Here is a 782,408-nt window from a genome sequence, read left to right as displayed (position 1 = left end):
GCGGCGATACCGGCCGCGCCCAGGGCGGTCAGGCCGCCGACGGCCAGCCGGCGGGTGGGGCGGACGGCACTCGGAGCGGTGAGGGTGGAGCGCATCAGGAAGCGGGAACCTTTCGCGGGGGGGGCGTGGCGCCGCACCCGGCACGGGGCTGCCGGTGGTCTGTCTGCGGCGTGGGGCCCACCGTGCGGGAGGCACCCCCCACCCCGGCAACCATGTGACCTACGACCCGGACTCGTCCCTCCCGCCGGACCGGTCCTGCCGCCCCCACCCCCACCCCGAAACCGGCATACCGGACATACGAGGGTGGTTCGTACGTGACGCGGACCCTATGGGCGGCCTCACACCACCCACCCCCGCCAGACCCCCGCCCCCGCACCCCCAGTGAGCACCCCCACGCACACCGCCACCGGCCGGGAAGCCGGGAACGCACGTCAAGCTGTCCGGGAGTCCGCCGTGTCCGCTCGTCCGGCCAGCTCCAGAAGTTCGTCGACCGGGTCGCCCCGGAAGGCGGCACGGGCCGCCGCGGCCAGCCGAGCGCGGGCAGGGCCCGGAAACGCCAGCTCGTGCGCGCTGTGCGCCGGTTCGGCCGCACCGGCGGCGTACCGGGAGAGTCCGGCCTGCGCCATGGCCCGCACACCCGCCTCGGCATGCCCCGGCAGCGGACGGTGACCGACGACCGGCAGGCCCACCGCGAGCGCCTGGGCGGCGGTCTGGCCCGCGGCGTTGTCGAGCAGCACATGGGTCGCCGCCATCAGGCCCGGCAGGTCGGTCACCCAACCGAGCGGCAGCAGGCCGGGATGGCGGGTCGCGCGGTGCCGCAGCCGCGTGTCGTTCCCGCACAGCAGCACCGGGACACAGCCGTGGTCCGCGAGTTGCCGCGCCGTCTCCATCAGCCGGGTGCCGACGCCCCAGGCGCCCGTGGACATCAGTACGGCGGGCCGCTCCGCGGAGAGCGGGCGGGTGTGCTGCGCCGCCGCTGCCACATGCCGGTCCAGCAGGGCCCGCCAGCGGCCGCCGACGTCCTGGGGCCGGAGGAACCGGGCGGGCACCACCGGTCCCGTGCTCCGCGCGGGGCCTCCCAGCGCGGAACGCACCTGGGCGGCGGCGGCCTCGGTGACGCACAGGTGGAGATCGTTCCCCGGGTGCAGCCAGCCGCGGTGGACGGCGAAGTCGACCACGACGACCGCGGCGGGCACCTCCAGCGCGCCCCTGGCCCGCAACCGCCCGGTCACCTGAGCGCTCAGATGGAAGGTGGGCACGACGACATCGGGGCGCAGCTCCGCGACGGTTCTCAGGAGCGGGCGCTCGGCGAGTGCCGCCAGCGGTGCGCTGCTGGGGCGGGGCCCGGGCGCGGCGGCCGTGGCGAGGAAGCTCGCGTACACCGCGCCGTAGAGCTTCGGTGCGTGCCGCACGGTGCCCCGGTAGCCGGTCCGCAGCGCCCGGCCGCTGCCTGCCGGGAGCATGCCGAGGATGTCGCGTACGACCGCCGGGTGCCCGCGGGCCCGCAGCCGGTGCGCCAGTTCGTGCGCGACCGCGTCGTGGCCCGCGCCCATGCTGGCACTCAGCAGCAGGAAGCGGTGCGGCATGGGGCTCCAGGGTCGTCGGCGGGCGCGGACCGGCGCGGCCCCGGACCCGCTCGGCCCGGGACAGCGCGCCGGGGCTCTGCGGGCGGCTGGACACGTCCGCAGCCCCTCGGCACGTCCGTAGACCCAGTGTGCTGTCCGCTCGTCGGCGGCGGCGTAGCGACACTCAGCCGTTCCGGACCGGCGCCGCCGTCCCCGGCCTCCGCGGGCGGCGCGGGCCCGCCGGGGCGCGGGGAGCCGAACAGGTGGTTCGGCGGACCCGGGCAGGGCCCCGGGCGGCTGCGGAGCGCGGTTGCCAGCATGCTGGAGCCGGGGCCGGTTGCGCCCCGGTACATGTTCCCGGCCCCGTCTGGGCCCGTACTGCTCACCGGAGGCGTCCGTGTTCGACAGGCTCGGCAGATCCGACGGCCGTCCGACGGATCCGCCGCTCCGGGCCCCTTCGCTGCGGCACCGCTACCGGCGGCATCCGACCGGCAGGCTGTCGGTGCCCACCCGCGCCCGGCCGCTCAAGCGCGCGCCCTCGGGCACGGAAGCGGGTAGCCGGGCGCACCGTCCGGTGGCCCTGGTGACCGGAGCGTCCTCGGGTATCGGCGCGGCCGTGGCCGAGGAGCTCGCCGCGGACGGCTCCTGGCGGCTGCTGCTCAACGGCCGGGACGGGGGACGGCTGGGGCAGGTGGCGACCCGGACCGGCGGAGTGCCGCTGGCGGCGGATCTGGCGGACGCGCGGTCCCGCGCGCAGCTGGCCGAGGAGGCGCTGGTGCACAGTGGCAGGGTGGACGCGCTGGTGGCGGGCGCAGGCATCGGCTGGGCGGGGTCGTTCGCCGCGATGCCCCCGGAGGACATCGACGAGGTGCTGGCCCTGAACCTGAACGCGACACTGCACCTGGTGCGGCTCCTGCTGCCCGGCATGGTGGACCGGCGCTGCGGACAGGTGGTGCTGATCGGTTCCATGGCGGGCAGCGTCGGGGTGCGGGGCGAGGCGGTGTACTCGGCGGCGAAGGCCGGGCTCGCCGCGTTCGCCGACAGCCTGCGCTACGAGTTGGCACCGAGCGGGGTGGGGGTCTCGATGGTGCTGCCCGGAGTGGTCGACACACCGTTCTTCCAGCGCCGCGGGGCCCCCTACCGGCGCGACCGGCCGCGGCCCGTGCCCGCGACGCGGGTGGCCGAGGCGGTGTGCCGGGCACTGCGCACGGGCCGCCCCAACGCGTATGTGCCGTCCTGGATGGCCATGCCCGCGTGGCTGCACGGGACGGCCCCGGGGGTGTTCCGCAGCCTGGCCCAGCGCTTCGGCTAGGCGCCCGCGTGCTGTGGACAGCTCTCTCGGTCCTGCTGGCGGTGCTCGCCGCCATGGGGAACGCGGCCGCTTCGGTGCTCCAGCGGCGGGCGGCGGCGGTGGAGCGGCCGGGCCCGTCCGGGCGGCGGTTGTCGTGGCTGCCGGGACTGCTGCGCCGTCCGGTGTGGCTGTGGGGGGCGGGCACGCTGGTGCTGTCGGCGGTGTGCCAGGCGGGTGCGCTGGCGACGGGGCCGCTGGCAGTGGTGCAGCCGGTGATGACGACGGAGCTGCTGTTCACCCTGGTGCTGGGTGGCCTGGTGTTCCGGCAGCGGCCCGGCGGGCGGGCATGGGTGGCCTTCGCGGCGATGGTGGTGGGGCTGGCGGCGTTCCTGTGGCTGGTGTGGCCTTCTGGCGGGGCGGCCTCTGTGCCCTCCGGCCGCTGGATGGTGATGGCGCCGCTGGTCGTCGCGCTGGTGGCGGTGCTGGTCGTGGTGGCCTTCCGGCTGCCCTCCGCGCCGCGGGCGACCGTACTGGGCTCGGCCACGGCCGTGCTGTTCGGGGTGACGGCCGCGCTGATGAAGGACGCCATCTCCTATCTGGCGGACGACGGACTGGTCGCGCTGCTGACCGCGTGGCAGACCTATGGGGTGGCTGTCGCGGGCGGAGCGGGGTTCCTGCTGCTGCAGATGACACTGCACGCGGGGACGCTGGTCGCCTCGCAGCCCGCGCTCACGCTGGGGGACGCGTTCTTCAGTGTGGTGCTGGGCGCCGCCCTGTTCGACGAGCGGCTGTCGCTCGGATGGCGGGTACTGCCGGAGCTGGCCGCGCTCGCGCTGATCAGTGCGGGAAGTGTGCAACTGGCCCGGTCGCCGGCGGTGGCGGGCACCTCCGGGAAGGAGATCTGGTGAACCGGCCACGCCTGCTGACCGCACTGGCGGCCGCGCCGGCAGCCGTCGCGGCCGCGAACATCGTGCCGGCCGCCACCTGGCTGCCGCCGGTGCGGGCCGCGTTCCGCCCGGAGCTGGACGGGCGCGGCCGGGCCGATCACATCGCGCTGACCTTCGACGACGGGCCGGACCCCCGGTCCACCCCGGCCTTCCTGCGGGAGCTGGACCGGCTGGAGCTGCGGGCGACGTTCTTCCTCCAGGGCGCCGCCGTGCTGCGCCACCCCGCTCTCGTGCGGTGCATGGCCGCCGAGGGCCACGAGCTGGCGGTGCACTGCTGGGAGCACCAGCCGCCCTGGCTCCCGCGCCCGGCCGCCGACCGCCGTGACCTGGAGCGGGCGCTGGCGGCCGTGCGGGAGACCGCCGGGACGGAGCCGCTGTGGTACCGGCCCCCGTACGGGGTGCTCACCGCGACCCGCTGGTGGGCCGCCCGGCGGCTGGGGCTGCGGCCGGTGCTGTGGACCGCCTGGGGCCGCGACTGGCAGCCGGGTGCCGGACCGGACAGTGTGCTCACCGCGCTGGGCGCGCGCCTGAGCGGTGGGGCGACCGTCCTCCTGCACGACAGCGACCGCAACAGTGCTCCCGGCTCCTGGCGGGTCACGCTGGCGGCCCTGCCCCGTCTGGTCGCCCTTTGCCGGGCCGCCTCCTGGCGTATCGGTCCGCTGGCGGAGCACGGGCCGGTGGCGGTGACCGTGGGGACGGCCGGGGCGGAGCGGTCGCCGCTCACGGGCTGACGGGCCCGTGCTGCCGATCGGGGACACCGGGGCTCCGGCCGGGAGCCTCGGAGCACGGCGGACGGTGCCGCGGGTCAGCGCTCCTGCGCCGCCGCGAGGGCATGGACCACGTCGGCCGACGCCGGGTAGAGCGCGCGGTAGAGGGCGTAGAGCTCCTCGTACCTGCCGTTGGTCCCGGGGTGCGGTGCGACGGTCCCGCGGACGGGGTTCCAGGTGTCGGCGGAGGCGTCGGTCACCAGTTGCGCGGCGAGCAGCGCGCCACCGTAGCAGGCGCCGATGGAGGTGGTCCGCAACTCCTGGGATCTGCCGGTGACATCGGAGACGATCCGGGTCCACAGCCCACCCTGGGTGCCGCCGCCGACGGCGACGATCCGGCGGATGTCCCCGCCCGCCCGCTCGATGGCCTCGATGTTGTGCCGGACGGCGTAGGCGGTCGCCTCGAGCGCGGCACGGTAGAGGTCGCCGCGAGTGTGGCTCAGCGTCAGGCCGGCGAGGACGCCGCGGGCGTGCGGATCCATGACGGGGGTGCGCTCGCCCGCGAAGTAGGGCAGCATCAGCAGCCCGTTCGCGCCGGGAGGCGAGGCTTCGGCGAGCCGCAGCAGCTCCGCGTAGTCCGGGGTGCCGAACAGCTCCCGGAGCCAGCCGGTGACGGCACCGGAGGTGGCCGTGCCGCCGGCGAGACTGCGGGTGCCGGGCAGGGCTCCGACGGTGCTCCACAGCGCGGGGTCGGTGAGCAGGCCGGGCACGGTGTGGATGAGGAACATGGTGGTGCCGTACATCAGCATCAGGTCACCGGGTCGGTGCGCGCCCACGCTCAGCGCCTCGGCCCAGGCGTCCACGGTGCCGGTGACGACGGGGATGCCCGGGGGCAGTCCGGTGCGTCGGGCGGCCTCGGCCGTGACGGTGCCCGCGGCCTCACCGGACCAGCGCAGCGGAGGCAGTTCGAGGCCGGGAGCGACGCGGTCGGTCCAGGGCGTGTACCACTGGTGCGCGACGGTGTCGTAGAGCGGGGTCGTCTGGCTCGCCGTGTGGTGGTCGAGCACGTAGCTGCCGGTCAGCTTCCGCACCAGCCAGGAACTGGAGGTGTAGAACCTCCGGGCGTGCGCGTACAGCTCCGGTTCCTCGTCCGCGATCCAGGCGATCTTGGCGCCGGCGGCCTGGCTGCTCAGGTCGGAGCCGCAGCGGCGCCGGATCTCCTCGGTGCCCAACTCCGCTCCGAGGCGGGCGATCTGGTCGACGGAGCGGGTGTCGACGCCGTAGAGGATCGCGGGGCGGAGGGGCACGTCGTCGGCGTCGGTGAGCAGGACGCAGGGGCCCATGCCGCTGAGTCCGACGGCGACGGTCCGGGCGTCGGCCGCCTCGGTCAGCTCCCGGGAGAGGGAGGCCAGTTCGTCCCACCAGACACCGGCGTCCATCTCCACGCGCCCCGGAGCGGGCCGCTCGACGGTGTGCTCGCGTACGGCGGAGGCCAGCAGCGTGCCGTCCAGCCCCACCAGTACGCCCTTGCTGCTGGAGGTGCCGATGTCCACACCCAGGACTGCGTTGAGCGCCATGGCGGCAGGCTTCCAGGGATCACCGGCAGGGTCAACGTTTTCCCTGCTCAGCGAAGGTGACCGGTCGGGCGCGGTGGTCGGCGGGTTGGCGCGGTGGGCGGCCCGCCGCGCGGACGGCGGCACGGGGACGACCGGGCCGGGTCGGGCCGGGGCAGGTCCGGCCGATGCCGGGGCCGGAACCATGTCCTGGATGACGGCATCCTGCGGTTAGTTGACCAAGTGTCAAGGTATGCGCAGTTTTCCGGCCGTGCGGCGGGGGAGGCAGCAGGCGAACCACTCGAAGGGCACCGCCCTCGACCAAGGAGCACCGCATGACACCGGTCACCGTGCGGCCCCGCAGGGCCGCGGCCAGGTTCGCCGCCCTCATGCTCGCCGCGCTGACGCTGCTGTCGCTGCCCTCGGCCGCCACCGTGGCGGCCGTCGGCGCCGCCACCCCGCCGGGCCTGAGCTGCCACACCGGCAGGCACCACAACGACGAGTACACCGGCTACGCCCTGTGCAGGAACAACGGCAGGGCGACGCAGACCTTCTGGGTCCATCTGGTCTGCGGCTGGAGCCCCGACATCGATGGCGAACATGTCACGCTGCGGCCGGGGCAGTCGGGCCAGTCCACCGCGCACTGCAGCAAACTGGGCAGCGGCATCGGGCGGATCGAGGTGCGTCCCTGACCCCGGCGATCAGTCGCGCCCCGGCTCTCGGTCCGCTCCCAGGACCGACGCCGCGAACCGGTGGGCCAGCTTGCGCCACACCGGAGTCGAGGTGACGGCGTCCTCGGTCGCCCGGCGGTGGAGCGCCGCACGATCGAGGCCGCGTTCGGCACGGCCCGCCAGGTCCCAGGTCAGGACCTGGTCGGGCGAGGCCTCCGGGTGGAATTGGACGCCCCAGGCCCGCTCCCCCACACGGAACGCCTGGTAGGGGCAGCGCTCGCTCCGCGCGAGCCATGCGGCGCCGGGCGGCAGGGCCGTGACGGCGTCCACGTGCCGCTCGACGGCCGTCACCGGCGAGGGCAGGTCGTGGAAGAGCGGATCGCACTGCGCCTCGGCCCGCAGGGTGAGCGGCGTGCTGCCGATCTCGGGCTCGCCGTGCTCCGCTGCGACCTCTCCCCCGGCGACGTGGGCCAGCATCTGGCCTCCGAGGCAGATGCCGAACAGCGGCGCGCCTGTGTCGAGCGCCTCGGCCACCAGGGCGCGGGTGGGCGCCAGCCACGGCGCACGTGCGTCGTCGTCGGGCAGGAATCCGCCGCCGAGCACCACCAGGGCCCCGCCCGCGAGCCGCGAGGGGAGCAGCGCCCCCTCGTGGGCCTGGACGGTCCGGACAGCGACGCCCGCTTCGGTGAGCCAGTCGCCGAACCGTCCCGGCCCGCCCTTCGGGGTGTTCTGCACCACCCATGCCGTCGCCACCACCGCGCCCGCCTTCCGCTCGAGTCCGCACCGGCCGCCGCGTTCGGGTCGTGACCCGGGTACCGACAGGCCCGGCTTCCGCGCCATGGTGACACGGCCCGGCGGCCCGGCGGCCCGGCGGCCCGGCGGCCCGGTCACCGGCACCCCGTACGCCGACCGCTGCCGGACGACCACCGGCATCCACGTCGCGGGGCGGCGGACTCCGCCGCGCCGCACGTGCGGTGACAGCACAGAGCGAGGGCCGGACAGGGTGCTTGCCCTTGTCCGGCCCTCGCTCTGTGCACGGCGCCTTGCGCGTTGCTCCGGTCGGCCCCCGGCCGTTCAGATACGGCCGCGGGTCCATCGCGTCACGGGGCCCGCGCTGCTGCGGGCGGTCCTCCGCCCCAGCGCGAACGCCCCCGCCAGCAGAGCGAGGAGACCGCCGGCCGTGCCGGCGGTGAGGTTCCTGCGCTCCTTGACGGCGGTCGCACCGGCGGCAGCAGCCGCGCCCGCCTTGGCCCCCGCGGACACCAGCGTGTCCTTGGCGGCCTCGCCCTTCGTCCTGGGGTTCTCTCCCGCGGAGCGCGCGTCCTCGTCCGTGGCGGCGCCATGGGCACCGGGTCGGGCTCCGTTCGCCGTCACGGTCTCGACCGCGCTCTCCGCGCTGCGTCCCTTGGAGTTCTTCACCGGGTCAGCCATGCCGCTGCGGGTGACCGCACAACGCGGCCCCAAACCGTGCGATGTGCTTCCGCGTCCGTCGGTCAGCCGCCGTACATCCCACGGAACACCACGAAACCGAGCACCATGCCGATGACGAGCCCGGCGACGGACACCCCGATCGCGACCGGTGCGAGCCGCTCCTGTTTGGACTTGGCGACGAAGCCGCAGACCATGCCCGCTATGCCGAAGCCGGGCGGGCAGAATATGAAGGCCACGGCACCGAGCACGATCCCGACGATGCTCAGCGTGTTGGAATCGTTGGCCGGTGGCGGGCCTGGCTGGTACGGCTGATTGGGCGGACCTGAGTACGACACTAATTCCCCCTCCAGGGTCGGTGCTGCCACCCTATGGAGTGAGAGCTGGGCTGGGTAGCCCGTGTGACAGCTCTGCAACCCGGGCTTGATCAAGGTGTGGCTGGTGTAACCGGGGGCGAACAGTCGGGGGAGCTGTTCGCCGCGGCGTCGGCGAACCCTCGCAGGCCCGTGAGAAGCGCCTCGCGATCCGTGGGCGGCATGGCCGCCAGGATGCCGAGCAGGGCCTCCTCGCGCCGCTCGCGCAGATCGTGCAGATGTGCCCTGCCCTGCGGAGTAAGCCGCAGCTCCAGCTCGCGTCCACTGGTGGGACTGGGTGAGCGCGCGACGAAGCCGATGGCCTCCAGCCGGTCGCAGAGCCTGCTGACCGACGACGGCGCGGAGCCCAGCGCCTCCCCCAGCGCCCGCAGGTTCATCCCCTCGTCGCGGTCGACGCAGTACATGACACGCAACTGCGACGGGGACACCGGCGCGCGGGCGGTCGCGTTCCGGCCCTGCTCCCAGAGCACTTCCAGCAGTTCGATGATCTCGCCCGCGCACTGTCCGGCCTGCTGGGCGCAGCCGCCGGGCAGTGAGGGATCCCTGCCCATATCAGTACCACTCCCTAACGGCGGCACGGCCAGACCGGGATCGGCCCGCCGGCCCCGCGTCGGTGCCCGCTGCACGGCGGGACAGCTTCCACCGGCCCACTGCGGCGTCCGTCGTCGGGAAGCCTCTCCCTGAGCACCCCGTATGCCCGGTCAGCGGCCAGGTCATGCCCGGCACCGGCCGCGCCACAGCACACGGCGGGCGGTGCCGGTGCTGCGGTGCGGCGGTGCTGCGGTGCTGCGGTGCTGCGGTGCTGCGGTGCTGCGGTGCTGCGCCACAATGGCCCCACGGGGCCCGGAAGGCCCACGCCCGGGCTCGTCCGACCGTCCGTTCCAGCGAGTGCCGCACACCCGCATCGGCCCACCGGAGAAGACCGGAGAGAAGAGACACCATGCGCATAGCCGCCTATCTGGCGCATCCGCGTCCCGGCAGCTTCAACCACGCCGTGTTCGACGGCGTCGTGGACGAACTGCGACAGCACGGCTGCCGGGTACGTGCCCACGATCTGCATGCCGAGGGCTTCGCCCCCTCCTGACCGCGCCGGAGACCGAGACCGTGCACGCGCTCGGAGCGGCGGCGGACGCGGACGGCGACGCGGATCCGGTGCTCGAACGGCATCGCGCGCGGGTCGCCGAGGCCGACGCGCTGGTCTGCGTCCACCCCAACTGGTGGGGCATGCCTCCCGCGGTGCTGACCGGCTGGGTGCAGCGGGTTCCGGTGCCGGGTGTCGCGTACAAGTTGACCGCGGCGGACAGCGAGCCGGCGGGGCTGTCCGCGGACCGCGCCCTGGTCCTCAACACCTCGGACACCCCGGCGGAGCGGGAGGAGCGCGAGTTCGACGATCCGCTGGGCAACACCTGGGGGGCCTGCGTCCTGCCGTACACAGGCATCACGGACGTGCGGCGCGCCGTCTTCCGCACGGTCACCGACGCCGACCCGGCACGCCGCGCCGACTGACTGCGCCAGGCCCGGGCCCTGGCGGCCGCGCTGCTGGACTGACCTGCGCAGAAGCTCCCGACGCGGCGGCGTCAGTGCACATCCGGTCCCGTGCCGGGCGGCTGCTGCCGGTGAGCGGCGGCGAGCCCGCGGGACACGCCGGGCCGGGAGGGGCGGCCCGGCTCGGCTCCGGCGCCGCTGGCGCGGGCGTTGAGGAGCGAGTCGAAGAGGGCACGCCCCTCCGACAGCGCGGCGCGCAGGTCCTCGGTCTCCGCCGCGTCCGGGCCCGACGCGCCCCCGGCCCGCCGGGCGTCGCGGAGTTGCCGGTATCCCTGGACCCGCCGGGCGTGGTGCACCGAGAGCGCGGCGAGGCGCTCCTCGAACGACGGTCCGGCGGGGTAGCCCCGCTCTTCGGCGAGGCGCTCCAGCAGCGTCTCGGCCGCACCGAGCGCCCGGGCCGGGGAGTCGACGAAGTCCTCCTGGACGGCTCTCCACTGCGCGAGGTAGCGCTCCCGCGCACCGGAGGCGAGCGGCAGCACCACGAGGGAGCCGTACCGGTCGAGCCTTCCGGCCAGCTCGCGCCGCGTGGTCCGGGTGTCGCCGTGTCGCCGGGCGAGGACACGCGTGTACTCGGGGCCGAAGCGGCGCTCCAGCAGCTGCGCCGCCACGGCGGCCGCCCGGCGCCGGAGGCGGACCGCGATGACGAAGGCGACGGCCAGGATCACGGTTGTACCGGCGATGAGCAGGAGGATGAACATGTGCGCCTTCTCCCCGGCCCCCGACGGGCAGCGCCCGGGAGCCGTTACCGAGGGGCGGGCCTCGGAGGAGGGACCCGGCATCTGCCCGGCTTCCCGGACGCCGCACCGGTAAACCACGAACCGCGGCCGCACGGGCCGAATGCGCGCCCCGGCGGTCGAGTTGACGGGCCGTCATCCCATGGATGGTGCGGGCGTGTCGCACGTGCACCCTGTTGCCCGTCGCAGCCGGTCGTCCGTGTCACGCTCGGGCTCCCCGCTCGCTAGGATCCGGGGCAGATGTCCGGGCACGGGGCCCGGGGAGTGCGGTTGGGGTGAATGGTGAATACAGTTGTCGGTCGAGTCGTCCGTTTCGACGGTGCGCGGGGGTACGGGTTCATCGCCCCCGACCACGGAGGCGAGGACGTCTTCCTGCACGCGAACGACCTGATGATTCCGGAATCGTTCGTGCACACCGGAGTCGCGGTGGAGTTCGAGATCGAGGACGGGGACCGGGGCCTGAAGGCCTCCTCCGTGCGGCTTCTGGACCGCTCGGACGCGCCCGGGCCGGAGACCGCTTCGGCTGCCGGGGGCCGGGAACCGCACGGCCCTGCGGCCTCCCGCGGTCCGGACGGGGAGGACCCCATGTGCGATGTGCTCGGTGTCGCCGAGTACACCAGGGCGGTGACGGAGCTGCTGCTGGAGACGGCGCCGGACCTGACCGGCGCGCAGATCCTCGACATCCGTCGGCGTCTGGTGCAGTTCGGGAAGAGCCACGGCTGGGCCGAGGACTGACCGGACGTGCGGGCCGCGACGGCCCGCCGCGGGCTCCGGCGGGTTGCTCCCGGCGGACCCGGCGGCGGGATCGCAGCGGGCGTGGCGGCACGCAGGGCGTGCCGCCACGGGTGCCGACGGGGTCAGATACCGAACGCGGCGGGGTAGCGGATGGCCCCGGAAGGCACCGGCTCCGCCTCCGCGTCCAGGAGGAGGGCCACCGAGGCCTCGTCCGGTACGTCGACGGCGGCACGGATCCCGAGGCGGGAGGTCGGAAGGAATCCGAACCGCGGGTAGTACTCCGGATGCCCGAGGACGAGCACCGGATTCCCGCCGCGCTGCCGTACCGGCCCCGATGCGCTGGTACGGGGGCAGCACCGCGCCCGGGGCCAGCGCGAGCGCGGGATGTCCGGCCACGTGGCAGCGGGTGAGCAGGGCCTGCCCGACCGGAGTGCCGTCGGGCGTCTCGGCGAGCAGGAGGAGTCCGTCGAGCCACGCGACGGGATCGGCGCGCAGCGCCTCGACGAGTCCGGCCTCCTCGGGTGTCGGGAAGGCCGCGAGGAGGATCCGGCGGACCGCGGCGGCGGCTGCGGAGCCGGGCCGCTCGGGTCGGGTGGTGAAGGAGCCTGCGGAAGGCTGGGACAACGGGAACACCTTCGGTACGAGAGGTCCCGGTACTGCCGGCGCACTCGGGGCGCGCCCGGCATACGTCCGGAAGGCGCGCCCGGCTCAGGCCGGAACCGGAACCGTGGGGAGGGGCACTGTCCGGGCACCGCGCGAAGCGGTGGGCTGCACGGCAGTCATCAGCTCGTCTCCCCCGGTCTCGTCCGGATCGGCGACCCGACGGTCGCCGGACGGGGACGCTGGCACAGCTCCGGTACGGGGCTCCCGCCGGGCGGAGAGCCCGGGGAGCCCGCCCCCGGTCCGCCGTGACGGCGTGCGGACCGGGGACGGCGGACCGGATCGGCGGCGTCCCGGGCGGGTCAGTACCAGCCGTGCGCGTCGTGGAAGGCGAGTGCCGCCTGCCAGGAGCCGTACCGCTCCTTGACGTAGCGCTCGGCGCCGGCGTGCTGTTCGGCGACCGTGCCCTTGCCCCAGGGCTGATCGGTCTGGAACAGGCCGTGGTACTTGCCGTTCTGCGCGTTCGGGTTGCCGCTGGACTCCCGGCGGATGATCTCCGCCTTGGCCGCGCTCTCCGCCGTCGAGGAGTTCGGCGCGGTGGGAGCGCTGCTGCGCGGTGCCTGCTGCTGCTCAGGGACTGATCCCTGCTGCTCGGGGGCGGGTTGCTGGTCCTGCGGCGCCGACTGCTGCCCGGCGCTGGACCCGGTCGTGCTGCCCGGAGCCGCCGGGGCGGGCCCGGGCACGGCCTCCCCGATGGTCAGCCGCTGCCCGGGATAGATCCGATCGGGATCGGGAAGCGCGTTCCGCTCCGCGAGTTCCTGCCATCTGGTGCCGTGGCTCCGGGCCACCTCGGACAGTGTGTCGCCGGGCCGCACCTGGTAGGTGGTGGTCGTGGGCTCCTGACGCTGCGCGGCCTCCGTGTGCGTGTGCGTGTCGGATGACTGCCCCTCCTGCGCGAAGGCAGGCGCGGCCGGAACGGCGACTGCGGCAGCCGTGAGGACGCCGAAGGTGGCGATCTTGGTCTTACGCATCTGAATCAAGTCCTTACCGTCGAGCCCGGAAGCTCTCTGTTGGGGTCAGAGGAAAGCCCGTCAGGGCCGTAGCAAACTCCGTCAGATGCCGTCCGGGCCGACGATCCGTTCTGCTTTGCCGATCTTTCACCCGTCCAGAGGTACCCGGCGTCCCCGATGGGCGGTACCTGGGTCGTGTCTTCAAAGCCCCGTCCGCCCGGCGGCGGCCTCCGGGCGGACGACGCTCCTTTGAAGAGACTCCCTAGGCGGGGTTGGCCCGCAGCCAGTCCAGAACCTGCGCGGCGTGCCGGTCCGGCGGGAAGACGGGGTGGAAGACGTGCTCGATCGCGCCGGCGCGGACGATCAGGGTGAGGCGCCGGTAGAACAGCCGCCCGCCCACGTCGAGAACGGGCATCCGCAGAGCTCCCGCCAGGGTCAGCACCGGGTCGGAGAGCAGTCCGAACGGCAACCGCAGCCGCTGGGCGAGCTCGCGCTGACAGGGACTGCCCTGACCGGAGAGGCCGAACACGCGCGACGCCCCGGCGGTCAGCAGCTCGGCGTGCCGGTCCCGGAATCCGCACGCTTCCTGGAGGCAACCCGCCGCACCGGGGACGGAGTCCCAGCCGACGGGCAGCTCGCGGGGGCGTGCGGCGCGTGGAAAGGCATAGAGGACGGTGCGTCCGGTGCCCAGCCGGTCCATGGCGACCAGCCGGCCTTCGATGTGCGGAAGTGCGAGAGGGGGCAACCGCGTTCCGGGCAGGTGGTCGGCGGCCCCGTCGTCCCCGGGTTCGGGAAGTTCCGCTGGCGATCGCCTCAGGTCGTCCACGTGGTGTCCTTCCCCGTGCCGGGATACGTGCGGCGGAGTCCCCCCGGAACGCTAGCCGCGCCCGCGCCGCGCAGGCCGCACGACGCCGGGCCCGTACGGCCCGTGGAGCAGAACGGGCACCGAACGGGCGAGTGTTCACCCGCAACGGTCGAATCACTCTCGACCGCGGATGCATCGTTCCTGCTCAGGAGCGTTTCCGCGGACGGTGGCGACGGGCAGAAACGGTCACGATCTTCTCCGCCGGGAGGCTGGTCGTACCGGACGGGGCCCGGTACAACTCTCCACACGGGCAAGAACGGGCATGTCCGTGACCGAACGGAGAGGGGCGACGGGGCCATGAGCGCGGCGGAGCGGCAGCGGCAGATCGTCGGCACGGCGCGGCGGCTGGGCTCCGTCGAGGTGGCCTCGCTGGCGGAGGAACTGGGCGTCGCCAAGGAGACGGTCCGCCGCGACCTGCGGGTGCTGGAGGAGCACGGGCTGCTGCGCCGGACCCACGGCGGGGCCTACCCGGTGGAGAGCGCCGGGTTCGAGACGACCCTGGCGTACCGCACCACCATGCACGTGCCCGAGAAGCGGCGGATCGCCTCGGCCGCCGTCGAACTGCTCGGGGACGCGGAGACGGTCTTCGTCGACGAGGGGTTCACCCCGCAGCTGATCGCCGAGGCGCTGCCCCGGGACCGGCGGCTGACCGTGGTGACGGCCTCGCTGCCGGTGGCCCGGGTGCTGGCCGCGGAGGAGGAGTTCACCGTGCTGCTGCTCGGCGGACGGGTACGGGGCGGCACCCTGGCCACCGTCGAGCACTGGACGACGAAGATGCTCGCCGGCTTCGTCATCGATCTGGCCTTCGTGGGAGCCAACGGGATCTCCCGGGAGCACGGCCTGACCACTCCGGACCCGGCGGTCTCCGAGGTCAAGGCGCAGGCCATGCGGGCCGCGCGGCGGCGGATCTTTGCCGGGCTGCACACCAAGTTCGGCGCGGTGAGCTTCTGCCGCTTCGCCGAGGTCGCCGACTTCGAGGCGCTGGTCACCTCGGTGAACCTGCCCGCCCCGGAGGCACACCGCTACGCGCTGCGCGGGCCGCAGGTCATCAGGGTCTGATCCGGCCCGCTTCCCAGCTTCTGTACGGGCGGCGGTACCGCACGCCCGCGTTCAACCGGAATATCACGATTCGCCAGGAGTTCATATGCGCTGTCAGAGCAGGCCGCAGGGCCGGATACGCAGCCGACCACATCGGGCCAGGGCGGTCAGGGCAGCCACCGCCGCCGCCACGGCGAGTGCGCTGCTCGCGCTGTCCGGCTGCGCCGGCGCGGGCAGCCTCGGCTCCGGCGGCGACACGATCAGCGTGCTGATGGTGAACAACCCGCAGATGCTGGAGCTGCAGAAGCTCACCGCGGAGCACTTCACCGCGGAGACGGGCATCAAGGTCCAGTTCACGGTGCTCCCGGAGAACGACGTACGGGACAAGATCAGCCAGGACTTCGCCAACCAGGCCGGGCAGTACGACGTGGCGACGCTCAGCAACTACGAGACGCCGATCTTCGCCAAGAACGACTGGCTGCGCTCGCTGACCCCCTACACCCGCAAGGACAAGCGCTTCGACCAGCAGGACATCCTGCCTCCGGTGCGCGAGTCGCTCAGCGGCGAGGACGGCCAGGTCTACGCCGAGCCGTTCTACGGCGAGTCGTCCTTCCTGATGTACCGCAAGGACGTCTTCGCCCAGGAGGGCCTGAAGATGCCCGAGCACCCCACCTGGCCGCAGGTGGCGAAGCTCGCCGCGCAGGTCGACGGCGCCCAGCACGGCATGAAGGGCATCTGCCTGCGCGGGCTGCCGGGCTGGGGCGAACTGATCGCACCGCTGACGACGGTGGTGAACACCTTCGGCGGGACCTGGTTCGACAAGGACTGGAACGCGCGGCTGAAGGACCCCGCCTTCCGGAAGGCGACCAAGTTCTACGTGGACCTGGTGCGCGAGCACGGCGAGTCCGGGGCCTCCCAGTCCGGGTACGCGGAGTGCCTGAACAACATGACCCAGGGCAAGACCGCCATGTGGTACGACGCCACGGCCGGGGCCGGGTCCCTGGAGGGCGCCAAGTCCAAGGTGAAGGGCAAGATCGGCTACGTCCCCGCGCCGGTGGTGAAGACCCGCAGCTCGGGCTGGCTCTACAGCTGGGCCTGGGGGATCCAGAAGGCGAGCCGGAACCCGGACAAGGCGTGGAAGTTCATCTCCTGGGCCTCCGGCAAGGAGTACGAGAAGCTGGTCGGTGAGAAGTTCGGCTGGGCCAACGTCCCGGCGGGCAAGCGTGCCTCCACCTACGAGCTGCCGGAGTACAAGAAGGCGGCCGGGGCCTTCCACGAGGTCACCCGCGAGGCCATCACCAAGGCCAGGCCCCGCGACCCGGGCGTGCAGAAACGGCCCACGATCGGCATCCAGTTCGTCGACATCCCCGAGTTCGCCGATCTGGGGACGAAGGTCTCGCACGAGATCAGCGCCGCCATCGCGGGCCGCCAGTCGGTGGACGAGGCGCTGCGCAAGGCCCAGAAGCTGGCACAGGAGGTCTCCGACGACTACGAGGGGCGAGGGCAATGAGCACTCCGACCACCACTGCCCCGGACGCGCACGACGAGAAGCGTCCGCCGGCCGCCCGGCCCGCCGCGCCGAAGGGGCCGCCCAACCGGCTGCGCGGCTGGGTCACCCGCGCGCCGCTGCTGCCCGCCCTGGTCTTCCTGATCATCGTCACCCAGTTGCCGTTCGCGGCCACCCTGGTGGTCTCGTTCTTCGACTGGAACGCGCTCTACCCCGAGGCCCGGTCCTTCGGCGGCTTCGCGAACTACCAGGAGGTGCTCAGCGATCCCGAGCTGCGCGACTCCGTGGTGACGACGGCGGTGCTGACCGCGGTCGTCGTCCTGGTCAGCCTGGTGCTCGGGCTGCTGCTGGCGCTGCTGCTCGACCGCAGCTTCCGCGGCCGCGGCGTGGTGCGCACGCTGCTGATCGCGCCGTTCCTGCTGGTGCCGGTGGCCGCGGCGCTGCTGTGGAAGCACGTGCTGTACAACCCCGAGTACGGGCTCTTCAACGGTGTGCTGAGCTGGCTGTTCGGGGACGACGCACCGCAACCTGAGTGGGTGGCCGAGATGCCGCTCGGCGCCGTGGAGATGGCGCTGATCTGGCAGTGGACGCCGTTCATGATGCTGATCCTGCTCGCCGGGCTGCAGAGCCGGCCCGCCGACTCGATCGAGGCCGCCCGGATCGACGGGGCCGGGGCCTGGCAGATCTTCCGCTATCTGACGCTGCCGCACCTGCGCCGGTATCTGGAGCTGGGGGCGCTGCTGGGATCGATCTACATCGTGCAGAACTTCGACGCCGTCTTCACCATCACCTCCGGCGGTCTGGGCACCGCCAACCTGCCGTACACCATCTACCAGACCTTCTACCAGGGCCATGAGTACGGCCTCGCCTCGGCCGCCGGCGTGCTCGTCGTCATCGGCTCCCTGATCATCGCCACCCTCGCGCTGCGGGTGGTCTCGTCCCTCTTCCGCGAGGAGGTCCGCGCATGAGCGCCCTGACCGCAGACGCACCCGAGGCGGCGTCGTCCACCGCCGGGCCGAAGGCCACCTCCGCGCCGCCCAGAAGCATCCGCCGCAAGAACACCGCGCTGGGCCTGCTGGCCTGGGTGTGCGGGCTGCTCTTCGTGCTGCCGATCGCCTGGATGGTGCTGACCTCGCTGCACTCGGAGTCGGACGCCGCCACCAACCCGCCGTCGCTGGCCGCCCCGCTGACCCTCGACGGCTACCGCGCCTTCTTCGACGCGGGCGGCGGGGCCGGACCCTGGCCCGCGCTCGCCAACTCGCTGATGGCCTCGGTCTTCTCCACTCTGCTGGTGCTGGTGCTGGCGCTGCCCGCGGCGTACGCGCTGTCCATCCGGCCGGTGCGCAAGTGGCGTGACGTGCTGTTCTTCTTCCTGTCGACGAAGATGCTGCCGATCGTCGCCGGACTGCTGCCGATCTACCTGTTCGCGAAGAACACGTCGTTCCTCGACAACATCTGGCTGCTGGTCATCCTCTACACCTCGATGAACCTGCCGATCGCGGTGTGGATGATGCAGTCCTTCCTCGCCGAGGTGCCGCCCGCGCTGATCGAGGCGGCGCAGATCGACGGGGCGCGGCTGCCGACCGTCCTGTCCCGGGTGGTCGCGCCCGTCGCCGCACCCGGAATCGCCGCCACCGCGCTCATCTGCTTCATCTTCTCCTGGAACGAGATGCTGTTCGCGCGGGTCCTGACGGGGGTCGTGGCGCAGACCGCGCCCGTCTTCCTGACCGGTTTCATCACCAGCCAGGGCCTGTTCCTGGCCAAGGTGTGCGCCGCGTCTCTCGTGATCTCCCTGCCGGTGCTCGCCGCGGGGTTCGCCGCCCAGGACAAGCTGGTCCAGGGCCTGTCGCTAGGAGCTGTCAAATGAAGGCCGCACTCGTCGAGTCGGTGGGCAAGGTGTCCCTGACGGAGGTTCCCGACCCGACCCCCGGTCCCCGCGAGGTGGTGGTGAAGGTCGCGGCGTGCGGGCTGTGCGGAACGGATCTGCACATCAAGCAGGGCGAGTTCGCCCCCTCGCTGCCTCTGGTGCCCGGTCATGAGTTCGCCGGGGAGGTGGTGGCGCTGGGCAGCGAGGTCGACGAGCTGGCCGAGGGGGACCAGGTGGCGGTCGACCCCTCCCTGTACTGCCACGAGTGCCGCTACTGCCGCCGCGGCCACAACAACCTGTGCGACCGGTGGGCCGCGATCGGCGTGTCCACGGCCGGCGGCGCCGCCGAGTACGCGGTGGCGCCCGTGGCCAACTGCGTGCGGCTGCCCGAGCATGTGCGGACCCAGGACGCGGCGCTCATCGAGCCGCTCTCCTGCGCGGTGCGCGGCTACGACGTGCTCAAGAGCCAGCTCGGGTCCCATGTGCTGATCTACGGTTCGGGGACGATGGGCCTGATGATGCTGGAGCTGGCCAAACGGACCGGCGCGGCGAGCGTGGAGGTCCTCGACCTGAATCCCGAACGGCTGGCGACGGCCCGCGGTCTGGGGTGCAGCGGCGCGGCGGCGACCGCCGAGGAACTGGACCGGCCCGGCGGCTGGGACCTGGTGGTGGACGCGACGGGCAACGCGGCCGCCATCCAGGACGGCCTCGGCCGGGTGGCGAAGGCGGGCACCTTCCTCCAGTTCGGTGTCTCCGACTACGCGACACGGGCCACCATCGAGCCGTACCGCATCTACAATCAGGAGATCACCATCACCGGCTCGATGGCCGTCCTGCACAGCTACGAGCGGGCCGCCGATCTGTTCGCCGGCGGGATCCTGGACCCGGAGGTGTTCATCTCCGACCGGATGCCGCTGGACTCCTATCCGGAGGCGCTGGACCGGTTCGCCGAGGGCAAGGGCCGCAAGATCGTGGTGGTGCCCTGAGGCGGTGCCGCTCCCGCCCGCCGGGGGCGCGTGCCTGTCATACGGCCGGGAGCGGCCGTACGACCGCCGGGCCGGTGCCGGGCGGTGATCGCACAGGCGGGGCCGGTCCCGCCGGTGCGATCACCGCCTTGACGTACCGAAAGGTCGTCGTGGCGGAACGCTCCGCCGAACGCGGGGCCGGCGCCGCGGCTCGTTGCCGATCACGGATGCGCTCGTTGAGGCAGGGCATCCGGAGCACCGGGCTCCGGGGCGAGAGAGGAGGACTCGTGCCACGGAAGGGTATCGCCCTGGCGGCGGCCGCCGCGGTGAGCAGCGTGCTGTTCGCGGCGGTTCCGGCCACTGCCGTGTCCCCCGCGCAGACGCGCGCCGGTGGACCTCCCTACCCGTACGCCGACTGCGTGAAGGAGGCGAAGCGGCAGACCAAGGGCACCGACCACGCGGCCAGGTCCCTGTGCGACAAGCTGGTGAAGAAGGGGTGGATCAAGCCGCCCCGCGCCTGAACCGGCCCGGGGCCCCGCCGGACGGTTCACACACCGTCCGGCGGGGCTCTCTGCTGTTGTCGGCCGCTGCTCCGGCCGTGCACGGTGCGCGACCGGGTCGGCCGGCGGTCGCCTAACCTGGGTGCCAGGAGGAGAGTTCCGTGACCGTCTCAGGACCCCGCCCCGTCCCCGATCCGCGCAGCCGCCCGGGCCTGCCGGACCATGTGCGCGAGTGCGTCCTGCTCAAGCACGGCGAGGTCTTTCTGCGCGGCCGCAACCGCGCCCGGTTCGAGGAACAGCTGTACGGCAATCTGCGTGACGCGCTCCGTACGCTGCCCGGACCCGTCTGGCTGGAGAAGGGCCGCAGCGTGACCGCCGTGGGCGGCCAGGTGCCGCTGGACCGGCTCGTGGACCGCGTGCGCCGCGTGATCGGATTCAGCGTCGTACAGCCCGCCGTGCGCGTCCCCGGCACGGTCGAGGCACTCGGCGCGCACGCGGTCGACGCGCTGCGCCGGGCGCGGGAGGAGCGCGCCGGAAGCGGCGGTGAACCCAGCTTCGCCGTGCGGGTCAAACGCCGGGACAAGTCCTTCCCGCTCACCTCCTCGGAGTTGGCCGCCGCGCTCGGGGAGCGGGTGCGGCGGGCGACGGGAGCGCAGGTGGACCTCTCCGCACCGGACATCGAACTGCTGGTGGAGGTGGACCGGGGCGCGGGCTTCGTGTCCCGGGACCGGATACCCGGCCAGGGCGGGCTGCCGGTCGGCACCAGCGGCCCGGCGCTGGCCCTGCTCTCCGGAGGGTACGACTCCCCCGTCGCCGCCTACCGCGCCATGCGCCGCGGACTGGCCTGCGACTTCGTCCATTTCACCGGCGCCCCCTACGCCGACGCCTCCTCCGTCTACAAGGCCTACGCGCTGGCCCGCGGACTCAACCGCTTCCAGCCCGGCCGCGCGCTGTGGGTCGTCCCGCTCGGCAGGGCGCAGAAGCAACTCGCGCTCGCGGGCGCGGGAAGGCTGCACGTGGTGGCCCAACGACGACTGATGGTGCGGACGGCGAGCGCGCTCGCCCGGCGGCTGGGAGCCGAGGCCCTGGTGGCGGGGGACAGCCTGGGCCAGGTCGCCAGTCAGACGGTGGCCAACATGGCAGCGGTCGACGAGGCGGCCGAGATACCGCTGCTGCGCCCCCTGCTGGGCTGGGAGAAGCAGGAGATCATCGACGAGGCGCGGGCCCTGGGCACCGCCGAGGTCTCGGTGCTGCCCGACGAGGACTGCTGCTCGCTGCTGGCCCCTCGCCAGGTCAGCACCCGCGCCCGGGTCACCGATCTGCGGCGGGTGGAACGGCGCCTGCAGCCGGACGATCTCGTCGGGGAACTGCTGGCGGGCGCCTGGTCCCTGGCCCCCGGCGCGGACGAGGATCCGGGCGCGGAAGCCGACGGGGCGGATCCGGCTCGCCGGGGGTGAGAGACCGCTGCCGGGCCGCGGCGCCGCAAGCGGCTCTTACCGCCGCGGCCCCGCCCACCGTGCGCGCCCCCGGCCCGGCCGACCGGCGGCGGATCAGCCCGAACGCCTCAGCCGGCGGTTCCGTTCTGCCGGGCGGCGCGGGCGGCGCGAGCGCAGGAGGCCGACACGGCGCTGCGCAGCCATTCCGGCAGCGGCTCCTGGTGGGTCGCCCGGGTCAGCAGGCGGGCGACCTCCCGGAGCTTGGTGTTGGTCCGCTGCGAGGTGTCGACCAGCACCTGCCATGCCGTATCGGGGCCGCAGCGCCCCGAAGCCATGATCACCCCACGCGCCTGGTCGATCACGGGACGGCTGTCCAGCGCCTGCCGGAGTTGCGCCACCTCCTCCCGCAGCCGGTGGAGCTCGGCGGGCGGACATGCCTCGTACGCCGGGCCGGCGGCCAACGGTTCACGGCCGGCGGCCCGGGGCCCTTCACGGGAGTCGCCGGACCTCTCGTCAGAAGGAGGAGAATCGGAGGTGTAGAAGGTCCCCTCGCTGGTCACCCGTAGCTCCATCCGAGCTGGTTCGGCCCAGGAGCCGGCACGGTAGCGCCCCGGACCCGGCCTAGGCGGAGCCGGGCGCGCGCCCTGCCGCCCCAGGGCGAGTGGACAAGCGGTCCCACTGCCCGGGGCGGCGCCACGGCGAGATTCATCGTGCCTCCGGAGACAACTGTTGTCGCATGACACATGTCTGCCCGTCCGGGCGGGCGGTACGCCCACCTGTGAGATAGCGAACACCGGCGCACCCGTACCGTGGCGGGAGGCCCTCCCGCCCGGGAGGGCCTCCCCATGACAGAGGAGCGCCGCCGTGACCCCGCCCCAACCGCCCGTGCTGGTCGAAAGGGACGGCCGCGCCGGCCGTCTCGTACTCAACCGCCCGCGCGCGCTCAACGCGCTCGACCGGGAGATGGTCGACCGGCTCGCCGGAGCACTGGAGGCCTGGGAGCAGGACGACGCGGTCGCGGCCGTCGTCCTCAGCGGCGCGGGCGAGCGGGGGCTGTGCGCGGGCGGAGACATCCGCGGGATCCACGAGGACGTACGACAGGGCGGCGGCGCGGACTCCGCACGGTTCTGGGCGGCGGAGTACCGCCTCAACGCCCGGATCGCCCGCTACCCCAAGCCCTACGTGGCGCTCATGGACGGGGTCGTGATGGGTGGCGGTGTCGGAGTCTCGGCACACGGCAGCGTGCGCGTCGTCACCGAGCGGTCGCGGGTCGCCATGCCGGAGACGGGCATCGGCTTCGTCCCCGACGTGGGCGGCACCTGGCTGCTGTCGCGGGCGCCGGGCGAGCTGGGCACGCACCTGGCACTGACCGCCGGAGCGGTGGGTGCGGCGGACGCCCTGCTGTGCGGACTGGCGGACCACTTCGTCCCCGCGGACCGGCTCGCGGACTTCGCCGCCGCGCTGGCCCACACCCCACCCGCGGAAGCGGTGGCGCGGTACGCGACCGTCCCGCCGGAGTCCGAACTGGCCGGGCAGCGGGCCTGGATCGACACCTGCTACGACTCCGACAGCGTTCCGGAGATCCTGGCCCGGCTGCGCGACCACGGCGGGACTGCGGCCAAGGAGGCGGCCGCGGCCGTCGAGTCGAAGTCCCCCACCTCCCTCAAGGTCACCCTCGCCGCGCTGCGCCGGGCACGGGGCCTCACCTCGCTGGAAGCGGCCCTGGAACAGGAGTACCGCACCTCCGTCGCCGCCCTCTCCTCCCCCGACTTCGCCGAGGGCGTGCGGGCGCAGATCATCGACAAGGACCGCAGCCCGCGCTGGTCGCCCGGCGCACTCGGCGAGGTCTCCGAGGAGGAGGTGGCGCGGCACTTCGCGCCGCCGGAGAGCGGCGACCTGGGACTCGACGTGTGAATCTGACGCTTTCTGCGGGCATATTCTGATGGCCCATGAGCTACCCGTGCGTTCCTCACATCACGTTCGTGACAGAACTGACTACACATTCCCCTCACACATGCTGCACGCTTGATCCGTGCTTCCGAGGGGAGGGGAACGATGGACAAGCGGTACGAGATATTCTGTCTCGCGGACCCGTATTTCTACGAAACACCAGACCGCTTGTCGGACTCCGCGTCACGCACCGCGACGGACGATGCGGGAAGGCGGTCCGACGAGTCGGCCGCCGACCGTTCCGCTGATCCGGGCGCATTCCCGGTAGCGAGCCGACCCGTCCCCGCCGGCTGGCGGCAGACCCGGTCGGGCGACTGGTTGGAGCTGCGTCCGGTGGCGGGAGAATTCCCGCTGCAAGGCTGGAAGATTCACGCCTCGGCGACTCTCGACAACGCGGACGAGATCGGCACGGCGATCTGGGACCACTGCGTACCCCGCGGAATTCCCTTCAAATTCGTGCCGCACCGCACCCTCCTGTACCTGCGCAACGCCAAATACGCCGGGCGCGGCACGAGCGGTAAATTCGCCACGATATACCCGGCCGACGAGACACAGCTCGAGAGCATTCTGCGCGAGCTGGACGAGAGCCTGGCGGGCCGGCCGGGGCCGTACATCCTGACGGATCTGCGCTGGCGCACCGGACCGCTGTACGTCCGCTACGGCGGCTTCGCGCCGCGCTTCTGCGTCGACGGCCAGGGCAGGCTCGTACCGGCGGTGGAGGACGCCGACGGTCGGCTCGTCCCGGACCGCAAGGACCCCGCGTTCCGGGTGCCCGACGGGGTGACGCTGCCCGCCTTCCTCCGGCCGGAACTGGCGGCGCGCGACGCGGCCACCGTCCAGGAGCTGCCCTACCGGATCGAGCGGGCGCTGCACTTCTCCAACGGCGGTGGCGTGTACGGCGGCGTCGACACCCGGGACGGGAGCCGGGTCGTGCTCAAGGAGGCACGGCCGCACGCCGGACTCGCCGCCGACGGCGCCGACGCGGTGGCGCGGCTGGAGCGCGAGAAGGCCGCACTCGACCGGCTCGCCGGACTGCCGGTGGTACCGGCAGTCCGGGACTGGTTCGAGCTGGACGGGCACCGGTTCCTGGTGATGGAGGAGCTGGCGGGGCAGACCCTCAACTCCTTCTTCGCCAGACGCCATCCGCTGCTGAGCTCCGACCCCGGCCCGGAAGCTCTCGCCCGGCACACCGAGTGGGCGCTGCGCATGCACCGGCTGGTGGAGGACGCCGTCGCGGCGGTGCACGAGCGGGGCATCGTCTTCAACGACCTGCACATGTTCAACATCATGGTGGCGCCCGACGAGCAGTCCGTCGCGCTGCTGGACTTCGAGGCGGCCGCACCCGCCGAGGACGACCCGCGCCAGATCGTCGCGCACCCCGGATTCATCGCCCCGGCCGACCGCACCCGCTACGAGATCGACCGCTACGCACTGGCGTGCCTGCGGCTCGCGCTGTTCGTCCCGATGACGACGCTGCTGGCGGTCGACCGGGCCAAGGCGGCGCACCTGGCCGAGATCGCCGCCGAGCAGTTCCCCGGCATCCCGCCGGGGTTCCTGGCCGAGGCCGTCGCCACCATCGAGGGCACGGCCGCCGGCACCGGCACCGCCATGCCCCGCAGCACCCGGGCTCCCGCGGCACCCGCACCCGGCGACTGGCCGTCGGCCCGGGACGCGATGGTGCGGGCGATCCTCGCCTCGGCCACTCCCGAGCGCGACGACCGGCTCTTCCCGGGCGACGTGGCGCAGTTCAACGACGGCGGAGGGCTCGGTCTGGCGCACGGCGCCGCCGGAGTGCTGCACGCGCTCGCGGAGACGGGCGCCGCCCGCTTCCCGGAGGGCGAGGAGTGGCTGCTGCGGCACACCGACCCCCCGCCGCGCGGCACCCCGCTGGGGCTCTACGACGGACTGCCCGGAGTCGCCTGCGTACTGGCCCGCTTCGGCCACACCAAACGGGCGCTGGAGCTGACCGAGCGGGTGCTGGACGAGAAGTGGCAGCGGCTGGGCAGCTCCCTGCACGGCGGCCTCGCCGGTCTCGGTCTCGCACTGGAGCAGCTCTCGGACGACACCGGTGAGCAGCGGCTGCACTCGGCCGCCCTCGAAGCCGCCCGGCTGCTGGCGCGGCGGCTGGACGAACCCGACGACGGCACCCGGGGCGTCAACCGGGCCGGGCTGCTGCACGGTGCCACCGGGTCCGCGCTGCTGTTCCTGCGGCTGTACGAGAGGCACGGCGGCGACCCCGCGCTGCTCGACCTGGCCGACCGCGCGCTCGCCCGCGACCTGGCGCACTGCGTCCGGGACAGCGCGGGGACCTGGCAGGTCGACGAGGGCAGCCGGGTGATGCCCTACCTGGGTGCGGGCAGCGTGGGCATCGGCATGGTGCTCGACGACTTCCTGGGCCACCGGCCGGACCACGAGGGCTTCGCGACCGCGCGGGAGGGCATCCTGCCCGCGGCACGGATGCGCTACTACGCGCAGCCCGGGCTCTTCCAGGGCCGGGCCGGGATGCTGCTGCACCTCAGCCGGACCACCGCGCCCGGTGTCACCGAGGCCGACCGGCGGGCGCAGCTCACCGAGCTCGGCTGGTACGGGATGACGTACCAGGGAGGCCTCGCCTTCCCGGGCGACCAGATGATGCGGCTGTCGATGGACCTGGCGACCGGCACCGCGGGCTGCCTGCTCGCCACGGGTGCCGCCGTCGGCAACGCAGCCGGGGGGACGCCGCCGAGCCTGCCGTTCCTGGCACCACCGGCGCACCGCAGCGCCACACCGCCGCCCGGGCCGGCCGCGCGCCACAGCGCGTCGGCGCCCGGCGGCCCACAGACCGGCCTCCGGGGCGGGGGCCGTACCGAAGCACAACCGTCCCTGTAACACACAACCCAACACCCCGATAGGGAAGGAAACATCATGGCCCTTCTGGACCTGCAGACCATGGAGCCCGAGGAGCGCACCGGCGGCGGCGACGACAGCAGCGCCAGCCTGCTCCTGTGCGACAAGCTCAGCTCCCACAGCGCGCTCCTGTGCCTGTGACCGGGTGACTCACGCACCCAGTGCTCCCGGGCGGGGTTCTGCCCCCGCCCGGGGGCACTCCCCTGTCTCCGGGCAGCCGGCCGGCCCGGCCTGCCACGCCCCCGCCGACCGGCTGCTGCTCGCCGCGGGACGGCCGCACCTGTGGCGCACCCTCGCGCTGTTCGCCACGGCGACCGGGGCTGCGCTCGCCGCGCTGGCGCTGCCCGCGGCCCTCGGCCGCACCCTCGATCTGCTGCTGGCCGGCGAGGCGGCCGACGGCGCCGCGGCGGGCCGCTGGCTCGCCTGCTGCGCAGCGCTGACCGCCGTCTCGGTGGCGTTGGACGCGGCCGACGCGGTGCTGACCGGCACGCTCAACTCCCGCACCACAGCCGGGCTGCGCACGCGGCTGGCCGGCCATCTGCTGGCGGTGGGACCGCACCGTGCGGGCCGCTTCAGCCACGGGGACCTGGTCACCCGCTGCACCGGAAACGCCGCGCACGCGGGCACGGCACCCGGCAGCGTCGCCTCCGCGCTGGCCGCGCTGGTCACCCCGGTGGGTGCACTCGCGGCACTCGCGCTGCTCGACCTGCGGCTCGCGGCGGTCTTCCTCGCCGGCACCCCGCTGCTGGTGCTGCTGCTGCGCGCGTTCTCCCGCACCTCGACCGACTGCGTGACCCGCTACCAGGAGACCCAGGCGCAGCTCGCCGGGCGGCTCGTGGAGGCACTGACCGGAGCCCGCACCATCGCGGCCGGCGGCCTGCGCGAACGTGAACGGGACCGGGTACTGGAACCACTGGCCCGACTGTCCGCACACGGCCACCGGATGTGGCACGTGCAGGGCCGGGCGACCGCACAGGCCGCCGTGCTGGTGCCGCTGCTCCAGGTCGCGGTGGTCGCGGTCGGCGGACTGCTGCTGGGCCAGGGGGCGCTGAGCGTGGGCGGTCTGGTGGCGGCCGCCCGGTACGCGGTGCTGGCGGCGGGCGTCGGCACTCTCGTCGGCCAGCTCAACGCGCTGGTGCGCGGCCGTACCGCGGCACGGCGGCTGGCGGAGGTCCTGGAGGTGCCCGCCATGGCGACAGGGCACCGGGCGGCCCCGGAGCACACCGCGGGCCGTCGGCCGGGACGGCTGGAACTGCGCGGTGTGCGCGCTTCGTACGCGGGTGAGCCGGTGCTGCACGACGTGGACCTGGTGGTGCCCGGCGGCGCCACGGTCGCCGTGGTCGGCCGGTCGGGAGCGGGCAAGTCGCTGCTGGCGGCCGTCGCCGGGCGGCTCGCCGAACCGGAGGCCGGGCAGGTGCTGCTGGACGGTACCGACCTGGCCGAACTGGATCCGGCGGCCCTGCGGCAGGCCGTCGGATTCGCCTTCGAACGCCCGGTGCTGTTCGGCTCCACGGTCGGCGAAGCGCTCTCCGCCGGGATCCCCGCCGGACACGAGGGACGCGAGGCCCGGGTCCGTGCGGCGGCCCGCGCGGCCTGCGCCGACGGGTTCGTCCGTACCCTGCCGCACGGCTACGGCACGCCCTGCGCACAGGCCCCGCTCTCCGGCGGCGAGATCCAGCGGCTGGGCCTGGCCCGCGCGCTCGCCCAGGACGGCCGGGTGCTCGTGCTGGACGACGCCACCTCCAGCCTGGACACGGTGACCGAGTGGAAGGTCACCCGGGCGCTGGCGGACGCGGGCGGGAGGGGCGGGGGGCGCACCCGGCTGGTCGTCGCGCACCGCGCCTCGACCGCCGCCCGCGCGGACCTGACCGCCTGGCTGGACGGTGGCCGGATCCGTGCGCTTGCTCCGCACCGGCAGCTGTGGGAACTGCCCGGCTACCGTTCCCTCTTCGGCAGCGGGAGCGACGATGACTGAGCCCGCGGCGGCACGCCCCGGGGCTCCGGTGGAGGCGGTCGGCACCGGAGCCGCGGACCGGCAGGCGCCGCACCGGCGGGCGGGCGGCCGACACCGGGCGCCGCGCGGGCTCGGGCGGGCCGGGGCACACTTCCTGCTGCGGCGGCCACGGGTGCTGCTGGCGCTGGCGGGCTGGTCGGTGCTGGAGGCGGCACACACCTTCGCGCTGGGATTCGCGCTCGCACGGGCCCTGGACGACGGTTTCCTGGCGGGCCGGGCGGCCGTGGGTCTGGGGTGGCTGGGCGTCGCCGCCGCCGGGCTGCTCGCCGGGGCCTGGGGCACGGCACGGGTCTACCGGCAGGTCGCGGCGCTCGCCGAACCGCTGCGGGACGAACTGGTGCGCCGCGTGGTGGGCCGCGGGCTGTACGAGGCCGTGGCCGCGGCCGGGGCCCCGGGGCGGGCCGCGGACGACGCCGCGGGCACCGGTGTCGTCTCCCGGCTGACGCACCAAGTGGAGATCGCCCGGGACAGCTTCGCGGGGCTGGTGATGGTCTCGCGCTCGTTCCTCTTCACCCTGATCGGCGCGGTCTCCGGGCTCCTGGCGCTGGCGCCGGTGCTGCTGCTGGTCGTCGTACCGCCGCTGGTGGCCGGGCTCGCGGTGTTCGCCGGGACCCTGCGGCCGCTCGCCCGCCGGCAGCGGGACTTCCTGGTGGCGGACGAGGAACTGGCGCGGGAGGCGGGCACGACGGTGCGCGCGCTGCGGGACGTGACCGCGTGCGGGGCCCAGGAGCGGGTGCGGCGGTCCGTGGTGGAGAAAGTGGCGGTGGAGCGGCGGGCGGCCGACGCGCTCGCGTACTGGGGGGTGGCCCGGGCGCTGGCACTGGGACTGGGCGGGCGGCTGCCCGTGGTGCTGCTGCTGGTGCTCACCCCGTGGCTGCTGCGGCAGGGCGTGAGCGCCGGGGCGCTGGCCGGGGCGCTCACCTACCTCACCCAGGCGCTGCTGCCCGCGCTGCAGAGCCTGGTGCACGGCCTGGGCGGCGCCGGTGCGCGCTTCGCGGTGGTGATCGGCCGGCTGCGGGACGGAGCCCCGGAGCCCGATCCCGACACGCCGCGCACCCCGGTGCCCGGCCCGCGGGCGCCGGGCGTGCCCGGTGCCCGCGCGGCGGCCGCGTCCGGCGGCGCGGAAGGCGACGCGGCTCCCGCGCTGGAGCTGCGGAGAGTCACCTTCGCCTACGGCCCGGCGGCCGAGCCGGTACTCGCCGGCCTCGATCTGACGGTCCCCGCGAATGGCCGGCTGGCGGTCGTCGGCCCCAGCGGGGCGGGCAAGTCCACACTGGCACTGCTGGTGGCCGGAGTGCTGCGGCCGTCGAGCGGCGAGATCAGGCTGCACGGCAGGCCGGCCCTGTCGCCGCTGCCGGAGGAGGCTCCGCAACCGGCCCGCCGGTTGCCTCCGGCGGTGGAGCAACGGGTGCTGATCCCGCAGGAGTCGTACGTCTTCACCGGCAGCGTGCGGGAGAACCTGTGCTGTCTGCTGCCGGACGGCGCCGCCGTGCCGGGACCGGCGCTGCTCGGCGCCGCCGAGGCGGTGGGGGCGGACGCGCTCGTGCGGCGGCTGGGCGGGCTCGACGGGCCGGTGGATCCGGCGGCGCTCTCGGCGGGTGAGCGGCAGCAGATCGCGCTGGCCCGCTCCTATCTGTCGCCGGCCCCGCTGGTCGTCCTGGACGAGGCGGGCAGTCAGCTGGACCCCGCCGCCGAGGAGGTGGCCGAGCGCGCCTTCATCCGGCGCGGCGGGGCGCTGGTGGTGATCGCGCACCGGATCAGTTCGGCTCTCCGCGCCGACCGGGTGCTGGTGCTGGACGGCGAACACACGTGCTGCGGGACCCATGCCGAGCTGCTGGAGCTCTCAAGGCTCTACCGCGACCTGGCGGCGGGCTGGGCTCCGCCCTCGCGGGTGTGACGGCACGGTCCCCTCGGGTGCGGCGGCACCGGCGTGCCGCCGCGGGGAGCGGACGGCGCTCCCCGCGCGCCGGCACCCTCTCAGAGCCAGCCGGCTCCCTGGGAGATGCGGATGGCGTCCACCCGGTTGCGTGCGCCCGTCTTCCGCGTGATGGCGGACATGTAGTTGCGCACGGTGCCGGTGGAGAGCCCCAGATGCCGGGCGATCTCGCCGACGGACGCGCCTTCGGCCGCCGCCGAGAGCACGGTCAGCTCCCGTTCGCTCAGTGGGGCCTCCGAGGCGCGTAAGAAGGTGCCGGCGAGCGCGTTGTCGACGAAGCGCTCGCCGGCGGCGACTCTTCGTATGCCGGTCACCAGTTGCTCGGGGAGCGCGTCCTTGCACACGAATCCGCGGGCTCCCACGTCCAGCGCCCGGCGCAGGGCGCCCGGGCAGTGCTGGCTCACCAGGACCAGCAGCCGCTGGGCCGCGTCGGCGGTCCGAGCGGCTCCCGTCCGGGAGAACCCCGCCAGTTCGTCCAGCGGCGACCGTTTGGTCACATCGGCGTCCACGATGCAGACGTCGGCGGTCAGCGTCCGTGCCAGCCGCATCGCGTCCTTGGCGGGTGCGGCCTCGATGGCCATGTCGGGCTCCCGGCCGACCAGAGCGGCCAACGCGCAGCGGAGTATGCGGACATCGTGCACCAGCAGTACCCGGATCACTCTTGGTCCCCCCTAGATGCCTGATCGCCTCACGGATGACAGGCGCAACTCCATACATACAAGCTCATAGGAGCGAAGAGGCGCACAGTTTTGGCCACACATTGAGACCAAACGTGTGCGATGTGTTATGGGGGGCGCGTTAGGGGGCGCATTTAGCGTGCGGACGCAGACCGTACGCCCCATGCCCCGCTCCGTCTCCTGCCGCGTACCGCCCCGGGTGCCGCCTCCGCCCGATCCCGCCGTGGTGCCGTCCGGCCCCGGCTCACATCTCGTCCTCGTCCACCGTCCGCAGTGCGCGCTCCTCGGGGGACAGCCCCTCGTTCTCCCCCGCCTCCCGGCCGTAGACGTCCTGCCGACGGGGCGGCGCCGCCTCGAGGTCGGCGCGGAGCGCCCCCGCGAGAGCGTCGGGCAGGCCGGAGACCACCTTCCGCTCGGACTCCTCGGGCTCCTCCTCCGCGAGCCGCTCGTCCAGCGACTCGCCCGCGCGCATCTCCGACGGGGTGGGAGCGGCACGCGTCACGGCGGTCGGGGTGTCACCGGGCACCGACTCCTGCTGCGGGTCGCTGGACCGCTGCTGCATCGGCGCACCGTCCTGCAAGTCGGGGATGCCCTCGTCCTCGGGTTCGGCGCCCGGGTCGGCGGGTCGCGCGTGCTCCTGCTCGGCCTCGGCCTGCGGGGTCAGGAACGAGGTGTCGAATCCGCCGCTGTCCTCCCCGGCGACGCGCGGTGGAGGATCGGATTCCACGGGCGGTTGCCAGTGGCCGCGCTCCAGACGCTCGCCCGGCTCCCGGCCCGGCACGGGCCCGGGCCGCAACTCGGCGGCGTCCTCGATGGTGACGCCCTCCTCCGCGGGGATGTCCCTGCCGTCTCCCGTCATGGCGGCCTCCTCTCGTGGGGACCCACGGCGGGTACCCCCGGGACACCGCGGCTACGCAGCGGCCGCATCCCCGGACGCGCCGGAGTCCGGCCGGTCAGCGGCCGGGCCGCTCCCGGACGACGTCCCCGGGATCCTTGTCGTCGCGCAGGCCCAGGAAACGGGGATGCCGCAGCATTCCGTCGCGTGTCCACTCGGTGAAGCCGATCTGCGCCACCAGGCGCGGCTGCACCCAGTGCACGCCGCGCTCGCGGACCGGGTCGGCGAACGGGGAGCGCTCCGCCGCCAGCCGGTCGAGCGCGCGGCGCAAGGACAGCAGGGTGCCCCGGTCGTAACCGGTGCCGGCCTTGCCCGCGTAGCGCAGCGCGCCGTTCTCGTAGTGGCCCAGCAGCAGCGCGCCGAAGCCCTCCCGGGTACCGGCGGGCTCGGTGAAGCCGCCGACGACGAACTCCTGGCCGCCGGTGCACTTGAGCTTGAGCCAGTCGGGTGAGCGGCGCGGCAGGTACCGCCCGTCGGCCCGCTTGGCGATCAGGCCCTCCCAGCCGCGGGCGCACGCCTCCTCCAGCAGCCGTCCGCCGCCCTCGTTGCGGTGGGTGGTGAAGCGCAGCGGGCCGCCGAACTCCAGGGTCCGGCGCAGCAGCGATTTGCGGGTGCGCAGCGGGAGCCTGGTCAGATCCGTGCCGTCGAGCCGCAGCAGGTCGAACACGTAGTAGGTGACGGCCACGCCGCTGGCCCTGGCCCGCCGGGCGGTGCTCAGTTGCATGCGCTGCTGGAGCCGGGCGAAGTCGGTGCGGCCGCGCACGAGAGCGACGATCTCGCCGTCGACGGTGAAGTCCGAGCAGCTCTGGGCGGCGAGCGCGTCGGCGATCTCCGGCCAGGTCTCCGCCATGCGCCGCCCCGTCCGGGAGAGCAGCCGCTCCCGGCCGTGCTCCCGGACCGCCAGCATCCGCACTCCGTCGAGCTTGCGTTCGAAGATCCAGCGGCCGGCGGGGAAGTCCCGGCGGTCGCTCGGCTCCGCGAGCATGGGCCGCCCGGCCAGCTCAGCGCCCGGGGGCGCCGGGCGCAGCAGCGCGCGCTGCCCCTCGGGGAGCGAGTCCGGCAGACCGTTCATGACCGGCCGCCCTCCCGGGTCCACTCCTCGGGCGCCTCCCGGGCGACCTGCTTGAGAGTGCGGTCGCTGCGCGCCGAGCGGACGCGCCACGGATCGGGTGTCCCGCGCGCGGAGGCGTGCCGGTCGTTCTTCTTGACCAGGAGCCACGCCTCGCGCTCACCGTCCTCCCCGCCGCGGAAGCGGGAGAGGGCCCAGTCGCCGCGCAGCTTGCCGCCGTGGGTGCGGAAGGAGATGTGCCCCTTCTCGAGGGCCCTGCCGAAGTCGCGGGAGAGCGGCTCGTAGGTGCCCTCGTCCCAGACGATGACCGGCCCGGCGCCGTACTCTCCCGCCGGGATGACGCCCTCGAAGGTGCGGTACTCCAGCGGATGGTCCTCGGTGGGCATGGCCAGCCGCTTGTCGTGCGGGTCCGTGGAGGGACCCTTGGGCACCGACCAGGACTTGAGCACGCCGTCCCACTCCAGCCGGAAGTCGAAGTGCAGCCGTCTCGCGTCGTGGATCTGCACCACGTAACGCGGTTCGCCGCCGCCCTCCGGCGGCCCGCCCGCGGGCTCCGCCGTCCGGCCGAAGCGCCGCTTGCCGCGGTAGGTCCGCAGCACGTCGTCGTCGCCGCTCATGCCTGGTCCTCGAATCCGTGCCGGTGCTGCTCGGCTTCCGCCGCGGGGCACACCGCGCGGCGCCCCGGGTTCCACTGTGGCGCGGGGTGTGCGGGACCGCAGCCGGGAGCCGGTCAGCGGGGCGCGGGGCCGAGCTGGGTCGCCCACGGGATGAGGGGCAGGGTGATCGGCGGCGGATGGACGCCGCCGGGGCCGATGACGTGGTTGCCCACCCGGCCTCCGAGGTGGACGAGGCGGCCGTCGTCCTCCCGGAAGTGCACGGCGCCGTCCCCGCGCTGCACGGCCGCCACGGCCTCGGCCAGGAAGCCCAGCTCGCCCATGTCCAGGTCGGACCACTCGTACTCGCTCCACATGTACTGGTCCACCCAGAGCGTGGCCACGTCGTCGAAATAGACGGCGATCATGGTGGAGGCGTTGCCCGGGCCGATCAGTACGCAGAACTCGTCGGTCACCAGGGGGGTGAGCGGATAGCCGGGCACGGCCCGCGCGGCGTCCTCGAAGATCCGCACGACGGGGTGCGCGGACCGCGGCGCGGCCTCGCGCACGCTGCCCGGGCCCTGTCGTACCCGGACGTGCGCGCGGGTGGCCGTGCCGGGGGCCGCGGCCCCGCTCCCGCCCAGCTCGCCGCTCAGTTGTTCGCTCACCGTCGCGCTTCCCCTCGTCGTCCGGTACCGGTGCGGTGCGGCTCGCAACGCCTCGCCGACCGCCTCCGCCGAATGGCCACCATATGCACCTTTTATCCGTTGAGCAGCCCGGAGACCCGATTGGCGGCGCCGCCGGCTGAGCCGAACGAGCGGCGTACCCAATTCGGCGGCGGGTCAGTTGACTTCGCTGGAGGCACGGGCACCGTTCCGGCCCGCCTCCGCCACCGGACACGAGGAGGGCCGCATGACGTCGACACCCCGTACGCCTGCCACCACCACCGCACCCGCGTCCACCCCGGCCCTCGGGGCACCCGCCACCGCGACAGCGCCGCTCCCCCAGGACGAGCTGGCCGCCTACCTCGCCGCGCACCCGGCGCCGGCCGCCGCCGTGGACGCGGTGATCCGCGACGAACGCGGCGACCTCCTGGTGGTCGACCCGGTCTACAAGGCGGACTGGGATCTGCCCGGCGGCATGGTCGACGACGAGGGACTGGTCGACGGCCTGGTGCGGGAGCTCCGGGAGGAACTGCAGCCCCCCGCGCTGCGCGTCGGGCGGCTGCTCGCCGTCGACAACGTCCCCGCCGCGGTCTACGGCCGGGCGCTCACCGCCTGCGTGTACGCCGTCCACTTCCCGCACCCGGTGAGCGCGCACGACCTGCGGTTGCAGCAGGACGAGCTGCGCGCTGCCGTCTTCCTTCCCCCGAACGAGGCGCTGGCCAGGCTGCCCGAGCGGTTGCGGCGCCGCACCGCCGCCGCCCTCGCCGCCGAGCACGGCGCCCACACGGCACACCTGCTGGACGGCCACCCGGCCCCCCTCGACGAAGGCGACCGCCGCGCCCTGCTGCCCGGGCCGGCGGTGGCCGCCGCGGCGCTGGTCACGGACGCGGCGGGCCGGATTCTCGTGCTCGACGCCGACGAGACCGGGGACGCCTGGGGCGGGGGTGCGCCCTGTCGACTGCCCGGAGCCCTGGTGACGGCGACGGAGACCCCCGCGGCAAGCGCGGCGCGGGCCCTGAACACCCATCTGGGCGATGCGGCGGGACTCACCGTGGGGCGGCTGCTGGCCGTCGACAGCACGCTGTGCCCCTCGGGGGGCCGCACCCTGCTGGCCCACCTGTTCGAAGCCCATACGCTCGTCCCGTTGCACCGCACCGTCGGCCACTGGCTCGCCCCCGACGACGCCGCCCGGTTCCTCCCTCCGCACGAGACCCGCCTGCTGAGCAGCGCGCCCGGCCGGACCCGCGGAGCGCCGGACCGCGCCCTGGGGCTGCCGCCGCAGCGGTGAGCGCGGCAGCGACCCGCAGCGCACACCGCCGAACCGCCCGGCTCCCGGAGCGGCGCGCGGGCCCGGGCCGGTGCGGAGCTCCGTCGCACCACAACCGCACACAGCGGTGCGACGGCCCTGCACGACCGGTCCGGAACCCGGTAATAGGCGGGCCGGTGGCGGGCAGGATGGGCCGGTGACCCCAATATCCCGAGCGATGTCGTTCAACACGGCGCCCGACCGCTACGCCGCATTCCGGCCGTTCTACCCACCCGCGCTGTTCGAACTGGTCGAGGAGCTCTCGGTGACGCCCCTGGCGGGAGCCCGGATCGCCGATGTGGGGGCGGGCACCGGCATCTCCACCGCGCAGCTCGTGCAACGCGGCGCCGACGTCGTCGCGGTGGAGCCCGGCGAGGGTATGGCCGCGTGGTTCCGCAAGAGCCTGCCGGAGGTGCCCCTGGTGCGCGGGGACGCCAACGCGCTGCCCCTCGCGGACGGGACCCGCGACCTGGTCACCTACGCGCAGGCATGGCACTGGGCGGAGCCGTACCGGGCGGTCCCCGAGGCCATGCGCGTGCTGCGTCCGGGCGGATCGCTCGTCGTCTGGTGGAACCTCACCGCCCACGACGTGCCCTGGATCGGCGCCCAGGCGGAGCGCATCACCCGCCACACAGGCGTCTCCTCCCCGCCCCTGAACCAGGTCGGCGACCACGGCGCGCTCCGCAGGGCCGGCCTCGACGGGCTCCGGCTGTCCCACCGGCACACCCGGTGGAGCCGCACCGTCCCGCTCGACATCCATCTGGGCAATCTGGCCAGCCACTCAGGGTTCCTGGTCATGCCCGAGCAGGCGACCCGGGACTTCCTGGACGCCGAACGGACCCGGCTGCGCGCGCTCTTCCCGGACGAGCGGGTGGAGGAGGTGTACGTGGTGGACCTGCTGGTGGCGCACCGCGACTGACCCGGACGGCACGGCGCCCCGCGCCGCGGCGCTCCGTCCGGAGGTCCCGCCTCCCGGAGCGACGTCCGGTCCCCGGCGGACGCGCCCGGCACTCGGCGCGGTGTGCCCGGGGGCTTCCGCACCGCCTCATCCGTCGCGGGAATACCGCGTCTTCGCAGGGAATTCTCCGTCGCCTCCCTGGAGCAGCGCACTGATGTGCCAGTAGGGTGCGCGCCCATCGCCGCCGAGAGCGCGGCGTGTTGAGCCGCGACGTTGTGGAGGTAGCGGATGAGCGCGGGCTCGATCTTCTTGTGGGAACTGCTGGGGACCGCGGTACTGGTCATGCTGGGCACCGGGGTTGTCGCCAACCACGCGCTGCGGAGAACGAACGGGAACGGCGGGGGCATACTCTTCATCAACATCGGCTGGGGGTTCGCGGTCTTCACCGGCGCCAGCGTCGCGGCGCCCAGTGGCGCGCATCTCAACCCCGCGGTCACACTCGCCCTCGCCGTCGCCGACAAGACCGACTGGTCGGACGTCCCCGTGTACATGCTGGCGCAGCTGCTCGGCGGTGTCATCGGCGCGGTGCTGTGCTGGGCCACCTACAAGCTGCAGTTCGACCACCACGACGATCCGGCGGGCACACTCGGCGTGTTCTCCACGGCGCCGACCATCCGCAACAGCTTCTGGAACACCGTCACCGAGGTGCTGGGCACCTTCGTCCTGATCGCCTTCATCCTCTTCTCCCCGACTTTCAAGCCCGGTCCCGGTGAGGGAGGCATACCCGACTTCGGCAACTCCGCCCTGGGATACGCCGGCGTCGCCTTCGTCGTGCTGGTGATCGGCACCTCGCTCGGCGGGCCGACCGGCTACGCCATCAACCCGGCCCGCGACCTCGGTCCGCGGCTCGCCTACGCGTTCGTGCTGCCCATAAAGGGCAAAGGCAAGGCCGACTGGGCCTACTCCTGGGTCCCTGTCGTCGGTCCGCTGCTCGGTGCCGTCCTGGCAGCCCTTCTCTACCTGGCCTATCCGGCGTAGGACCCGAGCCGGCGCCGCGACAAAGGTGGTTGGCGCGGGAATCCCGGCCCGGACCGTACCGGCGACGGCCCCGCTGAGGCGCACACCACGCCCGGGTGCCACTCCTCCGGGTGGCACCCGGGCGATGCGGCCCGGCAGGGAACGGTGCGCGGGCGCTTTGATCGGTCCGGGTGGCGGGGCGGAAGCCCGCCACCCGGACCTGGCCGCGTTCACGGACTGCCTCAAGAAGCACTCGACACCAGAGGAACCGATCCGGCCGCCCGAGGCGGACCGCATCACCTGGCGCTGAGCACACCGCCCGGCGAAACCCGGTGCGGGCAGCGGCGCGAAGCCGCCGCGCCCGGGGCGGGGGACGGAGGATGCGCCCTTTCGCTCCCGCCCGTTCGCGGGTTGTCCTGGTGGGGACGTGCCGGCAACCGCGGCACGCCCGGGCGCGGCGCACCCGGCGTGCGCGCCGCCAGGAGGGAATTCCCATGGAGAGCACCGCCGAGGCCGGGTCCGCCGGCTGGTACGTCGACCAGCGCTGCACCGACTGCGACGTGGCCCGCCAGCTCGCCCCCGGGCTCGTCCGCGCCGCACCGGGCCGCTCCGAGATCGTCCGGCAGCCGCAGAACCCGGCCGAGACCGCCCAGTTGCGGGCCGCCGCGCTGGCCTGCCACACCCGGTCGATCCGCCCGCCGGGCGGCCGGTTCGACCCGGCGGAACCCGACCCGTTCCCGCTGCCGCTCGACGAGAATGTGCTGCTGTGCGGACACAACTCGCCCCGCACCGCCGGTGCCAACTCCTACCTGCTGCGGCGTCCCTCGGGGCACTGGATGATGGTCGACACCCCGCGCTTCGGCGAGCCGCTCGCCCGCCGCTGGACGGCGGACCGCCGCATCACCGACGTGCTGCTCACCCACCGGGACCACGCGGCGCACGGCCGGCGCTGGGCCGACCGGCTGGATGCCCGGCTGTGGATCCACGAGGGAGACCTGGACGCGGCCCCGGACGCCGACCGGGTGCTGCGCGGCCGGGCACCCACCGGGATCGGCGAGGGTGTCGTCGCCGTCCCGCTGCCGGGCCACACCCGCGGCAGCGTCCTGTACCTGGCCGACGAGCGCTACTGCTTCAGCGGGGACAGCTTCTACTGGGCACGGACCCTGGAGGACCTGGAGGTCGCGCAGAGCGTCACCTGGTACTCCATCGAGGAACTCGCCGCCTCGCTGGCCTCGGTGGCGGATGAGCTGCGCTTCACATGGCTGCTGCCCGGACACGGCGGGCGCAAGCGGCTGCCCCCGGAGGAGATGGGGCGGCGCCTGCGGCGGCTGGCGGAGCGCACCGCCACCCTGCGGCCGCGGCCCGTCGACTTCACCGCCGTACGGTGGTAGCGCCCGGCCCGCAATCCGGGCGCCCCGCTACGGTAGTGGCGCCCGCCGCGCCTCCTGCGGCACCCCTGCCCCGCGAGGAGCCGCACCGTGAGAGCCGCACGCCTGGTCACCGATGTCCTGCAGCCCCGCAACGCGCTGCTGGTGGGACTGACCGGGCTGGGGGTGGCCGCCGCGGGGGACTGGACGGGCGCGCCCTGGGGGCTGTTCGCGGCGCTGTGCGCTGGCCTGGTCCCGGCCTCCTACATCGAGTGGGAGCGCAGGCGGGGCACCTGGGGCGACCGGCACGTGGTGGACCGCACCCAGCGGCTGCCGATCTTCGTGGTGATCCTCGGCTCGGTGGGGGTGGGCGCGCTGGTGATGGTGCTGGGGCGGGCCCCCCGCGACATCCTGGTCGCGATGGTGGCGCTGTGGGCGATGACGGTGTGCCTGCTGGCGGTGAACACCGTCTGGAAGATCAGCGTGGACTCGGCGGTGGCCGCGTCGGTGGTGGCGATGGCGGCCGTGGTGCACTCCCCCTGGTGGCTGCTGGCCTGCCCGCTGGTGGTGGCGGTGTGCTGGTCCCGGATCGTGCTGGAGTACCACACGGTGGCGCAGACGGCCGCGGGCGCCGCGTGCGGTGCGGTCACCGCGGGCGCCTGGCTGGTGTGAGGCGGGCGGACGCCGCGGGGACCACGGGCAGGCGCCGGTGCCGGCGGGCGCGGACGTGGGCCGAAGGGGTCACCTGTCACGGCCGTACGCCGGGGTACCCGGCGCCCGGGACGGCGGGATGGTTCCGTTTCCTGCGTCCCGGACCGATGCCGACCGATCCGCTTCGAGGTGCGTCATGGCTCCCGCCCCCGTCCCGCCGTCCCTCTCCCGAGCGGAGCTGCGGGCGGTCTTCGCGCGGCAGACCGGCGCGGGCGCGGCCGGTCGCGGCCTGGTCGGGATCGAGGTGGAGGCGGCGGCACTGGACCCGGCCACCGGCCGCGCGGCGCCGTACGCCGGACCGGGCGGGGTCCGCGCCCTGCTGGAGCGGCTCGCCGCCGACCGGCCCGGAGCGGTGCCCCAGTACGACCGCGGGGCGCTGGTGGGTGTGCGGCTGGCGGGGGGCGGCTCGGTCTCGTTGGAGCACGGCGGTGCGGTCGAGTACTCCTCCCCGCCGTGCGCGAGCGTCGCCGAACTCGCCGAGGTGACCGACCGGGCGCTGCGCGGACTGGCCGCGACGGCCGGACGGTTCGGCTTCGCGCTGGTGCCCGGTGCACAGTACCCGTTCACGGCGCCCGCCGAGGTGCCCTGGGTGCCGCACTCGCGGACCCCGGTGATGCAGCGCCACTTCGAGGGGCTGGGCCCGCCCGGCTCCGCCGGGGTGCAGGTGATGTCGCTGGCCCTCTCGACGCAGGTGTCGCTCGACTACGGCGGGCCCGCGGATCTGGCGGAGAAACTGCGGATGCTGTCGGCCGCCTCCACCCCGGCGGCGGCCCTGTTCGTCAACGCGCCGCTGGAGGGGGGCCGTCCGTGCGGGTGGCTGTCGCGGCGCATGGACTACCTCAGCCGGACCGATCCGGCGCGCACCGGGGTCGTCCCGACGCTGTTGCGCGAGGACGTGGACGTGGAGGCGTTCATCGACTGGGCACTGGGTCTTCCGATGATCCACCGCGAGTCGCCGGACGGCGGCCGGTGCGCCGCGCCACCGGAGCCGTTCGGCACGCTGCTGCGGGAGGGCTTCGGGGACGGGAGTCGGCCGGGGCCCGAGGACTGGCGGGCCCATCTGTCGCAGATCTTCTCGGACGTACGGCTGCGCGAGACGCTGGAGCTGCGCGCGGTGGACGGCCCGCCTTACGGTGCCCTCTGCGCGGCGCCCGCGTTCTGGACCGGGCTGTGCTATCACCCACCGTCCCGCGCCGCGGCCTGGGAACTGCTGCGCGGGATCGGCGCGGCCGAGCATCGCGCGGCGGTCCGCGACATCGCCCGCCGCGGAACGGCCGCCCGGCTGGCGGGCCGTCCGGTACGGGAGGTGGCGGCCGAGCTGCTGCGGCTGAGCGAGACCGGCCTGCGGGCGCGGATCGCCGAGGGCGCCGAGCGCCCGGAGGCCCTGGAATTCCTGGCTCCGCTACAGGAAGTCGCCGCCTGCGGCGTCACCTTCGCGCAGCGCACTCTCGACCGGCTGCGCGAGGATCCGGCCACGTTCCCGGCGCGCCACATCGCGCGGCACCGCATCCCCGGGTGATTCCGGCTCCCACAGCGAGCGGGCGACGCTCCGGAACACGGAGCCGGCGGGTGTTTCGGCGCGCCCCGCGCTGCGGCGCCGCGTACGCCGGGCCGGTCCGGACCGCGGGCGGGAGCCCGCGGACGGTACCGGCCCGGGACTGCTCCGCGGGGCGCTACACCACGCCCTGGTCGCGCATCGCCTCGGCGACCCGGAGGAACCCCGCGGCGTTGGCGCCCAGCACGTAGTCGTCGGGGGTGCCGAACTCGTCCGCAGCGGTGACGCAGTCGGCGTGGATTCCCCGCATCACCACGGCGAGCCGCGACTCGGCCTCCGAGAACGTCCAGGATTCGCGGGCGGCGTTCTGCCGCATCTCCAGCGCGGAGGTGGCGACGCCGCCCGCGTTGGCGGCCTTGCCCGGGCCGTAGCGGACGCCAGCCTCGCGCAGCACGGCCACCGCGTCGGGGGTGCAGGGCATGTTGGCGCCCTCGGCGACGACCTTGACCCCGTTCTTGACGAGGCCGACCGCGTGCTCCTCACGGAGTTCGTTCTGCGTGGCGCACGGCAGGGCGACGTCGCAGGGCACGTCGTAGACCGAGCCGCGGCTGCTGAACCGGGCCCCGGCGCGTGCCTCGGCGTAGGTGTCCAGCCGGCCGCGGCGCTCCAGCTTGATCTCCTTGAGCAGGTCGAGGTCGAGTCCCGCCTCGTCCACCACATAGCCGGAGGAGTCGGAGCAGGCCACGACCTGAGCGCCGAGGGCCTGGGCCTTCTCGACTGCGAAGAGGGAGACGTTGCCGGAGCCGGAGAGGACGACCCGGAGCCCGTCCAGCTCCTCACCGCGGGTGCCGAGCATCTCCTGGACGAAGTGGACGGTGCCGTATCCGGTGGCCTCGGTGCGGGCGTAGGAGCCGCCCCAGCCGATGCCCTTGCCGGTGAGCACGCCCGCCTCGTAGCGGTTGGCCAGCCGCTTGTACTGGCCGAACAGGTAGCCGATTTCGCGGGCGCCGACGTTGATGTCGCCCGCGGGTACGTCGGTGTGCTCACCGAGGTGCCGGTGCAGCTCCGTCATGAAGGACTGACAGAAGCGCATGACCTCCGCGTCGCTGCGCCCCTTGGGGTCGAAGTCGGCGCCGCCCTTGCCCGCGCCGATGCCCAGCCCGGTCAGCGCGTTCTTGAAGATCTGCTCGAAGGCGAGGAACTTCACAGTGCCCAGCGACAGCTGCGGCACGAAGCGCAGTCCGCCCTTGTACGGACCCAGCGCGCTGCTGAACTGGACCCGGTAGCCGCGGTTGACGTGCACCTCGCCCGCGTCGTCCGTCCACGGCACCCGGAAGATGACCTGCCGCTCGGGCTCCACCAGCCGCTCCACCAGGTTCGCGTCCGCGTACTGGGGGCACTTGCGCAGCACCGGCTCCAGGCTGTGCAGCACCTCCCGCACGGCCTGGTGGAACTCGGGCTCTCCGGGGTTCCGGCGCAGAACCTCGGCGTACACCGCTTCGACACGGCTGCTGGCATCCACGGACATCATCCTCGTCGCTCGCACGGCCGCCCGGCCCTCCGGGGCAGGCTGGTGACGAGGGTACGTTCGGCTGCCACGAGTCAGGCTCGCGAGTGGCGAGAAACACTCTCGCGGGCGGCCGGGCGCTCCCGGCCGACCCGGGTGCGCCCGGGGCGGACCGACGGGCGGCCGGCGCACCTTCGGCCGAACTCGCGTGCGCGCGGCGGCGATCGCGCGCGGGCTGCCCGGCCACCGGTTGCACCGGCGGCGGGTGCCCGATCCCCGTCCGGGTCGCGGGCGAGTGGGAGACCCGGCGGCGCGCGCTCCCGGACCGCCCCCCGTGCGGCGGGGAGACGGCCGTACCGGAGGCGGCGGCGGACGTGTCCGGTGCACGGCCCGTCCCGGCGGTACGGCGGCGGCGGCAGGGAGCCTACCCGGACCGTCGAGATCCGCCGGACGCGGCCGGGCCGTCGTGGAGGACCGGTGTCCGCCCCGGGCCGCGCGGCGGCCCGTAGCCGCACTCCCCCGACACGCGGACGCGCACCCAGGAGCAGCCACCTGCCGAAGGGGGAGAGTGGGGCGCACCCCGACCGGCGCGCGGGCCGGCCCACAGCGCAGCGGTGTCCGCGTGCGCCCCGTCCGGGGCCACCACCGGCCACCCGCCATCACCCGGCCATCACCGGCCACCGACCGTGCCCGGCTCGGCACCGGGAGCGCGCCGGCGGCTCCGCTTGGTGCGACCCGCCGGAAGGGTGTCCCCTGGAGTGGGGGTGCCAGGAACACACCTGCTCAAGGTGAGGAGCGGCAGATGTCCAAACGCCGACCGGACCAGGAAGGCAACGAGCCCGACCAGGTCCGCGGGCCCGAGGAGCGCCGGACGCACGGCGGAATGCCGGAGAAGCCGGACGACGAGGCGCTGGCCCGGCGTACGGAACAGGAACGGGTCGAGACCGGGGTCGACGACTACGACCCCGAGGACGTGCCTCCGGCGACGGAGCCCTGACGATCCCGCCGCCCGGTCCCGCCGGGCCCACGGCTGAGAGGTGGCCATGCCCATCGCCACGGTGAACCCCGCCGACGGCTCGACCGTCAAGACATTCGATCCGCTCTCCGCCGACGAGGTGGAGCAGCGCCTCGCGGATGCGGACGCCGCCTTCCGCGGCTACCGCACCACCACGTTCGAGGAGCGGGCCCGGCTGCTGAACGCGGCCGCGGACCTGCTGGAGCGGGAGGCGGACGGTGTCGCCCGCGTCATGACGACGGAGATGGGCAAGCCGCTGGCCGCCGCCCGCGCCGAGGCGGCCAAGTGTGTCAGGGCCATGCGCTGGTACGCCCGGAACGCCGAGGAACTGCTGGCCCCCGAGTACCCGGCCCCGGAGGACGTGGCGGACTCCGGAGCGGTGCGGGCCGAGGTGCGCTACCGGCCGCTGGGGCCGGTGCTGGCAGTCATGCCGTGGAACTTCCCCCTCTGGCAGGTCGTCAGGTTCGCGGCGCCCGCGCTGATGGCAGGCAACGTCGGGCTGCTCAAGCACGCCTCGAACGTGCCGCAGACCGCGCTCTACCTGGGTGATCTCTTCCACCGGGCGGGCTTCGCGCGGGGCTGCTTCCAGACGCTGCTGATCTCCTCCGGCGCCGTCGAGGCGGTGCTGCGCGACCCGCGCGTGGTCGCGGCGACGCTGACGGGCAGCGAGGGCGCGGGGCGTGCGATTGCCTCGGTGGCGGGCGACGAGATCAAGAAATCCGTCCTCGAACTCGGGGGCAGCGACCCCTTCGTCGTGATGCCGTCGGCCGACGTCGAGGCCGCCGCGCGCACCGCGGTGACCGCGCGGGTGCAGAACAACGGGCAGTCGTGCATCGCCGCCAAGCGCTTCCTCGTCCACACCGACGTGTTCGACGTGTTCGCCCAGCGGTTCACGGCAGGCATGCTGGGGCTGACCGTGGGCGATCCCATGGATCAGGGCACCGACGTCGGCCCGCTCTCCGGCGCCCGGGGCCGCGAGGACCTGGAGGAACTGGTCACCGACGCGCTGGCCCAGGGGGCGCAGGCGCTGTGCGGGGGCCGTCGGCCGCAGGGACTGGAGCAGGGCTTCTACTACGAGCCGACCGTGCTCACGGGTGTCACCGCGCAGATGCGCATCCACCGCGAGGAGACGTTCGGCCCGGTGGCGACCCTCTACCGGGTGGCGAACCTGGAGGAGGCGGTGAAACTCGCCAACGACACGCCGTTCGGGCTCAGTTCGAATGTGTGGACGCGGGACGAGTGCGAGGCGGACCGTTTCGTCCAGGACCTGGAGGCGGGTGGGGTCTTCTTCAACGGGATGACCGCCTCGCATCCGGCACTGCCCTTCGGCGGGGTGAAGCGCTCCGGCTACGGCCGGGAGCTGGCCGGGCACGGCATCCGCGAGTTCTGCAACGCGACGACCGTCTGGCGCGGTCCCTGACCCGGAGCGCACCTCCCGGGACAGGGGCCGCGGACGCCGCGCTCAGTTCCGCGTCACCGCGCGGTTGACGCCCGTCACGAACGTCGTGGCCAGCACCCAGCCCGCCACGACGAGCAGGTAGGCGAGCCACTGATAGCCGCCCTCCGGCGCATAGGACTTCTCCTGCCCGAAGTCGACGACGGGCAACAGCAGGTCGAGTGCGTAGGCGAGGGGGTTGAACTCCGGCGCCTCGTCCGCCTTGAGCGGGCGCGGCGGATGCAGCCCGTAGGCGAGCGCGCCCACCAGCAGCAGGCCGACCAGCCACCCGGCCGCCCGCATGGGGCGGAAACCGTAGCCGACGGTCGCGTCCTGCAGATGGCCCCACAGTCGTCCGTAGAGCGGCCGGGTGGCCCGGTGGCGGCGCTCCTTGGCGAGTTGCACGGTGCGCGCCGCCGCGTCGTCCCCGATGTGCCGGTAGGCGGTGGCCAACTGCTCGTAGGCAAAAGGCACATAGCCGTCCGCCTCGCGGGCGAGCACCCGGAGCCGGTCGGCGGCCGGGAGGACGGGGGTGAGCGCGGTGTAGGTCAGCCCGTCCAGCTGCACCTGCGCGGGCCACACCTCGGGACGTATGTGCAGCAGTTCGAACCGGGCCCGGCGCAGATTGACGGTGCCCTGGACGGGCGGCGCGTCGCGGAGCCAGAACTCGGCCGCCGTGCAGCTGCTGGCCCGCAGCGCGACCCCGCCCGGGTTGGAGAGCCGGGCGTAGGCGAGGTTGAGCTGCCCCGGCACGGTGGCCCCGCGCAGATTGACCCGGCCCTCGGCGTGCAGCCGCATGGCGTGCAGATCGGTACCGACCGTGAGGGTCTCGGCGTGGAGCGCGGTGTTGCCGCCGCCGGGGTACAGCAGCCGGGCGCCGTCGAGCCGGACGAGTCCGGCCACCGTCAGCCCGTCCAGGCGGGTCCGCCCGTGCACCGTCAGCCGCGTGGCCTGCAGGTCCTCGCCGACGGTGGCGTGGTCCAGCTTGAGGCTGCCGCCTTCGCGCTCGGCCGCCGCAGCTTCCGGTTCCCCGGCGGTGGCCCGGGTGCCCAGCTCCGCGCGGTCCAGGAAGAGGGCACCCCCGATCCGCGCTCCGGACAGGCCCACCGACCCCGGTACCCGGCAGTCGTTGAGCCGCAGCGCACCGGCCACCCGCAGCGTCGCCGCCCACAGCCCCGGCATCCGGCAGCCGCTCAGGGAGAGTTGCCGGAACTCGGCGCCGTAGAGCACCGGAGTCTCCTCGAACACGCACTCCCGCAGCGACACCGGGGCCCTGACCGCCCCGGAGTGCAGATTGAACTCGCCGGTGATCCGGGTGCCGCGCAGCCGCAGGGCGGGGATTTCCCCGTCCTCGGCGGGGGACGTCAGCAGCAGGGCCCGCAGCACCCGGGCCCGTACCGACCGCTCGGCGGCCGCGGAGAGATCCACGGTCCGCCCCCGGGGAAACGCCTCCCACACCCGCCGCTCCGGTCCCGTCAGTTCGTCGATCTCCACGCGGGGGACTCTTCCCGCACGCCGGGCGTCCGTCAACCGCGTTCCGGCGCCGCCGAGTCCGGCGGTCACCGCGTCCGGCGGGCGCCGGACGTGCTGCCCGGCCCGGCGGCGTCCGTCCCGGGCCGGTCACCCGGCCCGTCCGCGGCCGGACCCACCGGTGCCCACCGCGGCACCCCGCATTACCCCGCGCGTCATCGACCGGGTACCCGGCGCCGGGGCACAGTCATGACATCGCTCCGCCGGAGCACACCGGCGGGCGGCACACGACGAGGGGACGATGCACCATGAACACCTACGAAGCCGCTGTGGACCGCTACTTCGCCGCCTGGAACGCACCGGACGCGGCGAGCCTGGCCGCGGCCGTGGCCGCGGCGTGGACCGAGGAGGGCAGCTACACCGACCCTCTGGCGCAGGCCATCGGCCACCCGGAGCTGACCGCGACCATCCGGGCCGCCCAGGAGCAGTTCCCCGGCTGCACGTTCCGGCTGACGGGGGCGGTCGACGGGCACCACGACATCGCCCGGTTCTCCTGGGAGCTGGTCGTCACGGCCGACGGCTCGGCTCCCGCGGCGGGGTCCGACGTGCTCACGCTGGCCGACGACGGCCGCATCGCATCGGTCAAGGGCTTCCTGGACCGGGTGCCCGGCGCCTGAAACCCCGGGCGGCGGGCTACGGTGCCCGGATGGACACGGGGACGCGGGATTCCGGCGGGGACTGGCCCGTCGCGTCCGGTACGACGGCGCTGAGCGTGCTGCTGCCGGAGGTGGACCCGCTGGTCCGCGGCTGGCGCGCCCGCTACGACACGGCCGCGCGGAACGGGGGAACAGCACATCTGACGGTGCTGTTCCCCTTTCTGCACCGCGATCGGATACGCGGTCCCCAGCGAGCGGCGCTGGCAGCGCTGTACGCCCGGCACCGGCCCTTCACGGTCACGTTCGGCCACTGCGGCTCCTTCCCCGGCGTGCTGCACCTGGTGCCCGAACCTGCTGCCCCGCTGCGCGCGCTGACCGCGACGGCGGCCGCCCGCTGGCCCTCGCATCCGCCCTACGGCGGTGTCCTCGGCGCGGTGGAGCCGCACCTCACGGTCGCCAACAGCGGCGGCCCCGGGGTGCACCGGCGGATCGCCGCACAGCTGACGGCACAGCTGCCGGTGACCGCGCGGGTGAGCCGCGTCGAGCTGGTCGTCCACGAGGAGGGCCGCTGGCTGCCCTGGCTCGGCTTCCCGCTGGGCGGCTGAGCCGGGCGGCGGCCCTCCGGCGCGGGCGGGCCTCAGGGCCGGTGGTCCGCCGGGATCTCCTCCCCCGCCGGTACGGGGCCTGGCGGGGTGCCGTCACCGAAGGGGCGGCCGCCGAGCTGCTCGCGGTGGTGCGGGGTCAGCCAGCCGGACAGGTCCGGCCCCGCGGGCACGATCGAGGTGGGGTTGATGCCGGTGTGGACGACGTAGTAATGCCGCTTGATGTGGTCGAAGTCGACCGTGTCGCCGAAGCCGGGCGTCTGGTAGAGGTCCCGCACATACGCCCACAGCACCGGATCCTGCTCCAGCTTGTTGCGGTTGCACTTGAAATGGCCGTGGTAGACGGCGTCGAACCGCACGAGCGTGGTGAACAGCCTGATGTCCGCCTCGGTGAGGGTGTCGCCGACCAGGTAGCGCTGGTCCCGCAGCCGCTCCGAGACCAGGTCCAGGCGGCGGAAGACGTCCGCGTAGGCGGCGTCGTACTCCTGCTGCGTGGTGGCGAACCCGGCGCGGTACACACCGTTGTTGACGTCCCGGTAGATCCCCTGGGCCACCTCGTCGATCTCCTCGCGCCGGGCCCGCGGGTAGAGGTCGGGCGCGCCCGGCCGGTGCAGCGCGCGCCACTCGGTGGCCAGGTCGAGCGTGAGCTGCTGGAAGTCGTTGGTGACCAGCTTGCCGCTGGGCACGTCCACCACGGCAGGCACGCTGACACCGCCCGGGTAGCCCGTCTCGCGCTTGTCGTACGCCTCGTGCAGGAAGCGGATGCCGAGCACCGGGTCGCGGCCGCCGGGGTCGAGCGTGAAGCGCCAGCTCCGGTCGTCCTGGATCGGGTCGGCGACGGCCAGCGGGAGCGCGTTCTCCAGGCCCAGCAGCCGGCGCGAGACCAGTGCCCGGCTCGCCCAGGGACACGCACGGCTGACCACGAGCCGGTAGCGGCCCGCCTCGACGGGCCAGCCGTCCCTCCCGTCGGCTGTGATCCGGTCGGCGAAGTGGCTCCTGGACCTCTTGAACGCCTTCCGGCCGTACTCGGTGTTCCCGGCGTCGCCGCCGGCCGCAGCGGTACTCATCCCGGTCTCCTTCCCGCAATCCGGGGCAGCGGAGTCCCCGGCCGTCCGAGCGCATCCCATCACTCCGGCGGTCCCGTTGCCGAGTACCGACGCGTGAGGAATGCGGTGCGCAGCGGGCGACGGGCCCGCCCGCCGGGGAGTCCGCGCGCCCCCGAGCGGCTCGCGGCACCCCCGCCCGCCGCGGCACATGCCCACCTCTTCAGCGGCCGAGCTGCCAGGGAAAGGGGAGGAGCTGGTCGGCGCGGCAGTACACCTCGCACGCGAAGGGAAGCACGGCCGCGGACGGATGCAACCGGGCGCCTTCGAGACTGGCCAGCAGCCGGGCCGTGTGGTGGATGCAGCCGGTGTGCTGCGCTCCGTTCCGGTCGATGACGGTCACGACCGTGGGCCTGCCCTCGCACGGTGTCGGATCCGCCCGGTCCGCCGCCGCGCACCGCGGGCCGCCGTTCGCCGTCGTGCTGTCCATCCCGCACCCCCGAGTTGCTCGCCCCCGCTCACCGGACAGCCTGTGGCTTCCCCCGACGGGGCGCGGCCATGGCGGAGTTGGGAAAGCCATGGGCAACTCTTAACGCGCCGGACGCGGCACACACCGGCTCAGGCGGCGAGGAAGTCCCGCACCACCGGCGCCAGCGCCTCGGCGGGTGCCTGGTGGAACGCCCCGGGCACCGTCCGGTGCTCGCCGCACGGCAGGGCCTCCGCCACCGCACGCGCGGCGTCCTGGAGCAGCCGCGTACTGGCGTCGCTGGAGAGGACCAGCACGGGGATCCGCACAGCGGTCAGGATGCCGGCCGGGAGGGTGGCGTCGCCGAGCAGCGTGGTGTCGTAGCGGAGTGTGTGGGCGATTCTCGTCAGACCGCCCCAGGCCGGGGAGCGGCGGGCGCCCTCCACGGACTCCGGCGGCAGCCCGATGATCTCCCCCAGGAAGTACGCCACGGCGTCCGCGCGCCACTCCCGGTCGAGGAGCTCGGCGAGCCGGGCCGCGCGCGCCGGGTCCTGGCGGTGTCCCACGGCGCCGGTGAAGGGCGGTTCGAAGAGCACGAGCCTGCCGAGGGCCGCGCCGGTGCGCGCTGCCGCGCCGAGCGCGATCAGAGCACCGGACGACACGCCGAAGGCGCACGCCGCTCCCCTGCCGAGTGCTCCGAGGACGGCGGCCAGGTCCTCGTCCTCCCGGGCGGGGGCGTAGGGCGGGGTGTCGCCGCTCCCGCCTCTGCCCCGGCGGTCGTAGACCACCCCGGAGAGTCCGAGGCCGGCCAGTTCACGGGCGAGCGGCAGGCCCTCGTGCCGGGTGCTGAGCGCGCCACCGGTCAGGACGACGGGCGGGCCGTCCCCGAGTTGCTCGAAGGCGATGCCGGTGCCGTCGGCCGAGGTGGTGAAGCGCACGGTCATGGCGGGCCCTTCCTGGCTGCGGTGCTGTGCTGCGACTTCTACCAGCAGCCGGTGTCCGGCAGCGGCGGACGCGGCCGGAGTCCCGGCTCAGTCCGGCGGCGGCGGCGGGACGGGGGCGCCGGCCGGCGGGGGCAGCTTGGGGAAGCGGCGCGGTGCCGTGTCCCCGGCCGGGCCGGGCGGCGGGATCCGCGCGGCACCGGGCGGGACGGCCTCCGGGCCGGACGCCGCCGCGTTGGCGGGCCCCGCGGCGGCCGGGGGCGGCAACAGCGCGTCGCGGCGGGCGCCGGGGTCCCAGCCGGGCTCGACGACGCGCTTCTGCACCAGGACGGCTCCGGCCAGCAGCAGGGCTCCGACGGCGAGCATCACGGCGATGCCGGCCGCCCCGCCCGCCCTGCCCGCGTAGCCGATGAGGGTGCCGAACCAGCCGAAGTCGGCGTCGCCGAAGGTGGTGTTCTCCGCCCCGAAGGTACCCAGCACTTTCAGCAGCACGGCGGGCAGTAGTGTGATGAGGACGCCGTTGCAGAACGCGCCCAGCACGGCACCGCGCCTGCCGCCGGTCGCGTTCCCGTAGACACCGGCCGCGCCGCCGGTGAAGAAGTGCGGCACCAGCCCCGGCAGCACCAGCGCCAGGCCGAAGGCGGGGCCGAGCAGCCAGGCGAGCAGCCCGAGCGCGCACAGGCCGCCGGTGAAACTGGCGAGGAACCCGATGAGCACCGCGTTCTGCGCGTACGGGAAGACGATGGGCGCGTCCAGCGCCGGCACGGCACCGGGGACGACCTTGTGCGCGATCCCCTGGAAGGCGGGAACGAGTTCGCCGAGGATCGTCCGGACGCCGAAGAGGATGACGGCCACCGCGATGCCGAACCGCAGCCCCTGCATCACGGCCCGCATGAAGTAGTCCCCCAGGCCGGTGGCGGCCGTCCCGCCGTCCGCGGCGAACGCCCGGAAGGCCGTCGCCTCACCCGCGTCGGCCAGGTACAGGAGCGCCATGACGAGGTGGATCAGCAGCATGGACAGTGCGGTGGCCACCATCGAGTCGCGCAGGAACCGCAGTCCCTCCGGCAGCTTCAGGTCCTCGGTGCTGCGACTGCGTCCGCCGACGAGCCGGCCGACGGCACCGGCGGTCACGTAGCCGGCCGTGCCGAAGTGCCCGACGGCGATGCTGTTGCCGCCGGTGATCCGCTTCGTCCACGGGTGCGCGAAGGCGGGCATCGAGACGAGGAGGATGCCCAGCAGCACTCCGCCGACGGTCACCACGAGCCACCCGGGCAGCCCCGCGGCCGCCAGCACCATCGTCAGCAGGGTCGCCATGAAGAGCATGTGGTGGCCGGTCAGGAAGACGTAGCGCAGCGGCGTGAACCGGGCCAGCAGCAGGGAGAGGGCGAATCCCGCGGTCATCAGCCAGGCGACGCGGGCACCGAACCGGTCCTGCGCGATACCGACGATCGCCTCGTTGGTGGGAATCACCCCGTGCGCCCCGGTGGCACCCTGGATCATCTCCCCCAGCGGTGCCAGCGCGCCGACGACGAGTCCGGCGCCGGCGCTGATCAGCAGAAAGCCCAGCGTCGCCTTGACGGCCCCGCCGGCGATCTGCCCTCCGGGTTTCCGCAGGGCCGTCAGGCCGGCCGCCGTGATGAGACCGATGAGGTAGGCGGGAACGCTCAGGACCTCGGTGCCGAGGAATGCCGCGATGGTGACCAGCCAGTCCATGGAGCCTTCCGCTGCGTGCCGTGCTCGGGCGGGTGGAGAGGGCGCCTCGCGGGTGTGCGGGTGCTGCCGGGAGTCCGCGGGGTGCGTGGCGGGGGAAGCCGGGCGCGGGGGCGCGGTCAGACGTCGTAGGTGTCGCGCAGCACGGCGTCCACCTCCTTCTCGCTGGTGAAGTCCGCGACGACCCGCACCGGGATGCCCAGGTCGCCGAGGAGCCCGGCGATCTCGCGCGAGGTGAGGACGGCCGCGGCCCCGGACGCGTTGCCCCGCGCGGAGACGGTGTCCGTGGCCTCGACGGTGACGTGCTGCTCCCAGCCCCAGCGCTCCAGCACCCGCTCCAGGGTGTTCTTGAGGAAGAGGCTGGTGCCGACCCCGTTGCCGCAGACCGTGAGGATCCGCTGCACGGCCGGCCCCCCGCGCCGGAGCTGTCCACCGCCGCTCTCCCGCGCATCGAGCAGCCGGTGCACCGCCTGCGGGGTCGGTGCGGCGCGCAGCGCGGCCGCGGTGTCCGGATCGGCCAGCAGTCCGGCGAGGGCTGCCATGGCCGCCGTGTGGGCGCCGGAGTCCGCCGCGGCGAGCGCCACGACGAGGGTGACCGGGTCATTCGACGCATGGCCGAACACGACGGGTTCGGCCGGCCGCACCCAGGCCAGCCCGGTCCGGCGCACCGCGGGCGAGGGCCGGGCGTGTACGAGAGCGAGGCCGGGCGCGACGACGACGTAGGGCCCGTTCTCCTCGAGGTTCCCGATCATCTGGTCCGTATACGCGTCGGTACTGACACCTTGCGTGACCAGGAGATCTCCCGCGGCGCGGACTGTGGAGCGCCAGTCAGCCGCGGCGATGTCCAGACGGATCGCCGCACCGGGCAGCAGTTCGCTCAGTGACGCCATGCCCCGGATGGTGGCACGCCGCTCCGGCCGGCCGGTGGGCGCCTCCCGGCAGCGGTCCGGAAGGCGGGCACCGGGAGCCGGGCCCGGCGCGGAGCGCGGCAGGCCCGGCACCGCGGGGCCGTGTCACTGCCGGGGGCAGGGGTACCCGGCCGTCCGGCGGACGGCTCCGGCCGCCTCCGGGCGCCGGGGTCCGCGAAGCAACGATCGCAGCGCCCGGGAGCAGCAGGGAGGAACCATGCGCCTCGATTCCCTCGCACCTCTTCTCGACCGGAACGGACCGTGGGCCACCGTCTGCACGAGCACGGCGCAGGCCACCGAGAACGCCGGGGACGAGCGGCGGCTGGCGGCCCGCGCCGCGGGGGACGAGCTGCTGCGGCAGGGTGCCGACTCCGCGACCGCCGACGCCGTCACCGGGCACTTGGCCGCGCTCTCCCCACGCACCCGGCCACAGGGCAGCGCGGTCTTCGCGGCGGACGGGGACCTGGTGCTGGACCTGCCGCTGACCATGGCGCCCGAACGGCAGCACGTCACCTGGTCGACGCTGCCGCATCTCGCACCGCTGCCGGAACTGCTCGGCGAGAACCCGCGCTGCCTGACGGCACGCATCGATCGCACGGGGGCGGACTTCGAGCTGGTGGACGCGCACGGGACGCGCAGCGCGGGGCAGGCCACCGGCGAGGAGTGGCCCATCCACCGCAACTCGACCGGCGAGCTGTCGGAGAAGCACTTCCAGCTGCGGGTGGAGAACACCTGGGAGAGCAACGCCGGGCTGATCGCCGAGGCGATCGAACGCCGCTTCCGGGAGACGGCGGCCGATGTGCTGGTGCTCAGCGGCGAACCCCGGGAGCGGCGTGCCGTGCACGACAAGCTGCCCGAGCGGTTGCGGGCCTCGGCCGTGCAGACCTCGCACGGCGGCCGTGCGGCGGGTGCCTCCTCGGAGCTGCTGGACAGGGAGACGGAACGGGCCCGTGCGGAGTACGCCGAACGGCACACCGCCGAGGCGCTGGCCGCGCTGCGGGCCGCGCACGCGCCCGGTCCCTCCCCCGCGGGCTCGGGCACGGCCGAGACCGTGCCCTCGCTGGTGGAGGCGGCACGGGAGCACCGGGTGGCGACGCTGCTCGTGCGGCCCGGGGGCCCGGACAGGGACACCGAGGTGTGGGTCGGCGAGAGGGCGGACCAGGTGGGGGTGCGGCGCTCCGAGCTGCAGTATCTCGGAGCGCCCGAGCCCGCCTCCGCGCGGGCCGACGACGCGCTGCTGCGCAGTGCGCTGGCGACCGATGCGGAGGTGCTGCTCGCCGCGCCCGGGGAGGAGCTTCCGGTCGGCGGGCTGGGCGCGCTGCTGCGGTGGGCCCGCGGACCCCGGGCATCCCGCGGAAGCGCCGAGGAGACCGCCGCGGAGTGACCGGTGCCCGGCCGGGCATCAGCGCGCGCCGCCGGCCGGCGCGACGCCCGGAGGCGGCGCGGCGGTGCGGCCCGCGAGCGGGTACGGAGGCGCTGCGGGCGCCCCGGCTCCATAACGCCTCCGATTTCACGCTCTTCCAGGAAGGGGCCGAGGAGGCGACCGCCCAGGGCCGGGAGCTGCGGTCCAGCCACCCGGACAGCAGGCCGAAACAGGCGCCCGCCAGGGCGAGGAGTGCGCCCAGCCAGCTCGGCGAGGTGAGGCCGAAGCCGGCCGCGATGACCACACCGCCGAGCGAGGCGCCCAGCGAGTTGGCGATGTTGAAGGCGGACTGCACGCTGGCGGAGCCGAGTTCGGGCGCGTCCCTGCCGTGGTCGAGGATGCGCGCCTGGACGCTGGGGATGGCGGCCATGCCCGCGATCCCGGTGAGGAACACGTTGACGGCGACCAGGACGGTGTTCTGCGCCGTCACCAGGAACATGCTCAGCGAGAGCGCCAGCGCGAACAGCGCCCCGCACATCGTGCGCACCGGGCGGTCGGCGAGCCGTCCGCCGAGCATGGTGCCCACGGTCATCCCCGCTCCGGCCAGCGCCAGCAGCGCGGTGGCCGCGTTGGGCGTGTAGCCGCTGACCTCGGTCACCAGCGGCTGGATGTAGGTGTAGAACGAGGAGGTGCCGGCGAAGCCGAACACCACCACGGCGAAGGCGAGCCACACCTGCGGTCTTTTGAATATGCCGAGTTCGCCGCGCACGGTCCCTCTTCCGGTCTCGCGCTGCACGGGGAGCAGTGCCGCGAGGGAGACGAACGCGAGGACACCGATACCGGCGACCACGATGAACGTCCAGCGCCAGCCGACGGTCTGCCCGAGCAGGGTGCCCAGGGGCGAGCCGACGATATTGGCCATCGGTACGCCGACCAGTACCACGGAGAGTGCTCTGCCGCGCTTTTCGGGGGCGACGAGTCCGGCCGCGACGACGGCTCCGATTCCGAAGAACACACCGTGCGGGAGTCCCGCGGTGAAACGCGCCGCCAGCAGCAGTTCATGGCTCGGGACAAGGGCTGACGCTGTGTTCCCGAAGATGAACATGCATGTCATTGCGAGCAGTATTGTCTTACGCTGGACCCGCATACCCACGACGGTGAGAAGTGGTGCTCCGATCACGACGCCGAGCGAGTAGAAGGAGACGTAGCCACCGGCTTCGGAGATGCTCACTCCCATGTCGGAGGCAGTCTCGGGAAGTAGACCTATCATCACGAACTCGGCCGTGCCCGCACCGAACGTTGCAATGGCCAGGGCCAGGAGGGCAAGGGGCAACGGGAACCTCCTTGCAGGAGTGGGGTGTTGTGCTGCCCGGCTCGCCTCGGCGGGCCGTTCCTCGAAAAGAAGCGTGCCGCATCACCGGATTCGCGCACACGGTTTCCGCATAAGGCTTCCCATAGTAGGATTCCCGGAATTCGATGAACTCGCCCTGGAATCACGGCAGTCGAGAGCCACGTCACCCAAGAAGCCATCCGCACCGCACGCGTGTTCCGGCGTGTCGCCGCGGCTTTCAACGACTCCCGTGAGAGCAGCGAGAGTTGCCGGTGACCGGAGCGGCGGTTGTGGCTCGGGAATTCCGGTACGCGCGGGAGATTCACGCGCGGTATCCGGTGACGACATTCGACCGGCAAGGATCGCGGTGGACCGCATTGCCGGGATGAATCGCCCGAAAACCCGGCACTCGTGAGAGGCCGGGCCGCGGCCGCGCCGAGCGGGTGACCGCGCGGTGCGCGGAAGCGGCGGTCGCCATCCGGCGGACCGAAGCTGCTCAGCGCAGTACGGCCGCCAGCAGGTCGGCCCCCAGGCCCGTCAGATCGGACAGGTCGAGGGTGTAGCGGACGTGCCGACCGTGCCGCCGGGCCGTGAGCAGGCCGGCGCGACGCAGGACCGCGAGATGGCGGGAGACCTCCGGGAGGGAGAGCCCCCAGGCATGGGCCAGCTCACCGGTGGTGTGCGGGCCGCGGGCGAGGGTGCGCAGCAGCCGCAGCCGTACCGGATGCGCGAGCGCCTCCAGCCGCAGCGTGACCGTCTCCAGCGACACCGGCTCCGGCGGACCCGCCCCGGCCACGGGGTACTGCACCACCGGCTGCCACCCGCGTGCGTGGATCACCACCAGGTGCGGTCGGCCGAAGACGCTGGGGAGGAAGGTGATCCCGGTGCCGCGGGCGGTCGTCGCATTGTCCTGCAGCTTGTCCACGGTGATGAAGTCGCCGTCGGGCGCCAGGGTCACGGCGCCGGAGACGGATGCGAGTGCCGCCCCGATGCCCCGGCGCTGCAGGAGGTCCTTCTTCAGCCGCAGGTCGGTGGCGAGCTGCCCGGCGACGCCCTCCCAGGCGGCGTCGAAGAACGCCTCGGCGCACTGTTCGAGGGTCTGGCGCACCCGCGCCCGCACGGCGGCCGGGTCCGCGAGCAGCCGTTCGGCGAAGGCTTCCTGGAGCGCGCCGCGGGCCTGGGCAAGTGCCAGGGCCCGCTCCCGCGCCGTCGCGTCGGCGAGCGGCGACGGCGCCGCGAAGTGGACCCGGTTGCTGCCGCACGTGGTGATGAGCGCGGCGGCCGCATAGGTCTCGTCGTCGATCCGGTCCACGTCGTCCAACTCCTCGGCGAGGGTGGACCGGGGACGAGCGGGAACCAGGAAGTCGGCTCGTGAGGAACGCCAGAGGAACCCCGCTTCCCTGAGCCGCTCGGCCAGCTCCGGCGGGAGCCCGGCCCACACGTCCGCGGCCCAGCCGGCGAGCTGCGGATGGTGCGCGGGTTCGGCCAGCACGTGCAGCATCGCGGTCAGCTCGGCCAGCGGGGAGGCGGCGAACCGCAGTCCTCCGGACGGCAGGCCGCCGATGTCGATTCTCAACGTCACCCCCTCATCATCGCCGGTCGGATGGTCGACGACCGCGCCGCTTGACGGTGTCCGTCAAGTGGCACGGCGGGCTCGGCGGCCGAGCGCACCGTTGACGCCATGACAACCACCGTCAAGATCCGACCGCGCGCCCTCGTCCGTGCCTCCGGAGGCCCCGGTTATGCCGTCGCCCTGGTGGTGGACGCGCTCGGCACCGGCCTGCTCCGGCCCCTTCTGCTGCTCTACGGGGTGTCCGTGCTGAGGCTCTCCGCGCCGGCCACCGGCATCGCCATGACGCTCGGCGGCGTCGTGGGTCTGGTGTGCATGCCCGCGGTCGGCCGATGGCTGGACCGGGGCGCACGCAGCACGGTCGTGGCGGCGTCGATGCTGGTGCGGGTGCTGGGCGTGACGCTGCTGCTGGCCACCCCGGCGGGGCACGTCTGGCCGTTCGCGGCGGCGGCGCTCTTCCTCGGCATCGGCAACCAGGCATGGCCGGCGGCCCACGCGGCCCTCGTGGCCACGGTCGCCGGCGGCCGGGAGCGCGACGCCGCCCTCGCCGGGGGCCGCGCCCTGCGCAACGCCGGCCTGGGCGCCGGTGCCCTCCTCGCCACCGCATGCCTGGCGGGCGGCACCAGCGCGTTGCAGGCGCTGGCAGCCGTCACCGGGCTCGCCTACCTCGCGGCGGCGGCCCTGGCGTGGTCGGTCCATGTGCGGGCTCATCCGGCGGCCGCCGCGGCCGAGGACGGGGACGACGAGCCCGCACCCCGGAGGCGCGCGCTGCTGGCCGCCAACGTGATCTATGTCTTCTGCCTCAACGTCCCCGAGGTCGCGCTCCCGCTTGTCCTGGTGACGCAGATGCACGCCTCCCCGGTGTGGTCGGGCGCCATCTTCGTGGCCAACACGGTGCTGGTGGTCGTCCTGCAGGTTCCGGTCACGGTCCTGATGTCCCGCTTCTCCCGCCGGTCCGTGCTGGCTCTCGCCGGCGTGGTGCTCACCGTGTCCTACCTCGGCTTCCTCACGGCCGCCTCGTTGGGACACGGCTGGGGCGCCCCGGCCGTCGCCGCGGTGTCCGTGGTCTGCACCCTCGGCGAGATCCTCTACGCGGGCAGTGCCACGGCGCTCGTCACCGCGCTCGCCCCGGCGCATGTCCTGGGGCGCGCCCTCGCCCGCTTCCAGCTCTCCACGGGTTTCGGCCTCGCCGTCTCCCCCGCGGCCCTGACCGCTCTCGCGCCGCACGGTCCGGGCGCCCTCTGGGGCACCCTTGCCGCCGCGACGCTCCTCTCCACGGGAGCCGTCGCCGCCGAGCGGGATCGGGCAAGAGGTCTCACCGGTTGCTGCCGCACGGCCGAGGCAGGCCCGTGAGCAGGCGGAGGCGGGCACCTCCCGGCCGGAGGTGGTGGGAAGCCGCCCGGCCGGGAGGGCGAAGAGGCGTCAGCCGCCGATGTTGACGTCGACGCAGGCGTAGAAGGCGTTCGCCGTGTCCGCGACGTTCCAGACCGCGAGCACCTTCTGCTTGCCGGTGAAGCCCTGGAATCCGACGTGGTGGGAGACGTACTGCGGAGGCTGCGCTCCCCCGTCGTCGAACTCGGCGATCTTGGTGTTGCCGATGAAGTACTGCCAGGTGGTCGTGCGGTGCCGGGCGGTCAGCTTCCAGTTGAAGGTGGCCGAGCTGCCGACGTCGGTGACCTTCCAGCCCTTGCTGTCGTCGCGCAGGTCGGCGAAGCGCTCGTTGCCGCCCGCACAGTCCTTGAGCCCCTTGGGGCCCTCGACACTCTGCGGCTCCCACTTGATCGAGCCGCAGGAGACGGTGCCGTTGGCACACTGGGCCTGCCTGCTGGCCGGGTTGGTGATCCAGCCGTGCGCGGAGGCCGGGGTCGCGGTGAGACCGAGAACCAGGACCGGGGCGAGACCGGCACCCGCCAGGGCCGCTAACTTCCTTCTGGTACGCGATGTTCGGTGCATCTCAGCTCCTTCGGTGGGGGGAGAGCACACAGTGGGGATTGGTCTAGACTTTAGCCGCTGACAGAGGACGGTCAAGCCTTCGGGAAGCTGAAGCCGTAGCCCTGGCTCTTGAGCCAGGGCAGCAGCCGGCGCAGCGCCTGGTAGGTCTCGGACCGGTCGCCGCCCCCGTCGTGGAAGAGGAGCACCGCGCCGTCCTCCACCTGCTCCTTGGCGTGCCGCACTATCGCGTCGGTCCCCGGGAGCTGCCAGTCCCCCGGATCGACGATCCAGCCCAGCGGCCGCATCCCGTGCTCGGCCGCCACCCGCCGGCTGGTGGGGGTGAAGGCACCGCCCGGCGCACGGTAGTAGTGGACAGGCGCGCCCCCCGACGCCTTGTCGATCATGCGTTTCGCGTCGAGTATCTGCCGCTTCTGGTAGTCGGCGGACTTGTGGTCCATCCCCGTGTCGTGGTCGACGGAGTGGTCGCACAGCCGGTGGCCCTCCGCGACGATCCGCTTGACGAGACCGGGGTGGCGCTCCGCGTTCGGGCCTATCAGGCAGAAGGTCGCCTTGACGTGGTACTGCCGCAGCAGTTCCAGCGTCTTGGGCGTCCACTCCGGGTGCGGACCGTCGTCCAAGGTGAGCGAGACCGCGCGCCCGCCGTCCGCCGCGTGATGGCTGATCGTCCGGCTGACCTTCCGCGGGGATGCCTTGGGCTTCGCCCGTCCGGCACCGGACCGCTTCTCCGCCGGTGCGGCGGCGTCCTGGCCCGCCCGCGCGGCGCGCACGCTCTGCTCCCAGCCCGGATGCCGGCTCGCGGCGGACGCCCCCGCGTCCGTCCCGACGAACGCCGTCAACAGCCCGACGGCCACGGTTCCCACCGCGGCGGCTGTCGCCACGGTCGCCTGCCTCCCGCCCCGCTTGCTGTGCACTTCTGCTCCCAACTGCCCGTTTTAGCCACGCTTGTCATACAGCCAGACCGCTCCGGAGGGCCGGCGGTTGCAGCCGCGGGGTGAGAGATACGCCGCATTCGGCGCGGGGCTGCGCGACAGCCCCGCCGGGCACCCTGACAGCCTGGAGGGGAGGACCGACGAGAGCAGGGAGCACAGGCGATGGCGACCAGCGTGGCATTCACCGAGGACCTGGCGCGGGAGGTGCTGGCCGCCGCGGCGAACGGCACCGGCGGCACGGCGGAACTGCTGTCCCTCGGCGAGAACGCCGTCTTCGCACTGGACGGGACCGTCGTGCGGGTCGGCCGGGACGCACAGCTGCTCGCCCGCGCCGAGCACGAGCTGCGGGTCGCCACCTGGCTGGAGAGCGAGGGGGTGCCCGCCGTCCGCGCGGCGGAACCGGAGGCCCGCCTGGTCGGCGGGCATCCGGTCACCTTCTGGCAGCGGCTGCCCGCCGCGGTGCGCCCGGCCGGGCCCGCGGACCTGGCCGGGCTGCTGCGGCTCGTGCACGCGCTGCCCGAGCCCCCGTTCGCGCTGCCGCCCCGGGAACTGCTCGGCGGCATCGAGCGCTGGCTACGGCTGGCCGGGGACGCGGTGCCGCGCGAGGACGCGGCGTTCCTGCGGGCGCGCCGGGACGACATCCTCGCCGCACTGCCCGGACTCGTCCCCCACCTGCCGCCCGGCCCGCTGCACGGGGACGCCTTGCCGCGCAACGTCCACATCACCCCGCAGGGGCCGCTGCTGGTGGACCTGGAGACGTTCTCCTCCGATCTGCGCGAGCACGATCTGGTCGTGATGGCGCTCAGCCGCGACCGGTACGGGCTGCCGGCCGCTGAGTACGAGTCGTTCTGCGCCGGCTACGGCTGGGACGTGCGCGAATGGGAGGGGTGTGCGGTGCTCCGCGGGGCGCGGGAGACCGCGAGCTGCGCATGGGTCTCCCAGCACGCCCCCGGCAACCCCGCGGCCCTGAGCGAGTTCCGGCGCAGGGTGGCCTCCCTGCGCGCGTCCGACCCCGCGATCCGCTGGCATCCGTTCTGACTCCGGGCGCGGACCCGACCGGTCCGCACGGTCTTCGCGCTCCCACCCCGGCGGCCGGATCTACCGCCAGCCCCGGGCCGCCAGCTCCTCGGTGAAGCGCGCGTAGGAGTCGTCCAGGGCGGCCTTCTCCTCCGGGACCGGCTCGATCAGGCGCCCCTCTCCCGTCATCGCCGCGGCCGCCTTCTCCAGCGAGGCGTGCAGGGTGCCGGCGGCGGCCAGCAGCGCGGCCCCGAAGGCGGTCTCCGCGCGGTCGGCCACTTGGAGCGGCAGGTCCAGCACGGTGGCGCGGATCCGGTTCCACAGCGGGCTGCGGCTGCCCCCGCCCGCCGCGTACAGCGGAGCCGTGACGGGCACCCCCAGGGCCCTGACCCGCTCCAGGGCGAGCCGTTCGAGGAAGGCCACCCCCTCCAGGTCCGCACGGTGCCGGTCGGCGTCGTCGGCGGGGATGCCCAGCAGGAAGCCCCGTGCGGCACCCGCCACGAACGGGAAGCGCTCTCCCTCGCGGCGCAGCGGATAGCTGACGCAGGAGGCGGGGCCGCGTGCGGCGGCCGCTTCGTCGAGCCCCGGAAGGTGTGCGGCTTCGCGGTGGGCCAGCGCCTCGCCCCCGGTGTTGGCGGCGCCGCCGGGCAGCCACCAGCCGTCCGGGTGCCGATGGCTGTAGAGGGCTCCGGCCGGATCGGTGACCAGCTCGCGGGTGACCCCCTTGAGGACGTAGGTGGTGCCCAGGACGCCGACGAACTGACCGGGGGCCACCGCGCCGGTGGCGAGCTGCCCCGCGCAGCCGTCGGTCATCCCGAGCCGTACCTCGCAGCCCGCGGGCAGCCCGGTCTCCGCGGCCGCCTCGGCGCAGACGGTGCCGGCCCGGGTGCCCGGCGGCCGGACCGGGGGCAGCCAGTCCGCCGGAATGCCGAGCGCGTCCAGGACCTCCGCAGGCCATTCGGCCGTGCGCGGGTCGTAGCCGGTCTTGAGTGCGTGGCTCCAGTCGGCGGCGACCGGCTGCCCGGTGAGGCGATGGCCGAGCAGCTCGGGGGTGTGGACCACTCGCGCGGCGCCCGGGAAGCCGGCCGCGTGCCGCGCGTACCAGGCGACACGGCCCAGCGCCGCGGTGGGTCCCACCGTGAGCCCGAGGGCCCGCCAGCGCGCGGCGCCGCCGCGCTGCGCGGCGCTGTTGAGTTCCGCGGCCCGGCGGTCGTCGTACATCAGGGCCGGGCCCAGCGGCCGGCCCGCCGCGTCCGCCAGCACGAGGGTTCCGGAGGTGGCGGAGACGGCGACGGCGCGCACCTCGGCGCCGCGTGCGGGCAGTGCGGCGGTGGCCCGGCGCAGCGCCGCGGCCGCGGCGGGCCACCAGCGGGCGGCGTCCTGCTCGCTGCGTCCGCTCCCGTCCCGGACCGGTCGGGGCAGCGCCGCGCCGCCTTCGGCGAGCACCGCGCCGCGGGCGTTCACGCAGACGACCCGGACGGCTGCGGTGGCGACGTCGATCCCGGCGACAACCGGGTCGGCCGGGGGGACGGGGGCGGTGACTCCGGACGCGGCTGGGCTGTGCATGGCATCCCTTTCAGTCATGGTGTTAATTTCACACTCGGCGTGTGATGTCGCGGCTCAGCCACTCACCTCGGCGACCCGTACCTCGGTGTGCTCCCGCAGCTCGGCCAGCAGGTCGTCGGCCACCCCGTCGTCCACCACGACGTGGTCGAAGTCGGCGACCGGACACAGCCGGTGCAGCGCCGTGCGGGCGACCTTGGAGCGGTCCATCAGCAGCGCCGTGCGCGCCCCGGAGGCGAGCATGGCGCGCTTGACCAGCACCACGTCCTGCTCCTGGTGGAAGGTCATGCGCGCGTTCATCGCCGATGTGCTGACGAGCACCAGGTCGACCGACATCGCCTCGATGGCCTCCACGCAGGGGACCCCCAGGAACGAGTCGTGCGTGCGCGAGTACTCGCCGCCCAGCGCGACGAGCCGCACCTCCTCGCACCCGGCGAACGCCTCCAGCACGCGGCGGGCGTTGGTCAGCACGGTCAGCGGGGTCCTCTCGCGCAGCAGCGCGGCCAGCGCCAGCACCGAGGTGGAGTCGTCCAGCATCACCGACATACCCGGCTCGACCAACTCGGCCGCGGCCCGCGCCACGGTCTCCTTCTCGGCCACGTGGACACCGAGCCGGTAGTCGAGGTTGCTCTCGAAGACGCTGGTGGGCAGCGCGGAGACGCCACCGCGGAAGCGCCGCAGCACGCCGCGCGCGGCAAGCGCCTCCAGGTCCCGGTGCACCGTCATCACGCTGACACCCATCGCCTCGGCCAGCTCGCCGACGGGCACCGTGCCGCGCCGGACGACGTGCTCGGCGATGCGCTGCCTGCGGCGCTGCTGCGAGCGCGCGGAGCCGCCGGAAGGACCGGGTCGGCTCACGGCCGCTCCCCCGCCGGACCGGCGGCCGAGGGTCCGGACGCCGCCGGCCCGGCCGCCGCACCCGCGCCGGTGGGGACGTTCAGCGCGCGCAGCGCCGTCCGCCCGCCGTCCACGTCGATCTCGGTGACGGCCGCGTTCTCCAGCCTCGGCAGCACCTGCCGGTAGCGCCCGACCGGGATGCCCAGCAGCGCGCACAGGGCGATCCGGAAGGCGGTGCTGTGCGCGACCACCAGCACCGTGCGCCCGTCGTACGCGGCCGCCACCTCGCGCAGCGCCGCGGTCACTCGGGACGCGACAGCCGCGGGCGGCTCGGAACCGGGGAAGGCCCCGCTCTCCGCGTCCCGTTCGAAGGCGCGCACCCGCTCGGGGTCGTCGGACGCCAGCTCCGCGAGGGTGCGGCCCTCGCCCCAGCCGAAGTCGCTCTCGCGCAGCCCCTCGTGCACGGCGGGCCGCAGTCCGAGGGCCCGTGCGGCGGGCTGCGCTGTCCGCCGGGCCCGCTCCAGCGGCGAGCTGACCACGGCGCCGATCGGCTCCTGCCGGGACCTGACGAGGACCCATCCGGCCAACTCCTCGGCCTGCCGCCGTCCGGTGTCGGTCAGGGCGATGTCGGAGATCCCGGCGTACCGGTTCTCGGCGTGCCAGACGGTCCGGCCGTGCCGGACGAGCAGGAGCCGGGCGGTCATATGTCCTCCAGGGACTTCGGGTGACGGACGGGTGCGGTGCGGCGCACGCCCTCGGCCTGTTGGGCTTCTTCACGTAGAGCGCTATAAATATAACAACTTTGATGTGAGAGTAGTGCGAGCTGCCGCAACCGGAAGGGCGAACGGCCATGACCGAATCCGCTGAGGCGATCATCGGTGTCGACATCGGCACCTCCGTCACCAAAGCCGTCGCCTTCGGCCGCGACGGCACCCGCCTGCACGCCGCCGCCCGCCCCTCCGCTCTGCTGCGGAGCCCCGGCGGCCGCGTCGAGCAGGATCTGGAAGAGGTGCTGAGCGGCGTCGCCGAGGTCGTCGTGGAGGTGGCCGGCGCGCTGCCGGGACCGCCCGCGGCCCTCGCCCTGACCGGGCAGGGCGACGGGCTGTGGCTGCGCGACGCACGGGGGCGGGCCGTACGGCGGATGATCTCCTGGATGGACGGCCGGGCGGCGCCGCTGGTCGACCGCTGGCAGCGGGACGGCACCGTGGCCGAGGTCTTCCGGCACACCGGGTCCGGCCTGTTCCCCGGCTGCCACGCCCCCCTGCTGGCCTGGCTGCGCGCACACGAGCCCGAGGCGCTGGAGCGCGCGGCGGTCGCCGGCTACTGCGTCGACGCGGTGGTCCAGCGGCTGACCGGTACCGTCGGGGTGGACGCCTCCGACGCCACGCTGCCCTTCCTCGACCCGGCCACCCGTGCCTACGTGCCCCCGGCGCTGGCCGCCTGCGGCGTCGAGGAGGCGGCCGCGCTGCTGCCCCCGCCCGCCGCACCGCACACCGTACTGGCCCTCGACGGCGAGGGAGCCGGGCTGCTGGGCCTGCCCGCCGGGCTGCCGGTCACCTCCGGCCCCTACGACCTGGCCGCCTGCGCCCTCGGCAGCGGCGTGCGGGAGGTGGGCGACGGCCTGCTGACGGTGGGCACGACACTGGCCTGCCAGGTGCTCACCGACCGCGTGGAGCGGGACCCGGACGGCGAACCGGCCGGGATGTGGCTGTGCACCCCGCAGCCGGACCGCTGGCTACGGGCGCTGCCCGCGATGGTCGGCACGGCAGGGATCGACTGGGCTCTGGGCATGGTCGGCGCGTCCACCGGCGACCTGGAGACCCTGCTGGACAGCAGCCCCGCCGGGGCCCGCGGGGTGGTGGCGCTGCCGTTCCTGTCCGAGGCGGGCGAGCGGGCACCGTTCGTCGCGCCCGCCGCGCGTGCCTCGTTCGAGGGCATGTCCCTGGCGCACGGCCGGGCCGATCTGGTGCGGGCCATGTGCGAGGCGGTCGGCTACGCGGCACGGCACTGCCTGGAGACCGCCGGTCTGTCCCGGACCCCGGCCGCGTGCGGTGGCGGCACCCGCTCCCCCGGCTGGATGCGGATCTTCGCCGGGATCCTCGGCCGCCCGGTGCGGGTGCCGGCCGAGCCGGAGGTCGGGGCCAAGGGGGCCGCTCTGGTGGCCCGCGCCGCGCTCGGCGACCCGGTCGACGAGGAGCAGTGGCACGCCGGGTACCGGCTGGTGGAGCCGGAGGAGGCCGACCGGGCCCGGTACGAGCAGGGCTACGCGGAGTACCGTGAGCGTGTGGCGGCGGCGCGGGCCCGCTGGGCGGACTGACCCCGCGGCGTCCAGAGTGATGTCGCTTTTCCGCCGGTCTCCCGGGGTGCCTGCCGCGAGACTGGAGGGGAACGCAGAAGGGACGCGCCATGCACCGCACGCACACCGTCATCGACAGCCCCGTCGGCCCGCTGACCCTGGTCGCCACCGACGGCACCCTGTCCGCCGTCTACATGGACAAGCAGCGGCACCGTCCCGCCCAGGAGACGTTCGGCACGAGCGACCCGAGCGCCTTCGGCGGGGCGGTGGAGCAGCTGGAGGAGTACTTCGCGGGGGAACGCACGGAATTCACCCTGCACCACGCCGCCGAGGGGACCGGGTTCCAGCACGCCGTCTGGGACGCGCTCTGCGACATCCCTTACGGCCGGACGCTCTCCTACGGGCAGCTCGCCGAGCGGATCGGCAGGCCGGGTGCCGCCCGCGCCGTCGGGCTGGCCAACGGACGCAACCCGCTCAGCATCGTCGTCCCCTGCCACCGGGTGGTCGGCTCCACCGGGAGCCTGACCGGGTACGGCGGCGGTATCGAACGCAAGCGGCACCTGCTCGACTTCGAGCGGGGCGCCCTCCCGGTGCCGGGAGGAAGCCGTCCGGCGCCGCTGCGATGAGAGGGGTTTGTTCTTCGGCCCGGCGGCCACCCGTGCCGCGACCGAGACAGCACCGCTCCTGTGGAGGCAATCATGTTCCGCGCCCTGGCCGATGTACTGCGGGCGATCGGCGGTGCCATCGCCACTGTCGTCACGCTCCCCTTCCGGGCACTGGCCCGGCTGTTCGCTGGAGCCTCCCGCTCAGCGCGCTGACCCGCCCCGCGGCTGCGGGCCGCCGAAGGCCAACAGGACCTTCGGCGGTCCGCTTCTGCCCCGTTCCAGAAGGGCGAAGGCCGCGCTCACCGACTCCCCGGACACCGCGGGCAGGACCTCGGCGACCAGCGGCTCCGCGTCCAGCACGCCCCGTTCGAAGAGTTCCACCGTGCGGTCGTAGTGCGCGATGCCGTGCTGGATGCCGAGCACGTCCACGCCCTTGAGGGACAGTTCGCCGGGGACGAAGGAGACCGGTTCCCTGGCCACCCCCACCAGCGCGATCCGCCCGCCCCGCTCCGCCATCCGCAGCGCGCCCGTGAAGGCGGCCGCGGCCCCCGACGCCTCCACGACCAGGGAGTATTCCCCCTGCGGCGCCTCGTCGGCGTGGTGGGCCGCATCGGCTCCGCAGCGCCGGGCCAGGTCCAGGCCCGCCCGGTCGATGCCGACCGCGTCCACCCGGGCGGCCTGGCGGTGCGCGAACTGCACCGCCAGCAGCCCCATGGTGCCGGTGCCCAGCACGGCCACCCGGTCGTCGAAGCGCAGCCGCGCCCGCTCGAACGCCTCCACCACCGAGACCGCCGGCTCGATCAGCGCGCCCGCCGCGTCCGGCAGCCCGGACGGCAGCGGGGTGAGCGCGTGCACGGGCACCCGTACGTACTCCGCGGCGCCGCCCTGCAGCCCGTAGAGCCCCGTCTCCCGCAGCGCGGTGCACATCTGGGCGCGTCCGGCGTGGCAGCGGGCGCAGCGGCCGCAAGGCACCATCGTGCGCCCCACCACCGACGACCCGACCGCGGGCGCGTCCGCGGGCGGTTCCCCGGCGTAGGCGGCCACCTCGCCGTGCCACTCGTGGCCGAAGACGTGCGGGAAGGTGAGCCGGCCGTCCTGGAGGAACGCCGAGGTGCCGTGCAGGATCTCCAGATCCGTGCCGCAGATCCCCGCGTGCCGCGTCCGCACCAGTACGGTGCCCGGTTCGGGCGCGGGTACCGGAACGGTGGCCAGATCGGTCCGTCCGATACCGGTGATGCGGGCGGCACGCATCGTGCCACCGGGCCAGTTCCCCTTCAACGGGCGTCCTTTCGCGAGGGGCTCGGTGCGGACGGCACCGCTGGTCCGCCGCTTCCGGTCACCCCTGGATCATGGCACGGCGCGGGACGGGCACCTCATCAGGGTGCAGGGTCGTGGTGATGCCGGCGCGGGAGCGGATCATTGCGCGGTCGGGCCGCAAGAGGCGGGAAGACCCGAAGGTGGTCGAGTCCGAGCCCGGCCTCCGGGTCGAGGTCGGCGCGGACCTCGTCGAGGCCGAAGCCCAGCCGGTGGTGGAACCATCCGCGGCTGGGCGTGTAGGTGACTCCGAAGCGCCCGAAGCGCATGCTCTTTGAGCCTCCTGGTGCGGTGGGGTGACGGTCCCCCGGTGTGCTACCCGGATGCCGGGGCCGCCCGCTGTCCGGACGCCGGGCGCTGCACGCGGTCGCGGCGCAGCGCGGTGAACTCGCGGGTGTCCTTGGACCAGGTGTCCTCCGGCGTCCACCCGGCGGCGCGGGCCGTCCGGTGCAGGGCAGCGGTGCCCAGGCGGGCCCAGGGGAAGGGGGTTCCGGCACCGCCGCGGGCGTTCTCCATCCGCACCTGGCGCCGCTCGTCCACGTCCTCCCCGGCCACCTCCACCAGCAGCAGCCCGCCGGGGCGCACCAACTCGGCGATGCGGCGCAGGAGCAGCAGGGGGTCGCCGCCGATGCCGACGTTGCCGTCGATCAACACCGCGGTGTCCCAGTCGCCGGACGCGGGCAGCGGGTCGAAGACCGAACGCCGCAGCGCCCGTCCGCCGCGCCGCCGGGTGTGCTCGACCGCCGTGGCGTTCAGGTCGATGCCGAGCGGCGCGTGCCCGTACTCGCGCAGGGCGGCCACCATGCGGCCCGGCCCGCAGCCGATGTCGAGCACCGTGCCCCGGCAGCGGTCCAGGACGGTCAGGTCGGCCGCGTCGGCGACCGCGCACCAGCGCTCCACCTCCAGCGTGAGCGACCAGCCGTCCGGGCCGCGCAGATACAGCGGACCGCGGCCCAGCAGCAGCGCCTCGGTGTAGGGGTCCTCGGTCCAGGAGCCGGTGTGGGCCGGCGGGCGTCCGCTCACCTGCGCGCCGCCCCCGGGCCGCGGCCACCGGCCGCGGGTCTGGCCTGCGGTGGCCCCGGCATCCGCAGCAGCCGGGCGTGTTCGGCCGCGAACAGGCCGGCCGGGGCCTGCGCGGCCACTGCGGCCGCGTCGCCCGGCTCGTCCACGTCCCGCAGCTGCGGCAGGTCGTGGACGCGCAGACCGGCGGCGAGCAGCCGGGCACGCTGCGCCGCGCCGGTGGCGGCGGTGGACATGGGCACGCCGCGCAGCAGCGCGGGGTCGGGCTCGGCCAGGCCGAGCGCCCAGAAGCCACCGTCGGCGGCGGGGCCGAACCAGGCGTCGCACTGCTGCCAGGCGTCCGCGCGGGTGGCGGGTGCCAGCAGCCGGGGGGTGAGTTGCGGGGTGTCCATGCCGACGAGCAGCGCCGGACCGTCGCATCGGGCGAAGGCGGCGGCCAGCCGCTCGTCCAGCCCGCCGCTGCCCTGCGGTACGACCTCGATGCGGTCGCCGCCCTCCTCGGGCCCCGGCAGCCAGGGGCCCGGGCTGCCGTCCAGGACCAGGAGGCGGCGGCGCGCCGGGGCGGCGAGTACGGCCCGCAGGGTGTCGGTGAGCGCGGCGGCGGCGAGAGCTGCCGCGCCGTGCGGGGTGAAGGCCGGCGCGAGACGGGTCTTGACCCGGCCCGGCAGCGGCTCCTTGGCGATGACGAGCAGCGTGGTGGGCTCCGGCATCACGCGTCCTCGGTCCTGGGGCGGGGTGCTGTCATCTCAGAAGCTCTCGGGCAGCCAGGGCGTGGGCCCGGAGACCAGCGCGTCCAGCAGGTCCAGGTCGCGCACGTCGCCCGCGGCCGTACCCAGCCGGGCCGCGTGCCGCAGCGGCAGTCCGCCCGCGTACCAGGCCGCCAGCGTGGACGAGGGCAGCCGCACGGTACGGGCCGTGGGGCCGCTGCCGCGCCGCACCCGCATCCGCCCCTCCTCGAAGGTCAGCGCGTAGGGCTGCGTCCCGCCCCCGGGCTCGGCGACCTCCAGGCCGACGGCGCCGCGTGCCCAGGGCTCCCAGCCGCGGGCTTGCAGGGCGGCGGGCACGTCGAGCAGTCGCAGCATCCACGGGTACCAGCCGTCCTCGCGTACCGCGTACCGGTCGAGCAGCCACGGCAGCGGGCTGGGGCGGGGCAGTACGGAGCGGCGGAGGCGGATCTCGCGGACCTGCGGCGAACGGGCGCCGACGGCCGCCAGCAGTGCGGCCAGCGCGTCGAGTTCGGCGTGCCACAGGTCGTGGACGACCGCGGCGACGCCCCAGGGCCGGTGCGGTTCGACGGTGACGGTCGCGTATCCGGCCAGCTCCCCGCCGGCCCCGCCGGCCTCGCGCCGGACCACGCCGAGGGTCAGCGCACCGGGGACGGTCCGCTGCTTCCAGCCGTGCCACCAGGCGGGCCGGCGCAGTGTCCCGTTCCAGCCGGGCGCCCGTGCGTTCCGCAGCCGGGCGCAGGCTGCCTCGTCGGGCTGGACGGTCTCGAAGCGGGACCGCGGGGCGGGCAGTTCGGCGGGGTGGAGCACGTGGCTGGAGGCGACCGCGGCAGCCTCCCAGCCCCAGCGGCGGTAGAGACCGGGTGCCGGGGTCCAGGCGCAGGCCAGCACGGCACCGTGCGCCCCGCGCAGGCGGTCGGTGCCCTCCTCGGTGAGCCGGCGGGCGAGCCCGGCACCGCGCTCCCAGGGGGCGACGGCCAGCCACGCCACTCCCCCGGAGGGCACCGGACGGCCGCCGAAGTGCTGCTCGAAGGGGAGGAAGAGGCCGCCGCCCAGCACCTGGGTCCCGCGGACGGCCACGGCACTGACGCCGTGCGCGCGCAGCGTGGCGTGGTCGTAGGGGACCTTGCCGAAGGCGTGCCGCGTGTGGGCCAGGTAGCCCTCGAACTCGTGGTCGTCGGCGGCCGTGCGGACGCGGGTCTCCATCAGTTCGACACCTCCCTCATCGGGGCGTCCCGGTCACCCGGCGGATCCGCCGCTCGCGCGGGCCGTGAAGTATCCGGTGACCGCGTCGCACACCTGGCCGATCTCCCGGGCGTCCAGGTCTGGCCGGACGGGCAGGCAGAGGGTCTGCCGGGCGAGTTCCTCCGCGACCGGGCAGGGGTGGCGCCGCGCCGCGGGCCCGGCGAGGGCCGGCTGGTACGGAAGGGGTGCGGGGTAGCGGACGACGGCGTCCACGCCCGCAGCCGTCAGGTGCGCGAGCAGGCCGTCGCGTTCGTGCTCGGTCCGGGTGCGGGCCTGGAAGAGGTGGTAGACGTGCTCGCCGTCCTCGCCGGGTTCCTGGAAGCGCAGCGGGAGGCCGGCCAGCCGGCGTCGGTAGGTGGCGGCGATCTCGGCGCGGCGGGCGTTCCAGGCGTCGAGCCGGTCGAGCTTGTGCAGCAGGACGAGCGCCTGCAAGGTGTCGAGGCGGGAGTTGTAGCCGAGGATCTCGTGCCGGTTCTGCCGCGGCTGCCCGAAGTGCCGCAGCAGCCGGAGGCGTTCGGCCAGCTCGTCGTCCTGGACACTGATGGCCCCGGCGTCGCCGGCCGCGGCCAGGTTCTTGGAGGGCGCGAAGCTCCAGCAGCCGGCCGCCGAGGCGGTGCCGACCCGTACTCCGTGCCTTCGGGCGCCGATGGCCTGGGCGCAGTCCTCCAGCAGGAGGACCCCGGCGTCGCCGGCGAGCCGCCGGGCGCGCGGCACATCCGCCGCTTTGCCGAACATGTGGACGAGGATGACGGCACGGGTGCGCGCGGTGAACGCCTCGGGGAGCCGGTCGAGGTCCATCAGGAAGTCGTCGTCGCGGCAGTCCACGTACACGGGGGTGGCACCGCGCCGGGCGATGGCCTGCGCTGTGGCGTGGAAGGAGTTGGCGACGGTGACCACCTCGTCCCCGGGGCCGACGCCGAGCGCGTCGAGGGTGAGGATCAGCGCGTCGGTGCCGGAGTTGACCCCCACGGTGTGCGCGCTGCCCAGGTATCCGGCCAGCCGCTCCTCGAACTCGGCCACCTCCTCGCCCAGGACGTAGCCGCCGCGCAGCAGCAGGTCTCCGATCCGGGCCAGCAGCTCCTCCTCCCCTCCCTCGAACTGCGCCGGGTAGCGGTACTTGGGGACGGTCGCGGCAGCGGGGTCGGTGGGGCCGCCCATCAGCGCCCGCCCTGCGCGTCGTGCCCGCCGTGCGCGTCGTGCTCGGCGGCGAGGCGGCCGTCGCCGCGTCCGTAGTCGTCCTCCAGGCGGACGTTGTCCGAACCGTCGTCGTAGGTGGAGACCTCCACCAGCACGATGTCGGTGACGCCCTCGACCCGGTGCACCGCGCCGGGGTCGACGTGTGCCAGGGTCCCGGCGGGCATGGGCAGCCGCAGGTTCTCGCCGTCCCGCGTCGCGCGGTAGTGCATCACGGCCTCGCCCTCCAGGATGAAGTAGCTCTCGCGTTTGTGCTCGTGGTACTGGAGGGAGGTGCGGTGGCCCGCCTTGATGCGGATGAACTTGAACCCGTACGGACCGTCCGGCTCCTCCTCGTGCAGCCAGCGCTCCTGGCCCCACAGCTTGACGACCTTCTTGGTGTCGGCGAACTCGATGACCCGTACGCCGGGGGCGATCTCGCGGGACGGGCGGGCCTCGTGCGCCCGGCTGTCGTCCTCGGGCTCGCTGATGGAGGTGAAGGGGGCTCCGGTGGCGGGGCTGGCCATGTGCGGTCCTTCCGGGAGAGGGGCGCGGCGGTCGGTGGGCCGGCCGACGCGGGTACGGCCGGGACAGAGGGGTCAGCGGGCGGATACGTGCAGCGGCGCCTGCCGGCCGCGGTCCCGCACGACGGGGAAGAACACCTCGGGAGGCCAGGTCAGCAGGCGCCAGACGATGCCGGCCACCGAGCGGTTGTAGGGCCAGTGCGCGGCATCGGTCAGGCCCCAGCGCGAGAACGCCGTCAGCAGCACGGGGTCGGCCGGGACCCAGGTGCCGTCCAGCGCGAACTCCACCCAGTGGTGCAGCGTGCTGAAGGGCGGCGCCACCAGCAGCCCGGCACCGTGCCGGGCCCGGATGCCGCGCCGCTCGGCCTCCCGCAGCAGCAGCCGGGTGGGGATCAGGCAGTTGGCAAGCCGCGTCTCCCGGGCGAAGCCCTCGTCCTCGATGACCCCCTCCGGCAGGACGTACAGCTCCCAGTCGGCGACCAGGGAGAGCAGGTCGGAGCGGTCCTCGTCGAACACCCGGGTGTCGGAGGGCAGCCGGGCCCGCAGGGCGAAGGCACCGGCCGCGCTCTCGCGCAGAGTGCCCGGCTCGCTGCGGCCGGCCACCCCGGGGACGGGGACGAACGCGCACTCCCCCGGGTGACCCGGCTCGGCGCAGTCGGCCCGCAGCTCCAGCTCGTGGCGGTGCGGCTCCCCGGCACGGGCCGCCTCCTCCAGCGCCCGCGCCTTGCGGGCCAGGGCACGGAAGTAGGGCGAGGGCAGGTTCAGCCAGGTGCTGATGTTGTGCAGGTCGGTGCGCTCGAAGCGGCGCCGCTCCGCCGGGCCGCGGTGCGGCAGGCCGTGGTCGAGCAGTGCTTCGAGCAGTGCGGGACCGATGGCCCAGGTCTCCTGCGCGAAGGCGGCGTCCTTGGTGAAGGTGCGGTGCCGGTCCGGGACCCGCAGGACCCGGTCGACGGCCTCCTGGAGTGTGCCGGGCGCGTACACGTCGGTCACGGCGGCGCTCACAGCCCGGCCCCGCCGGTCCACGCGGCAGACGGCCCGCCCGCCCGCTCCACCGCGCGCAGCGCGGATTCGATCCGTTCGGCCACCGCCTCCCGGAGTACCGTCTCCAGCGGCGCTCTGCCGCGCGAGTCGAGGGCGTGCGCCGCCTCGGCACGGATCCGCCGGCCCTCGTCGCTGCCGAAGACGTAGTGGCCGGCCACGACAGCACGTTCGATGTCGGTGGCGGTGCTGGAATCCAGCATCCACTTGCGCCACTTGCCGCTGTCGTGGGCGAGCCGCAGGAAGTCCTCCCTGGCCCGGGGCAGCGCCATCTCGTCCAGCACGCGCAGCAGGGCACGGGTCTCGGCGACACCGTACTCCGGTGCGACGTTGAACGCGTCCACCCCGGCGCGCAGCAGCAGCGCCGTCTCCTCCGTGGTGAGGTAGTCGCAGTTGTGCGCCTTGAGGAGGACGCCTTCCTGGTGGCAGGTGGCGGCCAGGGTGGAGACCTGGCGCAGCGTCTCCTCGCGGGCCGCCGGATCGTGGAAGCGGCCCACGTTGCGCAGTTCGGCGACCTTGGTGCCGGTCTGTGCGACGACATAGCGGGGGCGCGGCGCACCGGCCGCCTCGATGCCCTCCAGGACGAGCCGGAGGGCCGCTTTGAACTCGTCCGGATCGTTGGTGGACACGTCCTGCGGCTCGAATCCGATCTCGTAGGCGATGTCGGCCTCGCGCGCCGCGGCCTCGGCGTGGCAGCGCGCGTACAGCTCGACGAGCCGCGCGGCAGCGGTCGCCGCCGGGACGGGTCCGGTGCCGGGGCGGCCCTCGGAGGTGTCGATGTGCAGCAGTCCGAACCCGGCGTCCAGGTCGGCGGTGAAGGAGCGCGTACACGAGTCCAGTGCCTCGGCGGGTTCGGCGATGCCGGCCTCGGCGGTGTGCATCCATGGGCCGCCGTGGTCCCGGCACAGGAGCAGCAGCCCGTCCGGGTCGCGCTCCTGGACATGGGCGGCGAACTCCGCGGTGGTCCAGCCCAGATAGCCGCCGCCGAACTCGGCCGCGTCCACCTGGCGGCGGCTCGGGATGAGCATGAGCGGGGTGCGGGTGCGCCGGGCGACGGTGAGGGCCGCGTCGACGGTGCAGCGTGAGACCGGGCCGATGCCGACCACTGGTTCCATGGATGTTTCCCCTGCCTGTCGAGGTGGCTGCGCTCAGCGCGGCCGGTGGGTGGAGAACTTCGCCAGGTCGCCGATGTCGGAGTCCGGCGGCCAGGTGCACCAGGGGAAGGTCTCGTAGGCGCCGGGCCCCTCGTTCTCCGCGTCGAACCAGTCGGCGGCGCGTCCGTGGTGCAGGTGCACCAGGTGGTCGTCGCGGTACCGGTCGAGGCCGCCGTGCAGGTCGGCCCGCCAGGTGAAGTCGTTGTCGGCGCCGCCCCATCCGGCGGTGAACCGCTCGTCGTAGCCGCCGATCCGGGAGAAGAGGCTCTCCCGGAGCCAGACGCAGGCGCCCGGGGTGCGGCGCAGGAAGACGCCGCGCAGCGCGTCCCGGCGCACGGCTGCGGCGCCCTCCAGACAGCGTTCGCCGACGGCCTGGTGGCTGGAGGCGGCGTCCAGGTAGAGCATGTCCTCGAACGGCCAGTGCGCCTGGGTGCCCGGGGTGCGGAACCGTTCGACGGCCCGCGCCACGAAGCCGCGGTCGACCAGGATGTCGGCCTCGAGCACACAGATCAGCTCCGCGGGCCGGGCGCCGTGCACCACACCCGCGTTGATCGTCCAGGAGTAGTTGAAGGGGCCGGCGTTCTCCGCGAACAGGTAGGTGTCGCAGTGGGGGCCGTACAGGTGCTCCCAGCGCGGCCGGGAGTCCGCCTCGACCACGACCACGCGGTAGCGGTCGCGCGGATGGCTCTGATCGTTGAGCGCGTGCAGTACGGCCGCCAGGTTGCGGGTGCGCTCCCCTTCCTCGCCGCGCTCCCGGAAGGGGATGACCAGGGCCGCGTCCATCTCGCCGGGGGGCCCGGCGGCGGGCCGCGCGCTGCGCAGGATCTCCGCGGCACCGGGAGCGGCGAGCCCGGCGGGCCGCTCGGTGCCGGTCTGCATCCGCAGCCGGGAGCGGGTCTCGGCGTCCCAGACAGCGGCGGCCAGGTGTGCGGTGTCCGGCTGCTGGGGGTCGCCGGCGAGCCTGTCCGTCAGCAGCGCTGTCAGTCCGCGGCAGGCGGCGCTGTCCGCGGGTTCGGCGACGACGGCTTCGGCGAGGGCGCGGACTCGTTCGTCCGGGAGGGCGAGCACGGCGTCGGCGACCGCGCGGTGCGCGTCCCTGGACCAGACCCAGAAGCCGGGGGCGGCCGACTGCGCGGACGGGTCGGCGGTGAGGGCGACACTGCTGACGGCGGCATCCGCGAGGACGGCGGGGTCCTGATGCCTCCAGCTCATCTGGCGGTCCTCTCGGCGAGCGGGGATGGGCGGCCGCGACCGGGGGTCCGTCGAGCCGCTTCGCTCATCCTGCGGTCCGCCGCGCGCCCGCCGACAGCCCCGTACGGGCACCCGGACCGGGCCGGGCGAACGGGGGTAGCCGATCGGGTAGCCCCGGTGGTCAGGGCACCGCGGAACGGCCGCCCGGGCAGGGCCGGAAGGCGTCCTGCTCCGGTCGGGCGGGGGTGGCGCGGCTCGCCGCACGCACGGGGAGTCCGACGCTCAGTCGATCAGACCGAGTTTGATCGCCGTGACGACGGCGGCCGTCCGGTTGGCGGCACCCAGCTTCAGCAGCACGCTGCTCACCAGCCGCTTGACGCCGTGTTCGGAGATCCGCAGACGGCGGGCGATCTGCTTGTTGCTGAGGCCGGCCACCAGGTGTGCGAGCACGTCGTACTCGCGCGCGGTCAGCCGCACCCGGCGCGCGGGCAGCAGGTGGGCCGACTCGCCTGCCTGGCTGAGCAGCCGGCGCCCCAGCCGGAGCGGCATCGGCATCTCGTCGGCCGCCAGCTGCCGCAGCGCCCGCTCCAGGGCGGCCGCGGTCAGCTCCTCACGCAGCAGATAGCCGTCGGCGGGCAGCCGGGCGAGCGCCGAGTCGGATGCGGCGTCCGCGGGGTCGAGCAGGAGCAGGGTGCGCAGTCCGGGGTGGGTGCGGCGCAGGCGCCCGAGGGCGGCGGAGGCGTTGGTGGAGCTGGAGAGGACGAGCACGTGGAATCTGTTGCCGGCCAGGGCCCGCTCCAGCGCGGCGGGGTGTGTGAACTCCTCGGCGTGCTCCACGGATGCCAGGCCGGGCAGCATGGCCCGCAGGCCGAGTCGGAGGATTTCGGCCTCGACGTGGACGGCGACCGCGAGCCGGGCCGCGGTGCGATCGCCGCTGTCCGGCTTGTCCTGGATCTCGGTCATGCGTTCACCCAATCCCCGTGCAGGGGCCACTTCCGGGTGGCGGAGGTGGTCCGGTCCTGACTGCCGCGAGCGATGATCCCGCAGAGTCCCGGTGCAGGGAAGCGAGTTGACGGAGCGTCTGCTGGTGTCCGGCCACGCTGTTGTGACGTATGTGGTCCGCCGCGCCGCACTGCCGGCCCCGCACCGCGGGCGGCTGCTCACGATCCTCGACCTCGTCCAGGTGAACGACAGTCGACTCCTGCCGCCGGCGGTCCGCGCCCTGAACACCGGAAGACCCGGGAACAGCACGTAAGCGCCCAGCGCACGCGGGCTGCACCGCCACACCCCGAGTGCCGGGCGCACCGGTGGGGCCGGAGAGCGGGCACCGAGGCGACAGCAGCCGTACGACGTGGACCGTACACCGGCCGGCGGCCGCTCCGCGGAGGGGCATCACCGGTCCCGGCGACGGCGGCGCGGGGCACGGGGCACGGGGCACGGGGCACGGGGCGCCCGGAGGGTGCGGCACGATCCGCGACCGGGGCGGTCGACAGGGCCGAGGAGCCCCTGCCCGACCGCGGCATCCACACGCTCCGGATCCGGACCGCTGCGCTGCGTGGCCCCCGCGCGGTTGCCGGACGGACTCCGCGGGTACCACGGCTGTGCAGGCCACATATTCCTCGGCGAGTCGTCGACCCGGCTCAGTGGACCGGCTGCCGTACCGGACGGCACCGACAGGCAGGCAAGGGGCGTGACATGACCGCACCGGACCCCGTATCCGACCCCGCCACCGCCGCTTCCGGCCCCGCGCCCGAGCGCGCGGAGCCCGGGGCGCCCTACACCGACCCGACCCTGGGCATCCCCGTCGCCACTTCTTGGCGCGGCGAGCCCCGCAACCGGCTGGTGACCGTCGGTGACTCACTCACCCAGGGCTTCCAGAGCTGCGCCGTCTTCCGGACCGATCTCTCGTACCCGGCGATCATCGCGCACGAGCTCGGCTGGGCCGAGCAGTTCCGCCACCCCTCCTTCGAGGGCCGCGGAGGGCTCCCGCTCAACCTCGAGATGCTGCTGCGCGACCTGGAGGACCACTGCGGTCCGGCCGTCGACTGGTGGGACACGCCCGCGGTGCTCTTCCGGGCCCGCCGCTTCATGGACGAGGTGGAGGACTACTGGGAACGCGGCGGAGGGTGCGCTCCCGCGGCGGGCACCGCCATCAACCACAACCTGGCCGTCTTCGGCTGGGATCTGCGCGACGCGCTGGACAAGTCGGCCGACGTGTGCCGCAGGATGATCGACACCCCGAGTGACGACCTGGTGCGCCAGGTGGTCGGCAATCCGGGCGAGCGCGCGGCACTGCGCACCCTCCCCACCCGGCCTCCGGCCGCCGGGGCCCACACCCAGGTGAGTGCGGCGGCGGCGCTGGGCGAGCAGACCGGCACCGCCGGGCCGGACGCCGCGGAGGCCGAGGATCGGGAGCTGGATCCGGAGCACGGCATCGAGACGCTGATCGTCTTCCTCGGTGCCAACAACGCGCTCTCCTCCGTCATCGAGCTCAAGGTGGCCTGGAGCGAGGAGGGCTACGACGACTTGGACGAGAAGCAGCGGTTCACGGTCTGGCGACCGGAGCACTTCGCCGCCGAACTGCGCCACCTGGCGCACGCGGTGGGCCGGATCCGGGCCCGGCACGTGATCTGGTGCACCGTCCCGCACGTCACCATCGCCCCGGTCGCCCGCGGCGTGCACGGCAAGCTGGAGCCCGGGTCGCGCTACTTCCCGTACTACACCCGCGCCTGGATCGACGACGGCGCCTTCGACGCCGAGCGCGACCCGCATCTGACCGGGGAGCAGGCCGCCGCCGTGGACGCGGCGATCGACCAGTACAACGACGCCATGGCGGAGACCGTGCGCGCGGCACGGCGGGCCGGACGGGACTGGTTCCTGCTGGACGCGGCCGGCCTGCTGGACCGGCTGGCCTGCCGCCGCTTCTTCGAGGACGAAGCGGCCCGGCCGGACTGGTGGACGCCGTATCCGCTGCCGCGCGAGCTGCGCGCACTCGATCCGGTGCCCAACTCGCGGTTCCTGCTGAGCGACGGGGACCGGCGCAGCGACGGGGGGCTGTTCTCGCTGGACGGCGTGCATCCGACGACGGTCGCCTACGGAATCCTGGCCCAGGAGCTGATCGACGTGATGCGGCAGGCGGGCGTGGAGTTCCGCACCCCGTACGGCGGACGGCGGCGCACGGACCCGGTGCGGGTCGACTTCACGCGGCTGGTGCGCCACGACACTCTCATCAACCGGCCGCCCGCCAATGTCACCTCGGGCCTGCACGCCATCGGCTGGGCCGACGAGGCACTGGACGTGCTGGCCCGGGCACTGCGGTTCGGCCGCGAAGGAACGTAGGACGGTAGGGACATCGGACGGGCGGCTGCGGTTCGGTAATTGCGTATATCGGGTGAAGGGTACGTAAGATCATCACTTCGCTGAGCGGATCATCATCTCGGTGAGCCTCCGTTTCCGTAGCGCACCGACGCCCAGGCCAGGCACCCGAAGGCAGCGGTGTTGCAGACGGTTCGGACGACGTTCCACCGGTGCCAGTCGCTCTCGAAGCGCTCACGCAGGGCGGCCAGCCGCTCCGCGCCGTCCGGGAGGCCGCCCGCGTCGAGCGCGTCATTGAGCGGCACGTTGAACGCCATGGTGACCACCAGGACCGCCAGGTACAGCACACCTGCCGCCGCGATCCAGGGGACCGCGGCCCTGCTGCCGCCGCCCCACAGGTGCAGCGCCCCGGCCGCGGCGATCAGCAGCAGCGAACCGGCGAACAGCAGCAGGAACCAGCCGTTGAGGATGGCGGTGTTGATGCGCTGCATGCCCTCCACGAAGGTCCGGTCCCCGGCCCGCCGCAGGCCGGGGGAGACCGCCACCGCGAACCCGTAGTAGAGGCCCGCGCTCAGGCCGGTGAGCAGCACGGCCCCCAGCAGTGAAACTCCTTGCAGTACGCGCATGTCCGTCCCCTCCCGGCCGCTCCGGGCGGCTCTCCGTGGCGCCCGCGCCGTTCGAGCGGGCCGTGCGGCCAGTCAACCGGGTCGGCGGCGGGTCTCCCATGGCCGGAGCGCTCAGGGGGATGTGCGGACGTCGCACCCGCCACGCGTGGGACCAGTCGGTGAAAACCGGAAGATATCCGGCGCGCCGCTCAGGTTCGACAGTCGGATTTTGTCAAGGTCACTCTGCTTCATCTCAGGAGGCGGAGTCATCCATGCCGGAATTGCCGACACAGCGCACTGCACATCGCGGCGGCGAGCCGCACGGGGGGCTGACCGTCCTGCATCTCGCCCAGCCCGTCGACGGCGGTGTCGCACGCGTCGTCGCCGACCTCGCACGGGCGCAGGTCGGAGCGGGACTGCACGTCGTCGTGGGCTGCCCCGCGGGCGGCGAACTGGCGGACGAAGCGGCGGCGGCGGGGGCCCGGGCCCTGCACTGGCCGGCCGTACGGGAGCCGGGAGCCCGGATCGCAGCGGAGGTCTACGGCGTACAGCGGCTGTTGCACACCGTACGTCCTGACCTCGTGCACGCCCACAGCGCCAAGGCGGGCCTCGCGGCGCGGCTGGCGGTGCGCGGCCGGATGCCCACCGTCTACCAGCCGCATGCCTGGTCCTTCGAGGCCGCGACAGGACGCACCGCGCGCCTGGCCCGCGCCTGGGAGCGGTACGCCGCCCGGTGGGCCGACCGCGTGCTGTGCGTGAGCGAGGCGGAACGGGAGACCGGCGCGGCCGTCGGCATCGAGGCCCGGTGGGCCGTGGTGCACAACGGCATCGACACCGCACGCTTCACGGCGTCCGCGCCCGCGCGGGCCGGACACGGAACCGCACCGCGCCCGGAGCCGCGAGCACCGGCGCTCGCGGCGGTGGCGGAGCTGCCACCCTCGGCGGTGCTGGTGGTGTGCGTCGGGCGGCTGTGCGAACAAAAGGGCCAGCGCACCCTGTTGCACGCCTGGCCGCAGGTGGCGGCCCGGGTCCCGGACGCCCGGCTGGTGCTCGTCGGTGACGGGCCCGACCGGGAGGAACTGCGCCGGGCAGCACCCGACGGGGTGGTATTCGCCGGTGCCAGCCGCGCGGTGGCCGACTGGTACGCCGCAGCCGACCTCGTCGTGCTGCCCTCGCTGTGGGAGGGCATGGCGCTGACCCCGCTGGAGGCGATGGCCTGCCGCCGGCCCGTGCTGGTCAGCGACGTGGCCGGGTCCCGCGAACTGCTGCCCCCCGGACAGCAGGCCGACTGCCTGGTGCCGCCCGCCGATCCGGACGCGCTCGCGCAGGCCGTGGCCCGCCTCGCCCTCGCCCCCCGGCTGCGTGCCGAGCTGGCCGACGCCGCGCACGCGCACGTACGCAGCCGGTTCGACATCACGACGACCACCACGGCCGTACTGGAGCTGTACCGGGACGTGCTGCGGCACCGGACGGCGACGGCGGCGGTTCCCACCGCGGAAGGAGCGGGCAGCAGATGAGCACCGACAGAACCGACGACTCCCGGGAGCCGCTGAACTCGACGGACCCGGCCACGGCGACCGCCGAGGGCACCGTGCGCACCGCCCCCGTCCTCCCCCGGCCGGTGTCCGGCGCCGGAGGCGAACCGGCCCCGCAGGAGGAGCGGTCGGCGCCCCTGCCGCTGCCGTCGGCCCGCGAACCGGTCGCCCTGCCGCCCACCGGTCCCGCCCGGCGGCGACGCGGCGACGCACCGGCGCTGGTCGCCGCGGACCTGGCGGGGACCGCCGCCGCCGTCCTCGCCTGTGCGGGCCCGCAGGCGGCACCTGTGCTGCTGGCCCCGGTCTGCGCGAGCCTGCCGGTGCTGTGCGCCCGAAGGGGCCTCTACCGGCCCGGACTCGGCCAGCAGGCACTCGACGAACTCCCCGCCGTCGGCAAGCGCACGGCCCTGGCCTGGTGCGTCGGCGCCACGGTACTCGCGGCGTGCGACCGCACCGGGGCGCTGGGGGCGGCCGGTCTGCTCGCGGGCGTCGCCGCCAACACGGCGCTGGTGTGCGCCCTCCGCGCCCTGGTGCACGGGGTGCGCCGCCGCCGCGGCCGGCGCCGTCCGCGGAGCGCCCTGGTCGTGGGGCGGGGCGAGACCGCCCGGGCGGTGACCGCGGCACTCGCCGAGCGGCCCCGATACGGGCTGCGGCCGACGGCACTGGTGGAGCCGGGACCGGACGGCACCACGGCTCCGGGCTGCTCCGACGACGGCGGGCCCGACGGCACGGGCGGCCCCGACAACGGGGAGCCCGGTACCGCCCGCTCGCAACCGGCGGACGGCGCAGTCGCACACCCGCCGCTGCCCGTCGTCTCCACACCGGAGGAGGTGGCCCGCGAGGTGGTGCGGCACAGCGTGCGCGACGTGGTCTTCCTGCGGTCCCCCTGGGAGGACCCGCACTCCGCGGCACTCGCCGGAATGCTGAGCGCCCGCGGGGTCGACGGCTGGCTGGTCCGGCCCGGTTGCGCACTGGGCGCACACGGCGGGCACGCGCCCTCCGGCCACCGGCGGCCCGACGAGGCGCACCTGTGGGGTTTCTCCTGCCGGCGCCTGGCGCTCGACTGCCCCCGGCCGCGCACCGGCCTCCGCAAGCGGCTGCTGGACATCGCGCTGGTCGCCCCCGCACTGCTGCTGGCGGCACCGGTGATGGCCGGCTGCGCACTGGCGGTCCGAGTGCTGGACGGGCCCGGCGTGCTCTTCCGGCAGGAGCGCATCGGACAGGACGGACGCCCCTTCACCCTGCTGAAGTTCCGCAGCGTGCGGCCCTCCGACGACCACGAGGCGGCGACACGGTGGTCGGTCGCCGGGGACGCGCGCACCAGTCCCGTCGGCCGGCTGCTGCGCCGCACGTCGCTGGACGAGCTGCCGCAGCTGTGGAACGTGCTGCGGGGCGACATGAGCCTGGTGGGGCCGCGGCCCGAGCGGCCCTACTTCGTGGGGCACTTCAGCCGCCTGCACCCCGGCTACGCGCAGCGGCACCGCACCCCGGTCGGCATCACCGGGCTGGCCCAGGTGCACGGGCTGCGCGGCGACACCTCCATCGCGGACCGGGCGCGCTTCGACAACCACTACATCGAGACCTGGTCGCTGTGGCAGGACGTGCGGATCATCTGCCGCACCGCGACCTCCCTCTTCCGTCTGGAGGGCCGGTGAGCGCGGTGGCGGACGGCGCGCCGCCCGCCACCCGGGACGGCCGGACCGCGCTGGGCAGCGCCGTCCGGCGCTGCGGCCTGGACCGGCCGGTGGTACCGGTGCTGGTGACGGTGGGGCTGCTGTGTGCACCGCCGGACACCACGGGCCCGGGCGGCCACAGCGGAGTGACCCCCGCCGACCTGGGCTCGGGGGTGGTGGTGGTGTGGTGCGCCATCGAGCTGCTGCGAGGCCGGGCCCGGCAGCGGGCCGGGAGGCGGCTCCCGCGCCGGGCCCTGACCCCGAGGGCCGCGCTGGTGCTGGGTGCGCCGACCGCGGCGTTCGCCGTGACCACGGTCGCCTCGGCCGATCCCGCGGCGAGCCTGCCCGGCTTCGTGCGGTACCTGCAGCTCTTCGTCCTGGTGCCGGGTGCGGTACTGCTGGCGCTGCGCGACGCGCGGGACGCCCGGCTGCTGTGCGGCGCGGTGGTGCTGCTGGCACTGGTCGAGGGCGGCATCGGCGTCGTCCAGGCCGCCACCGGCACCGGCGCCTCGTACCAGGGCGAAGAGGTCCGTGCGGTGGGCACCTTCGGCGCGCTGGACGTGATGGGCATGGCCACCGCCGTGGCCTACGGACTGGTGATCGCGCTGGCGTGCGGGCTCGTGCCGCCGGCCGGCGCACCGCGCTGGCTGCGCCCCTGCGCGCTGGGCTCGGCCGCCGCGCTGGTGCTGCCGCTGGCCCTCTCCTACAGCAGAGGGGCGTGGCTCGCGACGGTGCCGGCCTGTCTGCTGCTTCTCGCGCTGCGCGGCATCCGCACGACCGTGTGCGCCCTCGCCGCCGTGACCGCGGCCGGCGTGCTGCTGGTCGGCGGGTTCGGGGTGGCCACGCAGGAGCTGGCACAGCGGGTCGGCAGCATCACCGAGGTCTCGGCCTCGCCGGACCGGTCGGTGACGGACCGCTACACCCTCTGGAGTGCGGCGACGGACATCTGGCAGCAGGCGCCCGCGACCGGTGTGGGCCCCAAGGGCTTCCCCGAGCACCGCGACACACATGCCGCGCTGGAGCTGTCCTCGGGCAGCGACGCGGCGGGGGCCGGGGTCCCCTTCCAACGGGAGCCGCTGCTCTCGCCGCACAACATGTATCTGCTGGTGCTGAGCGAACAGGGCCTGGTGGGCACGGTGGCGCTGCTCGGCGCCTGGGGGGCGCTGCTGGTGTGCGCGCTGCGCCGGCTGGGTGCCGCGCGGAACCTCGGTGCCGCCTCGGGGGTACGCGACTGCGGCGCCGCGGCCACCGCGCTGCTGGTGTGGCAGAGCGTGGACTTCCTCTACGGCGACATCGGCGGCCCGTCGACGGTACTGACCGCTCTGGTGCTGGGACTGGGCACCTGGTGGGCTCTGTCGCCCGCGGCCGAGGAGCACGCGGCGGGCCGGCCGGCCGGCGGGGGCCGCGCCGTATGACCGTGCCGCAGCGGGAAACGCCCCAGCAAGAGGCTCCGCAGCCGGACCCGCGGCCCACGGCGGCGCCCGCGGGCGAGGAGGCGCCCCGGCTCGGGCCGTTCCTGGCCCGGGCGGCCGCGGTCACCGCGGGGCTCACGGCCGCGGGCTCGCTGTTCGGGCTGCTGCGGGACCAGGCCATCGCCCAGCTCTTCGGCGCGGACTCCGACACCGACGCGTTCCTCGTCGCCTGGACAGTGCCCGAACTGGCCGCCACCCTGCTCATCGAGGACGCCATGGCGCTCGTCCTGGTGCCCGCCTTCAGCCTGGCCCTCTCCCGCCGGGCGGCCCGCGTGGAGGGGGCCGCGGCGCAGGCCGACCCGGTGCGGGCGCTGGTGGCGGCCACCCTCACCCGGCTCGCGCTGCTGCTGGCCTGCACCGCCGGACTGCTGATGCTGGCCGCGCCGTACGTGGTGCGGGTGCTCGCACCGGGCCTGCCCGACACCGGCACCGCGGTGGACTGCCTGCGGCTGACCGCGCTGACCGTGGTCACCTTCGGCCTCGCCGGGTACTTCAGCGCCGCGCTGCGCGCGCACCGGCACTTCGCGGCACCCGCGGCGATCTACCTCGCCTACAACGCCGCCACCATCGCGGTGATGTTCGCCGCGCACCGCGCCTGGGGAGTGCGGGCCGCCGCGCTGGGCGTCGCGGTGGGCGGCGCGCTGATGGTGCTCATCCAACTGCCCCCGCTGCTGCGGCGTCTGCCGCTGCGGCAGCGGCATCCGGCGCGGGGCGGTGCCCGGGGCGCGGCGCGCGGCGGGCGGCGCAGCGCGCACCCCGGGACGCTCGTCGGCCTCGGCGTGCTCGCGCCGGTCGTCACGTTCGCGGTGAGCCGCCAGGCGCAGGTCTTCTTCGAACGTTTCATGGCCTCCTCACTGCCCGCCGGCGCCATCTCGCACCTCAACTACGCGCAGAAGGTGGCCCAGTTGCCGATGGTGCTCTCGCTGATGGTGTGCACGGTCACCTTCCCGGTCGTGGCCCGCGCCATGGCCGACGGCGACGCGGTGGCGGCCCGGCGGCGGGTGGAGCGCGACCTGGCGACGGCCGGGGCGGTGGTGCTGGTGGGCGCCGCGTACGTCGTCGCCTGCGCACCGCAGATCATCGGACTGCTCTTCGAACGCGGCGCCTTCGACGCGCACGACACCGCCGCGACAGCCGCGGTGATGCGCGTCTACTGCTGCGGACTGCTGGGGCACAGCATGGTCGGCGCCCTGGTGCGGCCGTTCTTCTCCGGCGGCCGTCCGCCCTGGTATCCGGCCGCGGCGATGGCGGCCGGGCTGGCCGTGACGGTGGGCACCGGCGCCCCACTGGCGGGCGGTTGGGGCGTCCTGGGCATCGCGGCGGCGAACGCGCTGGGCATCACCACCACCGCCGCCCTGCTGCTGCACGGGCTGGGCGCCCGGGTGGTGGCCATCGACGTGTCCGGTGTGGCGGCCGGGCTGCTGCGGCTGCTGGTGGCCGCCGCCGCCGCGGCCGGTGCGGGCTGGACGGTGGCCGGGCTCTTCGCCGTACCCCTGGCCGGGGCGCTCGCCGGCGGGTGCGCCGTGCTGCTCGCCTTCCTCTGCGTCGGACTGCTGGTGGGGGCCCCGGAGCTGTCGCATCTGTCCACCGCCGTCAAACGGAGGTTCCCGCATGCCCGCTGACACCCGCAACCGGGCCCCCTGGCTGTTGATGTACCACTCGGTCTCCGACTGCCCCGACGATCCGTACGGCATCACCGTCTCACCTGCCCGGCTGGAACGGCAGTTGCGCTGGCTGCGCGACCGGGGGCTGACCGGCGTGAGTGCCGGCCGGCTGCTGCGGGCCCGGGCGGCGGGGCGGGACGCCGGACTGGTGGGACTCACCTTCGACGACGGCTACGCCGACTTCCTGACCGCCGCCGTGCCGCTGCTGCGCCGGTACGGGTGCACGGCCACCGCGTTCGTGCTGCCGGGACGGCTCGGTGGCGACAACGCCTGGGACGAACTCGGGCCACGCAAAGCGCTGCTGGACGCCGAGGGCATCCGGGAGGCGGCCGCGGCCGGGATGGAGATCGGCTCGCACGGGCTGGTCCACACCGACCTGACCGGCGCCGACGACGCGACCCTGGCGCGCGAGACAGCGCACAGCCGGGCGCTGCTGGGCGAGCTCACCGGAGCGGCACCCGCTGGATTCTGCTACCCCTACGGAACGCTCGACCACCGGGCGGTGCAGGCCGTGCGCGCGGCCGGCTACAGCTACGCGTGCGGCATCGATCCGGGGCCGCTGACCGGAGTGCACGCCCTGCCGCGCGCCCACGTCGGCGCCCGGGACACCTCCGTGCGGCTGTATCTGAAGAAGGTGCTGCACCCGCTGCGGCGCAGGCCGCTGCCCGCGGCGTCCGCCCCCGCGGAAACCGCCCGCCGGGAGGGGGTGCGCCGATGAGGGTGCTGCACGTCATCACCGGCCTGGACGTCGGCGGCGCCGAGGAGCAACTGCGGCTGCTGCTGCGCCGGCTGCCGGCCCATTCCGTGCGGGGTGAGGTGGTCGCCCTCACCGCGCCGGGCTCCGTCGCCGAGGGCATCCGCGCCGACGGCACCCCCGTGACCCATCTGGGAATGGCGGGGAACCGCGATCTGGCCGCACTGCCCCGGCTGGTGCGGCTGATGCGCTCCGGGGGCTACGACCTGGTGCACACCCATCTGTACCGGGCCTGCGTGTACGGCAGGATCGCCGCCCGGCTGGCCGGGGTGCGCACGGTGGTCGCGACCGAGCACTCGCTGGGTGACCGCGCGTTGGAGGGCCGCCCCCTCACCGCCGGTGTGCGCGCCCTCTATCTGGCCACCGAACGGCTCGGCACCACCACCGTCGCCGTCTCCGCGACGGTCGAGCAGCGGCTGCGCCGCTGGGGCGTTCCCGCCTCTCGGCTGTGCACGGTGCCCAACGGCATCGACGCCGCCCGCTTCCGCTTCGATCCCGCCGCCCGCGCCGCCGTGCGGAGCGGACTGAGGCTGGCACCGGACGCCTTCGTGGTGGCCGGGGTGGGCCGTCTGGTGGCGGGCAAGCGCTTCGACACCCTGGTGGACGCGGTCGCCGCGCTGCCCGGTGTACATCTGCTGCTGGCCGGGGACGGCCCAGAACTCCCCGCGCTGCGTGCCCGCGCCGCGGCGCTGGGGGCCGGCGACCGGGTGCGCCTGCTGGGCGAGTGCGCAGGCGGGCCAGGTGCCGGGCAGCCGCCCCGCGGTACGGCTCCGGACGTGCCGGGGGTGCTGGCAGCCGCCGACGTGTTCGCCTCGCCGTCCCCCGAGGAGTCCTTCGGTCTGGCGGCCGTGGAGGCGCTCGCGGCCGGACTGCCCGTGCTCTACGCCGCCTGCCCGGCGATCGAGGACCTGCCGCCCGGGCAGGCGCCGGGAGCACACCGGTTCGCCGCCTCCCCCGGCAGCCCGGCCGACGCGCTGCGCGGGGCGCTGGCGCGGCACGCGGCGGACACCGGGCGGGCCGTGGGCCCGGCCCGGCTGCCGGTGCCGCCGGTGGTGCTCCGCTACGACATCGCGCGCTGCGCCGAGCGCCTGGCGCAGGTCTACCGCGCCGCGCTGGGCACGCCCCCGGACGGCGGGACCGCACGCGTCCGCGCCCCGGGGACGGTTTCCCCGGTGCTGCCGTCCCCCTCCCCCGACCGTTCCCCGACAACGAGGTGAGTTCCATGTCCAAGGCAGCTCCGGCAACGGCGGAGTCGTCCGCCGAGAGCACCGAGGAGACCGAAGGGACGGCCGTCCCGGACGCGGGGCGCGGCCGGGACGACGACCGGCCCGCCGCGCGCCGGGATCGCCGCAGGCGCCGTTCACGGGTGCCGGGATGGTGGCCGCTGCCGGTGTGCGTGGCGCTGGGGGCGCTCGGCGGGGGCGGGTACGCGACGCTCGCGGAGCCGCGGTACGAGGCCACCAGTTATGTGCTGGTCTCCCCCGGCCCGCACGCCGAGGCCGCTTCGGCGCTGGGCTACGCGCAGGCGTACGGGAAGGTGGCCACGGACGCCTTCGTGCTCGGCGCCGCGGAGGCAGACGCGGGGCTGCCGCGCGGGGCGCTCCGCTCCCGGGTGCGGGCGGCCGCCTCACCCGACGCGCCGATGGTGCGGATCACCGGCAGCGCGCCGCGGCCGGGCCGGGCCGCCGACTACGCGGACGCGGTGGCCCGCTCGTTGACCGGCACGGCGAAGAAGTCGGCCGAGCGGACGGGGGTACGGCTGACGGTCGTCGCACACGCGGCGCCGTCGGCCGGACCGGTCTCTCCCTCGATGCCGGTCGCGGTGGCGGTGGGCACGAGTGCGGGCGGTCTGCTGGGCGCGCTGGCGCTGCTGGCCCGGCCGCAGCGGCGCCGGACGGCGGACGGCGCGGCCGTGCCGGCGCCCGCGCCCGGCGCGGACGACACGGGCACCGCCAAACGCCCGGTCGCGGAGCTGGAGGGGGCCCGATGACCTCACCGCTGCCGCCGCCCACCCGCCGCAGGCTGGCCGGGCCCGTCCTCTCCCCGTGGCGCAGCGCGCGGGGCGACGCCTCCGGGCAGCCACCGGTACGGCTGACGGCCACGCTGTGCCGCGCTGAGGAGCAGTTCGCCGCGCTGGCCGAGGAGTGGGAGGCGCTGCGCGCCCGGAACCGGTCGGCGACGCCGTTCCAGAGCCACGCCTGGCTGTGGTCGTGGTGGCGGTCCTACGGGCGCCGCGGCCGGCTGCGGGTGGTCCTGGTGCGGGAGAACGGCCGCCTGGTCGCCGCCGCCCCGCTGATGCTCGTGCACCGTCCGCTGCCGGCGCTGGTCACGCTCGGCGGCAGCATCTCCGACTACCAGGACGTGCTGCTCGACGACAGCTGCCCGCGGGCCGCCGGGGCGCTGGCCCGGGCCTTGCACTCCGCTTCGCGCAGTGCCGTGCTGGATCTGCGCGAAGTGCGGCCGGGCGGGGCAGCGGAGCGGCTGTACGCGGCCTGGCCGGGGGTCAGCCGGTGCCTGGCCGACTCCTCCTGTCTGGAGCTGCCCGGCATCCCGATGGAGGAGATGCTGCGGCGGCTGGCACCCGCCAGCGCCAAGCGCACCCGGCGCAAGGTCCGCCGGATCGCCGAACTCGGCATCGAGGCGCACGACGTGACCGGGGAGCGGGTGGCCGACGCGGTGCGCACGATGCTGCGGCTGCACGAGCGGCAGTGGCGCGGCAGGGGTGTCACGCCCGAGCATCTGCGCTCCCGGTTCGGCGCGCATCTGGTGCGTGCCACGACCGCGTTGGTGGCCTGCGGGGACGCGGCGGTGACCGAGTACCGGATCGGCGGCCGGGTGGCCGCCTGCGATGTCGCCTTCACCTCACGCGATCTGGTGTGCGGCTACCTGTACGGTGCCGATCCGGCGCTGCGGGAGCAGCGGGTGGACATCGCGACGATGCTGCTGCAGCACGACGCCCACTACGCGGCCGCCAGCGGCCGGGGCACGCTGAGCATGCTGCGCGGCACCGAGCCCTACAAGTTGCGCTGGCGCCCGGTGACCGCTGTCAACCGCCGCTATCTGCTGGCCCGTCGGGAGCTGGCTCCCGCGCTGGGGCTGCTGGCCGGCCAGGCGGCGGCCCGGGAGCTGGCGGCCGGGCTGCTGCGCAGGCGGCCGCTGAGCGCCGTGGTCCGCGCCCTGCCCGGCCGTGCCTTCCGCGGCCTGCGGACCCGGCAGTGACGGCGTGAGCGCGGCACCGCGGCCGGCCGGGTCCGGGCGCCGGCTATCCGCCCAGGGCACGGAGCCAGTCGAGCCGCACGCAGTAGTCGCCCAGTCCCCAGCACCGGCTCCACCAGGGACGGGGAGTGGCGGCGGGCGGCGCGGGGCGCGAGGACCCCGGGGACTGCGTCTGCCCGGACTGCCGGGGCGGCTGCGTCCCGGTGCCCAGCGCCGCCCGGTAGACGGCGGCGGAGGCGGGATTGCGCGCACAGCGCCACACACCGTGCGGGCAGTAGTCGCTGATGGTCTGGTAGAGCGGCTTGTACCGGTCCATCCACTCCAGCATGCGGCGGGTGTACTCGGTGTTGTCGCCGTTGCGGAACAGCCCCCACTCGGGGTACGAGAGGGGCTTGCGGTGCCGCGCCGCGAAGTCGACGTGCGCCTGGAGTCCGTAGGGTTCGCGCACCTGCTCCTCGAACCGCATGCCGCGCGGCTGGTCGTAGGCGTCCATGCCGAGCACGTCCACCACGTCGTCGCCCGGGTAGCAGCGGGGCCAGGGAATCGCGTCCCGGCCCCGGCTGGGCGCGAAGTCGAAGCGGAACCGCTGGCCGTCCACCGCGCGCATGGCGGTCACGATGCGCCGCCAGTACGCCTTCCACGCCTTGGGGTCGGGGCCGCAGCGGTGTGTGTAGGTGGTGCCGTTCATCTCCCAGCCCAGTACCAGGACGGTGTCTGCGAGGCGCTGGCGCACCAGTCGCTCGGCGAGCTTCCGGAAATGGCCGTCGAAGCGTCCGGCCGCGCCTTCGCGCAGCAGGGCGCGCACCCGCGCGTCGGAGAGCCCGGCCTCGTTGCGGGCGGTCATCGGCACGTTGAGCACCAGAAGCCGCTTCGGGTCGGCGTGCCGCCAGCGGGCCCACGGCTCCAGGAACCGGGGCGGGCCCTCGATGTCGGACCACCGCCGGCCGGCCAGGTAGGTGTGCCCGGCGCGCAGCCGGGTGCCGCCCAGCCAGCGCTCCATCCCGCGGATGCGGCGCACCCCCTCGGGTCCGGAGCCCAGGAACGCGCCCACCGCCGGGTCGGCGGCGGCGACCGGTGCGGAGGGGGAGGCCGACGCGGAGGGAGCGGGGGAGGCGGGCCGGCTCGGGCCGGGGGAGGCGGAGGGCTGCGGGCTGTGCAGCGGTCGCTCGCCCGGCTCGGTTCCCGGTCCGCCGTTCGGCAGCACGGTGCAGGAGGCCAGCAGCCCCGCGGCGAGCACCCCTCCGCACAGCACCGCCCTGATCCGCTGACGTCTGTGGCTCCGCATGGCTCCTCCTGGTCGCCTCCGGGCCGCTGTGCGGCCTCGGCCCGCGGTCCGGTCATCCGCCGGTCCGGAATCCTGATGATCCGTCAGCAGGATTCTCGCCCCGCCCGCCCACCCCACGCCTGAAGGACATGCCCCATGCCGTCGTTCGCCACGGACGTCCCCGCGCTGCTGCTGCGACTGGATCCGAACCCGTACCACCACGGCACCCTGGGAGCCGCCCGGTCGCTGGGACGTGCCGGGGTGGAGGTGCACGCGCTCGTCGGCTCGCGGATCGGCGCGGTGGGCCGCAGCCGCTTCCTGCACCGGGTGCACACAGCGGGACCCGCCGCAGCGGCAGGGCCGGGCGGCGCGCCGACCGACGCCGCGCTGGAAGGCGCGCTGCTGGCGGCGTCCGAGGCGATCGGCAGGCCCGCCGTGCTCGTTCCGCTGGACGACCGGGGGGCGATCGGTGCCGCCCGGCTCGCGCCCCGGCTCGCCGGACGGTACCTGCTGCCCGCGGTGGCACCACTGCTGCCGGCCCGGCTGGCGGACAAGGCGGAGCTGTCCGCCGTCTGCGCCCGCGCCGAGGTCGCGCACCCCCCGACGGTGCTGCCCGGCAGTGCGCGCGAGGCAGCACACGCCGCCGCGGAGCTCGGGCTGCCGACGGTGGCCAAATGGAGCCGCCCCTGGCTGCTGCCACCGGGCCTGCGCAGCACCGCGCTGGTCCGCAGCCCGCAGGAGGCGGCGCGGCTGTACGAGCGGACCGCGGAGGCGGGCAGCGCCCTGCTGCTGCAGCGCAGACTGCCGGACGCGCCGGGAGCCGACTGGTTCTTCCACGGATACGCAGCCGAGGGCGGGCGGTTCCTGGTCGGCGGCGCCGGGCGCAAGGAGCGCTCCTGGCCGCCCCGCACCGGGCTGACCGCGGTGGGGACCTGGCTGCCGTGCCCCGCCGTGCAGGAAGCCGCGGCCCGCCTCGCGGCGGCCCTGGACTACCGCGGCATCCTCGACCTCGACTTCAGGCTCGACCCGGTCACCGGCGTCCACCACCTGGTGGACTTCAATCCGCGCCCCGGGGCGCAGTTCCGGCTCTTCACCGACCGCGCAGGACTGGACGTGGTCAGGGCTCAGCACCTGCATCTGACCGGGCGTGCCGTGCCCGAACCGCGCGGGGGGCCGGGCCGGGTCTTCGTCGTGGAGAACTACGCACTGCTGTCCGCGCTGCTGGGCCCGCGGGCCCGCGGGCCCGTGCCGGCGGCCGCATCGCGCGGCCCGGTCGAGCGCGCCTGGTTCGCCACCGACGACCCGCTGCCCTTCGCCGCGATGGCCGCGGGCTGGCTGGGCCGCTGTCTGGCGAGGGGAGCACGCCCGGCCGCCCTGCTCGCGCGGCTGCGCACCGGCAGCGCGGGAACCACCCCGGGGCCCGCCGCGAGTACGGCGCGCCCCGCCACCGCGGGCCCGGCGCACCCCGCGCCCGGACCGGAGGGCTCGCAGCACACAGAGCCGACACCGCACACAGAGAGAAGGAATCCATGTACGACCTCGTAGTGGTGGGCGCCGGCCCCTACGGACTGTCCATCGCCTCGCACGCGGCGGCGGCGGGACTGCGCCTGCGGGTCCTCGGCAGGCCGATGGCCTCCTGGCGGGACCACATGCCGCGCGGCATGTTCCTCAAGTCCGAGCCCGGCGCCTCCGCGCTCTCCGACCCGGAGAGCGCCCACACGCTCACCGCCTACTGCGCGGACCGGGGCATCGAGGTGGGCCACCGCCGCCCGCTGCCGCTGGACACCTTCACCGAGTACGGCACCTGGTTCGGCAGCCGGGCCGCTCCCCCGGCCGAGGACCTGACCGTCACCCGGGTCGCTCCGCACCAGTCCGGCTTCCGGATCCGTACCGCGGAGGGCGAGCAGCTCACCACCCGCGCGGTGGCCCTCGCCGTCGGAGTGCTGCCGTTCGCGCACCGGCCGGCGGCGCTGCGCGGCCTCCCCGCCGATCTGGCCTCCCACAGCACCCACCACCGCGACCTGAGCCGGTTCCGAGGCCAGGACGTGACGGTGGTCGGCGCCGGGCAGGCGGCGCTGGAGACCGCGGCGCTGCTCGCCGAGGCGGGCGCCGAACCGCGGGTGGTGGCCCGGGCTCCCCGCCTGAACTGGAACACCCCTCCCAAGCCGCTCGACCGCGGCCGCCTCGGCGGCCTGCTCGACCCGCACAGCGCGCTGGGCACCGGCTGGCCGACCTGGGTGTGGTCCCGGCACCCGGGCGCGGTGCGGCGGCTGCCCACCGCGCTGCGGCTGCACATCGCCCGGAACGCCCTGGGCCCGGCGGGGGCCTGGTGGCTGCGGGAACGGTTCGAGCCCGCCGTGCCGACCCTGCTGGGGCACACCATCACAGCGGCCGACCGCACCGCGGGCGGGATCCGACGAGTGGGGAACGGCCCCGGCTCCCGGGTGCGGCTGTGGCTGAGAGCGGCGGACGGCACGGCACGGACGCTGGAGACCGACCACGTGGTGTCCGCCACCGGATTCGCTCCGGAGCTGTTCCGGCTCGGGCTGCTGGACTCCACCCTGCGGGAGACCCTGCGCCGGGTCGGGGACAGCGACGGCCCCTGGCTGGGCCACGACTTCGAGTCCTCGCACCCGGGCCTGTTCTTCGCTGGACTGCTGACGGCGCCTTCGTTCGGTCCCGCGATGCGCTTCGTGCACGGCGCGGGTTTCACGGCTCCGCGGCTGGTCGCGGGCGTGTGCCGGCATGTGGCCGCGTCCCGGGCGGCGGAGGCGACCCGCGCCACCGGGGGCACCGGGCACTCCGCGCGGGTTGCGGTGCCCCGCTCGGCCACCCGGGAGCCGGCCGCCGGGGAGGCACAGACACCGGCCCGGGAGGTGAAGGCGTCGCGGTGACGGCGGTGCCGACGTCGGCGTCCGGACCGGGCGGCCCGGGGCCGGACGCCGACGGGGCACACCGAACCGAGCGGGAGGGGCGGGCCGGGCGGCGGGGGGCGCCTGCCGCCGGCGGGCGCGGGCCGTCAGTGGGCGTGGGCCGAACCGGTGCTCCCGGCGAAGAGGACGGAGGCGAGCTCGTCGTCCATCGACTGCCGGATGCGCTCGGTCAATGCGCCCTGGGTCGCCTCACCCAGCAACTCGACCACCGTCCGGGCCTCGTGCACGGCCTTCGGCGGCTGCGCCCCGGCCCGCCGCGCGACGCGGTCGAAGAACTCCTGCCGGCTCATCCGCACCCCGGTCTGCGGGATGTCCGGCGCGTACTCGATGCGGCGCAGATGCTCTCCCAGCTCCGTCGGAAGCTGCGCGGCCAGATGGTCGGCCAGCGGGGCCGGAATGCGCTCGGCCAGCGTCTCCAGGGTGGCGCGGGTGCACGCCTCGGCCGCACCCCGGCTGTCAAGGTGGGCCCGCGCCTGTACCTGACCGATGAACTCGTCGTGCTGCATGGGGCTTCTCCTCACTCGAGCGGTGACTCCCCGGGCCCCTTCCAGCATGCGCGCCCCGCGAGCCGGTCGCACGTCCGCGCGAACACCTGCCGCGCCCGGGCGGCCGCACAGCGCGACGAACGAGAGTCCGGGAGGCCGTCGAGCCTGTACCGGTAGGCCCTTCCGGGCCCGGCTGCCGACGCGCCCCCTGGTGAGCTGTGGGCCGGGGAGACACCCCGGCTCCGCCCGGGGTGTCCCGCACGGAGACGCTCGACCGGCGGCCGTCCGCCGTGGGCGGTCAGCCGGGCATCGCGGTGGGAGACGAAGACCCCCTGCGGCGCAGCCCTTGGGCGGCTCCAACCACAGCGGAGGTCTTCGTCATGGCCGAGCCCGGCAAGCGTCGACAGCACTCGTGCTCAATGCACCCGGGCCGCGCGCAGGCAGAAGGGATGTCCGGCCGGGCTGGCGTAGACGCAGCTGCCGGCGCGGGTTTCCGAAGTGATCTCCTCGGTGGGCCGCAGCCGGGTGGCGCCGGCGTCGGTGGCCGCGCGGTCGGCGGTCGCGAGACTCCCGACGCCGAAGTCGAGGTGCATCTGCTGGGAGGTACCGTCCGGCCAGCTCGGGGCGAGATGTTCGGGGGCGTACTGGACGACGACGACCGGGAGGCCGGGGGCCTGGATGAAGTGATGGGTGGATGTGCGATGGATCGAGCCACCGAGCAGCCGGTGCCAGAAGGCGCTCTCGGCCTCGATGCCGGCAGCGTCGAGAACCACGGAACTCAGGGTTATGGACATGATGCTGGTCCTGTTCGTCGGGCTGAGTGGTGACGGTGCTCAGACGGTCGGGATGATGCCGCCGTCGACCCGGAACTGCGCCCCGGTGAGCCATTTCGCGCGGCCGGAGGCGAGGAAGGCGATCATCTCGGCGACGTCCTCGGGGTCCCCCGGGCGGCCCATGGGAACGTTCAGGTGATCCACGATCTGCTGCGTGACCTCGTCGATGGTCACGCCCTGCTCCCCGGCCATGTGCCGGAGGTGGGCGGTGGCGCCGTCGGTGACGACGAAGCCGGGCAGGACGCAGACCACACGCACCCCGTGCGCGCCGACCTCGGTGGCCAGTTCACGGCTGTAGGTGTTGAGCGCGGCCTTGGCCGCGGCGTACGACGCCTCGGTGCGCTGAGGCAGTTGGCTGGCGATCGAGGAGACGTGCACGACGACGCCGGAGCCCCGCTCGACCATTCCCGGCACCAGGGCGCGGTCCAGACGCACGGCGCTGAGGAGGTTCATCCCCAGGTCCGCCCGCCAGGATGCGTCGGACCGGCTCAGGGTCGGCGCCGGGGCACTGGCCGCGCCGGCGTTGTTCACGAGCACGTCCACGCCGCCCACCCGGTCGAGCACCCGCCGGCCGAGCCGGGCCACGCCTTCCTGCGTCGAGAGGTCCGCCGGCACGAAGGTGGCGCCACCGTCCTCCTCGGGCCGGCTGCGGGAGGCCGTCAGCACGGTCGCGCCCGCGGCCACGAAGCGGCGCACCGTCGCCGCGCCCAGGCCTCGGCTGCCGCCGGTGACCAGCACTCGCAGACCGTCCAGACCCTCGTCGGTGTCCGGCATGGGAAACCCCCTCCGTAAGATGAACCTGACTCCGGAAACAGTACACGTAACCGGAACCGGACTCACCTTATGGAGGTTCCTTGCCCTCGTCACGCCCGCTGCGCGCCGACGCGCGACGCAACCGCGAGGCCCTGCTGTCCGCGGCCCGCCAAGCGTTCCTCGGCGGCGACACCGACGCCCACGTGGAGGACATCGCCCGCAGCGCCGGCGTCGCCGTGGGCACGCTCTACCGCCACTTCGAGACGCGCGAGGCGCTGATCGAGGAGGTCTACCGCAAGGAGGTCGACGAACTGTGCGCCGCACCCGGCGACCTGCTGGACCAGCACCCCCCGCAGGAGGCCCTGCGGCGGTTCCTGCTGCTGCTCGTGGACCACGCCGCTGTGGGCAAGGGGATGTCCGTGGCGCTGGAGAACATCATGGCGACGAACTCACCGGTCTTCGACGACGCCCGCACCCGCATGGGCGACGCCCTCACCCGGCTGCTGGACGCCGGCAGCGCGGCCGGCGCTGTCCGCGGCGACGTGACCGGGCCCACCCTGCTGCGGGCCCTGGGCGGCATCTGCGCCATGCACGTGACCGAGGGATGGGTCGACGAAGCCCGGCAGATCACCGCCCTCCTCCTCGACGGCCTGCGCCACGGAGCCCCGCGCGGGAGCTGACCCGAAGGACGCGCGCGCCCGCGGTACTCCCGCTCGCTCCCGTCGCCGGCCTCGTCCGGTTCGGGTGCGTCCGGATCACGCAGCGGGCGCAGCGCCCCGGCGGCCGAGGGGAGGCGGTGAAGCGGCAGCGGCCAAGCAGGTTCGGACTGCGGTGGTGGAGCAGGGACAGGCGGGCGACACCCTCATTGCGGATCTCGTGGCCCGCGGCGCGGAGCTGTTCGGCGGCGTGCGCGCATTCCGTCGTCCACAGCACGAGTGCGTCGAGGACCAGGCCGAGCGCGCAAGCAGCCCTGCAAGCAGCGCAACATGGCGGAAGGGCGCTTCAAGCCGACTCATACCGTGGCGCGGTATCGCCCCCGTCAGGAAAGACCGGCGCGGCTTGCAGAACAGGGATCACCCTCGGTCGCCCTTGACATGGGCCTGGCCCTTGACGGCAGCTCCTAGAGCTCGCGTACCACCCGCGCCGGGTTGCCCACGGCCAGCACACCGCCCGGAAGGTCCGCGGTGACGACCGCGCCTGCCCCGACGACAGTGTCCGCGCCGATCGTGACACCGGGGCAGACGATCACACCGCCACCGAGCCACACGTTGTCACCGATGGTGATGGGCAGCGCCTTCTCCCAGCCCGCGCGGCGCCGTTCGGCGTCCATCTCGTGCGTCGGGGTCAGCAGCTGCACATAGGGGCCGATCTGCACGTCGCGTCCGACGGTGATGGACGCCGCGTCCAGGAAGACGGCACCGAAGTTCACGAACGTGCCAGCGCCGATCGACAGCCGGCCGCCGAAGTCACAGTGGAAGGGCGGACGGATGCGGACACCCTCGCCCAGGTCCCCGACCAGCCGCTCCAGTATCCGGCGCCGCTCCTGGGGCGGGGCGGTGCCGGACGCGTTGTAAGCCTCGCACAGCTCGGCCCGCCGCACCGTGTCCGCCAGCAGTTCCTCGTCGCCCGGGAGATACCAGTCTCCCGCCAGCATCCGCTGCTTGTTCTCACCCATGGGCACACTCTGGCAGAGCGCCCGCGAAGCACCGTCCCGGCAGTGACCGCCGGGGAAATCTTCCCGTAACTCTTGACGGAAACTGGTCTTGCGTTCTTAACTTCCTTCCGTACGACCGGTCCTTGACGGACTCTCTACGGTCCGACCGTAGTTCTGAGGCAGGCACAGACACAGACCACCTGTCGGTGGCTCCGCTGTGTCTGCATTTTCTCGCGTTGTGCCATCGGACAGGTCCTCCTGAAAAGGCGGAATGATGGCACAACCACCGAGTGTCACCGGCAGCGCCGGAAGCCGCGGCGCACCCGGCGTCAGCGGCGTCGCCGACATCGTCGCGCTCATCGACGGGCTGAAAGTGGTCAGCGGCCGCGCGCGGCTCTCCTGGTATCTCGCCTTCGGCGGGCTGTTCCTCGACGCGTACGCCAACGCAGCGCTGAGCGCGGGACTCGGCCCGATGACCGACCAGATGCACCTCAGCAGCACCCAGATCTCCGTACTGACCGCGACAGCGCCCTTCCTGGCGATCCTCTTCAACCCCGTGGGCGGCTGGGTGGCCACCCGGATCGGCCGGGTGCCCCCGCTGCTCGCCGCGAAGGTCTTCGCCGTCGCCGGCGCCCTGCTCGCCGCGTTCTCCGGCGACTTCACGACCGTGTGGCTGGGCCGCGTCCTGGTCGGCGTCGCCTACGGGGTGGACTTCGCCGTCGCGATGGCGCTGCTCGCCGAGTACACCCCCAAGGCCAGCAGCGGGCGGCTGAACCTGTGGCAGGCCGTCTGGTACGTGGCCACCACCGGCAATCTCGCGCTGGCGCTCGGCTTCTACCACTTGGACGTGGGCCAGGACATCTGGCGCTGGTCGCTGGGGTCGGCCGGAGTGATCGCGGCGGTGCTGCTCCTCCTCCAGTGGGCCTTCCTGGTGGAGAGTCCGGCGTGGCTGGCCGGCAAGGGCCGGCTGGAGGAGGCGGTGCGCAACCTGCGCCGCATGTACGGGCTCACCGCCACCGTCGCGGCGCCCGAACCCGCCACCGCCGCGGCACCGGGCGCCGGTCCGGGCACCGGGCAGCGCACCGTGGGGTTCCGGGACGCCGGGGTGCTGTTCCGCGGCGCTTATCTGCCGCGCACCGTGCTGTCGTCGGTGATCTCCCTGGCACAGGCCCTGCAGTACTTCGCGGTGGGCTGGTATCTGCCGGTCATCAGCCTGACGATCTTCGGGGAGAGCTTCGAGAAGGCGACGATCGGCTCGATGGTCTTCAACGCGGTCGGTATCGCGGGCGGACTCGCCTCCGCGTTCTTCGGACGCAGACTTGGCCTGCGGATGAGTTCCGCCTGGGGCTTCGGCGGGGTGTGCGCAGCGCTGCTGCTGATGGGGCTGACCTTCGGCAAGGCACCGCTGGTGGTGGCGTTCTGCCTGCCGGTGTGCTTCATCCTCTGTCACTCGGCCGGTCCCGGCGCCAACGGCAAGTCCATCGCCGCGCTCTCCTACACCAGCGACGTGCGCGCCCTGGGCACCGGTGTGACGGGGATGATCGGCAGCTTCGGCTCGGTCATCGGGCTGTACCTCTTCCCGCAGATCAAAGAGGCGATGGGGCTGGGCGACACCTTCCTGATGCTCTCCGCCGTCCCGCTGCTGGGCATGCTGACGTGCCTGCTGGTCAAGTGGGACCCGACCCGGGCCGCGGCCTCCCCGGACGAGCTCACCCCGGCCGCCGGCCCCGCCGGGGTCCCCCTCCCGCCGAGCCCGGTCCGGGCGGGAGAGGGGCAGCCGTGAGCACGCCGACCGCCTCCCGGACCCGGTCCACGGCCCGCGCCGCCGTCCTCACCGTCGACGAGGGCACCACGGGCACCCGGGCCGGCCTCGTCCTCGACGACGGCTCGGTCGAGCACGTCAGCTACCGGCCGATCGCAGTCAGCCACCCCGACCCGCTGCGCGTCGAACAGGACCCGGCGGAGATCTGGAGTGCCACCCTGGAGGTGTGCCGGGAGGCACTCGCCGCGGCCCCCGCCGCCGGTGTCACCGTCACGGCTGCCGCACTGACCACGCAGCGGGCGACCGCGATCCTGTGGGACCGGGTCACGGGCCGGCCGCTGCTGCCCGCAGTGGTCTGGCAGGACCGCCGCTACGCCCAGGACCTGCTCGCCTACGAGTCCGAGTGGGACCCGGTGCTGCTGGCCCGCACCGGACGGCCGGTCGGCTCGCGGGCGCCCTTCCTGTGGGCCGCCCGCCAACTCGCCGAGCGGCCCGAGATCGCCGCCGCGCACCGGGCCGGGAGGCTGGTGTTCGGGACCGTCGACACCTGGCTGATCTGGCAACTCACCGGCGGCGCCACCCACGCCACCACCGCCTCCAACGCCGGGTCGACCGGCGGCTACCTGCTGCGCGAACACGCCTGGGACACCGAGTGGATCGCCCACCAGGGCTTCCCGCTGGACCTGCTGCCCGAGCTGCGCGCCGACGACGCCGACCTGGGCCGCACCGACGCCGGGACGCTCGGGATCGGTGTGCCGCTCGCCGCCTCCATGGGCGACCAGCACGCCGCGCTGCTGGCGCTGGGCGGGCTGGAGGCCGGATCGGGCATGTGCGTGCTGGGCACCGGAGCCTTCGTCGACGTGACGACCGGCGCCGAACCCGCACTGCCCCGGCCCGGGATCGCCGGAGTACTGGCCCAGCCGGGCTGGCGGCAGGGCGACCGCACCCTCTTCAGTCTGGAGGCCTACACCTCCGCGACCGGCTCGGCGCTCCGCTGGCTCTGCGACGACCTGGGACTGTTCGAGACCCCGCGGCAGATCGGCGAGCTGGCGGCCACGGCCTCGCCGACACCGGAGGGCCCGCGCTTCTTCCCGGCCCTGGCCGGAGTGCGCGTCCCGGTGTGGCGGCCCGCGGCCACCGGGGCACTCACCGGGCTCAGCCTGGCCACCACCCGGGCGGACATCGCCCGGGCGGTGCTGGAGGGCATCGCGCACTCGGTGTGCGATCTGGTCGAGGGAGTGGCCGCCACCATGGGCGCGCCGCTGCGGCGGCTGCGCTGCGGCGGCGGGGTAGCGGGCAGCGACCACCTGCTGCAGACCCTGGCCGATCTCGTCGGCATGGAACTGGAGCGGGTGGCGGAGTCGGCGACGGCCAGTCTGCGCGGCAGCGCGTACCTGGCGGGGGTCGGCGCCGGGCTCTGGTCCTCGCTGGAGGAGGTCGTGGAGGCACAGCCGAGCGGCCGCGTCTTCAGCCCGCGGGCCACTCCCGCTGCGCGCGAGGAGCAGCGCGCCGCATGGCGGGAGCTGACGGCGGCCCAGCTGGGCTGACGCCCGCCACGGCACGAAGGGCGCTGGCACCACGCCGTACCGCACGGCCACCCGCCGGACCCGTCCCGGGAAGGCGCGCACCAGCGGAGCCGGGCCGGCCACCCGCGCCGGAACCCGTCGCGGACACCCCGCCCCGCCCGCGCCCGCCCTCCGCCTACGCACATCCCTGACCGCACCACGGCACGCACGACCGCGGCGGCCGACCTGCCGCCGTACCGCACTACCTGGAGTTGATTGTGATCACCATGCCTGCCCGCAAGCCGGGCCGCTCGGCACGGGCGACACGCCGCTCGACGCTGCTGCTCGACCGGGAGCGGACCACCCGGCGGCTGGCGGACGAGCAGTTCGACGTGCTCGTCGTCGGCGGCGGCATCACCGGGGCCTACACCGCGCTGGACGCGGCCTCGCGCGGGCTGCGCACCGCGCTGGTGGAACGGGACGACTTCGCCTCCGGCACCTCCTCGAAGTCCTCGAAGATGGTGCACGGCGGCCTGCGCTACATCGAGCAGGGCAACATCGCCCTCGTCCGCCACTCGCTGCTGGAGCGGCACCGCTTCCGCCGCAACGCGCCGCACCTGGTGCACCGGCTGCCGTTCCTCTTCCCCGTCCTGGAGCGGGAGGGGGTCTTCGATCCGCGGCTGGCCAAGGGCTTCGAAGGACTGCTGTGGACCTACGACCTGGCCGGCGGCTGGCGCATCGGCAAGCTGCACCAGCGACTGACCGCCGACGAGGTGCTGGCGCACGCGCCGACGCTGCGCGCCGACAGCCTCACGGGCGGCCTGATGTACTTCGACAGCCGCGCCGACGACGCCCGCCTCACCCTGACCGTGGCCCGCACGGCCGCCTCGCTGGGGGCCGCCGTCCTCAACGGCGCCCGGGTGGACGCGCTGCTGAACAGCGGGGGCAGGACCTGCGGCGCCAAGGCCACGGTCGACGGCGCGGAGGTGGACATCCGTGCCCATGCCGTCGTCAACGCCACCGGGGTGTGGAGCGACCGGCTCGACGCCATGGCCGAGGCGGACCACACGGCACGGGTCCGCCCCGCCAAGGGCGTCCACATCGTGGTGCCGTGGCACAAGCTGCGCATCGACTGCACCGTCACCGTGCCGATCCCCGGCCGGGCCCGCCGCGCCACCTGCACCCGCTGGGGCGACACGGTGGTGCTGGGCACGACCGACACCGACTACCGGGGCTCGCCGGAGGAGGTGCACTGCACCCGCGAGGAGATGGAATTCCTGCTGGAGGGGGCGCGGACCGCGTTCGACGCCGAACTGGCCCCCGACGACGTGATCGGCTCCATCGGCGGGCTGCGCCCCCTGGTCGGCGGCAAGCAGGGCGCCACCCTCGACATGAGCCGCGACCACCACATCACCGTCGGGCCCAGCGGCATGGTGACCGTCACCGGCGGCAAACTGACCACCAGCCGCCACATGGGCGAGCTGGTCGTGAACAGAGTACTCGGCGTGCTCGGCGACCGCGGCGCCCTGAGCCGCCCCGGCCGGGGCAGGGGACCCAGGAGCCGCACGGTGCGGCTGCCGCTGCTCGGCGGCGCGGGCTACGACGCGGAAGCCGTGGCCGCCTCCGGCGGGCTGGCCGCGCATCTGGGCGAGCGCTACGGCACCGAGGCGCGTTTCGTGCACGACCTGATCGCCGAGGATCCGTCGCTGGCCGAACCCGTCGTCGCCGGGCTGCCCCACACCCGCGCCGAGGTCGTCTACGCCGCCCGCGCCGAACTCGCGCGCTCGGTGGACGACGTGCTCTCCCGCAGGCTGCGGGCCAGGCTCTTCGCCCGCGATGCCTCGGCCGCGGCGGCACCGGCCGTCGGTGCGCTGCTCGGCCGCGAACTGGGCCTCAGCGCACAGCAGGTGCAGCGCCAGGTCACCGACTACCTCGACGCCGTCCGCCACGAGAAAGCCGTCCTGTTCGGGGACTCCGGAACCACCGGAACGCCCGGCACCCACGAAGGAGCAACCGCATGATCAGCCGTCAGACCGTCACCCACCCCTTCAATCGGGGCCGCTACACCGTGGGCGCCCCCAGCCCCGCGAATTGGGCGCAGCGCACGCCGGTCGGCGAGGGCCCCGCCGCGCTCCAGCACGCTCCGGTCGAGGTGCCCGCGGAGGTCGTGGAAGAGCTGCGCAGCGCCGCGCGCGCCGTGCACACGGGCCGCGCCGAGGTGGTCGTCCGTACCCGTGACTGGTGGGCCGGTTCGATGATCGGGGAGACGGAGGGCCGCCCGGCCACGCCCGACGCGGTGGTCGTGGAGGCCGCCGACGCCGACCAGGTGGCCGCCGTGCTGCGGATCTGCCATCGGGCGGGCGTCCCGGTGACGGCCTCGGCGGGGCGCAGCAACGTCACCGGTGCGGCGCTCCCGGTCTTCGGTGGGGTGGTGCTCGACCTGTGCGGCCTGGACCGCATCCGCTCCGTCGACCGGGAGTCGATGGTCGTGGACGTCGAGGCGGGGATGTTCGGTGACCTGTTCGAGAAGGAGCTGCAGGAGTCGTACGGGGTGACGACAGGGCACTGGCCGTCCGCGTTCGCCCTCTCCACGGTGGGCGGCTGGGTCGCCTGCCGGGGCGCTGGGCAGCTCTCCACCCGCTACGGGAAGATCGAGGACATGGTCACCGGGGTGGACGTGGTCCACGCGGACGGCTCCCGCGCCACCTACGGCGACTACCCGCGCGCCGCCACCGGCCCCGATCTGCGCCAGCTGTTCGTCGGCTCCGAGGGCACGCTGGGCGTCATCGTCGCCGTACGGCTGCGGGTGCATCCGCTGCCGGAGTACGCCAGGGCGCTCGCGTTCGGCTTCGAGACGTTCGCCCAGGGGCTGGAGGCCTGCCGCCGCGTCCTGCAGCGCGGCGCCAACCCGGCCGTGCTGCGCCTCTACGACCGGCTGGAGAGCGGCGTCCACTTCGGCCACCCGGACACCAATCTGCTGCTGATCGCCGACGAGGGCGATCCGACACTGGTGGACGCGACGCTGGCCGTCAGCCGGGCGGTGTGCGAGAAGTACGGGCCCGAACTGGACAGCGAGACGGTCTTCGCCCGGTGGCTGGACGAGCGGATGCTGGTGGGCAAGTCCTCCGACGGTTTCACCGCCTCCCCCGGCTTCGTCGCCGACACCCTGGAGATGGCCGCGAGCTGGAGGGATCTGCCGGTCGTCTACGACGAGGTGGTGGCCGCGATCGAGTCGGTGCCCGGCACGCTGGCCGCCTCGGCGCACCAGTCGCACGCCTACGGCGACGGCGCCTGCGTCTACTTCTCGCTGCGCGGGGACGTCGATCCGGCCGAGCGGCGCACCTGGTACCGGTCGGTGTGGGACGCGGCCAACGCGGTGCTGCTGCGGCACGGCGCCGCACTCAGCCACCACCACGGCTGCGGGCTGTTGCGAGGCCCCTATCTGCCCGAGGCGCTCGGTGCCGGGTTCGCGGCGTTCACGGCGGTGAAGGAGGCGCTGGATCCGACCGGCATACTCAATCCTGGAAAGCTGGGCCTCCCCAGCCGCTTCGGTACCTCCCCGCTGAGCTGAAGAGAGCCTAGGCAGACCATGACTGTGCACCCCCGGTCCGGCGCCCCGAGGCCCGACCGCCGGCTGTCCGCCGCGTTCGCGAAAGTACCCGTTGTCGCCTCGGTGGTCGGCGTCCAGCATCTGAAGGACTTCCTGACCGCTCCCGCCACCGTGTGCATCCTCGCCTCGGTGCCGGTGGGCAGGCTTCCGCAGGTCGTTCCGGCGCTGGGCCGGGCGGGCAAGACGGTCCTCGTCAACGTCGACTCCTCCCCCGGCCTCGCCCAGGACCGGGGAGCGCTGGAATTCCTCAAGCACATGGGCGCCGCCGGAGTGGTCAGCACCCGCCTCTCGCTGGTGGAGAAGGGCCGCCCGCTGGGGCTGCTGACGATGCAGAAGGTGTTCGTCACCGACCGCTCCAACCTCAACCGCAGCCTGGACGCCGTGGCCCGCGGCCTGCCCGACCTTGTGGAAGTCATGCCCGCGCCGATCGTGGCACGGATGGAGCCCGCGGCGCTGCGCGCGATGTCGCCGCACGTGGCCGCCGGATTCGTGCAGTCGCCGCAGGACGTCGCGGCGGCGCTGGAGCTGGGCGCCGTCGCCGCTGCCACCTCCGACCCCCGGCTGTGGCACCTGACCCGGGACGGGCTGCCGTCCCCCACAGAGAGCTGATGAACGATGAGTGAGAGCAGTTGTGTCGTGGTGGCCCGCTACCGCACCCGTCCGGGCAGGGAGGAGGAGGTCCTCGCGCTGCTCGCGGAGCTGGCCGCAGCCTCCCGCGGCGAGCCCGGAAACCTGCGGTACCGGGTGCACCAGGGCACCGAGGACCCGCGCACCGTGGTCCTGTACGAGGAGTACGCCACCGAGGCCGACTTCACCGCGCACTGCGCCACCGCGCACTTCCGGGACCTGGTGCCGGGGCGGATCGTGCCGCTGCTGGAGTCCAGGGATGTGGTGCGGCTGACCCCGCTCGGGGAGATGGCGCCGTGAGGACCCGGGCGGTCGTGCTGCGCGAGGTGAGTACGGCTCGCCCCTACGGTGCGACCCGCCCCGTCGAAGTGGAAGAGCTGGAGCTGGGCGCTCCGCGGGAAGGCGAGGTACTGGTCCGGACGGCCGCCGCGGGGCTGTGCCACTCGGATCTGTCGGTCGTCAACGGCGACCGGGTGCGGCCGCTGCCGATGACGCTGGGCCACGAGGCCGTCGGGGTCGTCGAGGAGACCGGCCCCGGCGTGGACCGGGTGGCGACGGGCGAGCACGTGGCCCTGGTGTTCGTGCCGAGCTGCGGGTGGTGCGCCCGGTGCTCCGAAGGCCGGCCGGGGCTGTGCGCGGCGGCAGCGACGGCGAACGGCTCGGGCGGGCTGCTGCACGGACCGCCGCTGCTGCGGGACGCCGCCGGGCGTACCGTCCACCACCACCTCGGTGTCTCCGCCTTCGCGCAGTACGCGGTGGTGGCGCAGGAGTCGCTGGTGCCGATCCCGGCGGACATACCGTTCTCGATCGCCGCGCTGTTCGGCTGCGCGGTGCTGACGGGGGCGGGTGCGGTGCTGAACACGGCCGGCCTGCGGACCGGGCAGTCCGCGGTGGTGCACGGGCTGGGCGGAGTCGGCCTCTCGGCAGTGCTGGGGGCCCGCGCGGCAGGAGCCGCGCCGCTGATCGCCGTCGACCCGGTGCCGGCCAAGCGGGAGCTGGCGCTGCGCCTCGGCGCCACCCACGCGTGCGCTCCCGAGGAGGCCGCCGAGGCGGTACCGGAGTGGACCGGTGGCGGCGCCGAGGTCGCCGTCGAGGCGGTGGGCAGCCCCGCGGTGACGGCGGCGTGCCTGGCCACGGTGCGCCGCGGCGGGAAGGTCGCCTCGGTGGGGCTGCCCGGGCCCGGCAGGATGCTGGACACCGTCCCGGCGGCGGCCTTCGCGGGCGAGGGGAAGTCGCTGCTGGGCTCGTACATGGGCGACGCGGTGCCCAGTCGCGACATCCCGCGCTTCCTGGGGCTGTGGCGTGCCGGGCTGCTGCCGGTGGAGGAGCTGCACACCGGGACGGTGGAGCTGGCGACGGAGCATGTCAACCGGTCGCTGGAAGCGCTGGCGGACGGCACCGCGATCCGGCAGGTGCTGGACACCTCCGGGCTGCTGACCGCATGACAACGGGGCCGGCCGCGCCGCGGCCGGCCCCTCGCCCTCGTCCGTACCGCGCGCGGGGCCGGTTCACGTCCGGACGCGGCCGGGAGTTCGACCCGGCCGAAGCGCCTGCGGTATGCCGACGGGCTCAGTTCGGTCTCCCGGCGGAGCCGGGAGCGCAGGTTCGCGGCGGTGCCGAGCTCGCTCGCGCGGGCGACGACGTCCAGCCGCTCCTCTCCGCGCTCGATCAGCCGGCAGGCCAGTGCGACCCGCTCGCCGACCAGCCAGGCGAGCGGGGTGGTGCCGAGCTGGGCGCGGAAGCGGCGGTGCAGAGTGGCGGCGCTGACCGCTTCCCGGGCCGCCAGATCGGCCACGGTGAGGGGCTGGTCCAGCCGCTCCCGGGCCCACGCCAGCAGAGCTGCCAGCGACTCCTCCGGGACGGCGGGCAGCGGCCGCTCGACGAACTGCCGCTGCCCGCCGTCCCGGTGCGCGGCGAAGACCAGGCGGCGGCTCACCGCGTTGGCGACTTCGGCGCCGTGGTCGCGGCGCACCACGTGCAGTCCCAGGTCCAGCGCGGCCGCGCTGCCCGCGGCGGTGAGGATGTCACCGTCGTCGACGAAGAGCACGTCCGGCTCCAGGCGCACGTCCGGGAAGGCGGCCTTGCGCGCCGCGCAGGGGCCCCGGGCGGATCCCGCGCCCGCGGCGTGACCCCGGCCGCGCCGCCACGCCCCGCTCAGGCCGCGCGGACCCCCGCGATATGGGCCCGGGCCGCCCGCACCGCGTCGTGGATGTCGCGGGTCCCCGTGGAGACGCAGAGCGTGTACGAGACATCGTCCAGCTCCTGCCGGTCCCCGGACCGGTCGCGGAGGGCCTCGTAGCGGCTGAGCAGCTCTCGCAGGGTGTCGGGGTGGGCGATCATGGCAACTCCTCGGAGGCGCACGGCGGTGCTCGGCGGCACGGAACACGGCACCCCACGGCCCGCGGGCCGAGAAAGCGGTGCACAGGGCCAGTACCCGACACAGGCCGGACAAAACACGTAAAAGCCGACATGATGCTGTCGCTCCCGCCCGCTGCCCGTTTGCCCCCGGGCCTGGTGGGCACTCCGGCGTCCGGGGACGGAATACGCCCGCCGACGTGCGAAGGGAAGCGGCAGGAGGCTTGAGGTGACGTGATGGATTCCGTACCCGGAGTGCCCTGCTGGGTCAGTCTGACCGTCCGGGACCGGCAGACCACCGAGGACTTCTACGGCTCCGTACTGGGCTGGTCCTTCACCGACAGCTCCCTGGGCCCCGGATTCCGCACGGCCACCAGGGAGGGCGACCCGGTGGCGGGCTTCAACGAGGCAGCCGTCTCCTGGCAGCTCCCGGTCCGCTGGACGGTGTTCTTCTCCGTGGACGACGCCGACCTCGTCTGCGAACGGGTCCGCGAGCGGGGCGCCACCGTCGCCGTGGGACCGCTCCGGGTCGGCGAGGGCCGGGCGGCCATGGCCGCCGACCCCTACGGTGCGGCGTTCGGCGTCTGGCAGGGAGAGCTGCCGCGCGGCTGGGCGGTCGGCGCGGGGCACGCACCGGCCTGGCTGGAGCTGCGCACCGGCGACGCCTTCGCCGCAGCGCTCTTCTACGGTGCCGTGCTCGACTGGACGAAGAACCCCAGCCACGGGGTGAGTTACGAGGAGCAGAGCGACGAGGTGCACATCCTGGTGGACGGCGAGACCGTCGCCGGGCTCCGCGGAGGCGGCGTCGAGGCTGCTTCCGACCCCCAGGTACGCACCCGCTGGGACGTGTACTTCCGCGCCTACGACATCGACGCGGCACTGGGTGCCGCGGAGCGGACGGGCGGCACCGTGGTCTCACCCGTCCAGCACGCTCCGCACGGTCGGGTCGCCACCCTCCGCGACCCGGACGGCGGCCTCTTCCGCCTGCTGGGCTCCTGACGCCCGGGCCCGGAGACCCGGGGTCTCAGCCCTTCTGGTTCTGCTGCAGCACGTCGTGGCAGACGAGGCAGATCATCCGGCGCGAGTCGCGCGAGGACCAGACCTGGCCGACGCTCATCGACCGGCGCACCGGCTCGGGGTCGCTGTGCATATGGCGGTCGCACACACCTGCCCCGCAGTCGACACAGACCGCGATGGCCGAGGTCTCGGTGCCCTCCTTGAAGCAGTCGTAGCAGTGCATGACGCCCCCTCTCTCGGAGCCGTAAGGGCGGACTGTGCGCGAGTTCCCCTCAGCGCGGCGCCGTACGCATCGGTACGGCCGTTCGGCGCAGCGCATGCCGCCTGCGGTGCGCACCCGTGCGATCGGCGCCGGCGCCCGCCGGGGGCGCCGGGGCCGGTGTCCCCGGCCCGGGGTCAGTAGCCCCGTGCGAGGCGGACGGCCAGGCCGGGAAGCCGGCCCGCACTCAGCGCGTGCCACGCCGCGCGGAAATCGGTGAGGACGTCGGCGGCGGTGGTGGGCCCGGCGGAGTGGGAGGTGAGTGTGGTGCGGGGCAGTTCCCAGGCCGCTGATCCGGGCCCGGCGGGCTCCTCCGGCAGGACGTCCAGCACCGCGTGCGCCACCCGGCCCTCCTCCAGCGCCCGGCCGAGCGCCTCGGTGCGTACCGTCGCGCCCCGGCCCACGTTGAGGAAGGTCGCGCCGTCCATCGCGCCGAAGAATCCGGAGCCCAGGAGTCCGGCCGTGGCGGGGGTGAGCGGCAGCGCGTCGACCACCCAGCGGGCCGCGCCCAGGACCGCGGCCAGCTCCGCCGACGGCGCTCCGGAGCCGTCCGGGGCGTCGGAGCCGTCCGGCGCCCCGAGCGCGACGACCTCGTCGAAGCCGGGCAGCGGGCGCGCGGTGCGGGCCACCCCGACGGTGCGCACCCCGCAGGGGCGGAGCGCGGCGGCGATCCCCGCACCGATCCCGCCGGTCCCGAGGACTACGGCGAGGGTGCCGTCGGCCAGTTCCGTGGGCAGCCGGTTCCAGGTGCGGGAGGAGTGCTGGTCCAGGAAGGCGGGGATGTTCTGCAGCTCGGCCAGCACCCAGGCCAGCACGTACTGGCCGATCCGCTCCCCCATCCGCCCGACCGTGCGGGTCAGCAGCGTCCCAGGCGGCCAGGCGGCGGACGCCGCCAGCAGCGCGTCGACCCCGGCGTTGCTGCTGTGCATCCACAGCAGCCGCTCGCCGGGGCCGAGTTCGGGCAGGGTGGGGCCCACATGGATCCGCGGTCCGGTTCCGGGGCCCAGCGGGCGCCGGACGAGTTCCCCGACGCCCGCGCGCACCGGCGCGGGCAGGCCGGGGTCGACGGTGACGGCGGCACCCGCCAGTTCCCGTCCGATGCGCCAGGGATCCACGCCCTCGATCGCCATCGGTTTCCCTCTCCTCGGTCCGGCCCGGTCGTGTTCCGGCCGCGATGCTACTGCCGTCCGGTCACGAGCCCGCGGCGATGTGCCAGCTTCCGACCCGGCGGTACTGCGAGTCGTGGATCTCCGACCCGTCGCCCGGCTCCAGCGCGTAGTGGCGCAGGTTGCCGCCCCAGTACCGCAGTGCCCGGCCCAGTTCGGCCACCGCCTCCCCCTCGCCCCGCATGCCGCTGATGTCCACCTCGAGCACGAACTTCATGTCGGACCTCCTCCGCTCTCTGCCACGGGGCACGCGCCCCCGGGAGCCGCGCTCCCTGGCACCTTCCATCGTTTCACTCAACTTCCTCTGGGGACTTTGGAGGAAGTAAGTGCTCCTGTTGAGGCGGCGGCGGATCGGAAACCCTCAAATCAAGGTTCTCCCTCGGATTGGCCGGGCGGCGGCGCGAGCGCGTCGCCGCAGTCCGCAAGACGGCCGGCTTCCGTGCAGGTCGGCGGAACCGCCGGCCGGGCATGTCTGGATGGAGCGGCGGATTCCGGGGGAACATGGCGCCATGCAGAGTGATCTCTTCGCGACGAAGAACATGGCGCAGCCCAGCCCGACGGCGGGGATGGAGCTGCAGAACGACAAATGCGTGAAGTACACCGTGAACGGGGAGTGCTACGCGCGGCAGGGCGCGATGGTGGCCTTCCGGGGGAACCTGAAGTTCGAGAAGAAGGGCCAGGGGGTCGGCAACTTCCTCAAGCGCCAGGTCACCGGCGAGGGGCTGGCCGTGATGTCGGTCAGCGGACAGGGCGAGGCATGGTTCGCGCACGAGGCGGAGAACTGCTTCATCATCGACATAGCGCCCGGCGACTCGCTCACCGTCAACGGCCGCAACGTGCTGGTCTTCGACGCCGGACTGCACTACGAGATCGGCGTGGTCAAAGGCGCGGGAATGGCCGGCGGCGGGCTGTTCAACAGCGTCTTCTCGGGCCAGGGCAGGCTCGGCGTCATCTGCGAGGGCACACCGATCGTCATCCCCGTCTCGCAGCAGGCACCGGTGTTCGTGGACACCGACGCGGTGGTGGGCTGGAGCGCCCAGCTGCAGACCTCGCTGCACCGCTCGCAGAGCTTCGGCTCGATGATCCGGGGCGGTTCGGGCGAGGCGGTGCAGCTGCGCCTGGACGGTGAGGGCTTCGTCATCGTGCGGCCCAGCGAGAAGCAGCCGGCCACCGCCGGCAACTGACGCGCCCGGCGGGCAGCGGGCGGGGCCGGTGCGCACCCCGCCCGCCCGGAGGGCGGCTCCTGGTCAGACGGCGGCCAGCCCTCCCTCGCGGCTGAGCTCGCGGCGGGCCCGGGTGAAGGGACGGGGGCGGTTGGCCGCGAGAACCGCGGTGGTGGTCCCGTCGCGTTCGTAGCGCGCGAGGAAGCTGCGGTCCTCCGGGGAGCCCTCCACCACCCGCACGGTGTCGGCCGCGCTTCTGGTGCCCGCGAGCTGGAGGCGGACGCCGTACTGGTCCGACCAGAAGTACGGCACGGCCGAGTAGGTCTCCACCGTTGCTCCGGCCAGCAGGTTGCGCACCGCGACGGCGGGGGCCTCCATGGCACTGGTCCAGTGCTCGGCCCGGTGCCCGGCACGACGGGCCACGTCGCCCACGGCCACCACGCCCGGCACCGGAGTGGCACCGCCCGCGTCGCACACCACTCCGTCGTCCAGCACCAGGCCGGACCCCTCCAGCCAGCCGGTGGCGGGCTGCACGCCGATGCCGACGACCACCACGTCGGCCGGCAGGAACCTGCCGTCGGCCAGCTCCACCCAGCCGATGCGCCCGCGCCCGCCGTGGGCCGCTGCCGACCGCCCCGGCTCCGGGTGCAGCGCGCGCACACCGGTTCCGGTGAGCAGGGTGACCCCGTGGTCGGTGTGCAGGTCGGCGCAGAACGCGGCCATCTCCGCGCCGAGTTGGGGCAGCAGCGGCTGCGCGGCGGCCTCGACCACGGTGACGCTGTGCCCGAGGGTGGCGCAGGAGGAGGCGACCTCGGCCCCGATGAAGCCGGCTCCGATGACGACGACCCGCACCTGTCCCCGGCTCAGCTCCTCGCGGAGTGCGGCGGCGTCGTCCAGGGTGCGCAGGGCGTGCACCCCCGCCAGCGGCTCGCCCGGCAAGGTGCGGGGGGCCGCGCCGGTGGCCAGGACGACCCCGTCGGTGGACAGCCTGCGGCCGTCCGCGAGGGCGACGGTGCGGGAGGGCGGGTCCAGGCCTTCGGCGCGGGTGCCCAGCAGCCAGTCGGCGTCCAGTTCGGCGATCTCCTCGGCGTCGGCGAGCGAGAGGCGGTCGGCGGTCAGCGCCCCGGTCAGGAACTCCTTGGAGAGCGGCGGGCGGTCGTAGGGGCGGTGGTGCTCCTCGCCCACGATCACCAGTCGGCCGTCGTAGCCCTGCGTACGCAGGGCCAGCGCGGCGTGGAGTCCTGCCAGGGACGCGCCGATCACGGTGATGGTCCTCATGCGGCACTCCCTTGTCCGGCTGCGGCGGTGTGCGGTGCGGTTGCGGGTACGGGCTGGGCGGACTCGACATGTACCCACACGGTGCCGTCCAGCACGCTCACCGGATGGGTGCGCACGGCCTTGCGGGCCGGGAGGCAGGTGGGACGGCCGGTGCGCAGGTCGAATGAAGCTGCGTGCAGCGGGCATTCGACCAGACAGCCCTCGAGCCAGCCTTCGGCCAGGGACGCGTCCTGGTGGGTGCAGGTGTCGTCGATGGCGTAGAGCTCGCCGTCGGCGTTGAAGACGGCGATGGGAGGTTCGAGGTCGAGACGGACGGACTCACCTGCGGGCAGGTCCTCAAGGCGACAGACGGGTATCACTGTGATTCACCTCGCGAGCACGTTCGAGTAGACAGATTCGACCGATCCCGGTACGGCAGGTCCGGGGAGGTGCGGGGCAGACGCTTCGCTACTATCCGAGTTCCGTATCGCGCACGATGGAGCGTGATGCGCAACAGAATCCAAGCGGGGAGGCTTCACGTCAAGCACTCGCCGACGCCCTCCGGGAAGAACGGTGCGCGTCCGCGCACCGGCACCCGGGAACCACAACCAGGCCAGCAGGCGGTGACGTTGAGCAGATGAGTGGAAAAGCGGAGGACACCGGGACCGGTAAACAGTCCAGAGGCGCGGCCGCCTCGGTCCAGTCGGTCGACCGCGCGGTGAGCGTGCTGGAGATCCTGGCCCGGCACAGCGACGCGGGAGTGACGGAGATCGCGGAGGAGCTGGGGGTCCACAAGTCGACGGCGTTCCGGCTGCTCGGCGTCCTGGAGGCCAGGGGCCTGGTCTCCCAGGAACAGGAGCGGGGCAAGTACTACCTGGGCCCGGGTGTGCTGCGGCTGGCCGGGGCCGCGGCCTCCCGGCTGGACATCTCGCAGGAGGGTGCGCCGGTCTGCCGCGAGCTGGCCGAGGAGGCCGGGGAGACGGCGAACATCGCGGTGCTGGACGACGACGCGGCGGTCAACATCATGCAGGCCCGTGGCTCGTCGTCGGTCACCGCGCAGAACTGGCTGGGCAGACGCACCCCCCTGCACGCCACCTCCAGCGGCAAGGCGCTGCTGGCGCACCAGCCCAAGTCGGTGCAGGAGAGCGTGCTCTCGCGCAAGCTGCCGCGGCTGACGGAGTCGACCGTGGTCTCCGCCGCGGAGCTGCGCGCGGAGCTGAAGGCGGTGGTCACGTCCGGTTTCGCGATGGCACGGGACGAGCTGGAACTCGGCCTGCACGCGGTGGCGGCGCCGGTACGCGCCCACGACGGCAAGGTGATCGGCGCGATCAGCGTCTCGGGGCCGTCCTACCGGCTGGAGGAGGAGCAGCTCCAGGAGGTGGCCAAGCGCACCATGGCGGCGGCGCAGGACCTCTCCCGGCGGATGGGCTACGCCTACTGACCGACGGCGGGAGCGGCGGCGCGGGCGGCGCCGCACCGCGCGCGAGAAGGGGCATTTTCTGACGCGACGTCAACTACAGCAGCGCCCCGACCTCCCATAACTGCGGGTCCGGCACCGGCCGGACCCGCAGCGCGTTTTTCTGACGCCTCGTCATCAACAGCTGATCCACATCTCTTGACGGGCGAGGTTCGGCGTTCTCACTATGTCTCCCATAGCGCAACCAGTCGTGCACTACGCAACAACTGCGAGGTCTGGGAATGCCACACGAGGTCCGCGCTGTCATCGCGATGAAGAAGGACGCCCCGGTCGAGGTGCAGCCGGTCCTGGTACCGGATCCCGGCCCGGGCGAAGTCCTCGTCTCGATCCAGGCATGCGGTGTCTGCCACACCGATCTGCACTACCGGGAGGGCGCCGTCGACAACGACGGCTTCCCCTTCCTGCTGGGCCACGAGGCCGCGGGCGTCGTCGAAGCGACGGGCCCCGGCGTCACCGACCTGCGCCCCGGCGACTTCGTCGTCCTCGCCTGGCGCGCACCGTGCGGAAGCTGCCGCTCCTGCCGCAAGGGGCGGCCCTGGTACTGCTTCGACTCGCGCAACGCCCGGCAGCCGATGACGCTGCTGGACGGCACTCCGCTGACCCCCGCGCTCGGCATCGGCGCGTTCGCCGACAAGACACTGGTCGACGCGGGCCAGGCCGTGAAGGTCGACCCGGCCGCCCGTCCCGAGGCAGCCGGTCTCATCGGCTGCGGAGTGATGGCCGGCTGGGGAGCCGCCGTGCACACCGGAGGCGTGGCACACGGCGACACCGTGGCCGTCATCGGCTGCGGCGGAGTGGGCAACGCGGCCGTGGCGGCCGCCTCGCTGGCCGGGGCGCGCCGCGTCATCGCCGTCGACATCGACGACGGCAAACTGGACACCGCCACCCGGTTCGGTGCCACCCACAGCGTCAACTCGCGCGGCACCGACCCCGTCGCCGCCGTCCGTGAACTGACCGGGGGCCACGGTGCGGACCTCGTCGTCGAGGCCGTCGGTCGACCGGAGACCTATCTGCAGGGGTTCGCCATGCGGGACCTGGCGGGTGTGCTCGTCCTGGCCGGAGCCCCCGCTCCGGACGTGACGATCGAACTCCCGTTCCAGGAGCTCTTCTCGCGGGGCGGCGCCCTCACCTCGTCCTGGTACGGGGACTGCCTGCCCAGCCGGGACTTCCCCGTCCTGATCGACCTCTATCTCAGCGGCAAGCTCGACCTGGGCGCCTTCGTCACCGAGACGATCGCGCTGGACGAGGTCGAGGTCGCCTTCGAACGGATGCAGCGCGGCAAGGTGCTGCGATCGGTGGTGGTCCTGTGAACAATCCTGCTCCGGAGCCCGCCCGCGGGTCTCCCTCCGCCCCTTCCGCCCCGGCGTCCGGTCCGCAGACCGGCTCCCGGAGCGCCCGCGTCGTCATCGTCGGTGCCGGAATCGTCGGCTGCTCACTGGCCGACGAGTTGACGGCCCGCGGCTGGCGCGACGTCACCGTGCTCGAACAGGGCCCGCTGGCCTCCCCCGGCGGCTCCACCTCGCACGCACCCGGCCTGGTGTTCCGCACCAGCCCCTCGCGGACCCTCACCCACTACGCGCGCTACACCGTGGAGAAGTTCACCGGGCTGCGCCGGGCCGGGCGTCCCTGCTTCCTGCCGGTGGGCGGACTGGAGGTGGCCACCACCGAGGCCCGCAGGTTGGACCTGTACCGCAAGGCCGGACTCGCGGCCGCCTGGGGCGTGGAGGGCGAACTGGTCGGCCCCGCGCGGTGCGCGGAGCTGTTCCCCATGCTCGACCCCGACTCCGTGCTCGGCGGCTTCCACACCCCCGGTGACGGTCTGGCCCGCGCCGTGGACGCCTGCCAGGCGCAGATCGAGCGCGCCTCCCGGCGGGGGGCCCGCTTCCTGGAGCGGCACACGGTCACCGGGGTGGAGAAGGAAGCGGGCAGGATCACCGCCGTCGTCACCGACCGCGGCACCTTCCCGGCCGACCACGTGGTCTCGGCCGCCGGATTCTGGGGCCCGGTGATCGGCGCCATGGCCGGAGTGGAGGTACCGCTGCTGCCGCTCGCGCACCAGTACGCGACCACGGCGCCGCTGCCGGAGCTGACCGGCGCCGGGACCGGCGGCGACGAGGCCGTGCGGCCGATCCTGCGCCACCAGGACCACGACCTGTACTACCGCGAGCACCTCGACCCGGCGGGCGGTGACGGCCGGATCGGCATCGGCACCTACGCGCACCGTCCGCTGCCCGTCGACCCGTACGCGGTGCTGCCCTACGACCAGGCCCCCGAGATGCCGTCCTCGCTGCCCTTCACCGCGGAGGACTTCGCGCCGAGCTGGACGGAGACCGGCCGGCTGCTGCCCGGTCTGGCCGCCTCCCGGGTCGACAAGGGCTTCAACGGTGTCTTCTCCTTCACGCCGGACGGGATGCCGCTGCTGGGCGAGTCCGACGCGGTGCGCGGCTTCTGGTTCGCCGAGGCCGTCTGGGTCACGCACTCAGCGGGCGCCGCGCGCGCCGTGGCCGAACTGATGACCGACGGCCGCACGACGGTCGACGCCCACGAGTGCGACCCGCACCGCTTCGAGCGGGCCCAGCGCTCCCCCGCCCATGTGCGCGAGCGCGGGGAGCGCAGCTTCGTCGAGGTGTACGACGTGGTCCACCCGCTCCAGCCGCCCGCCACGGGCCGCCCCCTGCGCACCAGCCCCTTCCATCCGCGGCAGCAGGAACTGGGCGCCCACTTCCTGGAGTCGGACGGCTGGGAGCGCCCGCACTGGTACGAGGCCAACGCGCCGCTGGTGGAACAGCTCGGCCTGCGTCCGCCCGAGCGCGACCCGTGGTCGGCGCGGCACTGGTCGCCGATCGCCGCGGCCGAGGCGAAGCTGACGCGCGAGCGGGTCGCGCTCTACGACATGACGCCGCTGCGGCGGCTGGAGGTCACCGGGCCCGGTTCGCTCCCCTTCCTGCAGTGGATGACCAGCAACAACCTCAAGAAGCGCCCGGGGTCGGTCACCTACACACTGCTGCTGGACGGCAGCGGCGGCATCCGCAGCGACCTGACCGCGGCGCGGCTGGGGCCCGAGCGCTGGCAGCTCGGCGCCAACACCCCGGCCGACCTGGACTGGCTCATCCGGCACGCGCCGGACGACGTCCACATCCGGGACATCACCTCGGGCACCTGCTGCATCGGGGTGTGGGGCCCGCTCGCCCGGGAGCTGGTGCAGCCGCTGACCCCCGCCGACTTCTCCCACGAGACGTTCGGCTACTTCAAGGCGCGCGAGACCTACGTGGGCCATGTCCCGGTGACGGCGCTGCGGGTGAGCTACGTGGGCGAGCTGGGCTGGGAGCTGTACGCGGACGCCGATGTCGGACTGCGGCTGTGGGACACCCTCTGGGAGGCCGGGCAGCGGCTCGGCGTCGTCGCGGCGGGCCGCAGCGCCTTCAACAGCCTGCGACTGGAGAAGGGGTACCGGGCCTGGGGTGCCGACATGACCGCCGAACACACCCCCGAGGAGGCCGGTGTCGGCTTCGCCGTACGCCCCGCCAAGGGCGACTTCCTCGGGCGGGACGCGCTGGCCGCGCGGAGCGCACCGGAGCGGAAGCTGGTGTGCCTCACCTTGGACGATCCGGCCGCGGTCGTCATGGGCAGCGAGCCGGTCCATGTCGACGGGGTCGTCGACGGATATGTGACCAGCGCGTCGTACGGCTACAGCGTGGGGCGCTGCGTCGCCTACGCCTGGCTGCCGGCCCGCACTGCCGTGCCGGGCACCTCCGTCGCCGTCGAGTACTTCGGCGACAAGGTCGCGGCGACGGTCGCCGCCGAGCCCCTGTTCGACCCCGGGATGGCCCGGATCCGCCGCTAGCCCTCCCGGTCCCGCCCGCCCCCGCGCCGAGGGCTCCGCCCCTCCGGCCCCGGCCCGCCGCTGCCGCTCCGCTCCCCGTTCGTCCGCGCCGCGGGCGAGGCATGCCTCGTGCCGGGTGCGGTGGCGGCACCGGGAGGCCGGAACCGGCCCGGTGCGGGGAACGGGCGGAACCCGGCACCCGAAGGAGACCCGCAATGCCGCATCCCCGCGATGTCATCGTCCTCGGTCTCGGCGGCATGGGCAGTGCCGCCGCCTACCACCTGGCCGCCCGCGGCCACCGCGTCCTGGGGCTGGAGCGCTTCGGTCCCGCGCACCACCGCGGCTCCAGCCACGGCGGTTCCCGCATCGTGCGGCAGTCCTACTTCGAGGACCCCGCCTACGTCCCGCTGCTGCTGCGCTCCTACGAGCTCTTCGCGAAGCTGGAGCACGACACCGGCCGCAGCATCGCCACGCTGTGCGGCGGCGTGATGGTCGGCCGTCCCGAGAGCCGCACGGTCTCCGGCAGCCTGCGCTCGGCCAGGCAGTGGGACCTCCCGCACGAGATGCTGGACGCCGCCGAGGTGCGGCGCCGCTTCCCGACCCTGACACCGGCGGACGACGAGGTCGCGCTGTACGAGGCGCGCGCCGGATTCGTCCGCCCCGAGTCGACCGTCGCGGCGCACCTCCAGCTCGCCCAGCAGGCCGGAGCCGACCTGCGGTTCGAGGAGCCGGTCACCCGCTGGGAGGTGCTGCCGGGCGGCAGGGGCGTACGCGTCCACACGACGGACGACGTCTACAGCGCCGGGCACCTGGTGGTGTGCCCCGGCGCGTGGGCGCCCGGCCTGCTGGCCGGTCTCGGTGCGCACTTCACCGTCGAGCGGCAGGTCATGTACTGGTTCCGGCCGCGCGGCGGCAGTGCGCCGTTCGCGCCGGAGCGGCACCCCGTCTATGTGTGGGAGGACGCCGAAGGGGTGCAGATCTACGGGTTCCCCGCGATCGAGGGCCCGGACGGCGGGGCGAAGGCAGCCTTCTTCCGCAAGGGCTCGCCGTGCGACCCGGAGACCGTCGAGCGCACCGTGACCGAGGCGGAGAGCGCGGCCATGGCTGCACAGTTGCGGCCCCGCCTCCCCCAGCTGCCCGGCTCCCTGCGCAAGGCCGTCACCTGCATGTACACCACCACTCCCGACGAGCACTTCGTGCTGGCCCGGCACCCGCTGCACCCGGAGGCGGTGACGGTCGCCTGCGGATTCTCCGGACACGGCTTCAAGTTCGTCCCCGTGGTCGGCGAGATCGTCGCCGACCTGGCACTCAACGGCACCACCGAGCACCCGATCACGCTGTTCGACGCGCGCAGGGAAGCCCTGCGGGCCCCGCATCGCCGCCTCGCCACTCCCGAGGGAGAGACCACGCCATGACGACCGCTGTCAGCAGCCTGCTGGCCACCCTGCCAGGGGACCGCTACACCGATCCGGAGAATTTCCGGCGCGAGCAGGAGCGCATCTTCGAGACCGCGTGGTTCTGCGCGGTCCGCTCGGCCGACCTCGACAAGCCCGGCGCCTACCGCACCGTCCAGGTGGGCCGGGAGAGCGTGCTGATCACCCGGAACCGCCGGGGCGGGCTGCGGGCCTTCCTCAACGTGTGCCGGCACCGCGGGGCACGGCTGTGCACGGAGCAGGAGGGCCAGGTGCGGCGCAGCCTGCAGTGCCCGTACCACGCCTGGACCTACGACCTGGACGGTGCGCTGACGGCGGCGCCCAATCTGACCCGGATGCCGGACGTGGACCGCGCCTCCTACGGACTGCACACGGTGGAGCTGCGCGAATGGCTGGGGTACGCGTGGGTGTGCCTGGCCGCCGAGCCGCCGTCGTTCGAGGAGACGGTCATGGACGGGGTCGCCGAGCGGCTGGGCGGCGACGAGGTGATCGGGCACTACGGGATCGACTCGCTGGCACTGGGCCGCCGCCGCAGGTACGACGTCGCGGCCAACTGGAAGCTGATCGTCGAGAACTTCATGGAGTGCTACCACTGCGCCACCATTCATCCCGAACTGACAGAGGTGCTGCCCGAGTTCGCCGACGGATTCGCCGCCCAGTACTACACCGGGCACGGGCCCGCGTTCGCGGACGGGGCCGCGGGGTTCACCGTGGACGGCGGTGCCGGCTTCGCGCGGCTGCCGGGCGTACCGGACACGCACGACCGCCGCTACTACGCGCTCACCATCCGGCCGCAGGTGTTCGTCAACCTGGTGCCCGACCATGTGATCGTGCACCGGATGTTCCCGCTGGCGCAGGACCGCACGGTCGTCGAGTGCGACTGGCTGTACGCGCCGGAGGTGGTCGCGAGCGGCGCGGACGTCTCGCACTCCGTGGAACTCTTCCACCGGGTCAACCTCCAGGACTTCGACGCCTGCGAACGCACCCAGCCCGCCATGGCCTCCCGCGCCTACCGGAAGGGCGGGGTGCTGGTCCCCAGCGAGCACCACATCGGGGACTTCCACACCTGGGTGACCGGGCAGCTCGCCGACCCGGGCTGAGCCGCGGCCCGGGAGCGTGATGGGGTGGGGCGCATGGACAGCGCGCCCCACCCCTCCCCCGCCCGTGCCCTGGCCTGCGCACGGCTCGTCGTCTTCGACTGCGACGGGGTGCTGGTGGACACCGAGCGGATCGGGCCGGAGGTCGTGGCGGCGATGGCGACCGAGGCGGGGTGGCCGCTGACGCCCGCCGACGTGCTGGAGAAGTTCCTGGGCACCCCCGAGCCGTATCTGCTGGCGCAGGTGCGCGCACACGCCGCCCGACCCGTGGACGACGGCTGGCTCGTGGAGTACCGGGCCCGGGTGGCCGCCGCGTTCGAGGCGGCGCCCCACACGATGCCGGGCGTCGGTGAGTTGCTCGACGCGCTGGACACGCGGGGCCTGCCGTACTGCGTGGCCAGCAGCGGCAGCCATCCCCGGATCCGCCACTCGCTGACCGCGACCGGGCTGTGGGGCCGCTTCGCGGGCCGGGTCTTCAGCGCGGACGACGTGCGCGAGGGCAAGCCCGCTCCCGACCTGTTCCGGCACGCGGCCGCCGTCTGCGGCGTCCCGGCCGCGGAGTGCCTGGTGATCGAGGACAGTCCGGCCGGGGTCCGCGCGGCGCGCGCGGCCGGCATGCCGGTGCTGGGCTACACCGGCGGGCCCACCCCGGCCGGCTGGCTGGCGGACGCGGATGCCGGCACCGTCGCGGACCTGCGGGAACTCCTGCGCACCGACCCGGTGTAGGCGTCATGTAGGCGTCGTACAGGTGTGGTGCAGGCGTTCCGCGCCCGCTGTCGGCCCGGCGTAGGCGGTCTGTCGGCCGCGGCGCGGAGGCTGGGGGTTGCCCCGGAGCGCTGGGAGGAGGAACTCCCGGGCCCGGTACGGAAGGAGAACCCCATGGCATCCGACACCACGGCAGGCAAGCGCGTTCTGATCTCCGGTGCGAGCGTGGCAGGGCCCGCGCTGGCCCACTGGCTGGACCGCTACGGCTTCCACGTGACGGTGGTCGAACGTGCTCCCGGGCTCCGCCCCGGCGGCCAGGCGATCGACGTCCGCGGGACCGCGATCGAGGTGGCCGCACGGATGGGCGTCCTGGAGGAGTTGCGGGAGCACGCGACCGACCTGCGCGGCATGTCCGTGCTGGACGTGGACGGCAACGAGACGTACAGCACCACCGAGGCCACCGCCAGCGGCGGCCGGCTGGACCGCGACGACATCGAGATCCTCCGCGACGACCTCGCCCGCATCCTGGTGGGGGCCGGCGGCCCCGGCGTCGAGTACCTCTTCGACGACTCGATAGCCGCGCTCGACGAGCGCCCGGAGGAGATCCGGGTGCGCTTCGCCGGTGGCCGCGAGCGCGCTTTCGACATCGTCGTCGGCGCGGACGGCATCCACTCGCACACCCGCTCCCTGGTCTTCGGCCCGGAGGAGCGCCACCTGCGCCCCATGGCGGGGCATCTGGGCGTATGGACGGCCCCGAACGTGCTGGACCTGGACCGCTGGCAGCTCGCCTATCTGACCGGGGACCCGGAGGCCTGGGGCTGTCTGGCGATGAGCGTGCGCAAGAACGCGGAACTGCGCGTCTACGTCGGGCTGGGCGGGGTGGACCGCACGGACCGGGAGCTGCGCGATCCGCAGGCCCAGAAGCGGCTGATCGCCGAACGCTACGCGCAGGTGGGCTGGGAGGTGCCCCGCCTGCTGGAGTACATGTGGGAGGCGCCCGACTTCCACTTCGACGGCGGCGCCCAGGTTCATCTGGACTCCTGGTCCAGCGGCCGGGTGGTGCTGCTGGGCGACGCAGGCTACTGCGGCTCGCCCGCCTCCGGGCAGGGCACCAGCATGGCGATGGTCGGCGCGTATGTACTGGCCGGGCAGCTGAAGGCCGCGGACGGCGACCACCGCGCGGCCTTCGCCGCGTACGAGCGCGAGTTGCGCGACTGGGTCGGCGCCAACCAGGCACTGGCGCACCGGTCGGCCGGGAGCGGGGAGGACGGCACCGTACAGGAGGCGGCCGAGGCCCCCAAGGACGCCTCCGAGGTGCTCGACCTGAGTGACGAATTCTACGCCGTCACGGACGGCTTCGCCCTGCGCGACTACTGACGGCCGGCACCGCCGCCCCGCCGGCCGCCTCCGTCGGCGGGGCGGCCGGCGGCCCGCTCCCGGCCCGGGGCCGGCGCCCGAGGCCGACGCTCAGTCCAGCGCCGCGCGCAGCCGGGTGCGGTCCTGCGGCGACATGTGCGGACCGTAGCTGTCGAAGAGCGCCTGGCGACCCAGGCGCGCGGCGCGGGCACCGTCCCGGCTGCCGAGGGCCTCGACGACGAGGCGGTGGTGGCGGGTCGAGCGGTGCATCCGGCCGGCCGCACCCCCCGCGTCCCGGGCGTGCCGCAGCGTGTGCTCGATGGCGTCCACGACGGCGTCGTGAACGGCGCGGGCGCACAGTGCGAGCAACGCGTTGCCGCCGGCCTCGGCGACGACCCGGTGGAATCCGGCGTCCGCCTGGCTGAAGGCGTGCGTGTCGGGCGGCGTGCTGCCGCTGTCGGCAGCCTGCGCACAGTCGGCCATCCGGTCCACCAGTTCGGTCAGCCGCCGCAGGTCGTCGTCGGTGTGCAGCCGCGCCGCGAGGCGGTAGCTCTCCGCGTCCAGCACCATCCGGAACTGGATCAGTTCGGCGGGCCCGGACAGATGGGACCGGGCGAGCCGTCCGAGGGCGTGGCTGAGAGTGTCGGGTGAGACGCCCAGCACCTCGGCGCCCAGCGGATCGCCGGGCCGGGAGCGGATCAGGCCCGCGGACTGGAGGACGCGCAGCGCTTCGCGGATGGTGGAGCGGCCCACCTCGAACTGGCGCACCAGTTCGCGTTCCGCGGGCAGCCGGGAGCCGGGCGGCAGCTGCCCGGCGAGGATGCGTTCCTCGATCTGCTCGGCGACGCGCTGGTAGGCGCGCACCGGGCGCACCGGCTGGAATCCGGTCCGACCAGGGGGATCGACCGACATCGGCACCCTCTCTCACGCTCCTGCGAGCTCTCGACGGGCTCGTGGCGGGCTGCTTGCACTGCCACGTGTGCTGATCCTGTGCCGCCCCGGCCTACCCCTTGACCGCAGCCGGGGCACCCGAGCAGAGTACGGACGATCAACTGGTCTGACCAGTCGCCTGGTTCCAGTGGACGGAGTCGGGCGGCGGGGACAGGGACTTGGAGGTTCCATGCATTCCGGTCCCGGCGAACAGCCGTGGGATTGCCTGCTCGACACCGAGGCGGCCATCGCCTTCACCCAGGAACTGGTGCGGCTGCGCACCGTCAACTCCGAGGGCGCCGAGGCCGTCGAGAGGCCGGCCGCCGACCTGGTCGCCGAACTGTTCACGCGGTTCGGCTGGGAGCACACCGTCACGGAGGTGGCCCCGGGCCGCCCGAACGTGATCGCGACCGTCGAGGGCGGCGGGGGCCCGGGGCCCACGCTGATGTTCGAGGGGCATACCGACGTCGTGACCGAGGGCGACCCCGCCGACTGGAGCGTGGACCCCTACGGCGCCGAGATCCGCGACGGCCGGATGTGGGGCCGCGGTACGGCCGACATGAAGTCCGGAGTGGCGGCGATGATCTACGGGGTGCGGGCACTCCAGCAGGCGGGCCCCTTCCCGGGGCGGATCGTGCTGGGCGTCATGGCCGACGAGGAGGGCATGATGCTCGGCGCCAAGGCGTTCGCGGCCTCCCCGGCGGCCGGCGAGGTGGACGGGGTCGTCGTCTGCGAGCCGGAGGGGTACGAGGTGTGCACCTCGGCCCGCGGCGGGATCCGGCTGCGGCTCGATCTGACGGGCGTGATGGCGCACGGTGCGATGCCGCAGGAGGGCCGCAGCCCGATCGAGGCCGGAGCCCGGATCGTGGAGGCGCTCGGCACCGTGCGGGAGTGGGCCGCCGTACGCTTCGGCAGCCATCCGCACGCCGGTTCCGTGACGGTCACCCCCACCGTGCTGCTGGGCGGCGACCCGGACCAGCTCAACGTCATCCCGGCGCACGGTGTGGTCGGGGTGGATGTACGGACGATCCCCGGCACCGACCACGGGGAGCTGATCGAGCGGGTGCGCACGACGGCGGAGCAGACGGCCGCGCCTTTCGGGGTTGCCGTGCGGCAGACCGTCGTGGACGACCGGCCCGCGGTCGAGATACCCGAGGACCATCCCGTGGTGCAGGGGTTGGTGGCCGCCCACACCCGGGTGCACGGCAGCGCACCGGCGTTCGGCGCGGTGCCCGGCACCACCGACGGCACCATCCTCACCCGGGACGCCGGACTGCCCACCGTGGTCTACGGACCGGGCGGCAAGTGGATCGCGCACCGGAAGGACGAGTTCGTGGAGGTGAGCGAGATCGGCGAGTACGCCCGTGTCTACGCCGCAGCCGCCCACCACTTCCTCACCCGGCCCACCGCGCCCGCACCGGAGGGGGGTGCGGCGGCGTGACGCTGTGGCAGACCAAGGAGTTCCCCGACGGGCTGCCGATCGGCGAGAGCTGGGTGGCCGCCGCGGACCAGCAGATCGTGACGTTCCCGTACGACGGGAGTCCGGTGGCACCGGCTCCGGTCGGATCCGTGGCCCAGGCCGGGCAGGCCGTCCGGCACGCCGCCGCGCTGCGCCGCGAGGTCGCCAAGCTCCCCACCCGCACCCGCCGGGCGGTGCTCGGCCGGGTGGCCGACGCACTCGAGGGGGTCGCGCAGGGCATGGAGGACCTGCTGGTCCTGGAGACCGGCAAGCCGCGCCCCGACTGCCGTACGGAGGTGACCCGGGCGGTGGCCACCTGGCGGGCGGCGGCCGACGAGGTGGCGCACGTCCACGGCGAGACGGTGCCGCTGGACGGGCTGCCGTCCGGGGACGGGATGACGGGTTTCTGGACGCGGCGGCCGATCGGGGTGGTCGTCGGGATCGCCGGGTTCAACTACCCGATGATGCTGGCCACCCACAAGATCGCACCCGCGCTGGCGGCCGGCTGCCCGGTGATCGTCAAACCGGCACCGGCGACCCCGCTGGCCACGCTGTGGCTGGTGAACCTGGTGCGCGAGCGGCTGCTGGCCGAGGGCGCCCCGGCGGGCGCGGTGCAACTGGTCACCGGGGACGCGGCCGTGGGACGTACCCTGACCACGCACGAGGCCGTCGCCGCGGTCTCCTTCACCGGCTCGGCGGCGGTCGGCCACCGCATCGCGAAGGACGCGGCGCCCCGCAAGGTAGTGCTGGAACTCGGCTCCAACGCCGCGCTGGTCGTGGCAGCGGACGCCGATCTGGACGCGGCGGCCGAGGCGGTGGTGCGCGGCGGCTACTACGCCTCCGGGCAGGCGTGCATCGCCGTCCAGCGGGTGATCGTCGAGGCTCCGGTGGCGGCCGCACTGGAGCGGCGGATCGCGGCGCGGCTGGCGACCGTACCGGTCGGCGATCCGCGCGCGGAGGACACCCGGGTGGCCACGCTGATCGACGAGGCCGCGACGGAACGGGTACTGACGTGGCTGGAGGACGCCTGCGAGGCGGGTGCGCGGCTGGTAGCGGGCGGCGAGCGGGTGGGCCGCTGTCTGACTCCGGCGCTGCTGGCCGAGGTGCCGGACGGTCAGTCCGCCTGGGACGAGGAGATCTTCGGTCCGGTCGTCTGCCTGCGGTCGGTTCCGGACCTGGACGCGGCCTTCACCGCGGTCGACGCGAGCCGCTACGGGCTGCACGCCGCCGTCTTCACCCAGCGTCTCGATGTCGCCTTCCGCGCGTTGGACGAACTGGACGTCGGCGGCGTGGTGATCAACGAGGTGCCCGGATACCGCTGCGACGTGGCGCCCTACGGCGGCGTCAAGGACTCCGGCATCGGGCGTGAGGGCCCCCGGTTCGCGATCGAGGAGCTGACAGTGACGAAGATGGCGGTGATCAGGCCGTGAGCGCCGATCCGGAGAGCGGCCGGGGTGCCGAGGTGGACTACGGACGGCTGTTCCGGCTCGACGGGCGGCGGACCGCCGTGGTCGGCGGCGCGAGCGGTATCGGCCGGGAGGCGGTACGCGCCCTGGTGGCGCACGGCGCCGAGGTCGTGGTGGCCGACCGGGACGAGGCCGGGGCCGAGGAGACCGCGCGGCTGGCCGGTTCCGGCGCCCGCCCGTATCCGCTCGACGTACTGGACGAGGAGGCGCTGACCCGGGCCGCGGCCGCATGGGGCCCGCTGGACGGGCTCGTGGTGACGGTCGGCGTCAACGTCCGCAAGCGGATCGCCGACTACACGGTGTCCGAGTTCGAGCGGGTGGTCGCGCTCAATCTGCGGGCGCACTTCTCGCTGATTCGGGCCTGTGCCCCGGCGATGGCCGGGCGCGGCGCCGGCTCGGTCGTCTCCCTCGCCTCCATGCGGGCCTTCCAGGTGGAGCCCGGCCAGGGGGTGTACGCGGCGGCCAAGGCCGGCCTGGTCCAACTGCTGCGGACGGCTGCCGCGGAGTGGGGCCCGCAGGGTGTGCGGTTCAACGCGGTCGCACCCGGCGTGGTGCGCACCCCGCTCACCGACCAGATCGCCGCCGACGCCGAGTGGTTCGACGCCTACGCGCGGGCCTCCGCGCTGCAGCGCTGGGCACGGGCCGACGAGATCGCGGGCGCCGTGGTCTACCTGCTCTCGGACGCCGCCACGTTCGTGACCGGCAGCGTGCTGACCGTCGACGGCGGGTGGACCGCCGTCGACGGCCGGTACGACCCGGCAGTGTGACCCCCGTGCCGTTACCAGCCGTCCTCCGAGGAGCACTCCGCAATGTCCGAGCACCACCCCGTCCCCGATCAGGAGGACCCCCTCGCGGGCCTCCCCCGAACCGGAGCCAGGCGCCCTGCGCTGTGGCTGCTGCTGATCCCCGCCGTCCTCTACTGCGCCGCCCCGCTGGTGGCGAACCGCATCGAACCCCGCGTGGCGGGGCTGCCGTTCCTGCTGTTCTGGATCGTCGCGGCCACGGTGGTCAGCCCCCTGGTGATCTGGGCGGTCTCGCGGCTCGACCCGGCCTTCGCCAAGGGTGCGGTCGAGCCCCTTCCGGTCGACGACGAGGGAGGGCACCCGCGATGAGCGGATCAGCCGCGATCGCCACGACGCTCTTCGGCCTCGCCATGGCCGCGACCCTCGCCATCGGGGTGCTCAGCGCCCGGGGGCGGGACAAGGGGATGGCCGAGTGGTCGGTCTCCAGCCGGGGCCTGGGCGTGCTGTTCATCTGGCTGCTGATGGCCGGCGAGACCTACACCAGCTTCTCCTTTCTCGGCACGGCCGGCTGGTCCTACTCGTTCGGTGTGCCGATCCTCTATCTGGTCGCCTATCTGACCACCGGCTTCGCCGTGGCGTACGTCGTGGGCCCGGCACTGTGGACGTACGCGAGCCGGCATGGGCTGCTGTCCATAGCCGACATGGCCGAACACCGCTTCCGCTCCCGGCCCGTGGGCATACTGGTGGCGGTCACCGCGACCGTCTTCATCGTCCCCTACGTGCAGGTGCAGATCCAGGGCATGGGCGTGGTGGTGAACGCCATGACCTACGGCAGCGTCGATCTGCACGTCGCCGCCGTGGTCTCCTTCGTCGTCGCGGAGGCGTTCATCCTGGTCTCGGGGCTGCGCGGTTCCGCGTGGGTGAGCGTGCTCAAGGACGTGCTCGTCATCGTGGCGGTGGTCTTCCTCGCGGTGTGGGTACCGCTGCACTACCTGGACGGATACGGCGACCTCATGACGCGGATGGTGCAGGAGAAGCCGGAGTGGCTGACGTTCCCGGGACATGAGTCGGGCGGGCTGAACGGCACCTGGTTCGTCTCCACGCTGCTGCTCAACGCGGTGACGATCTCCATCTTCCCCACCACCGTCGCCGGCTACCTCAGCGCCAGGAGCCCGAACGCGCTGCGCCGCAACGCCCTGCTGCTGCCCTGGTACCAGCTGCTGCTGTTCATCCCGATGATGGTCGGCGCCGTCGCACTGTTCGCGCTTCCCACGCTCGACAACCCGGACCTGGCGCTGTTCCGGCTGGTGACCGACTCGCTTCCGGCGCCGGTCGTCGCGGTGATCGGCGTGGCCGGGGCACTGTCGGCCATCGTGCCGATGAGCGTGTTCATGCTGGCGATCGGCACCCTGTGCGGGCGCACCCTGCTCGGCGGCGGCAACGGCTCGGACCCGCGAAGCCGCGCCCACCGGAACCGGACTGCGGGCAAGACAGGCGAGGAGCCGGGCAGTGCGCAGGACGTGCGGACCAAGCGGCTGTCCCAACTGGTGTGCTTCCTGGCCGGACTCGTGGCCCTGCTGGGCGCGCTCTTCTTCCCGAACACCCTGGTGCAGCTGTCGGTCCTCTCCTACGAGGGGCTGGCCCAGCTGGTGCCGCTGGCCCTGCTCTCGCTGTTCTGGCGGCGCCTGACCGCGGCGGCGGGAGTCGCGGGCACCCTGGTGGGGCTCGGGATGGTGCTGCTGCTGTGGTGGACTGACAACGACCCCTGGCACGGAATCAACGGCGGGCTCGTGGGCCTGGCGGCCAACCTGCTGGTGGCCGCCGCCCTCACCCACGCCCGGCCGTCGGCTTCCACGACCGCGCGGCCGCCCGGCCCGGCACAGCAGCCCGGACAGGACCCGTCGGCCCGGGGAGAGACGGTGTGAACGCGCGGCGCGGAGGCGGGACGCGCGCTGCCCGTTCCCGGCGGTGGCCGACCGGGGCTACTCCTTCGCCGAGCCGGTGAGCATCCCTTGGATGAAGCGGCGCTGCAGCAGCAGATAGACCGCGACGACGGGCAGCGCGATCAGGGTCGCCGCGGCGGCCAGCAGCGCGGTGTCCGAGGAGTGCTGCCCCTGGAAGAAGGCGAGCCCCAGCGGCACCGTGCGGTGCGCCTCGTCGCTCACCATCACCAGGGCCATGAGGAACTCGTTCCAGGTCCACATGAACACGATGACGGTCAGCGTGGAGAAGGCGGGCCGCCCCATGGGGACCAGGATGCGCGTCAGGGTCGACCAGTGGGTGGCGCCGTCGATCCGCGCGGCCTCCAGCAGCGAGCGCGGCGTGTTGCGGAAGTAGGTCCGCATCCAGAAGACGCCGAAGGCCAGGGACTGCGCGGTCTGCGGCAGGATCAGCCCCCAGTAGGTGTCGGTCAGGCCCCAGTGCCGCAGATCGAAGTAGAGCGGCACGATCACCGCCTCCTGCGGCAGGGTGAGCCCCACGACGAAGAGGTAGAACAGCCCGTTGGAACCGGGGAAGCGCATGGTGCCGAAGGCGTAGGCGGCGAGGGTGGCCAGCACGGTGGTGGCGGCCACCACGGCGACGGCCACCAGTACGGAGTTGAACAGGTAGCTGCCGAAGTGGCCACGGGTCCAGGCGTCGGCGAAGTTGTGCCAGTTGAGGCCGTCCGGCAGGGCGAAGCCGGTCTTCAGCGAGTCCTGGCGGGCCAGCGCCGTGGAGAGGATTCCGGCGACGGGGGTCAGCGCGATCAGCGCGAACAGGGCCAGGATGCCGTAGGTGACGCCGCGTTCGGTGCGGGAAGTGTTCATCGGCTGCGGCCCTCCACGAACCTGGTGACCACCATGGTCAGCGCGAAGATCACGGCGGTGAGAGTGATGCCCATGGCCGAGGCCGAGCCGACCTCGCCGCTCTCGAAGGCGCGGCGGTAGACCTCGTAGGAGGGCACGGAGGTGGCGTTGCCCGGGCCGCCACTGGTGGTGATGTAGATCAGGTCGAAGTTGCGCAGCGCCGCCACCAGGGTGAGCGTGAGCGCGACGGCCACCTCGGCGCGCAGCCCGGGCAGGGTGACGGTGACGAATTCCCGTACCGGTCCGGCGCCGTCGATCCGGGCCGCCTCGTACAGTTCCCGCGGTATGCGCTGGGCCCCGGCGAGGAAGAGCACCAGACACAGCCCGGTCTCCACCCAGGTGCCGATGGTGCCGACGGCGGGCAGCGCCCAGGTGCCGTCGCCGAGCCAGGACCGGGCCAGCCCGTCCAGGCCCAGGGCGCCGAGCGTGTCGTTCAGCAGCCCGTCGGGTGCCAGCACCGCACGCCAGGCGACGCCGACGACGACCATCGCCAGCACCTGCGGCAGGAACAGCACAGTGCGGAAGAAGGTCATGCCGCGGATCCGGAAGCGGGTGAGTGCGGCCGTCAGCAGCAGTCCGATGGCCACCGGGAGTGCCGCGTAGAAGAGCAGCAGCACCGCGGCGTGTGCGAAGGGTGCGCGCAGTTCGGGGTCGGTGAGCAGATCCCGGTAGTTGTCCAGCCCCGCCCAGCTCGCACGGGTCAGCCCATCCCAGTGCAGCAACGACAGCCAGCCGGTCTGGGCGAGCGGCCAGAGCAGGAACACGCCGAAGACCGCGAGTGCGGGCAGGACGTAGAGGTAGCCCACGGCCCGCGGCTCGCCGGGTGCCCGGCGGCGGTAGCGGGCCGTGCGCGGGCCCGGCACCGCGGCGGCCCGCCGGGCGCCGGCCTCCCGGCCGGTGAGAGGACTCATTCTGAGTCACCGCCGTCCCCGCCGTCGCTGTGCTGCTGGGCGCGGAATTCCGCGTACTCCTTCTGCGTCCGCTCGGCGAACTCGTCCGGGCCGAGGTCGCCGCTGAGGACGCCCTGGAGGTCGGCGGAGAGCGTGTCGTAGAAGGTGGGGGTGGTGTAGTCGAGGTAGGGCACCAGCCCGTCGGCGGCGTTCAGCTGCTCCCAGCCGGCCACCATCTGGCCGTTCGGGGAGTCCGGGTCGAGCTTCCCGGCCGACTTTCCGGGCACCACCGGCAGCACGCCCTCCTCGGTCATCACCTTCGCGGCGTGTGCGTCGGTGAGGAAGTCGAGGTAGGCGGCGGCGACCTGGGGATGGTCGGACTTGGAGGTGATGGACCACGGCAGCCCCTCGCCTCCGGTGGTGACCGGCTGCTTCCCGGCTGCCGGCGGCGGTGGCATGAAGCCGAGGTCGTCGCCCATGGGCTCGCGCAGGTCGGCCAGTTGCCAGGTGCCGGTGATCAGGAAGGCGCCCTTGCCGTCGGCGAACTGCTTGGCCGCGTCGTCGTATCCCTTGCCGTTGGCCCCCTTGGGGAAGTAGCCCTTCTTCGCCCAGTCGGCGAGGGTACGGGCGGCGGTGCGGGTGGCGTCGGTGTCGAAGCCGCCGCCTCGGCCGAAGACCGTCTCGCGCACCGGCTCGGCGTTCCCGGCCGCCTGCCCCTGGAGGACGCCGAAGGTGTGGATTGCGGGGTACTTGTCGAGGTTGCCGAACTGCACCGGCAATTCGCCGGCCTGCTTGAGCTTCGGCAGTGCGGCGGTGAGGTCCTGCCAGGTCCTCGGCGGCTCGATGTCCGCCTTCCGGAGCACCTTCTTGTTGTAGTAGACCCCGATGTATTCGCCTTCCTGCGAGATCCCGTACAGCTGACCGGTGCCGAACCGCTTGCCGTCGGGCGCCACCCGGTTGAGGTTGAGCAGCGTCTGCGGGAAGCGGGTGTTCCAGCTGTAGAGACCCGCGTAGCTGTCCAGCGGGGTGAGCATCCCGGCGCGGGCGAAGGCGACCATGTCCGCGTAGCCCTGGTTGGCCTGGACGACGTCGGGCGGGTTGTCGCCGCTCAGAGCGAGCTTGAGGGTCTTCTTCAGATCGTTGAAGCTGCGGGCCACCCGCTTGATGGTGACGTTGGGGTACTTCGTCTCGAACTCCTTGTTGAGGCGCTCGATCTCGGCGTTGGTGCCGCCCCGGGTCTGCTGGTCCCACACCGTGAGGGTGACCTTCCCGGCCTTGCCCGGGTCGGGTGTGGCGGTCACCGCGGCGCCCCCGGTACCCGCCGCTCCCGACCCGTCGGTGCCGGGTACGCAGGCGGCGGCCAGCAGCAGGCCGGCCAGCGCGCCGAGGGCGGTGCAGGGCCGGCGCAGCCGTCCTCGTCCGTGGTGCCGGTGCGCGTTCATCGTCGTACGCCCTCCTTGGTGCTGCGCGCGGTTGCGGCCGCGCGGGCCCGTGCCTTTCCGGTTCACGACCGGAATCCGATGGTGGGGGTGGCGCGCAGCAGGGGCCATTCGCCGTTGCCGCCGGGGAGCAGGTCGTCCAGGAAGCCGTAGCGCCGCATCACCTCCTGGCTCTGGCCGCCGATCCGGCGCGCGTACTGCCACCAGGCCGCGACCTCGCTCCACCCCGGCGCCGAGAGAGAGCCGCCGAAGTGCTGGACGGAGAGTGCGGCGGTCAGGTTGGCGAACGCCAGCCGGTCGGCGAGCGGCCAGCCGGCCAGGGTCCCGGTGGTGAAGCCGGCCATGAACACGTCCCCGGCGCCGGTGGGGTCGAGCGCCTCGACGCTCAGTGCGGGCACGTCGGCGAATTCGCCGGTGGTCCCGTCGACGGCCACCGCGCCGCCGGCTCCCTTGGTGACCACCGCGACGGGCACCAGCTCGGCCAGCGTGCGCACGGCCGCCTCCGGGGTGTCGGTGCGGGTGTAGTGCAGGGCCTCGGTGGCGTTGGGCAGGAACGCGTGGCACAGCGACAGGTCGGCCAGGGTGTCCGGGTCCCAGGCGCCGGTCTCGTCCCAGCCGGTGTCGGCGAAGATGAGGCTGCCCTCGGTGTGGGCCTGCCGCACCCAGTCCCCCACCCGGCCCGGCGACAGCGAGGTGACGCAGGCCCGGGACGCCGGGCGCGCGGCGACGCTGACGCACGGTTTGGGCGCCTCGTGACCGTGGCTGACCATGGTGCGTTCGCCCTCGTAGGCCATGGAGACGGTGACCGGGGAGTGCCAGCCCTTGGCGCGGTGCGAGGGGGCCAGGTCGATGCCCTCGCTGCCGGAGAGCGCCTCCCAGCAGTAGTCGCCGTACATGTCGTCGCCGAAGGCCGCGGCCAGCGCGGTGCGCAGCCCGAGCCTGCGCAGCGCGGTCGCCATGTTGGCGACTCCGCCCGGGCTGGAGCCCATGCCGCCGGCCCAGGTCTCGGTGCCGCGCACGGGGGCGTGGTCGAGGCCGGTGAGGACGATGTCGAGGAAGACCGTGCCGGTGAGGAACACATCGGTCTGCGGGCCCTCCTCCGTGCGGAGGCCGGCCAGCGGGTCCAACCAGCTCCCGGTCGGTGCTGGTTGGGCACTCCCAGTGGTACTCAAGGCCGCTCGCCCCTCTCATCTATGGCCAAAACTCAGCGTTTACGTGACTGATTTGAGCGACACCATGCACTCCCCCTCGGCAGAATGCAATAGGTCAGTCACAGTCGCGCAAAGACGCTCAGTCGCGCTAAGGTGCTGCGCATGTTGCGCGAAACCCGGCACGAGAAGCTGCTGCGGATCCTCCGCGAGGAGGGGGTGCTGCCCGTCGTCGAGATCGCCCGGCGGCTCCAGGTCAGCGAGGCCACGGCACGCCGGGACGTGTCCGACCTCTCCGACTCCGGACGGCTGCGGCGGGTGTACGGCGGCGCCATCGCCCGGGAACCGGTCGAACGCCCCTTCGCGGAGGAGGAGGTGGACGACCTCCCCGCCAAGGAAGCCGTCGCCGCGGGCGCCGCGGAGCTGATCAGCAACGGGGAGACGGTGCTGCTCGACATCGGCACCACCACCCTGCAGCTCGCACGGCTGCTGCACGGCCGGAAGATCACCGTCGTCACCTCCAACCTCGCCGTCTACGAGGAGCTGCGCTCCGACCCGGAGGTGACACTCGTGCTGCTCGGCGGCGAGGTGCGGCGCAACTACCGCTCGCTGGTCGGCCAGATCACCCGGGCCGCGCTCCGCGAGATCTACGCGGACCGGGTCTTCCTCGGCACCAGCGGGGTACTGGCCGACGGCCGGGTACTGGACACCACCGAGGTCGAGGTCCCGGTGAAACGGGCCATGCTGGGCTCGGCCCGCCAGGCCGTGCTGCTGGCCACCCCGCGCAAGTTCCCCGGCACCGGCAGCGCCCGCGTCTGCCAGGCAGGCGACATCGACATGCTGATCACCGGCCAGGAGTCCGATCCGGCCGCCCTCGCCGCGTTCCGCGAGGCCGAAGTGGAGGTAGTAGAGGTATGACGGGAATGACAGCAGCACCGGACCTCACTGGCGCGGCCGGCCTGCGGCTCACCGTGCTCGGCGGGGGCGGATTCCGGGTCCCGCTGGTCCACCGCGCGCTGCTGGACGACGCGCAGGACCCCGACACGGCGGGGCGCTGCACCGAACTCGTCCTCCACGACACCGACCCCGGCCGGCTGCGCGCCATCGGCGCCGTGCTGGCCGAGCAGGCGGCCGGGCATCCGGGGCCGGCACCCGCGGTGCGCACCACGACCGACCTCGACGAGGCCCTGCGCGGCGCCGACTTCGTCTTCAGCGCCATCCGCGTCGGCGGCCTCGCCGGACGGGTACGGGACGAGCAGTATCCGCTGGCCGAGGGGCTGCTGGGCCAGGAGACCGTCGGCGCGGGCGGAGTGCTCTACGGACTGCGCACGGTCCCGGTGGCCATCCACATCGCCGAACGGGTGGCCGCGCTCGCCCCGCAGGCGTGGGTCATCAACTTCACCAACCCGGCGGGCATGGTCACCGAGGCGATGAGCCGGGTGCTGGGCGACCGCGTCATCGGCATCTGCGACTCCCCCGTCGGGCTCTGCCGCCGCGCCGCGCGGGCCGCCGGCGCCGACCCCGACCGCGCCGACTTCGACTACGTGGGCCTCAACCACCTCGGCTGGCTGCGCCGCATCGTGGTCGACGGCACCGACCGGATGCCCGCACTGCTGGAGAACGCCCCGGCCCTGGAGTCGTTCGAGGAGGGCAAGCTCTTCGGCACCGAGTGGCTGCAGGCCCTGGGCGCGCTGCCCAACGAATACCTGCACTACTACTACCACCACCGGGAGGCCCTCACCGCGATCCGCGCTGCGGACGCCACCCGGGGGGAGTTCCTCGCCCGGCAGCAGCAGGGCTTCTACGCCGAGCTCTCCGGCGGCGGCGACGGAGCCTTCCGGTCGTGGGAGGAGACACGCCGCGAACGCGAGGAGACCTACATGGCCGAGAGCCGTGAGGCGTCCGGCGGTTGGCAGCGCGAGAGCTGCGACCTGGAGGGCGGCGGCTACGACCGGGTCGCGCTGGCCCTGATGCGGGCCATCGCGCGGAACAGGCGCACCACGCTGATCCTCAACGTCCGCAACCGCGGCGCCGTGCCCGGCCTCGACTCCGACGCGGTGGTCGAGGTGCCGTGCCTGGTCGACTCCGGCGGTGCCCGCCCGCTGGCCACCGGCCCGGTCGCCGCCGACCAGTTGGGGCTGATGCTCCAGCTCAAGGCCGTCGAACGCGCCACCGTCGAGGCCGCGACCCGCGGCTCGCACCGGGCCGCGCTCCGCGCCCTGGCCCTGCACCCGCTGGTCGACTCGGTCCACGCGGCCGAGCGCGTCCTGGAGACGGCGCGCCCGCTGGAGGCGCCGGAAGGCTCAGCGGGGTGAGCAGAGGCGGTCCCCCTGGGTGAGCTGAGCTCCTCCGCGCTCCGGTGAGCCGGCGGCCCGGGCGGCATCACCGGTGCGGCTCGTCCCCGAGTCCTCCGCAGTCTCTCCTCTTCTGTTCCACCCACCGAACAGCTCCCTCCCCACTAGGCTCACGACTCGGGACGTGGGGGAACACTCGACCGTCGACACAGAGGAGCAGAAGGTGCGCGGGACAGTCGCGGGAGCGACCTTAGTCATGGTGTGCGCGTTGGTGACGGGCTGCGGCGGGGGCTCGGACGACGGGGCGGCGGACAGCGGCGGCGCCTCCGCCGCGGCGGAACCGAAGCAGACGTGGGGCCCGCCGGAGACCCACCGGGTCACCCTCCGGGTGGAGGGCTCGGGCTCCTCGCAGATCGGCTGGGCGGCAGGCGACAGCCACTTCGAGACGGCGACGCTGCCCTGGAAGCACGAGGACCAGGTCATTCTCGAGGGGGCCGAGTTGAAGAACGGCGTACAGCTGTATGTCACGCCGCAGGCCGTCAAGGGCGCGGACGGCAGTTTCGTCTTCCCGGCCTGCGTTCTGGAGGTCGACGGCAAGACCGTCGACAAGAACGCCGGCGGCGAGAGTTCACAGGGCTGCAAGTACACGCTCAAGGGCTCCTGAGGGATCCGCCGGCCGGCGGCCGATGACCGGGCCGCCGGCCGGTGGGCCGCTACCCGGAGCGGGCCGCCCGGCCGCGGCCCGCGGGGCAACGCGCCGCGCGTGCGGTGCCCGAGGCCCGCCTGGCCGTGGCGTGCCGGGGATGCGCGGGGCAGTGCTGGGCCCGGTGCTTCTTGGCGCGGGCCCGCAGCGCCCGGACGCGCGCGTGGTGGTCGGCGTCGCTGACGACGGCCAGCAGGCCGCCCACGATGGCGGTGTTCTTGCCGAAGTGGATCCGGTGGGCGGCGCGCTGCCCGGGATCGTCCTGCTCCCAGAACGGGTGCCCGGCCAGGGTCGTGGGCAGCAGCGAGCCGGCCAGCGCCAGCGCCGCGGTCCGCGGCACACGTCCGGTGGCCAGCAACGCGCCCGCCACCACCTGGACCGCGGCGTTCACCCGGACCAGCGTCACGTCGTCGCCGGGCAGCGGAACCTTCTCGCGCAGCCGCTCCAGGAAGGGCGCCGCCAGTTCGGCCGGCGGCTCCGGCCGGCTCAGCGTCCCCACTCCCGCGTTGACGAAGAACACGCCCAGAAGCGGGCGGGAGACCAGTTGCAGTGGCGTCATACAGGATCCTCGGGTGCGCGGGCGGCCGGAGCGACGGCGGCGGTGCCGTCACCGCCATGGCACGCGCCTCCCGGCCGCCCCGCAACCCGGAGCCCGCCGTCCGGTGCACGGCACGTACCGGCGCCCCGCGGTGCCGGGCGCTCAACCGCTCACCCGGACGGCGGCGGAGGCGGTGCGGCCCGGCGCGCCGGGGCGGAGGGTGGCGGCATCGGGCACCGAGCGGGAGGTCGTGCGGATGAGCGGCGAGTTCGACGGCAAGGCCGCGCTGGTCACCGGCGCCGCCTCCGGGATCGGGTTGGCCGTGGCACGCCGGCTCGCGCGGGAAGGCGCCCGGGTCGTGGTCGCGGACCACGACGAGGACGGCGCCCAGCTCGCGGCGGGCGAGCTGGAGACGACGGGTGCGACCGCGGAGGCGCTGGTCGTCGATGTCACCGACCCGGATTCGGCGCGGGAGGCCGTGCGCTTCACGACCGGGACCTTCGGCGCGCTCGACCTGGTGGTGAACAACGCGGGCGTGGGCGGCCCCTCGATGCCCACCGGCGAGTACGAGATCACCGCCTGGGACCGGGTCATCGCCACCGACCTCAGCGGAGTCTTCTACGGGCTGCGGTACCAGCTTCCGGTCATGGCCGCCGCGGGCGGCGGGGCCGTCGTCAACATGGCCTCCATCCTGGGCACCAACGGTTTCGCGGGCAGCCCCGCCTATGTGGCCGCCAAGCACGGCGTGGTGGGACTGACCAAGACGGCAGCCCTCGAATACGCCGACAAGGGCGTGCGGATCAACGCCGTCGGGCCCGGATTCATCGACACGCCCCTGCTACGCGAGACGGACAACCCGATGCGCGAGCGCCTCGTCTCGCTGCATCCGCAGGGCCGGCTGGGCACCGCGGAGGAGGTCGCGGAGCTGACGGCGTTCCTGCTCTCCGACCGCGCCTCCTTCGTCCAGGGCAGCTACCACCTGGTGGACGGCGGGTACGCGGCGCAGTGACACCGCCGACGGCGCCGTCTGCGGCTCCGGGGCCGCCTCTCGCGCGAGGCGACGGACAGAGGGCCCCCGGATTCAGTCGACCGGGGCGGGCTCGGCGGCTGCGGACTTCCGGGTCCGCCACAGCCAGGCGCCGACCCCGGAGGCGAGCACCACGACGCAGGCGGAGAAGACCAGCCCCGCGTTGCGCAGCCCCAGCCCCGTGCTGAGCGCGCCGACCCCGACGACCGGCAGTGAGATACCCAGATAGGCGACGACGAACAGCGCCGAGATGGTGCCCCCGCGGTGCTCCTCGGGAGCCCGGCCGCTGACCGTCGCCATGGCCGACCGGAACGCCAGTCCCTGTCCGATCCCCCCGGTCACCGCACCGGTCACCAGCAGCACCAGCGAACCGAGCAGCAGTGAGAGACCCACCTGCACCATGCCGACGACCAGCCCCAGACAGCCCAGCGGCAGCGCCACCGGGGCGCCGGTCCGAGCGGAGGCCGACTGCCCCAGGAGCGAGGCGCAGAAGACCGAGAAGACGACCGCGCCGGATACCGCCAGGTTGCCGATGTGCAGGGTTGCGCTCATGAAGCCCGGCGAGACGGCGGTGAACAGCCCGAAGACGGCGAACCCGGTGAAGCAGGCCAGCGCTGCCGGGACGAACACCGGCCGCACCTGCCGCGGCACCTCCATCCCGCGCGGCCGCAGCCGGGGCCGTGGGCGGGGCGGGCGCGCGGTCTCCGGCAGCGCCAGCGTCAGGGCGCCGGCGGCGGCGAGCAGCACCAGGTGGGTGGCGAACGGCAGGGTCAGCGGGCGCGGCGCGTACTGCGCGAGAACTCCCGCCAGCAGCGGTCCGCAGCCGAGCCCGCCCATGTTCGCGGCGGTCGCGGCGAAGCCCCGGCTGCCACCGGGCGCCAGTTCGAGGACCGCCGCGGTCGCGGCGCCGGAGAGGAGTCCGGCGGCGAACCCGGACAACAGCCGCCCGCAGAACAGCAGTGGCAGCCCGCCCTCCAGCAGGAAGCATCCGGCGCTGGCCGCCGAGAGGAGCAGCGCGGCCAGCAGCACCGGCCGCCGGCCCAGCTTGTCCGAGTAGTCGCCGGCCACCAGCAGCGCGGCGATCACACCCACCGCGTAGACGGCGAAGACGACCGTCACCATCAGTTCGCCGAAGCCCAGCTCCTGCCGGTAGAGGCCGTAGAGCGGTGTCGGCAGCGTGGTGCCGGCCATGCCGACGGCGAAGACGAAGGCCGCCGCCCCGTACCGCAGCGGGCTGCGCCCGACGATCCCGTCCTCGGCGTCCTCGGCGGGCTCCCCGGCCGCGGCGGGGTGCGCGGAACCGGCCGGCCCCCGGGAGCGGGCTCCCCGGCGCTCCGAGGGGCCGCTACCCGGCCCAGGTGTAGCGGACGGCACCCGCGATCCTGCCCTGCCCGGCCAGCATGTCCTCGGCCACGAAGACCACATCGGCCTCGGTGTCCAGTGCGGCCTCCACCGTCTCGTCCACGATGTCGTCGCGTACCTCCCCGGACGCGTCGCTGACCGCGTCGTCGGCGACCGGGGCCAGATGACCACCGGTCAGCCGGACCTTCTCCCGGTAGGACTCCTCGACCGCCAGCAGCGCGAGCCGGCCCTCCCGCGCGGCCCGCCACACCTCGTCGATCCCCGACACGAACTCCTTGCGGCCCTTGGCGTCGTCGAGTCGGCGCAGCGCGGTCTCGGCCCGGGTGCGCAGCAGTTCGGCGCGGGCGGGCGCGATGGCCTCCTGGACGACCGAGGCGCGCGCGTTGGCGAGTCCCCCCTTGGGCACGGTGGCCAGCGCGCCGCGTGCCGTATGCGTGCCGACGTCGGCCAGCGCGGTCAGCCCGTGCTGCAATCCGGCCACCAGCAGTGGCCTGGGCTCGACCTCCAGCACCTTGGCGAGATCGGCGTCCACGTCCCGCAGGTGCTGGAGGGCTGCCTCGTCCCGGTAGCCGGAGGTGACGTCGCCGGTGCGGGAGGCCCGCTCGCGCTCGGAGAGGTCGGTCTCGTGCGCGACCGGGAAGCCGAACCGGTGCTCCTCGGTGAGCTGCTCGCCCGCGCCGCTCCACAGCCTGGCCCGCTCCTCGTCGAAGGTGAGCACCCAGTAGGGCCGGTTCTGCGCCCGGGCGGCGACGAGGTTGCGGGTGAGGAACGTGTGGTTGACGACGATGCGTTCGATCCCGGCACGCCGGGTCAGATGCCAGAACTGGTGCTCGCCCTGGGCCGCGAGGACGACCAGGGTGTCGAGCGTGTACACCAGATCCAGCTCGTTCTCGGCCTGTTCGAGCTGTTTGAGCACGTCGGCCCGCACCGACGCCGGCACCTGCGGGTCCGCGGAGAGCCGTCGCCCGGCCTCCGCGATGAGGTTGCGCAGCCGCACCGGGTCCTGCAGCTTGTCCGGCTTGGTGCGGTGGGTGGGCAGCACCAGGGTGACCGCCGGGTAGGGGCGCGGCTTCCGCAGTTCGGCGAGGACCTCATCGGTCAGGTCGTTGGTGCGCATCCGTACCTCGTTCCGGAAGGGGTGGACGACCGCTCTCCAGCATCACGCGCGGCCCCCGGCTCCGCATGTCGGAGCCGGGGGCCGCGGGAGCGCGAGTGCGCGCGAGCGGCCGGAGCGAAGCGGACCGGGGACACGGGGCCGGAGCGGGGGCGGCACGGGCGGGATGCCGGGGCCGGGGCGCGGACGTAGCCTGGAGAGGGCGCCCTGTACACGGGGGAAGGAGCGGCTTGTGAAGTCAGACACCCACCCCGACTACCGCGAGGTGGTCTTCCGCGACCGGTCGGCCGGATACGCGTTCCTGACGCGTTCCACGGCCACCAGCGACACCGTGATCGAGTGGGACGACGGACACACCTACCCGGTCGTCGATGTGGAGATCTCCTCCGAGAGCCATCCGTTCTACACCGGAAAGGCACGTGTCGTGGACTCCGAGGGACAGATCGCCAAATTCCGTCAGCGCTATGAGGGGACGACGCCGGACGAGATCCTGCACGCCGCCCCCGAGAGCGACCCCACGCCCGAGGATCTGGTCCTCGCCTCCGGCCGCGACCTGTCGGAGGAGAACCTCCAGTGGGCCCGCGAGCGCATCGCGGCCGAGGGCCGGGCCGCCATGGAGCGCCGCCTGCCCTGACGACGCGGGCCTCACGTCGCTCCGGCAGTGCTGCCGGAACGGCGTGAGGCATTGGTTCGGGGGAGGCATTGGTTCGAGGGCTTCGAGCGGACGTATCCGCGTGGCACCCGGCGGGGCCGTTGACCGGCCCGGGGCAGTGCCCGGGTGGCGCGGTGGCCGGGGCATCGCGCCGGCCCGGCGGAGGCGCTCAGTCGGCGACGGTGAACCGCTCCCGCACGTGCCGCGGGTTCTCGATCTCGTCGAGCACGGCGACCGCGTAGTCCTCCATCGAGATGCGGCTGACCCCGTTGTCGTCCACGACCAGGTCGTCCCCGCCGGTACGGTACGTTCCCGAACGCTCCCCCGGCTCGATCGTCGCGGCGGGACTGATGTTGGTCCAGCGCACGTCCTGGACCCCGCGCAGGTAGTCGAGCGCGTCCCCGTGCGCGTGCATGATCTGCAGGATCGCCTCCGGGAGCCCCTCCGCGTCCCAGACCCGGGAGCCGTCCGGCGTGCGCAGCGAGCCGGCACCGCCGACGAAGACCAGCGGCGGCGCTCCGGCACCGAGCGCGCGCACTCCGGCGACCAGCGACTCGGCGGCCGGTTCGATGGTGGCCAGATGGCCCGGGCCGTCCTTGCCGCCGACCGCGCTCACGACGACGTCCGCGTTCCCGGCGACCGCCGCGACGGACTCGGCGGAGAGGACGTCGCCGGTGACGGCCGTGACGGCCTCACCGGAGGCGACGAAGGCGCCGGGGTCCCGCACGACAGCGAGGACCTGGTGGCCGCGGTCGAGTGCCTCGCGCACGATCCTGCTGCCGATGTTGCCGTTGGCCCCGAAGACGGCGATTGTCGCCATGGTGGTACTCCTGTAGCGCCGAGCGGATGAGGGATGGAGACGCCGAACGCGTGGCGCCTGCCGCCACCGTTCCCGCCGGGTCCCCCGGCAGGGGCGACGACACCTCGAAGCTAACCGGGTACCGGCCACCCCGCGAGGTAAGGTCACGACCAGCCATGGTGAGAACCGGACACGCGGCCGCATCCGCGTCCGCCGCGATCCCCGAGCTGCCGTACGCCCCGCCGCCGGGCGTCACGGCCCCGGGCCTCGAAGTGCTGACACTGTCCGAGCTGCGCGCCCGCGGGGGCCTGCGGCTGTCCGATCCGCAGCGGCCCGACTTCCACCAGCTCTTCGCCGTGGAGTCGGGGACGCTGCGGCAGTCCGTCGACTTCACCGAGCACGCCACCGGGCCCGGCGGCTGGCTGTGGGTGCGGCCCGGGCAGGTGCAGCAGTACACCGACCCGCACGGCGCCGAGGGCTCGCTGGTCCTCTTCCGGCCCGCCTTCCCCGATCCGGCGACGGCGGCGGCCGTGGGTCTGGACGAGGCGTCGGACGCGGTCGCACGGCAGCCCGGCGACCGGCACGCCCGCGCGGTCGGGTTCGCTCTCGACCACCTGCGCTTCGAGTTCGCTGCCGAGTGGCAGCCACCCGCGCGGGGGACACACGAGGACGTGCTGCGCCACCTGCTGGCGGTGCTGCTGCGGCGGCTCGTCAGCACACCCGGCGCGCACGGCACGGAGGCGGCCCAGCCGCCGGACGCCTTCCGCCGCTTCCGGGCCGCCGTCGAGGCCGACTTCGCCCGCACGCGCCGGGTCGCCGACTACGCCCGCGCCCTGGGCTACTCCCCCCGCACCCTCTCCCGCGCCACCCGTGCGGCGGTCGGACTGGGGGCCAAGGAGTTCGTGGACCGCCGCGTCGTACTGGAGGCCAAGCGCCTCCTGGCGCACACCGACCGCTCCGCCGCCCGGATCGGGACCGCCCTCGGCTTCGCCGACGCCACCAACTTCGCCAAGTTCTTCCACCAGCGCACCGGCGGCACCCCGGGCGCCTTCCGTGCCTCGGTACGCAGCTGACCGCTACGGCAGCTCCAGATCGGCCACCAGGCGGATGTCGGCCGCGCTGCGCCCCGCCGCGAAGCGGTGCGGGCCCGGGCGCGGCCGCCAGCCCGGAAGCGCGTCGTCCCAGGTCCGCACGGCGCGCCGCGGCACCTCCAGCTGCGCCTGCGCCGAGTCGCCTGCCGCGGCCTCCACGACGGCGAAGGCCGCCAGCGAGCGGTCCGCGCCCTCGGGGCCGAGATAGAGCTGGACGACCTCGCGGCCCGTCCGGTGACCGCTGTTGCGCACCCGCACGGTGACCCGGGCGACCGGCGAGTAGGGGTCGTCGGCGCCGGGTTCCTGGACGGTGATGTTCATCGACTCGTACTCCCACCGCGTGTATCCGAGCCCGTGCCCGAACCAGTAGGCGGGCTCCGCGCCGGCCGCACGCCAGGTCCGGTAGCCGATGCGCGGCCCTTCGGCGTACGGCAGCCGGCCGTCGCCGTCGGGTGCCACCTGGCGTACCGGCAGGTCGTCGGCGGCGTCCGGCCAGGTGGTCGGCAGCCGCCCGCCCGGCTCGGCGGCGCCCAGCAGCACCTCGGCGAGCGCCTCGCCGCCCGCCTCGCCGGGGAACCAGCACAGCAGCACGGCGGCGACCTCCTCCCGCCAGGGCATCAGCACCGGGGCACCGGCGTTGACCACCGCGACGGTGCGCGGATTGGCCGCCGCGACGCTCCTGACCAGGTCGTCCTGGCGGCCCGGCAGGGCGAGGGTGTCCCGGTCGACGCCTTCGGTCTCGGACTCGTCCGTGGTACCGACGCAGACCACCGCGCAGTCCGCCCCGGCCGCCGCCCGGGCCGCCCGCTCGATCAGCACCTGCTCGGAGACGGCGGGCGCACCGTAACCGAGTTCGAAGGAGATCAGGCCGAAGAGCCCGCCGACCCCGTAGGCGGGCACCGTGTGCAGGAGGCGGACCGGCAGCGGCGTACCCGCCTCGGCGTCCAGCAGGAAGGTGCGCTGCGGCGGGTTCAGGAACGCGGCGGCCGGATCCTCGCTCTCGGCCTGCAGCTCGGCGTCATAGAGCACCCGCTCCCCGGCCTCCAGGCGGAAGTGCCCGACGCCGCGCACCGCGAGCCGGTGGGTGCCGCTGCCGATCGGGGTGAAGGTGCCGACCAGCTCGACCCGGCCCAGATCGGCGAACGGGACCCCACCGGGCAGGCTTCCCATCCACCGCACGCTGCCGTCCCGCTGCTCCACCCGGGCCAGTTCGGCGTCGTCCAGCCCGTGCAGGACGGCGGTCAGCCGGAAGCCGTCGCCGCCGGTCGCGGGGGCCAGCCGGGAGCGCGGGTCGGGTCCCGGCTCGTAGGACACCTCGGTCCCGGAGGGGACCAGGGCGCGCAGCGCCTCCAGCGGGCTGCTGACGCGCTCGGGGAAGACCTGGGAACTGCCGCCGCCACCGAACCGGGGCGCCCGGGCGTGCAGCCCGCTGACGGCGATCCGGCGCACGCTGCCGCCGGCGTGCCCCGCGGCGTCCAGCGGCAGCGCGGCAGCGCCGGCCCCGGCTTCCCCGCCAGGTCCTGCGGGCTCGTTGCGCAGCAGGACGCAGGACCGCACGGCGAGGTCCCGCGCGACGGCCGGGCCGTCGAGCGCGGGCGGCAGCGCGTCGGGCGGCACGGTCGGCGGGGCGCCGTCCAGGATTCCGACCCGGGCGGCGAGCAGCAGGACCCGGCGGGCGAGCGCGTCCACCGCTTCTTCCGGTACCCGGCCCCGGCGGACGGCGGCGACCAGATGCTCGCCGTAGACGGTGTCGGGGCCCGGCATGGCCAGATCGAGGCCGCCGCGGACACAGCCGAGGGTGGAGCGGGCGCCGGTCCAGTCCGAGACCAGAGCCCCGTCGAAGCCCCACTCGCCGCGCAGCACGTGATTGTTGAGCTCGTCGTGCTCGCTCATCGTCACCCCGTTGACGCTGTTGTACGCCGCCATCAGCAGCCAGGGGCCGGCGGTGCGCACGATGTGCTCGAAGGGTTCGAGGTACAGCTCGCGCAGGGTGCGGGCGTCGGCGCGCACGTCGACGGTGTAGCGGTCGGTCTCCGCGTCGTTGGCCACGTAGTGCTTGGGCGTGGCGGCGACGCCGCCCTCCTGCAGCCCCGCGACGAGCGCAGCGCCCAGGGCGCCCGTCAGCCTGGGGTCCTCCGCGTACGCCTCGAAGTGCCGCCCGCTGTAGGGGGTGCGGTGCAGGTTGACGGTCGGCGCCAGCACGGCGTGCGCGCCCTTGCGGCGAGCCTCCTGGGCCAGCAGCAGTCCGGCGGTGCGGGCCGCCGCGGTGTCCCAGGTGGCACCGATCGCGGTGGGGCACGGCAGGGCGACGCTGGGGTCCTCGGGCGTCCAGCTCTCCCCGCGCACCCCCGCGGGGCCGTCCGAGAGGACGAGCCGGCCGAACCCGGCCGCCGAGGGGCCGCTGTAGGGGCCGACCGACCACATGTCCGTCCCCGCGAGGAGGGCCACCTTGCCCGGCAGGTCCAGTCCGGCCAGCACGGCCTCGACCCGGGCTGCCCGCTCCCGCTCCCCCGCCGCCGGCCGTTCCCCCTCCCCGGGGTGCGCGGCTGGTCCGCGGTCAGCGCCGTCCCGGGAGCTGTCGTCCATCTACGACTCACACCGCCCATATCGCTCTTTGTCGATCGCCGGTTGCGGCCAGCTTCTCAGATCCGGCGGCACACGGACGCGGGAATCCGGGTGAAGTCATCACGATGCAGGACCGGCCGACGAGCGCCCGCGGTCCGTGGCGTGCGCTCGGCGCCCGGTCGGAGCGACAACGGAATTCATGAAGAAATCCCAGGTCACAGCGGTGTTATCGGTATTGACAACGGTCACCGGTGCAGTCTTTGCAGCCACGCGACGCGGTGGGTTTCACTGCCTGTGGACCCGGGGGCGCAGCAGCGCCGGCCGACGGTGCGAGCAGCACGTCGGCGGGTCTCCGAGGGGCAGCGACGGGGAGGACCGACGTGGGCGCGAGAGACGAGCACGGACACCGGAAGCCCGGCCAGGGGCACGAGCGGGAACCGGGTCAGGGACCCGGGCGGGGGCGCGGGCCGGAGCACGGCCACGCGGGGCACACACACGGTGTCTCGGCCGGGGCCGACCGGCGCTGGCTGTCGGCGGCACTGGCACTGATCACCGTCTTCATCGTCGTCGAGACGGCCATCGCGGTGCTGGCGGGCTCGCTGGCCCTGCTGTCGGACGCGGCGCACATGCTGACCGACGCGTTCTCGATCGTGCTGGCGCTGGTGGCGATGCGGCTGTCGGCACGGCCCGCCCGCGGTGGCTTCACCTTCGGACTCAAGCGCGCGGAGATCCTCTCGGCTCACGCGAACGGGCTGACGCTGATACTGGCCGCCCTCTGGCTCGGCTACGAAGCCGTACGCAGGCTGATCGATCCGCCCGAGGTGACGGGCTGGATGGTGCTGAGCACGGCACTGGTGGGCATCGCGGTCAATCTGCTGGCCACCTGGTGCCTGTCCCGGGCCAACCGCTCCTCGCTCAACATCGAGGGCGCCTACCAGCACATCCTCAACGACCTGTTCGCCTTCATCGGTACGGCCGTGGCCGGCCTGGTCGTCCTGACCACCGGGTTCGCACGAGCCGACGCGCTGGCCACGCTGCTGGTCACCGGACTCATGCTGAAGGCGGGCTGGGGACTGCTGCGCGACTCCGGCCGCATCTTCCTCGAAGCCGCGCCGGTCGGGCTCGACCCGGACGAGGTCGGTGCCGAACTGGCCGCGACCGACGCGGTCACCGAGGTGCACGACCTGCACATCTGGACGATCACCTCGGGCGAGCCCGCGCTGTCGGCCCACGTCCTGGTGGAGCCGGGCGGCGACTGCCACCGCGTCCGCCGTGCCCTGGACCGGATGCTGGCCGACCGGCACGGACTGACCCACACCACGCTGCAGATCGACCACGCGGACCGGTCGGCCGAGGGCGACGGCCGCACCCCGGCGGGGTCGGCGGCGGGCCACTGCGAGACCCCGCACGGCCCGGTGCACCTCGGCTGAGCGCACCCGCCGGGACCGGGAAGGGCCGTTCGGCCCTTCCCGGGCAGCGCAGGAGCAGGGCACGCTGGAGGAAGTCCCGGGCATCGCCCGTCCGACGCCCGGGCCACACCCCGCCGGGCAGCCGCCCGCGGCCGGTGGGGGCCCGCGGGCGGCATCAGCGTCCGGAGCCCTGTGCGTGCGGGCTCTGTGGAAGTGTTCCGGTCAGCAGGTTCCGCTCTCCCGGGGAACTCCCCGGGTCAGCCACCTTCTCCGCTCCCGCAGGGAGCGCCGGTGCCGGTGGGAGTCGGTGTGGGCGACGGTGACGGGGACTTCGTCGGGCCGGGCGTCGGCGATCCGGAATCCTGCGGGCAGCCCGGCGACTCGCCGGAACCACCCCCCGGAGTCCCGGAGTCGTCCGGGTCGGGGGAGCCAGAAGCGGAACCGGTGGGGCGGGGGCTCGGCCCGCCGCCGGGTTCCGCACCGCCACCGCCACCGGTGCTCCCGGATCCGGGGGTACCGCCGCCCGGCGTGGCGCCCCCGCCCTTGCCGTTCTCCTTGTTCTTGTCGCTCCCGTCCTTCTTGCCGCTCCTGTTCCTCGCCTTGTCCGCGCCGCCCGCGCCCGGACTGGTCGGCAGCACGCCCTCGCCGTCCGGCACGGCGTGGATGCCCTTGCGGTAGAAGTCGAACCAGGCGAGCACGGTGCGCAGATAGGCGTCCGAGTGGTTGTAGCTCAGGACCGCCGCGCGCAGTTGGGCGGAGCTGGTCAGGTCCCGGTCCCCGGCGCACAGGTAGCGGCCCGCGGCCAGCGCAGCGTCGTGGATGTTGTGCGGGTCCTTCCTGCCGTCGCCGTTGCCGTCCGCTCCCCAGCTGCGCCAGGTCCCGGGGATGAACTGCATCGGGCCGACCGCCCGGTCGAACCGCGTGTCACCGTCCCAGGCCCCGCCGTCGGTGTCCGTGATGCGCGCGAATCCGCCGCCGTCCAGCACCGGGCCCAGGATCGGCCTGCGGGTGGTGCCGTCGGACCGCAGATCGCCGCCCCGCGCCTGCCCGGACTCCACCTTCCCCAGCGCCGCCAGCAGCTCCCAGCGCAGACCGCATCCGGGGTCCTGGGCGCGCAGCCGCCGCTCGGCGTTCCGGTAGGCGCGCAGCACCGACGCCGGGATGCCGGACTCGGCCTCGGCCCTGGCCCGCATCCCTGGGGTGCGGTCGGACCGGATGCCGTCGGGCCCCGCCAGGGGCGGGAGTTCGACGTGGTAGGAGCCGTCGTCGGCGGCGCCGTCCGGATACGGGGTGCCCGTGCGCACCGGCTTCCACGGTTCCCGGGCCTGAGGGGGACCTACCGCGCCAGGTGCCTGGGAGGCCGTCAGCGCGGCGACCGCCAGCGCGGCGAGCGCGGTGCCCGCCACGCGGCGGCGCAGCCGGACGCGCCTGCCGCCGCCGGGGCGGACCGGAGCTCTCCGGGCGCCGGCGGCGGTGTGACTGCCGCCCCGGCGGGCGGGGGTTCCCTCCTGCTGCGTCATCTGCTCGCTCTCCTCCCGGTGCGGGCCGGCCGATGCCGGGCGGGTCCGGTGCGGGCCCGGGGCCCGGGCCGGTCAGTCGAGGGTGTCGATCGCGGTGATCCGCCACGCGCCGTCCTTGCGCACGGCGTTGACGGCGAGCATGGCGCCCGCGTAGGTGGCGTTTCCGTCGTCCGCCTTGGACTTGTCCTTGTTCTTCGCCTTGTCCTTCGGTTCGCCTTCGGACTTGCCTCCCGAACCGTCCGCGGAGCCGGCCTTCCCCGCGGTGCGGGCGCTGTGCTGGTCGGCGAAGAGGAGCACCCGGGCACGGTCGCCCTCCAGTTCGGTGACCGCGCTGTCGGTGACCGTCGTCGTCAGGACCAGCTTCTGCGCCCGGACCTGCGCCCGGACGCGGGCCAGGAGCGCACGGTGCTGTTCGACGGCGCGTCCGGTCAGCAGCCGGTCGGCCGCGCGCTCGTTCTTCTCCGGATGCGCGTGGTCGTAGGAGAAGAGCGCGTTGACCGCGCTGCTGACCTCGCCCTTGACCTCGCTGGTGCGGGCCGCGTCGGCGAGTGCCGAGTTGTGGGCCGAGGCGGTGTTCCGCAATTCGCGGGCCTCGCTCGCCGCCCAGCCGGCGAAGCCGCCGAAGACGAGGGTCAGCACCGCGCAGACCACCGGAAGCGTACGGGGAGCCCGCCCGAGCCGCGAGAGGACCGCAGTGGGGAACCGGCCGCGCGGGGTGCGCTTCCCCTCCGCGCTCTCGGCGGCGGCCGCGGCACCGGACGGCTCGGTCCGCGGCCTGCGCCCCGGCCGGACGGAGGCGCGGGCGGCGGAGCTGCTTCCGGCCCCGGGACCGGACGGCTTCCGGACGGACTTCGCACCGGTCCGGGCACCGGGCTCGACGCCCGCCCCGGAGGCGGTCCGCGCGCCGTTCCCGGCGTCGGTCTGCGCGGTCCCGGAGCCGGACTTGTGGACCGGCTGCTGTTCTTCTGCCGCGGGGACGGAGCGCTCCGCCCCGGTGCGCGGCCGGGCCTCGAGGCGGCGTCGGCGGTTGACGAGGTGGCGGGTGGTCGACATGGGTTTCCTCCGGCTCTCCGGTCAGTCGCTCTCGTCCGGCTCGGCGGCGGTGTAGCCGACCGGCACCTGTTCGAGGGCGCTGAGCTTCCACCCCTCGCCGGTGCGGGTGAGCTCGCCCCGCATCCGGGTCTGCTTGGTGGCGGGTTTCTCGTCGGGTGCCTTGACCGTGGTGCGGACGGCGATGAGCATTCCGGCCCGTCCCGCGCGCTCGTCCAGCTCCGCCACGGCGCTGGAGAGGATGCGGGCCGAGGTGACGGTCTTGGCCTCGCGGATCTGCTTCTCGAACTCCTCGCGGCCCTTCTTGAGCTGGCCGCGCAGCTCGCCGGTGGTCGACTGCTCCCAGGAGTCCAGCCCGCTCTCCAGCTTGCGGTGGTCGAGCGTGTTGAGGTTCTGCACCGCCTGCTCGCCCGCCGCGCGCACCTCGTCGCGCGTGGCGGCGTAATCGAGCGTGTCGTCGTGCGCGGCGCCGTACCAGGAGAAGCCCGTCCAGGCCGCACAGGACAGTGCCACCACCATCAGGGCCACGGCAGCCACCCGCAGCGGCCCGCCCGCCGGGGACCACCGGGTGCGCTGTCCCTCCCCCTCCGCCTGTGTCGCCTCTGCCACGTCTCGCCTCTCTTTCCTCTTCCCGTTTCCCTGCTGCCGGGGTGCTCCGCGATTCCGCGGTCCGCCCTCAGCGCGCCGTGATGCCGACGATCCGCCAGTCGCCGTGCTGCCGCCGGGCCGAGACGGAGAGCTGGGCGCCGGCGTGCGCAGGGTCGCGGCCCGCGCGGTGTGTGGTCTGGTCGAGGAAGACGAGGAGGTGGGCGCGGTCACCGTGCAACCGGGTCACCCCCACGCTCACCACGCGGGTGGCGAGGGTCAGCTTCTGCTTTCCCGCGCGCTTTCGGACCTGGCCGAACAGCGACTCGTACTGCTGCGCCGCCTTCCCCGCCAGCACCTCGTCGGCCGCCTTCTCCGTTCCCGACAGGCCCTCGGGGGTGTAGGAGAAGACGCGTGCGAGCGCGTCCTGGACCTCACCGGAGACCCTGCTGGTCGCCGCCTGGTCGGTGAGGGCCGCGTTCCGTGCGGCCGGACCGCCCGTCAGCTCGGCCGCCCGCACCAGGAATCCGGTCCCGGCGGCGAGTGCCGCCACGAGCACCAGCACCGCGCACCAGCGGGCCCGGCGCCGGGCCAGCAGGTCCGGCAGCCAGGCGGCGGCCCGGAGCGCGGATGCCCGGCGTCCTGCCCCGGCGCTCTCCCCTGTTCCACGTCTCCAGCGCATCTCAGCTCCCCTCCCCCACGGCGACCGGCGTCACCGAGGTGAGCTTCCAGCCCTGTTCCGTCCGTTCGAGCCCCGCCTGCATCCGTTTGCGGTCCGTCGCGGGGGTGCCGGAGCGGGTGGTGGTGCGGATCCGCAGGGTCGCGATGAGCGTCGCGGTACCCGCCGTGTCGTCCAGACCGGTCAGGGCCGCGTCGGTGACTTCGGCCCGGGCCGTGCTGCCGCGCTCCCGCAGGGCCTTCGTGCTCTTCTTCTCCGAACGGCGGAGCTCGTCGCGCAGGGGGCCGGTGGCGGCCCGGCGCCACTCGCGCAGATCGGCCTCGATGTGCGCGGTATCGACCGAGTTGAGGGTGGCCAGATGGGCGCGGCCTGCCGCCAGGGCCCGATCGCGGGCACGGGAGTAGGCGAGGTCGTCGTCGGTGTGCGCCCGCCAGTAGATCCACCCGGAGAACGCGCAGAAGAGCAGCGCCGCGACCAGCAGCGCGGCCAGCCAGACCGGTCCCTGCCCGGCGGGGCCGACCGGGCGGGCCGCTTCCCCGGCCGCGTCCTCGCCCTCCTCCGGGGGCGTGTCCGCAGCCTCGTCCGGGGCCGCGTCCGCGCCGCGGGTGGGCTCCTCTCCGGCTGCGTCCTCCTCCCCGGGGCCGCACGCCCCTTCGGCGACGGCCCTCTTCCCGAGCGCGGTCCGGACCTCTGCGGTGGGCTCGCCGCCGGGCTCCTCGCCGGGGCCCGGTTCCGTACGGGCGGCGGGCTCCCCTCCGTTCACCTCGGTCGTCATCGCTCCTCCTTCAGCCCGAGCAATCCGGCCATGTCGCGAGGTCCCGCGTCGCCCTCTCCGACGGGAGCGGTGGCCGCGCCGGCGGCGTAGGCGCCCGGACGGGCCGGTTCGGGCAGCGGCCCCCCGGTGGGTGCGTTGGCCGAACCGCGGACGTTCTTGCCGCTGGAGGGCGGGGAGGCGCAGTGGGCACGGTCGTTGAGGGGCGGCGCCTTCCCCGTCTCCAACCCGCTCCGGTAGGGAGTGTCGCCGTAGCCCGCCGTGCACGGCAGCGGATCGAAGAAGGCCAGGGCCATGCTGAAGGACGCGCCGTCGCGGGTGACGGCCGTGGATCCGGCGGCCGCCACCCGGGGCAGCTTGACGAGCAGTTCCTCCAGACCGCGCGCCCGGGTGACGGTCAGTTCGGCGGTGGTGGTGAGGTTGGCGAGCAGCACGCTGAGGCTGGGGTCGAGGTCCCGCAGCAGGCCGGTCACCTGGGTGGCGGCGCCCGGCGTCGCGGTGATGAGGCGGCGCAGGTCGGGGTCGGACTTCTTGAGCTGTCCGAGCAGTTCCTCGGCGCCGTCGGCGAAGTCGCGCAGGGCGCGGCCCTCCTCGCGTTGGGTGCGCAGCACGGTCGCCGAGTCGACGACGAGTCCGGTGGTCTCGGGCGCCGCGGCGTCGGCGGCGTCCAGGAACTCGCTGCCGGTGTCGAGCAGGACCTCCAGATCGTCGCCCCGGCCCTCGAAGGTCTCGCCGAGTTCGTCGACGACGGTGCGCAGAGAGCTGCGCGGCAGGCCGGCGACCAGGTTGTCCACGCTGGCCAGCACCTTGGTGGGCGGTGCCGGCACGGTCGTGTCGGGCTGCGGGATGACGGATCCCTCGTGCAGGAACGGGCCCTCGCCCGTGTCGGGCCGCAGGTCGAGGTACTGCTCCCCGACCGCGGAGAGGTTGGCGACGTGCGCGGTGAGACCGGCGGGGATCCGGGGAGCCGACTTCCTGATCCTCAGTTCGGCGGAGACCCCGCTGTCGGTCAGGTCGAGGTCCCCCACCCGGCCGACGGAGACCCCGCGGTAGGTGACGTCGGCGTGCTCGTAGAGGCCACCGGTGCGGGCCAGTTCGACGCGGACGCTGAAGTAGTCGCGGAGGCCCACATACCGGCCCACGTCCGCGTAGCGCACTCCGATGACGCCGAGGACGAGCGCGGCGAGCGCCAGGAAGGCGATGTTCTTCAGGACGGTGGCGCGGGTCAGCATCAGCCCTCACTCCCGGTGGCGGTGACGGCGGGGAGCGGGAGCGGCGCCGCGCCGTCGCCCACGGCGGCGCCCGGGTCCTGCGGGATGGGCTCCTCCTCCAACGGCGGGGTCAGCGTGGTGCCGGGCGGCGCCGCCACGTCGAGGTACACGTTGAGGTAGTCGCCCTTGACGCCGCGCAGCACCTCGTCGGTGAACGGGTAGGTGAACAGCACCTGGAGGGAGTCGGGCAGGTCCTGGCCGGAATCGGCGAGGCGCCGCAGCGTGGGCGCGAGCGCCTTGAGATCGGCGACGATGTCGTCCTTGCTGCGGTCGACGGTGTCCACGGCGACCTCGGAAAGGGTGTCGAGGGAGCGCAGCATCGTCATCAGCTGGCCCCGCTGGTCCTCCAGCGTGGTCAGTCCGGGGCTGACGTCGGTCAGTACGGTGCCGATGCTCTTCCTCCGGGCGGCGAGGGTCGCCGAGAGCCGGTTGACTCCGTCCAGGGCCCGGGTGATGTCGCCCTTGTGCCGGTCGAGGTTCCCCACCAGCTTGTCGACGCGGCCGAGCACGGATCTGACCTCCTCCTCGTTGCCGTCCAGAGCCTTGTTCAGTTCGGTGGTGATGGTCTTGAGCTGGCTGACGCCGCCGCCGTTGAGCAGCATCGACAGCGCGCCGAGCACCTCCTCGACCTCGGGATTGCGGTTGGTCCGGGAGAGCGGGATGCGGGTGTCCCGGCCGGAGCCGTGCGCCGTGGCCGGGTGGGCCGCCGAGGGGGACGCGGTGTCCTTCTCCTGCTCCTCCGGCGGGGCGAGGAGCTGTACGTACTTCTCGCCGAGCAGGCTGGACTGCTCGATGCGCGCGTAGGGCTTGCGGGGGAGCCGGACATCGCCGTTGACCCGCATGGTGACCTCGGCCGTCCAGCCCTTTCCGGAGAGGGAGATGTCGGTGACCTTCCCGACGGTGACGTCGTTGACCTTCACCGCGGACTGCGGGACCAGGCTGAGCACGTCGCCGAACTCGGCGGTCACCTCGTAGGGGTGGTCGCCCAGGTCGGCGCCGCCGGGCAGCGGCGGGTCCTCGATCCCGGTGAAGCGCGGCAGATCGACCCCGCCGCCCAGCAGGGTGAGGCCGAGGGCTGCGGCGACGGCGGCCGCGGTGACGCCGGTGCCGACGCGTGCGGCCCGGGAGCCGGGCCTGCCGCGGAGCGGGCTCATTCGTCGGCCTCCTCACCGGCGGCGTCCCGCCGTTCGCCGTCGGGGGTGCCGTAGACGGTGCCGGTCGGTGGCAGGGGCACGGCGGGCAGTGCCTCGCGCTCCTCGGGTGTGACGGGCACCAGCCCGGCGGTTCCGCCGGAGGCCGCCCCGGCGGCCGGGGTGAGGGGCCCGCCGGTGCTGATCTCGTTGATGTCGGCGCGGTTGTCGAGGGTGCCCCGGCTCGGGTTGTAGGCCCGCAGGAAGTTGTCCGCGGCCAGCGGCGCGGTGTCGAGTGCCTCGGCGAGGGAGGCGCGCTGCTCGACGAGGGTGCGGGTGATCGGCGCGAGTTTCTTGACGTTCTTCTGCAGATCGCCGCGGTTGTCCTTGATGAACTTCTTCACCTTGCCCAGTGCCGTGCCGAGTTGGGACAGCGCCTGGGCGAGGTTCTCCTTGTCCTCGGCGAGGAAGGTGGTGACGTCGCCCAACTGGCGTTCCGCCTCGCGCACCCGCTTGTCGTTGCGCTTGAGCATGGAGGTGAAGGACTTCAGGTAGCTGACGGTGCTGAAGAGGTCGCCGCTGTTCCCGTTGAGCGTCTTGGCGGCCTTGCCGAACTCCTCGACGGATTTGCCGAGCGCCTTCCCGTTGCCGTCCAGGTTCTCCGCTCCCACCGTGAGGAGGTCGGAGAGGGCGCCGTCGGAGTTGGCGCCGTCGGGCCCGAGCGCGTCGCTGAGTTCGGTGATGCTCGCGTACAGCTCGTCGACCTCCAGCGGTACGGAGTTGCGGCCCGAGGGCAGGACCGCGGCGTCCGCGAGCCGGGGCCCCTTCGTGTAGGCGGGGGTGAGCTGCACGTAGCGGTCGGAGACCAGGCTGGGTGCGATGACGACGGCGCGCGCGTCGGCCGGCAGCCGCACGCCCTCGTCCACCAGGAGGGTGACCTCGACCCGCTTTCCGTGCGGTTCGACCGCCTCCACCTGCCCGACGCGCACGCCCAGCACCCGCAGGTCGGACCCTTCGTAGACGCCCACGGCCCGGTCGAACCAGGCGGTGACGCGCATGCCGTGGGAACCGCCGAGCACGGTCGCTCCGCCGGCCGCGGCGCCGATCAGCAGCGTGAGGACGGTGCCCAGCACGAGTGTGCGGGCCCGCAGCGGGCTGCGGCCGCCGGTGGTGGTGGACGCGCGCATCAGCTCTTGCCTCCCGGTTTCGGCGGTCGGCAGTCGTTCTCGGGCGGGGTGCCGGGAGGCAGGTACCGAGCGGGGACGAGACCGCACAGATAGCTGTCGAACCAGTGGCCGTTGCCGAGAGTGTTGCCGATGAGGCGGTAGTAGGGGCCCGCGACCTTCAGCGCCGCGTCCAGCCGGTTGCGGTTCTTGTGCAGGACATCGGTGACCCGGTCCAGGGCGCGCAGGGTGGGGCCCAGTTGCTTGTTGTTGTCGTCGACCAGTCCGGTCAGTTCGGTTCCCAGGTCGCGGGTTCCGGTGAAGAGCCGGTGGATGGCGGCGCGGCGGGCGCGGACCTCGGCCAGCAGCTGGTTGCCGTCCCGCAGCAGCGTGCTGAAGTCCGCGCGCCGCTCCTTGAGGGTGCGGGTCAGCTTCTTGCTGCCGCGCAGCAGTTGGGCCAGTTCCGTGTCCCGCGAGGAGATGGTGCGGGAGAGCGCGGAGAGTCCCTTGGCGGCTCCGCGTACGTCCTCGGGGGTGTTCTCGAAGGTGTCGGAGACGGCCCGGAAGCTCTTGGCCAGCTTCTCGGAGTCGATCTCCTCGAAGGTGCGTCCGAGTCCGGTGAACGCCTGAGTGACGTCGTAGGGAGAGGTGGTGCGGCTGGTGGGGATGTGCCTGTCGGGGTCCTGGCGGCCGCTGCCGAGCGGATCGAGGGCCAGGAACTTCTCCCCGAGCAGGGTGCGGATGCTGATGGCGGCGCGGCTGGCGTTGCCCACCCAGGTGTCCTCGACCTCGAAGTCGACGGCGACCTTGGCGCCGTCGAGCGCGACGGTGGAGACCTCGCCGACCTTCACGCCCGCGACCCGTACCTCGTTGCCGGCCCGCAGCCCGGCCGCCTCGGTGAACTCCGCGGTATAGGTGGTGCCGCCGCCGATGAGCGGCAGGTCGTCGGCACGGTAGACGGCGGTGCCCAGCAGGGCGAGGCAGAGGAACCCGACCAGGCAGACGGCGATCGGGTTGCGCTGCGACATCGGCTTGAGGCGGGGCACCCTGCGTCCCGTGCGGCCGCTCATGACCGGCACCTCGACTGGGTGACGGCGATGCCGGTGGGTGGTTCGCTGCCGTCGGCCATGGTCAGTCCGCTCGTCCTCGCTTCGCACAGGTAGGTGTTGAACCAGGAGCCGTAGGACGCGAGCCGCGCGAGCGTCCTCATCTTCTCCGGCGACGTGCGCAGGAATTTCTCGAACTGGGGTGTGCCCTTGTCGAGTTGTCCGGCGAGTCGGCCCAGCTGGCGGATGTCCTTCTTCAGCGGGGCCCGGCCCTCCTCCAGCAGTCCGGCCGTGGTGGTGGCCAGCCCGCCCATGGCGGTGACCGCGTCGCCCAGCGGCTCGCGGTCCTCGGCGAAGCCCGACACCAGGTCGCGCAGGCTGGTGATGAGCTCGTTGAAGCCCTTCTCCCTGGTGTTCACCGTCTTGAGCACCGAGTTCAGGTTCTTGATCAGCGAGCCGATGACCTTGTCGCGCCGGGCGAGTGTGGTGGTCAGCGAGCTGATGTGGCCGACCAGCGAGGTGACGGTGCCGCCCTCGCCCTGGAGAACGCTGATGATCTCTCCGGCGAGCTGGTTGGTGTCCTCGGGCGAGAGCCCCTGGAAGAGCGGCTTGAACCCGTTGAAGAGCTGGGTGAGGTCGAGCGCCGGTGTGGTGCGGCTGAGCGGAATGGTGCCGCCCGCGGCGAGGGTGCGCCCGACGGGTCCGCTGCCGCGCTTCAGGTCCACGTACCGCTGCCCGACCATGTTGAGGTACTTCACGGAGGCGTGTGCCGAGGCGGGCACGGCGCGGCCCTTCTCCACGGAGAACCGCACTTCGGCGATCCGGTGGTCGACGACGCCGATCTCCTCGACCTTGCCGACCCGCACCCCGGCGATCCGTACGCTGTCGCCCTCCACCAGACCGGTCACATCGGTGAACCGGGCACGGTAGGAGTCGGTCCCGCCCACCCCCGTGTCGGAGATGCTGAGTGCGAGCACGGCGGTGGCGAGGGAGGTCACCAGGATGAAGACGAGCGATTTGACGAGCGGCCCGGCGAGGGAGGCGCGTTTCACTTGAGTCTCACCTCCGTGCCGCGCAGGGTAGGCCCGACCAGGACGCTGCTCCAGTCCGGCAGGTTCTTCGACGGCGCCAGCACCTCGTTGATGAGCTGGTTCTCCTGTGGCGAGTTGGGCATCCCGGTACCGCCCCGCGCGTCGGCGATGGTGGCGCCTTCACCGGCCGGTTCGGTGCGCTTCTTCCCGGCGGCGGTGCCGTCCGCCGGACCGAGGTAGGGGGCCGAGTAGCAGCGGGGGCCCTGGCCGGCCTCCCCGCCGTAGGCGGGGGCGTCCTCGCCGGGCCGGTAGGCGCCGCGGGAGCGGGTGACCTCCAGGTCGACGTGCAGCCCCGGGCGGTCGCTGCCCTTGCCGAGCGCCTGGTCCATCACGGGCACGAAGTTGGCGAGGGTGCGCAGCGTGCAGGGGAAGGACGGGGACCGGGCGGCCAGGATCCGCAGCGTGGGGCGGCTCGCTCCGGCCAGCCGGATGATGTTATCCCGGTTCGCCCGCAGGAACCCGGTCAGTTCGCGGGCGGTGCCGGTGGTGGTGCCGTAGGCGGTGGCCAGGTCGTCGGCCTTCTCCACCAGGGTGCTGCTGGTGGTGGCGAAGTCGGAGAGCGCGTCGAGCACCCCGGGCGCGGTGTCGGCGTACAGGTGGCTGACCTTGACCAGCTCCTTGATGTCCTGGTTGAGGGCCGGGAGATGGGGGTTGAGCTTCTTCAGATAGCGGTCCAGCGCGACGAGGTTGTCCCCGAGCCTGCTGCCGCGGCCCTCCAGCGCCTGGGAGACGGCGGTGAGGGTGGCCGCGAGCTTCTGCGGCTGCACGGCGGTGAGGGTGGGCAGCAGGTGGTCCAGGACCTGCTCCAGTTCGATGGCGTTGCGGCTGCGGTCCTGCGGGACGGTGGCCCCGGCCTCGATCGGCCGGGGCGCCGGGTTCCGGGGCGGGACGAGTGCGACGTAGCGCTGCCCGAAGACGGTGGTGGGCAGCATCTGGGCGCGTACGTCGGCGGGGATGTGCGCGAGCTTGTCGGGCTGCAGCGCAACCCGCAGCCGGGCGCCCTTGCCGTCCGAGGTGATCTCCCGGACCTGCCCGACCACCACCCCGCGCAGCTTCACATCGGTGTTGACGTGCATCTCGTGCCCCGCGTGCGAGGTTTCCACGGTGATCTCGGCCGCGTCCGTGAACTGCTTGTCGTAGACGGCCACCGAGAGCCAGATCAGCAGCGCGGGGACGAGCAGCAGGGCCACCCCTGCCAGTCTGCGGCGCGGCGCTGCGGCGCTCATCCGGCCACCTTCACGGTGGTGGTGGCGCCCCACAGGGCGAGGCTGAGGAAGAAGTCGGTGAGGCTGATCAGCACGATCGCGTTGCGTACCGAGCGGCCCACCGCGATGCCGACACCCGCGGGACCGCCGGAGGCGCGGTAGCCGTAGTAGCAGTGGGTGAGGATCACCATGACGCTGAAGACGAAGACCTTCAGGAACGAGAGCAGCACGTCGGTCGGGGAGAGGAACAGCCCGAAGTAGTGGTCGTAGGTGCCCGCCGACTGGCCGTTGTAGAAGACGGTGATGAACCGGGAGGAGAGGTAGGAGCTGAGCAGGCCGATGCCGTAGAGCGGAATGATGCCGACGACTCCGGCGATGATGCGGGTGGTGACGAGGTAGGGCATGGAGCGGATGCCCATGCTGTCGAGTGCGTCGATCTCCTCGTTGATCCGCATGGCGCCCAGTTGCGCGGTGAACCCGGCTCCCAGGGTGGCCGACAGCGCCAGGCCCGCGACCAGGGGCGCTATCTCCCGGGTGTTGAAGTAAGCGGAGATGAAGCCGGTGAAGGCTTCGGTGCCGATCTGGTTGAGTGCCGCGTAGCCCTGCAGGCCGACCACGGTGCCGGTGAAGAGGGTCATCGCGATCATCACACCGACGGTGCCGCCGATGACGCCCAGCCCCCCGCTGCCGAAGGCCACTTGGGCGAGCAGGCGCTGGACCTCCCGCAGGTACCGCGCGAGGGTCCTGGGGACCCACAGCAGCGCGCGGAGGTAGAAGAGCAGTTGGTCGCCGGGTTCGTCGAGCCAGCCGAAGAGGCGTCCGGTGAGGGGACGGGCCATGGCTCACACCCCCTTCGGCGGGACGAGCTGGAGGTAGATGCCGGTGAGGACCATGTTGACGAAGAAGAGAAGGAGGAAGGTGATGACGACGGACTGGTTGACGGCGTCCCCGACGCCCTTGGGGCCGCCGCGCGGGTTGAGTCCCCGGTAGGAGGCGACGATCCCGGCGATGAAGCCGAAGACCAGAGCCTTGATCTCGCTGATGTAGAGGTCCGGCAGCTGCGCGAGCGCGGAGAAGCTGGCGAGGTAGGCGCCCGGGGTGCCGTCCTGGAGGACGACGTTGAAGAAGTAGCCGCCGAGGGTGCCGACCACCGAGACCATGCCGTTGAGCAGGACCGCCACGCAGACGGTGGCCAGGACGCGGGGCACCACCAGCCGCTGGACGGGCGAGACGCCCATCACTTCCATCGCGTCCAGCTCCTCGCGGATGGTGCGGGAGCCGAGGTCGGCGCAGATCGCCGAGCCGGCCGCTCCGGAGATCAGCAGGGCGACGATCAGCGGGCTGGCCTGCTGGATGTTGACGAGCACGCTGGCCGCGCCGGTGAAGGACTGGGCGCTGATCTGGCTGGTCAGCGAGCCGACCTGGAGGGCGATGACGGCGCCGAACGGGATCGAGACCAGTGCGGCGGGCAGAATGGTGACGCTCGCGATGAACCAGAACTGCTCGATGAACTCGCGGAACTGGAAGGGCCGTCGGAAGACCGCGCGGAGCACCGTGAGGGACAGCGCGAACAGTTTGCCCGGCTCCCGCAGGAAACCGAGGCCCGGGGCGGGTGTCCTGGGGGCGGGCGGAGCCGCGGGCGGCGGCTCCCCGGGTCTTTCACCGGCGGGCTCCGGAGTGTGCTCGGTCGCCGTCATGACCGCTCCTTCGGATCCGGCTCGGCCCCCGCCGGGTGCGCGAGGCCGGCGGGGAGGGTCGGCGGGTGCGGATCGGCGGCGTCCCGGCGTACGGTGCTGGTACGCCGCGGCAGCGGCGTCAGGTCCTGCGCCAGGTCGGCCTCGATCGCGTGGCGCGCGGCCGGCGGCAGTTCGCCGAGCAGGCCCCGCACCCGCTCCCGGCGGCGCCGCACGGCCTGCCGCTCGGGCAGCCCGGGGGTGGGTTCGAGCTGCGGGACGAGCTTCCGCGGCGTGGCGTTCAGCGGGCCGGGGGCCGGCGCGTCGGCCTCCCGGGCGAGGGCGGCCGCGTCCTTCTCCTCGGACATCCCGATGGGGCCGCTCCGGCTGCCGCTGAGGAACTGCGCGACGACCGGTTCCTCGCTGGTCAGCAACACCTCCCGGGGCCCGAAGGTGACCAGGCGGCGGCGGAAGAGCATCCCCATGTTGTCGGGGACCGTCGCCGCGATGTCGAGGTTGTGGGTGACGATCAGCATCGTCGCGTCGATCTGCGCGTTGAGGTCGATCAGCAGCTGCGAGGTGAAGGCGGTGCGCACGGGGTCGAGCCCGGAGTCGGGCTCGTCGCAGAGGATGATCTGCGGGTCGAGCACCAGGGCCCGGGCGAGGCCGGCGCGTTTGCGCATTCCGCCGGATATCTCGCCGGGCAGCTTGCTCTCGTCGCCGATCAGCCCCACCATCTCCAGCCGCTCCATGACGATGCGGCGAATCTCGGACTCCTTCTTCCTGGTGTGCTCGCGCAGCGGGAAGGCGATGTTGTCGAACAGGTTCATCGAGCCGAACAGCGCCCCGTCCTGGAACATCAGCCCGAACGTCTTGCGCGCCTCGTACACCTCGCGCTCCCGGCTGCGCACCATGTCGACGCCGTCGACCAGTACGCTGCCCCGCTCGGGTTCCACCAGTCCGATCAGCGACTTGAGGAAGACGGTCTTGCCCGTGCCGGAGGGCCCCAGCATGACGCTGACCTCCCCGGCGGGCAGGGTCAGTGTGATGTCCTGCCAGATGTTCTTGGTGCCGTAGGACTTGGTCAGCCCCCGGACGGCTACTTCGATGCCCATCCCCGTACCCCCTCCCGGTGCGGTGTTCTGCGCGGCGTCACTTCGGCAGCTCCGGGACCTTGGGCGGGGCGACACAGCCCAGGCCGCCGGGCCGCATCAGGCAGGGGGGTCCCTGGACCAGCTTGAGGTAGTTGCCACCACCGGAGAGGGAGGCGGTGAAGAGCGGATCGAGGTCCTCGCCGCCGGTACCGCAGCCGGTGAAGGGCGGGATCTCGAACTTCGCCCGCAGGATGCCGCCCTTGAGCACCTCGTACTCGGGCTGCTTGCCCTTGAGTTCCAGCTCGATGGGCCGGGCGGTGCGGCAGCGCGGCCCCACGTCCAGCGGCACTCCGTTGACCTTCACGTCGTGCATCCGCAGGGTCTGGCTCAGGTAGATGGTGGCGTAGTTCGGCGAGGAGGAGCCGCGCTGCACCGTGACGATGGTCATCGGCGAGCTGGTGAACTCGATCCCGGCGGAGACCGGCATGAAGTCGAAGTCCAGGAAGGTCGCCCTGGCGTCCGGCAGGTCGAGCTCGCCCAGGTGGCGCAGCTGGTTGTAGCCCGGACCGACCGCCCACTCCTTCTGGATGAGAAGGTTCGCCGTGGTGGCACCGTCCCGCGGGTCGTTGATCACCATGGCGCCCCGCAGTTTGTAGACGTTGGACACGGCCACCGGGACGGCACACCAATGGATTCCTCCGATCGGACTCTCCCGTACGGGGATGCCGGGGGGAGGCTCCGGCAGCTTGGAGCGGTCCAGCTCGCCGGTGGGCCGCTCCTGTTCGCAGGGCTTGGCCGGCGGGAGCTGCGCCGTGCCGACATCGAGGCCGTTTCCGCGGCGCGCGGCGTCCTGCTCGTCCTCCGGCCGCTCGTGCGAGGCCGACGGGTCGGGCGACCCGGACGGGGAGGGGGGCGCCGAGGTGTCGGCTCCGTCGGCCGGACCGCCGATCCGCACCGTGGCCAGCAGCAGTTCCTGCCCTTCGGCGGGCCGGCAGCCGATCCGCACCGGCGCGGTGGCCGGCGGCGTCGTGGCGGGCTTCTCCCCGGGATCGTCCCCGGGCTTCTCCCCGGTGGGCTTCTCGCCGGCGGGCTTCTGCGCGGCGGGCGTGACGTCGAGCGCGAGCGCTCCGGCGGTGAAGCCGAGTTCTCCCCCGCGGGCCGCCGTCACCGGCGGCACGGTGCCGCGGTGGGCGAGGGTGAGGTCCTGCCCGGCGGGGACGGGGGTGGCGTCGGCCTGCAACGCGTCCCACCGCGCGTCGGCCGACCGGCCGTCCTGCGCCACCTGCACGGTCAGCTCCGCCTCCGAGGTCACCGACTCGGTCCCGGCGGGCAGCAGCTTCTCCAGCGCCTGCCGGGGAAGGACGACATCGGCGTGGAACTCGCCGATCCGGACGGGCTGCCCGGCGGTGGCCACCTCGGGGAACCGTCCGGAGAGCTCGACCTCGATCTGCCGGGTGCCGGAGGGAAAGGCGCACTCGTAGTCGGCCGTGAGCCGTGTCCGCTGTTCCTGCGCCTGCGACCCGGCGCCGGGCAGCACCCCGGCGACCAGCGCGAGGGCCCCCACGGCTGAGGCCCGCACGGTGTGGCGGCGGGGTGTCGCGCTGGACTTCACGGGACTCCTCGGAGAGGGCAGCACCCGCCCCTTGCCGGGGCGGGTGCGGCGGGCGGCGAACGGTCAGTCGGCGGTGATCGTCTGCGCCGGGTCGGTGTCGTAGGCGGCGTTGAAGGTGGCGGAGTCGCCGGTGTTGATCAGCCCGAGGCAGTTGGCGCTGGTGGCCTCGAGGTTGCCGCCGTTGATCACGAGTTGGTGTGTGGAGTTGTCGAAGTAGCCGGTCACGGTCGCGTCGGCGCCGCCCGGGCCCGCGAAGGAGGCGGTGCACAGCCCGTCCGGGTCCGAGATGGAGGCGGTGATGCCCGAGATCGAGCCGACCACCCGGTCCGGGTCGGCGGAGTCGACGGATTCCGCGTTGATGCTCAGCGGGCTGGAGACGGTGACGTCGAAGCTGATCCCGGCCAGGGAGCAGCCGGAGAAGGTCAGCGAGCTGATGCTGCCGAGGCCGGCGCCCGCGTTCCCGGAGCCGGTCTTCAGGCTGCCCGACGCGTCGGACGAGTCGCAGAAGAGGTCGGCGTTGGGTACGGACAGAGTGGGGTTGGCGGCGTTCGCCGAGAACGACCCGCCCGGTGTCACCGTCCAGGTCGCCGCGGATGTGGCGGCGGCGGAGGCGGCGGAGAATCCGAGGGCGGCGGTTGCGGCGACGGCCGCGACCGCTACTCGTCTGGTGAATTTGCGCACGTGACATTCCCTCCGTTGGATATGGGATCCTGAAGAGCTGTACTCCGCACCGGGGCGACATTCTCAGCACAGCAATTACTCATCGCACGTAGCGCTGCGCCCGCCATTTCCGTATGCCCTGCTGGGCGGCGGCAGAACAGGACGTTACGCACTGGTAACGCGGCGGTGCAATAGTTCGGTCCAAGATGCGGCAGGGCGATTTCCGGCCGCTGGTTTTCTTGTCAACAACAGAGCATCCGGGCCGTTGCGAACGCCCGGGATTCATCAACAGGTGCGCGTCGTCGGCCCCGACCGGTGACGCGCACCCCGCACGGTGGCAGCGTGGTGACGCCCGCGTGCACCCCGCGATCTTCCGCGTTGCGAGGGGGCTGCGCCCACGCGTCGGCTGGTCTATGGTCTGCGGTGCGCGAGCGCCGATGCCGTACCCCCCACCGGCTCGGGTCACGGCCCGCGCGGCTCCGGAAGGCGGTACGCATCCCGTCGGAGCGCCCGCCGGCCGCACCGGCCGTGTGCACACCCGGACTCGCCCCACCTTGGCCGGTTGGCTTTCGTCCCGCTCCGAGGCCGACAGTGGAAGGTACGTCCATGGTGCAGTCAGCAGCAGCCTCTCGGGCCCGCACGCAGGCGCCGGGAGCGCTCCCCCAGGAACTGGCCTCCGTGATGTGGCCCGAACTCCCCGTCGTGGCCGAGGAGATGATGCAGGAGATCGGCCGCGCCGTGCCCGAATACCGGCCCCTGCTGGAGGGGTCGTACCGCACGGTGCTGCTGCACTGCGTGCGCCAGAACCTCACCAGCTTCGTCGAACTTGTCGCCGACCCGACGGCCTCCACCGCCGAGCGGGATCAACTCTGCCGGAGATTAGGCGCGTTCGAGGCACACGAGGGCAGAGGGCTGCACTGCCTCCAGTCGGCGCTGCGGATCGGTGCCCGGGTGGGGCTGCGCCGCGCGACGACCGTGGGGACCCGCTACAACCTGCCCGCGTCCCTGATCGTCGCCTTCGCCGACGCGGTGTTCGCCTACACGGACGTGATCGAGTCGCTGTGCCGCGAGGGCTATGTGGCCGCGAAGGGCGGCGATGAGGATGCGTGGGAGTCGCAGCGGGGGCGGCTGCTGCGGCTCATCCTGGCCGGGGTCGCCGATGCCGTCGCCACCCGCCGCGGCCCGGAGCCCGCCGACGGGCAGCACACCCCGGCCGATTCGGGCCCCGCGCTGCCCTCCCCGCTGGCCGAACTGGCCCGCCGGGTCGGCTGGCGCATCCCGGAGCGGGTGACCCTGGTGGCGCTGAGCCCGGATGCAGGACGCAACGGGTTACGGCTGCCGGGGCGGCTGGACGAGGACGTACTGGCCGAACTGGGCGAGCAGCGGCCGCACCTGCTGGTGCCCGGCGAGATCGACGGGCCGCGCGCGGCCATGCTGGAGGCGGCGTTGGCGGGCCGCCACGCGGTGCTCGGGGTGACGGTGGAGCTGGGCAGCGCGGCCGACTCGCTGCGCTGGGCGCGGCAGGCGCTCTCCCTCGTGGAGTCGGGCGCACTTCCCCAGGCGGCGCTCACCCGCTGCGAGGACCATCTGGTGACGCTGTGGCTGATGGGCGACCCGGCGCTGGCCGAGCGGCTGGCCGTACGGCAGTTGGCTCCGCTCTCCGGGCTGACTCCGGGGCAGCGGGAGCGGCTGGTCGACACGTTGCGCACCTGGCTGACGACGCGGGGGACGGCGGCCCAGATGGCGGAGATCCTGCATCTGCACCCGCAGACGGTGCGCTACCGGATGCGGGCGCTCAAGCGAGTCCTGGGCGCCCAGCTCGGCGACCCCGACCAGCGGTTCGCAACCGAACTGGCGCTGCGTGCCCAGCATCTGCGGCGCCCGGCGGGCGCGCGGCACCCGAGGGCCGTGCACGCGCAGGGCCGGGAGCCGGAGCTGCCCCGGGGGCACGAGGGCGGCTGACGCCCCGGGGCAGCGGCGGACGCGGATCCCACGCGATGCGTGGGGTCAGGAGGTGGCGGGGTCGGTGGGGGCGGACGCCTGGTCCAGGTCGAGCGTGAGGGTGTTGCCGTCGCCCGGCACCATGCTGTTGATGACCGGGGTGGCGAGCAGGCAGTGCTCGAACTTGGGGATGGTGTAGGTCCCGCTCAGCTTGCCGCCCTTGAAGACGTTGAATCCGGGCTCGGAGTCCAGGTCGATGACCGCCGGGGTCTTCGTCTTGCAGTACGGTCCGACCGGGGTGGGGATGCCGCCGATCTTGAGGTGCTTCAGCCGCAGGGTGAGGTGCGAGGTGGTGCTGACCTCGCCGGTCCGCACGTCCAGCGTTCCGGTGGTGGGCTCCTCCTCGATGAACTCCGTGGTGACGGTGACCGGGATGCCCAGCGCCTTGAAGGAGCCGGGTGCGTCCGGGAGCCGGGTCTGCGCGGTGAGCGCGCCGGTGGTCATGTTCGTCGAGGTCTTCAGGGTGCCGGGGCCCAGGGCCAGGTCGCTGTCGGTGCCGGCGAGATGGGTGGTGCCGGTGATCGGGTAGTCGAGGCGGACGGGTGCCGCGGCGGCTCCGGACTCCGCGTGCGCGGCACCGGCGGCCAGGGCCGGGGCGACACAGCCGAGGGCGGCCGCGGCGGCCACGGTCGCGCGACGCGCGGCCGGGCGGCGGGGAGATCCGGACAGCGTGCGTCTCATATCAGCTCCTGAAGGTCGAGGAACGCACTTACGCGCATGGGTGGACCCCGTGGCCGACTCGGGACGGACCACGGGGTCCGGGCCGCGAAATGCGGCCGAATATGACTCGCGAGCCATGGCGCCGACGGAATGGCGGCGCCCCGGTGGAATTGAACGTTACGAGCGGGTAACTGAGCATGCAACAGCCATTCCTTGATTTCTTTCGAAGCCTGGCGGCACGGGACGTTTCTTGTCTGTGCCGACGCAATGCTGTGACGATCTTCATCCGTGACTGAGCAGCGGGACGGCCCGGCGCCCGGACCGCGGCGCACCGGCGGCCGGACACCCGCGGTCCGGGCGGGGGCTCGGTGTGTCCGGGGCATTGCATTCTCCTTACGCATGAGTAAGTTGACAGTCCTGTCACCAAGCGCGCACCGGCCCAGGCACCACCCACGCACCCGCGAACAGGAGCCGACGAGATGGGCGTCCGGAAGAACCTCAAGGCCGCGAAACGCCGCAGCGACCTGGCAACCCGCGGCCCGGTGGAGGTGTTCGAGGAGAACGGCCGGATCCGGTCGGCCCGGGCCGAGGCACTGGCCCCGCCACCGGCCACCGGAAGCCTCGCCGACCTGCCCTTCACCAATGCCGCCGAGGCGCCCGACGCGATCGTCATGCGCCGCAGGACCACGAACGGGTGGCTGCCCGTCTCCGCGGCCGCCTTCGCGCGCGAGGTCACCGACACGGCCAGAGGGCTGGTCGCAGCGGGGCTGGAGCCCGGGGCCCGGGTGGGCGTGATGTGCCGCACCCGCTACGAGTGGTGCGTCCTGGACTTCGCCGTCTGGGCCGCCGGCGGCCAGACCGTCCCCGTCTACCCCACCTCCTCCGCCGAGCAGGTGGAGTGGATCCTGCGCGACTCGGGCGCGTCCCACCTGTTCGTCGAGACGGCCGAACACACGGCCACCGTCGGACCCGCACTCGCGGCACAGCAGCCCCGGCCCCGGCTGTGGCGGATCGACCCGGCGGGAGACGGCCGCCCGGCGCTGGAGCAGCTGGCCGAGCTGGGCCGGGAGATCCCCGACGAGGAACTCACGCGCCGCCGCGCCACGCTCGGCCCCGGCACCGTCGCGACCCTCTGCTACACCTCGGGCACCACCGGCAGGCCCAAGGGCTGCATGCTCAGCCACGGCAACCTGCACGCCGAGGCGGCCAACACCGTCGAACTGCTGCACCCGATCTTCAAGGAGGTCACCGGGCAGACCGCGGCCACCCTGCTCTTCCTGCCGCTCGCGCACATCCTCGGCCGGACCCTGCAGATCGCGTGCCTGGCCGCCCGGATCGAGTTCGGACACTGGCCCAGCATCAGGCCCGCGGAGCTGCGCCCCGAGATGCGCTCGTTCCGCCCGACGTTCATCGTCGGCGTGCCCTACCTCTTCGAGAAGATCCACGACACCGGGCGGGAGACGGCAGAGCGGCTGGGCCGCGGTTCCTCCTTCGAGCGCGCGGACCGGATCGCGGTGCGGTTCGGCGAGGCGGACCTGGCCCGCTTCCTGGGCACCGGCAGGGGGCCGGGGCCGGGCCTGCGGCTGGCCCGGGGCGTGTACGACCTGCTGGTCTACCGGCGGATCCGCAAGGAGCTGGGCGGCAGGCTCCGGCACGCCATCAGCGGCGGCTCGCCCCTGGACCGCCGGCTGAACCTGTTCTTCCGGGCCGCCGGCATCACCGTCTACGAGGGATACGGGCTCACGGAGACCTCGGCAGCCGCCACCATCACCCCGCCGCTCGCCCCGCGTCCCGGGACCGTCGGCCGCCCGGTGCCCGGCACCGCCGTGCGCATCGCGGACGACGGAGAGATCCTCGTCAAGGGCGGCATCGTCTTCGGCGGGTACCGCAACCGCCCCCGGGAGACCGCCGAGGTGCTCGACGACGGCTGGTTCGCCACCGGCGACCTGGGAACCCTGGACGCGGACGGCTATCTGACCGTCGTCGGCCGCAAGAAGGACATCCTCATCACCAGCGGCGGCAAGAACGTCTCCCCCGCTCCGTTGGAGGACCGGCTGCGCAGCCGTCCGCCGGTCGCGCAGTGCATGGTCGTCGGCGACGGCCGCCGCTACGTGGGGGCACTGGTCACCCTGGACCCGGAAGCGGTCGCGCACTGGCTCCGGGTGCGCAGGCGGCCGTCCGGCACTCCGCTCGCCGTACTGCGCGAGGACCCCGAACTGGTCGCCGCCGTGCAGCGGGCCGTCGACCATGCGAACGAAGCCGTCTCGACGGCCGAGTCAGTCCGCCGGTTCCGGATCGTCGAGGGCGAGTTCACCGAGGAGAACGGCCTGCTGACCCCGTCGCTGAAGGTCAAGCGCGCGGCCGTGGCCGAAGCGTACGCAGCCGACATCGACGCACTCTATGCCCAGGACGGTCCGGGCCGCTGACGGCGGGCCGCTGACGCCAACGGCGCCCGGACCAGCCGCCCGGGGGTCCGGACACCGGCGGCCCGGCCCCGGTCTTCGGCCCCGGCCGCCGCGGGCCCACGAACTGTCCGCCACGGGTCACACCATGGCGTCGATCCCGGTCAACGCGCGGCCGATGAGCAGCTTCTGCACCTGGCTGGTGCCCTCGTACAGCGTCAGCACCCGGGCGTCCCGCAGATATCTGCCGGCCGGGTACTCGTCGACGAAGCCGTAACCGCCGAAGGTCTGCAAGCAGTCGCCGCTGACCCGCACGGCCGTCTCGGAGGCGTGATACTTGGCCACCGACGCCTCCGTCGCGTACTGCTTGGGCGTGGCGCCCGCGTCCGCCATCTGCGCCACCTGCCGGGTGAGCAACCGGGCGGCACGGATCGCCACCTCCGACTCGGCCAGCAATTCCTGCACCAGTTGGAAGGCGGCGACCGGCCTGCCGAACTGCTCCCGCCCGGTGGCGTAGCCGACGGCCGCGTCCAGCGCGCCCTGCGCCAGGCCGACCGCGCCGGCCGCCACCGAGATCCGCCCCCGGGAGAGCGCGCCGAGCGCGATGCCGAGCCCCCTGCCGACCCCGCCCAGACGCGCGGAGTCCGGCACCCGCACCCCCTCGTAGGAGAGTTCGGCCGTGGCCTGGCCCCGCAGGCCGAGCTTGCCGTGGATGGCGGTCGCGGAGAAGCCCGGCGCGTCGGTGGGGACGAGGAACGCGGTGATGCCGTCCTCGGCGGTCCGCGCGAAAGTGAGGGCCACATCGGCGACGGTGCCGTTGGTGATGAACATCTTGGCGCCGTCGATGATCCAGTCGCCGCCCGGCCCGGTACCGGCCGGGCCGCCGGGGGCCCGCCGGGCGCGGGTGCGCAGCGACCCGGCGTCCGAGCCGGTCTCCGGCTCGGTGAGTCCGAAGCAGCCGAGCGCCGTCCCGGCGGCCAGCCGCGGCAGCCACTCCTGCTTCTGCTCCTCGCTGCCATGAGCCGCGATCGTCTTGGCGACGAGACCGAGCGAGACGGAGACGATGCCGCGGACCGAGGAGTCACCGCGGCCCAGCTCCTCGGTCACCGCCGTGTAGGACAGCATGTCGGCCGGCACCCCGCCGTACGCCTCTGGCAGGGTGAGACCGAGGAACCCGAGTTCGCCCAGCCGCCCCGGTATCCCGGGATCCACCGCTTCCGCCCGGTCCCACTCCCGCGCGTGCGGTACGACCTCCCGGTCGACGAAGTCCCGTGCCAGCGCGCGGAAGTCCCGCTGCTCCTCGCTCAGCCCGAAGTCCCGCTGATCCATGCTTTGCCTCTCTGCTGCGAAAACTGCGAACCCTGTTGCGAACCGATTCCGCGAAGCGCCCGGCCCGCCCGCGGCCGCCGGGGAAAGGTCATTCCGGCAGACCCGGCATCGGGGTGCGCAGTGGCAGCCCCAGGTTCGCCCGGTGGGTGAGCCAGGGGGTGGGCCGGTAGCGGGGGTCGCCGGTCTCCTGCGCGAGCGCCCGGAGCAGGGACAGGATCCGTGCCGAGCCCACGGTGTCGGCCCAGGCCAACGGCCCGTGCGGATAGCCGAGTCCGAGGGTGACGGCGGTGTCGATGTCGTCCGGGTCGGCGATGCCGCGCTCGGCGATCCCGGTGGCGACGTTCACGATCGAGGCGAGCAGCCGCTGCGCGACCGACCCGGCGGTGTCCCGTACGACGCTCACCGCGTGCCCGTCCCGGGCCAGCACGGCCACCGCGTCCCGTACCGCCTCGCCGTCGGTCGCGGGCGTCACGGCCAGCACCCGTCGCGGAGTGCCCAGCGAGAGCGGGTCGACGCCCAGGGTCCGCTCCGCGGGCAGCCCGTCGGCGGCGACCGCGGCCGACACCGAGGTACCCCAGGTCGGCACCAGCACCAGAGCGTCGGCCGCGGGTTCCCGCGGCGTGCCCAGCCCGGCGAGTCCGTCCCCGACCAGCCGTACGGCCCGCCCGGGGTCGCCGCCCTCGATCCGGGGCTCGGGCAGCCCGGGCCCGGGGTCGCCCTCGCCGTAGGAGTAGAAGCCCCGCGCCGACTTGCGCCCGTGGAGCCCCGCCGCGACCCGGTTGGCCGGGAGGTAGGAGGGCCGCAGCCGGTCGGCGTGCCGGAAGCCGTCCCAGACGGTGTCCATCACCGAGGCGGTGACGTCCAGCCCTGTCAGGTCCATGAGTTCGAACGGGCCCATCCGCAGCCCGAGCACGTCGCGGGCGATGCGGTCGATCGCCGGATGGCCCGCGACGGATTCCTCCAGCAGCGCGAACGCCTCGGTCACCAGCCCGCGCCCGGCGTGGTTGACCAGGAAGCCCGGGGTGTCGGCCACGGTCACCGGGTGGTGCCCGGACTCGGCGACCAGTGCCGCGAGGAACTCCGGCACCTCCTCGCGGGTGGCGGCCCCGGGCACCACCTCGACGAGCCGCATCAGCGGGACGGGGTTGAAGAAATGCAGCCCGGCGAGCCGGCCCGGGTCGCCGAGCCGCGCACCGATCCGGGTGACGGAGAGCGAGGAGGTGTTGGTCGCGAAGACCGTCGCGGCGGGCAGCGCCCGCTCCAGGCCGGTGAACAGCTCGGCCTTGGTGTCGAGGTCCTCCAGCACCGCCTCGATCACCAGCCCCGGAGCCTCGGCGCCGCCCGCCGCGTACGGCGACTCCAGTGCGACCAGCGCGGCCGCGGCGCGGTCGGCGTCCGCGCGGCCCATCCGCCCCTTCGCGGCGGCGCGCTCCAGCATGGCGCGGACGAAGGACACCGCCTCGGGCACCGCCTCGGGCCGCGCGTCGGCCAGTTCGACGGTGTGGCCGACCGTGACGGCCCACTGGGCGATGCCGCGCCCCATGGTGCCGGCTCCCACAATCCTGATCCGCATGAACGCTCCCTCTGCGCACCCCGCGGGGCTACGCTGTCAGCGACCATTGATCTGAGTCCAATACCAAATTAGAGTCTTTTTAAGACGAGCGACAGATCAGTGGTCCCTCCCCGGGGCCGATCCGACCCCGCCCGGCGGGCTCTCCGACGCCGCACCTCGGAACTCCCGCAGGCCCTCCCGGAAGTGAGCCCGCCGTGGAACTGCGGTACCTCGCCGCGTTCATGGCCGTGGCCGAGGAACTGCACTTCGGCCGGGCGGCCAAGCGGCTGCACATGGCCCAGCCGCCGCTGAGCCAGCAGATCCGCCAGTTGGAGCGGGAGCTCGGAGTCCGGCTGTTCGAGCGCAGCACCCGTTCGGTGCGGCTGACCGGCGCGGGCGAGTCCTTCCTGGAACCGGTCCGCGGAGTACTGGCCGATCTGGAGGCCGCCACCCGCGTCGCCCGGGCCGCCGGGCGCGGTGAACACGGCCGGGTGAGCGTGGGGTTCGCAGGCGCATCCAGCCACACGGCACTGCCCCTGCTCACCCGCGGCGTCCGCACCGCGTACCCCGGTATCGAGCTGGTGATGCAGGGGCAGAACTACGCGAACCGGGCCCTCGCCCGGGTCGCCGAGGGCTCCCTCGACCTCGGCTTCGTACGGCTGCCCGTGGACCGGCCCGGCGTGGAGGCCCGGGTGGTCGCCGAGGAGGAGCTGGTGTGCGCCCTCGCCTCGGACCATCCGCTGGCACGCCGGGAGCGGGTCGACGTCGCGGAGCTGGCCGGGCAACCGTTCGTCAGCTTCCCCGCCGACACCGGCTCCAGCCTCCGCGACGCCACGTTCCGGACCTGCGAGCGAGCGGGCCACATCCCCCGCGTCGTCCAGGAGGCCCCGGACTCGTACACGATCCTCGCGCTGGTGGCGATGGGTGTCGGGGTCACCCTCACGCTCACCTCCTGCACCCACATCCAGCAGACAGGACTGGTCTACCGCCCGCTCGACGGACCGCCGGTGGTGCTCCGCTCGGCGCTCGCCTGGCGTGCGGACAACCCCTCCCCGGCCCTGCGCAGCGTGCTGGAGGTGGCCCGCGAGGTGCTGCCCGCCCCGCCGTCGGACCACGAACCGGGGGCTGTGGGACCGATGTGACCGAGCCCGGCGCCCGAGCCGACGCCCACCAGAACGCCCTTCGACCGGACCGCTCCTGGAAAGGCCACCGCATGTCCGAGCGCACCGACATCGTCATCTGCGAACCCCTGCGCACCCCGATCGGCCGGTTCGGCGGGGCGCTGGCCGGGCAGCGGCCCCAGTCACTGGCCGCGTTGCTGATCTCGGAGATCGTCTCGCGTACCGGTATCGCCCCGGAGCGGATCGACGAGGTGATCCTCGGGCAGGCCTACCCCAGTGCGGAGGCGCCGGCGCTGGGACGGGTCGCCGCGCTCGACGCGGGGCTGCCCGCCTCGGTGACCGGCACCCAGATCGACCGGCGCTGCGGCTCGGGCCTGCAGGCGGTGTTGGACGCCGCGATGCAGGTCCGTGCCGGGTTCAGCCAGGTCGTGATCGCGGGCGGAGCCGAGGTGATGAGCGCCGCGCCCCACTACACCCACGAGGGCCGCTGGGGCATCAAGGGGCCCGGCCTGACCCTGCACGACTCCCTGGCCCGCGGCCGGATCACGGCGGGCGGCGCGCACCACCCGGTGCCCGGCGGCATGATCGAGACGGCCGAGAACCTGCGCCGCGAGTACGCCATCAGCCGGGCGGACCAGGACGCGCTGGCGCTGCGCTCCCAGCAGCGCGCCGGAGCGGCCCTGGCCGAGGGCCGGTTCACGGCGGAGACGGTGCCGGTGACCGTGCGCACCCGCAAGGGCGAGACCGAGATCGGCACCGACGAGCACCCCCGCCCCGGCACCACCGCCGACCAGCTCGCCGCGCTGCGGCCGGTGCGGCTCGCGGAGGATCCGGCGGCAACGGTGACGGCGGGCAACGCCAGCGGCCAGAACGACGCGGCGGCGGCCTGCCTGGTCACCGCCGTGGAGACCGCGGAACAGCTGGGGCTGCGGCCCCTGGTCCGGCTGGTCTCCTTCGCCCGGGCCGGAGTGCCTGCCGAGACGATGGGCCTGGGCCCCGTCGGGGCCACCCGGGACGCGCTCGCCAAGGCCCGGCTCGACCTCGCCGACATCGATCTGATCGAGCTGAACGAGGCGTTCGCGGCGCAGGTCCTGGCCTGCACCCGCGCACTCGGCCTGACCGAGCGCGACCACGAACGGCGGATCAACGTGAACGGCTCGGGCATCTCGCTGGGCCACCCGGTGGGTGCCACGGGCGCTCGCGTCCTGGCGACCCTGGCGCACGAGATGCGGCGCGGCGGCGCCCGCTACGGCCTGGAGACGATGTGCATCGGCGGCGGCCAGGGGCTCGCCGCGGTCCTCGAACGCATGCCGGACGCGGGCTGAGCGGCCTCGTGGAGGCGGCCCGTTCCGGGACGGCGACGCCGAGCGCGCGTGCCGGGTGCCGGGGCCGACGGGCGGACCGGACCGTGCAGGGACGGCCTAGCCGCGGGAGAAGGGCCTCGTGAGCGGCTCGGCGGGCTCCTCGTCCGGCAGTTCGTCGGCGATCCGCCGGAGCATGTCGCGGGTCTCGGACGGCGGCATCGAGCAGGTCACCAGGCGGTCGGTGACGCGGCGGTACGCCTCGATGTCGACGTCGTCCTCGAGGTAGCGGGCGCTGTGCAGCTGTTCCAGGTACACGATGTCGGGCAGCTCGCTCTCGGGCAGCCGCAGCAACGTGACGGGGCCGCCGGCCGCCGCGTGCCCGCCCGCGCTGAAGGGCATGATCTGCACCGTGACGTGCGGCAGTTCGCTCATCGCGCACAGGTGCCGCAGCTGGGCGCGCATGGTGGCCGCGCCGCCGACCGGACGGCGCAGCGCCGCCTCGTCGATGACGGCCCACACGTGCGGGGCCCGCGGGCCGTAGAGGATCTGCTGGCGGCGCATTCGCAGGTCCACCCGCCGCTGGATGCCCGCCTCGGGCTCCTCGTCGTGGATGAGTTCGACGACGGCGCGCGCGTATCGGCTGGTCTGGAGGAGACCGGGCACGAACTGCACCTCGTAGGTGCGGATCACGCTGGCCGCCTGTTCCAGCCCCAGATAGGTGTGCAGCCAGTGCGGGACGACGCCCTGGAAGGACTGCCACCAGCCGGGAGTGTTGGCCTGTTCGGCGAGCGCGGTCAGTACCGCCCGCTCGCTCTCGTCGCAGACGCCGTAGATCGTCAGCAGGTCCGCGATGTCGCGCAGCGCGCAGCCGGTGCGGCCCTGCTCCAGGTCGCGGATCCGCTGATGGGTGACCCGGATCGCCTCCGCGGCCTCCCGCCGGGATATGTACTGCGCCTCCCGCAGCCTCCGCAGCCTGGTGCCCAGCACCAGTCGGGGTACTGCCGGGGACGCTCCGCCTCCTTCCGTCGAACTGTCCGACACGGCGTCTCTGGCGGCCGCTTCACCGCCAGTGACGTCAGTGATGCGCATACCGCTGCTCCCGTACCGTAGCCGCATGGGTCTCGCCACCTTCCAAGTTTCCCTCCCCGCTCCGATGTGGCCTCATGGGGGTACCTGCCCAACTAGCCGTGCAGTCAGGCACACCGTGTCAAGGCTTCTTGCCCTTGGCACATCCCACTGCGCCGCCCGCACGGTTTCGAAACGGAACCGAAGCGGAAGCGGTCCGGGCCCGGTGCGGCCCCGAACGAGCGGCGCCCGATCCGGTGGCCCGGCGCACGGCGCCTTGCTCTGATCGCCGAGGGAGAGTAAACGCTGCGGGCATGGGAACGACACGGCGGACGCCGGAATCCGAGGCGGCAGCGGGGACGACGACAGGCGCGGCACAGCCCGGTGGCGGTTGTCACGAACCCGGCCACGGGCGGGAGCGGGCCCGCGCCGCGGCCGCGCGGCTCGCCCACGCCGGAGTGCACGGCACCGCGCTCACCTGGGTCGACAACGCGGGCCTCACCCGGGTCAAGGCCGTGCCCGCCGACAAGCTGGCGCAGGCGGCCGCTACCGGCGTCGGCATGTCCCCGTGCTTCGACGTCTACCTCGTCGACGACTCGATGACCGCGAGCGAGTACATCGGCGGCCCCGACGGGGATCTGCGCCTGGTGCCGGACCTGGACCGGCTGACGGTGCTCTTCGCCCAACCCGGCTGGTCGTGGGCGCCGGTGGACCGCCACGAGCAGGACGGGAAGCCCTACGCGGCCTGCCAGCGCGGCTTCGCCCGCCGGATGGCCGCGCGTGCGTCGGCCGAGCACGGCATCGAGCTGCGGATGGGGTTCGAGACCGAGTGGGTGGCGGTGCGCGGCCCGCTGCCCGGAGCGGAGAGCGAGCCCGCGTACCCGACGACCGGTCCCGCCTACGGCATGGCACGGCTGGTGGAGAACACGGACTATCTGCGCGACGTGCTGGCGGCGCTGTCCGCGCAGGGGGTGGAGGTGCTGCAGATCCATCCCGAGTACGCGGCGGGCCAGTTCGAGGTCTCGGTCGCGCCGTCGGACCCGGTGGGCGCGGCCGATCTGGCGGTGCTGGTCCGGGAGACGGTGCGGGCGGTCTCGCTGCGGCACGGGCTGACGGCCTCGTTCGCCCCCGTCGTGGACCCGGCCGGGGTGGGCAACGGCGGGCATCTGCATCTGAGCCTGTGGCGGGACGGGCGCAACCTGTGTGCGGGCGGCGAGGGGCCGTTCGGTATGACGCGGGAGTGCGAGGCGTTCCTGGCCGGGGTGCTGCGCGCGCTGCCCGCGCTGCTTGCGCTGGGCGCCCCCTCCCCCGCCAGCTATCTGCGGCTGCGCCCGTCCCGCTGGGCGGGTGCCTTCCGGTGCTGGGGGCTGGAGAACCGAGAGGCGGCGCTCCGGTTCGTCGCCGGCCGGACCGCCGCACCGGACGGCGCCAACGCGGAGCTCAAGTGCGTAGACGCGGCGGCCAACCCGTATCTGCTGGTGGGCGGCGTCCTGGCGGCGGGGCTCGCGGGACTGGCCGACCTGGCCGCCGGTGGCCGGAGCACCCGGCTGCCCGCACCCGTCTCCGGAGACCCCGCGCTGCGCGGCGACCAGCCCGGGCTGCCCGGCTCGCTGACCGCCGCGCTGGAGCGGTTCGAGCGGTCCGAGGTGCTGCGCGAAGCTCTGGGTGGGCCGCTCTTCGACGCCGTCCGCGCGGTGCGGGCGGGTGAGATCGCACTGTTCGAGGGGGCGAGCGAGCGGGAGATCGCCGCCGCGACCCGGGGGAGGTACTGAATGGCTGCTCTTCCGGCGCCCCCGGACCCCGGGCCCGGGGCGTTCCCGGCACTGGTCGACCAGCACTGCCACGGAGTGCTGCGGAGCGGACCCGAACCGGACGCGTTCGAGGACTGGCTGACGGAAGCCCACCCCGCACCCCGCGGCACGCCGCGGTCCGGCTCTTCGCCGCAGGAGGCCGGCGTCCCGTGCGGCTACTTCGACACCCAGCTCGGCTTCGCGGTACGGCGCTGGTGCGCTCCCGTGCTCGGCCTCGAGCCGCACTGCCCTCCCGAGCGCTATCTCGCGCGGCGTGCCGAGCTGGGCACCGCGGAGGTGACCGGCCGCATGCTGCGGGCCAGCGGGATCACCACCTTCCTCGTCGACACCGGGCTCCCCGGTCACCTGCTGACGCCGGGCGAGCTGGCCGAGTCCGCAGCTGCCGAGGCCCATGAGATCGTCCGGCTCGAGCGGCTGGCCGAGCGGGCCGCCGACGCCGCGCGCGACACTCACAGCTTCCTGGCGGAGGTCTCCGACGCGGTCCGCGAATCGTCCCGCACCGCCCGGGGCTTCAAGTCCGTGGTCGCCTACCGCTGCGGGCTGGAGCTGGCGCCCGCTCCGCCCGCCACCTCGGAGATCTACGCGGCGGCCGACCGCTGGCTGGCCTCCCGGGTGCCCGGCGGCCGGCTCTCCGACCCGGTCCTGGAGCGGCACCTGCTGTGGTCCGCCGTACGGACGGGGCTGCCGCTGCAACTGCACACCGGCTTCGGCGATCCGGACCTGCGCCTGGACCGCTGCGACCCGCTGCTGCTGACCGACTTCATCCGCGCGGTGGCCCCCTACGGCGCCCCGCTGGTCCTGTTGCACTGCTACCCCTACCAGCGCGGCGCGGGCTATCTGGCGGCCGTCTTCCCGCATGTGTACGCCGACTTCGGGCTCGCGTTGAGCCACACCGGGGCCCGTGCCGGCGAGGTGCTGGCCCAGCTGCTGGAGCTCACCCCGTTCGGCAAGCTCCTCTTCTCCACCGACGCCTACGGCATCCCGGAGCTCTTCCTGGTCGGTGCCCGGCTCTTCCGCGAGGCGATGACGGAGCTGACCCGGGAGTGGGTGCGCCGGGGCGCGTGGGCGCCGTCCGATGCGGAGCGGGTGACCCTGATGGTCGCCGGTGGTACGGCCCGGCGGCTCTACGGCCTGTGAGCGCCCGGCGAAGCGGGGCCTTTCGTGCCCCGCCGGGAAAGTCGGCCGGCGCACCGGCCGGTGCGGGACCGGGGAGGAGGCGGGGAGTCTCCCACGGCCGCGGTGCGGCGGCGGAAGACTCCCCGTGGGCATCTGCTCAGCCGATGTTCACGTCGACGCAGGCGTAGAACGCGTTGGCGGTGTCGGCGACGTTCCAGACCGCCAGCACGGTCTGCCTGCCGGTGAACCCGCCGAAGTCGACGTCGTGCGAGAGCTGGGAGGGTGGCTGCTGCCCGCCCTGGTCGAACTCGGCGATCTGCCGGCCGTCGATGAAGTACTGCCAGGTGGTCGTGCGGTGCGCGGCGGTCAGCGTCCAGTTGAAGGTCGCGGAGCTGCCGACGTCGGCCACGTTCCAGCCGTGGTCGTCGTCGCGCAGCTCGGCCCACTCGTCGTGGCCGCCGGCGCAGTCCTGGAGCCCCTTGGGGCCTTCGACGCTCTGCGGCTCGTACTTGATGGAGCCGCACTCCACGACTCCGGCGGCACACTGCGCCTGCCGGCTGGCGGGGTCGCTGATGTAGCCGTGGGCGCTGGCGGGGGTCACGGACAGACCGAGGACGAGCAGGGGCGAGAGCCCGGCACCGACGAGCGCGGCCAGCTTCCTTTTCTTGTGCATGTCAACTCCTTCGGCAGCGGTACCGGCGAGCCGCCGCCCGCACCCGGCGGTACTGCCGAGCGCGGCACGGAGTGCGGCACCCCGGATCCCGGTGGGGGGTCATCCGATTGGTCTAGACTTAAGCAAGTGACCGCACACGGTCAAGACATCGGACACCACGCGGTCACAGCAGTCACAGCGCCGCGCACGCCCGGCGGCCTCACGCGCCGCGGGTGAGCACCAGCAGCGCCATGTCGTCCTGCCGCCGGCCGTCCGTCCACTCCGTGACCGCCTTGACCAGCGCATCGGCCAGTTCGTCGGCGCGGCTCAACCCCGCAGAGCACAGCCCCCACCGGACGTCGAAGAAGTCGCCCTGCGCGTTGCGCGCCTCGGTGACCCCGTCGGTGACCAGCACCAGGGAGTCGTTCGGCGCCAGCGGGAAGGTCTCCTCCACCGGCGCACCGGTCGCGGAGCCGAGCCCGGTGGAGAGCGGCAGTTCCGGGTGGGTGGGCTCCAGGCAGACGGCGTTGCCGTCGTGCAGCAGATAGGGCGGCGGATGCCCCCGGTTGAGCACGGTTACCGTGTCGCCGCTGGGCGGGATCTGGACGAGGAGCGCCGTGACGAACCCCTCGACGTCGTCCTCCGAACCCCGGCGGCGCTCCCCCTCCCGGTCCAGAGCGCGATCGAGGCGGTCGGCCAGTTCGTGCAGGGTCGGCGCGTGCTCGGCGGCCTCCCGGAAGGCCCCGACGGCCACCGAGACCGCGGAGACGGCGGGCAGGCCCTTGCCCCGCACGTCGCCGATCACGGCCCGGATGCCGAACGGCGTCTCCTGCAGGGCGTAGAGGTCGCCGCCGATCGCCGCCCCCTGCTGGGCCGCCACATAGCGGTCGGCGACCGCGAGCGGCCCCACGTCGGCGGGCGGCGCCGGCAGCACGGCCCGCTGCGCGGCCTCGGCGACCGTCAGCGCGACGGCCAGATTGCGGCCCTGCCGGTCGACGAGCCACTTGATCCAGAGCCCCACCAGGCTGACGAACAGCACCGCCGCCACATCGATGAGCAGCGCCGAACCCGCACGGCCCGCGGACCCCGCCGACCCTGCCGCCGCCACGCCCGCCGCGAGCGCGAACAGCGCGCTGACCCGGAAGGAGTAGCTCAGACCGGCCACCATCGAGGTGCAGGCCAGCAGCGGCAGCCCGTAGTACGGCTCGGGTGAGAACACGTCGGCCGCCACGCCTCCGAGCAGCAGCAGCGGCGGTGCCACGTACGGCACTCTGCCCAGTCCATCCGCGGGCCCGCCCACCCGGCCCTCCTGTTCCTGTCGGTCCGACGCGCGGACAGAGCCGATTCCTTGTCCCGGCGATTCTCCCATTTGCGTATATTTCTGCATGGTCTTCGCGGCCGGGAACCGCCGAAGAGAGCCGCGGAACCGCCGACGGCCCGGCCCGCGCGGGCCGCCCGGCGGCCGGATTCACCCGTTCGGCCCGCGAGCCGCGCCCGGGCACGGACGGCTCGCCCCCCGCGGGACCTCCCGCCGGCCGCCGGGGCGGGGGCGGTTCGTCGCCGGCCGGCCGGAAGGGGTGCCGCACCCGGCACCCCGCGCCGAGTGGCTCCGGCCACGGGCGCCCGCGGGGCCGGCGGCCACTACCCCCGACAAGGGGTAGCGGACCGCCCCGTGGGGCAGGTAAGTGTGACCCACGACACCCGAAGTGCTTCCGTGGAGGCTGCCGTGCCCGCGCCCGTACCCCACCCCACGCACCCGGCCGCGCGCAGCTACGCCTCCGGGCCTTCGACGACTCCGCTGCTGGGCGACACCATCGGGGAGAACCTGGACCGGACCGTCGCCGCCCACGGGGAGCGGGACGCACTGGTGGACATCGGCAGCGGACGACGCTGGAACTACCGCGAGTTCGGTGCCGAGGTCGAGGCCCTCGCGCTGGGGCTGCACGAGCTGGGCGTCCGCAAGGGCGACCGGGTGGGCATCTGGGCACCCAACTGCCCGGAGTGGACACTGACGCAGTACGCGACGGCCAAGCTGGGCGCCGTCCTCGTCAACATCAACCCCGCCTACCGCGTGCACGAACTGGCGTACGTGCTCGCCCGGGCGGGGATCCGCACCCTGCTGGCCGCCCGAAGCCACCGGGAGTCCGACTACGCGGCGATGATCGGGCAGGTGCGCGGCGAGTGCCCCGCGCTGGAGGACGTCGTACTACTCGGCGAGGCGGAGTGGGCCGGGCTGCTGGAGGGCGGCCGTGCGCGGCGGCCCGAGCAGGCCCGGGAGCTGCTGGACGGCATCGCCGCCACGCTCTCGGCCGACGACCCGGTCAACATCCAGTACACCTCCGGCACCACCGGCTTCCCCAAGGGCGCCACTCTCTCCCACCACAACATCCTCAACAACGGCTACTTCGTCGGCGAGCTGTGCCGCTACACCGAAGCCGACCGGATCTGCCTGCCCGTGCCCTTCTACCACTGCTTCGGCATGGTGATGGGCAACCTGGCAGCCACCAGCCACGGCGCGTGCATGGTGATCCCGTCCGCCGCCTTCGAGCCGGCGGCGGCGCTGCGGGCGGTCCAGCAGGAGCGCTGCACCGCGCTGTACGGGGTGCCGACGATGTTCATCGCCGAGCTGGCCGAACCGGGCTTCGACTCCTTCGACCTGACCAGCCTGCGCACCGGCATCATGGCCGGCTCGCCCTGCCCGGTGGAGGTGATGAAGCAGGTCATCGAGCGCATGGGGATGGCCGAGGTGTCGATCTGCTACGGCATGACGGAGACGTCGCCGGTCTCCACCCAGACCCGGGCCGACGACTCGGTCGAGCGCCGGGTGTCGACGGTCGGCCGGGTCGGCCCGCACCTGGAGGTCAAGGTCGTCGACCCGGACACCGGCCGGTGCCTGCCCCGCGGCGAGCCGGGCGAACTGTGCACCCGCGGCTACTCGGTGATGCTCGGCTACTGGGAGCAGCCGGAGGCGACCGCGGCCGCCGTCGACGCCGCCCGCTGGATGCACACCGGGGACCTGGCGGTGATGGACGCGGAGGGGTACATCAGCGTCACGGGCCGGATCAAGGACATGGTCATCCGCGGCGGCGAGAACATCTATCCGCGGGAGGTCGAGGAGTTCCTGCACACCCATCCGGATGTTCTCGACGCACAGCTCGTCGGGGTGCCCGACGAGCGCTACGGTGAGGAACTGATGGCGTGGATAAGGATGCGGGACGGCGCGGCGCCGCTCACGGCGGACGACGTCCGCGCGTTCTGCTCCGGCAGGCTCGCGCACTACAAGATCCCGCGCTACGTCCATGTGGTCGACGCCTTCCCGATGACCGTGACGGGCAAGATCCGCAAGGTCGAGATGCGCGAGCGGTCGATCGAGCTGCTGGAGGCGGAACGGCAGTCCGGCCCCGGCGACGGGCACCGAGCCGCCCCGCAGTCGAACACCCCGTCGAACTGATCAGCGCAGCGGAGGAGTCGAGGTTGCCTTCACCCGACCGTTCCCGTTCCCACCCCCGCGTTCCCGGCGGCGCGGTGCCCTTCTCCCGCGCCCCGCTGCGGCAGGGGGACACCGACGCCTACCGGCACGCCCTGCGGCTGGCGCGGCAGCGCACCGGTGTGCGCACGGTCTTCGGCGGGGAGGTCGCCGACGGGGCGCTGCGGCTGACGGAGTTCAACGGCACCCTGACCGACTCCATGCGCGGTCTGCGGGTGGTACCGGGCCGGGGGCTGGGCGGTTACGTCCTGACACACCAGCGCCCCTACGCGGTCAACGACTACGTACCGGCGACCACCATCACCCACGACTACGACAGCCCCGTGCGCCGCGAGGGCATCCGCGCGATAGTGGCGGCCCCGGTCACCGTGCAGGGCGGGGTGCGCGGCGTGCTCTACGCCGCGGCCCGCGACACGGCGCCGCTGGGGGACCGCGCGACCGCGGCACTCATGGACGCGGCGCGGCGCCTGGCGAGCGAGCTGGCCGTGCGCGACGAGGTGGACCGGCGCGTCCGGCTGCTGGAGGGCGCCGCCGAGGCCCCCGCTCCGGCCCCGGAGCCGGCCGCGCCCGGGCTGGACGCGCTGCGCGACCTGCACGCGGAACTGCGCGGCATCGCCCAGGAGATCGAGGACACGGCGCTGCGGGACAGACTGCGCCAGGCCTGCGACCGCTTCCTGCGGGCCGGGGTCGAGTCCGACTCCGGCGACAGCGGACCGGACGCCGACTCCGGTGGCCGGCCGGACACCCCGGCCGCGGACCGGCCGCGGCTCTCCCCGCGCGAACTCGATGTGCTCTCCTACGTGGCGCTGGGCTGCACCAACGCCGAAGCGGCCCAGTACCTGGGGCTGGAGGCGGAGACGGTCAAGGCCTATCTGCGCAGCGCGACCCGTAAGCTGGGCGTCCACAGCCGCCACCACGCGGTGGCGGCCGCCCGCCGGCACGGCCTGCTGCCCTGACCGCCCGCCGTTCCGAGGGGCGCCCCTCGCGGCCCGGGGCAGAAGGTACCGGGCCGGGGTGCGGAACGTCCGCCGGGGCGGGCCGGGCGGCCGCCCCGGGAGCACCGCGCGGCCCGGGTGCCCCGATCGGCCGATCCACGCGGAGCGCAGTCGGTCGTTAACCCCCACATGATCACTGCACTACGACACCCCCTTCCGGCCCTGGAGACACCGCCGCAGCACGGAGGAGAGGCGGGCGCACGATGAGCAAGCGGCAGAAGGGACGCAGGCACCGCACGGTCGACCGCACCCCGCGCCCGGTGGGCTCCGCCGTCCGGGCGCGGTCCGTCCGGGCGACAGCGGCGGACCGGACGGCCCCGGACGCAGCGGCTCCGGACCGGACAGCGGCGCACGGGACGGCACCCCACCGCACCGAAGCTCCCGCGACCCGGCCCGTGCCCGCACCCGGCGGCACCCCGCTCGGCACTTCCGAGGCCGCGCCGCGGTCCGGGCCCGGCCAGCGGCCGCAGCGCGCTCCGCGACCGCCGTCCGGATCCGAGGCGGCGGACGAGCTCTTCCGCACCCCCGCCCGCGACGGAGGGCTCGGTCAGAGCGCGGGCCGTACGTGGGACCGGGTGCGGGCCGCGGGCGCGTCGGGCACGACAGTCGAGGAGCTGTCCGCCAGCGTGGGATACCAGGAACGCACCGTGCTCAAGCACCTGCTGGGCCTGGCCGAGCACGGGCTCGCCGAGCAGCACGGCCCCGGCCGTTGGCGCCCCGTCTGCGAGGACGGCGCTGAGCCGGGCGACGAGCGGCACGTCGTACCGGACCGGTCCCGGGTGCCGACGGGCGCCTGAGGTTCCCGGCCGGGTCCCCCGCCACGCGGTCCGGTACGGCGCAGAGGCGTACCGGACCGCTCCCCCACCTGCGGAGTCCGCATGACCGAACCGACCGGCCGCACCCTCGTCGCGGGGATCGGCAACATCTTCCTGGGCGACGACGGCTTCGGTGTCGAGGTCGTGCAGCGGCTGGCCCGGCGCCCGCTGCCCGGCCAAGTGCAGGTCCTCGACATCGGCGTACGCGGCGTGCACCTGGCCTACCAGGTGCTGGACAGCTGCGACACGCTGGTCCTGGTGGATGCCGTGCACCGCGGGGGCGCCCCGGGGACGGTGCGGCTGATCGAGGTGGCCGAGGAGGACCGCGCCTGCACGGCCGGGGTGCCGGCCGTCGACGGGCACCACATGTCACCGGACGCGGTGCTCGCCCTGCTGGAGACACTGCGGGAGGGTACCGGAGGCAGCGCGCCCCGGCGGGTGTTCGTCGTCGGCTGCGAGCCCGCCGACCTGGCGGAGGGCATCGGTCTGAGCGCCCCGGTGGCCGCCGCCGTGGACGAGGCGGTGGCGGTGGTGGAGCGGCTGCTGGCGGACGAACCCGGGTGCGCTCCCCCGGCGGCCCCGGCACCGGCCGGCGATCCCGCCGCGACCGGGCAGCCGGGCTCGGCCGGGCGGGCACAAGCCGCCGAACGGCGGACGGCCGCGCGGGAAAGCGGCGTGGCGGCCTCGGGGTGACCGGCGGTGCCCCCTGTAATGGTGCGGGCCGCAGCCTGGTCCGTACCGCGCAGGGGAAGTGACCGATGCACGAGATGTCCATCGCCATGGCAGTGGTCTGCCAGGTCGAGGAGGCGGCGCGCACCCACGGCGCCGCGGGCGTCGAGACGGTGACCCTGCAGGTGGGCGAACTCGCCGGGGTCGTCCCCGACGCACTGCGCTTCTCCTTCGCGCTCGCCTGCGAGGGCACCGTCCTGGCCGGCGCCGAGCTGGTGACCGACCAGGTGGCGGGACGCGCCCGGTGCACGTCCTGCGCTCGCGAGTGGGAGACGGGGCAGCCCCCGCGGTTGGGCTGCCCGCGGTGTGCGGACTCGCGCACCGAACTGCTGTCCGGCCGTGAGCTACAGATCGCCACCGTGCGGTGGGCCGAGGACCCGCGGCGCACCCGAGCCCTTGAGGAGCTGTGAAGCCATGTGCCGTGTCTCCGATCTGCGACAGGCCGTGCTGGAGCGCAACGACACCCGGGCCGAACGGCTGCGCGCCGAACTGGCCGCGCGCGGCACGGTCGTCGTCAATCTGCTCTCCAGCCCGGGCAGCGGCAAGACGGCGCTGCTGGAGACCGAGCTGCGGCTGGCACGGGAGCGGGGCGTCGCGGCGGCGGCCCTGACCGCGGATCTGGCCACCGAGAACGACGCCCGACGGCTGGCCCGGTCCGGAGTGCCGGTCAAGCAGGTGCTGACCGACGGACTGTGCCATCTGGAGGCCGACATGCTCGCCGGGCATCTGACCGGGTGGCTGCCCGAGGCCACCCGGCTGCTGTTCGTCGAGAACGTGGGCAACCTGGTCTGCCCCGCCTCCTACGACCTGGGCGAGTCGCTGCGTGTGGTGCTCGCCTCGGTCACCGAGGGCGAGGACAAGCCGCTGAAGTACCCCACCGCCTTCGGGCTCGCGCAGCTCGTGGTCGTCACCAAGCAGGACCTGGCGCAGGCGGCCGGGTTCGACCGGGAGGCGTTCCTGGCCAACGTCCGGCAGGTCAATCCCGGCGTGGAGGTCGTCGCCACCTCGGTGCGCGACGGGCTGAACCCCGGTGTGCTGCTGGAGCGCGCACTGGCGGTGGGCGCCGGAGCCCCCGCGCACCGGCCGGTGATGGCCCGCCCCGCCGGACACTCGCACGGCGGACCGCACACGCACGACGGGACGCGGGGACACGGCGGACCGCACACGCACGACGGACCGCGCTCCCATGTCGGAGGCTGACCTCTGCGGGGCCGAGCGCAGCCGTGTGCTGGTCCGCGGCGTGGTCCAGGGCGTGGGGTTCCGCCCGCACGTGTACGCGCTCGCCGGCCGGCTGGGGCTCTCCGGCCACGTCACCAACACGGGCGAGGGAGTGGTGGCCGAGGTCGAGGGCGCCGGAGAGGCGGTCGCCGCCTTCCGCGAGCGGATCGGGGCCGAGGCTCCGCCGCTTGCCGTGATCGAATCGGTCAGCCACGAGCCGCTGCCCCCCGCGGGCGGTTCCGGCTTCCGCATCCTCGCCTCCCGTCCGGCCACAGGGCGCCGCACCCTGGTGGCGCCGGACACGGCGACCTGCGACGCCTGTCTGCGCGAGATGACCGACCCGGCGGACCGCCGCTACCGGCACCCGTTCATCACCTGCACGGACTGCGGACCCCGCTTCACCATCGTCACCGGACTGCCCTACGACCGGGCCAACACCACGATGGCGCGGTTCCCGATGTGCGAGCGGTGCGCGCGCGAGTACCGGGACCCAGGCGACCGGCGCTTCCACGCGCAGCCCGTCGCCTGCCATGACTGCGGACCCCGCGTCCGGCTGCTGGGGCCCGCCACATCGGCGTCGGGGCCGGCCGAACTCCCCGGCGAGCCGGTGGCCGCGGCCCGGCGGCTGCTGGCCCGGGGCGCGGTCGTCGCGGTGAAGGGCCTGGGCGGCTACCACCTGGCCTGCGACGCGGCCGACGAGCGGGCGGTGGCGCTGCTGCGCCGCCGCAAGGCGCGCGGGGACAAGCCGTTCGCGGTGCTGGCGCGCGAGGTGGCCGACGTCGAACACCTCGCCCACGTCGGCCCGGTCGAACGGGCACTGCTGACCGGCGGCCGCCGCCCCATCGTGCTGCTGCGCCGCCGCGCCGCCGCCGCGGCGGCCGGTCCGGCCCCCGCCCCCTCGGTCGCACCCGGCAGTCCCGACCTGGGGGTGCTGCTGGCCTACACCCCGCTGCACCACCTGCTCCTGGGCCTGCCCGGCGACCCGCCCGGGCCGCGGCTGCTGGTCCTGACCAGCGGCAACCTCGGCGGGGAGCCGATCGCCACCGGCGAGGAGGAGGCCCTGGAGCGGCTGGCGCACCTCGCCGACGCCTTTCTGACCCATGACCGGCCCATCCATGTGCCATGCGAGGACTCGGTGGTGCGGGTGTGCGGCGGCGAGGAGCTGCCGGTGCGCCGCTCCCGCGGGTACGCGCCGCTGCCGCTGCGCCTGCCGGTGCCGGTCCGGCCCGCGCTGGCGGTCGGCGGCGATCTGAAGAACACCTGCTGCCTCGGCACGGGAATGCAGGCCTGGCTCTCCGCCCACGTCGGGGACATGGACGACCTCGCGACGCTGCGCGCGTTCGCCCGCGCCGAGCAGCAGCTCGAGGAGATCACGGGCGTCGCCCCCGAGGTGCTGGCCGCCGACCGCCACCCCGGGTACCGGTCGACGGGGTGGGCCGGGCGGAACGCCGCGGGCCGGCCGCTGCGCCACGTCCAGCACCACCACGCCCATGTGGCCTCAGCGCTGGCCGAGCACGGGCTGGACGGCTCCTCGCCGGTCCTGGGCGTCGCCTTCGACGGAACCGGGTACGGCGATGACGGCGCCGTGTGGGGCGGCGAGTTCCTCCTGGCCGACTACGACGGGTTCATCCGGTACGCGCATCTGCGCTACGCCCCGCTGCCCGGCGGCGACGCGGCGATCCGGCACCCCTACCGGACGGCTCTCGCCCAGCTGTGGGCCGCCGGACTGCCCTGGGACGCCGGGCTGCCGCCCGCCGCGGCCTGCACGGACACCGAGCGGCGGGTGCTGGAGCGGCAGTTGGGGCAGAACCTGGGCTGTGTGCCGACCTCCAGCATGGGGCGGCTCTTCGACGCGGTGTCCTCGCTGGCCGGGGTGTGCCAACGGGCCGGATACGAGGCACAGGCGGCCATCGAGCTGGAGGCGGCCGCGGCAGCCTGTCCGGAGCCGGATCCGGGCGGCTACGACTTCCCGTTGCGCCCGGCCGCGGAGGACGGCGGCAGCGGCGCCGCCGACCCGCCCCGGCTCGCCGACCCGGGGCCGCTGCTGGCGGCCGTGGTCCAGGACCTGCGGGTCGGGGTGCCGCGCGAGGTGATCGCGGCACGGTTCCACACGGCCGTCGCCGCACTGGTCCGGTGCACCTGCACGGCGGCACGCGAGCGGTACGGGGTGGCGACCGTGGTCCTGACCGGCGGGGTGTTCGCCAACGCGGTGCTCTCCCGCGCCTGCGCCGGCGCGCTGCGCGCCGACGGATTCACGGTGCTGCGGCACCGGCTCGTCCCGCCCGGGGACGGCGGGCTGGCGCTGGGCCAGCTCGTGGTCGCGGCCCGCGCAGGGGCGGGCGAGCCTCCTATCCCGCCGCTGACCGGTTACGCGGCGCACTGACCACCGTCGAACGAGGAGAGGCCATGTGTCTGGCGGTACCCGGAAAGGTCCTGCGGATCGAGGAGCGTGACGGCACCCGGATGGCGTCCGTCGACTTCGGCGGGGTGGTCAAGGAGGTGTGTCTGGAGTACGTGCCCGATCTGCGGGTCGGTGAGTACACGATCGTCCACGTCGGCTTCGCACTGCAGCGGCTGGACGAGGACTCGGCGCGCAGGACCCTCGAGCTGTTCGAGAATCTCGGGCTGCTGGAGGAGGAGTTCGGCGATCCGTGGCAGGCCGCGGAGGCGGAGCAGCGCGCCGACGCCGTCCCGCAGCCCGGCGACGCGCAGCGGGAGGTGCGGCTGTGAAGTACATCGAGGAGTTCCAGGACCCGGAGCTGGCCGGGAAGCTGCTGGAGGACATCCACGCGACCGTCACCCGGCCCTGGGCGCTGATGGAGGTGTGCGGCGGGCAGACGCACTCCATCATCCGGCACGGCATCGACCAGTTGCTGCCCGAGGAGGTCGAGCTGATCCACGGGCCCGGCTGCCCGGTGTGCGTGACCCCGCTCGAACTGATCGACAAGGCGCTGGAGATCGCCTCCCGGCCCGGGGTGATCTTCTGCTCGTTCGGCGACATGCTGCGGGTGCCGGGTACCGGCCGGGACCTGTTCCAGGTCCGCGCGGAGGGCGGCGACGTCCGGGTCGTCTACTCGCCGCTGGACGCGCTCGCGCTGGCCCGCGAGAACCCGGACCGCGAGGTGGTCTTCTTCGGCATCGGCTTCGAGACGACGGCCCCGCCCAACGCCATGGCCGTGCACCTGGCGGCGCGGGAGGGACTGCGCAACTTCAGCCTGCTCGTCTCCCACGTGCGGGTACCGCCCGCGATCGAGGCCATCATGGACGCGCCGCACTGCCGGGTACGCGCGTTCCTGGCGGCCGGGCACGTGTGCAGCGTCATGGGCACCGAGGAGTACCCGGAGCTGGCCGAGCGCCATCGGGTGCCGATCGTCGTCACCGGTTTCGAACCGCTGGACATCCTGGAGGGCATCCGCCGGGCGGTGCGGCAGCTCGAGGCGGGCCGGGCAACGGTGGAGAACGCCTACCAGCGGGCCGTCGTGCCGCAGGGCAACCCGGCGGCGCGGGCGATGCTGGACGAGGTGTTCACGACAACCGACCGCGGCTGGCGCGGCATCGGCGTCATCCCGGACAGCGGCTGGCGGCTGGCGCCGCGCTTCGAGGAGTTCGACGCGGAGCACCGGTTCAGCGTGGCGGGCATCACCACCCGGGAGCCCGCGGCCTGCCGCAGCGGCGAGGTGCTGCAGGGGCTGCTGAAGCCGCACGAGTGCGAGGCGTTCGGCACCACCTGCACCCCCCGCACCCCGCTGGGCGCCACGATGGTCTCCAGCGAGGGTGCCTGCGCCGCCTACTACCTCTACCGCCGGCTCGGCGGGACCACGACCGCACCCCTGGAGGCGAGCACCGTTGACTAGCATCGAGGCCGTCGGACCGACGGCCGACGCGGGCCCCGGGGCCCCCGCCGGCGACCGCGCCGTGCCGGACCCGTCCGGCTGGACGTGCCCGGCACCGCTGCGCGGCCACGAGCGGATCGTGATGGGCCACGGCGGGGGCGGTGCGCTCTCGGCGGAGTTGGTGGAGCAGATCTTCGCGCCCGCATTCGGCGGCCCCGCACTCTCGTCGCTCGCCGACTCCGCGGCGCTGGAGATGGGGGGAGTCCGGCTGGCGTTCTCCACCGACTCCTTCGTGGTGCGGCCGCTGTTCTTCCCCGGCGGCAGCATCGGCGACCTGGCCGTCAACGGCACGGTCAACGATCTGGCGATGAGCGGTGCCCGGCCCGCCTACCTCTCCTGCGGGTTCATCCTGGAGGAGGGGGTGGAGCTCGGGCTGGTGGGGCGGATCGCGGAGGCGCTGGGCGCGGCGGCCCGGACGGCCGGTGTCGAGGTGGCCACCGGGGACACCAAGGTCGTGGAGACGGGGCGCGGCGACGGCGTCTACCTCAACACCGCCGGGATCGGGCTGATCCCGGACGGGGTGGACATCCGCCCGCAGCGGGCGGCACCCGGCGACGTGGTCATCGTCAGCGGCGCGGTCGGCGCGCACGGGGTCGCGGTGCTCAGCCGACGTGCGGGGCTGGAGTTCGAGGTCGGCATCGAGAGCGACTGCGCGGCCCTGAACTCCCTGGTGGCGGACATGCTGGCGGTCACGTCAGAACTGCACGTCCTCCGCGACCCGACCCGTGGCGGCGTCGCCGCCGCGCTCAACGAGATCGCGGCGGCCGCCTCGGTCGGCGTCGTCCTGAGGGAGCGGGCGGTCCCGGTGCCCGAACAGGTCGCCGCCGCCTGCTCCATGCTGGGCCTGGACCCGCTGTACGTGGCGAACGAGGGCAAGCTGCTGGCATTCGTGCCCCGTGCGGAGGCGGACGCGGTGCTCGCCGCGATGCGCGCGCATCCGCTGGGGGCGCAGGCCGCCGTGATCGGCGAGTGCGTCGAGGACCACGCCGGGATGGTCGTCGCCCGCACCGGGCTGGGCGGCACCCGGGTCGTCGACCCGCCGCTGGGCGAACAACTCCCGCGTATCTGCTGAGCCGTGTCCGCTCAGCCCCGCTGTGCTCGGCGGATCCGCCCGGACGGATCCGCCGGGCCGGACCCCGAAGCACCCCAACGAGCCATCACCAGGAGGTCGTGGTGCGGATCCTGCTCATCGCGAGCGCCTTCAACAGTCTGACCCAGCGTGTTCAGGCCGAACTGCGGGACGCCCGCCACACCGTCGCGACCGAGGTGATCGGCGACGGCGACGACGTGCGGCGCGCGGTGGACCGGCACGGCCCCGAGCTGGTGGTCGCGCCGATGCTGCGCACCGCGGTGCCCGCGGACGTGTGGTCCCGGCTCACCTGCCTGATCGTGCATCCCGGTCCGCCCGGCGACCGCGGGCCCTCCTCGCTGGACCGGGCCGTCCAGGCGGGCCGCACCCGCTGGGGGGTGACGGTGCTGCAGGCCGAGGCGGAACTGGACGCGGGCCCCGTCTGGGCCTCGGCGGAGTGCACCCTGCCGGAGGGCACCGGCAAGAGCGACCTGTACCGGGGGGAGGTGGCCGACGCGGCACTCGAAGCGCTCCGCAGCGCGGTGGCCCGGTTCGCCTCCGGCAGCCACCGTCCGCATCCCCAGGACGGGGTGGAGCCGTCGGCGAGTCCGCGGATGCGGCAGGACGAGCGGCGGATCGACTGGCGGACCTTCCGGACGCTCGACGTGCTGCGCACCCTGCGGGCCGCCGACTCGCAGCCCGGGGTGCTGGACGAACTGCTGGGAGCGGAGTGGTTCCTGCACGGCGGACACGCCGAGGACCAGCTGTACGGGACCCCGGGCGAGATCCTCGCCACCCGGGCCGGCGCGATCTGCCGCGCGACGGTCGACGGCGCGGTGTGGATCCCGCAGCTGAGGCCGCGCCGTTCCGCGGGCGGGCCGCGGACCTTCCGGCTGCCCGCGACTCTCGCGCTGGGCGAGCGGCTGCCGGACGTACCGGAGCGTCCGGCGCCCCTGGAGCTCGCGCCCGAACGGCACACCCACACCGAGATCCGCTACCGGGAGCGGAGCGGCGTCGGGTTCGTCCGCTTCTCCTTCCCCGGCGGGGCGATGAGCACGGTGCAGTGCCGGCGGCTGCTGGCCGCCTACCGGTACGCGTGCACCCGGCCGACCCGGGTCGTGGTGCTGGGCGGCACCCGGGACTTCTTCTCCAACGGCATCCATCTGGGGGTCATCGAGGCCGCCTCCGATCCGGCCGCGGAGGGCTGGGCCAACATCCAGGCCCTCGACGACGTGGTCGAGGCGGTGCTGACCACCACCGACCGGCTGGTCGTCGCCGCGCTGGGCGGCAACGCGGCGGCCGGGGGCGCGATGCTGGCCGCCGCCGCCGATGAGGTGTGGTGCAGGGCGGGAGCGGTGCTCAACCCGCACTACCGGCTGATGGGCCTGCCCGGGTCGGAGTTCTGGACGTACACCTTGCCGCGGCGCGTCGGGCCGGAGATCACCGAGGCGCTGATGCGGGACGCCGAACCGATGAGCGCCGCCACGGCGCGCCGGATCGGGCTGGTGGACCGGGTGCTGCCGACCTCGCCGAGCGGCTTCGCACCGCGGGTGGCGGAGCTCGCGGCGGCGCTGGCCGAGGACCCGGCCACCCACCAGCGGCTGGCGGTGAAGAAGACCAACCGCGCGCGGGACGAGGCCACCGAGCCGCTGGCCGCCTACCGCGACCGGGAGCTGGCGGCGATGCACCGGGTGCTGTTCGATCCAGCCGCCCCGCACCACGCGCTGCGCCGGGCCTTCCTGCGCAAGGAGCCCCCGCCCGGCACCGCACCGGAGCTGCGGGGTTAGCGCTCCCGCACCGTCCGCGCCCCAGCGCCACCGCGCCCCCGAACGCCCCGCCTTCGGCGGGGCGTTCGGGGGCGCCGCCCGTGAACCCGCGCGGGCACGGGAAGGACCCGGGGCCGCGCGCCGGCCGGTGCCGCGTCAGTCGCTGACGCAGGCGTTCCCGAAGGAGGGGTTGAGCAGCGCGAGGATGTCGACGGTGTTGCCGCACAGTTGGACCGGAATGTGCACCGGGATCTGCACGACGTTGCCGGACAGCACTCCCGGCGAGTTCGCCGCGCCGCCCTGGGCGCCCGCGTCGGCGGACGCGGCCGTGGCCCCGCCGAGCACGGCGGTGGCGGCGAGACCGAAGGCGACAGCCGCGGTACGGATGCGCATGGTGATCCTCCCTGTGTTCGATGTGCCGGACGCGGACAAGAGTGCACCCGGGTATGAACCGGGCATTCCGTCGCCACGCCCACGCGACAGGCGCCCACTCGATCGGACGAGCTCGCGGGCCAACGGCGCACCACCGCACCAGTCGTGGACCCGGCAGCGGACACCCCGCCCTTCAGGGACGGCCTGCCACACACCCAGCCCGCCGTCGTCCGGCCGCCCGGCCGCAATCCCCCGGAAGAGCGATCCGGCCTCGTTCGAATGACATCCGCACCCGGCGGCGGCCGCAGCAGGCGCCATCGCCGCGCATCAGAACATCTGTGCACCAACTACCCGTTACAGCGGCCTGTTCGGGACCGTTTCTGGAGCACGTGTACCCCTCGCCCATCCGTCCGGAGGATGCCGTGTCATCTGCACCTGTTCAGCCTTCCGAGCGACCCGTGGTCGAACAGCCCGCCCGTGTCGATCCACCGACACAGCGCGACGTTGACAGCGCCCCCGCACCCTTCGCGCGCCACGGGGAGTGGTCGGCATGACCGGAAGCACTCAGCGCCCCGGCACCGGCGACAGCCCGGGCACCGGCCGCGGCCCGGCCCGCGGCGCATCCGGGCCGGACGGCACACCCGCCGAACAGACCGCGGCGCGGACCGCGGCCCCGCGAGCGTCGCCGGAGCCGCCACACGTGCCGCGGCAGACACCGGGTGCACAGCATTCCGCGGATCCGGAGATGCGGTACGTCGACCTGACCGGGAGCCGGGAGGCGGCCGGTCGGTCGATCCGGCTGCTGGACATGGCCCGGCGGCTGCCCCGGCTGGTGCGCCGGTCGTTGGCCCTGGCCTGGCAGGTGGACCGGCCCGCCACCGCAGGGCTGCTGGCCTGTCAGACCGTCTCGGGCGTGCTGCAGGCACTGGGGCTCCTCGCGATCAGCGGGACGCTGACGGCGCTGCTGGCCGACGGCGACGTCTACCAACGACTGCTGCACGCCTGGCCGTCCGTGGCGCTGCTGGCGGGCGCCGCAGGCGCACGGGCCGTGCTGGGGATCACCGTCAACTGGCTCTCCTCCCGGCTGGGTCCGCTGATGACCCGCGAGGCGGAGCGGATGCTGCTCGACGGCTGCACGGAAGTCGAACTCGCCGCCTATGACGAGCCGGACTTCAACCGCGACCGGGAAGCGGCCGAGCGGGGCGCACAGGTCACCGGCGACCTGATCGACGAGGGGCAGGACCTGATCGCCTCGGCGGCCTCCTTCGCGGCCGGAGCGGTGGTGCTGGCCGGGGTGCACCCGGTGCTGCTGCCGCTGCTGATGGCCGCGAGCCTGCCCCAGGCCGTCTCGCAGGTCAGCGCAGCGCGGGTGCGCTACCTCGCCAACCTGCGCTCCAACGGCGACAACCGGATGCTCGCCGTGCTGCGCTGGCACATCTACACGCGGGATGCCGCCGACCAGATCCGGGCGGGCACCATGGCCCCGTTCCTCTCCGACCGGTACCGGCGCACGGTCGCGCGGATCAACCGGGAGGACCGCTCAGCAGCCGACCGCGGAGCGCGGTTCTCCCTCGTGGGCGCGGTGTGCGGAGGTGCGGGGTCGGCGCTGGTGTGGGCGGCGGTGGTGTGGCTGCTGGCGACCGGCCGCATCAGCGTGGGCAGCGCGGGAGCCGCGGTGTTCGCGCTGCAGACGGCGGGCCGGTCCGTCCGCGGACTGGTGGCCGTCGGTTCCCGGGCCGTGCGCACCGGGCTGTACATGGACGACTGGACGCGGTTCCTCGACCGCGCCGGTGGGCACCGGCCACGCCGCGGCAGCCATCGCCCCGGACCGCCGGGAACCATCGAGATCAGCTCGGTGACCCACCGCTACGCGGGTCAGGAGCGCGACGCGCTCACCGGCGTCTCCCTCACACTGCACCGCGGCGAGGTGACCGCGCTGGTGGGCTTCAACGGCTCCGGCAAGACGACGCTCTCGAAGCTGGTCGCCGGCCTGTACCTGCCCACCGAGGGGCAGGTGCGGTGGGACGGAACCGCCACCGCGGACGCCGACGCGCAGGCGCTGTGGTCGCAGGTGGCCCTCGTGCCGCAGGACTACGCGCACTGGCCGTTGACGGTGCGGGAGAACATCACACTCGGGCAGCCCTCGGTGCACGGAGACGCGGCGGTCCTGGAGGCGTGCGAGGCCGCCGGTGCCGATGACGTCGTCACCGGGTTGGGCTCCGGCCTGGACACCCTTCTGGCCCGGGAGTGGCTGGGCGGGGAGGAGTTGAGCGGCGGCCAGTGGCAGCGCATCGCCCTCGGCAGGGCGTTCTTCCGCCGGGCGGGGCTGCTGGTGCTGGACGAGCCGACCGCCAACCTGGATCCGCGGGCCGAGTACCGCATCTTCCAGCGGCTGCGGGGCCTCGCCCGCGAACGGGTCGTGCTGCTGGTGACCCACCGCCTCGCCAACCTGGCCGTCGCCGACCGCATCGTCGTCCTGGACGGCGGTCGGGTCGTCCAGGACGGCACCTACCAGGACCTCGCCGCACAGCCCGGGCTCTTCCGGGAACTGCTGTCCTACCAGGTCGCCTCGGACGCTTCCGGCCCGGGTCCCGGGCCGGAAGCGCACCCATGACCCCGCCCGGTGTCCCCACCCGGCGCTGCGGGGCCGCGGCTCCCGCTGCGTGCAGCGGTGCCCCGGCTACCCCCTCCGGACGGCGACGAACTGGGCGAGCGAGGCGGCCCCGGCCAGGAGCACGGCAGCGAGCGCGAGCATGCCGCCCGCCGGGGCCAGCAGCTTCGCCGGGTCGGGGGTCGTCGACATCAGGGTGAACAGCCGGTTGACCGGCGGCATCCCCTTGGGGAGGAGGGCGAGCATCACCAGCGCGACGGCGCTCACCAGCGCGTACCCCTGGCGTGCGAAGACCGCCCGGGAGCACAGCACCCCGATCGCGGTGCCGACGAGTGCGCACGTGAGCTGGGCCTCCACTCCCAGCAGGAGACCGTACAGGGTCACGTGGTAGCGCCCCAGCCACAGCGGGAGGACCAGTCCGAAGACCATCAGCACCCCGCAGCTCAGCAGAGCGGTGCCGATCGCCGCGAGGAGGACCTTGAGCGAGCGGCCGCCGGAGGCGACGACGACGATCGCCCGCTGGGCCGGCTCGTCCAGGCTCATCAGCGCGACGGTCAGCCATGTCGAGCAGACGAACAGCGCACCGGCGGAGGACGCGTAGGCGGGAGGCAGCGCCCCACTGCCGTTGACGGTCAGCACGCCCAGCAGGCCCGCGAACAGGAGCAGTGGGGCGGCATAGCGCTGGGTGTGCAGCACGGTGGCGAACGTGTAGCGGATCAGGGCGATCACCGGGCGCCTCCCCGCACGGCCGCGTCCTGCTCCGGGAAGCCGGAAGCGCCGCCTGTCACCCGCGCCACCGACCAGCCGTGCCGCAGTGCGGTGAGCAGCAGCGCGTCGGTGGCCTCGCCTGCCACTCGCAGCGTGACCCCCGAGGCTCCGCAGCGCACGGACAGCACGCCGGCCAGCTCCTCCCAGACCAGCTCCCGGGGCATGCGCCGGCCCGGGTACCCGGTCAGGACGACTTCGCAGGAGGTCCCCTGACCGGTCGGGGCGGACTCCGGTCCGCGCAGCGAGACGCGTCCGTCGCCGACGGTGTAGGTCCGCGTGGCCCGGGTCCGCGTCACCGACTCCCGGTGATCGGTGAAGAGCACCGTGCCGCCGGCGTCGGCGATCTCGGTCATGATGTCGGCCACGACCGCGTGGGCGGGCGCATCCAGCCCCGACCACGGCTCGTCGAGGACGAGCAGTCCGGGCTCCACCAACAGCGCTTGGGCGAGCGCGACCTTCCGTGCGTTGCCCTTCGACAGCTCGCGCAGCGGGGTGTGTTCCCCGCCCACCAGGGCCATTCTCTCCAGGAGTTCGTCCGCGCGCGCGGCGGCGGCCCGGGTGGACAGCCCGCGCACCCGGCCCAGATGGGTCAGGTAGGCGGCCGCCGACATGCGTTCGCCGGGCGAGAACCGGTCGGGCACGTATCCCACGACCGCAGGCCGCGCCCCCACCCGGCCGCGCGTCGGCCGGGACAGGCCCACCGCGATGCGCAGCAGGGTGGACTTGCCCGAGCCGTTCCCGCCGGTGAATGCCACGATCTCTCCGGCGGGGACGGCCACCTCGACGTCGCGCAGAAGCCAACCGCCCCGGCCGTAGCGCTTGCTCACCGCGTGCAGATGCACCAACTGAACTCCTCCGTCCGGTCCGGCGGCACCGGATGTGTGCGCGGCGGTACCGGCCGGTCGCGGCGGCGCCCCCTCCGCGGCGCCTCGGCGACACCTCCGCGCGGCCGGGACGCCTCGCCGCCGTCCCGAACCGCCTTGTCCGTACGACTGATCGGATTCTCCGCTGTCGCGATCCGTCCGCGCCACCGGGAAGCGCTCTTCTACCGGCGCGCGGCACCCGCGGGGAGCACCGGTGCGAAATGAGCGGACACCGCGTGAACTTCCGCGCCGCGGCCCGCATCGGACTCCGCGGACGACGCACCGCGCCGCGGCTCCGGGCCGCGGCGGCTCTACGGGAGAGCCGTGCGTGAGAGGAGCACAAGCTGCCTGTTGGAGGAGTTCATGTAGTCCTGGCGCTCTCGTGTCGCTCTCGGTCTCGCCGCCGGTGCGGCAGCGGTCACCGTGCCGCTGACCGCCACTGCCGCCTTCGCCGCCGGACCTCCGTCCGGCGACGGGCGGCAGCCGGTCGGCGGCGAGTCCTTCGACTCCTGGCAGGCCTGCTAAGACCAGATGCAGGCGGACCTGCCGCTGAACCCGCAGTACCACGAGGCCACCTGCGTCCACGACCCGCAGCCCGGTCTCCCCGACTTCTACTCGGAGTGGATGCGCTGAGGCGCCGCCGGGCAGCGTCCGCTCGGCGCTCCCCGGCGCTCCGGGCCCTTCCGCCGCCTCCATGACCCGGCCGTCCCCGCCACCTGCGTCCCGGTGGCGGGGACGGCTGCCGTGCGCGGTCTCCGCGACCCGGCCACGGGGGTTGTGCCGCTTCGCGGAACCCGTCGGCCGTGGCCCGCACGGGGGAACGCCCGCGGCGACGCCCTGCGCCATTCGGGTCGGTTGTGCCGTGTCTTTCATATATTGCTCTGTAATGCCCGGGTGTCTGGCGACCATGGACCGGTACTTGTTCTTCCGGACCTTCTCGGAGGTTTTCATGCGCACGCGCACCCTCACGCGCTCCCTCGCCGTCGGCCTGGCCACCCTCGGCCTGGCCGCTGCCGGCACCGCCTCGGCGGTGGCCGGGGGCCACGGGCACAACTGGGTTCACAAGGAGATCCACTGCAAGAAGGTCCACGTCAACATCTCGGACGACGACCACATCGTCAGCAACTCCGTGGGCTTCGTCTTCGGCCCGATGCAGAACGACTGACGGCTGAGGGCCGGTCCGCAGCAGACCGGCCGCACCCGTGACGGGCGTGGAGAGGCCCACCCGCGAACCTCCAAGGACCGGGCCCCTCCACGCCTTTCGTCGTGCCCGGCCCGCTCAGCCGGCCGGCCGCACGCGCGCGTCCGGATCCGGGCCCGGCACGGCGAGGCTGAGCGCGAACCGGCCTCCGGGATCGGTCCACCACCGGCACAGCCGCATCCCGGCCGCGGCCAGCTCGGCGTGGACGGAGGCTCTGCGGAACTTCGCCGAGATCTCGGTACGCAGTTCCTCCCCCGGCCGGAAGTCGACACTCAGGTCGACGGCGGGGAGCTTGGCGCTGAGCGCTCTGCGGGCCCGCAGCCGCATCTCGATCCACTCGTGCTCGGCGTCCCAGGCGGCCACGTGGGTGAAGTCGGCGGGATCGAAGTCCGCGCCCAGTTCGCGATTGAGGACGTGCAGGACGTTCTTGTTGAACTCGGCGGTGATCCCCTCCGCGTCGTCGTAGGCGGCGACGAGTACGGCGGGATCCTTGACCAGGTCGGTCCCCAGCAGCAGGGCGTCCCGCGGTCCGAGCCTGGACCGCAGGGAGGCCAGGAAGCGAGCCCGGTCGGCGGGCAGCAGGTTGCCGACCGTGCCGCCGAGGAAGGCCACGACCTTCGGCTCCGGGCACTCGGGCAACGGCAGCTCCTGCTGGAAGTCCGCGACCAGCGCGTGCACGGTCACCCCGGGGTGGTCGGCGAGCAGCGCGTGTCCGGCCTCGGCCAGCGCGGACTCGCTGACATCGACGGGCACATAGGTCAGCGGGGCACCGAGCGCGGTCAGCAGCAGCCGGGTCTTGTACGAGGAGCCGGAGCCGAGTTCGACCAGGGTGCGGGCCCCGGTGAGTTCGGCGATCCGCGGTGCCGCGTCCCGCAGGATCCCGGCCTCGGCCCGGGTGGGGTAGTAGGCGGACAGCTCGGTGATCTGCTCGAAGAGCTCGCTGCCCCGGGCGTCGTAGAACCACTTGGGCGGCAGGCTCTTCGGGGTGCGGGCCAGCCCCCGGGTGACGTCCGCCGCCAGCGCGGCCGCCGTCGCGTTCGCGGGCAGGGCACGGGTGAGGGTGAACCGGGACGGGGTCACGCGCGGAACTCCTTCAGGGCGGTCAGCTCGATGCCGCCCGGGTCGCCGGTGAGCAGATGGGTGTCGGGAACTGGCCGCCACCCCGGATCCGCGTCGTGCGGTTCGGAGGCGACGGTGAGGGACGTGCCGGGCTCCAGCAGGTACCAGAGGGTGTCGCCGGAGGCGGTGGCGGCCAAAGTACGGCCGTCGGTCAGCAGGAAGTTGAGCCGCGAGCCGGGCGCCGCGCCGGCGAGCTCGACCGCGGTCGCGGCCAGCGCGGCGCCGGGGGCCGTGCCGACCCGCAGCCGGTGCCCCACCAGCGCCCAGGCCAGCGCCGAGTCGCAGCGGGCCTCCAGGCCCAGCAGTTCCTCCGGCGGCAGGGAGGCCGCCAGCGGCGCCAGGGAGGCGGGCCAGCCGGGCAGCGCGCCGTTGTGGCTGAAGAGCCACGGCCCGGCGGCGTAGGGTGCTGCGGCCGCCTCGCCCGGGGCGCAGCCGCTGGTCGCGTCGCGTACCGCGGCAAGCAGCGCGCGGGTGCGTACCACCCGGCACAGGTCGGGGAAGAAGCCGTCCGCCCAGATCGGTCCGGCTCTGCGGTAGCGGGCCGGCACCGGGTCGCCGTCGGCGTACCAGCCCACGCCGAAGCCGTCGGCGTTGACCGTGCCGTGCGCCTGGCGGCGCGGTGCCCACGACTGGCGGTGCAGCGAGTAGGGCGGCGCCAGCAGCAGCTCGCCCACCGTGCGGGCGGGGCCCAGGTGGGCCAGGTGCCGGCACATCAGCGGTGCTCCGGGGTGCGGCCCGGCCGGCCGACGGCGCTCACGCGGTCTCCTCCGGTGCCGGAGTGCGGGCGGTGCGGAACCCGGCGAAGATCTGCCGGCGCACCGGATGGTCCCAGTTGCGGAACGTCGCGCGCGCCACCACCGGGTCGGTGCCGAAGCACCCGCCGCGCAGCACCTTGTAGGCGGGGCCGAAGAAGACCTCCGAGTACTCCCGGTACGGGAACGCGGTGAAGCCCGGATACGGGGCGAAGTCGCTGGAGGTCCACTCCCAGACGTCGCCCATGAGCTGCCGCACACCCAGCGGGGAGGCTCCCTGGGGGTAGGCACCGGCCGGCGCCGGGCCCAGATGCCGCTGGCCCAGGTTCGCGCGGTCGGCTCCGGGCTCGGCCTCGCCCCAGGGGAAGCGCAGGTCGCCGCCGGTACGGGGGTCGTGGCGGGCCGCCTTCTCCCATTCGGCCTCGGTGGGCAGCCGCCGCCCCGCCCAGCGGGCGTAGGCGTCGGCCTCGTACCAGCTGACGTGCATCACCGGCTCCGCTTCCGGCACGGGTTCGCGCACCCCGAAGCGGCGCCGCCACCAGCCACCGTGCTCCTGCTTCCAGAACAGCGGCGCCCGCAGCCCGTTGCGCCGTACGTGATCCCAGCCGGCCGCCGACCACCAGCGCCGGTCGGCGTAGCCGCCGTCCTCGACGAACCGGAGGTAGGCGGCGTTGCTGACCGGAACGGTGTCGATGCAGAAGACCGGTACCTCCCGGCGGTGCGCGGGCCGTTCGTTGTCCAGCGCCCAGGGGTCGTCGTCGGTGCCCATGGTGAACGCTCCCCCGGGCACCAGCACTTCGCTGGGGAGCGGGCCGGCGCCGTCGGGAGGGGCGGGCGGCGGCGGAGCGCTCAGCGCGGCAGGCCCGCGCCGGAGCTGGTGGGTGATGAGCATGGTCTCGGCGTGCTGCTGCTCGTGCTGGGCGATCATGCCGAACGCGAAACCGTCCGCCTCCAGCGGGCGCCCGGCCAGTTCCGCGCGTTCCAGCACCCGGAACGCGTGCCCGCGGACCTTCGCCAGATAGGAGCGGGCCTCGTCCGGCGGCAGCAACGGCAGCGCAGGGCGCTCGGCGCGCGGGTGCTCGAACGCGTCGTAGAGCGAGTCGATCTCGGGCCGCAGCGGCGCCTCCCCGCCCACGGCACGCAGCAGCCACTGCTCCTCCTGGTTGCCGATGTGCGCCATGTCCCACACCAGCGGGGACATCAGCGGCGAGTGCTGAGCCGTCAGTTCGGCGTCCTCGACGCAGTCGGAGAGCGCCAGGGTGCGGGTCCGGGCCCGGGTGAGGGCCTCGTGGGCGTGGGCGCGCAGCTCGGCGCGCCCCTGGTCGGCGGTCACCATGGTTCTCCCTGCTGGCCGGGGGCGGTCTCGGAGGTGCCGGGCCGGTGGCCGGTGCCCGCGCGGCCGGCAGCGCCCGTAGGGCCGTGGGTGTCCGTACGGTCACCCTTGTGCCCGCCGCCGGCCGGGTCCGTACGGTCGTCGGCGGGGCAGCGGCCGGGGCGGATGTAGCGGGCTTCGAAGTCCGCCACCGCGGCCCGCACCCGCCGGCCGGCACCGAGTCGGGGCAGCGCCAGGCGGGCGAGGCCGAAGCAGTCGCGGGCCGCGGCGTGCAGTTCGGGGTCGGCCAGTCCGTCCCTGGCCGCGCGCTCCCACAGCGCGTTGCGGGGCGCCGGCCCTTCGGCGGTGAGTTCGGCCAGCGGCTTGACCACCCGGTAGGCGCTCTCGCTCGCCTCCGCGTCGTCGAACAGGGCCGTGGTCACCGCGAGCGGGACGATCCAGCCGTCCGGGCCCGGCTGCGCGTCGATCATCCGCAGCTCCAGATGGCCCCGGGGGCGCACGGGCGGGAAGAGGGTGGTCAGGTGGTAGACGAGATCGTCGAGCAGGGGCGGACGGAGGGCGCCGGGTCCGGTTCCGGGGCGGCTGCTGCGCCGGATCCACTGACGGAACGTCATCCCGTCCGCCGGGACCGTCCACGGGCCCCGCGCGGAGCGGACGCAGAGCAGGGGCGCGTCCAGCACATACCGCGCCCAGGCCTCCCGGGGACTGTGTCCGCCCCCGGGAGGGGCGAGGTTGCGGTATCCGTCGAGCGCGGCCCAGACACCCTGCCGTGCGGAACGCCACCCGGCCCAGGGCCCCTCGCCGGCCGGGGAGTTGGCGAACGCCGCAGTGAGCACGGCCCCCAGCAGGTGTGCGAGCAGCCAGCGGCGGCCCATCCCGAACGGCCCCGGCTCGGCCGTACCGGCGTCCAGGCAGACCTGCACGGACGCGGTGGAGCACATCATCGCCCGACCGGCGGGGCCGGTGCGGTCGAAGTACGCCTCCATGGCGCGGTACCGCCGGTCCTCAAGCAGCCGGAGCGGTGGGCGGGGGTCGAGCCCGTGGCCCACCAGTGCGATGCCGTGCCGGTGCAGCCGGGCGCGGGCGGCGGTGAGATCCGCCGAGACCGTGCGGACGCAGGAGGACAGTGAGGGCGCGGGCTGGGAGCTGAACTCCAGCTGTCCGCCCGGCTCGACGGAGATCGCGGAGGAGAGCGGCACCTCGCGCAGCGCGGTGGCGGCGGCGCGGAGGGCGGTTGCCCCGACCCGGGCGACGGGTCGGTGGGGGGACCCGGTCTGCGGGGGCCGGTGGGGGTACGGGGGCTGCGGCGCCCCGGACCGGTGGGGCGGTGCGGGGCCTGCGGCCCCGGCGGGTGGGGAGTGCGGTGCGCGGGGCCCGGTGTCGCCGCCGGAGGCGGGCGGCAGCGGGCGGACGAGCCATTCGAGTTCGACCCCGACGCGGCGCGGCGGTCCGGTCTTGAAGCAGATGCCGTGCACGTAGGCGAGCGCCGCCGCCTCACTGAGCGGTTCGGCCCGGTACGCGTGCCCCTCGCCGGTCATCCGCCACCTCTCGTCGAGCCGATGGTCTGCCGGGCGGAACGCGAGCTGCCCGCCTCCATCAGAGCCGGTCCCCATTCCCGTGGGGGGAAACACCTGCGCGGCCGCCGCACCGCACGAATCCGGCCGGGCCGCAACCGGTCGCGCCCGCACCGCCGGCGGTGCGGCCCGCCGACGGAGTGCGAGGATGCGGGGCCCGGCGGGGCCCGCGGCGGCGAGCTCCGTGCGGGTGCGCAGAGTTGGCGGAAAGCCCGCTCCCCCGGCCCCGCTCCTCCGGCGCCGCTGCGGCGGACGTACGCGGGCTCGCCCGTGCGGGCATCGGTCGCGATGCCGGAGGCCCTTCGGAGAGGGGCGGGATGTCCCCTGCGGAACGGGATTACCCGGTGCGCGCGGGCCGGACCGCGAGCCGGACCGGCCGACCGGGCCCGGTCTGTCCGCGGCCGCCGGGAGGGTGCCGGGCCGCTTCGCCCTGCATATGCCGTACCACTCTCCGCACCGGTGCGGGGACCCGGGCCGCTCGGGGACGCCCGCCGGTCCGCGCGCCCCCGGGGGGGGAATCTCCGCCGGTCACACACCCGGCCGCGCCGCCACGCGCCCGGGTGTGGTGCGATGTCCTGTACCGGAAGCGGTCTCGGGGAATGTGGACCCCGGCACAGACCGTTGTCCGGTGCCAGGGCGCGGCCCGCCCTGATGCCCCCACCGCAGGAGACAGCATGAGCACCATCGAGCTGACCAAGGAAAACTTCGAGGAGACGGTCTCCGGGAACGACTTCGTCCTGATCGACTTCTGGGCGTCCTGGTGCGGCCCGTGCCGCAGCTTCGCGCCGGTCTACGAGGCCGCCGCGGAGCGGCACTCGGACCTGACGTTCGCCAAGGTGGACACGGAGGCCCAGCAGGAGATCGCCGCCGCCTTCGAGGTGCAGTCGATCCCGACCCTCGCGATCATCCGGGACCGCACCCTGGTGTTCTCGCAGCCCGGCGCGCTGCCCGAGGCCGCGCTGGAGGACCTGATCGGCCAGGCCCGCGAGCTGGACATGGAAGAGGTGCGGCGTGCCGCCGAGGCCGAGGCCCAGGCCGCGGAGGGCGGGGAGAACCCCGGCGCCTGAGCCGCCGCAGCAGCACTTGAGGACGGCCGTCCGGCGATCGCCGGGCGGCCGTCCTCCTGCGGTTCCGCCCCCGTCACTCGCCGCCCGCCCGTCGGTGGCACCCGGTGGCCGGACGGGAACCGGCGGGGGCGTCAGGCGGGCACGTGCCGGGAGGCCAGCCGGACGTCGTGGCGGACCGGGTGGCCGTCGCGGACGTGTATCCGGGCGACGGCGGCGAGCCGGTCGGGGCTGCTGGCGATGACGTTCACATACTGGTCGGCGAGGCCGGCCACCGCGTACTCGCCGCGCCCGTCGGTGATCGCGCGTATCAGCTCCCTGCCGTGGGCTCCGGTGACCGTGATGGCGACCCCGGCCAGCGGCCGCCCGTCCTCGTCGGTGACCTGCCCCGTCAGCCCGGGGTCCGGCAGGCCCAGCCGGTGGTGGTGCGGGGCGACGGCGCTGGGCTGCGGCAGTTCGAAGGCCGGGTCCTCGACCGGCGGCTCGGCGGGCTCGGTCTCCTCGGTCTCCTCCTGCGCCTCCTTGCGGGCCGCGCGGCGCTCCTTCCACGCGCCGAGGGCGATGAGGGCGGCCCCGGCGGCGACCCATGCGCAGATGACCAGGGCGTGTCGCCCGATGTCCTTCCCGTCGAAGTAGAACAGCCCGCGGAGCGCCTCGATCAGGTTGCCCATCGGCATGACCGGATGCAGGGCCCGGAAGAAGCCGGGCACCATCTGGACGGGGATCGCGCCGCCGCTGGAGGGCATGCTGAGCAGGACGAACAGGCCCATCGCCACGCCGGGGAAGAACTGCTTGCAGAACGGGACGAGCCCGTAGGAGGTGAGGGCGACGGCCTGGGTCATCAGGAAGACCAGCGGAACGGCGAGCAGGTCGTTCGGTATCACGTCCATGGAGCGCGCCACGAGGAAGGCGACGACGCTCTCCACCACCCCGACGGAGATCAGGGTGAGGATCTTCTTGCCGCGCCCCAGGGTGGTGGCGCGCAGCAGCATCATGACGCTGATGTAGGACGGGATGGTGCAGGCGAGGACGAGGTAGAAGAGTCCGGTGCCCATCCCGTCGCCAGGTGCGGTGGGGGCCGCCTCGTGGACTTGGAGCGTGCCGCCGCTGTGCTGCGTCACGCCGGTGAAGGTCTTCTGGAGGACCCCTTCGAGCGAGTAGCCGTCCGCCTTGGCGACGTAGAGCCGGGGGTGCTCGGCGTCGGGCACGAAGCCCGCCGTGGCCGCCCGGTCGGTGACCGCGTCGTGTGCCGCCTGCGCGTCGGCGACCTGGTGGACGTCGAACGCTCCGGGGCTCTGCTGTTCGAGGGCCTGTCCGAGCTGGTGGGCCGTCGGCCCGGCGACGGCCACGTCCACGTGGTGCGGCACCGGGTTGTGGAAGGGCAGCAGGTAGCAGACGAGGAAGCCGGTGAAGAAGAACGCCGGGAACCAGAGCGTCTCCGCCAGGGTGCGTACGGTCGCGCCGAGCGCCGCGGGGCTGCCGCCCGTGCGCTCCGGATCCGCCTTGTGTTCCGCCATGGACAGGGTCCGCCTCCTCGTGCGTACGGCGCGGCAAAATAAGTGGCCTAGCCAACGATTAGAGAGGCTAACAGAAACCTGCAGTGCTGCAAAAATGCACTACTGTAGAAACCACCGCAGCACGGGCAGTGACCGGAACCAGCACGGGGAGCACAGATGGCCGCCCAGCCCACCGGAACCGACGCCCGAGGGCTCCGGGAGCGCAAGAAACTGGAGACCCGTTCGGCGCTGCGCGCCGCGGCGGTGCGGATGTACCTGGAGCGCGGCCCGGCAGCCGTCACCGTGCAGGACATCTGCGAGGCCGCGGGAGTCTCCCAGCGCACCTTCTTCAACTACTTCGAGACCAAGGACGACGCGGTCTTCGACTGGGACCGCCGACTGGCCGGGCAGCTCGTGGAACTGCTCACCGCCCGCCCCGCGAGCGAGCCCCCGCTGGAGGCCGTGCACCGGACACTCCGCACCGCCATCCCGGCCCTGGTCGCCGACGCCGGCTGGCGGGATCGCCGACGGCTGCTGGGCACCTATCCGGAGCTGGTCCCCAAGCTGCTGCACAGCAACAGCCATCTGGCGGAGGCCCTGGCCGCAGCGGTCGCCCAGCGCACCGGACTGCCTCCGGACGCCCTCTACCCCCGGCTGCTGGCCGGCGCCGGACTGACCGTGCTGCGCTCCTCGATCCGGGCCTGGGACCCGGAATCCCCCGCCGAGGACCTGCTGGCGGTGCTCGACTCCTGCTTCGCCTCGCTGGCCGCCGGACTGCCGCGCCCCGAAGCCGACGACCCGGTGCACTCGGCGCGCTGACGCCCCGGTGCACCCGCAGGCTCGACGCCCCGGCGTACCACCCCTGCCCGCACCGGCCGATGGCGCGACACGGCCTGCGGAGCCGCCCGGGGAGCGGCCCGGGGCCTCAGCAGCCGCCCAGCGCCGCCTCCAGGTCGTAGTGCACCGGCTGCTCGAGCTGCTCGTACGTGCACGAGCGCGGCTCGCGGTCCGGGCGCCAGCGGCGGAAGAGCACCGTGTGCCGGAAGCGTTCGCCCTCCATGTGGTCATAGGCCACCTCGCACACCCGCTCGGGCCGCAGCGGCACCCAGGAGGCGTCCTTGCCACCGCTCCACCTGCTGGGCGCGCCCGGCATCCTGCCCTCCTGCTGCGCTTCCTCCTCCGCCCAGCGAGCCCACGGGTGCTCCTCCGGGCGGTCCGTCCGCAGCGGTGCCAGCTCCCGCATCAGCTCGCGCCTGCGCGCCGCCGGGAACGCGGAGGAGGCACCGACGTACCGGAGCACGCCCGAGGCGTCGTGCAGCCCGAGCAGCAGGGACCCGAGCGCCTCGGGGCCGCTCTTGTGCGGACGCAGGCCGGCCAGCACACAGTCGGCCGTGCGCTCGTGCTTGATCTTGAGCATCACCCGCTCCCCCGGCCGGTAGGGCAGCTCCGTCCGCTTGGCCACCACGCCGTCGAGTCCGGCGCCCTCGTACTGCGCGAACCACTCCCGCGCCACCGCGCTGTCGTGGGTCACCGGCGCCAGGTGCAGCGGCGGGCCGCACCCCTCCAGCACGGACTCCAGCATCCGGCGGCGCTCGGAGAGGGGCTCCCCCATGGCGTCGGTGTCGCCCAGGGCCAGCAGGTCGAAGGCGACGTAGGAGACGGGCGTCCGCTCGGCGAGCAGCCGCACCCGGGAGGCGGCCGGGTGGATGCGCTGCTGGAGCGCCTCGAAGTCCAGCCGCCCGCCAGCCGGCAGCACGATCTCGCCGTCCAGCACGCAGCGCTCCGGCAGCCGTTCCCGCAGCGCCGCGACGAGTTCGGGGAAGTAGCGGACCAGGGACTTGCCGGTCCGGCTGAGCAGCTCGACCTCGTCGCCGTCCCGGAAGACCAGGCAGCGGAAGCCGTCCCACTTGGCCTCGTACTGCATGCCCTCCGGGACGGCGGACACGGCCTTGGCGAGCATCGGGCGTACCGGGGGCATGACAGGCAGTCGCATACTCCGACTGTGCGGACCGGCGGCGGTTCCCGCGCGCCGGATGCTCCCTTCCGGTGAGCGCCGGCACCACTCCGGCCGTCGGGCGGCACCGCGTGCCCGAGGGGGCCCGTCGGATGAGCCGCACCGCGTCAGCCGGTCACCGCCCCGCGGCGCGGGAGCGGCAGCCGGGCGGCCGGGGCCTCGCCGTGCCGCCCGGCTGCGGCGCCCGCACGGGTCCCGCAGCTAGCCTGGAGGCCCGCGGACCCGGCGTACTCGCGGACCTGCCGACGGTCCGCGAGACGGGTGGAGGTGTGCCATGTTGCTCGCAGACATCGCGCGGACCTCCGCGCTGATCACCCGGGCCGCGGGCCGCAACGAGAAGGTGACGCTGCTCGCGGAACTGTTCGGGCGGACCGAGCCGTCCGAGGCGCCACTCGTCGTCACCTACCTCGCGGGGCGCCTTCCGCAGCGCCGTACCGGCATCGGGTGGCGCACCCTGCGCGAACTGCCGCCGCCCGCGGCCGAACCGTCGCTGACCGTCACGGCCGCGGACACCGCCTTCGACCGGATCGCACAGGTGAGCGGGAAGGGCGCACAGGCCGAGCGCAAACGGCTGCTGGACAGGCTGCTGGCGGCGGCCACGGAGGAGGAGCAGCAGTTCCTCGTCCGGCTGGTCGGCGGCGAACTGCGGCAGGGCGCGCTGGACGCGTTCGCGGTGGAGGGACTGGCCGCGGCCGCGGGCGCCGACCCGGGAGCGGTGCGGCGCGCGGTGATGCTCGGCGGGTCGCTCGGGGCGGTCTCCCGGGCGCTGCTGGCCGAGGGCCCCAAGGCGCTGGCCGGGTTCATGCTGGAGGTGGGCAGGCCGGTGCTGCCGATGCTGGCGCAGTCCGCGAAGGACGTCGAGGAGGCGCTCGACAGGCTCGGTCCGTGCGCGGTCGAGGAGAAGCTGGACGGCATCCGGGTCCAGATGCACAAGGACGGCGGCGACGTACGGGTCTACACCCGGACTCTGGAGGAGATCACCGACCGGCTGCCGGAGGCGGCGGAGGCCGCACGCAGGATCGGCGCGGCGCAGGCGGTCCTCGACGGCGAGGTGATCGCCCTGCGCCCGGACGGCCGGCCCCACCCCTTCCAGGACGTGTCCGGACGGGTCGCCTCCCGGCTGGACGTCCCCGGGGCCGGCAGCGAACTGCCGCTGCACCCGGTCTTCTTCGACGTGCTGCTGCTGGACGGACGGGACCTGCTCGACCAGCCGGCCGTGCGGCGGCACGCGGCACTGGCCCGGGTGCTGCCGGGGGAGCTGCGGGTGCGGCGGCTGCCGGTGCCCGATCCGGCCTCGGCGCGGGCGCGTGCCGCCGCGCGTGGTTTCGCCGAGGAGGTGCTGGCACGCGGGCACGAGGGCGTGGTCGTCAAGGCGCTCGACTCGGGGTACAGCGCCGGGCGGCGCGGGGCCTCCTGGCTGAAGGTCAAACCGGTGCACACCCTCGATCTGGTGGTGCTCGGGGCCGAGTGGGGGCACGGGCGGCGCACCGGCAGGCTGTCGAACCTGCACCTGGGGGCGCGCCGCCCGGACGGCAGCTTCGCGATGCTCGGCAAGACCTTCAAGGGGCTGACCGACACGCTGCTGGCCTGGCAGACCGGGCGGCTGCGGGAGCTTGCCGTCCGGGAGGAGCCCTGGGGAGTGCTGGTGGCGCCCGAGCTGGTGGTCGAGATCGCTTTCGACGGTGTGCAGCGCTCGACCCGCTACCCCGAGGGCGTCACCCTGCGTTTCGCCCGGGTGGTGCGCTATCGGGAGGACAAACGCCCGGAGGAGGCCGACACGGTCGGGGCGGTCACGGCGCTGCTGCGCTGAGGGGGCCCGCCGCACCCAGCCGGCACCGGCACCGGGTCACAGCTCCGCGCGGACGCGTGCGGCCACGCGCCGCGCCTCGGACTCGTCGGGGTAGCTGCCGCGCGGCCAGAAAAACCCGCGCAGCCCGTCCTTGCGCCTGCGCGGCACGACGTGCATGTGCAGGTGCGGCACCGACTGGCTGACCCGGTTGTTCCCCGCCACGAACGAGCCCTCGGCCTCCATCGCCCGCTCCACCGCGCCGGTGACGCGGCGCACGGCGCCGAAGTAGGGGCCGACCGACTCCTCCGGCAGGTCGGTCAGGGTCTCCACGTGGCTGCGCGGCACCACCAGGGTGTGGCCGGGGAAGAGCGGACGCCGGTCGAGGAAGGCGACGACGGCGCCGTCCTCATGGACCCGGAAGGCGGGCAGTTCGCCGTCGACGATCCGGCAGAAGACGCACCCGCTGCCGTCGGTGGGGGCGGCGGACACGCGTCAGTCCAGGGTGCGGGGGTCGGGGCCGACGCGGGTGCCGGTCTCCAGCCGCTGGATCTCGCGCAGGTCCTCGCCGTCCAGTTCGAAGTCGAAGACCTCGATGTTCTCCTTGATCCGCGAGGGGGTGACGGACTTCGGGATGACGACGTTGCCGAGCTGGATGTGCCAGCGCAGGACCACCTGGGCCGGCGTCTTGCCGTGCTTGGCGGCGGCCCGGCGGACCGCGGGGTCGTCCAGGACGCCGTTGCCGCGGCCCAGCGGGGACCATGCCTCGGTGGCGATGCGGTGCTCCGCGTCGAAGCCGCGCAGCTCCGGCTGCTGGAGCCGGGGGTGCAGTTCGATCTGGTTGACCGCGGGGACGACTCCCGTCTCGTCCAGGAGCCGCCGGAGGTGGTCGGTCTCGAAGTTGGAGACGCCGATGGCCCGTGCCCGGCCGCTGTCGTGGATCTCGGCCAGCGCCCGCCAGGTCTGCACGTAGCGGTCCCGGCCGGGCACGGGCCAGTGGATGAGGTAGAGGTCGACGTAGTCGAGCCCCAGCCGCTCCAGCGAGTCGTCGAAGGCGCGCAGCGCGGTGTCGTGGCCCTGGTCGGTGTTCCAGAGCTTGGTCGTGACGAACAGCTCCTCGCGGGGGATGCCGGACTCGCGGAGCGCCTTGCCGGTGCCGCCTTCGTTGCCGTAGAGCGCGGCGGTGTCCACGCTGCGGTATCCGGACTCCAGCGCGGTGGAGACGGTGGCCGTCGCCTCGTCGTCCGGCACCTGGTAGACGCCGAACCCGAGCTGCGGCATCTCCGTTCCGCTGTTCAGCAGGAGGGTGGGGACCTGGGTGCTGCTCACTGTGGACCTCGGCTTCCTCGGAGAGAGCGTCGCGGGCGGCGGTCGGGTGCCGCCCCTGGACCGGGGTTTCCGCTCCGGCCCGCTCCATTCACGCACACCGCACCGGGCTCGCGGGTTTCCTGCGCCCCGCGAGCCCGGTGCCGCGCCCTCCGGGTCCCGGTCCGCTCGGTCCGGGAGTGCCTCGCCTCAGTCCCGGCGCGCCCCGGCGGACGCCTCCTCCGTGCGGGGTGCGGGGACGCCCCGGGGTGCCGCACCCTCGCGGGGCACGGGCAGCGCCGCGTAGAGCAGCGCGGCCAGCAGCGCGGTGGCGGCCCAGCCGAGCCCGTTCTCGCCGATCCATGTGGAGACGAGCGGCCCGGTGAACCAGTCGCATTTGGTGAAGCCCAGGCCCAGCAGCAGCGCGACACCCCAGGCCGTCATGGCCTGCCAGCAGTAGCCGCCGACGTACCAGTAGCGGCTGCTGCGCGAGGTGTCGAGCAGCCCGGCGGGGTCGTAGCGGACGGTCCGGTTGCGGCGCCGCAGCATGTCGATCCCGTAGACGCCGACCCAGGCGGAGAAGGAGACGGCGAGCAGCGACAGGAAGGAGATGAACGAGCCGTAGAAGCTCTTGGCGACCAGCATCAGCAGCAGCCCGCCGACCAGGCTGATGCCCGCGTTGATGCTCACGGCCCAGGCGCGTGGCAGCTTCACACCCATCGTCTGCGCCGTGAAGCCGGCCGAGTACATCGAGAGGCTGTTGATCAGCACCATCCCGATGAGCGCGATGATCAGGTATGGCACGGCCAGCCACATCGGCAGCGCCTCGCCGAGGAAGGAGACGGGGTCGTCGGTCTTGGCCAGTGCCGGGTCCTTGACCGACATCACGCCACCCATCAGCACCATCGGAACCAGCACCAGCAGGGCGCCGGAGAGGGTTGTGCCGAAGATCTTCCGCCCCTCGGCGCTGTGCGGCAGGTACCGGGCGAAGTCGGGTCCCGTGGGGATCCAGCTGATCCCCCCGGCCGCGATGGTGCCGATCCCCGCGATGAACATGGCGGTGCCCCCGGCGGGCCGGGAGAAGACCGCGCCCCAGTCCATGGTGGTGGCCAGGTAGCCCAGGACCAGCACCGTGAAGAGCCCGAAGAGGTAGGTCGACCAGGTGTTGCAGAGGTTGAGGACCTTGCGGCCCATACCGCTGACCACGAATGTCACCCCGACGAACAGCAGCAGTGTGACGGTGATCAGCGGGGTGCTGCTGCGGACGCCGAAGAGCAGCCGGAGCACCGTCAGGACGGCGTAGGCGCCGGTGACGGCGTTGATGGTCTCCCAGCCGAAGCGGGCCACCCACAGGATCATGCCGGGGAAGTAATTGCCCCGGACACCGAAGGTGGCCCGGGAGAGCATGGCCCCCGGTGCGCCGCCCCACTTGCCGGAGACCGACAGCAGCCCTACCAGTCCGAAGGAGATACCGCCCGCGATGGCGGCCGCGAGCAGGACCTGCCAGAAGTTGAGACCGTTGAAGACCACGAGGCCGGCACCCATGGTCAGCAGCAGGACGCTGATGTTGGCGGCCACCCAGGTGGGGAAGAGTTCGCGGACCCGGCCGCGCCGCTCATGGTCGGGGACGGGCTCGATGCCGCGGGTCTCGACGGTCTCGTCGAGCGCGCCGGCCGTCTCGGCGGCGGCCGGGGACGCGGGTGCTGAGGAGGGCGCCGAGGCGGCGCCGTCGGCGTCGGTGACGCCGGGGGAGACTGCCATGGGTGGGGCTCCGTGCGTGGTTCTCTGGTGCGACGTGCGTCATTGCAGAGTCCTGACCAGGACTGGGAAGGGACTCTACGCGCGTTGCACAGGGCCCTCCATCGTACAGAGTGCCACGATCAGCCCCCTTGACCTCGGGTGATCCTCCAACGGGCCCGGAGCCGCGCCCCCGGCCCACCCTTTCGAGCGGCCCCGGCAGCGGAGCAGGCGCACGGGCGGTGCCCCCCGCCTTCCACGGCGGGCGGGGCGCCGCGTTCCGCATGGCCGGCCGCCCGGGGCACGGACCACCGCACAGCGGCGCGACCCCCGCACAAGCACTCCCGGACCCCGGTCCCGGGAGTGCGGGACGTCACGCACCCCGGGGCGGGGCAGCCGCGCGGCGCCCCCGGGGACGAAGCCCCGGAGGCATCGGCAGCGGTCAGGGCGTCACGGCACGGGGATCAGCACCACCGAGCACTTCGCGTGGTGCAGCACCGCGTGCACCACCGGGCCCACCTGGAGGCTGAGGCGCCGGGCCTGGCGCCGCACCCCCAGCACGACGGTGTCAGCGCCCTCGCTCAGCTTGATCAGGTGCTCGGCCGGCTGCCCCTGGTGCTGCTCGGCGCTCAGCGGCACCTGCGGGTACCGCTTGCGGAACGGCCGGAGGGTGTCCTCCACGAACTGCTCGGCACGCCTGGTCTCCGTGGAGGGCTCCTGCGGCGACAGCCGCAGGGCCACCCCGGGCAGCATCGGATAGATCCAGCAGTGCGCCACCCGTACCGCGGCACCGGACCGCTGCGCCGCCTGGAATCCGTACTCCACCGGCTGCGTCGCGTTCTCCGACTTCACACCGACGACCACGTCGCCGGGGGCGGCGCCGGGCTCGGGGAGGGCACCGCGCACGACCATCAGCGGCCCCGCGGCGTGCGCGGCCAGGCGCAGGCTGACGGAACCGAGCAGCAGCCCGCGGAAGCCGCCGTGCCCGCGGGTCCCCACGACGGTCAGCTCCGCGGTACGACTGCGGCCCACCAGGGCGTCCGCCGCGGGTTCGCTGACGCCGGTCGCCACGACCGTGAGCCCCGGCACGCGCTCGCGGGCCCGCTCCGCGGCACTGTCGGCGACCTCGCGGGTCGCCTGCCGCATCCGCTCCCGGTCGGCCTCCGTCTCGGGGTAGGCGCCGCGTCGCGCGGGCACCCCTCCGCAGAGCACCTCCAGTTCGGCGCCCCGCCGTTCTGCCTCGTCGGCAGCCCGGTCCAGCGCGCGGAGCGAGTGCGGGGAACCGTCGACCCCGACCACGACACGGCCGACTCCGTCGGCAGGCGCGGATATTCCTGCGGGGCGCTCGTTGCTCTCCGACATGTCCGTCCTCTCCTCGCGTCCTCGCCTCGATGCGTGGGTACCCCGCCAGTGTGGTGCACACGGGACGGATGCGGTAGAAGCTTCGGCAACCGGTCGTACCCGTCCTCCGGCACCCGCCTGGGCTTCTGTCCGGACCGGCCCCCGAATCGGCTTTCACGAGGCGGCAGTTGGGTCCGCGGCCCGCACTTCGGCGGCCCGGAAACGATTTCCGGAGTACCCCCCTCCGCTGCTCCTCTTCACCGCCCCCAACCGGCGTTCCGCTTCACCCTCTTCCACCGTTCCATTCCGCCGCCCCTCTTCGCCGTTCCGGCTCGCCGCCGGCGCAGTTGCGCCGGCGCAGTTGCGCCGGCGCGGGGCCGCCCGCGGCGCCTCCCCTGCGCGGCAGACCGCGAGCCCTCGCAGGCAAACACAACCAGGATAAACATTTAACCGAGTCGCATTTTGCTGCTACGGTCGCCCCATGAGCGAAAACGGCTCCGGACTGCGCGCACGGAAACGACAACGCACCTACCGGGCGATCTCTGACGCGGCCGTCTCCCTCTTCCTGGAGAAGGGGTTCGGCACCGTCTCCGTGTCCGAGATCGCCGAGGCCGCCGAGGTCTCCAAACCGACCCTCTTCCGCTACTTCCCCACCAAGGAGGACATGGCGCTCCACCGCTTCGCCGACCACGAGGACGAGGCCGCACGCGTGGTGGCGGGGCGCCCCGCCCGGGAGTCGCCGCTCACCGCGCTGGAGAACCACTTCCTGGCCGGGCTCGAGGCCCGCGACCCGGTCACCGGACTGTGCGACGAGCCGGAGGTGCTCTCCTTCCACCGGCTGCTCTACGGCACCCCCGAACTGGTCGCACGGCTGCACTCCTACACCGCACGGTCGGAAGAAGCGCTGGCGGAAGCGCTGGCGGCCGGGGCGGCCGACGGCCCCGCAGACGCGGGCACCGCTCCGGACCTGACGGCTCGGCTGGCGGCCGGGCAGCTCGTGACGTGCCAGCGGGTGCTCGCGACCGCCAACTGGCGGCGCATCGCGGACGGCGCGAGCGCGGACAGTGTGTCCGCCGCGGCCGGGGAGGACGCCCGCCGCGCCTTCGCGCTGCTGCGCACCGGACTGACGCCGTTCACCTGACCGGCCTGCCCCGGGGCGGGCGGAGCGGCGTACCGGCAGGCCCCGCGCCCGGACCGGAACGCGCGCCCGCACCGGCACCCAGCACCGCCGCCGCCCACCCGCACCGGAACTCCGGGCCGTACCGCAGGGCCCGCCGGGCACCGCCCGAGGGCCGGACGCCGGGCACCACGTACGACACCTGTACCGAGCCCGATCCGGCAGTGGACCGGGCAGTGAGGAGCACCGCCCCATGCCGGGGGAAGACACCGCAGAGGAGAACCCGCTCCAGGCCGAACTGGCCGCCGAGCGCGCCTATACCGACCTGTGCCGCGCCGCGCTCGGCACGGCGGAGAGCGCGGCCCGGGACCGCGTCCGGGAGGGCGCCGGAGTACTGACCGGGCAGCACTCGGGCGAGGCGGCCGCGGAGGGCGTGGCCGGCGACGGGGCGAGCGCGGAGGCCCTGGGCCGCCATCTGCGCAGCCGGGCCGCGGAACTGCACAGGGAGCCGGAGGGCCCGCCGTTCTTCGGACGGCTCGACTTCCTCGGCGCGGGGCGCGGCGGCGAGGAGGCCGGCGAACACCGGGGGCAGCGCTACTACATCGGCCGGCGGCGTGTCAGCGAACACCCCTCGGCACCGCCGCTGGTGCTGGACTGGCGCGCCCCGGTCTCCCGAGCCTTCTACCAGGCGACCGCCGTGCACCCGCAGGGCGTGGAATCCCGGCGCCGGTTCGGCTGGGCGCCGGAGGGCACCGGCACCCCGGCGGATCTGACCGGGCTGGAGGACGAGCGGCTGACGGACCCGCTGCCGGAGGGTGCCGGCGGGGGACCCCGGCCCCCGGAAGCGGTGGCCGGGCCCGCCCTCGCCTCCCGGATCGTCGCCGGAGAGATCGAACGTCCGCGGGTCGGGCCGATGCGCGACATCGTCGCCACCATCCAGCCCGAGCAGGACGACCTGGTGCGCTCGGGCCCCGACAGCTCGATATGCGTCCAGGGTGCGCCGGGCACGGGGAAGACCGCGGTCGGGCTGCACCGTGCCGCGTATCTGCTCTACACCCATCCCCGGCGGATCGAGCGGGGCGGCATGCTCGTCGTCGGCCCCAACCCGGCTTTCCTGGCCTACATCTCGGCCGTGCTGCCCGCGCTCGGCGAGAGCGGGGTACGCCAGTGCACCGTGCGGGACCTGCTGCCGGGGCTCCCGGTGCGGGCCGAGGACGCTACGCGGGTGGTCGAACTGAAGCACAGCGCCCGGATGGCCGAGGTGCTGCGACGGGCCCTCCTCGGGCGGGTCAGGCTGCCGGACGGCCCGCTGGCGGTGCCGGACGGCTCCTACCGCTGGCGGCTGGACGAGTCGGAACTGCGTGCGCTCGTCGAGGAGACGCTGGCGGAGCAGCCGCCCTACGAGGTGGGGAGGGAGCGGGTGCGGGCCCGTACGGCGGCGCTGCTGGGGGAGCAGGCCGAGCGCCGCGCCGGGCCGCCCGGCGATGCCTGGCTGCGGCGGATGGGCCGGACCAGGGCGCTGACCGGGTTCCTCGACTCGGTGTGGCCGCGGACGAAGCCGGAGGAGGTCGTCGCCGGGTTGCTGGGCGACGCGGAAGCGCTGGCCCGGGCCGCCGGCGGGCTGTTGGGCGAGGAGGAGCAGCGGGCGCTGCTGTGGCAGGGACGCCGCCCGCGGTCGCCGCGCACGGCCCGCTGGTCGGAGGCGGATCTGCTGCTGCTGGACGAAGCTGCGGGGCTGATCGCCCGTCCCGGGGAGAGCTTCCGGCATGTGGTGGTGGACGAGGCGCAGGACCTCTCCCCCATGCAGTGCCGTGTGCTGGCCCGCCGGAGCCGTTTCGGCTCACTGACCGTACTGGGCGACCTGGCACAGGGTACGACGCCCTGGGCGGCGCGCGACTGGGCGGAGCAGTTGGCGCATCTGGGCGCGCCCGGGGCGGCTGTCACTGCCCTGACCACCGGCTTCCGGGTACCGTCCGAACTGCTCGCGCCGGCCAACCGGTTGCTGGAGGTACTGGAGGTGTCGGTGCCGCCCGCGCGTTCGCTGCGCACCGGAGGCGAGCTGCGTACGGTCCGGGTGGCGACGGCTGCCGAGCTGTCCCGGGCCGTGCCGGTGCGGGTCGCCGCGGCCCTGGAGCGTGCGGGCTCGGTCGGGGTGATCGCGGCCGGGTCACGGGCCGCAGGTGTGCGGGCCGCCCTGGAGGGAGCCGGGATCACGACCGGGGCACCGGGAGGCGCGCCGGAGCGGGTCGCGGTGGTGCAGGCGGAACTCGCCAAGGGCCTGGAGTACGACCATGTGGTGCTGGTGGAACCGGCCGAGCTGGCGGGCAGCGGCTCGCTGGGGCTACGGCACCTCTATGTCGCGCTGACCCGCGCGGTGTCCCGGCTGGAGATCGTGCACGCCGCCGGGCTACCGGAGGCTCTGCGGGGCTGATCCTGCGGGGGCGGCCAGGTCGCGGAGCCAGTCGGGCTGATCGGCGATCTCCAGCAGCAGGAGCAGCCGGGTGAGCGGGTGGTCGCAGCCTGGACCGTCGCCCGCCGGGCCGTCAGGGGTGGTGAATTGAGCGCCTGGTGTGGTCACGGAGGCTCCTGTGGACGGACGGAAAATCATGAACTCCATTGTCCGATGGCGGAGTTGAGCCCACTGGGGACTCGGGCTCGGGTATGACGGGCATTGTCGTGGGTCCGCACTTACTTCTGCAAGTACATCTGCAAGTACATCTGCAAGCACGCCCAGCTGTGAGACGCTTCCGGACGTCGCAACCGCCACGGGGGACGCAAGTGACGTAGGGAGAGTCGTACATGCAGATCGAGAACGGCATCGAGGCCACGAAGATCGAGGGTGCCGCCTGGCGCAAGAGCCGCCGCAGCAACCCGAACGGCAACTGCGTGGAGGTTGCATCGCTTCCGGGGCAGGGAGTCGCCGTCCGCAACTCCCGGTTCCCCTCGGGACCCGCCCTCGTCTACACGCCCGCCGAGATCGCGGCGTTCGTCCAGGGCGCCAAGGACGGCGACTTCGACGACCTGCTGGACGCCTAGGCCTCCCCCCGGAGCGGACCGGGGCGGGCACATGCGTGCCGGACCCGACGGGGTCGGCACATTCCACCCCGCTCCGGACCGCGCCCGCGACGGCCGACTGCCGAGTCGTCTACCGGCCAGCCTCATGGACACCGCCGCCACACGACACGGACGTGTGGCGGCGGTTCGCCTCCGGCGCACCACCGGACCGGGGCGCACGGCAGCCGGCCCCGGCACGTACGGCAGCAGGAGGGCCTCCGCGCACCGGCAGACAGGTCCCCGCCACCCGGCCGTCAAATCCGGCCGTACAACCTGTATGGCTGTACGCTCAGTCGGCGGAATGGGACACTGAGCATCCGTGCAGTCACTCAGGGAAGCTAGGCGGGCGCGATGGAGGCACAGCCGCGACGCGAGGCGTCGCCCGGACGCATCCTGGACCACCCCAGGGGCGGACCGACGATCCTGCGTATCGTCCTGGGCACCCAACTGCGGCGGCTGCGCGAGGAGCAGGGCATCTCCCGGGAAGCCGCGGGCGAGGCGATCCGCGGTTCGCACGCCAAGATCAGCCGCCTGGAGCTGGGGCGGGTCGGCTGCAAGGAGCGGGACATCGCCGATCTGCTGACGCTGTACGAGGTGTGGGACCAGCGGCAGCGCGAGGAGTATCTGGAACTGGCCCGGCAGGCGGGCTCACCGGGCTGGTGGCAGAAGTACAGCGACGTGATGTCGCCGTGGTTCGACCGGCTGCTCGGCCTCGAGGAGGCCGCTTCCGTCATCCGCTCCTACGAGGTGCAGTTCGTGCCCGGGCTCCTGCAGACCCGCGACTACGCCCGCGAGGTCATCCGGCTCGGCCACCCCCGCGACGACAGCCGGCGCAGCGAACGCCGCATCGAGCTGCGCATGGAACGCCAGTCGATCCTCGACCAGCCGCACTCCCCGCGGCTGTGGGCCGTGATGGACGAGGCCGCGCTGCGCCGCCCGCTGGGGTCCCGCGAGGTGATGCGCGCCCAGCTCGAGCACCTCATCGACGTCGCCCAGCAGCCCAACGTCACGCTGCAGATCGCCCCGTTCAGCATGGGCGGGCTCGCCGCCGCGGGCGGGCCGGTCACCATCCTGCGCTTCCTGGAGCCCGACCTCCCGGACATCGTCTACCTCGAACAGCTCACCTCGTCGCTCTATCTGGAGAAGCGGGACGAGGTGGAGGGCTACCTGGTGGTCATGGACCGGCTGTGCGCGATGGCCGAACCCCCGAACAGAACCGTAGCGTTCCTGGAGAAGCTGCTGAGCGAGTACTGACCCGGCAGCGCCACCCCGCCGGGGGGGCGGACCGTCGCACCCCGCGGTCGTGCGCCGGTGTCCTTCGGCTTCCGCCGCGGGGATCGAGACGCTGCTCAGGGCGCCTGGCCCGACCTCCGCTTCGCACCGCGACGCCCCTCGCCGTGCGACAGGATGCCACCGCGTGCCCCGCGAGGCCGCCGGGCACGCCCGGCCCGCCCTCCGCCGCGACCAGATTCGGCGACCCGGCACCACATGGTGCGGCGCCGCGGTGGCACGGGCGCACGCCGCTGGCGGATTCGGCACCGGGTGGACCCACACCGAGCTGCGGCTGACCGCCGGGGGCCCGAAAGTGGTCGAGATCAACGCCCGGATCGGCGGTGACCGCATCCCGGATCTCGGGCGGCCGGCGCTGGGCGCCGACGCGGCGCTGGCGGCGGCTCGGGTGGCCTGCGGAGCGGAGCCGCCGAACCTCCGTCCCGGCCTCCGGCGAGTGGCGGGAGTCCGGTTCCGCTATCCGGAGACCGACTGCCTGGCCCGCGCGGTGCGGGTGGACACGGCGGCGCTGCCCACCGGAGGTGACCGAGGCACTCGCGATCGCCCTGCCCGGGCAGGAGCTGCGGCTGCCGCCGCACGGCGCGGTCGCGGGCCGGTACGGGCTGGTCACAGCCGTCGCGGAACCGGCTCAGGAGTGCCGTGCCGCCCTGGAGAAGGGTGCGGAGGCGGTACGGCTGGAGGTGCTCCGGCCGCTGGGGCCTCCGCGCGGGGGACACGGATAGCGGACCACAACTGCTGCCGGCCGGGGTCCGGAGGTGCCTGTGGCCCCGGACCGGCAGCGCGGGCGCCGGTCCGTCGTGGGCGGAGCCGGTCGGGGCCGCCGCTCGTCCGGCGTTCCGCGGGTCGGCGGCGGGAGCCGGCGCGATGCTACGGCTTCCGCGCCACGCCGCCGAACTCGAACCAGGTCTCGTCCTCCAGCTGGCGTGCGCACAGGTCGGAGTCGGGCCGCCAGTCGTTGACCTCGACCAGACCGGGTTCCAGCACGTCGAGACCGGTGAAGTACGCCTCGACGTCGTGCGGTTCGCGGACCCGGCCCCACTGGCCGTTGGTGCTGCGGTCCATGAACCCGGTGACGAAGTCGCGGGTCTCCCGGTCGTGACTGACGAGCTGGTTGAGGACGACGAAGCTGCCGGAGGGCACGCGCTCCAAGGCGCGGCGCACCACGGCGGCGGGGTCGGAGTGGTCGGGGATGCAGTGCATCACCGAGACGAAGAGCAGCGCCACCGGCCGGGAGAGGTCGAGCAGGCGCTTCGCCTCGGGACTGTCGAAGATCGCGTCGGTGTCGCGCATGTCGGCCTGGATCACCGCGGTGTCGGCGTTCTCCTCCAGCAGTGCCCGGCCGTGGGCGAGCACGATGGGGTCGTTGTCCACGTAGACGGCGCGGGATCCGGGGGCCGCGCGCTGGGCGACCTGGTGGACGTTGTCCTGGGTGGGCAGCCCGGAACCGTGGTCGAGGAACTGGCGGATGCCGTAGTCGCGCACCAGGATGCGCACGACCCGCTGCAGGAAGCGGCGGTTGTTGCGGGCGAGATGGCGGGTGCGCGGCACCTTCTCGTCCAGCGCCGCGACGGCTTCCCGGTCCACGGCGTAGTTGTCCTTGCCGCCGAGGTAGTGGTCGTACATCCGGGCCACGCTCGGGACGTTGATGTCCACCGTGTGCTGCCCGGTTCCGGTCGTCTCGTCCCGCATACGCGCCCCAGTGTGTTCACCGGCGCACCGCGCGCCGACCGCGCGGGCACCACCTGCCCTGGCGGGCAGCATGTCACGCCGGTCCGGTCCGGACCAACGTCAAGTGACCTTCACGCAGGGGAATTTGACCAGGTGACCGGGACAGAACGGGAGGAGCCGGGAGGGTCGCGGCACCCCGGGAGGGTCGTGACGCGGGGGCTGTTTCCGCACCGGGCGGCGCGCCATCGGGAAAGCCGCCGGGGGGCCGGCCCCTACACTGCGCCGTCGGCCGTACCCAGTTCGGCCCACACCACGCGGCCGCACCGGCCGCCGTGCGCGGAGACGCCCCAGCGCTGCGCGAGGGCGCCGACGAGTTGCAGCCCCCGGCCGTTCACCTCTTCGGGGGCCGCGCTGCGCGGCTGCGGCGCACAGCTCTGGGTGCCCTCGTCGGTGACCTCTATCCGCAGGCGCTCGGCGTCCAGGTGGATGCGGCACGCTATCCGGACGGTGTCCGTGTGCAGGACTGCGTTGGTGACGAACTCGGAGATCACCAGTTGCGCCGTGTGGGCGAGCTCCTCGGGAGAGCCCCAGTGCTGCAGCTTCCCGCGGAGCCGGGCGCGGGCCCGGGCGACCGACGAGGTGTGAGCGGGGAGCTCGAATCCCTCCTGACGCGCTTCCTCGGCCGGCGCGGCCGACGGTGCGGGCAGGGAGAGCTGCGTGAGGGGATACGAGGAGGCCACGGGGGAACGCCTTCCGTCTACCTGTGAGGGGAGGGGACGGCTGCCGGGGAGCAGTCCGCACCGGGCGCGAGCGGGCCCGCGCAGACATCGGCCGACCGGGCCGCTGCGGGCCCTTCCGGCGGCAGCGATGCTGTGCGGCTCCGGTGCCGCAGTCTCATGAGCTGGGTCACGCTCTTCACTATGCCCAGCTTCTTTCACAGATGGCAAGAGGAGTTCTGCAATTCGCAGAATCGCATGGGCAGTATGGCTGCTGCACACCAGCCATGGCACACTGCTTGACGCCAGGGTCCGCCAGGGGAGGCAGTCAGGGAGGCAGTAGTGGCCGAGGCTCGTTCCGCGCCGACTGTGGGGCAGATAGTGCTCGGCCTACGCCTTCGCGACCTCCGCGAGCGCGCCGGACACTCCTTCACCGACGCCGCGTACGCGCTCAGTGTCAACACCACGACGGTGCGTCGCATGGAGAAGGCCGAGGTGGGCCTCAAGCCGCCCTACGTGGAGAAGCTGCTGCGGATGTACGGCCTCTCCGACGAGGAGACGGCCTCGTTCCTGGCCCTGGTGGACGAGGCGAACCGGCCCGGCTGGTGGCACAGCTTCCGCGACGTGCTGCCGCCCTGGTTCAGCCTCTACGTGAGCCTGGAGGGCGAGGCCAGCCTCATCAGGGCGTACGAGCCGCACTGCGTACCGGGACTGCTCCAGACGGAGGAGTACGCGCGAGCCCTGCTGCGCACCGGCTTCCCCTCCGCCGAGGAGGAGGAACTGGACCGCCGGGTGCAGCTGCGCATGGGGCGCCAGCGACTCCTCCAGGACCCCGAGGCGCCGGTGCTGTGGGCCGTACTGGACGAGCAGGTGCTGCGCCGCCACGTGGGCTCACCCTCCGTGATGCGCGGCCAGATCGACCGGCTGATCGAGCTGTCCCGGCAGCAGAACATCACTCTGCAGATCATTCCGTTCACCGCGGGTGCCCACCCCGGCATGTTCGGGCCCTTCCAGCTCTTCCGGTTCGAGATTCCGGAGCTCCCGGACATCGTCTACACCGAGAGCCTGACGGGCGCCACGTACCTGGACGAGCGTCCGGACACCGCCGCCTATCTGGAGGTGCTGGACCGCATGGGCGCGCAGGCCGCGCCAGTACCACACACCGAGACCGTACTCGGTGAGATCCGCAAGGAGTTCTGAACCATGGGTCATTCCGGCCACCCCCCACACATATACAACGGCATGCCCGCGAAACACCTCGGCACCGAGGGCTGGCAGAAGCCGTGGAGCGGCACCAACGGCGGCAGCTGCGTCGAGGCGATGAAGCTCGGCGACGGCCGGGTGGCGCTGCGGCAGTCGACCGACCCGGAAGGTCCGGCGCTGATCTACACCACCCACGAGTTCGAGACCTTCCTCAGAGGCGCCAAGCAGGGCGTGGCCGACTTCCTGCTGGCCTCCGACTGACCGCACCGCCACCATCCCGGAACCCGGAGAACGGAGAGGCCGCATGACCGCAGAGGGCAACCCTCCCGGCATAGACACCACCAAGCCCCACTCGGCCCGGATGTACGACTACTACCTCGGTGGCAAGACCCACTACGAGGTGGACGTCCAGGCGGCCGAGGCGGTCATCGCGACCGTTCCGTTCGCCGGCGCGATGGCCCGCGCCAACCGCGACTTCATGACCAGGGCGACCCGCTGGCTGGCCGCCGAGGCGGGGGTGCGGCAGTTCCTGGACATCGGCAGCGGTATCCCCACCGAACCCAACCTCCACCAGGTGGCCCAGTCGGTCGCCCCCGACGCCCGGGTCGTCTACACCGACAGCGACCCGATCGTGCTGCAGTACGCGCAGGCGCTGCTGCACAGCACACCCGAAGGCCGCACCGCCTATCTGCAGGCCGACGCCGCCAAGCCGGAGTCCATCGCCGACTCCGACGAACTGCACGCCACTCTCGACCTGAGCCGCCCGGTGGCCCTCTCGGTCAACGCGCTCTTCCACTTCGTCCCCGACGAGTGGGGGCCCTACGAGATCCTCACCGGACTGCTGGACCGGCTGCCCTCCGGCAGCTATCTGTGCCTCTCGCACGCCACCGCGGACATCGACGACCCGGCCCTGGCCGCACTGGGCCGCGAGGTCGAGGAGATCTACGCCAAGGGCGGCACCGCACTCCGGCTGCGGGACCGCAGCGAGGTCGGCAGGTTCTTCGAGGGGCTCGAACTGGTCGAGCCGGGCATCGTGATGGCACACGACTGGCGCCCGGAACCCGGCCGGGCGGACGAGCTCCAGGAGGGGCAGCCCAGCATGCTCGCGGGCCTGGCCCGCAAACCCTGAATCACGGGGACCACGACAGGCACTACTGAGGGGGAGACCGCATGTCCGAACAGGACGGACCACCGCCGGTCGACACGGCCACACCGCACTCCGCGCGGATGTACGACTACTACCTCGGGGGGAAGACCCACTACGAGGCGGATGTGCGGGCGGCCGAGGCGGTGGTCGCCAGGCTGCCGGAGATCGTCACGGCGGCGCGCACCAACCGGGACTTCATGATCCGCGCCACCCGCGCCCTGGCGGCGGAGTACGGCGTGCGCCAGTTCCTGGACATCGGCAGCGGCATCCCCACCGAACCCAACCTCCACCAGGTGGCCCAGTCGGTCGCCCCCGACGCCCGGGTCGTCTACACCGACAACGACCCGATCGTGCTGCAGTACGCGCAGGCGCTGCTGCACAGCACACCCGAGGGCCGCACCACCTATCTGCACGCCGACGCGACCCGGCCCGGGACGGTGCTGGACTCGCCCGAGCTGGGCAGGACACTCGATCTGGACCGCCCGGTGGCCGTCTCGGTGAACGCGCTCGTCCACTTCATCCCGGACGAACGGGCGCCGGAGGGGATCCTGCGCACGCTGCTCGACCGGCTCGCCCCGGGCAGCTTCCTGTCGCTGAGCCACGGGATCGCCGATGTGCCCGACCGGGAGGGCTCCGAGCGGATCGACCATGTGGTCGACATCTACCGGCGCAGCGGCACCGTGCTCGTACCCCGGAGCCGGGAGCAGGTCGCCCGGTTCTTCGACGGGTGGGAGCTGCTGGACCCGGGGCTGACCATGACGCATCTGTGGCGCCCCGACAACGGCCCCGACGGCGGGCTGCCCAAGGGCACCCTGACCATGTACGCGGGGGTGGGGCGCAAGCGGTGACCGCGCGGGCCGCGAACCGGAGGCGTTGACAGGGCCGGCCATCGGCGTGACCATAAGCAAGCGCTTAGAAACCGAGCGCCGCACGTCGCTGCCGCCTGCTCGCCGCCTCCGGGATCGGACCGCCCTCATGCCCTCACCCTCGCTGCTGCTCTCCCGCCGCGACCTGGACTTCCAGCTCCACGACTGGCTGGACGTCGAGGCGCTGACCCGGCGCCCCCACTACGCGGAGCACTCCCGGGAGACCTTCGACGACGCCCTGGATCTGAGCGAGCGGATCGCCACCCGGCACTTCGCCCCGCACAACAAGAAGAACGACCAGGAGGAGCCCTGGTTCGACGGCGAGCAGGTGCACACCGTCAAGGAGGTCTCCGAGGCGCTCGGGGTGTTCGCCGAGTCCGGGCTGCTGGCGGCGGCCATGGACGAGGAGTTCGGCGGCATGGGCATGCCGCACACGGTCGCCACCGCCTGCTTCTCCTACTTCCAGGCGGCCAACGTCGGCACATCCGCCTACCCGTTCCTCACCCTGGGCAACGCGCGCCTGCTGTGCGCCCACGGCAGTCGCGAACAGGTCGACACCTATGTGCGGCCGATGCTCGAAGGGCGCTTCTTCGGCACCATGTGCCTGTCCGAACCGCAGGCCGGCTCCTCCCTCGCGGACGTCACCACCCGCGCCGAGCCGCAACCGGACGGCACCCACCGGCTCTTCGGCACCAAGATGTGGATCTCCGGCGGCGACCACGAACTGTCCGAGAACATCGTCCACCTGGTGCTCGCCCGGGTGCCCGGTGGACCGGCGGGCGTCAAGGGGCTGTCCCTGTTCATCGTCCCCAAGTACCTGGTCGGGCCGGACGGCGGCCCGGGTGAGCGCAACGACGTCGTCCCGGCCGGGCTCAACCACAAGATGGGCTACCGGGGCACCACCAACACGCTGCTCAACTTCGGTGAGGGCGCACGCCACCGGCCCGGCGGAGCCCCGGGAGCCGTCGGGCACCTGGTGGGCGAGGAGCACCGCGGGCTGGCATACATGTTCCACATGATGAACGGCGCCCGCATCGGCGTCGGCGCGGGCGCGATGGCACTGGGATACACCGGCTATCTCAAGTCCCTCGCCTACGCGCGCGAGCGGCCGCAGGGGCGCGCACTCTCAGCGGGCGGCAAGGACGCGGAGGCTCCGCAGGTGCCGATCGCGCAGCACCCGGACGTGCGGCGGATGCTGCTGGCGCAGAAGTCCTACGTGGAGGGCGCGCTGGGACTGCTGCTGTACTGCTCCATGCTGGTGGACGAGCAGCGTTCGGCGGCGGCGGAGGAGGACCGGGCCCGCGCCGGGCTGCTGCTGGACGTGCTGACGCCGATCGCCAAGAGCTGGCCCTCGCAGTGGTGCCTGGAGGCCAACAGCCTGGCCATCCAGGTACACGGCGGCTACGGCTACACCCGCGAGTACGACGTGGAGCAGCACTACCGCGACAACCGCCTCAACCCCATCCACGAGGGCACGCACGGCATCCAGGGGCTCGACCTGCTGGGCCGCAAGGTGGTGCAGCACGGCGGCGCCGGGTTGCACGCGCTGGACGGCGCGGTGCGGGAGACGCTGCGGCGCGCCGAGACGGCCGGCGGCGAGGCCGCGGCGCTGGCCGGGACGCTGGGCGGCTACTGGGAGCGGGCCACCGCCGTGACGGCCCGGCTGTGGGAGAGTGGGGACCCGAAGACGGCGCTGGCGAACTCCTCGGTCTACCTGGAGGCGGTCGGGCACGTGGTGGTGGCGTGGATCTGGCTGGGCCAGTTCCTGGCCACACTGTCCGCCGACCGCGCGGACGCGGGAGCCGAGGCGTTCCTGCGCGGCAAGCAACAGGCCGCCCGGTACTTCTTCCGCGTCGAACTGCCCCGCACCGGTCCGCAGTTCGACCTGCTGGCCGCGTTGGACACCGTCGCGGCCGAGACCGATCCCGACTGGCTCTGAGCCCGGCCGGACCCGCTCAGTCCTCGCCCAGGTCGCGCCGCTCCAGGGGCCGGGTGGCCGGGCCCTGGAGCACGGAGCCGTCCGTGCCGAACCGCGAACCGTGGCAGGGACACTCCCAGGCGGTCTCCGCGTCGTTGAACCGGACCAGGCAGCCCAGGTGCGGGCAGCGCGGCGAGAGGGCGCGCAGTTCACCCTCGGTCGTCCGGTGCACCGCGCAGCGCCGACCGCGCACCCGCACGATGGCGCCGTCGCCCGGCAGGATCTCGTCCACGGAGTCCACATGGCTGGGGCGCAGCCGGTCGGCGACGAACCGCCGGGCCACCGCCGACTGCAGACGCAGCAGCGCGGGCGCCTCGCCGGCCCGCAGCCGCACCGGGTCGTAGAGCTGCGCCCACGGCGGCAGCGGCCCGCCGGTGAGACGGGCGGCGAGCAGCTGCCCGGCCAGCACTCCCGAACTCATCCCCCAGCCGCCGAAGCCAGCGGCGACGTAGGTGTGCCGGGTCCCGGCGTGGAAGCGCCCGATGTAGGGCACCCGGTCGGTGGTCTCGTTGTCCTGGGTGGCCCAGCGGTGGGCGAGCCGGGCGCTGGGGAAGCGCTCGTAGGTCCAGGCGGCCAGCCGTTCGTAGCGGGCGCCGACGGAGCCGGTGCCGGGTGTTCCGGGGGCGAACTTCTCCCCCGTGACGATCAGCAGCCGCCGCCCGTCGCCGAACGGATAGGGCGCGGTGCGCACCGACCGGCTGCCCCGCTCCGGGGAGACATAGGTGCCGCCGGGATCCTCGTCCTCGGGGAGCAGCGCGGAGATGACCAGTTCCCGGCGCGGTTGCAGCCGGGAGAACATCAGCGCCCGGTCGAAGACCGGGTAGTGGGTGGCCACCACCACGTCCCGCGCGAGCACCTCTCCCCCGTTCTCGGCACGGAGCAGGCAGGGCTCCCCCCCGTCGAGCGCCACGACGCGGGTGCGCTCGAAGAGCAGGCCGCCGTGCAGCCGGATGTCGTCGGCCAGCGCCAGCAGGTACTTGCGTGGGTGGAACTGCGCCTGGTTCTCGACCCGGACGGCGGCGCGCACCCGGAAGGGCAGTCCGGTGTCGGTGACGAACGAGGCGGCCAGTCCGGCCTCGGCGGCCGCCTCCGCCTCGGCGCGCACCTCGTCCACATGCTCGGCCGACTCCACGTAGAGATACGCCGGGACGCGCTCCAGTTCGCAGTCGACGCCCAACCGCGCGGCGACGGCCGCCAGCCGGTCGACGGCGCCCTGCTGCGAGAGCGCGTAGTGCCGCGCGTCCTCGGCGCCGCGCTCGGCGCGGAGCCGGCTGTAGGTCAGCCCGTGCAGCGCGGAGAGCTTGGCCGTGGTGTGCCCGGTGACCCCGGCCGCCAGCCGGTCGGACTCCAGCACGGCGACGCTGCGGCCCGCGCGGGCCAGCTCCCAGGCCGCCGAGAGGCCGGCGATGCCGCTGCCCACCACGGCCGCGTCCACCTCGATCCGGCTGTCGGAGGGCAGTTGTGGGCAGACCTCCCCGGCCGCCGAGAGCATCCAGTAGGACTCGTATCCGACGGGCAGTGTGGTCACCGCCGCCTCCCTTCGGCCCCCGGGTCGTCCTCCATCCCTGTGGTTCCCGCTGGTACGGCGCTCACCCCCCACCGGCCACCGGCATATCACCGGGATTCGGCTGAAAAAACGCTTCTCCGCGGGGTTTCCCGCAGCGGAATTCCCCCAACTCCTCCCGCACGGTGCGGTGGGAGCGCTACGGTGTGTGCGCGCGGGGACGGTCGGTTGTTTGCTGCACGCCGGGAGGGTTCCGCGATGAGCGACAGAGGGCACCTGACGCCTGCTCACCATCTCGAAGAGCTGCTGGCCCGCGCCCAGAACCCGTTCGACGTCCGCGACCCGGTCCTGGACCGACTACGCAGCGCTGTGATGTGCCAGGTGGAGCTGTACGGCTGGCGGCACCGCAACGTCCCGGCACCGGCTCTGCGGTGCAGCAGTTTCCGCCATGTCTTCCTGCTCGCCGACGGCAGCAGCGTGCTGCTGTGGGAACTGCGCTACGACAGCCCGGACGGTGCGGGCGAACTGCACGAGGTGTACGACGACACGGAGGCACTGCGCCGCGCCGAACGCCGGACGCACCGCCTGATGGGCGAGCGGGGCGAACCGGACCGCCCGGGCCGCACGGCCGCCGTGTTCGACTTCCTGACCGGCTCTCCCGGGACGGCCTGCCCGCGGCGCGAGTACCCCGAAGGCGACTCGGCCGACCATGCCCGCAGACTGCTGCGCCGGGCCGAGAACCAGGACCGTCCCGGCGAGGAGACGCTGCGGCTGCTCTCCTCCGCGCTGGGCCATCACATCCTGCACGTCCCAGGACCCCGGGTACGGGCCGGGGACTGCCAGGTGTGGTGCTCGGTCTACGAACACGCCTTCCTGCTCGCCGACGGCAGCGAGATCAGCCTCTACGAGCTGGAGCACAACATGACGGGCAGCGGCCGGCTGGCGTGCGAGGTGTACTCGGACGAGTCCGTGGCCGGCCAGGCAGCACACCGCCTCGCCCGGGAGCGGGGCCTGGACCTGTAGATCCCGGCCACGGTCGCCCGTGGACCGCCGAGCATCGGAGGAATGGCCATGTCCGCTCACGGACGCCACCGCCGCCACCAGCCACACGCCGTCTCCCGCGTCTCGTTACGCGTGACGGCCGGCGGGGCGGGGATCGCACTGCCCCTGGTCGGGGCGCAGGCCGCGGACGCCGCGGCCGGGGACGTGTGGGAGAAGGTGGCCGCGTGCGAGAGCAGCGGCAACTGGAACACCGCCACCGGCAACGGCTACTTCGGGGGCCTCCAGTTCTCCAACAGCACCTGGGAGGCGTACGGCGGTACCGCCTACGCCGCCCGGGCCGACCAGGCCACCAAGGACCAGCAGATCGCCGTCGCCGAGAAGGTGCTCGAGGGCCAGGGCCCCGGCGCCTGGCCCACCTGCGGGCCGCGCGCGAGCCTCGCACGCGGCGACGCGGCTCCGGCCGCCGCCCGGCACGGCTCCGGACGACAGGCTGACCCGGCCGGTCCGGCGCCCGCCGCGCAGAGCAAGGCGGACCGGGCCAGAGCCGAGCGCGGCAAGAAACTGACGACCTACCAGGTGGTCGGCGGCGACACGCTCTCCGGGATCGCCCGGGAGAACGAGGTGGCGGGTGGGTGGCACACCCTCTACGAGAGCAACCGCTCCACCATCGGCGAGGACCCCGACCTGATCCTGCCCGGCCAGCGGCTGAGCCTGACCGGCAGCCCGCGGCGCACCGAGCGCCCGCCCTCCCGGGCCCACGGCTCCGCGGACGCCGCCGCGCCGCAGGCACCGCGCCAGCGAGCCGAGAAGCAGCCCGCTCCGCGAGAGAAGCCGCAGCCCTCCTCGAAACCGCAACCCCGCAAGGACACCCGGAAGCAGGCTCCCGCGCACCGGGACTCCCCCTCCGCCACCGCACCCGTCTCCGGTGTGGCGCCCAGCACCGCCTACCGTGCGGCGGGCGGCAGCTGGTCCTCGGGGCACCATACGGGGGTCGACTTCCCCGTCGGCACCGGCACCAGCGTCGAGGCGGTCACCAGCGGCACGGTCGTCTCGGCGGGCTGGGGTGGCGCCTACGGGTACCAGGTGGTGCTGCGGCACCGGGACGGCAAGTACAGCCAGTACGGCCATCTGTCCGCCATCTCGGTGCGCTCCGGACAGGCCGTGCGCACGGGGCAGCGGCTCGGCCGCTCCGGTGCGACGGGCAACGCGACCGGCCCGCACCTGCACTTCGAGGTCCGCACCGGGCCCGGCTACGGCAGCGACATCAATCCGCTGACGTATCTGCGGGGGCGCGGGGTGCGGATCTGACCTCCGCACCCTCCCGGGCTCCGGAGGCCGCGGCCAGCCCGACGGTGCGGTCGCACCAGCGCTCCAGCAGCGGACGGTCGTGGCCGACGGCCAACAGCGCCGCACCGGTGCGGCGCCGGTAGTCCTCCACCACGGCGACCAGCGCCGCCGTGGTGGAGGCGTCCAGCATGGCGGTCATCTCGTCGCAGACCAGCACGCGCGGGCGCAGCACCAGCGCACGTGCCACACAGGCGCGCTGGAGCTGCCCGTCGCTGACCGCGTGCGGGCGGCGGGCGAGCAGGTCGCCGCCGAGGCCGACGGCGCCCGCCAGTTCCGCGACCCGCGCGGCCGACCCGGCGCGGCACCCGGTGGCCCGAAGCGGCTCGGCGATCAGCTCGGCGAGGGTGAGCCGGGGATCGGCGGCGAGCCGGGGCTGCTGGAAGACGACGCCCACCGCGGTGCGCTGGGCCCGCGGAGCCCGGTGCCGCCAGCCCCGGGCGGGCTCGCCGCCGAGGCGTACGGTGCCCGCCACAGGCCGGTGCAGCAGGGCCGCGACCCGGGCCAGGGTGGACTTGCCGCAGCCGCTCGGCCCCAGCAGTCCCACCGCCTCCCTGTCGGCGATCCGCAACGAGACGTCACGCACCACCGGGGCGTGCTCGCGCCGGTCGTAGCCCGCGGTGATGCCACACAGCTCCAGCGCGGGCGGCGGTTCCCGGGTCACGCGTCCCTCCCCGCGTGCGGCGGTGCCGGAGCCGCGGCCGGACGGGCGTCCCGGGCGGGATGGTGGCAGGCGACGCCGCCGTCCAGGACCGGCTGCCGGATGCAGGCGGCGTCGGCCCGGGCGCAGCGCGGGGCGAACGCACAGCCCGCGGGCAGGTCGTCCGGTTCGGGCGGCATGCCGGGGACGGGGAGGAAGGCGCGCTCGGGCAGGGCCGCGAGCAGTCCGCCGGCGTAGGGGTGGCGGGGCCCCGGGGCGCCGAAGAAGTCCGCCGCGGAGGCCAGTTCGACGACTCGGCCCGCGTACATCACCGCCACCCGGTCGGCCACCCGCTCGGCAGCGGCCAGATCGTGCGTGATGAGCAGCAGGCCCCGGCCCCGGTCGGTGTGCGCGCGCAGCTCGTCCGCGGTGCGCTCGACCAGGTCGCGGTCGAGCCCGGTGGTCGGCTCGTCGGCCAGCAGTAGCGGGGCGTCTCCGACCAGCGCCATCGCGGTGGCGGCCCGCTGGGCGAGCCCGCCGGAGAGCTGGTGCGGATAGCGGTCCAGGTGCCCGGCGGGGAAGGCGGCGCGCTCGGCTGCGGCGAGGGTGGCCGCGGCCAGGGCCGGGCCGCGTGCTCCGGTCAGTTCCCGGACGGTTTCGGCGAGTTGGGAGCGTACGGTGCGGACCGGGGTCAGATGGGCGGCCGGGCTCTGCGGGACGAGGCCGATGCGGCGGCCGCGGACCGTGCGGGCGAGGGTCGCCTCGTCGGCGGCGAGCAGATCCGGCCCGGCGTCCGGCCCCGGCCCCGGCAGCAGGGCGCTGCCGCTGACGCGCGCGTTGGCCGGGAGGAGCCCCAGCAGCGCCGAGGCGAGGACCGACTTGCCGCAGCCGCTCTCCCCCACCAGCGCCAGGCACTCGCCTGCCGCAAGGTCGAAGGAGACCCCCCGGACGGCGGCGATCGCCTCGCCGCGGCGCCTTCGGAAGCGCACGCACAGGTCCCGTACCCGCAGCAGGGTGCGGGTACCGGCGGTCTCCTCGCTCACAGCATCAGCTCCGATCGGCGCCGCGGGTTGATCCGGTCCCGCCACACGCCCGCCAGCGAGGCGAGGGCGAGGGTGGGCACGATGAGGAAGAGGCCGGGGAAGAGGGTGGGCCACCAGTCGCCGGTCGGCAGGGTGCCGCGGGCGCCCTGGATCATGTTGCCGAGGCTGGCGCGGTGGGTGGGCAGCCCGAGCCCGAGGAAGGAGAGTGCCGATTCGTGCCAGATGGCGTGCGGCACCATCAGCACCGCGGCCAGGCCCGCCTTGGGAAGTACACCGGGCAGCAGATGGCGTACGGCCACCCGCAGGCGCGAGGCGCCGCCGGAGACGGCGGCGTCGACGAAGTCGCGGGAGCGCAGCGAGAGCATCTCGGCCCGGACGATCCGTGCGGTGGACAGCCAGTGGGTGAGCCCGACGGAGGCGACGACGGGCCAGACGCCGGGGCGGAACAGCGCGACGACGAAGATGCCCAGCAGCAGGTGCGGTACGGAGGAGAAGACGTCGACGGCGCGCATCACCAGCCGGTCGGTCCTGCCCCCCGCGGCTCCGGCGGCCGCGCCGACGGCCGTGCCGAACACGGTCGCGGTCAGCGCGGCGACGACACCGACCAGGAGCGAGACCCGCAGCCCGTACACGCAGCGCAGCAGCACGTCGCGGCCGACGTCGTCGGTGCCGAACGGATGCGCCGGGGAGGGGGCGCGGAGCTTGGCGGCCAGATCGACGGCCTGCTCGTCGAGCGGGACGAGCAGCGGCACCAGCAGCACGGCGCCGAGCACGGCGGCGACGACGGCGGCCGAGAAGCCCACCCGCAGGGTGCGGCCCGGCTGCGCGGTCCACGGCCCGCGCAGCGCACCGGTGGCGGGGGCGGGGGCGGTCTGCCGGCTCACATCTCCTCCAGCGCTACACGCGGATCGGCCAGTCCGTACAGCAGGTCGGAGAGCAGGTTCCCGGCGAGCACCGCGACCGTGGCCAGGGTGGTCAGGGCCGCCAGGAGCGGGAAGTCGGTCGCGGTGGCGGCCTCGACGGTCGCCGAGGCGATGCCGGGCCAGCTGAAGACGGTCTCCACCAGCAGCGCCCCGGTGATCAGTTCCGGGACCCGCGATCCCAGCAGGGTCAGCAGCGGCAGCAGCCCGCTGCGCAGCGCGTGCCGCAGCAGCACGGTGCGCTCGGCCAGGCCCCGGGCACGTGCGCCGCGCACGGCGTCCTCTTCCAGCGCGTCGCCGACGCCCTGCCGGACGTAGAGCAGGAACCAGGGAACCTGCGAGAGCCCGAGGACGAGCGCGGGCAGCACGAGGTGGTGCAGCAGCGCCCCCGCGGTGACGACGTCGCTGCCTGCGTCGGTCAGTCCACCCGCCGGCAGGACGCCGAGCCGGATGGCGAACAGCCAGATGCCCAGCAGTCCGATCCAGAAGGGCGGTGCGGCCTCCAGTGTGTAGGCCAGCGGGGTGACGATCCGGTCCAGGAGTCCGCCGCGGCGGCGGGCGGCGGCGACGCCGAGAGCCGTGCCGGCCGTCACGGCGAAGCAGAAGCCCGCAGCGCACAGCAGGACCGACCAGCCGAGCCGTTCGCCGATGGCCTGTGCGACGGGCTGCCGCAGCGAGGTCGAGTCGCCCAGGTCGCCGCGCGCCGCGCTGGTCAGCCACTCCCACCAGCGCTGTGGGAAGGGCGCGTCGAGGTCGAGGTTGGCGCGCAGTTGGTCGAGCGTCTCCTGCGAGGCGCTGAGTCCGGCCGCGCCCGCGTACTGCTGCACGGGGTCGAACGGGGAGGCGGCGGCCAGCGCGAAGACCCCGAACGTCACCGCCGCCAGCACCGGCACGGCGGCCAGCAGCCGCCGTGCCACCAGGCGCGCGGCCGGGCCTATGGCTGCGCCGCTCACTTCTCCGGCTGCCAGTCCTGCAGGTTCCACCAGGGGCCGGCGCCGATGCCGTGGTCGTGCGGCTCGACCTGGGTGGTCAGCCCGCGCCACTTGTCGTCGATGACGTAGACGTGGTCGATGTGGGTGAGGAAGGTGTAGCCGGGGTTCTTCTCCAGCGCCCGCTGGACCTTGTCGTAGGCGGTCTTGCGCACCTCGGGGTCGCGGCTGCGGCGGGCGGTGTCGAGCTGCTCGTCGACGGTCTTGTCGTGGTAGTGGGCGAGGTTGTTCCAGCCGTCGCCGATCTGCGAGGAGTGCAGTGTGGGGTAGAGGTCGAAGTCGGGATCCGCGGGGAAGCCGTTGCCCATCAGCATGGCGTCGTGGTCGAGCCGGGGGCGGACGACCTCGCGGCTGCCGGCCCGGACGGTGACGTCGACTCCGGCCTTCTTGGCGTCGGCGGCGTAGGCGAGGGCGTGGTCCTGGCGCAGCTTGTCCCCGGAGAAGTACCAGAGGGTGAAAGCGGCGCGCCTGCCGTGTTTCGTGCGGATGCCGTCCTTGCCCGGCTCCCAGCCCGCCTCGTCCAGCAGTTTCCGGGCCCGGGGCAGGTCGCGCGCCCGCCGGGTCCCCTCGGCGAACCAGGGGCTGTCGGTGGGCAGCGGACCGTAGGCGGGCTTGCCCGCGCCGTTGAGGACGGAGGCGACGAGGGCCTTGCGGTCGACGGCGAGGTCGAGGGCGCGGCGGACGGCTCTGTCCCCGGTGACGGGGTTGCCGCTGGGCAGGGTGACGGCGCGGTAGTCGGCGGTCTTGGCGCTGAAGGTGCGCTTGTCCTCGTCCTTCTCGAAGGTCCCGGCCAGGTCGGGCGGCAGGATGGCGCCGTCCAGGTCACCGGAGCGCAGCCGGGTGGCCCGGACGTCGTCGTCCTCGATGACGGCCACGGTGAACCGTTCGACCTTCGGCTTGCCGCCCCAGTAGTGCGGGTTCGCCTTGAAGCTGAGCTTCTCGCCCTTGCGCCAGCGGGTGAGGATGTACGGGCCGGTGCCGACCGGCTCGGTGTTGTACGAACCGGTGTTGACATCGGTGCGCGAGGCCACGGCCCGGGAGGCGATGGGCAGCACGGTGCGCTCGGCGAACGCCGCGTACGGGTAGGACAGCCGGAAGACGACCCGGTGCTTCCCCTCGGCGGTGACGCTCTCGACCGCGTCCAGTTCGCCCTTGGAGGGGTTGTTGGTCTTCTCGTCGAGGATCGTGTCGTAGGTGTAGACGACGTCCTCGGCGGTGAAGGGCTTGCCGTCGCTGAAGGTGACGCCCTTGCGCAGGTCGTAGGTGTAGGTGCGGCCGTCCTCGCTCACCTGCGGCAGCCGGGTGGCGAGTGCCGGCCGCAGGTTCATCTTGGCGTCGTGGGCGAGCAGTCCGTCGAATATCTTCGAGTTGCCCTCCTTGCCGTAGCCGAGCAGGGGGCTGAGGGTCTCCGGCTCCTGGGCGACGCCGACCGTGACCGTGTCCGTGCCGCCGCCGGAGCCGTCACCGCCGCCGGGCGCGGAGCAGGCCGCGGCCCCCGCGAGGACCACAGCGGCGGTTGCCGCAGCGGTGGCTGTCCGTACCGTCCGGGCAGTCATCTGTGGCACACTCCTTGTTCGACGTCTCCGGTTCTTGCAAATCTTTCGCAATTGGCTGCGATTAAATCACGAGCGACGCGGTGCGCTATGCCCCGATACCTCCCGGCGGAGCCGACGACGCCCGGGCAAGATCCAGCCCCAGTAACGCTGTTTCCTTCCACGCGCCGCTCCTCGGTCAGTAGCCTCGTGGGCCCGACCGGAACTCCCCGGTGAACAAAGCGAGCTGGAGACCCATCGATGGAACGTCCCGCCTGGGCCCCGCAGGGCATCGATCTCACCGTGCCGAGCGTGTCGCGGATGTACGACTACTACCTGGGCGGTTCGCACAACTTCGAGGTCGACCGGGAGACGGCGCGGCGGGCGATCACGGCATGGCCGGGGCTGCCCAAGATCATGCAGGCGAACCGGGCCTTCATGCGCCGCGCGATCCGCTTCGCCATCCGGGAGGGGATCACCCAGTTCCTCGACATCGGTTCGGGCATCCCGACCTTCGGCAATGTCCACGAGGTGGCCCACGCGCTGGACCGCGGCGCACGCACCGTCTACGTCGACAACGACCCGGTCGCCGTCGCGCACAGCCGCGCGGTGCTGGGGGACGACGGCAGAGTGGGCATCGTCTCGGCCGACTTCCGCTCGCCCCAGGACATCATCGGCAGCCCCGAGGTGGAGGAACTGCTGGAGCTGGACAAGCCGGTGGTGGTGATGCTCGTCGCACTGCTGCACTTCGTCGAGGACCGCGACGAGCCGCGCAAGTGCGTGGCGGAACTGGCCCGCCGCCTGGCGCCCGGCAGTCTGCTGGTGATCTCCCACGGATCCGGTGAGGGCGGCCCCGTGCGGGACGGCGGCGCCGCCCTCCGCGAGGTGTACAGCACCGCGAGCGCCCCGCTCGTGACCCGCTCCAAGGGCGAGATCGCGCAGTTCTTCGAGGAGTTCGAGCTCGTGGAGCCGGGCCTGGTCGCGCTGCCGCACTGGCGCCCCGACAGCCCGCTGGAGCTGGAGGACCCGGTCGTCCTGGGCGGGTTCGCCGGGGTGGGCCGCAAGGTGGGACTCGGCGAGTGACTTCCCAGGACGGGCCCGAGAAACACCAGGGGCACATCCGCCCGGCGTCCGGCCCGGCGGAGGACGGCACCGGGCAGGGGGGCGAGGACGGGCTGCGCCGCTTCGCGCGGATCTGGAGCCGGACGGTCTACCCGGCCACCCAGACCTCCCTCACCCGGGCCGAACTGGAGGACTTCCTGCACCCGTTGGCCATCCGCCTGGGCGAGGCGCTGCACACCTACCCGTTCAGCCCGGCGCCTGGCCGGGAGGTCGGCGAAGTGCTGGTGAACCAGGCGCACTGCACCAGCCCCGACGCGCTGCCGCACATCCTCGGGGTGATCGAGTCCTACCTCGTCCTCTACGCGGGCGCCCCGCGCGGTTTGGGCGTGGACGAGGCGCGGTCGCGCTGCGCCCGGCTCCAGCACGCCCTCGCGGCCGGGTTCACCCTCGCCGTGCGGGAGCGGACCCTGGCCGAGCAAGAGGCCCTCTCCCGCGCCGCGCTGGCCGCGCAGACCGCGGTCGAGGAGGCCCTGCACGCGTCCGAGACCCGGTTCCGGGCCGTCTTCAAGGACGCCACCCTCGGCATCGGGATCGCCGACATGAACGGCCGGCTGCGCGACGCCAACGGCGCCCTGGCCCGGATGTTCGGGCACTCCGAGGAGGAGATGCGGCGCCGCAACATCAACGACTGGGTGCACCCCGACGACGCCCCCGACGTGTGGCGGCTGCACCGCGAGCTGGCCGCCGGGCGGCGCGACCACTTCCGGGTGGAGAAGCCCTATCAGCGCCCCGACGGCACCGTGCTGTGGACCAATCTGACGGTCTCCCTGCTGCGGGACGCCGACGGCGAACCGCGCTACCAGCTCGCCCTCATGGAGGACATCACCGAGCGTCGGCTGCTCCATCTGCGGCTCCGCTACGAGGCGACCCACGACGAGCTGACCGGGCTGCCGAACCGCACCCTGTTCGCCGAGCGACTGGACCGCATCCTGACCCCGGGCAACGGAGTGGCCCGGTTCGGGCTGTGCTATCTGGACATCGACGGCTTCAAGACGGTCAACGACAGCCTGGGGCACGCCGTGGGCGACCAGCTCCTCGTGGCGGTCGGGGAGCGCCTCCAGTCCTGCACGACCGCGCCCGCTCACCTCGTGGCCCGGATCGGGGGCGACGAGTTCGCCGTGCTGATGTCCGACCCGCAGGGCGCGGAGGAGATCACCGGCATGGCGCGGGCCCTGCTCGCCGCGCTGGCCACTCCCGTCTCGCTGGACGGGCGGGAGCTGTCGGTCCGGGCCAGCATCGGCATCGTCGAGGGTGCCGCCGGAGTGCTCGAACCCGCCGAGGTGCTGCGCAGCGCCGACATCACCATGTACCGGGCCAAGGACGCGGGCGGCAACCGCTACGAGCTCGCCGACCCGGACTCCGAGGCCCGGGCGATAGACCGGCACAGCCTCACCAACCGGCTGCCCGCGGCGCTGGAGCGGGACGAGTTCTTCCTGGAGTACCAGCCGCTGATCCGGATGAGCGACGGCCGGGTGGACGGCGCCGAGGCGCTGGTGCGCTGGAAGCACCCGGTGCACGGGAGGCTCGGCCCGGACCGGTTCATCCCGCTGGCCGAACACACGGGACTGATCGTGCCGTTGGGCCGCTGGGTGCTGGAGCAGGCCGTCGCGCAGAGCTGCGCCTGGGCGGGCGGGCAGCCACTGCGGGTCAACGTCAACCTCTCCCCGCGCCAGCTCCACCACCCGGACCTGGTGCCGGACACCGTCGCGGTGCTGGAGGCCGCGGGTGTGGCGCCCTCGTCGCTGTGTCTGGAGGTCACCGAGAGCGCCCTGATCGGTGCGGACGAGGACGAGCTCAAACCGCTGTGGCAGCTGGCCGAGCTGGGTGTCGACATCGCGCTGGACGACTTCGGCACCGGCTACTCCAACCTCGCCAACCTGCGCAGGCTCCCGGCCACCACGCTCAAGCTGGACCGCTCCTTCACCCAGGGCCTCCAGCGGCACCCGGCCGACCCGGTGGACCTCACCTTCGTGGAGGGCATCGTCTCGCTGGCGCACGCGCTCGGGCTGGCCGTGACCGTCGAGGGAGTGGAGACCGAGAGCCAGGCCGACCAGCTGCGCGACCTGGGCTGCGACACGGCACAGGGCTGGTACTACGCGCGTCCGTCCTCGCCGGGCGAGTTCGCCAAGGACTGGGTGCCGGCCGGGTGAGGCCCGCTCAGGCCTCGGGCCGCGGCCGCTGCCGCGCCGCCCAGGAGGGGAGCCAGGCCGCCTCGGGGAGCCCCGGCAGGCCCTCCAGGTGGGTGAGGATGCCGCGCAGGCCCGGGTGCGGGCCCGTCGCGGGCAGCAGGAGCGAGATCGGATAGGCGAGGGTGGGATCCGCCACGGGGATGCGGCGCAGGTCGTGGCCCGCGGGCCACAGGTACCGGTCCCGTGCCCCGACGAGGGTGGCCACCTCGGCGGACTCCGCGAGGATGTCCAGGAGCACCTCGTCCCCGAAGTGCGGGCCTGCCGCGTCGATGCGCAGGTCGAATGCGGCCGCGAGCTGATCGTAGAACTCCCCCCACTCGCTGCGGGGTACGATGCCGGGCACCCATATCCGGTGTCCGCGCAGCTGCTGCGGCGACAGCTGCCGCGCGGAGGCGAGCGGGTGCGCCGGGCCGACCAGGAGTTCCAGCGGGGAGTGGAAGGCTGGGATCATCCGCACCCCGGGCGGCAGCGCGGCCGGGTCGGTCACGGTGCGGAACGAGGCGTCGATCTCCCCGGCTGCGACGGCGGCGACCGCGGTGCGCGGATCGGCGGTCCTGAGCGTCACCACGTCGAGCTCGGTCCCGGGGTGCGCGCGCCAGTAGTCGTGCAGCACGACCGCCTGCGCGCTGCGCAGGCCGAGCACGTCGATCCGCAGGGCGCGGGAGCCCGGCCTGACCGCGCCGACGGCCCGCTCGGCGCCCGCGACGATGCCCCGCGCGTGCGGGAGGAGAGCCTGCCCGTCGAGCGAGAGCTCGACTCCCCGCGGAGTACGCGAGAACAGCCGTACCCCCAGCTCACGTTCCAGCGCCGCGATCCGTCTGGAGACCGCCTGCTGGGTGACGCCCAGCTCGTCCGCCGTGTGCTGGAACTGTCCGAGCTCGGCCGCCCGGACGAATGATCGCAGTGCCTCGGTGTCCACCGCTGCACTCTAGAGGCACACAACCGCACGTTGTGGCGCGCCGCGGAGCGGTTGTTTGCTCCCGGCCGTGCGGCGCTGGTGTGCTGCGCGGCATCCACACCAGCGGTTGTCACGGGGGCCACGTTGCACAGGAGACAGGGAACCGATTTCGGACGGCTGTGGACGGCCTACGCCGTCAGCACCTACGGCACCTGGGTCGCTTTCGGGGCCTTCCACCTGATCGCGGTCCGGGTGCTGCGGGTGTCGGCGTTCGCGGTCTCGCTGCTGGACGCCGCCGGTCTCGCCCTGGCCGCGTGCGTCGCGGTCCCGCTGGGGCCGTGGATCGAGTACCGGGCCAAGCGTCCGGTCATGATCGCCACGGGTCTCGTGCGCTTCACCGCCCTGGCGAGTGTTCCGCTCGCATACCTGGCCGGCGTGCTGTCCTACGGCCAGCTGCTGGTCGTCTCGGTCGTCTGCGGGACGGCGGGCATCGCCTTCACCGCCGCGTCCGGCGCATATCTCAAGCACCTCGTCGACGCGGACCGGCTGCTCGCCGCGAACGGGAGGTTCGAGGGCACGCACTGGCTGGCGACCGCGACCGGTCCGCCGCTGGGCGGCATCCTCGTCGCGCTGCTCGGCCCGGTCGTCACCGTCGCCGCGGACGCCCTCGGCCATCTGCTCTCCGCGCTCGGCCTGCTGCGGATCCGCGGCAGCGACACCGCCGCACCGCGCGCGGCGGCCGGCCGGCTGCGTGCCGCCGACCTGGCGAGCGGCTGGCGGTTCATCCTGCACGACCGCGTCCTGCGCCGCCTGTTCGTCAACTCCATGACGGTCAACGGGCTGATCATGGCCACCGGTCCGCTGCTGGCGGTCCTGCTGCTGGGCCGGTACCACTTCCCCGCCTGGCAGTACGGTCTGGCCTTCGGCTTCCCGGCGCTCGGCGGCTTCGTCGGCGCCCGCCTCTCCGCGCCCCTCGCCGCCCGCCACGGGCGGCACCGGGTGCTGCTCGTCTCCGGGTGGCTGCGCTCGCTCTTCCCGGTCGGGCTCGCACTGACCCGCCCCGGCGTGCCCGGCCTCCTGACGGTGCTCACCGTCGAGGCGCTGCTGATCTTCAGTGCGGGCGTCTTCAATCCGCTCAACACGACCGAGCGGCTGCGGCGCGCTCCCACCGGCCGCGTCGCCCAGGTCGTCAGCGCCTGGAGCATCAGCAGCAGACTCGCCCAGGCCGCCTTCATCCTGGCCTGGGGAGCCCTGGGGACGCTGACCGGCCCACTGACCGCGATCACCGTCGCCGGGGTGCTCCTGCTCGGAACCCCGCTGCTCCTCCCCCGGCGGATGTCCGGGCCCGAGTTCCCGTCCGGGGCAGCAGGAGAGACCGGGGAGCTCCGTCCGGTATGACGCGTGCTCCGAGCCGCGGCGCGCCGGAGCGCTGCTATCCGCGGGCGGAAGCGTCCAGGTGGCGCTCGAACCACGCCAGCAGATCGGCCTCGACCTCGTCCCGGTTGGTCTCGTTGAGGATCTCGTGCCGGGCTCCCGGGTAGGCGCGCCAGCTCAGATCCCGGGTACCGCGGTAGCGGAAGTCCTCCAGCAGCTCGTGGACGAGTGTCAGCCCCTGATGGCAGGGGTCCTGGTCGCCGACGGCGATATGGACCGGCAGCTCGCGCGGGATCCGGGCGAACTGCCCCGGATCGTTGATCTTGCGGGAGCCGCGCACCCAGTCCAGGGACAGCCCCGCACCGAAAGGGAAGCCGCAGCGCTCGTCCCCGGCGTAGATCTCGACCTCGGCCGGGTCGCGGGAGAGCCACTCGAAGCCCGTGCGGTGCGTGAAGGGGTCGTTGAAGGAGCCGAAGAGCAGCGTGGTGAAGTCCGACGGGGCGTCCCTGCCCTCCTCGGCGACCTGCCGCTCCAGCCGCTGCACGGCGGCTTCGGGCTCGCAGCCGGGCAGCGAGCGGAACGTGCCGGACAGCACCAGCCCGGAGAGGCCGCCGCCGTACTCCTGGGCGTAGTCGCGGGCGAGCTGCGAGCCCATGCTGTGGCCCAGCAGGAACAGCGGGGCACCGGAGGGCAGCCGGGACCGGGCCCGGTCGCCGACCTCCTTGAGATCGGCGACCGTGGCCCGCCAGCCCTCGGCGCCGGCAGCTCCGTAGCCGCCGGTGGCGGCGGCCGTGCGGCCGTGGCCCCGGTGGTCCGAGGCCACCACCGCATAGCCGCCCGAGGTCAGCCGGCGCGCGAACCGTTCGTAGCGCAGCGCGTGTTCGGCGGCGCCGTGCGCGATCTGGACCAGCGCGCGCACCTCGCCCTCCGGCCACCAGGTGTAGCTCGCCACCGGCGTCCCGTCCGCCGCGGCCGTGACCTCGTCCCGCCGTTCCGCCACGCTCGGCCCCTTTCCACCCGGCCGTCCGCCGGGCCCTCGACGCGCACCGGCGCGCGGCTCACCGCACCGCGCGCAGGCGGTAACCGTAGCGGTAGGTGCGATCCGCGTGAAGAACGTACTTCTCCAGCGGCGGAGCTCCCCACGAGTCGTTGCCGCCGACTCCCGTCTGCCGGTGGTTGACGCCGAGCACGGTCGCCTTGCCGGGGCCGAGTTCGTAGGGGTGGCCGGGGCCGTCCAGGTCGGCCGGGGTGTACCGGAGGGCGTTGAGTTCCAGATGGTCACCGTCCTCGGTGGTGACCCGCAACCCGGCGCCGTGCCTGCCGGTCAGCTCGCCCCAGCGCACGCCGGTGACGTTGCCGCACTCCTGCGGGCGTACGTACGGCGTGAGCCGGTCCGCCACGTCGGAGCGATAGCGGCCCACGTGGGCGGCGGTCGCGCGGTCCTGGTAGTTCTCGTGCGGCCCGCGGCCGTACCAGCCGAACGAGGAGAGCTCCCCGGGGAGGGTGAACAGCGCACCCACCAGCGGCAGATCGGGCAGTCCTGAGCCGGGTTCCAGGGTGTGCGCCACCCGCACCTCCCCGTCGCCACGCACCGTGAGGACGGTGGTGAAGGCGCTGCTCGCGGGCGAGGTCGGCAGGGTGCTGCGGACTTCCACGGCGATCTGCGAGCGGCTCTTCCGGGTGACCCGCACGCTGTCGGTGGTGCGCCGGGCGCCCGCCTCCTTCCAGGTCCCGGCGGTGTTCTGGAATCCGCGGCCGCGGTCGTTGTCGGTGGGCGCACGCCAGAAGTTGGGCACCGGACCTTCCGTGAGCAGCACCACACCCCGATGCCGGAAGCCGGTCAGGGTGCCGCGCTCCTTGTCGAGGGTGAGGGAGAAGTCCCGGCCGGTGACGGTGACCTGCTCGCCGGTCTCCTCGTACTCGACGGGCGGCAGCCCGGTCTCCCGCGGCCCCTCGGCGGCCGCCTGCCACTCCGTGAGCGGGAACTGCGCGCCCGCGACCTCGTGCCCGGCCTCGGCCCAGGAGCTGCGCCGCCGCAGGACGAGCGAGAGGTTCAGCCAGTACTCGGCGCCCGGTACCGGCCGGGAGGGGCGTTCGAGGGGCAGCCGCAGGGTGCTCGTCCCGCCGGGGTCGGTACGCGGTGGCCGCACGGTGCCGTGCCCGGTGCGCTCCCCGTCCCGGGTGACCTCCCAGCGCAGTTCGTAGCCGTCCAGACCGGTGAACGCGTACTTGTTGGCGATCCCGACCTCGCCCCGCGCAGCCTTCCCGCCGGAGAAGGCGACCCGCTGGTAGACCCGTTTGACCTCGGCCATCGCGGGGTTGGCCCGGCGGTCGGAGCGGACGACGCCGTTGCAGCAGAAGTTGCCGTCGCTCGGATAGCCGGGGACCCAGTCGCCGCCGTAGGACTGGTAGCTGCGCGAGGAGTCGCCGGGCACCGGCTTCCGAATGGTCTGGTCCACCCAGTCCCAGATGAAACCGCCGTGCAGGTTGGAGTACTTCTCGAAGAGGTCCCAGTACTCCCGGAGGTTGCCGGTGCTGTTGCCCATGGAGTGCGCGTACTCGCACAGCATGAACGGCTTCGTGTTGCCCGACCTGCCGTACCGCTCGACCTCGTCGGGTTTGGCGTACATCCGGCTCTCCACGTCGGCGACCGAACTCATGCCCTCGTAGTGCACGGGCCGGGTGGGGTCGCGCCGGTGGAACCAGTCGGCCATGGTGCGGAAGTTCTCGCCGCTGCCCGCCTCGTTGCCGAGCGACCACAGCACCACGCACGGGTGGTTCTTGTCCCGTTCGACCATGCTGCGGGCCCGGTCCAGGCACGCCTCGGTCCACTCCGGGAGGGAGCCGGGGACGGTGTCGCGGACCCCGTGGGTCTCCAGGTTGGTCTCGCCGATGACGTACAGGCCGTACTCGTCGCACAGCTCCAGCCAGCGGGGCGAGTCGGGGTAGTGCGAGGTGCGGACGGCGTTGATGTTGTGCTGCTTCATCAGTTCGATGTCACGCAGCATCGTCTCCTCCGGCACGGCCTGGCCGTGCACGGGATCCGTCTCGTGCCGGTTGGTGCCCGCGAAGAGCAGCGGCCGGCCGTTGAGGTGCAGTCTCCCGGGCCCGAACGTCACCTCGCGGAATCCGAAGCGCACCCGTTGGACCTCGCTGCGGTCGCCACCCGGGTCCCGCACGGTCAGCACCAGCGTGTAGAGGCTGGGGCTCTCCGCCGACCACAGCCGGGGCGCCCGCACCGTGCCGGTCAGCTCCAGGTCGGCGATGCCGCCCGCCGGGGGCTGTGCGCTGCCGGTGAGGGGGCCGGTGCGCACCCGGTGGCCGTCCGCGTCGTAGAGGACCCCGGAGACGGTGTGTTTCCCGGCCGTGCCGCCGGTGGTGTCGCGTATCCGGGCGCGGACGGTGAGCTCGGCGCTGGTGTGCGCGTCGTCGAGCGCGGTGCGGACCTCGGCGTCGTGGAGATGGACGCGGGGCACCGAGTACAGGTACACGTCGCGGAAGATCCCGGACAGGTCGATCATGTCCTGGTCCTCCAGCCAACTGCCGTCGGACCAGCGGTAGACCTGCACGGCCAGGGTGTTCTCGCCGTCCTGGAGCTGCTCGCCGATGTCGAACTCGGCCGGGGTGTAGCTGTCCTCGCTGTAGCCGACCTGCTCGCCGTTCACCCAGACGAAGAAGGCCGACTTCACTCCCTGGAAGGAGAGGAGGGTGCGCCTGCCGCGCCAGCCCCGGGGCACGCGGAAGGTCCGCCGGTAGGAGCCGACAGGGTTGAACTTCGCAGGGACGTCGGGGGGTTCCGGCTGCTCGTAGCCCGTCCAGGGGTACTTGATGTTGAGGTAGACGGGCTCCCGGTAGCCGTGCATCTCCCAGTTGGACGGGACGGGGAGCCGGTCCCAGTCCCCGTCGTCGAAGTCGGTGCGGTGAAACCCCTCCGGGCGCTTCTCCGGGTTCTCGCACCAGTGGAAGCGCCAGTCGCCGTTCAGCGAGCGGTGGTACGGGGAGTCCCCGGGCCTGCCCTTGAGTGCGGATGCGCGGTCGCGGTAGGGGATGAGGGCCGCGCGCGCCGGTTCGCGGTTCACCTGAAAGACGGTGGGATCGGCGTCCCACTCCCGCCCGCCGTCCCGCCCGTGCGATGTGGCCGGGCTCCGCCGCACGGCGGCGAAGGCCGCCTTCTGTTCGCGGAAGGCAGCCCAGCCCGCCAGAGTGCCACCGGTCGTTGCCAGAAAACTCCGTCGTGCCCATGGCTTCGGATTCATGACTCCACAAGACACCACAGAGCCACATCACTATCAACGCTTTCGCACAACTTCTTTCATCCGGAGGGCGCCGACACGTGCGCGGGCCGACGAGCATCCGTGCCGCGCTCCCGTCCGGGAATCGCGCACCATGCCGCGTGCCGCAGCACCGCCTCGGGCGTGGGGCCGGAGACTCACGCGTCCCGGCCGTGCCCGGCTCCCCGGTGGCGCCCGTGCCGAGCGGCGGGACTCCGCGACCCACCGGTCTGCTCCGCGGCTCCCGCGCCCGGGTCCGGGTCCGGGTCCGGCAGTCGGCCGGGGCCGGCCGGGTCGCCCTGCTGGGGAGTGGTCGCCCCTCCCGGTCCGCTCTCCCCCTCGGCGGGACCGGCCTCGTCCCGGGGCCCGCCCGCGGGATCGTGCTCGGCGGCGGTGCACTGCTGACCGTCGCGCCGGGGCAGCGGAGGACGTCCCGGCGTGGCCTGGGCGCCATCGAGATCCTCGGCCGGCGCGGACGGGGCGAAGGGCAGCGGCGTGGCGGGTCCACGCACCTTGCCGCGCGCCCGGGCCCGCGGCCGCGGATCCGCGGTGTCGCGGCCACCGGTCGGGGCGGTGGCCCCGGCCCGCTCCGGGTCCGCGGCGATCCGCACCCCGGGGGCACGGGCGGCGATGTCGGCCGGGGCGGGAACAGCCGCGGGGGCCGGGGCCGGATCCGCAGCGGGCCGCGGACGGCGGATGTCGGCGCCGGGTCGCGCTCCCGGGACCGGGGTCCCGGGACCGGCGGCGGGGGTCTGCCCGGCCCGGGTCCCACCGCCCGAGCCACCCGCCGGCCCGGGGGCCGGCCGCCGCGTGCCCGCTCCCGGCCCGGCCGCGGTCCCCGGAGCGGCAGCCGCGACCGGCCCGCGCCGCCGACCGGGCGCTGGGGGCGCTGCGGGCGCCGCGGCGCGGTCGGATGCGCTCTCCGGCCGGGCACCGGGGGCGGGTTCGCCGGTGCGGCCGAGCAGACGCTGCGGCAGGACGGCGACGGCCTGCACCCCGCCGTAGATGTTGTTCTGCAACTGGACGACGATGCCGTGCCGCCGGGCCAGGGCGGCGACGACGTAGAGGCCGATGCGGCCGTCCCGCACCAACTCGGCCACGTCGGTCCGGGCGGGCTCGGCGAGCACCGTGTTGAGACGCTGCTGTGCGGCCGGGTCCATGCCCGGCCCCCGGTCCTCGACCTCGACCGCGAGCCCGGCGGCGACGCGCTGGGTGCGCACCAGCACCTGGGCCTCCGGCGGGGAGAAGACCGTGGCGTTCTCGATGAGTTCGGCCAGCAGGTGGACGACGTCCGCGACGGCCTGCCCGTGCACCGTGCCCTCGATCGGGGGCACCAACTGCACTCGCGTGTAGTGCTCGACTTCGGCGACGGCGGAGCGGAGCGCCTCGGAGAGGGAGACGGGGCGGGTCCACCGGCGGTGCGCCGTCGCGCCACCGAGGACTGCCAGGTTCTCCGCGTGCCGCCGGGTGCGGGTGGCGACGTGGTCGACCTGGAAGACACCCTTGAGCAGGTCGGGGTCCTCGATCTCGTTCTCCAGCCGGTCGATGAGTTCGATCTCCCGGTGGACCAGGGACTGGAGCCGGCGGGCGAGGCCGACGAAGACCTCGGCCCGCTCCTCACCGCCCGTGCGCGCCTCGGCCGTCAGTACGACCGCCTCGACAAGGGCGGACTCCGCGGCGCACTGGGCGAGTGCCGCCTGGTGGCCGAGCAGGTCCAGCGCGTCCCCGACGGGTTCGGTCTCCGGGGCCCTGGTGCGGGTCACGGGGCGTTCGCCGTGCCGCAGCGCCCAGAGCATCGACCTGAGTTCGGCCTGCCCCCGCACCAGGTTCCGCCGCAGCGCCGCGCAGCGTGCGGTGCTGCCGCGCGCCTCGGCCTCGGCCAGCAGCCAGGCCCCGCCCAGCGCGGCGGCGACGAGCAGCGCGCCGAGCACCAGCAGGGTCCACAGTCCGGCGCCGATCGGCCGGGCCCCTTCACGGGCTCCCAGCACACAGCCGACGACGAGGGTTCCGGTGGCCGCGACCGCCCCCGAGGGCAGCAGTGCGAGCCGCACCAGGCGGCGCCGTACGGCGGCGTCCCCCACGTTCTCCCGGGCCCGGGTCTGTGTCCGCGGCCTGCCGTGCCGCCGGCGTGCGGGGACGTTTTTGCCGCGCGACGCGGTCGGTGGGACCGCGGGCGAAGCGGAAGCAGATACTCCTCTTCCATTCAGGGTCGCGTAGCTCAGGGATTCGGCCATGGGTTCCTCGGCAGAGTTGAGGCAGGTGAGAAGTCGAACAGACAGCGCGGGACAGTCGGGAGAAAGGTGTCGGCGCCGTGGTCACGCTAGCCCCGGGGATCGGCTCCCCCTGGCCTGTACAAGGGATTCGCCAGGGTTCGCCAGCTCCCAACGAGTGAACCCACCTGGCTTTCGCTTGACAGGGGGTCCACGCCGACCGGTCAGTACGCCCTGACGGTGACGTTCACCCGCCCCCGCAGCCCCAGCCCGGGCGGTGCGGACCCGGGCTCGGTGCGGGGGACGCCGTGGTACGCGCGGCGCGCCGGGCCGCCGAAGACGAACGCGTCCCCGCTGCGGAGCGGCACGTCCCGCCAGGGCCGCCCGCGCCCCTCGGTGCTCCCGAAGCGGAAGACACAGGAGTCCCCCAGGCTGAAGGAGACGACGGGCGCCTCCGAGGGCTCGTCGCTGTCCCGGTGCATGCCCATCCGCGCACCGGAGCCGTAGAAGTTCACCAGCGCCACGTCGTACCGGACGGTGCACGGCCCCGGGCCGTACCGCGGTTCCCCGGCCGCCTCGGCAGCCGCGTCCACCGCGGCCCTGGCCCACTCCCCCAGCCAGCCGGGGAACGGCTTGACGGGCTCCCCGCCGCCGTCCACCACCGTCGGCGCGTATCCGTACGGGTACCAGTGCCGCCCCAGACTCAGCTGGCGCACCGACATCTCTCCGCCGCCCGGCATCCGCACAATCCGCAGCCCCGCGGGCGGCATCGCCCAGCTCCGGCACGCGGCCAGCAGTTCCCGCTGGGCGCCCTCCGCCAGCCACCCGGGCAGCAGGACGGCGCCCGCGGCGACCTCCTCCGCGGGCCGGGGGAACAGCTCCGCACTCACCCGGACCACCCTACGGCGCCGGTCCCGGTCCCCTCGCCGGCGCTGCGAGGGGACCGGGACCGGGCGGGCGGCAGCCGTCGCACGGATCACTGCACAGGGACTGATCGCCTCAGGCATCCATGCCGTATGGTCGGACGACAGGACTCGGAGGCGAGGAGCGCGCGTGAGTGTGGATTCCACCGGGACGGTGCTGACCGGGGTGCGGAACTTCCGGGACGTCGGCGGCCTGCCGACGGCGGACGGGCGGCGGGTGCGTTCCGGCGTGCTCTTCCGCAGCGGGCACCTGGCGCACGCGACACCCGAGGACGCCACCGCGCTCGGCGCACTCGCACTGCACACCGTCTTCGACTTCCGCAACTCCGCCGACCGGGCACTCGACGGCCCCGACATCGAACTGCCGGGCGTGCGCAACGTCAACCTCCCGCTCTCCGACCCGGCCGACGGAGCCGAGTTCTGGCGGCTGGTGCGGGACGGCGAGCTCGACCAGCTCCAGGCGATCCTCGGGGACGGCCTCGCCGCCCGGCGGATGACCGACTCCTACCGCACCATGATCCGCGAGCGGACGGACGAGCACAGCCGGATCCTGCACGCGCTCGCCGAGGACAGCCTGCCCGCACTGCTGCACTGCGCGGCGGGAAAGGACCGGGCGGGCCTCTCGATCGCCATCACGCTGCTGGCGCTCGGCGTCGAGCGGGACGCCGTGGAGGAGGACTACCTCCAGTCCAACCACCCGCACCGGCGCTACCGGATCCACCGCAGCGGCAAGTCCCGGGCGGGGATGTCACCGGAGGTCATGGAACTGCTCGCGCCGCTCTTCGAGGCCCGGGCCGGCTACCTCCACGCGGCGTTCGCCGCCATCGACGAGACCTGGGGCGGCGTGGACGCCTACCTGGTCGAGGGCCTGCGGCTCTCCGAAGCGACCCGCACCCGGCTCAGGTCCCGCCTGCTGGAGTCCTGAGGCCCGGCCCGTGCCCCGCGGGACCGGCGCCGCACCGCTGAGCGAGCAGGGCCCGGCACCCGTCAGCGGTTGGCCACCGCCTGCCTGACCAGGGTGCGCCCGAAGTCCCACACCAGCCCGGCGCCGCTGTGCGCGTCGTCCATGACCTGGGTGAAGGCGGCCACGAACCGGTCCACCTCGGCCTCGCCGACCACCAGCGGCGGGATCAGCTTGATGACTTCCAGATGGTCGCCGGAGACCTGGGTGAGGATCCGGTGCTTCCGCAGCAGCGGAACGACGACCATCTGGGCGAACAGCCCCTTGCGCGCCGCCTGGAGCATCGTCCAGCGGCTCCGCAGCTTCAGCGACCTGGGCCTGCCGAACTCGATGCCGATCATCAGCCCCCGGCCGCGCACCTCGTGCAGCAGCTCGTAGTCGTCCACCAGCGCCGCGAGCCGAGAGCGGAGCAGATCCCCGGTGCGGCGGGCGTTCTCGGTGAGGCGTTCGTCGTCCATGACAGCAAGGGTGGCCAGCCCGGCCGCCATGGCCTGGGCGTTGGAGCCGAAGCTGGCGGAGTGCACCAGCACCCGGTCCATGGACGAGTAGACCTTCTTGAAGATCCACTCCTTGCCGAGGGTCGCTCCGACCGGGACGTAGCCGCCCGAGAGCGACTTGGCCACGCACACCAGATCAGGGTCGACGTCCGGCTCGTGCTGGTAGGCGAAGAAGTCGCCGGTGCGGCCCAGCCCCGTCTGCACCTCGTCCGCGATGAGCAGCGCGCCATGGCGGTGCAGCAGTTCCCGCGCGGCACGCAGATAGCCCGGCGGCGCCGCGTGCACCCCCTTGCCCTGAATGGGCTCGACGACCAGCGCCGCCACGTCCTTCTTCCGCAGCTCGCGCTCCAGCGCCGCCGTGTCGCCCAGCGGCACGGGGGTGTCGGGCAGCAACGGTGCGAACCCGTCGCGGAAGCCGTCCTCCCCGTTGACGGACAGCGAACCGGTGGTCAGGCCGTGGAAGGCGTGGTCGCAGTACAGCACCCTGGGTCTGCCGGTGGCGTACCGGGCGAACTTGAGCGCCGTCTCCACCGCCTCGGTGCCGCTGTTGCCGAAGAAGACCCTGTCGAGCCCGGGAGCGCGGGCCAGCAACTGCTCGGCCAGCAGCCCCGGCAGCGGCTGGCAGTCGAAGCGGGTGAGGTCGGCGAGCTGCGCGTCCAGTACGTCGTGCAGCGCCCGCCGTACCACGGGATGGTGCCGGCCCACGCCCATGACGCCGAAGCCGGCCAGCATGTCGAGGTACGCGTCGCCCTCGGCGTCGTAGAAGTAGGCGCCCTCGGCGCGGTCGTAGACCTTGTCGAAGCCGATGGTGCGCAGCATGCGCGGAAGCTGGTGGTTGAGATGGCGCATGTGCAGCTCGTAGCGCTCGCCGCTCCGTTCGGCCAGCAGCTTCGTCAGGTCGAAGCCGGTCACGCCGTACTCCCCTCACCCGTACGGGCCGCGCCCGCGTGCGCGGCGCTCCGCCGGTGGCTCTCCCGTCCCCGCACCGCGCCCCCGCGCCGGGTCTGCTCCCCGTGCGGCAGGCCGGCGGACTCCGGCAACGACATGCTCGGCCCCCTGCTCTGGCGTATCGGTCCCCTGGCCGGCCCCTCGGCCCGGTGATCCGGACCGGGGGCGGCACCCGGCGAAAGCCGGGTCGTGTCTGCGCAGTCCCGTCTGCCCGTCACCCGGGCGGACGGGACTGCGCAGACACGACCTACCCCGCCTTGCTGCCCGCCGCCTCGCGGGCGGCACGCAGCGACTCCTTGAGGGAGCCCATGGTGGCCAGCACGGCGGTCGGCTCGTATCCGCAGTGCGCCATGCAGTTCGCACACCGAGGGTCCTTGCCGCGCCCGTACTTGTCCCAGTCGGTCTCCTCGACCAGCTCCCGGTAGGTGGGCACATAGCCGTCGCTCATCAGATAGCAGGGCCGCTGCCAGCCGAAGAGGGAATAGTTGGGGATGGCCCAGGCCGTGCAGTCGAAGTCGGCCTTGCCCTCCAGGAAGTCGAGGAAGAGGGGGCTGTGGTTGAGCCGCCACCGGTCCCTGTTGCCCTGCGCGAACGCCTTCTTGAACAGCTCCCTGGTCTGCTCGACGCCCAGAAAGTGCTCCTGATCGGGCGCCTTCTCATAGGCGTAGGCGGGCGAGACCATCATCTCGTCCACCTGCAGCTCGTCGTTGAGGTAGTTCAGCACCTCCACGACGGTCTGCGGAGTGTCGGTGTTGAAGAACGTGGAGTTGGTGGTGACCCGGAATCCCCGGCGCTTGGCCTCCTTCATCGCGGCCACCGCCTCGTCGAACACGCCCTCCTTGGCGACGGATTCGTCGTGCCGCTCCCGCAGTCCGTCGATGTGCACGGCGAACGCGAAATAGGGCGAAGGGGTGAATTCGTCCATCTTCTTGCGCAGCAGCATGGCGTTGGTGCAGAGGAAGACATACTTGCGCCGGGCCACCAGCTGCCGCACGATCTCGCCGATCTGCGGGTGCATCAGCGGCTCGCCGCCCGCGATGGAGACCATCGGCGCCCCGGACTCCAGCACCGCCCCCACCGCCTGGGCCACCGGCATCCGCTGCTTGAGCACTCCGGCGGGATGCTGGATCTTCCCGCACCCCTCGCACTTGAGGTTGCACGCGAAGAGCGGTTCCAGCTCCACGATGAGCGGGAATCTCTCCCGCCTGCGGAGCTTCTGCTGGAAGAGATACGTCCCGATACGGAGCGTCTGGCGGAGCGGCATGGCCATTTCTGGCTCACCTCCAGGGGAGCAGCAGGGATCGGTGCCATTCGAGAAAGGCGGGCAGGACTCCGCGAAGCACGCGGAATGCCGATATTCCACCCCGCAGTGTCCCGATGCGGATCAGTTCATGGCCGGGAGCGTCCACCACCACCCGTACGGCCGCAACCGGGCGCCGGGCCGTGCCCGCCGCAGCGGTGTCCAGAGCGGCGGCGGACTCCATGTCCGCGGCGATGGCTCCGGTCTCGTGCAGGACCGCCCTGGCCCGGCCCCGCACCACATGGTCGGTGCCCACCAGCGGGCCCACATGGACGGTTCCGTACCGGGCCGCGGCGGCGGCAAGCAGTTCGGTCCCGGTGCACGGCGTGTGGCCCCGGGCGTCGCGGGTCTGCGCGGCCACCACCAGGTCACCCGGCCGCATCCCGGGCGCCAGCCCGGCGCAGAAACCCGTGGCCAGCACCGCGGTGGCGCCCGGCACCGTCTCCCCGGCGAGCGCCCCGGCCAGGGCGCGCCGGGCGGCCTGCGCACCCATGCCGCTGCGCACGAGGCGCACGTCCCCGGCGCCGGCTCCCTCGTCCGGGTCCCGGCCGCCCGGATGCTCCAGGCCCCGGCGCAGCGCGAGGTGCTCGATGCCGAGCGCACACGTCAGCAGCAGCGGGCCCGGGGCCGCCGGGCTCTCCATCAGGCTCCCCGCCGCACGGCCCGCGCCAGGCCGTCACCGTGCAGATAGCGGCCCAGTGCCGTGAGCGGAAAGACCATCCGGTAGAGGTGGTAGTTGATCGAGAAGTCCCAGGGGAATCCGGTCCCGGTGAAGTACGGCTCGTCCCAGTAGCCGTCCTCGCGCTGGGTGCCGGCCAGCCAGGCGATGCCGCGCTCGACAGCCTCGCTCTCCCGCTCCCCCGCGGCCAGCAGCGACATCAGCGCCCATCCGGTCTGCGAGGCCGTGGAGGTGCCGGTGCCGCTCCACCCCGGGTCGATGTACGAGCGCAGATCCTCGCCCCAGCCCCCGTCGGTGTTCTGCACGCGCTCCAGCCAGTCGACGGCGCGTCGCACGGCGGGGTGTGAGGCGGGGAGCCCGGCGGCGACCAGCGCCGGGACGACGGAGCCGGTGCCGTAGAGGTAGTTGACGCCCCAGCGGCCGAACCAGGAGCCGTCGGCCTCCTGCTCCGCCAGCAGCCAGGAGACGGCCCTGCGGGTGCGCGGGTCGTCCTGTCTGCCCTCGGCGGCCAGCATCTCCACCACGTGGGCTGTCACATCGGCCGACGGCGGGTCGATGACCTCGCCGAAGTCGCAGAACGGCAGCCGGTTGGGGAACCTGCTGGTGTTGTCGGCGTCGAAGGCACCCCACGCGCCGTCGCCGGACTGCATGCCCAGGGTCCAGCGCACTGCGCGCCCGACGGCGCGTTCGACCCGCTCGGGGTCGGGGTGCCGGATGCGGCGCAGCGCGAGCGCGACCTCGGCGGTGTCGTCGGTGTCGGGGTAGTTGTCGTTGTGGAACTCGAACGCCCAGCCGCCAGGTGTCAGCCGGGGGCGGCGCACCGACCAGTCCCCGGGGCGGACCACCTGCTCACCCAGCATCCAGTCGGCGGCCTTGACCAGCGCCGGATGGTCGCGGGGCAGTCCGGCGTCCGCCAGCGCGATGGCGGCCAGGCAGGTGTCCCAGACCGGGGACTGGCAGGCCTCGACCATCCGGGTCCGCTCATCGGGCCAGACGGCGAAGCGGTCAAGCGACTCCAGTCCGGCCCGCATCACGGGGTGGTCGAGGTCGTAGCCGAGCAGCCGCAGCGCGATCAGCGAGTAGACGGCGGGCGGCTGGATACCGCCCCAGCAGCCGTCGTTCTCCTGGCGCTCGATGATCCAGCGTGAAGCGTCCTTGAGCGCCGCCCGGCGCAGGCGGCGGGGCGCCACCCTGCGGTAGGCGTGCAGCGCCCGGTCGATGCGCTGGAAGGCGCCGTCCCAGCTGTTCGGCGGCGCCATCGGGGTGTGCGGCTGCGGGCGGGCCGGATCCCGGTGCAGCTCGTCCAGGTCGAAGGGGGCGGGGCGGACGGGCCGGAAGGCGGAGACGACGGTGAGGGGCACGATGGTCTGCCGGGCCCAGCAGCCGAAGTCGTAGATGTTGAGCGGGACCCACTTGGGGAGATAGATGATCTCCGGTGGCAGCTCCGGCAGGTCCTCCCAGCGCCACCACCCGAACAGCGCCAGCCAGATCCGGGTGAAGACCCTGGCCTTGGCCACCCCGCCGTGTGCGCGCACCCACTCCGCCGCGCGGACCATGTGGGGGGCCTCGGGGTGGTCGCCGGCCAGCTTGAGCGCGACGTACCCCTCGACGGTGGTGGACAGGTCACCCGGCCCGCCGTGGAAGGTGGACCAGGCCCCGTCCGCGTGCTGCCGGGAGCGGATGAACCGGGCGGCGGCCGTGTAGGTCTTCTCGTCGCCGATACCGAGGAACTCGCGCAGCAGCAGATCCTCGGCATCCATGGTGACGTTGGTCTCCAGGTCCCCCTTCCACCATCCGGCCTCGTCCTGGCGGGCGAGCAGATGGTCCACGGCACGGGCCGCGGCGCGTTCGGCGGCCGCGGTGGCGCCGCCGCTCCGGGCCGGGTCCAGGACAGTGGAGTCGCGCCTGTGCTGCTTCGTTCCGGAGACGCCGGGTCCAGCGGGTCCGTCCGTCGTGGCTGTCATCCCTTCTCCTTCCGAAGTGTCCGAGTGCTCGGAGCTGCGGGGGCGGGCGGCTCACCCCCGCCGTACGACGACGAAGTCGGCGAGCGCGGCGAACTGGTCGCGCACCCTGCCGGGCATCTCCACCGAGTCCAACGCCGCCAGCGCCGTGGCGTGCTGGCGCTGGGCCTCCTGGACGGTCCACTCGCGCCCGCCGGCCTCCTCGATCAGCGCGGCGCGTTCGGCGAACTCCGCCTCCTGGAAGTCCTCGAACTCCGCCTGGCTCTTCTTCGCGTCCTCCGTCATCAGTTTCGCGAGCCGCGCCGCAGCGGGCCCGTCGGAGCCGAGCGCGGCGGCCACCGGCAGCGACTTCTTGCGCTGCCGCAGGTCGCTCCAGGTCTGCTTGCCGGTGGCCTGCGAGTCGCCCCAGATGCCGAGCAGGTCGTCGACGGCCTGGAAGGCGAGGCCGAGGTGGTGGCCGTACGCCTCCATCGCGTCGGCCGTACGGTCGTCGGCGCCGCCGAGGACCGCGCCGATGGAGGCGGCGCAGGCCAGCAGCGCACCGGTCTTGTTGCCCTCCATCTCCAGGCACTCCTCCACCGTCACCCGGTCGCGGTGCTCGTAGGAGATGTCCTGCGCCTGCCCGTCGATGAGCTTCCGGGTCGCCATCGTCAGCCGCCGGGTGGCGCGCCCGGCCTCCGGGGTTCCCAGCTCCAGCAGTATCTCCCCGGCCAGCGCGAAGAGTGCGTCGCCGACCAGGATGGCCTGCGCGGGCCCGTGCACCTTCCAGACGGTGTCGCGGTGGCGGCGCTGCTCGTCGCCGTCCATCAGGTCGTCGTGCAGCAAGGAGAAGTTGTGCACCAGCTCGACGGCGACCGCGCCGGGCAGGCCGGTCTCCGGTGCGCCTCCGGTGACCTCGGCCGAGAGCAGGGCCAGGGCCGGGCGTACCGCCTTGCCTCCCCCGGACTCGGAGGGGCGGCCCTCGGCGTCGGTCCAGCCGAAGTGGTAGGCGGCGACGGTGTCCATCGGCGGGGCGAGCCGCTCGACCGCCGCGCGCAGCTCGGGGGTGGCGAGGGTCCGCCCCCGCTCCAGCATCGCGCTCACGTCCCCGGGCCCGGCCTCTTCTGCCTGCACGCGCTCGTTCACGAGTTGTCGGTTCGGCGGGGTCACAGGGTCTCCTCTGTGCGGTGCTGTCGTGCCGGCTGTACGGATCCGGCCGGCCGGGCCGGCCGGATCTGCTGCGTCAGTGGTGCTCATGGGCCCTTCCTTCGGTGCCGGGGACCGGTTCCGCGCTGTGCGGACGGCCCAGTGAGGCGAGGGCCTCGCGCGCGGCGTTCGCTCCACTGCGTACCGCGCTCTCCATGGTCGCGGGCCAGCCCGTGGCGGTCCACGCACCGGCGAGCTGGATGCCCGGCGCCAGGGTGCGCGCCAGCGGGCGCAGCCGCCCCACTCCGGGCGCGGGGTCGAAGGTGGCGGTGCGCTCCCGGGTGACGAAGAAGTCCCGCACTCCGGCTCCCGCGGCCGCGGGCAGCAGCCGCTCCAGTTCGGGGAGGTACCGCTCCCGGAGCGCGGCCACCGGCAGGTCGATCTCCTGGTGCGCGACCGACTGGGAGAGCGCGAGGTACTGGCCGCCGCCGGTGAGCCCGGAGGCGGCGGTACGGTCGAAGACCCACTGGACCGGGGTGCCGAGCGCGGCGAAGAACGACCTGCGCAACACCGTGCGGTCGTAGACCACGTGGACGTTGAGGATCGGCGCGGTGCCGATGTCCAGCAGCCGCCCGGGGTCGGCGAGCGCTCCGGCGGGCAGCAGCCGGTACGCCTCGCGCTGGGGCACGGCGAACACCACCGTTCCCGCGGTCAGCTCCGCGGCTCCGCTGCCGCCCCGGTCGACGGTGACCCGCCAGCCGCCGTCCTCGGTGGGGGCGGGGTCGACGGCCCGCGCCCGGGTGCGCAGCAGGGTGCGCACGCCTGCCGCGTCCAGGGCGGCGCGCGCCCGGTCGTCGTGGATGTCGGCGAGCGGCACGTGCGCCCAGCCGATGTCGGCGGCGCCGGGTTCGGAGAGCAGGCCGGTGCGGAAGACCTTCGCCGCGAGGCCCAGCGACGCCTGCGGCGCGCGGGCGTTGAGGGTGGCGGTCCCCACCAGGTCCCAGAGCGCTTCGACGGCACGCGCGGACTGGCCGTGCCGGTGCAGCCAGGTGCCGAAGTCGACGGCGTCCAGGGCGGGATCGTCCGGGTCGAGTCCCTTGAGGGCGAGCGCCGCACGGGCGACGGCGGCGCGTTCGGCGGCCGAGAGGTGCCGGTACCCGGCCAGGCTCGCGGCCAGGTGCAGCGGTACGGGGAGCGCGGCGCGGCGCAGCCGTGCGAGCCGCGGCCGGGGCGCGCCGACGTCGAGGACCGGCACGTCCAGCCGGTCCTGCAGCGGGGCCAGCCCGCCGGCACCGACCCGGTCCAGGTACCAGCGGTAGGCGGTGCAGCAGCGCAGGTAGACGTGCTGGCCGTTGTCGACCGTCAGCGGCCCGGCGGCGGAGTCGCGCCGGAAGGAGAAGGCGAGACCGCCCAGCCGGGGCCGGGTCTCCACCAGGGTGGTCTGCACACCGGCCTCGGCGAGCCGCAGCGCGGCCGTCGTCCCGGCGAGGCCGCCGCCGAGGACCACCGCACGCCGCGCGGCGCCGGACCGCTCCTCGTCCGCGGTCATGGACGCTCCTCCCCCGGGCGCGGCGCTCTGGGCACGGCCCGCATCCGCTGGGACGCCGCTCCGGGGCCGGGGGTTGTCCGGCGCCCCGCGCCCAGCGGCATCAGGCGATCCCCCGGGACGTCCGGCGGGAGACCAGCCGGGCGTCGAAGCCGGACAGGCCGCGTACCGCCACGTACGCCTTCTCGTGCCCCGGCAGCGAGACGCGCCCGCGGAGCACGGCGGCGGGGTCCGCCGCGATGCGGTCCAGCAGGCGGTGGTAGATCCCGGCCATGGCCGCGACGCAGGCGCCCGAGCGCCGGTCGAGCATCGGCAGCAGCCGGTAGCCCTCGGCGAACAGCGCACGTGCGCGCCGTACCTCGAAGTGGACCAGCCCGGTGAAGTCGGCGCCGGGCGGCACCGTGTCGGTGGTAAGTCCCGTGGTACAGCCAAATTTCTCGAGATCCTCCGCCGGCAGGTACGTTCTTCCGCCCTCGGCGTCTTCCCGTACGTCGCGGAGAATATTGGTCAGTTGGAGGGCGAGCCCCAGGGTGTCGGCGTACTCGGAGGCGCGGGCGGATTCGTGTGCGCCGGGGACGGTTCCGAAGACGCCGAGCGAGAGCCGCCCGATGGCACCCGCCACACAGCGGCAGTACGCCTTCAGGTCGTCCCACGTCTCGTAGGAGACGCCGCGGACGTCCATGAGGACGCCGTCGATCAGCTCGTCGAGCGCGTCGAGGGGGATGGGGAACCGCCCGGCGGCGTGGCTGACCGCGACCGCGACCGGGTCGGTGTCGTCCCGGGCGATCCCGCGGTCCCTGATCCGCGCGAGCAGTTCCCGGGTCTCCTCCAGGCGCCGGCGTTTGGCCTCCGGGGGGAGGTCGCCGTCGCCGATGTCGTCGACCCGCCGGGAGAAGGCGTACAGCGCGGACATCGCGTGCCGTTTGGCCGCCGGCAGCAACCGGATGCCGTAGGCGAAGTTGCGGGCCTGCTGCCCGGTGACGGCCTCGCAGTAGCGGTAGGCGGCGATCACCTGCGGGTGGAGGTGCTGCACCGGGCCGGCCGGGGCCGGGTCCGCTCCGGTGGTCCTCGCGTTCGTTCCCACCGTTCCGGTCACCCCTCTCCTCGCAGGCTCGCCCAGGACTCGCGCAGGACGCCGGCGGTGCCGGCCCGGGGAGCCCCTGACAGTACGTCGTAGCGCGCGGAGCGCAGCGCGGCGGCCGCCGCGCGCCCGCCGCCGGTGAAGCCCGCGAGCAGCAGCCGGAGCCTGCCACGCACGCTGCGCACCAGCGGCGTGCCCTCGTCCAGCAGGTCCAGGGCCCGCTCGGTCTCGTAGGCGATCAGGGCGCGCACGGAGGCGTTCGCGGTCGGGCCCGCGAGGTCGGCCTCGGTGACCCGGAAGCGGGCCAGGTCCTCGGCCGGCAGGTAGATCCGGTCGCGGGCCAGGTCCTCGGCGACGTCCTGGAGGTGCTCGATGAGCTGGAGCCCGGTGCAGACCGCGTCCGAGTGGCGCACCCGTTCGGGTGTCGTGGTGCCGGTGAGGGCGAGGACGAGGCGGCCCACCGGGTTGGCGGACAGCTCGCAGTAGCCGAGCAGCTCGGCGTAGGTGCTGTAGCGGCGGACCTTCTGGTCCTGCCTGTTGGCCTCGATCAGGGCGAGGAACGGCTCGGGGGTCAGGCCGTGGCGCCGGACGGTGGGCACCAGGGCCCGCAGCAGGGGGTGGCCCGGTCCCGCGGCACGGGAGCGGCTGCTGGCCGCGGGCTGCGCGGGCGCCGTCGAACCGCCCCAGGGCAGGCCGTCGAACACCCGGTGCACGTCGGCCTCGAACGCGTCGAGCATGGCGAGCGCGTCGTCGGCGCGTTCGGGTGCCAGGCCGAGCGAGGAGGCGTGTGCGGGCGCGGCGGCGCCCAGGTCGCCGTCGCCGATGTCGTCGACGAGGCGCGCGTACCCGTAGACGGCCATCAGGTCGTTCCGCCAGGCGCGGGGCAGGAAGCGGGGCGCCACCGGAAAGTTCTCCGCTTCGGCCTTGGAGAGCACCGCGCTCGCGTGCGCGTCCTCCTCCGGGGTCACCACGTGCTGCCCATGGCCATTGCCGTCACATCTCCGTTTCTACACCGCTGCACCAGAAGATCCTATTTCGGACACGCCGCACGCGCTGGCCTGCGGAAGCGGCCGTCGGTACAGGTGGGCCGATGCTCCGTTCGCCGGACTTACCGCGCATCAGCACCGAAACAGCTTACGCCGTACATCGACCGTGCGTGCGAGGGGTGACGGCGTGCGGACGGGACTCGGCACGGCCGCGGGAGCGCACCCGGCCGGGGCGGCGGGGGCGGGGCGGCGGGCGCGAGTGGCTGCGGGCCGGCCCGGATCCGGTACCGCGCCGCCCGACGTGCGGCTGCGCACGGCCACCCGTCAGGAGGCGGCCAGTCCGGCGAGGACGTCGTGCAGCACCCGGTCGACGACGTAGCCGGACTCCTCCTCGGTGAGTGCGTCCAGGGGGCCGTCGAGAAAGAGCATGGCCGTGCCGTGGACCATGGCCCAGGCGCTCAGTTCGGCACCGGGCCGGCGGTCGGGGGCGATCAGGCCGACCGCGACCGCCTCGTCCAGGGTCTCGGTGAGCATGTCGAACGAGCGGGTGTCCCACCCCGACGCACCGTCGGTCTCGATGACGGAGCCGTCCTCGGTGATGCCGACGCCGCCCAGCACCTTGCGGCAGAAGGCCGTGCGGAAGAGGCCGGGCTCCTGCCGGGCGAAGCGGATGTAGCCGCGGCCCAGCGCCATCATCCGCTGCCTGGCACCCTCCGGCCCCTCGCCGTGCACCTCGCGTCCGCCCGCCTCCATGCAGGCGACCAGGCGCTGCTGGCCGTAGTCCTTGACCGCGCCCAGCAGGTCCCCGTGACTGTCGAAGTGCCGGTAGGCGGCGGTGGCCGAGACGCCGACCTTGCGGGCGGCCGCGCGCAGCACCACGGCGTCCGGACCACCCTCGGCCGCCAGTTCGATGGCGGCCTGGATCAGCGCGTTGCGCAGGTCTCCGTGGTGGTACCGGTCCTTGCCGCGGCCACCCGCCGCCCTGCCGGATCCCGCGGAGACACCCCCCGCTCCTCCGCCCGTCGCTTCGGTGTTCGCTCGCATACTTCCATCCTGCCCGATGTTGACAGGAATAACATTCCTGGCATCCTCTATGTTGACGCCGTGAACATCCGTGCGGCGCCGAATACCCACTCCACTGCGCTCCCCGGGGGACGACGTGCTCGACCGCATAGCCGACCTGACGTACCGCAGAGCACGAACCGTGCTCCTGCTCTCCCTGCTGGCCGTTGTGGCGCTGGCCGCCGTCGGCTTCGGCGCCTTCGGCAAACTCCAGGGCGGCGGATTCGACGACCCCGACTCGCCCTCCTCGCGCGCCGCCACACTGATCGACGAGAAATTCCACGGCGAGGACAACCTGGTCCTCCTCGTCCGCGCCAAGGGCGGCGACCTCGACGCGCCCGCCGCCGAGCAGGCCGGGCGGAAACTGACCCGCGGACTGCGCGACGAGCCCGGCGTCTCGCAGGTCACCTCCTACTGGGCGCCCGGCGGGGCGGCACTCACCTCCCGCGACGGCGCACAGGCCCTGGTCCTCGCACACATGGACCAGAACGACACCGAGCGGGTCACCGAGGTGACCGAGGCGTGGAGCGGCGACCGCGGCGCGGTCACGGTCCGCGCGGGCGGCGGGGCCGCGCTGAACGAGCAGGTCAACGCGCAGGTCTCGGAAGACCTCGCGGTGGCCGAGGGGATCGCCGTACCCGTGACCCTGATCCTGCTCATCCTCGCCTTCGGCAGCGTCGTCGCCGCGCTGCTGCCGCTGGCCATCGGGCTGGTGGCGATCCTGGGCACCTTCGCCGAGCTGTACCTCCTCGGCAGCGTCACGGACGTCTCGGTCTTCGCGGTCAACCTCACCACCGCACTGGGGCTCGGCCTGGGCATCGACTACGGACTGCTGCTCGTCAGCCGCTTCCGGGAGCGGCTCGGCGCGGGTGACGACACGGCGCAGGCACTCCGCACCACCGTCCGCACGGCGGGGCGTACCGTGCTCTTCTCCGCCTCGACCGTCGTGGCGGCCCTCGCCGCCCTGCTGCTCTTCCCGCCGTTCTTCCTGCGCTCCTTCGCCTACGCGGGCATCGGAGTGGTGGCCATCGCCGCACTCGCGGCACTCTTCCTGGTCCCGGCGCTGCTGGCGGTGCTCGGGCACCGCGTGAACAACGGCCGGCTGCCGTGGGCGGACGCGGTGCGCAAACCGGAGGCTCCGCTGTGGGGCCGGATGGCCCGCACCGTGATGCGGCGGCCGGCGCTGACCGCACTCCCGGTACTGGCCGTACTGCTGCTGGCCGCGAGCCCGCTGCTGGGCGCCACCTTCGGCACGCCGGACACCCGGGTGCTGCCCGAGAGCGCCGAGAGCCGCCAGGTCTCCACAGCGCTGCAGCAGGACTTCGCGGGCAACGACGCGGCGGGCATCTCCGTGGTCACCCGGGGCCGCGCCGACGCGCAGGCCGTGGACGCGTACGCCGCACGGCTCTCCCGGCTGGAGGGCGTCACCCGCGTCCAGGCGGCGACGGGCACCTACGCGCAGGGCCGCGCCGTGCGCGGCCCCGGGAAGGCGGGCCCCGCGTTCGAGCAGGACGGCATCCACCGGCTGTCCGTCACCTCGCGCCTGACCCCGGCCTCCGGACCGGCACAGGACCTGGTGCGGGAGATCCGCGGAACGGCCGGGCCGGGGGGCACCGGGACGTTGGTGGGCGGCCAGGACGCACAGCTGATCGACTCCAAGGCCGCCATCGCCGACAAGCTGCCCGCCGCCGTGGCCTGGGTGATCGGCTCCACCTTCGTCCTGCTGTTCCTGTTCACCGGCAGCGTCCTGCAACCGCTGCGCGCCCTGGTGCTCAACGCGGTCAGCCTGACCGCCTCGATCGGCGCGATGGTGTGGATCTTCCAGGACGGCCACCTCTCCTCGCTGCTGGGCTTCACCGCGATGCCCATGGACACCTCCATGACGGTGCTGATGTTCTGCATCGTCTTCGGTCTCTCCATGGACTACGAGGTCTTCGTCACCAGCCGCATCAAGGAGCTGCACGACGCCGGCGCCGACCACCGCGAGGCGGTGACCGGCGGCCTCTCGCGCACCGGACGGATCGTGACCATGGCAGCGGGGCTGCTGGCCGTCAGCTTCTTCGCCTTCGCCACCAGCAAGGTCTCCTTCATCCAGATGTTCGGCCTCGGCAGCGGCCTGGCCATCCTGATCGACGCGGTCGCGGTGCGCGGTGTGCTGGTGCCCGCCGCGATGCGGCTGCTGGGGCGCTCGGCCTGGTACGCGCCGGGCCCGCTGCGGCGGCTGCACGCCAAGGTGGGGCTGAGCGAGGCCCCGGACGAGCCCGAAGCGGCCGGGCCGCACCGCGAGGAGCCGGGCGAGCGGGAGCCGGAGCCGAGCCGCACCGGAGGGTGACCTGCGGCTGAGCACAGCGCGGCGGCCCCCGTACCCGGTGCCTACCGGGTACGGGGGCCGCCGCCGCGGGAACCGGAACCGACGGGGCCGGAGCCCCGCCGGGCCGGTGCTCCGACTACTTGCTGGTGAACTTCTCGTACTCCTTGAGGACCTCTTCGGTGGGTCCGTCGAGCAGCAGCTCGCCCTTCTCCAGCCACAGCACCCGCTCACACGTGTCGCGGATGGACTTGTTGTTGTGGCTGACGAGGAAGACCGTCCCGGCGTCCTTGCGCAGCTCGCGGATGCGCGCCTCGGAGCGCTTCTGGAACCTCTTGTCGCCGGTGGCCAGCGCCTCGTCGATCATGAGGACGTCGTGGTTCTTGGCCGCGGCGATGGAGAAACGCAGCCGCGCGGCCATCCCGGAGGAGTAGGTCCGCATCGGGAGGGTGATGAAGTCGCCCTTCTCGTTGATGCCGGAGAAGTCGACGATTCCCTGGTAGCGGTGCTGGATCTCCTCCCGCGACATCCCCATCGCCAGGCCGCCGAGGACGACGTTCCGCTCCCCGGTCAGGTCGTTCATCATGGCCGCGTTGACGCCCAGCAGCGAGGGCTGGCCGTCGGTGTAGACCTTGCCGCTCTCCGCGGGCAGCAGCCCCGCGATGGCTTTGAGCAGCGTGGACTTGCCCGAGCCGTTGGAGCCGATGAGGCCGATGGCCTGGCCCCGGTAGGCGGTGAAGTTGACGCCCCGCACCGCATGCACCTCGCGCATCCCGCCGCCCGGCTTGCGGCGCACGATGCGGTTGAGGGCCGCGGTGGCACTGCCCTTCCCCTTGGAGCCGCCGTAGACGCGGTAGACGATGTGCAGGTCCTCGGCGATGACGGTGGGCACCCAGGGGCCTGGGGTCTGCTCCGCCTCGGCCTCGGTCTTGGTGCCGGCGGGTGCTCCGCTCTGCTCGGTCTGCTCAGCCACGGCCATAACGCTCCTCCGCCTTCCAGAAGAAAACAAATCCGCCGACGCCGACGAGCACCGCCCAGCCGAGGGCGAGGGCCCAGACGTGCGGGGGGAGCTGGTCGCTGGGGTAGGCGTCGATGAGCGAGAACCGCATCAGGTCCATGTAGACCGCGGCGGGATTGGCCTGCAGGAGATCGCTGACCCAGCCCGGCGCGTGCGCCCGGTTCTCCAGCATGTACTTCAGGGGGAACATCACGCCCGACCCGTACATCCACGTACGGGTGATGAAGGGCATGAGCTGCGCCAGGTCCGGCGTCCTGCTGCCGAGGCGGGCCAGGATCAGCGCGAGTCCGGTGTTGAAGACGAACTGGAAGGCCAGCGCGGGTACCACCAGCAGCCAGGAGAACTGCGGCAGCTTGCCGAACCCGAGCAGGATCACGACCAGCACGATCATCGAGTAGAGGAGCTGCTGGAGCTGCTGGAGCGCCACCGAGATCGGCAGCGCGGCGCGCGGGAAGTGCAGCGCGCGCACCAGTCCGAGGTTGGAGGAGATCGCCCGGACGCCGGTGAGCACCGAGGTCTGGGTGAAAGTGAAGACGAACACCCCGGTGATCAGGAACGGGATGTAGTTCTCCTGACCGCCCGGGGTGCCCTTCCGGCCGCCCAGCAGCAGACCGAAGATGAAGTAGTAGACGGCCGCGTTCAGCAGCGGCGTGGCGACCTGCCACAACTGGCCCAGCTTCGCCTGGCTGTACTGTGCCGTCAGCTTCGCCCGGGAGAAGGCGAGAATGAAGTGCCGCCGTGCCCAGAGCTGCCGTACGTAGTCGGGCAGCGAAGGGCGCGCCCCGCTGACCGACAGCCCGTACTTGGCCGCGAGTTCGGCCGGAGTCAGCCGGTCGTCCAGTGACGGCGGAGGCAGTACGCCGACCGACTTGTCGGCACTGTCGTGGGTTTTCTCGCTCACGTTGGAAACTTTCGTCCTCACACTGCGCAAGTGGATCCGGGGCTGATGCTCGCAGGGACGAGCTTGTCAGATCACGGGCGGGCGTCCCAGCCGCGTCAGACGCCATACCGTACGCCACCGCATCGGCCTTCGGCTGCCCGCGGGTGTGGTCCAGCCTTCCTTGAAACCGCCCAGCCAGGCGCGCAGCGCGGGCATGGAGGGGCGGCGGGCGAGCGTCAGCAGCAGCCATACGGTCAGGTACACGGGGACCAGCGGCGCGGGCAGGTTGCGGCGCGCGAGCCAGACCCGGTTGCGGGCCACCATCCGGTGGTAGACCGCGTGCCTGCTGGGGGCCGTGGTCGGGTGGTGCAGCACCATGTCGGCGCGGTACTCGATGCCCCAGCCGGCGTCCAGGGCGCGCCATGCCAGGTCGGTCTCCTCGTGCGCGTAGAAGAATTCGTCCGGCAGTCCGCCGACTTCCGCCAGCACCCGGGTCCGTACGGCGTTGGCGCCGCCCAGGAAGGTGGTGACCCTGGAGGAGCGCAGCGGGTCGGAGGCGCGCAGCCGGGGCACGTGCCGGCGCTGGGTGACGCCGGTGTCCGGGTCGGCGATGCGGAAGGTGACGATGCCCAGGCCCGGGTCGGCCTCGAACGCCTCGCGCACCAGTTCGGCCGTGTCGGTCGAGGGCAGCAGCCCGTCGTCGTCCAGGAAGAGCAGCGCGTCCACCTCGCCGCCCGACGGCCCGAACGCCTCGATGCCGACATTCCGCCCACCGGGGATGCCGAGATTTTCCGGAAGCTCGACCGTCCGTACACCGTCCGGCAGCGCGGGCAACGGCGCGCCGTTACCCACCACGACCACCTCGATCGGTTCGCCCTCCTGATCGGCGACCGACCGCAGCAGCGCGCGCAGCTCCTCGGGACGGTTGCCCATCGTGAGCACGACGGCACCCAGCCGCATCGCCTTCCCGCCCCCCGTCACTTCAGCCTGCTCGAGGCCAGGATGGACACCAGGTGCAGCAGCGTCTGGAGCACCGCGATGGCGGCGAGGACCGCGACGCCGAGCCGGGTGAAGAACAGGTCGCCCCGGATCTGGTCCACGATCGCGACCACCAGGATCAGCAGCGAGGCCTCGATCCCCAGCACCAGCCGGTGGAACTTGAGCGCGGCCGCCGCCCGGCGCGCCAGCGCGAGACCCGAGGAGCGCGGCTCGGCGGCCGACTCCTGGACCGGCGGCAGCCCGCCCTGGTGCCGGGCGACCCCGACCAGGTCGGACTCCGCCTTGATCAGGATGGCGCCGAGTGCGGCCAGCGTGCCGAGGAAGGCCCACAGCCAGTCGATCCGGCCGCCACCCCACAGGTCGGCGGCGCGCAGCCCGAAGCCGACCAGCACCGCGGCGTCGCACAGGTAGGCTCCGACCCGGTCCAGGTACACCCCGCCCAGCGAGAACTGCTGCTTCCAGCGGGCCACCTCTCCGTCGACGCAGTCCAGCAGCAGGTAGAGCTGGACCATGGCCACGCCCAGGACCGCGCCGGCGACCCCCGGGAGCAGCAGCGCGGGCAGCGCCAGCACCCCGGCGAGGGTCATCACGTAGGTCAGCTGGTTGGGGGTGACCCGGGTGTTCACCAGATGCCGGTCGATGCGCAGCGAGAGCTCGCGCATGTAGAGCCGGCCGGCCCAGTGCTCGCCGCTCCGCCGGTCCTTCACCCCGGCGGGGTGAACGACCGGCCGGAGCTCAGCTACCGATGGTTTGTGCATAGTCCGCGTACGCGTCCCTGATCTGGTCGGTGGACAGGTCGAGGTGTTCCAGGATCGTGTACCGCCCGGGGCGGGTCTGCGGCGCGTACGCGACGGCCTCGACGAACTCGTCGGGGTCGAAGCCGATGTCGGCGGGCAGCACCGGCAGCTCGTGCCGCCGCAGCACCTCGACCATCAGCTTGGCCGTGTCCTTGTCCCCGCGCAGATAGGTCGCGAAAGCCGCGCCCAGACCGCACTGCTCGCCGTGCGGGGCGGCCCGCCGCGGGTACAGCAGGTCGAAGGCGTGGTTGATCTCGTGGCAGGCGCCGGACGCGGGGCGGCTGTCCCCGGCGACCGACATCGAGATGCCGGTGAGCACCAGTCCCTCGGCCAGCACCTGGAGGAAACCGTCGTCGCTGACGTCCCCCGGGTGGTGCAGGATCGCCTCGCCGGCCTGCCGGGCCATGGCCGCGGCCAGTCCGTCGATGTCCTCGCCGCGGACTTCGTGCCCCAGCTCCCAGTCCTTGACGGCCGAGATGTTGGAGATGACGTCACCGATGCCGGAGCGGATGTAGCGCTCCGGTGCCTCGCGGATCACGTCGAGATCGATGACGACGGCGATCGGGTTGGGCACCCCGTAGGAGCCGCGGCCCGCGTCGTTGTCGAGAGTGGCGACCGGGGAGCACAGACCGTCGTGCGACAGGTTCGTCGCGACCGCCACCAGCGGCAGCCCGATGCGGGCCGCAGCGTACTTCGCACAGTCGATGATCTTGCCGCCGCCGAGCCCGACCACCGCGTCGTAGCGGCCGGAGGACTTCATGGCGTCGGCGAGCTCGACCGCGTCGTCGATGGTGCCGCCGCCCACCTCGTACCAGGAGGCGTTCGGCAGCAGCGGGGCGAACCTCTCGCGCAGCGCGGCCCCGGAGCCGCCGCTGATGGCGAAGGCGAGCTTGCCGTTGGTGGAGATCCGCTGATCGGCCAACAGGCCCGCCAGGTCGTCCAGTGCGCCGCGGCTGATGTCCACGACGACCGGCGACGGAATGAGGCGGGTCAGTACTGGCATGCGATCTCCCGGCCCTTGGCGAGGTCGTCGTGGTTGTCGATCTCGACCCACTTGACATCGCCGATCGGGGCGATGTCGACCTTGAAGCCGCGGTTGACCAGCTCCTGGTAGCCGTCCTCGTAGTAGAGCTGCGGGTCGCGCTCGAAGGTGGCCTTCAGCGCGTCGGCCAGCTCGGCGCCCGCCTCCGGCTCGATCAGGGTGAGCCCGATGTACTCGCCGGTGGCCTCGGCGGGGTCCATCAGCTTGGTGATGCGCTGGACGCCCTTGGCCGGATCGACGACGACCTTCATCTCCTCGTCGGCGAGGTCCTTGACCGTGTCCAGGGCGAGGATGATCCGCTTGCCGTCGCCGCGCGCCTCCAGCAGCGTCTTCTCCACGGAGACGGGGTGCACGGTGTCGCCGTTGGCCAGCAGCACGCCCTCCTTGAAGACCTCGCGGGCGCAGTAGAGGGAGTAGGCGTTGTTCCACTCCTCGGCCTTGTCGTTGTCGATCAGGCGGAGCGTGACGCCGTGCTTGGCCTCCAGCTCGGCCTGCCGTTCGTAGACGGCCTCCTTGCGGTAGCCCACCACGACCGCGACGTCGGTGAGACCGACCTGGGCGAAGTTGGCCAGGGCGATGTCGAGCACGGTGGTGTCGCCGTCCACGGGCACCAGGGCCTTGGGCAGGGTGTCGGTGTAGGGGCGCAGACGCCGTCCGGCGCCGGCAGCCAGCACGAGGCCGATCATGCGGGTTCTCCTGTTTCGTCGTGTACTGCGGGTGCTTGCGACGACACCCAGAATCGGATGCTCTCGACGAGCACCACGGCCGCGATGACCACGGCGAGCGTGGTCAGCGCGAAGGTGAAGCCTTGGGTGCGACCGCCGTCGCCGAGCTGGAGGGCCGCGGCGACGGTGACCAGCAGGGTCCGTCCTTCGTGTCCCCCGACCGCCCGCACCAGCCAGTGCGGGGGCGCTCCGGTGCCACCGCGGATGCGGTACACCGTGTCGTAGTGATGGTAGGCCAGAGCCGCCACCAGCCCGAACGCCGCGGGGAGCGTGCCGTCGGTGTCGGCGCGGGCGGCGAGGACCAGGATCGTGCCGTATTCCGCGATACGGAAAATCGGGGGGAGCAGCCAGTCCAGCGGGCCCTTGAGCGGCCGGGCGAGGGCGACCCCCGCGCACAGCGCGTAGCAGGCCGCGGCGGCCACCGGCCAGGCGCTGCCGAGCGGCGCGGCCCACGCGGTGGCGAGGATCACCGCACTGCCCAGGAGAGCGACGGCCGGCACCCCGAGCCGGGGCAGCGGCAGCGGCCGCAGCAGCCGGCCGGCGAGCTCGGCGAGCGGGCCGCTGTCGGTGAGCGCGCGCACGCCCTCGGCGGCACGGTCGGTGCGCGCCCTGCGGTGCAGGGAGCGCAGCAGTCGGCCCGCGGTGGTGTAGCAGGCGGCGAGCGAGCCCGCGACCAGCAGCACGACGAAGGTGATGCGGGGCGTGGTGGCCGCGGTCAGCACGGCGATGAGGGCCCAGCGCTCCCCGATGGGCAGCACGATCATCCGCCGGGCCCACACGGTCCAGCCCGCGCTGTCCAGTTTGCTGGAGAGCGCCGCGGTGCGGCTGGTGTTCCCGGTGACGTCGTGGCTGGCCTCGTTGAAGGAGAAGTCGACCGTGTGCCGCGCGGTCATCAGCAGCATGGCCCCGAGTGCCAGGGCCCACACGTCGTCGCCGCCCCGCGCGGCGCCCAGGGCCAGGCCCGCGTAGTAGGAGTACTCCTTGGCCCGGTCGAAGGTGGCGTCCAGCCAGGCGCCGAGCGTGGAGTACTGCAGGTCGTAGCGAGCGAGCTGGCCGTCCGTCGCGTCCAGGACGAACGAGGCGATCAGCAGCACACCGGCCGCCACGAAGCCCCAGCGCTCCCCACTGGCTGCGCAGCCGGCGGCGATCAGCGCGGTGATCAGCGAGGCCGTGGTGACCTGGTTGGGGGTCAGCCCCCGGCGGGCGCACCAGCGTGCCAGGTAGCGCGAGTACGGGCTGATGCAGAAGGTGGTGAAGAAGCCGTCGCGGGACTTGACCGCGGAACGCAGCCGGACCGCCTCGCCGTCGACCGCGGCGACGGCCTGTTCGGCCTCGGCACGGGCCGCGTCGTCGGCGGGCACGGTGGCCACGAGCGTGCCCAGCTCGGGCCGGTGCACCTGGACTCCGGCCGCCTCCAGCGCCTCGGTCACCGCCTGCGGTCCGCCGCCCGGATCCCGGGGCAGCGCGTGCCGGGCCTCGGGGCCCACGGCGAGCACTCCGGGCAGGGCCCCGGCCGCGAAGCGCGGGTCCCGCAGGGCCAGCCGCAGCGCGTGGGTGTGGCCGACGAAGCGGGGGTCGATCAGGGCGACCCGCTCGTCAGCAGTGGTGGCGGCCAGTTCCGTGCCGATTGCGGTCGGACCGGAGGCCGCGCGCACCTCGAAGCCGAGCGAGCGCAGGTCGGCCTCGAGCGACGATCCGGCGACCGGCGGACCGGTGAGGATGGCGGTCGACAGAACGAACTCACTCCTTGGAAGCTGGCAGGCCCGCGCGGGAATGGGGGACAACCGGGGCAGCGGGCAGCGTGCGCCGTCACCCGGAAGGGGTCGGCGGCACGTCGGCAGAGAGTATCGGATCGCCGGAAGGAGCCTTCACCGAGCGTTCACCGCCCCGGTGTTGTCCGGCGGGCGCCCGTGCGCCCCCAGCATGGTGGATCATGGGTTCCGGCCACAACCGGGGCCGATAGGGTTCGGGCATGACGTGGTTGATCACAGGCGGTGCGGGCTACATCGGCGCGCACGTCGCACGGGCCCTGACGGCGGCCGGTGAGCGAGTCGTCGCACTGGACGACCTGTCCACCGGACTGGCCGGGCGGTTGCCCGCCGAGGTGCCACTGGTGCGCGGCTCGGTACTGGACCGCCGGCTGCTGGACCGGACCCTGGCCGAGCACGGGGTGCGCGGTGTGATCCATCTCGCTGCCAAGAAGCAGGTGGGCGAGTCGGTCGAGCAGCCGCTGACCTACTACGAGGAGAATCTGCACGGCCTCGTCACACTGCTGGGCGCCGTGGTGGACGCGGGGGTGCGCGGCTTCGTCTTCTCCTCCTCCGCCGCCGTGTACGGGATGCCGGACGTGGACCTGGTCACCGAGCAGACTCCCACGGTGCCGATGAACCCCTACGGCGAGACCAAACTGGCCGGCGAGTGGCTGGTGCGGGCGACGGGGCGGACCCACGGGCTGTCCACCGCCTGCCTGCGCTACTTCAACGTCGCCGGGGCCGCGCGGCCCGAACTCTCCGACACCGGCGTCTTCAACATCGTCCCCATGTTCTTCGACGCGCTGACCCGCGGCGAACCGCCCAGGATCTTCGGCGACGACTATCCCACCCCGGACGGCACCTGCGTGCGGGACTACATCCATGTGCAGGATCTGGCCCAGGCCCATGTCGCGGCGGCGCGTGCGACGGTGGGCGACGGCCCGCGGCCGGGTGGGGGCGGCGATCTGACGCTGAACGTCGGCACCGGCTCGGGGGTCTCGGTGCGGGAGATGGCCGATCTCGTCGCCGAGGTCACCGGCGGGCGGGGGCCGGTGCCCCGGGTGGTGCCGCGCCGCCCCGGTGATCCGGCGCGGGTGGTGGCCTCGGCGGAGCGGATCCGCGAGGAACTGGGCTGGGAGCCCCGCCACGGGGTGCGCGAGATGGTCGTCTCGGCATGGGAGGGCTGGCTGCTGCACCATCCGGAGGCGCATCCGACGACGACCTGACGGTCGGATCGTCACCGATCAGCACTGGTGGGCATAAACGCGCACATTGCAGGCAGTATCGCGCAGAATGCGGAATTACCGCGTCGACTGCGGCACACTGGACCCGCTGCCCACCCGGCCCACCCCGAAGGATCACCATGGCGAACAGCTCAGCCGCCCCGATCATGCTCGAACTGGTAGACGAGGACGGGACGACGATCGGCACCGCGGAGAAGCTCTCCGCCCATGTGGCCCCCGGGCGGCTGCACCGCGCCTTCTCCGTCTTCCTCTTCGACGAGGAGGGGCGGCTGCTGCTGCAACGGCGGGCACTGGGCAAGTACCACTCCCCGGGCGTGTGGTCCAACACCTGCTGCGGGCACCCGTATCCGGGCGAACCGCCGTTCGCCGCCGCGGCCCGGCGGGTCGGCGAGGAACTCGGGGTGGCACCCGCGCTGCTGCGGGAGGCGGGCACCGTCCGCTACAACCATCCGGATCCCGCGTCGGGGCTGGTGGAGCAGGAGTTCAACCACCTGTTCGTCGGACTGCTGCGGGAGGAGCCCCGGCCGGATCCGGCGGAGATCTCCGAAACCGCCTTTGTGACGTGGGACGAACTGGAGAAGCGACACGCCGTCGACACCTTCTCCACCTGGTTCATGACCGTGCTGGACGCGGCGCGTCCGGCGATCCGCGCGGTGACGGGCGGCGCCGGGAGCTGGTGACCCGGCGGGCCGGGTCGGGCGGCACGGCCCCGAGAGACCCGGCATTCGGACCGCCGGGGGCCGCGACCCGCCGACCGGCCGTGGCGGGCTCCCCGGCGGAAGGCCCGACCCGCGGCCACCGCACGGCGGACTCCTCAGCGGGAGCGGGGCTCCCCGGCATCCGCCGCCGCGGGGCACAGCGGCAGCGCGGCCCAGACGACCTTGCCGCCGGCGTCCGTCTGCTCCACGTCACAGCGGCCGCCCGCCTCCGCGGTGAGCGCCTTGACCAGCAGCAGGCCGCGACCGCCCGTGTGCTCCCGGAACGGCTCGGCCTCCAGCGCCTTGGGCCGGTAGGGATGGCCGTCCTCCACCGCCACCCGGAGCCAGCCGCCGCCCAGTGCGACCTCGACGGTGATGTCGGGCGAGAGGAGCGCCGCGTGCTGCACGGCGTTGGTGACCAGCTCCGAGAGGATCAGCAACACCCCCTGGAGCACATCCTCCGGCACCCGGGCCGGCCGACGCTCGAGCAGTTCGCGCACGGCATGCCGCAGCCCGGGCACCGAGGGCGCGGCCGTCGGCGCCGTGAACCGCCAGCTCCCCTCCCCCGACGGCCCGGAGGGGCCGAGGCGCCCGGACACCGACGGGGCCCCGTGGACGCATCCGAGTGTCCCGGGCTCGGCCCGGTACTGCCGCTCCGGGCGCAGCCGCGGGGGCAGCACGGCGGCAGCCGCGGGCACCGCCGCAGCCGCAGCACCGCACGCCGCGCCCAGGGGGCCGAGCGCCTCCCCGGCCTGTGGAGCCTCGTCGACAACTCCGGACAGCTGCCCGCCGCGGCTCTCCATCTCCGCACCCACTCTCCTGCTCGGTACCTGGTGTACTTGCAGATGTACTTGCATTGCATGGTGGTACCGCGCGGTGCAGACCAGAGCGGGTGACCGTAACTTGGCACATATCGATGGCATTTGACAGAAGAATTACGCCAGCAGGCAGCTCGGTGACAGAACCTGACGCTTCCTGGATACGATCACGCTCATGGAGCCGACCCTGCGCACCGCCCGCGACCAGGGCGTCGCGACCGTCACCATCGACCGCCCGGCCAAGCGCAACGCCATGACCCCCGCCATGTGGCGCGGGCTGGCCGGGCTGCTCGCGGAGCTCGCCGCCGACCCGGACGTACGGGTCCTGGTGCTGACCGGGGCGCAGCGCACCTTCTGCGCGGGGGCGGACATCGGCACCCTGCGGGACGCGGCCCGTGCCGGGGAGCCCGGGCCGGGACAGCCGGAGAGCGAGGGAGCCGGCGGCGCGGCCCGCGCACAGCAGACCCTCGCCGTCGCCGCGGAGGAGGCCCTCGCCGCCTTCCCCAAGCCCACACTGGCGGCCGTGCACGGACACTGCGTCGGCGGCGGCTGCCAGCTCGCCGCCGCCTGCGACCTGCGGTTCGCCGCGCACGACGCGCTCTTCGGGATCACCCCGGCCAAGCTGGGCATCGTCTATCCGGCCTCCTCGACCGAGCGCCTGGTGCGCCTGGTGGGACCGGCCACCGCCAAGTTCCTGCTCTACTCGGGAGAGCTGATCGACGCGGAGCGGGCACTGCGCACCGGACTGGTCGACGAGGTGCACCGCGGGGAGGAACTCGACAAAAGAGTCGCCGAGTTCGCGCGGACCCTCACCGCACGCTCCGCGCTGACCCAGGCGGCCGCCAAGGACTTCGCGGACGGGCGCACCGGCCCCGACCGGGTCGGGCACTGGCAGCGCGAGGCGGCGGCGAGCGGCGACGCGGCCGAGGGCGTGGCCGCCTTCCTGGAGCGGCGCGCCCCGCACTTCGGCATCCCGCGGCACTGAAGCGGGACCGGCACCGCACCGGACCGCCGGGTACGCGCCACCGCGGGCGGCGGCGCCGCGTCCGGGCGGCCGGGACCGCGCGGGGACACCGCCCGGAGGTGGGCCCGGCACCCGCCGTGCCCACCCGGCGGGCGCGGCGTCCGAAGGCCGGGCGGCGGGTCCGGAGCCGCCGGTTCCCCGCCCTTCAAGTCGTCCGTACCGACCGGTAGCGTACGGGCATGACGCCACTTCCCGAACGCGCCGGGCGGCGCTGCCACAACGCCCTGAACGCCCTGCACTCCGCGCTCTACTTCTCACCCGCGCTGGGGAAGGAACTCTCGCCCTACGGCATCGACGACCCGCGCGCGATCAACCTGTCCTCGCGGTCCGCGCCGCTGGGCGCGGTGGGCGCGGGCGCGGTGACGGCCACCTTCTACAACTACAGCCACGCGCTGGTCGCACGGTTCGTACCCGCGGTGTGGGACGCCGCCTCGCCGGAGACCGTCCTGGCCGCGCGGCTGCGCGCGGCCGACACGATGCTGCGGCACCTGCTGGGCGAGGAGGCCGTCCGCTCGGCGGAGATGACCGAGGCCGCCCGGCTGGCGCTGCGCGCCGCCGAGGGGTGCACCCGCTCCGGACGGCCGCTGCACGCCGCCAACGCGGACCTTCCGGTCCCCCCGCTCGACGACTCGCCGCACCTGGCGCTGTGGCACGCGGCGACGCTGCTGCGCGAGCACCGCGGGGACGGCCACATCGCCGTACTGCAGAACGCCGAACTCGACGCGCTGGAAGCGCTGGTCAGCCACACCGCCAGCGGACACGGGATGAACCCCACATGGGTGATGAGCACCCGCGGCTACAACGAGCAGGACTGGACCGCGGCGCAGCAGCGGCTGACCGGACGCGGGCTGCTGGACGGCGAGGGCGAGCTGACCGAGCGGGGCGCCGAGCTGCGCAAGCACCTCGAGGAGGAGACCGACCGGCTGGATCGCCGCCCCTACGAACTGCTGGGCGCCGAGGGCGTGGCCCGGCTGACCGAGCTGGCGGGCGGATTCACGCAGACCGCGATCGGGGCGGGTGCGTTCCCCGCTGACCTGCTCGGCAAGGGCTGAGCCGCGGCGGCCCGGCGCGGGCGGCGGCCGCCCCGCGGGGCCCGCCGTCCCGCCCGCCTGCACGGGCCTGTCGGACACGCCTGCCACAATGCATGCCTACCGGGGGACAACAGCACCGAGAAGGCGGAACGAACCATCGTGACGACGACGATCGAAGGCAGGATCGCCGAGGAACTCGGCGTACGCGAGCGGCAGGTCCGCGCCGCAGTCGAGCTGCTCGACGGCGGGTCGACCGTGCCGTTCATCGCGCGCTACCGCAAGGAAGCGACCGAGACGCTCGACGACGCGCAGTTGCGCTCCCTGGAGGAGCGGCTGCGCTATCTGCGGGAGCTGGAGGAGCGGCGCGCGTCGATCCTGGAGTCCGTGCGCGGCCAGGGGAAGCTCACCGACGAACTCGCGGAGCAGATCCGGGCCGCCGATTCCAAAGCGCGCCTGGAGGACATCTACCTGCCCTACAAGCCCAAGCGGCGCACGAAGGCGCAGATCGCCCGCGAGGCGGGCCTCGAACCGCTCGCCGAGGGGCTGCTCGCGGATCCGTCGGTGGAGCCGCCGGCCGCTGCCGCCGCCTTCGTCGACGCCGACAAGGGCGTCGCGGACGCCGCCGCGGCCCTGGAGGGCGCGCGCGCCATCCTCGCCGAGCGCTTCAGCGAGGACGCCGACCTGATCGGCGAGCTGCGCGAGCGCATGTGGGGGCAGGGCCGGCTGGCCGCCCGGGTGCGGGAGGGCAAGGAGGAGCAGGGCGCCAAGTTCGCCGACTACTTCGACTTCTCCGAGAGCTTCACCGAGTTGCCCTCGCACCGGATCCTGGCAATGCTGCGGGCCGAGAAGGAGGAAGTGCTCGACCTCACGATGGAGCCCGAGCCGGCCGGAGCGGAGCAGGAGGGCCAAAGCTCCTACGAGCGTTCGGTCGCGCACCGCTTCGGCGTGCGCGACGAGGGCCGCCCGGCGGACCCGTGGCTGGCGGAGACGGTGCGCTGGGCGTGGCGTACCCGGATCCTGGTGCACCTGGGCATCGATCTGCGCACCCGGCTGCGCGCCGCGGCCGAGGACGAGGCGGTGCGGGTCTTCGCGACCAACCTGCGCGATCTGCTGCTGGCCGCTCCCGCCGGGACCCGTGCCACCCTCGGCCTGGACCCGGGGCTGCGGACGGGCGTGAAGGTGGCCGTGATCGACGCTACGGGCAAGGTCGCCGCCACGGACACGGTCTATCCGCACGCGCCGCAGAAGCAGTGGGACGAGGCGCTGGCGAAGCTGGCCGCGCTCGCCGAGGCGCACCAGGTGGAGCTGGTCGCGATCGGGAACGGCACCGCCTCCCGCGAGACGGACAAGCTGGCCGGTGAGCTGGTCGCCGCGAAGCCCGAGCTGAAGCTGACCAAGGTGATGGTCTCGGAGGCGGGTGCCTCGGTCTACTCCGCCTCGGCCTACGCCTCGCAGGAGCTGCCCGAGCTGGACGTGTCGCTGCGCGGGGCGGTCTCCATCGCCCGCCGGCTGCAGGATCCGCTGGCCGAACTGGTGAAGATCGACCCGAAGTCCATCGGCGTGGGCCAGTACCAGCACGATCTGTCCGAGGTGAAGCTGTCGCGCTCGCTGGACGCCGTGGTGGAGGACTGCGTGAACGGCGTCGGGGTGGACGTCAACACGGCTTCCGCTCCGCTGCTCTCCCGGGTGTCGGGGATCGGCTCGGTGCTGGCCGAGAACATCGTGGCGCACCGGGACGCGCACGGCCCGTTCAAGGGCCGCCAGGAGCTCAAGGACGTCTCCCGGCTCGGCCCCAAGGCGTTCGAGCAGTGCGCGGGCTTCCTGCGCATCCGCGGCGGCGACCCGCTGGACGCCTCGGCGGTGCACCCGGAGGCGTATCCGGTGGTCCGCGGGATGGTCGCCAGGGCGGGCACCGACGTGCCGTCGCTGATCGGCAACGCGAAGGCGCTGCGGGCGCTGGACCCGCAGGAGTTCGTGGACGGCTCGTTCGGGCTGCCCACCGTCACCGACATCCTGCGCGAGCTGGAGAAGCCGGGCCGCGACCCGCGGCCCGCGTTCCGCACGGCGAGCTTCAAGGAGGGGGTCGAGAAGCTCGGTGACCTCTCCGCCGGCATGGTGCTGGAGGGCGTGGTCACCAACGTCGCGGCGTTCGGCGCCTTCGTGGACGTCGGTGTGCACCAGGATGGTCTGGTGCACGTCTCGGCGATGTCGAAGACGTTCGTGAAGGACCCGCGCGACGTGGTCAAGCCCGGCGACATCGTCCGGGTGCGGGTACTGGAGGTCGACGCGGCGCGGAAGCGGATCTCGCTCACCCTGCGGCTGGACGACGAGCCCGGGACCGGCGGGGGCGGCGGTGCCCGGCGCGGCGGCCGGGACCGGCGCCGCGACGGCTCCGGCAAGGCCCCCGCGGGTGCCCCGCGGCAGCGGCAGGGTTCGCCCAAGGGCGGCTCGGGCGGCAAGCGCCGGGGCCAGGGCGCGCCGGCTCCGGCGCCGAACAACAGCGAGATGGCCGAAGCGCTCCGCCGCGCGGGCCTGGCCTGACCGGCCCGGTGCCCCGTGCTCCCGCAGGTGCGGCGGGAGCACGGGGCGCTCCGGCGGGCCACGGGCGCACCACGGCAGCGGGCGCGGCTCAGGTGCCGGTGCCGGGCATGCGGCCGTTCCGGTCGGAGCCCGCGGCGGCGCCCGTCATGTCGTATTCGGTGCCGAGGAGCTTGGGATCGCCCTTGGGTGGCAGGTAGGCACTGGACAGGTGCAGCCAGTCCACGAAGAAGGAGGGCGCCGAGGAGTCGCCCACGTAGACCTTCATCGAGTCGGACGGGTGGATGGTGGCGGTCACCTGTGTGCCCCGGTCGTGTTCGCGGATTCCGGTGCTGAAGACGGCGAACACACCGCCGTCCGCGGTGCGGAGCGCGTGGATCTTCTCGTGCGTGGGCTCGCCCCGGCTGAACACCGCCTCGCCGTGCGGGTTCAGCAGCTCGTTCTGCCGGCCGGGAATCTTGCGGAGCGACTCGGTGGTCTTCGAGGTGCGGAATCCGCCCCGGGCGGAGCCCTGCTCGGTGTAGAGCTCGAGCAGTTTGCCGGACAGTGAGTCGGGGGAAAGCGCCCCGGCCTTCTTGGACGTGTCGGAGACGGCCTCGGCGAACCCCTTCTCGTCCTCGGCGAGCCGCGGCAGCCACGTGGACTGGCTGTAGCTGCCGGCGACCATCTTCCAGTCGCCGCCCTGCTTCTCCATGATCAGGATGCCCGGGTACTTGCCCTTCTTCTTCTCGCCCGTGTTCTTGGAGTACGCCACCATGGCGAACCAGTCGGCGGTGCCCTTGCGGGGAAGGTAGAACTTCCGGTCGACGTAGTGGAACGGCTTGCGGTAGTCGGCCCGCTCCGCTGCCGTCCAGTTCTTCTGCATCTTGTAGGTGGCCTTGCTCTGCTCGAAGACCGCCCCGCCCTCCACCGTGGAGAGCAGCCGGGGATCGGATTTCTTGTTGGCCTCGTTGTTCACCTTCTCGTAGTGGTCGACCAGCTTCCCGGCCTGTGCCCGGTTGACGACGCCGACCGCGGGCGTGTGTTCCTTCTTGTCCGCCGGCCCGGCCGAGGATGCCGCCGCACCCGTCCCCGAGCCGCTGCACCCCGCCACCATGAGGAGCAGACCGCTCGCGCAGGCCATGCCCGAGATCCCCCGTACCGCGTTGTTCATCGCACGCTCCCGTTGTCACTGTTGTGCGCTGGGAGTATGTCGGGTCAACCGCCCGGCGGGGGCGGCGGGGTGCTCACAATCGCACCAGCACCTCGTCCAACTGCTTGCGCTCCAGGTCGGGTACCCGGGCGCCGGGGGCCGGGTAGCCGACCGGGATGACGTAGGCGCCGCGCTCCTCGGCCGGGCGGTCGCAGATCTCGTTGAGGAAGCGCATCGGGCTGGGCGTGTGGGTGAGCGTGGCCAGCCCCGCCTGGTGGAGTGAGGCGAGCAGGAAGCCGACGGCGATGCCGACGGACTCCTTGGTGTAGTAGGGGCGCGGGGTGTGCGGCCCCTTGTGCACCTCGAAGACGACGAGGACGGCGGGCGCGGTCTCCAGGAACGGCTTGTGCTCGTCGGTGCCGAGCGGGGCGAGCGCCTCCAGCCACTCGCCCGAGGCGCGGCGCCCGTAGAAGGCGCGCTCCTCCTCCTCGGCGGCGGCGCGCAGCCGCCGCTTGCGCTCGAGGTCGGTGAGGACGACGAACCGCCAGGGCTGGACGTGCGCCCCGCTGGGGGCGGTCGCGGCGGTGCGGACCGCCAACTCCAGGACTCCGTCGGGCACCGGCCGGTCGTCGAAGTCGCGGACGGTGCGGCGGCGCGCCATGATCTCGTGGAACGACCTGGCACGCTCCTGCGCCTGCGGGGCGGGGACGTCCAGCGGCCGGAGCGGAACCGTGGGGAGCCGGCTCGGACCGGAAGCGGGACTGGGCTCACTGGTACGGACCATGCCCGCAGCACAGCACATCGCGGCGCGCGGAAAAAGGCTTGCGGCACCGGAAGCGGGAACGTAACGTCTTGGGCGGTTCTGTTGTCGTCGTGAGGAGAGGCCGTTGCGTATCTGAGGTCTGAGACACCGTGTGCCCTGTCTGTGTGCCACGAGTGCGACCTCGGAAGCGAGTCGGCCGACTGCTGCCCCTCACCTCTTCTGATCCCCGTCCCGGTGTATCCGTCCGGGCCCGGTGTCTCCATGTTGCTCATCCCCACCGTGATGCGACCAGGAGGCCCCTGTGACCACTTCCGCACCTTCCCTCATCTGCTCCCGGCTGACCTTCTCCTGGCCGGACGGCACTCCGCTGCTGACCGATTTCGACCTGTCCGTCGGGCCCGGGCGCACCGGCCTGATCGGGCTCAACGGCACCGGGAAGTCCACCCTGCTGCGGCTGCTGGCGGGTGAACTGCGGCCGGACGCGGGAAACGTCACGGTCCGGGGCGAGGTGGGCTACCTGCCGCAGAACCTCACCCTGGACACCTCCCTGCGGGCGGACGAGGCGCTGGGGGTCGCCCGCGCCCGCGCCGCGCTGCACGCCATCGAGTCGGGAGACGTGGGCGAGGAGCAGTTCGCCGCCGTCGGCGACGACTGGGACGTCGAGGAGCGTGCCCGGGCGACGCTGGACCAGCTCGGTCTGAGCCACATCGGGCTCGACCACACCATCGGTGAGATGTCCGGCGGCGAGTCGGTACTGCTGCGGCTGGCCGCTCTGCTGCTGGCCGGGCCGGACGTCCTGCTGCTGGACGAGCCGACCAACAACCTCGACCGGACGGCCCGCCGCCGGCTGCACGAGGCGGTCTCCTCGTTCCGGGGCGTGCTCGTCGTGGTCAGCCACGACCGCGAACTGCTGTCGCTGGTCGACCGGATCGCCGACCTGCGCGGCGGTGAGGTGACCTGGTACGGCGGCGATCTGGAGGCGTACGAGGCCGCTGTCGCCGCCGAACAGCAGGCGGCCGAGCGGATGGTGCGCGCGGCCGAGACCGATGTGCGGCGCCAGCGGCGGGAGCTGGCCGAGGCACGGATGAAGCTGGCCCGGCGGGCGCAGTACGGCAGCAAGCAGGCCGCGGCCGGGAGCGAGCCGAAGATCCTGCTGGGCGCCCGCAAGCGGCAGGCGCAGGAGACGGCGGGCAAGCACCGCCTGCTGCACGAGCAGCGGCTGGACGAGGCGCGGCAGCAGTTGGAGGAGGCGTCCGAGCGGGTTCGGGACGACTCGGCGATCCGCGTCGACCTGCCCTCGACCGCGGTGCCGCGCGGACGGCGGGTCCTCGAGCTGCGGGAGGTGGAACTGCGGCACGGCCCCCGGGCCGACCTCGACGTGCACGGGCCGGACCGGATCGCGCTCGTCGGGCCGAACGGTGCGGGCAAGACGACGCTGCTGCGGACCCTGGCCGGGCAGCTCCCGCCCGTCGCGGGCGAGGTGCACACGCATGTGCCGCTGCGCTACCTGCCGCAGCGGCTGACCGTGCTCGACGACCGGCTGTCCGTCGTGGAGAACGTCGCGCGTTCGGCGCCGCAGGCCACCAACCAGCAGATCCGCGCCCGGCTCGCGCGGTTCCTGCTGCGCGGCAAGCGGGCCGACCGCGCGGTGGGCACGCTCTCGGGCGGCGAGCGCTTCCGGGCCGCGCTCGCCGCCGTCCTGCTGGCGGATCCGGCGCCCCAGTTGCTGATGCTGGACGAGCCGACCAACAATCTGGACGAGTCCAGCGTGCGGCAGTTGCGGGACGCGCTGACGGCGTACGAGGGTGCTCTGCTGATCGCCAGCCACGACCTCCCGTTCCTGGAGGAACTGGGCATCACCCGCTGGCTGGGGCTGCGGGACGGCGCGCTGCTGGAGGCCGCTCCGCAGGAACTCGGCCTCCTGCCCGCGGAGGGCGACTGACCGGCGGGCTCATCCGGCCAGGGCGGCCAGGCGGGCGTCGGCGCGGGCGGGGGCGTAGCGGTCCTCGACGACCAGGGCCGCGGCACCGGCCAGGCCCGCGCGCTCGCCGAGCCGGGAGGTGACCACGTTCAGGTGCGCGGTCGTACGGGGCATGGCGCGCTGGTACAGCAGTTCCCGTACGCCGGTCACGAACGGGGTGCCCGCCAGGTCGCCGGCAATCATCAGCACCCCGGGGTTGAGCAGGGTGACCACCGTGACCAGCACCTCCCCCACCAGCCGACCGGCGTCCCGGGCCAACCGCACCGCCTCCGGCCGGCCGGCGGCGAGCTGGTCGCGGACGCCGGAGCCGGAGGTGGTGGGTACTCCGGCGGCGGTGAGCTGTTCGGCCAGCGCCCGGCCGCTGGCGACGGCGGCGAGGCAGCCGTGATTGCCGCACATGCACAGCGCGTCGGGGAAGTCGTGCAGCCGGATGTGCCCGATGTCGCCCGCGCCGCCGTCCGTGCCCCGGTAGGGCCGACCGTCGACGACGACACCGGCGCCGATCCCGGTGGCGACCTTGACCAGCAGGAACGCCGCGCAGTCGGGGTAGCCGGCGCGCTGTTCGGCGTAGGCCATGAGATTGGCGTCGTTGTCGACGAGGACGGCCGGAGGCGCCGCGGACCGCACATGGGCCGTGTAGGCGGCCCGCATCCGGTCGGGCAGCGGGCAGCCGTCCCAGCCGGGCATGATCGGCGGCTGGACGACCACTCCGGAGTCGACGTCGACCGGGCCGGGTACCGACAGGCCGATGCCGCAGACGCGGGCCGGGTCCGTGCCGTGCTCGGCGAGCAGCGCGGCGAACCACCGCGCCAGCCGGTCGAGGACCGTCTCGGGGCCGTCGCCGACGAGCATCGGGCCGGAGGTGTGGGCCAGCACGTTCCCGGCGAGGTCGAGCAGGCCGGCGGTGGCGTGCCGGGTTCCGAGGTCGGCTGCGAGGACCACGGCGTGCCCGGCGTCGAACACCAGCCGTGTCGAGGGCCGCCCACCGGTGGAGCCGGGCTCGGGCGCCGGCTCGCCCTCGCGCAGCCAGCCCGCGGCGAAGAGCTGGTCGAGCCGGTGGCCGACGGTGGACCTGGACAGCCCGGTGACCTGCTGCAGGGCGCCGCGGGTGGTGGCCCGGCCGTCCCGGATGAGCCGCAGCAGGTGGCCCGCGCTCGACTGGTTGCCGGTGGTGCCGGTCATGCTCTCCTCAGCTCTCCTCAGCTCTCGTCAGCGGTCGCCGGTCCGCGGTCAGCGGCGCCCCGGCGGCGGGAACGGCAGGACGACGGGGACGGTCGGGTACTACCGCATCCTGCCATCAGCGCCGTTCAGCGACCCCGGCGCCGTCGGTGCGCGGCCGGCTGCGGGCGCGGCCCGTCGGTGCCCGGCCGGCCCACCGTGTCGGGACCGCTGCCTCGGCTCCGACCCCGCGCCTCGGGCCCGGCGCCCTCGCCGTCGCGGGGCGCGGCACCGGTCGCCCGGGTTCGGCAGCCTGGCCCGGATCCTGGTTCCGACGGCGAGTGACACATCTCATCGTCAGTTATGTCTGTTCACGAGACGTAACTGCGAGGTATCTTCGACGAAACTCATGGAGTCCCGGCAGCCGCACCGTGGCCGCGGCGGAACCGGGAGAGCGCGCAGGGATCCGGCCACCGGACATATGCCGTGCGGGCAGCGGACGAGGGAACGCGAAGGGCGGAGCATGGTCAGGACGGCCTGCCGGGAGCGACCGCTTCCGAACGGCGACGAGAAGGCGCTTCCCGACGGGCGGAGGACGCCGGGCGGACGCACCCCGGCGGCCGGTACCGCCCGTCCCGGCGGGGTGGCGCGGTGACCCCTCCGCTGCCCTCGACCGGCGTCGGCCCCACCGCGGCACGTGCCCGCGCCACCGCCCCGCCGCCGCAGCACCCGGAACACCGCGGACTGCGCCGCTCCGCCCGCCGGGTACTGCTCGCCAACCGGAACGGCACCTCCACCGTGCCCTCCCGCGCGCTGTATCCGCACCAGTGGAGCTGGGACTCGGCGTTCATCGCCATCGGGCTGCGCCATCTCTCCCCCGTACGGGCGCAGCAGGAGTTGGAGACGCTGCTGTCCGCACAGTGGGGTGACGGCCGCGTCCCGCACATCGTCTTCAACCCGGCGGTGCCGCTCGACGCCTACTTCCCCAGCCCCGACTTCTGGCGCTCCGCCTCGGCAGGCGCCACCGCCGGGGCGCCGCGCGCGGTCGAGACCTCCGGTGTGGTGCAGCCGCCCGTGCACGCGCTGGCCGCCTGGCTGGTGCACCGCGCCGACCCGCACGCCTCGGCCCGGCGCGCCTTCCTGGCCGGGGTGTACCCGCGGCTCGCGGCCTGGCACCGCTACCTCGCCGAGCACCGGGATCTGGGCGGAGGCGGACTGGCCGCCGCGGTGCACCCCTGGGAACCGGGCATGGACAACAGTCCGTGCTGGGACGGGCCGCTGGCCCGGATCGAACCGGCGGATCCGGCGTCGTTCCGCCGTGCCGACCTGGCGCACGGCGCGGCGGGAGACCGGCCCACCGACCTGGACTACGGACGCTATGTCCGGCTGGCCGCCGAGTACCGCGAACACGGCTACCGCGACGCGGCAGCCCCGCACCCCTTCGCCGTGGAGGACCCGGGGTTCAACGCCCTGCTCATCGCCTCCGAGTACGCGCTGGCCCGGATCGCGGCGGAGCTGCACGGCGACGCCGCGCTCCACCGCAGTCGCGCCGCGGCCCGCACGGAGGCACTGGTGGAGCGGCTCTGGTCGCCCCGGACCGGCCAGTTCCACTGCCGCGATCTGCGGGCCGGAGCGGCTTCGGCTGGCGACGGGCACGGCGGCGCGCTGGTGCCCGAACGCAGCGCCGCGGGGCTGCTGCCGCTGGTGGCCCCCGGACTCCCCCGACCCCTGGTCGAGACGCTGCTGCGTACCGCCGAGGGCGACCACTTCGGACTGGGCACCCGGGTGCGGCTGCTGCCCAGCTACGACCTGCGCGGCGCGTCCTTCGACCGGAGCCGCTACTGGCGGGGCCCGGCCTGGTTCAACGTCAACTGGCTGCTGGAGCGCGGGCTCCGGGAACACGGCGAGCACGCGCGGGCCGACGTGCTGCGTGCGGAGGTGCTGCACGCCGCGGCGGCCAGCGGCTTCGCGGAGTACCTCGACCCGTACACCGGCCAGGGGCGCGGCGCCCGCGACTTCAGCTGGACGGCCGCACTCGCCCTGGACCTGCTCGGGCGGGACGCGGACGCCGCAGAGGCCGCAGCCGCCGCAAGTGCCCGGGACGCCGCCCCGGGACCGGGCGCCGGGGTCTCCGCTCCCGTACCCGCGCCCTCGCCCGTACCACCGTCCGAGAAGGGACCGTGACCTCATGACGGCGATCGAGCACCGGCTGCTCGTGCACGACGGGACCTTCGCGGTGCTGGCCGCCTCCGGGGACATCGCCGGGCGCACGGGTGCGCTGCCCGCTGACGGGCTCTTCCGCCGGGACACCCGCCATCTGAGCCGCTGGCAGCTGACGCTGGACGGCGCCGCCCCCACCGTGCTCGTGCCGGCACGGGACGACGGCCACCGCCTCCCGTCCGCCGCGGCGGACGAGCTCGCGGAACCGGAAGGGAGCACCGGCGGCGGTGCGGTCGTCCTCACCGCGCACGGGACCCGCGAGGCTCCGCCGGCCTGCACGGTCTTCCGTGAGCAGGCCGTGGTGGACGGCGCGCTGACCGAGCGGATACGCGTCGTCAGCAATCAGGGTACGGCTGCCCCGATACGGTTGAGCCTGACCGTGGACGCCGACTTCGCCGACCAGACGGAACTGCGCTCGCCTCGCGAGGAGTTCACCGAGCCGCACCGTGCGCGGAGCACCGTCGCCCGCCCGGACGGCGTCGAGTTCCACTACCGGCGGGGCACGAGCTGGCACGCCCGTACGGTCGTCACCGCTGATCCCGCGCCCGCCGAGACCGCGGACGCGGAAGGCCCCGCGGGCACGGCAGGCGCCGGGCCCGACGGAACGGCCCGCAGGCTGAGCTGGCTCCTGGAACCGGCCCCGCACACGGCGGTCGAGCTGCGGCTGTGCGTACGGACGCTGCCGCACGGCACTCCGGACACGGCAGCCCCCGGCCCCGCCGAGGCGCCGGACCCGGCCGCTGTGCGGTCCGAACTGGCCGCCGCACGGCACGCGTTCGCCACCGCCGAGCCCCGCCCCGGCCTGCGCACCGGCCGGCCGGAACTGGCCTGTGCCTGCGAACAGGGACTCGCGGACCTAGCCGGACTCTGCGTCACCGTCCCCGGGCCGGACGGTGCCCCACTGCGTGTGCCGGGCGCCGGAGCGCCCTGGTATCCGATCCTGTTCGGCCGGGACGCGCTCCTGACGTCCTTCTTCGCACTGCCCTACCGTCCGCTGCTCGCCGAGGCCACACTGCTCGCGCTGGCGGCCACCCAGGACGGCGAGGCGGAGCCGGGCCGGATCGCCGAGCCGGGGAAGATCCTCCACGAGCTGCGGCACGGTGAGCTGAGCGCCTTCGGGCAGCTGCCGCACGAACGCTCCTACGGCTCCGTCGACTCCACCCCGCTTTTCCTGGTCCTCCTCGGCGCCTACACGGAGCAGCGGGGGGCCGCGGGCGCGGAGCTCGCCCGCCGTCTGGAGCCGCAGGCGCGGGCCGCGGTGCGGTGGATGTTCGACCGGGGCGGGCTGGCGGACCTGGGCTATCTGGCCTGCCGACCCGGCGAGGGCGGCGGCGACCGCAGCTGGAAGGACTCGCCCGGTGCGATCTGCGCGGCCGACGGCACCCTGCCGACCGGTGCCGTGCTGGTGGCCGAGGTTCAGGGATACGCGTACGACGCGCTGCGCCGCACCGCCGAGCTGGCCCGTGCGGTCTGGGGCGACCCGGGCTACGCGGGCTCGCTGGAGCGGGCCGCAGCGGAGCTGCGGGAGCGCTTCGGCGCAGACTTCTGGCTGCCAGAGCGCGGCTTCCCGCCGCTCGCGCTGGAGGAGTCGGGCCGGAAGGTGGATGCGCTCGCCTCCGACGCGGGACATCTGCTCTGGTCGGGCATCCTGGGGCAGCGCCGGGGCGAGACGGTGGGGCGGCGGCTGCTGGAACCGGACTTCTTCTCCGGGTGGGGGGTGCGCACCCTCGCCGCCGGGCAGGCCGCCTACCATCCGCTCTCCTGCCACCGCGGCGGCATCCAGCCGCAGGACAACGCGCTGATCGCGCTCGGCCTGGCCCGCTACAGCCTGCGGGCCGAGGCGGCGCGCCTCGCGGAGGGGCTATTGGCCGCCGCCGAGCGGAGCGGCCACCGACTGCCGCAGGTGCTGGCCGGCTACGCCCGCGAGGACGTTCCGGAGCCGGTGCCCTCGGCGCACGGAGGCGCGCCGCGCTCCTGGTCGGCGGCCGCTCCGCTGGCCCTGCTGACGGCGCTGGGCCGGTGACCTGCCGGTGCCCGGCACCGTAGGGTCTCGGCATGAGCGAGGTGAGGGGCAGGGCGGCGGCCGGCACACGGCGGACCGGGGGCGTGGTCGTACTCGGCGGCGGAGTCATCGGGCTGACCACGGCGGTGGTCCTGGCGGAGCGCGGATCGGACGTGCGCGTGTGGAGTCCGAGTCCGCCGGAGGGGACGACCTCGGCGGTGGCCGGCGGCCTGATCTGGCCGTACCGGATCGCACCGGAGCGGCAGGCCCTGGACTGGGCGCTCCGCTCCTTCCGGCACTTCTCCTGGCTCGCCGAGCAGCCGCCGGCCACCGGGGTACGGCTGGTACGCGGGCGGCTGGCGGGCAGCACGCCGCCCGCGGAGTGGAGCGCGCTGACCGGTACGCCGCCCCGCGCTCCGCTGGTCGACATGGGCAGCTATCTCGGCTTTCTGAGGCGCCGTCTGGAGGCCGCGGGCGGGCGCTGGGAGCAGCGTGCGGCCGGTTCGCTCGCCGAGGCGGCGGCCGAGGTCCCCACGGTGGTGAACTGCTGCGGGCTCGGCGCCCGTGAGCTGGTGCCCGACCCGGAGGTGCGGCCGGTCCGCGGCCAGATCCTGGTGGTGGAGAACCCGGGCGTCGAGGAGTGGTATGTCGCCGCCGGCGCCGGTGCCCGGGAGACGACGTACCTGCTGCCGCAGCCCTACGGCCTGGTGCTCGGCGGCACGGCCGAGGACGGCGCCGAGGAGCGGGAGCCGGATCCGGCGACGGCGGCGGCGATCGTACGCCGGTGCGCCGCCGTCCACCCGGAGGTGGCGGAGGCCAGGGTGCTCGAACACCGGGTGGGGCTGCGGCCGTTCCGGCCCCGGGTCCGGCTGGAGGCGGAGCGGATTCCCGACGGGCGGGGCGGCACGGTGCTCTGCGTGCACAACTACGGGCACGGCGGCGCGGGCGTCACCGTCTCCTGGGGGTGCGCGGTGGATGCGGCCCGGCTGGTGGGGCCGCCCGAAGCGCACGGATGACCTCCCCGCACCGGAACGGCGGCTGCCGGGACCGGTGTTCCCGGGTGCGGCCGGATGACGCTGGTTGCTGTGGACATGCAATGTGACACGGGAGTACACACGTTCGCGAAGAAGTGATCCCTGTCGCAGATGAGTTGGAGGACTCGTGCGCCACAGACTGATCGTCCCGGGTGCGGCAGCGGCGGCCCTGCTGCTGCTCGCGGCCCCCGCCTCGGCGGCCGAACCGACTCCGGGAGCACCGGGCGCGGGCGACCCCTACTACCCGGACTACGGGAACGGCGGCTACGACGTCTCCCACTACGACCTTCGGCTCACCTACCGGCCGAAGACGGACGAACTGGCCGGCACCGCCACCCTGCTGGCCACCGCCGAACAGGATCTGTCCCGGTTCAACCTGGACTTCGCGCTGGATGTCACCGACGTGCGGGTGAACGGGAAGGAGGCCCGCTTCCGCACCTCCGGGGCGCACGAGTTGCGCATCACCCCGGCCGAGCCGCTCGCCGAGGGTGAGAAGACGACCGTCGTGGTGCGCTACCACGGGACGCCCTCGAAGGTGGAGGTGGACGGCTACACCTCCTGGCACCGCACCCCGGACGGCGGGGTCGCGGCCAACGAGCCCGAGTCCGCCTGGTGGTGGTTCCCCAGCAACGACCACCCCACCGACAAGGCGAGCTACGACGTCAGCGTCGCCGTCCCCGAGGGCACCCAGGCCCTCAGCAACGGCACCCTCCAGTCGCAGCGCACCCGGGCCGGCTGGACGCGCTTCAACTGGCGCTCCCGCGCACCGCAGGCCACCTACCTGGCCACTCTGGCGGTCGGCAGGTTCGACATCACGACGTCCGAGACCGACTCCGGGCTGCCCGTCGTCAACGCCTACAGCAAGGACCTGGGCGAGCACGAGGGCGCGGCCCGGGCCAGCGTCGAGCGGACCGCCGAACTGACCGAGTGGCTGGAGGGCTACTTCGGCAGCTACCCGTTCGACGCGCTGGGCGGCTATGTGCCCAACACCGACACGACCTTCGCGCTGGAGACCCAGACCCGCCCCTTCTACAGCCCCGACGACTTCGCGGACGGCTCCAACACCTCCGTGGTCGTGCACGAGATGGCCCACCAGTGGTACGGGGACAGCGTCTCGGTGAAGGGCTGGAAGGACATCTGGCTCAACGAGGGATTCGCGAGGTATGCGCAGTGGCTCTGGTCCGAGGACCAGGGTGAGGGCACCGCACAGGAGTTGGCCGACTACGCCTACGCCTCGCACCCCGCCGACGACCCCTTCTGGAAGGTCGCGCCGGGCGACCCCGGCCCCGACAACCAGTTCCACCGGGCCGTCTACGACCGGGGCGCCATGGCCCTGCAGGCGCTGCGCAACAGGATCGGCGACAGGGACTTCCTCGCCCTGCTGAAGGGCTGGCCCAAGGCGCACCGGGGCGGCAACGCCGAGGTGGGCGACTTCGTCGCCTACGCGGAGAAGGTGTCCGGCAAGCCGCTGGCCGGGCTCTTCGACACCTGGCTGTACCAGCCCTCGAAGCCTGCCGCGCACGCGTCGGCCTTCACCGCCGACCGCGCTCCGGAGCGCCCCCGCTCCTGGAAGCAGATCCACACGGCGGACCACCCGCGCCGCTGACCCGGCGCGCTCCTGCGGTGCTCCGCCCGGCGGGGCGCGGTCCCCGTCGGGAGCGTCCGGCCCCTCGTCCGCTCCCGTGCGGGCGGGAGGGCCGGGCGCTGACCTGCCCTGGCCCCTCGGCCGGGCCGTCCTCCGGCCGGGCCGCCTCGCAGCCGGGCCCCCGGTACGCGGTCAGCCGCGGCGCTCGGCGCGGGCGCGGCGGGCGTAGGGCAGATAGCGGAGGCGCTCCGGGAGGAGTGGGAGGGTGTCCGCGAGCACCCGGCCCAGGCAGCGCAGCCGCCGCTCCTGCCGCGAGGTCCAGGGCAGCCCCAGGGCCTGACGCGCCTCGGGCGGCATCAGCCCCACGGTCAGGAAGCGGCGGAGCCGGGCGAACCCGGGAACGACCAGCGGCCACACCGCACGAACGGTCCACCGCACGGGCCGCGGCCCCCAGGGCGGCGGCGGGATGTCGGTGTTCAGCGAGGTGAGCTCGCGGACCACCCGGGTGGGTTCGATCTCCTCGGCCAGCATCCGGTGCCAGTAGGGCCAGAACTCCTCCCGCGTCCGCGGCATGTCCCGCTCGTGGATGCCCAGCACCCGGCCGACCTGGAGCCACTCGGCGTACAGCTGCCGCTCCTCGGTGTCGGTGTAGGGACGGCGGCCGAGGTAGCGCTGCGCGTGCCGGTAGGTGGGGAAGCCGGTGGCGTGCACCCACGCGTAGTAGGCGGGGTTCAGCGCATGGTAGCGGCGGCCGTGCGCGTCGACGCCCTGGATGTGTTTGTGCAGCTCACGCAGTCTGCGCCCTTCCGCGACCCCGTCCTCGCCGCCGTAGACCCACAGCAGGAAGCTGCCCAGCGAGCGCTCCCCGCGGCCCCAGGGGTCGGTGCGGAAGACGGAGTGCTCGTCCACTCCGGCGCCGACGGCGGGGTGGGCGACCTGCAGGGTGAGCGCGGCGGGCAGCATCAGGAGCTGGCGGACCTCGCCGACCACGTCCCACAGGATGCCGTCCGGGGGCGGAGGCTCCGGCCCGGTGCGCACTGGCTGTCGTCCCTCGCTCGTCTGCACGCTTCTCATGATGCCTCCGGGTCCCGCACGACGCTCTGCGGCCACCGCTTCCGGCGCGGCGTCGGGTGCGGAACGGGGATGCGGCGGACGGGACGGCGGAGCGGAACCGGTCGCGGATGCTCTGCGGCAGCAACACCCCAGTGTTACCTCCTGATCACTAACTGACTTATATTGGTGCGACGTTGATCGGAGGGCTGCGGCTCAGCTCTCGCCTCTGCCCGGTTCCGTTTCCTAGGACCTGATTGATGACCTCCCCCGAGACACCACCGCCTCCGGCCCCCGCCGCGGACGGAGCGGCTGCCGGCCGGTCCGGGGCGACCGCTGGCAGCCCCCCGAAGGTCCCGGCCGGTCGCGGTGCCGCCAAGGGCACGGCACTGGCCCTGCTGGTCTCCGTCGCGGTCGTCGGCGCCGCCTGCCTGATCACCATCCAGACCTGCGCCGACTCCGCGCGTACGGCGGTCGCCTGGGGCACCGGCGCGGCGGGGACGGTGCTGTGCGCGGCGGTCGCGACCGCGGTGCACGCCCGGCTCACCAGCCGCGCGCTGCGTGCTCAGGTGGCCGCCGCTCAGACCGGGGCCGCCGAACGGGACGCGGCCGACGCCCGCTTCGCGGACACGGCGGTACCCGGCGTCGTGCAGCGGCTGCGGCGCGGCGGCTCGGCCGAGACCGCGCTGGCCGAGGCGCCGCCGGTGGCCTCCGAGGCGCAGCGCCGCGTGCTGGCGGCCCTGGCGCACGAGGTGCACCGGGGCGAGACCCTGCGGGCGGCGGCGATGTCGGCGTGTGCCAACGCCGCGGGCAGGGTGCAGGCACTGGCCACCAGCATGGCCGCCGACCTGCGGGAGATGGAGCACCGGCACGCGGACGAGGACGTGCTGGGCGACCTGCTGCACCTCGATCACCGGAACGCGCAGACGGGCCGGATCGCCGACTCGCTCGCCGTGCTGACCGGCGCGCGGTCCGGCCGCCGCTGGGCCAAGCCGATCGTGATGGAGTCCGTGCTGCGCGGCGCGATGGGCCGGATCAGCGGCTACCAGCGGGTGCGGCTGCACTCCACGAGCGAGGCCGCAGTCGCGGGCCACGCTGCCGAGGGTGTCATGCATGCGCTGGCCGAACTGATGGACAACGCGGCGAACTTCTCGCCGCCCACCTCCGAAGTGCACGTCTACGTCGAGGAGGTGGCCGCGGGGATCGTCATCACCGTGGAGGACGGCGGCCTGGTGATGGGCGAGGTGGCGCTGCGCCGCGCCGAGCAGGCGGTCTCGGGTGAGCATGGCGACCTGACCTCGCTCTCCGGCACCCGGCTCGGTCTGGCCGTGGTCGGGCGGCTGGCGCGCAAGCACGGCCTGCATGTCTCCTTCCGGCCCTCCGCGCACGGCGGCACGGGCGTACTCCTGCGCGTCCCACACGAGTTGGTGACCGAACCGCGCCACGAGGAGCCCGCCGCGGTCCCGCCCGCGCCCCGCGCGGAGCCGAGCCCCGCCCGCCGCACGGCCCCGCGTCAGGACGACACGGCGGCAGTCCACTCCCGGCAACCGGAGCGGGTCGGCCCGGACGTGCAGCGCTCCCCGGGCCACGACCGGCGGGAGGACACCGCCCGGACGACTCCGGCACCGCCGCCCCAGGAGTTCGGCGAGAGCGGACTGCCCAAGCGGCGGCGCGGGCAGACCCTGGCGGCCGTCGCCCGTGCCTCGGCCACCTCCTCGCGGCTCTCGGAACCCGCGCCCGGCGCGGACCAGCGGGACCCGACCGCCACCGGGGAGACCGCGGACGGCCCCACTGCGGGCCGTGGCACCAGACGCCCCTCCGGCGCCCGGTTCGGCGACTTCCGCCGGGCCGTCCATGGCACCGGAACCGAAGAAACCGGCCGGCGCTCCCGGCCGTCCGACTCCTCCCCCACCCGCTCCTCTTCCCTCTCGGAGGACGACACCGAATGATCACTGACAGCAAGCTCGACTGGCTGCTGGAAAGCCTCCTGGAGCGCACACCGGGCGCCCGGCACGCCCTCGTGCTCTCCCGCGACGGACTCAAGCTGTGCCGCACACCCGAGCTCTCCGTCGACCAGGCCGATCAGCTCGCGGCCATCTCGGCCGGCATCCAGAGCCTGTCGCACGGTGCTTCCGTGGAGTTCGGCGACGGCCGCGGCGGAGTGCGGCAGGCGATGGCCGAGTTCTACGGCGGCATCCTGTTCGTCGTGGAGGCGGGCGACGGCGCCCATCTGGCGGTCGTCGCCGAAGAGGACTCCGACGTCGGTCTCATCGGCCACAACATGAACGAACTCATCGAACAGCTCAGCGAACACCTCAGCGCTCCGCCGCGCCGGACGAGCGGGGAGGACGACGGCCGCGGAGGCGGAGACGTATGACCCGGCCGGGCCGGGACGAGGACCCGGACCGGCTGTACACGGTGACCGGCGGGCGCAGCCGCTCGGCGGCCGGAGCCGAGACCTTCGACCTGGTGACGCTCGTGGTCAGCGAGACCGCTCCGGTGCGCGGCATGCAGTCGGAGCACGCCGCGATCCTGCGCATCTGCCGCTTCCCCACGGCGGTCGTGGAACTGGCCGCCGATCTGGGCCTGCCGGTGAGTGTGGTCCGCATCCTGCTGGGCGACCTCCTCGCCCAGGGGAGGATCACCGCACGCCATCCGCGGCGCGCCCGCACCGCTGACGCACTGCCCGACCCCGACATTCTGAAGCAGGTGCTCGTTGGACTCCGCAACATCTGAAGCGAACCCGGCGCCGGCAGCGGGCGCCGAGGCCCGCCCGCCGCTGCTCAGCACCACGGCCCAGGGCCTGAAGATCGTGGTCGTCGGCGGCTTCGGCGTGGGCAAGACCACCATGGTGCGGGCCGTCAGCGACATCCGGCCGCTGAACACCGAGGAGACGATGACCCGCGCCGGGGAGGGCGTCGACGACCTCTCCGCCGTCCGGGGCAAGACGACCACCACGATCGCCTTCGACTTCGGCCGCATCAGCCTGGACGACGAGACGGTGCTCTACCTGTTCGGTGCTCCGGGACAAAAGCGGTTCTGGTTCCTGTGGGACCGCCTCTTCGCCGGCACCCTGGGCGCCGTCGTCCTGGTGGACACCCGGCGGCTGGAGGACTCCTGGTACGCCATCGACCGGCTGGAGGCGCACGGCACCCCGTTCATCGTCGCGCGGAACGACTTCGGCGGTCCCCCGCACACGACCGCGCAGGTACGCGAGGCCCTCGACCTGCCCGCAGGGATCCCGCTCCTCGACTGCGACGCGCGGTCCCGCGAGTCCAGCAAGAACGTGCTGCTCGCTCTCGTGCACCACCTGTACGACCTGTCCACCGCGCGTTCCGCCCCGGAGAAGACCCCGTGACACCGCCCCAGCACCCCGGCGCCGCCTCCGCACCCCCGCCCGGCTGCCCGGCCCACCCGGACCCCGGCGCCGTCCCGCTGCTGGGGCCGCGCTTCCAGAACGATGACCGGGCGCGGCTCTACCGCGAGATGTACGAGCAGCACGGGCCCCTCGCCCCGGTCCTGCTGCCGGGCGACGTCCCCTGCTGGCTGGTGCTCGGCTACCGGGAACTGCACCGGGTCACCTCCGAACCGGCCCTCTTCAGCCGGGACTCGGGGCTGTGGAACCAGTGGCCGAACATTCCCCCGGACTGGCCGCTGCTGCCGATGGTCGGCAAACAGCCATCGATCCTCTACACCGTCGGTGAACGGCACCGGCGCCGCGCGGCCCTGGTCGGTGACGCGCTGGCCGCGGTCGACCCGTTCGAACTGCGCAACCACGCCGAACGGTTCGCCGACCGGCTGATCGACGGCATCTGCACACGCGGCTCGGCCGACCTGATCGCCGAGTACGCCAAGGTGCTGCCCGCGCTGGTGCTCGCCCGGCTCTACGGCTTCTCCGACGAGGCCGGAGCCGAACTGGTGCCCAGCATCAACGCGCTCGTCGACGGCGGGCCGGATGCGCTGCGCGGCCGGGACCGGGTCCAGGCGGCCATGCACTCCCTGCTGGCCGCCCGGCGCACCGCACCGGGCGCCGGGGTCGCCTCCCGGATGCTGCGCCACGACCACGCGCCCGAGTTCACCTTCGAGGAGATCCTCGAGGACATGGTGGTGAACATCGTCGCGGGCCACCAGCCGACCGCGGACTGGATCGGCAACTCCCTGCGGCTCATGCTCACCGACGAGCGGTTCGCCGCCTCGCTCTCCGGCGGTCGGCACAGCGTCGCCGAGGCCATGAACGAGGTGCTGTGGGAGGACACCCCCACCCAGAACATCGCGGGCCGCTGGACGACCCGCGACACCCGGTTGGCCGGCCGGCACATCCCGGCGGGCGACCTGCTGATGCTCAGTTTCGCCGCCGCCAACGGCGACCCGCAGATCCGCCCGGACCGCACCGTCTTCACCGGCGGCAACAGCGCGTTCCTCTCCTTCGGGCACGGCGAGCACCGCTGCCCCTATCCGGCCCAGGACCTCGCCGAGGGCATCGCGCGCACGGGGATCGAGGTGCTGCTGGACCGGCTGCCGGACCTGGACCTGGCGGTCAGCCCGCAAGCCCTCGTCTGGCGTGCTTCGCCGTTCCTGCGCGGGCTGGCGGCGCTGCCGGCCCGCTTCACCCCGACTCCCACCAGCGCCGCAGGAGGCCAAGGATGACATCGTGCCCCGTCACCGGAACCGGTCCGGACGAAGGCTCCGACCGCGCGGATGCCGCCGATCCGGTGATCGTGCTCGATCCGCTGGTCGGCGACCTGGCCGGCGAGGGCGCCCGGCTGCGTACCGCGGGGCCGCTGGCTCCCGTCGAGCTGCCCGGCGGGGTGCGGGTGTGGGCGGTGACCCGGCACGCGGAGGCCCGCAAGCTGCTGACGGACAGCAGGCTGGTGAAGAACATCGAGCACTGGGCCGCCTACCGGCGCGGGGAGATCCCGCCGACCTGGCCGCTGATCGGGCTGGCCGACCCCGGCCCCAGCATGCTCACCTTCGACGGTCCGGAGCACCGCAGGCTGCGCGCGCTGACCGCGCAGGCACTCACTCCGCGCCGGGTGGCGGCGCTGCGCCCCCGCATCGAGGAGATCACCCGCACGCTGCTGGACGGTCTGGAGGCGGCGGCCGACGCGGAGGGCCGGGTCGATCTCAAGTCCGCCTTCGCCTACCCGTTGCCGATGGCGGTGATCGGCGATCTGCTGGGCATCGACACCACGCGGATCCCGCGGCTGCGCACGCTGTTCGACGGCTTCTTCAGCAGCGTCACCCCGGCCGAGGAGGTCCCGGCCATCATCGCCGAGCTGGGTTCGCTCTTCGGGGCCGAGGTCGCCCGGAAGCGGGAGTCGCCCGGCGACGATCTGACGAGCGCGCTGCTGGCCGCCGCGGAGGAAGGCGACTCGCTCAGCGACGCGGAGGTGGTCGCCACCGTGCAGGTGCTGATCACCGCCGGCCACGAGACCACGATCAGCCTGCTGGTGAGCGCGGTACGGGCGCTGCTCACCCGTCCGGAACAGCTCGCCCTGCTCCGGTCGGGCGAGGTGGGCTGGGAGGCCGCCGTCGAGGAGACGCTGCGCTGGGACGCGCCGACCACACATGTGCTGATCCGCTTCGCCACCGAGGACCTGGAGGTCAGCGGCACCACCGTGGCGCGGGGCGATGCCGTGATCGTCTCCTACGGCGCCATCGGACGGGACGAGGAGCAGCACGGGCCGGACGCGGAACGGTTCGACATCACCCGCACGCCCACCCGCCACCTCTCCTTCGGGCACGGGCCCCATGTGTGCCCCGGGGCGCCGCTGTCCCGGCTGGAGGCGCTCGTCGCCCTCCCCGCCCTCTTCGACCGCTTCCCCGGACTGCGGCTGGCGGTCGACCCGGCGGAGCTGCGCAACAAGCCCGCGATCACCCAGAACGAGCTCCACGAACTGCCGGTGCGGCTGCGCTGAATCCCGCTACGCGGTGAGGCACGCCGCACGTGGCGGCTTCTCACACATGATCTTCGTAGAGCCCGTCGATGACCTGCCGGAAACGGTCGCGTACGACCTGCCGCCGCAGCTTGAGCGAAGGGGTCAGCTCCCCGGTCTGCGGGGTCCACTCCCGCTCCAGCAGGTGGTGGCGCTTGACCTGTTCAGTGCGGTTGAGCCGGGCGTTGGCGGCGGCCACGGCACGGTCGATCTCGGCGCGCACGGCGGGGAGTGCGGCCGCCCGGCCCGGTGGCACCTCGACACCGGTGCGGGCCGCCCAGGCGGGGAGCGCCTCGGCGTCCAGGACCAGGAGGGCGACCAGATAGGAGCGGCCGTCTCCGTGCACCATCGCCTGGCCCACCAGCGGATGCTCCTTGAGCGCGTTCTCCACCAGGGTCGGGGAGACGTTCTTGCCCGTCGAGGTGACGATCATCTCCTTCTTGCGGTCGGTGAGCCACAGGAAGCCGTCCTCGTCGACGCGCCCGATGTCCCCGGTGGCGAACCAGCCGTCCGCGTCGGTATCGGGCCGGACCGAACCGTCGGCGCGCAGATAGCCCGCGAAGAGAGTGCTGCCGCGCACCAGGATCTCACCGTCCTCGGCGGTGCGGACTTCCGTGCCGCCGAGCGGGCGGCCCACCGAGCCGAGGCGGAAGGCCGCGGGCCCGTTGAGGGTGAGCGCTCCGGTGGTCTCCGTCAGCCCCCAGGCGTCCATGATCACCACTCCCAGGCCCGCCCAGAAGTCCTGCAGGTCGGGCGGCAGCGGGGCGGAGGCGCTGGCGGTCCAGACCAGCCGGTCGAAACCCACCGGCGCCAGCAGCGGCCGCAGGACCTCGTGCCGGGCCTTCTCGTAGGCCGCCGCCAGCTGCGGGTCGGGGACGTGGCCCCGCTCGCGGCAGCGCACCTGGGCGCGGGCCACCCGTGCGGCGTCCCGCACCGCGGCCCGCCGCTCCGCGGGCAGCGCCTCAAGCGCCGCGCGGACGGCCGCGGCCATCTTCTCCCACACGCGCGGCACCCCGAAGAACTGCGCCGGGCGCAGTTCCCGTACCAGGGCGGCGACCCGGTCGGGGTCGGGGCACAGGTGGACGTGCCCGGCGCGCAGCACCGGCAGGTAGATGCCGAGCATCCGCTCGGCGATGTGCGCGAAGGGCAGGTAGCAGATGTGGTCGACGTGGTCGGGCAGTTCGGCGATCCCGTCGAGTGCGATGCCGTTGAGGATCACGTTCCGGTGGTTGATCACCACGCCCTTGGGGTCGCCGGTGGTGCCGGAGGTGTAGACGACGGTCACCGGGTCCTCGGGGCGCACCCCTCGCCATGCCCGTTCGAAGGCGGCGGAGTCGTACCGCTGCGGCAGGGCGCTCCAGGCGGTGTGCGGGCCCGCGGCATCCGTGTCGGCCACCACGAGCCGGAGCCGTCCGGAACCCTGCTGTCCGCAGGCCGGCAGCTGTTCCCAGCGGGTACGTTCCTCCGCTCCCCCGATGACGGCCAGCCGGGCCCGGGAGTGCCGGACGATATGAGCGATCTGCTCGGGCGAGGCGGTGCCGTAGACGGAGACGGGCACCGCGCCCAGGTGCACCAGGGCCAGATCGGTGAGCCAGTGCTCGGGACGGTTGCCCATCATCAGCAGGACGTGCTCGCCGGGGGCGACGCCCAGCGCGTCGAGTCCGGCGGCCGTCTCGGCGACGCGGTGGCGGATCTGGGACCAGGTGAGCGTGGTGCGGCCGCTCTCGCCGGTGTCCCAGGACAGCGCCGGGAGGTCCCCGTGGTCGCGCTCGTTGCGCAATAACAGCTCGGGGACGGTCAGTTCGGACGCGTCGCCGGGGAGTCGCAGGATCGTCGTCATGGCGCCTCCGGAGGTGAGGTGGCCGATGAGTGGTACCGACCGCGGCCGCCGGGGGCCCGCGCGCCACCGGCAGGCGGTACGCCCCCGCCGTCCTGCCGCGAGCCTAGCGCGGCGCCCGGGCCGCGTCGACGGTGCCGCGAGAGCGGAGCCGTCTGACCCGGCGATGTTTCACATAAATGGTGAGACAGCAATACTGTTGAACACGATCGGTACGCACGGCACCCGCGGCGGTGCCGCGGTGAGAGGGGCGCGGCAGATGGAGCGGCAGAACGGGACGGCAGACGAGCCCCTCGACCAGCTCACCGTCGACCAACTCGCGGCGCGGGCGGGTGTGACGGTGCGCACGCTCCGCTTCTACAGCACCCGCGGCCTGCTGCCGCCGCCCACCATCGGCCCCCGCCGGGTGGGCCGCTACGGCCCCGAGCACCTCTCCCGGCTGGCGCTCATCGAGGAGCTGCAGCACCAGGGCATGACCCTGGCGGCCATCGAACGCTATCTGCAGCGGCTCCCCGACGACATCAGTGCCCACGATCTGGCCATCCACCGCGCGGTCGTGGCCTCCTGGCTGCCGGACACCGTGGACGAGACGACGCGTTCCCAGCTGGAGGGCCGGGTCGGCCGGGAGCTGACCGACGACGACCTCGAACGCCTCGCGGCGATGAGCGTGCTGGCCCGTACGGACGACCCGGACGTCTTCCGCGTCGATCCCGCGCTCGTGCAGCTCGGGGTGCGGCTGCTGGACGTCCCGATCTCGCAGGAGGCGATCCTGGCGGCGCGTTCGGTGATGCTGGAGCACGCCCGCTCGGCCGCGCGGGAGCTGAGCCGGCTCTTCAAACAGGAGGTGTGGGACCCCTATCGGGAGCTGGAGCCGGACCCCGAACGGCTGGAGCGGATGAAGTCGCTCTCCGCGCACATGCAGCCGATGGTGATGCAGGCCCTGGTGACGGCCTTCCAGCGGTCCATGAAGGAGGAGCTGCGGGAGGTCTTCCCGCTGGAGAGCGCACCGCGCACGGCCTCCGGTCCGGCACCCGAGTGATCCGGCAGGCGGCCGGAGCCGCCCGGCTGCCCGGGCGGCCGGACAGCCGGGTCGGTCCTGCGCCGGTCAGTCGGTGAAGGTCTCGCCCCGTGCGGCCTTCTCCGCCAGCAGCGCGGGGACCGCGAACCGCTCGCCGTAGCGCTCGCCCAGTTCCCGGGCGCGGGCCACGAAACCGGCCGGTCCGCCCTCGTATCCGTTGATGTACTGGATCACGCCGCCCGTCCAGGCGGGGAAGCCGATACCCATGATGGATCCGATGTTGGCGTCGGCGACCGTGGTGAGCACGCCCTCCTCGAACAGCCGCACGGTGTCCAGCGCCTCGGAGAAGAGCATGCGCTCCTTCATGTCCTCGAACGGGATCCCGGGCTCCCCCATGGCGGTGAAGTGCTCCCGCAGGCCCGGCCACAGCCCGGCCCGCTTGCCGTTCTCGTCGTAGTCGTAGAAGCCCGCACCGCCGCTGCGGCCGGTGCGGCCGAACTCCTCGACCATCCGGTCGAGTACGGCGTCGGCCGGGTGGACGGGCAGTTCCGCGCCCTCGGCCCGCAGCGCCTGCCGGGTCTCGTCCCGGATCCGGCGGGGCAGGGTGAGGGTGAGTTCGTCCATCAGGGAGAGCACCTTGGCCGGGTAGCCGGCCTGCGCCGCGGCCTGCTCCACGGTGGCCGGCTCGACGCCTTCGGCCAGCAGGGCGACACCCTCGTTGATGAAGTGGCCGATGACGCGCGAGGTGAAGAAGCCGCGCGAGTCGTTGACCACGATCGGGGTCTTGCGGATCCGCCGTACGAGGTCGAACGCGCGGGCCAGCGCCTCGTCCCCGGTCTCGCGCCCCTTGATGATCTCGACCAGCGGCATCTTGTCCACCGGCGAGAAGAAGTGCAGCCCGATGAAGTCCGCGCGGCGCTCGACGCCTTCGGCGAGCGAGGTGATCGGCAGCGTGGAGGTGTTGGAGCACAGCAGCGCGTCCGGGGCGACGAGGTGCTCGATCTCCTGGAACACCTTGTGCTTGAGCGCGGGGTCCTCGAAGACTGCCTCGATCACGACGTCGCAGCCCGCCACCGCCTGCGGATCGGCGGTGGGGGTGATCCGCGCGAGCAGCGCGTCGCGGTCGGCCTCGGTGGTCTTCCCGCGGGAGAGCGCCTTCTCCAGCAGCCCCGCCGAGTACGCCTTGCCCTGCTCGGCCGCCTCCGGGGAGACGTCCTTGAGCACGACCTCGATGCCCGCCCTGGCACAGGAGTACGCGATTCCGGCGCCCATCATCCCCGCGCCCAGCACCGCCACCCTGGCGACCTCGCGCTCGGCGATCCCCTGGGGCCTGCTGCGACCCGCGTTGACAGCCTGGAGGTCGAAGAAGAACGCCTGGATCATGTTGGTGGAGATCTGCCCGCAGGCCAGCTCCACGAAGTAGCGGGCCTCGATGACCTGCGCGGTCTCGAAGTCCACCTGGGCGCCCTCGACGGCGGCCGCGAGGATGTTGCGCTGCGCCGGATAGGGCGCGCCGCCGGTCTGCTTCTTGAGGTTGGCGGGGAAGGCCGGCAGGTTCTCCGCGAACTTCGGATGCGCGGGCGTCCCGCCGGGGATCCGGTACCCCTTGACGTCCCAGGGCTGCTGCGCGGCGGGGTTGGCCTCGATGAAGGCGCGGGCGGCGGTCAGCATCTCCTCCGGCGTCCCGACGACCTCGTGGACCAGGCCGACCTCCTTGGCCTTGGCCGGACGGTACTGCTGGCCCTGCAGGAGCACGTTCAGCAGTGCGTCGGTGATGCCCAGCAGCCGCACCGAACGGGTGACGCCGCCGCCCGCCGGGAGCAGTCCCAGCGTGGCCTCCGGGCAGCCGATCTTCGAGCCGCGGGCGTCGAGGGCGACGCGGTGGTGGCAGGCGAGCGCGATCTCCAGACCGCCGCCGAGCGCCGCGCCGTTGAGCGCGGCCACGACCGGGATGCCCAGGGTCTCGATACGGCGCAGGTCGCGCTTGATGCGCATGCCGTTGTCGAAGACCTCCTGGGCGTTCTCGGGCCGCGCCCGGATGAGCAGCCGCAGGTCGCCGCCGGCGAAGAAGGTCTTCTTGGCGGAGGTCATGATGACGCCGCGCACGCTGTCCCGTTCGGCCTCGAGCCGGTCGGCGACCGCGGTGAGGGACGACTGGAAGGCCGCGTTCATGGTGTTCGCGGACTGATCGGGATCGTCGAAGGTCAGTGTGACGATCCCGGTGCTGTCCTGGTCCCAGCGGATGGTGGTGGAGGTGGGTTCGGGCATGGTTCGGACTCCCTGAGCGAGCGGTGCGGCCCCCGGCGTCGGCGAGGGGGGACGGATCGGGCGGACGGGCGGCGGTCGCGGCTACAGCCGCTCGACCACGGTGGCGACCCCCATTCCGCCTCCCACGCACAGCGTCACCAGCCCGTAGCGCTGGTCCGTGCGCTCCAGTTCGTCGATGCACGTCCCGAGCAGCATCGCGCCGGTGGCCCCCAGCGGGTGCCCCATGGCGATGGCGCCACCGTTGACGTTCACCTTCTCCAGCGGGAACCCCATGTCCTTGGCGAACCGCAGCACCACTGCGGCGAACGCCTCGTTCATCTCGGCGACGGCGATGTCCTCCACCGTCAGTCCGGCTTTGGCCAGGGCCTTGCGGCACGCCGGGGCGGGTCCCGTCAGCATGATGGTGGGGTCGGCTCCGGAGACGGCGGCCGAGACGATCCGGGCCCGGGGGCGCAGCCCGTAGCGCTCTCCCACCTCCTGGTTGCCGACCGCGACCAGGGCCGAACCGTCCACCATGCCGGAGGAGTTGCCCGCGTGGTGCACGTGGTCGATCCGTTCCACCGCGCGGTACTTCTGCAGCGCGACGGCGTCGAACCCGCCCATCTCCCCGATGGCCGCGAACGACGGCTTGAGGCCCGCGAGGGTGTCGGCGGTGGTGCCGGGACGGATGTGCTCGTCATGGTCGAGGACGGTGATCCCGTTGCGGTCCCGCACCGGTACCACCGAGCGCGCGAACCGGCCGTCCTTCCAGGCGTGCGCGGCCAGTTCCTGGGAGCGGGCAGCGTACTCGTCCACGTCCCGGCGACTGAAGCCCTCCAGGGTGGCGATCAGGTCAGCGCCGATGCCCTGGGGCACGAAACCGGTCTCGAAACTGGTCAGCGGGTCGTTGAACCAGGCGCCGCCGTCCGATCCCATCTTCACCCGGGACATGGACTCCACCCCGCCCGCCAGGACGAGGTCCTCCCAGCCGGAGCGGACCTTGGCGGCAGCCATGTTGACCGCTTCCAGACCGGAGGCGCAGAAGCGGTTCTCCTGGACGCCGGCGACGGTGTCGGGCAGGCCTGCCGCGATGGCGGCGATCTTGGCGATGTCCGAACCCTGGTCGCCGACCGGGCTGACCACGCCGAGCACGATGTCGTCGACCGCCTGCGGGTCCAGGTCGGGCATGCGGCGGCGCAGTTCGTCGATCAGGCCGACCACCAGGTCGACCGGCTTGGTGCCGTGCAGGGCACCGTCGGCCTTGCCGCGGCCGCGCGGGGTGCGGATTGCCTCGTACACGAACGCTTCTGAACTCACGAGGGGTGCCTTTCGTACGGGGGCGGAGAGGAGCCGCGCGGAGGTGGCCGGGCGGGTCCGGCGCGGATGTCAGTTCAGCAGCGACCGTCCGATGATCTCCTTCATGATCTCGGTGGTCCCGCCGTAGATGGTCTGGATGCGGCCGTCGGTGAAGGCCTTGGCCACCGGGTACTCGGTCATGTACCCGTAACCGCCGTGCAGTTGCAGACAGCGGTCGGCGGCGCGCTTCTGCAGCTCGGTGGCCCACCACTTCGCCATGGAGGCGTGCACCGCGTCCAGCCGGCCCGCGGCGTGGTCCTCGATGCAGCGGTCCAGGAAGGCCCGGGTGACGGCGCACTCGGTGGCCAGCTCGGCGATCTCGAAGCGGATGTGCTGCAGCTTGGCAAGCGGCCGGCCGAACGCGGTGCGCTCCTTGACGTACGCGGTGGTGAGCTCCAGCAGATGCTCCGCGGCGGCGATGCCCGCGACGGCGATGGCCATCCGCTCCTGCGCCAGATTGGTCATCAGGTGCAGGAAGGCGCCGTTGAGCTCCCCGAGCAGGTTCTCCTTGGGGACGCGCACATCGGTGAAGAACAGCTCGGCGGTGTCCTGCGCCTTCTGGCCGATCTTGTCCAGGTTGCGGCCCCGCTCGAAGCCCTCCGCGCCGCGCTCGACGACGAGCAGGCTCAGGCCGTGCGCGCCGCCCTCGGGCGTGGTCCGGGCCACGACGACGACCAGGTCGGCGAGGATGCCGTTGGAGATGAACGTCTTCGAGCCGTTCAGCAGCCAGTGGTCGCCCCGGTCCTGGGCCGTGGTGCGGATGCCCTGCAGATCGGAGCCCGCGCCGGGCTCGGTCATGGCGATGGCGGTGATGGTCTCGCCGGTGCAGAAGCCGGGCAGCCAGCGGCGCTTCTGCTCCGGGGTCGCCAGCCCGGTGAGGTAGGGGCCGACGATGTCGTTGTGCAGCCCGACCGCCAGGCCGGGCGCGCCCGCACGGGTGAACTCCTCGGCGAGCACCGCGGCGTAGCGGAAATCCGGCTCTCCCCCGCCGCCGTACTCCTCGGGCACCGCGAGTCCGAGCAGCCCCTGCCGGCCGGCGGCCCGCCACACCTCCCGGGAGACGACCCCGTCCCGCTCCCACTGCGCGTAGTGCGGCGTCACCTCCTTGGTCAGGAAGGTGCGTACGGTCCGCCGGAACGCTTCGTGGTCCGCGGTGAAGATCTGCCGCTGCATCTGCTGCTGCTTCATGCGTCTCCTCCACCCGCCGCGGCGGGTGCGGTCAGGGCCGGGACGCCCCAGTCGCGGGCCACTTGCGCGGTGTGCGCACCGGGCCGGGCGGGCGCGGAGGTGACGCGGGTGGGTGTCGCGGAGAACCGGGGGGCGGGCGCGGGCTGGGCGATGCCGGAGTGCTCCAGATAGGTGCCCCGGGCGGCCAGGTGCGGATGGGACGGTGCCTCGGTCAGCGAGAGCACCGGCGCCACACAGGCGTCGCTGTCCTCGAAGACCTCCGTCCACTCCGCTCGGGTGCGGGAGGCGAACCGGGCGGCGATCAGCTCCCGCAGTTCGTCCCACGCGGCGGGGTCGGCACGGGGCGGTGCCTCCTCGGCGATTCCGAGGAGGCGGGTGAACTCCGCGTAGAACGCGGGCTCCAGCGCTCCGACGGCCATGAAGCCGCCGTCGGCGGTGGCATAGGTGCCGTAGAAGGGGCAGCCGCCGTCCAGCAGGTTCGCGGCGCGGCGGTCCTGCCAGCCGCCTGCGGCGAGCAGGCCCTGGATCATGGCCGTGAGGTGGCTGGTTCCGTCCACGATCGCCGCGTCCACCACCTGCCCGGCGCCCTGCGGTCCGCGCGCGTGGTGCAGCGCGGCCAGGACGCCGACGACGAGGTAGAGGGAGCCTCCCGCGTAGTCGCCCAGCAGGTTGGCGGGCGCGACCGGCGGCCCCTCGGCCGGCCCGGTCATCCCGAGGGCTCCGGTGACGGCGATGTAGCCGAGGTCGTGCCCGGCCCGCGCGGCCAGCGGCCCGTCCTGTCCCCAGCCGGTCATCCGGCCGTAGACCAGGCGCGGGTTGCGGGCGAGACAGACGTCCGGGCCGACACCGAGGCGTTCGGCGACTCCGGGCCGGAACCCCTCCACGAGCACGTCGGCGCGCTCGATCAGGGAGAGCGCGGCGGCGACTCCGGCCTGCTGTTTGAGGTCCAGCAGCACGGAGCGCTTGTTGCGGTTGGTGACGTCGTACTCGGGCGCGACCCCGAGGGCACCGCCCCCAGGCCGGTCCACGCGGACGACATCGGCCCCGAGGTCGGCCAGCGTCATGGCGGCGAAGGGCCCCGGCCCGATCCCGGCGAGCTCGACCACCCGCACTCCGGCCAGCGGGCCCCGGCCGGCGGCTCGCTCGCGTTCCTCCGCTGCTGCCATCGAGCCCCCAGCACTGTGACACAACTGATGTAACACCGATGATGCTATGGACCGCACCGGCAATCCACAAGCCCCGCCGGGCCACTCGGCCACCCGGAACCGTGGCGCCGGACCGCCGCTCGGCGCTCCGGTGTTCGGCAGCCCGGCGGCAGCCGGCCCCTCGGTCACCGGGCCCACGTTCCGGCGGACCCCTCGCGCGACGCGCGGGCACCGGCCGAGCACCACGGCCGAAACCCGCCAGCGGCCGCGCACACGCGCCCGCAGCCTGGACACATGGACACCACAACAGGCCACGCACGAACGGACCGCACGGAGTACGAGGTCCGGGCGATCCCGCCCGGCACGCTGCAGGAACTGCGCACACGCGACGACGCGGGCGCTCCGCCGCGCACGGTGGTGGACGAGGAGGGCGGCAGCCCGCTCCGCTGCTGCCTGGAGCGGAGCAGGCCGGGCGAGACCCTCGCGCTCGTCTCCTACGCACCGCTGCGCCGCTGGGCACGCGAGACGAACGCCGACCCGGGCGCGTACGACGAGGTCGGGCCGGTCTTCATCCATCCGCACGACTGCGGCGGCTGGGCGGGCGCCCCGGACGGCGGCTTCCCGGAAGCCATGCACGGCGAACGGCGCACGCTGCGGGCCTACTCGGCGCAGGGGCGCATCCTCGGCGGCCTCCTGCTCGACCGCACCCGCGAGGGAACGCCGACCGTGGAGAAAGGACTGGAACAACTGTACGCCGACCCGCGGGTGGCGGCGGTACACGTGCGCGCGGTCGAGTTCGGCTGCTTCCAGGTGGAGACGCGGAGGTGCGGCACGGAGTGAGCGGCGGGGAGCCGGACCGGCGCCGCCGGCGGACGCTCCGGCATTCCACGCTCGCGGGCCCCATGCAGCCTCGCCCGGCCTCGGCGGGAGCACCCGGATCCCGGCTTCCGCCCTCGCGGAGGGCTCGGCCGGTCACCCGGGAGTGGGATGGACAGCCAGGCGGACACTGCGTAAAGTTGCAGAAAAGTAAGAGGTTTCACGCAGCTTCACGCATCGGCCGGGAGGGATCCGGGCCAGGAGGGGGTCCCGCTCATGGGCGAGTCGGCATACATGGAGCAGGAACTGCGCAGCCAGCCGGAAACCTGGCGGGCAGCGGCGAAGATCGGCGCCGGCAGCACCCCCCTTCCGGCCGCGGGCGCCCGGGTCGCGGTGATCGGCTGCGGAACCTCGTGGTTCATGGCGCAGTCCTACGCTTCGCTGCGTGAGGCGGCCGGCCTAGGGGTGACGGACGCCTTCGCCGCCTCCGAGGCTTTCCTCGGTGCGGCCCGGGGGTACGACGCGGTGGTCGCGCTCACCCGCTCCGGCACCACGACGGAAGTGCTGCGCGTGCTGGAAGCGGTGCGCGGCCGGATCCCCACCGTGACGGTGCTGGGCGACCCGGACACCCCGGCGACGGCGCTGTCGGACGAGACGGTCGCACTGCCGTTCGCGGACGAGAGGTCCGTGGTGCAGACCCGCTTCGCCACCTCGGCGCTTACGCTGCTGCGGGCCCATCTGGGCGAGGACCTGGCGGGGCCCGTCGCCGACGCCGAGGAGGCACTCGACTGCCCGGTGGAGCAGGAGTGGCTGGATGCCGAGCAGTTCACCTTCCTCGGCCGGGGCTGGACCTTCGGGCTGGCCAACGAGGCGGCCCTCAAGATGCGGGAGGCGTCCCAGAGCTGGACGGAGTCCTACCCCGCCATGGAATACCGGCACGGGCCGATAGCCATCGCCGCGCCCGGACGGATCACCTGGCTCTTCGGCCAGGCGCCGGAAGGGCTGGAGAGCGAAGTACGCGCGACGGGTGCCCGGTTCGTGTGCCACGGCCGGGATCCGCTCGCGGACCTGGTCCTCGTCCACCGCGTCGCGCTGGAACGGGCCCGGGTACGAGGCCTCGACCCGGACAACCCGCGCAGCCTCTCCCGCTCGGTGATGCTGGAGAGCTGATCGGCGGCCCCCGGTGACCGGACGGCAGACGGCCCCGGCACCCGTCGCCGAGTCTCCGGCGCCCGTACCGCCCCGGCTTCCGTGCCGACCCGCTCGCGGCCGGGGCGGACGAGTCCCGCTTCGGCCGCACGGCGGTACCGCACACCCGGTCGCACCTCGGCCCGCGCGGGCCGCCGACGAGTCCCCCCAGCCCGCTCCACCCGCACCAGGAGTCCCCGATGCCTCTCGTTCCCACCGCCTCGATCCTCGCCGCCGCCCGGGCGGCGGGTACCGGTGCGGCCGCGTTCAACGTCATCCACCTGGAGACCGCCGAAGCGCTGGTGGCCGCTGCCGACGAGACCGGCTTGCCGCTCATCCTGCAGATCAGTGAGAACTGTGTGCGCTACCACGGCAGCCTGCTGCCGATCACCCGTGCCGCTCTCGCGCTCGCCGAGGCCGCACGGACCGATGTCTCGGTCCATCTGGATCACATCACCGACCCGGATCTGATCCGCCAGGGCGTCGAAGCCGGAGTCGGCTCGGTGATGATCGACGCCTCCACCCTGCCGTACGCCCAGAACGTGGCGACGACCGCGCGGCTGACCTCCTGGTGCCACGAGCGGGACGTGTTCGTCGAGGCAGAGCTGGGCGAGGTGGGCGGCAAGGACGGAGTGCACGCGCCGGGGGTGCGGACCGACCCCGAGGAGGCGCTGGCGTTCGTCGCGGCCACCGGAGTGGATGCACTGGCGGTCGCGGTGGGCTCCTCCCACGCCATGAGGCAACGCACCGCGAAGCTGGATCTGGAATTGATCGCCCGCCTCAGGGAGAAGCTGGCGGTGCCGCTGGTGCTGCACGGTTCCTCGGGCGTTCCCGACGAAGAGCTGCGGGCGGCCATCGGCGCGGGGATGACCAAGATCAATATATCGACGCATCTCGTCTCGGTCTTCACCCGGCGCGTGCGTAAGGTACTGGAGGCCGACCCCGCGCTCATCGACTCACGCAAGTACGTAGCCCCGGCGCGGGAGGCGGTCCGGAGCGAGGCGGCACGGCTTCTGCACGTACTGGGCGACATGGGGCGGATGAAGGAGAAGACGTCAGGTGAAGCGCCATGAGCGGATGAACGCGCTGCTCGAACTGCTGGGTGAGCGCGGCAGCATGGAGGTCGAGGAGGCCGCCAGCACGCTGGAGGTCTCCGCGGCGACAATGCGGCGCGACATGGACGCACTGGCCGAGCAGCAGTTGCTCACCCGCACCAGGGGCGGCGCGGTGCTCAGCGCGGTCACCTACGACCTGCCGATCCGCTACAAGCGCGGACACCATGTGGGGACGAAGCAGTCGCTGGCCCGGGCCGCCGCCACGATGGTGGAGCGCGGCGACGTCGTCGGGCTGAGCGGCGGTACGACGACCACGGAGATCGCCCGCGCCCTGGCCACCCGCCCCGACCTGGCCGAGTCGGGCCCGCAGCAGCACCTGACGATCGTCACGAACGCCCTGAACATCGCCTATGAGCTGGCAGTGCGGCCGCAGATCAAGACCGTCCTGACGGGGGGTGTGGCGCACTCCCGCACTTTCGAGCTGACCGGCCCCTACAGCGAACTGGTACTGGACGAACTCCGGGTCGACATCGCCTTCATCGGCGCCAACGGCATGGATCCCACGGAGGGGGCCACCGTGCACGACGAGTCGGAGGGGCGCATCAACGGCCTGATGGCCCGCCGCGCGGAGCGGGCCGTGGTGGTCACGGACTCTTCGAAGGTCGGCGTGCGCTGCTTCGCCAGGATCGGCGGCCCCGGCCTCTTCCACACGTTCCTCACCGACAGGGGGATCCCGGACTCCGCGCGCCGCGAGTTCGAGGAGCGGGGGCTGCGCACGGTGGTGGCGGAGCCGGATCCGGAGGACTGACGAGGGAGGGGTGATCCGGTCGGATCGGTCCAGGCGATGGCCAAAGGGGCCAGATGCCCCAGGACCCGAGGACCCGGGGGCGGTCTGCACCGCCGTTTCACCTACCGCTCCGTGGAGAGGCCAACGGAAGTACAGCTCCTACGGGCAGGGGTGAAATACGCGCTCGCCGCCGGGAGGAACATCAGGATCACCGCGGTGAGAACCGCCAGTACATGAAGGGTGCGGCTCACGGCGAAGGCGAGGTCCAGCGCGCCGACGTCGGAGAGCAGCGCTCCGACCGACGCTCCGTCGGCGAGGCGCCGGAGGGGCTCGGTCACCATCGACGTCCGATGCCCAGACCGAGAGCGAGGGCGAGGCGGGCCCAGCCGAATCCGCGGCGCATGCGTAGGGCGCACCACCATGCGGAGGTGAAGACGGTCAGCCGGATGGTGAGACCCACTCCGATCTCGCCTGCCGAACCCGAACCGTCGGCGGCCATCCCGCCGACGGCGAGCACCGTCTCGAATGCCCCGGCCGCCACCGCGATCATTCACAGTGCGAAGGCACGCCGGACGGGTGCGGGCGCCGGAGCCGGTGACGCCGGGTCGGGCGGGAGGAGAGTGCTGGGCACGGCGGTGGAGATGCTCGGCGAGTTCATCGGGGCTGCCTCTCTGAGTGCGTCCGGGTCGGCCGCGAGCGGTGGGGCGGCGGCCCTGGGCGGTGCTCCGCTTCTGGAGCACAAGCGATACGCCAACTCCCGGAGCACAAAGGCACGCCGACTACCCCGTGCGGCACCGTGCACCCGGCACCACCCTGCCGAGGGTGGTGGGTCGCCCCGGGCGGCGGCGGTCCCGCTGACCAGCTGAGCTCCGCCCCGCATCCGCCCCGCGTCCGCGGGGCGATCCTGTCATCCGGCTGGCCGCCACCGGGCCGCCGCTCACAGTCGCCACAGGACGGCCCCCACCAGCAGCACAGCCCCGTACCCGCCTCATCGTCCCCACCCATCTCTGCTCCGGTGCTGTTCGACTGACGCCGGAGGACCGCCCTTCCGCGCGGCCCCTCCGGTCGAGCCGTCCGAGGGCCCGGGAACGGAGGCGTATGCCTGCGCCGGACTCCCGGTTCGACCAGTCCCACCCCTCCGGTCGGTCCGACCATCCGAATATCAACCGCCGTAACGCGAACCCGCCTCCGCCCTGCCGTCACCCGCTCTCGCCACCCTGAGTGCCAAAATGTTTGTTATGGATCAGTTTTCTGCGGCTGGTAGGCCACCAGAGGCTCGGGATGTGGCCGCCCGTGACTCCGTCGGTACGGCGAAGTTCGACACCGAGTTCGTTCCCGGCGAGTTCGAGCGCGACGGCACGTCCGGCGGCGCTGCCCGTTCCACCGGGCCGGCGGCGGCCACCGCCGAGGACGACCTCCGGGGGCCCGAGGGCTCGGCCGCCGCCGGACGCGCCGTCCCCCAGTCGGGTACGGCACAGGCCTGGGCTGCGCTCGGCGGGGATCCGGCGCTGCTGGCCCGCGCCACCCGCGAACGCCGCCCGGGCCTGCTGCCGTCCGCGCTGCCCGTCCAGGAACTCGCCTCCGCCGCGGTGACGGCCTGCTCGCTGGCGGCGGCCGAGTTCTCGTGCGTACGCGCCCGCAGCGCGCTGCTGCCCCCCGTCCGGGTGGACGACGGCGCCGTGGCCACCGCCTTCCGGAGCGACCGGCTGGTGCGGATCGACGGGCGGGCGCCGGTCACTTTCGCGCCGCTGTCCCGCTTCTGGCGCACCGCGGACGGCTGGGTGCGCACCCACGCCAACTACCCCCACCACCGCGCCCGGCTGCTGTCGGCGCTGGGCATGCCGGACCACGGCCCGGCGGAGGACGAGGCGGCGGCGGGCCGGATCGCCACCGAGCTGGCGGGACGTCAGGCCCGGGATGTGGAGGAGGCGGTGTACGGCGAGGGAGGCGTGGCCGTCGCCGCCCGCACCCCCGAGGAGTGGGCGGCCCATCCACAGCGCGCGGCGGTCGCCCCCGCCCCGCTGGTCGCCCTCAGCAGGCTGGACGGGGCACCGACGCTGCCGCTGGAGGGGCCGCCGGGCCCGGGAGGACTGCGCGGCCTGCGCGTGCTGGATCTCACCCGCGTGCTGGCGGGGCCGGTCGCCACCCGCACACTCGCGCTGCTCGGCGCGGACGTGCTGCGGATCGACGCGCCGGAACGGCCGGAGTTCCTGGACACCCATGCGGACACCGACCTGGGCAAGCGCTCGACGCTGCTGGACCTCTCCAGCCGGGCCGGGCAGGGCGTCTTCGAGGAGTTGCTGGCGTCGGCGCATGTGGTGGTGACCGGGTACCGGCCGGGTGCGCTGGACCGGTTCGGGCTGGCCCCCGAGTCCCTGATGGACCGTCGGCCGGGCCTCGTGGTGGGCCAGCTCAGCGCGTGGGGCACGGCCGGACCGTGGCAGCGCAGGCGCGGCTTCGACAGCCTGGTGCAGGCCGCGACCGGCATCGGCTTCCTGGAGGCGGCGGGTGCCGCAGGCCGGACGGACGCGGGGACCGGTTCGGCGGATCTGGCACCCGGCGCGCTGCCCACCCAGGCGCTCGACCACGGCACCGGCTACCTGCTGGCCGCGGGGCTGCTCCGGGCCCTCACCGAGCAGCGCACCGGCGCCGCCGGGTCCCGGCTGGTACGGCTCTCCCTTGCCCGTACCGCGCACTGGCTGATGCACGACCTGCCCGCGGACCCGGGCGGCGCGGCGCGCGAGGCATCGGGGGCGGTAGGGGCGGCGCCCGACGATTCGCCCTGGCTGACGACGGCGGACAGTCCGCTGGGGCGGTTGCGCTACGCGCTCTCTCCGGTCGGCTTCGGCCCGGCGGACTCCACCGGGCCCGCGGCGCCAGGCTCCGGGGACGGGGCGGACGCGCTCGACGCCGCGCACAGCCCCCGTGACTGGGCCCGGGTGACCGGCCAGGTGGGCGGTGATCCAGCAGCATGGCTGTCCTGAAGACGACCGCAGGGCTGCGCTGAGATCGGCGGTACGGCTGTTCCGGTATCCGCCGCACCACCGCGGCTGCGCCGCCCCGCCATACCGTCCGTCACCGTGCGAGCCGCTCGGGCCGCGCGCGGCAGCGGGCCGGAGGGCGGGTCAGGCAGTGCCGGAGGCGCCGAGCAGCCACTCGCCGAACACGACCAGGGCGAAGCCGAGTCCGAGAACCGCCGTGGCCACCCGGGTACGGCCACGGCGGCTGAGCACGATGGCGGTGCCGGAGAGGATCAGCGCCAGGCCGTAGAAGCCGACGGTGAGCACCGAGGGCGCCGAACGCAGCCGGACCACGAGTGCGACGGCCACCGCGAGCATGACGACAGCCGAGAGGGCTATACGTATGCGTCGCGCCTGGCGCGGCGTCAGCGCCGGCCGTTCCACCGTGGCTCCCTCCGGCTCTCCGGACTCGCGGGCCTCCGGTTGCCCCTCCCGCCGCGCCGCGCCTTCCGGACCGCCGGGTGCGGACCCGGGATCGGCATCCGCGGGGTCGCGCCCGTCGGCGCGATCGGGGTCGTCGGCGGGGGCTCGGTCTTCGGTGCGGACGTGGGCTGCGGAGGAGGGGGAATTGGCTTCCGACATGCACGGGAGCGTATCCCTCCCGGCCACCGGGTGGGACCCTCGGCCCGGGGCCGTGCCCGCCGCGCGGGTACCTCACTGCTCGTCCGGTGTGCCCTTCGTGCCGCCCGCCCAGGCGCGCAGCGCGTCGCGGCAGTCGAACTCGCCGAGGTTGGTGTCGATCGGGTCGCTGGTGTACTGGTGGAAGCGCCAGCGGTGTTTGACGCCGGGTGCGCCCGGCTTGCCGTTGTAGTGCGCGATCCACAGTCCGTCGCCCGCGAACGAGGTCTTGTCGCGGTTCAGCCAGAAGTCGACGTTGCAGTACAGCAAGACCTTGTGGCCGGACGCCTTGTCCTGCACGTACTTGATCCACTCGTCCTTCTCGTCGTTGCCGACAGCGGAGTCCTCCCAGTCGAGCGCCAGCATGTCGCCGGCGTCGAGGTCGATCTTCGAGAGGAAGTAGTCGGCCTGGGCCTTCATGCTGCCCGGCCTGACGAAGTGGTAGAAGCCGGTGACCAGTCCGGCGTCCCGACCGGTGCGGCGTTGCCCGACCCACTTGGGGTTGGTGTAGGACGTCCCCTCGGTGAGCTTGACGAAGACGAACTCGATTCCCCGGGTGCTGTAGTCCTCGGGCTGGTACGAGGCGACATCGATCCCTTTGATCATAACTGTGCGCCACCCACTCTCTTTTCACTCTGCGCACGAGGTTGATTACTCTTCGATACCCGCTGAGCGTCACACCGTACCCCGCGCAGGCCGGCCTCCTGCCGGCAGTCGCCGCACGCGCCCCGGCAATCCCCGCGCCCGGCGCGTCCTGGAGTGCGGCGCGCGTGACAAGGGCGCACGATCGGGTACTGCGACACTTGCCCGCGGGTACGCCGCACGGGCCGCTCCGCGGTCGCGGCATCCCGCCCTGCGCACGGCGAAACGTTACGGAGAGAGAGCACCATGGCCACCACACGTACCGCTCACACCGTCTGGACCGGGAACCTCACCGAGGGATCGGGCACCGTCAGCCTCGACTCCTCCGGTGTCGGCCAGTACCCGGTCTCCTGGGCGTCGCGCGCGGAAGAGCCCGGCGGCAGGACCAGCCCCGAGGAGCTCATCGCCGCCGCGCACTCCAGCTGCTTCTCGATGGCGCTCTCCAACGGCCTCAACAGCGCGGGCACCCCGCCCACCACGCTGACCACGAAGGCCGCCGTCGACTTCCAGCCGGGCACCGGCATCACGGGCATCCATCTGACCGTGCGGGGCGAGGTGCCCGGCATCGATCAGGCCACGTTCGCCGCCGCGGCGGCGGATGCCGCCCGGAACTGTCCCGTCAGCCAGGCGCTGCAGGCCACTCCGATCACCCATGAGGCCGAACTGGTCTGAGTCGCCGGCGGTCCCCGCCCGGCCCGTCACGCCGCCCCCGGAGAGGAGGAACCATGCCGGAGCTGCCCGAAGTCGAGGCGCTGCGGGACTTCCTGGCCGAGCGGCTGACCGGGCGCACCGTCCGGCGCGTGCTGCCGGTCGCGATCAGTGTGCTCAAGACCTACGATCCGCCGCTCGACACGCTGGAGGGCCGGGCCTTCACCGGCGTCGTCCGGCACGGCAAGTTCCTCGACCTGGCGCTGGGCGGGACGCACGGGGAGGGGGGCCGCCCGCCGGACGGGGAGGAACTGCACTTGGTCGTCCATCTCGCCAGGGCCGGATGGCTGCGGTGGCAGGACGCGCTGCCCGCCGCTCCGCCCCGCCCGGGCAAGGGTCCGCTCGCGCTGCGGGTGGTGCTGGCGGGCGAGCCGGCCGAGGGCTTCGACCTGACCGAGGCGGGGACCCACAAGCGGCTCGCCGTGTACCTGGTGCGGGACCCGGACCAGGTGCCGGGAGTCGCACGGCTCGGGCCAGATCCGCTCTGCCCCTCCTTCGACCGCGCGGCGCTCGCCGCTCTGCTCGCCGGGCAGCGGCACCGCGTCAAGGGCCTGCTGCGGGACCAGTCGGTGGTCTCCGGCATCGGGAACGCCTACTCGGACGAGATCCTGCACGCGGCGAAGATGTCGCCGTTCCGGCTCGCCGCCGATCTCTCCGAGGAGGAGGTCGGCTCGCTGCACACGGCGCTGCGGGAGGTCCTCAGCACTGCCGTCGAGCGGGCCCGGGGACTGTCGGCCGCCGAACTGAAGGCGGGCAAGCGGCTCGGGTTGCGGGTGCACGGCCGCGCGGGCGAGCCGTGCCCGGTGTGCGGGGACACGGTGCGCTCGGTCTCCTTCAGCGACTCCGCGCTGGAGTACTGCCCCACCTGCCAGACGGGCGGCAAGCCCCTCGCGGACCGGCGGCTGTCGCGTCTGCTGAAATGAGGGCGGCATCAGCACTACCCGTCGGTAAGGGCTCGCGGGCCCGGAGAGGTTGCTGTGGACGCTGAAGAGACCGGAGCCGCGGCGGAGCAGACCGCCGCACCGGAGCGCCAGGCACGTGAGTTCGACATCGTCCTGTTCGGCGCGACCGGCTTCGTCGGCGAGCTGACCGCGCGGTACCTGGCGGCCAACGCGCCCGGAAACTGCCGCTGGGCCCTGGCCGGGCGCAGCGAGCGGAAGCTGAAGGAACTGCGCGAGCGGCTGGCCGCCGCGTACCCGGGCGCGGCCGAGGTGCCGCTGATCACCGCGGACGCCGACGAGCCGCACGCGGCGGCCGACCTCGCGGCGCGCTCCCGGGTGGTGGCGAGCACGGTCGGGCCCTATCTGCGGTACGGCATCCGCCTGGTGGCCGCGTGTGCCGACGCCGGGACGGACTACCTCGACCTCTCGGGCGAGCCGGAGTTCGTGGACCTGGTGTACCTGCGGCACCACTCCCGGGCGCGCCGGACCGGCGCCCGCCTCGTGCACGCCTGCGGGTTCGACTCGGTACCGCACGACCTGGGGGCCCGCTTCACCGTGCAGCAGCTGCCGGAGGGGGTACCGCTGAGCATCGACGGCTTCGTCCGCTCCAACGCGACTATCTCCGGCGGCACGTTCGCCAGCGCACTGCTGTCCTTCTCCCGCGCCGACCGGATGGCCCGGACCGCCAAGGCCCGCAGGGCCGCCGATCCGCGCCCGGCGGACCGTTCGGTCCGCACGCCCACGGGCCGGGTACGGCACGAGGACGAGCTGGGGCTGTGGGCCGTGCCGCTGCCGACCGTCGACGGGCAGATCGTGGGGCGCTCGGCGGCCGCGCTGGAACGGTACGGCCCGGCGTTCACCTACCGCCACTACGCGGGTGTCCGGCGGCTGCCGGTCGCGCTGGGCGGGATCGCGGGCGCGGGCGGCCTGTTCGCCGCGGCGCAGCTGCCTCCGCTGCGGCGGTTCCTGACCTCCAGGCTGGCCTCGGGAGAGGGGCCGGACGAGCGCCGCCGGGCACGGAGCTGGTTCTCGGTGCGCTTCCTGGGCCGGGGCGGCGGACGCCGGGTGGTCACCGAGGTGGCGGGCGGCGACCCCGGCTACGACGAGACGGCCAAGATGTTCGCGGAGGCGGCGCTCTGCCTCGCCCACGACGATCTGCCGCCCACCTCGGGCCAGGTGACGACCGCCGTCGCGATGGGCGAGGCGCTGACCGCGCGGCTGATCCGCGCCGGAGTGGAGTTCCGGGTCCTGGAGGACTCCGAGGACTCCGCGAACTCATCGCACTGAGCTGCCCGGAGGCTTTCCATGCGAGTCAAGGATTTCGACCATCTCGTGCTCAAGGTGGCGGATGTCGAGCGGGCGCTGGCGTTCTACTGCGGACCGCTGGGCCTGGAACCGGTCCGGGTCGAGGAGTGGCGGGCGGGCGCGGTCCCGTTCCCGTCGGTCCGGGTCAGCCCCGTCACGATCATCGATCTGCTCGACCGGTCCGGCGAGGCCGCCGAGGGCGGTGGGGACGGGACGAACGTCGACCACATCTGTCTGGTCGTCGAGCCGCTGGACTGGCGGACGGTGCTCGACTCGGGCGACTTCCAGGTACTGGAGGGCCCGGTCAGCCGCTTCGGGGCCCGGGGCACGGCGCAGTCGGTCTACGTGCGGGATCCGGACGGCAACACGGTCGAGCTGCGCTGGTATCCGCAGGACGAGGAGGGAGCCGAGGCGAAGGGCTGAACCCGGGGCCCACGGCGGGCCGGGGAACGCGGGCCGGGTCCGTCCTCGGCACCCGGCCCGCGGGCGGGTGCCCGGTCCCACGGCATGGTGCGGATTTCAGTCCACGGCACCGTCCAGATAGCGCCAGGCGCCGTCCAGCCGCACGAACCGGCTGCGCTCCTGCTGCGTTCCGGGGGCGCCGTCGGCCCCCCGGTGGTGGGCGCGGAAGGTGACCGTCCCCTCGCGGTGGAAGGCGCTGCCACCGGAGGTGGCGAGGATCTCCAGACCTGTCCAGCGCGGCGCGCCGGACAGGTCCAGGTGCGCGGGACGGGTGTCCGGGTGCCAGGTGCGCAGCAGGTAGCCGGTGTCCGCCAGCGCGAAGGCGGCGTAGCGGGAGCGCATCAGCTCCTCCGCGGTGGCGGGCACCGCCTCGTCGCGGTGGAAGCGGCCGCAGCACTCCGCGTAGCGGGCCGCTCCGCAGGGGCAGGCGGCGGGTGCGGGACGGCCGGGACCCGAGCGGCCGGTGGCGGCCGGACGGTGTGCTGGACGGGCGGGTTTGCGTCGGGGCATGTGTTCATCATGCCGGACCTCTGGACAGTGGGCTGTTCCGGAACCAACCTTGCGGAACGATCAGTTCGACACGGTTGGTCCGCGGTTCCGGAACGCATGCGTGCGAGCGCGAAGGTGAGAGATGTACCGGCTCGATCTCTCCCCCGTGGCCGACAACCTCGCGCTGTCCGCACTGGTGGGAGCGTTGCCCCTGCTCATCCTGTTCGCCCTGCTGGGCGGTCTGCGGCTGAAGGCCCACTGGTCGGGGCCGGCCGCGCTGGGCGTGTCGCTGGTGGTGGCCGTGTGGGCCTACGGCATGCCGGTGCAGCTGGCGCTGCTCGCGGGCACCCAGGGTGCCGCCTTCGGGCTGTTCCCGATCATGTGGATCGTGCTGGCCGCCCTGTGGGTGCACCAGCTCACCGTCACCAGCGGCCGGTTCGCGGATCTGCGCCGCGCGTTCAACCTGGTCAGTGACGATCCGCGGATCCAGGCGCTCATCATCGCGTTCTGCTTCGGCGCGCTGCTGGAGGCACTGGCCGGGTTCGGCGCGCCGGTGGCGATCACCGGGGTGATGCTGATGGCGCTGGGCTTCTCGCCGGTGCGGGCCGCCGTCACGGTGCTGGTGGCCAACACCGCGCCGGTGGCGTTCGGCGCGATCGGGACGCCGATCATCACGGCGGGTTCCCTCACCGGCATCGACCCCGCCGAGATCGGGGCCTACGTGGGCCGCCAGACACCGCTGCTGGCGCTGTTCGTGCCGCTGCTGCTGGTGGCGCTGGTGGACGGGGTGCGGGGCGTGCGGCAGACCTGGCCGGCCGCCCTGGTGTGCGGAGGCGCGTTCGCGGTGGCGCAGTTCGTCAGTTCCAACTACCTCTCGGTGGAGCTGACGGACATCGTCGCCGCGCTGGTGGCGCTGGGGGCCGTGGTCGGCTTCCTCCGCTTCTGGCGTCCGGCCGAGGGCGCGCGGGTCCGGGAGGACCTGCGGTCGGCAGCCGCCCGCGAGTACCGCGAGGCGGGCGGCGAGCAGCCATCCGGCACGGCGGGAGAACGGCCCGACGGGGAGCTGTCCCGGGCCCGGATCGGGCTAGCCTTCCTGCCCTACCTCGTCGTCATCGCGGTCTTCTCCGTCGCCAAGCTGTGGGACCCCGCCGAGACGTTCCTCGCGGACAGCGATGTGCGGGTGCCGTGGCCCGGGCTGGACGGGGCGGTGCTGACGGCCTCCGGGGAGCGGTCCTCGGCCACCGTCTACGTCTTCCCCTGGCTCTCCTCGCCCGGCTCGCTGCTCGTGCTGTGCGGGGTGCTGGTGGCCGCCGTGCACCGGGTGCCGGTGCGGGACGCGGTACGCGAGTTCGTGCGGACGGTGGTGACGCTGCGCTGGGCGCTGCTCACGGTGGGGTCGGTGCTGGCTCTGGCGTACGTGATGAACCTATCCGGCCAGACGATCACCATCGGCACCTGGATCGCGGGGGCCGGCGCCGCCTTCGCGTTCCTCTCCCCGCTCCTGGGCTGGCTGGGTACGGCCGTCACGGGCTCGGACACCTCGGCCAACGCCCTGTTCGCCACGCTTCAGCAGACAGCCGCCGACCGGGCGGGCCTGGATCCGACGCTGCTGGTCGCCGCGAACACCTCCGGCGGCGTGGTCGGCAAGATGATCAGCCCGCAGAACCTGACGATCGCGGCGACCGCCGTGGGGCTGCTCGGCAAGGAGGCCGTTCTCTTCCGCAAGGTCGTGGCCTGGAGCCTGCTGCTCCTGCTGGCGGTCTGCCTGCTGGTGCTGCTCCAGTCCGGCGTCGCCGCCTGGCTGCTGCCCTGACGCCGCGCGGACGCCGGCCGCGCGGGGTCAGGCGGTGCGTTCGCGCCGGGGCCGGGAGCACCGCGGACGCGCCTCGGGGCCGGAAGCGGCGCAGGGCCCGCACCTCGTCGGTGCGGGCCCTGCGAGCGTCCTGCGCGGCAGGTGTCAGGCGGGAGTGATGTTCTCCGCCTGGGGGCCCTTCTGGCCCTGGGTGACGTCGAAGTTCACCTTCTGGCCCTCCTGCAGCTCACGGAAGCCCTGGGCGTTGATGTTCGAGTAGTGCGCGAAGACGTCGGCGCCGCCGCCGTCCTGCTCGATGAACCCGAAGCCCTTTTCCGAGTTGAACCACTTCACGGTGCCGGATGCCATGTTCTTCTCCTTCAGGGTGGCTGGGATCGCACACCTCGTGCGCTCCGCGTCGCCGCAATGACCCCCATCCAGAGAAGCTCCGGAAAACAGAACGCGCCCGAGCCACAAAGCTCAGGCGCGCACACGTATGGGTACCAAAACTGCAACGTCTTTACGATACCACGGCCGGGGTGGTCACCGCTGCCGTCAGCCGTGACCGTCGTGACCGGGCACCGTGCCGTCGGGTTTGGCGACGAGCAGCAGTCCCGCCATTCCCATGTCGGAGTGGCTCTGGACATGGCAGTGGTACATCCACGCGCCCGCTCCGGACCCCTCGCCGGCCAGGATCTGGAAGCCGAAGGAGTCCCCGGGTCCGGTGATCTTGTTGTCGATGACCGGGCTGGTGTCGTCCGGGCCCGCCAGCATGCCGGTGCGGTTGTCGGCCCAGCGGTGGGCGTGCATATGGAACGTGTGGTAGTACTCACCGTGCGTGATCATGATGATCTCGACGCGGTCGCCCACGGTGGCCTCGAAGTCGGGCCCCTTGTCCAGGTTGTTGATGGTCATGTCGTTGAAGACGATGGTGAACTGGCGGTCGGGATCGGGCAGGATGTCGCCCTCGCGGCGCACGACGACCGGGCCGTAGAGGCCGTTGCGGATCCCTCCGGTGCCGTGGTCGGTGCCGACGACGTGGTCGTGGTAGTGCCAGTATCCGGCGCTGCCGGGACGCCAGGTGCCGTCCTTGCGGCGGCCGGGCTCGTGGGTGCGCCAGGTGTAGGTGCGCTTGCCCCCCGGCTCGACGTGGCTCTTGTTCATCCTGGTGCCGTCGCTGGCGATGTCGTAGTCCACGCCGTGCGGGTGGAGACTGGCCGCGACGTCCATGGTGTTCTCGAACTCGACGTGCAGGGTGTCGCCTTCGACGAGTTCGATCAGCGGTCCGGGGACGGTGGCCTTCCCCTTCTCCAGACCGTAGCCCATCCTGCCGTCGGGGAGCTTCTCCACGTACATCTTCATCCGCCGGGTCTCACCGCCCTTGCCCGCGCGGCGGATCGCCGCGGAGCGGGCCGGTGCCGCCTGCGCCGCGGGCGCGGCCGCCGTCAGTGCGCTTCCGCCGACCGCGGCGACGGCGCCCGAGGCGAGCAGACCCCTGCTGAAGGAGCGGCGGGTGTGGGTGCTGGAGTTTCGGGTCTCTCGGGTCATCGTTCTCGATCTCCCCCGGGGGCGTGTGGCCAATGGAGTGCTGAACGGTGCGCCGCGCGATGCGAGTTGCAGGGGACGGTAGCGCCGGAGGCAGCGTTTATCCACACTCAGGACAAAGTTCGTCGGATTACGGTCATAGGTCTTGGCGAGCCGCCGAAAGAGGTCTAGCTTCTGCCACGTTTCGGTGACAGAAGAGGGGTGGATCACGCATGCGGCTCCAACCGCACCCACAACGGGCGAGACCCCGACGCAGGAGAATCGCCGCGCTGCTGGCCGGCGCGCTCGCCGGCGGACTGCTCGGCGCACCCGCGCTGGCGGCACCACCGCCGGGGGCGCCGGCGCCCAAGCTGGCGCTGCCGAGCCCGCCGGGCGGTGAGGACGTCCGGGTCCTGGTCTTCCACGGCGCGACGGGCGAGGAGTCCCCGACCGTCGATGCCGCGATCGAGGCCATCGAGAGGATCGGACAGCAGGGCCCGGCCCAGGAGCACTTCACCATCCGCGCGACCGACGATCCGGCGATCTTCACCAAGCCGCGGCTCGGCCGCTTCAACGCCGTGGTCTTCCTGACCGGCGACGGCGACGTGCTCGACCCGGCGCAGGAGGCCGGTCTGGAGAGCTTCATGGAGGCGGGCGGCGGCTTCCTCGGTGTCCATGACGCCGCCCGCGCCGAGCCGTACTCGGAGTGGTTCACCGGGCTGATCGGCGCCCGCCCGGCCGAGCACAGTCCCTCGAAGGTGCAGCGGGCCACCGTCGAGGTCGGCGACCGGCAGCACCCGGCGACCAAGGATCTGCCCGTCGAGTGGAAGCGTCCCGACAGGTGGCTCAACTGGCGGGAGAACCCCTCCGGGAAGGTACACACCGTCGCACGGCTGCGCACCACCACCTACGACGGCGGCGCGGACGCCGGCGGCTGGGACCACCCGGTCTCCTGGTGCCGCGACTACGACGGCGGACGCTCGTTCTACACGTCCATGGGCGGGACCGCGGCCAGCTTCGCGGAGACCGACTTCCGCGCCCATCTGCGGGGCGCCCTGATGTGGACGACGCGGCTGGCGCGCGCCGACTGCCAGGCGGCCATCTCCGCCAACTACGAGGCGAAGCGGCTCACCGAGCCCAACCAGCCCGGGCAGTCCGACCAGATCGGCGAGCCGCACGGCGTGGTCACGGCCGAGGACGGCCGGGTCTTCTACATCGGACGTGGCGGAGGCGACGCCTCCCAGCCGGTGGTCACCGACTGGGACGACCCCGACATCGGCAAGGGCAAGGGTCAGGTGCACATCTGGGACCCGGAGACGGAGAAGGTGACCCTGGCGGGGGAACTGACGGTCTTCGGCAACAAGGGCGGCGGCGGCGAGCTGGTCAAGAACGAGGAGGGGCTGCTCGGTATCGAGCTGGACCCGGACTTCGCCCGCAACGGCCGGGTCTACCTGCACTACACGCCGCACAGCGAGATCAACCGCGACACGCACATGGCGAAGCGGCGCGTCTCCCGGTTCACGCTGGACCAGCAGACCGACAAGCTGGACCTGGACTCGGAGAAGGTGCTGCTCGAGTGGCCGGTGCAGATCCACAGCTGCTGCCACGCGGGCGGCGGCATGGCCTGGGACTCCGAGGACAACCTCTACATCGCCACGGGTGACAACAACTCCTCGCAGTACAGCGACGGCTACTCGGGGAACAATCCGGAGCCGAACTTCAAGGGTGTCTCGTTCGCCGACGCGCGCCGTACCGCGGGCAACACCAACAACCTCAACGGCAAGATCCTGCGCATCCACCCCGAGGACGACGGCACCTACACCCTCCCCGAGGACAACCTGTTCACCGGCGAGGAGTCCGACGAGGGCGGCGGCAAGACCCGCGGCGAGATCTATGTGATGGGGGTGCGCAACCCGGCGCGGATCGCCGTCGACAAGGAGACCGACACGCTCTACGCGGGCTGGGTCGGCCCGGACGCGCAGTCCCCGAGCCCGACCTGGGGCCCGGCCAAGTACGACACCTTCGCCAGGATCACCAGCGCGGGCAACCAGGGCTGGCCGTACTGCATGGGCAACAAGCAGCCCTACCGGGACCGCAACCTCCCCGACCCGAGCAAGCCGCTGGGCTGGTACGACTGTGACCATCTGAAGAACGAGTCGCCCAACAACGACGGCCTGGTCAACATCCCACCGGCCCGCGGGAACAACATCTGGTACTCGCCGCAGGGCGGCGGACCGGACTTCCCCCGCGGCGAGAACGGCGTCCCCAGCTACCAGGAGGACGAGCAGCAGCTCACCCTTCCCTGGCTGAAGGGCGGCGGCCAGGCGGCGATGAACGGGCCGCTCTACCGGTTCGACGCGGACAACCCGGCGGCGGGCAAGTGGCCCTCGTACTGGGACGGCAAGTGGTTCGTGGGCGACTTCTACGACGGCGACCAGCCGCGGCACGCGCTGGTGATGCCGAAGGGCGACACCGTGGGCGCTCAGCCCGACCACGCCGAGAGCCTGGACGGGATCGTCCCGGTCGGCGAGGGCGGCATCCGCAACCTCATGGACTGGAAGTTCGGACCCGACGGCGCGCTGTACGTCCTGGACTACGGGCGCGGGTTCTTCACCTCCGACGACAAGTCCGCGCTGTGGCGGGTGACGTACAAGGGCGGCGAGCCGACACCGAGCCCGGAGGACATGGCCGAACCGGCACTGCGGAAGGAGACGGTCCGATGAGGGCGAGTGTGCGGGCGGGGCGCCGCGGGAGACGCGAGCGGCACCGGTTGGTGACGGCCCTGCTGGGGGCCCTGGTGATGGTGCTCGGCCTGACCTCCGGTACGGCGTGGGGGCAGGGCACGGCCCTGTCCGGCGCCCGGAGCACGGGGCAGAGCGGCCCGGCCGCCGACGCGCAGGTGCTGACCTGGACGGCGAACGACGACATGACGAAGTACGCCTCGGCCCCCTCGACCGCGGTGGCGGGCAAGGCGACGATCGTCTTCGAGAACAGCGAGGCGACCGGCAACACCACCGGAATGTCGCACACCCTCACCTTCGTCACCTCCGACCCGGACCACAACCAGGACGTGGACCTCAATATCCTGGCCTCGCCCAACGACTCCGAGGGCGGGAAGCACACGGTGGAGGTCACCCTGACCCCGGGGACCTACAAGTACCACTGCACCATCCCCGGTCATCAGCAGATGACCGGCACCCTGGTGGTGACCGGGGACGATCCGGGTGAGGACAGCACGCCGCCCGAGACCTCCGCCGCGGTCGACGGCGACCAGGACGAGAACGGCGACTACCTGGGCAGCGCGACGGTCACGGTCACGGCCTCGGACGCGGACTCGGGCGTCGAGAGCATCGAGTACGCCCTCGACGGCGGCGACTTCCAGCCCTACACCGCGCCGGTGACGGTGGCCGATGCGGGCGAGCACACCGTCCGCTACCGGGCCGCGGACAAGGCCGGGAACGCGGCGGAGGAGAAGTCGGTCGACTTCACCGTCGTCGAACCGCCGGACGAGGACACCACGCCGCCGACCGTCCAGGGCAGTGCCGAGGGCAGCAAGAACTCGGACGGCCACTTCATCGGCCGGGCGACGGTCACCGTGACGGCCGCGGACGACAAGTCCGGGGTCGGGAGGATCGAGTACTCGCTGGACGGCGCCCCCTATGTCGACTACGCCGAGCCGCTGGTCGTCGACCGGGCCGGATACCACGCGGTCACCTACCGCGCGACCGACAAGGCGGGCAACGTCTCGGAGCCGCAGCGGCTGTCGTTCCGGATCGTGGCGGGCGGCGGAGTCCCCGCGCCGGCCTGCCCGGAGTACGACGAGCGCGAGACGGTCATCGTCGGCACCGTGGACACCGGGGTGCCCAACCGCATGACGAAGCGCCGTTGCACCGTCAACGAGCTGATCGAGGACGAGAAGGAGTGGACGTCCCAGGCGCTGTTCCTCAAGCATGTGCGCGGGGTCACCGAAGGGCTGGTCAAGGAGGGTGTGCTCGTACCCCGCGAGCAGAAGCTGATCAACCGCGCCGCCAAGCGCTCCGGGATCGGGACACCGGGTCAGGAGACCGGCTATCGCGACCTGTTCGACGGCAGCGAGGAGTCCTTCGCCGACTGGGAGCAGGTCGGCGGCGGAAAGTTCGGGCTCAACGACGACGGCAGCATGACCAGCGACAGCTCGGTCGAGGGCATGGGAATGCTGTGGTATCCGAAGCGCAAGTACGGGGACTTCTCGCTGAAGCTCCAGTTCCGTGACGACGCGCCGGGGGACGGCCGGGCCAACGCCGGGGTCTTCGCCCGCTTCCCCGACGTGCACGACCATCCGGAGGAGTCGCGGCCGGAGTGGGTGGCCATCAAGTACGGCCATGAGCTGCAGATCCTGGACCGCCCCGACGGGGACATGTACAAGACCGGCTCCGTCTACGGGTTCGACCGCGTCGGTCTGGCGGGCGCGGGCGTCACCCCGAAGGGCACCTGGAACGACTACGAGATCCGGGTGATCGGCCAGCACTACGAGATCTACCGCAACGGCACCCTGCTCAACGAGTTCGACAACAACCGCGGACAGGTCTTCGAACCGCCGCGCTCCGACGACCCGGGTACCGACGGGCGCCGCTACGCCTCGGGCTATGTGGGCCTCCAGGTCCACAGCACCACGGACGTGGTCTCGTACCGGAACGTACGGATCAAGGAGCTGTAGCAGCAGCGCGACGGCCGGAGCACGAGCGGCCGGGCGGGCGGTGCCGGGACTTCCGGTGCCGCCCGCCTCCGCTGTCAGGAGCCGCGCTGCTCCGGGATGCCCATCCGGGAGGCGAACTCCTCGGGGGCGCCCTGGTAGCCGCGCAGCACCGGCGTGTGGTGCCACTCCCCCGCCCCGCCTCGGGCGAACTCGGCGACGGTGGCCGCGGTCGCGTCCGGGACGCCGGAGAAGTCGTCCTCCGACAGCTCCTCGTAGCCCTCCTTGACCTGCACGGCCGTGTTGGGGACCTGCGCGAACGTCTTGTGCCCCTCGCCCTGCTGGATGGCGACACCCACCACGACCCGCACGTACTCCTCGGAGAGCCGGTCCAGTTCGAGGGTGAGCACCTCGTCGGAGCCGAAGCCCTGGCCGGTCTTGCTGTCCCGGTTCAGGATGATGGTGCCGTCCGGGGCGCGGCTGTCGAAGTGCACCAGGTAGGCGGGCTCACCGTAGGGGGCGTCGGCGGTGTAGGTGGCGGCCACTATGTCGAGGTCGTGTTCGGGCTCGCCCAGCGGACTGGGGTCCCACTTGAGGGTGACCTCCACCTTGTCGAGTCCTTTGTTGAGACTGCTCATCCTGCCCCCTCCTCGTGTGCGGCGCGTATGCCGCAACCGACCGGAACTGCACGGCGGTTCCATCCTGCCACGCCGGAGGGTGGACGCTCAGGCGCGCATCCGGGTGAGACGGGAGCGCTCCGGGGCGGTCCACACGGCGTCCACGGCCGCCGAGACAACCCGCGCACGGGGGACTTCGGGGCGGTCGAGCCACCACAGGGCCGGCCCTTGGAGCACGCTGCGGCACGCCTCCCAGGCCAGTTCGGCCTCGATGCGGGCGTCCTCGCCTGGGGCCGCAGGGAGGGGGACGCCGACCAGCCGGGCGAAGAAGGGGAGCAGAGCCTCGCGGCTGCCGTCGACGACGGCGCGGTGGTCGGCGCGCACCTCCTCGTCGCCGGTGGTGTCGCGGAAGAGCATCCGCCAGGCGTAGGGGTGGGTCTCGATGTAGCCGAACCAGGCGTCGAAGGCGCGTGTCACCTCCTCGGTGCCCAGTTCACCGGCGCCGCCGGGTGCGGGCAGCCGCTCGCGCCACAGCTCGCGGAGTTCGGCGAAGTGCCGCTCCAGCAGGCGGCGGTGGAGCTCCCGCTCGGAGGGGAAGTGGTCGTGGACCACGGGGACCGAGACGCCGGAGCGCCGGGCGATCTCGTCCATGGAGGCGCGCTGGTAGCCGTGGGCGGCGAAGACCATGGTGGCGGCCTCCTCGACGACGGTGCGGCGCTGCCAGCGATGAGCGGCGGTGACGAGCGATACGACGTGATCGTGGCCGGCGCGCGGTGCGCAGGGGCGCCGTTGGCGGCACTACTGGCCCGGCGGGGATTCGAGCTGTGCCTGGTGGAGAAGGGGGAACCGGGGGGCGACATCCCCTCGACCCACATCTTCGAGGCGGACGCGCTGGCCTTCCCGGCGGATCTCGGCGTGTTGGAAGAGCTGCGCGCCACCGGCGCCCCGCTGATCGCACGGGCCGATGCCCGGGTGGGCGACCTGCGCTGGCCCGCTACCTGGCCGGTGCGCCCGGACGACCCGGGCGGAGTGATGTCGGTGCGCCGCTTCCGGCTCGACCCCGTACTCGTCGACGCGGCCCGCGCCGCGGGGGGCCGAAGTGGCCACCGGGACAGCGGTAACCGGCCTGATCAGGGACGAGGACGGCAGAGTGGCGGGCGTACGGGTCTCCCCGGCCACGGGAGACGGGGAGACCCACGGCGGCACGGCACACGAACGGGTGCTGCGGGCCCGGCTGGTGGTGGGCGCCGACGGCCGGTCCTCCACCGTCGCGCGACTGGCCGGCGCGCCCGCTCCTACCATGTGACGCCCGACCAGTTCGCGCTCTTCTGGGGGTACTTCGCCGGAGCGACGACCGGCGCGGAGCCGGCCTTCGTCTTCCACCGCTGGGCCGGCCGCGTCGTGCTCGGCTGCCCCACCGACGACGGGCTCTACCAGGTGCAGGTGGGCGTCGGCCCGGCACGGCTGCGCACGTTCCGCGCCGGACTGCCCGGCAGCCTGCTGGAGTACGCGCGGGCCGCCGAACCCGTCGCCGCGGCGCTGGCCGGCGCCCGGCCGGTGGGCCGACCGCGCGGGACGACGGGGACGGCCGACAGCCTTTTCGAACTGGTCAACCACCGGGCGAAGCCGAGCGACCTGCTCACCGGGCCGCGGCTGCTCGGGGCGGTGGGCCGGCTACTGGCCCGGGGCCGGGTGGGCGTCCTGCGGGAAGTGGCCCGGCTGGCCGCCGATGACCGGCGGCGGCGCGCGCTGACCCGCCGTCCCCGGTACGGGGCCGGCTGAGCACGGCGTGGCGCGCCGCTGCCCGCCCGGCCGCCGCGCGTTCACGCGGACACCGGTTCCTCCCCGCGGGCCCGGCCCGCCCCACGGGAGCGGTAGCGTGACCGTTCGATCATGACCAGCGGTCCCGGCGCGTCAGTCGGCGGGCCGGGAACGGGGCACGAGGGTGTACGCGGTAGGCGAGCAGGACGATCACGACGACGTCTTCCCGGTCGTCGAGCACGACGGTGCGGAGCACTGGGAGGCCCCGGGCGATCTGGAGCGGCGGCTGTACAAGTTGCACGAGGTCGACGAGAGCTACACCTACCTGCGCACCCTCGCCGAGAACGGCGTCTACCACCCGATGCCGATCGAGCAGACCGTCCGCGACCCCGCCGGACGGCGGCCGGTCACCAGTGAGATCACCGGCTCGGACGGCGTCACCCGCACCGTCGCCCAGGTCTACACCGACGGTCTGCTGCCGCGGCCGCACCCGTATGTGGTCTTCGAGTTCATCACGCTGGGCACCCTCGCCGACCTTCTGCCGCCCGAGGTCGAGGTGCTCGTCGTCAACGGCGCGACGCCCTGCCAGGAGCTGTTCCGGGTGGACGAGGAGGAGCGGGAGGTCTGGTCGGAGCTGCACGAGGAGCTGTTCGATCCGCACGCGCTCATCGGCCGCCTCGTCTCCCGGCGGACCGGAGCCCCGGAGGCCGGCCCCCTGCTGCACGGTCTGGCGTGCGGCGCCCATCTGTGCTTCGGCAACGGCGACCCCTGGAACACCCTGGACTGGCACGGCGCCGGCTACAGCAACGAGGTCGAGCGGCTGGCGGAGTACTGGGGGGTCGAGAGCCGGGAGGGCTGGCTGGAGACCGAGCAGCGGCTGTTGGAATGCGAGGTCAGCCCCTGGTACTGGGATTTCGTGCTCGGGGCCCGCCTCGCGCTGGAGAAGGAGCACCGCGGCCGGGGCCCGGTGGACGCCGGACAGTGGCGGGACTCCGTGGAGGCGACACTGCGCCGGGTCGTCGAGGCCCCCGAGGGTCCGGATTTCGACGCCTTCCTGGCGGACCTGCGTGGATTGGTGGGCAAGGTCCTGCGGTACGAGGCACGCTTCCGCGCCGACGGGCTGCTCGGCCCGGACGAGGTGATCCGCACCGTCGCCGCCTGGGACCTGGGCCGGGCCTCCAAGATGGCCCGCTGGGGGCGGGGGGCCCGCTACGCGACCCGCGCCGAGATGTACGACGCGATCGAGCGGGTCAGCACCGGCGTGCGCAGCACCTACCGCTCCTGGGCGGAGTTCTCGGCGGCCTATGTGATGGGCCGCTGCCTGCACTTCGACGAGGAGCGGTTCGGCACCTGGTACACCGACGTGCTGGAGGCGCACCGGGTGCTGCTGCGGGCGCCGCGCAGCCCCTGGCGGACGGTGCCGTTCCGGCTTCCGGACTGACCCTGCCGGGCCGTCCGGTCAGTCCCGGACCGCCGCCACCGCCTCGATCTCGACCAGCTGGTCGGAGTACCCCAGCACGGTGACGCCCAGCAGCGTGCTGGGCACGTCGTGGTCGCCCACGGCATCGCGGTACACCTCCCAGGCCGCCACCAGGTCGGCCCGGCTGCTGGAGGCCACCAGGACCCGGGTGCTGATCAGATCCCGCAGGTCGGCACCCGCCTCGTGCAGCGCGGTACGCAGGTTCTCGACCGCGCGGGCCGCCTGGCCCGCGTAGTCCCCGACGGGGGTGACGGTGCCGTCGTCCGCCAGCGGGCAGGCCCCCGCGAGGAAGATCAGGCGCGCGTCGGGCGGCGCCGCTGCCGCGTACGCGTACTCGGCCACGTCGGAGAGGCTCCGGGAGCGGATCAGGGTCACGGCTCGGGCCACGGGTGTTCCCTTCGGCAGGTGCGGCAGGTCTCCCCGTACCCCAGCGCAGCGCGCAGGAGCACGCAACCGGTTTCCGCACCGCGCGGAATGCGACGCTCAGCCGGCCGCGAGCTGCTTGAGCCGGCCGATCAACTCCGCGTCGCAGAAGTCGAGGAATCCCCTGGGGTCCGGTCCGGCGTTCATCAGGACCAGCCGGTCGAAACCGGCCTCCAGGAAGGGTTCGGCCACCTCCAGGCAGCGCTGCGGATCGTTGCCGCAGGCGAACCGCTGCCGGATGTCCTCCTCGCGGATCTGCGCGGTGGCGGCCTCGAAGTTGACCGGATTGGGGAGTTCGCTCATCACCTTCCAGCCGGTCAGGGCCCAGCGGAAGGAGGCGAGCGCGGCCCTGGCTCCCTCGCTCTCGCTCTTCGCCCAGGCCAGCGGGACCTCGGCATAGCCGGGGCCGGTGCCGCCCGCCTCCCGGTAGTGGCGCACGATCTCGGGCTTCTCCTCCGTGGCGAACAGCGCGTCTCCGAGCTCGGCCGCGATCCGGCAGGAGGCGGGTCCGCTGGCGGCCACGGCGAGCAGCGGTGGCTCCGTGGGCAGATCGAAGATCCGCGCGTCCTCCAGGCGGAGGTATCTGCCCTCGTAGGAGCGGTAGCCGCCCTGCCACAGCAGCCGGATGATCTCCAGTGCCTCGCGGAATCTGGCGTGCCGCTCGGCCACGGAGGGCCAGCCGGTACCGGTCACATGCTCGTTCAGGCGCTCTCCGGAACCGACGCCGAGCACGAAGCGGCCCTCGGAGACGAGTGCCATCGTCGCGGCGGCCTGGGCGACGACGGCGGGGTGGTAGCGCATGCTGGGGCAGGTGACGCCGGTCACCAGCTTGATCCGCTCCGTCCTGGCGGCGACGGCGCCGAGCACGCTCCAGGTGAAGGCGGAATGTCCCTGGTCGTCCAACCAGGGGTGGTAGTGGTCGCTCATCTCCACGAAGTCGAACCCGGCGGCCTCGGCGGCGATCGCCTGGTCGATCAGTTCCCGGGGGCCGTACTGCTCGGTGGCGAGCTTGTAGCCGATCTGCATCTGCCCTGCTCCTCGGTCGCTCCCCCTCGAGTGTGTCCGCTGCCTCTTGCACGTTCCCACCGTTCCGCGCCGGGCTCGGGGTGTGACACGGCGAAGACGGGGAACCGCCGGGTACCGGCATGCCCCGTCCGGAGGAGACCGGCCCCGAGCCCACTCCCGACCTGTCGGTCCTGGTGGCAGGGGTTCGGCGGGGCCCGGCAGTACCGGCCCGGTGGTGGATGCGGTGCTGGTGCCGGTCGGTACCGGAGACGTCCTGGAGGAATCGATGAGGGCTCTGACCTACCACGGCAGGCGCGAGGTGAGTGTGGACACCGTGCCCGATCCGGAGATCACCGAGTCGGACGACATCGTCGTGCAGATCACCACGAGCGGGATCTGCGGGTCCGATCTGCACCTGTACGAGGTACTCGGGCCGTTCATGGGCGAGGGCGACATCCTCGGGCATGAGCCGATGGGAGTGGTCGTGGAGGTCGGCCCGGAGGTGGCCGCGGTCGCTCCCGGCGACCGGGTGGTGGTGCCGTTCAACGTCAGTTGCGGCACCTGCTGGATGTGCCGGCAGGGCCTCCACTCACAGTGCGAGACCACTCAGGTGCATGACTACCACAGCGGGGCCGCCCTGTTCGGCTTCAGCAAGCTCTACGGCCAGGTGCCCGGAGGCCAGGCCGAGCTCCTGCGCGTCCCGTTCGGCAACCATCTGCCGGTGAAGGTGCCGGACGGGCCCCCGGACGAACGCTTCGTGTACCTGTCGGACGTGCTGCCGACAGCCTGGCAGGCGGTGTCCTACGCGGACATCCCCCGCGGTGGCAGCGTCACCGTGCTGGGGCTGGGGCCGATCGGGGACATGGCGACACGTATCGCACAGCACCAGGGCGCCGAACTGGTGGTCGGCGTCGATCTGGTGCCCGAGCGGCTGGAGCGCGCCCGCGCACACGGTGTCCACACCCTGGATCTGCGGGAGCACCACGACCTCGGCGCGGCCGTGCGGGAGCTGACGCAGGGCCGGGGTACGGACGCGGCCATCGACGCCGTCGGCATGGAGGCACACGGCGCACCCGTCGCCAGAGCCGCGCACCAGGCCGTCGGGCTGCTGCCGGAGTCCCTGGGGGCCAGGATGATGCAGCGCGCCGGGGTCGACCGGCTGACGGCGCTGAACGCCGCGTTCGACGTCGTGCGGCGCGGCGGCACCGTCTCCGTCGTGGGCGTCTATGGCGGCGCCGCCGACCCGCTGCCGATGCTGAAGCTGTTCGACAAGCAGATCCAGCTGCGGATGGGCCAGGCGAACGTGCGCCACTGGGTGGACGAGATTCTCCCGCTGCTGACGGACGAGGACCCGTTGGGGGTGGACCACTTCGCCACGCACTCCCTCCCGCTGGAGAAGGCACCGGAGGCGTACGGCGCCTTCCAGCGCAAAGAGGACGGCATGGTCAAGGCGCTGCTGAAGCCCTCGGCGGCCTGAGGCGGGGGCCGGGACCCTCGCCCCCGCGTACCCGAACCGCTGCTCCGGGCCCGGCCGGTGACGCCGAAGGCCGCGCGGCCGCGGCACCGGTCCGCGGGAGCGCTCGCGGACCGCTACGCCGGAGCCGTACTGCCCGCTTCGGTGCGCAGGTCCCGGATCCGGCGGAACTTCCCGACGGAGCGCTCGATGGTCTCCGGATCGACCACGTGGGCCTCCACCGCCACCCCGATGCCGTCCTTGACGCGGCGCACGAGCGCGGCCTCGGCCGCGGCGCGGTCGGCCGGGGTGGCCGCAGGCCGGGCCTCCACGAGCACGCTGAGGTGGTCCAGCCGCCCCTGCCGGGTGAGCTGGAGCTGGAAGTGCGGGGCCACGGCGGGGAGGTCGAGCACGATCTCCTCGATCTGGCTGGGGAAGACGTTGACCCCACGCAGGATGATCATGTCGTCGCTGCGGCCGGTGATCTTCTGGATGCGGCGGAACGCGGGGCGCGCGGTGCCGGGCAGCAACCGGGTCAGATCGCGGGTGCGGTAGCGGATGACCGGCAGCGCCTCCTTCGTCAGCGTCGTCAGCACGAGTTCGCCCGGCTCCCCGGAGGGCTGCGGCTCCTCCCCCAGCGGGTCGACGATCTCCGGATAGATGTGGTCCTCCCACAGCTGGAGGCCGTCCTTGGTCTCCACGCACTCCTGGGCGACGCCTGGCCCCATCACCTCCGAGAGCCCGTAGATGTCGACCGCGTGCAGGTCGAACCGCTCCTCGATCTCCCGCCGCATCGCCTCCGTCCACGGCTCGGCGCCGAAGATGCCCACGCGCAGCGAGGTGCCGCGCGGGTCGATGCCCTGGCGCTCGAACTCGTCCAGCAGCGTGAGCATGTAGGTGGGCGTGACCATGATGATCTCGGGCCGGAAGTCCTGGATGAGCTGCACCTGCCGTGCCGTCATCCCTCCCGAGGCCGGGATGACGGTGCACCCGGCGCGCTCGGCACCGTAATGCGCGCCCAGGCCGCCCGTGAACAGCCCGTATCCGTAGGAGACATGCACCTTGTGCCCGGGTCGGCCACCCGCCGCCCGGATGCAGCGGGCCACAAGATCGGCCCAGGTGTCGAGATCCCGCTGGGTGTACCCGACCACGGTCGGGCGGCCCGTCGAACCGCTGGAGGCGTGGATACGCCGCACGTCCTCCATCGGCACACCGAACATACCGAACGGATACGTGTCACGCAGATCGGACTTGGTGGTGAAGGGAAACTTCGCCAGGTCCTCCAGAGTGCGGCAGTCCGCGGGCCGCACACCGGCCTCGTCGAACTTCTTCCGGTACAGCTCCACGTCCTGGTAGGCGTGCCGGAGGGTGGCCTGGAGGCGCTCCAGCTGCACCTGCCGCAGTTCCTCCGCGCTCAGCCGCTCCCCGGCGTCCAGCAGTTCGTCCGTCATCGCTGCTCCCCGTCTCACTTCACAGGCGTGGTGGTGCGGCTGCGCCCCCTGAACTCCGCGACCACCTGTTCACCGCGCAGCACGGTCACGTCGTAGAGGCCGCTGCGGCCGTAGCGGGTGCGCTCCCGGGCGACGGCCAGCAGCTCGTCGCCCTCCCATGCGGGCGCCACGAAGGTGATGTCCGCGCCGGCAGCCACGGTCACCGGGCCGTGGCCGTTGCACGCGCAGGCGAACGCGGTGTCGGCGAGCAGGAAGAGGTGGCCGCCGTGCGCGGTGCCGTGCCCGTTGACCATGTCGCCGGTCACCCGCATTCGCACGGTGGCGAATCCCGCGCCGCCCTCCACCAGTTCGATCCCGAGGGCACCGGAGGCCCGATCGGCGCCGAGCATCGCCTCCACGGGCCCGCTCCCGGCCCCCGCATCATTCCCCACCTGCGACCTCCCGCTTCTGACCGAACACCGACCGAACATTCGGTGTGCCCAGTAATCCAGTGCGGAGACCGGGCTGTCAAGAGATTCGGCACGGGCCCCTGCGGACGGCATCCCGCTTCCCTCCGTCGACTCCTGCGGGCGGGGATCCACCCGGTCGCGGGGGTCGTGGACCACCTGGACCCGCTCGCCACGGTCGGCGTACTTCTTGTCGAGCGTCGTCGAGTCCGGTCGGCCCGCCGCGCGGTCCGGCGCGTGCCGGTAGTCGACGGTGATGTCGGCGTGCGTTCCGCCGTAGCTGAGGAGTGGTCCGGGGCGTGGAGGAATCCCGTGCCGGTGGGGTCGGCGGCCCCCGCGGTCCGGCCCTCCGGACGCCAGGCGGACCGTACCCGGGCCGGGCGGGCATACCGGAGGCGCGTCAGCCCGCGCGCCCGGGAGCTCCCACGTCCCCGAAACCGGCCGCTTCGGTATGGTCCGGCCTGCTCCCGGACCGGTCCCCGGCCCCGGGCCCGGCCGTGGCGGCCGGGCCGCCGGAGGCGTGGTCGCGCAGATACGCGTGCAGCAGTCCGGCTCCTTCCAGCATGGCCGCGGTGCGGGCCGTCAGCTCCGCGTCGCGGCGGGCGAGCGCCGCCCGCAGCTCTCCCGTGCCGCCGGTCTCGCGCAGGCCCTCCAGGACGGTGCGGATCTGCGGCAGCGGGTAGCGGCTCTGCCGGAGCAGGGCGATCAGACGGGCGTCGCGGATCTCCACGGGGCCGAATCCCCGGTAGCCGGTGCCCGGTTCGCGGTGCGGGGTCAGCAGCCCGGCCGCTTCCCACACCCGCAGCGCGGAGGGCCGCAACCCGAGTTGGTGGGCCAGTTCGCCGATGCGCAGCACTCCGCGGCTCGGTGTCGCCTCCTCGGGCGCCCGCTCCGCCGTGGCCGTCAGCGCCTCGCTCGCCGTCCGGAGCGATCGGCGCTGCTCGTGGAGCGTGGCATGGCACTCGTTCACCAGCTCCAGCGCCGCCGGTACGTCGTCCTCGTGCACGGCGTGCAGCATGTTCCGGGCGGGACCGGGGCCGTAGCCCTTCGCCAGTCCTCGGAAGGTGAGGAGTGCGGCGCGGTGGCGCGGGGTGAAGACCCGGTACCCGGACTCGGTGCGCGAGGCGGGTGGCAGTACGCCCGCCGCTTCGTAGTTGCGCACCTGCTGCGTGGAGATCCCGGCGACGCGCGCGAGATCCACCGAGCGCAGGGCACGGTCCGCTCGCGCTTCGGCTCCCATGGGGTGCTCCCTCCCGGCCCGGATCGGTGGGAGAGGCAGGCTACGCGCTGCCGTGCCGTCGCGCTCACCGTCTTGCGCGCGGCGGATCCCGGCCGGGCTCCCCCAGCGCACCGGTGCGTGCCGAGAGCGGGGCCCACCGTCACCCGGAAGGAGGGTTTGCGGGGGCGGGTTGCGGCGTCCCCGCTCCGTCGGCATCCCGGACGGCGGACCATGCGGTCACCGAGCCCCCGTATTCGGGGCAGCGCCCGACAAGAAGAGGTGTCCATGTTCCGCTTCGCCGCCACCACCCGCACCGCCGTCCGCAGGAGCAGTGCCCGGTGCCGTGGCGCCGGAGTCCTCGCGCTGTGCGCCTCCGGTGCCGCACTCCTGGCGCTGGTGTCGCCGAGCGCCTGGGCCGCGCCGTCCGGGCAGGGAGCCCCGAGTGCGCATGCGGCCCCGGCGCGTCCCACCCCGCAGATCTACGAGCCCCCGGCCGGGAGCGGGCACACCGCGGCACGGCGCCACACCGGTCCGGAGATCCACCGCTTTCTGACCTGGTTCTACGGGACGCACGGCCCGGACCGTGTGCAGCGGGAGCACTTCGTCTCCGACCTCCTGAAGCTGAAGCAGGCGCAGCACCCCGACCGCGACGTCATCCTGTGCGCGCAGATCACGCCGCGGGACATCGAGGTCGGCCCGGTGACCACCGCGCAGTCGGCGGGGTTCGGCTGGGCCACGGTGACCGCACACTGGGCGGACGGGACGGCGAGCACCTCGACCGCCTACGTCGCGCTGGACTCGCATCCGATCGAACTGCACGATGTCGTCTGCGCGCAGTGACGCGCGGCAGGCCGTGCCACCGCGCGCACCTGGGAAGAGCGGGACGAACGGGAGCGTGACGTGGGGACGGTCGGGGTGGAAGCACACCACGGGGTGACGGCGGTGCCGGAGGGGTGGCCCACCACGGAGGCCGAGGCGGTGGCGGCGCAGGAACGGCTGCGCGAGGCGGCCGATCCGGTCGGCCCCGGTCCCGGTCCCGACGAGGTGCGGACGGTCGCCGGGGTCGACGTCGCCTACGCCGACGACGGCGGACTGGTCGCGGCGGCCGTCGTACTGGACGCGGCGACGCTGGCCGTGCTGGACGAGTCGGTGCACGTGGGGCGCGCCTCCTTCCCGTACGTCCCGGGGCTGCTGGCGTTCCGCGAACTGCCGTCGGTCGCCGCCGCGCTGCGCGGGCTGTCCCGGTACCCGGAGCCGGATGTGGTGGTGTGCGACGGCTACGGCGTCGCCCACCCCCGGCGTGCGGGACTCGCCGTGCACCTGGGAGTGCTGACGGGCCTCCCCTGCTTCGGAGTGGCCAAGACCCCGTTCGTCTTCGACCACGAGACCCCGGCCCGGGAACGGGGAGCGTGGTCGCCGCTGACCATGGACGGCGAGCCGGTCGGCCGGGCACTGCGCACCCAGGACGGAGTCAAGCCGGTGTTCGTCTCCGTGGGCAGCGGCATCAGCCTGGACAATGCCTGCGCCCTCGTACTGCGGCTGGCCCCCGGCTACCGCCAGCCGGAGACGACACGCCGGGCCGACCGACTCGCCCGGCGGGAGCTCGCCGCGCGGAGCGGATGAGTCGGCGGGAGCCGTGGCACGCCCGGCAAACCGTGCGAAGGCAGACCGCCCGCGGCGGGAGAGTGCAAGGTCACACCCTCGGGTTGCTGCTACTCGCCGGTCACCTCACCTAATCTGCGGCCATGACGGTCCCGCCTGAAGAAGGGCTCTCCCTCGCGCAGGACTTCCCGGACGCCACCTACGAACAGTGGCAGCAGCTCGTCTCCGGGGTTCTGCGCAAGACGGGAGCGACGGTCCCGGACGCCTCCGAGCCCGAGTCCGCCCTCACCACGACGCTCACCGACGGCATCGACGTACGTCCCCTGTACACGAGGGAAGTCACGGGGGAAGTCACGAAGGAAGGGACGGGCGGCCCGCGGGGGTTCCCCGGGTTCGCGCCGTTCACCAGGGGAGCCCGTGCCGAGGGCAATGCCGCGCACGGCTGGGACGTACGGCAGCGGCACACGCGTACCGACGCCGCCGGGACCCGGGAGGCGGTGCTCGGCGACCTGGAGAACGGTGTCACTTCCGTCTGGCTGGCGGTGGGCGAGGGCGGGCTGCCGATCGAGGACCTGGAGAGCGCCCTGGAGGGCGTCTACCTCGATCTGGCGCCGGTGGTACTGGAGGCGGGCGCCGACTTCGGCCGGGCGGCCGCCGAACTGCTGCGGCTGCGCGGGCGTCTGACGGACGGTGCCGAGCCCGCCCCCGGCAGCCTGCTGGGGGCCGATCCGCTGGGGTACGCGGCACGCACCGGAGCGCACGGGGCGGTACCGGAGCTGCGCCCCGAGGCGGCGGCGCTGGCGGAGGAGTGCGGGCGGCGGGAGCCGGGGCTGCGCACCTACGTGGTGGACACGCTGCCGTACCACGAGGCGGGAGGCACACCCGCACGGGAGCTGGGCTGCGCCCTGGCGACCGGAGTGGCCTATCTGCGGGACATGACGGCTGCCGGGATGCCGGTGGAGGCGGCCTGCGGGCAGCTGGAGTTCCGGTACGCCGCGACGGCGGACCAGTTCACCAGCATGGCGGCGCTGCGTGCGGCGCGCCGGCTGTGGTCGCGCGTCGTACAGGCGTGCGGCGCCCCCTCCCGGGCGGGCGCCCAGCGGCAGCACGCGGTGACCTCGGCGGTGATGATGACCCGCCGCGACCCGTGGGTGAACATGCTCCGTACGACGGTGGCGACACTGGCGGCCGGGGCGGGCGGCGCGGACGCCGTCACGGTGCTGCCGTTCGACGACGCGCTCGGCCTGCCGGACGGGTTCGCCCGCCGGATCGCCCGCAACACCTCCACCATCCTGCTGGAGGAGTCCCATCTGGCCGGGGTGATCGACCCGGCGGGCGGCTCCTGGTATGTGGAGACGCTCACCGACGAGTTGGCCCGCGCGGCCTGGGCCTGGTTCCAGGAGATCGAGGGCGCGGGCGGCATGGCGGCCGCGCTGCGCGACGGGCTGGTCGAGGCGCGGCTGCGCGAGGGCTGGGCGGAGCGCGGCCGGGCGCTGGCGCACCGGAGCGAACCGATCACCGGTGTCAGCGAGTTCCCGCTGCTGGACGAGCGGCCCGTGGAGCGGGAACGGGCGCCCGAGCGGCCCGGCGGCGGGCTGCCGCGGGTGCGCCGGGACGACCAGTTCGAGGCGCTGCGGGCCCGCTCAGACGCGCACCTGGCGGCGACCGGTGCCCGCCCGAAGCTGTTCCTGGCGGCGCTGGGCCCGGCCGCCGTGCACACCGCACGGGTCTCGTTCGTCGCCAACCTCGCCCGCGCCGGGGGCATCGAGCCGGTGCACGATCCGGTGACGGTGGACGCGGGGAACGCGGCCGGGGCGTTCGAGGGCAGCGGCGCCTCGGTGGCCTGCCTGTGCTCGAGCGACACGCTCTACGCCGAACAGGCGGCGGACGTGGGCGCCGCGCTCCGGGCGGCGGGCGCCACCCGGGTGCTGCTGGCGGGCCGCCCCGGGGAAGCCGAGTCCACCGAGTACGGCGTCGACGGGTTCGTCCACGCGGGCGGCGATGCCGTCGCCCTTCTCACCTCCCTTCTCGACTGCATGGGGGTCGACGCATGAGCCGCCGGACGACAGGACCGGACGCGGAACCGGGGAGCCCGGTGCCCGACTTCACGACCGTCGGACTGGACGGCCCGGAGCCCGCCGAGGGCACCGCCGGGCAGTGGCGCGAGGCGGTCGCCGAGCGGACCGGGCGCGAGGCCCCGGAACTGGACTGGAACACGCCCGAGGGCATCGCGGTCAAGCCGCTCTACACGGACGAGGACCTGCGCGGGCTGGACTTCCTGGAGACCTATCCGGGGATCGCGCCGTATCTGCGGGGCCCGTATCCGACGATGTACGTCAACCAGCCCTGGACGATCCGCCAGTACGCGGGCTTCTCCACCGCGGAGGAGTCCAACGCCTTCTACCGGCGCAACCTGGCGGCCGGGCAGAAGGGCCTGTCCGTCGCCTTCGACCTGCCCACCCACCGCGGCTACGACAGCGACCACCCGCGGGTGACGGGCGATGTCGGAATGGCGGGCGTGGCGATCGACTCGCTCTACGACATGCGGCAGCTCTTCGACGGGATCCCGCTGGACCGGATGACGGTCTCGATGACGATGAACGGCGCGGTGCTGCCGGTGCTGGCGCTCTACATCGTCGCGGCCGAGGAGCAGGGTGTGCCGCCGGAGAAGCTGGCAGGGACCATCCAGAACGACATCCTCAAGGAGTTCATGGTCCGCAACACCTACATCTACCCGCCGCAGCCCTCCATGCGGATCATCTCCGACATCTTCGCGTACACCTCGCAGAAGATGCCGCGGTACAACTCCATCTCCATCTCCGGCTACCACATCCAGGAGGCCGGGGCGACGGCGGATCTGGAGCTGGCCTACACCCTGGCGGACGGGGTGGAGTACCTGCGCGCCGGGATGGCGGCGGGGATGGACGTGGACGCGTTCGCGCCGCGGCTGTCGTTCTTCTGGGCGATCGGCATGAACTTCTTCATGGAGGTCGCCAAGCTGCGCGCGGCGCGGCTGCTGTGGGCGAAGCTGGTCTCGCGGTTCGGCCCGCAGAACCCCAAGTCGCTCTCGCTGCGCACCCACTCGCAGACCTCCGGCTGGTCGCTGACGGCGCAGGACGTGTTCAACAACGTCACCCGCACCTGTGTCGAGGCGATGGCGGCGACCCAGGGGCACACCCAGTCGCTGCACACCAACGCGCTGGACGAGGCGCTGGCGCTGCCGACGGACTTCTCCGCGCGGATCGCCCGCAACACGCAGCTCCTGCTGCAGCAGGAGTCGGGCACCTGCCGGGTGATCGACCCGTGGGGCGGCAGCGCCTATGTGGAACGGCTCACCCACGACCTGGCGCGCCGGGCCTGGCAGCACATCGAGGAGGTCGAGGCCGCGGGCGGGATGGCCAAGGCCATCGACGCGGGCATTCCCAAGCTGCGCGTGGAGGAGGCGGCGGCGCGCACCCAGGCCCGGATCGACTCCGGTCGGCAGCCGGTGATCGGGGTCAACAAGTACCGGGCGGTCGACGACGAGCAGATCGACGTGCTGAAGGTCGACAACTCGGCGGTGCGGGCCCAGCAGGTCGAGAAGCTGCGACGGCTGCGCGCCGAACGGGACGAGGCGGCCTGCGGCGCGGCCCTGGAGGCGCTCACCCGGGCCGCCGGGGCCGCTTCGGGGCCGGGTCTGGAGAACAATCTGCTGGCACTCGCGGTGGACGCGGCGCGCGCCATGGCCACCGTCGGGGAGATCTCGGACGCATTGGAGAAGGTGTACGGGCGGCACGCGGGTCAGATCCGTACGATCTCCGGTGTGTACCGCGAGGAGGCCGGAGTGTCGTCGTCCCTGACCCGCACCCGCGCGCTGGTGGACGCCTTCGAGGAGGCGGAGGGCCGCAGGCCGCGGCTGCTGGTGGCCAAGATGGGGCAGGACGGCCACGACCGCGGGCAGAAGGTGATCGCCACCGCCTTCGCCGACCTGGGCTTCGATGTCGACGTCGGCCCGCTGTTCCAGACCCCGGCGGAGGTGGCGCGGCAGGCGGTCGAGGCGGACGCGCACATCGTGGGCGTCTCCTCGCTGGCGGCCGGTCACCTCACGCTGGTCCCGGCGCTGCGCGAGGAGCTCGCGGCGGCGGGCCGGGACGACATCATGATCGTCGTCGGTGGGGTGATCCCGCCCGCCGACGTGGCGGCGCTGCACGAGGCGGGCGCGACGGCCGTCTTCCCGCCCGGCACGGTCATCCCCGACGCGGCCTACGACCTGGTGCGCAAGCTGGCCGCCGAGCTGGGCCACCCCGCGGAGCCGGACGCGGGCGAACCGGGCGGGAGCGAACCGGGCCGGGACGCCGCCGAGGGCCGTGAGGGCTGAGCGGATGCCGCGGGCGATCGACATCGACAGCTATGCCGAGGGCGTGCTGGCGGGCTCCCGCGCGTACATCGCCCGGGCGATCACGCTGGTGGAGTCGCGCCGGGCCGACCATCGGGAGCTGGCCCAGCAGTTGCTGACGGTGCTGCTGCCGCACGCGGGCGGCGCCCGGCGGGTCGGGATCAGCGGGGTGCCGGGGGTCGGCAAGTCGACCTTCATCGACGCGCTGGGCACTTTGCTGACGGAGCGCGGCCACCGGGTGGCGGTGCTGGCGGTCGACCCCTCCTCCACCCGCACCGGCGGCTCCATCCTGGGCGACAAGACCCGAATGGAACGTCTCGCGGTCAACCCCGACGCCTTCGTGCGCCCCTCCCCCACCGCGGGGACGCTGGGCGGGGTCGCCAAGGCCACCCGCGAGACGATGCTGGTGATGGAGGCCGCCGGCTACGACGTCGTACTGGTGGAGACGGTCGGCGTCGGCCAGTCGGAGGCGACCGTCGCGCAGATGGTCGACTCCTTCCTGCTGCTGTCCCTGGCCCGCACCGGCGACCAGCTCCAGGGCATCAAGAAGGGCGTGCTGGAGATCGCCGACGTACTGGCCGTCAACAAGGCGGACGGGCCGCACGAGCGGGACGCCCGCTCGGCGGCCCGCGAGCTGGCGGGTGCGCTGCGGCTGATGCGGGCTTCCGACGCGGCCTGGACCGCGCCGGTCCTCACCTGCAGCGGCCGCGAGGGCACCGGTCTGGCCGAGGTGTGGGAGCGGCTGGAGCGGCACCGCGCGGTGCTGGAGTCGACCGGGGAGCTGGCCGCCAAGCGCCGCGACCAGCAGGTCGAGTGGGTGTGGTCGATGGTCCGCGACGATCTGCTCAGCCGTCTCGAACAGCACCCGGAGGTGCGGCGGCTGGCACCGCTGCTGGAGGAGCAGGTCCGCGAGGGCGGGCTGACCGCGACGCTGGCGGCGCAGCGGATCGTGGCGGCGTTCGGCCTGCCGCGCGCGGACTGACCACTTCCCGTCTGCCGCCTCCCGTCTCCCGCAGAGCTGCTCCTCCGGCCTCGCGCGGGCTGCGTCTCGCCGCGGCCCCTGGCCACCGCGCGCCCTCCCCTTCCCCGGTCCTCCCACGTGTACCGGTCCTCCGGCGTGTTCCGAGCCGTCCCGTGGGCCGCGACTGTGCGGCGCCGTCTCGCGGGCCTGCGCCGGGTCGGGAAGCGGGGTGCGCCGAGCCGGCCGGCCGCATCCTGAGACGGCGCAGGCTGCGCGGGGGTGCGGGGCGAGAAATTTCGAGAATCGTCGCTGCGGTTTCCTCGTGAGCCGAAATCGGCCGTGCAGGACGTGTCCCGCAACCGGAAGAGACTTCAAGGGGACACTGAGCAACGGATTCCGTCGAATGGAGGTCTTGACTCCGGTTTGCCGCAGCGGCTTGTATGCGGCGACCGGACCGCGTTCCGGCACCCGCACATTCCGCACCGCCGCTCGGTGCGCCACCGGAGGCGATACCGCACCCCGCCCAGTACGCACGGTACGAACGGAACAGCATGACCGACACGCGCGAAGCGAACAGCAGGCCACGGCTCACCCGCTCCATCGGCGTCGTGGGCGGCACACTGCTCACCCTGTCCTGCCTGACCCCGGCCTCGTCCCTGTTCGTGATCGTGCCGGACTCGCTCGGCACGCTGGGCACCGGGACCGCGCTCGCCCTCACCGTCGCGGCCCTGCTGTGCGTCGGCGTCGCCTTCACCTACTCCGAACTGGGCACCCTGATCCCCAGCTCGGGCGGCGAGTACGCGATGATCGGCACCCTGCTGGGCAGGCTGGCCGGCTGGCTGGTGTTCGTCCTGTCGCTGATCGTCGTCATGATCGTGCCGCCGATCATCGCGCTGGGCACCGCCGACTACCTCGCGCCTCTCGTGCACCTCGATCCGCGGTTCGCCGCGGCCGCCGTGATGCTGCTGTCCACCGCCATGGGGCTGCTGGACCTGCGGGCCAACGCCTGGATCACCGGCGTCTTCCTCGCCCTGGAGGTGGTGGGCGCCGCCGTGGTCGCCGTGCTGGGCTTCACCCACACCCGCCGCTCCGCCTCGGTACTGGTGCACCCGGTCACGGACGGCGGACACGGCCACACCGCGCCGGTCACGGCCGGGCTGATCGTCGCCGGGCTCGCCACCGCACTCTTCATCCTGCAGGGCTTCTCGACGGCCGTGTACCTGGCCGAGGAGATGGAGAACCCGCGGCGCACCGTGGCCCGTACCGTGCTGTGGACCCTCGCGCTCGGATTCGCGGTGGTCATCGTCCCGGTCGTCGCCATCACGCTGGGCGCACCGGATCTGCGGACCCTCGCCGGTGGGGACATCGCGGGCATGGTCCAGGGCTGGAGCAACTCGGCCGTCGGGACGTTCATCAGCCTGTGCATCGCGCTGGCGATCATCAACGCCGCCATCGTCATGGTCGTCCAGAACTCGCGGGTGGTCTTCGCCTCCGCCCGGGACTCCGCCTGGCCCGCGCCGGTCAACCGCGCCTTCTCCCGGCTCGGCAGGCGCTTCGGCTCCCCCTGGGTGGCGACGCTCGTGGTGGGCCTGCCCGGCGCGCTGCTGTGCTTCGTCGACCTGGACATGCTGAGCGAGGTCACCGGCGTCGCGGTGGCAGGCATGTATGTCTTCGTCGCGCTCGGCGCCCTCGCGGCCCGGCGCACGGAGTTCAAGCACCGCGCCGCCTGGCGCATGCCGCTGTGGCCGGTGCTCCCCGCGCTGCTGATGGCGGTGCTGCTGTGGGTCCTGTTCCGGCAGAGCCCGGAGAGTCTCGCCGTCACCGGCGGCATCGTCCTCGTCGCCGTCGTCTACTGGGCGTGCTATCTGCGCCCGCGCCGGCGGACCCGCTGGGTCATCGCCGTCCCCGAGGACGAGCAGGCTCCGGCAGCCGACCGCGAGGACAGCGCCGCCGAGACGCTCCAGCCGGTCTGAGCGCACGGTGGCGAACCGCCGCGGCGGACGCGGTGCGGTCCTCGTCCCACGTCCATGGGCTGGTATGTCCTGAACTGTTCTGACCTGCAGTTCTGTGACACAGACGAGACCGGAGACAGAGCTTCCGGCCCAGGAACGGCCGATAGGGTCTGCTACGCAAACGCGGGGGCACGCGCGTTAAATCAGCGAGCGCAGGCGTCTCCCCCCGCTGCTCTGCACCCGCGCTCAGGGGTGCCGATCGCCGAGGAGGGGAGCCATGTCCTACCCGAGCCCACCCGAGCCCCCAGGCAGCGCCGGGGGCTACGGGCGGCAGCCGGGCCCACCGCCCGCGATGCCGCCCGGCCCGCCGCCCGGCCCGCCCGGCCCGCCCGGACCACCCGGCATGCCCGGGCCGATCGGCATGCCTCCGGGCCAGGGTGGCTCCTCCCCGCAGGGCGGCCCTGCCCCGCACGGTGTTCCGGGACCGCACGGCGCGCCCGGACCGCAACCGGGCATGCCGCAACCGGGGATACCCGGAAGCGGATCGCCAGGAGCCGGGATGCAGCCGGGCATGCCGCTCCCGCCGCCCAAGAAGAACACCGGTCGCACCTGCCTGACCGCGTTCCTCGGCGTCGTGGGCGCCCTGGCACTCCTCGCGGGCGGCGCGCTGGCGGCGCACACCGTCTCCAACGCGCAGCAGGACGTCTCCAACCGCACCGGCTACGGACCGGCCATGTGGCGCAACGAGCCGGTGGACAAGCTCTTCCCCAAGACGCTGGGGCCGAAGGCGGACGCCCAGTCGGAAGCGGACGACCCCAAGAGCGCCGAATGGCACCGGCTGGGCATATCCGAGCAGACCGGCTGTGCCGAAGCCCTGACCGGGACGCTGGCGGCCGAGGCCGAGAAGCGCGGCTGCAAGGCGGTGCTGCGCGCCACATACGCCGATCCCACGGGCAACTTCGTCGCCACCGTGGCACTGATCGTACTGCCCGAGGTCGAGAACCCCGAGGAGGGGATGGGCACCTTCTTCGACGCGGAGCGGGACAAGCGCACCGAGAGCCACGGGGTCAAGGCACTCGCGGTCCCCGACACGGTGGCCGCCGACTGGAAGGACTCCAGGCGCAACGGCACGGACGGGATGCAGGCCACCGGTCTGCATCTGCCGTACGCCATCGCGGCCTCGGCCGGATCGGCGGACGGCCGCAAGGCGGGCCGGCTGCCCGGGCAGTGGGGCCGTACCGAACTCGACGCCAAGTCGGACCTGATGCCCTGGCGGGAAGGGGCCGAGACCCTCGCCCACGACCTGGACGTGCACATCGGTGACCTGCTGCTGGAGGAGACGTCATGACGCGTCGGCGCATCGGCACCGCGGTCGCCGCTGCCGGACTGAGCGCGCTGCTGTGCGCGGTCACCGCGGCCCCCGCCCGGGCCGACACCCCTGCCAGTTGGGAAGCGGGAGCGCTCGGGCTGTCCTCGGCCCAGCGCGCCTCGCAGGGCGACGGCGTGAAGGTCGCCGTGCTGGACAGCGGCGTCGAGAAGGACCACCCGGCCCTGGCCGGCAAGGTCACCACCGGGCCCGACTTCCTCAAGGACGGACTCCACTCCGGCGATCCGCGCTGGGGAGGCCACGGCACGGCCATGGCCTCCGACGTGCTCAAGGTCGCCCCAGAGGCGGACATCCTGTCGGTGCGGGTGATCGACGACAAGAAGGAGCACGATGTCGGCGACTGGAAGACCGGCCCCAGCCCGGTCGCCCAGGGCATCACCTACGCGGTCGACCACGGTGCCGACGTCATCTCCATGTCGCTGGGCGGCGACACCTTCGGGTCCTCGTTCGACGAGGAGGAGACCAAGGCGCTGGCGCACGCCGCCTACAAGGGGGTGACTGTGGTGGCCTCGGCGGGCAACGACGGCGACGTCTTCAACGAGTCGTCCTACCCTGCCGGCTACCCGGGTGTGATCGCGGTGGCCGCCGTCGCGCAGGGCGGCAGCCGGGCCGGTTTCTCCACGGTCCGGACGTACAACAGCGTCGCGGCTCCCGGCGTGGGGATCGTCAGCGCGAAGAACACCGGCGGCTACGCGCCCGTCAACGGCACCTCACCCGCGGCGGCCCTCACCTCCGGTGTGGTGGCACTGATGCTCGGCAAGGACGGCGAACTCAAGCCCTCCCAGGTCCGCGCCATCCTCACCGACACGGCCCACCACCCGCCGGGCGGCTACGACCCCAGGGTGGGCCACGGGATGATCGACGCGGCCGCGGCCGTACGCGCCGCGTCCGATCCGCCCGCCGACGGCGCGGCCGCCAGCGCGTACAAGGGCAAGAAGTTCCTGACCCCGCCGAACGGCGTGAAGCCCACCCAGCACCCGCCGATGGAGACGGCGCCGCTGGCCATCGGCTCCTCGGTGGCGGGCGTCGGACTGCTGATGGTGATCGGTGCCGTGGTGATCAGCCGGACGGGCCGGCGCCGTACCGCCGCGGTGAGCCCGGCAGGACCGGTAGGACCGGCAGGGCCCGGGGGCTTCCCCGGCCGGTAGCCTCCCGAACCACAGGTGGGGCGCGGGGCCTCGTCCGGCGCCCGCGCCCCGCCCACGGTCCGCCCCTCCCCCACACGGCCGCTACGGAGCCGTTGCGCCGTCAGGGGGCCATGCTCAGCCCGTCCTCCGCGGCTCCACGGCTGAAGACCGCCTCGCGGATGGCCGCGTACGCCTCGTCCTGGGCCGGGTCGCCCGCGCTCCGGCTGGCCTTCGAGGCGAGGTTGACGAGGGTGTGGCGGGGCGAGGTCTTCATCATGAACGGGGTGAACTCGGCCTTCTGCACGGTCCAGGCGGCCGCGCCCCGGTCGTCCTCGGGTGGCACGAAGCGGAAGCGCGCTGCGGTGCCCATGCTGCCGCGCGGGTCGTTCATCTTGCCGGCGATCTGATCGCCCATGCCGTAGACGACCCACGTGCCGTTGACCTTCTCGTACGCCTGGGGGACGTGGGCATGGGTGCCCAGGATCAGGTCGATGTCGCGCCGTCCGCCGGAGCGCGCGGCCGTCAGCTTCCTGGCCAGGGAGCGCTGGAGGTCGTCGGGTTCCTGCTGCCACTCGGTGCCCCAGTGCATGCTGGCCACCACCACGTCGGCGCCCGCGCGGCGTGCTGCCCGGGCGTCCCGGATGATGCGCTCGGGGTCGATGAGGTTGACGAGCCACGGCTTGTTCTCCGGCAGGGAGATGCCGTTGGTGCCGTACGTGTAGGAGAGCTGCGCCACCTTCGCGCCGCCCGCCCGCAGCACGGTGGGACGGTGGCGCTCCCCGGCCGACCGCGCCGACCCCGCGTGCCGGAGACCGACGCTGTCCATGGCGTCGAGGGTGCGGTTCACCCCGTCCGCGCTGTCGTCCAAGGTGTGATTGGAGCCGGTCGAACAGGAGTCGTAGCCCGCTTCCTTGACGGAGCGGGCGAGCTGCGGCGGCGTCTGGAAGAGCGGGTAGCCGGTGAAGGGGCCGCCGTCCGGGCCGTAGACGGTCTCCATGTGGCAGATCGCCAGATCGGCTCCGCGGGCCGCCGGTCTCGCGGCCGCGAGCATGCGGCCGAAGTCGTACCCCGAGCCGCCCGCGTCCGCACGCGCCTGCCGGATGAGCGAGTCGTGGACGAGCAGGTCCCCGGTGGCGAACAGTGAGAAGCCGTGTGGAGCCCGTCCGCGGCGCGCCTGCTCCGCCTGCTCTCCGCTGCCGTGACCGGCCGGTCCTCCGTCCCGTCCGGAGCCCCCTCCGGTCTGGCCGCACGCTGCCGCGCCGCCGAGCAGGGCCGCGAGGGCGAGCACCGCCGTGGTCCGGTGGAGGACGCCACACCTCCGGGGGCGACGGGGAGCGGCGCGGGGCCGCGGACGACGGGTCGCGGCGGGCGTCCGGGGATGGTGGGGAGCGCGGTCAGGAGCAGGGCGGGCAGCGGACATGGGCTCTCCTCCAAGACGAGAAAGTCATATAAGTCCTATTAACTGACTTACTGACTCGTCCCCTCTCCCGCGCAGCGACACCGCCCCTGCCGCCGAACGGCCCACAAGATCCACCCGGCCGCTCGTTCGATGCAGTCGCCGATCCTCATCGCCGAGGAGGCGCACCGCCCTGGCCGCGATCGACACTGCACAGGTCAGACGTCCTCCGTCGCCCCACAGGAGCCTTCCGTGACCGACCTTCGCGCCGCGCGGCAGGACACCCGCGGCACCGGCCGCGCAGCGCGCGCGATGCCGGGCGTTGCCTCGGACTCTGTCCGGGGGCGCGGTCGTGGCGCCGGCACCGGGCCTTCGCTCGCCCGCGCCCTCGGCCTGGACCCAGCCGGCCGTCCTCACCGTCGACCGCATCGCGCTGCAGGGCGACCGGCGCGACGCCGGCCGATCCACCGTGGACCAGCCGGCGGCCGTTCCGCTGCTCGCCCCCCTACCTGTCGGCCGCGGCGGCCTTCCCCGTACTGGGCCGGGCGGCGGCCCGGCTCAGGCGCGGGTGACGGTGTGCCGGAAGAGCGCACGGAGTGCCGCGTGCGAGGCGGCAGGCAGCGACGCCTTGTCCAACTGCGTGTACGCCTCGGCAAGCTGCCAGGCCGAGATCTCGTGCGCGGCGGCGCGTCCGCCCGCGGTCTCTATGAGGTCGGCGAGCTCGTCCGGGGGCGGCGGACAGGCGGGGCCGCCGCCCAACGACCGGGCGAGGGTGCGGGCGGCCGGGTTGACCGCGCGCAACGCGGTGATCAGCGGAAGGCTCGGACCGCCCTCGCGTAACCCGCTCATGACCGGCCGGCCGCTCAGCGCGGTCCCCGACCAGAGGTCCTCGATGTCGCGCTCCGCCTGTGCGGCCACCCCCAAATGGTGCCCCGCCCGTGTCAGCGCCTCGACGACCCGCTCCTCCGCACCGCCCAACAGCGCCCCCGCCGCCAGTGCGCACTCCAGCAGTGAGCTGGTGCGGGCCGCCGCGACCGCCGCGTACTCCGCCACGCTGATCCCCTCCGGGGCCCGGCGGCGCAGCGCCAGTTCGGCCGAGCGGCCGCTGATCAGCCGCGACGTCGTCCGGGACAGCAAGCGCAGTACGGCGGCCCGCTCCTCCCCGACCGCCTCGTCGTCCTCCAGTATCTCCGCCTCGGCGGCCGCGTCCCGGGCGGCGGACAGCTGCGCCCCTTCGGCCGCCCGGGCGCCGTCCGGCTCCCCGGACGCCAGCAGGCAGCGGGTGGCGGCGCCCAGCAGCGCGTCCCCGGCCAGCACGGCCCAACCGGTGCCGTAGACGGCCCACACGGCTGAGCGGCCCCGCCGCAGCGCTTCCCCGTCCATGACGTCGTCGTGCAGCACGGCCCAGTTCTGGACGAGTTCCACGGCCGCGGCCCCCGGCAGTGCCGCGGCCGTGGAGGCCTCCGGCGCCCCGCCGTTCCGTTCCGGCTCGCCCGCGCCCGCCGCGTGCAGGGCGAGCGCCGCGTGCGGATACGGGCCCGGGGTGACGCCGTAGGTGGGGCTGCCGTCCGGCCTGGTCCAGCCGAAGTGGTAGCCGCAGACCCGCCGCAGCTCGGGTTGGAGGGCTGCGACGGCCTCCCTGAGTACGGGTTCGGTCCGCTCGTGCGCGTACGCCAGCAGGGAGGGTGCGGCGGCGGGGACGTCAGAGAGGTCGTGAGTCGTCATACCGGAGCGGCTTCTCCTTTCTCCGGCCCAGGCGCGCCATGCAGCGCGAAGCGTTTAGGAATGGTGCGCTCTCAGTAATCGGCTTTCCCACCCTCCGCTGCGGTGACTCCCGCTCGGCGGCCCCGACGGGAAGCACGCGGGGGCGCAAGGGGCGGCAGGGCGCGACAGGGGGAGGCACGACACGACACAGGGCGGCAGGGCGGAGCGGGGCCGGTGCGCGCACCCGGCGCGCACGGCACGTGTGCGCTCCGCCGGGGCGAAGGGGGGCGGGTGGAATCCGACGGAGGCCGCGACGCGCCCTTCGGCGGAGCAGGCACTCGGCGCACGGGGAGTGCGGGCCCCGGGCGGTGCGAGCCCGGCGGGCTCCAGGACGCGGTCCCGGCGGCGGCACCGGGCATCCCGGTCCCGGGGCGCGCGAGCCGTCCCGTCTCGGCGAACCGCGTCGCCGCCCGGGGTGCGGCACCGGAGACCGGAGACCGCGGGAGTGCGGAGGGGGCGCGACGACAGCGGGTGCGCGGGGAGGCCGCCGATGCGCGGAGTGTTCCGTCCGGTGTCACCCCGGCCGGGGTGCGGCCCCGCATTCGCGGCTCAATACGGCTTCCGGGCCACTCGATTTCCCGGACCCCGACCCGGCCCCGCGGGCCGCCCATTCCTTCTCGGCGTCGAGGCGGAACACGCTTTTCCGATAAGGGAGTTCACCGTCTTCCGCAGCGTTCGACGCACCGCTACAGCGGGATATTCGCACAGATGATCTTTCCGGTGTCGGGGTGCAGCCGAATGGTGAGGTCGCGGGCCAGACGGCAGACGATGGGCCAGCCGAAACCGCCGCCTTCCGCCTCGGCGAAATCCTGCGGGCTGCGGTCCCGGGGAAGCACCGCACTGGAATCGGCGACCTCCACCGTGACGGAGTCGTGCCCGGCGCTCAGCCGGAAGTCCCGGACCCCCCGACCGTGCCGAAGCGCGTTGGTCACCAGCTCGGACACGACCAGCAGGACGGTTTCCGCGGCGTCGGACGAGGGCGGGGGCGAGACCGTGGCCAGGAAATTCCGCGTGATCCCGCGCGCCTGGAAACTGCTGCGCAAATACCGCGTCCGAGCTGTGTCCGCTGTCACACCCTCTTCGTCCCGGAGGGCCGCTACCTGTTCCATGCTTGTCTCCCGTCTCCGCGGGGTGTTGCCGCCGAAAGCAGCCCGACCCGCGAATGTGGGGGTCTTTCCTCTGCCAACGGGGTACCGCGCTCTGCGTGAATACCCGCCACCGCCGAACGGTCCCCCATGTGAACGCTCGAACGGCTGGAGGGTCAGTTACCCGGGGCCTTCGTCTTCATGCATCATCCGGCGCGAAGAGCGCGGACGAGGAAAGGTCGGATCTTCACGGGAGACCGTCGGGGATCTTTTTCCGCGGCGGGAGCCCCGCCGGAGCCGACCGCTCCCGCCGCGGGTTACCAGGGGAAACGGCCGCCGCTCCCGCGCGAAGCGGCTCTCGCACCCGGTGGCAGCACGTACGATCACTGGTGCAGAAGAGGCACGGGCGGGTGAGAGGCGCGGGCGGCCTCGCAGGGCACCGGCTTTGGAATACTCGGAATCCGCGGATCCGCGCCTGGGCGGACGCGCAGAGCACCGGCTCCGTGCCGGGGGACGGAGGCCGATTGAGGTCGCGGGAGAACGACCGTCTGGCCATCACGCCGCTGACCGTCAAGGACGAGTGCGCTGTGCTCCGCTTCAGCGGCGAACTGGACCGGGGTTCCGAACAGTTCTACCTGGACCGCATCGGTGCCGTGGTCACCAGCGGCTACCGCCATCTGGTGCTGGACGTCACCGCCCTGGTCTTCTGCGACTCGCGGGGGCTCAACTGCCTGCTCGCGCTGCGTTGGCTGCTGCAGCGCCGGGAGGGCAGTCTGCTGCTGGCCTGCGTGGGGCGGCGGCTCGCCGCGGTGCTCGCGCTCACCGGCAGCACAGAGATGCTGCCGGTGTTCTCCAGCGTCAGCGAGGCCCTCCGCTCCCTCCCCGCCGACCAGCGCCCGGACTGGCCTCCCACCGGCGGCGTCGGCCCGGAGATCCCGCTGCACAGTCCGGAGCCGCTGGAGACCTCGTGGCAGAAGGACCACAACCCGCACTTCCCGCGGGACCCCGAGGGCAGGGACTCCTGACCCCGAGGGCCTCGCACGCGGTGTCGCACCGGGCGGCGGGCCGTACGCGGGTGAGGATGGAGGGTCGCACAGCAGACCCTCGCCGCATCGCACCCTAGGAACGGGCCATGGAACAGCAGCAGGCCGGACCGCGGCCGCAGCAGCCCCCCGATCAGGCGCAGCGCGCCCGGGAGCACCCGCAGCCCAAAGCGCTCTCCACCCCGGCCTTCCTGGCCTGGGTCCTCGGTCTCACCCTGCTGGTCTTCGGGCTCAGCTTCCTGGCCGGATCCGAGACGCGCCTGGTCGGTCTGCTGATCTTCCTTCCCGCCATCGCGGCGAGCGTGGGCACCGTACGGCAGACCCAGGCCGCCTCCGTCTGGGCCACGGCGGGGGGAGCCATCTCGGTGGCCCGCAACCCCGGCTACCACCTGGACGACGCCATCACGCTCGTGCTCACCGTGCTGTTCGCCGTGCTGGCGGTCTTCGGGGCGCGCTGGCGGATCGCCCGGGACACCGAACTGCTGCGGCTGCGCTCGACCGCCGCCGTCATCCAGCAGCACATCCTGCACCCGCTGCCCGAGTTCACGTCCCAGGTGCGGGTGGACGGGATCTTCGAGCCGCTGCAGGAGGACAAGCTGTTCGGCGGCGACATCTACGACGTGGCCGACACCCCCTACGGCACCCGGGTGCTGATCGGCGACGTGCAGGGCAAGGGGCTCTCCGCGGTGGGTGTGGCGTTCGCCGTGCTGGGCGGGTTCCGGGAGGCCGCGCACCGCGAGCCGGCGCTGACCGGACTGGTCGGCGCGCTGGAGACGTCCGTGGTCCGGCACAACGCCTACGCACGCCACTCGGGTGAGGCCGAACGGTTCGTCACGGCCCTGGTCGTCTCGATCGACCCGCTGGACCGGGGTACGGCGCAGGTGGTCAACTGCGGCCACCTGACACCGTTCCTGGTCCGGGACGCACTGCCGCCCGACGCTGTGCGGCTCGGTGCGACGGGCGTACCGCTGGGGCTGGCGTCGCTGGTGCGCGAGGAGCGCTCCGCGGCGGGCGTCTGCTTCCCCCCGGACTCGACCATGCTGCTGTACACCGACGGACTGTCCGAGGCCCGGGACGGGCACGGTGCCTTCTATCCGCTGGCCGAGCGGCTCGCCGCCCTGGTGGGGCCCGCGGGGGCCGCCGCGGACGCGACCGGCGGGGAACTGGCCCGCGCGCTGCGCGACGACGTGCGCGCCTTCTCCCATCCCTACCAGCAGGACGACCTCGCCGTCCTCACCCTGCGGCGGATCTCCCCGGCGGACCGTGCCCGGGGGGTCCGGCCCGGTGTCGCCGCCGCCAGGCCGAACCCGCGCGAGAATCCCCCGGAGGAATGAGGCCGCACAGCCCCCGCCGACGTGCCGTCGTCCGCCGCCCGTTGCCGTCCCGTCCGCACCGCTCGTCGGCGGCGGACGTTAGGGTCGGTGCGGACGGAGCGGCGGCAGCGCCGCGGCGCTGCGCCCAGGGGTCCGCGGAGGGACGCGGACGGACGCAGCGGGGGACGCAGCAGGACACGCAGGGGGGAGCCGCATGACATCCGGCCGGGGTCGGCTGCTGGCAGTCAGCGATCTGCACGTGGGGATGACGGCCAACAAGCCCGTCACCGAGTCGCTGCGCCCGCACACCGACGAGGACTGGCTGATCGTCGCCGGGGACGTGGCCGAGCGGTTCGACGAGGTGGAGTGGGCCCTGCGGCTGCTCGCCGGCCGGTTCGCGCGCGTGGTGTGGACGCCCGGCAACCACGAACTGTGGACTCCGCACAGCGATCCCGTGCAGTCCAGGGGCGCCGAACGGTACGCGCAACTGGTCGAGATGTGCCGTGCGGTGGGCGTGCTGACGCCCGAGGACCCCTACCCGCGCTGGGCCGGGTCGGAGGGCGAGGTGGTGATCGCGCCGGTCTTCCAGCTGTACGACTACACGTTCCGGGCCCCGGGGACGCACACCAAGGAGGAGTCGCTGGCGGCCGCCCACGCCTCCGGCGTCGTCTGCACGGACGAGTACCTGCTGCACCCGGACCCGTATCCGGCCGTCGACGACTGGTGCCGGGACCGGGTGGCCGCGACGGAGAAGCGGCTGGACGCCCTCGACCCCGGCACCCCGCTGGTCCTGGTCAGCCACTGGCCGCTGGTGCGGGAGCCGACGGACGTGATGTGGTATCCGGAGTTCGCGCAGTGGTGCGGCACGGAGCTGACGGCCGACTGGCACACCCGCTACAACGTGGCCGCCGCCGTCTACGGCCACCTCCACATCCCCCGGACCACCCGGCACGACGGGGTCCGCTTCGAGGAGGTCTCCATCGGCTATCCCCGGGAGTGGCGCAGCCGCGGGCATCCGCGCGGGCTGCTGCGGCAGATCCTGCCCGCACCCGAGGAGGGGTGAGCGACCCACTCAGGGCGCCGGGCGGCGCAGCTTCGCGGCGCTCCGCGCGGTGGCGAACAGCAGGGCGCAGCTGAGCCCGACCGCGGTCGCCACCGGGCGCACCGCATCCAGCACCTGCGCCCCCGGGTCGAGGACGCCGCCCGATGCGAGCCCGACGGTGAGCGGAGCGACCGCCGCGAGGAACGGTGCCGCGTACCAGAAGAGGAACACGAAGACGCTGGCGTCCCCCGCAGGCGTCACCAGCCCCAGGGAGAGCAACTCCGTCCGCACCGGACCGCGCACCGCGGCCAGCACCGCGGCGGCGGCGAACGGCGGGGCGCACAGCGGCATCAGCAGCAACGCCCACCCGCCGCAGCGCGAAGGGGACCGCCGCCGCGGGGGTGCGCGGCCGCCTCGTCCAGCACGTCGAGGCCGCCCTCGGCGACGACCCTGCCGTCCTCGAGGACGACCACGTGGTCGGCGACGGCGTGCACGAGTTCGGCCTGGTGGGTGGCGAGCAGCACCGCGACGCCGTCGTCGGTCTCGCCGCGCAGCAGTGCGCCCAGGCGGGTGCGGGATGCCGGGTCCAGGCGCTGCTCGGGCTCGTCCAGGACGAGCAGGTCCCGCGGGCGGACGAGCGCGGCGGCCAGGTGCAGTGCCTGGGTCCGGCCGGAGGAGAGCGCGGAGGGAAGCTGGTCGGCGTGGTCGGTGAGCCGCCGGTCGGCCAGCACCTGGTCGATCCACGGGTGCGGATCGGCCACTCCGTGTGCCACGGCGACCAGTTCCAGTGGTCGCGGACGGTCAGGTCCGGATAGCAGGCGACGGTGTCCCCCGTGACAGTCACCCGGGCGCGTACCTGCGGATCGTCCTCGTCCACCGGTGCGCCGCCGAACAGGGCGGTGCCGGTGGTCGGCCGGTCCCGCCCGCAGGCGAGGCGCAGCAGGGTGGACTTGCCCGATCCGTTGTGGCCGAACAGGGCGGTGCAGGTGCCCGCCCGCACCTCCAGATCGAGCGGGTGCAGGGCCTGCCGCTCGCCGTAGCGGCGGCTCACCCCCGCCAGCCGCAGCAGCGGCGGGTCCGCCGCGGGCGCCGCTGTCATCCGGCCGGGGGGCCGGGCAGGCTGCCGGACCGGTGCCGCAGATGGACGGTGACGCGATGGCCCAGGAAGGTGTCCTCGCGTCCGGGCGTGAAGCCCAGCCGCCGGGCGACCTGCCGGGAAGCGGTGTTGCCGTGCGCGATCATGGCGGTGAGGTAGGGGACGTCCAGCGTCTCCAGTCCCCACTCCACCACGGCCCGGGCGGCCTCGGTCGCGAATCCGCGGCCCCAGCAGGACCGCCGGAACGTCCATCCGGCCTCCACCTCGTCGAAGACCTCCCAGTGGTTGAGGCCGCAGCGGCCGAGGAGCGCACCGGTCTCCTTGGACTCCACCGCGCACAGCCCGTGGCCGCGCTCGGACCACTGGCGCTGGATGCCGGCGAGCCGTTCGCGAGCCTGTTCGCGGGTGAACGCGGGGACGAACCGGGTGACTTCGGGGTCGCTGTGCAGCTCCACGAAGAAGTCCAGATGGTCCGTCGTCAGCGGGCGCAGCAGCAGCCGCTCGGTCTCCAGGACGGGTCCTGTGGCACCTTCGTGCACGGTGAAAGCCTGTTCGGTCAGCCCCATGGCGGTCATGCTCTCAAACCGCCTCGTCCACCGGTTCGTTCGGCCGACCGTCCGGGGTACCCGGCACCAGGGGAGGCGCGCGGGGTCGCCCTGCTGCGCGGTCACCACTACGAGCGCGGCGGGGAGCAGGTGGCTCTCCTGGTAGCCGGTGGGGAGGCGCGCGGTCCACAGTTCACGGTCTGCGGCGAGATCGTAGGCGACGACGGTTCGATGGTGCGAGGCGGAGGAGCCGCGGTTCCCGACCACGAGCCAGACAACCGTTCCGTCGGCGGCGAGGACCGCCACACAGGGGCGGCGGCCGCTCGTTCGGTAGCGCTCCGAGTGCCATCGGATCTCGCCGTCGCGGGGGTCGAGCGCCAGCAGGTCCTCGGAGCCGGCGAGGAGCACCAGTCCGTTGCGGAGGGGCCAGGCCCGGCCCGAGGGGGAGGTGTCCGCACGGCGCCACAGCTCCTTCCCGGTACGCATGTCGATGCCGGTGGCGTCCGCTCCGTCGGCCAGGAGGGCGACCTCGTCCTGCCACAGCAGAGGCGTGAACTTCTCGGCAGGCTCGGTGAAGTCGTAACGCCACCGCGGAGTGGGCGGCGCGCCCTTGAGTCGTTTGCGGGACGGGTGTTCGCGTTCCAGCCGTTCCGCCGGGGAAAGGACGGGTGGTTCGTCGGCGGTCACCGCCCAGGTGAACGAGCCGCCGACGGCGACGCCGGCGACGCCGGCTCCCGCGGCGGTGATCAGGGAGCGGCGTGACGGTGCACGGGTGCTTTTTGCGGCAGAGCCGGCAGCCGGGCCGCCGGGGGTGCCGGGCGTGGGCGAGCAGTCGGCCGGTGCGGGGCCGTCCGCCTGGGTCGGGACAGGGGCGGAAGCGGGTGCGGGGGCGAACTCCTCGTCGGTCTCGGCCGCGAGGACCGCTGCCGTCTGGACGGCGAGGGCCGCGCTCGCCCTCTTCGGCAGCCACCCGGGTGTCAGGAGCCCGGCCACGCAGCTGGTGCCGTGGTCCAGTACTGTGCCGTGGTCCGGTGCCGGGCCGCCGTCCAGCATCGTGCTGCCGGGGCCGCCGCGCGGCTGCGAGCCTCCGGGCCGCGCCGGTTCGGCCATCCGCGAAGAGTGGTCCGCCGGCTGGACGCTCCCGCCCGTGCTGCCGTGCGGCAGCCGCCGTAGGAACTCCGCCGCCGACGGACGGTCGGACGGATCCGCCGCCATGCAGGTGTGAAGGAGGGCGGTGAGCTCGGCAGGGCCGGGGACACCCGGTTCCGCCGCCGTTCCGATTGCGCTCAGTCGTCCCGTCGCCGCGTAGCGGAGGACGGCCGCCAGCGCGTACACGTCCCCCAGCGGGCGGGGGCGCCCGCCCGCGACCTGTTCCGGTGCGAGAAAGGGGTGTGCGGTGCGGGGTTCACCGTCCGGGGCGGAGATCCGGGCCGCGCCGTAGCCGCCGAGACGCGGCCCCTCACCGGTCAACAGCACCGCATCGGCTGTGACGCCCGCATGGGCCGCCCCGGCGGCGTGCAAGTGGGCGAGCGCTTCCCCGAGCGCGGTGCCGACGGCGAGCACAGTGCGAAGCGGCAGCGGTCCGCAGGTCTCGACGACGGTCGGCAGCGGCAGTGCGGGGCGATAGGGGGACGCGTTCCAGGTCGGCGCCGGGGGGTCGGCCAGTTCGCTCACTTCGCTGACCGGCAGCAGCCAGGGGGTGCCGACGGTGAGCTGCTGGGCGGCCAGGGCCTCGGCGCGGAACCGGTACAGGGCGGCGGCGGACCGGTCCCGCACGGTGGAGAGGAGAACCGTCCGGTCGCCGTCGGCGGTGCGGCCGAGGAAGCGGTGGAGGGTGGGGCGGACTTCGCTCCCCGCACGGTCCAACCGGCCGACGAGTGCGTACGGCCCCAGCCGCCGTGGATCGTCGTGGCGCAGCCGTTCCATGCCCTCCCCTATGCATGACGGAGAGGAGCAGCCTACGTCACCGTGATCCCCCGGCCACACAGCGCACTCAGGGGTGACTGGAGAGCCCGAATATGATATAAATCACACTGGATGGGGTGATTTACCCCGTTTGCTGGTCACTCAAGAGGAGTGGTGGACGGTTTGCCGTTCACCGAAGGCACTCCAAGGAAGGAGGAGGACCATGGCAGTGCCTACTACCGGCAGCACCATCGAGCACCACCCTGACCTCGTGGAGATGCGGGCCCGGTACGAGAAGGCCGGATCCACTCCGACCGCGCAGATCGTCGAAGGGCTGGCCTTTCTCTCCGGCCTCTACATCGCGATCTCACCGTGGGTGGTCGGTTTCAACGGGACGACGACCCTCGCGGCGAGCAACCTCATCGTGGGGCTGGCGTTCGCGGTGCTGGCCTTCGGATTCGGTTCCGCCTACGAGCGGACGCATCTGCTGGGCTGGACCGCGCCACTGCTCGGAGCCTGGGTGATCATCTCGCAGTGGGTGATCAACGGCGCTCCGGACACAGCGCAGATCGTGGTCAACAATGTGGTCGCGGGAGGTGTGGCAGCACTCTGCGGATTCGCGGTCATGGGGTTGGCCCTCATGGGCAGGCGAAGGACGTGAAGCCTGTCGGCTGACCCGCGGACAGCAGAAACAGACACGACGCGCAGCATCTGATGCGCGTCCGGAACGGGCGGAGCGGCCCCAGCGAGGCTGCGCCGCCCGTCTCGTGGTTCCGGGCCCGCACGACGCGATGATCCCGGCCGCCCGCCGCGCACCGGCGCCCGATCCTCCGAATCCACCGTCGGCCCCTGGCCCTGAACGCACCGTCGGCCGCCGCCCCCCGCCCACCGGTCCCCCGCCGGACGATCCCGCACCCGCCGGATGGCTCTCCGGGAGGTGCGCCCGGGTACGGGCTGGGGTTGGCTGGGACGGCGAGAGCGGTCCGGTACCGGCGCCGGGCGGGGTCCCCGCCCGGCAGCACGAACCCCCGCACCTGGTTCCCCGTGCGGGCGACGATCGCGAGGCTTCGGCCGGGCGCACGGGCAGACGGGCAGGTCGAGGAGGCGTCCGACGGGCCATGGGCATGGGCACGGCGCAGCGGATCGACGCCTTCCAGCAGCGGCACCGCTGGGCCGGTCTGCCGCTGGCCGTCGTCTACAAGGTCTTCGACGACCAGGCCCTCTATCTCGTCGCGCTCCTCACGTACTACACCTTCCTGTCGATCTTTCCTGTGCTGCTGCTGTTCGTCTCGGGTCTCGGCTTCTTCCTGGAGGACAACCCGGATCTCCAGCGGCAGCTGCTGAACTCGGTGCTCGGGGAGTTCCCGGTGCTCGGGGAGCAGCTCAGAGGGCGGATCCACGCCTTCCGCAGCAACGGCATCGCTCTCGCCATCGGCATCCTCGGCAGCCTGTACGGGAGCCTGGGTGCGGCTCAGGCCGCGCAGTACAGCCTCAACAAGATCTGGGCGGTCCCGCGCTACCAGCGGCACGACCCCTTCAGGTCGCGGCTGAAGGGGATGCTCTTCCTGACGACGGTGGTCTGCGGGCTGTCCGTGACGCTGCTGCTGTCGCTGGCGACCTCGGAGTCCAAGGCATTCGGGACCGACCTGGGCGCCGGGCTCCGCGCGACGATCACGCTGGTGGCGGTGGCCGTGAACGCCGGGCTGCTGCTGGCCACCTACAGCTTTCTCACCCACCATCGGGTGGCGCTGCGCAGGCTGTGGGCGGAGTCGCTCGGAGCCGCCTGCGCCTGGCAGGTGCTGCAGTGGGCCGGCGGGTACTACGCGACCAATGTGCTGCGCGGCGCGAGCGCGACCTACGGAATGTTCGGCATCGTGCTCGGTCTGCTCGGCTGGATCTACCTGGGTGCGTTGATCTTCATGGTGGCGGCCGAGGTGAGTGTGGTGCGGGCCCACCGGCTGTGGCCCCGGAGTCTGCTGACCCCGTTCACCGACCGGGTGTGGCTGAACTGGGCCGACCGCCGCGCGTACACCTCCTACGCGACGACGGAGACCTTCAAGGGCTTCGAGACCGTCACCGTCGAGTTCCACCAGCGCCCGCCGCCGGGCGCCCGCCCGGCAGCGGGCTCTCCGGACGACCCGTGGGACGAGGGCCCGGCCGGGGCGCCCCCTCCGGAAGCGGACCCGGCACAGCGGCACCGGCCCCCGGCGGGCCCGGCGGGGAACGAGCCCCCGGACGCGTCTCCGGGGCCGCCGGGCCGGAACCACGAGTGAGGTCCACCGCCGTGGCCCGGGGCGCGGAGGGCCGTGTGACGTTGCGCGTGTGGTCCGGTTGCGCGGCCCTCACCTCCCGGTCTCCGCTGCTCGCCGTGATCGCGGCCGGGCACCCTCGTGGGACTCAACCCTCCGGTGGGACTCAACCCTCCAGTCGGTACTGCAGTGCCCCCGAGGGACAGCGCCGGACCACTTCGGCCAGGCGTTCGGCCTCGGCAGCGTCCGGCCGGATCCAGGGGCGCTCGCCCGGGTCGAAGACCTCCGGCAGGCCGCGGACGCATTCGGCGGCGTGCTGGCAGCGCCCGGCCTCGAAGGTCACGGTGATGGACTTTCCCTCGTACGTCTTCTTCTCGGCTCGGCCGCTCATACCGCCTACTGACACGTGTCCTCCATGCGCCGTTCCCCTGGGGGTTCTGCCACGTCGATCGATCCGGTTGGTGCATCGATGCCGGATTCCGGTGCGCGCCCACCTCGGGATGAGCGCTCGCCGGAATCCGGCGTACCTGCGGGAGCCGGTACACCGGTCAGCTCAGGCGGCGGTTCCCGCGCGCCCGGCAAGGAGTTGCATCTCCCAGGCGAAGGCCACACCGGCGGCACCGCCATGCTGCTGCCGGACCGACGAGTCCCCCTCGTGCCGAGGCTGGCCACGTGTGGACCGGGCCCAGGGCTCGCCGGCCCCCGGCCCGGAGAAGTGGACCCTCAGCGTGCCTCGCGGAGTTGCAGAAGGTATCCCGCGGTCAGCGCCACCGCCCGGTCCTGGTCGTGGGACAGCTCTTCGAGGGCGCGGGACGCCGTGGCCCCCGGAATGCCCGCCAGCGCTTGGGTCAGGCGGCCCCGTGCGTCCGCTTCGGCCGTCTCGTGCGCGAGGCGGTCGACGAGCCCGGCCGCGATCCGTTCGGCCGTGGCGGTGTCGCTCGCCAGCTCGCCCAGTGCGTCGGCCGCATCGGTGTCGTTCGTTCCCGCCACGATCATCTCGACGAGTACGGGCAGCGCTTCGGCCGCCCCGCGTGGCCCGAGCGCCAGGGCCGCGTGACCGCGGACCTCGGGGGCGGGGTCCTCGAGAGCGTCCCGCAGGTGCGCGGTCGCCGCACCACCGGGCAGCTCGGCGAGGGCCTGGACGGCACGTCGGCGCACTCCGGGTGCCGGTGCGGCGAGACCATCGGCAAGCAGCTCCGGGCCTCCACCGCCCGAGTGCGCCAGCGCCCAGCGCAGGGCGCCCGCGACGTTCGGGTCCGTCTCGTGCAACACGGCCTCGACCAGGGCTCCCACCGGCACCGGAAGCCCGTCGGCCGAGGAGAGTGCGGCGCGCTGGCGGTCGTCGGCGTGCTGGGATCCCAGCGCTCGGAGGAGGACGACGACCCGGAGGACGTCCTCCCAGCCGGTGGGATCCGCAGCGTCGATCCGGCGCAGCCGCGTGAGCAGTTCGGTCTCGGCCGCGATCCGGTCCTGTGTCCGGCGGATGAGGTCGGTGACGAGGGCCGAGGGCGTGAACCCCGGATCGTCGAGCGCGCGCCCGATCTCCCGCAGCGACAGGCCCAGCGACCGCAGGCTCTCGATGTGGAAGATCCGCCGGACGTCCTGCGCCGAGTACTCCCGGTAGCCGGAGCCCGTACGACCCGACGGCCGCACGAGGCCGAACGATTCGTAGTGCCGGAGCATGCGGGCGCTCACCCCGGACCGGCGGGCCACCTCACCGATCAGCATGGTTCTCCTCGCCCGCTCCGGAGGCCCCGGCGAGGGCCACGATGCGCTTGGCCTCCTCGATGGCGGGCCCGAATCCGGCGTCGGGATCGTGCAGCAGCCGCCGGGTGACGAGCGCGTGCGCGCGCACGCCCGGGTCGTTGGCCTTCGCCGCCGCCGCCAGGGCCGGTGCGCCCACTTCGCCGAGCGCGACCAGCGCCTGGCTGAGACTCAGCTGCGTCTCCCGGTCACCGCGTCCGAGCTGCGTCGCCAGCGCCGCGGCCAGGGCCGGCTCCTCGCCTTGCGGCACGAGCACGACCGCGGCCCGCCAGGCGGTTCGCGCCACCTCGTCGTCGGCGTCGGACAGCAGTGCCGGTGTGATGGCGGGCCACGCCTGCCGGTCTCCGATCTTGGACAGGGTGTGCAGTGCCTGACTGCGTGCCTGGGCACGTTCCGCGCGGACTTCCCGGAGCAGTCCGGGGAGGGTCAGGGACACCGGGTGGCGGGTGAGCGCCCAGGTCAGCATGTCGCGGACGAAGAACTCGGACTCGATCGCGCAGTGTTCGAGGAGCTTGTCGACGAAGCCCGGGTCGGGTGCCGCCCCGGCTGCCAGCGCCGTGCGCAGTCGCACCGACGGACGGCCGTCCTCCAGTCCTCGGAGCACCGATACCGCGTCCCTGTCCTGTCCCACCGTGGTCATCGGACCACCTCCTCGGGAAGCAGTGAAGACCTTGACACCGTGTCAAGGGCAACCGGGATCGCCGGCTCGGCCGTGGCGGGCCAGCATGTGGGCGTCGAGAAAGCCCCGTTCGGAGGCGGGGTCGTGGAGCAGCCGGGCGAACGGGACGAATCCGGCCCGGGTCAGCAAGGCGGCGAACCGGTCCGCCGGCCAGCTGTAGGCGGGCGCGACCTTGTGGTCGAAGCGGACCGGTTCGGGCCCCTCGGTGGCGAAGAACGAGGCCAGCAGCAGGCCCCCGGGTTCCAGGACGCGCGCCTGCTCGACGAGCAGCGCGGGCAGTTCCCCGGGCGGGGTGTGGATCATCGAGTAGTGGGCCAGTACGCCGCCGAGCGCGTCGTCCTCGACCGGCAGGGCCTCGATCCGTGCTTCGTCGAACCGCAGCGCCGGATGGGCCCGCCGGGCGTGGTCGACCATGGCCGGGGACAGGTCGAACCCGAGGGCGTCCAGCCCCAGGTCGTGCAGCATGGCCGTGAGATGTCCGGGCCCGCATCCGACGTCGGCGGTCCGCGGGTTGCCCGTTTCGCGCACCAGTTCGGCGAAGGTGCCGATCATGTTCCGTGCGAAGGGCTGCGTCTCCAACCGGCCGGCGAACAGCGACGCGTACAACTCGACGACCCCGTCATAGGCCGCCTTGGTCTCGTCCTGGTGTGCTGTCACGGGGAGGAAGTCAATCATCCGCCGCCCGCGCCCCCTCCCCCGCCACCCGCGTTCCGGGTGGTGCGCGCGTCGACGGGCAGTGCCACCGTGCACGGCTTCGGGGCCGGTCGGCAGGTCCGCAGCCAGTACGAGCAGGCCGCGACAGTCAACGCAGCCCCGTACCCGGCGAACGCGACCATGCCGATCCAGGTCACCACGAGTGCGTCGTGCGGGGAATGGAAATCGCCGCTCCGCATCGTCACGACGTCCGACGTGGCCAGAGCCGCGTAGCCGAGGACGAGCACGCCGTACGGAACCAGGGTGGCGGCCCCGATCAGGGCCGGAGCCAGCGGGAGCCCGCGCGGGACGCGACGCCCCCGCAGGAACAGCGTCCAGCGCGGGAAGACCTGGCCCCAGGGACGGACCAGACCCCAGAGCAGGAAGACACCGAGTGCGGCCAGCAGCATGGTGCCGTCCGGGCCCCAGGACTCCAGTCCGAGCCAGATCCCCGAGGCACCATTGCGCTCGGAGAGCCGGCGCATCTCCGCGCCGGACATGCCGGCGAAGGTGTCGCCGAGGGCCCAGATCTGCTTCATCGCCGCATACGGAAGGAAGGCCGCTGTGCCGGCCCAAGCGGTGAGCCGAACCGACCGGGGTGCAGCGCCGGGCCCGGTGGCCGGCGGCCAGCGCACATGGACGCTCCGGGGCACACCGGCGCCGCGCGGGCACCGCATTGCCGAGCAGTTCGGAACCGGTACCTGGAGCGGGCCACCGCGGCGGCCCGCTCACCGCTCGGGCCCGGGCGCCCGGCGGCCCGCTCACTGCGGCGGCCGGGCTCCCGACGTGAAGCCGATCATGCGCCAGATCCGGACCTCGCGCACCAGGCCCGGGAACTCGCGGACCAGCATCGCCAGGACGACGGCTCCGAGGACCGCGGCCTGGCCGAGCAGTACCCGTTTGGCCGCACACGGGCCGGAGCGGGACCGCCGGCCGCGCGCGGAGGCGCACCGTGATGTCTGGGACGGGGGACGTCGCTGCATGTGCCGCTCCTCAGCCGGGTGAGATGTTGGGCATGATCTTCATGATGGCGTTGTGCTTCTTCCCCTGGATGCCGGTGGACCGCCTCGCGTCCGCGGTGCCGTCCTCGTGGTGACCCGGCTGCCGGTCCCCGGGGCCTTCGTTGCCCTGGCGGATGCCCCGGACGTGGGTGGGGGTGTCGGGTGCGACGTGCGGTTGTCCGACGCGGATACGGCCCATGGCGTCCTCCTTGCCTTCCGTTGTGTCCGGTCCCGGCCGGTCCGGTCCCGGGTCGTCCGGCCCGGCTGTCCGGTCCCGTCGCCGCCGGGCGCGGGCCGGCGCCCGGTGTGTCGCGCGGTCACCCCGGCTGTTCGGTCAGCTCGGCGAAGAACCGGTCGATCTCGGGCCACACCCGGCTGCCGCCGCTCAGGCCCCGCCACTCCCGCCGGACGACCGCCACCATCCGGAAGCAGTCGTCGATCGGGACGATCCAGTGCTGCTCCCGGCCCTGGACGGTGTTGACGAGCAGCGCCTCCACATCGACGGCCAGACCCTCCAGCGCGGGGCAGCTTGCGACGGCCCCACGCCACGCCTCGGGATCGAGTTCCCACTGGGTCGCCCCCGCGGGACTGGGATAGTGCGCGCGTACGCTCCCGTCCGCGCGGGGGACGAAGAAGGCCAGTCCGACCGGGACGCCGAGCTGCGCGGTCGGTACCGGCTCCAGCCGGGTGCGCCGGTGCGGGATCAGCCGGTAGTGCCCCTCGCTGGCGGCTTCCCGGACGAAGAGCACCGAGCACGGCCGGCAGGCGCACAGCACCTGCTCCGCGGCGGTGTCCAGCAGGTGCCGGTGGTCGCCGGGGGCGGGGGCGCCGCACAGGTCGCAGCGCTCCGCGTCCGGCCGGACGGCGGACCCGGTGGCCGGGTCCACCGCGTCGCGGATGACGCGGGCGAGCGCTCCGGAGGTCATGCCGTCCCCGCGGCGGGTGCGGCGGTGGGCAGCAGGGTCTCCAGCGGTACGAACGCGGCTGCCGGTTCGTCCGGCACCCGACGGACGTCCAGGAGTTCGGGCGCGGCGGCCAGCAGCACGTCGCGCACCGCTTCCTCGACTCCGGACGCGGAGCCGCCGCATCCCTTGGTGGTGAGCCGGACGGCGGCGACACCCTCCTCGATGCCCACCAGTTCGAGGGTGGTGCCGCGGCGGCGCAGTGTTTCCGCGGCGTGTTCGACGGCGGCGGCGACGCGCTGTTCGACGGGGTCGGGGTGGATCCGGTGCAGCACCAGAAGGTGGTCGAGGAGCTGGTCGCCGGTCAGCCGCTCGGCCAGTTCGGGATCGGCGAGGTCGCGGACCCGGGCCAGTGCCTCGCCGTAGATCTCGGTGAGTCCGCGCACGGCGGCGAGGGCGGCGTCGGCGGCCGGCCCGGCGACCGTCTCCACGCGTTCGAGGAGTTCGTCCAGCTGCGCCAGCCGCTGCTCGACGTCGTCGTCGGTCAGCCTGGAGGGGTCAGCCATGGCCGGCTCCGGTCCCGTTGCCCGCGCCGAACATCGGCGAGTGCGTCTGCTGGAGCTCCTTGCCCTTGCCCAGGTACATGTGCACGCCGCAGGGCAGGCAGGGGTCGAAGCTGCGGACGGTGCGCATGATGTCGATGCCCTTGAAGTCGTCCGGGCCGTTCTCCTCGAAGACCGGCTGGCCCTGCACCGCGTCCTCGTAGGGGCCGGGGTTGCCGTAGATGTCCCGGGGGCTGGCGTTCCAGGGGGTGGGCGGATAGGGGTGGTAGTTGGCGATCTTCTTGTCCTTGATCACCAGGTGGTGGGAGAGGACGCCGCGCACCGCCTCGTGGAATCCGCAGCCGATCCCCTCCTCCGGCAGCTCGTAGTCGTTGAAGATCTTGGTGTCGCCGGCCCGCACCAGATCCAGTGCCTGCTCCGCGAACTGCAGCGCCATGGCCGCCGAGTAGGCGACGAAGTAGGGGCGGGCCCGGTCGCGCTCAAGGGTGTTGGACCACTTCGGGATCTCCCACTCGAACGTCATCTCGGGCAGCTTCTCGCTCTTGGGCAGCGAGATGCGCACACTGCGCCCGGTCGCCTTGATGTAGGGCGTCTCGACCAGCCCGTTGAGCGCCGTGGACCAGAGCCTGGCCAGCGGGCCGCCGCCGGTGTCCAGCGGCAGGTGCTGCCCGCTGGCGCTGTCGTACCAGCGGGGGCTCATCACCCAGCTGTAGTTGCCCTCGAAGTCGCGCTTCTGCGGTGCGGGGACGGTCGTCTGGTTCCACGGGTGGCGCATGTCGACGGGGTTGCCGAGCGGGTCGCGGGTGACGAACGGCTCCTCGTTGACCCAGTCCTCGTAGTACGAGCTGCCGAGCAGGATCCGCATGCCCAGGTTGATGTCGACGAGGTTGTTGGTGACCAGTTCCCCGTCCACGATGATGCCGGGGGTCACGAACATCTTCTTGCCCCAGGCGTTCATGTTCTCGTAGCGGTAGTCGCATGCCTGGTGGTCCTGCCAGGCGCCCCAGCAGCCGAGCATGATCCGGCGCCGGCCCACCTCCTCGTAGCCGGGGAGCGCCTCGTAGAAGAAGTCGAAGACGTCGTCGTTCATGCAGACGGACTTCTTGACGAAGTCGAGGGTGCGCATCAGGCGGGAGAGGTAGTCGGTGAAGGTGGTGGGCGAAGGCATCGTCCCCACCCCGCCCGGATACAGCGTGGAGGGGTGCACATGGCGCCCCTCCATCAGGCAGAACATCTCCCGGGTGATCCGGCTGACCTGCAGCGCCTCCTTGTACACGGCGCCTTCGAAGGGGTTGAAGGCGCGCATGAGGTCGGCGATGGTGCGGTAGCCGTGCACGTGGGCGTGGGGGGCCTCGGTCCGCTCGGCCTTGGCCAGCACGCCGGGGTTGGTGGCCTTGACCATGGCCTCGCAGAAGTCCACGAAGACCAGGTTGTCCTGGAAGATGGTGTGGTCGAAGAGGTACTCCGCGGCCTCGCCGAGGTTGGTGATGTGCTCGGCCAGCGGCGGAGGCTTGACCCCGTAGGCCATCTGCTGCGCGTAGTTGGAGCAGGTGGTGTGGTTGTCGCCGCAGATGCCGCAGATGCGGCTGGTGATGAATCCGGCGTCCCGCGGGTCCTTGCCCCGCATGAACACCGAGTAGCCCCGGAACAGCGACGAGGTGCTGCGGCACTCGGTCACCTCGCGGTTGGCGAAGTCGATCTTCGTGTAGATGCCGAGGTTGCCGATGATCCGGGTGATCGGGTCCCAGGACATGTCCACGACCTGCGGGGTCTTGCGCCCCGCGGTGGCCCGGTCAGCGGTTGCCGTCATATCAGTCCTTGCCTAGGTCACCGGGCCGGGGCCCGTCGCGGTCTGTCTGCTGCCGTGCAGGGGGTCAGGAGCGCCAGTGCGGGTCGTACCCGCTGGTCAGCGCCGGCTCGTTGTGGCGCCACTTGGGCTCCTGGTTCACGGCGAAGTTGGTGATGCCGCGCATCCGCCGGATGAACGCGCCGTAGGGCCGGATCAGGGTCGCGGAGAGGCTGCCGCCGGTGGGCTCGTCCATGAACGGCATGAAGGCGTCCGGGAAGCCGGGCATGGTGCAGCCGATGCAGATGCCGCCCACGTTCGGGCAGCCGCCGATCCCCGCCATCCAGCCGCGCTTGGGGACGTTGCAGTTCACCACCGGGCCCCAGCAGCCGATCTTCACCTGGCACTTGGGCGAGTTGTAGTCCTTGGCGAAGTCGCCCTGCTCGTAGTACGCGGCCCGGTCGCAGCCCTCGTGCACGGTCCTGCCGAACAGCCACTGGGGCCGCAGCTTGTCGTCCAGCGGAGGCGGCGGCGCGGCGCCGGCCGCGTGGTAGAGCACCCAGGTGAGGGTCTCCATGAAGTTCTCCGGCTGGACGGGGCAGCCGGGTACGTTCACGATCGGCAGCCCGGCCTGCGAGGTGTAGTCCCAGCCGAGGTAGTCGGCCAGGCCCATGGAGCCGGTGGGGTTGCCCGCCATCGCGTGGATGCCGCCGTAGGTGGCGCAGGTGCCGATCGCCACCACGGCCCAGGCGTGCGGGGTGAGGTGGTCGAGCCACCAGTTGAGGGTGAGCGGTTCGCCGGTGTCCTCGTCGTTGCCGAAGGAGGTCCAGTAGCCGTCGCCCTCGATGATGTTCTGGTTGGGGATCGATCCCTCGATGACGAGGAGGAACGGGTTCTGCGACGCGCCGCGTGCCGCAGCCCGGAAGGGGGCGAGGAACTCCTCGCCGCCGAGGGTGGGCGAGAGCACCTTGTTGTAGAGGTTGATCTTGGGGAGCCCGGGAATGAGGCCCTGGACGACGTCCTCGATGGCGGGCTGGTCCGCCGCCGTCATCGACACCGTGTCGCCGTCGCAGCTCATGCCCTCCGAGATCCACAGGATGTCGATCTCGTCGATGCCGCCGCGCCCTTCCTCGGCGGGGTGCTCGCTCGTGTGTCTGGTGCCGCTCGCTGTGGTCATCTCCTCGGCCTCCCTTGCAACCGGTCCCGCATGCGGTCGTGGACGGTGGCCGCCCGCGGCGGCCCGGGGCGTGCGGACCCGCCGGCGCGGTGGCCGCCGGAGCGCCGGTCAGCGCCCGCGTGGTGGTGCCCGGGCACGTGGACGGGGTTCATCCGGCCTCTCCTCCCGTCGACCCGGTCGGCGACCGCGCCTCCGGCTGGTCCTCGCTCAGCGGCCGCACCTCCTCCGGACGGAAGTAGTGGTAGCGGCCGTACCAGTCGTGCAGTTCCGCGGCCGGATCGTCGTCGAGCGTGACGGCGAGGTGCACGCTTCCGTCCACGTCGTGGAAGACGCCCGCGACGTGTGCGGTGCGGTCCACCAGGAACATGTCGTGCGCGTCGGCGCCCCTGCGGCGCGGGCGCAGCCGGACCCGGTGCCCGCTCCGCACCGGTACGCCGTCGACCAGCACGCTGTCCGTGGTCGGTGACACGCCCTCGTCCCCGCCCTCCTGCCACCAGGGCGCCGGCCCGGGAGGCACCGCGACTGGGGCGGGTGCGGCGGGCTCCAGGGAGCGGATGGTGCCGTGCAGCCCGGCGAGGACCTCTTGGGGCATGTTCTCGACCTGGTCGAGGATGGCGGCGGCGCGCGGGTCGGTGGCCCGCGCCTCGCGCTTCTCCTCGTCGGTCAGCAGGAAGGTGCGCAGCGAGAGGATCTCGTCGATCTCCGCTGCGTCGTGCAGGTCGCCGGGGCTCTCCGGGGCGATCCGGGGATGGTCGTCGAGCAGGATCGGCGAGGAGAACATCGTCGACCGCGCGCGCTCGTCCCCGGCGAGCACCGGGAAGGTGAACTCGTTCCGGCAGTCGGCGACGTGGGGCCGGGCCCGGGCGGGCGGGTCGATCAGGGAGTGGAACTCCAGGCCGTCGCCGCCGAGCAGCGTGTGGGTGGCGAGCAGCGCGCTGCGCAGCGCCTCCTCGCGCGGTGCCGAGGCGGGGACGGTGCCGTCGGTGTTCTCGGTGCGGACGGTCAGCCGCAACGGTCCGGCCGGGCCGCCGGGCCGTTCGGCCCGCAGGGTGGTGCGGGCCCGGACCGGAAGACGGCGGCGTTCGGTGCGGGCCGCCGGGCCGCTGCGGGTGGTGAGCGGGGCCGTGTCCGTGCCACCGGGGGCGCCGACGGGAAAGGAGCGCTGACCGGCCAGCAGGTCGGCGACGGGCACTTCGATGTCGGCCTCGCGCGGTACGGCCTCCTCGAAGGAGAGGTGCAACTCGCCGTCCGCGTCCAGCGCTTCGACCGGCTGCCAGGCGCCGTCCGCGCCGGTGCGCCGCTGCACGCTCTTGTACTGGGCCTGGAGGTAGCGCACCCGGACGCGGAGGACCGCGTCGGGCGCCGCGTCGCAGAGGCAGTGGGTCTGCTGGTACCAGGACTCGGCGGCTCCGGAGACGCCGGGCTGCCCACTGCCGTGCACCTCGGCCCAGGCGCGCGGGGCGAGGACGCCGAACTGCCAGCGCACCCGGTTCTTGGGGGAGCTGCGGCGGTACGGATAGAGCAGGTATCCCTCGTAGCAGATGGCGTCCGCGACGGCGCCCACCTGCGCGAAGCCGTCACGGGATCCGTCGCCCGGGCCTCCGGCGCAGCCCGCGCCGGTGTCCGGGGCCGTCGTGTCAGCGTCTGCGGGCGGCGTAGCGGTACCGCACGCCGTCTGCGCCGGATCGTCCACCCTCGCGCCTCCCGGTCCACCGGCGCCCCGCGGCGCCTTTGCCCACACCGACGTCCATATTTGCACCATTTATTCTGTTCGGCGCATTTTGCTGCTCCCGGTGTGGCGTACGAGGCGCCCGGACGGCCTGCGAGGTACGGCCGCGGCGGCACGCACGGGGCGGCACCGCCCGGTATCCGATGTCACCCGCACGGGGGTGGACCTTCCGAGGCAGGGCGGGGAGTCACGGCTGCCGGAGGCGTACTTCCAGCATCCCGTCGTCCCCCACCCGCGTCTCGAAACCGGGCTGGGGCGCGGTGGCCGGGCCGCCGACGTTCCAGCCGTCGGAGAGCCGGAAGGTGCTGCCGTGCCAGGGGCAGGTCACGCACCCGTCGGCCACCGTTCCCTCCGACAGCGGTCCGGACTCGTGGCTGCACCGGTTCGCCAGCACCCGCACCGCCCCGGAGTGCTCGCGGTGCACCAGCAGCTCGACCTCGCCCAGCGAGGCACTCGCCGACTGTCCGACAGGGAAGGCGTCCACCTTCCCCACCCGGTGCCAGCCCGGCCCCACCAGATAGGGCACCGGTTCGGCCTTGTTGGCGCCCGCCGCCTGCCGGTAGGCCAGGTGGCCGCCGATCATGGCGCCGGCGCCGGCGGCGGTCAGCCCGCCGAAGCCCAGCAGCCGCCCCTTGCATTCCCGGCCGCGCAGCCGGGCCGCGAGCGAGGCCGTGTACAGGCCCAGGGCCGCGCTGGTGGCCAGCCCGTGCACCAGACCGGTACGGAGCTGCGGCTGGTGCAGCCGGGCCCAGTCGGTGGCGCCCGTGGCCGCGGCCGGGAGCGCCGTGAGCACCCCGACGCCGACCAGGACCCGGGCGGCGCGGCGGGTGCCGGGCAGCACGTCCAGCAGTCCGGCCGACATCCACGCACCCATCGGGAGCTGCACCAGTGCCGGGTGCAGCGGGTGCCCCAGCCACCGGCCGTGCAGCACGTCCCGCGCCGGGCTGCTCAGCGGCAGCTTCCGGACGGCGGCGCGGAGCGGGCCGACCACCGGATCGAGGATGCGCAGCCTGCCCAGCGCGTCGAGCGGCGCGACGAGGGGCAGCCGCCCCGGACCGTTCTCGACCGCGCGGAGCAGGCGGGGGCGCTGCCGGGTTCCCTTGCTGAACAGGTCGGACAACATATCGCTCCGGTTGCCGCCGGGGGCGGCGGACAAACGGTCAGCGCCGTGCACCACCCGGTCGGCCGCCGGTCCGGCACCGTCCGGTCGCCCCCGCGCCGCTGGACGGCCGACCGGATGGTGGCCGGCCGACGCCGGAGCCCGGCGGCACGGGCGGCTTGCGGTACAGCACTCGACGGCACCCATGCCGGCGCGCGCTGGCGGCCGCGGATGCGGGCATTCGCGATCCCGAATCCCGCCGCATGTCCCGCCCCGGCGCCCGGCGGCGGCTCCCGCGGGCTCCGCGAGGGAACCGTGCGGCCGCCGGCCCGTACCGGCTCCCCGAGGGCGGCTCAACTGACGTGTGGAGCCGACCGGTTCAGCCCGGCGGCCATCCGCGTACCGCCGGGTGCCCGGCGCGAGCGGAAGCACCGCGCACCAATTCGGCCGTCTCGCTGACGGCTCCATCCCCCCTCGCTACTGTGAACGGCATGGACCACAGGGACGCCGACCCCGCTGATGCCTGGCCGCTCCCTCCCGTGTGGATGTGGGGGTGCGAGAAGTGCACCGAGCTGTACAAGGCGATGAAGCACGCCCTCGACGTGACGAACGCGGCGCGCGAGGAGTACGGGCCGACATTCGACTGCGACCCGTTCGATACCGTCCTCACCAGCCAGATCCGCCTGGCGGAGCACCTGGCGACCGAGCACACGGACGACATCCCCGCCTCGTACCCGGAGTGCGCCAAGTGCACCTCCCCGGAGATGATCCACCTGCCGCACCGCTTCGTACTGGAGCACCGCGCCCGGCATCTGTTCGCGCCGCCGAGCGTCGTCGACCTGCTGTGAGGCCCGGTCCGGGAGCCGATGCCCGCTCCCGGACCGGCGGGCACGGCTGCGGCGGCGTCACCGGGCCGCGCCCGCGCGGCACCGCTCCTACTCCGTCGGCTTGAGCCCCACTCCCGCCCAGCAGCCGACCTCCTCGGGGCTGATCGACCCCACCGGGCGGCGGATGCCGTCCAGCCTGTCGACCAGCTCCGGGTGCCAGTCGCAGGTGGCGACGATGCCCGGCTCGACGAGCGAGAAGTCGTTCGCGGAGAAGAACTCGCGTACCGCTTCCTTGTCCCGGAACCGCAGGGTGATGCCCTGCGTCCGGTAGATCTCCAACACCTTGCGGAGGGTGATGTCGAGTTCGTCGGTGCCGTGCGAGAGGATCAGGGCGCTGCCGGGAGCGAGCCTGTCCACGAGGGTGCGGACGATCCCGTGCGGATCGTCCTCGTCGGCGATGAAGTGGAGCAGCGCGACGAGCGAGAGGGCGACCGGCTGGTCGAAGTCCAGCGTGGCGTTCGCGTGGTCGAGGATGCGCTTGGGGTCACGCGCGTCGGCTTCGATGTAGTCCGTGGCGCCCTCGGGCGTGCCGTTCATCAGGGCACGGGCGTAGGTGAGGACGATGGGGTCGTTGTCGGCGTAGACGACGCGGCACCCCGGGGCCTCCTGCTGGGCGACCTGGTGCAGGTTGGGGGCGCTGGGGATGCCGGTGCCGATGTCCAGGAACTGCCGGATGCCCTGTTCACGCGCCAGATAGCGGACAGCACGGTGCATGAACTCGCGGTTCTCGCGGGCCGCCGTCAGAGCGTTCGGGAACGCGGCCACCGACTGGGCCGCGGCCTCCCGGTCCGGACCGTAGTTGGTCTTGCCCCCGAGGAAATAGTCGTACATCCGTGCCGAATGGGCCTTGGCTCCGGTCGTCTCGGGCATCTGGTGGCTCATGAGCGGCGGCTCCAGGACAGGGTGAGGTGGCGGACGTCGGCCTGCTGACGTGCGGCTCGACCGGACAACTACTGTCGTACAGAAGGGGGTTGAAATCCAGGGAGCCGCCATGACGAGGTGATCACGGAAGGCCGTCGCAGGCCGTCTGCCGCCCCCGGGCCCGGCCGGCTCCGCCGAGCCGCACCCGGGACGGGGACGAGACCGGGGGCCGGGGGCGCGCGGCCGGGACAGTGAGCCCGGTCACCGGAGGCTTCGCTCGCTGGACCCCGGGGTAAGGTCCGGCTAAGTTAGGCCCGCCTCACCTTGGAGGCCCGCTCGCACCACTCGTCCCCAGCTGGAGTCCGTATGCGCCCCGTCCGCCTCTGTGCCGTCAGTGCCGCCCTGGCCGCGATATCCGTCGCCGCCGTCAGCGGGTGCGCCGAGAAGGCGGACGCCGGTGGCGACGGTGCCATCGAGGTGACCGCCACCGACGACTCCTGTGAGGTGTCCCGCAAGACCTTCCCCGCGGGACACGTCCAGCTCGCGGTGGAGAACAAGGGCTCCAAGGTCACCGAGGTCTACGTCCTGTACCCGGACGGCCGGATCGTCACCGAGCGGGAGAACATCGGCGCGGGCACGAAGGCCAAGATCACCGCCGAGGTCAAGGCGGGCGACTACGAGATCGCGTGCAAGCCCGGCATGAAGGGCGACGGCATCCGGCAGAAGGTCGAGGCGACCGGCGGCGGCAAGTCCGCCGAGCGCGACCCGAAGCTCGACGCGGCCGTCTCCGCCTACCGGGACTATGTGCTGGAGCAGGCGGAGCTGACCCTGCCCAAGGCCGAGAAGTTCGCGGAAGCCGTCAAGGCCGGTGACCTGGAGAAGGCGAAGAAGCTCTACGCGCCCTCCCGCATCGGCTGGGAGCGCACCGAGCCGGTCGCGGAGTCCTTCGGCACCCTCGACCCGAAGGTCGACCTGCGCGAGGACGGCCTGGAGGACGGGCAGGACCCGGAGAAGGACTGGACGGGCTGGCACCGCCTGGAGAAGTCGCTGTGGAAGAACGAGAAGATCACCGCGACCGACAAGAAGCTGGCCGACCAGCTGATCAAGGACCTCACCACCTGGCAGAAGAAGGTCGGCAAGGCGGAGATCACCCCCACCTCCATGGCCAACGGCGCCAAGGAGCTCCTCGACGAGGTCGCCACCGGCAAGGTCACCGGTGAGGAGGAGCGCTACAGCCACACCGACCTGGTCGACTTCAAGGCCAACGTGGAGGGCGCCCACAAGTCCTACGAGCTGCTCGAGCCGGTCGCGAAGAAGAACGACGCCGCCCTGGTCAAGGAGCTGGACACGCAGTTCGCCGCACTCGACGAGCTGCTGGACACCTACCGCGAGGACGACGGCAAGGACGCGGACGCGTACGCGTTCACCTCGTACGACAAGGTCGGCAAGGCCGAGCGCAAGAAGCTCTCGGACGGCGTGAACGCTCTGGCGGAACCGCTCTCGAAGCTGGCCGCGGCCGTCGTCAAGTGATCACGAGCAACCGGCCACCGGCCCGCCGGGGCAACCGGACGGTGGAAGCACGAGGAGCGCGACCGTGACAGCGGAAGAAGACAGCACCGACACCGAGCGGAACCCGGATCCGGGCAGCCAAGCCGACCAGGCGGCGGCCGTCGAGCCGGACCCGGAGGCGCGTTCCAAGGACACGCGTGCCGAAACCGGCGGCGCCCGGTCCTCCGTCGGGCGGCGCGCGCTGCTGGGCTGGGGCGGTGCCGGGCTGGCCCTGGGCGCTGTGGCGGCCGGCGGAACGGCCACCGCGCTGCACAACGACGAGGCGGACGCCACTCCCGCCTCCGCCGGGCAGGCGGTGCCCTTCCACGGCGCCCACCAGGCGGGGATCTCCACCGCGGTACCCGACCGGCTGCACTTCGCCGCCTTCGACGTGACGACCGAGGACCGGGACGAGCTGATCCAGCTCCTCAAGGACTGGACGACGGCAGCCGCCCGGATGACGGCGGGCCACGCGGTCGGCGAGGGCGCGTTCGGCCCGGTCCCCGAGTCGCCGCCGGACGACACGGGCGAAGCGGCGGGCCTCAAGCCCTCCCGGCTGACCCTGACCGTCGGCTTCGGCCCCTCGCTCTTCGACAAGGACCGGTTCGGGCTGGCGGAGCGGCGCCCCGAGGCACTCGTCGACCTGCCCGCCTTCCCCGGCGACAAGCTGGAGAAAGCGCGCAGCGGCGGCGACCTGTGCGTGCAGGCCTGCGCGGACGACCCGCAGGTGGCGGTGCACGCGATCCGCAACCTGGCCCGCATCGCCTTCGGCAAGGCCGCCATCCGCTGGTCGCAGCTCGGGTTCGGCAAGACCTCCTCCACCACGCCGGACGCGCAGACCCCGCGCAACATGTTCGGCTTCAAGGACGGCACCCGGAACGTCTCCGGCAGCGACGAGAAGGCGCTGGAGGAGCACGTCTGGGTGGCGGAGAAGGACGGTCCCGCGTGGCTGGCCGGCGGCTCCTACCTGGTGGCCCGGCGGATCCGGATGCACATCGAGACCTGGGACCGCACCTCGCTCAAGGAGCAGGAGGACATCTTCGGCCGGGACAAGCGCGAGGGCGCGCCAGTCGGCAAGGCAAAGGAGCACGACGAGCCGTTCCTCAAGGCGATGCTGCCCACGTCGCACGTCCGCCTCGCCCACCCGGACGCGCACCACGGTGCCCGCATCCTGCGCCGCGGCTATTCCTTCACCGACGGCACCGACGGGCTCGGGCGGCTGGACGCGGGGCTGTTCTTCCTGGCCTACCAGCGGGACGTGCGCCGCGGCTTCATCCCGATCCAGCGCAGCCTGGCGCGGCACGACGCGCTCAACGAGTACATCCAGCACGTCGGCTCGGCCCTCTTCGCCATCCCGCCGGGCGTCCGAGGCAAGGACGACTGGTGGGGACGCGAGCTGTTCTCGTGAGCTGTTCGTGCGGGCAGGGATCCGGTCGGCGGCGGTGTCAGCGAAGGTGGAGGAAGGTCCGGCATGCTCGGTAACTATCTGATCGGCCTGCGGGAGGGTCTGGAGGCCAGCCTGGTCGTCTGCATCCTCGTGGCCTACCTGGTCAAGACCGGGCGGCGGGACGCCCTGCGGCCGGTCTGGCTGGGTATCGCGGCGGCCTGCGCGATCTCCCTCGGCTTCGGCGCCGCCCTGGAGTTCGGCTCCCAGGAGCTGACGTTCGAGGCCCAGGAAGCCCTCGGCGGCTCGCTGTCCATCCTGGCCGTCGGGCTGGTCACCTGGATGGTCTTCTGGATGCGCCGCACCGCCCGGCACCTCAAGAGCGAGCTGCACGGCAAGCTGGACGCCGCCCTCCAGATGGGCACCGGGGCACTGGTGGCCACCGCGCTGCTGGCAGTGGGCCGCGAGGGGCTGGAGACGGCCCTGTTCGTCTGGGCCTCGGTCCGGGCCAGCGGCGAGGGCAGCACGACGCCCCTGGCCGGCGTCCTGCTCGGCCTCGCCACCGCCGTCGTCCTCGGCTGGCTCTTCTACCGCGGCGCCCTGCGGATCAACCTCGCCCGCTTCTTCACCTGGACCGGCGCCATGCTGGTCGTCGTCGCCGCCGGGGTACTGGCCTACGGCGTCCACGACCTCCAGGAGGCCCGCTTCCTCGGCGGCCTGAGCACCAAGGCGTTCGACATCAGCTCCGCCGTCCCGCCGGACAGCTGGTACGGCACGCTCCTGAAGGGCGTCTTCAACTTCCAGCCTGACCCCACCGTCCTCCAGCTGGTCGTCTGGGTGCTGTACCTGGGCGTGACGATGACGTTCTTCCTCGCCCCGCGGCGGGACGCCTCCGCACGGAAGCCGTCACCGACGGCCGCCTAGGGCCTGTTGCGAAAGTGAAGTTATCGGACTGGACGTGCCCTGCGGCAGATACCGTTTCATGTCAGGTTCTGGGGGGCCGCTGCCTCTGGGGTCCGTCAGCTGCAATCGGGAGGCTGCGCAGTGTCAGCGCACTCGGCGGGGGCAACGGTTTGTTGGCCGTGTCGGTGCGGAACGACTGGAGCAGATAGGCCACCAGGCGCCGGGACGCTGCACCATCATCTGGTAGGGCCGTCACCAGACCGCAGTGTGCCAACAGGACCACGGCGAGGTCGGTAGGGTGAAAATCGGCCCGCAGCGCGCCCGATGCCTGGGCTCTGCGTACCAGGGTCGTGAAGTCCCGCTCGGCTCGTTGCCGGGACTGCACGTGTTCCGACGCGCTTTCCGGGAAGGCCGCGACGAACGCGGCCGGGAACCCGCGTTCCTCCCGTTGCAGAGCGCAGACCGTCTCGACCAGCTGCTGGAAGCCCTGCCACGGGTCAGGGGCGGCCAGAGCCTCGGTGAGCGCCCGCGCGCAGGTCTCCATCTGCTGCGCGAACGCGCCCCCCACCAGAGCGTCCCGGGTCGGGAAATGCCGGTACAGCGTCGCCACGCCGACCCCGGCCCGTCGGGCCACGGTCGCCATCGGGGCGTCGATCCCGTGCTCCGCAAAGACCGCACGGGCGGCGACGAGGACCCGCTCCCGGTTGCGCCGGGCGTCCGCCCGCACCCCGTCCCGGGCTGTGATCCGAGAGGATTCCGCCATCACTGTCTCTCGCTTCCGGTCCAAGTGGACGATTGCGTCCACTTAAGAGCTTACGGTCGATGCCAGATCCCTGTACGGCACCCGGCGGCAAAGGCAGAACGATGAACGACCGCATGATGAAGGCGGTGCTCTACGACCGCTACGGCGACCCCGATGTGCTCTACACCGGCCGCGTGCCATGCCCCGAGCCGGCCCCCGGCGAGGTCCTTGTGAAGGTGCGCGCGTTCAGCGTCAACGGAGGCGAACTGGCAGCCCGTGCCGGCCGCCTCCGCCTCCTGAGCGGCCGGAAATTCCCCAAACGCGTCGGCTTGGACTTCACCGGCAAGGTCGCCGCACTGGGGGCCGGAGTCACACGGTTCGCGGCCGGCGATCGCGTATGGGGGGTCTTGGGCCGCACCTCCGGCTTCGGCAGCGCCGCCGAGTACATGACCGTGCCCACCGAGCGGGTCGGCCGGCTCCCCGACGGCCTTGACCTGGTGGACGCGGCCGCACTGCCGGTGGCCACCACGGCCATCACCGCGCTGCGGGACAAAGCCGGGCTGCACTCCGGCGAACGACTCCTCGTCCGGGGCGCGGCGGGCGGTGTCGGCAATGCCGCCGTCCAGCTCGGACGGGCGTACGGCGCAGAGGTCACGGCCCTGGCCCGCGCAGCAAACCTCGACTTCGTCCGCGGGCTCGGCGCGCACGAGGCTGTCGACCACCGGACCGTGCGGCCGACGGAGTTGGGCCGCTTCGACGTGGTCCTGGACACCGCGGGGACCGACCTGGGGGCCTTCCGGCGCCTGCTGAATCCCGGCGGACGCATGGTCACCATCGCCTTCGACCTGAAACGGCCCGCTACATCGCTCGGCTACCTCGCGGCCAGCACGCTCCACGGACACGGCCGGGTGCGCTTCTTCAGCGGCAACCCCACGCGGGCGGACTTCGACGACCTCGCCCGCCATGTGGCCGAGGGGAAGCTGAGCCCTGCGGTGGACACGGTCTTCCCCCTGGAGGAGACAGCAGCGGCACACCGGGCGCTGGAGGCGGGCGGCGTCCAGGGCAAGTACGTGGTCAGGGTCGCGTAGGACGTCTGTGGAGGTACTGATCACAGCCACTCGTTGATGGCAGCGATGAGGACGGTCGCCTCGTAGCGGACCGCCAGTTTGTCGTATCGCGTAGCCACGGCGCGGCGCCTCTTGAGGCGGTTGATCCCGCACTCGACCGCGTGCCGCTGTTTGTAGTCGTCCTTGTCGAACTTCGGCGGCCGTCCGCCACGCGATCCACGCTTGAGACGATTGCGCGCCCGGCCGGCTTTGTCGGGGATGGTGCAGCGGATTCCGCGGCGACGCAGGTAGGCGCGGCTTCTGCGGGAGGCGTATGCCTTGTCAGCGCGGACCCGATGGGGACGGACACGTGGCCGCCCCGGCCCGATGCGGGGCACCCGGATCTTCTCCAAGACGGGTTCGAACTGCTGTGAGTCCCCGCGCTGCCCAGCGATCACCACGATCGACATGGGCTTTGGGTCCTGCTCGACGGCCAGGTGCAGTTTGGTGGTGAACCCGCCGCGCGAGCGTCGCAGCCCGTGATCACCAGGCTCGGTGAAGATGCCGCCTGGTGGTTCCTTCTGTGAATCACCCTGCTTGCGGGCCCCGGCCCCGTGCTGATGGCGCCAGATCCGTTCGACCACGCCAACCACGTCCGCCATTCGGATGAGCCTACAGGAGCCCATCCGGTCGTACGCGCTGTCGATATATCCCCTGGTGCCGCGTCAAGAGCGACGTTCGTCCGACGCCCTGCGCTCCCGCCCAGGCACCGGAGGCAGAAGTGCGAATTCCGTGTTCAGCGTCTTTTGTGCACCCGCGTAGCTCGTGGTATGAGCCTGGATCGGTACCACGCCACAGCTTCCCAGCCCTCCAGACCTGCGGCGTCGAGCTGCCGGTGTCATCCGGCCCCCTGAATCACCCGGTACTCCCACGTGGTCGGCAATGTCGCTCCTCTCTCCTCGAAGAAGCATTCGTGCGTCGACGATGCCAGGGTCGACATGTCCTGGGCAGTTGGAGGCCGGAGGGTGCGCCACCCCCGATCTGCCACCGCCGGCCGACCGGTTCACACGGCGCCGAGAAGCCCCGGATCGAGGCCATCGAACTGTCGGCACGAGTCCCGGGCGACGCCCAACAGCAGCCAGCCGCCCGGCGCCAATGACCTCCCTGAGTTCAGGCCAAGCTGGTTCCTCGGCGTCGGTCGACTCATAGAGCTCGCGCATGGTCGGGGCCTGCCTGGCGGGTCAGGTCACGTCCTCACAAGGGTTGTAGTCCTTCTTCTTGGAACAGGACTCGAACCGCTTGGCGTACTTCTTGACGGCCGACTCGAACACGTCCTCGGAGGAGACGATGGTCCACCGCGTCTTCTCCACACCGAAGGTGCGGTCGAACTTCAACCGGGTTCGGTCCTCGGAGAGAGTCCCTTTGACGTTCCCATAGTCGGTCAGGCCGTCGAACTCGAACATGGTGCGAGTGCCGCGGCCGTTGAAGTCGGTCTTCGTCCGGATTTCACGGCCCGAGCCGTCGAAGTGGATCAGAGTGTACTTCCCGACCACCTGGCCCCCGCCGGGTAGAGCTTGAACGCCAGCATGGCGTGCAGTTCGCCGTCCACGATCATGGCGACGTACTTGCGGTTCCGGGACTCGGGCGCGGCGCTCGGGGACTCCGCCCCTTCGTTGCCGCCTGCCGAACTCGCGGTCGCGTCGCCGGGGGTCAAGCCCGTCGGATTGCCTGACTCGCCGTCCCCGCAGCCCACGAGCACGGCCGACAGCAGCAGCGCGACCGTGCCGCACCGTAATGCCGTTCCCAGCGGGCGTCCGCATCCCCACACGTCAAATCCCCGTTCCTGTAGGCCGGTCCGCTTCCCGCCCCTCATCGGCACGGCGCCCCGGAAGGAGTCAGAATCCCCCTCCGAGGGCGCGGTGCAAGCCCATCCGCAGCTGCGGCGCTACAGCCCCCACCGGTGGTTGGCCGTCGCCAGTTTCACCGACATCACCTCGGCGCGGCTCGCCGACCGCAGGTCGTCGGGATCGGCGTGCCACGCGGGACCGCCGGGCCGCACGAGACGCACCGAGCCGTCCTCGCGGACCGAGTGGACGATGCCCGCCGTGCGCCGGGCCAGGTCGCTGACGACCTCCCCCGGCCGCCACTCACCACGGCTCAACGCGGCTTTCCGGCCAGTGCCTCGGCCAGCTTCTCGGCCGTGGCCAGGTTGCAGCCGCCCAGTTCGAGCAGCGGGCCGCGCAGCGACCTGTCCGCGCAGGAAGCCAGGTCCACGCGAAGGGACGGCAGCATGATGCCCGCCTCCGCGAGCGCGGCCCGCAGCCGTTCGTGGGTGCCCTCCGCCTCGCGGAGCTTGGCGAGCGTCGGGGTACGTCGGCGATCTGCCATGGAACTGCGCCTTTCTCAGGGGACTTTCACTTTCCGTGCCCCTACCGTGGCGCTCCGGACATAGCCTTGTGGAGAGCAATCGCTGTGCACCTGTGCTTGTCAAGAGGCGGAGAACGGAATGACGGCAGAGCGCCGGAACGACACGGACCCCAAAGCCGACCCGAAGGTGTCGACCCTCGCCTACTTCGGCACCGAGTTGCGGATCAGGAGAGAAGAGGCCGAACTGAGCCAGGCCGAACTGGGCCGCCGCACCTTCTGCACCCACTCGTACGTCTCCCGGATCGAGTCCGCCAGCCGCGTCCCGAGCGAGGAATTCGCCCAGCGCTGTGACGAGGTCCTGTGCACGAGTGGATTGTTCGCCCGGCTGTGGCCTGTCGTGATCGAGCACGCCTACCCGGACTGGTTCCGCCCGTTCGTGGACCTGGAGAAAGATGCTGTCAGTATCTGGGATTTCGAGAACCAGGTGATCCCAGGGTTGTTGCAGACCGAGGAGTACGCCCAGGCACTCTTCGCTGCTGCTCACTTGTCGAACGCTGACGAGTTGGTTGCCGCCAGGATGACTCGCCAGCACATCCTGGAGAGCAACGAACGTCCGAGGCTGTGGGTCGTTCTCGACGAAAACGTCCTACGTAGGACAGTGGGTGGCCCTCACGCCATGGCCTCGCAGTTGTGGGCCGTCGTCCAGGCAGCGGACGATCCCCGCACCATCGTGCAGATCGTCCCCTTCGACGTCGGAGCACATGCCAGCATGGACGGGCCATTCGCTGGGCTCAGCATGAATGAGGGGGCTGACGTCGTGTACATCGACGGTCGCGCTCGCGGATGCATCAGCGCTGCGCCAGGTGAGGTGGCCGACTATCACCATGCCTATGATCTGCTGCGGGCCGATGCACTTCCTCCTCGTGCATCGGTCGATCTGATCGCCGCCAGAGCGAAGGAACTTTCATGACCAGCTCGACCGATCTTCCCGTGACAATCTGGCGCAGGAGTAGCTACAGCGGCCAGAACGGCGGCAACTGCCTGGAGATGGCCGTCGACCACCCCGGCCCCGCCCTCCCCGTCCGGGACTCCAAGAACCCCACGGGCCCCGTCCTCCTCATCCCCGCCCCCGCCTGGCACGCGTTCGTGGCCCAGGTGCGAGGCGGCCGTTTCGGTGCGGGGCGGCCGTCCGGCGGCTGAGCGTTCAGCCCAGCAGGGGGCCGGTGGTGAGCGGCAGGACCGCGCCGCCGGCCAGGCCGAGGAGCAGCGAGCCGGCGCCCGCCACATAGGCGGTGCCGACTGTCACCCGGCCGGTGACCGCGTGCCGTTGGGTACCGCCCGGCCGGAACACCGGGGCGAGCCAGCGCAGGTAGTAGAAGAGCGAGGCGACGGTGTTGGCGACGGCGACCGCCGCGAGCCACGGCCGGCCGCCGTCCACGGCCGCGGTGAAGATCTCCAGTTTGCCGAGGAAGACTCCGGTCGGCGGGGTGCCCACCAGGCCCAGCAGGCAGACGAGCAGGACGGCGGCAAGTCCTGGCCGCCGTCCGGCCAGCCCGCGGTAGTCGTCCAGGGAGCGTGCCTGCGGCAGGGCGCTGACGACGGCGAACGCGCCGAGGTTGGTGAGCGCGTAGGCGCCCAGATAGAGCAGCAGGGCGCGTTGTGCGAGGTCGGTGCGGGTGGCGACGGAGAGCGCCATCAGCAGGTAGCCGATCTGGCTGATGGTGGAGTAGGCGAGCAGCCGTTTGGCGTCGGTCTGGAAGAACGCGGCGAGGTTGCCCCAGGTCATGGAGGCTGCGGCGAGGACGGCGAGCAGCAGCGGCCAGTCGACTCCGCTGCCGGGCAGGGCCTGGTGGAGCAGGCGGTATCCGGCGATCAGCGCACCGATCTTGGGCAGGGTGGTGACGTAGGCGGCGACCGGTGGGGCGGCTCCCTCGGTGACGTCGGGCACCCAGAAGTGGGCCGGTACCGCACCGGCTTTGAACAGCAGGCCGGCCAGTACGGCGACCAGGCCGGCGGCGACCAGCGCGGGGTCGGCGCCGGGGAGCCCGTCGCGCAGGGTGCGGTAGCCGGTGGCGCCCGCGGCGGCGTACAGCAGCGCGACTCCGGCGAGCATGACGGTGCCCAGCAGCGCTCCGAACAGGTAGTACTTCAGGGCGGCTTCGGTGCCGTGGGCGTCCTTGGCGAACGCGGCGAGCGCGTAGGCGGGGACGCTGGCGAGCAGATACCCGGCGAACAGGGTCAGCAGGTCGTCGGCGCCGATCAGGACGAGGGTGCCGGTGCCGGTCAGCAGCAGCAGGACGTAGTACTCGCTCTCCCGCTTGTGGCCGCGCAGCGACTCCGCGGACATCGCGACGACGAGCAGCAGCGCCATCAGGACGGTCAGCCGTCCGGCGTTCGTCGGCGCGTCGACGGCGAAGGTGGTGTCGAAGGCGGTCTGTTCGCGGCCGGTGGCCATGGTGTGGCCGGTGGCGGCGAGGCCGGCCAGGCACGCGGTGGCGGCCAGTGCCGCCACGGCCCACTGCCGGTTGCGGGGCAGCCAGCTTCCGGCGAGCAGGCCGCAGACTGCTGCCGCGGCGAGGAAGGTCTCGGGCAGGAGTGCGGCGACGTTCTCGTTCACCGTGCCACCAGTTCCGTCACGGAGCGTCCGGCCGGCTCGACCACGTCCAGCAGGAACCGCGGGAGCACGCCGATGACCAGCGCGAGGGCCAGCAGCGGGTAGGTGGCGGCAGCCTCCCGGGTGCGGAGGTCGGCGAGGCCCGACAGGGGGATTCCGGCGGGCAGCCGGGGCGGGCCGAGGAACAGGGAGCGCAGGGCGCGCAGGAACAGCGCCGCGCTCAGCAGGATGCCCAGCAGCGCGATGCCGGTCGCGGCGGCCTGGGAGGCCAGGCTGCCGGTGAAGATTTGGAACTCGGCGATGAATCCGGAGAAGCCGGGGATGCCGAGGCTGGCGAACGCGGCGACCCCGGTGGCGGCGGCGAAGCGGGGGGTGTGCGCGGCCAGCCCCGAGTAGGCGTCGAGCGCGTAGGTGCCGCCCCGGTCGTACAGCACTCCGGTGAGCAGGAACAGGGCGCCGGTCAGCAGGCCGTGGCTGACCATCTGGACGACGGCTCCGGTGACGGCCAGGGAGCGGGCCTGGGCGTCGCTTCCGGCGAGTGATCCGGCGGCGCCGATCGCCAGCACGACGTAGCCCATGTGGTTGACGGAGGTGTAGGCGATCATGCGTTTGAGGTCGGTCTGGGCCAGGGCCACCAGTGCGCCGTAGACGACGGAGACCACGCCGACGACGACGAACACCGGTGCGTACTGCCGCCAACTGCCGGGCAGCAGCGGCATGGCGATGCGCACGAACCCGTAGGTGCCCATCTTCAGCAGCACTCCGGCGAGGATCGCGGAGCCCGCGGCGGGCGCTTCGGTGTGGGCGGGCGGCAGCCAGGTGTGCAGCGGCACGGTGGGCGTCTTGACGGCGAGCCCGGCACCGACGGCCAGCAGCACCAGGCCCGCGTACAGGCCCTGGCCCGCCAGCGGGTTGCTGCGGGTCAGTTCCACGAGGTCGAAGGTGTGCGGATCGGCGGCCAGGTACAGCCCGATGAAGCCGAGCAGCAGGGCGAGGGAGCCGACAAAGGTGTAGAGGAAGAACTTCAGTGCCGCCGCGCGGGCCCGCTCGCCGTGGCCCCAGCCGGCGATGACGACGTACATGCCGACAATGGACAGGTCGAAGAAGACGAAGAACAGGATCAGGTCGAGCGCCACGAACAGGCCGACGCTGACGGTCTGCAGGAACAGGAACAGGCAGGCGAGCGCGCGCACCCGGCGGGTCTCGCGGAGCATGTGCACGGCGGCGGCCAGGAAGAGGACGCAGACCATCGCGATCAGCGGCAGGGACAGCCCGTCCACGCCGACGTGGTAGCTCACCCCGGCGCCGGGCATCCAGCGCGCCCGCTGCTCGTACTGCAGTCCGCCGTGCGGATCGAACCGGACCCAGACGGCCACGACCAGGGCCAGGTCCGCGGCGGCGGTGGCGATCCACACCCAGGAGCAGACCCGGTCCGGCAGCCGGACGGCGCGCGGCAGCAGGGCCAGTACGGCGCAGGCCAGCAAGGGGAGGAAGGTGACGACGGTCAGCACGAGTGGATTACCTCACCAACAGCACGAGCAGGGTCAGCGCCGCGAAGCCGACGACGGCTTGGGCGTAGTACTGGTGCAGCAGCCCGGTCTGCGGGCGCCGGGCCCAGCGGCCGAGGCGGCGGGCCCCGGCGGCGACCGCGCTCACGGCGGCGTCCAGTCCGCCGTCGTCGGTCCGGCGGGCCAGCCGTGCGAGGGCCAGGCCGCCGCGCCCGAGCTGCCGCACGGCGCCGTCCACCACCCGGTCGTCGAAGGTGGCCAGCGCCCGGGCCAGCGCCATGACGGGCCGTACGAGCAGCACATGGGCGGCGCGTTCCAGGCCCAGCCAGCGCTCGGCCCAGCGCACGGTGGGGCGCGGAAGGGAGGCCGCATGCCCGGAGCGGGCGACGCGCGGCAGCCAGGTCCAGGCGGCGCCCGCCGCGCCGAGGGCGACCGCTGCGGAGACGACGGCTTCCCAGGGGTGGAGCGGGGGCCGGTCCCCGGCGCCGAGCAGGGCGCTGAGCCAGTCGGCGGGACCGGGCAACACCAGCACGCCCAACACGGCTCCGGCGGCGGCGAGCGCCCACAGCGGCAGCAGCGCGGAGCGGGCGGGGCGCTGCCGGTGGCCGGGCCGTTCGACGGCGTCCCCCTGGCCCCCGGCATTCGGTTCGCCGGGCAGCGGGCGGGTGACGTACCAGAGCGCCTTGACGCTGTAGACCGCCGCGAGGGCGCTCGCGGCCAGGGCGATCGCATAGAGGGCGGGGTCGTCGGCACGGGCGGCGCCGAGCACCTCGTCCTTGGCCGCCCACAGGGACAGCGGCGGCAGCCCGGCCAGCGCCAGCGCGCCCACCGCGAAGGCGGCACCCACCGACGGCCACCGCCGGGCGGCGCCACGGAGCGCGGGCAGCTGCCGGGTGCCGAGCGCGGTCAGCCAGGTTCCGGCGGCCAGGAACAGCCCGGACTTCACGGCGGCGTGTGCGACCAGTTGCACGGTGCCCGCGGCCACTCCCCCGCTGCCCGCCGCGAGCACCATGAAGCCCACCTGCGCCGAGGTGGAGGCGGCCAGCAGTTGTTTGACGTCGCGCTGGGCGACGGCGACCGTGCCCAGCAGCAGTGCCGTGAGCGCACCGCTCCAGGCGACCAGTGGCCCCGCCCAGTGCGTCGCGGTCAGCAGCGGGGACAGCCGCAGCAGCAGATAGGCACCGGCTGCGACCATGGTGGCCGAGTGCAGCAGCGCGGAGACCGGGCTGGGGCCCTCCATCGCCCGCGACAGCCAGAAGGAGAAGGGCAGTTGCGCGGACTTGCCCAGCGCCGCGAGGACGAGGCCGGCGCCGGTCACGTGCAGCCAGACTCCGTCGGCCTGCGGCAGCGCGTCCAGCCGCAGGGAGCCGACGCCTCCGGCCAGGGCGGCCCCCGCGGCGAGATACAGACCCAGGTCGGCGGCGCGGGTGGTCAGGAACGCGGTGTCCGCGGCCCGTGCCCGGCCCGGCTGCCGCCATCGGTAGCCGATCAGGGCCCAACTCGCGGCGCCCATCACCTCCCAGGCCATCAGCAGCAGTGCCAGCGTGGTCGCCGTGACGGTGACGAGCATCGCGGCGGCGAACAGCAGCAGCAGTCCGAAGTAGCGCCCCCGGTTCTCGTCCGGGCCCGCCTCCCGGGCGGAGAAGACCAGCACGGCGGTGGTGACCGCGGCGACGGTGACCACCATGACCGCCGAGAGTCCGTCCACCCGCAGTCCGGCCCGGATCCCGGCGAACAGCGGGGCGCTCGCCTGGGGCCGGGCGACCGCGGCGGCGACGGCCAGTGCCAAGGTGGCGGCCCCCGCGGCCGGGGCGGCGACCGGGGCGCAGGTGTTCCAGCGGCGTCCACCGAGGCAGAGCAGGGTCCCGGCGCCGAGGGGAAGGGCGAGCAGCGCCCACAGCAGTGCGCTCATCCCTTCAGGTCCTCGGCCATGTCGGTCATGTCGACCTGGCGTGCGCGGTAGATCGCCGTGGTCACGGCGAACCCCATGGCCATCTCGACCGCCATCGCCACCACGGCGGCGACGATGACGACCTGCCCGTCGGCACCGGAGGGGGCGAGGAAGTGCCAGAACGCGGCGGCGGCGACGATGACGCCGCCGATCATCAACTCGATGCCCATCATGATCATGACGATGGACTGCTGGGACAGCGCCCCGAACAGCCCGACGCTGAACAGGCCCGCAGCGAGCACCCAGACGAGTTCGAAGGTCACCGTCCCACCCCTCCACCGACCGGGTCCCGGGGGGTGCGCCGGTCGAGTGCGTCGCCGAAGCGGTCGTAGCGGCCCCGCCGGGTGGCCAGCACGGTGGCGCCGACCATCGTGGCCAGCAGCACGAAGCCGAGCACGATCATGGTCAGCATCTGTCCGCCCATCAGCGCCCTGCCGACCTGCACGGTGGTGTCCGGCGGCGGCCCGCCCCGCCGCGCCGGCCAGGGCACCAGGAAGACCGCGGCGACGAGCACGGCGAACACCGCGGCGCTGAGGGCCAGCGAGCCGCGCTTGTTGTGCAGCATCGACATCGGCATCAGGCCCGCCGGGTTCATCATGTAGGCGACCATGAAGACGGCCATCACCACCATCTCCATGATCATCATCAGTACGGTCACCACGCCCAGGTAGGGCAGTCCGAGCAGCGCCACCACGCCGCCGACGCAGCACAGCGAGAGCAGCAGCGCGAAGGTGGCCCGCGCCATCGAGTCGCAGCGGAAGACCAGCACACCGCCGACCAGGGCGAGCACGCCCAGCACCGCCAGCAGCACGGATTCCATGTCGTCTCTCCTCCTTCCGTCGGCCGTCGGCGGGATGCCGACGGGACGACAGCCGGCGGCAGTTCAGCGTGCGAGCACCAGCAGCGCGGGCACGAGGACCTGCACGAGGGTCAGCGGGACCAGGACGACCCAGGCGAACTCCACGTACCGGTCGGCCCGCACCACCGGCATCCGGCGCAGCAACCACACCAGTCCGGCGAGCACCGCGAGGGTCTTGAGCGTCGACCAGGCCCAGCCGGGCAGTCCTGGCCCCGCCCCGCCGCCGAGGAACAGCGGCACGGCCATCGCCGCGCCGGACGTCAGCCACAGCCACCGGCCCGCCTCCAGCAGCAGCCGGTCGACTCCCGAGGTCTCCCCCAGCACCCCCGCGGCGATGTCCTCGCCCGCCGGGTAGCGGAACGGCCCCAGAAAGCTGAACGCCAGCACACCTGCCAGGTAGACGGCGAGCGCGACCGGCATCCACACCGCGAACCACAGGCCGTGCTGGGCCTGCGCGATGTCGCCCACCCGCAGCGACTCGGCCGCCGTGGCGGCGGAGATGAGGGCGAACATCAGCGGCAGTTCGTAGGCCAGCCCCAGGGCGACGAAACGGTAACCGCCGATCAGCGAGAACGCCGCGTTCGGGCCCCAGCCGGCCAGCCACAGGCCGGCCCAGGTGACCACCTCCATCACGTTGAACCACACGACGCCGACCGACAGATCGGCGACCGCCGTCCCGCCGAACGGAATCACCAGAGCGGACAGCACCGCCGCCACGGGTACGGTCACCACCCCCAGCCGCCACAGCAGCCGGTCCGCGGCCGGCAGCCGCCGGGGCTGCGCGCCCAGCAGCCGGGGCACCTCCAGCAGGGGGCGCAGCGCGGTCCGGACGGTCGCCGGGCGCCCGGCGTCCCGTGCGGCCAGCAGCGCGTCCCCGGCGACCGCCAGCACCGCCCCGGCAAGCAGCAGCGCGGGCGCGGCCAGCAGCGACCACCAGGCTGCGGTCTCCCTCACGCGCCCACCTCCCGCGGCGCCGCGGCCAGTTCGTCCGGGTCCGGGTCCAGGCTGGCCACGACCAGTCGCGCCGCCGCCAGTTCGGCCCCCTCCAGCAGCCCCGGCAGCACCCGCACCAGCGCCGCCGACGGCCACGGACCGTCCGTCGCACCGCCCCGCGGGCCCTCCTCGGCCGGGTCCAGCGGGCTTCGGTCCGCCAGCCGGTCCACGTCCCGCGCCAGGGCCGCCAGCCAGGTCCGGTAGCGGGCGGGGACGTCCCCGTCGGCCCGCGCGGCGGGCCCGGTCACACCGGCGTCCCGCGCCGCCTCGGCGGTCAGCACCCCCGTTCCGCGGGTCAGCCAGTACAGCGTCCGGGAGCGGCCGACCCGGCGCGCGAACCGCCGCACGCCCGGCCGCAGCTCCGCGCTGGACGCGCCGTCGAGCAGGTCGTCCCGCAGCCGCCGGGCCGTGGTCGCCGCCCTCGTCCATCCGGCGACCGCCAGCAGCCGCCCCAGGCTGTCCGCGTGGGCGGCGGCCCGCCGCCGCGCCCCCTCGCCCACATCGACACGTTCCCCGGCGGCGGCCCGGGCCCAGGGCTCTCCCCAGAACGGCGGGCGGGCGGCTGTGGGACGACCTCCGACGGGCGGCCACGCGAACCGCAGACGCTGGACCACATCGCCCTGCAGGGTGAGGCGGGCCGTCAGCCCGTCCGGCCAGTCGGCGAGGAACGGCCCCAGCGGCACGTGGAGTTGGTCGAGCATCAGCCCGTCCCGGTCCGCGCCCTGCCCGGCCATCGGCAGTCCCCAGGGCGGCTCGGAACCACCGTGGGAGCCGTGATCAGCGCCGGAGCAGTGGCCACCATGGCCGCCGCCGCTGTCCTCGTCATGGCCGTCACGCTCGTCCCGCCCGTCGCCGGACCCCACCGACTCCGCGTCGTCGAACCCCGCGTCGGGTCCGCCGCCCGCGCGGTCCTCGTGCCGCCGGCCCGCGTGCCGTCGTCCGGGCGGCGCGGCGAGTTCGGCGCGGCAGCGGGCCAGCGCGTCGGGAAGGGCAGCGGGGGTGGCGGCACGGGCCCGGGCACGGGGGGCGGGGAGGCTCTGCCACAGCCGGTCGATCGCCGGCCGCAGCCCGCGGCACTCGGGGCCCGCCACCAACAGGACATCGGCCTCCGCGGGCGTGCGGGCCCGCGGCAGGTCCTGGAGCCGGAGTCGGCGCTCGGCGGCCAGCCGGGTCGCCGTACCGCCCGGTGTCGTCACCAGCAGGACGTGCGGCCGGGCGGCGGCAGCCCGCAGCGGAAGGGCCGTCAGGTCCATCGCAGCGCGCCTTCCCGCCAGGCGTACACGACACCCGCGACCAGCACCGCGAGGAAGACGAACATCTCCGTCACCGCGCTCGCCCCCACCGCGGAGACGACCCGCGTCCACGGATACATGAACACCATCTCCATGTCGAAGGCGAGAAAGAGCATCGTGACCGTGTACCAGCGGACGTGGAAGCGGCTGACCGCGTGCTCGCTCGGCGCCAGCCCCGAGTGGAACGGCCCGGCGGGCAGCGGGCCGGCGGGGCCGCGCAGCGCACGGGCGGCCGCGTAGAGGGCACCGACTCCCAGCAGGGCGACTCCCAGCAGCGCCACCGCGGCGGTGAGACCGCTCATCGGACCCGCGCCCCTGATGCGCGCCGAATCTGCCGAACTGCCATGGCCGTCGCTCCCTTCCGCGCAGCGCCGTTCTGTCCGTTCCGCCGGGACCGCGTACCCCCGGGGGGCATCTTCATGCGTCGTGATCCGCTGTCGGCTTCGAGAGTGCCCGCTGCGGGTCCGGCTTCCCGGCATGCCACGCCAGCGCGGCCCGGCTCCGATCCGGAGTGCGCGAAGTGTTGTCGGGGCACCCGGCGGCTGTTTCACTGCGTGATGCCTGCGCCACGCCGGTCCGGCTCCCCCAGGGAGGCCCCATGGAGATCCCCCGTCGACATGTGCTCTCGCTGCTGTCCGCCGCAGGGCTGGCAGCGGTGCTCCCGGCGCCCGGAGCTCTCGCAGCCGGCGCCGCCCCGCCCGGTGCGGACGGCACTCCGGGCGGCGCCGACGACGCGGGAACCGGACGGCTGCTGGGCAACGCGCGCGCGATCCTGGCCGGTACGGCGGAGTCCAACGCGCGGCCGGAGACAGCCGCGAAGCTGGCGGCGGTCACCGAGGCGGCGCGCGGCCATCTGGCCGACATGGCGGCCGCGGGCGACGGCGAGCTCTTCCGCGGCCTGCCGCTCGGCAGCAGCGACAGCCATCTCAACACGTCCTTCAGGAAGCTGTACGAGATCGCCCTGGCCTCCCGCAGCCCGGGCGTCCCGTCGGGCGGCCCGCCGAACGACGCGGCCACCCGGAGCCGGGTGCTGGAGGGCCTCGTCCTGCTCCACGAGCGCTACTACGGCGACCAGTCGCAGGGCTATTACGGCAACTGGTTCACCTGGGAGATCGGTATCTCCACCAGCGTCACCGCCACCCTGGTCCTGCTCGCCGAGGACGCCGCGGCGCAGCAACCCGGGCTGCTCGGCCGCTACATCGACTCCATGGACGCCTATCTGCGCCACGGCAAGGACGGCGACGTCGATCTCGACTCACGGTTCCACACCGGCGCCAACCTCGCCGACATCACCACCAACCGCATCCTGCAGGGGGCCCTGCTGGACGACGGGGCCCGGATCGGCAAGGCGCTGGAGGACCAGCTCACCGTCTACGCGACGGTGGACCCCTACCGGCTGCGGCACGGCGTGACCGACGGGCACTACGCGGACGGGTCGTTCATCCAGCACGCGTCCGTCGCCTACACCGGGTCGTACGGGAAGGGGCTGCTGGCCCGGGCCGTGCAGACCCTCGGGTTCCTGGACGGCACGGGGTACGCGCGCACCGAAGCACTGGTGCCGGTGGTGCACCGATGGGTGACCGACGGCTTCGCCCCGGTCGTGTTCGAGGGCTGGATGATGGAGATCGTCAAGGGCCGGGCCGTCTCCCGCACCGGCGGCGGCTACGCCGACTGCGCCGCCGTCGCGGAAGCCGTCACCGATCTGACGGCGTACGCGGACGGCGCACGGGCCACCGCGCTCAAGAGCTATGTGAAGTATCTGCAGACGGTGTCGGCGGCGCCGCCGGATCCGGCCCGCTTCGCCTCCCCGCTCACCGTGGTCCGCCACGCCGCCATCCTGGCGGACGGTTCGGTACCGGCCGAGGACCTGAACCCCGCGGCGCGCTGCACCGCCTTCGACGCGATGGACCGCACGGTGCACCGCCGCCCCGGCCACGCGTTCGCGCTCGCCCGCAGTTCGGAGCGGATCAGCAAGTACGAGTACATGAGCGGCGAGAACCTGATGCCGTGGTTCCAGGGGGACGGCGCCTACTACCTCTACCTGGCCGGGGAGGACCAGCGGCAGGCGTTCGGAGTCGACTACTACACCGCCGTCCCGCCCACCGAGCTGGCGGGCGTCACCGCTCCGGTGGAAGAGCGCAGGACCGTACCGGGGCTGTACGGGAAGCCGTACTACGACAACCCGGACCACCCGCTGCACTTCACACCCTCGTCCGAGTCGCAGAACACCTATGTGTACTTCCCGCGGGGCACCGCCCGCCACTCGGGCGGCGCCGTGCTGGACGCCTGCGGAGCGGCCGGGATGATCCAGTCCGACGACGTCGCCTACGCCGAACGCGACCGGCTGCCGGACGACTTCACGGTGTACCGGAACGCGACCGCCACCAAGTCGTGGTTCATGCTGGACGACGAGATCGTGGTGCTGGCCGCGGGGGTCGGCGACCGGGCCGGGCGCGCGGTCACCACGACCGTGGACGCCCGCATCGCGCCTCCCGGCAACGCGCTGCGGATCAGCGCGGAGGGCCGGGACGGCGGCCGGCGGGCGACCGCCACGGGCACCGCACCCCTGCACTGGCTGCGGTACGCGGACGAGACGCGCCGGACGGCCGTCGGATACGCGTTCCTCGACTCGCCCGGCGCGGAACGCCACCCGGTCACCGTCGGGCTGGAGACCGTCACCCGAAACCGCCGCCGGGTCCGCACCGCGAACCCGGACACCCCCGTCACCCGGCAGCTGTTCCGCGCCGGATTCCATCAGGAGGCAGGTGCCGCGCCGCGTGCGCTGGCCTACGCGCTCGTGCCGCACGCCTCCGAGCACACGCTGCGCCGGTACGGGACCTACGACAGCCCGCTGTCCGTGCTCGCCAACACCACCCGCCTCCAGGCGGTGCGGCACTCCGGACTCGGCCTGCTCGCCGTGAACTGCTTCGGCCGCGGATCGCGGACGGTCGCCGGGGTACGCCTCGACGGCCCGGCCTCCGTCCTCGTCCGCCGGGAGCCGCGCCGCGGGCAGCGGCGCCACCGGGAGGTGACCGTCGCCGCCTCCGACCCCACGATGCACCGCGACCGGCTGACCCTGCTGCTGCACGACCGGCGGCTGCGCCCGGTCTCCCCCGGGCCGGACGTCGATGTCCGCCACGTCCGCGGCGGCACCCTCCTGGTCGTCCGCACACGGCACGCCTACGGGCGCACCTTCACCGTCACCCTGCGCTGAGCGGTCCCGGCCGAGCCGTCCCGGCCGGGACCGCTCAGCCGCCCCCCGGCGCCGGGTGCGCTCCGGCGCCGGGTGGGTACCCGGCGGCGGAGGGGCGTGCGCGGTGGGCGCGGCCCGGGTGCCGAGTGAGAGGAGCGAGACGATGAGTGACCAGACCCCGATGCCCTCCCAGGCGGAGGGCGAGCGCGACAACGGCTTCGCGGAGATGCGTTCCCTCTCGCCTGCCGAGCGGCGCAAGGCGGAGCACCCCGACTGCCCGCGCACCACTCCCTCGCAGGCCGAGGGCGAGCGGGAGGAGGAGCCGGGCCGGTGACGGCCGGTTGGCAGCCGCAGCCGCACCTCCCGCGTCCGGTCGGCGGCGCCGCCCGCCCCGGCGGGCACTGCACCGCTGCACCCGTGCCGTCGTTCGTCTTCGTTCGGACGGAATGACGGAATAGGGAGACGTTTCTTCAGGCAGGCACCGGCCACTCCCGGTGTATTCCGCCACGCCCGGCGGTCGATTATCCGCTGGTCGCATTCCCTCCTTGTCCGGATTCCGCCACCGTTCGGATTCCGCGAGACGAGCGGCGGGCATTCTGCCCCTCAGGACGACAGCGAGAGGGTGCGCCCCCTGCCCAGGTCATGCGCCCCCGGCGCATCCGCTCCGCCCCCTCGGGGGGTTATTCGCCGCCCCCCTTGCGGGCGCCGCCTCCGTGCGCACTGAATAGAAATCCGCTGAAGCACGCGGAAGGGCGGATGCTTCAGCGGAGCGCTCTCCGAAAAGCACGACGGAATGACGACACACCACCCCACAGAAAGGCGGATCCCTCGGAGCGCGCACACCCGGCTGTTGGCCCGGCCGGGAGCCTTCCGGGCACCAGGTGCCCCCGGCCCGCTTGCACCGGACGGCCGGGGGCACTGCCGCGAGGACACCCGCCCGGCCTCCCGCGCCCCGACCCCGCCCCCCCTTCCCGGGATGCGACCGAGATACGCGCCAAGAGGACGCAACGGGATGACCTTGAAGTCCTGAGCACCGGCGCGCACGGACTCGGCGTCCGGCCCGACGCGTACGCCCCGAAGTTCGACGTCGACTTCACCCCATTGCGCGAGCAGTGCCGGGCAGGGGTGCGGGGAGTCAGGCATCGGCCGGAGACAAGCATTCCGGAGACAAGCGTTCCCGCGAACTCGGGCGAACGCGCACCGGTCTCCCGCTACCGGGGACACGGATTCGAGGCTGTCAGCCGACGGCCGGCCGGGATGCGTCGAGAGGGGAGCCGTGCCGATCCACGATCCCCTCGACGATTCTCATCAGGCGGTCCCCCGCCCGATCGATGCTTCCGTTCTGCGTGCTGACCTGCGCGCCTTCGAGCACGAAGGTGATCTCGGCTGCGGCCTGCTCGGGGTCGGGCAGCCCGGCCTCGGCGCACAGGCCCACCAGCCTGCGGGTCTGGTGGGCCTTGTGCTCCTCGATCACTTGCCGCGCGGGATGAGAGCGGTCGGGCAGTTCGGCCAGGGAGTTGATGAATGGGCAGCCCCGGTGCGAGATGGCCGACAATCCTTCGGCGATGAAGCGGGCCAAGCCCATGATCTGCTCCCTGGGCCGGCCGGGGTATTCCATCCGGACCCGGTCGAAGGCCGCCTGGTAGTCGGCGGCGACGATCCGCATCCACTCCGCGACCAGTGCGTCCTTGGTCTCGAAGTGCCGGTAGACCGCCATTTTGGTGGTCGCGGCCTGCTCGGCGATCGCCTGGACGCTCACCCGCCGAATTCCCTCGCCCTGGAAGAGCTCTTCCGCTGCGTCGAGGATGCGCTCGCGGGGCGGCAGTTTCGCCACCCTGCTCGGCCTGCTGACGGTCGATGCCATGGCTGCTCCGTGACGTCCACTCGGGTGCGGGGCCTCTTGACTCATCGCCCCCACGGTACCACTTCGTTCCATGCGATACCGTTGGGTATCGTCAGGGACTCAGCAGTATTGTTCTTTCCGCTAGGAGTAAAAGTGAGAGCTGCCGAGTACGTGAACCATGACGCGGTCGGACTCGCGGAGCTGGTGGCCGCAGGGGAGGTGGCCGCCGCCGAACTGCAAGCAGCCGCGCTCGAGGCCACGCAGGCCGTCGATCCGCAGGTCAACGCGATCGTGGAGACCTGGCCGGCCGACGACGAGCCCAAGCCCGGCAGCACACCGCTGGCCGGGGTTCCTTTCCTGATCAAGGACATCGGAGCCGCCATGGCCGGGCGGCGCATGGAGCTGGGCAGCCGCCTTGCGGCCGGCCACGTCGCACGCGCCGACTCCTTCCTCGTGCTGCGCTTGCGTCGCGCCGGACTGGTGACGTTCGGACGTACCGCGACATCGGAGATGGCCTACAGCATCACGACAGAACCAGTGCTGTACGGCGCGACCCGTAACCCGTGGAACCTGGACCGGAGCGCGGGCGGATCCAGCGGGGGCGCGGGCGCGGCCGTAGCCGCCGGGGTCGTACCGCTTGCCCACGGCACCGACGCCGCCGGCTCGCTCCGTGTCCCCGCCGCCTACAACGGCCTCTTCGGACTGAAGCCCACCCGCGGCCGAGTCTCCATGGGCCCCGACTTCGACGAGCTCTTCAGCGGCCTGGCCGTGCCCGGCAGCGTCAGCCGCACGGTCCGCGACAGTGCGGCCCTGCTCGACCAGATCAGCGGCCCGGAACCGGGTGACCCCTACTTCGCCCAGCAGCCGTCCCGGCCGTACACGGAAGAAGTCACCCGCCACCCGGGCCGGCTGCGGATCGGTGTCCTCGGCCAGGCATGGGGCGGACGCCGCACCACCGCACCGGTGGCCGACGCCCTCTCGCGTACCGCGAGTCTGCTCGAATCCCTCGGCCACCAGGTGGAGGAGGCCGAGGTCGGCCTGGGGGCCGACTGGGAGGAGTACGTCCTGGCCAACGCCCATCTGTTCACGGCGAACCTCGCGGCCACGGTCGACGAGCTGGCTGCCGCCTTCGGCCGGCCCATCGACTCCTCCACCCTCGAACCGGCGACCCTCGCCGGCTACCACTACGGGCAGCGGGTCAGCGGTGTCCAGTTCGTCGCCGCTCTCACGATCCGAAACCGTGTCTCCCGCAGCCTGGCCCGGTACTTCGACACCTACGACATCTTGCTCACCCCGACCGCGCCGGAGCTTCCCACGCCCCTGGGCACCTATGCCGAGAGCGCGCGGACGCTGGACGGCCTCGGCTGGATCGACACCGTCTTCGACCGCTCTCCGTTCACCACGCCTTTCAACATGGCGGGCACGCCCGCCATGTCCGTGCCGCTGACGGCCGACGCGGAAACCGGGCTTCCGATCGGTATGCAGTTCGCCGCCGGATACGGCCTCGAAAGCCGCCTTTTCCGCCTCGCCGGCCAGTTGGAACAGGCAAGCCCGTGGTCGGCCCGAATCCCCACGGTGTGGGCAGGGAATCGCACGGGCCACTGAGAAGCGCCCCTGCAACCGGGAGCCGACGAGCCATGCGCGGAGCGAATGGGAGAAGTACCCCGCGCATGCCGTCCTGGTACGGCAGGACCCCGCACACGGTCACGCTGCGGGGTCCCGCACCTCCCTCGCTTGTCGGCCCCGCCTGCCGACGCTTGACGAAGGAGTCCCGCTCATGTCCGCAGATTCCCAATCCAGCACACGCCACGACGTCGAATTCGACGCGGACGGCACCACATTGCGCGGCTGGTTCTATCCGGCTCCTGACAGTGCCCCGACATCCGCCGTCGTCATGGTGCACGGGTTCTCCCTGGTCAAGGAGGCGTACCTGACCGCTACGCCGAGCGGTTCGTCGCCGCCGGGCTTGCGGCTTGCGGCTCGCGGCTTGCGGCTTGCGGCTTGCGGCTTGCGGCTTGCGGCTTGCGGCGACCTCACCGCTGACGTGACCGGCGTCACATGACACGTCGAACCATCCGGTGAACTTTTCGCGGAGTGAGCGCATCACATCTTCCGTAAACCGCACATGCACCCCGATTGAGAGAGGAATACCCGACATGACTGAGCAGCACCGCAGCAGCACGGCACGCGGACGGGCGGCGAAGCGTTTCGGTGCCGCGAGCCTGGCCGTCGCAGCCGCCGCGGGACTCGGCCTCGCCGGTGCGGGAGCGGCCCAGGCGCTCGGCAATCAGGCGCTCGGCGGCCAGGCGGCGAGCAGCGTACCCACCTGCAACACCTCGGGGCTGACCGCTTCCTTCGGGCAGAAGCTCGGCGGCGGGATGAACCACGAAGGGGTCGTCCTCAAGCTGAAGAACACCAGCGGACACACCTGCAACCTGCGTGGATACCCTGGCCTCGGCCTGGAGGACTCCGGCCACCGGACGCTGAGTTCGTCCGTGCACTGGGGCGACTCCTGGTACGCGAAGGACCCCGGCAAGAAGACCATCGCACTGAAGGACGGCGCGAGCGTGGCGGCCGTGATCTCCTGGACGCACGCCAACACCGGGACACCCGACGCACGGGACGCGGCGTACCTCCAGGTGACGCCGCCGGCCAACACCACGCACAAGACGCTGAAGTTCCCCGCCTGGGTGGACAACGGCCGACTGGAGGTCACCGCGTTGGCCACCGACGTACACGTCGGCTGAGCGCGTTCCCGAACTGCCCGCACGAGGCGCTGTCCCACGCCGGACAGCGCCTCGGCGTGCATCCGCGCCCGCCCCGCGGCGCCTCTCTCCGGGGGCCGTCCGGCCGTGCGGCGCCGGCTCCGCGTCCGGCGCCGCACGGCATATCGGGGACGGATCCCCCCCTTGCACCCCGGCCACCGGCTACTTCGCCGAGGCCGTGGGCTTCCCGGCCACCGGCCCCGGAACATCCAGGGCCAGCCGCAGCTTCCGCACCGCGTGGTGGAGACGGGACTTCACCGTGCCCGGAGGTATGCCGAGCACATGGGAGACCTCTCGGGTCGACCTGCCGGTGTAGTACGTCTCCCACAGCACCTCGCGATGTGCCTGCGACAGCGTCCGGAACGCCTCCACCAGGACCAGCGAGGAGAGCACCTGGTCGACATCGTCGGCCTCGGAGAGCACGTCCTCCAACCAGGCGGCGCCGTCGACCTCCTTGGGGCGGGCCCGGCGCAGGCGGTAGTCGTCGATGACGAGATTGCGCGCCACCTTGAACAGCCAGGGACGCAGATCCTGCCCCGAGCCGACGAGCCGTTGATTGCGCCAGCAGCGCAGCAGCGTCTCCTGGACGACGTCCTCGGCCCGCTGCACGTCCCCCCCGAGGAACTGGAGCACATAACCCTGTAACGGCCGAGCGTGCTGCTCGTAGAGCGAGCGCATCGCCCGCTCACCGGCGCTGGCGGCGCCCTCGGATCCCAAGACGATCCAACTCACGGTTCCAACCCCTCGCATCATGCCGCCGACAACGGCGGACCGGCATCGGGACACGCACAGCGGCCCCCTCACGAGGCAGAGAGTCGCGAGGGTGAATCCACATGCCGTTGACGGCCGTCCACTCTTCCGCGAAGAGCACACAGAGAACTACAAAATGGACAGGGCCTGTCTTTTCCCGATAAACAAGTGTCTTCCGCGCTTTACATGGCATTAGATGCGCAGCCTGCGGCGAAAGTTCACGACGGATCGAAGGGATTTCGTGAGTCGGTCACACACATCGGCGGCCGGCTCGCCCCCGAGGGACGGCCCTCGCCGTCAATCGGATATTGATGTCGCTGGTCAGCGGCCTCCCCCGGAGCTGTTGCGAGCCGCGTCGCCGCTCCGGAGCACCGCCGCTTCGTCCCCGCCGGGGACGTGTCGGAGTCCGGTCCCCCGTCGACGGGGGACCGTCAGAGCGGCCCGCCCGCAGGCTCCGCCAGCGCGTCCATCCGCAGCCGCACATGGCGCGGCAGCGTCGTGTCGTGCGCCGCCGGCCCGTCCTGTGCCGCCAGCAGTGACCATACGGAGAGCAGCGCCTGACCGCGCGTCAGCACCTTCTCGGGGTCGGCGAGCAGATACCAGTTGCCGACCGCGCGCCGCAGATACCCGTACGCACGGTGGTCACCCTGCTGATGGCAGATCCGGGCGAGCTCCAGATAGACCTCCGTCGCCCTCCCGTAGTTGCCGCCCTGACGGGCGACGAACGCCTCCAGATCACGGGCCTCCAGGGCGTAGGGGTGCTCCTCGCCGTAGCTGCGCACCGCGTGCTCCCGCAGCCGGAACGCGAGCACCATCGCGCGCTGCGCCTCGCCCTGCGCCGCGGCCCGGTTGATGTGGGACACCGCCTCGGCCAGCTCGCCGGGAACCGCCGGTCCGGTGGACCCCGCCAGGTCGGACCCGCCTGTCGGCTCGGACCCGGGGACGTCCGTCCGGGCGGCAGGCGGTGCGGGCGCCCCGGACCCGGACGTCCGGGACACGGCAGTTCCGGACGCGGGAGTTCCGGACGCGGCCACCTCCTCGGACTCGGAATCGGACTCGACGCCCGCGGACACGGGTGTCCCGCCGCCGGACTCCTCGGCGTCCGGCGACCCGGACGCCGGTGGGCCGGGCTCGGGCAAAGGCGCCGCTTCGAACCCGCCCTGCTCCGCCTCGGGTCCGGACCGCTCCGGACCCGACGGCGGCTCCTCGGCAGTGACCTCCGCCTGCGGCTCCACCAGTTGGCTCGAACCGTCCGGGGCGACCCGGATGTGGGTCGCGTATCCGCCCTCCCGCAGATCGAGAATGGTCGCCTCGACCGGCTCGCGGCGCTCCTGGGCCGCACGGTGCATCGCGTCGAGGACCGCGACATGGACTTCTTCCCCGCCTGCCACCGGCAGGCGCTCCCCGTTCAGCGCCACGCTCCCGTTGCGGGCGATGAGCGCCTCGAAACGGCCCTCCATAAGCGGCGGAACGGTGTCGCCGCCCGGTTCCGAGCGGGGACCGCGCGCCGGGCCGTCGGGGATGTCGAGCATGCGGCTCACTCTCCGCTCTGATCGGGGTCGGGGGACGGGGAATCGGAGGACGACGCGTCGGGGACGTCGTAGTCGGGGAATTCGGAGGGCGCGACGGAGCCGCCGATTCCCTCGAACCGCGGGAAGAGGGACCGGACGGTGATGACATAGCTCTGGGCCGGGCCGGACTCGGGAAGACCCTCGGCATCCTGCACCGCCTTCAGTCCGACGTCGTAGGCGGCGAGGGCGAGGTCGAGAACGCTCTGCCCCTCGGGAGCCCGGCCGCTGTCGACAAGGGGTTTGACCTTCTCGGCCAGCGAACACATGTAGCGCCCCTGCGCCATGATCGAGTCCTCGGGGTCGGTCGCCGACGTCTCGTCGTTGTCGTCCTCGTCCTCGCCGAACTCCTCGAACTTGTCCGGCGGAAGCTGCGAGATGCCCTTCTCGCCGTCGGGACCGAGCATGTCCTTGTTGAACGACGACTCGTGCTCGATCTGCGCCGCGATGACGACCGGACCGATGGCGTCGCAGATGTCGCCGGCGTCCTGGATGGTCTCGAGCAGGCCCTCGGGAACGGTCTTCTCGTCCAACTCGCCCTTGCCGTCGCCCTGGACCGACTCGGACACCTTGTCGGTGTCGATGTCCGAGGGCGAGACGTCATCGCCCCCTCCGCCACCGCCGAAGAACAGGATGAGGGCGATGATGGGCGCGAAGAGGACGCCGAGCCCGCCGAAGATGATCAGCACGACGATCAGGCCGGCCGCCGCGGCCGGCAGCGTCATGCATCCGCAGCCCGTTCCGACCAGGCCGATCATCGTCGCCTTGCCGGCCTTTCCCTCGTTCTCGCTCACGGACCGACCACCCGCCCCCCTCTCCTCTCTCCTCACCGAACGTCGCCGCGTTGCCCGAGAACGTGAACCGCTTCCGCCGAAGTCCCGTTGTGGCTCTCCGACAAGGGCAACGCGCTTGCAGATCGGAACGGGCAGGGCGACGAATCGGTTCAATTCGCCTTCCCGCCGCCTACGGGCCGGTCGCAGGAGAGCGGCAGCACAGGAATCCACGAGTCGTAGGAGAGGAGGCTGGACACGCGATGAGCGTCCCCCCACCGGCGTCGGCCGGCCGGGCGTCCGCCGGCCCGCACATGTGGGTACGCGGGCCGACGGAGCCTCAGGCGGCCTCGGAGGATCGGGAGCCGGCCGTTCAGGAAGAGCCGTCGGCGAGCCCGGCGGCTCCGGCCGCCGCGGAAGCCGCGGGGTCCGGGTCCGTACCGGTCGCCGGGGTGCACCCGGCCGATCCGGCCGCGGCCCTCCGGGGCCGTGCCGTACCGGACGGGCAGCAGTCGGCCCGGGCCGCCGCCGCTGCCCCGCCGGCCGCGGCTCCGGCCGCACCGGCGGCACCGCTGCCGGGTCCGGGCACCGCGGCCGCACCGGCTGCGCCCCCCTCGGTCCCACGCGGCCGGGGCGCCGTTGCCGTCGACCCGGCGGACCGGGCCGCCTGGCCGCCCGCGGCGGCCGGCCCGGCCGCCGCCGCACCCGCGAGCCGGTCACCGCACCCTGCGGCGTCCGGAGAGCCGGCCGCGTCCGGCGGCGGTCCGGTGAGCTGGGTCGGCGCCCACGGCGGCGCCGGAACCACCACGCTCGCCGACCTGGTGGGCGGGCTCGACCTGGGACGCCGATGGCCCGATCCGTCCCAGGGCGAGTCCGGCCGGGTGCTCCTGGTGGCGCGGACCCACGCCTCGGGGCTGCGGTCGGCTTCGCGGGCGCTGGAAGCGCTGCACTCGGGAGAGTGCCCGGCGGGGCTGGATCTGCTCGCCGTGGTCCTCGTCGCCGACGCACCCGGGCGGCTGCCCTTCCACCTCGCGCAGCGCGTCCGGGTCCTGCGCTCCGTCGCCGACGTCCACCGGGTGCCCTGGGTCCCGGCGTGGCGGGGGGAGATGCGGACCGGAGCCGCACCGAAGACCGTCCGCAGCCTCGCCGAACTGGCAGGAACTCAGCTCGCCCATCCCAAGAAGCGGGAGAAGACACGGTGACCGCCATGAGCCAGATGCCTCAACTGCTGGCCGACGAACTCGCCCCCTACAGGCCGGGCGGCGACGCCAATCAGATCCTCAGTTGGCTGGCCTGGTTCGCGTCGGGGGCAGGCGTGCTCGGAATCATCATCGTGGGCACCCAGATGTCCCTCCAGCTGCGGCGCGGCGAGATGGGCGAAGGTGCCACGTATTTCCGCGGGTTCTTCATCGTGCTGATCGCCTCGGTCATCGCCACGACAGCCGCGCCGCTCGTGCAGTGGTTCGGCCCGCTGACTCCCTGAATGACGGCCGGATCCTCCGGCTACGGCGCTTCGCCGCACACACGTCCCAGTCGACACACCTCGCAGGAGAACCGATGAAGACCACTCTGCTCAGCCTCTACATGGCCGTTCCGCAGCCCAAGCGGCAGGCCCCCGACGGCCTCGGGCCGAAGATCGACAAGATGCTCGGCCTGGCCGCCTGGGCCGGTACCGCGGCAGGCGTACTGGGAATCGTGATCACCGGCGCCATGATGGGCATTTCCCTGAAGCGCGGCGAGAGCTCCGAACACATGAGCCGGCTCGGCATGGTGCTGGGCGGCTGCTGCCTCGTGGCCTCCGCGGGACCTTTCGCGAACTGGATCTTCTGAAGAGACGGCAACTCCGGGGCACCGAGGCGGGAATGAGTGGCAATGTTCGCACGCAAGCAGGACGACGAGGCGGTTGACGCGCCTTTCTGGAAACAGCGCGGATGGGTGTTCTCGGCCGTCTTCCTGGCAACCGCGCTGGTCATCGCGGCCGTTTCGTACTTCACCGGCCCCGGCGGGACCGACGACGGCGCCGGGGCGCCCCGGAAGGCCGAGAAGGGGCCGCTCACCTCGCACCGTCCGCAGGAGCCCGACCGGGCCGGTCGGGCGGCGGGCGAGCGGCCCAAGGGCTGCCACACCGAGGACGAGGACAGCGGAACCCCCGAGGAGAAGAGCACCGCACGCACGGACGAGCAGAACGCCGGAAGCACCGAAGAAGGCGGGAGCCAACCGGGGGCTGACGGGACGAATCCTTCCCGCCCGGCCTCGCCACCCGAGGACGTCGCCTGGAAGACCCTCGACCGCATCAGCGTGCCCACCTCGCCGTCGGCCGGACCGACACGGTTCGACGGACCGGTGTGGTGGTGCTACGCCCACACCCCGATGGGCGCCGTCATGGCGGCACACGGCATTCTCACGCACATGAGCAGCGCCGACTGGCGCACTGTCGCCGAGCAGCAGCTCGTCCCCGGGGAGGGCAGGAAGCAGTTCATCTCGCAGCGCTCCACGGTGTCCCAGAAGGATGTGGAGAACCAGCAGCCCGGGGTGTACTCGGGATTCTCGGTGCCGTCGTACTCGAAGAAGGCCGCCGAAGTGCGGCTCCTCATCAAGAGCGCGAGCGGGAGTCTGAGCGGGACGACGGTCTCGATGCGCTGGGACGGCGGCGACTGGAAGGTCGACCCGCGGTCGAACGGCTCCCTCTTCTCCTCCGCCACGTCCGCGATGAGCAACGGCGGATACGTCAAGTGGGGGGCTGCCTGATGGCCGCGTGCGGCAGCACGGGTAATCCGATCCTGGATTTCGCGAAGGGATTCTTCGACTTCCTGGGCGATCCCATCGGCACGATCATCAAGGGCATCGCGAACGCCATCATGACCGGCGCGCTGTCCGCTTTCACCGCGGTCACCGAGGCGATTCCCACCTTCTCCACCACGGCGTCCAGTCCGGTGCACAACCAGGTCAAGTACGTCGTCGTCTATCTCGCCATCGGCTCCCTGCTCTTCGCCTGCGTCCGCATGGCTTCGGAACGCCGGGTCGACGCCGGGCAGACCGCCCTGCGGGGCATGGTACGGCTGATCGTCGTGGCGGGCGGCGGGACGACCATCATGGCCGCCGCCGCAGGGGTCGGTGACGGCTACGCCGACTACCTCTTCAAGGGCGCCGTGAACGCGCAGATCCAGAACATGGGGTGCGGTTCCTCGGAAGACGTGCCGTCGTTCCTCTACCTGATCCTCGCGTTCCTGCTGCTGATCGCCGCCGTGGTGCACGGGATCCTGCTCTATGTCCGGCTCGGCGTCATGATCGTGCTGTTCGGCACTCTTCCGCTGGCCGCCGCGGCGTCCATGCTCGACTGGGGCGGCAGCTGGTGGCGCAAGCACATCGGCTGGATGCTCGCCTGGCTGCTCTACAAACCCACCGCGGGTCTCGTCATCTACGCGGGCACAGCCCTGACCACGGGCCAGTACGAGGGAGCGGAGAACGAGAACATCCACACCAAGATCGCGGGCATCTGCGTGATGCTGCTGTCCGCGATCTCGCTGCCCGCGCTGCTGAAACTGGTGGTGCCCGCCACCGCGGCTCTCGGCGGCAGTGGTGCCTACTCCGGCGCTGTTTCCGGTGCGGCCGGCGGGATCGCCTCGGGAGCCAAGTCGGTCGGATCCGCCGCGGCCGCGGGCGGCGGCGGCAAGTCCGGTTCGGGCGGCAAGTCCGGGGGGACCGGAGCCACCGGACCCTCGGGCGGCGGCGGCAAGTCCGGGGGCGGCGGTCTCGCCACTGCGGCGACGGGCAGCCGGTCGAGTGGCGGCGGCGGTGGTGGTCCGGGCAGCACCGGTGGCGGCTCGGGCGGTGCCGGTGGCGGCGGCCGGGGCGGAGGGGCCCCCAGCGGTGCCGCACGCGGTGCCGCCGCCGGCCCGGCCGGTGTCGCCCTGGTGGCGGCGTCCACCGCCAAGAATGCCGCCAAGGGCGTCGGGAATCTCGTCAGCGGCGCCGTGGAGGACGCGGACGGGGGCCGCGCCCAGCCGAGCGGAAACCACGACGACAGCCGATGAGCGGCTGTCCGGGGCCGGGCGGGTACCGCCCGGCCCCGGACACGGCACCGTGTCGCCCCGTCCGGATCCGCGGGTCCGGGCCCGGCACCGCACGCGGGCCTCCCCGCTCCGCCGAGAGCCCTCACCAGTACAGGACTTCACCCTCTCTCCCGCGCGGGACACGGAAGGAAGCCATACCCATGTCAAGCCATGCCGCATCGTCGAGTCCCACATACGGGAACTGGCGCCGGCCGAGGCGGCCAGGTCTCGGGCCCTTCGGCATGATCGGAACGGCGGGCGTCTTCGGCGGACTCATCGTCACGCTGCTGGCCTCGCTGTTCTCACTGGCCGCCGCCATGGTCATCCTCGTTCCGACGGCGGTTCTCATCTCACCGCTGATGATGCGCACCCAGGACGGGCGCAACATGTATCAGCTGATCGCCGTGCGCATCGCCTGGATGCGCCGCAAGTCCAAGGGGTCGACCACCTATGTGTCCGGCCCGCTGTCGCGGCGGGCCGCCGGACGGTTCCAGCCGCCGGGGCTGCTGGGGCGGATGCAGATGCGCGAGGGCAGGGACGCCTACGACCGGAACTTCGGCGTCCTGTTCCACCGCAGCCGCAACCTCTACACCATCGTGCTGTGCTGCGAACCCGACGGCGGTTCCCTGGTCGACCCGGACCAGGTCGACAACTGGGTCGCCTCGTGGGGCGGATGGCTGGCGCGGCTGGCCCACGAGCAGGGGCTGCGCGGTGCCTCGGTGATCGTCGAGACGGCTCCCGACTCCGGGACCCGGCTCGCGCACGAAGTGCTGCCGCGCCTCTCCCCCGACGCTCCCGCCGCCGCACGGGCCGTGATGGAGGAGGTGGTCGAGCGGTATCCGCAGGCGTCCTCGGAGATGCACACCTACATCACCCTCACCTACGGCCTCCCGCCCGGACAGAAGCTCAAGCACGACGAGCTGATCACCGACCTCGCCACCCGCATCCCGGGCATGCTCTCCGGGCTCGTGGGAGCGGGCGGCGGCGTCGCCTACCCGCTGTCCGCCGAACGCATCGCCGAGGTCGTACGGGTGGCCTACGACCCGGCGGTCGCCGGTGAAGTCCTCGACATCCGTACCCAGTACGGCGGTACCGGCCTGGAATGGGACGATGCCGGCCCCTCCGCCTGCGTCGAGGATGTCGCCTCCTACCAGCACGACTCCGGTGTCTCCCGCACCTGGATGCTCACCCTCGCACCTCGCGGCACCGTGCGGGCCAACGTGCTGCGCGGCCTGCTGGAGGCCTCGCCCGGCACCCGGCGCAAGCGGGTGGCGCTGCTCTACCGGCCCATCGACCCCGCGACCTCGGCCCGCATCGTGGAGGCCGACCGGCGCGCCGCACAGTTCATGGCCACCTCCGGACGCGGCATGGTCCAGGCCAGGGCCGCGACGGAGGTACGCGCCGCCGAGCAGACAGCGCAGGAGGAGGCCACCGGCGCCGGACTCGTGGAGTTCTCCCTGATGCTGACGGTCACCGTGGACTCCGCAGAGGAACTCGCCGACGCCAGCGCCACCATGCGCAACCTCCAGGGAGCGGCACGGCTGTCCATGCGCCCGGCCGACCGGATGCAGGCGGCGGCCTTCAGCTGCACGCTCCCGGTCGGGATCCTCCCGTGGGAGCTGACGCTGATCCCGCGCGACCTGCGGGAGGCGCTGTGAGCCCGCGCGACAGCAGGAGCAGCGCAAAGCAGCAGAAGAAGAAGGCACCGCCACGCAGGGAGCCGATGGCGCCCTCGCGCGGCTGGCCGGGACCCGGCGGCGGCCAGGTGGGCGGCATGGACCCGCCCACCATGTGGCGGGCCACGACGGTGCAGGCCTGCGGGCTGTGGCCGTTCGCGGCCGGCTCGGGGGCGCCGATGTCCGGCGTCCCGCTGGGCCAGCATCTGCACACCGGCGCGACCGTGTGCGGGGATCCGCTCTCCTGGTTCACCCGGGCCCGCTACATCTCCAACCCGTCGCTGTTCATGCTCGGCATGCCGGGTCTCGGCAAGTCCACCCTGGTCAACCGCATGCTGATCGGACTGTCCGCGACCGGTGTGGTGCCGCTCGTCCTGGGCGACCTCAAGCCCGACTACGCGGACACGGTGCGCGCCCTGGGGGGACAGGTGATCTCCATCGGGCGCGGCATGGGCGGCATCAACCTGCTCGACCCCGGCGCCATGGGAGCCGCGGCGGCCAGGATCGGCGGCTCGGCGGGGCAGGCGCTGGAGGCCGAGGCGCACGGACGTGTGCTGAACATGGTCGCGGCCCTGGTCACCATCGTCCGCAACCGCCCCATGGACGACCACGAGCAGGCTGTCCTCTCGGCCGTACTGCACCATCTGCGGGAGCGGACGCCGGCCGGGCGTGCACCGGTGCTGCCCGATGTGCTGAGAGTGCTCAGCGAGGGGCCGGACCGGGTCCGCGCCGTCACGCTGGACCGCGGGGACGAGTCCCGGTACCGGGATGCCGTCGATCCCCTGCACCGCTCGCTGCTGGGCATCCTGGACGGCCCGCTGGGCGACACCTTCGCCTCGGAGACCTCGACCCGTATCGACCTCAACACACCCGCCGTGTGCATCGACATCTCCCGGATCGGCGAGTCGGACACCCAGCTCACGGCGGCGGCGATGCTGGCGGCATGGTCCGACGGGCTCGGCTCGGTGGCCGCGTCCCACGCGCTGGCCGACGCGGGCCTGACCCCCCGGCGCTGGTTCTTCACGGTGCTCGACGAGCTGTGGCGGCCGTTGCGCGCCGCGTCCGGCATCGTCGACCGCATCGACGCGCTCACCCGTCTCAACCGCACACTCGGGCTGGGCGACGCCAAGATCACGCACACGCTCAAGGACGCGGAGTCGCTCGGTACCGAAGCCGACAAGGCGAAGGCGCGCGGCTTCGTGGAACGCGCCGGCATGGTCGTGTGCGCGGGGCTGCCGCGCGCGGAGATGGAGGAACTGGGCAAGATCGTCGGACTGTCCCAGCGGGAGATCGAGCTGGTCTCCTCCTGGTCGTCACCCCCGGGCTGGGCCATGACCGGCGAACGTGAGGAACCCCCCGGCCGGGGCCGCTTCCTGGTCAAGGTGGGCGGCCGGCCCGGCCTGCCGATCAGGGTCAGCATCACCGACACCGAGCGCCACCTGCACGACACCAACACCCGCTGGGCGCAGAACACGCAGCCGGCGGCGGAGGAGACCTGCGCGGCCGTCGAGACCGGCACCGGACCGGAACAGGGCAGGAGAATCGCATGAGTCCGAGCGGGGCGGGGGGCGTGCACGGCCGGGATCTGTGGCCCTGGGCCATCGTGGGCGTGGTGGTGTGCGCCCTGACGACATCCGCCGGGATGTGGCTCGGCGGGACGCTGGGAGCCGCGCTGAACGGCACCGGCTGGCATCCTCCGGCGTTCTCCGTCACGCTGCCGGCCACGCTGCTCACCGAGGGCTCGGAAGCGCTGTGGCCGCAGGCGTCGCCCGTCGCGGTGTACTGCGGGATCGTGCTGGTCTTCGGGGCCGCCACGGCGGCGGTCGTCGTCCCCGTGTGGAAGCTGGTGTCCCGATCCCGGTCCCGTACCAAGGGCCTGGCCGGACGGCGGGAGCTGGCCGCCATGCTTCCGGCCGGCATCGCGAAGCGCGCCCGGGAACTGCGGCCCTCGCTCAAGGACGAGAGCGAACTGCACCCGGACCAGACCGGGAACCTGCTCGGCGATCTGGAACCGGACGGGCCCGAGCTGCGCTCCTCCTTCGAGGACGTGGAGCTGGACCTGATGGCGCCGCGGGCCGGCAAGTCCACCGGCATCGCGGTGCCCCGGGTGCTGCGGGCCACCGGCGCGGTACTGCTGACCTCCAACAAGTCCGACGTCTACGCGGTCACCCGAGCGGAACGGCAGAAGACCGGTCTGGTGTGGACGTTCGACCCGCAGGGCATCGCGCACACTCCGCGCGGCATGTGGTGGAACATGCTGGCGGACTGCCACACCATCGAAGGCGCCCGCCGGTTGTCCGGGCACTTCGTCTCCTCCGTCAACGACGACGCCTCCAAGAAGGACTTCTGGATCTCGGCCGCCCAGAACACGCTCACCGCGCTGTTCCTCGCCGCGGCGCGCGGCGGGGCCGCGGTCACCGACCTGCTCGGCTGGCTCGCCGACCCGGCCGACCGCACCCCGATCGACCTGCTGCGCGACGCCGGCATGGTCGCCATGGCCGAACAGCTCCAGGGCACCGTGCGCGGCGCGGTCGAGACCCGGGACAGCATCTACGAGACCGCACGGCAGTGCGTGGCCTGCCTGCTCGACCCGGAGATCGCAGCCTGGGTCCAACCCGATCCCTATCTGCCGGAGTTCCGCCCGCACGAGCACGTCCTGGGCCGCGACACCCTCTATCTGCTCTCCAAGGACGGCGGCGGCTCGGCAGCCGGTGTGATCGCCGGACTCGCGGACGCCACCCTGCGCGCAGGGGTGATGGCCGCCGAGCGGATGGGGGGCCGGCTCGACCCGCCGATGACGGCCGTGCTGGACGAGGCCGCCAACGTCTGCCGCATCTCCGACTTGCCCGACCTCTACAGCCACCTCGGATCCCGCGGAATCAATGTCGTCACCCTGTTGCAGAGCTACCGGCAGGGCTCCCGGGTGTGGGGCGAGGCGGGCATGGACGCGCTGTGGAGCGCCGCCACCGTCAAGCTCCTGGGCGCGGGGCTGGACGACGCCGACTTCGTGGACAAGGTCTCCAAACTCGTCGGCCAGCAGGACGTGAAGACCGCCTCCTACTCGCGCGGCAAGGACGGCGGCTCGCACTCGGTCTCCTACCGGCTGGACCCGATCCTGCCCCCGGACCGGATCCGGGCCCTGCCCAAGGGCACGGCCCTGCTCCTGGCCACCGGGATCCGTCCGGCGCTCATCCGGCTGCGCCCCTGGTTCAAGGAACCAGGGGCCGGTGCCGTCTCCGCAGCGGCCAAGGCCGAGTCCGAGGCGATCACCCAGCGGGCCGCACAGGCGTGGACGGGACACCCGGCGGGCGCGGCGCCGACGGGCATGGGCGTCGGCGTGGAGCACGTGGCGTACGCGGAGTCCGCCGGGTACCCGGCGGACGGTCCCTACCCGGGCGACGTCGGGTATCCGACCGACGCCGCATACCCGGGCGACGCCCCGAACCCGACCGATGCCGGGTACCCGGCGGACTCCCCGTACCCCGGAGCGCCCACGTACGAGGCGAGTCCGGGCGCCGCGGGTGCCGACGCCGCGCGGAGCGGCAACGGCGTGCCGGACGGCGCGCCTCGCGGGCACTCCGACCAGTTGCTCAAGTGGACCCGCGAGGCGACGTCCTGACCGCCGTGGCCGGAGGCGACTCCGGCCGGTGCCCGCGGCCCCGGGTCACGTTGTGCAGCAGCCACTCCACCGGCCCGTGCCGGAAGCGGCGCACCAGCCCGGCGCTGAGGGCCAGTTGCACCACGTAGCAGCCGCAGCACCCGGCCAGTACGGGCACCAGGCCGACGCGGCCGCGGAGGGCGAGCCCGTATCCGGTGAAGACCAGCGCCATCACCAGTGACTGGGCCAGATAGTTGGTGAGCGCCACCCGCCCGGCGGGGGCGAGCATCCCGCCGAGCCGCCGGCCGCCCCGGGTACGCAGCACCAGCAGCAGTCCGCTGCCGTACGCGGCGGTCAGGGCCGGGGCGGTGAGCACACCGACGGCCGTACCGATGTCGTACCAGCGCTCGTCCAGCGGCCCGTTGCGGCATACGGCTGTCACGACACCGCCCGCCAGGCCGACGGGGAGCCCGTAGCCGACCAGCCGCCGTGCCCGGTCGCGGTACCGGTCGAACTCCGCGAGCAGCTGCCGCTTCCCCGCTGCCAGGCCCACCAGGAAGGCCGCCAGGATGTGCGGCGCGTAGAGCAGATCCCCGGCGAGCAGGTCGTGCCATTGCGCCAGATTGGCCTGCACGACGGACCCCGGACCCCCTCGGTAGGCCGCCGCTGCGGTATCGGTCCCGGGGGGCGCGGCGCCGCCCGGCGCGGTGGCTGCGAGGGCGAGCAGCCCCCTGCCGAGCAGCAGGGCGCCGAGGGAGACGACGAGCACGGCGGCCGCTCGAACAGCCTTGTGGGGGGCCAGGCCGCGGGCGGCGAACAGCACCAGCCCCAGCACCGCGTACGTCATCAGGATGTCGCCCGGGAACAGCAGCACGGCGTGCGCGAGCCCCAGGCACCACAGGCAGAGCAGCCGGCGAAGCTGCCGCCCCGCGAAGCCGGCGCCCGCGCGCTCGGCCGAGCGCGCCTGGAGGGTGAAGCTGTACCCGAAGAGGAAGGCGAACAGCAGATAGAACTTGCTGCTGACCAGCGCGGTGACGAGCCAGCAGACGATCCTCTCCCCCACGGACCCGTACGGCCCCTGCCCCGCGTACGGATCGGCCATCACCTGCACGTTGACCAGCAGGATGCCGAGCAGCGCGAAGCCGCGCAGCGCATCCACGTCCCGGATGCGCCGCGTCGGCTCCCGTGGCGTTCCCGGGCCGGTGGGGGGCACCGTCCGCCCTCCACGCTCCTCTTGCGGTACCAGCATCGAACACCACGACGGGGCGCACGGCGGAACGGTTCACCGCCTGCTGCGAGTCCGCCCTGTCCGATGGTGAACCGGCCGCACCCGCATTCCGTGATGGAGGGACGACGCTCAACGCGGGGCCCTTTCGGTCACGACGGGGCTCCCTGTCAGCCTGGAGGAGATCCGGAATGGCACCAAAGGAATCGAAGGACAAGAAGAAAAAGAAGAAGGAGCGGGAGGAACAGCCGTCGATGCCCGGCGGCTACCCGGCCTCGGTGGCGAGTTCGAGCAGGTCGTCCCGCCGCGACTCGGAGGCGACGACCTCCTCGCGGAGCAGCCGCAGCAACCGCTCGGACGGTACCCGCCGCAGCCACCGTTCGGAAGGCGAGCGCTCCCGGCGCGACCGCGGGTCGCCCAGCTCGGAGGGCAGCGGCAGCAGCGGCAGCAGCGGGACTGACATCGCCGCTCTGGACGAGGCCGTCGACCGGCTCTCGGACCTGCCCAGCAGCCCGGGCACCACGTCCAGCGCAGGTTCCGCAGACGACCTGCCGGGGATGTTGCAGGACGCACCGCAGGAGATGCCGTGGTACCACACGGCCACTCAGGCATGGCACTACCTGCGGGGCTCCAACACCTACACCCAGCACCGTGACCGGCGTACCGGGGAGGCCACCTGGCGACAGGTGGACCCGAACCGGCTCGCGGACCGGATCACCAACTGGGCCAGGGACAACGCGAACACGATCGGGACGGACATCGGCGGGGCGGCCTTCGCGGGCCAGGGGATCGGCATCCTCGGCAACCCCCCGAGCGCACCCCCGAACACCTGGGGTTCGCGGATGTACGGCCTCGGCGGGGTCACTGTCAACGCCCTCGTCCCCGCGACGCAGTTGGCCTCGACGCCGAACAGGACGTACGCGCACTACGGCATGACCGCGCTGAACATGGCGGGGCAGGCGGCATACGGCGTCGGCGCCTCCGGCCTGGTCCGGAGCGACAGGTGGGCCTGGGCCGCCCAGGGCTTCGGCGCACTGACGTCGGCCGGTGCCACCTGGGCGTACAACCACCTTCCCCAAGGACAGCAGTCGCGGCAGCAGGAACAGGGCAGCGTCCTGCCCATGTACAACCTGCCGACGGCCCAGCGGGGCCAGACGAACCTGCCGCTCCCCGCGCAACAGGCCCCGCAGACCAGCACACTGGCGTACCGCCCGGCCCCGCCGCGGTCCACGGCTGTCGCCGCGAACTCGTACCAGCCGCAGCAGCAGGTCAGGTACCAGCCGAGCGGGCGCGGGCAGTCCGGTACGGGCAGCGGCAACGGATACCAGACCTCGGCGCAAGCAGGTCAGCGGCAGGGCGGGCTTCAGCGCCGGAACTCCCAGAACCCCGGGGGTGTCAGCTACAGCCAGCAGAACTTCAACGTCAGCTACAGCAACTGGCAGAACCCCTACGGGAACCAGCGGCGCTCACCCTCACCCGGAAGGGGAGGGGGCGGCGGCGGCAGGTGACTCCCCGGCACCCCGCAGGGGGCTGACAGCCCTCGGACGGTGGCCATGACAGATGACTGTCCGGCGGTGCACCCGCATCGCCGGGCAGTCCTCGTGTACGCCCACGGCCTCGTGCACGCCCCGCGGCAGGGCCGTCCGCCGGCCGTCACCTGCTCCGGGACGGCGCCCGCCGCACCATACCGGCCTGCTGCGCCGCAGGAGCCCGATCCGGCGTTTGCGGGGACCGGGTGACGTCCCTGCCGCGGGCTTCGCTGCCGGAGCGATGGTGCTCCAGGGACTGATGGGCCACGGCGGGGCTGAATCCGGGCGAGGCCGGCGGCGCCACGGGGCTCACAGGCATACCCGCCGGGCTCACCGGCCGGCTCACGGGGCTCACCGGTGGCATCGCCGGACTCGCGGGGGAGCTCACGGGGCTCGACGGCGGAGAGGGCTGCCGCGCGGTGTCCGCAGCACGCGGGGGTCGGCCGGGCTCGGTACCGGGGGCTTTCAGCGGAATCTTCGGCGGGACGATCGGCACCTTCGGCGGTACGGGCGGCCCCTGGGTGTGCCCTGCCGAACTCCCCCGGACGGGGGCCACGGTGCGGGAGGGCGCCCGGGTGACCGGGTCCCCGGGGCGGGGACCGGGAGTCCGCTGCGGAGCGGTGCCGGCCTCCACCGGCGTCTGGCCCGCGTAGTGCGGCAGTTGGGGCAGCCGGGGCGGTGCGGCCATGCGGGCGACGGGCGGTGCGGCCATGCGGGCGACGGGCGGTGCGGCCATGCGGGCGACGGGCGCCGCCGCGGCGGCCGTCGCCGGGCGGAGAGTGCTGTCGCGCCGCTTCGCCCGCCGCCGGGGGGTGAGCCCGGAGAGCCAGGAGCGTCCGGACCGCGGTGTCCCGGTGCTCGTCGCCGTCGGCCGGGCCGCCTGCGCGAGTGCGACGTTGAAGGGCAGCAGATGCCGGCTCGCGGCCACCTGGTAGCGGGTCCTGCCGTCGATGAGCTTCGAGACCTCCTTCCGGACAGCCGCCTGCTGCTCCGGGAGGAGGTTCCCGTACTGCTCGAAGGACGACCTGGCGCTCCGGGGCTGTTCTTTCATCAGGCGCCGTCGGCCGTCCGGCTGCTGCGGCGGCGGGGCGGATCCCCAGTCCGGGGACGACGCCGCAAAGCCGGGTCCCGGCCGTGCGAAGCCCGGTCGCCGGGCGACATGAGGCGCCTGTGCGAAGCCCGGTGCCGGGAAGTGCTGTCGCGGGTCGGGGTGCCCTGGAGCCTGCGGCCGGCCCTGCTGGTACGGCGGCTGCCAGGGCTCCGTGGGTCCTGCCCGGTAGGGATCCTGACTCGGCGCGGGAGAGGACTGCTCCGGGTGGCCGTCCTCCCCGCCCGCGCCCGCGGCTTGCCCTCGACGGTAGCGCAGCAGCCGGAGCCAGATCTCGCGCAGCAGGCGGAGCAACTCGTCGGCGGCGGCGTCGGCCGCTTGACTCGTCGGCTCCCGTTCCGCGGGCCGGGGAGCGGGATCGCGGACGGGTCGCGCGGCCGGCTCGCGCTGCCGCGTGCGCGCGGTGGTGGCCCGCAACTCCTCGTCGAGCAACTGCCGCGCCAGCCGCTTCGGTCTGATGCGGCGTGAACCGGTCGGCTCAGGCATAGGACGTCCTCCGTGTCGTCGACGACCGACTCCCGGAGTGGACACGGACAGCTCCGGGAATCGGTTCACCGGCCGGGTGAACCGAGCGCGGCACCCGCACGTGATGGTTCCGAAGACGCTGCCGGATACCGACCGCGACCGCAGGAGCACACCCGCCATGTCCATGGCCGACCAGTCCCAGCGGAACCAGGACCGGACACCCGACCGGCCGGAGGACGGTGATGCCGGCCCCGCCGCACCCCGGTTCATCCTCTACAAGGACGGATACGACTACCAGTCGGAGATGTACCGGCTGTCGCAGTGGACGCACCACGTGCTGCTGCCCGTCTACGGCAGGGAGGTCACCTCCGGAGCCCCGTGGTGCTCACGCTGGTGGGAGCACCAGGAGGCGGTGGCCCAACTCCACGGCCTGTGGCTGGCGTGGGCGGCGCTGACCGGCCCCGACGCCGATATGACCGGCCCGGCGTCGTGGCATCGCGACTTCCTGGGCCCGGTCATGGGTGTACTTCGCGATCCCGCGGGCCCGTTCGCCGGCTGCAAGCCCGGCAGCCACCGGCCGAAGGAGGTTCCGCCCGTCGAGCCGCTGGCCCCGCCGGAGCCGCCCCTCGCGTGACGCCCCGAACTTCCCGCCGCACGTGACCCCATGGGCGCGCCGCCGCTCGGTCGTCGACCGCCCCCTGGCACGCGCCGGGCGCCGGGCCGGCACTTCCGAGGACCGGCCGGCCGGTCCCTCCGCGTGAGATCTCGAACACGTTACGTTCCGCAGTCCGGCCGGGAACCTCCCGGTGAGAAATACAACGGCATACTTCCGGATCGTTTACGCCTCGGTAGAGTCGAACTCGTGAAGGTGAGCCATACGACCCCTCTGCGTGTCGCTGTCTTAGGACCGGTCCGAGCCTGGCGCGGGGAGCAGGAGGTCGCCCTCGGGTCGCCGCAGCAGCGTGCCGCGTTCGCCGCGCTGCTGCTGCGCCGCGGACGGCCCGCGACGGTGGGCGAACTCGTGGACGCCATCTGGGGTGAGGAACCGCCGGCCGGCGCGGTCACCGTGCTGCGTACCTATGTGTCGCGGCTGCGCAAGGTGCTGGAGCCGGACCGGAAGTCCGGGCAGGCGCCGCGAGTGATCGTCTCCGCCGCGGACGGCTATCTCGTCCGGGTGGCCCAGGAGGGCTTCGATCTCGACGTGTTCGAGCGACGCGTGGCCGAGGCGAAGAAGCTGCGCACCGGGGGTTCCCTGCGCGCTGCCGACGAGTTGCTGCAGGCGGCACTGGATCTGTGGGACGGCCGGCCACTGGCCGGGGTGCCCGGCCCGCTGGCCGTGACGGAGCGCTACCGGCTCGACGAGCAGTGGCTGAGCACCTGCGAGACCCATCTGGACATCGGTCTGGAGCTGGGGCGCCATGAGGAAGTGGCTGCCAGGCTGACGGCGCTGACGGCCGGGAACCCACTGCGCGAACGGCTCTACGAATTGCTCATGCTGGCGCTGTACCGGTCCGGGCGGCAGGCCGAGGCCCTGGCGGCGTACGGCGAGATCCGCGGGACGCTGATCTCGGAGCTGGGAGTCGAGCCGGGCGCCGCACTGGTGGAGCTGCACACCCGGATGCTCTCCGCCGATCCGTCGTTGCGCGCGCCGGCGCCGGCGCAGTCCTCCGGCGGCACCGTGGCGACGGACTCCCCGCGGCCGGCGTCCGCGGCACGCCCGGCCCAACTCCCCGCCGATCTGCCGGTCTTCACCGGCCGGGAGAGCGAACTGGCGCAGACCCACAGCCTGCTGCCCGCCGACGGCGGGCATCCGAACGCGGTGGTGATCAGCGCGATCGGCGGCATGGCGGGGGTCGGCAAGACCACCCTGGCGGTGCACTGGGCGCACGAGATCGCCCACCGGTTCCCCGACGGCCAGCTCTACGTCAACCTGCGGGGCTTCGACGCGACCGGGTCGGCGATGCTTCCGGAGGAGGTCACCCATGGGTTCCTCGACGCGCTGGGCGTGCCTCCGGGGCAGATACCCGACCGCCCCGAGGGACGCACGGCGCTGTTCCGCAGTCTGCTCGCCGACCGGCGGGTCCTGCTGCTGCTGGACAACGCCCGGGACACCGAACAGGTGCGGCCCCTGCTGCCCACCGGTCCCGGGTGCCTGGCCATCATCACCAGCCGCAACCAGCTCACCGGTCTGGTCGCCAACGACGGCGCCCATCCGCTGACCCTGAATCCCCTCCCGCCTGCCGACGCCCGCGAGTTCCTGGCCCGGCGGATCGGCAGAGCCCGGATGGCGGCCGAGCCGGAGGCCGCCGACGAGATCATCGACTGCTGCGCACGGCTCCCCCTGGCGCTGGCCATCGTCGCCGCGCGCGCCGCCACCCACCCAAGCTTTCCGCTCTACGCGGTCGCCGAGGAGCTGCGGGACAACCACGGCAGCCTCGACGCGTTCGCCGGCGGCGATCTCAGCACCGACGTGCGCGCGGTGTTCTCGTGGTCGTACCGCGCGCTGTCGGCACCGGCCGCCCGGCTGTTCCAGTTGCTGGCCGCCGCGCCCGGACCGGACATCTCAGCGCCCGCCACGGCGGCCCTGGCGGGACTCGACCTGCGCGAGACCCGCGGGCTGCTCACCGAACTCACGCACGCCCATCTGCTGACCGAGCACTTCCCGGGCCGCTACGTCTTCCACGACCTGCTGCGGATCTACGCGCACGAGCAGGCCGACTGCGAGGAGGGGGCGCCGGAGCGCGAGCGTGCGGTCGAGCGGATCCTCGTCTGGTATCTGCACGCCGCCGCCGCGACCTCCCGTTTCATCACTCCGAACCGGCCGCGGGTTCCGCTGGTTCCGCTGCCCGGGAGCTGTGTCGCGCCCCGGTTCACCACCTACGACCAGGCCCTGAAGTGGTGCTCGGCCGAACGCGCCAATCTGATCGCGGCGATCAACCAGGCCGCCGCCGGGGAGCACTCCGCCATCGCCTGGCGGCTGACGGCCGTCCTGTGGGGCTTCTTCTACCTGCGCAGCCACACCAAGGACTGGGTCTCCTGCAACCGGGTCAGCCTGGCGGCGGCGCGCCGGGACGGTGACCCGAAGGGCACGGTCGAAGCGCTCACCGGACTGGCCAATGCGCTGACCAACGCGGGCAGGCTGGACGAGGCCATCGACCACTACCATCAGGGACTGGCCGCCAGGCAGGCCCTCGGCGACGAGAGCGGTGATTCGCAGATCGTCGGCAACCTCGGCGACGTCTGCCTGCGGGCCGGACGGGTCGAGGAGGCTCTGATCCACCTGGACAAGGCGCTGGAGGCCGACCGGGCTCTCGGGAACGGCTGGGGCGAGGGCATCTGCCTGAACAACCTGGGCGAGGCCCATCTGCGACTGGGCCGGCTCGACGAGGCGCGCGGCTACCTGGAGCGGGCGCTGGAGGTGCAACGCGCCACCGCCAACACCTGGGTGGAGGGCATCTCGCTGGACTTTCTGGGTACGGTGCACCACCGCCTCCAGCACCACGACGCGGCCGTCGAGCACTACCGGCACGCGCTCACCAAGCACCGGGCGGTCGGCAACCGGTGGGGCGAGGCACAGACCATCGAGCACCTGGGCGACGTCCACCTGGCCGCCGGCGCGCCGGATGCCGCACGCGAGCAGTGGAGCCGCGCACTTGCACTGCTCGAGGAGTTCAACCACCGGGACGCCGCGGGAATCCGCGAGAAGCTCCGCACGCTGGACGGCGAGCCCGACAGCACACCGCGGGACTGACCACCCGCCGGTGGCACACCGGCAGCCCGGGAGCCGGTTCCCCGCGGTCGCCGGCGACCGCGCGCGGCGCGGGGCCGGCCGGCTCCCGGGATGGCTGCCGTTCCCGGCGGGGCCCGGACCTCACGGCTTCTTGAAGCGCCACTGGTGGTCGTCCGCGTCGTCGCAACCGTAGATCAGCAGCGGGACGTTCGTCGTCTCCCCGGCACCGGCCACGTCGAGGCACTGGTTGCCGCTCTCGTGGTTGCGGATCCAGTACGTGCCGTTGGAGCGCTTGTCGAGCCACCAGAGCTGGTTGTCGTTCTTGGGACGGCAGTGGTATTCGGTCACCGGAGACCTGGCGGCCATGGGACCGAAACCGGCCAGGTCCAGGCACAGATTGTCCTTGACGTTCCGGATCAGGTAGAGGTCCGCCTTGCCGGGCCCGCCGTCCTTCTCCTTCAGATCCAGCTTCCATCGCTGGTTGCCGCCGCGGGCACCGGCGCTGGTGTCGCAGTCGCCCTGCTGGACCCGGCCGTCCGGCTCGCCCTTGCCGGTGCCCGGAATGTCCAGGCAGCGGCCGGTCTTCCGGTTCACGACCATGGTCACCCCGTGCGGGATGCGGCTGCGACCCGGTGCCTTCTTGACGTGCTTGTGCTTGTCCTTGTCGCCGGAGGACTTCTTGTCGGAGGAGCCGGGGTCCTTCTCGGTGTCCTCCGTGTCCTCGGCGTCGGGCTTCTCGGGCTTCGAATCGGCCGACTTCGGCTTGTCCTTCTTGTCCGCGTCCTCTTCCCCCGGTGAGGGGGATCCGGACGGGGAACCGCTGGGGAACGGCGGGCGGGAAGGGCGCACCGACCCGCCCGGGCCGCGGTCCGGCTGCTCTTTCGGATCCTCGACCCGGATCTTCCCGTCAGCCCTGTCGCCGCTGCCCCCGCTGCTGGCCCCGGCCAGCGCCAGCGGCGTGGTGACCAGTGCCGCAACCGCGACGGCCACGCCCCCGACCACCCACGGCTTCTTGAGCAGGCTGGTGGGCACGAACTCCACGTCCGAGCCGCGGTTCGCGCCACCCTCGCCCTTCCGGGATCCTGGCGAGAGCGCCGGGAGGGACGGACGCCGAATGGACGGCATGGACGGGCGCGGGATCGACGGCCGCGGGATCGACGGCAGCGCCGTACGCGATCGGGCGGCCGGTCGCGGCTGCCCGACGGGCGCGTCGACCGCGCTCGCGCCGGCTGCCGACGCGCCGTCCCCGGCGGCCGGCTGCGGGGCGGTCGGCGCCTCCCCCGCCGCGGGCTCGGCCGGGGGCGCCGGCGCCGGTCCGGGCGGGGCCGCGGGAACGGCTGCCGCGGCGTCGCCGGCACCGCCTCCGGGGGCACCGCCGTCCGCGGCGTCCTGCTCCGCGAGCCGGCTGGAGCCGTCGGGACCGACCTCGACGCGCACCGCATAGCCCGTCGCCGGGTTGGAGATGGCGGCCGTGACCGGGTCGTCCCGCAGCTGCGCGTACCCGTGCAGGGTGTCCAGGATCGCGGTGTCCAGCGGCTGCTCCCCCAGCACCGGGACCGGCTCGCCGTCGATCGACGCGGCGCCCTCGCCGGTGATGACGACGTCGAAGGAGGCGGACTCGGACCGGCCCGGCGGCATGCCCGGCGGCCGTGCTTCTCCGTCCTCGCTCATAGGTGCACCACTCCCTGACGACTCGGCTTGCGACGAACGAACCCCGACTCAGCAGGGGTTCCTGGACTGATCGGTGCAACGGCGGCAACGACAGCCAGTGGCGGCCTTGCCCGTCCCGTCTCCCCTCCCGTCTCCGGACCGGGTCCGGGGCGCCGAACGGGGAGCGCGCCCCGGACCCGACTCGGGCGGAGGCCCGGGTGGGGGCCCGGCCTCCGCCTCTGTTCACGGATCGGCGGCCGGAACGGTTCACCGGCGGGGACCTGGAGGCCGGGCCCGGCGGTCCGGCGCACGGATCAGGCCGTCTTGTTCCAGCGCTTGTTGGTGTTGTTGACGTCCAGTTCCCCGGCGGTCAGGTCCACATGGGCGGGGATGCCGGGGCGGCTGCCGACCTTGACGAGGAAGTTGCCGAGCCCGGGCGGGTCGGCCTGGCGGCTGCGGGCACTGTCCCAGGCCGGCGGCGTGGACCAGTCGACCAGCAGCCGCTTCTCCACCTCGGTGAGCTCCACCACCTGCGCCAGCTGCGGCATCTCGGCCGGGGGCAGACCGGCGCAGACGACCATGCCCGCGCGCTCGACGAAGCCCTTCGCCTTGATGCGGTCCTCCTCGGTGGGGAGCGCGAGCAGGTCGCCGATGGTGTGGGTGACCATGGCGAGACCCACACCGCGCTGCCTGTCCAGCCGGGTGAGGGCGTTGACCCGGTCGACCAGTCCCCGGCCCGCCTGCAGCACCCGCCACAGCTCGTCCATCACCAGGAAGTGGTTGCGCTGCGGCTCCAGTCCGGCGTCCGCGAGCGCGTGCGCCGCGGAGACCGCGCCGAACCCGTAGGACCAGCAGGACAGCAGCGCGGCGGCCTGGAGCAGGGTCTCGCTGTCGTCGATGTTGCTGACGTCGAAGCACACCGGCCGGTCGAGCTTCATCGGCTCGGTGGTCGGACGGGCGAACGAATCGCCCAGCAGGCCGTCTCCCAGCAGCGCGGTCAGCGACGCCTCCAGGTTCTCGGTGATGTCCCGGTAGCGGGTGATGTCGCCGCGGTCGAGAGCGACGGCGCGCACCGGCTCCGGGGCCTCCTTGATGACCTGCACCAGGTCCGCGAGGACCGGCGTGCGGCCGGGGCCGTGCCGGTCGTCGAGGACGTCCAGGGCGGCGGCCAGCACGGTCTCCTCGCGGTCGCTCGGCGGCTCCGCGCGCAGAATGGTCACCAGCGCGGACACCATGTGCAGCCGGCGGCTGTGGGTGGCGGCCAGCAGCTGCCGGCGCGCGTCCCCGGTGAGCCGGGCGGCCGCCGCCGTGGACTCCCCCGGGTCGAGGACGTTGAGGTGCCCACGCCCCCGGCCGAGGCTGATGACCTGCCCGCCGATCGCGCGGATGAGGTCGACGTAGTCGGGCTTGAGGTCGCCGAAGATGAGCGGGTGGACACCGTAGCCGGACAGGCCGAGCGCCATCCGCCGCACCACGGTGGACTTGCCGAGTCCGGGGCGGCCCAGGACGAACATCGACGGGTTGGCCAGCAGGCCCGTGCGCATGAACCAGCTCACCGGGTCGCAGCAGACCGTAGCCCCCGAGTCCAGGTCACGGCCGAGCGGCACCCCCACCATCGGGGTCCCCGCTCCGGCGCCGAACGGCCACAGGCCGCAGACCTGGACGGAGGTGCCACGCCACTCCGGTGCGGGATCGACGTATCCGACCATGCCGCCGCCCCGCCCGGGCCAGCCCCGCGCGGTGGCCCGCGGCAGGCTCGGGCCGGCACCGCGTGCCCGCGTCTTCTCGGCCTTACGTGCCATCAAGTCCTCCTGTGCTGTGTGGCCGTGTCCGGGGGTGCCCCCGCCCCGTCTCCCGATCCGCGGGTACGTGGTGTCCGGCCCCTGGGTCGCCCGCGCCGCCGACGGGAACGCGGGCCCCCGGCTGCGGCGCCTGGGCGACTTCCGACGGCGCAGCCGGTCGTGGTCCGCGCTACATCGCGTCCCGTACGGTCTGCGGCAGCGCGGTGTGCAGCGGCAGCACCAGGCCCAGGGGCAGCGCGGCGGCGAAGGCCGCAGCCTGCGAACCGTAGGCGGGCCGGACCGCGATGCGGGCGGCCGGCGCCAGGTTGTCCACCGCCGCGGTGGCCCGGGGCAGGTCCTCGGCGGAGTCGACGGTCGCGGTGATCAGCAGACCGAACTGGATCACTCCGTGCCCCTGGGCCTGCTCCTCGGCCGCCTTCCGGGCCGCCACCACCTCCGCGTCGTCGCTCGCGCGGCCGATCGGCTGCTGCTGCGCGGTGAACAGCGCGTTCTTGTAGTCCTGCTGGACGACGCGGGCGCCCTCGGCGCGGCTGTGCGGACGGTAGAGCAGCGTGACCCGCTTGCGGGCGATGTCTCGGCTGGGCTGCACCAGCCCGGTCAGCACGTTGGAGAACACCTCGCCCTGCGGTGCCTCGGTCATGGCCCAGGTGATGCTGTGCACCCCGTCGTGCCGATAGTGGTCCCACTCCTCCTGCGCGGCGGTCGGACCCGCCTGGTCCCAGGTGAGCCCGGTGCCTCCGGCGGCGCGTGCCTCCTCGACCAGCTGCGCGACGGTCGGGTCGTAGGCGACCCGCACCGCCTCGGCGAGTTCGGTCGCCGTCATCGGGACGGCTGTGCCCGCGCCCGTCATGGACAGTCCGGCGGTGAGTCCCGGCAGCCGGGTCCCGATGTGCACCGCCATCTCCTCGACGTTGCGGCGCGGGGCACCCGCGCGGGCCGCACCCGAGTAGGTCAGCGCGATCCGGGTGCTGATCTGCGCCGAACCGCTGGGATAGGCGGCGACCACGTCGCGCAGCATCTCCCGGGCCAGGTCCGGCGCGTCGTCGACGGCGTTGGCACCGATCTCCTGCTGGAGCCGGACTCCGGGGTCGGGCGCGGTCTCCACGGTGACACTGGCGGCCACGAGCCCCGGTTCGGTGCCGAGCGCCGAGAGCCACTGGCCCCAGTGGGCCACCCAGATGTCGACCTGCCGCTCGTCGACCAGCGCCGCGCCGTCCGCGTCGCAGGAGACGACCACCGTGTGGTGGTTGGTCGCGGGCACGGTGATGACGGCGAACGGGCGGCCGTAGCCGTCCTGCGCCTCGCTCAGGGACGACTGCGCGGCCAGTCCCGGCAGCCGGCAGGTGCCGCCGCCCGCCCGGCCCAGCGGACCGGACCGGTAGAGGTTGCCGCCGGAGGAGGTGTTGCGCCACCAGGCGAGCCGCACCGCGCCGCGCTGCATCAGGGTGCGGCCGTGCCGGTCGCGCACCGCCAGCGGTGCCATGGCCAGTGCCAGCACGACGGCCAGGGCCAGCGCGATCCACACGGAGATCAGCGTGCTGAGGACGACGGCGATGAGGCCGCCGAACAGCAGCATGGTCGCCCCCAGCGACAGGCCCCGCAGTCCGGAGGCGCGCGGCCTGCGGAAGTTGCCGTAGGTGCGCGGGCCGGATCCTTCAGTCACTGCCATGGGGTTCCCCCTGCGGGTCGTCACGGTGTCGGTGGGTGGCCGTCGAGAGCGCGGAGGAGAGCGTCTCCTTGACGGCTGTGGGGCCGGCCGGGTCGGCGGGATCGCCCGGGGCGGTCTGTTCCGCCTCTCCGGGGCGGTCGAGCAGGGCCGCCGGACGCGATGGGCCCGCGCGCCGGTCGGCGGCGGAGTGTTCGGCCCCTGGCGTCGCCTGTGTTCCGCCCGCGCCCTGTGCGGGCCGACGGCTGCTCGCGGCGTGCCCCGGACTGCTGCGTGCGCCGGTGGCGTCCCCGCGCTCCCGGACCGCGGTGGCACCGGAGACCGACCGTCCGGCCGCGGGTCCGCGCAACTGCGGCACGGCCAGCGCGCCGCCGGCCACGACCCGGCCGCCGCCGGAGCCGGAGGACGAGCCGCCGCCGAGGCCCGCGGTCGTCGCCTGTACCGCTGGGGCGGCGAGGCGGAGCAGCGCGGGGAGGGTGCAGCAGGCCAGCACCAGCAGGACGACGCCCGAGACCATGGAGACGATCTCGTTGCCCTCCCCCTTCGGCGCGTCGCCGGCCATGGAGAACGCGGCCGCGTACACGACCGCCGCGGTGGGCTTGTAGAGCACGAACGCCAGCAGCCAGCCGACGGACTTGCGGAACCAGGCCCGGCCGGACGGGGTGGAGCTGGCCGCGGCGGACAGCGGGAGCGTGCCGGTGAGGATCACCAGCAGCGCCACCCGGGCGATCATGAGGGCGATCTGCACCAGCCCGGCCCCGATCACCAGCAGGGACATGATCAGCACGAGGAAGGAGGAGTCCGTCCCGCCCAGCGCGAGCATGGCCGAGACGCGGTCGTCGAACTCGTCCACGCACTGCTCGACCGGCTCTCCTGCGGCGCTGATCTGCTCGCAGCCGGTCGACCTGTCGATGATCCAGACGCTGAACCTGTCCCCGGCCACGGTCAACAGGTTGACCGCAGCGACCCCGGCGGAGGAGACGACGATCAGGTTGAGCAGCCCTCGCACGGCCTGCCTTCCGGGTTCGCCGCGCCGCTGCCAGGCGAGGTGCCCGGCCGCGATCACCAGGCACAGCACGGCGGTGAAGGAGGTGAACCACAGGGTGGAGCCGCGCAGGAACGCCGCGGGCCCGCTGTCGTAGCTCAGCAGGGGGCTGTCGATGTCCGTCCACGCGCTGCCGAGTGCCTTGACGGTGTCGGCGGCCGCCTGGGCGGCGCTGTCGACGATGTTGTCGAACGCGCTGTCGCCGAGGTCCTTCGGACCCGTGCCCTCCCCATCGCCCACGCAGTACCCGCCGACCGTGGGGCGCACCCAGCCGAAGTCGCAGCCCGCCATCACACACCACCCCATTCGACGTATCCGGCCAGGGAGTCGACCGGGGTGGGCGCCGGCGGATCGGCCGGGTACTCCAGCTTCCAGTCGCCGTCCCGCCACAGCACGGTGGTGGCCGCGGCCTGCATCCGGCCGTCCTGGAACCGCCACACGGTGCGGATCACGGCGGTGCCGCCGGTGTAGCTCACGAAGTCGAACCCGGCGATCTGCCCCTGGGCGGCGCCCTCCTGGGCCCGCGGGTCCGCCGTGCGCTCCGAGGCGGCGCGGGCCTTCAGGTAGGGCTCCCGGCCGTCGCCGACGGTCTGCGCGCGGGTGACGCCCTGCCAGTCGTCGGCGGCCAGATAGCGGACACTGATCTGACTGGACGCCAGCAGCGCGCCGAGCGGGGTGTGCGCGTAGCAACGCGCCACGTCCTTCTCGACCACGGCCGGGCCCGCGGCCTTCGACGAGGGGAGGGCGACGGAGTGGAACAGCTTCCAGCCCACGCCCTCCGGCGGAGCGGTGGGGACCTTCCTGCCCGTGTCCTCCCGCTCGGGGCAGTCACCGCGGTCCGCCGCGGCGGACGGGGGTGGTTGTACGGTTCCGGCGTCCGTACCCGGGGCCGGCGGGACGGCGCCGGAGCGGCCCTCCGGTGGGTCGGAGGAGACGAGGACCGCCACTCCGACGACGGCGACGAAGCCGATGAACGCGACCGCGAGGACGAAGCCGTTCCGCAGCCAGGGGCTGCGCGACTCGCCGCTTCCCGTGCGGCTGCCGGGCTCTGCCATGTCCCTTCCCCTCCCTGTGATCCGCATCGCTGCGCAGTCCGTGGCGACCCGTCAGACGAGGGCGCCGACGATGCCGGAGGCGGACCCCACCAGCAGGCAGGCGCCCAGCACATAGCCCAGCCCCTTGGCGTGCTCGCGTCCCCCGCCCCGGGAGTGGTCCAGGGCCATCCGCGCCGCGACCCCGAAGATCCCCGCGACGCAGAGCGCCGTGACCGTCCATGCCACCCACTTGAGAACCGTCAGCAGTCCGTCGGCACCGGGCGGCGCCGCGCCGCCGCCGACGTCCGGAGGCCCGGAGGGCACCGACCCGGCGGCGAGCCGGGCGAGTTCCTGTGAGGCGGCGGAGGCGGCCGCCAGCAGAGTGGACATGCGGGTTTCCCCTTCAGGCGGGTCGGATGAGTCGGGTCAGATCGCGTGCCAAGGGCGCGCATTCCTTCGGGAGATGGGTCAGCGCCGACTCCCCGAGCCGCCACTGCTCCACCCACGGGATCTCCCACAGCCGGGGCACGGCGCCGGAGACGAGGTACAGCAGGTCGCGCAGGGCCCTGGGCCGGCGGCCGGGAGCGTCGGCGACGACGACCAGGCCCAGCAGGTCGACACCGGTGACGAGTTGCGAGGCCCACTGCTGCGCGGCGCTCTGCACGGCCTTCAGGCCGCCCGCGTCGGAGCGCGCCACGAGGACGACCGGCTGCGGCGTCCCGGCCGAGGGCCAGGCGCGGCCCGCGTCCCGGCCGCCGGGCACCGCCTGCTCCAGAGTGCTGACCCCGGCGCCGCCGTGGACGCCCAGCCACCACCAGCCGTGCCCGGTCTCCTGCCGCGTCGGGGCGACGGGCAGCATCCGGTCCGGCCACGGCACCCCGCCCTGCGGGGCGGTCGGGCCGGTGACCGGCGTCGGACCGTCCTGAACCGATCGCCGCGGCTCCCCGTTGTTGCCCCCCGAAGGGTGGGCCGGAGTCGGAGAGAGCCAGGGGTTGGAAACCGGCACTTCCCCGGCCATGGCCTCTCCCTTCGGCGGCGTCTCGACGCCGCGCTCGAACTCGTGGGTGGTCACGTGGTTCCACGTGCTGGATTTCGGACTGCGGACCCTCATACGGACTTTCGCCGGAACTGGTTCAAGAGGGGGTGCGGATGCCCGCGACCGCGTCGAGGGTGGCTGGGGGTGTCGCAGCCGGCCTGCTCGCCGTGCTGGTCGGACTGTCCGTCGTGGCGGCCGCCGAGGAGGAGGAAGCCGGGGCTCCGGTGGGGCTGGTGACCACGCTCGACTCCCGGAACGTCCCGCCGGAGTACGTGGCGTGGGTCGAGCGGGCGGGACACGAGTGCGCCGAGGTGAGCGCGCCGTTGATCGCCGCGCAGATCGACGCCGAGTCGGGCTGGAACGCCAACGCGCAGAGCCACGCCGGGGCGCAGGGGCTGAGCCAGTTCCTGCCCGGCACCTGGAAGACCTGGGGGGTGGACGCGGCGGGCCGGGACGGGAGTTCCGAACCGGACGGGACCGCCGATCCGTTCACCCCCGGCGACGCCATCATGACTCAGGCCCGCTACGACTGCTGGCTCGCGAAGAAGGTGGCGCCGCTGGGCAACGGCGCGGACCTGACCCGGCTGATCCTCGCCGCGTACAACGCGGGACCGGGCGCGGTCCAGGAGTTCGGCGGGCTGCCGCCGTATCCGGAGACGCAGAGCTACGTCACCAGGATCATCGCGGCGATGACCGGCTACTCCGGCGGCATGGCGGACGAGGAGGGCGGCCCGTTCGGCGACCGCGTGGTGGCCTACGCCAAGAAGTGGCTGGGCACTCCGTACGCGTGGGGAGGCGGCGGCCCGGAGGGCCCGAGCCGGGGCTTCGCGCAGGGGGCGAACACGGTGGGGTTCGACTGCTCAAGCCTGGTCCAGGCGGCCGTCTACCACGCCAGCGGCGGCCGGACACTCCTGCCCCGCACCTCGCAGGTTCAGGTCACCGTGGGCAGACCCGTGGACCGGGACGCGCTGCGGCCGGGTGACGTGATCGGCTTCGACCTGCACGGCAGCTTCGACCACATCGGCATCTACGTCGGAAACGGGCAGTTCATCCACGCGCCGAAGACGGGCGACGTGGTGAAGATCAGTCGGCTCGGTGACAGCTACTACACCAGCAGGCCCCAGAAGGTGAGAAGGTTCGGATGACAGCACTTGGTCGGCGCGCCGGGACCGCGGCTGCGGTACTCACGCTCACACTCGCCGCCACCCTGGCCGGCTGCGGCTCCGAGGACGTCGCCGCGTCCGGGGGCGCCACGCGGCAGCCGGAAGCGGGCACTTCGGCCTCGCACTCGCCGTCGGCGGCAGAGCCGTCGGAGCCATCGGCCGCGGACAGCGGCGCCTCGCACTCGCCCTCGCCCAGCGGTTCGGCGGAGAAGAAGACGCGGGGCACCCCGAAGGGCGGCGTCCCGAAGCCCCAGGACGTGGACGGGAAGAACCCCGACGAGGTCGCCGAGGGGACGCTCACCGCGATGTGGACGCACGACACCGCCGTCGACGACGGGCCCGGGGACGCGGCCCGGCGCACCGCGGACGCCGGCTGGCTGACCCGCTCGTACGCGCGGCAGCTCGGCGGGCGGCGCGGCGGTGCGGCGCCCGGCGCCCAGTGGCAGCGGTGGGCGGACCACCGCGCCTACACCACGGTCGCGTTGGACCGGACCGAGGACGCGGCGAAGCCGGCGGACACCGGCACCGTGGCCTGGCGGCAGCTGACCGTCACCGCCACCCCGCACGGGCGCGACGGCTGGACGCGGGAGCCGGCCCCTGTGGTGGCCTATGTGCACCTCGTCCGGAAGTCCGCCGGCGCGGACTGGCGGGTCGCCGACGTCACCGTGCGCTAGCGCCGGGGAATCTCACCAGGAAGGGAGCTCCATGCCCACCACCTACGAGCCCGCCGAGGTACCCGGCTGGCCGGCCTACGCCTTCGTCGTGCGGGACAGCGGCCGGGTGGCCGTCTCCGGCCCGCTGCTGCCCGCGGCCGAACACCCCACCCGGGCCGCGGCCGTGGACGCGGTGACCGCTGCGGCCGCGGGGCTCGGACGGCCGGTGCGGGCCGCGGCGACCGAACGGGACGGCACCGTGTGGCACCTGGTGATCTCACCGGACGGAGCGGTCGGCGAGCTGCCCGTCGGCGCCCGGCAGGGCAAGGCGTCCAGGAAGCGCACCGCGCCGGGTCGGGCCCCCCGCCCGGAGCCCGGTCAGGCGCAGCCGGCACCGGAGCCGGCCGACGCCGCGCCCGTCGCGGGAGCGGCCACCCTCGAAGCCCTCTCCGAGGCCGTCGCCCGCCTCGACGGGTACGCGGCGGCGGGCCGCGCGGACGAGGCCGAGACCCTGGCCGCCCGGCTCGACGAGCACGCCGCGAACGCGCTCGGCCTCTCCCACCCCGACGCGCTGCTGGTCCGGGAGGCGCGGGCGCGGATCACCGGCCGGGCCGGGGACGCCGTCGGCGGAGTGCTGCTGTACCGGGACGTCGCGGAACGCTGGCACTACCGGGGCGCCTACGAGCAGGCCGAGGCGGTCGCGGACCGCGCCCAGGCGCTGTGGCTGGAGATCGCCGACCTGGCGACGGCGGTCGCCGCCGGGGTCTCGGTGGTGCGGATGCGCAACCAGATCCCCGGCGAGGGAGGCAGCGCGTTCGCGGCCGCCGTGGCGCACCAGGCCCGGCTCGAAGCCGCCCGGGACGCGGCCGCGGGCGCCGTCGGGCCGCACCGGGCGGCGGCGCGGTAGCGGGGGGCTCCCGCCCGGGCCCGGTGCCGGGCGTGCCGTGCGGGGCGGCGGAATGCGCTCTCAGGGCGTGTCGTGCCCACGGAACAGTCCGCCCGGGACGGTGATCGACCATCGGGCATCGTGTCCTGCACGCCGGATCCGTGTCGGCGCCGATACTCGGGGACATGCTCAGCGGAGTTCGTGCCCGTGTTCTGCCGACCGCCCAGCGCCGCTCCCCGGACGAGCTCGCGCGGGACCTCGCCCCCGCCTACGGGGACACCGCCGCCAAGGCGTCGGCGTTCTGGACGATACTGACGCTCTCCTCGGTGATCGCGGCGGGCGGCGTGCTCACGGACTCGACGGCCACCGTCATCGGCGCGATGATCATCGCACCGCTCTCCACGCCGATCATGGGCATCGCGCTGGGCTCGGTGCAGCGCCTGCGAACCGGCGCGCTCAGAGTCGTCGTCTTCGCCTGCCTCCTGGTGATCGCTGTCGGAGCGCTGTTCTCGCTGGTCCTGCCAGCCGACTTCAACCTGCTGTCGGACAGTCAGATCGCCTCGCGGACCTCACCGGGCCTGATGGATCTGGCCGCCGCCCTGGCGACGGGCTTCGCCGGTGCCGTCGCGCTCGCCCGCAGAGACGTCGCCGCCGTGCTGCCGGGGGTGGCGATCGCCATCTCCCTCGTCCCGCCACTGGTGGTGGCCGGGGTGTGTCTCGGTCACCTGGCCGGCTGGCTGGCACTGGGGGCGCTGGTGCTGTTCGTGTCCAACCTCTTCGCGCTGGTCTTCGGCGGCATGGTGGTCTTCGCCGCGCTGGGTTACGGCACCGAAGTCGCGGGGCCCGCCGCGGGCACCGGCCGGCCGACGCGCAGAACGTACGTCGGCATGGCGCTGCTGTTCGCCGTGGTGTTCGTCCCGCTGTCGGCCAACACCGCGCTCACGCTGCTGCTGAACGCCTGGACCGGCCGGGCCAAGGACGTGGCCCAGCACTGGCTGGCCGACGCGCCCGGCTCGTCCGTCACCCGGGTGGACGCGGCCTCCAGGACACTGCACATCCATGTCCGCTCCCCCGGGGAACTCCCGCCGGTCGCACGGCTGCTCGACGCTCTGGAAGGGCGGATCCCGGACGGCATCCCGGTCGTGGTGGACGCGACGCGCGGTCGGCGCGTGGACGCGGGGCGCACCGGCGGCTGACGGTACGGCCCCGCCCGGGGCCGTACCGTTCCGGCACCGGTCAGTCCACGGCGGTCTCCAGGAAGGCCCGGACCTCCCGGTTGAAGGCCGCGGGGTTCTCCCAGAACGCGAAGTGGCTGCCGCGCCGGTCGAGGATGCGCAGGGCGGCACCGGGTACGGCGGAGGCGACCGCGCGCGCCGCCGCGGTCGGAATCACGCTCTGCGCCCCGCCCATGGCCAGTGTCGGTACGGTGATCCGGGGCAGGACATCACGCCAGTCCTGCATGACGTTGTCCAGCAGTAGCCGGCCCGCGTACTCCCGGGGGAGGAGCAGGTTCTGCGCGAGCACCCAGCGGCGGTCCTCCTCCGTCGCGGCCGGGGTCCACATCGCGTCCAGGAACCCGGCGGTCAGTGCCTCGGCGTCCGCCTGCGGATCCTGGAGCTGTGCGACGACGCCGGTGATCTGCTCGAGTCCGTACAGCGCGCCGAGGCGGGGCGCCAGCTCCTCGGGCCAGTGCGGCCGTCGGACCAGCACGGCGGGCTCGTCGAACAGCACCAGGCGTGCCAGACCGGCGCCGCCGAACAGTTCCCAGTAGGACCAGGCCAGCGCGCACCCCATGGAGTGGGCCACCCAGGCGACGTCGTCCAGCTCCAGGGCGCGCATGAGCTGGTGGGTGTCCGCCGTCAGCCGGGCGATCCGGTAGCCGTGGTCCGGCTTGTCCGAGCGGCCGTGGCCGCGGTGGTCGACGGCGACGACATGGTGTGTGCTGGCGAAGTCGGTGATCTGGTGGCGCCATTGCGCCGCGGTCTGGGACCAGCCCGGCACCAGGAGCAGATCCGGACCGCTGCCGGCCTCCAGGTAGTGCAGCCGCACCCCGTCGTCCATCGCGGCGAAGCCACTGCGCACGCCGTCCATCGCACCTCCCGCGCCCGCCGCCGCACCCTGCGGCTCGGCCGGGAGCGGCAGGGCGGCGCCCAGCGATACCTCACTCCGAAAACGTGCATCTCGCCTTAAATCGTTGACACGGGACGATAGCTCACAACGGACGCGCAGAACGGACGCGCGCCGTTCCGAGCACCGGCCCGGGCGCCCCGAGGGCCGGGACCGCGGCCAGGCGGCCGGACCGGACCGGCAGCCGACGGGCTCGGCGTCCGGGGCACCGGCGTGCCAGACTCGCGCCCGGACCGGACGGCCGGGCTCCGCCGTACCCCGATGGTCCCCGAAACCCGCCCACTCCCCCGAGGAAGCGACCACATGAGCGAGACCGACCGGCGTGAACGCTATGCGACAGCGCTGTACCGCACTCTGGGGTACAGCGCCGAGCGGCACCCGTGGTCGGGTCTCTCCGCGGCACGGCGCGAGATCTGGTACACCCGGGCCGAGGCCGCCATGGCCGTCGCGGACCAGGAGATCGCGGAGGCTCTGCGCGCGGCGGACTGAGTCGCGGCCGCACCGCGGCACGTCCCACGTGCGGCATTGCCGGATCTCGGCCGCGGAGGCGCGGTCGCCCCGCAGTCGGCGGTCGTCCGAGACCGCCCGCATCGGATGGGCGCAGCGGTAGCACCAGTAGGGCGACGGCGCACGGGAGCACGGTGCCGAGCAGTTCACCGGCCCACGCCGCACGTCGAATTCTGTTCTTTGCAGGAGGCATGCAAAGAGGGCAATAACCCTTCATGCGCCGCACCTTGCGGCATTCTGCAAAGCATCGCGAGAGCGAAGTGCCGCATCAGCGACAGCGGTTGCAGCCGGGTTCGGCCACCCGCCTCCCTCCGTCGCCCCGCGACCCACACCGGCCACCGCCCGAGTCCTCGGCACGCTCGGTCCGGACACCCGTTAAAAAAATCTCACACTGCCAAATTCTTCATCTCCTCATTAGCGTCGTGCCCGGCGACGAAGGGACCGGCCCCACGCCACACCGATGAGGTCGCGCGCCCCGCGCGGGCACGCCGGCCCCGGCTGTTCCCCGTCGTTTCCCTGTACGGACGCAAGAAGGAGATTCCGCGTGTTCGAGCGCATAGCCGAGCTGGCGATCCGCCGGTCGAGGCTGGTATTGACCGTCGCCGCCGTGGTCGTCGCCCTCATGGGCGCCCTGGGCGCGGGCGCGTTCGGCAAGTTGCTCACGGGCGGCTTCGACGACCCGGCCTCCCAGTCCTCCCGGGCCCGCGACGTCATCGAGCGGGAGTTCGGCGGCGAGACCAACCTGGTCCTGCTGGTCCGTGCCCCCGACGGCCGCGTCGACGACCCGGCGGCCGAGCGGACCGGCCGGTCCCTGGTCTCCGACCTCAAGGCGGCACAGGAGCTGGGGAAGGTGGTCTCGTACTGGGACACCGGCAGTGCCGCACTCCGCTCCGAGGACGGCCGCGAAGCCCTCGTACTCGCCCGGGTGAAGGGGCACGACGCGGAACAGCAGGAGAACACCGAGCGCGTCCTCGACACCTACGGCGGAACGTACCAGGACACCCTCACGATCCAGGCGGGTGGCAGCGCCGGGGTCGGTCACGAGATGGGACCGCAGACCGAGGAGGACCTCGTGCTGGCCGAGTCCATCGCCGTACCGCTCGTCCTGGTGCTGCTCCTGGTCGTCTTCGGCACCGTGGTCTCCGCGCTGCTGCCGCTGCTCATCGCGCTCATCGCCATCGTGGGCGTGTTCGCGCAGCTCTTCCTCGTCGGCAGCGTCACCGACGTCTCCGTCTTCGCGATCAACCTGACCACCGCCCTCGGCCTCGGACTCGGCGTCGACTACGCCCTGCTGATGATCAGCCGGTTCCGCGAACAGCTCGCGGCGGGGGCGAGCGTGGAGGACGCCGTCCGCACGACGATGAGCACCGCTGGGCGCACGGTCGCCTTCTCCGCCGCGACCGTGGCGGCCGCGCTCGCGGCACTGATGATCTTTCCCCAGTACTTCCTCCGCTCGTTCGGCTACTCCGGAGTCGGTGTCGTCGTCATCGCGGCCCTGGCGAGCCTGTTCGTGATGCCGGCCCTGCTGAACGTGCTGGGACGCCGCGTCGACAGCGGACGGATGCCGTGGGCGAAGCCGGGGCGTGCCGGATCCGCCACGACCGGCTGGGGGCGGCTGGCCCGCACCGTCATGCGGCGGCCCGCGCTCACCGCGCTGCCCGTCCTCGCGGTGCTGCTCGCCGCGGCGAGCCCGCTGCTGGGCATCACCTTCGGCACCCCGGACGAGCGCGTGCTGTCCGAGAACGCCGAGAGCCGCCAGGTCTCGACCTCACTCCGGGAGAACTTTGACGGCAACGACGCCGCCGCCCTGCACATCGTCATCGACCGCGCCGTGGAAGAGCCCGCGCTCGCGTCGTACGCGGCCGCGCTTTCCGGACTGGACGGCGTCGTCCGGGTCGAGGCCGGCACCGGGGTCCACACCGGCGGGCGGGTCGCGCCGACCGGCCCCGGCAACCCGGCGCTGAGCCGCCCCGCCGCGCAGCAGCTCAACATGGTCAGCTCGCTGACCCCGAAGTCGGAGGCGGCGCGGGACCTGGTCGAGAAGGTCAGGTCGACCTCCCCGCCGCCGGGGACGCATCCGCTGGTGGGCGGGACCGACGCCGAACTGGTCGACTCCAACGCCTCCATCGGCAGCAGGCTCCCGCTGGCCGGGGGCCTGGTCGCCGGCACCACCTTCCTGCTGCTCTTCCTGTTCACCGGCAGCATCGTGCAGCCGCTGCGCGCACTGCTCCTCAACGTGGTCAGCCTGGGGGCGACCGCCGGCGTCATGACCTGGATCTTCCAGGACGGCCATCTCTCCGGGCTGCTCGCCTTCACCCCGCAGCCGATGGAGACGTCGATGACCGTGCTGATGTTCTGCATCGCCTTCGGGCTCTCGATGGACTACGAGGTGTTCGTCACCAGCCGGATCAAGGAACTCCACGAGCGCGGCGCGGACAACGAGTCCGCCGTGGCCGACGGCCTCGGGCACACCGGGCGCATCGTCAGCGCCGCGGCGTGCCTGCTGGCGGTGAGCTTCTTCGCGTTCGGAGCGGCCGAGATCAGCTTCATGAAGCTGTTCGGTCTGGGCAGCGGCCTGGCCATCCTCATCGACGCCGTCGCCGTGCGCGGCGTCCTCGTCCCGGCCGCGATGCGCCTGCTGGGCCGCTCGGCCTGGTACGCACCCGGATTCCTGCGCAGGTTCCACGACCGCTTCGGCCTCAGTGAGGGCGGCCCGGCAGCTGCGACGGAGCCGGGACCGGTAGCGGACGGTTCGGCGGCGGAGCCGGCGCCACACCCGGCGGACTCCGCGCGAGTCTGACGCCGGGACCCCGCCCCGCTGCCCGCCTCCCCCGTCCCGGGAGGCGGGCAGCGGGGCGCGCGGCCGCGGGGCGGCTGGCTGCGGCGGCAGGCCGCCGCGGCCGTGGCTACCGCAGGGCGCCGCTGATCACCCACAGGTGGCCGAAGGGGTCGCGCACCCGGCCCTGCCGCTTGCCGTAGGGGCGGTTCTCGACGGGGATCACCAGCTCACCCCCCAGCCGCACCATGCGGTCCGCCGTGGCGTCCGGATCGGACACGTGGACCGTGAGGAGGACGGGTGAGCCTCCGAGCGAAGCGGGATCGTGCCATCCCCAGTCCGGGACGCTCTGCGCCAGCGCGAGGGTCATGGAGCCCACGGTGAGTTCGGCGTGGTGCACGACACCGTCGTCGCCGGCCACCCGGGTGGTGAGGACGGCACCCAGGGCCTCGGTGCAGAAGTCGATCGCCGCGTCCGCGTCGGACACGAGCAGCTTGGGCATCAGTTCGTCGGTCATGGCTCGATGATCACGGAGAGGTGCGGCGGGGGCCTTGTAGATTCCGGCCCTCTTCCGCGAGCCACCCGGTCGGAGTCGTCCGCATGAGGTCCTTGAAGTCGCGGACGAGGTGGCTCTGGTCGTGGTGGCCGCTCTCGGCGGCGACCCGGGCCCAGGAGTCGGCCCCGGCGCGGGCCCGGTCGAGGGCAGCGGCAAGCCGCGCGACGCGGGAGGCGAACTTCGGGCCGATGCCGAGCGCGTCGTGCATCACCTGCCGCAGCCGGCGCGGACCGAGGTGGACCTGCCGGGCCAGTTCCTCGACGGAGATCCGTCCCTCGCAGGCGCCGATGATCCGCAGTGCCGCATGCGCTTCCCGGCACACCTCGAGCCGGTCGGCCCGGTCCAGACACCGGAGAAGGTGCTCCCGCACGAGGGCCGCCCGCCGGTCGGCGGGCCGGGCCGCGAGTTCCTCGCCCAACCGGTGCGCCCATGGGAGCAGCGCATCGGCCCCGACGCCGCCCGCGTCCAGCTCGCGGGGCGGCACCGACGTCAGCCGGTGCAGGGCCGAGGGTGCCAGGTCGACGTACACCGTCGGCTGGTGCGGCCGCAGTACGAGTTCCGGGGTGGCGGCGCCGGGCCGCATCAGTCCGGCGACCACCGCCTGCAACTGCCGGACCTGCCCTTCGTACCGCACCTCCATCGGGGCGCCCAGGCTGACGACGAGCCGTCCGCGCAGCGCGGGCAGGGCTCGGTGCAGGCGGGGAGGCCCCACGTGCTCGCTCGCGGCGACCACTCCGATGCCCGCCGCGCGAGCGGCCTGACGCAGTTCCACCTGGCCATTGTCGCACCGCACGGCGGAAACGGACCGGTCCGGCGGGCGCACCGGGAGCCGGGGCCCGGCAGCCGTCGGCCCACCGAGCCCTGCGGGCGCGGCGGGCCGACGGGGACGTCAGCTCGGGTGGCGGGTCAGTCCGCGGACCGGAAGGCCTTTCCGCCGGCGTTCGCGGTGGGGCCGTTGTAGAGACCGGTCGGGCTGGTCTCGGTGTTGAGGGCGAACCAGGCGTACCGCTTTAGGAAGTCCAGACTCTCCAGCTTCTCGGTGGAGGACTTGATGAAGGCGGTCTGCTGCTGTTCGTTCGGGTAGCGGGGCGTGCCCTGGGTGAAGTCGATGAGTGCGTACTCGGTCACCCAGACGGGCTTCTTGTACCGGTCGTGGACGCGCTTGACGTAGTCGGCGAGCTGACCGGCCGCGGCGGGCCCGAAGTCGGAGCCGTACCAGTGCACGGGGATGAAGTCGACTCGCAGCCCGCGCTTCTCGGCGCCCTCCATGAACCGGTCCAGCCAGCCGCCCGCCTTGTCGGCTCCGGTGGCGACGGCCGGGGCTCCCATCCGCAGGCCGGTCTTCTGCAGCCGGGGCCACAGATCCAGTGCCTGCTCGGGTGTCATGTTGGCCTGCGAGGCCGAGTCGGGCTCGTTGAAGGCCAGCAGGTTCCTGCCCTCCTTCGCGGCGTCGTCCAGCTCGGCGTCGGTGACCGATCCGGGGCCCCAGATCGTCGGGACGAACTCGGCGCCCTCGGGCTTGTCGATCCCCGCGCTGGAGGAGGCCCAGTTGTGGTACCAGTGGGCGCCGGAATCCTTGAGCGCCCGGGAGGCGCCGCCGACGGGGTTGAGCGCCACGCCCTTGCCGTTTCCGGGGCCGGCGTTGTCGCCGTGCCGGGGCTGGTCCTCGTCGCCCGGGCGCCCCGGGGCGTTGCGGGGCTTCTCGGTGCCGCCCCGGCCGTGGAAGGTGACGGTCAGGCCCTTGCAGTGGCTGCACTGGCGTACGACCTGGTTGCCGCTCTCGGTGTCGTGCCTGGACCACGCGTAGGCGGTGGGGCACTGCTTGGTGAGCGCCTCGCTGTACGCGGTCTTCGCGTCGCGGTTCGGGTTGACGCACACCAGCGGCTTGCCGGTCTTCCCGTCCTTGGTCAGATCCTCGGGCGGGCAGTGGGACAGCAGGTCGGTGGGGCAGCCCACCGCGGCGCACTCCCCGCCGTTCTCGGGCGGGGTCACGCCGTCGGGGGTGATGGTGACCGCCGCCGAGACGGCGTTGACGTAGCTGACGTTGTACCAGGGTGCCGCGGAGTCGGCCGGGTCGAAGTTGAACTCGGCCAGACTGGTGGGCTGTTCGCCTGTGGTGCAGTGGTCGGCATAGGGCCCGCAGTCGCCCACGGCGCAGTGGAAGGTACTGCCCTCCTCACCGCCGCAGCCCTGGCGGGCGAAGAACTTGCCGCGCCAGTGCCCGGCCGGGGAGTGCTCAGGAATGGTGACGGTGGCGGACTGCCCGGGGTCCAGCACCGGCAGTCCGGTGAGCGGCTGGGAGCCGTCGGCGTTGACCCCGGCTCCGACCCAGACGCGTTCCGCTGTCCGGTTCCGCAGGGTGACGGTGTGTTCCGAGCCGGACGCCGACGCTCCGGTGATGCGGTCCCTGCCTTCGGAAGGCCCGCGGAGCTCCGCCGCGGTGACGGCCGACACACCGGCGACGACCAGCAGCAGAGCGAGTAGAAGGGGTTTGAACGATCGAAGTGATCGCAGTGATGTCAATGGTCTCGCGCGCACAACACGCCTCTCGGGTCACCTCTCGGGACAATTCGTCTGCGTACGCACGACGGATGCGCGCGGCGGACGGTTCACCGGGGACCCGCCCCCGGCCGGGCCCGTGGACTGCTTTCCGCCGGTGCGTGCCGCCGGGCCCGGGGGCGCTGCGGGCCGGACCGGGGAGCCGGGGCACTTCCGGGCCGGAGCCGGGGCACTCCCTGGCCGGGGCACACCCACCCGCAAATCCATACCAGGTTCGATTTTGAACCCGGTATGGTTAGGCTGGCCCGGTGACCGGGCTACGCGAACGCAAGAAGGAACGCACCAGGCAGCGGATCGCCGCGGCAGCGCTGCGGCTGTTCACCGAGCGCGGCTTCGACGCGGTGACCGTCAACGAGATCGCCGCGGCCGCCGAAGTGGCCAAGGCGACCCTCTTCGCCTACTTCCCCACCAAGGAAGCGCTCGTCCTGCACGGAGTCGGCGACGACGATCTCGCCGGGATCGTGGCCCGGCGCCCGACCGGCCGGACACCCCTGGAGGCACTGCGCGCACACCACCGGGATCTCGCCGCCGCGCAGTTGCCGGAGGCCGAACTGGAGGAGGTGCTGGCCCGGGTCCGCGTCATCCACCGCAGCCACGCGCTGCACGACGCGGCGAACGGCCTGCTCTACCAGCAGCGCGCGGCGCTGGCGCAGGTCCTGGCCGAGGAGTACGGCCCCGCGGCGGCGGCACTGATGGCGGCGCAGATCGCGGCGTCGCTGCTCACCCTCCAGGAGAGGTACTTCCAGTCCCTGCTGGCCGGCGCCTCCGCAGCGGACGCCGGCCGCGCCCTGGCCCAGGACGTGGAACTCGCCTTCGACCTGCTGGCATACGGACTCGGCCGAACAGAGGAGCGCTGAGGTGCGCGCACGCGGCATCAACTACGACACGGGCACCTTCCCCGGCGCCCGGCTCACCCGCGAGAACTTCGACCCCGAGCAGGTCCGCCGCGAACTGGGCGTGATCGCCACCGAGCTGCACTGCGACGCCGTGCGCATCTCGGGCCGCGACCCCGGGAGGCTGAGCACCGCCGCCGGGTACGCCGCGGACGCCGGGCTGGAGGTGTGGTTCTCGCCGTTCCCCGTGGACCTCGGCCCCGAGGAGATCCTGGAGCTGCTCACCGACTGCGCCAGGCGGGCCGAGGAGCTGCGCCGCGGCGGCGCGGACGTGGTGCTGGTCGCCGGCTGCGAGCTCAGCGCCTTCGCCCACGGCTTCCTGCCCGGCGACAGCCACCTCGACCGGCTGCACGCCATGGCCACCGCCGACCTGCAATGGTGGGCCTCGCTGGGGCCGGTCCCCGAACGCCTCAACAACTTCCTCGCACGGGCCGCGGCAGTGGTCCGGACGCACTTCGGCGGGCGGGTCGGCTACGCCTCCGGCACCTGGGAGCCCGTCGACTGGACCCCTTTCGACCTGGTCGCGGTCGACGCCTACCGCACCGCGCAGAACGCCGGGACCTTCCGCGAACGGCTGCGCGCACTCCACTCCCACGGCAAGCCGGTGGCCGTCACCGAATACGGCACCTGCGCCTACCGCGGGGCCGGCGACCTCGGCGGCATGGCCTGGCAGCCGCCGCCGGGAGCCGTCCGCGACGAGGACGAGCAGGTGCGGTATCTCGGCGAGCTGCTCGACATCTTCGAGGAGGAGGGGGTGGACACCGCGCTGTGGTTCTCCTTCGCCAACTACGAGAAGCCCGGCGACCGCGACCTCGCCTCCTACGGCGCCGTCCGCATGCTCGACGAGACCCGCTGGGAGCCGAAGCAGGTCTTCCACGCCATGAGCGCCCGCTACCGGCGCCCCGAAGGCCGTCCCGACGGCCCATGAGACCACCCGGCGCACCCCGGACGTGCCCTCCACGCAGGCGTACGCCCGGCCCTGCCCGAGGAGCGGCGGCGCCGCGCGCTCAGGCGGCAGGACCGTCGAGAGTGGCCCGCCAGGCGTCGACGGTGGTGACCTCGCAACGCCGGGCGAGGACCGAACCGAGCAGTGTGTCGTGCAGGGCGGGGTCGGAGTCGGCGCAGGCGTCGGACAGGACCGTGACCCGGTAGTCGAGGTCGACGGCCTGCAACGCGGTGGAGAGGACGACTCCGCCGGTGGAGATGCCGGCCAGGACGAGACGGCCGATGTCCTGGGTGGCCAGCAGCTGCTGGAGGTTGTTCCCGGAGAACGCGCTGACGCGGTTCTTGTGGACGACGATCTCGCCGTCGGCGGGAGCGGCGTCGGGATGGATGGCGGCACCGGGGTCGTCGGGCGTGAAGAGGTGGGGCGGCAGGGCGCCGAAGGTCTTGTTGCGCGGATGCACATCGAGGTGTCCGGGGCGCAGTCCGAGCGCGATGTGGAAGACCCGGACACCGGCGGTGCGGGCCGCTTCCAGGGCGTGCACCGCTCGTGGCAGACAGCCGTCGGGCATCCGGCCGAGGGTGCTGTGCTGAAAGTCCATGACGAGCAGGGCGGTGCCGGACATGAGGATGCCTCTCGGGTTGGATGCGGTGGAGTGCAGTGGGATGCGGCCGGGCCGTTCGCCGCCCGGCGGGCTATTCCGCCGCCCGGGCGTCCGCTGCCGCCACCCGGCCCAGCGAACGGTCGAGTGCGGTCAGCAGGAGATGGAGCGCACCGGCACCGAGCATGACCCAGCCGAGCCGGTGCATGCCCGCGGTGTCGGCGTGCTGCCCGAAGGACGCGGCGGCCGCGGAGGAGGCGACCATCGAACCGATGTAGGCGAAGGTGCGCAGCAGCCCGGCAGACGAGGCGGTGCGCTCGGGATCGGCCTGGAAGTAGACGGAGTTCTGCAGCGCGAGGTTGTTCAGCCCCTGCGGGACGCCGAAGATCAGGGCGACCAGCACCAGCGTCCACAGCGCGCTCCGCCCGGTGAGCGTCAGCAGCACCGCGCTGGCGGCGAGCTGCCCCAGTGCGCCGACCACCAACTTTCCCCGGACCCCCGCACGCCGCCCCGCGACGACGGCCACGCCGATCGCCAGCAGGAACATGGGCATCTGCACCAACCCGGCGTGGAAGGGCGTCAGTCCGTAGCCCTCTTCCGTCCACTGGGTGAAGCCGTAGAGAAAGGAGTAGGAGACCGTGTAGGCCAGCAGCGCCCGGCCGAACGTGGCCAGCAGCGGGGTGTTCCCGCCGAGCACCCGCAGGTCGATGAAGGGAGCGGCGGTGCGCAACTCCCGTACGGCGAACGCGGCCCCCGCGGTGCCGGCGATCACCAGCAGGTACCAGTCGCGCAGGTGCGGGTTCATCAGGAACAGCAGCAGCGAGGTGAGCGTCGCGGCGAACAGGGCCATGCCGGGCAGATCCAGTCGGGCGGCCGGGCCCTCGCGGGGCGGGGCGCCGCTGTCCGCCGCGGGCCCGTTGTCCCCGGGCCCGGGCCGGGACTCGCCCGATCCGCCGGGCTCCTCCGTCCCCGGCCGGGGCCCGGTCCGAGTGGAGCGGGCCCGGTCCGCTCCCGTCGTCCGCGGCAGCCGGCGCAGGCCCAGCAGCACCGCCGCGACGGACAGCGGCACGTTCAGCGCGAAGGTGGCGCGCCAGCCGCCCGCCGCGATCAGCAGACCACCCAGCAGCGGGCCCACGACGGCGACGGTCTGATTGGCGACCGCCAGTGCTGTCAGCACCCCGCGCGGGCTGTCCCGGCCGGTGCACTCCGCCTCGCTGCGCACCAGGGCCATCGCGGAGGGGTAGCCGGCACAGGTGCCGAACCCGAGCAGGACCCGGGCACCGATCAGCACCCCCAGGTTCGGCGCCGCGGTGCCGACCACACCTGCGACGCCGACCAGAGCGGTGCTGAGGAGGAAGAGCCTGCGCGGGCCGAAGAGGTCGATGAGCCGTCCCACGACCGGCTGCCCGAGCGCGGTGGCCAGGTAGAGGGCGGAGACCAGCCACGCGGTCTGCGAGGGAGGCGCGCCCAGCGCCGCTCCGATGGGCACCAGCGCGACGGAGATGATCGTCGAGTTGACCGGGTTGAGGACCGAGCCCAGCAGCATCGGCGCCAGCAGCCGTCGGTCGAATCCCGGCCTGTCCGCCTGCCTCATCGCACCCGTTCCCGCCCTGCTCGTGGGTCGGCCGCTCCGGCACGGCCCGGCCGCGAGCACGTCGCGGCGCCCCTCTTCCGTGCGTCTGTCCGCCTCTTCGCGGCGAGCGCGACGGCTGCCGCCGGCACCGGCCGGAGCCGGCCGCCTCGGTTGCGGCCGGAGTGACGTCCTCCTCGCCGGACAGCCGGGCGGCAGGGTCGCCCACCCCGGGACCAGGTCCTCGACACCGGCGCGGCCGGCCGACCCGCGCCCCGCATCGGCGCCCCTCGGTGAGGCCGCGTCGGATCGCGTCCGGAGCCCCGTACGACGGCGCGACCTCCGTTCACTGTACATCTTTGTCGTTTCTTTAAAGCCATGGATTCAATCATCGCTTCTACTGGACCCCCGGACGGCCCACGACGGCGGCCCACCGAGGATGGTGCGCGAAATTCCCAGATGCGGCAAATCGCGACATCTGAGCAAGCAGAGGAGGTTCCTGAATGGCCATTGACAACAAGCCCCCGGACGCATCAGCATCCGCCGGGGACGACAGTCGGTTGAAACGTGAATTCGGCACCGTCGGCCTGCTGTTCACCGCGGTCGGCTCCATCATCGGTTCCGGATGGCTCTTCGGCGCGCTCGACGCCGCTCAGATGGCCGGCCCGGCCGCCGTGCTCTCCTGGGCCATCGGTGCCGTGATGTTCATTTTCATCGGCATGACCTATTCCGAACTGGGCACGATGTTCCCGCACTCGGGGGGCGTGGCCCGCTACCCGCACTACTCGTTCGGCTCCTTCACCAGCTTCTCGATGGGCTGGGTCACCTGGATCGCGGCCGCGGCGGTGGCGCCGGTGGAGGTGCTGGCAGTCGTCCAGTACTCCACGAACTGGCTCTCCTGGCTCCAGCGCCTCGACGAGAACAACGAGGCCGTCCTGACCCCTGCCGGAACGGGCGTCTCCGTGTTGCTGATGGCGATTTTCGTGGCCGTCAACTTTTTCGGAGTCCGCTGGTTCGCGCGGATAAACAACGTACTGGTCTGGTGGAAGCTCGCCATCATTCTGCTGGTGATTGCGGTGTTCTTCGCCATGGGCTTCACCACCGACCACTTCAGCATGGGCGGGGACGTGGGCGGCTTCGCGCCCTACGGGGCACAGGGCGTCTTCTCCGCGGTGGCGAGCGCCGGCATCGCCTTCTCCTTCTTCGGATTCCGCCAGGGAGTCGAACTCGCGGGCGAGACGGACAACCCGAAACGGAACGTCCCGCTCACCATGATCGGTTCCGTCGTCCTGTGCGGCATCATCTACGTTCTGCTGCAGATCGCGTTCATCGGCGCGGTGCCCACCAGCGCCATCAAGGCCGAAGGCTGGCAGGCGGTCGGCGCCCATTTCAGCTCGCACGGCGATGTCCTGGCGACCTTCGGACCGCTCGCCGCCATCGCCGGCATTCTCGGTGCCGTCTGGCTGGCGGGGCTGCTCTATGCCGACGCCATCATCTCCCCCGGTGACACCGGACTGATCTATGCCGGCGTCACCGCTCGCATCTCCTACGCCATGGGGCGCAACGGCAACGCTCCGGCCGGGCTGGCGAAGGTGAACGCCACCGGTGTGCCCTGGGTGAGCCTGATTCTCGCGTTCGTCGTGGGCTGCTTCTTCTTCCTGCCGTTCCCCGGCTGGAGCCAATTGGTGGAGTTCGTGACCAACAGCACCGTGCTCTCCTTCGGCTGCGGGCCCTTGGTGCTGCTGGCAATGCGCAAGCAGCTGCCCCGGCAGACCCGTCCGTTCAGTCTGGGCAGGCTGGGACCGGTGGTGTCCTTCGTCGCCCTGTGGTCCACCAATCTGATCGTCTACTGGACCGGCTGGGACACCAACTGGAAGCTGTTCCTGGCCATCGGACTGGGCTATGTCCTGATGGCGGTGCACCACGCCACCACGAAGCAGCGCACGCCCGCCCTCGACTTCCGGTACGGCTGGTGGGTGCTGGTGTGGTTCGCCGGACTGGCTCTCGTCAGCTACCTCGGCGACTTCCCGAAGAAGACCGAGGGCGCGGGCAACCTCGGCGTGCTGGGCCTCGGGCTCGGAGCCGCCGCCACCTTCGTCCTCAGCGGCCTGGTGGTCTGGCTGGCCCTGCGGTCGACGCTGCCCGCGGCGAGGGTCCGCGAGATCCTCGCGGAGCAGGATCCGCAGGACGCCTGAGCCCCGCCCCTGGGTCCCGCAGCCGCCGAGCGGGCGGTGCGGCACGCGCAGCGCGCGCCCGTACCGCCCGCTCGACGGTCGTATGCGGGAACGACGAGGTAGGTGTCAGGCAGCCGCGAAGCGGTCCGGGTCGGCGGCGGCCCAGTCGGCGGCCCAGTCCTCCGGCGGGTCCTTGAGCAACTGGCCCGGGGTGAGCCACTCGTGCAGTTGCGCTGCGGAACGGATGGTGACGGGGTCCAGGCGGCGGCAGAGCATGTGCGGTCCGAGCTCGCGCACCGAGCTCGCCCCCATGGCGGCCATGATCCGCAGGGCGCTGCGGACCGTGGCGTCCTGGAAGCGGTGCACACGCACCGACTTGTCGGTGACGTCGAGCGCCCGGGCACGCCGCGGGTCCTGGGTGGCGACGCCGCTGGGGCAGGCGTTGGTGTGGCAGTTCATGGCCTGGATGCACCCGACGGCGAACATCATGCTGCGGGCCGCGTTGGTGTAGTCGGCGCCCTGGATCAGCCGCTTGACGATGTCGGCGCCGGTGGCCACCTTGCCACTCGCGCCGATGCGGATCCCCTCCCGCAGTCCGGTGCCGACCAGCGCGTTGTGCACCGTCATCAACCCCTCGGAGAGCGGAAGGCCCATGTGGTCGCAGAACTCCAGCGGCGCGGCACCCGTCCCGCCCTCGGCGCCGTCGACGACGATGAAGTCGGGCGCGGTCCCCTCCGCGAGCATGGCCTTGCACAGGGCCAGCACATCGCGCCGACTGCCGACGCACAGCTTGGCGCCGACCGGCTTGCCGCCGGCCAGCTCCCGCATCCGGGCGAGGAACCGGACCAGCTCGCGCGGCGTGGAGAACACCCGGTGGTAGGGCGGCGAGATCACGGTCCGGCCCTCCGGCACCCCGCGCACCCGCGCGATCTCCGCGTTGACCTTGCCGCCGGGGAGCACGCCGCCGATGCCCGGCTTGGCCCCCTGGGAGAGCTTCAGCTCCACGCACTTGACCTGGTCGAGCGCGGCCTTCTCGGCGAACTGGTCCGGGTCGAAGCCACCGTCCTCCGTGCGGCAGCCGAAATACCCGGTGCCGATCTCCCACACCAGGTCGCCGCCGTGCCGCAGGTGGTAGTCGGATATGCCGCCCTCGCCGGTGTCGTGCGCGAAACCGCCCAGGGCAGCGCCCTGATTGAGGGCGAGGACGGCGTTGGCGGAGAGCGATCCGAAGCTCATCGCCGAGACGTTGAGCAGCGCCATGTCGTAGGGCTGCGTGCACTCCGGGCCGCCGACGCGCGCGGTCGGCGGTGTCTCGGAGACCGGCACCGGGCCCAGGGAGGGGGTCAGGAACTCGTAGCCCGTGGCATAGAGGTCCCGCTCGCTGCCGAAGGGCTCCTCGGCGGCGGTGCCCTTCGCCCGCTGGTAGACCAGGTCGCGGGTGTCGCGGTCGTAGGGGCGGCCGTCGTGGTTCCGCTCGATGAAGTACTGCTGCAGCTCCGGGCGGATGCTCTCCAGCAGGTACCGCAGATGGCCCAGCACCGGGTAATTGCGCAGCACCGCGTGCTTGCGCTGGAGGAGGTCGTACACACCGGTCACGGCGGGTACGAGCAGCAGCGCGGCGGGCAGCCACCACCACGGAGACTGTACGGCGAGGGCGGCGGCCAGCACGGCCGCGAACGCGAGCGCTGCGACGCTGAGGATTCTGATCACTGTGGAGACGGTCCCTGGTCGGCGGCGAGGCGGCTGGTGCGGCGGCCGAGGTGCACCACGGGTGTCCTCGCTCCCGGACCGCACGGCGCCGGGTGCCGACGTGATCACGCTCGCCGCCTCCCCGGTACGGCGGATATGGCGTGTGCGTCGGTCCGTGTGCCCTGCACGGAGGAGTTCACGCCTCCCAGCCGGCCGGGCCCCTTCCGGCCGCGCGCCGGCGCCGACCGGGTCCCCGGCACAGCGGCCGCTCACCCGCGGGGCAGCCGCAGTGCCAGGGCGAGAGTGTCGTCCGGGTGCAGCACGACGGTGTGCATGTCCCCGGCGATCGACTCGGGGATCTCCTCGATGGGGCGCCGCCGGTGCCGGGCCGCGGAGTCGGCCAGCCGGGCCTCGCCCTCCAGCGGGTCCTTGCGACTCTCGGTCAGCCCGTCGGTGTAGAGCACCAGCAGGTCACCGGGGGCGAGGCGGGCCCGCAGCACGTCCTCGCTGCCCGGCAGCGGGAAGCCCACCCCGCGTCCGGCCACCTGGAGGTAGGAGGAGGTGCCATCCTCGCGTACGACCAGGGCCGGCGGGTGGCTGCCGTTGGCCAGCAGCACCTCCCCGCCCTCGGGGTCCACCCGGGCGAGCAGGACGGTGGCCAGCAACTGGGGGTCGATGCTGGCCAGGATCTCGCTCGCCCGCTCGACGATGGTCCCCGGCGGGTGGCCCTCCAGAGCGAGCGTACGCACGGTCTGGGTGACGTTCAACGCGGCTCCGGTACTGCGGACCCCGTGCCCCAGCGCGTCGACCACGGTGATGTGCACCGTGCCGTCGGGCAGCCGGAACCAGTCGTAGAGGTCGCCGCCGGTGGGTGCGTCGGTCTCCGCGGGAGCGTAGTGCACGGCCAGCTCCAGACCGGACACGTCGAGCGGGGCCGGGCGCAGCGCCTCCTCCAGTTCGCGCAGCATCCGGCCGTGGGCGCGGCGCAACTGCTCGTCGCGCTCCTCGAGCTGGACGTAGAGGGCCAGGACCCCGCTGTTGGTCTCCTCCAACTCCTCTTTCAGCAGGCGGTGTTCGGTCTCCACGGCGTCGCAGCGGTCCAGTACCGCGCGCAGTTCCTCGTGGACCGCCTCATCGTCGGGGACCGTCCCGCCCTCCGGGGGAGGCGCGGCGCCGTGCCCGGGCGTGCGGGGCGGCAGGTGCCACACCGCGGCACCGTCCGCGGCGGCCGTCGCGGGCAGCGGCAGTCCGTCGAACTCTCGCCGGCCGGCCTCGCACGCGGTGCCCACGGGAGCCAGGACGCACGCGAGGGCCGAGCCGGCCCCGTGCGTCTCCCCCGCGCCCGCCTGCGCGAGGCTGACCCGCACACCGCGACCCTCGGCGAGTTCGTCCTGTGCGACGGCGGCGACGGACACCACCAGCCGGGCGCGCAGTTCGGCCGGGACACCGTGGATCCCGGCGAGGCGGCGCACGGCTCGCCGCACGCCACCCACCGTGGTGAGCCGGCCGCTCTCCTGTCTCGTCTCTCTCATCTGCTTCATCGCAGTCCCGTCAGTGCCAGTGCGGTGGCGTCGTCCCGGAGCCGGCGGTGCCGGTGCGCCAGAGCCGCGGGCAGCAGCGGCGCCGGCAGTTGCGACAGGAACCGGGAAGGATCGTGCGACCAGCGGGCCTGTATACCGTCGGAGTGCACCAGCGCCAGCCGGTCGGCCGCCAGCGGCTCGGTGCGGACGTGCGGGGTGGGAAGGTTCCACCCGACGATCCCCGGACGGCTCTCGATCCGGCGGGGGGACCGGTCGTGGTGGAGCACGCAGACGCGCACGTTGCCGACCCCGCAGAAGTGCAGCCGTCCGGGTTCGAGGCGCACCAGCCCGACGGCGGCACCGCGGGTGTGCCGCAGAGCCCGGTGCATCTCCGCCATCAGCGCCGGCAGGGCGCTGTCCGGCGCCTCACGCGCGACCCGAAGCGCCACGCGAGTGGCGCGGGCCGCGGCCTCGCCGTGCCCCAGTCCGTCGACCACGGCCGCCGTCACCCGCCCCGCGGTGGTGTGCAGGAACCATCCGTCCCCGCACTGCTCCTCGCCCTCGGCGGGCAGGCAGATCGCGCCGACGCGATGGCCGGGCAGCCCGTCCGGACCGGGCGGTTCAGACCCTCCGGCCGCGGAGCCGGCGCGGGGCGCCAGACGGGCGGAGGCGACGGTGCCGTCCGGTACCCGGGTGCGGATCACGAAGGCGTCCGCGACCCGGCTGACCGCGCCCAGACCGGTGCCGAGCGTGTTCGTGGTGGTGTAGCCGTCGGCCAGGCAACGCTGCAACTCGCCCATTCCCGGTCCGCGGTCGACGGCCAGCACCTCGAATCCCTCGCCCAGCGGTAGGGGCTGGAGGTAGACGACGCCGTCGCCCGCGTGCTTGTCCAGATTGCTGGCCAGTTCGCTGGCGACAGCGGCCGCCTGGTCCGGCAGCGAGCCGTCCAGCCCGCACCGCCGTGCCGTACGCCGGGCCAGGTCGGCGGCGAGATGGACAGCGCTGTGGTGATCGATGCGCACCTGCGCCGTCGGCACGGCTCCGGACTCGCCTCCGCTCACCGCTCGCTCCACCGCACGGCGGTGACCACGGCGCCGCTCCCCGGCTCCGAGCGCACCTCGAACTCGTGCATCAGCCGCCGCGCCCCGCCCAGACCGTGCCCCAGTCCCGCCCCGGTGGTGAAGCCGTCCGCCAGGGCGCTGGGCAGGTCGTCGATCCCGGGACCCTCGTCCCGTACCGTCAGGCGCACCCCTCGCCGACTGCCTTGCTGCAGCATTTCGATGGTCAGCGCACCTCCGCCACCGTGCACATAGGCGTTGCGGGCCAGTTCGCTGGCGGCTGTGACGACCCGCGTCTGATCGACGAGGCTCAACCCGGCCTCCACCGTGGCCGCGCGCACCGCGTGCCGCACCAGCAGCAGATCCTCGTCCGTGCGCACCGGATGGGTGGCGGTCCCGGTCCCCTCCGCCGCGCCGGGCGAGCGGTCGGCAGGCTCCGGCGGGCGCCCCCCGGGCTCCGCGCGCCGCCCCGGGACCGCCGGACCGGCGGTCCGGCCGAGCGCGGGGGCTCCCTGTCCGGCGGCGGGCCGCTCGACGCGCTCGCCGTCGGCGCCGAAAGTCCTCACGTCGGCGACTCCTGCATGCCGGAGGACGCGTGCCGCCAGCCGAGGGCCGTCATGCCCTGCTCGGCGTTCAACGCCGTCTCCACGCCCTTCAGTTCGATGCCCAGCTCCACCAGGGTGATGGCCACGGCGGGCCGCATGCCCGCCACGACCACCCGGGCCCCCAGCAGTTGCGCCATCGTCGAGAGTTCCATCAGCGCACGCGCCACGAAGGAGTCGATGATCTCCACCCGGGAGATGTCGATCAGCACGCCGCGCGCCCGGTCGGAGACGATGCGGTCGGTCAGTTCCTCGGCCAGCGCAAGAGCCGAGGAGTCGTCGAGTTCGTTGAGCAGGCCGGTGACCAGTGTGTCGCCCAGCCGCAGAATCGGTACCGGTCCTCCCTTCACGGCGCCGCCCGCACCTCCGGCGCTCCGGGCGCCGACAGCGGCCCGGAGACGGTCCCGGCGCCGTCCTCCTCCGTCAGCCGCAACGCGGTGGCCAGCGCGTCCGCCAGGTTGGCGCGGGTGAGGATGTCCGAGAGGTCGATGCCCAGTTGGACGATGGTCTGGGCGATCGCGGGCTGGATCCCGCTGATGACGCAGTCGGCACCCATCATCCGTACCGCCTGCACGGTCTGCATCAGATGCTGGGCGACGGAGGTGTCCACCGTCGGTACCCCGGTGATGTCGATGATGGCGACCGTCGCCTCGTGCTGCTGGATGGCCTCCAGCAGGGTCTCCATCACCACCTGGCTGCGCGCGGTGTCCAGGGTGCCGACCAGCGGCACGGCCAGTACGTGCCGCCACAGCCGCACCACCGGAGTGGAGACCTCCAGCAACTGGCGGCTCTGCCTGCGGATGATCTCCTCGCGGCCCTCGACGTAGGTCTCGAAGCACAGCACCCCGGCGGCGTCCAGCAGTCGGTTCAGCAACAGGGCCGCCGCCAGCATGTCGTCGGCCGCGAGTGACTCCTGCTGCGCCGCCTCCAGCAGCACGTCCTTCAGCGCCAGCACGGACAGCGAGATGGCGGTCGGCGAGGAACCCGCACGCGCCCGGCGCATCGACATGTCGCCCACCGCATCACGCAGTTCCTGGTGGGAGGCGACGACCCGGTCCGTGGGCAGCTCGCTCGCCATCCCCCGGCGCAGGGTGGCGACCAGCGCGTCCGCCTCCTCGTGCAGGTCTTCCTGGGCCAGTCCCTCACTCAGCGAAACCCGCTCCACCTGCTGCCGCACCCAGCGGTCGGCGATCTCGTCGCCCCGCCGCACCAGCACCTCGCACAGGCGCTCGCGCAGGGCGGACTCGGTGACACTCATCAACGGACCCCTTCACTACACATTTGACTGTCGTACCCACCCGGGCACCGCACACCCACCGGAGCCCTCGCGGGATCCCGGACGCACGGAGCGGCACCGGGCGCGGGAACGGCACCAGGGGGGAACGGGGGAGGTACTCGCGCACATCAGCCCGACGGGCGCCGGCCCGGACGCGGATCTGTACCTGTCCTCGGCGGCCTCGGGCGCTCTTCTCACCGGGGCGCGGGCAGGGCCCGATCGGGAGAGCGCGGCACGAAATCTGCGGCGGCGGCACTCATGAAACGTCGATGCTCCCGTCTGCTGACCGGTGGGGGACGGGAGGAAGTCGACGCGACGGCACGCCACAGTCCGCTCCCGCGGATGGTGTGCCTGCTGTCTAAGCACGGAGTTGCTGCATTCGTAGCATCTCACACCCCGCCCGGCTCTCCCGGCCCCGGCCTCACCCGCCCGCCATTCGCCCCCTCGCGACCTGCGGTCTTTCCGAGCGGAGCGGGCTGTGAGGCCGCCCGGTCCGCCGGAGGGCGATCGCGCCGGCTCCGGATGAGGCGCCGAAGCCGCCGGGTGCCGGGCACGCTATGCGGCGGCCGCCCTCCTGCGAGCGGCCGCCAGCTCCTGAGCGTGCTTGCTCATCCGCACACTGAGCCGACCATAGGTGAGGAACACCGCGCCCGCGACGGACACCGGGACGGACAGCCCCAGCAGCGCGACCACCTCGGGCCAGTCCCGTTCGTCCGCGCAGGGGGTCTGCGTCCCACTCCTGTTGGCGGTTCCCTCCTCGGTGGACAAGCGCGGCTCGCACTGCAGCGATTCGTCACCGAAGCGAGGCTGCACCCCGTAGGACGTCGTGAGCAGCACACCGCACCACACCCACAGGAGGGCCGCCAGCATCAACAGCGCGGTGCCCAAGTTGCTTATCCGGTCACTGCGTTCGCGGAACTGATTTTGCATCACGTCCGGGTGCACGCGGCGTAACCTACCACCGGCACGGGCGTGCACCGGGTGCCGGGAGCCGTCGCCCCGGGCGACGAGGCTCCGGCCGGGACGGTTCCGTGCCCACGCCCGTCATCCCGGAGCGAAGTCAGGCACGCGCACCGGCCGTGAACCGCTCCCGAGCGACTCGGCACCGGCCACGCCGACGAGCGAGGCGGCCACCGCGGGGCGTACCGGGACCAGTGGCGGCTCCCCGCGCTCCACGGTGGCCCGGAAGGCCTGGAGGACGCGCACCGTTCCCTCGGCGTGCCGCTCCACCGGTCGTCCGTGAAGAGTGTGGGGAGAGGGAATTCTTTCCTCCTCGTGGGCGACGCCGTCGCCGCGTGTCCAGCCCTCCGCGCGGACTCGGACGGACCAGGACCGATCGCCCGGTGCGCGGACGGACTCGGCCAGCGCCCGGGTACCGCGGACGGAGAGCCAGCTCCAGTGGCTGTCGGGCTCTCCCTGGAGGAAGCCGTGGCGGGTGACGGCCAGCGCGCCCGTGGACAGCCGGACCACCATGACGACGGCCTGGTCCGGACCCGCCTCGTCCGCCCGGAACGCCGTGACCTCGACCGGCCAGGCGCCCGTGACCGCCAGCACGGGCGAGACCGTGTACGTGCAGTAGGCCGTCGCGGCGATGCGGGCGCGCCAGCTTTCGGAGTCGCCGAGGAGTCCGGTGATGTCCTCCGGTGACATACCGTGCAGGTAGTCGGCCTCGATCAGGCTGATCCGGCCGACCTCTCCGGCCTCGACCGCCTCGCTGATGACGCGGACGTGGGGGTGGCAGACGTAGTTCTCGGCGAAGGAGTAGGTGGCGGTTGACCGTTCCGCCGCGGCGACCAGCAGCCGTCCCTCTTCCGTGCCCGTACAGGCCGCACACTCGGACAGAACGTGCACGCCCTGTTCCAGGAACGCCATCGCCAACGGCGCGTGTGCGTCGAAGTCGTTCGCCAGGACGACCCCGTCCAGACGCAGGTCCAGAAGATCCTCCCACCGGTCGGTGAGCGGCACCTCCGGCAGTTCCCTCCTCGCCGCATCCCGCCGGTCGGGGTCCCGATCGCAGGCGGCCACCACCCGCATGCCGACCCGCCGGGCCCAGCCCGCCACGAACAGCCCCCTCCGCAACCCGATCACCCCGATGCGCATGCGCACATGATCTCCTGCCGCCCCGCGCTCACTGCAAGCTGATTTCCGACAGCCGCTCTCCCGTGGCTCAAGAACGGGTGCCGACAGAGGCCGTGTTCTCCCCCCACGCTCCTGCGTCCCTGTCCGCCGGGCGAGCTGCAGTGCGCCGCTACCGTGAAGCTGCTCTCCGGGCAGCGGCCCCGGAATCGTCGGTTGAGGGCGAGCACAGCCGCTCCACGGGGCGGCGCTTGCGAGCACTGCCGGACCATGTCCCTGACGTCGCGGTCCGGGGACCGGCCCGGTTGTCCCGACTACCGGCCCCCGACGGGCAGCAGGTCCCGTTCGGCGAAGACCTTCTTGGCGACGAAGGTGGCGTTCAGGGCCTTGGGCATCCCGCAGTAGACGGCCGAGTGCAGCAAGGCCTCGACGATCTCCTCGGCGGTGAGCCCGACGTTGAGGGCCGCGTTGATGTGTACCTCCAGCTGGGGCTCGCAGCCGCCGAGGGCGGTGAGCATGCCGAGGGTGACCAACTGGCGGTCGCGCGGGGGCAGGGCGGGACGGTCGTAGATCTCGCCGAAGGCCCAGGCGACTACCTGATGGCCGAGTTCGGGGCTGATGTCGGCGAGGGAGTCGACGACCTTCTGTCCTCCCTCACCGTCGACCTGGGTGAGGATCTCCAGGCCGTGCTCGAAACGGTCCTGGCGAGTAGTGGCTGCGGTGGTGCTCATGCGCGTGTGTCCGTTTCCGGCTGCTCGGTGAGCAGCTGCTCGTAGTGGTCGATCTTCGCGTCCAGCGCACTGGCGTTGCGGCGCAGGAGGCGGATGTGCTCGGCGAGGTCGCCGCGGTGTGCGCGCAGCATGGCCAGCCGGTCGGGGACGGTGGAGGTTCCGGCTGCGCGCAGCCGGGCGAAGTGCTGCATGTCGCTGATGGACATGCCGGTCTCGCGCAGCCGCAGCAGAAACTGAAGCCAGGCCAGGTCGGCCGCTGCATAGCGGCGCTGGTTTCCGGTGGTGCGCCCGACCCGTTCGATCAGCCCGGCGCGCTCGTAGTAGCGCAGAGTGTCGGGCGACAGGCCGGTCCGCTCGGCGACCTGCGCGATCGTCATGGCGGGTTCCCGGTGCCGCGCGGGGAGGGCGGGTCCGTCGGTCATGAAGAAGACCGTAAAACCTGGAGTGTGCTCCAAGTCAAGCTTTGCCAGGACGATCTGTGCCGACAGGCCGGAAGCGGCCTTCGGAACCACCCCGGGCAGTGCCGCTCGTCCGGCGCCTTCGGCACCGGTCGCGCGCCCAGACGGTCGACCGGTGTGGCCCCGGCGTCCGGCCGGCCACCACCGCAGCGGACCGGCAGCCTCTCCCGCGGACGAGACGGCGGGCCGGAGACACCGCAGGCACCCACGCTGAACGCGGTGGACACCGTGGTGCTGCCGCTACGGCCGGCGGGCCGACCGCGGGCTCGTGGACGAGGTGACCGAGCGACGGGCCTCATGTCCCGCCGCGGACATCGTCCGGGTTGCCGTCCTTGGGTCCGGAAGCAGCGGTGCAGAAGGCGCCGGACGGGAGGCCCGGAGTCGTCGTAGCGGATCCCGCGGGAGGGCGCGACGCACACGCGGAGCGAGGGAACCGGCCGGATGGCGAACTCTCTGAAGGCCGCGGTGGCGGTCGGCTCCGCGGCAGGTGAATGATGGCGCCTCTCCCGCGGGGCTGTGGGGAGAGGCGCCATCGATCGCCCGGCGGGGCGTGCTCCTTCCGGGACCGGAGGAGCACAGCCCGTTCGGTGTCGGGATGCCCGGGCCTGCACCGGAGCAGTCGTTCCGGAGGCTCCTGGGCAGTTCGCTGTCGGGCGCCGGCCGAAGCTGCGCAGGCACCAGTGCGCTTGCCGGAAGCTGGTGTCACGCTTCCGGCAAACGTCTCGATGCCTCCCCCCGCAGGCTGCTCCGGCGCGGCATCAGCACCGTTTCGTGCTGCCCCCGTCGTCCAGGTGCTTGTTCCAGACCCAGCCGTTGATCGAGGTTCCCGCAGCCCGCACGTGGGACCACTTGTTGCCGTACTTGTTGACGACGTAGCAGTGGTAGTACACCTTCACCCCGGGATCGGCCACCACGACGGTGCCGCACGCCCCGTAGGGGCCGGCCTGCATCCGGGTGGAGGTCGTCGTCCTGCCCGCTCCCGCATCCTTGTTGGAGTGGGCCCAGGAGCAGTCGACCGCGTCGGCGGACGGAGGCGAGGTCGCGCTGCCCGGCGTCGCACCGACGACTGTTCCCGCCAGGGCCAGCCCCAGTGCCCCGACTGCGGCGGCTGCCCTTCGCGACGCACCGGCGGGCGATCCTAAGCGTCTCATCGTTCTCCTCGGTGTTGGCGGCGGTACCGCAACCGAGTCTGATGGGCGATTCGGTGGCCATGGAAGGCATTCAGTGATGACTTGTCGCGCACAGCGATAACCTTGCGGGCATGGTTGCAGGTCCAGCGGGAGCCGCAGGGAGCATCGGTCCGACCGTCCGCCAGGACCCGACCTTCCACCAGTTGCGGCTGTTCCTGCTGCTCGCCGAGGAGCGGCACTTCGGACGGGCCGCGGCCCGTGCGTTCGTCTCCCAACCCGCGTTCAGCAAGCAGTTCCGAGCGCTCGAGCAGCGGCTCGGGGTCGAGCTGGCGGAACGTGACGGCAGATCGTGCCGGCTGACCGCCCAAGGCAGGGAGCTGGTCGGTTACGCGAGGTCGGCGCTGGAGGCGCGGGCCCGCATGGCGGAGTTGGCCTCGTCCTCCCGGCTCACGGTGCGGCTGGGGGCGATCGGGGCCGAGACGGCCATGCCGTACACCCGGGACGTGCTGGGCCGTCTCGCGCGCCATCATCCCGATGTGAGGGTGGAGATACGCAATGTGGACTTCGTCGAGCAGGTACAGGCCCTCGCCCGCGGGGCAGTGGACGCCGCCTTCCTGCGGCCGCCACTGCCGCCCGAACTGGACGGGGTCACCCTGGCCCACGAGCAGCGGGTCGCCTGCCTGCCGGCCTCGGACCCCCTCGCGGAGCGCGACTGCGTCGACCTCGCGGAGCTCCGCGAGCACACCGTGGTGGACGTACCGCCCGAAGTCCCCCGGATGTGGTGGGACTACTGGACCGCCAACCCGCGTCCCGACGGCACACCCGTACGCTTCGGGGCCGTCTGCCGGGACCTGGAGGCCGCCCTGCTCGCGGTGGCCCAGGGGCGGGCCATGCTGTTCCTCCCCGAGGCAGCCGCCACTCTCTACCGGCGTCCGGGGCTCGCCTACGTGCGGGTCCGCGGGCTTCCCCGGACCACCGCCGCCCTGGTCTGGCAGACGGCACGCCGGGACGACCCGGCAGTCGCGCTGGTGCGGGAGGCGACATGCGCGGTGGTCGGCCGGCAGGTATGACGGCTCCCGCCTGGACGGGTGCTGGCAGCGAACGGGCGCCGGGCGGCGAACAGCGGTCAGGCGATGGCGTAGCCGCCGAGTGCGGGTTCGACGAGGCCGAACGCGTCCTCGGCCGCTGTTGTGATCTCGGTGCGGATCCGCGTTTCGTCCTCCCCGGCGAGGGTGAGGCGCTGGATGCGGTCGAAGAGGATGCGGTGGACCGCTCCGAGCAGTCCGGCGGCGGTGCGTACGCCGATGTCGTCGGGTTCCGCGCCGGTGGCCTCGGTGAGCGCTGTCGCCAGGGCGGCTTCGCGCAGGTCGTGCAGTTCGCGCAGCCGGGTCGTCAGGGTGGGGCTGTCGGCCACCATGCGCGCGAACTCGGCTCCCGAGAACCCGGCGACCGGATCGGCGGCGGCTACCGCGTCGCCGAAGGCGCGGCGCAGCGCGGCCAGTGCCGACTCGCCCGGCCGGCGGTCGGTGACCGCACGGGCCAGTGAGGCGATGAAGGTGTCCTGGTGGTCCAGTGCCAGGTCCTCCTTGCGCGGGAAGTAGTTGGTGACCGTCTTCTTCGCCACCCGCGCGGCGGCGGCGATCTCGGCGATGGAGGTCTGTTCGAAGCCCTGGGCGAGGAACAGCCGGGTGGCGGAATCGGAGATCAGCTGACGGCTCTCCTGTTTCTTCGTCTCACGGAGTCCGGGCTGCGGAGTCGGCGGTGCGGTGCGGGCGGCCATGGAAAAATCTTACACCGGTAGCATTTTTATGTTGACCCCCTTCTTCGTTCATAGTATTTTTATGCTGGTAGTAAGATTCTTCGCCGCAGTACCTCCCCGCGACGGACTCCCGCCACTCCCCCACTCGACTCCTGCTCCCAGCGGCCCCCTGACCGCCTCGCGCGCATGTGCGCAGTACCGAACAACTGCTCAGCGCCGCCGAGGCCCGCCTTCACGTCCACGTCCGTTTCCTTGCTCATCAGGGAGTGCTTTGCCCACCTCGACGTCCCCCGCCCCCATGCCCACGCTGCCGCCCCTCACCGCCCAGGCAGAACACCTGATCGCGCTCGGCGTGCACGACCTGGCCCGGCTGCCCGCCCACGTCCTCCGCTCCTTCGCCGCGGAATCCGCCGCCGACGAGGGCACCCTCCTCGCCGTCCACCCCGACCGGGTTCCGGTCTCCGCGCTCGCCCCGCTGCTCCGCCACGCCGACAGGCCCGGCTTCGTCGTCAGCGACATGACCGACGTCGACCGCTTCACCCCCTGCGGCATCGACCTGCCCGACGCCCCCCTCTACCTGGTCACCGGCATCGACCGCGGCGACCACCTGGCGAACTGGAGCCCCGAGGAGGCCCTGCCCGCCCTCGCCGAGAAGGACCGCACGCCCCTGCTGCTCCCCGAGGGCATCCACTGGTTGCTCCAGCAGCCGGCAGCACTGGAACGCAACCATTGCTTCATGACCATCGGCTCCCGACTGCGGAAGCCCGACGGCACCCTGGACGCCCGCACTCCGGCCCTGTGGATCAGCAGCGGCACCGGCCGGGACGGGCGGGAACGTCGCGGCGCCCCGAAGGTCGGCTGGTGCTGGTGGCGCAACCGCCACACCTGGCTCGGTTTCGCCTCCACGGAAGGCCGCAGAATCTAGGACCTGCTCCGTCCTGACACATGGACGTCGACGGCTCGGGCCACCTCGGCGGCTTCCGAACAGCACCACGCCCCGGCAGGGGCGGCCCTCCCGAGGGCCGCCCCTGCCGGCTGCTGGCAGTACGAAGCCGTGACGGCGACGAAGCACTCCGGCTCACGCAGGCCACCGGCAGCGAGCCTTCGAGGCGGTCGGTGCCATGACCCCCGTACGGCTGGACGCACACGACGGCGTACTGGTGATCACTCTGGACCAACCCACGGCAAACGCCGTGGACGCCGCCACCAGCCATGCCCTGTACGAAGGCTTTCGACCGGCTGCGCAGGGACCGGGCCCTGCGCGCCGCGGTGGTCACCGGCGCAGGGGAGCGGTTCTTCTGCGCAGGCTGGGATCTGAAGGCGGCGGCCGGAGGAGAGGCCGTCGACGCCGACCACGGACCTGGTGGATTCGCGGGGTTGACGGAGCTGTTCGAACTGGACAAGCCGGTGATCGCCGCGGTGAACGGGCTCGCGCTGGGCGGGGGCTTCGAACTCGCGCGCGCCGCCGATCTGATCGTCGCCGACGCGCACGCCGAGTTCGCGCTGCCCGAGGTGAAGCTCGGCCTGATCGCGGACTGCGCCGGCGTCCTGCGACTGCCGCGCAGGCTGCCACGCGCCGGGGCGACGGAACTGCTGCTGACCGGTCGTCGGCTGGGGGCGGTGGAGGCGGCCGGCCGGGGGCCGGTGAACGAGGTCGCAGAACGGCCGGACACCGCCCTGGAGCGGGCCCTTGCCCTGGCACACATCATGCGCGCCACCAATCTCACCGTGCACATCGCCTCCCTGACCCGTGACGCCGGACGCGAGAGTGCCGGCATCGAAGAGCGGGCACAGATCGTGCGCACCGAGGCGCAGGTCGCCGGCGCCAGGGAAGCAGAGGTCAAGCTGGAGACGGCCCTGGCCTTCCACCACGCCGTGCGCGACGACCAGGAGCGGCTCGCCCACGGTCTCGGCCGTCTGCGCGACCTGTCCCGGGGCGGCGGCCACGCCCACTGCATCGAGATCGCCCGTTTCATGGCCGGCCAGCCGCCGGCCATGAACGCGACGGCCCGGTGGATCGACGGGGGACAGGCCCTCCGCGGACGCAGGAACACCCTGGTCCAGCACCGCCGAGCCACTGTCTGAGGGATCCCTGGGAGAAGGAGGTCAGCCTGTCCGGCCCAGGTGCATCACGACAACGGTGACGGTGCTGTCGGTGATCTCGTACAGGACCCGGTAGAGGCCCATGTACATGCGGCGCAGGTCAGGCGAACCGTATTCGACGGTGCCCTCCGGCCGCGGCTGCTGGGCGAGGAGATCCACCGCATCCATCAGCTGGCGCAGCCCGTCGGCGTCTTCCTTGAGGAAGCGGGCGGCAGCGTTGAGAGCCGCCTCTTCCCAGACGATCGTGTAGGTCAAGCACGCTCCAGGCCGAGCCGGGCGCGTGCCTCATTGTGCGGGACCAGGACCGTCTGGCCTGCCGCCTGCCGGGCGCGGTACTCGGCCAGCGCGAGCGCGTCCTCCAGGTCGGCGAGCTCCTGCGGATTGACCAGGACAGCGGCGGGCTGGCCGTGATCGGTGATCGTGATGCGCTCGCGCGTATGGGAAGCACGGCGCACCAGCGAACCGAACCGGGCCCTCGCCTCAGTGATCGGCAATGTCTCACTCATGTACAGAACTGTACACTTCCCGCCGCTACCGACAAGACCGTCCACCACGCCCCCTGACTGCAGGCGCACTGCACGAGAAGGCTGGTCTCCGAGGCTGCGCCCCCGCGCCTGGGGACGACCCACGCTGACCTCAGCTCACATGCGCCACCGTCCCCGGGAAGGCCGGCGGCCATCCTACGGCTCGGCCGTCCAGCAACGCGACGACGTTGTAGGCGACGGGCATCGCCGGGCGTTCACGCCACCGCTCCTCCCCATCCTGGTGCCATTCCGCCGGCCCAGCCTTGAAGGCGTGAGGCGGCTCGCTCGGTGCAGCGAGGCGAACCTCCCGCCACAACGGCCAATCGCTCATCGTGAGAACCCGCAGGTGCACCATGCCTACGAGCCTTCCGTGACACTCGTGCAGCGGTCCACGACACCCGCGGCTATCACGGCACGCTGACCAGCAATTACGGGACATCCCTTTCAGTGGCTGCGCAGCGCTCGCGAACTCGTCAGGCGGCAGTGTGATGGGCGAAAGACCGGTGTCTTCCTCCGCACTGGCCAGGAGGCGTCGCTCGACTTCAGCCGCGTCTCGTCGTTCCTCCAGCTCAGCGATACGAGCCAGCAGAGTGTCGGACCGGACAGCAAGGCGGATCAGCGCTGCAACGAAGGCTTCCGTCTTTCCTCCGTCTGTTGGCATGACGAGCCGTCTCGACAGGCTTCCTGGAGGTTCCGGACAGCCCAGCCCCTGGGATTGGCCGAGGCAAGCCTCTTTGCCCGTGGCGTGCGGTGCATCACGTAGTCAGACAGGTTGCAGACAGGGGGCGCCTGTCTTGGAGAGGCGTGTACCGAAAGCGAACGTGTCGCCTTCGTCAGGAAGCCTGCTGCCGACGGGCAGTTGCCGCCGAGCTGACTCATCTCTTTCTGTTCGACGCCTCACGACTGGGCGCATGAGAGTCCGGCGGGATCGATAGGAGAACTGTTCGCGGTCTCCTGGCTGGCCGGCTGCCGACGTCTGTACCCCCGTTATGAACGCAAGTCGGAACACTTCCTGGCCTTCGTCGGCACAGCCGCACCCCTCATCGGCTACCGCCGCCCGGAGCGACGAGCGATGGTCAGGAGCGGGAGAAGACGGCCACGTCGTAGCGTTCGAGGACTGGCCGGGGCTCGTCCAACGCCTCGCTCCGAGCCCCGGCCTCCAAGCGGACAAGGCCCCGATGGAACTCCTCATCGGTGAGATGGGTGAACTTCGACTGAGGCCGGCAGACCTCGACCCAGGCTCGCAGTGACGCCTCGGGCATCTCGTTGCCACGCTCGTAGGCGCCGGTCAGTTGCTCATCGTCACGGACACGGCTCATGGGACCGATCCTCACTCCGGGATCGCACCCGAACACGAACGCCCTCGCACGCCAAGGCACCAAAGGAAACAACGTCTAAGAGGGCGGTTCGTGAGTCTTTGAGCGGTTCTGCTGGCGCCTGATGGTGTGGGCGCGGGCGGAATCCGCTGGTCCGTAGCGAACGCCCCCACCTGGCGCGATACGGAGGCGGTGACGGCATGAACGTCGAGCCCCTTCTCGAAGCGCTCGTCCTCCAAGAGGACGCGGCCCGTTCCCTGGCCGAAGACCTGCGCACGCAGATCGACGAACTGCAAGCCCGGCTACGGGAGGCCGAGACCCACCTCGAGCACCTCGCGATCACCCCGAAGACCGCCACCGGCCCCGCCGAACGCGTCCCGACGCAGGCCGGCCAAGCGGACCTGCCCGAACACCCCGGCTGTCCCCGCATCCTTGCCGTCTTCAACGAGGCCACCGGACCACTGCGGGCCCGGGACGTCTGCGAAGCCCTCGAGTGCGAACTCTTGCCGAAGAACATCGAAGGCACCCGCGCCGAGCTGAAACGCCTGCTCAAGCTCGATCTCATCACCGAAGCCGACGCTGGCAACTTCGCCAGGAAGGCGTAACCGGCCGAGCACGGCGACCAGGAACCCTTGCCCCAACCTCACCAAGAGACGGACATCAACTCACGAACCACCCTCTCAGACGGATGCGTACGTTGTCCCGGCCCAGCACGATCGGGCGCCGAGCTGGGAGCGCGCGCGCAGGATCAGGTCCCGGAAGTCGCGCCACCTGAAGCCCCTGGGCTGGTTCTTACGCCCGTCGTATTCGCGGACCGCATAGATCAGCCGGGAACACTCGCTGGTCTTGTAGCAGGTCATGCCCGCCATCGAGACCCGGCCGGAGCCGCGTCCACGAACCCGCACCACCGGAGTCCGGCCGCTCCGGCCCCAGGTCCTCGCGCGCGGCGGCGTCATCGACTGCCCGGCCTCGTCCTCGAAGAGGATCCAGGCCCCGGACGCCGCCGCGGCTGTTCTGCCTGCGGCCACACCTTGTTCTTCCACAGCTCAGGCGGGGGCCGAGTGGTGTGCGCTGTTCAGGGGTATGGCGGGAGGGAACGGCGAGAGACAGAACGTTCTTCCGGGCACGCGAGGGCCAGGTTGGACCGGCCGCGTGTCACGCACCGGACATGTGCATCCATGAGATGCGTCGAGGAGAAGGGCGCCGACCACCATGACAAGATCCGCATTCCGCGGCTTCTTCCGCACGAGCCTCGCGTTCTCAGGTGCCCTACTGGCGTGGGCCGCGCCGGGTACTACGGCGAACGCGGCCGTGCCCGTGGAGGTGTCGCATCACGCACCGGCCGGGACGCGGGCGGACGCCGCGCGCGGCTGCGTCATCGTCTACTTCGATTTGGGCGAGACCCTGGTGCACACGGCCGAGGACGCCGGCATCAGCTACATGCCCGGCGCGGCTGCCTATCTGCGCGAGTTGCGGAAGCGGAACATCGAGGTCGGGCTGATCACCAACGTCCCGTCCTCCTGGGGTGAGACGGATGCCGAGCGTGCTGCCGCCTTGAAGAAGGAGGTCGACAGGGCCTGGACGGGCTCCGCCCCCTTCGCCTGGGAGGACTTCGGCGACCGGATCCTCACTCCGCGCACCGAGGCTGAGCGCAAGCCCGCACCCGCCCTCTGGGAGCGTGCCAGGGCCGACGCGAACGGCTGCCGCCTCGTCTACGAGGCCGAGACCGCCGAGGAGACCGCTGTCGCCGCCTCGCTCTGCTACGTGGCCTACCAGGTCGGTCAGCCTTCCCGCCCCAACTACCTCCCGGCCCGGGTCATCGAACGCCTGACGCACCGCTCCTGACGCCCGAGAGCCGCGGCACGGCGGGCGCGTGCAAGCGCCTCTGCGGCTCCACCTTCCCCGAGAGAGGGGTGGACATGTGACCTCCTACGCTCCGGCCTTGGGGTGTGCGTCCGCTGTCGGGTGTTCTGCCCCGCCCGCTGCTGGCCTCCCAGGTGCGCCGGACGCCGCCGGCGGAGCACCCGTGTCCGCCGTCGCGCCCGGGAGGGGGCGGTCGGCCGTCTCCTCGGTGGCGTTCCCGTTGCCCGTCCCGTCGGGAACGCCCCGCATCACCCCGCTGCGCAGGACGAGTTGGAAGGCGCCGAGAAGTACAGCGGTCGCCAGGGCGCTGTGCCAGAGCAGGGCGTCCAGGCGTCCGGCGGAAAGGTAGGCACCCACGGCGACGGCCGCCAGTGCGCACACTGCGCGGTCCACGATCGACTCGGCCGACAAGAGCGTCGCCCGCGGGGCATGGGCGGGCACGGCGTCGTTGACCAGCTTGCGCTGGATCGGGTAGGCGAAGCCAGTGGCAGCGGCGAACAGGCAGAGCAGGGCGACGACCGTCCAGGGCCCGCCGAGGGTGATGCCCGCCAGGGTGCCCGCGAGGGCGAGGCTGAGGACGGAGACCCAGGCCACCGGTCTCAGGCGAGAACCGAGCCACTGGGGGCGCGCCGAGCCCACGGCCTCCGCCACCGTCATGGCAGCGAGCACCCCACCGTGCGAAGACTCCCCGATGCCGTGGTCGAGCAGGATCGGCTGGAAGAGGTTGACCTGGCAGATCCGGGACAGCGTGAACACTGCCACGCCCTGCACCATCACCAGTGCCAGCCATGGCGACGAGGCGATGCAGCGCAGTGCGGCCTTCGCGTCGCCCAGCGAGAGTCCGCGCCCGCGGCCACCCCCCGCAGCCCCGGACTCCTTCCTTGTTCGGCCCGATGATGCCGTGCCGCCCGCCCCGCCGGGGACGGCCACCCGGGGCAGGGCCACGGCGCAGGCCAGGGAGCCCGCCGCGCTCACGGCACTCAGGACGTACGGAGCAGGGTGAGCGAGGGCCATCAGCGGCCCGACCAGTGGCCAGCACAGAACTTTGGCAGCGAGTCCGAGTGCCCGGGCCGTGCCCTCCGCCTTCAGGTAGTGCTTGTCGCATCGCTCGGCACGCAGCCCGTCGTACAGGTAGGCGCTGGCGGCTCCCGAGGTGAGGGAGCGGCCCGCGGCGATCGCGAGGAAGTGGATGAGGAAGCCGGTGTACGAGGCGCTGAACACCGGAGCGAGATTGGCCGCCGTCATCACAATGGCGCCGGCGCGCAGGCAGTTGCGGGCGCCGATACGGTCGGCGATCAGCCCGGTCGGGATCTCGAAGAGGCAGAAAGCCACATAGTAGATACTCTGGATGCCGAAGATCTGCCCGTCGGAGAGTCCGGCGTCCTTCTGGTAGGCGTAGAACACCGGCATCCACCACAGCAGGTTGAACAGCAGTTGGAAGCCGTAGTTGAGCCGGATGATGCGGCGGGCGGCGCCGGTCAGAGGGGTGGCCGCAGGCCGCGCGGCGGAGCGCGAGCGCTGAAGGCGGGCGCTCACAGCGCGTAGGGGCGGATCTGGACCAGGCGGAAGTCATCCTGGTCGGTCAGCAGCCACTCGATGTCGAGGGGGGTGTCCACCTCGGGCGCGCTGAAGTGGGACTGCAGCAGCCGCCCGGTCAGCGACAGGTCCGCGAGTCGGGCGCGCGTACCGGCGGACAGTCCCTCGCTCCAGGAACCGAGGTCGACGGTTCGGCCGCCCCCCTCGACGGTGTTGTAGCAGTACTGCTGCGGCAGGACGGCTCCCTCCACAACCTGTTCGGGCGAACCCGGCGAGCAGTTGAGATAGACGTTGCGAAAGTCCTGGCGCCGGGTCGGGTTGCAGGTCACCAGGACACCACCGAGCGCAGCGGGGACATACACCTGGATGATCACGCCCATGTACGTGTCGTCCAGGGAGATGCCCGCCTGGTGGCGCAGCCGCACGCTGCGCGGCGAGAGCAGGGAGGCCCAGACGCAGCGCACGGCGTCGAGGAGTTCGTCGGTGCCGCGGACGGTGGTGACGGAGTCGTAGAGGCCGGCCGCGGAGAAGCCCGGAAGGTCCTCGGCGTTGGAGGAGGAGCGCACCACGAGGCGGCCGCGCGTGGCAAGCGGGGCGGGGAGGACGCAGGTGATCTCCCTGGCGACGGACTCGGGTATCGGGGTGTGCCTGATCAGGTGCTGGACATGCAGGCAGAGCGAGTCGAGCACGTCGGTGGCGTCGAGCTCGAGCGCCATCTTCAGCTTGCCGATGCCCTGTTGCAGCGCCGGAGAAGAGGTGAGGAAGCGGTGCTGGAGGGAGAACGGCAAGGCGATGCCCCCGGGCGCCTCGACCGTGTCGGCCACGAAGGACACCGCAGCCGCGCGGAGTTCCGCAGCGGAGGGCGTGCGCAGGCCGAGCCTGGCCGCGAGGTGCCCGTAAAGATCCTCCCGTGGTGGGCGGGGGCGACCGTAGAACCCGGTGAGATCGGCCGTGCGGCTGTCGAGTACCTGATGCAGCTCTCCGAGGTTGGCCGCCTTGGTGCCGTAGCGGTCCCGGTCAGCGCTGCGCAGCCGGTACAGGGAGAGTACGGGCGCGTCCTCGAGGAGCGGGGGCTCCAGCCGGATGCGCTGTTGATGCCAGGCCGGGGCCCGCAGCTCGGGGGCCTGATCCAGCCGCTCCAGGGTGATCTCGTCCTCGCGAACCCGGTAGCGGACCCAGGCGCCGTCCAGGCCGCCCTTCTCGACGAGCTGTTCCAGATCGCGGAGGATCGCGTTGGGGATGTCCCATCCGGAGGCGAGAACGTTGGTGTGGGACAGCGGGGTGATGGGCTCGGTGTTGATGAACCCGGCCACCCGCTCGACGTTGTCCGGCAGGGAGGGCATGGCGACGATGTCCGACCAGCAGAGCCCGTCGACCGCCGCCTCGTACTCCTCCACGCTCCGGAAACAGCGCAACCTGCCAGTGGCCTCCCCTGGGTTGAGCGGGGTCCGGGTCCTGGTGCCGAAGAGTTCGTGACTGAGGATGCGCGGCACCCGCTGCTCGCTGACTGCGGTCAGCTCTTCCTCCTGGCCGTGATTGGCGGGCTTGAGCAGGAGCGGCAGCCTGCCGTCGACGCGCTCACGGACGAAGGTGAAGAAGAACTCCAGCAACCCCCCGTGCATGGTGTCGGCCTCGGTCGTCTCCAGCACGAGGAAGGTGCGCTCGCGACCCTCCGGGTCCTCGTCGGTGTGCAGGGACAGCACCCCGAGCAGGAAACGTCGCTCGGGGTCCATGTAGACGGATGCGTTGAACTCGTCGAGCGCGGCGTCGAGTTCGGCGAGGTCCATGCCGAGCACACGGGTCGCGATGTAGTCGACGTGGAAGGGATGCGCGGCCGTGTCGAGCAGGTGCCAGGTGCCCTCGGCCCGGTCGACGACGACCTTGAGGTACGGGTGGCCGGAAAGGACCCCGGAAAGCGTGCGGAACAGCGGCAGCGAGAGATTCTCGCCGACAACTGTGCGGTCGGTCGCGGGTTCCGGAGCGCCGGTTCCGAGCTGGTCGGCGACGCGGCCGCTCATGCGGGGACTCCCTCGGGCTCCGCGGCCGGACGGATCCGGGAGCCGGCGGCGGGCGCGGACTGCGGCACGGTGGGCACCACGGGCGGCGGCAGCACGGCGGGCAGGGCGTCCACCAGGGCCGTGAAATCGCGGAGCACGGTGCGCGCGTCGTCAGCGGAGAGCAGGCACAGGGCCGCCATCGTGTTGGCCCCGGCGACGGGATCGTAGACCGGCACGATGCTGCCGTCGGGCAGCGAACTGTCCGGGACGACCGAGAGGTTGCTGCCCTCACTCAGTGCGACGGCATGCTGCACCGCGGGAAAGTCCCAGACCCTGCGGTCCCGCCAGGCCGCACCGTGGCCGTCCACCGCGAGGACGACGAGGGAGCCTGCTGCGCCCCGCGCCTGCTCGGGGCCGAGGGCCCGCTCGGGCCAGGAGACCGGGCGACCCAGGAGGTGGTCCACGAGCATGCCGACGAGGTCGAGCCGGAAGACCTCCTCGATCTGCGGCACGGTCATCGCACCGCCGAACCGGGCGGCCGTCTCGATCAGCCACATGCGCCCGCCGGCCCCGAGTTTGATCTCGGTGTGGGTGCCGCAATCGCGCAGGCCGAGAGCGTCGACAGCCCTTCGGGCGAGGGCCACCACGCGGTCCTGGAGGTCCGCGGGAAGGAGCGCGGGAGTGATAGTGGCACGCTCGGTGAACGGCTCCACCGTGGGCATCCGGCCGCTGACACAGACCGGGTGGAAGACGCCCTCGGCCACCACCCCCTCGACGCTGACGTAGTCGCCCCAACCGGGCTCGTCGAACCACTGCGCCGTGGTGCCCGTGACGATCTCCTCGACCACGAAATGCGCCTCCGCCTCGGCCACATGGAGTTCGGCGAAGCCCGACTGGGCGGATTCGGCCATCACCTCGCGCGAGCGCCGCCAGGCCGCGTCGGCCCCCTGGGGGGAGCCGATGATCTGGTGGGCGGTGGAGCCCGCGCTCCAGGCCGCCTTCAGCAGCATGGGGGCGGGCAGGTCGGCGACGGCCTCGTGAAGTTCCGCCTGCGTGGCGACCGGGCGGAACTCAGGCTGCGGCAAGCCACTGCGCTGCCAGGTGCGCCGCATCATCCGCTTGTCGCGGGCCAACGCGGCGGCGCCTCCAGCCCCAGCCAGGCCGAGCACCTCGCATGCCTCGGCGACCGCCACGACCGCATACTCGGAGAAGGTGAGCACCGCGTCGGCGCCCACGGCCTCGGCGCGCGAGGTGATCAGCGAGACCAGGTCCGAGCGCTCCGCCTCGGAGGGCGTCACGACCGAGGTGCACAGGCTTTCGGCGGAAGCGGCGACAGTCGCGGGAACCGCGCTGAGCGCCAACAAGTGCACTTGCGCTCTCGAGGCCGCCCGGGACAGCACGTGGCCGAGCGGCGGACCACCCTTGGCATGCACCAACAGCACTGTGCTCACTGAAGTTCGTCTCCCATCGCTTGTCCTGTCCGGGGTATCGAGCGGTGGCTCGGCCCCGCCGCCTGGTCGCCTGGTCGCCTGTGCCGTCCCGCTCTCCGTCTCCGACCGGGACACACGGGCGACGCACCCCGCGTAGATCACGACGGGTAACTGGCAACACACTCCAGGGAATCAGGCGGTGGGACCCGGAAGTGCCGCAGGAAGCAGGCAGCGATCAGGCAAATGCCAAAGTCGCAGACATCGTTGAGTGAAGATGAAAATCCGTGATCACATTTGGCGCGCCTCACCGGGGATGCGGTCACAACGCGCAGATGGCCGAGAGCCGGGCATGGGCGGGAACCGCACGGGATAGACATCGTGGTGTCGCCTCCAGCCGGTCGGTGGGAACGTGGACGGGAAGGCCGTCGTGGACAATTCCAGTCTCAAAGCGCTGCTGGAGCGCCTCTCCGTGTTCTGGTGGGAGGTCGACGAGCAGTGGCACCTCCTGGAGAGGGGCGGCGGCGCCTTCGCGGACCTGCTCACCGCGCAGCGCTTCCTCGACCACCTGCGTCAGGAGATGTCCTCGCCGCGCCGCGCCTTGGAAGACGGCCGCTGTCGGGTCCGGTTCGACGGCCGGACCTTCGATGTGAGCTCACCCCGGGCCGAGAGCCAGGGCCAGGACTGCACCCACGGGCTCGCGGTGGAGGCCGATGCACAGCCCGCGGGCGGCCGCCAATACGCCGCCTTCGCGGAGTTCGCCGACTTCGCCCCGGCCCCGGCCTTCATCCGCGACCGCGCCGGGTGCTACCTGTGGGCCAACCACTCCTACGCACACCTCTACGGCACCACACCGGAACAGGTGGTCGGCAGCCACATCGAGGACTTGGACTCCCCCTCCGACGCCGCGCAGTTCCGCGCCCTCGATCAGGAGATCCTCAGCCGTGGCAAGCCGGTCCGCCACAACTTGAGCTATCACCGCTCGGACGGCAGCACAGGGCAGGCGGCCGGCCACCGCTTCCCCGCCCAGGAGAACGGCCAGACATGTGTGGCCGGGATCTACGTCGACATCACCGAGCACGCCCGCGCCATGACCCAGCGCCGGGAGGCCGAGGAGAACCTGCGGGCACTGCGCGACCACAGCGGGCTGCCCTGCGCACTGCTCTCGGTCAACGGCCGTATCGAGCAAGCGGGTACGGCCACCGCCGAACTGTTCCGGACAAGCCTGTCCGACCTCGTCGGCCGCCGTGCGCACACCCTGCTCGCCGCCACACCCGACCTCAGCGAACTGCGCCTCGCCTGGGAGGGGCTGATATCCCGCCGCACCAGACGCGTGGAAACCTCCGCCGTGCTCGTCGATTCCCAGGGGCGCCAACGCCGTGCGCAACTGCACCTGGCCACCGTGAGCCGGTCCGCCGGCCGCGCCGCGCACGTGTGGGCCGTCGTCACCCATCAGAGCCTCGCCCACGAGGCCCACCCCCCGCTCACCGCCGCGCAGATCCGCATCCTCTCCCTCCTCGCGGAGGGCAGCACGAACGGCGAGATCGCCACCTCGCTCAGGCTCTCCCGGCAGGCGATCGACTACCACCTCAGTCGGCTCCGCGGTCTCCTGGGGGCGGCGACCAGACCCGCCCTCGTCGCCCGTGCCTACGTCCTCGGCATCCTCTCCCCCGGCGCCTGGCCCCCGCGCCCTGCCACGACGGCCACCCCCCTCACCTGAGACGTGCGGCCGTTCCTGAGGACTGTCCACGGTGCGGGACCACCTGCGACTTGGGCTTGATCCGGTTCGGCGGACATTCGAGATCAGGGGTTCGTCCCCGGGAGGATGTCCATCATGGAGAGCATGCGGAAGAAACCTCGTCGCGCTCGCCGCTCGTTCACGCCGGAGTTCAAGGCCGAGATCGGGGCGCTGTGCCGTCGTCGTGACCGCTCGGTCGGCCAGGTCGCCAAGGACTTCGGCCTGGCCGAGACGCGGGTGCGTGACTGGGTCAGGCAAGCAGAGATCGACGAAGGTGACCGCGCCGGTCTGACTGACCAGCAGCGAGCGTGCGGAACTGACCGCGCTGCGACGGGAGAACCGACGGCTGCGGGAGGACGTGGAGGTTCTCAAGCGAGCCACGGCTTTCTTCGCGAAGGAGACCCGGTGAACGTGCACCGGTTCATCGAGGCGGAGAAACGTGCAGGTCACAGCATCAAGCGAACGTGTGAACTGTTGAAGGTCCGTGCCGCCTACTACGCCCGCCGAACCGCGTCCCCCGGCCCCCCGTGCGGTGCGCGACGCTGAGCTGACCGAGCAGATCCAAGCAGTCCACACCCGCTCCCGCGGCACCTACGGCGCCCCGCGCGTGCACGCAGACCTCAACAACGACGGGGTCGAATGCGGGCGGCGACGGGTCGCCAGGCTGATGCGGCAGGCCGGCCTGACAGGAACCACACGCCGACGGCGCCATCGCACCACCATCCCGGAACCAAGAGCCGCCACCCGCCCCGATCTGGTCCGCCGCGACTTCCAGCCGGACCCGGCCGGCTCCGACACCCGCTGGTGCGGAGACATCACCTACATACCCGCCGACGAGGGCCGGCTCTGCCTCGCCACCGTCATCGATATCGCCACCCGCCGCGTCGTCGGCTGGGCCACAGCCGACCACCTGCGCACCAGCCTCGCTGCCGATGCCTCACCACCGCCTGCCGCAACGGGCGGCCGAAGGAACCCGTGATCTTCTACTCCGACCGCGGCTGCCAAGGCGGATTCAACTGGTCGTCGCAACCGGCCAAGGGCTCGGCCAGTGGCTCACCGGCGCCGCCCGCTACGGCACACCTCTCCATGTCGCCCTCCACCAGCTCATCACCCTGCCGATCACCGTGAACCTGCAAACGGTGTACGTCTGCGAGAGCGCGGCCGTGCTCCGCCGTGCCGCCAGTGAACTCGGTGCCAGCAGTCCGCCGCTGATCTGCGCCGAGGGACGCCCTTCGACCGCCTTCCATCGGCTGACCCAGCTCATCGTGGACTCCGTCGGCACCCTGCTCTACCACGGAGATTTCGACTGGCCCGGCATTGACATGACCAACCAGCTCCGCGCCCGCTACCAGGCCGTATCGTGGCACGGGGACGCTGCGGACTACGTCAAAACCGTTCGCGACGATACCGATCAGATCCATCTGAGGGGGAAACCGCAGGACACCCCTGGGACGCCGAGCTCGCCGAGGTCATGAAACGGGAAAGCCTCGCCGTCTACGAGGAGGCAACCACCGACACCCTGCTGGAAGACTGGCCCCGCGGATGATAGTTCGCAGCTCAGGGAGCAATCTCGTTCTGCGGCCTTCCGGTACAGCCGCTGGCCAACCCTATTCGAGCTCGGCGACCGACCTGGGTCGCCGGGGGGCGGATCTCACCCAATGCTCGGACCGTGGCCGCGGAGGGGCCTTCGTCTTGTCGCTGCACCGCTGCCTGCCTGCGGCACCGCCGCCATGTCCACTCCTGCCCCGTGACCCCTCGCCCACCCGTTCCTCGCCGCCACCGCTCACCTCGACTCACCTTACGGCGATTGAGTACGGCGTCCGATAGGCTTCGGCCGCCCTTTCTGCTCCACGTCCCAGCCGGCACGCGGGGGCGAAAAAATTCCGCCATGTGAGCGAGTACCAGTACTACGAGTTCCAGGCCCTCGACCGTCCGCTCAGCCGCGAGGAACAAGGACAGCTGCGGGCCATCTCCACCCGGGCCCGGATCACCGCCACCGGCTTCACCAACACCTACAACTGGGGTGATCTGAGCGGCCATCCGCGGCGCATGACCGAGCGCTACTTCGACGCCCATCTGTACGTCACCAACTGGGGCACCCACCGGTTGCTACTCCGCCTGCCCAAGCAGGCCCTGAACCTGCCCACGGTGCAGCCCTACTGCCTCGGCCACCACGTCGAGTCCTGGACCACCCGTACCCATCTCCTGCTCGACCTGACCAGCGAGGACGAGGGCGGCGACTGGGTCGAGCACGCCGATGACTCGCTGGCCGCCCTCATCGGCGTGCGCGACGAACTCACGACCGGGGACCTGCGCCCCCTCTACCTCGCCTGGCTCTCCGCACTCGCCGCCTGGGAACTCGAAGACGACGACGAAGAGGAATACCAGAGCTGCGAGGAGCCACCGGTCCCGGCCGGGTTGGGCGAGCTGACCGCCCCTCAGTGCGCGCTCGCGGACTTCCTGCGGGTGGACGACGACCTGCTGGCAGTCGCCGTCCAGGCCAGTCCCGCCGCGCCCAAGAAGCCGACCAAGCCCACGAAGAAGGAACTCGCCCCGTTGATCGCCGCGCTGCCCCAGCAGGAGAAGGACGCTCTGCTGCTACGGCTCGCCGTCGGACCGGAGCCCTGGTTGCGCACTGAACTCCTGCACCGCCTGCACGGCACCACAGCCCCGGCCACCGCCCCCGGGCGCCGCTCCGCCGCCCAACTCCTGGACACCGCCCACACACGACGCACCGAACGCCGACAAAGCGCCGAACACGCACGAGCCGCAGCCCGCGCCCAGCACCTGACCGCTCTCGCGGACGAGGCCGAATCCATCTGGCAGCAGATCGAGACGCACATCGCCACCAAGAAGACCACCGCCTACGACCAGGCCGTCACCCTCCTCGCGGATCTGCGCGACGCGTACGCCCACACCGCACGGAGTACGGACTTCCGACAACGCCTCATCAAGCTGCGCACGAACTACCAACGCCGCCCCGGCCTCATCCACCGCCTCGACCGCCACGGCCTCCGCAAACACCTCAACGGCACGGCGCCACAAAGAGACCCCGGGCAGGCGCCGCCCCTCAGGCAAGAATCGTTGACGCGGAAACATGATCAGGCGCGCTCGCCCGGAAATTCCTGTTGTCAAGTGTCGCGACACATATGCACCCCAACCGGTCACGGCCCGACCAACCGCCCGACCCCGCAACTCGCCCAAGCCCTGGCTGCCCGGCCGCCGCCACCCGCTCAAGGAATACCCCAACCTTGCAATTGCTCCCGTTCCCTCGAATTCACGACCCCTTGTAGGGCGAATTCACGGGAACACGACTCGAAGCCTCGTCACGTACGCCGGGCACGACAGTTTCCAAGTAATACCCCGAACCCCTGTGTCACACGATCGGCTGATGCGGCGCCGCCCGGCGGCACCCGGCTTTCGCCGTGGTGCCGCCTCCGACTTGGGTGCGAGGCACGACGGAGGGCCGGAGAGGGAAGTAGCTGGCCTTCAGAGGAAGAGAAGGAGAATCAACCGAGCGACCGGCACCAGGAACGACTCCGTCTTCCCGGACCCGGTGCCGGTGGTGACCAGCGTCTGCTCGGGCGGAGAGTGCAGTGAACTGAGCCGCTGCCACGCGCGCGCCTGGTGGGCATAGGGAGTGCGCTCCGTGTCGAACTCCCTTGGTCACCACTGCAGATGGCGGCTCCAGCCCTTCTCGGCGAGCCGGAAGGGCGTGCGGGTGCGCAGATACGAGCCGCGGAAGATGCCCTCTTCCGGATCGGTGAGGAATCCTCCAGCGCCCGGCGCGTGCCCTCATCGGCCAGCGCATACGTGGTCGACAGGTACTGGCTGAGGCTGCCCTGCACTTGCTCGGCGGCGAGGGTCGGACGCACGGACGGGCAGCTCCTTCTCAGGCCAGGTCGGGCTCAGGTCGCACGACGCGGTCACGAAACACGCGCATCAGCACGCTACCTCCGTGACCAGCGGAGCAACAGCGATTCGGTCCCCCTGGGATCACCGTACGAAACCGTACGGCAGCGCACTGACACCGACCCCTGTAGCATGTACGGATCTAGAGACGACTGCGAGAGTCGAGCGGCAACTGGCCGAAGGCAGGGCTAGGGAGAAGATGTTGTGGCGACTTCCCACAGCCGGGCCCGCTCGCGCGGGACACTGGCCGCCTCCGAGAAGTTCCCAGCGCGCCACACGCCGCAGGGTCTCGCCGGGGCTGCGCGTTCGACCGGGAGACGGCCTGGAACCCGGCATTCGGTCTCCCGCTCGAGTTCTTTCACGACGTCGGCCTTTGATGGCCTACTGGCGTGCGACCGTGAATCACTCATCAAGACGCGGACTATGGGCTGTGCCGCTTCGCTGACGTGGAAGGTGAGTTGTACTCGTCCACGCTTCCTGGCGGGGGGCCGGGAGGCGAACCCGACTGGTACCGATAGAAGGACTCTCTCGAGTGCCCGGCTCGAAGCTGTCGCACGCAGGACTTTTTCGGATTGTCCCGACCCCTCTTCGTTTAATGGAAGGAGTGTCATGGGTAAGTCGGACAAGGTCCTGGGGATTTTTACAGATGATCTCAAGCGGTCCGCTCCTGCGTTCCACACTCAAGCTGTGGAGCTTCTGGCGCAGTTGACGGAGCTACAGGGGAAGATGGCTAAGCTTGGTGAGCCATGGGGCGGAGACGAATATGGTGCTGAGTTTTTCAAGCATTACAAGAAATCTCGAAAATCGATCGAGAGGGCCGTCGCCATCCTCGTTTCCGGGCTGAGCAGCATCCACCTCGCTATGACTGACATGGCTGACGGTCACATCGAGAACGATGAACTGGTAGGCAGTATGTTTGATTTCCCCAAGGGTTACAAACCGCCGACACGTCCTGTCAAGCCGGAGGTGCTGGACGGCTTTTAGGGGAGAATTATCCGTGCCTGATTTGGAGGAGATTAAAGAGTGGTTGATCGAGCACATGGGCATGGAGTGGCCGGACGCTGACGAGGGACAGCTGCGCGAGGGGGCAGGACATTGGCGTCACTTCGCGGAGAAAGTATCCGATGTGACTGCAGAGGTCAATCGTCAATCCGGGAGAATCATCCATGCGAACTCTGGAGAGGCGGTCGATGCCTACAGTCTTTTCTGGCGGCGCTATTACCATGCCGGGCGCGGGTGGCTGGCTGACCTGGAAAAAGCCGCTCGTGACGTGGCGTCCACGCTGGATGAGTTCGCCAATGACGTGGAAAACACCAAGGAGCGCATCAATACTCAGCTTGCAATTGACGCCACAGCGATCGCAGCTGGAATCGGCCTCGCATATTTTACAGGTGGAACCTCCATGGAGGCGGCTACCGCCGTCGTCGAGCTTTCTGCCAGTCTGACCGTAGGGCTCTCGGCAGCTGCTGCTCGAATAGCTGCAACTACACTCACCAGTATGGCTTTCGGTGGTCTGGAGGCACTAACGGTCGATTTGGCTGTTGCTCAACCGCTGAGGATCGCTACGGGGCTGCAAAAGAAGGTTAGCCTTAAGCAGGCGCAGGAATCATTGCTGTACGGCAGTATACTGGGAGCCGGCTACGGGGCCGGTATGGGGGCGGCTGAGGTCCGCGCGCTGCACGGTCTCAAAGACGCTGGCAATCTTCGCTGGGGCGAGGGCGGCGGGGGCACAACTCTACTTGGTGATGCATACAAGACCCCGAAGACCGACGACCTGCACAAGATTATCAATCCACAGGAAGGCAGAGTTAATTGCAGAGGATGTGCATTGGCTGTGGATTCCACCCTCGAAGGCGCTCCCGCGATGGCTCCTGGGAAACTGGCACGGGGGCCGCTCAAGGACGTTGAGAAGAATTTCCCTGGTAAAAAATTCCGACGTCGCTCTTTTGGTAACATTGTGAAAGAGATTCAAGATGCCGGCCCGGGTGCCCGCGGTATCGTTTATGGGGCGGACAACGAAGGCGGACACGTGTTCAATGTAATCAACCGTGACGGGGACGTCATCTTCCTTGACGGGCAGACCGGACACGCACAGCACGCGGCGACGTGGGACTCTTACCGTCTGCTGAGGACACGATGACGATGACATGGGATGAGGGTCTGCGCGCTGCCGAGGGCCTACTCAAGCAAGAGGCCAACCCGGAAGACCCGGAGTTGGCCATCGATATGGAGAACATTCGGGAGAAGGACGGCTGGTTGATCGTTCCCTACAATGGGGTCACCTACCTGGAGACGAGGGACGAGGAAGAGCGACTACTGGACTGCTGGCCCATCATTGTCAACCTTCGGACCGGGCACGCGAAGATGACGACCATCGAGGACAGGCCTTTCCTGAAGAGGTGACGAATCGGACTGTAAGCCTGGCATCCTCGTGGATTCCATCAGCCTCTTGGGGCTGAGCGCCTTTCGGCATCGTGGTGTGAGATGTTGACACCACGTGGTTCAGCAGTCCCGTGGCTCTGCGTCCGCCTTGTCCGGGGAATCGGCGGCGGCCGGGCAGCCAGGGCTTGGGCGAGTTGCGGGGTCGGGCGGTTGGTCGGGCCGTGACCGGTTGGGGTGCATAGCAGAGCAGGCACGGGCTTCGTGATCATTGGGGTGTCGAAGCTCAACGATCACGAGGTGGCCCGTGCCTGCCGTTGTATCTTCTCTCATCCCGCCGGTGTTGGTGAGGCTGGGTCCGCTGGACATCGGCCAAGTCGCTGATCTGCGGACGTTCCTGAACCTGGTGCCCGACCCGCGTGCGAGGCAGGGCCGCTGGTACTCGCTGACCGCGATCCTCCTCGTCTGTGCCTGCGCGGCCGTGTCGGGCGCCAGGAGCGTCGACGAGATCGCCGAGTGGGCAGCGGGTGCCTCTCCATGAAGTCACAGAAGCCCGACCGGCCACACGCCAGGTGGCACCGCCCGGCGGGGCCGACGATTCCAGCCAAGGACAGCCGAAGCGCCAGTCAGTCGGAGAGTCAGACCCCCGAGCGATGCCATGGCCAATCCTCACTGTCAGTCGGTGCGGGGCTCGCGAGAGGCGGCGGAAGGTGCGCTCGATAGAGAGGAACGGGGACCGCGACGCCGGGATCGACGCGGCGACGGCGGGCAGGACGTGTGGCTGGTCACGGTCCAAGGGTGCCTCCGTGCGGCGGGCGGGTTCGGTCACCGCTCCTTACTGCCGTAGCCCCGTGCCACTCACGTGCCAGTTGCGTACTACTCCCAAGCCAGTGGCTCGCGAGTGGCACGGCATGGGCGAATCTGCGGCTGCCACTTCGCCCCGTGACCTGCACCGTTCCCAGGTGCGGTAGTCCGGGATTCGCACTTGCACAAAGCGGTTGCCCAGAAGGGTGATTCCCCATGCGAGCCGAGGTGGTTCGGAAGTGGCTCGTATAACCGATGACCTGCGGCGATTCCCACTCCGAGTGGCGATCCACCCTCCCCCGCGGAAGTCGCGTGGCCAAAGCGGTGCGCGGGATGTCCATCCCCTCGACGGCCCCACGCCAGCGTCGAAGAGCCCAACCGCCACTACGGGTGCACTCGATAGAACTCCCTCCGGAGGCTATGTGCCCGCATCGCGTGCCCCTCTCCGCGACCGGTCCCACACCTGGAGCCAGCCAACCGTCCACCTCCCCGACGATCCCCCGCCCCTCACCCCCGAAGCTGCCGCAGCACTTCTCGACTTCCTACTCCGCGAACACATCGAGCACGCCGATCAGGCCGCACCAGCCGAACACCCGGTCCACGACGACCTGCATCAGCGACTGGCCCTCCATCGCGACTCGGCGGTACGACGGACGACGACCACCCGCCGCGATCACACAGGGAGCCGCCCGTGCCGCCCATGAACCGCGTCACCCGTTTCGCCTTCGCCGGACGCTGCTCGACCGAGGACCTCCAGGACCCGGAGACCTCCCGCAACTGGCAGCTCACCCGCGCCCGCGCACTCATCGAGCCCAAGGGCGGCGAGATCGTCGCCGAGTACTTCGACTCCGGACACTCCCGCGCTCTCCCCTGGAAGCGCCGCCCCCGCGCCGCTGCCCTGCTTGGCTGCAGCCTCTGCGACCGCAAGATGCAGGGCAACTACAATCGCGGCCTTCCGCGCTACCGCCGCCGCTACCCGGCCGAGTACGCCCGCAGTACCTCGCTCCCCCACCCGCTGGCCGTCTACGTCCGCGAGAGCGCGCTCCTCCCCGCGCTGGACGCCTGGATCGCGCAGGTCTTCGCCCCGGGCCGACTCAAGCGGACCCTTCAAGCACTCCACCAGGCTCAGAACCCACCCACCCCAGAACCCGACCCCGCGCTCGAAGCCGCCCGCCGCGCCATCGCCGAATGCGAAACGCCGCATCGACCGCTACCGCACCACGATCGACGCCGGAACCGATCCGGCGACCGTCATGGAATGGATCAACCAGACCGCCGCCGACCGGGACACCGCTCAACGAAAGATCACCGCCGTCCGGGCTACCCCCGCCCCGAAGGCCGCCCGCCCGCTCACCGAGGAGGAAATCACCGAGATCATCAAGGACCTCGGGGACCTCACCGACCGGCTCCAGCAGGCCGCCCCCGAACACAAAGCCCCGCTCTACACAGCCTTCGGCCTCACGCTCACCTACGACCACAGCAAAAGGGCCGTGACTGTTGAGTCACGGCCCACATGCGTCCGCACACGACGTGCAGATGGTGAGTGTCCGAGGGGGGACTCGAACCCCCACGCCCGATAAAGGGCACTAGCACCTCAAGCTAGCGCGTCTACCATTCCGCCACCCGGACCGGGCCGCGCCACGGAGCTGGGCTGTCGTGGCGACGGCCGTAACGATACCAAGGGTTGGGAGTGCTTCTCACCTGGGTTTCCTGGCGCTCCGCACCTTTTGCACCGAATGTTGTGGAATAAGCCTCACGGCTCCCGGGAGAACGGGCGTCACCGATGTCGCCTGCCGCGCAGGTAGGCGGCCGAGCGGCGGGCCGAGGTGAAGGAGCCGGCGGGGTTGGCGTCGGGGTCGACGGCGTCGTCGCGCTCCATCAGCCAGTGGTGGTCCGTGCGGCGGCCCCGGTGGCGTCTGAGGACGGTGCCGATGAAGTGCTCGTAGTCGATGTCGCCGTCGCCGACGTCGACCATGTGGTAGCCGTCCGGTGAGGCTTCGTCGTGCTCGCCGTCCTTGACGTGGAAGAGCGGGTAGCGGTGCGGGGCCGCCAGTACGTAGTCGAGCGGGTCGAAGGGGGCCGGGGTGCCGTCGGGGCGGACGCTGAAGCGGTGCTGTCCGGCGTAGGCCCAGTAGATGTCCATCTCCAGGTGGACCAGTTCCGGATCGGTCTCGGCGAGCAGCACATCGTAGAGGCGCACGTGCGGCTTGTCCTCCGCGAAGCCGAACTCCATCTGGTGGTTGTGCTGGTAGAAGGTCAGTCCGCGGGCGCGTGCCGCCGCGCCATAGGTGTTGAAGTCCTCAGCGGCGCGCTTCCAGCCGTCCACGGTGCGGCCGTAGCGGTCGGGGCTGGCCGCGGTACCCACGTGGGGCAGCCCGAGGGCTGCCGCGTCGTCGACGACCTTCTCCAGTTGGGTGGCGAAGGTGTAGGCGTCGGGGTCGGCGGAGTAGTAGCCGACGTGGCTGCCGATGCCGCGCAGTCCGTGCTCCCGCATGAGGCGCTTGAGCTGCCGGAGGGTGAGGTCGCCGGTGCCCTGGGTGTAGCCGGCGAACTCGACCGAGTCGTAGCCGTAGCGCTCCAGCTCCCGGAAGACGGGGCCGAAGCCGAGCTGCTGGACCTGGTCGCGGAGGGTGTAGAGCTGGATGCCCAGTTTGCCCCGCGGGACGATCGGGCGGCAGCCCCGGTGGTCCGCCGCGGCGGCCTCCTGCGGTGCGGCGGCGGCGGGGCGTGCTCCCAGCAGGGTGGCGGCGGTGGCGCCCGCGGCGACGCCGAGGAAGCCGCGGCGGCGCAGCCTGCGGTGGAGTTCGGCGTACTGCGGGTCGGCTGACGGGCTGCTCATGAGGCGTCTCCCAGTGCGAGGTCGAGAAGCAGGCGTTTCACTTCGGTGGCGGGGAAGGCGGCGGCCGGCCCGTTCCGCCCGCGGTCGCCGAGCGCGTCGGCGCGGGAGCAGAGGAGCAGGGGGCCGTCCTCGGTCCGGTCCGGGAGCCGTCCGTGGCTGCCCCGGATCGGAGTGGGGTCGAGGGGGACGACGGCCATGCGGTAGCGCATGCCGGTCTTCTTGCGGGCCAGCGCGGCGGCGGCGCGGAGTTTGACGTAGGGGTCGTTCGGGTCCATGAACAGCTCGACGGGGTCGTAGCCGGGCTTCCGGTGGATCTCCACGAGCTGTGCGAAGTCGGGGGCGCGGCGATCGTCCAGCCAGTAGTAGTAGGTGAACCAGGCGTCGGGTTCGGCCACGGCGACGAGTTCGCCGGAGCGGGGGTGGTCCAGGCCGGCCTCCTTCTTCCCGGTCTCGTCCAGGAGCTGTTCCAGGCCGGGCAGTCCGGCCAGTGCCGCGCGGGTGGCGGGCAGGTCGGCGGGGTCGCGGACGTAGACGTGGGCGAGCTGGTGGTCGGCGACGGCGAAGGCGCGGGAGGTCCACGGGTCCAGGTACTCCATGCCGTCCTGGGTGTGCACTTCCAGGAGTCCGGCGCGGCGCAGCACGCGGTTGATGTCGACATGGCGGCGCACCCGGGTGATGCCGTACTCGGAGAGGGCGACGACGGTGCGGCCCTCGGCGTGCGCGTCGGCGAGCAGTGGGGCGAGGGCGGCGTCCACGTCGGCGGCGGCGCGGTGGGCGCGCGGGTCGTCGGGGCCGTGGCGCTGGAGGTCGTAGTCGAGGTGGGGGACGTAGCACAGTGCGAGGTCGGGGTGCCTGGTGCGCAGGATGTGGCGGGTGGCGTCGATGATCCACTGCGAAGAGGTCAGGTTCGCGCCCGGACCCCAGAAGGTGAAGAGCGGGAAGTCGCCGAGTTCGGCGACGAGTTCGTCGTGCAGGGCCGGGGGCCGGGTGTAGCAGTCGGGTTCCTTGCGGCCGTCGGCGTAGTAGACGGGGCGGGGGGTGACGGTCCAGTCGGTGTCCGCGCCCATCGCGTACCACCAGCAGATGTTGGCCACCGTGTAGCCGGGCTGCCGGGCGCGTGCCGCGTGCCAGAGTTTCTCGCCGCCGACCAGCGCGTTGTGCTGCCGCCACAGCAGCACGTCACCGAGTTCGCGGAAGTACCAGCCGTTGCCGACGATGCCGTGCCGGGCGGGGAGTTCCCCGGTGAGGAAGGTGGACTGGGCGGCGCAGGTGACGGCGGGCAGGACGGTGCCGAGGGGGGCCTGCGCGCCGTCCCGGGCCAGGGCGCGCAGGTGGGGCATGTGGGTCAGCAGCGCGGGGGTCAGTCCGACGACGTCGATGACCAGCAGCGGGGTGGTCACGGCAGCTCCTTGAGGCCGAGGCCGGTCAGCAGGTCGCGTGCGGTGGACAGTTCGGCGGCGAGGCCGTCGGCGAGCTGCGCGCGGGTGGTGGGGCGCAGTGCCGCCGGGAGGGCCTGCCAGGTGTAGGTCTCCACCTCCAGGTGCCGGGTCAGCGGGGTGGGGCCGCCGACCAGATGGGCGAGGGTCTCGCCGAGGACGTCGGTGGTGGCGGTCAGCGGTGGGTCGAGGGGGGCGTGCAGCGGTACGTGGAAGTGGGAGCGCCAGGGCCCGCCGGTGGGCAGCGCTCCGGGGGCCAGGGCCCGGTCGAGGTCGTCGGTGGCGCGGAGCGTCCCGTCCGGGGTGCGGGCGCGGGTCTGGTGCAGGAAGCGGGGTTCGGCGAACTCCGCCAGCGCGGCGCGCACTTCGGGGTGGTCGGGGTGCTCGGCGTGCAGCGCGGCGGAGAGCTGGGACTTGACCACGGGCAGGCCGGCCTCGGCGAGCCCGGCCAGCGCTTTGGCGGGGTCCTCGAAGGCGGTGGCCAGGTGGCAGGTGTCCAGGCAGCCGCCGATCCGGTGCGCGGGCGGGCCGTCCTCCCGGGCGAGTGCCTGGATCAGGTCGGCTGTGGTCTCCACCGTGCAGCCGGGCTCGGGTTCCAGTCCGACCCGGATGGAGCGGCCCGTCAGCTCCTCCAGCGCGTCCAGCCGGGCGGCGAGGGTGTGCAGCCGGGTCAGCGCGCGGTGCCGGGCCTCGGCGTCGAAGCCGGTGCGCCAGGCGAGCGGGAGGGTGGAGACGCTGCCCTCGCGGACATCGTCCGGGAGCAGTGCGGCCAGCAGCCGGGCCAGGTCGGTGGTGTGCTCCAGGCGGGCGTCGTCGGTCCAGTCGGGCCGGTAGACGCGGTACTTGACGTGTTCGTTGCCGAAACCCTGGTAGGGGAAGCCGTTGAGGGTGACGACCTCCAGCCCCGCCCGGTCCAGTCCGGAGCGCAGCCGCCGGACGGCCGCCGGGTCGTCGGTGAGGGTGCGGGCCGCGTCGCGGGCGAGCCACAGGCCGATGCCGAGCCGGTCCCGGTGCAGTCTGCGGCGTACGGGCTCGGCGTACGCGGTGAGTTGCTCCAGTACGCCGTCGAGCTGTTCGGCCGCGTGGACGTTGGTGCAGTAGGCGAGGTGGACCGTGGTGCCGTCGGGGTGCCGGAATCGCATGGCCGCGCTCTCCTCACTCTCCGCCGCGCAGGATGGAGTTGCCCTGGAACAGGTGCTGCTCGCGCGCGCCGGGCGGCGGGACGTCCAGGGCGAGGCGTCCGCTCTGGCCGTAGAAGGCGACGGGGTTGCGCCACAGCACTCGGTCGACGTCGTCGTCCTCGAAGCCCGCGGCGAGCATGGCGTCGGCGACGTGGCCGGTCTTGAGCGGGTCGCTGTGCCCCCAGTCGGCGGCGGAGTTGACCAGCACGCGCTCGGTGCCGTGCACCCGCAGGATGCGGACCATCCGGTCGGGGTCCATCTTGGTGTCGGGGTAGATGGAGAAGCCGAGCCAGCAGCCGCTGTCCGCCGCGTCGCCCACCGTCGTCTCGTTGAGGTGGTCGAGCAGCACCCGCTCGGGAGTCAGCGGGGATTCCCGCAGGACGTCGAGGGTGCGGGCCAGCCCGGCGGCCTTGTCCCGGTGCGGGGTGTGGACGAGGGCCGGCAGTTCGTGGTCGTGGGCGAGTTGCAGCTGTGCGGCCAGTGCGTCGTCCTCCGCCGGGGTCATCGAGTCGTAGCCGATCTCACCGACGGCGACCACCCCGTCCTTGAGGAGGTAGCGCGGGAGTTCGTCCAGTACCGGGAGGCAGCGCGGGTCGTTGGCCTCCTTCGGGTTGAGCGCGAGGGTGCAGTGGTGGGCGATGCCGTACTGGGCGGCCCGGTAGGGCTCCCAGCCGAGCAGCGCGTCGAAGTAGTCGAGGAATGTCGCGGGCGAGGTGCGCGGCTGGCCGAGCCAGAAGGAGGGCTCGACCAGGGCCCGTACCCCGGAGGCGTACATCGCGGCGTAGTCGTCGGTGGTGCGGGACGTCATGTGGATGTGCGGGTCGAAGATGCGGCGGGTCGGCCTGGTCATGGGCGTCACGCTCCTCGCTCCGGGCGCTGCTGTGGCGCGCGGCTGGCTACGGCTCGGGGGACGGGCGGGGCGGGGTCGGCGGTGGTGCGGGGGCCGGGCGGGGCGGAGGGGAGGGCGTGGTCCTGCCGGTCTCCCCCGGCGCGGCGAGCCGGGCCAGCCGCAGCGCGCGGTCGAGGTCCTCGGGCACGGTGCGGCCCGCCGCGGTGCGCTCGTGCGCGTAGTCCTCCAGCATGCGGGCGAGTTCCGCGTCCCCCGAGGCGCGGTGTGCCAGCCCGGCCAGCGCGCTGAGCGGTACGCCGGTGAACAGGCACTTGAGCACGCCGTGCCGCCACTCGTGCGCGTCCAGGTGTGCTGCGGCGTACGGTCCGAGCGCGGCGGCGATCAGCCGGGTGTCGTTGGTCCGCAGGGCGTCCTCGACCAGTTCGAGTGCTGCCGCCGGTTCGGGTTGCGGGTCCAGGTGCGGCAGGGCCAGCAGGACGGCCCGCCGCTCGTCGCCGGTGCCGTGCCGGTAGAGCCGGGTCAGCTCCTGGATGCCGGGGGCGGCCGCGTGCAGGATGAGGACGCGGGCGGCGTCGACCGGGTCCGGCGCGTCGGTGCTGTCGGCGGCCGCCCCGCGGCAGGTGCGGCCGGCGCGGGCGAAGTGCAGTTCCCAGCGCGGGAGGCGGGGTACGGAGCGGGTGCGGGTTGCGGGGGGCCGGGTGTTGGACGGTGGGCTCGCGGTCCGCCGGACACCGGCCGGCGGGGTGTCCGGGTCCGTGCGGTGCCGGTCGTCCGCCGCTTCGGCCAGCGCCCGGTGCAGCCAGTCGCGGGCCTCCGCGGCCAGTCGCAGCTCCAGGCCGGTGCGCAGGGAGGCGAGCGGGGTCAGCACGGGATCTCCTCCTGCGGCAGGGCATCGTGCCGTGCCGGGGGCGCCGTCCCGGCTTCGGTCTCGGAGGCGGTCAGGAACGCGAGCGAGTCGGCGGCGCGTGCGGGGCCGGCGTGCGAGTCGCGGGGCAGTTCGACGGTGACCAGGCCGTCGTAGTCCGCCTGGCGCAGTGCCGCCAGCACCGGCGGGAAGTCGATCTCGCCGTCGCCGAACGGCAGGTGGGTGTGGTCGCCACGCCGCATGTCCTCGATCTGCACGTGCCGCAGCCAGGGTGCCGCGTCCCGGACGCAGTCGGCCGGGGGGCGCGGTTCCAGGCACTGGCAGTGTCCGATGTCGAGGGTGACGCCGAGGAGTTCGGGGCTGCCGAGTGCGGTGCGCAGCCGGTGGAACCCGGCCAGGTCCCCGAGCAGGTGGCCGGGCTCCGGCTCGATGGCCACCGGGACGCCGGCCGCGCCCGCGGCGTCCAGCACCGTGCCGATGCCGTCCGCCAGCCGCGTCCAGCCGGTCTCCGGCGCGGTACCCGTCGGGAGGGGGCCGCTGAAGCAGTGCACGGCGTGGGCGCCGAGATCGGCGGCGACGCGTACGGCCTTGAGCAGCAGGTCGGTGCGGGCGGTGCGGGCTTCGGCATCCTGGTCGAGCAGCGTGGGGTGGTGTTTGCGGCGCGCGTCGAGCACGTAGCGCGCGCCGGTCTCGACGGTGGCCGTCAGCCCGTGGCGGTCCAGCGCGCGGCCCACCTCGGCCGTGCGGGCCGGGAGCCGGGGGGCGAGGGGGTCGAGGTGCATATGGTCGAGCGTCAGCCCGACGCCCGCGTACCCGAGGTCGGCGAGCAGTCCGAGGGCGTCCTCGAGCCGCAGGTCGGCCAGGCCGTTGGTGCCGTAGGCGTAGCGCAGTGCGGAGGCGGTCCTGGACGGGGTCATGTGGGGCTGACCTTCCGGGAGAGGCGGCGGGCGACGGGCAGCAGCCCGAGCAGTGCCGCGGCGGAGAGTGAGGCCGCGGTCCGGGCCCGCGGCGAGTGGGAGGGACGGCAGGCACCCGCGGTGAGTGCGGCCTGGAGCGGGATCATGGCGCGGATCCCGCCGCCCACCGCGCGCTGGAGCAGCGGCGGCGAGGGGTTGAGCGCGGCGTGTGCCAGCGGTCGGGCGGCTGTCGCCGCGTAGGCGGTACTCGCGGCGAGGGTCAGTGGTGCCCGCTGCCGCGCCAGCACGGCGGTGGTCGCCGCCACCGCGCCCAGTGCCGCGAGCGGCACCGCCGGGGCGCCGCCCTCGGCCTCCCGCCGGGAGACGGAGGTGACCGCGAGGGTGTGTGCCCCCATGAGGGCGGCCGCGCCCAGCATCGGTGCGGGGCTGTGCCCGGGAGGGGGTAGGGGTGTGCCGTCGGTCCCGGGTGCGGCGGGGCGCGCGGTGGCCGCCGCGCCCAGGAGTACGTCCAGGGAGCGGGCCGCCGCCATGGCGGCTGGACCTGCCGGGGTGTGCTTGAGGCGGAGGTCGTAGGCCCACACGGTGGTGGCCAGCGCGGTGGCCGTGAGGAGCGGGAGGCGCCCGGCGCGGGCGGCCAACGCCAGTCCGGCGGCGGTCAGTCCGGTCGCGGCCGCGAGGGCGGCCCCCGGCCGGATGCGGCCGGAGGGCAGCGGCCGCTGCGGTCGCTCGCGGGCGTCCTCCTCCTGGTCGGCCCAGTCGTTGAGCGCCATGCCCGCCTCGTACAGGCACAGCGAGGCCCCCGCGGCCAGCACCGTCCCCCGGCCCGGGCCGCTGCCGCCCGCCACGGCGCCGACCACCGCGTCGCCGGGCACGGTCGAGACGGCCGAGATCCGCAGGAGTTGCGCCCAGTCGGCTGCTCGGCCGGTCACCGGGCTGACCCGGCGTCGTCGGCGGAGGCATCGTCGGCGGACGCGGCACCTTCGTCTCCGCCGGCGTCGCCCGGCGCGCGCCGGAAGCCGCGGGCGAGGTCGAGCAGGGCCCGCCACTGCCCCGGCAGGTCGGCCGGACCGCTGTCGGGGTCCTTGAAGTAGAAGCCGAGTCCGGGCACCGGGCCGGTGAGGCCGCGTTCGTCGGCGCGGGCGACCAGCCGGGCCAGGTCGAGGACGAGCGGGGCGGCGAGCGCCGAGTCGCAGCCCTGCCAGGTGGTCTGCAGCGTCATGCGGGAGCCGAGGAAGCCGTCGAAGGCGATGTGGTCCCAGGCGGTCTTCCAGTCGCCCATCGCCGGGACGTCGTCGATGTGCACCTCTCCTTCCGGGAGGGTGCCGAGGTTGTCGGCCAGGACCCGCGCTTTGCCCGCGTTCTTGGCGGCCGCGGCCGCGGGGTCGGCGAGTGCCGCGCCGTCCCCGCCGCCGAGCAGGTTGGTGCCGCTCCAGGCCCGTACGGCCAGCGCGCGCTGCGCGAACATCGGGGCCAGCACCGAGCGGAGCAGGGTCTGCCCGGTCTTGCCGTCCCGGCCCGCGTACGGGAGGCGGGCGGTACGGGCCGGTGCGGCCAGCCGGGGGTGGTGGAGGCCGGCGGACGGGGTGAAGTTGATGTACGGGCATCCGGCGCGCAGGGCCGCTGCCGCGTAGCGGGAGCTGGGCGGCAGCGGGGTGTGCGCGCTGCCCGGCGCCTCCCCGGGGTCGAGCGGGGGCGGCTCGGTGCTGGCCACGTTGATCACCACGGTGCGGGCCAGGCCGTGGGTGCGGGTGAACTCGGTGAGGTCGGCCGCGTATCCGGCGATCAGTTCCTCCTCGGCGCCGGCGTCCTCCGCGGCCGGCCCGGCCGCCGGTGCGCCGGGGCGGAGGGCGGCGTCGGCGGCGGTGAGTTCGGCGCGCACCGCCGCGGGCAGCCCGTGCGGGAGGACGCCGGCGTCGGCGAGCGCCTCGGCCCGCTTGGGGAGCGGGCAGGAGGCGGTGTCGTGTCCGCCGAAGACGAGGGAGTCCAGCGGTGGCAGGGCGGCATCGGCGAAGGGTTCGGTCTCGGTGACCATCCCGACGGGTGGATGCAGCCGGGCCGCGAGCGCCGCGGCTCCGGCGATCGCGGTGGTCGCCACGGAGCCCCTGGCGCCGATGAGCCACACCCCGGTGCGGGGCGGTCGGACGTCGGAGCTGTCGGTGCGGTCGGTCACGGTGTCCTCCCTGGTGTTGCTGCGTACGAGGGGCCGCGGGTGGGCGGGAACGCGGGACCGGCCACGCCCCCGCCCGCGCGGCCGGGCCGGGCAGGACGGGCCCGGGTGGAGGTCGGGGCCGCGCGGGTCCGAGTCGCCCGGCCCGGAGGGGGCGGCGGGACGGCCGGGCGGCCGGTGGGGAAGCGGTGTCAGCGGGGTGCCGACGCGCGGATGCGTACGTCGCGGAAGGCGACCTCGTCCCCCTCCCCGTGGTTCTGCAGACCCACGTATCCGTCCGTGAGGCTCCGGACCGGGTCGGTGTTGGTGAAGTCGTTGATCAGTACGCCGTTGAGGTGGACGCGCAGCCGCTCGCCCTCGACCCGGATCTCGTAGGTGTTCCACTCCCCCGGCGGGTTCAGCGCGGCGTCCCGCGCGTCGAGGTCGGCCGACTGGAAGCCGTAGACCGCTCCGGTGGTCCGGTCGTCGGCGTCGGTGGCGTCGATCTGGATCTCGTAGCCGCGGTCCACGGCCGACCAGGGGTCGTCGGAGGCGGGGAAGCCGACGAAGACACCGGAGTTGTCGTCCCCGTCGGCACTCGCCATCCGCCAGTCGAGCTTGAGCGAGTAGGAGCCGTAGGAGCGGGCGGCGTACCACAGCAGGCCCATCCCGCCGCGGGTGGTGAGGGTGCCGTCGGCGCTCTCCTCGAACGCACCGGGGCCGGCCTGCCGCCACTCCTGGGTGCCGGGACCGTCGCCGGTGCCCGCGTACAGCGTCGTGTAGCCGTTCTCCGGACGGCAGTCGGCCCGCGCCGCGCCGGTGGCGTACCGGATGCCGCCCAGCAGGTGCGCGCGGAAGGCGGGGTCGGCGTAGGACTCCCGGGTGTGCCCGGCACCGGTGTAGAAGGCGCGGCCGCCCGCGTACTCCTGGCACCAGGCCAGCGGGTGGTCCTCGCCCATCGTGCCGCCGGTGTAGGAGTCCTCGTCCAGGGATGCCAGGATGCGGGCGTGTGCGCGCGGATCGGAGCGGTAGTTGTACCACTCGTCGGTGCGCTCCCAGTCCGCGCCCAGGTGCGCGGTGGCGGGGTGGGCGCGGTCCTCGATCCGCACCGTGGCGGGCTGGATCGCCGGGTGGGACGCGAAGTAGGCGCCCGCGAGCCCGCCGTACCACTCCCAGTCGTACTCGGTGTCGGCGGCGGCGTGCACGCCCACGTAGCCGCCGCCGTCGCCGATGTACTCCTCGAAGGCCGCCTGCTGGCGCGGGCCCAGCACGTCGCCCGTCGTCGAGAGGAAGACGACAGCGTCGTACCGGGCCAGCTTCTTCGGGGTGAAGGCGGCGGCGTTCTCGGTGGCGTCGACGGTGAAGCCGTGCTCGGCGCCGAGTTCCCGCACGGCGGCGATGCCGGCGGGGATGGAGTCGTGGCGGTATCCGGCGGTCTTGGAGAAGACCAGCACACTGCCGGCCGCCTGCTGGTGCCCGCCGCCGTGGGGCTGCGCGGCCTGGCTCGGCGCGGCGAGCACGCCGGCCAGCAGTGCACCGGCTGCCAGAGTGAGGCGGGCGCGGGGGATGGATGCCCGGGTCATGCGCGTCCTCCGTTCAGCCGGTGGTGACGGTGAAGCTGTCCAGGTCGTAGAGCGCCCCGTCGCCTCCGGTGAAGACGAGGCAGAGCGTGTCCGCGTCCGCGGGGACGCCGCTGATGCCGGTGCTCACCTCGGTCCAGCCGTCCGTGGCGGAGATCTGCGCGGTGCCCAGCAGCGGCCCGTCGGGGCCGTCGGCGCGGACTTCGAGCGCGGCGTCCGCGGTGCCGGCCACCCGGGCGGTGAGCTGGGTGACGTCGGTGGGCGCGTACGGCGCGTAGGCGATCCACTGGCCGTCCCGCGCCTCGGTGACGGCCTTGCCGCCCTCTGCTCCGGCGGGCTCGCCGGTGCTGACACCGTCCGCCGCGCTGGTGAAGTGCTCGGCCTGGCGGTGCTTGGGCTGCAGGATGCTCTGCCCGTGGCTGGTCAGCGGGGGTTGCCCGCCTGCGCCGTTGTCGGTGTAGGAGGCGTCGAAGACGCCGAAGATGTCGGCGTTCGGGTCGTGTTCCCCGTCGGCGAGCGTCTTGATGGTGCCCTTGCAGCCCTTGGCGGAGGTGAGGGGGTGGCCGTGGCTGTCGTGGCCGAGGATGTAGGCGACCTCGACCCGGGAGCAGTCGATCTGCTCCTCCTCGGGGTCGGTGACCTGCACCTCGAAGGGGATCTCGTCGCCGAAGGAGAAGGGCTGCCCGTCGGCGGGGAGCTTCAGTTCGACCTGGGGTGCGGTGTTGCCGACGGTGATGTGCACGCTGGCGGAGCCGGTACGGCCGGAGGGGTCCTCGGCGGTGACGGTCGCCGTGTAGGTGCCGTTCGCCTCGTAGGTGTGCGTCGGCTCGGCCTCGGCGGAGGTCGCGCCGTCGCCGAAGTCCCAGCTCAGTTCGGTGGTGTCACCGTCCTCGTCGGTGGCCTCGGCGGAGAAGGAGACGGTGAGCGGGGCCTGGCCGTCGCTGATGTCGCTGCTGGCCTCGACGACGGGGCTGTGCCCGTCGGTGGCGTTCTCGATGCGGTAGAGGGCGGAGTTCTCGTCGCCGTTGAAGTAGCCGGTTCCGTAGTCGAGGACGTACAGCGCACCGTCGGGGCCGAAGTCCATGTCCATGACCTGGGTTCCGGACCAGGGGAAGTCGTTGATCCGCACGTTGCCGCCGTCGCGGTCCTGCTCGACGCGCTTGATCCAACGGCGGCCGAACTCTCCGGCGAAGAAGTCCCCGTCGTACTCGCGGGGGAAGGCCACCGGGGAGTCGTTGTGGGGGTCGTAGCGGTAGACGGGGCCGCCCATCGGGGACTCGGAGCCGTCGCCGAACTCGGGGACGGAGTCGCCGTCGTAGGGGATCCACGCCGGCTGGGCCGCGGGGAGCCGGGTGCGTCCGGTGTTACGGGGCGAGGTGTTGCGCGGTGCGGAGCAGTCGAACTTCTCGCCGGAGGTGCCGGTGGCGAAGTCGTAGTCCGTGTAGGCGTCGTTCTTGCCGGTGCAGTACGGCCAGCCGTAGTTGCCCGGGCCGGTGACGCGGGCGAACTCGACCTGGCCCGCGGGGCCGCGTTGCGGATCGGCGGTGCCCGCGTCCGGTCCGTAGTCGCCGACGTAGACGGTGTCGGTCTTCTTGTCGACGGTCATCCGGAAGGGGTTGCGGAAGCCCATCGCGTAGATCTCGGGCCGGGTCCTCGCGGTGCCCCGCCGGAAGAGGTTGCCGCGGGGAATCGTGTAGGAGCCGTCCTTGCGGACCTTGATGCGGAGAATCTTGCCGCGCAGGTCATCGGTGTTGCCGGCGGAGCGCTGCGCGTCGAAGGCGGGGTTGCGGTCGGCGCGCTCGTCGATGGGCGTGTAGCCGTCCGACTGGAAGGGGTTGGAGTCGTCGCCGGTGGACAGGAGCAGGTTGCCCTTGGAGTCGAAGGCGATGTCGCCGCCCACGTGGCAGCAGGTGCCCCGGTCGGCGGGGACGTCGAGGACCTTGCGCTCACTGGACTCGTCGAGGGTGCCGTCGGGGCGCAGGACGAACCGGGAGAGCCGGTTGACGCCGGCGAACTTCTCGAAGTCGGCGGCGGTGCCGGTGTCGGGGGCGTCGCCTTCGGGGGTGTCGAGCGGCGGCGCGTAGTAGAGGTAGACGAAGTGGTTCTTGGTGAAGCGCGGGTCGACTCCGACGCCTTGGAGGCCCTCTTCGTCGTGGTTGTAGACGTCGAGGCGGCCGGCGGTCCTCGTGTTGCCCTGCGCGTCGGTGAGCCGCAGGGTGCCGTCGCGTGAGGTGTGCAGTACGGAGCGGTCGGGCAGCACGGCCATCGTCATGGGCTCGCCCATCTCGGCCACGCCTTTGGCGAGGGTCACCTGCTGGAAGTCGCCGGCGGCGGGCGGGGCGGCCTTGTCCGGGGCGGGGGTGGGGGGTGCGTCGGCGGCCTGGGCGGCGACCGCGGTCGCGCCGGTGAGCAGGAGGGCGCCGACGAGCGCGGCTACACGGGTGCGGAGACATCGTTGTCCGCGGGGTCGAGTGTGCACAGCGGATCCTCCCTGGTGGGGGTGGGTTGACTGGTGCCGTGCGCTGCGCCCGCGCTGCACAGGAGGGGGCGCGCTGTTGTCCCGTACGCCTCAAGGACGGTAGCGGCGTTTATCCGGAGCGGGAACCCCTTTGACACGCATCCCCGACAGTTTTGTCCACGCGCAGGACAAAGACCCGAGAGCGCGCGGAGACCCCGCGCGACCGCACCGAGGCGGAAGCGCGCAGGGCGGAGCCGGAGCACCGGGAACGGTGCCCGCGGCCCCGCACCGGCGCCGTGCGGGCAGTCAGTTGCCGAACGCCGAGTCGAACGAGGCAGTCGGCGGTTCGTAGTCGAACGCCCGCAGCCGCGCCAGCGCCTCCGGGGCGCCTGCGAGCCGGTCCATCCCGGCGTCCTCCCACTCGACGGACACCGGCCCCTCGTAGCCGATGGCCCGCAGCATCCGGAAGACGTCCTCCCAGGCGACGTCGCCGTGCCCGGCCGAGACGAAGTCCCACCCCCGGCGCGGATCGCCCCACGGCAGATGCGAGCCGAGCCGGCCGTTGCGGCCGTCCAGCCTGCGCCGGGCCTCCTTGCAGTCGACGTGGTAGATCCGGTCCCGGTAGTCGTAGAGGAACCCGGCCGGATCCAGGTCCTGCCACACGAAGTGCGAGGGGTCGAAGTTCAGTCCGAAGGCGGCCCGATGCTCGACCGCCTCCAGGGCGCGCTGGGTGGTCCAGTAGTCGTAGGCGATCTCGCTGGGGTGCACCTCGTGCGCGAACCGCACGCCCTCGGCGTCGAAGACGTCCAGAATCGGGTTCCACCGCTCGGCGAAGTCCGCGTAGCCTCGGTCGACCATCTCCGGGGGCGTCGGCGGGAACATGGCCACCAGATGCCAGATGGAGGAGCCGGTGAAGCCCACGACGGTGCGCACGCCGAGCGCCGCGGCGGCCCGCGCGGTGTCCTTCATCTCCTCGGCGGCCCTGCGGCGCACCCCCTCGGGGTCGCCGTCGCCCCAGATGCGCGGAGCGACGATGGCGCGGTGGCGCTCGTCGATGGGGTGGTCGCAGACGGCCTGCCCGGTGAGGTGGTTGGAGACCGCCCAGCACTCCAGGCCGTACTTGTCCAGCAGGCGCCGCCTGCCGTCCACGTATCCGGGCTCGTGCAGCGCTTTGTCGACCTCGAAGTGGTCGCCCCAGCAGGCCAGTTCCAGGCCGTCGTAGCCGAAGTCGCGGGCGAGGCGGCAGACCTCCTCCAGCGGCAGATCGGCCCACTGCCCGGTGAAGAGGGTGAACTTTCGTGCCACGGTGACCTCCTAGGCGGTTGCCGCGGCCGCCCCGGCCGCGGATGCCTCGTGCTGGACCGGTGTGTAGACGCAGTCCCGCCCGGCGCTCTCCTCGACGGCGGCCAGCACCCGCTGGACCTGGAGCCCGTCGTCGAAGGAGGGGGCCGGCGGGGTGCCCGTCGCGATGGCGTGCACCAGATCGCGGGCCTGGTGGGTGAAGGTGTGCTCGTAGCCGAGGCCGTGGCCGGGCGGCCACCACGCCTCCAGGTAGGGATGGTCCTGCTCGGTGACCAGGATGCGGCGGAATCCGGCTTCCCCCGCGGACTGGGTGTGGTCGTGGAACTCCAGCTCGTTGAGGCGCTCCAGGTCGAAGGCGAGGGAACCGAGGGTGCCGTTCAGCTCGACGCGCAGCGCGTTCTTGCGCCCCGCGGCGACCCGGGTGACCTCGAAGGAGGCCAGCGCCCCGGAGCCGAGCCTGCCGGTGAAGACCGCGGCGTCGTCCACGGTGACCGGGCCCCGCTCCCCGTCCGGCTCGCCCTCCCGCAGCGGGCGCTCCCGGACGAACGTCTCGGTCTGCGCGGAGACCCCGGCCAGCGGGGTGCCGGCCAGATGCTGGGCGAGGTCGACGGCGTGCGCCCCCAGGTCGCCGAGGGCCCCGGAGCCCGCCGCCTCCCGGCGCAGCCGCCAGGCCAGCGGGAAGGCGGGGTCGACCAGCCAGTCCTGCAGGTAGCACACCCGCACGTGCCGCAGCTCCCCCAGTCTGCCGTCCGCCACCATGCGGCGCGCGAGCGCCAGCGCGGGGGTGCGGCGGTAGTTGAAGCCGACCATGGCGACCTGGCCGCGCTCCCGGGCCGCGCGCGCCGCCGCGGCCATGGCCTCGGCCTCCTCGACCGTGTTGGCCAGCGGTTTCTCGCACAGGACGTGCTTGCCCGCCGCCAGCGCCGCGATCGCGATCTCGGCGTGGCTGTCACCGGGCGTGCAGATGTCCACGAGCTGGACGTCCGGGCGGGCGATCAGCGCCCGCCAGTCGGTCTCGGCGGCGGCCCAGCCCAGCCGCTCGGCCGCGGTGCGCACGGCCGCCGGGTCGCGCCCGCACACGGCGGCCAGCGCCGGCCGCAGCGGCAGGTCGAAGACCCGCCCCACGGTGCGCCAGCCCTGCGAGTGCGCCTGGCCCATGAAGGCGTAGCCGACCATGCCCACGCCCAGGGGCGGCGCGGTGGCGGGCGCGGTGCTGTCGTACGGCATCGAGGTCCTCCCTCTGGAGGGGCTCCTGCTCCGGCCCCGGGCCGGGAGGTGCCCCCGGATCTGCGTCAGCGGTCCGGACGGTGCGGGCGGTCCCGGCGGAGGGGGCCGCCCGCCCGGGCTGTCAGGTGAAGCCGATCGGGAGGTACTCCTCGACGTTCTTCTCGGTCACCACCGCGGAGTAGAGGGTGACCTGGGCGGGGATCTCGTATTCGGCCATACCCGCGATGCCCTTGCCCTGGCCGAGGGCGCGGGCCAGGTCGATGGCGGAGGCGGCCATGGTGGGCGGGTAGAGGACGGTGGCCTTGATGACGCTGTCGCCGTCCTTGATGGCCTGCATCACGCGCTTGGACCCGGCGCCGCCGACCATGAAGAACTCGTCCCTGCCCGCCTGCTTGATGGCGCGTTCGGCGCCGACACCCTGGTCGTCGTCGTGGTTCCACAGCGCGTCGAAGCTCTGCTGGGCCTGGAGGAGCTCGGACATCTTCTGCTGCCCGGACTCGACGGTGAACTCGGCGGCCTGCCGGGCGACCTTCTTGATGTTGGGGTAGTTCTCCAGCGCGTCGTCGAACCCCTTGGTGCGCTGCCGGGTCAGCTCCAGATTGTCGATCCCGGCCAGCTCCACGACCTTGGCGCTCTTCTTGTCCTTGAGCTGTTCGCCGATGTAGTGCCCGGCGTTGAGGCCCATGCCGTAGTTGTCGCCGCCGATCCAGCAGCGGTACGCCTGCTGCGAGGAGAAGACGCGGTCGAGGTTGACCACGGGGATGCCGGCCCGCATGGCCTTGAGGCCGACCTGGGTGAGGGCCTTGCCGTCGGCGGGCAGCACGACGAGCACGTCGACCTTCTTGTTGATGAGCGTCTCGACCTGGCCCACCTGGGTGGCGTTGTCGTTGGAGCCCTCGGTGGCCTCCAGGGTGACGTCCTCGTACTTCCCGGCGCGTTTCTTCGCCTGGGTGGTGATGGCGTTGAGCCAGCCGTGGTCGGCCTGCGGACCGGCGAACCCGATGGTGACCTTCTTGCCGGGCTTGTCATCGGCGACCTCGGCGCCCGCCGAGTCCGTGTCCGCGTCGTCGTTGTTCTCGTTGCTGGTGCAGCCGGTGGCGAGGAGCGCGGCTCCGGCCGCCGCGGTGCCGAAGAGCATGCTGCGGCGGCTGGTGGCCGGGAGACGGGAGGCGGGTGGCGTGTCAGGGGTGCGTGGTCTGATGTTCATGACGTGGAACGACCCTTCTGGACCAGGACGGCCGCGACGATGATCGCGCCCTTGGCGATCTGCTGGATGTCCGTCTGGAGGTTGTTGAGGGCGAACAGATTGGTGATGGTGGTGAAGACCAGGACGCCGAGCACCGAGCCGAGGATCGTGCCACGACCGCCGCTGAGCAGCGTGCCGCCGATGATCGCGGCTGCGATGGCGTCGAGTTCGTACAGGTTGCCGTTGGTGTTCTGGCCCGAGCCGGTGAGGATGACGAGCATGAACGCGGCGATTCCGCAGCACAGTCCGGAGAGCAGGTAGAGCAGCAGCCGCTGCCGCCGCACGGCGATGCCGGCCAGCCGGGAGGCTTCCGGGTTGCCGCCGACCGCCACCGTGCGGCGCCCGAAGGTGGTGCGGTTGAGCAGCAGCCAGCCGAGCACGCAGACGAGCGCGAACACCAGGACGATGGGCGGGACGCCCAGCACGTAGGAGTCCTTGACGCCCAGGTCGAGCACGGCGTCGACGGTGACGACCTGCGTCCTGCCGTCACTGATCTGCAGGGCCAGTCCCCGGGCCGAGGCGAGCATGGCGAGAGTGGCGATGAAGGGCACCATCGGCCCGTAGGCGACCAGCAGCCCGTTGACGAGTCCGCAGCCGACGCCGACCAGCACACTGCACAGCAGCATCCCGCCGAGGCCGAAGTCCTGGGTGGCCAGCGTCGTCGCCCACACCGAGGCGAGCGCGACGATGGCGCCCACCGACAGGTCGATGCCGCCGCCGATGATCACGAAGGTCACGCCGACGGTGACGACGCCGATGACGGACGCCTGGGTGAGGACGAGACGGAGGTTCTCGGCCGCCAGGAACTCGTCGGGTTTGGTGATCGCCCCGACGACGGCGAGCGCGACCAGCACCCCGATGAGCGAGAGGTGGCGCACGTCGAGCGGGAGGCGGCGGACGGCCGGTGGCCGGTCCGCCGGGGGCGCGGGCGTACCGGGCTCACTGGCCGTGGTTGCTGGCGAGTTCATGACGGGTCACCTCTGAGGGGACGGAGGCCGGTGGGTGGATGCGCGGGCGCCGCCGCCGGAGGGCGGGTGCGGCCGCGCGGTCCGCAGCCGCACCCCGGCAGCGGCCGGGGGGTGCGGGGGCCGCTCATTCCGGGGTGCCTTCCATCACGAGGTCGAGCACCCGGTGCTCGTCCAGTTCGTGCGAGGGGGCCTCGTGCACCACACGGCCCTCGCGCAGCACCAGCACCCGGTCGGCGAGGCCGAGGACTTCGGGCAGTTCGCTGGAGACGAGCAGTACGCACACCCCGGAGTCGGCGAGCCGCCGGATGACGGCGTACAACTCTGCGCGCGCACCGACGTCGACGCCGCGGGTCGGCTCGTCCAGCAGCAGCACCCGGCAGCCGCGCAGCAGCCAGCGGGCGAGCACCGCCTTCTGCTGGTTGCCGCCGGAGAAGGTGCGTACCGGCCGTTCGGGGTCGTCGGGACTGAGCGCCAGCTCACGGGTGCGCCTGCGGGCCTCGGCACCCTCCCGGGCCCGGTCCAGCCAGCCGCCGCGGGAGAAGCGGGGCAGCGAGGAGACGGAGACGTTGCGGGTGACCGACTCCAGCATCAGCAGCGCCTGGGACTTGCGCTCCTCGGGCGCCAGTCCCAGCCCGGCACGTACGGCGGCGGGGATGCTGCCCGGACGCAGCGGCCTGCCGTCCACCAGGACGCGTCCCGCGGTGGGGCGGCGCGCGCCGTAGAGCGTCTCCAGCACCTCCGAGCGACCGGATCCCACCAGCCCGGCCAGGCCGACGATCTCGCCGGGCCGCAGCTCCAGGTCGAGCGGCTCGAACTCGCCTGCCCGCGCCAGTCCTTCGGCGGCCAGGATCGGCTCGGCTCGGGGCGCGTCCTGTGCCGAGCGCTGCGGGAAGACCTGCCGTGCGTCCCGGCCCGTCATCCTGGCGACCAGTTCGTCGGTGGGTGTGCTGCGGGCCGGCAGGTCGCGGGCGGCGACGCGGCCGTCCTTGAGGACGGAGACCCGGTCCCCGATACGGCGGATCTCCTCCAGCCGGTGGGAGATGTAGACGACGGCGACGCCGTCGGCCGTCAGATCGCCGACGATCCGGAAGAGGTTGTCGACCTCGTCGGGGTCGAGCGCCGCCGACGGCTCGTCCATCACGATCAGCCGTACGTCGTGCGAGAGTGCCCGGGCCATGGACACGACCTGCGCTCCGGCGGCGGACAGGGAGCCCACGAGCGCGGCCGGGTCGATCTCGGGGTGCCCGAGCCGGGCCAGCAGTTCCGCCGTCCGCGCCCGCGCGGCACGGGGGCGCACCAGGCCGCGGGTGGCGATCTCGTGGCCGAGGAAGACGTTCTCCGCCACCGACACGTGCTCCACCAGGTCGAGTTCCTGGTAGATGGTGGCGATACCCAGCCGCATAGCGGAGACCGGGGTGGGCAGCCGGACCCGCTCGCCCCGCCAGGAGATCTCCCCGCCGTCGGGCTGGTGGGCGCCCGCGAGCACCTTGATGAGGGTGGACTTGCCCGCGCCGTTCTGGCCGAGCAGGCAGTGCACCTCGCCTTCCTCGACATCGAGGTCGACACCGTCCAGCGCACGGACACCGGGGAACGATTTGGTGATTCCGGACATCGTCAACAGGGGCATGCAGGACCTCCGTCCCAGGGGGTCGTACGGGAGTTCGCCGTGCGGGAGCGGTGCCGTCGATCGGTTGCGGTGCGCTGCGCTGTGCGTCGTACGGGCCGGGGAACTTCGCGGCCGGGGCCGGGGAGGTGGTGCGTGCGGTGTCGGGGAGGCGCCGGGACCGGGGGGTTATGCGGGCGAGAACAGGTGGTCGCTGGTGAGCCGGGCGGCGCCCGTCACACCCGCGACCTGTCCCAGCTCGCCCAGGACGATCGGGAGGTTGCCGGTCGCCAGCGGCAGCGACTGGCGGTAGACCTGGGTGCGGATGCTGGCCAGCAGGGTGTGACCGAGCCCGGTGACACCGCCGCCGATGACCACCAGGCCGGGGTTGAAGAAGCTGACCAGGCTCGCGATGACCTGGCCCACCCGGGCGCCGCCGTCCCGGATGAGGTCGAGCGAGGTGCCGTCCCCCGCGGAGGCGGCGGTGGCGATGTCGGACGCGTCGAGCCGCCCCTTCTCGGCCAGCAGCCGGGCCAGTTCGGGCGACCGGCCCTCCCGGGCGGCCTCCTCCGCGTCCCGGGCGAGGGCGGCGCCGCCGAAGTACGCCTCCAGGCAGCCGCGGTTGCCGCAGGCGCACTGGCGGCCGTCGGGTTCGACCTGGATGTGCCCGATGTCGCCCGCGCTGCCGGTGGTTCCGCGGTGCACCTCGCCGCCGACGACCACTCCGCAGCCGATCCCGGTGCCGATCTTGACGCAGAAGAAGTCCCGCACCGAGCGCGCGACCCCGGCCTGCATCTCGCCGGTCGCCATCAGGTTCACGTCGTTGTCGACCATCACCGGGCAGCCCAGTTCCTGACTGAGCGCCTCCCGGACGGGGAAGCCGTCCCAGCCTGGCATGATCGGCGGTGCGACGGGCGTGCCCTCCGGGAACCGGACGGGCCCGGGAACGCCGATGCCCGCGCCGTCGAACCCGTCGGCGACCCCGCTGTCGCGGAGTTTGGCCACCATCGCCAGCACCTGGTCGAAGACCGCGACCGGGCCCTCACGGACGTCCATGGGCTGGTTGAGGTGCCCCAGGACCTCCAGTTCCGGGTTGGTGACCGCGACATCGACGGAGGTGGCGCCGATGTCGACCCCGAGGAAGCGGAGGCCGGGCGCCAGCCGGATGTTGTGCGAGCGGCGTCCGCCCCGGGAGGCGGCGAGGCCGTCCGCGACGACCAGCCCCGTCTCCAGCAGCCGGTCGACCTCGACGGCCAGCTTGGAGCGGGACAGGTCGACCCGGTCCCCGAGTTCGGCGCGGGACCGCGGGCCGCCGTCACGCAGCAGGCGGAGCAGCCGCGCCTGGTGCGCGTTCGCGGGCCGTGCAGTCATGCGCCTCACCGCTACCCCTCCAGCCGTTCGTGTCGGCGTCGTGTCCGGGAAAGTACGGGGAACGTAGCAGCGGCGGCCGGAGTTGGAAAGAAGTTCTGCACAAACCCGTGCGACTTCTTCCCGGGAATGGACAAAGAGTCCCCGCGGGAGCCGGCCGGTTGGCTTAGGGTCGGAGCGACCAGGAGGTGAGGGCACCATGGGCAGGGTCACCGCACGACGCCCCGTCGTACGCGTCCGGGAGGGGGCGGTCAGCACACGTCCGGACACCCTCGTCACCGAGGAACCCCTGGAGATCCGGCTCGGCGGCCGGCCACTGGCGGTCACCATGCGCACCCCCGGCGACGACTTCGCGCTGGCGACCGGATTCCTGGTCAGCGAGGGAGTCGTCGGCGCGGCCGAGGACATCGCCGGGATCTCCTACTGCGGTGACGCCCGCGACGAGGACGGCGCCCGCACCTACAACACGGTCGACGTACGCCTCGCGCCGCACCTCCCCGCACCCGACATCGCCAGGCTGGAGCGCAACGTCTACACCACGTCCTCCTGCGGACTGTGCGGCAAGGCCAGCCTGGACGCGGTCCGCACCACGGCGCGCTGGGAACTGGACCGCGAGCATCCGCACGGCGTCGGCACCGGGCTGCTGGCCCGGCTTCCGGACCGGCTGCGCGCCGCCCAACGGGTGTTCGACCGGACGGGCGGGCTGCACGCGGCGGCACTGTTCTCGACCGCCGGCGAGCTCCTCGACGTACGCGAGGACGTGGGACGGCACAACGCCGTGGACAAGGTGGTGGGCCGCGCGGCGCGGGACGGCTCGCTCCCGCTGCGCGACGCGCTGTTGATGGTATCCGGGCGTGCCTCGTTCGAGCTGGCGCAGAAGGCGGTGATGGCGGGCATCCCGGTGCTGGCGGCCGTCTCGGCGCCGTCGTCCCTCGCCGTCGACCTGGCGGAGGAGGCGGGGCTGACCCTGGTCGGGTTCCTGCGCGGCTCCTCGATGAACATCTACGCGGGGTCGCACCGGCTGGCGCTGCCGGCCGCGTCGGCCTCGTCGGCTGAGCCGGCGGCGGGCGCCGGCTGAGCCGACTGCCCGTCTGCCTGCGAGGAACCGTCCCCGAGCCGAGCGGCGGCTCTTCGGCTGCGGACCGCTCAGCCGCGGACCGCGCGTGGGCCGGGCGATGCGTCCTGCTCGGGTTCCGGTTCCGGGCCGGGGTCCGGAGCAGCCGGCTCCCGGGCCCACCGCCGCGCCAGGTAGGCACAGACCAGCAGTTGCATCTGGTGGAAGAGCATCAGTGGCAGCACCGCGACGCTCGCCTCGGCGCCGAAGAGCACGCTGGCCATGGGCAGTCCGGCGGCCAGGGACTTCTTGGAACCCGCGAAGCAGATGGTGAGGCGGTCGGCCCGCTCGAAGCCCAGCCGGCCGGCGCCGAACCAGGTCAGTACCAGCATGGCGGCCAGCAGTACGGCTTCCACGCCGAGCAGGGCCGGGAGCCGGGCGGGGCTGACCGCACTCCACACGCCCTCGGTCATGCCCTGGCTGAAGGCGGTGTAGACGACGAGCAGCACCGAGGAGCGGTCCACATACCCCAGCGCGCGCTTGTGCCGGGTCAGGAAGCCGACCAGGCGGCGGCGGAGCTGCTGCCCCGCGAGGAAGGGCGCCAGCAGTTGGGCGGCGATGCCGAGCAGGCCGTCGGCGGAGAGCGCGGCCCGGCCGCCGATGAGCCAGGCGGCCAGCAGCGGGGTGGCGAGCATGCCGAGCAGGCTGGAGTAGGTGCCCGCGCAGATGGCGGCGGGCACGTTGCCGCGGGCCAGCGCCGTGAAGGCGATCGAGGACTGGATGGTGGAGGGGACGAGGCAGAGGAAGAGCAGCCCGTCCTGGAGCTGCGGGGTGAGCACGTAGGGGACGAGCCCGCGGGAGGCGAGCCCCAGCAGCGGGAAGACGACGAAGGTGCACGCCACGACGGCCAGGTGCAGCCGCCAGTGGCGGAGCCCGTCCACCGCCTCGCGGGTGGACAGTCGCGCTCCGTAGAGGAAGAAGAGCAGGCCGACGGCCGCCTTGGTGGCCCAGCTGAACCCGTGCGCGGCCCCGCCCGACGCGGGCAGCAGGACGGCGATCAGCACGGTGGCCACCAGCAGCAGGATGAAGGGGTCCAGGAAGCGGGCGATGCGGCGCATGCCGACCAACATATCGATCTGCGGAATCGGTCTTCCGCAGTACCGGGGCGTCCGGGGACCCGCAGCGGACCCCGGATAGGGGGAGCGCCCTGCGGGAACATCTCCGGGCACCTCGGGACACCGCTCCCCCGCCGTCACACCAGTCCCCGATGACCCGCACCTTTCGCAAACGCTCCGGTTCGCTCGCGAATATTCGGTGCAGAAATCCGGCGGGCGGGGAAACGGCCTCGCGGGCATCCGCGAGGGGGTCGTCGAACTGTCCCAATTGACCGACTGACCTGCATCGACACCCCTGCCGATCACGGCCCGCCATCGGATACGGTCCTGGCGCGGTGCCACCTGGTACCGCGCAGTCGAGGAGCAGAGCCTTTGCGCGAGTTCACCGTTCCGGCCCTGACGACCACACCCCAGGTCGGCGGAGTGGCCGATGCCGTCTTCGCGCACGCCGAGCGGACCCCCCACCTGCCGTTGCTCGCCCGCAAAGGCCGGGACGGCGACTGGCAGGACGTGTCGGCGGCAGCGTTCCGGGACGAGGTCATGGCGGTCGCGAAGGGTCTGCTGGCCCAGGGCGTCCGGTTCGGCGACCGCGTGGCGCTGATGTCGCGTACGCGCTACGAGTGGACGCTGCTGGACTTCGCGCTGTGGACACTCGGCGCCCAGTCCGTGCCCGTCTACCCGACCTCCTCGGCCGAACAGGTCGCCTGGATGCTGTACGACGCCGAGGTGACGGCCGCTGTGGTCGAGCACGAGGACCATGCGATGACCATCGGTTCGGTCGTCGACGGGCTGCCGCGGTTGAAGAAGCTGTGGCAGTTCGACTCCGGAGCGGTGCGGGAGCTGATCGCCGCGGGGGCGCACCTCGAGGACGAGGTCGTCCACCGGCACCGGCTCGCGCTCACCCCGGACACGGTCGCCACCGTCATCTACACCTCCGGGACCACCGGCCGCCCCAAGGGCTGTGTGATCACGCATGCCAACTTCATGGCCGAGACCGACAACATCATCGCCCGGTACGACCGGGTCTTCAGTGCCAAGGCAGGGGAGCAGGGCTCCCTGCTGCTGTTCCTGCCGCTGGCCCACGTCTTCGGCCGGATGGTGGAGGTGGCGGCGGTGCGGGCCGGGCTCAAGGTGGGGCACCAGCCGGAGATGACGGCGCGGGCGCTGCTGCCCGACCTGGCGGCGTTCCGCCCCACCTTCATCCAGGCGGTCCCCCACCTGTTCGAGAAGATCTTCGCGAGCGCGCGCCGCAGGGCCGAGTCAGAGGGGCGGCTCGGACTGTTCGAGAAAGCCGTGGAAGTGGCGGTCCGGTACGCGGAGGCCGTCGAACACAAGGCGTTCGGCACCGGCCCCGGCCCCGGCGCCTCGCTGCGGATGCAGCACCAGTTCTACGACAAGTTCGTCTACGCAAAGCTGCGCGAGGCCATGGGCGGCCGCTGCCGGTACGCCATGTCGGGCGGCTCGGCCATGGAGCGGCGGCTGGGCCTGTTCTTCGACGGTGCCGGAATGCGGATCTTCGAGGGGTACGGGCTGACCGAGACGACGGCCGCCGCCGTGGCCAACCCGCCCGAACGCCCCCGCTTCGGCACCGTCGGGCAGCCGGTGCCCGGCACCACCGTGCGGATCGCCGAGGACGGTGAGATCCTGGTCAGCGGCGGTCAGATCTTCGGCGGCTATCTGAACAACGCGCGTGCCACCCAGGGCACCCTGCGCGGCGGCTGGTTCGCCACCGGCGATCTGGGTGCCCTGGACGAGGACGGCTATCTGACGATCACCGGCCGCAAGAAGGAGATCCTGGTGACCTCCAGCGGCAAGAGCGTCTCCCCCGGACCGCTGGAGGACCGCGTCCGCGAGCATCCGCTCGTCGGGCAGTGCATCGTGCTGGGGAACGACCGGCCGTACATCTCCGCGCTCCTCACCCTCGACGAGGAGGCGGTGCAGCACTGGCTCGCGATGCGCCAGAAACCCGAGACGGACCCCGCGTACCTGCTGCGGGACGAGGACTTGGAGACGGAGATGCGCAGGGCGGTGGTCGCCGCGAACACCCAGGTGTCCCAGGCGGAGTCGATCCGCACGTTCCGCATCCTCGCGGCGCCCTTCACCGAGGAGGACGGACTGCTGACCCCGTCGCTGAAGCTGCGGCGCGCCGCGATCGAGGCGGCCTGCGCGGCGGAAATCGAGGCGCTGTACCGGGGCTGACCGGCTCGGCACCGAACAGGGACGAAAATGTGTTCGACTCGGAATAGATGTCCGGCGTCACTCGCTGAACCCGGGGGCGGAACAAACGCCGACAGCGAAGCAACGCACGCACAACACTGAACGTAAGGACCCACGCGTGAGCAACGTTCCCACCATCACGCTCAACAACGGCGTCACGATGCCGCAGCTCGGCTTCGGCGTCTGGCAGGTGCCCGCCGACGAGGCGGCCACGGCGGTGACCACGGCGCTGGAGTCCGGCTACCGCAGCATCGACACCGCGGCAGCGTACGAGAACGAGGAGGGTGTCGGCCGTGCGCTGGCCGCCTCCGGCCTGCCCCGCGACGAGGTGTTCGTCACCACCAAGCTGTGGAACGCCGACCAGGGGTACGACACGACCCTGCGCGCCTTCGACGCTTCCCTGGCCAAGCTCGGCCTGGACTTCGTCGACCTGTACCTGATCCACTGGCCGATGCCGGAGGTCGACAGGTACGAGGAGACCTGGCGGGCCTTCGAGAAGATCCACGCCGACGGGCGCGCCCGCGCCATCGGCGTCTCCAACTTCCAGCCGGCCCACCTCAACCGGATCATCCAGCTCGGCGGGACGGTACCGGCCGTCAACCAGATCGAGCTGCACCCCCGGCTGCAGCAGTCGGTGCCGCGAGCCTTCCACGCCGACCACCACATCGCCACCGAGGCGTGGTCGCCGCTCGGCCAGGGCGGTGACCTGCTCGACGACCCGACGCTGGGCGGGATCGCCGAGCGGCACGGCAAGACCGTCGCGCAGGTGGTGCTGCGCTGGCACCTCCAGCTCGGCAACGTGGTGATCCCCAAGTCGGTCACCCCGTCCCGGGTCCGGGAGAACATCGACCTCTTCGACTTCGAGCTGAGCGGCGAGGAGATGGCCCGGATCGCCGAACTCAACACCGACACCCGGATCGGCCCCGACCCGGACACCATGAACTGGACCGGCGACTGACACCCACCGGGGCCGCCGCCGCGGCGCGCGGCCCTCAGCTCGCCCCGTGGCCCGGCGCGATCTCCTCGATCCGCCGGGCCAGGGCGATGTCCAGCTCGGTGATCCGCCCGCCGGCACTGTGCGTGTTGACGGTGACCGAGAGCGCGTCGTAGCCCAGTGTCAGCTCGGAATGGTGATTGAGCTCCTCCTGCAGCGCCGCGATGTGCATCGCCATCGCCGCCGCGGGGAGGTGCCCCGGCAGGGAGTAGCTGCGCGAGACGCTGTCGCCGTCGGTCGTCCAATGCGGAAGACCGGCCAACGCCTGCTCGGTCTCCTCGGGGGTCAGCGGCTGGGGGGCCATGAGGGTCCCTTCCTCGATCGGCCGCGGTCCGGCCGGACGGCGGTACGGGGCCCCAGCCTGCCACGCGGCGTCGGTTACCGTCTGGTCCATGACGCTTCTGTCCGGGACGCGCTCCGACGCGCCCTCCGTGGGGACGCTGCTGCGCGGGTGGCGCGAACGCGCGGCGCTCAGCCAGCTCGAACTGGCACTGCGCGCCGACTCCTCCGCACGCCACATCAGCTTCATCGAGACCGGGCGCACCACGCCCAGCCGCGAGATGGTCCTCAAGCTGGCGGCCACCCTGGACGTCCCGGTACGCGAACGCAACACGCTGCTGCTGTCCGCCGGCTTCGCACCGGCCTTCGCCGCGACCCCGCTGGACGACCCGGCCCTCCAGCAGGTGCGGGGCACGCTGGAGCGGATGGTCGCCGCCTACCAGCCTTACCCCGCACTGGTGCTCGACGGCGGCTACACGGTGGTGGCCGCCAACACCGGCCTGGCCGCACTGCTGGAGGGGGTCGCCCCGCGCCTGCTGGAACCCCCGCTGAACGCCATGCGGATCACCCTGCACCCCGAGGGGCTCGCGCCCCGCATCCGCAACCTCGCCGAGTGGCGGGGCCACCTGCTGGACCAGATGAGCCGGCAACTCGCCCTGCACCGCTCCCCCGCACTGCGGGCCCTGCACGACGAGGTCGCCGCCTATCCGATGCCGGACGCGGACTCCGCGGCTCCCGGGGACGCGGCGGCTCCCGTGCCCGGGGACCCCGCCGCCCCGGCGGACGGTGCCCGTGCGGCCGACACGGCGGACCAGCCGCGCTTCGCGCTGCCCCTGATCATCGAGCACGGCGGACAGACCCTCTCGTTCCTGTCCACCATCGCCACCTTCAACACCCCGCTGGATGTGACCGTCTCCGAACTCGCCGTGGAGACCTTCCTCCCGGCCGACCCGGCGACGGCCAAGGCACTGCACGGCACCGGGTGAGATCCGCTAGCGTTCCTGACCGTGTCTCAGAACCCCCCACACCAGCACAGAAGCGGCAGCCTCACCCTGCATCTCGGCAAGGAGGAGCTGGTCGTCCGGCAGCGCTACGAGACGGCCAGCGTCGCCAACGACGTCCTGATCGCGGTCTGGTTCCTCATCGGCAGCATCATGTTCTTCTCACCCGAGTGGACCCGCACCGGAACCTGGTGCTTCGTGTTCGGCAGCGTGGAGCTGCTGATCCGTCCGGTCATCCGGCTCACCCGGCAGTTGCACATCCAGAAGATGCGCGGCGGCACCCGGGGGATGACCGCCTCCGACCAGGACTACTGACGTTCCCGCGCGGATTCCGCGGTGCTGTCTCCTGCCGAGGACACCCCTCGGCAGGAGACAGCACCCGACCGCGCGACGCCCGACCCGCGCTGACGGCCCCCGAAGCCACGGCCGCACGGCTCCGCGGACGTCCGACGGCCGGCACAGGCACAGGCACAGCGGAACAAGGTCACCCGGCCGGGACCGGCTGAGTGAGGTTCACCGCGTTGCCGTCGGGATCCTGGATGTGGGCGACGCGCTGCCCCCACGGCATGTCCTCGGGGCCGCGGCGGACCGAGCCGCCCAGCGCCTCCACCCGGCCGAGCGTCTCGTCGAGGTCCTCGACACCGATGCTGAGCAGGATGCGCGGCGCTGCCCCGGTCCCCGGGTCCGCCTTCGCCACCAGCCCGAGGTCGGTGTCGCCGATGCGCAAGCCGAGGTAGAAGACCGGGCCCTCCGCCGGCACCCGGAAGATCTCCTCGGCACCGAACAACTGCGTGTAGAAGCCGAGCAGAACATCGTGGTCGGCAGTCAGGATCACTGGCTGAATGGTGGACATGGCACTCCTGTCGGGAACGGTCGTGTCACTGGACAGACCGTGCGGAGACGGCGAACTCATCGGCGGGAGCGCGTCCCACCGGACGGACCACGGCACACGCGGCCGCCGCCCCGAGGGGCCGCCCCTGAGAGCCGGCCTCGGGGATGTCCCCGAGACGGGGTGTAGCCAGGTACACCCGGCGAGGAGGGCAGCCCCCCGCCCCGGCAGGCGTGCTGCACGGCTGTCGGCAGCGGCCCGCGGCCGGAAGGCTCGCAGGTATGACGACAGCGATCGACGCACCGCAGCCGCGCACCGCCCGGGACTCCGGCAGCAGTGCTCCGCGGGCCGCACGGAAGGGCTCCGGCGGAGGGCGGCAGGGCAGTGACTTCTCCCGGCTCTCAGCGCGGATCTCGGACGCCGGGCTGCTGGACCGCAGGCCGCTCTACTACACCGTACGCCTCACGCTCGTCGGGCTGGCGTTCGCGGCCGGATGGGTGGCCGTGTTCGCCGTGGGCGCCTCCTGGTGGCAGTTGGCGGTCGCCGGGTACCTGGGCGTGGTCTACGGCCAGCTCGCGCTGGTCGCTCACGACCTGGCGCACCGCCAGGTCTTCCGCGGCCGCCGGGCCAGCGAGGTGTTCGGCCGCGTGGTGGGCAACCTGGGCATCGGGATGTCGTACGGCTGGTGGATGAACAAGCACACCCGGCACCACGCCAACCCCAACCACGAGGACCTCGACCCGGATGTCGCGCCCGACATCCTGGTCTGGTCGCGGGAGCAGGCGGCCGAGGCGCGCGGGCTGCCCCGGTTCGTGGGACGGCACCAGGCGGCGCTGTTCTTCCCGCTGCTGACGCTGGAGGGCTTCAATCTGCACGTCTCCAGCTTCCGGGCACTGCGCCAGCCACATCTCAAGCGCAAGTGGCTGGAGGGCGCACTGCTGCTGGTGCACACCGCCTGCTACCTGGGGGCACTGTTCTGGGCGCTGCCGGTCGGTATGGCCCTCGCGGTGCTCTTCGTCCACCACGCCGTCTTCGGCGTCTATCTGGGCAGCATCTTCGCGCCCAACCACAAGGGCATGCCCACGCTCAAGGGCGACGAGCGCCCGGACTTCCTGCGCCGCCAGGTCCTCACCTCGCGCAACGTGCGCGGCGGGCCGCTCACCGATCTGGCGCTGGGCGGTCTCAACTACCAGATCGAGCACCATCTTTTCCCGAGCATGCCGACCCCGCACCTGCGCAGGGCCCGCCCCCTCGTCCGCGACTACTGTGCCGAACTGGGCGTCCCGTACCACGAGACGGGGCTGCTCACCTCATGGCGCGAGGCGATGCGCCACCTGCGGGACGTGGGCACGCCGATCCGGGAGGGCGCCGGTACGACCGAGCAGACCGCGGACGCCGGGAAGCCGACGCCCTGATGGCCAGTCAGCTGCCGGGCGCGGCGGGCAACGGCTCCTGCGCACCGGCCGGCCCGGCGGTGCCGTCTGCCGGTCCGGCCTCTTCCGAGGCCGCGGCCAGCCGGTCGGCGCCCGGCAGCAGCCGCGGCTCGGCCGACTCCGCCAGCCAGCGCCGCAGCACCCGGTGCACGGCCTCGGCACCCACCAGCGACTGCCCCGGCTCGACCGGCGGTGACAGCTCCAGCGGGGAGAGCAGGAACGCGTCGCTCTGCTCACCGCCCAGCCCGCCGTGCGAGCCGATCTGCTCCTCGAAGGCGTGCACCGCACCGGTGGCCGGATCGAGCGCGGAGTTGACCATGATGTCCGGGGCGTGCGGGAACCGCGCCGTACGCAGCAGCGCCTGGCGCGCGCCCGCGCCGAACGGGGCCAGCGGGTCGCGGAGGCCGACCACCTCGCCGGTCTCCAGCCGGTGCTCGCATCCGCCCGCGCCCAGCGCCACCGGTCCGTGCTCGGCGCTCAGCACCACCACGAAGCCGATGCCCGGATGTTCGGCCAGCGTGGGCAGCAGGGCCGGGCGCAGTTCCTGGATGCGCTCGCGGGTCAGCCGCCCGGGGTGCTCGGGGAAGGAGATCAGCCCCAGGTTGCCGGAAGCCAGCACCACCGGTCCGGTGTCGCGCCGCGGGGTGCGCGGCGCCTCCTGGCCGGATTCCTCGGGGCGGCGCAGAGCGGCGCGCGCCGCGGCCCGCGCCTCCGAGCCACTGGCCGTCCGCCCGGCGCGCCGCGGCACCTGCAGTCCGCTGCCCGCCCGGACCAAGTCCTCCAGGGTCAGCCCGTACGCGTGCTCGAACGTCTCTCCGAAGCTCTGCCCGTGGTCGGAGAGCAGCACCAGCCGGTAGGGGCGCGGCGCGTGCTCGGCGACCTTGGCGATCAGCCGTACCGAACGGTCCAGCCGCCGCAGCACCTGCCGGGTGTCCCTGCCGCGGGGTCCCGAGTGGTGTGCCACCTCGTCGTAGCCGACCAGGTCGGCGTAGACCGCCGTCCGGCAGCGGAGCATGTCCCCGAGCACGGCGGCCACCACCACGTCCCGCTCGACGACGGTGGCGAAAGCGCGGACGAACGGGTAGAGCCCGCCGCGGCCCACCCGCGGCCGTTCCCGGCGCAGCAGCGCGCAGGTGGACTGGAGCATCTCGCGGAGCACCTCGGCGACGAACGACACGGCGGTGCGGGTCGCGTTGGCGGGGTCGGAGAAGTAGGCGAAGTACCCGGCGCGCGAGCGGGTCTCCTTGCCGCGGCGGGCCGAGACCGACAGCACCAGCGCGACCTGCCGGGCGCCGCCGGTGAACAGGTTGCCGCGGCTGGCACCGTCGTGCGCGAGCAGGCCCGGGTCGCCGGTGCGCTCGACGGCGCGGCGCTGGAGTTCGGCCGCGCTGGTGGGCCGGTTGCTGACCACGACCTCGCCGGTCTCCTTCTCGTACCAGCGGAACGCGGGCACGTCGGCGTTGCTGCCGTGCAGGATGCCGAGCTGGCTGGCGCCGGTCTGGCTGGACCAGTCGGTGCGCCAGCGGGTCAGCCGGTGGGTGCGCCCGTACAGCGCGGCGACCGCGGGCATCAGCGGCTCGCCGCCGGGCGGTGCCTCCAGCGCCTCCCTGAGCACCGCGTGCCCGAGCCCGTCGAGCTGCAGGAAGACCGTGCCGGGAGTGCGGGGCGGCGCACCCTGGCCCTCGCGCCGCCTTCTGCGGCCCGCGATCCGGGCCAGCCGGTGCCGGTAGCCCCGGTCGTCGCGGACCGCGAGGAGCGCGTTGGTCGCCGAGGAGGCCGCGGACATCGCGGCGGCGACGACGACGGCCATGGACGGATCCGCGCTGCCCCTGCCGTAGGGGATCAGGGACAGCGCGAGCCACAGCAGCGACCCGTTGAGGAAGAAGACGAGCAGTCCGAGGACCAGCGCGGGCACCAGCAGGAAGGCACGCACCAGCAGCGGCCACACCAGGGCGCTCAGCAGTCCGAAGACTCCGGCGCCGACTGCGGCCGTGATGCCGATGACGGTGGCGCTGTCGCCGCCTGCGGACTGCAGCCGGAAATCCGGCAGCACCCCGGCGAGCACCAGCATCGTGAGGGTGCCGGCCAGCCAGACGGCTCCGACGCGGAGCGAGGCCGCGCCCAGCCTGCGCCACGGTATGCGGGGAACGCGCACGCCCGTCAGGTCACCTCCCTCACGGTTGACGGAACAACCTCCACTTTTGCACAGTCTCGTCCGGCGGCAGGAGGGCGCTCGAGGAGAGCGCGAGGCTCACTGAGGGCGCGGGGTCCGCGGAGGGGGCGGCGGACGGACCGTGCGGGGAAGCGGGGAAGGGGCAGGGACGGCGCGGGGAAGGGGCAGGGACGGCGCGGGGGCAGCGGAGGGCCGGAATGGGCTGCGCGGGGAAGGCGGCCGGAACGGAAGACCGCCGGGCCGGGGAGCGTGGGCGCGCGGCAGGACGCGGGCGGAGGCGGCGGTCCGGTCGCCCCGGTGCGCGCTTAGGCTCGTAGGGGCCGCAGCAGCCGACGAGGACCCGGGGAGGAGCGCACGTGCCGGTCGAGGTCACCTGGTGGGGACATGCCACCGCCACCGTGCGGGATTCGGGGGCCACGGTGCTGACGGACCCGCTGCTGGTACGCCGGGTCGCTCATCTGCGCCGTCGGCGCGGGGCGCTGCCGCCGCCGCACGCGGCGCGCGCCGACCTGGTACTCGTCTCCCACCTGCACGCCGACCACCTGCACCTCGGCTCCCTCGCCATGCTCGCGCCGGGCACCCGGGTGCTGGTGCCGCGCGGAGCGCAGCGGGCCGTGCCGGGCCTGCGGCGGCTGGCGCCGGCACTGGAGCTCGTCGAGGTCGTCCCGGGCGACGAGATCGCGGCGGGCCCGCTGACCGTCCGGGCCGTCCCCGCCGCGCACGACGGGCGGCGGCTGCCCCTGGGACGGCACACGGCTCCCGCGCTGGGGTTCGTGGTGACGGGCGAGGAGCGCACCTACTTCGCGGGGGACACCGGACTGTTCGACGGGATGGCGGACGAGGTCGGGGCCGTGGACACGGCGCTGCTGCCGGTCGGCGGCTGGGGGCCCTTCCTGGGCGAGGGGCACCTGGACGCGGGCCGCGCCGCCGAGGCACTGGCCCGGCTGCGCCCGCGCAGCGCGGTGCCGGTGCACTTCGGCACGTACTGGCCGGTGGGGATGGACGCGATCAGGCCGCACGAGTTCCACTCCCCCGGCGCAGAGTTCAAGCGGCTGGCGGCGCGGCCCGCGCCGGAGGTCGCGGTGCACCTGCTGGGGCACGGAGAGAGCGTGCGACTGGAGGCGGACAGATGACCGGTGCGCTCCCGGACGGACTCGGCGCGGTCGCCCACACCGTCTCCGAGGCCGTGGTGCGCCCGCCCGAGTCCACCCAGCAGGCGCTGGGCTACCCCTCACTGTTCCTGCTCGTGGTGCTCGGCTCACTGGTGCCGGTCGTCCCGACGGGGGCGCTGGTCAGCGGGGCCGCCGTGGTGGCGCTCCACCAGAGCATGCCGGCGCTCGCGCTGCTCGCCGTCTTCGGTGTCGCCTCGCTCGCCGCCTTCCTCGGCGACCTGGGACTGTACTGGCTGGGCAGCCGAGGGGTCGGCTCCAGGAACGGCTCCCGCTGGCTGTCGGCGCTGCGCGAGCGGGCCGCCCCCGAACGGCTCGCGCAGGCCGACGCCCGGCTGCGTACGCACGGGGTCACGGTGCTCGTCGTCTCCCGGCTGATCCCCGCGGGGCGGATCCCCGTGATGCTCGCCTGTCTGCTGGCCCGGATGCGGTTGCGCGAGTTCGCCCGCGGGGACGTCCTGGCCTGCCTGGCGTGGGCCGCCGCCTACCAGCTCGTCGGCGTCGCGGGCGGCTCCCTCTTCCCCCAGCCCTGGGAGGGGATCGTCGCGGCTGTCGCCCTGACCCTGCTCCTGAGTGCCGCCCCGGCGCTGTGGCGCCGGTTCCGCGGGGCGCGTACCTCCGAGTAGCACTCCGCGGGACCGTCCGGCGGCAGAGGGTGTGGTGCTCCTCGTCGGGAGCTACGCCGCCTCCAGGACCCTGGAGGCCCCCACTGGGAGGTCCCACAGGTCCTCGCGCGGGCGCCCCGCCTCGGCCCAGGCGTTCCGTACCCGGGTGAGCGGCTCCAGCGGGGGCTCTCCGGAGAGCAGGAAGGTGGACCAGTGCATGGGAGCCATTCGGCGCGCGCCCACGTCCTGGCAGGCGCGCACGGCCTCCTCCGGATCGGTGTGCACGGGGCGCAGCATCCAGCGCGGGTCGTAGGCGCCGATGGGCAGCAGTGCCAGGTCGACACCGGCGAACCGGCGGCCGATCTCGGCGAACCAGTGCCCGTATCCGGTGTCCCCCGCGAAGTACACGCGCTGCCCCCGCGGGTCGGTCAGCACCCAGCCGCCCCACAGGGAGCGGCAGGTGTCGGTGAGGGTGCGCTTGGACCAGTGGTGGGCGGGCACGAAGTCGAAGCGCACCCGCGCCCTGCCGCTGCCCTCCGCCGCCGGACCGTCCCGCCGTACGGGCAGCTCGGCACCCTCCCACCAGTCCAGTTCGGTGACGGTGGTGAAACCGCGCTTGCGGCACCAGGCGCCGAGCCCGGCCGGGACGAACAGCGGAGTGGAACGCGGCAGTCGGCGCAGGGTGGGAGCGTCGAGGTGGTCGTAGTGGTTGTGCGAGATGACGACGGCGTCGACCGTCGGCAGATCCTGCCAGGCCACCCCTACGGGGGTGATGCGGGCGGGAGTGCCGAGGATCTTCCGCGACCAGACCGGGTCGGTCAGCACCGTGAGGCCGCCGATCCGCACCACCCAGCTGGCGTGCCCGGCCCAGGTCACCGACAGGCCGTCGGGGCCGGGTTCGGGAAGCGGGCCCGGCGCGAAGGGCAGCCGCGGGATCTCCTCGGCGAGGGCCGATGCGACCGGCCGCATGGCGCCCTCGCGCGCGAGCCTGGCCAGCGCCCGGACGCCGGGCAGCGGCGAGGTGAGCCGGTGCGCGAACGAGCGGGGCCACACCCGCCGGGCACCGACCGGGCGCGGCGGGGAGAGCGCGGGCGGGGGCGGCTGCAGGAGTACGTCGGTGGGACCGGGCCGGGTGCCTCCCCCGGCGCAGGGCGGGGCCGCGCCTCCTCCGGCGGCCGGGTGGACGCCCTCGGGTGCGGCGTCGCCCGCAACATCGGACGGCGCTGCGTCCCCGGACGGCTCGGGCCCGGACGTGCCGGACGTCCCGGTCGCGGGCGTCCCGGGGGCCGTCCCCGCGGGCCTCCCGGCCGGGGTTCCGGCTGACGGGGTCGAGGCCGAGGGGGGCTGGCCCGGTCCGGAGGGCTCCGACGCGGCGGCCCCGTCCGGCCGGGGAGAGGAGGGGGTGTCCTCGGAGCGCTGCCCGGTCCGTTCTGTCATCTACTGACAACTCCCATCCGTGAGATCGACCAGCACCGACTGCACCTGTGCCAACGTCTCCGCCGCTCCGGGCCATTCCTGCGGATGCGGCCGCGCGGCCGGTCCGGCCGCACCCTTGGCCACCGGCTCGCCCCCGTCCCGCCCGGTGGGCCGCGCCGCACCGGACAGAAGGTCCGTGGCCAGCCGCACCCGCAGCTCTCCCGGGTCGTCGCCGAACCGGTGCCCGCCCCGCGCCCACGGGCCCAGCCGCCGCACCAGCTCGGCCTCCAGCCGCACCGCGTCGGTAACACCACACGCGGCCAGGCGCGGCCGAAACGGGTCGAGGTCGACGTACAGGTGACGGCCCAGATGCGGCGGGCGGCACACCGCGCCCGCCGCGGTGACGGCCCGATGCAACGCGCGGGCCGACTCGCCGTGCACCCGGACCGCCTCGGCCCGCCGGGACAGCAGCTCGGGGGGCTCCCGCAGCGTCGTGGCAGCCGCCGCCGCGGCCGGGCCGGACAGCCCGGCGCCGAGCTCGGCCAGCACGTGGTGCACACGCGCACCGAACGTCCGGCCGCGCTCCGTGGCCGCGAACCGGGCGATCCCCGGGGGCGCCTCACCGGGTCCAGGACCGGAGCCGGGGCCCATCGCCGCCACTTCGCCCGTCGCGCCGAGTCCGGCGAGCACCACCACGTGGTCGGCCCGGCCCGCCTCGGTGAGCATCTCGGCCGGGCTGACGACGACGGTGTCGTGCGGGTCGTGCGAGCTGTCGCGCCAGGTCTCGTCGCTGACGATCAGCAGCCCCTCGGCGACGGCGGCCTCGCACACCTCGTGCAGCAGTTCGGGCGGCGCGGCGGTACCGGTGATGTCGTCGGCGACGGAGAGCACCAGCGCGTGCGGGAACTCGCCGGCCTCGCGGGATCTGCGCACCGCCTCCAGCAGCGCGAACGGGTCCGGGACGCCGCCGCACTCCGCGGGCACCGGAACGGTGTGCACCGTCCGGCCGAGCTGCCGCGCCTGCGCCGCGTGCCAGGGCGGACACGGATGCGGAAGCAGCACACTGCCGGGCGTCCGCAGCCCCTCGCCGCCACCGTCGGGAGCACCGGCAGCGGCCGCCAGCACGGCGAGCAGCAGCAGCGGAGCGCCGGGGGCCACGGCGACCTGCGGAGGACCGGTCGGCAGGCCGCGGCGGTGCCAGTATGCGCAGGCGGCCTCGCGGACGGCGGCCAGGGACGGGACGGCGAGCAGCTCCGCGCCTCCCCCGACCTGGTCCGTGCGCCGCATCATGTGGCCTCCGCCGCTTATCGGACAACCTTTCTTGCGTACACCTTGGCAGAAGGCGATGGCACCGGCAGCGCCGACACGTACGGTTTCGCCCGGAGGCGGGCGCCCGCGCGGCGCCCTGTGCGCGGGCGCCCGCCCTGTCGTGCGCCGAACCCCCCGGGCACCTGCCCTGTGGTGCACCGGACCCGGGGCACGGCTCGGGCGGTGCCGGATCCGCGGGGTCGGCAGGGGCCACGGGTCGGGGCAGAGCCGGACGGCGGCGGGGCCGTCAGCAGCGGGCAGTCCTAGGCACGCCTGACGGCGGCGCCGGGCGGACGTGCGGGCGGCATGCCCGGTGAACACCGAGCGGCCCGGACGGCGCCTGGGCGCGGCTGCCCGGTGGTGGGAGCGACGGACCGGCGCCGGACGACGGCGACATCGGGCCGATGGGCCCCAACTCCCCTCCATCGCGGGGGTGTCGGCGGCGCACGGGCGGGTACGCCGTGCTGCTCGACGGGGGTGAGTGAGCACACGGCGCGGGACGAGGCAACCCGGAGAAGAGGGCAGGGACATGGCGCGTTTGGTGCGAGACATCATGACACCCGCGGCGACGACAGTCCGTCCTGACGCGTCCCTGGTGGAGGCCGCCCAGTTGATGCGCGCGCAGGACATCGGGGACGTGCTCGTGGTGAAGGACGGCAGACTGCTCGGGCTGCTCACCGATCGGGACATCACCCTGCGTGCGGTGGCCGACGCGGTGGATCCACTGGGCGTGAACTGCCTCTCGGCCTGCACCCGCGACCCGGTGACCGTCTCGCCGGACACGGAACTGCGGACGGCGGTGGATCTGATGCGGTCACACGTGGTGCGCAGACTGCCGGTGCTCGACGGCGGCCGACTGGCCGGGATGGTCAGCATCGGCGACTTGGTGCGGGAGAGCGATCCGGACTCGGTCCTGGCCCACATCAGCCGTGCCGTGCCGGACTCCGGACCGGTGCCGGGCATCGACGCGGCACCGGAACAGGGCACCGAAGCACCGCACGGCGCGGGGGCGGGACCGCTCGCCGAGCAGGAGGACGGCCGGCCGCACTCCGGATGAGCACACCGAAGGAGTCCACATTCCGGAATAGCCTTGCTCGCATGACGAGACGCCGAGCTACAGTGCCCGCATGGCACACGAGACCGCCGTCTACACCCACGGCCACCACGAGTCCGTCCTGCGCTCGCACACCTGGCGCACCGCCGCCAACTCCGCCGCCTACCTCCTCGACGAGCTGCGTCCGGACCACCGGGTCCTGGACATCGGCTGCGGGCCCGGCACCATCACGGCGGATCTGGCCTCGCGGGTGCCGCAGGGCTCCGTCACCGGACTCGACGCGGCCTCCGGAGTCCTGGAGCAGGCCCGCGCCACCGCACGGGAACGCGGGCTGACCAACACCGCCTTCACCACGGGCGACGTGCACGCGCTCGACTTCGCGGCCGGCGACTTCGACGTGGTGCACGCCCACCAGACGCTGCAGCACGTGGGCGATCCGGTGGGCGCACTGCGCGAGATGCGCCGGGTGTGCGCGCCCGGCGGGGTGGTGGCGGTCCGGGACGCGGACTACGGAGGCATGTTCTGGTACCCGCAGTCCCCCGGCATGGAGGCCTGGCTGGACCTCTACCGGCGGGTCGCACACGCCAACGGCGGCACCCCCGATGCCGGGCGGCGGCTGCACGCATGGGCCCGCGCAGCCGGCTTCAGCGACATCACCGTCACCACGAGCACCTGGTGCTTCAGCACGCCGGACGAACGTGCCTGGTGGAGCGGACTGTGGGCCGACCGCACCGTCGCCTCCGGCTATGCGGCGCTCGCCGTCGAGGGCGGCCTGACCGATGAGGACGAACTGCGCGGGATCGCGGAGGCCTGGCGGACCTGGGGGCAGGAGGAGGACGGCTGGTTCACCGTGGTGCACGGCGAGATCCTCTGCCGCGCGTGAGCGGCGGCGGGCGCGGCGGCGGGCACTCCGGGGCAACTGCGCGTTCCCGTACCGTGGTTCGGCGCGGCGGGCGGTCCCGTTCTAGGGTGGTGCCATGGATATCCTGGGGACCTCGCTGCGTATCTGCGTCGACGATCTGGACACGGCCGTGCCGGTGTACGAACGGCTGGCCAGTGCGGAGGCGATGCGCTTCCAGAACGGCCCCGTGGAGGTCGCGGCGGTCGGTCCCTTCTTCCTGATGAGCGGCCCCGAGGAGCATCTCGACGTGCTCAGCAAGGTCAAGGCGACCCTCGCGGTGAAGGACGTGGACGACGCGCTCGCCGACCTCCACACCGTCGGGGCGCAGATCATCGCGGGACCCAAGGCCACCCCGATCGGCCGCAATCTGATCGCCCGCCACCCGGACGGCAGCGTTTTCGAGTACGTGGACCGCAAACAGGACTCCCCCGCGCAATAGCAGCAGTGGCCGCACCGCGCTCCCGGGACGGCTTCCACCGGGAGCGCCGTGCGGCGGCCTCATCCGCTCCTCCGGTCCCTACGGACGCATCCGGAAGTCGTACCGGGCCGGGAGCGGGTCGGAGGTGAGCGCCGCCCAGGTGTCGCTCAGCACCTCCTCGCCCTCTCGCAGGTCCTCGACCTCGAAACCGGCCTCGAACAGCGCGCGTGCACCCGCGGTGTCGCCCTGTGCCAGCAGAACCCGGGCGCGCAGCAGTCGGCAGCGGCCGCGCTGGTGCTGCTGCCGGGACAGGCCCGCCAGCGCCTGTTCGGCCTCCTGCGCCCGGTCCTCGGCCAGCAGCGCTTCGACCGCTTCCACCGCGAGCGCTGTGAGTGCCGCCTCGGCGAGCGGGATACTCGGATCGAGCCGCTCGCGTGCGTCGTGCACGGCCGCCAGCCAGCGCTCCGCCGCACGGGCTCCGTTGCCCTCCTGCCGGTCGGCGACGGCCAGGCAGCGCAACGCCGGCCAGCGCGCTCCCTGTTCGAGGGACCGCTCCCAACTGCGCACCGCCTGCGAGCGGTCACCGGCGTGCCACTGTGCGACGCCCAGGTGGTAGTCCACCTCGCGTCGCGAGGCTGCGCCCGCCGCAGCGGAGTCCGGATCCGCGTCGGCGGACTCCAGCAGTTCACGCCACTCCGGCGCGACCAGCGTGGGGCCCGGCGGAAGGTGTTCCGGCCCGCCGGGCAGTGTGCCGGTGTGCAGCAGCGCGGTCCACGGCCGCTGCTGCTCGCCCAGGGTCTCCGGCGGGAACGGCGTACCCGGGAGGGTGAAACCGCCGCGCTCCACCTCCAGCGCCCCCCAGCCCGAACCCGACGCCAGCCAGCCGTCGGCCGGTTCGCCCTCGGGGGCCGTGTCCGCGCACGGTCGCCAGGCCGTGTAGGCCTCCTCCACCCTGCCGCGCGGCAGTGCGCTCTCCAGCCGCTCCTCGGTGTGCGCGCGGGCGGCCGCCCAGTCCGCGCCGTGCACCCTCTCCGGATCGGCGTCGAGCGGACCGTACGCCTCCAGCCAGGCGAACTCGCCGCCCGGTTCCAGCGGCAGATGTTCGAGCTGGGTGCGGGCCAGCCCCGCCTGGATCTCCACGTACCCGGGCGTGCCCGGCTCGGTCAGCCACTCCTGCCAGCGTCTGCCGCCCGGCCCGGCACCCCAGACGAACAGCTTGCGGCCGCGCAGCAGGTCCGTCGAGGTCTGCACCAAGCCCTGCCCCGTCCCGTCGAGGGCGGCGATCCACTTCCGCGACGGTGCGGGCACCTCGTGGAAGTAGTCGGCGGGGAACCGGCTGCCCAGCGGATAGGTCAGATCGACGCCCTCCCACTCGGGCACCGGTATCCGGCGCAGCGTGCGCTCGTAGGCGAAGTACCAGCTCTCCTCGGCCGGGGCGAGCACCCGCGTCCCCGGGGTCTCGGGGACCGCGATGTTGGACCACCAGTAGACCGGCACGGTGCGGTGGTGCGGGTTGCGGATCCGGGCGCCGACGTAGAGGAAGTCGGAGTCCTCCGGCAGCCACAGGTCGACCTGGAACGGGGTGTCCCGCAGCCGCTCCCACTCCCACAGCCGCACCATCGCACCGTCTCCGCCGGGTGCGGGCACCCGGGCCGCGTGCAGGGGTGCGCAGGAGAGCGTCGTATGGCCGGTGGCGCCGATGTTCCACTCGACGCCCCCCGAGAACCAGGCTCCGTTGAGGGCGAAGTCGGCAGGCTGGAAGACCGGGTTCGCATACAGCAGTTCACGCCCGGTCGGCTTGTGGAACAGGGAGGCGAGGCGGCCGCCGAGGCCCGGGAGGACGGTGGCGCGGAGCCGTGCGTTCTCCAGGACGATCGTCTCGAGCGCGGTCGGAGTGCGCTGCCGTCCGTAACCGTCCAGCACCCGGGTGGGCAGCACCGACCGCAGCGGCGCGTAGCCCACCTGACGTGCCATCTCCGGCGGCAGCGCGGCACGTTCGGCTCCGTCCAGGACGTGGGCCTCGTCCCGCGGCAGCAGCGCGGGCAGCGGGTTCTCGGGACCGAGCGGCGCGGCGGGCAGGGTCCGGGTGCTGCGTCGTACGGTCGTGGCCACGGCAACCTCGCTTCTTCCATACGTCCACGGGCGCCGCCGCCTGACCGGGACCCCCCGATGACCATGGAACACGCTCCGTCGGCCGCACGCCAGATCCCTTCCGCGGCGATGCCCCGGCGCCGGCGGGACCGTCGGCACGCCCGGGACAGCCGGGACTCCGGGGGCACGCGTTGCGCCGCCTTCCGGTGGGCGTCTCCGCGGCGGGCTTCTCTGCCGTGGGCCGCACTTCCGGTGGACCGCCGCCGCCCGCCGCACTCACGAGGGGGCGAAGTAGTCCCGGGGCGTGGTGCCGAGTGCGCGGCGGAACATGGCGGTGAAGGCGCTGGGCGTGGCATAGCCGACGGCACCCGCCACCGCGGTGACGGAGGAGCCCCGCGCGAGCAGGGTCACCGCGTGCACGAGCCGCGCCTGCTGCACCCAGCGGGCCAGGCTCATCCCGGTCGCGGCGGTGAAGTCGCGCTGCAGGCTCCGGGGGCTCACATGTGCGAAGGTCGCCGCCCGGCCGGTGGTCCAGGAATCCGCCGGAGACCGCCGCACCGCATCGCAGAGCGCCGCCAGCCGCGGGCTGTCCGGGGCCGGCAGATGCAGCGCCGCCACGGGATGCGGCGTCAGCTCCCGCAGCAGCAGGGCCATCACATGTCCGTCCCGGCCCTCGACCTCGTACTCCACCGGCAGCCGGGTCGCCTCGTCGATCAGTTCCCGCAGCAGCGGCGGGACGGAGACCACGGTGGGGACGTCCGGCAGCTCCACCGCGGCGGCCGGGTCGAGGTAGAGGGTGCGCATCGCCACCGGTCCGGCGCACCGCATCTCGTGGGTGAGCCCCGGCGGCACCCACGCGCCCCGGGTCGCCGGAACCACCCAGGTGCCGTGGCCGGTGACCACCGTGATGGCGCCCGTGGTGCCGTAGATCAGCTGAGCACGCCGGTGACGGTGCGGCGGGATGTGGTGGCCGTCGGGCAGATCCCGCGCCATCGCCGCGACCGGCCGGGGAACCCCCTGGTAGTCGTCCCGGTCCTCGCTCTTCCCGTACATGGCTCCCCGCGGCGGCGCCGCCCGCAGCTCCGGGTTGGCGCACTCTCGACAATTGCTGGCGTACGGGCGAAAGTCTGCCACGCTGCGCGTGCCTAGCCTCGTTGCCCGTGAACCACTCCTCCCCGGTCCCCGCCGAACCGTCCGGCCGCTTCCACCGCCGGATGCTGCTGCTGGCGGTCACCAGCGCCGTCACCGCAGCCAACGTGTATCTCAGCCAGCCCCTGCTGGAGGCCATCGCCCGGTCGCTGGGCGGGGGACCCGCTCTGCTGGGAGCCGTCCCCACCGCAACCCAGCTCGGCTACGCCACCGGCATCCTGCTGCTGGTGCCGGCAGGCGACAGCCACGACCGGCGCCGCCTGATCCTGACGCTGGGCACCCTCTCCTCGCTGGCGCTGGCGGCCTGCGCACTCGCCCCCACCGCTGAATTCCTGCTCGCCGCGGGCTTCGCGCTGGGCCTGTGCTCGCCGGTGCCCCAACTGGTGACGCCACTCGCGGTCGCCCTCGCGGAGGGGCGTAGGGGCGCGGTGGGGCAGGTGGTCGGCGGTGTGCAAGCAGGAATGCTCGTGGGGGTGCTGGCCTCCCGTGCCTACTCCGGCGTCCTCGCGGAGGCCGTCGGGTGGCGCGGCGTCCATCTGTGCTCCTGCGGGCTGACCCTGGCGCTGGTCGCTCTGCTGCGCTCGGCGCTGCCGCCCGCGCCGCCCGTGCCGTCCGCCGCTTCCTCCCCGGTGCCGGGCTACCGCGCCGCGCTGGCTTCCCTGCCCCGGCTCGCGGCACACCCGATGGTGTTCCGGATCGTGCTGTCCGGGGCGTTGGTCGGCGTCGCCTTCGGCGCGTTCTGGACCAGCCTGACCTTCCTCCTCGGCGGGCACTACCACTACGGACCGGCCCGGATCGGCCTCTTCGGGCTGGTGGCCGCGGCCAGTGCCGCGGCCTCGCCGTGGGCCGGGCGGGCCGCCGAGCGAATGGGACGCCGCGGCGCGACCGCGGCGCTCCTCGCGCTCGTCCTGGCGGGATGGCTGGTGCTGCTGCCCGGCGGAGTTTCGCCGTGGTGGCTGGTCCCCGGCGTGGTGCTGCTCGACATCGGGGTGTGGGGCAGCCAGGCGGCCAGTCAGACCGTGCTGTTCACTCTCGACCGCGGCCTGCACAGCCGCCTCAACACCGTCTGGTTCACCGCACGCTTCCTGGGCATCGCACTCGGCTCACTGGCCGGCTCACTCGCCTGGGCGGCCGGCGCCTGGCCCGCCGTCGTCGCGGTGGGCTCGTCGTTCAGCGCCCTGGGCCTGCTCGTCGCGGTTCTGCCCGGCGGCGACCGGTGGAGGCCGGCCGTGCCCCGCACGGAGCGAGCGCTCACCCGACCTCGTGAGCGGTGAGCTGCCGCAGCGCACTCGCGGCGGCGTAGCCGGGCGGCGCCGGAAGATCCGCGAGCCGCCACCCCGGCACCGGGGCCGGATCCTCCAGCGCGCTGACGTAGGTGATCGAGGGGTCCTCGCCCAGCCCCGTCCCGGTGCCCTTCAGATACGCCTCCTTCCGGGTCCAGCAGCGCGCGAACACGGACGGCAGTGCCGCGGTGTCCGCGACCGCCGCCAGTTCGGCCTGCTCCCGGGGGTGGAGAGCGGTCATCGTCTCGCGCGCCGTCCCGGCGGAGGGGAACTCCTCCACGTCCGCACCGACGGGCACGGCCGCGAAGGCCAGCAGCACCACATCACCCGCGTGCGAGAGGGAGAAGTGCACCGGATTGCCGGGGACGATCGGCCGCCCGTGCGGGCCCTCGCACACGGGGCAGTCCGCACGGGCCAACCGCACTTCCGCCGGCTCCAGACCGAGCAGCGCGCCCAGTTCCCTGCGCAGCGCAAGATGCGCGACGAGGTAACGGTCGCGGTCCACGGGCCGGACGAAGGCCGCGGCCCGCTCCCGCTCCTCCTCGGACAGCGCGGCGAGCGCACCGGGCACCCTGGTCGCGGCGGCCTGCTCCGAGACCCGGAGCACATGAACGGCCGGAGAGCTGGCGGGACCATCGATACCGGGTGCAACGCTCGTCATGCCGTGACCGTACCCGAACAGACGAGTGCGGCGCTGCTCCTTCGAGCTACCGGACTCCCGCACCGGGCCGCGGAAACGCACGACAGACCAAAGCTGGATCCGATACGGGCACCGGAGCCGGAACCGCACCGGCAGACGCGACGGGTGCGGAGAGCTCCGCCGCGAGCGGCACGGCGCTCCGCGAAAAGCCGCTCGGCAACAGGCGGAGCACGCCCTACCGTGGTGCGGGCCCGACCGGCCACCGCCGCAGACAGCCACCCGGACGTCACAGGACCGACCTCTTCCCGCCCACCCCGCCCGAGCTCACCGCGATGAGCCGCACCGCCGACGGACACGGATGGCTGGCCCGGCTGCCGGCGCTGGTGGAGCAGCTGCGCGAGCGCTGGCAGCTGCGGCTGGCCGCACCCTTCCACGGCGGAAGCTGCTCCTGGGCGGCACCCGCCGAGCTGCCCGACGGCATCCGGGTCGTGCTCAAACTGACCTGGCCCCACCCCGAGGGCGCCGCGCTCCGGCTGTGGGGCGGGCGCGGCGCGGTACGCGCCCTCGCACAGGACGCGGCCGCCTTCGCACTGCTGCTGGAGCGGGTGGAACCCGGCGTCGAACTGGGTTGCGCCACGCATCTCCCGGCCGAGGAACGGCTGCTGGCAGCGGCGGAGGTGCTGTGCGAACTGTGGGTGGCGGACCCCGCCGCGGGGACCGCATCGGGCATGGGCCGGGTGGCCGACACGGCCGCGCACTGGGCCGACGTCGCGGAGCGGCAGGCAGCCCGCAGCTGGCCTCCGGCACTCGATGCGGGACTCTTCCGATTGGCCGCACGGCTGCTGCGGGAACTGCCCCGCTCGGCGCGCCGGGAAGTGGTGGTGCACGGGGACTTCAACCCCGGCAATCTGCTGTCCGCACGACGCTCCCCCTGGCTCGCCATTGACGCCAAACCGATGACCGGCGACCCCGCCTTCGACCCCTGGCCGCTGCTGGAACAGGTCGACGCCCCCTTCGCACACGAGGATCCGCACCGGGTGCTGCGGCACCGCACGGCGCTGCCGGCGGAGGCGCTGGGGGAAGACACCGACCGGATACGCGCCTGGTCCGTGGCGCGCCATGTCGAGTACGCCCTGTGGTCGGTGGACGAGGACGAGAACCTGGACAACAGAATCACCCTGCTGCGGCAGGCCCGGATCCTGGCCGACTGGCCGGTCTCCAGCACGGCGGCCGGCCCACGGTACGGGCGGGCCGAACCGGGGCCCGGCCGCCGCCCCGGACCGCTCCGGACGAGACGGCCGTTACGAATCGGTCCCGCTCCGGCCAGTCCGTGGTGACCGGTCCGTGCCGGTCGGCCCTCCTGGGGCGGTCCGCGCGGAGCGCTGCTCCGCGGTCCGCCCCGGGAGCGGCGCTACTCCCCCGTTCCGCTGCCCGCCAGCTCCACCACCACGTCGAGCTGCCCGACGTGGCGCGCGTACTCCTGGAGCAGGTGGAAGAGGATCCAGGCGAGCGTGGGTGCCTCCGATTCGGCGGGAAACCGACCACCGGTCGCCGCGCGCCGGTCGAGCCGCCCGGCGGCCGTGATCTGCCGGGAACGGTCGCACTGCGCTCGGTACGCCTCCAGCACCTGCTGGATGCTCGTCCCCTCGGGCACCTGCCAGCGGTCCGCGGCTTCGCCCGTGCCGTGGTCGCCCCAGGGGCGAGGTACGGGCTCGGCCATGAAGCCCCAGTTCAGCCAGCGCTGTTCGACGTGCTGGAGGTGCCGGATCAGCTCCAGCGGTGTCCAGCCCGAGGGGAGGCGGGCGGCGCGCAGCTCCTCCTCCGGGAGCTCGGCGGCCTTGCGGAGCAAGGTGCCGCGGTAGTAGTCGAGATAGCCCTCCAGCAGGTCGTGCGGATCGGCCAGGGTGGGGGCCGGCTCTCCTTCGGGCAGCGGCGGAATGCTCACGGCCGCAGCTCCACCGGGGTGATGTCCTCCCGCGTCAGTCCGAAGGTCTGGCAGTACAGCGAGAGTTCGGCCTCCACCGCGCGCACGATCGTCCCGGCCCGGCGGAAACCGTGTCCCTCGCCCTCGAAGGCGAGATAGGCGTGCGGGACTCCCCTCCCCTTGACCTGTTCCAGGAAACGCTCGCACTGCACCGGCGGGCAGATCACGTCGTCCAGCCCCTGGAGCAGCAGGAAGGGCGCCGCCGTCCGGTCCGCGTGCTGCAACGGGGAGCGCGCGCGGTACCGGCCCGGCACCTCGGCGAGCGGGCCGACCAGGGACTCCAGGTACTGGGACTCGAAGTCGTGGGTCTCGCCGGTGGCCCACCCCGTCAGGTCGAGGATGGGATAGGTGATGGTGCCGCAGGCGTACAGGCCCTCCGCGAGCGGGGAGGTGAGCGACGCGGCGCTGGTCCAGCCGCCCGCGCTGCCGCCCCGGATGGCCAGCCGCGCCGGGTCGGCCGTGCCCTCAGCTGCGAGGGTGCGGGCCACCGCGGCACAGTCCTCGACGTCGACGACGCCCCACTGCTGCCGGAGGCGGTTGCGGTACGCACGTCCGTAGCCGGTGGAGCCGCCGTAGTTGACCTCGGCCACACCGATGCCACGGGAGGTGAAGTAGGCGATCTCCAGATCGAGCACCAGGGGGGAGCGGCTGGTGGGTCCGCCGTGCACCCACACCACATAGGGCGGCAGTTCCCCCGCGGGTGCGGTGTGGTCGGGATGGTGCGGGGGGTGGAGGTGGGCGTGGACGTCGCGGCCGTCGGGCCCGGTGAAGGTGCGGCTCTGCGGCTGTGGATAGTAGGCCGGGTCAACCTGGTCCTCGTGGTGCGCGGCCACGGCGACCGTGTGGCCGGTGCGGGTGTCCAGTTCGACGATCTCGTAGGAGGTGCGGGGGCTCGCCGCGATCCCGGCGACGCGGGAGTCGACGACGGCGAGCGAGGGTGCCCACTCGGTCCACGGCCCGGCGGCGTCGACCAGTTCGCCCGTCTCCGGGTCGAGCACACCCAGCCGCTGCGCGCCCCGCCCGTGCAGCGTGGCCACGAGTCCGCCGGGCAGGGGTGCGAACCAGCGCTGCCCGATCTTCCAGGCGGCACCCGCGAACTCCTCCTCGCGCGGGCACAGCGGCACTCCCCGGGGTGCGGAGCCGTCCGTTTCGGTCGCCTCCGCATCCACCCGGCGGAGATTCCACCAGCCGCTCGCGTCGGAGGCGATCAGCAGCGTGCCGTCGGGGGCGAACTCCGCCTGCGCCACCGACTCCTCGGGGCCGCCCGCGACCGCACGCGGCTGTTCGAGGCTGCCGTCACCGCTGATCCGTGCGGTCATGACGCGGGTACCGTCCCACGGCATCGCGGGGTGGTTCCACGCCAGCCAGGCCAGGCGCTCGCCGTCCGGGGAGAGCCGTGGGCCGCTCAGGAACCGGTCGCCGTCCCCGGTCAGCTCCCGCACCCGGCCGCGGTCGGCGGCGGCCGAACCGTCCAGCGGGACGGCCGCCAGTACCCTGCGCAGTTCGGTGGGGCCCTCGCCGGTGAACTCCTCCAGTACGCACCACACCTCGCCGCGCTCGACCAGCACCACCGGGTCGCACCAGCGCAGCCCGTCCTCGGTGACGTCGGAGAGCGGGGTCAGCGGGCGGGGCGCGGCGTCGGGCGCGTCGGGCTCGACCGCGTAGAGCCGCTGGTCGGCGAAGTGTGTGAAGACGATCAGCGGCCCACCGCTGCCGCGGGCCGCACCGGCCCAGGGCAGACCGCCGTACTCGATCACCCGGTTGCGCACGTTCCAGGGTGCGGGCAGCACGCTGACGGGGGCCTGCCGTCCGTCGGCCGGCAGCCGCAGCAGAGCGCGGCGCCCGCCTTCCTCGGGACGCGGCTCGGTCCACCACAGCTCGCCGCCGACGGATCCGAGGAAGTCGGGCCGCCCGTCGTGCGCGGCCACGAGTCCGGCGTCGATCGGGGAGGGCCAGGTGCCGTAGGGGGCCTGGACGGGCATGGAAGTCAGCCTCCTGACGGGGTCGTGGCGTCCCGGCCGACGGTGCGGTCACTGCCGCCCGGGTCGCCGCCGGTGGCGGAAGTGCGGGAGGGTGCGCCGGACCGCGCTGCGATGCCGAGCAGGGTGCGGTCCAGGACGCGGATGCCGAAGTGCAGCGCCTCCACGGGCACACGTTCGTCCACGCCGTGGAACAGCGCCTGGTAGTCGAAGCCTTCGGGGAGCTTGAGCGGGGTGAAGCCGTAGCCTGCGACACCGAGCCGGGAGAACTGCTTGGCGTCGGTGCCGCCGGACATGCAGTGCGGCACCGCGTGCGCGCCCGGGTCGAAGTGCTCCAGCGCCTCGACCATGGCGGCGAACAGCGGCGTTTCCAGCGGTGCCTGGAGCGGGATCTCCCGGTGCTGGAACTCCCAGTCCACCTCGGGGCCGGTGAGCGCGTCGAGCGTGGCGTGGAACTCCTCCTCGGCGCCGGGCAGCATGCGGCCGTCCACGCGCGCGGTGGCCGTCCCCGGGATCACATTGACCTTGTAACCGGCCTCCAGCACCGTGGGGTTGGCGCTGTTGCGCACGACCGGCTCGACCAGCGCGGCGGCCGGGCCGAGTGCGTCGAGCAGCGCGTCCACCTCGGCGTCCGGCGCATCGGGGCGGAGCGGGCGCAGCCCGTGCAGTTCGGCGAGGCGGACGAGCGCCGCCCGCACGGTGGGGGTCAGCCGCACCGGCCACGCGTGCTCGCCGATGCGGTGGACGGCGGCGGCGAGCCGGCTGACGGCGTTGGCGCGGTTGACCTTGGAGCCGTGTCCCGCCCGGCCGTGGGCGGTCAGCTTGAGCCAGGCCGTTCCGCGTTCGCCGGCCGCCACGGGATAGAACCGCATTCCGGGACCGGCGTGGAAGGTGAAGGCACCGGACTCGCTGATGCCCTCGGTGCAGCCCTCGAAGAGTTCCGGATGCTCCCGCACCAGGAAGTCGGAGCCGAACTCGGCGCTGTCCTCCTCGTCCGCGGTGAAGGCCAGGACGATGTCGCGCGGCGGCCGCACCCCGGCCCGGGCCCAGGCGCGAGCCAGCGAGAGGGCCATGGCGTCGGCGTTCTTCATGTCGATGGCGCCGCGTCCCCACACCACGCCGTCGCGGATCTCTCCGGAGAAGGGGTGCACCGTCCAGTCGGCGGGCTCGGCCGGGACCACATCGAGGTGGCCGTGCAGCAGCAGCGCCCCGGCTGTCGGATCGGTGCCCTCGATCCTGGCCACCACGTTGGTCCGGCCGGACTTCTTCTCCAGCAGCCGGGGTTCGATGCCCGCGTCGGCCAGTCCGGCGGCGACGTACTCGGCGGCCGGGCGTTCGTTGCCCTCTCCCGCGCCGTGGTTGGTGGTGTCGATCCGGATCAGTTCGGAGGTCGCCCGCACCACCTCCTCGAAGACCTGCGCGTCGAGGTGGCCGCCATCCGCGGGAGCCGTCATACCGCGCTCTTCCCGTGCTGCCCGCTCAGCCATACTGCTCCTCCACTGCGGCGGAGACGACGGTCGTGACGGCCTTGAAGCAGCGGATCATGTCGTAGGCCCCGGCCGAGGTGAAGGCCACGCGGCGCTCGCCGGAGCGCTCGACACCGGGCACGACCGTGGCTGCGCCCACCAGGTGTTCGGCGTCGAACTCCAGCTCCACGGTGTGCGGTTCGGGCTCCGGTGGAACGCGCCGACCGGCCTGCGGGACGGCACGCCGGGCGGCGTCCCGGATCTCGGCCGCGGTGCGGGCCGGCGGGCGGCACACCGCGGCGTACCGCGACACGTAGTCCTTGACGGCGACGCCCAGCGCCTCGGGCGCATAGCCCTTGGCGTCCTCGACGGTGCGGTCGTCTCCGGTCACCAGCACGACGGGGACGCCGAACTCTGCCGCCACCAGGGTGTTGAGGAAGCCCTCGCCGGCCCGTACCCCGTCGGCCCACACGCCGGTCAGGGAGTTGGCGAGGTAGGTGTGGGCGAGGACGCCCTCGCTGCCGGCACCGGTGTGGTAGCCGATGTAGGCGACGCCGTCCACGTCGCCATGCTGGATGCCTTCGACCATCGACAACTCCTTGTGCCGACCGGTGATCATCTCGGCCCGCTCGTCCAGCTGTTCCAGCAGGAGGTTGCGCATCGTCCAGTGGGCCTCGTTGATGAGCACCTCGTCAGCGCCTGCCTCGAAGAAGCCCCGGACGGCGGCGTCCACGTCCGAGGTGAACATCGAGCGGCAGCGCTCCCACTGCGGGGTTCCCGGCAGGACGTCCGCCGGCCAGGTGACTCCCGTTGCGCCCTCCATGTCGGCGCTGATGAGGATCTTCATGCCCGGCACGTTACGCGGTGGCCAACCGCCAGGACACCCCTGTGGATAACTCCACTGGTCCACACCACCTGTTTTCACCCGGGCAGGCGAGGATCCTCCCCGCATCCATCGCTGACCTGCGCGTTCCACGCCACGAGCGCCGGATCGTACTGGGCGGCGGGCCGATGCACCTCCACCACGGGACAGCCCAGTTCCCGGATCCGGGAGGCCGCCGGTGCCGCCGCCGCGCGGGTCTGCCGGCCGAGGAGCCGCGGCAGCCGCGCGCCCAGTTCACTCGCCTCCGGAAACCAGCGGTGGTGGCCGAACGAGGGCACGATCCTCGTCCCCCGCAGCGCCCGCTGCCGCTGCAGCCGGGCCGTACCGGTGGCGAGGACCAGCAGCCGGACGGGCGCGGGAGCAGCCAGCGGGTAGCTCCACCACAGCACATCTGCGCGGTCCCGACCGGGCACCGGAACGCGGGCCCGTCCCGCCATGGCGGCACCGGCCCCCGTCAGATCACCGGCGCCGTCGAGCCAGTGGTGGTCGCCCGCGCGCGCGGAGGCGTTCAACGCACCCGTCACCGGCAGGATGTCGGCCGCCGGGGCGCCGAGCACGTCCTTGCGGCGGTGTCCGAACAGCGCGCTCGCGCCGCTGCCCCAGTGCACGACGGTGCCGCGCGCGCCGATGCCGACCGCCGCGAGCGGAAGGCATCCGCGGACGGCGACCAGGGTCTCCACCGCGCAGGGACCGGTCCGGCGGATCCCACGGTCAGCGTCCGGCTCGCTTCCCATGAACCAGTCCTCTCTTCCGGCGGCCGGTCCCGCCACGCCGGGCAGCCTTCACCACCGTAGAGCCGGACGGGAACGGCAGGAGGGGCAACGCCCGAACGGGGGACGCGACGGGGGGCGCGGTCGGCGCGTCGGCCGCACCGCCGGAAGCCCCCGGCGCGCCGGGAAGCCGCGCCGGGGCCCGCCCGGCGCCCGGTCGGGCCGGGCTGTCCGGTCGGCCCGGACAGCCCGGACAGCCCGGACAGCCCGGACCGTCAGTCTTCGTGGCCCAGTTGCAGGTCGCGTTCGGTGCGCCCGCCGCCTGCGATCTGCAGCACGGTCGCGACCGGCGGATAGCCCGCGGCCACCACCGTGTACTCGCCCGAGGCCAGGTCGACGAAGCGGAAGATGCCGTCGGTGCCGGTCGTCGCGGTGTCGACGACGTTTCCGGCGGCATCCAGCAGGGTGACCCGCGCATCCTCCACGGGTCGCCCGCCGGAGGCCCGGACGGTGCCGCGCAGCACGGCGCCACCGGCGAGTTCGACGTCCTGCCGGGTCTCGCGGGACGCCTGCACGGAGACCGGGAGGGCGGCGGGGCGGTAGACGGGAGCGCTGGCCGCCAGCGTGTACTCGCCGGCGACGAGTTCGGAGATGACGTAGCCGCCCTCCCGGCTGCTGCGGGTGGTGGCGACGACCTCGCCGCGCACGTCGGTGAGGGTGACGATGGCGTCCTTGACGGGGTTGCCGTCGGCGGTCAGCACACTGCCCGCCAGCCGGCCCGCCCCGCCGAGTACCACATCGAGGTCGACGGGCCGTTCGCCCACGCTGACGCTGACCGCACGCGGCTGGTGCCCGCCCGCCGACGCGATCAGCACGTAGGAGCCCTCGCCAGGAGTGCTCAGCGCGTACCGCCCGTCGTCGCCGGTGGCCCCCCGCCCGATCTGCCGCCCGGCGGTGTCCACCAGGGTGAGCGCCGCGCGGGGTACCGCGGTTCCGTCGTGGTGCCGCACGGCGCCGCAGACCGGAACACCGGCGGCGTAGGGCGCGGGCTGCGGCTGCGGCTGCGGCGTGGCGGCGTCGGGCGCGGGCGCTGCGGGTGCTTCGGCGCTGCGGGCCGGAGGCACGGACGTGTGCTGGGACACCAGTGGTTTCTCCTTGAGGAAGAGGGACAGTGCCAGCCCGAGGACGAGCACCGGAACGAGGTAGAGGAAGATCCGCGGCATCGCTTCCGCGTACGCCTCGACGTAGCCGTCGCGCAGCGGTGCGGGCAGTGCGCGCACGAGTTGCGGGGTCAGGGAGTCGGGGTCGGGCAACTCGCCCTGGTCGCCGGGGAGCTTCCGGGCGAGCGCGTCCGCGAGCCGGTGCGCGAGCAGGGTGCCGAACAGGGCCGCCCCGATGCTGCCGCCGATCTGCCGGAAGTAGTTGTTGGCGCTGGTGGCCGCGCCGATGTCGGTGGCGCGCACCGAGTTCTGCACGGCCAGCACGAGCACCGGCAGCACGAAGCCGATCCCCAGGCCGAGGATGCCCGACCAGATGCCGAACATCTGGCGCGAGGTGTCCGCGTCCAGTTTGGAGAGCAGCCACATCCCTTCGGCGGAGAGCGCGCAGCCCAGCACGGGGAAGATCTTGTAGTGCCCGGTGCGGGTGATGAGCTGGCCGGCGAGCAGGGAGGAGACGACGACCCCGGACATCAGCGGCAGCATCAGCAGCCCAGAGGTGGTGGCACTGACGCCCTCGACCATCTGCAGGAAGCTGGGCAGATAGCTGGCGGCGCCGAAGAGCGCGATGCCGATGGCCGCGCCCACCAGACCGGTGACGTTGAAGACGGAGTCCCGGAACAGCCGCAGCGGAAGCACGGGTTCCGGTGCGTAGTGCTCGGCGACGAGGAAGAGCCCGCCGCTGACCAGGGCACCGGCGGCCAGGCCGAGGATGACGCCGTCGCCCCAGTCGTAGGTCGTGCCGCCCCAACTGGTGAGCAGGACCAGACAGGTGGAGAAGACCGCCATCAGCAGCGCGCCGAGGATGTCGAGCCGGGGCCGCACCCGGGGCCTGGGCAGGGTGAGGGCGAGCGAGGTCACCAGGAGGGTGAGCAGGCCCACCGGTACGTTGAACCAGAAGCACCAGCGCCAGGACAGGTCGTCGGTGAACCAGCCGCCCAGCAGCGGCCCGGCCACCGAGGCGAGCCCGAAGGCGGCGCCGATCAGGCCCATGTAGCGGCCGCGGTCGCGGGCCGGTACGACGTCCGCGATGATCGCCTGCACCCCGATCATCAGTCCGCCGGCTCCGGTGCCCTGCACGGCGCGGTAGACGATCAGCTCCTCCATGGAACCGGACCACCCGGCGAGGGCGGAGCCGACGGTGAAGACGCCGATGGCGAAGAGGAAGAGGCCCTTGCGGCCGAAGAGGTCGCCGAGCTTGCCGTAGACGGGCAGCACGATGGTCGCGGCCAGAAGGTAGGCGGTGACGGCCCAGGACATCCGGCGCAGGCCGTCGAGTTCGCCGACGATCTTGGGAAGGGCGGTGGCCACGATGGTCTGTTCGAGCGCGGCTAGCAGCATGGCCAGCATCAGCGCGCCGAAGACGAGGCGGAGTCGGCGCGCTGACAGCGGCGCCTGCGGCGGGCCGCCGTCCGGCGCCGCGGTCTCCTGCGCGGCGGCGCCCTGTGCGGCGTCCTGGGGCCCGCTCCACGCTGCGGCATCCTGCGGAGTTTCCTGCGGGATCCGCTCCGCCGGGTACGGCGCCCGGGGGCCGGCCAGGTCGACGCCGGGCGTGCCGGGGCCGGCGGCCGGCGCGAACCGGGCCGCGCCGGACCCCACCGCCCCGGGCCCCGGGGCGACGGAGCCCGTCGATCCGCACTCCACCGCTCCGGTCGGCGCCGCGGCGGTAGCTGCCGGCGCGGCGCCGGGAGTCGTCAGCGGGCCAGCGGGTCCCGGCGCGGGCGCCGGCATCGGCGTCGCCGCCGCCGGGGCCTCCGGCCGGCCGGGCAGTTCCACGGTGACCTCGACCGCGGCCGGAGCCGCGGCGGCCACGGGCCCGGGATGAAGTCCCCTGCCGGTTACGGGGTTTCCGTCACCCCTGGTGTCGAGGGTCGCCCCGCCGGTACCGCCCATCCCACTCCCCTTGCCGCTGCTTCTGGGGGAGTATTTCTCGCATTGCACGACAAGCGCGTTCAAGCACGGTTCAGGTGCGCGCCGTGGGACGGATGGGACTCAATTCAGTTGCCCGGGGCGCCTGTCGGGCTGCCGATCAGGGGTTTTCCCTGCGGCGGTCCGCCGCCTGCGGCAGCGGCGCCCCCACCGGAAACCACCCGATCCAGTGAGGGCGCGCCGCGCGTGCCCGGACGCGGAGGTCAGCCGCCCTGCTCCGTCCTGGCGGCCAGCCGCTGGAGGACGTCGTCGTAGATGCGGGCCAGCCCCTTGGGCGCGAAGGTCCGCTCGAAGAAGCCGCCGATGCCGCCCGCGCCGTTCCAGACCGTGGTCACCGTGACCCGGGCGGTCTTCTCCCCGCTGCCGGGGGTCACCCGCCAGGTGGTCACCATCGAGGAGTTGCGGTCGGTCTCCACCAACTCCCCGTCGGCCGGCTCGGTGACGTCGAGCAGGCAGTCCCGGACGCGCTTGCTGGTCGCCTGGAGCTTCCAGTGCACGAGCGTGCCCTCGCCGTCGCCGCCCTCCCGGACCTCGTACTCGCTGAAGGGGGCGGGGAGCAGTTCGGCCCGGGTCCCGCTGTAGTCGGCGAGCGCGTCGAACACCTCGTCGGGTCCGGCCGCGATCTCCCGCTGCGTGGTCGCTTCGACCTGCGCCATGACTCCTCCTGTGACTGGACGGCCTGTGATCGGGGTGGCCAGCCAATCACCCCAGGGTCGGCTCCCCAAATCGAGCTTGACACTTTCTACACGAACGCGTGTTCTATTCTGAGACCGCGGAGAGCGACAGTGGAGCAAGAAGGACGCGACACCACCACCGAGGAGGCCGCGCATGCGCTGGGACGAGCTCAAGGACACCGACGAGCACAGCCGGGACGCGGCACCCGTCCTCTTCGGCGCTTCCGCCGTCACGCGCCGCACCTTCGACACGTCGGAACCCTCACCAGACCCGTATGAGGCCGCTACACTGGCCGGGTGACGAAACCCAGAAAGCGCGCCAGCCTGTATGCACGTCTCTCCGTCGCTGCCGACGCTGAGAACCTGTCCCTGGACGGCATGATCGAGGACATGCGGGCCCTCTGCGCCCGTGAAGGCTTCGAAGAAGTCGCGCTCCACGTAGATGATGGTAAGTCCGGCGGGTACCGGGACCGGGACGAGTTCACGGCCTGGCTGGACGACGCACGAACGGGACGCTGCGACGTCCTGATCAATCCAGTCACTGACCGACTCACCCGTGAGGGCCTGAACGTCGCTGCCGCCATCCTGGACGTGGTCGAAGGGAAGGACCCCACCACCGGCCGCCGCTCGCACAACCCTGTGCGCCTACTCGACACTGCTGGCCTGGACAGCCTTCACGGCGACGCGTTCAGGTTCAGGTTCGTCATTCAGGCGGAGGTCGGCCGGGCGGAGCGTGAGCGCATCCGGGAACGCTCCAGGAACCGGTCCAGGCGACTCCGGCGCGCGGGACGCTGGGGAGGCGGAACGGCGCCGTTCGGGTACAGGCCGGTCCCGAACCCGGAGACGGACGACGAAGGCAGCCCCAGAGGGTGGGTCCTGGAGATCGACCCGGAGGAGGCCCGGCACATCCGAGAGGCGGCGGAGGCACTCCTGAAGCCGGAGCCGGACCCGCTGAACCGCATCGCGCGACGCCTGAACCACGCTGGCGTCAAGCCACGGCGCGCGGACCAGTGGTGCCGCCGGAGCCTGGTGAAACTCCTCACCAGCGGTGTAGTCATGGGCCAGGTAGAGGAGAACGGACGGCCTGTCCGCGACGAAGACGGGAACATCCTCACGCCGTGGCCACCGATCCTGACGACCTCCCAGGTAGCCGCCATTCGCGGACACCTCAACCGGCCGGACCGGCAGATGTACAAAGGTGGCCGCCAACCGGCGCGACTCCTGTCCGCCCTCCTGACATGCTCTGGGTGCGGGTCGTTGCTGACTGTGGACAGGAAGATGTCACGGTCCGCGAACCCCCGGCCGATCGTGTTCTATCGCTGCCCAACGGGTAACCAGGGGCGGATCTGTCCGACCCAGGTCAGTATCAGCGCTGTACCCCTGGAGGAGCACGTGACCGGCCTGTACCTGTCCGCCGTTGGCCACATGCCCATGTACAGGGAGCGGACAGTGGTGTCCGCGACTGAGGACCTGGCCACCGTGGAGGCGGACATCAGAGACACGCTGTCCGACCTGGCCACGTCGGCGGACGCGGACACCTTCGCACGCCTCCAGAAGCTCCAGGCCCGTAAGGAGGAGCTGTCCGGACAGGAGCCGGACAGGCGGACAGAGCTGGTGGCCACCGGACAAACCATGGCGGAGTACTGGGAAGGAGCCATGGTTGACGACCGGCGGGAGTTGCTGGACCAGGCGTTCGAGGAGCTGGAGATCAGCCCCGGACAGCGGGGAAGGAAGGGCCTTCAGGTGGAGCGTCTGCGGTACCGCTGGCGAGAGACTGACGCACCGGTCATGTCCGCCCAGGAGGCCAGAGAGCACGCGTCGGGTATGACGTTGACGGAGGCCGTGGAGCGTGTCCGTGTCATGGAGGCGAACGGTATCGACACGTCATGGCTGACACCGGGGCTGTAGCGGGGGCGGCCTCCGGCCGAACAGCGGACGAGTCCTCTATTTTTGTTTCGTCCCGGATACAAAATAGTTCTACATCTTTCAGCCCTCTACGGCCTTACCCCAGGTCCTGGGACTGAACAGCCTTTCCGTCCCCCACCTGAAGGAGAGGTCCTCACCTGATCAAGGGCGTCCCGGCCGCCTGATCGAGAGGACCTCTCCCGTGGTCGACTACGAACCGAACTGCCTCCACTGCGGTACGCCCCTTGAGGGTCGCCAGCAACGCACATGCTCCCCTCGCTGCCGCAAGGCCATCCAGCGGCCAGGCGCACGCCTCCGCGACTGCCGTCTCTGTGGTCAGCCCTTCCAGCCGACCGGCCCAGGCCGTCTCTCCATCTGTCCGTACGAGGACGCAGACGACTTCTGCCAGGGCCTTCAGGACGCACAGGAGGACCTCCAGGCGGCCCGCCAGGCGGCCAGGGAGTCCGCGACGTGCGAGGGGCCCGGCTGCGGCTCCCCGCTGGCGTACAGGGGCCGTGGACGGCCTCCCCGCTTCTGCTCCCGCCACTGTAAGCGTGCGGCCTACCGCGCGGAGCGATCGTGAACCCAGCCACGCCAGGTCCGTCAGGTCCGCCAGCGCGCGGCAGGCCCCCTCTGGCGGACCGCCGGTTCCGGGTCAGCGTGAACGCCAGCCTCCGGGCCCGCAGCGTCCCTGCGAAGGCGTGCGCGCGCTGCTTCGCGGTCCTGCCGCTGTCTGCTTTCCCGCTGGACTGCACGCGTCCGGACGGCCGGTTCCCGCAGTGCCGCCGCTGCCATGCGGCCAGGGAGTCTGTCCGCCGTGAGGACCCTCGTGTGCGGGCCCAGGCGGCGGGGAACGGGCGCCGGTACCGCGCCATGCGCTACGGGGCCGACTACGACGGCCACCAGCCGGAGGACGTGTTCATCCACTGGGACGAGGAGGGCTACTACACGTGCGTGGTGTGTGGCGGCCCGTTCGAGCACATCGACCACAACGTCCCGCTCATCCGTGGCGGTTCGCACACGTTGGACAACCTGGTCCCGCTCTGCGCTGACCACAACCTGGCGAAGTCCGGCCGCTGCCCGTACCGCTTCATCGCGGAGCTGTTCCCGCGCCTGACGCCGTGGCTGGAGCCGTTCTTCGACGTTCACGAGCGGCTGTCGGAGGAGGAGATCACGTCCCGCACCGCCGCGTACCTGGAGGCGGACGACCGTCGCTGGTGAGCTTGACGCGACTCAATAGGGGCGCCTACTCTGAAGCCCTTGCCGGACGGACCGGCGGGGAAGGGGTTCACGATGAAGGTCCGTACAAAGCGAGTCGGTGCCGGATACTACGAGGTGACCACTCCATGCGGGACCTACCGCGTGGAGAACATCCCTGCGCCAAAGGGTTCTGGGTACGGCGCGGGACCAAACTGGCTCATCATCGCGCCTGGTCAAGAGGTGGCGGACACGTCCAAGCCCACGAAGCGTGAGGCACTGGAGTACATTCAATGTCTGTGTGCGGAAGAACCGACCTGCGAGTGTGGGACGGGTAGCCGCTGATCGTGAACGACTGACGGCCCCTGGCAGCCTGCCGGGGGCCTTCGTCGTGTCTGTCGGTTACGATAACGGCTCATCTAGGGAGGGAAGTTCATGACCCAGCCGCCTTACCATGGCCCGCCGCCACCGCCGTACCAGGGCCAGCCGTACCAAGGAGCACCGCAGGGTGCCCCTTACCCGCCCCAGCCCCGGACGGTCGTGACGAAGCGTGGCGCGAACCACGGCCTCCACGTCTTCCTGTCCATCATCACGTGTGGTCTTTGGGCCGTCACTGGCTGGCCGATCGCTGCCGCTATGGGCAGGAAGACGAAGACGCGCACGTACTGATCGTGAACGACAGCAACGGCCCCTGGCAGCCTGCCGGGGGCCTTTCCCCTTAGAGGACCCCCTGATGGCTTCTCAGCGCTCTACAGACCCCGTGGAGGGTCGCCAGCGACGCGCGTGCGTCAGCCCTGGCGACCACCGTCCCGAGTACCGTCTGGTCCGCCCGCTGCGGCCACCGTTCACCCTGGTCCGCTGTCTGCGCTGTGGCTCCGAGTGGCCGTCCCGGGCACGGTGGGTGGACTCGCTACCGCCTGCCTGACGTGGTGCGCGTCACATCGTTAACGACCCTTCCCAGGCTCGTTTCAGGGGAGATCCTCACCTGTATAGGAGTGAGGCAGGTTGCTCCCCTGGAGTGCCGCGCACCCCTTCCTATCGGCGGTCGGAGCGCCAGGCAGGGCTCCTGCCTCCCCTGTGCTCCTGGCGTCCTCCTCTCCGCCGGTCGCAGCACACTCAGGGAGGGTCTGGAAGCGCCACGTAAGTCCCTACGGGGCCGTTGAGCGCCAGGCCCTCCCCCAGACTCCGTGAGGCTCTGAAACGGGCCCCTAGTAGCCCAGGCGGCGGCCTGGGCGAAGCGGGCCCCGAGTAGGCCCACCTCACGGCCCCTGGCTACGGCTTCGCACGCCCTACCCAGGGGGTTGACTTCCCCGCCTTGCTGAGAGGCCGCGCCGTTTGGCCAGGCCCAGGACCGGCAGGGCGGGGAACGCAAGCTCACGTAGCGCAGATGGTCAGCGCACTGCCCTGTCAAGGCGGAGGCCGCCGGTTCGAGTCCGGTCGTGAGCGCAGCCCCGACGTGTCCCGCTGGCCGCTGGCCAGGTCTGACGCGCTGGGGCCTCTTCAGCGTGTAGCCGAGAGGTAAGGCGCCTGGTTTGGGACCAGGAGAGCGCAGGTTCGATCCCTGCCACGCTGACCAGCCCGTCAATGACCTGTAGCTCAGACGGCAGAGCAGCGGATTGTTACTCCGCGTGTCGCTGGTTCGAGTCCAGCCAGGTCAGCCGTACCCGTTCCGACGCCTGGAGGTCACTGTGAGCATCTGGACCCTGTCCTGGGTGACCTGGCTGGCCGCCTTCGGTGTCATCGAAGGGCTGGCGCTGGCTCGTAAACGCCCTGACGACACTCTGTCGGAGCACGTCTGGCGCTGGTTCGCCATCACGCGGCGTGACCCTCAGCCGGACGGCCTGACGCGTCTGCGTCGGTTCACGCTGCTGGCCGGTGTCACGTGGCTGGCGGCCCATTTCCTGTCCGGCGGCTGGGTCTGATGGCGCGCATGAGGGCTCTGTCCGTCTGTCCGACGCCTGGATGCCCCACGCTGACCACTGGAGGCCGCTGTGAGGCGTGCCAGGGTCGCGCCAGGCGCACGCGTCGCTCCCCCTCTGCCGCTGGCTATGGCACGCGTTGGGCCCGTACCAGGCGCGCGTACCTGCGCGAGCATCCGTACTGCGAGTGTGACGAGTGCCTGGACCTGCCTGAGCCACTGCGTCCCGCTGCCTCAGAGGTAGATCACGTTGACGGCCTGGGCCCACTGGGTCCGCATGGCCATGACTGGAGCAACCTCCGTGCGATGACGAAGGCTCATCACTCACGTGAGACGGCACGCAACCAACCTGGTGGATGGAACGATCGCGCCTGACGTCACACTGTGACATCATCGCAGGTCAGAGCCATTTGTGCAGGTCAGAGGGTGGGGGGTAACCCCCAACCGGTAGGGGACGTTGAACGCGGGGGAGGGCTCTGTCAGGTGCGCCCGGTTCAAACACCTTGATCGGACCCCTGTCGCTCACACTCTGTGAGGCATGACGAAGGCCCCCGGCCATCCAGCCAGGGGCCCCTTTCTCGCGTTCAGCGACGCTCGTACATCACGTGGCTGACCGGCACGCGAGCGATCGCGTCCTCTCCACGCCTACCCGCCAGCCGGATACGCAGCGTGCAGCCGTAGTTCAGCTCCTGGACGACCCAGCCCCGCTGTCCCGTAGCCACCACGGTGACGATCTGAAGGCCACGCTCCCGCGCGCGGGCCAACTGGGCTTCCGCCGTGGACATGTCCGGCTCCGCCTGCCGCGCCTCCTGGGCCTCCCGCTCGCGGGCCTCCCGGATTGAGGCGCGGATCGCGTCGCCCAGGGTCGTTGCCGTCATGCCGCTGATCAAAACACTGGCCATCTCTGACTCCTTCAATTGAGGCGGAGGACCAGTACAACACGTGACCCCCGTTTCGTTCAAGTAGCCGCCCCAAGTGAGGCGCCTGGAGGTGACCGCACATGTCCAGTGGAGGCGCACGCGCGCGCAGCGGACCCGCTCCGACGTCCACTGAGCGGAGCCACAAGGCGAAGTCGGACACTCAGGGCTGGACCACGCTGCCCGCAGACGGCCGTGACGGTCCTCTCCCAGCCTTCCCGCTGGCCTCCCCCAGCGACCGTGAGATGGACCTCTGGGAGCGCCTCTGGGAGGCCCCCCAGGCCGTCATGTGGGAACAGCTCCACATGGAGTTTGAGGTGGCCTCATACGTCCGCCTCCTGGTCCGCGCAGAGTCCCCCCGCTCCAGCGCCATCGTGTGGGGCCAGGTCAAGCAGTTCGCGGAGTCCCTGGGCCTTTCGGTGTCCGGCATGCTCCGGAACCGCTGGACCGTGGGCACCGTAAACACTGACGATGACCAGTCGGCCCCCCAGTCCGCCGTCTCGGCTGTCGCGTCTCTGACGTCCCGCCTGAAGGCGGTCCAGGGTGAGTGACGGATCGTGCCTGGTCGTGACCCTGGCCTGGATTGAGGCCCACGCGGTCGTCCCTGACGGCTTCGACCAGGGCCAGCCGTTCACAATGCTGCCCTGGCAACTGAAGGTCGCGTCCAGCATGTATACGGTCCGGCCGACCGCAGAGGCAGGCCAGAAGTCCACCGCGTTCGTCTACCGGCGCGCGCAGGTGATCATGCCTCAGAAGTCCGGGAAGGGGCCGTTCGCGGCTGCCGTGGTCCTGGCGGAGGCTGCCGGACCGACTGTCTTCGCTGGCTGGGCCCAGGGCGGGGAGCGCTACCGCTGCCGCGACTGGGGATGCTCCTGCGGCTGGGAGTTCGTTTACGACCAGGGCGACCCGATGGCCGTCCCCCAGCCGACGCCGCTGATTCAGCTTCTGGCGACGTCTGAGGACCAGGTCGCGAACGTCTACCGGCCTCTGGTCGCCATGATCAAGCACAGCGACCTGTCGTCCTTCATGAAGCCTCTGGAGGGCTTCGTGAGGGTGGGCGAAGAGGGCCGTATCGACGTCGTCACGTCGTCCGCACAGTCCCGCCTGGGTAACCCGATCACGTTCGCGGTCCAGGACGAGACAGGCACGTACACCGCAACCAACAAGATGATCAAGGTTGCGGAGACGATGCGCCGTGGCCTGGCCGGTATGTCCGGCCGCTCCATGGAGACGACGAACGCGTACGACCCCAGCGAGTACTCCACGGCCCAGAAGACGAACGAGGGTGCGGCGGAGGACGTCTACCGCTACTTCCCCCAGGCCCCGCCGACGCTGTCCTACCGGAACAAGCAGGAGCGTCGGAAGATTCACAAGGCCGTCTATGCGGACTGCCCGCACATCGACCTGGACGCCATTGAGGCGGAGGCGGCGGAGCTTCTGGAGTCCGACCCCGGCCAGGCGGAGCGCTTCTTCGGTAACCGCATCATGGCTGGTCATGGCTCCTGGCTGGAGGCTGCCGCGTGGCTGTCCCGCGCCAGCGACCGTGAGAAGCCGAAGCCGTCCACGTACAAGCTCATGAAGACTCCGATCGTCCTGGGCTTCGACGGCTCCGACTCTGACGACTGGACCGGCCTCCGCGCGGAGACGATGGACGGCTTCCAGTTCACTCCGACGTACGGACCGTCAACGCGCCCCACCATCTGGGACCCGGCGGAGTGGGAGGGCCAGGTTCCCCGCCTGGAGGTCGACGCAGCGGTGGACGAGATCTTCCGCACGTACGACGTCAAGCTCATGTACTGCGACCCGCCGTACTGGGAGTCCGAGGTGGACAAGTGGGCGGAGCGATACGGGGAGCGTCGGGTGATTCGCTGGCACACCAGGCGGCCGGTACAGATGCACGCTGCCGCTGAGCGCCTCAAGACGGACTGTGTGAAGCGTGACTCCACGTTCACGCATGACGGCTGCCCGATCACTGAGCGGCACGTCTTCAACGCGCGCATGGCTGCACGTCCGTCTGACCGGTACGTCCTGGCGAAGCCGGAGCACCGCCGAAAGATCGACCTGGCCGTGGTGTCTGTCCTGGCACACGAGGCCGCATGCGACGCCATCGCGGCCGGACTCATGCGCAAGAAGCCGCTCTACATGTCCGCGTAGGAGGGACCAGTGGCAACATACGAACAGGCCCTGGCGCTGGTCCAGCGTCTCGAAGACCAGCTCCTGGCACGGCGCCCGGAGATCACCAGGGCAAGCAACTACTACCGAGGCAACCACCCGCTGACCTTCGCGTCAGAGCAGTTCCAGAAGTTCCACGGGGACCGGTACAAGGGCTTCGCGGACAACTGGGTCCAGGTGGTCAGCGATGCGCCCGTGGAGCGCCTGTCCGTTAACGGCATCCGGCCGTCCGGCACCACGGACGCTGACAAGGAGCTGTGGCGAGTCTGGCAGCGGAACGGGCTGGACGCTGACTCTCAACTGGGCTTCTTGGGGTCCGTCAACTCCGGCCGGTCCTTCGTCCTGGTCTGGGGTGACCCTGACGACCCGGACACCCCGGAGGTGACCTTCGAGGACGCGGCCCAGTGCGTGGTTGCGTACGTGCCTGGTTCGCGTCGGAAGCGTAGGGCGGCACTGAAGCGCTGGGATGACGGTGCGATGTCGTACGCGACTCTGTACCTGCCTGATGAGGTCTGGAAGTTTGAGCGCGCTGCGCTGGGCCAGTCCTCGAAGAGCCCCCAGGAACAGGCCGTGGATGAGGAGCTGAATCGCTGGGCCCCTCGTGACGTGGCGGAGACCGGTGACCAGGCCAATCCCCAGGTGAACCCCATGGGGGTCGTGCCGATGGTGGAGCTGCCGAACCGGCCGTCGTTGACGGAGGAGCCGGTGTCAGACATCACCGGCGTAATCTCCATGCAGGACGCCGTGAACCTCCTCTGGGCCCAGTTGTTCACGGCTGCCGACTACGCCTCGTTCCCTCAGCGCATCGTCCTGGGTGCGGAGGTGCCGGAGATCCCGATTCTGGACTCTGACGGGAAGATCGTCGGGTCCAGGCCGGTGGACATGGAACGCTTCGCGGTTGACCGCGTGATGTTCTTCACGGGTGACGACGTCAAGGTGACCGAGTGGACCGCCGCCAACCTGGAGGCGTACACGAAGGTCATGGAGGTCGCTGTCGGCCACATCGCGGCCCAGACCCGCACACCTCAGCATTACCTCATCGGCAAGATGGCGAACCTGTCAGGTGACGCGTTGCTGGCCGCTGAGACTGGTCTGGTCAAGCGGGTCGAGGAGAAACAGATCTGGTTCGGCCAGGCACTCCGCGAGATGTTCCGCCTGATCGCGCTGGCGCGTGGTGATGATTCGAAGGCCGTCGACATCGCTGCCGGACAGGTGGTGTGGGCCGATGCTGAGTCCCGCTCACACGCGCAGATGGCGGACGCGCTGATGAAGCTGAAGGAAATCGGCTTCCCCTTCGAGTGGATCGCGCTCCGGTACGGCCTGTCTCCGACTGAGGTCGCAGACCTCTTGACGATGCGGGACCGGGAACTGGAGGCGGACCCCATGGGCGCGATCACAGCGCTGATGGCGCACGACTCGCGACCAGGCGCCCCTGATGAGTCGCCTGGAGGTGACGATGGCCTGGAGCCGGAGAGCACAGCGACACCAGGAGTCCCGGGCCGCACTGGCTGAAGCCACGGCCCGCCTGGTCCTGGCGGAGTGGGCAAAGGTCCGGCCGGAGACGGTGGCCCGGGACTGGGGTGATCTCCTCCCCCGGGTCACGGCCCTGGTTCAGGCTGGCCAGCTCCACGCGGCGGAAGGGTCGCACACCTTCATGCGGGAGCTGTTGGGCCCTGGCGAAGGTGACGGCCCTCGCATCGACCCCGCCCAGTTCGCTTCCCAGACCCCGGACGGACGGGACGCTATGGGCCTCCTGGCCCGGAGCGCTCCGGCTGCCGTATCGGCCCGTAGGCGTGGCTTCTCCCCGCGTGCCGCAATGGCGCGTGGTGCCGCGTTCCTGGACATGGTTGTCCGTACCGTCGTGGCTGACACCGGCCGCCAGGCGGACCAGGCCGCTATGGTCGCGAACCGAGGTGTCACGTCGTACGTGCGCGTGGTGGAGCTGCCCGCGTGCTCCCGCTGCATCATCCTCGCTGGCCGTGAGTACGGTGTCTCCAGCGGCTTCCTGAGACACCCCCGGTGCGACTGCACGATGCAGCCGGTGACCCGGCGGAGCCGTCCCACTCCCCTGGACGCGCATGACCTCTTCGAGTCGATGTCTCCGGCGCAACGCCGGAAGACGTTCGGTGAGGCAGGCACGAAGGCCGTGGAGGACGGTGCCAGCGTCTCCGCTGTCGTGAACGCACGTAAGGGCATGGACCGCGTAGAGATGTTCGGCCGGACTGCCCAGGTGACCCGCACGGGTACTGGCTCCCGCCGCCGGAAGCGCCCGCCACGGCTCATGCCTGAAGAGATCTACCGCCTGGCCGATGGTGACAGGAACCACGCGATCCGGCTCCTGTACAAGAACGGCTACCTCCGCTGACGCGCAATGCGCCAGCAGCAATCCGACGACCCCGCAACGGAGTTGACGATGTCTGATCTGAACGAGCCCGGAACCACAGACGCCCAGGACGGCACCCAGACACCCAGCGACCAGGGAGCGCCTGGCACTCCCCCACCCGCCGCCCCTGACACCCTCGCGGACGGCCCGGACGCGGGCACGGACGCGGGCACGGACGCGGGCACGGATGCCCTGGGGGATGCCGGGAAGAAGGCCCTGGACTCCATGAAGACCCGATGGAAGTCGGAGCGGGACGCGCGCCGGAAGCTGGAGAAGGAGCTGGAGGATCTCCGGGCCCCGAAGCCGTCCGGCACTGCCGACCAGCCTGACGCGGACGAGATCCGCCGCCAGGTGTCCCGTGAGGCAACCGAGAGGGCGAACGCTCGCATCCTCAGGTCGGAGATCAAGGCGGCTGCCGCTGGCAAGCTGGCCGACCCGTCTGACGCGTACCGCTACCTGGACATGTCCGCCTTCGAGGTGGGCGAGTCGGGTGACGTGGACGCGGAGGAGATCTCCGAAGCGATTGAGGAGCTTCTGACCCGGAAGCCGTACCTGGCCGCGACGTCCAGGCCCCGCTTCCAGGGCACCGCTGATGGTGGAGCCGCGCGCAAAGCGTCGGGCCCTGCCCAGCTCACACGGGAGGACCTGAAGTCGATGTCCCCGGAAGCCATCGTCAAGGCGAAGGCAGAGGGCCGACTGAAGAACGTCCTCTCTGGCAACTGACGCACTCGCGCGCTGGCCGCCTGGTCAGCCGCCAGCCCCGTTGAAATGGAGGGCCCACCATGGCCGTAACCTCTTTCATTCCCGAGATCTGGAACGCGCAGCTCCTGACTGACTTCCGTGAACAGGCCGTGGCTGCCGCCCTCACGAACCGTGAGTACGAGGGTAACGCCTCCAGCGGCAACGTCGTGAAGATCAACACTGCGGTCGCTGTCCAGGTCAAGGACTACAAGGCGAACAGCCGCACCACGTCGGCGGACAGTGTGTCGACCACTTCTCAGGACCTCCTGATCGACCAGGAGAAGAACTTCGACTTCTACGTGGACGACATCGACAAGGCCCAGGCGGCCGGTTCGATGGACGCGTTCACCCGGTCGGCCGGTGAGGGCATGGCGGAGGACTCGGACAAGTTCATCCTGTCGACCGCCGTGACCGGCGCGGGTACCGCCCTGGACTCCGGCGGTGTCGCTCTGGATGACCCGGAGGCGGCCTTCAACGCGATCCGCGACATGCGGAAGGCTCTCCGGAAGGCCCTCGTTCCCGGCGGCCAGTGGGTCCTCCTCGTGAACGCAGAGTTCGAAGCGGTCCTCCTGGGCGCGTCCTCGAAGCTGACCAGCGTTGACACCTCCGGCTCCCCGGCGGGTCTGCGGAACGCGTCGCTGGGCCGTCTCCTGAACTTCGACATCTACAGCACGGAGAACTTGCCGACCACGGCGAAGGCGCAGGCTGTGGCCCTGTACCGCCCGTCGCTGGCGTACGTCTCCCAGGTGGAGAAGACCGAAGCGCTCCGGGCCCAGGACAAGTTCGCGGACCGCCTCCGGGGCCTCCACGTCTACGGCGGCAAGGTGATCCGTCCCGAGGGGATCGTCACCTGGACCGACACCAGCGCCTGATGGCGTACGTGATCGGCCCGAACGGGGTCAAGACCTACGTACCCGATGCCACGGCCCGCTCCCTGGTAGGTGACGGGGAGCGTGGCTACGTCTACGCGCCGGAGGCGCGCCAGCCGGAGCCGAAGGCCCCCACTCAGAAGCGCACCACCCGGCGGACCGCGAAGGCCGCTGACTGACGGAGGTGACACCCTATGGCACTTCCCCCTCTCGCCACGGTCGCTGACCTGGAGGCCCGGGGTGTCACCGTCAACCCTGACGAGACTGACACCGTGAACGTCTTCCTGGACGTCGCGTCGACCCTCGTTCGGGGCGCAGCGGCCTCCCCCATTCTGGAGACGACGTCTTCTGTCTCTCTGGAGGGGGAGCCTGCCCCGCGCCTTCGCCTGCCTGGTCTACCAATCCGGTCGGTGTCCTCTGTCCTCCTGGACGGGGTCGCTGTGTCGGACTGGCGGCTGGTGTCAGGCGCCCTTATGAGGGCGGCTGGTTGGCGGCCAGGGTGCGCCCCTTCGGTGGTTGACGTGACGTACGTTCACGGCCTGCCGGAGGTCCCGGCGGACATCGTGGACCTGGTGTGTCGCCTGGCGGGCCAGGAGCTGTCCTCCTTCCGGACAGGTGAGGTTCTCTCCCGCGCGGTGGAGTCGGAGCGCATCGGGGACTACCAGGTCAAGTATGCGGACTCGGAGTCCGGCACGATGTCCCTGACGGACTACCAGCGGGCCCGCCTGTCTGTGCGCTTCGGTGGCGGAGTCGGATCGGCGCGTGTCCTGTGAGCCGCGTACTGCGCCTCCTGAACGCGTCGGCCGACGTCTGGCGTCCCTCCCGCACCCCGGACGGCATGGGCGGCTGGGAGGAGTCCTGGTCTCAGGTGGGCACCGTCCGGGCCCGCTTCTCCCAGCCGTCTGCCACGGAGCGCGTGGTGGCCGACCAGTCCGGGTCGCAGCTCTCGCACGTGGTGTATCTCCGTCCTGACGCCGATGTCCGGCGCGGTGATGAGCTACGCCAGCCTGGCCGCATCCTCGCCGTGCTGGCCACCTTCGAGCCGTCCACTCCTGGCACGTACCTCCGGGCTGACTGTGAGGCACACCAGGCCACTCCGTGAGGAGGCCCGCATGACCGTACGTGTCAGCGTTCGTGGTGTCCGCCGCGCAGCCGCGCGTATCGCGTCGCTCCCTACCCGCCTGAACCGGGCCCGGAATCGAGCGCTGGAGGAGTGGGCTTCCGAGCTGGAGAAGACAGCGAAGGATCTGGCGCCCGTGCGCACGGGCCGTCTGCGCAGCTCGATCGAGTCCAGCGTGAACAAGACGTCCGGCAAAGCCTGGGTGCGGGTCCGGGGCCAGGCCACGGAGTACGCGTATTACGTGGAGAAGGGCACTTCCAAGATGAACGATCAGCCCTTCATGGGGCCTGCCGCTGCCCTCCACCGCCGGACTGGTGAGTGTGCTGTCCGCAACGCTGTCCCTCGCTTCCTGGGCAGGTGGTGACATGGCGACGGCGGGCAGACCACTCCAGACGGCCCTGTATCAGAAGCTGACCGCGTCCACTGCCCTGACGGCTCTGGTGTCTGGCGTTTACGACGAGGTCCCGGAGGACGCGGCATTCCCGTACGTCTCGTTCGGCTCCATGACGGAGACACCGGCCGACGCGCACGACGGTCAGGGCCTGGACGTCCTGGTGGTCCTGCACGTCTGGTCGAAGGCCCCTGGCAGCGGGGAGGCGTACGACGTCTTCGCTGCCCTGGACGCGGCCCTGGACAGGGTCCCGCTGACCGTCCCTGGCTGGTCGGACGTCTCGATCCGGCACGAACAGCATGAGGCCGTGCAGGATCCGGACCCTGACGTCCGACACATCAACTCCCAGTATCGGGTCTGGTTGACCCGCAACCCGTAGGAGGTACCGGCATGGCCGGACTTGACGCGTTCGGGATCGCTCTGGAGCGGTCCGACATGGATGAGACGACCCCCGTCTTCACCGCAGTCGCCAACGTGACCAGCGTGGAGGGTCCCGAGATCGAGCGGGAGACCTACGACGTCACTGCACACGATTCGGTCGACGGCTGGCGCGAGTTCATCGGCGGCCTGAAGGATGGCGGGGAGGTGTCCCTGGAGGTCAACTACGACCCGCGCAAGCATGACGAACTGCTGGCGGACTTCGAGGACACGGAGCCGCGTGACTACAAGTTGGTATTCCCCGGCGCCCTGGGCACCTGGGAGTTCCAGGCGTTCATCAAGGGTTTCTCCCAGGAGGCCCCCGTGGACGACAAGCTGTCCGCTGAGCTGACTTTCAAGGTCACCGGCAAGCCCACTGCGACCCCTGGAGTGTGACCCTGATGTACCTGTCCGCTGATGACATCCTGTCCGCTGATGACCTGGTCCGCGAGTCGGTGGAGGTCCCGGAGTGGGGCGGTACTGTCCTGGTCCAGGGCATGTCTGGCACCGACCGCGACCACTTCGAAGCACAGATGCTGAACGATAAGATGGACGGGGTGGTGAAGGATAAGGCCCTGGACAACTACAGGGCCCGCCTGGCCGCCGCGTGCATCGTGAACGCAGACGGCAAGCGCCTCTTCCAGGGTGCCGCTGTGAAGCGCCTCGGCGAGAAGAGTGCCCAGGCTCTCTCCCGCGTTGTGGACGTGGCCTCTCGCCTCTCCGGTCTGACGAACGAGGATGCCCAGGAGCTGACGGGAAACTGACGTCCCGCCCAGAGCGACTCTTCTACTTCCGTCTGGCGGGCCATCTGGGGATGACGGTCCGTGAACTTCTCGCGCGCACGTCCTCCCGTGAGCTTACGGAGTGGCAGGCGTACGAGCGGGTCACGGGCCCCCTGGACATCCGGGCCCGCCTGGACATCTCTGCTGGCGTCGTGGCTGCGACGGTCGCGAACAGTGCCGGGGCGAAGAAGAAGGCGAAGCCGTCTGACTTCATCCCCACCTGGTTCAAGCGGAAGAGGTCCCCGGAGGAAATCTGGGCGGACGTCATGAAGGCGAACGCCGCTCTGGGCGGGACCTTCAACTACAACGAGGGGCGGTGACCCGTGGCTACGCTGGCATCTCTCACTGTGCGCCTGGGCATCGACACGGACTCTCTATCTCGGCAGGCGTCCCGGGCCGCTTCGGTCGCTCGCCGCATGGGCGACAGCATCCAGAGCGGTGTAGCCCGGGGTGCCCGTGGCGCCGTCTCTGCTACTCGCCGTATGGGCGACACCATCCAGAGCGGCATGTCCCGGACTGCCCGGGGGGCGGCCTCCGCTCTGGGCGCCCTGGGGTCAGTGGCGAGTACGTCCCTGACCATGATCTCCATTGCTGCTGTCGGTGCGGCCGGTGCCATTGCTGCCGTGCCGGTGGCCATGGTCGGCCTGGGCGTGTTGGCAGCAGCACAGAGCAAGCAAGTCCAGTCAGCATTCTCGGACCTGAAGGACCATGTCACCTCCACCATGGAGGATCTGGCGAAGCCGCTGATCAAGCCGCTGAAGGAAGCGGCGGGCCAGATGGAGCAGATCTTCGATGACCTGGCCCCGAAGCTGAAGTCTATCTTCTCGTCCGCTGCCCCAATGATCGAGCCGCTCGTGGAGGGTGTGGGAAAGCTCGCGGACGGCTTCTTGTCCGGTGTGGCTCCTGCCATGAAGGAGGCCCAGCCCCTTGTGGAGGCCCTGGGCTCCGGCCTGGGCAAGCTGGGCGATGCGCTGGGCGGTTTCGTCAAGGGCCTGTCCTCCGGTATGGAGGGGGCGGCGGCCCTCTTCGACGGACTCTTCGACGTCATCGGCGCACTCCTGCCGACCCTGGGACAGCTCCTGGGAACGATCCTGGAGGTGGCCGGACCAGCCCTGGGTAAGCTCCTGACGGGGCTGGCTCCAGTTATCGAGAAGCTGGGCAGCGCACTCCAGCCTGTCATCGTGGCACTGGAGCCGGTACTGGATGCCCTGGTGAACGCTGTCCTGGCGCTCCTTCAGGCGTTCCTCCCGCTCCTGCCCGTACTGGCGGATTTGGTAATCGCGATCCTCCCCGCACTGACCCCTATCCTGATCGCTCTGGTTCCTCTCTTTGAGGCCCTGGGCGAAGTGGTCACGGCCCTGGTCCCGATTCTGGTACCGGTGATCGCGGCAATCGCGAAGCTGGCCGCCCTCTTGGGTGACTACCTGGCTACGCTGATCACCACAGTTTTCGTGCCTGCCGTGAAGGCCCTGGCCGCCCTCTTGCGCGGAGACTTCTCCGACGCCTGGGAGCTGGCGAAGCAAGCCGTTGACGGCGCCGTACAGTTCGTGATCAGCCTGGTTACTGATCTGCCTGGCCAGGTCTGGGCCGCCCTGAAGCCGCTGGCTTCGAAGGTCTGGGCCGTCATGAAGGACACAGGATCAAAGGCCATCCAGGCAGCGAAGGACTGGATTACCCGCACGGTGAGCCAGGTCCGGGACATGCCTGGGAAGGCGAAGGCCGCCCTGGGCGGTGTCGGTACCGTCCTGGTCCGCGCCGGAGTGAACCTGATCAAGGGCTTCATCGACGGCATTAAGTCGATGATCTCCAGCGTGAAGAACACCCTGGGCGGTCTGACGAAGCACCTTCCCGACTGGAAGGGCCCGGAGACGCTGGACAAGAAGATCCTCTCCCCCGCTGGCCGCCAGGTCATCCAGGGGTTCCAGCGTGGGATCAGCGCCCAGGCGCCCCTCTTGAGGCGGCAGCTTCAGGGGATTACGTCGGACCTTCCCGGCATGACTGCCGACGTGACGCCTAAGGGCGTCTTCAGTTCACGGTCCCGCCAGGAACAGCGCGTCGTGTTCGACGTGACCGGCGCGGACGAAGACATGAAGCGCTTGATCCGCCGCATCGTCAAGACGCAGGGGCGCGGCAGCGTGCAAACCGCCTTCGGCACCTACTGAGAAAGGAGGGGGCCGTGACGTTCCCTCTCGACATCCGTACGGAACTTCACCTCTCTGGCGCCTGGACGGACATCAGTCCTGACGTCTATGTCCGGGACCAGATGGTGGTCACGCGCGGTCGTCGGGACCAGGGTGCGGCCACGGACCCCTCCTCTCTCTCCATGACGCTGAACAACCGGGACGGCCGGTACTCCCCTCGAAACGCGATGTCTCCGCTGTATGGCCTGATTGGCAGGAACACACGTGTCCGCGTGTCAGTCCCCGGCGCAGAGTCCGCCTATCTCCAGATGGAGGGCAACGGCGCCCAGTTCGTCTCCACCCCGGATGATCCCTCCCTGGCCTTCACGGGGGACTTCGACGTCCGCGCGGAGATCGCGCCGGACTGGTACGGGCCGACGAACCAGACCCTGATCGGGAAATGGGACGCGGACACCGACCAGACGTCGTGGCTTCTCCGGCTGAACCAGGGGATCGTCATGCTGTACACGACGTATGCCGCGACAGGCATCGACTGGTACGCGGGTCGTGAACTGCCGACACTCCCCCAGCGTGCCGCGATCCGGGCCACCTACCAGGCCGACAACGGTAACGATCAGCGGGAGGTTCGCTTCTACTGGGCGGAGTCGCTGGCGGGCCCGTGGACGCTGATCGGCGATCCCGTGCCGATGACTGGCGCTGGGGACTTCACTCCCTCTCCGGCTCCGCTGTCCATCGCTCCGACTGACGCCAGGCGCGACCCGAACGACCCCCGCCTCCCCTTCGTCGGCCGTGGCTACGCCTTTGAGGTGCGGGACGGCATCGATGGCACGGTGGTCGCAGCGCCTGACTTCACGGCCCAGGCCGCCGGGACGACGGCGTTCACGGACTCCGCTGGCCGCCCCTGGACGCTGGAGGACGGGACGGAGATCCGGGACCGGGAGGATCGCTTCTACGGCGAGATCTCGTCCTGGCCCGCGAAGTGGTCCCTGGACGGAGCTGACGTCTGGGTCCCTATCCAGGCGTCCGGCATCCTCCGCCGTCTGGGCCAGGGGAAGAAGCCTATCGACTCCGCACTCCGCCGCCGCATCCCCTCTGGCAACCCTGTGGCGTACTGGCCGTTCGAGGACCAGGAGTCAGCCAGCCGCGCCTACTCCCCGCTGCCTGGTGTGGACTCTGCCGCTGTGACTGGCCTGGACTTCGCATCCCTGGACTCGCTGGTGTCCTCTGCTCCTCTGCCGAAGCTCCTGAAGGCCGCCACGCTGTCGGCCCGCGTCCCACCGTCGATGCCGTCCGGAGCCTGGCAGGTGGAGTTCGTCTATAACGCGGACGGCAAGGCCCCCGACGACTACGCGGAGATCTTGTCCTTCAGCTCTCCTGACGGCACGGTCCGCCGCTGGACGATCCTCCTGAAGGCAGGCGTCGGCCGGGTACGCGGGTATGACGCGTCTGGCGCGGAGGTCGCGCAACTGAACGTCGCTATCGGGGATGACGTGTTCCATGGCTGGAACCGGCTTCGCTTCTGGGCCCGGGACGAAGGTGACGGCACGGTGACGTACCGCATCGACTGGCAGGACGTCGGCGGAGACTCCGGCGGCCTGTCCAACACGCTGGCCGGTACCGCTGGCCGCCTCTCGTACCTGACCGCGCACTGGGGAGAGCAGACGGAAGGCTGGGGATTCGGGCACCTCCTGGTCCTGCCTGTAGCGGCCTCCTCTCTCCTGTCCGGGTCGGACGACGCGTACCGCGCGGAGACGGCCTGGGAGCGTCTGCTCCGCCTCTCGTATGAGGAGCGCATCCCCATGTCCCGCATCCCTGGTGAGCTGCCGACTGAGCGCGTCGGCTATCAGCGCCAGGAGGTGATCCTGAATCTCCTGTCTGACGCGGCCCAGGCGGACGGTGGCGCGCTCCTGGAGGATCCCCGGCGGGTCGGCCTGGTCTACCGTGACCGCTCCAGTATGTACACCCAGGACCCTGCCCTGACGCTGTCATATACGGCGCCGGGCCTGGGTCCGGACCTGGAGCCGGTGGACGATGACAGCGCTGTCCGGAATGACGTCACGGTCACACGTGACGCTGGTACATCCGGCCGTGCCGTCCTCACTGAGGGTCCTCTGTCGGTCCAGGCTCCGCCGTACGGCATCGGCCTGTACGACGAAGCGGTCACGCTGTCACTGGCGTACGACATCCAGCCGGAGCCGGTGGCGAACTGGCGGCTCCACCTGGGCACGTACGACGGGGCCCGATACCCGACTGTGTCGGTCATCCTGCACAAGCCAGGGGCTGGCGTTCACGTGCCCGCGATCCTGGGCCTTCGCGAGGGGGACAAGCTCCGGCTGATCGACCTGCCTCCGTGGGTCGCGCACGGGGACGTGGACCTGGTCGTGGAGGGCTGGCGGGAGACGCTGGACCTGTACCGCTGGGAGATTGAGTTCAACTGTTCGCCCGGCGGGCCGTGGAACCTGGCGACGGTCGGCCACCCGGTGTACGGCCGGGCGGACTCTGACGGTTCGGAGCTGGCCGCCGCTGTCGGCTCTGCTGACACCGAGCTGGTGGTGACAGCCACGGGCCCGGACCCTCTCCCCTGGACGTCGGACCCGGCGGACCTGCCCTTTGACATCGACGTGGACGGCGAAGTCATGACGGTGACAGCCGTCGATGCGTCGTCCTCGCCTCAGACGTTCACGGTCACGCGTGCCGTTAACGGTGTCTCGAAGCCTCACCTTGCCGGGTCTGCTGTCGGCCTGGCACATGTCTCAGCCGCGTCTCTCTGATGGAGGACTGACCTTTGACCACTCCCGTTGAGCAGTGGCTCCCCGGTATGGCGATCACTGCCGGACGGCTGGAGTCGATGAACAACCGCGCCTGGCTGACGGTGACAAGCTACGGCGCCGACGCGTCCGGCACGACCGATGCGGCTCCGGCCATCCAGACGGCCCTGGATGAGGCCCGGGACCGTGGTGGCGCCCAGGTCCTGGTCCCGCCTGGCGTCTACCTCCTGGGCGCGACGCTGCGGGTTTACGCGAACACGCGTCTGTCCTGTATGGCTGGCGCTGAGCTGCGCCGGATTCACGGCGGGACGATGCTGCTGAACGGTGACGGCTCCCAGGCGTACGGCGGATACACGGGCCACGGCAACATCTGGATTGAGGGCGGCCTCTGGAACATGCAGGGCACCGTCCCCGGCCTGACGTCGTCCGCAATGTGCATGTCCTTCGGCCACGCCACGGACATCACGGTGGAGGATGCGGAGATCCTGGACGTTCCGGGGTACCACGCAATCGAGCTGAACAGCACGCTCCACGGCCTGGTCCGCAACTGCCGCTTCCGTGGCTACATCGACCCGGACGGGACCCGTACGTTCAGTGAGGCCGTACAGCTCGATCTGGCGAAGTCGTCCAGCGTCTTCGGTGGCTTCGGTCCCTATGACCACACTCCGTGTGAGGACATCCTGCTGACAGGGTGCCACTTCGGGGACAGCGACACTGAGGGGACCACGGCCTGGCCGCGTGGTATCGGCTCGCACTCCGCGACGATCGGTCGCTGGCACCGCCGTATCCGGGTCAGTGACAACGCGTTCGAAGGGCTCCTCCAGTTCGCCGTGTCGGCCTACAACTGGGAGGACGTGACCGTGGTCGGCAACACCTTCAACAGGTGCGGCTCCGGCGTCCGTCTCCGCTCCGTGATCAAGTCGGACCCGGAGGACACGAAGGACGTGGACGGCAACCAGACCGGAGAGTCCCAGGTTATGCGGAACATCGCGGTCTCCGGGAACACCTTCCGGGAGGGCGGCGGCTACGACAACGTGATTGTGGTCCAGGGCGAAGCCTCTACCGGCACGGTCCTGAACGTAGCCGTCACGGGGAACGCAATCGACGGCTCCAGCGGTAACCAGTCCGGTATCCGCCTGAACTACGCCAGCCGGGTCACGGTCGCTGACAACATCGTCGCCAACGTCGACAACACGGGGATCTCCACTGAGAACCAGAACAACACGGTGATCTCCGGGAACGTCATCTGGAACGCCTCGGATCACGGCGTGACGATGGTGTCCAGCGTCAACTCGAACATCATCGGGAACCAGATCCGCGACCCCGGCGACACGGGCATCTTCGTTAACGGCCCTGGCTCGGACATCCAGATCCGGGACAACTTCATCGACGGCCCGAACCAGGCGAACACTGGCTCCCAGGCGATCCGCTTCTCCACGTCTGCCGTGGTCGGTATCGCGATCTCCGGCAACAAGTGCCGCCCTGGCGGGTCTGCGACTCCGGGCACCGCTGCCCTGTCCATCTCGTCCGCGAACAGCGGCGTTCACCGGTACGGCAACGACTTCCGGGGCTCCTGGAACGGTACTGCCATCCAGGACTCCTCCAACGCGCCGGAGACGTCGGCCACCGATATCTCCTGACCCCCTCTTCCGTTAACGGCCCCCGGGTACTGGCTCGCTGCCTGCCCGGGGGCCGTGGCGTGGCCTGGCTGCGCCTGCCTGAAAGGACTGCCGCATGATCAAGGGCATCGACGTCGCGTCGTACCAGTCCCGCACCCCTTCCCTGTCCGGCATGGACTTTGTGTTCGTGAAGGCCACTGAGGGGACCAGCTATGTGAATCCGAAGATGCGGGACCAGGCCGCTCATGCGCGGAAGCATGGCCGGGTCGTCGGGTTCTATCACTTCGTCCGGCCGGGGAGCATGTCCGCCCAGGCGCGGTATTTCGTGGACAGGGCGGCCAGCCTCCACGGTGATCCGCTGGTCCTGGACTGGGAGGTGTCCGGGGTGTCCGGCGCGGACAAGGACCGGTTCATACGGGAGGTCCAGCGGCTCCGTGGCGAGACTCACCAGGTGGGCCTGTACTGCTCTCAGAACTACTGGCTGACCCGGGACACGACGTCCTTCGCGGGGGACTTCCTGTGGGTGGCCAACTACAACGGACGGCCTGGCCACCCAGGTGTCCGCGCGAAGTGGACGATTCACCAGTACACGTCCAGTCCGCTGGACACGAACGTGGCGGACTTCTCCTCGCGGGCGGACATGCTCCGCTGGGCGAACAAGGGCGCGGACAGTCCGTCCACTCCGGACAGGGAGCCGAAGTGGCTGCCGGTCAGCGGCCGGATGCCTGAGCTGCGGTACGGGGACGAGTCGTGGTATGTGAACTGGCTCCAGCGGAACCTGAACAGGTTCCTGTCTCCGAACATCCCGGTCACTGGCCGGTACGACGCGGTCACTGCCCGCGCGGTGGACAAGTTCTACGCGGACGTCCTGTCCTACGACACGAAGACTGGCGGCAAGATCTTCGGTGCGGACGGCTGGCGCCGGGTCCTGTCCATCTCGGAGGACAAGGAAGGGTGACCGTGACCGTGTCCGCTGTCCGTTGGCCGCTGTCCGTGGCCACCCCTGTCCGCTGGCCGCCGCTGGCCCTGTCCGCTGTCCGGGAGGTGTCCGGCCGTGGACGATGATCTGGGGTCTGTGTCCATCGGGGCACGCGAGATCTATGACGAACTGGTGGCCATGCGCGGGGAGGTCCGCGCGTCCACTCAGTCCCTTCAGGGTGTGGCCACCACGTTGGCCGACCATGAGGACCGCATCCGGGCGGTGGAGCGCTGGAAGTACAGCGTGCCAACTGCCCTCGTGACTGCTGTCATCGCAGCCGCAACGACGATCGCAACGAAGCTGGGAGCCTGACATGGAGAGAGTTCGTGCCGCCTACGCGTGGGCCCGCGCGCACAAGCGCGTGACGCTGGCCGTGGCCGCCGCTGTCCTGGCCGGGGTGGCCCGCTACGCCCCGGGCCTGCCGGTGGACGACATCGTGAACGGGCTGGGCGCGCTCCTGTCTGCGTGACTTGACGCGACTCAATAGGGGCGCCTACTCTGAAGCCCTTGCCGGACGGACCGGCGGGGAAGGGGTTCACGATGAAGGTCCGCATCACTCTAACCCTGGACATTGACCCGGAGGCGTGGAGCCTGGCCTACGGCACCACTACCGAAGCGGCGGCGGTCCGGGAGGACGTCCGGTCGTACGTCCTGAACAGTGTCCAGGGCGCTCCGGCCGTCGAAGAGGGCGGGATCACTGATGTCCGGATGGCGTAACCGCTGATCGTGAACGACTGACGGCCCCTGGCTCCCCTGCCGGGGGCCTTCGTCGTGTCCAGGGGAGGTCCTCATCTGTCAGTAAGCGTCAGAACCTACGACCAGGTGAGGTCATCATGACGGAGTACGTAGTGATCACGTTTACGGGAGAACTGGCGGAGGTCATCGCTCGCACTCCCGCAGCAGGGCGCACGCCTGCCCGCGTCCACCTGCGGAAGCTGAACATGGGGCGGTGTGACTTCGGGGAGCAAGGCAGCCGCTACACCTGGAGCTACCCGGCTACGTCGGTCCGTCCTGCTGACATGTCGCGCTGGGAGTACGTGCCTGCCTCCAATCGCTGGGTTGCGAAGAGACGGGGTTAGGTGCTTCAATTGAGTCGTCAGCAAGGGACAGCGGAGAGGACTAGGGACATGTTCTACGACATCGAGAACGGCATCCGTCGCGGCGACCGGGACGCGGTGAGCTTCAACTACGACGCACGCCCCCTGGTGGCCGGTGAGGCCGGGGCCGGGACCTTCGCAGGGGAGAACGACCCGTGCGTGTGCGTCGGCGAGATGGCGGACTACTGCCAGTCCGGGCGCCCCTGCATCTCTCGCTGACCGTTAACGACTGACGGCCCCTGGCTCCCCTGCCGGGGGCCTTCGTCATGCCTGGGGAGGTCCTCACCTGGCCGGTACCGGCAGCCGTCCAGGAGAGAGGACCCTCATATGAAGAACATCGCACTGACCGGCCTGGCCCGCAGCGGGAAGGACACGATCGCGGCCAGGCTGGTCCAGGAGCACGGGTACGTGCGCGTTGCCTTCGCTGACCGCCTGAAGGAGGCGGCGCTGAAGGCGAACCCGATCATTGACCACGTCCACATGGGCGGTGGCACATACCTGCCAGTGACCCTGTACGAGATCGTGGCCGCTGACGGCTGGGAGCGCGCGAAGGACGACTACCCTGAGGTCCGCCGGTTCCTCCAGGACTACGGCCAGACGGTGCGCGATATCCAGCCGATGTTCTGGATCAACACGGCCGGGGACGCTGTCCGTGCAGCCTGGGAGGCTGGCCGCCCTGTCGTGATGACTGACGTCCGGTACGTCAATGAAGCCCGCTTCCTGTCCGTCCAGGGTTTCGATCTGGTTCGGGTGATCCGCCCTGGTCTGACGCCTGGCGGCCACCAGTCGGAGCGCGAGATGGCGTCATACGAGACGGACAGAACCGTCGTCAACGATGGCTCGCTGTCCGACCTGGCCGCCCTGGCGGACGCACTGACCATGTGACCGAATCGGGTCCCCTTCGGGGGACCCTTTTCGCGTTTCAGGCGCCTCATTGGGGGCGGCTGGGGTAGGGTGTGCTCACACCGTTCACGATCAAGGGAGCCACCATGGCGAAGAAGACGAAGAAGCAGGAAGCCGAAGAGGTCATCGCCCATGTGCGGACCCTGCGCATGGGGGGCGACTACGAGGAGGCGGAGCAGTTCCGCGAGACTGCGGAGGCCGCTGTGAAGGCTGTCGCACCGAAGGACCGGAAGGCCATGATGGAGGAGCTGGAGGCCGCCTTCACGATGCAGCCGGAGGTCAAGGGGGACCTGGCGATCTCCTCGTATCACGAAGTGGAGGGCGTGGACGCACTGGTCCAGACGGCCGTTAACGATGTCGTGGACGCCGTGGAGGCGGGCCTGAGGACAGCCGACATGGCGCGCCAGATCGCGGAGACGCTCCTGGAGGCTCGCCTGAAGATGCCGAACAAGCACGGGCTGGCGGACATCACGGCCCTGTCGAAGTACACGAAGGACATCGCACATGACGCGTTCGTGAAGGCCAGGGAGGGTGTCACGGAGGAGGGGGACAAGATCCGGTACGACACCCACAAGTCACTGGCGAAGGCCGTGCGGAACCGGATGTCTGACGTCCTGGTGGACCGCCTCCGGTCGCTGGACGAGGACCCGGACAGCTTCGAACCCAATACCATGGCGAAGGCCAGGCGCGCGTTCCCGAAGCTCTCCCCCACGGAGGCTGTGTACGCGCTGTATGACTCGGTTGGTATCCAGCTCCCACGGAAGGGCCGAACGGAGCTGGCGCGGGAGGACGCGCGACGTCGCGCCCAACTGGTGGAGGCCGCGAAGCGTGGGGAGCTGCCGTCCGGCAGTGGTGACGATGATGAGGCAGCGGCAGACCTGGAGGCCGTGGAGAAGCTGGAAAGGTCCTTCACGCGCCTGGCGCACCGGGCGGAGAAGCTGCCGGATGAGGAACGCGGGAAGCTGAAGGCGCGCATCAACGCTGCGATCGCAGCGCTGGCGGCGGAGGCCGCGAAGCTGTAGCACCGCCCAGGCGTGCGAGGGGTCGGCCCGGTTCGGGTCGGCCCCTTTCTGCTGTCGGCGGCGGAGAGGGCGGGGCCCCAACAGGCTAGAGTCCCTTATTTTTGTTTCGTCCCGGGTAGAAAAAAGTTCTACATCTTTCAGTCCTCTACGGCCTTACCCCAGCTCCTGGGACAGAACTACCCTTCCGTCCCTAGCCACCGGGGAGATCCTCACCTGACCAGTAGTGAAGGCAATCCAGCCGCCCCACTACCTGGGAGGACCTCCTATGGCCACCGTCGATACCGTGAAGAGCAAGGGCGCACGCTTCTACGTGAACGACGCGCGCCCGAACGTCACCGTCCCCGGTGTGACGTCCATCATCAGCATGCTTCCGAAACAGGACTTCCTGGCGCCCTGGTCCGCTGGCCTGGCCGCTGACCTGGCCATTGACTCCTTCGACTATCTGAAGGACATGGCTGCCCGGGACCGCGCCGGAGCGCGTCGGTACATCGCTGGCGCCAGCCGCCGGTACACGGAGGTGCGTTCCAAGCTGGGTTCCCGGGCGCACGACGTGTTCGAGCGACTCATGAACGGCGAAGAGGTCGGGTACGTCCACTCCGACATCGTGAACCACGTGGAGCACTTCCGGCAGTTCCTGGCCGCCGTGGACCCGGAGCTGGTCCGCGCGGAGGACGTGGCCTGGTCGTACGAGCATGAGTACGCGGGGTCCTTCGACGCGATCCTCCGTATCTGGGTGAGGGTCGGGAAGGACGGGAAGCTGGCGATCACCCCGGATCGGTCCGGCACCCCGGTCCTGGTCATGGTCGACTACAAGACGTCGAAGTCCACTTACTCCGACGTCGCGCTCCAGCTCGCTGCCTACCGGTACGCGGACGTGATCATTGCTCCGGACGGCAGCGAGTCGCCCATGCCGGAGATCGAGTCCGCTGCTGTCCTGCACATCACGGACGACCAGTGGTCGTTCAAGGGTGTCCGCGCGGACCGGGAGGTGTTCGACGCGTTCCTCACGCTGCGGAAGACGTTCACCTGGGTCCGTGAGACGTCGCGGGACGTCATCGGTAAGCCGCTGGCGAAGTCCGCCTCCGGCATGGTGACCGGTACGCAGCGTCGGGGGAAGTGATGGACCGCACGATCCCGAAGTACATCACGTACGCGCCTTCGCGCATCGCTGGTACCTGGCGTATGCATGAGACGGTTGGTCACCTCCGCAACTCCGTCCGCCTGAACGACGTCCAGGCCGTTATCAGGCTTAACGAGGACGGCACCTGGACGGAGTTCGGGCCTGCCGCCGTCTGGCAGGAGGGGTTCGAGTGACTCGTGAGGAAGCCCTGGCGAAGGCCACGGCGCACGTGAACACCCTGTCCACCAACTCTCGCGGCTACCAGGACGGGGTCCGGTTCCCGGACAAGATCGCTGCCGTGGAGCGTCTGGCCCGCTTCCTGGTGGCCGACGATGACGCACCTGCCTCCGCCGACTCCGACTGACCGTTAACGATGGCCCCTGCCTGGCTCCGTGCCGGGTGGGGGCCTTCGTCGTGTCTGGCCGCTGTCTGCCTGTTGGGGGAGGTCCTCACCTGGCCGGTGGTGACAGCACACCACTGGGAGGAGTCAGTGATGAAGGTGTTCCGTGTCGGTCACGCGACGAAGACCAGGGATGACGTCGGCCGGGAGTCGTTCCCGGTCGGCCCGTACAACGGTGTGGACTGGGACGAGATGTCCGAAGGGCATGAGGCCATGGTGTGGGCGCATTCCGGCTGGGGGTCGGAGTCTCACCACCCTGCGCCGTTCCATGACGCAGCACTGTGCTCTATCCAGCCCTGGGAGGTCTGCGGCTTCGTGTCGCTGGAGGCTCTCCTGGACTGGTTCGAGTCGTATCTGAAGGTCCTGGATGAGAGCCAGTTCCGGGTCTGGGTTTACGAGTTGCCGGATGACGTGGTGCGGGTCGGGCGCTTCGGCCAGGCCGTGTTCCCGACTGCTGGCGCTGTTGGCGTGGAGTCTTTCCGCCTGCCGCTGGCTGACCAGCAACTGGCCCTCTTCTGACGCCTGGGGAGGTCCTCACCTGCCCTCTGGTGAGGGACGGCAACGGGCCGCCCGCCGGGGGCGGGAGAGGTCCTCACCTGACCGGTAGCAGAGGCGCTCAACGCCATCCAGTCAGCCAGCATCCAGGAGGCACCATGCTCGACATCTTCGCGACCGACCCGGAGGCGAAGGCCCAGCGGGAGGAGCGGGAGGAGAAGGCCCAGCGGGCCCAGCGTCCGTCGTTCGACTTCCAGCTCCGGTCCGGAATGCTCATGGGCCGCCAGCCGATCAGCCTGAAGCAGTGGAGGTTCATCACTCCGAAGTCGGCCACGGCGGAGCACCTGAAGGAGCTGTTCGGGGGGACGATCACGGAGGCCGCGAACGGGGATCTGGCCGTGGACACCGAGACGAACGCGGTGGAGGTCATCATCGACGCGTCGAAGGTGGAGTCCAAGCTGATCCAGTGGGCGGACGGTCTCCCCGTGCACGAGTGCGACGGGGTGGTGTTCCTCTCCCCGGAGGACGACAAGGGCAAGCCGTGCGGCTGTCCGAAGCTCCTGGATGAGCGGAAGGAGAAGGCGAAGCAGCGGCGGGGCCCGAAGCCGAACATCGTCCTCCCGCTGCGCCTGGCTCAGGACCAGGAGCTGGGCCTGGGCAAGTACACGGCTACGGCCTGGTCCTTCGCGGAGGACTTCCCGTACACCATGAAGCGTCTCGCGGAGATCGACGGTGAGGCGTACTGCATCCTTCGCCTGGAGCACATCGAGTACAAGACGAAGGCCGGGGAGAAGCGCGAGTTCGTGAAGCCTGTCCTGGACGTGATCAGCTCGTTCCAGGAGGCCATGGCGGAGGACCCGGAGCCGGACGCGTGATTCCCGGGCCCCTGACCCGAGCGCGTATCGAGACCAGGGACTACCAGGCCGTGGCCCGCATGGCTGCCGCAGAGGCGCCGGACGAGATGATCCGGGGTCCGCTGTGGGAGTGGCACCCCCTGGCAGCGAAGGCCGTCCTTCACGAACGCCGCAGACGCTTCGGCATCGAAGAGGAACGTATCGACGTCCTGACAGAGGAGGACTCCGAGTAACCCCATGCCCAGGCCCTTGACGGGGTCTGGGCTTAAGGGGTGCCCACACCCAGCCGCCTCACATGGGGCGCCTGATGAGAGGACACACCGTGGAGAAGTTCAACGCTGGCGACATCGTGAACCTGAAGACAATGGGAGGCCGGAAGGTCCAGGTCGAGTTCGGCCCGTACCGGGGTCCCGCCGGTCGCGTAGCCGACACGTACGTGGTCCAGTTCATGGACGGCACGGAGGCCGGGACGGGGATTCCTGTCACTGCGGCCAACCTGGAGCGTGGCCCCAAGTTCAAGGCGGACGACGCTGTCGTGGTCATGCCGCTGGACACCCCCGGCACCGTGGCCGCTGGTCCGTTCAAGATCCGGGCGGGAGAGTCCCGGTACGTCATCCGGTACGAGTCGGGTACACACGTCTGGGCATCGGAGTCGGTGCTGGTGGCCCGTACCGCCCCCGAGACGTTCACGATGTTCGGCCAGCGCTGGGAGATGAACGCCACGTACCGGGACAAGGACTGCGACGACTGGAAGTTCACGGGCGAGTACCAGGACGGTGAACCGCTGCTCGGTATGTACGGCGATTCGGAAGGTTCCACGCTGGGCCACGTCCTCCGCGACTTCGGTCCGCTGACCAAGCACAACTGACCCACTGGTCCGACCCGTCTGGGTCGGGCCTTTCGGGGTGCCAGCACCATCACACAGCATCTGGAGGAGTCATGGCCGAGGCCACCCGCACGGAGAAGCAGATCACGTCCACGGAGATCCGCGTCACCCTGGAGCTGTCGGCGGAGGAGTACACGTATCTTCGGGGCCTGATCGGCGACCAGCCGTCCACGGACGGCAACGGCGCCAGCGGCCACATCTGGGAGGCCTTGCGGGCCCCGGAGGAGGGCCCGGTGGAGCCGGATACGTTCCGGGTCGGTGACCGTGTGACCGTCGCTGCGGACGCACACTCGGCAGGCGGCTCCCCGCTGGGCATCCACGGCGCGGCGGTCGTGACTCGCGACCTGGATGAGGAAGGGGACTTCTTCGTCCGTTTCGAGGGCGACGGCGACCTCCGGTACGTCCTCCCCCGCTACCTCTCGCGTCGCTGACGCTCCTGGCCGGACTCCTTCGGGGGTCCGGCTTGCGGCGTGACAGCACCTACTTCGGGAGGACACACCCATGGCGAGCATTTACTACGACCCGGAGAAGTTCGGCGCCGAGATCATCGACACCATCGACACGCTCGGAGGCTACGAGTTCTGCATGTTGGCCGTCTTCAAGCGCCTGGAGGACGGCGCGCTGTTCTTCGGCACAGACGCAGGGTGCTCCTGCCACTCCCCGTTCGAAGACTCCACGTGGGAGAGCATGGAGGAGATCCGGAACGCGTCCTGGTTCGCCGGACAGGCCCGAAAGTGGCTTCGCGACGCGACGGACGCTGACGCGGACGACCGCGACGCCGTTGAGCGCCTGATTCGCAAGGTTCGGAAGCTTCGCCCCTGACCTTCCCTGGCCAGGTCCCTTCGGGGGCCTGGCTTCAGGCGTGCCAACACCTACTGAGGAGGCACGCGTGATCCGGACCATCAGTGAGAGCCACCTTCCCGCCCTGGGTGACATCCGGGCCCTGGGCCTGGGAGACGTCGTGTACGTCGATGCTGGCGTACACCACAACGACTACTGGGGGCGGTACGTGGAGGCTCTGGCCGCCGCCATCTCGAAGGGCGCCAGCGTCACGACCGTTGACGTTTCTACCATGCCGGTCGTGAACCGATGAAGTGCGCGAGTCAGCGGCTGTCCTGGGACAACTTCCTGTTGACCGGCACGGAGCCGTGCCCTGCTGACAGCGTCACAACGAGGGCGGTCCGCCGCTGCGGCCGGGCGCCGCGAGTTACTCCGTTCTGCGCTGAGCACGCGGAGCGCCACGACAGGTACACCGCCTGGCTGAAGCGCCAGGCTGCCCAGGCCCGCGAGGGGAGATCCCGTGCCTGACACAGACATCCTGGCCCTTCAGGCCACCATCAACCGCCTGTACGAACGCCTCATGCTGGTCGGCCAGACACTCCTTCCGCTGCCACCCCAGCCGTCCGGCCTGGCCGGAGAGACCGTGTGTCCTGGCGTTCACGAGGACGTGGCCGGGGATGGCTGCCCGTACTGTGAGGCCGCTGTATGACCGACTACAGGGTGACGCTGCGCGCTGCGCTGGAAGGCGCCCGGGAACGCGGCTGGAAGGCCATCGACGGCACGACGCTGCGGCGGATCACCGTTCACGACACTCCGGGCAACATCCCGGCGGAGTGGTGGCCGGAGCCGACGTACGAGCGTTTGGAGTTCCTGTCCTTCGTCATGCGTGAGCGTGGCGCTCCGAAGGTTGTTCACGGTGTCGCTGCGCATCCTTGGACGGGTCGGACGGACCACACGATCTCGTTCCGGAAGGCCCTGGCGATCCTGAAGGGAGAGTCCGATGACTGACGAACGACGCGAGCGGTTCCGCACGGCGGTGTACCAGGCCATCGAGCGAGGAGACGACCCGGCTGACGAAGCTATGGCCGTGGCGGACGAGGAGAACGCCCGAGTTGAGGTCCGGCGCCAGGAAGCCATTCACGCGCTGGACGCGGCGAACGCCACCGTCACACGCCTGCGCTCCGACCTGTATGCGCAGCAAGAGGAGACGATCCGGCTCATCGCGATGAAGGAGCGCGTGCGCACTATGGCAGAAGACCCGACACTTTCCGTCGTATCGACACGGGCCATTCTCGCCGCACTGGAAGGAGAGACCGATGACTGACGAACGACGCGAGCGGTATGCCGCAGCGATCTACCACCGTGTGGCCGAGTTTCCGTGGGACGCCGTTGTCAGCGAGGAACAGCAATACTGGTACCCCTACGCTGACGCCGCTATGGCCGTAGCGGACGAGGAGCTGGCACGCCTGCGCCACGAGTGGTACCAGACCGTCATGGACCGGCTGGCGCACATTAACCGGCTCAAGGCCGAAATCGTCCGTCTGCGCGAGGAGCTTGAGGCGGCTGGCAAAGTCGCCCGGGAGCGGGACGAGCTGAGCATGGCTGTCCGGCAGGAGCGCAACGAGGCCCGTAATCGGGTTGTCGAACTGCGGACGGAGAGAGCACGTCTGCGCGATGAGCTGGAACGTATCCGTTTGACAGCAGGGAAGGTCCCGACTGTGACCCGGAGGGCTGACCGTGGCTAACCCTTCGAAGGCACGCGGCACTCGCTGGGAGTCCGCCATACGCGACTACCTGAACGGCACCCTGGGCTACTCGCACCCCACGGACTGGCGGCTGGTCAAGCGGCAGGCCCAGGAGGGTGCGAAGGACGTCGGGGACCTTCACGCCTGGCCGTTCATCCTGGAGGCGAAGGACGTCAAGTCCCCTGCCGTCCCGACCTGGCTCCGGCAGGCCGACCAGGAGGCCGCTAACGCTGGCTTCCCGTACGGCGTCGTGATCCACAAGACCCGTGGCAAGGGTCCTGCCCTGGCCCGCGTGCACATCACGGACGACACGTTCCGGCGCCTCCCGCCAGCCGCCCTCATTGGGGCGCCTGTCCCGACTCCGAACCGGCGCGGATACCACACCTGGACGCTGGCGGAGTTCGCGGAGGTCCTCCGCCTGGTCCGTACTGCTGAGGCTGTCGTTAACGACTGACGGCATGGCCCCTGCCCTGGTGGGTGGGGGCCTTCGTCGTACCTGGAGAGGTCCTCACCTGTAGCGGGATGACAGCACAATCCCGGCGGTGAGGAGATCTCACGTGGAGATGAACGCGATCCTGGCCCGATTCCAGGACGTTGACGACCAGCCGGACGGCGGCTACCTGGCCCGCTGTCCGGCACACGGTGACAGCCGCCCCAGCCTCCGGGTCTGGTTCGGTGAGGACGGACGCGTACGCATGACGTGCCGCGCCGGTTGCGCGACCGGGGACGTGATCGCTGCGGCTGGCCTCCGCTGGTCCGACATGTTCGGGGCTACGGGCACGGCCAGCGTCGTGTCCTCGAAGCGACCGGGCATGGTTGGTACGGCGGAGGTGGCGCGGCTCCGGGTCTACCTGGACGCGGCGGACGGTGAGTACGGCTACTCCCCCGCCGAAGACTACGCATGGGACCGCTTCGGCATCGACGGTGACACGGGCGCACGCCTGGGCCTGGGCTACGACGATGGCACCCTCCCCGGCCTCCAGGAGCGATCCACCGGCTTCCGCCGCTTCCCCCGCCTGATCGTGCCCCTGGTCGGTTTCGACGGGGTCGCACGCGGTCTCCAGGGGCGTGACGTGTCCGGGGACTGCCCGGTCCGCTGGATGTCTCTGTCCAACCCTGACAGCCTCCGCTGGGCCCCGTATGGCGTCCTCTGGGCCGACCAGGACACAGACACCGTCATCGTCACAGAGGGACCCGGAGACGGCCTCACAGCGGTCGCAGCGGGATACCACGCCGTGGTTGTGCGCGGGGCCTCCCTGGCGTCCTCCCCGGAGCTGGTGGCCGAACTGGCGGCTGGCCTGGCGGGGAAGCGCGTCATCCTCGCTGGCGACAACGACGCGGCCGGATGCGGGTTCACACAGCGGCTGGCGGACGGCCTGGCCTCCCATGGCGTGCCCACCTACTCCCTGTCCCTCCCGCATGAGGGGGATGACCTGACCGACTGGAGGGCCCGCAACGTGAACGACTTCCCCGCCGCCCTGGACTCCGCCATCCGTGCCGCCACTGCGACAGAGACGGAGGCCCCGTCCCTGGTGGACATCTCGACTGGCGCCCTGACACCGGACGGCCCCCAGGTGGAGCGCATCGTGGACCTGTACTACACGATGCTGAAGCGGTACGGGTCGTCCGATGTGCTGAACGCACACCTTCTGGTGGCCTTCGCCGATGGTGCGATCAAGTACGCGCCCGGCCTGGGCTTCTTCGTCTGGACAGGACGTGTCTGGGAGCGGTCGGACACGAAGGTCCGGCAGACAATCCACTTCGTCGGGTTCGCCCTGAACGCTGCCGCTGCGGAGAAGTCGGCGGAGAAAGCGGCGGACCAGAAAGAGGACCCCGGGGAGGGTCTGCGCAAGGCCGCGAAGGGGTTCACGACCCGCCGCAAGATTGATGATCTGATGGCGGAGCTGACTTCGGTACCTGCCGTGCACGTGCGCGTTAACGACTTCGATGCCCAGCCGGACCTCCTGTCCTTCAGGAACGGCACCGTGGACCTGCGCACGGGCCAGCTCCGGGAGCACAGGAAGACTGACCTCCTGACGTACTGCCTGGACATCGACTACCGGCCGGACGCGTCTGCCGACCGCTGGGAGGCGTTCCTGGAGGAGATCTTCCCGGGCATGCCGGAGATGGTGTCGTACATGCAGCGGCTCACCGGCTTCGGTGTCACCGGTCACACGTCGGAACAGTGCTTCGCTGTCCTCTGGGGAGCTGGCGCGAACGGTAAGAGCGTGCTCACGGACACACTGACGAACGTCTTCCGCTCCGTGACGGAGACGACCCCCTTTAGCACGTTCGAGGAAAAAGCCTCCGGCGGCATCCCGAACGACATCGCTGCCCTTCGCGGGGCCCGGTACGTGATGGCGTCCGAGGGTGAGTCCGGCAAGCCGATGTCGGAGGCCGTCCTGAAGCGCGTCACTGGTAAGGACGAGATCAGCGCCAGGTTCCTCCGCCAGGAGTTCTTCACGTTCAAGCCGACCTTTCTTCTCATGCTGGCCACGAACTACAAACCCCGCTTCCGGGGTCAGGACGAAGGGCTTTGGCGACGGGTCAAGCTGATCCCGTTCAAGCGGTTCTTTGAGCCTCACGAGCGGGACTACACGCTGGACCAGAAGCTGGCCGCTGAGGCGGAAGGGATCGCGGCCTGGGTCGTCCGTGGCGCCATGGCCTGGTACCAGGAAGGTCTCCAGGACCCGGACCTGATCAAGGATGCGACGAAGGAGTACCGCCGCACATCGGACGCGCTGGCCGGGTTCTTCCCCGGAGTCCTGGAGCAGTGTGACGACGGCTTTGAGATGACGGCCGGGGAGGCGTACCAGGCGTACAAGCAGTGGTGTGAAGCGGAAGGGCTCCCCCAGCGGGAGCAGTGGACCCGCCGGACCTTCCTGGATGCCATGCAGGAACGCCAGGTCCAGCGGAAGAACACGGCGAAGGGTGTCGCCCTGGTCGGCGTCCGGCTCCACACGGACCACGCTGACGCTCCGGCCGGTCCCGGGATCTTCGCGTAGGAGAGGTCCTCACCTGACAGCGCATGACCGCCCCTGGTCGGGCCCTTCGGGGTCCGGCCTTCGGGCGTGTCAACGCGCTGTCGAGTGAGAGGAGGCGCTTCGATGCGCCACTTCAGCGGGACCCTGAACGGCCAGCCCTGGGACGGCTACGTGGTGGAACGTCCCCAGGACCTCCACGCCTTCCGTGACTGGGTCCAGTACCAGGCCGTGAACCGCATCCCAGTAGCCGTCGACTCCGAGACGTGCGGCCTGAAGATCTACGCCTGGGGGCGTGGGTTTCTCCGCCTGGTCCAGTTTGGTACGGAGACGGAAGCCTGGGCGCTGCCGATCGAGCGCTTCGGCGCATGTGTCGACGCTGCTGTCTGGGCCCTTCAGATTCTGCCCGACCTTACGGGCCACAACTGGGCTGGCTTCGATGCCCAGGTGTTCGACACACGCCTGGGTGTCTCTCTGGAGGACCTCTGCGCGAAGGCCACGGACACGAAGATCCTGGCGAAGCTGATCGACCCCCGTCAACGTCACGAGGGCGGTACAGGGGTGGGCCTCAAGGAACTGTCCGCCCACTACATCGACCCGGACGCGCCGGACACTCAGGACGGCCTGAAGCTTGTGTTCCAGGGCCTGAAGCTGAAGATCGCGGAAGGCTTCGCGAAGATCCCTCTGGACCACCCGACGTACCTGGAGTACAGCCTTCTGGACGTGATCCTGCCATCCAGGCTTCGGCCCCGCCTGGAGGCCACCCTGGAGCGCCTCGGGGTTCCTCAGCGGCTGGTTCAGTACGAACACCGCGTGGCCCGCATCTGCGCCCAGATGCAGCGTGCGGGCATGGTCCTCGACCAGGAGTACACAGAGTCGCTCCGTGACTCCCTCCTGGAGGACGCAGAGGCGCACTCCGCCATCGCTGCCCGGTACGGCGTGACCTCCGTCAACTCTGGCCGCCAGGTCGCCGATGCGCTGCTGGGCATGGGAGAGGTCCTGAAGGAGAAGACGGCCTCCGGCGCCTGGAAGGTCGATAAGGCCGTCCTGATGTCTCTGGCGGACCTGGACCGCGACTGGAAGCCGATCGGCTCCCGCAGAGGGAACCCGTTGGCCGATGCGGTCCTCCGCGCGAAGCGGTCCGGGAAGTGGCGCAGTGCCTACGCGGACAACTTCCTGAGCAACGTTGACGCGGGAGGCCGCATCCACGCGAACGTTCAGTCCATGCAGGCGCGAACGTTCCGGATGTCCGTGACGAACCCTGCCGTCCAGACGCTCCCCAGCTCGGACAAGATGATCCGCCGCGCCTTGCTGGCCGACGAAGGACATGTTCCCGGGTCAGTCGACTTCCAGGCGGTGGAGCTTCGCGTTCTGGCTGCCCTGGCCGATGTGAAGCGCATGAAGGTCGCCATCGCTGCCGGGGAGGACCTCCATTCGTTCACGGCCAGGCTCGTGTTCGGGGAGGGCTTCACGGAGAAGGACCGGAAGGTCTCGAAGAACATCGCGTTCGGCAAGGTTTTCGGTGCCAGAGCCGCGACCGTGGCCCGCCAGTCGGGCGCTCCCCTGGAGGCCGTGCAGCGCGCCATGGCGCAGTACGACCGCGTGTACCCAGAGGTCGGCCTGGCCGCGAAGGACTGGCGGATCGAAGCGTTCAACAACGGCATGGTGGCAACGTCCATCACGGGTCACCGGCTCCCGCTGGACCGCGACCGCACGTACGCCGTGACGAACTACCTGGTACAGAGCACCGCGCGGGACTGCCTGGGCCAGGCGTTGATTCACATGGACGAGCGGGGCCTGGTCCCGTACCTGCGCCTACCTGTCCATGACGAAGTTATCCTTTCGATGCCGAAGGGTGAGGAGAACGAGATCTCCCGCGCCGTGGCCGAATGCATGACCTTCGATCTGAAGGGCGTACCGATCGCGGCGGGCAAGCCGGAGCTTGGTATCCGCTCCTGGGGGTCGCTGTACGGGGCTGACTACTGAGGGTCGGGAACCCGTTGCGCTCCAGAGGCAGGCAACCTGCGAGTCCCTAACCAGGCACAGAGGGTAGGCGCCCCTTTTGTGGCGCCTGCCCTCCCTCTCGCATGTCATCCGAACGGCCCTTCGATGGCTGCGGACCGGTAACGGCCGGTCCTTCAATCCCCAGGCCGCCGGGAGCCCTGTCGTTCCGAAGGAGGATTCCCGGTCTCACCTCTGATTCATCCGTAGATCAGTGACCTACTACGTGCGATCGTAGACCTAGGTAGTTGACGCGACTCAATTGAGTCGCCTACTTTGTAGCTCCCGCTCAGCGGACGGCCCGATCAGCCTCCGATTAGAAGCGGCTTCCTTCCCTATCTCCCTGCGCCCTGGCACCGCCATGTCTCGATCCGGACTGCCCAGGTGCGCGTCCCAGAGAGGACCCCCAGCCATGAGCGCTGTCACCACCCGTGCCCAGGTCATCGGTTCCATCGTCTCCGCCGACGTCACAGACGAGACGCTGGCCGCCGCGAAGGCCGGGGACCGGGATGCCGGAGCTTCGATCCTGGACAGCCTGGAGGACCGCTTCCGCCGCCTGGCGCAGCGCACCGCAACCCAGGCCATCAGCGACGAAAGGGCAGGGCTCCGTGCCGCCTACATCGAAGACTTCATCCAGGACGCGCACCTGGTGGCCTGGGAGTGCCTCCTGAAGTGCCAGGACGAGAGCCTGGACGGCTACTACGCCTACGCCTACGCCACGGCGGAGCGGGAACTGGCCGCCGCTGCCCGCGACATGAAGAACGGCACCGACGACGACCCGGACGGGAAGAAGCTGTTCGGCCTCCTGGTCAAGCACTTCCGGGAACTGGACGCACGCCACTCCATGACGGAGGACGACTACCTGACACTGGCAGAGTCCGCCTGCCAGGACCTTCAGTTCCTGAACGGGTTCCGTGGTGGCGCCTACGGTGGTCGCCGTGGCTCCCTGTCGGCCGACCGGGCCTACGCGGCACGGCTGGCCTACCAGGGATCCATCTCGATTCACACACCGATCGGCAGCGACAGCGAGGGAACCGTCATCGCGGACACCCTGTCGGACCGGTCCTCCGTGGATGACGCTGCCGACACGACCCAGGTCGGGTACCGGCCGTTCCTGTGGACCCAGGCCGTGCGTGCCCTGGAATCGAACCTGTCCGTTCCTCGCGAGGAGTCGGCCCGGAAGAGTGTCTTCACCGCCCTGGACCGGTTCCGGGCTGGCACCGTGACGGAGGAGGATCTGGAGCTGTTCGAGGGACTCCCCTGCCGCTCCGCCTCTGTCGGCTCCGCACTGGGCATGCTGCGGGCCGTCTACACCCAGCGTCAGGAGGGCCCGGCACCGTCGACCGCTGCGAAGCAGGAGGACGCAGCCCTGGGCCGTGGCTCCATCGCTCTGACCGCGCAGCGCGCCATCCTGGAGAAGGCCACGGAGGACGCCGTGAAGCGCGCCCTGGTCCGCCGCGTGGTGGGGATGCTGTCGGACCGACAGGGCTACGTCCTGGCCGCCACGTTCGGGTTCCTGGGGAAGTTCAAGGATGACGCTGCTGTGGCCCGTGCCATGGTCCGCGCCGGGCACGAGGGCATGGACGCGGAGAAGGTCTACAAGACGCGCAGCAAGGCGCGCGCGGCGTTCGCGAAGAAGTGGGCCGACCTGATCGCAAGGTCTGGCGACCAACGTGCCGCCCTGGAGGCCGCTGCCACGAAGGCCGGAGTGGATATGGCGGAAGCCCTGGAGGACTGAGAGAGGTCCTCACCTGAACCCGTGCAGAGGGGCCCCACCCCGGGGCCCCTTTCCCGTTCCAGCCGCCTCACATGGGGCGCCTGATGAGAGGAGATCCCCATGTCCGACTTCGGATCTGTCCTGGAGCCTGAGAACCACGTCTGTGACCACACCTGCCTCCCCTACGCTCCGATTGCCAGCCGGAACCTGGAGAGCATGGAGGAGTCGGAGCACATCGACGCACTGTATGAGGACCTGAACCTGGTCCGCGAACATGCGGCTCTTCTGCTCCTGGCTATCGCGGAGGCCGACGCGGCAATCACGATCCCGGCCAGGACCGCCGCCGCCCTCCTGGACCTGGACGAAGAGGGGCTTCGAGAGGACCTGGGTGGTGCCAACCGGTACTCCCCTGCCGAGATCAGGGACCAGGCCATCCGGGACCAGCGGGAGGACGGCTACGTGGGACGCGCCATGGAGGTGCGTTTCAAGCTGTCGCTGGAAGGTCTCGGCTCCGCCGACCCGGAGTGACGCGCGCTGGCCCCTGCCCTGACTGGGTAGGGGCCTTGCCACTTGACCCGACTCAATTGAGTCACTACTGTCGGACACCCAGCCGACTCAAGTGAGACGGCTGAAGTGAGAGGAGCACTCCGTGAACGCACGTACCCGCCTCACCGTGGCCGCCGGGGCCGTGATCGTAGCCCTTACCGCCGCTGCATTCTGGCTGTCGTACGCACATCTGCACGACGTGGCAGCGACGTACGGCCTGGGTGTATCTCCGGCGCGTGCCTGGGCCTGGCCCGCCACCCTGGACCTCTTCATCGTGGCCGGAGAGATCATGATGCTGGTCGCTGCCCTGAACAAGCGGCGTGACCCCTGGGCGATCTGCCTGACGGTGGCCGGGTCGGTCGGTTCTATCGCGCTGAACGTGCTGGGTGTCGGCCGTGGCGCGGAGGTCCTGGAGTACGTGGTGGCCGCCGTGCCGCCTGCCGCCGCCCTGCTGGCGTTCGGTGCTCTCATGCGGCAGCTTCACACGGCCGTGGCAACGCCTGCCACGGCACCGACGCTGGACGCCATGGACCAGGCCGTGGACCAGGCCGTGGAGTACATCGCGGCAGAGACCGAAGTCGCTGTCACGGCCAGCCAGGAGGTCCAGGAGGTGCCTGCCGAGACTGCTCCGCTGGCGGACGTCGTAGAGGAGCTGGAGTCCCTGGAGGATGCCGTGGAGGTTCAGGAGGAGGTCCCGGAACCGCAGGTCACGGAGGTTCACCGCATCACGGCGAAGCCGACCGTGCAGGACATCGCTGCCGCTGTCGCTGACATCCAGAGCGAGGGGAGCGAGCTGACCGGAAAGGCTTTGGCCGCCTACTTCGGAGTGTCCGACCGCTCCGGCCGCCGCTACCTGAACGACTGGGCCGCTGCCACCTCCACCTCCGCCGCCTGACTCCCCCGTCGCACCGCCGAAAGGACCTCATCATGACCGCCGCTACCTACCTCGGGACCATGTCCGTCCAGGAGTTCCGCCACACGTCAACGCAGGGCTTCTACCTCATCCAGGGGAAGGAGCGCATCGCAACCGCTGTGTACTCCCTCGTGTCCGGCTGGCGCCTCACCTGGAACGTCGGCCAGGGCGAACCCGTCGCGGGGGACTACGCGCTGGACGTTATGACCGAGGCCCTGGACGCCTGGCCGTCCGTGCGCGCCACCATCCAGGAGGAGCCCGCCAACACGGTTCACGTGTCACAGAGCGTGCGCACGGTCAGTACCCCGGCAGGCGGACAGCCTGGCTACCGTCGCTGACAAGTTCGAAGGCCCCTCTCCTGGTCGATGATCCGGAGGAGGGCCTTCACCATTTGTTCACGACTCAATAACGTCCGGGCTGTTCAGTCGTTAACGACTACTCAGCGCAAACCACACCATCTACTCTGGTTACCGCCCCCCACATGGGCCGCAACAGGAACCGGAGCAACGCATGGCTGTCCCAGTTCTCTTCGTATCCCTTCGCGTCTTCGTCCCTGCCTCCATCCCCAACGGCTGGGCCTGGGGACCGTGGACGCATCCCGACCCGGCCGGTATCGAGCGGCTGGCGGAGCTGGCGGAGCTTCCCCGCGTACTCCGCTCCTACGCCAAAGCTGCCGCTGTCCTCCTCCGCCGGAAAGATGCGGACCGCTTCAACGTGACAGCCTTCGGAGGCCGATCGGGAGCCGTCCTGGGCCGCGACCTCTGGTTGTGGAGCACCGATGCAGACGCGTACCGCGCCTTCGAGGAACCGTGGGTCCCGGGGCTGTCGGAGGACCGCCTGGTGACGTCCCAGCCGGTGCCTGCCGTCGGCCCGCTGGCCCCGGATGGTCATACCCACCTCAGGGCTGTCGCGTAGCAGTACGCTCCTGTCATGCGACTGGAGTATCTGATCTTGACGACGTCGGGTCCCGTGGTAGGGGACGAAGAGGTGACCGACCGGGCGCACGCCTGCCAGGTCCTGGAGGACGCCGTGAAGCGTGCGTTCGGCCTGGCTCACGTGGGAGAGCACGCCCGCGCGGTACGGTCCCTCTGTGCGGAAATGCGGCTGGCTGACCTGCCGTTCGTCTTCCGCACAGCAGCGGTTTCCGTCACACTGGGAGCATGAGCCGTTACCAAGTGACGATGCTTCCGGACCGAACGCACTGGGTGATCCTGGACCGGGCCCTGGGCGGATACTGCGCACTGCCGGACGACGCGAAGGACGACCACCCGAACCTCTTGCCGCTGGAGTGGTCATCACGTCCAGCCGCTGAGGCGTGGTTGCGGAAGTGCTTCAGGGCCTGGGGCCTGGGTACTGTCCAGCCGCCGCGCAACTGGAAGCCGGTATCACCGGGGACGTCTCCCTGGATGCTGCCGGACAAGCCGGACCAGCCACCGACCCGGCCGTCATCGTTCTTCTGATCCCAACCCGACTACCCGCAAGGCCCCCGGCTGACTGGCTGGGGGCCTTCGTCATGTGGCCGACTTGACGCGACTCAATTGAGTCGCCTACTCTGGAGCCCTTGCCGGACGGACCGGCAGGAGAGGGGAACCGAAATGGCCACCAGCCGCACCACTCACTACGTTCACGAAGACGGCACCGTCTCCCTGCGCAACTCGAAGACCCGCGTGTACGGCTGGGCTGTGGAGCAGGTCCGGCACCTCCACGCGGAAGCGATCTCCATGAAGTACCGCGCGAAGGCGCTTGTCCGGGACCTGGAGTCCTTCGAGCGTGCCGTGGCCACGGGCCAGATCACCCGGAAGTCGAAGTCCTGGTCCCAGGGCGGCACCTACCAGGACTTTTACGCCGTGGACCCGGAGACGGCGGAGCGGCACTGGCTGGGCGCCCAGGTCGTTAACGCTCAGGGGCAGGTGGAGCGGAGCGCTTTCGACCGGGACGAAGCTGTCGAGAAGGCCCGCACCGCGAAGGGCGACCACGTCCGGCGCGTCCGCCAGGAGGCCCAGGAGCTGGCCGATGGCCCCCGGTTCGCGTACGCCATCGTCCGCTGGTCGGAGCGTCGGGAGAGTGCCGCGAAGGCGCTGAAGGACTTCCGTCGTGAACACGCTGTGTACCGTCTGGTGGAGGCCGTGGAGGGCAAGCCGGAGCTGACCCCGGAGCCTGTCGCTGACACCACCCAGGAGGACCAGACCATGCCGGAGCCGACCAAGGACGACGTCCAGGACACCACCCAGGACCTGGAGCTGACCGAAGCCCAGACGAACGCCATGATCTGGGCCCGCAACCTGGAGTCGCAGGGGCACAACCTGATCAACGGCACGGGTACCAGCGTCGTCACGGTGCGGAAGCTGGCCGCCCTGGGCCTGGTGACCCTGGAGGAGGGTTGGGACAAGCCCTGGGCAGAGGGGTACCGGAAGGCCCGCCGCTCACAGCGGGTCTGGATGGCGACCCTGACGGAGGCAGGCCGCGCCCTGGCCGCCCGCCTGGCCGGAGAGCCTCAGGAGGCCGCCCAGGCGGCCCAGGACGCGCCGGAGGCGGCCCAGGAGCCGGAGGCCCCGGCGGAGCCGCACACGGTCACCATGGAGCACGTCCTGGCAGGCCCTGGCGAGATGGTGACCCGGGCCTGGGTTCACGTTCGCGGAGAGGGCGACCCGGTGGCCCGGTTCGAGTTCCCCGGCGTCCTGAACGTCTTCGATCGCGAGATGCGCGACCTGTTGGTCTCCCGTGGCTGGCGACTGGGCGGGGCCGTGGAGTACCTGGCAGGGTCAAACGCCTTCCGGGCCCCCGTCGTACCGGCCGCCAGGGAGTAGCTGGCTCTCATGCGGGTCTGGTGGGAACTTCGACACCCCCGAGTTCCGGGGGATGACCTTCCACGAGATCCGGGCCCGCACCCTGGTGAACAAGGTGCCCGGCGCCTCGCGCATGCCGTTCGAATGGACGGTGAACCCCTACCGCGGCTGCTCACACGCCTGCGTCTACTGCTTCGCCCGCCGGACCCACAGCTACCTGGATCTCGACCCCGGCGAGGGCTTCGACACCCAGATCGTGGTCAAGGTGAACGCGCCCGAACTGCTGCGCAAGGAACTCAGCAGCCACCGCTGGCGGGGCCAGCACATCGCCATGGGCACGAACGTCGACTGCTACCAGCGGGCCGAGGGGCGGTACCGGTTGATGCCGGGCATCCTCACGGCCCTGCGCGACCACGCCAACCCCTTCTCCCTGCTCACCAAGGGCACCCTCGTGCTGCGCGACCTCGACCTGCTGCGCTCGGCCGCGGCCGTCACGGACGTCGGCGTGTCGGTGTCGGTCGGATTCACCGACGAGGAGCTGTGGCGCACCGTCGAGCCGGGCACCCCGGCACCGCAGCGGCGGCTGGATGTCGTCCGGCGGCTCACGCAGCACGGCATCCCGTGCGGGGTGCTGATGGCACCGGTGATCCCCTTCCTCGGCGACTCCCCCGCACAACTGCGGACCACGGTCCGGGCCCTGGCCGCCGCCGGGGCGACCTCCGTCACACCGCTCGCGCTGCACCTGCGGCCCGGGGCACGCGAGTGGTACTTCCGCTGGCTGCACCAGCACCACCCGCGACTGGTGCGGCACTACGAGGCGCTCTACGCGGACGGTGCTTACGCGCCCAAGTGGTATCAGCGCCGCATCACCCGGCAGGTGCACGAACTCGCCGCCGAGTACGGTGTGGGCCCCGCGGGCCCCGGCACCGCCCGGCGGACGGCGCCACCCGCTCCGGCGGACGGCGGCAGCGACCGAGACGGAGACGGTAGCGGGGACGCCCGTGAGGAGCCGGCGGCGGAAAACCGCTGCACTCAGCTCACCCTGCTCTGAGAGCATGCCGGGATGTCATCGCTCACCCACATCACCGCCCCCGAGGGCCTCGCGCCCGGTAACGGCTACAGCCATGTCGTCCTCGGCGAGGGCAGGTTCATCGCCGTCTCCGGCCAGGTGGCGCTCGACGCGGACGGCGAGATCGTCGGCGCGGGAGATCCCGAGGCCCAGGCGGAGCAGGTGTTCGGCAATCTGCGGCGCTGCCTGGAGGCGGCCGGAGCGGACTTCGGCGACGTCGTGAAGTTCACGTTCTTCGTGACCGACCTGGCCGTCATGCCCGCCCTGCGCACCGTGCGCGACCGGTACCTCGACCCCGGGCGGCTCCCCGCGTGCAGCGCCGTGCAGGTCGCCGGGCTCGTACGGCCGGAACTGCTCATCGAGATCGAGGCGCTCGCCGTGCCCTCGTCCTGACCTGGCCGCCCCGGGCGCAGGGGCACGTCCCATCTGCTGTCGGGTATTCGGCGGCGGGTGGGATGAGACGGCCGGGAAAGGCAGTGCGGACCCGGGGCCCGTGGGAGCACCCTCGGCACATGTGTGTGCGGGAGATGACCGAGGACGACGTCGAAGCCGTGGCCGAAGTGCGGGTGCGCGCTTGGCAGAGCGCGTACCGGGGGCTGGTGCCGCAGCCGTATCTGGACGCGATGTCACCGGCAGCGGAGACGGCGCGGCGACGACGCTTCTTCGCGGCCGGCCGGGGAGTGGTGCGGAACCTGGTGGCCGCGGACGGGGCCGGTGGCGGACAGGTCACGGGATGGGCCGCGGCCGGGCCCCGGCGCACCCAGGGCGACACCCCGCGCCCGGGGCCGCCCGGCGGTGACGGAGAGCTCTATGCGCTGTACGTCCACCCGGACCACATCGGCACCGGGGTGGGCCGACTGCTCATGGCGGCGGTGCTCGAGGACGCCGCCGCGCGGGGCTGCCCGCGGATGTTCCTGTGGGTGCTGGAGGGCAACGCCCGTGCGCGCCGCTTCTACGAGCGGGCCGGCTTCGCCGCGGACGGGCTCACCTCGGCGTTCGAGGTGGGGGGTGCGGAGGTCCCCGAGGTGCGCTACCTCACCGTCCTCGGCGGGTCCCGGGGGCCGGAAGCGGGACCCGGACGACAGGACCGCGGGTAGGTGTGCCGTCCGCGACAGTCCGGGCCGCCGGGGCCGCCGGGGAATCAGCCGGCCGGAGTGGGGTCCGGTCCCGCCCCGCGGCGGCTCAGCCGGGGATCCGCGCCAGAGCCGCCTTGGCGGAGGGGGACAGCCGGTGGTGCCGCGCCGCCGCTTCGAGGACGGGGATGGCGCGCTTGTCGCCCAGGGCACCGAGGCCGACGACGCACGCCTCGGCGATCGGCCAGTAGTGCAGGGGCCCGATCAGGAGGCGCTGGAGCACATTGATCAGGGTGGGCACCGACTCCGGGGCGCGCAGCGCCGTCAGCAGCCGGACCGGGTAGAGCGCGTAGGCGGTGCGCAGTTCGTTGGTGGCCAGGGCCGCCGCCGCTTTGGCCGTGCGGGGGTCGCGCAGCCGCTCCAGGGCCTGGGCGGCGCTGGCGCAGCACACCGGGTCCCGGTAGTTGAGCATGAAGACGAGGGTCTCGAAGGCCCTCCGGTCGCCCGCGCTGCCCAGTGCGAAGGCCGCGATCTCGCGGGCCCACAGGGGCCGTTCGCTCTCCACGAGTACGGCGGCGAGCTGGTCGCGCGCCTCCGTGCTGCGCTGCCTGGCCAGCGTGACCAGGCGTGCGTACTCGACGGGCTCGGCCTCGGGCCGCACACGGTCGATCAGCGTTCGGAACGCGTCGGCCACTCCGGCTCCCCCTTCACATGCTGAGTTCCCCAGCGGTGGAAGTGTTCCTACCCCTGGCTTTATGGTTACCCACGAGTTAAGGTGCTCATCAGAGCGGTATCCCCGCTCAGGCGGTTTGGTGACGCAGCCGCCGAGAGTGACGTCGGTTCGGCAGCGGACCCGGCACGCGCAGGAGCGCGCCGGAGCCGTACGGGCCGCCTCGTGACCGGGCCCCGGGACAGGGCCGCGCAGCGGGGCGTGACCAGTAACTCCCCTGCCCCGCGCGTACGTACGCCCGCGCGCCCGGTAGTGCACGAAACCCTCACCCTCATCACCCGTGCCCCTGTAGGGGCCAGTGTCACACCCTCTGGAGTCCCCTGATGGACCGTCCTCCCCTGCGCACGATCGCCGTCGTCGGCCTCGGCACGATGGGTACCGGCATCGCCGATATTCTCGCCCGCGCCGGGCGTGAGGTCATCGGCATCGACACGAACGAAGCAACCGCTCGGCACGCCGTCGCCGCACTGGAGTCCTCCACGGCGCGCTCGGTGGAGCGCGAGCGGATGACGCAGAGCGAGCGCCGGGACGTGCTGGCGCGGTTCCGCACCTTCACCGGCCTCGCGGCGGCCGCCGAGGCGGACCTGGTCATCGAGGTGGTGCCGGAGGACTACGACACCAAGTGCCAGGTGTTCGCCGAACTGGACACCGTCGTCAAGCCGGACACCGTCCTGGCCACCGGCACCAACGCGCTGTCCGTGACGCGGCTGGCGGCCGACTCCGACCGGCCCGAGCGCGTGCTGGGGCTGCACTTCTTCAATCCGGCGCCCGCCATGAAGCTCGTGGAGATCGTCTCCTCGGTGCTCACCTCACCGCAGGCGATCGCCGCGGTCACCGAGCTGGCGCGGGATCTGGGCAAGGATCCCATCGCGGTCGGTGACCGTCCCGGGTTCGTCGCCGACGGGCTGCTGTTCGGCTATCTGAACCAGGCCGCCGCGATGTACGAGTCCCGCTACGCCACCCGCGAGGACATCGACTCCGCCATGCAGCTGGGGTGCGGTCTGCCGATGGGCCCGCTGGCCCTCCTCGATCTGATCGGGATCGACACCGCACGCACCGTGCTGGCCGCGATGTACGAGCAGTCGCACGACCGGCTGCACGCTCCCGCGCCGATCCTGCGGCAGTTGAGCGAGGCGGGGCTGACCGGCCGCAAGGCGGGCCGCGGCTTCTACACCTACGCGGCGCCCGGCAGCTCGGAGGTGCTGCCCGACGCGCTGACCCCCGACGCGGCGGCCGAACGCGCGCCGGGCCGTCCCGTCGCGGCGGTGGGTGTCGTGGGTTCGGGGACGATGGCCGGGGGTATCGCGGAGGTCTTCGCCAAGGCCGGCTATCCGACGGTGCTGGCGGCGCGCAGCGAGCAGAAGGCGACGACCGCCAAGGAGCGCGTCGCCCGGTCGCTGGAGCGCTCGGTGCGCAAGGGCCGGATGACGGCCGAGGACCGGGACACCGCACTGGCGCTGATCACCCCGGCCGGTTCGCTGGACGCGCTGGGCGAGGCCGACCTGGTGGTCGAGGCGGTGGCCGAGGACCTGGAGGTCAAGCGGCGGTTGTTCGAACGGCTGGACGCGGTCTGCAAGCAGGGGGCGGTGCTGGCCACCACCACCTCCTCGCTGCCCGTGGTGGCCTGCGCCCGCGCCACGGCCCGGCCGCAGGACGTGATCGGGATGCACTTCTTCAACCCGGCGCCGGCCATGAAGCTGGTCGAGGTGGTCAGCACGGTGCTGACCGACCCGCAGGCCCACACCACCGTCCGCGAGGTGTGCCGGAAGGTCCGCAAGCACCCGGTGGACTGCGGCGACCGCGCGGGCTTCATCGTCAACGCGCTGCTCTTCCCCTACCTGAACAACGCCGTGAAGATGGTCCAGGAGCACTACGCCTCGCTGGACGAGATCGACGCCGCGATGAAGCTCGGCGGGGGCTACCCGATGGGGCCCTTCGAACTGCTGGACGTGGTGGGCCTGGACGTCTCGCTCGCGATCGAGCGGGTGCTGCACGAGGAGTTCCGCGACCCCGGGCTGGCGCCCGCGCCGCTGCTGGAACACCTGGTCGCCGCGGGCTGTCTGGGCAGGAAGACGGGGCGCGGCTTCCGCGAGTACGCACGCCGGTGACCGGCGGTATCGCCGGGTGGGGCGGGCTGTTGGAGCCGTCGGCCGGCGGCCTGCCGCACGGCCCGCCCCCCGACCCCGTCACGGCGTGTAGCGTTCCCCACATGCCAGAGCCCGAGAAGAACTCCCGTACGACCGGCCAGCGTGCGAGCGGCGCCGCCACCCAGCGGCTGAGGGTGCGCCGTGAGTTGGCCGCCGCCGCCACGGAGCTCTTCGCCACGAAGGGTTACGAAGCCACCACGGTGGATGAGATCGCGGCCGCCGCGGGTGTGGCCCGGCGCACGTTCTTCCGGCACTTCCGCTCCAAGGAAGAGGCGATCTTCCCGGACCACGACGACACCCTCGTGCGTGCGCAGGCGGTGCTGGAGGCCGCGCCCGCGCACGAGCACCCGCTGGACACCGTGTGCCGGGGCATCAAGGAAGTCATGAAGATGTACGCCGCCTCCCCCAAGGGCAGCGTCGAGCGGTACAAGCTCACCCGCGAGGTGCCCGCGCTGCGGGAGCGGGAGATCGCCTCGGTGGCGCGCTACGAGCGGCTGTTCACCCGCTATCTGCTGGGCCACTTCGACGAGGAGGCGCACCGCGACGGCGTCAGCGGCTACGACGAGCCGCTGCTCGCGGAGGTGGCGGCCTCGGCGGTGGTCACCGCGCACAACCATGTGCTGCGGCGGTGGCTGCGCTCGGGCGCCGAGGGTGACGTGATGACGCAGCTCGACCACGCCTTCGCGATCGTACGGCGTACGTTCGGCACCGGCTTCGGCGCGCACCGCCCCTCCGGTGAGCAGCCCGCGGCATCCGTGGCCCGCCGGGACGAGGTACTGGTGACCGTCGCGCGCACGGACGCACCCCTCGGGGAGATCATGTCCACCATCGAACGCGCGCTCTCCGGGGACTGACCGCCCGCCCCGCGGACCCGGGGCGGCTGCGGGCCGGGCGTCGCCTGCGGAGGGGTTCCGCACCGCCCCCGCACACCCGGTCGTCCGGCCCCGGCCCGCGGGCGAGGGAGTCGGGTGAATTGCGCCCGCGCCCCGCCGCGCGTACCCGCCGCCGGGCCGCCGGGTGGAAACCATGGCGCGAAGGCGACGTGGAGGTGCGGCAGTGTCGGTGGCGCCGGGCGGGAAGAAGAACCCAAGGCAGTGGTTGCGGACCAAGTCCGTCGAAGAGTCGATCATCGACACGGACGACCCCGAGCAGGGGCTGCCCCGCTCGCTGTCGGCGCGCGACCTGACGGTCTTCGGCGTCGGTGTGATCATCGGCACCGGTATTTTCGTGCTGACGGGCCAGGTCGCCAGGACGACGTCCGGTCCGGCGGTGGCCATCTCCTTCGCGGCCGCGGGAGTGGTGTGCACCCTGGCCGCGCTGTGCTATGCGGAGTTCGCCTCCACGGTGCCGGTGGCCGGCTCGGCCTACACCTTCGCGTACGCCTCGCTGGGCGAGCTGCCCGCCTGGATCATCGGCTGGGACCTGGTGCTGGAACTGGCGCTGGGCTGCGCGGTGGTGGCGGTCGGCTGGTCGGGATACGTGCGGTCGCTGCTGGACAGCATCGGCTGGCGGCTTCCCGACTGGCTCTCGGGCACCAGCGACACCGACGGCTTCGGCTTCGACCTGCTGGCCTGCGCCCTGGTCCTGCTGCTGACGGGCATCCTGACGGTCGGCATGAAGCTGTCGGCCCGGGTCACCTCCATCGTTGTGACGATCAAGGTGGGGGTGGTGCTGCTGGTGATCGTCGCCGGGGCGTTCTTCGTCACGGCCGAGAACTACGACCCCTTCATCCCGCCCGCGCAGGGAACCGCGGACTCCACCTCCGGGTTCGCGACACCGCTGATCCAGGTGATGTCCGGCTACGCGCCCACCACGTTCGGTGTGATGGGCATCTTCACCGGCGCCGCTGTCGTCTTCTTCGCGTTCATCGGATTCGACGTGGTGGCCACGACGGCCGAGGAGACTCGCAATCCGCAGCGCGACATGCCGCGCGGCATCCTGGGCTCGCTGATCGTCTGCACGGTGCTGTACATCGCGGTCTCGATCGTGGTCACCGGGATGCGCAAGTACACCGAGCTGACCGTGGACGCTCCGCTGGCCGACGCGTTCAAGGCCGTCGGCGAGCCGTTCTGGGCGGGGCTGATCAGTTTCGGTGCGGCGGTGGGGCTGACGACGGTGTGCATGATCCTGCTGCTGGGCCAGTCCCGAGTGTTCTTCGCGATGAGCCGGGACCGGCTGCTGCCGCCGCTGTTCGCCCGGGTGCACCCGCGGTTCGGCACGCCCTACCGGTCGACGGTGCTGCTGGGGGTGCTCGTCGCCGTCGCGGCGGGTTTCATCCGCCTCACGGAGCTGGCCGAACTGGTGAACATCGGGACGCTCTTCGCGTTCGTGGTCGTGGCGGTGGGGGTGATCATCCTGCGGCGCACCAGGCCGGATCTGCCGCGTGCCTTCCGCACGCCGCTGGTGCCGGCGCTGCCGATCGCCTCGGTACTGACCTCGCTGTGGCTGATGCTGAACCTGCCGTCGGAGACCTGGGCCCGGTTCGCCGCGTGGATGGCACTGGGGGCCGTGCTCTACGCGGGATACGGGCGGCGCCGCAGCCGGGTGCGGCGGGGGGACGAGCCGTCGGCGCACCAGGTGCCCTGACCTGCGAGGCAGTCCTATTTGATCGATCATCGCTCAGATGAGAACGATCCACGCCATGTGAGAATTCACGGCACGCGGTGTCTTGTGTGCTGGCACTGGGTGTCATACGTTGGCAGCAGTCCGGGCGCTGTCCCCGCGGCCGAAACCGTGTGCCCCGGACCGCTCGGCGTCACGAGCGACCGCGCACACCCTCGCGCACCAGCAACAGCCGAACCGACGGCACTGCCTCACCACCGACGTCCCCCGACGGGCTCCTCCGGCCGCGGCCGGAGGCGTCCCCACGCCACGCTCCACGCTTCGCCGGAGGCATACCGTGAACCAGATCCTCGACGCGATCCTCGCGTCCGACACCTCGCCGGACGACTTCGCCGCCCTGCCGCTGCCCGAGTCCTACCGGGCCGTGACCGTCCACAAGGACGAGGCCGGAATGTTCGAAGGGCTGGAGGCCCGGGACAAGGACCCGCGCAAGTCGCTGCACCTGGACGAGGTGCCCGTGCCCGAACTGGGCCCGGGCGAGGCCCTGGTGGCCGTGATGGCCTCCTCGGTCAACTACAACTCGGTCTGGACGTCGATCTTCGAGCCGCTGTCCACCTTCGGATTCCTGGAGCGCTACGGCCGCGTCTCGCCGCTGGCGAAGCGGCACGACCTGCCGTACCACATCATCGGCTCCGACCTGGCGGGCGTCGTGCTGCGCACCGGCGTGGGGGTCAACTCCTGGAAGCCGGGCGACGAGGTGGTCGCGCACTGCCTCTCCGTCGAACTGGAGTCGGCCGACGGCCACAACGACACGATGCTCGACCCGCAGCAGCGGATCTGGGGATTCGAGACCAACTTCGGCGGGCTCGCCGAGATCGCGCTGGTCAAGTCCAACCAGCTGATGCCCAAGCCGGCCCATCTGAGCTGGGAGGAGGCAGCCGCCCCCGGCCTGGTCAACTCCACCGCCTACCGGCAGCTCGTCTCCCGCAACGGCGCCGGGATGAAGCAGGGCGACAACGTCCTCATCTGGGGCGCCAGCGGCGGACTGGGCTCGTACGCCACCCAGTTCGCGCTGGCCGGCGGAGCGAACCCGATCTGCGTGGTCTCCAGCGAGGACAAGGCCGAGATCTGCCGCCGGATGGGCGCCGAGGCCATCATCGACCGCAAGGCGGAGGGCTACCGGTTCTGGAAGGACGAGCACAACCAGGACCCCAAGGAGTGGAAGCGCTTCGGGAAGCGCATCCGCGAACTGACCGGCGGCGAGGACGTGGACATCGTCTTCGAGCACCCGGGGCGGGAGACCTTCGGCGCGAGTGTCTACGTCACCCGCAAGGGCGGCACCATCGTCACCTGCGCCTCCACCTCCGGCTACGAGCACAGCTACGACAACCGGTACCTGTGGATGTCGCTGAAGCGGATCATCGGCTCGCACTTCGCCAACTACCGCGAGGCGTGGGAGGCCAACCGGCTGATAGCCAAGGGCAAGATCCACCCCACGCTCTCGAAGAGCTACCCGCTGGAGGAGACCGGCCAGGCGGCCTACGACGTGCACCGCAACCTCCACCAGGGCAAGGTCGGCGTCCTCGCGCTGGCACCCGAGGAGGGGCTGGGCGTGCGCGACCACGAGAAGCGGGCCCGGCACCTGGACGCCATCAACACCTTCCGCGACGCCGAAGGCGGGCGGACCGACGGGCACAGCCGGAACGCGTGAGGCCCCCGCGATGACTGATGAACGGGAGCCCAGGAAGCGCGACCGGCCCTGGCTGATGCGGACCTACGCCGGGCACTCCACCGCCGAGGCGTCCAACGAGCTGTACCGGCGCAACCTCGCCAAGGGCCAGACCGGGCTGTCCGTCGCCTTCGACCTGCCCACCCAGACCGGATACGACCCCGACCACGTGCTCGCCCGCGGCGAGGTCGGCCGGGTCGGGGTCCCGGTCTCCCACCTGGGCGACATGCGCAGGCTCTTCGACGGCATCCCGCTGGAGAAGACCAACACCTCCATGACCATCAACGCCACCGCCATGTGGCTGCTGGCGCTCTACCAGGTGGTCGCGGAGGAGCAGGGCGCCGACGTGTCGCAACTCCAGGGCACCACGCAGAACGACATCGTCAAGGAGTACCTCTCCCGCGGGACGCACGTCTTCCCGCCGGTGCCCTCGCTGCGGCTGACCACCGACATGATCGCCTACACGGTCGCCCGGCTGCCCAAGTGGAACCCGGTCAACATCTGCAGCTACCACCTGCAGGAAGCCGGAGCCACGCCGGTGCAGGAGATCTCCTACGCGATGGCGACCGCGATCGCGGTGCTGGACGCCGTACGGGACAGCGGGCAGGTGCCGACCGAGGAGTTCGGGCGGGTCGTGGCGCGGATCTCGTTCTTCGTGAACGCGGGCGTCAGGTTCGTCGAGGAGATGTGCAAGATGCGGGCCTTCACCCGTATCTGGGACCGCGTCACCAGCGAGCGCTACGGCATCACCGACCCCAAGCAGCGCCGCTTCCGGTACGGGGTGCAGGTCAACTCGCTCGGGCTGACCGAGGCGCAGCCGGAGAACAACGTCCAGCGCATCGTGCTGGAGATGCTGGCCGTCACCCTCTCCAAGGACGCCCGGGCCCGCGCCGTCCAGCTGCCCGCCTGGAACGAGGCACTGGGCCTGCCCCGACCCTGGGACCAGCAGTGGTCGCTGCGGGTCCAGCAGGTGCTGGCGCACGAGAGCGACCTGCTGGAGTACGACGACATCTTCGCCGGCTCGCACGTGATCGAGGCCGAGGTGGACAGTCTGGTCGAGCAGTCGCTGGCCGAGATGGCCCGGATCGAGGAGATGGGCGGAGCGATGGCCGCCGTCGAGTCCGGCTACCTCAAGTCGCAGCTCGTCGCCTCGCACGCGGAGCGCCGCGCCCGGATCGAGTCGGGCGAGGAGAAGATCGTGGGCGTCAACTGTTACGAGGCCACGGAGCCGAGCCCGCTCACCGCGGACCTGGACACCGCGATCCTGACGGTGGACCCGGCCAGCGAGGCGGCGACCGTGGAGGCGGTCAAGCGCTGGCGGGAGACCCGGGACGAGCCGTTCTGGCGCGAGGGGACCCGGGAGCCGGGCCTCCACCCCAGTGCGGAGCAGGCACTCGGCGCCCTGCGGGAGGCTGCTGCCGGGGACACCAATCTGATGGAGGCCACCCTGGAGTGCGCCCGCGCCGGGGTCACCACCGGGGAGTGGGCGGGCGCGCTGCGCGAGGTGTTCGGCGAGTTCCGGGCGCCGACCGGGGTGAGCTCGGCTCCGGTCGCGGTGAGCGCCGAGGAGGGCTCGGAGCTGGCCGCGGTGCGGCGGAAGGCGGCGGACACCGCGGCGGAGCTGGGGGTCGGCAAGCTGCGGCTGCTGGTGGGCAAGCCGGGGCTGGACGGTCACAGCAACGGCGCCGAGCAGATCGCCGTACGGGCCCGGGACGCGGGCTTCGAAGTGGTCTACCAAGGCATCAGGCTCACGCCGGAGGAGATCGTCGCGGCGGCCCTCGCCGAGGACGTGCACTGCGTGGGCCTGTCCATCCTCTCCGGCTCGCACACCGAACTGGTGCCGGACGTGCTGGAGCGGATGCGGGAGGCGGGCGCGGCCGACGTCCCCGTGGTCGTGGGCGGGATCATCCCGTCGGCGGACGCGCGGGCGCTGCGCGAGGCGGGGGTCGCCGCCGTCTTCACCCCGAAGGACTTCGGGATCACCGGGATCATCGGCCGTATCGTCGACGAGATCCGCAGTCAGCACAAGCTCCGAACGCGCGACGAGCGCAGTGAGCGCGATCAGCGAGAACCACTGGAGGTCACCCCGTGAACAGCGACAACCGGCAGCGAGCGCTCCGCCCGCGCCGTTCCTGCCTGGCGGTGCCGGGCAGCAACCCGCGGTTCCTGGAGAAGGCCCAGGGCCTCCCCGCCGACCAGGTCTTCCTGGACCTGGAGGACGCCTGCGCCCCACTGGCCAAGCCGGAGGCACGGCACACCATCGTGAAGTTCCTCAACGAGGGCGACTGGAGCGGCAAGACCCGCGTCGTACGGGTCAACGACTGGACCACGGAATGGACCTACCGCGACGTGGTGACCGTCGTGGAGGGCGCCGGCGCCAACCTGGACTGCGTGATGCTGCCCAAGGTGCAGGACGCGGCGCAGGTGCAGGCGCTGGACATGCTGTTGACGCAGATCGAGAAGACGGTCGGCCTGGAGGTCGGCGGGATCGGCATCGAGGCGCAGATCGAGAACGCCAAGGGCCTGGTGAACGTCGACGAGATCGCCGCGGCTTCGCCGCGGATGGAGACCATCGTCTTCGGGCCGGCCGACTTCATGGCGTCCATCAACATGAAGTCGCTGGTCGTGGGCGAGCAGCCGCCCGGCTACCCGGCCGACGCCTATCACTACATCCTGATGCGGATTCTGATGGCGGCCCGCACCCACGACCTCCAGGCGATCGACGGGCCCTATCTGCAGATCCGCGACGTGGACGGCTACCGGGAGGTGGCCCGGCGGGCCGCAGCGCTGGGCTTCGACGGCAAGTGGGTGCTGCACCCGGGCCAGGTCGAGGCGTCCAACGAGATCTTCTCTCCCTCCCAGGAGGACTACGACCACGCGGAGATGATCCTGGACGCGTACGAGTACTGCACCTCCGAGGCGGGCGGCAAGAAGGGTTCGGCGATGCTCGGCGACGAGATGATCGACGAGGCCAGCCGCAAGATGGCGCTGGTCGTCTCCGGCAAGGGCCGCGCGGCGGGCATGCGACGCACCACTTCCTTCACCCCTCCGGAGGGCTGAGCCATGCAGTTCGGACGCACGTACGAGGAATTCACGGTCGGCGACGTCTACAAGCACTGGCCGGGCAAGACGGTCACCGAGTACGACGACCACATGTTCTGCCTGCTGACCATGAACCATCACCCGCTGCACCTGGACAGCCACTACGCCGAGTCGACCACCGACTTCGGCCGGAACGTGGTGGTGGGCAACTACATCTACTCGCTGCTGCTGGGCATGTCGGTGCCGGACGTGTCGGGGAAGGCCATCGCCAACCTGGAGATCGAGTCGCTCAAGCACGTGGCTCCGACCTTCCACGGCGACACGGTCTACGGCGAGACGACGGTGCTGGACAAGACGCCGTCGAAGTCGAAGAACGACCGCGGGATCGTGCACGTGGAGACCAAGGGCTACAAGCAGGACGGCACACTGGTCTGCGTCTTCCGGCGCAAGGTGATGGTGCCCACCGAGACGTACGTCAAGGAGCGCGGCGGGGAGCAGCCGGGCCGCCCAGAGCTGCGGGAACCGGCGCCGAAGGGCGGTAGGTGACATGGGCCGGCTGGCGCAGACCGAGGGTCTGACGGAGATACAGCGGGAGATCCTCTCGACGGTGCGCAGTTTCGTCGACAAGGAGATCCTGCCCGTCGCCACGGAGCTGGAACACAAGGACGAGTACCCCACGGAGATCGTCGAGGGGCTCAAGGAGCTGGGGATCTTCGGTCTGATGATCCCCGAGGAGTACGGCGGGCTGGGTGAGTCGCTGCTCACCTACGCGCTGTGCGTCGAGGAGATCGCCCGCGGCTGGATGAGCGTGTCGGGCATCATCAACACGCACTTCATCGTGGCCTACATGCTCAAGCAGCACGGCACGCAGGAGCAGAAGGACCACTTTCTGCCGAGGATGGCCACCGGTGAGATCCGCGGTGCCTTCTCGATGTCGGAGCCGGGGCTGGGCTCGGATGTCTCGGCCATCACCTCGAAGGGGTCGCCCGCAGCGGACGGTTCCGGCGACTTCCTGCTGAACGGCCAGAAGATGTGGCTGACCAACGGAGGCTCCGCCACCCTGGTGGCGGTGCTGTGCCGGACGGACGAGGGCCATCCGGAGGGAACCGCTCCGCACAAGTCGATGACGACGTTCCTGGTGGAGAAGGAGCCCGGTTTCGGCCAGGTCAAGCCCGGACTCACCGTCCCCGGCAAGATCGACAAAATGGGCTACAAGGGTGTCGACACCACCGAGCTGATCATGGACGACCTGCGCGTTCCGGCCGACCGGGTACTCGGCGGCACCACCGGGCGCGGCTTCTACCAGATGATGGACGGGGTGGAAGTCGGCCGAGTGAACGTCGCGGCACGTGGCTGCGGAGTCGCACAGCGTGCTTTCGAGCTCGGTATCGACTACGCACAGCAGCGCCACACGTTTGGGAAGCCCATCGCCGGGCATCAGGCCATTCAGTTCAAACTGGCCGACATGGCCACGAAGGTCGAGGCGGCGCACGCCCTGATGGTGGGTGCCGCACGCAAGAAGGACTCCGGCCAACGCAACGACCTGGAAGCGGGAATGGCGAAATATCTCGCCTCCGAGTACTGCAAGGAGGTCGTGGAGGACGCCTTTCGCATCCACGGCGGGTACGGTTTCAGCAAGGAATACGAGATCGAGCGACTCTACCGGGAGGCGCCGATGCTCCTGATCGGCGAAGGAACCGCGGAGATCCAGAAAATGATCGTGGGTCGACGGCTCCTGGAGGAGTATCGCAGCCAGGGCTGAATGTCCTTTTCGGGGTGTTTTCTTGACTTTCAAGATCGCACCCCGAACCGGGACATCGGCCACGGACTGGCTGGCTGGCTTGCCCAGTTGCCATCAGAAACCGATAGCATCCCGGGAAAGCCGCCGTCCCCCTGTCACCTACGCGGCTCCCTCCGCTACGAAGGTCATTCATGCCCCACAGCCCATCCACCACACCCAGCGGCTCTCCCTCGTCCGGGTCGGCCGGATCCGGCGCCTCGAACGGACCCCGGGTCCGCCTCGCGCGCGGCGCCTCGCCGTGGCTTGCGCCGACCGTCGCGACAGCGGCCCTCAGCCTGGTACGCGCCCGCAGGTCGAAGCGCGCCGCGCTGGTCGCCGTGCCCGCGACGGCGCTCGCCGCCGGGATGCTGTGGTTCTTCCGGGACCCGGAGCGGGAGATCGGCCAGGGCCGGGTGATCTCCCCGGCCGACGGCGTGGTGCAGAGCATCATGCCGTGGCAGGACGGCCGTACCCGCGTCGCCATCTTCATGAGCCCGCTGAACGTCCACGTCAACCGCGCCCCGCTCGCGGGCACGGTGACGTCCGTCGAGCACATCCCAGGCGGCTTCGTTCCGGCGTTCAACAAGGAGAGCGAGAACAACGAGCGCGTCGTCTGGCACTTCGAGACCGAGCTGGGCGACATCGAGATGGTCCAGATCGCCGGTGCCGTGGCCCGGCGGATCGTTCCGTACGTGCCCAGCGGCGCCAAGGTGGAGCAGGGTGAGCGCCTCGGGCTGATCAGGTTCGGCTCCCGCGTGGATGTCTACCTTCCCAAGGGTGTCGAGACGGCCGTGGAGGTCGGTCAGACCACGACAGCGGGGGTGACTCGCCTTGACCGTGATTGATCCCGACGCCCAGGCGGCCTGGGCCCCCGGAGCTGAGCGCTCCGCGGACCGCGACGGTTACTCGCACTACGCCGAGTACTCCGAGTACGCAGACGACGACTACGCGGACGACGCCGACGACGAGATGCCGCTCTCCACCCGGCTGTCCATCGCGGACACTCTCACGCTGGGCAACGCGACCTGCGGCTTCATGGCGGTGTACTTCACCACCACCGGCGTCCTCATCCCGCATCTGACGGGCAGCGAGGACGGCGGCATGGCCCGGCACAGCGCCGCCACCGCCGTGGTGCTGATGCTGATGGCCGCGGTCTTCGACCTGTTCGACGGCCTGGTCGCGCGCAAGCTGCGCAGCTCGGCCATGGGCGCCGAGCTGGACAACCTCTCCGACCTGATCAGCTTCGGACTGGCGCCGGCCTACTTCGTCGCCGTCTGGGGCATGGTGGCCAACGACGCGCACCAGCGGATCTCCATGGTCGCCGCGATCGTGGTCCTGCTGGCGGTGGTGCTGCGGCTTGCGCGGTTCTCCTGCGTGCCCATGCGGAATGGAATGTTCCAGGGCATGCCGGGGCCGTTCGGCGCCCTGACCGTCGTCTCCGTGGTGCTGCTGGAGCTGCCCTTCGTACCGACGGCGCTCGGCATCCTGGGCGTCGCCTGGCTGATGGTCAGCCGCGTCGAGTACCCCAAGCCGCGGGGCCGGCTCGCGGTGGCCATGCTGTGCTGGATCGTGCTGAGCATGGGGCTGCTGGCCTCCTGGGCGTTCGACGCGCCCGGAGGCGAGCTGCTCCTGCAGACCGGCTGCGCCCTCCAGGTCGTCCTCGGCGCGGTGATTCCGCTGTTCGCGACCGCGCGCCGGGTCAACGCCTTCCGCGACAACCGCCGCGAGGCGCGGGCCGCGGCGCAGGGCTGACAGGCTGCCGCGCAGGGCTGACCAGGGGCTGACAGGGCCCCTCCCGAGGGACGACGCCCGTGAGGGGCCCGCCACGAGACGTGGCGGGCCCCTCACCCGTGTGCCAGGCCCTCACCCGTGTGCCGGGCGCTCCCGGCCTCCCCGCGTCCTCTCAGGCCTACCCGGACTCGGGACGGGGCCCGGGGGCCTTGCAGGACCCGGGGGGCGGCTTGAGGCTCGTCCACGGGCTTCTACGTCCTCCGGAGGGCGTAGAAGCCCGGTGGAGGACGTTGCGCTCCCCGGCCCGGACAGCGGCATGAGAGGGCGCCGTGCGGCCCTGCGGGGAGCGCTGCGACAGCGCGCGGACCGGGGGCACCGGCGGCCCCTGGCGGGCCGCGACTGCCACGGGGACCGCCACGGGCCCGGAAAGCCGCAACATCCACTCCGGGGACCGCCGAAGGACTCCGCGGGCCGGTCGGCGAGGGTCCCGGTGCCCGCCCCGGCATGACACCGGCAGTCCCGGCTCCCGCCGGGACTGCCGCCCGGCGCCGGCCCCGTTCCCGCGCTACAGGCGGTCGGCCGCGAGGCGCTCGCCGAGGGTCTCCAGCAGGGGTCCGGCCTCGGCGATGCAGCGCTCGACGTCCGACTCGAGGTCCGTGAGCGCGTACGCCTTCTCGATTCCGGCGGCGGCCAGCTCCTTCTTCCCGATGGCGACCCGGCCGCAGACGGCGACCACCGGCTTCCCGGCGTCGCGTGCCGCGGCGGCGACACCGGCGGGAGCCTTCCCGTGCAGCGTCTGCTCGTCCAGCGAGCCCTCCCCGGTGATGACCAGGGAGGCCCGGCCGATGGCGGCCTCGACGCCGAGCTCCTCCATCAGGATCTCGATGCCGGGCCGGAACCGGGCACGCAGCCCGACGAGCGCGCCGAAGCCGATGCCGCCCGCGGCTCCGGCCCCGGGCGAGTCGGCGGCGTCCTGCTCGCCGAGAATCTCGGCGAAGTGGGCGAGCGCGGCGTCCAGCAGCTTGACGTCCTCGTCCGTGGCGCCCTTCTGCGGGCCGTAGACGGCGGCGGCGCCCTTCGGGCCGGTCAGCGGGTTGTCGACGTCGCTGGCGAGGACGACCTCGACGTTCTTCAGCCGCGGGTCCATACCGGACAGGTCGGCGGAGACGAGTTCGCGCAGTCCACCGCCGCCCCACGGGATGGAGTCACCGTCCTCGTCGAGCAGCCGGGCTCCCAGCGCGTCGAGCATCCCGGCACCGCCGTCGGTGGTCGCGGAGCCGCCGACGCCGAAGATGATCGTGGTCGCGCCCGCTTCCACGGCGGCCAGCAGCAGCTCACCGGCCCCGTAGGTGGTGGCCGTCAGCGGTACGAAGACCCCGGGCGGCAGGTGCTGGAGGCCGGCCGCCTCGGCCATCTCCACGACCGCGGTGCCCTCGCGGAGCGCGAAGGCTGCCGTCACCGAGGCGCCGAGGGGCCCGGTCACCTCGACCTCGTGGCGGGTGAAGCCGTTGGCGACCGCCGCCGCGACGGTGCCGTCGCCGCCGTCGGCCACGGGCAGAGCTTCGACGTCCACTTCCGGGCGCGCTTTCCGGATGCCCGCCGTGAGATGCTCTGCGACCTCGACGGCCGTCAGCGATCCCTTGAACTTGTCCGCGGCGATCAGCACGCGCGCCGATGTGGTTCGCGCCGTCGTTGTCATGGTTCTGCCCCTGGGTCTCTCTGTTGTTCGAACAGGCAGTCGCGCCTTGGGGACCCTATCTGTCCGACGCCTCCCCCGACCATGGCGCCATGGCCGCAGGGGCGCGTCCCCTCCGCCGCGCACGCGCCGCCCCGCACCCTACGCGCCGCGCGGCCGGAGGGCGTACGGTCCCCGGCCTCACCGCTCCCGGCGGAGGCGGCGCCACACGGCCCGGGCGGCGTGATGGCCCGCCATCCCGTGCACACCGGGGCCGGGCGGCGCGGCGGAGGAGCACAGGTAGACGGACGGGTGTGCGGTCTCGTACGGGACGCGCTTGAGCTTGGGCCGGATCAGCAGCCGCAGTCCGGCGGCCGACCCGCAGGAGATGTCGCCGCCGACGTAGTTGGCGTTACGCGCGGCGAGCTGCGGCGGCCCCGCGGCGGCCCGGGCCAGCACCCGGTCGCGGAACCCCGGCGCGAAGCGCTCGATCTGGCGCTCCACCGCCTCGGTCGCGTCCCCCTGCCAGTTGTTGGGCAGATGGCCGTAGGCCCAGAAGACGTGCTTGCCCTCGGGGGCCCGGGTGGAGTCGGTCAGGCTGGGCTGGGCGGTGATCAGGAACGGCCGCTCGGGTGCACGGCCGCGCACCACCGCGTCGCGCAGCGCGGTGTCGATGTCCCTCAGGGTCGGCCCGATGTGCACCGTCCCGGCCCGGCCCGCGTCCGGAGAGGTCCACGGCACGGGCCCGTCCAGGGCGTAGTCGAGCTTGAAGACGCCGGCACCGTAGCGGACGGAGTCGTAGGCGCTGCCCAGCCCGGCGATCCGGGCGAGCGCGGTCGGTGAGGTGTCGAAGACGTAGGCACGGGCGGGCGGCAGCTCGTCCAGGCGCCTGACCTCGGTGCCGGTGTGGATGGTGCCGCCCAGCGCCCGCAGGTACCCGGCCAGCGCGTCGGAGATCGCCTGCGAGCCGCCACGCGGGAACGGCCAGCCGACCGCGTGCGCGGCGAGCGCGAAGACCAGGGCCGGTGCCGTCATGAACAGGTTGTTCAGGGGTGCGATGACGTGCCCGGCCATGCCCGCGAGCAGCGCCCGCGCCTTTTCGTCCCGGAAGCGCGCCCTGGCCCAGGTGACCGGCTGCAGGCCGGTCAGTCCGAACCGCACGAGCTGGAGCGGATCGGCGGGGAACCGGCCGTTGAACGCGGAGCCGTAGCCGAAGAAGTCCTCCGCCAGGGTGTTCCACCGACCGAGGTAGGGCCCGACCAGGCGGCGGTAGGCGCCCGCGTCGCGCGGGCCGAGGGAGGCCGCCGTCTCCCCGACCGACCGGGCCAGCACGGCGGCGGTGCCGTCCGGGAACGGGTGCGCCAGCGGGAGTTCGGGGTGCAGCCACTCCAGCCCGTACCGCTCCAGCGGCATCGAGCCGAAGGCGGGTGACCCGGCGCCGGTGGGGTGGACGGCCGAGCAGGGGTCGTGCCGGAAGCCCGGCAGGGTCAGCTCCTCGGTTCGGGCCCCGCCGCCGACGGTGCCGCCCGCTTCGAACACCTCGACCCGGAAGCCGCGCCGGGCCAGTTCCACGGCTGCCGTCAGCCCGTTGGGCCCGGCTCCCACGACGACCGCGTCCCGGATCGATGGCACTTGCGGCTCCCCTCGCCCGGCTCGCCGGACCCCGGTCAGCGGGGTCGGCTCCGGTCCTCGCTCTTGTCCCGCAGCAGCCCCACCATACGCCGGGTCGTGTCCGCGTCACGCGCGGCGGTGAACGGCAGCGCGTTGCCCCCCGCCAGGCGGAAGGGCACGCCCTCGACGGTGCTGCCGGCGCCGCCCGCCTCGGCCACCGCCAGCAGCCCCGCGGCGTGGTCCCAGGCGGCCTCCCAGGTGTAGGCGACGGCGTCCAGCCGCCCGCGGGCGATGGCGAGGTACTCCAGCCCCGCCGAGCCGGTGGACCGCACCTGCAGTCCCGCGGTGTGCAGCCCGCGCAGCGAGCGCTCCTGCCACTCGTCCGTGTAGTCCGGATGCGAGACGGCGACGCGCAGGGGTGCACCCGCTTCGGGGGAACCGGCGTACAGCGGCTCCCCGTTGAGCAGCACCCCGCCGCCGCGCCGCACCGTGGCGGCCAGGCCGAGGACCGGCGCCCGGATCCATCCGGCCAGCGTCTCGCCGTGGTGGGCGAGCGCGACCATGGTGCAGAAGCCCTCGCCGCCCGCGACGAACTGGCGCGTGCCGTCGACGGGGTCGATGATCCACACCGGGTCCGGGCCGGAGAGCGCCGTGTAGGAGGCCGGGTCGGCGTGCACGCCCTCCTCGCCGACCACCACGGAGCCGGGCAGCAACCGGCGCAGTGCGTCGCCCAGTTGCCGCTCCGCCTCCCGGTCGGCGACGGTGACCAGGTCGTGGCTGCCGGTCTTGGTGGTGATCTCGTGCTCGGCGAGTTTCCGCCAGCGCGGCATGACCTGCGCGTCCACGGCCTCGCGGACTGCCTGTTCCACCGCTGTCGTCAGCTCGTCGTCGATCACACCACCATGGAAGCACGCGTCCGCCGGTGCGGAGGCGAACTAGGCTGGCCGCATGGGCGAACGTGACAGCACGCCACGGACCAGGGAGCCCGCGGGCGGCACGCCCGGGGGCGGCACGCGGCTGGTGGCGATCCTCAGCGGTGCCGGGATCTCCACCGACTCGGGCATCCCCGACTACCGCGGGCCGCAGGGGGTGTGGCGCACCGATCCGGAGGCCGAGAAGCTGGTCACCTACGACTCCTACATGGGGGAGCCCGACATCCGGCGCCGATCGTGGCGGATGCGCGGCGAGAGCCCGGTGTGGGAGGCCGAGCCCAACGCGGCGCACGAGGCGGTGGCCCGGCTGGAGCGCTCCGGCACCCCGGTACGGGTCATCACCCAGAACGTCGACGGGCTGCACCAGGCCGCGGGCGTTCCGGACCGCAAGGTGCTGGAGCTGCACGGGAACGCCCGTACCGTGCTGTGCACGGAGTGCGGAGCGCGCTCGGCCATGGCGCGGGCGCTGGAGCGGGTCGCGGCGGGCGAGCCGGACCCGCCGTGCGAGACGTGCGGGGGCGTGCTCAAGTCGGCCACGGTGATGTTCGGGCAGCAGCTCGACGGGGAGGTGCTGGCCGAGGCGGTGGCGGTGGCCCGGGCCTGCGACGTCTTCCTCGCCGTCGGCACCAGTCTCCAGGTGCAGCCCGCCGCGTCCCTGGCCGGGCTGGCGGCCGAGTACGGGGCCCGGCTCGTCATCGTGAACGCCGAGTCCACGCCCTACGACCCGCTCGCGGACGAGGTGGTGCGGGAGCCGATCGGCACCGCTCTGCCCCGGCTGCTCGCCGCGCTGCACCGCTGAGGCGGGGCCGCCGCGCCCCGGAGACCGGGGCGCGGTCGGGGGCTCAGGCCGCGCGCAGCAGCCTGGAGGCGGTCACCGCTCCCGGGGCGGCGGCGCACAGCGCGTCGGTCAGGGCGCGGCCCGCCTCGCGCAGCGCGGTGTCGTCCATCGGGCCGAGGGCGTCGAGGAGGAAGACGGCGCGGGTGGTCCCGGTCGTCAGCCGGGTGCGGACGCACTGCCGCCAGTTCCAGCGCCGGCAGGTGACGCCCTCGTCGTCGCGCCAGATCACTTCCCCGGCCCGCGGGTGCTCCGTCACCGGCTCGCCGCCCGACATCAGTTCGAAGGGCTCGGTGCCGTCGGCGCGGGTGAGCCGGAGGGGCCCCGTGTAGCGGTCCAGGTCCTCGCCGCCGAGCGGGACGACGTGCGCCACGGAGACCGCGTTGTAGATGTCCGTGAGCCGGTCGATGCGGGGCAGGCCCTCGGGGGCGCGCCGCAGCAGCGCGTCGACGCTGGGCCGGGTGCGCTTGGGCTTGGCGCCGAAGGCCCGGAACGCCTCCCGCCACGCCGCGGTGTGCGGGTGCTGCTCGGGATCGCAGGCCGTCGCCTCGGCCTTGGCGAGGAGTTCTTCGCTGACGGCGTCACCCGGCCCGGGGACCAGCCCCTCCGCGACGATCAGCAGGGCGCGGTAGTCGGGGCGCAGGGCGCCGACCGACGGATCGATCCGGGCGGCCGCCAGCCAGTCCTCGGTCGTGCTCATCTCTGGGTCGCTCCTCGTCGTCACCGGCCTCACCGGCCTCACCGGCCTCGCCGTCCCCGGCACGCGGTCCGCGTCCCGGCGTGAGGCGCGGCCGAGGCGAGTGGTTCATTTCACCGTACTACGCAGTGCATCATACGCGACCTGAAGGGTGCCGTCCGAAGAGCGCCAGCACCGCGGAGAGCACGACTCCAGGATCGAATCATGTCAACCGGAGCACCACACGACGGACGGAATGCATCCATGCACAGCAGCGCACCGGACAAGCCCCTCGGCGGCAGGGCTGCCCTCGTCACCGGCGGCAGCCGCGGCATCGGAGCGGCCGTGGCCCTGCGTCTGGCGGCGGACGGCGCGGATGTGGCACTGACCTACGAGGCGAACGCGGAACGGGCCCGCGACGTGGCCGCGCGGATCGAGGAACTCGGCGGCCGGGCCTGGACCGTGCGCACCTCGCTGGACGACGCGGACTCGGTACGGGCGGCCGCGGACAGGGCGGCCGAGACGTTCGGGCGGCTGGACATCCTCGTGAACAACGCGGGGACCGGCAGCCAGGGCGAACTCGCTTCGGTGCCCGTGGCGGAGGTGGACCGGGTGCTGGCGGTCAACGTCCGGGGCGCCTACCTCGTGGCACAGGCGGCGGCCTCCCGGATGGCCGACGGCGGCCGGATCGTCAACATGGGCAGCTGCGTGTCGGCACACGCGCACTTCCCCGGGATGGCGCTCTACACCATGAGCAAGGCGGCCGTCACCGGGCTCACCAAGGCCCTGGCCCGCGAACTGGCGCCACGCGGCATCACCGTCAACCAGGTGTCGCCGGGTCCGGTCGACACCGACCTGAACCCCGCGGACGGGGAGAGCGGCGCGGCGCAGGCCGCCGCCACCCTGCTGGGCCGGTACGGGACGCCGCAGGAGGTCGCCGACTCGGTGGCGCACCTCGTCGGCGACGGCGCCCGGTACGTCACCGGTGCGCTGCTCGCGGTGGACGGCGGCTTCGCGGTCTGACCCGGCGGGGGCCGTCCGCGCGGACGGCCCCCGCCGAGTGGCCGCTCCCCCGGGCGCATGGTGCGCTGGTTGCGCGGCCTGCGGCGGGCCGCGGGACCGCGGGGCGACCGGAGGACCTTCATGCGGAAGACCAACAGGACAGCCGTGTACGCCGGAACTGCCGTGCTGTGTGCCGCGGCGCTCGGCGGCTGCTCGGACGGCGGCGGGAACGGCGGGTACTGACGCGAGTGGGCGCCCCGCACATGCGGACGGCAGGAGAGGAGCGGCCATGACCGCGCAGACACCCACGCCTCCACCGGCACCACACGGAGGCGCCTACCGCATCGTGCAGGGCGGCGCCCGGGTGCTGTCGGCGGGCGGACTGGTGGTGAACGCCTACCTGCACGCCGCCCTCGCCGACCAGTACGACGCGGTGGGCGCCACCATCAGTCAGGGCGACCTCTTCCGGGTCGAGGCCGGGCTGGCGTCGCTCGCCGCGCTGCTGGTCCTGGCCTGGTGGCGGATCCCCTCCGACGCGTTCGCCTGGCTGGTCTCCGCCGGCGGGCTGGCGCTGCTGCTCGTCTACCTCTACATCGACGTGGGGAAGCTGGGTCCGTTCCCGAACATGTACGACCCGGTCTGGTTCGACGACAGGAGACTCGCCGCGGTGGCCCAGGGCATCACGCTCGTGATGTCCACGTTCCTGCTGGTCAGTCACACCCGCCACGCGCGGCGGCTGGTCACCGACGTAGGCTGAGCGGCCGGGCAGGGACGGTTTGCGGACGGTTTGGGACGGGCGGTCGGCTCCATGCACGGCGAATACAAGATCCCCGGCGGCAAGCTGGTGGTGGTCGACCTGGACGACCGGGACGGCGTGCTGCGCGATGTCCGGGTGGCGGGCGACTTCTTCCTGGAACCGGACGAGGCGCTGGACGCCATCGACCGGGCGCTGGAAGGCGCCCCCTCGGACACCGACACGGCGGGCCTCACCGCCCGGATCGAGGCGGCGCTGCCGCCGGGCACCGCGATGTACGGCCTCACCGCGGAGGGAGTGGCCGTCTGCGTGCGCCGCGCGCTGACCCGGGCCACCGACTGGAGCGACCACCGCTGGCAGCTCATCCACGAACCACCGCAGTCCCCGGCGCTGCACATGGCCCTCGACGAGGTCCTGACCGCGGAGGTCGCCGCCAGACGCCGCTCTCCCACACTCCGGGTGTGGGAGTGGGATTCCCCGGCGGTGATCATCGGCAGCTTCCAGTCGCTGCGCAACGAGGTGGACCCCGAGGGCGCGGCACGGCACGGGGTCACCGTCGTGCGGCGCATCTCGGGAGGCGGCGCGATGTTCGTGGAGGCCGAGAACACCATCACCTACTCGCTCTCGGTGCCCGCCTCGCTGGTCTCCGGCATGTCCTTCGCGGACTCCTACGCCTATCTGGACGACTGGGTGCTCACCGCTCTGGCCGACATGGGGGTCAGGGCCTGGTACCAGCCGCTGAACGACATCGCCTCCAAGGAGGGCAAGATCGCCGGGGCCGCCCAGAAGCGGATCACCGCCGGCGGCGGTGCCGTCCTGCACCACGTGACCATGTCCTACGACATCGACGCCGAGAAGATGCTCGACGTGCTGCGGATCGGCAAGGAGAAGATGTCCGACAAAGGCACCAGGAGCGCGAAGAAGCGGGTCGACCCGCTGCGGCGGCAGACCGGCCTGCCCCGCGGCGACGTCATCGCGCGCATGGTCGACTCGTTCCGGGCCCGGCACGGGCTCGCCGAGGGCCGGGTGACCCCGCAGGAGGCGGCCCGTGCCGAGGAACTCGCCCTCACGAAGTACAGCAGCGAGGGGTGGACCGCCAGAGTGCCCTGAGGAACGCCGCGGCGCCCGCACTCAGGGTGGCCCGGCCGCGAACGGGCCGGCTACAGCACCTGGGAGACCCGGTAGGCGACCCCTCCCTCGACGAAGCGCCCCGAGCCGATGCCGACGGTGCCGTTGAGCCAGGCGTAGCGCTCGGCTCCGGTCTCGAACAGCGGGTTGGTCCGGAAGTAGTGGCCGGCCGGGTCGACACGGTGCCGTGCGGCGGGATCGCCCAGCGCGTCGCGTACCGCGGGCGGCGTGACCAGGCGGCCCCCGTAGGACATGTGCAGCAGCGCCCCGTCGTCGGTGCGCAGGGCCGGCCGGACGTCCAGGGTCATCGTCCCGTCCGGGCCGAACAGCGCCCGGTCGCCGCGACGACGCGGTCGAAGAGGTGTGCGGTGCGGAAGCCGTGCGCGGACGGGGCACCCTCGGCGGGCTCGGGGGACTTTGCGACGTCGGCGCGGCGCGCCCGCCGTCACCGGAAGTCGGCGGCGTGGTCCGCGACCCAGCGGCGGAAGTCGCGGGGCGGGCGGCCCAACAGCGCGGCGGTACCGGGGGCGACCGTCTCGGGCCGGGTCTCCATCACCTCATGCGCGTCGAGGATGCCGTCCGCGTAGGACTCCGGCAGCCCCGCCGCGACGAGATCGGCACGGGCTTCCTCACGCGTGATCTTCTCGACCGGTACGGAGCGGCCGAGCACCTCGCCGATGAGGGCGATCTGTTCGGCCTGGGTGAGCAGTTCGGGCCCCGTCAGCTCGGGCGCCGCCCCGACCAGGTCCCCGGTCAGCAGCGCGCGGACCGCAGCGGCGGCGATGTCGGCCTCGTGCACCAGCGTGCGGGCCGCCTGCGGCGAGGCGGTGCGCACGGGTGCCCCGGCGCGGATCTGCGGGGCCCACATCAGGGTGTTGCCCGCGAAACCGCCGGGCCGCAGCAGCGTCCACTCCGCCCCGGAGGCGCGCACGAGACGCTCCAGCGCGGCATGGGTGCCGAGGATGTCCTCGGCGGGCCCGGCCGTGTCGTCCTCCGGAACACCGCGGGCGGAGAGGTAGACGATCCGGCGGGTGTGCGCGGCCAGGGCGCCGACCACCTCAGCCGCACCGCGCAGACCGGCCAGGGGCCACACCAGGAAGACCCCGGCCACCTCCGCTCCCGCGAGGGCACGGGTCAGGCTCGCGGGGTCGGCCAGATCGCCGCGCACGGCCTCCACGCCGTCCGGGAGGCGGGCGGCCGCCGGGTCGCGGACGAGGGCACGCACCACGGCCCCTCGGGCCGCGAGCTGCGCCGCCACCTGTCCGCCGACCTTGCCTGTCGCTCCGATGACCACGAACACGCGCTTCTCCTTCATGACTGCGGACGGACGCCCCGGCCGCGGACGAACGTCCCGGGTGCGGACGGACGTCCCGGGTGCGCCGCGGTCCCGCCGGGTACCGGGGCGCCGGAAAGACTCCAGCCTGCAAGTTGAAGTGTCGTTCAAGTCAAGGCGAGGCCGGCGGCACCCGGACGGACAGGGACGGACCGGGCCCACTCCGATGGGCGCTCCTCCGTTGCCGGGAGCGGCCGGCCGGGCGAGGCTGGCCGTATGATCCCGGCGAACACGATCGGCGCAGGCGGCACGACGGTGATCTACGGGACCGGCCCCGAGACTCCCGAGCCGGGGCCGCCGGTGCTGGACCTCTACCTGGATCTGCGCTGCCCGTACTGCGCCCGCACGGAGAACACGCTGGGCGGCACGCTGCAGCAGCTCGCCGACGACGGCGAAGTGGTGCTGCACCACCACTTCGGCACATTCCTCGACGACCAGCTCGGCGGACGGGGCTCGCACCACGCGCTGGCGGCCGCGGGGGCCGCGGCCGACGTGGGCCAGGCCCAGTTCCTGGGCTATCTGCGGACTCTCTTCCGCAACCAGCCGCACGAGAGCCACGACGGATTCGCCGAGGACCGGACGCTGCTCGGCCTGGCCAACGACGTCCCCGGGCTGCGCCGCCACACGTTCGACGACGCGGTGCTGGAGGGCGCGTACCGCGTGTGGGCCAGGCGGGTCAGCCGCGTCTTCGACGAGAGCGGCGTCGCGGCCACCCCGACCGTGCTCTTCCGCGGGGAGCCCGTCGCCGTGCTCGACGACCGGGGGCAGGCCGTGGGGCCGGAACGGTTCCTGGCACAGATCCACCACACCGCCGGCTGACGGCCCGCGGCCGGGACGGCCGGGGCAGGAAGCTGCCGCGCCGGAGCCGGAACTGCCGAAACCGCCGGAAGCACCGGCAAGAACGAGGAGGGATGGCCGTGGACGAGCAGTTCGAGATCTCCGACAACACCGCCGAGGGCCGCTTCGAGGCCCGGATCGACGGCGCCCTCGCGGGCGTCGCGCAGTACCTGCGCGCCCCGGGCGTGCTCGCGGTGACGCACACCGAGGTCGAGCCCGCCTACGAGGGCCGGGGGGTGGGCGGTGCCCTCGCACACCACATCCTGGAGTCCGCGCAGGAGGCGGGCGAGAAGGTGGCGCCGGTCTGCCCGTTCGTGGCGAACTGGATCCGCAGGCATCCCGACTACCAGCCGCTGGTCTACGACAAGCAGCAGGACGGCGCCCGGTCCCCGGGGAACGGTCCGTCGCCTCAGGACAGCTCCGGGACGACCGAGGCGCCGTAGGCGTCGACGGTCGCCTCCTTCGCGTCGTGCATGGCGTAGAGGGCGAACTGGTCCACCCCCAGCGCCGCGAGCTCCCGCAGCCGCGCCAGGTGCGCGGAGACCGGCCCCAGCAGGCAGAACCGGTCGACGATCTGGTCGGGCACGAACGCGGTGTCGGGGTTGCCGGCCCGCCCGTGGTGCGCGTAGTCGTAGCCGTGCCGCTCCTTGATGTAGGAGGTGAGCGCCTCCGGTACGGCGCCGGAGTGCTCGCCGTAGCGGGCGACGAGGTCGGCGACGTGGTTGCCGACCATGCCGCCGAACCATCGGCACTGCTCGCGGGCGTGCGCGAGTGCTTCCGGGATGTCCTCGCACACGTAGGCGGGCGCGGCCACGCAGACGGTGACCTCCGCCGGATCGCGGCCGGCGCCCGCCGCCGCCTCCCGTACCGCGCGCACCATCCAGGCGGTCAGCAGCGGGTCGGCGAGCTGGAGGATGAACCCGTCCGCCTCCCGTCCGGCCAGGGCCAGCGCCTTGGGCCCGTAGGCGGCCATCCACACCGGGAGCCGGCCGCCCACCACCCACGGCAGCCGCAGCGCAGTGCCGTCCACCACGGTCTCGCGGCCTTCGGCCAGCTCGCGGATGGTCCGCATGGCCTCCCCCAGCCGGGCCAGCGTGGTGGGCGGGCGCCCGGCGACCCGCATCGCCGAGTCGCCCCGCCCGATGCCGCACACGGTGCGGTTGCCGTACATCTCGTTGAGGGTGGCGAAGGTGGAGGCGGTGACCTCCCAGGAGCGGGTGCCCGGATTGGTGACCATCGGCCCGACGGTGAGCCGGTCCGTCTCCGCCAGGATCCTGCTGTGGATGACGTACGGCTCCTGCCACAGCACCGGCGAGTCGAAGGTCCAGCCGTAGCGGAATCCGTTGCGCTCGGCGCGCCGCATCAGCCCGACGGTCGCGGCGCCGGGGGGATCGGTCTGGAGCACGAGTCCGAAATCCATGCGGTTTCCCCTCAGTTCGACGTGGTGCCGCCGCAGCGGCGGATGGGCGGTGCGGCGCCGTCAGCCGAGGAGCTGGCAGGTCCCGCGCGGGACGTAGCGGCCGTGGCCCGCCCTGCCGGTGTACCTGCCCCCCTCCAGCACGGGCTCGCCGCGGGAGAGAACCGTCTCGACGCGGCCGGTGAGCCGTTTGCCCTCGTAGGCGGAGTAGTCGACGTTCATGTGATGCGTCGCGGCGGAGAGGGTCTGCTCTGCGTGCGGGTCGTAGATGACGACGTCGGCGTCCGCACCGGGGGCCAGTGTCCCCTTCCTGGGGTGCAGTCCGAACATCCGGGCCGGGGTGGCGCAGGCGAGGTCGATCCAGCGGCGCCGGGTGAGGTGCCCGTCGACGACCGCCTGGTGGAGCAGGTCCATCCGGTGTTCGACCCCGGGCATCCCGTTGGGGATCCTGGAGAAGTCGCCGCGGCCCAGTTCTTTCTGGCCGGTGAAGCAGAAGGGGCAGTGGTCGGTGGAGACGACCTGGAGGTCGTTCGTCCGCAGGCCCCGCCACAGCGCCGCCTGGTGCTCGCGCGGCCGCAGCGGGGTGCTGCACACGTACTTGGCGCCGCCGAAGTCGGGCTCGGCGAGGTTGTCGGTGCTCAGGTAGAGGTACTGCGGACAGGTCTCGCCGAAGACGGGGAGGTCCTTGCCGCGGGCGATGGCCAGTTGCTCGACGGCTTCCGCGGCGGACACGTGGACGACGTAGAGCGGCGCCCCGGCGACCCGGGCCAACTGGATGGCCCGGTGGGTGGCCTCTGCCTCCAGCAGCGCCTTGCGGACCTCGCCGTGGTGGCGCGGGTCGGTGCGGCCCGCGGCGAGGGCCTGCTCGACCAGGACGTCGATCGCGATGCCGTTCTCGGCGTGCATCATCGTCAGGCCGCCGTTGTCCGCGGTGCGCTGCATGGCGCGGAGGATCTGGCCGTCGTCGCTGTAGAAGACACCGGGGTAGGCCATGAACATCTTGAAGGAGGTCACGCCCTCCTCGACCAGGGTGTCCATCTCCCGGAGCGTGCCGTCGTCGACGTCGGAGAGGATCATGTGGAAGCCGTAGTCGACGGCGCACCGGCCGTCGGCCTTGGCGTGCCAGCGGTCCAGCCCCTCGCGGAGCGCCTGCCCCTTGGTCTGCACGGCGAAGTCGACGATGGTCGTGGTGCCGCCCCAGGCGGCGGCCCGGGTGCCGGTCTCGAAGTCGTCGCTGGAGAAGGTCCCGCCGAAGGGGAAGTCCATGTGGGTGTGGGCGTCCACACCGCCCGGGAGGACGTACTTGCCGGTGGCGTCCAGGGTCCGGTCGGCGGTGAACGCCGCGGCGGCGGCGCTGTTGCGGGCGGCGAGGGCGGCGATCCGGCCGTCCTGGACGAGGAGGTCGGCCTGCGTCTCCTCGGCGTCGGTGACGACGAGGCCGCCCTTGATCAGGGTCGAGCTCATGCGGTCTGCCCTCCTGCCAGTGCGGACTCGGCGGTACGCAGGGCGCGCTCCAGTACGGTCGCGCCCTCCTCGGCCTCGGCGACGGTCAGCGTGAGCGGCGGCGCGATGCGCAGCACGCCGCCGGTGGAGTGGCCGCCGCCCTTGCCGAGCAGGAGCCCTCCCTCCCGGGCGGCTTCCAGTACGAGCGAGGCGGCCTCGGGCGAGGGCGTGTCGGTGCCGGGTTCGACGAGTTCGATCCCGATCATCAGACCGCGCCCGCGCACCTCGCGGACGACTCCGAGTCCGGCCGCGGCGGCACGCAGCCGCTCCAGCAGCAGGCCGCCGACGCGCCGCGCGTTGCCCTGGAGGTCGTGATCGAGGAGGTGGGCGAGGTTGGCGTTGGCAGCGGCCATCGTCACGGGACTGCCGCCGAAGGTGGACAGCGAGTTGGCGTCCAGGCAGTTCATGATCTCGGCGCGGGCGACGACGCCGCCGACGGACATGCCGTTCCCGATGCCCTTGGCGAAGGTGAGCAGGTCCGGCGGGCCGGCGGCGGCGTGCGCCTGCCAGCCCCAGAAGTGGTCGCCCGTCCTGCCCCAGCCGGTCTGCACCTCGTCGCTGATCCACAGGATGCCGTGCTGCCGCAGGACTTCGCGGAAGGCCGCGTAGAGCCCGTCGGGCGCCGAGGTGAATCCGCCGACGCCCTGCACGGGTTCGGCGATCAGCGCGGCGACGTCCGGGCGGGCCTGGCCCAGCATGTCGGCCAGGTCTGCGACGCAGGCGGCGGTGAACGCGTCGTCGTCCAGGTGCGCGAACGGCCCCCGGGTGCGGACCCCTCCGTGGACGTAGAGGGTCTGCAGGGGCGAGAGCGAGGTCGGCGACCAGGAGCGGTTGCCGGTGATACCGACGGCGGAGAAGGAGCGGCCGTGGTAGCTGTTGCGCATCGCCAGCACCTGGTTGGACCGCCGGTACGCCGTGGCCAGCAGCAGCGCGGTGTCGTTGGCCTCGGTGCCCGACGTGGTGAAGAAGACCCGCGCGTCGGGGATACCGGAGAGCGCGGCGATCCGCTCCGCGAGTTCCACCATCGGGCGGTCGAGGTAGAGGGTGGAGGTGTGCAGGATGCGCCCGGCCTGCTCGGCGACGGCCCTGGTGACCTCGGGCAGCGCGTGTGCGGTCATCGTGGTGAGGATGCCGCCGAAGAAGTCGAGGTAGCGGCGGCCCTCGGCGTCCCACACATGGCGGCCCTCGCCGTGGGTGAGCTCCAGCGGCTCGGCGTAGTAGAGGGCCAGCCAGTCGGGCAGCACGGCCCGGTGGCGGGCGAGCAGTGCGCGGTGGACGCCGGATCCCGCGGCGGCCGGGGCCGGTTCCCCGCGGCTCACGGCTGCACCAGTCCCTGGTAGGCGTCGGGGCGCCGGTCGCGGTAGAAAGCCCACTGCCGGCGCACCTCCTCGATCAGGCCCAGGTCCAGGTCGCGGACCAGCAGCTCCTCCTCCTTGTCGGAGGCGACGTCGCCGACGAACCGGCCGCGTGGGTCGACGAAGTAGCTCGTGCCGTAGAAGTCGTTGTCGCCCAGTTCCTCGGTGCCCACGCGGTTGATGGCGGCGATGAAGTACTCGTTGGCCACGGCGGCTGCCGGCTGTTCGAGCTGCCACAGGTAGGCCGACAGTCCGCGCGAGGTGGCCGAGGGGTTGTAGACGAGCTGCGCGCCGGCCAGGCCGAGTGCGCGCCAGCCCTCGGGGAAGTGCCGGTCGTAGCAGATGTAGACGCCGACCTTGCCGACCGCGGTGTCGAACACCGGCCAACCGAGGTTGCCGGGGCGGAAGTAGTACTTCTCCCAGAACCCCTGGACCTGCGGGATGTGGTGCTTGCGGTAGGTGCCCAGCACGGTGCCGTCGGCGTCGATGACGGCGGCGGTGTTGTAGTAGAAGCCGGAGCCGTCGGTCTCGAAGACGGGCGAGACGATCACCATGCCGGTCTCCCGCGCCAGCCGGCACATCCGCCGGGTGGTGGGCCCGTCCGGGACCGGCTCGGCCCAGCGGTAGTGCTCGGGGTCCTGGACCTGGCAGAAGTAGGGCGCGTTGAAGACCTCCTGGAAGCCGATGATCCGCGCGCCCCGGCGGGCGGCCTCCCGGGCGTGCTCCTCGTGCTTGGCGATCATCGACTCGGTGTCGCCTGTCCAGGTCGCCTGCACGAGTGCGGCACGTACGAGGTCGGGCATGAGCAGCTCCTTCACGAGGTGTTCTCTCGGGGCGGCAGCCTGTTCGACACGCGTAGATATACGTGAGGTTGAGACCGTAAGTCCCCTCTGCCCGCCTGGCAAGAACCCGTACGGGGCGGCGAGCACCCCACCTCTTTACCCGTCCGTAACCTACTGGTGGGTTACCCCCGGTAGCCCAACCCGCCTACTCTCCAGTCACTTTCCCCCACCCGGGTCGCCGACGACATCTGGAGCAGTGCATGCGTCCCTCCCCCACCTCCGTGCGTACCGCCTCGGCCCTCCTCGCCGGAACGCTCGCCGCCACCGGTCTGGCCGCCGCCCCCACCGCCGCCGCACAGCCGGCGCGGGCCCCGGCGGCAGCCTCGCTGCCGGAGTTCGTCGACATCGAGGGCGCCGGCGGCATCACCCTCAAGGCGAACGTGCTCCTCCCCGCGGGCGCCTCCGCCAAAGGCACCCGGCAGTACCCGCTGATCGTGCTGCCCACCAGTTGGGCCACCCCGCAGATCGAGTACTTCGCGCAGGCCCGCAAGCTCGCCGGCTCCGGCTATGTGGTGGTCACCTACAACTCGCGCGGCTTCTGGCAGTCCGGCGGCCGGATCGAGACCGGCGGACCGAAGGACATCGCCGACGCCTCCCGCGTCATCGACTGGGCGCTGGCCCACACCCCGGCCGACGAGGACCGCGTCGGCATGGGCGGAGTCTCCTACGGCGCCGGCATCAGCCTGCTGGCGGCCGGGCACGACCCGCGGATCAAAGCGGTCACCGCGCTCAGCGGCTGGGCCGACCTGATCGGCGCCATCTACAGCGGCCGCACCCAGCACCTCCAGGCAGCCGGACTGCTCGGCGGCTCGGGCGAACTCACCGGCCGTCCCAGCGCCGAACTGCGGGAGATCCTGAAGAACTTCCTCTCCTCCGACCTGGACAAGGAGGACGAGATGATCGCGTGGGGCGAGAAGCGCTCCCCCACGACCTACCTCGACCGGATCAACGACAACGGCGCCGCCATCATGCTCGGCAACGCCTGGAACGACTCGATCTTCCCGCCGAACCAGTACGCCGACTTCTACGAGAAGCTGCGCGGCCCCAAACGGCTGGAGTTCCGCCCCGGCGACCACGCCACCGCCGAGGCGACCGGCCTGCTCGGGCTCCCCAACGACACCTGGTCGCACGCCCGCCGCTGGTTCGACCGCTATCTGAAGGGCGAGCGGAACGGCATCGCCACCGAAGCCCCCGTCCAGCTCAAGTCCCGCTCCGGCGGCGGCTACGAGGGCTTCGGAAGCTGGCGGGAGGTCTCCGCCGGCAGCCGCTCCGTCCCGCTCGGCGGGACGAAGAAGCTGGCCACCGGCAAGGACTCCGGCGCCGACGGCGGCACGGTCCTGCTCACCGGCGTCCTCGACCAGTTCCTCAAGCTTCCGCCCCTGGTATACGTACCGCTGCTGCCGCGCTCCCGGGCCGCCGTATGGCAGTCGGAGCGCTATTGGACGAAGACCGCGGTGCGCGGCACGCCGACCCTGCACACGACAGTGACCAGCACCAGGGCGAACGGCACCTACTACGCCTACCTCTACGACGTCGGCCCGCTGGGCACCGGCAAGCTGATCACGCACGCCCCCTACACGTTCCACGACCGCACCCCCGGAAAGCCGTTCCCGGTGGATCTGGAACTCTTCTCCACGGCGTACGACGTCCCCCGGGGTCACCGGCTCGCCGTCGTCGTCGACACGGTCGACCCGTTGTACGCCGAGTACAACCCGGACGGCGCCCGGCTGGAGTTCACCTCACCCGCACACGCCCCCTCGCGGCTGACGGTGCCGACGGGCGCCGGGCGCTGACCTCCCGGCCCCGGCGGTCCGGCCCGCCGGGGCTCAGTCCGAACCGGCCCGGCGGTAGAGGCGCCCCGCCCCGCCGGACTCCCCGACCGGGGCGACCCGGATCGCGTCGTCGCCGACCGCGGTGATCCGCAGCGACTCGACCGACGCCGCGCACCCGGGCCCCGAGGCCCCGTCCACCCGGTCCGGCCCGTACGTCAGGGTGTCCCCCTCCGCACCGCCGAGGGTGTTCTCCCACACGCAGGGCACGCCCGCGTGCTCCCCGGCCAGCCGTATGGTGGCGGTCCCGACCCGGCCGCGGTGCAGGGTGAGGGTGCGCTCCTCGCCCTGCGCCGTGGTCCCCTGCCACTCGCCCGCCATCCCGCGGGGCACGGGGGCCGCGGGGTCGCCCACCTTGCGCAGCTTCGCCGAGAGCGACCCGCTCGGATAGATCCAGGAGAGGGTGCCGTCGGTGCGCAGCCGCAGCTTCTGCTCCTGGTAGGGGGAGCAGGACGTGGACGCGGGATGGCTGCCGGTGATCCGGCTGGTGATCCGCAGCCCCGTGTCGGCGCCCTCGAAGGCCACCAGTGTCGCCTCGCCCTCGCACATCATGTCGGCACGGATGTTGACGGTCCTGGCCACGACTTCGCCCTGCTCACCCTGCCGGATCTCGAACCGGCGGGTGATCGTGGAGCCGTCGGCGTCCTGGACACTGCCCTGCCAGGCGCCCAGATACCCCTTGGGCAGCGCGCCGCCCGGAGCCGGACTGCCGATGTCCTCCGGCGACGGAGTCCCCGGCCCGTCACCGGGAGACGCCTCCGCCGCGGCATCCGGCTGCTGCCGCTCGGTGTCCCCGCCGTCGTCGTACACGCGCAGCGCGACGAAGGTGCCGAGACCGGACCCCAGCGCCAGCACCACACCGAGCGCCCCCAGCAGCATGCCGCGCCGGTGCGCGCGTTCGGGCCGGACCGCACCCGGGCCGGGCACGGCGTACGGCGGCGTCGCGGGCCGGCCGGGCTCCGGGGGCTCGCCGCCGTGCGGAGGATGTGGTCCGGCGGGCGCCGGCGGCGGTCCCGTGACGGTCAGCATGCCGTGCATCTGCTCCTCGCCGGGCGCCAGGGGCGGCGCCCCGGCCCCGGACCCGGTCTCGCCGACCTCCGCGGCCGCTCCCCCGGTGCCGGACGCCGCGGGGTCGCCGGAAGCGGGGGTGTCACCGGGAGCGGGGGCTGCTGCGAAGTCGGTACCCGGCGGATGGGACGGAGTGACGGCGGTGGCCGGAGAGCCGGTCGCCGCAGTGGCCGCCGCCTCGGCACCGGCCGGATCGGGTCCGTCGGTCCCCGTGGCGCGCTCCTTCGGCTGCGGAGCGTCCGGCGCGGCCGGGGGCGGTGACTCCGGTGATTCCGGGTGTCCGGCGCCGGGAGCGGGCGGGACGGCGGGCGCCTCGGCGACCCGGGCCGCTGCTGCCCGGGCGCCGGGCACCTCCGCGTCCAGCAGGCGTGCCGCGTGCCGGCCCAACTGGGCCACCAGGCCCGCCGGGAGCCAGGGGTCGGCGGTCTCCGAACCGGACGCGCCAGGGCCGGGCTCCCCCTCGGGGTCCGCCGTCCGGTCCAGGATCTCCGACAGCCCCGGCCGCTGCGCGGCGGGCTTGGCCAGGCAGTCGGCGACCAGGTCCCGCAGTTCCCCGGGAACGCCCGCCAGGTCGGGCTCCTCCTGGGTGATCCGGTACAACTGCACGTGCCCGGCGGCTCCGTCGCCCCCGAAGGGAGTGCGTCCCGTCGCGGCGAAGGCGAGCACCGAGCCGAGCGAGAAGATGTCGCTGCTCCCGGTCACCCGGTCACCGCGCACCTGCTCGGGAGACATGAACCCGGGCGAGCCGACGACGGCGCCCGTCCGCGTCAGATGCGCGTCCGCCACGGTCTCCAGGGCCCGCGCGATACCGAAGTCGATAACGCGCGGGCCGTCGATGGTGACCAGGATGTTCGAGGGCTTCACGTCGCGGTGTACCAGCCCCGCTTCGTGGACGGCACCGAGCGCGCGGGCGAGCCGATTGGCCAGGATGCGGAGGGTGCGCGCGGGCAGCGGCGTCCCCCGGTCGGCGACGGCCTCGTACAGTGTGATGCCCGGTATGTAGCCGGTGGCGACCCAAGGCGGCTCGGCCTCGGTGTCCGCGTCCAGCACCGGCGCCGTCCACTCGCCGCCCACCCGGCGCGCGGCACCGACCTCCTGCTCGAAGCGGTGCCGGAACTCGGCGTGTCCGGCCAGCTCCGGCCGCACCAGCTTGACGGCGACGGTACGGCCGCGCGGGGACTGGGCGAGGTAGACGCTGCCCATTCCCCCTTCGCCGAGCCGCCCCAGCAGCCGGTACTGGCCGATGCGTTCAGGATCGTCCGCACGCAGGGACCTCATGCCCTCTCCCCCGGTCCGTTCGGCCGCGACGGGCCGTCACACAGCTTTGCAGAGCGATCGTACGGCCTGTGATCAGGCGGCAACCACGCACCGTGCAGGGCGGTCGGCCCCGGTTCGGCGCTTCCGGTCCTCCGGGCCTCACGGACCCGCGGGCGCGCCGGACGGGCTGGTACGGACGACGCAGGGGGATACGGGGCACCGGGCGGACGCGAACCGGGCGGCAGCGGCGGACCGGTGCGGAACGGGCCGCCGGACGCGCGGCGTTCGGCCGCCGACCGGAGCGGGACGGTGGCACGCGGCCGGGCGGCCGGCGCCCGGCGGATGCGGCGGGCGGGGCGGCATCGCGGCCCGCCCGCCGCCGGGTCCGTGCCGGTCCGTCAGCGCCGTGCGGGGTGTACGACCATCGCCGAACCGCCGCCGCGGCGCTCGGGCTCGGCCGCCGCGCGCCAGTGGCCCGACCCGGGCAGTCGCCGCACCCCGGTGACGGCGCCGATCTCCGCCGTCTCCTCGAACGAGTGCCCGAGCGCGGCCAGTCGGCGGCGTACCGGACTGTCCAGCAGCGCGGGCTCGGCGACGGTCCTCGCCGTGTTCCGCTGGCTGGCGCGGGGCGCGGCGATGGCGTCGACGAGCGGCATCCCGCGGTCGAGATGGTTGGTGAGAGTCTGCAGCACCGTCGTGATGATCGTCGATCCGCCCGGCGAGCCCAGCGCCAGCACCGGCTCGCCGTGCCGCAGGACGACGGTCGGCGACATCGAGGAGCGCGGGCGCTTGCCCGGCCCGGGCAGATTCGGATCGTGCACCCCGGGGGCGCTGGGCACGAACGAGAAGTCGGTCAGCTCGTTGTTGAGCAGGAACCCCCGGCCGGGCACGGTGATGCCGCTGCCGCCGGTCTGCTCGATGGTGAGGGTGTAGGCGACGACGTTGCCCCACTTGTCGGCGACGGTCAGATGAGTGGTGTTCTCGCCCTCGTAGGCGGTGGGCGCCGCCTGGTCGGCGTCCCCGCGCTCGCAGCGCTCCGGCCGACGCGGGTCACCCGGCGCCACCGGACTCCGGAGGGCCGCGGCGTCGTCGATCAGGCACTCCCGGGAGTCCGCGAACCGCTGCGAGGTCAGCCCCCTGGTCGGCACGTCCTCCTGGGCCGGATCGCCCACCCAGCGGCCCCGGTCGGCGAAGGCGATGCGGCTCGCTTCCAGGTAGCGGTGCAGATACGCCTTCCGGCTCAGGGAGCCCAGATCGCTGCGTTCGAGGATGTTGAGCGCCTCGGCGACGGTGGTGCCGCCGGACGAGGAGGGCGCCATGCCGTACACGTCCAGACCGCGGTAGGCGGTCCGGGTCGGGCGCTGGGAGAGCACCCGGTAGGCGCGCAAGTCCGCTGCCGTCAGATCGCCGGGCCGCACCGTGCGGTCCGTGCCCTCGGCGACGGGCGGCTTGCGCACGGCCTGTACGAGGTCGCGGCCGATTCCGCCGCGGTAGAGCGCGTCGGTGCCCTTGCGGGAGAGTTCCCGGTAGGTGCGGGCGAGGTCGGGGTTCCGCAGCCGCGAGCCGACCTCGGGCAGTTCACCGCCGGGCAGGAACAGCTTCGCTGTCGCCGGGAAGTCGCGGAAGCGGTCCTCGTTCTGCGCGGTCTGGTCGCGGAAGGTCCGGTCGACCGTGAAGCCGCGCCGCGCCAGTTCGGTCGCCGGACGCAGCGCCTGGGCCAGCGACTTGGTGCCGTAGACGCGCAGCGCCTTCTCCCAGGTGGCGGCGGTGCCCGGGGTCCCGACGCCGAGGCCGCTGGTGACGGCCTGGTCGAACGGGAGGGGTTGGCCGTCCTCGGTGAACAGGTTCCGGTCCGCGCTGCGGGGTGCCGTCTCACGGCCGTCGAGGGTGTGCACCCTGCGGGTGGCCGCGTCGTAGTACACGAAGTACCCGCCGCCGCCGATGCCCGCCGAGTACGGTTCGGTCACCCCGAGCGCCGCGGCTGTGGCCACCGCCGCGTCCGCCGCGTTGCCGCCGTTCCTGAGCACCCTGATGCCCGCCGCCGAGGCGTCCGCGTCGACGCTGGAGACGGCGCCCCCGTAGCCCGTCGCCACCGGTGACTTGCCGTGCGGGTGGCCGTGCCCGGCCGGGTGCCGGTCGGGCTGGGCCGGCCCCGCGCCCAGCAGGCCCGCCACCACGGCCCCGGTGCCGAGCACCGCGGCGAGACGGCGTGCGGTACGCCGGGGGCGGGCGGGTCCGGCTGCGGTGCGCCCGCCCGCGCGGGCGGGTGGGCCGTCGTCGGGGCGCGGCGGGTGGCCGGTGGGAGAGGGCGTCATGCGGGCCTCCTTGGGGCGTGCTCCGGGGAACGCGCGTGATCCGCGCAGCGTAGTGCGGTCGACTCGGCTGCGTCAGCACCCCGCGGCGGGCCGGCCGGACGGCCACCCGGCCGGACTCCGCCGTTCCGAGGGCCTACGCTGCGCCCCCATGGACGAGAACCTGAGAGAGATCGCACTCGGACTGATCGCCGCCGCCCTCACGGCAGCCGCGGGCTGGCTGGCCCGCAGCTCCCTGTGGCGCCGCAGACTCCACCGCAGGCAGCGCTTCTTCGGCATGCCGGAGAACTCCTCCTGCCTGCTCGTGGTCAACCGGGACCCGGGGGTGGAGGAGTGGAAAGTGGCGCCCGACGACGTGTTCGCGCTGCTGGAGCTGTCCGGAATCATCAAGGACTGCGGTGCCCGGGCGGACATCGTCGGGCACGACACGACCCGTCAGGGGTTCGGCGAACGCACCGAGTTCTGCCTGGGCGGCCCGGCCTCCAACCGGCGGACCGCCGCGCATCTGCAGTCGCTGCTGCCGGGGGTGTCGGTGGTCATGGAGGGCGAGGCGCCGGGGGTCTTCGCCATCGGCAGCGACCGCTACCGGGCGGAGAAGGGGACGGTCGAACATGTGCTACTGGCCCGGCTGACCGGGAACCAGGACGGGCCCGGGACGCGGCCGGTCTTCCTCATATGCGGCCAGCGGCCCGTCGACAACCAGGCCGCCGCCCGGTATCTGGTGCGCCACCATGCCAGGCTCGCCCGCAAGCACGGCCGCAACGGCACCTTCTGCCTGCTGCTGAAGGTCGTCAACTCGCAGGCCTACGGGCCGGACGTGGTCGAACTGGTCGCGGACGTGACCCGCGCGGCCACGACCGCGGCGGAGTGAGGCGGGCGGTGCTCACGGTTCGGAGCCGGGCATGGTGGGGGCGGCTTCGGCGGGAGCCACCGGGACGGCCTCGTTCTTGACGTTGCCGCGCTCGCGCCGTGCGACCCAGTTGGCGAACCAGGACAGCAGCATGCACAGTCCGATGTAGACCGTCGAGATCACGATCACGACGGGGATGAACGGCATGGTGTAGTCCATGTTGATGGCGATCAGCCGCCCCGCGTGCAGGAACTCCTCGTAGGTGATCAGGTATCCGAGCGAGGTGTCCTTCAGCGCGACGACGAGCTGGCTGATGATCGCCGGCAGCATGGCCCGCACCGCCTGCGGCACCAGGACATGCACCATGACCTGGGTCTTGCGCATCCCGAGGGCGTAGGCGGCCTCCCGCTGGCCTCGGTCGACGGAGAGCACACCGGAGCGGAAGACCTCCGCGAGCACGGAGCCGTTGTAGAGGGTCAGCCCGGTCACCAGGGCCGGCAGCGGCTGGACCTCCAGGGCGACGAAGACGAAGAAGATCATGACCAGTACGGGCATCGCCCGGAAGAACTCCACCAGCAGGGTGGCGGCCCACCGCACCGTCCGGTGCTCGGAGAGCCGTCCGGCGGCCAGCAGACCGCCCAGGGCCAGCGCGAGGACGGCGGCCAGCGCGAAGGCCTTCAGAGTGTTGCCGAGGCCGCGCAGCAGCAGTTCCTGGATCCCCGTGTAGCCGAAGGGCCGCCACTTGACGAAGGCGAACTGCCCGGTCACGACGAGCAGCTGGACCACCCAGGCCACCAGCGCTGCGAGGGCGAGAGTCGTCAGGACCCCGTAGAGCAGGTGCCGGGTCCGCGCCCTGGGGCCGGGGATGTCGTAGAGCGCGGAGGGCGCCGGCGGCGCGTGCCGCCGGGAGCGGAAGCGCGGGCTCACCGGGCCACCCCCCAGCGCCGCTCCAGGGCGTGGAAGAGCGCGCTGATCGACAGGGTCAGGATCAGATAGCCGACCGCGATCCACACGAAGCTCCAGATCACGCTGTACCCGTTCTCGCTGAGCGTCTTGTAGGTGCTCAGCAGTTCCACGACGCTGAAGGAGCCCGCGATCGCGGAGTTCTTGGCGAGAGCGATCAGAGTGGAGCCGATCGGCGCGATGACGGTGCGGAACGCCTGCGGCAGGACGACGGCGCCCAGCGTCTGCCCGAAGGTCATCCCCAGGCTGCGGGCCGCCTCGCCCTGCCCCACCGGCACCGTGTTGATGCCCGAGCGCACCGCCTCGCAGATGAACGCGGAGGTGTAGCAGCCCAGTGCCAGCACCGCGAACAGCTCGAACGGCAGCGCCACGCCGAAGCGGGGCAGCCCCAGCAGCAGGGCGAAGAACAGCAGCGTCAGCGGGGTGTTGCGCAGCACCGTCACCCAGGTGGTGCCGACCGCGCGCAGCGCGCGCACCGGTGCCACCCGGAACCCGGCCGTCAGCACACCGACGGCCAGCGCCAGCAGCGAGGAGTAGAGGGTCAGCCGCACGGTCCCCCAGAAGCCCTCGCCGTAGAGGGAGAAGTTCTCCGTCAGTACGTCCATGGGCCGTTCGCACTCCTCTCAGCGCGTCAGCGCGGGGTCGACACGGGGCGGCCACGGTGCGGGACGGCCGGAGAGCCCGAGCGTGACGTCGTAGGCCCGCTTCCAGTCGCCGTTCCGCTCCCGTGCCACCAGGGCCTGATCCAGCGCACGGGCCAGCGCCCGGTCCCGGCGGGGCACGCCGATGCCGTACGGCTCCTCGGAGAACGCCCTTCCGACGACCTTCAGATGCGCCGGGTCCTTGGCCGCGTAGCCCAGCAGGATGGTGTCGTCCGTGGTGACCGCGTCGACCTGGTGGTTGAGGAGGTTGTCCACGCAGATGGCGTAGCTGTCGTAGGCGACCGCGTCGGCACCGGGGTAGTCGGACTGGACGCGCTGCAGCGGGGTGGAGCCGACAGCCGAGCAGATCTTCCGGCCGGCCATCCCGTCGGGGCCGGTGAGCTGCTTCTCGTCGCGGCGCACCAGCAGCCGCTGCCCGGCGATGTAGTAGGGCCCGGCGAAGCCGACGAGTTTCTTGCGGCCCTCGTTGATGGTGTAGGTGCCGACGTAGTAGTCGATCTGGCCGTTCTGCAGGGCGGTTTCGCGGTTCGCTGAGGCGATGGCCTTGTAGGTGATCTGCCGGTCCGGATCGAACCCGAGCGAGGCCGCCGTCATCTCGGCGATCTCGATGTCGAAGCCGCTGTACACGCCGGTGGCCGGGTTCTTCTCCCCCATGCCCGGCTGGTCCTCCTTGACGCCGATGGTCAGCTTCCCGCTGCGGTGCGCGCTGCGCCAGGTGGGCGAGGCGGGCAGCGAGAAGTCCCGGTCGACGGCGTAGTGCGGGAGTCTGCCCGGTTGCGGGCCGCGGGCGGGAGGGCGGCCGGAGGCTCCGCATCCGGCTACGGCGAGCAGCAGCCCGGCTGCCAGGCAGCGGGCGAGGCGGTGCACGGCGCCCCGGCGGGGGGCACGGGTACCGCGGGACGGAGCAGGCACAGGCACGACCGGGCCCCCTCAGTGCTTGAGGATCTTGGCGAGGAAGTCCTTGGCGCGCTCGCTGCGGGGCGCGGTGAAGAACTCGTCCGGGGCGCGGTCCTCGACGATCCGGCCGTCGGCCATGAACACCACACGGTGGGCCGCGGAGCGGGCGAAGCCCATCTCGTGGGTGACCACGACCATGGTCATGCCGTCCCGGGCGAGTTGCTGCATGACCTCCAGGACCTCGCTGATCATTTCCGGGTCGAGCGCGGAGGTGGGCTCGTCGAAGAGCAGTGCCTGCGGATCCATGGCCAGGGCCCGCGCGATGGCCACCCGCTGCTGCTGTCCGCCGGACAGCTGCGCCGGGTACTTGTCCGCGTGCTCGGCCAGGCCGACCCTGCGCAGCAGTTCCCGGGCCTGCGCGTGTGCCGCGTACTTCTTCCTGCCGCGCACCTTCAGCGGCGCGAGCGCCACGTTGTCCAGCACGGTCTTGTGCGCGAAGAGGTTGAACGACTGGAAGACCATGCCGACTTCGCTGCGCAGCCGGGCCAGTTCCCGGCCCTCCTCCGGGAGGGGGCGGCCGGCCAGGGTGATGGTGCCGGACCCGATGCTCTCCAGCCGGTTGATGGTGCGGCACAGCGTCGACTTGCCGGAGCCCGACGGGCCGATGACGACGACGACCTCGCCGCGGCCGACGGTGAGGTCGATGTCCCGGAGCACGTGCTGCGTGCCGTAGTGCTTGTTGACTCCGCGCAGCTCGATCAGCGGTTCCATAGGAAACGGAAACTATCGGGGCGAATGGGTCATCACCGGGATGACACGCAGCAAGGCGATATACCGGTCGGCGTACGTCAGTCCTCGCTGACCTCGGCGTACGCCTGGGACAGCTCCGGCGAGCCCGTCTCGGCCCAGTTGGTGCCCTCCTCCAGCACGTCCGCCTCCCGGCCGGAGGGCAGCCGCACCACCGGCTGCCCGTTGGGCCACCGCACCCAGCGGGCTCCCGGCACCGACCGCACCATCACGGTCCCCAGGTAGAGCCCGGCGTCCGTGCCGAGCCACGGGGTGACCTCGGGGTCCTCGCGCCAGTGCGGCAGCAGCTGGTCCAACGCGGCCAGTGACTCCACCGAGTCGTCGAGTTCGACACCCGCCCCGCGCGCCTGCTCGCGCAGGAGTTCGCATTCGGAGAGGAGCTGTGCCGCGTCCTCCGGATCGTCCGACAGCCGGCGGCTCGATGCGACCGCCCCCTCGGCATCCGGGTGGGGCTTGCGCCAGTTGTCCAGAAAGGGGAAGTGCATGCGCATCAGCGTGGCATCCTCGCGCCCGTGGGCACTATAGGCGCGCTGGGTGCGAAGCCCGGCCGGTTTGGGCCGCCGGACACCTTGACGCCGCGTCAGGGCCTCTCTAACTTCACCCCGCCTCGGTGGAATCCGGGGTGCACGCACCGCAGTCGGAGTCCCACGAGAGGGCATCACGTGCGCAGACGTACCTGTACCCGGTCCCTCACCGTCCTGGTGGCCGCCGTGGCCGCGACGGCACCGACCCTGGTGGCGACGGCCACCGCGCAGCAGAGCACCCGGCAGACGGCGCCCGCCGGCCCCGGCGCCGAGCGGCCGCTCCCCCTGGAACGCCTCTACGACAACCGCGCGGTCAGCGACGACGCCGCACCGGATGCCGCCGACTTCGACGGCGCCGGACGCTCACTCTCCGCGCAGGACCTCAAGGCCGCGGGCTGGGAGCCCGGGGCCCGGCTGGACCTGGACGCGGCCGGACTCCGCTGGCCGGACCGGGCCCCGGGCCGCCCCGACAACGTGCGCGCCGACGGGCAGCGGGTGCGGGTCGGCGGCCGGGGCGAGGCGCTCACCTTCCTGGTGGCCGCGACCTCGCCGCACGGCCCGGCGGACGCCGCCGGCGGCGAGGGCACCGTCCGGTACCGGGACGGCTCCCGGAGCAGCTACACGCTCACCGCGGGCGACTGGCGCGGCGGCACGCCGGCCACCAAGGCCGTCGCACTGCCCCACCTCAACACCCGGCAGGGCGGGCAGCTCGCGGAGAAGGCGCGGCTCTACGCGGTGACCGTGCCCCTGGAGCGCGGCCGCACGGTCGGTTCGGTCACCCTGCCCCGGGATCCGGGCGCCGACGCCGATCTGCACGTCTTCGACCTGGCCGTGCGGCCCGAGGCCACCGGGTGGACGGGGACCTGGTCCGCCGGTACCGGCGGCTACACCGGCACCGGCGAGTGGCGGGACCGGACGCTGCGGCTGGTCGTGCACACCTCGGCGGGCGGTCCCCGGGCGCGGATCCGCCTGGAGAACACCTTCGCCGCGCAGCCGGTGCGGATCGGGCACGCCTCGATCGCCGTGCAGAAGAACGGCGCCGCCGCACACCGGCACCCGACCCCGCTCACCTTCGACGGCGGTCGTCCCGGCACCCGGATCCCGGCCGGGGCCCGCGCCGTCAGCGACCCCGTGGGCTTCGACGTGCCCTCCGACACCAATCTGCTGGTGAGCATCCATCTGCCCGGACCGGTGTCCGCGGCGCCTGTGCACAGCGAGGCGCAGCAGCGGTCGTATCTGAGCGAGGACGGCAGCGGCGACCGCACCGGCGAGACCGGCGGGTCGGCCTTCACCGGCTCGCTGTCCATGTGGCCGTTCCTGACCGGCGTCGACGTGCGGGGCGGCCCCGGCTCGGTGGTCACCCTCGGGGACTCCATCACGGACGGCGTCCGCTCCACGCAGGGAGCCAACCGACGCTGGCCGGACGTGCTGGCCGGGCGGCTGCTGGCGCAGAGCAGGGTGCCGCGGCTCGGGGTGCTCAACGAGGGCATCTCCGCCAACCGCATCGTCACCGACCGCTATCCCGGCGACGGTGTCAGCAGCGACACCGCGGGGGTGAGCGCGCAGCACCGGCTGGAGCGCGATGTGCTGGCTCAGACCAACGTGCGGACGGTGGTGCTCTTCGAAGGCATCAACGACCTGCGCTGGGGCGCCTCGGCCGAGCAGGTGATCGCGGGGATGAAGGCGATCGCCGCACGGGCGGCCGAGCGCGGGAAGCGGGTCGTGGTGGCGACGATCACGCCGTGCGAGGGCTATCACGACTGCACGGCGGAGGTCGAGGCCAAGCGGGCGAAGGTCAACGCCTTCGTCCGGGACAACGGCGGCCGCTTCGACGCCGTTCTGGACTTCGACAAGGTGGTGCGGGACCCCTCCCACCCGGAGCGGATGGCGCCCAAGTACGACTCGGGCGACCATCTGCACCCCGGTGACGCGGGACTGCGCGCCCTCGGCGAGTCGGTCGACCTGCGGCTGCTCGCGGACTGAACCGCACCGCGGAGACCTGGCCGGGGAGCGCGAGGGCGTCACACCTCCAGATCGACCACCACCGGAGCGTGGTCGGAGGCGCCCTTGCCTTTCCTGGCCTCCCGGTCGACGTAGGCGTCCGAGACCGCGGTGGTGAACGCCTCGTTGCCGTAGACCAGGTCGATCCGCATGCCGCGGTTCTTCGGGAAGCAGAGCTGCCGGTAGTCCCAGTAGGTGAACGGCACGTCGTACTTCAGCGGACGCGGGTGGACGTCCGAGACGCCCGCCGCCTCCAGGGCGGCGAGCGCCTCCCGCTCCCGGGCGGTCACATGGGTGGCGCCCTCGAACTCGGCGATGTCCCAGACGTCCTCGTCGGTCGGCGCGATGTTGAAGTCGCCCAGCACCGCGAACGGCGTCGCGGCCGAGGCGAACTTCTCCGCCGCGTCCCGCAGGGCCGCCAGCCACTCCAGCTTGTACTCGTAGTGCGGGTGCCCCACCTCGCGCCCGTTGGGTACGTACAGCGACCACAACCGCACCCCGCCGCAGGTGGCCGCGGCGGCGCGGGCCTCGACGGCGCCTTCCCAGGCGGGCGCGCCGGGCAGACCCAGCGCCGGGTCCTCGATGCCCACACGGGAGAGGACGGCGACGCCGTTCCAGCGGCCCTGGGCGCTGACGACCGACTCGTAGCCGAGCGCGCGCAGCTCCTGCTGCGGGAAGGTGTCGTCGGACACCTTGAGCTCCTGCAGGCAGAGCACGTCGGGCTGGGCGGACTCCAGCCACTGCGTCAGACGGGGCAGTCTGGCCGTTATCGAGTTGACGTTCCAGGTGGCAATTCGCATGCGGGACTCCGTCGGGGTCACGGGGGTCGTCCCCCGGCAGAATGCAGGCTACCGCGCCAGTCGGACACTCTCGCCGGGCCGGAGCTGGTTGTGCGCCGCGCCACCCGTTCCGGGGCCGCCCTCGCCGAGCATCCGGCCGAAGAACGCCAGCCCGAGGTCGCCCAGCAGGCCGTCGTGCACGTCGTAGACCTGCGCGGGGCTGACGGTGCGCACGTAGTCCAGCACCTCGGCGTACTTGTTCCAGGGCGCGTACACCGGCAGCAGCAGCGTCTTGACGGGCCGCTCGGGGACGGTGAGCGCGTCGCCGGGGTGGAAGACCAGCCCGTCGACGACGAATCCGATGTTGGTGATCCGCGGGATGTCGGGGTGGATGACGGCGTGCAGCTCCCCGTGCACCTCGACCTCGAATCCGGCCGCCTCGAACGTGTCACCGTGGCCCACGGTGTGGACGCGGCCCGGGAAGGCGCCGGAGAGCTGTTCGGCGACGCTGCGCAGCGTCCAGATCTGCGCCTCCGGATTGGCCTCCATGGCGGCGCGCAGCCGCAGCTCGTCGAAGTGGTCGGGGTGCTCGTGCGTGACGAGCAGCGCGTCCGCGCCCAGCCCGGCCTCCTGCTCGCTGTAGCCGCCCGGGTCGATGACGAGGGTGCGGCCGTCCTTCTCCAGCCGGACGCTGGCGTGGCCCTGCTTGGTGAGCTTCAGCGCCGTGTCGTTGGCATCAGTTCCCATGGGGCTCATTCTCCTCCCGGGGCTGCCGGTGGTCCTCCGGGGTGGTCTCCTCCCGGATCACCCGCTGGGCGACGGCGAACGCCGAGTTGGCCGCGGGCACCCCGCAGTAGACGGCGGTCTGCAGCAGCACCTCCTTGATCTCGGCGGGGGTCAGCCCGTTGCGCAGCGCGGCCCGGACGTGGAAGGCCAGTTCCTCCAGATGGCCGCGGGCCACCAGCGCGGTCAGCGTGATCACCGAGCGGGTGCGCCGGTCGACACCGGGACGGGTCCACACCTCGCCCCAGGCGTACCGGGTGACGAAATTCTGGAAGTCCTCGGTGAAGTCGTCGGCCTGCTCCAGGGAACGGTCCACGTAGGCGTCGCCGAGCACCTCGCGGCGCACCTTCATCCCCGCGTCGTAGGAGTCGGTGCGCAGCGCCGCCGCCGCGCCGGACTCCAGCTCGGCGACCGCGGACGCCTGCGGCGGTACGGGGCTGATGACGGGCGCCGGCGCCGGCGGGCCGGCGGCCGAGTCCTGCCAGGTGGTGGTGAAGTGCCGGATGAGCAGGTCCGTGACGGCCCCGGGCTGCTCGACCGGCGTCAGATGCGAGGCGCCGGGCACGATCGCGAGCCGCGCGTCGGGGATGCCCGCGACCAGCGCCCGGGCCTCGGCCGGCGGGGTGACCTGGTCCTCGGCTCCGGCCATGACCAGCGTGCCCACCCCTATGCGGTCCAGCGAGTCCTTGACGTCGAAAGAGGCCAGCGCCTCGCAGGCGGCGATGTAGCAGCCCGGGTCGGTGGTGCGGACCATCTGCACGGCCCACTCGACGATGGCGGGCTGCGCGGCGGCGAAGCCCGGGGTGAACCAGCGCTCGGGGGTGGTGCGGGCGATCGGGTCGAGCCCGTTGGTCCGGATGACGACCCCGCGCTGCCGCCAGCTGTCCGCGGTGGCGAACCGGGGCGAGGAGGAGATCAGCGCGAGCGAGGTGACGCGCTGCGGGGCCCGCAGCGCGAGCTGGACGCCGATCGCGCCGCCGAGGGAGCAGCCCGCGTAGCCGAAGCGTTCGATGCCCAGCTGGTCGAGGGTGGCCAACAGCCGCTCGGCGTAGGCGTCGGCCGAGTCGGCGGAGTAGGCCGGGGAGCCGCCGTGCCCGGGCAGGTCGAATCTGAGCACCCGCCAGTTCCGGGTCAGCTCGGGGATCTGCCGGTCCCACATGTGCCAGGTGGTGCCGAGGGCGGGGCCGAGGACGAGTACGGGCGCGTTGTCGGGCCCGTCGGTCCGGTGCTGCAGCGTCTGGGCGGGGGTCACCGTGCTTCACCTCGGGCTGACGTGCGGGACGGGTTGGGGGAGGGACGGCCGTTGCTCACGCGTGCACGCTATCGAGCGGCGGGCGGTCCGCACTCCTCGGGGGCGCCCGCTCCGGGGCGCAGGGCGCATCCGTGGCGGCAGCGTGCGCGGGGCGTGCGGAGCACGCGCGGAGGCCGTGGAGGAAACGTGCGGACTCAGAACTCGGCCGTGGAGACGACGTAGACCCGGGGTCTGCTCTGATACGTCGTGTCCACCGTGATCACCAGGTCGGGCTCGCTCCCGGGCTGGTCGAGGCGCAGGCTCCGGTAGTGGCTGCTGGGCTCGTCGAACCGCCAGCCGACCACTCTGGCCTTCCGCCCGCTGATGGCGACCTCGCCCCCGGTCATCTCGCCGCGGCTGCTCCCGATGTCCTCCAGGAACTCGGTGAGCCGCTTGGGGCTGGTGCGGAACTGCACCCACATGGTGCTCTTCTGCCAGGCGTTCGCCTCGTAGAAGGCCACCCGGGTCGAGGAGACCGGCACCGGGACGCTGTAGATCCGCTGGCTGACCTTGGGGGGCCGCGCGTAGGTGAGGCTGGTCGCGGCGGCGGCGCGCTCCTTGTCCTTGCCGCTGGCGCGGCTCTTGAACGCCGACTGCACCAGGTAACCGGCCGGCAGCGCGATGAGCAGCACCACGATCACCAGTACGGCGAGGCGGTGGCGGGGCCGGTGCGGAGGGCGCTCGCGGGGCTCGGAGGGGCGGGGACTGTCGTCGGTGTGCGGCATGGCGCTGGGCGTCTCGGAGAGTGTGGTGGATGTTCGGCGGGGCGGCGGTCCCGGCCCCGTCACTGACCGACGGCCCGGCGCAGGTTGTCCGCCGCCCGCTCGTAGCGCTCGTAGCGCTCCAGCCGGCGCCGGTTGGCACGCCGGAAGCGGCGGGCCACCAGCCGGGCCAGGTCCGCAGCACCGACCATACCCGCCTCGGGGCCCAGCTGCGCCTTCACGATCCGGGCCTCCGGCCGGTAACCGCGGCCGGTGAGCTGTCGCCGGAACGCCTCCCTGGCGGGTTCGATCAGCAGCTCGTCGGCCGCGCTCACCCCGCCGCCGACCACGAAGCAGGACGGGTCCAGGGCGGCCGCCAGATTGGCCAGACCCACCCCCAGCCAGGAGCCGACCTCGTGGAAGAGTTCCGTGCACATGGCGTCGCCGGAACGGGCGAGCTCGGTGATCAGCGGTCCGGTGATGTCGCCGACCTGGCCGCCCACCCGGTCGATGATGCCGTAGGCGACCGGAGACTCGGCGGCCGCCAGCTCGCGGGCCTCCCGGACCAGCGCGTTCCCGGAGCTGTACTGCTCCCAGCACCCTCTGTTGCCGCACGGGCACCGGTGCCCGCCGGGCACCACCTGCATATGGCCGAACTCGCCGGCCACCCCGTACTTGCCGCGCTTGACCCGGCCGTCCTCCAGGATGGCGCCGCCGATCCCGGTGCCCAGCGTGATCATCACCAGGTGGTCCTCGCCGCGCCCGGCGCCGAACCGCCACTCGCCCCACGCCGCGGTATTCGCGTCGTTGTCCACCATCACCGGCACCGCCAGCCGCGCCGTCAGCGCGTCCTTGAGGGGCTCGTCGCGCCAGGCGAGGTGCGGCGCGAACAGCACCCGGGAGCGGTCCGCGTCGATCCACCCCGCCGCCCCGATGCCGACGGCGTGCACGTCGTGCCGGTCGGAGAGGTCGAGCACCAGCTCCGCGATGGTGTCCTCGACCACCTTCGGGCTCTTCGACTTCTCCGGCGTCTCGGCCCGCACCTTCTCCAGGATCACCCCGTCGGCGTCCACGACACCGGCCATGACCTTGGTGCCGCCGATGTCGATACCGACGGTGGGAACGCGGGGCGCCGACAGATGGGAGCGGCGCTCACGCGTGCTGACGGTCCTCAGCACGCTCGGGCTGGGGCCCGTCCGCCGTCGGTGGACCCGGTCTGCTCGCTGAAAGCTGTCCGCGTTCAAGAGGTGGTCGTCTCTCTGGGAGGGGTCTCACGGGTGGCGCCCGCTGCTGCCAGGGGTCAACGGTACGTCGTCCGGCGCACGGGCGCTCGGAGTCCCGTGCACCTCCGGGCCCGCCCCGGCTGCGGCCGGCGGGCCCGGGGCACCGGGGCTCAGTCGCGCTGCAGTTCGTGGCTGAGCTGGTCCAGCTCCGAGCCGCCCGCCATCTGCCGCACCAGCTCCTCCAGCTCCAGCCCGTCCTTCACATAGGACCCGGCCATGGCGCCGCGCTTGAGCAGCACGAAGCGGTCCCCGACGAGATAGGCGTGGTGCGGGTTGTGGGTGATCAGCACGACGCCGAGACCGGCGTCCCGGGCCGCGGCGACGTACTTGAGCACGACCCCGCTCTGCTTCACCCCGAGCGCGGCGGTGGGCTCGTCCAGCACCAGCACCTTGGCCCCGAAGTGCACGGCGCGGGCGATGGCGACGGACTGCCGCTCGCCGCCGGACAGCGTTCCGATCGGCTGGTCGACGTCCCGCAGGTCGATGCCCATCCGCAGCAGCTCGCTGTGCGTGGTGCGCCGCATGCGCTGCACGTCGAGCCGGCGCAGCGGCCCGCGGCCGGTCGTCGGCTCGGAGCCGAGGAAGAAGTTCCGCCACACGGGCATCAGCGGGACGACGGCCAGATCCTGGTAGACGGTGGCGATGCCGCGGTCCAGCGCCTGGCGCGGCGAGGAGAGCCGGGTCTCCTCGCCCTGGATGCGGAAGGTGCCGCCGTCGTGCTGGTGCAGCCCTGAGATGATCTTGATCAGGGTGGATTTGCCCGCCCCGTTGTCACCGAGCACACAGGTGATCTCCCCGGGCCGCACCGTCAGGGAGATGCCCTCCAGGGCCCGGATGTTGCCGTAGAACTTGCTGACGTCGGACAACTCGACGAGCGCCCCGTCGTCGGCCGGCTGTACCTCGCTCATCGGGTCGCCTCCGCGCGCTTCCGGATCCACGCGTTCAGCAGCGTGGCGAGCAGCAGCATCGCGCCCAGGAAGAACTTGAACCAGTCCGGGTCCCACTGCGCGTAGATGATGCCCTTGTTGGCCATGCCGAAGATCAGTGCGCCCACGGCGGCGCCGACCGCGGAGCCGTAGCCGCCGGTCAGCAGGCAGCCGCCGATGACGGCCGCGGCGATGTAGATCAGCTCGTTGCCGACGCCCTCGCCCGACTGGACGGTGTCGTAGTTGAACAGCAGATGCTGTCCGGAGATCCAGGCGGCGAACGCCACGCCCAGATACAGGCCGATCTTGGTGCGGGCCACCGGCACGCCGACGGCGCGGGCCGCGTCCACTCCGCCGCCCACCGCGAAGATCCAGTTGCCGACGCTGGTGCGCAGCAGGATCCAGGTGGCCGCCGCGACCAGCAGCAGCCACCACACGATGGTGATCTGCAGATCGACGCCGCCGAGGGTGAGCGTGGAGGCGAAGACGGCCTTGGCCGAGTCGAAGCCCTCCATGTCGCTGATGCTCTTGGTGGTGACCGTGCCGCTGATCAGTTTGGTGAGGCCGAGATTGAGCCCTGTCAGCATCAGGAAGGTGCCCAGAGTGATGATGAAGCTGGGCAGCCTGGTGCGGGTGAGCATGATCCCGTTGAAGAGCCCGATGGCCAGTGTGACCAGCAGCGACACCCCGACACCGACCCAGGTGTTGGCCGTCATCTGGTAGCTGAACATCGAGGAGGCCAGCGCGGAGGAGGTCACCATCACGCCGGTCGACAGGTCGAACTCCCCGCCGATCATCAGCAGCGCCACCGGCACCGCCATGATCCCCAGGGTGGAGGAGAAGTAGAGGACCGTGGAGAGGCTGGAGGGGCGCAGGAAGCTGTCGGCGACCAGCGCGAAGAAGACGAACAGCGCGAGGGCGCCGACCACGGCGCCCAGCTCCGGACGCCGCAGCAGCCGCACCGCCAGCGGACGGTGCACCAGCCGCTCGTCGGCCGCCGCCGGGGCCGGCGGACGGGGGTCCTCCGGCTGCGGGGCGTCCGGGGCATCCTGGCCGCCGGACCGGGTCGGGGCCGTCATCGGGTGCCCCGCTTCGTCAGCTCGGCCAGCTTGCCCGCGTCCTTCTTGGTGAGGATCTGCGGCCCGGTGAGCACCGGCTTGCCGCCGCCGAGCATGTCGGCGTTGTAGCGGTAGAGCCAGAGCAGGTCGACGGCCTCGTAACCCTGCATGTAGGGCTGCTGGTCGACGGCGAAGCCGATCGTGCCGTCCTGCAGTCCGGCGGCGACCTTGTCGTTGAGGTCGAAGGTGTCGATCTCGGCCTCGCTGCCCGCGTTCTCCTTCGCCTTCGCCGCGGTGGCCGCGAACGGTGCGCCGAGCGTGACGACCGCGTCGACCTTCTTGTCGGACTGGAGCTTGGCCTCGACCGACGACTGCACACCCGGCATGTTGGTGCCGTCCACGTACAGGTTCTTGACCTTGCCGTCGAATGTCTTCTCGATGCCGTCGCAGCGCTGCTCGTGGCCGACGTTGCCCTGCTCGTGGATGAGGCAGACGGCCTTCTTCCTGCCCCGCTCGTTCAGCTCGCGGCCGACGGCCTCACCCGCGAGGACCTCGTCCTGGCCGATGTGGGTCAGCGCGCCGAAGTCCTGCGAGACCTCCTGGCCGGAATTGATGGTGATGACCGGAATGCCGGCCTGCACGGCCTTCTTGACCACGCGCTTCATCGCGTCCGGCTTGGCGAGGGTGACGATCAGGCCGTCGACCTTCTTGTCGATCGCCGTCTGGACGAGCTGCGCCTGACGGCCGGCTTCCTTGTCGTGCGAGTAGAGGAACTCGATGTTGTCCTTGGCGGCGGCCTGCTCGGCGCCGCTCTGCACGATGTCCCAGTAGGTGTCGCCGTCGCCGGAGTGCGTGACCATGGCGACCTTCCAGCGCGGGGTGGACACGTTGGCCTTGCCCGAGGCCGCCTGCTCGCGCGCCTCCTCCGCCCGCTTGCCGCCGGTGCTGCTGCACCCGGAGAGCGCGGTCAGCGCGACCACCGTCGCCGCCACCGCGGCCCCCGTCGTACGTATGGACCTGCGGAACCTTCGCCGGGACCTCTGCACGCTGGCCACCTGTCCTGCTCTCTGGGTAGGTATACGGTCGGGAACCGCCCTGGATCTTCGCACACATATCCGCCACGGTGGCCGGAAACCCCCAGCCCGGCCCGCGGCCACCCCCTCCGACCGGGATGTGTAGCGGCGAGCGGGACAGCCGTCAACGCAATCGACGTGATCGGCACGGGGCTCTCGCACAGGGCACCTCTCGAGGGCTCAGGGACGCACCAGGAGCTGGAAGTCGAAGGAGTAGCGGGACGCGCGGTAGAGGTGCGAGCCGTACTCGACGGCGCGACCGGTGTCGTCGTAGGTGGTGCGCTCCATCGTCAGCAGCGGAGCGCCCTCGTCCTCCCCCAGCAGCTCCGCCTCGGCGGCGTCCGCGATCCGCGCGCCCACGGACTGCCGGGCCGAGTGCAGCGTCACCCCGGCTCCGCGCATCAGCCGGTAGAGCCCCGTCGTCTCCAGCTCGCCCTCCCGCGGGGTGAGCAGATCCACCGGCAGATGGTTGCGCATGTGCGCCATCGGCTCCCCGTGCGCCAGCCGCAGCCGCTCCACCAGCCGCACCTCGGCACCCTCGGGCACTCCCAGCGCCGCCGCGACCTCCCCCGTCGCCTCCTCGACGCCGTGCCGCAGCACCCGGGTCGCCGGACGCTGGCCCGCCGCCTCCAGGTCGTCGTAGAGGCTGCTCAGCTCCATGGGACGCTTGACCTGGCTGTGCACGACCTGGGTGCCGATGCCCCGGCGCCGGACCAGCAGCCCCTTGTCGACCAGCGACTGGATGGCCTGCCGGACGGTGGGGCGGGAGAGCCCCAGGCGGCCGGCCAGCTCTATCTCGTTGCCCAGCAGACTCCCGGGCGCCAGCTTGCCGCGCTCGACGGCGCTCTCCAGTTGCTGGGCGAGCTGGAAGTAGAGCGGGACGGGACTGGCGCGGTCCACACTGAGCTGCAGGTCCACCGGATCATTCTTGGCCACGGACGGGAGCGTAGTGCCCTTCGGCGATCGCGTGAACCGTACATTCGATTGTCAGGACGAAAAGACGAAAAGGCAAAACGTTGACACCGCCGGACGCGCGGGCGAGCGTGGGCCCATGCGCATCGGACTCATCGGCACCGGCCGGATCGGCACCCTGCACGCCCGCACCCTCCACGCGCATCCCGAGGTGAGCGGACTGGTGGTCGCGGACGCGGACGCCGCACGCGCCCGCGAGACGGCCGCCGCCCTCGGCGCCACCGCGGTACCCGGCGTGCCGGACCTCTTCGACGCGGACCTCGACGCGGTCGTGATCGCCTCGGCCACCGCCTCGCACGCCGAGCTGATCCGCGCCGCGGCCCGGCGCGGACTGCCGGCCTTCTGCGAGAAGCCCATCGCCCTGGACCCGGCCGGCACCCGGGCCGCGCTCGCGGACGTGGCGACGGCCGGAACCCTGCTGCAGATCGGCTTCATGCGGCGCTTCGACGCCGGGTACACGGCCGCCCGGGAAGCGGTGCGCACGGGCCGCCTCGGCCGGCTGCACACGGTGCGGGCCATGACCTCGGACCCGGCGCCGCCGCCCGCCGCCTATCTGCCGCACTCGGGAGGGCTCTACCGGGACTGCCTCGTCCACGACTTCGACGCCGTGCGGTGGGTGACCGGGCGGGAGATCGTCTCCGTCCACGCCACCGGCTCCGCCGCGGGTCCCGCCATGTTCGCGGAGGCGGGCGACGTGGACACCGCGGCCGCGCTCCTCACCCTGGACGACGGCACCCTGTGCACGGCGACCGCGACCCGGATGAACGGCGCGGGCTACGACGTGCGGATGGAGCTCGCGGGCGAGCGGGACCAGTTCGCGGTCGGGCTGGACGCGCGCACCCCCCTCACTTCACTGGAACCGGCCGCTCCCCCGCCGCCGGAGCGCCCCTGGCCCGGATTCCTCGAACGGTTCGGACCCGCGTACGAGGCCGAGATCGACGCCTTCGTCCGCGCCCTGCGCGGCGAGATCCCCAACCCCTGCGACGGCCGGGAGGCCCTTGCCGCGCTGCTGGCCGCGGAGGCCTGCGAGCTGTCCCGCGCCACCGGCTCCCCGGTGGCGCCGGCCGCACTCGACGGCGCCGAGCCCTCCCGGGCCGGCTGAGCCGGGGCCGCCCGCCGGGGTGGGCACCGCGGCGACGGGCCCGCGGGCCACGCCGAGGCGCCGGCACGCCCCGTGAGCGGTCACAGCTTCTTGACCATGAAGAGGCAGGCGTCGGCCACCCGGTGGATCACCCCGGCGCCGTCCTGGTAGCTCCAGCAGTCCAGATACGGCACGGAGTCGCGATAGCCGAGGTGGCCGTAGAGCGCGCTCGCCCGTGGGTTGTTCTTCTCGACGCCGAGCCCCACCACGCGGCGGCCCCGCTCCGCGGCGAGGCGCTCCACCTCCTGGAGGAGCGCGGCGCTGATGTTCTGGGAGCGGAGGGCGCCGTGCCACACCCCGAGCCCGTGCACCTCGGGGCAGCCGGGATGCGCTGCCCGCACCTCCGGAGCCTCGCACCCCGCCCAGCGGATCTCGCAGCTGCCGACCGGCCGCCGGTCCTTCCAGGCCAGCAGGAACGTGGCGCTGCCCTGCCGTTGCCGCGCGTAGCGGGCCTCGTGTGGGGTGGCCGCCCCGCGCAGCGGCATGTGCGCCTCGAGGAGTTCGAGGTCTTCTTCCCGGCACTGACTGATCCGCATGCCGGTACCCTACGAGCCTGGTACGGACCTGTGTCCATGCTTCACAACACGTCCCCCGGCCGGGACCACAGCCCGCACCCGGCCGGGAACACACTGGTCAGCCGAACCGTACCGGCACGCTCTTCACCCCGCGCAGCACGGTGCCCTGCCGCCACTCCAGTGCGGCGGGACTGGCGTCCAACTCCAGCCGCTCGGTGCGCTCCAGCAGCATCCCGAAGGCGATCCGGGCCTCCAGGCGGGCCAGCGGGGCGCCCAGGCAGAAGTGGATGCCGTGTCCGAAGGCGAGGTGGCCGCCGCTCTCCCGGTGGATGTCGAAACAGTCACCTTCGGGGAAGCGCGCCGGGTCCCGGTCGGCGTCGGCCAGGACCGGCAGCACGAGCCGGCCGTCCCCGGGGATCAGGGTGCCGTCGATCTCCAGGGGTTCGCGGGTGAAGCGGTAGGTGGACATCTCGACCGGACCGTCGTAGCGGAGCATCTCCTCGACGGCTCCGTCGAGCAGCGCCGGATCGGCGCGCAACTCGGCGAGCTGATCGGGGTGGCACAGCAGCGCGAGCGCACCGTTGGCGATCAGCCCCACCGTCGTCTCGTACCCGGCCACCAGCAGCAGCCAGGCCATGCCGTGCAGTTCGCCGGTGGAGAGCCGGTCGCCGTCCTCGTCGCTGGTCCGGATCAGGAGGCTGAGCAGATCCTCGCCCGGCCGTGCGCGCTGACGCTCCAGCAGTTCGGCCAGATAGCCGCTCAGCGCCTCCACCGAGCCGCGCTTCTCCTCCTCCGGGGCCGCGCTCAGCACGTGGTCGCTCCAGGCGCTGAACCGCTCGCGCTCCAGGTCAGGAACGCCGAGCAGTTCGCAGATCACCGCGATCGGGAGCGGGAAGGCGAGGGAGTCGACCAGGTCGGCGCGCCCGTCGGGGCGGGCCAGCATCCGGTCCAGCAGCCCGGCGGTCAGCTCCCGGATCCGGGGTTCCAGCGCGGCGATCCTGCGCGGGGTGAACTGTCTGCTGACCAGCTTGCGCAGCCGGGTGTGGTCGGGCGGATCGCTGATCAGCATGTGCGTGCCGGGGGAGATCGCGAGGGTTTCTGCCTCCGGGGAGGCGTTGGCCCAGTCCTTGGAGAGCCGCGGGTCGTTCAGGGCGGCTCGCGCCGCCTCGTGGCCGACCACCAGCCAGCCGAGCGCGCCTTCCGGGGTGCGCACATGGTGCACGGTGCCGCGGCGGCGCAGCGCGGCGTAGACGGGGTAGGGGTCGCGGACGAAGTCGTCCCCCAGCACCGCGAGGTCGACGATGCCGTCCGTGTCCGGGCTCAGATCCAGCACGCTGCGGTCAGCCATGGGGGCGAGCCTAGAAGCGGGTACGCGACGGGTCACCGGGGCGTTTTCGGCCAGCGGACGGCAGCTCCGTCCCGCCGGAGGAGAGGCGGCCCCCCTTCCCCGTCGGACGGGCGGCCCGTTCCGGCCGGCGGACGGGGGCCGCCCCGGTGCGCGGCTCAGTCGGGTGCGGCGTCCTGGAGGCGCTTGAGGAGTTCGGCGACCCGCTTGGTGGTGGTCTCCCGGTCGTGGCCGTCGGTCAGCGCGGAGCCCATGCCGCAGGCGACGGCGCCCGCGGCGATCCATTCGGGCGCCTCGTCGAGGGTGATGCCGCCGGTGGGCAGGAAGGGCGCCTGCGGCAGCGCCGCGCGCACGTCCCGGAGCCAGTCGGGCCCGTGCTGCGAGGCGGGGAAGAGTTTGAGTCCGTCGGCGCCCAGTTCCAGCGCCCGGACGGCTTCGGTGGGAGTGGCGATGCCGGGGAAGACGGGAACCCCGTAGCGGTGCCCGGTGCGGATGACCTCCTCGTCGAGGGCGGGCGCGACGAGGAAGCGGGCACCGGCGTCGACGGCGAGGCGGGCCGAGGCGCTGTCCAGGACGGTGCCCGCACCGATCACCGAGTCCTCGCCGGTCTCACGGCGCAGCGTGCTGATGGCGTCCAGCGCGTACGGCGTGGTCAGCGAGACCTCCAGACTGGTGAGCCCGGCGGCGAGCAGGATGTCGGCCGTGGCGGCCGCCTTCTCGTAGCTGTCCGCGCGGACGATGGCGAGGACGCGCTGTTCCAGCGCCGCTCTGGTGATCTCCCAGCGGTACACGGCAGTTCGCCGCCTCTCTCGGTCTGTGGGATGTCGGCCGGCACCGGGCCGGACCCCGCGGAAGCGGGGCCGGGAGCGGGGTCAGCGGTGCACCGGGTCGGTGCCGTGGGTGAACGCCGCGAGCGCGCGGTCGCGGGCGGCGGCGGTGGGCAGTCCGTCGATGTCGCCGGGCGCCTGGACGACGAGCGCCGCCACGCACGCGGCCTCGGCCAGGGCCCGCTGGTGGTCCAGCCCGCGCAGCCGGGCCGAGAGCCAGCCGGCCGAGAACGCGTCGCCCGCGCCGACCGGGTCGGTGACCGGCACCTCGAAGGGCTCCTGCCGCCACTGGCCCTCGGCGGTGTGCGCGACCGCGCTGTGGTCGCGGTGCTTGACCACGACCGTGCCGGCCCGGCCGAGGGTCAGCAGGGCTTTGGCGCCCTCGTCCGGGCCCGCGCCCAGCAGGAGTTCGATCTCCTCCTCCCCGGCGAGGACGAGGTCGGCCTCGCGCAGCAGCGGCCCCACGCGCCGGATCCACTCGTGGTCGGTGCCCAGCTTGCGCCGCACGTTGGGGTCGAAGCAGACGGTGGCACCGGCCTGCCGGGCGCCCTCGATGAGGGCGTGGGTGGCCTTCTCGGCGTCCTCGGAGAGCATCGGGGTGATGCCGGTGACGTGCACGAGCCGCACACCGGCCAGTGCCTCGGGGGTGATCTGTGCGGGGCTGAGCAGCGAGGCGGCCGAACCGGTCCGGTAGTACTGCACGTCGACGGCGCGGCGGGGGTGGCTGTCGCGCAGCAGCAGTCCGGTCGGCGATTCCGGGTCCATCTCGGCGCAGGAGACGTCGACGCCGTCGGCGCGCAGTTCCCGCAGTACGGCCTCGCCCGCCGGGTCGTCCCCGACGCGGCCGATCCAGCGGGCCCAGTGGCCCAGCCTGGCGAGTCCGGCGGCGACGTTGGACTCGGCCCCGGCCACGGAACGCCGGAAGTGCGTCGCGCGTTCCAGGGGGAGGCCGGGTTCGGCGAGCATCAGCAGCATGGCCTCACCGCAGGTAACCGCTTCCGGGCCGTTTCTCACCGTTGACTCCCCATATCTACCGCCCGCGCATCACTCTCTGTGGGGAACGTTACCCGTTTACGCCGGGTAAGCCACCCCCGGGTGGGACGACACCTGAGGTACGGCGTCGCCTCACCTGGCGAGTCGAAGGTAGTCGATGGAGCTGGCGGCGCGCCGACTTCCGTCGCACTCCCTCCGGCCCGGGAGGACGGCAACCGCCGCCGGGGCGGCGGCCCCTGCCCGTGCCGCGCACGGCCCGACGGCGCGGGGACCCCGGCGGAGGAACGGGCACCGGGAGTCGATTCGCATATGCCTGGTATGGCATACGTCACGTGGCGGGGAGCGAGAGGCATAGACCTTCGAGGAGAGGCGGCATCGAAGCTCCAGCTCATGAACCGATACCGAGACGTATGCCACTACGGTGCGCCGCCTTGTGGCACCGCTGTGTGATTTTGATGCCCAACGGTATGCGTGTGTGCGGTGTTTCGGGGGTTGAGTGGTCGTCATGCACACGCGATACGACGTGACGTGCTCACAGGTTGTCGCTTCCACCCCTCGACGAAGAGGACCCATGAGCGAAGATGCCCACCCGCACATCGTCTTCGGCACGGCCACGGAGACGGCGCCGCTGCCGCTGCCGCTGGAGTTCGAGGCCCTCTGGGTGGCCAACCAGGCGGACTTCCACCAGTACGCCCGCGTGGTGTCCGGGAACTGGCAGGCCGCCGAAACCACCGTGCACCGCGCGTTCCTGGAGATCCTGAACCTCTGGGACGAACTGCTGCAGTCGAGCAACATGCAGGGCGAGGTCTGGGCGATCTTCCGCAAGACCGTGGTCTCCCAGGAGCTGAACTCCTTCCGGGAAGGCCTCTCCCGGCTGGAGCCGGACGAGGGGATCGGCCTCTTCCGGGCCCTGCGGAAGCTGCCTCCGCGCCAGTTCGACGCCGTCGTCCTCAAACAGGTGATGAACCTGGAGACCAGCAAGATCGCCTGGTACCTGGGGGTGACCACCCGCACCGTCGACTACCACTGCCGCAAGGCCAAGGAGCGCCTGGAGCAGGCCGTTCCCTCACATGTGAAGCAGCGGAGGGATCCCAAGTGACCGGCAGCCGCGTCGAGAGCATGCTGACCTCCATGGGCCGGGCGCTGCGCGCCGAAGAGCGCTCCTTCGACGAGCCCGCCGCGCTGCGCCGGCTCGCCGAGGACGCCGGACTGCTTCCGCTGCGCGACCTCCCCGCAGTGGCCGGGCAGCAGTTGACCGTGGTGGTGCACTGGGCGCTGGAACGCCCCGGGGCCGCCGCGCACCTGGAGCGGCTCGCCGAGGCGATCGGCGAGAAGAAGGACTACGGCGGTGAGCAGGACGACTGGATGCTCCTGGTCCGCGTCAGCGACCTCACCGAGATCGACGTGGACGGCGCGCACCTGTTCGCCTGCATGCTCTACCTGGCCCGGCATCACGAGAGTGCCCAGTTCTGGTGGCAGTTCGCCGCCGGTGCCGGAATGCGCGTCGCCGCCTTCTGCCTCCACCTCCACCACCTGGGGCGGGGCGAGACGCCCGAGGCCGAGCACTGGCTGGGGATGCTGAAGGCCATGGACACCCCCGAGAGGGTGGACGAGGAGTTCCTCCGCGGCCTGCGCAGGTTCGCCGCCTGGGAGTGGCGCAACGGGAACCTGGCGTCCGGGTATGTGGCCGCTCTGATCGACGAGGTCTACCGGCTGGCCACCATCGACCACGCGGACGAGATGCTGGTGTGCCGTCCCGACCACGAGCTGGCCCTGCGGCTGAACGGCTGCGGCTCGGTCTGATCCGGTTCGGCGCGCGGCCCGCCCCGCGGCCGGAAGGGAGCGGCCACCGCCCCGGTGCGGGACGGCGGCCGCCTGACGGCTCGATGTGGGGGTGAGTCCGTCAGCAGGTGTGGTCGACCAGGTCGAAGGAGGCGTAGTGGTCGGCGGTGTAGTAGTCCTCCGCCGCCTGCTCCCCGGTGACGATGCGTCGGGCGCCGCGGTCCTCCGAGCCGGGGGTCTCCACGGTGTACTCGTGGTAGTAGCCCTGCTCGTGGTCGGGCAGGATGCCCTCGCGGTTCTCGAAGACCGAGCCGTCCTGCGGATAGGGGTAGGGGCCGCCCTGCTCGATGAGGTCGAGGGTGTCGTGGGCCTCGGGCGGGAGCTCGGAGGCGCAGATGTCGCCGACAGCGGCGATCCGCGCCGCCGCGGCCGCGGGGTGCGCGGCGGGCGCTGCCGCGGCGGTGGTGAGGGCGGGGCCGCCGACGAGCATCGCGGCGGCGAGGGCTCCGGCGGCGCCGATACGGGTCCAGCGTGGGGGGAAGGTCATGCCACCCCATGGTGACGCGCGTAGAGGACCTGTCAATGCCAACTCGCGGGGTTTTGCCGCACGTTCACCGGTCCGCCGCCGGAGGGGTGCGTGGACACCCCTCCGGCGGCGGGATCAGCTCGACTCGGCGTGGCGGGCCGCCAGTCGGCGGGCGCCCTCGTCCGTCAGGGAGCCGTGCAGCCGGAGGCGGGCGACCGCACCGTCCGGGTGGATGTCCATCCGGACATGGGTGACGGCGGGCGCGTCGCTCAGCAGGAAGCGGTGGATGGTGTCGGGCTGGAGGCGGGTGCGCGGCAGCAGTTCGGCCCACTCCCCGGTCTCGCCGTCCTTGCCCACCAGGCTCACCCAGCCCGCCGCATTGCCTCGGTAGCAGGCGGTGTCGACCTCCACGGCGCGGATCCGGCCCTGTCCGGCGAGCGCGTAGGAGACCCAGTCGTGCCCCTTGTCGCGTCGGCGGCGGGTCTCCCAGCCCTCGTCCATCTTCTGTGAACGGCCCGGCAGGATGCTGTTGACCGGCGGAGAGAAGAAGCGGTCCGAGGCGTCCTCGGCGCGGCCGCCGTTCTCCAGCGCCACCAGGTCGAAGGTGCCCAGCGCCGCCAGCCATCCGGGGTCGGCGAGCACCTGGCCGTGCACCCGGAGCCGGGCGATGCCGCCGTCGGGGTACTGACGCAGCCGCAGGTGGGTGAAGCGGCGCTCCTCGGTGACGGCGAAGCCGTTGGCGGCGTGGCCGCCGACGCGGGTGCGCGGGACGAGGGTCGTCCACTTCACGTCGTCGGCGAGCAGTTCCCCGGGGGAGGGTGCCCCCGGCATGGAGGTGCCCTCGACGGAGATCTCGGGCGGGTAGTTGCCGCGGAAGTGCGCGGTGTCCACGACCAGGCCGCGGATCACACCGGGGGCGCCGAGTTTGATCAGCGCCCAGTCGTGTTCGTCCGCGGCCGGGTGGGGCTCGGACGCCGAGGCGCCGCGCCGGCGGCGGGTCTCCCAGCCGTCCATGACCTTGCCCTTGTGCTGGAAGGCGTGCGGATCGAACTCGGGGCGCTCGGAGTTGAGCAGGTTCTCGCGCTCGGCGAAGAACTCGTCGTTGGCCGCGATGACAGTGGCGCCCAGCCTGCGGTCGGCCAGGTCGGGAAGGTGGGCGAAGGGGAACCCGGCCTCCGGCGCACGGTAGTCGGCGTAGGTGTCGCCGCCCGAGTAGGGCGCGGCATCGCCCGTGTATCCGGTGGAGCTGGGTATGCCTGCGGTCTGCGCCGCTGTCATGCGGTCTTCCTTTCGATGAGCCGTCCGGTCTTTCCGGTGGGAACTCCGTGGTCGGCGACCCGTTCGCCGCGCAGCCAGGCGGAACGCACCACGCCGTGCAGGGTCCTGCCCGCATAGGCGGTCACCTGGTTGCGGTGGTGGAGCCGGGCAGGGTCCACGGTGAAGGTCTCCTCGGGCGCCAGGACCGCGAAGTCGGCGTCCCGGCCCGGGGCGATGCTGCCCTTGCCCTCCAGCCCGGCCAGCCGCGCCGGTTCCCGGGACATCCAGCGGACGACGTCGGTCAGGGCGAATCCGCGGCGGCGGGCTTCGGTCCAGACCGCGGGCAGGCCGAGCTGGAGGGAGGAGATGCCGCCCCAGGCGGTGCCGAAGTCCGGGGTCTTCAGGTCGGTGGTGCAGGGCGAGTGGTCGGAGACGACGCAGTCCAGGGTGCCGTCGGACAGTGCCTGCCAGAGCGCGTTCTGGTTGGCCCGCTCCCGGATGGGCGGGCAGCACTTGAACTCCGTCGCGCCGTCGGGGACCTCCTCCGCGGTGAGGGTGAGGAAGTGCGGGCAGGTCTCGGCGGTCAGCCGGAGCCCCGCGGCCCGGGCCTCGGCGAGCATCGGCAGCGCGTCCCCCGAGGAGAGGTGCAGCACATGGACGCGGGTGCCGTGCTCGGCGGCCAGCTCGATGAGCAGCGCGATGGCGTCGTTCTCCGCCGAGCGGGGACGGGAGGCGAGGAAGTCGGCGTAGGCGGGACCGTTCCGCTGCGGCGCCGCGGCGAGCCGGCCGGGGTCCTCGGCGTGCACGATCAGCAGCCCGTCGAACGAGGCGATCTCGGCCATCGCGGCGGCGAGCTGCGGGCGGTCGAGTTCGGGGAACTCGTCCACCCCGGAGGGCGAGAGGAAGCACTTGAAGCCGAAGACTCCCGCCTCGTGCAGGGGGCGGAGCTCGGCGACGTTGCCCGGCACGGCGCCGCCCCAGAAGCCCACGTCGATGTGTGCCTTGGGTCCGGCCACCTCGCGCTTGATCCGCAGGTTGCCGGCGGTGGTGGTCGGCGGGAGGGAGTTGAGCGGCATGTCGAGGAGCGTGGTGATACCGCCGGCCGCGGCGGCGCGGGTGGCCGTCCAGAAGCCCTCCCACTCGGCGCGGCCCGGATCGTTGACGTGGACGTGGGTGTCGACCAGGCCGGGCAGCAGCACGTCATCGCGGACGTCCTCCAGCGCCGCGCCCGGCGGCACGGGGGCTCCGTACGCCGACACCTCCGCGATCCGGCCGCCGCCGTCGACGGCGACGTCGGCGGGACGCTCTCCCTCCGGGGTGATCACGCGCCGGGAGCGCAGGACGAGCCGCACGTCGGACACACCGACCTCCTTCGTACTCCGCGGGCCCTGGAACGCGGACCCTCACCATCCTTCAACGTTCTGTTGAAAGACCGGCTGTACGAATCTTCATGCGAGGAAGGAGGTCCGTCAAGAGCCGACCCCTTGGAGAACTCCACAAAATGGAACTAGACTTTCGCAATACAGAAGAAGAGCGCCGCCAAGGCCGGGCGCGACAGCGAACGCGTCGCAGCAGGAAACCGGTGTCCGCGCCGGGGCGTGTACGAGAGAGGTGACCGCGCGGGAGACCGCCGCCCGGCCCTCCGCCCCCGATACCATGCGCCTGACCGCAGGCCAGGAAAGGAACGCGACGTGCCGCCGTCCGCAGAGCACACAACCACCCCCCAGGCTGCCACGCCGCCCGCCGCGACCGGCGGGGTGCAGTCCCTCGAGCGGGCCTTCGACCTGCTGGAGCGGATGGCCGACGCCGGGGGCGAGGTCGGTCTCAGCGAGCTCTCGACCGCCAGCGGCCTGCCGCTCCCCACCATCCACCGGCTGATGCGCACCCTCGTCTCCTGCGGCTATGTGCGCCAGCAGCCCAACCGGCGCTACGCCCTGGGCCCCCGGCTGATCCGGCTCGGGGAGAGCGCGGCCCGGCTGCTGGGCACCTGGGCCCGCCCCTACCTGGCCCGGCTGGTGGAGGAGACGGGCGAGACGGCGAACATGGCGCTGCTCGACGGCGACGAGGTCGTCTACGTCGCACAGGTGCCCTCCCGGCACGCCATGCGGATGTTCACCGAGGTCGGCCGCCGGGTGCTGCCGCACTCCACCGGTGTGGGCAAGGTCCTCCTCGCGCACACCCCGGACGACCAGGTCCGAGCGCTGCTGGCCCGGACGGGCATGCCCGCCGCCACCGAGAAGACCATCACCACCCCGGAGGGCTTCCTGGAGGCACTGGCACACGTGCGCGAGGCCGGGTACGCCACCGACGACAACGAGCAGGAGATCGGTGTGCGCTGCATCGCCGTCTCCGTGCCCGACTCCCCGACCGCCGCGGCCGTCTCCATCTCGGGCCCTGCGGGCCGGGTCACCGACGCGGCCACGGACAAGTTCGTCCCCCTGCTGCACGAGGTGGCGGGCGACCTGTCCACAGCCCTCGCCAGCTCGGGCAACGGCCAGTGACCGCTACCCGTCCTCCGATTCGAGCGCGTCGCGCCAGACCGTCACGTCCAGCTTGACGTAGTCGCTCGGATCGCCCTGCGGCGCATGGCCCCGGTAGGTGACCAGGGCGATGTGCCCGGAAGTCGTCTGCAGGCACAGCCGGGAACCGGGCACGAGCCGCTTCAGCGCGACGTCGTCGGTGAAACGCGTCTCGGCCCGGCAGGTCTTGAGCGAGCCCTTCTGGGACTTGTCCAGCAGGGCGAGCTTGCCGTTGGGGTCGTCGATACCGAGGTTCGCGCCGTCGACGGTGGTGTTGAGGTACGTCAGCTCCGAGGGAATCCCGCCGTCGTCCAGGTCCCGGGGCTTGAGGGGGTCGTCACCCATCGCCAGGAAGTAGCCGTCGGGCAGGTTCAGCCCCTTGTACGTCTCGGGCTTCGGGGCCCGCTTCGCCGCCCCGCCCTTCGCCTCCGACCCGGAGGAGCCCTCCCGGTCGGACTTGTCGGACCCCACGGAGAAGACGGCACCCCAGAAGAGCACCATGCCGCCCACGACCACGGCCGCGATCGTCTTGCCCCGGTCCCAACGGCGCCGGGGCGGCAGCGGCCGCGGGTGAGCCGGACCGTACGGGGCCGGACCGTACGGTCCCGGCCTGTAGGGGCCCGCGCCGGGCGGGGCCGGGTGGCGCGGGCCCACCGGGCGGGAGGCCATCGTGGGAGCCGCCGCCAGCGGCGGGGTCGGCGACGGCGCGGGCGGCACCTGGGCGGCCGGCGGCGTTCCGGCGAAGCCGGGACCGGCTCCGGGGGCCGCCGTCCGCGTCGGGGCCCCGGTCTGCGTCACGGGCGCCGTCGGTGGGGCGCCGGGTGCGGGTGGCAGCGTCTGCGGGGGCGCGGGTGCGGCGGCGCGGTGGGTGATGTCGGCGGCCACCGGCGAGGGCAGCCAATCCTCCGGGCGCCGCAACTCACCGCCGTCGGACGCCTCCTGGCACAGCCGCAGCACCTCCTCGAGCCCGGGCCGGTCGTCCGGACGCTTGGTCAGACAGCGGGTGACCAGCTCCCGCAGCTCGTCCTGGATACCCTCCAGCGCCGGTTCGGAATGCACGACACGATAGAGGACCCCGTGCGAGGTGCCCTCGCCGAAGGCCGGGGTGCCCAACGCGGCGTAGGCGGCTATCTGCCCCAGCGCGAAGATGTCGGTGGCCGACGTGACCCGCTCCCCCGCCGCCTGCTCGGGCGCCATGAACGAGGGGGTGCCGATCGTGACCCCGCTGCTGGTGAGCGAGGTGGCGTCGGCGGCGCGGGCGATGCCGAAGTCGATGACCCGCGGTCCGTCGTCCGCGAGCAGCACGTTGGAGGGCTTGAGGTCCCGGTGGACGATGCCCGCCTTGTGGATGACCTGGAGTGCCTCGGCGACTCCGGCGACCAGGAAGAGCACGGTGGACACCGGCAGCCTCCCGTGTCCGCCCACCGCGTCCGCGAGCGAGGGGCCCGGGACGTAGGCAGTGGCCAGCCAGGGCTGCGGGCCCTCGGTGTCGCTGTCGATCACCGGCGCGGTGTGCAGCCCCTGCACCCGCTCGGCGGCCCGCACCTCCTGCTGGAACCGGCGGCGGAACTCCGGGTCCTCGCTGAAGTCGGGGCGGATGACCTTGATGGCGACGGGACGCCCTCCCGGGGTGTAGGAGAGGTAGACCTTCCCCATGCCTCCGGAGCCGAGCCGGGCCGCCAACCGGTACCCGGCGACCGTCCCCGGATCGTCCGGCGCGAGCGGAGTGAAGACCTGAGCCGACGCCCCGTCAACCATGAACCACTGCCCCCGATAGAGTCGTTGCGCGTTGCTGACGCCCAGACACTATCGGTGTGACACTCAGTTCTCGGAGCGCGGGCCCGCCCCGAAGAGTTCGACGGCCTCCCGGACGCCGACCAGCGGGCGCGCCAGGGCGCTCACCGAGCCGACGGCGGCCGCCAGCAGCAGCAGCGGATACCGCAGCTCCTGGGCGGCGGGCGCTCCGGAGCGGACCACGGCCGTCAGCGCGTCCAGCCCGCGCTCGGCCTCGCGGCGGTCGGGCAGCTCGGCGGGGTGGGCGTCCAGCGCCCGCCGCATCCGCTGCACGGCCCGGCCCAGCGCCTCGACCCGCGGGTCGGCGCCGGTGTCGTGCCCGGCGGTCACGGACCGCCGCTCACCCACAGCCTCGCTTCGCACGTTCTCCCCCCACATGGGATGTCCCGCACCTTCGGGCACGGGATTTCCGCCTTCCTCCGAGGAAATGACCACTCCCGTCGGAGGTTCCGACAGTAAACGCCACTCTACGCGTGTGCCGCCACACGGAACGCAAGATTTCGGGTCGCCTTTCCGATGATCATCCCCAAGGATGACGGCTGCATCCCTCTTACGTGCGATATCCATGAACGTATGGCGCACAGCGGACAGACATCCCACGCCCCCGGGCGCGGCACGGCGCCCCGGGTGGCCGGGCTGCTGCTGGCCGCCGGCGCGGGGCGGCGGCTGGGCGGCCGCCCGAAGGCACTGCTGCGGCACTCCGGCGGACTGCTGGTGGAGCACGCGGCCCGGGTCCTGCGGGAGGGCGGCTGCGGACCGGTGTACGTGGTGCTGGGCGCGGCCGGTGAGCGGGTACGGGAGGCGGCGACCCTGCCCGGTTGCGTACTGGTGGACAACCCGGACTGGGCCGCGGGCATGGGGAGTTCCTTGCGGGCGGGACTGGCGGCCGTCTCCGCGGAGGGCGCCGGGGGTGACGGGGTGGAGCACGGCACCGCGGCGGTCCTGGTGTCCCTGGTGGACCAGCCGGGCATCGGCGCGGACGCGGTGGCCCGGGTCCGGGCCGCGTACCGCTCCACGGCCACCCTCGCCGCCGCCGCTTACGGCGGCCGCCGCGGCCACCCCGTACTGCTGGGCTCGGCGCACTGGACCGGCGTCGCGCGCAGCGCACGGGCGGACTCGGGAGCGCGCGGGTATCTGCGGGAGCGGCAGGAGGCGCTGACGCTCGTGGAGTGCGCGGACCTCGCCGATCCATCGGACATCGACACCCCGGACGACCTGCATCGCCTGCGGTAGAAGCCGCCCTCGGGCCCGGCGACGGCCGCACGGGGACACATGGGCCACGGGACGCCGGGGCGCGGGACCCCGGGGCACGAGGGGGCACGACGGGTGCCGAGGGCGCGGCCGGCGGAGGCGGGGCCTCGATGGCACAGGCGGCAGCCCGAGGGGGACGTGGCACCCGAGGACAGCGGAAGGACTTGTTCCGGGGGCGGATCGGGGTGAGAGATATCTCGACGTCAACAAACTCTTGAAGTTCCACTATGAGGAAACTAATCTCCACTGATCAGAAGCGTCTTCCTGTCCCGAAGGCGCCCAGGCCCGCGTTCCGTGCGCCAGGCACGGGTCGCGGCACCCCGTGCCGCCCCGCACCGGACCTCGCCCGGCGGCCTCTGCACACCGCTCGCTGAAGGAGTGACCCACCATGTCCGCACCAGCGCCCTCCCCGCTGGAAATCGTCGGCGTCGAGCCAGGGCAGCGGCCCGAGAGGCAGGACGAGGTTCTGACCGGTGCCGCGCTCGACTTCGTCGCCGCGCTGCACCGCAGGTTCGCCCCGCGCCGGGACGAACTGCTCGCCCGACGCGCCGAGAAGCGCGCAGAGATCGCCCGCACCAGCACACTGGACTTCCTCCCGGAGACCGCGGAGGTGCGGACCGGCGACTGGCGGGTGGCCGACTGCCCGCCCGCGCTGCTGGACCGCCGGGTGGAGATCACCGGTCCCACCGACCGCAAGATGACGATCAACGCCCTCAACTCCGGCGCGAAGGTGTGGCTCGCCGACTTCGAGGACGCCTCGGCGCCCACCTGGGAGAACGTGATCGGCGGCCAGCTCAATCTGAGCGACGCCTTCGAGCGGCGGATCGACTTCACGGACGAGCGCTCCGGCAAGAGCTACGCGCTGCGCCCAGCCGAGGAACTGGCCACCGTCGTGGTGCGGCCGCGGGGCTGGCACATGGACGAGCGGCACCTGGAGTGCGACGGGCAGCCGGTGCCCGGCGCGCTGGTCGACTTCGGGCTCTACTTCTTCCACAACGCGCAGCGGCTGCTCGACCTGGGCAAGGGGCCGTACTTCTACCTGCCCAAGACCGAGTCGCACCTCGAGGCGCGGCTGTGGAACGAGGTGTTCGGCTTCGCGCAGGAGTACTGCGGCATCCCGCACGGCACCGTCCGCGCCACCGTCCTGATCGAGACGATCACCGCGGCCTACGAGATGGAGGAGATCCTCTACGAGCTGCGCGAGCACGCCGCCGGGCTGAACGCGGGCCGCTGGGACTACCTCTTCTCCATCGTCAAGAACTTCCGGGACGCGGGTTCGCGGTTCGTGCTGCCCGACCGGAACGCGGTGACGATGACGGCGCCGTTCATGCGGGCCTACACCGAACTGCTGGTGCGCACCTGCCACAAGCGCGGGGCCCACGCGATCGGCGGCATGGCGGCCTTCATCCCCTCCCGCAAGGACGCTGAGGTCAACGAGGTCGCCTTCGAGAAGGTCCGGGCCGACAAGGACCGGGAGGCGCGGGACGGCTTCGACGGTTCCTGGGTCGCGCACCCGGACCTGGTGCCGGTCGCCAAGGCGTCCTTCGACGCCGTCCTCGGCGACCGCCCGCACCAGAAGGACCGGCTGCGCGAGGACGTCGAGGTGAAGGCCGCCGACCTGATCGCGGTCGACTCGCTGGAGGCGCGCCCCACCTCCGAGGGCCTGCGCAACGCCGTCCAGGTGGGCATCCGCTACATCGAGGCGTGGCTGCGCGGCCTGGGCGCGGTGGCCATCTTCAACCTGATGGAGGACGCGGCCACCGCGGAGATCTCCCGGTCCCAGATCTGGCAGTGGATCAACGCGGGCGTCGTCCTGGACGACGGCCGGCAGGTCACCGCGGAGTTGGCCCGGCAGGTCGCGGCCGACGAACTCGCCGCGATCCGCGCGGAGATCGGCGAGGAGCCCTTCGCGGCGGGCCGCTGGCAGGAGGCGCACGACCTGTTGCTGCGAGTGGCCCTCGACGAGCAGTACGAGGACTTCCTGACCACTCCGGCCTACGCGGCCCTGCGCGGCTGAGGCGACCGGACACGGTGCGGGGTTCCGGGCGGGAGCCCGGGGCCCCGCACCGGAAACCCGCCGGTCAGGGTGCCGGGGCCGGCGACCGTCACATCGTGGCGACCGTGGTGGCTGCCGTGGTCGCCGTCATGACGGCGACCAGGACCGCCTGCATGTCCTGGATGGCCTGGCGGATGTCCTCGGCCACCCACTGCCCCTCGGCGATGGCCTCCATCCGGGGAGCCACCTGCTTCCGGGCGACTCCCGGGAAGGCCACCGCGTGCAGGCCGGCGGCGTGCAGCAGGGCGATCAGCCCGGTCGTGCGCTCGTCCGGCTCCGCGCCGTAGCGCACGACATCCTCCAGCCGGTGCCGCAGCTCGCGTTCGGCCGTGCCGTCCACCTCGGGGTAGCGGCGGGTGGTGAAGATGCCGAGCGTGCGGTGCTTGTGCTCGGTGACGACGCCGCGTGCGCAGAGGTTCTCGACGGCCGCCTCGAGCGCCTTGGGCTGCTCCTTGCCGAGCCAGTCGCCGACCTTGGCCTTGCTGTCGCGCCCGGACCATTCGGCGATCTTCACCAGCCGGCCGTCCAGCAGCGCGTCGCCCGTCGGCGTCGGGTCGACCACGGTGAGCCGCTCGTCGACGACGGCGACCCGGCCGGCCAGTGTCAGGTCCAGCAAGACGCCGCCGGCGATGGCCCAGCCTGCGGCGGATCGGTTCTTCGCAGCCCCGGAGTGGTCGTCCAACGCGAGCAGCGCCACTTCCTCACCCAGTGTGACCGCCATGAGTCCCCCTTCGCGCGTCCCCGTACTCATTCGGTTTCCGCTGCCCACCCTCGGGCGGCGCAAACCTCGGCCCGCTACGTCAGCACCGCGCCCAGCGCCAGGAAGCCCGTGATCAGCAGCGCCAGCAGGCCCAGCAGCGGGAGCGCGAAGCGCAGGTACCGGTCGTAGCCGACCCTGGCGAGGGAGATCCCGCCCATGATGACGGCGGAGGTGGGGACCCACAGGTTCATCCAGCCGCTGGCCGCCTGCCAGGCGGTGACGACGACCGCGCGGGAGACGCCGGCGAAGTCGGCGAGCGGCGCCAGGACCGGCATGGCCAGGGTGGCGTGGCCGGACGTGGAGGGGATGAGGAAGGCGAGGGGCAGATTGACGACGTAGATCATGACGGTGAAGAGCGCCGAGGGGACCCCGGTGACCGCTCCCTCGATGGAGTGCAGCAGGGTATCGGTGATCTTGGCGTTGTTCATGATCGCCGTCACCCCGCGGGCCAGCACGATCACCAGGGCCGGCGGGACGAACTCGCCCACGCCGCGGACGAAGGTGCTGGTGAACCGCTGCTCCCCCATCCGCGTCAGCACTCCCACCAGGATCGCCGCACAGAGGAACAGTGCGGCCAACCGCGGAAAGGACCAGCCCAGTTCCCAGCTGTAGGGAGCGGTCCGGGCGTCTCCGGTGAGCGCACCGGACCAGGGGATCACCGAGAAGATCATGAAGGCGAAGACCAGCGCGACGGTCACCAGGACGAGGATGTGCAGCCCGGTGAGCGGCGGCGGTTCGGCCGCGTCGTGGCGCACCGCGGCCTGCTCCCGGTCGCCGGACCGGTAGCCGGAGAGGGAGCACTCGGGACGGTCCCGCACCCGGCGCGCGTACCGGACGACGTAGCCGACCGTGACCGCGGTCAGCACCACCCACATCAGCGCGCGCAGCGCGATGCCGTCGCCGAGTGAGATGTCCGCGGCCGAGGAGGCCACCCCCGTGGCGAAGGGGTTGACGGTCGAGCACAGCACCCCGATCCCGGCGCCCAGCACGATGGTGCCGATCGCCACCATCCGGTCGTAGCCCAGCGCGAGCATCAGCGGGACGACGAGTCCGTAGAACCCCAGCGTCTCCTCGGCGAATCCCTCCACGGTGCCCAGCAGCGAGAAGACCAGTATCACGCCGACGATCAGCAGTACGCCGCGGTCGCGCAGCCGGTGGGCGAGGCGGCCGATCCCGCGGTCCATGGCACCGGTCGCGAAGACGACGGTGATGAAGGCGCCGATGGTCAGGACGAAGAAGAACACCCCGGCGGCGCCGAAGAGTTCCCCGGTGAGGTCGGGGCCGATCTTGCCGGTCCTGGTGTCCCGCACGCCGTAGAGGCCGTTGACCGGAGAGAGGAAGAGGTCCGTGAACCGGTCCGCGAGGCCGAGTCCGGACGGCTCGCGGTGGTAGGTGCCCTGTACGGGCGCGCCGTCGGCGTCGCGGTCGTAGCTGCCGGAGGGGACGAAGAACGCCACCACCCAGACCAGCAGGGTCACGAGCGCGAGCACCGTGAGCGCGCTCGGGAAGGTGAAACCGCGCTGCGGCTCGGTCTCCTCCTGCGGCTCGGCCTCCGCCCGCATACTGTGCGCCCCTTCCTGGGTCACCCGTCGAACAAACCGCAGCATAACGGCCACAAGACGAAGAAGAGGGGCAGCACGGGCGGGGCATCGCCCCCGGTGTGCCGGGAGCCGACGCAGGCTCGGCGCGCTCCCCGGGGCGGCGGCACCGTGCGGGCGCCGATGGCTTCCGCTCGGTGCATCCGCCCACGTCGGTGGAGGTTTCTACGAGCCGGGGCTTCGGGCGAACGCACTGTAGGCAGCCGCGGATCCGGCTCCGTACGGTGAGCGAATGCACTACGGCACGTCACGGGGGAAGGCAGGAAGTTCGTTCGACGGCGCGGCCGCGCGGCGGCTGCGCGAGGGGTTGGGGCTCGCCGCGGAAGATGTCGCGTACGGGATGCGTGCCGCCTACGGCACCGGGGCCGACGCCCGTACGGTCGCGGCGTGGGAGGCCGGAGCGGCGGCGCCCGACGAACGGCAGCTGGCCGCGCTCGCGGGCGCGCTGTGGTGCTCGGCAGCCGATCTGATGGGCGACCCCGGCACGCTGCGCGAGTACCGGCTGGCGCGAGGTGTCTCGCTGACCGATGTCGCGCGGGAGATCGGCATGTCCCCGGAGGAGTACTCCGCCGTCGAGGAGTCCGGCGGCTGGCCGGGGAACGCCCGGCAGGCCGACACGCTGGGCGCGGTGCTGCGGCTGCCGGTACCCGCACTGATCGAGTTCACCGGGCGCGACGAGGAGCTCGCCCAACTGCTGCGGAAGGCCGCGGCGACCCGGTGGCAGGCGTACACGGATCCGGTCTGCGCGCTGGTGCCGCTGCCGCGCGAGTACGTCGCGGACGGGCTGCGGGCGCTGCACGCGGCGTACCACTCCACGACGGCCGCCTCCCTGGGCTGGGGGCAGCCGGCCTCGGCCTCGTCCCGCGACGCGGGCCGGGCCTTCATGGACGAGATCCTCGCGCACTTCTGGCAGGCCGTGGAGGGCTGACGTCCCCGGTGCGGGGCCGGCGGTCCGGTCGCGACAGTGCGGAAGTGGGGGGGGGGGGGGGGGGGGCGGGGGGCGGGGGGCGGCGGGGGGCGGGGGGGGGGCCCGCGCGGGGGGGGGGGGGCGGCCGGACGCGGCGCGCGCGGGGGGGCGCGGCGCCGCCGCGGGGGGGGGGGGGGGGGGCGGGCGGGGGCGGGGGGGGGGGCGGCCCCCCCCGGCCGGCCCCCCCACTCCCGCACTGCTGTGCCTCGGTGTCTCGGCGGTCCGCCTGAATTCCTGTGTCCCCGTGCGTCCGCGCGCGGTTCGGGCTACGCGGGGGCGCCCTCCCGCGGGTGCGGGATGCCCTCGCCGGGCTCCATGGGGTGGGCCACCACCTCGTCGTCGCGGCGGGAGCGGCCGAGATGGTTGAAGACCAGGTTGAGGACGACGGCGGTGACGCAGCCGGTCGAGATCCCCGAGTCCAGGATGATCTTCGCGCCCTCGGGGAACGCGTGGTAGAAGTCCGGCGCCGCGATCGGGATGAGGCCGACGGCCAGCGCCGTACCCACGATCAGCACGTTGTTGTCCTTGCCGAGGTCGGCCTTGAGCAGGGTCTGGATGCCGCTGGCGGCCACGGAGCCGAACAGCACGACGCCCGCTCCGCCCAGCACCGGCTGCGGCACGGCCGCGACCAGACCGGCGGCGAGCGGGCAGAGCCCCATGACGATGAGGATGCCGCCCCCGGTGGCGACCACGAAGCGGCTGCGGATGCGGGTCATCGCCACGAGGCCGATGTTCTGCGCGAAGGCGCTGCACAGGAAGCCGTTGAAGAAGGGGCTGACGAAGGAGCCGAGGGTGTCGGCGCGCAGCCCGGCGGCGATGGTCTGCTCCCCGGAGGGGCGGTCCACGACCTCGCCGAGGGCCAGCATGTCGGCGGTGGACTCGGTCATCGAGACCAGCATGACCACGCACATGGAGATGATCGCGGCGAGTGCGAACTGCGGGGCGCCGAAGTGGAAGGGGGTGGGGAAGCCGACGAGGTCCGCCTGCTCGACCGCGGTGAAATCCGTGATGCCGACCGGTATCGCTATCAGGGTGCCGACGACGAGGCCGATCAGCACGGCTATCTGCTTGAGGAAGCCGGAGGTGAACCGGCGCAGCAGCAGCACGATCAGCAGGGTGGCGCCCGCCATGCCGATGTTGTCGAAGCCGCCGTAGTCGGGGGCGTCCGCGTTGCCGCCCTGTGCCCAGTTGAAGGCGACGGGCATCAGCGAGACGCCGATGAGCGTGATGACGCTGCCGGTGACCACCGGCGGGAAGAAGCGGACGAGTTTGCTGAAGAACGGGGCGATGACGAAGCCGAGCGCGGCGGCGACCATCGTCGCGCCGAAGATGACCGGCAGCGCGTCGGCGGGGCCTTCGGACTTGTTGATGGCCAGCATGGGCGCCACGGTGGCGAAGGTGACGCCGTTGACGAACGGCAGCCGCGCGCCGACCTTCCAGAAGCCGAGGGTCTGCAGCAGGGTGGCGATGCCGGCCATGAAGAGGCTGGCCCCGGTGAGGAACGTCAGTTCGGACGGCGAGAGGCCCACGGCCGCGCCGATGACGAGCGGCGGCGCCACCACTCCCGCGTACATGGCGGCCACATGCTGCAGACCGGTGGTGAACAGCTTGAGCGGCGGCATGCCTTGGTCGACCGGGTGCTTCTGCTGCGCCGCGGGCCGCTGCTGGTCGGGGTCGCGCGAGCCGCGGCCCGGTTCGTCCCCACTGCCGTCCGCCGTCTTTCCTTGCCTGGTGAACCTGGGCGTCTTGGCCACGGGGTCCTCCTGTCGCTGTCTGCGCCGTATGGCACTCGTTTTCCGGAGGTGTTGCGCTGTGCAAGGTGGTGCTGTCGGTGCGATGTCCTACTGGTGCGCCCGTCATTGGTGTCCGGAACATGACAGGAGTCCGGATGGGGTGTCGAACCGGCCGGGAGCCGTCCCTCCCGGCCGGTGTCTGTGGGGTGGTACCGAAGCGGTGCTCCGGGCTTGCGGCGGGAGCGTCAGCCCGCGTCGGCCGCGATCCGGGCGAGGCGCCGCGCCTCGTCCCGTGCGGTGCCGGCGATCTCCTCCTCGTCGGCCCGGACGAGGTGACCGTCCTCGACCACCGGCCGGCCGTTGACGAGGGAGAGGGCGACCGGGGCCGCCGCGCCCAGGACGAGGGCGGCGACCGGGTCGGCGATGGAGGAGTGCCCGATGCCGTCGAGCTTCCACAGCACCAGGTCGGCCAGCTTCCCGGCCTCCAGCGAACCGGTCTCCTGGGCCCGGCCGAGCACTCGGGCGCCGCCGTGGGTGCCCAGCCGCAGGGCCGCGCGCACGGTCAGCGCCTTCTGCCCGCGCGGGCCGAGCCGGTTGATCAGCAGCGCGTTGCGCAGCTCGGTGTGCAGCTCGCCCGACTCGTTGGAGGCCGTACCGTCCACACCGAGTCCGACCGGGACGCCCGCGTCCAGCATGTCCGGGACCCGGGCGATCCCCGCGCCCAGCCGCGCGTTGGACGAGGGGCAGTGTGCCGCGCCCGTCCGGGTGCGGGCGAAGGCGGCGATGTCCGCGTCGGTCATATGGACGCAGTGAGCCATCCACACGTCCTCGCCCAGCCAGCCGACCGACTCGAAGTAGTCGGTCGGGCCCATGCCGAACAGCTCGTGGCAGAACTTCTCCTCCTCCGCCGTCTCCGAGCCGTGGGTGTGCAGCCGCACGCCCTTGCGGCGGGCCAGCTCCGCACCCTGCCGCATCAGTTCGGTGGAGACGGAGAAGGGGGAGCAGGGTGCGACGGCGACGTGCCGCATCGAGCCGAAGGAGGCGTCGTGGTGTGCGTCGACGGCCTTCTCGGTCTCCGCGAGCGCGCCCTCCAAGGTCTCCACGGCGAAGTCCGGGGGCAGGCCGCCGTCCGACTCGCCGCGGTCCATCGAACCCCGCGCCGCGGTGAAGCGGACGCCGAGCTCACCGGCCGCGCGTATCTCGGCGCCCAGCAGGTCGCCCGCGCCGCGCGGGAAGACGTAGTGGTGGTCCATCGCGGTGGTGACGCCGCCGCGGGCCATCATGCCGAGGGATCCGCGGGCTGCGGCGTGCACCATCCCCTCGTCGATGCGCGCCCAGACGGGATAGAGGGTCACGAGCCAGTCGAAGAGGTTGCAGTCCTGGGCCAGACCGCGGGTGAGCCACTGGTAGAAGTGGTGGTGGGTGTTGATCAGGCCCGGGGTGAGGAGATGGCCCGTGCCGTCGATGCGGCGGGTGACGTCCGCCAGGTCCTCGGGCGCGTCGCCCGGGCCGAGGGACTCGATCCGGTTGCCGTTGACGACGAGGTGGCCGCTCGCGTATTCGGTGTCCTCGGCGTCGACGGTCGCGATCGCGCACTTCTCGATGACGACGCGCCCGGTGGGTGGTGGCTGCTGTGGTCCGGTGTCGGCCATGGGGGTTCCTCGCTTGGGATCGGTCCCTGTCCCGCCCCCGCCCGGCTCCTCGGGGGCTCGGCCCCCCGAGGAGCGGGTTCCGGGCAGGGGCGGGGCAGGGTGAGGAAGATCAGAGGTTGGTCATGTCCACCGGGATGCGGGGAGTGGCCCCGTCCCGCAGGACCGTGGCCTCGATCAGGCCGTACGGCCGGTCCGCCGCGTAGTAGACGGCGCCGTCGGCCGCCTCGTTCTTGATGTCGAACGGCGACAGGTCCACCTTGAAGTGGTGCTTGTTCGGCATCGAGAAGCGGATCTCGTCGACCTCGGGCCGGCTGTTGATGACGCGCGAACCCATCTGGTAGAGCGTCTGCTGGAGCGAGAGCGAGTAGGTCTCCGCGAACGCCTGCAGCATGTGCCGCTTGGTCTGCGCGTAGGACTTGTCCCAGTTGGGCGTCCGCTCCCCCGCCGTGCCGGTCCAGTTGTGCCGCCACACGGCGGCCACCTCGGTGGCGAGGATGCGGTCGTAGTCCTCCTTGAGCGTGGTGTAGCGGTCCTTGATGTAGCCCCAGAACTCCGAGTTGGTGGAGTTGAGGACCGTCAGCTCCTTCAGGCCCGACAGCACCTCGACGCGCTCGCCGTCGAAGGTGATCTGGGCCGTGCGTATCTCCTGGCCCTTGCGCACGAAGGAGTGCTTGACCTCGTCGGCGCCGATGAACTTCGAGTTGGCGTCGGAGGTCTCGATGCGCTCCCAGTCGTACTGCTCGATGCGGATGCGCGCCGTGCTGATCGGCTCGCAGCTCTCCACGAAGTGCCGGGCCAGCAGGACACCGTACGCCTCGGCCGACTCGATCCCGTGCTCCTTCGCCTTGGCGAACACGGTGTTCTTGGTGGTGTCGGTCGGCAGCACATGGGCGTTGGAGCCGGAGTAGTGGACGTCGTCCAGATCGCCGCTGAGGGCTACAGAGACGTTGAGGTCCTTGATGTGGTGGGTGTCGCCGTCCCGCGTGATCTTGACGACGCGGTTCTCTGCCTTGCCGTACTGGTTCTGGCCGAGAATCGTGGGCATGGTGTCAGCTCCCTCGGTACACGGAGTAGCCGAACGGGTTGAGCAGCAGCGGCACGTGGTAGTGCTCCCCCGGGTGTACCGCGAAGACGATGGTCACCTCGGGGAAGAAGCTGCCTGGCGCGCTGTCCCTTACGCGGGGGGCGTCCTGCTGTTCCGCGGCTTCGCGCTGGCTGCGCGGATTCGAACTGTGCTCTGCCACCTCCGGTCGCTCCGAGTCGGACCCGCCGCAGAAGTACGGCTCCGTCTCGAACCACAACCGGACGTGGGTGGTGCCTTCCGGCAGTGCCGGAAAGTCCTTGCAGCGCCCGTCGGCGTCGGTCCTCGACGCCCCGTGCGCGACCCATCCGGCCTGCTCGTCGCCCTGGCGTACGGACAGCCGTACCCCGACCCCGGCGGCCGGGCGGCCGCGGCTGGTGTCCAGGATGTGGGTGGACACCGACGTGCTCGTCGCGTCGCTCATGCCGTGGGGGCTCCTTCCTCCGCGAGACGGGAGAGCCGGAGGCGGTTGATCTTCGCCAGCTCCCGCCGCACGATCTCCCGCTCCTGTTGCGGAGTGTTGTCGATCCGGTGACGAACGGCGTCCCTCATCTCCTCGGCACTCCTGCCGGTGGCGCAGATGAGAAAGACGTGCCCGAATTTGTCCTGGTATGCCAGGTTGAGTTCGAGCATCTCGGCCTTCAGCTCCCCGGAAGCCCCGGCCATCCCCCGCTGTTCACGGGAGGAGGTGGGGTCCCCGGGTTTCGGGCGGCCGATGGGCGGGTGCCCGGCCATGGCCTCGGCCAGCCCGTCGTCCGTGAGGGCCTCGGTGGCCTCGTCACTCGCGACACAGAGGGCTTCGACGGTGTCGTACGGACGCCGGGCGAGCAGCGCGCTCCCCCAGCTCCGGGCGGCGCACATCTCGTGGAGCGCGGCGCGCGCCTCGGCGTCCGCTGCGGAGTTGAACCAGGTGAGACCTGGCGTGGAGCGCGAAGTCACGGGACCTCCGTGGCCGTGGTGCTGTTCGGGCTGGGAATAGCTAAGTCCTCAGGCCACACCACGTCAACACTTTGTTGAATGCTTTTCGGCATCCCGGAAAACAGCACCCGGCATACGGAAGCCTCACCGGCGACGCCGCGGAAGCCCCGCACGCCCGCAGGAGAGCCTCCGCAGCCCGCCCCCGGAGCACGCGCACCTCAGTTCGTGGAGCGCCCGTTCTCCCGGTTGAGGTAGTTGTAGACGGTGAAGCGCGAGACGCCCAGCGCACCGGCGACGGTCTCGACACCGTGCCGGACCGAGAACGCCCCCCGGGTCTCCAGGATCCGTACCACCGACTGCTTGGTCTTGCGGTCCAGCTCCGCGAGCGGCACCCCGTGCCGCCTCTCCAGCTCCGCCAGGATGTGGTCGAGGGAGTCCGACAGATGCGGCAGCCGTACGGCCACCACGTCCTCGCCCTCCCAGGCGAGCACCACATCGTCACCCTGGGCCTCCTGCGGGGCGACCATGGCCCCGCCCATGGCGTCCACCAGCGGCTTGATCGCGACGACGAACGGATGCCCCGAGGCGCGCGCGTCCTCCCCCATCAGTCCTCGCCCTCCCCGATCACGTTCACCTGCAGGGAGACCCGGGTCGCGCCGGCCTCCAGCGAGCGGCGCAGCAGTGCGGTGACCGCGCCCAGCACCGCGTCGGCCGAGCCCTCGGCGGTGTTGCCGAACGGACCGACATCCACGGCATCCAGTGCCGCCGACTGGACGACCTCCCGCGCCACGACCGCGTGCTCCGGCGCCTCGTCGAGGTCGAAGGGCTCGGTGGTGAACTCCACTCGCAATCGCTCCATGACCCCACCGTATCCGGAAGACCCCGGCCCGCCGCAGGTCAGCGCAGCTCGGCGAGCATGTCCTCGATGAAGGCGACCGTCTCGGCGGGCTGCCGGGCCTCCGCGCACAGCCGGTCCATGATCAGCGTGTACTGGTCGATCTCCGAGGGCTTGTCCAGATAGACGGCGTTGGTCAGGTGCTCCAGATAGACCTTGTCGGGCAGATCGTGGTCCACGAAGCGCAGCAGGGTCACCGGGGTGCCGGCCGCGGCTGCCGTCACCTCGAACGGTGCGACCTGCAGCGTGATGTGCGGCAGTTCGATCATCTTCAGCAGGTGCTCGAGCTGCTCGCGCATCACCTCGGTGCCGCCGAAGGGGCGGCGCAGCACCGCCTCGTCCACGACGGCCCACAGCCGCGGCGGCTCGGACCGGTGCAGCAGCTTCTGCCGGGCCATGCGCAGCGCGACGATCCGGGCGACCTTGCGCGGCTCGGTGTTCGGATAGCCGAGCTTGCTGACGGCGTACGCGTAGTCCTCGGTCTGCAGCAGTCCGGGCAGGAACTGCACCTCGTAGGTGCGGATCACCGACGCCGCGTCCTCCAGCCCGAGGTGCAGCTCGAACCAGTCCTCCAGCACGTCCGAGTACTGGCACCACCAGCCGGGCGAGTTGGCCTGCCGGGCGAGGTCGAAGAACTCCTCGCGCTCGTCCGGGTCGTGGATGCCGTAGAGCGTCAGCAGGTCGCGCAGATCGCGTTCCTTGGCCCCGACCTGGCCGCGCTCCAGCCTGGTGATCTTCGCGTGCGAGCCGCGGATGGCCCGTCCGGCGGCTTCCCGGCTGATGTCCCGGTCCTGCCGGAGCCTGCGCAGCTTGACGCCCAGGATGATCCGCAGCGCGGTGGGACCGTTCGACTGCTCCTGCGCAGCCCCTCGCGACGCGTCACCGGACGGCTGGATCATGGCGGTCATTCCGACTCCCAAGGGTGTTTGGGCGGTCACAACAGTGTGGCACCGGTGTACCGGTCAGGTACAGGTACCTGGAGAATACGCCGCCGGCGCACGGGGGTTGCGCCCGGAACCCTCCGCGTTGCGCCGTCGCCGCCCCGGCAACAGGTCACCCCGGCACGGTAGTTGAAGAGTCCGGAGGCCAGGCGTCCGACCGCCGGCTCCGGCCCGGCAACGGAAACCGGCCCGGAGCGGCGCCGGCCCGCGGCGGCAGCCGCCCCCGCCTCCCCGTACCCGCGCTGCCCGGCGACCGGGGCCCGGGTCCGGCACAGCCGAGCGCGGCCCCGGCTCCGACGCGGCAGCGATCCGACCCCTGACCGCGGGGGCGCCCAGCGGGGTGGCGGCGGATCCGCTCTTGACAGAAACGGCACCGACCCCGCAATCTTCCAATAAGCAGAAAGCAAGTTTCACGATACGAAATTTCCTCTACGGTCCCCGACGGAAGGGAGGGCGGTCGCAGTGGTCTCCTCGGACCGGTTCACCGTCAACGCCTCGATCCTCTTCACCGAGCTGCCCCTGCTGGAGCGCCCGGCGGCGGCCGCCGCCGCCGGCTTCGACAAGATCGAACTGTGGTGGCCCTGGGTCGACGCGCCCGTGCCCGGGCCCGCCGAGCTCGACGCGCTGCGCGGCGCACTGGAGGACGCCCAGGTCCAGCTCACCGGGCTGAACTTCTACGCGGGACAGCTCCCCGGACCCGACCGCGGCGCCCTCTCCGTGCCCGGCGAGGAGTCGGAGAAGTTCCGCGCCAACATCGACGTGACCGCCGACTTCGCCCGATCCGTGGGGTGCAAGGCGCTCAACGCCCTCTACGGCAACCGCGTCGAGGGAGCCTCCGAGGCCGAGCAGGACGCGCTCGCACTGGAGAACCTCGGGCTGGCCGCGCGGGCCGCGGACCGGGTGGGGGCGGTGCTGCTCGTCGAGGCGCTGAACGCCCCCGAGTCGCCCAAGTGCCCGCTGGTGAGCGCGCCCCGCGCGCTCGAAGTCGTCGACGCGGTCAACACCGCCACCGGCCTGGACAACGCGCGGTTCCTGATGGACCTCTACCACCTGTCCATGAACGGCGAGGACCTGCCGTCCGTCATCGAGAACTCCCTCGACCGGACCGCGCACGTCCAGATCGCCGACAACCCCGGGCGCGGGGCACCGGGCACCGGGTCCCTGGACTTCGGCGACCTCTTCGAGCGGCTGGACAAGGCCGGCTACGGGGGCCTGATCGGGCTCGAGTACAAGCCCGGCGACAACGGCAGCGCCGCCTCCTTCGGCTGGCTGAAGTAGCCGAGCGCTCCCGCCCGGGCAGGGCGGGGCCCGGCACCGCACGGGGCCTTCAGGGGCGGCCCCGGCATTCGGAACTGCGAAAGGCACAACAGATGGCACACACCGCCGGCAACACCAAGATCGCCTTCATCGGGCTCGGCATCATGGGCGCGCCCATGGCCCGCAACCTGCTGAAGGCCGGGTACGACGTCACGGCGTACACGCTGGAGACGGAGAAGGTCGAGGCCTTCGTCAAGGACGGTGGCAAGGGCGCGGCGTCCATCGCGGAAGCGGTCGGCGGCGCCGACGTCGTCATCACGATGGTCCCCGCCTCCCCGCAGGTCGAGCAGGTCGTCCTGCACGAGGGCGGCGTACTGGAGAACCTCCGCGAGGGCGGCACCCTCATCGACATGTCGTCGATCACCCCGCAGACCTCCGTCGAGGTCGCCGAGGCCGCACGGGCCAAGGGCGTCAAGGCGCTCGACGCCCCGGTGTCCGGCGGCGAGGCGGGCGCCGTCGAGGGCGTGCTGTCCATCATGGTCGGCGGCGACCAGGAGACCTTCGACGCGGCCAAGCCGGTGCTGGAGGCGCTCGGCAGGACGATCGTGCTGTGCGGCCCGGCCGGCTCCGGCCAGACCGTGAAGGCCGCGAACCAGCTCATCGTGGCGGTCAACATCCAGGCCGTCGCCGAGGCGGTGGTCTTCCTGCGCAAGTCCGGCGTCGACCTGGAGGCCGGTCTCGAGGTGCTCAACGGCGGGCTGGCCGGCTCCACCGTGCTGACCCGCAAGAAGGACAGCATCCTGGCCGGCGACTACAAGCCCGGCTTCAAGATCGACCTGCACCACAAGGACATGGGCATCGTGACCGACGCGGCCCGCGCGGTCGGTGCGGCCGTGCCCGCCGGTGCGCTGGTCGCCCAGCTCGTCGCGGCGCTGCGGGCGCAGGGCGACGGCGGGCTCGACCACTCGGCGCTGGTCCGCGGCGTCAAGCGACTCTCGGGCGAGAACCCCGACGGCGCCAACTGAGGACCGCACTGCCCCAGAGACTCCGGGCGGCGGCGTCGACACTGTCCTGTCGCGCCCAGGCGCCGCCGCCCGGACACCACCTGCACCGAACCAGGAGAGGCCGATGGCTCGTATGACCGCTGCCCGCGCGGCAGTTGAGATCCTCAAGCGCGAGGGTGTGGACACCGCTTTCGGGGTGCCGGGTGCGGCGATCAACCCCTTCTACGCGGCCCTGCGGGCCGCGGGCGGCGTCGAGCACACGCTGGCCCGGCACGTCGAGGGCGCCTCGCACATGGCCGAGGGCTACACCCGCACGGCGCCCGGCAACATCGGAGTGTGCATCGGCACGTCGGGGCCGGCCGGCACCGACATGATCACCGGCCTCTACTCGGCGATCGGCGACTCGATCCCGATCCTGTGCATCACCGGGCAGGCACCGGTCGCGGTGATCGAGAAGGAGGACTTCCAGGCCGTCGACATCGCCTCCATCGCCAAACCGGTCACCAAGAAGGCCACCACCGTCAAGGAGGCGGCACAGGTCCCCGGTGTCTTCCAGGAGGCGTTCCACCTGATGCGCTCGGGCCGTCCCGGCCCGGTGCTGATCGACCTGCCGATCGATGTCCAGCAGACGGAGATCGAGTTCGATCCGGACACCTACGAGCCGCTGGTCCCGCACAAGCCCGCCGCGACCCGCAGGCAGGTCGAGAAGGCGATGGACATGCTGGCGGCGGCCGAGCGGCCGCTGATCGTGGCGGGCGGCGGCGTCATCAACGCGGACGCCTCCGACCTGCTGGTCGAGTTCGCCGAGCTGACCGGCATCCCCGTCGTGCCCACGCTGATGGGCTGGGGCGTCATCGGCGACGACCACCCCCTGCACGCCGGAATGGTCGGTCTGCAGACCTCGCACCGCTACGGCAACGCCACGTTCCTGGAGTCGGACTTCGTCCTCGGCGTCGGCAACCGCTGGGCCAACCGGCACACCGGCGCGCTGTCGACGTACACCGAGGGCCGCACCTTCGTGCACGTGGACATCGAACCGACCCAGATCGGCAGGATCTTCGCACCGGACTACGGCATCGCCTCGGACGCGCACGCGGCCCTGACCCTCTTCGTCGAGGTCGCCAGGGAGCGCGCCGCGGCCGGCGGGCTGCGCGACCTGTCGGGGTGGGCCGCCGGGGCGCGGGAGCGCAAGGGCGCGCTGCAGCGCCGTACGCACTTCGACGACGTGCCGCTGAAGCCGCAGCGCGTGTACGAGGAGATGAACCGGGCCTTCGGGCCGGAGACCCGCTATGTGTCGACCATCGGCCTCTCGCAGATCGCCGGTGCGCAGTTCCTGCACGTCTACCGGCCGCGGCACTGGATCAACTGCGGACAGGCGGGCCCGCTGGGCTGGACGGTGCCGGCCGCGCTGGGCGTGGCCAAGGCGGACCCGGAGGCGAGCGTCGTGGCACTGTCGGGCGACTACGACTTCCAGTTCATGATCGAGGAGCTGGCGGTCGGCGCGCAGCACCGCATCCCCTATGTGCACGTGCTGGTCAACAACTCCTACCTCGGGCTGATCCGGCAGGCCCAGCGCAACTTCGACATGGACTTCCAGGTCAACCTGGAGTTCGAGAACCTGAACGCACCCGAGCTGGGCGGCTACGGCGTGGACCACGTCAAGGTCGCCGAGGGCCTGGGCTGCAAGGCGCTGCGGGTGACCGAGCCGGAGCAGCTGCTGCCCGCGTTCGAGGAGGCGAAGAAGCTCGCCGCCGAGCACCGGGTGCCGGTCGTGGTGGAGGCGATCCTGGAGCGGGTCACCAACATCTCCATGAGCGGCAGCGACATCGCCTCGGTCAACGAGTTCGAGGAGCTGGCGACGGAGGCGGCGCACGCGCCGACGGCCACCGTTCCGCTGGGCTGAGGACGGCATCGCCCGCCCCCTCGGCCGCCCGCCCTCCGGCCCCCGGGAACGGTCTCCCGGGGGCCGGAGAACCGAGTTTCAACAAAGTGTTGACGCCCTGATGAGGCGTCCTTACGCTCCAACATGCGGAAACCGTTTTCCGTGAATCAGCCCCAGGAAGGTCGTCCATGTCGAAGTCGTCGAAGCCCACGCTGACCACCGAGGCGGGCGCGCCCGTCGCCGACAACCAGAACTCCACCTCCGCCGGCATCGGTGGGCCGCTCCTCCTCCAGGACCAGCACCTGCTGGAGAAGCTGGCGCGGTTCAACCGCGAGCGCATCCCGGAGCGCGTGGTGCACGCGCGCGGCTCCGGCGCCTACGGCTACTTCGAGGTGACCGACGACGTCACCGCGCACACCAGCGCCCACTTCCTCGGCGAGGTCGGCCGCCGCACGGAGACGTTCATCCGCTTCTCCACCGTCGCCGACAACCTCGGCGGCCCGGACGCGGCCCGCGACCCGCGCGGCTTCGCCCTCAAGTTCTACACCGAGGAGGGCAACTACGACCTCGTCGGCAACAACACCCCGGTCTTCTTCATCAAGGACCCGCTGAAGTTCCCCGACTTCATCCACTCGCAGAAGCGGGACCCCTTCACCGGCAAGCAGGAGCCGGACAACGTCTGGGACTTCTGGGCCCACGCCCCCGAGGCCACCCACCAGGTCACCTGGCTGATGGGGGACCGCGGCATCCCGGCCTCCTACCGGCACATGAACGGCTACGGCTCGCACACCTACCAGTGGACGAACGCCGAGGGCGAGGTCTTCTTCGTCAAGTACCACTTCAAGACCAACCAGGGCATCCGCTGCCTGTCCAGTGACCAGGGCGCCGAGCTGTCCGGCACCGACCCCAACAGCCACCAGACGGACCTGCTGCAGTCCATCGAGCGGGGCGTCTTCCCGTCCTGGACGCTGTACGTGCAGATCATGCCCGCCGACGAGGCCGCCGACTACCGGTTCAACCCCTTCGACCTCACCAAGGTGTGGCCGCACAGCGACTACCCGCTGCAGCGCGTGGGCCGGCTGGTGCTGGACCGCAACCCGGACAACGTCTTCGCCGAGGTCGAGCAGTCCGCCTTCTCGCCGAACAACTTCGTGCCCGGCATCGGCCCCTCGCCGGACAAGATGCTCCAGGGCCGGCTGTTCGCCTACGCCGACGCGCACCGCTACCGGCTCGGCGTCAACCACACCCAGCTGCCGGTCAACGCGCCCAAGGCCACCGAGGCGAACAACTACGGCAGGGACGGCCTGATGGCCGCCAACGCCTACGGGCGGCACGCCAAGAACTACGAGCCCAACTCCTACGGCGGCCCGGCCGAGAGCGGTTCTCCGCTGTCCGCACCGCGCCCGGTCACCGGGTACTGGGGCACCCACGAGGCGCCGCAGCACTCCAAGGACGACGACTTCTTCCAGGCCGGGGAGCTCTACCGGCTGATGTCGGAGGAGGGGAGGGGGCGGCTGGTCGCCAACATCGCCGGCGGCCTCTCGCAGGTCTCCCGCGAGGACGTCATCGAGAAGAACCTGGCCCACTTCAGCGCCGCGGACCCGGAGTACGGGCGCCGCGTGGAAGCCGCCGTGCGGGAGCTGCAGGAGGGCTGAGCACCGTCCGCCGCAGGGCGCGTCCCGACAGCGGGCGCGCCCGCGCGCGGCGCCCCCACGCGGGCGCGCCGCATCTCTCGCGCGGTGAACGGCGTACCGGGGTGATTGGGAGGTCGGCCCGGCACGCGCCCCCGTGCGGAACGGTCCTTGTGATGAGGGGTGACCGTTCCGCGCGGGGGCACACCCTTGTTCATCATCCACTCTCGTCCCCCCTCCCGATCCGCCCTCGTCCGCCCCTCGCGCACCTTCCCCGGCCCGTCCGGCACCTGCCCCTTCGGAAAACCCGCTCCATCGGCGACGATTGGAGAGCGGCCGGGCACAGCAGCCCCACCGTGCCCACCGGATCACCCGTGCCAGGAGCCGAACGATGGCCGAGAGAGTGCTTGTGCGCTGCCCCGTGTGCCGGCGTGAGCACAGCTACACCGCGCCCGTCTACCCCTGCGGCTGCGGTGCGCCGGTCGCCCTGCCGCTGCTCTCCTCCGCGGCCGCGATCCAGGTGCGGCACCGCACCTGGGCGGGCTCCTGGATCTCGGTGAGCTGCCCGGCCTGCGGGCGCGTGGACGAGTGGCCGCAGCCCGAACTGGGCTGCGGCTGCGGCACCACCCTGCGGGTGCCGGTCGCCCGCGGCAGGACCGGGGTGGCGGCGCCGTCCGCCGAGCATCCGCCGCCGGTCCCCCGCACCGCCGCGGGCGCCGCGGACCCGGCGCCCGCCGCCGGACCGTTCCCGAGGCCCGCCTTCCGGCCCGTCACCATCCGTACGGCGCAGGACGCGAAGCTGGCCGCGGCGCAGTATCTGCGGTGGCTCGGCTTCGAGGGGGTACGGGTCGCCGAGCGGACGCCCGCCTCGGGAGTGGACGTGCGCGGGCCCGGCGTGGTCGCGCACGTCGATCCCTCCACCTCCCCGGCCGCGCTGCGCGACGTGGAGACGCTGTGGCTCAACGGGCTGAACGACTCGGCCGCCGCCGTCTGCTTCGCCCTGGCCGGGTACGGCAAGGACGCGCGGGCCCGCGCCGACGAACTGCGGCTCCCGCTGTTCGTGCTGGACCTGACGGGCACCCCGCGGGCGGTGAACGAGGCCGCCGAGCAGCTGATCCGCACCCCGCGGTGACCCCGCCGCGACGCCGGCGCCGTGCTCCGGCCCGCTCGGCACGCTACCGGTCGCGATGCTCGGTCCCGGGCGTACCCGCCTCGCCCGCCGCGTGGGCACGCAGCTCGACGCGGCGGATCTTCCCGGAGATCGTCTTGGGCAGGTCGGCGAACTCGATCACCCGCACCCGCTTGTAGGGGGCGAGCCGCTCCCGGCAGTGCGCGAACAGCACGCCGGCGGTCTCCGCGTCCGCGGCGGCGCCGTCCGCGACCACCACATACGCCTTGGGCACGGCGAGCCGCACCGGGTCCGGCGACGGTACGACGGCGGCCTCCGCCACGGCGGGATGCTCCAGCAGGACGCTCTCCACCTCGAACGGGGAGATCTTGTAGTCGCTGGCCTTGAAGACGTCGTCCGCGCGGCCCACGTAGGTGAGGTAGCCCTCCTCGTCCCGCGCCCCGATGTCGCCCGTCCGGTAGGTGCCGTCGGCCATCACCTCAGCGGTGCGCTCGGCGTCGCCCCGGTAGCCGACCATCAGGCCGACCGGGCGGGTGGACAGGTCGAGGCAGATCTCCCCCTCCTCGACGCCGGTCTCGCCGGTGACCGGGTCGCGCAGGGTGACGTCGAAGCCGGGCGTGGGGCGGCCCATGGAGCCCGGCTTGAGAGGCTGGCCGGGAGTGTTGGCAACCTGGACGGCGGTCTCGGTCTGGCCGAAACCGTCCCGGATGGTGACGCCCCACACCCGGCGGACGTGCTCGATGACCTCCGGGTTGAGCGGCTCACCGGCGGCGACGACCTCCCGGGGGACGGCCGAGAGGCTGCTGAGGTCGGCCTGGATGAGCATGCGCCAGACGGTGGGCGGGGCGCAGAAGCTGGTGACGCCGCCGCGCTCCATCTCGGTGAGCAGCCGCCCGGCGTCGAACCGGCTGTAGTTGTGGATGAAGATCGTCGCCTCGGCGTTCCAGGGCGCGAAGAAGTTGGACCAGGCGTGCTTGGCCCAGCCGGGCGAGGAGATGTTGAGGTGGACGTCGCCCGGCCGCAGGCCGATCCAGTACATCGTCGCCAGATGCCCGACCGGGTAGGAGACGTGGGTGTGCTCGACCAGCTTGGGCAGTGCGGTCGTCCCGGAGGTGAAGTAGAGCAGCAGGGTGTCGTCGGCACGGGTGGCGCCCTGGGGGTCGAAGTCGGCCGCGGCCTCGTAGGCGTCCTCGTAGGCCAGCCAGCCCGCTGCCGGAGTGCCGCCGCTGCCGACGGCGATCCGGGTGTAGTCGCCCGGCACCTCGTCGGTGAACTTCCCGGTGTCCTCGGCGCGCACCACCACATGGCCCGCTTCGCCGCGGCTGATCCGGTCGGCCAGGTCGCGCGGGCCCAGCTGGGGCGTCGCGGGGATGACGACGGCGCGCAGCTTCATCAGCGCGAGCAGCGTCTCCCACAGTTCGACCTGGTTGCCCAGCATCAGCACGACCCGGTCGCCGGGCGCCACGCCCCGGCCGCGCAGCCAGCCCGCGACCTGGTCGGAACGGGTCCGCATCTGGTCGTAGGTGACGCGGCGCTCCAGCCCGTCCTCCTCGACGATGTGCAGCGCGAGCCGGTCGTTGCCCCGGGCGATGTGGTCGAACCAGTCCAGCGCCCAGTTGAAGTGCTCGGGCCGGGGCCAGTCGAAGGCGGCCCGCGCGGCCTCGTAGTCCGTCCGGTGCCGCAGCAGCGTGTCGCGGGCGGCGCGGAACTGATCGGTAGGCGTGGACGGGACCATGTTTCCTCCTGCTCAGGGGGTGCTGCGGGCGCTGGGAGCCATCGTGTACGCCCACCCGCGTGCCGCACCACCCCCGGCCGGGGGCTTACGCCCATGTGACGGGAGGTGCGGCATCATCGGAGAGATGTACACGGGGGCCGACACGCGCCGGGACCGGGGCGCGGCAGACGGTGGGACGCGCGGCGGCAGGCGCGCTCGGCGCCATCCGTTCCTGACCGCGCTGGCGGTGCTGACCCTGCTGGTGCTCAGCGTGGCCCTGGCCTTCCGGGCCGGGGACGAGGACGGGCCCACCCCCGTGCCGCAACTGCTGGCGTTCCTGCCCTGGTTCCTGGCACCGGCCTGGCTGGCGGCGCTGGTCGCGACGCTCTCCCGCCGCTGGCTGGTGCTGCTGTGGGCGCTGGCGGTGCTGGCGGGCACCGGCTGGTTCCTGCGCCCCTACGGGCAGCCCGCACCGGCGGACACGGCGGCCCGGCCGGCGAAGGCCCAGTTCCGGGTGCTGACGGCCAACCTGGACCACGGTGCCGCCACCCGCGACCTGGTGGCGGCGCTGCGCCGGGAGCGGCCGCAGGTCGTCTCGGTGCAGGAGTGCGACGCGCGGTGCGCGGCGGCGCTGCGTGCCCCCGCGCTGCGCGAGGAGTATCCGCACCGCATCATCACCGACGACGGCGGCGCCCGCGGCTCGGCACTGCTGAGCGTCTATCCGCTGGAGGGCCGGGGCGAGGTGCGCGGACGGCTGGCGATGCCGGGGGCGATCGCGGACATCCACGGCGAGCGGGTCGCCCTCCAGGTGGCGCACCCGATGCCGCCCGAGCCGGGCCGGACGGCGGCCTGGCGGGTGGAGCTGGACCGGCTGCGGGCCGCGGCGGCGGCCCGGGGCAGGCTGCCGACGCTGATCGCGGGCGACTTCAACTCCTCGCAGGACCATGCGGCCTTCCGGGCGATCCTGCGCACCGGCATGCACGACGCGGCCCGCATGCTGGGCAACTCGCGTACCCCCACCTGGCCCACCCGCACCACTCCGGTGCTCGGCGCGCAGCTCGACCACGTACTGCTGAGCGGTGCGATGCTGCCGGTGGACGGCGAGTTCGTGGATCTGCGCGGCACCGACCACCGCGCCCTGCTGGTGAACGTCAAGCTGTTCTGAGCCCGGCCGCGTCCCGCACGGGGCCCTCAGCCCGCGGCCCGCCCGGCGCCCTGGGCGATCGAGGCGGCGGGGCCGCCGTCGTGGTGGATGGGCGTGTGGGCGCCGTCGAGGGGGACACCGGTGCCGCCGTGCCGGGCGGCGACGATCTCCGCGGCGATGGACAGCGCCGTCTCCTCCGGGGTGCGGGCACCCAGGTCCAGGCCGATGGGTGAACGCAGCGCGGCCAGCTCCAGCGGGGTCAGACCCACCTCGCGCAGCCGCTCCAGCCGGTCCAGATGGGTGCGGCGGGAGCCCATGGCGCCGACGTAGGCCACCGGCAGCCGCAGCGCCCGCTCCAGCAGCGGGACGTCGAACTTGGCGTCGTGGGTCAGGACGCAGACGACCGTGCGCGGATCGAGGTCCTGGGAGTCGAGGTAGCGGTGCGGCCAGTCGACGACGACCTCGTCGGCCTCGGGGAAGCGGCCGGGTGTGGCGAACACGGGCCGCGCGTCGCACACGGTCACGTGATAGCCGAGGAACTTGCCGATCCGGGCCAGCGCTGCGGCGAAGTCGATGGCGCCGAAGACGAGCATCCGGGGCGCCGGGACGCTGGACTCCACCAGCAGGGTCACCGGCCGGCCGCACCTGCTGCCGTCGGCGCCGATGGTGACGGTGGCCGTACGGCCGGCGGTCAGCAGTGCCCGGCCCTCGGCCGCCGCGGTGGCGTCCAGTTCGGGCGCCCCGCCCAGGGCGCCGTGCGGCTGCCCCTCGGCGTCCAGCCGCAGGGCGCCGCCCAGCAGCTCAGCGGGCCCGTCCACGATCCGGACGAGGGCCGCGGTGCTTCCTTCGGCGGCCTCGGCCGCGATCCCGGCGTACACCGAGCGGGCCGCCGTTCCGGCGCGGACCGGGGTGATCAGGATGTCGACGGTCCCGCCGCAGGTGAGACCGACGGCGAAGGCGTCCTCGTCGCTGTAGCCGAAGGTCTGGCGGACGCTCGCGCCGGACTCCAGCACCTCCTGGCACAGCGCGTAGACCGCGCCCTCGACGCAGCCGCCGCTCACGCTGCCGACGGCCTCGCCGTCCGCGTCCACGGCCAGCGCGGCGCCCGGCTGCCGCGGTGCGCTGCCGCCCACACCGACGACGGTGGCGACGGCGAAGTCCCGGCCCTCCTGGCACCAGCGGTGCAGCTCAGCGGCGATGTCCAGCATGTGTCTCTCCTCGGCGGTGAAATACGGCCAGGTGGGAGCGGGAACGGCCAGGGGACCGCACCCGCTCCCACCTGAGCGGTTCGTGGAGGGCCGGCTACTTGACCCCCAGCCACTGTTCGATCGGGTTCAGTGCGAAGTAGGCCAGGAAGACGAGCCCCAGTACCCACATCAACCATCCGGGCTCACGAAACTTTCCCTGGACGGCCTTGATCAGAACGTAGGCGATGACTCCGGCGCCGATGCCGGCCGTGATGGAATAGGTGAACGGCATCAGCACGGTGGTCAGGAAGACCGGGATCGACGTGGCCGGGTCGGTCCAGTCGATGTGCATGGCGTTGGTCATCATCATCGAGCCGATGACGACCAGTGCCGCGGCCGCCACCTGCGGGGGGATCACCTGCGCGAGGGGGGTGAAGAACAGGCACAGTGCGAAGCCCAGACCGGTGACGACACTGGCCAGGCCGGTGCGCGCGCCGTCGCCGACCCCGGCGGTCGACTCCACGAACACGGTCTGCCCCGAGGCTCCGGCCAGCCCGCCGACCACGCCGCCGGCGCCGTCGATGGTCAGTGCCTTGTTCAGCCCGGGCATCCGGCCGCGCTCGTCGGCGAGTCCGGCCTGCTGGCCGATGCCGATGATGGTGCCGATCGCGTCGAAGAACCCGGCCAGGACGAGGGTGAAGACGATGACACCGACGGTGATGCCGCCGACGTCCCCGAGCCCGCTGAAGGAGACGTTGCCCAGCAGCCCGAAGTCGGGCGAGCTGACCAGCGATCCGGTGATCTCCGGGGCGTTCCTGCCGCCCCAGTCCTTCTTGTCCAGGCCGGCGAACTGGTGGACGGCCGCGGCCAGCACGGTGCCGCCGACGATGCCGATGAGGATCGCGCCGGGCACCTTGCGCACCTGGAGCGCGAAGATGAGCAGCACGGTGACGGCGAAGCAGAGCACCGGCCAACCGGTGAGCATGTCCGCGGTGCCGAGCTGGATCGGCTTGGCACCGGGCAGTCCGCCGGGGCCGGGCATCGAGGTGACGAAGCCGGCCTGGACCAGGCCGATGAGGCAGACGAACAGGCCGATGCCCATGGTGATGGCGTGCTTGAGCGCCAGCGGGATCGCGTTCATGATCAGTTCGCGGAGCCCGGTGACCACCAGCAGGATGATCACCGCGCCGTAGATGAGGCACATCGCCCAGGCGTTGCCCCAGGTCATCTCGGGCACGACCTGGAAGGACAGCACCGCCGAGACGCTGAGTCCGGCCGCCAGGGCCAGCGGTACGTTGCCGATGATGCCCATCACGATGGTGGTCGCCGCGGCGGCGAACGCCGTGGCCGTGGTGACCTGCCCGCCGTCCAGGGTCTGCTGATCGGCGTCGGGCACCGAGAGGATGACCGGGTTGAGCAGGACGATGTACGCCATCGCCATGAAGGTGGTGATACCGCCGCGTATCTCCCGGCCGTAGGTCGACCCTCTCGCGGAGATGTGGAAGTACCTGTCGAGCCAGGAGCGGCCCGCGGGGATGCGCGAGCCGGGGCCCGCGTCCTCCGCCGACGTCGTCGGCTCCACTGTGGAGTGGGTCATTGTGCTGACTCCCAAGGTTCAAAGGGGCACCTCGGCGACTGCCGAGGATTTGGGAAGCACGACCCGGGGGACGGCCCGCGTCCTGCCATGTCCTCGATCCCGCCCCGAGCGGCGGAGTGGCCGCAGCCGCTCCGCCGCTCGGGCCCGGGTTCCGGGGGCGGTGCCCCCGAAGCCCGGTGCCGGCGGGACCGGGGAAGATCACACGTCGACGATGTGCTCCGGCCGGACGGGTACGCGCGGAAGCGTGCGCCCGGTCGCGGCCCGGACGGCCGCCAGCACGGCGGGCGTCGACGAGAGGGTCGGAGCCTCGCCGGCGCCCCGCAGCCCGTAGGGCGCGTGCGCGTCGGCGAGTTCCAGCACGTCGACCGGGATGGTCGGCGTGTCGAGAAGGGTGGGGATCAGATAGTCCGTGAAGGACGGGTTGCGGACCTTGGCCCCGGGGTCGACCACGATCTCCTCCAGCAGGGCGAGTCCGAGCCCCTGCACGGTGCCGCCCTGGATCTGGCCCACCACGGCCTGCGGGTTCATCGCCTTGCCCACGTCCTGTGCACAGGCCAGTTCGACGACCTTGACCAGCCCGAGTTCGGTGTCGACCTCCACCACGGCGCGGTGCGCGGCGAAGGAGTACTGCACATGGCCGAAGCCCTGGCCGGTCCGCAGGTCGAAGGCTTCGGTCGGCCGGTGCCGCCACTCGTCCTCGGCCTCGACCGGCTCCTCGCCGAGCACGTCGGCCAGCGATGCCAGCACCTCGCCGCCGTCGGTGACGATCTTGCCGCCCTCCAGCAGCAGCTCGGCCGTCGCCCAGGCGGGGTGGTGGGTGCCCAGCCGCTCCCGCCCGCGTTCCAGCACCTTCTCGCGCACCAGGGCGCACACGTGCTGGACGGCGCCGCCGGTCACATAGGTCTGCCGGGAGGCGGAGGTGGAACCGGCCGAGCCGACCCGGGTGTCGGCCGGCTGGATCGTCACCTGAGTGACGCCCAGCTCGGTCCGGGCGATCTGGGCGTGCACGGTGATGCCGCCCTGCCCCACCTCGGCCATGGCGGTGTGCACCGAGGCGACCGGCTCGCCTCCGACGACCTCCAGCCGCACCCGCGCGGTGGAGTAGTCGTCGAAGCCCTCGGAGAAGCCGACGTTCTTGATGCCGACGGCGTAGCCGACGCCCCGCACGACCCCCTCGCCGTGTGTGGTGTTGGACAGCCCGCCGGGCAGCGCCCGGACGTCCGGTGCACCTCCGACAGTCTCCCACTGCGCCTCCGGCGGCATCGGCCTGGCCTTGACCCGGCGCAGCAGCTCGGCGACGGGCGCCGGGGAGTCGACGGTCTGCCCGGTGGGCAGCACGTCGCCCTGCGCCATGGCGTTGAGCTGCCGCAGCTCGACCGGGTCCATGTCCAGTTCGGCGGCGAGCTTGTCCATCTGCGCCTCGTAGGCGAAGCACGCCTGCACCGCACCGAAGCCGCGCATCGCCCCGCAGGGCGGGTTGTTGGTGTAGAGGGCCAGCGCCTCGATCTCGACGTCGTCGACCACGTACGGCCCGACGCTGAGCGAGGCGGCGTTGCCGACCACCGCCGGGGAGGCGGAGGCGTAGGCGCCGCCGTCCAGCACGATGCGGCACTTCATGTGGGTGAGCTTGCCGTCCCGGGTGGCGCCGTGCTCGTACCGGAGCTTGGCCGGGTGGCGGTGCACATGTCCGAAGAACGACTCGAACCGGTTGTAGACGATCTTGACCGGCCTGCCGGTGGCCAGCGCCAGCAGACAGGCGTGGATCTGCATGGACAGGTCCTCGCGGCCGCCGAAGGCGCCGCCGACGCCGGAGAGCGTCATCCGCACCTTCTCCTCGGGCAGCCCGAGGACGGGGGCGATCTGCCGCAGGTCCGAGTGCAGCCACTGGGTGGCGACGAAGAGGTCGACCCCGCCGTCCTCGGCGGGCACGGCCAGCCCGGACTCGGGCCCCAGGAACGCCTGGTCCTGCATCCCGACCTCGTACTCGCCGGTGACGACCACGTCGGCGCGCCCGGCCGCCGCCGCGGCGTCGCCGCGCACGATCGGCTGGCGGTGCACGATGTTGGGGTGCGGCACATGGCCCGCGTGATGGTCGTCCCGGCCCGGGTGGAGCAGGGGCGCGTCCGGGGCCGTCGCGGAGTCCTCGTCGTGCACGACGGGCAGCTCGCGGTACTCGACCCTGATCTTCGCGGCGGCGCGGCGCGCCGTCTCCGGGTGGTCGGCCGCCACCAGCGCGACGGGCTCGCCGTGGTGCCGGACCCGGCCGTGTGCCAGGACGGGAGTGTCCGGGATCTCCAGGCCGTAGTTCTTCACCGCGGCCGGGAGGTCGTCGTGGGTGAGCACCGCGTGCACCCCGGCCTGCCGCAGCGCCTCGCCGACGTCGAGGGAGACGATCTCCGCGTGCGCGTGCGGGCTGCGCAGAGTGCAGCCCCAGAGCATGTCCTCGTGCCACATGTCCGAGGAGTAGGCGAACTCCCCGGTCACCTTGAGGGTGCCGTCGGGCCGCAGCGGCGAGTCGCCGACTCCGGCCCGGGTGCCGACGCCCTGGTCGAGGGTGGACTGGGCCCCGGTGGGGCCGCTCGCTGGAGCCATCTCAGAGCACCTCCCGGGGGCCGTCGGCGTCGGAGCGGGCGGCCGCGAGCCGGACGGCGTCCATGATCTTCTCGTAGCCGGTGCAGCGGCACAGGTTGCCCGAGAGTGCCTCGCGGATGTCCGCGTCGGAGGGCTGCGGGTTGCGCTCGATCAACTCGTCCGCCGCGACCAGCAGGCCGGGGGTGCAGAAGCCGCACTGCACCGCTCCGGAGTCCAGGAACGCCTGCTGTACGGGGGCCAGATCGCCGGTAGGCGCGGTGCCGTCCCGCTCCCGCGCGTAGTCGGCCAGTCCCTCGACGGTGACCACCTCGCGGCCCTCGGCCTGGCCCGCGGCCACCAGGCAGGCGCAGACCGGCTCGCCGTCCAGGCGGACCGTGCAGGAGCCGCATTCGCCCTGTTCACAGGCGTTCTTGGAGCCGGGCAGGCCCATCCGCTCGCGCAGCACGTACAGCAGGGACTCACCCTCCCACACGTCGTCGGCCTCGTGCCGGCGCCCGTTGACGGTGAATGTCACGCGCACTGTGCGCCTCCTTCGGTGGTGCTGCCGTTCCCGGTGGCGCGGTAGCTCTCCCAGGCCCAGCCCAGGGTGCGGCGGGCCATGACGCCCACGGCGCGGCGCCGGTAGGCGGCACTGCCGCGTACGTCGTCGATCGGGTTGCAGGCGCCGGAGCACAGCTCGGCGAACTCGCGGGCGACGGCCGGCGGGATGGTTTTGCCGCTGGTCCAGAGGCCGCCCTCCGCCAGCGCCGCCGCCAGGAAGTCCTCCGCGACCCGGGCCCGCAGCGGGGTCGGCGCCGCCGAGCCGATACCGGCGCGGACGGTACGGGTCGCGGGGTGCAGCGCGAGGCCGAAGGCGCACACGGCGATGACCATGGCGTTTCGGGTGCCGACCTTGGAGAACTGCTGCGGCCCGTCCGCCTTCCGGATGCGGACTGACCTGATCAGCTCGTCCTCGGCGAGCGCGTTGCGCTTGACCCCGGTGTAGAACTCCTCGACGGGGATCGACCGGGTGCCCCGCACCGACTCCGCCTCGACCTCGGCGCCCGCTGCGAGCAGCGCGGGGTGCGCGTCGCCCGCAGGGGAGGCGGCGCCGAGGTTTCCGCCGACGCTGCCCCGGTTGCGGATCTGCGGGGAGCCGACGGTGCGCGAGGCCAGCGCGAGGCCCGGCAGCTCGCGGGAGAGCCCGTCGATGATCCTCGCGTAGGGCACGGCGGCGCCGAGCCGGACGGTCTCGCCGCCGGTCTCCCACTCGTGCAGCTCCCGGACCCGGCTCAGATCCAGGAGATGGGTGGGACGGCGGTGATCGAAGTTGATCTCGACCATGACATCCGTGCCCCCCGCGAGGGGCACGGCCGAGGGGTGCTCCGCCTTCGCGGCGAGCGCCTCCTCCCAGCTTGCCGGGCGCAGGAACTCCATGGTGTCTCTTCTCGGTGTACTGGCGGGGGGGTGCTGGCAGATGCCTGCGCGGGGTGCGACGCGGCGGGGCGGTTCCCAGCGGATGCGGCCCGGGAGGGGTGTGTTCCGGGTGCGGGGGTCGCTGTGGATGCTGTCGGGGGATCGAGGGAATCCGCGGGTCTCGAGGGGTGCGGTCAGTACACCGAGAGGTACCCGCCGCGGTGCAGTCACCGAAAACATGAAGCGTTTGGCTGGTCGGCCACCCCGTCTTGTAGATTCAGACGAAAGCAGGGAAGCGGTAACCTCACGGCTTTCTCCCGGTCACACCCCGGTGCCACGACAACGTGCTGCGCACGACCCACCCACCCGGCAGACGAAACACGAACGGCAGGCGACGAGACGATGCGGCTGCGCGCCCTCCTGGAGAACGACTCGCTGGGCCTCCGGCTCCTCGGCGGCGACGACGAGCTGGACCGGACCGTACGCGGCGTGATGACCACCGACCTGCGCGACCCCAGCCGCTACCTGTCCGGCGGCGAACTGGTGCTCTCCGGGCTGGCGTGGCGGCACGCGCCGGAGGACTCCGAGCCGTTCGTCCAGATCCTGGCCACCGCGGGCGTCGCGGGGCTGGCCGCGGGCGAGGCGGAACTGGGTCCTGTCCCGCAGGACCTGGTCGACGCCTGCGCACGGCACCGGCTGCCGCTGTTCGCGGTGACCGAGTCGGTCGCCTTCGCCACCATCACCGAGCACGTCGTCCGGCAGGTCTCCACCGAGCGCGCCGGAGATCTCGCCGCCGTCGTGGACCGGCACCGGCGGCTGATGTCCTCGGGCCCCGCGGGCGGTGGACCCGACGTGGTGCTCGACCTGCTCGGCTCGGACCTGGACCTGGCGGCCTGGGTGCTCTCTCCCACCGGCCGGCAGATCGCCGGCCCCAGCGAGGGACCGGGACTGCCGCACGCCACCGCCGCCAGGCTGGCGGGCGCGCATCTGGCCGCCGTCCGTGCCGGACGGCGCGCCCCGCACCGGACGGCCGAGGACGGTGCGGCCTACTCGCTCTTCCCCGTCGGCCGGGGCACCGGCGACCCGCGCCGCACCGTGCTCTCGGACTGGCTGCTGGCCGTGGCCGACGACACCGGCGACTGGCCCGCCGAGCGCCTGGACCTGCTGCACGGCGTCACCCAGCTCATCGCGGTCGAACGCGACCGGCGGGACGCAGCGCGGACCGTGCGCCGCAGGCTGGCGCAGGAGGTGCTGGAGCTGGTGCAGACCGGCGCGCCGCCCTCCGAGATCGCCGCGCGGCTGCGGGTCGCCGCGCCCGTCCTGCTGCCCGGGCAGGGTTCGGCTCCCGCCTGGCAGGTGATCGTCGCGCGGGTGGAGTGGGACGAGCCCGACCCGGCCCGCGCCCTGGACGGCGGGGCCGTCGCCCAGTCCCTGCTGGAGGAGCTGCTGGTGGACCCGCGCAGCGGTGGCCCGGACGGCTCGGACCGGATCGCCGTCGCGCACGTCGACGGCGAGGCGGTCGCACTGGTGCCGCTGACCGGCGAGGCCCCGGAGGACGACGCCCAGGACGGCGCCGGGGCGCACGGGCCAGCGGCCACGGGCGGCGAGACGCCGGCGCACGCCGGGACGCGTGCCGGCGAGGGACTGCACGCGGAAGCGTTGCTGGCCGAGGCCGGGGAACCGCTGGGGCGCGCCCTCGCCGACGACGGACGGCTGACGCTGGGGGTGAGCGCCGCGGTGCACTCCGCCGAAGGGCTGCGGGGCGCCCTGGAGGAGGCCCGGCACGCCCGCCGGGTGGCGGCGGCGCGCCCCGGTGCGGTGCGCGCGGCCGGGCACGAGGAACTGGCCTCGCATGTGCTGCTGCTGCCGTTCGTCCCGGACGACGTACGCCGCGCCTTCACCGCCCGGCTGCTGGACCCGCTGCGCGAGTACGACCGCAAGCACCGCGCCGAACTGGTGCCCACCCTGGAGGCGTTCCTGTCCTCGGACGGCTCCTGGACGCGCTGCGCGGGCCGCCTCCATCTGCACGTCAACACCCTCCGGTACCGGGTCAGCCGCATCGAGCAGCTCACCGGCCGCGATCTGTCCCGCCTGGAGGACAAGCTGGACTTCTTCCTCGCGCTGCGGATGAGCTGAGCCGACCGGCCGGAAGCCGCCTCACCGTTCGGAGGGGATTCTCCCGCCGGAGGGCGGAGCCGCCGGTACCGCCGCGCCGGTTCCGGCAGCGGCGCCCGGGCCGGCCCGGCGCAGGTGGGCGAGGACGGCCAGCACCCGGCGGTGATCGTCGGGCGCGGGCGGGAGGTCGAGCTTGGCGAGGATGGAGCGGACGTGCTTGACGACCGCCGCCTCGCTGACGACCAGCGCGCGGGCGATGCCGCCGTTGGAGCGCCCCTCGGCCATGGCGGCCAGCACCTCCCGTTCCCGGGCGGTCAACCGCCGCAGCGCGGCCGGTTCGCGGTCCGGGGCCAGCAGCCGCCGGACCACCTCGGGGTCGATGACGGTGCCGCCGGCCGCCACCCGCCGCAGCGCCTCGACGAACTCCGCGACCTCGCCCACCCGGTCCTTGAGCAGGTAGCCGACACCGTCACCGGTGGCCAGCAGGTCCGCGGCGTAGGAGTTCTCGACGTACTGGGAGAGCACCAGCACCGGCAGTCCGTGGTGTTCGGCGCGCAGCCGGAGGGCGGCGCGCAGCCCCTCGTCCCGCAGGCCCGGCGGCATGCGCACATCGGTGACGACGCAGTCCGGCGCGTGCGCGGCCACGGCCTCCAGCAGCGCGGGCGCGTCGCCGACGCCCGCGCACACCTCGTGGCCGAAGCGGAGCAGGAGCTGGGTCAGCCCCTCGCGCAGCAGTACGGAGTCCTCGGCGAGCACCAGCCGCACAGCCGTTCCCCCTTTCGCTGGTTCCCCGGTGCACCGGCGGCCCCGCGATCCCGACGGTTGCCGCCGCAGCACATCATCGCCGATGTGTGCCCCCGTCGGTCCAGGGCAGTTCCATCCGCAACAGCGTCGGGCCGCCGGGCGGGCTGGAGAGACGCAGCCGCCCGCCGTGCGCCGCGAGCCGGTCCGCGAGGCCCGTCAGACCGGTGCCGCCCGCCGGGTCGGCACCGCCCCGGCCGTCGTCGCGGACCTCCAGTGTCAGCGTCCGCCCGCCCCCCCCCACGGTCACCTCGGCGTGTGCGGCGCCGCTGTGCTTGGCCACGTTGGCCAGCGCCTCGGCGGCGGCGAAGTAGGCGGCCACCTCCAGCGCCTCGGTGGGCCGCCGGGCACCGAGCCGGTCCGTCACCCGTACCGGCAGGGGCGCCCGTTCGGCCAGTGCGCCGAGCGCCGCGCCCAGCCCCCGGTCGGTGAGCACCGGGGGGTGGAGCCCGCGGACGAGGTCCCGCAGGTCGCCGAGGACGGCCCGGGCCTCCTGCTGCGCCTCGACGACGAGCGCGGGGTCGGCGTCCAGCCGTGCGAGCCCCAGCTTCATGATCAGTCCGGTGAGCCGCTGCTGCGCGCCGTCGTGCAGATCGCGTTCGATACGGCGCCGCTCCCCCTCGAACGCGTCCGCCAGCCGGGCCCGGGAGGCGGTCACCTCCGTCAGCCGCGCGTCCAGCTCCCGCTCCCGCCGCGGGCCCACCAGCACGGCCCGGGCGAGCGCCACCCGCATCCCGGCCAGGCACGCGAGGGTGTAGCAGGCGAGCACCGCGAAGACCGGTGTCAGCAGGAGCCAGGGCAGCACCTGGACCGGTTCCGTCAGCACGATGCCCGGCCCGTACATCACCCGGTCCCCGTCCGCGACGGTGAGCAGCGCGAACGGCTGGCTGACGACCAGTCCGAGCGCCAGCAGGACGGCCAGCAGGTCCAGCAGCGCCAGCACCGCGTTGAGCAGGGCGAAGCCGAACTCCGCCCAGGTGACCGGGGAGGCGGCACGCTGCCGCAGCCCGCGCAGCGCGCGCCGGATCGCGCCACCGCGCGTGCTCCGGTCCGCTCCCGCGGGCGTGCGGGAGCGGGGCGGCCGGGTGTCCCGCGGGCCGGGCAGGCGCAGCCGGCGCCGTTCCAGTTCGGCGAGACCGGCGGCCGAGGCGGGGACGCCCAGCAGCACGACCGCGCCGATCCCGACCGGCAGCAGGAGCATCCCGGACACCGTGAGCGCGACCGCGAGACAGAGCCAGCCAAGCCCCAGCACGCCGCCGGCCAGCAGTTGGCGCACCGCGCGCAGCGGCCACGTCGAGCACAGGAAGGCCCGGGGCCCGCCCGCCAGCACCTGCCACACTCCGAAGTCGGCGGCAGCGTCCGGCCGACCGGCAGCCGCTCCGCCGGTTCCGGGGTGTGCGAGTGCCCCCGGTCCGGCCCGGCTCCCCGCCTCCCGGCCCCTCTCGAACAGCGGCTTCCCTGCCGGTTTCTCGCTGGTCACCACGGACCGACCGTACGCGACAGCAGGGCGCGCAGCTGCCGGACCGCGGACTCCCAACTCCACTCCGCCGCCACCCAGGAGCGGCCCGCCGCTCCCATCGCGGCGGCCGCCCGCGGGTCGGTGAGCAGGCCGGTGAGGTGCTCGGCGACGGCCCGGACGTCGCGGCCGTCGACGAGATACCCGGTCTCACCGTCCCGGACCGCTTCCGGCACCCCGCCTGAGTTCCCGGCCAGCACGGGCAGTCCGGCAGCGGCCGCCTCCAGGCAGACGATGCCCAGCCCTTCGGCCTCCAGGCCGAACCGGCGGGTGCGGCAGGGCAGGGCGAAGACATCGGCTGCCGCGTAGTAGGGCGGCAGGTCGCCGTGCGCCCGGGACCCGGTGAACACGACGGCGTCGTCGGGCAGTTCCGGGAGCCGCCGCGCCAGCCCGCGCAGCGCCCGTTCGCGGGGCCCGGAGCCGACGATCACGAGCGTCGCCCCGGGCACCGCGGCACGCACCCGGGGCATGGCGCGGATCAGGGTGTCCTGCCCCTTGCGCCGGACCAGCCGCGAGACACTGAGCACCACCGCCTTGCCCTCCAGGCCCAGCCGGCGGTACACGGCCCGCTCTTCGCCGTCCGGCCGGAAGCGCGTGCTGTCGACTCCGGGCACCAGCCGGGCCGCGCGGGGGTGCGGGCCGAACGCCCGGGCCGTGCGGGCCCGGGAGTGCGCGGTGAGGTGAGTGACCGTGTCGACGCCGTCACCGATCCGGCGCAGCAGACCGCGGGTGCCGGGGAGCGCGGCCCACCACATCTCGTGCCCGTGGGTCGTGGCGACCGAGGGCAGTCCGAGGCGTCCGGCGAGCAGTCCCAGCGGGGCGGCGGCACCGAACCACACGCGGTCGCATCCGTAGCGGAAGGCCAGCGCCCGGGCCGTCGCGGCCACCCGCGGGGTGGGCAGCAACGTCCGGGCCCGGTCCCGGACGACGGGGAAGGGCTGCGCGGCGTCGAACGCGTCGGAGCCGGGCTGGGCCGCCGTGTAGACGACGACCTCGGCGGGCGGGAACCGGCGGGCGATCTCGTGGACGAACGTCTCGATGCCGCCTCGGCGGGGCGGATAGTCGTTCGTCACGATCAGCGTGCGGCCGCGCTCCGCGGAGGGGGGCCGGTCCCCGCTCCGGGGCGGGCCGACGTCGGCAGCCGGGGCAGCGGGTTCCGGCGGACCGGGTGACGGATCGGGGTGGGGCGCGGGCGGGATCGGGTCGTCGGGCATCGGCAGCCTCCGGAAGGCGCCCGCAGGGCGGGCAGGGGGACGTCGTACTCCTGGCACGGGTGGGTCCGTGAAAGCGCGCACGAGAGGCGCGCGGGGCCGCGCCGAGCGGTGGCACACGCCGAAGTGCGGGCGCACGCACGCTCTTCGGCCGTCCGGGCGGCGCCCGGGACGTGGCGGCGGACGGCCGGCGCGGCGGCGGTCGGACGTGGCCGCTGTCCGCGGGCGCTCCGCGTCCGCGGACAGCGGCGCGCGGCTGGGAGCACGCAGACGGGCGCGCAGACCGTGCGGGGCCGACGCGGCCACCCGCCGGCACCGGGCCCGCGGGGGCACCGCGACCTGCGACGATGGGTTTCACTCCGTCAGTCAACCGCTGATCGGCGGGGAGTTCACTGCAGCAGGTTGCCGACCCGGGGTAGAGCAGGCACTACCCCGCCGCTCCCCCGAACCGCCGGGAGCCGGGCGCTTGTCACTCCGTCGCCACCGGTAAAACTTTGTGAACTGATTCACACCACCCCCTTGGCCGGGCGGCGCAACCCGTGCTGTGATGCGCTCACATCCGGCTCGACGGCGCGCTTGGGGAGGGCACTGTGGCGGACACCGCCATGTCACGTTCGGAAAGGCTGGATCCGAGAGGCCCGACAGGTCATGGTGGCCCCACGGGCCCCGGCATGAGCCCGGACAGCCCGCTGGGACAGGCGGTGTGGCGGCTGCGCTCGCGGGGGTGCTGGGAGGACGCGGCGGCGCTGCTGGAGCCGTATGCGCAGGAGCATCCGCAGGCGGCGGTCGGACGGGCCGGACTGCTCGTCGAACGGTGCATGTACACGGGGGACGGCTGGCCCGCCGCGGAGGACGCGCTGCGGGTCGCCGAAGCGGTGGCACGGGTGGACGACGACCGCGGGGCCGCTGCCTGCGAACGCGGCCAACTCGCCTACGCGGCGACCGTGCTGGGCGTCCGTGACCGGACCGACGAGGCGCGGGCGGCGCTCGGCCGGGCCGCCGCCCTCCTGGAGCCGGGCGCGCCCGGCCGGGCGCTGCTGGACTTCCGGCGCGGACTGCTGGCGGAGAACCTGAGCGACACCCCGGAGTCCGCACGCGCCGCCTACCGCAGGGCGCACGCGGGCGCGACAGCCCGCGGAGACCTGCTGCTGTGCTCCTCGACCTGGCGGCATCTGGCCGGACTCGCGGCCCGCGAGGGAGAACTGGCCGAGGCCCGCCACGGTTTCGCCGAGTCGCTCCGGCTGCGGGAGGAGCTGGGGTTCCTCGTCGGCATGGCGCCCGCTCTGGCCTCGCTCGCCGAGGTGCAGCCGGAGCCGGAGGCGACCCGGCTGCGCGAGGAGGCCGGGCGGCTGTTCCGGCTGCTGGGCGGCGTGCCCTCCTGGCTCGCCGACCGGCTGCCGGAGTCCGGACGGGGCGAGGAGCGGGGCGAGGAGCCGGATGGCGCGGCCGGTGCGGAGGCCGCGACGGCGGTGCCCCCGAACCGGGCGTGACCCGCGCCCGGGCATGCGGCGTCTCGTGAAGTGGTCGCCCCTCGGAAGCACCCGCGCCCAGAAGCGGCGGCGGAAGTACCCGCGCCTCAGAAGTGGCCGCGGACCAGTCGCTCGACGGCCGGATAGTCCTGGTCGGCCAGCGCGTCCAGCAGCGCGAGGTGGTCGGCTGCCTCGGCGAGCAGGTCGGTGGTGCGCGGGGCGGGTGCCGCCCGCAGGGCCGACAGCTGCGCCCGGCGCTGCACGTCCTCGGCGACGGCGACCAGTTGCCGGTTCCCGGTCGCCTCCAGCAGGGCGCGGTGGAAGACGAGATCGGTCTCGGCGTAGGCGGTTCGGTCCCCGCACGCCGCCGCCTGCAGGGTGTCGTCCGCGAGCGGCCGCAGCTCGGCCCAGTACCCGGGGGGCAGGGTCCGCGCGAGCCCCAGGACTGCCGGGACCTCCAGCAGGGCCCGGACCTCGGTGAGTTCGGCCAGGTCGCGAGGGCTGTGCGCGGCGACGCGGAAGCCCCGGTTGGGCACCGTCTCCACGGCACCCTCGCTCGCCAGGAGCTGCATGGCCTCCCGTACGGGGGTCGGCGAGACACCGAAGCGCTCCCCCAGCACGGGCGCGGAATAGACCTCTCCGGGGGCCAGCTCGCCGGAGAGCAGCGCACCGCGCAAAGCTTCGAGGATCTGGTCGCGTACGGAATGGCGCTGCGGCACCACCTTCGGTGCCGCTGGTTCGCAGTGGGTGTGCTCACCGCGGGCACTGCCCTCCGTCCGCCGGGCGCGGGCGGCGGACGGCTCGGTGGCGCGCCGGACCGGTCCGGGGACGGCCGGGGCGAGGGGCCGGGGCACGACGGCCGGCGGGCCGGCCGCCGACGGGACGGCAGCGGGCCCCGCAGGTGACTCCGCTCGGCTCTGCTCCATAGGGCCCCCAGCACTCTGCGTACATGTCTTCGCCATGCAGGCTGCCGTGCACCCTAGGCCGCGGCGACACGAGATCAAACCTCGGACGTGATCAGTTAAGGTAAGGCTTACCTGCTGATGCTCGTCGATTCGGTGGTCCCCATGACCGTGCCCACCCTCGCCTCCGTAGCCTCTGACGTCTCCCCTTTCCATACGCCCTACGCCCGGCTGACCGAGGTGCTCCCGTCGCTGGGTGTGACCGAGACCACGACTCGCGAACCGCTCCCCGCGGGACCCGGCTGGGTGCGCGCCGCAGCGCTCGCGGACGGCGGCGAGGCGCTCGACACGTTCCTCGCCTGGGACGAGGAGCAGATCCTGCGGGACCACGGGCGGCCCGGACGCCCGGATGTCGTCGCCAGCTTCGGGCTGCACCGCTACGCCTGGCCCGTCTGCCTGCTGTTCACCGCCCCGTGGTTCCTCCGGCGGCGGGTGCCCCGGCTGCCGGTGGAGGCCGTGGCGGTCCAGCGGTCCCAGGGGCGGCTCGCGGTCCGGATCGAGCAGTTCGCCTGCCTGCCGGACGACCCCGCGGCGACCGCACCGGGGGCGCGCGTGGTGCCCGGCGAGGAGGCGCTGCGGGCCGAGGTGCGTGCCGCGGTGGCCGCCCACCTCGCGCCGGTGCTGGAGGGGTTCGGGCCCCGGATGCGGCGCGGCCCGCGGGCGCTGTGGGGGATGGTGACGGACGAGATCACCGAGGGGCTCTGGTATCTGGGGCACCTGGTGGGCGAGGAGCCGCGCGCCCGGGCGGAGGCCGAACTGCTGCTCCCCGGCGCGGTCGCGCCCTTCGCCCAGGGTGCGGGCTTCCGCGAGCTGCCCGGCCCCGGAGGAGCGGCGCTGACCACCCGCGACCGGGCGAGCTGCTGCCTCTACTACACCCTCCGGCCCGAGGACACCTGCGTCACCTGTCCCCGGACATGCGACGCGGAGCGAATCGAGCGAATGACCGTGGTCCGCTGAGGTGTTCGACCCTGGGTCCCTCTCCCGGCTCCCTGCGCCCCCTTTTCGCGTGCTCTTCCCCTGAAACCCCCCGGCGGAGTGGCGCCCTCCCGTAAGGATGCTCGGGACGAAGCAAGCCAGAGCGCGAGCGCGACACCGCCTCGCACGCGACGGGGCCTACTCGGCGTCCCCGGCGTGCGCCCGCGGTACGCGCGGCAAGGGGCACCCCGATGAGACTGACCGACATACCGCTGAACTGGGTGCTGCCGAGCGCCGTACTGCTCGTCGGCACTCTGGCCGCGGTGCTGGTGATGGCGCGCTCGCGCCGGCACGGCTCCGCCTCCGAGAGCGAGAGCGCACACGGACAGCCCGACTCCGCGGAGCGAGCCGAGGAGCGGCGGCGCCGCAAGGAGACGCTCTACGCGACGGCCGCCTACCTGCTGCTGTTCTGCTGCGCCGCGGTCGCCGCAGCCCTCTCCTTCCACGGGCTGGTCGGATTCGGCAGGCAGAACCTGGGCCTGGGCGGCGGCTGGGAGTACCTGGTGCCGTTCGGGCTGGACGGAGCCGCGATGTTCTCCGCCGTGATCGCCGTCCGGGAGGCCAGCCACGGGGACGCCTCGCTGGGTTCGCGCCTGCTGGTGTGGATCTTCGCGGGGGCCGCGGCGTGGTTCAACTGGGTGCACGCGCCGCGCGGCACCGGGCACGACGGAGCGCCGCAGTTCTTCGCGGGAATGTCGCTCTCGGCCGCGATCCTGTTCGACCGGGCGCTCAAGCAGACCCGCCGCGCGGCGCTGCGCGACCAGGGCCTGGTGCCGCGTCCGCTGCCGCAGATCCGCATCGTCCGCTGGCTGCGGGCCCCCCGGGAGACGTTCGGGGCGTGGTCGCTGATGCTGCTGGAGGGGGTGCGGACGCTGGACGAGGCCGTCGACGAGGTGCGCGAGGACCGGCGGCAGCACGAGCAGGAGCGGCAGCGCCGCAAGGACCAGGAGCGCCTGGACCGGGCCCGGGTCAAGGCCATCAACCGGCAGCACCGCCGGTGGAGCCGGGGACGCGCGGCGGCGGCACCCCATGTGGAGGTCGAGCTCGGCGCGCCCGCGCCTTCCGCGCCCTCCGGCGGGAGTGAGCCGTCCGGCGAACTGCCCGCGGTGGCTGCCTCACCCGTGCCGCCCCGCGGCAGGCCCGCGCTGCAGGCCGTCGGGGACGACAGCGCCTCGGCGCGCGCCCGCCGGGACGGCGAGCCCGCGGGTGGCGAGTCCGGCCGGGAGGGCGGCGAGAAGAGCGCGGCCAGTCCGCGGCTGGACACCCTGGAGGAGAAACTGGCGGAGATCGAGCGGCAGTTCGGCTGACGGTCCGGCAGTCCGCCGGTACGGCGCGGAAGCCCTGCCAGGGCTCCTCTCCGCACCGGCGGTGCCGGTCGTCCCGCTGGTGCCAGGCGCCTCAGCCTCCCGCTCCGGTGCGCCGGGCGGTGAAGCCGCGGCTTCGGGCCGCGTACACCAGGGCCAGCACCGGCAGCATGAGTGCCAGGACGCTCCACGGGAACGACGCGGCGCCCAGGGCGTCCAGCAGCACCCCGCCCACGATTCCCCCGCCTGCCATGGCCGCGTTCCACAGCGTGACGAGCATCGCCTGCGCGGCGTCCGCGGACTCGCCGCCCGCCTCGCCGACGGCCGTCTGCAGCAGCGTCGGCGCCCCTCCCCAGCCGAGGCCCCAGAGCGCGACCGCCGCATAGACGAGCGGTGTGCAGTCGGCCGCCACCGCCAGGACGGCTGCCGCCAGGGCGACCAGCAGGGCACCGCCGAGCGTCAGCGCGCGCAGCCCGCGGCCGATGTGCGCGCCGACGAACCAGATGCTCAGCAGCGAGGCGGCGCCGAACACCAGCAGGACGCGGTCGGCCGAGCCGCCGAGGCCCGCGTGCTCGAGGAAGGCGGCGATGTAGGTGTAGAGCACCGTGTGGGCGAGTACCCAGCCGAGCGTGGTGAGCAGGACGGGCAGCACTCCGGGGATGCGCAGCACGGCGGCCATGGGAGTGCGGTCGTCCGGCTGCTGCCCGGGGTGGTCGGGAACGGCGGCGGTGATCCAGCCGAGCAGGACGGCGGTCAGCGCCGTCATGGCCCAGAAGGCGGTGCGCCAGCCGAGTGCGTTGCCCAGGAACGTGCCCGCCGGAACGCCCAGCGACAGCGCGACCGGGATACCGGCCATGGCGATCGCGATGGCCCGGCCGCCCAGGTGCGCGGGGGCCAGGCGGCGTGCGTATCCGGCCAGCAGCGCCCAGGCGAGCCCGGCCGCCACACCGGCGACGAAGCGCGCGGTCATGGTGAGGGTGTAGTCGGTGGAGACGGCTGTGACGGTGTTGGCCGCGGCGAAGCCGGCCATCGCGGTCAGCAGCAGCCGCTTGCGGCGCCATCCGGCGGTGAAGGCGGTGAGCGGGACGGCCGTGAGCGCGGTGCCGACGGCGTAGATGGTGACGCTCTGGCCCATGGCGGGCTCGCCGACGGCGAGGTCGCCGCTCATCCCGGGCAGCAGGCCGGCGGGCAGGGTCTCGGTGAGGCTGGTGATGAAGACGGCGGTGGCGAGCGCCAGCAGGGCGGCGAGCGGGAGCGCGCCGCGCTCGGAGCCGGCGGGTTCGGACGGCCCCGGAGCGCCGTCCGGGGTGAGCGCGTCATGCGCGGTGTCGGTTCGCATGACCGGTATGCTCGAACCCTCACACGGATGTGAAGGTCAAGTCGGCGGCTGCGGGACGTCCTCGGAAACGGAGCCGGAGCATACCCGGGGAGGGTGGGAGGCGGCCTGATGCGGATCGGCGAACTCGCGGAGCGGACGGGGACACCCCGGCGGCTGCTGCGCTATTACGAGGAGCAGGGGCTGATCGCCGCGGACCGGGCCCCCAACGGCTATCGCGACTACGACGAACGGTTCGTCGACCGCGTACTGCAGATCCGGGGGCTGCTGGACGCCGGACTGCCCACCCGGATCATCAAGCAGATCCTGCCGTGCCTCGACCAGCCCCGGGTCATCCACTTCCGGGACGCCACCCCGGAGATGCTGGCCACTCTGGAGGACCAGCTGGAGCGGATGACGGCCCGGGTACAGTGCCTGGCCCGCAACCGGGACGCCATCGCGGCCTACCTCGCAGAGGTCCGGGCCACCCGCGCACCGGAGCACGGGGAGGTCCGGGGCGCGGACGCCCCGGACGCGGGGCAGCCCTCCGCACCGGCGCACCCCACCGGCCCGGAGCCCGGCACCGCACCGGCCCCCGGCGCCGGTCCGCGGACTCCGGCGACGGCCCGCACGGCACGACGCAGCCCCCGCGTCAGCTCTCCCACACCGTGACCGCGGTGCGGTCCCCCGAGTGCCCCTCGAGCGCGCACAGGAGGCCGTCCAGGTAGGCCGCGGCACCCGGAGGACCACCGTCCGCACCGGTCCAGCGAGTGGCGAGCCGCTCCCCGAAGGCGGGCTCGGCCCGCAGCGGTTCCGCCACGCCGGGACCGCACAGCAGCAGCACGTCTCCCGGCTCCGCGGTCCGGGAGCGGAAGTGGAACGGGGCCGCGGCCGCCTCGGCGGTCCGCTCGGCCGGAGCGAAACCGTCCCGGGCCGCCGCCGCGCCCGCGGTCGGATCGCGGCCTGCCGGAGTGTCCGGAGGCGGTGGCGCGTGGATACCGACGGGCTCGATGTCCTGCCAGCCGTCGCCGCTGCGCCGAAAGGCTCCGCCCGCACCGGCGCCGAAGAGCACCCGGGTGCGGCAGCGCGGGTCGGCGGGCAGCAGCAGGCAGCGCAGGTCGACGGTGTGCCGCTCGGGTTCCAGCCCCAGGGCAGCGGCCTGGGCGCGCAGCCTGCCGAAGGCGCGGTCCGTCAGCCGGTGCAGGCCAGGTTGCAGCGCACTGGTGCGGTCCTCCCGCAGGTCCCGGGCGAGCCGTGCGCTGCTGCGGCCGACCGCTTCCCCCACCGCGTGGCACGCCTCGCGCGCGGCGCGGTGCCCGCCCGGCCCCGACCGTCCCCCGGCCGCGACGGCCACCAGCAGCAGCCCGTCCTCCTCGGCGCCGAACCGCGCGGCCAGCAGCGCGTCCGTCCGCGGGCGCCCCTCCCGCCGCCCGGCGGCGCCGCGTACGGAGACCGCGTGCAGCTCCGCGGACCCGTACCGCGCCGACTCCAGCACGGTCTCCGGCACCCACTCCCCCGGCGCGTCCGGTGCGGCGGGCGGCAGCACCCCGGCCGGCAGCGCGGACACCGGCGCGGCGGCGGACTCCGGTCCGGGCGGGGCCCCCGCGGCCGCGGGGTCCGCGCGGCCGGGCCCCGGCGGGTCGGTGGGCGGGCCGGTCAGCGTGCGGCTCACCGAGCGATAGCGCTCGTCCAGGGTGTCCCGGGCGCCTGCGCGGCCGGTGTCCGCAGCGTGCGGATCGTACAACTGGGCCCACCAGTCGCGCTGTTCGCCTGCGTCCTGCGCCCCCTGTCCACTCATCGACTCATTGTCCCGCGCACGGGCCGGCTGGGAAGGGCCTGCGCGGGACACAGTCCCGGGGCCGCATGTCGAACACCGGAACCAACAGCCCGTCGGCGGCTCTCAAGGCTCCGCAGGCGGCGGTGCTCCCCGGCCGGCAGGCATGGCCGGTGCCTGCGCCCGCTCCAGCCGGAATACGGGCTCGCGGGTGCCGGTTGCAGCACACCATGCACCGTCCACAGGAGCCGTCCAGCGGCATACACCCCCTGCTCGCCGGGCGCTTCAGCCCCTATCGGTTCGACCCGGCGGCGGCTGTCGACGACCATGCCCTGGGGCTGCTGCTGGAAGCCGCGCGGTGGGCGCCGTCGGCGGGGAACTCCCAGCCGTGGGGCTTCTTCACCGGCAGGCCAGGTGAGCCGGAGCACGACCGGATACTCCCCCACCTCGCGCCGAGCTCGGCCCGCTGGGCGACGGACGCGGGCCTGCTCGTCGTCACGCTGACCCGCCGGTACGTCGATGACACGCAACTGCTCTACTCCGAGTTCGCGGACTACGACCTCGGCCAGGCCATCGCCCACATGACGGTGCAGGCCCAGGCCATGGGGCTGGCCGCGCACCAATTCCGGGCCTTCGACCTGGAAGGGCTCACCAAGGAGCTGGACCCGAGCCCGGGCTGGGTGATCGTCTCCATGGCCGCGGTCGGCGAGGCGGCCGACGGACCTCCGGAGGGCCGTGCCCGGCACAGCGTCGCGCGGTTGCGCTCCGCGCCCTGGTCTGCGGCGGAGTAGCAGCGAAGCCGGTCCCGTCGAGCAGTGGGGATGCCCGCACAGCCGGCGTCACGGCAGTCGACAGTGCACAGTCGCGGGTCGCGCGGACGGCTGACCAGACCCTCGCGGCAGTGGGTGGTGCAGAATTCACCGCACCCGGAGATGAGACTCTCCGGCGTCTCGCCCGAAGAAAATCTGCACTCGCGAGAGTAGACATTGCAGGACGCCGGAGGTAGTGTTCTTCTCGTACTCGCAGAGATCAGTTCGGCGGGGCAGATGACGCAACTGCCCCGCACGCAGGTCGAGGAACGGCAGTCGAGCGGTGTGGCCGGACGTTGGGGGCTCCACCGTTGACTGCCGGGCCAGGCGGCCCTCGGGGCCGCAGGCAGTTCTGCAAGATCAAGCAGCGCATGACAGAGCAGTGGAAAAGGAGGAGAGAGCGCCATCAGGATCGCCCGGGCAGGGCATACCGCCCGGGTACCGCAGACCCCGGATTGGAAGGTGGTCCCCGGTCACGCAACCGCGATCCCTGCGCCGCCGTCCTGTCAGACCGCGGCGCGGAATACAGAAGCCGGCACAGGCAGCCGGTAGATGGTGTTGATCCCCTCGGGGCCCTGGTGCCGCATGGCACCAGGGCCCCTCGACGCGTGAACCGAGAGGTGCCAGTGGCCGCAGACAAGCCCACCCCGTCGAGCAACCTCGACGACGACGACTACCCCGCCTACACCATGGGGCGGGCAGCCGAGATGCTCGGCACCACCCCCGCCTTCCTGCGAGCCATCGGCGAAGCAAAGCTGATCGTGCCGCTGCGCTCGGAGGGGGGCCACCGCCGCTACTCCCGCTACCAGCTGCGGCTGGCCACCCGGGCCCGCGAGCTGGTCGACCAGGGAACCTCCGTGGAGGCGGCCTGCCGCATCATCATCCTCGAGGACCAGCTCGAAGAGGCCCGGCGCATCAACGAACAGCTGCGCGACGGGATGTCCCCGGACCCGCAGACCGACGTCTGAAGCCTCCGCCGCACCCTGCGCATGCCCTCCGGGGCGCCGACGGGCAAGCGCCTCCCGCCCGAGCGGTTCATCCGGCCACTGAGGCGGAGCCCCAGGGTGCACCGAGGAGACCGGGGCCGGCCGGCGGCGAGCGCCCCGCCTTTGGCCACGCCGGCAATTCCGTCAACTGCCCGGACACCGAAATCTATTTCCGCCGCTACAGAAACTTGAGTAATGCGCGAGGAGAAGTTTTGCCCCGGCGGACTCGGGCGCGAGGAGCGGTCGTAACCCGGGGAGTGGCCGTGCTACGGTTACGTCCAGTTGCAGTTGTGGTTACCTGAAACTTCAAGCGCTCCTCCGGATCCCGGAAAGAGCCTTGCGTTTATCCGGTGCACGGAGGGTTATCATCGCGGCAACCCTGGTTCCCGCGCAGTGCGGGCTCCGGGCACCGCCTTGAAGGAGATATATTTTGGCTACTGGCACCGTTAAGTGGTTCAACGCGGAAAAGGGCTTCGGCTTCATCGAGCAGGAGGGCGGCGGCGCAGACGTGTTCGCCCACTTCTCGAACATCAACGCCACCGGCTTCCGTGAGCTGCTCGAAGGCCAGACAGTGAACTTCGATGTCACGCAGGGCCAGAAGGGCCTCCAGGCGGAGAACATCGTTCCCGCCTGACGCTGACATGCACGACGAGCTGGGGCACGCGCTTGCGTGCGGCCCCGGCTCGTTGCGTTGTTTCCCGCTCACCCCGATAGTGACATGTGAGCGGCAGCGCCATCAGTCGTCACGTCGCCGAACATGGAGCGGCACCTGCCCCGCTCTTCACGGCTCACCCGCACCGTTGTTTTCCGACCGCCCCCGGCGGGCAGCGGACCGGTGCGTTTCCTGACGACTCCGTAGCTATTTTTGTCACGGATTGTTCGTCTTTCTTCGGCTCGGTCTTGTGAATCCTTGTGCGGCGCATGCTGCGTGAATTCCTCGATTCGTGCCGCATCGAGGAAGGTTCTGCATGAGCCGTACTGCTCGCACCACTGCCGGCTCCCCCCGCGGACGCGGCCGGGACAGCCGCCGCTCGCAGGCCACCCACCGGGCCGGGCCCCCGCGTTCGGCCAAGCGCCCGGCGCAGGGACGGCCCTCGGGCCCCCCGAAGGAATTCGCGCTGCCGGTCACCCACACCCCGCCGCTGCCGGCCGTCGAGACGTTCGCCGGCCTCGACATGCCCGACCGCCTCAAGACCACGCTGCGCGCCCAGGGAATGAGCGCCCCGTTCCCCATCCAGGCAGCGACGCTGCCCAACGCGCTGGCCGGCCGGGACGTCCTGGGCCGCGGCCGCACCGGCTCGGGCAAGACCCTCGCCTTCGGTCTCGCCCTGCTGGCCCGGACCCATGGGCAGCGCGCCGAACCCCGGCACCCGCTGGGACTGGTCCTCGTTCCCACCCGGGAACTGGCCCAGCAGGTGACCGCGGCACTCACCCCCTACGCACGCCCGCTGCGGCTGCGGCTCACCACCGTCGTCGGCGGCATGTCGATCAGCCGTCAGGCACGCGATCTGAAGGCCGGCAGCGAAGTCGTGATCGCCACCCCCGGCCGGCTCAAGGATCTCGTCGAACGCGGCGACTGCGCACTGGACCAGGTGGCCATCACGGTGCTGGACGAAGCCGACCAGATGGCCGACATGGGCTTCATGCCCCAGGTCACCCACCTGCTCGACCAGGTACGCCCCGGCGGGCAGCGGCTGCTGTTCTCCGCCACCTTGGACCGCAACGTCGACCTGTTGGTGCGCCGCTATCTGAGCGACCCGGTGGTCCACTCCGTCGACCCCTCCGCGGGCGCGGTGACCGCCATGGAACACCACCTGCTGCATGTACAGGGGGTCGACAAGCAAGCGGCGGTCACCGAGATCGCGGCCCGCGACGGGCGGGTGATCATGTTCCTGGACACCAAGCACGCGGTGGACCGGCTGACCCGGGATCTACTGGCGGTCGGGGTGCGCGCCTCCGCGCTGCACGGCGGGAAGTCGCAGGCTCAGCGCACCCGGACCCTCGCCGGGTTCAAGTCCGGTCACGCGAACGTCCTGGTGGCCACCAACGTCGCGGCGCGCGGCATCCACGTCGACGATCTCGACCTCGTCGTCAACGTCGACCCGCCGAGCGACCACAAGGACTACCTGCACCGCGGCGGTCGCACCGCCCGCGCCGGTGAGTCGGGCACCGTCGTCACCCTGGTCCTTCCCGCACAGCGGCGTGGCATGAACCGCCTGATGTCGGACGCCTCCATCACGCCGGAGCAGACCCGAGTCCGCTCCGGCGACGCCGACTTGGGGCGCATCACCGGTGCGCGGACGCCTTCTGGCATCCCGCTCACCGTCGCGGACACCGAACCGCCCAAGCCCGCCCCCACGCAGCGGACGGGGCGTGGGAGGTCCGCCGCCCGCCGGGGGCGCCGCTCCTCCTTCAGGACGGCCGCGTAGTCCCCGCCCTGGCCCTCCGGCAGGCCGCTTGGTCACGGGGACGGCGAAGGGGGGCAACGCCCGTGCCGTGGATGAGCAATCGGCCTGCTGAGAGGGAGCACACCGGACCACCTCATCCAGGGCGTCCGCCCCTCGAGGGTGCTTGCTGCCGGTGTCCGCGGACTACAGGACCGGAACGGCACCGGCCGCGGTCGCAGGTCCCAGAGCGGAGGCCGGGTACGACCGGCGTCCGATGCGGGTCCGAGCGCGGCGTGTGACGCTGCTCGTATGACGGAGACGAGACCCGCCGGCCCTCCCGGCACCCCGGGCGACCCCCGTGACCAGGCGTTCGACGCCGCCGAGTGGGAGTATCTGGCCTCCCAGCGGCTGGGGCGGCTGGCGACCGTGGACTCCCGCGGCCAGCCGCAGAACAACCCCGTCGGCTTCTTTCCGCAGCAGGACGGCACCATCCTGGTGGGCGGCTATGCGCTGGGGACGACGAAGAAGTGGCGCAACCTCCGGGCGCAGCCCCGGCTCGCCCTCGTGGTGGACGACATCGTCAGCTTCTCGCCGTGGCGGGTACGCGGCGTGGAGGTGCGGGGCGTCGCCGAACTGCGCGAGGGGCCGCACGGGCTGGGCCCGCACTTCAGCGAGGAGCTGATCGTCATCCACCCGCGCCGGGTCCTCAGTTGGGGGCTGGAGGAGGCGTGAGTCCGGTCGTGTGCCACAGGTGGTGCAGCGCGTAGGAGCGCCAGGGGCGCCACCGGTCGGCCTGCCCGGCCTCCGCACCGATCAGCGCCAGCCCGTGCCGCACTCCCGCGTCGCCGGAGAGGAAGACGTCCGGGTCGCCCAGGGCGCGCATCCGGATGTAGCCCGCAGTCCACGGCCCGATTCCGGGAAGCGCCAGCAGGGCGCGTTCGGTCTCCTCCCGGTCGGCGCCGGGGTCGAGCACGACGGTGCCGTCCGCGAGTGCCGCCGCGACGGTCCGGATGGTGCGGCGGCGGGTCCGCGGCATGCCCAGTTCGCCCAGCGGCGCCTCGGCGAGCGTTCCGGCGTCCGGGAACAGGTGGGTGAGAGTGCCCTCCGGGGCCGCCAGCGGTTTGCCGTAGGCGGCGACCAGCGCGCCGCCCAGCGTCCGGGCGGCACCCACGGTGACCTGCTGGCCGAGTACGGCGCGAACCGCCAGCTCGTGCGTGTCGGCGGCGCCGGGCGAGCGCAGCCCGGGCGTCCGGGAGACGAGCCGGCCCAGGTCCGGCTCGCCACCGAGTCGCTCGCCGACCGCGTAGGGGTCCGCGTCCAGGTCGAAGAGGCGCCGCACGCGCTGCACGGCGGTCGTCAGGTCCCGCAGGTCCCCCAGGTGCAGCCGGCAGTCCAGCCAGCCCTTGCCGCTGCGCGCCGCGCACTCGTCGACCTCGGCGATCCCGATGCCGTAGGGCAGGTTCAGGGTCCGCCGGTAGGTGCGGCCGCCGGGGGCACCCCGCACGTCCTCGACGCCCGGTACGGCGCGGCGGGCCAGGAAGCCGAAGACCTGTCCGGTGTCGTAGCCGCCTCGGTAGGCGAGCCGCAGCGGCACCCCGGCGACGGCCGCACCTCCGTGCGCCGCCGCCTCGCGCGCCTCTGGGCGGCCCGCTGGGCCGTGTCCGCCGCGTGCGGAGGCCGCGCGCAGTGCGCTCGGGGTGCGGGCGTAGATCTCGCGGACGGTGTCGTTGAACTGCCGCACGCTGGCGAATCCGGCGGCGAACGCGATCTGGGTGACGGGCAGCGGCGTGGTCTGGAGCAGCACCCGGGCGGTGTGCGCCCGCTGGGCCCGGGCCAGGGCCACGGGGCCGGCGCCGAGTTCGGCGGTGAGCTGGCGCTGCACCTGGCGGGAGCTGTAGCCCAGTCGGCGGGAGAGGCCCGCCACGCCCTCGCGGTCCACCACCCCGTCGGAGATCATCCGCATCGCGCGGCCCACCAGGTCGGCGCGTACGTTCCACTCGGCGGATCCGGGCACCGCGTCCGGGCGGCAGCGGCGGCAGGCGCGGAAGCCCGCGGCCTGGGCCGCCGCCGCGGTGGGGTAGAAGCGGACGTTCTCCCGCTTGGGGGTCACCGCGGGGCAGCTCGGCCGGCAGTAGATCCCGGTGGTGCGCACTCCGAGGAAGAACACTCCGTCGAAGCGCGCGTCTCTGCTGCGTACCGCCTCGTACCTGCTGTCTTCTGTCGTCACGTCCTCCAGTGTGGAAGAGCGCCGGGCCAGGAGCTAGCGGGAATCGGACGCGGCTGTCGGTCCGTCCTCGGGCGGCTGCGGACCTACCGGGAGGCGTTGCAGCAGTCCCCAGGTGAACTCCGCGACGACCGCGTGCGAGGTGCCGGCGCGGTCCGGTGCCGTGCAGGCGAGCCGCTGGCGGTTGGGGGCCGAGCCCTCGCGCGGCTGCGCGGGCTGGAAGGCGCGGGCGGCCTCGTCGACGGTGCAGGACCAGGGGACCAGGTCCTCGACGGTGCGCAGCCGGGGCCCGGGGGCGCCGGGGGCGCGCACCAGCCACGCGTTCCACGCGGGCCCCCCGCCGGGCGCGCTCAGCACCTCGAAGCGCAGGTCGGGCCAGAGCGGCAGGGTCCAGGAACGCGCTCGGCACACCAGGTCCCCGAGTCGGCGCTGCTCGGTGCTCCCGGGCGGGCCGAGGACCGCACGGTAGGGCGCGGAGGTGCCGCGGGGTGCGTGGAGCATCCCCTGCCAGCGTTTGTTGGCCTCGCGCATGGCCGCCCGGTCGACGCCGAGTTCCCGCAGCGCCGCGTCCACCCTGCCGGGCTGGAAGTCCGCCATCCTGCGCAGCAGCACGAGCTGGAACTCCAGCGCGCCGAACGCCGCCGGGGGGCCGGTCGGGGGGCCCATCAGGCGGGTGGGCGGGGTGGCGGGTGCGGCGGCATGGTGGGGACGGTACCAACCGTCCCCACCATGGCTCTCCGGGCGCTACGCCTTGCGGCGCGGGCCGCGCTTGCGCTCGCCCAGGTGGCGGCCGAGCTCCTGGCGCTGTTTGAACAGTTTGCGCTGCTGGGCGCGCAGCCGCGCGTCCGTGCGGGCGGCCAGCCGGGTGTTCTCGCGCAGCAGCTTGCGGTAGCTGTGCAGGCGCCGTTCGGGCAGCGTGCCGCTCTCCACCGCGGCGAGCACCGCGCATCCGGGCTCCGCGTCGTGGGCGCAGTCCTGGAAGCGGCAGTCGGCGGCGAGCTCCTCGATCTCGGAGAACGCCTGGCCGAGCCCCTCCCCGGCGTCCCACAGCCCGACACCCCGCAGACCGGGGGTGTCGATGAGGACGCCGCCGCCGCGCTCCGCGGCCAGCGGCAGCAGATTGCGGGTGGTGGTGGTGTGCCGGCCCTTGCCGTCCTGGTCCCGGATGGCCTGGACACGCTGTGTCCGATGCCCCAGCAGCGCGTTGGCCAGCGAGGACTTGCCCGCTCCCGACTGGCCGAGCAGTGCTGTGGTACCGCCCGCGAGGGAGGCCGCCAGGGAGTCGAGCCCCTGGCCGGTCCGCGCGCTGACGGGCAGCACCCGGACGCCGGGCGCGGAGGTCTCCGCGTCGGCGACCAGGTGCGCGACGGTGGCCTCGTCGGGTACGAGGTCCGCCTTGGTGAGGGCGAGCAGCGGCTGCGCGCCGCTGCTCCAGGCCAGCGAGACGAACCGCTCGATCCGGCCCAGGTCCAGCTCCGCGTCGAGGGACACGGCGATCAGCGCGTGGTCCACGTTGGCGGCCAGGACCTGGCCCTCGGAACGCTTGGAGGAGGTGGAGCGGACGAAGGCGGTACGCCGGGGCAGCAGGGTGCGGACGTGGGGCGGGGCGCCGGTGGCGTCGACGACCGCCCAGTCGCCGGTGCACACGACCCGCATCGGGTCGCGCGGGACGACGTACTCGGTGTCGGCGCGCAGGGTGCCCGCCGGGGTGACCAGATCGCACTGGCCGCGGTCGACCCGCACCACCCGGCCGGGCAGCGGGTCGGGCCCGGCGGCGGCCGGGTTCGCGGTCGCCCGCAGGAAGTCGGCCTGCCATCCGGCGTCCCAGCCGTAGGCGGCCAGCGCCGGGTGCTCAGGGGGTGCGGGGGTGTCGGTCGTGCTCGGTGACGTGCTCTGCGACAAGGGAGGACCCTTCACATGGGTGGCCCCGGCCCGGCGCAGGAAGGGTTTGCCGGTTCAGCCGGTGGCCACGGAGGTGGGTGTGACGGACTGGATGCGGGCAGGGCCCGGCGTGGTGACAGCCATCGGTCGCACCTCCGTGCTCGTCGCAGGGACACGGCGGTCGTGGTGCCGCCGTGCGGAATGCGAGGACAGTAGCGGGCTCCGACATCCGCCCGCCACTGTTTTTCCGGCTTCCCTCCCGCGTGTTCTCCGGCGCCCCTTCCGCGTGCCGCCGCCGCGCGGCCGCCTGCGCCCTCCTCGGCGGTACCCGGCCGGCCCGGCGGTCAGGTGCCGGTGCCCCCGCTCCCGGAGTCGCGAGCGCGGGTCAGGTGCCGGTGCCGCCCCTCCCGGCGTCGCGCCGGGCGGACTCGGCGGGTTCCTTGAGGTCCTCGCGCTCGTGCCCGCGGGGACGCAGCAGCCGGCCGCGGACGTCGGACGGAGGCAGGAACTTGGTCCAGCGCTCCGGGAACTCGGCGGGCGCGTCCTGGTCGAAGGGGTCGTCGTCCTCGATCTCGTCGCTCTCGTCCCCGGTGCGGCGACGGCGCCGGGCCTGGACGGCGGCGACGACCTCGGCCGCGGCCTCCTCGCGGCGGCGCTCGTTGGCGCGCCGTGCCGCCGCGGTGGCCACCGAGGGCCACACGTGGTCGATGGCCGCGTTGACCGCGGCCCCCACCAGCACCGCGAACGCCGAGACGCCGATCCACAGCAGCACGGCGACGGGTGCGGCCAGGGAGCCGTAGATCGTGGGTCCCTCGACGGTGTTGGTCAGGTACAGCCGCAGCAGGAAGCTGCCGAGCACCCACATCACGAGCGCCACCGACGCCCCGGGGATGTCTTCGCGCCAGGGGGAGCGCACGGGCACGGAGACGTGGTAGAGCGTGGTGAGGAAGACGATGGACAGCAGCAGGACGACCGGCCAGTAGAAGGCGCTGACCAGCCACTGGGCCTGTGGCACCAGGCGCAGCACCGCGTCCGGTCCGGCCACCATGAGGGGCAGCGCCACCGCGCCGATCACCAGCGCGACGAGGTACAGCACGAAGGCCAGCAGCCGCGTCTTGACGATGCCGCGCCGTCCGTCCAGCCCGTACATCACGGTGATGGTGTCGATGAAGACGTTCACCGCGCGGGAGCCTGACCACAGGGCCAGTGCGAAGCCGAGGGAGATGACGTCGGGTCCGCCGCCCCGGATGACGTCGTCGATCAGGGGGCGCGCGAGCTGGTCGACGCCCCGGTCGGAGAGCACGGTGGCGGAGGCGTCCAGGAAGTTCTGCCGGATGGTCTCGATCGTGTCGGCGCCCACCCAGTCGAGGTAGCCGAGCGAGCCGATCAGGCCGAGCAGCAGCGGGGGGATCGAGATCAGGGTGAAGAACGCCGCCTCGGCGGCCAGCCCCAGGACGCGGTACTCCATGCAGGAGTTGACGGTGTCCTTGAGCAGCAGCCAGGCCATCCTCCTCTTGGGGACGTCCCGGTACTTCACCCGTGCCCTGCGGAACTGGTTGCGGGACCGGCGGGGAGCCCACTTCAGGGCCCGTCCGGCGGTCTGCTCAGGGGTTTCCTCGACTGCACGCACCTCTTTAACGTATCGGTATGCCACCCTCGACACACACCGTGACCAACCAGGCCTCACCGCTGACCGACTACGACGTCTTCGCAACCGACGCCGCGCTGGCCGAGGGCGTCGCCCGGCACATCGCCCCCGAGCAGGCCGAGGAGGCCCGGGCCGAGCTGGCCGGGCTGGGCCGTGCGGCGGGCTCCGCGCAGGCGCAGGAGTGGGGCAGGAAGGCGAACGAGAACCCGCCGGTGCTGCGCACCCACGACCGGTTCGGGCACCGGATCGACGAGGTGGAGTTCCACCCGGCGTGGCACCACCTGATGGAGCGGGCGGTGGACGCCGGGTTGACGGACGCCTGGTCGCGGCCCGACGGGCAGCTCCGCCGCACGGCGGGATTCTACGTGTGGTCGCAGGTGGAGGCCGGGCACAGCTGCCCCGTCTCGATGACGCACGCGGCGGTGCCGGCGCTGCGCAAGGAGCCGGAGCTGGCCGCCGAGTGGGAGCCGCGGCTGAGCTCGCACCGCTACGACTACGGCCTGGACCGGCCGGCGAGCGCCAAGCTCGGGGCGATCGCCGGGATGGGCATGACCGAGAAGCAGGGCGGCAGCGACGTCCGGGCCAACACCACCGAGGCCGTGCCGCTCTCCGGCGAGGGCGAGTACACGCTGCTGGGGCACAAGTGGTTCTGCTCGGCGCCGATGTCGGACGTCTTCCTGGTGCTGGCGCGGACGGCACCGGCGGCCGGGGACGGCGGTCTGACGTGCTTCCTGGTGCCGCGGGTGCTGCCGGACGGCACCCGCAACGCGTTCCGCATCCAGCGGCTGAAGGACAAGCTGGGCAACCGCTCCAACGCCTCCGGTGAGATCGAGTTCGACGGCACGACCTGGGCGCGCCGGGTGGGCGAGGAGGGCCGCGGGGTGGCCACCATCATCGAGATGGTGGCCGCGACCCGGCTGGACTGCGTGACGGGCTCGGCCGCGCTGATGCGGCAGGCGTTGGCTCAGGCCACGCACCACACCGCGCACCGTTCGGCGTTCGGCAGGCCGCTGGTCGAGCAGCCGCTGATGCGCAATGTGCTGGCGGACATGGCGCTGGAGTCGGAGGCTGCCACCACGCTGGCGCTGCGGCTGGCCGCGGCCTACGACAGCGCGGCGGGTGAGGGCCCGCAGGCGGACGCCGACCGCGCGTTCCTGCGGCTTGCGCTGCCGGCGGCGAAGTACTGGGTGACCAAGCGGTGCGTGCCGCTGACGGGCGAGGCGCTGGAGTGCCTGGGCGGGAACGGCTATGTGGAGGAGTCGCCGATGCCGCGGCTGCTGCGCGAGGCGCCGCTCAACTCGCTGTGGGAGGGCTCGGGGAACGTGCAGGCGCTCGACGTGCTGCGCGCGCTGCAACGCTCGCCGCAGTCGCTGGACGCGTTCCTGACCGAGATCGGGCGGGCGCACGGCGCGGACCACCGGCTGGACGCCGCCGTCAAGGACGTGTTCGCGCAGTTGGCGGACCTGGAGGGGATCGAGGCGCGGGCCCGGCGGCTGGTGGAGCGGATGGCGCTGGTGCTGCAGGGCTCGCTGCTGGTGCGGTTCGCACCGACGGCGGTCTCGGATGCGTTCTGCGCCTCGCGGCTGGGCGGCGACTGGGGGGCGGCCCTCGGCACGCTGCCCTCGGGTGCCGATCTGGCGGCGCTGGTGGAGCGGGCGCTGCCGCAGATGTAGCCGCTCAGTTCCCGGGTGCGGTGCCCGCCGGGGGTGCCGCGCCCAGCATCCGGTCCAGGGCCCGGCGGGTGCGGGCCGGTGCGGTGGCGTCGGCGAAGAGCTGCAGTTCCTGGTTGAGTCCCATGTAGAGCCCGTGCAGTTCGAAGGCGAGCTGTTCGGGATCCTCGCCGCGGCCGAGTTCTCCCACCTCGACGGCGATCCGCAGGTCGTTCACCAGGAGGCGCCGTCCGCGCAGCATGAACCGGGCCACGGTGTCGTGGACGGGGCCGCCGCGGGTGTCGAACTCGACGGAGGCGGCGGTGAACAGGCAGCCGCCGGGGAAGGCCGTGCGTTCCTGTTCCAGGTAGCGGATCCACGCCTCGCAGAAGGCGCGCAGCCGGACCAGGCCCGGCTGCAGGTCGGCGACGGGTTCCCAGACCAGCCGGGTGAAGAGTCCGGAGGCGCCGTGCAGGGCGGCGAGTTGCAGCGCCTGCTTGGTGCCGAAATGTCCCAGCACACCCGCCTTGCTCATGCCGAGGTCGGTGGCGAGCCGTCCGATCGTCAGCCCCTCCAACCCCTCGACGGAGCCGATGGCGACGCTGCGCTCGATGATCCGCTCCCGCGTGCGACGGGCCTCGGCGGCGGACTTGCGTGGGCTCATGCCTCCATCGTATCCGGCCCCCCATTTAACTTCCGATCGATCGGTTGCTATATTTCCGGCGCCGGACCCGCATCGAGAACGTCCGGCGCCGGACGTTCTCGGCGCGCAGCCCCCTACGCCCGGCTCCCATCCCCCACAGCGAGGAGAACACCACCGTGCCGGGAACCCGCATCGCCGCCCTGGGCCACCACCAGCCCGACCGCGTCCTGACCAACGACGACCTGGCGGGCCTGGTCGACACCGACGACGCCTGGATCCGGCGGCGCACCGGGATCGCCACCCGGCGCATCGCGGCCGAGGGCGAGACGGTCGCCGACCTGGCCGCCCCGGCCGCGGGCAAGGCGCTGGCCGCCGCCGGACTCGCCCCCGAGGACATCGGCCTGGTGGTCCTGGCCACCTGCTCGGCGCGGGACCGCTGCCCCAGCAACGCGGCCCAGGTCGCCCGCGCCCTGGGGATCCCCTCCGCGGTCGCCTACGACCTCAACAACGGCTGCGCCGGCTTCTGCACCGCGCTCGCCTCCGCGAGCCACTCGGTGCGCGCGGGCGCCGCCCGGCACGCGCTGGTGATCGGCGCGGAGAAGATGTCCGACGTCACCGACTGGACGGACCGCAGCACCTGCGTACTGCTGGGGGACGGCGCGGGCGCGGCGGTCGTCAGCGCCGTCCCGGACGGCGACGCGGCGGCGGAGCGGGGACCGGAGGGCATCGGGCCCGTCGAGTGGGGCTCGGACCCGACGCGGGGCGAACTGGTGCGGCTGCTGAACGACTGGCAGCCGTACTTCGCCCAGGAGGGGCAGGCGGTCTTCCGCTGGGTCACCACCGAACTCCCCGCCGTGGCCCGCCGCGCCTGCGAACGGGCCGGGCTGGCACCCGGCGACCTGGCGGGGGTGGTCACCCACCAGGCCAACCTGCGGCTGATCGAGGCCCTGCTGGAGCGGCTGGGCCTGCCCGAGGACGCGGTGGTCGCCCAGGACGTGGTCGAGTCCGGCAACACCTCCGCCGCCTCCGTGCCGCTGGCGCTGGCCAAGCTGGTGGAGCGGCGGGAGCTCGCACCAGGCGCCCCGGTGCTGCTGTTCGGCTTCGGCGGCGGCCTGTCCTGGGCGGGCCAGGTGGTGCGCTGCCCGTGACGGCGCCTCCGGCGGCGACTGGCAGGATCGACCCCATGGACACCGAAACCGTCGAGGATGCCGCCACCGAACTCGTCGTCGCGGCGGCCGCCGTCGTCGAGCGGGGGAGGCTGCTCGTGGTGAGCAAGCACGCCGCGCCCGACCTGTTCTATCTGCCCGGCGGCAAGCCGGAGCCCGGCGAGAGCCTGCGCGTCGCGCTGGAGCGCGAACTGCGTGAGGAGCTGGGCGTCCCGCCGTCGTCCGCCACCCCGCTCACCGAGGTACGGGCGACGGCGGCGCTGGAGGGGGTGCCGATGCGGCTGGTGGTCTTCCGGGCCGACCTGGCCGGACGGCCCGCGCCGGCCGCAGAGATCGCCGCGCTCCGCTGGACGGGCGCGGCGGTCGACCCGGGGCTCAACCTGGCCCCGGCCGTGCGGAACCACGTCCTGCCGCTGGTGGTGTGAGTCCGAATCTTCCCGCCGGTGGTGCAGCTCAGTCCGCTGCCAGATCCGCCGCCCAGGGCGGGTTCGCGCCGCGCACCGAGACGACCGCGGCGGCGACCCGGACGCCGAACTCCAGCGCCTCGGTGACCTGCTGCCCGGTGAGGCCGCCCAGCCTCCCGCCGAGTGCTCCTGCGGCCCGCAGGGCGTGCAGGAAGCCCGCCATGAACGAGTCACCCGCACCGACCGTGTCCACGACCGGGGTGGGCGGGGTCGGGACGCGGACCCGGGCCCCGTCCAGCGAGGCCAGCACGCCCTCGGCGCCGAGGGTGACCACGACCAGCGGCACACCCTCCGCGTGGAAGGCGTCGGCGCCCTCCTCCGGGGTGGCGCCGGGCCGCAGGTGGGCCAGGTCGTCGTCGGACAGCCGCAGGATGTCGGCCGCCGCGCACCAGCGGGGCAGCGCCGCACGGTAGTCGGCGGGCTCGACGAGCAGCGGCCGGACGTTGGGGTCGACCGAGACGGTGGCCCGCTCGCGTATGTCCGCCAGCAGGCGCTCCACGGCCGCCGCGCCGGGCTGCCGGACCAGGGCGAGCGAGCCGGTGTGCAGGCAGCCGACGGGATCGGCGGTGGCGGCGGCGAGTTCGGCGTCGGTCCACTGCCAGTCGGCGGTCCGCTGTGCGTGGAAGGAGTAGTCGGCGCTGCCGTCCTCGGCCAGATCGGCCACGGCCAGGGTGCTGGGCTCGGGCGCGGCGCGTACCGCGTGGCCCAGGTCGACGCCGGACTCCGCGAGCCGGGAGGCGAACAGCCGCCCGAAGACGTCGTGCGAGAGCCGCCCCAGGAAGCGGGTCGGGGTGCCCAGCCGGGCCAGCGCCACGGCCGTGTTGGCGGGCCCGCCGCCGGGGAAGACGTCCAGCGCGAGCGGCGCCGGGGCGGCGTCCCCCAAGCTGCGCGGTTCGGTCACGAACGCGTCGGCGACGCACTCGCCCAGCACGGCGATGGGAAGTTCAGCGGTCATCTCGGCCCTTCCGGTCTCACAACTCGGCGCCTCTCCGGCCCTGTCGGCACCACCGTACGGTCACCGGGTCCGGCGGGAGCGGCCCGGCAGGGCCCGCAGCTCCGGCACCCCCAGCAGCCGCCCCAGCACGAGGTAGCCGGCGGCCAGCGCGAGGACGCCGGCCGCCAGGGACAGCGCCGCGGGCAGCGTGCCCCCGCCGAGGGTGCGCCGCACCGCGTCCGCCGCCGCCCAGCCGAGCCCGGCGGCCAGGGCCGACGCGAGGGCCACCTTCCGGTACGCCCGCGCCAGTCCTCCCGAGCCGTCGAGCGGGCCGGACAGCCTGCGGCGCAGCAGCCGGAGCGTGAGCAGCAGTCCGGCGGCGTAGGCCAGTGCGTAGCCGGCGGCCATGCCGGTCACCGACCAGCGGGGCGGCAGCAGCAGATGGCAGCCGGTGGCCAGGGCGATGTTCACGGCCGCGATGAACGCGGCCGTCCAGAAAGGGGTGCGGGTGTCCTCGAAGGCGTAGAAGCCGCGCAGCAGCAGATACTGCGCCGAGAAGGGGATCAGGCCGAGTCCGAACGCCTGGAGCATCTGCCCCAGGGGCCGGGCCGATTCGGCGTCCGCGGCGCCGTGTGCGAACAGCAGTGCGGCGATCTGCGGGCCGAGCGCGAGGAAGAGGAAGGCGGTGGGGACGATGGCGGCGCCGGTGAGCCGGAGCCCGCGGGCCAGATCGGCGCGCAGGTCCGCGTGCCGACCCTCGGTCACCGCGCGGCTCATCCGGGGCAGCAGCGCCGTCACCAGCGAGACGGTCACGATGGACTGCGGCAGCATCCAGATCGTCTGCGCGTAGGTGTAGGCCGAGTATCCGGCGCCCGCGTCGGGGAGCGCCTGGTCGGCGGCGTTGGCGTAGTTGGTGACGACGGTGAGCGCGGCCTGGTTGGCCAGCACGAACAGCAGCGTCCACTTGGCGGCGTGCGCGCTGCGGCCCAGGCCGGTGCCGCGCCAGTCGAAGCGCGGCCGGAAGCGGAATCCGGCGGCGCGCACGAACGGGACCAGCGCGAGGGCCTGCAGGGCGATGCCGCCGGTGGTGCCCAGGCCCAGCAGCCGCACCTGGGTGCCGGTGATGTCCGCGACCCGGTCGGGGACGGTCATCATGCCCAGATAGACGCCGAACATCGTGATGAGGACGACGTTGTTCAGGATCGGCGTCCACATCATCGCGCCGAACTTCTCGCGCGCGTTGAGGACCTGGCCGAGGATCGCGAACAGCCCGTAGAAGAAGATCTGCGGCAGCAGGAAGCGGGCGAAGACGACGGTCAGCTCGAACGCCTCGTGCTGTGCGGGCGTGTCCCGCATGTAGAGGCCCACGATCTGCGGCGCCGCCCAGACGGCGAGTGCCGTGCCGAGTGCGAGCACGGTGACCACGAGGGTCACCAGACGCTGCTCGTACGCCCTGCCGCCGTCGGCGTGCGTGGCCCGGGCCCGCACGAGTTGCGGCACCAGTACGGCGTTGAGGGCCCCGCCGATCAGCAGGGTGTAGAGGCTGGTGGGCACGGTGTTGGCGGTGTTGTACGTGCTGGCCAGCAGCCCGGTGCCGAGCGCCGCAGCCTGCAGCACCTGCCGGATGAGTCCGGTGGCCCGCGAGACGACGGTGCCCGCCGCCATCAGCAGCGACGAGCGGGCGAGCCCCGTCCGGCCGGGGGCTGTCGGGGACTCGGGCGCTGTCCGCGCAGCGGCCACCGGCCGCGTTCCGTCTGCCATCCGGACAATCTAAGGGCAGTTGATCACCTTCCGTGAATCACCGCTGCGGGGCATGGGCGCGCCCCCCGCCTCACGGACGGGCCGCGCGCTGCGTCCCCGGTGCGCCGCTGCCGGGCGGATCGGGGTCAGCCGGTCGCGCCCGCGCGGCCGGCTCCGGCGGGCAGCCGGTCGGTGCGGGTGTGCCGGTAGGCGTGGACGGGCTCGCCCGTGCCCGGTTCGAGGGTGTAGGCGTCCACCACGACCTGCCGGGCGTTGACGGTGAGCAGCATGAAGCCGAGGGTGTCGTACGCCTCCCAGAACGCCCTGTTGCTCGGCTCGTCCGCCCGGCCCTTGGTCTTGGCCGCGGCACCGCAGACGATCTGCTGGGTGCCCTGGTACCGCTCCGCGGTGTCCAGGATCTGCAGAGTGTGGTCGTGCCCGCCCAGCAGGAACTCCGCCTTCCCGGCCACGACGTCCTCGTACAGCTCCTTGACGTGCTTGCCGCTGAGGTAGTCGCCGCAGGAGATGCCCTCGTACTCCCCGGCGTTGCGGTGCGTGCCGTTGTTGCGCAGCGGGTGGTGCGCGAAGACGAACTTCCAGCGGGCCCGGGAGGCGGCCAGCGACTGCTGGAGCCAGGCGCGCTGTTCGCGCGCGAAGGGACCGTTCCAGTAGTACTCGGGGTCGGTCTGCAATACGTAGGAGGCCAGCGGCGTGGTGTCGATCGCGAAGAACTCCGCCACCGGCTCGTCGGCACCGCCGGGCACGGCGACCGAGTAGTAGCGGCCGGGCATGTACCAGCGGGCCGAGTGCGCGTGGTAGGCGACCTCGTGGTCGCCGCGCGAGGGCCACCCGCCGCTGCCGGGGATGATGCCGCTGGTGTCGTGGTTGCCGAGCACCATCAGCCAGGGCACGTCGATTCCGGCGTTGGGGCGTTCGAACTTGGACTGGAACTCGTCGTCGGTGTCGCTCTCGGGGCCGTTCTCGTAGATGTTGTCGCCGAGTCCGATCGCCAGGTCCACGCCACGGCGGGCACACACCGTGCGGGCGGCGTCCGCGACCTGCCACTGGCCGTCCCCGCCGGTGCCCGCGTCGCCGGTGAGCAGCACGGTCAGCTCGGCCTTGTCGGGTATCGGCAGCTTGTCGACCCCGGCGGCGAGCGCCTGCGGCACCGAGGCGCCGCCCAGTACGGCGGCCGCCCCCACCCCACCGGCTCCCGCGAGCACCGTCCGCCTGCTGACGCCGGTGCCGGTCCCCTGAGTTCCCATGCGTCTCTCCTCGTGTGTGTCTGGCACAGACACCACCCCCTGCGGGTGAAGGTGACATGTACACGGCGCAGCTAAGACTGGGCGCGGCGAGAAACACTGTCAACTCGTCGGTAACCACGAATTCCCCGGTCGGAGCCGAGGTGGACGGCCAGCAGCAGACCGGTGGCGGCCAGGAGCGCCAGCACGGTCAGCGCCGGTCCCATCGCCGTCAGGAACCCGGCGCCCGCCCCGGACCGCCGCCCGGGCGTCCAGAAGGACAGCAGCGTCGTCGCCAGCGCCACTCCCGCCGCCGGCCCGACATTCATCGCCGTCTGCTTCACCCCGCCCGCCACCCCGGCCTGCTCGGCCGGAGCCCGCCCCACGACCACGGACGTGGCCGTCACCAGCACCGCGGCGAACCCCGCGCCCAGCGCGAAGAACGCGACGCCGATCCCGCCGGCCCCGGCGTCCGCACCCAGCCGGGACAGCAACAGCACACCGGCCGCCAGCGACGCGGCGCCCGCCCCCGCCGTACGGCGCGGACCGCAGCGCCGCAGCAGCACGGCGCACAGCGGCGCGCCGAACACCATCGTGGCAGCGAGCGGCAGCGTGCGCAGTCCGCAGACGAAGGGGTCGAGACCGAGGACGTCCTGAAGGAAGAAAGTCCCCACGAACAGCGTCCCGAACAGTGCCGCCGAGGAGACCACCAGCAGTGCCAGCGCGGGGGCGATGCCGGGCGCACGCAGCAGTCCGGCGGGCACCAGGGGGTGCGCTGCGCGGCGTTCGTGCCGGACGAAGGCGGCCGCCGCGACCGCACCACCGACGGCCAGGCAGGCGTTGACCGCCGTCCAGCCGTCCCGGGCGGTGACGACCAGTGTGTGCACCGCGCCCAGCAGCGCGCCGCCCCACAGGCAGGCGCCCGGAAGGTCGAGGACCTCGCGCGGCGAAGGTTCGGGCCGGCCCCGGCGGCCGGCCAGCAGCACCAGCGGACCCACCCCCGCCGCGGGGACGTTGAGCAGGAACACCGCACGCCAGCCCGGTCCCGCGACGAGCAGCCCGCCGAGCACCGGCCCGCACGCGGCGGCGAGCCCGATCACGCTGGTGCGGACCGCGATCGGCGTCGCCAGCCGTCCGGGCGGGAACACGGCCCGCAGCATGCCGAGCGTGGCGGGTTGCAGCAGTGCACCGAAGACGCCCTGGACGACCCGCAGCGCGACGACCCAGCCGATGCTCCCGCACAGCCCGATCCCCGCCGAGGCCGCCCCGAAGCCGAGCATCCCCAGCGCGAACAGGCGCTGATGCCCGTACCGGTCGCCGAGCCGCCCGGCGAAGACCAGCAGACTCGCGACGGCGATCAGATACCCGGTGCTCGTCCACTGCACCTGCACGAACGTGGCGCCCAGCTCCTGCTGCAGCCGGGGCTGGGCGACGGTGAGGACCGTGCCGTCCAGCGCCACCACGGCCGCCCCCGTGACGCTGCCGAGGAAGGTCAGCGCCCGCGCCCGGCGCTCCGGCGGCGCGCTCACCCGCCCACCGGGCCCAGATGGGCGTCCAGGGCCGCCTCCAGCACCTCGTCCTGGCCCGCCGCGGTGGCGAGCGGAAGGCTGCGCCAGGCGCCCAGTTGGGCGATCCCGTGCAGGTTCGCCCAGAGTGCTCCGGCCCGGGCCCGCGGGTCGGCCCCCGCACCGTCCCCGCTCTCCCGGCCCGCGCGCACGACGAGGTCCACCAGCACCTCGAAGAGCGGCAGGCTCACCTCCCGCAGTCCCAGCTCCCCGCTCTCCAGCAGGTCGTGACGGAACATCAGCTCGTACATGCCGCGGTGGTCCCGGGCGAAGGCCAGATAGCCGCGGGCCAGCGCGGCGAGCTGGGCGCGCGGGCCCTCCTGCGTCCGGTCGGCCGAGACCTCCCCCACCACGGCTGCCAGCCGGCCGAACCCCTCCCGCGCGATGGCCGACAGCAGCGCGAGATGCGTCGGGAAGTACCGACGGGGCGCCCCGTGGGAGACCCCCGCATGCCGGGCGATCTCCCGGAGCGAGACCCCCCGGGCCCCCTCAGCGGCGACCAGTTCGACTCCTGCGCGGACGAGTCGCCCGCGCAGCCCGGCGTCCGTGTTCGGTTCATCCATGGACAGTGTCTACCAGGTATCAGTAGACACTGTCTACGCTCCTCATCGATCCTCGTTCCCGCAGGCCAGCTCGCACCAGACCGTCTTCGCGTAGGCGCCCTGCTCCACGCCCCAGCGCAGCGCGAGCGAGTCGACCAGCGCGACCCCTCTGCCGGACTCGGCCTCCGGCGCGGCGGCCAGCAGCAGCGGGAGCGGCCGCGGGTCCGGGTCGGTCACCGCGAGCCGCACCCGCTCACCGCCGCACCATGTGACCCGCACGGTCACCGGGACCCCCTCCCCCACGTGCACGACCACATTGGTGAGCAGTTCACCGATGCAGAGCGCCATCGCGTCCGCCGCTCCGCGGGCACCCCACTGCGTGCAGTGCCCGGCCACCTGGTGCCGTACCGCGCCGACATCCGCGGCCCGCGCCAGCAGCGCGAGCGAGAGCGCGGGACGCTGCGGCGCCTCGGCGATCCGCCAGGTCTGGGTCCTCACCCTCCCGCCTGCCTCTCCCCCGCCGCGGTACGCAGCACCGCCGCGAGAGCGCGGGCGGTCTCGACGTTGCAGTTGCCGAGCGAGACGAGCGGGCGGGGCTGCCGTCCGGCATATGTCACGGGATCGACGCCGAGGGACGGCAGTGTGAGCCCGTGCGCGCGCAGCGCCGCGCCCAGTTCCGCAATGCATTCCTCACCTTCGTCGCCGTATTTCGATCGCCCGTACGCACACTCGTTCATGTGTCGCACCTTCCTTGAGCAGTGTGTGACTGACACCCCACACAATGGCCGGAGGGCGGGTAACGTTGCGGCCGATCGGGCTTCCGCAAGCGAACTGCCCATCAGCTACGACCAATTGCGGACCCCCGGGGAATGGCTCCCCAGCGAGCGAAAACAGCCAGCACTCTCTCGGCGGTGAACCGTGCCAGGACCCAAGGACATCGACGGCTCGGCGGGCGTGCCCACCTTCTACGGCAAGGAACTGCGCTGGAAGCGCGAGCAGGCCGGACTGACCCAACCCCAACTGGTGGAGGGCAGCTTCTACGGCCACAGCCACCTGAGCGAGATCGAACGCGGCGAGCGGCGCATGCCGCCGGACCTCGCCGCGCACGTGGACAAGGTACTCAAGACCGACGGCTTCTTCAGCCGCCGCTGCGAGGATGTGCGGAACGCGCGATTGAGGGGGCACGCCCCATACTTCGAGCGGGTTCTGGAAACCGAAGGCAGCGCTCTCTCCATCGATCAGTGGAGCCCCACTCTCGTCCCCGGCTTGCTGCAGACCGAGGCATACATGCGGGCGGTCATTCGCTCCACTCACCCTCAGGATCTACCGGAAGAGGTGGATGGGAAGGTGCGAGCCCGGCAAGCCAGGGCCGAGCTCTTTGAGAACCCCAAGACACCGGAGTACTGGGTGATCATGCACGAAGTCGTGCTGCGTGAGCCACTGCTGGAGCCGGAGGAGATGGCTCTGCAACTCGACCACGTTTCCGGATTGGCAAAGCGACGACGCATCGTTCCACAGGTTCTGCAGTGGAATGCCGCGACCCGAGCACTGATGACCGTCACTCTGACGTCGTTGGAGTTCGCTGATGCACCGCCACTTGTCTACGCCGAGGGGCCATACCATGGTCACGCCATGGAAGATCCCGGATCAGTGAGGCAGTACCAGAAGGCATACGATCGCTTGAGGGCCGCAGCGCTTTCGCCAGACGCGTCCCTCGCACTGATCGAAGCAGCTGCAGAGGACTATCGAAGTGGCAGACGTCCGGTATGGCTTGAACGCAGCCTGGCGCAAGAGTAGCTACAGCAACGGCGACGGAGGCGAGTGCGTCGAGGTCGCCCTTCCGGCGCACGGTGGTCTCGTCACGGTGCGGGACACCAAGGCAGGGCCGGGAGGCCACGTGCTGACGTTTCCCGCGTCGCAGTGGCGGCGTTTCGTGGCGAAGGCCCGCAGTTCGGCGGGCCACGTGGATGTTCTGAGGGAGATCGAGCCGTTCTCCGACTGACCTGGGCAGTTCGCCGAGCCGGTGGCGCTGGTACGACGCCGCGACAGCGAGGTCCAGCGCCGCCGTCGGTGGGCGACCGCTCCGGTGGGCCGGGGACCGGTAGGGGCAACGGACCGGCACGCACCGCTGCCGGACGTCCGCCGGTCGACCCGGCCCCGCGCCGTCCTCAGCAGGTGATGCGGCGCTCGGCGCTCTCGTAGATGCCGAGGTTGGAGTCGACGGCCACGACCGTCTTGTAGGTGTAGGTGCCGGAGCCCGTGCAGTTCCACCACGCGATCGGCGAGCCGCTGTAGAGCGGGGTCCAGTCCATCTCCTGCCAGCCGTACCAGCGGTGGCGCTGGAGAGAGATCGTGGCGTCTTCGCAGCTGCTGCGGGCCTTGCTGGCCCCGCCGATGACCTCGCTGATGCCCTTGTAGGGCGCCGTGATGTGGTAGCAGCTCCGGTCCCAGTCCGAGGCGGCGGCCGGCGTGGTCGGCATCAGCAGGGTGGCGGCGAAGGCCAGGGCGACAGCGGCGGACGTCTTTCCGGCGAGCCCGAGAGATCTCATGGCAGAAGCTCCTGTCTGCGGTGTGCACGTAACCGACGGAGGAACTTTTCCATCAGGAGCGAGACGAATCAATAGTCACATCGACACCTGACGTTCCATCAATCTCCGTCGTCACAGGCATTTTTGCTCCTCGAGTCCGGTCAGAACACCGGTGGGCACCGACCAGGTCTTCGGCACCCCCCGCGCGGCCGGCCCTGAGGTATCCGCTCCGCCGCCTCGGCGCCCGGCGGGTGAGACACCCACCGCGTTCGGCTGGGTCGGTGGTGGCAGCAGCGTCCGAGCCGACGCCACCACCGGCACGTCCTTCGCCATGGCCAAGAGCCGTCTCACTCCCCACTTCGACAGCGCACAGCGGCCCGCGGACCTGAGCCGCGGCCGCGCTCGGCCCGCCCGCTTGAGCAGCGGCGCCAGGGAGCGTGCACTGCGGGTCCCGCGCCATGGATGCGGCGGGGTCCGGCCGGACGGCACCCGGCGCGGCTGCTGCGGTCTCCGGCAGGCCGGGGCGGCCGGTGGGACAGCGGTCGGCGGGCCGGGTGCCCCGGCCGGACCAGCGGTGCTGCCGGAGCATCCGCGCACGCGACGGCGGTCGGCGGCCCGCTTGTTGAGCATCTGTCACACCCATGGGTTCACGGGTGTGACAGATGTACATAGTCCGTTGGACGCGTGCCGTTCTACCGTCGGTGTGCGCGAGATCTCACGCCGGGTGACCCTCGGCTTTCTCGGTCGGCCGCCCGGTCTGCGACGGACGGAGGGAGGTTCCGTCCGCGCTGTCTGTAGCCTCATGCGCACGCCGGTACACCCCGGCGTCGTCGGGCGACGTCCGAAGGCAGCGGCGCCGACCGGGCGGCCAAGCGCCGCACTCCCCGGTTCAGGGGACTGCGCGGCGGAGAGTCCGCGCCCCCGCCCCGAGACCGCGAGCGCGTCGTGCGCGAGCGCGTCGTGCCGGGGCCCGGGAGAACCGGAGGGAAATGGTCCGGTCAGAGCCGTGCCGCGAACTGTGGAAAATGGGCACGGAACTCACGAGTAGTCACCGGAAGCAGAAAGCGAACACGCCCGAATCACCCACTTCCTCCCGGCCCGGGAGCCTTGTCGGGGGGCGAACCGGATGGAAATCGGGCGCCGCCGCCCGCCCGAAGTGAATTGCCCACCCGAGTTGTGTGCAGCATGATGCTTGGTGCAGAGCCCACCAGCGGAAAGCCGAGCACGCGCAGAACGCAGAAGCCGTACAACATTCAAGAGAATCCTCTGACCAAGGCGTTCTCCTGTTGCACGCGGTGAGGCGCCGGCACAGTGCGGCAATACCGGGGGCACCACATGTGCCCATTCCGCACCTGGACCGGACCCTGACGGGTGCGCCGTCGACAGCGCCCCGTGTCCCCGACGTTCCGCGCCACTGCGATCGGCCTTTCCAGAAAGGAAGGCAACATGCCCATCACGAGGGAATCCCGCGCCGCACGCTGGGCGCAGGAGAACGCCGGGGAGTGGTGCGGGCACCGCGTCCCGGAGGCCGACGAGGCCGTGCCGGTGCTGACCACGCCCATCTTCGCGACCTTCGCGGTCGCCGGTGCGGCCGGGGCCGGCCTGGGCGCCGCCCGGGTCGTGGGCGGGATCACCGGCCACATCGTGGGCGCCGTCCCGCCCCCCGGCAGCAACGAGGTCTCCGGCTACCTGGAGGCCGGACGTCCGGTGAAGGAACTGCTCGCCAACCACCCGGCGATCTGATTCCGGCGGGGCCGGTGCCCGGGCGCCGGCCCCGTTCCCCGACATCCTGGAGATGGATGACTTTCGAGATGTCAGACGAACTGGACTCAGTTTTCCGCAAGGTCGAGTTCATGACCTCGCTGGGCGCCACCATCGGCTCCCTGGAGCAATTGTCCGACCCCGAGGTACTCGCCGACGACCATCTGCTCGGCTGGAACGTCACCAGACTGCGGGGGCCGAAACTGTGGCGCGATCACAGTGCGCCGGCCGAGAAGATACTGGCCTATCCGCAGATTCTTTCGTTGTTCGGCGCCCGCGCGCTCTCCGGAACGTCCCTGCTGCTTCCCGGAATCAGCCGCACCCATCGCGGTGTGCTCTGCGGCTTCATGAGCGCGAGCAGCTACGCGAGCCAGACCAGAATGGTCTACGGATTCGACGGTTCGGATCACTTCGCGTTTCTGAACTACGCCTGCTCGGCCCTGGAGAAACTCTACTCGCACGACCCGCGCGCCCGCGAGGAGATCGCGCTCTTCCTCGCCCTCCAGAGCTCCTTGTCCTATCTGGTGGCCGGGGCCTCCAAACTCATGTCGCCCTCCTGGCGGGACGGCAGCGCCATTCCGGGGATCTTCCGCACCTCCACCTACGGGGACGCCGGGTTCCACGACGCCGTGCGCGACCGCCCCTGGCTGGCCAAGACCGTCGCCTGGGGGACCATCGCCGGGGAACTGGCCTTCCCGCTGGCCCTGGTGGCCCCCGCGCCCGTCGCGCGGGGCCTGATGGCAGCGGGAGCCGGGTTCCACCTGGGCAACGCCCGCTTCATGGGGCTGAACCGCTTCCTCTGGTCGTACTGCGCCACCTACCCGGCCGTCGAGCACGTCGGACGTGAGGTGCGCGCCGCACGGGCCGCACGGCGCCCTTCCGGCCCGTGCCTGCCGGCCGGCCGGACAGGGACCGGCCCCCGCCCCGCGCAGCCGGCTGCGGGAGGCGCCGCCGCCCTGCACCGGGCGGCCGGGTGGCTGTCCCGCCCGGAGGTCGCCAAGAGCGTCACGGCCGCGGGCGCCGGCCTGCTGGCCCTCGCGGGCGCCGGCGCACTGCACCGCAGGAACCGCCGCCGCCGAACGGTCCGCGCGTGTGTCCCCGGGCGCCTGGTGCGCCTCTCCGCGCGCTCCGTGCACGTACTGGACCGTACGCGCGGCGACGGACCCACCGTGGTGTTCGAGAACGGCATGGCCTGCCCGTCGACGGAGTGGGGCTGGGTGCTGCGGCAGCTCCCCGAGCACGTCCCGTACGTGGCCTACGACCGGCCGGGCACCGGATGGTCGCCGTCCGCGGGCGGGCCGCGCGACGCCGCGCGGAGCGCCGCGGATCTGCGCGAACTGCTCCACGCGGTGTCCGCGCGCCCGCCGTTCCTCCTGGTCGGCCACTCGGTGGGCGGCCTGCTGATCCGCAGCTTCGCCGCGCGCCACCCGGACGAGACGCACGGGCTGGTGTTCGTCGACTCCTCGCATCCGCAGCAGCTCGAACGCTCCCCGCGGCAGCGCCGCACCACACCCGTCGTCCGTCAGCAGATGACCACCACCTGGCTGCGCACCGCGTTCACGCCGGTGCGGGGCAGGCAGAGCCGCGACAGCCCCTTCGACACGCTGCCCGAGCACCTCGTGGGGCCGACGAGGACCTGCCTGGAGGACCCCGGGATGTGGCTGGCGGCCCGCCGTGAGATCGGCCGGTGGCTGGGTTCCTGGGCCACGGACGCCGGACGGCTGACGGAGGCCGGGACCCGGCCGGTGTCGGTGCTGACGGCCGGCCGCACCTCCCGTACCGACCCCGTGCACCTGGACCTCCAGCGGGACCTGGCGGGGCTGTCGCCCGTCTCCCGGCACCGCCTGGTGGAGGACGCGACGCACGAGTCCCTGGTGATGTCCGCCGAGCACGCGGGCGAGATCGTCCAGGCCCTGGCCTGGGCTCGGGAGAAGGAGGGCGTACATGTCCGCGACTGACACGGTCGCCCGCGGCGCCGGGCCCGCGGCCCGCTGGGCGCTGCGCGGACTGCTGACGGGCTGGTTCTCGCTCACCGTCGCACAGCAGTTCAAGAAGCGCCCCCGGAGGCTGACGGCGGTCGACCCGGTGAACGTCCTCCTCCCGGTGTCCACGTTCTTCGCCCCGCACCCGGGTATCGACGACACCCATCTGCTGCTGCGCGAGCAGCTCGCGGACGGCACGGTCACCGACTGGGCGGAGGAGGGCGTCGTCGAGGCGCGCACACTCCGCCAGATGCTCTGGCACCCCGTGCGGCGCAAGGAGAAGGTGCTCTTCGACGTCGCGGCCGAACTGAGCCGGATCGTCCGCACGGAGCGGCGGATCGAACATCTGCAGCTCGCCCTGCCGTACCTGAGCCTGCTCAACTTCGTCACGCACCGGTGTCCGCACCCGCCGGACGCGCGGAAGGTGCAGTTCATGCTGGTGACGTCCGCGGGCCGGGAGCAGACCGAGGCGCCGCGGGCCGTCTTCACCTCGGCCTTCCACGAACTGGAGCACGACCACCGGTCCGACGGCCACCCGGCCCCGTCTCCCCGAGGAACCGCATGACCTCCACCACTCCGGACGGCGCCGGGAACGCCGAGAGCTCTGTCGACAGCACCCGGATGTCCCTCGTGATGGGTTTCGCGCTGGCCCAGGTGACCGGGACGATGGCGCGGCTCGGCGTACCGGACCGCCTGGCCGGCCGGCCCGCGACCGCGACAGAGCTGGCACGGGAGTGCGGAGCAGACCCGGGGCGGCTGGCCCGGCTACTGCGCGCCGCCGCGGCGCTCGGACTGCTGTCCGTCTCCGACGGCGTCCACCACCTGACCGCGCTGGGCGAGGAGTTCCGCTCCGGGCGGCCCTCACGCACCGTCGTCGAGCTGTACGGCGATCCGGCCGTCTGGGAGGCGTTCGGCGCCCTGGAGGATGCCGTACGCGGTGGAGCACCGGCGTTCGACCAGGTGCACGGCACCCCGTTCTTCCTGGCGTGCGCGGAGGATGCCCGCCTGGGCGACCGCTTCACCGCGGGCATGGCGCTCTCCACCTCCGTGATGATCCCGGCCATCGTCGACCACTGCGACGTCGGCGGATTCCGCCACGTCGTCGACGTCGGAGGCGGGGACGGTGCGCTCCTCGCCGCGCTCCTCCACGCGCACCCGGCGCTGGAGGGCACCCTGCACGAGCGCCCGACGGCGCTCCGGGCGGCGGAGCACACCCTGGCCGGAGCCGGGGTGGCCGACCGCTGCACGCTGGTGGAGGGCGACTTCTTCACCTCCGTGCCCGCGGGCGGGGATCTGTACGTCCTGAAGAACGTCCTGCACGACTGGGACGACGAGGACTGCGTCCGGGTGCTGCGCCACTGCTCCGACGCTGTCGCGGGATCCGGCGGCAGCGTGCTGGTGCCCACGCTCCTCATGCCCACCGCGGAGGAGATCGGGTCCGCGCAGGACGCGCTGATGGTGGCGATGAGCGATGTCGAGATGATGGTGCTCACACCCGGCCGGGAGCGGACCCTGGCCGAACACGAGGAGCTCTTCGCCCGCAGCGGGCTGCGGCTGACGTCCGTCGTCGCACTCCCGGGGCTCGCGCATCACGCGGTGCTGTTCGCGGCCCCGGAGCCGGGCGCCGACGGGTAGCGGACGCCGGTGGCGCCGGGCTGCCCGCCGCCTGTCGCCCGCGGGGCCGCGCCGCTCACGTCAGGGCGGGCCGCTGCCGCCTTCGCGGTCGCGTTCGCGTGCGGCGATGCGGGCCAGCTTGGTGAGCATCATGCCGTTGCGGACCGCGACGACATAGTCGACGGGAAGCCCGTGCATCCGCGTACCCGGACCGCGCAGCGGATGCCATTCCAGGACGACGAGGGTGTGCTCGCCCCAGGGGATCAGCCCGATGGCGATGCGGTGCACCGGGATGCCGGGTGTCCAGGAGTTCAGCACCACCGCTCCGCGCGGCGCCGGCCGGGGTGATCTCACACTCGTGCTGAGGCCTCCGCGGCGCGGGCGCCGCGGAGGCCTGTTGCCGCCGGCGTGTTGTCAGCAGGACGAGCGGGGCCGGGGAGTCACGGAGCGAGTCCCCGGCCGCCTGTCAGGTGAACCGCCACTCGTGGTCGTCCTTCGGGTAGCAGTTGGCGACGCCCAGGCGCGCGGCGTCCTTACCGGCTCCGAAGGTCTTGCCCCACACGTCCAGGCACATGTTGCGGCTCTTGTAGTTGCGGATCCAGTACTTGCCGTTGCCCCGCCCCTGCAGCCACCACCGCTGGTTGTCGTCGGCATTCTTGACGCACTTGTACTGCACGACGCCGGTCGCCCCGGGGACCGCGCCCTCTCCCGGCAGGTCCAGGCAGAGGTCGTCCTTGACGTTCTTGATCACATAGAGATTGCGGCCACCGGGCCCCTTGCCCTTCTGCTTGACCACGAAGTCCCAGACCTGGTTGTCGGCACTGCGGTCCCGGGCGCAGGGGAACTGCATGAGCTTGCCGCCGGACTTGCCCTTGCCGAAACCCGAGATGTCGACGCACTGCCCGGTCATGACGTTCCGGATCTGCTTCTTCTTGAACAGCCCCGGGCCGTGGGCCCGATAGAGCGAGCTGGTCTTCTTCTCGTCCTTGTCGGAGTCCTCGTCGGAGTCCTTCTCGTCCTTCTTCTCGTCGGACGCCGACTCGGCGTCGGTGTCCGACCCGGACGCCTCGTCCTCGTCCTTGTCCTCCTTCTTCTCCTTGTCCTTCTCGTCCTTCTTGTCCTTCTCCGCCTTTGGTGACGGCGACCGGCCCTGGTAGGAACCGGGGGCGTCCTCGTCGGCGTCCCCCGGGAGGGTCACGCCGGAATCGGCCGCCGCGTTCTTCTTCTCGTCGTCATCGTCGTTCGCGCCGAGAGCCATCAACGGCACGGCTATCAGCAGCACACCGCCAATGGCGGCCGCGGCCCGCAGCGCCTTGGTGGGCTTCCCGGAGGGCGGATCCCCGGCGGCGTCCGTCGCGGTGCTCGCGGACGGCGGGTTGCCGCCGGAGGTGGCCACGGCGGTGAGGCCGGTGGCACCCCCGCTCGGAGGCCCGGAAGCGGCGGAGGCCGCGGACCCCTCGGTGGTCGTCGCCGTCGGGGCCCGGACCGCCGCGGGATCCGCGGCGGTCTCCGACGAGCTGTCCGAAGCCGAAGAAGCGGGGTCCGCGGCCGAGTTCGCCTCGCCACCGTTCTCCGGGCCGTTCCCCGATTCCCGCTCCGGCTCCGGCGACGCGGAGCCCTCGGGCCCGGCGGCTCCGGAGGCCGCGTCCGGTCCGGGCGACGTTTCGGCTTCCGGAGCGTCCGGCTCACCGGCGGCGGGTCCGGACGAGGACACCGGCCGGGACTCCGGAGCACCGGACGACGTGTACGAGGCCGGTGCGAAGGACTCCGGCGGCTCGGGAGGCGCCGCCGGGTCCCCTCCCGTGGTGGCAGCGCCGACCGGCCGGCTCGGCTCCTCCCCCTTCGCGCGCAACTCGTCCGGCTCGGGGGTGCCGGCGGCTCCGGGCAGTGGCACGGCACGCCGCACCACCGGTTCCCTGGAGCCGGGTGGCTCTTTGTCGGACATCGTTGTCTCCCTTTCACGCTGATCGGATCGGTCGATGGTCATCAGGAGCCGTCGTACGCGTCCCCGTTCCGTCCCAGCGCCCCGGCGCACAACCCCGGCCACTGGAAGGGCCCCGGGGCCAGCGGATGCCGGCGCAGCGCCTGGTCCAGCCGCTCCAGCGCGGCCCGGTCCTGGTCGTCGAGTTCGGTGCTCTGCCGGAGGCTCCCGGCACCGCCGGGAGCCGAGGAGACCGGCACTTCGCGCAGCAGCACCAGCGGAGCGCCCTGCTGGACGCGCACCTCCAGCACCCGCAGCAGGGAGCCGGGGGCGAAGACCACCTCGTCACGCCTGCGGGAACCGGCCCGGCCCCCCGTCAGCTCGCGCACCCGGCGCCCGGTGGCCGACCAGATCGCGTACTGCGGTCCCCCCGGGCGCGGAGCGCCGGTCCCCAGCGGCAGGGCACCGACCGGGCCGGGGTCCCGCAGCAGGTTCCCGGGCACGAGCCCCGCGTCGGCGGTGTCGGTGCCGCGGAAGGCGAGCCCCCGGTGCGAGGGGAGCCGCCGCAGTGCGGAGGCGACGCACGCCGCATAGGACAGCATCCGCTGATCCCCCGCCCGCAGGCCCCGGTCCAGTTCCTCGTGGGACAGCGGGCCTTCGGTGGAGTTGAGGTAGGCGTGCAGCGCGATCAGGTCGTCGACCACGTCCTCCTGCTGCGGCCCGCGCAGCGCGGGCATCCGGGTCAGCGCTCGGGTGACCGCGGAGGCGTGCCGCTCCCACGAGGCCTCCGCCAGGCGCCGGACGGCGGCCCGTTCCCCGGGGGTGCTGGCGTGCCCGGGCAGGAAGGGAACCGGCGGGAGCGGGCCCGCGGGAGCGGGTGCGGGGCCGTCACCGCTGTCCGAGGAGGCGGGGGCGCGCTGTGCGGAGGGCGCGGGCTCCGCGGGGTCCTCGCGGTTCGCGGGGTTCGCGGGGTTCGCGGGGTTCGCGGGGTCCTCGCGGTACGCGGGGTTCGCGGGGTCCTCGCGGTACGCGGGGTTCGCGGATTCCTCGGTCGGCGAGGCTCCTTCGGGCCCCGCCTGCGTCGAGACCGGTGCGGGCGTCGGGACCGCCGCGGGCTCCGCGGGGTCCTCGGCCTTCCCGGCCTCCGGGGACTCCGCGGACGGCAGGGTGGCCCCTTCCCGTCCCTCGGGCGCCGAGCTCTCCGGCGCGGGGGCCGGGTGCCCGTGGACCGGTGGCGGGGGCGCGGGCCCGGGACGGGCCGGGGCATCGGGCGCGGCCTCGGGCCGGACGCCCGCCGGGCGGGCACCCGGGGCGCTGCGGCCCGCCGTGACGGGGTCGGCCTCGCGGGAGTCCTGTGACTTCCGCGAGGGGCGGACGGCCGCGCCCGGACCGCTGTGCTCGGCGGCCGGGGGTCCCGCCGGTTCGGGCTGCCGGCTCGGTTCCGGACGCACCACGGATCCGGCCGCGGGCGCGGTCGAGTCGTCCGGGGCCCCGGGCGGGGACGCCGGGCCGGGGCCGGGCGCGGTCGTCGGCGGGGCGGCGGGCATGGGCGGGAACGGCGCGACGGGCGACGCGGCGCCGGAGGAGGGCGCGCTGCCGGAGACCGGCTCCGCGCCGGCCGGGCGTGCGGACCGCTCCGGTACCTCGGCGGCGGCGAGCTGCTCCGTCACCTCTGCGGCGGCCTCCCGCGGCGCGGAGGCAGCACTCCGTTCGGCGTCGGAAGGACGCGGGGCGGGTGCCGAGGTGGTGCGCACCCCTGCCCGGAAGCCGGGCGGAGGGGGGAACTCCGGTGCCTCCTCCCCCGACGGGTTCGCCGCCGGGCGGGCGGCCGCCGTCGACGAGGCGGCGGGCGCGGGACGGTCCGGGGGCGTCTGCGGCATCGGCGGCTGCGGCCGGCCTCCCGGCGGCACGGCCTCGGGCTTCGCGGCGCGCGCGGCGGACCGGGCGGATCCGTTCGCCGGCCCGTTCGCGGATGCGGCCCCGCGGCCGGCCGCGGGGGCGGGCTTCGAGGGCTGGAGACGTATGGACCTCAGGCCGTGTTCGGCGGCTGTCCGGCGCAGTTCACGGCCGCCGTCCTGGCTCGTTCCGTGCACCAGCAGCCGCGCCCGGCCGCGGACATCGGGGTCGAGTCCGGCGAGCAGCGTGGCCAGTGCGGCGGGCAGGGTTCCTTCGAGGATCTGGCCGGGGCGGCCCACCTCGATCGACGGGCCGTCCGCCTCGGTGGGCCTGGTGGCCGCCGGGGGCTGTGCCTCCGTGATGTCGGAGACGTAGACACCCGCCCGGGAGACGGTGGCCCGCCAGCGGTCGGAGAGGCGGACGACGCCGTGTTCGGCCAGGGCCCGGTCCACGGTGGTCCGGTTCGCGACGAACTGGCTCCAGCGCAGCGGGCGCGGCATCCGCGGCGGTGCGTTCGGCTCGGCGGGAAGGCACATCACCGCGTCCAGGAACGCCTGCCAGCGAGGTGCCCCGTCCGCTCCGACCAGCACCGAGCGCAGGCTCGCCGGGCCGCCGGTGTTCCCGGGGGCCAGTAGCGGCATCCCGGTGTAGACGACGAGTTCGATACCCAGCGTGTCGGAGACCGCCTGAGCGGTGGGCAGGATGTCGCGGGGACCGCCCGGGGCCAGCCGCACCTGCCGGCGCACCGGCTCGGGCAGGGCCGCGAGGAGTTCCAGGACGCTGTCCGCCGGGACCTCGCCGGCGTCCGGGGCGCCGAGCAGCACGGTGGGTCCGTGCGGGTCGGCGGGCACCGCGTAGCACAGGTCGCCGAGTCGGGGCGGGGTGGCGTCCGCCGGGCGGGCGAGCACGCCGGCGGGGATGCGGTCGACGGCGCATCCGCCCGCGATCCGGGCGGGCAGCGCGTCCACGGACTGCTGCCAGGCCGGGGCGGGTTGCCGGGCACCGACGAGCCGGGGCTCGGCGCGGGGCGGGAAGCGCCACCAGTTGCCGCGTTCCACGCCGCTCCCGGCGTCCTGGCCGGCGCCCGGGTGCCGGGCGGGGACGAACAGTCCGCCGCCGGGCACCACGAGGGAGAGCCCGTCGGGGGCGATGACGTCGAGATCCCAGGAGTCCGCGATCCGGCGGCCGAGTGCGGGCGCGCCGGGCCGGTCGTCCCCGGCGGCCGTCATGACGAGCCGCACCGCGCGGACTCCGTCCGCGCGCAGTTCGTCGAGCAGCGCACCGAGCCGGGTCCACAGCTCGGCCGAACGCGCCGCGTCGGCCCCGGTCATGACCGTCACCGTCGAACGGTCGGCGGAGAAGGCACGGGCGAGATCGGAGATGTCGGTGTCGCCGAGGGAGTCGTCCGAGAGCGTGCGCAGCAGCCGCAGCCCGTCGTACTCCTCCACGAGCAGCCGTTCCCCGGAGCCGGGTGCCTGCTCGGCGGAGGCCGGTGGCGACCCGGCGGTCTCCGGTGCCGGTACGGCGGGCCGAGAGGACTCGGGCAGGTCCTTGCGTCGACCGAGCCACCGCCTCCGACCGCTGTCGCTCCGGTTCACGCCTCATCTCCTCGATCGGGGGACGACCGGCGGGTCGCGGTCCCGGCCGTCCGGCCCGGACCCGTCGGCGACGCACCGTGAACCAGGTCGCCGGTCCGGTCGTTGTCACCTGTTGGAGTGCACATGTTCTGAAGTTCCGTGGGGGGCACAGTAGGGAATCGAGTTGAACGGGAGGCCTGCGGGACCGGAACAGTGCGGACGGATGTCGGCGCGCCGACCGGTGTGGAGAGTCCCCGCGATGAGCATCCCCTGACCATGTGATGCGTCCGCCGCCGGGAAAGTTCACGCACCGAGGGGACGATCCGAAATCCCCCTCGCGGGGCCGCGCCGTAGGGTGCGGCCCCGGCCGGGGTTGCTACTCCTCGGTCTTGTCGGTCTTGCGCTTCTTGCCCCGGGCCGGCTTGCTGCCCGGTTCGGTCTCCGCAGCGGCCTCCGCCGCCGGCTCCCCGCTCGTCCCGGAGGTCGGCTCCGCCCGCGACCGCGTGTCGCCCTCGGGCAGCGGGAGATCGACGATGCCGTCCGCCCCCGTGTCCGAACCGTCGGGGCCACCGCCGTTCACGGAACCGTCCACCTGGGCGGACTCCGTGGCGACCGCGCCGGGACCGGTCGGCTGCGACCAGTCGGCACTTCCGGAACCGGGTCCGTCGGCGGGCTGTGCCGCCTCCTGCGTCCCGTCCTCGGAGTCCGTCGCGGCAGCCGTCAGCACATCGTCGAGACCGTCCGTGGTCATCACCATGCTGACCGGGCCGGAGCTGTTGATGCAGAGGCTGTGCCCCTCGGGAATGCGGTCCTGGAAGTCCGGTATCCGCACCGTCTCGAAGCTCAACCGCCCGGCGAGGTGCAGATACTTCGGCGAGCTGTAGACCAGCACCACCGGGGTGCCGTCCGGGGCGGCGGCACGCACCGGGTCGCCGTCCGCCGTCGTCAGTACCGCCACCTCCGCTTTGGCCAGGGCCTTGGTGACGTCGTCCGCGGGGCCGTACCCCGTGGTCGCGAGCTGGATCGCGGCGTCCACCTCGTCGGCGGGCTCGGGCCAGCCCATCGCGGACGGGGAGGGCCGGTAGTCCTCGTTGTCCTGCCACTCGACGATCTCGCCCTCGGCGTCGGAGCGCCACTGGCCCACCACGGCCCACTCCGGGGGCGGACCCTCCTCGGACCAGGTCGGGTCGATCAGGTACAGCCAGTGGTCGGGCGCGAGCTTCGCGGCCTCGACGAACTCCTCGGGAGGAGTCGGGTCGATCGTGTCGGTGGCGACTCCACCGTCCGGGTCCGTCGCCGCGGGGTCGGTGGCGGCGCGGGCTTCGCCGCTGGTCTCACTCATCTTGTCCTCACTCACTGGTCTTCCCGGCCGTGCGTTCAGGTCTCGTCGCGTTGCTGCTCGTTCCGGCCCTGTCCCCGATTGTCCTCGCCGCCCTCCCCGAAGTGCGGGTTGGGGAGGAAGTCACCGACCGGCTCACCGTTCTCCAGCAGTTGCGCACCCCGGATGAAGCGGCGGTCGACACCTCCGGGGAAGAGCACTTCGAATCGGTCGGGGAAGGGGGACGCGAGACCCAGGGTGGCGTTCACGTCGACTCCGCCCGGCGCCTGGAGGAAGACGCGCCAGCCGCTCCCCGCGGCGGGACCGGCGTGCGGATCCGCTGTCGTACCGACCCACGCCGAGGCGGCGCCGTCACCGGCGACGACATGCTCGATCGGGTGAAGCAACTCGTCTCCCTCCGGCAGCAGTCCCTGCTCGAAGACCTCTTGCGGCAGCTGAGAACTGAAGGTGTGCAGGGGCCCCTCGTGAACGCGCCAATGGACATCGAGGAGCTGGAGGTCCGGCCCGCCGAGGAGGTGCTGCACTGCCGCGACGGTGACCGGGGGTACCGGTGGCGTCGCGCTCACGGGGCCGGAGGCAGGCCATGCAGCAGGCACCGGCACAACACCGGGATCGTCCGCGGTCCCCTCGACGTCCTGTGCCAGAAGAATCGTCCGCAGCCTGGAGGAGGCGACCAGACCGCGTCCTGCCAGGTACCAGTCCCAGGCAGGGCCTTCACTGTACAGGCGCCCGTCCGCATCCGTCACCTGGCCGGCCGACGGCCCCGCCGGGTTGTACTCACCACGCAGCCCCAGCCCGGGCAGTTCGGCCACGAACATGTGCAGGTCCGGATCGGCGTGCCCCTCGCCCCACACCGTGCTCCGCTCCGTGGAGGTGGCCAGCGGGGACGGGAAGTGCTCCCGGGTGGCAGCGAAGCTCTCGTCGAACCAGCCGTCGACCGAGTACGGCACCTCACGCCCGGGGTGCGCGGCCCGCCCGGTGGGGGGTGTCCCGGCCGCCCGTGCGCCGGACGAGGCGGCGGGCCGGGTGCGGTGCCAGCGGCCCGGGGCACCGGTCGACCGGTCCGGCAGCGCGGTCAGCCAGCTCGGCTCGGACGGGTCGCCCTCGGAGAGGAGGAGCGCCCCGCTGTAGCCGATCGCGGTCCGGTTCTCCCGCTCGGAGTACGCCTGTTGTTCGGTGGCCCGGGATTCCGCGGCCGGACCGCCGGCCAGCAGCGCGACCCACCGGTCCGGGCCGGCCTCGCGCAGCTCCGGGTCGGCGGCCAGCAGCGCGAACAGTTCCGCTTCGGAGACCCGTACGGTGCCGCCCGGCAGCCGCAGGACGGTGCCCGCGCCCGCCTCGTCCGCGTCGGTGCTGACGAAGTACGGGAGGGGGCCGCCGTCTGCGGCCCACGGGGTGAACTCCAGCTCGGTGGTGTTCCCGTCGGGGCCGGGCCGGACCGTGTACATCCGCAGCGGCTCCAGCCCGCCGGGCGTAGGTGTGCTCCCGTAGTTGCGGCCCTGGTGGTTGCCCTCGGAGTCCACGATCCGGGTGGCCGCCGAGAACGCGCCGAGTGCGGTCAGGTGCAGGAGCGCGAGCACCGCGGGGTCGGCCGGGTCCTGCCCGGTGGCGACGGCCTGCTCCTCCAGCCGCGTCAGTTCGGCCTGCTGCTCCGCGTCCCACACGGTGTCCGGGTCCAGATGCAGCGCGGCACGGCCCGGTTCCTCGCGCGCGCGGACGTCCTCCTCCGGCGGTGTCACCACGATGTCCGGTACCGATTCCTCGCCCGACGGCGTCGGCGCGGTCCAGGACTCGGACTCGTGCTCCGGCCCGGACCGGTGCTCCGCCTCGCGGGCGTGCGCCCGGTCGGACTCCGTCCGCGACTCCGACCGGGACCCCGAGCGGGACTCCAGATCCAGATCCAGCTCCGAGACACCGGAGTAGTCGGACGGGTCCAACGGCACGGACGGCACCGGGGGCAGCGGCGACGCCGGGTGTTCCGGCTCGGGCGGGTCGACCGTCACGTTCGCCGGCTCCGTCCCCGGCGGGGAGAAGGGCAGATGGACCGGCCCGCCGGGCGTGCGCAGCACCAGGGTGACCGGCCGGAGGGCGAGAGCGGCGGCGTGGGCCGCGGCGCCCATGAGGTTCGAGAAGGCTTCGGGGAGCCGGGCACCGGCGGCTTCCCGCGCCCCGGCGAGCGTGCCGCCGGCCAGCAGGGCGGTACGCGCACCGAGCAGTGCGTAGCGGGCGGCCGTCGGGACGTCACCGGGGTCCAGCCAGACCTGGGGGGCCGCGTCGTCCTCGGTGAACGCTCCGGCGAGCAGGGCGCCGAAGTCCTCGGAGGAGACGGCGCTCCAGTCGCGGGGGCCGCTCTCGGCCACGACGGACAGCGCGTCGTAGACGTTGGCCGAGGGCCGGACCGGTGTGAGGCCGTTGCCGAGGACGTCCTCCAGGGTGGCCCGCACCACGGCGTTGCCCGTCACCCAGCGGGTGCCCTCGGGCCCGGAGACCTCCAGCGCGGTGTGCACGGTCAGGGTGTAGCCGAGTACCCCGCTGTCGTCCTGCTCCTCGTCCTCGTTCTGCGACAGGCCGGTGCCGTACTTGAGGATCTCGCGGCGGTAGCTGGAGACGCCGGTCGACTTCCCCGTGGTGATGTTCTCCCCCGCCACGGGGACCGCCCCGCCGAGGGTGTCGGTGTTCCCCTCCGTCAGTCCGCCGCTCAACGGCACGTTCGCCGACGGCGAGTACGTCTGGCTGCCCGAGGACGAGGCGCTGCGGATGTTGACGCGGATTCCCATCAGGACGAGGGTCCGGCTGGAACTCTCGGTCTGCGGCCGGTAGAGGTCCAGCCGGACCGAGGAGGAGCTGCCCGACGGCCGCTTGCCGGTGAAACGGGACGCCTGCGCTGCGGTGAGCGCCACCTTGCCGGAGCCGACGAGGTTCCCGATGCGGAGCATCGTGGACTCCTGGGACTCGGAGGTCTTCGGCAGCCCCCCGTCGCGCAGGGCGGGGTCGACGGCACGGAGTGCGTCGGCGAGTTGGTCCACCGCGTCGAAGTCACCGACGATGAGCGTCTGCTCGGGTGTCCAGCGGGCGCTGGCGCCCAGCGGCTCCGGCGCCGGTGCCGTTTCCTCCGCCGAACCGGTCGCCGTGTCGGCGGGCGTGCCGGTGGCCGTCTCGGCGGCCAGGTCGGTGGCCGGTTCCGGGAGGGGCCGGGCCTGGCGGGGGTCGCTCTCGTGCAGCTGGGGGGTCAGCAGCTCGGGCGCGGTGGACCAGTCCACGGTGCCGTCAGCGCGCTCGTACGGCGTCTCGTGCGCGGGAAAGCGCAGCTTGACGGTGAAGGGCGTGCTGGAGACGGGGGCGCCGGGACGGGGCTCCTCTTCCGACTCGGTGGCCTCTTCCGACTCGGTGGCCTCGGCGGGCTCGGTGGACCCGGCCGGATCCGGTTCGGCGCTGTCCCTCTCCGCGGCGGGGGTCCCGTCCACCGGGGCGCGATTCCCCTCGGTCCGCTCGCCGGACGCGGTCAGCGTATCGAGGGGAATCGCCTCGCCTGTCGCGCCCGTCGCAGTGACCGGAGGGGGCAGTGTCCCGGCCTCCGCCGCGGCGTCCGGAGTGCGGCCGAGGACGGCCGCCAGCGCGCTCGGCAGTTCAGTCATGCCGTCGGCCATGCGGCTCAGCAGCCGTCGCAGCCCGAGGGTCTCGCTCGCCGACAGCCCGCCCTCGACCAGCAGCTCGGTCAGCTCCTTCAGCGAGACGACCTGGTTGACGAGGAAGCCGGGCAGCGTGTCCGGCAGCAGTTCGGCGGAGGCGGTCGCCCGGAACTCGTACGCCACGTCGAACTGCGCCGCCGGCGCGTAGGTCCGCACCCACTGCTGGCGGGTGGGCGAGAGGGTCAGGGAGGTGGAGCGGGAGCTGTTCGAGGCGAAGGACGCCGAGACTCCGGCGCTGCCCGCGTTGTCCGTTCCGACCACGACGGGGAACCCGGCCGACGGGCTGAGGCTGAGGCTGAAGGTGCCGGACCGGGAGGCCGTGCGCGTCACCGAGCTGGGCGTCGAGGAGTAGATGTTCTCCAGGCCGGACTTCGGGCGCAGCGCGCCGCGCACCTCGCCCAGGTCTCGATCGGGCGCCGGGCGGGCGTTGACCGACAGCGTCACCCGGTACAGGCCGCCCCAGACACCGGGAGCGGACTCCCCCCGGCCACGCCCTCGGTACACGAAGGTGATCGGCTTCAGCCACCTGTCGGCGCCCGCGCCGACCAGTGCCCGGGTGCCGATGGCCGAACCGGTCTGCGTGATGCGGGAGTCCAGACCGTAGACGTAGCTGCCGCTGCCCGGCGTGAGCGAACCGGGCGCCACCCGCTCGGCCTCGGCACGGAGCGCCTCGACGAACGCGTCCAGCGGGCCGTCCGGAAGGGTTTCGGGCACGGTGGCGGGACCGAGGGCCCGGCCGCCCGAGCGGACGAAGAAGGGCGGGAGGCGCCGGTCGAGGGTCGGTTCGTGCGGAGTGAGCCCGGCCAGCTCCGCCAGCCGCGGGTCCTCCCGGACGCCGGTCTCCGAGACCCAGAAGACGAGGGCGCCCGGCACATGTGCCGCGAGGGTCCGGACGGTCTGCGGGCCGACCCCGAGGGCGTTGGCGAGCGCGTTGACGTGCCCCACGGAAAGGGAGGACAGGTAGGTGAAGTCGGCGCGGAAGGCGTGGTGCGGTTCCCTGGCCTCGACATTCATCCGGTCGCTGAAGACGGAGTCGGTGTCGCTCACGCTCCACGAGACGGCGAAACTCTGGCTTCCGCTGCCGGTGACGCTGCCCGACACGTCCCCGTCCGCGCGGGTGACCGAGCCGCTGAAGCCGAGCTGCGCGGTGCGCTTGCCGCCGCGGCCCCGCCAGGCCGCGTCGGTGGCGGTGACGTCGCTCTCCATCCAGTTCCCGGACCCGGTGAAACCCTCCTCCGGCGGGGTGCCGACGCCCAGGTACTGCACGTCGTGCAGATAGCCGCGCACTTCCCCCTGTACTTCGGTGCCCATCAAGGAGCCGGCCGAGCCCGCGTGGTAGCTGTAGCCCCCGCGCGCGATCTGGACCGCCAGGGCGAGGAGGGACGTGCTCGACAGGGCGGCCCGGGCGGATTCCTGGGCGGGGTTCTCGGGGTAGGCCAGGGACTGGCCGAACGTCACGTCCTTCAGCCACTGCGCCGGCTGGGTGACGAATCCCGGCAGCAGCGCCCCGACCTGGCTGCCGTGCTCGGCGGTCCAGTTCAGGATCCTGGCCAACGCCCCGGGGGCCGGGGCGTCCGCGGTGTCGTCCCCGGGGCTGCCGCCCGTGAGGAGCTGCTGGAAGGCCGAGATCAACTCGGCGCTGCCGATGGCCGAGTTCACGTGCGCGTGCGCCGGGAGCAGTTGCGCCCCTTCCGGCCGCCGGCCCTCCTCGTCCGGCTGCATCCGGGCCAGCCGGTGGTCCTCGTCGGTGGCGGGACGGATGGTGGCCGCCGGGAGCAGTGCGGGCCGCTCCGCGAGGGTGCGGGCCAGTGGGAAGGTGGCGGCGAAGTTCCCGTCGCTCGGGTCGGAGACCCACACCGGATCGGTGCCCCCTCCGAAGAACAGCTCGGCGTCGTAGGTGACCGGGATGTCGTACTGGGCCAGGCCGGTCTGGGTGTAGAGGAGCTTGTCCAGAGCGTACCCGGAGGCGGAGCCGGCGGTTTCGGTGCGCTGCCCGCCGGCCGAGAGGCTGTAGGGGATGCCGCCCTTCATCGTCGTGTCACCGGAGACCGGTCCGTGTGCCTCGCCCGCGAACGCGCCGGTCAGCGTGTGCGAGGAGGTGAAGGACTCCCCGCCGGCGGTCGCCATGCCGGTGGCGTTGAGCGAGGACCAGCCCGGGAAGTTGCGGCGGTGCCGCGGAGAGGTCCCCTCCTGCGGCTTCATCCGCAGGACCGCGCACGCACGCCAGTTGTCGTATTCGTGCGGCAGGTCGAAATACATGTGGTGGCCCGCGCCCACCATGTCGCGCGAGGCGCAGCGCAACCCGACCTGCGAGCGGGCGAGGGACAGCTCACGCTGGTTGGCGGCCCACGCCTGGAGGGTCTTCTTGCGGCTCACCTCGTCCATCCAGTTCAGCGAGGTGCGCTCCACCGGGGGCAGCAGCCCGAAGGACCGCACCTTGTTCTCGATCGCCTCGAACTGAGCCTCGGTGCCGGTGAGTTCGAGGGGGGTCACGGACACCCCGAGAGCGCGGAGCCCGAGCACGTCCGGTGGCAGGTGCCGCTCCTGACCCGGCGGGACGGGGACGCCCTCGACCTCGGCCCTGCTCGGCACCCGCAGGAGGTGGCTCGCGGGGCGGCTGAAGGTGAACGGTTCGGAGCGGCCCCCCTCGGCGGAGACGAACACCGCCTCGAACTCGATGTCCGCCTCGACCAGGAGCTGCGGGTTCTCGGTGGCGATGCCGAACCAGTTGTACGCCGTCCCGCCCGAGTCGAAGCCGTGGTCGCGCTGGTACTGGTAGGCGCCGGAGAAGGCCGGGCCACCGCCGACCCCCGAACCGTCGGGGTCCGCGAAGGCCGGGGCGAAGGAGAAGCCCGGCTGCACGGCGTTGGACACCGTGTAGGAGTTCTTGGCTCCCGCCGTGTAGAGCAGGCTGTTCTCCAGCACCACGTTCTTCGACCTGACCAGCACATCCGGGTTCAGCCACCTCAGCCGCGCCCTGACCTCCAGGAAGCCCAGCGTGTCCCCGGCACGGTCCCGCAGCACCGGTGAGGGGTAGGCACCCGCCAGCATCAGCGGCAGTCCGGAGCGCTGGTTGTTCTCCGAGAGGAACTCGCCCAGGTCGTCGGCCGACTCGGAGGAGAGCCTGCGCAGGTGCGGACGCAGCTCGTCGGAGGCGACGATCTCGTCGTGCAGCGCGGCGGGGTCCCGGATGGTGTCCATGCGGATGGGCAGGAAGCCGGCGGAGAGGGTCCGCGGCTCGGCCGGCAGCTCCTCGTCGGATGCGAAGAGCGTGCCGTACGGAGCCGGCTCCGGGGGACGCGTGAGGTAGTCCGGGAACCACGCGGCGACCCGGCCGGGAGCGGTCGCGGGCGGGATGTCGCCCCAGCCGTCGTCCCGGGACGTGTCGTCGGTCGCGGCTTCGGACGCGTTGTCGGACGCCTCGTCGGACACGGTCTCGGACGCGGCATCGGACGCGGCTGCGTCCGCGGACGTGGACGTGCGCCCGGACCCGGTCGGGTCGGCCCCGGAGGACTCCTCCGTCCCGGTCCCGGTCTCCTCGCCGGGCGCCGGCCCGATCGCGCGGGGCGGAGCCGGGGCGTCGAGTGCTTCGACCTTGATCTGCGAGACCATGCCGTAGTCGTAGAGGGACGAGGGCTCCATGCCGAAGGCCAGCGCCGACATCGCCATGTATTCCTTCGCGACCGTCGCCGAGATGCCTTCCTGGTTGTGCAGCAGCGTCAGCTTCGGGGTGATCCCCAGGGAGGCCAGCGACGCCAGCACGGGATTCCCCGTGCGGTCCATCGCCCACGTGCGGCCGTAGGAGAGCGGGAAGGTCCGCACGGTCTGCCGTCCGCCGTTGCTGCTGGAGGTGACGGTGGTCTTGTTCCGCTCCTCGACCTGGATCGTGCGCCCCTCCGCCACCTCGGAGGCCATCGTCGGCGCGAGCCGGGCCTCCCCCAGCTCCAGGCGCCAGGACACCTGGTAGCGGCGGCCCCGGTAGGTCACCGTCCGCACCATGCCCTTGGTGCTCAGCACATACGGCAGCGACTCCAGGACGGGGCTCTGCGCATACGCGGTCGCCACCTCGCTCAGCAGCGCCGCGTTGCCCCGCTGGTCCTGCGCCTCCAGATCCTCGGTGGCCGTCCCCACGTCCGCCCGGTGCCGGGCGCGTACGGCGGTGCCGATTCCGGCGTGCAGCCACTCCAGCGTCTCGTCCGGGAACGGCATGACGTGCACCGATCCGAGGAGTCCGCGGTGGCCGTGGCCGAAGTTCTCGACGAAGGTGGAGAACCCGTCGGAATCGGAGCCGGTTTCGGAGAGCGTGTCCGCATCGGAGGACGAGTCCGCGTCGTCTCCGTCTTCCGACCCGGACTCCGCCGCCGATTCGGCGGCCGGCCGGGACTCGGGGACCGGCTCGGAGCCGGAGTCCGACTCGAACCCGGAGGCGGGCTCGTAGTCCGAGACGGCTGCACGCTCGCGGTCCGAACCGGAGTCCGGCTCGGAGACGGCACGCTCGTAGTCGGAACCGGAGTCCGACTCGGTCCCGGCAACCGGCTCGGAGACGGGCTCCGGCGGCTCGGGGGCCGGCTCGAAGTCCGACTCGGAATCGGAGCCGATCTCGGAGTCCGCCTCCGAGTCGGCCTCGAAGCCGGAGTCGCTCTCGGCCTCGGGAACGGTGGCCGCTCCGCGGCCGGGCGCCCGGTCCCGGCCGGGTCCCTGTCCGGTTCGCCCGCCGGTGGGTGGCGGCGTGCCGACAGTCTCGGGGTCGGTGTCCCGCTGCTCGTTCCCGGCCGCATCGGAGGCCACCAGCGCGTCGTGCACCCAGGCCGACGACCGCGCCTCGTCCCCGGACGGCGCGGCCGGCTCCGGCTCGCTCACCGTGCCGTCCGACGTGTCCCACTCCGAGTCCGCCGGGGCAGTGCTCCGCGGGACGCGCCTCGCCACCGGGACCCGCGTCTCCTCCGGGAGTTCCGGCAGGGGCTCGATGGTCAGCGGCCCGGCCGCTGCGGCCGCTTGCGGCAGCGACGTCGCGAGCGGCAGCGGGTCCGGCACCGGGCTCGGCGCGTACACCGGCTCGGCCGGGCCGCGCGGCGCGCTCCGCGTCCAGGTGGGCTCGGTGTCCGGGTCTCCCGCCGAGGGACGGAGGGTGAGCACGGAACTGCCGTCCCGGCCGCTGCGGTTCAGACCGCTCGTGGCGGCGGTCGACCAGATGCCGCGGCCGAGCAGCTGCGCCAGGTCGTCGGCCAGGCCCGGCGCGTACCGGTCCAGCTCCGGAACGTCCAGCACGAGGTCGACCGCCAGGTCCAGGGCCTGCAGGGCGGGGTCGGCGGCCAGCAGGTGCGGGAGCTCGCTGTGCGGGGCGCGGTGCGTCGTCCCGTCCGGCAGGGTCAGCAGGAAGTAGCGCCTGTCGGCCCGGTCCAGCGTGCCCCGGACCAGGCTGGGCGTCGGGCGGCTCGCCTCCCCCTCTCGCGGGGAGAGCCAGGGGGCCTGCTGCGGCGAGCCGTTCACCTCGACCGTCGTCAGGTCCACCACCGGCAGCACCGGCAGGCCCGTGAAGTCCCGCGCGGTGCCGGTCCCGTCGCCGCTGCCGAGTGTGCCCGCCGTGGTGGCCTCACCCAACAGACCGGCCTGCTGGAGGTGGTGGGCGGCGGCCACGTCCGGGTCCACCGCGGCCCCGAGCGGGTCGGTGGCGGCGCGGCCCTCGGCGAAGGCCCGGGTGAGCACCCGGCGCAGCTCCTCCTCGCGGGCCGCGTCCACGGTCTCGTCCGGGCCCAGGTGCAGCACCTTGCGAGCGACAGCCGCCACCTCGGCACCGGCCAGCGCGTCGTACGTCTTCACCCGCGCCCAGAACATCCAGGAGCGCAGGTCCTCCCCGGTGAAGGGGGAATCCGGTGCCTGCGCGGTCAGCGTGTCGGCGCCCGCCTCGCGCAGCCACCGGAGGGCCTGCTCCACGGCGGGCATGGACACGAAGGCGCTCAGCGGGACGTCGGGGCGGGCCCGCGTGGCAGCTGCCAGCACCGCGCGGTAGCCGGCCTGGTCGACGCCCTGCCGCCCGGCGGGGTGTGCCGCAACCGTCCGCTGGAGGGCGTCCAGCGTGAACGGGCCCCACGCCCCGAGTGCCGGATCGTTGCGCCACATCCCCTCCAGGGCGGCGGCGCCGCGCAGCAGTTGGTGGAAGTCCGCCGCGTCCTCCACGTCGCGGCCGAAGGTGATCTTCAGTGCCCGCACCAGCTCCAGGGTGCGCTGCCGCACTGCCTCTGACGACGGCCGGGGACCGCTGTGCAGCCCGGCGATCCGCGCCAGTCTGCCCAGTTCCGACGAGGTCGGCTCGGGGCGGAAGTACTGCCACCGGGTGCGCCGCCCCCGGGCGTCGGTGTAGAGCGCGTGCAGCTGCCGGCCCGCGCCGTCCCGGACGACGGCGTGGATGTGGTCCGGGGCCCGCACCGGCAGCCGTCCACCGTTGGCGGCCCGCTGGCCGGCGGAGATGTGCCGGAGCGGGTTGACGACGAACGGCATCCCGGCGGCCTCGCCCCGGCCGGTGCGGCCACGGGCGCCGTCCAGGTCGAGCGGGGCCCCGCCCCAGCAGGACACCAGACTGATCCACCGGGCGCGGCTGCGGCGCAGGAGCCTCGCGGCCCAGCTCTCGATCCCGCCCTCGTCGAGCATGCGGTACGTGCCGTCCGGCCGTGCCTGGGCCACCCGCCCCGGCAGGGAGTGCCCGAACAGGTGCTCGGCCTGGTACTCGGAGCCCTGCAACGCCGGCCCCCGGAGCGGAATCTCCTCCGACATCTCGCCCGTGGCCGGGTTGTAGTGCACGAACCCGGTCTGCTGGGCCAGGGAACGACTGAACTCCTCCCGGGCGCCTGCCAGATCCGCGGGCGAGTAGAAGCTCGTGCCGGTCCGCCGGTGGGCGTGTCCGCCGACCACGGGGCGCAGGTACGCCTCCCGGTCCCAGCCCTGGCCGGCCTTCGCGGGCGCGAGCGGATCGTGGGCTCTGACGGCCAGCCAGTCCCCCTGTGGCCGCCCTTCCTGATGCACCACCCGGATCACGTCGGAGCTGGGTCGGAGGTCCGCCATGCCGGTGTGCACCCACACCGTTCGGCCGACGAGGTTCGCGAACAGCTCGATCTGGGCGAGATCGGCATCGCCCGCGATCCGGGTGGGCCACACGACCGTGACGTCGCGGCCCAGCCCTTCCCGGGCCATGTCCGCACGCACGACGGCGGCGGTCTCCTCGATGCTCTGCTCGCGCAGTGCGCCGTCCGGCCACCGCAGCCCGACCAGACCGTCCCGCAGAGCGGCCGAGACGGGGTAGCTCCGTCCACCGGACCAGGGGGCCGTCCGATGGGCGTCGCCTCCCGTCAGGGAGCCGTCCGTCGACGCACGCAGGATGTCGAACTCGGCCGGGTCGAACTCGGTGACCGCCTGCTCTCCCCCGTTCAGCCCGGGGATGCGTTCCCCTCGGTGGGTGAAGTACCGCGTCCGGCCCGCTGCGGCCAGTCCGAGCCGCTCCAGGACACCGGGCTGCCCGAGGTGGAAGGCGGCCAGCGCACCCGTCGAATCCGCCTGGCCGGCCGCCCTCGCCTGCGCGACCAGGGTGTACAGCGCGCCGAGCACCGAGGGGCCCACCTCGGCGTCGTCGGCCAGATGCAGCACCTGACGGGCCTGTTCCTCGCGCGACATCCGGGGCCGGCCGAACCGCTCGGCCTCACGTGCCGCCAGCGCCCTCAACGCCTGCCGCGCGTCCGCGACCGACGGTCCGGACACATCGATCACCGTGTGCCGCGCGGCTTCGCCGGTACGCGACGGACCCTCGGCGCCTCGCCGTCCGCCGTACCGGGCCCGCACCGGGACGTCCGCTGCCCGCAACGGCCGCTGCCCGGCCGGGAGACCCGTTTGGAGTCCGGCCAGCTCCCGCTCCAGAGCCCGCCGGAAGACGGCGGCCACCTCCCTCGCCCGCGCCGTGCCGATCCGCTCGGCTCCCCACGCCGTGCCGGGCAACCCCTCACTGTGGCCGACGATGTCGACCTCCTGAGGGGAGACCCCCAGTTCGTGGTGCGCCACAGCGACCCGCGCCACGCGGCGAGCCGACTGCTCGATGGACGACCACTCCTTGCGCGACAGGTGGGTGGAGGAGCGCCAGAACGGCACGAACGTGGTCGAGGAGCGGGCGGGCGGCGCGGAGACCGTGCCCGTGCCGCGGGTCGGCACGGCGGCCGGGGCGGACGGGGTGCTCCCGACCGGTGCGGTGACCGGGGCCGCGAGCACCTGCCCGGCGGACGCCGGGACCGGCGCGGCGCTCGACAGCGGTGCCGGCTCGGCGCGCAGCGCGGACTTGAGAGGCGGAGCGGAGGGTCGCCGCCGCGCGGGGTCCGCGGAGGAGTCCGGGACGACCGCGGCCTCGTCGTCCGTGTCCGCCGATGCGTCCGCGTCCTCCGGGGCGAGGACCTGGGCGGGGACGTCCGGGGCCGCGACGCCGGGGCCCGGCACCGCACGGACAGCCGCACGTCCTGCGGAAGAGGGCACCGGCTGCGGGGCGGAGCCGGACGGCGCGGCCGCCGGAAGGGCGGGAATCCGCGGCTGCGTCTTCTGCCAGGCGTCCGCGGTCGGCGCGGGCGAGCCGGCGGGGCCGTCCGTCAGCTCCAGGAAGGACAGGTCACCGGCGTCCGCCTTGGTCAGGTTCACCGGCAGACTCGTCCACCACACGTCCCGGCCCAGCCGGTCGGCCAGCCGCTGCGCGAGTGCGGGGGCGAGTCGGCCCAGCTCCGGGAGAGCCAGCACGACCGGGACGGGTTCCGCGCGGTTCATCAGGGAGCGGTCGGCGGCCACCAGCTCAATGAAGACGTCGAGCGTGACGCGCCGCTTCTTCCCGGCGACCTCCACCGCGATGCGGTCGGGATCACCGGGGTCGGGGTCGGCCACCACGAGGTGGGGGCTGGGCGGCTGGGGGCCCTCGGCCCACTTGGCGGGCTCCCGGCCGGCCGGGGTCCGGATCTCGGACAATTCCACGTGCCTGTGCTGTCGTTCCGGGCCGTAGTTCCGCCCGGAGCCCCAGCCGCCGTCCAGCAGGACGATCTGGCGGGTGTCGTCGGCCGTCGCGCCGGCCAGCTCCAGTTCGTGCGCGGCGACCACCGCGGGCTCGGTGGCGTCCCGTCCGGCGGCGAAGGCCCGGGTGTAGGCGTTCCACAGCGGCGCGTGCGAGTACCTCGGTGGCAACTGCACGGGATAGCCGAGGACTTTTCTGAGCAGGTCGGGGACGTCCACTCCGGGCGCGCGCAGCGTCTCCTCGGCCTTGACCCGGGCCCAGAACAGTCGCGAGCGGTCGGCTTCCGTCACCTCGTCCGGCTGAATGTCCAGCGCGACGGCCGCCTGCTCGTCGAAGTCCGTGCTCTTCCGCCACGCCAGGGCATGGTCGACCGCCGCCGGTGCCGAGACGAAGTGCGCGAGCGTCGCGCCGGGTCCGGCGAACGCGGCCTCCGACAGAACCCTTCGGTAGGCCTCCCGATCCGCGCCGGGCCCGCCTTCGGGCCGCTCCGCGACCACCCTGTCGAACATGTCCATCGTGAACAGGCCCAGCCCGGTGAACCGGTCGTCGGCCTCCCACATGTCGTCCAGTGCCGCGAATCCGCGCAGCAGACCGAGGTAGGCGTCTCTGGGCTCCGTCCGCTCGACGTCCTGGCCGAAGGTGAGTCGCAGGGCCCGCACCGCACGCAGTGTCCGCAGCCGTTCCCATGCCCGCTCACCCTCCGTGTCGGCGTGCCGTCCCACCGCGTCGGCCAACAGGTCGAGTTCGTCGGCCTCGGGCTCCGGCAGGAAGAACTGCCACTCGCCGGGCCGGCCCCAGGCGTCCGAATCGAGGACTCGGACGTACCTGCCGTTCCGTTTCGTCACTCCCTGGGGGCGGGTGGCGGCGCGCACGCCCTTGCGGGCCGCGTTCGCGATGCGCTGGCCCTGCGGCTCCTCCGCGAGCGGATCGGGGACGAAGGGCTTCTCGACATGGGTGGTGAGGTTGCTGATCCACGGCACGGACGCGTCCAGATACGCACCGACCGAGCACCCCCCGATCGAGATCCAGCTACCGGTCACGCTCTTGCGGCGGTACCAGGCACGCAGTTCCGCGCGTCCGGCGAGCACGAACCCCCGGCCGTCGAGTGTCTTCAGCTTCTGCCCCTCGGGGCCGGCGTGCGTGTCCTCGTGGGTGGCGTCGCTCTCGTCGCCGAGCCCGGGCAGCGGCAGCTCGTCGGAGTACTCCCCGGTGACGGGGTTGTGATGGACGAACGTCGTGATCTGGTCCAGATACCGTTGCTGGTCCTCGAACCCGTTCCACACCATGTCGTGGGTGTCGTGCGAGGAGCGGCCGATCTGCAGACCGGTGGTCCGGCTGATCACGGCGTGGGACCGTACGTGGCGGAACCAGCCCAGCGCGTCGCCGTCCCGAGGATCCCATGCCGTACCGGGCAGGCTCTTCACCCAGTCGCCCTGCCGCCGGCCCCATGCGTGCCACGTGTCGACGGTGAACTCACCGTGGGTGTTCTTGCCGAGCAGCACCTTCCCGGTGTGGGCCCACACCGTCCGTCCGGTCCGCTCGGCCAGCAGCCTGGGCAGGTCCAGCAGCACGGCACCGGCGTCCGGGACGGCGAGCACGATCGGGCTGTCGGGCGGCAGGGCCCGCAGCGCCGGGTCGGCCGCGATCAGCTCGACGAATTCCTCGTAACCGACGGTCAGCTCGGAGCCGTCCGGAAGGCTCACCACGACGTGCTGGGGTCCGCCCACTCCCGCCACCACGTAGGGCCTCGAAGCCGGGCTGTCGTCCCAGGGGACCGTCGGCTCCTGGCTCGTGTTGCGCGCGGGAGCCGGGGACACCGCGCCCGTGGGGGACGCCGCCCCAGCAGGCGACGCCGGGATCGTGGGCGACGCCGTACCGGCGGGTGACGCCGCGCCCGCAGGCGACGCCGTACCGACGGGTGACGCCGTACCGGCAGGCGAGGTGGCGCCCGAGGCGGGTACCGACCCCACCGGCGAAGCCGTACCCGAAGGAGAAACCGCCAGCTCCCAGTGGGTGAACCGGATGGCCGTGTTCAGCTCGACGCTCTCTATCGGAGTCCAGTTCAGGCCGGGAACCCGAACCCCGCCCATGGTGAAGTGCTGCTTCCGGCGCGGGTCCAGGACGCCGCGCTCTTCCAGGTCGAAGGCCGCCAGCTGGGCGAATCCGTGAGTCCTGCCCGCCTTCAGGGCGCGGCCGACCAGGGCCAGCAACCGCTCGCGGACCGCGGCGTCGACGACCGCGTCCTGCTCCAGATGCAGCACCTGCCGGGCGAGATGGTTCAGATCCAGCGGCGCCCCGTCCCAGCGCCGGTCGCGCCGGTGCATCCCGTTGAGGAGCTCCACCGCCTCCGCCTCGGGGGGCAGCAGCACCTCGAAGGTGGCTTGCCGGTCCCTCGCCGCGTGCAGATCGACCCGCGACGGCAGCGTCCGGTCCCAGACGTCGTCCGGGACGCTGATCCCGCCCCGGGAGGTGATGATGAAGTCGTCGGCCCTGAGCGGGCGGACCCCGGCCGGCAGACCGCGCTGGAGGTCCCACAGTTCGGTCTGCAGACGGCGCCGGAACTCCTCGACCGCCCGGTCCGCCCGCCGCTCACCGGATCGTTGTGCCGCCGCTCGCCATCGCCTGTCCGAGCCACTGTGGACGGCGTCGGCGCCGTACGCCGTGACGTCGATGCCCGGCAGCGCCACTCCGAACTGGTGATTGCGCAGCCCGACCCTGGCCATGTGCTGCGCGAACCGCCCGATACCGGCCCCCTCGTCGGCGAACTGCTCGCTGGCGGGTGCGAACGGCGCCATCATGGCGGCCGGTACCGGACGTGGCGGCGGGAGGGTCGAGACTCCAGGGGCCGGCAGTGCCACCGTCGGTACCGGCACGGGCGACGCCGGGGCAGACATCGACGCGACGGGCGACGCCGGGGCCGGGGAACTGGGAGCGGCCGCCCCCAGTCCAGGCATCCGCTGTCCCTGCGAGGAGCGGGTCAGCTCCCGTGCCCGACGTCGGCCGAGCGCCTCCTCCCGGCCGTGGTCCCCCCGTCGGCGGACGGCGGCCGGGGACCCGTCGCCCGGGCCGACGGAGGAATCGTCCACCGAGGTCGCGAGGGTGTCCGCCGCCGAGGCGACGGAAGAGCCGTCGTCCGAGAGCACGGCCTCGTCCTCGGATTCCGCTTCCGATTCCGGGTCGAAGACGTCCCGCGCGTACAGCTCGTCCGCGGTCACCCCGCCCAGGGCCGCGCGCACCCCGGCGCGTGCCGGGTCCGACGACACGGAGGGCGCGGTCGGCGAAGCGGACGAGGGACCCCGCGAGGTCTCGGGAGCGGACGACGCCGCCGAGCGCGGCACGGACGACGGCCCGCCCTGCGTGCCGCGGCGACGCGGCAGCGTCCGCCGCCAGCCGCCGTCCGGGGGCACGGACGACCCCGGCGGGCCGGGGCGCACCGTGAGCACCGGCAGTCCGCTGTCACCCGTCTCCGACAGGTCCACCGGCTCTCGCGTCCACCACACCGTTCGGGCGAGCCGGTCGGCGAACCGCCGCGCCGTCCTCCCGGCATCGGCGTCCAGCCCGGTCAGCGCGAGCACGATCGGGACATCGACCTCGGCCTTCATCAGCTCGCGGTCCGTCGCCAGCAGTTCGAGGAAGACATCGAGCGACACCTCGTGGTCCACGTTGTCCAGCCGGACGCGGAAGATGCCCGGACGGCCCGGGTCGGTGACCGCCCGGACCAGGACCGGCTTCGGGAACGTCGTCACGTTGTCCCGCGGGGAGATCCATTTCGTGTTACCGAGCCCGTTCGGTGTGTGGATCTGGGACAGGTCGACCCTGGCGGGCTTCGGTTCGGGCCCGAAGTCACGTCCCAGTCCGTCGTACAGATCGGAGGAGAAGTCCTCGGCGCGACGCCCGGCCCGCCGGTTGTCCTCGCTCTCCTTCGTCAGCATGTCCAGCGTCTCGGCGGTGTTGGCCGTCCGCAGTTCGGTGTCCGTGCCGTGGGCCCCCAGCCGCGTCAGCCGGTAGGCGGCGACCACGTCGGGGTCGGACCCGTCCCAGCCGGCCGCGTACGTGGCGGTGAAGGCTCCGCGCATGCTCGCGCGCAGCGTCTCGTCCGGCGCGACGGACGGGTCGGTGCCGAGCACCTTCGGGATCAGCGCGTCGACGTCCTGCGCCCCGAGCCGCTCCAGCGTCTCCTCGGCCTCGACCCGCGCCCAGAAGATCCGCGACAGCGCCGCGGGCCCCACCTGGTCCTCGGTCCGCCGCAGCGGGTCGGCGGCCTCGGCCCGCAGATTCACGCCCGGATCCCGCGTCCAGGCGACCGCCCGGTCCACCGCGGCCGGGAGACCCGGTGCGAAGTCCCGCAACGACGTGCCCGGCGGCTGCGCCCGGGCCGCCGACAGCAGCGCACGGTAGGCCGCCGCGTCCGGATCGGCACCGCCCTCCGGCCTGGCGGCCACCACTCGGTGGAACATGTCCATCGTGAACCGGCCCACGTCCGCGAACCGGTCATCGGCGCGCCACATGTCGTCCAGCGCCGCGAACCCGCGCAGCAGTGCCGCGTAGCCGCCGTGGTCCGCCGCCTCGGCCTCGACGTTCCAGCCGAACACCAGACGCAGTGCCCGCACCCCGCGCAGCACCCGTGCCCGTGTCTCCGCGGACGCCTCCCCCCTGCCGTCGTGCCAGCCGATCGTCTCGGCCAGCCTGTCCAGTTCGGCGCCCTTGGGCTCCGGCAGGAAGATGACGATCCGGCTCTTGCGGCCCCACGCGTCGGTGTGCAGCACCCGCACCCAGCGGCCGTCCCTCTCCTCGAGCGCCTCGGGTCCGGTGCTGGCGCGCACCGGCATCTCGAGCTCGTTCGCGACGCGCTGCCCATAGGGGACCTGCGTGAGCGGATCCCCGACGAACGTCTCCTCGGCGGTGTTGGCATCCCGCACGGCCGGTACGGAGACATCCCGGTACTCACCCGTCCGGCATCCCTGGATGTCCAGCCAGCGGCGGGGCCGTTCTGTCACACTCTTGCGCCGGTGCCACCGGGACCAGCTCTCGCGCTTGAACAGTTTCCTGGTGAGGCCGTCGCGCAGGGCGAGGACCAGCCCACGCGGATCGCCGTGGGTGTCCTCGAAGAACGCATCGTCCAGGCTGCCTGGGGCCTCCATGGTGAACGGGTCGAAGTACATCTGCGCGACGGGGTCGTAGTGCACGGCCTCCGTGATCGTGTCGAGGTGCCGGCTCGACTCCTCGTAGCTGTCGTCGACGAGGTTGTGCGCGTGGAAGGAGCGTCGCCCGATCTGCAGACCCGTCCGCAGGCTGATGATGGCCTGGGTCAGCGCTTGGCGGAACTCGGCCAGCGGATCGCCCTCGCGCGGGTCGAGTCCCAGGCCGGGCCGGCTGGGCACCCAGTCGCCCGTCGGCTTGCCCTGGTGGCGGACGACGACCACCGCGGACGCGCCCTCCGCCTCGGTCAGCCGGGCCTCGCCGCTGTGCGCGTGCACCGTCATCCCGGTCCGGTCCGCCAGCCGCCGCGGTCCGTGGTGCAGCAGCCCGTCACCGGCGTGGGGGACGGCCAGCACGATCTCGGTACCCGGCGGCAGCCTCCGGGCCCGCACGTCGAGCGCCACCAGCTCGGTGAGCTCCTCGAAGTCGATGAGCAGTTCCCGGTCGTCGTCCAGCCGGACCGCGAACTTTCCGTCCCGCATGTCGGCCGCCACGACATAGGGCTGCGGGTGCTGCCGCCACGGTGTCCTCGTCTTCCAGTGTTCCGCGTAGGCGGAGGTCCCGTCCCGGTCGCGCAGCCGGAGCCGGCTGGTGTCCAGGTGGGCGACCTGCTGCTCGCTCCAGTTCAGGCCGCGGAGCCGCTGCGTCGAGGTGGCGTTGCGGAAGTGGCGCCTGCGGTCGGGGGCCAGGACGCCCAGCCCGCGCTCCAGGTGCAGGGCGGCCAGCCCCGCCATGCCGGTCACCTGGTCGGCCCGCCCCGCGGTCCAGCACAGTTCGTACAGCTCGGCGCGCTGTTCCGCGCTCACGGCCACGTCGTCGGCCAGGTGCAGAATCCGCCGCGCCGCCTTGTCCAGGTCCAGCGGTGCGCCGTCCAGCCGCCGGTCGGTCCGGCGCAGCTCGTCCAGCATCTCGACGGCCGCCGCGTCCCGGTCGTGCTGGAACTCGATCGTCACCTGCCGTTCGATGTCCTCGCTCCCGGCCACGTCCGCCAGCTCGGTCAGCACCGGGTCGCCCTGGTGCACGCGGGCCCGCCCGGTGGCCACCAGCAGGAAATCGGCCGCCTTCAGCCGCAGCTCGCGCGGCACACCGGACTGCCGGCTCGTCAGCTCCTCGTCGAGCAACTGCAGGAACTCCTCCTGGGCGGCCTCCGCGCGCTCGGTCCCCAGCCGCTCTGCACCGCGCAACGGGGTGCGGCCGGTGCCGCGCGGCGCGTCGGCCCCGTACCCGGTGACGAAGACATCCGGCAGGGAGACCCGCAGCGCGCGGTTGCGCAGCCCGGTCATGGCCACCTGGGCCGCCAACTGCCGGTTGGCCGGGGAGTCCTGGGGAGTGGCCGAGCCCGCGACGATCGGCATGACCACCGCCCTCGGCAGCGGCTGCACCGGCCTGGCGCCGACCGGCTCGGTGTGCGGCGCGGGAGCAGGGGCGGGACTCGGCGCACCGCCGGTCGTCTCCAGGCCCTGCATCGGTTCGCCGGTGCCGGACCGGGTCATGGCCGCCTTGCGGGCGGTCGCTCGCACGTCGGGCCCAGGCCCGGACGAGGCCGACGAGGAGCGGGAGGGCCGCGAGAAAACGGAGGAATCCGAGGACTCCGGGGCCGTGGACACGGTGGACGCTGTGGAAGCGGCGTCGGACGACGTGGTGACCGAGCGTCCGCGATCCGCGGGACCCGGCGAGACATCTGCCGTCCTGGCCATGGTGATGACCCGGGTGGCGGCCATGCTTCCCGTCCCGGAGGCGGCCGGTGCGGCGGGCGCCGTCGGGGCCGGGCGCCGCGGAAGCACGGCGGCGGGCTCGCCCGGCAGCGGCGCGTGTTCGGGCACCGGGTCCGGCACCGGGCGCGGGGCCTCCACCGGCTCCGCCGGGTCGACGGGCACGCTCTCCGTCCAGGCCGGGACGGAGGCGGTGCCGGAAGCACCGGACGGGTGCCGCGTGCCGAGCAGCGAGCTGCCGTCCCCGCCGCTCCTGGAGAGACCGGTCGGCAGCGCGGTCGACCACACGTGCCGGCCGAGGTGCTGCGCGATCCGGCTCGCCAGCCCGGGCACCAGCCGGTCCAGTTCGGGGATGTCCAGCACCAGGCCGGTGCGCAGTTCCTTCGCGCGCAGCACGAGGTCCGCGGCGAGGAGCTCGACGAACTCGCCGTGCGTCACCCGCAGGGTCATGCCGCTGTATTCGAGGAGGAGGTGCCGTGTGTCGGCCGGGTCGACCACGGCACGCACCAGGTAGGGCGGCGGCGTGTCGTTGGCGTCCGGGCCCTTGCCGGTCCACGGGGCCGGCTCCTGGGTGCCGTCCCCGCTCTCGACCCGTGTCAGGTCCACACTCGGCGCCTCGTCGCGGAAGTCGCGCCCTTCCCCGGTCGTGCCGTCGGTGTACCGGGTGGGGGGCAGCGCCGTCCCGTCCTCGACGAGCCCGCCCTCGTCGAGGTGGTAGGCGGCGGCCACGTCCGGGTCCGCGGCGTCGCGGCCATGCGCGAACGACCGGGTGAGCAGGGAGCGCATCTTTCCGACGTGCGCGTCGTCCGCGGTCTCGCCCTGGGCGTCCAGGTGCAGCACCCTGCTGCTGCGGGCCTCCAGCTCCTCCTGGCCGAGCCCGTGCAGCACGTCGTGTGTCTTGACCGCCGCCCAGAACAGCCGGGAGACCTCCCGTACGCCGGTGTCCGCCGGGCGGAGGACCGTCCTGGTCGCCGACTCGTAGGAGCCCCACTCCCGCGTCAGCCAGGCGGCGGCCTCCGTCACCGTCGGCAGCGGCGCGAACGCGGTCAGCGCGGTGTCCGGAGCGGCTTCCCGGGCGGCCTCCAGCACCGCGCGGTAGCCGACCCGGTCCACGCCCTGCCGGCCCTCCGGGTGAGCCGCGACGGTCCGCCGGAAGGCATCGAGAGTGAAGCCGCCCGCGGCACCGAACTCCGTCTCCCACATCCGCTCCAGCGCCGCGACGCCCGCCAGCAGGTCCGGGAACCCGTCCGTGTCCTCCACGTCCCGGCCGAACGTCAGCTTCAGCGCCCGCAGCAGGACCAGCACCTGCTCACGCACCTCGGCGGTCGCCTCGCCGCTTCCGGTGTGCAACCCCAGCTCCCGGGCCCACGCGTCCAGTCGGGTACCACTCGGCTCGGGCCGGAAGATCTGCCAGCGCCGGCGGCGGCCGCGGGCATCGGTGGACAGACCGTGGGACCACTCGCCGCCGCCTCGGTTGAGAGCAACGTAGAGGCCTTCGGCACCGCGCACATAGCGGCGCATGCCGTTGGCCGTCCGCTGGCCGGCGGAGAGATCGCGAAGCGGATCCACGACGAACGGCACCGGCGCGGACTCCCCGTGTCCCCGGCTGCCGCCGGGAGCGCTGACGTCGGGGGCGACAGCCGCCCAGCAGCGCATCATGCCGTGCCAGCGTCCCTTGAACAGCTCGGCGAAGCGGGCGGCCAGGCTCTCGATCCGCTGCCCGTCGACCTCGACGGAGCCGCCCCGCCACAGGAACTGCTGCAGCACGCCGGGGCTGCCGTGCCCCTCCTGATGGTCCGCGTCCTTCTCCGAGAGGCCCGGCGGCGTGGGCAGCGGCTCCTCGGTGAGCAAGGTGCCGGTCGCGGGGTTGAAGTGCCAGAACGTCTTCTGCTGATCGAGCAGGGGGACGAACTGCTCCAGTTGCGCGTTGTGCGCTTCAGGGTCGAGCGACGCTGTCGCGAGCGGCCGCCCCGTCTTCTCGCTGGTGATGACCTGGTTGCGCTGCTCCCAGTACCAGTCCTCGGCCGGCGGTGTGTCGCCCGGGGCCGGAGCCATGGCGGGCTCCACACCGATCCAGTCGCTCACGAACTGACCGGCACGCAAGATCACCCGCAGCCTGCCGCTGTCGTAGGAGAAGGTCATCGTCCCGCTGTGGGCCCACACCTGGTGGCCGGTCTCGCCCGCGAGCATCCGCAGCAGCATCAGGTCATGAGCGGTCGCGAACGGGGTGACCACCACCAGCGGGACGCTCTTGTCGAGCTTCTCCCGCGCCACGTCCGCCGCCACGACCGCGACGGCCTCCTCGATGCTCAACTCCCGGACCGACCGGTCCGGCAACCGCATCGCGACCGCGCCGAGCCGCCCGTCGGCCACCAGGACGTAGGGCCGCATCCGTGTGTTCCAGGGCAGGGTGTCGGAGTTGTTCCGCCGGTCCACCACCCGGCCCTCCGCCGACAGCAGCCACGCCTCGATCTCCGTGGCGTCCAGCCGCACCTGCTCCCGGTCCGGGGTCTCGCGCGCGCCGAGGCTGCCCGCACCCGCTTCCGGGCGGCCCCAGTTCAGTCCGGGGACCCGGACGCCCAGCCGGTTGGAGAAGCGGCGCGCACGCTTCGGGGCGATCCAGCCCAGCCGGTCGAGCACCCCCGGCTTGCGCAGCACATAGGCACCCAGCTCACCCAGGGTACGGGCCTGTCCGGCCGCTTCGGCCTCCCCGAGCAGAGCCGCCAGCGCCCGCTTCGTCGAGTCGTCCACCACCGCGTCCGGGGGCAGTTGCAGCACCCGGCGCGCGAGGTCCGCCGGACTGGACGGCGCCTTGCCGTACATCCGGGGGTCGGTGCGGTCCAGCGCCGCCAGCTTCCGCTCCGCCTCCTCGGCGGAGACCGTGACCACCCGGATCAGCGCCTGGTCCCGTTGGTCGCCGTCGGCCAGCACCGGCGGGACGGCCCCCTGCTCCGCGCCGCCGTCGCGTACGGTCACGACCGCCGCCACCCGCTGCCGGACCTGCGCGGGCGACCACTCAGGCCGGCGTGCGGCCAGTTCCCGCTCCAGCGCCCCGGTGAACGCGGTGCGCACCGCCTCCGCCCGCTCTGCTGCCCGGTTCGGCACGGACCGGCTCCGCGACGTGCGCGAACCGCTGCCGTAGCCGGTGATCTCCACGTCCAGGTGGTTGGCCGGGTCGAGCGCCGCCACCCGGCGCGCCAGCTGGACGATCGACGCCTCCTGCTCCCGGGTCAGCCGCGCGGAGGAGGACGCGAAGGGCAGCAGGGTCAGCGCCGCCGGCGGGGCCGGGCGCGGAGCCGGACGGGACACCGCGGCCTCGGCTGCCGGATGCGGGGCCGCGGCCTCGGTGACGGGTACGGGCCCCGCCACGGGCGCCATCGGGATCGCGCGGACACCGGCAGTCGGCAGGGAGGGCCGCGCGGGGGCGGTTCCCTCCTCACCCGGCAGCGACGCGTGCGGCGGGACGGGGTCCGGCACCGCGCGCGGGGCCGCCACGGGGTGGGCGGGATCGACGGGCTGGTACTCCGTCCACATGTCGTCCGTGTACGGGGCGTCCAGGCTGAGCATCGAGGTGGCGTCGTCGGCCTCGGCCAACCCGATTCGCGCCTTGGTGGCCCACACGCGTCGGCCGAGGTGCTGGGCGAGGCTTGCCGCCAGCCAGGGAGCCCGGTCCCCCAGCCCCGGGATGTCCAGCACGACATCGACGGTCAGCGAGGCGTCTCCCACAGCGGGGTCCTGCGCACCGGTCAGGGCGGGGTCCAGGGCGAGCAGCGCCATGAACTCACCGTGGGTCACCCGCCGGGTACCGTCCTGGCCGGTGAGGAGCAGATGGTCCCGTTCGGCCGGGTCCGCCTTCGCCCGCACCACGTAGGGCACCGGGCGGGGCGCGCCGAGCCGGCTCCGGCCCAGCCACGGGGCGGGGCGCCGGCCCTCGCGCGTCCCGATCTGCCGGAGATCCATCGTCGGTTGCGGCACCTCTCCGGTGAAGTCGCGTCCCGCCCCCCGGTGGTCGTCGCGGCCCACGGTCGACAGCGCGGTGGCAAGGCTCAGCAGGTCCTGACGCTTGAGCGCGTACGCGACGGCGACGTCGGAGTCGGTGGCGTCGTGGCCTTCGGCGAACGCCTGGGTGAGGAGCGTGCGCACCCGGGCCCGGTCCCGGTCGTCGACATCGGCGGCCGCCTCCATGCCGAGTATCCGCCGGGTGAGCAGGGCCTCGTCCGCGCCCGGCCGCCGCAGCAGTTCGTGCGTCCTGACCCGCGCCCAGAACATCCGGGCGGTCTGCGCCGGTCCGCCCAGAGGCGTCCGCAGCACCCTCGTGACCAGGTCGTGCGAGCCGCCGGGCCATCCTTCGGTCTGCAGCCACTGGAGGGCATCCTCCACCGCGGGCATCGCCACGAAGCGGGTCAGCGGAGTGTTCGGCATCACGAGCCGAGCAGCACGCAGCACCGCGCGGTAGCCGGCCTGATCCACACCCCGGCGGCCCTCGGGATGCGCGGCGACGACGTGCCGGAAGGTGTCCAGCATGAACGGGCCCAGGCGGGCGGCCCGCTGGTCCTTCGACCACATCCGCTCCAGAGCCGAGATCCCGCGCAGCAGATCCAGGAAGTCCTTCTCGTCCTGCACGTCCCTGCCGAAGGTGAACTTCAGCGCGCGGAGCAGGACCAGCACCTCCTCGCGGACCGCGGGCGTCGCCGGCTCCCCGGCCTCCAGCCGCCCGAGCATCCGGGCCCAGGACTCGACCCGCCTCGCCTCCGGCTCCGGGCGGTCGATCCGCCAGCGCGGGCGCCGCCCCCGGGCGTCGGTCAACAGCACACGCTGCCGCCTGCCCTGCGATCCGGAGATCCCTTCGGCCGAACGCACGAACTTCTGCGTCCTGTTGGCCGCCCGCTGTGCCACGGAAAGATCCCGCAGCGGATCGGCGACGAACGGAACGGCCGCGCTCGTCCCTTCGTAGCGTCCCGCCCGCACGCTCGATCCGCTGCTGTCCGGGGCGGTACCCGACCACCAGCGGTCGAGGCTGATCCATGCCCTCTTGAGCAGACCCTCCAGACGGCCCAGCCACTCGTCGAGCTCTCGCCCGCCCACGTTGCGGAAGCGGCCGTCCAGCATCGCCAGCGACACCTGGCCGGGCAGCCCGTGTCCGGCCAGATGGTCTGCGCCCTCCGGAGCGGCACCGTCCGGGACCGGCAGCTCGTACTCGGCCGAGAGCGTGCCCGTCGCGGGGTTGTAGTACGAGAACGCGGTGACGCGGCTCCGGGAGCGGACGTTCTCCTCCTTCGAGCCGGCCAGTTCGCCCGACGAGAAGCTCGTGATACCGATCTGGCGGCCGTCGGCGACGACGGGCCGCTCGTCGGCCTGCAAGTACCAATCCGGCGCGGCCTCGTCCAGCGGTGTGTCGGGCCCGAGGGAGATCCAGTCACCCTGGGGCTGCCCCGCACGGTGGACCACCTGGATGGCGCCCGTGGCAGCGTCCAGCTCCACCTCGCCGCTGTGGGCCCACACCGTGCGGCTGGTGCGGTGCGCGAGCTGCCGCATCAGCATCCGGTTGTGGCGGGTTCCGTAGGACAGCGCCAGAACGATCGGAGCGCGCGGGTCCACACCTTCGTGCTCCAGGTCCCGTGCGAGATGCTCGACGGTCTCCTCGATGCTCCACTCGCGCGAGGACCCGTCCGGGTGGCGCATGCGTACCGTGCCCGACAACCGGCCGGCCGCCAGCACATAGCTCTGCTGGGGCCCCGTCCAGGGGGCAGCCCGGAGAGAGGCGGCGTCGACGTTGCGTCCGTCGGCGTCCCGCCGCTGGACGGCGACCGACGAACCGGCCCTCTCCACCGGCCCGGCGACCGCGCCGTTCAGGCCGAATGTCCGGCGACCGTCCTCGACGAAATGATCCGGGCGGTTGTCGGCGAGGACACCCAGCCGCTCCAGCACACCGGGCCGGCTCAGGTGGAAGACCGCCACCTCGCCCATGGTCCTCGCCCGGCCTGCCGCCCGGGCCTGGCCCACCAGCGCGTACAGCGCGTCGCGGATCCCGTCGTCCACAGGCCGGTCCGGAGCCAGATGGAGGATCCGGCGTGCCTGCTCGTCCGCGCTCAGCCGCTCCCCACCGAACCTGGCCTGCTCCCGTTCCGCCAGTTCGGTCAGCGTGCTCGTCCCCGCGAAGCTCTCGGGCCTGATCATCGCTCCGGCGTCACCGGAGCCCGGGCCGCCGTACCAGGTGTTGGGCTCGGCCCGGACGGGGAAGTCCGCCACGGTCAGGGGGGCATGGCCCGTCGGGCGATTCTGCTGCAGGGCGGTCAGCTCCGCCTCCAGCACGGACAGGAACGCGGCCTTGACGGCCGCCGCGCGCCGCTTGGCGAGCGGTCTCCGGCTGAGACCACCCAGTCCGTTGCTGTAGCCGGTGATCTCGATCGGCGAGGGTGCCACACCCAGCATCCAGTGCGCCCAGCCGACCCGCGCCGTCTGCCGGGCGTAGTTCTCGACCTCTTCGCGCTCATCGGCCTGGAGATCGGCGGAAGCGGTCCGGAAACGCAGGGTCGGCAGGTAACGCGGCAGCCGCGGGGTCGGGTCGGCGGACGGCGCCGGGGCGGGAGCCGCCGGTGCGGTGGCGGGCGCGGTGAAGACCGGGCCCCTGGCCGTGCCCACCGGCATCATCTCGGGAGCCACCGGGACGGTCGCCGGGAACGCAGCATCCCCAGGCGCCCGCTGAGTGCTTCTGCCGTCGGCCGCTCCGTCTTGATCGGCGGTTTCGGCGTCCGGCTCGCTCTCCGTGTCCGTGCCGGAGGACGGGTCGGAAACAGAGTCGAAGACAGAGCTGACTTCGCTGTCCCTGTCCGACACACGGTCCGAGTCGTATCCGGCTTCCGCGTCGGTCCCGTTGCCCGCGTCGTCCCCGCCGGCGAGGTCGAGGCCGGTGGCCTGGCGCATGCCCGGCTCCTGGGCACGTGCCCCCGCCGCCGGCGGAGCGGCGGGGCGGGCCGGGCTCTCCTCGCGGGGCAGCGGCGCGTGCGGCGGCACCGGGTCCGGCAGGGAACGCGGGGACTCCACCGGCTCGGCCGGGTCCTGCGGCACGCTCTCGGTCCAGGCGTCGGGGGACGTGCCGGAAGCGGCGCCCCGGTCCGGCACGCCGAGTATCGAGCTGCCGTCCCGGCCGCCCTCGTGCAGCGAGGTCGGCAGGCCGGTCGCCCACACGTGCCGGCCGAGCCGCTGGGCGAGGAGCCCCGCCAGTTCGGGGGCTCGCCGGTTCAGCTCCGGAATGTCCAGCACGACGTCGACGCGCAGGGACGACCGCCTGGGGAGATCGTCCCGAATGCTCTGCAGGACCGTGTCCTCCGCGATCAGTTCGACGAACTCCCGCTGCGTCACCCGCCAGGTGCGGCCCCCGGCCGCGAGCACGAGGTGGGCCGGATCGGCCGGATCCAGCTCGGCCCGGATCAGATAGGGGTCAGGGCGCAGGCTCTTGACGCCCTCGGTCAGCCACGGCGCGTCCGACTCCTGACCGCCGGTGCGGAGGGTGGCGAGATCCACCGGGCCGGTCGACCGGCCGGAGAAGTCCCGTGCCCGCTTCGCCGTGCCGGTGAGGCCGAGCGTGGTGGAGGAGGTGGCACGGCCCAGCAGCCCGGAGCGCTGGAGGTGGTACGCCGCGGCGACATCGGGGTCGGCCCCGTCGCGTCCCTCGGCGAACGCCCGGGCCAGCGTCCGGCCCAGCTCCTTCAGCCGCGCCGCGTCCACGGGCTCGGCGGGGTCCAGGTGGAGCACCCGGCGGGCCAGCGCCGCCTGGTCGGTGCCGTCCCGGCCCAGCACCTCCTCGGCCTTGACCCGCGCCCAGAACGCTCCCAGCACCTGTGCCGGCGTGGGCTTCTCCAGCCGCTTGCCCAGCAGTTCGCTGACGGCGGCGGCTGCGTCCCTGTCGTCCAGCCACCGTAGAGCGGCCTCCACCGACGGCATCGTGACGAACTCGGTGAGCCCGATACCCCGCCGGGCCCCGGCGGCGGCCAGTGCGTCGCGGTAGCCGGCCTGGTCCACACCCTGCCGGCCGGCCGGGTGTGCGGCGACCGCCCGCTGGAAGGCGTCGAGCGTGAAGAGCCCCGCCTCGCTCAGCCTCGGGTCGCCGCGCCACATCTGCTCCAGCGCCGCCGCCCCCCGCAGCAGGTCGAAGAAGCCCTCCGTGTCTTCCACGTCCCGGCCGAACGTCAGCTTCAGCGCCCGCACCAGGACCAGCACGCGGCCCTGCGCGTGCTCGCGCCGGATGTCGGTGTCGACGGGCATGCCCAGCTCGGCCGCCCACCGGGCCAGGTCACCGGCCGACGGCTCCGGGCGGAAGAGTTCCCACCGGGTACGCCTGCCCTGTGCGTCCGTACGCAGGCCGTGCACCGGCTTGCCGTCCGGGCTCTGGCTCGCCACATGGACTCGTTCGCTGGCCCGCACCCACAGCCGGGACCTGTTGGCCGCCCGCTGTCCCGGGGAGATCTCCCGCAGCGGATCGGGGACGAAGGGCGCGACCTGGGAGTGTTCCAGCCCGCGGGTGCGTCCGGGCGTGCTGCCCTGCCAGCAGCGCGCGATGCTGATCCAGCTGCCCTTGAACGACCGTGCCAGATGGTCGATCCACTGGTCCTGTTCCGCCTCGTCGAGCCGCCGCGAGCTGCCGTCCAGCAGCCGGACGCTCAGCGTGCCGTCGGCGCTGCCGTGCCCGAAGTCGTGGAGGGCCCCGGCCTCCGTCTCGCCCGGGGGCGTGGGCAGCGCACTCTCCCCGGAAACGGTGCCGGTCGCCGGGTTGTGGTGCGCGAATGCGGTTGCCGTGTGCATCGTGCGGCTGAACCACTCCCGCCGCGACGTGTCCCCGGTGTTGAAGCTCATGCTGCCGGTCGGCCGGTGCGAGGTCTCGCTGACCGCGGTCCGGGTGTCGACCTTCCAGAGCCAGTCCGCCATCTCCTCGTCGACCGGCATACCGGGGTCGATGCGTATCCAGCCGCCCTCGGGCCGCCCTTCCCGGTGGGTGACCTCGATCAGGCCCGTTCCGGGGTCGAAGGCGGTCTCACCATTGTGCGACCACACCGTGCGGCCCGTACGGTTGGCGATCATCCGCAGCAACAGCTCGTGATGGAAGTGCGCGGGAAGCGCGGACACCACGATCGGGGCATCCTGGTACCGGCCCTCCTGCTCCAGCCGCTCCAGGTCCTGGCCCACCAGTTCGGTGACTTCCTCGAAGGTCGCCGGACGTTCCCAGCCTGCCAGCCGCATCATCAGGTGGCCGGACTGCCCGTCGTCCACCAGCGCATAGGCGTCGCCCGACCAGGGGCCGTCTTCGAAGGAGACGATGTCGGGGCCCTTCGCGGCGGCGGTCGATTCCCCGTACTGGGACGGGTTCAGCTCGGCCCGCTCGTCCCGCGTCCAGTTCAGGCCCGGAACCCGGACCCCGTCGCTGGTGAAGTGGCGTGCGCGCTGCGGCGCGAGTACGCCCAGTCGGTCCACCACACCGGGCTGCCGGAGGTGGAAAGCGGCCAGCTGTCCGAGGGTCTTCGCCCGGCCTGCCGCCTCGGCCTGGGCCACCAGGGCGTACAGCGCACTGAGCGCCGCGTCGTCCACCTTCGTGTCCGGGTGCAGGTGCAGGATCCACGACGCCTGCTCCTGGGGGCTCAACGTCTCCCCGCCGAACCGGCGCACGTCCCGCGCATCCAGGGCGGCGAGCGTCTCCTTCGCCTTCCTGTTGGGCGGGCTGACGAGGTGGATCGCCGTCTGCCACCGGGGGTCCGCCCCCTGTGCCGGGTCCGCGGGCGCCTCGTCGGCGAGGACCGTGAGCGTGAAGTCGTCCGCCGTCAGCGAGGGCAGGCCGTCGGGGAGCTGCTTCGCCCGGGCGGCCAGCTCCCGCCCCACCTCTTCCCGGAAGGCCGCCGCCACCGCTTCGGCCCGCTGCCGCCCGGCCTCCGGGGCCCGCCCGTCGGCGTCCTGGGGCAGCCCGTTGCCGCGGCCGACGATCCGCACCTCGTCGGGCCGCACGCCGAACTTCCAGCGCGGCAGCGCCCCGGCGACGGACTTGCGGGCCAGCTTCCGGACCGACTCGCGCTCGTCGGAGGACAGTTCGAGAGCACCGTCCCGGAACGGCAGCAGCGTCGCCGAGCGCGGCGTGGCCGGGGCGCGCCGGGCCGCCGCCGGCCGCGGCTCCGAGCCGGTGGCGGGTGCGGTGAACACCGGGCCGGCGCTCGTCGCCACCGAGGAGCCGGGCAGCAGTGCCGGGGCGGAAGCGCCGGGCACCGGCCGGCCGATACCGGGCACCGGACGCGGTCCGGCCGCGGTCGCCTCGGCGGGCAGGGGCGCGTGGTCCGGCAGCGGGTCCGGTACGGAGCGCGGCGCCGGCGCCGTCTGGTCCGACCAGCGGGGGGTGCTCCGGTTCCAGGTCAAGGGTGCGTCCGGGGTGTCGGCCGCGGGCAGCAGTTCGAGCACGGCGGTGCCGTCCCGGCCGATCGCGGAGACCCCGGAGTCCTGCGCCGTGGAGTGGACATGCCGTCCGAGCCGCTGCGCGGCGGCGTCGGCGAGTCCGGGGGCGCGCCGGTCCAGTTCCGGGATGTCGAGCACGACACCGGTGCTCAGTTCTTCGGCCTGCAAGGCGGGGTCGGCGGCGAGGAGTTCGAGGAACTCGGCGTGGGTCGCGCGCCAGGTCGCTCCGTCCACGGTGAGCAGGAGGAAGTCCGCGTCGGCCGGGTCCAGTTCGGCCCGCACCAGGTAGGGCGCGGGCTTGTCGTTGCCGTGCCGGTCCTTGTCCCCGGCCCAGGGGGCGGCCTTCCTGCCGTCCGCCCCGGCGGTCTCGGTCAGGTCCACCACCGACCGGTCCGCGTCGCCCGTGAAGTCCCTGCCCTGCCCGGTCGCACCGTCGAGGTAGCGGGTGCTCAGCCGCGTGGAGTCACCCAGCACGCCGCTCTCTTCGAGGTGGAAGGCGGCGGCCACCGCCGGGTCGGAGGCGTCACGGCCCTCGGCGAAGGCCCGGGTCAGCAACCGGCGGGCCGCCTCCTGCCGCGCCTCGTCGAGCGGCTCGGCCGGGTCCAGATGCAGCAGCCGCCGCATGAGGGCGGGTTCGCCGGAGCCGGCGCGGGCCAGCAGTTCGTGCGCCTCGACCCGCGCCCAGAACATCCAGGAGACCAGCCGCCGGCCCGAGAGCCGGGTGCGCGGCGCCTCGGCGGTCAACCCCGCCGTGCCGGTCCGGCCGAGCCAGGCGAGCGCCGCCTGCAGCGCAGGCGTCGGCACCGTCGGCAGGAAGTCGGTCAGCGTGGTGTCCCCGGCCACCCGGGCAGCTTCCAGCACTGCCCGGTAGCCGGCCTGATCGACTCCGCTCCGGCCCGCCGGATGTGCCGCGACCATCCGCTGGAACGCCCCCAGGGTGAACGGGCCGGCGACGCTCAGCCTCGGGTCGGTGCGCCACATCCCCTCCAGGGCAGCGGCGCCCGCCAACAGGTCCGGGAAGCCGTCGGTGTCCTGCACGTCCCGGCCGAAGGTCAGCTTCAGCGCCCGCAACAGGAGCAGGGTCCGGCTCGGCACGGCCGGATCGACCGCGCCGTCTCCGGTGTGCAGTCCCGCCTCCCGCGCCCACTGCTCCAGCGTCTTCACCGGGGGTTCCGGACGGAACAGCTCCACCCGGGGGAGCCGCCCTTGGGCGTCGGTGTACTGGGCGTGCACGAGGCGGCCGTCGTCCAGTTCGCCGACCAGGTGCGTCCGCTCGAAGGAGCGCACCCACATCTGCGTCTCGTTGGCCGTGGCCTGGCCCTCGGACACGTCCCGCAGCGGGTCGACGACGTACGGCGGAGGCGCGGCGTGCGCCATGTTTCGCGCCTGTCGGGTGATGTCGGGCGCTGTGCCGTGCCAGCAGCGCGCGACGCTGAGCCACTTGCCCCGGAAGAGCTTCGCGAGACGGGCGTTCCAGGCTCTGCGCTGCTCCGCCGCGAGGGCGAACCCGGAGCCGTCGAACCGGCGGATCGCCGTGATGCCCGGCCCGCCGTGCCCGTAGTCCTGGATCGCGTCGCCCTCGGACATGCCGGGAGGTACCGGCAGTGGGTGCTCCGCGGACAGCGCCCCCGTGGCGGGGTTCTGATACACGAACGTCTTCTGCTGGTCCAGCGTCCGGCTGAACCTCTCCCTGACGTGGACCAGTTCGCCGGACCGGAAGTGCATCGCCCCGGTCCGCCGTCCGGTCTTCTCACTGACGACCGTCCGGACGTCGGCGCCCCAGAGCCAGTCCGGCACGTTGTCGTCGAGCGGCAGACCCGGCTCCACGGCCACCCACGTGCCGACCGGCTGCCCCTTGCGGTGCACCACCTCGATGCGTCCGGAGCTGCTCACGCGGGGTGTCTCGCCGCTGTACGACCACACCGTGCGGCCGGTGCGGTTGGCGATCATCCGCAGCAGGAGCTCGTTGTAGCGGTTCGCGAAGGGGACGAGGAGCACCACCGGGTCGTTCGTGCCCAGCCCCGCCTGGGCCACCTCCCGGGCCGCGACCTCGACGGCCTCCTCGATGCTCAGCTCCCAGAACGCCTCGCTCGGCAGCCGCATCACCACCTGGCCGGGCAGGCCCAGGCCGGCGATCACCAGAGGGTTCCCCTGCCAGGGGACGCTGCTGCCTGCCGGACCGGCTCCCGGAGTGTCGAGCCGGGAGGTGTCGAGCTTCGCGACGGGGCGGTCCGTCCAGTTCAGCCCCGGCACCGGCCCGCCGTCGCCGGTGAACCGGCGCGTCCGGGAGGGGTCGGTCACTCCCAACCGGTCCAGCACCGTGGGCTGCTGGAGGTGGAAGGCCGCGAGCTGCCCGAAGGTCGTCAGCCGCGCGTTGCGCTCGGCCCGCTCCATCAGCACGGCCAGCGCCGCCCGCTCGGTGTCGCCCACCACGGTTCTGGAGGGCAGGTGCAGCACCTTGCGCACCTGGTCGTCCGGGCGCGGCTTCGGCCTGCCGAACCGCTGCACATCGTGTTCGGCCAGCTTGTCGAGCCGTTTCACCGCCCTGTCGGCGGACGGACTGGGGACCTGGATGGTGGTCGGTCGCGGCCGGGCCGGCCGCGGGGAACCGTCGTCCAGGCTCATGGAGAAGGAGAAGTCGCGCAGGGTGAGCGCCTGCCGTCCTGGCGGAAGGCTCCGCTGGAGCGCGGCCAGTTGCCCGCGCAGTTCCTCGCGGAAGACAGCCGCCACCGCGCGCGCCCGCAGCTCCGCGATCCGCTCGGACTCCGAGCTGTCCCGTTCCGCGGCGGGGTGGCCGTCGGCGAACGCGACGATCTTGACCCGCGGGGGGCCGACCCCCAGCCGCCAGTGCGACTCCGACTCGACCGCGAACTTCCGGGCCATCTCCTCGACGGCAGCGCGCTCGTCGGCGGTCAGCTTGACGCGGCCGCCGGAGAACGGGACCGCCGTCTCCCGGCGCGACGCGGGCGCCGCCGCGGTCACGGGCGCGGCCTGTACCGGAACCGTGGCGGGTGGGGCGTTGGTCGGCAGCACGGATGAGTTGCGAGTGCTGACTGGAGGCAGGTTCGGGCGGGGCGGGTCGCCCTCGTCCGGAGTCGTCTTCCGCCACGTCACCGGGGCGGCGGTCGCTCCGTCGCGTTCGGGGTAGACCGCGACGGTGTAGACCTTCGTCTCCGGGTCGAAGTACAGCCCGACCGGCCCGTCGGAGGTCCAGTTCGACTTGGCCGTGTTGCGGGCGAACTCCCCCGGCAGACTCCCGAGCACCGGATCGTGCGGGGTGCCGTCGGGGAGGGCGTGTGCGAACGCCGCGATCATCGGGGTGTTCTCGAGCCGCTCCAGCAGCTCCGGGTCCCGGCCCGCAAGGTGGGCCAGCTCCTTGTACGGCGCGGTGCCGTCCTCCGCTGTGTACACGACCGGCGGCGGGGTGTCCTGCTGCCCCTGCTGCTCCCTCTCCACCTGCCAGGGAGCCTTGTACGTGCCGCCGGGCACCAGCGACTTCCCGTCCTCGCTGCTCTTCAGCAGCGTGACGACGGTCGGGTCGAACCGTCCGGAAGGCTCGGGGGCCGAGGCGCCGACGCGGAGCCTGCGGCCCCAGAACCGCCCCGCCTCGTCGGTCAGCAGGGTGTGCGAGGACAGCGCTCCGCGCTGCTCCAGGTCGAAGGAGGCCAGCGCGTCGAAGTCCCGCTCGTCGCGCCCGGCGGCCACGGCACGGCGCACTGTGTCGACGGCCCGCGCGTACTGCGTCGCATCCGGAGCCGGCAGGTGCAGCACCTCTGCGGCGAAGGCCGCGTGGTCCGGATACCTGCCGCGGAGGCGTTGGGTGGAGTGCTCCGCCCACAGCGCGTCGTGCCAGTCCGCCTCGTCCAGCGCCTCGTCGGGGGCGAGACCCAGCGTGTCGCGGACCCGCGCCTCCGCCTCCGGCCGGGTCCCGCGGTGCAGCCACTGCTGGGCGTCGTCCAGTTTCTGAAGCTCCAGCCAGGCGGTGAGCGCCTCACGCCGGCCGCCGTCCCACCTGCTCGCCGCGTCCCGCAGCAACCGCTGATATGCGTCGCGGGGACTGGACGGCGGCCCGGCCGCTTGGTTGTGCTGCCGCTGGAGACGCCTGTGTTCCGCTCCGAGGGACTCCAACAGCTCCCTGGTGAAGCGGCGGGTGCCCGGGCGGTCCAGCGACGGGTCGGCCCTCCGCATCCGCTCCAGCGCGCCCATCCCGCCGAGCAGCCGGCGGAATTCGGGGTGCCCCGGCTCGGGGTGGTCGGGGCGGCCCTCCACGAAGGGGCCGAAGACCAGGCGCAGCGCGTGCACCAGCCGCAGGGTCTGCTCCCGGACCTGCGGGGAGGCCGGGCCGGGGCCGTCGTGCAGGTGCGCCGTGCGCGCGTAGTCGTCCAGCGTGCGGCCGTCCGGCTCCGGCGCGGCGATGTCCCAGCCCGCCTCGTTGCCCCGCTCGTCCGTGTAGACGACGGGCACGGGTTCGTTGGTGCTGCCCAGCGACGTGACTTTCAGCTTTCGCACGGCCGCCATCTTGTTCCGGGCCGCGTAGACGATCATTCCGGTGTCGGTGGAGGAGAGCTGCGCCACGGTCCTGGGCGCCAGCGCGTCGAACCTGGCGCGTCGCGCGCCCTGGACCGACGGGGACTCCGGCGTGTGTCCCCCGCCCAGCCCTCTGGCCCGGGAGCCGTAGCAGTTCATCAGCACGAGAGGCGTGCGCGGCGGCAGCCCGGCCTGCTGGACCATGGAGGCGATCCGGCGTGCCGACTCCACCTCGTCGGCCTGCTCGTATCCGCCCTCGCGGGTGGCCCAGAAGGTGACGCCCGGCTTGCCGTGCATGATCGCGAAGAACGGCTGGGAGAACCCGGCGCCGCGGTACGGCAGCTTCCGCAGGATCGGACGCAGGGCCCGGCCGAGGAGGCGGACGAGGTACGAGGACGCCTCGCCGAGCCGACTGTAGACCTCGGTGCGCTGCCAGGCGTGGTCCCGCCCGGCGGCTACGGGCAGGGAGACGAAGCCGTTCACGCGGCCGCCCGCGTCGGCGAGCGGGAAGGCGGTCCACGTCCGGTCCCGGTCGAAGGTCCGGCCACCGCGCTGGGCGAGCGCGGCCGTCGCGGTCCCCGGGTCGCGCATCAGCCAGCTCGGATAGGTACCGACGCCCTCAGGGGCCCGCAGCACGGGAGCGCGACGGCCGGCGAGACCGGGGAGCGGCTCCCAGGCGAACAGGCCGTTGGTGGCGTGCACTTCCCGCTGCTGCGCCGCCGCGAGCCCGTCCGTCAGGTCGAGGTCGTGCGCGGCGCCCTCAGACATCGCCAGCAGATAGGGCAGGTGTTTCGGGACGTCCTCGCCGTCCCGCATCGGATCCAGGCCCTGCAGCGCGAGGAACACCTCGGGCGGCACGGCCCGGCCGAGCATCCGGAGCGCCGCCGGCTCACCGGTGAGCTCCGACGCGTTGTCGGCGGCCAGCACGTAGGCGTCGGAGCCCCATGGGCTGAGCGTGACGCCCTGGAGGGTTGCCTGCCCCCGGGCGCCCAGCACCTGCACCGCGGTCTGGCTCAGGTCGGCGTCCTTCGAGCGGCCCCCCGCGGTCCAGTCCCAGCCCCGGGGTCGGTTGCGGCTGTCGGTACGGAGGAACTGCGGCTCGAACGCGCCCTCCCGGTACAGCCGGACCGCCGACAGCTCCGCGAGGCTCTTCGCGTCCCGGGCCAGGGGGTCCCGGACGAGCTGGAGCAACTGCCGTTGCGCAGCCGGGGTCACCTGTTCGTCGGGCCGCAGCAGCAGTACCCGGCGGGTCAGCTCGTCCAGGTCGAGGTCCCCGCTGCTCAGCTCCCGGTCCGTCGAGCGGAGCGTGTCCAGCCGCTTGAGCAGCGAGACGGCCCCGGCCGGGACCTCGCTGCCCTCGAATGCGGGGGTGAGCAGCGCGCGGTGGTCCGGTGCGGCGGTGCCCGTTGCCGCGACGGGCACGGTCACCGGGGCCCGACGCGGCCCGGTGGCGGGCTCCGGGCCGGAGCCGGGCGGGGGCGCGTTTGTCGGCCACACGGGCCGCCGCCCGGCGGCGGGGGGCGCGGCGCGGCGCGGCCCGGACGCCGGGGCCGCCGCGGGCCCTCCGCCCGGCTCGGAGTCGGAGTCGGAATCCGATTGCGCGTCGGAACCGGAGCTGGACTCCTCGCCGGAGGCCGCCTCTTCCTCGGAGCTGGACTCGTACTCGGAGCTGGAAATGGACTCCGAGCCGGAGGTGGACTCGGCGTCGGAGTCAACCTCGTCGCTCGACTCCTGCACCGGTCGCGCCGGGATGTGCGCCGCGGTCCCCGAGACGTTCGTCGGAATCGACGTCGTCGGGCCCCGCCCCGATGCCGGGCCGGCGACGACCACGGGACGGGCCCACGGGCCGGACGGCTCGTGGTCCGACTCGGTGTCGGAATCGGACTCGGAATCCGTCTCCGATTCCGACTCAGCGTCGGAGTCCGCCGTCTCCCCTGTCCAGCGCTTCGGCAGACCCAGCGCGTCGCGCCGCAGCGTGTCGGCCAGTTCGGCGGCCGCCGCCAGGTCCGGCCTGGTCTGGTTCAGCAGGTGCTCGGCGACCAGCCGGACCGCGGCCCGGAAATCGGACCCGGCGTAGCGGGAGTCGGCGCGGACGTCGTGCAGCTCCAGCGGCAGCACCAGGGAGACGGCGGCGGTCCAGGCACGGTCGATGTCCGTCTGCGTGACATTGCCGGAAGCGGTCTCCGCGAGCCGTTCGTCCGCGAACTCCTGCCGCGCCGCGTCCCACAGCCTGCGGGCCGTGTTGGCCGCCGCCGTGTTCAGCGCCTCGGGCCAGGTGCCGGGGCGCAGCATCCGCAGCTGTGCCTGCGGCAGCGGCGCGAAGCCGCTGAGGAGGACACGGTCGCCACCGTTCAGGTCCCGTTCCAGCCGCTGGCTGACGGACAGCTCGACGCCCGCCGCGTCCACGTCCGCCTGTTCGACGGTCTCCTGCGGCGCGGCCGGGGGCAGCCCGGCGGGCAGGTCGGCACCGGTCAGCTCGCGGGCCAGCCACTCGAGGTGTGCCCGGTCCCTCGGCACGAGGGGGTCGCGAGCCGGGCGACCGGGTCCGGCGCCGATGTCGGTGGCGGCGTCGCCGGTGCTGTGCCCGTCGTCGGAGGAGCGGGCCGCGACCAGGTCGGCCGGGGGTACGCCCAGGTCCAGCAGGCGCGCCTCGGCGCTCTCCACGTCCGCACGGGCCCGGGCCACGGCGGTCCAGGCCGCCGCCGTCGTCGCCTCGTCGGTGCCGGCCCGGGTCGCCGACTCGGCCGCTGCGACAGCCTCCCGGAGGACGGCAAGCATCCGCTGATGCCCGCTCCACACGGCGTCGAGCACGGGATCGGGCGCGGGCTGCGGGGGAAGCGTGTCGGGCAGCGACGCGGTGTCCGGCAGGGACGCCGTGTCCGGCAACGACGCGGTGTCCGGCAACGACGCGGTATCGGGCAGCGACCCCGTGTCCTGGGGCGGCAGGGTGTCGGGCAGCGACTCGGTGTCCGACGCCGGCTCGGTGGGCGTCCCCATGGCCGCCTCGGCCGCTTCCCCTTCCTCGGCCGCTTCCTCTTCCGCGGTCAGCGGCCGGATCCGCGGCTCCGGCAGGCGTGGCGGCGCACCCTCCTCCGGGAGGATCTCCTGCCACGGGGCGGGCCCCGCCTCGGACTGCCCCTGCTCCGGATAGAGCGCGACCGTATAGCGCCCGGTGGCCTCGCTGCGGTACAGCCCGACCCGCCCCGCGGTGAACCATGCCGGCCGGTCCGCGCCGCTCGCCAGCAGGCCCGGGCCGCTCCCGCGGACCTCGGCACCGGGCGTCAGCGCGTGGGGCAGCACCATGATCACGTCGACGTCCCAAGCCGGCCTGCGCAGCTCCGGGTCGCGGGAGAGCAGCTGGGCGAGCTGCTCGGCGGGGACGGTGGCACCGTCCTCGCCCAGCGCCGCGGGGTCGACGACGTACACGAAGGGCGCGGGCCGGTCGGGCTGGTACCAGCGGGCGCCCACCCGGCCGCCGGGGACGTACTCGCCGGTCTCGGGGTCCTGCTCCAGCAACGTGACCCAGCGGGGGTCGAAGTCCCCCGGAGGATGGGGACCGCCGGTGAGGAACCTGCCCCAGGACGGCCTCGTGGCGGGGCGCGGCAGCGGGGCGGGCATCAACCACGGGGGCGGCTGCAACGGTGGGGGCTGCTGCTGGGGCTGCGGGGGCGGCGGGTCCTGGTCGGGTTCGGCCGCGCGCAGCAGCGTGTCCGGTGCCAGCGCACCGCCCCTCTCCAGGCCGTGCGCGGCCAGCGCATGGATGTCCCCGGGGTCCCGGCCGGCGGCCAGTGCCCTGCGCACCGCGTCGACGGCCTCCCGGAAGCGCGTCGCGTCCGGGCCGGCCAGGCGCAGCATGTGCTGGGCGATCTCGCCCCTGCCGAAGCGGCGCCGCAGGGCCCCGACGGTCCGGACGGTGCTGATCTCCAGCCAGAGCGCCCGGGACCGCTCCGTGTCGCCCACGGGCTCGGTCGGCCGCATCCCCAGGCTGTCCCTGATCCTGGCGTCCAGGTCGGGGACGGAGGCCATCCGCGCCAGCATCCCGGTGATGCGCGGCAGCGGCAGGAAGCCGGACAGCCGGGGCGGGGTCTCGCCGCGGCGGACGGCCCAGGCCCGGGAGGCGTCCGCCAGCAGCCGTTCGTAGCCGCGGCGGTCGAATCGCGGTATCGGCGAGGCGCCGGTGCGCGGGTGCCTGCTGCGGTGGTGCGCCCGTCCGAGGGCGGCGAACAGCTCGGCGGTGAACCGGCCGGCGCCCGGCAGTCCCGGCGGATCGAACGCGGGGTCGGCCTCCCGCATCCGCTCCAGGGCGCCGATGCCGTCCAGCAGCTGCGGGAAGTCGGGGCGGCGCTCGACGAAGACGCCGAGGGCCAGCCGCAGGGCGTACACGAGCCGCAGGGTCCGGGCCCGCGCCTCCTCGCTCGCCCTGCCGGGGCCGAGGTGCAGATGGGCCCGCCGCGCGTATGCGTCGAGCACCGCCCCGGTGGGTTCGGGCCGGAAGGTGCGGATGCCCGACCGGCGCCGGTCGCGGTCCCGTCCCTCCTGGAACTGGACGAGCACCGGAGCGTCGGAGTCGATCTGCGGCCATACGTCGCGTGCACGGCCCGCGCCGGTCACGTCCTCGATGTAGTACAGCGTCCGGCCCGCGTCGTTGGCGGCGAACTGGCCGACGTGCCAGGGCGTGAGCATGTCGACCCTGGCGGGTGGACGACCGAGCGCCGGCAGATCCTGGAGCTGACGGTCGTGGATCCCCGGCCGGCTCTGGTGGGCGGACAGTATGACGGCGGGATGCTCCGGCGACAGCCCGGCGAGCGCCACCTGATGCGCGATCCGGCGCCCGGACTCCCTGGCTGCGACCCGTTCCGTCCCCTCGCCCGGGGTGAGCCAGGCGGTGGAGTCCGGCACGCTGCGCAGGTCCACGAGGACGGGCCGACGCGGCGGATCGGCCGACCACGGGACCAGGCTGACCAGATCGCGTCCGGGGCGCCCGCCGACCGCACGGACGACGCGCAGCGCGATGTGCGCGAACCGGCCGGGGAGGAAATCGGTGTCGGTGTGCGGGGACCGGGAGACGAAACCCCAGAAGCGGTGGTCGCCGCCGATGACCGGTCGGGCGATCACGTTCCGGTTCCAGCCGGCCGGAGCGCCTGCCCGCAGCCGGTCGGCGGCGTACACCGTGGCCGGGTCCCGCAGCAGCCAGCGCGCCCGGACCTGTCCGTGCTGGTGCCGCAGGGTGAGCACGGGGGCCGAGCCCTCGGCAGGAGCCGCCCAGCGCGGCACGCCGTCGGTGGACCACGCCGCCCGGCCGTACCGGCGCACCAGCCCGTCCTGGAGGCCCAGTTGCCGGGTGGCGGTTTCGTGCCCCGGCAGCAGGAAGGGCACCCGGCGCGGGACCGTGGGCAGCACCGGGTCGAATGCCAGCAGTTCGACGAGCACGTCGACGGGTACTCGCGGCAGGGTCCCCCAGGGGCCCGTCAGGGAGACGTGGCCCGTACCGCTGCCGCCCACCCCGACGACATAGCCGCCGGTTCCCCACGGGGCGGACTCGACCCGCTCGGAGACCGGCTCGCCCGACCGGTCCCGCACCTCGGTCGCCGTCCTGCTCAGGTCGGCGTCGGACGGTACGCGCCGGTGGGTCCACTCCCAGCCGCGGTGGCGTCCCCGGGCGTCGAGTGACCGGGCGCTGTCGTCGAACGCGCCCCGCCGCACGAGATGGACGGCGGAGAGCACGGCCGGGCCGCGCGCGCCCTGGGAGCGGGAGTCCCGGGCCACGCGCAGCAGTTCGTGCTGGTGCGCGGGCGTCACCGTCGCGTCCGGTCCCAGCATGAGCACATGCCGGGCCAGCGCCGCCAGGTCGAGTGTCCCGCCCCGCAGCTCCGGTACCTGCTCGCGCAGCCGGTCCAGCGCGGCCAGCGCCGTGTACGCGGCGTCCGGATAGTCCGCGCGGCCCCTCGGCGGCCCGGCCATCGCCCGGAGGGCCTCGGCGTAGATCTGCCGCTGCGTGCCGGTCAACCGGGGTGCGGTACTGGTCGGCTGCGGTGCGGGAGCGGTCGGCCGGGCCTGCCGGGAGCCGGACGGCGCCCCGGCGGCGGACCCGTTGGAGGCAGCAGCGGCTCCGTCGGACACGGCGGCGACGGGACGCGTGACCACCCGGCGGGAGGGCGCCCCGTCTGCGGCCCCCGTACGCGACGGCCCGGCGTTGGTCGCCGGAGGGGCGGTCCGCGGAGCGGACGAGGAAGCCGGGAGGGGGCGGCCCGACATCGAGTCGCCGAAGTCCGCCGTGGCCTGCCGCCAGGTGCCGGTCGGGGCCGCGTCCTGACCGTCCGCGGGGAAGACGGCCAGGGTGTGGACGCCGCGTGCCTGGTCGAAGTACCGGCCGGCCGGGTTCGTCGAGCCCCACCAGGTCTTGCCGGTGTTGCGGGCGAGCTCCGGGAGGACGCCGAGCGGCAGCGTGGTGATCACCGGCGTGTCCTCGGGGCGCTTCCGCAGCGCGGGGTCGCGGTAGGCGAGGTCGGCGAGCGTCCCCAGGGGAGGCACGCTGCCGGGCCTTGCGCCGTACACGAAGGGGGGAGGGAAGGCCGTCCCGTCCGGCCGCTGCGCCGCCCAGGGGGAGTTCTCCGTGGCGTACGGCTCGAACCCGCCGCTTCCGTCCCGCTTCCGCCTCATCAGCGTGACCACGGTGCGGTCGAAATCGGCGGGCGGATCGTTCTGGACGCCGAACGTCCTCGCCCATGCGGCGCCGCTGCCGTCCTTCGACAGCGTGGCGTCCGACAGGGCACCCGCCCGCTCCAGGCCGTGCGAGGCCAACTGCGCGATGTTCCCGGGATTCCGGCCCGCGGCCACCGCCCGGCGCACAGCGGTGGTGGCCTCGTCGAAGCGTTCGGGCGCGGGGCGGGACAGCAGCAGGACGTGCTGTGCGAACGCCCCCCGGTCCTGGACCCGGGCCAGCAGCTGGTCGGTCCTGATCCGCGCCCACAGCGTGCGGGACCGCTCGTCTTCCGTGACCTCGGCGGCGGTGTCCAGACCAAGGGCGTCCCGGACCACGGCGTCGGAGTCGCCCAATGCCGAGGTGACGTGCGGCAGCGGCAGCCAGCCCGACAGCGGCAGCCCCCGGGCCGTGGACCGCACCCGCGCCGCGTCCGCCAGCAGCAGCGCGTAGCCGTCCGCGAGCGAACCCCGGGAGACGCCCGGACCCCGCAGCCGGTGGTGGGCCCGTGCAAGCTCCTCGAACAGCTCGACGGTGAACCGGAGCGCGCCCGGCTGGTTCAGCGCCGGGTCCCGGAGGCGCATCAGCTCCAGCGCCCCGATGCCGCTCAACAGTTCCCGGTAGTCCGTCCGGTCCTCCACCCTGGCGCCGAAGACCAGGCGCAGCGCCCGCACCAGCCGCAGCGTGCGCTCCCGCACCTCCTCGGGGGCCGGCCCCGGGTCCTGATGCAGACCGGCAGCCCGCGCCACGGCGTCAAGCGCGGCGCCCTTCGGTTCGGGGCGGAAGACCATCCACTCCGCCGCCGGCTCCCGTTCGTCCGTGTAGAGCGAGAGCACCGGCTCCTCGGCCCGGGAACCCGGACGGAGCCTGTGCATCTCCACGACCGCGTTCACGTAGGGCGTGGCGTACACCGTGCGGCCGGTCTCGTTGGCCACGAGCTGGCCGTAGGCCACGTCGGCGAGCGGATCGGCGCCGTCCGGCCGGCCGCCGGTCACCGTCGGGTTCGGCAGCGATCCCCGCGAGGCGGACAGTCCGCCGTAGCAGTTCAGCAGGACAAGTGGGTGATCCAGCGGCAGACCGGCAAGCGCCGCCTGGTGGGCGACGCCACGTGCGGACTGCTCCCCCGCCACGCGGACCTGCCCGGAGGGCGTGTACCAGAAGGCGAATCCCGCTCCCCCGTGGTTGTTCCCGAAGAGCGGCGGCGGTGTCCCGTCCTTGATCCAGGGCAGTTCGTGCAGTGTGGCGCCGCCGGTGTTCCGTCCCGGACGGTGGCGGTAGTAGCCCCTGGCTTCCCTGAGCCGGCTGTAGAGATGGGTACGTCCGGCGCGCAGGGCCTGCACCGTGTTGAGCTCCATCGAGATGTAGCCGAAGTAGCGGTGGTCCTCGCCGACGAGAGGGAAGGCGATCTCGCGGCGGCTCCAGTCCACATCGGCCCGGCCCGGCCTGGCTGCCCGTGCCGTCTGCGGGTCCCGCACCAGCCAGCGGGAGCGGATCTGTCCGCGCAGGCCGGACAGCACGAACGTGCGGCGCGGCGGCACCCCGGGGTCCGTGAGGCTCAGCGCGCCGGTGGGTGCCCAGACCCGCCGGCCGTGCCGCATGGCGAGCCCGTCCGGGAGGTGGACGTTCCATCCGGCGACATCGGGCGCCGCCAGCAGGAAGGAGGCGCGGGCCGGCAGTTTCCGGTGTCCCTCGTCCAGTTCGGTCAGCTCGACGAACACCTCGTGCGGCACCGCGCGCACGAAGTCCCCCCGGCCGCTGATCCACACGTGCGTCTGATCGCTGCCGGCGGTCGCGTACACATACGGCGTGGGCTCCCCGCTCCAGGGGCTCTCCTGCAGCAGCGTGCGCTGCGCGGCCGGGTCGCGTACCGAACCGGTCAGCGTGCCCGACCTGCTCAGGTCCAGGTCGGCGGGCAGCCCGGTCCAGTCCCAGCCCTGGGGAACGGTCTCGGTGCCGCGGCGGAACCGGGGATCGAACACGCCCTGGCGCACCAGGTGCACCGCGGACAGGACCTCCAGGTTCCGCGCGTTGCGTGCGATCGGGTCCGCCACTGTCAGCAGCAACTCGTGCGCCTCGGCCGCCGAAACGGGTGCGTCCGGCTCCAGCAGCAGCACCCAGCGGGCCAGCGCCTTCAGATCGAGAGGGCCCGAGCGCAGCGCGGGCACCTGGGAGCGGAACCCCTCGAGGCGCGCCAGCGCCGCCCGCGCCTGGGGCGAGAAGTTCTGTCCCGGTGGCGGCGTGCCGTACAGCGCCGCGAGGATCGTCTCGTGGTGCTGCGCGACATTCTGCGGCAGCGGCTGGAGAGCGGGCGCGGACTCCTGCGCGGGCCCGGCGGTGGACGCGGCAGCCGGGCCCTGCCGGGAGCCGCGGCGCGACACGCGCCGGGTGTCGCGGGAGGACCTCCGCCCGGCCTCGCCCGCGGGCGCGTTCGTCCTGCCCAGCGACGGGATGACGGGTTCGGCTTCCGTCGTGCTGTCCACGGGGCGTGCGAACACCCGCTGCGGCGCTGCCGCGGGGGCCTCACCCCGGGCGGTGTCCGCTGCGCGGGCCGCCCCGTTGGCCGGCGGCACGGGCAGCTCGCGCGGCGCGGCGCGCCGGATGACGGTGGGAGCGGGGCTCGGGGATTCCGACTCCGCGAACACCGGCTCCGCGGTCTCCGGAACTGGACGCGCCAGGTTGGCGGGGGCGTTGCCGCCGCCCGGCGTACCGGCGGGAGTCGCGGGCCTGCTGGGCGAGGAGGCGGGATGATCGGCGTGCGCGGGATGAATGGGGGCCCAGGAGTCCTTGTGGGCTGCCTGCCCGGTCGGGCTCGGGTACACCGCGATGGTGCGCACGCCGGTCGTCGGATCGGTCCACACCCCGGTCGGCAGCTCGGACCCCCAGACGGGCTTGCCCGTGTTGCGGGCTATCGCACCCGGTCCGTCGGCCCAGGGGTCGGAGCCGGGCGGTATGGCCTGCTTCCCGGCCAGTACCACCGGGGAGCCGTACTCCCGCTGCCGCAGCTCCGGGTCGTGGTAGGCGAGTGCGCCGAGTACGTCGTCCAACGGCTGGTCGTCGGCCAGGTCGTAGAAGAAGGCGGGATCGGTGTCGCCACCGGACCAGGGGGCGGCTTCGGTGTCGAAGGCCTCCAGCGTCCTGCCGTCGGGCCCCAGGCGCAGGAGCGTGACGGTGGTGGGGTCGAAGGGTCCGGAGCCCTGGGCCTGGCGTCCGAAGGACCTGCCCCACGGCATGTCGTATTCGTCCGTGTTCAGAGTCGCCGGGTCGAGCTCGCCCCTCCACTCCCGGTGGAAGGCGATCAGGTCGTCCATGTCGCGGGGGTCGCGGCCGGCTGCCAGCGCGTCGCGCACCACCAGCTTCGCCTCCGCGACCCGCCTCGGGTCCGGGCCGGGCAGCTGCAGCAACTTCGCGGCGAACCCCCCCTCGTCCTGGATCGACCGGAGGAACTCGGCGGTCCTGGCTTGGGCCCACGCGGTCCGCGACCACTCCGCCTCGTCGACCGGCCCGGCGTCGTCGGGCAGGTCCAGCACCTCCCTGACCCCGCCTTCCGGATCCGGAGCGGACGACAGCACATCGAGTGCGTCGGTCAGGTCGCGCAGCGGGAGCCACCGGGTCAGCGGCCCCTGCCGCCCCTTGTCCCACTGGTTCGCCGACGCCTTCAACAGACGGGTGTACTCGGCGACGGTGGCGCCCGCGGCTTCCGGCCCGATACCCGCGTGCTCGCGCACCAGGGCGTCGAACAGCTCCATGGTGAACCGCATCCCCCCGGGGCGGTTCAGCGCCGGATCGGCCTGCCGGCGCGCCTCCAGCGCTCCGATACCGCTCACCAGCTTGCGGTAGTCCCCGCGGCTCGCCACATCCGGACCGAAGACGAGCCGCAGTGCCCGCTCCAACCGCAGGGCCCGCTCCCGCACCTCGTCCGGCGCCCGGCCCCGGCCGTCGTGGAGGTGCGCCCACCGCGCGATCCGGTTCAGTTCGCGGCCTGCCGGCTCCGGCAGGAAGAGCGTCCACTCCGCCCCGTCGCTGCGCTCGTCCGAGTACACGCGGATGAACAGCTCGGCGGGATGCCGACGGGCCACGAGACCCGGCGCGCTGCTGAGAGCGTTGGAGTAGTTGGTCGTGTAGACGGCCCGTTCCGCCTCGTTCGCCGCGTACTGCCCGACGGCCGGATCGGAGAGCGGATCGGCACCGACGGGCCGCCGCAACCGGTCGGCCGGACTCGGACGACCACCGCGCACCGGAGGATTCGGCGTCGTCCAACGGTCGCGGCCTCCGGGCATCGCTCCGAAGCAGGACAGCAGGACGACGGGGTGCTTGCGCGGCAGACCGGACTCTGCGACCTGGTGCGCAACCCGGCGCCCCGACTCGGGCCCGTCGACGATCTCGACGCCGTCGTGCGTGAACCAGGCACTCCATCCGGCGCCACCGTGGAAGTTCGCATAGAGCGGGCGGGGCTGCTGCTCCTCGACCCACGGCAGGAGGCGTGCGACATACGGCTTCTGACGGCCGGTGCGGAAAGGGATGTACGACGTGACCCTGGTGAGCCAGCTGTAATGCCGACTGCGTGCGGCCCCCTCGTCGGGCTCGGCCGCGAGGTCCATCGAGATGAAGGCGTTGAGGCGGTGGTCCGCGTCGGCCAGCGGGAAGGCGATCTCCCTCCGGCTCCAGTCGATCGCGCCTCCGTGCGGCAGCGCCGCGGCGGCCCGCACCACGCCCGGCTCCCGCCGCAGCCACTGCCCGTGGAAGCCCTTCCCCTTCTGGATCTGCCGCACGAACACATGCCGGTTCGGGTCGCCGGTCGTCGCCGCCCATCGCGCGGCGCCGGTGGGAGCCCACACATCCCGGTCGTGACGGAGCGCCAGGGCGTCCTGGAGATGGCGGTTCCAGGCGCTGATGTCGGACATCGCCAGCAGGACGGGCACGTCCCGGCCCACCGTGGGCAGTACGGTGTCGAACTCCATCAGCTCGAAGAACACCTCGGAGGGCACGAGCTGCGAGAAGCCCTCCTGTCCGCGCACCACGACGCCCGCCTGGTCCGACTCGGCGGTCAGCAGATACGGCTCAGGTCCCCGGCTCCAGGGCGCGGGGCCGTCATCGGTGAAACTGGTCGCCCCACCGTCGGGATCGACCACCTCCAGCGCCGACCTGGTCACATCGGCGCTGACCGGCACACGTGGCCTGTTCCAGTCCCAGCCCCGCGGCCTGCCGCCGGCGCCCCACCGCCGGAACCGGTCGTGCAGCACCCCGTGCCGGACCAGGTGCACCGCGGACAGACCCGCCAGGGTCCCCACCCGCTCCGCCCGCGGGTCCGCCGCCACGCGCAGCAGCGCGTCCAGCTCGACCGTGGTGACCGGTGCGTCGGCGCTCAGCATCAGCACCCGCTCGGCGAGCGACGCCAGGTCCAGCCAGCCGCCCCGCAGCTCCGGCACCTTGGCGCGCAGCCGCTCCAGCCGGGCCAGCGCCGCACGGGATCCGGCCGGATAGGACTGCCCGGCGGGCAGCGGGCCGTAGAGCCCCCGCAGCAGCGCCTCGTGGTGCTCGGCGACTCCCCGCGGCATCGGCGCGGGCCCGAACCCGGGCGCGGCCGGGACCACCGGTGCGGTGGCGGGCCCAGTCGGTGGCCCCTGACGGGAGCCTCGGCGCGGCATCCGCTGCCGGGTACCGCGGGGGGCCTCCGGCCCGGCACCGCGCGTGGGCATGTTCCGCCCGTCCGGCGGCAGCAGCGACGGCCTGCCGTCCGCCGAGCCCTCCACCGGCCGCGCGAAGACCCTCGGACGGGGCTCCGCGCGGGGCGGCGCACCGGCCGCGTTCGGCGGTTGCAGGGCAGAGGTGTTCACCAGGTTCGGCACCGGGGACGACACGGACGACGCCGGAGCGCCCTGCGCGGTGACACCCTTGCCGGGAGCGGCCTTGTGCCAGGTGCCCGGTACCGCCCTCTGCGCTCCGGGCTGCGGGTACACCGCGAGGGTGAAGACCTTGCGCTTGTCGTCGTACCAGAGCCGGGTCGGGTGGGCGGACCCCCAGAACGTCTTGCCGGTGTGGTCCGCGAGGAGCCCGAGGTCGGCGGCGGGTACGAGTGTGGAGACCACCGGGGACAGTTCGGCGCGCAGGCGCAGTTCCGGGTCGCGGTAGGCCAGGTCGGCGAGCTGCGCGGACGGGACGCCGCCGCGCCCGGCGTACACGAACGGGTTCTGGCCGCCTTCCTCGTGCCAAGGAGCGGCCTCGGTGCCGAATGCCTGGAACCCGGTGCCGTCGGCCTTCCGCTCCAACAGCGTGACCGTACCGGCGTCGAAGCCGCCGGGGCGGAACTCCCGCTGGTGGAAGAGCCTGCCCCACTGCCGGCCGTCGCGATCCTTCCGGAGCGTGGCGCCGGACAGCGCGCCCGCCCGCTCCAGCCGGTGGGAGGCCAGCTCGTGGATATTCCTCGGGTCACGCCCGGCGGCCAGCGCCTTGCGCAGCCCCGCGACCGCCTCGGCGAAGCGGTTCGCATCGGGCTCCGGCAGTCCCAGCATGCGCTGGGCGAAGCTCGCCCGGTTGGCCGTCCGCTGCCCCGGGTCCTGCGCGAACATACCTGCGGCCGGGAGCAGTTGCTCGGTCCTGACCTGGGCCCAGAGGGTCCGCGACCACTCGCGCTCCCCGACCGGCGCCTCGAAGCCGGAGTCGGACTCCGCGTCCGAGTCCGAGTCGAGGTCGGAATCGGAGTCGTCGTCGGATTCGGAGCCGGTGGGGAGTCCCAGGACGTCCCTGACCACTCCCTCGGCGTCCGGCATCCTGTCGAAGGCGGCCAGTGCCTTGGTGACCGCGGGCAGCGGCAGCCACCCGGTCAGCGGGCCCTGCTCCTGGGCTGTCCATCGGTCCGCCGCGCTGGTCAGCAGACTCAGATAGCCGCTCTGCGGAACCGGCGCGATGCTCTGCGCGGCGCCGGAGTGCTGCCGCGCCAGCGCTTCGAACAGGTCCATGGTGAACCGCATCGCCCCGGGGCGATTCAGCGCCGGATCGGCCTGCCGACGCGCCTCCAGCGCCCCGATGCCGCTCACCAGCTTGCGGTAGTCCGCGCGGCTCGCCACATCCGCGCCGAAGACCACTCGCAGCGCCCGCACCAGCCGCAGCGCCCGCTCCCGGTCCTCCGGGGAGGCCGGATCGGGGCCGTCGTGCAGATGCGCCCACCGCGCCACCTCGTCCAGCGCCGCGCCCTTCGGCTCGGGGTGGAAGAGCAACCATTGGGCGTCGCCGCCGCGGATGTCGGTATAGGCGGCCTGCAGCGGCGGACCGGACTGGCCCACTCTGAAGAGGGTGGAGTTCCAGAAGACGGTGGCGTAGACCGGACGGCCCGTCTCGTTCGCGATGTGCTGGGCGCCGGCCATGTCCTCCAGCGGATCGGCCGCGTCGGGTATGCCACGCAGGTTCGGCGGGTTGGAGGTGACGCCCTCAGGGGCGAGCATCCCGCGGAAGCACTCCTCCAGCACGAGGGGATGCTCCATCGGCAGCCCGGACAGCGAGACCTGGTAGGCGACCCTGCGGGCGTGTTCCTCCAGGCCGACGCCTTCCACACCGTCCCGCGTCAGCCAGACGGCCGCGCCCGGCGTGCCGTGCATGGACGAGAAGAACGGCGCGGGCTTGCCCTCGCCCACCCAGGGCAGCTTCCGGGAGGCCTGGTAGCGCAGCCGCCCCGATGTGACGACCAGGTAGTTCTCCGCCTCGCGGATCCGCTGGCCGGTGTGGGACCGGCGCCAGTCCGTTCCCTTGGTGAGGTCGATCGAGATGAACCCGAAGACGCGGTGGTCCGAGCCGACCAGCGGGTAGGCCACTTCCCGGCGGTGCCAGTCGACGTCGGCGCCGTCCTGCCGCGCGCCCCGCGCGGTCTGCGGATCCCGCACCAGCCAGCGGGAGAGGATCCGCTCCTCCCGGCCTTCCAGCACGAACACGCGCCGGTCGCTCTCCCCCGGCTCGGAGACGGACAGTCCGCCGTTGGGAGCCCACGCGCTGCGGTCGAACCGCAGGGCGAGCCCGTCCGGGAGGTGGAGGTTCCGCCCGGCGGCACCAGGGACGGCGACCAGGAAGGGGACGTCCTTCGCGAGCTTCCGGTGCCCCGCGTCGAACTCCATCAGTTCGGTGAACGCCTCGAAAGGCACCTGCCGCCGGAATCCCCTGAGTCCGCGCACCCGGACCCGCTCCGGGTCGCTCTCCGAGGCGGCGAGGACATACGGGCTCTCGGCGCCGCTCCACCCGGCGGCCTCCGTGGCGAGCGGGGTGCCGACGGATCCGGTACGTGTCGCCCACGTCCTCAGGTCCAGGCCGGCGGGCAGCCCCTCCCGGGTCCAGTCCCAGCCGCGGGGACTGCTCTCGGTGCCCAGGCGGAAGCGGCCGTCGAGCACTCCCTGGTCCACCAGGTGCAGCGCGGACAGCCGCGCGAGGCTCCGCGCCTCCGCCGCTCGCGGATCCCGCACGAGCCGCAGCAGTTCCTCGGCCCCCGCGGGGGTGTCCGGCTCCCCCGGCTCCAGCATCAGCACATGGCGGGCCAGCGCGAGCGGGTCGAACACACCGTCCCGCAGGCCCGGGGTCCGGACGCGCAGCCGGTCCAGCCGCCGCATCGCCTCCAGCGACCCCGCGGGGATCGTCCTTCCCCGGTAGAGCATCGTCAGGAACCGCTGGTAGTCAGGCTGCCCGGCCCGTTCCGTCGAGGTGGGTACGGTCAACGGGGCGCGCGGAACGCCGGATTGCGAGGCCTGCCCGGAGTCGGGCGACGGCGCGTGGGCCAGCTCCCGGAGAGAGGTGAGCGTCGCCGCGTCGAACGTCCCGCCGTCGGTCGCGTCGTCCACCGGGCGTGCGAACACCCTCCGGCGGGGTGTCGGGGCGCCGGGGTCGGCCGCGAGCGGGGCCGTCGTGCGAGCCGCCCTGCTGGTCGCGGGCGGCACGGGCGCATTCCCCGGGGCCGGGGAAGTGTCGCGGGTGCGGAAGCCGCCCGGCGTGCTGGCGGGTGTCGCGGTCCCGCTGGGGGTGAGCGGCGGCGAGTCCGCGTCCTCGGGGTGGGCCACCTGCCAGGAGCCCCGGGGCGCGGGCTGTCCGCTCGCGTCGGGATACACCGCGAGAGTGCGGACACCGGTGGCCGGGTCGGTCCACACCCCGGTGGAGAAGTCCGACCCCCAGGTCTGCTTGCCGGTGTTGCGGGACAGGATCCCCAGACCGCCGTCCGCGGGGTGGAATCCGTTCAGCGGCGGCTGCTGACTCGTCACGACGAGCGGCACGTGGTGCAGCCGTGCGCGCACTTCGGGATCGTGGTAGGCGAGTGAGCCGAGTACCTCGTCCACCGGTTCGTCGTCGGCGAGGTCGTAGACGAAGGGGGGACTGTCGGCAGCGGACGCCCAGGGGGCGGGTTCGGTGTCGTGGACCTCCAGCGTCCTGCCGTCGGCTCCCAGGCGCAGCAGCGTGACGGTGCTCAGGTCGACGGGGTCGGCACCCTGGGCCGGCAGGCCGACGGACCTGCCCCACGGGGTTCCGTTCTCGTCGGTGTTCAGCGTGAACGAGGACAGCTCGCCCTTCCACTCCCGGCGGAAGGCGATCAGGTCGTCCATGTTCCAGGGGTCGCGACCGGCGATCAGCGCGTCGCGCACCACCAGCCCGGCCTCACCGAATCGGCTCGGATCCGGGCCGGGCAGCCGCAGCACCTGCTCGGCGAACTCGCCCTCGTCCTGGACCGTGCGGAGGAACTCGGCGGTCCTGGCCTGCGCCCACGCGGTGCGCGACCAAGCAGCCTCGTCGACCGGCTCGCCGTCGTCGGGCAGGTCCAGCAGTTCCCTGACCCGGCCCTCCGGGTCCGGAGCGGCCGCCAGGTCCGCCAGCGCGCCGGTCAGATCGGGCAGCGCCAGCCAACGGGTCAACGGCAGCCGCCGCCCCCTGCCTCCCTGGTTGGCCGCCGCCTTCAGCAGACGGTCGTAATCGCCGACGGTGGCCCCCGGTTCATCCGGGCCGACCCCCGCGTACTTCCGGACGAGCGCGTCGAACAGGTCCACGGTGAACAGCCGCGCCCCGGGATGTTCTTCCAGGGCAGGGTCGGCCATGCGGCGCATCTCCAGCGAACCGATGCCGCTGACCAGCTTGCGGTAGTCCTTGCGGCTCGCCACGTCCGCGCCGAAGACCAGCCGCAGCGCCCGCACCAGCCGCAGCGCCTGCTCCCGCACCTCGTCCGGCGCCCGCCCACGTCCGTCGTACAGATGCGCCCAGCCCGCGATGCGGTCCAGGGCCCGGCCCTTTGGCTCCGGCAGGAAGCGTGCCCATTCCGCGCCGGGACTCCGCTCGTCCGTCATCAGGCTGATGACCATCTCGTCAGGATGGTTCGGGGGGATGAGGCCCTGGGCGAAGTCCGTGGAGAGCACGTAGTTGGAGGCCCAGACCTCGCGGTCGGCCTCGTTCGCCGCATACTGCCCGGCGGCCGGTTCGGAGAGCGGGTCGGCCCCTGCGGGCCTCCGCAGCGGGTCGGCCGGACGGGAACGGCCGGTGTGCACCGGAGGATTGGGCAGGCTGCGGTCCGTTCCCCCGGGCATCGCGCCGAAGCAGGAGAGCAGGACCAGCGGATGCCTGCGCGACAGGCCGAACAGCGAGACCAGACGCGCCACCCGGCGGCCTGTCTCCGGAGCGTCGACCTCTTCCACCCCGTGCGGGGTGAACCAGGAACTCCAACCCGCGCCTCCGTGGTAGTTCACGAAGACCGGACGGGGCCGCCCGCCCCCGAGCCAGGGCAGCCGGTGTGGGACGTGCAGACCGACTCGGCCCGTGCGCAGGGTGATCCACGACGTGGCGTTTTCCAGCAGGCGTGCCAGGGTGCTGCGGAGGTACCCCTGGTCCGGCTCGGCGGGGAGGTCCATGGAGATGAACGCGTGCAGCCGGTGGTCCGAGCCCGCCAAGGGATAAGCGATCTCCGGCCGGGCCCAGTCGACCGCACCGCCGTGCGGCAGCCTGGCACCGACGCGGACCTCGGAGGGCTGCCGCAGCAGCCACTGCGCATGCAGCCCGGCATGTTCCCGGACCGACAGCACGAACACGTGGCGGTCCGAGTCGTCGGTCGACGGAACCCACCGGCCGACGCCGTTGGGGGCCCAGACATCGCGGTCGTGGCGGTCCGCGAGCGCATCCTGAAGATGCATGTTCCAGGCGCTGGCCTCGGACATCGCCAGCAGGACGGGAACGTCCCGAGCCGCCCGGTCCAGCTCGGCATCGAACCCCATCAGCTCGAAGAACACCTCGGGGGGCACCCGCTGCGAGAAGCCCTCCTGCCCCCGCACCCGGATCCCCGTCCGGTCGGACTCCGCGGTCAGCAGATACGGGTCGGGCCCGCTGCTCCACGGCGCGGAACCGTCGTCGGCGAAGCGCACCGTACCGTCGGCGGGGTCGACCACCTCCACCGCCGACCTGGTCACGTCGGCGCCGAGCGGCACGCGCGGCCTGTTCCAGTCCCAGCCCCGCCAGTCCCCTTCGGCACCTCGACGCCGGAACCGGTCGTGCAGCACGCCCTGGCGCACCAGCCGCACCGCGGACAGGCCCGCCAGGCTCGCCACCCGCTCCGCGCGCGCGTCCATCGCCACGGCCAGCAGCTCCCGCCGGTGCTCCGGCGTCACCGGCTGCTCCGGGTCCAGCAGCAGCACCTGCCGGGCCAGCGGATCGAGGGCGAGCGAGCCGCCCTGGAGCGACAGGTGCTTCTTCCGCAGCGTGTCCAGCCGGGCCAGGGCCGACCGCTCCGCGGTGCGGGGGCGGTCAGCGAACCGGGGGCCGTAGAGAGTCCGGAGGATCCGGTCGTAGGGGTCCGCAGGAGCCGGGATCGCCGTGGGGATCCGGGAGCCCCCGCGCCCGCCCGGCCCGCCGGACAGCCCCGTGGGCGCGGTCCCGATTCCGCCCTGCGGCATGCTCGTCTGCGGCGCCTGCCGGCGCGCGTACGGCGAGCGCACCGGTGCGTTCTGCGACGCGTCGGCCAGGGACGGCACGGCCGACGAGGGCCGGAACGGGGACGTCGGGTCGCCGACCGGCTGGGTGAGCACGCGCCGCGGAGCAGTGCGCGGTGCCGCGGCCGAGGACGTGACGGTGCCGGGAGCGGACGACGCCGCGGGCCCGGCGGCGGACCGCGCGGACCCCGGCTGCGCCGTGGCTGCCGGGCCCGGCATGGGCTCCTCGTCCGTCTCGGAGTCGAGGTCGGACTCGTAGCCCGCCTCCGCGTCGGAGCCGAGGCCCGAGTCGGACTCGGTCCCGGACTCGCTTCCGGAGCTGGAGCTGGAGCTGCTGCTCGTCTCGGAAGCGGCCTCGGAACCGGTCGTGGAGCCGGAGGAGTAGCCCGAGTCGCCGCTGGACTCCGACTCGGAGCTCGAACTGGAGCTGGAACTCGAACTGGAGCTGGAGCTGGAACTGGAACTGGAACTGGAACTGGAACTGGAACTGGAGCTGCTGTACTCCGAGTCGGACTCCGTGCCGGAGTCGGAGCTCAGGCTGCTCGACTCGGAGCTGGACTCCGGGCTCGTGCCGGACTCGGGATCCCCCTCGGTGAACCGGGCCCGCTTGCGCGGCGGCGAGGCGTCCGGCCGTCCGGCCGCGGTCGGCTGCGGCCAGGTGACGGCGGCGGAAGGTCCGGGGCGGGAAGCGTGCGGGGGCGCCGAGTCGATGAGCGCGGCGGCGGAGGCCGGGGACGCGCCGGAGGTGTCCGCGAGCTGCTCCCGTACGTCCAGGTACGGGACGTACCCCCAGACGTCCTGCGGATCCGTGGCGTCGTCCTGGTCGAAGTACACGGCGAGGGTGACGCGGCCGCCCGCGTCCCGGTGCAGCGCCACGGGGTGCGTGCTGGCGTACCAGTCCTTGGACGTGTGGAGAGCGACCTGCGCCGGCAGGCTGTCCACTTCGAGGTCGTCGCCGTCCGGCATGGCCCGGCCGACCGCCAGGATGCCCAGCTCGGGTGCGTTCGGCCCGCGCAGCAGCGGATCGCGGGAGGCGAGATCGGCGAACGCGCCCGTCGGCGCGTAGCCCTCCCGCGCGTGGTACACGAACGGAATCGGGCCGTCCGGCTCGTCCTCGTCGTGCCAGGGCGCGGGGACGGGACGTTCCGGTCGGAACGAGCCGTCCGGCTGCTGCCTCATCGGGGTGATGACCGTGTGGTCGAAGTTCCCGTCCCCGAACTCCCCGGTGAAGTCCCGGGCCCAGGCCTCGTCCGCGATGTCGGTCAGCAGTGCCTCCGAGGACAGCACTCCCTCCCGCTCCAGGCCGAAGGAGGCCAGCGCGGCCAGGTCGTCCGGGTCGCGGCCGGCGGCGATCGCCCGGACGGCGGCGAGGTGTGCCTCCGGGAACCGTGCCGGGTCGGCCCGGTCCAGGCGCAGGACCGCGGCGGCGAACTCTCCCTTGGCCGCCGCATCGGCATCCCAGCCGACGATCCGCGCGGCCTTGACCTCCGCCCACAGCAGCCGCGACGCCTCCGGCGCCCGCAGCGGAGCGCCCTCCGGAAGGCCCAGCGCGTCCCGCGCCAGCGCCTGCGGGTCGTTCGCCTGCCGCAGCGCCCCCAGCGCCGCGGTCACCTCCGGCAGCGCGATCCACTGGGTCAGCCCGCGCTCCGGCTGCTCGGCCCGTGCGGCGATCGCGTTCTCCAGCAGCATGGCGAGGGCCTGCTGACGGTCCGCCGGTGACAGAGCCGTCAGCGGACCGGTCTCCCCGGTCGGGTCCCGGTGCTTCTCCCCCAGCAGTTCCAGCAGGTTCGTGGTGAACAGCGGGGCTCCGGAGCGGCCCAGCCGGACGTCCTGACGGCGCATCAGCTCCAGCGCGCCGATGCCCTGCACCAGCACCCGGCTCAGTCGTCCCCGCGGGTCGTCGGAATCCCGCAGGGACAGTGCGTGCGCGTCCACGGAACGGTAGTTCCCGTTGCGGTCCTTGAAGGGCTGGAAGGCCGCGCGCAGCACCCGCACCAGCCCCAGGGCCTGGCTCCGGACCTCGGCGGACGCCGGCCCGGTGCCCTGGTGCAGGCCCATGCCCCGGGCGAGCGCGTCCAGCGCTTCGCCCCGGGGACTGGGCTGCGCGACGGGGAACACGTGCTCCGGGGGCAGCTCCTGGAGGCGCGGGTCCAGTTGCACCTCGAACACGCCCTCGTCGGCACCGATGCCGGGCAGCGGCACGTTGGTGACACCGACGGTGGACACATGGCGGTGCGAGAGGACCGTCCTGCCGAGCGCGTCCGCCACGTGGTCCGCCTCGGACCGGTCGAACAGCGGATCGGCGCCCCCCGGATCCGTGTCGTGGACGGAGGCGCCCTCCTCGCCGAGGGTGCCGGGCTGCCGCGGCATCATGCCGTAGCAGTGGTCCATCACGAAGGGGTGGCTGTCGGGCAGACCGGTCAGCGCCACCAGCCCGGCGACCAGCCGGCCGGTCTCGGGGCCCGAGGTGGTCCGCGTCCCCCGCGGCGTGTGCCAGGCGGTGGTGCCCGCCAGTCCGTGGGCGACTCCGAAGACCGGGGAGGGCAGGGCCTGTGCGACCCAGGGCACGGTGCGCGCTTCCAGCCGGTCGGCGTCGGCGTAGCGGATGACGTACTTCTCGACCGGAGTGCCGGCGGTGAACCGGGAGTAGAACGAGGTGGTGTCCCAGCCCCCGTCGTTCTCCTCGGCGAAGTCCATCGAGGCGTAGCCGATGAGGCGGTTGTCGTCCCCGACGAGGGGCCAGTAGGACACCTGCCGGCTCCAGTGGGCCGCGTCGCCCAGGCCGCGGGCGGCGACGGCGCGCACCGTCTCCGGGTCGCGGCGCAGCCAGCCGCCCAGGGGCTCCTGCCGCTCCCGGGCGGTGATCGCCAGCACGGAGCGGTCCGGGTCCTCCGCCGTCCGCGTCCACTCCAGCCGCCCGCTGCTGGAGAGCACGTTCATGCCGTACCGGGACACCAGTCCGTCGGCGAGGTGGATGCCCCGGGAGCTGACCTGGGGCATCGCCAGCAGCAGATCGGTGCCCTGCGGGACCCGCGCGGTGTCCGGGTCGAACGCGGGCAGTTCGGTGAACACCTCGAACGGCACCCGCCGCAGCCGCCCGCCAAAGCCGGGCAACGAGATCCAGGACGGGCCGCTGGACGCCGAGTAGAGGTACGCGGCCCCCCAGGGGGTGTCGATCAGCTTCTCGGCACGCGTGCCGTCCTCGCGCTCGACGACCTGTGCCGCCACCCCGAGATCGGCGTCGTCGGGTATGCCGTCCGCGCTCCAGTTCCAGCCCGCCGGACGGCCCTGCGCGCCCGTCGGCAGCCGGTACCGGTCGGCGAAGAGTCCCTCCCCGTGGGTGGCCAGGTGGTAGGCCGAAAGCTCCGCGAGGCTCACCGCCCCCGGGCGCTGGAGGGCCACCCGCAGCAGTTCGGTGACGGTCGCGTCGGTCAGCTGCTCGCCCGGATCGAGGTGCAGCACACTCCGGGTCAGCTTCGTCAGGTCGAACCGGCCGCGCGCCAGCTCCGGGTGCTGCCCGCGCAGGCCGTCCAGCCGGTCCAGCAGCGCGTCCAGCGTCCCCTCGCGGGCGGCCGCGGCCGGATCGAGCGCGGCCAGCAGTCCCTGCACGGCACGGTACTGCGGCTCGGGGAGGAGTTCGCCCTGCTCGTCCTCGGAGCTGTCCAGCGACATGTCCGAGCTGCCGGACGTGGAGACGACGGGCGAGGACGGCACCGGCCCGGGACGCCCGGAGTGCGGCCGCGAGGAGCGGATCGCGTCTCCCGGCGCGCTCCGGGTCGCGTCCTCCGGCCCGCCGGAGGCCGACGCCCCGGCGGCGGTGCCCGCAGGACGGGAGACTCCCGGCCGGTCACCGACCTCCGCCACCGGCCGGGTGAGGACCGGGCGGGCCGCGGAGGCCGGTGCGGGCTGCGGCGGAGGGGCGGTGGCCGAGGTGCTCGGGTCGGCGGCGAGCCCGCTGCGGCCCTCCCCCGCGTACTCGCGGTTGACGGGCGCGTCGACCAGGGCCTGCCAGGTGTCGGCGGAGGGTGTGCTGCCGGGCGACAGCGGCAGCGCGTCCGGCCGCACCCGTCCGGACGGGTCGACGAGCACGGCCCGCGCGTCCAGCGGTACGAGGTCCAGCGGCCCGTCCGAGAGCGGTTGCCCCTCATGGCCGGGCGTCAGGTTCACCCAGGCCACGCCGCGTACGTCGGTGTCCGGGAGCCGGTAGGCCGCCCAGGCGTGGCCGGGCAGGCCGCCCTGGTTGCCGGCGAGGACGACGGCGAGGGTGCCCGGTGCGGAGCCGCGCAGCGCGTCGGCGACCACGTCCCAGGAGCGCACCGACGCCCAGCCGGGGCCCGGCGCCAGCGCGTACTCGGTCGCGCTGCGACTGCTCGTCAGGTCGTCGAGCGGGACTCCGGGCCGTACCCCGCCGCCGGGGAACAGCCGGTCGGTCAGCCGGCGCACGAGTCCGGCGCAGGGGCCCAGTGCGGAGATCGCCACCGGGCCGCGGGCGATCACCTCGTCGGCCAGCTCCCGCAGGTCGCTCCAGGTGCGCGCGGGGGCCGGTTCCGGAACCGGTGCCAACCGCGGGTCCTGCGCCGCCCGCGTCGGCGTGGGTGCGCTCTCGGGCGGAGTGTCGGTGGCGGGTTCGACGGCGGTGCTACCCGCGTAGCGCTGGTCGCCGGTCGGCACCCATCGGGTGGTGGTCTCGCCGTTCTCGGTGACGGACTGCCGGGCGTAGAAGGTGGTGTGGAACAGCTCGACGGTGCGGGGCGCGTCGGCCGGGCCGACGGCCTGGTGGCGCCGGAAGTCGAGGGGGCCGGCCCCCTCGCCGTACCGGTCGGCCCGGAAGATCTCGAAGCGCACGCCGAGGACATGCGCCAGCAGCGGCAGGAACGCCTCGCCCTCGGCGGAGTTCCAGTGGTCCGTCCAGTCCAGGACGGCGGCGGTGAGCGCGGTCAGTTCCCGGTCGTCCAGCGGCTCGTGGCGGAGCAGGAGGTCGGAGAGTTCTCCGCGCAGCCCCTCCTCGGTCTCGAAGGCGGTCTGGTCCGGGAGCGGGACGCCCAGGTCGGCCAGCCGGGTGACGAGTTCGGCCAGGTCCATCCCGGCGACGCGGGCCGCGAAGGAGTCGTCGCCCAGGTTGCTGAGGCGGTACTGCCACAGTGCCTCGGTGGCACCCCGGCCGCGGTCCGCCTGCAGCCGGTCCGCGACCAGCCCCCGCACGGCGGTGAGCACGGCGGCGTGGGGAGTGTCCGGCAGCGCCTCGGAGGGGCCGGCCAGATCGCGGCGGACCCGGGCCGGGTCCGACAGCCAGGCGTGCGCCTCGGGAGCACGTTCGGCCAGGCCTGGGAGCCGGTCGCGCAGCAGCGCCGGGTCGCTCACCAGGACGGCGGAGAGCATGCTCTCGCCGTCCTGCGGGACGGGCAGCGGGCTGCCCAGCGGGCGGGCGCTGAGCGTGCCGTTCTCGGCTGCCCCCTCGTCCCACAGTCCCCGGAAGGCGGCCCACGTCTCGTCGTTCCCGGGCCGCCACGGGTCCGTGGTCCCGTCGGTGATGGTGCTCTCGTCCGCGGGGGGCTCGGGGGCCGGGGCGGTCTCCTCGGTGGAGGTGCCCGACTCCAGCGGAAGCACCGATGCCACGACCGTCTCGTCCGCGGTCGCGTCCTGGTCCTTCGGAAGCACCGGCGGCGCGTCCGTCTCACCGGCGGTGGTGGCCGCCGCCTCCGGTCGCGAGGACGTCGTCCCGGTCCGCGCGCCGTCGTCCGCGACCGCTGCGGCCTTCCTGGCTTGCACTTCGGCGTACGGATTCGCCTTGAGGCCGCCTTGCTCCGAGACGGGGCCGTAGAGCCGTTCCAGCAGCGGAAGCAGCGCCGGGTCGTTGTCGCGCACCCACTGGGCGCCGTTGTTGTGCGGCTGGCCGGTGTACGGGTCGGTCCCGGTGTTGGTGCCCAGGTAGGCGTTGGAGAGCTGGGCGAAGTACTCGTATTCGTCGTGCGAGGAGTAGTTCGTCCCCGGACGGCGCCCGCGAGGGTCCTGGTAGGGACCGTCGGGCCAGTGCACCGGCTTGAGTTCGTGGTCATCTCCCGAGTTGAGCGCCCGCTCGTTCTTCCGCTCCTGCTCGATCTTCGCTTGATAGACGGACCTGATGTGGTCCACCACCGGCATGGGCAACGCCGCCATATGGAGGGCGTGCGCGAATTCGTGGGACGCGTCGGAATAGCCGTCGGCCGAGTGGGTCTTGCGGGAGAGGCTGGTCTCCTCACCCAGCAGGTTCTCCTCGGCGAACCCCGCGTGGCCGTTCCAGAAACCGCCCCGGCTCTCCTCCCACGCTCCCCCGTGGGCCGCGGCGGTTCCGCGCAGTTCGGTGAACGGAGCGAAGTCGGTGAGGGGCCTGTCCCGGGGTATCACCACCGCCCGGAAGCCTGTGAGCAGCATCCGCATCGTGGCGTTGGGGCCCCGCAGCAGGACGTCCGCCGGATCGTCGGACGCGGGCGCCTCGGACCCCTGGCGGGACCAGTTGTTCGAGTCCCGCAGCATGTGGGCGAGCACGTCCTGGGCCGCGCTCCGGGCGGCCTCGGGCTCGTGCACGCCCTCCGGTACACGCACCATCAACTGTGCCGCCGTGGCCCCGAAATCCTTCCGGGACAGGCCGTCCAGCAGAGCTCGGATCAGCTTCCGGTCCCCGGCCAGCCTGTCCAGTTCGGTGTCCGGGAGGAGCGCCAGCGCCTCGGTCCGCTCCGGTGCGGACATCCCGGGCAGCCGCGCCGCCAGGTCGGCGAGAGCGGGCGAGAGGGACGGGACGCCCGGCCGGGCCTTCGGAGTGGGGGCACCACCGCGCCCGCGGGGGCGCAGACCGAGATGGCGCCGGTTGCGGTCGGCGAGCCCGCGGGCGGTCTCGCGGGGAACGTCCTCCGCCAGCAGGTCGGCGACCTCCCGGACGGCACGCACGTACCGGCCGGCCGCGTACCAGGACAGCGCCTCGACCGGGTGCAGTTCCAGCGGCAGGACCAGGCCCATGGCGGTGTCCCACGCCTGGCGCAGGGCGTCGGAGCCGGTCTGCTTGGTGCCGCCGGCCAGTTCGGCGTTCGTCCGCGCGAAGTCGGCGTACGCCTCCTGCCAGGTGCGGCGGGCCATGTTCGCCGCCGTCTCGTCGAGCACCCCGGACCACGGCCCGGACCGGACCATCAGCACCCGGATCCGGTCCACTGGCGCCAGCGCTGCCAGCGGCACCTGGCTCGTCGGCAGGTCGCCGGGCGGCGGGACATCCGCCTTCCGCAACTCGTCGGCGGTGACGGCGTCGTGTGCCGCGGGATCGGCGTCCGCCAGATCCGCCAGGTCGGCCGGGAGGTCCGCGGCCGTCACCCGCGAGGCGATCCAGCGCCGCTCGGCGGCGTCGTGCGCGAGGTGCGGCACCGCCGAGAGGTCCTCGCTCTCGTCCCAGGCCGTCGGATCGACACCCAGCTCGCGCAGCCGCTCCGCCGCGCTCTCCCACTTCCCGTAGGCGCGGTCGGCACCGACCCGGGCCGCCGCGAGCGCTGCGTCGGTGTCGGTGCTGCCTCCGACGCCGGACTCCACACGCGCGCCGATCAGCTCGATGCTGTCCAGGGCCGCGGCGAAGTCGGCGCGCGCGGCGTCGAAGTCCGCCCGGGCGAGGGCGATCTGCGTCTCCCGCCGGGACACCTCCGGTGTGCTCGGTGCCGGGATCGGGTCCGCGCTGACCAGCGTTCCCTTGCCCTTGTCCGCGGCGGTCGGCGGGCCGGCGGGTGCGGTGGCAGCGGATTCGCGGGCCTCGCGGTCGGCGGGCGGCGTGGCGGAGCCGTCGTCCTCGGCCAGCGGCCCGGAGGTGGTCACGACCTTGGCCGGGGACGGCGGCGGGACGGCCGGGTCCGTTCGGTCGGGGCCCGCGGACGTGGTGGCCACGCGGTCCGCGGGCGGCAGTCCCAGTTCGTCGCGGGCCTCGTCGGCGAGCGCCACCGCGGAGTCCGCGTCCGGCCCCGCGGCCAGCAGGTGCTCGGCGACCTTCCGTACCGCGCCCCGGAATTCGGCGCCCGCGTACCGGGAGTCGGCCGACGCCGGATGCGGGCCGGGCGGCAGCACCAGTGTGAGCGCGGACTCCCAGGCGCGGGCGGCGTGTTCGGCCGCGGCGTCGTCGGAGACGGCGCTCTCGGCGGCGGCTGCCGCGAAGTCCTCGTACGCCGACTGCCAGATCCGTTCGGAGGCCTTGGCCGCGACCGTGTCAAGTCCGGGCGTCCAGGACGCGTCCCGCACCATGAGGAACTGCGTCAGCTCCAGCGGGGTGAGCCGGCTGTCGCCCACAGTCAGCAGACCGTTGTTCATCTCGGCGGCGGTGCGCTGGACGGGGCCCGGGGTGAAGCCCGCTTCCTCCAGTTGGGCCAGGCTGATCATCTCGTCGGAGGGGAGCGGTGCGGGGCTGCCGACGACATCCGCGTCCGTCAGTTGGTCCGCGATCCAGCGGCGCTGGGCGTCGGAGCGGTCGACGCGTGGCACCTGGTCGGCGGTGGAGCGGCCGCCGGCCGTCCCCGCGCCTCCGGTGGCGGTCTGGGTGGGCACGGCCGCGGGGGGTGCGGGATTCTGCTGGGCGGCGTCCTGCGGGGAGCCGGAGTCGGGGGGTCGGCTCGAAGTCGGTTCACTGCCCGGGTCGGCGTCCGGCTGCGTCTCCGGGGCCGACTGCGGGTCCGCGTCGGACTGCTGTCCGGCGTCCGGCTGGTCCAGGTCGGGGTCGCCGGTCTCGGAGCCGTCCTGGGCGTCGGGCCTGCGCGTGCCCTGGTTGCCCGACTGCTGGTTCCCGCTCTGTTGGCCGCTGCCAGGCCGACCCCCGGTGTGCTGGTCGGGGGACTGCTGGCCGCTCGGCGACGAGGAGACCGGAGGGGTCGACCCCATGGTGGGGGGTGCGCCGACGGGCCCCTGCTCTCCGGGGGCGAGGTTCTCCTCGTCCAGCAGCGTGTTGACATCGGAATCGCCGGGATTGCCGAACCGGCCGGACGAGTTCCCGGATCCCGGAAGCCCGGTCGGCCCGCGGCCCGCGCCCGGCCCGGAGGCGTTCTTGTCCGCGTCCCATCCCGACGCGTCCAGGTCCGCGCTCTCCGGCGACAGGTTGAGCAGGTCGTTCTCGCCGTAGCTGTCGCCGTACCCGGACCCGAAGCCCTTGCTGAGCGGCGGGCTGAGGTTCGACACCGGCGGCGCGAGGCTCGAAACCGGCGGGAAGCTGCTCAGGGGCGCCCCGAGAGGGCCGGTCGCCTTCGGGCCGACCGGCGCCGAGCGAGGAATGTCGGAATCGGTGGAGCCGGTGTCGGACTCGTATCCCGAGTCGTAGTCGAGGTCGGTGGTGGTGGGGGGCCTCGGCGAGTAGGCGGGCGGCGGCGAATAGGGCGTGCTGGTGCCGGTGGTCGGCGTGGGCGTGGGCGTGGGCGTCGGCCCGGCGAGGGGATCGTTCTTGGCGTAGGGCGGCGCGGGGCTGACGGCCGGCCTCGCCTCGGGGAAGACGTCGTTCTCGGAGTAGGGGGGCGGCGAGATGCGGGGGCCTGCGGGGCCGTTCGGCCCGCCGCCTCCGTCGCCGGAACCGCCGGTGGTGTAGCTGTTGTTGATGTAGTTGGTGAAGAGGTTTCCGTTCGGGAAGAGTTTGTTGTGGAGTGTGTGGCCGGGGGTGGTGAGTCCGGTGTGGAGGCCGCCGTGGACCAGAGCGCTGGTGCCGCCGCCGACCCAGTCGTTCCACTGGAACTCCCATTTGCCGTAGACGGCGCCGACCACGAGGAATCCCGCCAGTCCTTCGCCGGC

Annotated in this window: 653 protein-coding genes, 4 tRNA genes and 11 pseudogenes; 332 read left to right on the top strand and 336 right to left on the bottom strand. The window is 72.9% G+C overall.

Annotated features, from left to right (window positions below; all coding sequences use genetic code 11):
• Nucleotides 1–431: 431 nt before the first annotated feature.
• A complete protein-coding gene (locus ACFYMO_RS03340) occupies nucleotides 432–1,586 on the bottom strand; it encodes a galactosyldiacylglycerol synthase (protein WP_366770327.1) in 1,155 nt (384 codons plus the stop codon).
• A gap of 376 nt (nucleotides 1,587–1,962) precedes the next feature.
• On the opposite strand from ACFYMO_RS03340, the gene ACFYMO_RS03335 reads away from it, so the two are divergent.
• The 3 genes from ACFYMO_RS03335 to ACFYMO_RS03325 are packed head-to-tail and all read left to right on the top strand — an operon-like array spanning nucleotide 1,963 to nucleotide 4,534.
• Complete coding sequence (locus ACFYMO_RS03335) at nucleotides 1,963–2,877, top strand: SDR family NAD(P)-dependent oxidoreductase (RefSeq protein WP_388543751.1); 915 nt, start codon at nucleotides 1,963–1,965, stop codon at nucleotides 2,875–2,877.
• 8 nt (nucleotides 2,878–2,885) lie between these two features.
• Entirely contained in the window at nucleotides 2,886–3,764 is an 879-nt protein-coding gene (locus ACFYMO_RS03330) for a DMT family transporter (protein WP_366770328.1), read from the top strand.
• Nucleotides 3,761–4,534, top strand: coding sequence for a polysaccharide deacetylase family protein (locus ACFYMO_RS03325; protein WP_366770329.1), 774 nt, complete (start codon nucleotides 3,761–3,763; stop codon nucleotides 4,532–4,534). The genes ACFYMO_RS03330 and ACFYMO_RS03325 overlap by 4 nt, the downstream gene beginning before the upstream one ends.
• A 74-nt stretch (nucleotides 4,535–4,608) precedes the next feature.
• On the opposite strand, the gene ACFYMO_RS03320 is transcribed toward ACFYMO_RS03325, so the two are convergent.
• Entirely contained in the window at nucleotides 4,609–6,087 is a 1,479-nt protein-coding gene (locus tag ACFYMO_RS03320; RefSeq protein WP_366770330.1) for an FGGY-family carbohydrate kinase, read from the bottom strand.
• 311 nt (nucleotides 6,088–6,398) lie between these two features.
• On the opposite strand from ACFYMO_RS03320, the gene ACFYMO_RS03315 reads away from it, so the two are divergent.
• Nucleotides 6,399–6,755 carry a hypothetical protein gene (locus tag ACFYMO_RS03315; protein WP_388543747.1) on the top strand — a complete coding sequence of 119 codons (357 nt, stop codon included), beginning with the start codon at nucleotides 6,399–6,401 and terminating at the stop codon, nucleotides 6,753–6,755.
• Nucleotides 6,756–6,764: 9 nt separating this feature from the next.
• Here ACFYMO_RS03315 and ACFYMO_RS03310 read toward each other — a convergent pair whose 3' ends face one another.
• From ACFYMO_RS03310 to ACFYMO_RS03295, 4 genes are all read right to left on the bottom strand, one after another.
• Complete coding sequence (locus tag ACFYMO_RS03310) at nucleotides 6,765–7,487, bottom strand: type 1 glutamine amidotransferase (protein WP_366770535.1); 723 nt, start codon at nucleotides 7,485–7,487, stop codon at nucleotides 6,765–6,767.
• A 321-nt stretch (nucleotides 7,488–7,808) separates the two neighbouring features.
• Nucleotides 7,809–8,165 (bottom strand): hypothetical protein, encoded by a 357-nt coding sequence (locus tag ACFYMO_RS03305; protein ID WP_388543744.1) that lies wholly within the window; start codon nucleotides 8,163–8,165, stop codon nucleotides 7,809–7,811.
• A 62-nt stretch (nucleotides 8,166–8,227) separates the two neighbouring features.
• The gene (locus tag ACFYMO_RS03300; protein WP_026005078.1) at nucleotides 8,228–8,500 is read right to left on the bottom strand and encodes a hypothetical protein; all 273 of its coding nucleotides are present in this window, start codon (nucleotides 8,498–8,500) and stop codon (nucleotides 8,228–8,230) included.
• 89 nt (nucleotides 8,501–8,589) lie between these two features.
• Nucleotides 8,590–9,087, bottom strand: coding sequence for a MarR family transcriptional regulator (locus tag ACFYMO_RS03295; RefSeq protein ID WP_366770332.1), 498 nt, complete (start codon nucleotides 9,085–9,087; stop codon nucleotides 8,590–8,592).
• A 389-nt stretch (nucleotides 9,088–9,476) separates the two neighbouring features.
• Here ACFYMO_RS03295 and ACFYMO_RS03290 point away from each other — a divergent pair, with 389 nt between their 5' ends.
• Both ACFYMO_RS03290 and ACFYMO_RS03285 read left to right on the top strand, forming a co-directional pair.
• Nucleotides 9,477–9,620 (top strand): hypothetical protein, encoded by a 144-nt coding sequence (locus tag ACFYMO_RS03290; protein ID WP_366770333.1) that lies wholly within the window; start codon nucleotides 9,477–9,479, stop codon nucleotides 9,618–9,620.
• Between the two features lie 20 nt (nucleotides 9,621–9,640).
• Nucleotides 9,641–10,042, top strand: a complete 402-nt coding sequence (locus ACFYMO_RS03285; protein ID WP_366770334.1) for an NAD(P)H-dependent oxidoreductase — start codon at nucleotides 9,641–9,643, stop codon at nucleotides 10,040–10,042.
• Nucleotides 10,043–10,113: 71 nt separating this feature from the next.
• On the opposite strand, the gene ACFYMO_RS03280 is transcribed toward ACFYMO_RS03285, so the two are convergent.
• Nucleotides 10,114–10,779, bottom strand: coding sequence for a hypothetical protein (locus ACFYMO_RS03280; protein WP_366770335.1), 666 nt, complete (start codon nucleotides 10,777–10,779; stop codon nucleotides 10,114–10,116).
• A gap of 315 nt (nucleotides 10,780–11,094) precedes the next feature.
• Between ACFYMO_RS03280 and ACFYMO_RS03275 the strand changes: the two genes are divergently transcribed.
• Entirely contained in the window at nucleotides 11,095–11,550 is a 456-nt protein-coding gene (locus ACFYMO_RS03275) for a cold shock domain-containing protein (RefSeq protein ID WP_366770336.1), read from the top strand.
• Nucleotides 11,551–11,672: 122 nt separating this feature from the next.
• Here ACFYMO_RS03275 and ACFYMO_RS03270 read toward each other — a convergent pair.
• The 3 genes and pseudogenes from ACFYMO_RS03270 to ACFYMO_RS03260 form a co-directional block, all read right to left on the bottom strand.
• Nucleotides 11,673–12,174 (bottom strand): annotated as a pseudogene (locus ACFYMO_RS03270) (GNAT family N-acetyltransferase).
• 338 nt (nucleotides 12,175–12,512) lie between these two features.
• Nucleotides 12,513–13,181: a LysM peptidoglycan-binding domain-containing protein gene (locus ACFYMO_RS03265; RefSeq protein ID WP_366770337.1), complete on the bottom strand. Its 669-nt coding sequence runs from the start codon at nucleotides 13,179–13,181 to the stop codon at nucleotides 12,513–12,515.
• A gap of 241 nt (nucleotides 13,182–13,422) precedes the next feature.
• Nucleotides 13,423–13,986 (bottom strand): peroxiredoxin, encoded by a 564-nt coding sequence (locus tag ACFYMO_RS03260; RefSeq protein ID WP_366770338.1) that lies wholly within the window; start codon nucleotides 13,984–13,986, stop codon nucleotides 13,423–13,425.
• A 336-nt stretch (nucleotides 13,987–14,322) separates the two neighbouring features.
• On the opposite strand from ACFYMO_RS03260, the gene ACFYMO_RS03255 reads away from it, so the two are divergent.
• From ACFYMO_RS03255 to thiI, 7 genes are all read left to right on the top strand, one after another.
• Nucleotides 14,323–15,084: a DeoR/GlpR family DNA-binding transcription regulator gene (locus ACFYMO_RS03255; protein ID WP_366770339.1), complete on the top strand. Its 762-nt coding sequence runs from the start codon at nucleotides 14,323–14,325 to the stop codon at nucleotides 15,082–15,084.
• A gap of 85 nt (nucleotides 15,085–15,169) precedes the next feature.
• Complete coding sequence (locus tag ACFYMO_RS03250) at nucleotides 15,170–16,573, top strand: sugar ABC transporter substrate-binding protein (RefSeq protein WP_366770340.1); 1,404 nt, start codon at nucleotides 15,170–15,172, stop codon at nucleotides 16,571–16,573.
• Nucleotides 16,570–17,538 carry a carbohydrate ABC transporter permease gene (locus ACFYMO_RS03245; protein ID WP_019359188.1) on the top strand — a complete coding sequence of 323 codons (969 nt, stop codon included), beginning with the start codon at nucleotides 16,570–16,572 and terminating at the stop codon, nucleotides 17,536–17,538. The genes ACFYMO_RS03250 and ACFYMO_RS03245 overlap by 4 nt, the downstream gene beginning before the upstream one ends.
• Nucleotides 17,535–18,437, top strand: a complete 903-nt coding sequence (locus ACFYMO_RS03240; protein WP_366770341.1) for a carbohydrate ABC transporter permease — start codon at nucleotides 17,535–17,537, stop codon at nucleotides 18,435–18,437. The genes ACFYMO_RS03245 and ACFYMO_RS03240 overlap by 4 nt, the downstream gene beginning before the upstream one ends.
• On the top strand, nucleotides 18,434–19,423 hold the full coding sequence (locus ACFYMO_RS03235; RefSeq protein ID WP_366770342.1) for a zinc-dependent alcohol dehydrogenase family protein: 990 nt from the start codon (nucleotides 18,434–18,436) through the stop codon (nucleotides 19,421–19,423). Before ACFYMO_RS03240 ends, ACFYMO_RS03235 begins: the two co-directional genes overlap by 4 nt.
• 266 nt (nucleotides 19,424–19,689) lie before the next feature.
• The gene (locus ACFYMO_RS03230; RefSeq protein WP_019359191.1) at nucleotides 19,690–19,923 is read left to right on the top strand and encodes a hypothetical protein; all 234 of its coding nucleotides are present in this window, start codon (nucleotides 19,690–19,692) and stop codon (nucleotides 19,921–19,923) included.
• Nucleotides 19,924–20,063: 140 nt separating this feature from the next.
• Nucleotides 20,064–21,359: a tRNA uracil 4-sulfurtransferase ThiI gene (gene thiI / locus ACFYMO_RS03225; RefSeq protein WP_388543734.1), complete on the top strand. Its 1,296-nt coding sequence runs from the start codon at nucleotides 20,064–20,066 to the stop codon at nucleotides 21,357–21,359.
• 107 nt (nucleotides 21,360–21,466) lie between these two features.
• On the opposite strand, the gene ACFYMO_RS03220 is transcribed toward thiI, so the two are convergent.
• Nucleotides 21,467–21,898: an ANTAR domain-containing protein gene (locus tag ACFYMO_RS03220; RefSeq protein WP_388543731.1), complete on the bottom strand. Its 432-nt coding sequence runs from the start codon at nucleotides 21,896–21,898 to the stop codon at nucleotides 21,467–21,469.
• A gap of 304 nt (nucleotides 21,899–22,202) precedes the next feature.
• Here ACFYMO_RS03220 and ACFYMO_RS03215 point away from each other — a divergent pair, with 304 nt between their 5' ends.
• The 5 genes from ACFYMO_RS03215 to ACFYMO_RS03195 all read left to right on the top strand — a co-directional run bounded on the left by ACFYMO_RS03215 (nucleotide 22,203) and on the right by ACFYMO_RS03195 (nucleotide 30,085).
• On the top strand, nucleotides 22,203–23,252 hold the full coding sequence (locus tag ACFYMO_RS03215; RefSeq protein ID WP_366770344.1) for an enoyl-CoA hydratase/isomerase family protein: 1,050 nt from the start codon (nucleotides 22,203–22,205) through the stop codon (nucleotides 23,250–23,252).
• A 141-nt stretch (nucleotides 23,253–23,393) separates the two neighbouring features.
• On the top strand, nucleotides 23,394–26,156 hold the full coding sequence (gene lanKC / locus ACFYMO_RS03210; RefSeq protein WP_366770345.1) for a class III lanthionine synthetase LanKC: 2,763 nt from the start codon (nucleotides 23,394–23,396) through the stop codon (nucleotides 26,154–26,156).
• A 36-nt stretch (nucleotides 26,157–26,192) separates the two neighbouring features.
• On the top strand, nucleotides 26,193–26,315 hold the full coding sequence (locus ACFYMO_RS03205) for a SapB/AmfS family lanthipeptide (RefSeq protein ID WP_019359195.1): 123 nt from the start codon (nucleotides 26,193–26,195) through the stop codon (nucleotides 26,313–26,315).
• A 4-nt stretch (nucleotides 26,316–26,319) separates the two neighbouring features.
• Complete coding sequence (locus ACFYMO_RS03200) at nucleotides 26,320–28,149, top strand: ABC transporter ATP-binding protein (RefSeq protein WP_366770346.1); 1,830 nt, start codon at nucleotides 26,320–26,322, stop codon at nucleotides 28,147–28,149.
• On the top strand, nucleotides 28,142–30,085 hold the full coding sequence (locus ACFYMO_RS03195; RefSeq protein ID WP_366770347.1) for an ABC transporter ATP-binding protein: 1,944 nt from the start codon (nucleotides 28,142–28,144) through the stop codon (nucleotides 30,083–30,085). The genes ACFYMO_RS03200 and ACFYMO_RS03195 overlap by 8 nt, the downstream gene beginning before the upstream one ends.
• An 80-nt stretch (nucleotides 30,086–30,165) precedes the next feature.
• Here the strand turns inward: ACFYMO_RS03195 and ACFYMO_RS03190 are convergent, their stop codons facing one another.
• From ACFYMO_RS03190 to ACFYMO_RS03170, 5 genes are all read right to left on the bottom strand, one after another.
• The gene (locus ACFYMO_RS03190) at nucleotides 30,166–30,783 is read right to left on the bottom strand and encodes a response regulator transcription factor (protein ID WP_366770348.1); all 618 of its coding nucleotides are present in this window, start codon (nucleotides 30,781–30,783) and stop codon (nucleotides 30,166–30,168) included.
• 262 nt (nucleotides 30,784–31,045) lie between these two features.
• Nucleotides 31,046–31,660: a DUF5709 domain-containing protein gene (locus ACFYMO_RS03185; protein ID WP_366770349.1), complete on the bottom strand. Its 615-nt coding sequence runs from the start codon at nucleotides 31,658–31,660 to the stop codon at nucleotides 31,046–31,048.
• 94 nt (nucleotides 31,661–31,754) lie between these two features.
• Nucleotides 31,755–32,768 (bottom strand): non-homologous end-joining DNA ligase, encoded by a 1,014-nt coding sequence (gene ligD / locus ACFYMO_RS03180; protein WP_366770350.1) that lies wholly within the window; start codon nucleotides 32,766–32,768, stop codon nucleotides 31,755–31,757.
• On the bottom strand, nucleotides 32,765–33,382 hold the full coding sequence (locus ACFYMO_RS03175; RefSeq protein WP_366770351.1) for a DNA polymerase ligase N-terminal domain-containing protein: 618 nt from the start codon (nucleotides 33,380–33,382) through the stop codon (nucleotides 32,765–32,767). Before ACFYMO_RS03175 ends, ligD begins: the two co-directional genes overlap by 4 nt.
• A gap of 113 nt (nucleotides 33,383–33,495) precedes the next feature.
• On the bottom strand, nucleotides 33,496–34,026 hold the full coding sequence (locus tag ACFYMO_RS03170) for a hypothetical protein (protein WP_366770352.1): 531 nt from the start codon (nucleotides 34,024–34,026) through the stop codon (nucleotides 33,496–33,498).
• A gap of 244 nt (nucleotides 34,027–34,270) precedes the next feature.
• Here ACFYMO_RS03170 and ACFYMO_RS03165 point away from each other — a divergent pair, with 244 nt between their 5' ends.
• The 6 genes from ACFYMO_RS03165 to ACFYMO_RS03140 all read left to right on the top strand — a co-directional run bounded on the left by ACFYMO_RS03165 (nucleotide 34,271) and on the right by ACFYMO_RS03140 (nucleotide 40,841).
• Nucleotides 34,271–35,311: an NUDIX hydrolase gene (locus tag ACFYMO_RS03165; protein WP_366770353.1), complete on the top strand. Its 1,041-nt coding sequence runs from the start codon at nucleotides 34,271–34,273 to the stop codon at nucleotides 35,309–35,311.
• Nucleotides 35,312–35,486: 175 nt separating this feature from the next.
• A complete protein-coding gene (locus ACFYMO_RS03160; RefSeq protein WP_388543724.1) occupies nucleotides 35,487–36,248 on the top strand; it encodes a class I SAM-dependent methyltransferase in 762 nt (253 codons plus the stop codon).
• A gap of 267 nt (nucleotides 36,249–36,515) precedes the next feature.
• Complete coding sequence (locus ACFYMO_RS03155) at nucleotides 36,516–37,265, top strand: MIP/aquaporin family protein (RefSeq protein WP_027759457.1); 750 nt, start codon at nucleotides 36,516–36,518, stop codon at nucleotides 37,263–37,265.
• A 473-nt stretch (nucleotides 37,266–37,738) separates the two neighbouring features.
• Nucleotides 37,739–38,635 (top strand): 4Fe-4S domain-containing protein, encoded by an 897-nt coding sequence (locus tag ACFYMO_RS03150; protein WP_366770355.1) that lies wholly within the window; start codon nucleotides 37,739–37,741, stop codon nucleotides 38,633–38,635.
• Between the two features lie 87 nt (nucleotides 38,636–38,722).
• Nucleotides 38,723–39,283 (top strand): hypothetical protein, encoded by a 561-nt coding sequence (locus ACFYMO_RS03145; RefSeq protein ID WP_366770356.1) that lies wholly within the window; start codon nucleotides 38,723–38,725, stop codon nucleotides 39,281–39,283.
• A gap of 175 nt (nucleotides 39,284–39,458) precedes the next feature.
• Entirely contained in the window at nucleotides 39,459–40,841 is a 1,383-nt protein-coding gene (locus ACFYMO_RS03140) for a glutamate-cysteine ligase family protein (protein ID WP_388543719.1), read from the top strand.
• 154 nt (nucleotides 40,842–40,995) lie between these two features.
• Here ACFYMO_RS03140 and gdhA read toward each other — a convergent pair whose 3' ends face one another.
• Nucleotides 40,996–42,348, bottom strand: a complete 1,353-nt coding sequence (gene gdhA, locus ACFYMO_RS03135; protein ID WP_366770537.1) for an NADP-specific glutamate dehydrogenase — start codon at nucleotides 42,346–42,348, stop codon at nucleotides 40,996–40,998.
• A gap of 778 nt (nucleotides 42,349–43,126) precedes the next feature.
• Here gdhA and ACFYMO_RS03130 point away from each other — a divergent pair.
• Nucleotides 43,127–43,321 carry a hypothetical protein gene (locus ACFYMO_RS03130; protein WP_366770358.1) on the top strand — a complete coding sequence of 65 codons (195 nt, stop codon included), beginning with the start codon at nucleotides 43,127–43,129 and terminating at the stop codon, nucleotides 43,319–43,321.
• Between the two features lie 46 nt (nucleotides 43,322–43,367).
• Nucleotides 43,368–44,759, top strand: coding sequence for an NADP-dependent succinic semialdehyde dehydrogenase (locus tag ACFYMO_RS03125; protein ID WP_388543716.1), 1,392 nt, complete (start codon nucleotides 43,368–43,370; stop codon nucleotides 44,757–44,759).
• 42 nt (nucleotides 44,760–44,801) lie between these two features.
• Here the strand turns inward: ACFYMO_RS03125 and ACFYMO_RS03120 are convergent, their stop codons facing one another.
• The gene (locus tag ACFYMO_RS03120; RefSeq protein ID WP_388543713.1) at nucleotides 44,802–46,268 is read right to left on the bottom strand and encodes a membrane-associated oxidoreductase; all 1,467 of its coding nucleotides are present in this window, start codon (nucleotides 46,266–46,268) and stop codon (nucleotides 44,802–44,804) included.
• A gap of 284 nt (nucleotides 46,269–46,552) precedes the next feature.
• On the opposite strand from ACFYMO_RS03120, the gene ACFYMO_RS03115 reads away from it, so the two are divergent.
• The gene (locus tag ACFYMO_RS03115; protein ID WP_366770361.1) at nucleotides 46,553–46,921 is read left to right on the top strand and encodes a nuclear transport factor 2 family protein; all 369 of its coding nucleotides are present in this window, start codon (nucleotides 46,553–46,555) and stop codon (nucleotides 46,919–46,921) included.
• Nucleotides 46,922–46,950: 29 nt separating this feature from the next.
• The gene (locus ACFYMO_RS03110; RefSeq protein WP_366770362.1) at nucleotides 46,951–47,505 is read left to right on the top strand and encodes a 2'-5' RNA ligase family protein; all 555 of its coding nucleotides are present in this window, start codon (nucleotides 46,951–46,953) and stop codon (nucleotides 47,503–47,505) included.
• A gap of 32 nt (nucleotides 47,506–47,537) precedes the next feature.
• Here the strand turns inward: ACFYMO_RS03110 and ACFYMO_RS03105 are convergent, their stop codons facing one another.
• The 5 genes from ACFYMO_RS03105 to ACFYMO_RS03085 all read right to left on the bottom strand — a co-directional run bounded on the left by ACFYMO_RS03105 (nucleotide 47,538) and on the right by ACFYMO_RS03085 (nucleotide 52,552).
• Complete coding sequence (locus tag ACFYMO_RS03105) at nucleotides 47,538–48,569, bottom strand: glutathione S-transferase C-terminal domain-containing protein (protein ID WP_366770363.1); 1,032 nt, start codon at nucleotides 48,567–48,569, stop codon at nucleotides 47,538–47,540.
• Between the two features lie 199 nt (nucleotides 48,570–48,768).
• Nucleotides 48,769–49,035, bottom strand: a complete 267-nt coding sequence (locus ACFYMO_RS03100; protein WP_366770364.1) for a hypothetical protein — start codon at nucleotides 49,033–49,035, stop codon at nucleotides 48,769–48,771.
• A 128-nt stretch (nucleotides 49,036–49,163) separates the two neighbouring features.
• Nucleotides 49,164–49,955: an alpha/beta hydrolase gene (locus ACFYMO_RS03095; RefSeq protein ID WP_366770365.1), complete on the bottom strand. Its 792-nt coding sequence runs from the start codon at nucleotides 49,953–49,955 to the stop codon at nucleotides 49,164–49,166.
• Nucleotides 49,956–50,042: 87 nt separating this feature from the next.
• Nucleotides 50,043–51,665, bottom strand: coding sequence for a PTS ascorbate transporter subunit IIC (locus ACFYMO_RS03090; protein ID WP_366770366.1), 1,623 nt, complete (start codon nucleotides 51,663–51,665; stop codon nucleotides 50,043–50,045).
• Nucleotides 51,666–51,781: 116 nt separating this feature from the next.
• The gene (locus ACFYMO_RS03085) at nucleotides 51,782–52,552 is read right to left on the bottom strand and encodes a PTS sugar transporter subunit IIA (RefSeq protein WP_388543707.1); all 771 of its coding nucleotides are present in this window, start codon (nucleotides 52,550–52,552) and stop codon (nucleotides 51,782–51,784) included.
• Between the two features lie 235 nt (nucleotides 52,553–52,787).
• Between ACFYMO_RS03085 and ACFYMO_RS03080 the strand changes: the two genes are divergently transcribed.
• On the top strand, nucleotides 52,788–53,954 hold the full coding sequence (locus tag ACFYMO_RS03080; RefSeq protein ID WP_388543704.1) for a Vms1/Ankzf1 family peptidyl-tRNA hydrolase: 1,167 nt from the start codon (nucleotides 52,788–52,790) through the stop codon (nucleotides 53,952–53,954).
• Between the two features lie 346 nt (nucleotides 53,955–54,300).
• Here the strand turns inward: ACFYMO_RS03080 and ACFYMO_RS03075 are convergent.
• Both ACFYMO_RS03075 and ACFYMO_RS03070 read right to left on the bottom strand, forming a co-directional pair.
• Nucleotides 54,301–55,203 (bottom strand): annotated as a pseudogene (locus ACFYMO_RS03075) (MFS transporter); the annotation flags it as partial.
• 556 nt (nucleotides 55,204–55,759) lie between these two features.
• Nucleotides 55,760–56,845 carry a helix-turn-helix domain-containing protein gene (locus ACFYMO_RS03070; RefSeq protein WP_366770369.1) on the bottom strand — a complete coding sequence of 362 codons (1,086 nt, stop codon included), beginning with the start codon at nucleotides 56,843–56,845 and terminating at the stop codon, nucleotides 55,760–55,762.
• A gap of 99 nt (nucleotides 56,846–56,944) precedes the next feature.
• Between ACFYMO_RS03070 and ACFYMO_RS03065 the strand changes: the two genes are divergently transcribed.
• Nucleotides 56,945–58,186 (top strand): MFS transporter, encoded by a 1,242-nt coding sequence (locus tag ACFYMO_RS03065; protein ID WP_388543701.1) that lies wholly within the window; start codon nucleotides 56,945–56,947, stop codon nucleotides 58,184–58,186.
• A gap of 69 nt (nucleotides 58,187–58,255) precedes the next feature.
• On the opposite strand, the gene ACFYMO_RS03060 is transcribed toward ACFYMO_RS03065, so the two are convergent.
• Both ACFYMO_RS03060 and ACFYMO_RS03055 read right to left on the bottom strand, forming a co-directional pair.
• Nucleotides 58,256–58,786 carry a lytic polysaccharide monooxygenase auxiliary activity family 9 protein gene (locus ACFYMO_RS03060; protein WP_366770371.1) on the bottom strand — a complete coding sequence of 177 codons (531 nt, stop codon included), beginning with the start codon at nucleotides 58,784–58,786 and terminating at the stop codon, nucleotides 58,256–58,258.
• Between the two features lie 71 nt (nucleotides 58,787–58,857).
• The gene (locus ACFYMO_RS03055) at nucleotides 58,858–59,709 is read right to left on the bottom strand and encodes a polysaccharide deacetylase family protein (protein WP_388543698.1); all 852 of its coding nucleotides are present in this window, start codon (nucleotides 59,707–59,709) and stop codon (nucleotides 58,858–58,860) included.
• Nucleotides 59,710–59,877: 168 nt separating this feature from the next.
• Between ACFYMO_RS03055 and ACFYMO_RS03050 the strand changes: the two genes are divergently transcribed.
• Nucleotides 59,878–60,753, top strand: a complete 876-nt coding sequence (locus tag ACFYMO_RS03050; protein WP_366770373.1) for an aminoglycoside phosphotransferase family protein — start codon at nucleotides 59,878–59,880, stop codon at nucleotides 60,751–60,753.
• Nucleotides 60,754–60,813: 60 nt separating this feature from the next.
• On the opposite strand, the gene ACFYMO_RS03045 is transcribed toward ACFYMO_RS03050, so the two are convergent.
• The 3 genes from ACFYMO_RS03045 to ACFYMO_RS03035 are packed head-to-tail and all read right to left on the bottom strand — an operon-like array spanning nucleotide 60,814 to nucleotide 63,836.
• Nucleotides 60,814–62,298: an FGGY family carbohydrate kinase gene (locus ACFYMO_RS03045; RefSeq protein WP_366770538.1), complete on the bottom strand. Its 1,485-nt coding sequence runs from the start codon at nucleotides 62,296–62,298 to the stop codon at nucleotides 60,814–60,816.
• Nucleotides 62,299–62,352: 54 nt separating this feature from the next.
• Entirely contained in the window at nucleotides 62,353–63,153 is an 801-nt protein-coding gene (locus tag ACFYMO_RS03040; RefSeq protein ID WP_388543695.1) for a DeoR/GlpR family DNA-binding transcription regulator, read from the bottom strand.
• On the bottom strand, nucleotides 63,150–63,836 hold the full coding sequence (locus ACFYMO_RS03035) for a histidine phosphatase family protein (RefSeq protein WP_366770375.1): 687 nt from the start codon (nucleotides 63,834–63,836) through the stop codon (nucleotides 63,150–63,152). The genes ACFYMO_RS03040 and ACFYMO_RS03035 overlap by 4 nt, the downstream gene beginning before the upstream one ends.
• A gap of 146 nt (nucleotides 63,837–63,982) precedes the next feature.
• Here ACFYMO_RS03035 and ACFYMO_RS03030 point away from each other — a divergent pair, with 146 nt between their 5' ends.
• The 3 genes from ACFYMO_RS03030 to ACFYMO_RS03020 all read left to right on the top strand — a co-directional run bounded on the left by ACFYMO_RS03030 (nucleotide 63,983) and on the right by ACFYMO_RS03020 (nucleotide 66,246).
• On the top strand, nucleotides 63,983–65,449 hold the full coding sequence (locus ACFYMO_RS03030; RefSeq protein WP_388543692.1) for an FGGY family carbohydrate kinase: 1,467 nt from the start codon (nucleotides 63,983–63,985) through the stop codon (nucleotides 65,447–65,449).
• 89 nt (nucleotides 65,450–65,538) lie between these two features.
• A complete protein-coding gene (locus ACFYMO_RS03025) occupies nucleotides 65,539–66,054 on the top strand; it encodes a methylated-DNA--[protein]-cysteine S-methyltransferase (RefSeq protein ID WP_366770377.1) in 516 nt (171 codons plus the stop codon).
• A gap of 72 nt (nucleotides 66,055–66,126) precedes the next feature.
• Entirely contained in the window at nucleotides 66,127–66,246 is a 120-nt protein-coding gene (locus ACFYMO_RS03020) for an LPFR motif small protein (RefSeq protein WP_019357684.1), read from the top strand.
• Here ACFYMO_RS03020 and ACFYMO_RS03015 read toward each other — a convergent pair.
• The 11 genes and pseudogenes from ACFYMO_RS03015 to ACFYMO_RS02965 all read right to left on the bottom strand — a co-directional run bounded on the left by ACFYMO_RS03015 (nucleotide 66,235) and on the right by ACFYMO_RS02965 (nucleotide 76,380).
• Nucleotides 66,235–67,311: an alcohol dehydrogenase catalytic domain-containing protein gene (locus tag ACFYMO_RS03015; RefSeq protein ID WP_366770378.1), complete on the bottom strand. Its 1,077-nt coding sequence runs from the start codon at nucleotides 67,309–67,311 to the stop codon at nucleotides 66,235–66,237. The genes ACFYMO_RS03020 and ACFYMO_RS03015 overlap by 12 nt on opposite strands.
• 124 nt (nucleotides 67,312–67,435) lie before the next feature.
• Nucleotides 67,436–67,616: pseudogene (locus tag ACFYMO_RS03010) on the bottom strand (glycosyl hydrolase); the annotation flags it as partial.
• 46 nt (nucleotides 67,617–67,662) lie between these two features.
• A complete protein-coding gene (locus tag ACFYMO_RS03005; protein ID WP_388543688.1) occupies nucleotides 67,663–68,370 on the bottom strand; it encodes a methyltransferase domain-containing protein in 708 nt (235 codons plus the stop codon).
• Nucleotides 68,367–69,077 carry a DUF2064 domain-containing protein gene (locus ACFYMO_RS03000; RefSeq protein WP_366770380.1) on the bottom strand — a complete coding sequence of 237 codons (711 nt, stop codon included), beginning with the start codon at nucleotides 69,075–69,077 and terminating at the stop codon, nucleotides 68,367–68,369. Before ACFYMO_RS03000 ends, ACFYMO_RS03005 begins: the two co-directional genes overlap by 4 nt.
• Before the next feature lie 36 nt (nucleotides 69,078–69,113).
• Entirely contained in the window at nucleotides 69,114–70,298 is a 1,185-nt protein-coding gene (gene eis, locus ACFYMO_RS02995) for a GNAT family N-acetyltransferase (RefSeq protein ID WP_366770381.1), read from the bottom strand.
• A gap of 33 nt (nucleotides 70,299–70,331) precedes the next feature.
• Nucleotides 70,332–71,495, bottom strand: coding sequence for a DegT/DnrJ/EryC1/StrS family aminotransferase (locus ACFYMO_RS02990; protein WP_366770382.1), 1,164 nt, complete (start codon nucleotides 71,493–71,495; stop codon nucleotides 70,332–70,334).
• Nucleotides 71,495–72,037 (bottom strand): cupin domain-containing protein, encoded by a 543-nt coding sequence (locus tag ACFYMO_RS02985; protein WP_388543684.1) that lies wholly within the window; start codon nucleotides 72,035–72,037, stop codon nucleotides 71,495–71,497. The genes ACFYMO_RS02990 and ACFYMO_RS02985 overlap by 1 nt, the downstream gene beginning before the upstream one ends.
• 72 nt (nucleotides 72,038–72,109) lie before the next feature.
• Nucleotides 72,110–73,036, bottom strand: a complete 927-nt coding sequence (locus ACFYMO_RS02980) for a hypothetical protein (protein ID WP_388543681.1) — start codon at nucleotides 73,034–73,036, stop codon at nucleotides 72,110–72,112.
• Nucleotides 73,033–74,187, bottom strand: coding sequence for a class II D-tagatose-bisphosphate aldolase non-catalytic subunit (locus ACFYMO_RS02975; protein WP_366770385.1), 1,155 nt, complete (start codon nucleotides 74,185–74,187; stop codon nucleotides 73,033–73,035). Before ACFYMO_RS02975 ends, ACFYMO_RS02980 begins: the two co-directional genes overlap by 4 nt.
• A gap of 33 nt (nucleotides 74,188–74,220) precedes the next feature.
• Nucleotides 74,221–75,438: a galactosyltransferase-related protein gene (locus ACFYMO_RS02970; RefSeq protein ID WP_366770386.1), complete on the bottom strand. Its 1,218-nt coding sequence runs from the start codon at nucleotides 75,436–75,438 to the stop codon at nucleotides 74,221–74,223.
• Between the two features lie 261 nt (nucleotides 75,439–75,699).
• Nucleotides 75,700–76,380 carry a response regulator transcription factor gene (locus tag ACFYMO_RS02965; protein ID WP_366770387.1) on the bottom strand — a complete coding sequence of 227 codons (681 nt, stop codon included), beginning with the start codon at nucleotides 76,378–76,380 and terminating at the stop codon, nucleotides 75,700–75,702.
• Between the two features lie 106 nt (nucleotides 76,381–76,486).
• Here ACFYMO_RS02965 and ACFYMO_RS02960 point away from each other — a divergent pair, with 106 nt between their 5' ends.
• Nucleotides 76,487–76,672 carry a hypothetical protein gene (locus tag ACFYMO_RS02960; RefSeq protein ID WP_366770388.1) on the top strand — a complete coding sequence of 62 codons (186 nt, stop codon included), beginning with the start codon at nucleotides 76,487–76,489 and terminating at the stop codon, nucleotides 76,670–76,672.
• Between the two features lie 440 nt (nucleotides 76,673–77,112).
• Nucleotides 77,113–78,756: a hypothetical protein gene (locus ACFYMO_RS02955; protein ID WP_366770389.1), complete on the top strand. Its 1,644-nt coding sequence runs from the start codon at nucleotides 77,113–77,115 to the stop codon at nucleotides 78,754–78,756.
• 92 nt (nucleotides 78,757–78,848) lie between these two features.
• Here the strand turns inward: ACFYMO_RS02955 and ACFYMO_RS02950 are convergent, their stop codons facing one another.
• On the bottom strand, nucleotides 78,849–79,358 hold the full coding sequence (locus tag ACFYMO_RS02950; protein ID WP_366770390.1) for an anthrone oxygenase family protein: 510 nt from the start codon (nucleotides 79,356–79,358) through the stop codon (nucleotides 78,849–78,851).
• 251 nt (nucleotides 79,359–79,609) lie between these two features.
• Here ACFYMO_RS02950 and ACFYMO_RS02945 point away from each other — a divergent pair, with 251 nt between their 5' ends.
• Genes ACFYMO_RS02945 through ACFYMO_RS02910 form a run of 8 tightly spaced genes read left to right on the top strand, consistent with a single transcriptional unit; the run spans nucleotide 79,610 to nucleotide 89,654 of the window.
• Entirely contained in the window at nucleotides 79,610–80,854 is a 1,245-nt protein-coding gene (locus ACFYMO_RS02945) for a glycosyltransferase (protein WP_388543675.1), read from the top strand.
• The gene (locus ACFYMO_RS02940) at nucleotides 80,851–82,527 is read left to right on the top strand and encodes a sugar transferase (protein WP_388543672.1); all 1,677 of its coding nucleotides are present in this window, start codon (nucleotides 80,851–80,853) and stop codon (nucleotides 82,525–82,527) included. The genes ACFYMO_RS02945 and ACFYMO_RS02940 overlap by 4 nt, the downstream gene beginning before the upstream one ends.
• Nucleotides 82,524–83,960, top strand: coding sequence for an O-antigen ligase family protein (locus tag ACFYMO_RS02935; RefSeq protein ID WP_366770393.1), 1,437 nt, complete (start codon nucleotides 82,524–82,526; stop codon nucleotides 83,958–83,960). Before ACFYMO_RS02940 ends, ACFYMO_RS02935 begins: the two co-directional genes overlap by 4 nt.
• Nucleotides 83,957–85,639, top strand: a complete 1,683-nt coding sequence (gene murJ, locus ACFYMO_RS02930) for a lipid II flippase MurJ (protein WP_366770394.1) — start codon at nucleotides 83,957–83,959, stop codon at nucleotides 85,637–85,639. The genes ACFYMO_RS02935 and murJ (ACFYMO_RS02930) overlap by 4 nt, the downstream gene beginning before the upstream one ends.
• Nucleotides 85,629–86,399 carry a polysaccharide deacetylase family protein gene (locus ACFYMO_RS02925; protein WP_366770395.1) on the top strand — a complete coding sequence of 257 codons (771 nt, stop codon included), beginning with the start codon at nucleotides 85,629–85,631 and terminating at the stop codon, nucleotides 86,397–86,399. Before murJ (ACFYMO_RS02930) ends, ACFYMO_RS02925 begins: the two co-directional genes overlap by 11 nt.
• Nucleotides 86,396–87,652, top strand: coding sequence for a glycosyltransferase (locus ACFYMO_RS02920; protein WP_388543667.1), 1,257 nt, complete (start codon nucleotides 86,396–86,398; stop codon nucleotides 87,650–87,652). Before ACFYMO_RS02925 ends, ACFYMO_RS02920 begins: the two co-directional genes overlap by 4 nt.
• Before the next feature lie 5 nt (nucleotides 87,653–87,657).
• Nucleotides 87,658–88,425: a hypothetical protein gene (locus tag ACFYMO_RS02915; RefSeq protein WP_366770397.1), complete on the top strand. Its 768-nt coding sequence runs from the start codon at nucleotides 87,658–87,660 to the stop codon at nucleotides 88,423–88,425.
• Nucleotides 88,422–89,654 (top strand): GNAT family N-acetyltransferase, encoded by a 1,233-nt coding sequence (locus ACFYMO_RS02910; protein WP_366770398.1) that lies wholly within the window; start codon nucleotides 88,422–88,424, stop codon nucleotides 89,652–89,654. Before ACFYMO_RS02915 ends, ACFYMO_RS02910 begins: the two co-directional genes overlap by 4 nt.
• A gap of 43 nt (nucleotides 89,655–89,697) precedes the next feature.
• On the opposite strand, the gene ACFYMO_RS02905 is transcribed toward ACFYMO_RS02910, so the two are convergent.
• The gene (locus tag ACFYMO_RS02905; protein WP_388543664.1) at nucleotides 89,698–90,936 is read right to left on the bottom strand and encodes a glycoside hydrolase family 26 protein; all 1,239 of its coding nucleotides are present in this window, start codon (nucleotides 90,934–90,936) and stop codon (nucleotides 89,698–89,700) included.
• Between the two features lie 135 nt (nucleotides 90,937–91,071).
• Here ACFYMO_RS02905 and ACFYMO_RS02900 point away from each other — a divergent pair, with 135 nt between their 5' ends.
• Nucleotides 91,072–92,460 (top strand): ATP-grasp domain-containing protein, encoded by a 1,389-nt coding sequence (locus ACFYMO_RS02900; protein WP_366770400.1) that lies wholly within the window; start codon nucleotides 91,072–91,074, stop codon nucleotides 92,458–92,460.
• Nucleotides 92,445–93,809 carry an NAD(P)-binding domain-containing protein gene (locus tag ACFYMO_RS02895; protein ID WP_388543662.1) on the top strand — a complete coding sequence of 455 codons (1,365 nt, stop codon included), beginning with the start codon at nucleotides 92,445–92,447 and terminating at the stop codon, nucleotides 93,807–93,809. Before ACFYMO_RS02900 ends, ACFYMO_RS02895 begins: the two co-directional genes overlap by 16 nt.
• A gap of 125 nt (nucleotides 93,810–93,934) precedes the next feature.
• Here the strand turns inward: ACFYMO_RS02895 and ACFYMO_RS02890 are convergent, their stop codons facing one another.
• From ACFYMO_RS02890 to ACFYMO_RS02880, 3 genes are all read right to left on the bottom strand, one after another.
• Entirely contained in the window at nucleotides 93,935–94,354 is a 420-nt protein-coding gene (locus ACFYMO_RS02890) for a DUF2267 domain-containing protein (RefSeq protein WP_019358945.1), read from the bottom strand.
• A 395-nt stretch (nucleotides 94,355–94,749) separates the two neighbouring features.
• Entirely contained in the window at nucleotides 94,750–95,127 is a 378-nt protein-coding gene (locus ACFYMO_RS02885) for a VOC family protein (RefSeq protein ID WP_366770402.1), read from the bottom strand.
• A gap of 39 nt (nucleotides 95,128–95,166) precedes the next feature.
• Nucleotides 95,167–95,940 carry an oxidoreductase gene (locus ACFYMO_RS02880; protein WP_366770403.1) on the bottom strand — a complete coding sequence of 258 codons (774 nt, stop codon included), beginning with the start codon at nucleotides 95,938–95,940 and terminating at the stop codon, nucleotides 95,167–95,169.
• A gap of 80 nt (nucleotides 95,941–96,020) precedes the next feature.
• On the opposite strand from ACFYMO_RS02880, the gene ACFYMO_RS02875 reads away from it, so the two are divergent.
• Complete coding sequence (locus ACFYMO_RS02875; RefSeq protein ID WP_366770404.1) at nucleotides 96,021–96,599, top strand: TetR/AcrR family transcriptional regulator; 579 nt, start codon at nucleotides 96,021–96,023, stop codon at nucleotides 96,597–96,599.
• A 35-nt stretch (nucleotides 96,600–96,634) separates the two neighbouring features.
• Here the strand turns inward: ACFYMO_RS02875 and ACFYMO_RS02870 are convergent.
• Together ACFYMO_RS02870 and ACFYMO_RS02865 are read right to left on the bottom strand one after the other, a co-directional pair.
• A pseudogene (locus tag ACFYMO_RS02870) lies at nucleotides 96,635–96,879 on the bottom strand (hypothetical protein); the annotation flags it as partial.
• A 160-nt stretch (nucleotides 96,880–97,039) separates the two neighbouring features.
• Nucleotides 97,040–97,594, bottom strand: coding sequence for a sugar O-acetyltransferase (locus ACFYMO_RS02865; protein WP_366770405.1), 555 nt, complete (start codon nucleotides 97,592–97,594; stop codon nucleotides 97,040–97,042).
• 250 nt (nucleotides 97,595–97,844) lie between these two features.
• Between ACFYMO_RS02865 and ACFYMO_RS02860 the strand changes: the two genes are divergently transcribed.
• The 7 genes from ACFYMO_RS02860 to ACFYMO_RS02830 all read left to right on the top strand — a co-directional run bounded on the left by ACFYMO_RS02860 (nucleotide 97,845) and on the right by ACFYMO_RS02830 (nucleotide 106,522).
• Nucleotides 97,845–99,356, top strand: a complete 1,512-nt coding sequence (locus ACFYMO_RS02860; protein ID WP_366770406.1) for an MFS transporter — start codon at nucleotides 97,845–97,847, stop codon at nucleotides 99,354–99,356.
• Nucleotides 99,353–100,882 (top strand): FGGY family carbohydrate kinase, encoded by a 1,530-nt coding sequence (locus ACFYMO_RS02855; RefSeq protein WP_366770407.1) that lies wholly within the window; start codon nucleotides 99,353–99,355, stop codon nucleotides 100,880–100,882. The genes ACFYMO_RS02860 and ACFYMO_RS02855 overlap by 4 nt, the downstream gene beginning before the upstream one ends.
• Nucleotides 100,883–101,118: 236 nt before the next feature.
• Nucleotides 101,119–102,861 (top strand): glycerol-3-phosphate dehydrogenase/oxidase, encoded by a 1,743-nt coding sequence (locus ACFYMO_RS02850; RefSeq protein WP_366770408.1) that lies wholly within the window; start codon nucleotides 101,119–101,121, stop codon nucleotides 102,859–102,861.
• A complete protein-coding gene (locus ACFYMO_RS02845; protein WP_366770409.1) occupies nucleotides 102,858–104,411 on the top strand; it encodes an FAD-binding oxidoreductase in 1,554 nt (517 codons plus the stop codon). The genes ACFYMO_RS02850 and ACFYMO_RS02845 overlap by 4 nt, the downstream gene beginning before the upstream one ends.
• Before the next feature lie 18 nt (nucleotides 104,412–104,429).
• On the top strand, nucleotides 104,430–105,059 hold the full coding sequence (locus tag ACFYMO_RS02840; protein WP_366770410.1) for a glycerol-3-phosphate responsive antiterminator: 630 nt from the start codon (nucleotides 104,430–104,432) through the stop codon (nucleotides 105,057–105,059).
• Nucleotides 105,060–105,065: 6 nt separating this feature from the next.
• Nucleotides 105,066–105,377 carry an antibiotic biosynthesis monooxygenase family protein gene (locus ACFYMO_RS02835; protein ID WP_366770411.1) on the top strand — a complete coding sequence of 104 codons (312 nt, stop codon included), beginning with the start codon at nucleotides 105,066–105,068 and terminating at the stop codon, nucleotides 105,375–105,377.
• Entirely contained in the window at nucleotides 105,374–106,522 is a 1,149-nt protein-coding gene (locus tag ACFYMO_RS02830) for an alcohol dehydrogenase catalytic domain-containing protein (protein ID WP_388543657.1), read from the top strand. Before ACFYMO_RS02835 ends, ACFYMO_RS02830 begins: the two co-directional genes overlap by 4 nt.
• A gap of 95 nt (nucleotides 106,523–106,617) precedes the next feature.
• Here the strand turns inward: ACFYMO_RS02830 and ACFYMO_RS02825 are convergent.
• A pseudogene (locus tag ACFYMO_RS02825) lies at nucleotides 106,618–107,157 on the bottom strand (helix-turn-helix domain-containing protein); the annotation flags it as partial.
• Nucleotides 107,158–107,231: 74 nt separating this feature from the next.
• Complete coding sequence (locus tag ACFYMO_RS02820; RefSeq protein WP_366770413.1) at nucleotides 107,232–107,417, bottom strand: DUF5133 domain-containing protein; 186 nt, start codon at nucleotides 107,415–107,417, stop codon at nucleotides 107,232–107,234.
• A gap of 252 nt (nucleotides 107,418–107,669) precedes the next feature.
• Here ACFYMO_RS02820 and ACFYMO_RS02815 point away from each other — a divergent pair, with 252 nt between their 5' ends.
• Nucleotides 107,670–108,431, top strand: a complete 762-nt coding sequence (locus ACFYMO_RS02815) for a VOC family protein (RefSeq protein WP_366770414.1) — start codon at nucleotides 107,670–107,672, stop codon at nucleotides 108,429–108,431.
• A 25-nt stretch (nucleotides 108,432–108,456) separates the two neighbouring features.
• On the opposite strand, the gene ACFYMO_RS02810 is transcribed toward ACFYMO_RS02815, so the two are convergent.
• The 3 genes from ACFYMO_RS02810 to ACFYMO_RS02800 form a co-directional block, all read right to left on the bottom strand.
• On the bottom strand, nucleotides 108,457–108,672 hold the full coding sequence (locus ACFYMO_RS02810; RefSeq protein WP_366770415.1) for a DUF2180 family protein: 216 nt from the start codon (nucleotides 108,670–108,672) through the stop codon (nucleotides 108,457–108,459).
• Nucleotides 108,673–108,845: 173 nt separating this feature from the next.
• Nucleotides 108,846–109,838 (bottom strand): NAD(P)-dependent oxidoreductase, encoded by a 993-nt coding sequence (locus ACFYMO_RS02805; protein ID WP_366770416.1) that lies wholly within the window; start codon nucleotides 109,836–109,838, stop codon nucleotides 108,846–108,848.
• A gap of 61 nt (nucleotides 109,839–109,899) precedes the next feature.
• Nucleotides 109,900–110,091, bottom strand: coding sequence for a hypothetical protein (locus ACFYMO_RS02800; protein WP_388543654.1), 192 nt, complete (start codon nucleotides 110,089–110,091; stop codon nucleotides 109,900–109,902).
• A gap of 292 nt (nucleotides 110,092–110,383) precedes the next feature.
• On the opposite strand from ACFYMO_RS02800, the gene ACFYMO_RS02795 reads away from it, so the two are divergent.
• Complete coding sequence (locus ACFYMO_RS02795) at nucleotides 110,384–111,058, top strand: AIM24 family protein (RefSeq protein WP_019356370.1); 675 nt, start codon at nucleotides 110,384–110,386, stop codon at nucleotides 111,056–111,058.
• 63 nt (nucleotides 111,059–111,121) lie between these two features.
• Here ACFYMO_RS02795 and ACFYMO_RS02790 read toward each other — a convergent pair whose 3' ends face one another.
• A complete protein-coding gene (locus ACFYMO_RS02790) occupies nucleotides 111,122–112,315 on the bottom strand; it encodes an FAD-dependent oxidoreductase (RefSeq protein WP_366770418.1) in 1,194 nt (397 codons plus the stop codon).
• A complete protein-coding gene (locus ACFYMO_RS02785) occupies nucleotides 112,312–112,674 on the bottom strand; it encodes a bifunctional 3-phenylpropionate/cinnamic acid dioxygenase ferredoxin subunit (protein ID WP_019356368.1) in 363 nt (120 codons plus the stop codon). Before ACFYMO_RS02785 ends, ACFYMO_RS02790 begins: the two co-directional genes overlap by 4 nt.
• Nucleotides 112,675–112,931: 257 nt before the next feature.
• On the opposite strand from ACFYMO_RS02785, the gene ACFYMO_RS02780 reads away from it, so the two are divergent.
• From ACFYMO_RS02780 to ACFYMO_RS02750, 7 genes are all read left to right on the top strand, one after another.
• On the top strand, nucleotides 112,932–113,735 hold the full coding sequence (locus tag ACFYMO_RS02780; protein WP_366770419.1) for an IclR family transcriptional regulator: 804 nt from the start codon (nucleotides 112,932–112,934) through the stop codon (nucleotides 113,733–113,735).
• Between the two features lie 257 nt (nucleotides 113,736–113,992).
• Complete coding sequence (locus tag ACFYMO_RS02775; protein ID WP_388543651.1) at nucleotides 113,993–115,081, top strand: S-(hydroxymethyl)mycothiol dehydrogenase; 1,089 nt, start codon at nucleotides 113,993–113,995, stop codon at nucleotides 115,079–115,081.
• On the top strand, nucleotides 115,078–117,615 hold the full coding sequence (locus ACFYMO_RS02770) for an FAD-dependent oxidoreductase (protein ID WP_388543649.1): 2,538 nt from the start codon (nucleotides 115,078–115,080) through the stop codon (nucleotides 117,613–117,615). The genes ACFYMO_RS02775 and ACFYMO_RS02770 overlap by 4 nt, the downstream gene beginning before the upstream one ends.
• Nucleotides 117,616–117,809: 194 nt before the next feature.
• Nucleotides 117,810–119,009: an N-methyl-L-tryptophan oxidase gene (gene solA, locus ACFYMO_RS02765; RefSeq protein ID WP_366770421.1), complete on the top strand. Its 1,200-nt coding sequence runs from the start codon at nucleotides 117,810–117,812 to the stop codon at nucleotides 119,007–119,009.
• A complete protein-coding gene (locus tag ACFYMO_RS02760) occupies nucleotides 119,006–120,127 on the top strand; it encodes an aromatic ring-hydroxylating dioxygenase subunit alpha (RefSeq protein ID WP_366770422.1) in 1,122 nt (373 codons plus the stop codon). Before solA ends, ACFYMO_RS02760 begins: the two co-directional genes overlap by 4 nt.
• Before the next feature lie 33 nt (nucleotides 120,128–120,160).
• Nucleotides 120,161–120,850: an HAD-IA family hydrolase gene (locus tag ACFYMO_RS02755; RefSeq protein ID WP_366770423.1), complete on the top strand. Its 690-nt coding sequence runs from the start codon at nucleotides 120,161–120,163 to the stop codon at nucleotides 120,848–120,850.
• Nucleotides 120,851–121,003: 153 nt separating this feature from the next.
• Entirely contained in the window at nucleotides 121,004–122,206 is a 1,203-nt protein-coding gene (locus tag ACFYMO_RS02750) for an FAD-dependent monooxygenase (protein WP_366770424.1), read from the top strand.
• A 90-nt stretch (nucleotides 122,207–122,296) separates the two neighbouring features.
• On the opposite strand, the gene ACFYMO_RS02745 is transcribed toward ACFYMO_RS02750, so the two are convergent.
• Entirely contained in the window at nucleotides 122,297–123,097 is an 801-nt protein-coding gene (locus ACFYMO_RS02745; protein WP_366770425.1) for a FadR/GntR family transcriptional regulator, read from the bottom strand.
• 208 nt (nucleotides 123,098–123,305) lie between these two features.
• On the opposite strand from ACFYMO_RS02745, the gene ACFYMO_RS02740 reads away from it, so the two are divergent.
• From ACFYMO_RS02740 to ACFYMO_RS02720, 5 genes are read left to right on the top strand one after another with little or no spacing between them, the layout of a single operon-like run.
• Nucleotides 123,306–124,556, top strand: a complete 1,251-nt coding sequence (locus tag ACFYMO_RS02740) for a M20 family metallopeptidase (protein WP_366770426.1) — start codon at nucleotides 123,306–123,308, stop codon at nucleotides 124,554–124,556.
• Complete coding sequence (locus ACFYMO_RS02735) at nucleotides 124,553–126,004, top strand: aldehyde dehydrogenase family protein (RefSeq protein ID WP_388543645.1); 1,452 nt, start codon at nucleotides 124,553–124,555, stop codon at nucleotides 126,002–126,004. Before ACFYMO_RS02740 ends, ACFYMO_RS02735 begins: the two co-directional genes overlap by 4 nt.
• Nucleotides 126,001–126,807 carry an SDR family NAD(P)-dependent oxidoreductase gene (locus ACFYMO_RS02730; protein ID WP_388543644.1) on the top strand — a complete coding sequence of 269 codons (807 nt, stop codon included), beginning with the start codon at nucleotides 126,001–126,003 and terminating at the stop codon, nucleotides 126,805–126,807. The genes ACFYMO_RS02735 and ACFYMO_RS02730 overlap by 4 nt, the downstream gene beginning before the upstream one ends.
• A gap of 42 nt (nucleotides 126,808–126,849) precedes the next feature.
• Complete coding sequence (locus tag ACFYMO_RS02725; RefSeq protein WP_388543642.1) at nucleotides 126,850–127,152, top strand: DUF3311 domain-containing protein; 303 nt, start codon at nucleotides 126,850–126,852, stop codon at nucleotides 127,150–127,152.
• A complete protein-coding gene (locus ACFYMO_RS02720; RefSeq protein WP_366770430.1) occupies nucleotides 127,149–128,708 on the top strand; it encodes a sodium:solute symporter family protein in 1,560 nt (519 codons plus the stop codon). The genes ACFYMO_RS02725 and ACFYMO_RS02720 overlap by 4 nt, the downstream gene beginning before the upstream one ends.
• Nucleotides 128,709–128,765: 57 nt before the next feature.
• Here the strand turns inward: ACFYMO_RS02720 and ACFYMO_RS02715 are convergent, their stop codons facing one another.
• From ACFYMO_RS02715 to ACFYMO_RS02700, 4 genes are all read right to left on the bottom strand, one after another.
• Entirely contained in the window at nucleotides 128,766–129,590 is an 825-nt protein-coding gene (locus ACFYMO_RS02715; RefSeq protein ID WP_366770431.1) for a carbohydrate ABC transporter permease, read from the bottom strand.
• Nucleotides 129,587–130,540, bottom strand: a complete 954-nt coding sequence (locus ACFYMO_RS02710; protein WP_366770432.1) for a sugar ABC transporter permease — start codon at nucleotides 130,538–130,540, stop codon at nucleotides 129,587–129,589. The genes ACFYMO_RS02715 and ACFYMO_RS02710 overlap by 4 nt, the downstream gene beginning before the upstream one ends.
• Entirely contained in the window at nucleotides 130,537–131,961 is a 1,425-nt protein-coding gene (locus ACFYMO_RS02705; protein ID WP_388543640.1) for an ABC transporter substrate-binding protein, read from the bottom strand. Before ACFYMO_RS02705 ends, ACFYMO_RS02710 begins: the two co-directional genes overlap by 4 nt.
• 62 nt (nucleotides 131,962–132,023) lie before the next feature.
• Nucleotides 132,024–133,130, bottom strand: coding sequence for a PfkB family carbohydrate kinase (locus ACFYMO_RS02700; RefSeq protein ID WP_366770434.1), 1,107 nt, complete (start codon nucleotides 133,128–133,130; stop codon nucleotides 132,024–132,026).
• 141 nt (nucleotides 133,131–133,271) lie between these two features.
• On the opposite strand from ACFYMO_RS02700, the gene ACFYMO_RS02695 reads away from it, so the two are divergent.
• From ACFYMO_RS02695 to ACFYMO_RS02685, 3 genes are all read left to right on the top strand, one after another.
• Nucleotides 133,272–134,024, top strand: coding sequence for a DeoR/GlpR family DNA-binding transcription regulator (locus ACFYMO_RS02695; protein WP_366770435.1), 753 nt, complete (start codon nucleotides 133,272–133,274; stop codon nucleotides 134,022–134,024).
• Nucleotides 134,025–134,029: 5 nt separating this feature from the next.
• Nucleotides 134,030–135,421 carry a 6-phospho-beta-glucosidase gene (locus ACFYMO_RS02690; protein WP_366770436.1) on the top strand — a complete coding sequence of 464 codons (1,392 nt, stop codon included), beginning with the start codon at nucleotides 134,030–134,032 and terminating at the stop codon, nucleotides 135,419–135,421.
• A 235-nt stretch (nucleotides 135,422–135,656) separates the two neighbouring features.
• Nucleotides 135,657–136,064 (top strand): hypothetical protein, encoded by a 408-nt coding sequence (locus ACFYMO_RS02685; RefSeq protein WP_388543638.1) that lies wholly within the window; start codon nucleotides 135,657–135,659, stop codon nucleotides 136,062–136,064.
• 49 nt (nucleotides 136,065–136,113) lie between these two features.
• On the opposite strand, the gene ACFYMO_RS02680 is transcribed toward ACFYMO_RS02685, so the two are convergent.
• Entirely contained in the window at nucleotides 136,114–136,662 is a 549-nt protein-coding gene (locus ACFYMO_RS02680; protein WP_366770438.1) for a DoxX family protein, read from the bottom strand.
• Nucleotides 136,663–136,897: 235 nt separating this feature from the next.
• On the opposite strand from ACFYMO_RS02680, the gene ACFYMO_RS02675 reads away from it, so the two are divergent.
• A complete protein-coding gene (locus tag ACFYMO_RS02675; RefSeq protein ID WP_366770439.1) occupies nucleotides 136,898–137,650 on the top strand; it encodes an SDR family NAD(P)-dependent oxidoreductase in 753 nt (250 codons plus the stop codon).
• Between the two features lie 72 nt (nucleotides 137,651–137,722).
• On the opposite strand, the gene ACFYMO_RS02670 is transcribed toward ACFYMO_RS02675, so the two are convergent.
• Both ACFYMO_RS02670 and ACFYMO_RS02665 read right to left on the bottom strand, forming a co-directional pair.
• Nucleotides 137,723–139,042, bottom strand: a complete 1,320-nt coding sequence (locus ACFYMO_RS02670; protein WP_388543635.1) for an MFS transporter — start codon at nucleotides 139,040–139,042, stop codon at nucleotides 137,723–137,725.
• Entirely contained in the window at nucleotides 139,014–140,147 is a 1,134-nt protein-coding gene (locus tag ACFYMO_RS02665) for a hypothetical protein (RefSeq protein WP_366770440.1), read from the bottom strand. Before ACFYMO_RS02665 ends, ACFYMO_RS02670 begins: the two co-directional genes overlap by 29 nt.
• Nucleotides 140,148–140,376: 229 nt before the next feature.
• Here ACFYMO_RS02665 and ACFYMO_RS02660 point away from each other — a divergent pair.
• Nucleotides 140,377–140,619, top strand: a pseudogene (locus ACFYMO_RS02660) (type B 50S ribosomal protein L31); the annotation flags it as partial.
• Between the two features lie 346 nt (nucleotides 140,620–140,965).
• On the opposite strand, the gene ACFYMO_RS02655 reads toward ACFYMO_RS02660, so the two are convergent.
• Complete coding sequence (locus tag ACFYMO_RS02655; RefSeq protein WP_366770441.1) at nucleotides 140,966–141,616, bottom strand: NAD(P)H-binding protein; 651 nt, start codon at nucleotides 141,614–141,616, stop codon at nucleotides 140,966–140,968.
• 155 nt (nucleotides 141,617–141,771) lie between these two features.
• Between ACFYMO_RS02655 and ACFYMO_RS02650 the strand changes: the two genes are divergently transcribed.
• Complete coding sequence (locus tag ACFYMO_RS02650; protein ID WP_388543633.1) at nucleotides 141,772–142,668, top strand: helix-turn-helix domain-containing protein; 897 nt, start codon at nucleotides 141,772–141,774, stop codon at nucleotides 142,666–142,668.
• Nucleotides 142,669–142,671: 3 nt separating this feature from the next.
• On the opposite strand, the gene ACFYMO_RS02645 is transcribed toward ACFYMO_RS02650, so the two are convergent.
• The gene (locus ACFYMO_RS02645; protein ID WP_388543631.1) at nucleotides 142,672–145,272 is read right to left on the bottom strand and encodes a glycoside hydrolase family 3 C-terminal domain-containing protein; all 2,601 of its coding nucleotides are present in this window, start codon (nucleotides 145,270–145,272) and stop codon (nucleotides 142,672–142,674) included.
• A gap of 359 nt (nucleotides 145,273–145,631) precedes the next feature.
• Between ACFYMO_RS02645 and ACFYMO_RS02640 the strand changes: the two genes are divergently transcribed.
• Nucleotides 145,632–146,681, top strand: coding sequence for a cation diffusion facilitator family transporter (locus ACFYMO_RS02640; RefSeq protein WP_366770444.1), 1,050 nt, complete (start codon nucleotides 145,632–145,634; stop codon nucleotides 146,679–146,681).
• Nucleotides 146,682–146,917: 236 nt separating this feature from the next.
• On the opposite strand, the gene ACFYMO_RS02635 is transcribed toward ACFYMO_RS02640, so the two are convergent.
• From ACFYMO_RS02635 to ACFYMO_RS02560, 16 genes are all read right to left on the bottom strand, one after another.
• Entirely contained in the window at nucleotides 146,918–148,180 is a 1,263-nt protein-coding gene (locus tag ACFYMO_RS02635) for a lytic transglycosylase domain-containing protein (protein ID WP_366770445.1), read from the bottom strand.
• A 72-nt stretch (nucleotides 148,181–148,252) separates the two neighbouring features.
• A complete protein-coding gene (locus tag ACFYMO_RS02630) occupies nucleotides 148,253–149,233 on the bottom strand; it encodes a hypothetical protein (protein WP_388543629.1) in 981 nt (326 codons plus the stop codon).
• 21 nt (nucleotides 149,234–149,254) lie between these two features.
• A complete protein-coding gene (locus ACFYMO_RS02625; RefSeq protein ID WP_360690477.1) occupies nucleotides 149,255–149,839 on the bottom strand; it encodes a hypothetical protein in 585 nt (194 codons plus the stop codon).
• Between the two features lie 67 nt (nucleotides 149,840–149,906).
• Complete coding sequence (locus ACFYMO_RS02620) at nucleotides 149,907–150,497, bottom strand: hypothetical protein (RefSeq protein WP_360690479.1); 591 nt, start codon at nucleotides 150,495–150,497, stop codon at nucleotides 149,907–149,909.
• Nucleotide 150,498: 1 nt separating this feature from the next.
• Nucleotides 150,499–151,269, bottom strand: a complete 771-nt coding sequence (locus ACFYMO_RS02615; protein ID WP_388543627.1) for a hypothetical protein — start codon at nucleotides 151,267–151,269, stop codon at nucleotides 150,499–150,501.
• Nucleotides 151,266–152,498: an MlaD family protein gene (locus ACFYMO_RS02610; RefSeq protein WP_366770450.1), complete on the bottom strand. Its 1,233-nt coding sequence runs from the start codon at nucleotides 152,496–152,498 to the stop codon at nucleotides 151,266–151,268. The genes ACFYMO_RS02615 and ACFYMO_RS02610 overlap by 4 nt, the downstream gene beginning before the upstream one ends.
• A complete protein-coding gene (locus ACFYMO_RS02605; RefSeq protein ID WP_388543625.1) occupies nucleotides 152,498–153,691 on the bottom strand; it encodes an MCE family protein in 1,194 nt (397 codons plus the stop codon). Before ACFYMO_RS02605 ends, ACFYMO_RS02610 begins: the two co-directional genes overlap by 1 nt.
• Complete coding sequence (locus ACFYMO_RS02600; protein WP_366770452.1) at nucleotides 153,688–154,854, bottom strand: MCE family protein; 1,167 nt, start codon at nucleotides 154,852–154,854, stop codon at nucleotides 153,688–153,690. Before ACFYMO_RS02600 ends, ACFYMO_RS02605 begins: the two co-directional genes overlap by 4 nt.
• Nucleotides 154,854–155,900, bottom strand: a complete 1,047-nt coding sequence (locus ACFYMO_RS02595) for an MCE family protein (protein WP_366770453.1) — start codon at nucleotides 155,898–155,900, stop codon at nucleotides 154,854–154,856. The genes ACFYMO_RS02600 and ACFYMO_RS02595 overlap by 1 nt, the downstream gene beginning before the upstream one ends.
• Nucleotides 155,897–156,928 carry an MCE family protein gene (locus tag ACFYMO_RS02590; RefSeq protein WP_388543622.1) on the bottom strand — a complete coding sequence of 344 codons (1,032 nt, stop codon included), beginning with the start codon at nucleotides 156,926–156,928 and terminating at the stop codon, nucleotides 155,897–155,899. Before ACFYMO_RS02590 ends, ACFYMO_RS02595 begins: the two co-directional genes overlap by 4 nt.
• Nucleotides 156,925–158,193, bottom strand: coding sequence for an MCE family protein (locus ACFYMO_RS02585; RefSeq protein WP_366770456.1), 1,269 nt, complete (start codon nucleotides 158,191–158,193; stop codon nucleotides 156,925–156,927). The genes ACFYMO_RS02590 and ACFYMO_RS02585 overlap by 4 nt, the downstream gene beginning before the upstream one ends.
• Nucleotides 158,190–159,011: an MlaE family ABC transporter permease gene (locus tag ACFYMO_RS02580; protein ID WP_388543620.1), complete on the bottom strand. Its 822-nt coding sequence runs from the start codon at nucleotides 159,009–159,011 to the stop codon at nucleotides 158,190–158,192. Before ACFYMO_RS02580 ends, ACFYMO_RS02585 begins: the two co-directional genes overlap by 4 nt.
• Before the next feature lie 3 nt (nucleotides 159,012–159,014).
• Nucleotides 159,015–159,869: an MlaE family ABC transporter permease gene (locus ACFYMO_RS02575; RefSeq protein ID WP_388543618.1), complete on the bottom strand. Its 855-nt coding sequence runs from the start codon at nucleotides 159,867–159,869 to the stop codon at nucleotides 159,015–159,017.
• Complete coding sequence (locus tag ACFYMO_RS02570; RefSeq protein ID WP_388543616.1) at nucleotides 159,866–160,960, bottom strand: ABC transporter ATP-binding protein; 1,095 nt, start codon at nucleotides 160,958–160,960, stop codon at nucleotides 159,866–159,868. The genes ACFYMO_RS02575 and ACFYMO_RS02570 overlap by 4 nt, the downstream gene beginning before the upstream one ends.
• Before the next feature lie 37 nt (nucleotides 160,961–160,997).
• Nucleotides 160,998–162,551, bottom strand: a complete 1,554-nt coding sequence (locus ACFYMO_RS02565; RefSeq protein ID WP_366770460.1) for a DUF6801 domain-containing protein — start codon at nucleotides 162,549–162,551, stop codon at nucleotides 160,998–161,000.
• Between the two features lie 63 nt (nucleotides 162,552–162,614).
• Nucleotides 162,615–163,232, bottom strand: a complete 618-nt coding sequence (locus ACFYMO_RS02560) for a hypothetical protein (protein ID WP_366770461.1) — start codon at nucleotides 163,230–163,232, stop codon at nucleotides 162,615–162,617.
• 585 nt (nucleotides 163,233–163,817) lie between these two features.
• Between ACFYMO_RS02560 and ACFYMO_RS02555 the strand changes: the two genes are divergently transcribed.
• Nucleotides 163,818–165,173 (top strand): helix-turn-helix domain-containing protein, encoded by a 1,356-nt coding sequence (locus ACFYMO_RS02555; RefSeq protein WP_388543614.1) that lies wholly within the window; start codon nucleotides 163,818–163,820, stop codon nucleotides 165,171–165,173.
• A gap of 45 nt (nucleotides 165,174–165,218) precedes the next feature.
• Here ACFYMO_RS02555 and ACFYMO_RS02550 read toward each other — a convergent pair whose 3' ends face one another.
• Entirely contained in the window at nucleotides 165,219–165,893 is a 675-nt protein-coding gene (locus tag ACFYMO_RS02550) for a hypothetical protein (RefSeq protein WP_366770463.1), read from the bottom strand.
• Nucleotides 165,894–166,351: 458 nt separating this feature from the next.
• Here ACFYMO_RS02550 and ACFYMO_RS02545 point away from each other — a divergent pair, with 458 nt between their 5' ends.
• Nucleotides 166,352–168,298 (top strand): AMP-dependent synthetase/ligase, encoded by a 1,947-nt coding sequence (locus tag ACFYMO_RS02545; RefSeq protein WP_388543612.1) that lies wholly within the window; start codon nucleotides 166,352–166,354, stop codon nucleotides 168,296–168,298.
• 117 nt (nucleotides 168,299–168,415) lie between these two features.
• Here ACFYMO_RS02545 and ACFYMO_RS02540 read toward each other — a convergent pair whose 3' ends face one another.
• The gene (locus ACFYMO_RS02540; protein ID WP_366770465.1) at nucleotides 168,416–169,603 is read right to left on the bottom strand and encodes an acyl-CoA dehydrogenase family protein; all 1,188 of its coding nucleotides are present in this window, start codon (nucleotides 169,601–169,603) and stop codon (nucleotides 168,416–168,418) included.
• A gap of 88 nt (nucleotides 169,604–169,691) precedes the next feature.
• On the bottom strand, nucleotides 169,692–171,176 hold the full coding sequence (locus tag ACFYMO_RS02535) for a 3-hydroxyacyl-CoA dehydrogenase (protein WP_366770466.1): 1,485 nt from the start codon (nucleotides 171,174–171,176) through the stop codon (nucleotides 169,692–169,694).
• A 194-nt stretch (nucleotides 171,177–171,370) separates the two neighbouring features.
• On the opposite strand from ACFYMO_RS02535, the gene ACFYMO_RS02530 reads away from it, so the two are divergent.
• Together ACFYMO_RS02530 and ACFYMO_RS02525 are read left to right on the top strand one after the other, a co-directional pair.
• On the top strand, nucleotides 171,371–172,297 hold the full coding sequence (locus ACFYMO_RS02530) for a LysR family transcriptional regulator (RefSeq protein ID WP_388543610.1): 927 nt from the start codon (nucleotides 171,371–171,373) through the stop codon (nucleotides 172,295–172,297).
• A gap of 71 nt (nucleotides 172,298–172,368) precedes the next feature.
• Entirely contained in the window at nucleotides 172,369–173,601 is a 1,233-nt protein-coding gene (locus tag ACFYMO_RS02525; RefSeq protein WP_366770468.1) for an acetyl-CoA C-acetyltransferase, read from the top strand.
• Nucleotides 173,602–173,697: 96 nt separating this feature from the next.
• Here the strand turns inward: ACFYMO_RS02525 and ACFYMO_RS02520 are convergent, their stop codons facing one another.
• Entirely contained in the window at nucleotides 173,698–174,669 is a 972-nt protein-coding gene (locus ACFYMO_RS02520) for a helix-turn-helix transcriptional regulator (protein ID WP_366770469.1), read from the bottom strand.
• A 434-nt stretch (nucleotides 174,670–175,103) separates the two neighbouring features.
• Here ACFYMO_RS02520 and ACFYMO_RS02515 point away from each other — a divergent pair, with 434 nt between their 5' ends.
• Both ACFYMO_RS02515 and ACFYMO_RS02510 read left to right on the top strand, forming a co-directional pair.
• Nucleotides 175,104–176,417: a glutamine synthetase family protein gene (locus ACFYMO_RS02515; protein WP_366770541.1), complete on the top strand. Its 1,314-nt coding sequence runs from the start codon at nucleotides 175,104–175,106 to the stop codon at nucleotides 176,415–176,417.
• Nucleotides 176,418–177,593, top strand: coding sequence for an amidohydrolase family protein (locus tag ACFYMO_RS02510; RefSeq protein WP_366770470.1), 1,176 nt, complete (start codon nucleotides 176,418–176,420; stop codon nucleotides 177,591–177,593).
• Nucleotides 177,594–177,729: 136 nt separating this feature from the next.
• Here ACFYMO_RS02510 and ACFYMO_RS02505 read toward each other — a convergent pair whose 3' ends face one another.
• Both ACFYMO_RS02505 and ACFYMO_RS02500 read right to left on the bottom strand, forming a co-directional pair.
• Nucleotides 177,730–178,245, bottom strand: coding sequence for a lytic polysaccharide monooxygenase auxiliary activity family 9 protein (locus tag ACFYMO_RS02505; RefSeq protein WP_366770471.1), 516 nt, complete (start codon nucleotides 178,243–178,245; stop codon nucleotides 177,730–177,732).
• Between the two features lie 199 nt (nucleotides 178,246–178,444).
• Entirely contained in the window at nucleotides 178,445–179,524 is a 1,080-nt protein-coding gene (locus tag ACFYMO_RS02500) for a PP2C family protein-serine/threonine phosphatase (protein WP_388543607.1), read from the bottom strand.
• A gap of 426 nt (nucleotides 179,525–179,950) precedes the next feature.
• Between ACFYMO_RS02500 and ACFYMO_RS02495 the strand changes: the two genes are divergently transcribed.
• The 11 genes from ACFYMO_RS02495 to ACFYMO_RS02445 all read left to right on the top strand — a co-directional run bounded on the left by ACFYMO_RS02495 (nucleotide 179,951) and on the right by ACFYMO_RS02445 (nucleotide 192,217).
• A complete protein-coding gene (locus ACFYMO_RS02495) occupies nucleotides 179,951–181,675 on the top strand; it encodes an AMP-binding protein (RefSeq protein WP_366770473.1) in 1,725 nt (574 codons plus the stop codon).
• A gap of 23 nt (nucleotides 181,676–181,698) precedes the next feature.
• Nucleotides 181,699–182,667 (top strand): LuxR C-terminal-related transcriptional regulator, encoded by a 969-nt coding sequence (locus tag ACFYMO_RS02490; RefSeq protein ID WP_366770474.1) that lies wholly within the window; start codon nucleotides 181,699–181,701, stop codon nucleotides 182,665–182,667.
• Nucleotides 182,668–182,909: 242 nt separating this feature from the next.
• Nucleotides 182,910–183,503, top strand: a complete 594-nt coding sequence (locus ACFYMO_RS02485; protein WP_388543605.1) for a hypothetical protein — start codon at nucleotides 182,910–182,912, stop codon at nucleotides 183,501–183,503.
• A gap of 81 nt (nucleotides 183,504–183,584) precedes the next feature.
• Entirely contained in the window at nucleotides 183,585–184,214 is a 630-nt protein-coding gene (locus ACFYMO_RS02480; protein ID WP_388543603.1) for a hydrogenase maturation protease, read from the top strand.
• A gap of 65 nt (nucleotides 184,215–184,279) precedes the next feature.
• Nucleotides 184,280–184,660, top strand: coding sequence for a hydrogenase maturation nickel metallochaperone HypA (gene hypA, locus ACFYMO_RS02475; protein WP_366770477.1), 381 nt, complete (start codon nucleotides 184,280–184,282; stop codon nucleotides 184,658–184,660).
• A gap of 4 nt (nucleotides 184,661–184,664) precedes the next feature.
• Nucleotides 184,665–185,450, top strand: a complete 786-nt coding sequence (gene hypB, locus ACFYMO_RS02470; protein WP_366770478.1) for a hydrogenase nickel incorporation protein HypB — start codon at nucleotides 184,665–184,667, stop codon at nucleotides 185,448–185,450.
• Nucleotides 185,437–187,851, top strand: a complete 2,415-nt coding sequence (gene hypF / locus ACFYMO_RS02465) for a carbamoyltransferase HypF (protein WP_388543601.1) — start codon at nucleotides 185,437–185,439, stop codon at nucleotides 187,849–187,851. The genes hypB and hypF overlap by 14 nt, the downstream gene beginning before the upstream one ends.
• Before the next feature lie 23 nt (nucleotides 187,852–187,874).
• Complete coding sequence (locus ACFYMO_RS02460; RefSeq protein ID WP_366770480.1) at nucleotides 187,875–188,198, top strand: HypC/HybG/HupF family hydrogenase formation chaperone; 324 nt, start codon at nucleotides 187,875–187,877, stop codon at nucleotides 188,196–188,198.
• On the top strand, nucleotides 188,195–189,322 hold the full coding sequence (gene hypD / locus ACFYMO_RS02455; RefSeq protein WP_366770481.1) for a hydrogenase formation protein HypD: 1,128 nt from the start codon (nucleotides 188,195–188,197) through the stop codon (nucleotides 189,320–189,322). The genes ACFYMO_RS02460 and hypD overlap by 4 nt, the downstream gene beginning before the upstream one ends.
• Nucleotides 189,323–189,443: 121 nt before the next feature.
• Entirely contained in the window at nucleotides 189,444–190,433 is a 990-nt protein-coding gene (gene hypE / locus ACFYMO_RS02450; protein ID WP_366770542.1) for a hydrogenase expression/formation protein HypE, read from the top strand.
• Nucleotides 190,434–190,534: 101 nt separating this feature from the next.
• A complete protein-coding gene (locus ACFYMO_RS02445) occupies nucleotides 190,535–192,217 on the top strand; it encodes an enoyl-CoA hydratase-related protein (protein WP_366770482.1) in 1,683 nt (560 codons plus the stop codon).
• Nucleotides 192,218–192,352: 135 nt separating this feature from the next.
• Here ACFYMO_RS02445 and ACFYMO_RS02440 read toward each other — a convergent pair whose 3' ends face one another.
• Entirely contained in the window at nucleotides 192,353–192,589 is a 237-nt protein-coding gene (locus ACFYMO_RS02440; RefSeq protein ID WP_366770483.1) for a chaplin, read from the bottom strand.
• A gap of 724 nt (nucleotides 192,590–193,313) precedes the next feature.
• Here ACFYMO_RS02440 and ACFYMO_RS02435 point away from each other — a divergent pair.
• Nucleotides 193,314–195,182 carry an ABC transporter ATP-binding protein gene (locus tag ACFYMO_RS02435; RefSeq protein ID WP_388543598.1) on the top strand — a complete coding sequence of 623 codons (1,869 nt, stop codon included), beginning with the start codon at nucleotides 193,314–193,316 and terminating at the stop codon, nucleotides 195,180–195,182.
• Nucleotides 195,183–195,248: 66 nt separating this feature from the next.
• On the opposite strand, the gene ACFYMO_RS02430 is transcribed toward ACFYMO_RS02435, so the two are convergent.
• Together ACFYMO_RS02430 and ACFYMO_RS02425 are read right to left on the bottom strand one after the other, a co-directional pair.
• Nucleotides 195,249–195,908, bottom strand: coding sequence for a hypothetical protein (locus ACFYMO_RS02430; protein ID WP_388543597.1), 660 nt, complete (start codon nucleotides 195,906–195,908; stop codon nucleotides 195,249–195,251).
• A complete protein-coding gene (locus tag ACFYMO_RS02425; protein WP_388543595.1) occupies nucleotides 195,905–196,792 on the bottom strand; it encodes an ATP-binding cassette domain-containing protein in 888 nt (295 codons plus the stop codon). Before ACFYMO_RS02425 ends, ACFYMO_RS02430 begins: the two co-directional genes overlap by 4 nt.
• A 967-nt stretch (nucleotides 196,793–197,759) precedes the next feature.
• On the opposite strand from ACFYMO_RS02425, the gene ACFYMO_RS02420 reads away from it, so the two are divergent.
• A complete protein-coding gene (locus ACFYMO_RS02420) occupies nucleotides 197,760–197,975 on the top strand; it encodes a hypothetical protein (protein WP_366770486.1) in 216 nt (71 codons plus the stop codon).
• A gap of 114 nt (nucleotides 197,976–198,089) precedes the next feature.
• Here ACFYMO_RS02420 and egtD read toward each other — a convergent pair whose 3' ends face one another.
• The 4 genes from egtD to egtA are packed head-to-tail and all read right to left on the bottom strand — an operon-like array spanning nucleotide 198,090 to nucleotide 202,753.
• Complete coding sequence (gene egtD / locus ACFYMO_RS02415; RefSeq protein WP_366770487.1) at nucleotides 198,090–199,091, bottom strand: L-histidine N(alpha)-methyltransferase; 1,002 nt, start codon at nucleotides 199,089–199,091, stop codon at nucleotides 198,090–198,092.
• Complete coding sequence (gene egtC / locus ACFYMO_RS02410; protein WP_366770488.1) at nucleotides 199,088–199,843, bottom strand: ergothioneine biosynthesis protein EgtC; 756 nt, start codon at nucleotides 199,841–199,843, stop codon at nucleotides 199,088–199,090. The genes egtD and egtC overlap by 4 nt, the downstream gene beginning before the upstream one ends.
• 40 nt (nucleotides 199,844–199,883) lie before the next feature.
• Nucleotides 199,884–201,218 (bottom strand): ergothioneine biosynthesis protein EgtB, encoded by a 1,335-nt coding sequence (gene egtB / locus ACFYMO_RS02405; protein WP_388543592.1) that lies wholly within the window; start codon nucleotides 201,216–201,218, stop codon nucleotides 199,884–199,886.
• Complete coding sequence (gene egtA / locus ACFYMO_RS02400; RefSeq protein ID WP_366770490.1) at nucleotides 201,212–202,753, bottom strand: ergothioneine biosynthesis glutamate--cysteine ligase EgtA; 1,542 nt, start codon at nucleotides 202,751–202,753, stop codon at nucleotides 201,212–201,214. Before egtA ends, egtB begins: the two co-directional genes overlap by 7 nt.
• A gap of 710 nt (nucleotides 202,754–203,463) precedes the next feature.
• Here egtA and trxA point away from each other — a divergent pair.
• Nucleotides 203,464–203,856 (top strand): thioredoxin, encoded by a 393-nt coding sequence (gene trxA / locus ACFYMO_RS02395; RefSeq protein WP_360302936.1) that lies wholly within the window; start codon nucleotides 203,464–203,466, stop codon nucleotides 203,854–203,856.
• A gap of 131 nt (nucleotides 203,857–203,987) precedes the next feature.
• Here trxA and ACFYMO_RS02390 read toward each other — a convergent pair whose 3' ends face one another.
• Entirely contained in the window at nucleotides 203,988–205,370 is a 1,383-nt protein-coding gene (locus ACFYMO_RS02390) for a carboxypeptidase regulatory-like domain-containing protein (protein WP_388543590.1), read from the bottom strand.
• Between the two features lie 156 nt (nucleotides 205,371–205,526).
• Between ACFYMO_RS02390 and ACFYMO_RS02385 the strand changes: the two genes are divergently transcribed.
• Nucleotides 205,527–206,168, top strand: coding sequence for a TetR family transcriptional regulator (locus tag ACFYMO_RS02385; RefSeq protein ID WP_366770492.1), 642 nt, complete (start codon nucleotides 205,527–205,529; stop codon nucleotides 206,166–206,168).
• A gap of 106 nt (nucleotides 206,169–206,274) precedes the next feature.
• Here the strand turns inward: ACFYMO_RS02385 and ACFYMO_RS02380 are convergent, their stop codons facing one another.
• Nucleotides 206,275–207,342: an ATP-dependent DNA ligase gene (locus tag ACFYMO_RS02380; protein ID WP_366770493.1), complete on the bottom strand. Its 1,068-nt coding sequence runs from the start codon at nucleotides 207,340–207,342 to the stop codon at nucleotides 206,275–206,277.
• A gap of 295 nt (nucleotides 207,343–207,637) precedes the next feature.
• Here ACFYMO_RS02380 and ACFYMO_RS02375 point away from each other — a divergent pair, with 295 nt between their 5' ends.
• A complete protein-coding gene (locus ACFYMO_RS02375; RefSeq protein ID WP_366770494.1) occupies nucleotides 207,638–209,173 on the top strand; it encodes an ATP-dependent DNA ligase in 1,536 nt (511 codons plus the stop codon).
• A gap of 36 nt (nucleotides 209,174–209,209) precedes the next feature.
• Here the strand turns inward: ACFYMO_RS02375 and ACFYMO_RS02370 are convergent, their stop codons facing one another.
• The 4 genes from ACFYMO_RS02370 to ACFYMO_RS02355 all read right to left on the bottom strand — a co-directional run bounded on the left by ACFYMO_RS02370 (nucleotide 209,210) and on the right by ACFYMO_RS02355 (nucleotide 213,553).
• On the bottom strand, nucleotides 209,210–209,641 hold the full coding sequence (locus tag ACFYMO_RS02370; protein ID WP_366770495.1) for an HIT domain-containing protein: 432 nt from the start codon (nucleotides 209,639–209,641) through the stop codon (nucleotides 209,210–209,212).
• A 3-nt stretch (nucleotides 209,642–209,644) separates the two neighbouring features.
• Nucleotides 209,645–210,430 carry an aldo/keto reductase gene (locus ACFYMO_RS02365; RefSeq protein WP_388543781.1) on the bottom strand — a complete coding sequence of 262 codons (786 nt, stop codon included), beginning with the start codon at nucleotides 210,428–210,430 and terminating at the stop codon, nucleotides 209,645–209,647.
• Between the two features lie 234 nt (nucleotides 210,431–210,664).
• Nucleotides 210,665–212,215 (bottom strand): cytosine permease, encoded by a 1,551-nt coding sequence (locus ACFYMO_RS02360; protein WP_366770496.1) that lies wholly within the window; start codon nucleotides 212,213–212,215, stop codon nucleotides 210,665–210,667.
• A 426-nt stretch (nucleotides 212,216–212,641) separates the two neighbouring features.
• Nucleotides 212,642–213,553: a universal stress protein gene (locus ACFYMO_RS02355; protein ID WP_366770497.1), complete on the bottom strand. Its 912-nt coding sequence runs from the start codon at nucleotides 213,551–213,553 to the stop codon at nucleotides 212,642–212,644.
• A gap of 460 nt (nucleotides 213,554–214,013) precedes the next feature.
• Here ACFYMO_RS02355 and ACFYMO_RS02350 point away from each other — a divergent pair, with 460 nt between their 5' ends.
• Nucleotides 214,014–214,673, top strand: coding sequence for a helix-turn-helix domain-containing protein (locus ACFYMO_RS02350; protein ID WP_366770498.1), 660 nt, complete (start codon nucleotides 214,014–214,016; stop codon nucleotides 214,671–214,673).
• Nucleotides 214,674–214,902: 229 nt separating this feature from the next.
• Nucleotides 214,903–217,080 (top strand): ATP-binding domain-containing protein, encoded by a 2,178-nt coding sequence (locus tag ACFYMO_RS02345; protein ID WP_366770499.1) that lies wholly within the window; start codon nucleotides 214,903–214,905, stop codon nucleotides 217,078–217,080.
• Here the strand turns inward: ACFYMO_RS02345 and ACFYMO_RS02340 are convergent.
• Nucleotides 217,057–217,227: a hypothetical protein gene (locus ACFYMO_RS02340; protein WP_366770500.1), complete on the bottom strand. Its 171-nt coding sequence runs from the start codon at nucleotides 217,225–217,227 to the stop codon at nucleotides 217,057–217,059. The two genes, ACFYMO_RS02345 and ACFYMO_RS02340, sit on opposite strands and share 24 nt — an antisense overlap.
• 221 nt (nucleotides 217,228–217,448) lie before the next feature.
• Between ACFYMO_RS02340 and ACFYMO_RS02335 the strand changes: the two genes are divergently transcribed.
• The 3 genes from ACFYMO_RS02335 to ACFYMO_RS02325 all read left to right on the top strand — a co-directional run bounded on the left by ACFYMO_RS02335 (nucleotide 217,449) and on the right by ACFYMO_RS02325 (nucleotide 219,715).
• Nucleotides 217,449–217,685 carry a DUF397 domain-containing protein gene (locus ACFYMO_RS02335; RefSeq protein WP_366770501.1) on the top strand — a complete coding sequence of 79 codons (237 nt, stop codon included), beginning with the start codon at nucleotides 217,449–217,451 and terminating at the stop codon, nucleotides 217,683–217,685.
• 369 nt (nucleotides 217,686–218,054) lie between these two features.
• Complete coding sequence (locus tag ACFYMO_RS02330) at nucleotides 218,055–218,957, top strand: helix-turn-helix transcriptional regulator (protein ID WP_366770502.1); 903 nt, start codon at nucleotides 218,055–218,057, stop codon at nucleotides 218,955–218,957.
• Nucleotides 218,958–219,514: 557 nt separating this feature from the next.
• Complete coding sequence (locus ACFYMO_RS02325) at nucleotides 219,515–219,715, top strand: hypothetical protein (RefSeq protein ID WP_366770503.1); 201 nt, start codon at nucleotides 219,515–219,517, stop codon at nucleotides 219,713–219,715.
• A 145-nt stretch (nucleotides 219,716–219,860) separates the two neighbouring features.
• On the opposite strand, the gene ACFYMO_RS02320 is transcribed toward ACFYMO_RS02325, so the two are convergent.
• Together ACFYMO_RS02320 and ACFYMO_RS02315 are read right to left on the bottom strand one after the other, a co-directional pair.
• Nucleotides 219,861–220,682 (bottom strand): SAM-dependent methyltransferase, encoded by an 822-nt coding sequence (locus ACFYMO_RS02320; protein WP_366770504.1) that lies wholly within the window; start codon nucleotides 220,680–220,682, stop codon nucleotides 219,861–219,863.
• Nucleotides 220,683–220,933: 251 nt separating this feature from the next.
• A complete protein-coding gene (locus ACFYMO_RS02315; RefSeq protein WP_366770505.1) occupies nucleotides 220,934–221,401 on the bottom strand; it encodes an ATP-binding protein in 468 nt (155 codons plus the stop codon).
• Between the two features lie 318 nt (nucleotides 221,402–221,719).
• Here ACFYMO_RS02315 and ACFYMO_RS02310 point away from each other — a divergent pair, with 318 nt between their 5' ends.
• From ACFYMO_RS02310 to ACFYMO_RS02290, 5 genes are all read left to right on the top strand, one after another.
• Nucleotides 221,720–222,577 carry a helix-turn-helix transcriptional regulator gene (locus tag ACFYMO_RS02310; RefSeq protein WP_366770506.1) on the top strand — a complete coding sequence of 286 codons (858 nt, stop codon included), beginning with the start codon at nucleotides 221,720–221,722 and terminating at the stop codon, nucleotides 222,575–222,577.
• A 3-nt stretch (nucleotides 222,578–222,580) separates the two neighbouring features.
• Nucleotides 222,581–222,841 (top strand): DUF397 domain-containing protein, encoded by a 261-nt coding sequence (locus tag ACFYMO_RS02305; protein WP_019356270.1) that lies wholly within the window; start codon nucleotides 222,581–222,583, stop codon nucleotides 222,839–222,841.
• A 43-nt stretch (nucleotides 222,842–222,884) separates the two neighbouring features.
• Nucleotides 222,885–223,709 carry an SAM-dependent methyltransferase gene (locus tag ACFYMO_RS02300; protein ID WP_366770507.1) on the top strand — a complete coding sequence of 275 codons (825 nt, stop codon included), beginning with the start codon at nucleotides 222,885–222,887 and terminating at the stop codon, nucleotides 223,707–223,709.
• A 41-nt stretch (nucleotides 223,710–223,750) separates the two neighbouring features.
• Nucleotides 223,751–224,575, top strand: coding sequence for an SAM-dependent methyltransferase (locus tag ACFYMO_RS02295; protein WP_366770508.1), 825 nt, complete (start codon nucleotides 223,751–223,753; stop codon nucleotides 224,573–224,575).
• 127 nt (nucleotides 224,576–224,702) lie between these two features.
• Nucleotides 224,703–226,532, top strand: a complete 1,830-nt coding sequence (locus tag ACFYMO_RS02290) for an acyl-CoA dehydrogenase (protein WP_366770509.1) — start codon at nucleotides 224,703–224,705, stop codon at nucleotides 226,530–226,532.
• Between the two features lie 16 nt (nucleotides 226,533–226,548).
• Here ACFYMO_RS02290 and ACFYMO_RS02285 read toward each other — a convergent pair whose 3' ends face one another.
• The gene (locus ACFYMO_RS02285; protein WP_366770510.1) at nucleotides 226,549–228,099 is read right to left on the bottom strand and encodes an FAD-dependent oxidoreductase; all 1,551 of its coding nucleotides are present in this window, start codon (nucleotides 228,097–228,099) and stop codon (nucleotides 226,549–226,551) included.
• Nucleotides 228,100–228,333: 234 nt separating this feature from the next.
• On the opposite strand from ACFYMO_RS02285, the gene ACFYMO_RS02280 reads away from it, so the two are divergent.
• The gene (locus ACFYMO_RS02280) at nucleotides 228,334–229,098 is read left to right on the top strand and encodes a DUF6227 family protein (protein WP_366770511.1); all 765 of its coding nucleotides are present in this window, start codon (nucleotides 228,334–228,336) and stop codon (nucleotides 229,096–229,098) included.
• A 48-nt stretch (nucleotides 229,099–229,146) separates the two neighbouring features.
• Entirely contained in the window at nucleotides 229,147–230,385 is a 1,239-nt protein-coding gene (locus tag ACFYMO_RS02275) for a transglycosylase family protein (RefSeq protein ID WP_366770512.1), read from the top strand.
• On the opposite strand, the gene ACFYMO_RS02270 is transcribed toward ACFYMO_RS02275, so the two are convergent.
• From ACFYMO_RS02270 to ACFYMO_RS02250, 5 genes are read right to left on the bottom strand one after another with little or no spacing between them, the layout of a single operon-like run.
• Entirely contained in the window at nucleotides 230,342–231,085 is a 744-nt protein-coding gene (locus tag ACFYMO_RS02270) for an ATP-binding cassette domain-containing protein (protein ID WP_366770513.1), read from the bottom strand. The two genes, ACFYMO_RS02275 and ACFYMO_RS02270, sit on opposite strands and share 44 nt — an antisense overlap.
• The gene (locus tag ACFYMO_RS02265; RefSeq protein ID WP_366770514.1) at nucleotides 231,082–232,104 is read right to left on the bottom strand and encodes an ABC transporter ATP-binding protein; all 1,023 of its coding nucleotides are present in this window, start codon (nucleotides 232,102–232,104) and stop codon (nucleotides 231,082–231,084) included. The genes ACFYMO_RS02270 and ACFYMO_RS02265 overlap by 4 nt, the downstream gene beginning before the upstream one ends.
• Complete coding sequence (locus ACFYMO_RS02260; RefSeq protein WP_366770545.1) at nucleotides 232,101–232,949, bottom strand: ABC transporter permease; 849 nt, start codon at nucleotides 232,947–232,949, stop codon at nucleotides 232,101–232,103. Before ACFYMO_RS02260 ends, ACFYMO_RS02265 begins: the two co-directional genes overlap by 4 nt.
• Nucleotides 232,950–232,984: 35 nt before the next feature.
• Entirely contained in the window at nucleotides 232,985–233,977 is a 993-nt protein-coding gene (locus ACFYMO_RS02255) for an ABC transporter permease (protein ID WP_388543582.1), read from the bottom strand.
• On the bottom strand, nucleotides 233,974–235,569 hold the full coding sequence (locus ACFYMO_RS02250) for an ABC transporter substrate-binding protein (RefSeq protein WP_366770516.1): 1,596 nt from the start codon (nucleotides 235,567–235,569) through the stop codon (nucleotides 233,974–233,976). Before ACFYMO_RS02250 ends, ACFYMO_RS02255 begins: the two co-directional genes overlap by 4 nt.
• Nucleotides 235,570–235,806: 237 nt before the next feature.
• Between ACFYMO_RS02250 and ACFYMO_RS02245 the strand changes: the two genes are divergently transcribed.
• Entirely contained in the window at nucleotides 235,807–236,628 is an 822-nt protein-coding gene (locus ACFYMO_RS02245) for an SAM-dependent methyltransferase (RefSeq protein ID WP_366770517.1), read from the top strand.
• A 35-nt stretch (nucleotides 236,629–236,663) separates the two neighbouring features.
• On the top strand, nucleotides 236,664–238,817 hold the full coding sequence (locus ACFYMO_RS02240) for an EAL domain-containing protein (protein WP_366770546.1): 2,154 nt from the start codon (nucleotides 236,664–236,666) through the stop codon (nucleotides 238,815–238,817).
• 7 nt (nucleotides 238,818–238,824) lie between these two features.
• Here the strand turns inward: ACFYMO_RS02240 and ACFYMO_RS02235 are convergent, their stop codons facing one another.
• Nucleotides 238,825–239,775 carry a LysR family transcriptional regulator gene (locus ACFYMO_RS02235; RefSeq protein ID WP_388543579.1) on the bottom strand — a complete coding sequence of 317 codons (951 nt, stop codon included), beginning with the start codon at nucleotides 239,773–239,775 and terminating at the stop codon, nucleotides 238,825–238,827.
• A 123-nt stretch (nucleotides 239,776–239,898) separates the two neighbouring features.
• Between ACFYMO_RS02235 and ACFYMO_RS02230 the strand changes: the two genes are divergently transcribed.
• Nucleotides 239,899–241,152 (top strand): MFS transporter, encoded by a 1,254-nt coding sequence (locus tag ACFYMO_RS02230; protein WP_388543577.1) that lies wholly within the window; start codon nucleotides 239,899–239,901, stop codon nucleotides 241,150–241,152.
• A 34-nt stretch (nucleotides 241,153–241,186) separates the two neighbouring features.
• On the opposite strand, the gene ACFYMO_RS02225 is transcribed toward ACFYMO_RS02230, so the two are convergent.
• The 4 genes from ACFYMO_RS02225 to ACFYMO_RS02210 all read right to left on the bottom strand — a co-directional run bounded on the left by ACFYMO_RS02225 (nucleotide 241,187) and on the right by ACFYMO_RS02210 (nucleotide 248,499).
• A complete protein-coding gene (locus ACFYMO_RS02225; RefSeq protein WP_366770520.1) occupies nucleotides 241,187–242,128 on the bottom strand; it encodes an alpha/beta hydrolase in 942 nt (313 codons plus the stop codon).
• Nucleotides 242,129–242,186: 58 nt separating this feature from the next.
• Nucleotides 242,187–245,384: a glycoside hydrolase family 2 TIM barrel-domain containing protein gene (locus ACFYMO_RS02220; RefSeq protein WP_366770521.1), complete on the bottom strand. Its 3,198-nt coding sequence runs from the start codon at nucleotides 245,382–245,384 to the stop codon at nucleotides 242,187–242,189.
• A 173-nt stretch (nucleotides 245,385–245,557) separates the two neighbouring features.
• A complete protein-coding gene (locus tag ACFYMO_RS02215) occupies nucleotides 245,558–247,480 on the bottom strand; it encodes an ATP-binding protein (protein WP_388543574.1) in 1,923 nt (640 codons plus the stop codon).
• A gap of 353 nt (nucleotides 247,481–247,833) precedes the next feature.
• Complete coding sequence (locus ACFYMO_RS02210) at nucleotides 247,834–248,499, bottom strand: alpha-ketoglutarate-dependent dioxygenase AlkB (RefSeq protein WP_366770523.1); 666 nt, start codon at nucleotides 248,497–248,499, stop codon at nucleotides 247,834–247,836.
• Between the two features lie 163 nt (nucleotides 248,500–248,662).
• Between ACFYMO_RS02210 and ACFYMO_RS02205 the strand changes: the two genes are divergently transcribed.
• Complete coding sequence (locus ACFYMO_RS02205; protein WP_366770524.1) at nucleotides 248,663–249,457, top strand: tyrosine-protein phosphatase; 795 nt, start codon at nucleotides 248,663–248,665, stop codon at nucleotides 249,455–249,457.
• Between the two features lie 62 nt (nucleotides 249,458–249,519).
• On the opposite strand, the gene ACFYMO_RS02200 is transcribed toward ACFYMO_RS02205, so the two are convergent.
• From ACFYMO_RS02200 to ACFYMO_RS02160, 9 genes are all read right to left on the bottom strand, one after another.
• The gene (locus ACFYMO_RS02200) at nucleotides 249,520–250,902 is read right to left on the bottom strand and encodes an aspartate aminotransferase family protein (RefSeq protein ID WP_366770525.1); all 1,383 of its coding nucleotides are present in this window, start codon (nucleotides 250,900–250,902) and stop codon (nucleotides 249,520–249,522) included.
• Nucleotides 250,903–251,185: 283 nt separating this feature from the next.
• Nucleotides 251,186–252,208, bottom strand: coding sequence for an adenosyl-hopene transferase HpnH (hpnH, locus tag ACFYMO_RS02195; protein WP_366770526.1), 1,023 nt, complete (start codon nucleotides 252,206–252,208; stop codon nucleotides 251,186–251,188).
• A gap of 7 nt (nucleotides 252,209–252,215) precedes the next feature.
• Nucleotides 252,216–252,881 (bottom strand): 1-hydroxy-2-methyl-2-butenyl 4-diphosphate reductase, encoded by a 666-nt coding sequence (locus ACFYMO_RS02190; RefSeq protein ID WP_388543572.1) that lies wholly within the window; start codon nucleotides 252,879–252,881, stop codon nucleotides 252,216–252,218.
• Complete coding sequence (gene shc, locus ACFYMO_RS02185) at nucleotides 252,881–254,881, bottom strand: squalene--hopene cyclase (protein ID WP_366770528.1); 2,001 nt, start codon at nucleotides 254,879–254,881, stop codon at nucleotides 252,881–252,883. The genes ACFYMO_RS02190 and shc overlap by 1 nt, the downstream gene beginning before the upstream one ends.
• A gap of 51 nt (nucleotides 254,882–254,932) precedes the next feature.
• Entirely contained in the window at nucleotides 254,933–256,114 is a 1,182-nt protein-coding gene (locus tag ACFYMO_RS02180) for a polyprenyl synthetase family protein (RefSeq protein ID WP_388543570.1), read from the bottom strand.
• A complete protein-coding gene (gene hpnE, locus ACFYMO_RS02175; RefSeq protein ID WP_388543568.1) occupies nucleotides 256,101–257,552 on the bottom strand; it encodes a hydroxysqualene dehydroxylase HpnE in 1,452 nt (483 codons plus the stop codon). The genes ACFYMO_RS02180 and hpnE overlap by 14 nt, the downstream gene beginning before the upstream one ends.
• 100 nt (nucleotides 257,553–257,652) lie before the next feature.
• On the bottom strand, nucleotides 257,653–258,582 hold the full coding sequence (hpnD, locus tag ACFYMO_RS02170) for a presqualene diphosphate synthase HpnD (RefSeq protein WP_366770548.1): 930 nt from the start codon (nucleotides 258,580–258,582) through the stop codon (nucleotides 257,653–257,655).
• A 59-nt stretch (nucleotides 258,583–258,641) separates the two neighbouring features.
• On the bottom strand, nucleotides 258,642–259,601 hold the full coding sequence (gene hpnC / locus ACFYMO_RS02165; RefSeq protein WP_366770530.1) for a squalene synthase HpnC: 960 nt from the start codon (nucleotides 259,599–259,601) through the stop codon (nucleotides 258,642–258,644).
• A gap of 339 nt (nucleotides 259,602–259,940) precedes the next feature.
• The gene (locus ACFYMO_RS02160) at nucleotides 259,941–260,660 is read right to left on the bottom strand and encodes a TetR/AcrR family transcriptional regulator (RefSeq protein ID WP_366770531.1); all 720 of its coding nucleotides are present in this window, start codon (nucleotides 260,658–260,660) and stop codon (nucleotides 259,941–259,943) included.
• 115 nt (nucleotides 260,661–260,775) lie between these two features.
• Between ACFYMO_RS02160 and ACFYMO_RS02155 the strand changes: the two genes are divergently transcribed.
• Entirely contained in the window at nucleotides 260,776–263,010 is a 2,235-nt protein-coding gene (locus ACFYMO_RS02155; protein ID WP_366770532.1) for an efflux RND transporter permease subunit, read from the top strand.
• A 115-nt stretch (nucleotides 263,011–263,125) separates the two neighbouring features.
• On the opposite strand, the gene ACFYMO_RS02150 is transcribed toward ACFYMO_RS02155, so the two are convergent.
• The 7 genes from ACFYMO_RS02150 to ACFYMO_RS02120 form a co-directional block, all read right to left on the bottom strand.
• Complete coding sequence (locus ACFYMO_RS02150; protein ID WP_366770741.1) at nucleotides 263,126–263,965, bottom strand: ABC transporter ATP-binding protein; 840 nt, start codon at nucleotides 263,963–263,965, stop codon at nucleotides 263,126–263,128.
• Nucleotides 263,952–264,905: an ABC transporter permease gene (locus tag ACFYMO_RS02145; protein WP_075000865.1), complete on the bottom strand. Its 954-nt coding sequence runs from the start codon at nucleotides 264,903–264,905 to the stop codon at nucleotides 263,952–263,954. Before ACFYMO_RS02145 ends, ACFYMO_RS02150 begins: the two co-directional genes overlap by 14 nt.
• Before the next feature lie 66 nt (nucleotides 264,906–264,971).
• Nucleotides 264,972–265,844 carry a glycosyltransferase gene (locus ACFYMO_RS02140; protein WP_366770932.1) on the bottom strand — a complete coding sequence of 291 codons (873 nt, stop codon included), beginning with the start codon at nucleotides 265,842–265,844 and terminating at the stop codon, nucleotides 264,972–264,974.
• A gap of 17 nt (nucleotides 265,845–265,861) precedes the next feature.
• Nucleotides 265,862–266,641: a CDP-alcohol phosphatidyltransferase family protein gene (locus ACFYMO_RS02135; protein WP_388543564.1), complete on the bottom strand. Its 780-nt coding sequence runs from the start codon at nucleotides 266,639–266,641 to the stop codon at nucleotides 265,862–265,864.
• Entirely contained in the window at nucleotides 266,619–267,683 is a 1,065-nt protein-coding gene (locus ACFYMO_RS02130) for an iron-containing alcohol dehydrogenase family protein (protein ID WP_019358592.1), read from the bottom strand. The genes ACFYMO_RS02135 and ACFYMO_RS02130 overlap by 23 nt, the downstream gene beginning before the upstream one ends.
• On the bottom strand, nucleotides 267,671–268,408 hold the full coding sequence (locus ACFYMO_RS02125; protein ID WP_276476954.1) for a phosphocholine cytidylyltransferase family protein: 738 nt from the start codon (nucleotides 268,406–268,408) through the stop codon (nucleotides 267,671–267,673). Before ACFYMO_RS02125 ends, ACFYMO_RS02130 begins: the two co-directional genes overlap by 13 nt.
• Nucleotides 268,405–270,180 carry a DUF5941 domain-containing protein gene (locus ACFYMO_RS02120; RefSeq protein WP_388543776.1) on the bottom strand — a complete coding sequence of 592 codons (1,776 nt, stop codon included), beginning with the start codon at nucleotides 270,178–270,180 and terminating at the stop codon, nucleotides 268,405–268,407. Before ACFYMO_RS02120 ends, ACFYMO_RS02125 begins: the two co-directional genes overlap by 4 nt.
• 239 nt (nucleotides 270,181–270,419) lie before the next feature.
• Here ACFYMO_RS02120 and galE point away from each other — a divergent pair, with 239 nt between their 5' ends.
• Both galE and idi read left to right on the top strand, forming a co-directional pair.
• Nucleotides 270,420–271,424, top strand: a complete 1,005-nt coding sequence (gene galE / locus ACFYMO_RS02115) for a UDP-glucose 4-epimerase GalE (protein ID WP_366770743.1) — start codon at nucleotides 270,420–270,422, stop codon at nucleotides 271,422–271,424.
• 137 nt (nucleotides 271,425–271,561) lie between these two features.
• On the top strand, nucleotides 271,562–272,122 hold the full coding sequence (gene idi, locus ACFYMO_RS02110) for an isopentenyl-diphosphate Delta-isomerase (RefSeq protein ID WP_366770744.1): 561 nt from the start codon (nucleotides 271,562–271,564) through the stop codon (nucleotides 272,120–272,122).
• A gap of 134 nt (nucleotides 272,123–272,256) precedes the next feature.
• On the opposite strand, the gene ACFYMO_RS02105 is transcribed toward idi, so the two are convergent.
• The gene (locus tag ACFYMO_RS02105; protein ID WP_366770934.1) at nucleotides 272,257–272,739 is read right to left on the bottom strand and encodes an ATP-binding protein; all 483 of its coding nucleotides are present in this window, start codon (nucleotides 272,737–272,739) and stop codon (nucleotides 272,257–272,259) included.
• A 394-nt stretch (nucleotides 272,740–273,133) separates the two neighbouring features.
• Here ACFYMO_RS02105 and ACFYMO_RS02100 point away from each other — a divergent pair, with 394 nt between their 5' ends.
• From ACFYMO_RS02100 to ACFYMO_RS02090, 3 genes are all read left to right on the top strand, one after another.
• Nucleotides 273,134–273,943: an enoyl-CoA hydratase/isomerase family protein gene (locus ACFYMO_RS02100; protein WP_366770745.1), complete on the top strand. Its 810-nt coding sequence runs from the start codon at nucleotides 273,134–273,136 to the stop codon at nucleotides 273,941–273,943.
• 218 nt (nucleotides 273,944–274,161) lie between these two features.
• Nucleotides 274,162–275,034, top strand: a complete 873-nt coding sequence (locus ACFYMO_RS02095) for a hypothetical protein (protein WP_366770746.1) — start codon at nucleotides 274,162–274,164, stop codon at nucleotides 275,032–275,034.
• A 138-nt stretch (nucleotides 275,035–275,172) separates the two neighbouring features.
• Complete coding sequence (locus ACFYMO_RS02090) at nucleotides 275,173–277,554, top strand: Tex family protein (RefSeq protein ID WP_366770747.1); 2,382 nt, start codon at nucleotides 275,173–275,175, stop codon at nucleotides 277,552–277,554.
• An 88-nt stretch (nucleotides 277,555–277,642) separates the two neighbouring features.
• On the opposite strand, the gene ACFYMO_RS02085 is transcribed toward ACFYMO_RS02090, so the two are convergent.
• Entirely contained in the window at nucleotides 277,643–278,704 is a 1,062-nt protein-coding gene (locus tag ACFYMO_RS02085; RefSeq protein ID WP_366770748.1) for a hypothetical protein, read from the bottom strand.
• A gap of 73 nt (nucleotides 278,705–278,777) precedes the next feature.
• Nucleotides 278,778–279,467, bottom strand: a complete 690-nt coding sequence (locus tag ACFYMO_RS02080) for a nitroreductase family protein (protein ID WP_366770749.1) — start codon at nucleotides 279,465–279,467, stop codon at nucleotides 278,778–278,780.
• Between the two features lie 280 nt (nucleotides 279,468–279,747).
• Here ACFYMO_RS02080 and ACFYMO_RS02075 point away from each other — a divergent pair, with 280 nt between their 5' ends.
• On the top strand, nucleotides 279,748–281,388 hold the full coding sequence (locus ACFYMO_RS02075) for an ABC-F family ATP-binding cassette domain-containing protein (RefSeq protein WP_388543560.1): 1,641 nt from the start codon (nucleotides 279,748–279,750) through the stop codon (nucleotides 281,386–281,388).
• A 9-nt stretch (nucleotides 281,389–281,397) separates the two neighbouring features.
• Here the strand turns inward: ACFYMO_RS02075 and ACFYMO_RS02070 are convergent, their stop codons facing one another.
• Nucleotides 281,398–282,609: an ROK family protein gene (locus tag ACFYMO_RS02070; RefSeq protein WP_366770751.1), complete on the bottom strand. Its 1,212-nt coding sequence runs from the start codon at nucleotides 282,607–282,609 to the stop codon at nucleotides 281,398–281,400.
• Between the two features lie 627 nt (nucleotides 282,610–283,236).
• Between ACFYMO_RS02070 and ACFYMO_RS02065 the strand changes: the two genes are divergently transcribed.
• The 4 genes from ACFYMO_RS02065 (at nucleotide 283,237) to ACFYMO_RS02050 (ending at nucleotide 289,447) form a co-directional block, all read left to right on the top strand.
• On the top strand, nucleotides 283,237–284,769 hold the full coding sequence (locus tag ACFYMO_RS02065) for a hypothetical protein (RefSeq protein WP_366770752.1): 1,533 nt from the start codon (nucleotides 283,237–283,239) through the stop codon (nucleotides 284,767–284,769).
• 4 nt (nucleotides 284,770–284,773) lie between these two features.
• Nucleotides 284,774–286,828 carry a glycogen debranching N-terminal domain-containing protein gene (locus ACFYMO_RS02060; protein ID WP_388543557.1) on the top strand — a complete coding sequence of 685 codons (2,055 nt, stop codon included), beginning with the start codon at nucleotides 284,774–284,776 and terminating at the stop codon, nucleotides 286,826–286,828.
• Nucleotides 286,829–286,860: 32 nt separating this feature from the next.
• A complete protein-coding gene (locus ACFYMO_RS02055; RefSeq protein WP_388543555.1) occupies nucleotides 286,861–287,823 on the top strand; it encodes an FAD-dependent oxidoreductase in 963 nt (320 codons plus the stop codon).
• Between the two features lie 145 nt (nucleotides 287,824–287,968).
• Nucleotides 287,969–289,447 carry a M1 family metallopeptidase gene (locus tag ACFYMO_RS02050; RefSeq protein ID WP_388543553.1) on the top strand — a complete coding sequence of 493 codons (1,479 nt, stop codon included), beginning with the start codon at nucleotides 287,969–287,971 and terminating at the stop codon, nucleotides 289,445–289,447.
• Between the two features lie 171 nt (nucleotides 289,448–289,618).
• Here the strand turns inward: ACFYMO_RS02050 and ACFYMO_RS02045 are convergent, their stop codons facing one another.
• On the bottom strand, nucleotides 289,619–290,500 hold the full coding sequence (locus ACFYMO_RS02045) for an oxygenase MpaB family protein (protein ID WP_388543551.1): 882 nt from the start codon (nucleotides 290,498–290,500) through the stop codon (nucleotides 289,619–289,621).
• Between the two features lie 236 nt (nucleotides 290,501–290,736).
• Between ACFYMO_RS02045 and ACFYMO_RS02040 the strand changes: the two genes are divergently transcribed.
• Genes ACFYMO_RS02040 through ACFYMO_RS02015 form a run of 6 tightly spaced genes read left to right on the top strand, consistent with a single transcriptional unit; the run spans nucleotide 290,737 to nucleotide 296,394 of the window.
• Nucleotides 290,737–292,425, top strand: coding sequence for an ATP-binding protein (locus ACFYMO_RS02040; protein ID WP_388543549.1), 1,689 nt, complete (start codon nucleotides 290,737–290,739; stop codon nucleotides 292,423–292,425).
• On the top strand, nucleotides 292,422–292,853 hold the full coding sequence (locus ACFYMO_RS02035; RefSeq protein WP_366770757.1) for a roadblock/LC7 domain-containing protein: 432 nt from the start codon (nucleotides 292,422–292,424) through the stop codon (nucleotides 292,851–292,853). The genes ACFYMO_RS02040 and ACFYMO_RS02035 overlap by 4 nt, the downstream gene beginning before the upstream one ends.
• Nucleotides 292,850–293,212 (top strand): DUF742 domain-containing protein, encoded by a 363-nt coding sequence (locus ACFYMO_RS02030; RefSeq protein ID WP_366770758.1) that lies wholly within the window; start codon nucleotides 292,850–292,852, stop codon nucleotides 293,210–293,212. The genes ACFYMO_RS02035 and ACFYMO_RS02030 overlap by 4 nt, the downstream gene beginning before the upstream one ends.
• A complete protein-coding gene (locus tag ACFYMO_RS02025) occupies nucleotides 293,193–293,834 on the top strand; it encodes an ATP/GTP-binding protein (protein WP_388543546.1) in 642 nt (213 codons plus the stop codon). Before ACFYMO_RS02030 ends, ACFYMO_RS02025 begins: the two co-directional genes overlap by 20 nt.
• Nucleotides 293,831–295,123: a cytochrome P450 gene (locus ACFYMO_RS02020; protein WP_388543544.1), complete on the top strand. Its 1,293-nt coding sequence runs from the start codon at nucleotides 293,831–293,833 to the stop codon at nucleotides 295,121–295,123. Before ACFYMO_RS02025 ends, ACFYMO_RS02020 begins: the two co-directional genes overlap by 4 nt.
• Nucleotides 295,120–296,394 carry a cytochrome P450 gene (locus tag ACFYMO_RS02015; protein WP_366770760.1) on the top strand — a complete coding sequence of 425 codons (1,275 nt, stop codon included), beginning with the start codon at nucleotides 295,120–295,122 and terminating at the stop codon, nucleotides 296,392–296,394. The genes ACFYMO_RS02020 and ACFYMO_RS02015 overlap by 4 nt, the downstream gene beginning before the upstream one ends.
• Nucleotides 296,395–296,434: 40 nt before the next feature.
• On the opposite strand, the gene ACFYMO_RS02010 is transcribed toward ACFYMO_RS02015, so the two are convergent.
• Nucleotides 296,435–298,252, bottom strand: a complete 1,818-nt coding sequence (locus ACFYMO_RS02010) for an AMP-dependent synthetase/ligase (RefSeq protein WP_366770761.1) — start codon at nucleotides 298,250–298,252, stop codon at nucleotides 296,435–296,437.
• A gap of 256 nt (nucleotides 298,253–298,508) precedes the next feature.
• Here ACFYMO_RS02010 and ACFYMO_RS02005 point away from each other — a divergent pair, with 256 nt between their 5' ends.
• On the top strand, nucleotides 298,509–299,288 hold the full coding sequence (locus ACFYMO_RS02005; protein ID WP_366770762.1) for a MerR family transcriptional regulator: 780 nt from the start codon (nucleotides 298,509–298,511) through the stop codon (nucleotides 299,286–299,288).
• 66 nt (nucleotides 299,289–299,354) lie between these two features.
• On the opposite strand, the gene ACFYMO_RS02000 is transcribed toward ACFYMO_RS02005, so the two are convergent.
• The 4 genes from ACFYMO_RS02000 to ACFYMO_RS01985 form a co-directional block, all read right to left on the bottom strand.
• Nucleotides 299,355–301,535, bottom strand: coding sequence for a 3-hydroxyacyl-CoA dehydrogenase NAD-binding domain-containing protein (locus tag ACFYMO_RS02000; protein WP_366770763.1), 2,181 nt, complete (start codon nucleotides 301,533–301,535; stop codon nucleotides 299,355–299,357).
• 81 nt (nucleotides 301,536–301,616) lie between these two features.
• Nucleotides 301,617–302,831 carry an acetyl-CoA C-acetyltransferase gene (locus ACFYMO_RS01995; protein WP_366770764.1) on the bottom strand — a complete coding sequence of 405 codons (1,215 nt, stop codon included), beginning with the start codon at nucleotides 302,829–302,831 and terminating at the stop codon, nucleotides 301,617–301,619.
• A 69-nt stretch (nucleotides 302,832–302,900) separates the two neighbouring features.
• Nucleotides 302,901–304,043, bottom strand: a complete 1,143-nt coding sequence (locus ACFYMO_RS01990; RefSeq protein ID WP_388543773.1) for an acyl-CoA dehydrogenase family protein — start codon at nucleotides 304,041–304,043, stop codon at nucleotides 302,901–302,903.
• An 11-nt stretch (nucleotides 304,044–304,054) separates the two neighbouring features.
• A complete protein-coding gene (locus tag ACFYMO_RS01985) occupies nucleotides 304,055–305,224 on the bottom strand; it encodes a CaiB/BaiF CoA transferase family protein (protein ID WP_388543540.1) in 1,170 nt (389 codons plus the stop codon).
• A gap of 273 nt (nucleotides 305,225–305,497) precedes the next feature.
• On the opposite strand from ACFYMO_RS01985, the gene ACFYMO_RS01980 reads away from it, so the two are divergent.
• From ACFYMO_RS01980 to ACFYMO_RS01965, 4 genes are all read left to right on the top strand, one after another.
• On the top strand, nucleotides 305,498–306,043 hold the full coding sequence (locus tag ACFYMO_RS01980) for a DUF1203 domain-containing protein (protein WP_366770766.1): 546 nt from the start codon (nucleotides 305,498–305,500) through the stop codon (nucleotides 306,041–306,043).
• Nucleotides 306,044–306,295: 252 nt separating this feature from the next.
• Nucleotides 306,296–307,189 (top strand): sugar isomerase, encoded by an 894-nt coding sequence (locus ACFYMO_RS01975; RefSeq protein ID WP_366770767.1) that lies wholly within the window; start codon nucleotides 306,296–306,298, stop codon nucleotides 307,187–307,189.
• Between the two features lie 218 nt (nucleotides 307,190–307,407).
• Nucleotides 307,408–308,280 (top strand): class II fructose-bisphosphate aldolase, encoded by an 873-nt coding sequence (locus ACFYMO_RS01970; protein WP_366770768.1) that lies wholly within the window; start codon nucleotides 307,408–307,410, stop codon nucleotides 308,278–308,280.
• On the top strand, nucleotides 308,267–309,070 hold the full coding sequence (locus ACFYMO_RS01965) for a DeoR/GlpR family DNA-binding transcription regulator (RefSeq protein WP_366770769.1): 804 nt from the start codon (nucleotides 308,267–308,269) through the stop codon (nucleotides 309,068–309,070). Before ACFYMO_RS01970 ends, ACFYMO_RS01965 begins: the two co-directional genes overlap by 14 nt.
• A gap of 101 nt (nucleotides 309,071–309,171) precedes the next feature.
• On the opposite strand, the gene ACFYMO_RS01960 is transcribed toward ACFYMO_RS01965, so the two are convergent.
• On the bottom strand, nucleotides 309,172–309,390 hold the full coding sequence (locus ACFYMO_RS01960; protein ID WP_366770770.1) for a hypothetical protein: 219 nt from the start codon (nucleotides 309,388–309,390) through the stop codon (nucleotides 309,172–309,174).
• The gene (locus ACFYMO_RS01955; protein WP_366770771.1) at nucleotides 309,384–309,599 is read right to left on the bottom strand and encodes a hypothetical protein; all 216 of its coding nucleotides are present in this window, start codon (nucleotides 309,597–309,599) and stop codon (nucleotides 309,384–309,386) included. The genes ACFYMO_RS01960 and ACFYMO_RS01955 overlap by 7 nt, the downstream gene beginning before the upstream one ends.
• Before the next feature lie 733 nt (nucleotides 309,600–310,332).
• Here ACFYMO_RS01955 and ACFYMO_RS01950 point away from each other — a divergent pair.
• Nucleotides 310,333–312,033, top strand: a complete 1,701-nt coding sequence (locus tag ACFYMO_RS01950) for a CoA transferase (protein ID WP_388543537.1) — start codon at nucleotides 310,333–310,335, stop codon at nucleotides 312,031–312,033.
• A gap of 141 nt (nucleotides 312,034–312,174) precedes the next feature.
• Here the strand turns inward: ACFYMO_RS01950 and ACFYMO_RS01945 are convergent, their stop codons facing one another.
• Nucleotides 312,175–312,651 carry a hypothetical protein gene (locus tag ACFYMO_RS01945; protein ID WP_366770773.1) on the bottom strand — a complete coding sequence of 159 codons (477 nt, stop codon included), beginning with the start codon at nucleotides 312,649–312,651 and terminating at the stop codon, nucleotides 312,175–312,177.
• 72 nt (nucleotides 312,652–312,723) lie between these two features.
• Nucleotides 312,724–313,293: a glycoside hydrolase family 25 protein gene (locus ACFYMO_RS01940; protein ID WP_366770774.1), complete on the bottom strand. Its 570-nt coding sequence runs from the start codon at nucleotides 313,291–313,293 to the stop codon at nucleotides 312,724–312,726.
• Between the two features lie 282 nt (nucleotides 313,294–313,575).
• On the opposite strand from ACFYMO_RS01940, the gene ACFYMO_RS01935 reads away from it, so the two are divergent.
• The 4 genes from ACFYMO_RS01935 to ACFYMO_RS01920 are packed head-to-tail and all read left to right on the top strand — an operon-like array spanning nucleotide 313,576 to nucleotide 316,706.
• Complete coding sequence (locus ACFYMO_RS01935) at nucleotides 313,576–314,001, top strand: OsmC family protein (protein ID WP_366770775.1); 426 nt, start codon at nucleotides 313,576–313,578, stop codon at nucleotides 313,999–314,001.
• A gap of 53 nt (nucleotides 314,002–314,054) precedes the next feature.
• Nucleotides 314,055–314,960 (top strand): DNA-formamidopyrimidine glycosylase family protein, encoded by a 906-nt coding sequence (locus tag ACFYMO_RS01930; RefSeq protein WP_366770776.1) that lies wholly within the window; start codon nucleotides 314,055–314,057, stop codon nucleotides 314,958–314,960.
• A 54-nt stretch (nucleotides 314,961–315,014) separates the two neighbouring features.
• A complete protein-coding gene (locus ACFYMO_RS01925; protein WP_366770777.1) occupies nucleotides 315,015–316,265 on the top strand; it encodes a saccharopine dehydrogenase NADP-binding domain-containing protein in 1,251 nt (416 codons plus the stop codon).
• 18 nt (nucleotides 316,266–316,283) lie between these two features.
• Nucleotides 316,284–316,706 carry a VOC family protein gene (locus ACFYMO_RS01920; protein ID WP_366770778.1) on the top strand — a complete coding sequence of 141 codons (423 nt, stop codon included), beginning with the start codon at nucleotides 316,284–316,286 and terminating at the stop codon, nucleotides 316,704–316,706.
• 96 nt (nucleotides 316,707–316,802) lie between these two features.
• Here the strand turns inward: ACFYMO_RS01920 and ACFYMO_RS01915 are convergent, their stop codons facing one another.
• Nucleotides 316,803–317,255: a YchJ family metal-binding protein gene (locus ACFYMO_RS01915; RefSeq protein WP_366770780.1), complete on the bottom strand. Its 453-nt coding sequence runs from the start codon at nucleotides 317,253–317,255 to the stop codon at nucleotides 316,803–316,805.
• Nucleotides 317,256–317,376: 121 nt separating this feature from the next.
• Between ACFYMO_RS01915 and ACFYMO_RS01910 the strand changes: the two genes are divergently transcribed.
• A complete protein-coding gene (locus tag ACFYMO_RS01910) occupies nucleotides 317,377–319,047 on the top strand; it encodes an L-lactate permease (RefSeq protein ID WP_388543533.1) in 1,671 nt (556 codons plus the stop codon).
• 144 nt (nucleotides 319,048–319,191) lie between these two features.
• Here the strand turns inward: ACFYMO_RS01910 and ACFYMO_RS01905 are convergent, their stop codons facing one another.
• Both ACFYMO_RS01905 and ACFYMO_RS01900 read right to left on the bottom strand, forming a co-directional pair.
• Entirely contained in the window at nucleotides 319,192–319,395 is a 204-nt protein-coding gene (locus tag ACFYMO_RS01905; RefSeq protein WP_019357886.1) for a cold-shock protein, read from the bottom strand.
• 186 nt (nucleotides 319,396–319,581) lie between these two features.
• The gene (locus ACFYMO_RS01900) at nucleotides 319,582–320,574 is read right to left on the bottom strand and encodes a multicopper oxidase domain-containing protein (protein ID WP_366770782.1); all 993 of its coding nucleotides are present in this window, start codon (nucleotides 320,572–320,574) and stop codon (nucleotides 319,582–319,584) included.
• Nucleotides 320,575–320,783: 209 nt separating this feature from the next.
• On the opposite strand from ACFYMO_RS01900, the gene ACFYMO_RS01895 reads away from it, so the two are divergent.
• Both ACFYMO_RS01895 and ACFYMO_RS01890 read left to right on the top strand, forming a co-directional pair.
• Nucleotides 320,784–323,273, top strand: a complete 2,490-nt coding sequence (locus ACFYMO_RS01895) for a ThuA domain-containing protein (protein WP_388543530.1) — start codon at nucleotides 320,784–320,786, stop codon at nucleotides 323,271–323,273.
• Nucleotides 323,270–325,246, top strand: a complete 1,977-nt coding sequence (locus tag ACFYMO_RS01890; RefSeq protein ID WP_366770784.1) for an OmpL47-type beta-barrel domain-containing protein — start codon at nucleotides 323,270–323,272, stop codon at nucleotides 325,244–325,246. Before ACFYMO_RS01895 ends, ACFYMO_RS01890 begins: the two co-directional genes overlap by 4 nt.
• Nucleotides 325,247–325,320: 74 nt before the next feature.
• Here the strand turns inward: ACFYMO_RS01890 and ACFYMO_RS01885 are convergent, their stop codons facing one another.
• Both ACFYMO_RS01885 and ACFYMO_RS01880 read right to left on the bottom strand, forming a co-directional pair.
• Complete coding sequence (locus tag ACFYMO_RS01885) at nucleotides 325,321–325,860, bottom strand: TerD family protein (RefSeq protein ID WP_366770785.1); 540 nt, start codon at nucleotides 325,858–325,860, stop codon at nucleotides 325,321–325,323.
• A gap of 87 nt (nucleotides 325,861–325,947) precedes the next feature.
• Nucleotides 325,948–326,526, bottom strand: a complete 579-nt coding sequence (locus ACFYMO_RS01880; protein WP_366770786.1) for a TetR/AcrR family transcriptional regulator — start codon at nucleotides 326,524–326,526, stop codon at nucleotides 325,948–325,950.
• Between the two features lie 39 nt (nucleotides 326,527–326,565).
• Here ACFYMO_RS01880 and ACFYMO_RS01875 point away from each other — a divergent pair.
• From ACFYMO_RS01875 to ACFYMO_RS01865, 3 genes and pseudogenes are all read left to right on the top strand, one after another.
• Nucleotides 326,566–326,919, top strand: a pseudogene (locus tag ACFYMO_RS01875) (FAD-dependent monooxygenase); the annotation flags it as partial.
• A gap of 19 nt (nucleotides 326,920–326,938) precedes the next feature.
• Nucleotides 326,939–327,145, top strand: a complete 207-nt coding sequence (locus tag ACFYMO_RS01870) for a hypothetical protein (protein ID WP_388543770.1) — start codon at nucleotides 326,939–326,941, stop codon at nucleotides 327,143–327,145.
• Nucleotides 327,146–327,784: 639 nt separating this feature from the next.
• Nucleotides 327,785–329,041 carry a DUF1266 domain-containing protein gene (locus ACFYMO_RS01865; protein ID WP_388543529.1) on the top strand — a complete coding sequence of 419 codons (1,257 nt, stop codon included), beginning with the start codon at nucleotides 327,785–327,787 and terminating at the stop codon, nucleotides 329,039–329,041.
• An 18-nt stretch (nucleotides 329,042–329,059) separates the two neighbouring features.
• Here ACFYMO_RS01865 and ACFYMO_RS01860 read toward each other — a convergent pair whose 3' ends face one another.
• Nucleotides 329,060–329,467: a RidA family protein gene (locus tag ACFYMO_RS01860; RefSeq protein ID WP_366770788.1), complete on the bottom strand. Its 408-nt coding sequence runs from the start codon at nucleotides 329,465–329,467 to the stop codon at nucleotides 329,060–329,062.
• Nucleotides 329,468–329,563: 96 nt separating this feature from the next.
• The gene (locus ACFYMO_RS01855; RefSeq protein WP_366770789.1) at nucleotides 329,564–330,529 is read right to left on the bottom strand and encodes a TIGR03557 family F420-dependent LLM class oxidoreductase; all 966 of its coding nucleotides are present in this window, start codon (nucleotides 330,527–330,529) and stop codon (nucleotides 329,564–329,566) included.
• 265 nt (nucleotides 330,530–330,794) lie between these two features.
• On the opposite strand from ACFYMO_RS01855, the gene ACFYMO_RS01850 reads away from it, so the two are divergent.
• The gene (locus ACFYMO_RS01850) at nucleotides 330,795–331,985 is read left to right on the top strand and encodes an alcohol dehydrogenase catalytic domain-containing protein (RefSeq protein ID WP_388543528.1); all 1,191 of its coding nucleotides are present in this window, start codon (nucleotides 330,795–330,797) and stop codon (nucleotides 331,983–331,985) included.
• Between the two features lie 113 nt (nucleotides 331,986–332,098).
• On the opposite strand, the gene paaK is transcribed toward ACFYMO_RS01850, so the two are convergent.
• The 3 genes from paaK to ACFYMO_RS01835 form a co-directional block, all read right to left on the bottom strand.
• Nucleotides 332,099–333,412, bottom strand: a complete 1,314-nt coding sequence (paaK, locus tag ACFYMO_RS01845) for a phenylacetate--CoA ligase PaaK (RefSeq protein WP_366770792.1) — start codon at nucleotides 333,410–333,412, stop codon at nucleotides 332,099–332,101.
• 14 nt (nucleotides 333,413–333,426) lie between these two features.
• Nucleotides 333,427–333,801: a hydroxyphenylacetyl-CoA thioesterase PaaI gene (gene paaI / locus ACFYMO_RS01840; RefSeq protein WP_366770939.1), complete on the bottom strand. Its 375-nt coding sequence runs from the start codon at nucleotides 333,799–333,801 to the stop codon at nucleotides 333,427–333,429.
• Nucleotides 333,802–334,258: 457 nt separating this feature from the next.
• Nucleotides 334,259–335,098: a MerR family transcriptional regulator gene (locus ACFYMO_RS01835; protein WP_366770793.1), complete on the bottom strand. Its 840-nt coding sequence runs from the start codon at nucleotides 335,096–335,098 to the stop codon at nucleotides 334,259–334,261.
• Nucleotides 335,099–335,362: 264 nt separating this feature from the next.
• Between ACFYMO_RS01835 and ACFYMO_RS01830 the strand changes: the two genes are divergently transcribed.
• From ACFYMO_RS01830 to ACFYMO_RS01795, 8 genes are all read left to right on the top strand, one after another.
• Nucleotides 335,363–335,917: a hypothetical protein gene (locus tag ACFYMO_RS01830; RefSeq protein WP_366770794.1), complete on the top strand. Its 555-nt coding sequence runs from the start codon at nucleotides 335,363–335,365 to the stop codon at nucleotides 335,915–335,917.
• A gap of 60 nt (nucleotides 335,918–335,977) precedes the next feature.
• Complete coding sequence (locus ACFYMO_RS01825) at nucleotides 335,978–336,700, top strand: endonuclease V (RefSeq protein WP_388543527.1); 723 nt, start codon at nucleotides 335,978–335,980, stop codon at nucleotides 336,698–336,700.
• Between the two features lie 122 nt (nucleotides 336,701–336,822).
• Complete coding sequence (locus ACFYMO_RS01820; RefSeq protein WP_388543526.1) at nucleotides 336,823–338,733, top strand: methylmalonyl-CoA mutase family protein; 1,911 nt, start codon at nucleotides 336,823–336,825, stop codon at nucleotides 338,731–338,733.
• The gene (gene scpA, locus ACFYMO_RS01815) at nucleotides 338,730–341,036 is read left to right on the top strand and encodes a methylmalonyl-CoA mutase (protein ID WP_366770798.1); all 2,307 of its coding nucleotides are present in this window, start codon (nucleotides 338,730–338,732) and stop codon (nucleotides 341,034–341,036) included. The genes ACFYMO_RS01820 and scpA overlap by 4 nt, the downstream gene beginning before the upstream one ends.
• Nucleotides 341,037–341,040: 4 nt before the next feature.
• On the top strand, nucleotides 341,041–342,036 hold the full coding sequence (gene meaB / locus ACFYMO_RS01810; RefSeq protein WP_366770799.1) for a methylmalonyl Co-A mutase-associated GTPase MeaB: 996 nt from the start codon (nucleotides 341,041–341,043) through the stop codon (nucleotides 342,034–342,036).
• 530 nt (nucleotides 342,037–342,566) lie between these two features.
• A complete protein-coding gene (locus ACFYMO_RS01805; protein ID WP_366770800.1) occupies nucleotides 342,567–343,988 on the top strand; it encodes an APC family permease in 1,422 nt (473 codons plus the stop codon).
• A 538-nt stretch (nucleotides 343,989–344,526) separates the two neighbouring features.
• Nucleotides 344,527–345,315 carry a hypothetical protein gene (locus ACFYMO_RS01800; RefSeq protein WP_388543525.1) on the top strand — a complete coding sequence of 263 codons (789 nt, stop codon included), beginning with the start codon at nucleotides 344,527–344,529 and terminating at the stop codon, nucleotides 345,313–345,315.
• Nucleotides 345,312–346,502 (top strand): S8 family serine peptidase, encoded by a 1,191-nt coding sequence (locus ACFYMO_RS01795; RefSeq protein WP_388543523.1) that lies wholly within the window; start codon nucleotides 345,312–345,314, stop codon nucleotides 346,500–346,502. Before ACFYMO_RS01800 ends, ACFYMO_RS01795 begins: the two co-directional genes overlap by 4 nt.
• Before the next feature lie 100 nt (nucleotides 346,503–346,602).
• Here the strand turns inward: ACFYMO_RS01795 and ACFYMO_RS01790 are convergent, their stop codons facing one another.
• The 3 genes from ACFYMO_RS01790 to ACFYMO_RS01780 form a co-directional block, all read right to left on the bottom strand.
• A complete protein-coding gene (locus tag ACFYMO_RS01790; protein ID WP_388543521.1) occupies nucleotides 346,603–347,769 on the bottom strand; it encodes a CapA family protein in 1,167 nt (388 codons plus the stop codon).
• A 666-nt stretch (nucleotides 347,770–348,435) separates the two neighbouring features.
• Nucleotides 348,436–349,602, bottom strand: a complete 1,167-nt coding sequence (locus ACFYMO_RS01785; RefSeq protein ID WP_366770804.1) for a polyprenyl synthetase family protein — start codon at nucleotides 349,600–349,602, stop codon at nucleotides 348,436–348,438.
• Between the two features lie 725 nt (nucleotides 349,603–350,327).
• Nucleotides 350,328–350,684: an ATP-binding protein gene (locus ACFYMO_RS01780; RefSeq protein ID WP_366770805.1), complete on the bottom strand. Its 357-nt coding sequence runs from the start codon at nucleotides 350,682–350,684 to the stop codon at nucleotides 350,328–350,330.
• A 566-nt stretch (nucleotides 350,685–351,250) separates the two neighbouring features.
• Between ACFYMO_RS01780 and ACFYMO_RS01775 the strand changes: the two genes are divergently transcribed.
• From ACFYMO_RS01775 to ACFYMO_RS01765, 3 genes are all read left to right on the top strand, one after another.
• Complete coding sequence (locus ACFYMO_RS01775) at nucleotides 351,251–351,751, top strand: STAS domain-containing protein (protein ID WP_366770806.1); 501 nt, start codon at nucleotides 351,251–351,253, stop codon at nucleotides 351,749–351,751.
• Between the two features lie 107 nt (nucleotides 351,752–351,858).
• A complete protein-coding gene (locus ACFYMO_RS01770; protein WP_388543518.1) occupies nucleotides 351,859–353,103 on the top strand; it encodes a PP2C family protein-serine/threonine phosphatase in 1,245 nt (414 codons plus the stop codon).
• Nucleotides 353,104–353,296: 193 nt separating this feature from the next.
• Nucleotides 353,297–354,145: a metallophosphoesterase family protein gene (locus tag ACFYMO_RS01765; protein WP_388543517.1), complete on the top strand. Its 849-nt coding sequence runs from the start codon at nucleotides 353,297–353,299 to the stop codon at nucleotides 354,143–354,145.
• Between the two features lie 9 nt (nucleotides 354,146–354,154).
• Here ACFYMO_RS01765 and ACFYMO_RS01760 read toward each other — a convergent pair whose 3' ends face one another.
• The 3 genes and pseudogenes from ACFYMO_RS01760 to ACFYMO_RS01750 all read right to left on the bottom strand — a co-directional run bounded on the left by ACFYMO_RS01760 (nucleotide 354,155) and on the right by ACFYMO_RS01750 (nucleotide 357,691).
• Nucleotides 354,155–354,484: a hypothetical protein gene (locus tag ACFYMO_RS01760; protein WP_388543515.1), complete on the bottom strand. Its 330-nt coding sequence runs from the start codon at nucleotides 354,482–354,484 to the stop codon at nucleotides 354,155–354,157.
• A pseudogene (locus tag ACFYMO_RS01755) lies at nucleotides 354,475–355,223 on the bottom strand (ATP-binding cassette domain-containing protein). The gene ACFYMO_RS01760 and the pseudogene ACFYMO_RS01755 overlap by 10 nt, the downstream one beginning before the upstream one ends.
• The gene (locus tag ACFYMO_RS01750) at nucleotides 355,220–357,691 is read right to left on the bottom strand and encodes a GNAT family N-acetyltransferase (RefSeq protein ID WP_388543513.1); all 2,472 of its coding nucleotides are present in this window, start codon (nucleotides 357,689–357,691) and stop codon (nucleotides 355,220–355,222) included. The pseudogene ACFYMO_RS01755 and the gene ACFYMO_RS01750 overlap by 4 nt, the downstream one beginning before the upstream one ends.
• Nucleotides 357,692–357,893: 202 nt before the next feature.
• Here ACFYMO_RS01750 and ACFYMO_RS01745 point away from each other — a divergent pair, with 202 nt between their 5' ends.
• Entirely contained in the window at nucleotides 357,894–358,331 is a 438-nt protein-coding gene (locus ACFYMO_RS01745; protein ID WP_366770813.1) for an SPW repeat protein, read from the top strand.
• A 457-nt stretch (nucleotides 358,332–358,788) separates the two neighbouring features.
• Complete coding sequence (locus ACFYMO_RS01740) at nucleotides 358,789–359,943, top strand: YhjD/YihY/BrkB family envelope integrity protein (RefSeq protein ID WP_366770814.1); 1,155 nt, start codon at nucleotides 358,789–358,791, stop codon at nucleotides 359,941–359,943.
• A gap of 142 nt (nucleotides 359,944–360,085) precedes the next feature.
• On the opposite strand, the gene ACFYMO_RS01735 is transcribed toward ACFYMO_RS01740, so the two are convergent.
• From ACFYMO_RS01735 to ACFYMO_RS01675, 13 genes are all read right to left on the bottom strand, one after another.
• Nucleotides 360,086–360,310, bottom strand: coding sequence for a (4Fe-4S)-binding protein (locus ACFYMO_RS01735; protein ID WP_366770815.1), 225 nt, complete (start codon nucleotides 360,308–360,310; stop codon nucleotides 360,086–360,088).
• 332 nt (nucleotides 360,311–360,642) lie between these two features.
• A complete protein-coding gene (locus ACFYMO_RS01730) occupies nucleotides 360,643–361,647 on the bottom strand; it encodes a MerR family transcriptional regulator (RefSeq protein WP_388543510.1) in 1,005 nt (334 codons plus the stop codon).
• Nucleotides 361,634–362,323, bottom strand: coding sequence for a HEAT repeat domain-containing protein (locus ACFYMO_RS01725; RefSeq protein ID WP_388543508.1), 690 nt, complete (start codon nucleotides 362,321–362,323; stop codon nucleotides 361,634–361,636). Before ACFYMO_RS01725 ends, ACFYMO_RS01730 begins: the two co-directional genes overlap by 14 nt.
• Before the next feature lie 42 nt (nucleotides 362,324–362,365).
• Entirely contained in the window at nucleotides 362,366–363,019 is a 654-nt protein-coding gene (locus ACFYMO_RS01720) for a class I SAM-dependent methyltransferase (RefSeq protein ID WP_388543506.1), read from the bottom strand.
• A 14-nt stretch (nucleotides 363,020–363,033) separates the two neighbouring features.
• Nucleotides 363,034–363,594 (bottom strand): hypothetical protein, encoded by a 561-nt coding sequence (locus ACFYMO_RS01715; protein WP_388543504.1) that lies wholly within the window; start codon nucleotides 363,592–363,594, stop codon nucleotides 363,034–363,036.
• 222 nt (nucleotides 363,595–363,816) lie between these two features.
• A complete protein-coding gene (locus ACFYMO_RS01710; RefSeq protein ID WP_366770820.1) occupies nucleotides 363,817–364,038 on the bottom strand; it encodes a hypothetical protein in 222 nt (73 codons plus the stop codon).
• Nucleotides 364,039–364,048: 10 nt separating this feature from the next.
• Nucleotides 364,049–364,255 carry a hypothetical protein gene (locus ACFYMO_RS01705; RefSeq protein WP_366770821.1) on the bottom strand — a complete coding sequence of 69 codons (207 nt, stop codon included), beginning with the start codon at nucleotides 364,253–364,255 and terminating at the stop codon, nucleotides 364,049–364,051.
• 118 nt (nucleotides 364,256–364,373) lie between these two features.
• Nucleotides 364,374–364,982: a DUF5947 family protein gene (locus tag ACFYMO_RS01700; protein ID WP_366770822.1), complete on the bottom strand. Its 609-nt coding sequence runs from the start codon at nucleotides 364,980–364,982 to the stop codon at nucleotides 364,374–364,376.
• Nucleotides 364,979–365,524, bottom strand: a complete 546-nt coding sequence (locus ACFYMO_RS01695) for a NifU family protein (protein WP_366770823.1) — start codon at nucleotides 365,522–365,524, stop codon at nucleotides 364,979–364,981. Before ACFYMO_RS01695 ends, ACFYMO_RS01700 begins: the two co-directional genes overlap by 4 nt.
• Entirely contained in the window at nucleotides 365,517–367,331 is a 1,815-nt protein-coding gene (locus ACFYMO_RS01690; RefSeq protein WP_366770824.1) for a nickel-dependent hydrogenase large subunit, read from the bottom strand. The genes ACFYMO_RS01695 and ACFYMO_RS01690 overlap by 8 nt, the downstream gene beginning before the upstream one ends.
• 64 nt (nucleotides 367,332–367,395) lie before the next feature.
• Entirely contained in the window at nucleotides 367,396–368,484 is a 1,089-nt protein-coding gene (locus ACFYMO_RS01685) for a hydrogenase expression protein HypE (RefSeq protein WP_366770825.1), read from the bottom strand.
• 148 nt (nucleotides 368,485–368,632) lie between these two features.
• On the bottom strand, nucleotides 368,633–370,177 hold the full coding sequence (locus ACFYMO_RS01680) for a hypothetical protein (protein WP_366770826.1): 1,545 nt from the start codon (nucleotides 370,175–370,177) through the stop codon (nucleotides 368,633–368,635).
• 223 nt (nucleotides 370,178–370,400) lie between these two features.
• Nucleotides 370,401–371,336: a Rieske (2Fe-2S) protein gene (locus ACFYMO_RS01675; protein WP_366770827.1), complete on the bottom strand. Its 936-nt coding sequence runs from the start codon at nucleotides 371,334–371,336 to the stop codon at nucleotides 370,401–370,403.
• Between the two features lie 467 nt (nucleotides 371,337–371,803).
• Between ACFYMO_RS01675 and ACFYMO_RS01670 the strand changes: the two genes are divergently transcribed.
• Entirely contained in the window at nucleotides 371,804–372,160 is a 357-nt protein-coding gene (locus ACFYMO_RS01670; protein WP_366770828.1) for a hypothetical protein, read from the top strand.
• An 87-nt stretch (nucleotides 372,161–372,247) separates the two neighbouring features.
• Here the strand turns inward: ACFYMO_RS01670 and ACFYMO_RS01665 are convergent, their stop codons facing one another.
• A complete protein-coding gene (locus ACFYMO_RS01665; protein ID WP_366770829.1) occupies nucleotides 372,248–373,081 on the bottom strand; it encodes an SAM-dependent methyltransferase in 834 nt (277 codons plus the stop codon).
• A gap of 345 nt (nucleotides 373,082–373,426) precedes the next feature.
• On the opposite strand from ACFYMO_RS01665, the gene efeO reads away from it, so the two are divergent.
• The 3 genes from efeO (at nucleotide 373,427) to efeU (ending at nucleotide 376,916) form a co-directional block, all read left to right on the top strand.
• Entirely contained in the window at nucleotides 373,427–374,590 is a 1,164-nt protein-coding gene (gene efeO, locus ACFYMO_RS01660) for an iron uptake system protein EfeO (RefSeq protein ID WP_366770830.1), read from the top strand.
• 64 nt (nucleotides 374,591–374,654) lie between these two features.
• A complete protein-coding gene (gene efeB, locus ACFYMO_RS01655) occupies nucleotides 374,655–376,016 on the top strand; it encodes an iron uptake transporter deferrochelatase/peroxidase subunit (protein WP_366770831.1) in 1,362 nt (453 codons plus the stop codon).
• A 63-nt stretch (nucleotides 376,017–376,079) separates the two neighbouring features.
• Nucleotides 376,080–376,916, top strand: a complete 837-nt coding sequence (efeU, locus tag ACFYMO_RS01650; protein WP_366770832.1) for an iron uptake transporter permease EfeU — start codon at nucleotides 376,080–376,082, stop codon at nucleotides 376,914–376,916.
• 61 nt (nucleotides 376,917–376,977) lie between these two features.
• On the opposite strand, the gene ACFYMO_RS01645 is transcribed toward efeU, so the two are convergent.
• Nucleotides 376,978–377,658 (bottom strand): TetR/AcrR family transcriptional regulator, encoded by a 681-nt coding sequence (locus ACFYMO_RS01645; RefSeq protein ID WP_388543499.1) that lies wholly within the window; start codon nucleotides 377,656–377,658, stop codon nucleotides 376,978–376,980.
• Between the two features lie 101 nt (nucleotides 377,659–377,759).
• Here ACFYMO_RS01645 and ACFYMO_RS01640 point away from each other — a divergent pair, with 101 nt between their 5' ends.
• Nucleotides 377,760–378,725: an NAD(P)-dependent alcohol dehydrogenase gene (locus ACFYMO_RS01640; protein ID WP_388543497.1), complete on the top strand. Its 966-nt coding sequence runs from the start codon at nucleotides 377,760–377,762 to the stop codon at nucleotides 378,723–378,725.
• Nucleotides 378,726–378,745: 20 nt separating this feature from the next.
• Here ACFYMO_RS01640 and ACFYMO_RS01635 read toward each other — a convergent pair whose 3' ends face one another.
• From ACFYMO_RS01635 to ACFYMO_RS01615, 5 genes are all read right to left on the bottom strand, one after another.
• Nucleotides 378,746–379,345, bottom strand: coding sequence for an IS5 family transposase (locus ACFYMO_RS01635; RefSeq protein ID WP_366770835.1), 600 nt, complete (start codon nucleotides 379,343–379,345; stop codon nucleotides 378,746–378,748).
• Nucleotides 379,346–379,924: 579 nt separating this feature from the next.
• Nucleotides 379,925–380,236 (bottom strand): hypothetical protein, encoded by a 312-nt coding sequence (locus ACFYMO_RS01630; protein WP_388543495.1) that lies wholly within the window; start codon nucleotides 380,234–380,236, stop codon nucleotides 379,925–379,927.
• Complete coding sequence (locus tag ACFYMO_RS01625) at nucleotides 380,215–380,397, bottom strand: hypothetical protein (protein WP_388543493.1); 183 nt, start codon at nucleotides 380,395–380,397, stop codon at nucleotides 380,215–380,217. Before ACFYMO_RS01625 ends, ACFYMO_RS01630 begins: the two co-directional genes overlap by 22 nt.
• 231 nt (nucleotides 380,398–380,628) lie before the next feature.
• Nucleotides 380,629–380,844, bottom strand: coding sequence for a hypothetical protein (locus ACFYMO_RS01620; protein ID WP_388543492.1), 216 nt, complete (start codon nucleotides 380,842–380,844; stop codon nucleotides 380,629–380,631).
• On the bottom strand, nucleotides 380,841–381,071 hold the full coding sequence (locus ACFYMO_RS01615; protein WP_366770838.1) for a hypothetical protein: 231 nt from the start codon (nucleotides 381,069–381,071) through the stop codon (nucleotides 380,841–380,843). Before ACFYMO_RS01615 ends, ACFYMO_RS01620 begins: the two co-directional genes overlap by 4 nt.
• Before the next feature lie 118 nt (nucleotides 381,072–381,189).
• Between ACFYMO_RS01615 and ACFYMO_RS01610 the strand changes: the two genes are divergently transcribed.
• Nucleotides 381,190–382,020: a helix-turn-helix transcriptional regulator gene (locus ACFYMO_RS01610; protein ID WP_388543490.1), complete on the top strand. Its 831-nt coding sequence runs from the start codon at nucleotides 381,190–381,192 to the stop codon at nucleotides 382,018–382,020.
• A complete protein-coding gene (locus tag ACFYMO_RS01605; RefSeq protein ID WP_366770840.1) occupies nucleotides 382,017–382,250 on the top strand; it encodes a DUF397 domain-containing protein in 234 nt (77 codons plus the stop codon). The genes ACFYMO_RS01610 and ACFYMO_RS01605 overlap by 4 nt, the downstream gene beginning before the upstream one ends.
• Nucleotides 382,251–382,254: 4 nt before the next feature.
• Here ACFYMO_RS01605 and ACFYMO_RS01600 read toward each other — a convergent pair whose 3' ends face one another.
• The 8 genes from ACFYMO_RS01600 to ACFYMO_RS01565 form a co-directional block, all read right to left on the bottom strand.
• The gene (locus tag ACFYMO_RS01600) at nucleotides 382,255–383,667 is read right to left on the bottom strand and encodes an NADH-quinone oxidoreductase subunit N (protein ID WP_366770841.1); all 1,413 of its coding nucleotides are present in this window, start codon (nucleotides 383,665–383,667) and stop codon (nucleotides 382,255–382,257) included.
• On the bottom strand, nucleotides 383,664–385,175 hold the full coding sequence (locus ACFYMO_RS01595) for an NADH-quinone oxidoreductase subunit M (protein ID WP_366770842.1): 1,512 nt from the start codon (nucleotides 385,173–385,175) through the stop codon (nucleotides 383,664–383,666). Before ACFYMO_RS01595 ends, ACFYMO_RS01600 begins: the two co-directional genes overlap by 4 nt.
• A 7-nt stretch (nucleotides 385,176–385,182) precedes the next feature.
• Complete coding sequence (locus tag ACFYMO_RS01590) at nucleotides 385,183–387,084, bottom strand: proton-conducting transporter membrane subunit (RefSeq protein ID WP_366770843.1); 1,902 nt, start codon at nucleotides 387,082–387,084, stop codon at nucleotides 385,183–385,185.
• Nucleotides 387,081–387,386 carry an NADH-quinone oxidoreductase subunit K gene (locus tag ACFYMO_RS01585; RefSeq protein WP_366770844.1) on the bottom strand — a complete coding sequence of 102 codons (306 nt, stop codon included), beginning with the start codon at nucleotides 387,384–387,386 and terminating at the stop codon, nucleotides 387,081–387,083. Before ACFYMO_RS01585 ends, ACFYMO_RS01590 begins: the two co-directional genes overlap by 4 nt.
• Nucleotides 387,383–387,943 (bottom strand): NADH-quinone oxidoreductase subunit J, encoded by a 561-nt coding sequence (locus ACFYMO_RS01580; RefSeq protein ID WP_366770845.1) that lies wholly within the window; start codon nucleotides 387,941–387,943, stop codon nucleotides 387,383–387,385. Before ACFYMO_RS01580 ends, ACFYMO_RS01585 begins: the two co-directional genes overlap by 4 nt.
• Nucleotides 387,944–388,006: 63 nt before the next feature.
• Nucleotides 388,007–388,936 (bottom strand): complex I subunit 1 family protein, encoded by a 930-nt coding sequence (locus ACFYMO_RS01575; RefSeq protein ID WP_388543487.1) that lies wholly within the window; start codon nucleotides 388,934–388,936, stop codon nucleotides 388,007–388,009.
• Nucleotides 388,933–390,228 (bottom strand): hypothetical protein, encoded by a 1,296-nt coding sequence (locus ACFYMO_RS01570; RefSeq protein ID WP_388543485.1) that lies wholly within the window; start codon nucleotides 390,226–390,228, stop codon nucleotides 388,933–388,935. The genes ACFYMO_RS01575 and ACFYMO_RS01570 overlap by 4 nt, the downstream gene beginning before the upstream one ends.
• Nucleotides 390,219–390,569: an NADH-quinone oxidoreductase subunit A gene (locus tag ACFYMO_RS01565; RefSeq protein WP_366770848.1), complete on the bottom strand. Its 351-nt coding sequence runs from the start codon at nucleotides 390,567–390,569 to the stop codon at nucleotides 390,219–390,221. The genes ACFYMO_RS01570 and ACFYMO_RS01565 overlap by 10 nt, the downstream gene beginning before the upstream one ends.
• A gap of 296 nt (nucleotides 390,570–390,865) precedes the next feature.
• Between ACFYMO_RS01565 and ACFYMO_RS01560 the strand changes: the two genes are divergently transcribed.
• Nucleotides 390,866–393,481, top strand: a complete 2,616-nt coding sequence (locus ACFYMO_RS01560; protein ID WP_388543483.1) for a polysaccharide lyase family 8 super-sandwich domain-containing protein — start codon at nucleotides 390,866–390,868, stop codon at nucleotides 393,479–393,481.
• Nucleotides 393,482–393,623: 142 nt separating this feature from the next.
• On the top strand, nucleotides 393,624–393,794 hold the full coding sequence (locus tag ACFYMO_RS01555) for a hypothetical protein (RefSeq protein WP_019353983.1): 171 nt from the start codon (nucleotides 393,624–393,626) through the stop codon (nucleotides 393,792–393,794).
• A gap of 903 nt (nucleotides 393,795–394,697) precedes the next feature.
• Here ACFYMO_RS01555 and ACFYMO_RS01550 read toward each other — a convergent pair.
• Nucleotides 394,698–395,324, bottom strand: coding sequence for a helix-turn-helix domain-containing protein (locus ACFYMO_RS01550; RefSeq protein ID WP_366770850.1), 627 nt, complete (start codon nucleotides 395,322–395,324; stop codon nucleotides 394,698–394,700).
• Between the two features lie 132 nt (nucleotides 395,325–395,456).
• On the opposite strand from ACFYMO_RS01550, the gene ACFYMO_RS01545 reads away from it, so the two are divergent.
• The 3 genes from ACFYMO_RS01545 (at nucleotide 395,457) to ACFYMO_RS01535 (ending at nucleotide 398,050) form a co-directional block, all read left to right on the top strand.
• A complete protein-coding gene (locus ACFYMO_RS01545; protein ID WP_366770851.1) occupies nucleotides 395,457–396,908 on the top strand; it encodes an amidase in 1,452 nt (483 codons plus the stop codon).
• Between the two features lie 172 nt (nucleotides 396,909–397,080).
• Nucleotides 397,081–397,365 (top strand): hypothetical protein, encoded by a 285-nt coding sequence (locus ACFYMO_RS01540; protein ID WP_388543481.1) that lies wholly within the window; start codon nucleotides 397,081–397,083, stop codon nucleotides 397,363–397,365.
• A gap of 94 nt (nucleotides 397,366–397,459) precedes the next feature.
• Nucleotides 397,460–398,050, top strand: a complete 591-nt coding sequence (locus ACFYMO_RS01535) for a DUF4232 domain-containing protein (protein WP_366770853.1) — start codon at nucleotides 397,460–397,462, stop codon at nucleotides 398,048–398,050.
• 180 nt (nucleotides 398,051–398,230) lie between these two features.
• Here the strand turns inward: ACFYMO_RS01535 and ACFYMO_RS01530 are convergent, their stop codons facing one another.
• From ACFYMO_RS01530 to ACFYMO_RS01520, 3 genes are all read right to left on the bottom strand, one after another.
• Nucleotides 398,231–398,800 carry a sigma-70 family RNA polymerase sigma factor gene (locus tag ACFYMO_RS01530; protein WP_366770854.1) on the bottom strand — a complete coding sequence of 190 codons (570 nt, stop codon included), beginning with the start codon at nucleotides 398,798–398,800 and terminating at the stop codon, nucleotides 398,231–398,233.
• A gap of 449 nt (nucleotides 398,801–399,249) precedes the next feature.
• Nucleotides 399,250–400,350: a hypothetical protein gene (locus tag ACFYMO_RS01525; RefSeq protein ID WP_388543479.1), complete on the bottom strand. Its 1,101-nt coding sequence runs from the start codon at nucleotides 400,348–400,350 to the stop codon at nucleotides 399,250–399,252.
• A 5-nt stretch (nucleotides 400,351–400,355) separates the two neighbouring features.
• Nucleotides 400,356–401,180 carry a transglycosylase SLT domain-containing protein gene (locus ACFYMO_RS01520; RefSeq protein WP_366770856.1) on the bottom strand — a complete coding sequence of 275 codons (825 nt, stop codon included), beginning with the start codon at nucleotides 401,178–401,180 and terminating at the stop codon, nucleotides 400,356–400,358.
• Nucleotides 401,181–401,923: 743 nt separating this feature from the next.
• Between ACFYMO_RS01520 and ACFYMO_RS01515 the strand changes: the two genes are divergently transcribed.
• From ACFYMO_RS01515 to ACFYMO_RS01480, 8 genes are all read left to right on the top strand, one after another.
• A complete protein-coding gene (locus ACFYMO_RS01515) occupies nucleotides 401,924–402,358 on the top strand; it encodes a DUF6668 family protein (protein WP_388543477.1) in 435 nt (144 codons plus the stop codon).
• A 5-nt stretch (nucleotides 402,359–402,363) separates the two neighbouring features.
• On the top strand, nucleotides 402,364–402,639 hold the full coding sequence (locus ACFYMO_RS01510; RefSeq protein WP_366770858.1) for a hypothetical protein: 276 nt from the start codon (nucleotides 402,364–402,366) through the stop codon (nucleotides 402,637–402,639).
• 74 nt (nucleotides 402,640–402,713) lie between these two features.
• Nucleotides 402,714–402,986, top strand: a complete 273-nt coding sequence (locus ACFYMO_RS01505; RefSeq protein ID WP_019353991.1) for a hypothetical protein — start codon at nucleotides 402,714–402,716, stop codon at nucleotides 402,984–402,986.
• A 42-nt stretch (nucleotides 402,987–403,028) separates the two neighbouring features.
• Nucleotides 403,029–403,904, top strand: coding sequence for a hypothetical protein (locus ACFYMO_RS01500; RefSeq protein WP_366770859.1), 876 nt, complete (start codon nucleotides 403,029–403,031; stop codon nucleotides 403,902–403,904).
• Entirely contained in the window at nucleotides 403,904–405,190 is a 1,287-nt protein-coding gene (locus tag ACFYMO_RS01495) for a hypothetical protein (RefSeq protein ID WP_366770860.1), read from the top strand. Before ACFYMO_RS01500 ends, ACFYMO_RS01495 begins: the two co-directional genes overlap by 1 nt.
• A gap of 179 nt (nucleotides 405,191–405,369) precedes the next feature.
• A complete protein-coding gene (locus ACFYMO_RS01490) occupies nucleotides 405,370–406,866 on the top strand; it encodes an SCO6880 family protein (protein ID WP_366770861.1) in 1,497 nt (498 codons plus the stop codon).
• Between the two features lie 131 nt (nucleotides 406,867–406,997).
• The gene (locus tag ACFYMO_RS01485) at nucleotides 406,998–408,434 is read left to right on the top strand and encodes an ATP/GTP-binding protein (protein WP_388543766.1); all 1,437 of its coding nucleotides are present in this window, start codon (nucleotides 406,998–407,000) and stop codon (nucleotides 408,432–408,434) included.
• Nucleotides 408,431–410,503: a type IV secretory system conjugative DNA transfer family protein gene (locus ACFYMO_RS01480; protein ID WP_388543475.1), complete on the top strand. Its 2,073-nt coding sequence runs from the start codon at nucleotides 408,431–408,433 to the stop codon at nucleotides 410,501–410,503. The genes ACFYMO_RS01485 and ACFYMO_RS01480 overlap by 4 nt, the downstream gene beginning before the upstream one ends.
• Here the strand turns inward: ACFYMO_RS01480 and ACFYMO_RS01475 are convergent.
• The gene (locus ACFYMO_RS01475; RefSeq protein WP_388543473.1) at nucleotides 410,475–411,695 is read right to left on the bottom strand and encodes a DUF418 domain-containing protein; all 1,221 of its coding nucleotides are present in this window, start codon (nucleotides 411,693–411,695) and stop codon (nucleotides 410,475–410,477) included. The two genes, ACFYMO_RS01480 and ACFYMO_RS01475, sit on opposite strands and share 29 nt — an antisense overlap.
• 203 nt (nucleotides 411,696–411,898) lie before the next feature.
• Here ACFYMO_RS01475 and ACFYMO_RS01470 point away from each other — a divergent pair, with 203 nt between their 5' ends.
• Nucleotides 411,899–413,215: a hypothetical protein gene (locus tag ACFYMO_RS01470; RefSeq protein ID WP_388543471.1), complete on the top strand. Its 1,317-nt coding sequence runs from the start codon at nucleotides 411,899–411,901 to the stop codon at nucleotides 413,213–413,215.
• Between the two features lie 145 nt (nucleotides 413,216–413,360).
• On the opposite strand, the gene ACFYMO_RS01465 is transcribed toward ACFYMO_RS01470, so the two are convergent.
• Nucleotides 413,361–414,830 carry a hypothetical protein gene (locus ACFYMO_RS01465; RefSeq protein ID WP_388543469.1) on the bottom strand — a complete coding sequence of 490 codons (1,470 nt, stop codon included), beginning with the start codon at nucleotides 414,828–414,830 and terminating at the stop codon, nucleotides 413,361–413,363.
• Nucleotides 414,831–414,987: 157 nt separating this feature from the next.
• Between ACFYMO_RS01465 and ACFYMO_RS01460 the strand changes: the two genes are divergently transcribed.
• The gene (locus ACFYMO_RS01460) at nucleotides 414,988–415,443 is read left to right on the top strand and encodes a DUF4913 domain-containing protein (protein WP_388543467.1); all 456 of its coding nucleotides are present in this window, start codon (nucleotides 414,988–414,990) and stop codon (nucleotides 415,441–415,443) included.
• Nucleotides 415,444–415,671: 228 nt separating this feature from the next.
• On the top strand, nucleotides 415,672–418,560 hold the full coding sequence (locus tag ACFYMO_RS01455; protein WP_388543466.1) for a BTAD domain-containing putative transcriptional regulator: 2,889 nt from the start codon (nucleotides 415,672–415,674) through the stop codon (nucleotides 418,558–418,560).
• Nucleotides 418,561–418,680: 120 nt separating this feature from the next.
• On the opposite strand, the gene ACFYMO_RS01450 is transcribed toward ACFYMO_RS01455, so the two are convergent.
• The 7 genes from ACFYMO_RS01450 to ACFYMO_RS01420 form a co-directional block, all read right to left on the bottom strand.
• Nucleotides 418,681–420,210 carry an RICIN domain-containing protein gene (locus ACFYMO_RS01450; protein WP_366770867.1) on the bottom strand — a complete coding sequence of 510 codons (1,530 nt, stop codon included), beginning with the start codon at nucleotides 420,208–420,210 and terminating at the stop codon, nucleotides 418,681–418,683.
• 293 nt (nucleotides 420,211–420,503) lie between these two features.
• Nucleotides 420,504–421,991: an ATP/GTP-binding protein gene (locus ACFYMO_RS01445; RefSeq protein WP_388543464.1), complete on the bottom strand. Its 1,488-nt coding sequence runs from the start codon at nucleotides 421,989–421,991 to the stop codon at nucleotides 420,504–420,506.
• A gap of 169 nt (nucleotides 421,992–422,160) precedes the next feature.
• Nucleotides 422,161–423,660 (bottom strand): SCO6880 family protein, encoded by a 1,500-nt coding sequence (locus tag ACFYMO_RS01440; RefSeq protein ID WP_388543462.1) that lies wholly within the window; start codon nucleotides 423,658–423,660, stop codon nucleotides 422,161–422,163.
• Nucleotides 423,647–424,993, bottom strand: a complete 1,347-nt coding sequence (locus ACFYMO_RS01435) for a hypothetical protein (RefSeq protein ID WP_388543460.1) — start codon at nucleotides 424,991–424,993, stop codon at nucleotides 423,647–423,649. Before ACFYMO_RS01435 ends, ACFYMO_RS01440 begins: the two co-directional genes overlap by 14 nt.
• Nucleotides 424,993–425,757, bottom strand: coding sequence for a hypothetical protein (locus ACFYMO_RS01430; protein WP_388543459.1), 765 nt, complete (start codon nucleotides 425,755–425,757; stop codon nucleotides 424,993–424,995). The genes ACFYMO_RS01435 and ACFYMO_RS01430 overlap by 1 nt, the downstream gene beginning before the upstream one ends.
• Nucleotides 425,758–425,808: 51 nt before the next feature.
• Nucleotides 425,809–426,126 carry a hypothetical protein gene (locus ACFYMO_RS01425; RefSeq protein ID WP_366770872.1) on the bottom strand — a complete coding sequence of 106 codons (318 nt, stop codon included), beginning with the start codon at nucleotides 426,124–426,126 and terminating at the stop codon, nucleotides 425,809–425,811.
• 13 nt (nucleotides 426,127–426,139) lie between these two features.
• Nucleotides 426,140–426,808 carry a DUF6668 family protein gene (locus ACFYMO_RS01420; RefSeq protein ID WP_366770873.1) on the bottom strand — a complete coding sequence of 223 codons (669 nt, stop codon included), beginning with the start codon at nucleotides 426,806–426,808 and terminating at the stop codon, nucleotides 426,140–426,142.
• A 77-nt stretch (nucleotides 426,809–426,885) separates the two neighbouring features.
• Here ACFYMO_RS01420 and ACFYMO_RS01415 point away from each other — a divergent pair, with 77 nt between their 5' ends.
• The 4 genes from ACFYMO_RS01415 to ACFYMO_RS01400 all read left to right on the top strand — a co-directional run bounded on the left by ACFYMO_RS01415 (nucleotide 426,886) and on the right by ACFYMO_RS01400 (nucleotide 430,670).
• Nucleotides 426,886–427,917, top strand: a complete 1,032-nt coding sequence (locus ACFYMO_RS01415; protein ID WP_366770874.1) for an NlpC/P60 family protein — start codon at nucleotides 426,886–426,888, stop codon at nucleotides 427,915–427,917.
• The gene (locus tag ACFYMO_RS01410; RefSeq protein WP_366770875.1) at nucleotides 427,914–428,609 is read left to right on the top strand and encodes a hypothetical protein; all 696 of its coding nucleotides are present in this window, start codon (nucleotides 427,914–427,916) and stop codon (nucleotides 428,607–428,609) included. The genes ACFYMO_RS01415 and ACFYMO_RS01410 overlap by 4 nt, the downstream gene beginning before the upstream one ends.
• 31 nt (nucleotides 428,610–428,640) lie before the next feature.
• Nucleotides 428,641–429,495 carry a hypothetical protein gene (locus tag ACFYMO_RS01405; protein ID WP_366770876.1) on the top strand — a complete coding sequence of 285 codons (855 nt, stop codon included), beginning with the start codon at nucleotides 428,641–428,643 and terminating at the stop codon, nucleotides 429,493–429,495.
• A 164-nt stretch (nucleotides 429,496–429,659) separates the two neighbouring features.
• Nucleotides 429,660–430,670 carry a DUF389 domain-containing protein gene (locus ACFYMO_RS01400; protein WP_388543456.1) on the top strand — a complete coding sequence of 337 codons (1,011 nt, stop codon included), beginning with the start codon at nucleotides 429,660–429,662 and terminating at the stop codon, nucleotides 430,668–430,670.
• 40 nt (nucleotides 430,671–430,710) lie between these two features.
• Here ACFYMO_RS01400 and ACFYMO_RS01395 read toward each other — a convergent pair whose 3' ends face one another.
• Nucleotides 430,711–431,565 (bottom strand): alpha/beta fold hydrolase, encoded by an 855-nt coding sequence (locus ACFYMO_RS01395; RefSeq protein WP_388543454.1) that lies wholly within the window; start codon nucleotides 431,563–431,565, stop codon nucleotides 430,711–430,713.
• 339 nt (nucleotides 431,566–431,904) lie between these two features.
• On the opposite strand from ACFYMO_RS01395, the gene ACFYMO_RS01390 reads away from it, so the two are divergent.
• Both ACFYMO_RS01390 and ACFYMO_RS01385 read left to right on the top strand, forming a co-directional pair.
• Nucleotides 431,905–432,090, top strand: coding sequence for a hypothetical protein (locus ACFYMO_RS01390; RefSeq protein ID WP_366770879.1), 186 nt, complete (start codon nucleotides 431,905–431,907; stop codon nucleotides 432,088–432,090).
• 562 nt (nucleotides 432,091–432,652) lie between these two features.
• Nucleotides 432,653–434,908 carry an MMPL family transporter gene (locus ACFYMO_RS01385; protein ID WP_366770880.1) on the top strand — a complete coding sequence of 752 codons (2,256 nt, stop codon included), beginning with the start codon at nucleotides 432,653–432,655 and terminating at the stop codon, nucleotides 434,906–434,908.
• Nucleotides 434,909–435,014: 106 nt separating this feature from the next.
• Here the strand turns inward: ACFYMO_RS01385 and ACFYMO_RS01380 are convergent, their stop codons facing one another.
• The 3 genes from ACFYMO_RS01380 to ACFYMO_RS01370 all read right to left on the bottom strand — a co-directional run bounded on the left by ACFYMO_RS01380 (nucleotide 435,015) and on the right by ACFYMO_RS01370 (nucleotide 437,894).
• Nucleotides 435,015–435,401, bottom strand: coding sequence for a VOC family protein (locus ACFYMO_RS01380; protein WP_366770881.1), 387 nt, complete (start codon nucleotides 435,399–435,401; stop codon nucleotides 435,015–435,017).
• A gap of 10 nt (nucleotides 435,402–435,411) precedes the next feature.
• A complete protein-coding gene (locus ACFYMO_RS01375) occupies nucleotides 435,412–436,212 on the bottom strand; it encodes a helix-turn-helix domain-containing protein (RefSeq protein ID WP_366770882.1) in 801 nt (266 codons plus the stop codon).
• A 134-nt stretch (nucleotides 436,213–436,346) separates the two neighbouring features.
• On the bottom strand, nucleotides 436,347–437,894 hold the full coding sequence (locus ACFYMO_RS01370; protein WP_366770883.1) for a glycosyl hydrolase: 1,548 nt from the start codon (nucleotides 437,892–437,894) through the stop codon (nucleotides 436,347–436,349).
• Nucleotides 437,895–438,247: 353 nt separating this feature from the next.
• Here ACFYMO_RS01370 and ACFYMO_RS01365 point away from each other — a divergent pair, with 353 nt between their 5' ends.
• Complete coding sequence (locus ACFYMO_RS01365) at nucleotides 438,248–438,856, top strand: TetR family transcriptional regulator (RefSeq protein WP_366770884.1); 609 nt, start codon at nucleotides 438,248–438,250, stop codon at nucleotides 438,854–438,856.
• A gap of 1 nt (nucleotide 438,857) precedes the next feature.
• On the top strand, nucleotides 438,858–439,820 hold the full coding sequence (locus tag ACFYMO_RS01360; protein WP_366770885.1) for a hypothetical protein: 963 nt from the start codon (nucleotides 438,858–438,860) through the stop codon (nucleotides 439,818–439,820).
• A 79-nt stretch (nucleotides 439,821–439,899) separates the two neighbouring features.
• Here ACFYMO_RS01360 and ACFYMO_RS01355 read toward each other — a convergent pair whose 3' ends face one another.
• Both ACFYMO_RS01355 and ACFYMO_RS01350 read right to left on the bottom strand, forming a co-directional pair.
• On the bottom strand, nucleotides 439,900–440,460 hold the full coding sequence (locus ACFYMO_RS01355) for a cysteine hydrolase (RefSeq protein ID WP_366770886.1): 561 nt from the start codon (nucleotides 440,458–440,460) through the stop codon (nucleotides 439,900–439,902).
• A 70-nt stretch (nucleotides 440,461–440,530) separates the two neighbouring features.
• Complete coding sequence (locus tag ACFYMO_RS01350) at nucleotides 440,531–442,030, bottom strand: MFS transporter (protein WP_388543450.1); 1,500 nt, start codon at nucleotides 442,028–442,030, stop codon at nucleotides 440,531–440,533.
• A gap of 479 nt (nucleotides 442,031–442,509) precedes the next feature.
• Here ACFYMO_RS01350 and ACFYMO_RS01345 point away from each other — a divergent pair, with 479 nt between their 5' ends.
• Entirely contained in the window at nucleotides 442,510–444,201 is a 1,692-nt protein-coding gene (locus tag ACFYMO_RS01345) for an APC family permease (protein ID WP_366770889.1), read from the top strand.
• 105 nt (nucleotides 444,202–444,306) lie between these two features.
• Here the strand turns inward: ACFYMO_RS01345 and ACFYMO_RS01340 are convergent, their stop codons facing one another.
• The 11 genes from ACFYMO_RS01340 to ACFYMO_RS01290 all read right to left on the bottom strand — a co-directional run bounded on the left by ACFYMO_RS01340 (nucleotide 444,307) and on the right by ACFYMO_RS01290 (nucleotide 454,741).
• Complete coding sequence (locus ACFYMO_RS01340) at nucleotides 444,307–445,890, bottom strand: FMN-binding glutamate synthase family protein (protein WP_366770890.1); 1,584 nt, start codon at nucleotides 445,888–445,890, stop codon at nucleotides 444,307–444,309.
• Nucleotides 445,891–446,138: 248 nt separating this feature from the next.
• Nucleotides 446,139–447,410, bottom strand: a complete 1,272-nt coding sequence (locus tag ACFYMO_RS01335; RefSeq protein WP_388543448.1) for a PP2C family protein-serine/threonine phosphatase — start codon at nucleotides 447,408–447,410, stop codon at nucleotides 446,139–446,141.
• Nucleotides 447,407–448,450: a SpoIIE family protein phosphatase gene (locus ACFYMO_RS01330; RefSeq protein ID WP_366770892.1), complete on the bottom strand. Its 1,044-nt coding sequence runs from the start codon at nucleotides 448,448–448,450 to the stop codon at nucleotides 447,407–447,409. Before ACFYMO_RS01330 ends, ACFYMO_RS01335 begins: the two co-directional genes overlap by 4 nt.
• Complete coding sequence (locus ACFYMO_RS01325; RefSeq protein ID WP_366770893.1) at nucleotides 448,447–449,013, bottom strand: ATP-binding protein; 567 nt, start codon at nucleotides 449,011–449,013, stop codon at nucleotides 448,447–448,449. Before ACFYMO_RS01325 ends, ACFYMO_RS01330 begins: the two co-directional genes overlap by 4 nt.
• Nucleotides 449,010–449,399 (bottom strand): STAS domain-containing protein, encoded by a 390-nt coding sequence (locus ACFYMO_RS01320; RefSeq protein ID WP_366770894.1) that lies wholly within the window; start codon nucleotides 449,397–449,399, stop codon nucleotides 449,010–449,012. The genes ACFYMO_RS01325 and ACFYMO_RS01320 overlap by 4 nt, the downstream gene beginning before the upstream one ends.
• Nucleotides 449,396–450,307 carry an STAS domain-containing protein gene (locus tag ACFYMO_RS01315; protein ID WP_366770895.1) on the bottom strand — a complete coding sequence of 304 codons (912 nt, stop codon included), beginning with the start codon at nucleotides 450,305–450,307 and terminating at the stop codon, nucleotides 449,396–449,398. Before ACFYMO_RS01315 ends, ACFYMO_RS01320 begins: the two co-directional genes overlap by 4 nt.
• 573 nt (nucleotides 450,308–450,880) lie before the next feature.
• The gene (locus tag ACFYMO_RS01310; protein WP_366770896.1) at nucleotides 450,881–451,270 is read right to left on the bottom strand and encodes a hypothetical protein; all 390 of its coding nucleotides are present in this window, start codon (nucleotides 451,268–451,270) and stop codon (nucleotides 450,881–450,883) included.
• 99 nt (nucleotides 451,271–451,369) lie between these two features.
• Nucleotides 451,370–452,425, bottom strand: coding sequence for a Gfo/Idh/MocA family protein (locus tag ACFYMO_RS01305; RefSeq protein ID WP_388543445.1), 1,056 nt, complete (start codon nucleotides 452,423–452,425; stop codon nucleotides 451,370–451,372).
• 290 nt (nucleotides 452,426–452,715) lie between these two features.
• Entirely contained in the window at nucleotides 452,716–453,132 is a 417-nt protein-coding gene (locus tag ACFYMO_RS01300; protein WP_366770898.1) for a carboxymuconolactone decarboxylase family protein, read from the bottom strand.
• On the bottom strand, nucleotides 453,129–453,554 hold the full coding sequence (locus ACFYMO_RS01295; protein ID WP_366770899.1) for a MerR family transcriptional regulator: 426 nt from the start codon (nucleotides 453,552–453,554) through the stop codon (nucleotides 453,129–453,131). The genes ACFYMO_RS01300 and ACFYMO_RS01295 overlap by 4 nt, the downstream gene beginning before the upstream one ends.
• Before the next feature lie 794 nt (nucleotides 453,555–454,348).
• A complete protein-coding gene (locus tag ACFYMO_RS01290; protein ID WP_366770900.1) occupies nucleotides 454,349–454,741 on the bottom strand; it encodes an SH3 domain-containing protein in 393 nt (130 codons plus the stop codon).
• A gap of 110 nt (nucleotides 454,742–454,851) precedes the next feature.
• Here ACFYMO_RS01290 and ACFYMO_RS01285 point away from each other — a divergent pair, with 110 nt between their 5' ends.
• A complete protein-coding gene (locus tag ACFYMO_RS01285; protein ID WP_388543442.1) occupies nucleotides 454,852–455,790 on the top strand; it encodes a LysR family transcriptional regulator in 939 nt (312 codons plus the stop codon).
• 56 nt (nucleotides 455,791–455,846) lie between these two features.
• Here ACFYMO_RS01285 and ACFYMO_RS01280 read toward each other — a convergent pair whose 3' ends face one another.
• Complete coding sequence (locus ACFYMO_RS01280; RefSeq protein ID WP_366770902.1) at nucleotides 455,847–456,500, bottom strand: TetR/AcrR family transcriptional regulator; 654 nt, start codon at nucleotides 456,498–456,500, stop codon at nucleotides 455,847–455,849.
• 277 nt (nucleotides 456,501–456,777) lie between these two features.
• Here ACFYMO_RS01280 and ACFYMO_RS01275 point away from each other — a divergent pair, with 277 nt between their 5' ends.
• Both ACFYMO_RS01275 and ACFYMO_RS01270 read left to right on the top strand, forming a co-directional pair.
• Entirely contained in the window at nucleotides 456,778–457,404 is a 627-nt protein-coding gene (locus ACFYMO_RS01275) for a DUF5701 family protein (RefSeq protein WP_388543763.1), read from the top strand.
• 287 nt (nucleotides 457,405–457,691) lie between these two features.
• A complete protein-coding gene (locus ACFYMO_RS01270) occupies nucleotides 457,692–458,564 on the top strand; it encodes an enoyl-CoA hydratase-related protein (RefSeq protein ID WP_388543439.1) in 873 nt (290 codons plus the stop codon).
• Between the two features lie 21 nt (nucleotides 458,565–458,585).
• Here ACFYMO_RS01270 and ACFYMO_RS01265 read toward each other — a convergent pair whose 3' ends face one another.
• Together ACFYMO_RS01265 and ACFYMO_RS01260 are read right to left on the bottom strand one after the other, a co-directional pair.
• Entirely contained in the window at nucleotides 458,586–458,837 is a 252-nt protein-coding gene (locus tag ACFYMO_RS01265; RefSeq protein WP_366770904.1) for a type II toxin-antitoxin system RelE/ParE family toxin, read from the bottom strand.
• Entirely contained in the window at nucleotides 458,834–459,088 is a 255-nt protein-coding gene (locus ACFYMO_RS01260) for a type II toxin-antitoxin system Phd/YefM family antitoxin (protein ID WP_366770906.1), read from the bottom strand. The genes ACFYMO_RS01265 and ACFYMO_RS01260 overlap by 4 nt, the downstream gene beginning before the upstream one ends.
• Nucleotides 459,089–460,055: 967 nt before the next feature.
• On the opposite strand from ACFYMO_RS01260, the pseudogene ACFYMO_RS01255 reads away from it, so the two are divergent.
• Nucleotides 460,056–460,163: pseudogene (locus tag ACFYMO_RS01255) on the top strand (IS5/IS1182 family transposase); the annotation flags it as partial.
• 19 nt (nucleotides 460,164–460,182) lie between these two features.
• On the opposite strand, the gene ACFYMO_RS01250 reads toward ACFYMO_RS01255, so the two are convergent.
• On the bottom strand, nucleotides 460,183–460,425 hold the full coding sequence (locus ACFYMO_RS01250) for a hypothetical protein (RefSeq protein ID WP_366770907.1): 243 nt from the start codon (nucleotides 460,423–460,425) through the stop codon (nucleotides 460,183–460,185).
• A gap of 197 nt (nucleotides 460,426–460,622) precedes the next feature.
• On the opposite strand from ACFYMO_RS01250, the gene ACFYMO_RS01245 reads away from it, so the two are divergent.
• Entirely contained in the window at nucleotides 460,623–461,027 is a 405-nt protein-coding gene (locus ACFYMO_RS01245) for a hypothetical protein (RefSeq protein WP_366770908.1), read from the top strand.
• 75 nt (nucleotides 461,028–461,102) lie between these two features.
• Here ACFYMO_RS01245 and ACFYMO_RS01240 read toward each other — a convergent pair whose 3' ends face one another.
• The gene (locus ACFYMO_RS01240; RefSeq protein ID WP_388543437.1) at nucleotides 461,103–461,450 is read right to left on the bottom strand and encodes a hypothetical protein; all 348 of its coding nucleotides are present in this window, start codon (nucleotides 461,448–461,450) and stop codon (nucleotides 461,103–461,105) included.
• 184 nt (nucleotides 461,451–461,634) lie between these two features.
• Between ACFYMO_RS01240 and ACFYMO_RS01235 the strand changes: the two genes are divergently transcribed.
• On the top strand, nucleotides 461,635–462,267 hold the full coding sequence (locus ACFYMO_RS01235; protein WP_366770910.1) for a hypothetical protein: 633 nt from the start codon (nucleotides 461,635–461,637) through the stop codon (nucleotides 462,265–462,267).
• An 84-nt stretch (nucleotides 462,268–462,351) separates the two neighbouring features.
• On the opposite strand, the gene ACFYMO_RS01230 is transcribed toward ACFYMO_RS01235, so the two are convergent.
• From ACFYMO_RS01230 to ACFYMO_RS01220, 3 genes are read right to left on the bottom strand one after another with little or no spacing between them, the layout of a single operon-like run.
• The gene (locus ACFYMO_RS01230; protein ID WP_388543435.1) at nucleotides 462,352–463,821 is read right to left on the bottom strand and encodes an MFS transporter; all 1,470 of its coding nucleotides are present in this window, start codon (nucleotides 463,819–463,821) and stop codon (nucleotides 462,352–462,354) included.
• Nucleotides 463,818–465,839, bottom strand: a complete 2,022-nt coding sequence (locus tag ACFYMO_RS01225; RefSeq protein WP_366770912.1) for a PEP/pyruvate-binding domain-containing protein — start codon at nucleotides 465,837–465,839, stop codon at nucleotides 463,818–463,820. Before ACFYMO_RS01225 ends, ACFYMO_RS01230 begins: the two co-directional genes overlap by 4 nt.
• Nucleotides 465,836–467,269 carry an ATP-grasp domain-containing protein gene (locus ACFYMO_RS01220; RefSeq protein WP_366770913.1) on the bottom strand — a complete coding sequence of 478 codons (1,434 nt, stop codon included), beginning with the start codon at nucleotides 467,267–467,269 and terminating at the stop codon, nucleotides 465,836–465,838. Before ACFYMO_RS01220 ends, ACFYMO_RS01225 begins: the two co-directional genes overlap by 4 nt.
• A 406-nt stretch (nucleotides 467,270–467,675) precedes the next feature.
• Between ACFYMO_RS01220 and ACFYMO_RS01215 the strand changes: the two genes are divergently transcribed.
• From ACFYMO_RS01215 to ACFYMO_RS01170, 10 genes and pseudogenes are all read left to right on the top strand, one after another.
• Nucleotides 467,676–468,965 (top strand): PAS domain S-box protein, encoded by a 1,290-nt coding sequence (locus ACFYMO_RS01215; protein ID WP_388543433.1) that lies wholly within the window; start codon nucleotides 467,676–467,678, stop codon nucleotides 468,963–468,965.
• Between the two features lie 105 nt (nucleotides 468,966–469,070).
• Nucleotides 469,071–469,529: a transposase gene (locus ACFYMO_RS01210; RefSeq protein ID WP_388543431.1), complete on the top strand. Its 459-nt coding sequence runs from the start codon at nucleotides 469,071–469,073 to the stop codon at nucleotides 469,527–469,529.
• Nucleotides 469,516–469,962, top strand: coding sequence for an IS3 family transposase (locus ACFYMO_RS01205; RefSeq protein WP_388543429.1), 447 nt, complete (start codon nucleotides 469,516–469,518; stop codon nucleotides 469,960–469,962). Before ACFYMO_RS01210 ends, ACFYMO_RS01205 begins: the two co-directional genes overlap by 14 nt.
• Nucleotides 469,916–470,529: pseudogene (locus ACFYMO_RS01200) on the top strand (DUF2399 domain-containing protein). The gene ACFYMO_RS01205 and the pseudogene ACFYMO_RS01200 overlap by 47 nt, the downstream one beginning before the upstream one ends.
• A gap of 344 nt (nucleotides 470,530–470,873) precedes the next feature.
• Entirely contained in the window at nucleotides 470,874–472,583 is a 1,710-nt protein-coding gene (locus ACFYMO_RS01195) for a hypothetical protein (RefSeq protein ID WP_388543427.1), read from the top strand.
• Between the two features lie 921 nt (nucleotides 472,584–473,504).
• Nucleotides 473,505–473,879 (top strand): hypothetical protein, encoded by a 375-nt coding sequence (locus ACFYMO_RS01190; protein WP_366770918.1) that lies wholly within the window; start codon nucleotides 473,505–473,507, stop codon nucleotides 473,877–473,879.
• 13 nt (nucleotides 473,880–473,892) lie between these two features.
• On the top strand, nucleotides 473,893–475,035 hold the full coding sequence (locus ACFYMO_RS01185) for a toxin glutamine deamidase domain-containing protein (protein ID WP_388543425.1): 1,143 nt from the start codon (nucleotides 473,893–473,895) through the stop codon (nucleotides 475,033–475,035).
• 2 nt (nucleotides 475,036–475,037) lie between these two features.
• Complete coding sequence (locus ACFYMO_RS01180; protein WP_366770920.1) at nucleotides 475,038–475,298, top strand: YrhB domain-containing protein; 261 nt, start codon at nucleotides 475,038–475,040, stop codon at nucleotides 475,296–475,298.
• 316 nt (nucleotides 475,299–475,614) lie between these two features.
• Nucleotides 475,615–475,815, top strand: coding sequence for a transposase family protein (locus ACFYMO_RS01175; RefSeq protein WP_366770921.1), 201 nt, complete (start codon nucleotides 475,615–475,617; stop codon nucleotides 475,813–475,815).
• A 1,516-nt stretch (nucleotides 475,816–477,331) separates the two neighbouring features.
• Nucleotides 477,332–477,658, top strand: coding sequence for a hypothetical protein (locus tag ACFYMO_RS01170; protein WP_388543423.1), 327 nt, complete (start codon nucleotides 477,332–477,334; stop codon nucleotides 477,656–477,658).
• Here ACFYMO_RS01170 and ACFYMO_RS01165 read toward each other — a convergent pair.
• The 17 genes from ACFYMO_RS01165 to ACFYMO_RS01085 form a co-directional block, all read right to left on the bottom strand.
• Nucleotides 477,623–477,707 (bottom strand) — tRNA-Leu (locus tag ACFYMO_RS01165). The two genes, ACFYMO_RS01170 and ACFYMO_RS01165, sit on opposite strands and share 36 nt — an antisense overlap.
• Nucleotides 477,708–477,855: 148 nt before the next feature.
• A complete protein-coding gene (locus ACFYMO_RS01160) occupies nucleotides 477,856–478,917 on the bottom strand; it encodes a sugar phosphate isomerase/epimerase family protein (RefSeq protein WP_388543421.1) in 1,062 nt (353 codons plus the stop codon).
• Nucleotides 478,914–480,317, bottom strand: coding sequence for an alkaline phosphatase family protein (locus ACFYMO_RS01155; protein WP_388543419.1), 1,404 nt, complete (start codon nucleotides 480,315–480,317; stop codon nucleotides 478,914–478,916). Before ACFYMO_RS01155 ends, ACFYMO_RS01160 begins: the two co-directional genes overlap by 4 nt.
• Nucleotides 480,314–481,495 carry a metabolite traffic protein EboE gene (eboE, locus tag ACFYMO_RS01150; protein ID WP_388543417.1) on the bottom strand — a complete coding sequence of 394 codons (1,182 nt, stop codon included), beginning with the start codon at nucleotides 481,493–481,495 and terminating at the stop codon, nucleotides 480,314–480,316. Before eboE ends, ACFYMO_RS01155 begins: the two co-directional genes overlap by 4 nt.
• 13 nt (nucleotides 481,496–481,508) lie before the next feature.
• Nucleotides 481,509–482,384: a TatD family hydrolase gene (locus tag ACFYMO_RS01145; RefSeq protein WP_366771410.1), complete on the bottom strand. Its 876-nt coding sequence runs from the start codon at nucleotides 482,382–482,384 to the stop codon at nucleotides 481,509–481,511.
• 46 nt (nucleotides 482,385–482,430) lie between these two features.
• Nucleotides 482,431–483,252, bottom strand: a complete 822-nt coding sequence (locus tag ACFYMO_RS01140; protein ID WP_388543415.1) for an EboA domain-containing protein — start codon at nucleotides 483,250–483,252, stop codon at nucleotides 482,431–482,433.
• Complete coding sequence (locus ACFYMO_RS01135; RefSeq protein WP_366771412.1) at nucleotides 483,246–484,166, bottom strand: sugar phosphate isomerase/epimerase family protein; 921 nt, start codon at nucleotides 484,164–484,166, stop codon at nucleotides 483,246–483,248. Before ACFYMO_RS01135 ends, ACFYMO_RS01140 begins: the two co-directional genes overlap by 7 nt.
• Complete coding sequence (locus ACFYMO_RS01130; protein WP_366771413.1) at nucleotides 484,163–485,095, bottom strand: SCO3242 family prenyltransferase; 933 nt, start codon at nucleotides 485,093–485,095, stop codon at nucleotides 484,163–484,165. Before ACFYMO_RS01130 ends, ACFYMO_RS01135 begins: the two co-directional genes overlap by 4 nt.
• Complete coding sequence (locus ACFYMO_RS01125) at nucleotides 485,092–486,336, bottom strand: inositol-3-phosphate synthase (protein WP_388543412.1); 1,245 nt, start codon at nucleotides 486,334–486,336, stop codon at nucleotides 485,092–485,094. The genes ACFYMO_RS01130 and ACFYMO_RS01125 overlap by 4 nt, the downstream gene beginning before the upstream one ends.
• Nucleotides 486,337–486,524: 188 nt before the next feature.
• Nucleotides 486,525–487,895: a ThuA domain-containing protein gene (locus ACFYMO_RS01120; protein ID WP_366771416.1), complete on the bottom strand. Its 1,371-nt coding sequence runs from the start codon at nucleotides 487,893–487,895 to the stop codon at nucleotides 486,525–486,527.
• 13 nt (nucleotides 487,896–487,908) lie between these two features.
• Nucleotides 487,909–490,371, bottom strand: coding sequence for a PQQ-dependent sugar dehydrogenase (locus ACFYMO_RS01115; RefSeq protein WP_388543410.1), 2,463 nt, complete (start codon nucleotides 490,369–490,371; stop codon nucleotides 487,909–487,911).
• A gap of 285 nt (nucleotides 490,372–490,656) precedes the next feature.
• Nucleotides 490,657–491,655 (bottom strand): sugar phosphate isomerase/epimerase, encoded by a 999-nt coding sequence (locus tag ACFYMO_RS01110; protein WP_019359332.1) that lies wholly within the window; start codon nucleotides 491,653–491,655, stop codon nucleotides 490,657–490,659.
• Between the two features lie 9 nt (nucleotides 491,656–491,664).
• The gene (locus ACFYMO_RS01105) at nucleotides 491,665–492,879 is read right to left on the bottom strand and encodes a Gfo/Idh/MocA family oxidoreductase (protein WP_366771419.1); all 1,215 of its coding nucleotides are present in this window, start codon (nucleotides 492,877–492,879) and stop codon (nucleotides 491,665–491,667) included.
• Between the two features lie 121 nt (nucleotides 492,880–493,000).
• A complete protein-coding gene (locus ACFYMO_RS01100; RefSeq protein ID WP_366771420.1) occupies nucleotides 493,001–494,086 on the bottom strand; it encodes a substrate-binding domain-containing protein in 1,086 nt (361 codons plus the stop codon).
• The gene (locus ACFYMO_RS01095; protein ID WP_366771421.1) at nucleotides 494,083–495,093 is read right to left on the bottom strand and encodes an ABC transporter permease; all 1,011 of its coding nucleotides are present in this window, start codon (nucleotides 495,091–495,093) and stop codon (nucleotides 494,083–494,085) included. The genes ACFYMO_RS01100 and ACFYMO_RS01095 overlap by 4 nt, the downstream gene beginning before the upstream one ends.
• A gap of 124 nt (nucleotides 495,094–495,217) precedes the next feature.
• Complete coding sequence (locus ACFYMO_RS01090; RefSeq protein WP_366771422.1) at nucleotides 495,218–496,720, bottom strand: sugar ABC transporter ATP-binding protein; 1,503 nt, start codon at nucleotides 496,718–496,720, stop codon at nucleotides 495,218–495,220.
• A 165-nt stretch (nucleotides 496,721–496,885) separates the two neighbouring features.
• Nucleotides 496,886–498,067 carry an ROK family transcriptional regulator gene (locus ACFYMO_RS01085; RefSeq protein WP_366771423.1) on the bottom strand — a complete coding sequence of 394 codons (1,182 nt, stop codon included), beginning with the start codon at nucleotides 498,065–498,067 and terminating at the stop codon, nucleotides 496,886–496,888.
• 196 nt (nucleotides 498,068–498,263) lie between these two features.
• Between ACFYMO_RS01085 and fdhD the strand changes: the two genes are divergently transcribed.
• Nucleotides 498,264–499,142, top strand: coding sequence for a formate dehydrogenase accessory sulfurtransferase FdhD (gene fdhD / locus ACFYMO_RS01080; protein WP_366771424.1), 879 nt, complete (start codon nucleotides 498,264–498,266; stop codon nucleotides 499,140–499,142).
• Nucleotides 499,143–499,210: 68 nt separating this feature from the next.
• On the opposite strand, the gene ACFYMO_RS01075 is transcribed toward fdhD, so the two are convergent.
• A complete protein-coding gene (locus ACFYMO_RS01075) occupies nucleotides 499,211–500,236 on the bottom strand; it encodes a bile acid:sodium symporter family protein (RefSeq protein ID WP_366771425.1) in 1,026 nt (341 codons plus the stop codon).
• A gap of 369 nt (nucleotides 500,237–500,605) precedes the next feature.
• Between ACFYMO_RS01075 and ACFYMO_RS01070 the strand changes: the two genes are divergently transcribed.
• Together ACFYMO_RS01070 and ACFYMO_RS01065 are read left to right on the top strand one after the other, a co-directional pair.
• Nucleotides 500,606–502,432, top strand: a complete 1,827-nt coding sequence (locus tag ACFYMO_RS01070; protein WP_388543406.1) for an AMP-dependent synthetase/ligase — start codon at nucleotides 500,606–500,608, stop codon at nucleotides 502,430–502,432.
• Nucleotides 502,433–502,568: 136 nt separating this feature from the next.
• Nucleotides 502,569–503,408, top strand: coding sequence for an aldo/keto reductase (locus tag ACFYMO_RS01065; RefSeq protein WP_360292296.1), 840 nt, complete (start codon nucleotides 502,569–502,571; stop codon nucleotides 503,406–503,408).
• Nucleotides 503,409–503,442: 34 nt separating this feature from the next.
• On the opposite strand, the gene ACFYMO_RS01060 is transcribed toward ACFYMO_RS01065, so the two are convergent.
• Nucleotides 503,443–503,748 carry a 4a-hydroxytetrahydrobiopterin dehydratase gene (locus ACFYMO_RS01060; RefSeq protein ID WP_388543404.1) on the bottom strand — a complete coding sequence of 102 codons (306 nt, stop codon included), beginning with the start codon at nucleotides 503,746–503,748 and terminating at the stop codon, nucleotides 503,443–503,445.
• Nucleotides 503,749–503,836: 88 nt separating this feature from the next.
• Here ACFYMO_RS01060 and ACFYMO_RS01055 point away from each other — a divergent pair, with 88 nt between their 5' ends.
• Nucleotides 503,837–504,709: a helix-turn-helix transcriptional regulator gene (locus tag ACFYMO_RS01055; RefSeq protein ID WP_366771428.1), complete on the top strand. Its 873-nt coding sequence runs from the start codon at nucleotides 503,837–503,839 to the stop codon at nucleotides 504,707–504,709.
• A 21-nt stretch (nucleotides 504,710–504,730) separates the two neighbouring features.
• Nucleotides 504,731–505,039 (top strand): YrhK family protein, encoded by a 309-nt coding sequence (locus tag ACFYMO_RS01050; RefSeq protein WP_360292303.1) that lies wholly within the window; start codon nucleotides 504,731–504,733, stop codon nucleotides 505,037–505,039.
• Between the two features lie 169 nt (nucleotides 505,040–505,208).
• On the opposite strand, the gene ACFYMO_RS01045 is transcribed toward ACFYMO_RS01050, so the two are convergent.
• On the bottom strand, nucleotides 505,209–505,577 hold the full coding sequence (locus tag ACFYMO_RS01045; RefSeq protein ID WP_366771429.1) for a VOC family protein: 369 nt from the start codon (nucleotides 505,575–505,577) through the stop codon (nucleotides 505,209–505,211).
• 257 nt (nucleotides 505,578–505,834) lie between these two features.
• Between ACFYMO_RS01045 and ACFYMO_RS01040 the strand changes: the two genes are divergently transcribed.
• Nucleotides 505,835–506,968 carry an acyl-CoA desaturase gene (locus ACFYMO_RS01040; protein ID WP_366771431.1) on the top strand — a complete coding sequence of 378 codons (1,134 nt, stop codon included), beginning with the start codon at nucleotides 505,835–505,837 and terminating at the stop codon, nucleotides 506,966–506,968.
• Nucleotides 506,969–506,975: 7 nt separating this feature from the next.
• Here the strand turns inward: ACFYMO_RS01040 and ACFYMO_RS01035 are convergent, their stop codons facing one another.
• Complete coding sequence (locus ACFYMO_RS01035) at nucleotides 506,976–509,141, bottom strand: phage holin family protein (protein WP_366771432.1); 2,166 nt, start codon at nucleotides 509,139–509,141, stop codon at nucleotides 506,976–506,978.
• 374 nt (nucleotides 509,142–509,515) lie between these two features.
• Between ACFYMO_RS01035 and ACFYMO_RS01030 the strand changes: the two genes are divergently transcribed.
• Both ACFYMO_RS01030 and ACFYMO_RS01025 read left to right on the top strand, forming a co-directional pair.
• Nucleotides 509,516–510,292, top strand: a complete 777-nt coding sequence (locus ACFYMO_RS01030; protein WP_388543400.1) for an MBL fold metallo-hydrolase — start codon at nucleotides 509,516–509,518, stop codon at nucleotides 510,290–510,292.
• Nucleotides 510,289–510,954, top strand: coding sequence for a VTT domain-containing protein (locus ACFYMO_RS01025; RefSeq protein WP_366771434.1), 666 nt, complete (start codon nucleotides 510,289–510,291; stop codon nucleotides 510,952–510,954). Before ACFYMO_RS01030 ends, ACFYMO_RS01025 begins: the two co-directional genes overlap by 4 nt.
• Before the next feature lie 51 nt (nucleotides 510,955–511,005).
• On the opposite strand, the gene ACFYMO_RS01020 is transcribed toward ACFYMO_RS01025, so the two are convergent.
• Both ACFYMO_RS01020 and ACFYMO_RS01015 read right to left on the bottom strand, forming a co-directional pair.
• On the bottom strand, nucleotides 511,006–512,370 hold the full coding sequence (locus ACFYMO_RS01020; RefSeq protein WP_366771435.1) for an MBL fold metallo-hydrolase: 1,365 nt from the start codon (nucleotides 512,368–512,370) through the stop codon (nucleotides 511,006–511,008).
• On the bottom strand, nucleotides 512,371–513,639 hold the full coding sequence (locus ACFYMO_RS01015) for an aminotransferase class I/II-fold pyridoxal phosphate-dependent enzyme (RefSeq protein WP_388543398.1): 1,269 nt from the start codon (nucleotides 513,637–513,639) through the stop codon (nucleotides 512,371–512,373). It abuts the gene before it with no gap.
• A 547-nt stretch (nucleotides 513,640–514,186) separates the two neighbouring features.
• On the opposite strand from ACFYMO_RS01015, the gene ACFYMO_RS01010 reads away from it, so the two are divergent.
• The 3 genes from ACFYMO_RS01010 (at nucleotide 514,187) to ACFYMO_RS01000 (ending at nucleotide 516,051) form a co-directional block, all read left to right on the top strand.
• Nucleotides 514,187–514,714 carry a CBS domain-containing protein gene (locus tag ACFYMO_RS01010; protein WP_366771437.1) on the top strand — a complete coding sequence of 176 codons (528 nt, stop codon included), beginning with the start codon at nucleotides 514,187–514,189 and terminating at the stop codon, nucleotides 514,712–514,714.
• A 70-nt stretch (nucleotides 514,715–514,784) separates the two neighbouring features.
• A complete protein-coding gene (locus ACFYMO_RS01005) occupies nucleotides 514,785–515,594 on the top strand; it encodes a methyltransferase domain-containing protein (protein WP_388543396.1) in 810 nt (269 codons plus the stop codon).
• Nucleotides 515,595–515,688: 94 nt separating this feature from the next.
• A complete protein-coding gene (locus ACFYMO_RS01000; protein ID WP_366771439.1) occupies nucleotides 515,689–516,051 on the top strand; it encodes a VOC family protein in 363 nt (120 codons plus the stop codon).
• 78 nt (nucleotides 516,052–516,129) lie between these two features.
• On the opposite strand, the gene ACFYMO_RS00995 is transcribed toward ACFYMO_RS01000, so the two are convergent.
• Nucleotides 516,130–518,142 carry a DUF5107 domain-containing protein gene (locus ACFYMO_RS00995; protein WP_388543394.1) on the bottom strand — a complete coding sequence of 671 codons (2,013 nt, stop codon included), beginning with the start codon at nucleotides 518,140–518,142 and terminating at the stop codon, nucleotides 516,130–516,132.
• Between the two features lie 255 nt (nucleotides 518,143–518,397).
• Nucleotides 518,398–519,174: a helix-turn-helix domain-containing protein gene (locus ACFYMO_RS00990; protein WP_388543392.1), complete on the bottom strand. Its 777-nt coding sequence runs from the start codon at nucleotides 519,172–519,174 to the stop codon at nucleotides 518,398–518,400.
• Nucleotides 519,175–519,281: 107 nt separating this feature from the next.
• On the opposite strand from ACFYMO_RS00990, the gene ACFYMO_RS00985 reads away from it, so the two are divergent.
• On the top strand, nucleotides 519,282–520,544 hold the full coding sequence (locus tag ACFYMO_RS00985; protein WP_388543390.1) for an MFS transporter: 1,263 nt from the start codon (nucleotides 519,282–519,284) through the stop codon (nucleotides 520,542–520,544).
• Here the strand turns inward: ACFYMO_RS00985 and ACFYMO_RS00980 are convergent.
• A complete protein-coding gene (locus ACFYMO_RS00980; RefSeq protein ID WP_037707929.1) occupies nucleotides 520,522–521,214 on the bottom strand; it encodes a 4'-phosphopantetheinyl transferase superfamily protein in 693 nt (230 codons plus the stop codon). The two genes, ACFYMO_RS00985 and ACFYMO_RS00980, sit on opposite strands and share 23 nt — an antisense overlap.
• A 311-nt stretch (nucleotides 521,215–521,525) precedes the next feature.
• Between ACFYMO_RS00980 and ACFYMO_RS00975 the strand changes: the two genes are divergently transcribed.
• Complete coding sequence (locus ACFYMO_RS00975) at nucleotides 521,526–522,530, top strand: aminoglycoside phosphotransferase family protein (protein WP_388543388.1); 1,005 nt, start codon at nucleotides 521,526–521,528, stop codon at nucleotides 522,528–522,530.
• Nucleotides 522,531–522,604: 74 nt separating this feature from the next.
• On the opposite strand, the gene ACFYMO_RS00970 is transcribed toward ACFYMO_RS00975, so the two are convergent.
• From ACFYMO_RS00970 to ACFYMO_RS00940, 7 genes are all read right to left on the bottom strand, one after another.
• Entirely contained in the window at nucleotides 522,605–523,138 is a 534-nt protein-coding gene (locus ACFYMO_RS00970) for a DinB family protein (protein WP_388543386.1), read from the bottom strand.
• The gene (locus ACFYMO_RS00965) at nucleotides 523,135–525,159 is read right to left on the bottom strand and encodes a prolyl oligopeptidase family serine peptidase (RefSeq protein WP_366771447.1); all 2,025 of its coding nucleotides are present in this window, start codon (nucleotides 525,157–525,159) and stop codon (nucleotides 523,135–523,137) included. Before ACFYMO_RS00965 ends, ACFYMO_RS00970 begins: the two co-directional genes overlap by 4 nt.
• A 5-nt stretch (nucleotides 525,160–525,164) precedes the next feature.
• Nucleotides 525,165–526,643, bottom strand: coding sequence for a M20/M25/M40 family metallo-hydrolase (locus tag ACFYMO_RS00960; RefSeq protein WP_388543384.1), 1,479 nt, complete (start codon nucleotides 526,641–526,643; stop codon nucleotides 525,165–525,167).
• The gene (locus ACFYMO_RS00955) at nucleotides 526,636–527,469 is read right to left on the bottom strand and encodes a M55 family metallopeptidase (protein ID WP_366771448.1); all 834 of its coding nucleotides are present in this window, start codon (nucleotides 527,467–527,469) and stop codon (nucleotides 526,636–526,638) included. The genes ACFYMO_RS00960 and ACFYMO_RS00955 overlap by 8 nt, the downstream gene beginning before the upstream one ends.
• Nucleotides 527,470–527,543: 74 nt before the next feature.
• Nucleotides 527,544–528,239: a hypothetical protein gene (locus ACFYMO_RS00950; protein ID WP_366771449.1), complete on the bottom strand. Its 696-nt coding sequence runs from the start codon at nucleotides 528,237–528,239 to the stop codon at nucleotides 527,544–527,546.
• 251 nt (nucleotides 528,240–528,490) lie between these two features.
• Complete coding sequence (locus ACFYMO_RS00945; protein ID WP_388543381.1) at nucleotides 528,491–531,325, bottom strand: MFS transporter; 2,835 nt, start codon at nucleotides 531,323–531,325, stop codon at nucleotides 528,491–528,493.
• 239 nt (nucleotides 531,326–531,564) lie between these two features.
• The gene (locus ACFYMO_RS00940; RefSeq protein WP_360689786.1) at nucleotides 531,565–532,017 is read right to left on the bottom strand and encodes an SRPBCC family protein; all 453 of its coding nucleotides are present in this window, start codon (nucleotides 532,015–532,017) and stop codon (nucleotides 531,565–531,567) included.
• Nucleotides 532,018–532,189: 172 nt separating this feature from the next.
• On the opposite strand from ACFYMO_RS00940, the gene ACFYMO_RS00935 reads away from it, so the two are divergent.
• The 7 genes from ACFYMO_RS00935 (at nucleotide 532,190) to ACFYMO_RS00905 (ending at nucleotide 537,059) form a co-directional block, all read left to right on the top strand.
• The gene (locus ACFYMO_RS00935) at nucleotides 532,190–532,336 is read left to right on the top strand and encodes a hypothetical protein (RefSeq protein ID WP_388543379.1); all 147 of its coding nucleotides are present in this window, start codon (nucleotides 532,190–532,192) and stop codon (nucleotides 532,334–532,336) included.
• Nucleotides 532,333–533,943: a recombinase family protein gene (locus ACFYMO_RS00930; protein ID WP_388543377.1), complete on the top strand. Its 1,611-nt coding sequence runs from the start codon at nucleotides 532,333–532,335 to the stop codon at nucleotides 533,941–533,943. Before ACFYMO_RS00935 ends, ACFYMO_RS00930 begins: the two co-directional genes overlap by 4 nt.
• An 828-nt stretch (nucleotides 533,944–534,771) precedes the next feature.
• Nucleotides 534,772–535,161, top strand: coding sequence for an HNH endonuclease (locus ACFYMO_RS00925; RefSeq protein WP_388543375.1), 390 nt, complete (start codon nucleotides 534,772–534,774; stop codon nucleotides 535,159–535,161).
• A 1,348-nt stretch (nucleotides 535,162–536,509) separates the two neighbouring features.
• Nucleotides 536,510–536,583, top strand: a tRNA-Asp gene (locus ACFYMO_RS00920).
• A gap of 55 nt (nucleotides 536,584–536,638) precedes the next feature.
• Nucleotides 536,639–536,713, top strand: a tRNA-Pro gene (locus tag ACFYMO_RS00915).
• A 9-nt stretch (nucleotides 536,714–536,722) separates the two neighbouring features.
• Nucleotides 536,723–536,795, top strand: a tRNA-Asn gene (locus ACFYMO_RS00910).
• Between the two features lie 30 nt (nucleotides 536,796–536,825).
• Nucleotides 536,826–537,059: a hypothetical protein gene (locus ACFYMO_RS00905; protein WP_388543373.1), complete on the top strand. Its 234-nt coding sequence runs from the start codon at nucleotides 536,826–536,828 to the stop codon at nucleotides 537,057–537,059.
• Nucleotides 537,060–537,639: 580 nt separating this feature from the next.
• On the opposite strand, the gene ACFYMO_RS00900 is transcribed toward ACFYMO_RS00905, so the two are convergent.
• Nucleotides 537,640–537,957: a hypothetical protein gene (locus tag ACFYMO_RS00900; protein ID WP_388543371.1), complete on the bottom strand. Its 318-nt coding sequence runs from the start codon at nucleotides 537,955–537,957 to the stop codon at nucleotides 537,640–537,642.
• Nucleotides 537,958–538,515: 558 nt separating this feature from the next.
• On the opposite strand from ACFYMO_RS00900, the gene ACFYMO_RS00895 reads away from it, so the two are divergent.
• From ACFYMO_RS00895 to ACFYMO_RS00645, 51 genes are all read left to right on the top strand, one after another.
• Entirely contained in the window at nucleotides 538,516–540,126 is a 1,611-nt protein-coding gene (locus ACFYMO_RS00895; protein WP_388543369.1) for a hypothetical protein, read from the top strand.
• 9 nt (nucleotides 540,127–540,135) lie between these two features.
• Nucleotides 540,136–541,656 carry a phage portal protein gene (locus ACFYMO_RS00890; RefSeq protein ID WP_388543367.1) on the top strand — a complete coding sequence of 507 codons (1,521 nt, stop codon included), beginning with the start codon at nucleotides 540,136–540,138 and terminating at the stop codon, nucleotides 541,654–541,656.
• A 349-nt stretch (nucleotides 541,657–542,005) separates the two neighbouring features.
• Nucleotides 542,006–542,509, top strand: a complete 504-nt coding sequence (locus ACFYMO_RS00885) for a hypothetical protein (protein ID WP_388543365.1) — start codon at nucleotides 542,006–542,008, stop codon at nucleotides 542,507–542,509.
• 48 nt (nucleotides 542,510–542,557) lie between these two features.
• Entirely contained in the window at nucleotides 542,558–543,250 is a 693-nt protein-coding gene (locus ACFYMO_RS00880; RefSeq protein ID WP_388543363.1) for a hypothetical protein, read from the top strand.
• A 59-nt stretch (nucleotides 543,251–543,309) separates the two neighbouring features.
• The gene (locus ACFYMO_RS00875; RefSeq protein WP_388543361.1) at nucleotides 543,310–544,140 is read left to right on the top strand and encodes a hypothetical protein; all 831 of its coding nucleotides are present in this window, start codon (nucleotides 543,310–543,312) and stop codon (nucleotides 544,138–544,140) included.
• The gene (locus tag ACFYMO_RS00870) at nucleotides 544,140–544,316 is read left to right on the top strand and encodes a hypothetical protein (protein ID WP_388543359.1); all 177 of its coding nucleotides are present in this window, start codon (nucleotides 544,140–544,142) and stop codon (nucleotides 544,314–544,316) included. The genes ACFYMO_RS00875 and ACFYMO_RS00870 overlap by 1 nt, the downstream gene beginning before the upstream one ends.
• A gap of 342 nt (nucleotides 544,317–544,658) precedes the next feature.
• Nucleotides 544,659–544,910 (top strand): hypothetical protein, encoded by a 252-nt coding sequence (locus ACFYMO_RS00865; protein WP_388543357.1) that lies wholly within the window; start codon nucleotides 544,659–544,661, stop codon nucleotides 544,908–544,910.
• A complete protein-coding gene (locus ACFYMO_RS00860; RefSeq protein WP_388543355.1) occupies nucleotides 544,907–545,239 on the top strand; it encodes a phage head closure protein in 333 nt (110 codons plus the stop codon). The genes ACFYMO_RS00865 and ACFYMO_RS00860 overlap by 4 nt, the downstream gene beginning before the upstream one ends.
• Before the next feature lie 10 nt (nucleotides 545,240–545,249).
• Nucleotides 545,250–545,621 carry an HK97-gp10 family putative phage morphogenesis protein gene (locus ACFYMO_RS00855; protein ID WP_388543353.1) on the top strand — a complete coding sequence of 124 codons (372 nt, stop codon included), beginning with the start codon at nucleotides 545,250–545,252 and terminating at the stop codon, nucleotides 545,619–545,621.
• Between the two features lies 1 nt (nucleotide 545,622).
• On the top strand, nucleotides 545,623–546,027 hold the full coding sequence (locus tag ACFYMO_RS00850; protein ID WP_388543352.1) for a DUF3168 domain-containing protein: 405 nt from the start codon (nucleotides 545,623–545,625) through the stop codon (nucleotides 546,025–546,027).
• Nucleotides 546,028–546,038: 11 nt separating this feature from the next.
• A complete protein-coding gene (locus ACFYMO_RS00845) occupies nucleotides 546,039–546,461 on the top strand; it encodes a phage tail tube protein (RefSeq protein ID WP_388543350.1) in 423 nt (140 codons plus the stop codon).
• Nucleotides 546,462–546,466: 5 nt separating this feature from the next.
• Nucleotides 546,467–546,829, top strand: a complete 363-nt coding sequence (locus ACFYMO_RS00840) for a hypothetical protein (RefSeq protein WP_388543760.1) — start codon at nucleotides 546,467–546,469, stop codon at nucleotides 546,827–546,829.
• A 50-nt stretch (nucleotides 546,830–546,879) separates the two neighbouring features.
• Nucleotides 546,880–547,167, top strand: a complete 288-nt coding sequence (locus ACFYMO_RS00835) for a hypothetical protein (protein ID WP_388543348.1) — start codon at nucleotides 546,880–546,882, stop codon at nucleotides 547,165–547,167.
• A 258-nt stretch (nucleotides 547,168–547,425) separates the two neighbouring features.
• Nucleotides 547,426–549,009, top strand: coding sequence for a hypothetical protein (locus ACFYMO_RS00830; protein WP_388543346.1), 1,584 nt, complete (start codon nucleotides 547,426–547,428; stop codon nucleotides 549,007–549,009).
• A 14-nt stretch (nucleotides 549,010–549,023) separates the two neighbouring features.
• Nucleotides 549,024–551,759 carry a hypothetical protein gene (locus ACFYMO_RS00825; protein WP_388543344.1) on the top strand — a complete coding sequence of 912 codons (2,736 nt, stop codon included), beginning with the start codon at nucleotides 549,024–549,026 and terminating at the stop codon, nucleotides 551,757–551,759.
• 47 nt (nucleotides 551,760–551,806) lie between these two features.
• Nucleotides 551,807–553,396 carry a NosD domain-containing protein gene (locus ACFYMO_RS00820; RefSeq protein ID WP_388543342.1) on the top strand — a complete coding sequence of 530 codons (1,590 nt, stop codon included), beginning with the start codon at nucleotides 551,807–551,809 and terminating at the stop codon, nucleotides 553,394–553,396.
• Nucleotides 553,397–553,490: 94 nt separating this feature from the next.
• Nucleotides 553,491–554,333 (top strand): GH25 family lysozyme, encoded by an 843-nt coding sequence (locus tag ACFYMO_RS00815; protein WP_388543340.1) that lies wholly within the window; start codon nucleotides 553,491–553,493, stop codon nucleotides 554,331–554,333.
• A gap of 96 nt (nucleotides 554,334–554,429) precedes the next feature.
• The gene (locus ACFYMO_RS00810) at nucleotides 554,430–554,666 is read left to right on the top strand and encodes a hypothetical protein (RefSeq protein ID WP_388543338.1); all 237 of its coding nucleotides are present in this window, start codon (nucleotides 554,430–554,432) and stop codon (nucleotides 554,664–554,666) included.
• A gap of 1 nt (nucleotide 554,667) precedes the next feature.
• Nucleotides 554,668–554,823 (top strand): hypothetical protein, encoded by a 156-nt coding sequence (locus ACFYMO_RS00805; RefSeq protein ID WP_388543336.1) that lies wholly within the window; start codon nucleotides 554,668–554,670, stop codon nucleotides 554,821–554,823.
• Between the two features lie 38 nt (nucleotides 554,824–554,861).
• Complete coding sequence (locus ACFYMO_RS00800; protein WP_388543335.1) at nucleotides 554,862–555,071, top strand: hypothetical protein; 210 nt, start codon at nucleotides 554,862–554,864, stop codon at nucleotides 555,069–555,071.
• A 410-nt stretch (nucleotides 555,072–555,481) separates the two neighbouring features.
• Entirely contained in the window at nucleotides 555,482–555,670 is a 189-nt protein-coding gene (locus ACFYMO_RS00795; protein WP_388543333.1) for a hypothetical protein, read from the top strand.
• Between the two features lie 108 nt (nucleotides 555,671–555,778).
• The gene (locus tag ACFYMO_RS00790) at nucleotides 555,779–556,336 is read left to right on the top strand and encodes a hypothetical protein (protein ID WP_388543331.1); all 558 of its coding nucleotides are present in this window, start codon (nucleotides 555,779–555,781) and stop codon (nucleotides 556,334–556,336) included.
• 104 nt (nucleotides 556,337–556,440) lie between these two features.
• Nucleotides 556,441–557,376 carry a hypothetical protein gene (locus ACFYMO_RS00785; protein WP_388543330.1) on the top strand — a complete coding sequence of 312 codons (936 nt, stop codon included), beginning with the start codon at nucleotides 556,441–556,443 and terminating at the stop codon, nucleotides 557,374–557,376.
• A 265-nt stretch (nucleotides 557,377–557,641) separates the two neighbouring features.
• Nucleotides 557,642–558,496, top strand: coding sequence for a hypothetical protein (locus ACFYMO_RS00780; RefSeq protein WP_388543328.1), 855 nt, complete (start codon nucleotides 557,642–557,644; stop codon nucleotides 558,494–558,496).
• Nucleotides 558,497–558,558: 62 nt separating this feature from the next.
• Nucleotides 558,559–558,690, top strand: coding sequence for a hypothetical protein (locus tag ACFYMO_RS00775; RefSeq protein ID WP_388543326.1), 132 nt, complete (start codon nucleotides 558,559–558,561; stop codon nucleotides 558,688–558,690).
• Nucleotides 558,687–558,860, top strand: a complete 174-nt coding sequence (locus ACFYMO_RS00770; RefSeq protein WP_388543324.1) for a hypothetical protein — start codon at nucleotides 558,687–558,689, stop codon at nucleotides 558,858–558,860. Before ACFYMO_RS00775 ends, ACFYMO_RS00770 begins: the two co-directional genes overlap by 4 nt.
• A 129-nt stretch (nucleotides 558,861–558,989) precedes the next feature.
• On the top strand, nucleotides 558,990–559,415 hold the full coding sequence (locus ACFYMO_RS00765) for a hypothetical protein (RefSeq protein WP_388543322.1): 426 nt from the start codon (nucleotides 558,990–558,992) through the stop codon (nucleotides 559,413–559,415).
• 134 nt (nucleotides 559,416–559,549) lie between these two features.
• Nucleotides 559,550–560,266, top strand: coding sequence for a hypothetical protein (locus ACFYMO_RS00760; protein ID WP_388543320.1), 717 nt, complete (start codon nucleotides 559,550–559,552; stop codon nucleotides 560,264–560,266).
• Nucleotides 560,263–560,478: a hypothetical protein gene (locus ACFYMO_RS00755; protein WP_388543318.1), complete on the top strand. Its 216-nt coding sequence runs from the start codon at nucleotides 560,263–560,265 to the stop codon at nucleotides 560,476–560,478. Before ACFYMO_RS00760 ends, ACFYMO_RS00755 begins: the two co-directional genes overlap by 4 nt.
• 74 nt (nucleotides 560,479–560,552) lie before the next feature.
• On the top strand, nucleotides 560,553–561,113 hold the full coding sequence (locus ACFYMO_RS00750; RefSeq protein ID WP_388543316.1) for a phiSA1p31-related protein: 561 nt from the start codon (nucleotides 560,553–560,555) through the stop codon (nucleotides 561,111–561,113).
• Between the two features lie 71 nt (nucleotides 561,114–561,184).
• Complete coding sequence (locus ACFYMO_RS00745; protein ID WP_388543314.1) at nucleotides 561,185–561,562, top strand: hypothetical protein; 378 nt, start codon at nucleotides 561,185–561,187, stop codon at nucleotides 561,560–561,562.
• A gap of 70 nt (nucleotides 561,563–561,632) precedes the next feature.
• Entirely contained in the window at nucleotides 561,633–561,953 is a 321-nt protein-coding gene (locus tag ACFYMO_RS00740; RefSeq protein WP_388543312.1) for a hypothetical protein, read from the top strand.
• Nucleotides 561,954–562,020: 67 nt separating this feature from the next.
• Nucleotides 562,021–562,224, top strand: coding sequence for a hypothetical protein (locus ACFYMO_RS00735; RefSeq protein ID WP_388543310.1), 204 nt, complete (start codon nucleotides 562,021–562,023; stop codon nucleotides 562,222–562,224).
• Between the two features lie 207 nt (nucleotides 562,225–562,431).
• The gene (locus ACFYMO_RS00730; RefSeq protein ID WP_388543308.1) at nucleotides 562,432–562,620 is read left to right on the top strand and encodes a hypothetical protein; all 189 of its coding nucleotides are present in this window, start codon (nucleotides 562,432–562,434) and stop codon (nucleotides 562,618–562,620) included.
• The gene (locus ACFYMO_RS00725) at nucleotides 562,617–562,919 is read left to right on the top strand and encodes a hypothetical protein (RefSeq protein ID WP_388543307.1); all 303 of its coding nucleotides are present in this window, start codon (nucleotides 562,617–562,619) and stop codon (nucleotides 562,917–562,919) included. Before ACFYMO_RS00730 ends, ACFYMO_RS00725 begins: the two co-directional genes overlap by 4 nt.
• Nucleotides 562,912–563,235, top strand: a complete 324-nt coding sequence (locus ACFYMO_RS00720) for a hypothetical protein (RefSeq protein ID WP_388543305.1) — start codon at nucleotides 562,912–562,914, stop codon at nucleotides 563,233–563,235. The genes ACFYMO_RS00725 and ACFYMO_RS00720 overlap by 8 nt, the downstream gene beginning before the upstream one ends.
• Nucleotides 563,228–563,656, top strand: coding sequence for a hypothetical protein (locus ACFYMO_RS00715; protein ID WP_388543303.1), 429 nt, complete (start codon nucleotides 563,228–563,230; stop codon nucleotides 563,654–563,656). The genes ACFYMO_RS00720 and ACFYMO_RS00715 overlap by 8 nt, the downstream gene beginning before the upstream one ends.
• Nucleotides 563,649–564,110 (top strand): hypothetical protein, encoded by a 462-nt coding sequence (locus ACFYMO_RS00710; protein ID WP_388543301.1) that lies wholly within the window; start codon nucleotides 563,649–563,651, stop codon nucleotides 564,108–564,110. The genes ACFYMO_RS00715 and ACFYMO_RS00710 overlap by 8 nt, the downstream gene beginning before the upstream one ends.
• A 109-nt stretch (nucleotides 564,111–564,219) precedes the next feature.
• Nucleotides 564,220–566,661, top strand: coding sequence for a phage/plasmid primase, P4 family (locus ACFYMO_RS00705; RefSeq protein ID WP_388543757.1), 2,442 nt, complete (start codon nucleotides 564,220–564,222; stop codon nucleotides 566,659–566,661).
• Nucleotides 566,662–566,763: 102 nt separating this feature from the next.
• Nucleotides 566,764–568,623: a DNA polymerase gene (locus ACFYMO_RS00700; protein WP_388543300.1), complete on the top strand. Its 1,860-nt coding sequence runs from the start codon at nucleotides 566,764–566,766 to the stop codon at nucleotides 568,621–568,623.
• Nucleotides 568,624–569,050: 427 nt separating this feature from the next.
• On the top strand, nucleotides 569,051–570,376 hold the full coding sequence (locus ACFYMO_RS00695; protein ID WP_388543298.1) for a hypothetical protein: 1,326 nt from the start codon (nucleotides 569,051–569,053) through the stop codon (nucleotides 570,374–570,376).
• 99 nt (nucleotides 570,377–570,475) lie between these two features.
• On the top strand, nucleotides 570,476–570,883 hold the full coding sequence (locus tag ACFYMO_RS00690) for a hypothetical protein (protein ID WP_388543296.1): 408 nt from the start codon (nucleotides 570,476–570,478) through the stop codon (nucleotides 570,881–570,883).
• A 121-nt stretch (nucleotides 570,884–571,004) separates the two neighbouring features.
• Nucleotides 571,005–571,796: a DUF2637 domain-containing protein gene (locus ACFYMO_RS00685; RefSeq protein WP_388543294.1), complete on the top strand. Its 792-nt coding sequence runs from the start codon at nucleotides 571,005–571,007 to the stop codon at nucleotides 571,794–571,796.
• 32 nt (nucleotides 571,797–571,828) lie between these two features.
• Nucleotides 571,829–572,152: a hypothetical protein gene (locus ACFYMO_RS00680; protein WP_388543292.1), complete on the top strand. Its 324-nt coding sequence runs from the start codon at nucleotides 571,829–571,831 to the stop codon at nucleotides 572,150–572,152.
• Between the two features lie 172 nt (nucleotides 572,153–572,324).
• Nucleotides 572,325–572,729, top strand: coding sequence for a hypothetical protein (locus ACFYMO_RS00675; protein ID WP_388543291.1), 405 nt, complete (start codon nucleotides 572,325–572,327; stop codon nucleotides 572,727–572,729).
• Between the two features lie 15 nt (nucleotides 572,730–572,744).
• Complete coding sequence (locus ACFYMO_RS00670; RefSeq protein ID WP_388543289.1) at nucleotides 572,745–572,978, top strand: hypothetical protein; 234 nt, start codon at nucleotides 572,745–572,747, stop codon at nucleotides 572,976–572,978.
• Nucleotides 572,975–573,274 carry a hypothetical protein gene (locus ACFYMO_RS00665; protein WP_388543287.1) on the top strand — a complete coding sequence of 100 codons (300 nt, stop codon included), beginning with the start codon at nucleotides 572,975–572,977 and terminating at the stop codon, nucleotides 573,272–573,274. Before ACFYMO_RS00670 ends, ACFYMO_RS00665 begins: the two co-directional genes overlap by 4 nt.
• A gap of 135 nt (nucleotides 573,275–573,409) precedes the next feature.
• Nucleotides 573,410–574,621 carry a hypothetical protein gene (locus ACFYMO_RS00660; protein ID WP_388543285.1) on the top strand — a complete coding sequence of 404 codons (1,212 nt, stop codon included), beginning with the start codon at nucleotides 573,410–573,412 and terminating at the stop codon, nucleotides 574,619–574,621.
• Complete coding sequence (locus ACFYMO_RS00655) at nucleotides 574,536–575,651, top strand: Rv2578c family radical SAM protein (protein ID WP_388543283.1); 1,116 nt, start codon at nucleotides 574,536–574,538, stop codon at nucleotides 575,649–575,651. The genes ACFYMO_RS00660 and ACFYMO_RS00655 overlap by 86 nt, the downstream gene beginning before the upstream one ends.
• 12 nt (nucleotides 575,652–575,663) lie before the next feature.
• Nucleotides 575,664–576,062 (top strand): RidA family protein, encoded by a 399-nt coding sequence (locus ACFYMO_RS00650; RefSeq protein WP_366771452.1) that lies wholly within the window; start codon nucleotides 575,664–575,666, stop codon nucleotides 576,060–576,062.
• Nucleotides 576,063–576,181: 119 nt separating this feature from the next.
• On the top strand, nucleotides 576,182–576,766 hold the full coding sequence (locus ACFYMO_RS00645; RefSeq protein WP_366771453.1) for a GNAT family N-acetyltransferase: 585 nt from the start codon (nucleotides 576,182–576,184) through the stop codon (nucleotides 576,764–576,766).
• An 85-nt stretch (nucleotides 576,767–576,851) separates the two neighbouring features.
• Here the strand turns inward: ACFYMO_RS00645 and ACFYMO_RS00640 are convergent, their stop codons facing one another.
• A complete protein-coding gene (locus tag ACFYMO_RS00640) occupies nucleotides 576,852–577,436 on the bottom strand; it encodes a hypothetical protein (RefSeq protein WP_019359292.1) in 585 nt (194 codons plus the stop codon).
• A gap of 359 nt (nucleotides 577,437–577,795) precedes the next feature.
• Between ACFYMO_RS00640 and ACFYMO_RS00635 the strand changes: the two genes are divergently transcribed.
• The 10 genes from ACFYMO_RS00635 to pssA all read left to right on the top strand — a co-directional run bounded on the left by ACFYMO_RS00635 (nucleotide 577,796) and on the right by pssA (nucleotide 590,484).
• A complete protein-coding gene (locus ACFYMO_RS00635) occupies nucleotides 577,796–579,580 on the top strand; it encodes a 3-hydroxyacyl-CoA dehydrogenase family protein (protein ID WP_388543280.1) in 1,785 nt (594 codons plus the stop codon).
• 101 nt (nucleotides 579,581–579,681) lie between these two features.
• Nucleotides 579,682–580,473 carry a TetR family transcriptional regulator gene (locus ACFYMO_RS00630; RefSeq protein ID WP_366771455.1) on the top strand — a complete coding sequence of 264 codons (792 nt, stop codon included), beginning with the start codon at nucleotides 579,682–579,684 and terminating at the stop codon, nucleotides 580,471–580,473.
• Between the two features lie 202 nt (nucleotides 580,474–580,675).
• A complete protein-coding gene (locus ACFYMO_RS00625) occupies nucleotides 580,676–582,205 on the top strand; it encodes an amino acid permease (protein ID WP_366771457.1) in 1,530 nt (509 codons plus the stop codon).
• Nucleotides 582,206–582,518: 313 nt separating this feature from the next.
• Nucleotides 582,519–583,892 (top strand): crotonyl-CoA carboxylase/reductase, encoded by a 1,374-nt coding sequence (ccrA, locus tag ACFYMO_RS00620; protein WP_360292128.1) that lies wholly within the window; start codon nucleotides 582,519–582,521, stop codon nucleotides 583,890–583,892.
• A gap of 10 nt (nucleotides 583,893–583,902) precedes the next feature.
• Nucleotides 583,903–586,002, top strand: a complete 2,100-nt coding sequence (locus ACFYMO_RS00615) for a protein meaA (protein ID WP_366771458.1) — start codon at nucleotides 583,903–583,905, stop codon at nucleotides 586,000–586,002.
• Nucleotides 585,999–586,970, top strand: coding sequence for a CoA ester lyase (locus ACFYMO_RS00610; protein WP_360292123.1), 972 nt, complete (start codon nucleotides 585,999–586,001; stop codon nucleotides 586,968–586,970). Before ACFYMO_RS00615 ends, ACFYMO_RS00610 begins: the two co-directional genes overlap by 4 nt.
• A gap of 3 nt (nucleotides 586,971–586,973) precedes the next feature.
• Nucleotides 586,974–587,498, top strand: coding sequence for a MaoC family dehydratase (locus tag ACFYMO_RS00605; protein WP_366771459.1), 525 nt, complete (start codon nucleotides 586,974–586,976; stop codon nucleotides 587,496–587,498).
• A gap of 1 nt (nucleotide 587,499) precedes the next feature.
• Nucleotides 587,500–588,714, top strand: coding sequence for an acyl-CoA dehydrogenase family protein (locus ACFYMO_RS00600; protein ID WP_019359284.1), 1,215 nt, complete (start codon nucleotides 587,500–587,502; stop codon nucleotides 588,712–588,714).
• Between the two features lie 170 nt (nucleotides 588,715–588,884).
• Complete coding sequence (locus ACFYMO_RS00595; RefSeq protein ID WP_366771460.1) at nucleotides 588,885–589,577, top strand: phosphatidylserine decarboxylase; 693 nt, start codon at nucleotides 588,885–588,887, stop codon at nucleotides 589,575–589,577.
• Nucleotides 589,564–590,484 carry a CDP-diacylglycerol--serine O-phosphatidyltransferase gene (gene pssA / locus ACFYMO_RS00590; RefSeq protein ID WP_366771461.1) on the top strand — a complete coding sequence of 307 codons (921 nt, stop codon included), beginning with the start codon at nucleotides 589,564–589,566 and terminating at the stop codon, nucleotides 590,482–590,484. The genes ACFYMO_RS00595 and pssA overlap by 14 nt, the downstream gene beginning before the upstream one ends.
• A 544-nt stretch (nucleotides 590,485–591,028) precedes the next feature.
• Here pssA and ACFYMO_RS00585 read toward each other — a convergent pair.
• From ACFYMO_RS00585 to ACFYMO_RS00575, 3 genes are all read right to left on the bottom strand, one after another.
• Nucleotides 591,029–592,129 carry a glycerate kinase gene (locus ACFYMO_RS00585; protein ID WP_366771514.1) on the bottom strand — a complete coding sequence of 367 codons (1,101 nt, stop codon included), beginning with the start codon at nucleotides 592,127–592,129 and terminating at the stop codon, nucleotides 591,029–591,031.
• Between the two features lie 210 nt (nucleotides 592,130–592,339).
• Nucleotides 592,340–593,770, bottom strand: a complete 1,431-nt coding sequence (locus ACFYMO_RS00580; protein ID WP_366771462.1) for an NAD(P)/FAD-dependent oxidoreductase — start codon at nucleotides 593,768–593,770, stop codon at nucleotides 592,340–592,342.
• A gap of 35 nt (nucleotides 593,771–593,805) precedes the next feature.
• The gene (locus ACFYMO_RS00575; RefSeq protein ID WP_366771464.1) at nucleotides 593,806–594,645 is read right to left on the bottom strand and encodes an inositol monophosphatase family protein; all 840 of its coding nucleotides are present in this window, start codon (nucleotides 594,643–594,645) and stop codon (nucleotides 593,806–593,808) included.
• Nucleotides 594,646–594,697: 52 nt separating this feature from the next.
• On the opposite strand from ACFYMO_RS00575, the gene ACFYMO_RS00570 reads away from it, so the two are divergent.
• Nucleotides 594,698–595,480: a Sir2 family NAD-dependent protein deacetylase gene (locus ACFYMO_RS00570; RefSeq protein ID WP_366771465.1), complete on the top strand. Its 783-nt coding sequence runs from the start codon at nucleotides 594,698–594,700 to the stop codon at nucleotides 595,478–595,480.
• Between the two features lie 43 nt (nucleotides 595,481–595,523).
• On the opposite strand, the gene ACFYMO_RS00565 is transcribed toward ACFYMO_RS00570, so the two are convergent.
• Nucleotides 595,524–596,216, bottom strand: coding sequence for a phenylalanine--tRNA ligase beta subunit-related protein (locus tag ACFYMO_RS00565; protein ID WP_366771466.1), 693 nt, complete (start codon nucleotides 596,214–596,216; stop codon nucleotides 595,524–595,526).
• A 240-nt stretch (nucleotides 596,217–596,456) separates the two neighbouring features.
• Between ACFYMO_RS00565 and ACFYMO_RS00560 the strand changes: the two genes are divergently transcribed.
• The 3 genes from ACFYMO_RS00560 (at nucleotide 596,457) to ACFYMO_RS00550 (ending at nucleotide 599,058) form a co-directional block, all read left to right on the top strand.
• Nucleotides 596,457–597,215 (top strand): SDR family NAD(P)-dependent oxidoreductase, encoded by a 759-nt coding sequence (locus ACFYMO_RS00560; RefSeq protein ID WP_388543274.1) that lies wholly within the window; start codon nucleotides 596,457–596,459, stop codon nucleotides 597,213–597,215.
• 268 nt (nucleotides 597,216–597,483) lie between these two features.
• Nucleotides 597,484–597,951, top strand: a complete 468-nt coding sequence (locus ACFYMO_RS00555; protein WP_019359274.1) for a hypothetical protein — start codon at nucleotides 597,484–597,486, stop codon at nucleotides 597,949–597,951.
• Nucleotides 597,952–598,002: 51 nt separating this feature from the next.
• Nucleotides 598,003–599,058, top strand: coding sequence for a biotin/lipoate A/B protein ligase family protein (locus ACFYMO_RS00550; protein WP_388543272.1), 1,056 nt, complete (start codon nucleotides 598,003–598,005; stop codon nucleotides 599,056–599,058).
• Nucleotides 599,059–599,108: 50 nt separating this feature from the next.
• Here ACFYMO_RS00550 and ACFYMO_RS00545 read toward each other — a convergent pair whose 3' ends face one another.
• Complete coding sequence (locus tag ACFYMO_RS00545) at nucleotides 599,109–599,525, bottom strand: DUF3237 domain-containing protein (RefSeq protein WP_388543270.1); 417 nt, start codon at nucleotides 599,523–599,525, stop codon at nucleotides 599,109–599,111.
• Nucleotides 599,522–600,376 (bottom strand): NAD(P)H-binding protein, encoded by an 855-nt coding sequence (locus ACFYMO_RS00540; protein WP_388543268.1) that lies wholly within the window; start codon nucleotides 600,374–600,376, stop codon nucleotides 599,522–599,524. Before ACFYMO_RS00540 ends, ACFYMO_RS00545 begins: the two co-directional genes overlap by 4 nt.
• Nucleotides 600,377–600,625: 249 nt before the next feature.
• Between ACFYMO_RS00540 and ACFYMO_RS00535 the strand changes: the two genes are divergently transcribed.
• Together ACFYMO_RS00535 and ACFYMO_RS00530 are read left to right on the top strand one after the other, a co-directional pair.
• The gene (locus ACFYMO_RS00535; protein WP_366771472.1) at nucleotides 600,626–601,228 is read left to right on the top strand and encodes a thioredoxin domain-containing protein; all 603 of its coding nucleotides are present in this window, start codon (nucleotides 600,626–600,628) and stop codon (nucleotides 601,226–601,228) included.
• Between the two features lie 92 nt (nucleotides 601,229–601,320).
• The gene (locus ACFYMO_RS00530) at nucleotides 601,321–601,689 is read left to right on the top strand and encodes a GNAT family N-acetyltransferase (RefSeq protein WP_388543266.1); all 369 of its coding nucleotides are present in this window, start codon (nucleotides 601,321–601,323) and stop codon (nucleotides 601,687–601,689) included.
• Here the strand turns inward: ACFYMO_RS00530 and ACFYMO_RS00525 are convergent.
• Genes ACFYMO_RS00525 through ACFYMO_RS00510 form a run of 4 tightly spaced genes read right to left on the bottom strand, consistent with a single transcriptional unit; the run spans nucleotide 601,656 to nucleotide 606,324 of the window.
• Nucleotides 601,656–602,666, bottom strand: coding sequence for a TIGR03842 family LLM class F420-dependent oxidoreductase (locus ACFYMO_RS00525; protein ID WP_366771475.1), 1,011 nt, complete (start codon nucleotides 602,664–602,666; stop codon nucleotides 601,656–601,658). The genes ACFYMO_RS00530 and ACFYMO_RS00525 overlap by 34 nt on opposite strands.
• A gap of 60 nt (nucleotides 602,667–602,726) precedes the next feature.
• The gene (hydA, locus tag ACFYMO_RS00520; protein WP_366771476.1) at nucleotides 602,727–604,127 is read right to left on the bottom strand and encodes a dihydropyrimidinase; all 1,401 of its coding nucleotides are present in this window, start codon (nucleotides 604,125–604,127) and stop codon (nucleotides 602,727–602,729) included.
• Nucleotides 604,124–605,485: an aspartate aminotransferase family protein gene (locus ACFYMO_RS00515; protein WP_388543264.1), complete on the bottom strand. Its 1,362-nt coding sequence runs from the start codon at nucleotides 605,483–605,485 to the stop codon at nucleotides 604,124–604,126. Before ACFYMO_RS00515 ends, hydA begins: the two co-directional genes overlap by 4 nt.
• Nucleotides 605,482–606,324, bottom strand: coding sequence for a nitrilase-related carbon-nitrogen hydrolase (locus ACFYMO_RS00510; RefSeq protein ID WP_366771477.1), 843 nt, complete (start codon nucleotides 606,322–606,324; stop codon nucleotides 605,482–605,484). The genes ACFYMO_RS00515 and ACFYMO_RS00510 overlap by 4 nt, the downstream gene beginning before the upstream one ends.
• A 239-nt stretch (nucleotides 606,325–606,563) precedes the next feature.
• On the opposite strand from ACFYMO_RS00510, the gene ACFYMO_RS00505 reads away from it, so the two are divergent.
• The gene (locus ACFYMO_RS00505) at nucleotides 606,564–608,156 is read left to right on the top strand and encodes an alpha/beta fold hydrolase (protein ID WP_366771478.1); all 1,593 of its coding nucleotides are present in this window, start codon (nucleotides 606,564–606,566) and stop codon (nucleotides 608,154–608,156) included.
• A 33-nt stretch (nucleotides 608,157–608,189) separates the two neighbouring features.
• Here the strand turns inward: ACFYMO_RS00505 and ACFYMO_RS00500 are convergent, their stop codons facing one another.
• Both ACFYMO_RS00500 and ggt read right to left on the bottom strand, forming a co-directional pair.
• Nucleotides 608,190–610,538: a serine/threonine-protein kinase gene (locus ACFYMO_RS00500; RefSeq protein ID WP_366771479.1), complete on the bottom strand. Its 2,349-nt coding sequence runs from the start codon at nucleotides 610,536–610,538 to the stop codon at nucleotides 608,190–608,192.
• Nucleotides 610,539–610,915: 377 nt separating this feature from the next.
• Nucleotides 610,916–612,832, bottom strand: a complete 1,917-nt coding sequence (ggt, locus tag ACFYMO_RS00495; RefSeq protein ID WP_388543261.1) for a gamma-glutamyltransferase — start codon at nucleotides 612,830–612,832, stop codon at nucleotides 610,916–610,918.
• A gap of 148 nt (nucleotides 612,833–612,980) precedes the next feature.
• On the opposite strand from ggt, the gene ACFYMO_RS00490 reads away from it, so the two are divergent.
• A complete protein-coding gene (locus ACFYMO_RS00490; protein ID WP_366771481.1) occupies nucleotides 612,981–613,700 on the top strand; it encodes a hypothetical protein in 720 nt (239 codons plus the stop codon).
• Between the two features lie 12 nt (nucleotides 613,701–613,712).
• Here ACFYMO_RS00490 and ACFYMO_RS00485 read toward each other — a convergent pair whose 3' ends face one another.
• From ACFYMO_RS00485 to ACFYMO_RS00465, 5 genes are all read right to left on the bottom strand, one after another.
• The gene (locus ACFYMO_RS00485) at nucleotides 613,713–614,606 is read right to left on the bottom strand and encodes an amino acid ABC transporter permease (protein ID WP_366771482.1); all 894 of its coding nucleotides are present in this window, start codon (nucleotides 614,604–614,606) and stop codon (nucleotides 613,713–613,715) included.
• Complete coding sequence (locus ACFYMO_RS00480) at nucleotides 614,603–615,247, bottom strand: amino acid ABC transporter permease (RefSeq protein WP_366771483.1); 645 nt, start codon at nucleotides 615,245–615,247, stop codon at nucleotides 614,603–614,605. Before ACFYMO_RS00480 ends, ACFYMO_RS00485 begins: the two co-directional genes overlap by 4 nt.
• Nucleotides 615,248–615,265: 18 nt before the next feature.
• Nucleotides 615,266–616,171, bottom strand: a complete 906-nt coding sequence (locus ACFYMO_RS00475; protein ID WP_366771516.1) for a glutamate ABC transporter substrate-binding protein — start codon at nucleotides 616,169–616,171, stop codon at nucleotides 615,266–615,268.
• 63 nt (nucleotides 616,172–616,234) lie between these two features.
• Nucleotides 616,235–616,972, bottom strand: coding sequence for an amino acid ABC transporter ATP-binding protein (locus ACFYMO_RS00470; protein WP_388543258.1), 738 nt, complete (start codon nucleotides 616,970–616,972; stop codon nucleotides 616,235–616,237).
• A gap of 77 nt (nucleotides 616,973–617,049) precedes the next feature.
• Entirely contained in the window at nucleotides 617,050–617,493 is a 444-nt protein-coding gene (locus tag ACFYMO_RS00465; RefSeq protein WP_026004722.1) for a DUF6278 family protein, read from the bottom strand.
• Nucleotides 617,494–617,670: 177 nt separating this feature from the next.
• Between ACFYMO_RS00465 and ACFYMO_RS00460 the strand changes: the two genes are divergently transcribed.
• Nucleotides 617,671–619,515, top strand: a complete 1,845-nt coding sequence (locus tag ACFYMO_RS00460) for an SGNH/GDSL hydrolase family protein (RefSeq protein ID WP_366771486.1) — start codon at nucleotides 617,671–617,673, stop codon at nucleotides 619,513–619,515.
• A gap of 38 nt (nucleotides 619,516–619,553) precedes the next feature.
• On the opposite strand, the gene ACFYMO_RS00455 is transcribed toward ACFYMO_RS00460, so the two are convergent.
• The 9 genes from ACFYMO_RS00455 to ACFYMO_RS00415 form a co-directional block, all read right to left on the bottom strand.
• A complete protein-coding gene (locus tag ACFYMO_RS00455; RefSeq protein WP_366771487.1) occupies nucleotides 619,554–620,333 on the bottom strand; it encodes an exodeoxyribonuclease III in 780 nt (259 codons plus the stop codon).
• A gap of 48 nt (nucleotides 620,334–620,381) precedes the next feature.
• On the bottom strand, nucleotides 620,382–621,059 hold the full coding sequence (locus tag ACFYMO_RS00450) for an MBL fold metallo-hydrolase (RefSeq protein ID WP_019357142.1): 678 nt from the start codon (nucleotides 621,057–621,059) through the stop codon (nucleotides 620,382–620,384).
• On the bottom strand, nucleotides 621,049–622,347 hold the full coding sequence (gene pcaC / locus ACFYMO_RS00445) for a 4-carboxymuconolactone decarboxylase (RefSeq protein WP_366771488.1): 1,299 nt from the start codon (nucleotides 622,345–622,347) through the stop codon (nucleotides 621,049–621,051). The genes ACFYMO_RS00450 and pcaC overlap by 11 nt, the downstream gene beginning before the upstream one ends.
• A gap of 194 nt (nucleotides 622,348–622,541) precedes the next feature.
• A complete protein-coding gene (locus ACFYMO_RS00440; protein ID WP_388543255.1) occupies nucleotides 622,542–623,111 on the bottom strand; it encodes a hypothetical protein in 570 nt (189 codons plus the stop codon).
• Nucleotides 623,112–623,170: 59 nt separating this feature from the next.
• Nucleotides 623,171–624,265 carry an ROK family glucokinase gene (locus tag ACFYMO_RS00435; protein WP_019357145.1) on the bottom strand — a complete coding sequence of 365 codons (1,095 nt, stop codon included), beginning with the start codon at nucleotides 624,263–624,265 and terminating at the stop codon, nucleotides 623,171–623,173.
• A gap of 215 nt (nucleotides 624,266–624,480) precedes the next feature.
• Nucleotides 624,481–625,278: an ATP-binding cassette domain-containing protein gene (locus tag ACFYMO_RS00430; RefSeq protein ID WP_366771490.1), complete on the bottom strand. Its 798-nt coding sequence runs from the start codon at nucleotides 625,276–625,278 to the stop codon at nucleotides 624,481–624,483.
• Nucleotides 625,275–626,375: an ABC transporter permease gene (locus tag ACFYMO_RS00425; RefSeq protein ID WP_366771491.1), complete on the bottom strand. Its 1,101-nt coding sequence runs from the start codon at nucleotides 626,373–626,375 to the stop codon at nucleotides 625,275–625,277. Before ACFYMO_RS00425 ends, ACFYMO_RS00430 begins: the two co-directional genes overlap by 4 nt.
• On the bottom strand, nucleotides 626,372–627,367 hold the full coding sequence (locus ACFYMO_RS00420; RefSeq protein ID WP_366771517.1) for a sugar ABC transporter substrate-binding protein: 996 nt from the start codon (nucleotides 627,365–627,367) through the stop codon (nucleotides 626,372–626,374). Before ACFYMO_RS00420 ends, ACFYMO_RS00425 begins: the two co-directional genes overlap by 4 nt.
• A 240-nt stretch (nucleotides 627,368–627,607) precedes the next feature.
• Complete coding sequence (locus ACFYMO_RS00415) at nucleotides 627,608–628,327, bottom strand: GntR family transcriptional regulator (protein WP_366771518.1); 720 nt, start codon at nucleotides 628,325–628,327, stop codon at nucleotides 627,608–627,610.
• 151 nt (nucleotides 628,328–628,478) lie between these two features.
• Here ACFYMO_RS00415 and ACFYMO_RS00410 point away from each other — a divergent pair, with 151 nt between their 5' ends.
• Nucleotides 628,479–629,501 carry a Gfo/Idh/MocA family oxidoreductase gene (locus ACFYMO_RS00410; protein WP_388543252.1) on the top strand — a complete coding sequence of 341 codons (1,023 nt, stop codon included), beginning with the start codon at nucleotides 628,479–628,481 and terminating at the stop codon, nucleotides 629,499–629,501.
• Between the two features lie 80 nt (nucleotides 629,502–629,581).
• Here the strand turns inward: ACFYMO_RS00410 and ACFYMO_RS00405 are convergent, their stop codons facing one another.
• The 4 genes from ACFYMO_RS00405 to ACFYMO_RS00390 form a co-directional block, all read right to left on the bottom strand.
• Complete coding sequence (locus tag ACFYMO_RS00405; RefSeq protein ID WP_366771493.1) at nucleotides 629,582–630,076, bottom strand: GNAT family N-acetyltransferase; 495 nt, start codon at nucleotides 630,074–630,076, stop codon at nucleotides 629,582–629,584.
• A 97-nt stretch (nucleotides 630,077–630,173) separates the two neighbouring features.
• Complete coding sequence (locus tag ACFYMO_RS00400; protein ID WP_366771494.1) at nucleotides 630,174–631,403, bottom strand: cytochrome P450; 1,230 nt, start codon at nucleotides 631,401–631,403, stop codon at nucleotides 630,174–630,176.
• A 155-nt stretch (nucleotides 631,404–631,558) separates the two neighbouring features.
• Entirely contained in the window at nucleotides 631,559–632,191 is a 633-nt protein-coding gene (locus ACFYMO_RS00395; protein ID WP_366771495.1) for a bifunctional 4-hydroxy-2-oxoglutarate aldolase/2-dehydro-3-deoxy-phosphogluconate aldolase, read from the bottom strand.
• Nucleotides 632,192–632,272: 81 nt separating this feature from the next.
• Nucleotides 632,273–633,202 (bottom strand): sugar kinase, encoded by a 930-nt coding sequence (locus tag ACFYMO_RS00390; protein WP_388543249.1) that lies wholly within the window; start codon nucleotides 633,200–633,202, stop codon nucleotides 632,273–632,275.
• Nucleotides 633,203–633,791: 589 nt separating this feature from the next.
• On the opposite strand from ACFYMO_RS00390, the gene ACFYMO_RS00385 reads away from it, so the two are divergent.
• Together ACFYMO_RS00385 and ACFYMO_RS00380 are read left to right on the top strand one after the other, a co-directional pair.
• The gene (locus ACFYMO_RS00385; protein ID WP_366771496.1) at nucleotides 633,792–634,319 is read left to right on the top strand and encodes a sigma-70 family RNA polymerase sigma factor; all 528 of its coding nucleotides are present in this window, start codon (nucleotides 633,792–633,794) and stop codon (nucleotides 634,317–634,319) included.
• Nucleotides 634,316–635,023 carry a hypothetical protein gene (locus tag ACFYMO_RS00380; RefSeq protein ID WP_366771497.1) on the top strand — a complete coding sequence of 236 codons (708 nt, stop codon included), beginning with the start codon at nucleotides 634,316–634,318 and terminating at the stop codon, nucleotides 635,021–635,023. The genes ACFYMO_RS00385 and ACFYMO_RS00380 overlap by 4 nt, the downstream gene beginning before the upstream one ends.
• A gap of 100 nt (nucleotides 635,024–635,123) precedes the next feature.
• Here ACFYMO_RS00380 and ACFYMO_RS00375 read toward each other — a convergent pair whose 3' ends face one another.
• The 3 genes from ACFYMO_RS00375 to allB form a co-directional block, all read right to left on the bottom strand.
• Nucleotides 635,124–635,549, bottom strand: a complete 426-nt coding sequence (locus ACFYMO_RS00375) for a ribonuclease (protein ID WP_366771498.1) — start codon at nucleotides 635,547–635,549, stop codon at nucleotides 635,124–635,126.
• A gap of 114 nt (nucleotides 635,550–635,663) precedes the next feature.
• On the bottom strand, nucleotides 635,664–636,806 hold the full coding sequence (gene alc, locus ACFYMO_RS00370; protein WP_366771499.1) for an allantoicase: 1,143 nt from the start codon (nucleotides 636,804–636,806) through the stop codon (nucleotides 635,664–635,666).
• On the bottom strand, nucleotides 636,803–638,146 hold the full coding sequence (gene allB, locus ACFYMO_RS00365; protein ID WP_388543245.1) for an allantoinase AllB: 1,344 nt from the start codon (nucleotides 638,144–638,146) through the stop codon (nucleotides 636,803–636,805). The genes alc and allB overlap by 4 nt, the downstream gene beginning before the upstream one ends.
• 330 nt (nucleotides 638,147–638,476) lie before the next feature.
• Here allB and ACFYMO_RS00360 point away from each other — a divergent pair, with 330 nt between their 5' ends.
• Nucleotides 638,477–639,286 (top strand): IclR family transcriptional regulator, encoded by an 810-nt coding sequence (locus tag ACFYMO_RS00360; protein WP_366771501.1) that lies wholly within the window; start codon nucleotides 638,477–638,479, stop codon nucleotides 639,284–639,286.
• Nucleotides 639,287–639,289: 3 nt separating this feature from the next.
• On the opposite strand, the gene ACFYMO_RS00355 is transcribed toward ACFYMO_RS00360, so the two are convergent.
• On the bottom strand, nucleotides 639,290–641,062 hold the full coding sequence (locus ACFYMO_RS00355; protein ID WP_388543243.1) for a serine/threonine-protein kinase: 1,773 nt from the start codon (nucleotides 641,060–641,062) through the stop codon (nucleotides 639,290–639,292).
• A 63-nt stretch (nucleotides 641,063–641,125) separates the two neighbouring features.
• Nucleotides 641,126–641,461: a DUF5955 family protein gene (locus ACFYMO_RS00350; RefSeq protein WP_388543241.1), complete on the bottom strand. Its 336-nt coding sequence runs from the start codon at nucleotides 641,459–641,461 to the stop codon at nucleotides 641,126–641,128.
• Nucleotides 641,462–641,671: 210 nt separating this feature from the next.
• Here ACFYMO_RS00350 and ACFYMO_RS00345 point away from each other — a divergent pair, with 210 nt between their 5' ends.
• Both ACFYMO_RS00345 and aceB read left to right on the top strand, forming a co-directional pair.
• Entirely contained in the window at nucleotides 641,672–642,331 is a 660-nt protein-coding gene (locus ACFYMO_RS00345) for a nucleotidyltransferase family protein (RefSeq protein ID WP_366771506.1), read from the top strand.
• A gap of 406 nt (nucleotides 642,332–642,737) precedes the next feature.
• A complete protein-coding gene (gene aceB, locus ACFYMO_RS00340) occupies nucleotides 642,738–644,366 on the top strand; it encodes a malate synthase A (RefSeq protein ID WP_388543238.1) in 1,629 nt (542 codons plus the stop codon).
• Between the two features lie 88 nt (nucleotides 644,367–644,454).
• On the opposite strand, the gene ACFYMO_RS00335 is transcribed toward aceB, so the two are convergent.
• Together ACFYMO_RS00335 and ACFYMO_RS00330 are read right to left on the bottom strand one after the other, a co-directional pair.
• On the bottom strand, nucleotides 644,455–645,126 hold the full coding sequence (locus ACFYMO_RS00335) for a GPP34 family phosphoprotein (protein ID WP_388543236.1): 672 nt from the start codon (nucleotides 645,124–645,126) through the stop codon (nucleotides 644,455–644,457).
• A 74-nt stretch (nucleotides 645,127–645,200) separates the two neighbouring features.
• Nucleotides 645,201–646,727 carry a YfcC family protein gene (locus tag ACFYMO_RS00330; RefSeq protein WP_366771509.1) on the bottom strand — a complete coding sequence of 509 codons (1,527 nt, stop codon included), beginning with the start codon at nucleotides 646,725–646,727 and terminating at the stop codon, nucleotides 645,201–645,203.
• Nucleotides 646,728–646,995: 268 nt separating this feature from the next.
• Here ACFYMO_RS00330 and ACFYMO_RS00325 point away from each other — a divergent pair, with 268 nt between their 5' ends.
• Complete coding sequence (locus ACFYMO_RS00325) at nucleotides 646,996–647,691, top strand: helix-turn-helix transcriptional regulator (protein WP_366771510.1); 696 nt, start codon at nucleotides 646,996–646,998, stop codon at nucleotides 647,689–647,691.
• 305 nt (nucleotides 647,692–647,996) lie between these two features.
• Here ACFYMO_RS00325 and ACFYMO_RS00320 read toward each other — a convergent pair whose 3' ends face one another.
• The 8 genes from ACFYMO_RS00320 to ACFYMO_RS00285 form a co-directional block, all read right to left on the bottom strand.
• On the bottom strand, nucleotides 647,997–649,484 hold the full coding sequence (locus tag ACFYMO_RS00320; protein WP_366772708.1) for a nucleobase:cation symporter-2 family protein: 1,488 nt from the start codon (nucleotides 649,482–649,484) through the stop codon (nucleotides 647,997–647,999).
• Nucleotides 649,485–649,708: 224 nt separating this feature from the next.
• The gene (locus ACFYMO_RS00315) at nucleotides 649,709–651,115 is read right to left on the bottom strand and encodes an 8-oxoguanine deaminase (RefSeq protein WP_366772710.1); all 1,407 of its coding nucleotides are present in this window, start codon (nucleotides 651,113–651,115) and stop codon (nucleotides 649,709–649,711) included.
• Nucleotides 651,116–651,224: 109 nt separating this feature from the next.
• A complete protein-coding gene (gene pucL, locus ACFYMO_RS00310) occupies nucleotides 651,225–652,160 on the bottom strand; it encodes a factor-independent urate hydroxylase (protein WP_388543232.1) in 936 nt (311 codons plus the stop codon).
• 4 nt (nucleotides 652,161–652,164) lie between these two features.
• A complete protein-coding gene (locus ACFYMO_RS00305; protein WP_019357171.1) occupies nucleotides 652,165–652,620 on the bottom strand; it encodes a hydroxyisourate hydrolase in 456 nt (151 codons plus the stop codon).
• Complete coding sequence (gene uraD, locus ACFYMO_RS00300; RefSeq protein WP_388543230.1) at nucleotides 652,617–653,135, bottom strand: 2-oxo-4-hydroxy-4-carboxy-5-ureidoimidazoline decarboxylase; 519 nt, start codon at nucleotides 653,133–653,135, stop codon at nucleotides 652,617–652,619. Before uraD ends, ACFYMO_RS00305 begins: the two co-directional genes overlap by 4 nt.
• 197 nt (nucleotides 653,136–653,332) lie before the next feature.
• Complete coding sequence (locus ACFYMO_RS00295; RefSeq protein WP_366772713.1) at nucleotides 653,333–653,719, bottom strand: helix-turn-helix domain-containing protein; 387 nt, start codon at nucleotides 653,717–653,719, stop codon at nucleotides 653,333–653,335.
• A complete protein-coding gene (locus tag ACFYMO_RS00290) occupies nucleotides 653,719–653,973 on the bottom strand; it encodes a hypothetical protein (protein ID WP_366772714.1) in 255 nt (84 codons plus the stop codon). Before ACFYMO_RS00290 ends, ACFYMO_RS00295 begins: the two co-directional genes overlap by 1 nt.
• A 38-nt stretch (nucleotides 653,974–654,011) precedes the next feature.
• Nucleotides 654,012–654,917 carry a helix-turn-helix transcriptional regulator gene (locus tag ACFYMO_RS00285; RefSeq protein WP_366772715.1) on the bottom strand — a complete coding sequence of 302 codons (906 nt, stop codon included), beginning with the start codon at nucleotides 654,915–654,917 and terminating at the stop codon, nucleotides 654,012–654,014.
• A gap of 495 nt (nucleotides 654,918–655,412) precedes the next feature.
• Between ACFYMO_RS00285 and ACFYMO_RS00280 the strand changes: the two genes are divergently transcribed.
• The 5 genes from ACFYMO_RS00280 to ACFYMO_RS00260 all read left to right on the top strand — a co-directional run bounded on the left by ACFYMO_RS00280 (nucleotide 655,413) and on the right by ACFYMO_RS00260 (nucleotide 661,856).
• The gene (locus ACFYMO_RS00280) at nucleotides 655,413–656,228 is read left to right on the top strand and encodes a TIM barrel protein (RefSeq protein WP_366772716.1); all 816 of its coding nucleotides are present in this window, start codon (nucleotides 655,413–655,415) and stop codon (nucleotides 656,226–656,228) included.
• A 74-nt stretch (nucleotides 656,229–656,302) separates the two neighbouring features.
• Nucleotides 656,303–657,232, top strand: coding sequence for a 2-hydroxy-3-oxopropionate reductase (locus ACFYMO_RS00275; protein ID WP_366772764.1), 930 nt, complete (start codon nucleotides 656,303–656,305; stop codon nucleotides 657,230–657,232).
• Nucleotides 657,233–657,335: 103 nt separating this feature from the next.
• The gene (gene gcl, locus ACFYMO_RS00270; protein WP_388543227.1) at nucleotides 657,336–659,114 is read left to right on the top strand and encodes a glyoxylate carboligase; all 1,779 of its coding nucleotides are present in this window, start codon (nucleotides 657,336–657,338) and stop codon (nucleotides 659,112–659,114) included.
• Nucleotides 659,115–659,281: 167 nt separating this feature from the next.
• A complete protein-coding gene (locus tag ACFYMO_RS00265; RefSeq protein WP_388543225.1) occupies nucleotides 659,282–660,748 on the top strand; it encodes a catalase in 1,467 nt (488 codons plus the stop codon).
• 367 nt (nucleotides 660,749–661,115) lie between these two features.
• The gene (locus ACFYMO_RS00260; protein ID WP_366772719.1) at nucleotides 661,116–661,856 is read left to right on the top strand and encodes a hypothetical protein; all 741 of its coding nucleotides are present in this window, start codon (nucleotides 661,116–661,118) and stop codon (nucleotides 661,854–661,856) included.
• Nucleotides 661,857–661,899: 43 nt separating this feature from the next.
• Here ACFYMO_RS00260 and ACFYMO_RS00255 read toward each other — a convergent pair whose 3' ends face one another.
• Complete coding sequence (locus ACFYMO_RS00255; RefSeq protein WP_366772720.1) at nucleotides 661,900–663,588, bottom strand: AMP-binding protein; 1,689 nt, start codon at nucleotides 663,586–663,588, stop codon at nucleotides 661,900–661,902.
• Between the two features lie 124 nt (nucleotides 663,589–663,712).
• On the opposite strand from ACFYMO_RS00255, the gene ACFYMO_RS00250 reads away from it, so the two are divergent.
• Nucleotides 663,713–664,732 carry an endonuclease/exonuclease/phosphatase family protein gene (locus ACFYMO_RS00250; protein ID WP_366772721.1) on the top strand — a complete coding sequence of 340 codons (1,020 nt, stop codon included), beginning with the start codon at nucleotides 663,713–663,715 and terminating at the stop codon, nucleotides 664,730–664,732.
• 26 nt (nucleotides 664,733–664,758) lie between these two features.
• Here ACFYMO_RS00250 and ACFYMO_RS00245 read toward each other — a convergent pair whose 3' ends face one another.
• The 5 genes from ACFYMO_RS00245 to ACFYMO_RS00225 form a co-directional block, all read right to left on the bottom strand.
• A complete protein-coding gene (locus ACFYMO_RS00245; RefSeq protein ID WP_388543223.1) occupies nucleotides 664,759–665,919 on the bottom strand; it encodes an XdhC family protein in 1,161 nt (386 codons plus the stop codon).
• 94 nt (nucleotides 665,920–666,013) lie between these two features.
• On the bottom strand, nucleotides 666,014–667,495 hold the full coding sequence (locus tag ACFYMO_RS00240; protein WP_388543221.1) for an NCS2 family permease: 1,482 nt from the start codon (nucleotides 667,493–667,495) through the stop codon (nucleotides 666,014–666,016).
• Nucleotides 667,496–667,693: 198 nt separating this feature from the next.
• Nucleotides 667,694–670,087 carry a xanthine dehydrogenase subunit D gene (pucD, locus tag ACFYMO_RS00235; RefSeq protein ID WP_388543219.1) on the bottom strand — a complete coding sequence of 798 codons (2,394 nt, stop codon included), beginning with the start codon at nucleotides 670,085–670,087 and terminating at the stop codon, nucleotides 667,694–667,696.
• Nucleotide 670,088: 1 nt separating this feature from the next.
• The gene (locus ACFYMO_RS00230) at nucleotides 670,089–670,607 is read right to left on the bottom strand and encodes a (2Fe-2S)-binding protein (RefSeq protein ID WP_366772725.1); all 519 of its coding nucleotides are present in this window, start codon (nucleotides 670,605–670,607) and stop codon (nucleotides 670,089–670,091) included.
• A complete protein-coding gene (locus tag ACFYMO_RS00225; RefSeq protein ID WP_366772726.1) occupies nucleotides 670,598–671,503 on the bottom strand; it encodes an FAD binding domain-containing protein in 906 nt (301 codons plus the stop codon). The genes ACFYMO_RS00230 and ACFYMO_RS00225 overlap by 10 nt, the downstream gene beginning before the upstream one ends.
• Nucleotides 671,504–671,884: 381 nt before the next feature.
• On the opposite strand from ACFYMO_RS00225, the gene ACFYMO_RS00220 reads away from it, so the two are divergent.
• Entirely contained in the window at nucleotides 671,885–673,618 is a 1,734-nt protein-coding gene (locus tag ACFYMO_RS00220) for a PucR family transcriptional regulator ligand-binding domain-containing protein (protein WP_366772727.1), read from the top strand.
• Between the two features lie 21 nt (nucleotides 673,619–673,639).
• Here the strand turns inward: ACFYMO_RS00220 and ACFYMO_RS00215 are convergent, their stop codons facing one another.
• The 3 genes from ACFYMO_RS00215 to ACFYMO_RS00205 form a co-directional block, all read right to left on the bottom strand.
• Nucleotides 673,640–674,353, bottom strand: a complete 714-nt coding sequence (locus ACFYMO_RS00215; RefSeq protein WP_366772765.1) for a response regulator transcription factor — start codon at nucleotides 674,351–674,353, stop codon at nucleotides 673,640–673,642.
• Between the two features lie 82 nt (nucleotides 674,354–674,435).
• Nucleotides 674,436–675,881, bottom strand: a complete 1,446-nt coding sequence (locus ACFYMO_RS00210; RefSeq protein ID WP_388543217.1) for a sensor histidine kinase — start codon at nucleotides 675,879–675,881, stop codon at nucleotides 674,436–674,438.
• Nucleotides 675,875–677,128, bottom strand: coding sequence for a glycosyltransferase family 4 protein (locus ACFYMO_RS00205; RefSeq protein WP_388543215.1), 1,254 nt, complete (start codon nucleotides 677,126–677,128; stop codon nucleotides 675,875–675,877). The genes ACFYMO_RS00210 and ACFYMO_RS00205 overlap by 7 nt, the downstream gene beginning before the upstream one ends.
• A gap of 668 nt (nucleotides 677,129–677,796) precedes the next feature.
• On the opposite strand from ACFYMO_RS00205, the gene ACFYMO_RS00200 reads away from it, so the two are divergent.
• Complete coding sequence (locus ACFYMO_RS00200) at nucleotides 677,797–678,615, top strand: hypothetical protein (protein ID WP_388543213.1); 819 nt, start codon at nucleotides 677,797–677,799, stop codon at nucleotides 678,613–678,615.
• Between the two features lie 86 nt (nucleotides 678,616–678,701).
• Here the strand turns inward: ACFYMO_RS00200 and ACFYMO_RS00195 are convergent, their stop codons facing one another.
• Entirely contained in the window at nucleotides 678,702–679,520 is an 819-nt protein-coding gene (locus tag ACFYMO_RS00195; RefSeq protein ID WP_366772732.1) for a GntR family transcriptional regulator, read from the bottom strand.
• A 141-nt stretch (nucleotides 679,521–679,661) separates the two neighbouring features.
• Here ACFYMO_RS00195 and ACFYMO_RS00190 point away from each other — a divergent pair, with 141 nt between their 5' ends.
• Both ACFYMO_RS00190 and ACFYMO_RS00185 read left to right on the top strand, forming a co-directional pair.
• Nucleotides 679,662–680,513, top strand: a complete 852-nt coding sequence (locus ACFYMO_RS00190) for a (2Fe-2S)-binding protein (RefSeq protein ID WP_366772733.1) — start codon at nucleotides 679,662–679,664, stop codon at nucleotides 680,511–680,513.
• Nucleotides 680,514–680,722: 209 nt separating this feature from the next.
• Nucleotides 680,723–681,838: a DUF2637 domain-containing protein gene (locus ACFYMO_RS00185; RefSeq protein WP_366772734.1), complete on the top strand. Its 1,116-nt coding sequence runs from the start codon at nucleotides 680,723–680,725 to the stop codon at nucleotides 681,836–681,838.
• 91 nt (nucleotides 681,839–681,929) lie between these two features.
• On the opposite strand, the gene ACFYMO_RS00180 is transcribed toward ACFYMO_RS00185, so the two are convergent.
• Nucleotides 681,930–683,174, bottom strand: a complete 1,245-nt coding sequence (locus ACFYMO_RS00180) for an MFS transporter (RefSeq protein ID WP_366772735.1) — start codon at nucleotides 683,172–683,174, stop codon at nucleotides 681,930–681,932.
• A 108-nt stretch (nucleotides 683,175–683,282) separates the two neighbouring features.
• Here ACFYMO_RS00180 and ACFYMO_RS00175 point away from each other — a divergent pair.
• Nucleotides 683,283–683,642, top strand: a pseudogene (locus ACFYMO_RS00175) (MerR family transcriptional regulator); the annotation flags it as partial.
• A gap of 160 nt (nucleotides 683,643–683,802) precedes the next feature.
• Here the strand turns inward: ACFYMO_RS00175 and ACFYMO_RS00170 are convergent.
• A complete protein-coding gene (locus ACFYMO_RS00170; protein ID WP_388543211.1) occupies nucleotides 683,803–684,948 on the bottom strand; it encodes a protein phosphatase 2C domain-containing protein in 1,146 nt (381 codons plus the stop codon).
• Between the two features lie 206 nt (nucleotides 684,949–685,154).
• Here ACFYMO_RS00170 and ACFYMO_RS00165 point away from each other — a divergent pair, with 206 nt between their 5' ends.
• From ACFYMO_RS00165 to ACFYMO_RS00145, 5 genes are all read left to right on the top strand, one after another.
• A complete protein-coding gene (locus ACFYMO_RS00165) occupies nucleotides 685,155–685,715 on the top strand; it encodes a nitroreductase family protein (RefSeq protein WP_366772737.1) in 561 nt (186 codons plus the stop codon).
• 644 nt (nucleotides 685,716–686,359) lie between these two features.
• Nucleotides 686,360–686,701, top strand: coding sequence for a MerR family transcriptional regulator (locus ACFYMO_RS00160; protein WP_388543209.1), 342 nt, complete (start codon nucleotides 686,360–686,362; stop codon nucleotides 686,699–686,701).
• Between the two features lie 448 nt (nucleotides 686,702–687,149).
• A complete protein-coding gene (locus tag ACFYMO_RS00155; RefSeq protein ID WP_276477264.1) occupies nucleotides 687,150–687,353 on the top strand; it encodes a cold-shock protein in 204 nt (67 codons plus the stop codon).
• 334 nt (nucleotides 687,354–687,687) lie between these two features.
• Nucleotides 687,688–689,148 (top strand): DEAD/DEAH box helicase, encoded by a 1,461-nt coding sequence (locus ACFYMO_RS00150; protein WP_366772738.1) that lies wholly within the window; start codon nucleotides 687,688–687,690, stop codon nucleotides 689,146–689,148.
• Between the two features lie 267 nt (nucleotides 689,149–689,415).
• Nucleotides 689,416–689,838 (top strand): PPOX class F420-dependent oxidoreductase, encoded by a 423-nt coding sequence (locus ACFYMO_RS00145; RefSeq protein WP_366772739.1) that lies wholly within the window; start codon nucleotides 689,416–689,418, stop codon nucleotides 689,836–689,838.
• Here ACFYMO_RS00145 and ACFYMO_RS00140 read toward each other — a convergent pair.
• From ACFYMO_RS00140 to ACFYMO_RS00125, 4 genes are all read right to left on the bottom strand, one after another.
• Nucleotides 689,813–691,333: an AlkA N-terminal domain-containing protein gene (locus ACFYMO_RS00140; RefSeq protein ID WP_366772740.1), complete on the bottom strand. Its 1,521-nt coding sequence runs from the start codon at nucleotides 691,331–691,333 to the stop codon at nucleotides 689,813–689,815. The genes ACFYMO_RS00145 and ACFYMO_RS00140 overlap by 26 nt on opposite strands.
• A 33-nt stretch (nucleotides 691,334–691,366) precedes the next feature.
• Nucleotides 691,367–691,996 (bottom strand): hypothetical protein, encoded by a 630-nt coding sequence (locus tag ACFYMO_RS00135; RefSeq protein WP_366772741.1) that lies wholly within the window; start codon nucleotides 691,994–691,996, stop codon nucleotides 691,367–691,369.
• A 78-nt stretch (nucleotides 691,997–692,074) separates the two neighbouring features.
• Nucleotides 692,075–693,232 carry a ribosome small subunit-dependent GTPase A gene (gene rsgA, locus ACFYMO_RS00130; RefSeq protein WP_388543205.1) on the bottom strand — a complete coding sequence of 386 codons (1,158 nt, stop codon included), beginning with the start codon at nucleotides 693,230–693,232 and terminating at the stop codon, nucleotides 692,075–692,077.
• 364 nt (nucleotides 693,233–693,596) lie between these two features.
• Nucleotides 693,597–694,841, bottom strand: a complete 1,245-nt coding sequence (locus ACFYMO_RS00125; RefSeq protein WP_366772743.1) for a YihY/virulence factor BrkB family protein — start codon at nucleotides 694,839–694,841, stop codon at nucleotides 693,597–693,599.
• Between the two features lie 17 nt (nucleotides 694,842–694,858).
• Here ACFYMO_RS00125 and ACFYMO_RS00120 point away from each other — a divergent pair, with 17 nt between their 5' ends.
• Nucleotides 694,859–696,532 carry an acyl-CoA dehydrogenase family protein gene (locus tag ACFYMO_RS00120; protein WP_388543203.1) on the top strand — a complete coding sequence of 558 codons (1,674 nt, stop codon included), beginning with the start codon at nucleotides 694,859–694,861 and terminating at the stop codon, nucleotides 696,530–696,532.
• A 4-nt stretch (nucleotides 696,533–696,536) separates the two neighbouring features.
• Here the strand turns inward: ACFYMO_RS00120 and ACFYMO_RS00115 are convergent, their stop codons facing one another.
• Nucleotides 696,537–697,172, bottom strand: coding sequence for a TetR family transcriptional regulator C-terminal domain-containing protein (locus ACFYMO_RS00115; protein WP_366772745.1), 636 nt, complete (start codon nucleotides 697,170–697,172; stop codon nucleotides 696,537–696,539).
• 155 nt (nucleotides 697,173–697,327) lie between these two features.
• Between ACFYMO_RS00115 and ACFYMO_RS00110 the strand changes: the two genes are divergently transcribed.
• Nucleotides 697,328–698,299 (top strand): beta-ketoacyl-ACP synthase III, encoded by a 972-nt coding sequence (locus ACFYMO_RS00110; protein WP_366772746.1) that lies wholly within the window; start codon nucleotides 697,328–697,330, stop codon nucleotides 698,297–698,299.
• A gap of 35 nt (nucleotides 698,300–698,334) precedes the next feature.
• Nucleotides 698,335–698,742 carry an NUDIX domain-containing protein gene (locus tag ACFYMO_RS00105; protein ID WP_366772747.1) on the top strand — a complete coding sequence of 136 codons (408 nt, stop codon included), beginning with the start codon at nucleotides 698,335–698,337 and terminating at the stop codon, nucleotides 698,740–698,742.
• Between the two features lie 28 nt (nucleotides 698,743–698,770).
• On the opposite strand, the gene ACFYMO_RS00100 is transcribed toward ACFYMO_RS00105, so the two are convergent.
• The 7 genes from ACFYMO_RS00100 to ACFYMO_RS00070 all read right to left on the bottom strand — a co-directional run bounded on the left by ACFYMO_RS00100 (nucleotide 698,771) and on the right by ACFYMO_RS00070 (nucleotide 705,540).
• Nucleotides 698,771–699,736, bottom strand: a complete 966-nt coding sequence (locus tag ACFYMO_RS00100) for a carbohydrate kinase (protein WP_366772748.1) — start codon at nucleotides 699,734–699,736, stop codon at nucleotides 698,771–698,773.
• A gap of 60 nt (nucleotides 699,737–699,796) precedes the next feature.
• A complete protein-coding gene (gene murJ / locus ACFYMO_RS00095; protein WP_366772749.1) occupies nucleotides 699,797–701,476 on the bottom strand; it encodes a murein biosynthesis integral membrane protein MurJ in 1,680 nt (559 codons plus the stop codon).
• Between the two features lie 125 nt (nucleotides 701,477–701,601).
• Nucleotides 701,602–702,720 carry a metallophosphoesterase gene (locus ACFYMO_RS00090; protein ID WP_388543199.1) on the bottom strand — a complete coding sequence of 373 codons (1,119 nt, stop codon included), beginning with the start codon at nucleotides 702,718–702,720 and terminating at the stop codon, nucleotides 701,602–701,604.
• Between the two features lie 71 nt (nucleotides 702,721–702,791).
• Nucleotides 702,792–704,225: an MFS transporter gene (locus ACFYMO_RS00085; protein ID WP_388543197.1), complete on the bottom strand. Its 1,434-nt coding sequence runs from the start codon at nucleotides 704,223–704,225 to the stop codon at nucleotides 702,792–702,794.
• The gene (locus tag ACFYMO_RS00080; protein WP_019357384.1) at nucleotides 704,222–704,824 is read right to left on the bottom strand and encodes a TetR/AcrR family transcriptional regulator; all 603 of its coding nucleotides are present in this window, start codon (nucleotides 704,822–704,824) and stop codon (nucleotides 704,222–704,224) included. The genes ACFYMO_RS00085 and ACFYMO_RS00080 overlap by 4 nt, the downstream gene beginning before the upstream one ends.
• A gap of 42 nt (nucleotides 704,825–704,866) precedes the next feature.
• Complete coding sequence (locus ACFYMO_RS00075; RefSeq protein WP_388543196.1) at nucleotides 704,867–705,301, bottom strand: ATP-binding protein; 435 nt, start codon at nucleotides 705,299–705,301, stop codon at nucleotides 704,867–704,869.
• A complete protein-coding gene (locus ACFYMO_RS00070; protein WP_019357382.1) occupies nucleotides 705,298–705,540 on the bottom strand; it encodes a hypothetical protein in 243 nt (80 codons plus the stop codon). The genes ACFYMO_RS00075 and ACFYMO_RS00070 overlap by 4 nt, the downstream gene beginning before the upstream one ends.
• A gap of 181 nt (nucleotides 705,541–705,721) precedes the next feature.
• Between ACFYMO_RS00070 and ACFYMO_RS00065 the strand changes: the two genes are divergently transcribed.
• Together ACFYMO_RS00065 and ACFYMO_RS00060 are read left to right on the top strand one after the other, a co-directional pair.
• Nucleotides 705,722–706,600: a Scr1 family TA system antitoxin-like transcriptional regulator gene (locus ACFYMO_RS00065; protein ID WP_388543194.1), complete on the top strand. Its 879-nt coding sequence runs from the start codon at nucleotides 705,722–705,724 to the stop codon at nucleotides 706,598–706,600.
• Nucleotides 706,575–706,805, top strand: a complete 231-nt coding sequence (locus tag ACFYMO_RS00060) for a DUF397 domain-containing protein (protein ID WP_388543192.1) — start codon at nucleotides 706,575–706,577, stop codon at nucleotides 706,803–706,805. Before ACFYMO_RS00065 ends, ACFYMO_RS00060 begins: the two co-directional genes overlap by 26 nt.
• A 166-nt stretch (nucleotides 706,806–706,971) precedes the next feature.
• Here ACFYMO_RS00060 and ACFYMO_RS00055 read toward each other — a convergent pair whose 3' ends face one another.
• A complete protein-coding gene (locus ACFYMO_RS00055) occupies nucleotides 706,972–707,352 on the bottom strand; it encodes a hypothetical protein (protein ID WP_388543190.1) in 381 nt (126 codons plus the stop codon).
• Nucleotides 707,353–708,777: 1,425 nt separating this feature from the next.
• Between ACFYMO_RS00055 and ACFYMO_RS00050 the strand changes: the two genes are divergently transcribed.
• Genes ACFYMO_RS00050 through ACFYMO_RS00035 form a run of 4 tightly spaced genes read left to right on the top strand, consistent with a single transcriptional unit; the run spans nucleotide 708,778 to nucleotide 712,709 of the window.
• Nucleotides 708,778–709,074 (top strand): hypothetical protein, encoded by a 297-nt coding sequence (locus tag ACFYMO_RS00050; RefSeq protein ID WP_019357374.1) that lies wholly within the window; start codon nucleotides 708,778–708,780, stop codon nucleotides 709,072–709,074.
• 56 nt (nucleotides 709,075–709,130) lie between these two features.
• On the top strand, nucleotides 709,131–711,050 hold the full coding sequence (locus ACFYMO_RS00045; protein WP_388543188.1) for an alpha/beta fold hydrolase: 1,920 nt from the start codon (nucleotides 709,131–709,133) through the stop codon (nucleotides 711,048–711,050).
• Complete coding sequence (locus ACFYMO_RS00040) at nucleotides 711,037–711,639, top strand: hypothetical protein (protein ID WP_019357372.1); 603 nt, start codon at nucleotides 711,037–711,039, stop codon at nucleotides 711,637–711,639. Before ACFYMO_RS00045 ends, ACFYMO_RS00040 begins: the two co-directional genes overlap by 14 nt.
• Nucleotides 711,636–712,709, top strand: coding sequence for a methyltransferase (locus ACFYMO_RS00035; RefSeq protein WP_388543186.1), 1,074 nt, complete (start codon nucleotides 711,636–711,638; stop codon nucleotides 712,707–712,709). The genes ACFYMO_RS00040 and ACFYMO_RS00035 overlap by 4 nt, the downstream gene beginning before the upstream one ends.
• 60 nt (nucleotides 712,710–712,769) lie before the next feature.
• On the opposite strand, the gene ACFYMO_RS00030 is transcribed toward ACFYMO_RS00035, so the two are convergent.
• A complete protein-coding gene (locus ACFYMO_RS00030) occupies nucleotides 712,770–713,006 on the bottom strand; it encodes a hypothetical protein (RefSeq protein ID WP_388543185.1) in 237 nt (78 codons plus the stop codon).
• A gap of 148 nt (nucleotides 713,007–713,154) precedes the next feature.
• Nucleotides 713,155–714,084, bottom strand: a complete 930-nt coding sequence (locus tag ACFYMO_RS00025; RefSeq protein ID WP_366772760.1) for an RICIN domain-containing protein — start codon at nucleotides 714,082–714,084, stop codon at nucleotides 713,155–713,157.
• Between the two features lie 13 nt (nucleotides 714,085–714,097).
• Between ACFYMO_RS00025 and ACFYMO_RS00020 the strand changes: the two genes are divergently transcribed.
• A complete protein-coding gene (locus ACFYMO_RS00020; RefSeq protein ID WP_388543183.1) occupies nucleotides 714,098–714,655 on the top strand; it encodes a hypothetical protein in 558 nt (185 codons plus the stop codon).
• A gap of 19 nt (nucleotides 714,656–714,674) precedes the next feature.
• On the opposite strand, the gene ACFYMO_RS00015 is transcribed toward ACFYMO_RS00020, so the two are convergent.
• The 3 genes from ACFYMO_RS00015 to ACFYMO_RS00005 all read right to left on the bottom strand — a co-directional run bounded on the left by ACFYMO_RS00015 (nucleotide 714,675) and on the right by ACFYMO_RS00005 (nucleotide 782,381).
• The gene (locus tag ACFYMO_RS00015) at nucleotides 714,675–718,103 is read right to left on the bottom strand and encodes a hypothetical protein (protein ID WP_388543181.1); all 3,429 of its coding nucleotides are present in this window, start codon (nucleotides 718,101–718,103) and stop codon (nucleotides 714,675–714,677) included.
• A 355-nt stretch (nucleotides 718,104–718,458) separates the two neighbouring features.
• Nucleotides 718,459–719,424, bottom strand: coding sequence for a type VII secretion system-associated protein (locus ACFYMO_RS00010; RefSeq protein ID WP_388543179.1), 966 nt, complete (start codon nucleotides 719,422–719,424; stop codon nucleotides 718,459–718,461).
• A gap of 35 nt (nucleotides 719,425–719,459) precedes the next feature.
• Complete coding sequence (locus tag ACFYMO_RS00005) at nucleotides 719,460–782,381, bottom strand: lonely Cys domain-containing protein (RefSeq protein WP_388543177.1); 62,922 nt, start codon at nucleotides 782,379–782,381, stop codon at nucleotides 719,460–719,462.
• Between the last annotated feature and the right edge of the window lie 27 nt (nucleotides 782,382–782,408).

The sequence above is a fragment of the Streptomyces sp. NPDC007025 genome, assembly GCF_042869455.1.
Lineage (GTDB): Bacteria > Actinomycetota > Actinomycetes > Streptomycetales > Streptomycetaceae > Streptomyces.
Note: the sequence above shows the minus strand (reverse complement) of the source record. Positions and strands in the feature narration are given on the sequence as shown.

Excerpts from the sequence above, each read along its gene's own strand:
- ACFYMO_RS03340 (WP_366770327.1), bottom strand. The coding sequence starts at position 1,586 with ATGCCGCACCGCTTCCTGCTGCTGAGTGCCAGCATGGGCGCGGGCCAC.
- ACFYMO_RS03320 (WP_366770330.1), bottom strand. The coding sequence starts at position 6,087 with ATGGCGCTCAACGCAGTCCTGGGTGTGGACATCGGCACCTCCAGCAGC.
- ACFYMO_RS03315 (WP_388543747.1), top strand. The coding sequence starts at position 6,399 with ATGACACCGGTCACCGTGCGGCCCCGCAGGGCCGCGGCCAGGTTCGCC.
- ACFYMO_RS03305 (WP_388543744.1), bottom strand. The coding sequence starts at position 8,165 with ATGGCTGACCCGGTGAAGAACTCCAAGGGACGCAGCGCGGAGAGCGCG.
- ACFYMO_RS03295 (WP_366770332.1), bottom strand. The coding sequence starts at position 9,087 with ATGGGCAGGGATCCCTCACTGCCCGGCGGCTGCGCCCAGCAGGCCGGA.
- ACFYMO_RS03290 (WP_366770333.1), top strand. The coding sequence starts at position 9,477 with ATGCGCATAGCCGCCTATCTGGCGCATCCGCGTCCCGGCAGCTTCAAC.
- ACFYMO_RS03280 (WP_366770335.1), bottom strand. The coding sequence starts at position 10,779 with ATGTTCATCCTCCTGCTCATCGCCGGTACAACCGTGATCCTGGCCGTC.
- ACFYMO_RS03275 (WP_366770336.1), top strand. The coding sequence starts at position 11,095 with ATGGTGAATACAGTTGTCGGTCGAGTCGTCCGTTTCGACGGTGCGCGG.
- ACFYMO_RS03265 (WP_366770337.1), bottom strand. The coding sequence starts at position 13,181 with ATGCGTAAGACCAAGATCGCCACCTTCGGCGTCCTCACGGCTGCCGCA.
- ACFYMO_RS03255 (WP_366770339.1), top strand. The coding sequence starts at position 14,323 with ATGAGCGCGGCGGAGCGGCAGCGGCAGATCGTCGGCACGGCGCGGCGG.
- ACFYMO_RS03250 (WP_366770340.1), top strand. The coding sequence starts at position 15,170 with ATGCGCTGTCAGAGCAGGCCGCAGGGCCGGATACGCAGCCGACCACAT.
- ACFYMO_RS03245 (WP_019359188.1), top strand. The coding sequence starts at position 16,570 with ATGAGCACTCCGACCACCACTGCCCCGGACGCGCACGACGAGAAGCGT.
- ACFYMO_RS03240 (WP_366770341.1), top strand. The coding sequence starts at position 17,535 with ATGAGCGCCCTGACCGCAGACGCACCCGAGGCGGCGTCGTCCACCGCC.
- ACFYMO_RS03235 (WP_366770342.1), top strand. The coding sequence starts at position 18,434 with ATGAAGGCCGCACTCGTCGAGTCGGTGGGCAAGGTGTCCCTGACGGAG.
- lanKC (WP_366770345.1), top strand. The coding sequence starts at position 23,394 with ATGGACAAGCGGTACGAGATATTCTGTCTCGCGGACCCGTATTTCTAC.
- ACFYMO_RS03205 (WP_019359195.1), top strand. The coding sequence starts at position 26,193 with ATGGCCCTTCTGGACCTGCAGACCATGGAGCCCGAGGAGCGCACCGGC.
- ACFYMO_RS03195 (WP_366770347.1), top strand. The coding sequence starts at position 28,142 with ATGACTGAGCCCGCGGCGGCACGCCCCGGGGCTCCGGTGGAGGCGGTC.
- ACFYMO_RS03185 (WP_366770349.1), bottom strand. The coding sequence starts at position 31,660 with ATGACGGGAGACGGCAGGGACATCCCCGCGGAGGAGGGCGTCACCATC.
- ligD (WP_366770350.1), bottom strand. The coding sequence starts at position 32,768 with ATGAACGGTCTGCCGGACTCGCTCCCCGAGGGGCAGCGCGCGCTGCTG.
- ACFYMO_RS03175 (WP_366770351.1), bottom strand. The coding sequence starts at position 33,382 with ATGAGCGGCGACGACGACGTGCTGCGGACCTACCGCGGCAAGCGGCGC.
- ACFYMO_RS03165 (WP_366770353.1), top strand. The coding sequence starts at position 34,271 with ATGACGTCGACACCCCGTACGCCTGCCACCACCACCGCACCCGCGTCC.
- ACFYMO_RS03155 (WP_027759457.1), top strand. The coding sequence starts at position 36,516 with ATGAGCGCGGGCTCGATCTTCTTGTGGGAACTGCTGGGGACCGCGGTA.
- ACFYMO_RS03150 (WP_366770355.1), top strand. The coding sequence starts at position 37,739 with ATGGAGAGCACCGCCGAGGCCGGGTCCGCCGGCTGGTACGTCGACCAG.
- ACFYMO_RS03140 (WP_388543719.1), top strand. The coding sequence starts at position 39,459 with ATGGCTCCCGCCCCCGTCCCGCCGTCCCTCTCCCGAGCGGAGCTGCGG.
- gdhA (WP_366770537.1), bottom strand. The coding sequence starts at position 42,348 with ATGATGTCCGTGGATGCCAGCAGCCGTGTCGAAGCGGTGTACGCCGAG.
- ACFYMO_RS03130 (WP_366770358.1), top strand. The coding sequence starts at position 43,127 with ATGTCCAAACGCCGACCGGACCAGGAAGGCAACGAGCCCGACCAGGTC.
- ACFYMO_RS03125 (WP_388543716.1), top strand. The coding sequence starts at position 43,368 with ATGCCCATCGCCACGGTGAACCCCGCCGACGGCTCGACCGTCAAGACA.
- ACFYMO_RS03115 (WP_366770361.1), top strand. The coding sequence starts at position 46,553 with ATGAACACCTACGAAGCCGCTGTGGACCGCTACTTCGCCGCCTGGAAC.
- ACFYMO_RS03110 (WP_366770362.1), top strand. The coding sequence starts at position 46,951 with ATGGACACGGGGACGCGGGATTCCGGCGGGGACTGGCCCGTCGCGTCC.
- ACFYMO_RS03105 (WP_366770363.1), bottom strand. The coding sequence starts at position 48,569 with ATGAGTACCGCTGCGGCCGGCGGCGACGCCGGGAACACCGAGTACGGC.
- ACFYMO_RS03100 (WP_366770364.1), bottom strand. The coding sequence starts at position 49,035 with ATGGACAGCACGACGGCGAACGGCGGCCCGCGGTGCGCGGCGGCGGAC.
- ACFYMO_RS03095 (WP_366770365.1), bottom strand. The coding sequence starts at position 49,955 with ATGACCGTGCGCTTCACCACCTCGGCCGACGGCACCGGCATCGCCTTC.
- ACFYMO_RS03090 (WP_366770366.1), bottom strand. The coding sequence starts at position 51,665 with ATGGACTGGCTGGTCACCATCGCGGCATTCCTCGGCACCGAGGTCCTG.
- ACFYMO_RS03085 (WP_388543707.1), bottom strand. The coding sequence starts at position 52,552 with ATGGCGTCACTGAGCGAACTGCTGCCCGGTGCGGCGATCCGTCTGGAC.
- ACFYMO_RS03080 (WP_388543704.1), top strand. The coding sequence starts at position 52,788 with ATGCGCCTCGATTCCCTCGCACCTCTTCTCGACCGGAACGGACCGTGG.
- ACFYMO_RS03065 (WP_388543701.1), top strand. The coding sequence starts at position 56,945 with ATGACAACCACCGTCAAGATCCGACCGCGCGCCCTCGTCCGTGCCTCC.
- ACFYMO_RS03060 (WP_366770371.1), bottom strand. The coding sequence starts at position 58,786 with ATGCACCGAACATCGCGTACCAGAAGGAAGTTAGCGGCCCTGGCGGGT.
- ACFYMO_RS03050 (WP_366770373.1), top strand. The coding sequence starts at position 59,878 with ATGGCGACCAGCGTGGCATTCACCGAGGACCTGGCGCGGGAGGTGCTG.
- ACFYMO_RS03045 (WP_366770538.1), bottom strand. The coding sequence starts at position 62,298 with ATGCACAGCCCAGCCGCGTCCGGAGTCACCGCCCCCGTCCCCCCGGCC.
- ACFYMO_RS03035 (WP_366770375.1), bottom strand. The coding sequence starts at position 63,836 with ATGACCGCCCGGCTCCTGCTCGTCCGGCACGGCCGGACCGTCTGGCAC.
- ACFYMO_RS03030 (WP_388543692.1), top strand. The coding sequence starts at position 63,983 with ATGACCGAATCCGCTGAGGCGATCATCGGTGTCGACATCGGCACCTCC.
- ACFYMO_RS03025 (WP_366770377.1), top strand. The coding sequence starts at position 65,539 with ATGCACCGCACGCACACCGTCATCGACAGCCCCGTCGGCCCGCTGACC.
- ACFYMO_RS03020 (WP_019357684.1), top strand. The coding sequence starts at position 66,127 with ATGTTCCGCGCCCTGGCCGATGTACTGCGGGCGATCGGCGGTGCCATC.
- ACFYMO_RS03000 (WP_366770380.1), bottom strand. The coding sequence starts at position 69,077 with ATGCCGGAGCCCACCACGCTGCTCGTCATCGCCAAGGAGCCGCTGCCG.
- eis (WP_366770381.1), bottom strand. The coding sequence starts at position 70,298 with ATGGAGACCCGCGTCCGCACGGCCGCCGACGACCACGAGTTCGAGGGC.
- ACFYMO_RS02990 (WP_366770382.1), bottom strand. The coding sequence starts at position 71,495 with ATGGGCGGCCCCACCGACCCCGCTGCCGCGACCGTCCCCAAGTACCGC.
- ACFYMO_RS02985 (WP_388543684.1), bottom strand. The coding sequence starts at position 72,037 with ATGGCCAGCCCCGCCACCGGAGCCCCCTTCACCTCCATCAGCGAGCCC.
- ACFYMO_RS02975 (WP_366770385.1), bottom strand. The coding sequence starts at position 74,187 with ATGGAACCAGTGGTCGGCATCGGCCCGGTCTCACGCTGCACCGTCGAC.
- ACFYMO_RS02970 (WP_366770386.1), bottom strand. The coding sequence starts at position 75,438 with ATGAGCTGGAGGCATCAGGACCCCGCCGTCCTCGCGGATGCCGCCGTC.
- ACFYMO_RS02965 (WP_366770387.1), bottom strand. The coding sequence starts at position 76,380 with ATGACCGAGATCCAGGACAAGCCGGACAGCGGCGATCGCACCGCGGCC.
- ACFYMO_RS02955 (WP_366770389.1), top strand. The coding sequence starts at position 77,113 with ATGACCGCACCGGACCCCGTATCCGACCCCGCCACCGCCGCTTCCGGC.
- ACFYMO_RS02950 (WP_366770390.1), bottom strand. The coding sequence starts at position 79,358 with ATGCGCGTACTGCAAGGAGTTTCACTGCTGGGGGCCGTGCTGCTCACC.
- ACFYMO_RS02945 (WP_388543675.1), top strand. The coding sequence starts at position 79,610 with ATGCCGGAATTGCCGACACAGCGCACTGCACATCGCGGCGGCGAGCCG.
- ACFYMO_RS02940 (WP_388543672.1), top strand. The coding sequence starts at position 80,851 with ATGAGCACCGACAGAACCGACGACTCCCGGGAGCCGCTGAACTCGACG.
- murJ (WP_366770394.1), top strand. The coding sequence starts at position 83,957 with ATGACCGTGCCGCAGCGGGAAACGCCCCAGCAAGAGGCTCCGCAGCCG.
- ACFYMO_RS02925 (WP_366770395.1), top strand. The coding sequence starts at position 85,629 with ATGCCCGCTGACACCCGCAACCGGGCCCCCTGGCTGTTGATGTACCAC.
- ACFYMO_RS02920 (WP_388543667.1), top strand. The coding sequence starts at position 86,396 with ATGAGGGTGCTGCACGTCATCACCGGCCTGGACGTCGGCGGCGCCGAG.
- ACFYMO_RS02915 (WP_366770397.1), top strand. The coding sequence starts at position 87,658 with ATGTCCAAGGCAGCTCCGGCAACGGCGGAGTCGTCCGCCGAGAGCACC.
- ACFYMO_RS02910 (WP_366770398.1), top strand. The coding sequence starts at position 88,422 with ATGACCTCACCGCTGCCGCCGCCCACCCGCCGCAGGCTGGCCGGGCCC.
- ACFYMO_RS02905 (WP_388543664.1), bottom strand. The coding sequence starts at position 90,936 with ATGCGGAGCCACAGACGTCAGCGGATCAGGGCGGTGCTGTGCGGAGGG.
- ACFYMO_RS02900 (WP_366770400.1), top strand. The coding sequence starts at position 91,072 with ATGCCGTCGTTCGCCACGGACGTCCCCGCGCTGCTGCTGCGACTGGAT.
- ACFYMO_RS02895 (WP_388543662.1), top strand. The coding sequence starts at position 92,445 with ATGTACGACCTCGTAGTGGTGGGCGCCGGCCCCTACGGACTGTCCATC.
- ACFYMO_RS02890 (WP_019358945.1), bottom strand. The coding sequence starts at position 94,354 with ATGCAGCACGACGAGTTCATCGGTCAGGTACAGGCGCGGGCCCACCTT.
- ACFYMO_RS02885 (WP_366770402.1), bottom strand. The coding sequence starts at position 95,127 with ATGTCCATAACCCTGAGTTCCGTGGTTCTCGACGCTGCCGGCATCGAG.
- ACFYMO_RS02880 (WP_366770403.1), bottom strand. The coding sequence starts at position 95,940 with ATGCCGGACACCGACGAGGGTCTGGACGGTCTGCGAGTGCTGGTCACC.
- ACFYMO_RS02865 (WP_366770405.1), bottom strand. The coding sequence starts at position 97,594 with ATGGGTGAGAACAAGCAGCGGATGCTGGCGGGAGACTGGTATCTCCCG.
- ACFYMO_RS02860 (WP_366770406.1), top strand. The coding sequence starts at position 97,845 with ATGATGGCACAACCACCGAGTGTCACCGGCAGCGCCGGAAGCCGCGGC.
- ACFYMO_RS02845 (WP_366770409.1), top strand. The coding sequence starts at position 102,858 with ATGATCAGCCGTCAGACCGTCACCCACCCCTTCAATCGGGGCCGCTAC.
- ACFYMO_RS02840 (WP_366770410.1), top strand. The coding sequence starts at position 104,430 with ATGACTGTGCACCCCCGGTCCGGCGCCCCGAGGCCCGACCGCCGGCTG.
- ACFYMO_RS02835 (WP_366770411.1), top strand. The coding sequence starts at position 105,066 with ATGAGTGAGAGCAGTTGTGTCGTGGTGGCCCGCTACCGCACCCGTCCG.
- ACFYMO_RS02820 (WP_366770413.1), bottom strand. The coding sequence starts at position 107,417 with ATGATCGCCCACCCCGACACCCTGCGAGAGCTGCTCAGCCGCTACGAG.
- ACFYMO_RS02815 (WP_366770414.1), top strand. The coding sequence starts at position 107,670 with ATGGATTCCGTACCCGGAGTGCCCTGCTGGGTCAGTCTGACCGTCCGG.
- ACFYMO_RS02810 (WP_366770415.1), bottom strand. The coding sequence starts at position 108,672 with ATGCACTGCTACGACTGCTTCAAGGAGGGCACCGAGACCTCGGCCATC.
- ACFYMO_RS02805 (WP_366770416.1), bottom strand. The coding sequence starts at position 109,838 with ATGGCGATCGAGGGCGTGGATCCCTGGCGCATCGGACGGGAACTGGCG.
- ACFYMO_RS02800 (WP_388543654.1), bottom strand. The coding sequence starts at position 110,091 with ATGAAGTTCGTGCTCGAGGTGGACATCAGCGGCATGCGGGGCGAGGGG.
- ACFYMO_RS02795 (WP_019356370.1), top strand. The coding sequence starts at position 110,384 with ATGCAGAGTGATCTCTTCGCGACGAAGAACATGGCGCAGCCCAGCCCG.
- ACFYMO_RS02790 (WP_366770418.1), bottom strand. The coding sequence starts at position 112,315 with ATGAGGACCATCACCGTGATCGGCGCGTCCCTGGCAGGACTCCACGCC.
- ACFYMO_RS02780 (WP_366770419.1), top strand. The coding sequence starts at position 112,932 with ATGAGTGGAAAAGCGGAGGACACCGGGACCGGTAAACAGTCCAGAGGC.
- ACFYMO_RS02775 (WP_388543651.1), top strand. The coding sequence starts at position 113,993 with ATGCCACACGAGGTCCGCGCTGTCATCGCGATGAAGAAGGACGCCCCG.
- solA (WP_366770421.1), top strand. The coding sequence starts at position 117,810 with ATGCCGCATCCCCGCGATGTCATCGTCCTCGGTCTCGGCGGCATGGGC.
- ACFYMO_RS02760 (WP_366770422.1), top strand. The coding sequence starts at position 119,006 with ATGACGACCGCTGTCAGCAGCCTGCTGGCCACCCTGCCAGGGGACCGC.
- ACFYMO_RS02755 (WP_366770423.1), top strand. The coding sequence starts at position 120,161 with ATGGACAGCGCGCCCCACCCCTCCCCCGCCCGTGCCCTGGCCTGCGCA.
- ACFYMO_RS02750 (WP_366770424.1), top strand. The coding sequence starts at position 121,004 with ATGGCATCCGACACCACGGCAGGCAAGCGCGTTCTGATCTCCGGTGCG.
- ACFYMO_RS02745 (WP_366770425.1), bottom strand. The coding sequence starts at position 123,097 with ATGTCGGTCGATCCCCCTGGTCGGACCGGATTCCAGCCGGTGCGCCCG.
- ACFYMO_RS02740 (WP_366770426.1), top strand. The coding sequence starts at position 123,306 with ATGCATTCCGGTCCCGGCGAACAGCCGTGGGATTGCCTGCTCGACACC.
- ACFYMO_RS02725 (WP_388543642.1), top strand. The coding sequence starts at position 126,850 with ATGTCCGAGCACCACCCCGTCCCCGATCAGGAGGACCCCCTCGCGGGC.
- ACFYMO_RS02720 (WP_366770430.1), top strand. The coding sequence starts at position 127,149 with ATGAGCGGATCAGCCGCGATCGCCACGACGCTCTTCGGCCTCGCCATG.
- ACFYMO_RS02715 (WP_366770431.1), bottom strand. The coding sequence starts at position 129,590 with ATGAACACTTCCCGCACCGAACGCGGCGTCACCTACGGCATCCTGGCC.
- ACFYMO_RS02710 (WP_366770432.1), bottom strand. The coding sequence starts at position 130,540 with ATGAGTCCTCTCACCGGCCGGGAGGCCGGCGCCCGGCGGGCCGCCGCG.
- ACFYMO_RS02705 (WP_388543640.1), bottom strand. The coding sequence starts at position 131,961 with ATGAACGCGCACCGGCACCACGGACGAGGACGGCTGCGCCGGCCCTGC.
- ACFYMO_RS02695 (WP_366770435.1), top strand. The coding sequence starts at position 133,272 with ATGTTGCGCGAAACCCGGCACGAGAAGCTGCTGCGGATCCTCCGCGAG.
- ACFYMO_RS02690 (WP_366770436.1), top strand. The coding sequence starts at position 134,030 with ATGACAGCAGCACCGGACCTCACTGGCGCGGCCGGCCTGCGGCTCACC.
- ACFYMO_RS02685 (WP_388543638.1), top strand. The coding sequence starts at position 135,657 with ATGGTGTGCGCGTTGGTGACGGGCTGCGGCGGGGGCTCGGACGACGGG.
- ACFYMO_RS02680 (WP_366770438.1), bottom strand. The coding sequence starts at position 136,662 with ATGACGCCACTGCAACTGGTCTCCCGCCCGCTTCTGGGCGTGTTCTTC.
- ACFYMO_RS02675 (WP_366770439.1), top strand. The coding sequence starts at position 136,898 with ATGAGCGGCGAGTTCGACGGCAAGGCCGCGCTGGTCACCGGCGCCGCC.
- ACFYMO_RS02665 (WP_366770440.1), bottom strand. The coding sequence starts at position 140,147 with ATGCGCACCAACGACCTGACCGATGAGGTCCTCGCCGAACTGCGGAAG.
- ACFYMO_RS02655 (WP_366770441.1), bottom strand. The coding sequence starts at position 141,616 with ATGGCGACAATCGCCGTCTTCGGGGCCAACGGCAACATCGGCAGCAGG.
- ACFYMO_RS02650 (WP_388543633.1), top strand. The coding sequence starts at position 141,772 with ATGGTGAGAACCGGACACGCGGCCGCATCCGCGTCCGCCGCGATCCCC.
- ACFYMO_RS02645 (WP_388543631.1), bottom strand. The coding sequence starts at position 145,272 with ATGGACGACAGCTCCCGGGACGGCGCTGACCGCGGACCAGCCGCGCAC.
- ACFYMO_RS02635 (WP_366770445.1), bottom strand. The coding sequence starts at position 148,180 with ATGACGCAGCAGGAGGGAACCCCCGCCCGCCGGGGCGGCAGTCACACC.
- ACFYMO_RS02630 (WP_388543629.1), bottom strand. The coding sequence starts at position 149,233 with ATGTCGACCACCCGCCACCTCGTCAACCGCCGACGCCGCCTCGAGGCC.
- ACFYMO_RS02620 (WP_360690479.1), bottom strand. The coding sequence starts at position 150,497 with ATGCGCTGGAGACGTGGAACAGGGGAGAGCGCCGGGGCAGGACGCCGG.
- ACFYMO_RS02615 (WP_388543627.1), bottom strand. The coding sequence starts at position 151,269 with ATGACGACCGAGGTGAACGGAGGGGAGCCCGCCGCCCGTACGGAACCG.
- ACFYMO_RS02610 (WP_366770450.1), bottom strand. The coding sequence starts at position 152,498 with ATGCTGACCCGCGCCACCGTCCTGAAGAACATCGCCTTCCTGGCGCTC.
- ACFYMO_RS02605 (WP_388543625.1), bottom strand. The coding sequence starts at position 153,691 with ATGAGCCCGCTCCGCGGCAGGCCCGGCTCCCGGGCCGCACGCGTCGGC.
- ACFYMO_RS02600 (WP_366770452.1), bottom strand. The coding sequence starts at position 154,854 with ATGCGCGCGTCCACCACCACCGGCGGCCGCAGCCCGCTGCGGGCCCGC.
- ACFYMO_RS02595 (WP_366770453.1), bottom strand. The coding sequence starts at position 155,900 with ATGAGCGGCCGCACGGGACGCAGGGTGCCCCGCCTCAAGCCGATGTCG.
- ACFYMO_RS02585 (WP_366770456.1), bottom strand. The coding sequence starts at position 158,193 with ATGAGCGCCGCAGCGCCGCGCCGCAGACTGGCAGGGGTGGCCCTGCTG.
- ACFYMO_RS02580 (WP_388543620.1), bottom strand. The coding sequence starts at position 159,011 with ATGGCCCGTCCCCTCACCGGACGCCTCTTCGGCTGGCTCGACGAACCC.
- ACFYMO_RS02575 (WP_388543618.1), bottom strand. The coding sequence starts at position 159,869 with ATGACGGCGACCGAGCACACTCCGGAGCCCGCCGGTGAAAGACCCGGG.
- ACFYMO_RS02570 (WP_388543616.1), bottom strand. The coding sequence starts at position 160,960 with ATGGGCATCGAAGTAGCCGTCCGGGGGCTGACCAAGTCCTACGGCACC.
- ACFYMO_RS02555 (WP_388543614.1), top strand. The coding sequence starts at position 163,818 with ATGGTGCAGTCAGCAGCAGCCTCTCGGGCCCGCACGCAGGCGCCGGGA.
- ACFYMO_RS02550 (WP_366770463.1), bottom strand. The coding sequence starts at position 165,893 with ATGAGACGCACGCTGTCCGGATCTCCCCGCCGCCCGGCCGCGCGTCGC.
- ACFYMO_RS02545 (WP_388543612.1), top strand. The coding sequence starts at position 166,352 with ATGGGCGTCCGGAAGAACCTCAAGGCCGCGAAACGCCGCAGCGACCTG.
- ACFYMO_RS02540 (WP_366770465.1), bottom strand. The coding sequence starts at position 169,603 with ATGGATCAGCGGGACTTCGGGCTGAGCGAGGAGCAGCGGGACTTCCGC.
- ACFYMO_RS02535 (WP_366770466.1), bottom strand. The coding sequence starts at position 171,176 with ATGCGGATCAGGATTGTGGGAGCCGGCACCATGGGGCGCGGCATCGCC.
- ACFYMO_RS02525 (WP_366770468.1), top strand. The coding sequence starts at position 172,369 with ATGTCCGAGCGCACCGACATCGTCATCTGCGAACCCCTGCGCACCCCG.
- ACFYMO_RS02520 (WP_366770469.1), bottom strand. The coding sequence starts at position 174,669 with ATGCGCATCACTGACGTCACTGGCGGTGAAGCGGCCGCCAGAGACGCC.
- ACFYMO_RS02510 (WP_366770470.1), top strand. The coding sequence starts at position 176,418 with ATGGCTGCTCTTCCGGCGCCCCCGGACCCCGGGCCCGGGGCGTTCCCG.
- ACFYMO_RS02505 (WP_366770471.1), bottom strand. The coding sequence starts at position 178,245 with ATGCACAAGAAAAGGAAGCTGGCCGCGCTCGTCGGTGCCGGGCTCTCG.
- ACFYMO_RS02485 (WP_388543605.1), top strand. The coding sequence starts at position 182,910 with ATGAGCAAGCGGCAGAAGGGACGCAGGCACCGCACGGTCGACCGCACC.
- ACFYMO_RS02480 (WP_388543603.1), top strand. The coding sequence starts at position 183,585 with ATGACCGAACCGACCGGCCGCACCCTCGTCGCGGGGATCGGCAACATC.
- hypA (WP_366770477.1), top strand. The coding sequence starts at position 184,280 with ATGCACGAGATGTCCATCGCCATGGCAGTGGTCTGCCAGGTCGAGGAG.
- hypB (WP_366770478.1), top strand. The coding sequence starts at position 184,665 with ATGTGCCGTGTCTCCGATCTGCGACAGGCCGTGCTGGAGCGCAACGAC.
- hypF (WP_388543601.1), top strand. The coding sequence starts at position 185,437 with ATGTCGGAGGCTGACCTCTGCGGGGCCGAGCGCAGCCGTGTGCTGGTC.
- ACFYMO_RS02460 (WP_366770480.1), top strand. The coding sequence starts at position 187,875 with ATGTGTCTGGCGGTACCCGGAAAGGTCCTGCGGATCGAGGAGCGTGAC.
- hypE (WP_366770542.1), top strand. The coding sequence starts at position 189,444 with ATGGGCCACGGCGGGGGCGGTGCGCTCTCGGCGGAGTTGGTGGAGCAG.
- ACFYMO_RS02440 (WP_366770483.1), bottom strand. The coding sequence starts at position 192,589 with ATGCGCATCCGTACCGCGGCTGTCGCCTTCGGTCTCGCCGCCACCGCC.
- ACFYMO_RS02435 (WP_388543598.1), top strand. The coding sequence starts at position 193,314 with ATGCGGTACGTCGACCTGACCGGGAGCCGGGAGGCGGCCGGTCGGTCG.
- ACFYMO_RS02420 (WP_366770486.1), top strand. The coding sequence starts at position 197,760 with ATGCGCACGCGCACCCTCACGCGCTCCCTCGCCGTCGGCCTGGCCACC.
- egtC (WP_366770488.1), bottom strand. The coding sequence starts at position 199,843 with ATGTGCCGGCACCTGGCCCACCTGGGCCCCGCCCGCACGGTGGGCGAG.
- egtB (WP_388543592.1), bottom strand. The coding sequence starts at position 201,218 with ATGGTGACCGCCGACCAGGGGCGCGCCGAGCTGCGCGCCCACGCCCAC.
- egtA (WP_366770490.1), bottom strand. The coding sequence starts at position 202,753 with ATGACCGGCGAGGGGCACGCGTACCGGGCCGAACCGCTCAGTGAGGCG.
- trxA (WP_360302936.1), top strand. The coding sequence starts at position 203,464 with ATGAGCACCATCGAGCTGACCAAGGAAAACTTCGAGGAGACGGTCTCC.
- ACFYMO_RS02390 (WP_388543590.1), bottom strand. The coding sequence starts at position 205,370 with ATGGCGGAACACAAGGCGGATCCGGAGCGCACGGGCGGCAGCCCCGCG.
- ACFYMO_RS02385 (WP_366770492.1), top strand. The coding sequence starts at position 205,527 with ATGGCCGCCCAGCCCACCGGAACCGACGCCCGAGGGCTCCGGGAGCGC.
- ACFYMO_RS02380 (WP_366770493.1), bottom strand. The coding sequence starts at position 207,342 with ATGCGACTGCCTGTCATGCCCCCGGTACGCCCGATGCTCGCCAAGGCC.
- ACFYMO_RS02375 (WP_366770494.1), top strand. The coding sequence starts at position 207,638 with ATGTTGCTCGCAGACATCGCGCGGACCTCCGCGCTGATCACCCGGGCC.
- ACFYMO_RS02365 (WP_388543781.1), bottom strand. The coding sequence starts at position 210,430 with ATGCCGCAGCTCGGGTTCGGCGTCTACCAGGTGCCGGACGACGAGGCG.
- ACFYMO_RS02360 (WP_366770496.1), bottom strand. The coding sequence starts at position 212,215 with ATGGCAGTCTCCCCCGGCGTCACCGACGCCGACGGCGCCGCCTCGGCG.
- ACFYMO_RS02355 (WP_366770497.1), bottom strand. The coding sequence starts at position 213,553 with ATGTCGGAGAGCAACGAGCGCCCCGCAGGAATATCCGCGCCTGCCGAC.
- ACFYMO_RS02350 (WP_366770498.1), top strand. The coding sequence starts at position 214,014 with ATGAGCGAAAACGGCTCCGGACTGCGCGCACGGAAACGACAACGCACC.
- ACFYMO_RS02345 (WP_366770499.1), top strand. The coding sequence starts at position 214,903 with ATGCCGGGGGAAGACACCGCAGAGGAGAACCCGCTCCAGGCCGAACTG.
- ACFYMO_RS02335 (WP_366770501.1), top strand. The coding sequence starts at position 217,449 with ATGCAGATCGAGAACGGCATCGAGGCCACGAAGATCGAGGGTGCCGCC.
- ACFYMO_RS02330 (WP_366770502.1), top strand. The coding sequence starts at position 218,055 with ATGGAGGCACAGCCGCGACGCGAGGCGTCGCCCGGACGCATCCTGGAC.
- ACFYMO_RS02320 (WP_366770504.1), bottom strand. The coding sequence starts at position 220,682 with ATGCGGGACGAGACGACCGGAACCGGGCAGCACACGGTGGACATCAAC.
- ACFYMO_RS02305 (WP_019356270.1), top strand. The coding sequence starts at position 222,581 with ATGGGTCATTCCGGCCACCCCCCACACATATACAACGGCATGCCCGCG.
- ACFYMO_RS02300 (WP_366770507.1), top strand. The coding sequence starts at position 222,885 with ATGACCGCAGAGGGCAACCCTCCCGGCATAGACACCACCAAGCCCCAC.
- ACFYMO_RS02295 (WP_366770508.1), top strand. The coding sequence starts at position 223,751 with ATGTCCGAACAGGACGGACCACCGCCGGTCGACACGGCCACACCGCAC.
- ACFYMO_RS02290 (WP_366770509.1), top strand. The coding sequence starts at position 224,703 with ATGCCCTCACCCTCGCTGCTGCTCTCCCGCCGCGACCTGGACTTCCAG.
- ACFYMO_RS02280 (WP_366770511.1), top strand. The coding sequence starts at position 228,334 with ATGAGCGACAGAGGGCACCTGACGCCTGCTCACCATCTCGAAGAGCTG.
- ACFYMO_RS02275 (WP_366770512.1), top strand. The coding sequence starts at position 229,147 with ATGTCCGCTCACGGACGCCACCGCCGCCACCAGCCACACGCCGTCTCC.
- ACFYMO_RS02250 (WP_366770516.1), bottom strand. The coding sequence starts at position 235,569 with ATGACTGCCCGGACGGTACGGACAGCCACCGCTGCGGCAACCGCCGCT.
- ACFYMO_RS02245 (WP_366770517.1), top strand. The coding sequence starts at position 235,807 with ATGGAACGTCCCGCCTGGGCCCCGCAGGGCATCGATCTCACCGTGCCG.
- ACFYMO_RS02220 (WP_366770521.1), bottom strand. The coding sequence starts at position 245,384 with ATGAATCCGAAGCCATGGGCACGACGGAGTTTTCTGGCAACGACCGGT.
- hpnH (WP_366770526.1), bottom strand. The coding sequence starts at position 252,208 with ATGGCCATGCCGCTCCGCCAGACGCTCCGTATCGGGACGTATCTCTTC.
- ACFYMO_RS02190 (WP_388543572.1), bottom strand. The coding sequence starts at position 252,881 with ATGGAGAGCCCGGCGGCCCCGGGCCCGCTGCTGCTGACGTGTGCGCTC.
- shc (WP_366770528.1), bottom strand. The coding sequence starts at position 254,881 with ATGACAGCCACGACGGACGGACCCGCTGGACCCGGCGTCTCCGGAACG.
- ACFYMO_RS02180 (WP_388543570.1), bottom strand. The coding sequence starts at position 256,114 with ATGAGCACCACTGACGCAGCAGATCCGGCCGGCCCGGCCGGCCGGATC.
- hpnE (WP_388543568.1), bottom strand. The coding sequence starts at position 257,552 with ATGACCGCGGACGAGGAGCGGTCCGGCGCCGCGCGGCGTGCGGTGGTC.
- ACFYMO_RS02160 (WP_366770531.1), bottom strand. The coding sequence starts at position 260,660 with ATGCGAGCGAACACCGAAGCGACGGGCGGAGGAGCGGGGGGTGTCTCC.
- ACFYMO_RS02150 (WP_366770741.1), bottom strand. The coding sequence starts at position 263,965 with ATGGCCGTGGCTGAGCAGACCGAGCAGAGCGGAGCACCCGCCGGCACC.
- ACFYMO_RS02140 (WP_366770932.1), bottom strand. The coding sequence starts at position 265,844 with ATGCGGCTGGGTGCCGTCGTGCTCACGATGGGCAACCGTCCCGAGGAG.
- ACFYMO_RS02135 (WP_388543564.1), bottom strand. The coding sequence starts at position 266,641 with ATGCACAAACCATCGGTAGCTGAGCTCCGGCCGGTCGTTCACCCCGCC.
- ACFYMO_RS02130 (WP_019358592.1), bottom strand. The coding sequence starts at position 267,683 with ATGCCAGTACTGACCCGCCTCATTCCGTCGCCGGTCGTCGTGGACATC.
- ACFYMO_RS02125 (WP_276476954.1), bottom strand. The coding sequence starts at position 268,408 with ATGATCGGCCTCGTGCTGGCTGCCGGCGCCGGACGGCGTCTGCGCCCC.
- galE (WP_366770743.1), top strand. The coding sequence starts at position 270,420 with ATGACGTGGTTGATCACAGGCGGTGCGGGCTACATCGGCGCGCACGTC.
- idi (WP_366770744.1), top strand. The coding sequence starts at position 271,562 with ATGGCGAACAGCTCAGCCGCCCCGATCATGCTCGAACTGGTAGACGAG.
- ACFYMO_RS02100 (WP_366770745.1), top strand. The coding sequence starts at position 273,134 with ATGGAGCCGACCCTGCGCACCGCCCGCGACCAGGGCGTCGCGACCGTC.
- ACFYMO_RS02095 (WP_366770746.1), top strand. The coding sequence starts at position 274,162 with ATGACGCCACTTCCCGAACGCGCCGGGCGGCGCTGCCACAACGCCCTG.
- ACFYMO_RS02085 (WP_366770748.1), bottom strand. The coding sequence starts at position 278,704 with ATGAACAACGCGGTACGGGGGATCTCGGGCATGGCCTGCGCGAGCGGT.
- ACFYMO_RS02080 (WP_366770749.1), bottom strand. The coding sequence starts at position 279,467 with ATGGTCCGTACCAGTGAGCCCAGTCCCGCTTCCGGTCCGAGCCGGCTC.
- ACFYMO_RS02070 (WP_366770751.1), bottom strand. The coding sequence starts at position 282,609 with ATGACCGGCACCACCGGCAACCAGTCGAGCGCGGGCCACCTGCTGCGG.
- ACFYMO_RS02060 (WP_388543557.1), top strand. The coding sequence starts at position 284,774 with ATGACGGCGATCGAGCACCGGCTGCTCGTGCACGACGGGACCTTCGCG.
- ACFYMO_RS02055 (WP_388543555.1), top strand. The coding sequence starts at position 286,861 with ATGAGCGAGGTGAGGGGCAGGGCGGCGGCCGGCACACGGCGGACCGGG.
- ACFYMO_RS02045 (WP_388543551.1), bottom strand. The coding sequence starts at position 290,500 with ATGAGAAGCGTGCAGACGAGCGAGGGACGACAGCCAGTGCGCACCGGG.
- ACFYMO_RS02040 (WP_388543549.1), top strand. The coding sequence starts at position 290,737 with ATGACCTCCCCCGAGACACCACCGCCTCCGGCCCCCGCCGCGGACGGA.
- ACFYMO_RS02035 (WP_366770757.1), top strand. The coding sequence starts at position 292,422 with ATGATCACTGACAGCAAGCTCGACTGGCTGCTGGAAAGCCTCCTGGAG.
- ACFYMO_RS02030 (WP_366770758.1), top strand. The coding sequence starts at position 292,850 with ATGACCCGGCCGGGCCGGGACGAGGACCCGGACCGGCTGTACACGGTG.
- ACFYMO_RS02015 (WP_366770760.1), top strand. The coding sequence starts at position 295,120 with ATGACATCGTGCCCCGTCACCGGAACCGGTCCGGACGAAGGCTCCGAC.
- ACFYMO_RS02010 (WP_366770761.1), bottom strand. The coding sequence starts at position 298,252 with ATGACGACGATCCTGCGACTCCCCGGCGACGCGTCCGAACTGACCGTC.
- ACFYMO_RS02005 (WP_366770762.1), top strand. The coding sequence starts at position 298,509 with ATGGAGCGGCAGAACGGGACGGCAGACGAGCCCCTCGACCAGCTCACC.
- ACFYMO_RS02000 (WP_366770763.1), bottom strand. The coding sequence starts at position 301,535 with ATGCCCGAACCCACCTCCACCACCATCCGCTGGGACCAGGACAGCACC.
- ACFYMO_RS01990 (WP_388543773.1), bottom strand. The coding sequence starts at position 304,043 with ATGCAGCGGCAGATCTTCACCGCGGACCACGAAGCGTTCCGGCGGACC.
- ACFYMO_RS01985 (WP_388543540.1), bottom strand. The coding sequence starts at position 305,224 with ATGGCAGCAGCGGAGGAACGCGAGCGAGCCGCCGGCCGGGGCCCGCTG.
- ACFYMO_RS01980 (WP_366770766.1), top strand. The coding sequence starts at position 305,498 with ATGGACACCACAACAGGCCACGCACGAACGGACCGCACGGAGTACGAG.
- ACFYMO_RS01975 (WP_366770767.1), top strand. The coding sequence starts at position 306,296 with ATGGGCGAGTCGGCATACATGGAGCAGGAACTGCGCAGCCAGCCGGAA.
- ACFYMO_RS01970 (WP_366770768.1), top strand. The coding sequence starts at position 307,408 with ATGCCTCTCGTTCCCACCGCCTCGATCCTCGCCGCCGCCCGGGCGGCG.
- ACFYMO_RS01960 (WP_366770770.1), bottom strand. The coding sequence starts at position 309,390 with ATGGTGACCGAGCCCCTCCGGCGCCTCGCCGACGGAGCGTCGGTCGGA.
- ACFYMO_RS01955 (WP_366770771.1), bottom strand. The coding sequence starts at position 309,599 with ATGATCGCGGTGGCGGCCGGGGCATTCGAGACGGTGCTCGCCGTCGGC.
- ACFYMO_RS01945 (WP_366770773.1), bottom strand. The coding sequence starts at position 312,651 with ATGTCGGAAGCCAATTCCCCCTCCTCCGCAGCCCACGTCCGCACCGAA.
- ACFYMO_RS01940 (WP_366770774.1), bottom strand. The coding sequence starts at position 313,293 with ATGATCAAAGGGATCGATGTCGCCTCGTACCAGCCCGAGGACTACAGC.
- ACFYMO_RS01935 (WP_366770775.1), top strand. The coding sequence starts at position 313,576 with ATGGCCACCACACGTACCGCTCACACCGTCTGGACCGGGAACCTCACC.
- ACFYMO_RS01930 (WP_366770776.1), top strand. The coding sequence starts at position 314,055 with ATGCCGGAGCTGCCCGAAGTCGAGGCGCTGCGGGACTTCCTGGCCGAG.
- ACFYMO_RS01920 (WP_366770778.1), top strand. The coding sequence starts at position 316,284 with ATGCGAGTCAAGGATTTCGACCATCTCGTGCTCAAGGTGGCGGATGTC.
- ACFYMO_RS01915 (WP_366770780.1), bottom strand. The coding sequence starts at position 317,255 with ATGCCCCGACGCAAACCCGCCCGTCCAGCACACCGTCCGGCCGCCACC.
- ACFYMO_RS01910 (WP_388543533.1), top strand. The coding sequence starts at position 317,377 with ATGTACCGGCTCGATCTCTCCCCCGTGGCCGACAACCTCGCGCTGTCC.
- ACFYMO_RS01905 (WP_019357886.1), bottom strand. The coding sequence starts at position 319,395 with ATGGCATCCGGCACCGTGAAGTGGTTCAACTCGGAAAAGGGCTTCGGG.
- ACFYMO_RS01900 (WP_366770782.1), bottom strand. The coding sequence starts at position 320,574 with ATGACCCGAGAGACCCGAAACTCCAGCACCCACACCCGCCGCTCCTTC.
- ACFYMO_RS01895 (WP_388543530.1), top strand. The coding sequence starts at position 320,784 with ATGCGGCTCCAACCGCACCCACAACGGGCGAGACCCCGACGCAGGAGA.
- ACFYMO_RS01890 (WP_366770784.1), top strand. The coding sequence starts at position 323,270 with ATGAGGGCGAGTGTGCGGGCGGGGCGCCGCGGGAGACGCGAGCGGCAC.
- ACFYMO_RS01885 (WP_366770785.1), bottom strand. The coding sequence starts at position 325,860 with ATGAGCAGTCTCAACAAAGGACTCGACAAGGTGGAGGTCACCCTCAAG.
- ACFYMO_RS01880 (WP_366770786.1), bottom strand. The coding sequence starts at position 326,526 with ATGGTCTTCGCCGCCCACGGCTACCAGCGCGCCTCCATGGACGAGATC.
- ACFYMO_RS01855 (WP_366770789.1), bottom strand. The coding sequence starts at position 330,529 with ATGCAGATCGGCTACAAGCTCGCCACCGAGCAGTACGGCCCCCGGGAA.
- ACFYMO_RS01850 (WP_388543528.1), top strand. The coding sequence starts at position 330,795 with ATGAGGGCTCTGACCTACCACGGCAGGCGCGAGGTGAGTGTGGACACC.
- paaK (WP_366770792.1), bottom strand. The coding sequence starts at position 333,412 with ATGACGGACGAACTGCTGGACGCCGGGGAGCGGCTGAGCGCGGAGGAA.
- paaI (WP_366770939.1), bottom strand. The coding sequence starts at position 333,801 with ATGCTCGGCGCCGATCGGGCCTCCGGTGCCCTCGGGATCGAACTGGTG.
- ACFYMO_RS01835 (WP_366770793.1), bottom strand. The coding sequence starts at position 335,098 with ATGGGAGCCGAAGCGCGAGCGGACCGTGCCCTGCGCTCGGTGGATCTC.
- ACFYMO_RS01830 (WP_366770794.1), top strand. The coding sequence starts at position 335,363 with ATGTTCCGCTTCGCCGCCACCACCCGCACCGCCGTCCGCAGGAGCAGT.
- ACFYMO_RS01820 (WP_388543526.1), top strand. The coding sequence starts at position 336,823 with ATGACGGTCCCGCCTGAAGAAGGGCTCTCCCTCGCGCAGGACTTCCCG.
- scpA (WP_366770798.1), top strand. The coding sequence starts at position 338,730 with ATGAGCCGCCGGACGACAGGACCGGACGCGGAACCGGGGAGCCCGGTG.
- meaB (WP_366770799.1), top strand. The coding sequence starts at position 341,041 with ATGCCGCGGGCGATCGACATCGACAGCTATGCCGAGGGCGTGCTGGCG.
- ACFYMO_RS01805 (WP_366770800.1), top strand. The coding sequence starts at position 342,567 with ATGACCGACACGCGCGAAGCGAACAGCAGGCCACGGCTCACCCGCTCC.
- ACFYMO_RS01800 (WP_388543525.1), top strand. The coding sequence starts at position 344,527 with ATGCAGCCGGGCATGCCGCTCCCGCCGCCCAAGAAGAACACCGGTCGC.
- ACFYMO_RS01795 (WP_388543523.1), top strand. The coding sequence starts at position 345,312 with ATGACGCGTCGGCGCATCGGCACCGCGGTCGCCGCTGCCGGACTGAGC.
- ACFYMO_RS01785 (WP_366770804.1), bottom strand. The coding sequence starts at position 349,602 with ATGACGACTCACGACCTCTCTGACGTCCCCGCCGCCGCACCCTCCCTG.
- ACFYMO_RS01770 (WP_388543518.1), top strand. The coding sequence starts at position 351,859 with ATGGAACAGCAGCAGGCCGGACCGCGGCCGCAGCAGCCCCCCGATCAG.
- ACFYMO_RS01765 (WP_388543517.1), top strand. The coding sequence starts at position 353,297 with ATGACATCCGGCCGGGGTCGGCTGCTGGCAGTCAGCGATCTGCACGTG.
- ACFYMO_RS01750 (WP_388543513.1), bottom strand. The coding sequence starts at position 357,691 with ATGGAACGGCTGCGCCACGACGATCCACGGCGGCTGGGGCCGTACGCA.
- ACFYMO_RS01745 (WP_366770813.1), top strand. The coding sequence starts at position 357,894 with ATGGCAGTGCCTACTACCGGCAGCACCATCGAGCACCACCCTGACCTC.
- ACFYMO_RS01740 (WP_366770814.1), top strand. The coding sequence starts at position 358,789 with ATGGGCATGGGCACGGCGCAGCGGATCGACGCCTTCCAGCAGCGGCAC.
- ACFYMO_RS01735 (WP_366770815.1), bottom strand. The coding sequence starts at position 360,310 with ATGAGCGGCCGAGCCGAGAAGAAGACGTACGAGGGAAAGTCCATCACC.
- ACFYMO_RS01730 (WP_388543510.1), bottom strand. The coding sequence starts at position 361,647 with ATGCTGATCGGTGAGGTGGCCCGCCGGTCCGGGGTGAGCGCCCGCATG.
- ACFYMO_RS01725 (WP_388543508.1), bottom strand. The coding sequence starts at position 362,323 with ATGACCACGGTGGGACAGGACAGGGACGCGGTATCGGTGCTCCGAGGA.
- ACFYMO_RS01715 (WP_388543504.1), bottom strand. The coding sequence starts at position 363,594 with ATGAAGCAGATCTGGGCCCTCGGCGACACCTTCGCCGGCATGTCCGGC.
- ACFYMO_RS01710 (WP_366770820.1), bottom strand. The coding sequence starts at position 364,038 with ATGCAGCGACGTCCCCCGTCCCAGACATCACGGTGCGCCTCCGCGCGC.
- ACFYMO_RS01705 (WP_366770821.1), bottom strand. The coding sequence starts at position 364,255 with ATGGGCCGTATCCGCGTCGGACAACCGCACGTCGCACCCGACACCCCC.
- ACFYMO_RS01700 (WP_366770822.1), bottom strand. The coding sequence starts at position 364,982 with ATGACCTCCGGAGCGCTCGCCCGCGTCATCCGCGACGCGGTGGACCCG.
- ACFYMO_RS01695 (WP_366770823.1), bottom strand. The coding sequence starts at position 365,524 with ATGGCTGACCCCTCCAGGCTGACCGACGACGACGTCGAGCAGCGGCTG.
- ACFYMO_RS01690 (WP_366770824.1), bottom strand. The coding sequence starts at position 367,331 with ATGACGGCAACCGCTGACCGGGCCACCGCGGGGCGCAAGACCCCGCAG.
- ACFYMO_RS01685 (WP_366770825.1), bottom strand. The coding sequence starts at position 368,484 with ATGACCACAGCGAGCGGCACCAGACACACGAGCGAGCACCCCGCCGAG.
- ACFYMO_RS01675 (WP_366770827.1), bottom strand. The coding sequence starts at position 371,336 with ATGTTGTCCGACCTGTTCAGCAAGGGAACCCGGCAGCGCCCCCGCCTG.
- ACFYMO_RS01670 (WP_366770828.1), top strand. The coding sequence starts at position 371,804 with ATGGACCACAGGGACGCCGACCCCGCTGATGCCTGGCCGCTCCCTCCC.
- ACFYMO_RS01665 (WP_366770829.1), bottom strand. The coding sequence starts at position 373,081 with ATGAGCCACCAGATGCCCGAGACGACCGGAGCCAAGGCCCATTCGGCA.
- efeO (WP_366770830.1), top strand. The coding sequence starts at position 373,427 with ATGCGCCCCGTCCGCCTCTGTGCCGTCAGTGCCGCCCTGGCCGCGATA.
- efeU (WP_366770832.1), top strand. The coding sequence starts at position 376,080 with ATGCTCGGTAACTATCTGATCGGCCTGCGGGAGGGTCTGGAGGCCAGC.
- ACFYMO_RS01645 (WP_388543499.1), bottom strand. The coding sequence starts at position 377,658 with ATGGCGGAATCCTCTCGGATCACAGCCCGGGACGGGGTGCGGGCGGAC.
- ACFYMO_RS01640 (WP_388543497.1), top strand. The coding sequence starts at position 377,760 with ATGAACGACCGCATGATGAAGGCGGTGCTCTACGACCGCTACGGCGAC.
- ACFYMO_RS01635 (WP_366770835.1), bottom strand. The coding sequence starts at position 379,345 with ATGGCGGACGTGGTTGGCGTGGTCGAACGGATCTGGCGCCATCAGCAC.
- ACFYMO_RS01615 (WP_366770838.1), bottom strand. The coding sequence starts at position 381,071 with ATGGCAGATCGCCGACGTACCCCGACGCTCGCCAAGCTCCGCGAGGCG.
- ACFYMO_RS01610 (WP_388543490.1), top strand. The coding sequence starts at position 381,190 with ATGACGGCAGAGCGCCGGAACGACACGGACCCCAAAGCCGACCCGAAG.
- ACFYMO_RS01605 (WP_366770840.1), top strand. The coding sequence starts at position 382,017 with ATGACCAGCTCGACCGATCTTCCCGTGACAATCTGGCGCAGGAGTAGC.
- ACFYMO_RS01590 (WP_366770843.1), bottom strand. The coding sequence starts at position 387,084 with ATGAGCGCACTGCTGTGGGCGCTGCTCGCCCTTCCCCTCGGCGCCGGG.
- ACFYMO_RS01580 (WP_366770845.1), bottom strand. The coding sequence starts at position 387,943 with ATGGAATCCGTGCTGCTGGCGGTGCTGGGCGTGCTCGCCCTGGTCGGC.
- ACFYMO_RS01570 (WP_388543485.1), bottom strand. The coding sequence starts at position 390,228 with ATGGACCTGACGGCCCTTCCGCTGCGGGCTGCCGCCGCCCGGCCGCAC.
- ACFYMO_RS01565 (WP_366770848.1), bottom strand. The coding sequence starts at position 390,569 with ATGAGCGGTCTCACCGCCGCGGTGGCGCTGCTGGGAGTCGCCCTGCTG.
- ACFYMO_RS01560 (WP_388543483.1), top strand. The coding sequence starts at position 390,866 with ATGGAGATCCCCCGTCGACATGTGCTCTCGCTGCTGTCCGCCGCAGGG.
- ACFYMO_RS01555 (WP_019353983.1), top strand. The coding sequence starts at position 393,624 with ATGAGTGACCAGACCCCGATGCCCTCCCAGGCGGAGGGCGAGCGCGAC.
- ACFYMO_RS01550 (WP_366770850.1), bottom strand. The coding sequence starts at position 395,324 with ATGGCATCGACCGTCAGCAGGCCGAGCAGGGTGGCGAAACTGCCGCCC.
- ACFYMO_RS01540 (WP_388543481.1), top strand. The coding sequence starts at position 397,081 with ATGTCCGCAGATTCCCAATCCAGCACACGCCACGACGTCGAATTCGAC.
- ACFYMO_RS01535 (WP_366770853.1), top strand. The coding sequence starts at position 397,460 with ATGACTGAGCAGCACCGCAGCAGCACGGCACGCGGACGGGCGGCGAAG.
- ACFYMO_RS01525 (WP_388543479.1), bottom strand. The coding sequence starts at position 400,350 with ATGCTCGACATCCCCGACGGCCCGGCGCGCGGTCCCCGCTCGGAACCG.
- ACFYMO_RS01510 (WP_366770858.1), top strand. The coding sequence starts at position 402,364 with ATGAGCCAGATGCCTCAACTGCTGGCCGACGAACTCGCCCCCTACAGG.
- ACFYMO_RS01505 (WP_019353991.1), top strand. The coding sequence starts at position 402,714 with ATGAAGACCACTCTGCTCAGCCTCTACATGGCCGTTCCGCAGCCCAAG.
- ACFYMO_RS01500 (WP_366770859.1), top strand. The coding sequence starts at position 403,029 with ATGTTCGCACGCAAGCAGGACGACGAGGCGGTTGACGCGCCTTTCTGG.
- ACFYMO_RS01495 (WP_366770860.1), top strand. The coding sequence starts at position 403,904 with ATGGCCGCGTGCGGCAGCACGGGTAATCCGATCCTGGATTTCGCGAAG.
- ACFYMO_RS01490 (WP_366770861.1), top strand. The coding sequence starts at position 405,370 with ATGTCAAGCCATGCCGCATCGTCGAGTCCCACATACGGGAACTGGCGC.
- ACFYMO_RS01485 (WP_388543766.1), top strand. The coding sequence starts at position 406,998 with ATGTGGCGGGCCACGACGGTGCAGGCCTGCGGGCTGTGGCCGTTCGCG.
- ACFYMO_RS01480 (WP_388543475.1), top strand. The coding sequence starts at position 408,431 with ATGAGTCCGAGCGGGGCGGGGGGCGTGCACGGCCGGGATCTGTGGCCC.
- ACFYMO_RS01470 (WP_388543471.1), top strand. The coding sequence starts at position 411,899 with ATGGCACCAAAGGAATCGAAGGACAAGAAGAAAAAGAAGAAGGAGCGG.
- ACFYMO_RS01465 (WP_388543469.1), bottom strand. The coding sequence starts at position 414,830 with ATGCCTGAGCCGACCGGTTCACGCCGCATCAGACCGAAGCGGCTGGCG.
- ACFYMO_RS01460 (WP_388543467.1), top strand. The coding sequence starts at position 414,988 with ATGTCCATGGCCGACCAGTCCCAGCGGAACCAGGACCGGACACCCGAC.
- ACFYMO_RS01450 (WP_366770867.1), bottom strand. The coding sequence starts at position 420,210 with ATGAGCGAGGACGGAGAAGCACGGCCGCCGGGCATGCCGCCGGGCCGG.
- ACFYMO_RS01445 (WP_388543464.1), bottom strand. The coding sequence starts at position 421,991 with ATGGCACGTAAGGCCGAGAAGACGCGGGCACGCGGTGCCGGCCCGAGC.
- ACFYMO_RS01440 (WP_388543462.1), bottom strand. The coding sequence starts at position 423,660 with ATGGCAGTGACTGAAGGATCCGGCCCGCGCACCTACGGCAACTTCCGC.
- ACFYMO_RS01435 (WP_388543460.1), bottom strand. The coding sequence starts at position 424,993 with ATGGCGGGCTGCGACTTCGGCTGGGTGCGCCCCACGGTCGGCGGGTAC.
- ACFYMO_RS01430 (WP_388543459.1), bottom strand. The coding sequence starts at position 425,757 with ATGGCAGAGCCCGGCAGCCGCACGGGAAGCGGCGAGTCGCGCAGCCCC.
- ACFYMO_RS01425 (WP_366770872.1), bottom strand. The coding sequence starts at position 426,126 with ATGTCCACTCTGCTGGCGGCCGCCTCCGCCGCCTCACAGGAACTCGCC.
- ACFYMO_RS01415 (WP_366770874.1), top strand. The coding sequence starts at position 426,886 with ATGCCCGCGACCGCGTCGAGGGTGGCTGGGGGTGTCGCAGCCGGCCTG.
- ACFYMO_RS01410 (WP_366770875.1), top strand. The coding sequence starts at position 427,914 with ATGACAGCACTTGGTCGGCGCGCCGGGACCGCGGCTGCGGTACTCACG.
- ACFYMO_RS01405 (WP_366770876.1), top strand. The coding sequence starts at position 428,641 with ATGCCCACCACCTACGAGCCCGCCGAGGTACCCGGCTGGCCGGCCTAC.
- ACFYMO_RS01400 (WP_388543456.1), top strand. The coding sequence starts at position 429,660 with ATGCTCAGCGGAGTTCGTGCCCGTGTTCTGCCGACCGCCCAGCGCCGC.
- ACFYMO_RS01395 (WP_388543454.1), bottom strand. The coding sequence starts at position 431,565 with ATGGACGGCGTGCGCAGTGGCTTCGCCGCGATGGACGACGGGGTGCGG.
- ACFYMO_RS01390 (WP_366770879.1), top strand. The coding sequence starts at position 431,905 with ATGAGCGAGACCGACCGGCGTGAACGCTATGCGACAGCGCTGTACCGC.
- ACFYMO_RS01380 (WP_366770881.1), bottom strand. The coding sequence starts at position 435,401 with ATGACCGACGAACTGATGCCCAAGCTGCTCGTGTCCGACGCGGACGCG.
- ACFYMO_RS01355 (WP_366770886.1), bottom strand. The coding sequence starts at position 440,460 with ATGTCCGGCACCGCCCTGCTCGTCATGGACTTTCAGCACAGCACCCTC.
- ACFYMO_RS01350 (WP_388543450.1), bottom strand. The coding sequence starts at position 442,030 with ATGAGGCAGGCGGACAGGCCGGGATTCGACCGACGGCTGCTGGCGCCG.
- ACFYMO_RS01345 (WP_366770889.1), top strand. The coding sequence starts at position 442,510 with ATGGCCATTGACAACAAGCCCCCGGACGCATCAGCATCCGCCGGGGAC.
- ACFYMO_RS01335 (WP_388543448.1), bottom strand. The coding sequence starts at position 447,410 with ATGAAGCAGATGAGAGAGACGAGACAGGAGAGCGGCCGGCTCACCACG.
- ACFYMO_RS01315 (WP_366770895.1), bottom strand. The coding sequence starts at position 450,307 with ATGAGTGTCACCGAGTCCGCCCTGCGCGAGCGCCTGTGCGAGGTGCTG.
- ACFYMO_RS01305 (WP_388543445.1), bottom strand. The coding sequence starts at position 452,425 with ATGCGCATCGGGGTGATCGGGTTGCGGAGGGGGCTGTTCGTGGCGGGC.
- ACFYMO_RS01300 (WP_366770898.1), bottom strand. The coding sequence starts at position 453,132 with ATGAGCACCACCGCAGCCACTACTCGCCAGGACCGTTTCGAGCACGGC.
- ACFYMO_RS01295 (WP_366770899.1), bottom strand. The coding sequence starts at position 453,554 with ATGACCGACGGACCCGCCCTCCCCGCGCGGCACCGGGAACCCGCCATG.
- ACFYMO_RS01290 (WP_366770900.1), bottom strand. The coding sequence starts at position 454,741 with ATGAGACGCTTAGGATCGCCCGCCGGTGCGTCGCGAAGGGCAGCCGCC.
- ACFYMO_RS01285 (WP_388543442.1), top strand. The coding sequence starts at position 454,852 with ATGGTTGCAGGTCCAGCGGGAGCCGCAGGGAGCATCGGTCCGACCGTC.
- ACFYMO_RS01280 (WP_366770902.1), bottom strand. The coding sequence starts at position 456,500 with ATGGCCGCCCGCACCGCACCGCCGACTCCGCAGCCCGGACTCCGTGAG.
- ACFYMO_RS01275 (WP_388543763.1), top strand. The coding sequence starts at position 456,778 with ATGCCCACGCTGCCGCCCCTCACCGCCCAGGCAGAACACCTGATCGCG.
- ACFYMO_RS01270 (WP_388543439.1), top strand. The coding sequence starts at position 457,692 with ATGCCCTGTACGAAGGCTTTCGACCGGCTGCGCAGGGACCGGGCCCTG.
- ACFYMO_RS01260 (WP_366770906.1), bottom strand. The coding sequence starts at position 459,088 with ATGAGTGAGACATTGCCGATCACTGAGGCGAGGGCCCGGTTCGGTTCG.
- ACFYMO_RS01250 (WP_366770907.1), bottom strand. The coding sequence starts at position 460,425 with ATGAGCCGTGTCCGTGACGATGAGCAACTGACCGGCGCCTACGAGCGT.
- ACFYMO_RS01245 (WP_366770908.1), top strand. The coding sequence starts at position 460,623 with ATGAACGTCGAGCCCCTTCTCGAAGCGCTCGTCCTCCAAGAGGACGCG.
- ACFYMO_RS01235 (WP_366770910.1), top strand. The coding sequence starts at position 461,635 with ATGACAAGATCCGCATTCCGCGGCTTCTTCCGCACGAGCCTCGCGTTC.
- ACFYMO_RS01225 (WP_366770912.1), bottom strand. The coding sequence starts at position 465,839 with ATGAGCGGCCGCGTCGCCGACCAGCTCGGAACCGGCGCTCCGGAACCC.
- ACFYMO_RS01210 (WP_388543431.1), top strand. The coding sequence starts at position 469,071 with ATGTCCATCATGGAGAGCATGCGGAAGAAACCTCGTCGCGCTCGCCGC.
- ACFYMO_RS01190 (WP_366770918.1), top strand. The coding sequence starts at position 473,505 with ATGGGTAAGTCGGACAAGGTCCTGGGGATTTTTACAGATGATCTCAAG.
- ACFYMO_RS01180 (WP_366770920.1), top strand. The coding sequence starts at position 475,038 with ATGACATGGGATGAGGGTCTGCGCGCTGCCGAGGGCCTACTCAAGCAA.
- ACFYMO_RS01170 (WP_388543423.1), top strand. The coding sequence starts at position 477,332 with ATGGAATGGATCAACCAGACCGCCGCCGACCGGGACACCGCTCAACGA.
- ACFYMO_RS01160 (WP_388543421.1), bottom strand. The coding sequence starts at position 478,917 with ATGAGCAGCCCGTCAGCCGACCCGCAGTACGCCGAACTCCACCGCAGG.
- eboE (WP_388543417.1), bottom strand. The coding sequence starts at position 481,495 with ATGCGATTCCGGCACCCCGACGGCACCACGGTCCACCTCGCCTACTGC.
- ACFYMO_RS01145 (WP_366771410.1), bottom strand. The coding sequence starts at position 482,384 with ATGACCAGGCCGACCCGCCGCATCTTCGACCCGCACATCCACATGACG.
- ACFYMO_RS01135 (WP_366771412.1), bottom strand. The coding sequence starts at position 484,166 with ATGACCCCGTCCAGGACCGCCTCCGCACTGCGCTACGCCTACGGCACC.
- ACFYMO_RS01120 (WP_366771416.1), bottom strand. The coding sequence starts at position 487,895 with ATGACCCGGGCATCCATCCCCCGCGCCCGCCTCACTCTGGCAGCCGGT.
- ACFYMO_RS01105 (WP_366771419.1), bottom strand. The coding sequence starts at position 492,879 with ATGCCGTACGACAGCACCGCGCCCGCCACCGCGCCGCCCCTGGGCGTG.
- ACFYMO_RS01100 (WP_366771420.1), bottom strand. The coding sequence starts at position 494,086 with ATGAACATCAGACCACGCACCCCTGACACGCCACCCGCCTCCCGTCTC.
- ACFYMO_RS01095 (WP_366771421.1), bottom strand. The coding sequence starts at position 495,093 with ATGAACTCGCCAGCAACCACGGCCAGTGAGCCCGGTACGCCCGCGCCC.
- ACFYMO_RS01090 (WP_366771422.1), bottom strand. The coding sequence starts at position 496,720 with ATGCCCCTGTTGACGATGTCCGGAATCACCAAATCGTTCCCCGGTGTC.
- ACFYMO_RS01085 (WP_366771423.1), bottom strand. The coding sequence starts at position 498,067 with ATGACTGCACGGCCCGCGAACGCGCACCAGGCGCGGCTGCTCCGCCTG.
- fdhD (WP_366771424.1), top strand. The coding sequence starts at position 498,264 with ATGGGCAGGGTCACCGCACGACGCCCCGTCGTACGCGTCCGGGAGGGG.
- ACFYMO_RS01075 (WP_366771425.1), bottom strand. The coding sequence starts at position 500,236 with ATGCGCCGCATCGCCCGCTTCCTGGACCCCTTCATCCTGCTGCTGGTG.
- ACFYMO_RS01060 (WP_388543404.1), bottom strand. The coding sequence starts at position 503,748 with ATGGCCCCCCAGCCGCTGACCCCCGAGGAGACCGAGCAGGCGTTGGCC.
- ACFYMO_RS01055 (WP_366771428.1), top strand. The coding sequence starts at position 503,837 with ATGACGCTTCTGTCCGGGACGCGCTCCGACGCGCCCTCCGTGGGGACG.
- ACFYMO_RS01045 (WP_366771429.1), bottom strand. The coding sequence starts at position 505,577 with ATGTCCACCATTCAGCCAGTGATCCTGACTGCCGACCACGATGTTCTG.
- ACFYMO_RS01040 (WP_366771431.1), top strand. The coding sequence starts at position 505,835 with ATGACGACAGCGATCGACGCACCGCAGCCGCGCACCGCCCGGGACTCC.
- ACFYMO_RS01025 (WP_366771434.1), top strand. The coding sequence starts at position 510,289 with ATGACCGGTGCGCTCCCGGACGGACTCGGCGCGGTCGCCCACACCGTC.
- ACFYMO_RS01020 (WP_366771435.1), bottom strand. The coding sequence starts at position 512,370 with ATGACAGAACGGACCGGGCAGCGCTCCGAGGACACCCCCTCCTCTCCC.
- ACFYMO_RS01015 (WP_388543398.1), bottom strand. The coding sequence starts at position 513,639 with ATGATGCGGCGCACGGACCAGGTCGGGGGAGGCGCGGAGCTGCTCGCC.
- ACFYMO_RS01010 (WP_366771437.1), top strand. The coding sequence starts at position 514,187 with ATGGCGCGTTTGGTGCGAGACATCATGACACCCGCGGCGACGACAGTC.
- ACFYMO_RS01005 (WP_388543396.1), top strand. The coding sequence starts at position 514,785 with ATGGCACACGAGACCGCCGTCTACACCCACGGCCACCACGAGTCCGTC.
- ACFYMO_RS01000 (WP_366771439.1), top strand. The coding sequence starts at position 515,689 with ATGGATATCCTGGGGACCTCGCTGCGTATCTGCGTCGACGATCTGGAC.
- ACFYMO_RS00990 (WP_388543392.1), bottom strand. The coding sequence starts at position 519,174 with ATGTACGGGAAGAGCGAGGACCGGGACGACTACCAGGGGGTTCCCCGG.
- ACFYMO_RS00980 (WP_037707929.1), bottom strand. The coding sequence starts at position 521,214 with ATGACGAGCGTTGCACCCGGTATCGATGGTCCCGCCAGCTCTCCGGCC.
- ACFYMO_RS00975 (WP_388543388.1), top strand. The coding sequence starts at position 521,526 with ATGAGCCGCACCGCCGACGGACACGGATGGCTGGCCCGGCTGCCGGCG.
- ACFYMO_RS00965 (WP_366771447.1), bottom strand. The coding sequence starts at position 525,159 with ATGCCCGTCCAGGCCCCCTACGGCACCTGGCCCTCCCCGATCGACGCC.
- ACFYMO_RS00960 (WP_388543384.1), bottom strand. The coding sequence starts at position 526,643 with ATGGCTGAGCGGGCAGCACGGGAAGAGCGCGGTATGACGGCTCCCGCG.
- ACFYMO_RS00955 (WP_366771448.1), bottom strand. The coding sequence starts at position 527,469 with ATGAAGATCCTCATCAGCGCCGACATGGAGGGCGCAACGGGAGTCACC.
- ACFYMO_RS00950 (WP_366771449.1), bottom strand. The coding sequence starts at position 528,239 with ATGGGAAGCGAGCCGGACGCTGACCGTGGGATCCGCCGGACCGGTCCC.
- ACFYMO_RS00945 (WP_388543381.1), bottom strand. The coding sequence starts at position 531,325 with ATGGGCGGTACCGGCGGGGCGACCCTCGACACCAGGGGTGACGGAAAC.
- ACFYMO_RS00940 (WP_360689786.1), bottom strand. The coding sequence starts at position 532,017 with ATGGCGCAGGTCGAAGCGACCACGCAGCGGGAGATCGCGGCCGGACCC.
- ACFYMO_RS00935 (WP_388543379.1), top strand. The coding sequence starts at position 532,190 with ATGCGCTGGGACGAGCTCAAGGACACCGACGAGCACAGCCGGGACGCG.
- ACFYMO_RS00900 (WP_388543371.1), bottom strand. The coding sequence starts at position 537,957 with ATGGCCAGTGTTTTGATCAGCGGCATGACGGCAACGACCCTGGGCGAC.
- ACFYMO_RS00880 (WP_388543363.1), top strand. The coding sequence starts at position 542,558 with ATGTCTGATCTGAACGAGCCCGGAACCACAGACGCCCAGGACGGCACC.
- ACFYMO_RS00875 (WP_388543361.1), top strand. The coding sequence starts at position 543,310 with ATGGCCGTAACCTCTTTCATTCCCGAGATCTGGAACGCGCAGCTCCTG.
- ACFYMO_RS00870 (WP_388543359.1), top strand. The coding sequence starts at position 544,140 with ATGGCGTACGTGATCGGCCCGAACGGGGTCAAGACCTACGTACCCGAT.
- ACFYMO_RS00855 (WP_388543353.1), top strand. The coding sequence starts at position 545,250 with ATGACCGTACGTGTCAGCGTTCGTGGTGTCCGCCGCGCAGCCGCGCGT.
- ACFYMO_RS00850 (WP_388543352.1), top strand. The coding sequence starts at position 545,623 with ATGGCGACGGCGGGCAGACCACTCCAGACGGCCCTGTATCAGAAGCTG.
- ACFYMO_RS00845 (WP_388543350.1), top strand. The coding sequence starts at position 546,039 with ATGGCCGGACTTGACGCGTTCGGGATCGCTCTGGAGCGGTCCGACATG.
- ACFYMO_RS00840 (WP_388543760.1), top strand. The coding sequence starts at position 546,467 with ATGTACCTGTCCGCTGATGACATCCTGTCCGCTGATGACCTGGTCCGC.
- ACFYMO_RS00835 (WP_388543348.1), top strand. The coding sequence starts at position 546,880 with ATGACGGTCCGTGAACTTCTCGCGCGCACGTCCTCCCGTGAGCTTACG.
- ACFYMO_RS00830 (WP_388543346.1), top strand. The coding sequence starts at position 547,426 with ATGATCTCCATTGCTGCTGTCGGTGCGGCCGGTGCCATTGCTGCCGTG.
- ACFYMO_RS00820 (WP_388543342.1), top strand. The coding sequence starts at position 551,807 with ATGGCGATCACTGCCGGACGGCTGGAGTCGATGAACAACCGCGCCTGG.
- ACFYMO_RS00815 (WP_388543340.1), top strand. The coding sequence starts at position 553,491 with ATGATCAAGGGCATCGACGTCGCGTCGTACCAGTCCCGCACCCCTTCC.
- ACFYMO_RS00805 (WP_388543336.1), top strand. The coding sequence starts at position 554,668 with ATGGAGAGAGTTCGTGCCGCCTACGCGTGGGCCCGCGCGCACAAGCGC.
- ACFYMO_RS00795 (WP_388543333.1), top strand. The coding sequence starts at position 555,482 with ATGTTCTACGACATCGAGAACGGCATCCGTCGCGGCGACCGGGACGCG.
- ACFYMO_RS00790 (WP_388543331.1), top strand. The coding sequence starts at position 555,779 with ATGAAGAACATCGCACTGACCGGCCTGGCCCGCAGCGGGAAGGACACG.
- ACFYMO_RS00785 (WP_388543330.1), top strand. The coding sequence starts at position 556,441 with ATGGCGAAGAAGACGAAGAAGCAGGAAGCCGAAGAGGTCATCGCCCAT.
- ACFYMO_RS00780 (WP_388543328.1), top strand. The coding sequence starts at position 557,642 with ATGGCCACCGTCGATACCGTGAAGAGCAAGGGCGCACGCTTCTACGTG.
- ACFYMO_RS00775 (WP_388543326.1), top strand. The coding sequence starts at position 558,559 with ATGCATGAGACGGTTGGTCACCTCCGCAACTCCGTCCGCCTGAACGAC.
- ACFYMO_RS00765 (WP_388543322.1), top strand. The coding sequence starts at position 558,990 with ATGAAGGTGTTCCGTGTCGGTCACGCGACGAAGACCAGGGATGACGTC.
- ACFYMO_RS00760 (WP_388543320.1), top strand. The coding sequence starts at position 559,550 with ATGCTCGACATCTTCGCGACCGACCCGGAGGCGAAGGCCCAGCGGGAG.
- ACFYMO_RS00750 (WP_388543316.1), top strand. The coding sequence starts at position 560,553 with ATGAGAGGACACACCGTGGAGAAGTTCAACGCTGGCGACATCGTGAAC.
- ACFYMO_RS00745 (WP_388543314.1), top strand. The coding sequence starts at position 561,185 with ATGGCCGAGGCCACCCGCACGGAGAAGCAGATCACGTCCACGGAGATC.
- ACFYMO_RS00740 (WP_388543312.1), top strand. The coding sequence starts at position 561,633 with ATGGCGAGCATTTACTACGACCCGGAGAAGTTCGGCGCCGAGATCATC.
- ACFYMO_RS00725 (WP_388543307.1), top strand. The coding sequence starts at position 562,617 with ATGACCGACTACAGGGTGACGCTGCGCGCTGCGCTGGAAGGCGCCCGG.
- ACFYMO_RS00720 (WP_388543305.1), top strand. The coding sequence starts at position 562,912 with ATGACTGACGAACGACGCGAGCGGTTCCGCACGGCGGTGTACCAGGCC.
- ACFYMO_RS00715 (WP_388543303.1), top strand. The coding sequence starts at position 563,228 with ATGACTGACGAACGACGCGAGCGGTATGCCGCAGCGATCTACCACCGT.
- ACFYMO_RS00705 (WP_388543757.1), top strand. The coding sequence starts at position 564,220 with ATGAACGCGATCCTGGCCCGATTCCAGGACGTTGACGACCAGCCGGAC.
- ACFYMO_RS00700 (WP_388543300.1), top strand. The coding sequence starts at position 566,764 with ATGCGCCACTTCAGCGGGACCCTGAACGGCCAGCCCTGGGACGGCTAC.
- ACFYMO_RS00695 (WP_388543298.1), top strand. The coding sequence starts at position 569,051 with ATGAGCGCTGTCACCACCCGTGCCCAGGTCATCGGTTCCATCGTCTCC.
- ACFYMO_RS00690 (WP_388543296.1), top strand. The coding sequence starts at position 570,476 with ATGTCCGACTTCGGATCTGTCCTGGAGCCTGAGAACCACGTCTGTGAC.
- ACFYMO_RS00680 (WP_388543292.1), top strand. The coding sequence starts at position 571,829 with ATGACCGCCGCTACCTACCTCGGGACCATGTCCGTCCAGGAGTTCCGC.
- ACFYMO_RS00675 (WP_388543291.1), top strand. The coding sequence starts at position 572,325 with ATGGCTGTCCCAGTTCTCTTCGTATCCCTTCGCGTCTTCGTCCCTGCC.
- ACFYMO_RS00670 (WP_388543289.1), top strand. The coding sequence starts at position 572,745 with ATGCGACTGGAGTATCTGATCTTGACGACGTCGGGTCCCGTGGTAGGG.
- ACFYMO_RS00665 (WP_388543287.1), top strand. The coding sequence starts at position 572,975 with ATGAGCCGTTACCAAGTGACGATGCTTCCGGACCGAACGCACTGGGTG.
- ACFYMO_RS00660 (WP_388543285.1), top strand. The coding sequence starts at position 573,410 with ATGGCCACCAGCCGCACCACTCACTACGTTCACGAAGACGGCACCGTC.
- ACFYMO_RS00650 (WP_366771452.1), top strand. The coding sequence starts at position 575,664 with ATGTCATCGCTCACCCACATCACCGCCCCCGAGGGCCTCGCGCCCGGT.
- ACFYMO_RS00645 (WP_366771453.1), top strand. The coding sequence starts at position 576,182 with ATGTGTGTGCGGGAGATGACCGAGGACGACGTCGAAGCCGTGGCCGAA.
- ACFYMO_RS00635 (WP_388543280.1), top strand. The coding sequence starts at position 577,796 with ATGGACCGTCCTCCCCTGCGCACGATCGCCGTCGTCGGCCTCGGCACG.
- ACFYMO_RS00630 (WP_366771455.1), top strand. The coding sequence starts at position 579,682 with ATGCCAGAGCCCGAGAAGAACTCCCGTACGACCGGCCAGCGTGCGAGC.
- ACFYMO_RS00615 (WP_366771458.1), top strand. The coding sequence starts at position 583,903 with ATGACTGATGAACGGGAGCCCAGGAAGCGCGACCGGCCCTGGCTGATG.
- ACFYMO_RS00605 (WP_366771459.1), top strand. The coding sequence starts at position 586,974 with ATGCAGTTCGGACGCACGTACGAGGAATTCACGGTCGGCGACGTCTAC.
- ACFYMO_RS00600 (WP_019359284.1), top strand. The coding sequence starts at position 587,500 with ATGGGCCGGCTGGCGCAGACCGAGGGTCTGACGGAGATACAGCGGGAG.
- ACFYMO_RS00595 (WP_366771460.1), top strand. The coding sequence starts at position 588,885 with ATGCCCCACAGCCCATCCACCACACCCAGCGGCTCTCCCTCGTCCGGG.
- ACFYMO_RS00570 (WP_366771465.1), top strand. The coding sequence starts at position 594,698 with ATGGGCGAACGTGACAGCACGCCACGGACCAGGGAGCCCGCGGGCGGC.
- ACFYMO_RS00565 (WP_366771466.1), bottom strand. The coding sequence starts at position 596,216 with ATGAGCACGACCGAGGACTGGCTGGCGGCCGCCCGGATCGATCCGTCG.
- ACFYMO_RS00560 (WP_388543274.1), top strand. The coding sequence starts at position 596,457 with ATGCACAGCAGCGCACCGGACAAGCCCCTCGGCGGCAGGGCTGCCCTC.
- ACFYMO_RS00555 (WP_019359274.1), top strand. The coding sequence starts at position 597,484 with ATGACCGCGCAGACACCCACGCCTCCACCGGCACCACACGGAGGCGCC.
- ACFYMO_RS00550 (WP_388543272.1), top strand. The coding sequence starts at position 598,003 with ATGCACGGCGAATACAAGATCCCCGGCGGCAAGCTGGTGGTGGTCGAC.
- ACFYMO_RS00535 (WP_366771472.1), top strand. The coding sequence starts at position 600,626 with ATGATCCCGGCGAACACGATCGGCGCAGGCGGCACGACGGTGATCTAC.
- ACFYMO_RS00530 (WP_388543266.1), top strand. The coding sequence starts at position 601,321 with ATGGCCGTGGACGAGCAGTTCGAGATCTCCGACAACACCGCCGAGGGC.
- ACFYMO_RS00525 (WP_366771475.1), bottom strand. The coding sequence starts at position 602,666 with ATGGATTTCGGACTCGTGCTCCAGACCGATCCCCCCGGCGCCGCGACC.
- hydA (WP_366771476.1), bottom strand. The coding sequence starts at position 604,127 with ATGAGCTCGACCCTGATCAAGGGCGGCCTCGTCGTCACCGACGCCGAG.
- ACFYMO_RS00510 (WP_366771477.1), bottom strand. The coding sequence starts at position 606,324 with ATGCCCGACCTCGTACGTGCCGCACTCGTGCAGGCGACCTGGACAGGC.
- ACFYMO_RS00505 (WP_366771478.1), top strand. The coding sequence starts at position 606,564 with ATGCGTCCCTCCCCCACCTCCGTGCGTACCGCCTCGGCCCTCCTCGCC.
- ACFYMO_RS00500 (WP_366771479.1), bottom strand. The coding sequence starts at position 610,538 with ATGAGGTCCCTGCGTGCGGACGATCCTGAACGCATCGGCCAGTACCGG.
- ggt (WP_388543261.1), bottom strand. The coding sequence starts at position 612,832 with ATGACGCCCTCTCCCACCGGCCACCCGCCGCGCCCCGACGACGGCCCA.
- ACFYMO_RS00490 (WP_366771481.1), top strand. The coding sequence starts at position 612,981 with ATGGACGAGAACCTGAGAGAGATCGCACTCGGACTGATCGCCGCCGCC.
- ACFYMO_RS00480 (WP_366771483.1), bottom strand. The coding sequence starts at position 615,247 with ATGGACGTACTGACGGAGAACTTCTCCCTCTACGGCGAGGGCTTCTGG.
- ACFYMO_RS00470 (WP_388543258.1), bottom strand. The coding sequence starts at position 616,972 with ATGGAACCGCTGATCGAGCTGCGCGGAGTCAACAAGCACTACGGCACG.
- ACFYMO_RS00465 (WP_026004722.1), bottom strand. The coding sequence starts at position 617,493 with ATGCACTTCCCCTTTCTGGACAACTGGCGCAAGCCCCACCCGGATGCC.
- ACFYMO_RS00455 (WP_366771487.1), bottom strand. The coding sequence starts at position 620,333 with ATGCGAATTGCCACCTGGAACGTCAACTCGATAACGGCCAGACTGCCC.
- ACFYMO_RS00450 (WP_019357142.1), bottom strand. The coding sequence starts at position 621,059 with ATGGGAACTGATGCCAACGACACGGCGCTGAAGCTCACCAAGCAGGGC.
- ACFYMO_RS00440 (WP_388543255.1), bottom strand. The coding sequence starts at position 623,111 with ATGCCGCACACCGACGACAGTCCCCGCCCCTCCGAGCCCCGCGAGCGC.
- ACFYMO_RS00430 (WP_366771490.1), bottom strand. The coding sequence starts at position 625,278 with ATGAGCGAGGTACAGCCGGCCGACGACGGGGCGCTCGTCGAGTTGTCC.
- ACFYMO_RS00425 (WP_366771491.1), bottom strand. The coding sequence starts at position 626,375 with ATGACGGCCCCGACCCGGTCCGGCGGCCAGGATGCCCCGGACGCCCCG.
- ACFYMO_RS00410 (WP_388543252.1), top strand. The coding sequence starts at position 628,479 with ATGCGCATCGGACTCATCGGCACCGGCCGGATCGGCACCCTGCACGCC.
- ACFYMO_RS00405 (WP_366771493.1), bottom strand. The coding sequence starts at position 630,076 with ATGCGGATCAGTCAGTGCCGGGAAGAAGACCTCGAACTCCTCGAGGCG.
- ACFYMO_RS00400 (WP_366771494.1), bottom strand. The coding sequence starts at position 631,403 with ATGGCTGACCGCAGCGTGCTGGATCTGAGCCCGGACACGGACGGCATC.
- ACFYMO_RS00390 (WP_388543249.1), bottom strand. The coding sequence starts at position 633,202 with ATGCTGCTGATGCTCGCCGAACCCGGCCTCCCCCTGGAACGCGCGACG.
- ACFYMO_RS00385 (WP_366771496.1), top strand. The coding sequence starts at position 633,792 with ATGAGCGAAGATGCCCACCCGCACATCGTCTTCGGCACGGCCACGGAG.
- ACFYMO_RS00375 (WP_366771498.1), bottom strand. The coding sequence starts at position 635,549 with ATGACCTTCCCCCCACGCTGGACCCGTATCGGCGCCGCCGGAGCCCTC.
- alc (WP_366771499.1), bottom strand. The coding sequence starts at position 636,806 with ATGACAGCGGCGCAGACCGCAGGCATACCCAGCTCCACCGGATACACG.
- ACFYMO_RS00355 (WP_388543243.1), bottom strand. The coding sequence starts at position 641,062 with ATGGTTGACGGGGCGTCGGCTCAGGTCTTCACTCCGCTCGCGCCGGAC.
- ACFYMO_RS00345 (WP_366771506.1), top strand. The coding sequence starts at position 641,672 with ATGGCGCACAGCGGACAGACATCCCACGCCCCCGGGCGCGGCACGGCG.
- aceB (WP_388543238.1), top strand. The coding sequence starts at position 642,738 with ATGTCCGCACCAGCGCCCTCCCCGCTGGAAATCGTCGGCGTCGAGCCA.
- ACFYMO_RS00335 (WP_388543236.1), bottom strand. The coding sequence starts at position 645,126 with ATGGCGGTCACACTGGGTGAGGAAGTGGCGCTGCTCGCGTTGGACGAC.
- ACFYMO_RS00330 (WP_366771509.1), bottom strand. The coding sequence starts at position 646,727 with ATGCGGGCGGAGGCCGAGCCGCAGGAGGAGACCGAGCCGCAGCGCGGT.
- ACFYMO_RS00325 (WP_366771510.1), top strand. The coding sequence starts at position 646,996 with ATGCACTACGGCACGTCACGGGGGAAGGCAGGAAGTTCGTTCGACGGC.
- ACFYMO_RS00315 (WP_366772710.1), bottom strand. The coding sequence starts at position 651,115 with ATGGCCGACACCGGACCACAGCAGCCACCACCCACCGGGCGCGTCGTC.
- pucL (WP_388543232.1), bottom strand. The coding sequence starts at position 652,160 with ATGCCCACGATTCTCGGCCAGAACCAGTACGGCAAGGCAGAGAACCGC.
- ACFYMO_RS00305 (WP_019357171.1), bottom strand. The coding sequence starts at position 652,620 with ATGAGCGACGCGACGAGCACGTCGGTGTCCACCCACATCCTGGACACC.
- ACFYMO_RS00295 (WP_366772713.1), bottom strand. The coding sequence starts at position 653,719 with ATGGGGGAGGACGCGCGCGCCTCGGGGCATCCGTTCGTCGTCGCGATC.
- ACFYMO_RS00290 (WP_366772714.1), bottom strand. The coding sequence starts at position 653,973 with ATGGAGCGATTGCGAGTGGAGTTCACCACCGAGCCCTTCGACCTCGAC.
- ACFYMO_RS00285 (WP_366772715.1), bottom strand. The coding sequence starts at position 654,917 with ATGACCGCCATGATCCAGCCGTCCGGTGACGCGTCGCGAGGGGCTGCG.
- gcl (WP_388543227.1), top strand. The coding sequence starts at position 657,336 with ATGGCTCGTATGACCGCTGCCCGCGCGGCAGTTGAGATCCTCAAGCGC.
- ACFYMO_RS00265 (WP_388543225.1), top strand. The coding sequence starts at position 659,282 with ATGTCGAAGTCGTCGAAGCCCACGCTGACCACCGAGGCGGGCGCGCCC.
- ACFYMO_RS00260 (WP_366772719.1), top strand. The coding sequence starts at position 661,116 with ATGGCCGAGAGAGTGCTTGTGCGCTGCCCCGTGTGCCGGCGTGAGCAC.
- ACFYMO_RS00255 (WP_366772720.1), bottom strand. The coding sequence starts at position 663,588 with ATGGTCCCGTCCACGCCTACCGATCAGTTCCGCGCCGCCCGCGACACG.
- ACFYMO_RS00250 (WP_366772721.1), top strand. The coding sequence starts at position 663,713 with ATGTACACGGGGGCCGACACGCGCCGGGACCGGGGCGCGGCAGACGGT.
- ACFYMO_RS00245 (WP_388543223.1), bottom strand. The coding sequence starts at position 665,919 with ATGCTGGACATCGCCGCTGAGCTGCACCGCTGGTGCCAGGAGGGCCGG.
- ACFYMO_RS00240 (WP_388543221.1), bottom strand. The coding sequence starts at position 667,495 with ATGACCCACTCCACAGTGGAGCCGACGACGTCGGCGGAGGACGCGGGC.
- pucD (WP_388543219.1), bottom strand. The coding sequence starts at position 670,087 with ATGGCTCCAGCGAGCGGCCCCACCGGGGCCCAGTCCACCCTCGACCAG.
- ACFYMO_RS00225 (WP_366772726.1), bottom strand. The coding sequence starts at position 671,503 with ATGGAGTTCCTGCGCCCGGCAAGCTGGGAGGAGGCGCTCGCCGCGAAG.
- ACFYMO_RS00220 (WP_366772727.1), top strand. The coding sequence starts at position 671,885 with ATGCGGCTGCGCGCCCTCCTGGAGAACGACTCGCTGGGCCTCCGGCTC.
- ACFYMO_RS00205 (WP_388543215.1), bottom strand. The coding sequence starts at position 677,128 with ATGCCCGACGACCCGATCCCGCCCGCGCCCCACCCCGATCCGTCACCC.
- ACFYMO_RS00200 (WP_388543213.1), top strand. The coding sequence starts at position 677,797 with ATGAGCCCGGACAGCCCGCTGGGACAGGCGGTGTGGCGGCTGCGCTCG.
- ACFYMO_RS00195 (WP_366772732.1), bottom strand. The coding sequence starts at position 679,520 with ATGGAGCAGAGCCGAGCGGAGTCACCTGCGGGGCCCGCTGCCGTCCCG.
- ACFYMO_RS00190 (WP_366772733.1), top strand. The coding sequence starts at position 679,662 with ATGACCGTGCCCACCCTCGCCTCCGTAGCCTCTGACGTCTCCCCTTTC.
- ACFYMO_RS00185 (WP_366772734.1), top strand. The coding sequence starts at position 680,723 with ATGAGACTGACCGACATACCGCTGAACTGGGTGCTGCCGAGCGCCGTA.
- ACFYMO_RS00180 (WP_366772735.1), bottom strand. The coding sequence starts at position 683,174 with ATGCGAACCGACACCGCGCATGACGCGCTCACCCCGGACGGCGCTCCG.
- ACFYMO_RS00170 (WP_388543211.1), bottom strand. The coding sequence starts at position 684,948 with ATGAGTGGACAGGGGGCGCAGGACGCAGGCGAACAGCGCGACTGGTGG.
- ACFYMO_RS00165 (WP_366772737.1), top strand. The coding sequence starts at position 685,155 with ATGCACCGTCCACAGGAGCCGTCCAGCGGCATACACCCCCTGCTCGCC.
- ACFYMO_RS00150 (WP_366772738.1), top strand. The coding sequence starts at position 687,688 with ATGAGCCGTACTGCTCGCACCACTGCCGGCTCCCCCCGCGGACGCGGC.
- ACFYMO_RS00145 (WP_366772739.1), top strand. The coding sequence starts at position 689,416 with ATGACGGAGACGAGACCCGCCGGCCCTCCCGGCACCCCGGGCGACCCC.
- ACFYMO_RS00135 (WP_366772741.1), bottom strand. The coding sequence starts at position 691,996 with ATGGGCCCCCCGACCGGCCCCCCGGCGGCGTTCGGCGCGCTGGAGTTC.
- ACFYMO_RS00120 (WP_388543203.1), top strand. The coding sequence starts at position 694,859 with ATGCCACCCTCGACACACACCGTGACCAACCAGGCCTCACCGCTGACC.
- ACFYMO_RS00115 (WP_366772745.1), bottom strand. The coding sequence starts at position 697,172 with ATGAGCCCACGCAAGTCCGCCGCCGAGGCCCGTCGCACGCGGGAGCGG.
- ACFYMO_RS00105 (WP_366772747.1), top strand. The coding sequence starts at position 698,335 with ATGGACACCGAAACCGTCGAGGATGCCGCCACCGAACTCGTCGTCGCG.
- ACFYMO_RS00100 (WP_366772748.1), bottom strand. The coding sequence starts at position 699,736 with ATGACCGCTGAACTTCCCATCGCCGTGCTGGGCGAGTGCGTCGCCGAC.
- murJ (WP_366772749.1), bottom strand. The coding sequence starts at position 701,476 with ATGGCAGACGGAACGCGGCCGGTGGCCGCTGCGCGGACAGCGCCCGAG.
- ACFYMO_RS00090 (WP_388543199.1), bottom strand. The coding sequence starts at position 702,720 with ATGGGAACTCAGGGGACCGGCACCGGCGTCAGCAGGCGGACGGTGCTC.
- ACFYMO_RS00080 (WP_019357384.1), bottom strand. The coding sequence starts at position 704,824 with ATGGATGAACCGAACACGGACGCCGGGCTGCGCGGGCGACTCGTCCGC.
- ACFYMO_RS00070 (WP_019357382.1), bottom strand. The coding sequence starts at position 705,540 with ATGAACGAGTGTGCGTACGGGCGATCGAAATACGGCGACGAAGGTGAG.
- ACFYMO_RS00055 (WP_388543190.1), bottom strand. The coding sequence starts at position 707,352 with ATGAGATCTCTCGGGCTCGCCGGAAAGACGTCCGCCGCTGTCGCCCTG.
- ACFYMO_RS00050 (WP_019357374.1), top strand. The coding sequence starts at position 708,778 with ATGCCCATCACGAGGGAATCCCGCGCCGCACGCTGGGCGCAGGAGAAC.
- ACFYMO_RS00045 (WP_388543188.1), top strand. The coding sequence starts at position 709,131 with ATGACTTTCGAGATGTCAGACGAACTGGACTCAGTTTTCCGCAAGGTC.
- ACFYMO_RS00040 (WP_019357372.1), top strand. The coding sequence starts at position 711,037 with ATGTCCGCGACTGACACGGTCGCCCGCGGCGCCGGGCCCGCGGCCCGC.
- ACFYMO_RS00035 (WP_388543186.1), top strand. The coding sequence starts at position 711,636 with ATGACCTCCACCACTCCGGACGGCGCCGGGAACGCCGAGAGCTCTGTC.
- ACFYMO_RS00010 (WP_388543179.1), bottom strand. The coding sequence starts at position 719,424 with ATGAGTGAGACCAGCGGCGAAGCCCGCGCCGCCACCGACCCCGCGGCG.